This window comes from Burkholderia sp. LAS2, from assembly GCF_018417615.1.
In the GTDB taxonomy this organism is placed as follows: Bacteria; Pseudomonadota; Gammaproteobacteria; order Burkholderiales; family Burkholderiaceae; genus Burkholderia; species Burkholderia sola.
Genome location: NZ_CP071052.1, coordinates 3465689 through 4388434 on the forward strand (window position 1 = coordinate 3465689; position 922746 = coordinate 4388434).

A 922746-nucleotide genomic window follows, 5' to 3' on the forward strand; every position below is an offset into this window, starting at 1 on the left:
GATGGTTGACCACGTCGCCGCCGGGCGTGCCGGTCAGAAACGCGATCGTATACGAGCCGCGGCGCGGGTATTCGATCAGCAGCGCCTTGCGGAATGCGTTGCCGCTACTCGACAGCAGCGTGTCCGATACCTGCTTGACGCTCGTGTAGATCGGCCCGACGACCGGGATGTGACGCACGACCGCGTTCCACCACGTGACGAGCTTCTGGCCGATGAAGTTCTGCGTGGCCAGCCCGACGACGAAGATGAACGCGAGCGTCAGCACCGCGCCGATCCCCGGCAGATGGAAGCCGAGCATCCGCTCGGGCTGCCACGATTCGGGCAGCAGGAGCAGCGTCTGGTCCATCGTGCCGATGATGAGGCCGAGCACCCACAGCGTGATCGCGAGCGGGACGAGAACCAGCAAGCCGGTCAGGAACACCGTTTTCAGGGTCGTCTTTTTCATCATCTGCCGTCAATGAACCGCGCCGGAAGCGCGGGTTGGTCGCGACCCGGCCGGGCCGCGACGATCAAGTGCCGGCGGCGGGCGTCGCAGCCGGTGCCGGCGCGGCGCTCGTCGCCGTGGTGCTGCCCGCACTGCTCGTCGCAGCCGGCGCGGCCGCGGCCGGTGCGGCTTCCGCCGCGGGTGCCGCCGGCGCCGCGTCGCCCGACGCCGTCGCCGGTGCGCTGGCGCCGCCCGAGCCGCCGCGGAAATCGGTGACATACCACCCCGAGCCCTTCAGCTGGAAACCGGCGGCAGTCACCTGTTTGCGAAAAGCATCCTTCCCGCATTCAGGGCATTGCGACAGCGGCGCGTCGCTCATCTTCTGGAGCACGTCCTTCGCGAAACCGCACGCTTCGCATCGATAGGCGTAGATCGGCATGATATTTTTCCCGCAGAAACTGGAAACGGCTTGCAAAACCTTGAATTATAGCCGAAACCCCGGCCCGCTCCGGCAACAGCCGCGACGCCCGCGCATCAGCGGCGACGCCACGTGAGCCAGCGCTCGTGCCCGTCGAACACGGCCAGCGAATCGGTCACGGGCAAATCCTCGATCAGCTCGAAGTGCGGCGCGAGCAGCGCGTCGAGTTCGGCTCGCTCGATCCCGAACGGCGGCCCTTTCGGTTTCGCCACCACGAAGAAATAACCGGCCAGCAATCCGCCCGCGGGCAGCAGCTCGGCCATCCGCGCCGCATAGCTCGCGCGCAGGCTCGGCGGCAGCGCGCACAGGAACGCGCGCTCGTACACCCACTGCACATCGAACGGCGGCTGGTACTGGAAAAAATCGGCCTGCTCGACGACGTCCGCATGCGCGCCGAGCTGCGCCTTCGCCGCAGCGACCGCCTGCGCGGCGAAATCGATCGCCCGCACCGGCCAGCCGGCCTGCGCGAGCCATCCGGCCTCCTGCGCACTGCCGCAGCCGGGAATCAGCACCGCACATGGGTCGCGCCGCTGCGCGAACGCGCGAAACCCGTCCGGCACACCGCCGAATTCCCACGGCGTCACGCCTCGCTCGAAGCGCTCGTCCCAGAACGACGCGCTGCCGGGGTCGCGCGTCGCGAAATCGGCGGCGCTCGACGCGGACGGCTGTTTCGGTTCGGACATCGCGTGGCTCCTTTCGGTCAGGCGCCGTACGCGAGCGCGAGCAGCACGCGCGCGACGAGCGCCCCGACGCCGACGGCCAGGCCGAAGATCAGCAACGCCTGCAGCAGCCGGTTCGTCCGTTTCTGCTCGACGAGGACCTGACGCATCAGCTCCTCGCTCGCGGCGCGCGGCGCGTCGTGGCGCGCGGCCATCGCATGGTGGATCAGGCGCGGCAGTTGCGGCAGCGTCTTGCTCCACTGCGGCGCCTCGACCTTGAACCGCTCGTACCAGCCGCGCAGGCCGATCTGCTCGGTCATCCAGCGCTCGAGATACGGCTTCGCGGTCTTCCATAGGTCGAGTTCGGGGTCGAGCGAGCGGCCGAGCCCCTCGACGTTCAGCATCGTCTTCTGCAGCAGCACGAGCTGCGGCTGGATCTCGACGTTGAAGCGACGCGACGTCGAGAACAGGCGCATCAGCACCTGGCCGAGCGAGATGTCCTTCAGCGCGCGATCGAAATACGGCTCGCACACCGCGCGGATCGCACTTTCGAGCTCCTCGACGCGCGTCTCGGGCGGCACCCAGCCCGATTCGAGGTGCAGCGTCGCGACGCGGTGGTAGTCGCGCTTGAAGAACGCGAGGAAGTTCTGCGCGAGGTAGTTCTTGTCGAAATCGGACAGCGCGCCGACGATCCCGAAATCGAGCGCGATATAGCGGCCGAACGTGTTCGGGTCGAGGCTCACCTGGATGTTGCCGGGGTGCATGTCCGCATGGAAGAAACCGTCGCGGAACACCTGCGTGAAGAAGATCTCGACGCCTTCGCGCGCGAGCTTCTTGATGTCGACGCCGGCCGAGCGCAGCGTCTCGACCTGGCTGATCGGCACGCCGGTCATGCGCTCCATCACGAGCACCTGCGACGTCGAGAAATCCCAGAACATCTCGGGCACGAGCAGCAGGTCGAGGCCCGCGAAGTTGCGGCGCAGCTGGCTGCCGTTCGCGGCCTCGCGCATCAGGTCGAGCTCGTCGTGCAGGTACTTGTCGAATTCGGCGACGACCTCGCGCGGCTTCAGGCGCCGGCCGTCGGCCCACATGCGTTCGGTCCACGTCGCGATGTCGCGCATCAGCGCGAGGTCGGAATCGATCACCGGCAGCATGTTCGGCCGCAGCACCTTGACGGCGACGGCCTTGCCCGCGTGCACGCCCTGCTTCAGCTTCGCGAAATGCACCTGCGCGATCGATGCGCTCGCGATCGGCTCGCGCTCGAATTCGTCGAACAGCTCGTCGACCGGCGCGCCGAGCGACTTCTCGATGATCGCGATCGCGACGGCCGAATCGAACGGCGGCACCTGATCCTGCAGCTTCGCGAGTTCGTTCGCGAAATCGACCGACAGCAGGTCGCGGCGCGTCGACAACACCTGGCCGAACTTCACGAAGATCGGGCCGAGGCTTTCGAGCGCGTGGCGCAGCCGCACGGCGGGCGGATCGGAGTAACGGCGACCGATCGTCGTGATCCGCAGCAGCAGCTTCACGCGCCGGTCGTCGATCCGGGACAGCATCACTTCGTCGAGACCAAAGCGGATGACGGTGTAGACAATCTTGATGAAACGGAAAATGCGCATGCCCTGCGGCCCTCAGTGCGCGCCGCGCGGGCTGGAACCCGTGCGCGCGCCGATTTTTTGTTCGAGTCGCTCGACCCGCTTTTCGACCCGCGCGAGCGCATCGCGTGCGCGCGCCAGTTCGGCGTCGAAGCCGCCGAGCGACGCGCGCCGGACGACTTGCGGGTTCTCGTCGAGCCAGTATTCGGCGACGGAGTCGAGCACGTTGCGTCCGGTGCGGCGCGCGCGCGCGCCGGCATCGCGCACGACCGTCGCGATCCGGTACGCCGCCGCGTCGCCGACCAGCTTCGCGAGATCTTCTTCCGGTTCCCAGCGCAGATGCTCGGCCAGCTTCGCGATCTGCGTCGCGAATTCCGCGTCGCCCTCGATCTTCACGTGCTTCATCACGGCCGCCTGGCCGCCCTGCAGGAACGCGGCGACCGTATCGCCGGCGAGCGCGATCGACACGTCGACCTGTTGCGCATCGTGTGCGTCGACAGCCGACAGATAGCCGTCGGGCTGCACCAGCAGCGTGAGCGTGACGGGAGGCACGTCGATCCGGGCAGTCTTGCCCGCATAGGGAATCAGGCGGTCGCGCGCCCACGATTCGCGCGCGAGCAGGTGATTGACGGCAGCAGCAAAAGGCTTGGCGGCAAAGGTCATCGGGCTGGGAAAGAAAAAACCCGCGCAGGCCGGGCGCCCACGCGGGTTTCTATTGTAACGTCGGATCGATGGCAGACCGTGCCTGACCGTACACCCGGGCGGCAAGCGGTCGCAGTGCGGCGGCCGTCGCCCGGGTGCCCGGCGGCGCGGGCCGCCGGCCACGCTCAGTGCGTGTTGATCTGCTGGATACCCGCGAGCAGCCAGCCCTGACTGCCCGACTTCGACAGGTTCCACACCTCGTCGAACGGTGCGGCCGACGTATTCGCCGATTCGCGGATCAGGCCATGGAAGCGCACGCTCGCCGACTGCTCGATGCCGCGATCCTCGATCGCGACCAGTTCCGCGTCGAGCTGCACGACGTCGGTCTGGTTCGCGTCGTTGCCGCGCGAATCGAGGTCGATCTTGATCTCGGCGAACATTTCGGGCGTCGTGAACTCGCGGATGTCGGCCAGGTTGCCCTGGTCCCACGCGGCCTGCAGGCGCACGAAATAGACTTTCGCGCTGCGCAGAAACGCTTCGGTGTCGAAGCCGGCCGGCACTTGAAGCGGCGCAGCCGCCATCGCGCCTGCCGCGCCGGCGGCCGCCGCACCGCCGCCGAACACGCCCTGCGCTTCATTGGCATAGCTGCTGCCGCTGCCCGCGTAGTTGCCGCCGGTGTTGCCCTGCTGGAACGAGGGGCTTTGCGAATAGCCGCCCGACGACGACGATGCGCCGCCGACCGAATACGCCGGCTCCTGCGGGCGACGGCGGTTCATGAACTTGCGGACCAGCCAGATGCCGACCATCGCGAGCAACGCGATCACGATGACGTTCGCCATCATGCTCGCGAACGCGCCGCCGAGGCCGAAGTGCGACAGCAGCGCCGCGATGCCGAGACCGGCCGCGAGACCGGCGATCGGCCCGAGCCAGCGCGAGCGGTTGGGCTGCGCGGCCGGCGTGGGCGCGGCCGGGTTCGTACGCTGCGCCTGCGACGGCGCGGCCTGCTGCATCGGCTGCTGCGCGGGCGGCGTGGCCTGGCGCTGCGTGACGGTGGAGCTCTGGCGGCCGATGCTGCGCCCGCCGCCCATGCGCTTCGCTTCGGCGTCGAGCGATGCGAACGTGCCGGCCGTGAGCAGGCCGACCATCAGCAGCGTGCCGACCCGTCGAGCCCACGGCTTCGACGGCTTGCTACGGTTGAACAACGAACGCGATTCAGACATCAGCTTCTCCGAATGTAAGACGAATGTAGGGAAAGAACCCCTTAGTACTTGGTCCCTAGGTGTAAAGCTACCACGCCACCTGACAAATTGTAATATTTGACGGCATCGAGGCCCGCTTGTTCCATCATCGTCTTCAGCGTGTCCTGATCGGGGTGCATCCGGATAGATTCAGCAAGATACCGATAACTTTCAGCATCTTTCGCGAACTTGTCGCCAAGCCACGGTAATACTTTGAAAGAATACAGGTCGTACGCTTTTTTCAGCGGATCCCAGACTTTCGAGAATTCCAGCACCATCACGCGGCCGCCGGGCTTCGTCACGCGGCGCATCTCGGCGAGCGCGGCATCCTTGTGCGTCATGTTGCGCAGCCCGAACGCGACCGTGACCACGTCGAAGTAGTTGTCCGGAAACGGAATTTTCTCGGCGTCGCACAACAGCGACGGCGTCACGACGCCCTTGTCGAGCAGCCGGTCGCGGCCGACGCGCAGCATCGATTCGTTGATGTCGGTATGCCAGACCTCGCCCGTCGGCCCGGCCGCCTTCGCGAACGACTTGGTCAAGTCGCCGGTGCCGGCCGCGATGTCGAGCACCTTGAAGCCGGGGCGCACGTTCGCCTGCGCGATCGTGAACGCCTTCCACGCGCGGTGCATGCCCGCCGACATCAGGTCGTTCATCAGATCGTAATTGCTCGCGACCGAATGAAACACGCCCGCCACTTTCTTCGCTTTTTCGTTTTCCTCGACGCTTTCGAAGCCGAAGTGGGTTTTGCTCATCGCGTTGATCCTCAGTAAATGGCAAGACGGCGCCGAGCGGGCGCCGTCGATTTCAGTGGCAGTGGCCGTGCGGCGCTGCGGCTGCCGGCATCGGCGCGTCGCGCTCGACGCCCGCCGCCTTCAGTTTGTCGAAATAGTCGCGCCACAGCGCGTCCTGCTGCGTCGCCAGTTCGTACAGCAGGTCCCACGAGTAGATGCCGGTCGAATGGCCGTCGGAGAACGTCGGCTGCAGCGCGTAGTTGCCGACGCCCTCGAGCGCGGTGATCGTCACTTCGCGCTTGCCGGTCTGCAACGTCTCCTGGCCGGGCCCGTGGCCGCGCACCTCGGCCGACGGCGAATAGACGCGCATCAGCTCGAACGGAATCCGGTAACTCTCGCCGTTCGGGTACTGCAATTCGAGCACGCGCGACACCGCGTGCACGACGACGCCGGACGGAATCGGCGTCGTGGAAGTCAAACCGCTCATGCTTGCCTCGAATCGGTCATGCGTTGAATTTCCTCGCGCACCGCATTGTGCAGCAGCGAGGCCTGCGCCGCGCGCGAGCGCAGCAGCGCCTCGGACACGCTGCGCTGGCGCGGCGCCCACACGGGCTGCGGGAAATGGGCATCGTTGGAAAAGCGCGGAATCACGTGCCAGTGCACGTGCGGCACCATGTTGCCGAGGCTCGCGAGATTCACCTTGTTCGGCTGCATCACGCGGCGCACGGCCCGCTCGACCGCGTAGACCACGCGCATCAGATGTGCCCGCTCGGGCTCGCCGAGATCGGAGAACTCGGCCACGTGCGCACCCCAGATCACCCGGCAGAAGCCCGGGTAGTCGTGCTCGCCGGTGGCCAGCACGACGCGCAGCGCATCGTCCTGCCAGAGCACCTCGCCGCCGTCTTCACGGCAAAACACGCATTCCATCGTCGCTCCCATGTGGACGGGCGCCGGCACATCAGCGCCGGCGCCCGCTCTCATCCTAGTCCCGCCGGGCGGTCGTCATGCCCGCATTAGACCAGCACGCGCTCGATCCCGCCATGGTTCGCCCGTGCGACATAATCGGCCATCCAGTTCTCGCCGAGCACCTGGCGCGCGATTTCCACCACGATGTAGTCGGCCTCCAGGTTCGCGTCCTCGTTGTAGCGCGACAGCCCCTGCAGGCACGACGGGCAGCTCGTCAGGATCTTCACGTCCGGGCCGTTCGCGCCCGCGGCGGCCGGCGCCGGCGCATCGCCCGCCACCACCGGAATCGCACGCAGCTTCGCCGCGCCCTTGCGGATCTCCTCTTCCTTGCGGAAGCGCACCTGCGTCGACACGTCCGGCCGCGTGACCGCCAGCGTGCCCGACTCCCCGCAGCAGCGATCGTTCTTCTCGATCCTGTAGCCGTCCTTCTCCGCGCCCATCAGCTCGTTGACGAGCTTCACCGGGTCGATCGTCTTGATCGGCGTATGGCACGGGTCGTGATACATGTAGCGCGTGCCCGTCACCCCGTCGAGCTTCATCCCCTTCTCGAGCAGGAACTCGTGGATGTCGATGATCCGGCACCCCGGGAAGATCTTGTCGAATTCATACCCCGCCAGCTGGTCGTAGCACGTGCCGCACGACACCACCACCGTCTTGATGTCCAGATAGTTCAGCGTGTTCGCCACCCGGTGGAACAGCACGCGGTTGTCCGTGACGATCTTCTCGGCCTTGTCGTACTGCCCCGAGCCGCGCTGCGGATAGCCGCAGCACAGGTAGCCCGGCGGCAGCACCGTCTGCACGCCCGCTTCCCACAGCATCGCCTGCGTGGCCAGCCCCACCTGCGAGAACAGCCGTTCGGAGCCGCAGCCCGGGAAGTAGAACACCGCTTCCGAATCGACGGTCGTCGACTTCGGGTTGCGGATGATCGGCACGATCTTGTTGTCCTCGATGTCCAGCAGCGCCCGCGCCGTCTTCTTCGGCAGGTTGCCCGGCATCTTCTTGTTCACGAAGTGGATCACCTGCTCGACCGCCGGCGGCTTGCCCGTCGTCGCCGGCGGGTGCTGCGTCTGCTTCGTCACGACCTTCTTCAGCATGTCGTTCGCGAAGCGCTGCACCTTGTAGCCCACCCCCATCATCACGCCGCGCGCGAGGTTGATCGTCTGCGGATTGGTCGCGTTCAGGAAGAACATCCCCGCCGCGTTGCCCGCGTTGAACTTCTTCTTGCCCATCTTGCGCAACAGGTTGCGCATGTTCATCGTCACGTCGCCGAAGTCGATCTTCACCGGGCACGGCGTCGCGCACTTGTGGCACACCGTGCAGTGGTCGGCCACGTCGTTGAACTCGTCCCAGTGCTTGATCGACACGCCGCGGCGCGTCTGCTCCTCGTACAGAAACGCCTCGACCAGCAGCGACGTCGCGAGGATCTTGTTGCGCGGGCTGTACAGCAGGTTCGCGCGCGGCACGTGGGTCGCGCACACCGGCTTGCACTTGCCGCAGCGCAGGCAGTCCTTCACCGAATCGGCGATCGCGCCGATGTCGGACTGCTGCATGATCAGCGACTCGTAGCCCATCAGCCCGAAGCTGGGCGTGTATGCGTTGCGCAGATCGGCGCCGTCGAGCAGCTTGCCCTTGTTGAAACGGCCGTTCGGGTCGACGCGCTGCTTGTACGCGCGGAATTCGGCGATCTCGTCGTCGGTCAGGAACTCGAGCTTCGTGATGCCGATCCCGTGTTCGCCGGAGATCACGCCGTCGAGCGAACGCGCCAGCGTCATGATGCGGGCCACCGACGCGTGCGCGTCCTGCAGCATCTCGTAGTTGTCGGAGTTGACCGGGATGTTGGTGTGGACGTTGCCGTCGCCCGCATGCATGTGCAGCGCGACGAACACGCGGCCGCGCAGCACGCGCTTGTGGATCGCCTGCGCTTCGTCGAGGATCGGCTTGAACGCGCCGCCGTTGAAGATCGCGCGCAGCTCCGCGCGGATCTCCTGCTTCCACGAGATGCGGACCGTGCGATCCTGCGTGACGTGGAACACGGTCGCGCCCGGCTGCGCGTCCGCGCGATCGGCGAACTTCTCGGCGAGCGCCTCGTAACCGAGCTGCACCAGGTAGTGCTGCGCCTCGCGCAGCGGCTGGTCGAGCCGGTCGCGCACGAATTCCCAGCGCGCGCGCACGCGCTTGAGCAGCTCCAGCGCCTGCTGCACGCGGTCTTCCAGCAGCTCGGCGCTCGGGATCTCGTTCGCGTCGTCGGTCTTGCCGAGCGGCAGGTTGCCGCCCTTGAAGAACGCCTCGAGCGCGTCGACCAGCTGCAGCTTGTTCTTCAGCGACAGCTCGATGTTGATCCGCTCGATGCCGTCGGTGTACTCGCCCATCCGGTTCAGCGGGATCACGACGTCCTCGTTGATCTTGAACGCGTTCGTGTGCTTCGCGATCGCGGCCGTGCGGCTGCGGTCGAGCCAGAAGCGCTTGCGCGCCTCCGCGCTGACCGCGACGAAGCCTTCGCCGCTCTTGCCGTTCGCCATCCGGATCACTTCGGACGTCGCCTGCGCGACCGCATCGGCGTCGTCGCCGACGATGTCGCCGATCAGCACCATCTTCGGGAACGCGTTGCGCTTGCTCTTGGTCGCGTAGCCGACCGCGCGCAGGTAGCGCTCGTCGAGGTGCTCGAGGCCCGCGAGGATCGCGCCGCCCTGCTTCGACGTCTCGAACAGGTAGTCCTTGATCTCGACGATGCTCGGGATCGCCTCGCGCGCCTGGCCGAAGAATTCGAGGCAGACGGTGCGCGTATGCGCGGGCATCTTGTGCAGCACCCAGCGCGCGGACGTGATGAGCCCGTCGCAGCCTTCCTTCTGCACGCCCGGCAGGCCGGCGAGGAACTTGTCGGTCACGTCCTTGCCGAGCCCTTCCTTGCGGAACCGGCGACCCTCGATCTCGAGCATCTCGGTCTTGAGCAGCTTCTCGCCGGGCGCGTATGCGCCGTCGAACCACTTCAGCTCGAAGCGCGCGACCGCGATGTCGTGGATCTTGCCCTGGTTGTGCTCGTGGCGCGTGACTTCGAGCCAGTTGCCGTCCGGGTCGACCATTCGCCACCACGCGAGGTTGTCCAGCGCGGTGCCCCACAGCACGGCCTTCTTGCCGCCCGCGTTCATCGCGACGTTGCCGCCGATGCACGACGCGTCGAGCGAGGTCGGATCGACCGCGAACACGTAGCCGGCCGCTTCGGCCGCCTCGGTCACGCGGCGCGTGACGACGCCCGCGCCGGAGAAGATCGTCGGCACCTTGTGCGCGACGCCCGGCAGCTCGGTCAGTTCGACCGCGCCGAGCTGTTCGAGCTTCTCGGTGTTGATCACCGCGGAGAACGGCGTGAGCGGCACCGCGCCGCCCGTGTAGCCGGTGCCGCCGCCGCGCGGGATCACGGTCAGGCCGAGCTCGAAGCACGCCTTGATCAGCGCGGCGATCTCGGCTTCGGTGTCCGGCGTCAGCACGACGAACGGGTATTCGACGCGCCAGTCGGTCGCGTCCGTCACGTGCGACACGCGCGACAGCCCGTCGAAGCGGATGTTGTTCTTCTGCGTGCAGCGGCCGAGCGCCTTGGTCGCGCGGCGGCGCAGCTCGGCCATCTTGTCGAATTCGTCGGCGAATTCGTCGACCGCGCGCTGCGCGGCGGTTTCGAGCATCTCGACGCGCGACGCGCGTTCGCGGCCGGCGTCGTCGCGGTGCGCGGTGAGATCGGCGCTGCGGCGCTTGCCGATCTCGGTCAGGCGGTGGTTCAGCGCCTCGATCAGCAGCGCGCGGCGTTTCGGGTTGTCGAGCAGGTCGTCCTGCAAATAGGGGTTGCGGCGCACGACCCAGATGTCGCCGAGCACTTCATACAGCATCCGTGCCGAGCGGCCCGTGCGGCGCTCGGCGCGCAGTTCGTCGAGCACCGCCCACGCCTCTTCGCCGAGCAGGCGGATCACGATCTCGCGATCCGAGAAGGACGTGTAGTTGTAGGGAATCTCGCGCAAGCGGGGCGCGGGGTCGGCGGCGACGGCGGCGGCCGCGCCATGCGGATCGAAAACTTGTGGTGCGTTCATGTTCGGACGACTCGGAGGGCCGATATCCCGTGCACGGGCGTCGGCAAGCGCGTGGGCGCAATCTTGGGGAAATCTGTTCTGTTACCAGGCGCGCGGCTGTCCTTCATGGGGCCGGAGCGGGCGACTCGCCCCTCCTGGCCGGCGACAGGGCCTGGCGGCACTCGGGACCATCAGCACGATCGCGCGCGGCGCGCATGCCGTTCGGCCGCGGGGCTGGCTGCGCGCGGCGTCGGCTTCAACGGTGCGATCCGTGGGTGCCTCTGCATCTTCCGAATCCTTGATTCAAAACGGAATTCTAACCCATGATCGGGCAGCCCGTGACACGCCGGACAGGTCGTGGGGCTATCGCCGCGAGCCGCGCCGGGCGGGCTTCGGCGCGGTTTCGTCCGACCATTCGCCGTCCGTCCGGTCGGTAACCATGCGGTTAAACGGTAAAGAGCGCCGGCAAAATGCTGCGCCCGGCGGCGCGCATCCGCTGCCTGCACGCACACACGGCCGCCCGCAGCCGCCCGCCCGGCATGCCGCTTGCGTGCGGGCGGACCCTTGGCGCTATCATTGACCCTTTACCGTCTGCATCCGCACTGCACGCGAGCGCCCATGGCATCCCACGATTACCTGAAGAAAATCCTCACCGCGCGCGTCTACGACGTCGCGATCGAGACGGAACTCGAACCGGCCCGCAACCTGTCGGCCCGGCTGCGCAACGCCGTTTACCTGAAGCGCGAGGACAACCAGCCGGTGTTCTCGTTCAAGCTGCGCGGCGCGTACAACAAGATGGCGCACATTCCGACGGACGCGCTCGCGCGCGGCGTGATTACGGCGTCGGCCGGCAACCACGCGCAGGGCGTCGCATTCTCGGCGGCCCGGATGGGCGTCAAGGCCGTGATCGTCGTCCCGGTCACGACGCCGCAGGTGAAGGTCGACGCGGTGCGCGCGCACGGCGGCCCGAGCGTCGAGGTGATCCAGGCGGGCGAATCGTACAGCGATGCGTACGCGCACGCGGTCAAGGTCCAGCAGGAGCGCGACCTCACGTTCGTCCACCCGTTCGACGATCCGTACGTGATCGCCGGCCAAGGCACGATCGCGATGGAGATCCTGCGTCAGCACCAGGGTCCGATCCACGCGATCTTCGTGCCGATCGGCGGCGGCGGGCTCGCGTCCGGCGTCGCCGCGTACGTGAAGGCGGTGCGCCCGGAGATCAAGGTGATCGGCGTGCAGGCCGAGGATTCGTGCGCGATGGCGCAGTCGCTGGACGCGGGCGAGCGCATCGAGCTGAGCGAAGTCGGCCTGTTCGCGGACGGCACCGCGGTGAAGCTCGTCGGCGAGGAAACCTTCCGGCTGTGCCGCGAATTCCTCGACGGCGTCGTGACGGTCAACACCGACGCGCTATGCGCGGCGATCAAGGACGTGTTCCAGGACACGCGCAGCGTGCTCGAGCCGTCCGGCGCGCTCGCGGTCGCGGGGGCGAAGCTGTACGCGGAACGCGAAGGCATCGAAAACCAGACGCTCGTCGCGGTCACGTCCGGCGCGAACATGAATTTCGACCGGATGCGCTTCGTCGCCGAGCGCGCGGAGGTCGGCGAGGCGCGCGAAGCGGTGTTCGCGGTCACGATCCCCGAGGAACGCGGCAGCTTCAAGCGCTTCTGCTCGCTCGTCGGCGATCGCAACGTCACCGAGTTCAACTACCGGATCGCCGATGCGCAATCCGCGCACATCTTCGTCGGCGTGCAGATCAGGCGCCGCGGCGAATCGGCGGAGATCGCCGCGAACTTCGAGTCGCACGGCTTCAAGAGCGTCGACCTGACGCACGACGAGCTGTCGAAGGAACACATCCGCTACATGGTCGGCGGCCGCTCGCCGCTCGCGCTCGACGAGCGCCTGTTCCGCTTCGAATTCCCGGAACGGCCGGGCGCGCTGATGAAGTTCCTGTCGTCGATGGCGCCGGACTGGAACATCAGCCTGTTCCACTACCGCAACCAGGGCGCGGACTACAGCTCGATCCTCGTCGGGCTGCAGGTGCCGCAGGCCGATCGTGCCGAATTCGAACGCTTCCTCGCGGCGCTCGGCTATCCGTATGTCGAGGAGAGCGCCAACCCGGCTTACCGCCTCTTCCTGTCGTAAAGGCGTCACGCATGAATCCCGAACATTCCCCGCTCGGCAAGGCCACCGTCTACGCCGCCCAGTACGACGCGTCGCTGCTGTTCCCGATCCCGCGCGCCGGCGCGCGCGAGCAGCTCGGCATCACGTCGGCGCTGCCGTTCTTCGGCACCGACATCTGGAACGCGTACGAGCTGTCGTGGCTCAACGCGCGCGGCAAGCCGCAGATCGCGGTCGCGACGTTCTACGTGCCGGCCGAATCGCCGAACATCGTCGAATCGAAGTCGTTCAAGCTGTATCTCGGTTCGTTCGCGCAGTCGAAGTTCGACTCGGTCGACTCGGTGCGCGACGTGCTCAAGCGCGACGTGTCGGCCGCGTGCGGCGCGAGCGTGTCGGTGCAGCTCGTGTCGCCGCACGATTTCGGCAAGCTGGAGATGGACGAGCTCGACGGGCTGTCGCTCGACCGGCTCGACCTCGACACCGACGTGTACGAGCCCGATCCGTCGCTGCTGTCGGCAGCCGACGGCGAGAACGAAGCGCCGGTCGAAGAGACGCTCGTGTCCGACCTGCTGCGCTCGAACTGCCCGGTCACGGGGCAGCCCGACTGGGGCAGCGTGCAGATCCATTACGTCGGGCCGCAAATCGACCATGCGGGCCTGCTGCGCTACATCATCTCGTTCCGCAATCACACGGGCTTTCACGAGCAATGCGTCGAGCGGATCTTCCTCGACATCCTGCATGCGTGCAAACCGGTGAAGTTGGCGGTGTATGCGCGTTACACGCGTCGCGGCGGGCTCGACATCAACCCGTTCCGCACGAATTACAACCAGCCGATGCCGGATAATGCGCGGACGGCACGGCAGTAAATGAGTGGGTTGGCGGACATTTTCGGTCCGCCAACACTGCCCGCTTGCGGAAAGCGCGCTTCTCTAATTCGGTGCGAATACGTCGGCCCGGCACTTCGGACAATACAGGTAGATTGTTCGACCATCGTGCATGGAAATGAAGCCTCGCCTTGCCTGGTCTATCCTCCATTTCGCCGCGCCACCACCCGCCAGACGCGCTTCGCCTTCGGCATAGCAACGCGCGGCGTCCAGGTCATGGCTGTATGCCCGTTCTGTTACGCGGTCCGCACGCTTGAAAAATGCGCTGACATCCGCACGCCGAAGAACGAACGTACGACACATATCCGCCGTTTCGTCCCCGCTGATGTCAGCCGACCATGCACCGTTCCTGACGATTTCGACTGACTCCGGCACAACAGCCGGTACCGCGCCGCCAGGCGATACCCTATTGGACAGCGTGCCCGCAGCCACACTGTGGCTGAGTGCGAGCGCCAACATCAAAACTGCGATCCGAATCACCATTGCACTCTCGCCGCCTCCGTCCGGTTCTTCCGCGATACTACCGGGTGACGAAAAACCTCTGTCACCGGCACACGTAGCGTTACCGAAAGGGCGTGGACGAGCCATCGCAACGAATCGTTCTGAGCTTCCGGCGCCGCGACGTAGGTTCGTCGATCAGGGTTGGGCTCATTGAGTGGCAGAGCTTCACCGACCAATTCCACGCCAATGCTGTCCGTATTGGAAGGGTAACGGTCCGGGACCGCCTTGCGCATCTCCCGCCGGTCTTCCCCACGCGGGTCAAAACGGCGAAGTTGCTCCAGTTCGACGGGCGTGCAACGCATTTCGGCAACACAGCGCGCCTTGATCCGACCAACATGCCAAGTCATTTTCTTCAAAGATGCCGTCTGATAAATCGTTCCATCTTTTTCAATCAGAAAATGCGCGCCAGTGGCCGACGCATCTGATAGCTGCTGAGCGCGGAAGCCGCAGTTGAACCACCTGTTTGATGGACGACAATCCCACTAATCCTCTGCATCGCACCGCGCTCAATTTGGATTTTTCTGGCCCGTACTACGCGCGGAGTCACAACCATCCCGCTGGAATCAAGCGACAACATCCAATACCCTCCGGTTTGATTACGGCATATCGCCTTGAGCTTTCCGCCTATCGCTTACGTTCAGTTCTCCGGAAGTCATGCGCACCTGCTCACTCGACTCTTCACGATAGCTCGGTGAGTTGCCGCGCATCCCATTTCCGTTCAACCGCTGCGCGGTACAGCATCGCCAGCGTGATCGATTCCCGTTCGAGAGCGTGCGGTTTTCGGAGCACCCATCGGCGGAACAACGAATAGAGGCCCCTTCGCCCTCCATCAGGAAATACCGGTGAAAATCGAAGTCGCCGGTATCGACGGAAAAACGCTCGAAAAACCGACCCATGAAATCGTCTGCTTCGTCGCCGGTCTGGCCAAGATCCTCCCAAAGCCTCGTGGCGACGAACAATGGCGTCGATTTGCCAAGCCCTACCTCTACTCTGACGAAGACCTCGATCTCATCCCGACGCACGTTTTCCATCAAAACACCTTGCCCTCTGGATTGAAAGGCGGTTGTAGCCGGCGAATCGCGCCATGCATCCGCGGCTTGCTGTCGCCGCCGGCTCAGACAGGCGTGTCACGTTGAGGCCCGTCGGAAAAACTTCGTCACACAATGCAAAGTTTCGGTGCCGCCCATACCTACTTCAGCCGAGTTGTATTTGAACGCCCTCGCCCGCCCGCTCGCCCGCGCATCGACTGCCTCAAATGCAACAAGGCCGGTGCACGTCAATGCACCGGCCTTGTTGTACAGCTTCCGCCCTCGCCGCGTTACTTCACCGGCGCCTTGTAAGCGATGCAATCGACCTCGACCTTGCAGTCGATGACCATGCTCGACTGCACGCAGGCCCGCGCCGGCGGGTTCTCGCCGAAGTACGACACGAACACCTTGTTGAACGACGCGAAATCGCGCGCGTCGTCGAGCCACACGCCGCAGCGCACGACGTGCTCGAGGCCGTAGCCGGCTTCCTTCAGGATCGCGATCACGTTCTCGATCGTCTGCTTCGACTGCGTGACGATCCCGCCTTCGACGACCTCGCCGTTCACCATCGGCGTCTGGCCCGACACGTACAGCCAGCCGTCGGCTTCGACCGCGCGTGCAAACGGCATCACCTGGCCGCCCGTGCCCTTCGCTTCGCCTACGCCATATCGCTTCATCGTTTCACTCCTTGTTTCGGTTACGGATGCGCGCACCGACGACGGCGCGCGCGGCAGATCGGACCACCACCGCGTTCAGAACGCGGCGTCGGCACTCGCCGGCACGCGCTCGCCGCGCGCGACGAAACCGCCGGCGCGCTCGCCGGTCGGCTGGCCGTTTTCGTAGGTCAGCACGCCGTTCACCCACACCGCGTCGATCCCGTGCGCGGGCTGTTGCGGCTTCTCGAACGTCGCCGCGTCCATCACGCTCGCCGGATCGAACAGCACGAGATCCGCGTGGTAGCCGACATGCACTTCGCCGCGCTTCGCGATCCCGTAGCGGCGCGCGGACAGCGACGTCATCTTGCGGATCGCCTCCTCGAGCGGCAGCAAGTTGGTCTCGCGTACGTAATGGCCGAGCACGCGCGGGAACGCGCCCCACAGCCGCGGGTGCGGCAGCGGATCGTTCGGCAGGCCGTCGGAGCCGACCATCGTCGCCGGATGCGACAGGATCCGGCGCACGTCGTCCTCGGACATGTTGTGGTATACGGCACCCGCGGGCCGAATGCGCTGCGCGGCTTCCTGCTCGGTCACGCCCCAGTCGGCCGCGATCGCCTTCAGCAGCTTGCCCGCGACTTCCGGGTGCGGCTCGGACCACGTGATCGTGATGTCGATGTCGCCCGTCACCTGCTTCAGGTCGAGCGTCGACGAACTGCGGCTGTACGGATAGCAGTCGCAGCCGACCGGCTGGTAGCGGCGCGCGCCTTCGAGCGACGCGAGCACCTCGGTGCTGCGCCCCCAGTTCGACGGGCCTGCGCACTTCAGGTGCGAGATCACGACCGGCACCTGCGCGTGGCGGCCGACGCGATAGGCCTCGTCCATCGCGTCGAGGATCGCGTCGAACTCGGTGCGCATGTGCGTCGTGTACAGCGCGCCGGCTTGGGCGAGCGGCTCGGCGAGCGCCATCACTTCTTCGGCCGGCGCCGCGAACGCGGAGCCGTACGCGAGGCCCGACGACAGGCCGAGCGCGCCGTTCGCGAGCGCCTCCTCGAGCTGCGCGCGCATGCCGGCGATCTCGCCGTCGGTCGCCGCGCGGTCGAGGCGGTCCATCTGGTTGTTGCGCAGCGCCGTATGGCCGACGAGCGCCGCGACGTTCACGGCCGGACGCGCGTCGTTCACGGCCGCGACGTAAGCGGCGAAGGTCGGGTACCGGAACGCACCGCGCTCGCCGAGCAGGTTCATCGGGTCGGGCGGATCGCCGGCAAGCGTCACCGGCGATGCGCTGATCCCGCAGTTGCCGACGATCACGGTCGTCACGCCCTGCGAGATCTTCGGGATCATCTCCGGCGCGCGGATCACGTGCGTGTCGTCGTGCGTGTGCACGTCGACGAAACCCGGCGCGAGCGCACGGCCGTTCGCGTCGACGACGTTCTCGGCGAGCCAGTTCGACAGGTTGCCGATCGCCGCGATCAGGCCGTTGCGGATCGCGACGTCGCGCGTGACGGGCGGCGCGCCGGTGCCGTCGTACAGTTGCGCGCCGACGATCAGCGTATCGGCCGCTTCGGGATGCGAATGCATGGTCAGTCTCCTACCGGTTGACGGTCGCCGCCGCCGCGGTGCGCATCGAGCGCGTGTTTGATGCGGCGCAGCGATTCCCGGCCCGCATCGCCGAGCCGCAATGCGACGCCGGTGACGAGCACGTCGATCGCCATCATCATCGCGTAGCGCGAGGTCGACGGCTTGTAGATGAAATCGGTTTCGAACGCGACGACGGGAATCAGGTGGTCGGCGAGCTTCGCGAGCGGCGACGCCGGCGCGGTGATCGCGATCAGCTTCGCGCCGTAGCGCTTCGCGAGCCGGCAGCTTTCGAGCAGCTCGGGCACGCGCCCGCTCACCGACAACGCGACGACGACGGTGTCGCCCGACAGCGTCGCGGCCACCATCCGCTGCAGCAGGCTGTCCTGGTAGCTCGCGACCGGCCGGCCGAAACGCACGAGCCGGAAGCGCAGCTCGTCGGCCAGCGCGGTCGAGCCGCCGCCCTGCCCGTACACGTAGGTCATCTTCGCGCCGGCGAGCAGGTCGGCCGCCGCGTCGAACGACGTGTTGCGCAGCAGCTGGTGGTTGTGCGCGAGCGCGACGCGAATCTCGTCGTAGACCATCGATGCGGGGCTCGCGTCGTCGGCCGGCGCGTCGTCGGACGGCACCAGGAAGCGCTGGCCGACGGCCGCCGCCTGCGCGACGAGCACCTTCAGTTCGCGCACGTCGCGGCAGCCGACGGCCTTCGCGAAGCGCGTGACCGTCGCGACGCTGACCTCCGCATCCCGCGCGAGCGCGCCGATGCTCGCATGCGCGGCGCGCGCCAGATCGGCGAGGATGAACGCGGCGACCTTGCGCTCGGCTTCGCGCAGCTCGGGCGCGCACTCGGCGATCCGCGCGACGATGTCGAGGACCGGCGGGGCGGCCAGCGCGGGATGAGACTCGGAGGCAAGCGGAGCGGACGGGGAAGCGGGCGCGTTCATCGACGGAAAGGGTGCGGAACTCGATGTTATTAAATAACATCACCGCGCCGATGCTACTTTCTGTACCATCTGCATGTCAACTTCAGTGCAATGCATAGTGATGATGGAGCGGGATGACATGAAAGTTACAAACTATCAGGAAGCGACGATCGATCCGTTCGGCAAGGGCCTGGGCAATGTGCCGAGCGCGAGCGTGCCGCTCGGCGACGCGAGCCGGCTCGAATGGAACCTGCTCGCGGAAGACGTCAGCCTGCCGGCCGCCGTGCTTTACGAGGATCGCGTCGAGCACAACCTGAACTGGATGCAGGCGTTCGTGCAGCAATACGGCGTCAAGTTCGCGCCGCACGGCAAGACGACGATGGCGCCGCAACTGTTCCGCCGCCAGCTCGACGCCGGCGCGTGGGGCATCACGCTCGCGACCGCGCACCAGACGCAGGCCGCGTATCACGGCGGCGTGCGGCGCGTGCTGCTCGCGAACCAGCTGGTCGGCCGCCAGAACATGACGATCATCGCGGGGCTGCTGTCCGATCCCGATTTCGAGTTCTTCTGTCTGGTCGATTCCGCGGAGAGCGTCGACCAGCTCGGCCGCTTCTTCGGCGACGCGAAGAAATCGCTGAACGTGCTGATCGAGCTTGGCGTGCCGGGCGGCCGCGCCGGCGTGCGCGACGCCGCGCAGCGCGATGCCGTGCTGGCCGCGATCGCGCGCTATCCGGACACGCTGAAGCTGGCCGGCATCGAACTCTATGAAGGCGTGCTGAAAGAGGAAGGCGAGATCCGCGCGTTCCTGCAGCAGGCGGTCGCGCTCACGCGCGAGCTGGCCGAAGCCGGCCGCTTCGCGCGCACGCCGGCGATCCTGTCCGGCGCCGGTTCGGCGTGGTACGACGTGGTCGCGGAAGAATTCAGGAAGGCATCCGACGCGGGCTTCGCGGAAGTCGTGCTGCGTCCGGGCTGCTACCTGACGCACGACGTCGGCATCTACAAGAAAGCGCAGACCGACGTGTTCGCGCGCAACCCGATCGCCCGCTCGATGGGCGAAGGGCTGCTGCCGGCGCTGCAGCTGTGGGCGTACGTGCAGTCGGTGCCGGAAGCCGACCGCGCGATCGTCGCGCTCGGCAAGCGCGATGCGGCGTTCGACGCGGGCCTGCCCGAACCGGCGCGCCACTTCCGGCCGGGCCGCGACACCGCGCCGCGCGACGTCGCCGCCGCCGAAGGCTGGGCCGTCACCGGGATGATGGACCAGCACGCGTACCTGCAGATCCCGCCGGGCGCGGACGTGAAGGTCGGCGACATGGTCGCGTTCGACATCTCGCACCCGTGCCTGACGTTCGACAAGTGGCGCCAGGTGCTCGTGCTCGATCCGCAGTTCCGCGTGACGGAAGTCGTCGAAACCTTCTTCTGACGCACGCCGCGGCGCTGCCGCCCCGCCGCGCGCGCGCGGCGGCCGTCACGCGCGCTTCAATCGGCCGGAGTACACTGCGCTTTCGTCCTCGGGGCCCGTCGCGGCCGTCATGCACGGCGCGACCGGGCCTTCAACGCTGCTTCACTGGAGAAAGCCATGGCCGCGAAGAAGATCCTGTTCCTGACCGGCGATTTCGCCGAAGACTACGAAACGATGGTGCCGTTCCAGGCGCTGCAGGCCGTCGGCCACCACGTCGATGCAGTCTGCCCGGGCAAGCGCGCGGGCGACAAGATCAAGACTGCGATCCACGATTTCGAAGGCGACCAGACCTACACCGAGAAGCCCGGCCACAACTTCACGCTGAACGCGGCGTTCGACGACGTCGATGCGGCGCGCTACGACGCGCTCGCGATCGCGGGCGGCCGTGCGCCCGAATACCTGCGACTCGATCCGAAGGTGATTTCGCTCGTGCGCGCGTTCGCCGAAGCCGGCAAGCCGATCGCGGCGATCTGCCACGCGGCGCAACTGCTCGCGGCCGCCGACGTGATCCGCGGCAAGCGCATTTCGGCGTACCCGGCCTGCGCGCCGGAGGTGAAGCTCGCGGGCGGCGAATACGCGGACATCCCGGTCGACGCGGCCGTCACCGACGCGCCGTTCGTCACCGCGCCCGCGTGGCCCGCGCATCCGGCGTGGCTCGCGCAGTTCCTCGCGTTGCTCGGCACGCGCATCGAGCTGTAAACGACGTGAGATGAGTTGAAGTGAAAAGCCGGCCGGCGGCGGGCACGTTCGACCCGCTTGCCGCGCCGGCCACGATCGCCGGGGCGCGCGCCTTTCGTGCCGCCTCCCGATGCTTGTTGCGGCTTCCCTGCCTACCCTTCAGGGAGACGCCGGCGTCGATCCGACGTCCGCGATCCGCGACTCCAGCATCGCGAGCGCGCCCGACAGCGCATTCAGCACGTCGTCCGGCAGCTGCGCCATCGTCTGTTCGAGAAACGCCTTGCGGCGCGGCAGGCATGCGTCGAACGCGGCGCGCCCTGCGTCCGTCAGCGTGACGTTGGTCACGCGGTTGTCGCGCGCGTCCGATTCGCGCTCGATCCAGCCGAGCGCGTCGAGCGACTTCAACTGGCGCGTGAGCGCGCCCGGATCGATGCGCAGCACCTCGACGAGCTTCTTCTGCGACGCATGCCCGTCCATCGTGTGCAGCGCGACCATGATGCGCCAGCGCGGCATCGGCTGCCCGACGTGCGCCTCGAACGCGGTCATGAAGGCGCGATACGTGCGTCCGAATTGCTGCAAGATCGCGACGCGGTCCTGTTCTTCCATGCGCTGATTTCGTTCCGGTGAATCGTTGAGTCGTCGAATCGCTCGCCCGATCGGTCAATCGGCCGCGACGTGCGGTTCGATCTTGCGCCGCAGCGCGATCGGCGGCACGCGACGGCACTGCCACACCGACACCACGGCGACGACCGCCGCCATCGCGACGCCCAGGTGAATCGCGCCGACCAGCGATTCGCGGGCCGCTTCCAGCAGCAGCGCGCCATTATGCCCGGCACGCGTCAACTCCGCGACGAGACCGCCCTGCGCCGCGCGATCGATCAGGATCTGCGGATCGGCGAGCCGCGCGTGCCACTGCATCGCCTGGTCGGCCGACAGCGCATTGCGCACGCCGCCCGAATACATCTGATTGACGAGCGTGCCGGTGAGCGCGGTGCCCAGCATCCCGCCGACCATCCGCAACGATTGCAAGAGCGCCGTCGCGATGCCGAGATGCTCGCGGCCGGCCGTCTGCTGTGCGAACACGGTCAGGTTCGGCAGCACGAAGCCAAGCCCGATGCCGCCCGCGACCATCAGCGCCATCAGCATCCAGGCCGGCGTCGCGTGGGTGGACGCGACGATGCCCGCGCACGCGAGCGCGAACAGCACGAAGCCGACGTGCAGCATCGTGTTCGGGTTGCGAATGCGCGTGATGACGCGACCGTTCATGATGCTGCCGATCGTGATGAACACGACGAGCGGCGTGATCACGAGCCCCGCCTCCTTCGGCGACATCCCGAAGCCGCCCTGGAACAGCAGCGGCGCGTAGAACAGCAGCGAGAACATCGAGAAACCGGCGAGGATCGCGAGCACGAACAGCGCGGACAGCGCGCGGTTGCCGAACATGTCGAACGGCAGAATCGGCTGCGCGCAGCGCTTCTCCCAGTGCCACAGGCCGACGCCCGCCGCGACCGCGACGACGAGCAGCAGCGACGCCCAGCTCGCGACGCCGTACTTCGGCAGCCATTCGACGAACAGCTGCAGCGCACCGAGCGACAGCGCGATCAGGAGCGCGCCCGGCCAGTCGAGCCGCATCTTGCGATCATGCTCGACGTGGCGCAGATGCGGCAGGTAGCGCCACACGAAGATCAACGACAAGATGCCGATCGGCAGGTTCACGTAGAACACCGAACGCCAGCCGAACGACTGGGTCAGGAAGCCGCCGAGCGACGGGCCGACCGCGTTCGCGATGCCGAACGCCGAGCTCATCAGCACCTGCCAGCGCAGCCGCACGACGGAATCGGGGAACAGATCGGGAATGCACGCGAACGCGGTGCCGACCAGCATCCCGCCGCCGATTCCCTGCAGCCCGCGCGCGAGCACGAGGGACAGCATGTCGTTGGCCATCCCGCACAGCACCGACGCGCCGGTGAACACGACGATCGACGCGATCACGAACGGCTTGCGGCCGTAATAGTCGCCGAGCCGGCCGAAGATCGGCACCGTGATCACGGAACTGAGCAGATACGAGGTCGCGACCCACGCATACAGGTCGAAGCCGCGGAGTTCGGCGACGATGGTCGGCAGTGCGGTGCCGACGACCGTCTGGTCCAGCGCGACCAGCATGGTGACGAACGAGATCCCGATCATCGCGAGCAGCGATTCGCGGAACGGCAGGACTTGCCCGCTCGAATGGTGGGCGGCAGTGTGGACGGCCATTTTTTGTCGATGCAACTTTTGCCGGGTCAAATAATCTCAAAATTCTAGCACGCCGGAGTAATCTAGGCTGGCGATGGGTTCAGGGCCCGTTCACGCCAAGGAGAGAGATGGAACCGATTTCAATTTCCCCCGCCGCGACGCTGTCGCCGGAGGACCGGGACGCGCTGCGGCGCGCGAAGCAGGTGCTGGAAAGCCCGTCGCTGACGATGAAGCTGACGGGCGTGCTCGGCGCGCCGGTCGAGAAAATGATCGCGCGGCTGCCGGACTTCGCGACCGGCAAGATCAACGATGCGACGCAACTCGCGCTGCGCAAGTGCCTGAACATCGCGCTGCGCACGCTCGGCAAGCCGCAGGCGCCGGACGCCGAACCCGAGAAGCCGAGCAACCTGCTGCACAAGCTCGCGGTCGCGACGACCGGCGCGGCGGGCGGCGCGTTCGGCTTTCTCGCGCTGCCGGTCGAGCTGCCGGTGACGACCACGCTGATCTTCCGCTCGGTATGCGACATCGCACGCAGCGAAGGCGAGGACCTGACGTCGGTCGATACGCAGCTGCAATGCCTGGCCGTGCTCGGCATGGGCGGCAACCCGGACAAGCAGGAGGAGGACGCCGATCTCGGCTATTTCGTGCTGCGCGGCGCGCTCGCGCAGGCGATCTCGAAGGCGTCGTCGGACATCACGGCCAAAGGCATCGCCGCGCACAGCTCGGCGGCCGTGTTCAAGCTCGTGCAGACGGTGGCGTCGCGCTTCTCGGTGCAGGTGACCGAGCAGATGGCCGCGAAGTCGATCCCGGCGATCGGCGCCGTGCTCGGCGCGACCGTCAACACGCTGTTCATCGACCACTTCCAGCAGATGGCGCACGGCCACTTCACCGTGCGCCGGCTCGAACGCAAGTACGGTTCGGTGGCCGTCAAGGCCGCCTATCAGACGATCGACGCCTCGCCCGCACGCTGAACCGCGCGCGCGACCGCGACGCGGCGCATGAACGCGGCCGCGCGGTCGAGCGCATCGCGCGCTTCCGGCACCATCGGCGCGTACAGCTGCCACACGTGCGGCATGTCGGGCCACACCTCGATTTCCACCTGAACGCCGGCCGCCTTCGCCTTGTCGGCGACGCGGCGCGAATCGTCGAGCAGCACTTCGGTGCTGCCGACCTGGATGTATAGCGGCGGCAAGCCCGCGAAGTCCGCATGGAGCGGCGACGCGTACGGATGCGTCGCCGGCGCGTCGCCGAGATACAGCTTCGCGGCCTTCGGCAGCGCGGCGGCCGCGAACATCGGGTCGCGGCCGTCGTTGCTGCGCATCGTGTCGCCGGTGCCGGCCAGGTCCGTCCACGGCGAGAACAGGATCGCGCCGGCCGGCAGCGGCTCGCCGCGATCGCGCAGCGCGACGAGCGTCGCGAGCGCGAGGCCGCCGCCCGCGGAATCGCCGCCGAACACGATCGACTCGGGCGGCGTGCCGAGCGCCAGCAGTTGCCGGTACGCGGCGAGCGCATCGTCGAGCGCGGCCGGGAAGCGGTTTTCGGGCGCGAGCCGGTAGTCGAGCGAGAAAGAACGCACGCCCGCGCGCTTCGTCAGCCCGAACACCAGCGGGCGGTGGGTTTTCGTCGAACAGAAGTAGTAGCCGCCGCCATGGAAATACAGCAGCGTGCGGCCTGGCCCGCGCGCCGCGCTCGAGTCGGTGCGCTCGAGCCATTCGCCGCGCAGCGGCGCGTCGCCCGGGCCATAACACTGGCGCAGCCGGTAGCCCGACGGCGCCCGGCGCGGCACGATCATCCGCAGGTCGGTAAAGCGCCGGGCACGCGCGGGGTCGAGCACCTCGCGCGTGGTTTCCGGACGAAACTGCCAGCGCAGCAGCCAGCAGGCGAACTTGCTTTGCCAACTCATCGGACGCACTCCGTCATCGCAATGTGACGATGGTACGTGCGAACGCTCCCGCGTCGCTCGACACGTGCCTCTACGCCAAACGCCGGCGCTCAGTTCGCCGGCATCATCTGCCCGCGGATCTCGCCCGACGGGTGTTCCTTCGTATGAATGTTGAAGTACCACCTGCCGCCCATCAGGTCGGTGACCTGCTCGTCGGTGAGCGCCTTCGAACCCTTGATCGGGCTCGCCAGCTCGTCCTTCGGGATCGGCACCTGCACGCCGGCGTTCTGGCCGACCGGCGCGGGCCCGTGGAAATGCGCGGCCGTGGCCGGCCCCGTGAGGTGTTCGTACGTGACCGTCCACTGCAGCAGGCGGGTGGCCGTGTCGTAGGTGGCGGCGACGGCGCCCGAGCCCTTGGTCGCCGTCGGCGGCACTTCGCTCGACGGCTGCAGACTGGCGGACAGGCGCACCGTCTCGGCAGCGGCGCTGCCGGCGGCCAGCACACCCGCGAATAACGCGACCTGGAGCAAACGCAGCTTGAGCATGGACTCTCCTTGTACGACGTGGTACGCCGCCGGAACGGGGGCGCTACGCATGATGGTAGTCGATCGCCGCCGCGCCGACAGTCCGCCGAACGGCCATGCTGCGAATCGCCGCACCGCCTGTCGGCGCACCGCGCACGGCCGACGATCCTGCGCGACGCCGCTCGCGCCAGTCTGCGTCACGCTGGAACAGACCTTTGCAGCCTGACGGCTGAATCCATGCGCGGCCTTTCGCTACACTTCGTTCCACAGTTGCTTGTTTCCTTCGTCCGAAGGAGTCTGCGAGTATTCACGCGGCCACCCGGCCGCGTTTTTTTTGCATGCGCCGCGCCTCATGCACGATAGCCGGGATCGATCCGGTCGACGATCCGCTGCAGCGCGTCGAACGCGTCCTGTCCCGCGCCATGCTTCGGATCGAAATTCAGCGAATCGCGCACGCACCCTTCGAGCACGGGCGGCGCAATCGGCAGCGCATCGCCGATCGCCTGCGTCGCGACCTGCACCTCGCACGCACGGTTGAGCAGCCACATCAGCGAAAACGTCTGCGCGAGCGTCGCGCCGATCGTCACGGGCCCGTGGTTGCGCAGCAGCAGCACGGGCCGCCCGCCCGCGCTGTCGACGATGCGCCGGCCTTCCTCGAGATGCACGGTGATGCCCTCGAAGTCGTGATACGCGATCTTCCCGTACAGCTGCGCCGAATAGAAATTCGAGAACGACAGCCCGTCGCGCGAACAGCACACGGCCATCGTCGGCGTCGTGTGCACGTGCATCACGCAATGCGCATCGGGCAGCGCCGCATGGATCGCGCTGTGGAACGTGAAGCCGGCCGGATTGATCGGCCAGTCGGAATGGCCGATCACGTTGCCGTCGATGTCGATCTTCACGAGGTTCGACGCGCACACCTCGCGGTAATGAAGCCCGAACGGGTTGATCAGGAAATGACCGTCCTCGCCCGGCACGCGCAGCGAGATATGGTTGTAGATCAGCTCGGTCCAGCCGAGGTGATCGAAGATTCGGTAGGCGGCCGCGAGCTGCACACGCGCCTGCCATTCGGCTTCGGAGAAGCGCGCGGGGCGCGTGAACGGCTGGTTCGGTACACGTTGCATGGGGAACTCCGGTTGCGGGCGGCGCGCGGCCACGGCGAGCGGCGCCGCGCATCGTCCTCGTCTGCCGGCGCCGCAAGCGATGCGTGCGCCGCGTATGGCGCAGGTGCGGCGCTCCGTTCCGGCCCGCATTGTGCGATCCGCCGGCGCGCTTCATGATACCCATATCGTTGCGCGCACAACCATATCATCTTTCCCCGCGCACCGGTATCGCGGGTTTTGCCGGAGCCGTTCCCGCCCTTACAACTGGTCGTCGACCGGCAACAGCGTGAAGATGCCCGTCATCACGTTGCGCAGCAGCCCCGCATGCGGGTCGACGTGATAGGTGGTCGTCTGGCCGCCGTCGGTGCCCGTCCATTCGAGCGCGGGCGGGCTGCCGTCGGTCCCCTTCGCAAGCGTGACGCGGTAGCTTTCGTCCGGCTGCGTCACGCGCGCGAAGATCGCCTCGGCCTGCTGCGCGAGCACCGGGCTGTGGATCACGAGCGCGAGCTCGGTGTTCAGGTACGCGGAACGCGGGTCGAGGTTCAGCGAGCCGATCACGAGGATTTGCCGATCGATCACGTACGCCTTCGCATGCAGGCTCGCACGCGAGCGCGACCCGAACAGCCGCGCGGGCTGCTGGTCGGGCTGCGACTTGAATTCGTACAGCTCGACGCCGCGCTGCAGCAGCGGCACGCGGTACGGCGCATAGCCGGCCTGCACCGCGACCGCATCGGTCGCCGCGAGCGAATTCGTGACGATCGCGACGCGCACGCCGCGCGCGGCCGTATCGCCGAGGATCTTCACGCCGGCGTCGTGCGGCACGAAGTACGGCGAAAACGCGAGGAATTCCTTCTGCGCGCCGCGCGTCAGCTCGGCCAGGCGCTGCATCGGCGGGCTCACGTAGGTGCCGGTCGGCCGCGCGACCTTGGTCGGCGCATCGACCTTGAATTCGGCCGGCGCCCACACGAGTTCGAGTTCGTCGCGTGCGATCTGCCGTGCGAGCGGCGTCGCGTTCAGCGGCTTCGCGTTGTACGGATCGGCATTCTTGCGCCAGTGGTCGCGCAACTCGTCGCGCATCGCGTCGAGATCCTTCGGATCGAACTTCTGATGATTGAGCACCCGCAACGGATAGCTGCTCGCGCTCGCCCAGTATTCGTCGAAGCTCTTCGAGATGTCGTGGGTCACGGGGCCGGCCGCCAGCACGTCGAGATCGCGGAACTGGAGCGTCGGGCTCGCACTGAAGTATTCGTCGCCGAGATTGCGGCCGCCGACGATCGCGAGCTGGTTGTCCGCGATCATCGCCTTGTTGTGCATCCGGCGCGTGAAGCTGTCGATCCGCGTGAAGAAGTTGGCCGTGCGCTCGACCACGCCGCGCTGCGATGCGCCGAACGGGTTGAACACGCGGATCTCGATGTTCTGGTGCGTATTGAGCGCAGCCATCACGCGGTCGATATCGTCGAAGTTCAGGTCGTCGACCAGCATCCGCACGCGCACGCCGCGATCGGCCGCGTACAGCGCCGCGCCGAGCAGCAGCTTGCCGGTCGTATCCTCGGTCGCGATGTAGTACTGCATGTCGAGCGTCTTCGTCGCCGCCCGCGCGAGCGCGATGCGCATCTGCAACGCGGTGGCGCCGTCGGCCAGCAGCCGGAAGCCGGACTGCCCCGGATGCGCGGCTTCCGGCGCGGCCAGCGCAGCGTGCAACGGTGTCGCGGTATCGGCCGACAACGCGTGCGAGACGGGGCGATCGAGCGAGGTGGCGGGCGGATGCGTCGCGCACGCGGCGAGCGGCAGCAGCGCGCAGACGATCAGCGCGCGGGCCTGGCGGCATGCGGCGCGCCACGACGGCGTGGCCGGTGCGCGCCGGATCAGGGACGTGAGCACGAAAGCTTCCTCGACAGTCGGATCAATGGGCACGTCATCGCCGCGGCGCGCGGCTGACAAGGGGTTGCGATCGATTCTAGTGGGCGCCCGACGAACCGGTCAATTGGGCCGGCCCCGCAGGCCATCGCAGCCGCTGGTCCGACCAATCTCATGACGCATCGCCGCTGCGCTCGAAATGGCTGCGCACGTAGTCGATATGCGTCTGCATCGCGGTGCGCGCCTCTTCGGGGCGGTGCGCGCAAATCGCGTCGCACACCACCCGGTGCTGCAACAACAGCAACTCGGATGCCTGCTCGTCCTCCGTCGTCATCCCGGCCACGTTGATCGAAATGTGCTCGCGCAACATTCCGATCACGCTCGTATGCAGATGCAGGAACATCGTGTTGTGCGACGCGAGCGCGATCGCCTCGTGCAGCTTCGCATCGGTCGCGGCTTCGACGGCCGCATCGTCGTTCGCGTGCGCGGTTTCGAGCTCGCGCAGCAGCGCGCGAATCCGGCGCCGGTCGTTCGCATCGGCGCGCAGCGCGGCGAAATAGGCGGTCGCGCCTTCCAGCACGCGGCGGAATTCGAGGATGTCGTCGCGCAGCGCCGGATGATCGGCGACCAGTTGGCCCCACGGCGACGCGATGCCGGCGCGCAACTGGTCGGTCACGTAGACGCCCGCGCCGCGCCGGCTCTGCAGCAGCCCGCGCGCGACGAGCCGCTGGGTCGCCTCGCGCACCGTATTGCGCGCGACGCCGTACTGCTGCGCGAGCACGCGCTCGGCCGGCAGCCGCGCGCCGGCCGGCCACGTGCCGTCGAGCAGTGCCGTCTCGATCTTGCGCATCACCACTTCGGTCCGGCCCCGTGCCGTCATCGCCGCCATCGTCGCGTCTCCCCGCGGAATGCATGCCGCCCCGATTGGCCCAACCAATTTGAGCTGCGGCGCGGACGGGGGAATTATGCAGCGAAATCGACGCTCCGCACGCCGGGTCGTCGCCTCTGGAGCGAGACATGAACCCACGGCCGTACCCCACCGCCCCCGCGCACGTCTATCTGTTCGCGACCTGCCTGGTCGACCTGTTCGTCCCCGAAGCGGGGCTCGACGCGGTCCGCCTGCTGGAACGCGAGGGCCTGACGGTCCATTATCCGCGCGGCCAGAGCTGTTGCGGGCAGCCGGCCTACAGCAGCGGCAATCCCGACGAGGCGCGCCGCGTCGCGGCCGCGCAGCTCGACCTGTTCGCGCAACCGTGGCCGGTGATCGTGCCGTCCGGCTCGTGCGCGGGCATGATCCGGCACCACTGGCCGGCGCTGTTCGCCGACGATCCCGTTCACGGCCCGAAAGCACGCGCGATCGCGGAGCGGACCTACGAACTCGCCGAATTCCTCATCCATGTGCTCGACGTGCAGCTCGACGCGGTCATGGCCGACGCCGGACCCGACGAACGCGTCGTGCTGCACACGTCGTGCGCGGCACGGCGCGAGATGGGCACGCGCGTGCACGGCGTCGCGCTCGTCGACGCGCTGCCGGGCGTGACGCGCATCGAACACGAACGCGAATCCGAATGCTGCGGCTTCGGCGGCACGTTCTCGCTGAAGCATCCGGACATCTCCGGCGCGATGGTGCGCGACAAGGTCGCGTCAGCGTGCGCGACCGGCTGCGACCGGCTCGTGTCGGCCGACTGCGGCTGCCTGCTGAACATCGGCCACGCCGCGGCCAAGGCCGGCGCGGCGCTGCCCGTCGAACATCTCGCGAGCTTCCTGTGGCGCCGCACGGCTGGCGCCGGCTCGCTGCGCGGAGCATCGAAATGAGCGCGCGCGACGCGATCCTCGCGCGGCTGCGCGCCGCCGCACCGGGCGTCGCGACGAACGCCGCGCCGGCGCTCGATGCACGCATCGACGCGCATTACGACACGCGCCGTGCATCGGCCGGCCCCGCCGCCGATGCACGCGTGCGGGCGATGCAGACGGCACTTGCCGCGTCGCACGCCGAAGTCTGGTGCGCAACCGCCGACGCATGGCCCGCGCAGCTCGCCGCACGTCTGGCCGACGCCGGCGTGCACCGCCTGCTGCTCGACCCGGCCCGCGCCGAATCCGCGGCGCTTGCCCGCGCGCTGCCCGAGACGGTCGCGCCCGTGCCGTTCGACCGGCCGATCGACGCGTGGAAAACCGAACTGTTCGACACGATCGACGCGGGCTTCACCGTCGCACGCTCGGGCATCGCGGCCACCGGCACCCTGGTGCTCGCGCCCGATGCCGGCACGCCGCGCACGGTGTCGCTGGTGCCGCCGCTGCACGTCGCGCTCGTCCATGCGAACACACTGCATGCGGACCTGCACGCCGCCGTGCACGCGGAGCGCTGGCCAGCCGGCATGCCGACCAACCTCGTGCTGGTATCGGGCCCGTCGAAGACGTCCGACATCCAGCAGACGCTCGCCTATGGCGCGCACGGCCCGCGCCGCCTGTGGGTCGTGATCGTCACCGATTCGGCCGCGCCGCCGGCCGCCCCCGCTTGCGAGGACCTGCCGCGATGAGCGACCACCCGCTGCAATTCGTCGCCCCCGGCGACTTCAAGAGCCGGGCACGCGACGCGCTCGACGATCCGGCGCTGCGCCGGAGCTTTCGCGGCGCGATGGACTTCCTGCAGGGCAAGCGCGCGACGCAATTCCCCGACGACACCGAGCTGCAGCAGCTGCGCGATCTCGGCGAAGCCGTCCGGCAGCACGCGCTCGCGCAACTGCCCGCGCTGCTCGAACGGCTGGAGACGAAGCTCGCCGAAGCCGGCGTGCACGTGCACTGGGCCGAGACGGCCGCCGATGCGAACGCGATCGTGCTCGGCATCGCGCAGGCGAAGAAGGCGCGCCGCGTGATCAAGGGCAAGTCGATGGCGAGCGAGGAAATCGAGCTGAATCATTACCTCGCCGAGCACGGGGTCGACTGCATCGAATCCGACATGGGCGAATTCATCGTGCAGCTCGCGGGCGAGAAGCCGTCGCACATCGTGATGCCGGCGATCCACAAGACCCGCGGCGACATCGCCGAACTGTTCGAGGCGCACCTCCCCGGCGCGCGCTACACGGAAGACGTCGACGAGCTGATCCAGACCGGCCGGCGCGCGCTGCGCCGCGCGTTCGCGGAAGCGGACATCGGCCTGTCCGGCGTCAATTTCGCGGCGGCCGACACGGGCACGCTGTGGCTCGTCGAGAACGAAGGCAACGGCCGCCTGTCGACGACGGTGCCCGACACGCACGTGGCGATCATGGGGATCGAGAAGGTCGTCGAGAAACTCGAGCACATCGTGCCGCTGTCGAGCCTGCTCACGCGCTCGGCCACCGGCCAGGCGATCACGACCTACTTCAACCTGATCTCGGGCCCGCGCCGCGACGGCGAACGCGACGGCCCGCGCGAGCTGCATCTCGTGCTGCTCGACAACGGCCGCACGCAGGCGTACGCGGACGAACAGTTGCGCGCGACGCTGCAATGCATCCGCTGCGGCGCGTGCATGAATCACTGCCCCGTCTATACGCGCATCGGCGGCCACGCATACGGCACGACCTACCCGGGCCCGATCGGCAAGATCATCTCGCCACACCTGCTCGGCCTCGACGCGACGGCCGACCTGCCGACCGCATCGACGCTGTGCGGCGCATGCGGCGAGGTGTGCCCGGTGCGCATCCCGATCCCGCAATTGCTCGTGCGGCTGCGCACCGAAGCGAACCGCAAGCCCGACGAACCGGTCGCGCATCCGTTGCGCGGCCAGGGCGCGAACTACCACCGCACGGAAGAACTCGTGTGGCGCTTCTGGTCGGGCGCGTTCGCGCATCCGCGCGCGTACCGCGCGTTCCGCTGGGCCGCGACGCGCCTGCGGGCGCTCACGCCCGCGAAACAACTGGGCTGGACGCAGCACCGCACGCCACTCGAACCGGCGCCGCGCAGCCTGTCCGACCTGCTGCGCGCCCGCGGCCAGCCCGAATAGCGCATCCGCTTTCAAACCCGTACCCCGATAAATCCATGGAGGAGACAACCATGCAGGTTTGGCACCAGATCTACACCCCGCTCGGCAGCCTCGGGCTGTCGGCACTCGTCGCCGCGATTCCGATCATCTTCTTTTTCGTCGCGCTCGCCGCGTTGCGGATGAAGGGCCACGTCGCGGCCGCGATCACGCTGCTGCTGGCGCTCGGCGTCGCGATCGTCGCGTACGGCATGCCCGTGCCGCAGGCGCTCGCGGCGGCCGGCTTCGGCTTCGCGTACGGCCTGTGGCCGATCGCGTGGATCATCGTCGCGGCGGTGTTCCTGTACAAGATCGTCGTGAAGACCGGCCAGTTCGACGTCATCCGCGCGTCGGTGCTGTCGATCACCGACGACCAGCGGCTGCAGATGCTGCTGATCGGCTTCTCGTTCGGTGCGTTTCTCGAAGGCGCGGCCGGCTTCGGCGCGCCCGTCGCGATCACGGCCGCGCTGCTGGTCGGCCTCGGCTTCAAGCCGCTGCATGCGGCCGGACTGTGTCTGATTGCAAACACCGCGCCGGTCGCGTTCGGCGCGATGGGCATTCCGATCATCGTCGCCGGGCAGGTGACGGGCATCGACGCGTTCCACATCGGCGCGATGGCCGGCCGTCAGCTGCCGCTGCTGTCGCTCGCGGTGCCGTTCTGGCTCGTGTTCATGATGGACGGGCTGCGCGGCGTCCGGCAGACGTGGCCGGCCGCACTCGTCGCGGGCGGCAGCTTCGCGGTCACGCAGTACTTCACGTCGAACCACATCGGGCCCGAGCTGCCGGACATCACGTCGTCGCTCGTCAGCCTCGTGTCGCTCGCCGCGTTCCTGAAGGTCTGGCAGCCGAGCAGCGCGAAGCAGACGGCCGGCGGCATCGTCGCGTCCGGCGGCGGCGCGGCGCTCGCCGGATTCGGCGCGGGCGGCAACGGAGCGGGCACGAGCCGCCAGGCGTCGCCGTACACGCTCGCGCAAACCGTGCGCGCGTGGTCGCCGTTCCTGATCCTGACGGCCGTCGTCACCGTGTGGAGCATCGCGCCGTTCAAGGCGCTGTTCGCCGCGCACGGCGCGCTCGCGTCGACCGTGCTGAAGTTTCACGTGGCCGGGCTCGACCAGCTCGTCGTGAAGACCGCGCCGATCGCCGCGACGCCGAAGGCGCTGGACGCGGTGCTGAAGCTCGATCTCGTGTCGGCGGTCGGCAGCGCGATCCTCGTGACCGCGCTGATCTCGATGGCGCTGTTGCGGATGAAGCCGCGCGACGCGCTCGTCACGTTCGGCGAGACGCTGAAGGAACTGACGCGCCCGATCCTGTCGATCGGCCTCGTGCTCGCGTTCGCGTTCGTCGCGAACTACTCGGGGATGTCGTCGACGCTCGCGCTGATGCTGGCCGCGACCGGCGGCGCGTTCCCGTTCTTCTCGCCGTTCCTCGGCTGGCTCGGCGTGTTCCTGACCGGCTCGGACACGTCGTCGAACGCGCTGTTCTGCTCGCTGCAGCAGGCCACCGCGCATCAGCTCGGCGTGCCCGAAACGCTCGCGGTCGCCGCGAACACGACGGGCGGCGTGACCGCGAAGATGATCTCGCCGCAATCGATCGCGGTCGCGTGCGCGGCGACGGGCCTCGTCGGCAAGGAATCGGAGCTGTTCCGCTTCACGGTGCGGCACAGCCTGCTGTTCGCGGTGATCGTCGGGCTGATCACGCTCGTGCAGGCGTACGTGCTGCCGGGGATGGTGCCGTAACCGGCGCGCAGGCAGGCCCCAAAGACAAAACCCCACGCCCGAACAACGGGCGTGGGGTTTTTCATGTCGCTTGCCGATCGCCGGCGCGGACGGCCGGCGATTCGTCGTGCGATCAGCTGCCCTTCGCGATGCGATCCTGGATGTGCTGCGCACGGCTCGACGACGACGGGTGCGAGCTCATCATCGAGCTCTTGCCGCCGTCCAGTTGCGCGAGCTTCTGGAACGCGGTGACGAGGCCCTTCTGGTTCATGCTCTTCTGCTTCATCAGGTCGAACGAGTAGTCGTCGGCCGCGCTTTCCTGCGTCTGCGAGAACTGCGCGTTGATGAACTTCTCGGTGATGTCGCCGAGTTGCGAGCTCGTCAGCGCCGCCACGCCCGGCGATGCCGCGCCGGCCGCGGTGCGCGCCGCGCTCACCGCGTACGCCGTCTGCATCGCCTTCTTCGAGTGACCGAGTGCGACGTGGCCCATTTCATGGCCGATCACGCCGCGCAGCTCGTCGTCGTTCATCATGTCCATCAGGCCGCTGTACACGCGCACGCAACCGTTGCCCATCGCCCACGCGTTGACGTCCTTGGTCATGTAGACCTTGTAGTTGATCTTCTGGCCGTTCAGCGTCATGTCGCCGAAGCCCTTCATCACCTTCGTCAGGCGCTTCGCGTACGCGCTGTTCGGCGCGGCGATCTTCGATTCGGCGTCGCTCGACTTGCACGACTCGTTCGACAGCGCGGCGATGTCGCTGTCCGACAGCGTCGCCGCCTTGTACAGGTTGGTCCCCGCCGACGTCAGGCTGTTCGCGTCAAGGCTCTGCACCCCGCCGCACGCGCTCAACAGAAACGCCACGCCACACGCCGCCACCGCTTTCTTGAGTTGCATCCCGGAATCCCTCGATAGTTGTATTTGGGAGCGGCGATTTTGCATAATCCGGCAGAAAATTACCAGTTGTTTACATCGGATGACACGCTCATTACTCAGCAGATTGACATGACGCGGCGATCTGGCCCCGGATTGACGACGAAAAGCATGGCAATCGCCGCGCCCGGCGCGGCGGCCGGCAACGAAAGCGGACCGGCCTTCGCTCAGGCCGTCCGGTCGCGGGGGCGCCGGCGGGGGGGCGGCCCCCCCCCCCGCGGCAGGCCACCGCGTCGCTCGGTGCGGTGCGTGCGGAGCCGGCGCCCGCACCGGCGCCGGGCACCGCGCGCGTACCGCCCGCGCTCGCCGACGACGCGAAGGCGCAGCGCGGGATCAATGCGCTCGACAGCACCGGCGACCTGCTGCTCGCGCTGGTGTCGGCGGGCCGCGCGCTGCCGCTGCGCGATCTCGCGACGGCGGCGGGCATGCCGGCAGCGAAGGCGTTTCCGCATCTGGTCAGCCTGCAGAAGATCGGCCTGCTGAGCCGCGACGACGCCGGCTGTTTCGACGGCGGCCCGCTCGCGCAGGCGCTCGGCCTGATCGCGATGCAGCGCGTGTCGCCGACGCGCGACGCGGAAGCCGAGATCGTCGCGCTCGCCGGCGCGACCGACATGAGCGTGGCCGCCGCGACGCTCGGGCCGCTCGGGCCGACCGTGATCCGGCTGGAAGAATCGGCGCGGCCGCAGCACGTGAGCCTGCAGGTCGGCACCGTGATGTCCCTCGTCAATACGGCGATCGGTCGGGTTTTCGCGTCCGGCATGTCCGACGACGTGCTGGCCGACCTGCTCGCCGACGAGCCCGTGCGGCTCGCCGGCGCGCGCACCGCGCCGGACGGCGCGGCCTTCCGCTCACGGCTCGCGGCGATCCGCGCGGACGAACTCGATTTCGCGTTCGACGCGCCGGTGCCGGGCATCGGCACGATTGCCGCGCCCGTGTTCGATCACACCGGCAGCATCCGGCTCGTGATCGCGATCATCGGCTCGTCGCGCGGCTTCCCGCGCGGGCCGGACAGCGCGCTGGCGCAGACGCTGCGCGCCGCGACGCGACGGCTGTCCTGGCGCTTCGGGTGGATCGGCCGGTAGCCGCGCCCTTTTCCCCGACGTACGTACGTTCGATTCCGCTTCTTTCTGCCCGCGACGCCGCGCCGGCACGGCGTCGTCACGCCTGCCCGACAACCGCGGGCCGCCAATGTTCATGTTGCGCAGCAGCAACATGAATTGTCAGTAATTCTCATATAACGAAATCGCATTTCACAAGGCGGGGCCGTTTCGTTATGATTAGGGTTATCCCTAACTCGCCACCTATATGGGGCTTCGTCATGCAAACGCCTAATGTCTCCGATCGTTCCACCCAATCCACTGGCTGGCTCGCACGCGTTGGCGAGCTGCTGGCGGAAGCCTGGGCACTGCACCTCGAGAACTGCGAAGTCATCGCTGAAGCGCACGCGCGCCTGCCGCGCTGAGCGGAGCGCCGGTCGCCTGATTCGCTTGCGCTGACGCGCGCCGACCGCAGCTGTTGCGCGGCGTATTGGACGGGCGCGCCGGTCATGTAGAAAGAGGCTGGGGTCGTCCTTCCCGGCCGGATACGCTCACCGCATCGGAAGCGTTTCAAGGTCGTCCCGAGGCCGTGTTTCAGGCCGAAGCCGGCGCCGATTCGCATCGGCGCGGATCGTCGTCAGGCGGTTGTCCGGGCGGGAAGCCATTCTTCCCTTCCTGCGCGCGCTGGCGCCGGGCCATGCCGGACGGAAGATTCATCCGTTTTTGTGCTCCCGCGGGCCGTCTGCCCGGCGAGCCTTTCCTGTAAGCCGTTCGCCGGCTTTTCTCCGCGCCCGGGTCCGATCGCACCCGCCGTCGTTACAGCGACGGCCGCGCTCCTGTCTCTCCCCGTCACACCTGAATCGAAGGCACGTCCTTCATGCACCGCAGCGCGAACATCGAACGGCTGTGACGGATGCTCGAAATCCGGTACAGCTTTTCGCGCAGGAAGCGCTCGTAGCCGGCCGTGCCGTCCACCGCGACCTTGATCCAGTAGTCGTACTCGCCCGACACCAGATACGCCTCGAGCACCTCGGGCAGCGCCGCCAGTTCGGCGCCGAAGCGCGCCAGCGCGTCGTCTTCATGGCGATCGAGCGTGACTTCGAGGATCACGATGTCCGCGTAGCCGAGCTTGCGCTGGTTGACCAGCGCGACATAGCCGTCGATGTAGCCGTCGAGTTCGAGTTGCCGCGTGCGGTTCCAGCAGGCGGTGGTCGACATGCCGATCTGTTCGGCCAGTTCGGCGTTCGACAGACGCGCATTTTTCTGCAATGCCCCCAGGATCTTGCGGTCCTGACTGTCGAGCGTTTTCGGCGTGCGTTCGCGAGTTGCCATGGCGTGAAGAATCTTCTACTGAAAATCGGCATTCTATCTGAACGACATTCCGGTTTCAGGCCTGTTTTGCTGGAAAACAGGAAGCCTTTTAACCGGGCCGCTTGATACATTTTCTCCATGCCTGCTGCCCGGCACGCTCCCCGCGATCACCCCCTCGCAACGGGACGCACGGCCGCAATCACGAGTTGCGGTGCCGGCCGGCAGGCATGCGATTTCCCCGCCGCCCGCACGCCTATCCGACCGCGTGCGGGGCCGGTGCCTGCTTCCCCGTTCCTGCCCGTCCGTCATGTCGTTCAAGCTTTATCTGTCGTTCCTCGCTGCTTCCGTCGTCCTCATCTACGCACCCGGCCCCGTCAACCTGCTCACGATGAACCAGGCGCTGCGCACCGGCTGGCGCCGCGCGCTGCCGTGCGTCTGGGGCGGCACGCTCGCCGTGCTGCTGCAACTCGCGCTGACCGCGCTGTGCCTGAATTCGCTGGTCCACCTCGACGAACACGCGCTCACCGTGCTGCGCTGGGCCGGCGCCGCGTATCTCGTGTGGCTCGGCGGCAAGCAATGGCTGAGCCGCACGCCGGCCGGCGCAGCCGCGGCGCCGGCCGAGGCCGGCATCACCGGCACCGGAACGGCAATCGCCGCGCCGGACGCCGACACCGGACGCACGCTATTCTGGCGCGGCGTCGCGACTTCCGGTCTGAATCCGAAGACGCTGCTGTTCTTTCCGTCGTTCTTTCCGCAGTTCATCAGCCCGACTGCCGACTGGAGCCTGAACCTTCAATACCTGCTGCTCGCCGCGACGTTCGCGCTGCTGTTCGCGGGCGGCGTCGCGTCGATGGCGCTGTTCTCGCACCGGCTGAGCCGCGCGTTGCAGCGGCCGGCGCGGATGCGTGCGATGAACCGCGTGACGGGCGGGCTGCTCGTCGGAATGGGCGCGATCATGGTCGGCTGGAACTGAGCACCGCCGACGCGTTTCTTTCCACGCGGCCGCACGACCGCACGCCCCGCACCGGCGGCGACGCCGCCAGTACAATCGCGCGATGTCCGAATTGCTCACTTACGGCGGCCTGTTCGCCGTGTCGATGGTCGCCGCGACCCTGTTTCCGCTCCAGTCCGAAGCCGTGCTCGCCGGCCTGCTGCTCGCCGGCCGCGAACCCGTGTGGGCGCTGGTGCTCGTCGCGAGCGTCGGCAATGTCGCCGGCTCGGCGATCAATTGGGCGCTCGGGCGCGGCATCGAGCACTTTCGCGAGCGCCGCTGGTTTCCGGTCAAGCCGTCGGCGCTGGCGCGCGCCGAGGGCTGGTATGCGCGCTACGGCCGCTGGTCGCTGCTGCTGAGCTGGGCGCCGGTGATCGGCGATCCGCTGACGATGATCGCCGGCGTGCTGCGCGAGCCGCTGCCGACCTTTCTCGTCATCGTGACGATCGCAAAGGTCGGCCGCTATCTGGCCGTCGCGTGGCTCGTCACGCACTGACCTCCGCCCTCCCTTCGCCCGCCTGCCGGTCCGCGATGCGCGACAGCCGCTAAAGATTTCGCGAAAGTTGCCGTATTAACGGGTCCACGAGCGGTGACGCGTGCGTTCCGCCCCCTCTCACTCCACTCAGGATGTTCCATGAGACTGACCCAATTGGGCCGGGTGAGCGTCGGCGCGCGTCTGGCCGCGCTCGCGTGCACGCTCGTCGCCCTGCTGTTTACCGTGTTCGCGTGGACGCTCGCCCATTTCGCCGGCCAGCAGCTCGCCGAAGAAGCGCACCTGCGGATCGACGACAGGGAGCAGTCGATCCGCGCGATGGTCGACCTGTTCGACAAGGCGCTCACCGCCGAAGCCAACCGCTCGATGTCGCTGTTCGCGAGTTTCCTGCCGGCCGACTTCTCGCTCGACCCGGCACGCACGGTCGATATCGGCGGCGTCGCCGCGCCGACCCTCTTCGCGGGCGGCCAGCCGCTCGACCTCGATTACTCGATTCCCGACCAGTTCCTGAAGAAAAGCGGCGCGATCGCGACGATCTTCGCGCGCGACGGCGACGACTTCGTGCGCATCACGACGTCGCTGAAGAAGCAGGACGGCGCGCGCGCCGTCGGCACCAAGCTCGACCGCGCGGGCCCCGCGTATGCGCCGCTGGTCGCGGGGCGCAGCTATACGGGCCTCGCGAAGCTGTTCGGCCGGTCGTACATCACGCAGTACAAGCCGGTGACCGACGCGACCGGCCGCGTGATCGGCGCGCTGTTCGTCGGCCTCGACATCGGCGCCGAGCTCAAGCTGGTCGAGGACGGCATCCGCTCGCTGAAGATCGGCGACAACGGCTACTACTTCGTGCTCGATGCATCGCAGGGCCCGTCGCGCGGCGCCTTCGTCGTGCATCCCGACGCGGCGGGCCAACCGGCCGACAACACGCGCGCGCCCTACGCGCAGATGCTCGCGACGGCCCAAGGCCGGCTCGCATACACGTCGACCGACCCGGCCGCGCACGACGCTGGCCCGACCGCGAAAGTCGTGTCCTTCACGACGATTCCGCAGTGGCAATGGCTCGTCGGCGGCATCGCGCTCGACGACGAACTGCTCGCCACGATGCGCGCCACCCGCAACCGCTTCCTGATGATCGGCGCCGTGCTGGTCGCGGCGTTCGCGACGCTGTTCGTGATCGTCGTGCGTCGCGTCGTGAGCCGGCCGCTGGAAGCCGCCGCCCGCGCCTCCGAGCGCTACGCGGCAGGCGATCTCAGCGTGCGCATTCGCGACAGCGCGGGCGCGGTCGAGCAAGGCAGCGCGGGCAACGACGAGATCGGCCGGCTCGTGCAGGCGGTCGACGGGATCGGCGACGGCCTCGCGCGCATCGTCGCACAGGTGCGCAACAGCGCGGCCGACATCGCGCACGGCACGGTCGGCATCGCGGCCGGCAGCGGCGACATCGCCGCGCGGATCGCGACGCAGGCGAGCAGCGTCGAGCAGACGGCCGCGAGCATGGAGCAGATCACCGCCGCCGTGCAGCAAAGCGCCGAGCACGCGGCGCAAGCCAACGCGCTGGTCGCGGACGCATCGGCCGCCGCGACGAACGGCGACGCCGCGGTGCAGCGCGTGGTCGCGACGATGGACGACATCGGCCGCGCGACGCGCCGGATCGCGGAGATCACCGGCGCGATCGAAGGCATCGCGTTCCAGACCAACATCCTCGCGCTGAACGCGGCCGTCGAGGCCGCCCGCGCGGGCGAACACGGCAAGGGCTTCGCGGTGGTCGCGGCCGAGGTGCGCGCGTTGGCGCAGCGCAGCGCGGCCGCGGTCAAGGAGATCGACGCCCTGAGCGCCGAATCGTCGACGACCGTCGAACAGGGTTACCGGATCGCGGACGCCGCGCGCGGCACGATGCGCGACATCGTCGCGCGGGTCGACCAGGTCCGCACGCTGATCGGCGAGATCAGCGCGGCGTCGCGCGAACAATCGACCGGGATCGAGCAGGTGAACCTGGCCGTCACGCAGATCGGCGAAGCGACACAGCAGAATGCGACGCTGATCTCCGATGCCGAGCGCGCGGCCGTCGCGTTGCGCGACCAGGCCGCGCAGTTGTCGGACGCGGTCAGCGTGTTCCGGCTCGAACGCAACGCGTGACGGGCGACCGATGATCGACCTGGGCCGGGCGGCTGGCTTACTTCTTGTCGCCCGCCAGGTCGATCGCCTTGTCCGAGCCGACCGCATGGCGCAGCTGGAACTTCTGGATCTTGCCGGTCGATGTCTTCGGCAGCTCGCCGAAGCGCACGACCTTCGGCACCTTGAAGCCCGCGAGCAGTTGCCGGCAGTGCGCGACGATCTCCGCCTCGGTCGCGCTCGCGCCTTCGCGCAGCTCGACGAACGCGCACGGCACCTCGCCCCACTTCGGGTCGGGCATCGCGACGACGGCCGCGACCGCCACCGCCGGATGCCGGTACAGCGCGTCCTCGACCTCGATGCTCGAGATGTTCTCGCCGCCCGAGATGATGATGTCCTTCTTGCGATCCTTGATCCGGATATAGCCGTCCGGCATCAGCACCGCGAGATCGCCGGTATGGAACCAGCCGCCGTGGAACGCCTCGTCGGTCGCCTTCGGGTTCTTCAGGTAGCCCTTCATGCAGATGTTGCCGCGGAACATGATCTCGCCGAGCGTCTCGCCGTCGGCCGGCACCGGCGTCATCGTGTCGGGATCGAGCACCGTCGCGCCCGCTTCGAGGTGGTAGCGCACGCCCTGGCGCGCATTGAGCCGCGCGCGTTCCTCGTCGGAGACGGCGTCCCAGTGCGCCTGCTTCGCGCAGACGGTCGCCGGGCCGTAGACCTCGGTCAGCCCGTACACGTGCAGCAGGTCGAAGCCGATTTCCTTCATTTTCGCGATCACGGCCGGCGCGGGCGCCGCGCCGGCGACCATCGCGTGCACCGTATGGTCGATCCCCGCGCGCAACTCGGCCGGCGCGTTCGCGATCGCGCTCTGCACGATCGGCGCGCCGCAGTAATGCGTGACGCGCTCGCGGCGGATCAGGTCGAACACGGTCTTCGCGTCGAACTTGCGCAGGCACACGTTCACGCCCCCGCGCGCCGCGACGGCCCACGGGAAACACCAGCCGTTGCAGTGAAACATCGGCAGCGTCCACAGATACACCGCGTGCTTCGGCATGTCCCATTCGAGGATGTTGCTGATCGCCGCGAGATACGCGCCGCGATGGTGGTAGACGACGCCCTTCGGATCGCCGGTCGTGCCCGACGTGTAGTTCAGCGCGATCGCCTCCCATTCGTCGGCGGGCGGCGTCCATGCGTAGCCGGCGTCGCCGCCCGCCACGAATGCCTCGTAGTCGGTCGCGCCCGCGAAACGGTCGGGGTCGGCCGGCATCGCGTCGGCCACGCTGACGATCTTCAGGCCCGGCACCTCGAGCGCCGCGCGATGTGCGAGCTCCGCGTATTCGGTGTCGACGATCAGCACCTTCGCCTCGCCGTGACGCAGCATGAACAGCACCGACGACACGTCGAGCCGCGTGTTGATCGTGTTCAGCACGGCGCCGGCCATCGGCACGCCGAAGTGCGCCTCGACCATCGCCGGGATGTTCGGCAGCAGCGCCGCGACCGTGTCGCCGCGACCGACACCGGCCTGCGCGAGCGCGCTCGCCAGCCGCTTCGCGCGCGTGCAGGTCTCGCCCCACGTGCGCCGCACGTCGCCGTGCACGATCGCGAGGCGCTCGCCGTAGACTTCGGCCGCGCGGATCAGGAAATCGATCGGCGTGAGCGGTACGTAGTTGGCATCGCGGCGGCCGAGCCCGGCCTCGAACATCTGCGTCATGATCCTGTCTCCCGTGTTCTGTCGACCGGGATGCGTGCACCCCGGATCGTCTTGATGTGGTTCAATGGCCGACAGCCTAACGGGCGCTATTGTGAGCCGTCTGTCGTCGAAACGACAGAGTGCCGCTCAGGCGCTGCGCGTTATCCCTATCCTCGCAAACCCGCACCCATGCACGACCATCCCGACGCGGCCGCCCGGCCAGCCGATACGCTCCCCGAACCGGGCCCGTTGCCGCCGCTCGCGACGCTGTTCGGCCAGTGCGCGTGGTTCCGCACGCTGGCGCCCGAACACCAGGCGCTCGTGCTCGCCCAGTCGCACGTCGTGCAGTGCGACGCCGGCGACGTGATCGCGCGCCGGCTCGCGCCGTCCGCATACTGGATCGGCGTCCATCAAGGGCTGCTGAAGCTCGCGATCTTCAACGTGTCGGGGCGCGGCTGCACGTTTTCCGGCGTGCCGTCGGGCGGCTGGTTCGGCGAAGGCAGCGTGATCAAGCGCGAGCTGCGCAAGTACGAGGTCGTCGCGATCCAGCGCTCGACCGTGCTGTTCGTGCCGGTCGACACGTTTCATGCGCTGCTCGACACGAGCCTGCCGTTCACGCGCTTCGTGATTCATCAGCTGAACAACCGGATGGGCGAATTCATCGCGTCGATCCAGAACAGCCGGCTGCTCGACGTCGACGCGCGCGTCGCGCAGGCGCTCGCGCAGCTCTTCAACCCCGCGCTGTATCCGGATACCGGCCCGTCGCTGTCGATCTCGCAGGAGGAACTGGGGATGCTCGTCGGCGTGTCGCGCCAGCGGATCAACCAGGCGCTGCAGCAGCTCGAGAAGCTCGGCGCACTGCGGCTCGCGTACAACCAGATCGAGGTCGTCGATCTCGACGCGCTCGCGCGCTTCGGCATGGAGCAGCTGTGAGCGCCGCCCGCTGCACGAAACCGTCGCCATCGCGGCCGCGCACTCCGTCTGCGGAATCGGCCGAAGGCCGGCGTGCCCCAACCTGACCATTCCGCCAGTTTCGCGACAGTAACCCGTTGCGGGCCGACGCCTATCATTCGGGTTCCCTTCACCGACGCCCGATCACCGCCTGCCCCGCTGCCTCCATGTGGATCGTCAATCTCGCGCTCAGGCGCCCCTACACGTTCATCGTGATGGCCATCATGATCGTGCTGGCCACCCCGCTTGCGCTGATGCGCACACCGGTCGACGTGCTGCCCGCGATCAACATCCCCGTGATCAGCGTGATCTGGAATTACAGCGGCTTCTCCGCGACGGAGATGACGAATCGCATCACGTCCGTCCATGAACGGATCCTGACGACGACCGTCAACAACATCCAGCACGTCGAATCGACGTCGCTGCCCGGCATCGCGGTCGTGAAGGTGTTCCTGCAACCGGGCGCGAACGTGCAGACGGCGATCGCGCAGACGGTGTCGTCCGCGCAGGCGATCGTGCGGCAGATGCCGCAGGGCGCGACGCCGCCGCTCGTGATCACCTATTCCGCGTCGAGCATTCCGGTGATCCAGCTCGGGCTGTCGAGCAAGACGCTCAGCGAACAGTCGCTCGCCGACATCGCGCTCAACTTCCTGCGCCCGCAGCTGATCACGGTGCCGGGCGTGCAGATTCCGTTTCCGTACGGTGGCCGCACGCGCGTGGTCGCGATCGACCTCGATCCGCAGGCGCTGCAAGCGAAGGGCCTCACGCCGGCCGACATCGTCAACGCGGTCAATGCGCAGAACCTCGTGCTGCCGACCGGCACAGCGAAGATGGGACAGACCGAATACCGGATCGACACGAACGCGTCGGCCGATACGGTCGCCGACATCAGCAACCTGCCGGTCCAGACGATCAACGGCGCGACGACCTACCTGCGCGAGGTCGCGGCGGTGCGCGACGGCTTCGCGCCGCAGACCAACGTCGTGCGCCAGAACGGCCAGCGCGGCGTGCTGATCTCGATCCTGAAAAGCGGCGACGCGTCGACGCTCAAGGTCGTGTCGGACCTGAAGGCGCTGCTGCCGAAGGTGATCCCGACGCTGCCCGAGGGGCTCACGATCACGCCGCTGTTCGACCAGTCGGTGTTCGTCAACGCGGCCGTCCAGGGCGTGATCCACGAGGCGCTGATCGCCGCCGTGCTGACCGCGATGATGATCCTGCTGTTCCTCGGCAACTGGCGCAGCACGCTGATCATCGCGATCTCGATCCCGCTGTCGATCTTCACGTCGCTGATCGCGCTGTCCGCGCTCGGCGAGACCATCAACATCATGACGCTGGGCGGGCTTGCGCTCGCGGTCGGCATTCTCGTCGACGATGCGACCGTCACGATCGAGAACATCGAGCGGCATTTGCATCTCGGTACGCGCCGGGCCGCCCCAAGCGTGCCGAGCAGCCCCCTCGGGGGGCAGCGACCGGAGGGAGCGTGGGGGTCGTCGTTCAGTACCGACCTGCACGAAGCGATTCTCGAAGGCGCAGGCGAAATCGCGGTGCCCGCGCTCGTGTCGACGCTGTGCATCTGCATCGTGTTCGTGCCGATGTTCTTCCTGACCAGCGTCGCGCGCTTCCTGTTCGTGCCGCTCGCGGAAGCCGTCGTGTTCGCGATGCTCGCGTCGTACGTGCTGTCGCGCACGCTGGTGCCGACGCTCGCGATGCTGCTGTTCCGCCCGCAGCAGGCGAGCACCGGCCCCGCCGCTTCGACGTCGCGCTTCGCGCGCATCCATCACGCGTTCAACCATGCGTTCGAACGGCTGCGCGCGTGGTACATCGTGCTGCTCAGCATCCTGCTCGTGCGCCGCCGCTTCTACGCGCTGTGCTTCCTCGCCTTCTGCGTGCTGTCGACGGGCCTCGTGTTCGTGCTCGGCCGCGACTTCTTCCCGAACGCCGATTCCGGCAACCTCCGGCTGCACGTGCGTGCGCCGACCGGTTACCGGATCGAGGAAACCGCGCGGCTCGCCGACCAGGTCGAGCGCGTGATCCGCGAAACCGTGCCGCCCGACGAGCTCGGCGCGATCGTCGACAACCTCGGGCTGCCGGTGAGCGGCATCAACCTGTCGTACAGCAACGCCGGCACGATCGGCACGCTCGACGGCGAGCTGCTGATCGCGCTGAAGCCCGGCCACCGCGCGACCGCGCACTACGTCGAGACGCTGCGCACGCTGCTGCCGCAACGCTTCCCGGGCGTCGAGTTCTTCTTCCAGCCGTCGGACATCATCACGCAGATCCTCAACTTCGGGCAGCCGGCCGCGATCGACGTGCAGGTGCTCGGCAACGATCTCGCGAGTAACATGACCATTGCGAGCAGCCTGATGAAAAAGATCAGGCAAATCCCCGGCGCCGTCGACGTACACGTGCTGCAACGCAACGACGAACCGACCCTGCTGGCCGACATGGACCGTACGCGCATGCAGCAGCTCAATCTCTCCGCGCAGAACGTCGCGCAGAACATGCTGATCTCGCTGTCGGGGAGTTCGCAGACGACGCCGTCGTTCTGGATCAACCCGCGCACCGGCGTCCAGTACCCGCTGCAGATCCAGACCCCGCAATACAACCTGTCGTCGGTCGACGACCTGCTCGGCACGCCGATCTCCGCCAGCGGCCGCACGGGCATGCCGCTGCAACTGCTCGGCAACCTGGTGCAGGTGCGCAGCACCGTGAACCCGGCCGTGATCACGCACTACAACATTCGCCCGGCGATCGACGTGTACGTGAGCGTCGAGGGCCGCGATCTCGGCGCGGTCGCGGGCGAGATCGACCGCATCGTGGCCGACGCGCGCGCGACGCTGCCGCGCGGCACCGACCTCACGATGCGCGGCCAGATCGAGACGATGCGCACGTCGTATGTCGGCCTCGGCGCGGGCGTCGCGATGGCGATCGTGCTCGTCTACCTGCTGATCGTCGTCAATTTCCAGTCGTGGCTCGACCCGCTGATCATCATCAGCGCGATGCCGGCCGCGCTCGCCGGCATCGCTTGGATGCTGTTCGTCACCGGCACGCACCTGAGCGTGCCCGCGCTGACGGGCGCGATCATGACGGTCGGCGTCGCGACCGCGAACAGCATTCTCGTCGTGTCGTTCGCGCGCCAGCGCCTCGCGGCCGGCGCGCCGCCGCTCACGGCCGCGCTCGAAGCCGGCGCGACACGGATCCGTCCGGTGCTGATGACGGCGCTCGCGATGATCATCGGGATGGTGCCGATGGCGCTCGGTCTCGGCGAAGGCGCCGAGCAGAACGCGCCGCTCGGCCGCGCGGTGATCGGCGGGCTGCTGTTCGCGACCGTTTCGACGTTGCTGTTCGTGCCGCTCGTGTTCGGCGGCGTGCATGCGCGACTGGCCCGGCGACGCGCGCGCCAGGCCGGTCACTGACTTTCGCCCCACTACCCGGTTGAACTGGTTGAATTCATGGAAGAGAAACATCACAGCGCCGTCGGCATCCAGGTGGACGAACACGGCATGCACCTGCCGGCGCGCGCGTCGGTGTCGCGACGCGGCCGGATCGTCGTGATCGTGATCGGCGTGCTGCTGGCCGCCGGCGCCGCGCGCACCCTCGTCGTCAACGTGCTGAACCGGCATCGCCTCGACGCGGTCGCCGAGCAGAACACGCGCCAGTACGTGAGCGTCGTGCATCCGGTAGACGCGGCCACCGGCGGCAAGCTGACGCTGCCCGGCACGCTGCGCGGCTTCGTCGAGGCGCCGATCTATGCGCGTGCCAGCGGCTACGTGCTGCGCTGGCAGGCCGACATCGGCGCGCACGTGAAGCAGGGGCAAACGCTCGCCGAACTCGACACGCCGGAGCTGAACCAGGAACTCGCGCAGGCCACCGCGCAACGCCAGCAGGCGCAAGCGTCGCTCGCGCTCGCGAAGACGTCGTTCGACCGCGCGCAGCAGCTGCGCCAGCGCGATGCCGTGTCTCAGCAGGAACTCGACGACCGGCAAGGCGCGTTCAACCAGGGCACCGCGAATCTCGCCGCGGCCGACGCGAACATGCGCCGCCTCACCGAGTTGAAGGGCTTCCAGCGGATCGTCGCGCCGATCGACGGGATCGTCACGCAGCGCAACGTCGACGTCGGCGATCTCGTCAATTCCGGCAACGCCGGCCGCTCGCTGTTCACGGTCGTGCAGGCCGACCGGCTGCGCCTGTACGTGCAGGTGCCGCAGGCGTATGCACAGCAGATCAAGGTCGGCCAGCACGTGAGCGTCGCGCAGGCCGAGCTGCCGGGGCGGACCTTCGACGGCACGATCACGCGCACGTCGCAGGCGATCGACGTCGCCACGCGTTCGCTGCAGATCGAGATCACGCTGCCGAACCCGGACGGGCGGCTGCTGCCCGGCGCGTACGTGCAGGCGACGCTGCCGATGACGCCGGTCGGCCGCCTGCAGGTGCCGGCCAATACGCTGCTGTTCCGCGCCGAAGGCCCGACGGTCGCGACCGTCGATGCGAACGGCAAGGTCCGGCTGAAACAGGTGACGGTCGTGCGCACGATCGGGCAGACGCTCGAAGTCGACGGGCCGATCACGCCGAACGATCGCCTCGTCGCGAACCCGAGCGACGCGCTCGCGACCGGCGACGCGGTCGTCGTGCAGGCGCCGGCGGCGCAGCCGGCCTCGGCCGTCGCGGGAGCGAAGTCGTGAGTGCGATACGCACGCGCGTGCACCCGGCCGCGATTGGCGCCGTCGCGATCGTCGCGGCGGCGGTGCTCGCCGGCTGCACGGTCGGCCCGGATTACCGGCGCCCGGCCGTCGACACGCCGGCCGCGTGGCGGCTCGATCCGGCCGACGCATACTGGCAGCCGGCCGCGCCGGCCCGCGCGCCGCTCGATCCGGCCTGGTGGACCGCGTTCGGCGACGCCCAGCTCGACGCGCTGGAAGCCGATGCGCTGCGCAATAACCAGAACCTGAAGGCGGTCGCCGCGCGCTACGACCAGGCGAAGGCGACGCTCGCGTCGGTCGCATCCGCACAGTATCCGGCCGTCGGGCTGAACGCGAGCGGCCAGCGCTTCAAGATCTCCGCCGACCGGCCGCAGACCAACTACGCGACGAAGAGCATGTCGACCGTGCAGAACGAGATCCAGGTCGGCGCGGCGGTCAGCTACGAACTCGACCTGTTCGGCCGCGTGCGGCGCAACGTCGAAGCCGCGCAGGCCAGCTCCGAGCAGGCGCGCGACGATTTCGCGAACGCGCGCCTCGTACTCGGCGCCGATCTGGCGTCGAGCTATTTCGCGCTGCGCGAGCTCGACACCGAGATCGACGTCGTCAGGCGTTCGATCGAACTGCAACAAAAGGCGCTCGACTACGTGAGCGCGCGCCACGACCTCGGCGCGGTGTCGGGTCTCGACCTGTTGCAGCAGCGCGCGCAGCTCGACGCGACGCGCACGCAGGCGCAGTTGCTGATTCAGCAGCGCGCGCAGGTCGAAACCGCGATCGCGACGCTGGTCGGCACGCCGGCCCCCGCGTTCTCGCTGCCGCCGCGCGTGGTGCCGATCAACGCGCCCGCGCTGCCGACCGGCATGCCGAGCGACCTGCTGCAGCGGCGCCCCGACGTCGCGTCGGCCGAGCGCGCGATGGCCGCCGCGAACGCGCAGATCGGCGTCGCGCGCGCCGCGTATTTCCCGCGCATCACGCTGTCGCCGGACATCGGCTGGGACGCGACGCGCTTCGCGGGCCTGTTCACCGTGCCGGCGCTGCTGTGGTCGGTCGGCGGGTCGCTCAGCCAGCCGCTGTTCGAGGGCGGCAAGCTGAAGGCCGGCGTCGATTTCGCGCAGGCCGGCTACGTCGCCGCGCAGGCCAGCTACCGGCAGACCGTGCTCACCGCGTTCCAGGAGGTGCAAAATGCGGTCACGGGCCTGTCGGTCCTTGCCGACGCCGCGCAGCAGGCGTCGGCGGCCGTCGACGACGCGCGCAAGCTCGTGTCGCTCGCGCAGGACCGCTACGCGGGCGGCCTGACGCCGTTCATCGACGTGCTGACGGCCCAGCAGCAACTGCTGACGAGCGAGCGCCAGGCCGTGCAGATCCAGGGCCAGCGCGCGGCGCTCGTCGTGTTTCTCGCGAAGGCGCTCGGCGGCGGCTGGGACGGCGATGCGTCTAACGGCCCCGCGCCGTCCGACGTCGCGTCGGCGGCCCCGCCGCGCGGCGCGAGCGTCGGGCCTTGAGCCGCCCTTAACCCGGTTACGCGGACAACGAACATGAAAGTGCTGATCGTCGAGGACGAACCGAAAGTCGTCGAATACCTGAAAAGCGGTCTGACCGAGGAAGGCTGGGTCGTCGACACCGCGCTCGACGGCGAGGACGGTGCGTGGAAAGCTGTCGAATTCGACTACGACGTGGTCGTGCTCGACGTGATGCTGCCGAAGCTCGACGGCTTCGGCGTGCTGCGCGCGTTGCGCGCGCAGAAGCAGACGCCGGTGATCATGCTGACCGCGCGCGATCGTGTCGACGACCGCGTGCGGGGCTTGCGCGGCGGCGCCGACGACTACCTGACCAAGCCGTTCTCGTTCCTCGAACTGATCGAACGGCTGCGCGCGCTGACGCGCCGCGCGCGCGTGCAGGAATCGACGCTGATCTCGATCGGCGACCTGCGCGTCGACCTGATCGGCCGCCGCGCGACTCGCGACGGCGCGCGGCTCGACCTGACCGCGCAGGAATTCCAGCTGCTCGGCGTGCTCGCGCGGCGCAGCGGCGAGGTGCTGTCGAAAACGACCATCGCCGAACTCGTGTGGGACGTGAACTTCGACAGCAACGCGAACGTCGTCGAGACGGCGATCAAGCGCCTGCGCGCGAAGCTCGACGGCCCGTTCGCGGACAAGCTGCTGCACACGATCCGCGGGATGGGCTACGTGCTCGAGGCGCGCGAGGACGGCGACGTGGAGCGACACGCATGAAACGCTCGATCGCCCTGCGCCTGTCGGCGATGTTCGGCATCGTGTCGCTGCTCGTGTTCACGCTGGTCGGCTGCGGGCTGTTCGTGATGATGGAGCGCCAGTTGCTCGCCGAGCTGCGCGCGACGATCGACACGCGCGCGAAGGTCGCGCAGATGATCGTGTCGCATGCGACCACGGCCGCGCGCGGCCGCGTGATGCAGGAAAAGCTCGCCGACCTCGAACCGCCCGACGGGTCGACGCGCTATCAGGTCGACAGCCCCGACGCCGCTTTCCGCTTCGGTCATCCCGTCGACGGTGTGCCCGACGGCAAGCCATTCGGTGCGTTCCAGCAGTACGCGCTCAACAACAGCAGCTACAACGTGATGACGAAGACCGTCGCGATCGCGGGCAGCGGCGAGCGCCCGGACGTGAAGCTGATCGTCGCGTCGTCGTGCGAGCGCACGCAGCGGATGCTGCGCCGTTTCGTGTGGACGCTGGCCGCGCTGATCGCGACGGCCACCGTCATCACGCTGCTGCTGAGCCGCGCGGTCGCGCGCTTCGGGCTCGCGCCGCTCGACCGGCTGTCGCAGGACGCGGCGAGCGTGAGCGCGACCAACCGCCGCCAGCGGTTGCACACCGACGCGCTGCCGACCGAGCTGCGCGATCTCGCGACGTCGTTCAACGGCGCGCTCGAACGCATCCAGCAAACCTACGCGCGGCTCGAAGCGTTCAACGCGGACGTCGCGCACGAGCTGCGCACGCCGATCAGCATCCTGATCGGCCAGACCCAGGTCGCGCTGACGAGCCGCGACCGCTCGGTCGACCGGATGCGCCAGACGCTGCAGTCGAATCTCGAGGAATTCGAGCGGCTGCGCGTGATCATCAACGACATGCTGTTCCTGTCGCGCAGCGACCGCGGCGAACGCGCGACCGACCTGAAGGACGTGTCGCTCGCCGACGAGGTGCGGCGCATGCTCGACTTCCTCGAAATCCCGCTCGACGAGGCGCAGTTGCGCGCCGAACTGCACGGCGATGCGCGCGCGGCCGTCGATCCGTCGCTGTTCCGCCGCGCGATGACGAACCTGCTGATCAACGCGATCCAGCATTCGGCGCCGGGCGCGACGCTGAACGTGACGATCGCGCGCCGCGACGCGCTCGTCGAGATGACCGTGTCGAACCCCGGCGAGCCGATCGATCCGGTGCAGCGCGCGCACGTGTTCGAGCGTTTCTACCGGCTCGAGGAAGCGCGCGCGAACAGCAAGGAAAACCACGGGCTCGGGCTGTCGATCGTCAAGGCCGTGGCCGAGATGCACGGCGGCGGCGTGTTCGTCGCGTGCTCGGGCGGCGTCAATACGTTCGGTTTTTCGGTGTCGACGCAACCGTGGTCGGGCGGGCCGCTGCGCGCGGCCGACGCCGCTGGCCCGGCCGATTCCACCGATTCCGCTGATCCGAGCGGCGCTCACCCGGCGCACGTGCCGCGCGCGTTGCATTGACGGCGGCCGCGGCGGCCGCGCCGTCGACGCCCCGCCGCTTCCGGTCGGCGCTTGCCTGTCGCGAACGCGGCCCAGGACGACGCGTTACGCGCGCGACTTGCCGCCCTGGTCGCGCCACGCCCGCGGCGACATCGCGAACCGCTCGCGAAACACGCGACTGAAATGCGACATGTCGTTGAATCCCCAGCGCAACGCGATGTCGGACACGCGCAGCACCGCGCATTGCGGATTCGCGAGATCCTGCGCGCACCGCTCGAGTCGCAGGTTCAATACGTAACGCATCAGCGACGTGTTTTCGGCCTCGAACAACTTGTTGATGTACCGCGACGAAATCCCGATCGACCGCTCGATCATCATCGGGCTCAGCTCCGGATCGTGCAGCTGCTCGAGCAGATGCCGCTTCACGCGCGTCAGCGTCAACGTCTTCATCCTCGATTGCGCGAGGTCGTTGCGCTGCATGCCCCCGAGCGTCATCGCGATCAGCGAGATCGCGGTATCCGACAACTGCCGCATCTCGTCCTCGGTCACGCTGCCGATCTGCGACGACATCTGCTCGAGAAACGCACGCATGACGCTGCCGACGCCCTGCCCGGTATGCGTCGGGCATGCCGTGCGGTGCTCCATCCCGACGACGAGCTGGTTCAGCGTCGCGCGCGGAATGCTGACGACGATCTCGCGCCACGACTGGCCGAACTGCAGGTGGTGAGGCCGGGTCGCGTCGTAGATCGCGAAATCCCCGGGATGCAGCGTGACGATCTTGCCGTCCTGCTCGACCGACTGGCTGCCCTCGAGCATCAACACGCCGAAATACTTGTCCTCATATTCGCTGCGCGCCTGGCGATAGCGCCGGATCACGGCCTGCTCGCTGGCGTAGATTTCCGAGATCCGCATCTTTTCGCATTTGCGCTGCCGCACTTGGCCGAAGAAATCGGCTTTCTGCACGGCCGCGATCTGCACGTCCGCGAACAAACGCAGAATCGTCTCGCGCCAAAACTCGATACGCTGGCTGACCGAGCCGTCGGTCGCCACCTCGATCACCGAATTCGTCCATTCGTCCGGCGTGCTGTCGTCGGCCGCCGGGCCGGGCGCGTCGCCGCTCGCGGCGCGCGGAAAAGGACGCATCGTCATGGTCGTGCCCCACATCGTTTAGCCAACATGCAGCCGGTAGCGTGCCCGTTCAAAAGCGCATTGTCCAATCGGCAACCGTGCAAGCCGGATTGCCGGTCGGACCGACATGCGGCGCGGCGGCGATGCGCTGCCGCGCCGCATGTCACGCGAACGTCGTCTGACGCCAGTCGGAAGACTGTTCATACGCATAGGCGCAGCGGTAGAGCGTCGCCTCGTCGAAGCGGCGCCCGACCAGTTGCAGCCCGATCGGCAGATCGTCGGCCACCCCGCACGGCAGCGACATGGCCGGATGCCCGGACACATCGAACGGCGCGGTATTCGCGAGCATCTCGAACGCGCGCGTCAACGACTCGGACATCGCACAGCCGGGCTTCGGCAGTTCCGACGCGCGCATCGGGACGGTCGGCATCAGCAATACGTCATACGATTGCAGCGCCGCGTCGTAATCCGCTCGCAAGCGTCGCGCGAGGTTCTGGCACTTCGCGTAGTAGCGCCCGCGATACCGGCTCGTGAAATATTCGCCGAGCAGCATCGTCACCTTCACGGTATCCGGCAACTCGTCCGCACGCTCGCGCCAGCCCGCGTGATGATCGATCATGCCGGTCACGTACAGGCCGCCCCAGTTGAAGCCGTGGCTGTTGCCCTTCATCATCTGCTGCGTCGCCCCCTCGGCCGCAATCGGCAGCCAGATCGCGGTGCCGGCCGCATGCAGCGGCACCGACACTTCGTCGACGCTCGCGCCCAGCTTGCGCAACCGGAGCGCGGCGACCCGCACGGCCTCGTCGACCACGCTCTCCGAATTCGCGAGCCCGAACGCCTCGCGCAGAATGCCGATCCGCAGGCCCGCGATGCCGTCGCGGATCGCGCCGAGATAATCGGCGCGCGGCGGCAACATCCGCTGGCGCGGATCGAGCCCGTCGTCGCCCGCGATGACGTCGAGCAGCAGCGCGTTGTCGAGCACGCTGCCCGTCATCGGCCCGAGATGATCGACGGTCGCCTCGATCGGCATCGCGCCGGTGTACGGCACGAGCCCATGCGTCGGTTTCATCCCGTAGATGCCGCAATAGGCGGACGGGATTCTCACCGAGCCGCCCTGGTCGCCGCCGAGCGCCATGTCGACCTCGCCGCTCGCGACCAGCGCACCGCTGCCGGACGACGAGCCGCCTGACGAATATCCGGCCTTGCGCGGATTGTGCACCGGCCCCGACGCGCTCGTGTGCGAGCCGCCGGAAAAGCAGTAGTACTCGCAGGTCGCCTTGCCGGCGATCGTCGCGCCGGCGTCGAGCACCCGCGTGACGACGGTCGCATCGATATCGGGCACGTAGCCCTCGAACGTGCTTGCGCCATTGCGCATCGGCACGCCGGCGACGCAGATGTTGTCTTTCACGGCCACCGTCTTGCCGCGCAGCTTGCCGTCGGCGGCACCGTGGATCGTGCTCTTGCGCGCCCACGCGCCGTAACGGTTCTCGTCGCCTTCGGGGCGGTAGCCGGGCGTGCGCGGATACGCGACGACGGGCAGATGGTCGGGCAGCGCGTCGATCGCGTCGTACGCGTCGAAGTTCGCCTGCAGCGCATCGTCGTATTCGGCGAGTTGGCGGGAATCGACATGAAAGCCGAAGCCGGCTGCAATGTCGGACAGTTGTTCGCGGGTCGGGCGTTTGATGGCCATCGACGTTCTCCAGTTCGGTAAGCGGCGCCGCGAGCCTGGGCGGCGCCGGCGGGATTCAGCGCGCGACGGCGACGGCGTCGCGCATCAGCCCGGTGCGCGGATGACAGTTCACGTATTCGTAGACCTGATGCCTTGCGTCGAAAACGGAAACCTCGTGATACAGCCGCAGTTTCGACAGCCCGGTGACGACGCGGAAGAACGTGACGAAGATCCGCAGGTGCGTCGGATGGGATTCGGCCCAGCGCTCGAGGCGGTCGAGCGAGCGCCAGTGGCCGATGTTGTAACTTTCGTCGAGCACGTTGCCGTCGAGATCGATCGAACGCACGTAGCGATTGCTGTAGCAGCCGACGTCCTTGCCGTTGTCGCGCAGGAATTCCATTCCGCTGCGCAGCGTCGGCTCGATCTCCTCCAGATACAGTTGGCGCTCGTCACTCTCCGCCGCGCGCCAGTCCTGACCGGACCGAATCAGCGCGATGTTGTCGTGCGCCAGTACGACCACACGGCCGCCGCGAGCCGGATCACCCTCGACGATGCGCAATTCGCCGTCCGCGCGCATCCAGTCCGTCTGCGAGATCGGGAACCGGTCACGCATCGATCCCCAGTAACCGTGCTCCTCGATCTCGCCGCTGACGCCGTCCATGATCGCGCCGACGCCGGGGAAATCGCTCGTAAATGCGTAAAGCGTCTCGAACTGCTCGGCGCGTGGCGCGACGATTTCCCGGAAGTAGCCGATCCCGTCCGCGAGGCGTGCGTCGGAGGCCCACCATTCGACGAGTGCCGGCGACGCGATCCAGCGTGCATACGCGGCCGGATCGCGCCAGTAGCCGACGGCAATCAGATTCTCGTAGCCCTGGTCATCGGTGTGTTGCGTCAGGTCGAAGGAGTTCGGACCGTCCTGCGCACCGAAATCGGCGACGATCCGGCGCAACGCGGCCAGCGCCGCCGCGCGCTTGTCGGCGCCGCGATACTGGACGCCGAAGTAGCCCATCACGACCTGGCTCAGATCTTCGGCGGCCCGGGCGACGTACATCGGGAACGGCGGCTGGTAATCGTCGGCGACGCGGCGCGACAGCGTCCGCGGGCAGATCAGGTGTTTGTCGATGGCGGATTCCATGCGTGACCTCTCTGGAAAAGGAAATCGGGTGTCGAAGGTTCGACGTGGGGACGCGAAACGCCATGCGCCGGCCATATCCCGGCGCATGCGGATCGTCAGAAGATGTGCGCGTAACGCAGGCCGGCGAGCACACTGTTTTTCGGGCCGTTACGCACGCTCAGATCGGTGCCGAGCTGGATTTGCACCTGGTCGGCCTTCGTCACGAACTTCGCCGCGGTGATCCGCAGGCGCGTGGTGCGAAGCGCGTCGTCGTTGTCCGCGCCGCCGACGCTCGTTTCACCGCCCCAGAACTGGGTGATGCCGACCCCGAGCGACGTGCCCGGATCGGGCATGTAACGCACCATCGCCTGGGCGCTGTAGCTCATCCGCTGATGCAGCGTCGCACCGTTCGCGCCGTACGACGTGTTGTTGCCGTACCAGATCGCGTCGCCGACGAGATCGAGTGCCCACTGCGGCGAAAAGTGCTTGACGTAGGCGGCCTGGAAATCGAGCGACCAGCGGTTGGCACCGAGATTGAGGCCCCGGTTCTGGTCGTAACTCCCGGTCGGCGCGTAGACGTAGACCGTCGCGGCGACGACGTCCTTCGCTTCGTTCAGGCGGAATTTCAACGGCGCGGTCAGGATCACGTCGCCGACGCCGTTCGTACTGCCAAGCGCGCCTGCGTTGCCGAAGCTGCTGATGTGACCGAACGGCAGCAGTACCTGCGGATCGATCGTGAGCCTGTCGGTGAGCTGGAACACATGCAGCAGGCGGGCGATGCCGACATTGGACTGCAGGTCGAAATCCGACGTCCGCTGGCCATTCGCGTAGTACGCGTTCGTCGCCGAATAGTTGTAGTACAGCACGCCTATCGTCGCGCCCACCGGATACTGCTCGTAGTCGCCGGGATCGACCTCGACCGCGCCCGCGTAATGCGATGCGACGACCATCAGCGACAGGCCGATCCAGCGCGCGATTCGCTTCAGCTTCATTCTTTTGACGTTGTCCATCATGCTCCTCACCTGGATGCGCAGACACCGCCACGCTCGACGTACGACGAACGGAAACCGTTGCCGGACGGTGGAATCGCGGGTGCTGGCTGACTGTTATTCCGCCGGTACTCGGGCGAGTGCCGACGATTCGCGACATCGAACGGCCGTCGCTTGAGGGTGAGAATAGAAAGGCAAAATCCGCATTTCTGTTTTCCGGCGGAACAAGAAATTGGCTGTGGCGGGCCTCCGCGGCCGGCGCCCCGCAGCGGTCGCGAAACGTGCGCGGGCGGCCGCCGTTTCATGCCGGACGCGCTGTAGATGCCGCGCATCGCCGGGCATCCGTTGCGCGTAGGCGCCCGCCGCGCCACGGGGCCGTCTCGGCATAGTTTCCGATCCGTGCCGGCAAAGAACCGCGCTTTTTCTCTTCTTACCCTGCTCATCGAGCGTGACCGACACGACGCGCCCATCCCCGCCACGCCAGTCGCAACGTCGTGGCGGCGGTCGACCCGAACCACGACAAGGAGCCCCCACGATGAACCCGATTGCTTCCGAGGAAACAGCGTCGACGCCCGGCGAACGCGCCTGGGCGCTGTTTCGCGTGATGAAAGAGAAGAACCTGATTCCCGACGGCTATATCGAAAACCTGACCGAGCTGATGTCCACGACCTGGGATCCGGCCAACGGCGCGCGCATCGTCGCGCGTGCGTGGGTCGACCCGGCATTTCGCGAACTTCTGCTGAAGGACGGCACGGCCGCGTGCGCGCAGTTCGGCTACACCGGCCCGCAGGGCGAATACATCGTCGCGCTCGAGGACACCCCGACGCTGAAGAACGTGATCGTCTGCAGCCTGTGCTCATGCACGAACTGGCCGGTGCTCGGGCTGCCGCCCGAGTGGTACAAGGGCTTCGAATATCGTGCGCGGCTCGTCCGCGAAGGGCGCACGGTGCTGCGGGAACTCGGCACCGACCTGCCCGACGACGTCGTCGTGAAGGTCTGGGACACGACCGCCGAAAGCCGCTATCTCGTGCTGCCCGTGCGGCCGGCCGGCAGCGAGCACATGACCGAGGAACAACTGCGCGCGCTCGTCACGAAGGACGTGCTGATCGGCGTTGCGCTACCGCGCGCGCACTGACTCGCACCGCGTTTCGCGCTCGACTTTCACATCTCGGAGATCACATATGGACGGCTTTCACGACCTCGGCGGATTCCAGGGTTTCGGCCCGGTGCCGCATACGATCAACAGTCTCGGCTACAAACCGGTCTTCAAGGAAGACTGGGAGCATCTCGCGTACAGCCTGATGTTCGTCGGGGTGGACCCACTGAAAAAATTCAGCGTCGACGAGGTACGTCACGCAGTCGAGCGCATCGACGTGCGCCAGCACGTCGGCACGCGCTACTACGAGCGCTACGTGATCGCGACCGCGACATTGCTCGTCGAAACCGGCGTGCTCACGCAGGATGAACTCGACCGCGCGCTCGGTTCGCCTTTCCGGCTCGCGAACCCGCCGCGCGCCGGCGGCCGGGCAGCCCCGGCCGAGTCGACGCGGTTCGAGGTCGGCGATCGCGTCGTCGTTCGCGACGAATACGTCAGCGGACACATCCGCGCGCCGGGCTACGTTCGCGGCAAGACGGGCGTCGTGTTGCACCGGACAACCGAATCGTGGCCGTTCCCGGACGCGATCGGCCACGGCGACACCGGCGCCGCGCATCAGCCGACCTATCATGTCGAGTTCCGCGTGAAGAATCTGTGGGGTGACGCCGCCGACGACGGCTATGTCGTGGTCGACCTGTTCGAAGGCTACCTGGATCGCGCGTCCGGGCAGAGCGCATGACGACGCCGGACAATCGACAAGTGTCGGCCGCCCCGGCGCCGAGGATTCCGGTCACGGTGCTGTCCGGCTTCCTCGGTGCCGGGAAGACGACGGTGCTGAACCATATCCTGCGCAATCGCGCCGGCCTGAAGGTCGCCGTGATCGTCAACGACATGAGCGAAGTCAACGTTGACGCCGACGACGTGCGGCGCAACGTCGAGCTGCATCGAGGCGAGGACGAACTGGTCGAAATGAGCAACGGTTGCATCTGCTGTACGCTGCGCGCCGATTTGCTCGAGCAGATCAGCACGCTTGCGCGGCAGCATCGCTTCGATTATCTGCTGATCGAGTCGACCGGCATCTCGGAGCCGATGCCGGTTGCGGAGACGTTCGCGTTTCTCGATCGGGACGGTTTCAGCCTCAGCGAACTCGCGCGGCTGGACACGCTCGTCACGGTGGTCAACGGCGAGACGTTCGAGGACATGATCGCGTCGGTCGAACCGGTCACGCGCGACGCCCCGCTCGCGAACGGCAGCGGCACCGGTCCACCGCGCACGCTGTCGGACCTGCTGATCGAACAAGTCGAATATGCGAACGTGATCCTCGTGAGCCGACTCGACCGGATCGGCGACGCGGGTTTCGACAGGCTGCGCGCAGTCCTTGCATCGCTGAATCCGTCCGCGCGAATCCTGCCGATGCAGCACGGCGGGATCGATCCGTCGGACGTCCTCGATACGCGGCGCTTCGATCTACCGGCACTCGTCGAATCTCCGGGATGGATGCAACGCATGCAGGCCGACGAGCGCCCGTCGGAATCGGATACATACGGAATCGCATCGTGGGTCTATCGCGAACGTGCGCCGTTTCATCCGGCGCGCCTGCTCGCGTGGCTGCGTCGCCCCTGGACCAACGGCCGGCTGCTTCGCTGCAAGGGATATGTGTGGGCTGCGCACCGCTATGCCGAAACCGCCATGCTCGTGCAGGCCGGCGACGCGTTCCAGTGGGGCTACGTTGGCCGATGGTGGCGGTTTACGCCCCCGTCGGACTGGCCGCACGACGACTATCGTCGCGACGGTGTGCTGAAAAAATGGGAAGAGCCGACAGGCGATTGCCGGCAGGAAATCGTGTTCATCGGTCAGTCGATCGATCACGTCCAGTTGCAGCGGGAACTCGATGCGTGTCTGCTGACGGTCGAAGAAATCGACGCAGGCCCGGAGTCGTGGCGCCGGCTTCCGGAAGCCGACGCGTTCGACGCGCTCGCGACTACTGCCCATCCGTGAAGTGAGACTGGATGGCTTCGGCCGCAACGCCTGCGCCCTATCGCTTTCGGTCGGCCCGTGAGCGCTGCGCGCGGTTCAGCACGACGTGAATCCCGGCAGCACCGCCGAGGGCAGTTTTCTTCAATACGGGCCGACGCCGCGCCCGTAGTCTCGATGCGACTTTCAACATGTCGCATGGAGACACCTGATGAGCATGCTGGTTTCGATGGCCGCGTTCGCGCTCGCCTCGTCGATCACCCCCGGTCCCGTCAACATCGTCGCGCTCAGCGCGGGCGCGCGCCATGGCCTCGGCGCGAGCCTGCGCTACGCGGCCGGCGCCACGCTAGGCTTCGTCGCGCTGTTCCTGCTGATCGGCCTCGGCCTGCACGCGGCGCTCGCGCGCTGGCCCGCACTGACGACGGCCACGCAGTGGTCGGGGATCGCGTTCCTGCTTTACCTGGCGCTGCGGCTCGCGCTCGACGACGGCCGGCTCGCGGCCGATCCGGACGTGGCCGGCCCGTCGGCGGCGGCCGGCGCGGCGATGCAGTGGCTCAATCCGAAGGCGTGGCTCGCGTGCGTGGCCGCGATGGGCGCGTATGCGGCCGACGGCGACCGCGCGCAGGTCTGGCAGTTCGCCGCGCTGTATCTGGTGATCTGCTTCGCGTCGATCGCATGCTGGGGTTATGCGGGCGCGTCGCTGCGGCACCGGCTCGCGAACGCGCGGCGCATGCGCGTGTTCAACCGGCTGATGGCGCTGCTGCTCGCGGGCAGCGCGCTGTTTCTGCTCGACGTGTAGACACCGTTGCGTTCAGCGCCTCGCGCTGCGGTACTGCCCCGGCGTCGCGGCCGCGATCCGCCGAAAGGCGCGCTGGAAATGCGCCTGGTCCGCGAAGCCGGCGTCGAGCGCGACTTCGGCGATCGGCCGGCCGCGGCGCAACTCGGTGCGGCCGTACTGCACGCGCCGATCGATCAGGAACGCATGCGGCGTCATCCCGTAACGCGCATTGAACGCGCGGATCAGGTACGACGGCGACAGGTCGGCCGCCGCGCAGATCGCATCGAGCGTGATGGCCTCGCGGCAATGGGCGGCGATGTAGTCGGCCGCGCGCGCGAGCTTGGCGTTGTCGTCTCCGGGCCGTGGGTCGGGCAGTTCGCGGTCGAGCGCGCCGTGCAGCGCCGTGAAGAATTCGACCGCCGCGCTCTCCTTGCCGAGCGCATCGGTGGCGGGCGACACCAGCGTGCGGTAGAAGCCGCCAAATTGCGCGAACAGATCGCCGCGCTCGGTCAACTTCGGCGAAAACCCGTGAAAATCGCGGTTCGGATCGCGGCCCAGCGAATGTTGCAGCCGCGCGAGCCACGGCACGTCGACATAGACCATCCGGTACGCCCACGCATCGGCACCGTACGGATTGCATGCGTGCACCTGCTCCGGATCGATGATCACGAGCACGCCGCGCCCGACGTGTGCGTGCGTCGCGCCGTTCACGTACGTGCTCGTGCCGCCGACGATCGCGCCCACCGAAAACGTGTCGTGCGTGTGCTTCGCGTAGCAGATCGCGCGCCCGTCGTCGACGGTGCGCGCCTCGATGAACGGCAGCGCGGTATCGCGCCAGAACGGCGACGGTACGGCGGATCGGTTGGCGGTACGGCTCACGCGGCGGGCTCCCGGTTCGAACGGCGAACGCTCACCGTACAAGACTGTGCGGCGCCGCGCAACAGCGAGCCGACGCTTCGCGGCTGGATCGCCTAAGCTTTGAATTCGGCCGCCGCGGCAGACGCGGCGGGTTCCGCGTCCTCTTCCCACCGGTACACACATGCAGATCGATCTGAAAGGCAAGACCGCGGTCGTCACCGCTTCCACCGCCGGCATCGGCTTCGCGATCGCCGAAGGCCTCGCGCGCGCCGGCGCGCACGTCGTCGTCAACGGCCGCAGCGACACGTCGGTGCAGTCCGCGCTCGGGAAACTGCGCGACGCCGTGCCCGGCGCAAGCTTCGACGGCGTCGCCGCCGACCTGTCCGACGCGGCCGGCGTCGCGCGCGTCACGCAGCACACGCCGAACGCCGACATTCTCGTCAACAACGCGGGCATCTACGGCCTGAAGGCGTTCTTCGACATCGACGACGCCGAATGGGAACATTTTTTCCAGATCAACGTGATGTCCGGCGTGCGGCTCGCGCGGCATTACCTCAAAGGGATGATCGAACGCAATGCCGGGCGCATCGTGTTCATTTCGTCGGAATCGGGCCTGAACATCCCCGTCGACATGATTCATTACGGGTTCACGAAAACCGCGCAGTTGTCGATCGCGCGCGGCCTCGCGAAGCTCGCGGCCGGCACCCGCGTGACCGTCAATTCGGTGCTGCCGGGGCCGACGATGTCGCAAGGCGTGCGCGAGATGCTGAAGGCGCAGGCTGACGAAACGGGCCGCAGCATCGACGACATTGCCGTGGAGTTCGTGCGCAGCGAACGCGCGAGCTCGATCATCCAGCGGCCGGCGACGACGGAGGAAGTCGCGAACCTGGTCGTGTACGTATGCTCGCCGCAGGCGTCGGCCACGACCGGCGCGGCATTGCGCGTCGACGGCGGCGTGGTCGACACGATAGCGTGACGGCCGGATGACGCGCTCGCGCCGCGCGTGGCCGCCGCCCTAGCGCGACGCGCGCTTGCCGGACTGGAGCGTGCCCTTGCGATCGGCGTCCATGCAGGTATCGAAGCCGGACTGCGTGACGACGCCGGCCTTGTCGAACACGACGAAGTACGCGCGGTGATCGTTGCCGTGCTCGATAAAGTAGTTGTAGCAGACGCCGCCGCCGTTACGGACCATCCAGACGCTGCGCGGGTTGCCGGCGACGCGGACGACGTCGGCGCGCGTCGCGCCGTGCCGCGACGCGGCCCGTGCAAGCGGCGTGCGCGAATACGAGAACGGCAGCCACGAGTCGAACCACGCACAGCCATGCAACATCAGGCAACTGGCGGCCAGGGACAGCGTCGCTGCGGGACGGGCCATCGGAATCAATCGCATGCTCGGGAAATCTGCTGCGCCATACCGGCGTGATCGAAAACCCCATGCTACTCGACCTTTGGGTCCGGATCGAAAAGAAATGTAGAGATCTTTATCCGAATCCCTGCGTTTGCAGGCCTTCGCGCCGGCTGAATCGTCATCAATCGTTGCAGCCGGCGCGCGCGCATGCGCATCCGCGCCGCCGCACCGTCGTCTCGAACCGGTGCAACGGCATGCGCGATCAGGCGATCCATTCGGCCCACAGCATCGTCAGCACCGTCATCAGCGCGGGGCCGACGAACAGCCCGATCAGGCCGAACGTCTCGGCGCCGCCGAGGATGCCGAACAGCACGAGCAGGAACGGCAGCCGCGTCGAACCGCCGATCAGCACCGGCCGCACGAAATGCTCGGCGACGAACACGACGATGAACCCGAGCGCCGCGATCGCGACGGCCCACATGGTCGCCCCCTGCACGAACAGCCAGAGCGCCGCGCCGCAGAACACGACCGGCGCGCAGAACGGCAGCATCGCGGCGACGGCCGTGACGAGCCCGAGCAGCGCCGCGTGCGGCACGCCCGCGAGCGCGTAGGCGATGCCGAGCAGCGCGCCCTCGCCGAGCCCGACGACGACGAGCCCCGTCACCGTGCCGTACACGGCCGCGACCATGCGCTCGATCAGTTCCGCGCCGTTACGCCCGAACGCACGTCGCGCGCCCTGCAGCAACGCGCCCGACAGCTTGTGGCCGGCGCGCAGGATCACGAACAGCGTGACGAGCATGAAACCGAATTCGAGCAGCACGTGCGCGAGCTTCGTGCCGAATTGCCGGCCGAACGCGATGAATTTCTCGCTATTGACGCCGTGCATCGCGGTGGCCGCATGCAGCGGATGGCCGAGATTGGCCTGCCACCATTCGGTGATCTGCGCGGCGCCGTACGGCAACCGGCCGATCACGTCCGGCAGCGGGATGCCGTTGTCCTGGATCGTGTGCAGCCACTCGCGCAGGTCGTGCGCCTGCGCGATCGCCTGGGTCGTCGCGACCGCCACCGGCAGCACGACGAGCAGCGAGATCGCCGCCGTGATGACGGTCGCGATCAGCGTCGGCCGATTGCGGAACAGCCGGTGCGATTCGAAGCACTTCAGCAGCGGCCACATCGCGATGGCGATCACGCACGCCCATGCGATGGCGGGAAGGAAGTCGCGGATCACCCACAGCGCGAGCACCAGCAGCGCCGCATACAGCGCGATGCGGGCGACCTGCTGGGCACGCGGCCGCGCGGCGGAATCGGAAGACGACGGGACATGTGCGCCCATGGCACCTCTGTCGAAATGAAAAAATGGCGGCTCGCCCAGGCAATCGCCCGGACGAACCGCCATTCTATCCATCGGCGCCGGATCGGCGGCACGCGCGCTCGATGCGCGGACCACCCGGCGCCGCGCGGACGCGCGCCGCTCAGGCCACGTTGTCGGCGATCCGGTAGCGCTCGAGCCAGTGCGCGTACGGCGCGGGCAGCGTCCACGACGGACGCTCGACGCCGAGCTGCTTGGCCGCGTAGTACGGCCAGTGCGGGTCGGCCAGGTGCGCGCGGCCGACCATCACGAGATCGAGCTGTTCCTGCGCCACCACGCGGTTCGCCAGTTGCGGCGTATCGATTCCCCATGCGGACGACACCGGCAAGCCGGCCTCGCGGCGCACGCGTTCGGCGACCGGCGCCAGGAACGCCGGCCCCCACGGAATCTGCGCGTCGGGCGTCGAGAAGCCGACCGACACGCTCAGCATGTCGAGCCCTTCGAGCTTCATCCGCTGCGTGAGCGCGATCGACTCGGCGAGCGTCTCTTCGTCGCGGCCGTCGTATTCGATCACGCCGAGGCGCGCGGTCAGCGGCAAATGCTCGGGCCAGACCTTGCGAACGGCCGCGAGCGTGTCGACGAGGAAGCGGCCGCGGTTGTCGGCCGAACCGCCGTATTCGTCGGTGCGCCGGTTCGAGTGCACCGAGAAGAAGCTCTGGCCGAGATAGCCGTGCGCGAAGTGCAGTTCCAGCCATTCGAAACCGAGGTCGCGCGCACGCTGCGCGGACGCGACGAAATCGGCCTGCACGCGGGCGATGTCGTCGTGCGTCATTTCGCGCGGCACCTTCGGCAGGTGCGCGCCGAACGGCACGGCCGACGGGGCGATGGTCTGCCAGCCGCGCGGATCGCCGTCGGCGATATGGTCGTCGCCTTCCCACGGGCGGTTCGCGCTGGCCTTGCGGCCCGCGTGCGCGATCTGGATGCCGGGCACCGCGCCGGCCGCCTTGATCGCCGCGACCGACGGCGCGAAGGCTTCGGCCTGCGCGTCGTTCCACAACCCCGCGCAGCCCGGCGTGATGCGGCCTTCCGGCGACACGGCCGTCGCCTCCGCGATCACGAGGCCCGCGCCGCCGCGCGCGATGCCGGCCAGATGCACGTGATGCCAGTCGTTGACGACGCCGTCTTCGGCGACGTACTGGCACATCGGCGGCACCGCGATGCGGTTGCGCAGCGTGACATCCTTGAGTTTGAACGGTTCGAACAGGGCAGACATCCACGACTCCTTTATTGGGTCCTGCAAAACGGGGAATGCGTCGTGCGGGGCGCACGGCGCAACGATGCGGGCCGTCGGCGGGCCGGCTGCGCCCGGCGACGGCAAGGACGCGGCGCCGGCCGGGCCGGCGCCATGTGTTCAGCGGTGGCCGAGCTTCGCGAGCAGCGCCTCGGCCGCGGGCGCCGACGACGCCGGGTTCTGCCCGGTGATCAGCAGCCCGTCGGTGACGACATGCGGCGCCCAGTCGGCGCTGCGCTCGAATTCAGCGCCGTTGGTCTTCAGCATGTCCTCGACGAGGAACGGCACGACTTCGGTCAGCTCGACCGCCGCTTCCTCGCTATTGGTGAAACCCGTCGCGCGCTTGCCGCGCACGACCGACTCGCCGGTCTGCGGGTTCTTCACGTGGCGCAGCACGCCCGGCGCGTGGCAGACCGCCGCGACCGGCTTGCCGGCCGCGAGCGTGCGCTCGATCAGGCCGATCGAATGCAGATCCTCGGCGAGATCCCACAGCGGGCCATGGCCGCCCGGGTAGAACACCGCGTCGTAGTCGTCCGCCGACACGTCGGCCAGCTTGCGCGTCGACGCGAGTTCGGCCTGGGCCGCCGCATCGGCGTCGAAGCGGCGCGTCGCGTCGGTCTGGGCCGTCGGGTCGCTGCTCTTCGGGTCGAGCGGCGGCTGGCCGCCCTTCGGCGACGCGAGCGTCAGCTCGACGCCCGCATCCTTGAACGCGTAGTACGGCGCGGCCAGTTCCTCGAGCCAGAAGCCGGTTTTCTTGCCGGTGTCGCCGAGCGTGTCGTGCGAGGTCAGGACAACCAGAATCTTCATGATCGGACACTCCTTCGAAAATGAACGGGGGAACGGAGCCGCACGTCGGCGCGGCGCGCCTGATGGTTAGTCCGCCCGCGCGCGGCAACGTGCGATTCATTCATCCGCATGCGATATAAACCTATTAGACCAGTCGTCTAGAAGTAGCCGAAATAAAACGACGGCGTCTCGCGGCATGAAACTGCCGGGGACGTCGCCGCATTCACAAGGACGGATGATAGCCGCGAATTAGACCGGTCGTCTAGAAGAACGCGTATTCGCCCCTGCCGTCGTCATGGCCTTTTCGACGGGGGGCGGAGTCCGGCATCGCCGTCGCCGCCCTTCGCCGTTTGCCCGCAGCAGCCGGCCGCTGCAGCCGCGCCGGCTCCCGACGGCTACCCGCGCACAGGCCCGTCCGTATCCCCCGCTTCGATGACTGGCGCTTCGAGCCGGTGATCGCGCACGCCGTCGTCCAGCAGCCGCAGCATCAGCTCCGCCAGCGCGCGGCCCGAGGCGTGCCCGGTCGGCTGCACGACCGCCGTGACACGATACGGGTGCGCGATATCGGGCGGCACGCCGTCGTAGACGATCAGCGACATATCGGCGCCCAGGCGCAGCCCGCGGTCGACCAGCGCGCGAAACGCGCCGCCGCCCGCGATGTTGTTGTCGACCAGCAGCGCGGTCGGCGGTTCGGCGCGCTCGAGCAGCGCCCGCGCCGCCTGCTGGCCGCCGTCGTGCGTAAACGCGCACTCGACGAGCAGCGCCGGATCGGCCTGGATACCGGCTTCGCGCAATGCCGACAGATAACCGGCGCGCCGCTGCGCGGCGAAATTCAGCTCGAGCGGCGCGCTGATCATCGCGATGCGCCGATGCCCGAAGCCGATCAGCCGGCGCGCCGCGTCGCGCGCGCCCGCTTCGTTGTCGAAGTCGAACCACGCATACGGGCCGGCCGCCTGCGTGCGGCCGTACGCGACATACGGAAACGCGCTCGCTTGCAGGTACGCGAGACGCGGATCGTCCACCTGCGTGCGCGCGACGATCAGCCCGTCGACGAGCTTGCCGTCGACGATCCGCCGATAGGTGTCCAGTTCCGCGTTCGGTCGCGCCGACGCGATGATGAAATCGAGATTGCGCTCGGCGAGCCGCTCGGTGATGCCCGCGACGACCTCGCCGAAACGCGGATCGCCGAGATCGCCGGCGCCGAACGGATAGACGATGCCGATCATGTCGGCCCGGCCGGTCGCCAGCCGGCGCGCGGTCGGATCGGCCACGTAGCCCATTTCGCGCGCGGCCTTCGCCACGCGCTCGCGCGTCGCCTCGCTGACGTCGTCGTAACCGTTCAACGCGCGGCTGACCGTCGTCCGCGACAGACCCAGCGCGTCCGACAGCGCCTTCAGATTCACCTTCACCGTCATTCCTCGCATTCGCCGATCCGCCCGGCCGCCCGAGGTCCGGGATGCGCCGACCGGGTAATTATTTCCATTGAGTAATCATTACCGTCAAATAAATATCTTTTGCGTTCCAAACCGGTTTGAAATAGCATCCAAACCGGTTTGGACATCGATGCCCACTCAGCCGTTCATTTTCACCTGCCAAGGAAACAACGACGAGATGACATACTTTCCCCTTTTCCGCCCGATCGCGGCCAAACGTTTGCTGCTCGCTGGCGGCGCACTCGCCGCCTTCGCGTCCGTCGCGCACGCGCAGTCCGGCGGCACGGGCGCGCCCGGGCCCACGCCCCATACGCAGCAAGCCTACGATCCCGAAGGCAACTTCACGATGCGCTGGACGCGCGCGGACATCCGCCAGATCGTCGCCCAGTCGCACACCGCCGGCGCCGACAAGAACTCGCTGCCGCAAGCGCTGACGATGCCGGACATCCCGCAGGACTTCCCGCTGATCAACTCGAACGTGTGGGTGTGGGACACGTGGCCGCTGGCCGACCTGCGCGCGAACCAGCTCAGCTACAAGGGCTGGGAGGTGATCTTCTCGCTCACCGCCGATCCGCACGCGGGCTACACGTTCGACGACCGTCACGTCCACGCCCGCATCGGCTTCTTCTATCGCCGCGCCGGCATCCCCGCGTCGCAACGCCCCGCGAACGGCGGCTGGACCTGGGGCGGCCACCTGTTCCCGGACGGCGCGAGCGCCCGGGTGTTCGGCACCGCGCCGATGACCAACAACGCCGAATGGTCGGGCTCCGCGCGCCTCACGAACGGCAGCAACGTCAGCCTGTACTACACCGCGACGTCGTTCAACCGCTCGGCCCCCGGCGGCGCCGACATCACGCCGCCGCAGGCGATCATCACGCGCGCCGACGGCAACATCCACGCCGACGACAAGCATGTGTGGTTCACCGGCTTCGGCGATCACAAGGCGCTGCTGCAGCCGGACGGCAACTACTACCAGACCGGCCAGCAGAACACCTACTTCTCGTTCCGCGATCCGTTCGTGTTTACCGACCCCGCGCATCCGGGCAAGACCTACATGGTGTTCGAAGGCAACACCGGCGGCCCGCGCGGCGCACGCACCTGCACCGAGGCCGATCTCGGCTATGCACCGAACGATCCGAACCGCGAAGATCTCAACGCGGTGATGAATTCGGGCGCAGTGTATCAAAAGGCCAACGTCGGCCTCGCGGTCGCGACGAACCCGCAACTGACCGAGTGGAAGTTCCTGCCGCCGATCCTGTCGGCGAACTGCGTCGACGACCAGACCGAGCGCCCGCAGATCTACCTGAAGGACGGCAAGTACTACTTGTTCACGATCAGCCACCGCACGACGATGGCAGCCGGCGTCGACGGCCCGGACGGCGTGTACGGCTTCGTCGGCAACGGCATCCGCAGCGATTACCTGCCGCTGAACGGCGGCAGCGGCCTCGTGCTCGGCAACCCGACCGACTTCTCCGCACCGGCCGGCGCACCGTATGCGCAGGACCCGAACCAGAACCCGCGCGAATTCCAGTCGTATTCGCACTACGTGATGCCGGGCGGGCTCGTCGAGTCGTTCATCGACGCGATCGGCCCGCGCCGCGGCGGCACGCTCGCGCCGACGGTGAAGGTGAACATCAACGGCACGTCGACGGCGGTCGACCGCACGTATGGACGCGGCGGCCTCGGCGGCTACGGCGACATCCCGTCGAACCTGCCGGCGACGGGGGCCGGCCACAACGACGGGAACGGCCAAGCCAATTAAGCAACCGAAAATAACCATCGTCGACAAAGGCACGAGGTTCAGGAGTCGCGTATCGCGCGTGCCGCGTGCGCGCCTCCGCTTTTTTTCGACTTTCTTTTGACCGTTGCGCATGCCGCCGTTGCAGGCGGCCTGCGCCCTCCTTTCCCGCTTCGTCCGACGAAGCGCCTCCGGCACCGCATGAAATCGACGTCTTTCCGCTTTTCCGTCCGCCTCATCCGGCTGCTGCTCGTCTGCATGGCGTCCACGCAGGCCGTCGCCGCGTCCTGCCATACGCCGGCCGACAACGGCACGCCGCAGTGGCGGCCCGCCCTCCACTACACGCCGCAGCGCAACTGGATGAACGACCCGAACGGGCTCGTCTACGCGAACGGCCGCTATCACCTGTTCTATCAGTACAACCCGCTCGGCAACGACTGGGGCAACATGTCGTGGGGCCACGCAACCAGCACCGACCTCGTCCACTGGCGCGAGCAGCCGGTCGCGATGCGCGCGAACGCCACCGAGGAAATCTTCTCCGGCTCGATCGTCGCCGATACGCTGAACACGTCCGGTCTCGGCACACCGGGCCACACGCCGCTCGTCGCGCTCTATACGAGCGTCTACAAGCCCGGCTCGGGTCACGCACCGGGCATACAGGCGCAGTCGCTCGCGTACAGCCTCGACCAGGGCACGACCTGGCAGCCGTATGCGCACAACCCGGTGCTGACGCTCGATCCGGAATCGAAGCAATTTCGCGACCCGAAAGTGTCGTGGTATGCGGCGGGCGGCTACTGGTTGATGACGACGGTCGTCGCCGATGCGCACGTCGTGAAGCTCTATCGTTCCGACGACCTGATCCACTGGTCGTTCCTCAGCGACTTCACGCTGCCGGACGTGCCGCATGCGGGCGCGCTGTGGGAAATGCCGGACCTCATACCGCTGCCGCTCGACGGCGATCCGAAGCGAATCAAATGGGTAATGATCGTCAACGTGAATCCGTGGTCGATCGCGGGCGGTTCCGGGGCCATGTATTTCGTCGGCGATTTCGACGGCCGCACGTTCACGCCCGACCGCGTCGCGCCCGCCGGCTCCGATCCCGCGCGATTCCGCTGGGTCGATCACGGTGCCGACTTCTACGCGGCCGGCACGTTCTCCGGCGCACCCGGCGCCCGGCCGGTCGCGATCGCCTGGATGAGCAACTGGGATTACGCGGCAAAAGTGCCGACCACCCCGTGGCGTGGCGCGACCACGCTGCCGCGCGAACTGTCGCTGAAGGCGATCGACGGCGAGCCGACCCTGATCGTCGCGCCGGCCGCCGCGTTCGACGCATGGGCCGACGGCCGGCCGGCCGTGCATGAAGGCGACGTCACGGTCGACTCCGCTACCCGCCCACTGTCGGCCGCCACGCGCGGCATCGTCCAGCGCATCACGGTGACGCTCTCGCCGCAGCGCGCCGCGCGCGCGGGGCTGATCGTGCGGCGTTCGGCCGACGGGTCGATCGGCACCCGGATCGTGTACGACACCGCGAAGCGCACGCTGACGCTCGACCGCTCGCGATCCGGCGAAGCGAATTTCGCCGGCACGTTCAGCCGCGAGCATATCGTCGATCTGCCGCTCGAACGCGGGCAACTGCGACTCGAAATCGTCGTCGATCGCGGCTCGGTCGAAGTGTTCGCGAACGGCGGCCGCGTCGCGCTGACGGACCTGGTCTTTCCGCCGCTCGAGGCCGATCGCGTGGCCGTGTTTGCCGAACAGGGCCGCGCGACGTTTTCGGGGTTGACGGTGACGCAACTGGGAACCGGCGACGATACACGCGGCGCCTGTGCGTCCCGATAGGTGCAGGTGACGGGGGCCGGTTACGGTCCCCGCCCGCCTCACCACTCAGAGCAACCCCATCCCGCCCGACGCGATGATTTCCGCGCCGACGATGAACGCGGATTCCGGCGCGCTCAGGTGCAGCACCGTCGACGCGATTTCGTCCGGCGTGCCGAACCGGCCGATCGGCACGAGGCCCTTGATCTTGTCGGCCGTCGCGTCGAGCGTCGCCGCATCGAGCCCGAGCTTGCCGTACAGCGGCGTCTGCACCGGCCCGGGGCTCACCACGTTCACGCGCACGCCGTGCGGCAGCAGTTCCGTCGACAGCGTCTTCGCGAACGAATTGACGGCCGCCTTGCTGGCCGCGTACACCGACGAGCCGGGCATCCCGACATGCGCGTTGATCGAGCCGTTGATCACGATCGATGCGCCGCGGTTCAGCAGCGGCACCAGCGACTGGATCTGGAAATACGCGCCCTTCACGTTGGTGTCGAACACGAGATCCCACATCGCTTCGTCGCTGTCGGCGAACGGCGCGAGTTTCGCGACGCCCGCGTTGACGAACACGGCGTCGAGCCGCACGCCGGCGGCGGCGAGCGCGTCGGCCAGCGCGCGGGCCGACGCGACGCTGCCGGCTTCGTTGCGAATCGCGAGCGCGCCTTCGCCGAGCGTTTGGCGGGCAGCTTCCAGCGTGTCGGCGTCGCGCCCGGTGATGATGACCCGCGCGCCTTCGGCCGCGAATGCGCGGGCGGCCGCCAGGCCGATACCGCTGTTGCCGCCCGTGACGAGGACCGTCTTTCCTTCGAAGCGTTGCATGATGTTCTCCTGTGAACCGGTGAGTTGACCGTGAACACAGGATGCGCGCGGCGCCGGGCCTTGCCGTACGACCGGCGCGACGAACATGTTCGAAAACGTCGAACATGTTGGCGCGAGCAGGTTCAGCCGACGACGTCGATCCCGTCGAGCAGCCGCTGCGCGAGCCGCGGCTCGCGCAATTGCTCCAGCCACCATTGCAGCGCGCGGCCGTCGCGGTCGTCGTGCCATGCGACATACAGCAGGTTCGGCTCCCGGGGGTCGGCTGTCTGCTTCTCGACCAGTTCGCCGCGCGCGAGCAGCGACGCGACGCGCCGGCGCGGCACCCAGCCGACGCCGAGCGCATCGCGCTGCGCGAGGATCTTCGCGCGCATCGACGGCACCGCGAGCACCGCCTGCCCGCCGAGCAGCCCATACGCGCGGCCGGCCGCGCGCCGCGACGAATCGGCGACGACGACCGATCGGTGCGCACCGATCGCGTCGCGCGTCAGCACCCCGCCCACGGACGCCAGCGGATGGCGCGGCGACACCGCGAACACCCACTCCATCGCGCCGAGTTCGAACCACTTGAGGCCCGGAATCGCCGGCGGCTCGTTCGTCGCGCCGACGACCAGATCCGCGCGGCCGTCGCGCAACGCTTCCCAGGTGCCGCCGAGCACCTCGTGCGTGAAGCGCAGCGACACGCCCGAATCGAGCGCATCGAACGCGCGGACGACCGGCAGCAGCGTATCGAACTCCAGCACCTCGTCGCTGACGATCCACAGCCGGTCCTCCCAGCCGCTCGCGACCTGCCGCACGCGCTGCGTCAGCCGGGCGACGTCGAGCGCCAGCCGCGCCGCCTCGTCGGCCAGCAATTGTCCGGCCGGCGTGAGCTGCAGCCGGTAGCCGCGGCGGTCGAACAGCAGCGCGTCGAAGCGCGTTTCGAGCTGGCGCGCCGCGTGCGACACCGTCGACGGCGCCTTGCCGAGCCGCGCTGCGGCCCGCGACAGGCTGCCGGTGGCGCGGATCGCGTCGAGCAGCGCCAGTTCGTCTTCGGACAGCATGAGGTCGCTCCACGGTGAGGATGTCGTGGATCGTAAGGCACTGGCGCGCCGCGGTCCAATCGGGCGATCGCGGCTGCGCCGCCCGCCTGCCGCGAACGGTCGTCACCGCCGGATCTCCCTGTTCCTATTGTTCCGGCGCGCCGCTTACCGTGCAGGCCGCAGCATGATGCCGGTCAGCGCACCCGCCACGCACAGCGCGCCCACATACAGTTCCGGCGCGTGCGGATGCGACTTCAGCAGTACCGAGACGAACACCGGCGTCAGACCGCCGAACACCGCATAGGCGACGTTGTACGAGAACGAGATCCCGGAAAAGCGCACGGCTGCCGGAAACGCGTGGACCATCGCGACCGGAATCGCCGCGACCGCCCCGACGCAGAAGCCGCATAGCGCGTAAAGCGGCAACAGCAGCGACGGGTCGACGGCGAGTCGCGACGCCATCAGCCAGTACGACCCACCGAGCATCAGGCAGCCGACGAAGATCGTGCGGCCGGTGCCGAACCGTCCCGCGATCGAACCGGCGACGATGCATCCGATCGTCAGGCAGAACGTCGCGGCCGAATTGGCCTGCAGCGCAAGCGCGGGCGCGATGTGAAATTGCCTGGCGACGAGGGTCGGCGTCATCAGGATCACGACGACGATCGCGGCGGTGAGCGTCCACGTGAGGATCATCGATACCAGCACGGCCCGCCCGTGATCGCGCAGCACGGCTTTCAGCGGCACTTCGCGGGTCAGCGACCGGCTCCGCTTCATTTCGACGAATACGGGCGTCTCGTCGAGCCAGCGTCGCAGCAACGCCGACACAATCCCGAACAGGCCGCCGACGACGAAAGGCAGTCGCCACGCATACGCGCCGATCTCCGCCGGCGAATAATGACGATTGATCGTCGACGCGATCAGCGAGCCAAGCAGGATGCCGAGCGTCAGGCCGCCGGTCAGCAGGCCGCACGCATAGCCGACATGGCGCGGCGGCACGTGTTCGGCCACGAACACCCACGCGCCCGGCACCTCGCCGCCTACCGCCGCCCCTTGCAACAACCGGCACAGGAGCAGCAGCACGGGCGCGGCAATGCCGATGGACGCATAGGTCGGCAGCAGCCCCATCGTCAACGTCGGCAGCGCCATCATCATCACGCTCAACGTGAACATGCGTTTGCGGCCGACGAGATCGCCGAAATGCGCGAGCACCACGCCGCCGAGCGGGCGCGCGAGATAACCCGCCGCGAAAATGCCGAACGACTGCAACTGCCGCAGCCAGTCGGGAATCGATGGCGGAAAGAACAATTGACCGATGACCGTCGCGAAAAACACGTAAATCACGAAATCGTAAAATTCGAGCGCGCCACCGAGCGCGGCGAGCGCGAGCGTCCGGTGATCGCGGCCGGTCAGCGGGCGATGGGATACAGCCGGAATCTGAAGCGAGTCTGGAAAGTTCATCTCGAAAAAGTCAGGAATCGGGAACCGCGCGCCAACCCGATGACGCGCTACGGATGGACAACACCCGGGCACCCCATGTCATTCCATTGCGCGTCGATTTTCCGCGGCGACTGTTCAAGGCCGCGCTCGGCAACCTCCATTTGGACTGCAGGCGGAGCAATGTCGGCACGCCGTGTCGCGAATCCGGTGCGACGCCGGGAATAAACGGCCGCCGTCGCGTGTTCCATGAGGATGGAGGGCGCACGAGCCTGCCGCTTGCGCGCGCCTCGCCCCTGCGTGACACGTTCACGCCTTCTCCTGGAGCAATCATGCGTTTTGCGGTTCTGGGCGCCGGCGCGGTCGGCTGCTACTTCGGCGGCATGCTGGCGCTGCACGGCCACGAGGTGGTTTTCATTGGTCGTCCGTTGCACGTCGACGCGATTCGCGACCGGGGTCTGCGCGTCCAGACGCGCACGTTCGACCGCCGCGTGCCGGCCGACGCGTCGACCGATATCGACGCCGCGGCATCGGCCGACGTGGTGTTCGTGTGCGTGAAGTCCGGCGATACCGCGCAAGCCGCGCGCACGTTGAGCCGCGTGCTGGCGCCGCAAGCGCTCGTGGTCAGTCTGCAGAACGGCGTCGACAACGCGGCCGTGCTGCGCGCGGAGATCGCCGGCCCGGTCATTTGCGCGGCGGTCTATGTCGCCAGCGAGATGGCGGGCCCAGGGCATCTGCTGCACCATGGCCGCGGCGATCTCGCGATCGAAGCGTCGCCGTCGAGCGAACGGCTGGCGCAGGTGCTGCGGACAGCGGCCATTCCGACCCGGATCGCCGACGACGTGCGCGCGGCGCTCTGGCACAAGTTCATCCTCAATTGCGCGTACAACGCGATTTCCGCGATCGTCCAGTTGCCCTTGGGCGAGATGTCGCATCGCGATGCGTTGCGCGAAACGATGCGTGCGGCCGTCGCCGAGTGCATCGCGGTCGCGGCGGCCGAAGGCATCCATTTCGCCGACGGGCCGGCCGCGATCGTCGAGCGCATCGAAGCGACGATTCCGCCCGGCCAGTATTCGTCGACGGCGCAGGATCTGGCGCGCGGCAGACCCGGCGAGATCGATCACCTGAACGGCGCGGTCGTGCGGCGCGGGCGCGCGGCAGGCATCGACACGCCGGTCAATCGGACGCTCCATCTGCTCGTGAAGATGCTGGAAGCAAAGACGGCCGCGCGTTCGTGACGGGCGGCGCTCGCGCGTGCGTCGCCGACCGCCGCGGCGGGTCGAGCGGCGCCGCGCGGCCGGCGCGCCCACCGGCCGGCGACATGACGTCGGCTGTCGGGGCGTCGAACCGGCCCGCCAGCCGCGCTGCCGCGCGCCGGCCGCGGCCGAACGCGCAGCGCCGATCCCCGCCGCTATTCGCGTTCGCCAGCCAGTCGAGCGAGCGCCGCGGCGATCCCCGCGCCATAGGCCGGGTCGGCCCGCGAGCAGTTGTCGATGTGGCGCTGCCGGATGTCCGCCGACACGCCGGCAAGCTGCCGTGCGGTGGTATCGAACAGGCACTGGCGTTGCCGCGCATCCATCAGCCGGAACAGGTCGCCCGGCTGCTGATAGTGATCATCGTCGACGCGATGATCCCAATGCGCGGCCGCGCCGTTCAGCTCGAGCGGCGGTTCGTCGAGCTGCGGCCGGTCCGACCACGCGCCCTTGCTGTTGGGCCAGTACGACGGCGCCGCGCCGAGATTGCCGTCGGTGCGCATCGCACCATCGCGGTGATAACTGTGGAACGGGCACTGCGGCGCGTTCACCGGGATCTGGGCGAAGTTGACGCCCAGCCGATATCGCTGCGCATCGCCGTAGGAAAACAGGCGCGCCTGCAACATCCGGTCCGGCGAGTAGCCGATGCCCGGCACGACGTTCGCCGGCGAAAACGCGGCCTGCTCCGTCTCGGCGAAGAAATTGTCGGGATTGCGGTTGAGCTCGAATTCGCCGACTTCGATCAGCGGAAATTCAGCCTTCGGCCAGACCTTCGTGAGATCGAACGGGTTGAACCGAAACGCTTTCGCCTGCGCGTCGGTCATCACCTGAATGTACAGCGTCCAGCGCGGAAAATTGCCGGCCTCGATGCTGTCGAACAGGTCACGCTGATGGGTTTCGCGGTCCCGGGCGATCAGCGCTTGCGCCTGCGCGTCGGTCAGGTTCTCGATGCCCTGTTGCGAGCGGTAATGGAACTTCACCCAGGTCCGCTCGTTCTGCGCATTGATCATGCTGTACGTATGGCTGCCGAACCCGTGCATGTGCCGGTACGATCGCGGAATGCCGCGCTCGCTCATGACGATCGTCACCTGGTGCAGCGCCTCGGGCAGCAGCGACCAGAAATCCCAGTTGTTTTCCGCGCTGCGCATGCCGGTGCGCGGGTCGCGCTTGACCGCATGATTGAGGTCGGGAAAGCGCAATGGATCGCGAAAGAAGAACACCGGCGTATTGTTGCCGACCAGATCCCAGTTCCCTTCCTCGGTATAGAACTTCAGCGCGAAGCCGCGGATGTCGCGCTCCGCATCGGCCGCGCCGCGCTCGCCGGCCACCGTCGAGAAGCGCACGAACATCGGCGTCTGCTTGCCGATTTCGGAGAAGAGCTTCGCCTTCGTGTACCGCGAAATGTCGTGCGTCACGGTGAAGGTCCCGTATGCGCCGGCGCCCTTCGCATGCATGCGGCGCTCCGGGATCACCTCGCGATCGAAATGCGCGAGCTTTTCGATCAGCCACACGTCCTGCAGCAGCGCGGGACCGCGCGCGCCGGCCGTCTGGATGTTGACGTTGTTGCTGACCGGCGCGCCGTTCGCATGGGCAATTTCGCGCGGAATCGAATCCTCTGACATGTCCTGGTTCCCCCAACGGTATGTGATTTCAGTTCATGGGTCGCGCGATCCGCCGTCGGTGCGGGCATCGCGCGTCGTGCAGACGGCCATCCGTCAGGCCGTCCACGGATAGATTGGAAATGGACGACGTATCCGGCGTTTGTCCGGTTTGTATCGGTTTGTACCGGGCTCCGTCGGCAGCCGGTTGCACCACGCGCGTCGCGCCGGCCGTCACGATGGTTCGCTGTCGGCGATCCGGTCGCCGAGCGCGCCGAGGTCCGCGTCGCCGGGGGCGGCGATCAGCGCATACGCGACTCCCGAGCGCCGCCACGTCACGACGTCCATGTTGCCGACCTGCTGACGGTCGGGCACGGTGTCCGGCCGCTCGTCCTTCATCACGCATAGCGCGACGGGCGCGCCTTGGTCGGGCAGATAGACGATCTGCACCAGTGGTTTGCGATTGAAATTCAGGCGCTGGATGCGCTTGAACGTCAGCCCGGCCGAGCGCAGGTCCGGAATCCGAATCCCCAGTCCGTCGTCCCGGCGAATCGTGTCGATCGTCTGCGCGGCGGCCGCGAAGTTCGCCGAATCGAATGCAACGGTGTCGCGCGTATAGAGCCGCTGATAATTGACGGCCGCCATGATCCACGGCGACATCCGCGCCTGCGCGACCACCGATGCGGGTGGCGGCGCGAAGCGCAGTACGGCGGCGCTGCAGAACGCGCCCGCGACGAATGCGACCGCGAGCCACGGCGCCATCATGCGAACGCGCGAGCGAACCGGCGTGGACGGCCGCCCACGTATGCCGGGCTGCGCTGGACCCGAGATTTGCCGATGATCGCCGCCGCCGACCGGCCGCGCCGACGGCGGCGCATGCGCGTGCGCGATGTCGGCGACCGTCCGGATCAGACTCTGCGGCACCGGCAGCCATGGGTGACGCTGAAACGCGCGCTGATAGGGCAACACCGATGCTTCGAGCAAGGCCACCCGCGTCGCGATCTCGACCGACGTTCGGATCGCCCGGTCGACTTCCGCGCGCTGGTGCGACGTGAGCGCTCCGTCCACGTATGCCATGAGCAGGACGTCGTCCATTTTCAAGCCCCCTGATCCTCACTGTTCGCCGCGCTTTTCACGGGTCGTTCGTGTCGATCGGCGAACAGCGCACCGATCGCCTGGCGAGCACGCGACAGCCGGCTCATGATCGTACCGATGGGCACGTCGAGCACGTCGGCCGCTTCGCTATAACTGAGTCCTTCCACGCTCACCAGCAACATCACCGCGCGCTGCGCTTCGGGCAGTTGCTGCACGGCCCTGACGATCTGCGCATCCAGCGCCTGCTGCTCCAGTGTCGGCGCGGCGGGATCGGAGATGGTTTCGAGCAGGTCGTCGTCCCAGTCCATGCCCGAGCGCCGGCGCACGCTGCGCGCGCGAAGCTCGTTGAGCCAGGTCGACTGCACGATCGAGAACATCCAGCTGAGCGGTGCCGTTCCGGGCCGCAACTGATGCGCGCGTTCGAGTGCACGCACGCACGCGCACTGCACGAGATCCTCCGCGTCGTGCCGATCGCCGGAGAGACGCAGCGCGAACGTCCACAGGCGCGGAAGCATCGCGGGCAGCATGGCGGACAGTTCGGCCGCGGTCATCGACGTCGATCTCCGCAACGTGCAAGCCGGCCGACGCGGACGAACGGCCATGTCTGATGTGTATCCATGGGTTTAGGCGAAATTGAACGGGCAACACCCCTACAGCCCACGTAAACAGCTGGACGGCGCAGATATTCCATCCGCGGTCGCGTGTCGCCCGACAGGCCGGATCACGGGGCGCCGGCCGTGCGTCGGCGGCGTGGCGCGCGATGCGCGTCAGATCACCGTGACGACCACGTCGACGTTGCCGCGCGTCGCCTTCGAATACGGGCACGTCTGGTGCGCGGCATCGACCAGCGCCTGCGCGACGTCCGCGTCGACGCCCGGCACGCTGACGTTCAGCCGGGCCTGCAGGAAGTACGCGCCGTCGGCCATGGCCAGATCGATTTCCGCATCGACGTGCGTATCGCGTGGCAGCGCAACCTTCAGCCGTTGCGCGGCCAGCCCCATCGCACCGATGAAGCATGCCGACCAGCCCGCCGCCAGCAGTTGCTCGGGATTCGTGCCGGGCGCGGCCGAGCCGGGCCCGGCGAGCTTCACGTCGAGGCGACCGTCGGCACTGCGGGCCGCGCCGTCGCGCCCGCCGGTGGTGCGAGTCTTGCCGGTGTACAGAATTCTGGTTTGCTGGCTCATGATCGGTACCGTGCTGGATGGGGGTGAATGAACGGAGAACGTATTGCGTCGCCGGGATGCATTAGAGCGCGCCCACGTATCGGTCATGTGTCCCGACGCCGGGCTATTGCAACGTCATGTATCCATTCGCGACGCGTACACATTGAGAAACACATCCGCCGCTCCGGGCAAAGCCATTGCCGAAACGAAGCGGGAATAACGCTTCGCCCTGCGGTGTTCTGTTGAGGCAGACAACCTTTCGGGAGTGAAACGGTGCAGAACCCGCAGCAGGAAATCGACGATCGTCCGACGCCCGCGCACACGCGCGTGCGGGCACTCGGCAGCACGGAACATCTGTTCTGGTTGCTGGACCAGAATCGGCCGACGCATTTCGCGATGGTCGCGGAGATCGACCGGCGCTTTGCGCCCAGCGCATGGCACGCTGCCTTTCAGGCGCTGCAGCGCAGACATCCGCTGCTGTCCACCTGTATCGCCACCGACGCGCAGCACAATTCGGCGTTCCATTCGGTACCCGGCGCCGTGGTGCCGTTGCGCGTGATCGAGCACCACGCGACGTCGTGGCAAACCGAAACGGCCCGCGAAATCGCGACGCGCTTCGACTGGGCGACCGCGCCGCTGGTGCGCGCGACACTGTTGCAGCGCGAATCGACGTCGACGCTGATCCTGGTCGCGCATCACTCCGTACTCGACGGCATGGGCGCCGCGTATCTGATCGACGAACTGCTGCGCACGCTGACGGGCAAGCCCGCGGCGCCGCTGCCGCTCGTGCAGTCGCTCGAGACGCTGCTCGCGGCCGACCTGAACGACGCGGCCACCCTGCCCGCGCCCGTTCCGGCGCCGGAGCCGAAGCCGTTCCGTGCGAATACGACGGCGCTGCCGCACATCGACGCCGTCGCGCTTTCAGCCGAAGCCACGCGCCGCCTCGCCGCGCGCGCCCGGCAAGCGTGCACGACCGTGCATGGCGCGATTGCCGCAGCCGTTCATGAAGCGGGCCGGCGCCTGTCGAGCGACTGGGCCGCGCGCGCGTTGAGGACCGTCACGCCGATCGACGTACGCGCTTTCGCCAGCGAAGCCGGTGTCGCCAACGGCGTGTACATCACGCAGACCGTCACGATTGACGATCACCCGCGCGGGGTCGACTTGTGGACAGCCGCCCGCAAGATCAAGCAGGACCTCGCGCCGTCGCAAACGCGCGCGAGCGTCGCGGCGGAGCTGAAGGCGCTGGATACCGCGATGGCGGCGCGACCGAGCGTCGAACACGCGGCCGGCTTCCTGTCGAACGTGCTGGCCTTCGACGTCCTGCTGTCGAATCTCGGCAATCAACCCATCGCCGCCACGTACGACGGCGTATCGCTCGACGCGCTGTGGGGTCCGTTCGTGACATCCGGATTCGCCGACGATCAGGTCATCGGCGCCTGCACGATCGACGGCGTCCTGCGACTCGCGCATACGAGCCATCGCGCCATCCCGGGACTGCTCGGCGAAGTCCGCACGATTCTCGAGCACGCCGCCGGCTGAACGGCGGCCCGGCGCCGCGCCGGTTGCGCCGATTTCAGAACGCCGCGAGCGACACTCGCTTGCGGTGCTCGACGACCGACAGCAGCAGCGCCGCCAGCCCGCATGCGGCGATGAGCGTCAGCAGCATCGTCCTGCCCAGGGTGACCAGCACCAGGCTGCCGAGCGCCGGGAATCCGAACGCGCCGACGAAGTACGATGCGACGAACCACGTGAGCACCGCGTGCCGATGCCGCGCATCGGCGCTGTTGACGGCCTGCGCCTGGACGATCGGATAGATGAGGCCGTAGCCCGTGCCGAGCAGCACGGCGCTGGCCGAATGAAGGAGCGCATGGTGCGGCACGGCGAACGTCACCGCGACGCTCAGGATCATGAAGCCGAGCAGGATCTGCGTGGTCGCATCGACGCGCATCCGGATCACGAGCGCGCCGAGCAGCCAGCGGATGACGACCACCGTGGCCGAATACAGCCCGAAGAACGTTCCGGCCTTCACGCCGGTTTCCTGCGCCATCGACATCTGGAACGTCATCAGCCCCGAGAAGACGCTCGAGCCGAGCGCGATGATCGCGATCGGATAGATCGCGTGCGTGCGGGCGATCGCCGCCATCTCGCGGCCCCATCGTGGCCGCATCGGCCGCGCGGCGGGCAGCGACGCCGGCGACAGCCGGCCGAAGCATTCCAGCATGACGGCGGCCATCGCGCACAATCCGCCGACGGTGCAGAACACCGTCCCCGTCGTCCAGTGCCAGTTGCGTATCGCGAGCGACGCGACGGCCGGGCCGCCGCCGACGCCCGCCATCTGAAACGACCCGAACCGCAGGAACCAGCGCTCGCGTTCGGTATCCGCGGTGCGCTCGGCTAGCATCATCGGCGCCGCGAGGTAGAACGCGCCCCAGCCGACGCCGACCAGCAGTCCGGGCACGACGCTCAGTGAGCCGGTGCGGTCGATCAGCGCAAACCCGACGACGCCCGCGCCGACGACGAGTGCAGCCAGCGCAGCGGTACGGGCTGTGCCGATCGAATGGGCCAGCCATGCGACCAGCGGCAGGCCGATCAACGCGCCGACCATCGCTTCGACCAGCGCGACGCCGGTATCGACGTCGCCTCCGCCCGCCGAACGAAAATGCATCGACAACAGGAACGTCGCGCCGTATCCGCATGCCGTCAACAGCGCGCCCAGCAGCACGAACGATGCGCCGCGCGCGGACATCGTGTGGGGATCGGCCATCGTGCCTCCTGTCGTCTCGAAATTCCGGCCGGCCTGCCGGTCCTTCAGTTGACCGCGCCATCCAGCGGAATGCCGCGCCCGATTTCCCGATTGGACGCCCGCCATGTATCCGGCGTATGTCGCTCGCGTATCGAAATGTATCGGAGGAAATGAACGGCCCGCGGCGATGCGTTCATGCAGGCGCGAGCGGCAGTATCACCGTCGCCTCGAGGCCGCCGGTGCTGCGATTGTTCAGTTGCAGGTCCCCCTGCATCGCCCGCGTGAGCCGGCGGGCGATCGCGAGCCCCAGCCCCGACCCCGGCGCGGGGGGGGGGGGGCCCCCCCCCCCCCCCCCCCGGGCGCGCGCCCCCCCGGCGGCGGCGCGCGGTACCAGGGCTTGAACACCGCCTCGAGCTCCGTCGGCACGATACCCGGCCCCGAATCCAGCACGGTCAGCATCACGTGCCGCGCGTCGACGCATACACACAGGCGGACGTCGCCTCCGTAACGCAACGCATTGTCGATCAGGTTGACAAGCACGCGGCGCAGCGCGTGCGGGAACGTCACGAGAGGATGCCCGACCCGTCCGTCGAGATCGACGGTGAGGCCCGCGTCGCGATAGCTGTCGACCAGCACACCGAGCATCTCGTCCGCGTCGACACGGCGCGGCGGCTCCGGCACACTGCATTGAAGCCGGGCGCACGCCAGGCTCGCGTCGACCAGTTCGCTCATCTCGGCAAGATCGCGCTCGATCGCATCGCGCAGCGCACCGTCATCCAGCATCTCGCTGCGCAGCATCATTCGCGTGAGCGGCGTGCGCAGGTCGTGCGCATAGGCGGCCAGCACGTGCAGCAATTCCGTCATGCGTTCCGCATGCTGGCGGTGCGCGCCGTTGATCGCGCGTGCGAGCGTCGAGATCGATGGCGCGCCGCGTTCGGCCCACGTATCGGGGAGCGCCTCGATACCTTGCTTGTCGATGGCATCGGCAAGCTCGCGCACGGTCGCATCCAGCCTGAGCATCCGCAGCCACGACCACAGCACGGTCGCGACCAGCGCGAACAGGATCGCCACGACGGCGGCGATCAGCAGACCCTCGCTGGCCACCGCGCGCAATGCGTTCGCGAACGTCGCGCGTGCGTCGTATATGCCGGCCGCGACCAGTGGCACGCCGGCGACGAGCAGGAGGCGCACCGACCACACGACGAATTCGCGCGGATGCGGGAACACTGCGCGGGCGACGCCACGCAGGCTGCGCGTGGCCCGCGATTCAAACACAGTCGCTGACGATAAGGTAGGAATGTGCGCCATCTTCGTTCTCCTGTCGCCGTCGCGGCGGACGGTACAGGACAGATGAAAACACGCGCACGGGGGCGTGCACCATCAAACGAGCGGCCATTCACCCCCTACGAAGGTTTAGGTTGCCGCCGCGGCAACCTAAACCGCCAGACGGTCAGCCGCGCCGGAGCGCGCGGGCGAGCCACCCTTCGAGTTCCCGCGCGTCGATCGGTTTTTCGAGGAGACACAGCGCGGCGCTCGCGCGCACGCGCTCGCGCTGGCGGACGGTGGCGAACGCCGTGACGAATATGGTCGGAATGCGCGCGCCGGCGGCTTCGATCCGCGACAGCACGTCGATGCCGTCCATCCCGGGCATCTGGATGTCGCAGATCAGGCAGCGCGTGCGCGCCACCCGGTCGGACACGAGGAATGCCGGCGCCGACGCGAACTCGCACGCGTCGCCGCCCAGCGCGCGCACGAAGCTTCTCACGGCGGCGCGCACGAACGGATCGTCGTCGACAATCGCTACGAGATCGGTGACTGAGAGTGAAAGAGACATCCGCGCTTATGGCCTGGGGAACGAGCACGCTCGCCCCATACTGCTACACAAGTCGCCAGCATACCGTCACGCCGCCGAACCGCCACCATATCTACGTATGGGTCGGCTTGCTCCCGACGGCGCCATCGCTACCGCGACGGCAATTCGATGCCGAGCGCGGTCATCTTGCGCACCAGTTCCGCGACGGAACGACACTTCATCTTTCGCATCGCCTGGCCGCGATGGATCTTGGCCGTGATCTCGGCGATGCCCATGTTGCCGGCGACCTGCTTGTTCATCAGGCCCGTCGCGACGTGTTGCAGCACCTCCCGCTCCCGCGGCGTCAGCGATTCCCAGCATTCGCGCAGATCGAGCAGCGACTGGCTGGCCTCCAGCCGCTGCGCGTCGCGGTCGAGCGCCGCGACGACCGCATCGATCATTTCCTGGTCATGAAACGGCTTCGTCAGGAAATCCATCGCGCCGGCCTTCATCGCCTTCACCGTCATCGCGATGTCGCCGTGCCCGGTCATGAAGATGATCGGCATCTGCGGGCCGCCATTCTCGACCAGCGACTTCTGGAACGCGATCCCGCTCTGCCCGCGCAATCGCACGTCGAGCACGAGGCAAGACGGCCCCGTCCCCTTCGGCGCCGCGAGAAACGCTTCGGTCGACGCAAACGCGCATACCGCCAGATCGATCGAGCGCAACAGGCTGACGAGCGCGGCACGCACGAATTCGTCGTCGTCGACGACGTAGACGACACGGCCGCTCCGATCGTCGGATGAAGTCGCCACGTTCGGCATTCTGATCTCGGGCATTGAAATATTCGCTGGTGAATTTGCTGGGACGGCCGCGTGACGGCGCGAAGGCATCTCGACGCATGCGGTGCGGCCGTCGCTCGAAGCGGGATGCCCCGTTCGCATGGTGCGGCCGGGCACGTTGCCGCGACGCATGCGGACGATGCCCCAACGATCGCCCACTCTGCCGGCATCAATGAAAACACGCGAACGCGCCAATTATTCCAGTCGCAATTCACCGATGCAACTGCGTGCGCATCGCGCTCGGCAGTTCATCGGCTTGCGCGGCCTCGTCACAGCGCATGACCGCCGGTCGTGCATCGGCGTCCGCGCGGAAACGACACTGCATATCGACCGCGCCGACCGCGTCCGTCGGTTGCCGCTACGCGCCGACGCACCCATGGGTATCCGAATGTATCGGGCTTCGGGGCGGATACATGACATTGCAAAACGCTGCGCGCCGGACACATGCGCGATACCTCCCGGAGGCTCAATACGCACACGGCGGAACCTGATACGAACACGACGCCGCGGGCCCATGCAGGCTCCCGACGCCATCAGGTGACGCGAATACGTTCCGATCCATCCTTCTTCAGGAGCCCCGCATGAACACTTCGAAAATCACGCTCGCATTCGCCGCGCTCGCGCTGACTGCATCCGCCTACGCGGCGTCCCCGGCCGACACGGTCGCCGGACATTCCGACGTGCAGGCCGCCACCCAGTCGGCGCCGCTCGCACCGATGGCGAAGACCCGCTCGGAAGTCCGCCAGGAGCTCGTGGCGGCGCGACAGAACGGCGAGCTCGACGCGCTGAGGAAACTCTATTCCGGGCATTGAACGGCAGCCCTCGTGTCGGGCCCGGCACGGGCGGGACACCGCCGGCGTCCTCGCCAACGCCCGGGCCGTCACTGCATTTCGCCCCAGGTAGGGGGCACGCCCGTCCGCCCATGAAGCCAACCGAATTTTCAACGATGCTTCCCGACATGCTGCCGCGTCTGCGGTCGTTCGCGCTGCGTCTGAGCGGGAATCGACACGACGCCGACGAGCTCGTGCAGCGCGCATGCATTCGCGCGCTCGAGCGGGTTCATCAACTGCGGTCCGATACGGCGCCGGTCAGCTGGGTCTTCTCGATCGTCCATTCGATCTGGCTCAACGAGTTGCGGCGACGCAATCGGCGCGACCGCCTGCTGCTCGAGTGCAGCGACGCGCTGCTGGAAACGGTCGCCGATCCGCGCGCAGCGTCGGAGACCGCCGTGGCCGTCCGCCAGATCGTCGACGCCGTCGAACGGTTGCCCGAACCGCAGCGCATCGCGTTGCTGCTCGTCAGCGTCGACGGGCTGAGCTACAGGGAAGCCGCGTACACACTCGACATCCCGATCGGCACCGTCATGAGCCGGATATCGCGTGCGCGCAAGGCAATCCGCATCGCGCTCGGCGGCGGCGCAGCGCGCACGTCGCGGGACAACTTCACGGGTTCGGCGGCCGGCGGCTGATGCACGTTGCCGCGGGCAAGTCGATCGCCGCGGGTCCGCCTCGCTCGCGGCGCGTCGCGGCCATGCACGAACGGCGACGGAATAAACGCCGTGCGTGGCGTGTTCAGTGTAGGCAATCGCATCCGCCGCGGGGGATGCGACCAGGCACCTACTACTCGACACGAAATATGTCAGCACTTTCCAGAATGCTACTCGTCTATGACGGAACCGACGAGGCACAGGCCGCGCTCGCGCGATGTGCGGCGCTGTCGCACGCGCTGTCCGCGGCGGTCGACGTCGTCACCGTCGTGGATCCCGTGACCGCGAACGCGCAGACGGCCGGACTGCTCACCGGTCTCGCCCACCACCGCCTCGAGGAATTCGCGCGCGACGCACTTCAGCGCGCGATCGTCAAACTCGCGGACGACGGCATCGACGCGCGCGGCTTCGTGCGATTCGGACGCGCGGCCGACGCCGTCGCCGCCCACGCGCTGACCACCCGTCCGGACATGATCGTCGTCGGCCATCGCGCGAGCAGCGGGTTCGCGCGCTGGTGGCGCGAGCGCCCGGTTCACTTCGATCTCGCCGAGCGCCTTCGCGGTGCGGCGCTGATCGTCGTGACGGTGCCGTCCGCGTAGGGCCGCCGCTCGCGCCGCGCGCATCACGCGTCCGGCTCGGTCGCGTCGGGCACCGATACGCCGGTGCATGACTGAATGGTCGCCGCGAGAATCATGCGTTGCCGGTTGGCGGGCAGGCAAACGTCGCTCGAGCGCGGACGGAACACGCGATCGCCGCGCGCGATCGCGCTTCCCGTCAACGCGCAGACCGCCGGTTCGCGTGCGCGGCTGCGGCACCAGATCTGCTCGGTATACCGTCCCGAACGCGAGTCGCTCCATGAAACGGTGATCATGGACGACGACAGGCACTCGATCACCTCGATCGCGTCAAGCGGGGCTTCACGTGCGCGCGTGTCGTCGTCGTCGCACCGGCGCCGGCCGAAGCGGCGCGACTTGTATCGCGTGCGCTGCGCTTGCCGGCAAACATCGCGTTGCTCCAGCGAAGGATCGAGGACATTGATCAACGTGCGAATCATGATGTCCGCTTCAGGCAGGGTCGCCATCATCGTTTCTCCCATCCGGTCGTGTCGGTCGTATCGGTCGTGTGAAAGCGGACGCACGCAAGCGGCCACGGCGGTGCGTCCGGCCGTCGCTCAGGCGCCGCCTTCCGAGCGCAGCGTGATCCGGCTGTTCACCGCCGTGACGCCGCGTACCTTCCGCGCCGCCTCGACCGCCAGATGATCGAGGTCTTCGCTTTCGACCTGGCCCGTCAGCGTCACGCGTCCGGTCGACGCGTTGCCGAACACGACGATCGGCTTCCCTTCAAGCCCCTTCGTATGGGACAGTGCCTTCTGCACCGACCGCGAGAACGTGCGATTGGCCGCACGGACCGCCTTCTTCGACGTGCCGGCCGCCGGCGTCGTCGTGAGCGCGGCATCCGCGCCGGCCGTATCGGGTCGTTCGTCCGCGAACGCGCGCAGGTTCATGCCGGCGATCAGGGCGACGGCGAGGCCGCCGGTGACGACGATGTGTCGGAGTTTCATGATGGGTTCCTTGGATGTCTGGTATCGGATCGACAAGCACGTGTGTTCCGGCGACCTGCGTCGTCACGATGCGCACGCATCACGTCCGCGCCGCGTCGCGATTCCGACTCGCTGACGGGTCGGTCGAGCCGTCGTCAACGTGAATCGTGTACCGGTGAAGCGAGCATAAGGTGACGCGTCGGCGTGCTCCATAGCATCTGCAGCTAGCCGCCTGACGCGTCGGCATGAGTCGCCGCATACGTTCGTATAGGCAGCCGGTCCGTTTCCCCCCTGCCCCTTCCCGCGACGTGCACCGGTCGCGCACCGATTCACGCCCCGACACATCGCGCCCGTGCCCGCTCACATCGAAGAAACCGGCAGTGTCACCGTGGCCCGCGTGCCGCCGTGCTCGCGCGGCGCAAGTTCCAGCTGCCCGTTGTGCGCTTCAACGATGGACTTGCAGATGGACAGCCCCATGCCCATTCCGTGCGGCTTGGTGGTGAACAGCGGTTCGAACAGGCGCGCGGCCACCTGCGGATCGAAGCCGTCGCCGTTGTCGTCGATCCGGATGCGCACGAGGTTCCGCTCCAATTCGCATGTCAGCACGATGACACGCTTTCCTTCAGGTGTACCAATCATCGATTCCGCGCCGTTCATCAGCAGGCTGATGATGGCCTGCTGCAGCGGCACGCGTTCGCCGCGCATCGGTATCGCCGACGCACATCCGTCGACGCGCAGGTTCACCTTCATCGCGTCCAGCGTGCTTTCGAGTATCTCCGCCGCCTCGCGCAGCGCATCGGCGAGGTCGAACACGGCGAACACGGGCGCCGTGCGCCGTGCCCTGGCGCGCAGCGCACCGATGATGGTCCGCGCCCGCACCGTGCACGCACAGATGTGCGCAAGCATCTCGCGGGCGGCTTCGATGTTCGGCGCGCCGCGGTCGAGCCATTTCAGCCCGGCACGCGCGGACGTGTCGATCGCCGTGACGGGCTGGGCGACCTCGTGCACGATCGACGCCGCAAGCTCTCCGTACGCGGTCAGCCGACTGGTGCGGTCCATTTCGGACTGGGTTTCGCGCATCGCGGCTTCGACGCTGCCCACGCGTGCGCGCTGCGCGTCCAGCTCGTCGCGCAGCCGAAGATTCTCCAGCACGCATCCGGCATGCGGCGCAATGATCTCGACCAGTGCGGCCTTCGCCGGCGTAAACATGCCCGGCAGGTCGCCATGCTCGAGATACAGCGCACCGATCAGTTCACCATTGCACCGTATCGGCACGCAGATCACCGAGCGCGGCTTGCGGCGGCGCACATAGTCGTCCGTTCGCCAATGGTCGGCGGCGCACGCATCGCGCAGCACCAGGCCGTTGCGCAGGTGCACGGCGGCGGCAATGATCGGCACGGGCAGCCGGTCGACCGACCGCCGCTCGGTGTGCGGTCCGTTCGCGGCCGTCGCGACGGCGGCTGCCCCCCCCCCGCGGCCGCGCAGCACCGCGATCACGCCCCACGTTGCCCCCGCCGCCCGCAGCGCCGACTCGAGCAGTGTCGCGACGCGCGTCGCGGGCGAAGCCTCGTGCGCCATTCCGCGCGAGACGTCGTGCAACACGTGCACGTCGATCGACAGCAGCGATCGAGGCATGAGTTCGTCGAAGGCCGGGCCCGCTTCGGCGCCACCCGGATCGACGCGCGATTTCCATGGCGTCCGCGCAGCGAGCGCGCTGCAGACATCGTCGAGTTCGTTGTTCATGGGTCTATCTCCTGCTTGCCGGCATCGGCCTCTGCCAACCTGAAATCAACATTTCATGTAGTGAGTACTCCACAAACGAATGGTAGCAGCAGTTTCTCAAAATAAAAATGTGAAGATAGCGTTCACGCCTCCTCCATGCGTGCCGATACGTCGGACACGACTCCCACAACCCATTGAATCAATTACCTATTCATGATTTGTTGCGAACCCGTCGAGAGTTCCGTAGAATCCCGAATTCATGTAGCGTTCCCTGTACGAAAGTTCGAGGAATGCCGCTGTTCCAGGTTTCTTTCAGGCGGCAGGACGAGGTTGCCGGCCGCCATAGGAGCGGTATGACTCAAGCAACAAAAGCCAAGACGGTGCGCGGAACCGGTGTCCGGGAGGCAGCGGCACAGGAAACCCGCGACAAGATCCTGCGCGCGGCGACCAAGGTCTTCGCGCGCTACGGCTACGAAGGCGGCAGCGTGGAGCGGATCTCCAGGCTGGCGAAATCCTATGACCGGATGATCTATTACTACTACGGGAGCAAGGAGGGCCTGTTCGTCGCGGTGCTGGAAGGCATCTATCGGCGCATGGACGAGGCGGAGCTCAAGATGGCGCCGGATCCGTCGAATCCCGTGGAAGCGCTCAAGACCGTGATTCGCTTCAAGCTGGACTACTATTGGCGCAATCCCGATTTCATCACGCTGCTCAACACCGAGAACCTGCACCAGGGCAAGCATTTGGCCAGGCTCGAACGCCGGGGCGAATATTCGTCGCATGCGGTGCAGATCGTGGCCAGGATTCTCGAAAACGGCGCCGAACAAGGATTGTTCCGCACGGAACTGAACGCGCGCGACGTTTTCCTGCTGATCATTTCGGCAGCGTATTTTTATACGTCGAACCGCCACACGTTGTCCGCGTTCCTCGGCGAGGAACTGAATGCGCCGGAGGCCGTGCGCCGATGGGAAGCGTTCGTCATCGACAGCGTGCTGCGGGTCGTTCGCAAGGATCCGCCGATCGGCGATTGAGCGTGTGCCGGCGCCGATGTCGCCCCGCGTGACCATGACGATGCAGACACCTTGAAATGAACTACGTTCGCGCCACTACCCTCGACGAAGCGCTCGGTACGCTCGCGGCGCAGCCGCGGCCGCGCATCGTGTGCGGGGCCACCGACGCATTTGCCGATATCGGGCTCGTGCCGGCGCGCTCGGCATGGCTGGATATCAGCCGCGTCGACGCGCTGCGCGGCATCGAGCTGAACGACGGCGTCGCCCGTATCGGTGCGGCCGCCACGTGGGACGCCATCGCGCGCACGGCATGGCTGCCCGTGGCGCTCACGGACGCAGCCGCGTCGATCGGCCCCCGGCAGATTCGCGTGCAGGGCACGATCGGCGGGAACGTGTGCCATGCGTCCGCCGTCGCGGACGGCATCCCCGCGCTGCTGGCGCTCGATGCGAGCGTCGAACTGGCCAGCGTGCGCGGCATGCGCCGCTTGCCGTTGGCCGAATTCCTGCTGGGCAACCGCCGGACCGCGCTGGACGCCGACGAATTGCTGGTGGCGCTGCGGTTTGCGCAACCCCGCGCGCACGCGCGTACGTCGTTCATCAAGTGCACGAATCGCGACGGCGCGGCGATCGCCGTGGTGTCGGCCGCCGCGCAGTTGCGCGTGTGCGCCGCGGGGACGATCGAGGCGGCCGCCGTTGCCGTCGGCGGCGCCTCCGACGTTGCGCGCCGGATGCAGGTGCTCGAAAATGCACTGACGGGCCGGCGGCGCGACGAACTGGCCGACGTGCTTGCAACGTCGCCGCTGGACGAGCTGTCCCCGGCCGACGACTGCCGGGCGACCGCCCTGCATCGCCTTCATCTCGCGCGGCTGGCCATCTCGCGCGCTTTCACATGCTGCATCGAGGAGAACGCACGTGGCGCATCCGCAGCCTGACCCGCTTGCCGACGTTCGCGAAACGATCGCGGGCGGCGGCCCGGCGATTTCGCCGGAACCGGACTGGTTCGATCTCAACGGCACGCGGCGCCCCCTGCCGGCGGACCGCTCGCAGCGCCTCGTCGACCATCTGCGTGCGGACCTGCGCCAGTTCGGCACCAAGGAAGGCTGCCGCCAGGGCGATTGCGGCAGTTGCACGGTGATCGTCGACGGCGACGCACGCTATGCATGCCTGATCCCGGTCGGGCAGATCGCGGGGCGTCGTGTCGTCACCGTCGAAGGTCTTGCCGACGGCACGCGATGCGGCAGCCGCCTGCAGCAGGCGTTTCTCGCCCATCAGGCGGTGCAATGCGGTTTCTGCACGCCCGGCATGCTCACCGCGGCGGCGGCGGCCATCGACGCCGGCGAAGTCAGCGACCGCGCCGGTGCGCGGGCCGCGATCGACGGCGTGCTGTGTCGCTGCACCGGCTATCAGAAGATCGTCGACGCGGTGACCGAAGTCGGATGCGGCGCCGCCGCACGGTGCCGCACGCCCGCGCCGTCCGAAGGGCCGTCCGTCGGCGTCCCGCTCACGCGTCTCGACGGCCCCGAAAAAGTCGACGGCAGCCAGCGATTCGGCGCCGACGACTACCCGGCCGACAGCCTGTTCGTGCGCGCGGTGCGTTGCCCGCATCACCGCGCACGTTTCGCGTTCGGCGACCTCGCCGCATTCGTCGACGCGCATCCGGGCGTGCATCGCGTCCTCACCCACGCCGACGTGCCGGGCATGAATCTGCACGGCGTCGCGACGCCGTACGCGGACCAGCCGGTCCTTCCGGATACCGAGACACGCCACCATCTCGAGGCGGTCGCGCTGGTGGTCGGCGAGCGCGCCGCGCTCGCGGCGCTCGATTTCGACCGCTTTCCGGTGCGGTGGGCGCCGCTGACGCCGGTTCTCGCGATCGCCGACGCCGTGCTGGACGACAGTCCGCAGCTGCACGCCGATCGCCCCGGCAACGTGCTGATCGAGGGCGTGGTGCGCCGCGGCGACCCGGAGCGCGCGATACAGGATGCCCGTCACGTCGTCAGCGCAACGTTCCAGTCCAGTTTCGTCGAGCATGCGTACCTCGAGCCGGAAGCCGGCTGGGCGCGACGCGTGGGCAACGTGATCGAAATCCATTCGTCGACGCAGGCGCCGCATCCGCATCGCGCCGACCTCGCGCGCATTCTCGGCGTGGCGCCGGAACAGGTGCGCGTCGTGGCGACCGCGGTCGGCGGCGGCTTCGGCGGCAAGCTCGACATGACGGTCCAGCCGCTGCTCGCGATCGCGGCCTGGCATCTCGACCGGCCCGTCGCGATGGCGTTCTCGCGCGAGGAATCGATGGCCACGTCGACCAAGCGCCATCCCGGCCGCATGACGTCCAGCATCGCCGCCGATGCCGATGGGCGGCTGCGCGCGGTGACGTTCGAAGGCGACTACAACACCGGCGCGTTCGCGTCCTGGGGGACGGCCGTCGCGAATCGCGTACCGGTGCATGCGGGCGGCCCGTACGTGATTCCGCACTACGCGGCGCACACGCGCGCGATTCATACGCACGTCACGCCGGCCGGCGCTTTCCGCGGCTTCGGCGTGCCGCAGACGACGATGTCGCAGGAACAGCTGATCGACGAGCTGGCGTTCGCGGCGGGCATCGATCCACTCGAGTTCCGCGCGCTGAATGCGTTGCGCCCCGGCGATACGCTGCCGACCGGACAAGTGCTCGACGACAGCGTCGGCCTCGTCGCATGCCTCGATGCGCTGCGTCCGGCGTGGCGTGACGCGCATGCGCGGATCGCGACGCTGAATGCGGCGGCGCCCGGCCACATTCGTCATGGCGTCGGCGTCGCGGCGTTCTTTTACGGCTGCGGCAACACCGCATTGCCGAATCCGTCGACGGTCCGCTTCGGCATCCGGCGCGACGGCACGATCGTCCTGCACCAGGGTGCGGTGGATGCCGGCCAGGGCGCGAACACGGTCATTCCGCAAATCGCGGCCGACGCGCTGGGCGTACCGGTCGACCGGCTGCGATTCGTCGGCCCGGATACCGCGCTGTCGCCCGATTGCGGCCGCACGTCGGCGTCGCGGCAGACCTTCATCACCGGTCGCGCGGCCTTCCTTGCCGGCTCCGCGCTGCGCCACCGGCTGCTCGCGTTCGCCGGCGCGGCGTCCGATGCGCGGATTTCGTCCGATGCGCGCGGCATCGCCGTCGACGGCCATCCGGTGGATCTGCGGACGCTGCCCGTCGATGCGCACGGCTACGTGATCGCGGCCGAGGAGCGCTTCGATCCGCCGACCACGTCGCTCGATGCGTCGGGGCAAGGCACGCCTTATGCAACCTACGCGTTCGGCGCGCAGATGGCGGAGGTCGCGGTGGACCGCGAAAGCGGGCGCGTGCGCGTACTCAAGGTCGTGGCCGCGCACGACGTCGGCAGGATGGTCAATCCGACGCTGCTCGAAGGACAGGTCGAAGGCGCGGTCGCGCAAGGCATCGGCATGGCGCTGATGGAGAAGTACCACCCCGGCCGATACAACAATCTGCACGACTACGTGATTCCGACCGTGCACGACATGCCCGACGTGCAGTCGATCTTCGTCGAGGCGCCGACGGCCGTCGGCCCGTACGGCGCGAAAGGCATCGGCGAGCCGGCGCTCGTGCCGACGGCCGCGGCCATCCTGAACGCGATCCATCACGCGACCGGCGTACGCATCCGCGAAGCGCCGGCCACGCCGGACGTCGTGCGGCGCGCACTCGCGACCGGCAAACGCCCTTCCGCACTTCGATAGCGCCATCCCTACTTCACGAACAACAACAATGACGACAACGAGAGATGCCGACGAAGCCGCGCTGCGAATCGTGCCGCGCGCGTCGTGGTACGCCGAACTCGATTCCGCGGGCAAGCGCGCGTTCAAGGCGGCGTTCGCCGGCTGGGCGACCGATGCGTTCGACTTCATGGTGTTCAGCTTCGTGCTGGCTTCGCTGATCGACCTGTGGGGCCTCGATCGCGGCAAGGCCGGCCTGTTGAGCACCGTGACGCTGATTTTCTCGTCCGTGGGCGGCTGGATCGCGGGCATCCTCGCGGATCGATACGGACGGGTCAAGGTATTGCAGGGGACGATCCTGTGGTTCTCCGTCTGCACGCTGGCAATCGGTTTCGCGCAGAACTTCGAGCAGATCTTCGTGCTGCGCGCGCTGCAAGGGCTCGGCTTCGGCGGCGAATGGGCCGTCGGCGCCGTGCTGATCGGCGAGATCGTCGCACCCGCCCATCGCGGCAAAGCGGTCGGCCTCGTGCAGAGCGGCTGGGCCATCGGCTGGGGCGGCGCGGCGATTCTCTACAGCATCGCGTTTTCGGTCCTTCCCGAGTCGCTGGCCTGGCGCAGCCTGTTCTGGGTGGGTATCGTGCCCGCCCTGCTCGTCCTGTACGTACGCAAGCACGTACCCGAACCGGAAGTGTTCGTGCAGGCGGACGCCGCCCGCAAACAAGGCGCAGGCCAGCCGTCGGTGTGGGCGATCTTCTCGCGCGCGCACGCACGGCGCACGGTGCTGGCCGCGCTGCTCTGCACCGGCATCCAGGGCGGCTTCTATGCGATGTCGACGTGGCTGCCGGCCTTTCTCAAGATCGAGCGACACCTGTCGGTGCTCGATACGGGCGCCTATCTGTTCGTGATCATCGTCGGGTCGTTTTGCGGCTATGTCGTCGGCGCGTATCTTTCCGACTGGTGGGGACGCCGACGCAACTTCATGCTGTTCTCCGCGCTCTCCCTCGTGTCGGTGTGCGCGTACCTGACCGTCCCGCTGTCGAATGCACAGATGCTGTGGCTCGGCTTTCCGCTCGGCTTTTCGTCATGCGGCATCTTCAGCGGCGTCGGCGCGTACCTGACGGAACTGTATCCGTCGACTTTCCGCGCCAATGCGCAAAGCTTCACCTACAACTTCGGACGCGGCATCGGCGCGCTGTTCCCGAGTCTCGTCGGGATGCTGAGCCATTCGCTCGGCCTCGCGCTGGCCATCGCGATCTTTTCCGGCGCAGCCTATGGCGTGGTGCTGCTCGCCGTCCTGCTGCTGCCGGAGACGAAGGCGACGTCGCTTTGAATGCCGGACGCGGCTGCGGTCGCTAGCCGCGAACAGCCGCCGCGCGGTCGACTTCCGGTATGCTGATCCAAGCGAAATCCCGGGAATCAAGGTAACCACTGCGATGGACATCGCGATCCGCATCGAAGGCCGTCACGACCTGACGGGGCAAATCTTCCGGCAACTGCGCACGGCGATCGTCGACGGGCGGCTCGAAGGCGGCGCGCGGCTGCCGTCGACGCGCGACCTCGCGAAACAGCTCGGCGTGTCGCGCAAGACGACGCTCGACGCGTTCGAGCGCCTCGTCGCCGAGGGCTACCTGACGACGCGCGCGGGCGACGGCACGTTCGTCGCCCGCGGCCTCGCGCGCGTGCCGCATGCCGCGGCAACGTCGGCGCCGTCGATCGTCGACGAGATGCCGCGCATCGACGCGGTCGATGCACGCGCGCTGTGGAACGACCTGCCCGACGCGCTCGCGATGCCCGCGCCGCAGGACGCGCCCGGCTTCGACTTTCGCGGCGGCGTGACCGACAAGACGCTGTTCCCGTTCGACGCCTGGCGGCGCTGCCTGCATCACGCGCTGCGCCAGCAGGCGCGCGGGCCCGGCCAGTACCACGACCCGGCCGGCGATCCGCAGTTGCGCGGTGCGATCGCGCGCTACGTCGGATTCAGCCGCGCGGTCGCCTGCAGCTGGGACGACGTGCTCGTCACGCAAGGCGCGCAACAGGCGCTCGACCTGCTCGCGCGCGTCGTCGTGCGGCCGGGCGACGTCGTCGCGGTCGAGGATCCCGGCTATCCGCCCGCGCGCGCCGCGTTCGCGTCGCTCGGCGCGACGGTGATCGGCGTGCCGGTCGACGCGCAGGGCCTCGTCACGGAACGGCTGCCCGACGACGCACGGCTCGTCTACGTGACGCCGTCGCATCAGTTCCCGCTCGGCATGCCGATGACGCTCGATCGCCGCGTCGCGCTGCTCGAATGGGCGCAGCGCCGCCGCGCGGTGATCATCGAGGACGACTACGACGGCGAATTCCGCTTCGAAGGCCGGCCGGTCGAATCGCTGAAGAGCCTCGACCGCACGGGCCTCGTCGCGTACGTCGGCACGTTCTCGAAGACCATCTTTCCCGAGCTGCGGATCGGCTACGCGATTCCGCCGCGCGCGCTGCGCGGCGCGCTGGCCAAGGCGAAGCAGATCGTCGACTGGCACACGTGCACGCTGACGCAGGCGGCGCTCGCGCGCTTCATGCTCGAAGGCGATTTCGCGCGGCACCTGAAGCGCGTGCAGAAGCACTACGACGCGCGTCGCAAGATGCTGATCGCGCACCTGCGCGGCGAACTCGCGCCGTGGTTCGACGCGATCGTGCCGACCGCCGGCATCCATCTCGCCGCGCACCTGAAACCGGGGCTCGACGAAGCGGCGCTGGTCCGCGCGGCGCGCGCGCAGGACATCGGCCTGTACGGGATCTCGGCGTTTCACGTGGGCGGGCCGGTGCGCCCGGGGCTGCTGTTCGGCTATGGCGGGATCGACGCGCTGCGCATCGACACGGCGCTCGCGAAGCTGGCCGGCTTGCTCGATGCCGGCATCGCGGGCGGCCCGCCACTGGTTACCTGAATTTCCGTGGAATTGGCTATTCAAGCAGGCCAGTACGGCTCTTAAAGTGGGTCCTGTCGCGCCACTCCGGCGCACCCAACCGAAAAGGACCTGCCATGCAACCGCGCCTGAACTTCTATGCCGCCAGCCCGAATGCGATCAAGGTGATGCGCAACGCCGAGGAATTCCTCGCGAAGAGCTCGATCGAGAAGCCGCTCGCCGAACTCGTCCGCCTGCGCGCGTCGCAGATCAACGGCTGCGCGTTCTGCGTCGACATGCACACGACCGACGCGCGCAAGGGCGGCGAAACCGACCGCCGTCTCGCGACCGTCGTCACGTGGCGCGAAACGCCGTTCTTCACCGAGCGCGAACGCGCTGCACTGGAATGGACCGAGGCGCTGACGCTGGTGGCCAGCAACCACGTGCCCGACGCCGTCTGGGAAGCCGTGAAGCCGCACTTCACCGACGAGGAGCTGTTCGACCTGTCGATGCTGATCGCGACGATCAACGCGTGGAACCGCTTCGCGATCGCGTTCCGCAAGATGCCCGAGTAAGGCGCCGACGATGATCCGTTCCCCGCTCCATCGCGTCGCGCTGTGCGCCGGGCTCGTGCTCGCCGCGGCGCTGCCGGCCGCCGCTCACGCGCACGACGCCGACGACAGCGTGCACGCGATCATGCAGCAGGCCGTGCCCGAAGCGCCCGGCAAGCTCGCTGTCGTCGCGACGGTCGACTATGCGCCCGGTCAGGTGTCCGAACCGCACCGGCATCTCGGCTCGGTGTTCGCCGTCGTGTCGAAAGGCGAAGTGCTGTCGCAGGTGAACGACGGCCCGCTGCGCCGCTATCGCGCCGGCGAAGGCTGGTACGAACCGCCCGGCTCGCGCCATCAGGTGTCGCGCAACGCGAGCGCGACCGAGCCCGCGCAACTCGTCGTGTTCGGGCTGACGGGCGAGCATCAGCCGCTGAAGTCGCCGATCGATCAGTGATGCCGGAACGGGCGCGGGCGCGACAGGGCCCGCGCCCGTGTGCCGCGCGCTCGCCCGCCGGTTTTCCGCCTGCGTTCGCTGTCCGGCTGTTTTCCGCCTGTTTTCCCGCCCTTTCTCGTTAGCCGCTTCCTACATTCCGGCGCGGGTGCCCTGCCCGCCGTCGCGTCGCCCCCCCCGCTCGTCCACGCCGCTGCTTGCCGTTCCCCTGATCGCGATCAACGCACGCGCGGATCCTTCCTTGAAATTAACTAACCCATCAATTAGCGTCATCTGCATGAACGCGAAATCCGCCGTCGCCCGGCCGCGCGGGCGCCGCCCGTCGGTGGACGATTTCGACCTGCGCGACCACATGCTCGACGTCGCGACGCAACTGTTCGCCGAACGCGGCATCGCCGCGACGACCGTCGCGCAGATCGCCGCCGCTGCCGGCGTCACGTCCGCGATGGTCCACTACTATTTCACGAATCGCGAGCAGCTGCTCGACGCGATCGTCGACGAGCGGATCGCGCACGCCATCGCGTTCGTGTGGCGGCCGACCGACCCGCCCGCCGACGACCCGTTCGCGCTCGCCGCCGAACTCGTCGACCGCTTCTTCGACGTGACGGGCCGGATGCCGTGGCTGCCGTCGATCTGGCTGCGCGAGATCGTCCACGAAGGCGGATTGCTGCGCGAACGGATGATCCGCCGCATTCCGCTCGAGCACGTCGGACACCTCGCCGAACGCATTCGCGCCGCCCAGCGGGCCGGCACGCTGAATCCCGCGCTCGAACCCGCGTTCCTGTTCCATTCGATCGTCGCGCTCGTGATGCTGCCGCTCGCGACCGCGAAGCTGTGGCAAAGCGCGCGCGGCCTGCCGCCGATCGACCGCGACGTGCTGCACCGGCATGTCCGCGCGCTGCTGGATTCGGGCATGCGGCCGCCCGCTGCCGCCCCTCGCGCACGCACGCGCGCGCCGCGGAGGCCGTCGTGAACGCGGCGCGCACCTGGCCGCTCGCGCTGGGCGCGGCCGTCGCGCTGCTCGCCGGCTGCGGCCGCCAGACCGATCGCACGCCGACGTATCAAGGCTACGTCGAAGGCGAATTCGTGTACCTGTCGTCGTCGCAATCGGGCACGCTGACGCAGCTGTCGGTCGAGCGCGGCCAGGCAGTCGCCGCCGGCGCGCCCGCGTTCTCGCTCGAGGCCGTCAACGAAACGGCCGCGCTGCAGCAGGCGCGGCATCAGTTCGACGCGGCGCGTGCGCAGCTCGCCGATCTGCAGACCGGCAAGCGCCCGCCCGAAGTGAACGTGACGAAGGCCCAGCTCGCGCAGGCGGCCGCCCAGGCCGCGCGCGCCGCTGCGCAGCTCGCCCGCGACGAACGCCAGTACGCGGCGGGCGGCATCTCGAAGCAGCAGCTCGACGATGCGCGCACGGCCGCGCAGACCACCGCCGCGCAGATGCGCGAGCTGCGAAGCCAGGTCGACGTCGCGCGCCTGCCGGGCCGCGCGCAACAGGTTGCCGCGCAGGCCGCGCAGGTCGACGCCGCGCAGGCGGCCGTGGCCGAGGCGCAATGGAAGCTCGACCAGAAGCGCGTCGCCGTGCCGGCGGCCGGGCGCGTGTACGACACGCTGTACCGCGTCGGCGAATGGGTGCAGGCCGGCAATCCGGTCGTGCAGATGCTGCCGCCGCAGAACCTGAAGGTGCGCTTCTTCGTGCCGGAGGCCGCCGTCGGTTCGCTCGCGCCGGGCCGCGCGGTCGCGATCCATTGCGACGGCTGCGCGGCCGACGTGCCCGCACGCATCACCTACGTGTCGAGCGAAGCCGAATACACGCCGCCCGTGATCTACAGCAACGAGAGCCGGAGCAAGCTCGTGTTCATGATCGAGGCACTCCCCGCCGCGGCCGACGCATCGAAGCTGCGCCCGGGCCAGCCCGTCGCCGTGAGGGTGCCGTGAACGCGTCGCCAGCCCCGTATGCGATCGACGTCGAGCGCCTGAACAAGCGTTTCGGCGACAAGCACGTCGTGAAGGACGTATCGCTGCGCGTCGCGCGCGGCGAGATCTTCGGCTTTCTCGGGCCGAACGGCAGCGGCAAGACCACGTCGATCCGGATGATGTGCGGCCTGCTGACACCCGATTCGGGCAGCGGCACCTGCCTCGGCTACGACATCGTGCGCGACAGCACGCAGATCAAGCGCCGCGTCGGCTACATGACGCAGCGCTTCTCGTACTGGGAGGACCTGTCGATCCGCGAGAATCTCGACTTCGTCGCGCGCGTGTACGGGATGGCCGACCGCAAGGCCGCCGTCTCGCGCGCGCTCGACGGGCTCGGCCTCGCGAGCCGCGCGGACCAGCTCACCGGTGCGCTGTCGGGCGGCTGGAAACAGCGCCTCGCGCTTGCCGCGTGCATGCTGCACGAGCCCGAACTGCTGCTGCTCGACGAACCGACCGCGGGCGTCGACCCGGCCGCGCGCCGCGATTTCTGGGAAGAATTGCACCGGCTCGCCGCGCAAGGAATCTCGGTGCTCGTCAGCACGCACTACATGGACGAAGCCGAGCGCTGCCACAAGCTCGCGTATATCGCGTACGGCGAATTGCTCGCGCAAGGCACGTCGGCCGAGATCGTCGCATCGCAGGGATTGTCGACCCGCGCGGTCACCGGCGAGCACCTGGCCGAACTGTCCGCGCGACTGCATGCGATGCCGGGCATCGACCAGACCGTCGTGTTCGGCTCCGCGCTGCACGTGAGCGGCCACGACCGCGTCGCGCTCGACGCGACGCTCGCGCAGGTCGCGCGCGACGATGCGGCGCTGCGCATCGCGCCGATCGAGACGGGGCTCGAGGACGTCTTCATCTACATGATGAGCCGCGCGTCCGGCCCGGCCGGCGGAGCGACGCGATGAGACCGTGGGCGCGCCTGCACGAATCGTTCTCGGCCGCGCGCTGGTGGAGCATCGTGCTGAAGGAATTCCTGCAGTTGCGCCGCGACCGCGTGACGTTCGCGATGATCGTCGGCGTGCCGATCATCCAGCTCGCGCTGTTCGGCTTCGCGATCAACACCGATCCGAAGCACCTGCCGACGGCGGTGATCGCCGCCGATCCGAGCCCGTTCACGCGCAGCTTCATTGCCGCCATGCGCAACTCCGCGTATTTCGACATCGTCGAGACCCTGCCCGACGAAGCGGCCGGCCGGCGCGCGCTCGCGCGCGGCGACGTGCTGTTCGTGCTGAGCGTGCCGGCCGATTTCTCGCGCCGGCTGCTGCGCGGCGAACGGCCGTCGCTGCTCGTCGAGGCCGACGCGACCGACCCCGTCGCGACCGCGTCCGCGCTCGGCGCGCTGTCGGGCCTTGCGCAAGCGGTCGCGGCGAAGGACCTGAGCGGGCCGCTCGCGCACCTGAACGGCCGCCCGGCCGCGTTCGGCGTCGTGCTGCACCGGCTGTACAACCCCGAGGGGATCACGCAATACAACGTCGTGCCGGGCCTGATCGGCGTGATCCTGACGATGACGATGGTGATGATGACGGGGCTCGCGATCACGCGCGAACGCGAGCGCGGCACGATGGAGAACCTGCTTGCGACACCGGTGCGGCCGCTCGAGGTGATGACGGGCAAGATCGTGCCGTACGTGTTCATCGGCCTGATCCAGGTGTCGATCATCCTCGCGGCCGCACGCTTCGTGTTCGCGGTGCCGTTCATCGGCAGCCTGCCCGCGATCTACCTCGCCGCGCTGCTGTTCATCGCCGCGAACCTGACGGTCGGCATCACGCTGTCGTCGCTCGCGCAGAACCAGTTGCAGGCGATGCAGCTCGCGGTGTTCTACTTCCTGCCGAACATCCTGCTGTCGGGCTTCATGTTCCCGTTCGCGGGAATGCCGGCGTGGGCGCGGGCGATCGGCAACCTGCTGCCGCTCACCTACTTCAACCGGCTCGTGCGCGGCATCCTGCTGAAAGGCGACGGCTGGGCCGACCTGTGGCCATCGGTGTGGCCGGTCGCACTGTTCACGGTCGTCGTGATGGGCGTCGCGCTGCGTTTCTACCGGCGCACGCTGGACTAGGCGGCGCGCGATGAAACCGGCTTCGCGTCGCGCGCGCGCCCCCCGCCCGGCCATCGCCGTTTCGCTGGCGGTCGCCTCGTTCGTCGCCGGCTGCGCGGTCGGGCCGGATTTCCGCACGCCGGACGCGCCGGCGACGCAACGCTACACACGCGGCGCACCGCCGGCGACGACGGCCGACGCCGTGCAAACATTCGCGCCGGCCGCGCATGCGCCGGTGCGCTGGTGGACGCGATTCGGCTCCGAACCGCTGAACCGGCTCGTCGATACCGCGTGGCGCAACAGCCCGACGCTCGCCGAAGCGCGCGCGCGGCTCGACGAAGCGCGACAGAACCATGTGGCGCAAGCCGGCGCGACGATGCTGCCGCGCGTCGACGCGAACCTGTCCGCGACGCGCGAGAGGGTCGACATCGCCGCGTTCGGCCTGCCGGCCAATGTGCCGAACCCGGGGCCGTTCACGTTGTACGACGCATCGGTGAGCGTGTCGTACACGCTCGACGTGTTCGGCGGCAACCGGCGCGCGCTCGAAGCGCTGCGCGCACGGATCGACTACCAGTCGTACACGCTCGACGCGGCGCGCCTGACGCTCGCGGGCAACGTCGTCGCCACCGCGATCCTGCGCGCGTCGCTCGTGCAGCAGATCGCGCTCACGCGGCAGCTCGCCGACGCGCAGGCGCGGCAGTTGCGCATCGTCGAGGCGCGCGCGGCGGCGGGCGGCGTGTCGCAGGCCGACGTCCACGCGCAGCGCACGCTGCTCGCGCAGACGCAGGCGTCGCTGCCGCCGCTCGCGGCACGACTCGCGCAGGCCGACCATCGCCTCGCGATCCTGCTCGGCGCGCCGCCGGCCGATGCCGACCTCCCCGACCTGACGCTCGATGCGCTCGCGCTGCCGCGTGCGTTGCCGATTACGCTGCCGTCGACGCTCGCACGCGAGCGGCCCGACATCCGTGCGGCGGAGGCGATGCTGCATCAGGCGAGCGCGAACATCGGCGTCGCGACCGCGAACCTGTATCCGCGCTTCTCGATCTCGGCCGGCGTCGGCTCCGAACGCACGAGCGTGGCCGACATCGTGAACGGCCTGAATATCTGGAACATCGGCCTCGGTCTCGCCCAGCCGCTCTTTCGCGGCGGCGAGCTGCGGGCGAAGCGACGCGCGGCGCAGGCCGCCTACGACGCGGCGTTTGCGAGCTATCGGTCGATCGTGTTGCAGGCGCTGCAGCAGGTCGCCGACGCGATGCGCGCCGTCGAGCACGATGCCGCCGAATGGCAGGCGCGGGACACGGCCGCGCGGGAGGCGGAAGCCAGCTGGGCGATTGCCGGCGTGCGCTACGCGGCGGGCGGGATCAACGCGTTCGAGCTGCTCGACGCGCAGCGGCAGGCGCTGCAGACGACGCTCGAACGCACGCGCGCGCAGGCCGACCGGCTCACCGATACGGCCGCGCTGTTTCAGGCGCTGGCGGGAGACTGGGCGGAGCAAACGGCCGCCCCATGAAAAAACCGGCCCGAAGGCCGGTTTTTCATACCGCATGCCGTGAGCGGCGCTCGCGCGCCGCGCGACATCAGAAGCGGTGGATCAGGCCGACGCCGACGCCGATCTGGTTCTGCTTCGAACCCGCGCCCACGCCGTCGCCGATCGACGTCGTTGCCGCGATGACCGCCGCGCCGTTGAGCGTGTTGCCGCTCGCGTGCTGATACGCCTCAACCGCGTACAGGCCCGTGCGCTTCGACAGGCTGTAGTACTGCGACAGCGTGACCTGGTGGTACTTGGCCGAGCTCGAGATGCCGTTCGACTCGGTCGCACGCGTGTACGAGTAGCCTGCGGCGAAGTCCCACTGCGGCGATGCCTTCCAGTGCAGCACGGCGCCTGCCGTGTTGAAGATCGCCGTGTTGCGGAACGACGAGCCGACGCCCGGGATGTACTGGACGTTCGAGTACGACGCCGAAATATCCCACGACGGCGTGAACTGGTAACCGGCCGTCACGGCGACGCGCTGTTGCGACTGTGCCGTCTTGTAGCCGTTGTTGATCGACGACACGGCCTGTTCCGCACCGTTGCCGCTCGTATCCAGACCGTTCTGGGCGGTCGAGTTCGCGCCCCACACACCGCCGCCGAGCGTCGAGTTGTTGATCTTCTGGTAGCCGACCGCGATGCCTGCCGGGCCGTTCAGGTACTGGATCGCCGCGCTCCACGTCGAGCCGCGGTTCGTCGCGCCTGCGACGCCGCCGAACGAGTACGAACCGCCGACCGTGAAGCCGTAGAACTTCGGCGACATGTAGACGAGCGAGTTGTTCGCGCGGTAGCTGGTATCCAGCGAATCGATATCGCCCGGGTGCGCGCCGTAGTAGCCGGTCAGCCAGGTCGTCGGGCTGTACGGCGACAGCAGCGTGTAGTACGCGGTGTACTGGCGGCCGGCCGTCAGCGTACCGTACGTGGAGTTGGTCAGGCCAACCCATGCCTGACGCGTGAAGATGCCGCCCGTCCACTGCGACGAGCCGTTAGCCGTGTTGACGCCGGCTTCCAACTGGAAAATCGCCTTCGTGCCGCCGCCGAGATCTTCGCTGCCCTTCAGGCCGAAGCGGCTGCCTGCCCACACGCCGGTGGACATTTGCACCTTCGAGTGACCGCCCGTGGTCGCACCGACTGCCGACGAGTTGTTCTGCCAGGCGATACCGTTGTCGACGATACCGTACAGGGTCACGCTGCTCTGGGCGTGGGCGGCGGTAGCGGCTGCGAGACCCGCTGCCGTCATGGCAAAAGCGACGCGCTTTTTCATTGATTCTCCGTCCTCAAAGAATGTTTCTTTTCTGGTGTGGTTTTATGACCGACACATGTGCGAGTACATGCCGACGCGATTCTGACGGATTACCGATTGTTTCCCAACATGTGCGGTCGGTCATCGTATGATCGACGCAACGCAGCGGTTCACCAAACGGTTACAAGACAGCCCGAAACGCTTGTGCAGCGGGTGTTTCCGGCATTTGCCGGTGAAAACCCTAGCTTTACATTTTTACGGGTGCAACACGACCGCCTGATGTCGTCAGACGCCTTCGGCGACAAAACGTCTTACCAATGCGCGTTCGAAGCTGACGCCGCGATTCACGCCGCCGCGCAGGATCGCCGACATTCGTGACACCCACATTTCGAGACACGAAATCATGAAAACGTTTTTAGTCGGCGTGCCGGAAACCGGACGGGTACGGTCCGGCGAACGCGGACCGGGAGGCGATGCCGGCGATCTTCAATGCCGTGGCGCAGGAGCCAGCCGCGCGGACACCGCATCGGCGAGCGCGGTCAGGCGCGCGCGAATCGCCGTGTTCGAACCGACCAGCGCGAGCGACGCCGCCATGATCCGGTAGATACGCTTTCTCGGCACCTTGGCCGGCTTCGTCGGATCGAGCCACGCCGCGTGGCCGGCCAGCAGCTCGAGCGTTTCGAGCCCGATCATGATCGGCCACAGGCACGCGAGCCGCAGCCGCACGAAACGGCGCGGGATCGCGAGCGTATACAGGCAGGCGTCGCGATACTGGTCGAGCGCGGCGCGCAGCAGGTCGACCAGCACGCCGCGCGCGCGTGCCGAATCCTCGGGCCGCATCAGGTCGGCCACCACGAGCCCGTGCGCGCGCAGCACGTCGTCGGGCAGGTAGCAGCGGCCGATGCGCAGGTCCTTCGCGCAGTCGCGCAGGATGTTGGTCATCTGCAGCGCCTTGCCGAAACGGATGCCCTTCTCGCGCATGTCCGCCAGATCCCAGTCGCGCGCGGCGCGCGTGTGCATCTCCGTCATGTCGGTCCAGAATTCGCCGACGCAGCCGGCGACGAGATACGTGTAGCGGTCGAGCATGTCGCGCGTCGGCAGCGAGGCGACCTGCCCCGACTGCTCGTCCGGAAACGTGCGCAGGTCGAATTCCATCCCCGCCGTCAGCGTCGCGACGACCTTGCGGATCGACGCGCGATCGGCCTCCGGCTGCGCGCGCAGCAGCGCGAGCATCGGCTCCATCGAGCCGAGCAGCAGGTGTTCGTGCGAATCGGTCTGCATCCGCGTCACGTCGTCGAGCGAACGCGACAGCGCCGCGCCGTCGCCAAGCCGCTCGACGTCGTCGCGCAGGTCGGTCAGCAGCGCGGCGCGCCGGTCGGGCGCGACAAGGGCCGTGTCGGCGATCGTGTCGGCCGCGCGCGCCAGCAAATACGCCAGGCCGACCGGGTCGCGCATGCCGTCGGGCAGCACGCGCAGCGTCAGGTAGAAGGAGCGGGAAACGTTCTTCAGCAGCTCGCCGAGCAGATAGGCGGGATCGGTATGGGTCGTCATGGGTCGGGAAAAATCGGCCGGCGCGGGCCCCGGACGCACACGGGCGCCGGGCGCCCGCGCCGGCCCGCGAGTCGCCGCATCGTCGCGCCAGGCGGGCGTCGGCCCCGGTGCGGCGATGCAAAATTCCCGCAAGTTTAGTGCATCCGGCGCGCGGGTTCGCTGTGACGGCCGGAATGCGGTGCGCGCCCGCCTGCCGTCACGCGCGCTACCGTGCGCACCGCCGCCCCAAAACGAAACGGAAAGGTCGAAGTAATACATATGTAATGATTCGATGCGACGATCGCGCACCGTTCGACTCCGCAGCCCGGCGCCCAGCCCGGCCGCCGGCGCGAGTGCCCTTTCCCGACTCCGTTTCGAAGGTTCATCGACATGCCCCTCAAGCGCCCGACCTCCCTGCGCTACGTCCCGTTCGCCTGTGCCGCCGCGTTCGTGCTCGCCGCGTGCGGCGGCGACGACGATCTGACGCGCGATCCCACTCAGCCGATTTCCGCGAAGGTCCAGGTGGTCGGCCATCGCGGCGCAAGCGCGCTGCGCCCCGAACACACGCTCGCGTCGTACCGCAAGGCGATCGAGGACGGCGCCGACGTGATCGAGCCCGACCTCGTGTCGACCCGCGACGGCGTACTCGTCGCGCGCCACGAGAACGAGATCTCGGGCACGACGAACGTGTCGACGCTGCCGCAGTTCGCGAGCCGCAAGGCGACCAAGACGATCGACGGCACGCAGTTGACCGGCTGGTTCACCGAGGATTTCACGCTCGCCGAGCTGAAGACGCTGCGGGCGCGCGAGCGCATCCCGCAGGTGCGCCCGGCCAACACCGCGTACAACGACCAGTTCGAGATTCCGACGTTCGACGAGATCGTCGCGCTCGCGAAACAGATGTCCGCGCAGACCGGCCGCACGATCCACCTGTATCCGGAAACCAAGCATCCGACCTACTTCCAGTCGATCGGCCTGCCGCTCGAGGATCGCCTCGTCGACGCGCTGCTGAAGGATGCGTACACGTCGCGCACGGCGACCGTCTACATCCAGTCGTTCGAGGTCGCGAACCTGAAGACGATCCGCAACCGGATCAAGTCGAGCCAGCCGAACTGGAAGCTCGTGCAGCTGATGGACGAAGCGGGCCAGCGCCCGTACGACTTCGTGAAAGCGAACGACACGCGCACCTACGGCGACCTGTCGACGCGCGACGGGATGCGCGAGATCGCGACCTATGCGAACGGCGTCGGGCCGTACAAGACGTCGATCATCGCGGTCGCCGCGGACGGCACGCTGCAGCAGCCGACGCCGTACGTACGCCATGCGCACGAGGCCGGCCTCGTCGTGCATCCGTACACGTTCCGCCCGGAAAACAATTTCCTGCCCGCGTCGCTGAAGGACGGCGGCACGCCGGCCACGCGCAATACGGCCGGCTCGGTGCGCGAGATCCAGGCATACCTGCGCGCGGGCATCGACGGCTTCTTCACCGACGATCCGGCCGTCGGTCGCACGGCCGTCGATACGTTCAAGCGCTGATACCCGGCGCCGACCCGCATCGCGACCGGGCGCCGCGCACGACGTGCCGCGCCCGGTTGCCCCGCGTCGGTCAGATCACGTTGAAGTGGTGCGTGCCGTCCCGCTTCAACTGGTCGACCAGTCCGTACTCCCAGTCGAGATATGCCTGCATCGCGGCGGCCGCATTGTCGGTGCCTTCGTACGGGCGCCGGTAGCGGTCGATGCGCGGCGACGCGAGATGCGTCTCGCCGCTCTCCAGCGGCAGCCCGGCGTCGATCCACGCGGCCGTGCCGCCGGTCAGCACCCGGATCTCGGCCGAGGCCGGCAGCAGCGCGCGCGCGTCGTCCGCCGCGAACCGCGCGAGCAGGCTCGATCCGCACGTGAACACGTAGCGCTTCGCGGGCGGAATCGCCGCCAGCGCGTCGCGCAACTGCGCACGCACGGCAAACCATGCGCCCGGGATATGACGCTTCACGTAGTTCGCGCTGGCCGTCACGTCGACGATCGCGAGTTCGCCCGGCGCGGCTTCCTTCAGCCAGCCGGCGAGCGTCGCGGGCGACACGTCGGCTGCGGGCGGCGTCGCCGGCACGTCGCGCGGCGGCTGGCCGCGCTCGGCGAATGCCGCGGCACCGGCCGGTTCGACGACGCGCACGTCCCAGCCCATCTGCGCGAGCCACGATGCGGTCATGTCCGCGCGCACGCCGTCGTCGTCGGCCAGCACGATCCGCGCGCCGCGCACGGCCGCGTGATGGTCGGTCTCCTGCACGAGTTGGCCGCCCGGCGTGCTCAGGAAGCCCGGCAGGTGGCCGGCTTCGTATTCCTCGGGCGTACGCACGTCGAAGCGGTACAGCGTGCGGCCCGGCTCGTCGAGCGCCGCGACGTCGGCCAGCGCGATGCGCGGCACGCCCGCGCGCTCGGCCACCGCGCGGGCGGCCCGACGCGCGTCGGCGCGCTGCGTCGCGTCGATCTCGTCCGGAAAGCGGCGCGCCGCGCCGCGCTCGAGCGTCTGGCCGGCCAGCGTCCAGCCGATCGTGCCGTTGCGCAGCGCGGCGACCGGGTTCGGCAGTCCCGCGTTGACGAGCGATTGCGTGCCGATGATGCTGCGCGTGCGGCCCGCGCAGTTGACGATCACCTGCGTCCGCGGATCCGGCGCGAGCGCGCGCACGCGCAGCACGAGCTCCGCGCCCGGCACGCTGGTCGACGTCGGGATGTTCATCGTCTGGTACTCGTCGAAGCGGCGCGCGTCGACGATCACGACATCGGCTTTCGCATCGATCAGCGCCTGCACCTCCTGCGCGGACAGCGACGGCGTATGGCGCTCGGCCTCGACCCATTCGCCGAACGACTTGCTCGGCACGTTCACGTCGATGAAGAGCTCGCCGCCCGCCGCGACCCAGCCCGCGAGGCCGCCGTCGAGCAGCCGCACGTCGGTGTAGCCGAGCCGCGCGAGCGTCGCGGCCGCGCGCGGCGCGAGATCCTCGCCACCCGCTTCGCCGAACACGACGACCGGCGTGTCACGGCGCGGAATCCGCGTCCACGCGTCGAGTTCGAGCTTCGACAACGGAAAGTTGGCGGCCCACAGCGGATGGCCCTGTGCATACGGATCTTCCTCGCGTACGTCGATCAGCGCGATCTCGTCGCGGGCCAGCAGGCGTGCGCGTACGTCCTCGTACGACGCGGCGGGAAAACGGGAAGTGGAATCGGCGGATTGCGTCACGATGTCTCTATGTTGAATGCGTTGAAGTCGGTGAAGAAAGCGGAACAAATCAAGCGTGGCCCTGCCCGCGCGCACCCGCAACGGGCCGGGCGTCGCGCGTTCGCGTCAGGCATTCGAATAGCCGGACACGAACGGCTTCACGGTACCGTCGTCCAGGTACACCGCGCGCTCGACCTTGCCGATGTTCGCGCCGTACACGTGGATGCTGATCGATACCTGGTCGGCGAACGCGTTGGTCACGCGGTGCACGTCGCCGATGCGCGGCGACACGGCCTCGACCTCGCCCGGCTGCAGCCGCACGGCGTCGCCCGCGGGCACCGGCTTGCCGGCCGCGTCGAACCGGTACGGCTGCGAGAACTCGCCGCCGCGCAGCATCCCGATCAACCCCCACACCGTGTGGTCGTGGATCGGCGTGGCCTGGCCTGGCCCCCACACGAAGCTGACGACCGAGAAGCGCTCGCCCGGGTCGAGATGCAGCAGGTACTGCCGGTAACGCTCGGGATCGGGCTGCGCGAACGCGTCGGGCAACCAGTCGTCGTGTTCGACGAGCGCGGCAAGCAGCGCGCCGCCCTCGTCGAGAATGCGCGCCTCGTTCGCGCCGGACGCGAGCAGCGCATCCAGCCCCTCGACGAACGGACGCAGCGGCGTCTGCTGCAACGAAAGCGTACTCATCGGCCGGCTCCTCGAATATGATGCGGAATATGATGGATCGTCATGATGCACCCGAAAGACCATGCAGAACAAACATGAAAATTAGCGATATCGACGCTTTTGCAGCGGTCGTCCGCTGCCAGACCCTGAGCCAGGCCGCGGCCGAGCTCGGGATGACGCAGCCCGCGATCACGCGGCGCGTCCAGAATCTCGAGGAAGCGCTCGGCGTGACGCTGCTCGACCGCAACACGAAGCCGCCGCGCCCGACCGACATCGGCCGGCAGGTGTTCGAGCAGTGTCGCGCGATCCTGCGCGAGGTCGACGCGCTGCGCGAACTGACGGCCGGCGAGCAGCCCCCGGCCGGCGAATTCCGGATCGGGCTCACGCAAGGGCTCGGCGAGCTGATGCTGCCGGCGCTCATCGCGGAGCTCGCCGCGCAGTGGCCCGCGCTCGCGACCCAGGTCACGACCGCATGGGGCGGCCTGCTCGTCGAACGCGTCGCCCGCCGCGAACTCGATGCGGCGCTGGTCTTCCTCGCCCGCGAAATGGTGCTGCCGGCGCAGGTCGAGGGTGAACGGTTGCTGGCCACGCGGCTCGTCGCGGTCGGCCGCAAGGGCGACTGGCCGCGACGCAGCTACCGGCTTGCCGATTGCCACGCGCGCGGCTGGGTGCTCAATCCGGACGGCTGCGGCTTTCGTGCGGGCCTGCGGCGCGCGCTCGACGCGCAGGGCCTGCCGATGCCGGTCACGCTCGATGCGTACGGCCGCGACCTGCAACTGCAGAGCGTCGCGAACGGCTTCGGCCTCGGGCTGATGCCGCTGCCGCTCGTCGAAGGCAGCCCGCTGCGCGATGCGCTCGACATCGTGCCGCTCGCCGATTTCAAGCCGCAGATCGACCTGTGGCTGCTGCGCCGGCACGATGCGGCGCGCCTCGACGCGCCGCTGGCGGCCGTCGCCGCGCATGCGCGCACGGCATTCGCGCTGCCCGAACGATCGCACGACAAGGCCGCCTAACGTTGTGGCGGTGGCTGCGGCCACCGCACAGCGCCTGCCTCCCGCCTCGCCATTTCCGGGCAAGGCAACCCGGCCCGGCTCACGCATCGCGTCGACCGGTTTCGATCCCGTTGCGTGACGTTGCGTCCGCCGCCGCGTTCGTCCGCCCGCGCGTTGCCGCATCGAGCACCGCCCGCCCCGCCGCCACCGCGATCGCGTCGTCCTGCGGCGTATGCACGCGGCTGCACAGCACGTCGCGATAGTGGCGTTCGAGCGGATTCGCGCGGCTCAACCCGTGATTGCCGGACAGCTTCAACGCCTGCTCGACCGTCCGGATCGCGTGCTCGGTCACGGTGCGCTTGACGAGGCCGCTGGTCGTCAGCGACGGCGCGTTGCCTGCGTCGGTGCGCGCGATGTGTTCGTCGAGCAACACGCGATTCGTATGCAGCCAGCCCTCGATTTCACCGACCGCCTCCTGCACGCGCGGCAGCGTCGCGAGCGGCGCGCCGAGCCCGCTCGGCGCACGCGTCGTCGCGAACTCGACCAGCCAGTCGCGCGACGCGCGCGCCACCGCGTCGTACAGGCTGCCGAGCAGCGCGACCATCCACGCCTGCTGATCGGCCTGCGCGTCGGCATCCGCGTGCGCGGCAGCCGACACGGCCCATGCGTCCGGCGCGCGCACGTCGACTGCGTGATCGGCCGGCAGCGGCACGTCGTCGAACACGACCTCGTGGCTGCCCGACGCGCGAAGGCCGACGTGATTCCAGCTTTCGATCACGCGGATGCGGTCGCCGTCGGTCTCCGGGTCGCGCGGCACGAGAAACACGCCGACGCGCGGCGTCGGCTCGTCGGTACGCGCCCACACGGCCAGCCAGCGCAGCGCCGGGATGCCGGTGCTGTAGAGCTTGTGGCCCGACAGCCGCCAGCCGTCGCCATCGCGGCGTGCGATAGTGTCCGGCAGCCCGCCGCGCGACGGCGAACCGAGCGCGGGCTCGACGCGCAGCGCGTTGATCAGCGCGCCGTGCGCGACCGCGCTGTCGAACACCGCGCGTCGCACCTGCGCCGGCCAGCGGTTGTCGGCGCGGCCGAGCGCGCGATGCTGCAGATACGTCATCGTCAACACCAGCGCGGTCGCCGGGTCGGCCCGCGCGACGGCAGCGACGATCCGGCTCGCCCGCGCCAGCGTCGCACCGGCGCCGCCATGCTCGCGCGGCACGACCTGCGCGATCAGCCCGGCACGATGCAGCCGTGCGAAGTTCTCGTGCGGAAAGCGGCCGTCGACGTCGTTGCGGGCCGCATCGGCGGCGAGCTCGGGGGCGAGGCGCTCGAGCAGCACGGCGACGCGCGCGTCGCTCGCCTCGTCGGCGTCTGCAGCGGCGACGAAGTCAGCGGCGTCAGCAGGCAGAAGGCGCAGCGAAGGTTGCGGTGGCGGCGAGGAAGCGGCAAGGCTGGCGGACATCGAAACGGATTCCCTGGGGTAGGTCGAACACGGCGGCGAAAGCGCGGCGGCAAATACAGCGTCAACGCGCGCCCGATCATTCATGAGCCCATAGCGTATGCGCAACGCATACGGCCCCAAACCATGCAAATCTGATATTCAAATCGGGATTGATTATTTCCATTCCGCATGATCCCGGCGTTAACCTGCGCTCCATTCCTGCCCGGCCGTGCGCCGGGACGTCCCTGTACCGGAGACCCCAGATGAGCGTCGAATTCATCGGCATGATCCAGAGCCAGAAGCAGTCGGAAATCCACCCGGCGTCCGGCCCCGTGGTCGATCCCGACTATGTGCGCGACTTTGCCCGCGCCCACGAAACGGCCGGCTTCGACCGGATTCTCGTGCCGCATCACTCGACCGGCCCGTCGGCGACGCTGACGATCGCGTTCGCGGCGGCCGCGACCGAGCGCATCCATTTCATGCTCGCGCATCGGCCGGGCTTCACCGCGCCGACGCTCGCCGCGCGGCAGATCGCGACGCTCGACCAGTTCAGCCGCGGCCGGCTCGCCGTGCACTTCATCTCCGGCGGCTCGGACAGCGAGCAGCAGCGCGACGGCGATTTCCTCGATCACGACGCACGCTATGCGCGCACCGACGAATACCTCGGCATCCTGCGGCGCATCTGGACCGAAGCGCAGCCGTTCGATCACGACGGTGCGCATTACCGGTTCAAGCAGGGTTTCTCGGAAGTGAAGCCGGTCCAGCAGCCGCATGTGCCGATCTACTTCGGCGGCGCGTCGGAAGCCGCGCTCGCGGTGGCCGGCAAGCACGCGGACGTCTACGCGCTGTGGGGCGAATCGCTCGACCAGGTGCGCGACCTGACGACGCGCGTCCGCGCCGAAGCCGCGAAACACGGCCGCCAGGTGCGCTTCTCCGTGTCGTTCCGCCCGATCCTCGCGGCGACCGAGGACGAAGCGTGGGCGCGTGCGCACCGCATCCTCGACGAAACGCGCCGGCTGCGCGAAGCGGCCGGACTCGGCGCCGGCGGCCCGCAGCAGAGCGAAGGCGCGCGCCGCCTGCTCGCCGCGGCCGAGCGCGGCTCGCGCGTCGACAAGCGGCTGTGGACCGAGATCGCGAAGCTCACCGGCGCGCGCTCGAATTCGACGGCGCTCGTCGGCACGCCCGAACAGGTCGCCGACGCACTGCTCGACTACTACGACCTCGGCGTGACGACGTTCCTGATTCGCGGCTTCGATCCGCTGGAAGACGCGATCGACTACGGCCGCGAACTGATTCCGCGCGTGCGCAGCGCCGTCGCCGCACGCGACGCGGCGCGCCGCGCTGCCTGAGACCAACGGAGCCCTACGCGACCATGTCCGCCGTCCTGTCCTCGCCCAACCGTACCGCATCGGGCCTCGTGCTCGCCGATACGCCGCGCCAGCACTTCTGGTTCGATCCGCCCGCGCCGCGCGTCGACGTCGCCGCCGAGCGCCGCCACCGGCAGGAGCGGCTCGCGGCCGCGTTCCGCCTGTTCGCGCGCTTCGGCTTCGCGGCGGGCCTCGCCGGCCACATCACCGCACGCGATCCAGAGCTGCCCGACCATTTCTGGGTGAACCCGCTCGGCGTGCATTTCTCGCAGATCAAGGTGTCCGACCTGCTGCTCGTCAACGCGCGCGGCGAAACCACGATCGGCACGCGGCCGCTGAACAAGGCCGCGTTCGCGATCCATGCGGCGATCCACGAAGCCCATCCGCACGTCGTCGCCGCCGCGCACACGCATTCGACCTACGGCAAGGCCTGGTCGACGCTCGGCCGCCCGCTCGATCCGCTCACGCAGGACGCGTGCGTGTTCTACGAGGATCACGCGCTGTTCGACGACTTCACGGGGATGGTCGTCGACACCAGCGAAGGCGCGCGGATCGCCGATGCGCTCGCGAAGCCGGACGGCACCACGCACAAGGGCGTGATCCTGAAGAACCACGGGATCCTGACGGCCGGCCCGACGGTCGAGGCCGCCGCGTGGTGGTACATCGCGCTCGACAACGTCGCGCACACGCAGTTGCTGGCCGAAGCGGCCGGCACGCCGCAACCGATCGATCATGCGACCGCGCGCCATACGCACGGCCAGATCGGCGGCCCCGACGGCGCGCTGCATGCGTTCGACAGCCTGTTCGCGCGCGTCGTCGCCGACGAACCCGACCTGCTCGACTGAGCCGCCTTTCCGCCACACCGGAGACCAGACAACATGACCCACACCACCGCGCCCACGCCTGCCGACGCGCACGACGACCAACGCCGCCGCCTGCTGCGCGCGGCCGGCGCCGCCGCGCTCGCCGTGCCGGCGATCACGCTCGGCCGCAAGGCCTGGTCCGCGCCGCCGCTGAAGAAACTCACGTTCGCGTGGAACCAGAACGCGTTCTGCCTGACGCCGATCGTCGTCGCGCAGGAGCGCGGCTTCTTCGAGAAAAACGGGCTGAAGGTCGAACTGATCAACTACAGCGGCTCGACCGACCAGCTGCTCGAATCGATCGCGACCGGCAAGGCCGATGCGGCGGTCGGGATGATCCACCGCTGGCTGAAGCCGCTCGAAGCCGGCTTCGACGTGAAGATCATCGGCAGCTCGCACGGCGGCTGCGTGCGGCTGCTCGGCGCGAAGGCCGCAGGCGTCACGACGCTGCAGGCGCTGAAGGGCAAGACGGTCGGCGTCAGCGATCTGGCCGCGCCCGGCAAGCACTTCTTCTCGATCCTGCTCGCGAAGAACGGCATCGATCCCGAGCGCGACATCACGTGGCGACAGTATCCGGCCGACCTGCTCGGCGTCGCGGTCGACAAGGGCGAAATCCACGCGATCGCCGACGGCGACCCGAATCTCTACCTGCTCGAAAAGCGCAGCAACGGCGCGTATACCGAACTCGCGACCAACCTGTCCGGCGAATACGCGCGCAAGGTGTGCTGCGTGATCGGCGCACGCGGCGACCTCGTGCGCAACGACCGGCCGTCGGCCGCCGCGCTCGCGCGCTCGATCGTGCAGGCCACCGAATACACGCACGACAACCCGAACGAAGCAGCGAAGGTGTTCGCGAAGTATTCGCCGAAGATCAGCCCCGAGGATCTGCGCAAGCTGTACGCGACGCTCACCTACACGCATCACCCGACCAACGTCGACCTGCAGCAGGAAATCGCGTTCTATGCGGACGATTTCCGGCGCATCAGCGTGCTGAAGAAGAGCACGGACCCGCAGCGCTTCGCGCAGCAGGTCTATGCGAACGTACTGGGGTAACGCGATGTCGACGATCGAACACGCTTCCGCCGCACGCGCCGCATCGGCCCCGGCCGGCGCCGCTGCCAACGCTACGGTTTCCGCGCGCGCAGCCTGCACGACTTGCGAAGCCACGCTGGCCGCAGAAGCCCGGCGCGCGCGCACCTGGCCGACCGGGATCGCCGCCGCGCTCGCGTGGGCCGCGCTCGGCGCGCTCACGCAGCTGTGGCCGAACCGGATCGTCGGCTTCAGCGACTGGGCGTACACCGATACGTTCGGCACGGCCGCGTGGACGATCGCCGCGCTGCTGCTCGTCGCCGCGACGCTCGGCCATCTCGTCGCGGCGACCCGCACGCGGCTCGCACGGGTGCGACCGGCCGGCCCGTGGCTCGTCGCGCTGCCGCTCGTGCTCGCCGCGTGGGAAATCGTCACCGCCAAAACCGGCTGGCTGCCGACGCCGTTCTTCGCGCCGCCGCAGGCGCTGATCGAGGTCTACGTCGACGACTGGCCGCGCCTCGCCGGCAGCGCCGGCAACACGCTGAAGCTGCTCGCGCTCGGGTTCGCGTACGGCGTCACGGTGGGCTTCGCGGTCGGCGTGTCGATCGGCTGGTCGCGCCGGATCGGCTACTGGGTGCATCCGGTGCTGCGCGTGCTCGGCCCCGTGCCGGCCACCGCGCTGCTGCCGCTCACGTTCTACTTCTTCCCGTCGAGCTATTCAGCCGCGGCGTTCCTGATCGCGCTCGCCACCGGGTTTCCGGTCGCCGTGCTGACGTGGTCGGGCGTCGCGAGCGTGAACAAGCAGTACTACGACGTCGCGCGCACGCTCGGCGCGAACGCGCGCTTCCTCGTGCTGCGCGTCGCGATTCCGGCCGCGCTGCCGCACGTGTTCGTCGGCATCTTCATGGGGCTGAGCGCGTCGTTCACGGTGCTGGTCGTCGCCGAGATGATGGGCGTCAAGTCGGGGCTCGGCTGGTATCTGAGCTGGGCGCAGGGCTGGGCGTCGTACGTGAACATGTATGCGGCGCTGCTCGTGATGGCGCTGCTGTTTTCCGGGTTGATCGCGCTGCTGTTCGCGGTGCGCGACCGTGTGCTCGCGTGGCAGAAAGGAACCGTCAAATGGTAAGCGCCGCCGTACTCGAATCGTCCGCTGCCACGGTCGCGGCGCCCGCCGTCACGTCGCCGCGCGGCGCACGCATCGACATCCGCCGCGTGAGCCATGCGTTCGACGGCCCCGGCGGCGCGCTGCCGGTGCTCGACGACGTGTCGCTGTCGGTCGCGGCCGGCGAATTCGTCGCGCTGCTCGGCCCGAGCGGTTGCGGGAAATCGACGCTGCTGCGGCTCGTCGCGGGGCTCGACGCCGCGCGGCAAGGAACGATCGCGCAGGACGGCACGCCGATCGAACGCCCCGATCCGTCGCGCATCGTCGTGTTCCAGGACCCGACGCTGTACCCGTGGCGGCGCGTGCGCGCGAACGTCGCGCTCGGCCTCGAAGCGCGCGGCGTCGCGCGCACCGCGCAGCATCGCGTCGACGATGCGCTCGCGCGCGTCGGGCTGCAGGCGTTCGCGAACATGTTTCCGCATCAGTTGTCCGGCGGGATGGCGCAGCGCGTCGCACTCGCCCGCGCGCTCGTCAACGATCCGCGCTTGCTGATCCTCGACGAACCGCTCGGCAAGCTCGATTCGCTGACGCGGCTCACGATGCAGGCCGAGTTGACCGCGCTGTGGCAACGCGACGGTTTCTCGGCGCTGCTCGTCACGCACGACGTGGAAGAGGCGCTGTTCCTCGCGCAGCACGTGATCGTGTTCGGGCCGCGCCCGGCACGGATCGTCGCCGAACTGCGCGTCGACCTGCCCTACCCGCGCCATCGCGGCGACCCGCGCCTCGCCGCATTGCGCCACGACGCGCTGCGGCATCTCGGGCTCGATGCGAGCTGGTAGATGCCGGATGCCGTTCGACGTTTGACTGCGGTACGCCGGAGACGCGCGCGATGAACGCGCCGCCATTCGCCGACTGGGCCATCGCGTTCCTGCAACTGCTGTATCGCGCGCAGATCGCGTTGGCGCGTGTGCTGCACGCGCTCGGCCTGACCGGCGACGCCGACGGCCAGGCCGCGTGGCCGTGGGCACGCCGCATCGCGCTCGAAACGCTGCACATCGACGCGGGACTCACGCGGCAACTCGCGTTCGCCTGTGGCGTGACGGCGCTGGCCGTCGTGCTCGCCTGCCTCGCACTGGCTTCGCGCAAGTGGCGTGTCGCGTCGGCCATCGCCGCGCTCGCCGTCGCGTGGTTCGCGCCGTGGCCGCCCGCTTCGCTGTGGCTCGCGCCTGCCGTGCCGACGAGCTTCCAGCGCGATCCCGCGCCGTTTTCCGTATCGAACGTGATGCGCGGCGCGCACCTGTATACGCAACATTGCGCGGCCTGCCACGGCGCGGACGGACGCGGCGAAGGGCCGCTCGCGGCCACGCTCGCGCACTGGCCGCCGACCTTCGCCGGCACGCTGCTCGCGCGTCGCCTCGACGGCGAACTGTTCTGGCGCGTGCGCCACGGCACGCAGGACGAGCACGGCGCAGCGACGATGCCCGGCTTCGCGGCGACGCTCGGCCCGCAGGACACGTGGGCCGTGCTCGACTACCTGAAAGCGTTGTCCGCCGGTAGCGGCGCGCAGGCGGAAGGCGCGTGGCCGGTGCCGGTCCCGCTGCCGGCACTCGACGTGCGCTGCGGCGACGCCGCGCCTCAGGCGCTCCAGCGCTGGCGCGAAGGTCAGCGCGTGCGCGTCGTCGCGCTCGCGCCGGGTGCGACGCCACCGCCGGAAGACGCGCGCTGGCAGACCTTGCTCGTCACCGAACGCGGCGCGCCCGTGCCAACGTCAGCCGGGGCGCGCGCTAACTGCGTCGCGACGACGGCCGATGCGTGGCGCGCATTCGCGACGATTGCCGGCGTTGCGCCCGACGCGCTCGGCGGCACGCAACTGCTGGCGGATCGGCGCGGCTGGCTGCGGGCGCGCGCGTTGCCGGGCAGCGCCGGCTGGTCGGATGCCGACCTGCTGTGCCGCTCGGACGCGGCGGTCCGGCCGGCCGCCGCGCGCGTGACAAGCGGCGACGCACTGACCGCGCTGCTGCTGCGCGTCGATCAGGAACCCGTGCGCGACGTACAGGCCGGGCTCCCGCATTGAACCCACGAATCCTTCCTTCGACAGAACTTCACGATGAATCCGACCCGACGCCACTTCCTCGCGCAGGCGAGCGCCCTTGCCACGATCGTCGCCGCGCCGGCCGCCCTGCGCGCGCAATCCGGCGCCCGCCCGCTGCTGCGCGCCGGCGACCAGAAAGGCGGGCTGCGCGCGCTGCTCGAAGCGGCCGGCGAACTGAACGGCCTCGCATACGACATCGCATGGACCGAATTCCCGGCCGCCGCACCGCTCGCGGAAGCGCTGAACGCGGCCGCCGTCGACTGCGGGCCGATCGGCGACGCGCCGGTGATCTTCGCGCTCGCGTCGGGCGCCCGCATCAAGGTGATCGGCGCGAACCGTTCCGATCCATACGGCACGGCCGTGCTCGTGCAACCCGACGCGGCGCTGAAAGGCGCGGCCGACCTGAAAGGCAAGCGCATCGGCACCACGCGCGGCTCGATCGGCCATTTCGTCACGCTGAAGGCGCTCGACGCGGCCGGCCTGCCGCCCGATGCCGTGTCGTTCCGCTTCCTGCCGCCGGCCGACACGATGCTGGCGCTCGCCACCGGCTCGATCGACGCGTGGGCGACCTGGGAGCCCTATACCGCGCTCGCCGAAACGAGCGGCCGCGCACGCGTGCTGGTCAACGGCCGCGGGCTGTGGTCGGGCCTCAGCTATCTTGCGGCGACCGACGCGGCGATCGCATCGAAGCGCGACGTGCTGCACGATTTCCTGCGGCGCGTCGTGCGCGCGCAGGCCTGGTCGTACCGGCACGTCGACGCGTATTCGGCCGCGCTCGCGCGCATCATCGGCATTCCGCCCGCCGCCGCGAAGCTGCAGTTCGAGCGCCGCGGCACGCGCTGGCAGCCGATCGACGCGACGGTGATCGCCGAGCAGCAGCGCACGGCCGACTTCTACCTGAAGGCCGGGCTGTTGCGCCAGCCGCTCGACGTGCGCACGACCTTCGACACGGGCTTCCCGCTCGCGTGACGGGCCGCGTGGCGGCGCGCGACCGCCCGAACGGCGCGGGCATGATCTGGCACAATCGCGTTTCGATCATCCCGCCTTCAGCCAGCGCCACGTCATGCCAGCCATCGCCGAACTCTTCGTCTACCCGATCAAATCCTGCGCCGGCATCGCGCTGCCGCGTGCGCAACTGCTCGAAACGGGCCTCGCGTACGACCGCCACTGGCTGATCACCGATCCGCACGGGCAGATGCTGACGCAGCGTACGCACCCGCGCCTCGCGCTGATCCGCCCGACGCTCGACAGCGACGCGCTCGTGCTGAACGCGCCGGGCATGCCGGCAATCCGCACGCCGCTGGATGGCGACGCGACGCCCGCCACGCCGAAGATGGCCGCGACCGTGTGGCGCGACACCGTCGACGCGATCGACACGGGCGCCGACACGGCCGCGTGGCTCACCGAATTCCTCGGCACGCCGACGAAGCTCGCGCGCTTCGGCCCCGACGCGCGCCGCGGCTGCAACCGCCAATGGACCGGCGACATCGATACGCATACGCAATTCTCGGACGCCTATCCGCTGCTCGTGATCGGTCAGTCGTCGCTCGACGACCTGAATGCGCGGCTCGCCGCGAAAGGCGCGCCGGCGATCCCGATGAACCGCTTCCGTCCGAACATCGTCGTGTCGGATCTCGACGCGTACGAAGAGGATTTCGTCGAGCACCTCGACACCGACGGCGACACGCCGGTGCGGCTGCGGCTCGTGAAGCTGTGCACGCGCTGCCCGGTGCCGACGATCGACCAGGCCACCGGCACGCCCGATCCCGCATGGCCGCACGAGCCGACCGACACGATGCAGACCTATCGCGCGAACCCGAATTACGACGGCGCGCTGACGTTCGGCATCAATGCGATCGTCGTCGAAGGCGCGGGCGCGTGGCTCGAAGTCGGGCAGCCGGTCGAAGCGGAGATCGGGTTCGGCGACTAAGCGACGATCCGCCACGACGACTGCCGCACAGGCGTGCACATGCGCCGGCAGATCAAGGCTCGGCTCTCCACCCACAATTTTATTGAACGATTGTTCCTGAATTGATATAGTTCGCTCATGGCAAGACCAAGGGAATTCGACACGGATGCAGCGCTTGACGGCGCGATCGCCGTTTTCAGCGAGCATGGCTTCGAGGGCAGCTCGGCCCAGATGCTCGTCAGCGCGATGGGCATCGGGCGGCAGAGCCTCTATGCGGCCTTCGGCGACAAATGGCAGCTTTACCTGTCGGCCGTGCGCCGCTACGGGATGGGCGAATGCGCTGCGCACTTCGACGCGCTGCGCAGCGGCGCACGCGCGATCGACGGGATCGACGCATTGCTCCGTCGCGTGGTCGAAACGGCCGCCCAACCTTGTCTTGGTACGATTTCGGTCTACGAATTCGGCGTGTCCCGCCCCGAGCTCGCGGAGATCCATGCGGTGCTGGCCCATAGCCTGATCGCCGCGATCGCGGCCCGAGTCCGCGATGCGCAGCGCGAAGGCGACGTGGCCGCCGGCCTCGTTCCCGAAGCGACCGCCCGGTTCCTGATCGCGAACATCACCGGCATCCGCGCGGCCGGTCGCGGCGGCGCCGACCACGCAAGCCTGAGCGCGTTGGCCGACATGACGCTGCGGGCGCTACGGTAGATTTTTTTGGCAAATTAATGAATGATCATTCAATAACAAGGTAAATCATGAAAGCCATTGTGATGAACGGCACCGGCGGCCGCGACATGCTGGAGCAGGTCGAGCGGCCCGCCCCGGTCGCGCGTACGGGCGAGGCGCTGGTCGAGATCGCCTTCGCAGGCGTCAACTTCATGGACATCGGCGTGCGACAGGGCATGGCGTGGACGGGATGGCCGAACCCGAAGATTCTTGGCGTCGAAGGCGCGGGCCGGGTGCTGGCGGTCGGCGACGGCGTCGACGGCATCGCACCCGGCCAGCGCGTCGCGTGGGCCTACGCGCCCGGCAGCTATGCGGAGCAGATTGCGATCCCCGCCACGTCGCTGGTGGCGGTTCCGGATACGATCGACGATCGCACGGCCGCCGCCGTGATGATGCAGGGTCTCACCGCCAGCCATTTCGCGACCGACTTCTATCCCGTACAGCCGGGCGACGTCGCTTTCGTCCACGCGGCGGCCGGCGGGCTGGGCCTGCTGTTGACGCAGATCATCAAGCTGCGCGGCGGCCGGGTAATCGGGCGCGTCTCGTCCGAAGACAAGGTCGCCGCGGCCAGGGAAGCGGGCGCGGATCATATGATCGTCGATACCAGCGGGCGGTTCGCCGCGAAGGCGCTGCGCCTGACCAACGGCGAAGGCGTGCACGTCGTCTACGACGGCTCCGGGCCGAAGACCTTTCAGGGGTCGCTCGACGTGCTGCGCCGCTCGGGAACCTTCTGCTGGTACGGTCCGGTGCTCGGCGGGCCGGGGCCGATCGACCTCATGAGCCTGCCGAGGAGCATCAAGATCGGCTATACGACCTTCTTCGATCATATCTACACGCCCGAACTGCTCCGCGCGCACTCGGCGCGGCTGTTCGACTGGATCGCGGAAGGCCGGCTCAAGGTCCGGATCGGCGGCGAATACCCGCTGGCGGACGCGGCGCACGCGCATGCCGACATGGAAAGCCGCAAGTCCATCGGCAAGCTGCTGCTGAAGCCGTGAGCGCCGGGGCGTCCGGTCGGCAGGCCGCGCGCCCCGCCACTCGGCTGCAACGGCTGCGACGCGTGTCGAAACCCTCTCTAACGATGGCTCGCCGCCGGCAGCCGCACCGTGACCACCAACCCGCCGCCGTGCGCATCGGCCAGCGTCACGCTGCCCTGATGCACGCGCGCGATCTCGCGCACGATCGACAAGCCGAGCCCCGTGCCTTCGACCGTCTGCGTCTTGCTGCCGCGATGGAAGCGTTCGAACACCGCGTCGCGTTCGTCGGCCGGAATGCCCGGCCCGTTGTCGATCACGTCGAGCCGCGCGTCCGCCCCGTCGCGCGACACGCGCACCGTGATCACCGCATGGTCGCCCACATAACGGATCGCGTTGTCGATCAGGTTGCCGATCATCTCGCCGAGCAGGTCGGACTGCCCGAGCACGTCGACGTCGGCCTCGTGCTCGAACCCGAGATCGATGTCGCGCGCGCGTGCGACGGGCGACCAGTCCAGCGTCACGCTGCGCGCGAGCCGATGCAGCGCGACCGGCTTGTGCGCGACCGCATGACCGCTGTCCGAATCGAGCCGCGACAGCGACAGCAGTTGCTGGACGATCTTCGCGGCCTGCCGCACCGCGCCGTTCGCGCGCCGCAGGTGCACGTTCGCGCGCGGCTGCTCGTCGGGCCGCAACGCGAGTTCGACGCCCGCCTGCACGGCCGCGAGCGGCGTCTTCAACTGATGGGCCGCATCGGCGAAGAAGCGGCGCCGCGCCACCTGCATCCGTTGCGTGCGACCGATGTACTGGTTGATCGAATCGACGAGCGGCGCGAGTTCGCTCGGCATCGCGCCCGTGTCGAGCGGCGTCGTATCGTCCTCGCTGCGCGCGGCGACCGTCGCCGACAGCCGGTTCAGCGGCCGCAGCCCGCGCCCGACGCCGAGCCACACGATTCCGAGCGCCAGCACGACGAGCAGCCCTTCCTGCAGCAGCGACCCGATCAGGATCTCGCGCGCGAGCGCCTGACGCGCCTCGATCGTCTCGCCGACCATCACCCACACGATGCGCGACTGCGCGGTCGGCACGTCGTGCACGGGAATACGCAACGCGGCCATCCGCAATTGCTCGCCGCGATACACGACGTCGTAGTAGCGCGTGACGAACAGCGCGCCATCGCCCGCGTCGCGGCCATGCGGCAGCGGTAGATCGGGATAGCCGGTGACCGTGCGGCCGTTGTCCTCGCGGATCAGGTAGTAGATCTTGCCGCCGTCGCTCGATTCGAGCATTTCGAGCGCGAGATACGGCAAGTCGACCTCGATCTCGCCGGCGTTGAGCCGCACGCCTTCGCGGATCGACTTCAGCGACGACGACAGCGTGCGGTCGAACGCGACGTGCGCGGCGCTCATCGCGCGCTGGTACGTGAGCCACGAGTCGAGTGCGAGCAGGCCGAGCAGCGGCAACAGCAGCCACAGCGCGACCTGCGCGCGCAGGTTCGGGCGGGTCATCATGCGGCTCGCCGGGCCGTCCCGACGGGCATGGCGGGGTATTCGCGGCGCATTACCCTGCGCCCGGGCCGGAGGTCGTCGTTGCGAAGCCGGCCGGCGACGGCATGCGCCTCCTCGGGGGCCAGTGAATGACGGTGAGCGTGAAGGCGGATCACTCGTCCGCCTTCGCTTCGAGCAAGTAGCCCAAGCCGCGCAGCGTGACGATCGCGACGCCCGTGTTCTCCAGCTTCTTGCGCAGGCGATACACGTAGATCTCGATCGCGTCCGCGTTGACCGATTCGTCGAGCCCGAAGATCTTCTCCGACAGCGTGTCCTTGTTGATCGCGCGGCCGTTGCGCAGGATCAGCACCTCGAGCACCGAGCGCTCGCGCGGCGTGAGCGACAGCGGCTCGCCCGCGAGATGGAAGCCGCGGTCGATACTGTCGTACGAAAGCGGCCCGCATTCGACGCGCGAGTGCTCGTGACCGAGGCTGCGCCGGATCAGCGCGCGGGCGCGCGCCTCCAGTTCGGTCAATTCGAACGGCTTCGCGAGATAGTCGTCGGCGCCGAGATCGAGCCCTTTCACGCGGTCCTCGACCGACCCGTGCGCGGTGAGGATCAGCACCGGCACCGGATTGCGGCGCGCGCGCAGCCGCCGCAGCACCTCCAGCCCGTCGAGCTTCGGCAGCCCGAGATCGAGGATCACCAGCGCGTAATCCTGCGTGCGCAGCACGTGGTCCGCCGCCTCGCCGTCGGCCATGTGATCGACCGCGAAGCGCGCGGCGCTCAGCGCGTCGTTCAGCGACTGGGCCAGGTTCGGGTTGTCTTCGACGAGCAGCACGCGCATGGGGATTCCGGTAAGGTCAGCGACAGCCCGCTACATTACATGATCCTTTCCGTCTCCACGCCTCGCGCAAACACGGGTTGCGCGGGTGTTGCGAAGCGGCCGCGGGCGGCGCCGGCGGCTGCCGCTCAGCGCTCGGCAGCCGGACGGTTGCGCGCCGCGATGCGCGCATCGCCGGTCACACGCCGCTCGCGAAAACCGGCCACCACCGCGACGAACGCGATACTCGCGCCGGCCGTGATGGCGATCATCGGGCGCGCGGTGCCGTCCGACAGCCACGCCAGCACGCCACCGCACGCGGCCGTGATCGCCATCTGGATAAAGAAGAACAGCCCCGACGCCGTGCCGGCGGTCCTCGTGTACGGCTGCATCACCGCGAACTGGCAGGCCGGAATCGCGATCCCGACCGCGATCATCACGACGAACATCGGTGCGACGAGGGCCGTCACCGAAGTCGGGGCGATCGCGCCGCCGATCCCCAGCACGGCGGCGCCGACGAGATTGACGGCCGCCGCCGCCGCGATGACCGAATCGGCTGACCAGCGCGCGCTGATCCGCGCGAACATATTCGAACCGACCAGATAGCCGAGTACGGTCACGCCGAAGATCGCCGCATAGACCGGCCCGGACACGCCGATGTGCCGCTGGAACAGCGTCGACGATTCCGCGATGAACGGGTAGTACGTGCAGTAAGCAAAGCTGATCGCGAGCGAATAGCGCAGGAAGCGCCGCTCGCGCAGCAGGCCGGCGTAGGTCCGCAGCAGTCCGGCGCCGGCTGGCGGCCGCGCGTCGCATTCGCGCGTCTCGGGCAGGTAGCGCAGCACCATCGCGGCCGCGACCAGCCCGCCCGCCGCCAGCCAGCCGAACACGCCGCGCCAGCCGAGCCACTCGGCGATCGCGCTGCCGGCCAGCGGCGCGACCACCGGCGACAGCGCCATGCCGGCCGAAATATGGCCGAGCATCGTGGCCTGCGTCGCGGCCGGAAAACGTTCGCGCACGATCACGCGGCCGATCACGGTCCCGGTGCAGCCGCCCAGCGCCTGGAACATGCGCGCGGCGATCAGCGCAGGGATGCTCGTCGACCCTGCGCATGCGACGCTTGCGACGACGTACACGCCCAGGCCGCCGAGCAGCACCGGACGTCGGCCGTAGCGGTCGGACAGCGGCCCCGACACCAGCATCGACAGCGCATAGCCGACCATGTACAGGGTCAGCGTGAGCTGCAACTGCGCGTCGGTGCCGTGCAGCGCGTCCGCCATCGCGGGCAGCGACGGCAGGTACGCATCGATCGTGACGCGCGGCAGGCACACCACGAGCATCAGCAGGAACAGCCAGCCCCATCGGGGTAATGAGCGCGTCTTCATGCGGTGAGTCCGTTTCGGTCAGGATGGGTGGGGTCGACAGCAATCTAAGGCGAAAGTGATATAAGCTGAAGGGCCATTAAATCGACTATTGACTGGACCACTATGCCGCGAGGCAAAGCCGCGATTCCGCTGGATCTGCCGCGCCCCGCCGGGCTGTCGGGCGGCAGTCCGCAGTCGAAGCAGGAATGCATCGCCGACACGATTCGCGACGCGATCCTGAAACGCCTGCTGCCCGCCGACAGCCCGCTGCCCTCGAGCCGGACGCTGGCCGCGCGCTGGGACGTCGCACGCGGCACCGTCGAAGCGGCATACGACATCCTGTGCGCCGAGGGCTACATCGCCCGCACGCAGGGGTCCGGCACACGGGTCTGCGCGGTAGTGCCGGACAGCTATCTGCGCGCGGCCGCGCAGTCGCGCGACGGCGCCCCGCTCCACGCCGCCGCCTCCCCGGCGCCGGCCGCCGCGGCCGAATCCGAGCACGGCGTGCGTCCGGGCGTCCCGTTCGTCGCGCGGCTCGCCGATCCCGGCCTGCTGCCGATGCAGCAATGGAAGAAGGCGCTCGGCGCCGGCCTGCTTGCCGCGACGGCCGACGAGCTCGGCGCGACGCCGGCCCAGGGCGTCGAAAGCCTGCGCGCCGAAATCGCCGCGTACCTGCGCGAATACCGCGGCATCCCGTGCGAGGCCGGCGACATCGTCATCACGACCGGCATCCGCCACGCGATCGACCTCGTCGCGCGCACGCTGCTCGCGCCCGGCTCGACGGTGCTGATGGAAGATCCCGGTTATGCGTCGGCGTGGCAGATCTTCACGCTCGCGGGCGCGACCGCGATCGACGTGCCGGTCGATCGGGAAGGCATCGACACCGCGTCGCTGGACCGCCATCCCGATGCGCGCGCCGCCTACGTGACGCCGGCCCATCAGGCGCCGCTCGGCGTCACGATGTCGGTGTCGCGTCGGCTCGAACTGCTCGACTGGGCGCAACGCCACCGCACGTGGATCATCGAGGACGACTACGACGGCGAATTCAGCTACCAGACCGCCCCGCTGCCCGCGCTGAAATCGCTCGATGCGTGCGATCGCGTGATCTACTGCGGGTCGTTCAACAAGACGCTGTTTTCCGGGCTGCGCATCGGCTTCATGGTCGTGCCGGCGGCACTGCGGCCGGCGCTGTCCGCCGTGTGGCACGCGACCGCGCGCTCGGTCGGCGTCGCGCCGCAGCTCGCGCTCGCGCGCTTCATCGGCCACGGCGATTTCGCGAAGCACCTGCGCGCCGCCCGCCACGCATACCGTCAGCGGCGCGACATCGTGCTCGACCAGTTGGCGAAGCATGCGGGCGGCCGATACACGGTGTCCGGCGAGCATGCGGGCTTTCATTTCGTGCTGTGGCTGCCACCCGGCATCAAGGAGGCTGCGTACGTTTCGCAAGCCCGCGCGGCGGGCATCGAGTTGCAGCCGATCCACGGCTTCTGTCGAAGCGCCCGGTGCGAAGCGGGCGTCGTCGTCGGGTATGCGGCGCTGACGGCCGCGCACGCACGGCATGGCGGCCGCGTCCTCGGACAACTGCTGGCCGCGTCCGCGTAGCCGGCAACCTCGCCCCCTCTCCCTTTCGAACCCTGCCGCGCGCCGCGAAACCCGCGGCGGCGGCCGCGTCGACCTCGGGAAATCCATGACACGAACGGCACGATTGTGAACGGAAATGAAAGCGGGCTGAAAGTGCGTCGCACTTAACATCCGCGTCACTCGAACAACATCGACGCATCACTGGAGGAAGACATGCCGTTTGCACCGAAGCACCTCGCCGCCGCGCTGGCGGTCCTTCTGGGCACCGCCGCCGGCAGCGCCGCCGCGCAGGTTCCGGCCGGCTACCCGGGGAACTACCAGGGCGTGATCGACGCCGCGAAGAAGGAAGGCAAGCTGATCGTCTACTCGACGACCGACACGGGCCTCGTACGTCCGCTGATCAAGGACTTCGAAAGCCTGTACGGCGTGAAGGTCGAGTACAACGACATGAACAGCACCGAGCTGTACAACCGCTACATCAGCGAGAACGCGGCGAGCAGCACCAGCGCCGACGTGCTGTGGAGCTCGGCGATGGACCTGCAGGTCAAGCTCGTCAACGACGGCCTGATGGCGTCCTACGATTCGCCCGAAAGCCCGAACGTGCCGCAATGGGCGCAATACCAGAAGCAGGCGTACGGCACGACGTTCGAGCCGCTCGCAATCGTCTACAACAAGCGCCTGATCCCCGAAAACGAAGTGCCGAAGACGCGCGCCGAGCTGATCAAGCTGCTCACCACGCAGGCCGACAAGTTCAAGGGCAAGGTCACGACCTACGACATCGAGAAATCGGGCGTCGGCTTCAACTACCTGACCCAGGACGCGCACGTGAACGAGAAGGTCACGTGGGAGCTGGTAAACGCGATCGGCGCGACCGGCCCGAAGCTGCAGTCGAGCACGGGCGCGATGATGGAGCGCATCTCGTCGGGCGAGAACCTGATCGGCTACAACATCATCGGTTCGTACGCGTACGCGAAGGCGAAGAAGGACAAGTCGATCGGCTACGTGTTTCCGAAGGACTACACACAGGTCGTGAGCCGCCTCGCCACCGTGTCGAAGAAGGCGAAGAACCCGAACGCCGCGAAGCTGTGGGTCGACTACCTGCTGTCCAAGCGCGGCCAGACGCTGATCGCGAACCAGGCGAACCTGTACGCGATCCGCGCGGACGTGACCGGCGAGACGTCGGCCGCGAGCCTCACGAAGGAACTCGGCGATTCGCTGAAGCCGATCCAGATCGGCACCGGCCTGCTCGTCTATCTCGACCAGTCGAAGCGCCTCGCGTTCCTGAAGCAATGGCAGCAGGCGATCAAGCGCTGATGCGCTGATCGGCTTCGGCTGACCCAGGCTGCCCGCCGCCCGTCGCGCGGGCAGCCCCTTCTCCTCACCGACTTCCTTGAGGCGGCCATCCGGATGGCCGCAGGGGCGAACTCATGCTTTCAACCAGCACACGCGGCACGGCACCGGCCGTTCCGCCCGCCGTCGGCCCGCGCGACGCCGTTCCCGCGCTGCCGGTCAGCCGCCTGCAGCCGCTCGCCGGCATGCTGCGCTGGATCGTCGTCGCGGTACTGACCGTCGCGGTCGCGCTGCCGCTCGGCTTCATCCTGTTCCAGAGCCTGCTGTCCGCGCCGTTCTTCGACGCGAACAAGACGCTCGGCATCGACGGCTTCCGCTTCATCTTCAGCGATCCCGACTTCTGGTCGGCCGTGAAGAACTCGTTCATCATCGCCGGCGGGATGCTGTTCATCTCGATCCCGCTCGGCGGCATCCTCGCGTTCCTGATGGTGCGCACCGACCTGCCCGGCCGCCGCTGGCTCGAACCGCTGCTGCTCACGCCGGTGTTCGTGTCGCCGATGGTGCTCGCGTTCGGCTACGTGGTCGCGGCCGGCCCGGTCGGCTTCTACTCGGTGTGGTTCAAGGAACTGTTCGGGGTGCAGAACGTGCCCTGGAACGTGTATTCGATCTTCGCGATCACGGTGATCGTCGGCCTCACGCACGTGCCGCACGTGTACCTGTATTCGTCGGCCGCGCTGCGCAACCTCGGCTCGGACGTCGAGGAAGCGGCGCGCGTGACGGGCGCCCGCCCGTTCCGCGTCGCGCTCGACGTGAGCCTGCCGATGACGATGCCCGCGCTGCTGTTCGCCGGCGTGCTGGTGTTCTTCCTCGGCTTCGAGGTGTTCGGGCTGCCGCTCGTGCTCGGCGACCCGGAAGGCCACCTCGTGCTCGCGACCTACCTGTACAAGCTGACCAACAAGCTCGGCGTGCCGTCGTATCACCTGATGGCCGCGGTCGCCGTGTGCATCGTCGCGATCACGTTCCCGCTCGTGCTGCTGCAGCGCCGCCTGCTGAAGACCGCGAGCCGCTTCGTCACCGTGAAGGGCAAGGCCGGCCGCGCGACGGTGCTGCCGCTCGGCGTGTGGCGTTGGGTCGCGCTCGCGATCGTCGCGCTGTGGCTGATGCTGACCGTGATCGTGCCGATCTCGGGCATCGTGCTGCGCGCGTTCGTGACCAACTGGGGCGAAGGCGTCGCGCTCGCCGAGGTACTGACGCTGTCGAACTTCATCGAGCTGTTCGAGCAGGACAACCTGGTGCGCGCGATCGTCAACACGCTTGGCATCGGCGTGATCGGCGGCGCGCTCGCGATCGGCTTCTACTCGCTCGTCGCGTTCGCCGGCCACCGTCGCCCCGACTGGGCGACCAGGCTGCTCGACTACCTCGTGCTGCTGCCGCGCGCGGTGCCGGGCCTGCTCGCCGGTCTCGCGTTCCTGTGGATTTTCCTGTTCGTGCCCGGCCTGCGCGAACTGAAGAACTCGATGTGGAGCATCTGGATCGCGTACACGGTCGTGTGGCTCGCGTACGGGATGCGGCTGATCCAGAGCGCGCTGCTGCAGGTCGGCCCCGAGCTGGAAGAAGCCGGCCGCAGCGTCGGCGCGACGCGCAGCCGCGTGTCGCTCGACGTGACGCTGCCGCTCGTGCGCTTCGGCCTGCTCGCCGCGTGGCTGCTGATCTTCATGATCTTCGAGCGCGAATACTCGACCGCCGTCTACCTGCTGTCGCCCGGCACCGAAGTGATCGGCGCGCTGCTCGTGTCGCTGTGGGCGACCGGCGCCGTCGACCAGGTCGCCGCGCTCTCTGTCATCAACATCGCGATGGTCGGCGCCGGTCTCGGCGTGGCCCTGCGCTTCGGAGTGAAACTTCATGGATAAGCTCATCGTCGACGATCTGCACCTCAGCTACGGCGCCAACCCGATCCTCAAGGGCGTGTCGTTCGAACTGAAGGCCGGCGAAGTCGTGTGCCTGCTCGGCGCGTCGGGCAGCGGCAAGACCACGCTGCTGCGCGCGGTGGCCGGCCTCGAACAGCCGTCCGACGGACGCATCCAGCTCGACGAGCGCGTGTTCTTCGACGGCGCGCAACGCATCGACCTGCCCGTCGAACAGCGTTCGCTCGGCCTCGTGTTCCAGTCGTACGCGCTGTGGCCGCACCGCACCGTCGCCGACAACGTCGGCTACGGCCTCAAGCTGCGCCGCGTCGCGCCGGCCGAACAGAAGCAGCGCGTGCGGACCGCGCTCGACCAGCTCGGCCTCGGCCATCTCGCCGAGCGCTTTCCGCATCAGCTATCGGGCGGCCAGCAGCAACGTGTCGCGATCGCCCGCGCGCTCGTCTACAACCCGCCGGTGATCCTGCTCGACGAGCCGCTGTCGAACCTCGACGCGAAGCTGCGCGAGGAGGCGCGTGCGTGGCTGCGCGAGCTGATCGTGTCGCTCGGGCTGTCGGCCCTGTGCGTGACGCACGACCAGACCGAAGCGATGGCGATGTCCGACCGCATCCTGCTGCTGCGCAACGGCCGCATCGAGCAGGAAGGCACGCCGGCCGAGCTGTACGGTGCGCCGCGCTCGCTGTACACGGCCGAGTTCATGGGCAGCAACAACCGCATCGACGCGCGCGTCGCCGCGATCGACGGCGAATGCGTGACGCTCGCCGGCGACGGCTGGGAGTTGCAAGCGCTTGCCCGCGACACGCTCGCGCCGGGCCAGGACGCCCAGGCCGTGATCCGTCTCGAACGCGTGCAGGTCGCCGACGGCCCGGGCGCGAACCGGCTGCAGGCCGACCTCGTCACGTCGATGTATCTCGGCGACCGATGGGAATACCTGTTCCATTGCGGCGACATGCGCCTGCGTGCGTTCGGCCATGTGCCGCGCGCGGCCGGCAAGCACTGGATCGAATTCCCGACCAACGACTGCTGGGCGTTCGCGAAAGCGGGCTGACCCGATCGCGGCGGCTCGCGCGCCGCCGCGCTGGCAGTCGAGCGCGTATCCCTTTGCGACTCGCATCGACGGACGCTTCATCGCGTCCGCCGATGGCGCGCTGCGTGCCCGTTTTCCGTTTCACCCCGCCTAAAACAACCCAGGAGACACCGTCAAAATGAAGTCACGCGCAGAACGTTCTATTCGAGCAGTAGTCCTCACCGGTTCGGCTGCAGCCGCCTGTCTCGCCGCGCCGGTCGCGCACGCGCAGTCGTCGGTCACGATATACGGGATCATGGACGCCGGCATCGAATTCGCGAACCATGCGGCACCGGAAGGCGGCAATTCGATCAAGCTGAAGTCGGGCAACAAGAACACGTCGCGCTGGGGCTTGCGCGGCGTCGAGGATCTCGGCGGCGGGTTGAAGGCCGTGTTCCGGCTCGAAAGCGGCATCGATCTCGCGAACGGTGCGTCCGACGACGGCCCGGACTCGATCTTCGCGCGCCGCGCGACGGTCGGCCTGAAAAGCAAATGGGGCGAGCTGACGCTTGGCCGCAACTTCACCGTCACGTACGACTACATGATGCCGTTCGACCCGATGGGTTACTCGCAGAACTATTCGTGGGCCTCGTCGTCGATGGCGACGGGCGGCCGCAAGGACGGCATGTTCACGCGCTCGTCGAACGCCGTGCGCTACGACGGCGAATTCAGCGGCTTCAAGTTCGGCGCGCTGTACGGTTTCGGCAACGTGCCGGGCAGCGTGAAGACCAGCTCCAAGTACGATTTCGCGATCGGTTACGAGACGGGGCCGTTCGCCGCCGTCGTCACGTTCGACCGGCAGAACGGTGCGGCCGACAGCGTCACGCCGGCCGATACCGTCAACTACATTCAAGGCATCCACGCGGGCCTGAGCTACGACTTCGGCAACCTGAAAACGATGGCCGGATACCGCAATTACAAGCGCACGTTCCGCACCACGGCGGCGAACCAGTTGAGCGACATGGTTTGGCTCGGCGGGTCGTACCAGTTCACGCCGACGTTCTCGCTGATCGCGGCCGTCTATCACCAGAACATCAAGGGCGGCACGGATGCCGACCCGACACTGGTGTCGGTGCGCGCGCAGTATGCGCTGTCGAAGCGCACGGTGCTGTATGCGGCCGGGGCGTTCGCGATCGCGAAACACGACCAGAAAGTCGGCGTGTCGCGCGATTTCAACGGGTATGGCACCACGCAGGTCGGGGTCACGGCGGGGATTCAGCAGCGGTTTTGAGTCTGACCGAATGGCACGGGCGGCGGTACATGTGGCCGCCCGCCTCTATTCGATGCGGTGCCGGTCCTCGTGCGCCGTCGCGCATTATCCTGCGCCATTCGGGCGCACAATACGGCATCGGATAAGCACGAAGTGCGGTCGACTACGGCAACATAGCCTTGAATCGATCGAACAGTGTAGGCGGTAGCTTGATCTCGCCATCGCCCTCGACGGCAGAATCAAATACCAAGGATTCCTTAGTCCATACCAAACGGACGGCATCCGGGTACGTGTAAGTACGCTCGGCAAGCAATCGCATGTCAGATGTCCGATACAGTCGCAAAAGAATGCGGTCCCCAGGCAGATAGGTGTATTGCGCCGTGTAGCGCCCCCCATCGTTCCTGGAGAGTTCGGTATCAAACTGAGTCGCTCGTGCGCGGACGTGCGCATCCTGATAGTAAGAACCGGCGCAGCCCAACACAGTCACAGCTGCCACGCCAAAACCGAGCGCTCTCATTCCAGATCTCATTCGTGCGGCGCGCCCCTCTTGGTGCGCGAGGCTGTATAGGACAACTGTCAACATGCATGCAGCGATTCCGAACAGCGCGATTGCTGCAAGCGCAACGATACCCGCCCCTTGCATGGTGGTCGCCAATCCGTTCATTCGAAATACACCGTTATTGGTTTGTCCAGCATAATCGGCTTGTAGTCGGAAAATATGATGAAGTCACCGCCTCGATGATGTCTGGCTTGCCAGTCTCGGAACGAGCGATTCCGGACCGGATAGTAAACCTTCCCTGGCTCATAGAGGTTTGCGACCGTACTGCCGGACACGACCGGAAAATCAAACCACGGCTGATCTGCAAGATTCGCTGCAGTGTAACTTGGCACGATAATCACACCGTTTTTGCTCCAGTGGCCCAGGTACTGGGATCGTGAATCTGCAGCCCCGTCAAAGGAATACCCATCCCTGACGTATATAACGATGTGGGTGACCGTCGCCTCCTTTCCTTCGGCGTCGAAGATAACGCGAGCTACCCCTGCATACAGATTGAAAGCCCCCAACGCACCGGTCAGGTCGTCAGGAACACCGGCATCCGGAAGCCGCCGCACAGCCTGCAAAGCTTTCTGCTCAAAGGAACTTTCCACAGCCGCTCGCTGGAACTGGAATTCCTTGTGTAGCTTGCGAATATCGTAGCCGCTGACCGTCCAAGGCGATACATCCCCGCGTCTGCGATAGCGACCAAGAATGTCCTTGAGGGTTTCATATGCGCGCGGGCTGTATATGTCGACATTCACGAGATTATCGTACTGCCTCTTGGCACGCGCGTGCTTGAGAACCCAATCCAGTTTTATGGTGGTTCGATCGATCATCGACTCCGGGTAGAGTTCGCCGTTCTGATTGATCTCGTTCCGCTGATCTTTTGATGTGGCCGAGTAGTTAAGCTCTCCTGCAAACCACCGCTCCATCAGTTTCGCCGAAACTGGCATATGCTCTTTGCGCATAGCATCGGGAATTTGCTGAATATCGAAAGGCGGCACCATCCTTTCCTTCTCCATCGGCTTCGGTTGCTTGGGCGGAACAGGCGTATCCAGCCATTTCCTGAAGCGAGAAAACGCAGCCGCGACCCTTTCGATGTCGTCCACCATCTTGTCGAGCGAATCGCGCTTGTCGACTCGCGCAACGGGCGTAGATTGCTCTACTGAGGACTCGCTCACCGGCGGAGCCATTGCTAGTGACAGGCCGAGATCACACGCCGGGATGCCCCCATCGTCCCCGTCGCATAGCTTCCATTTCCAAATCAGCTTGTTGATCCTTAAGTATGGGATTCTATCTTTATCGCGCACCGTGCGTTCCCTTGCGTTGTGGAATCCCGGACCATACAGGCCCACTCACCGCCTCACAATGTTCCGCATGCGCCATTCATCAAAAATCACGGATCCGATGGAGTCGCGAACGCGAAGCATTCCGCATCACCTGACATGGATTCCACATGTATTCGTTCGTTTCTGGCGGAAAACGCATGTCTCGAAACAAGCGCCAGGCAGCCTCGCGGTGTAGGACAAGGCTCCCAAGCATCGTTGCCAACTGTGAACGGCGACCCTGACATTCGTAGCCCATCCCGAACTCCTGCGCTTGCCGACTCAACTCGTCCATCGCACTGGCGCTCGCCTGATCGTGTTCGGTCTTGTAACGCATCGGATCGATTCGAGCAGCTTGATCAGGTGTGGACGGCACCTCACGCTCCGCCGGCAAGATCGTATCGGACATCGAGGTATGGGGCATCGCGCACTCCCAAGCGGGTTCTCAAATGCACCATCTTATTAGCAATGGCGAAATTCGATAGCCTCCCTGACAAGACCTGCGAACCTCGCTCTCAATACGCGCGGTCGCCCGTCTTCTGGCCCTTCCCCTTGGCAGACGATGGCCGTTGCACGCCCGTCGCCGTTCAGTCAGCGCGCATCGTGAATACCAATCGCACGACGCTGCTCGCATCGCCCCAATGTTCACCGACCGCCGACAGCGGCACCGTGCGCGTGTCGATCGTAAGGCCCGCCTCCCCCGCCGCTTCGAATACGCCGCGCACCGACGCCAGCAAGCGCGGCAGCGACACGCTGCCGATCCCGCTGCCCATCAGTTCGATCGCGGTCGCCCGCAGCACGGCGCCGGGCACCAGCACGTCCGCGCCGCCGATCGAGCCGATCTGCACGAAACGCAGCCGCCGCCCGCCCGGTGTCGCTTTCGCGGCGGCGCCCAGCAGCGTCCGCGCGCTGGCGCCCCACAGATAATCGAGCACGACATCCACGCCCGCGCGGAAATGCGGTTCGAACGCCCGCGCCAGATCGGCGTCGTCCTGCTGCAGCGACACGACGGCATCCGCGCCGGCCTTCAGCAACGCCTGCAACGCGGCCGCGTTGCGGCCCGTCGCGATCACCTTCGCCGCACCGAGATGCTTCGCGATCCGCACCGCGAGCCGCCCCGACGTGCCCGTTGCGCCGTTGACGAGCACCGTCTCGCCCGCGACGAACCGCGCGCGTTCGGTCAGCGCCGCCCACGACGACATCCCCGGAATCGCGATCGCCGCGGCGGTGACATCGTCAAGCGTGTCCGGCAGCGGCACGCACTGCGTATCGGGCACGATCGTGCGTTCGGCCATCGCGCCGAACGGCGTGGGTGCACCGAAGAAGTAGACGCGCCGACCGTCGTCGAGACGCCCCACGCCGTCGACACCGACGACGAACGGATAACCGCCAACGGAGGAGTAATGCGTGCCCGCCGCGCGCCCCTGCGCGATGCGGCTCAGCGCGGACGCCGTCACGTCAATCAGGCTGTGGCCCGGCATCGCGCGCGGCGGTTCGAACTCCGTATAAACCGGACGCTGTCCGGCGCCTTCAACGACTGCTGCTTTCATGGTGGTTCCTTCAATTCTGGACGGTGGGCCTTTACCGGGCATCGAGCCACGCGCGCAGCGCGGGATCGCGTACTTCCAGTACGTCGAACAGGCCGAGCGCACGCAGTGCAGGCAACGCGTCGATCGCATCGGCCTCCGCGCGCGCCCTCTCCGCCGGCGCGGCGTTCGGATCGGTCAACACACGCGCGTTGACCAGAAACGCGCCAACGGTCCCCTTGCGGATCATCGTTCCGCCGGCATCGATTTGGTTGGCATGGTCGGGAAGCATCTGTTCGGCTCGCATCGCGTCTTACTCCGGTTGTCATCGATGGACGCAGTGTAGGCGTGCGAAACCGGCCGATCTCCGGTATAACGGCCATTCGATACCGATATCCGGCCATGTCCGATCCGCTCCTGCCCGCCCGCTTCGTCACGTCCGACGACGGCCCGTTCGTGGTCGCCGCCGTCCTGTCGCAACGCGACCCGCGCATCACCGCGCCGCATTCGCATGCGCGCGGCCAGCTCGTCGGCGCGCTGAGTGGGCTGGTGACGATCGGCCTCGACGACCAGGAATGGGTCGTGCCGGCGATCCACGCGATCTGGATTCCGCCGCATTGCCGGCATTCGCTGCGCTCGTTCGGGCCGATTTCGGGCTGGTCGGCGTTCGTCGCCGAAGCCCGCTGCGCGACGCTGCCGGCGACGCCGCGCGCGATCCGCACGACGCCGCTGCTGCGCGAAGCCGTGCAGCGCGCCGCAAGCTGGGGCGACTCGGAACTGGATGCCGCGCAGACCCGGATCGCCGACGTGATCCTTGACGAAATCGCGGCATCGGAAGCCGAGGCGCTGGGGCTGGTCCGTCCGCGGAACCCGCGGCTCGTGAAGATCACCGATGCGCTGGCCGCGGATCTCGCGAACGACCGGCGGCTGGAGGAATGGGCCGAATGGGCCGGCATCGGCGCACGGACGATGAGCCGCCGCTTCGTCGCCGAGACGGGGCTGACGTTCGCGCAGTGGCGTCAGCAGGCGAGGCTGCTGCGAGCGCTGGAGCGCATCGCCGACGGCGTGCCGGTGACGACGATCGCGCTCGATCTCGGGTACGACAACGTGAGCGCGTTCATCGACATGTTCCGGCGTGCGCTGGGGACGACGCCGGGGAAGTATATGGAGACGGGAAGGCGAGCGGAGGAATAGATACGGCCATGCGCGTGCATGAAGCCGCACGGCGAACGGCCGGCGGTCAGCAGACAAAAACCGCCCGCCACTACGTCAATACGTGCCGTCGCCCTTCTTCACGACATCGCCGCCGTTCCCCTTGAACTGCGCGGCAAGCCGCTCCGCGCTCCGTGCCAGCAGCGTCGTATCGACGCCGACCGCGACGAACAACGCACCCGCTTCCAGATAGCGCCGCGCAGCCGCTTCATCCGCGCTCAGGATGCCCGGCGCCTTGCCGGCCGCCTTGATCGCGCGGATCGCCCCGTCGATCGCGGCCTGCACGTCCGGGTGCCCGGGGTGGCCGAGATGACCGAGATCGGCCGCGAGATCGGCCGGGCCAATGAACACACCATCGACGCCGTCGACCCGCGCAATCGCATCGATCGCTTCCAGCCCCGCGCGCGTCTCGACCTGCACGAGCACGGCCATCTCGTCGTTCGCGCGATGCAGGTACGCGCCGACGCGATTCCACCGCGACGCGCGCGCGAGCGCGCTACCGACGCCGCGCATCCCGTGCGGCGGGTAACGCGTCGCGGCCACCGCCGCACGCGCTTCGTCGGCGCTCTGCACCATCGGCACGAGCAGCGTCTGCGCGCCGAGATCGAGCACCTGCTTGACGATCACCGGATCGTTCCACGGCACGCGCACGACCGGATGCGACGGATACGGCGCGATCGCCTGCAGTTGCGCGAGGATCGTCGGCACCGTGTTCGGCGCATGCTCGCCGTCGATCAGCAGCCAGTCGAAACCGGCACCCGCGACCACTTCGGCGCTGTACGGATTCGCGAGACCGAGCCACAGGCCGATCTGCGCGTCGCCGCGTGCGAGCGCGGCCTTGAAGACATTCGACGGCATCTGCATCGTTCGCTCACCTCACTCGAAGTAGCACTGGATCGTCCCGAGCGGGCCGTAGTCGACGCTGAACGTATCGCCCGAACGCGCCGCGCACGGCCGCGTAAACGATCCGCCGAGCACGATCTGCCCCGGCTCCAGCGCGACGTCGAAGCGCGACAGCCGGTTCGCGAGCCATGCGACGCCGTTCGCCGGATGGTTCAGCACGCCGGCGGCGACCCCGGTTTCCTCGACCACGCCGTTGCGCGACATGATCGCCGCGACCCAGCGCAAATCGACGTCCTGCGGGCGCACCGGCCGGCCGCCGATCACGACGCCCGCGTTCGCCGCGTTGTCGGCGATCGTGTCGAACACCTTGCGCGGCCGTTTCGTGTCGGGGTCGATCGACTGGCTGCGCGCGTCGATGATCTCGAGCGCCGGCACGACGTAATCGACCGCGTCGTACACGTCGAAGATCGTGCAGTTCGGGCCGGTGAGCCGCTTGCCGAGCACGAACGCGAGCTCGACCTCGACGCGCGGCACGATGAAGCGGCCGGTCGGGATCGTGCCGCCGTCTTCGAAGAACATGTCGTCGAGCAGCGCGCCGTAGTCGGGTTCGTCGATCTGCGACGTGTTCTGCATCGCCTTCGACGTCAGGCCGATCTTGTGCCCCTTCAGCGTACGGCCTTCCGCGAGCTTGAGGGTCACCCACGCGCGCTGGATCGCATACGCGTCGTCGATCGTGATGTCGGGATGGTCGAGCGAGATCTGGCGGATCTGCGTGCGCGCACGCTCGGCGTCGTGCAGACGGTGCGCGAGCTGGTCGATGATGGCGAGTTCGAGCATGATCGGATCGGGAATGGGGTTCAGCCGGCCCGCTTGTAGCGGGCGTGGATGTTGTTGTGCTTGTACGAGCCGCTTTCGCTGAACTCGGTCAGTTCCATCGACAGCGCGAGATAGCGTTTCGCGTACAACTCGGCGAAATGGGCCTTGATCGCGTCGAACAGCGCGTCGCACGCGGCTTGCTTCGTTTCGTCGCTGCGGCCCGCGCCGATCTTCAGCGTCACGTGGACGAACGCGTCGTCCTCCGTGCCGTCGGCGACGCAGTAGTCGTGCAGCTCGATCGCGCGCGAACGGATGCCGCCGGTCGGGAACACGCCGCCCTGCGCGATCAGCGTCGCGTTGATCGTGCGCAGCAGCGCGGGAATGCGCGCGCCGTCGCGGATGTTCGCGGTGTATTCGACGACGATGTGTGGCATGGCAACGCTCCTGATAGGTATGCGGCGCTCAGGCGAGCGGGAAGATCGCGTTGATCTGCCCGGTGCCCGAGCTCGCGAAATAGTCGGTGACGATCTCGACGGGCTGGTCGTAACGATCCCAGCCGAGCAGCCCGAGCAGCATCGCCGTGTCGTGCATCCCGCCTTCGCCGTGGCAATGCACGTTGTACTCGGGCAGCATCGCGCAGAAGGTCTTGAAATCGCCCTGCTTCCACAGCTCGACCACGCGCAGGTCGACCTGCCGGAAGAATTCGCGGCTGATCTGGTGGATCGATTCCTCGGGGCTGCCGTTGTCGTTGAAACGGTGCGACAGCGAGCCACTCGCGAGGAACGCGACGTTCGAATCGCTCTTCTCGATCGCCTCGAGCAGCGCCTCGCCGAAGCGCCGGCTTTCGTCGAGCGTGTGCCACATGCACCAGCCCGCGATCGACACGACCTTGAAATGCTGGTCGCCGTTCATGTAGCGCATCGGCACGAGCGTGCCGTATTCGAGCTCGAGGCTGTCGATCTCGTGCGCACGCGTCGCGACGCCGCGCTCGGTGGCCGTTTCCGCGATCAGCCGGCCGAGCGCCGGGTTGCCCGGATACGCGTACTGCATGTCGCGGATGAAATGCGGCAGCTCGTTGCTCGTATAGGTGCCCGCGAACCGCGCATTGCAGTTCACGTGATAGCCCGCGTTGACGAGCCAGTGCACGTCCGACACGACGATCGTGTCGACGCCGAGCGCGCGGCAGCGCTCGCCGATCAGCCGGTGGCCGCGGATCGCCGCTTCACGGCAGCCGTGATGCTTGCCGGGCAATTCCGACAGGTACATCGACGGCACGTGCGTGATCTTCGCGGCGAGGGACAGTTTGCCCATCGTTCAAGTCTCCGTATGGTTCTTTGCGGCGAATCGCTACGCGCCCGTTACACGCCCCAGCGCGGGACGTGATGCGAACCCATCGAGATGCACACGTTCTTGATCTCCGCGAACACCTCGAAACTGTACTCGCCGCCCTCGCGCCCGGTGCCCGATTCCTTCACGCCGCCGAACGGCTGGCGCAGGTCGCGCACGTTCTGGCTGTTCACGAACACCATCCCGGCCTCGATGCCGCGCGCGAGCCGATGCACCTTGCCGACGTCCTGCGTCCAGATGTACGACGCGAGGCCGTACGCCGTATCGTTCGCGAGCCGCAGCCCTTCGTCTTCGTCGTCGAACGGGATGATGCACGCGACCGGCCCGAAGATCTCTTCCTGCGCGATGCGCATCCGGTTGTCGACGTCGGCGAACACGGTCGGCCGCACGAAGTTGCCGTTGCGCAGATGATCGGGCAGCCCGGCCGGCTTGTCCGCGCCGCCCGCGACCACGCGCGCGCCTTCCTGCTCGCCGATTCGGATATAGCCCGTCACCTTTTCCCAGTGCTGGCGCGTGATCATCGCGCCGAGATTCGTGCCCGGATCGGCCGGATCGCCGACCACCAGGTTGTTCGCGCGGCGCGCGAATTCCTGCACGAAGCGATCGTAGATCGTGCGCTGCACGAAGATCCGCGAGCCCGCGGTGCAACGTTCGCCGTTGATCGAGAAGATCGTGAATAGCGACGCGTCGAGCGCGCGGTCGAAATCGGCGTCGTCGAAGATCAGCACCGGCGACTTGCCGCCGAGCTCCATCGAATACTTCTTGAGGCCCGCGCGCTCCATGATCCGCTTGCCGGTGACCGTGCCGCCGGTAAACGACACCGCGCGCACGTCAGGATGCCGCACGAGCGCGTCGCCGGCCGTCGCGCCGTAACCCTGCACGACGTTCAGCACACCGGGCGGAATGCCGGCTTCGAGCGCGAGCCGGCCGAGCTGGTCGGCCGTCAGCGGCGACAGCTCCGACATCTTCAGCACGGCCGTGTTGCCGAGCGCGAGACACGGCGCCGTTTTCCACGTGGCCGTCATGAACGGCACGTTCCACGGCGACACCAGCGCACACACGCCGACCGGCTGGTACAGCGTGTAGTTCAGCATCTGGTCGTCGACCGGATAGGTGCGGCCGTTCATCTGCACGCACACTTCCGCGAAGAAGTTGAAGTTCTCGGACGCGCGCGGAATCAGCTGCTTGCTCGTCTGCGCAATCGGCAGCCCAGTGTCCTGCGTCTCCAGCGCCGCGAGCATCGGCACGTTCTTCTCGATCAGCTCGCCGAGCTTGCGCATCAGCTTCGCGCGCGCCTTCGCCGGCGTGTTCGCCCATTTCGGGAACGCATCTTTCGCCGCGCGCACGGCCGCGTCGACCTCGGCCTCGCCGCCCGATGCGACGTCGGTGATGACGTCGCCCGTCGCCGGGTTCAGCGTCGTGAAAGTGTCGCGGCTCTCCACTTCGCGGCCGCCGATCCAGTGCTTGATGGTCATGTGCTCTCCTTCCTTGGCGACGGCCTCAGCCGGCGCGATAGTAGTCCGCTTCGCCGACGATCGTGTTCACGAGCCGGCCGATTCCTTCGATTTCGGTCACGACCTCGTCGCCCGGCTGCGTGTCCGCCAGCCCCTCGGGCGTGCCGGTCAGGATCAGGTCGCCCGGCGAGAGCGTCATGAAGCTGCTGATGTGCTCGATCAGCGCCGGCACGTCGAACACCATGTCGCGCGTGCTGCCGCGTTGCGTCTCGCGGCCGTTCACGGTCGTGCGCAGCGTCAGGTCGGCAGCGTCGCCGATCTCGTCGCGGCTGACGAACCACGGCCCGAGCGGCGTGCAGGTGTCGCGGTTCTTCACGCGCAGGTTCGGGCGGTAGTAGTTCTCGAGATAGTCTCGGATCGCGTAGTCGTTCGCGACCGTATAGCCGGCCACGTAGTCGATCGCCTGCGCGCGGCTCACGTGGCGCGCCGGGCGGCCAATCACGACGGCCAGTTCGCACTCGTAGTGCATGTGCGTGGCGTCCGCCGGGCGCACGGTCAGCGACCGGTGGCCGACGAACGTGTTCGGCCCCTTCAGGAAAATCAGCGGCTCGCTCGGCGCGTTGAACGCGAGTTCCTTCGCATGGTCGGCGTAGTTCAGGCCGAGCGCGAACGTCGTGCGCGGCGCGACGGGCGGCAGCCACACCACGGCATCCTCCGCCACCACGCGCCCCGTATCGATGCGGATCGCGCCGTCGCCGGCCGGTTCGGCCGCATGCAGTGCGCCGTTGTAGATCACGCGCGCCGTCTTCATCGTGCTTCCTCCGCCATCAGCGTATGCCGCAGCGTGCCGATGCCGGCCGCGGCGATCTCGATCGTACTGCCCGCGCGGGCATGCGGTGCGCCGCCCGCGACGCCGAGCAGCAGCACGTCGCCCGCGTCGAACGACATGAAGGCCGTCACGTCGGCGATCAGCTCGCGCACCGGGCGAATCAGCGTCGCGGTCGACGCGGACGCAGCCACCTTGCCGTCGATCCGCACCGTCAGCCCGATCGCGTCGACATCGGCGAGCGCGGCGGCCGGCACGATCGCCGGGCCGAGCGGGCAGAAGCCGTCACGGCACTTGAAGCGCACGGCCGGACGGTAGTAATCGGGGTGCGGCACCGATACGTCGCTCGCGAGCGTGAAGCCGTGCACGTAGTCGAGCGCCCGCGCGGCCGCGACGCGCGTCGCGCGCCGCGCGAACACGACGGCCACCGACGCACCGATTTCCAGCGCGTCGACGCCGGCCGGCACGACGACGGCGGCGCCATCGGCCGCATGCGTGTTGGCCGATTTGATGTACAGGACCGGCGCCTGCGGCGGACGGCCGTAAGGCGGTGCGTTCACGGCGTCGCCGAGTGCGGCGAGCGCCCCGCGCTCGTTGAGCAGCGCGCCGTAGACGGTACCGATGGCGACCGGCAACGGCGGCGCCGCGGCGGTCGTGCAAGACAGCTCCATGCGTCATTCCCCTGCCGCGCGTCGCGGCGCATCATCAATAGTTAATATCTTAAGTAAACAATCGGGCGCTGACAACCTCGATTACCCTGATACGCGAAATTCATCAGCTTCGGCTGTTAAGATTGATGCGTCCCCGTCCTCTGCTCACCCCGATGAACCGTACGCTCGACCATCGCAACCTGGCCATGCTGCTGCTCGAGGCCCGCGAAACGCTGATGGGCCTGTTTCGCCCCATTCTCAAGGAATTCTCGCTGACCGAACAGCAATGGCGGATCATCCGCGTGCTTGACGGCGAACCGGCGCAGGCGCTCGAAGCCGGGCAGATCGCGAAACGCTGCTGCATCCTGAGCCCGAGCCTGACCGGCGTGCTGGAACGGATGGAGCGCGACGGCCTGATCACGCGCACGCGCGCGCAGGAGGATCAGCGCCGGCTGCTGGTCAGCCTGACGCCGCAAAGCAGGAAACTGGTGACGGAAATCGGTCCGCGCATCGACGAGCAATATCGTCAGCTCGAAGCGCGATTCGGCGAGGACGGCCTCGACGACATCTACCGCGCGCTCGACCGGCTCATCGAGCTCGGCAACCAGGCATGAAGACGGCGCCCGCGCCCGCCATGGGCGGGAACGGGCGCCGGGGCGATGCGACCGGTTAGTGGATCGCGCCGCGCATCAGCTCGGTCACCGCCACGCCGCGCGACGTGCGCATGCACTCCTCGACGTAATCGATGAACGGCAGCGGCTCGAAATCGATTTCGTCGCGCACGCGGCGATTGTCGAACACGCGATCGACCGTCGCGAATTCGCCGCAGCGCTGCAGCGCCCGGCCGATCACGCGCTCGAGCGCCGGATCGGGCCGCCCGAGCACGTCGCGCACGACGAGCGGCAGTTCGGCCGGCGCGCATGCCGCGTAGCGCGGCGCGCCGGTCATCCCCGCCGCCTCGTCCATCGCGCGCACGATCTGCGCGACCTGCGGCGCCTCGTCGCCGGCCGACACATGATAGATGTCGTGCGCGAGCGTCGGCTTGACGGCCAGCAGCATCGTCGCGCGCGCCACGTCGTCCACCGACACGATGTCGATGCGCGTCATCGGCCGCGCGGTGAAGCGACGCGCCGCATGCGCGAGCCGGAACATCCAGAACGAATTCGGCGCGGGCCGCGTACCGAGCACCGTATGGCCGACCACGTGCGACGGCCGCACGACGACGAGCGGCAGTCCGAGCGCGCGCAGGCGCTGCTCCGTCTCCGCCTTCGCGTGCAGATAGTCGGCCGCGAGCACCGCGCCCGGCAGGCCGTCGCCGGCCCGCGGCACGACGTCGTTCCCCGCGCGCTCCGCCTCTTCCTGCACGATCCCGCCGCGGCCCGCATGCGCGTAAGCGGTGCCGACGTACACGAAGCGTTGCAGGCGCGGCGCGCGCGCAAAGCGCTCGGCGAAGCGCACCGCATCGGCGATGTCGGCCCGCAGGTGCGCGCCGTCGGCCGGCGACGCATGGCCCGCGCAATGAATCACGTGCGTCGCGCCGGCCAGGCGCGACGCATCGGCGCCGTGCCACACATCGCCGAGCGCGCCGACGATCACGTTCGCGTCGGTCAGGCGCGACGCCCAGTACGGCGTGAGCCCCGCGCGCAACGCGGCTTCACGCAGCCGCGCGACCGCATGGCCGCGGTCCCGCGCGCGCACGACGCAGGCGATGCGTTCGAGCAGCCCTGCATTGACGAGCGCCGTCAGCACGGTACTGCCGATGAAGCCGGTGGCGCCGGTCAGCACCAGCCGTCCGACGTTCGCCGCCGCGACCGGTGCGCTGGCCGGCGACACGAGGCTCGTCCGCCAGTTGAGCGACAACGCGGTTTTCCAGATCAGCACGATAGTCTCCTTCGAAGAATCGGCCGGGGCGGCGCGGCGCCCGCGGTTGCGGGCGCCGCCCGGCTCGCCGGCCGGGCCGGGGCCGACGCGGGCCCCGGCGGCTCCCGATCGGGCGTGCGGCCTGCGATCGCGTCGATCGCGCTCTGGCACGAGGCGGCGGCAGCCGGCGCGGGCGGGCGTCCGCGGCACAGGATCGGGGAAGTTCCCAGTGTGGGGCCCGACCGCATGCAAGTCTGTCCCGAAAGTTTCGTGAAAGTGTGCCGATTTGTACGCGATTGTCGGAGTGTGTCGTGCCGGTCGGCTGATTAAAACGACGAAACGTTCGGTCGGCTGCATTCGACCGGTGCCGAAACGCGCCGATCGACCCGGTCGCGATGGCAGCCGGTGCGCGACAGATCGACGCGGCCGGCGGCCCTGTCATCCCATGTCTGGACCGCGGCGCGTGCCCGACCGGCCACGGCCATCGCCGGTATCGCGCGCCTGTGCTGACGCGTCGGGAATGACCATGAATCGTCAGACGTCCTTTCATCTGGAATCGAAATGGGCTCAATATAAATTTATTGCGGATTATCACTTGCGTTTCACACCAGTCTATCTAGACTGTTCAAGTTCAAACGGTCGAATGTGTCTTTTTTCAAGGAGACGATGCAATGCGCCTCACCATTCGGATTAATGGCAGCGAATCGGCAACCCGGCATTCCTTCGCAGTCTTGTGGGTCGATACCGACGAGGGTCTGTGGTCGCGCGAGGCACATCAGGGCATCGACCTTCCGACCTGGGGCAAGGTCCGCGACATCGAGGGCGCGATGGCGCTCTGTGCAGCCGACAGCGGCAATGCCGTCTGTCAACTGAAGGGGCTGTCGTTCGATGCGATGCGCCGCGAACAGGGCCCCGCGGTGCTCGCCGGCGATCATCCCGACGGCGCATGGCGCCTGCAGGCGGTCGATACCTGCACGACCCAGCCGGAATACCGGGAATTTATTTCCGTTGCCCGCTAGGTATTATTGACATGAATCGTCTGCGGTTTTCGGGTTTATTCCGGCAGTAGTGATATTCATTTCGATATTCAGCATGAATGGCGCCTCCGTTCGAGGCGCTTTTTATTTTCGAGATTAGAGAAATTATCGTCGCGCGGGCAATTGATCGCGCGTCGGAACGGTCGCGATCGCGCGATGGCGGAGACCGCGTGTCCGGCTCCGCTCGCGACGGATCGCCCGTGTTTCATCCTCCGCAGCCGCCGCGGCATCCTGCGTCGCCCCCTTTGCTGCGCTTTCCTCCCTTTTCCAGACGGCCTACCCTTCGTCTTTTTGCGGGGCCGGACCATACTTTCCTCACACGGTGTTTACTCATTTATTACAATCGCATTATTCAGACTGACCCACCGCCGCACGGCGGCCCGACCCGGCCATTGCATGAGCGTGAAAAAGAAGACCCACCCCGCCGATCCGTACGCGGCGGCGACCAAGAATCCGATGCTCGCCGCGCGCCTGCCGATGTGGCGCTCGCGGCTGATCGTGGTCGTCGTGTTCCTCGCGTTCGCCGCGCTGATCGCGCGCGCGTTCTGGGTGCAGGTCGCGAACCAGGATTTCTACGTCGGCCAGGGCCAGAAGCGCTATCAGCGCACGATCGAGCTCGACGCGATGCGCGGACGCATCGTCGACCGCAACGGAGCGATGCTCGCGGTCAGCCTGTCGACCTATGAAATCTGGGCGAACCCGAAACAGGTCGCCGACACCGATTACCCGCAAATCGCGAAGCTGCTCGACCTGCCGCTCGCCGAGGTGAAGCGGCGTCTCGGCAACGACAAGACGTTCGTGCTGCTCAAGCGGCAGGTCGACGCGGACACCGCCAGCCGGCTCGACAAGCTCGCGATCGACGGCATCACGCAAATCGCCGACTCGAAACGCTTCTACCCGGAAGGCGAATCGGCCGCGCACGTGGTCGGCTTCACGAACGTCGAGGACAAGGGCCAGGAAGGCGTCGAGCTCGCGGCGAATGCGCGCCTGCAGGGCACGTCCGGCCAGCGCGAGGTGATCCGCGACCGGCTCGGCCGCATCGTGTCGGACACGCGCCCGCTCGTCCCCGCGCAGCACGGCGCGACGATCGAACTGACGATCGACCGCCGCATCCAGCAACTCGCGTTCAGCCAGCTCAAGGCGGCCGTGATCGAGAACAATGCGCTGGCCGGCAGCGTCGTCGTGCTCGACGCGCAGAACGGCGAGATCCTCGCGCTCGCGAACTATCCGACCTTCGACCCGAACGACCGCGCCCGCCTCACCGGCCAGCAATTGCGCAACCGCGCGGTGATCGACACGTTCGAACCGGGCTCGACGATCAAGCCGCTCGTCGTCGCGCTGTCGATCGACGAGCGCAAGGTCACGCCGAACACGATCATCAACACGTCGCCGGGCACCTACAAGATCGGCCCGGCGGTGATCCACGACACGTCGAACCACGGGTCGCTGACGGTGTCGCAAGCGCTGCAGAAATCGAGCAACGTCGCGCTCGCGAAACTGGCGCTCAACTTGCCCGCCGAAACGATCTGGAACAAATACCAGGAGTACGGGATCGGCCGCGCGCCGGAACTGACGTTCCCGGGCGTTGCGTCGGGCCGGCTGCGCGGCTACAAGCGCTGGCGGCCGATCGAGCAGGCGACGATGGCGTACGGCTACGGGTTGTCGATGTCGCTGCTGCAGATCGCGCAGACCTACACGGCCTATGCGGGCGACGGCACGCTGCACCCTGTGTCGCTGCTGAAGAACGGCACCGACCAGCAGACGATCGACGCGCACCGCGGCCACCGCGTGACGTCGCCGCAAACGGCCGCCGCGATTCGCTCGATGCTCGAGATGGCGGTCGGCGAAGGCGGCACGGGGCGCCGCGCGCGCGTCGACGGCTACCGGATCGGCGGCAAGACGGGGACCGCGCGCAAGCAGGTCGGCGCGAGCTACGCGAAGGGCAAGTACCGCGCGCTGTTCGCGGGGATGGCGCCGATGAGCAACCCGCGCCTGATCGTCGCGGTGATGATCGACGAGCCACGCGGCAAGGGGTACTACGGCGGCACGGTGGCGGGCCCGGTGTTCGCGTCGGTCACGAGCGGCTCGCTGCAGTTGCTCGGCGTGCCGCCCGATGCGCCGGTCGAACCGGAAAAGAATGCACCGGCGCAGGCCGCCGCGCCGCAGAAGACGGTCGGGGCGCCGAAACCGGCGGCATCGTTGAAGACGGCCGCGCAATCCGGCACTCCCGCGCCCGCGAAGGCCGCTACCGCAGGCTGACGATGCGAGGCGCGATGCCGCGCGCCGTCAATGCGCGGCCGCGACCGGCTTCGCCATCCGGCCGAGCACGTGCTCGGTCATCCCGCGCGCGAGTTCGGTCTCGCCCATGAATACGGTGCCGATGCCCTCGCTCGACAGCAGCGCGGCCTCGTCGCCGCTGTTCGTGCACAGCACGACCTCGAGCGTCGGGTTGAGCGTGCGCGAGATCTCGACGATCTGCCGCACGTCGAACACGTCGGGCAGCGTGACGACCAGCATCCCGGCGCGCGCGATATGCGCCTGCACGAGCACGATCGGCTCGATCGCGTCGCCCGACACGGCCGCGGTGCCGTCCGCGCGCAGCTTCTCGACGAGCTCGCGATTCTGCTCGACGACGACATAGGCGATCCCGCGCTCGTCCAGCGCATGCGCGATCCGCGTGCCGACCTTGCCGTAGCCGACGATCACGACCTGCCCGGTCAGATGCGTCTGCGGCGTCGACATCGGCAGCGCGGCGAGCGGATCGTCGCGCGCCTCGAGCTTGCGCGCGAACGCCGAATGCTTGCGAATCCATGCGAGCGCCGGATCGATCATCGCGAACAGCAGCGTGTTCATCGCGATCGAGATCAGCGCGACCGCGAGAATCAGGCTCTGCCCCTCGGCCGACAGCAGCCCGAGCGCACGGCCGAGCCCCGCGAGGATGAACGAGAATTCGCCGATTTGCGCGAGACCCGCGCCGACCGTCAGCGCGGTGTTCAGCGGATAGCGGAACGCGATCACGAGCGCGACCGCCGCGAGCGTCTTGCCGACCAGCACGATCGCCGCGACCTCGATCACGTGCAGCGGCTCTTCGATCAGCACCTTCGGGTCGAACAGCATGCCGACCGAGATGAAGAACAGCACCGAGAACGCGTCGCGCAACGGCAGCGTCTCGTCGGCCGCGCGCCGGCTGAACTCCGACTCGCGCATCATCATCCCCGCGAAGAACGCGCCGAGCGCGAACGACACGTCGAACAGCTTCGCCGCGCCGAACGCGATGCCGACCGCCGCGGCAATCATGCAAAGCGTGAACAATTCGCGCGAACCCGTGCGCGCGACGAGCCACAGAATGCGCGGGAACACGCGCTTGCCGACCACCAGCATCAGCGCGATGAACGCGGCGACCTTCAGCATCGTGACGCCGAGCGTGCCCCACACGCTGCCGCCGGCCGCATGCGCGTCGCCGGGCGGCGTGCCGCCGAGCAGCCCCGCCACCGGCGGCAGCAGCACCAGCACGAGCACCATCACGAGATCCTCGACGACCAGCCAGCCCACCGCGATGCGCCCGTTGACCGTCTCGACGAGCCCGCGCCCTTCAAGCGCGCGCAGCAGCACGACGGTACTCGCGACCGACAGCGCGAGCCCGAACACAAGCGCCGCACCGAGGCTCCAGCCCCAAGTGAGCGCGAGCCCGCCGCCGAGCAGCGTCGCGACGGTGATCTGGACGATCGCCCCCGGCAGCGCGATCTTGCGAACCGCGAGGAGATCGCCGAGCGAGAAATGCAGGCCGACGCCGAACATCAGCAGCATCACGCCGACTTCGGCGAGCTGCTGCGCGAGCGACAGATCGCCGACGAAACCGGGCGTGCCGGGGCCGATCACGATCCCGGCGAGCAGATAGCCGACGAGCGGCGGCATTTTCAGCAGCGACGCGAGGTAACCGAAGATCATCGCGAGACCGAAACCGGCCGCGAGCAACGCAATCAGGCTAACGTCATGAGGCATCCCCCCTCCCAAGCTCTTGTAACTATTTAGTAAGGTTCAAGAGTGAAAGGATAAGGGATGAGGCGGAAGAATGGCGCGCAGCCGCGAAAATTTCACGCCGCTGCGCGCGGTGCGGGGTACAACCCCGGCGACGGGAAAGGCGTCGCGCGGACCCGCCGCGCGTGGGCGCCACCCCAGCAGCAGGCGGGGCTCGCGCCCCGCCGCTCCGGTCAGCGCGACGCTCGCGGGAACCGCGCGCCCGGCGGCGGCTCGGGCCGCGTCGACGGCACGCTCTTGCGCACCTTCGCGACCTGCGCGGCCGTCACCGGCGCGCCCGTGTTGCCCCAGCTCGTGCGCACGAAGTTCGACACGTCCGCGACTTCCTGGTCCGACAGCCGCCAGCCGAACGGCGGCATCGTGAAGGTCGACGGCGCGGTGCGCGTGCCCTGCAGCGCGCTGCCTTCCAGCACGACGTGGATCAGCGACGTCGGGTCGTCGCCCTGCACGACCGGGTTGCCGGCGAGCGCCGGGAACACGCGCGTGTAGCCGTGGCCGTCGCTGCGGTGGCAAGCCATGCAGTTGTCGCGATAGACGGCCGCGCCCGGCTTGCTCGCGTCGCCGGTCTGGAGCGCCTTCGCCGCGGCCGCGTCGTACACGTGCGGCCGCTCGCCCTGCACGCGCGGCGGCAACGTCTTCAGGTAGCGCGCGATCGCGTTCAGGTCGTCGTCGGTCATGTGCTGCATGCTGTGGTCGACCACGTCCGTCATCCCGCCGAACGCGGCCGTGCGCAGCGTGCGGCCGGTCTTCAGGAACTGCACGATCTCGGTTTCGTTCCACGTGCCGAGGCCGGTGCGCGGCTCGCCGCGCAGGCTCGTCGGCACCCAGCCGTCGATCGCCGCGCCGCCGGCCAGGAAGTCGAGGCCGTCGGCGTCGGTCAGCCCGCGCTCCTGCATCGTTGGCGCGCGCGGCGTGTGGCACGCGCCGCAGTGGCCGAGCCCCTGCACCAGATATGCGCCGCGCGCGACGACCGGGTCGGGGTACGACGCCGCGTCGAACGGCTTCGGCGACGGCGCGAACAGCTTGCGCCAGATGCCGAGCGGCCAGCGCATCGACAGCGGCCACACGATGTCGACCTTGCGGTTCTCGTGCTCGACCGGCGCGACGCCGTGCATGAAGTACGCATACAGCGCCTTCATGTCGTCGTCGGTCAGCCGCGCGTACGACGGGAACGGCATCGCCGGATACATCGTGTCGCCGTTCTTGCGCACGCCTTCGCGCACCGCACGCGTGAAGTCCTCGTAGGTCCAGCCGCCGAGGCCCGTCTTCGCGTCCGGCGTGATGTTCGTCGAGTAGATCGCGCCGATCGGCGTGTCGAATTTCAGCCCGCCCGCGAACGGCTTGCCGCCGCTCGCGGTGTGGCAGGCGATGCAGTCGCCTGCGCGCGCAAGATATTCGCCGCGCTTGACGAGGGCCGCGTCGGCCGACTGGGCGGCAGGTGCGGCCGCCGGGCCCGAAGCCGCGGTCGGCGCGGACGCCGGCTGTGCGAACGCGGTTCCACCCGCGAGGCCGAATGCCGCCCATGCCGAGCCGATCGCCAGCGCGCGCCGCAGCGGAGAAACGCGGCGCGCGGCGTTGTGGTGGTTCATCGTCCTCTTCATACGGTCACCAGCGGGGCGGGATTTTTCAGGTATTGCTCGCGAATCGCGCGGGCCGACCAGTAGGCCAGCGCCGCGATGATCCCGGTCGGGTTGTAGCCGATGCCCTGCGGCAGCGCCGATGCGCCCATCACGAACACGTTGTGCACGTCCCAGCACTGCAGGTAGCGGTTCAGCACGCTCGTCTTCGGGTCGGTGCCCATGATCGCGCCGCCGACGAGGTGGGTCGTCTGGTACTGGCGCGAGTCGAAGTGCTTGCCGAACTCGCGCGTCGACACGCCGATCGCCTTCGGCCCCATCGCTTCCGCGATCTTCTTCATCTGGCCGGTCACGTACTGCGCCATCTTGATGTCGTTGTCCTTCCAGTCGAACGTCATCCGCAACAGCGGCTGGCCGTACGAATCGCGATAGGTCGGATCGAGGTCGAGATACACGTCGCGGTACGACATGTTGGTGCCGTGCGCATCCATCGAGATCGTGTGCGCGTAGTTGTCCTTGACGGCCTTCTTCCACGCCGAGCCCCACTGCGGCGTGCCGGGCGGCGTCGCGATGCCGCTGATCGGCTTCACGCCGGCCTGGTTCACCCACAGCGGCGAGCCGCCGACGAAACCGAGCGGGCCGTGGTCGAAGTTGTCCGCGTTGAAGTCGTCCACCGCGACGCCGTTGCCGCCCGCGCCGATGAACGGATTCGTGTAGGTATCCTTGTCGAAGAACGCCTTGATCGTCGACAGGTTCTGGTAGGCGAAATTGCGGCCGACCACGCCTTCGCCCGAAATCGGGTCGTACGGCTTGCCGATGCCCGACAGCAGCAGCAAGTGCACGTTGTGATACTGGAACGCGGCCACGATCACGAGATCGGCCGGCTGGTGCACCTCGCGCCCGGCCGGATCGACGTAGGTCACGCCGGTCGCCCGCTTCTTCGTGTCGTCGAGGTCGACGCGCAGCACATGGCACTTCGAGCGCAGCTCGAAGTTCGGCGCCTGCTTCAGCGCGGGCAGGATGTTCAGGTTCGGCGACGCCTTCGAATACATGTAGCACGCGTAGCCGCTGCAGTAGCCGCAGAAGTTGCACGGGCCCATCTGCACGCCGTACGGGTTCGTGTACGGGCCCGACGTGTTCGCCGACGGCAGCCTGTACGGATGCAGCCCGAGCGAGTGCGCGGCATCGAAGAAGCGCTGCGCCGAATACGTGTTGAGCTGCGCGGGCAGCGGGAAATTGTCGCTGCGGTTCGCCTCGAACACGTTGCCGTCGCCGACCACCTTGCCGCCGACCTTGTACGCCTGCCCCGACGTGCCGAACACCTTCTCGGCGAAATCGAAATGCGGCTCGAGCTCGTCGTACGTGACGCCCGTATCCTGGATCGTCATCCCTTCGGGGATGAACTTCTTGCCGTAGCGCTCTTCATAGTGGCTGCGCAGGCGCAGCTCTTCCGGCGTGATCCGGAAGTGCACGCCCGACCAGTGCAGCCCCGCACCGCCGACGCCTTCGCCCGGCAGGAACGCGGCGAGCTGCCGGTACGGCAGCGCGGTGTCCTGCAGGCCGTGGCGGATCGACACGGTCGTCTTCGACAGGTCGAGGAACAGCTTCTTGCGGATGTTGTAGGTCAGCTCGTCGATCGTGTTCGGATACGCGCCGTCCGGGTAGGTGTCGCGATATTCGCCGCGCTCGAGCGCGACGACGTTCAGGCCCGCTTCGGTCAGTTCCTTCGCGAGTATCGCGCCGGTCCAGCCGAAACCGACGATTACCGCATCGACATGCGGCTTCTTGTCTGCGGCCATCAGCTGCGCTCCCCGTTGATCGAGACGGGGCCGTACGGATAGGGCTTGCCGCTCTGGTTGACGAAATCCATGAAGTCCGCGCGCGCGCCCGGGAAACCGATCATCTTCCACGCGGCCATGTCGCGATTGCCGCCATGCACCGGATCGCAGAAGTAGCCTTCGCGCGTGTTCTGCAGCAACTGGCCGAGGAACAGGCCGGGCGGGACGTCGTCGATCTGCGCGCCGCCCTTCTCCAGCGCGCCGAGCACGGCGTCGCGCGTCGGCGCGTCGAGATCCGCGAACGCCTTGCCGTGCGCCTTTTCGCAATAGCGGTTGACCGCCGCGATGCCGAGCCGGTAGATGTCGCGCGGCACCAGCTTCAACTGGTAGCCGAGCTCCGGCACGCCCTGCTGGAACGGCCCCTGCATGTACCACGTCGCGCCGTGCGCATACGGCGTCTCCATCTGGCGATCGATGAATTCGGGCACGCCCGCTTCGAGCGCGCCGGGGCCTTCGGTGTCGGCCGGAATCAGCCGGTCGACCGCGGCCTGGACGAACGCCCATTCCTTCGCATCGAAAAAGGTCGGCTTGTACGGCGCGCGGTCGGCGCCGGCCGACGCAGCGGACGCGTTGCCGGCCGTCGTCGCGGACGGCGACGACGACGAGCGCAGGTCGCAGCCGGCGACCGACGCGATCGGCACGAGCGCGACCGATGTGCGCAGGAAACGGCGACGCGAATTGGGTTTGTCAGGTGGCGTGGACATGGTCGGATGTTGATCGTTGGGGATCGGGGTTCGGACGCGCGCATTCCGCATGCCGCGTGCCCGGCAGGCAGCCGTGCCGCAGGCGGCCGGTTGCCCTGTTCTTTCGTGTGTTGCGCACAACCTCGATGCTGGCGGCCGGCCGCGATTCGCGGGGACGCCCTCGTTGCGGCCGCGCGGCGCCGCGGATGCCGGCGGCGCGCTGCGCGGATCGACCTCTTCGCGGGCCTATCGTCGGACAAATACCGGCATCGACCTGCATCTGTCCGTCATCGCCCATGACCCTTGTTCAACTTAGACGTCGCGTCTGCCCACGGCAAGCGCAACGCGCACGACCTCTTTCGGGTCCGGCGACGAGTGCGGGCGAATTATAGCTGGAACCGGTTCCATTGCCAGGGGGTTCAATGCAATTCAGTGCATCGAAATTAGCAACAATGGGAAATTCGGAAGCCGGAATGTGCAAGGATGGCGAGATAGCGGACAGCTTCCCGGCCGGGCGGACGATCAGCTGCGGCGCGCGCGTGTCGCTTTCCGGCGACGTCCGGACAGATGACGGTATCGAGTTGCAGCGCGCTCTGGTAGCCTCCGCAACTCATGAATACCGAGAAAAACAAACAGCCGGCGCCCGATGCGACCGGCATCAGCAAATATCTGAGCTACCTGCTGCGCCACGAGCCGCAGGCCATCGGCCTCCAACTGGACACCGAAGGCTGGGCCGACATCGACGAACTGATCGCCGGCGCCGCCCGTCACGGACGCCAGCTCGATCGCACGACGATCGAAAGCGTGTGCGCAACCAGCGACAAGCAGCGCTTCGCGCTGTCGGATGACGGTCAACGCATCCGCGCGGTACAGGGCCATTCGACGCCCGCCGTGCAGCGCCAATATCCGGCCGCGCAACCGCCCGAGCGCCTCTATCACGGCACGGCGACGCGCTTCCTCGATTCGATTCGCGCGCAAGGGCTGAAACCCGGCGTCCGTCATCACGTACATCTGTCGGCAGACGTCCGCACGGCGCTGGCCGTCGGTGCGCGCTACGGCGTGCCCGCGATCCTCGAAGTCGATGCGCGGCGCATGCATCGGCAAGGCCATACGTTCTTCGTCGCCGAAAACGGCGTCTGGCTGACCGATGCCGTGCCAGCCGAATACGTAGCGTTGATCGACGATACGCGCACGGAGTGAGCCGTGCGCCGGCCGCCACTCACCACGGCCAGAACATCGACGCGATCGACAACGCCAGCGCCGCGCACAGCGGCGAGTAATACAGCGTGTCCATCCGCGCGAAACGCGACCCGCGAATCCGCTTGAAGAAGCCGACGTAGCGGAAATCGCCGACGGCCCGCACCGCGAAGATCAATGCGAGCGCAACGACCGCGAACGCGATCGTGCAGGGATACGCGTTGCGCCCGAGCCAGCCGGCACGCGCGGCGACCACGCCTGCGCCGCCCAGCAGTGCCGCCGCGACGGCAAGCGTGCCGACGGCAGTCGGCCGCAACAGCGGTACGCCGTCCTGCTCCGGAATGGCCGCACGCTTGCCCAGCCGGCCGCCGAACGCCCAGTAGACGTGCACGAGCGCGATGGCGCAAAGCGTCGGCACGCTGAAATACGCACCTGTCATGTCGATCGATGTCCTCGTCCCGTTGTGTTGCCGAAAGGATTCGGCACGCGGCCCCGGCCCGCGCCACGCACGACGATACCGAAACCCGGCCACGCGCGCATTGCGACGTCCGGTCGCAACCGGTCGCCGCGCATGCTGCGCTGCAGTGCGGATGCGTCGTCGCGCGAGCCGGCTGCTTGACTTCCCTCCGCGCACCACTACGCTGTTATTCCAGTACTGCGATCGGCACGCCGCTGTGCAACCGGCTGCCCGCACGACGACGATAACGAAGGCCATGGAGGCGACTCATGCTGATCGGTGTGCCGAAAGAGATCAAGAACCACGAATACCGCGTCGGCCTCACGCCGGCCGGCGCGCGCGAACTCACGCGGCACGGCCATCGCGTGCTCGTGCAGCGCGGCGCGGGCACGGCGATCGGCCTGCTCGACGACGACTACACGGCCGCGGGCGCATTGCTCAGCGACGGCGCGGACGAAATCTTCGCGCGCGCCGACATGATCATCAAGGTCAAGGAGCCGCAGCCGGCCGAATGCGCGATGCTGCGGCGCGGCCAGATCCTCTACACGTATCTGCATCTCGCGCCCGATCCCGATCAGGCCGCCGCGCTCGTGAAATCCGGCGCGGTCTGCATCGCCTACGAAACCGTGACGGGCCCCGGCGGCGGCCTGCCGTTGCTCGCACCGATGAGCGAAGTCGCGGGGCGCATGTCGATCCAGGTCGCGGCGACCCACCTCGAAAGCCCGCGCGGTGGCCGCGGCGTGCTGATGGCCGGCGTGCCGGGCGTGCCGGCCGCGCACGTCGTCGTGCTCGGCGCGGGTGTGGTGGGCACCGGCGCGCTGCAGATGGCGGTGGGCCTGGGTGCGCGCGTCACCGTGCTCGACACCAACGTGAACCGGCTGCGCCAGCTCGATCTCGTGTTCGCCAACCGGATCGCGACCGTCTGCTCGAATGCGCATACGGTCGATGAAGCCGTGCGCGATGCCGACGTCGTGATCGGCGCCGTGCTCGTGCCGGGCGCATCGGCGCCGCGGCTCGTCACGCGCGACATGATCGCGACGATGCGCAAGGGGGCGGTCGTCGTCGACGTCGCGATCGACCAGGGCGGATGCTTCGAGACTTCGCATGCGACCACGCATGCTGCGCCGACCTTCGTCGTCGACGGGGTGGTCCACTACTGTGTCGCGAACATGCCCGGCGCGGTCGCGCGCACGTCGACCTTTGCGCTGAACAATGCAACGCTCGGCCATGCGCTCGCGCTCGCCGACAAGGGCTGGAAACAGGCGATGCTCGACGATCCGCATCTGCGCGCGGGCCTGAACGTGTGCGACGGCCATATCACGTACGAAGCGGTCGCGCAGGCGCTCGGGCTGCCCTACGTCCCGGCGACCGGCGTACTCGGATGACCTTGCCGGCATGAGTCGAACGCGTGGCGGCCGGGCGCGACGCGTTCACGCACCCTTCGACCGGCTCCGCTGCGTGCCGCTGCCGCCGGTGCTGCCCGCACCGCCCATCGTGCGCGCCAGCGCGGCTGCGGTTGCGCGAGCGTGCGCGTGTTCAGCACGTCATGCCGCGTCAGCCAGCCGCGCCCGATCGACGGAATCTTCCCGGGATTGTCGCCGTTCGCGATCATCGTCCGGATGTCGCGGCCATGGTCGGCGAGCGTACGCACGCACGACGTCAGAGCGATGCGCGCGGGGTCGTCGCGTAGCGCCGCTCGTAGAGCGACTGGCAATGCGTGCAGCGTTCGGCGGTCGGGCGCGCCAGCAGGCGCTCGTAGCCGACCGAGCCGTCGCAGTCGATGCATTCGCCGTAACTGCCGTCGCGCATCCGCTGCTGCGCGCGGCCAACCGCGCGCAGCTCGGTCAGCTTCATGCCGATCAACGCATGGTCGACGTCGACGAAGAGGTCCGCGTTCGCCTCGTCGCCCTCGTCCGGCGCCGCGCCGGCAAGCTCCGCATAGGATTCCGACGCGCGCTGGTCTTCGCTCGCGCGGATCTCCGCACGCAGCGCCTGCTCGCTCTCGTTCAGCCGCTGCTTCAGCGTCTGCCGTTGTCGTGGGTCGAGCGACATGGCTGTCTCTCCTGTTCCGGGTTCCGCGCGAAACAAGAGCGGCGCGCGGTATCGCACCGGTGCGCGGCGCGCAGGCATGACCTGCGCGGTCGCATCCGGATGGGCGGCCGGACGCGAAACGCCGGACGCATTCGACGCAGGATAAACCCATTGAACACGCGTGTGTTGACCGGAATCAGCGTGCCGTTCACGCAGCGGCAGCGGTGCGGAAACTGGGGACGGACGCGCAATCCCCGCCTTGCGGCGCGGGCGGCGCAGCGCGTCGGCACACCCGCAGCGCAGCAATTTCCCGTGCGGTCGCCGCGGTTCTTTCCGCGCCCGCGGACCGGCATCGCGCGGTCGATACGATCGCTCGCGCAGCGCTGCTGCAATCATTCGGGATCCTCAGAACGCGTTGCGCCCGATGAAGCCGCGCACCACCGTCAGCAGGATGATCTTGATGTCGAACCAGAAGCTCCAGTTCTGCATGTAGAACAGATCGAACTTCACGCGCGCCGCCATCGCCTCGACCTTGCGCGTTTCACCGCGATAGCCGTTCACCTGCGCCCATCCGGTGATGCCGGGCCGTACGCGGTAGCGGTACATGTAGCAGTCGATCAGTTGCCGATACAAGTCGTCGTGTTCGATCGCGTGCGGACGCGGGCCGACCACCGACATCTGCCCGAACAGCACGTTGAAGAACTGCGGCAACTCGTCGAGCGACGTGCGCCGCAGGAACGCGCCGACGCGCGTGATGCGCGAATCGTTGCGCGACGCCTGCCGCACGACGCCCGGCTGCACGCGATGCACGCGCATCGTCCGGAACTTCAGGATGTCGAACTCGCGGCCGTCGACGCCCTTGCGGCGCTGCCTGAACAGCACGGGCCCCGGCGACGACAGCTTGACCGCGATCGCGAGCATCGTCAGCAGCGGCAGCAACGGAATCAGCACGCCGAACGCGAACAGCCGGTCGAACGCGAACTTGGCCCACAGCTCAGGCGCGGAGCGCGGCGTGGTCGCGAGATTGATCGCCGGCATGCCGAGCACGTCGGTCGCGGAACGATCGACGACCGCCATCTGCCGCACGTCGGGCAACAGCCGCAACTCGACGAACTCGTCGCGCAACTCGCGCACGATCCGCTGGATCCGCCACTCGTGCGACATCGGCAGCGTGAGCCATACCTCGTCGATGTCGCCGCCGCGAATCCGCTCGCGCAACGCGTTCCAGTCGTCGATCACCGGTACGCCGCCGATGCCGCCCGCGGCGGCCGGCGCATCGTCGTCGAACACGCACGCGGCCGCGAACGGGCCGTTCGGCGCGAGCTGCATCCGCTCGATCGCCACGCGCCCGTAAGCCGTCGCGCCGACGATGGCGACGCGGCGCTGCCGCGCACGCGGGTCGCCACGCGTCAGCGCGAACGCCAGCAGCGCCGCGCGGCCGAGCAGCAGCGCCGCGTCGCCGGCCAGCACCGTGCGCGCGATCCAGCGGGTCGTCACGGTGCCGCCGCGATTCATGATCCACATCGTGCCGGCCACCGTCAGCACGCTCGCGCACACCACGGCCACCAGCGTGTGTGTCAACACGTGCGCACCGCCACGCACCGCCACGCCGCCGCGCACGGTGCGCAGGTAGCGCGGCAGCAGCGCCACCGTCAGCACGCACAGCAGTGCGATCGCGCCGCGCTGCGCGTCGGACAGCGCATGCCAACCGGGCCCCGACGCCGCCTGCGCGGCGAGCGCCCCGGCCAGCACGAGCACGACGTCGGCCGCCGCGATCGCGGCACGCCGGATCGCATTCGTTCCACCGGACATCGACTGCATCGTCACGCACCATGTGCGGGGAATCCGCGGTACGCGTCCGGCATGCGCGGGCGAATCGTCGCCGGCCTCGCATGCTCGCGCGTGCCGAGCAACCGCCGATAGTCGGCGCGAATCAGGCTGTAGCATTCGCACGCGTGATGTTCGAGGCCGTCGCGGTCGAGCACCGTGATGCGGCCGCGGCGTTGCCGGATCAGCCCGGCTTCCTGCAGGTTCCCGGCCGCTTCCGTCACGCCTTCGCGCCGCACGCCGAGCATGTTCGCGATCGTCTGCTGCGTGACGGCCAGCTCGTCGCCGTCGATCCGGTCGTGCGCGAGCAGCAGCCAGCGGCTGAGCTGCTCGCTGACCGAGTGATGCCGGTTGCACAGCGCGCTGCGCGAGATCTGCGCCATCGTCGCCTGGCAGATGTTGAGCAACAGCCGGTAGGTCTGCGCCGACCGCTCGAATTCGGCGCGCATCACGCAACTCGGCACGCGATAGGCCATTCCGCCGATGCGCACTTCGACCCGGCTCGACGCGGCGATACCGCCGACCAGCGTCCCCAGCCCGACCACACCCTCGCGGCCGACCACCGCCACCTCGACCATCGCACCGTCCTCCATCAGGTGCTGCACCGACATCATCGCCGTCGTCGGAAAATGCAGATGACGCATCGGCTCGCCGACCCGGTCGAGCATCCCGGCCTTGATCCTGACCAGTTCGAGATGCGGGGCGATGGCGCGGATGCTGTCCTCCGGGAGGGCAGCAAGAATGGCGTTCGCCGAATAGCTCGAGTGAAGATGAAGCATGTCTGTATCCCTTTTATCGTCCGCGCCGCCAGCGGCAGGCACGGAACTCGTTATCGCGATGCGCGCCCGGACGTTGACAGCGGTTGCGGCCCACAACCGTGAATCCGACTGATCATCGGCATGTCAACGCCGAATTGAGTCGACTGCCCCGTTTCGACACGCCAGCCCGAATAAGCGATTTACGTGCCAATAGCCGCCCGTCCTTAATATATGAATCACATCCGATTTAGAGGCCCTGAATAACCGACCCCAAAACCGAAAAAACGTCTCATTTCCGGACACTCCCCCATACGGCGGACACAGCACGCATTCGACTGATCAATTCCCGCGCGCCGGCTCGGGACGCCGGCGTTGCGGTCGCGATGCTTATCGTTCAAATACTTACAGCCGATTTTCAATTGTTTCCGTGATGTGCGGCGCAGCATTTCCCGGCGTCGCCGCACCGCACACGCTCGTTTCAAACTGTCTCAAATTTGAATCGGCACACTAATTCCCCACTCTGTCCACCACCGCACATATCGCCTGCAAGCCGTTGATATAAATACAAAATCTGGATGACCCCATTTATTTGTCAAATAATGTTCAATGTCTTCCCGCCACTTTCTCTGTACGATTCGTCACGTTGTCCGATTGATTCCGGTCGACATAGAATGACAAGCAGGTTCACGATTCCATTTCCGGATGATTAATTCCGGAGAAAGGAATTCTTAAATCGACATAACGTTTGCGTGCAGTCGAAATCGTCAAACTTTGTGAAATGGCAAAAGGTCGAATTGGCCGAATTCAATTGCGTGCTAGCCTTTTTCGCGAGTATCGTCATTCCGTTTTTTTGATCAACAAAGTCCGCACGATCGTGCGATTTCCATTCCGGGATTCGCCGCAACGACGCGCGACCGCCCACCTGCGAGGATGCGCCGTGACTCATCAGGCCACCGACGCCGTCGCTTATGCGAACGGCATGATCGAACTTTCCCACAGCTTCGACGCCAACCGGTTTCTCGCGGCCATCGACCGCGACGAACTCGCCACGCTGACGCCCCACCTGCAACTCGTTCACCTGAAATCCGGGCAAGTGCTGTGCGAACCCGGCGAAATGCTCGCCGCCGTCTACCTGCCGGTCACGACCGCGATTTCGCTGCAGTACGTGTCGTCCGGCGGCATGACGCTGGAAGTCGCGGAGATCGGCAGCGAAAGCGTGGTCTGCGACGACGTGATCGGCGGCAGCGGCCGGATGCCCTGCCGCGCGGTCGCGTGCCGCGACGGCTTCGTCTACCGGCTCGACCGGCGCGTCTTCGCGACCGCGTTCGAGGCGTCGCCGGTGATCCGCCATCTCGTGTTCGTCTGCGTGCGGCTGCTGATGGCGCAGGTCGCGCAGATCACGTTCTGCAGCCGTCATCACGTGCTCAAACATCAGTTATGCAGATGGTTCCTGCTCGCGTTCGACCGCACGCGCAGCATCGAGATCCAGGTGACGCACAGCATGCTCGCGCAAATGCTCGGCGTACGACGCGAAACGGTCACGGACGCCGCCGGCGAAATCCAGAAGCTCGGCCTGATCCGGCAATACCGCAGCTCGATCGAGCTCGCGGACCTCGACGGCCTCGAAAAAATGTCGTGCGGCTGCCGCGCGATCGTGCGCGACGAGATGAAGCGCATCCTGTCGGCCGACTCCGGCGTGCCGGCCGCGTCGCGCGCGTGATCGGCGCGCCGGGTCGGGGCGGCGCTTCGGCGCCGCCCGCGTGCCGGGTCAGCCGTTTGTAGGGTGGCGAACAGAACGCCGGGGCTGCCGATGGTCTACTGATGCCGGACTGCCGGGGGGATGTCAGCGCTTATCGCGCGTCTGCCCGAGCGGACGACACCACGCACGCCGGAGCAGCACGTGAAAAACGAAATCAGAACCATCCTGAAGCACGTCGCCCATCTCGAAGCCGCGATCGACTCGATCGGCGACGGGGACGACCTCTACGAAGCGGGCCTCTCCTCGCTCGATACGATCCAGCTGATGCTCGCGATCGAAAAGCAGTTCAACATCGAGATTCCCGACGAGATGCTGAACCGCAACCTGTTCCGCAGCATCGACGCGCTCGCGGACACGATCGCCACGCTGCAACGCACCGAGCACTCCGCATGAGCGCGCTGCTTCCCGAACTCGCGTCCGACAGCGATTCGCATCGGCTCGACGAGGCCGCGCATGCCGTTGCGCAGATCGCCGCGCAGCATGCCGATGCGGTCGATCGCGACGCGCGCTGCCCCGTCGAGGCAATCGAGGCGATGCGCGCGCGCCGGCTGCTCGGCGCGATGGTGCCGGCCCATCTCGGCGGCGCTGGCGCGTCGCTGGAAGACGTCGCGTCGGCCTGCTCGATCCTCGGCCAGGCGTGCGCGTCGTCGGCGATGGTGTTCGCGATGCACCAGATCCAGGTGGCGTGCATCGTCGACCATGCCGCCGACCAGGGCTGGCACAAGCTGTTCCTGCAGCAGCTCGTGCGTCACCAGTGGCTGCTCGCGTCGGCCACGTCGGAAGACGGCGTCGGCGGCAACCTGCGCGCGAGCCAGTGCGCGCTCGAGATCGACGGCGGCGGGTTCCGGCTGCACAAATCCGCGCCGACGATCTCGTACGGCGACTACGCGGACGGCATTCTCGCCACCGCGCGACGCGATGCGGATGCGCCGGCTTCCGAGCAGGTGCTCGTCACGCTGCTGCGCGACGGCTATACGCTCACGCGCCGCGGCGAATGGGACACGCTCGGCATGCGCGGCACGTGCAGCAACGGCTTCGTGCTCGACGCGCAGGGCGCCGCCGTGCAATGCCTGCCGGTGCCGTTCGCGAAGATCGCCGAGGAAACGATGGTGCCGGTCTCGCACATCCTGTGGGCCGCGGTGTGGATCGGCGTGGCCGGCGACGCGTTCCATCGCGCGCACCAGTTCTTCCGCGCGCAGGCGCGCCAGACCGATGGCGCGCCGTCGCCCGCCGCGCGGCGCATCGCCGAATCGCTCGCGCTGATGCAGGCGATGCAAGCGCGCGTCGACAACGTGCTGCGCCTCCACGCGAACGCGTCGGCCCGCTCGTGGTCGGCCGGCATGGCATGGGCCGCCGAGATCAATACGCTGAAGACCTACGTGTCGGCGACCGCGCTCGAGGTCGCGCACCAGGCGATGATGATCTGCGGGATGGCGGGCTACAAGCAAGGCACGCCGTTCAGCATCGGCCGCCACATTCGCGACCTGCACGCGGCGCCGCTGATGATCAGCAACGACCGCATTGCCGCCAACACTGCGAGCCTGTTGCTCGCGCTGCGTCCCGCGACGCTGGAGAAACATACGTGAACGATCGCCTCGCCGTGCCCTCTGCCGCTTCCGCCCCCTCCGTTCCCGCCGACGCACCGTTCGACCGCGCGGGCATCAATCCGCTGCGCGACGCGCTGATCGATGCCGGCCTGCTGGTCTCGACCGGCATCCAGGGCCTGTTCGGCCGCAGCGAACGATTCGAGCGCGTGGTCGAAGCGCTCGACGCGTTCGTCACTCGCCTCGGCGCCGACCAGCAGGCCGAAGTGCTGCGCTTCCCGCCGGCGATGAGCCGCACCGAGTTCGAGCGCAGCGAATACATGAAGAGTTTTCCGCAACTGGCGGGCAGCGTGCATGCGTTCTGCGGCGACGAACGCCAGCATCAGCGCGTGCTGCAATGCCTCGATCGCGGCGACGACTGGACCGAAAACCAGAAGCCGACCTACGTCGTGATGACGCCGGCCGCGTGCTACCCCGTGTATCCCGTCGTCGCGCGCGCGGGCGCGCTGCCCGCCGACGGCCGGATCGTCGACGTGTTCTCGTACTGCTTCCGTCACGAACCGTCGCTCGACCCGACCCGCATGCAGTTGTTCCGGATGCGCGAGTACGTGCGGATCGGCACGCCCGAGCAGATCGTCTCGTTCCGCGAGACATGGATCGAACGCGGCACGCGGATGATCGACGCGCTGCGCCTGCCGAATGCGATCGATCTCGCGAACGACCCGTTCTTCGGGCGCGGCGGCAAGATCGTCGCGGACAGCCAGCGCGAGCAGAACCTGAAGTTCGAGCTGCTGATTCCGATCGAGCACGACGACCGGCAGACCGCGTGCCTGAGCTTCAACTACCACATGGACCACTTCGGACTGCTGTGGGACATCCGCACCGCGACCGGCGATGTCGCGCACACGGGCTGCGTCGGCTTCGGCCTCGAGCGGCTCACGCTCGCGCTGTTCCGCCACCACGGCTTCGACATCGACGCATGGCCGAGCGACGTGCGCGACGTGCTGTGGGGCGCGCGATGAGGTTCGTTTCCCGCGACGGCGAAGACGCGTCGTTCGAGGGCGTGCGCCACCGCGCGCGCCACTACCGGCCGCACCCGCTGCACAGTCAGGAGATGGTCTGGAAGCAGACCAACTGCTACGTCGACATGTGGCTCGAGGTGCTCCGCTGGTGGGGCCTCAATCCGTATGCAGCGCTGCCGTTTACGATCGCGCTCGATTTCGAGGGCGACCAGTTCACGTTCTTCAAGTTTCCGCACGACGAACTGGAGCGGCTCTACGGGATCGTCGTGCAGGAGCATTCGATCTACGAGCCGCTCGACCAGCACATCGAGACGCAGGTCGCGCGTGGCCACCTGATGATCGTCGAGGTCGACGCGTGGTTCCTGCCCGATACGCGCGGCACCAGCTACCGCACGCAGCATACGAAGACGACGATCGGCATCGACGCGATCGACCGCGAGAAGCACCAGATCGGCTACTTCCACAACAGCGGCTATTACGTTGCCGAGGATTTCGACTACAACGGGCTCATCGGCGCGAGTTCGCCGATGACGCTGCCGCCGTATGTCGAATGCGCGAAGCGACGCTTTGCGCCGCTCGACGAGCGCGCGCTGTGCGAAGCCTCGCTCGCCGCGTTGCAGCGCCACCTGCGGCGCCTGCCGGTCGTCGATCCGATCGCGGCGTTCCGCCGGCAGTTGCAGACCGATGCGCAGATCCTCGCGGAAGCGCCGCTCGAACGCTTCCATGCGTACTCGTTCAATTCGGTGCGGCAGCTCGGCGCGAATTTCGAACTGTTCGGCCACTATGCGCGCTGGCTGCACGCCAGCGGCTGCACCGGGCCGTTCGCCGAGATCCGCGCCGCGTGCGATCGCATCGCGTCCGAAGCGATGGTGCTCGAATTTCGGCTCGCGCGCGCGTGCGCACGCGGCAAGGAAGAGCGCGGCGATGCGACGCTCGAAGCGATCGAGGCTGCGTACGCCGACCTCGTCGCGTGCGCGCGGCAGATCGGCGCGCCGCTGCGGCACGTGACGCCCGTGCGCGCCGACGCAGCGCCCGTGCCGGCCATGCGGTGACGCGCGCGCGCACGCTGCCCGCATGGTCGATGCGGGCGACGGCCGCGGGCGCCGTGCGCGAGCCGCGCGACCTCCCGGCCGACCACGACGGCTGGATCGCGGCGCCGGTGCCCGGCACGGTCGCGCAGGCGCTCGCGCTGTCCGGCCGGCTCGACGAAGCCGCGTCGCTCGACGAGCGCGACCACTGGTATCGGCTCGAACTGCGCGGGCGCGGGCTGCGCATCCTGCGCTTTCACGGCCTCGCGACGCTCGCGCAGGCCTGGCTCGACGACACGCCGATCCACTGCTCGGACAGCATGTTCGTCGCGCACGACGTGCCCGTGTCGCTCGACGGCACGCACCGGCTGACCGTCTGTTTCCGCGCGCTCGCGCCGCACCTGCGCGACGCGCGCGCGACGCGCCGTGCACGCTGGCGCACGCGGCTGGCCGAACCGGCCACGCTGCGCACGATCCGCACGTCGCTGTTCGGCCATATGCCGGGCTGGTTCCCGCCGTATGTGCCCACCGGCCCATGGCGGCCCATCGACGTGCTCGATCCGTCCGACGGGCCCATTCTTACCGATTGCAAACTGCATGCACGCGTCGAAGGCGACACGGGCTGGCTCGATGCGGAACTGACGTTCGCCGCGCCGCTGCCCGACATGTTCGCGGCGCGGCTGTCATGCGGCGAACATCACGCGACGCTCGAACGCGCCGGCGCCGACCGGCTGCGCACGAGCGTCGCGATACCGAACGTGCGCCGCTGGTGGCCGCATACGCACGGTGAACCGGCGCTCTACGAGATCGCGCTGCATATCGGCGATGCGCGCCGGTCGCTGGGCTCGACGGGTTTTCGCACGATCGACGTCGACGCCGGCGCCGACGGCAAGGGTTTCGGACTGCGCATCAACGGCGTGCCCGTATTCGCGCGCGGCGCATGCTGGAGCAGCGCCGCGCCGCTCGCGCTGCACGCGGACGACGCGACCTACGGCCGCCTGCTGGGGCTCGCGTGCGACGCCGGCTTCAACATGATTCGCGTCGGCGGCACGATGACCTACGAGGCCGACGCGTTCCACGCATGGTGCGACCGGCTCGGGCTGCTGGTCTGGCAGGACTTCGGTTTCGCGAACTTCGATTACGCGCTCGACGATCCCGCGTTCGCGGCCAACGTCGATCGCGAGGCGAGCCAGTTCCTGTCGCGTCACGGCCCTTCGCCGTCGCTTGCGGTGCTGTGCGGCGGCAGCGAGATCGCGCAGCAGGCCGCGATGTCGGGGCTCGGGCCGAAGCAGCGCTTCGTCGAGCTGACCGCCGACCGGCTGGCCGGCCACGCGGCCGCACACCGCCCCGACGTCCCGTACGTGCCCGATTCGCCCGACGGCGGCGTGCTGCCGTTCATGCCGCGCGAACGCGTGTCGCACTACTACGGCGTCGGCGCGTATCTGCGCCCGCTCGACGACGCGCGCCGCGCGGACGTGCGCTTTGCGAGCGAATGCCTCGCGTTCGCGAACGTGCCGGGCGATGCGACGCTCGCGGAACTCGGCTGGCCGGGCGTGCACGAACCGCGCTGGAAGGCGGCCGTGCCCCGCGACCCCGGCACGTCGTGGGATTTCGACGATATCCGCGACCATTATCTGCAGACGCTGTACGACGTCGTGCCCGACCGGCTGCGGCGCGAGGACCCGGCGCGCTACCTCGAGCTGTCGCGTGCGGTGATCGCGGACGTGATGCGCGAGACGTTTTCCGAATGGCGGCGCACCGGTTCGCGTTGCGCGGGCGCGCTCGTGTGGCAGTTCCAGGACGTGATGCCGGGCGCCGGATGGGGCGTGATCGACGCCGCGCACCGGCCGAAATCGGCTTGGTATGCGCTGCGTCAGGTGCTGCAGCCGATCCAGGTGCTGCTCGTCGACGAAGGCCTGAACGGGCTCGACGTGCATGTGGTCAACGAACGCCCGGCGCCGCTGTCGGCCGCGATCGAGCTGGTCGCGCTGCGCGACGGCCGCACGCCGGTCGCGCGGGCCGGCTCCCCGGTGCGGATCGCCGCGCACGACACGGTACGGCTCGGCTCGGCCGAGCTGCTCGGCCGCTTCTTCGACTGGACCTACGCGTACCGCTTCGGCCCCTGCGAACACGATACGGTCGTAGCGACCTTACGCGCCGACGACGGCACGCTGCTGTCGCAGGCGTTCCATTTTCCGTCCCGCACGCATCCGGCCGTGCTGGCGCGTCGCGAACCGGGGATCGAGGCATGCGTGTCGCGCACCGGCGCGACCTGGCACGTCGACATCGACACGCGACACGTCGCCCGCCACGTGCAGATCGACGCGCCGGGCTTCATGCCGAGCGACGACTGGTTCCATCTCGCGCCCGGCACGCCTGCGCGCATCGCGCTCATTCCATTGCGAACCGACGGGAAGCTCGCGGCGGCCGACGACTACGTCGCGCCCACGGTGGAAATCCGGGCCGTCAACGCCGCGCGCGCGGTGCGCGCCACGCAGGCCGGCTGACACGACGCTCGCGTCCGGCGCGAGCGTCATGCTGGCGCATATCAGTCGGACGAGCCCGTCCCGCGCGGTCGCTCGATGCCGTACGCCTCCATCCAGCGATACAGCGTCGCGCGCGACACGCCGAGCTCGCGCGCCGAAGCGGCGACGCGTCCGCGCGTCCGCAATAACGCGGTTTCGATCGCCTCGCGCTCGATCGACTTGCGGATGTCGGCGACCGACGGCGACGCCGCATCGAGACAGTATTCGAGCTCGAGATCCTGCGCGGTGATCAGGCGCCCCTCCGTCATCACGACCGCACGGCGCACGCGGTTGATCAGTTCGCGGACATTGCCCGGCCAGTCGTGCTTGTAGAGCGCCGTGATCGCATCCGTCGAAAAGCCGCGCACGCGATGGCGCGCATCGCCGCGGAAGCGTTCGAGCATGTGGTGCGCGAGCAGTTCGATGTCCTTGCCGCGCGCGCGCAGCGGCGGCTGGTCGATGCGCATCACGCACAGCCGGTGGAACAGGTCGGCGCGGAAACGCCCTTCCTCCATCGCGTCGCGCAGGTCGACGTGCGTCGCCGACACGATCCGGACATCGACCGGCACCGGATCGCTGCCGCCAAGGCGATGAATCGAACGTTCCTGCAAGAACCGCAGCAGGCTCGCCTGGCTTTCATGCGGCAGGTCGCCGATTTCGTCGAGCAGCAGCGTGCCGCCGTTCGCGGCCTCGACGTAGCCGATCTTGCGCGCGTTCGCGCCGGTAAACGCGCCGCGCTCATAGCCGAACAGCTCGGACTGCAGCAGATGCGGCGGAATCGCGCCGCAGTTGACTGCGACGAACGGGCCGTTGCGTCGCTCCGAATGACGGTGGATCGCGACGGCCGTGAGCTCCTTGCCGGTTCCCGTTTCGCCGAACACGAACACCGGTGCGTCGGTGCGCGCGAAACGCCGCACCGTATCGAACAGCCGCAACATCGCGCTGCAGGTGCCGACGATGCCCTTTTCCTCCGATTCGAGCTGTTCGCGATCGCGCGCGAACAGGCACTCCATGCCATAGGCATGGCCGACCGTATCGGCGATCCGCTGGTGCGACGCCGGCAGCGTCACGTAGTCGAAGCAGTAGTCGCGCAACAGCGCGCGCACGTTCGGCGACGCCGTCTGGCCGACGTCCACGAGCGCCACCCAGACGACGTCGCGCATCGACGCGCAGGTCGACGCGATGCTGCCGATCGCATCGGCATGGCCACCGCTCAGATCGAGAATGCCGCAGGTAATTTCGCCGGACGTGTCGCGCAGGTCGTTCGCATGCGCGACGACCGTCACTTTCCAGTCGCGGCGCGACAATTCCTTTCGCAGCATCACGGACGGCGACTGCGTCCAGTAAATCAGCGGACGCTGCCCGTTACCGCTCCCCGCGCCGGCGCTCTTATCGCGCGTTATTGGCATATTCATAACGAACCGTCACTCTCTGCACTCCGCGAACCGTCCGCGTGCGCTGCGGCCGGCGGCGCATGGCCGCCCTTCCGCGCTGCGTTTCCGCAGCCTTGGCGAAGATCGAAACTGCACACGGCGAAAACCCCCGGAGGTCGAGCCGGATGTCATCCGGCCTCGTTGTCATCGAACTCGAACGGAATGCGCGGCTGCGGGAGCCATGACATTCCGGCTTTGAAGCGACCCGCCGTCAGGCGGGGCACGCCGGCAAACGGACATTCCGTCCGCATGTGCGTCGCGTCGTACACGACAGTCGCGCCCGATGCTGAACCGGAGGGCTGCCAAACCGCGCCCGGATTGACCGCCCCATTTCATCCGCACCTGAATCTACACCCCGTTTCGAGATGACCTTGTTACCAAAAGATAATCCTGAATCAGTCGGTTACGCTGCCCGTGGCCCCGCGCTGCGCGCTTTTGACCACTGAGATTTGATTATCTCCGACCATTCCCGTCAATCAGTGGCAAATACTACTTTTCCGCAAGATTGATACGATCGATTACCTGCGATTTTCACCGAAATCTCCCAAAAGTGCGTGGGACCGCGCGTCCGGACCGCATAATCGCGCGCGCCGGCGGGTCGCCGCATCGCCTTGCGCCGGCGCGCGGGCCGCCCGGCCGTTACACGTCGTAATCACCGGCCTCGCGCCGCGCAGCCTCTTTTCGGCGAATTCCCCGCCGACAGGCTCGGGTGCCGGGCGCCGGGCATCGGACGCACGCCCGCGCGCCGTGCGGTGCAGCATGACGGCCCTCCCGGCGCGATCGGCCACCGCGCACGTCACGACCCGAAGCAAACGCACCAGCCGATCACCACGACGGTGCAAGCGCGCGACCGGCCGGTCGCGAACCACCGCAATCCTCGGTCCCGCGTCCCGGTGACCCGTTTTGCGCGCGATGTCGGTCGCGCCTCATTGCAGGCCGCCACGATGAAGCAATTATGAAAAGGCACCGGCCCCGACGGTGTGTGCTATCGCACATTGCGACGCTCCCGTGACGCGCACGTCGCGTCGTATCCCGCGCCGTGCATGCGAATCCGGAGCGTGAGTACGCTTTCGAACAGACCGCCGCACCCCGCATCCGGATGATGAAGATCGCCGCGCCGCACGGAACGACCGCGTCCGTGCGGCGCGGCGTGCCGAAGGCATCACGCGAGGACCGCATCATGGAATGGCATTGTTGTGAATTCGAACACCTGAGCGCCGTCGATCTCTACGCAATCCTGCGCGCGCGCAACGCCGTGCTGGTGGTCGAGGATGCGCACACGCATCTCGACATCGACGGCAAGGACGCGGGCGCGCTGCACGTCTATGCGAGCGTGCGCAACGGCGACACGACGGAAGTCGCCGCGTACGCGCGCATCCTGCCCGGCGACGACATCGATCCGGACGTCGTGATCGACAAGGTGCTGACGAGCGAAAGCTGCCGCGACGACGACACGCTCGAACGCCTGATCGGGCGCGCGCTCACCGCCGCGCAGGCCGCATGGCCGGACACCGCGGTGCGCACGCACGTCCCCGCGCCGCGTCAGGCATTCTACAAACAGTTCGGATTCCGCAAGGCCTACGGCCCGTATCTCGAACAGGGTGCGCCGTTCGTCGGCCTGGTACGGTCGGCCGACCGTGCAGCCGGCGCGCTGCGTCACCTGCTGTCGCGGGCCGTTTCCGTCTCCCGCAACGACGACACGCGCGCGGACGGCCGCGCGCGCACCCGGCTACCCGCCGATACCGGAGCGAACCGATGACCCCTACCCTTCGCCCGGTTCCCGAACCCGATCTGCCGAGCATCCTGCCGGTGATTCTCGCCGGCGGCTCCGGCACGCGGCTGTGGCCGCTGTCGCGCGAGCAGTATCCGAAGCAACTGATCGAGCTGGTCTCGAACGAGTCGCCGCTGTCGGCGACGGCGCGCCGCCTGAACGGCATCGCGAACGCGTCGCTCGGCGATACGCTGCTGCTCGTCTGCGGCGAACAGCATCGCTTCATGAGCGCCGAGCAGGTGCACGGCCGCTCGGCGCCCGCCCGCATCCTGCTGGAGCCGGCCGCGCGCAACACCGCGCCCGCGCTGACGCTGGCCGCGCTCGACGCGAGCGCGCTCGCGGACGACCCCGTGCTCGCCGTGATGCCGGCCGATCACGTGATCGTCGACGTCGGCGCGTTCCAGGACGCGATCGCACGCGCGGCGCGCTATGCGCAGGAAGGCGCGATCGTCACGCTCGGCGTGCTGCCGCGCCGCGCGGAGACGGGCTACGGCTACATCCAGGTGGGCGAGCCGCGCTCGGGCCGCCACGGCAGCCAGGGCGGCTACGCGATCGGGCGTTTCGTCGAAAAACCCGATGCGGCGCTGGCCGAACGCTATCTGCAATCGGGCGATTACTGGTGGAACAGCGGGATCTTCGTCACGCGCGCATCGGTCTGGCTGAAGGCAATCGGCGCGCTCGCGCCGGACATCCACGCCGCCTGCGAGAACGCATGGCGCGCGGGCGTCGCCGACGATCCGTTCTTCCGGATCGATGCGGCGGCCTTCGACGCGTGCCCGTCTGATTCGATCGACTATGCGGTGATGGAGCGCCTCGCGCAACACGGCGAGCTCGGCATCGAAGGCATCGTGGTGCCGCTCGCGGCCGGCTGGTCGGACGTCGGCACGTGGGACGCGATCTGGGAAATCATGCCGAAGGACGATCAGGGCAACGTCGCGCGCGGGCCGATCGTGTTCGAGGATACGCAGGACAGCCTCGTGCGCTCCGAAGGCCGCCTCATCGCGTGCGTCGGGATGAAGGACGTCGTCGTGATCGAGACGGCCGATGCGGTGCTGGTCGCGAACAAGCACGACGTGCAGCGCGTGAAGAACATCGTCGCGCGCCTGAAGACCGACCAGCGCCCGCAGGCGAGCGAGCACCGCAAGGTGCAGCGGCCGTGGGGCCATTACGATTCGATCGATTTCGGCGAGCGCTTCCAGGTGAAGCGGATCGTCGTCGAACCCGGCAGGCAGTTGTCGCTGCAGATGCATTATCACCGTGCCGAGCACTGGATCGTGGTGCGCGGCACCGCGAAGGTCACGCGCGGCGCCGAGACGTTCCTGCTGTGCGAGAACGAATCGACGTATATCGCCGTCGGCGAAGTGCATCGACTCGAGAATCCCGGCCGGATTCCGCTCGAAATCATCGAGGTGCAATCGGGCAACTATCTCGGCGAGGACGATATCGTGCGGTTCGACGATCAGTATGGGCGGGCGGTCGTCGGGACGGTTCAGCCATCGTCAAGGACGACTTCCGCGCAACCCACGCCGGTCGTATCGCTCTCGGCCGGAGAACCCGGTTAGCCGGACGAGCGTCGGACAGGTGCATGCGAATCGCGCCGGCGCGTTGGCCGCGCCCCGCACGATCAATCGACGCCGCGTTGGGACCAGCGCGCCCGTCTGACGGATTCGCGCACGCGTGGCAGCAGTGACGTATCGGCGCCGACGGCGTCGGGCGCGCCCGGCCGAGACAGGCGCGTGCTCGTGCACGGCGCGCCCCTTGCCCGATGGTTCGCGGACGAACCCGCGGACGCGCCGGCGGCGCAATCCGGTTCAGGTCCGGCCCGCACCGGCATGCCGCCGATCCCCGACAGCTGATTGTCCGCCAGCCGTATGTCCGACACGTTGCCCCACAACCGAATGCCATCGAATCGCGCATTCGAAACGCGATTGCCGATCACGGTCACGCGCGACACCGAACCGGACCACGTGCTGACCTCGATCGCTGCTTGCTGCGTGAGCGGACGCGAATCGGTCCGACCTGTCGCCGTCTGAATATCGGCAATCACGTTGCGCTCGATCCGGACGTCAGACGAGCCGACCGTGCGGTTGCTGTCTTCCTGAGCGACGAGAATCCCGGCGCTGACCTGCACGTTGCGCACGATGTTGTTTGAAATCGTCACGTTCGCGCCGCCGACGACGGTGATGCCACGGCCCCACGGGTTGCCTTCCAGCGAGTTGCCGGTAATCATCACGTTGCGGGTCAGCACGCCTTCCGCCTGGTAGCTCACGACGGCGATCATGTCGTCGCCGGTTCCACGCACGACGTTGCCCTGCACCAGCACGTTGCGCGAGCCGTGCGTCATGTGAATGCCGTCCGCCAGCGTCGACAGCACCTCGTTGCCGACGATCGCGACATCCGCACCGCCGAACACGAAAATGCCCGCGCCTGCGCCACCGTCGACGATGTTGTCGAGCACCTGCACGTCGCGCCCCGTTACCTCGATCTTCGTCGACTCCGGCGTCGTGAGACGCGTGGTGCCGGTTCCCGTGAGCCGGAACCCGACGAGCGTCGTACCGTCGCCGTGCAACTCGATCGTCTGATCGTTCGGCGCTGTCGCGATCAGCGTCGCGCCGAAGCCCGACAGCACCACACGCGCCTGCCGCACGACGAGGGACCGGCCGACGACATACCGCCCCGGTGCGAATACAAGCCGCTGCCCCGGCCGCAGCGCGTCGAGCGCGCGTTGCAGCGCGTCGCCCTGATCGGCCGCGGCGGGGTCCGGACGCACGTACGCGTCCGGTACCGCCGCATCAAGCGCGGCCGGTTGGGTCGCGGAGGTGGCGGGCGCGGCGAGCGCCGGCCACGATAGCGCGCCCGCCATGCACATGCCGGCGACCACAAAGCGCGACAGGCGTTGCAATTCATGCATATCGTATCGTTTCCCTGACAAGTCTTCGTGCACGTCGAACCGCACGTATTGACGGCCGGCTGCGTGGCCTGTCCGCTAAGCCGACGAAAGCGGCGATGCTCCAACGTCGATTAGATCAGGGGCTCCGAACGGCTTCGGTGCGTCATCAGACCAAGCGCTCCAGTACCGCATCGACGACGCGATATGCCATGCGCGCGCGCACTCCCGAACGGTAGGCTCGCGAACTGTGCGCAGCCGCGCGATCCGTATCATGACCCCGATCGTCCGCGCGCCCGTCCGACTTCCGCACATGACCGACCTGACCATCGCAATCTGCAACTACAACCACGGCAAGTACCTGCGCGACGCGATCGACTCGGCGCTCGCACAGACCGCGCACGGCGTCCGCGTTCTGATCGTCGATGACGGGTCGACCGACGATTCGCGCGACATCATTCGCTCGTATGGCGAGCGCATTGCCGCGGTGTTCCAGGAGAATCGCGGTCAGGTTGCCGCGTACAACCGCGCGCTGGAGCACGTCACGTCGCGCTACGTCATCCTGCTCGACGCGGACGACCTGCTCTATGCCGACGCCGCGGCACGCGTGCTCGCCGCGTTCGCATCCGGCGATTTCGTGAAGGTCCATTTCCGGCTCGACGTGATCGCGCACGATGGCGCGCGAACCGGCGCGAGCGTGCCGCAGTCGGTGATCGATACGGATTGCGGCCGCCTGTTGCGCGCGGGCTGGCTGTACCCGTCGCCGCCTGCATCGGGCAATGCGTACCAGGTCGCTGCGCTGAAACGCATTTTTCCGGTGCCCGTCACTGCCGACAATCTCCATGGCGCCGATTTCTACGCGATCTACGGCATCGCGCTGCTCGGTGCCGTCCACATGATCGATGCGACGCTCGGCGGCTATCGCATGCACCAGCAGTCGAACACAAGCGCGGCCGACGGCCCGGCCCTCGCGCTCGCCAACTCGGAAGACGCGGCAACCGGTGCATTGAAGGCCGAACGCCGCTGGTCGATCCTGCGCACGCTTGCCGGCACGCGGTTGCGGGAAGCGCTACCGATGGCCCCGCTCGACTTCGCCATCGAGAAGGCGCGCTTCGCGAGCACGCTGTATCGCGCGCCGCTCGCGCGGCGCTGGCGCTGGTTCCTGTGCGAATCGGGACGCTACTGGCACACCGTGCTGCGCAACCCGTTCTGGCGCCCGGCCAAGAAAGTGGCGGTTACCGTGTTGTCGCTCGCGTGCTTGCTGCCATCGTCAACGCTGAGCAATCGCGCGATCCGCTATCTGTCCAATCCGCTCGCTCGCGTACGCAAGTCGCCCGACCAACGCACCGGCGCGCGATGAATCCCATCCGGACGCGACTGCGGCTGCCGATTCGCTTGTTCGGTTAGCCATCGCACCGAGTGCGTGCGGCGTGCGCTTCACAATGGTCCGGACCAATTGATGCATGCGTGGCGCGTAGATGTTCGCCGCCACGTGGCGTGTTCGCGCGATCAAGTCCGACAGACCGGAAGCAATGGCGGCGGCGATCGCGCATCAATCAATCAGGAATGCGTAATGGATAGGACGTACGGCATGCGTGGTCCGCTGACGACTTGACGATACGCCGCCTCCATCGTCGCACTGGGTAACGAACAGCGCGACCGAATCGACAGACCGAGAGATGACCCAGGAAAAGATCGTTCATATTGCCGAAGCATTCGGCGGCGGCGTGCTGTCGATGCTCACCTATCTCGCCAACCATGCCGCCGCGGCCGGCGTGGACGTGACGGTGCTGCACGCGATCCGCCCGGAAACGCCGGCCGATTTCTCGACGCTGTTCCGGCCCGACGTGAAGCTGGTCTATGTCGACATGGTGCGCGAGGTCAACGTCCGGCAGGATCTGCGGAGCGTGCACGCGCTCGTCTGTACCCTGCGCGACTGCAAGCCGACCGCGATTCATCTGCACTCGTCGAAGGCCGGCGTGCTGGGACGTATCGCTGCCCGGATCGCCGCCCCGAATGCAACGGTTCTCTACTCGCCACACGGCCTGTCATTCCTGCGCTGCGACGTGTCGCCCATCAAGCAGTTCGCTTATCTGAGCTTCGAGCGCATCGCGGCGCGCATCGGCGGCACCATTGTCGCGTGCTCGGGCAGCGAGCTCGGCGAGATCAACGGAAAAGTCAGGCCAAGATCGGCGGTCCTGGTGGAAAACGGCGTGAACGTCGCGGAGATTCCGGCCCGCCGTACGCGCGACGACCACAAGGTCGTGATCGGGATGAGCGGCCGCGCGTCGTTCCAGAAGAACCATGAAGCATTCGTGCGACTCGCCGACATGTTGCACGGCGCCAGCGTCGAGTTTCTGTGGATCGGCGGCAACGCGGCCGAGATCCCGGATTCCGCCGCGCGCGAGGCCGTCGCATGCAGTGGCTGGGTAACCCGCGAACGCGCGCTGGCGCTGACGTCGGAACTCGACATCTATGTCCAGACCTCGCGCTGGGAAGGCATGCCGGTCGCGCTGATCGAAGCGCAGGTTGCCGGAATTCCGGCCGTCGTGACGAACGTTGTCGGCAATCGCGACGTGGTGATTCATGGTGTGACGGGCTATGTCGCGTCAACCGCCGACGAGATGGTCGAGTACGTGACCGCCCTTCGCGACGATCGGCAGCTTCGCGAGCGGATGGGTGATGCCGCGCGAAAGCGGGCCATTCAGCGGTTTTCGATGAGCGCGATCTTCCGGCAATGGCATGCGCTTTACGGACTCGGCACCGACGAGCCGCGCGTCGACACGCGCGAGTTCAAGCCGGTTGCAGCGGATCACGTCAAAGCCTGATTTCGATATCCCCTTATGGACATGATCTCGTTCAAGAAACCGAAGCCACTCGTATACAACGGCCGATTCACCACGCAGAAGACAACCGGGGTGCAACGCGTCGCACGCGAGCTGATCGCCGCATTGATCAAGTTTCAGCCGCAGGATCCGGTAACCGTGCTGGTGCCTCCGCAGCCGGGCATCGAGGTAAGCGGAGCGAAGATGGTCAAAGTCGGCTTTTACAAGGGCGTGGTGTGGGAACAGCTGGTGCTCCCGTTGTTCGCACGCCGCGGCCGCATCGTCAATCTCAGCAATTCGGCATCCATTTTCATCGGCAACCAGATCGTCTACATGCACGACGCGGCCGTGTTCGACACCCCCGCGCATTTCTCCCGCCCGTTTCGCATGTGGTACCGGGTCATGTTCTGGATCCTGGCGCGAACCTCCGTCTGCGTGCTGACCAACTCCTATTTCTCGCGGGATCGCCTCGCGCATCACTGCGGGGTTGCCGCGGAGAAGATCAGCGTCGTGCCGCTCGGCGCGGATCATCTCGACACCCTGGAACCGGACACCAGCGTGCTCGATAAGCATGCGCTGACACCGAACCGGTTCGTGCTCGCGGTCAGCAGCATGAATCCCACCAAGAACTTCGGCCGGCTGATCGCGGCGTTCAGGCAGATCGACGATCCGTCGGTCGATCTCGTCATCGTCGGGATGCAGAACACCACCGTGTTCGGCAAGCAGGACCTCATGGCGGCGGCGGAACCGAACGTCAAGTACGTCGGCTATATCAGCGACGAACAATTGAAGGCGCTGTATCAGCACGCCGCGTGCTTCCTGTATCCGTCGATCTACGAAGGCTTCGGCATACCGCCTCTCGAGGCGATGCGCTACGGCTGCCCGGTCGTAGTCGGCAAATCTGCGGCCCTGCCGGAAGTCTGTGCCGATGCGGCGCTGTACTGCGATCCGTATTCGCAGGACGACATCGCGCGGAAATTGCGGAGCCTGCTCGATTCCGACGCACTCAGGGCCGAGCTCAAACGCAAGGGAAGCCTGCACGCGGAGAAGTATCGCTGGAGCCGAAGCGCCGAGATGATGAAGGCGATATTCGAGGGGCTGTAGGACATCCGTCGGGCTGCACGACGACCCACTGTCGCCCACCGCACTGTCCTGCGCATCGGTCCGCCATACAGTGAACGACTGTCCGATATCCCGGCGGTGCGGAACCTGACGGGCCGACCGCCCCTTCATCATGACTGCTCGCGAAACCAGCCTCGATGTCGCCCGCGGCGCGGGAATCATTCTTGTCGTATACGGCCACGTGCTGCGCGGTGCCGTTTCCGCCGACCTTGTGCCGACAGGCGCGGCCGACACGGCATTCGCGTGGAACGACTACGTGATCTACACGTTCCACATGCCGTTGTTCTTCTTCCTGTCCGGCCTGCACGTCTGCAGCTCGCTGCGCCGCGCGCCGGACGGTTTCTTGTGGTCGAAGATCAGGACGATCGTGTATCCGTACCTGCTGTGGTCGATCGCGCAGGGCGCCGTGCAGATTGCAATGGCGTCGCACGGCACCAATCATCCGTTCACGCTGGACGACCTGCTGGCGATCGGCTGGCGACCGTTCGCACAGTTCTGGTTCCTGTACGCGCTGATGCTCTGCATGCTCGGCATCCGGGCTTTCGCGGCGGCCGTGCCGAATACGACGCGTTCACCCATGCCATCGCGGGCGCGCGGCTGGCTCGCCGGATGCGCGGTGCTCGGGCTGGTACTCGGCGCGGCGACGCAGTGGGGCATCCTGTCGATCACGCTGATGAACGCACCGTTCTTCGTGACGGGCGTCATTGCGTCGCAGGCGTTGCCCGGCTGGCTCGCGCGCAACAGCGGGCCAACCGCATGCGCCGCCACGGCAACGGCATTCGTCGCCGCAGTTGTATTCGCTCACGGCTTCGGTGGCGCGACGAGCATCTGGGCGCTTCCCGCCGCGTTCTCGGGCATCGCGCTGACGCTGCAACTCGCGCATCGGTATGCGTCGCAGCCGGCACGCGCGGCATGGCTGGCGGCAATCGGTTGCGCATCGATGCCGATCTACCTGACCCACATCTTCGCGATGGCGGCCGTACGGATCGTGCTGATGCGCGCCGGCATCACCGATCTCGCCTTACACCTCGTACTCGGCACGCTGGCCGGTGTCGCGATCCCGATCGTCGTCTATCTGGTCGCATTGCGGACAGGCTTCGCGCACATTGCCGGCTTCCCCGCGTGGCCAGGACGCGACACGGCGGTACGAACGCGTACCGCTTGAGCTTCGCGCGATCATCCCGAGGTCCGGGCGCCCTGCGAGCTGCTATGCCGTTGCACTGCCGCCCCGCTCGTTCGTTTCCGCGGCGCGCGTCCCGCGTCCGGATCCCGTATGCCCGGAAGGCCCAACGCCCGCCGGGCGCTTCCCGAACCAATGGAACACGATGATCGGCAACACGATCGGCAGGAAATTGCGTCCGCTGAACAGATTTGGCGTACGCATGATTTCCATCAGTGACACGTAGAGCACCGCGTGCGCGCAGCACCAGAATCCGTTGCCGCTGCGCCAGCCCGCATAGCTGCGGCCAACCATCCAGCCGAGCACGGCTGCGTCGAGCAGCCCGAACCAGCCCCATTCATAGAAGTGGACGAAGATCCCGGACGGATTGTTGAATTCCGGGTCCGCGTAGCTGTTCAGAAACAGGTTGAAGCTGTCGCTCGAATCGAACCACGGCTGGAACGTCGCGCCGATCACCGGAAAGCGCATCAGCCAATCGAACGTGAACATCGGATGGCCCTGCCCCCAGCCGAGCACGGCGAGCATCCCCGCACCGTTGTTCAGCGACGTCGAATAGTACAGGCCGAGCCGTTCGAGCGCGAAGTCGAAGATGTTGTCGTAGATGTTGACGTAATAGGCTTCCCATGAACGGTTGTACTCGTTCGCGATAAACAGCGCGAACAACAGCGGGATCGCAGCGTACGGCCCGAGCGTCAGCAGCCGCGCATACCGGCCGTGCAGCCGGAACCGCACGACCATCAACGCGAGCGGCATCACCATCTCGATCAACGCGAGGCGCTCCGCGAACAGGAAGCTGCGCAGCAGCGTCAGCACCGCGAGCACGGCCATGTAGATCTTGTAGCGGTTCAGGCCTTTCGCCGGCGTTCGGAACACGTAGAAATAGAGCGCGACGAACGGCGCCGTCGCCTGCGTGAACGAACTCAACCCGGTGATCCGACCGATCTGCTGGAGCATGTCGTACGCGGTAGCCTGCCCGTGCAGGAACTCGAGCAGCAGCGCCGGACGCGCGATGACTCCGCTCATCATCACGAGATTGCCGAACAGCGCGAGTGCAAACAGGCAATCGAGCACGCGCGGCGGCACCTCGACGGGCGTTTCCGGCGGCCCGCGCCGCGTCCGCGCTTCGGTCGTAGCGAGCCACGCCGTGGCCGCCACCACCATCAGGAACAGCGCGCCGACGAACGCGTAGTAGCCGTCGAAATAGATTCTCGCGATCGACTTCTGGTCGCCCAGCAGGCTGAGCGACAGCAATCCGTACAACGGCAGGATGAACATCAGCACGAGCCGGGCCGGATCTTCCCACCAGTAGCCCGTGTAACCGCCCGCCGCACCGCGCACGCGCGCCATCCCGCGCAACGTCGCCGGGCCTGGTCGCGGCCCGCCTCCAGCCCTGCCCGCTCGCCGGTTCATGACGGGCGTTCCGCCCGTTGCCGCGACGCCATCATCCCCGTCAACCCGGACGTGGCCTGATGCGTGTTCGCATCGTTGTAGCCGTAGTCGTACCGTCCCGGCGCGCCCTTGTAGTCGTTCAGGATCACGCCCCGTACGCCGATATGCGCGTGCTCGAGCCGCCGCGCGCTTTCATCGAGTTCCGTCAACGTCGTCACGCCGCTCCGCGCGACGAGGAACACGGCGCCCGCCAGGCGCCCCAGCACCAGCGCATCGGCGACCGGGAGCAACGGCGGGCCGTCGAGCACGACCATGTCGTAGCGAGATGCGACCCGCTCGATCAGTTCGGCGAGCGCGGGCTGCAGCAGCAGTTCGCCCGGATCGGGAACGACGTTGCCCATCGCGATGAAATCCAGGCCCGGTGCGACGCCGCGCTTGATTGCGTCGTCGAGCGTGTGGGTGCCCGCCACCACGTCGGACAGCCCTGGCGCGCGGCTATAGCGGAACCGGTCGTGCAGCGAGCCCTTGCGCAAGTCGGCATCGATCAGCAGGACGCGCCGCTTCGCGGCGCCCACGAGCGACGCGATGTTGGCCGCGACGAACGACTTGCCGACGCCCGTCGTCGGGCCGGAAATCAGCACGACGGGATTCGATGCGGCCGGCATCGACAGTTGCAGCGCCGCCCGGAAATTGCGCAGGCTTTCGAGCGCCGCATCCTGTCCGTCGGCCTGGGCCTGCGTCGCCAGCATGCGCTGGCCGCGCCGGCGCACCTTTGACCGCAGCTCCGTTTGTGCCGCGACGGCGCTGTGCGGGACCGTCGCGAACACCGGCAAACCCGTCGCCCACTCGATTTCCTCCGCGTCGCCGATCGTGCCAACGACACGCTGCCGGGCGACCACGATCGCCGCGCCCGCCATCAGGCCGACCATCAGCAAGCCGACCACCGCGACCCCGCGATGCGGACCGATCGGTTGCTCGGCGACCTTCGCCGTATCGACGATCCGCACGGTGCCCGTCTTGCTGGCACGCGCGAGGACCATCTGCTGGCGCGTATTGAGCAGGTTCGTGTACAGCGCGGTGTCGACGGCCACGTCGCGCTGCAGTTGCAGCACGCCCTGCTCGACGGTCGGCAGTTGCTGGATCTGCTTGCGGGCCGTGTCGAGCGAGCGCTGCGCATCGGCGAGCTGCGCATCGACGGCCACGATGGCCGGATGCTTCGGCATGAAGCGCGTCAGCAGTTCCTCGCGCCGCTGCTGCAGCGTCTGCACGCGCGTCTCGATGTCGACCGACTGTTGACGCAATGCCAGTGCCTCATCGCTCGTATTGACCGTCCCGTGCGATGCACGGAATGCGTTGAAGCGGCTCTCCGCCGCTTCCAGCTGCGCCTTCAATTGCGGCAACTGGCCGTCCATGTATCGGATCAGCTTGTCGGCCGCCTCGGACTTGCGCTGCGTGTTCTGCGCCAGATACGCATCTCCGATCGCGTTCAGCACACGGCTGTCGTGCACGGGATCGATGCCGTCGAGCGTCACGCCGATCATGTTCGACTGCTTGCCGCGCTCCGAGATCAGCGCGTTCTTCTGCAGCCACGTCGTCGCCTCCTCGTCGCTGTAGCGCGTCAGGTCGAAGCGTGCGCCGGGCTGGCCGGCCACGTCGCGCACGAACACGTCGATCGGCCCCTGCGGCGTCTCGACGCGCAGCGGCTGGCCGATGCGGCCCTGCCATGCCGGTCCTTTCCGGCCGAAAAAGCCCGTGCGCTGCAGCGTGTAGGCGCCGTCGTCGCCGACGGTCAGCGCGAAACGCTTGCCGAGCAGGCGCTTGGGCACGTCGAAGGTCGGCACGTCGATGCGCTCGGTGCCATACACGTATCCGCCCGGCAACGGCGACGACAGCCCGTCGGCCGCGTTCACGAAGCGCCAGCCGATCAGCGGCAGGTAATGCGGCCGTGCGTCGAGGGCGAGGTTCGTGCTCTGGATCGCGCGGTCGAGCACCGCACGGGATTTGAGCACCTCGATCTCGGTCGATGCATCGGTCTTCAGATCGAACACCGATGACGGATCGCCGGGCGGCGACGTCTGCTTCGAATCGGTCTGGCTTTGCTCGACCTGAAACAGGATGTCGGAGCGGTAAACGGGAGCCGCGAACAGCGCATACAGGCCGCCTGCGAGCGCGCCCGCGAGCGCCGTGCAGACGATCAGTCGCCGGCCGCCATACAGCATGCTCCAGTAGCGGCGCACCGGATAGGACGGCCGCAGAATGCGCCCGCTGTGCGGGTCAGGCAGGGTCGAAGTGTTCATACAGCATCAGTCCCGTATGGCGCGACGCACGGTCGCGGTCACGAAATCCGCCTCGGGCATCACGGCGAAATGGCTTTCGCCGTCAGCGCACCTTGCGCGGACGACGGAATCAGCAGGTTCACGACGCGGCTCCAGCGCACCAGCGATGACGCATCGACGAACACGACGTCGCGCCGCTCGAGCGGAAACTGGTCGGCGAGCGCGAACGACGCGGGCGAGCTGCCGTCGAGGTGGTACACCCGCGGGCGATTGTCGGGGCCGCGGCGCACGACGAACACCTGGCGCGCATCCGACGTGTACTGACTCACGCCGCCCGTGTCGCCGAGCGCTTCGCCGAGGCTCATCCGGCCGTCGGTCAACGTCAGCGTCGCGGGCCGCGATACCTCGCCGAGCACGAATACCTTCGCGTCGCTCGCCGCACGCACGCGCACGAGATCGCCGTCGCGCAACAGGATGTTCGACGGATTCACGCCCGCCGCGATCAGGGCAGGCAGGCTCACGTTCACGGTCGTGTCGCCGCGCGTCACCGAAACCTGCGAGCGATCGGCCGTCGGCGTGAAACCGCCCGCGCGGTCGATCGCCTCGGGCAGCGTCATCGGCATGTCGTTGACGATCTGCAGGCCCGGCGTGCGCACCTCGCCGTCGAGATAGACCCGCTTGCTGCGGTAGCTCTGCACGCGCAGCGCGAGCTGCGGCTTGCGCACGTATTCGCCGAGCCGCTTCGTCAGCAGCGCGCGCGCCTGTGCCTCGGTCAATCCCGCCACGTGCACGAGGCCCGCGTACGCGAACTGGACGTTGCCGGTCGCGTCGACCGTATAGCCCGTCGCGACCGAGCTGGCGCCGACGCCGTCACCGCCGCCGAGCGTCTGTGTCGTCGGCAGGTTCAATTCGGGGTGGTCCCATACGACGATGCCCAGCACGTCGCCGGGGCCGATCGTATACGGCGTCGGCTTGCCGAACAGCCGGCGGATCTCCGCGTCGACATTGGCCGACCGCCCCGCCTGGTGCTGGGCGACGAATGCCGGCGTGATCTCGATCAGATCCTCGCTCGACACGTTCTGCACGCCGTCGAGGCCGCCCGAACCCGATGCGTCGGCGCTCACGCGCGCATTCGCGTCGCGCTCCGCCGGCGCGCGGTAAGTCATGCCCGGCGACAGCGCACATGCGCTCAGCGCGCATGCGGCCGCCACGATCGCCATGCGCGACAGCCACGGTGCGCGACGGGCGCCGGGCCGCGGCGTGCCGCGCGTCGATTCCGGTTGCGTGGTGATTGACATGGTGTCCTTCCAAAACTGTGCGGTAACCCGCCGAACGCGGCGAATTCCGGCATTACGCTTGCCCAGCGCGGCTTGCATTGCAGCTTGCATGCCGCACCACCCTCTTCACCGCACGTCATTCCGTACGATCCGTCATGAACTTCTCTTCGTCGCTTGCGCCGTTCGTCTGCATCGTGTCGACCGGCTTCCTCTGTACCGCCGGTGCGCAAACGCTGTCCGGCACGCCTGCCGATACAGCGCCCTTCGCGTCGTCGACGCTCGTTGCGCCGGTGCCGCCACAACGCTCGGCGCAAGCCGCCGGCGCGAGTGCGGCCGCCGAACCCGCCGCGGCTGCGTCCGCGGCTGCATCTGCGGCGACAGCACCCGCGATCGCTCGTTCAGCCGCGAGCGCCGCCGTCCAGCCCGACACGCGGGCCCGCGTCGCGTTGCGCCGGCCGCTCGTGCCGACGCGGCCACATCGCGCGCAGGTCGCCCATGCGCCCGCCGACGACGTATGGCGCAGCGACACGTTGTACGCATCGCCCTACGCGAAATCACCCTATGCGGAGCCGGGCGATCGCGACTGACCCGTCCCGGCCGGTCATGCCGCGGCACGACCGTGCATGCATCGATAAGGGATTGGACACCACGGCGAACGGCGCGTCTGTGAGCGACCCCACCGAACGTCGATCTTCATACGAAGCGGGGATCGCGCCCCAAAGCGCCGACGCATGCGGCACCGCGCGCATCACGGGCTGCCGACCGACACGTTTGCGTACGATCCCGCAGCCGCTTCGCGCGCGACGGGATCGGCAACGTGCACGGCCGGCCTCGTCAAGTCGCGACCGAGCGCCTGCAAGCACCGCTCGATCACGATGTCCGCGCCGACCGCGCCGTACACCGCGTGATCGACCTGCGGCTCGAGGTGCAGCCGCACGTGACGCGAGCATCCGAATGCGTGCTCGATCGCGCCGAAGTGGCGCCGGACATCGTCGATGCCGGGATCGAGCGCGCCATATACCAGGGTCGTGCGGACATTGCGTTGCGCAAGCACGTGCATCACGCCGCGTGGGGTGCCGGCGCGCGGCTTCCAGCCGACGCGCGCGGCCGCCTCCTTCACCGGCACGCTGACTCGCGCGATCGCATTGGCGGCGACGGCGCGCGCGATCGGCCGCAAATCGCGCCGTTCGCGCACGAGGCGTTTCCACTTCTGCCAGTCGCGCACCGACAGCCAGTAACCGCGCACCGAGTTGTTCCGCTGCTTCTGCACCGCGTCGAGCGAGAGCCCGGCCGGCCACACGAAGCGCGCCAGGTTTATCGCGATCACGCCGCCGAGCGACGGCGTCTTCACGGCCGCATGCAATGCCGCATAGGCGCCGGAACAGATGCCGGCCGCGACCACGTCAGGATGGCCGAGCGCACGCAGCCAGTCGGCGGCGGCCGCCACGTCGTCGCTCGACTGCGCCGAATACACGACGCGCGACTGGTCGTCGAGCGCGGCCGCGCCGCTGTCGCCGACGCCGTTCACGTCGATCCGCAGCGTCGTGACGCCGGCGCGTGCAAGCGTCCGCGCGAGGCGCACGCTGAAGCGCCCTTCGCCGCTTCGCGGATTCGTCGACGTGTTCGCGATCACGAGCGCCGGAGCGGCGGGATTCGCCGGCCCCGTATCGGCGGGACGGCACAGTACGCCGACCAACCGGTCCGGCCCGACCGCGACGACCTGCTCGGTCATGTCGGTCATGTCGAGCGCGGCGGCCGATTCGCCGTTCCACGGTGGATCATGCCGCCACATCGGGTCGACGCTGGCGGCCGTGCGCGGCACGCGTTCGCCGATCCAGCGCGCGAGCGTGTCGATGGCCGCGAGCGGCAGGCGCGAGCGCGTCCCGTCCAGCATCGTCGTCGGCCATTCGCGAAACGGATCGGCCGCCACGTTCACGCCCCGCGCGAGCAGCGCATCGCGCAACGCAGGTCCGTCCTGATCGGGCTGAATCAGCAGCATCGCATCAGGCAGCCTCGGGGCAGCGCGCACGACGTCGCACAGATCGACCGCCTTCAACGCGGCGACGAAATCGTCCGGAAAGCGGTGCCCGAGCACGTTCATGCAGGGCTCGTCACGATGGGCGGTGCGAATCGCAGGCGACGTGACGTCGAGCCACTGGCGATGCACGAACGACAGCTCGCGAAGATAAGCGCGTCCGCGCACGGCCGGCGCGAGCGCCACCAATGCGTCGACGCGCGGCGACGGGTGCTGCCCGTCGCCCGCGGCGGCCAGCATCGCGAACAGCGCGCCCGCGCGGATTCCGACGAGCGTCAGCGACGCGACACCGACCTGGTCGCGCAGCAGATCGATCGCATCGTGAATGCTGCCGACGGTCGCGGCGTACCGATCGGCGTCACGGTCGTCGCCTGCGGAATCGCCAGTGCACGGATAGTTGAATCGCAACACCGTGACGCCGTCGCGGGCAAGGCGCTCGGCGATCGCCCGCATGAGCTTGTGCGTCCACGATGCCTCGTGTCCCAGCGATTCGCACAGGATCACACCTTGTGTCGTCTGTCCTTCGTGCAGCCACCCCACGCAGCTGCCGAACATAATCGGCTTCAATCGGTACTCCTCGGATCGGTATTTTTATCGGACGCGGACACGCGTTCGGGCCGCTCCACCGGAATGAGCGATCCACGATCGTGCGACTCGTCGATGAACGCGCGGCAGCGGCCCCCGCCGCGCCCCTGCGCGGCCCGCCCGGTTCCATGCGTTGCCCTGCTCCCCATGCCCGCGGGAGGTGATGTTGCGTGCCCGAGGCATCGTCGGGCGGTTTGCACCGTGAACCAAAACAGTGCGATCGATTAAAGCACTCGGTTCGAACGTCCTTCGGTGCGGCAGCTTACAAATAGATTCATCGCTATCGCGAGACGACAACGCACGACGACGCGCGCCGTGCCGCGATTCATGCCGCGCGCACGGACGGAATCCGCGAACGGTAGGCTCGCGAACATAGTCGTCCCGTGCGGCCCGTATCATGGCCGCCATACGATGTGGCCGTGCCCGGCGACGCCGGACGCGCCACCCACCCATGCAACCCGGGTCAGCGCCGACCGGATGCACGCGCGCGCCGCGGCCCCATGCGGCCGCACCGCGACACTCACGGCGCCGACCGAGCGAATGTCAAACCTCAAGAAGAATTTCCTGCTGCTGCTGACGCTGCAGATTTCGATGTACGCCGTGCCGCTGCTGATCGCACCGCTGCTGACGCACGCCCTCGGGCCCGAAGGCTACGGGCAGCTCGCGTTCTCGCTCGCCGTCATCGCGTATCTCACCAACTGCACGAGCTACAGCTTCGACCTGACCGCCACGCCGCGCATCGCGCTCGCTCGCGACAACCGCGCCGAACGCTCGCGCATCTTCTGGGCGACGCTATACGCGCAGGTCGGCATCGCGGTGATCTGCTTCGTCGTGCTCGTCGCGCTGACCTTTGCGGTCGAGCGCTTCGGCGAAGACCGCGACCTGCTGCTGATCGGGTTCGGGATGGTCGCCGGCGTGGCGTTCACGCCGGGCTGGTATTTCCAGGGAATGGAAAAGCTGCGCGCGCTCAGCATGATCCTGTTCGTCGGGCGCATCTTGAGCCTGCCGGCCATGTTCGCGCTCGTGCACAGCCCGGCGGACATCGACCGCGTGATGATCGTCAACGCAGCGGTGCCGACGCTGTCCGCGATCGCGCTGGCGGCCTATCTGTACCTCAACCGTGAAATCGACTTCGTACGCGTCGGCGCGGCCGACATCGCCGAATCGCTGAAGGGCGGCTGGCAGGTGTTTCTCGCGTCGACGTCGATCGCCTTCTATGCGTCGACCAACACCGTGCTGCTCGGCTTCGTGTCGGGCAACGTCGCGGCCGGCTACTTCGCCGCCGGCGACAAGCTGATCCGCGCGGCGCTCAGCATGCTGCAGCCGCTGAAGGCCGCCACCTATCCGCGCATCAGCTACCTGATGCGGCATGCGCGCAACGACGCGTTCTCGTTCCTGCGCAAGCTGTTCGTCGTGCAGGTCGCGATGGTGCTCGGCATCTCGCTCGCGATTTTCTTCGGCGCGCCGCTCGCCGTGCGGATCCTGTATGGCCCTTCGTACGAACCGACGGTCCAGGTGCTGCGCTGGATGGCCTTCATTCCGTTCATGGCCGGCATGACCGACCTGTTCGGTGTGCAGACGATGCTGCCGCTCGGGATGAAGTCGGCATTCACGCGAATCCTGATGTCGTCGGGCATTCTGAACATCGTGCTGGTGCCCGTGCTCGCCAGGTATTTCGCCGAGCGGGGCGCCGCCGTCGCCGTGCTGATGGCCGAGGCGGCGGTCGCCGCGGCACTCGCCACCGTCGTCTATCGCGCCGGGATTCCGATGCCCGGCAGTCCGGTCGCTCGACGCGGCTAGCCCACTGTCGGTGCCGCGCCGGTTTCCGCACGGGGCGACCGGCATCCGACGCTGTTCCGTTCGATGCGCGCGCAACGAACCATATCGCACGGGCATACACGCCCCGACCTTCCGCCCCTCCGAGCGCCCCATGCGCAGGCAATTCTTACTCTGCCGCGCAGGCCCGATCGGGAACGATGACCGCCTTTCCGCCCCGCCGCGCGTCCCTACGAAATAAAGATCACACGTATCGGTAGAAACACCGATGCTGTAGTCAAACTACATTCGTACGATTAGTCGCTGCAGAGAATCGCTACATCCGATTCGGCAGCATCGGACGGTCCGCGTCGCCGTCCGCGTTGCTCGATCGAGCCCAACCGGCCGTAACGATTCCCCGCCTGGCTGGCATGCCGACGCGCAACCACCCTGCATCGCCAGCCGAATGCGTCCGGTGCGAATCCACCGGACGTACGCAACTCCAGACATCATTCCAACAACCGGCAATACGATCAGGAGAGCAACATGCGGGACACACTCTGGCCGGCCGTCGTGCTGGCAGCGACCCTCTGCACCACCGCCTACGCCGGCGACGCCGATTTCAATGCGCAGGCTGACGCGACCGACACGTTCGCGTCAGCCGCCGCGCAACGGCGCGCCGACCTGCTCGTGCGCAAGATGACGCTCGACGAAAAACTACAATTCATTCATTCGCAATACGAAATGTCCAAGGTGCCGGGCGGCGGCGCCGGCTACATCCAGGGCGTGCCGCGGCTCGGCATTCCCGATCTCAACATGGTCGATTCGGCGACCGGCTCCGGCAGCACGTCGCAGGCCAGCACGACGTTCCCGGCCACGATCGCGGTCGCCGCGAGCTGGGATCGGCGGCTGTCATACGACTTCGGCAAGCAGGTCGCGATCCAGTTGCGCGCGCAAGGATTCGGCATGGGCCTCGCCGGCGGCACCAACCTCGCGCGCGAGCCGCGCGGCGGCCGCCTGTTCGAGTATCTCGGCGAGGATCCGCTGCTCGCCGGCGACCTGCTCGCCGAACGCACGCTCGCCACGCAGCGGCAGAAAGTCATCGCCACGATCAAGCACTACGCGGGCAACGAGCAGGAACACGGCCGGATGGGCGGCAATACGCAGATCGACGAGCGCACGCTGCGCGAGCTGTACCTGCTGCCGTTCGAGATCGCCGCGAAGCGCGGCCGGCCCGGGAGCGTGATGTGCAGCTACAACCGCCTGAACGGCACCTATGCGTGCGAGAACCCTCACCTGCTGAACGACGTGCTGAAGAACGAGTGGGGCTTCCAGGGCCAGGTGCAGTCCGACTGGGGCGCCACGCACAGCACCGCCGCCGCGATCAACGCCGGCCTCGACGAGGAAGAAGACGTCGGGCCGAGCGTGTACCTGACGCCGGCGGCCGTCAAGCAGGCGATCGCGAACGGCTCGGTGTCGACCGCGCGCCTCGACGACATGGTGCGCCGCAAGCTCGCCGTGATGATCCGCGTCGGCGTGATGGACGATCCGGCCCAGGGCGGCGGCACGATCGATTTCGCGGCCGGCAACCGGTTCGCGCAGGCGGCCGCCGAACAGTCGATCGTTCTGCTGAAGAACGACGGCAACCAGTTGCCGCTGGTCGCGTCGGCGCTGTCGCGTATCGCCGTGATCGGCGGCCATGCGGATGCGGCCGTGCTGTCCGGCGGCGGCTCGGGCAATACGCGCGACCCGGTATCGGGTTCGTTCGCCGGCTGCGGCGGCCTGACGTTCGGGTCGTCGACCGGATGCAGCTGGTGGCGCAATCCGTGGCTCAAGGTCGACGTGCCGATCGTCGCGGCGATCCGCGCGCTGGCGCCGGCCGCCCAGGTCACGTATGCAGGCAACAGCGACCAGCAGTCGCCGTTCCGCGCATACACGCAGCAGGAAATCGATCAGGCCGCGGCGCTCGCGGGCCGCTCGGATGTCGCGATCGTCGTGGTCGCGCAGCCGGCCGGCGAGGATTTCGGCGATCTGCAGAGCCTGGGCCTCGCGAACCCGTCGAACCAGGATGCGCTCGTCGAAGCCGTCGCGCGCGCGAATCCGCATACGATCGTCGTCGTCCAGAGCGGCAACCCGGTGCTGATGCCGTGGAAGGACAACGTGTCGGCCATCGTCGAGGCGTGGTATCCGGGCGAAGCCGGCGGCAAGGCGATCGCGAACGTGCTGTTCGGTGCGGTCAATCCGTCGGGCAAGCTGCCCGTGACGTTCCCGGCGCGCGATCAGGACTCGCCGACGTGGGGGCAAAACGGCACGTTCGACCCCGACCCGGTGTACGCGGAAAAGCTGAACATGGGTTACCGCTGGTATGACGCGCGCAACATCAAGCCGATGTTCGAGTTCGGCTACGGCCTGTCGTATACGCACTTCGCGTATTCGGGCCTGTCGGTGTCGAAGCAATGGGACGGCTCGCTGAGCGTCGCGTTCACCGTGCGCAACGACGGGCGCGTCGCCGGCGCCGAAATACCGCAGGTCTATCTCGGCGTGCCGTACAAGGACGAGCCGCCGAAGCGGCTGGTCGGCTGGGATAAGGTCCGGCTGAATCCGGGCGAGGCGCGGCGTGTGCGCGTGACCGTGTCGCCACGGATGCAGAGCGTGTGGGATACGTCGCGCAACGGCTGGAAGCTCGTGCCGGGCGGGACCGTGTATGTCGGCGCGTCGTCACGCGATATCCGCTTGCAGGGCCGATGAAGCGACCCGGGGGCGCCGTGCATCGCATGCGCGGCGCCCCTTCTGAACCACCACTGCGCTGAAGCGCCTTATCTGAACAGCAGCGCCAGCATCGTCGCAAGCGCCGCAATCGCGGCGATGCCCGCCACCACACCCGCCAGATGCGCGGCCACCACCACGCCGGCCGGCAATCGCGACACGATGCCGGCCATCACGCGCCGCCCGCTTCCAGCGTGTCGAGCAGCGGCCTCGCCAGATGCAGGACCTGGTACACCGTGCCCGCGCCGCCGTCGTCCGGTTCGTGTTCCGTCACGAGCGCACGCGTCAGCCGCCAGCGCAGCGGATCGAGGCTGACGGCCGCCGCGACCGCGCCCTGCCGTGCCGCCGCTTCGCGATTGCGTTCGATCTCCCGCGCCAGTGCCGCATCGAGGTCGGCATCCGCCGGAATCTCGATCGTTTCCAGACGCGCGAAACGTCCCGTCGACGCACTGCCCTTGCGCGCGTCCAGCGCCACCTGCGTGTCGATCGGCGCGCGGCCGAAGCTGTCCGTCACGACCCGATAGCGGCCGTCCGTCACGAACCGCGCGAACGCCTGTTCGTTGCGCCACAGGTAAAACGACGCGTAGCCGTTTTCCGGCGCGCCGTGGCGGCCTGCCTCGCGCAGCAGGAATCCCTTGAACAGCAGGTCCGGCGTGTCGTCCCACAGGCGACCGCGCTCGCGCACACGCTGGCGGATGATGTCGAGGTCGTAGTCCGCCGGCAGGCGGTGCACCTAGTACGCGGTCAGCATGATCGACTCCTGGCGAAAGAAACGGACGGCATTCCGGACGGCATGAGCGCAGCGTAGAAGACCTTGAATCATTTGAAAAGACGATGGCAGAATATTTCAATGATTCGATTCTGAAATGACCGAGGGTGCGATGAAAACGCTCGACATCGAAGCCGTGCAGGCATTCGTGCTGACCGCCGATCTCAAGAGCTTCACGCGGGCGGCGGAGGCGCTGGACACCACGCAGTCGGCGGTGAGCCTGAAGATCAAGCGGCTGGAAGACGGGCTCGGCCGCCGCCTGCTGGAACGCACGCCGCGGCAGGTTCGGCTGTCGGCCGACGGCACCGCGTTCCTGGAGCCGGCGCGCGAACTGGTGGCTGCTCACCATGGCGCAATCAGCGCATTCGGCACGAGCCGGCGGCGGCTGGTGATCGGCGTCAGTCACCATGTCGTCGGCGCCGATCTGCCGATGCTGCTGCGGCGGATGAGCGAAGCGGAGCCGGCGCTGGTGCTGGAGATCCGCGTCGCCGCGTCGCGCGACGTGCTCGATGCGTTCGATCGCGGCCTGCTCGATGCGGCCGTCGCGCTGCAGCACGACAGCCGGCGGCTCGACGGCGAAACCATTCTGTCGGAGTCGTTCGGCTGGATGGCGGCGGCCGATTTCGAATACCATCCGCCGCAACCGCTGCGGCTCGCCACGCAGGCCGAACCGTGCAGCGTGCGCCGCATGGCGGTCGACGCGCTGGACGAAGCCGGTGTCGCGTGGACGGAAGTCTTCGTCGGCGGCGGCGTGGCGACGATCGGCGCGGCGGTGTCCGCGGGGCTGGCCGTCGCGGCGCTCGGGCATCGCGTGGCGCCCGCCGGCACCGTCGACATGGGGATGCGCTACGGGCTGCCGCCGTTGCCGACGCGCGACGTGGTGCTCTACTCGAATCTGACCGATGCGCACGCCCGGCAGGCGCTGCGCACGCTGGGCGCGGCGCTGCGGTCGTCGGTCGGCGTGCGTTGATGCCGTGCGCAGCGGCATCGAAATGCTTCGACGCGCGCCACGGTAAAATTCCGTCTTTGCCCCGCGCTCATGCAGACGATATCCATTCGTCCACGGGCCCCCGTCAAACGCATCGACCAGCTATCATCGCCTTGATTTCCCTACACTTTCCGCGTCGCGACGCATGAGTTACTCGCTCGCCGCCTCCACCATCCGCGAACTCGAAATCCGCAAGAGCCGTTTCATCGCGTACGCGGTTCCGGTCGAGGACCGCGATGCCGCGATGCAGGTCCTGCAACGCCTGCGCGACGAGCACCCGGCGGCCACCCACGTGTGCTGGGCGTTGCTGGCGGGCGGCCAGTCCGGTATGTCGGACGACGGCGAGCCGTCGGGCACCGCGGGCCGGCCGATCCTCGAAGTGCTGCGCCATCACGATCTCGACGGCGTGCTCGGCGCGGTCGTGCGTTACTACGGCGGCGTGAAGCTCGGCGCGGGCGGGCTGGTGCGTGCGTATACGGATGCGATCGCATCGGCGCTGCTCGATGCCGAGCGCGTCGAGCGCATTCGGCGCACGCGGCTCGCGGTCGAGATCGGCTACCCGGAAGAGGCGCGCGTGCGCCGCTGGATCGAACAAGCCGGCTATGAACTGGTGGACAGCGCGTACGGGATGACGGTGAAGCTCGTGATCAAGCTGCCCGAAACCGCCGAAGCCGCGGCAAGAGCCGAACTGTTCGATCTGACGCAGGGGCGCTCGGGGTTTCCTGATCTTTGAGCCGTTGCGGCGACAGCCCGCGCGGCGCGCGCGTACGCATGCACTGCATGCATTCGAACCGCCCACCCTCCGCCAGACCTCAAAAAAAACGCGCCGCATACCGCGGCGCGCTTCGTCGCATTGCGATCGACCGGGCGAATCGCTCAATAAACGTCCGGCACGATCATGTTGTCCGGCACCGGCCGGCGAATGTAATCCTCGTGATGCTCGCGCTGCGGCAGATCGATCGTCGGGCGCGGCACCTCGTGATACGGCACCTGGCCCAGCAGATGGTGAATGCAGTTCAGCCGTGCGCGCTTCTTGTCGACGGCCTGCACGACCCACCACGGCGCCTCGGGAATATGCGTGCGCTGCAGCATCTCTTCCTTCGCGGCCGTATAAGCCTCCCAGCGGCGGCGGCTTTCGAGGTCCATCGGGCTCAGCTTCCACTGCTTCAGCGGATCCGCGATCCGGCTCTGGAAGCGCAGCTCCTGCTCGTGGTCGGTGATCGAGAACCAGTACTTGACGATCTGGATCCCGCTACGCACGAGCATCTTCTCGAACTCGGGCACCGACCGGAAAAATTCCTCGTACTCGTCGTCGGTACAGAAATTCATCACGCGCTCGACGCCCGCACGGTTGTACCAGCTGCGGTCGAACAGCACGATCTCGCCGCCGGCCGGCAAATGCGCGACATAGCGCTGGAAGTACCATTGCGTGCGCTCGCGGTTGTTCGGCGCCGGCAGCGCGGCAACCCGGCACACGCGCGGGTTCAGGCGCTGCGTGATGCGCTTGATCGCACCGCCCTTGCCGGCCGCGTCGCGCCCCTCGAAAATGACGACGAGCCGGTGTCCGGTATTCACGACCCAGTCCTGCAGCTTCACGAGCTCGCCTTGCAGCCGGAACAGCTCGCGGAAATATTCCTTGCGCGCCTCGCGACGCTCGGGCGAGAACAGCAGGTCCTCGCCGTCGTCGAAGCGGCGGTCGTCGAGCTCCATCTCGAGCTCTTCGTCGTAGGCGTCGACGAGATCCTCCTCGAAACGGCGCTGGCGCGCTTCCATCGGGTCCGTATCGGTGCGGTTGTCGGTCTCGGTGCGGGTATCGTTGTCGCCCATGGGGCCTCCTTCCATCATTGACGCAGCCAAACTCGCCCATTATCCCAGCGTCGCGCGTCAAATTCATGAAAACGGGCGGCCAAGCCCGTCGGAAGCGAAATGAGCGGACCGGCATCGGGCACGGCTGCCTCGAGGATCCGCCCGAAGCCATTGCCGCGCGGATCGCGGGCTTCATCCGAACGACCGGCTGAAAAAAATCGGCAGCCGGGTCGAAACACCGGCTGCCGAACGGCGCGCGCGGCCGCTGTCGCCGCGCACGCATTGCTTCACGTCAACGTCAACGAATGACCCGCGTCACCCCCCGCCCGCGCGGATCGGCCATCGCTTCCGGCGTCTTCCCGTCGATCTTGATGACTTGGATGTCGCCGCTGAAATCCTGCCCCTTCAGCGTATAGCCGCGCGCCTCGATCTGCTTTGCGAGTTCGCCTTCGATCGGGTGGTACGGCTCCCAGAAGATCGTGTTCGGCGGCAGCAGCTGGTGATGGAAACGCATCGCACCGACCGCTTCCTTCAGCGGCATCTTGAAGTCGTAGATGTTGTTGATCACCTGGAAGATCGACGTGAAGATGCGCGAGCCGCCCGGCGTGCCGATCACCAGCGACACCTTGCCGTCCTTCGTCATGATCGTCGGCGACATCGACGACAGCGGGCGCTTCTTCGGTTCGATCGCGTTCGCGTCGCTGCCGACCACGCCGAACATGTTTGCGACGCCCGGCTTCGCGGAGAAGTCGTCCATCTCGTCGTTCAGCACGATGCCCGTGCCGTCGGCGATCACACCCGAGCCGAAATAGCCGTTGATCGTGTACGTGTTCGATACCGCGTTGCCCCACTTGTCGACCACCGAGAAGTGCGTCGTTTCAGCCTTCTCCGGCATCGTCGTGCCGAGGCCCGGCTGCACGCTCTTCGTGTCCGACGGCTCCTTCGGGTTGACCTCGGCCGCGCGCTTCGCGATGTACGCGTCGTCGGTCAGCTGCGCGATCGGCACCTTGTAGAAGTCGGGATCGCCGAGATACTGCGCGCGATCGGCGAACACGCGCTTTTCGATTTCCGCGACGAGGTGGATGTACTGCGGCGAGTTGAGCTTCACGCCCTCGAAGTCCTGCTTGAGGTCGGCCTTCATCTTCAGCAACTGCACGAGGCCGATGCCGCCGGAGCTCGGCGGCGGCGCGGTGATCACGTCATAGCCGTTCCACTTCGCCTGCACCGGCTGGCGCCACACCGCGCGGTACTGCGCGAGATCTTCGGTCGTGATCAGCCCGTTGCCGTCGCCGGTCTTCATCGACGCGGCGATCAGTTCGGCCGTCTTGCCCTTGTAGAAGCCCTCCGCGCCGCCGTTCGCGATGCGCGTCAGCACGTCGGCGAGATCGGGCTGCTTGAAGTTCGCGCCGGCCTTCAGTCCGGAAAAATACTTGTCGAAGTTGGTCTTGCCGCCAAACTCCTTCGATGCGTCGACGCCGCGCTGCGCGAGCTGTTCGTCGACGACGAAGCCGTCGCGCGCGTAGTGGATCGCCGGCGCGAGCACCTGCTTCCACTTCAACTTGCCGAAGCGCTTCTGCGCCTCCCACATGCCCGCGACCGTGCCCGGCACGCCGACCGCGCGCGGGCCGTACAGGCTCATGCCCTTGACGACGTTGCCGTCCTTGTCGAGGTACATGTCCTTCGTCGCGGCGAGCGGCGCGCGCTCGCGGTAATCGATGAAGTACGGCTTGCCGTCCTTGTAGATCGTCATGAAGCCGCCGCCGCCGATGTTGCCGGCTTCCGGGTACGTGACGGCCAGCGTGAACGCGATCGCGACGGCTGCGTCGATCGCGTTGCCGCCTTCCTTGAAGATCCGCTCCGCGGCATCCGCGCTGTACTTGTCGGCCACCGCCACCGCCGAGCTCGTCAGGACCGCGGGCTGCGGCCCCTTCGCGTAGGCGGGCGCGTTCGGCAGGAAGCCGATGCCGGCCACCGTCGCCAGCACGGCGGCGGATGATTTGAAGCGATTCAGCGTAGTCATTGCATGTCCCCCATGTGGATCTCCTTCAGGCACGACAAGCACCTGATCCGTGGATGGCCGCTGGCGCGCCGACGGCCATATGCCGGCTTCGTAGTATAGGGGCACAAAAAGGGTCGAACACGCGGCGCGCGACGAAAGCGTGCCGCGTGTGTGCGGCCGGTCACGTTGCGGCGCCGCGACGCACACGTGGAGCGTTCGGCACCGCCTGCGGCGCGCGCCGTCGCGCAATGCACAAAACCGAAAGTTGCGAATCGCGCGGCATGCCGTGCATTGCGCGTAAAAAAATCTGCAAACGCGCCGCGCGCGGCTCAGGCCGATCTGCGAAGATAGCGCCCCGCTTGCGCGCCGCATCATCGTTTCGTGCACGCGCCGCTTCACGTTTCCTCGTCTCGCTCGCTATGGCATCACACAATGCGCATCACGCGTCCGGCTTCGCGGCCGGCGTCGCCGCCGCCGTCCTCGTCGCGCAAACCGGCGCAACCGGCCCGTGGCATTCGGGCATGCTCGCCGCGTTCGCGGCGGGCGTCGCGGGCGGCACCGCGCCCGACTGGCTCGAAGTCGCCTGGTGGAGCCGCAAACGCCGCCTGTGGATCACGCATCGCACCCTCACGCACTGGGGTATCGGCTGGGTCGCGCTGCTCGCGCTCGGCTGGCACGGGCTCACCCATCATCCGCATCCGCTGTGGGCCGCGCCGCTGTTCGGCTTCGCCTGCGGCGGCGTGATGCACCTGCTCGCCGACTGGCCCAATCCGCTCGGCGTACCGTGGATCTGGCGGCGCCATTCGCTGAACCTGTGGAACAGCGGGCATTGCGACCTGATCGTCGTGGCCGCCGCGTGGGGCGGCACGCTGTGGCTCGCGCAGTCGCTGTGGTCGCGTGCGCCGTTGGTGGAACACTGGCTCGGCTGGCTGCATCGCGTCTAGGAGCGGTTCGCGCTCATCACGCACGTTCCGCTTTTCGGAAAAATTCAGGCTTGGGGCTCGGCCCAGTTGCAATTCGACACAATTCAGCGCGCGCTCGGCGTGCCGGCGGGCACGCAACTTTCCGTCCATTGAAAGCATGGCGCCGGCCCCCATCTGCATGGGAATCGTCGGCACGCATGCTCGGCACGCGCGCGCGGCGTCTGGCACACTGACAATTCGATTCGCGTGCGATCCGTCCGCACGCTCGCCCCCCGCTCGCACCCTATTTCAACGCTCCGATGGACGTCACAGCTACCCGCCCTGCCGCCCGCGCGCTCGACGTGTTCCACCCGGCCGTCGCCGCGTGGTTCCGCCGCACGTTCGCCGCGCCGACCGGTGCGCAGGCGCTCGCGTGGCCGCACATCAAGGCCGGCCGCTCGACGCTCGTCGCCGCGCCGACCGGCTCCGGCAAGACGCTCACCGCGTTCCTGTGCGCGCTCGACGATCTGGTGCGCGATGCGCTCGCGCATGACGGCACGCTGCCCGACGCGACGCTGGTCGTCTACGTATCGCCGCTGAAGGCGCTGTCGAACGACATCCACGTGAACCTCGACGCGCCGCTCGCCAGCATCGCGGAATCGCTCGCGCAACTCGGCCTGCCGGTGCCCGCGATCCGCACCGCGGTGCGCACCGGCGACACGACGCAGGCCGAACGCGCCGCGCTGCGCAAGCGCGCGCCGCACATCCTCGTCACCACACCCGAATCGCTGTACGTGCTGCTGTCGTCCACGTCGGGGCGGCAAATGCTGTCGAACGTGCGCTCGGTCATCGTCGACGAAATCCATGCGCTTGCGTCGTCCAAGCGCGGCAGCCATCTCGCGCTGTCGCTCGAACGCCTCGACGCGCTGGTCGGCCGCGCGCTGCCGCGCATCGGGCTGTCGGCCACGCAAAAGCCGATCGACGCGGTCGCGCGCTTCCTGGTCGGCGGGCCGGCCGACGCGCCGCGCGACTGCGCGATCGTCGACACGGGCCACACACGCGAGCGCGATCTCGCGCTCGAACTGCCGAACGTGCCGCTCGAACCGGTGATGGCGACCGACGTGTGGGAACAGGTGTACGACCGCATCGCGGGGCTCGCGGCCGCGCACCGCACGACGCTGGTGTTCGTCAACACGCGCCGCACCGCCGAGCGCATGGCGCGCCATCTCGCCGACCGGCTCGGCAAGGACGCGATCGCCGCGCATCACGGCAGTCTCGCGAAGGAGCACCGCTTCGACGCCGAGCAGCGCCTGAAGCGCGGCGAACTGAAACTGCTCGTCGCGACCGCGTCGCTCGAACTGGGCATCGACATCGGCGACGTCGATCTCGTCTGCCAGGTCGGCTCGCCGCGCGGCATCGCGCCGTTCCTGCAACGCGTCGGCCGCTCGGGGCACCACGTCGGCGGCGTGCCGAAGGGGCGGCTCTTTCCGCTGTCGCGCGACGAGCTGGTCGAATGCGCGGCGCTGCTCGACTGCGTGCAGCGCGGCGAACTCGACGCGCTGCGGATTCCCGAAGCGCCGCTCGACGTGCTCGCGCAGCAGATCGTCGCCGAAGTCGCGTGCACGGAATGGCAGGAAGACGCGCTGTATGCGAGCTTCACGCGCGCCGCGCCGTACGCGCGGCTGACGCGCGAGCGCTTCGACGAAGTGATGAAGATGCTCGCCGAAGGGTTCACGAGCCGGCGCGGCGTGCGCGGCGCATACCTGCATCGCGACGTGGTGGGCGGCACCGTGCGCGGCCGCCGCAACGCGATGATGACCGCGACCACTTCCGGCGGCACGATCCCCGACATGGCCGACTACGCGGTGCTGCTCGAACCGCAGGGCATCCAGGTGGGCACGGTCAACGAGGATTTCGCGATCGAGAGCCTGGCCGGCGACGTGTTCCAGTTGGGCAACCAGTCGTACCGGATCATTCGTGTGGAGACGGGCCGCGTGCGTGTCGAGGATGCGCAGGGTCAATCGCCGAGCATTCCGTTCTGGCTCGGCGAGGGGCTCGGGCGCAGCGACGAGCTGTCGGCGGCGGTCGGCCGGCTGCGCGCGCGGCTCGACGGACTGTTCGCCGATGGCGACCGGCAGGCGCGGACCGACGCGGCGAAGCACGCGAACGTCACCGAGGCAGGCAAGACGACTACCCGCGGCAAACGCCGAAAAGCGGCCGCCGAGACTGACGCGCAGCCCGCCTCGCCCGACAACGCGCCCGGCGGCACCGCGCTCGCCCCCACCGAAAGCCGCCTCGCCCCCGCGTTGCGCTGGCTCGTCGACGATCTGCACCTGTCGCCCGACGCCGCGCGCCAGATCGCCGACTACCTCGCGCGCACCCGCGCCGCGCTCGGCGCGTTGCCGACGCAGGACACGCTCGTGATGGAGCGTTTCTTCGACGAATCGGGCGGCACGCAGCTCGTGATCCATTCGCCGTTCGGCAGCCGGATCAACCGCGCCTGGGGGCTCGCGCTGCGCAAGCGCTTCTGCCGCAACTTCAACTTCGAACTGCAGGCCGCCGCGACCGACGACGCGATCATCCTGTCGCTGTCGCTCGCGCACAGCTTCGCGCTCGACGAAGTGTGGCGCTACCTGCGTTCGGCCAGCGCCGAGCACGTGCTGACCCAGGCGCTGCTCGACGCGCCGATGTTCGGCGTGCGCTGGCGCTGGAACGCGACCACCGCGCTCGCGCTGCCGCGTTTCACCGGCGGCCGGCGCACCGCGCCGCAACTGCAGCGGATGAAGAGCGACGATCTGCTCGCGACGGTGTTCCCCGATCAGGTCGCGTGCCTCGAGAACATCGTCGGCGAACGCGAGATTCCGCATCATCCGCTCGTCGACCAGACGCTCGACGACTGCCTGCACGACGCGATGGACACCGACGGCTGGCTCGCGCTGCTGCGCCGGATCGAAAGCGGCGCGATCGAGCTCGTCGCGCGCGACTTGCCCGCGCCGTCTCCGCTCGCGGCCGAGATCCTGAACGCGAAGCCCTACGCATTCCTCGACGATGCGCCGCTCGAGGAACGCCGCACGCAGGCCGTGCAGTCGCGCCGCTGGAGCGATCCCGAATCGGCCGACGATCTCGGTGCGCTCGACGCCGACGCAATCGACGCGGTGCGTGACGAAGCGTGGCCGCTCGTGCGCGACGCCGACGAAATGCATGATGCGCTGCTCACGCTCGCGTGCGTCGCCGACAGCGAGGCGCACGCGCACGCAGGCTGGCCCGAGCGATTGGCGGAACTCGCGGAACGCCGCCGCGCGACGAAACTCGCCACGCCGTGCGGCGCCGCGCTGTGGGTGCCGGTCGAGCGGCTCGTCTGCCTGCGCGCGCTGCATGCGGACGCCCGTGCGACACCAGCGCTCAAGGTGCCGGCCGCATGCGTGCAGCCGTGGGAAGCCGATGCGGCGCTCGTCGACGTGATCCGCGCGCGGCTCACCGGCTTCGGGCCGTTGACGCTCGATGCGATCGCCGCGCCGCTCGGGCTGCCGCCCGCGTCGGTGGCGACGGCGCTCGCGGCGCTGGAGCGCGAAGGCTACGTGATGCGCGGCCGCTTCACGCCGGGCGCGACGATCGACGAATGGTGCGAACGCCATCTGCTCGCGCGCATTCATCGCTATACGGTGAAGCGGCTGCGTCGTGAGATCGAGCCGGTCGAACGCGCCGATTTCATGCGCTTCCTGTTCCACTGGCAGCACCTGACGCCCGACACGCGCGGCACCGGCCGCGACGCGCTGGCAGCCGTTGTCGAACAGCTCGAAGGCTACGAGGCCGCGGCAAGCGCGTGGGAAGACGCGCTGCTGCCCGCGCGGCTCACCGACTACACGGCGGGCGGCCTCGACGAGTTGTGCCGCTCGGGCAAGCTCGTGTGGACCCGCATCGGCGCGCCGGCGCGCGCGGCCGGCACGCCCGTGAAGACGACGCCAATCGTGCTGCTGCCACGCCGTCATCTTTCCGCGTGGCAGGCGCTGCGGGACCCCGATGCGCAACCGGCGCTGTCCGCACGCGCCACGCAAGTGCGCGACGCACTCGCCGCGCACGGCGCGATGTTCTTCGATGCGCTGCTTGACGACCTGCACATGCTGCCCGTCGAACTCGAACAGGCGCTCGGCGAACTCGTGTCGGCCGGCCTCGTGAATGCGGACAGCTACGCGGGCCTGCGCGCGCTGCTGAAGCCGGCCGTCAAGCGCAGCGCGACGTATGCGCCACGCACGCGCCGCGGCGGCGCGCTGATCGGCGGGATGGACGACGCCGGCCGCTGGGCGCTCGTACAGCGTCAGGCACCGCCGGATGACGACACGCCTGCACCGAAACGCAACCTCGCCACGACCGATCCCGACGCGCTCGAACATATCGTGTGGACGCTGCTGCGCCGCTACGGCGTCGTGTTCTGGCGGCTGCTCGAACGCGAAGCCGACTGGCTGCCCAGCTGGCGCGAACTCGTGCGCGTGCTGCAGCGCCTCGAAGCACGCGGCGAGATTCGCGGCGGTCGCTTCGTCGCCGGGCTCGCGGGCGAGCAGTTCGCGCTGCCCGAGGCCATCCCGATCCTGCGCGAACTCCGACGGCAACCGGGCGACGGACAATACCTATGCGTGACGGGCGCCGATCCGCTGAATCTCGCCGGCACGCTGTTGCCCGGCGACAAGGTGCCGGCGCTGGCCGGCAATCGCGTGCTGTTCCGCGACGGCGTGCCCGTCGCCTCGCTGGTATCGGGCACGTTCCATTACGCGCCCGACCTGTCGCCTGCCGCGCGCGAGGACGCGCGCCTGCGGCTCGCGCGTTCCTGCTGACATCGGCTGACACGGTCGCGGCACGAGACTACTCATCGCCGGGCCGCGCGAGCGCCATCGTTCGGGTAGCATCGGTGATCGACCGCGCGGGCTTTCGCGCGTCGTCCACACAAAACAAGACTCCCGGAGACTGCCGCTCATGCCTTCGCATGCCGATTCGCCCGCTGCTCATCACGCGGGTTCGCTGACCATTTTCCAGGGCGCCGCGCTTTATATCGGCGCGGTGCTCGGCACCGGCGTGATCGCGCTGCCCGCGCTCGCCGCCGAAGTCGCGGGGCCGGCCTCGCTGCTCGCATGGGCGGCGCTCGTCGTGCTGTCCGGGCCGCTCGCGGCCACCTTCGCCGCACTCGGCGCCCGCTATCCCGATGCGGGCGGTGTGTCGACCTACGCGCGGCGTGCATTCGGCCCGAAGGCTGCCGCCATCGTCGGCTGGTGCTTCTATTTCGCGGTGCCTGCCGGCGCACCGGCGGCCGCGATGTTCGGCGGTGCATACGTCGCGGCCGTTACGGGCGGCGGACACACGACGGTCATCGTCACCGCCGCCGCGCTGATCGCGACCGTGTCGGCCGCAAATGCATTCGGCGTCACCGTGTCGGGCCGCATGCAACTGGTGTTGTCGGCGCTGCTCGTCACGCTGCTGCTCGCCGCGGTGCTTGCGTCCGCGCCGCATGCGCGCACCGCGAACCTGCATCCATTCGCCCCGCATGGCTGGCTCGCCGTCGGCCAGGCCGCCGCGCTGCTCGTGTGGAGCTTCGCCGGCTGGGAAGCGATCACCCATCTCGCCGCCGAATTCCGCCGGCCCGCGCACGACATGCCGCGTTCGGCCGGCATCGCGGTCGTGGTCGTCGGGTTCCTGTATCTGTCGGTCGCCGCCGCGAGCGTGACGGTGCTCGGGCCTTCCGCAGGCGCATCGGGCGCGCCGCTCGCCGAACTGATCGCGGGCGGCATCGGCGGCCATGCGCAAGTGCTGGCGGCGGCCGCCGCGCTGCTGCTCACGCTCGGCACGATGAACGCGTATTTCGCGGGCGCGGCCAAGCTCGGCGCGGCGCTCGGACGCGACGGCGCGTTGCCTGCGTGGCTCGCGCAAGGCAGCCAGGTGGGCGGCGTGCCGCGCCGCAGCCTCGGCGTGATCGCCGTGCTCGCGGCCGTCGCACTGGCCGCCACGGCGCTGTCGGACGTCGGGCCGAAGCCGCTCGTGCTTGTGACGTCCGGATGTTTCGTGATGGTGTATGGGCTCGGCGCGGCGGCCGCGCTGAAACTGTTGCCGCGTGGCGGCATCGCGTATCGCTGCGCGTGGATTTCGCTGATTGCGGTGGCCGGACTGTTCATGACGACCGGCTGGTATTTCCTGTTCCCGCTACTGCTCGCGGGCGGCGCACTGCTTTATCTGCAGGTCGCCGGCCCGCGCAAATGACCCGGCATGCGCCCGCGGGCCGACGCCGGCCCGCTCGCCCCGCCCGGCGCGCGAACCATCACGTCGAGCCGCCCGTGCGCCGTTCGTTCGCGCCGGTCAGGCCGGCACCAGCTCGAAGCTGAGCCGTTTGCCGAGCGCGGCGGCCGCGCTCGCGAGCGTCGCCAGCGTGAGGCTCGTGTCGGTTTCGTCGAGCAGACGGTTGAGTGCGGCGCGGCTGGTTTTCATCCGCGCGGCCATCGCGGTTTTCGTGATGTGCTGCGCCTTCATTTCCTGCCCGATCTGCCACGCGATCACGCGCTTGATCGCGGTGGCGGTGGCCGCTTCGAGATTGCCGTCCGCTTCGAGAAAGGCATCGAAATCGCTGCCGATATGCGGATTGTTCGTGGTCGTCATGTCGTACTCCAGTGCATGGCGTTGCCGGCTGCCCGACCGTCGGAGACGGTGTATTCCGGCGCAACCGGGGAATTCAGATGGCGCGCATCAGCGTTTTCAGGCGCGCGACGGTGACGTCGAGATCGTCCGACGGTGTGGCCTGCGACTGCTTGAAGAAGCCGTGCAACAGCACCATCGTGTCGCCGACGACCGTGAACAGCACGCGTGCGCTGCGCCCCGGCACCGCCACGCGGATCTCCCACAGATCCTTCGCCATCTTGCGGACCAGCGGCATGCCGAGCGGCCAGCCGAGTTGAACGGTCTTGATCTCTTCGCCGATCGCCCTTCGATCCACTTGCCCGAGCGCGTTGAGCCATTCGCGCACCGGCTCGTTGCCGCGGGCCGAGCGAAAGAACCGCACGCCGAGCGTGGCCTGAATCTGCTGTCTCGTCATCGTCTTGCCGCCAATCGTATCAAAAACGGTACGATATGCCAAGCACCCCTATGACGGCTACTGGCCGAATGGCGGATCCCTGCAGCAAGAAAGGAGATCGGGCCCGGCGCGTCGCCCGGCCCGATGAATCAACGCTTGCCGCGACCGGGCTTGCGCGCCGCACGCGGCGCCCGGTGCGGGTGCGCATCGCCGAACCGCGATCGCGCGATGTCGCGCACCGCGTCGATCAGCGTCCGCGCGACCGGCGACGGTTGCGCATCGGTACGCAGCACGAGCCCGACCGGCTCGTCGGTGCCCGCCGACGGCAGCGGCAGGCGCGCCAGCGCGCCAGCCGACAGATCGTATTCGGCCGCATAGAGCGGCACGAACCAGACCGCGTCATTCTCGAGCGCCAAGGCGCGCGCGACCGATACCGACAGCACCTCGATGAACGAATCCAGCGGCGGCGCGCCGCATGCGCCGAGCAGTTGCTCGGCCGACTGGCGGATCAGCGTGCCGAACGGCGGCAGCACGACCGGATAGCGCGCCAGCTCGGCGGCCGGCGCCGCGCTCGCGAGCAGCGGGTGCCCGGCGCGCACGACCGCGACGAGCGGCTCGTTGTACAACTGCTCGAACGCGAGCCCGATCATCCGCTCGGGCTCCGACAGCCGACCGATCGCGCACTCGATCGCGCCGGATTTCAGACGCTCGAGCAACTCGGCGTTCGCGGCCGTCGCGATCCGTACGACGATGCGCGGCCAGCGTGCGGTCAGTGCCTTCATCAAGGCCGGCGCGAGCGAGGCCGCGACGGTCGGCAGCATGCCGATTTCCAGCGTCGCGGCGGCGGCCCCGCCCTCGCGCGCCAGCAGCCCGACGCCCTGCCGCAGCGCCAGCACGCACGCGTTCGCGTGCGGCATGAACAGCTGCGCTTCGCGGGTCGGCTGCGCGCCGTGCCGGCCGCGCTCGAACAGCTTCACGCCGAGGATCGCCTCCAGTTCGGCGATCGTCTTCGACACGGCCGGTTGCGTGATCGACAGGCTTTCGGCCGCCTTCTGCACGCCGCCCAGCTGCGCGACCGCGAGAAAACACTGCAGGTGCCGGAATTTGACACGGCCGTCGGCGATACGGTTATTCATAACGGGTGGTTATGCGAATGATGATGAATCGCCATTTTGCATAACTTTCCGGAAAGGCCCAAGCATTCGGCGCGGCATCACGCATGGCGCCGCAGCGCGTGGAATCCCGTCGGCTCCCAGATCCGTTTCGCGATCAGCAGGGCCGTACCGTGCTTCTGCCCCAGCGGCGCGGACGACGACTCCGCATGCAGCGCCGCCGCCTTGCTGGCGAGCCGCCGCAGTTCCTGTTCGAGCTCCGCGGCGGCCGCATCGGTCAGCATCCCCTGCAGGAACGTCATCGTCTCGCCCGGGCCGTCGAAGCGGCTGCCGAGAAAGTCGTCGAGCACGTGCGCATGGAAGTAGCGGCGAATCGGCCCGCCCGGCAGCCAGTCGAAATCGCGCGCGACGCGCACGCGAATCCGGTCGCCGGGCAGCAGCGCGATCACGTTCATCCGGTCGAGCATCAGCAGATATTTCACGCACTCGGCCTGCGTGAGCCGATAGGCCGACACGATGTCCTGCACGGTCCAGTAGTTGATCGCGCAGACGGCGACCAGCAGCAGTTTCTCGTCCGACACCAGCAACGCCTCCTGCTGCTCGGTCAGCACGCGCAAGCGCGGCGCGGACGCCGACGCTTCCTGCACGAGCTCGGCGAGCGTATAGCCGAGCAGCTGGGCGATCTCCGCGACACGCTCCAGCGTGAAGCGGCCGCTCGCGAACAGCCGCTTCACGCTCGTCTCGGACACGTCCAGCGCACGCGCGACGTCCCGGTAAGTCATTCCCTGCGCCTTCAGCTGGCGCTTCAGCGTTTCGATGAGTTGGGCGGTCTCGGTCATGGCGGTATCGAAAAATGATGCTCGAGGTCGGATATTAGGCTACTTGCGCATCCACATCAGCACTTTTGGTTACTTGTCTGCATAATCCGCTCCGTCCTGTCACGCAACGACGGAGCCGAAATGACGACCCGAATCGACACTGCCCTCTGCGAACCGCACCACGCCGCCCCGCGCGATGCACGCGACACCGATCGCACGATGCCGCTCGCGACCGTGCGCACGCTGGCCGCCGGCGCACATGTCGGCGATCTGGTGTTCATCCGCGTACCGGCCGGTGCATCGGATGCCGCGGCTGGCGCGGTCGACACCTGGGCCAATCGCTTCGGCATCGTCGTCGATACGTCGGGCGACGAACCGCTGATCGCCGAGTCCACCGCGTTTGCGTGGACGAAGCTCACGCCGCTGTCGCGCTTCGTCGCCCGTACCGACGGCGGACGCATCGCACTGGCGCGCCGCGTCGCGGCAGCGTCGGCCGACGCGCAGCGTCACGTCCATGCGCTGGCCGAACAGCGAATCGATGCGCTGCTCGGCAGTCGCTTGAACCTGCGGGCGCGGCGCAGCTTCTGCGCGCAGTACGTGACCGACGTGCTCGGCGCCGGCCACGCGTCGACACCGTCGGCCCTGCTGCGCAGCGGCACGCTGGTGCTCGAATTCGACGGGATCGTCTTCGATCCCCGCCATCCATGACGACGGGCACGTTCGGGGAGACCGGATAACAACGAGAACGAAAGACAAAAAACAGCGACGGGCTGGCTGGAGGGCCGTGCACGGGGTCGTCACCGACGACGCGAAGCCCGATCGCTTTTTCCGCCGGACAGGTTGCCTGTCCGGCGGAATTTTCATTGTCAGGACGAACATAACGAACGGTTATGCGATTCGCGAAAAAAGGTCATTTTGCATAACTTTCCGGATTGGCTAAAGTCGTGCCATCCACTTCGCGAAAAACTGACAGGAGACGCCCGATGGATTCCCCCACGATCCTCACGCCGCGCGACTGGCCGTCGCATCCGGCCTATGTTCACCCCGAGTACCGTTCGTCCGTCAAGCGCGGCCCGACCCGCCCGCTGATCCCGCTGAAGGAGAAGCTGCGCGACCAGTACGCGCCCGTCTACGGCGCGGAAGATCTCGGCGCGCTCGACCATGACCTGACGAAGAACGCCGTGAAGAACGGCGAGCCGCTCGGCGAGCGGATGGTCGTCACCGGCCGCGTGCTCGACGAAGGCGGCAAGCCCGTGCGCAACACGCTCGTCGAGGTGTGGCAGGCCAACGCGGCCGGCCGCTACGTGCACAAGGTCGACCAGCACGACGCACCGCTCGACCCGAACTTCCTCGGTGCCGGCCGCTGCCTGACCGACGACGAAGGCCGCTACCGCTTCCTGACGATCAAGCCCGGCGCGTATCCGTGGGGCAACCATCCGAACGCGTGGCGTCCGAATCACATCCACTTCTCGCTGTTCGGCGATTACTTCGGCTCGCGTCTCGTCACGCAGATGTACTTCCCCGGCGATCCGCTGCTCGCGTACGACCCGATCTTCCAGGGCACGCCCGAGGCCGCGCGCGATCGCCTGATCTCGCGCTTCTCGATGGACATCACCGAAGAAGGCTATGCGCTCGGCTACGAATTCGACATCGTGCTGCGCGGCCGCGACGCCACCCCGATGGAGCGCTGAACCATGACGACGCTGAAGCAAACCCCTTCGCAGACGGTCGGCCCGTACTTCGCGTACGGCCTGTGCCCGCAGCAATACGACTACGACCTGAAAAGCCTGTTCACGCCGACGATTGCCGCCGCGCACGCCGAAGGCGAGCATGTGCTGCTGGTCGGGCAGGTGTTCGACGGCGACGGCAACGTCGTCGGCGACGCGGTGCTGGAATTCACGCAGGTGGACGGCGCGGGCCGCTATCCCGCGTCGCGCGACGACATCGCGAAATCCGGCTTCACGGGTTTCGCGCGCGTCGGCACGGGCACCGATCCGCAGCAGCGCTTCGTCGTCGAGACGGTGAAGCCGGGCCGCGTCGCCGCCGACGACGCGCCGCACATCAACGTGACCGTGATGATGCGCGGGATCCTCACCCATGCGTTCACGCGTGTGTACTTCGACGACGAGGCCGCCGCGAACGCGACCGACCCCGTGCTGAATGCGGTGCCCGCCGAGCGCCGCGCGACGCTCGTCGCGAAACGCGACGCGCAGCCGGGCCGGCCGGTCGTCTATCGCTTCGACATCCGCATGCAGGGGCCGGACGAAACCGTGTTCTTCGACGTTTGACGCGTGCGCCGGCGCACGTCGGCTTCGCCTGCAACCGCACCGCCGCGTGGCGCGATACCGATGGGCATCGCGCCACGCGGCGTTTGGGGGACTCCGTCGCCCGCATTCGATGGTGCGGCGCATCGTGACCGGGGGAGCCGCGGATGCCCGTCCTCATCGGTTTTCCGCTCCGATATCGCATGCGCAATCGGAACGCATGCTGCGACAGCACATGAATCGTGGGATCGACACGATATCGTTTGCGCGTTATGCAGCGTATGCTTCGTTATCCGCAACGAGCTGGCAGGATTGAATCGGACGAAGCAACAATGATATGGACGATGCGCGACGCTGCCCGACAGGCCGGTCGCGCATTTTTTCACACGGAGTGCCTTTGAACGCGTCTGGCCGAAGTTGGCGGACGCGTATTTTTTGGCGGCAGGCACCGCCTAGCGGCGACTCTCCAGATACCGGCTCGGCGTGTCGCCCAGAATGCGGCGAAACGCCGACGTGAACGCACTCGCGCTCGCATAGCCGAGATCGAGCGCGACGCGCGTCACCGGCTGCCCGTCGGTCAGGCGGGCAATCGCCGCGAGCATGCACACCTGCTGGCGCCACGCGGCAAAACTCACGCCCGTCTGCGCGCGGAACTGCCGCGTGAACGTGCGCCGGCTCACGCCCGCGTCGGCCGCGACCCGGTCGAGATCGGCCGCGATCGACGGCGCCGCGAACAGGTGCCGGCACACCTTCGCCAGCCGCGCGTCGGCCGGCAGCGGCGCATGCAGCGACAGGCGCGGCATCGTCGCGATTTCGGCGACCAGCAGATCCATCAGCTTGCCCGCGCGGCCGTCGACGTCGTACATCGCCGGCAGGTCGACCGCATCGTCGAGCAGTTGCCGCAGCAGCGGCGACACGCCATACACGCCGCACTGCGCGGGCAGCCCGGCCGCCTGCGCGGCGTCCGCGGCCACGAACGCGTTGAGCATCGTGACCGGCCCGGTCATCGTCATTTCGTGCCGCACGCCGGCCGGCACCCAGCACGCGCGCTGCGGCGGCACCAGCCAGCGGCCGTGCGGCGTCGACACGCTGATCGTGCCGCGCGACGCGAACGCGAATTGTCCGCGCACGTGCGCGTGATCCGGAAACGTCGTGCCCCCCGCATAGTCGTTGGCGGTCACGACCACGCTCCGGGGAATGTGTTCGTAGGGATCTAGCTGCGTATTTCTCACGGCCCGAATTCCATCATCAATGACCCGATATCGAAGGCGGTCGCCTTCGAACGATCCACGACTCGCTCCACCGTTGCGCGACCTCGCGGCCAACACCCATCCGATGAACGAGACGCCGTTCTCGCCGGTTGCGGCAATGGAAGCATTCCTGCTCGCCGCGACGGTTGGCACCGTCGCGACCGGCTGACCGGCCGCGCACCGGCGGCGGCGTCGCGGCACGCATCACCGGAGCATGAACGACATTGCCGACAGGCTGTTCAGCGTGCGCACCACGTGCTCGACCGACGGCCCGTCGAAGCGCAGCGTCACCGCATCGACGCGCTCGAGCGACGGCAGCACGCAGAACAGGTCGGCGAGCGCGACCGTCTGCACGCGCAGCGTGCAAGCGGCCGGCGCGGGCAGATGCGCGCCTGCGCGCACGCCGGACGACAGCGCATGCGCGACCGTTTCCCGCGCGGCGGTCGCGATCCGCGCGCACGACGCCGACGGCGTCAGCGTCTCGCCGCTCGATGCGCCGCCGGCCGTCTTGACCGTCTCGAAACGCGCGTCCGGAAACAGCGGCTGCGTTTCCTCGGCGAATACGTCGTCGCCGGTCGCGAGCGCGACATGCGCGCCGTATTCGCGCGCCAGCGCGCCGTACAGCCCGGCTTCGCCGAGCTCGACGCCGTTCAGCCACACCTGCGTGAACGCAAAGCTGTTGATCGTGTGCGCGAGCACGCCGCGCGTCTGCGATTTCGCGTGATAGCCGATCATGAACACGAGATCGGGCTGCTGTTCGACGCCCGTCATCATCCCGAGCGTACGCGGCTTGCCGAGCACGACGCGCGCCCGCGCATCGAGCCCGTCGGGCAGCAGGTTGCGGAAGCCGCCATGCGAATCGTTGACCCAGACGGCCTGCGCGCCGCCCGCGAACGCGCCTTCGATCGCCGCGTTCGCCTCGGCGGTCATCCAGCGGCGCGCGCGCTCGTATTCCGGATTGCCGGCGCGCGTCTGCTCGGTCGCGAATACGCCGGCGACGCCCTCGATGTCGGTCGAGATCAGGATCTTCATGACAGGGTCGAACGTCCTTCGTTGTATTCGTTGAACCACCGGTCGAGATCGGGCACCGCGTCGCGCAGCGATGGCCGCACGTGGCCGTCGCGCCCGGCGACCGTTACCGCTTGCAGCAACGCGTCGGCGATCGCGTGCTCGACGCTTTCGGCCGCGGCCATGAACAGCGGATCGAGCGCCGCATCGGCCACGAGGGCCGGCAGCGCGATCGTCGATGCGTCAGGCGCGATCGTGTAGGCGGTCGAGAACGCGAGCGCGATGTCGCCGCTGCCATGCCCGTACACGGAACCGGTGCGGGCCAGCCCCGCCGCCGCGCGGCGCGCGAGCCGCGACAACTGCCGCGCGTCGAGCGGCGCGTCGGTCGCCAGCAACAGGATGATCGAGCCCTGCTCGGGCGGCGCCGCGTACGCGGCGTCGGCCGCGCGCCGTTGCGCGACGACGCGGCCGAGCGGTACGCCGCCGAGCGTCAGCATCGGCAGCCGGCCGAAATTCGCGAGCACGAGCGCGCCGACCGTATAGGGGCGGCCGGCCGCGACGGCGACGCGCGACGCGGAACCGATCCCGCCTTTCAAGTCGAAGCACGACATCCCGCGCCCGGCGCCCACCGCGCCGCGTGCGACGTCGCGCGACGCCGCGCGGCACGCGTCGTCGTAATGCGCGGCGGTGACCGCGAACGCCTGGATGTCGTTCAGGTACCCGTCGTTGCACTCGAACACGAGCGGATTGACGGTCGGCCAGTCGCGGCCGATCCGCGGATTCGCGGCGATCGCCGCGCGGATCTGCGCCTCTGCGACCGCGCCGACGCCGAACGTATTGGTCAGCGCGATCGGCGTATCGAGCGTGCCGAGTTCGTCGACCTGCACGAGCCCGACGCTCTTGCCGAAACCGTTGATCACGGCCGCCCCCGCCGGCACCTTGCTGCGGTACACGTCGCCCGGATGCGGCTTCACGACGGTCACGCCCGTCTGCACGCTGCCGGTGTCGAGCGTGCAATGACCGACCATCACGCCCGGCACGTCGGCGATCGTGCCGCGCGGCCCGGCCGGCAGCGTCGCGGTCCACATCGGCGCAGCCTGCATCAACGGCGCTCCAGCTTCGGGTCGAGCGCGTCGCGCAGCCCGTCGCCGAGCAGGTTGAACGCGAGCACGGTCAGGAAGATCGCGAGGCTCGGGAACACCGCGATGTGCGGCGCCGTCACCATGTCCGCGCGCGCCTCGTTGAGCATCGCGCCCCACTCCGGCGTCGGCGGCTGCGCGCCGAGCCCGAGGAACGACAAGCTCGCGGCGGTGATGATCGACGTGCCGATCCGCATCGTGAAGTAGACGACGACCGACGACACGGTGCCCGGCAGGATGTGCCGCATGATGATCGTCCAGTCGGACGCGCCGATGCTGCGCGCGGCCTCGACGTAGGTCATGTGCTTGAGCATCAGCGTGTTGCCGCGCACGAGCCGCGCGAACGCCGGGATGCTGAAGATCGCGACCGCGCAGATCACGTTGACCATCCCGTTGCCGAGGATCGCGACCACGCCGATCGCGAGCAGGATGCCCGGGAACGCGAACAGCACGTCGGCGACGCGCATCGTGATGCGGTCCCACCAGCCTTCGTAATAGCCGGCGAGCAGCCCGAAGAACGTGCCGATCACCGCGCCGAGCGCCACCGAGAAGAAGCCGGCCGCGAGTGAGATGCGCGTGCCCGCGACGATCCGGCTGAAGATGTCGCGGCCGAGCGAATCGACGCCGAACCAGTGCACGGCCGACGGCCCCGCGTTCAGCGCGTCGTAGTCGAAATAGTTTTCCGGATCGAACGGCACGATGTGCGGGCCGACGAACGCGAGCACGACGAGCGCCAGCACGAAGCCGCCCGCAATGAGCGCAATGGTCTGCTTGCGGAACTTGCGCCAGAATTCGCGCCACGGCGTGCGGATCGCGGTCGTTGCGGCCGGCGCCGCGGGCTGGACAGTCGCGTTCATGCGGGCCTCACTTGAACCGGATGGTCGGGTTGATGACCGCGTACAGCACGTCGACGGTCAGGTTGATCAGGATGAATTCCAGCGAGAACAGCAGCACGATCGCCTGGATCACCGGGTAGTCGCGCATCGTCACCGCGTCGACCAGCAGGCGCCCGAGCCCCGGCCAGTTGAACACGGCCTCGACGACGATCGAGCCGCCGAGCAGGAAGCCGAACTGCAGCCCCATCATCGTGACGACCGGGATCATCGCGTTGCGCAGGCAGTGCTTGAGCACGACCATCGGTTCATGCACGCCCTTCGCGCGCGCGGTGCGCACGAAATCCTCGTTCAGCACTTCGACGAACGACGCGCGCGTGAAGCGCGCCATCACCGCCGCGACCGCGGCGCCGAGCGTCAGCGACGGCAGCACGTAGCTCTTCCACGTGCCGTCCGGCACGACCGGCAGCCAGCCGAGCTTCACCGAGAAGATCTCCATCAGCAGCATGCCGAGCGCGAACGCAGGAAACGAGATGCCCGACACCGCGAGCGTCATGCCGAGCCGATCAGGCCAGCGATTGCGCCAGACCGCCGACGCAATGCCGATCGCCATCCCGAACGCCGTCGCCCAACCCATGCTGACGAGCGTCAACAGCAGCGTCGGCATGAAGCGCTCGCCGATCTCGGTCGATACCGGCCGCTTGCTGCGCGTCGACATCCCGAAATCGCCGTGCGCGATCTTCGCGAAGAAACGCGCGAACTGTGCGGGCAGCGGCCGGTCGAGCCCGAGATCGGCGCGCACGAGCGCGACGGTCGCCTCGTCGGCTTCGGGACCGGCCGCGAGCCGCGCCGGGTCGCCCGGCAGCAGATGCACGAACAGGAACACCAGCACCGCGACGATCGCGAGCGTGGGCAGCAGGCCGAACAGGCGTTTGACGAGGAAATTCAGCATGGGACACCGATCGAATCAGCGCACCGGCGGCCCGCGCCGCCGGCACTGCGTGGCGGGCAAGCCGCCGTCATTTCAGCGAGATCTCGTCGAAGTTGAACGAGCCGTCCGGCATCACGTACGCGCCCTGCAGCCGCTTGCTGCGCGCATACACGATCTTCTCCTGCACGAGGAAGATCCACGGCGCATCGGCCCAGATCTGCTTCTGCGCATCGGCGTACAGCTCGGCCTTCTTCGCGCGGTCGACCGTCTCCAGCGCCTTCGTCAGGTCGCCGTCCACCGTGTCGTTCTTGTAGTACGCGGTGTTGACCAGCTTCGGCGGCGCCGATGCGCCGGCCAGCAGCGGCGTGATCGCCCAGTTCGCTTCGCCGGTCGACGACGACCAGCCGATGTAGTACATCCGCACCGGCGCCTTCGCCGGATCCGGCGCGCTCTCGACCTTCGCGACGCGTTCGCCGGCCTCCAGCGCCTGCACCTGCACCTTCACGCCGACCTGCGCGAGCTGCTGCTGCACGAACTGGATTGCCTTCTGTGACGTCGAGTTGTTATACGCGGACCACAGCGTCGTCTCGAAACCGTTCGGATAGCCGGCTTCCTTCAGCAGCGCACGCGCCTTCGCCGGGTCGTACGGCCAGGGCCCGAGCTTCGTCGCGTAATCGACGCCCTGCGGCACCACGCCGGTCGACGGCGTCGCGAAGCCGGAGAACGCGACCTTCGCGAGCGCTTCCTTGTTCACCGCGTAGTTCAGCGCCTGGCGCACCTTCGGGTTGTCGAACGGCTTTTGCAGCATGTTCAGCGACACGTAGCGCTGCACGATCGACGGCCGCTCGACCACGTCGACCTTCGGGTTGCTCTTCAGGTCGGCCGCCTGTTCGAACGGAATGCGGAACGCGAAATCGGCTTCGCCCGTCTTCATCAGCGCCGCGCGCGTGTTGTTGTCGACCACCGGCTTCCAGTCGATCGCGTCGATCTTCGGATAGCCCTTCTTCCAGTAGCCGGCGAACTTCTTCACCTTCAGGTCGTCGGTCTGCTTCCATTCGACGAACTCGAACGGCCCGGTGCCGACCGGATGCAGCGCGATGTCGCGGCCCCACTTCTTCAGCGCGGCCGGCGAAATCATCACGGCCGACGGGTGCGCGAGCGTGTTGATGAACGCCGAGAACGGCTCGTGCAGCGTGACCTTCACGGTGGTCGGATCGACCACTTCGGTCTTCTCGATCACGCGGAACATGTTGTAGCGCTTCAGATGGTTCGCGGGATCGGTCACGCGGTCGAAGTTCGCCTTCACGGCCGCCGCGTTGAAATCGGTGCCGTCGTGGAACTTCACGCCCGAGCGCAGCTTGATCGTGTACGTCTTCGCGTCGGGGCTGGCTTCATAGCCGGTCGCGAGCACGTTGACGAGCTTCATGTCCTTGTCGAAGCCGAACAGCCCCTGGTAGAACGACTTGACGACCGCCTGCGACACCGTGTCGTTCGCGTCGTACGGGTCCATCGTCGTGAAGGTCGAATCCACCGCCATCACCGCGGTCTGCTGCGCGAACGCGGGCAGCGCGGCCGACAGCGCGAACGCGCCGGCGAGCGCGACGAAGCATGCGCGCGGACGAAACATCGGAAACGGATGCTGCTTGCTCATTTTGCTGGGCTCCTATCGGTGAATCGGTGACGCCTCACGGGCGTTTCGGTTTCGACTGCCTGCTGGTTCGCGCACCGTCATCGCGGCGCACGACGCCACTCCTCAATACGCGCCGCCCACGCGATGCGTCGCGACGTAATGATCGGGGCCGACCGCGACGAGCGGCGCGACGACCGGCTCGTCGCCGACCGCGCGGATCGGGCTCGGAATCTCGTCCGCCGCGAGCTGGCGCGGCGCATGCCGGCGCGCGGGGTCGGCCACCGGCACCGCGCTCATCAGCTTCTTCGTGTACGGATGCTGCGGCGCCTCGAACACCGCGCGGCGCGGGCCGATCTCGACGATCTGGCCCAGATACATCACCGCGACGCGATGGCTGACGCGCTCGACGACCGCCATGTCGTGCGAGATGAACAGGTACGCGACGCCGAGCTCGCGCTGCAGGTCGAGCATCAGGTTGACGATCTGCGCCTGCACCGACACGTCGAGCGCCGACACCGACTCGTCGGCGATCACGACCTTCGGATTCAGCGCGAGCGCACGCGCGATCGCGATCCGCTGGCGCTGGCCGCCCGAGAATTCGTGCGGATAGCGGCGCGCGGCATCCGGCGGCAGGCCGACCTTGTCGAGCAGCCAGTCGACGCGCGCCTGCGCTTCGCTGCCGCTCGCGACGCCGTGCACGAGCAGCGGCTCCATGATCGAGAAGCCGACGGTCAGGCGCGGGTTCAGCGACGCGAACGGGTCCTGGAAGATGAACTGGATGTTCCGACGCAGCGCCTGGAGGTCCGGGCCCTTCAGCGCGCTGATGTCGCGGCCGTCGAATTCGATCGAGCCGCTTTGCGATTCGACGAGACGCAGCAGCGAACGGCCGGTGGTCGACTTGCCGCAGCCCGATTCGCCGACGAGCGCGAGCGTCTCGCCCGCACGCAGCTCGAAGCTCACTCGCTCGACCGCATGCACGTATTGCGACACGCGGCCGAACACGCCGCTCTTCACCGGAAACCGCGTGACGAGATCGCGCACGCGCAGGATCGGCGGCGCGGCATGATCGACGGGCGGCTGCGCGTCGTTCGCCGCGGACGCCGTCGTCGCGGCCGTGGCCGTCGCGTTCGTGCCGTCCACCTTCAACAGCGGGAATTTCTCCGGTGCGTCGGTGCCCTGCATCGAGCCGAGCCGCGGCACGGCCGCGAGCAGCGCGCGCGTGTAGCGATGCGCGGGCGTCGCGAAGATGCGGTCCGACTCGCCCTCCTCGACCTTCTCGCCGCGATACATCACGAGCACGCGATCGGCCACTTCGGCCACCACGCCCATGTCGTGCGTGATGAAGATCACGCCCATGTTCATTTCGTCCTGCAGCCCGCGCACCAGTTGCAGGATCTGCGCCTGGATCGTCACGTCGAGCGCGGTCGTCGGCTCGTCGGCGATCAGCAGCGCGGGCCGGCACGACAACGCCATCGCGATCATCACGCGCTGTCGCATCCCGCCCGACAACTGGTGCGGATAGCGCGCGAACACGCGGCGCGCTTCCGGGATGCGCACGAGATCGAGCAGCCGCAGCGCTTCCGCGCGGGCTTCGGCCGCGCTCTTCGACTGGTGCAGCGCGATCGCCTCGCTGATCTGGTCGCCGACCGTAAACACCGGGTTCAGCGACGTCATCGGCTCCTGGAAGATCATCGCGATGTCCGCGCCGCGGATACCGCGCATCGTCGCGGCGCTCGCCTGCGCGAGATCGACCAGCGCGCCGCCACGGCGCCGGAACGCGATTCGGCCGCTGGTGATCTCGCCGCCGCCGTGCTCGACGAGCCGCATCAGCGCGAGCGACGTGACCGACTTGCCCGAGCCCGATTCGCCGACGATCGCGAGCGTCTCGCCGCGATCGACGTGAAACGACACGTTGCGCACCGCGTCGAACGTCGCGTTTTCGCGGCGGAACGTGACCGACAGGTCGTCGACGGCCACCACGCGCTGCTCGGGCAACGTCAGGGGCGACGGGTTACGGCTCGAAGTCATGGCATCTCTCCTCGTGCGATCCGGAATCAGGCCGCATCGTCGCGGTAGATGCCGACGACCGGCGCTTCACCGACGCGCGCGTAGCCGCGGTACATCCCTTCGGTGTTGAACGGCATCGCGACGTTGCCGTGCGCATCGACCGCGATGATCCCGCCGCGGCCCGCGAGGCGCGGCAGCTTGTTCATCACGACGTCGTGCGCGGCGTCCGCGAGCGACGCGCCGCGATACGCGATCTGCGCGGCCACGTCATGCGCGGTCGCGAGCCGGATGAACATCTCGCCGGTGCCGGTCGCGGAGACGGCGCAGGTCGCGTCGTCCGCATAGCAGCCGGCGCCGATGATCGGCGAATCGCCGACGCGCCCCGGCTGCTTGTTCGTGATGCCGCCCGTCGACGTCGCCGCCGCGATGTGGCCGTGCACGTCGCACGCGACCGCGCCGACCGTGCCGTGCTTGCGGTCCGGATCGAGCGGCTCGGCGGGTTGCGCGGCGCCGCCGAACGCGAAGCTGGCCGCATCGTGGTCGAGCATCATCCCGGCCGCCGCGCGCGCCTTGACCCACTGCGCATGCCGCGCTTCGGTGTCGAAGTAGCCGGGTTCCGCGAGTTCGAGCCCTTGCGCGGCCGCGAACGCATCGGCGCCCGCGCCGGCGAACAGCACGTGCTCGCTCGCCTCCATCACGCGCCGCGCGGCGAGCACCGGATTGCGCACGCGCGTCGCGCAGCAGATCGCGCCGGCGCCGAGCGTCGCGCCGTCCATGACCGCCGCGTCGAGTTCGTGCTTGCCTTCGGCCGTATAGACGGCGCCGCGCCCCGCGTTGAACAGCGGACAGTCCTCGAGCATGCGCACCGCGACGGTCACGGCGTCGAGCGCGCTGCCGCCGTCGGCCAGCACTTGCTGCGCGGCCTGCAGGATCGCGGTGAGTTCGGCGCGGTACCGACGTTCGGTGTCGGTATCCATCGCTTCGCGCAGGATCGTGCCTGCGCCGCCGTGAATCGCGACGATCGCGGGTGAAGTCATGATTTTTTCGGACGTGGGGAAGAAGGGTTGGCGGCCGGCAGCGCCGCTTGCGGCTGCACGAGCCACGGCAGCAGGAATTCAGTCATCTCGGCGGCGGATTTCGCGGACCGGTGCGTGCGCAGCGCGACTGCATCGATCAGCGCCTCGATCATCGTGAGCACGGCCGCTTCCGACGTGGCCGCGAAACGCCGCTCGGCCTTCACGTACAGGTTCAGCGACGCGATCGGCGCGAGCGGCGATTGCGGGCCGTCGGAGATGCCGAGCACGCGCGCGCCGCGCGCCGCCGCACGACGCGCCAGCTCGATCGTGTCCTTCACGTAGCGCGGAAACGCGAGCGCGATCACGAGATCGCGCGAATCGGCCGTGTACAGGCGTCGCGCCGCATGCGAAGGCCCGCCGAGCAGCGCGAGCGACTGCACGCTGTCATGGCAGACGGACAGGCCATGCTCGATCAGCCCGGCGAGGAACGCGCTCGACCCGGCGCCGAGAATCAGCACGCGCCGCGCGCCGACGATCGCCTCGACCGCCGCCTCGACATCGGCCGCGTCCAGTTGCGCGCGCGTGTTCTCGATGTTGGCGACAGCCTGGTCGAATACCGCATCGATCCAGACTGCGCCGCGTACGCCGGATTCCTGCTCCTGCGCGGAACGCAGCCGCTCGACCGGCCCGAGCGTGGCCTCGAAGCCGCGCACGAGCGCCGCACGCATCGCCGGATAGCCGTCGAAACCGAGCGCCTTCGCGAAGCGGTTCGCGGTCGCGATCGACGCATTCACGGCCTGCGCGAGCTCGTCGATCCGCATCGTCGCCGCGCGAAACGGGTTCGCGAGCACGAACTCGCCCATGCGCCGGTGAATCGGCGTCATCAACGGCATCGCCGACGCGATCCGCTCGGCGATCGCGGGTTCGTCGTGACTGACATCGGGCGGAACGAGAGGCGTCATGCGAAGGGTTGTTGCAAGGTTCGATGAAAATGAATTTACACAATCTCCCGACTGAAAAGAAATAAATTTTCATCAGGATGTGTTGCGCCTCAACCGGCGTCCGTCGACCGTGCGGACGATCGTTCGGCCCCGCCCCACGGGCCTTTGACGGCCGATCGCCCTGCGTCGCCGCTCACGGTCGCCATCCGGTCATCGGGAAAACCCCGAGTACGTTCGTTCGAATGCAGATTCACGTTGACCGGATTCGCATTCGAACATAGGATGTTCGAAAATGATCAGTCGTCAGATAACATTGCAGATCTGTGACGACGAAATGTTCGCTCGAACACCGTGATTTCGATATGAACCGGCAAAAACCGGCGCGCATCAAGATCGGACATCGTACGAACCAAAACGAAACAAGCCATTCCGACGGATGGCCCTCATGGACCGGGCAGGCGCCGCGCGCCGCCCTCCCTGACAGGAGACAGCAGTGAAGACAGTCAAGGCGTTGCGCTGGTGGATCATCGTGCTCGTGTGTCTCGGCACGATCCTCAACTACCTCGCACGGAATTCCCTCGCGGTGCTCGCGCCCGAACTCAAGCAGGTGTTCGCGATCTCGACGCAGCAGTACTCGTACATCGTCGGCGCATTCCAGATCGGCTACACGATCATGCAGCCGGTGTGCGGCTTCATCGTCGACCTGATCGGGCTGCGGCTCGGCTTCGCGCTGTTCGCGATGCTGTGGTCGGTGGTCGGCGTCGCACACGGCTTCGCATCGGGCTGGCTGTCGCTCGGCATCCTGCGCGGCTTTCTGGGCCTGTTCGAGGCCGCCGCGATTCCGTCGGGGATGAAGGCCGTCGCCGAATGGTTTCCCGATCGCGAGAAATCCGTCGCGGTCGGCTACTTCAACGCGGGCACGTCGCTCGGCGCCGCGATCGCGCCGCCGCTCGTCGTGTTCATCTCGATGCGCTTCGGCTGGCAGGCCGCGTTCATGGTCACCGGCGCGCTAGGGTTCCTGTGGGCCGCGCTCTGGTACACGCAGTACCGGTCCCCGGCCGACCATCCGCGCCTCACGCCGCAGGAGCGCACGCTGATCCGCGACGGCCAGGCGACGATGCCGCCCGTGTCGAAGCGCCGCATCCGCGACGTCGTCACCGCGCGGCGCTTCTGGGCGATCGCGCTGCCGCGCTTCTTCGCGGAACCCGCGTGGCAGACCTTCAGCTTCTGGATTCCGCTGTACCTCGCGACCGAGCGCCACATGCCGCTCACGCAGATCGCGGTATTCGCGTGGATGCCGTTTCTCGCAGCCGACCTGGGCGGCATCGCGGGCGGCTACCTGTCGCCGTACCTAGCGAATCGCTTCAAGCTGCCGCTCGTGTGGTCGCGCGTCGCCGGCGTCGCGCTCGGCGCGGTGCTGATGCTCGGGCCGGCGACGATCGGGCTCGTGTCGTCGCCGTACACGGCGATTGCGCTGTTCTGCGTCGGCGGCTTCGCGCACCAGATGATCTCCGCGCTCGTCAACACGCTGTCGGCCGACGTGTTCGACCCCGAGGAAGTCGGCACCGCGAGCGGCTTCGCCGGGATGGCCGCGTGGATCGGCGGCCTTGGCTTCTCGCTGCTGGTCGGCGCGCTCGCCGACAAGATCGGCTATGCGCCGCTGTTCGCGTGCCTCGGGCTGTTCGACATCATCGGCGTCACGCTGCTCGCGCTGCTGATCCGCGGGCAGTCGAAGCAGGAACGCCTGCTCGCGCAGCACGCCTGACCTCCGTTTTCACCAGGAATCGCATTCATGACTTCGCTCCTTCATCCGCCCGTGTTCCGCGTCGCCAGCCACCACGCGAACCGCGTGTTGCTCGCGTCCGATACGGGCGCCACCGTCGAAATCTTCGTGCTCGAGGACGACATCGTGCGCGTGCGCGTGCTGCCCGACGCGACGGCGCGCACCCCGCGCACGTGGACGATCGCACCCGGTCTCGACGACGTGCCGCTCGACGGGCGCGACCGCCTCGACCTGAGCGGCTTCGCGCTGCCCCACTACGACTTCGTCGAAGACGACGACGGCGTGCGGATCGCAACCGCGCAGGTCCGGCTTACGGTGCGCCGGCGAGGCGGCCATTGCACGTGGTCGATGCGCGACGCGAACGGCGCATGGCGCGTCGCGCTCGCCGACCGCGCGACGCAGGCATACAACTTCGGCTGGTGGGACGATCGCGCGTATCACTACGTCGCCCGCGAGCGCGGCGACAAGGTGTTCGGCCTCGGCGAACGCGCGGGCGAACTCGACCGCACGGGCGCGCGCTTCGAGATGCGCAACATCGACGCGATGGGCTACAGCGCGAAAAGCACGGACCCGCTGTACAAGCACATCCCGTTCTACATCACGTGGTCGCCCGATGCGTGCCAGGGCTTCGGGCTGTTCTACGACACGCTGTCCGACTGCGTGTTCGACATGGGCCGCGAGCTCGACAACTATCACGGGCTCTATCGCTATTTCGTCGCCGAGCACGGCGATCTCGACTACTACTTCATCGCGTCGCCCGCGACGCCGCTCGCGGCCGCGCGACGCTTCACGTGGCTGACCGGGCGCCCCGCGCGCACGCCGAAATGGGGGCTCGGCTATTCGGGTTCGACGATGAGCTATACCGACGCGCCGGACGCGCAGCAGCAGATGAACCAGTTCGTCGAGCAGTGCGACGCGCACGACATCCTGTGCGATTCGTTCCACCTGTCGTCGGGCTATACGTCGATCGGCGCGAAGCGCTACGTGTTCAACTGGAACCGCGACAAGTTTCCGGATGCGAAAGGCTTCGTGCAGCACTATCGCGACCACGGCATCCGCCTGTGCGCGAACATCAAGCCGTGCCTGCTGCGCGACCATCCCGCCTTCGACGACGCCGCGCAGCGCGGGCTGCTGATCCGTTCCGCGTCGGGCGAGCCCGCATGGGTGCAGTTCTGGGACGAGGTCGGCGCGTACATCGACTTCACGCAGCCGGACGCCTACCGCTGGTGGCAGGAGCAGGTCACGTCGGCGCTGCTGGAATACGGTATCGAATCGACCTGGAACGACAACAACGAATACGAGATCTGGTCGCCCGACGCGATCGCGCACGGCTTCGGCCAGCCGTTTCCGGCGCGCGAAGCGAAGGTGCTGCAGACAATGCTGATGATGCGCGCGTCGCGCGACGCGCAGCGCGCGCATGCGCCGGCGCGGCGGCCGTTCCTCGTGTCGCGCTCCGGCGGCGCCGGCATGCAGCGTTACGTGCAGACTTGGTCCGGCGACAACACTACGTCGTGGGAAACGCTGCGCTACAACCTGAAGATGGGCCTTGGGCTCGCGCTGTCGGGCGTGTCGAACATCGGCCACGACATCGGCGGCTTCTCCGGCCCCGCGCCGTCGCCCGAATTGCTGCTGCGCTGGGTGCAGTTCGGCATCTTCATGCCGCGCTTCAGCATTCATTCGTGGAACGACGACGGCACCGTCAACGAACCGTGGATGTACCCGGAGATCACCGCGCAGGTCGCGTCGCTGATCAAGCAGCGCTACCGGCTGCTGCCGTACCTCTATCACCTGCTGTGGCAGTCGACGACGCGCTACGAGCCCGTGCTGCGGCCGACCCTCGCCGATTTCCCCGGCGATGCGCGCTGCTACGACGCGTGCGACGACATGATGCTCGGCGACGCGCTGCTGGTCGCACCGGTCGTCGATCCCGGCCGGACCGAACGCACGGTGTACCTGCCGTCGGGCGCACGCTGGACATGCTGTTCGAGCGCGCAGTCGTTCGACGGCGGCGCGAGCGTGACGCTGCCCGCGCCGCTCGACACGCCGGTGATGCTGCTGCGCGAAGGTCGCGTGCTGCCGTTGAACGTCGCCGACCAGCATTTCGGTGCGCGTGCCGACACGCGCGGCTTCGTCGTCGCACCGCGCATCGAAGACGGCGTCGCGTACGGCGAATGCGTCGAGGACGACGGCGAGACGGAAGCGTGGCGCGACGGCGAATACGGACTGTGGCGCATCGAGACCGGCCGCGAGGCGTCGGGCGAGCTCGGCGTGTCGGTCCGCTGGGACGGCCGCCCGGCGCGCCCGGCCGAGCGCGTCGAGATCCTGCTGCCCGCGTCGCTGCAAGGCCCGGTCGCCGTGCGCGGCGCGCGTGTCGAGCAGGATGCGGGGGACGGTGCGTGGCGCCGCCTCGTCGTCGCGTTCGACCACTGAACCACTGAAGCCAACCCGATCAGGCGGGCCGTTCGCGCGGCCCGCCGCCTGCCACAGAGGAGGCATTCAACCTCCCGCCCCTTGAAAAGATGAAGCACCCCGGAGATCGACAATGAAAGCACCCGTCAACCGTTACGCAATCCTGATTTTTTCGACCGCGTCGCTCGGCGCGCCCGCCGCCCATGCGCAGAGCAGTGTCACGCTGTACGGCGTCGTCGACGATTCGCTCGCGTACGTGAACAACCAGCAAGGGCACTCGAACATCTACCTGCGCGACGGCAACCTGTATGCGTCGAAGTTCGGGTTGCGCGGCGACGAGGATCTCGGCGGCGGCACGCATGCGATCTTCGACCTGCAGGCCGGCTTCAACCTGAATACGGGCGCGCAGGCCGCCGCCGGCACGATGTTCAATCGCCAGGCCTTCGTCGGCCTGCGCAACGTGAGCTACGGCACGGTGACGGCCGGCCGCCAGTACACGCCCTACTTCCTGTTCGTCGGCCCGTACGCGTCGAGCAGCTGGCTGACCGGTGCGACCGGCGCGCATCCGGGCGACATCGACGGCCTCGACACGACGATTCGCGTGAACAATTCGGTTACCTATACGTCGCCGACCTTCGCCGGGCTGACCGCGAGCGCGATGTACGCATTCGGCGGCATTGCCGGCGCGACCGGCAAGGGCAACACGTTCAGCGCCGCGCTGCGCTACGCGAACGGGCCGATCGGGATCGCGGCCGGCTATCTGCGGATCAACAGCTCGGGCTCTTCCGTGGGCTTCCTGAATCCGGCCACCGCGTCGTCGGGCAGCTTCGCGGTGTCCGTGCTGAACCAGGGCTACCTGACCGCGAAGGCCGTCGAGCAGGTCGCGGCTGCCGGCAACTACACGCTCGGCGACCTGACGATGGGTCTCAACTATTCGAACGTGAAGTACCTGCCCGGCAACGGTTCGGCCTTCACCGATACGGCCGTGTTCAATACCTACGGCGCACTCGCCGCGTACCGCTTCACGCCGACGTTCTCGGTGGCCGGCGCATTCGCGTACACGCTCGCATCGAAGGCGAACGGCGTCGCGAACGCGGCCCGCTATCAGCAGTACTCGCTGAAGGAGTCGTACAGCCTGTCGAAACGCACGACGCTCTATGCGCTGCAGGCGTACACGCATTCGAGCGGGCGGACGCTCGGCGCGCAAGGCGCCGGCCACATCGTCGACGCGGCGCCGATCGTCGGCGATTCGCAGCAGCTCACGCCGTCGACGACGCACGGCCAGTTCGTCGGCATGGCCGGGATCGCGGTCACGTTTTGAACCCGCCCGACGGCGCCTTCCGCGCGCTGTCTTCTACCTGGACGCCTGGACGCTGCGCATGCCGTGCGCGCCGTCCGGGTGTCCGATATGCGTTCGCCGCGGCGTTTTTCCCGGCCTCGCCGGCCCGCCGAACGCACCGCGCGGGTTTTCTCGCTCGCCTCGATACCTTACAATTCGTCAGGTTTACCCTTCTGCATGCCCTGTTCTTGCAGTCCTGACACCGCGGTACACTCGACGCACGCCGTATCAGGGTCCGACGCGCACCACGCGCCGGGCGGCGTCGCGCCTCGTTGCGCCCACAACTGGATACCCGCCATGCCGGATTCCCGTCCCTCGCCCCGCACGACATTCAAGCCGCAGGTCGTCCTGCCCGCGCTCGTCGTGATCGGCGCGCTGCTCGTCGTGTGCGCACTGCGCCCGAGCGAAGCCGGCGCGCTGTTCTCCGCCGGCCAGCAATGGGTCATCGCACGGTTCGACTGGTTCTACGTGCTCGCCGTCACCGGCTTCCTCGTGTTTCTCGTGCTGATCGCCGCCAGCGATTTCGGCAACATCCGGCTCGGCCCCGACGATGCCGAACCCGAATTCAGCTTCGTGTCGTGGACGGCGATGCTGTTCGCGGCCGGCATGGGCATCGGCCTGATGTACTTCGGCGTCGGCGAGCCGATGCAGCATTTCCTGAAGCCGCCGACCGTCGACCCCGGCACGTCCGCCGCCGCGCGCGAGGCGATGCTGATGACCTTCTTCCACTGGGGTTTCCATGCGTGGGCAATCTACGGGCTGATGGGGCTCGTGCTCGCGTACTTCGGCTTTCGCTACAACCTGCCGCTGACGCTGCGCTCGGGGCTGTATCCGGTGCTGCGCGAGCGCATCAACGGCTGGATCGGCCACACCGTCGATGCGTTCGCGCTGGTCGGCACGGTCGCCGGCATCGCGACGACGCTCGGCTACGGCGTGATGCAGATCAGCGCGGGCCTGCATACGGTCGCCGGATGGGACACCGGCAGCAACCTGTTTCGCATCGGGCTCGTCGCGCTCGTCGTGATCCTCGCAGGGCTGTCGGCCGCGAGCGGCCTCGACAAGGGCGTGCGCCGGCTGTCCGAGCTGAACCTGCTGCTCGCGTTCCTGCTGCTCGCGTTCGTGGCCGTCGCGGGCCCGACCGCGTTCCTGCTGCGTGCGCTCGGCGACAACATCGGCCAGTACCTGTCGAGCCTCGTCGACCTGTCGTTCCGCACCTATGCGTACGCACCGCCGCGCGAGGAAGGCTGGTTCGGGGGCTGGACGATCCTCTACTGGGCGTGGTGGGTGTCGTGGTCGCCGTTCGTCGGCATGTTCATCGCGCGCATCTCGCGCGGCCGCACGATCCGCCAGTTCGTGATCGGCGTGCTGCTCGTGCCGACCGCATTCAATCTCGTCTGGATGACCGTGTTCGGCAACAGCGCGATCTGGCTCGATACGCACGGCGCGGCCGGCGCGCTCGCGCAGACGGCGACCAACGTCGATGCGCTGCTGTTCCGCTTCTTCGATTTCCTGCCGTTGCCGCAACTGCTATCGATCGTCGCGATCGTGCTGATCGCGGTGTTCTTCGTCACGTCCGCCGATTCGGGCGCGTTCGTGATCGATCAGATCGCGACGCGCGGCAGCGCGCATTCGCCGGTCTGGCAGCGGCTGTTCTGGGCCGCACTGCTCGGCGTGACGGCCGCGGTGCTGCTCGTCGCGGGCGGGCTGGGCGCGCTGCAGGCGATGACGCTGATCGCCGCGCTGCCGGTCGCCATCATCATGCTCGCGCTCTGCTACGGGCTGTGGCGCGGGCTCGCGGCCGATCGCGCGCACTATTCGCAGGACGTTGCGCCTGCAACGAGCTTCTGGACCGGTCAGCACTGGCGCCATCGCCTGACGCACATCCTGCGGCAGACGACCGAGGCCGAAGCGCGCCAGTTCATCGCGGAAACGGTCGAACCGGCGCTGCGCAAGGTCGCCGACGAGTTGCGCGCGAGCGGCGTCGATGCGCACGTACAGCACGACAGCGACGATGCGGTGCGGTTGACCGTGCCGACAGCCGAACATCGCGATTTCGTGTACGGCGTGCGCGTCACCGCGAAATCCGCAGCCGCGTTCCTGGTGCGCGAGACGGCCGAGCCGGACGAGGCACGTGCGCACGTGTATGGCATCGTCACGTTCTTCGAGGATGGCCGGCTCGGCTACGACGTCGAATACCTGCGCGGCGACGAAGTGATCGCCGACGTGCTGCGCCAGTACGAACGCTACGTATCGCTCGCGGCAGACACCCGCACGCATCTGCTGAGCCGCGCGCCGGGGCACGCGACGGAGGCCGAATGAGCGGACTGCTGCAAAGCCGCGCGGTCGACGTCATCGCGCTCGGCACGCTCGCCGTGCTGTACCTCGGCGGCGCCGGCATCGCGCTGTGGCGAATCCGCACCGCGGCGCCGCTCGGCAAGGTCTACTGGATCGTCTGCGCGGCACTGCTTGCCGGCGGCGCGGTCGCGATGGGCGGCAACCTGTCGCCGGTGCCGAACAGCGGCGAAATGCCGCCGGGTTTCGCACTCGGCGCCGAGGCCGTTCTGCTCGGGCTGGCGCTGGTCGCCGGTGGCTGCGCGTGGTTGATGCTGCGCGCGCGCAAACGCTGACGCACGCAGGTCGCGCAGCCCCAGCTTCGTCACGCGGGCACGGTCGCGTGCGGGGCGAACGGGCGGCCATGCCGTTCCTCATCCGCTGCTTCCACGCTACATGTCATGCGGACGGCGCGCGCGCCGTCACCAGCCAGCACGCCGCATCGAAGCGCACCTCGGCGCCGTGCACGTACCGCTCGAACGCCGCGCGCATCGTGTCGATCACGCGCCGCCGCGTCGCCTCGTCCGTCTCCAGCAACGCAAGGCCGACCGGGCCCAGCCGGGCAAGGTAGTCGTCCAGCGCGGATTCCGACAGCACGCATGCCCGCTCGACCGGCTCGATCGCAACGTCGGCCCACCCACCGTCCGACAGCACCGACGCAATGCGCTGCCGGTCACCGAACGCGAACTGCCCCGGCGCGCCGGGTTGCCGCGCGGGCAGATTCGGCAACAGCGGCGCGGCCGCCCGCTCGGCCGTCGTCATGAACGGGTTGTCGGCCGCGCCGCGCCACGCGACGAACCGCATCTGCGCGCCGGGCCGCGCCGCATGCCGCAGGTTCGCGAACGCACGCACCGGATCGTCGAAGAACATCACGCCGAGACGCGACACGATCAGGTCGACGCTCGCCGGCTCGAACGCGTGCGTCTGCACGTCCGCGCACACGAACCGGGCGGGCAGACCACTGCGTCCGGCACGCCCCCGGGCGGCGTCGATCATTCGCGCCGAAATGTCGATGCCCGTGCACTGCGCGTTCGCGCCGAGCCGCCGCGCGATCGCGAGCGTGACCGCACCCGTGCCGCAGCCGACGTCGAGCACGCTGCTGGCAGACGACGCTGCCGCGCCATCCGCCAGCAGCGTTTCGAACGGCTCGAACATCCGGTCCAGCAGCGCCTGCGCATCGACCCATGCGCGCCCCGACGGACCGTTCCATAGCGCGGATTGCGCTTCATTGGGCCGGTTGGCTTCCATCGTCGATCCCCTTCCGTTTCATTGATCACGAACCGGACTGTGCCGCTTCAAGCCGGCTTGAAGTCAAGGACTGCCGGTGTGCGCCCCGTCACGCCCCGTTTTCACATTTCTTACATTCGCGCTGCGTATCGTTGACGACTTTCCTACGGTGCCTGCCCCTCCCATGCGACGATTCCTCACGCGCGGCCTGCTCGTGCGCTGCGCTCCCCTTGCTGCCCTCGCCGCGCTGTCCGCGTGCTCGAATCACATCGATACGCCGGCCGATCCGGCCAGCGCGTCGGCCAACGTCCGGGCCGCATGGGTCGAGATCGGCGATGCGAACCAGGCGATCGCGCGCGTGATCACGAACTACACGCCCGCGTCGGCCGGCGACCCGCTGTGCCCGCAACTGAGCGTCGACGGCAAGGTGTCGCGCATGGCGCTGCGCGCAGGCGCCGCGACCGTCCCCCAGCGGCCGACCGCCAGCGACCCGGCCGATTCGAAACCGTCGAGCTTCCCGGTGTCCGTCTGCGAGGCGACGCTGCCGGCTGGCGCGCAGGCGGCAAGCGTCGCGGGCCGCACGCTGCCGCTGCCGAAAGCGCAGCCGCAGCGCATCGCGATCATCGCGGACACCGGCTGCCGAATGAAGAAAGCCGACAACGCATGGCAGGCGTGCAACGATGCGTCGGTCTGGCCGCTCGATACGATCGCGGCCAGCGTCGCGAAGCTGTCGCCCGATCTCGTGCTGCACGTCGGCGACTACCACTATCGCGAGAACGCATGCCCGCCGGACATCGCCGGCTGCAAGGACAGCCCGTGGGGCTACGGCTGGGATACGTGGCAGGCCGACCTGTTCCGCCCGGCCGCGCCGTTGCTCGCGAAGGCGCCGTGGGTCGTCGTGCGCGGCAACCACGAGGAATGCGCACGTGCGGGCCAGGGCTGGTTCCGCTTCCTCGACCCGCGCCCGTATTCGGCCGCACGCTCGTGCGACGATCCGGCCAACGACAACAACGCGAACTATTCGGAACCCTATGCGGTGTCGCTCGGCGGCGGCTCGCAAGTGATCGTGTTCGACACCGCGAAGGTCGGCCGCACGCCGCTCAAGACGACCGACGCGCAGTTCGGCATCTACCAGAAGCAGTTCCAGACGGTCGCGGCGCTCGCGTCGAAGGCCGGCATCACGACGACGATCTTCACGAACCATCATCCGATCCTCGCGTTCGCGCCGATCGCCGGCAGTACGCCCGCGCCGGGCAACCTCGCGCTGCAGTCGGTGATGTCGAGCCTCAACGCGCAGGCGTACTACCCGCCGGGCGTGCACGTCGCGCTGCACGGCCACGTGCACGATTTCCAGGCGATCAACTTCTCCTCCGGGCACCCGGCGACGATCGTGTCCGGCAACGGCGGCGACAACCTCGACGTCGCGCTGCCCGACCCGTTCCCGGCCGGCCTGACGCCCGCGCCGGGCGCGGTGATCGAACGGCTGTCGCACAACAACAGCTTCGGCTTCCTGATCATGGAGCGCAACGCCGCGCCGGCGACGGGCTGGACGTTCCATGCGTATTCGGCGGCCGGCAAGCTGCTGGCGTCGTGCAATCAGTCGGGCCGGACGCTCGCCTGCGACAAGACGGGGTTCATCGCGCCGTGACGGAAGAAGTTCGATGCGACGGCCGCGGCAAGCGTGGCCGGCAGACGCTGCACACGCTTGCCGCCACCGTGCTCGCCGGCCTGACGCTCGCGGTTCACGCCGCGCCGGCCGAAACGGTGCTGCTTCCCGGCGCGCCGCCGTCGCGCGTCGTCGACACGATCGGCAACGGCACGCCGCAGGTGACGGGCAAGATCGACGCGGCCACCGCGCGCTTCGCGCCGGACCCGACGCTCGTCGCGCTCGGCCGCCGGATCTTCTTCGACCCGCGGCTGTCCGAGCCGCGCGGCATGTCGTGCGCGGGCTGCCACGATCCGGGCCGCGCGTTCGCGCCGACACTGTCGGCCGCATCGCTCGCGGGGCCCGGCGTGCCGGAAGGCAGCCGGCCCGGACGCTTCAGCCAGCGCAATGCGCCATCGCTGCTGTATGTGCGCTACGTGCCGCGCCGCCACTTCTACCAGGACGACGATGCGCCCGCGCCGTCGCCGTTCGGCGGCCTGTTCAGCGACGGTCGCGCGGATACGCTCGCCGAACAGATCCGCGGACCGCTGTTCGATCCGAACGAGATGAACAACCGGTCGCCGGCCGCACTGCTGCGCAAGGTCGATGCGACCGAACTCGCGCCCGATCTCGCCGCGCGCTTCGGCGCGCCGGTGCGGCGCGATCCCGAGCAACTGGTGCGCGCGCTGGGCGCGGCCGTCGAAGCCTATCTGCAGAGCGACGAGATGGCGCCGTTCACGTCGCGCTTCGACGCATTCCTGCGCACGCGCAAGCCGCTCGCGCCGGCCGAGATGCGCGGCCTCGCGCTGTTCCGGAATCCGGACAAGGGCAATTGCATGACCTGCCATACGCTGTCGGACACGTCGAGCCGCCCGGAACGCTCGCTGTTCACCGATTTCGGCTACGACGCGATCGCCGTGCCGCGCAACCGCGCGCTGCCGGCGAACCGCGATCCGCGCCATTTCGACAACGGGCTGTGCAATACCGCGCGGCGGCTGCGCTGGCCCGAGCCGACGCAATGGTGCGGCTACCTGCGCACGCCGGGGCTGCGCAACGTCGCGCTCAAGCAGACGTTCATGCACAACGGCGTGTTCACGACGCTGCGCGACGCGGTCGCGTTCTACAACACGCGTTCGACCGATCCCGGCTTCTGGTATCACGGCGCCAAGACGTTCGACGACGTGCCGGCCGCCTATCGCGGCAACATCAACGTGAATTCGACGCCGATGAACCGCCGGCCCGGCACGCCGCCCGCGCTGACCGACGCGGAAATCGACGACATCGTCGCGTTCCTCGGCACGCTGACCGATGCGCGCTATACCGGCCGGGCCGCGCCTGCCGCCTCTGCGCCTCCTGCGGCCCGGGTCGCGCGCACCGCCGCGCCGGTGCGCTGACCCTGGCCGAACGGCCAGCCGACGCGCCCGCGCTTGCGGTTCGCGCAAACACTGGTTATATTTACAGTACTGTATTTATGAACAGTGAGGTGCGCGATGGAACATCTGGTCCGTATCGTCAACGACACCGATCGCCAAGTGCTGGCGTGGCTGCGTGCCCAGGTCGGCGATGCCCGCGTCGAGCGCGCGGCGCGTCAGCTCGGGCATACGCGCAAGCCCTTTCCGTCCGCCGTCTGCCGGTACCTGGGCATGAGCGCGCCGGCCACGCTGCGTCCGGCCCCCGCCCGGCCGCGCGCGGCACGCGATTTCTCGGTCGGCGATCGTTATTTGTCGCTGATCCGCCAGCACCTCGCCACGCATTCGGTCGGCCGATGAAGTGGCGGCGGCTTGCCGCTTCGGTACCGCGTCCGGCCGGAGCACTCGCGTATTCGGAAATCCGGCCCGCTGCCGCCGTCGCGCTTACGCGGCCGCCATGGCTTCCCGTACGAGGCGGCCGAGTATGTCGAACGCCGCCTCGTGCGCCGCGTCGAATACGCGCGTACAGGCAAGCCGGATATAGCCGTCGAAACGGTCCGAATTCGAGAAGATCGAACCGGGCGCGATCTTGACGCCATGCGCCAGCGCGGCGTCGAACAGCGCATCGGAGCGCACGCCTGCCGGCAACGCGATCCACAGCAACATCCCGCCCGGCGGCTGGTTCATCCGCGTGCCGGCCGGGAAATGCCGCGCAATCGCGTCGATCGTCACGTCGCGCTGCACGCGCAACTGTTCGCGAAACCGGTGCAGGTGTCGATCGAATGCGCCGGAGCCGACGAATTCGGCGGCCACGGCCTGCAGCAACGCGGCGTTGTGTCGACTCTGAGCGAATTTCAGCATCCTCACGCGCGCCTGCCAGCGGCCCGCACTCATCCAGCCGAGCCGCATCCCGGGGGCCAGCACCTTGTTGAACGACGGGCAGTAGATCACCGTGCCGTCGCGATCCCATGCCTTGACCGGCCTGACCGCCGTCGGCGCCTCGACGAGCTCGCGATAAGGCTCGTCCTCGATCACGGCCACACCGTGGCGCGAACACAGCGCGACGAGCGCGGCCTTGCGCTCGTCGGGCATCACGCAGCCGAGCGGGTTTTGCAGGTTCGGCACGACGACCACGGCCCGGATATCCGGATAGGCAGCCAGCGCCACGTCGAGCGCCTCGATCGACAGGCCGGTCGTCGGGCTTGCCGGAATTTCGAGCGCCTTCAGGCCGAGGCTTTCGAGCAACTGGATCAGGCCGAAGAAGGCCGGCGATTCGATCGCGATCGTGTCGCCGGGCCGCGCGACCGCCCGCAATGCGAGATTCACCGCATCGACGCCGCCGTTCGTCGACATCACGTCGTCCGGCGTCAGCGTCACGCCGTAAGACAACGCGCGTTTGGCCATCGTCTGCCGGAATTCGGGCGAGCCGCCGACGGGCCCCGCGTCGGTCAGCAACGTGGGCTTGCGCCGCAGCAGCCGGATCGCGAGCGCCTGCAGGCGCTCGGTCGGATACAGCGCGGCGTGCGCGGATGCGCCGCCGAGATTCAACGCATCGGTCGCCGCGTTCGCACGGTCGATCACGCGCGATACGCGCTCGTGCAGCCCCGCGAACGGCGGCTCGACGCTCAGCGGCGGCCCGTCGCTTTCCGGCAGCGTGTCGAGCACGGCCGCCGCGCGGCGGCGCACGAAGTAACCCGAACGCGGCTTCGCGTCGCACCAGCCCGCATCCTCGAGCCGCCTAAACGCATGGATCGCGGTCGACAGGCTCACGCCGTGCTGCGCCATGCACGCGCGGACCGACGGCATCCGGTCGCCGGGCGCCAGCGTGCCGGCCGCGATGATGCGGCGGTAATGTTCGGCGAGCCGTTCGTAAAGCGGCTCGCCGTCCCTCGGCAAAGGCGTGCGGGATGCGTCGGCGAGAATCGTCATGCGGACCATCGTGCCCGCTGCCTCCCGCGCACGCCAGATACAGATCCGGGGAAAACCCACCGATACAGCAGCCCGAAATCGTCGCCTGCACCGCAACAGATTCCCGTCCCCTGAATCTGTCGTGCGCACGTCCGTTTCCCTAACCTGATTGCACGATGTCGCCTCGTCGTCGCGAGGCCGCACAACCGGAGTAACCGGAAAAAGGGAATCGCCATGCGGACGCAACACCTCCGGCTCGACGCCGGGCAAAGCCACTTTGCGTGGTTCGACAAGGGCAGCCAGTTGATCGTGCTGGACGGCGCGCTGGCGGTCACGCTGCGCCACGGCGGGCTCGACTGGCTGCCCGATGTACCGCAATACGTTCGCCGCGAACTCGACGAAGGCGAATGCCTGACGCTCGAAACCGCCGGTCATGTCGCGCTGTCGGCTCGCGGCAGCGGCGTGGTCAGCACAACGATCGTTGAACCCTCGGGGCAACGAGGCATGCTCTCGGTGTGGCGCGGCATCCTGCGCCGGCTGTCCGGGCGAGCGCACGGCGGCCGCCACGTAAGCGAGCATGTCTGACATCGCGACCTGCCTGCCGCGGGAAACACTGGGAGCTCATCGCATCATCGCGGTGACCGACGAACACATGATGTTCCGGGCAACCGTACCCGGCGAGCGTGCCCCGGCGTCACCGCCCGTTCCGCCGACGCTCGATCCACTCGAACAGGGCCATCCCGGCCAGCATCGCGACGACGAACCCGATCCCCTTGGCCGACCCGAAGCCGATCGACACGATCGCGGGCCCCGGGCAGAACCCGGCAATTCCCCAGCCGATGCCGAATACCGCACTTCCTGCAACGAGGCGCACGGTAATCGCCCGCGATGCCGGCAACTGCATCGGCAGGCCGAGCCACGACCGTGTCCGGCGCTTCGCCCACGCAAACGCGAACACGGCGACGCCGATCGCGCCCGCCATCACGAACGCGAGCGACGGATCCCAGCGGCCCGCCAAGTCGAGAAAACCGAGCACCTTCTGCGGATTGGCCATGCCCGACACGATGAGGCCGACGCCGAACAGCAGCCCCGCCAGAAACGCGAATCCTGCTTGCATGTCAGCCTCCCGCCACGTGCAGCCGCACGAAGACGGTCGCGAAGCCCGCGACCATGAAGGTCGCCGTGGCGACCATCGAACGCAACGCCCCGCGCGATATCCCGCATACGCCGTGACCGCTCGTGCAGCCGCCCGCGTACCGCGTGCCGATTCCCACCAGCAGCCCGGCCGCCAGCAATTCTGGCCAATTGGCGTCGACCTGCGGCGTCAGATCGCTCCCGACGAAACGCATCGCGACGGGCGCTGCGATCAACCCGGCGACGAACGCGGCGCGCCAGCCGCGCTCTGCGCCGCCCGCCGTCGGCAAGCCGCCCACGATCCCGCTGATACCGGCAATCCGGCCGTTGAACGCGACGAGCCACGCTGCCGCGAGCCCGATCAGCACGCCGCCGGCCAGCGACAGCCACGGCGTGAAATGAAGCGCATCAACCTGCATCGCGCGCCTCCTTCGCGGTCGCCCCGCAAAACTGTTCGTACAGCACGCCCATTACCGCGATCACGGCCGGACTGTCGAGCGAATAGCGGATGGACTTGCCTTCGCGGCGCGTACGGACCAGCGCGTTGTCCCGCAACACGCCGAGCTGCTGCGATAGCGTCGGTTGACGGATGTCGAGTCGCGTCTCGAGATCGCTCACGCCGCGCTCGCCCTGCGACAGTTCGCACAGCAGCAGCAGCCGGTCGGGATTCGACATCACCTTGAGGAGCGCGCACGCCGATTCGGCGGCGGCGCGCATCTGATCGAGGCCGGGCAAGCCGGCGGAAAGATCGTCGTTCATCGGGGCGGGATACGATTAAAGAACTAATATTATATAACTTTATATATTGTCGTATCCCGCTGCTTTCCGGATCGGCAATCCGGCCGCCCTTCCTTCTGTCAGGCCTGCTTGCCCGCCAACCCGTCGGCGGCCGCCGCGCGTACCGCACCTCCGCGAACCACGCCGAGCGCGAGCATCACGACCGCCGCGATCACGCGTGGCGCGGTAACAACGGCGAACGCGGTCAACAGCATCGCGTCGCCGATCCGAAGTGGAGGAAGAGTAAAAGGCGCGGCCCGGCCTGAACCGGGCCGCATCACCGCGACGCTGCATGCGTCACGCGCGGTCGCAGGATTCCGTGCCGTCGAGCATCAGCGTGCCGACCCGCGCGGGCACGAGCGGCGTGCGCGGCGCCGGCGGCGTCCAGCCGAACAACGCCTGCGCGGCCGCGCCGCACACGCGGCCCTGGCACGCGCCCATCCCGCAGCGCGATTGCAGTTTGGCGGCCGTCCAGCCCGGTTCCCGCGCGACCGCATCGAACCGCACGTCTTCGCAACGACACAGCAGCGTGTCGGGTCGCGCGAGCCGGCGGATCGGCTCCCGGATCGCGAAGCGCTCGCGCACGGCATCCGCGAACGCCTGCCAGTGCGCGCGGCGTGCAACCAGCGCGGCCAGTTGTGCGGTCTGCCCGGTCGCCGCATAGCCGGCGATCTCGCCTTCGACCATCGCCAGCTCGCTGCCGCCGACGCCCGTGCACTCGCCCGCCGCGAAACATCCGTCGCGGCTCGTGCGCTGGTGCGCGTCGACCGCCACCGCGCCGTTGTCGATCCGGCAGCCGAGATGACGCGGCAACACGGTGTTCGGCACGAGGCCGAAGCCGCACGCGAGCCGGTCGCAGTCGACGTCGAATTCGCGATCGCCCTGGCGAATTCGCACGCGTTCGAGCCGCTTATCGCCGAATGCCTCGACGACGTGCGCAGCGGGCCGATACGCGGTCGTAACGAGCTTCGCGGCCTGCGCGAGCTTCGACGGCCAGCGCCACAGCCCCGCGCCGAAGCCGGCCACGTCGCCCCATGCGGCCTGTTCGACCACGTGCGACACGCGCGCGCCGGCCTGCCGGGCCGTCGCCGCGCTGGCCAACAACAGGGGCCCGCTGCCCGCGATCACCGTACGCTGCCCGCGCACGTCGAGCCCGTATTTGATCAGCGCCTGCAAGCCGCCCGCGCCGGTCACGCCCGGCAGGGTCCAGCCCGGAAACGGCAGCAGCAGCTCGCGCGCGCCGCAGCAGAGAATCAGCGTCCGGAAATCGAGCAGCAGCCCGCGTTCGTCGTCTTCGAGCAGCAGCGTGCCCGGCTGCGTTTCGGCGACGATTCGGGTCGCCGCGAGGTGCGTGACGTTCGGCTGTCGCAGCACGGCGACGCGTTCGGCGGCGGCCGGCGTCGGTACAGCCGCTGCCGGCTGCCGCCAGATCTGCCCGCCCGCACGCGGGTTGTCGTCGACGATCGCAACGGTCGCGCCGCTTCGCGCGGCGGCCCGCGCGGCCGACAGCCCGGCCGGACCCGCGCCGACGATCGCGACGTCGACGCTCAGTCGTTCCTGTTTCATCGCGTGCGCTCCACCTGCATGCCGTCGCGGCACAGCGTCTGGCACGCGAGCCGGCGGCGGCCGTCGATCGTCATCCGGCATTCCTGGCAAATGCCCATCCCGCAAAACGGCGCGCGCGCCGCGCCCGTGCACGACACGCGCGTCGTGTCGTCGCCGCTCGCCGCGACGACGGCCGCGACGGTCGCGCCGTCGGCCACCGTCAGCGCGCGGCCGTCCAGATGAATGATCATGTCAGCCTCCGCCGCCGGGCCGCGCCAAGGGCGTAGCAGGGAATTCGCAGAGCATCGCTCTGCGCCTGCGTAGCCGGCCGGCTTTGCAAAGCCGGCCGTGGGCGGCTGACCGCCCCCTCGGGGGGAGCGTTGCATGGGACCGGGGTAAGCGCTGATGCACCAACTCCGGTCGACAGCGAACAAAGTGAGCGTGGGGGTCGTTTCATGTCAGCGCTCCGGTGACGAGGGACGCGCTCAGGAAGCGTCCCGGCAAATACGGTTCGATATCGATGGGCGGCCGCTCGCCGGCCATCAGCGCGGCGACGAGCCGCGCGCTGCCCGGCGCGGTCGTCACGCCGAGCCCTTCATGCCCGACCGCGAGCCACACGCCCGGCCGCGCCGGGTGCTCGCCGAGCAGCGGCAGGCCGTCGGGGCTCGCGGAGCGGAAGCCGGTCCATGCGCGGATGCCGTTCAGGTCGGCCAGATCCGGCAGATAGCCGACCGCGCGGCGCAGCATCCGCGCGAGCACCGGCGGCTCCACCTGCGCGTCCTCGGTGTCGAACTGGCGCGACGAGCCGATCAGCAGCTGGCCGGTCGGCCGCGGCTGCACGTTGAACGCGACGGACGTGCCGTCGCTTGCGTGCGCGCTCGCCGCATAGCCGAGCTCGACAAGCTGGTGCGACACGTGGCCCGGATAACGGTCGGTAATCAGCAGATGGCCCTTTTTCGGGCGCAGCGGCAGTTCGGGCAGCAGCGTACGCGCCGCAACGCCATTCGCGACGACCACACGCTCCGCGCGCAGCACGTCCCCGCTCGCGAGCGTCACGCCAGGGCCGTCGATCGCGACGGCCCGCTCGCGGCGCAACGTGATGCGCGGCGCGCGCTGCAGCAGCCAGTTCGCGGTGACGGGCGCATAGAGGATCGCGTCGCCCGGAATCCTCAGCGCGCCGCCGAGGCCCGCGCGCAGCATCGGCTCCAGTCGCGCGAGCGCCGCCGCGTCGATCAGCTCCCCGGCCACGCCGTGGGCAGCGAGCGTCGCCTGCTTCGCGCGCGCCAGATCCATTTCGTGCGCATCGGCCGCGAGCCACAGCGTGCCGCAGTTGCGGTATGCGCAGCCGTCGGGCATCTCGCCACTCAACGCGCGCCACAGTCCGATCGAGTAATGGCTCAGCGCGAGCTCGGCCGCGTTGTCGTCCATCGCGACGAGGTGCCCCATGCCCGCGCCGGTCGCGCCGCCGCTCGCGTCGTCGACGACTAGCACGCGCAGCCCGCGCTGCGCGAGTTCGTGCGCGCACGCCGCGCCGACGATGCCGGCGCCGATCACGACGACGTCGGTCTTCGTTTCGCTCACGACCCGATGCCCCAGCCGAACGGATCGTCTTCGTCGATCAGCAGCGTCGCTTCCGCGCTCAGGTGCGCGCTGCCGCGAATCGTCGGCACGATGCCGCCGTCGGCCAACTCGTAGCTTGCGTGGAACACACTGCCGATCACGCTCGCCTGCCGCCACACGACGCCGGGCGCGAGCTTGCCGTCGGCCGCGAGGCACGCGAGCTTCGCGCTGGTGCCGGTGCCGCACGGCGAACGGTCGTAGGCAAGGCCCGGGCACAGCACGAAGCTGCGGCTGTCGTGCGCGGGATCGTCGGCGAACAGCTCGATGTGATCGATCTCGCCGCCGTTCGCACCGGTGATGCCCGCGCGTTCGAGCCCTTCGCGCACGGCCGACGCATACGCGGTGAGCGCCGCGACGTTGTCGCCGGCGACGCGCTGCCCGTGGTCGCTGATCAGGAAGAACCAGTTGCCGCCCCACGCGACGTCGCCCTTCACGGGGCCGTATCCCGGCACGTCGAGCGCGACGCCCTGCGCATGGCGATACGCGGGCACGTTGCGCACGCTGACCGACAGGTCGTCGTGCAGGGTCGCCTCGACGGTGCCGACCGGCGTCTCGATCCGGTGCACGCCGGGTGCGATGCGTCCCATGTGATGCAGCGTGCGCACGACGCCGATCGTGCCGTGCCCGCACATCCCGAGATAGCCGCTATTGTTGAAGAAGATCACGCCGGCTGCCGCGTCCGCCGACACCGGGTCGCACAACAGCGCGCCGACCAGCACGTCGCTGCCGCGCGGCTCGAGGATGCACGCGGTGCGATAACGGTCGTGCTCGCGCGCGAGCACGTCGCGGCGCTCGGCCATCGTGCCGCTGCCGAGCGCGGGGAAACCGGACACGACGAGCCGAGTGGGTTCACCGCCCGTGTGCGAATCGATGATCTGGATGCGCTTCATCATGAGCTGTCCGAAGTGGGGAAAGGAGCATAGCTTCCTCCGTCGCGCGTCCGTCCGCTTGTGGCTTTTCGATGAGGACGACGACGAAATCGGCATAGTGCGACGCGCCCTTCGCGCCCCTGCCGGCCGCTGTGCCGATTTCGTCATTTTGCTCCGCGATACGACTCAAGCGTGATGGACGTTTGCGCGGCGATACTGGTTGCCACACCGACACACCCGTCGGCCGACCGATACGAACGTAGGAGATTTCAGTGAGCCGCAAAGCCATTCAGTGGACCGGGGTTTTCCCGGCCGTCAGCACCCAGTTCAAGCCGGACTTTTCCCTCGACATCGACGCCACGCACCGCGTGGTCAAGAACCTGGTGAACGACGGCGTGTCGGGCCTCGTGGTCTGCGGCACGGTCGGCGAAAACACGTCGCTGTCGACGAGCGAGAAACTCCAGGTGATCGAAGCGGCACGCGACGCGGCCGGCGGCAAGATTCCGGTGATCGCCGGCATCGCCGAATTCACGACCGAATTCGCGCGCAACACGGTGCGCGAAGCGCAGCGCGTCGGCGTCGACGGCGTGATGGTGATGCCCGCGCTCGTCTACTCGGCGAAGCCGCACGAAACCGCCGCGCACTTCCGCGCGGTCGCAACAAGCACCGACCTGCCGGTGATGGTCTACAACAACCCGCCGATCTACAAGAACGACGTGACGCCCGACGTGCTGATCGCGCTTCAGGATTGCGAGAACATCGTCTGCTTCAAGGATTCGTCGGGCGATACGCGCCGCTTCATCGACCTGCGCAACGCGGTCGGCGATCGCTTCGTGCTGTTCGCGGGCCTCGACGACGTCGTGGTCGAGAGCATCGCGGTCGGCGCCGAAGGCTGGGTATCGGGCATGTCGAACGCGTTCCCGAAGGAAGGCGAGACGCTGTTCCGCCTCGCGAAGCAGAAGCGCTTCGACGAAGCGCTCGCGCTGTATCGCTGGTTCATGCCGCTGCTGCACCTCGACGCACGCCCGGACCTCGTGCAGTGCATCAAGCTGTGCGAAGAACTCGTCGGCCGCGGTAGCGCGGTCACGCGTCCGCCGCGCCTCGCGCTGCAAGGCGAGACGCTCGCGGAAGTGAAGGCGATCGTCGCGCAGGCGCTCGACACGCGCCCGGCGCTGCCCGACGTCGGTCTCTGATCGACGCCTCTGCGGCGGCGGTGCGCGGGCATTTCGCCTGCGCGCCGCCGTCTCCGGTCCGGCATGGCCTGCGAGCCCGTTCGCCCCCGGCGCCAGCCCGCGCCGCGCGTGAATGTCCCGCAGCCCGCCCCGGTCGCTCGAACCGGGCGTTGCCGGCCGACAGGCAGGCGCGGCTGCTCCGTCGGAGCGCGGCGCACCTCAAGCCTGTGCCGATATTCCCTCCAGGAGACACGCCCATGCCAGGCCAAGGCAATGCACACCCGTCCGTCCCGCTTTCCCGTTCCGCGCACCCCGGCGCGGGTCACGGCAAGTTCAAGAAACAGCTGTCGCTGACCGATCTCACGTTCATCGGTCTCGGCGCCATTTTCGGTTCGGGGTGGCTGTTCGCCGCGAGTCACGTGTCGACGATCGCGGGCCCGGCCGGCATCTTCTCGTGGCTGCTCGGCGGCTTCGCGGTGCTGCTGCTCGGCATCGTCTACTGCGAACTCGGCGCCGCGCTGCCGCGCGCGGGCGGCGTGGTGCGCTACCCGGTGTTCTCGCACGGCCCGCTGCTCGGCTACCTGATGGGCTTCATCACGCTGATCGCGTTCTCGAGCCTGATCGCAATCGAAGTCGTCGCCGCGCGCCAGTACGCGGCCGCGTGGTTTCCGGGCCTGACGGTCGAAGGATCGAGCGACCCGACCACGCTCGGCTGGCTCGTGCAGGCCGCGCTGCTCTGCTTCTTCTTTTACTTGAACTATTCGAGCGTGAAGACGTTCGCGAAGGCGAACAACATCATCAGCATCTTCAAGTTCATCGTGCCGCTCGCGGTGATCGGCGTGCTGTTCACGTTCTTCAGGCCTGCGAACCTGACCGTGCACGGCTTCGCACCGTTCGGCATGCCGGGCATCGAGATGGCCGTGTCCGCGGGCGGCATTATCTTCGCGTATCTGGGGCTCACGCCGATCGTGTCGGTCGCGAGCGAGGTGCGCAATCCGCAGCGCACGATCCCGATCGCGCTGATCCTGTCGATCCTGCTGTCGACGCTGATCTACGTGCTGCTGCAACTCGCGTTCATCGGCAGCATTCCCACCGACATGCTCGCCGCCGGCTGGCACGACGTGAACAAGGCGTTCTCGCTGCCGTACCGCGACATCGCGCTCGCGCTCGGCGTCGGCTGGCTCGCGGTGATGGTCGTCGCCGACGCGATGATCTCGCCGAGCGGCTGCGGCAACATCTACATGAACGCGACGCCGCGCGTGGTCTACGGCTGGGCGAAAACGGGCACGTTCTTCAAGGTGTTCACGCGCGTCGACGAAGCGTCGGGCATCCCGCGCGCGGGCCTGTGGCTCACGTTCGGCCTCGCGATCTTCTGGACGCTGCCGTTCCCGTCGTGGGAAGCGCTGATCAACATCGTGTCGGCCGCGCTGGTGTTGAGCTATGCGGTCGCGCCCGTGTCGGTCGCCGCGCTGCGCCGCACCGCGCCCGACCTGCCGCGGCCGTTCCGCGCCAGCGCGTTCGGCCTCACCGGCCCCGCGTCGTTCGTGATCGCCGCGCTGATCGTCTACTGGTCGGGCTGGAGCACGGTGTCCTGGCTGCTCGGGCTGCAAATCGCGATGTTCGTCGTCTATCTCGCGTGCCGCCGCTGGGTGCCGACCGCGCGCCTGAGCCTCGCCGAGCAGGTGCGTTCGTCCGCGTGGCTGATCGCGTTCTATGCGGCGATGATCGTGCTGTCGTATCTCGGCGGCTTCGGCGGCACGGGCCGGCTCGCGCATCCGTACGACACGGTCGTCGTCGCGGCCGTCGCGCTCGTCATCTACTACTGGGGCGCGAACACCGGCGTGCGCGCCGACAAGCTGCAACTCGACGACGACGAGGACTGACGCGCCCGCACCCTTTCCCCTTCCATTGGCCGGGCGCCCCACGCCAGGCCCTGCTTTTTTCGAGGAAAACCATGCAACTCACAGGTCAGCTCCTGATCGGCCAGTCGGCCGTCGCCGGACAGAACGGCACCCTCCACGCGCTCGCCGCCGCCACCGGCGAGCCGCTCGAACCGGCCTTCGGCGGCGCGAGCCTGCACGATCTGGAAACGGCGTGCGCACTCGCCGACGACGCGTTCGACACCTATCGCGAGACGTCGCTCGAAGCACGCGCCGCGTTCCTCGACGCGATCGGCCGCCACATCATGGCGCTCGGCGACGACCTGATCGAGCGCTGCATCGTCGAAACGGGACTGCCGCGTGCGCGCATCGAGGGCGAACGCGGCCGTACGGTCGGCCAGCTCGCGCTGTTCGCGTCGCTCGTGCGGGACGGCGGCTTTCTCGACGCGCGGATCGACCCGGCACGCCCCGAGCGCAAGCCGCTGCCGCGCGTCGACCTGCGGCTGCGCAACGTCGCGCTCGGGCCCGTCGCCGTGTTCGGCGCGTCGAACTTCCCGCTCGCATTCTCGGTGGCCGGCGGCGACACGGCGTCGGCGCTGGCGGCCGGCTGCCCGGTGATCGTCAAGGCGCATTCCGCGCATCCGGGCACGTCGGAGCTCGTCGGCCGCGCGATCCAGCAGGCCGCGCGCGAATGCGGGATGCCGGCCGGCGTGTTCTCGCTGCTGTTCGACGCATCGCGCGAGATCGGCCAGGCGCTCGTCGCCGATCCGCGCATCAAGGCCGTCGGCTTCACCGGGTCGCGCCGTGGCGGCGTGGCGCTGATGCATATCGCGGCGGCGCGAGCCGAACCGATTCCGGTCTATGCGGAAATGAGCTCGATCAACCCGGTGCTGCTGTTTCCGGCCGCGCTCGATGCGCGTCACGACACCATCGCATCGCAGTTCGTCGCGTCGCTTACGCTCGGCGCCGGGCAGTTCTGCACGAATCCGGGCCTCGTGCTCGCGGTCGACGGCCCCGCGCTGCGCGCGTTCGAAGCCGCAGCGGCCGATGCCGTGCGCGCCGTCGCCGCGCAAACGATGCTGACACCGGCCATCCACGCGAGCTATGCGCAAGGCGTCGCGGCGCTGCACGATCACTCGGCCGTCGAACGACTGGCCGAAGGCGTCGAAGGCGGCCGCCATCAGGCCCGCGCGGCGCTGTTCGCGACCTCCGCCGACGCGTTCATCGCGCACCCCGAACTGCGCGACGAAGTGTTCGGCCCCGCGTCGCTGATCGTGCGCTGTCCGAACGCCGACACGCTGCATCGCGTGCTGAAATCGCTCGAAGGCCAGTTGACGATCGCCGCGCATCTCGCCGACGGCGACGCGGCGCTGTTCGCCGCGCTGCGCCCGACGCTCGAACGCAAGGCCGGCCGCATTCTCGTCAACGGCTTCGGCACGGGCGTCGAGGTCGGCCACGCGATGGTGCACGGCGGCCCGTTCCCGGCGACGTCCGACACGCGCACGACGTCCGTCGGCGCGCGCGCGATCGAGCGCTTTCTGCGCCCCGTGTCGTACCAGGACCTGCCGGACGCGCTGCTGCCGCACGCGCTTCGCAGCAGCAATCCGCTGCACGTGCCGCAACGCATCGACGGCGTGCCCGCTCCGCGCGAGGTGAACCATGGCTGAGCGCACCGCCGAAGTCGTGCTGTCGCTCGACGAAGTCCACGCGCTCGCGCTGCGCGTGCTGATGCACAACGGGATGTCCGACGCGCATGCGCGCGCCATCGCCAACGTGATCACGCAGGGCCAGCGCGACGAATGCCATTCGCACGGCGTGTACCGGCTGCTCGTCTGCGTGCGGTCGCTGAAGAAAGGCAAGGTCGATCCGCAAGCCGTGCCGACGCTGCGCCGGGTGTCGTCGTCGGTCGTCGCGGTCGACGCGCATCGCGGCTTCTCGCTGCTGAGCTTCGAAACCGGGCTGCCCGTGCTGGTCGAGATGGCGAAGCAGCACGGCATCGCGGCAATGATGATCAACCACTGCTATCACTTCTCCGCGCTGTGGCCCGAGGTCGAGGCGATTGCGGCCGAAGGGCTGGTCGGCATCGCGATGAACCCGAGCCATAGCTGGGTCGCGCCGGAAGGCGGCCGCGAGCCCGTGTTCGGCACCAACCCGATCGCGTTCGCGTGGCCGCGCCCGGGCGGCGAGCCGTTCGTGTTCGATTTCGCGACGAGCGCGATCGCGCGCGGCGACATCGAGCTGCACGCGAAACAGGGCAAGGCGATTCCGGCGCACTGGGCGATCGACGCGGACGGCCAGCCGACCACCGACCCGAAGGCCGCGCTGCAAGGCGCGATGCGCACGTTCGGCGGCCACAAGGGGTCGGCGCTCGCGGCGATGGTCGAGTTGCTCGGCGGCGCGCTGATCGGCGACATGACGAGCCGGGAATCGATGGACTTCGACGAAGGCGTCGGCGCGACGCCGTGCCACGGCGAACTCGTGATCGCGTTCGATCCGAACGTGTTTCTCGGCGACGATCTCGACGCGGGGCTCGCGCGCGGCGAGCGGATGTTCGAATCGATCGTCGCGCAGGGCGCGCGGCTGCCGTCGCAACGGCGCTTCGACGCCCGCGCGCGCAGCATCGCGAATGGGGTGCGGATTCCGAAGCCGCTGTACGACGAAATCCTGACGTTGCTCGATTGATGCGCGATCGAGCGGCGCGGCTTCATCGTCGGCGGAACGGGCGACGGAGCCGCCGCCCGGTTGCGCCGGCGATGGCCTGCGTCGGACTTCGTGTTTGCCGGGTCTGGTAGGACTCGCGCAGTCGGCGCAGTCGGCCGCTGTCCGCTGCACCGCCCGCGCCGCCCGCTCCCGCCGGCGCCGCCCGCCCGGCGGCTGTGGGATAATCGCGGAGTTTGCCCAGGGCGCAGCTCAAGAGGTTGTTCGCACGGGCGCGAGAGAGGCCTTTATTCCCCGAGCCTCCACCCTTTTCCCGCGATATTTCTTCAGCCATCACCATGCCCACTTACCGTTCCAAAACCTCCACCGCCGGCCGCAACATGGCAGGTGCGCGCTCGCTGTGGCGCGCCACCGGCATGAAAGACGACGATTTCTCGAAACCGATCGTCGCGGTCGTCAACTCGTTCACGCAATTCGTGCCCGGGCACGTGCACCTGAAGGATCTCGGCCAGCTCGTCGCGCGCGAGATCGAAGCCGCGGGCGGCGTCGCGAAGGAATTCAACACGATCGCGGTCGACGACGGCATCGCGATGGGCCACGACGGCATGCTCTATTCGCTGCCGAGCCGCGACATCATCGCCGACTCGGTCGAATACATGGTGAACGCGCACTGCGCGGACGCGATGGTGTGCATCTCGAACTGCGACAAGATCACGCCGGGGATGCTGATGGCCGCGATGCGCCTGAACATTCCGGTGATCTTCGTGTCGGGCGGCCCGATGGAAGCCGGCAAGACGCGCCTCGCGAACCCGGTCACCAAGGCCATCGAACTGAAGAAGCTCGACCTCGTCGACGCGATGGTGATCGCGGCCGACCAGTCGTATTCGGACGCCGACGTCGCCGAAGTCGAACGCTCGGCGTGCCCGACCTGCGGTTCGTGCTCGGGCATGTTCACCGCGAACTCGATGAACTGCCTGACCGAAGCGCTCGGCCTGTCGCTGCCCGGCAACGGCACGGTGGTCGCCACGCACGCCGACCGCGAACAACTGTTCAAGCGCGCCGGCCGCCGCATCGTCGAACTGACGCGCCAGCACTACGAGCAGGACGACGAACGCGTGCTGCCGCGCGCGGTCGGCTTCAAGGCTTTCGAGAACGCGATGACGCTCGACATCGCGATGGGCGGCTCGACCAACACGATCCTGCACCTGCTGGCGATCGCGCGGGAAGCCGGCATCGACTTCACGATGAAGGACATCGACCGGCTGTCGCGCATCGTGCCGCAGCTGTGCAAGGTCGCGCCGAACACGAACAAGTACCACATCGAGGACGTGCACCGCGCAGGCGGCATCATGGCGATCCTCGGCGAACTCGACCGCGCCGGCAAGCTGCACACCGACGTGCCGACCGTGCACGCGCCGACGCTGAAGGATGCGCTCGACCAGTGGGACATCGTCCGCACGCAGGACGAAGCGGTCCGCACGTTCTACCAGGCCGGCCCGGCCGGCATCCCGACCCAGGTCGCGTTCAGCCAGAACACGCGCTGGCCGAGCCTCGACCTCGACCGCGCCGAAGGCTGCATCCGCTCGTACGAGCATGCGTTCTCGAAGGAAGGCGGCCTCGCGGTGCTGACGGGCAACATCGCGCTCGACGGCTGCGTGGTGAAGACGGCCGGCGTCGACGAAAGCATCCTCGTGTTCGAAGGCTCGGCGCACGTGACCGAATCGCAGGACGAAGCGGTCGAGAACATCCTGAACGACAAGGTCAAGGCCGGCGACGTGGTGATCGTGCGCTACGAAGGCCCGAAGGGCGGCCCGGGCATGCAGGAAATGCTCTACCCGACCAGCTACATCAAGTCGAAGGGGCTCGGCAAGGCGTGCGCGCTGCTGACGGACGGCCGTTTCTCGGGCGGTACGTCGGGTCTGTCGATCGGCCATTGCTCGCCGGAAGCGGCAGCGGGCGGCGCGATCGGCCTCGTGCGCGACGGCGACCGGATCCGCATCGACATTCCGAACCGCACGATCGACGTGCTGGTATCGGACGAGGAACTGGCGCGCCGCCGCGAGGAGCAGAACGCGAAGGGCTGGAAGCCCGCGCAGCCGCGTCCGCGCAAGGTGTCCGCGGCGCTGAAGGCGTACGCGAAGCTCGTCATGTCGGCCGACAAGGGCGCGGTGCGCGATCTGTCGTTGCTCGACGACTGACGCAGCGGGCTGCGAGCGACCGGTAGCGCGTGACCTCGCCCCCCTTGCCTGATCCCGAAGCCGCTCTCCGGAGCGGCTTTTTTTCGTCCGGTGCCGGAGCACCCGCGGCACCGGCGCGATCAGTGCCGGCGTTCGTCCGGGCCGCCGCCACCGCCGCCGCGGTTACCGCCACCGTTTCCGCCGCCCTGCGGCTGCGCATAACCGCCGCCACCTCCGGCTCCCTGCCGCACCGGCGGCGGCATCGTGCGGGCCTCGCCGCCCGGCGCGGGCGGCGGCCGGAGCACGGCCGGCGGCGGGCCGGCCGGACGCGCGTTGCCCATCCCACCCGGCATCGGCGTTGGCACGGGCGCCGGGCTCGCCGGACGCGCATTGCCCATCCCGCCCGGCATCGGCGTTGGCGCGGCCGGCGGCGGCATCCGGTTCGCACCGTTCCAGCCGCCGCGCGTCGCCGACGGCCGCGTGTCATGCACGGGCGGCGGGCCGCCCGGCGCGACCTGCATCGGCCCGCCCGGTTGCGGACGCCCTTGCGCCGGCGGCATGCCTCCGGGGCCGAGCCTCGGCTCCGGACGGCGCGCCCAGCGGTCGCGGTCCGGATACCACGGGCGGTGCCGGTAATAACGATCCCAGTACGCGCCGATCGCGAATCCGGTCACCGGCACGCCGATGATCGCGCCGTACTCGAGCAACGGCACGTAGCTGCCTTGATACGGATAGTCGAGCAGTTGCGCATCGATCCAGCCGCGCACGCCCGGCAGCGCGACGTCGCACCACGTGTAGTCGCTCAGGCAGCCGAATACGCCCAGCGCGGTGCCGGGCGGAATCTGCGCGACCACCGGGTAATCGGGCGCCGGCCCCGCATACAGCTCGGCCGGCGAATTCGTGTAAGCGCTGCTCTGCGCATCGGCGACGCCCGGCGCGGCCGCGAGGCCAGCCAGGACGATGCACAGACTTCGGACAATCGTGTTCCTCATGATGCTCTCCCGCGCCGCCGCGCGCCGGTCAGTGCCGATGGCCGCCACCCCAGTGACCGCCACCCCAATGCCCGCCGCCCCACGGACGATGCCAGTACCCGCCGCGCCCGCCCCAGTATCCGCCGCCCCAGCGGCCCCAGAAGCCGATCGTCACGGGCGGCCCGTACCAGCCGGAGTAGTACGCCGGGTAGTAATACGGATACGGTGGCGGCACGTAGGCCGGGGCGACGTACATGGGCACCGCCGTGCCGGCGTCGACCTGCGCCTGCGGCACGGTCGACGCGGCCGGACCGGACGCAGCCGGTGCGGCCAGGATCTCGCGCTGCGTCACCGTGGCGGGCACCGGCGCGTAATAAGGTGCATAACCGTACGGGCTCGTGTAGTAGCAGCCGCCCAGCGTCAATGCGGCCAGCGCGACGACGGCGGGCCTCGCGGCGGAAATCGGGTTCATCTCGTACTCCGGCAGAATCCGCGCGCCGCCGCCGGGCGCGCGCCTGACTCTAGCTTACGTCCCCTGCAGATTTCCGCGCGTATGATCGGTTACTTTTTGTTTCCTGCGCCGGACGGCCGCGCGGGCACGCCGCGTGCTGGCCCGTCCGCGGCGCCGGCGTTGAAGTTGGCGCAAATGCCCTCAACTTGGACGATGTCGGGCTGACCGGCGCGGACGGGCGTCCGCGGTCCACCGGCAACCGCAAACCGGCGAGCTTCGGCCCGCCCTGACAGGAACGCGGCTCGCGCCGCCATCGACATGACTACGCCACGCCCCACTCCCCGGGCGGACACACCGCTCGATCCGATCATCCAGCTGCTGGCCCTTGCCGGCGAGCAGGGTTATCTGACGCACGCCGACCTCGTCGACGCGCTGCCGCCCCAAAGCGACAGCCCCGACGCGCTCGAGGTCGTGCGCGCCGCGCTGGCCGACATCGGCATCGCGGTACTCGACGAGCCGGCCGTGCCTGCACCGTTCGCCGGCGCGGCGCCGGTCGAGGTCGATCGCGACGCGCTCGACGAAGGCCGCGCCATGCTCGGCGACCTCGCGCGCGGCACGAGCGCGTCGACCGATCCGCTCGCGCTGTACATGCGGCGCATGCACGCGGTGCCGCTGCTCACGCGCGAAGGCGAAATCGTGCTCGCCCGCGAGATCGAGACGGGCCGCCATCAGATACTGCATGCGATTGCCGGCTATCCGCCCGCGGTCGACGCGCTGCTCGAGCGCCATCGCGCGACGGGTGCAACCGGATCGCCCGATGAAGAGGATCGCGAAACGTCCGCGCCCGCCCGCTACGACGCGCTGCACGCAGCGGTGTCGGCATTGCGCGACGCGTTGCATACGCATGGCAGCCGTTCGGCCGACTACCGTGACGTGCGCAACCACGTGGCGACCCTGCTCGGTTCGCTCGCGTGGGTCGCGCCGGCCGTCGACGACGCAAGTCGTGCCGTGCGCGCACTCGCCACCGCCCGCGATGATCCGTCGGCGACCGACGCCGCGGGCTTCGACGCGGTCGCGCGGCGCGCCCTCGCAGCCGCGCTGAGCGACGGCCAGCAGAAAGTCCGCGACGCGACGCGTGCGATGCTCGAGGCGAACCTGCGGCTCGTGCTGTCGATCGCGCGCAAGTACCTGAACCGCGGCGTCGACCTGTCCGACCTCGTGCAGGACGGTTGCCTCGGCCTGATGCGCGCGATCGAGAAATTCGAATACCGGCGCGGGTTCAAGTTCTCGACCTATGCAACCTGGTGGATTCGCCAGGCGATCGCGCGCGCGGTCGCGGATCGTTCGCGCACGATCCGCGTGCCGGTGCACGTCGGCGACCAGTACCAGCGCGTGCAGCGGCATGCGCTGCGCTTTCGGCAGCGCACCGGCCGGCGGGCCACGCCGGCCGAGCTCGCGGCCGAAACCGGCCTCGACGAAGGCAAGCTGCGCGCGGTGCTCGCACTCCCCGCCGAGCCGGTCTCGCTCGACACGCCGCTGCCCGACGCGGACACCGGCCTCGTGGAGCTGATCGAGGATCAGGCATCGGCCAGCCCGTTCGAGCAACTGGCCGACACGCGCATGCGCGAATGCGTACGGGCGCTGCTGCGTTCGGTCACGCCGACCGAGGCCGACGTGCTGCGCCGGCGGTTCGGCCTCGGCGGCGCCGAGCCCGACACCTACGACGCGATCGCGCAGGATGCGGGGATGTCGCGGGAGCGCGTGCGGCAGATCGAGAAACGGGCGCTCGCCGCGCTGCGTACGGCCGCCGAGGCCGAGAACGCGCAGTCGTTTCTCGACGCGTAACCGCATCGCGCACGGCGCACGGTCATGCCGCACTCCGGCACGACCGTGCGCCGCGCGCCTGTGTTACGTTTGCCATTGACGCGCATCAAGTTTTCTTCATCGCGCGTCGCGACAATGGTTGACAGCCGACCGGCGCGTCGCTCGCCGCGTCCATTCCGTTTGTGCTTTCCGGGTCTCTTGCCATGCAGTCGACCGTCAGCCAGACGTACGAGGAAAACCGGACTGTCGCGGCCTGCCTGCGCGAGGCCTCGCAGTGGCTCGTCGACCAGGGCGCGAACCCGTATCGGGTCGCCGCGTACCGCGCGGCGGCCGATACGGTCGGCGCGCTCGACCGCGACATCCGTACCGTGTTCGAAACCGGCGGCGTCGAGGCGCTCGGCGCGCTGCCCGACATCGGCGCGGGCGTCGCGCAGGCGATCGCCGAGTTGCTGGTCACGGGACGTTGGCGCCAGCTCGACCGCTTGCGCGGCGACGCGGAACGCGCGTCCGCCTTCGAAGCGGTGCCGGGCATCGGCCACGCGCTCGCGCTACGCATTCACGACGCACTGCACATCGACACGCTGGAGGAGCTCGAACGCGCGGCCCGCAACGGCCAGCTCGAAACGATCGCGGGCGTCGGCCCGCGACGCGCGGTCGGCATCCGCGCCGCGCTCGACGACGTGCTGAGCCGCCGCCGGCGCTGGCAAGGCCATATGCGACATGCCGGCCCCGGCACGGAGCCGCCCGTCGAACTGCTGCTTTACATCGATCGCCAGTACCGCAACAAGGCGGCCGCTGGCGTGCTGCCGACGCTCGCGCACCGGCGCCTGAACGCGGACGGTTACGTGCCGCCGCCCGTGATGCACATGACCAAGGGCGGCTGGCATTTCACGGTGCTGAGCCAGCATGCGGCCATGCGCACGCCGGAAGCCGGGCGCCCGACCGACTGGGTGTCGCTCTACTTCTACGACGCCGTGCAATGCGAGCACCAGCGCACCGTGTTCACCGGAACGTACGGCGCGCTCGCCGGCAAGCGGATCGTGCGCGGGCGCGAGATGGAATGCCGCGTGTATTACGCAGGGTGATGCAGGCGTCGGCGGTTTCGCTGACGTCGAAGGCGGCACAGGCCGCGTCGCCTTTTCGCGATTCGACGGGTCGAACCCGTTACGTCGCCACGTAGCCTCTCCTGCCGCACCGCTACCGCACCGCCCGCTTCGCGCAGGCTCGCCGCCTACGCACCTTCCGCCTTCGCGCGGCGCGCCGGATGACGATGCGCGGCAATGCGCAGCAGCTTCTGGAACGACGGGCATTCGAGGTGGTTCACGGCCGGGCACACGGCCGCATGCCGCAGCGCGTCGCGTACCGCGCCGAGACGGCGGATCGTGCGATCGAGCTCGTCGGCCTTGCCGTCGAGCTTCGCGCGGTCGATCGCGGGCCGGCCCTCCGCGCCGACCATCGCGAGGATGTCGTCGAGCGAGAACCCGGCCTCCCGCCCGAGCGCGATCAGCGCCAGGCGCTCCAGCACCGACTCGTCGTATTGCCGCCGCAGCCCGTGCCGGCCGATCGGAACGATCAGTCCCTTTTCCTCGTAGTAGCGCAGCGTCGACGCGGGCAATCCCGTGCGCCGCGCGACGTCCGCAATGTCCAGTCGGCTCATGCTTGACCTCAAGTGAACTTGAAGTTGCAAGATAGTCGCCCGACTCCACGAAGACAAGCCCCAACCGTCATGAAACCGTTGAAACCGCGTCGCATTCCGCTGTACCGCATCGCCATCACCGCCCGCTGTGGGGGGGCGCGATGAGCACGTCCGATGCCCTCCTCAAGCTGCTGTTGATCGGCGCGGGCGCCACGCTCGTGATGGATCTGTGGACGCTGTTCCGGCGGCGTGCGTCCGGCATTCCGTCGCTCGACTACGCGCTGGTCGGCCGTTGGCTCGGCCACATGACGCACGGCCGGTTCCGGCATGCGTCGATCGTCGCCGCCGCGCCCGTGCCCGGCGAACGCGTGCTCGGATGGGTCGCGCATTACGCGATCGGCATCGCGTTCGCGGCACTGCCCGTGCTGATCGCCGGCCCGGCGTGGATCGACGCGCCGACGCTGCTCCCCGCCCTCGTGGCAGGGCTCGCGAGCGTGGCCGCGCCGTTCTTCGTGATGCATCCGGCGTTCGGTTTCGGCATGGCGGCGTCGCGCACGCCGCGGCCGGGCGTCGCGCGCCGGCGCAGCCTCGTCACGCATCTGTCGTACGGCGCGGGGCTCTACCTTGCGGCGTACACGCTCGCGGCGCTGGCCGGTTGACCCGCGCACCAGCGTATCGCGCTCGTCGGGCGTGAAGCCGCGCAGCCCGTCATCGGCGGCGGTATCGCCCACCTCCAGCATCTGCGGAAAGATCTCGCGCGTCGCGACGCTGCTGATGATCCCGCTGTTGCTGCTGATCCGCCCGCCGCAGAAAGCGGCGAGCGTCGACGTCGCGCATGCGGCGATGGATTGACGGGCCCGCCTGCGCCCGTCCCAGGCCCCGTCAGGCCTTCATCGACCCGGTGCGCACGTAGCGCTCGTGCCACGACAGCGCCTCGGCGAGCAGATGCGGCGTGTGCTTGCCGAAGCTCTCGCGCGACGCGCGCTCGAAGTAGTCCTCGAGCATCGGCCGGTAGTCCGGGTGCGCGCAGGTCGCGATGATCTTGCGCGCGCGCTGCTTCGGCGACAGGCCGCGCAGGTCGGCCAGCCCCTGTTCAGTGACGACGACCGCGACGTCGTGCTCGGTATGGTCGACGTGGCTCGCCATCGGCACGATCCGCGAGATCGCGCCGCCCTTCGCGGTACTCGCCGACATGAAGCACGACAGGTAGCCGTTGCGCGCGAAGTCGCCCGAGCCGCCGATGCCGTTCTGGATCTTCGTGCCCATCACGTGCGTGGAATTCACGTTGCCGTAGATGTCGGCCTCGATCATCCCGTTCATCGCGATGCAGCCGAGCCGGCGCACGAGTTCCGGATGGTTGCTGATCTCCTGCGGGCGCAGCACGATCTTCTCGCGGAACGTCGCGATTTCGTCGGCGAAACGCTGCACGGCGGCGGGGCTCAGCGACAGCGCGGTGGCCGACGCGAAGCTCAGCGTGCCGTCGTCGAGCAGGTCGAGCATGCCGTCCTGGATCACCTCGGTGTAGGCGGTCAGGTTCGAGAAGCCGGCCGAGCTGAGTTCCGCGAGCACCGCGTTCGTGATGTTGCCGACGCCCGACTGCAGCGGCAGCAGGTTTTCCGGCAGGCGGCCGCGCTTCACTTCGTGACGCAGGAAGTCGATCAGCTGCAGCGCGATCTGCTTGGACGTCGCATCCGGCGCGGAGAACGCATTGCTGCGATCGGGCGCGTCGGTCTCGACGATCGCGACGATCTTGTCGGCCGGGCAGCGCAGATACGGCTCGCCGATCCGGTCGTCGCTCTTCGTCAGCGGAATCGGCTTGCGGTGCGGCGGCAGCGCGGTGCCGTAATAGATGTCGTGCATCCCGTCGAGGCCGAGCGGCTGCCGCGCATTCACTTCGAGGATCACGTGCTTCGCGCGCTCGAGCCAGGTCTTGTTGTTGCCGATCGACGCGGACGGAATCAGCAGCCCGTCCTCGCGGATGCCCGCGACTTCGACGATCGCGACGTCGAGATCGCCGTACAGCCCGAACCATGCGTATTGCGCGACGTGGCTCAGGTGGACGTCCTGGTAATCGACTTCGCCGCCGTTGATCTTGTCGCGCAGCGTGGGGTCGGACTGGTACGGCAGCCGCATCGAGATGCCGTTCGTGCGGGCGAGCGCGCCGTCGAGTTCCGGTGCGGTCGATGCGCCCGTCAGCACGTTGATCCGGAAGTCCTCGCCGCGCGCGTGCGCCGCGTCGATGTGGGCGGCCAGCGCGGCCGGCACGGCCTTCGGATAGCCCGACCCGGTGAAGCCGCTCATGGCGACGGTCATGCCGGGGCGGATCAGCGCGGCGGCTTCGTCGGCGGTGCGGACGAGCGAACGCAGGGCGGGAGCGAGGATGCGTGAAGAAGACATGGCTGGTTATCTGACGCTTGGGTCTGTCGTTGACGTCGCGGGGGGTGTCTCCTGAGCGACGCGAAGCCCTTGGGGCCGCGAGGGGCGGCCCGGCACCACAGGCACGGTCGGAGTATCGCAGAGGCGATCGCCGCGAAATGTCCGCTGGATGCAAAAGATCCTTGCCGGATTTGCCGGGTATCGAACGACCGTTCTGTGACAGGCGATGCGCCCGCGCCGGACACCCACGAAAGGTGCACGAAAGCATCGGGCGAATCGCCGGTTCGCGATCGCCGGCCGTCGCGCGTCGATCGACCGGTCTGCATCGACATCGGCGACGTTCGGCTCGGTCATCGCCGCGACCCGTCCGGCGCGGCCGATTGTCGCCCGATGCGGTTTATCCGGCGCTGACGGGGATCAAGGTCGCATGGGCTGCGCGACACCGGCCGGGCGGCGCGAAAAACACCGCCTCGCCGGCCTGCGAGGCCCGTCCGGCCTTGACAGCCGCGCGACGCGAACCACACTGGAAGACGGGTCCGGCGCCCGGTCGGCCGCGTCGTTCGCGGGTGCGTTTTTGAACCGGCCGATGCCTGCAAGACGCGGTAACACTCCCGCATGTCAGGACATTGATCGAATAAAAAGCAACAAATTACAATTCCGTATATATTTCGCCGATGGACCAAAGAAAAACCGTCAAACGCCCCGAGCCGCCCCCGCCACGCACCTGGGATGCGCGGCTCGCGCGCTCGCTTGTCCGGCCGCTCGTCGATACGCCGGTCACGCCGAATCACCTCACCACCCTTCGTCTGCTGATCGGCCTCGCCGGCGCCTGGTGCCTCGCGCACGGCGGCTTCGTCTGGGGCAATGCAGGCGCGTTCCTGATCGTGCTGTCGAACTTCGTCGACCACACCGACGGCGAACTCGCGCGCATCAGCGGCAAGTCCAGCAAAATCGGTCATTTTTACGACCTCGCGGCCGATGCGCTCGTCACGGTCGCGCTGTTCGTCAGCATGGGCGTCGGCATCGTCGCCCAGGGCGGCCAGATGGCCGCGTCGCCGGTGCTGCTCGGCGCGGTCGCCGGCGCGGCCGTCGCGCTGATCTTCTTCCTGCGCATGCGGATCGAATCGATCGCCGGCAAGGCCGGCACCAAGCAGGCGTTCGCCGGCGGCTTCGAGACCGAAGACGTGCTGTACCTGCTGCCGATCGTGACGCTCGTCGACGGCGTCGAGCCGTTCCTGCTCGCGGCGTCGATCGGCGCCCCGCTGTTCGCCGCCTGGGTCGTGATCGACTGGTGGCGCATCGTGCGGCGCGGCAACCTCCCGCAGACCCCGGCCGCGCAGAACCCAACCGAAATCCAGGCTTCCAAATGACTCCTAGCACGCGCGACGATTCCGTGCTGAGCCCGGCACGCCCCGCGCCCGTGCGCGCGGCCGCGGCCGATCCCGATCGCACCGTGGCCGACCGCGTCGGCCAGCTCGACCTCGACCGCCTGCGCGGCGACTACACGCGCCAGGGCTCGTTCCTCTACCTCGACACCTTCCTGCCGGCCGACGCGCACGCGAAGCTCGCGAACGCGGCCCGCGCGATGCAGGCCGGCCTGAACCGCAATTACCTGCCCGGCCACAAGCAGGGCGGCAGCGTGAGCCGCCATACGATCGACGAGCAGGCGCCGTACATCGCCGAGCTGTATCGCTCGAAGGCACTCATCTCCTTCCTCGAGAAGATCACCGGCGACAAGCTGATGCTGTCGCCGGACGACGATCCGCACGCGTACGCGCTGTATTACTACACGAAGCCCGGCGACCACATCGGCTGGCACTACGACACGTCGTACTACGATGGCCGCCGCTACACGCTGCTGATCGGCGTGATCGACGAATCGTCGTGCCGGCTCGACTACGAGCTGCATACGCGCAACCCGGACGTGCCTGATCAACCGGGCTCCGTGCAGATCGCCGACGGCGGCATCGTGCTGTTCGACGGCGACAAGCTGCGCCACCGCATCACGCCGCTCGGCCAGAACGAGATGCGCGTGTCGCTCACGTTCGAATACGTGACGAACCCCGGCATGCGGCCGTGGAAGCGCTTCATCTCGAACATGAAGGACGCGATCGCGTATTTCGGTTTCCGCCAGGTGTTCAAGCAACTGGCCACGCGACGCACGAGCGGGTCATGACACGTGCGGGCCTCATCCTGCTGTCCCTCGGGACCGCACTCTTCATCGCACTGCTGGCCTGGCAGGGCGTCGGCGCGGTAGCGTCCACGCTCCTCGCGGCCGGCTGGGGCCTCGCGCTCGTCGCGGCGTTCCACGTCGTGCCGCTCGCGATCGACGCGGTCGCGATCTCCGTGATGTTCCGCCGCGGGCAGCCGGGCGCCGAACTCGGCAACGCGCTGCGCGCGCGCTGGGTCGGCGAATCGGTAAACAGCCTGCTGCCCGCCGGGCAGATCGGCGGCCCCGTGCTGATGGTGCGCTACCTCGCGCAGCGCGGCACGCGGATGGCCGACGCGGCTGCCGCCATGACCGTCGGCACGACGATGCAGGCGCTCGCGCAGATGGCGTTCGCGCTGATCGGCATCGCCGCGTTCAGCCTGTATGCGACGCACGAGTCGGTCGCGTATCTGCGCACGCCCGCGCTGATCGCCACCGGCGTGCTCGGCGCCCTCGCCGTCGCGTTCTACGCGGCGCAGCGGCGCGGGCTGTTCGGCCGCGGCCTGCGCCTCGCGTCGAAGCTGCTCGGTCCGCGCGACTGGTCGTCGCTGGCCACGCGCGCCGACGCGATCGACGACGCGGTCGGCGCGCTGTACCGCGATCGCGCGAAAGTCGCGAAGACCTTCGCATTGAGCCTCGTCGGCTGGATCGTCGGCACCGCGGAAGTGTGGCTCGCTCTGCACTTCCTCGGGCACCCGGTCAGCTGGCTCGACGCGCTGCTGCTGGAAAGCGTCGGCCAGGCGATTCGCGGGGCGGCCTTCGCGATCCCCGGCTCGCTCGGCGCGCAGGAAGGCGGCTACCTGCTGCTCGCACCGCTGGTCGGCTTGCCGCCCGACGCAGCGCTCGCGCTGTCGCTCGCGAAGCGCGCGCGCGAACTCGCGCTCGGCCTGCCCGGCCTGCTCTATCTGCATTTCAGTGAAAGAAACTGGCAGCGGCGTCGTGCGCCGCAGCCGCTCGCCGACTGATCGTTCAGATCGCCGGCTTTTTGGTTGGAGAACCCATGCGAGCCATCATTCTTGCGGCAGGCCTCGGCTTGCGCCTGCAACAACCGCCCGAGGCGCAGTTCCCGAAGTGCCTGCTGCGCTTCGACGACGTGTCGCTGCTCGAGCGCCATCTGCGCGTGCTCGACGCCGCGGGCGTCGATGACATCGTGCTCGGGCTCGGCTTCCAGCACGAGAAGGTCGAACAGGAGCTCAAGCGCCTCGGCCGCACCGCCGAGATCGTGATCAACGACCGCTACGACCTCGGCAGCGTGCTGACCGTGCATACCGTCGCCGATGCGATGACGCGCGGCGGCGACGTGCTGCTGATGGACGCGGACGTGCTGTACGACGAGAACATCCTGCACGCGCTGGTGGCCGATGCCGACAAGACCGTCGACCGCCTGCTGATCGACCGCGACTTCGAGGCCGGCGACGAACCCGTCAAGCTGTGCCTGAAGAACGGCGTGCCGGTCGAACTGCGCAAGCAGCTCGCGGTCGACCTCGACTACGACACGATCGGCGAATCGGTCGGCTTCTTCCGCTTCACCGAAGGCACCGCACGCCGCCTCGCGACGATCGTCGCGGGCTACGTCGACAGCGGCCGCGCGAACATGCCGCACGAGGAAGCCGTGCGCGACCTGCTGCTCGAAGGCGGCCATTCGTTCGACGTCGCCGACGTCACCGGCTCGCCGTGGATCGAGATCGACTTCCCGAACGACGTCGCACGCGCGACGCAAGACATTCTTCCCCTGATTCAACGCACCACCGCCGGAGCCGCACGATGAACGCACGCGAACCCAACTTCACCGAATCGCGCAGCGCGCGCCTGCGCCGCATGCTCGTGAGCAGCGATCTCGAATTCCTGATGGAAGCGCACAACGGCCTGTCCGCGCGGATCGTCCGCGAAGCCGGCTTCAAAGGCATCTGGGCGTCGGGCCTCGCGATCTCCGCGCAGTTCGGCGTGCGCGACAACAACGAAGCGAGCTGGACCCAGGTCGTCGACGTGCTCGAGTTCATGGCCGATGCGAGCGACCTGCCGATCCTGCTCGACGGCGACACCGGCTACGGCAACTTCAACAACGTGCGCCGCCTCGTGAAGAAGCTCGAACAGCGCGGTATCGCGGGCGTCTGCATCGAGGACAAGCAGTTCCCGAAGACCAACAGCTTCATCGGCGGCGAGCGCCAGCCGCTCGCGGAAATCGACGAGTTCTGCGGCAAGATCAAGGCCGGCAAGGATTCGCAGACCGATCCCGACTTCTCGATCGTCGCGCGCGTCGAGGCGCTGATCGCAGGCTGGGGGATGGACGAGGCGCTGCGCCGCGCGAACGCGTACGCGGAAGCCGGCGCCGACGCGATCCTGATCCACAGCAAGCTGTCGCGCCCGGACGAGATCCTGCAGTTCGCGCGCGAATGGAGCGGCAAGGCGCCGCTCGTGATCGTGCCGACCAAGTACTACAGCACGCCGACCGACGTGTTCCGCCAGGCCGGCATCAGCACCGTGATCTGGGCGAATCATCTGATCCGCGCGTCGGCATCGGCGATGCAGGCGACCGCGCGCGAGATCCACGAGAGCGAAACGCTGATCAACGTCGAGGACCGGGTTGCGTCGGTCAACGAGATCTTCCGCCTGCAGGACGCCGACGAGTACTCGGCCGCCGAGCGTATCTACCTGTCGTCGTCGTCGCGCGCGTCGAATGCCGCGATCGTGCTCGCCGCGAGCCGCGGCAAGGGCCTCGAAGCCGTGACCGAAGACAAGCCGAAGGTCATGCTGCCGGTCGCCGGCAAGCCGCTGCTGCGCTGGCTCGTCGACGGCTTCAAGACGCACGGCGTGAACGACATCACCGTGGTTGGCGGCTATCGCGCCGATGCGATCGATACGTCGGGCATCAAGCTCGTCGTCAACGAGCGCCACGCGCAGACCGGCGAGCTCGCGTCGCTCGCATGCGCGGCCGAACGCCTGACCGGCGACACCGTGATCTCGTACGGCGACCTGCTGTTCCGCAGCTACATCGTGCGCGACCTCGCGGAGAGCGAGGCCGAGTTCAGCGTGGTGGTCGATTCGTCGCTCACCGAGACCAATCAGAGCGTGCGCGACTTCGCCCTCTGCTCGGCGGCCGACGATCGCGGCCTGTTCGGCCAGAAGACCTATCTGCAACGCGTGTCGAGCGACGTCGCCGCGGGCACGCCGCACGGCCGCTGGATCGGTCTGCTGAACGTGCGCGGCGCCGGCGTCGACCGCCTGAAGGCGATGCTCGCGACGCTGCAGGCACGTCCTGATTTCGACACGCTCGACATCCCGTCGCTGCTGAACGAGCTGATCGCCGCCGGCGAGAAGATCGAGGTGCAGTACGTGCACGGCCACTGGCGCGGTGTCAACGATCTGGAAGACTTCCGTCGCGCGGGCGACTTCGCGCACGGCCAGACGCCGCTGTCCGAACCGGGTACCGGCAACGGGGGCGCGCAATGATCGAAGCGGCCCAGTTCGTCGAGGCCGCGCGCGAACGCGGCTTCGACTGGTACGCGGGCGTGCCCTGCTCGTACCTGACGCCGTTCATCAATTACGTGCTGCAGGACCCGACGCTGCACTACGTGTCGGCCGCGAACGAAGGCGACGCGGTCGCGCTGATCGCGGGCGCGACGCTCGGCGGCAAGCGCGGGATCGCGATGATGCAGAACTCCGGGCTCGGCAACGCGGTGAGCCCGCTCACGTCGCTGACCTGGACGTTCCGCCTGCCGCAGTTGCTGATCGTCACGTGGCGCGGCCAGCCGGGCGTGGCCGACGAGCCGCAGCATGCGCTGATGGGCCCGATCACGCCGGCGATGCTCGACACGATGGAGATCCCGTGGGAGACGTTCCCGACCGACCCCGAACAGGTCGGCCCGGCACTCGACCGCGCGATCGCGCACATGGACGCGACGGGCCGCCCGTACGCGCTCGTGATGCAGAAAGGCAGCGTCGCGCCGTATGAACTGAAGGCGAACCCGGCCGCGAAGCCGCGCGCGCACGTCGCCGCGCAATCGTCGTCGCGCGCCGCGTCGGCCGACGCGTGGCCGACCCGTCACGACGCGCTGCAGCGCGTGATCGCGCATACGCCGGTCGATTCGACCGTCGTGCTCGCATCGACCGGTTTCTGCGGGCGCGAACTCTACGCGCTCGACGATCGCCCGAACCAGCTGTACATGGTCGGCTCGATGGGCTGCGTGACGCCGCTCGCGCTCGGCCTCGCGCTCGCGCGCCCCGACCTGCGCGTGGTGGCCGTCGACGGCGACGGCGCCGCGCTGATGCGCATGGGCGTGTTCGCGACGCTCGGCACCTACGGCCCGGCCAACCTCACGCACGTGCTGCTCGACAATGGCGCGCACGAATCGACGGGCGGCCAGGCGACGGTGTCGCAGCATGTGTCGTTCGCGGGCGTCGCGGCCGCTTGCGGTTACGCGTCGGCGGTCGAAGGCGATACGCTCGACGTGCTCGATGCGACGCTCGCCTCAACCAGCGAGGGGGGCCGGCCATCCGGTGCGCAGTTCGTTCGCGTGGCGATCCGCACGGGCGTGCCCGACGGCCTGCCCCGCCCGACCGTCACGCCGGTCGAGGTCAAGACCCGTCTGATGCGGCACATCGGCGCCGAGCAGACCGAAGCCCACGTTGAAGGAGCCCATTGATGCTGCTGCTGAACCCCGGCCCGGTCACGCTCACCGAACGCGTGCGCCGCAGCCTGCTGCAACCCGATCTGTGCCATCGCGAAGGCGAATTCTTCGACCTGCAGGATGAAGCGCGTGCGCGCCTCGTCGCCGCGTACGAACTCGATCCGGCCGAATGGGCTGCCGTGCTGATGACGGGTTCAGGCACGGCCGCCGTCGAGAGCATGATCGCGGCGCTCGTGCCGCAGGACGGCAAGCTGCTCGTGATCGAGAACGGCGTGTACGGCGAGCGGATCACGCAGATCGCCACGCAGTACGGCATCGCGCATGACGTGCTCAAGCATGAGTGGATGCAGGCGCCGGATCTCGCGCAGATCGGTGCGAAGCTCGATGCAGGTGGGTACTCGCATGTCGCCGTGATTCATCATGAAACGACGACCGGCCGGCTGAATGATCTCGATGCGATCGCCGAAGTCTGTCGTGCCCGTGGCGTGAAGATGCTTGTCGATGGCGTCAGCAGCTTCGGTGCGGAAGCGATCGATTTCGGCGGTGGCGTGATCGACGCCGTTGCCGCTACCGCGAACAAGTGCCTGCACGGCGTGCCGGGCGCGGCGTTCGTGATCGTGCGCCGCAGCGCGCTCGTGAAAGCCGCGAGCCGGACTTACTACCTCGATCTCGGGCGGCTTGCGAAGCTGCAGGATCAGCGGAATACGCCGTTTACGCCTTCCGTGCATGCGTATTACGCGCTCGTCGAGGCGCTGCGCGAGTTTGACGAGGCTGGCGGCTGGCGCGCGCGGCATGCGCATTACAAGGCGCTTGCCGACCAGGCGCAGGCCGGGCTTGCGGCGCGCGGGATGCCGCTGGTGCTGCCGGAAGGTGCGTCGTCGGTCGTGCTGCGTGCGTATCGGCTGCCGCAAGGTGTAACGTACGAAGCGCTGCACGACGGACTGAAGGCGCGTGGCTTCGTGATTTATGCGGGGCAAGGCGGACTGTCGAAGGAACTGTTCCGGATCTCGACGATGGGCGCGATTCAGGCGGCTGATGTCGAGCGGTTGTTGGATGGTTTTACCCAGTTGACGCGGTAAGCGTTGTCCGCATCTTCGTCGACGAAAGGCCCGCGAGGGCCTTTTTTTATTCTTCGCAAATCTCGGGGGACACCGGACACGCTGCCGGTAGTCGGCTGCCAGAAGCGGACGTTCGACAGCCACCCGTGATTCGTCGACAGTCGAGCCGGCGCAAGTAGGCCGTCTGTTGGAACACCCTAAAGATTTTTTGCGGCGTGCCGTAATAACGTGTTTGGGGACAGTTATGTCGACGCCTAACGCAGTTGCGCCATCTTCATGGAAGTCGAAGGCAACTTTTCTGATCTCGATAGCCCTATCAGCCGTGCTCGCCGCAATCGGCACATACTATTCGACTATGTACGCGAACCTAGCGTCATCAGCGAGTGACCAAGCGACGCGGTATGTTGACTTCCAGATAGTGAAAGAAAACAACGTGACGGGGTTCTTTCAGATTCCTGGCGTTACGCTGTTGTACAAAGATGAGAAGGGGAACTCTCTTAAGGCTCTGAGCCTTGTCAAAGTCGATCTGCAGAATTTCAGCGCGCGCGATATCGCTAGTGTGGATCTTCAGATCGATGCGACAGCGCGAGATGACGCTCCGCCGGTGCTACAAACCTTTCGTATCGGAAATGGTCCTGCGGAGGATTTCGACGCCGAGAAGAATATCACGCAGACTGTCAAGCATGGGACGCTTTCAATCTCCCTTCCTCTGAAGAGCATCAACCGCACTGAAGCGTTCGCGCCTTCGCGAACGCTTCTTCTCTATTTCAAAGGGGCTTCGGCGCCCGAGGTGATGGTCTCAACAAATGCTGCCGGCGTCTCCGCTAGGCCGTTCGCATATCAGCACTATCTGGATTCAGAAAACAGCCATCAGTCATTCATCCAGCGCTATGGATCGCAGATCGCCACGGTCGGCAACACCACACTGTTTGCGCTTTGGTTTGGTTGCTCGACCTGGTTGATTGTCGTTGGTCGGAAGCGCGAAGTCGCAAATATGGTTCATGCGGTAGCAGTAATTGAGAACATGATCCAAGGACTCCCATCCCGGCCGATTCCGCCAGCGCAACAGCATGACTTCGCAAAAAATTTCGTTTTCGAGTTCTGGTGCGCGGCATACCGCCGGGCATGGCGCATAAGTAGACTTCTCTCGGTTTCCCCTGATCTTTCGAAACTTTGAAACAGCGACGGTGATTGGAAACTTGGGGGGCTGCTGGCTACGAAGTCAGAGTCATTCCTTTTACATAGCGGCAGAAAAGCGGGGGAAATCTAAGCATCTTGCCGATGCGAGGTCACGAGACCCGGGAAGTCAGGACGACCGCACACTGCAGGCGTCGCCCTTGCTCCTCTCCGCGACATTTGTATTAGCCTGAACCGGACCTAACGGATAATCGGAGACCGTACGCGACAGGTCCTGTCTTTGAGCGGCTCTGAGAGTTCGAGCAGTAGCGGTACCAGATGGTCCTTCCCGTCCTCGCAATGCCGAACGCGACGGGACATGAACTGATTGAGCGGCCGAGGCGCTGCGAGGGCGGTTGTGCCGCCTCACAAATTGGATTTGTATCCGGCCGGAATCGCCGGCAGCTCCACCGGCTGGGCTTTCGGTTTGCGAGGCATACACTCTCCTTGAGAGCATGTTATGCCTTAAACACGAAATTTCTGACAGGCCCATGTCCGCAGTCTGTAGGCGACACCCACGAACATCTATGAAGAACCATTTCCGATCGTGACAATGAAAATTCTGCGTTTCGCCCCGCTGCTGGCGCTCGCCGCCGCACCCTTCGCCCACGCCGCCGACAGCCTGCCTTGCGGCGACGATACCGTCACAGCCATCGCCCGCTGGGCCGGCATCGCAAGCGCACGCATCGCCACGCGCGACGCGGACCGGCTCGTCGTCGCGTCGTCGTGCAAGGCCATGCCGAACGCGCCGCAAACGACGATCGCGGCCGTCGCGTTCGATTCGCTTCCGAAGAGCAAGAACCCGGACGAAAGCGACAAGTTGCAGGTCGTCGCGCTCGTCGAGGGCGGCAAGGTCGTGGCGGCCGATCGGTCGGTGGTCGAAGAGGATGCGGCGACTGAGATCGGCGAGAACAGCTACCGCATCGACACGGCGCCCTACCGTTTGTCACCCGACGTGCGTGCGTTCGGCGTCGTGTTTACCAGCAGCGCGCGCGGGCCAAGTTGCGTGGACGCATACCCCGAGAACGACCTGACGCTGTGGATTCGCGACGGCGCCCGCCTCCGGCCGGTGTTCGGTACAAATCTCCATGGCTGGGTAGCCACCACGGGCACCGCTTGCGGCCCCGACACGAGCGACTTGCGTAGTGAATCTGCGCACATGACGATTGCTGTCGAGAAAACGTCTCACAACGGTTTCGCGGATCTATCGATTACGGCGCACGTCACCGATATGGAAAGCGACGACGACAATGGCTCGGCCACCGGGAAACGTACCATGCGCACGATCGTCAAATACGACGGCAAGTCGTATGGAATCGATATGTTCCGCGACTTCTGGTATTCACCCGCCTCGAAGAAGCGCTTCAAGTAAGGCCACGCGAATCACCACCCCGCCCACCTATTCCACCACCTTCGGCCCGATCGCATCGGTCGGCGCCGGCCTCCGCAACGCGTCGTCCCGCACGCGTCGCGCCTCGCGCGCCGAATAGCGATCCTTCAGCCGCAGGAACGGCTTTTCGACGAGGAAATAGCTGGCGGTCGCGGCAATCAGCGCCCATACGATGCCCAGCGGAAACCCATGCGGCACCGGCAGATCCGGATTCGCAAAAGGCTGCTGCCACAGATAAAGACTGAACGAGATCGTGCCGACGAACACCACCGGCCCGGCGCGCAACCACCGCGCGCACCAGAACTCGCTGCGGAAATTCAGCACGACGATCACGATCGCGATCAGCGCGGCTTCGAGCGTCACGCCGTACGTCGCATTCCAGAAGCCGCCGAGCCGGTGTTCGGCGAGCGGCATGCCGAGCAGCACGACGAACACGAGCGCCGTCACGATGCGCGCCTCGCCGCGCCACGAGCCGATCCACGCTTCGAGCCGTTCGCGGTTGAGCGACGCATAGCAGCCGATCAGGATCGGATCGATACCCGTATGCAGCATCATCCCGAGCTGGCCGCGCAGCGCGGGCGCGAGGAAATACGTGGTCGCACGGACCAGCGGCACGATCAGGATCAGCGCGGCCAGCCAGCGCGTGCCGGTGCGGCGGATGCCGAACACGAACAGCAGCGGCCAGAACCAGTAGAACTGCTCCTCGAGCGCGAGCGACCAGAAATGGCCGAGGTACCACGCGCCGTCCGGATGCAGCGCGTTGTCCCCGGTCAGCCCGAACCACGCCGAGTAATTCCACAGGTGCAGCGCCGCATAAAGCCACTGCCGGCGGTCGACATCGAACCCGCCGGCGAACGCGACGATCGCCACCGCCGCGAGATACACGTAGCAAGCCGGCCAGATCCGCAGCGCCCGGCGCACGTAGAACGACGTCAGCGCGATGCCGCCCGTGCGCGCGAACTCGGCGCGCAGCACGTTGGTGATCAGGAAACCGCTCAGCACGAAGAAGATCAGCACGCCGAGCCGCCCGTCGGCGATCAGCCGCAACGGCGCGTACCAGCCGGTATAGCCGCCGGGTAGCACATGCTCGGCATGACCGACGACGACCATCGCGACCGCGACGGCGCGCAACCCGGTCAACTGCGTGACGCGATGGTTCATCGGCTGGTTTCCGTTGGCACGGTGAAGGAGCGGGAATGGGCCGGCGTCCGATCAGCCCGCCGACCTGTCGCCGGATTTTGTATGAAAAATATCGGAATGAAATTACTTCAAAAATCCGCGTGACTCACACCGCCGGCGACGCTGCTTCCCGGCGGGTCAACGTCCGGCGCGACGAATGGGCATAATGACAAACCTTGTCCGGCGGCGGCCGGTCCGATGCCCACGCAACGACTTTTGCGGCGCAGCAATCCACGCAGTCCCGTACCCCGCCCGCGCACCGGTCCGCGCCTCGTCCGCCTCCTGTCGACCCTCACCCGGAGCCTGCCTGTGTATCCACCGATCGAACCTTACGCCCACGGCCACCTCGACACCGGCGACGGCCATCGCATCTATTGGGAGCGCTGCGGCAACCCGGCCGGCAAGCCCGCCGTGTTCCTGCACGGCGGCCCCGGCGCCGGCTGCGGTCCCGACCATCGCCGCCTGTTCGATCCCGAGCGCTACGACATCCTGCTGTTCGACCAGCGCGGCTGCGGCCGCTCGACGCCGCACGCGAGCCTCGAGAACAACACGACGTGGGATCTGGTCGCCGATATCGAGCGCCTGCGCGAGATGGTCGGTGCCGATCAATGGCTCGTGTTCGGCGGCTCGTGGGGCAGCGCACTGGCGATCGCGTATGCGGAAACCCATCCGGAACGCGTGAGCGCGCTGATCGTGCGCGGCATCTTCACGATGCGTCGCGCGGAATTGCTGTGGTACTACCAGGAAGGCGCGTCGTGGCTGTTCCCCGATCTGTGGGAAGACTTCGTCGCGCCCATTCCGGAAGCCGAGCGCGGCGACCTGATGGCCGCCTACCATCGTCGGCTGACCGGCGACGACGAAGCCGCGAAACTCGAAGCCGCGCGCGCATGGAGCATCTGGGAGGGCCGCACGATCACGCTGCTGCCCGATTCCGCGCTCGCCGCGCACTTCGCGGACGGCCACTATGCGCTCGCATTCGCGCGGATCGAAAACCACTACTTCGTGAACAAGGGCTTCGTCGAGGAAGGCCAGTTGCTGCGCGACGCGCATCGTCTCGCCGGCATCCCTGGCGTGATCGTGCAGGGCCGCTACGACATCGCGACGCCGGCGCGCACCGCGTGGGAGTTGTCGAAGGCGTGGCCGGACGCCACGTTCGAAATCGTGCCCGGCGCCGGGCACGCGTACAACGAGCCGGGGATTCTGGAGGCGCTGGTTGCGGCGACGGACCGGTTCGCCGCCTGAGCGACGTCACGCGACGCGACGCGTGTTGCCGTGCCTGCCGGCACGCTCACGCGCCGCCCCATCACAACGCCGCTTCGACGATCGTCCGGCCGCTGATCGCCCGCTCGACGAGCTGTTCGTCGCCGACCTTGCGGATCGCGTCGTCGAGCAGCCCTTCCGGTTCTTCGGTCGCCACCTTCAGCAGGCCCGACAGTCCGCGCGCGTCGAGCACCACCAGCGTTTCCATCGAATCCGCACGGCTCACGAGCACACGGCGGAATGCCGGACCCGCGCCGAAGCTCGCACAAAGCTCGATCGTCTCGTTGCCGAGCGTGTAGTCGAAGTTTTTGATCATGATCTGCCGCCGTTGCAGGGAAATGGCGACGCGCGACGGCGCGGCGCCGTGACGTCGACGCACCCGCGCGTGCCGCCGGCGCGCCGGACCGGGGTCCGAGCCGTTCGCCGGCATCACCATGCTAGGCGTGCAGAATTAACGAAGACTTAAAGCGTTGGCAGGGTCTCGCGCCCTGGTGGGACGCGCATCGGGGGTGCCAAACCGGCCGGTCGTCGCACAAGCGGAGCTCACCACGAATAGCCCTGCATGCCGTAATTCGTATCGTGTCGGCGTCCCCACCACGGCAGGTAGGCATTGTTGCCGCCGCGTGCGCGGAACCAGTCCTTGTCGGGATCGATCGGCGTGAGCTTCGACGGTGGCCGGACAACGACCGCGACGGGATGCTCGGGATCGGTCGTGCCGGCGACGAGTGCGTTGCCGCCGAAGTGGTTGATCCGGCCGATCGCAAGCGCGACGTCGGTCAATGCGCTGCCGGTTCCCATGTCGCCGAGTAGCGCGGCCGTGTTGAATGCCTGCTTCGAGTGGTCGTATTCGGGGAGGGTTTCGGTCAAGGTCCGGGAGAGCGAGGCAAGACGTGCCGACGATGCATCGCTGCCCTTGCCTGCGTCGTGAACGATGTAATGGAGATCCGGGACCGCGACGCCTGCGTTGCGTGACGCCTGGTCGATGGTCGCCTTCCACGCCTGCACGGCGCGGGTCGTGCCGACCTTCTGCGGAAAATCATGCGTATTGCCGGTTGCGGCCTTGCCGATCCAGGCGAGCGGTTCGCGCTCGGTTTTGAAGGCTGGGCCGGCGAGGAACAGCGCGACCAGATTCTCGTTGATCTGTGCATCCGTGGGCGGGAAGTTGGGTGCGTCCCAGTTCATCACCCAGACGCTCTTGTCGGGGTTCGCCTGCAAGTAGTCCAATGCGTTGTTCAGCGATGTGAAGCCGGCGTTGGGGCCGCCTTGCGTGATTTGTACGTCGGGAGGCGTGTCGCGGCTCCACAAAGTCTTGGGTGACGGCGGGCCGATCTCGAAGAAGTTCATCATCCGATCGATCATGCGCGATCGGGCATAGGCCGCGTCGAGGCGAAGTGGAGTGGCAATTTCGACCCGGATACCAGCGAGTTCACGCCAATCGATTTGCTTCTCGGGCTTCACCGTGTAGAAATATTTTGCGTTGCTAATATAACGGGGGCGTATGAGCAGGATGAATTTATCAATGTACTTGGCATAGAAGCCCTTGAATGTTTCTACCCCTTCGTTGCCATATACAAGCGCGCCAATCGATCGAAGCGTTGTAAAGGATGTCGGATCGGTCCGCACCATGTCATCGTTCCCGTTCGGCGCAGCAAGCCCTTGCGTCCACAACAATTGCCATTCGGTCGGGTAGTCCATCCGCTGCAAAGGATTCAACCAAATCAGGCCGACAACCTGTGCCACAAATGGCTTCACTGACTCTTCTGCGGCCGGCGTTGCATTTGCTGCCGGCTCCGAAGCGGGCACGGCATGCGCCGAACGCGTCATGGCCGTGGTAGACAGAAACACCATGAGTGCCACCAGGCCGGGCACGACTACAAATCGTTTCATCCAATCTCCTATCTCCAATTGTGTTCGGTCTGGTTGTTCAACGTGTGTCATTAGCAAAGCCAGCAACAGGGCGGCGATCATCCACGCCAAGACCGCAACGGCAACACGTCTCGGCCATGTGGCGATCAGCGTCTTCATATTGCACCCCCAACTTTCAGATAAATCTGTCCTTCGCGTTCGTCAACGATCGCGGCGGGAATATTGGCTTCGCTTTTCTCGGCATGTACCCATTCGTGGAGGGGCGTTCTATCGAAATTTCCTGACGAAAAATAGTCGCAGTACTTCTTGTTCGGATTGTCATTCGGGACGCCATCCCCCATCCGCCAATCGGCTTCAAGCCGTAGCATCTTCATTTGCTTGGGCGTCAGATAGCAAACCCCGATCGCCACATCGTACGCAAGCGCCTTTTCGGCATGCTCCGGATTGGTCATCGTCGTGGAGTGATTCGTCGGGCTGTTGGTCGAGCCACGATCGAGCCAATCGACAATCTGCTTGTCGCGCCATTCCTTGTAGCCCTCCGGTATTTCGCTCTTGCCGTCCTCGCCGATCACGTGGCCATTACCATCGAGCCATTCCGTATTCAGCGTTCGCCGCGCCTCCATCCGCATCAACGCGCGGTCCTCGTAACGCTGTCCGGCTTCGCTCTCTGCCGTGCCTTGCGCGACGCTGTCCGCGTTCTTCGCGTTGTACTGATCGTAAGGATCGTCCGCACGCTTGTCTGCCTCGCTCTTGCTTGCGTCGCGCCATGCGGCCGGCGGATCGTTGCCTTCGTTGAAGTCGCTTGTCGCATTGCCGTCCTTCGTTTCGATGGGCTTGCCGAAACGCAACGCTTGCGGCGCGAACGGTTCGTCGAGCGCCGGCGCGTCCGCCACCACGGCCCAGTGCTCCGGCGGATCGGCGTTCACGCGGAACATATTCAATGCCGAGCTGAACCCGGTCACGACGAACATCAGCGGCGCGGTTGCAAGCGTAGCCGCCACGCCCCAGACACTTTCGTTCCCTTTGAGCGCACCGATGAGGTTGAACTTGGCAGGTGGCGAAGGCGGATACCAGAATCCCGACGTCTTCCCCTTTTGCCGATGCCGCCAGTCATCTTCCCAATACTGATAGCGCTCCTGCACGCCAACCTTGAAGCCGGAGGCAAAGACGCGCTGCGTCAGCACGCCGGGGACACCGATATCGTTCAGTTCGTTCTTGTCGATGCCGCGCCAGCCGATGCCTTGAACCGTGACCGCCGAAATCACCTGGTCGTGTGGACAGCAATACGCGGTGACGCGACCATATGTCGATTCGTTCAGGCCGTGGCGAGCCCGATCCTCTTGTGCCGCATAAGACCGCTTGCTGGTCGGTGATACCCGTTCGTTGGCCATGTCTTCATCGATCTTGCCGGCGGGCAGTTCGTAGGCTTTGCGCGTGCCGATGATCGACAGAAACTTGCCGAACGTTTTCGTGCGCGCGGCGTAGGTCTGCCGTCCGCGACGACCGCTGCCGTCCCTGGTCGCGCGTTGCGACCAGGTATCCATGAACGTATCGGATGGGTTTAGGCCGTCCGCGCGCGCAAGGCTGTACGGCGCATTCGCCAGTACGTAGGCATCCGCCACGCAATGCCCGCTACGTCCCCACGGATCTTCGACATCGGGCAGTGCATCGCCGAAGAACGCCGCCGTCAGGCCCACGATGTTGCCCTGGCTATGGCATACGACGGTAATCGGCACGTCGGCCTGCATGCGGCGAATCGACTCGATCAGCCTCGCAAGGCGCAACGCCGCGAGCACGCCATATGCGCGGGGCGGCGCGCGATACAGCGGCCGGTTGGTCGGGTTGATCCCCTGGACGGTCAGCCACCCGGCCGCGCGGTCGTCGAGGCCGCCGTGCCAGAGATCGGGCAGGCTCGCGCAGCCGTTCGTGAACGGACCGCCGCCCCAATAGTCCTTCTCGTTCAGGAAAATCTTGTCGCCGTACTCTTTCAGCTCTGCGGCGGTTGCCCGATAGCCCCATCGGAAATGAATGACGGGCGAGAACGACGGATCAGGCTTGACGTAGTTGTCCGCAAGCAGCTTCGGATTCACAAACCCATCCGGCGTCACGCTTTCCGTGTACTTCGCCGGCACCAATTGCCCGGCGTCGATGCCGTGATACATCAATTGATCGTCCAGCCGGCCGAGCCGGCGATTCAGGCCATCGCACAGCCCCTGCTCGGCGGCTTCGAACCATTCGCCTTCGGAGTTCACGCCATGGACGAAGATGACGATACCGGGCAACGGCATTTGCTTGATGCAGATCAGCCGAGTGTCTTTCGTCCACATCGACACCCCGTCGCCTCGGCCGACGACAATCGGTGGAGGCTTGCGTGGCGTTCCGGTGCTGTCCGACTCGGTGGCATCGATCGACCGTGCGACGGGTTCATCCATCGCCGATCGATGATCCGGATAAAGCTGCGTCACCCTGGCTCCTGCGCGCGATTTGGTGTTTTGCTGCCGTTCCGCCGCCAGCCGTTCAGGCTGACGCGACGTGAACGCAGATCCGGATCATCGGAAATCCGGGCACCAGCGCACAAGTGCAGTTTTCTCTTTTCCTACAGAATTGAACTCGTCCGACTCAATCGAACAGAATGACACGTGACTTTCCGGTCATGTCTCACGGTCGAGTACGAAGTGTCTTCCGAGCCGCGCGCATGGACCGTCCGGTTCGCAGCCGTCACGAACGTACGCGCCTGCAGACACGCGATCAACAAACGACCGCTCCGATCGGCGAACCCGCGTCAATCGGCATCGAGCGGCTCGACCGTCACGCCGACCTTCAGTTCCTGATCCGCGCCGCCGCCGCGGATCACGCCGCGCAGCGGCGTCACGTCGGCATAATCGCGGCCGACCGACAGCATCACGTAGTCGTCGCCCGGCGCTCGATCGTTGGTCGGATCGAGTTGCAGCCAACCGCCATCCTCGGGCCACGCCGGGTCATACACGTCGACCCACGCATGCGACGCGTCGGCGCCGATCAGCCGCGGCTGGCCCGGCGGCGGCTGCGTGAGCAGGTAGCCGCTGACGTAACGCGCGGCCAGCCCGAGCGAGCGCAGCGCGCCGATCATCACGTGCGCGAAATCCTGGCACACGCCCTTGCGCAACCGCAGCGCGTCGAGCGCCGACGTCGTGATGTCGGTGCTGTTCGGCGTGTACGCGAAATCGGCATGCACGCGCCGCATCAGGTCCCATGCCGCCTGCACGAGCGGCCGTTGCGGCGTGAAGCTCGCGGCCGCGTATGCGGCGAGTTCCGGGTCGCACGCCACGTGCGGCGACGCGAACACGAATTCGCTCGCGGGGTCGTAAGGCTGCCCCGCGCGGAACCGCAAGCGGTCGCGCACGGCCTCCCATGCGGTGGCATGCGCGGCGTCCGGGTTCGCGATCGCAGGCGGCGGCGCGCCGCGCGCGCCGAGCGACCACACGGGCGGCGTCACGCGCACGGTGCTGCGGCTGCGCACCAGCAACGTGTCGTGCGGCAGGTTCAGCGCGAACGACGCACGTGCATTGCCGAACGCGTCGACTTCGGTACAAACCGATTCCGGTGCGGGTTCGATGTCGAGCGAGAACGACAGCACCTGCTGGCGCGGCGTCGCGAGCGGTTGCAGGCGTGCCTGGTGCTGAGCGGATTCGACGCGCGCCGCGTAACGGTATTCGGTGTCGTGCGTGACACGCAGCAACCGGCCCGGTGCGACGGCGGCCGGCGCCCCCGTCGCGGCCGGAGCCGAGGGCGGCGCCTGCCGTGCGTTGCCGGAACCAGCCGGGGTTTTCGGTGCACCTTTCGTCGTCACCATAGCGTCCTGCCCGCCTCGCGCACGTGACTGAAATAGCGCTCGCCGATCCGGTTCGACAGCTCCCAGACGGCCTTTACCGTCGTGTCGAGCGCGGCGAGCAGCTTGTCGTGCCGGCCGTCTTCGGCGGTCTCGCACAGCTCGTGCAGCGACCACGCGGGGATGTCCGGAACCGTCTCGGCCAGTTCCGACAGCGCATAGCCTTCGCCGCGTTCGACCTTCGTCAGCCGGCCGCGCAGCGCCTGCACGACCCAGCCGAGCGAGCGCGGGTTGTCGGTATCGAGCACGACGAGCGACAGCAGCGGCGCGACGTCGAAGCCGCGCTGGAAGCGCGAGCGGAACGTGATCGTGCTGTCGAACAGTTCGAGCACGAGCTCGAAGCCGTCCTGCCGATGCACGGCGCCTTCGTCGAACGCGAACTTCAGTACGCTGCACAGGAAGTCGAGCCGGTCGATCTGCCGGCCGATCGACAGCAATCGCCAGCCGTCGTCGCGCGTCATGTTGTCGGTCTGCGCACCGGTGATCGCGCCGAGCAGCAGGCCGAGGCGCTCGAGCAACTGCAGCGCGTCGTTGCCGACCTGCTCCTCCGCTTCCTGCTGTCCTGCGCTGTCGGCGAACAGTTGGGTCGCGTCGTCGATCAGCCGCCACTGATCGCTCGACAGCCGTTCGCGGATCGCGGCAGCCGCGCCGCGCATGCCGAACAGGCACGACGCGATCCCCGACGTGCGGTCGGCGCCGCGCGTCAGCGACGTCGCCAGCTCATGCTGGAACGCGCGCGGCGCATCGACGGCGTGCGGCGCATCGGCCGCGATCAGCCCGGTGTCCCGGCACAACGTGTCGATCAGTTCCAGATGCGCGGGACTGTCGACGTCGTCTTCGCCGCGCAGCCGTTCGAGCGCGGCGCGCGCGAGGCGCATCAGGTTGGTCGCGCGCTCGGTGTAGCGGCCGAGCCAGAACAGGTTCTCGGCCGCGCGGCTCGCGATCGCGCGCGGCCGCTCGACGAGGTCGTCGGGGCCGAGATGCGTCTGCAGCAGCGTCGTCGAATCGACGATGCCCTCGGTCATCACCCACGTGTCGACGGTGCTGCCGCCGCGCGGCATCGGCGCGTTGAACAGCGCGTCGCGCGTGCCGACCCGCGACAGCCCGCCCGGCAGAAGCCGCCAGCGCTGCGCGCCGTCGGCGAGCGCGAACACGCGCAGCAGCAGCGGCTTCGGCACGATGCGCGCGCTGTCGTTGCCGTCGGGCGCGTCGGGCCGCGGCCAGGTCGGCGCCTGCGACAGCGGCAGGTCGGCCTGCACCGTGTAGTGTTCGGGCTGCGCGAGAATCCGCGCGCGCCATTCCGCCAGTTGCGCCTGCGTGAGCCGCGCGCCGATCACCGGTTCGAATGCACCGCCTTCCTGCACGTCGGGTGGATAGGATGCCTTCACGATGCCGCGCGCGAGCTGCGGCAGCGCGTCGTCGCACGCGGCCGCCTCGCCGCACCACCACGAATGCACGGCCGGCAGCGTCAGCGTTTCGCCGAGCAGCGCTTCCGCGAGACGCGGCATGAAGCCGAGCATCGCCGGCGACTCGAGGAAGCCCGAGCCCGGCGCGTTCGCGAGCAGCACGTTGCCCGCGCGCACGGCCTGCAACAGCCCCGGCACGCCGAGCATCGAATCGGGCCGCAGTTCGAGCGGATCGAGCCACGCATCGTCGACGCGCCGCAGGATGCCGTGCACCGGTTCGAGCCCGCTCAGCGTCTTCAGGAACACGCGGTTGTCGCGCGCGGTCAGGTCGCCGCCTTCGACGAGCGTGAGGCCGAGATAGCGCGCGAGATACGCATGCTCGAAATAGGTCGCGCTGTGCGGCCCCGGCGTCAGCAGCACGATCCGCGAACTCTTCGCGGCAGGGCTGAGCGACTGCATGCTCTGCAGCAGCGCGCGGTACGCGGACGCAAGCCGCTGCACGCGCAGCCCGCGAAACCCGCGCGGAAAGAGCCGCGACACGATCAGCCGGTTCTCGAGCAGGTAGCCGAGCCCCGCCGGGCCCTGCGTGTGCTGCGCGACGATCCGCCATTGGCCGTCCGGGCCGCGCGCGAGATCGAACGCGACGACGTGCAGCCACGTATCGCCCGGCACGCGCGCGCCGCGCATCGCACGCAGATACCCGGGGTGGCCGGTCACGAGCGCGGGCGGCAGCAGCCCGCGCTGCAGGATCGTCTGCGGCCCGTACAGGTCGGCCAGCGTCGCATTGAGCAGCCGCACGCGCTGCAGCACGCCACGCTCGATCCCGACCCAGTCCTCGGGCGTGACGATCAGCGGCAGCAGGTCGAGCGACCACGGGCCGACCGCGCCGTCGCCGGCGCGCTGCTCGTGCAACTGATAGAACAGGCCGTTCTCGCGCATGCGCCGGTGCAGCGCGTCGGCGCGGCGGTCGAGGCCGGCCACGCCGTCGCTGCCGATCGACGTGAAGAAGCTGCGCCACGCGGGCGCCAGCGCAGGCGCGTGCAGGCCGGCCGCGCTGCCGCGCAGTTCGTCGTAGCGGCCGGCGGCGGCCGGCGCCGCGAGCGCGGCGGCCAGTTCGGCGGCGTCCGGCTGCGCGCCGGTATCGAAAAGCGTGGGCATCGCGTCGAGGGCGGCGAGATGATCGAGGTCAATGGGCGGCACGATGTCGTTCCGTCGTCAGGGTGCGGCCGCGCATGCGCGCCGCCATTCAGGCGGCAAGCCGCAGTGCGGAACCGCATTCTGCCCGCATCCTAGCATTCCGGCGGGGCCGCGACCGGCCGGTGCGCCGGGCGGTCGCGAACCGCGCATCGTCGTCCGCCCTGTCATCGATCGATCACGGCCGCCGCAAGTCGAGCGTGAACGGGAATTCGCGGCTCGGCGCGGCGGCCGCGACCTCCATCCGGCCCGGCGTGTGCCCGATCTCGACGAAGCGTGCGAGCCGGCGGCTCTCCGCTTCGTACGCATTGACCGGGAACGTCGCGTAGTTGCGCCCGCCCGGATGCGCGACGTGATACCGGCAGCCGCCGAGCGAGCGTTGCAGCCACGTATCGACGATGTCGAACGTGAGCGGCGCGTGCACGCCGATGGTCGGATGCAGCGCCGACGGCGGCGACCACGCCTTGTAGCGCACGCCCGCGACGTATTCGCCGACGGTGCCGGTCGGCTGCAGCGGCAGCGCGCGGCCGTTGACGGTCACGACGTGCCGGTTGTCGTTCAGCCCCGTCACGCGCACTTCGAGCCGTTCGACCGACGAATCGACGTAGCGCACCGTGCCGCCGGGCGCGCCTTCCTCGCCCATCACGTGCCACGGTTCCAGCGCGCCGCGCAGCGACAGTTCCATCCCGTTCACCGCGATCTGCCCGAACAGCGGGAAGCGGAATTCGAAGTGCGGGGCGAACCACGCCGGATCGAACGCGAAACCGGCGTCGCGCAGCTCGGCCAGCACGTCGTCGAAATCCATCTGAAGAAATTCCGGCAGCATGAACCGGTCGTGCAGCGCGGTGCCCCAGCGCGTGAGCGGCGTCGTGTACGGCGCGGCCCAGAAGCGCGCGACCAGCGCGCGCAGCAACAGTTGCTGCACGATGCTCATCCGCGCATGCGGCGGCATCTCGAACGCGCGCAGTTCGAGCAGGCCGAGCCGGCCGGTGGACGAATCGGGCGAATACAGCTTGTCGATGCAGAACTCGCTGCGGTGCGTGTTGCCCGTCACGTCGATCAGCAGGTTGCGCAGCACGCGGTCGACGAGCCACGGCGGCATGTCCTGCCCGAACAGCAGCTTGTTGCGCTGGATCTCCGCGAACGCGATGTCGAGCTCGTAAAGCTGGTCGTTGCGCGCCTCGTCGACACGCGGCGCCTGGCTCGTCGGCCCGATGAACAGCCCCGAGAACAGGTACGACAGCGACGGATGGTTGTGCCAGTACGCGATCAGGCTCGCGAGCAGATCGGGGCGGCGCAGGAACGGGCTGTCGGCCGGCGTCGCGCCGCCGAGCACGAAGTGGTTGCCGCCGCCCGTGCCGACGTGCCGCCCGTCGACCATGAACTTCTCGCTGCACAGCCGCGATTGCCACGCGGCGTCGTACAGGAATTCGGTGTGGTCGACGAGCTCGTCGAAGCTCGCGGCCGGATGGATGTTCACCTCGATCACGCCGGGATCCGGTGTCACCTGCAGCAGCTTCAGCCGTGCGTCGCGCGGCGGCGGATAGCCTTCGAGCACGAGCTTCACGCCGAGTGCGTGGGCGGTCAGCTCGATCGCGCCGAGCAGGTCGAGATAATCCTCGAGCGCGGCGAGCGGCGGCATGAACAGGTACAGGATGCCGTTGCGCACTTCGACGCACAGCGCGGTGCGCGTGATCCACGCGGCCGATTCGAAGCGCTCGGGCCGGCGATGCGGATCCGCGGCGTCCGGTCGGCCGCTCGCGGCCGTGCCGTCGTCGCGCCACTGCATCACGGTCTGCGCGGACGCTTCGCGATGCACGCCGGCCAGATAGCGCGGCGCGTCGGCCGGGCCCGCGTAACGGGCGCGAATGGCGGCGGCGTCCGGCAGCACGTCGCGCGGCGCGAACGGATCGCGCTCGACAAGGTACGGATAGTCGGCGCGCGCCGCCCACGGCAGCGAATCGAGCGGCAGCCGATAGCCCATCGGCGAATCGCCCGGCACGAGATACATCCGCTCGTCGCGGAAGAACCACGGGCCCGTCTGCCAGCGCGGCCCGTCGAGGCCCGGCGCGTCGTCCGTGCGCTTGACCGGCAGCACGTAGCCGACCACGCTGTCGAGCTGCTGCTCGAAAACCTTGCGCAGCCGCGCGCGTTCGAGCTCGTCGTCGAGGCGCGCATCGAACGGATCGACGTTGACGGGCAGCCGGCGCTCGCGCCACAAGTAATACCAGACGTCCTCGTAGCCAGGCTGGATGAATTCGCCGCTCAGGCTCAGCCGCGCGGCGAGTGCATCGATGAAGCGCTTCGCGTCGTCGGTGGTGTACGACGACGGTTCGCGCTCGTCGGCGAACAGCGACGGATCGTGCCACACGGGCTGACCGTCTGCGCGCCAGAAGATCGACAGCGCCCAGCGCGGCAGTTGCTCGCCCGGGTACCACTTGCCCTGCCCGAAATGCAGGAAGCCGCCGTCGCCATATTCGGCGCGCAGCCGCTGCACGAGTTCGGTCGCGTAGCCGCGCTTGGTCGGGCCGAGCGCGTCGGTGTTCCACTCGGCGCCGTCGCGATCGTCGATCGACACGAAGGTCGGCTCGCCGCCCTGCGTGAGCCGCACGTCGCCGGCGGCCAGCGCGCCGTCGACCTGCGTGCCGAGCGCGAGCACGGCCTCCCACTGCGATTCGGTGTACGGCTTCGTCACGCGCGGCGATTCGTACACGCGCGTCACGCTCATCTCGTGCTCGAACGACACCTCGCACTCGTCGATCAGCCCTTCGACCGGCGCGGCGCTCGTCGGCTGCGGCGTGCACGCAAGCGGAATATGCCCTTCCCCGGCGAGCAGGCCCGACGTCGGATCGAAGCCGATCCAGCCGGCGCCCGGCAGATAGACCTCGCACCATGCATGCAGGTCGGTGAAATCGACCGACGTGCCGCTCGGGCCGTCGAGCGATTTCACGTCGGGGGTCAGCTGGATCAGGTAGCCGGACACGAAGCGCGCGGCGATGCCGAGATGGCGGCACAGCTGCACGAGCAGCCACGCGCTGTCGCGGCACGAGCCCGACGCGAGTTCGAGCGTCTGCACGGGCGTCTGCACGCCCGGCTCCATCCGCACCAGATAACCGATGTCGCGCTGAAGCTGCTGGTTCAGCGCGACGAGGAAGTTCACGGTGCCGGCCGGCGTGCGGTCGACGCCGTCGAGATACGCGCGAAACAGCGGCGCGGCGCTCGTCTGCGGGTCGCACGCGAGATACGGCGCGAGTTCGGTCTTCAGCGCGTCGTCATAGCTGAACGGGTATTGCTCCGCGCTCGCTTCGAGAAAGAAGTCGAACGGGTTGTACACCGACATCTCGGCGACGAGATCGATCGTGATCTCGAAGTGCTCGGTGCGCTCCGGAAACACGAGCCGCGCGAGATAGTTCGAGAACGGATCCTGCTGCCAATTGATGAAGTGCTGCGCGGGCTCGACCGTCATCGAATACGCGAGGATCGGGGTCCGGCAATGCGGCGCGGGCCGCAGTCGCACGACCTGCGGGCCGAGGTTGACGAGCCGGTCGTAGCGATAGCGGGTGGTGTGATGCAGCGCGACGTGGATGGACATGGGAGCTCGAGTCGGGTTGGGCCGGCCGCGCACGCCGCGTCGTTTGCGACGCGGCGGCCCGGCATGGCGGATGCGGCGAAGGCGCGCCGCGGGTCAGACGAGTTCCGGCGTCTGCACGACGCTGATCTCGACGCCGACGGCCGTCGCGCCGAGCCCCGTCACCGGCTGCGCGTCGCGATGGTCGAGGCCGACCGCGATGCGCACGTAGCGTTCGTCCGGGCAACGGTTCATGAACGGGTCGAAACCGACCCAGCCGAGCCCTTCGACATAGGCCTCCGCCCACGCATGGCCGGCCGGCTGCTGCATCAGCGCCGTGGCTTGCGGCTGCGCGCCGAGCGCCGCGTGCGGCTGCCCCTGGGATTGCGATTGCGCGGCATGCGATGCGCCGAGCACCTGCTGCATCCCGTCGCCGCTCTGCAGCGCGAGCGCTTCCTCGTCCTCGACGTCGGTCCCATTCTGCTTCGCATCGGCGATGCGCTGCATCGCGCTGTCGGCCAGCACGTAGCCCGAGATGTAGCGCGCAGGGATCTTCAGCACGCGGGCGGCCGCGATGAACGCGTGCGCATGGTCGCGGCTCGTGCCCTCGCCGCTTTGCAGCGCGGTTTCCGCATCGACGGGCGCGTCGGCGGCCAGGTTCGGCGCGTACGCGATGCGGCCGTGCACTTCCGTCATCAGCCAGTGCAAAGCGTCGAGGCCGTGCGGCTCGATCGGCAGCGCGTCGGTCAGCGCGCGCACGGTGTCGCCGGCCTTCGTGAGCACTGTTTCGCGCTCGAAGATCCACGGCGGCGCATAGCCTTCAGGATTCCCGATAATGCCCGAGCGGTCCTGCGTCTCGACGACGCCGGCCGCCACGACGACGATCTCGGCCTTCGCGCCGCGATCGTGGCGCACGAGGTCGATCCGGTTGCCGAGCCCGTCGGCGTAAGACAGCGTCGGCTCGACGCCGTCGATCGTGACCTGCCACGCGCGCACCGTCTGCCCGGGGCCCGACTGCGGGCGCAGCCGCAACCGTTGCAGCGCGTGGGTGGCCTGATCGTCGAACTGATAACGCGAAATGTGTCGGATGGCGAGTCGCATGGCAAGTCTCAGTCGAAGTTGTAAGCCTGGGCGATTTCGAGCCCGAGGCTGTTGTTACGGCCGATGAAGTCGGTCAGGAACTCGTGCAGGCCGCTCTTGAAGATTCGCTCGACCGACGTATCGGACAGCATTTGCAGGATCTTCGTGGCCGTGTTGTGACATGGGTGTGTCACGCCGTAATCCTTCGCGAGCAGGTTCAGGCTCGATACGACGCGCCCGTAGCAATAGCGCAGCGAACGCGGCATGCGGCCGTTCAGGATCAGGTAGTCGGCAATGTTCAGCGGCTTGTACTGCACGTCGTACACCCAGCGGTACGAGCGATGCGCGGCCACGCAGCGCAGGATCGTCTCCCATTGGTAGTTGTCGAGGATCGTGCCGACGTGCGATACCGACGGCAGCAGCAGGTGGTATTTCACGTCGATGATCCGCGCGGTGTTGTCCGCGCGTTCGATGAATGCGCCGATCTGCGCGAAATCGAAGATCTCGTTGCGCAGCATCGTGCTGTAGAAGCTGCCGAGAATCAGTGCGGTTTCGCGTTTCACCTGGTCGAGCACGGCCGGCAGCTCGCTTTCCGGCACCGGCTGCGCGAACGCGCGGCGCAGCGCGAGCCACGCGCCGTTCACGCTTTCCCACGCCTCGCGCGTGAGCGCCGTGCGTACCATCCGCGCATTCGAGCGCGCGGCCTCGATGCACGACAGCACGCTCGACGGGTTGTCGCGGTCGCGCAGCAGGTAGTCGGTCACGGTATCGGCCGCATACGCGTCGTATTTCTCCCGATAGCCGTCGTCCGCGCCCGAGCTGACGAGCACCGACGACCATTCGGCCGGCGCGTCGGCCGTGCGCGTGAGCGCCATCCGCAGCCCGGCATCGACGATGCGCGCAATATTCTCCGCGCGCTCGATATAGCGGTACATCCAGTAGAGACCGCTTGCAGTACGTCCCAGAAGCATCTCGTGTCCACTCCGTCTTCGTTCGGTTCGCGCGCCGACTCCGGCGCGCGCGGTCGTGCCCGGCTCAGTCGGCCAGCACCCAGGTGTCCTTGGTGCCGCCGCCCTGGCTCGAGTTGACGACCAGCGATCCTTCCTGCAGCGCGACGCGCGTGAGCCCGCCGGGCGTGATGCGGATCCGGTCCGACACCAGCACGAACGGTCGCAGGTCGACGTGGCGCGGCGCGAGGCCGGCGTCGGTCAGGATCGGCGTCGTGGACAGCGCGAGCGTCGGTTGCGCGATGTAGTTCGCGGGACGCGCGCGCAGCTTCGCGGAAAATGCCTCGAGTTCGGCCTTCGACGCGCACGGCCCGACCAGCATCCCGTAGCCGCCCGAGCCGTGCACCTCCTTCACGACCAGTTCGTCGAGATGCGCGAGCACGTACTTCAGGCTGTCGGCCTCGCCGCAGCGCCAGGTCGGCACGTTCTCCAGCAGCGCCTTGCGGCCCGTGTAGAACTCGACGATTTCCGGCATGTACGAGTAGATCGCCTTGTCGTCGGCGATGCCGGTGCCGGGCGCATTCGCGATCGTGATGTTGCCCGCGCGGTACACGTCCATGATGCCGGCCACGCCGAGCACCGAGTCGGGGCGGAACGTGAGCGGATCGAGGAACGCGTCGTCGACGCGGCGGTACAGCACGTCGATCGGCTGGAAGCCTTCGGTCGTGCGCATCGCGACGCGGCCGTCGATCACCTGCAGGTCGCTGCCCTCGACGAGGTGCACGCCCATCTGGTCGGCGAGGAACGAATGCTCGTAGTACGCGGAATTGTGGATGCCGGGCGTGAGCACCGCGATGGTCGGGTTGTCGGCGTTGCCGCCCGGCGGGCACACGGCCGCGAGCGACTGGCGCAGCATCTGCGGATAGGTTTCGACCGGGCGCACCTTCACCTGCTGGAACAGCTCGGGGAAAAGCTGCATCATCGTTTCGCGATTTTCCAGCATGTACGACACGCCGGACGGCGTGCGCGCGTTGTCTTCCAGCACGTAGAACGCGTTCTCGCCGGTGCGCACGATGTCGACGCCGATGATGTGCGTGTAAACGTTGCCGGGCGGCCGGAAGTCGATCATCTCCGGGATGAACGCCTCGTTGTGCGCGATCAGGTGCTTCGGCACGATGCCCGCGCGCACGATTTCCTGGCGGTGGTAGATGTCGTCGAGGAACGCGTTCAGCGCCATCACGCGCTGCTCGATGCCGAGCGACAGCCGGCTCCATTCCGAACCCGAGATGATGCGCGGGACGATATCGAACGGAATCAGCCGCTCGGCGGCTTCCGCGTCGCCGTAGACGGCGAACGTGATGCCTGTCTTGCGGAACACGCCTTCCGCGTCGTGGGCCTTCTGGGCGAGGCTCGCAGGATCCTGCGTGTCGAGCCATTGTTTCAGGCGCGCGTAAGGCGCCCTCACCATGTCGCCGGATTGCAGCATTTCATCGAATGGCTTCATCGATCTTCTCTCCATCGATCGTTTTCCCCGGCATTGCGCATGCCGGACCGGCGTACTGATTGCTTTGCAAGGAACGTGCCTTGCTCGATCCCTTCGATATCCCCCTGTTTTGCGCCGTGCAGGCACGCCTGCGCGGCATTGCGCACCATAACGGTGCAACGTCGGGCGCGACGGGCGCTGGCGGTGCGCCGCGAGCGCACACGGCCGATGCTGCGCCGCGTCCGACGAACATAGTTCCCCCGCGTGTCACGAATGTGCAATCTGCACTGCACCAAAAACGGCGAGCCGGGCCCCCGGAACGACCGTGAACGGGGCGGGCCGGCACGCACACGGCGCAGCCGGCCCTGGGGAAGTGCCGTCCGGGCGGCCGGGACAGTCCAACGCGGTGAACTGTCCGGTTAACCGGTCCGGCCCCTCAACGCTATGCAGCCGTAATCCCGCCGACAACGCCCATGCATATTTCGACTGACACCGATCGAAAAAAAACATCGGCCCGACCGGCGCGATGCGCGGTACGCTAGAACGTTGGTGCAGCAGACGGCGCCGCCTTTCAGGCGCCCGACTATAAAAAGCGAAGATCGAAATGGAAGCAAAGTGGCTGGAAGATTTCCTGAGCCTGGCGGATACCAAGAGCTTTTCCCGGGCCGCGCGTCACCGGCACCTGACGCAGTCGGCATTCAGCAGACGAATCGCCGCGCTTGAAACCTGGATGGACGCGAAGCTGGTCGACCGGAGCATCAACCCGGTCGCGCTGACGCCGGCCGGCCAGATGTTCCGTGGGCTCGCCGCGGACATCCTGCGCAGCATGTATGCGGCGCGCAATCTCGTGAACGGCTACGACCAGTTCGCGGCGAGCGACCAGGTCGTGCGCTTCGCCGTCGCGCACACGCTCGTGTTCACGCTGTTTCCCGAATGGCTCAAGCAGCTCAATAGCGAGGTCGGCCACGTCACGGCCCGCGTCAATGCGGTGAACGTGCCGGAGGGCGTGCAGCAACTGGTCGAAGGCGAATGCGACCTGCTGCTCGGCTATCACCACCCGCAGTTGCCGATCGTGCTCGATCCGAACCACTTCCCGTTCGTCAGCCTCGGCGTCGAGCGGATCCTGCCGGTGTCGTCGCCCGATGCGCGCGGCAAGCCGGTGTTCCAGCTGCCCGGCACGCCCGACGCGCCGCTGCCGCTGCTCGCGTATTCGTCGGGCGCGTTTCTCGGCAACATCGTCGAGATGCTGCTGCTGAACGCGACCGAGCCGTACGTGCTGCACCGGTGTTTCGAGACGCACATGTCCGAGGCGCTGAAAGGCATGGTCGTGGCCGGGCACGGCATCGGCTGGCTCCCGGAAAGCTGTGTCGCGAAGGAGCTCGTGGACGGCACGCTCGTGTGCGCGGGCGCCGGCGACTGGATCACCGAACTCGAAATCCGCCTGTATCGATCGGCGCGCAAGCGCGGGCTCGCGGCCGAACAGCTGTGGGCCTACATCATGAACCGGCCGCGCACGGCGCTCGACGGCGCGATCGGCACCGAAGAGGCGGCCGCGCCGGCGATGCGCAGCGCGCGGCGAAGCGCGGGCGGCAGCCGCTGATCGCGCATTCGCGCCGTGAGCATCCACGGCGCGAATGCGCGTGGTTTCAATAGCAATCGATAATCCCGTCCGACGCCATAAAATCCCTTGCAGACCTGTAATCGATCTGCGGAAAAGCGCAAACGTTTGCGAATTCACATCGTATTTTTTACTGTTTTCGGTATTAAGTAAGAATATTCAGCGAGATTTTCCAGACAGAAATACCTTGTTACACAAGTTTCCATTTACCTGTAACTGCCGGGATGATCAAAAACGTCGCACCCTCATTTCACAATCCGCGACCTGTACTCGGACCTTCATCGATTCGCCTTGAATACAGGTGCAATAGTTTCTTTTATCAGTCGTTATTTTTCGGCACGAAAGTCGATACCTCCGACGTGATTCAAAGCGTGCTCGATCATCGCTACCGACGAGCAATTTCCATGTTCGGAATTCTCGACTTTATTCAGAATTAAGAAATCCTCACCAATCCGTCCTTATCCTGTTTAGATAGGATCTTTCCCTTCGTCCCATTCGGGCCACACGCAGTTGTTGGTTCAAAAACCATCGTGTATCAATAGCGTGTCGCAAAAAGAACGTTGGCAAATTCGACTCGGCGTCGATGCGCGTCATCGCGTCTGGACGGGAGATTGCAATGTCACCCTCGCTTCGACAACATGCTCGCCCTTTCCTGAGCGCCGTGCTTTCCACGCTCTGCATGAACGTCATGGCCCAAACACCGGCGGCTTCGTCGCCGGCGTCCGGGCCGGGGGCGAACCGGTACGTGATTTCGTATATCTGCGGTGACGCGCGGATCGACGGTACCGCGCCGCTTCCGCCTGACGGACGCCCGTACAACCTGGGCGTGTCTTTCCTGTCGGAGAGCACCGGACAGCCGCTCTCCAACGTGCAAGTGCGCCTGCGCCGGCATGGGCGCGTGCTCGTCGAATTCAATGCATCGGGATCGCGCTGCCTGTTCAGCGTGCCGGATGCGAGCTACCGGGTCGAAGGAACCTATCAGGGAGCAACCCAGTTCGCGATCGTCGAGACGGGCACGCTCACGACGCAGTTGCGATGGTGAGCGTCGCGCCGATCGCGTCATTCGTCGAACGTATCGAATCAAGGAGCCTTGAATGCCTCGTGCAGAACGACCGGACGACTCGCCCGCCCGTGAGCCGAAACCCTCGTGGGGTCCGGGAAAGAATGCGGCGCTCAGCGTCGCCGCATTTGCCGCGATCTTCGGTGCCTTCGCGTATGTCGAGCGAGACGCAAGGATCGGCCATGCGAGCGTGACGCACGATATCGCCGGCGTGATCGAAAACGCCGCCGGCAAGTACCGCGAGTTCATCGTGGCGGCAACGGGCGGCGCGTCCGGCACCGCGGCGCCCGCGGGCTCGACGGCGACGGTCGCGCAGGCCGGGCCGATTCCGCCGTCTGCCTCGGCGACGCCGGCCATGTCGGCCGCAGCCGAGCCGCCCGTACCGCCGCAAACGACGGCCCGTTCCGACGTGAAACCCATGCGCCCCGCGCATGTGCCGGCGACGAAGCTCGCGGCCGAGCCGCACGCCGCGTCGGCCGCCAGGCGCACGGCGCGCGCCGGCGACGCGCACCGGACATCCCGTTCACAGGCGCTGGCGCGCACGAGAAAACACCCCGACCCCGTGCCGAAACGGCAACCGCAATCGTATCTCGCCGGCACGTCGCACATGGAAGCGACCAGCGTCACACACGATGAGCTGGAAGGCGCCCGCGCGCTGGCCAAGGCGCGCTGGTGCGCACAGATCGACGAATGGAGCTGTGTGGAGCAAAACGCGAGCCGTGCACTCGCCATCGATCCGAAGAACAGCGAATCGCGCGCGCTGCTTGGACAAGCGATCCGCAACCGCTTGTGAGCGGGCCGGATGTCGCCGGGCCTTGCCGCCCGGCGGCATGACGGCCGGCGGCATGACGGCCGGCGACGCGCGCCGTCGGGCGTGCAACCGATGTGATCGTTTCAAAGTGAGGAGACACCGTGGCTAACAATCGTCAACAACAATGCACCACCGTCGTTCCGCCGACCCGGCGGATCCTCCTGCATGCGCCGCTGCTGTGCCTGCTCGTCGCGTCCGGCCCATGCCTTGCCGGCGAAGGCGACGCGCAGCCGCAGGTCGCCCAGGGTTCCGGTACGCAGCCCCCTCAAGCGCCGACGCCGATCGCGCAGGCGTCGGATACGTCGATGCAGATCGCGCAGGGATCGAACCCGGCGATGCCGACCACGGTCGTGGTGGACCCCGACGCGCCGCAGCCGAGCGGGCCATCGTCGAATGCGCCGATGCTGCTTGCGCAGGCATTCGTCGACACCGCGCCGCCGGATACGTCGGCGCCACGCGCGCAGACGTCGGATGCACCGCAGCCGCCCGCCCAAACCGCGACCGCCGCACCGCCCACACCGCCCACGCCACCGACTACGCCGACGCTCACCGCGCAGGCGTCCGGCACGCCGATGCCGAATTCGCCCACGCCCATGACCCAGCCATCCGGCGCCGAACCGCCGTCGTCCCGGCAACCGACTTCACAGTCACCCGGCGCGCAGCTCCCCGGCGAGCCGATCCAGCGATCGCAAGGACCCGACGTAGAGGCGCCGAATGCGCAAGCGCCGAATCTGCGCACCGCCGACGTCGCGACGGTCCGCAACGACGTGTTCGGCCTCGCGGCGAGCGGCGGCGCGGTCAAGGCGCTCGACGAAGCGAAGGCCCGCCCCGATGCGTTCTCCGCCGTCGACATCGCGCAACTCGAAGAACTGTCGATTCGCCAGCAGGTGCGCGGCGGACGCGACAAGTCACGTTCGATGACGAGTTCGGACCGCTTCGACGGGCTCGACAACGCGCTGCGCGCGGCCGACGACCTCGACAAGCGGATGCCGGCCACACCCGAGTACACGCCGGTCCGCACGGCGCTCGCGGGCGACCGGGTCGTCGCCCTTGCGGCACGCGGCGACATGAAGCCGGCCGTCGCGACGTTCGAGACGATTCCGTCGAATGCGGAGATCTCGATCGACGCGCTGGCGGCCGTCGGCGACGCCTACCTGTACTTGAGCGAGCCGGCCAAGGCGAACGCCGTCTACGCGCGTGCGCTGCAGCAGGCGACCGCGTCGCCGACGGATCGCGCGACCCGCGGCTTCCAGTACGGCGCCCGCACGCAGCCGATCGAGCTGCGCGAAGGGCTGTTCTGGTCGTACGTCGACCAGGCGCGTGCGCCCGAAGCGAAGCAGGTGCTCGACGACATGGAGAAGTCGCTGCCGCCGGTCAAGCAGGTGACCAACGTCGGTCCCGGAGAAAGCGACTATCTGCGCTACTACCGGCTGCGCGCGCAGTACCTGATCTTCACCGGACACGTCGACCAGGGGATCGCCGCGCTCGAAGAACTCGAGAAGCAGGTGCCGTTCAACGCGGAGATCCGCGCCGCGCACGCCGACGCCGTATCGGGCCAGTCGCATCCGCGCCAGGCGATCTCGATGTATCGCGCGTCGCTGACCGATCACCCGGACAGCGTCGAGATGCTCGCGGGCCTCGGCCGCGCGTCGCTCGTGGCGGACGACTACGCGACCGCGAAGACCGTCGACCAGACGCTCGGCAACACGTTCCCGGACAGCGGCGCCGTGCGCGGCTTCAAGCGCGACTACAAAGCGTACCGCAGCCCGGTGTTCACGACCGACCTGAGCTTCGAGCACGGCAACAGCGCACTGGCCAACAACAGCTTCACGTCGGACAGCTATGTGTATTCGCAACCATTCGGCGACAACTGGCGCGTGTTTTCGCACACGTTCTACGGTTTCGCTCAGACCGACGACGGCAACCTCAGCCGCACGCGCACGGGCATCGGCGGCGACTACCGGCACGGGCCGCTCACGGTGCTGGGCGAAGTCACGCGCTCGATGGGCGGGGACGGTCGAACCGGCGGCCGCGGGACGATCGCGTACGCGCTGAACGACTACTGGACGGTCAGCGCCGGGCTCGACACCAACGACAACTCGCTGCCGTGGAAGGCGTATGCCGCGCACATCTGGGGCCGCTCCGCGAACGTCGAGGTCGTGTATCGCCAGAACGACCGACGCCAGGTCAGGCTGAGCTACGGCGTGAGCCGCTACAGCGATTCGAACTTCCACCAGGAGATCGCGGCGACCGCCACGCAGCGCGTGTACACGGCTGCGAACCAGCTCGTCAACGTCTCGCTGAACCTCGGTACCGACAGCAACACGCGCCGGGACGCGCCCTACTTCAGCCCCGGTCGCGACTACGCGGCCGCCGCGACCGTGATGCATCAGCTGACGCTGTTCAAGAAGGGGGACGTGGGGCTGCAACAGCGCGTGTCGGTGTCGGGCGGCGTGTACAACGAGCGCGGCTTCGGCACCAGCCCGCTGTGGAGCGCGCGCCTCGAGCACGCGTGGACGTTCAAGCACGACATCACGCTGAGCTACGGCGTCGAGGTCAGCAGTCACGCATACGACGGCCAGCGCGAGCGCTCCGAAACCGGCTTCCTGTCGCTCAACCTGCCGTTCTAGCAAGGAGATCGGGCAATGCTGCAATCCAGACGGACCTTCATGTGCGGATGCCTCGGCACGTTTGCCGCCTGTTCGCTGTTTCCGGGCGTGACCGGCGCCAAGATGATCGACCTGCTGCCGCCGTCCGATCCGGCCGACGGCAAGACGTTCCGCGTGATCTGCATGCACGACGTGCGCGACAACCTGATGGCGTCGTTTTCGTCGCAGACGGCCATCATCGATCCGTTCGCGGTCGACACCGGCACGCTGACCGCGATCTTCTCGTGGCTGCAGACCAACAACTACCACACGATCACGGTCAAGCAGATCGAGGCGTCGCGGCACGGCGGCAAGCCGCTGCCGCCGCGCTCGGTGCTGCTCACGTTCGACGACGGCTTCCGCAGCCACTATACGAAAGTGCTGCCGCTGCTCGAGCGCTTCAAGTATCCGGCCGTGATGGGCCTCGTCACCGCATGGATCGACACGCCGCCGGATACGCCGATCCGCATCAGCGACAAGGTTCAGGTGCCGCGCGACTACTTCCTGTCGTGGGACGAGGTAAAGAAGCTCGGGCAGTCGGAATTCGTCGAGCTCGGCTGCCACACGCACAATCTCCATCACGGCGCGATCGCCAATCCGCAAGGCAACGAGTTGCCGGCGACCACGTCGCACCTCTATCTGCAAGACCAGAAGCGCTATGAGACCGACGCCGAGTTCCACGCACGCGTGCACGACGACCTGCAGACGTGCGTGCGGCAGATCCGCGAACGCACCGGCATCGTCGCACGCTCGATGGTGTGGCCGTACGGCGCGGAAAACCAGCCCGTGCGCCAGATCTCGACGTCGCTCGGCATGGACATCCAGTTCAGCCTCGACGCCGGCCCGAATACGCCGGACGTGCCGCTCGATCGGCTGAGACGGATCCTGATGATGTACGACGTCGACATCGGCGGGTTCGAGCGCTCGATGCGCGAACCGGCGTCGAACCGCGGCGACGTCGACGTGCCCGAGCGCACCGTGCAGGTCGACCTCGACCAGGTCTACGATCCCGATCCCGCGCGACAGGAAGCGAATCTCGGCAAGCTGATCGAGCGCATCTACCGGATGCAGCCGAAATCGGTGTACCTGCAGGCGTATGCGGACCCGAAGGGCACCGGCGTGGCCGAAGCGGTGTATTTCCCGAACCGGCACCTGCCGATGCGTTCCGACCTGTTCTCGCGTGCCGCGTGGCAACTCAATACGCGCGCCAACGTGCAGGTGTATGCATGGATGCCGGTGCTCGCGTTCCGGCCGCCTGCCGACAAGCAGCGCAGCCTCGAGGCCGTCACGGCATTCGGCGGCGCGCCGGCCCGCGAGAACGGCACGCGCGTGTTCCGGCTGAGCCCGTTCGATCCCGATGCGCGACTGATGATCCAGCAGATCTACGAGGATCTCAGCAAGCATGCGTCGTTCAGCGGCATCCTGTTCGGCGACGACGCGGCGCTCGACGATTACGAGGACGCGGGCCGGCATGCGCTGCGCACCTATTCCCAATGGGGGCTGCCGGCCGACGTCGGCAAGATTCGCGAGAACCCCGACCTGATGAAGCGCTGGACGCGCCAGAAGACGCGCCACCTGATCGACATGACCCGGCAGCTCGAGCAGATCGTGCTGGCTCACCAGAACGTCGGCGACGTGCTGACCGCGCGCAACATCTTCGCGATGCCGGTGCTCAAGCCCGAATCGGAAGCATGGTATGCGCAGAACTACGACGATTTCCTCGCCGCCTACGACTACGTCGCGCTGATGGCGATGCCGTACATGGAGCAGGCGAAGGACCCGGAAGGCTGGCTGGACGAACTCGTGAAGGCGGTGCGCACGAAGCAGCGCGGGCTGCAGCGCACCGTGTTCGAACTGCAGTCGTACGACTGGCACGCGCAGAAGGCCGTGCCCGCCAGCACGCTGCTTGCTCAGATGCGGCGGCTGCGCAGCGAGGGCGCCGTGAATTTCGGCTACTACCCCGACAACTTCCTGAACGGCCAGCCGGAGCTCGACGCGATGCGCGACGTGATGTCGCTGAAGTCGCGCCTCGACCCGACCTCGATCAACGCGCTGATGCAGATGCAGCACGCGCAGGGAACCAAGACGCCATGACCTCCCATAGCCTCATCCAGCGCCTGCAGGATTTCGTCTTCTACTATCCGTTCTTCATGTCGTATCTGTGGATGATCGGCGGCGTCGTGCACTACTTCCTGCTCGAGGAGGGCCGCGAGCTGTCGACGCGCACGATCGCGTCGAGCGGCATCCCGAAGGTCTCGATCGTCGTGCCCTGCTTCAACGAAGCCGCGAACGCGCGCAGCGTGATCGCGCATCTGAACGGGATGCAGTATCCGAACTACGACATCATCGCGGTCAACGACGGCAGCAAGGATCGCACCGGCGAGATCCTCAACGAGCTGGCCGTCGAGATTCCGCGGCTGCTCGTGATCCATCACGCGCGCAACGAAGGCAAGGCGGTCGGGCTCACGACCGCGGCGGCCGTGTCGAACGCGGAGTACCTGCTGTGCATCGACGGCGACGCGCTGCTCGCGCACGACGCGATCGGCTGGATGCTCGAGCACTTCCTGACCGACCCGGGCGTCGGCGCGGTGACCGGCAACCCGCGCATCCGCACGCGCACGTCGCTGCTCGGCCGCATGCAGGTCGGCGAGTTCTCGTCGATCGTCGGGCTGATCAAGCGCACGCAGCAGGTGTACGGCCGCATCTTCACGGTGTCGGGCGTGATCACGATGTTCCGCAAGACCGCGCTCGCCGACGTCGGCTACTGGAGCTCGGACATGCTGACCGAGGACATCGACATCAGCTGGAAGCTGCAGTGCCGCGACTGGCGCGTCGTGTACGAGCCGCACGCGCTCAGCTGGATCCTGATGCCCGAGACGATCAAGGGGCTCTACCGGCAGCGGCTGCGCTGGTCGAAGGGCGGCATCCAGGTGCTGCTCAAGTACGCGGGCACGCTGATGCGGCCGACGCAAATGATGATGTGGCCGCTGTTCGTCGAGTACCTGATCGGCATCGCATGGGCGTACTCGATGTCGTTCATCCTGCTGCTCGCGCTGATCGACGTCGTCTACCCGCTTCCGCCGAACTGGCATGTGTCCGTGGTGCCGCACTGGCACGGGATGCTGCTGGTCGCGACCTGCATCCTGCAGCTGATCATCGGCAGCATGATCGATCGGCGTTACGACGAAAAACTCCTGATGTACTTCCTTGACACCATCTGGTACCCCGTCGCGTTCTGGCTGATCAGCATGATCACCACCGTCGTCGCCCTGCCCGCCGTCGTACTGCGGGGCCGCGGCAAGCGCGCCGTTTGGGTCAGTCCCGACCGAGGCATTCAACATGAAGAACGCGCCGATTATTGACCTTTCCCTGCGCGCACCGCGCGACATGATCGCCGAACGCGGCAGCATCGTCGGGCCCGTGCTCGTCGCGTGGTTCCGCCTCGTGCGGCCCGCGCTGGTCGGGGGCGTATGGGCATCGATCTGCATCTACACGTATCGCTACCTGTTGCCGTTCAACGAGGCCGAGATGCCGATCGAACAGATCGTGTTCTACGTGACGAGCATCGCGCTGATCGCCGGCACGATCGTCATGTGGCTGATCGCGGGACGCGTCGTGCATCCATTCGCCTATCGGTTACGCGTATCGAAGATGATGCGGCGCTCGGCCAGCGTGAAGGTGCGCTCCGTGCCGCCGACCGCGTTCGCGAGCGAGCGCCGGCGCGGCGCGCGGCGCACGACGCGCATTCTCGTCGCGTCGCACGATGCGAACGGGGCGATTTCGGGCATCGAATGGGTCGCCCATGCCGAGCCGCAGCCCCGCGAATAGCCCGCCGGAGACGTGCCGCGCCGGGCGCGACGCCTGCCGCGCGACGCGGCGCCGCTTCTGACATCGCGCCGGCGCGCGTCGCGCGCCAGCCGGAAAACTTCATGGAGACGAGGTGAATCATGTGCGGAATCGTCGGAGCAAGCGGCCTGAACAATCAGGTGCCGCAACTGGTCAATGCGCTGAGCCGGCTCGAATATCGCGGCTACGATTCGTGCGGCATCGCCGTGCAGGGCGACGGCCGCCTGCGCAGCGAACGCACGCTGCGACGCGTGACGGATCTGCAGGATCGCGTGCTGACGCTCGGTCTCGAAGCACAGACCTGCATCGCGCATACGCGCTGGGCGACGCACGGCGCGCCGTCTGAAATGAACGCACACCCGATCATGTCGGGCGACACGATCGCCGTCGTGCACAACGGAATCATCGAGAACCACGACACGCTACGCGCCGAACTGAAGCAACGCGGCTACACGTTTCGCGGACAGACCGACACCGAGGTCATCGCGCACCTGATCCACAGTTTCTATCGCGACGACCTGTTCGACGCGGTGGTGCGCGCCGTCAAACGGCTGCACGGCGCGTACGCGATCGCAGTGCTCGGCGCGCGCGAGCCGCAGCGCCTCGTCGCCGCGCGCGCCGGCTCGCCGCTCGTGATCGGCATCGGCGCCGAGCAGAACTACCTCGCGTCCGACTGCGCGGCGCTCGGCGACCTGACCGACCGCTTCGTGTACCTGGAGGACGGCGACGTCGCGCTGATCACGCCGGAGCGCATCGCCGTGGTCGACGCGGGCGGGCAGGACGCGCGGCGCCCGCTGTGCGAAGTGAAGGCGCGCGCGGACGACGCCGCGCTCGGCCCGTACCAGCATTTCATGCAGAAGGAAATCTTCGAGCAGCCGAAGGCGATCGACAGCACGCTCGACGGCATCGACACGATCTCGCCGGCGCTGTTCGACGCGACGGAAGGCACGCGCGCGCTGCTGTCGCGGGTCAGAAGCGTGCTGCTGCTCGGCTGCGGCACCAGCTACTACGCGGGCCTGACCGCGAAATACTGGCTGGAAAGCATCGCGGGCGTGCCCGCCCAGGTCGAGATCGCCAGCGAATTCCGCTACCGCGATACGGTGGCCGATCCGCGCACGCTCGTCGTCGGCATCTCGCAGTCGGGCGAAACGGCCGACACCATCGGCGCGATCGAACAGGCACGCGCGATGGGCCAGGCACTGTCGTTGGCGATCTGCAACGTCGCGACCAGCACGATCGCGCGCAACGCGCCGCTGCGGTTCCTGACGCGGGCCGGCGTCGAACTCGGCGTCGCGTCGACCAAGGCGTTCACCACGCAGCTCGTCGCGCTGTTCGTGCTGACGCTGACGCTCGCGCAACTGCGCGGCCGGCTCGATGCCGCGCAAGTCGCGGCGCATCTGAAGCAGTTGCGCGCGCTACCGGACCGCATCGGCCACGCGCTCGCGCTGGAAACGCAGATCATGGGCTGGGCCGCGAAATTCGCGCGCACCGAGAATGCGCTGTTCCTCGGCCGCGGCATCCATTTCCCGATCGCGCTGGAAGGCGCGCTGAAGCTCAAGGAAGTGTCGTACATCCACGCGGAAGGCTATGCGGCCGGCGAGCTGAAGCACGGGCCGCTTGCGCTCGTCACGAGCGCGATGCCGGTCGTCACGATCGCGCCGGACGACCGCCTGTTCCAGAAGCTGAAGTCCAACATGGCCGAGGTGCGCGCGCGCGGCGGCCGGCTCTACGTGCTGGCCGGCAATCAGCTCGAGATCGACGCCGACCGCGACACGCACCTGATCCGCGTGCGCGAATCGGGCGACCTGCTGTCGCCGATCGTCAACGTGATCCCGCTGCAACTGCTCGCGTATCACGTCGGCTGCGCGCGCGGCGCCGACGTCGACAAGCCGCGCAACCTCGCGAAATCGGTGACCGTCGAATGACGCGGCGAACGCGCGCGGGACAGGCGGTCATGCGGCTGGCCGCGACCGTGCTCTGCGGCGCGGGCGGCGTCGGCGCAGGCTCGCCGGCCCTCGCCGGCGCGCCGGCCGTGCATACGGTCACCGTGTCGAGCGCCCCGTCGCCGCAGGACACCGGCGACCCGCGGCGCTTCATGCACGGCATCGGCGTGGCGGATGCGGGCGACGGCAAACGCTGGGTATTCTTCAGCAGCTCGGGCATCGTGCCGCGCGGTGCGCTGCGCAGCGGCAACTGGCCGCATGACGTGTACGTCGGCGAATGGCTGCCCGACAAGCGGCGCGCGCTGCGCGTCCGCACGTTCATCAGCCGCCCCGAGGCGCAGGAACCCGTGTCGATCGCGCAGAACGCGCGCGGCGACATCTTCGTCACGTTCGAGGACGGCTGGAACACGTCGCAGGAAGTCAGCCAGCGCTACGGCGTCTACCGCCGCGACCTGAAGCCGATCAAGCCCTATCCGAACGACGTCGAATCGGGCGGCCATTCGGGGCACGTCGCGACGGTCGGCGACCGCTTCGTCGTGTTCTATTCGGCCGACTGGGTCAACGGCGGCGGGGTCGACAACCTCGGCAGCGGCAACGGCGTCTACCTGAAAACCTACGACGCGGCCGGGCGCGTGCTGAACCATGTCGCGGTCGCGCCGCACCGCCGCGAGTGGTGGCCCGTGATCGCGGGCTCGCCGCGCAACGCGCTGCTGGTGTGGCAGAAGTTCATCGAAGGCAGCACGGACGCGACGCTCGAATACGCGATGTTCGACCCGGTCGCCGCGAAGCTGGAAAAACTCGGCTCGCTGAACGGCGCGATCCAGTACTACGTGTATTCGGCCGCCTATGTGCCGGACATCGACCGTTTCATCGTCGTCACGACGACGGCGGACGATCGCGGCGTCGCGATGCTGATCGCCCCGGACGGCCGCCGCACGGCGACGCTCGATTGCCTGCCCGCGTCGGTGCGCGAATCGGACATCGGCGTTTCCGGCACGCACGCGTACGTGCCGACCCGCGACGGCCGGCTGCTGACGCTCGCGCTCGCGCCGGCGGACATCGCGATGAGCGGCGTGCAGCGCTCACCGATTCCGTGGGGCTCGACCGGCGTCGCCGGCTTCCCGGCGCGCGGCATGGTGATGCATTTCGTGTCGCTGACGCCGTCGGGAATGCGCGAAGCCGATTTCGAACCGAAGCAAGACACGCCGATGCCGAAAAACGAAGCGACGTGTTCGAATCATTGATGGCGGCCCGGTAACGCAATGTCGTCGTGAACGCGGGCAGGCCGCGTGTCGCCAGCGAGCCCTTCGTCTTCCCTCCGTCCGGACCGCGCTATGACACCACCCCGCCAACCCGGTAGTCGGGCGCGCTGTCGCGGGCCTGTCCGACCGCGACCGCCGCGCCTTTCCTCTGCCGAATTCGCCAGCGCCGCCCGTACCGGATAGACTGTCGCCCGATTCCATCCATCGGCCGCGGCGTCCCGCCTCCTGCCGCCGCCGGAACGCCCCTTCCCGGAGAACGAATGCTGAAGCGCCAGTGGTTTTCGCTCGTGCTGCTGACGGTTTGCCTGCTCGGGCAACATGCGTCGGCCCAGTCCACGCTCGAACTCGACACCGACGGCACGGCCCGCGCCGTCTCCCGCCAGACGCTGCTCGCACGCGCCGACGCGGCCGACATCCACGTGCCGCGCGACATCGCATACGGCCGCCCGATGACGTTCCGCGCGGTGCCGTTCGCCGCGCTGCTCGGCGACACGCCGCTGCCGGACGACGGTGTGCTCGAAACGCGCGCGGCCGACGGCTTCGCCGCGCAACTGCCGCTCGATCTCGTGCGCCGCCGCGCGCCGGCCGGCGCGACCCCGTGGCTCGCGATCGAGGATCCGGCCCGTCCGTGGCCGAAACTACCCGGCAAGCAGGTCAGCGCGGGGCCGTTCTATCTCGTCTGGCTCGGCCCGGACGCGTCGTCGGTGCGCGGCGAGCAGTGGCCGTACCAGATCGTGCGCATCACGATCGAATCGTCGCCGCTCGCGCGCTGGCCGTCGCTCGCGGTCGACACCGCATTGCCCGCGAACGATCCGGCCCGTGCGGGCCAGCGGCTGTTCGTCACGCAATGTCTCGCGTGCCACCGCATCGACGGCGCGGGCAGCAGCCACGCCGGCCCCGATCTGAACACGCCGATGAACCCGGTCGACTACTTTCAGCCCGCCGCGCTGCGCCGCTACATCCGCAATCCGGCGTCGGTGCGCGACTGGCCGGGCCGCAGCATGCCGGCGTTTCCGCCCGATCAGTTGAGCGACCGCGAACTCGACCAGATCGTCGCGTATCTCGCGTATAGGGCGCGGCGCAAGGCAGCGAAGTAACGCGGGCGCGCCGCGCTTATGCTTCCTGCGCGCTCTGCAACACCGCGCGCAACAGCACGTCGGCGCCGGCCGTCGCCCATTCCGGCGTAATCGCTTCGGCCTCGTTGTGGCTCAGCCCGTCGACGCACGGCACGAAGATCATCCCGGTCGGCGCGACACGCGCGACATAGCATGCGTCATGGCCGGCACCGGACACGATGTCCATGTGCGACAGCCCGAGCGAGCGCGCCGCGTCACGCACCGCATCGATGCAGCGCAGCGCGAACGGCACCGGCGCATACGTGAAGATCTGCTCGACCTGCGCGCCGAGACCGGTTTCGTCGGCCACGCGCGCGAGTTCCGCGCGCAGCGCCGCGTCCAGTTCGTCGAGTACCGCATCGTCGGGGTGACGGAATTCCACCGTGAAGAAGCAGCCGCCCGGCACCGTGTTGCGCGAATTCGGCCGGGCCTCGATCATCCCGACCGTTGCGCGCGCATCCGGTGCGTAACGGCGGCCGAGCACGTCGACGAACGAGATCATCCGCGCCGCGCCGACCAGCGCGTCGCGACGGAACGCCATCGGCGTCGTACCGGCGTGCGCGTCGACCCCGGTGAGCGTCACCTCGTACCAGCGCTGTCCCTGCCCGGCCGTCACGACGCCGATCGTCTTGCCGGCCCGCTCGAGAATCGCGCCCTGCTCGATGTGCAGTTCGTACGCCGCGTGCACCGGATAGCCGCCGACCGGCTCCGCGCCCGCGTAGCCGATCCGTTCGAGCTCCTCGCCGATCGTCCGGCCCGCGCCGTCGGTGCGCGACAGCCCGTAGTCGAGCGTATAGACGCCCGAGAACACGCCGGCCGACACCATCGCCGGCGCGAAGCGCGAGCCTTCCTCGTTGGTCCAGATCACGACGTCGATCGGGCGTTCGGTCTCGATGCCCGCGTCGTTCAGCGCGCGCACCACTTCGAGCCCGCCGAGCACGCCGTAGATGCCGTCGTAGCGGCCGCCGGTCGGCTGGGAATCGGCGTGCGAGCCCGTCATCACCGGTGCGGCGTCCGGATTGCGGCCCGCACGGCGCGCGAACACGTTGCCCATCCGATCGACGCGCACCGCGCAACCGGCATCGCGCGCCCACTGCACGAACAGGTCGCGCGACTCGCGGTCGAGATCGGTCAGCGCGAGACGGCAGACGCCGCCCTTCGGCGTCGCGCCGATCTGCGCCATCCGTTCGAGCGACGCCCACAGGCGTTCGCCGTCGACGCGCGGCACGCTCGCCATATCAGTATCGTCACGCATCGCCGTTCTCCGGCGCGCGTTGCAGCGCATAGCGGAAATCGCAGCGCTTGCCGCCCTGCATGATCGTGCTCGTACGCGTGAGCGCAATGTCCGGCGCATAGCCCTGGATGAAATAGCTGTCGCGCGCGCAGCTCAGCAGGTGCCCGATCTCGCCGAGCCCCATCGCGTGATACATCTGAGCGTAGCTGCAGCGATGCACGTCGTAGTCGTAGTGCGCGTCGTCCGCGCGCCGCACCTCGACGTCGAGCGCATCGTCCTTCTCCCACAGCACCTGCAGCGCGATGAACGACTTCACGCTCGTGCCGTCCGGCTCCTGCGCGGCGAACGTACGGCCCGCGTCGATGGCCGCGCCGCGCACGGCTTCGGCGATTACGGCCTGCGCGCGCTCGGCGCCGAATTCGCGCTTCATGATCTCGTAGATCGGCTTGATGATTTCCGCTTCGATGCGGCGCCGCGCGAGGATCCCGAGGCGCGTGTCCTCGGGAGCGGCGGCGGATGTCGGGTTCGCTTCTGTCATGGGAATCGTCCTGGTTATTGTCGTTTTATCGTTACCTGGCCGCGGTGCGCGAACCGCCGAGCACGTCGACGACGGCCCACTTGCCGCCTCGCACCTGGTAGATCGTGAAAGCCGGGTCCTTCAGGTTGCCTTCGGCGTCGAACGCGATGCGCCCGGTCACGCCCGGTCGATCGGCCGCACGAACGGCCGCGACCAGCTTCGCCGGCTGCGTCGTACCGGCCTTCTGCGCGGCCGCAATCAGCGTGGCGGCCGCGTCGTACGCGAACGGCGCATGCAATTCGATCGGCGCATGAAAGCGTGCCTGGTATTGCGTGTCGAACGCCTTGCCGCCCGGCATCCGGTCGAGTGGCAGGCCCGGTTCGAGCGCCGTCACGCCGTCGCCGTCCTTGCCCGCGAGCGACAGGAAGGTCTGACTCACGAAACCACCCGCGCCGAGCAGCGGCGCGTTCACGCCGAGCTGGCGCATCCGGCGCGCGATCGGCGCGGCCTGCGCGTCGAGGCCGCCGAAGAACACGAGATCCGCGCGCTTGGCCTTGATCGCGGTCAGCACGCCGCTGAAGTCGGTCGTCTTGTCGTTCACGTACTGGCGATCGACGATCGTGCCGCCGTTCGCCTGCACGCCCTTGATGAACTGATCGGCCAGCCCCGCGCCGAACGACGTGCGATCGTCGATCACCGCGATGCGCTTCGCCTTCAGCGTCTTCACCGCGTACGCACCGGTGAAATGGCCGCCGGCGTCGTCGTGACCCATGATGCGGAACGCCGTCGCGTAGCCCTGCTGCGTGTATTGATGGCCGGTGGACGCCGGCGCGATCTGTGGGATGCCCGCATCGCGGTACACGCGCGACGCCGGCACGCTGCAGCCCGTGTTCCAGTGACCGACGACGCCGATCACGTGCTGGTCGACGAGTTGCTGCGCGACCGCGACGGCCGTGCGCGGGTCGGACTGGTCGTCGGCCGCGACGAGCTTGTAGACGACCGGCTTGCCGCCGATGGTCGGATGCTTCGCGTTCGCGTCGTCGATCGCGAGTTGCGCGCCGTTCTGCAGATCCTTGCCGATCCGCGCGGACGGGCCGGTGAGCGGCGCGGCGAGACCGATCAGGACCGTCTGCGGCGCGGACTGCGCGGACGCGGGAACGGTAGCGACCAGGGCGGCCGCCGAGAAGGCGAGGCTGACGGAGAGGAAAGCGATTTTCATGTGCGGGGATCGGTCGGTTGGATCTGAAACATGAAAAATATTAAATATTCGACATCCAAACCCCAAATACCCAATTGTTGGATGCTTATGCCGTTCCCGACACATTAACGTATCACCCTGTAAATACGGGATATTTTTGTGTTGTCGCTTACCCTGATTTTTCGATAAAATTCGATACATGAAAAATATAGAACAATTGCCGCACGATCCACCGCTGCGTGCGGTGCGTGCGTTCGAAGCGTTTGCGCGTCTCGGGTCGGTCACCGCGGCGGCCAGCGAGCTCGACATCACGCCGTCGGCGGTCAGCCATCAGCTGCAACTGCTCGACGCGTTCATCCAGACGCCGCTGACGGTACGCGAAGGCCGGCTGCTCGCGCTCACCGACGAGGGACGCGACTACTACCGGTCGATCAGCGCGGCGTTCTCGGTGCTGCGCAGCGCGACGCGCTTCGTGCGCGACCGTTCGTCGCTGCGCCAGATCACCGTCAGCCTGATTCCGCTGCTCGGCATCGGCTGGTTCATCCCGCGGCTGCACGCGTTCCTGGCCGACAACACCGATGTCGACGTCACGGTGCTGTACGCGCATCACCGCAATTACCGAAGCGATGCGTCGGACCTGTCGATCCGTTTCGGCACCGGCGACTGGCCCGGCTATCGCTGCGAGCGGCTGCTGCCGGGCGCGATGGTGCCGATGTGCAGCCCGTCGTTCCTGAAGCGTCACGGGCCGTTCCGCACGCCGGCCGATCTCTCGCGCGCGCCGCTCGTGCACGACGAGGATCGCAGCACGTGGGTCAACTGGCTGCAGGGCGCCGGCGTGCGGCACGTGTCGCACGCGGTGGGGCCGATGTTCGAGGATGGGCAGCTCACGCTGAGCGCCGCCCGCGCGGATCTCGGCGCGGCGTTGCTGCGTGCGCCGCTGGTCCAGCGCGAACTGGCGAACGGCGAACTCGTGCAGCTGTTCGATCACGCGCTCGACGACGGGCGCGACTACTACCTGTGCACGCGCGAGGACGCGGACATGCCGGACGGGGCGCGGCGGCTGGCGGCGTGGTTGCGGAAGATGGCGGGGATTTGAGCGGCGCGTGTCCCGCCGACCGAACCGCGAAGCGGTATTCGCTTCGGATCGGCGGCGACCTTGCATTTGCGCAACCGCATATCGATGATGGATGCATCAAGTCATGGAGATTGCAATGCGCACGATCCCGATCGATCTGTCGGATGACCAGCATGCCGCGTTGAGCCTCATCGCAGCGACCAGGAACCGCTCCCGCGCCGAGATCATCGGCGACGCCATCGACGCCTATATCGCGCGACTCGAACACACACTTGTCAACAATGTGTTCGGTCTATGGAAGGGGCGCGAGATCGCCAGCCAGGAGGACCTGCGCTCGGAATGGTGACGACATGTACAGCCGCCCCTGCCCACCCAATGCATCCCCCGCCCGCCCCCGCCAATCAAGGGCCGGAAGCAGATAGAAAATCCCGATGCCCCGGATTGAAACAAGCAATTTCACAAGTTCAGGGTGAACCCGGATACTGGCAACACTCCACTCACCCCTGACGAAAAGGAATTGTCCAGATGCCGATCATCAACACCCAAATCAAGCCGTTCAAGGCAACCGCTTACCACAACGGCGAATTCGTGCCCGTCTCGGAAGAGAACTTCAAGGGCAAGTGGTCCGTCGTCGTGTTCTACCCGGCCGACTTCACGTTCGTCTGCCCGACCGAACTGGGCGACCTCGCCGACCGTTATGCGGAATTCCAGAAGCTGGGTGTCGAAATCTACGGCGTGTCGACCGACACGCACTTCACGCACAAGGCCTGGCACGACACGTCGGACACGATCGGCAAGATCAAGTACCCGATGATCGGCGACCCGACGCTCACGCTGTCGCGCAACTTCGACGTGCTGATCGAGGAAGAAGGGATGGCGCTGCGCGGCACGTTCGTGATCAACCCGGAAGGCGAGATCAAGCTGTGCGAAATCCATGACAACGGCATTGGCCGCGACGCAGGCGAACTGCTGCGCAAGGTCCAGGCCGCGCAATACATCGCCGCTCACCCGGGTGAAGTGTGCCCGGCCAAGTGGACGCCGGGCGCGGAAACGCTGACCCCGTCGCTCGACCTGATCGGCAAGATCTAAGGGGCGCAGCGCGCCTCGCACGAGGCGCGCGACACGCGTCACCACGGGCGGCCTCGCGCGGCCCGCGCCCTCCTCCGGCACGACGTGCCCGACCAGCATCATCAATACGGAATCCGAAACGCCATGCTCGACGCCAATCTCAAGAACCAACTCAAAGCGTACCTCGAAAAGATCACGCGCCCGATCGAACTCGTCGCCTCGCTCGACGACAGCGCGAAATCGCAGGAACTGCTGGCGCTGCTGAACGAGATTGCGTCGCTGACGGATCGCGTGACCGTGGCCGAACGCCGCGACGACGCCGAGCGCAAGCCGTCGTTCTCGATCGGCGAACCCGGCAAGCCGGCCGGCATCCGCTTCGCCGGCATTCCGATGGGCCATGAATTCACGTCGCTCGTGCTCGCGCTGCTGCAGACGGGCGGTCATCCGATCAAGCTCGACGACGACGTGATCGAACAGATTCGCGCGCTCGACGGCGACTACGCATTCGAAACGTATTTCTCGCTGTCGTGCCAGAACTGCCCCGAAGTCGTGCAGGCGCTGAACGTGATGTCGCTGATCAACCCGCGCATCCGCCACGTCGCGATCGACGGCGCGCTGTTCCAGGATGAAGTCGAATCGCGCCAGATCATGGCCGTGCCGACGATGTTCCTGAACGGTGCATCGTTCGGCCAGGGCCGCAGCAGCGTGAAGGAAATCCTCGCGAAGCTCGACACGGGCGCCAGCGAACGCGCGGCGAAGTCGCTCGAAAACAAGCCGGTGTTCGACACGCTGATCGTCGGCGGCGGCCCGGCAGGCGCGGCCGCGGCGATCTACTCGGCACGCAAGGGCATCGCGACGGGTGTCGTGGCCGAGCGTTTCGGCGGCCAGGTGCTGGACACGATGGCGATCGAGAATTTCGTGTCGGTGCAGGAAACCGAAGGGCCGAAGTTCGCGACCGCACTCGAACAGCACGTGAAGCAATACGACGTCGACATCATGGACGTGCAGCGCGCCGACGCGCTGATTCCCGGCGACGTGCACCAGATCCGCCTCGCGAACGGCGCGGTGCTGAAAGCGAAGACGATCGTCCTCGCGACCGGCGCACGCTGGCGCGAAATCAACGTGCCGGGCGAGCGTGAATACCGCAACCGCGGGGTCGCGTACTGCCCGCACTGCGACGGCCCGCTGTTCAAGGGCAAGCGCGTCGCGGTGGTCGGCGGCGGCAACTCGGGCGTCGAGGCCGCGATCGACCTCGCCGGCATCGTGAAGGCAGTCACGCTGATCGAATTCGGCACGCAACTGCGCGCGGACGAGGTGCTGCAGCGCAAGCTGCGCAGCCTGCCGAACGTGACGATCGTCACGCAGGCGCAGACGACCGAGCTGACCGGCGACGGCAGCAAGCTGAACGGGCTCGTGTACAAGGATCTGCGCTCGGGCGACACGCAGCGCATCGAGCTCGAAGGCGTGTTCGTGCAGATCGGCCTCGTGCCGAACACCGAATGGCTGAAAGGCACGGTCGAACTGTCGAAGCACGGCGAGATCGTCGTCGATGCGCGCGGCGCGACGTCGGTGCCGGGCGTGTTCGCGGCCGGCGACGTGACGACGGTGCCGTTCAAGCAGATCGTGATCGCGGTCGGCGAAGGCGCGAAGGCGTCGCTCGGCGCGTTCGACCACCTGATCCGGCAGGACGTGGCCGCGCCCGTGACGACCGCTCAGCCGCAAGCCGAGGAAGCGGCCGCCGCCTGACGGACGTCAGCCCCGACGACATTAAAGTTTGTCTCTCTTGGCCCCGCATGCTTTGGTCGGCGTGCGGGGCGCTTTTTATGCCGAAGGCGTTCGCGGTTACTTGGTCGCGCTCGGGCCGCCGTCCGCCGGCGCAGGCGCCGTCGACTTGAAACTGCTCGACTGCCTGACCAGTTGCTCGGTCATCGCGGCCGCCACCGGATTCGCGCCGGACGACCCACTCCCCTGCCGGTACGAACCGGTGCTCGCCGGCATCGAAGAGATCGACGACATCGACGGCGGCGGCAACGACGGATCGAGCTTCGCCGATTCCCTGACGAGCGCGGCGGTCTCCGGCGTTTCGGATTTCGTCGCGGCCGGCGGCGCGGCGGTGGCGTGGCGTTCGAGGCCGTCGCGCTTGCGCGGCGCGCGCTGCGTGACCTGCGCAGGTGGCATGGACTGAGCGGATTTCGCGGCCGGGGCCGGTGCCGATGGGGTCGAATCCTGCGCATCCACCGTTACGACATTGACCTTCGGCGGCGGCGCAGCGGGCTTCGTCACGAGTTGCGGCTTGTCGCTGACGACCGGGACCGGGGGGGCCGGCGCTGGCGCGGCGGCGCGCGCGGTCGGGGCCGGCGCGGGTGTTGGTGCGGCGGGTGCTGTGGGTGCCGCGACAGCCGCCTGTTTCGGTACTGTCGCAGCAGCCGGCGCCGGCGGCGCGATCGCGCCCTGCACCGCGTGATCGCTGCCCGCGGACGCCGCGGCAACGGGTGCGGCCGAATCGGCGATGCCGGCGTCTTCGATCGCACGGTGGTCCGCGCGCAGGAGCATCACGTACGCGGTGCCGGCCGCGGCGACCAGGAGCCCGCCGGCGATCATCATGGTTTTACGGGTACTCGTCATGCTTGCTCACCGACCTATCGATGTGAACAAGCCATCATACGCGGCCAATGCACGTTGATCTCGCACGAATACATTTGGTTGCATTGACGGCGGCGCAAGGCCGTCGGCCCGTGCGAGGCCGCGCGCTATCGTCAGACGGAAAGCAACCGCCCACTCTCGCCCGTCGTCAGACCCAGAAAATCGCGACCGCGATCCCGCCGAACAGCAGCCACTTGACGATGTAGTACACGGTGCGATTCCACGCCTTCAGCCGCTTGCCGGCGCGGCGAATCGCATACAGGTACCGGAACGCGCGATTGAGCCCGCCCGTGCGATCGCCGGTTTCGTTCGGCGATGCGGCCGCGCGCATCAGCAGTTGCCCGACCGCATCGTTGACGCGCTGCGCCCAGCGATATTTCATCGGGCGCGCGACGTCGCAGAACAGGATCACGCGATCGTGCGCGGTGCGGTTTTCGGCCCAGTGCAGGTACGTCTCGTCGAACATCACGGCGTCGCCGTCGCGCCACGCGTACGCTTCGCCGTCGACGACGATCCGGCACGCATCGTCGTTCGGCGTATCGAGCCCGAGGTGATAGCGCAGCGAACCCGCATACGGATCGCGATGCAGGCCGAGCTTCCCGCCCGGCGGCAACTGCGCGAACATCGCCGCCTTGATCGACGGCATCCGCGACAGGATCTCGACCGAGCGCGGACACAACGCCTGCGCGGACGGATGCGGCGCGTCGTACCACTTCAGGTAGAACCGCTTCCAGCCGCGGCGAAAAAACGAATTGAAGCCGATGTCGTTGTACTCGCCCGACGCCTTGATCCGGCTCGCGTCGCGCAACGCGAGCGCTTCGCGGCGAAACGTGCGCCATTCGCGCTGCAGCACCGCGAGTTCCGGAAAATGATCGGTGTCGAGAAACGGCGTGGTCGGCACCGACGAGAACGCGTACGAAAAGCAGTTCAGCGGTGCGGTAAAGGTCGAGTGGTCGGATAGTTGCCTGAACAACCGGTGCCGAACCTTGCCGCGCCGATGCGTGTACGCGACGCACACAATGAACACGATCAACAGGACCCAGCGCATCGATATTTCCCCCGTAGCTCTTTCGAAGAAATTCTAGAGACGGGGAAAATTTCCTGCTCTGACGGTGCAGTCGTGCGGTGTACGTCTTACAACGCGGCGAGATAGCCGACCGATCCGTGCCGAAACGCCCGCGTATACGGGCTTTTCCGGCAATCTGCATGCATGCGCGGCAGGCTGCCGACGCACGCACCCGCGGCGATTATTCCGGAAACGGCAAATCAGTTTGTCCGTCTGCGCGCATACCGAACGTGTTGAGCGTCATCGCGACGAGCGCGTAATAGCCGAGCAGCGCGACGAGATTCACCACGGTCTCGTGGCCGAAGCGCGCCTGCGCACGCGCGAACGTCGCATCGCTCACGCGCTTCGTGTCGTACAGCTCGGTGGCGAACGCATGGATCAGCGCGTCGTCGTCCGATTCGAATGCGGGCGCGACGCCCAGCCGGATCGCGTCGGCCGTCGCGGCCGGCACGCCGGCCTCGAGCGCGATCGGATGATGGATGTGCCACTCGGCCTGCGAGCGCCAGCGCGCGGCCGTCACTAGAATCGCGAGCTCCGACAGGCGCAGCGGCAGCCCGGTGCGATAGCGGCAGAACGCGCCGAGCTTCTGCGCGTGCTGGGCCAGTTCGGGGCTCGCGATCCAGCCGAGGAACGGCCCGTTCAGATTGCCGCGCGGGCCGCTGAGAATGTCGGCGAGCACGGCCTTCTGTTCGTCGGTGGCCGACGCCGGATCGAAAGGAGGCAGTCTGTCTGTCATGGTGAGGAATCGTTGAGGTCGGGGTTTACGCGCCGGCCGACGCGAGCGCCGCGCCGATCGCGCCGGACAGCCGCTCGACGATCGTGTCGATCTGCTGCGCGGTACAGACGAACGGCGGCGCGATCAGGATGTGATCGCCGTGCACGCCGTCGATCGTGCCACCCATCGGATACACCATCAACCCGCGCTGCATCGCTTCGCGCTTGACCGCCGCATGCAGCTTCAGCGCGGGGTCGAACGTCGCCTTGGTGTCGCGATCGCGCACGAGTTCGACGCCGACGAACAGCCCGCGGCCGCGCACGTCGCCGACATGCGGATGCGCGCCGTAGTGCTCGCGCAACGATGCACGCAACTGCTCGCCGCGCGCCTTCACGTTGTCGAGCAGCTTGTCTTCCGCAATCACGCGCTGCACTTCGAGCGCGGCCGCGCAGGCGGTCGCGTGGCCGAGGTACGTGTGACCATGCTGGAAGAAGCCGGAGCCGTCGACGATCGTGCGATAGATGCGGTCGCTGACGAGCGTCGCCCCGATCGGCTGGTAGCCCGCGCCGAGCCCTTTCGCGATCGTCAGCAGATCGGGCGCGACACCGTCTTCGTCGCACGCATACAGGTAACCCGTGCGCCCCATCCCCGACATGATCTCGTCGAGGATCAACAGCACGCCGTACTTGTCGCACACCGCGCGAATCTTCTTCAGGTACGTGCGCACCGGCGGCACCGCGCCGGCCGTCGCGCCGACCACCGTTTCCGCGACGAACGCCGCGACGTTTTCCGCGCCGAGTTCGACGATCTTCCGTTCGAGCTCGTCGGCGAGGCGCTGCGCGTACGCTTCGTCGGTTTCACCAGCCTGCTGGTCGCGGTACGCATAGCACGGGCTCACGTGGTGCGCTTCGATCAGCAGCGGCAGGAACGGCTCGCGCCGCCATGCGTTGCCGCCGATCGCGAGCGCACCGAGCGTATTGCCGTGATAGCTCTGGCGCCGGGCGATGAAATGACGGCGCTGCGGCTCGCCCTTCTCGACGAAATACTGGCGCGCGAGCTTCAGCGCGGCCTCGATCGCCTCGGAGCCGCCCGACACGAAATACACGTGGTCGAGCCCGGCCGGCGCTGCGTCGACGAGCCGGTCGGCCAGTTCCTCGGCCACTTCCGTCGTGAAGAACGACGTATGCGCGTAGGGCAATTGCTGCACCTGCCGCTTGATCGCGTCGATCACGCGCTGGTTGCTGTGACCGAGACACGATACGGCCGCGCCGCCGCATGCGTCGATATAGCGTTTGCCGGTCGAATCGATGATCTCGATGCCGTCGCCTGCGACGGCAACGGGCAAGGTGGCGCGCGGGGCGCGATGGAAAACGGTCGTCATGCGTGGCCTCATGGATCAGGATGTGTGCGGCGCGTGCGCGGACGGCCATCCGACGCCAGCCGCGATCCCGTCCAGTTCCGCGACGAGACCGCGGTATGCGGCGAGCGCAGCCTGCCGCAGCGCATCGACGAACGGACGGCCGCGCCGGCGGCGCACCGCCTGCCATGCGTCGCTCTACTGCATGTACGCGTCGCATACCGGGCGGGCGAGCTCGCCCAGGCGCACGCGGATGTCGTGCAATAGGATCAATTCGGCCGCCATGCAGCGTGCGCCCGATTGGCCGGCCCCGTCAAACGATGTCGGGACGCACGCGGCCAGACGTTCGCAACGCGCGATGACGAATTAGACAATGACGCAACATATGTTGTCAATAGCCCGCGATCGACAACACCGGATGCGGCCGGCACACCGCGCGGTCACGCCGCGACCCCGCTCGCCTGATGCGACACGAGCCGCGCATACGCGCCCTGCCGCGCCATCAGCTCCCCGTGGCGGCCGGCCTCGATCACCGCACCGTGCTCGATCACGAGGATCAGGTCGGCATGGCGCACGGTCGACAGGCGGTGCGCGATGATGATCGACGTGCGCTGCGTCATCAGGTCCTCCAGCGCCGCACGGATCTGCTGTTCGCTGATCGTGTCGAGGTGCGACGTCGCCTCGTCGAGGATCAGCACCGGCGCATCCTTCAGGAACGCGCGCGCGATCGCCACGCGCTGGCGCTGGCCGCCCGACAACTGCACGCCGCGCTCGCCGACGCGCGTCGCGAGCCCGTCCGGCAGCCGCGCGACGAAGTCGCCGAGCGCCGCGTGGTCGATCGCGCGCCGCACGTCCGCGTCCGACGCGCCGCTCGCCGCGAGCCGGATGTTCGCTTCGAGCGTGTCGTTGAACAGGTAGGTATCCTGCGCAACGAGCGCGATGTGCTGCCGCAGATCGTCGAGCCGCAGGTCGCGCAGGTCGACGCCGCCGAGCGTCACGCGGCCCTGCTGCGGATCCCAGAAGCGCAGCAGCAGACTCGCGATCGTCGACTTACCGGCCCCCGATGCGCCGACGAGCGCGACCGTGCTGCCGGCCGGCACCTCGAAGCTCACACGGTCGATCGCGGGCACGCTGCGCCCCGGATACGTGAACGACGCCGCGTCGAACCGCACCGCCGAATTGCCCGGCATCGCGTGCGCGCCGTCCGTCACCGTCACGGGTTCCTTCTCCAGCGCGCGCAAGCGGCGCGTCGACGCGATCGTGTCGGCAAGCTGACGCGCGACCTGGCCGATCTCGGCCACCGGCATGAACGCGGCCACCGCGACCAGCACCAGCAGCGGCAGCGACTCGCGCGGAAACCCGCCGCGTGCGCACCACCACGCACCGAGCGCCGCGACGGCCAGCCCGCCGAGCCCGCTCGCGACTTCCAGCGTGGCGCTTTGCACCGACAGATCGTCGAGCAGCTTCGCGCGCTGCCGGCGGTACGCATCGACTTCGGCGACGAACGCCGCGCGCCGGCGCGCAATCGCCTGGAACGCGGTGAGTTCCGCGAGCCCCTGGATCGTTTCGGTCAGATGCGCGCCAAGCTGGCCGAGCGCGTCACGCGCGCCGGTGCCGAGCCGGTCGACGTCGCGCCGGGCCAGCACGGGCGCGAGCCCGGCCCACAGCAGGAACGGCAGCAGCACCAGCGCGAGCGGCCACGCGACCGACGCGAGCAACACCAGCACCCCGGCCGGCACGAGCACCGCGACGAACGCGGGTGCGAGCGTATGCGCGTAGAAATACTCGACGGTCTCGACGTCCTGCGTCGCGAGCGCCACGAGATCGCCGGAGCGGCGGCGCAGCAGCCCGGCCGGCGCGAGCCGTTCGAGCGTCGCGAACAGCACGATGCGCATTTCCGCGAGCAGCCGGTACGCCATGTCGTGTGCGAGCCACGATTCGAGCCAGTGCAGCACGGCCGCGACCGGCGCGATCACGAGCAGCGCGGCCACCAGCCCGGTGCCGACATGGCCGGTCGGCACCGCGCCGACCACCCATGCGCCGATCACACCCACACCGATGAACGCGAGCACGCGGCCGATCCCGAACAGCACGGTGAGCACGACCTTGCCCTTCCACGGACGCACGAAGCGCAGCAGCGTCTGCAACGTCTCCGGCCAGCCGATGGTCGCCGCGTCGTCGTTCAGCGGCCGCACTTGCGGGGCCGACGACGCGCGCGCGGTCGCGCCGGCCACCGCCGCCGCACCGACGGTTTCGGCGACCGCTTCCAGCTGCGGCCCCATCAGCCGTCGATACGGGCCGTCGCGCGCGATCAGCGCCGCATGCGTCCCTTCGTCGACGACCTGCCCCTGGTCGAGCACCAGGATGCGGTCGGCGCCGATCACGCTGGACAGCCGGTGCGCGAGCACGAGCGTCGTCCGCCCGCGCGTGAGCCGGTCGAGCGCCTGCTGGATCAGTGCTTCGTTCTCCGCATCGACCGACGACAGCGCCTCGTCGAGCAACAGGATCGGCGCGTCGCGCAGCAGCGCGCGGGCAATCGCGATCCGCTGGCGCTGGCCGCCCGACAGCATCAGCCCGCGTTCGCCGATGCGCGTCGCATAGCCGTCGGGCAGCGACGAGATGAAATCGTGCGCGTTGGCCGCGCGCGCGGCGGCGATCATGTCCGCGTCGCTCGCGTCCGGGCGGCCGAGCCGCAGGTTGTCGGCGACGCTGCCGTCGAACAGCGTCGCATCCTGCGCGACGACCGCGATCATCTCGCGCACCTGGTCGGCATCGAGCGTGCGCACGTCGTGGCCGCCGATCCGGACCGCACCGCCCTGCGCGTCGTGCTGGCGCAGCAGCAGCCGCACGATGGTCGACTTGCCGGCCCCGCTCGGCCCGACGATCGCGACCGTCTCGCCCTCGCGCACCGTGAAGCTCAGCGCCGCATGCGCGTCCGCGCGGCGCCCCGGATACGCGAAGCTGACGTCGTCGAACACGATCTCCGGCCGCAGGCCCGCTACGCGCGGCGCGTCGACGGAACGCGCATGACCGCCCGCGTCGAGCAGCGCATGGACCGCATTCGCCGCCGACTGGCCGATCATCCCCTGATGCAGCACCGCGCGCAGGTCGCGCAGCGGCCGGAAGATCTCGCTGCCGGCCATCAGCACGATCAGCAGCGCTTCGAGGCTCATGTCGCCGTGCTGCACGCGCCACGCGCCCACTGCGATCGCCGCGGCCGCGCCGAGGCCGGTGCCGAGATCCGTGAAGAGCCGCGTCAGCAGCCCGAGCGCGAGCACCCAGAACGTGCTGTCCGACAGCGCGCGCGCCTTCGCGGCCAACTTCGCGCCGAACGCGGTGCTCTGCCCGAACGCCTTCAGCGTCGGCAGGCCCTGCACCGCGTCGAGAAACTCCTCGCCGAACGCCTTGAACGCGGTCGAACGCGCGAGCGCCGCGCGCTTGTCGGCGCGATGCACGAGTTGCGGCAGCGCGAGCGTGACGAGCGCCGCGACCAGCAGGATCGCGGCCGTCGGCACATCCCACCACGCGAGCACCGCGAAGATCATGACCGGCGCGCACGCGGCGATCACGAGCTGCGGCAGGTAGACGCCGAAGAAGGTCTGCAACTGCTCGACGCCGTCGACGACGGCCAGCATCACGCCGCCCGTGCGTTCGCCGCTGAACCATGCGGGGCCGAGCGCGGCGATCCGGTCGAACAGCCGCGCGCGCAGCGTCGCCTGCACGCGGCCCGCCGTCTGCTGCGCGAGCACCGTGCGGCGATGGTCGAGCCATGCGCGCAGCAGCACGCAAGCCGCCGTTGCGGCGACGGCCTCGCCGATGCCGCGCGCCGGCGCGCCGGAAAACACCAGCGCCAGCACGCGGCCGAGAAACACGAAGCGCAGGATGCCGACACCCATCGCGAGCAGCCCGAGCGCGACGGCAGCCGCCACGCGCCAGCGCAGTCCCGCCATCATTGCCCATAGTCGTCGGTCGAAATACATGCAGCCCTCCGGTCGGTGTTTCGTTGCGTTTTTATTGACCGGATCGAGGCTACCCGCGCCGCTCGCGCGCGGCAAAAGATGATTTTTCAACGGGTGTTGAGTCAACTACAATACCCCGCATGTCGCACCTTCCTCCCCTCAGCGCGCTGCGTGCTTTCGAGGCGGCCGTCCGCCTCGGCGGGTTCGCGCGCGCGGCGGCCGAGCTGAACGTGTCGACCAGCGCGGTCAGCCACCAGATCCGTTCGCTGGAGGAATCGCTCGGCGCGCGGCTGCTCGAACGCAGCACGGGGCTCGGCGGCATCGGCCTCACGCCGGCCGGCGCGCGGCTGCTGCCGGCGGTCGGCGATGCGCTGTCGCGTCTGACCGACGCGTGCGCCGAGATTCGCGGCACCGCACAACGGCTCACCGTGTCCGCCAACGCGCCGTTTTCGTCGATGTGGCTCGCGCGCCGTCTCGCGGAATTCTCGTCGCTGCATCCCGACACCCCGCTGCATGCGGTCGTGCTCGACGACGAGCCGGATTTCGCGCGCAGCAGCGTCGATCTGGCGATCGTGCACGTGCCCGTGCATCGGCTGCGCGCAGACGACGACGTGCTGATCCGGGAAACCGTGTTTCCGGTCTGCAGCCCCGAACTGTTTCCGTACGCATCGGAGCACGTCTGCCGCTCGCGGCTGCTGCAGGAGATGCACGAGGACAGCCCCGAGATCGACTGGCGCAACTGGACCGTGCACTTCGGCTTGCCGGACGACTTCGACACGAAGATCGTCCGCTACAGCAGCTTCAGCCAGGTGATCGGCGCGGCCGTCGGCGGCGCGGGCATCGCGCTCGGCCGCGTGCCGCTGATCGAGCCCGAACTGCGCAGCGGGCGCCTGGTGCCGCTGGTGCCGGGTCTCGCACGCGATGCGTCATGGCGCTTCGTGCTGCGCCGCCATCCGTCGACGCGGCACCGGCTGCTCGATCCGTTGATCGCGTTCCTGCGCAGCGAAGCGGCCGCGCCGCCGTTCGTGTCGAGGATCGTTGCGCCCGCATCCAATGACCGTCACGCACGGGACGCGGGCGGCGCCTGAGGAGCCGGCCTGCAAGGCCGGCTGCGCGTTGCCGGTGGGCGGCCGCTTACGGCGTCGCGAAGAACAGCCCGACGACGCACGCCATGCCGCCGAACCACACGAGCGAACGCAGCGACGCCCAGTTCAGCAGGTACATCAGCGCATAGACGACGCGGATCGCGACGAACGCGATCGCGAGCTGGTCGACGCGATGCACGTTCGCGCCGTTGTGCCACGCCACCAGCAGCGCGACCGCGAACAGCGCGAGCGCTTCCCATGAATTCTGATGCGCGGCCTGCGCGCGGGCGCGCCAGCCTTCGAGCTTCGCCAGGTAATCGCGCGGCGTACGGTTGTCGTAACCCTTGCGGGCCTTGGCGAGAAACGTCATCGGGAACGGCAACAGCGCCACGATGAACAGGCACAGCTGGGACGTCGTCATCAAAGTCTCCTCCGTTATGATTACATTGATCAATGACAAGATCGCCGAGAGCTTAGCATTGCGCCGTGCCGTTCGCGCACGGGTTTTCTAGACGGGAGACTCGGCCGCACACGCCGCGGATGACGGCGCCCGGCCCGCGCCGCCACCAAAATTTCCACCAAATCGTCGACAAATACGTTAATTAAAACTGGTCGAACACCCATAACATAGCGCTCAACACTGGCTAGACGCGCCCCGCGCGCGGCCAGCCCCGGCCAGCCCTTTCCCCCCGCGCTACCCTGCGCCGAACGACATCCGACCCGAGCCCTTGCCATGCCCCGTCCCATCGTCGCCCATATCCGCCCCGACGCCGTTCGCCACAACCTCGACTTCATCCGCCGCACCGTCGCGCCATCGCGCGTGTGGGCCGTGATCAAGGCCAACGCGTACGGCCACGGCATCGAACGGATCTACCCGGGCCTCGCGGCCGCCGACGGCATCGCGCTGCTCGATCTCGACGAAGCCGTGCGCGTGCGCGAGCTCGGCTGGGACAAGCCCGTGCTGCTGCTCGAAGGCGTCTTCGAACCGGCCGACGTCGAGCTGGCCGATCGCCATCGGCTGACGGTCGCCGTGCACTGCGACGAACAGCTCGACCTGCTGATCGCCGCGAAGCCGCGGCAGCCGATCGACATCCAGTTGAAGATGAATTCCGGCATGAACCGGCTCGGCTACCGGCCGGCCGTGTTCCGCGCCGCGTGGGAACGCGCGGCGAGCGCGCCGTCGATCGGCAAGATCACGCTGATGATGCATTTCGCGAACGCCGACGAAGGCGAAGTCGACTGGCAGCTCGACCAGTTCGATGCGACCACGGCCGGGATTCCGGGCGAGCGCTCGGTGTCGAATTCGGCGGCCGTGCTGTGGCATCCGCGCGCGCACCGCGACTGGGTGCGGCCCGGCACGATCCTGTACGGTGCGTCGCCGACCGGCGCGGCGCGGGATATCGCGGACACGCCGCTGACGGCCGCGATGACGCTGACCAGCAAGATCATCGGCGTGCAGACGCTCGCGCCCGACGAAACGGTCGGCTACGGCCGCCGCTTCACGGCCGACCGGCCGATGCGGATCGGCGTCGTCGCGTGCGGCTACGCGGACGGCTATCCGCGCCACGCGCCGACCGGCACGCCGATCGCGGTGGACGGCGTGATGACGCGCGTCGTCGGCCGCGTGTCGATGGACATGCTGACGGTCGACCTGACGCCGTGCCCGAACGCGGGCATCGGCTCGAGCGTCGAGCTGTGGGGCGACCAGGTGAAGGTGGACGATGTCGCGGAAGCCAGCGGCACGATCGGCTACGAGCTGATGTGCGCGCTCGCGCGCCGCGTGCCGGTCGTGATCGTGCCGCCCGGCGCGTCGACCGTGCAGCCGGCACTGCGGACGGGGAGCTACGGACGCTGACCGGAGGCGCTGCGGCGACGCGCCACGTCATAGCGCGTTGCACCCACCGTCGGGGAGACAACGCGGTCCCTGCCCACCTCCGTCACCGCATCACGAACGCCACGTCGGCTTGCGCTTCTCGAGGAATGCGTCGATCCCCTCGCCCGCATCCTCTTCCATCATGTTGCGCGCCATCGCGTCGCCCGCGTACGCATACGCTTCGTCGAGCGGCAACTCGCGCTGACGATAGAACATCTGCTTGCCGACCCGCACCGCGGCCGGACTCTTCGCGACGATCTCCGCGACCTTGCGCGCGACGGCCGCATCGAGCGCGTCCTCGGGCACGGCTTCGTTGACGAGCCCCCACGCGGCGGCCGTCGCCGCATCGACGAAACGGCCGGTCACCAGCATGTCGAACGCGCGCTTGGCCGCGACGTTGCGGCTCAACGCGACGGCCGGCGTCGAGCAGAACAGCCCGACATTGATGCCCGACACCGCGAAGCGCGCGGTATCGGCCGCGATCGCGAGGTCGCATGCCGCGACGAGCTGGCAGCCGGCCGCCGTCGCGATGCCATGCACGCGCGCGATCACCGGCACCGGCAACGCGCGCATCGCGAGCATCACGCGGCTGCACTGCGCGAACAGCGTGCGGTAGTAGTCGAGTTCGGGCTTGCCGCGCATCTGCCGCAAGCCGTGGCCGGCGCAGAACGCCTTGCCTTCGGCCGCCAGCACGACGCAGCGCACGTGCGGATCGGCGGCCAGCGTATCGAAGGCATCGTGCAAAGCCGAGAGCATCGCTTCGGACAACGCGTTGAACTGCTGCGGGCGATTCAGGCGCAGCGTGACGACGCCGTCGTGCGCGTCGCGCAGCAGGATCGGCTCGGCTGTCTCGTGAATGGGTTCCATGGTGTTCCGCTTGACGGGTTCGGCAGGTTTCGATGCAGCGCGACCGGGCGAAACGCTTATCCGTCCGTTCGCGGCATCGTCACGAAATGGTCCTCCACATTCCGCACGGCGTCCAGCCGCGGTGCCGCACGCGCACGCGCATGCGTGGCGGTCAGCCGGCCATGCGCAACGCTCGTGCCCGTCTCGCGTCAACGGCGTCGTTGCGCGGCGTCCGCGCGGCCTGCCGTCCTCGCGGCCAGCGCGGCGATCGCATAGGCGACGCAGCCGAGCGCCGCGACCGCCCACAGCGCATCGGTCAGATCCGGCAACAGTATCGTCGCGGCGCCTGCCACGGCCACGCCGAGCAGGCTGCCGGCCTGACGCGCCGCGTTGAGGAACCCGGATGCCACGCCCGCCGCGTCGGCAGGCACCTGTTCGAGCACCGTCGCGATCATCGGCGCGACCGACAACGCGGTCCCGGTGCCGAAGGCGGCCATGGCGATCCAGACCACCGGCCACCGCGCATGCAGCGCGAGCGCAAGCGCGATCGCCGGAATGGCCAGCGCGGCCATCGCAAGACCGTTCGCCATCAGCGTGACCGGACGAGCGCGGCCATGCAGTTTTCCCGACAGCAGATTGCCGAGCGACAGACTCAGCGCGAACGGCAGCAGCGTCAGCCCGATTTGCCGTGCGCTCATGCCGAAGCGCCCGTGCAGGTACAGGCTCAACACGAACAGCAACCCGAAGTAGCCGACATAGACGAGACTGCCCATCAGGTTCATCGCGACGAACACGCGATTGCGAAACCACGCGAGCGGCACCATCGGATGGCGCGCACGCCGCTCGACGACGACCAGTACCCCGGCGGCGAGCGCGGCGATCAGCAATGCGGCGCGGACCTCCGTGGTGCCGGCGCCGCGGGTCGGCAATTCGATCACCGCGAAACATAGCGCGCCGAGCGCCGCCGCACCGACGCACTGGCCGACCCAGTCGAAGTGGCGCACATCCCGCGCGACCGATGCGCGAACGAGCGCCGCCGCGCCGGCAAACGCGACCGCGCCGGTCGGCACGTTGATCAGGAACGCGCTGCGCCAGCCCAAATCGTCGACGAGGATGCCGCCCAGCACCGGCCCCACCGCGACCGCGACCGACGCGATGCCGGCCCACACCGCGATTGCCCGCGCGCGCTCGGCCGGCACGTCGAACGTGCTGCGCACGATCGCGAGCGATGCGGGCAAAAAGAGCGCGGCACCCATGCCCTGCACGAAGCGCGCGGCCACGAGGATCGCCACCGACGACGCGACGCCGCACGCCGCCGATGCGCCGACGAACAGCGCCAATCCGGCAAGGTACACGCGCTTCGCGCCGAACCGGTCGGACAGCGCACCGCCCGCGAGGATCAGCGCGGCGAAGCTGAGCGTATAGGCGTCGACGATCCACGCGAGTTCCGCGACCGTCGCGCCGAGGCTCGTGCGCATCGCCGGCAGCGCGACGTTGACGATCGTCGAATCGAGCACCGCCATGAACATGCCGACCGCGACGAGCGCGAGCGTCAGGCGCTGCTCGCGCTTCGTCGCGCGGCTCGGGGCCGCCACAGCGAGGGGAATGGGGACGGAAACGGAACGGCAATCGGACATGACACCTCCATGCGGATGCCGGAAGTCTAGGACCGGGCGCGCGATGCGGAAAAGTGATAATTTCGCATTTCCCCGATGCAGATTTGCATCACCGTTTCCCGTCCGTCGCCGCCTGCCCGATGACACAATCAGTCCGTATGAACTGGGACAACGCTCGCTTCTTCCTTGCGCTGGCGCGCACCGGCACGCTGCGCGGCGCCGCGGCGCAGCTGAACGTCGACCAGGCGACGGTCGGGCGCCGGATCGCCGCGCTCGAGGACGAACTGTCGGCCCGGCTGTTTCTGCGCACGCCGTCCCTCTATGTACTGACGACCGCGGGCGAAGCGCTGCTTGAACCGGCCGAAACGATGGAGCGCGCGTCGCTCACGATCGAACGCCGGGTAATGGGGCTCGACGAGCAACTGGCCGGGTCCGTGCGGATCGCGACGACCGACACGCTCGGCAAGCGCTTCGTCGTGCCCGCGATCGCCCGCGTGCGGCGCCGGCATGCCGGCATCGACGTCGTGTGCGTGACGTCGGCGCAAATCACCAACCTCACGCGCCGCGAGGCGGATCTCGCGATCCGCACGTTGCGGCCGGAATCGCCGGACCTGATCGCCAGGCGGCTCGGGCATCTCGAAACGGGCATCTACGCATCGCGCGCCTACCTGGCCGAACGGGGCGAACCGGTCGCGGGCAGCGCGTTCGACGGGCACGATCTGGTGATGTATCAGCAGCCGGTGGTGCCGACGATGTGGGACGCGCTGTGCGGCGAGCCGACGTCGCGCGGCCGCGTGATGTTCCAGACCTCGTCGACGATGATGCTGGTGGAGGCGACGCTGGCGGGGCTCGGAATTTCGGAGCTGCCGTGCTTCCGCGCCGACACCGAGCCGGAACTCGTGCGACTCATGCCGCAGCGGTGCAATCATTTCGACGTGTGGCTCGTCGCCCATGCCGATCTCTACAAGACCGCGCGCGTGCAGGCGGTGATCGAAGCCGTCGTCGAGGAGTTCGCGACGGCGGCGGCGAGCCGATAGCCAGCCTCCACGCTTCAGGGCGTCAGCGCGCGGTCGCGTTCCGCCCGCTGCGCCATGCACGCACACCCGACCACAACTGACCGACGCCGACGGCGAAAAACACCGCCCCCATCGCGCCGATCGCCAGCACGCCGCCCCAGATCGCGCCGAACGTATTCATCCGCGCGGTCATCTTCGGCGCGTCCGGCGCATAGCGCACTTCGACCGTCGCGCCGTCCTGCACGCTGACGTCGCCGCCCTGCGCATATTCGACCCGCTCGCCCGTGAGCGTCGTAAACGCGATCTCCGGATGATGCGTGCCCGCGTTCAGCTTGACGACACGCCCCGGCACGACGACCGACGTTCGCAGGAATTCGCGCGTCGACTGCGCGTACAGCGCGACGCCGATCAGGATGCACGTGCCCACGATGGTAAAAACGACGCCCTTCGCGATCTGCATTCCCGTGTGCCGCGCAGCGGGTCGCCCGTATTCGGATGCCATCGGTTTCGTTCCGTTCCTGATGTTCGTCAATGCCGGGCGTGCGGCGCACGAGGCGCCGCCACGCCGCCCTCGGCATCCGGCAGGATACGGACATCCCGGCGCGCTGTAAATTGCGCGCGCAACCGTTCGACGGCCCGCGGGCGCGTCAGCCCGCGAGCTTCTTCAGCGCGTCGAGCACCGCGTCGCCCTTGAACGGCTTCACGATCCAGCCCTTCACGCCGGCGGCCTTGCCGCGCTCCTTCATCGCCGGGCTGCTCTCGGTCGTCAGCATCACGACGTTGACCGCCGTGTTCGCGAGCTCGCCGCGAATCTTCTCGACCATCGTCAGGCCGTCCATGTTCGGCATGTTCACGTCGCTGATCACGAGGCGCACGCCGGGCGTCGCCTTGAGCTTCGCGAGTCCGTCCTTGCCGTCGACGGCCGTCGCGACGTCGAGCCCGTGATTGCGCAGGAAGCCCGCAACTTCGTCGCGCACCGTGCCCGAATCGTCGACCACCAGAATCTTTGCCATGTCGTCTTCCCCTTTTCGTTGTTGCCGACTTCAACATTCAAAACAGTTCGAGTTCGCCGGACTCGACCATCGGCCCGACGTCCTGCACCGATTCGCGGAAATCCTCCGGCGACCAGCTGAGGCTGAACACGAAACGCTGGTCGAGACGGACCGAGCGCCCCGATGCCGGATCGGTCATCCGGTACTTGAAACAGAGCTGCGGACAGTCGCCGCCGAACGAGATGAACTTCTGCTTGTGATTGACGACGAGCGGCACCTGCACCGGATGGCGCGCCAGCGCCTCCGCGTCGCCGAGATAGCGGTTCTTGAACGCGCCCCACACGAGGTTGGTCAACTCGCCGAGCACGCTGTTCACGTCGCGGAAATCCGGCGCGCGGCCGCCGTCGCGCGTGCCGCCGATCATGTCGAGCAGCGGCTGCTCGCTCGTCTGCAGCAGCATGTAGCCGCGGCACCATGCGCTTTCGAGCGCGATCAGGCTGAACACTTCGCCGAAGATGATCTGGTCGCGCACGATGCACGGCGTGTCGTGCTCGATCGTCATGCCCGGAAACAGGCTGTCGAGGCGCGCCTCGGTGATCTCCGAGATGCCGCGCACCAGCGCGTTCGGGTAGTCGCGGCCGAACAGATATTCGTCGATCGCGCGCGCGAGCGGCGTCATGTCGTCGGCGACGTAGGCCGCGCAGGCGACGCGTGCCAGCGCATCGGGCAGCCCGTCGCGCGACGCGAGCGATTCGCGGCGCAGGATGATCGGCAGCTCGGGCCGCAGCGCGTCGATCTGCGTCGCGATGATCGCGCTCTCGGCCGGCGAGCCGCCGTAATCCTCGGCGAGCAGGATCGCGCCGAGATCGATGTTCGAGCGCAGCACCTTCAGCAGCCGGCTGCGCCGCACGGTCAGGCCGACCAGGTTGTGCGCGTCGCAGAAACGCTTGAGCGCGTCGGCGTGCACGCGGCTGTCGTCGAGTACGAGCACCTTGCTGACGGGTTGGTCTTCGGTCATCTGATGGACTCCTGATGGTCGGTCAGAACAGTTCGAGCTCGCCGCCGGTATCGACCGTGGCCGTTTCCGGCACGTGGAAATCGACCGGCGCGTTCGCGCACACGCACAGCGTCGCGCCGACCCGCACGTCGCCGTCGAGCGTCAGGTCGTATGCGGCGACGTAATCGGGCGAGAGCGCGTGCATGAAGTCGAGGCTCGCGCCGCTCAGCAGGTAAGGCGTCGACATCCCGAGATCGGGAAACGGCGCGGTCAGCGCCTGGTTGATCGCGCCGCAACACAGGTTCGCGACTTCCATGAACGCGTCGGTCAGCGGCCGCTGGCTGTTCGCGCCCGCCGTCGCACCGGCGAAATGGCGACGCGTCGCGTCGTCGTCGCTGAAGCGCAGCGCGAGCAGCAGCCGGAAATGCAGCGCCGAGATCGTCAGCACGACGACATGTCCGGTCACTTTCGGCTTCGATCGCGACTTCGCTTGCACGCGATCCGGCGCATCGTGTTCATGCCCGGCGGCCGGCCGGATGTCGCACACGCCGCCGGCCGCGAGCCGCGTGCGCGCGGCATCGAAGAAGATCCGCTCGAACCCGGCCCTCGCCTGCGCGCTGATCACGCGGCTTCTCCTTCGATCCGTGCATGCAGTTGCCCGGCCAGCGTCTCGACGGTCGCGAGCGCGGCCGTGATCATCTTGCCGCCGGCCTGGATGTCCTGGAACGTCGCGGCCGTCACGAGATCGTTGCGGTTCAGGCTGTCGCGATAGCTGTTCGACAGCTCCTGCGAGCGCGCGGCCAGCCCGCGCACCTCGCTCGCGACGATCGAGAAGCCGCGCCCGGCCGTGCCTGCACGCGCGGCCTCGATCGACGCGTTCAGCGACACGATCGACACGTGCGCGACGATCGCCGACAGCTCCTGGTTCTTCGCGCGCATGTCCTGGTTCTGCGTGGTCAGCGAGATCATCTGCTCGTGCCAGCGCTCGAACGTGCCGGCGAGCCCGCGCAAACGCGCGGCTTCGTCGGCGATCTTCAGCGCATGTTGCGCGAGCGCGGCGCGCTCGGCCGACAGCGCCTGCACCGCGTCGCGCTGCGCGCCGTTCGCGGATGCCTCGCGCGTCAGCGCCTCCTCCAGCTGCGCCTCGCGTTGCGCCCATGCGTCGGCTGCTTGCGCATGCGCCGACGCCGCTTCATCGGCGCGTGCGGCGGCTGCGTCGAGCGCACCGCGTAACGCGTGCGTGTCGCGTTCCATCGACGCGACGAACCGTTGGCGCATCACGCGAAACACGACCGCCGCCGCGACCGCGACGACCCCGCCGCCCGCCAGCGCGGCGGCCATCTGGATCATCCATGCCTGCACGATCACGCCGTCACTCCGCCGCGCCGATATCCGCGCTGCGCGCGCGCTGCGCGTGCCCCGCGCCGTGCGCGGCACCGTCCGCCGCGAAGCGCGCCGGCAGCGACACGATCGTCTCGAACGCGCGATACGGCGCGCCGACGCGATCGTCGGTGAAGCGCAGCGCGATATCGCCGCCGTCGCGCTTCAGGAAGTTGCGCACCGCGTCCATGCCGACGCCGCGCCCCGATACTTCGGTCACCATCTGAGCGGTCGAGAAGCCCGGCCGGAAGATCAGCTCGGCGACGTCCTCGTCGGACAGCGCCGCTTCGCTCGCGGCATCGATCCAGCCGCGCTCGCGCGCGATGCCGCGAATCCGGTCGAGCGCGAGGCCGCGGCCGTCGTCGGCGAGCACGAACCACAGTTCGCCGCCGCCCACGCCGACCGCGATGTCGATCGTGCCGGACGCCGGCTTGCCGGCCGCGCGCCGCGCGTCGGACGATTCGATCCCGTGGTCGATCGCATTGCGCAGCAGGTGCATGAACACGTTCTTCAGCGTCGCGACGATCTCGCTGCGCACGCGCTGGCCGTGGCTGTCGATATGCACGACGGGCGCCGGCTTGCCGAGCTCGGCCGCGAGCGACGGCAGCGATTCGATCACGCCGCCGAGCGCGTCGCCGATCCCTTGCGTGCCGAGCTGGCTCAGCATGCGGCGCACCGCATCGCGCGCCGCGTGCCAGTCGGACGCGTTCGCCGGATCCGCGCCATCGAGCACGCGCAGGCTCTCGCTGATGTGCGCGCGCTCGACCATCAGGAAATCGGCGCCATTCGGTGCCGGCTCGCCGCTGCGGCCGAGCGTGACCGCGTTGATCGTCGCGTAGTGGTCGACGGCCTCGCGCACGCGCGCCAGGTCGTCCATCAGCGCGTCGCGGTTCCACTCGGGGCCGCCGTCCGCGCGGCGCAGCGATTCGTACGCCTGCTCCGCTTCGTGGACGATGTTCGTCAGGTGCTGCAGGCTGTACGTGCGTGCATTGCCCTTGATCGTGTGCATGTTGCGGAACAGCGCCGCGACGATCGAGTGATCGACGCGCTCGTGCTGGCGGATCATCCGTTCGTTCTCGCTGAGGAAGCCCTTCGCGCTGTGCACGAAGTCGTGGAACTTGTCCTGGCTGATCGACAGAATCTCGCCGATCATTTCGAGGCGCCGCTGCTGTTCGCCGGCCTGCGCGGTCAGCTCGCGGATCTCGGTCACGTCGCGCACGCACAACATCAGGCGCACCACGGTGTCGGTCTCGTCGGTGATCGCCGACCAGCTCAGGTCGAGCCACTTCTCTCGGCCGTCCGGCATCCGCTTCGCGACTTCGTTGACGAGCAGATGCTCGTTGAACTCGAAGTTCATGCTGTCCTCGCCGAGGCACGCATGCACGGCCGCGTCGACCTGCGAGCGCGCGTCGGCGCCGATCGCCGAATCGTCGAACACCAGCGTCATCAGGTCGCGCCCGGCGATGTCGTTCGTCTCGAAGATGGTTTCGAGGTACGCCGAATACTCCGCATGCACGACGCCGCCTTCGACGACGGTCAGGATGCCCTGCTGCATGTTTTGCAGCATCGCCTGGATGTCGGCTGTCTTCTGCTTCAGTTGCGCGGCGTTCTCCTGGATCTTCTCGATCATCCCGTTGAACGCGACGATCGAATGGCCGATTTCGTCCATCCGGCCCACCGGCACGCGGCGCGTGAAATCCTGGCTCGTCGCGATCTCGCTCATCGCCGTCTGCATCCCGATCAGCGGGCGCGTGATCTGGCGATACAGCACGAAGCCGAGTGCGGTCAGCAGCACGATCACCGTGCCGGCGACGCCCGCGATCGCGGTCGCCGTGGTCGCGAGCATCCCGTTCAACGCGCCGATCGCGTCGTCCTTCTGGCGGTTCTTCTCGACGCGCAGCGTGTCGACGATGCTTTCGAGTTCGTCGCGATACTGCGCGACGTTCGCGAACAGGTACGCCTGCGCCATCTCGACCTTGCCGTCCGTCTTCATCTTCACGGTGTCGTCGATCGCCGCGAAATAGTTCGCGGCGCTGTCCTTCGCCTGCGCGACGAGCCCTTCCTGCGCGCGGCCGACCGCCGATTTCGCCTGCCCGTCGAGCGCGGCGCGCAGTGCAGCCTGCTTCGCCTTCAGCTCGTCGCGCGCCTGCGCGGCGGTGTTCGCGTCGGGCGCGTAGACGAGCGTCATCGTCGCGATCTGGATGTTCTTCACGTCGGCGACGAGATCCGCCGACGCAAGCGCGCTCGGCACGATTCCCTGGGTGACCTGACGCACCTCGGACGCGCTCTTGCGCGTCTGGTACACGGCGTAGACGCCGATCGCGGACAGCGCGAAGAACGTCAGGACGACTAGCAGCGTAATGCGATGACGGATGGTCATGAGTACAGCTCCCCGCGGCGATCCGGGTTCGATCGCCCATTTGTCTATTGAAAGAATGAGCGCCGCATTATCGGGGATGGTGTATGACTGTCCGATGACCGAAAACCAATCGATCATCGAGGAAATCGCAATGATCAATTGCGCGCGGAAATGCCTAAAGTTTTTTGCGGATTTGCCGTCAACTTTCCGCCGCCATGCCCCGTACGGCCGCGGCGCTCGACGAATTGCCGGAATAGCGGAAATTCATTGTTTTATTCATGCGCGCAACATCCGTCTTATTGAATTCCGGCAAAACGTTTGCGCATTATCGACGGGCGGTTTGTTTTGGTATTTTTTATAATCGTCTCAGTATTCGCCCGGCTGGTTCGTTAGTGTCGACTCTGCATGATCGACCGTTCAGCCTTCGTCCGGCTCGGCGAGCCAGTCTTCGAACTGCAGCCGCGGAACGCGCTCGAATTCGCGGACGTTGTGCGTGACGAGCACCAGGTGCCGGGCACGCGCCTGCCCTGCGATCAATGAGCCGTAGGGGCCGATCGGCGTGCCGGCCGCGATCAGATGCGTGGCCGCGTGACATCGTGACCGGCTCTCGAAACGACCCGTGCCCCGATTCATTCCCAACAGGAAACAATCAATCCCGTCCCGGCGATTCCCCTGCCGATCCGCTCGCTCTAGACTGTCGCATCGATCCTCTTCCGGACCCACGCAATGACCGACGTCCTGCCGCTGACCACCGAACCCGAATCCGGCCTTCAATACCGGCTGCGTCCGGCCACCGGCCGCCCGGCAGCCCGCCTGTTGCTGCTGCATGGCGTCGGCGGTAACGAAACCAACCTGCTGAACGTGGCCGACACGATCGATCCGCGCATCGAAATCGCGTTCCTGCGCGGCCCGCTCACGTTCGGGCCCAATCAGCATGCGTGGTTTCCGGTGCGTTTCGGCCCGAACGGCCCTGAAATCGATGCGGCGCGTGCGGACGAGAGCCGCATGCAACTGATCACGCTGCTGCATGCGTTCCGCGCGCGAGATGGCGCGGCCCCCGCGTTGCCGACCGTGATCGCCGGCTTCAGCCAGGGCGGCATCATGAGCGCGAGCGTCGGCCTCACGTCGCCGGGCGACGTGAGCGCGTTCGCCGTGTTGTGCGGGCGCGTCCTGCCGGAAATCGATCCGCTGATCGCGCCGCGCGATGCATTGAGCACGCTGCACGCGCTGGTGATGCACGGCCGCTTCGACGACAAGCTGCCCATCGCGTGGGCCGACACGGCCGACGCGAAGCTGACGGCGCTCGGCGTCGCGCACGACACGCGGCTGTATGCGGCCGGCCACGAGCTGACCGCGGAGATGGCCGGCGATTTCGGCCGATGGGTCGGCGAGCGCGCCGGGCTGAACTGAATGTGAGTTGAACCGGAACCGAACGCACCGGGGGCGTCGGCCCGCGAACGGACCGACGCCCCCGGTGCATGACGTCAAGCGTTCATCACGCGTTCTGCGCGGGATCCGCAACGGCGCGCACGGATGCCGGCATCGCCGCCGCCCGTTCGCGCTCGGCACCACGTTTCGCCAGCTTCCAGCCGATCACCAGCGCGAGCACGACGACCGGAATCATCGCGATGGTCCACGTGCCGCCGGGGTAGTCGAACGCCATCAGCACCAGCACGCCGACGAGGAACGCGAGCGTGAGCCACGACGTGAACGGCGCGCCGGGCATCCGGAACGACACGGCCTTCATCTCGCCACGATCGACCGCGCGGCGGAACAGGATCTGGCACATCACGATGAAGCCCCACGTCGTGATGATCCCGAGCGACGCCATGTTCAGCACGATCTCGAACGCCTGCGCCGGCACGATGTAGTTCAGCGGCACGCCGATCGCGTTGATCGCGACCGTGATCAGGATCCCGCCGTACGGCACGCCGCGCGCGTTCATCCGCGACACGAAGCGCGGCGCCGAGCCGCCCATCGCAAGCGAGCGCAGCACGCGGCCGGTCGAATAGAGACCGGAATTCAGGCTCGACAGCGCGGCGGTCAGCACCACGACGTTCATCACGGTCCCGACGTACGGCACGCCCAGCTTGCTGAAGAACGTGACGAACGGGCTTTCATGCGAGCTGTACGCGGTCCACGGCAGCAACAGCGTCAACAGCACGACCGAGCCGACGTAGAACAGCGCGATGCGCCACATCACGCTGTTGATCGCCTTCGGCAGCACCTTGCGCGCGTCGGCCGTCTCGCCCGCCGCGACGCCGACGAGTTCGATGCTCGCATACGCGAACACGACGCCCTGCACGATCAGCACGGCCGGCAGAATCCCGTGCGGGAAGATCCCGCCGTGATCCGCGACGAGATGCAGCCCCGTCATCTGCCCCGCCACCGGATGGCCGCTCGCGAGAAACACCGCGCCGACCGCGAGAAACACCGCGAGCGTGCCGACCTTGACGAGCGAAAACCAGAACTCCATCTCGCCGAACACCTTCACGCCGATCATGTTCATCACCGACACGATCCCGAGCGCGCCGAGCGCGAACACCCATTGCGGCACGTCGGTGAACACGGCCCAGTACTTCATGTAGATCGCGACCGCGGTAATGTCGACGATGCCGGTCGTCGCCCAGTTCAGGTAGTACATCCAGCCCGCGACGAACGACGCGCGTTCGCCCATGAACTCCCGTGCATACGACACGAAGCTGCCGCTGGTCGGCCGATGCATCACGAGTTCGCCGAGCGCGCGCATGATCAGGAACGCGAACACGCCGCACACGAGATACACGAGCGCGAGCGCGGGCCCCGCGCTTTGCAGGCGGCCGCCCGCGCCGAGAAAGAGGCCGGTGCCGATCGCACCGCCCATCGCGATCATCTGCACGTGCCGCGGCTTCAACTGCTTCGCATAGCCGGCTTCGTGCGACGCGAACATCGCATCGGGATCGGCATGCGCGGCATCCGCGCCGCCGGCCGGACCGGCCGGGCGCTCGCTGGGGTGTGTCATCGTGAGTCTCCGTTGTTTATAAATGTGTCGCGCCCCGCTCCGGGGGCGCTTTCGGTACGACCGCGAACCGGCTCGCGTCAGAACGCGCGCGGCCGGATCAGCGCTTCGGGCTGCAGCGCTTCGTCGAGTTGCGCCTCGGTCATCAGTTCGCGCGCCAGCACGACCTCGCGGATCGACTTGCCGGTCGCATGCGCTTCGGCGGCGACGGCGGTCGCGCGCTTGTAGCCGATATACGGATTCAGCGCGGTCGCGAGCGCGACCGAGCGCTCCATCGTTTCGCGCAGCCGTTCCGGATTCGCGGTGATGCCGCTCACGCATCGCTGTGCGAGCGTCGTGCACGCGGCCGTCAGGTGGCTGAAGCTGCGGAACAGCGCGCTCGCGATCACCGGTTCGAACGCGTTGAGCTGAAGCTGGCCGGCCTCGGCCGCGAAGGTGATGGTCACGTCGTTGCCGAACACCTCGAACGCGACCTGGTTCACGACTTCCGGAATCACCGGATTGACCTTGCCGGGCATGATCGACGAGCCGGCCTGCACGGGCGGCAGGTTGATTTCGCCGAAGCCTGCGCGCGGGCCGCTCGACAGCAGCCGCAGGTCGTTGCAGATCTTCGACAGCTTGACGGCGATCCGCTTGAGCACGCCCGACACCTGGACGAACGCGCCGCAATCCTGCGTCGCCTCGATCAGGTTCGGCGCGGTGCTCAGGTCGAGCCCGGTGATGCGGCGCAGCGCGGCCAGCGCCTTCTCCGCGTATTGCGGATGCGCGGTGATGCCCGTGCCGATCGCGGTCGCGCCGAGGTTGATCTCGCGAATCAGCCAGCCGGCTTCCTGCAGCCGCGCGATGTCTTCCGTCAGCATCACCGCGTAGGTCGAGAATTCCTGGCCGAGCGTCATCGGCACCGCGTCCTGCAACTGCGTGCGGCCGAGCTTCAGCAAGCCGGCGAACGCGTCGGCCCGCTCCGCGAATGCATCGCGCAGCCGCGCCATCGCCTCCAGCAGATGTTCGACCGCGAAGCACGTCGCGATCCGGATCGCGGTCGGATAGACGTCGTTGGTGCTCTGCGCGAGATTGACGTGCTCGTTCGGGTGCAGGTATTCGTACTGCCCGCGCGCGTGGCCCATGATTTCGAGCGCGCGGTTGCAGATCACCTCGTTCGCGTTCATGTTGGTCGACGTGCCGGCGCCGCCCTGGATGACGTCCACGACGAACTGGTCGTGCAGCCGCCCTTCGCGGATCTCGACGCACGCGGCGGCGATCGCATCGCGGAACGGCCTCGGCAGCAGCCCGAGTTCGCAATTGGCGTCGGCCGCCGCTTCCTTCACGGACGCGAGCGCCATCACGAGGTACGGCAGCGACGCGATGGTGCGGCCCGAAATGTCGAAATTCTCTTTCGCGCGCAGCGTGTGGACGCCGTAATAGGCGGTATCCGGAATGCTTCGTTTCCCTAAAAGATCCGCTTCGACGCGGAAGCCGTGTTCTGCCATCGTGCCCTCCTGAAATGTCTCGTGCCGCTCGCCGGCCGCCGCTTGCCGACGCGACGGGTTCGCATTCTATGCCTTTGCAAAAACATGCTCCCTTCTGTATTATCGAAATCGGTTTTGCGTGGGACGCAACAGCGAGAATCGAATGAAAAAAGGCGCGAGAGAAACCGGCATCGATCACCTGGGCGCGATGCGCGCGTTCGTGCGGGTGGTCGAAACGGGGAGTTTTTCGGCGGTCGCGAAGGAGATGCACGTGTCGACGTCGACGGTCGCGCGCAAGGTGACCGCGATCGAGGAGGCGCTCGGCGTCGCGCTGCTGCACCGTTCGACGCACAGCGTGACGCTCACCGAGGCCGGCCATATCTATCTGGAGCGCGCGGTCACACTGATCGCCGATCTCGACGACACGCTGCGTGTCGTCGCCGAGCTGAATGCGCAGCCGAGCGGCCCGCTGAAGCTCACCGCGCCGGTCGCGTTCGGCCGCCGCCATCTCGCGCCGCTGATCGCGCCGTTTCTCGCGCGCTACCCGACGATCCAGCTCGACGTGCGGCTCACCGACAACCACAACGACCTCGTGGCCGGCGGCTTCGATCTCGACATCCACGAAGGCGAGAACTACCTGGACAACCTGGTCGTCCACCGGCTGTCGCGCAACGACAGCATCCTGTGCGCGACGCCCGGCTACCTCGACCGCTGCGGGCGCCCGGCGACGCCGGACGACCTGAAGCATCACAACTGCCTGCGCTACGTGCACCCGGAAGGCGATCCGCGCTGGGAGCTCGTGCGCGGCGACACGCGGCACAGCGTGCTGCCGGCCGGCAATCTCGTCACCGACCATTCGGAGCTGTTGCTGGAGGCGACCTGCGCGGGGCTCGGCATCGCGGAATTCGAGATCTGGCTGGTGCGCGACCTGCTCGCGAGCGGCCAGCTCGAAGCCGTGCTGCCGCGCTACCGGCTGCAGAACCGGCTGACCGGCGAATTCATCTACATCGCGTATCTGGCGAACCGGCGCAGCTCGGCGAAGCTGCGCGTGCTGAAGGATTTTCTCGCGGAACACCTCGCGCAGATCGGCGAGCTGTCGGAGCGGGAGCTGGCGAAGATTCGCGACGCACGCGCGTAGCGCGCGCCGCGGTACGGCCCGGATTGCGGGCCGACGGCATCGGCGCGGCGACCGCGTTCAGGCCGCCTGCAATTCGAACGGGAACGTCGCGTGCCCGAACTCGACGCCCTGCGTGTTGAGCATCCGCGGCCGGTGGAACGCGGACAATTGCGCACGCTGCTCGGCCGTACCGATCTGCAACCGCTCGAGGATTTCGCTGACGACCATATAGAGCACGTCGAGATTGCCGTCCTCGATCTTCACCGAGATGCCGAGCGCGCCGTCCGCGCCGAGTTGCCGCGTGCGTTCCGACGCGCGCACGCCGATTCCGTAGCACGCATCCGCGCCGAGCTTGCCGACCACCTGCCCGCCGAACGCGTTCATCAGCACCGTGCAATAGCGCCCTTCGCCGGCCACCAGCTCCGGATGAGCGGTCATCGCACGGTGAATGCGCGCCAGTGCGCGAATGCGGTCCGTGAGCGCGCCGCCCGCTTCCACCGCGTCCGCGCCGTCGGCCAGCGACGCGTACAGGCGCGCCAGCCGATCCAGCGAGAACGCCGGGGTCGGCAGGTTGCAGCCGTCGATGCCCCAGTCGACCTCGTCGTCGCGCAGCCCGCATGCATCGGCCACCACCTGCTTCACGCGCACCTGCATCGGATGGTCGGGCAGATGGTAATCGGCGATCGCGGCGCCGATCGCCTGCGCGCCGGCCAGCATCCCGACGTGCTTGCCCGAACAGTTGCTGCATACGCCGGTCGGCGTGTAGTCGCGCTTGATCCACGCCCGGTACACCGCGTCGGACAACGGCGGATGGCCGCCGCAGCGCAGATCCGATTCGTGCGCGGCGACCTTCGCGAGCATCGCGCGCGTGCGTTCGATGTGACGATCCTCGCTGCTGTGCGACGCGCACATCAGCGCGATGTCCGCGTCGTCGAAGCCGAAGCGCTCCGGCGCGCCCGTCTCGATCACCGACAGCGCCTGGGCCGGCTTGGCCGCCGACCGCGCGAGCGTCATCCGGAACGGATCGCCGAACCGGGCCAGCAGCCGGCCGCGTGCATCGACGACCGCCACATGGGCGATGTGCGTGTTCTCGATCGCCTTCCCGCGGTACGTGACGACCGCTGCGCGTGGGGTGTCCATCCTCTTCTGTCTCCTTGCTCGCGGGCCTGATGCCGGGGCCCGTCCAACCGGTACGGCAGTGTAGCGAGTCGCCGCCGCCGCGTCGGCCCTCGTCATGGAAAGCGGTGTTGCATGCGACGCAAAGGCGGTCGCCTTCCACGAAAGATTGACTGAATTAGTACAAAAAACCTTCCATCGGTTACCTATTTACCGCTCAGCGGCGCGCCGCAGCGGGAACTGCCGCACGCTCGCGCCTGTGCCAGGGCGGAGGCGGACCGAGGTATGCGCGTCGCGTCAGGCGTCACGGAAACGCCAGCAGCCGTGGACGCTATCGATATTCGTCGATCTCGATCACTGCCCCGACTGATTCAATGAGTTGGCGGGTAGCGTCCGACACGTAGGGCGCACGATCACCTTTCTCGTTGTCCCAGTAACAGAAGAACCGCATACGCGCCCCTGCTTGTTCGATACGCTCGAGAAGACCTTCACGCGGCAACGAGAGTCGTTCGATCAGGTAGCGGAGATGCGGCTCCAACCGATCGCTTTGAATGGCGGCCTTGCTTTCCAGCGCCCATAGATTGAGTTTTCCAGGCCGGGAACTCAAGCGCCCGGAGGGCAGCAGATAGGGCTTCCCTTTCGTGATCGTTCGACTCGGGAAGATGCCGAAGAAAGCGGTCCACGTGTCCGGGTGCGCGCCGTCCGATGAAATGATGAACGTCGCGTGCGCAAGGGCGCTATCGGTGGGCGGAGAGGGCTCAGCGTGCATAGTCATGGATGTTATCAATAATTACGCCTTTGAATTCAACGTCGCCGCTGTCGTGGAAGATAACGTTGTCGGCCGGTCCCAAGCCGTTGGCGGGCTTCAAGATATGCAGCATCTGCCCGAACGTCTTGCGATCGTAGCCGAGCATCTTTGCCGCAAAGTTCGGATTGTTGGTCGCCGCGGCAAGCGATTCAACACGCTCGCCAATTGCGAGTGCGGCATAGTCGAACGGCTGCGCATCTCCAAGCAATGATGAGGCACCACCCGTAAAACCGGCTGTGCAGCCGGCGCCACTGCCGCCAATAACGCTTTCCAAGTAGGCCAACAGCGAGTCGCCAGACACGTCGTCAGGCATCACCCAACTCGGCAGGGGTTTGTCGGCCGGCAGCGAAGTCATCCGCGGCACGCTGGCAAGCCTGCTGGCACGCGGGAAGGGTGGAGTTGACGGCTGGCCGCCACCGCTACCGCCACCCTCGCCTACCCTGCGGTCAATCTCGACCGCTACGCGACCGATTTCTATGGCGGATTTGAGCGCGTCAAGCGGCGTGCCCTGAAGCACATCCAGACCCAGTTGCCGCATGTACGCCAACGCGTTGGCAGTGAGGCCCGCATATTTCGGCCAGTGCAGCATCAATTCCGAAACGGCGCTGCGTTGCCCCATCGATCGGCTTGCACCGATAGAACCTGTGGCGCGAGTCAATGTCGCGCGTTTTCCTGAACCTAAATCGAGAGTTATCGAGGTCATCCCGTGTGCTCCGCTTTTTATATCAATCTGCATTGCAAAGCGGGATAACACAATAGAGCTATTGACTGCCCTCCCCGGCATCCGATGGTTTCGCGGTATTTACCTGCGGCAATCCCTTGTGCACCTGGACCACATGCGTACTGGTCAATGGATAGCTCGCCGCCTGCGAAGCAGCGGTAATCGGCAAGCGCGTGCGGCCAAGGTACTTGCCGCTTCCTCGAGGGCCACTACCATTCGCCGGAACCGGGCATACATCAGGCGGCAAGCCTTTTTATTCATCGCTCTCTGTTGACAATCTTACTCGAATAACACCAGAAAACTCATTGCCATGAGATCACGGAGAAAATCAAAACGATTGTTAAATATCGGAAATTTAAAAATCAATATATTTAGAACTTACCCGATTGATTTTCAAAAAAATCAATTTAATCATCCCGTCCCGAACTCAGTCGGCATGACGCTCACGCGCTGATGGGCTTCATGACCGAGGACTGCGTGTTCGACGAGACCGGTGGCGCCGACATCCCCGGCACGCGCTTCGTCGGCCGCCGGCCTGATGCAGCCTCAAGCACTCATGCATGGCGCGCACGTTCACGCGAGGTGGTACCGCAGCCAGAAGGTTTCGCGGCACGCGTTGTCGAACGTCAACCGCGACGGGTTGATCGGCTGCGCATCGGGATGGCGCAGCACGTCGTAGTCGATCCAGCATTCGGCGCACAGCAGGTCGGACGGCGCACGGTCCTGCTCGACCGAGCGGCGCACGATCGCGCCGTTATCGAACCGGTATTCGGTTTCGTCGCGGGTGACCTCGACGTCGTCGTCGGTCCAGCGATCATGCGATGTCGCGTGCGACACGACCGACACGGACCCGGCGAGCCCGTGGATCGCGGCGACGTAGGAAATAAGCTTGTCCATGGCGAGACGGCGAACTGGCGGATGGCGCGCTACGCGTCCAGCGCGAGCAGCGCGAACGTCGCGAGCCAGTGCTCGCCCATGTAGTCGCCCGCCACGTGCGCGAGCGCGCTCGCGAGATGCCGGTCGGCCGCATCGAGCAGCTTCGCGCGCCGCGCATCGCCTTCCGGCAGCGCGCCGGCCAGCGAACGCTGGCACCACGCACGGCTCAGGTTCAGCCCGTCGAGGTGCGCGATCTTGCCGTCGCTGCGGTCGCTGACCGTCGCCGGCTCGAACAGCGTCGCCGGCTCGCCGCGCGCGAGGTCGGGCAGGAAGCGCGCGAACCAGCCGTCGAATTCGGCGGCCGGCAGCACGCGCCGCATCAGTTCGGCTTCCATCAGCGCGGGCGACAGGAATTCGTCGCCCGACGGCTCCCACGCCTGGCATGCGACGTCGTTCAGGTGCCAGCGCTTCGCGGTATCGACGATCAGCGCGGCGAGCCCGTCGCGCTGCGTATCGCGCGCGAAATCGAGCGTGAGCGCCAGCGCGAACGCGGTGTTGAAGTGCGTGCCGACGCGCAGCGGATAGGTCGCCTTCGGCAGGAAAGTCTCGAAGCGCGACACGAACAGGTCGGCCAGCGGCGCCATCGTCTTCGCCCAGCGCGCGGCCTGCGGCAGCACGCCCTTCAGCGCGAGCCGCTCGAGCTGCGCGACGAGCGCGAGCAGCCATGCCCAGCCGTACGGCCGCTCGAAGCCGCTGTTGTGCGGCAGCGCGAGATACGCGCGTTCGCCGGCAACGTTGGCGTCGGTAAAGTGCGCGTCGACGATCGCGACGATGCGCTCGGCCTCCGGCAATGCCGGGTAGCGTTCGAGCACGCGCAGCACGAGCCAGTAGCCGTGCACGCACGAGTGCCAGTCATAGCTGCCGTAGAAGATCGGGTGCAGCGCGCGCGGCCCCTGCACGTCGTGCGGACCTTCGAGCGCATGCGTGAGCTTGTTCGGATATTCGCGGGTCAGGTGTGCGAGCGCGAGCGACGCGAATTTCGACGCGAGTTCGGGGGTCAGTCGGTCGGTCATGAGGATCTCGTCCATCGAATCAGAAGCGGAATACGAACGCGTACATCAGCAGCGTGTTCACGGCCAGCAGCAGCACGGCCGTCGGCCACTGCGCCTTGATCACGCCGTTCTTGTCCTTCAGTTCGAGCAGCGCCGCGGGCACGATGTTGAAGTTCGCGGCCATCGGCGTCATCAGCGTACCGCAGAAGCCGCTCAGCATCCCGATCGCGCCCATGATCGCCGGATTGCCGTGGAACTGGTGGACGATCAGCGGCAGGCCGATGCCGGCCGTCATCACCGGGAACGCGGCGAAGCCGTTGCCCATGATCATCGTGAACAGCGCCATGCCGACCGTGTAGGCCGCGACCACCGCGAACGGCGAATCGATCGGCACCCACTCCTTCACGAGCCCCGACACCACGCCGCCGACGCCCGCGACCGCGAACAGCGCGCCGAGCGCCGCGAGCATCTGCGGCAGGATCGCGGCCCAGCCGACCGCGTCCATCGTGTGGCGCGCTTCCTTCAGCGCATGCACGGGCGAATCGCGCAGCATCGCGAGCGCGACGACGAACGCGACGATCGTGCCGAGCACGAGCGAGATCAGCGTCACGCTCTTCGGCTCGACGAACGGCACGAGCTTCAGCGCGAACGTGCCGATCAGCGTGACGAGCGGAATCAGCAGCGCGGGCAGGAACAGCCGGTTGCCGAAGCGCTGCGCGAGCGTCTCGCGCCGCACGGCCGCCGCAACGTCTGCCTCGTCCGACTGGCCGCGGCCGAGCTTGCCGGAGCCGGCGATCAGCGCGAGCGCGATCGCCAGGCAGCCCATCACGAAATGCGGCAGCAGCGCGCCGAACAGGAACGTGACCGCGTAGATGGCCCAGAACGCGAAATTGACGACGCGCCGCGGATTCGTGCGGTCCGTCAGGTTGAAGTACGCGAACGCGGCGAACATCAGCCCGGCGAGCGTGTACAGCGATTCGAGGCCGATCATCGCGCGCCCTCCTGCTTCACCAGGCCGAAGCCGCGCGCGAGCCGGCGGTCGAGCAGCGCGAGGCGCGTGCAGTGGATCAGCAGCGCGGCGATCGCGGTCGGGATTGCCCACACCGACAGGTGCAGCGGCTCGATGGCGATGCCGTTTTGTTCGAGAAAGCCCTTGATCAGCAGGATCGACTGGATCGCGATGAAGATGTCCTCGCCGAAGAACACGGCGACGTTGTCCGCGCCCGACGCATGCGCGCGGATCTGCTGGCGCACCGACTCGGGCAGTTCGCCGTGCCGGCCGACCGCGGCGGCCTCGGCCATCGGCGCGATCAGCGGCCGCACCATCTGCGCGTGGCCGCCGAGCGACGTGAGGCCGAGTGCGGCCGTCGCCTGGCGCAGCACGAAGTACAGCATCAGCACGCGGCCCGTGGTGGCCGCCTGGACCCGCGAGATCATCCGCTTCGCCTGCTCCTTGAGCCCGTTGCGCTCGAGCAGCGCGATCACCGGCAGCGTGAGCCAGATCAGCCCCATGTAGCGGTTCTCGGTGAACGCCTTGCCGAACGCGCTGACGATGTCGACGAAATTCAGCCCGCCCGCCAGCCCCGTCGCGAGCCCCGCGATCGTGACCACCAGCAGCGCATTGAAGCGCAGCGCGAAGCCGATCACGACGATCGGCACCCCAATCAGCACCAGCATTTCCCCTCCTTGTGTCTGGACGCGCGGCACGTCGGCCGCGCGCGGCCGGCCCGGTTTGCATCGGGCTCGGACGGCGAAATCTAACACGAGACTTTATCGATAAAAAGTCGACAATTTGGCGGCTCGGGTAAACGTTGAAGCCGACGGACACCGTGCCCGCGCCGTGTGTCGGCCACATTTCATCGGACGAATCGGGCCGGCCGGCCCGCACGCGTGGCGCGGGCCCGGGACGCCGACTAAACTGAAAAGCATCGGCAACGTACGGGAGAGCCGCCATGATTGACGTATTCCAGACCATCGGCAGCCGCGCGTTCTCCGCCCATCTGGCGAAGGACGGGATGGTGACGCTGATGGAGCAACGCCATGAAGTCGACCGCGTGACGCTCGCGACCGCCTATGCCGCGCTCGTCGAGGAAGCCGAGCAGGAAGACGACCTGCGCGATGCGACGGTCGAAGGGATGATGCGCGCGCTGATCCAGGGCTACGCGCGCAGCCACTGACGGCGCGGCGGCGGGGCCGCTGCGCGGCCCGATGCCGCGGTACGGGCCGCTATGCAGCCGGCGTGCCCGCGCCCACGCCGAACCACCGGCCGTCGCGCAGTTGTCGGTAATCGGCCTGCGTGAAGATCCCCAGCAAATTCGCCACCGCGCCGTTGCTGGCACGATCGCGTTCCGTCATGAAGGCTTCGACCGCGTCGCGGCCGGCGAACAGGATCGTGCTGAAATACCGCTCGCGCTCCGCGTCGCAGAGGTTCGTCTCGCTCAACTGGTACGGATGGTGAAGCGCCGCGAACAGGAAGTAATAGCGTTCGGCGTCGTCGCGCAGCACGCGCACCGCATCGGGTTCGACCGGAAAATCGCGGTAGAACGACGCGTGTCCGCTCTCGATGTGGATTCGGTACAGCAAACGGCCGTCCTGCTCGATCACGATCGGCGCATGCGGGTCGCGGCTGACGAGGACGGTATCGGGCACGGTCATCCGGTTCTCTCCTTTCTTTTTGTCGATGCCGGCACGGTAACATGCGGACTTTTGCGGCGTGTCCGGACGGGATCGACTGGCCCGCTTGCAGGCAATGCGGCATCGCCATAGAGGAAACGCACTGAAACGGCACCATGCGCAAATTTTTCGATTGCCGCCGCCCGCGCCGCATGACAGCATTCGGGCGTCGTCAACCCAAAAGAATGCCGCGCCGTCCGGCCGCCGATGCCGCCCGGACGCGCCGAACCGGCTGCACCTTCCATGAACCCGGCCCACCTCCAACAACACTACGAACCGACCGGAGAATTCCGCTTGTGAACATCGGCATCGTCAACGACCTCCCGCTTGCCGTCGAGGCGATGCGCCGCGCGATCGCGCGACGGCCCGAGCACCGCGTGCTGTGGGTCGCGACCGACGGCGCGCAGGCCGTCGAACTGTGCGCCGCGCAGCCGCCCGACATCGTGCTGATGGATCTGATCATGCCGAAATTCGACGGGATCGAAGCGACGCGGCGGATCATGCGCTCCGAACGACCGTGCGCGATCCTGATCGTGACGAGCTGCATCGGCGCGAACGCGTGGCGCGTGTTCGAGGCGATGGGCGCCGGTGCGCTCGACGCGGTCGATACGCCGCGGCTCGGCGACGGCTCGGCCGGCGACACGACGAAACTGCTGCTCGCGAAGATCGACCAGATCGGCCGTCTGCTCGACGCGCCGGGCGGCACGCGCGTCACGGGCGCGGCCGCGCGCGGCGGCGCCGGCCCGCTGGTCGCGATCGGCGCATAGGCCGGCGGCCCCGGCGCGCTCGCGTCGATCCTCGGCAGCCTGCCGGCCGATTTCAATGCGCCGATCGTGATCGTGCAGCACGTCGATCGCGCGTTCGCCGAAGGCATGGCGCAATGGCTCGACGGTCAGACCCGGCTCGCCGTGCGCGTCGCGCACGAAGGCGACCGCCCGCAGCCGGGCGTCGCGCTGCTCGCCGCGACCGACGATCACCTGCGCATCACGCGCGCCGGCACGCTCGAATACACGCGGGAACCCGCCGCCACGCCGTATCGTCCGTCGGTCGACGTATTCTTCAACAGCCTGACCGAGCACTGGCCCGGCCGCGTGATCGGCGTACTGCTCACCGGGATGGGGCGCGACGGCGCGATCGGCCTGAAGGCGCTGCGAATGAAGGGCTACCATACGATCGCGCAGGACGAGGCAACCAGCGCCGTGTACGGGATGCCGAAGGCAGCCGCGACGCTCGGCGCGGCGCGCGCGATCCTGCCGCTCGGGCGCATCGCGGGCGAGCTGGCGGCGCTCGCGCGGATCTGAGCCCGACGATGACCGCGCGCAACGCCCATGCCTGCCCTTGCAACAACCGCAACAACCCGCATCGACCATGACGATTGACCTGACTCGCCCGCCGGGCGGCCCGACCGGGTCGCCCGCCGACGCGCCGGCGATGGTGCTGCTGGTCGACGACCAGACGATCGTCGCGGAAGCCGTGCGCCGCGCGCTCGTCGACGAGGACGGCATCGACTTCCACTACTGCCCGCGCTCGGACGACGCGATGGCCGCCGCGATCGAGACGCGCCCGACCGTGATCCTGCAGGATCTCGTGATGCCCGGCACCGACGGGCTGAGTCTCGTGCGCGCGTACCGCGCGAATCCGGCGACGCGCGACGTGCCGATCATCGTGTTGTCGACGCAGGAAGAACCGGTGATCAAGAGCGCCGCGTTCGCGTGCGGCGCGAACGACTATCTGGTCAAGCTGCCCGATCGCATCGAGCTCGTCGCGCGCATCCGCTACCACTCGCGCTCATATATGAACCTGCTGCAGCGCGACGAAGCCTATCGCGCGCTGCGGCAGTCGCAACAGCAACTGCTCGAGGCCAATCTCGAGCTGCGGCGCCTCACGCACTCCGACGGCCTGACCGGCTTGTCGAACCGGCGCTATCTCGACGAATACCTGGCCGCCGAGTGGCGGCGCGGCACGCGCGAGCGCAGCGAGCTGTCGCTGCTGATGATCGACGTCGACAACTTCAAGCTGTACAACGACACGTACGGGCACGTGTCGGGCGACAGCGTGCTCAAGCAGATCGCGTCGACGATCGAGCGCTGCCTCGGGCAGTCGGGCGATCTCGCCGCCCGCTTCGGCGGCGAGGAATTCGCGGTCGTGATGCCGGCCACGTCGCCGGGCGCCGCGCGGCTGCTCGGCGAGAAGATCCGGCTCGCGGTCGAGGCGTTGCGCGTGCGGCACGCGCATGCGTCGACGGGCAACCAGATCGTGACGATCAGCATCGGCGGCGCGAGCATCGTGCCCGCACCCGGCCTGCCGACGACCGTGCTGATCGAGGCGGCCGACCGCGCGCTCTATCGCGCGAAGCACGAAGGCAAGAACCGGGTCGAGATCGATCCGTCGCCGACGCCGCCGGGCGCCGGCGGGTTCGGCGCGCGCTAGCTAGCGCACTCACGCGCCAGGTCCGGCGAGCGCGCCGCGCTCACGCGGCGCCGAGCCGGCGCGCGTAGTCGTGCGCATCCAGCGGGCGGCTGAACAGATAGCCCTGCTGCATGTCGCAGCCGATCTGCTGCAGGAACCACGACTGCGCCTGCGTCTCGACGCCTTCGGCCGTGACCTTCATGCCGAGCGAATGCGCCATCGCGACGACCGCCTGCGTGATCGCGACCGAGTCGTGATGATCGGGCACGCCCGACACGAACGAACGGTCGACCTTCAGGTTGTGCAGCGGAAAGCGCTTCAGGTACGCGAGCGACGAATAGCCGGTGCCGAAATCGTCGACCGAGATCCGCACGTTCATGTCCGTGAGCGCTTCGAGCATCGGCAGCACGGTGTCCGTGTCGTTCATCAGCACGCCTTCGGTGATCTCGAGTTCGAGCGCGGACGGGTCGAGCCGCGTTTGCGCGAGACAGCGGGCGACCGATTCGACGAGCCCTTCGTGAAACTGCCGCGGCGACAGGTTGACGGCCAGCATCAGGTCCGGCGCGATCGTGCGGCGCCACTCGGCCGCCTGCCGGCACGCGGTTTCGAGCACCCATTGGCCGATCGCGACGATCAGCCCCGTGTCTTCCGCGACCGGAATGAATTCCGCCGGCGACATCGGCCCGAGCTCGGGGCTCGTCCAGCGCAGCAGCGCTTCGGCGCCGACCGTGCGGCCGGTGCGCGCGTCGACCACGGGCTGATACGCGAGCCGCAGCATGTCCGACGCCAGCGCGCGCCGCAGCGACTGTTCGATCGCGAAGCGGCGCTGCAGCCGCAGGTTGAGCTGCGCGGTGAAGAACGTGAAATGGTTGCGGCCGTGCTGCTTCGCGTCGTACATCGCCGAATCGGCGTTGCGCATCAGCGTCACGGCGTCGTCGCCGTCGCGCGGCGCGACGCTGATGCCGATCGATACGCCGAGCCAGTATTCGTTGTTCGCGATCGCGAACGGCTTCGCGATCGCGTCGATGACCTCGCGCGCGAGCCCCGCGAGACGCTCGGGATCGTCGCAGTCGTCGACGAGGATCACGAACTCGTCGCCGCCGACGCGCGTGAGCGCGTAGCGGCCGTCCGCGCAGCCCGCGAGCCGCGCCGCGACGCTGCGCAGCAGCGCGTCGCCCGCGTCGTGGCCGGCCGTGTCGTTGACCTTCTTGAAGCCGACCAGATCGATGAACAGGATCGCGACGCGCGCAGACCCGGCCGCCGCATCGCGCACGCCGAACAGCTCGCGCATGCGGTCGCCGAGCCAGCGGCGATTGTAGAGGCCCGTCAGCGCGTCGCGGGTCGCCATGTAGCGCAACTGCTGCTGCGCTTCGCGCACGGGGCCGATGTCGTTGAACGACACGAGCACCGAGTCGGCCTGCGTCTCGCCCGGCCGCACGATCGGCACCGCGTTGCCGCGCACCCAGATGATGTCGCCGTCCGCGAGACCGAAGCCGACCGTGTAGTCGAGCATCGGCGTGGCCGTCTCGAGCGCGCGCCGGCTCGGCCAGTCGTGCGGGTCGATCGGCGTGCCGTCCTCGTACAGCTTGCGCAGGATCACCGTGGACAGCCGACGGCCGACGAGTTCGCCCTTCGCGCGGATCATCCGGTTCGCGCTCGGATTGCTCGCGATCACGACGCCCTCGCGCGACACGACGAGGATGCCCTCGCTCAGGCTGTTGACGACGAGCCGGTGATGTTCCTCGCTGCGCGCGAGCTGCCGTGCGATCCGGTCCTGGTGCACCGCGAGGCCGACGCTGTTGCCGATATCGCGCAACAGCCCCGTTTCCTCGTCGCTCGGGCGGCACGGCCGGTGATGATAGACGGCGAACGCGCCGAGCACGGCGCCCGCGTCGTCGAGGAACGGCACCGACCAGCACGCGCGCAAGCCGAGCGGCAACGCGATGGCGCGATAGTCGGCCCACAGCGGATCGGTTTCGATGTCCTCGACGGTGACCATCCGGCGCTCGTACATCGCGGTGCCGCACGAGCCGGCCGCGGGGCCGATCGTCGCGCCGTCGATCGCCGCGCTGTACTGCGCGGGCAGCGACGGCGCCGCGCCGACGCGCACGTGCACGCCGTCCGTATCGAGCAGCAGGATCGTGCACGACGCGCCGTCGCCGAGCAAAGCCTCGGCACGCCGGCAAACTTCGACCAACAGTTCCGGCAGCGGCGTGTTGCGTGTGATCAGCCTCAGCACGCTCTGCTCGGATGCGAGCACTTCCGCGGCGAGCCCGAGGCTGTAGCGAGAACTTTGCGGTTCGGTATTCAAGTGAATCCTGCCGTCTGTCCGACCGGGTCTGGTGCGCCCGGTTCGTTATCGATATTTCGTGCCCTGTTCCGCTCCGGGTTTACGCCGATCCCCGGTGCGCCCCGTTTGCGCGCCGAGCGAGGGCGCGCCGAAATGTATTTAACACCAATCCGTGACGATCGGCGTGCCTGCTTGCATCGGGGGTTTACGCTCGGTTCTCGCGCGGCTTGCAGGCGGCGGCGGATTCGATGCCAAGGTTGCTGCGGCGCAGGCTGGCGCGGGCGCGCCGCCCGTCGATCCTTCCGGATGTGCTGACCGGCCGGGCGCGCGCGACGGCAGGCGCTGTCAGGCCGGCACCGTGTGCTTGTCCTGCTTCCGACTCCGGCGGGGGCCCGCATCGCGGCCTCCCCCGCCGCGTTTTCGTATCCGTGATTCAATGTCGATCGAACCGGCGCCGCGCCATCCGGCGGCACGGCGATTCGTACCCTCATCGATCGACCTTCACTGGATCCCCATGACGAACCCTGCCGAAATCAAGGCGCTCGTTTTCGATGTCTTCGGAACGATCGTCGACTGGAGAAGCGGTGTCGCACGCGGCGCCGCCGCATTCCTGGACCGCCACGCGCCGACGCTCGACCCGTTCGCGTTCGCCGATGCGTGGCGCGACGAATATTCGCCGTCGATGGAAGAAATCCGCAGCGGACGCCGCCGTTACGTGCGGCTCGACGTGCTGCATCGCGAGAACCTCGTCCGTACGCTCGACCGTTTCGGGATCGTCGACATGCCCGATGCCGACATCGACGCACTCAATCTCGCGTGGCACCGGCTCGATCCGTGGCCCGACGCCGTCGCCGGGCTGCACCGGCTGAAGCGCCGTTACATCATCGCGCCGCTGTCGAACGGCAACATCCGGCTGATGGTCGACGTCGCGAAGCACGGCGGGCTGCCGTGGGACGCGATTCTCGGCGCCGAGGTGGCCCGCGCGTACAAGCCGTCGCCGGCCGTCTATACCGAAGCGGTCGAGATTCTCGGCCTCGCGCCGGCCGAGCTGTGCCTGGTGGCCGCGCACAACGGCGATCTGGCGGCCGCGCGCCGGCTCGGGCTGTCGACCGCGTTCGTGCTGCGGCCGACCGAGCACGGGCCCGGCCAGACGACCGACCTGCAAGCCGACGATGCGTGGGATTTCGACGTCAGGGACCTGAACGAACTCGCGGATCGGCTGGGTTGCCCGGGTTGACGGCACGCCACCGAGCCACATAATGCGCGCGAATGGTGGCTGCGACGTCACTATCGCTGCCACTACATACCCGACTCCACCGACCATCCTCACTACAACACGCCTCCCATTACCACGCTTGGCTCTTACTTAGTGAAATACGCTCCAATTCAACCAGCGAATTTAATCGCGCCAGTTCCGCAGTAAGAAATCCGTGATCCTTCGTATAAGTGTATTCGATGAAATTAATTTTCAATGATTCCGCCAAAACATCCTTCACTTGCGGACAATAATTTTTCTCTGCCGTTACAAAATAATGACTTTGACCATACGGATGTCGATACCGGTAATTTTCAAGAAGCGACCGAATATCCGGATCATTAATCCCACACCCAACAAACATGAACGTATGCGTTCGAAGAAGCGCGTCCATCAACTCATAGAACTGACTATGCTGATTACGAGCCTTTGCATAGTCTGTCCGAGTAAAAATGAGATTATTTGGCGATGAAATTGAACCATGGCTCTTAATCAACACACGTTCGTGCCGCCTCAACGAATCGGCTATATCATTCTCATTGTACACCTTGACAGTTATTGCACCCGCCCCTCGCTCCGCGGCAGCCGTTTCATAAATACTATCGAAATTTGGAGTAATTGAAATACGAAGATCAAGATTAAAAAGAAATTTATGAATTGGAGCCGCCTTAAAGTCTGGCGTATGAAAATGCAATTTCACCAAATTTGCAAATTTCTCAACCTTTACTTCATTCCTAATCACCTCTGCCGCAGTCAAATAGTCATAATCCGAAATTAGCTTCTTGACCTCTTTAACAATTTTCTTGTTTGGGGAGCCTAATTCCCTCGTGGCCTCCACAAGAAAATCACTCCAACTCGGCGGGCGCACCCCCCCCTTCCCGGTTGAATTCATCGAGACCCCGGCCCCAAAAAAAAGAACGCACCGGCGGCACGCAATGGCGTGTACGAGTTCTGGCGGCCAAATAGATTTCATTTAATAGATCCGATATTCGTCGCTAAATTACCAGCGATTTCAGAAATTACAGCCTCAAATTGCTTAACCTTATCAAAATGCGCCCCAACGACACCGTCAGCGGACTTGAGTGAGAAAATCGGCTTGGTCGAAGTTTGCGCCATGGGAACCAAACTACTGAAATACGGTATTTCCCCAAGCTTATAATTCAACTTCTTACCTCCATTTATTTTATCGATCAGGCTCTTTTTTATCTCCGGATCTATTCTTTTAATAATTTTTTCATAAGCATCCACTGGCTGCTTCTTTCCCGCGACCGTTTTCGCAGTATATTGTTGAGTCACATACCCCAAGAATTTTATAGCCGTTAAATTTGGAGTCCCCGCATCATCGAACTCAAAATCTACCCCATTATCCTCTTTGTAACTCGCCAATCCGCGATCAAGCCCCTTACTCCAGCTAGTAATAGCAACTTCGATATTCTGCAAACCGCGAAGACTAAAAATATCCGAAGACATTGGCAAGATAAAGTAGTCGCACGAAAGCAAAACCGTCCGATTTATTGCCCCAAGCGACGGCCCAATATCGAAGAAAACATAGTCATATTTTTTTGACTCAGCCCACACCAGCAAAGCACGAAAGAGAAAAGTCGTCTTGAGCCCGCGCTCCTGACCACTTGTCGCATCCACCCAGTCTTTCGCCAGAAAATCCTCCGCCAACGAAAATCGCGGGTCGCCAGGCACAACATCAACACCGAAACTTTCGCTTCTTTTTATAGGAATATCCGAATACCCCTTCGATTTTTTCAGCGACGTAACAAGTTGATTTATGGTGTCCCCATCCTTCGATGAAGAATAAAGATCATCCAACGCCTTCTCTTTAAACATATAAGCGGTAGCATTGCATTGTGGATCAGCATCAACCACCAAAACTTTCTTTTTTAACTTAATAGAGAAATATGCCGCAAGGTTACACAGCAAGGTCGTCTTTCCGACACCACCTTTATTGTTAAAAACACAGAATGCCTTCATTAGCAATCATCCTCAAGAAATTGACTCATCGCCACAGTGTATCGCACCGAAGATAAAACGTGAATTTTAAAGTGCCATATTTTCAAAATCGCCCCATTCCATCAGACTGCAACCTTATAGGTGCGAATACCCCGCACAGTCAACGATAACGTGCGATCCACCTCAATCGATCCCTCTCGTTTTTCCGAATAAATCAATTCGCAACGCGAGACCTGCGCGCCCCGGAGTCAGGGCGGAGGGGTATGTCGATAGTGACAGTATTAGCCTCTATCACGTTCGACGCTCGTGGGCGGACGGCATCAGCTCGCTCGCTTCGATAAAACGCAGCGTGCCCGACTCCCCCGACAACAGCGCGCGGTTCGCGTCCGCCGCCGCGCGCAGGTAATCCCACAGCGCGGTCACGCGCCGCAGCTTGCGCAGATCCTCGCGGCACGTCAGCCAGAAACACCGCGTGACGACCACGTCGTTCGGCAGCACGGGCACCAGCGCCGGCTGCGTGGCCGCGATGAAGCACGGCAGGATCGCGAGGCCGCCGCCCTGTAGCGCCGCGAAAACCTGCGCGATCACGCTCGTCGTGCGCAACCCGGCCGTAGCACCAGGCACCGCGCGGTCCAGGTACAGCAGTTCGTTGCTGAACGCGAGATCGTCGACGTAGCTGATGAATGCGTGCTGCGCGAGATCGTCCGTGCAGGTAATCGGCGCGTGATTCCCCAGATAGTCGCGCGTCGCATAGAGCCGCAACTGGTAGTCGCACAGCTTCGTGACCACGTAGGGCCCGCGCTCGGGCCGCTCGAGCGTGATCGCGAGATCGGCCTCGCGCTTCGGCAGGCTGACGAAGTGCGGCACCGGCAGCAGGTCGACCGTCACGTGCGGATGCGCGGCGCGAAACTGCGCGAGCTGCGGCGCGAGGAAAAAACAGCCGAACCCTTCGGTCGACCCGATCCGCACGTGACCCGACAGCGCCTCCCCCGTGTTCGCGACCTGGTCGCACGCGGACTGCACGGTCGTCTCCATCGCATCCGCATACGCGACGAGCCGCTGCCCTTCGGCCGTCAGCGTGAAGCCGCCGGAGCGCGACTTGTCGAACAGCAGCGTGCCCATCGCGGCTTCGAGCGCGCGGATGCGCCGCGCGACGGTCGTATAGTCGACGCCGAGCCGCTTCGCCGCGCCGCTCGCGCGCTGCGTGCGCGCGACTTCGAGGAAAAAGCGCAGGTCGTCCCAGTTCAGGTTGCCGGAAACCGGCTCGGTGGCATGTCGCATCGGCGAGGAAAAAGGAGGGGTCTCCGGGCCGGCCGTCGATATGCATAAATGCACATCCAACCGGTTTCTTTATCGGTACATCATGAATCTGCGCATAACTATACTCGACCGTGACCTGCGGACCATGAGCCGCGGGCAATAAAACCGGAGACACCATGCAGACCCGATCCACCCTCGATGAGCATGCGACCATCGCGACGCCGGCGCCCGAGCGCACCGCGAAGCATTACCTGCTGGCCGGCTGGGCCAGCATGGCCGGCACCACGATCGAGTGGTACGACTTCTTCCTGTACGGCACGGCCGCCGCGCTCGTGTTCAACCGCATCTTCTTCCCGTCGCTGGACCCGGTCGTCGGCACGCTCGCCGCGTTCGGCACGTTCGCGGTCGGCTTCATCGGGCGGCCGATGGGCGGCATCGTGTTCGGCCACTTCGGCGACCGCATCGGCCGCAAGTCGATGCTGATGATCACGCTGCTGCTGATGGGCGTGCCGAGCATGATCATCGGGCTGATCCCGTCGTACGACAGCATCGGCTACTGGGCCGCCGCGCTGTTGATCGCGATGCGCTTCCTGCAGGGGATGGCGGTGGGCGGCGAATGGGGCGGCGCGGTGCTGATGGCCGTCGAGCACGCGCCGAAAGGCCGCAAGGGGCTGTTCGGCAGCCTGCCGCAGACGGGTGTCGGGCTCGGCCTGATCCTGTCGTCGGTCGCGATGGCCGCGGTGGCCGCGCTGCCGGAAGCCGACATGCTGTCGTGGGGCTGGCGCGTGCCGTTCCTCGCGAGCATCGCGCTCGTCGGCCTCGGCTGGTTCATCCGCGCAAAGGTGCCCGAATCGCCCGACTTCGAGAAGGTCCGCAAGCAGGGCAAGGCCGAGAAATCGCCGGTGACGGCCGCGCTGCGCCGCCATCCGCGCGAAGTGCTGACGATCGTCGGCGCACGCGCCGCCGAGAACACCTGGTTCTACATGGTCGTCACGTTCGCGCTCGCTTACGCGACGCAGCAGCTGCATCTGCCGAAGGCCGAGATGCTGCACGCGATCACGGCCGGCGCCGCGCTGTCGCTCGTCACGATGCCGCTGTGCGGGCATCTGAGCGACCGCATCGGCCAGCGCCGGATGTTCGCGATCGGCCTCGTGCTGATGTGCGCGTTCGCCGCGCCGTTCTTCATGATGCTCGGCACGCAGCAGACGTCGTATGCATGGTGGGCGATCGTGCTCGGCCTCGGCGTCGTGTTCCCGATCCTCTATGCGCCGGAATCGCTGCTGTTCGCGCAGCAATTCCCGGCGGAAATCCGCTACAGCGGCATCTCGCTGTCGGTGCAGTTGGCCGGCGTGATCGGCGGCGGCTTCGCACCGATGATCGCGACGTCGCTGCTGAAGGCCGGCGGCGGCCAGCCGCACTACGTGATCGCGTACCTCGTCGGCTTCGGCGTGTTCGCGCTCGTGTGTACCGCGTTGATGCGGCCGGCGCGCGCGTAGCGCCGCACCCGCATTCCATCGATTTCAGTTCGACCTGCCGTCCACCGTGGCCGCACGCGCGGCGGACGCAGGCACCCTTTTGCTTCGCACCACCGTTTCCCGGAGAGTTCCATGAACGCCGCAGTTCCCCAGACCACCCTCGCCCTGCCCACCGCCAAGCTGCTGATCGACGGCGCGTTCGTCGACTCGCAAAGCGCCGAATGGGGCGACATCGTCAACCCCGCGACGCAGGAAGTCATTGGCCGCGTGCCGTACGCGACGCTCGACGAGGTCGATGCCGCGATCGCGTCCGCGCAGCGCGCGTTCCAGACCTGGAAGACGACGCCGATCGGCGCGCGGCTGCGCATCATGCTGAAGTTCCAGGATCTCGTGCGCCGCAATCTCGAACGGATCGCGCACACGCTGACGGCCGAGCAAGGCAAGACGCTGCCCGACGCGCAGGGCGACATCTTCCGCGGCCTCGAAGTGGTCGAGCACGCGTGCTCGATCGGCACGCTGCAGCAAGGCGAATTCGCGGAGAACGTCGCGGGCGGCGTCGATACCTACACGCTGCGCCAGCCGATCGGCGTCTGCGCGGGCATCACGCCGTTCAATTTCCCCGGGATGATTCCGCTGTGGATGTTCCCGATGGCGATCGTCTGCGGCAACACGTTCGTGCTGAAGCCGTCGGAGCAGGACCCACTGTCGACGATGCAGCTCGTCGAACTCGCGATCGAAGCCGGCGTGCCGCAAGGCGTGCTGAACGTCGTGCACGGCGGCAAGACGGCGGTCGACCGCCTGTGCACGCACCCGGACATCAAGGCGATCTCGTTCGTCGGCTCGACGCGCGTCGGCACGCACGTGTACAACCTCGGCAGCCAGCACGGCAAGCGCGTGCAGTCGATGATGGGCGCGAAGAACCACGCGGTCGTGCTGCCCGATGCGCACCGCGAGCAGTCGATCAACGCGCTCGTCGGCGCGGGCTTCGGCGCGGCCGGCCAGCGCTGCATGGCGACCTCCGTCGTCGTGCTGGTCGGCAGCGCGCGCGACTGGCTGCCCGATCTCGTCGAAAAGGCGAAGGCGCTGAAGGTCAACGCCGGCGCCGAAGCCGGCACCGACGTCGGCCCGGTCGTGTCGAAGGCGGCGAAGGAACGCATCCTGTCGCTGATCGACGCCGGCGTGAAGGAAGGCGCGACGCTGCTGCTCGACGGCCGCGACGTGAAGGTGCCCGGCTACGAGCACGGCAACTTCGTCGGCCCGACGATCTTCTCGGGCGTGACGACCGACATGTCGATCTACACGGAAGAAATCTTCGGGCCGGTGGTGGTCGTGATGGAAGCCGACACGCTCGACGACGCGATCGCGCTCGTCAACCGCAATCCGATGGGCAACGGCGTGGGCCTGTTCACGCAGAGCGGCGCGGCCGCGCGCAAGTTCCAGAGCGAGATCGACGTCGGGCAGGTCGGCATCAACATTCCGATTCCGGTGCCGGTGCCGTACTTCAGCTTCACCGGTTCGCGCGGCTCGAAGCTCGGCGATCTCGGCCCGTACGGCAAGCAGGTCGTGCAGTTCTACACGCAGACGAAGACGGTCACCGCGCGCTGGTTCGACGACGACGCGACGGCCGGCGGCGTGAACACGACGATCGCGCTGCGCTGATGCCCGGCACGAGGAGCCTGCACATGGAAATCGCCTTCATCGGACTCGGCAACATGGGCGGCCCGATGGCCGCCAACCTGCTCAAGGCCGGCCACGCGCTGACGGTGTTCGACCTCGACGCGCACGCGGTCGACGCCGCGGTGCGCGCCGGCGCGACCGCGGCGGCGTCGCCGCGTGACGCCGCCGCGCGCGGCTCGTTGATCATCACGATGCTGCCGGCCGCGCAGCACGTGCGCGTCGTCTACCTCGGCGACGACGGCGTGCTGGCCGGCGCACGCGCCGGCGCGACGCTGATCGACTGCAGCACGATCGATCCCGGCACCGTGCGCGCGGTGGCCGACGCCGCCGCGCAGCGCGACTTTCCGCTCGCCGATGCGCCCGTGTCGGGCGGCACCGGCGGCGCGCAGGCCGGCACGCTGACCTTCATGGTCGGCGCGGACGCCGCGCTGTTCGAGCGCATCCGCCCCGTGCTGCTCGACATGGGCAAGAACGTCGTGCACTGCGGCGGCACCGGCACCGGGCAGATCGCGAAGATCTGCAACAACCTGCTGCTCGGCATCTCGATGATGGGCGTCGCGGAAGCGATGGCGCTGGGCGCGGCGCTCGGCATCGAGCCTCCGGTACTGGCGGGCATCATCAACACGTCGACGGGCCGCTGCTGGAGTTCGGACGCGTACAACCCGTATCCGGGCGTGAGCGACACGGCGCCGGCCGCGCGCGGCTATGCGGGCGGCTTCGCGGCGAACCTGATGCTGAAGGATCTCGGCCTCGCGGCCGAAGCCGCGCGCGGCGCCCATCAGCCGGTCTGGATGGGCGCGCTCGCGCAGCAGCTGTATCAGTCGATGAGCCAGCAGGGGCTCGGCACGCTCGACTTCTCCGCGTGCGTGAAGCTGTACGAGGCGCAGCCGGCCTGACCCGCCCGGCCGACGCCGGACGTGCGCCGACCCGCGATGTGCCCGTAGGGCATCGCGGGTCGGTTTGCATGCGGGGGAAGGAAAACGCGGGCGGCGCGATCATGCCGCCGATCGGTCAACCGCGCGGGTTCGACGCCGTCTCGAAGGTCGGATGGCACTCGAACGCGAGTTCCGAGCGCGCGTCGACACGGCGGCCGGCGGTCAGCGATTCCTGCTTCATGCTCGCGCGCATCCCGCGCTGCGAGCAGTAGTTGGTGGCTTCGCTGACGGCCTTCTGATGGGCGTCGGCCCACGTCGTCGACACGCCGACCGTGCGCGTCGTCACGGTGAAGACGTTCGGGTTCGACGTCGCGGTCACGTCGGAAGCAGTCGAACACGCGGCGAGCAAGCATGCAGTCGCCGCAATGGTCAACCATCGCAGGGTTCGAAAAGAGACTGGAATGGACATGGAGGGCAAGCGCACGCCGGCCGGCGTGCATTAAGCAACATAGGCGACAGTATGCCTGCTCGATCGCCGGAGATCATGCCCCTTTCGGTGAACACATTGTTTCGAATGGTTAAACGATGGTCGAACCTGGCAAGATTTACAGCCGTCGCCGGCCATCATTTTCGTCCGACAGGTCATTTCGTCCGGCGCGACGGTCGACGCACGCCCGCCTGCCGGATTCTCGCGCACGCTCCCGCGAACGTGCGGCACGCCGGCTGGCCCCCGCGCGTGGCGCGCGGATGTGCTTTTTACAACCGCGTCGATCGCGCAGCCCGCTCCCCCCACGCCCCGCGTCGGGCACCCCGCCGTCGTTCGCCGGCTTTTTCTCCGCACAGGCACGTCGCTTGCGTCATCTCCGCGCCCGCCATCCGGCGGACAGCCATCTTCCTTCCAACCGGCGCTGCGCCCCGCGCGATCCTTTGCGCGGCGGTCCCGCATCGCAAGGCAGGTTTCCTGAACGAGAGGACGACATGAAATCAATACGAACGATAGTGGCCCTGTGCTCGGTCATTTCCGTGCTCACAGCGTGCGGCGGCGGCGACGACGCCGGGACCGTACTCGGCATCTCGAAGCCGCAGGCGCGCTTCATCAACGCGGTGCCGGCCGGCCCGAACCTCGACTACTACCTGAACGCGAAGGTCGACCAGTCGGGCGTCGCATACAAGGGCGTGACGCGCTATCACGACATCGACTCGGGCACGCAGACCGCGAGCTACGACGTGTCGGGCACGACCGCGACCGTCGCATCCCAATCGTTCAGCGCCGCGAACGGGCACCACTACACGACGATCGCGCTGCCGAGCACCACGTCGCTGATCTCCGTCATCGACGATCCGTACGCGAAGGGCCTGCTGTCGGACAAGGCGCGCGTGCGCGGCTTCAACGCATCGCCGAACGCGCAGAACGTGGACGTGTACGTCGTGCCGCCCGGCACCGACATCACGACGCAGAGCCCGACGCTGGCAGGCGCGGCCTACCAGAATGCCGTGCCGGCCTCGACGCAGGATTCGGTCTACCTGAACGGCGGCACCTACCAGGTGATCGTCACGACGGCCGGCAGCAAGTCGCCGATCCTCAAGACCGCGCCGGTCAGCATCGCCAACAACGCGGACTGGCTGCTCCTGACGATTCCGTCCGGCGGCATCGGCGACGTGACGCCGAACGACATTCACGTGCTCGTCGCGCAGGGCAACGACGCCGATACGTCCGCGCAGGAGCTGGGGCCGCAATAACGCAGCCACTCACGCGGCAGCGGGCCGAAAACGACACACGGCGGCCGGTGCGATTGCATCGGCCGCGGTGTGTCGCATACCGGTATCGAGCGTCGATATCGCTGCCCGCTATCGGTCGTCGGTCCGTTCGAGGCAGATCACGTGCTCGGCGCGCGTCCCGTCGCCGTGCTCGACATCGACGTCGCCGACATGGCGCACGCGCCAGCCCGGGCGCGTCGCGATCTGCGGCATGTTGCCGGACGGCCGGCTCTCGATTCCGCCGAGCCCTTCGTCGGGCGTATCGACCGCTTCGTCGAGCGACGCGTTCGAATAGATCACGTTGTCCTGCAGTTCCGACGCGCCGGTGCGCGCCTCCATGCCCTTGCCGTCGACGTCGACCGTGTTGTCGGTCATCGCCATGTTCGCGTTGTCGAGCGTGACGATCCGGCCGGCGGCCCGGCGCACCGGATCGCCGCTGTCGACCGCGTGCGCGTCGACGTCGATCTCCGGCAGGCCGGTCGGCATTTTCCCGGCAACGGCCTCCGGCGTCAGCGGACGCTGCGCCGTCTGGGCGGCCTGGGTCGCCGCGTCCGGCATGTCGCCGGCCGCCGGCGTCTTCACCGGGCTCTTCGCAATCTCTTCCCGCTGCTTTTCCGGGGTAGGGTTCGATTCCGCGTTCTGCATCGCACCTCCTTGCCCGGCCGGCGGACGTCGGCGTCACGCCGTCGTCGCCGCGCCGGAATTCGCTACAACGGTCCTTGCAAATCTTTCATGCGCACCGCTCCGCGCGTACGCCGTTCGGCGCACGCGCCGACGGACACGGCGCTCGGTGGGCGAACCGGCGGCACGCTGGCGCGCCGCCCGCCCAATCCCCCGAATGCCGGTCAACCGCCGCCGCTCGCGCCGGCCGGGGCGGAAGCCGCGCCCGGCAGGGTCGTGCCGGCCGCGCCGCTGCTCGGCATGCCCGACGGTGCGGTGGAAGGCGCGGCCGACATGCCGCTCGCTGCGCTCGAATCCGAACTGGCTGCGCCGTTGTCGCCCTTCTTCTGGCAACCCGCGCCTGCCGCCAGGCCCGCGATCAGGATGCCGGCGAAGACGGCTCGCGATACGTGACGAATGGAATATCGCTGCATGACACCTCCGCTGATGTCGATGTGGATGGAACCCGCTGACTCGCAATATGCGTGCCGTCGCCCGTCTCCGCGGCCGCGCGCCATTGCATTCATTTTTCAAATGACGCCCAGCCGAATATTTAATTTCCCATCGCGGTAGCCGCCGCCCATACTCGCGAACAAATCCGAGACATAACGTCCACCGGGGCCCGGCCCGCGCTGCGTACGACATGCGGCCGGTGTCGCGCCCCGCACATGGAAGGAGACAACGGCGTGCAACTGGAAGCCATCCACCGCGCGGGCATCGGGCCCGGCGCGGACGACGCATCGCATCGAACCGATTCGGCCGCGCACGACCCCGCGCTGAGCCCGCGGCTGCACAACGCCGACCTCGCGCCCACCAAGGCCGAGGGCCGCACGTGGGGCCGCTACAGCATCTTCGCGCTATGGACCAACGACGTGCACAACATCGCGAACTACTCGTTCGCGATCGGGCTGTTCGCGCTCGGCCTGTCGGGGTGGCAGATGCTTGCGTCGCTCGCGATCGGCGCGGTGCTCGTGTACGCCTTCATGAACCTCACCGGCTACATGGGCCAGAAGACCGGCGTGCCGTTCCCGGTGATCAGCCGGATGAGCTTCGGCATCTACGGCGCGCTGCTGCCCGCGATGATCCGCGCGGTGATCGCGATCGCATGGTTCGGTATCCAGACCTATCTCGCGTCGGTCGTGCTGCGCGTGCTGCTCACCGCGATCTGGCCGGGCCTCGCCGCGTTCGACCGGAATGCGATCTTCGGGCTGTCGACGCTCGGCTGGTTCACGTTCGTCGCGATCTGGCTCGTTCAGATCGGCATCCTCACGTACGGGATGGAGATGGTCCGCAAGTACGAGGGACTCGCCGGCCCGGTGATCCTCGTCACGACGCTGTCGCTCGCCGCGTGGATGTTCAGCCGCACCGGCGGCCAGCTAGCGATGTCGATCGGCAAGCCGATGACCGGCGTGAAGATGTGGACGGAAATCTTCGCGGGCGGCTCGCTGTGGCTCGCGATCTACGGCACGCTGGTGCTCAACTTCTGCGATTTCGCCCGTTCGTCGCCGAGCGCGAAAACGGTGCGCGTCGGCAACTTCTGGGGCCTGCCGGTCAACATCCTCGTGTTCGCGACGATCAGCTTCGTGCTGGCCGGCGCGCAGTTCAAGCTGAACGGCCACATCATCCACAGCCCGACGGAAATCATCGCGACGGTGCCGAACAAGCTGTGCCTCGTGCTCGGCTGCCTCGCGTTCCTGATCGTGACGGTCGCGGTGAACATCATGGCGAACTTCGTCGCGCCGGCCTTCGTGCTGACGAGCCTGGCGCCGCACCGCCTGTCGTTCCGCCGCGCGGGCCTGATCAGCGCGACGATCGCCGTGCTGATCCTGCCGTGGAACCTGTACAACAGCCCGATCGTGATCGTCTATTTCCTGTCCGGCCTCGGCGCGCTGCTCGGCCCGCTGTACGGGATCATCACGGTCGACTACTGGCTCGTGCGCAAGCAGCGCGTGAACGTGCCCGACCTCTATACCGAAGCGCCGACCGGCGCCTACTTCTACACGCGCGGCGTGAACCGCAAGGCGCTCGCGGCGCTCGTGCCGTCCGCGCTGATCTCGATCGCGCTCGCCGTCGTGCCGGCCTTCAGCGCGATGACGCCGTTCTCGTGGCTGCTCGGCGCGGCGATCGCGGGCAGCGTGTACTGGCTGACGGCCGATCGCAAACGGCACTACGAAGCGCGCTCGGGCGAACACATCGCGGTCGCCTGCACGCAACACTGACACACACGCATACGGAGTCACCCATGAGAATCCTGGTAGTCAACGTCAACACGACCGAGTCGATCACCGACGCGATCGCCGCGCAGGCACAAGCCGCCGCGTCGCCGGGCACGGAGATCGTCGGGCTCACGCCGCGCTTCGGCGCGGAGTCGATCGAAGGCAACTTCGAGAGCTACCTCGCGGCGATCGCCGTGATGGATCGCGTGCTGAACTACGACGAACCGTACGACGCGGTGATCCAGGCCGGCTACGGCGAACATGGCCGCGAAGGGCTGCAGGAACTGCTGACGGTGCCCGTCGTCGACATCACCGAAGCGGCCGCGAGCGTCGCGATGCTGCTCGGCCATCGCTACTCGGTCGTCACGACGCTCGACCGCACGGTGCCGCTGATCGAGGATCGCCTGAAGCTCGCCGGGCTCGATGCGCGCTGCGCGTCGGTGCGCGCGAGCGGCCTCGCGGTGCTGGAGCTCGAGGAGGACCCGGCCCGCGCGATCGAATCGATCGTCGTCGAAGCGCAGCGCGCGGTGAAGGACGATCGCGCGGAAGTGATCTGCCTCGGCTGCGGCGGGATGGCCGGCCTCGACCGGCAGATCGAGGAATGCACGGGCGTGCCGGTCGTCGACGGCGTGTCGGCCGCGGTCGCGCTCGCCGAGTCGCTGGTGCGCCTGAAGCTGAAGACGTCGAAGGTCCGCACGTACGCGCCGCCGCGCCCGAAGCGGATCGTCGGCTGGCCGGGCACCTTCGCGAAATGACGGGCCGCCGGCCGGCCGCCGTGCGGCGCGCTCAGCCTGTCTCGCCGGCACGCGTATCGGCATGCGGCGCCCGCTAGACTCAACCGCCCCGCCCCGCGACGCGGGCGACGCCGCGGGCGCGCTCGACGTGCTCGATGCGCGGCTGATGCGCATCCTGCTCGTGCTGCTGACCGAGCGTACCGTGTCGCGTGCGGCCGTGCGCCTGAACATGTCGCAGCCGGCGACGAGCGCCGCGCTCAAGCGGCTGCGCACGCTGCTCGGCGATCCGCTGCTGGTGCGCAGCCGCTACGGGATGGTGCCGACCGAGTTCGGCGCGCGACTGATCGAGCCGCTGCGCAACGCGCTGCGCGTGATCGACTTCATCCGCGTCCAGCAGCCGATGTTCGACGCGCGCACGTCGGTGCGCACCTACCGGATCGGCTGCCCCGACTATCTGAACGTGCTGTTCGTGCCGAAGCTCGTCGCGCTGTTTCGCGAGCGTGCGCCGAACGCACAACTGGTGTTTCATCCGCTCGGCGACGGGTTCGACGACGAGCGCGCGCTGGCCGACGGCGAACTCGACGTCGTGATCGACAACCGGCCCGCACGCCGGTCGCGCTTCCGGCAGGACGACCTGTTCGACGACCGCGTCGTGTGCCTGATGCGCGCGACGCATCCGCTCGCGCGGCACGGCGCGATGACGGCCGCCGGGTTCGCGGCGGCGCCGCAGCTGTGCCCGACGCCGTCGTGGCTCGAAGCGTCCGGCGCGATCGACCGGCAGCTCGAACGCGTCGGCCTGCAGCGGCACATCGTCGTCACGCTGCCGCATTTCGAACTCGCCGCGCATGCGCTGGTGCGCAGCGACCTGATCCTCACCACCACGTACCGGCTCGCGCGGCACTACGCGAAGCTGCTGCCGCTCGCCGCGGTCGCGCTGCCGGCCGAGCCGCCGGACATCGCGTACCGGATGACGTGGAACGAATCGGGCGCGTGCGCGGAAGGCGGTCGATGGCTGCGCGGGCTGATCGCGGAAGCGACGCGTGCATGGCTCGACGCCGACGCGATGCTGCCGGCGGTCGCCGCGGTCGCCGCCGTTGCCGCTTCCGGGGTCGATGCACACGCGCCGGAACCCGCGCCGGCCGTCACCGATCCGCCCGGGCTCGCCCAGCGCGCGCGCCGCAGACCGGGCACGCATTGTCATGCGTCGCCTCCGGCGCGCGTCGCACAGGCCGCACGCATTCATCGCATCGCGACGAAGCCGCACTGATCGGCCCGAGCGTCCACGGCAGGATCGCGCACGACGTCATGCGCGTCCGCGCATCGGTTGCGCAAGCAACTTGTACGCAACGACGGCCGAACCGAGCGCGAGCACGCCGCTCACCGTCAACGCATCGGCGAACCCGTTCGCGAACGCGACGGGCGCGGCCTGCGCGAGCGCGCCGGCGGCCGACGGCGGCACGTGGCCGAGCGCCTGCGCGAGATCGCCGGCCAGCAGGCTCGACATGAACGATGCATCGGCGAACGCGCGCAGGCCGGGCGTCGCGGACAGCAGGTCGTCGAGCCGCGCATGCGTACTCGCCGCCAGCACCGCGCCGAGCACGCCGACGGCCGTCACGATCGCCGAGAAGCGCGTCGTCGTGCTGATGCCCGACGCCATGCCCGTGCGATCCGGCGGCACGCACGCCATGATCGCCTTCTGCGTGTCGCCGTTCATGATGCCCGCGCCGCATCCCGTCACGAACATGCCGAGCGCGACGAGCCGGTAGTCGCCGCTGGCCGTCAGCGCCGCGGTCGCAAGATTGCCCGCGCCGATCAGCGCGAGCCCGCCTGCCAGCACGCCGCCGGACGACACGCGCGCGGCGAGCGCCGCACCGAGCGACGGGCCGGCGATCATCGCGAACGCGAACGGCAGCATCCCGAGCCCGGCATCGATCGCCGACATCCCGAACGCGTTTTGCAGGTACAGCGGCAGGAACGTCATCATCACCTGCGCGCACGCCGCATAACCGAACATCGCGAGCACCGCGCCGACGAAGCGCGGCTGACGAAACAGCGCGAGATCGATCATCGGCCGCGCCTGCCAGCGCTCCGCGCCGACGAATGCCGCCAGCAGCGCGGCCGCGAGCGCGAGCCGGCCCAGCGTCGCGGCCGACAGCCAGCCGTGCGACGGCGCGCCGATCAGCGCCGCGATCGCGCAGGCGAGCGCCGCGCCGAACAGCAGGCTGCCGGCCGCGTCCACGCGTTTCGCCTGCGGATCGTTCGATTCGTCGATCGCGACGCGCGCGCCGGCCGCCAGCAGCAGGCAGACCGGCAGGTTCAGCAGGAACACCCAGCGCCAGCCGATCCATTGCGTGATCGCCCCGCCGACGAGCGGCGCGATCGCCGTCGCGATCCCCATGCACATCCCCCAGATCGCCCACGCACGCGCCCGCTCGCGTCCGTCCGGGAAACGGTTCGCGATCACCGCGAGCGCGGCGGTCAGCAGCAGCGCGGCGCCGCCGCCCTTCACCGCGCGCGCGGCGATCAGCCAGCCGGCCGACGGCGCGATGCCGCAGCCGAGCGACGCGACGAAGAAGAGCGCGAGCCCCGCGAAAAGCATCCGCCGGCGCCCGAAGCGGTCGGCGAGCCCGCCGGCCGGCAGCAGGCACGCGGCGAATGCGGTCATGTACGCGCTCACGACCCATTCGATATCGGCGAAGCTCGCGTGAAAGCCGCGCGCGATGCTCGGCAGCGAGACGGCCACGACGTTCGTGTCGAGCACGATCAGCGCGCAGGTCGCGGACGCGACGGCGAGCGTCGCGGCGGCAGGCAGGCGGCCGCCGGTGCGCAGGGCAGCCGCCGCGCTCGCGCGCGACGCCGGTGAAGACTGGGACATCGGCCACTCCGGAACAGGATGAACGAGCCGTATGCTAGGCTTGCCCGCTATTGCCTGTCATTGACACTTCAATACCGTTTCATTGACGAAAATTGCAACGATGAGCCAACTCGAATTCCGTCACGTGCGCGCCTTCCTGAGCGTCGCGCAACATCTGCACTTCGCGCGCGCGGCCGACGCGCTCGACATGGCGCCGCCCGCGCTCACGCGGCAGATCCAGGAAGCGGAGCGCGTGCTCGGCGTGCGGCTGTTTCACCGGTCGCGCCGCACGGTCACGCTGAGCGCGGCCGGCGAAGCCTATCTCGCGGAAGCGCGCGCCGCGTTCGACCATCTGCAGCGCGGCAGCGAACTCGCCGCACTGGCCGAACGCGGCGAACTCGGCCGGATCGAGATCGGCTATGTGTCGTCGGCCGTCTATTCGGGCACGCTGCAGCGCACGGTCGGCGCGTTCCGCACCACGCACCCGCGCATCGAGCTGAACCTGCGCGAAGTGCCGATGGACGACGTCGCGAACCAGCTCGACGCGGGCCGCCTCGACCTCGCGTACGTGCGCCCGCCGTTGCCGCTGCCCGGCGGCCTGCGGATCGTCACGCTGCAGCGCGACGTGTTCGTCGCCGCCGTGCCGGCCGATTCGCGCCATGCGGCAATGGCGGCCGTGCGCGCGGCGGACCTCGCCGACGCGCGCTTCGCGGTGCCCGAACAGGAGCTCGGCACGCTCGAAATCGCGCGCCGCGGCCGCTTCGCGCCGGTCGTGGCCGCGCGGCCGGGCGGCCTGCTGGCGGTGCTCGCGTGCGTGTCGGTGAACGGCTGCGTCGCGGTGATTCCCGATGCGCTCGCCGCTTGCGTGTCGCTGCCTGGCGTCGTGTACCGGCCGATCGCCGGCAAGCCGATCATGTCGGCGCTCGCACTTGCGCACCGGCGGTTCGAAAAGGCGCCTGCGGTGCGGGCATTCCTGCGGACGATCCGGCCGGCCGCGTAACGCTTGCGCGCACGCGCCAGCGCGTCGGGTCCGCGTTGGCGAAGCGACCGTCGCCGCGCGAATATGCATTCCACGATTCGATGTTTGTCGGCCGGAAACCGATTCCGTAACCTGCCCGGCAGCCGCGCCGCCCGCGCGCGGATCACCGAGGACACGCCGCCGATGACCCACTCCTTCGCCACCGCGCGCCGCCGCACACTACAGCGCCTTGCCGCCCTCGCCGCCGCGCCGCTCGCGGGCGGCCTCGCGCTGCCCGCCCGCGCGGCCGGCGACGACCTGTCGGGCGTCACGCTCGTCCTCGGCGACCAGGCCGGCGGCCTGCGGGCGCTGGCCGAAGCCGCACGCGTGCTCGACGGCGCGCCGTACCGGTTCCGCTGGGCCAACTTCCAGGGCGCCGCGCCGCTGTTCGAAGCGCAGCGTGCGGGCGCGATCGACCTCGCACCGGCCGGCGACCTGCCGGTCCTGACGGCCGCGCTCGGCGATCCGTCGTTGCGGATCGTCGCGACGCGCGTCGGCTCGCCGACGTCGCTCGGCATCGTCGTGCAGCCCGACTCGCCGGTTCGCACGGTGGCCGACCTGAAAGGGCACACCGTCGTCGTGTCGTCGGCGCGCGGCAGCATCTCGCAATACCAGTTGTACGGCGCGCTGCGCGAACACGGGCTCGCGCCGCGCGACGTCGACGTGCGCTTCGTGCTGCCGGTCGACGCGTTCGCCGCGTTCGAGGCGAAGCGGATCGGCATCTGGGCCACGTTCGATCCGTACTACGGGCATGCGGTGCGACGCGGCGCGCGCATCGTCCGCGACGGCAGCGGCATCAATTCGGGGCTCGCGTTCCTCACGTCGCCGGTCGACACGCTCGACGATCGCGGCAAGCGCGCGGCGCTGGCGGACGTGCTCGCACGGCTCGCCCGGGCGGGCCAATGGGCGCTCGCGCACCCGGCCGACTACGCGAGCGTCTATGCGTCGCTCACGCGCCTGCCGCCCGACGCGGCCACCGATATCGCGCGCCGGGCCGCGCTCGCGCAACGCAGCCTCAGCGACGCCGACATCGCCGTGCTGCAGCGCGTCGCCGATCGCGCGGCGGCGGACGCGATCCTGCCGCGCCGCGTCGACGTCGCGTCGATCGCCGTCCGGCAGGTGTCCGCCTGAGCGACGCGGCGCGAGGACGTGCTCAGCGCGGCCGCGCCATATCGAGATCCGGCACGTCGTCGCCGAACGTCGACGCGACGAGCGTGCGCATCGCGGCGATCAGCAGCGTCGGCCCCGACTGGTTGAACGTGCAGCGCTCGCCCGCGGCCGGCACGGCGCGGTGCAGCACGGCATGCCACGCGCCCCGCCCGCCGTCGCGCTCGAACGCGGCGAACGGCAGCCGCTCGACGATCGGGCCGCCGTCCGCCCACGACGACGACGGCGCGAACGACGTCGGGACGCCGCCCGGTTCGCGGATCACCGTGCATCGCGACGTGTCGATGCGCGGGGCGACGAGGTCTTCCGCCATCGCCACCCAGTAATCGAGCGTCGCGCCTGCCAGGTCCTGCACTTGCATGACCGTCTCCGTATGACCGTTGTCTTGAACGACGTCCTGGCCGTTGTCCATGCAGCCGCAAGGACGGCTCGCCTACGTGACAGGGTTTCGTCCCCTGTCGCGCTGCGATAAGCATAGTTCAAATCGTTTCTTGTCCGCCCCGGACACGTCATCGAGAATGATTCGACGGACCGACACCCGGCACCGCCGCCCCAAACGTACTCCTGACCGATCGATTCATGCTCCCACTGCGCCTGCTGCGATCGCTGCTGATCGCGTCCCTTATTGCGTTGCCGGCCGCCGCCGCGCACGCGGACAAACCCGCCACCATCCGCATCGGCGTCGCCCAGCAAGGCGCCGGCGATCCGCCGACGTTCGGCGGATCGAGCGCCGCCACCGTGCAGTTGCAGCAGCTCGTCGAAAAGGAATTCGCCGCCGACGGCATCAAGGTGGAATGGCTGTTCTTCAAGGGTGCGGGCCCGGCCGTCAACGAGGCGATCGCGAACAAGGCGCTCGACTTCGCGTACCAGGGCGACCTGCCGGCCGTACTCGCACGCTCGAACGGGATCAAGACGCGCCTGCTGCTCGCCGCGAGCGTACGCTCGGGCATCAAGATCGCGGTGCCGCCCGACTCCGCGATCCGCTCGATCAAGGACCTGAAGGACCGCCGCGTGTCGATCTTCCGCGGCACCAACCTGCAGCTCGTCGCCGACAACGCGCTCGCGAAGAACGGCCTCGGCGAACGCGACCTGCGCGTGATCAACCTCGACGCCGCCAGCTCGCTCGCCGCGCTCGCGTCGAAAGGCATCGATGCGTCGGTCGGCGACTACGCGCTCTACAAGCTGCGCGACGCGGGCCTCGCGAAGATCATCTACGAGTCGCAGAACGACGGCCCGCAACTGACGCGCCAGACCCACCTGCTGGTGCTCGACGATTTCGACCGCGCGCACCCGGATATCGTGCAGCGCGTCGTCACCGCGTTCGTGAAGGGCGCGCAATGGTCGTCGGACGAGGCGAACCGCGATGCGCTGTTCAAGCTGTGGGCGAAAAGCGGCGTGCCGTATTCGTCGTGGCAGGCCGACTATGCGAACCAGCGCCTGAAGGACCGCCTGTCCCCGCTGATCGATCCGTTCGTCGTCGCGCGCTACAAGGCCGTGGCTCAAGATGCGCTGAACCTGAAGCTGATCCGCCAGCCGGTCGACGTCGACGGCTGGTTCGAGCCGAAGTATCTCGACAATGCGTTGCGCACGTTGAAGCTCGAACACTACTGGCCGCGCTACGACGCCGCCGGCAAGCCCCTTTCCTGACCGGACCATCCCGATGAGCGACACCGCGTTTTCCGTCACGACGACCGAACCGCACACGCTCGCCGTGCCGCCGCGCCGCGCGGTCGTGCTGAAACGGCTCGCGTGGCAGCTCGCCCCGTGGGTGCTGCCCGCGCTGCTGTTCGCGCTGTGGAGCGTCGGCAGCGCGCGCGGCTGGATCGCGCCGCAAATCCTGCCGCCGCCCGAACGGGTGGTCGACACGCTGGCCGAGCTCGCGTCGAGCGGCGATCTCGTGCGCCACACGCTGATCAGCCTGCAGCGCGTGCTTGTCGGCTTCGCGGCCGGCACGCTGCTCGGTGTAGCGATCGGCGTCGCGCTCGGGCTGTCGCGCACGCTGGAAGCCTACGTGCTGCCGAGCTTCAACGCGCTCGTGCAGATTCCGGTGCTCGGCTGGCTGCCGTTCCTGCTGCTGCTCGTCGGCGTCGGCGAGCCGCTGAAGTACCTGCTGATCGCGCATGCGGCGCTCGTCCCGGTCACGCTGAGTACGTTGCAGGGGTTTCGCCAGGCGCCGCCCGCCCTCGACGAAGTCGCGCGCGGGTTCGGCTACACGCGCCGGCAACGGATCGTCCACGTCGTGCTGCCAGCCGCGATCCCGACGCTCGCGACCGGCGTGCGGCTCGCGTTCACGAAGTCGTGGCTCGCGCTCGTCGTGGTCGAACTCGTCGCGTCGTCCGAAGGGCTCGGCTACCTGATCGTGTACGGGCGGCAACTGTTCCAGCTCGATCTCGTGATGGCGGCCGTCGTCGTGGTCGGCGCGGTCGGCCTGCTGATCAACCGGGCGCTCGACGCGCTCGAAGCGCGCCTGCGCCGCGGCGTGCCGTCCGCGTTTCGCGGCTGAACCGCCCTCGAAGGAGAATCGCCCGTGCCGCATGCCGCTACACCGTCGCTCACAGCGCCTACCACGACCGCCCGCCGCCTGCATGCGCCCGACTGGCGCGGCGTCGTGCTGCCGCTCGCCGCGTTTGCGTGCTGGTGGGCCCTCGCTTCCGCACACCTCGTGAAAAGCGGGCTGTTCGTCGGCCCGGCCGACGTGCTGCACACCGCGTGGGCGCAGGCCACGAGCGGCGCGCTCGGCCGAGCGCTGTCGGCGTCGCTCGCGCGCGAAGCGTGCGGGTTCGCGATCGGCGCGACGGGCGGGCTGTTGCTCGGCGCCGTGCTCGGGCTGTCGCGCGTCGCCGCGCGGATGGTCGGCCCGAGCTTCGACACGTTCAAGCAGATCTCGCTGTTCGCGTGGATTCCGCTGATTTCCGTGTGGTTCGGCCTCGGCGACGTCGCGAAGGTCGTGTTCCTGTCGCTCGCCGCGCTACTGCCCGTCGCCGCCCATACCTGCGACGGCATTCACGCGGTGCCGCGCACGTATGTCGACGTCGCCCGCGCGCTGCGCTACTCGCGGCTTCAGCTGATCGGCTACGTGATACTGCCGGCCGCGTTGCCGTCGATCTTCACCGGCCTGTATCTCGGCCTGATCTATTCGTGGCTCGCGACGCTCGGCGCCGAATACCTGCTCGTCGCCGGCAGCGGGATCGGCAACACGCTGATCGACGGCAGCGAGCAGTTCCGGATGGATCTCGTGCTGTTCGGAATCATCGTCGTCGGCGTGACCGGCTGGGCACTGAACGCGACCGCGCGGGCGATCGAACGCAAGGTGCCGGCCCGGCGCGGCGACCTCGCGCGCTGAGCGCCCTTTCCTTCCGTTTCGCATCCTTTTCCGTACCGCCATGACGACTCTCGCCTCCGATTCGCTCGACATCCTCCATGTCAGCAAGCACTACGCGCAACGCGGCGCGGCGCTCGCCGTGCTCGACGACGTGTCGCTGCACGTGCGCGCCGGCGAATTCGTCACGATCGTCGGCGCCAGCGGCTGCGGCAAGTCGACGCTGCTGCGGCTCGTCGCCGGGCTCGACACCGATTACACCGGCGAAATCCGCGCCGGCGGCGAACGCGTGCGCGACACGTCGCTGCAGCGCGGTATCGTGTTCCAGGATCACCGGCTGTTCCCGTGGCTGACCGTCGAACAGAACATCGGCGCCGCGCTGCGCAACGCGCCGCTGGACGCCGCCGCGAAACGGCGCGCGATCGCGGAGCACATCGCGCTCGTCGGGCTGAACGGCTTCGAGCACGCGTTTCCGAACCAGTTGTCGGGCGGGATGGCGCAGCGCGTCGCGATCGCGCGCGGTCTCGTGAACCGCCCGCGCGTGCTGCTGCTCGACGAACCGTTCGGCGCGCTCGACGCGCAGACCCGCGCGAAGATGCAGAATGAACTGCTGCGCATCTGGGAACAGGAGCGCATCACGATGCTCCTCGTCACGCACGACGTCGACGAAGCCGTCTATCTCGGCGACCGCGTCGTCACGATGGCGCCGCGTCCGGGACGCATCGCGCGCATCGTCGACGTCGCGCTGCCGCGGCCGCGCCGGCGCGATTCGCCGGCATTCGCGCGCTTGCGCGACACGGTGCTCGCCGATTTCGACGACAGCGAACCGCCGAGTGACGACGGTTCGGGCGGCAAGCGCATCGACACGGCGCGCCCGCACCGGATCGGCGAATGGCGGCTCGCGTGGTGATCGCATGACGCGCCGATTCGCTCAGCACCACGACACATATCGATCATCGCAGCGCGCACGCTAAGGTTGTGACGATTCATCGGTTCCGGTTCCGCGCCGCGCCTGCTTGAATGGAGACTCGACCGACCCGACTCCCAGGAGACTCCCGATGTCCGATGTCCAGCACGCCGCTCACTCGTCTTCGCCTGCTTCGCACGCCGCGCCGCGCACGGCCGCCGTCCCGCTTCAGCTTCGCCAGGTCGCCGGCCGGATCGGCGCCGAGATTGCCGGCGTGCGGCTGTCGGCCACGCTCGACGACGCGACGTTCGACGCGATCAACGCCGCGCTGCTACGCTACAAGGTGCTGTTCTTCCGCGACCAGCACCATCTCGACGACACCGCGCAGGAAGCGTTCGCCCGCCGCTTCGGCGACACGGTCGCGCACCCGACCGTGCCGTCCGTCGACGGCAGCGCGGCGCTGCTCGAACTCGATTCCGCGCACGGCGCACGCGCCAATTCGTGGCACACCGACGTGACCTTCGTCGACGCGTACCCGAAGATCTCGATCCTGCGCGCGGTCGTGATCCCGCCGTTCGGCGGCGACACCGTATGGGCCAACACGGCCGCCGCGTATGCGCATCTGCCCGATTCGCTGCGCGCGCTCGCCGACACGCTGTGGGCGCTGCATACGAACGCGTACGACTATGCGTCGACGCACGTGCACGCCGACGATACGCAACTGAAGCGCTACCGCGAAGTGTTCACGTCGACCGTCTACGAAACCGAGCATCCGGTCGTGCGCGTGCATCCGGAAACCGGCGAGCGCACGCTCGTGCTCGGGCACTTCGTGCAGCGGCTCAAGGGGCTGTCGGCGCAGGATTCCGCGCATCTGCTGCAGGTGTTCCACGAGCACGTGACGCGCCTCGAGAACACCGTGCGCTGGAACTGGCAGGAAGGCGACGTCGCGATCTGGGACAACCGCGCGACCCAGCACTACGCGATCAACGACTACGGCGATGCGCGCCGCGTCGTGCGCCGCGCGACCGTTCACGGCGACGTGCCGGTCGGCATCGACGGCCGCCAGAGCGTCCTGCTCAAGGGGCCGGGCGCCACGCTGCAATAACGTCGGCGTCCCGCGACGGCGCCGTCTCCCGCGCGCCGTCGCGCTCCTTGCTGGAGGACAACCGCCATGAAGCTCGCACCACCGGACCGACACTTGCACGCGCAACGATGTCGTTCCTCCGTCCCGTTCACTTCCGCCCGGAGCGTCGCATGAGCGCCCTACTCGAACCCGCCGCCCAACCGGTCGACGTGATTCCGCTGTCCGCCCATATCGGTGCGGAAATCCGCGGCGTCGACCTCACGCAACCGTTGACCACGCCGCAGATCGCGGCGATCCGCGCCGCGCTGCTGAAATGGCGCGTGATCTTCTTCCGCGAACAATTCCTCACGCACGAGCAGCATGTCGCGTTCTCCGCGCAGTTCGGCGAGCCGACCGTCGGTCACCCGGTGTTCGGGCACGTCGACGGCCATCCGGCCGTCTATTCGATCGCGAAGCATCGCAAGGCGACGCGCTTCGAAGGCGAGCCGGTGCGCCGGCCCTGGACCGGCTGGCATACCGACGTGACCGCCGCCGTGAATCCGCCGTGGGCGTCGATCCTGCGCGGCGTGACGATCCCGCCGTACGGCGGCGACACGCACTGGACCAATCTCGTGCGCGCGTACGAAACGCTGTCCGCGCCGCTGCGCGGCTTCGTCGACACGCTGCGCGGCATCCATCGCTTTACGCCGCCGCCCGGCGCGCGCGCGACCGGCGCCTTCGACGACGCGGTCGAGCGCCGCCCGCTCGTGACCGAACATCCGCTCGTGCGCGTGCATCCGGAGACCGGCGAACGCGCGCTGTACGTGAGCCCGAGTTTCCTGAAATCGATCGTCGGGCTGACGCCGCGCGAGAGCCAGGCGCTGCTCGAACTGCTGTGGGAGCACGTGACGCGGCCGGAATTCACGATCCGCTTCAAGTGGGAGCCGCGCAGCATCGCGTTCTGGGACAACCGTGCGACCGCGCATCTCGCGCCCGTCGACATCTTCGATCTCGACTTCGACCGCCAGCTGTATCGCACGACGCTCATCGGCGACGTGCCGGTCGGCCCCGACGGCAGGCCATCGGTCGCGCTCGAAGGCGCGCCGGTCGAAACCGCGGCCGCCGTCGCACTCAACTGATGCGGCAAACTCCGGTGCGCCCGCGGCGCGCCGGCCCCGCTTCGATCAATCGAGCCATACGCCGTCGAACCGGTGCCCGCCGAGCGGCGAGAACGTCAGCCCGTGTACGCGTTTCGAGATCGGCAGCGACACGATCGACGTCGCGATCGGCGTGAATGGCACCTGGTCCTTGAACACCACCTGCGCCTGCTCGTACAGCGCCGTGCGCTTCGCGACGTCCCCGTTCGAACGCGCGGCGGTCACGAGTTGCTCGAAGTCCTTGTTGCACCACTTCGCGAGATTGCTGCCGTGCACCGCGTCGCAGCCGAGCAGCGTGCCGAGCCAGTTGTCGGGGTCGCCGTTGTCGCCCGACCAGCCGTACAGGATCGCGTCGTGCTGGCCGTCGTGCTTCGCACGGCGGTTGTATTCGCCCCATTCGTAACTGACGATCTTCGCGCGCACGCCGATCTTCGCCCAGTCCTGCTGGATCAGTTGCGCCATCAGCTGCGCGTTCGGGTTGTACGGGCGCTGCACGGGCATCGCCCACAACGTCAGGTCGAAGCCGTTCGGGAAGCCGGCCTGCGCGAGCAGCGCCTTCGCGACGGCCGGATCCCGCGGCGCATCCTTCAGACGCGGGTTGTACGACCATTGCGCGGGCGGCATCGGGTTCGTCGCGATCGTCGCGTCGCCGTTGAACACGGTCTTGACGATCGCCGTCTTGTCGATCGCGATGTCGAGCGCGCGCCGCACGTCGACGCGATCGAGCGGCGGATGCTGCGTGTTGTACGCGACGAAGCCGACGTTGAAGCCCGTCCCCGAAAACAGCGTCAGTTTCGGATCGCGCCGCACGGTCTCGAGGTCGGCCGGCCGCGGAAACGCCGACACCTGGCACTCGCCGGCCACGAGCTTCTGCAATCGCGCGGCCGGATCGGGCGTGATCGCGAACACGAGGCGCGCGAGCTTCACGTCGTCCGGCTTCCAGTAGTCGGGATTCGCGTCGTAGCGGATCAACGCGTCCTTCTGGTACGTACGCAGCACGAACGGCCCCGTGCCGACCGGGAACTGGTTGATGTCCGACTCGCGATGGCGCGCGGCGAGCTGCCCCGCATATTCGGCCGACAGCACCGACGCGAACGCCATCGCGAGATTGCGCACGAACACGACGTCGGGCGACTTCAGCACGAAGCGCACCGTGTAGTCGTCGACCTTCTCGATACGCTCGACGTTGTGGTCGAAGCCGAGATCGCTGAAATACGGGAAGCTGACCGGATAAGCCCTGCGGAACGGGTCGTCCGGATCGAGCATCCGGCGGAACGTGAACACGACGTCGTCGGCCTGGAACGGCCGCGTCGGCGTGAACCACGCGGTCGTCTGGAATTTCACGCCGCGCCGCAGATGGAACGTGATCGTGCGCTGGTCGGGCGACACGTCCCAGCTCGTCGCGAGCGCCGGTTCGAGATCGAGCGTGCCGCGCTTGAACTGCACGAGCCCGTTGTAGACCGGGTACGTGCTCGCATCGAAATCGGTGCTCGTCGTGTGCTGGCCGGGATCGAAGCCGGCGGGGCTGCCTTCGGTGCAGTACACGAGTGTCTTGCCTGCCGGCGCGGCGAGTGCGTGCGTCGCGGCGCCGGCCAGCAGCAGCGACGCGGCGATGCAGCGGAGCGCGACAGCGGCAGGCGATACGCCGCGCGAACGGCGCGCGGCTGACGAAACGAAAGGATTCTTCATGGTGGCAAAGGGAAGAAAGAGGTGTCATGCGAATGACGACCGTCGATCTTCGCGCGCCGCCCGCCGATCGCTTACCAATTAATTCCGCGTTGCTTATCGTCGCGGATGCATCCCGCTGCCGCTGCATCGGAATGGCCATGCGAGCGCCGTGGACATGCCGAATACCGTTGCGGCCGGCCGCCCCGGGCGTGCGCATCGAAACCATTCGCGCCGCCGGTCTTCCGGCCCTCTGCAGGTTCTCCGGAATGGGTGCATCGTATCGGTTGGCCGACGCCGGCATCGGCGCGCGGGAATCCGCCCGGCGTGCACATGTCGGCACGGCGCGTCCGTGCGCGCCGCTCTTCCTGGAGGACCCAGATGTCGATCAACCCCGATACGCCCTCTCGTCCCGTGAAGTCGCCGGGCCCCGATCACCCGATCCTGATCGAACCGCATTCGTCGCGCGTGATCGTGAAGGTCGCCGGCAAGGTCGTCGCCGATACGCGCCATGCGCTGGTGCTGCGCGAGGCCAGCTATCCGGCGGTGCTGTACATTCCGCGCGAGGATGCCGACATGTCGCTGCTCGAACGCACCGACCACGCGACCTACTGCCCGTACAAGGGCGATTGCGCGTACTACTCGATTCCGGCCGGCGGCGAACGCTCGACCAACGCGGTGTGGACGTACGAGCATCCGAATCCGGCCGTCGAATCGATTCGCGGGCACCTCGCGTTCTATCCGGACCGCGTCGATTCGATCGAGGAAAGCCTGCTCGTCACCGCGTGAGCGCGGCGGCGCCCCGCCGCGTCACCGTTCACGCATCGTCCGGCCGCTGATTTGCATATGCGGATTCATTGGTTGGCCGCCGTCCCGCCGGGCCGTATCGTCTCGACTCCGGCGCGGGCCGGCCCGTTGCGCGCGTCGCCCGCATCCGGCCCGGTCCCGCGCCGGCCGCGCCGCCTTCGCGCGCGCCCCGTGAACCCGCCAGCAGGACGCCTTAGGGCGTGTTCACGCTAATAACGGGTTTGCGAACGTGCCTTTCCGCCCGCAGTGCAAGGAGTAAGGAGCGCCGTTTGGCCGTGCCAAACAAGCGACGCACGACGCCGCAATGTGGGCGGAAAGGCACGTTCCCCTGTTTGGAAAAATTCATTCGCGGGGCTGGCCCCCAGAAGGGCCGATCGCCGCGTCATGCTCCTCGCGAATACGTCGAGTATTCGCTTCGTCGCAATCCTCGCGCTCGGCCCTTCTGGGGGCCAGCGCAAACCCGTTATTAGCGTGAACACGCCCTAATGAACGACACACCGCACGCAGACCTTGAAACGACCCCGGCGAACCCGCGCCGCCGCCAGTGGCTGCATGGCGCGGCCGCCGGACTGGCCGGGCTCGCGCTCGGCCCGCTCGCGGCCGTGCCCGCCCGCGCGGCCGCCGACAGCGGCACGCGGCTGCGCGTCGGCTTCCAGAAATACGGCAACTTCGTCGTGCTCAAGGCGCGCGGCACGCTCGAGAAGCGTCTCGCGAGCCAGGGCGTCACCGTGCAATGGCTCGAATTCCCGGCCGGCCCGCAACTGCTCGAAGGGCTGAACGCCGGCGCGATCGACGTCGGCACGGTCGGCGAAACCCCGCCGATTTTCGCGCAGGCCGGCGGCGTCGAGTTCGTCTACATCGGCAACGAGCCGCCCGCGCCGCAGGGCGAGGCGATCGTCGTGCTGCCCGATTCGCCGATCCGCACCGTCGCGCAACTGCGCGGCAAGAAGGTCGCGTTCAACAAGGGTTCGAACGTCCACTACCTGCTGGTGAAGGCGCTCGAACATGCGGGCCTCACCTATGCCGACATCCAGCCGATCTACCTGACGCCCGCCGACGCGCGCGCCGCGTTCGTGCAGCGCAGCGTCGATGCGTGGGTGATCTGGGATCCGTACCTGGCCGCCGCCGAACGACAGCTCGGCGCGCGCGTGGTCGCGAACGGCGAAGGGCTCGTGCGCAACACGCAGTACTACCTCGCGGCGCGCAAGTACGCGGCCGCGCATCCGCAGGTGCTGCGCGCGCTGCTCGACGAAGTCGACGCGGTCGATCGCTGGGCGCGCGATCACGTGCCGGAGGTCGCCGCGCAACTGTCGCCGCTCGTCGGCCTCGACGCGCCGACGCTCGAAGTCGCGCTCAAGCGTGCCGGCTACGGCGTGCAGCCGATCACCGACGCGACGGTCGCGTACCAGCAGAGCATTGCCGACGCGTTCAGCACGCTGAAGCTGATTCCGGGCAAGCTGTCGGTCGCCAGCGCGCGGTGACGCGTCACGACGCCCGTGCCGCGCCGATGCGCCGCCATTCGTCGTAGTCGGTGACGAGGCCCGCATCGTCGATGCCGATATCGGCCGCGTACGTGCCGCTCTCGTAGCGGTACACGTACGGCGCCGTGCGCGTATAGCGCTGTTCGCCGCGCACGATGGCGAGATCCGGGAAACGCAGCCACGCGGTGCGAATCTCCGCCGACTCGCCGACGGCGAGCGCCAGCCGGCGAATCGGCAGCGTATTGGTCGACGGACTGAAGCCGAGATCGATATCGGTCGCGCCCGCGAGCGCCGGCGCAGCGATACCGTCGATCGTCCACTGCCCCGCGTCGCACGCGATGTCCCATTGCCGGGGCGGCGCGGTGCCGGTCCAATGCGTCACGCGCGCCGAGCGCGTGAGCCAGTCGGCGCCGCATGCGACCGCGTAGTCGATACGAAACGGCGTGCCGTCGATCGCGCCCGCCACCGCACCCGCCAGCGCGTTGCCCGTTGGCGACTCGTCGAGCCGGCACCATTCGGCCGCCTGCCACGTCTGCACGATCTGCCATGCGACGCAATGCGTCCGTCGCGCTTCGTTCCGTTGCGTCATGTCGCGTCTCCTGTCGGCCGTGTGAAAGCACGCCGATTTTCGCGCACGGCGCGGACGAACGCACGCGGCTTTGGCGGCACCGTAAGCGCACCGGCCGATAGTCAGTATCGGCCCGACGCACACCATCGCGTCGACGCCGCTTTGGTACCATCCGTCGATCGGTAAAAATCGAACCGGAAGACATCGGAAAACACGAGGCGCGACTTCATGGATCTGTTGGCGACGATGCGCATCTACGTGAGAGTCGTGGAGCGCGGCACGATGTCCGGCGCGGCGCGGGATCTCGACATGGGCCAACCGGCCGTCAGCGAACGCATCGAGAAACTCGAAAAGCATCTCGGCACGCGGCTGCTGATGCGCAGTGCGCGCACGCTCGCGTGCACGGAGGAAGGCCGCCTCTTCTACGAACGCAGCAAGGCGCTGCTCGAAGCGGCCGAACTGGCCGTGGCGTCGGTGTCGAAGACGGAGAACGCGCTCGACGGCACGATCCGGCTCGCGGCGCCGCAGTGTTTCGGCGAGGTCGTGCTACCGGCCGTGCTGATGCAGATCCGCACCGCGTATCCGAAGCTGCACATCGACCTGGTGCTGAACGACGAGATCGTCGATCCCGTCACCGAGGGGGTCGACATTTCGATCCGGGCCGGCCAGCTCCGCGACGGCGGCTTCGTCGCCTACGCGCTTGGCGCGGTCGGCCGCGTGCTCGTCGCCGCGTCGTCGTATCTCGAGCGGCACGGCCCGCTCGACACGAAGGCCGATCTCGCGAACCATCCGTTCATCCGGGTGAAAGGCGTGTTCGCGAACGAGCAGGTACCGCTGCGGCGCGACGGCGGTGCGGTCGAATACGCGCGCATCCGCACGGTCATGACCGCGAGCCACTGGCGCCCGATGTTCGACACGATCGCGGCGGGCGGCGGTATCGGCGTAGTCCAGCACCCGGCTTGCGCCGACGCGCTCGCGCGCGGCCGGCTCGTTCGCCTCTTGCCGCACTACGACGTGCCCGACTTCGCGCTCAATGTGCTAGTGCACGCGCAGCGGCCGCTGCCGCCGCGCGTGCGGGCCGTCGTCGATCTGTTGAAACGCACCCTGCCGCCGCTGCTGACGACGCCCGACCGCTAGGGCTTCACGCCTGCAGCGACTTCCCCGGCTCCTTCACGTGCGCGTCGACTTCCATCTGGTAGAAGCGCGCGCTGACGAAGCCGAACAGCGTCCAGCCGAGGAACACGCACAGGCCGCCGAGCATCAGCGCCTGCTCGCCCGAACTGTAAAGCGCGTAGAAGCTGTACGCGGTTGCGACCATCGCGACCGCGTTCGTCACCAGCGCCTTGCCCGGCGGCACCTTCGCGACCTTCTGGATCGTGATCAGCGCGGCCATCGACATCACGTAGGGCACGAGGTTCGTGACGACCGCGAGATCGACGATCTTCTGGAACTGGCTGCTCAGCTCCGGGCTGATCGTCATCAGCGCCAGCGCGACCTGCGCGACCAGCAGGATCACCATGCCGACGATCGGCGTGCCCGTGCGCGTCGCGCGGGCGAACACCGGCAGGAAATAGCCGACGTCCGCCGAGCTCTTGAACACCTGCGCGACCGTGAACTGCCAGCCGAGCAGCGAGCCGATGCACGCGATCACCATCAGCGCGGTGACGATCGTGCCGACGGTCGGCGTGAACATCGTCGCGAACGCGAGGCCGAACGGCGCGTTCGACGCCGCGAGGATCGCGTTGGGCACGATCCCGGCGATCACGTTGGTCGACACGATATAGAAGATCGCCGACGCGATCGTGCCGCCGAGCACGGCGATCGGCACGTTGCGCTCCGGATTCTCGACGGCGTCCGCGTTCGCGCACGCCGATTCGAGCCCGAGGAACGCCCACAGCGTCACCGCGATCGAGCCGCCGACGGCCGGCCCGAACGGCAGGTTGTGCGGATTCCACGCGGCGCCCCAGGTCGCGCCGCTGAACCAGAACCAGCCGATCAGCGATACGACGACGACCGGAATGATCACGCCCCACACCGTCACCGCGCCGATCCGGCCGGTGATGCGCGAGCCGCCGAAGTTCGCGACCGTCGTCAGCACGAGCAGGAAGATCGTCCACAGGCCCGTCTGCAGCGGCGACAGCGTCGCGTCGAACAGCACGGTGCCGTAGCCGACCGCCGTGACGCCGATCGCGACGTTGGCGATCACGAGCGACAGCCCGTACGTGTAGTTCGCCATGTAGTTGCCGGCCTTGCCGAACGCGTATTCCGCGTAGCCGCCCATCCCGCCCGGCTTGCGGCTCAGCATCCCGCAGCGCGCGAACGCGTAGGCCAGCGCGAGCGAGCCGCCGGCCGTGACGATCCACGACAGCAGCGAGATCGTGCCGACCTGCGCGAGCTTCGCCGGCAGCAGGATGATGCCGGAGCCCATCATGTTGACCGCGGTGAGGATGGTGAGCTGCCAGACGTTCATCCGGTTCTTCGGCGCGGCCGCCGGGGCCGCGTCGGCCAGGTGCGCTGCGTTGTCCATGGTGTTCGATCCTTCGATGTGAGGCCGCCGCGCGGCCGGTCGCCCGTTCGCCCGGTCAGGCTTCGGAGCTTCAGGCCGTCAGGGAGTACACGCGATACGTGCCGTCCTCGACTTCCACGCCGTGCGTGTCGTGCGCGAAGCCGGGAAAACGCCGGTCGTATGCTTCGAGCGCCTTCAGGTAGCCGAGCACCGGGCCGCCGGCCGGCCCCGCGTTCTCGCCCGGCATCAACAGCGGAATGCCCGGCGGATACGGCACGACGCCGGTCGCCACCGTGCGCCCGGCCAGTTCGTCGAGCGTGACCTGCTCGACGCGGCCCTGCACGAGATGCTCGTACGCGCGCACCGGGCTCATCTCCGGCTTCGGCAGGATCGAGAACGCCTCCGACATCAGGCGCGTCGTGCCGAGCTGCTCCATCGCCGCGAACATCGTGTCGGCCAGATCCTTCAGCCCCATGCCCGCATAGCGCGAACCATGCTCCTGCGCGAGCGACGGAATCGCCATGTCGAGGGGCAGGTTCGCGTCGTAGTCGCGCTTGAAATCGCACAGCGCGCTGACGAGCGAGCCCCACTTGCCCTTCGTGATGCCGATCGAGAACAGGAACAGGATCGTGAAATCGGTCGTCTTCTCGACGACGATCCCGCGCGCATCGAGATACGCGGTGACGACGCTCGCCGGGATGCCGACCGGCATCAGGCCGCCGGCCGGCGCCACGCCCGGCGTGACGATCGACACCTTGATCGGGTCGAGCATGCAGTAGCCGTCCTCGATATTGCCGAAGCCGTGCCATTGCGCGCCGGGGCGCAGCACCCAGCACGCCGGGTCGGTCGCGAGCAGCTCGGGCGGCGCTTCGTGGAACGGCAGCGTGCGGCCCGTGCGCGCCTCGAGCACGGTGTCGGGCTGCCAGCATTCGAAGAACCAGTCGCCCTTCGCGCCGAATTCGCCGTTCATCCGCGCGATCATCTGCCGGAACGCGACGGCCTCCTCGATCGATTCGCGCGTCAGCGCGGCGCCGCCGGGGCCGTCCATCATCGCGGCCGCGACGTCGTTCGACGCGATGATCGCGTAGTTCGGCGACGTCGACGCGTGCATCATGAACGTTTCGTTAAACTGACCATGCGGAATCGGGCTGCGGCCGTCGCGCACGTGGATGTACGACGCCTGCGACAACGCGGTCAGCAGCTTGTGCGTCGACTGCGTCGCGAATACCGTCGGCCGGTCCTTGTGGTGGTCGCGCGGGTCGCCGTGCATCGCATGGCGGTCGCGGTAGATCGGATTGAAACGCGCGTAGCCATACCACGCTTCGTCGAAGTGCAGCCGGTCGACGCTCGCGCCGAGCAGTTCCTCGACGCGCGTCACGTTGTAGCAGAGGCCGTCGTACGTCGAGTTCGTGACGATCGCATGCTTCGGCTGGCGGTCGGCGAGCCCCGCCGCGAGCGGGTTCGACGCGATCGCCTCGCGGATCGCCGCTTGCGTGAGGCGCTCCGATGCGATCGGCCCGATGATCCCGTAGCGGTTGCGCGTCGGCACGAGGTAGGTCGGAATCGCGCCCGACATCGTCATCGCATGCTCGGCCGACTTGTGGCAGTTGCGGTCGCACAGCGCGATCTGGTCGCGGCTCACGCTCGCCATCAGGATGATGCGGTTCGACGTCGACGAGCCGTTCGTCACGTGATACGTGCGATGCGCGCCGAACACGCGCGCCGCATAGCGTTCGCTTTCGCCGATCGGGCCCGAGTGATCGAGCAGCGAGCCGAGTTCGCCCACCGAGATCGACAGGTCCGAGCGAAACAGCGATTCGCCGAAGTATTCGAAGAACGCGCGGCCGACCGGCGATTTCAGGAAGCCGGTGCCGCCCGTGTGGCCCGGCGTATGCCACGAGTATTCGTAGACGCGCGAGAACTTCGCGAGCGCGCCGAACATCGGCGGCAGCACGGTCGAGCGATAGCGTTCGATCGCCGCGTGGATGCGCCCGCCGATGAAGTCGGCCGTATCCTCGAGCAGCCACACGAAATCGTCGACCTTGCCCATCACCGCGGCCGGCACCGTCGACGCGACGCTGCGGTCGGCCAGCAGGAAGATCGGCACGTTGGCATTGCGATGCCGGATCGCATCGACCACGGCCTCGGACGGCCCGGGGCCGTCCACGCCGAGATCCCAGTCGAGCAGCACGCACTGGATCGACGGATCGGAGCGGATCAGCACGATGGCATCGTCGGAGGACGTCGCCGTCAACACGTCGATACCGCGTTGCGCGAGCTCCGCGCTCAGCGTGCGCACCGCACGCCCGGTTGCCGTTTCCTGCGCGATCTCGTCGTCGACGAGTAACGCACGCATGCCGAGACGACGCATGCCGCCAGTGGAAGTGTTCACGTTGTTGCCCTCGCTGTTGCGTTGCTTCGATTGGTATCGTTCGTCTCACGAGCACGCGGACGGCAGGTCACGGGCAGCGGCATGAGACGCTCGCCATTCCGGCTTGATTCGCCATCCAGTTCGGAGCCGACTATGCCATGAACGCCTTACGATGAAAAGCCGACGGTTCGGCGAAATCATCGGCGCCTTTCCAATCGGATTTCATCATTGGATCATTTTTATATGCGCCGCAGCACGCCAATTCCCGATCAATTGATCAGGCTCAGCCGTCAATGAAATTGACGATTCCGATCGATTGAATTCACGTGCCTTTGTTGTTACGATCGGCGGCGCCGGACACTGTCCGATCACGGCCGTGCCGCGCTGCTCAATGCTTCTCGGTGCAGTCCGCATTCGGCGTTCGGCATTCGCGGGAACGTTTCAATCGGCTGCAGCGCGTGTCGTATCGACATCACGCACCAGCGCGAATGCGGCTCCCGTTTCAGGTCATTTACCGGAGAGTTCGCGTGAGCCTGTTGAAAATCGCAGTCGAGCCGGCGCTGATCGGCGCCTTTCTCACCACGCACGAACAGGTCGACGTATTCCAGACCGATTTCACGAACATCGCGGCCGTCGTCGTCGGCATCGATGCCGCGGAAAAGGTGCTGAAAACCGTCGAGCGAACCGGTTTCGCGATTCCGTTCTTCGTCGCGGTCGAGCCCGACCAGGAAGTGCCGCCGTCGGTCCTGCCGAACGCGAGCGGCGTGATCCCGCTCCGGCACGGCGGCCGCCACTACCACGGCCGGCAGATTTCCGCCGCCGCCGACATCTACAGCGAGAACCTGCTGCCGCCGTTCTTCAAGGTCATGCGCGACTACGTGCAGCGCGGCTACGTCGAATTCGACTGCCCGGGCCACCAGGGCGGCCAGTTCTTCTCGAACCATCCGCTCGGCCGGATGTTCTTCGATTTCTTCGGCGAGACGCTGTTTCGCTCGGATCTCTGCAACGCGGACGTCCGGCTCGGCGATCTGCTGATTCACGAAGGGCCCGCGCTGGAAGCCCAGCGCAACGCCGCGCGCATCTACAACGCGGATAAAACTTATTTTGTGCTGAACGGCACGTCGACGTCGAACAAGGTCGTCACGAGCGCGCTGCTCGCGCCCGGCGATCTCGTGCTGTTCGACCGCAACAACCACAAGTCGGTGCACCTCGGCGCGCTCGTCCTGTCCGGCGCGCGGCCGGTCTACCTCGAGACCGCGCGCAACGCGTGGGGCCTCATCGGCGGCGTCGACAGCGCGGCGCTCGGCGAAGCGCGCATTCGCGACGCGATCCGCGACGTCGCGCCCGAGCGCGCCGACCTGCCGCGCCCGTTCCGGCTCGCGGTGATCCAGCTCGGCACCTACGACGGCACGATCTACAACGCGCGCGAAATCGTCGACCGGATCGGGCATCTGTGCGACTACATCCTGTTCGATTCGGCATGGGTCGGCTACGAGCAGTTCATTCCGATGATGCAGGACTGCTCGCCGCTGATGCTGACGCTCGGGCCCGACGATCCCGGCATCTTCGTCACGCAGTCGGTGCACAAGCAGCAGGCCGGCTTCTCGCAGACCTCGCAGATCCACAAGAAGGACAGCCACATCGAAGGGCAGAAGCGCTTCTGCGATCACCGGCGCTTCAACAACGCGTACATGATCCACGCGTCGACGAGCCCGTTCTATCCGATGTTCGCGGCGCTCGACGTCAACGCGCAGATGCATGCGGGCCCGGCCGGCCGGCGCCTGTGGCGCGACTGCGTCGCACACGGCGTCGATGCGCGCAAGCTGCTGCTGAAAACCTGCCGCCAGATTCGCCCGTTCGTTCCGCAGCAGATCGACGGCCGCCCGTGGGCCGACTACCCGACCGAGCAGATCGTCGACGACCTGCGCTTCTTCCGCTTCCATCCGGCCGACAGGTGGCACGGCTTCGAAGGCTATGCGGACGACCAGTATTTCGTCGATCCGTGCAAGCTGCTGCTGACGACGCCCGGCATCGATCGCGACACGCACGAATACGCGCCGTTCGGCGCGCCGGCGCCGATCCTCGCGCGCTACCTGCGCGAGCACGGCGTCGTGCCCGAGAAAGCCGACTTGTATACGATCCTGTTCCTGCTCACGCCGTCGGAGAGTGCCGGCAAGCTGCAGCATCTGGTCGCGCACCTCGCGCAGTTCGAGCGCCATCTCGACCAGGACACGCCGCTGCGCGAAGCGATTCCGTCGCTGTGCGAAGCGTATCCGGAGCTGTACGGCACGATGCGCCTGCGGCAGCTGTGCCAGCGCATGCACGATTTCTACCGCAGCCACGACATGAAGCATCTGCAGAAACAGATGTTCCGGCGCGCGCAGTTCCCGAAGCAGGCGATGCTGCCGCAGGCCGCGAATACCGAGCTGATCCGCAACAACGTCGAACTCGTCACGCTCGAGCGCATCGAAGGCCGGATCGCGACCGAAGGCGCGCTGCCCTATCCGCCCGGCATCTTCTGCGTGGTGCCCGGCGAAGCATGGGGCGGCCCGGCGCTCGACTACTTCCGCGCGCTCGAAGCCGGGATCAATGCGTTGCCGGGCTTCGAGCCGGAAATCCAGGGCGTGTACCTGCAGACGAAGTTGGACGGCACGAAACAGGCGTCGGCGTACGTGGTCGCGGCCGGCGCCGACGCGTCGCGGGCCTGATCGCGATCGGTGCCCGGCCCGCGCGGCGCTTGCGCGCCGCGTGTATCATCGCCGCCATCATGCCCATCCGACCGCTTCGTTCTATCCTGATCGCCCCGGCGCTCGCCGTCTCCATCGCCGCGCATGCGCAGCAGGTCGGCGTGGTGGCCGACGGCGTCTACTACACGCCGAATACGCATCTCGCGGCAGGTACGTCGCTGCAAGTGCTGCCCGACGACGACAAGGGCGTCGCGCGCTGCTGCGCGACGGTCACCGGCCGCGCCGGCAAGCCCGGCAACCAGATTCTCGACAGCCTGCACGACGACCGCACGATCGCCGCGTACGCCCTGTCGCTGCCGAAGTCGGTGCCGGCGGACACGCGCGGCTTCGGCGTCGTCGGCGCCGCGCATTTCGTGCGTCAGGGCGCACACCCGGAAGCCGTGCTCGACGGCGGCTTGCAACTCGCGTTCTCGACCTGCACGTCGGTGGAGGGCACGCATTACCTCGGGCGCAAGGTCGGCGCCAACACGTTGCTCGTGCACCTGTATCAGTACTTCGACGGCGAATTCGAGCCGACCTGCAAGGATCGCGACCTGAAATAACGGAACCCGGCCGGCGGACGGCATCGCGCCCGCCGCGTCACCACGCCTGCCGGTAGATCGCCAGCGCGTCGGCCTCGGTCACCTCGCGCGGATTGTTCACGAGCAGACGCGTCTGCAACATCGCGTCCGACGCCATCCTCGGCAAGTCGTCCTCGCCGATACCGACGTCGCGCAGCGTGCGCGGAATGCCCGTCGCGACGATCAGCCGGTCGATCTCGGCGATCAGCGCATGCGTTTTCGCTTCGTCGCTGCCCGTGGCCGACGGCGCGACGATGGCCGCCAGTTCCGCGTAAAGCGGCGCGGCCGCCGGCGCATTGAAGCGCAGCACGTGCGGCAGCACCAACGCATTCGACAACCCGTGCGGCACGTGGAAGATCCCGCCGACCGGATAAGCCAGCGCGTGCACGGCCGCGACCGGCGCATTCGCGAACGCCTGCCCCGCGAACATCGCGCCGACCAGCATCGCTTCGCGCGCGTGCCGGTTCTGCCCGTCGTCGCATGCGGCCAGCAGGTTGCGCGACAGCAGCGTCAGCGCGTGCGTCGCCAGCATGTCGGATATCGGATTCTTCAGCCGCGCGGACGTGTACGCCTCGATCGCATGCACCATCGCGTCGATGCCGGTGGCGGCCGTCGCCGCACGCGGCAGGCCGAGCGTGAGTTCCGCGTCGAGGATCGCGACGTCCGCGAACAGGTGCGGCGACACGACGCCCATCTTGCGCGCCTCCCCGACCGTGACGATCGACACGGCCGTGACCTCGGAGCCGGTGCCGGCCGTGGTCGGCATCTGCACGAGCGGCAGCCTCGCGCTCGCGACCTTGTCGACGCCGTACATGTCGGCCAGCGCCTGCTGGCCCGGCGCGAGCACCGCGATCAGCTTCGCGACGTCCATCGACGAGCCGCCGCCGAGACCGAGCACGATCTCGGCATCGGCCGCGACGGCTCGCGCGGTTGCTTCGAGCACCACGTGCTCGGGCGGATCGGCGATCACGTCGTCGATCACGGCGACCTGCCAGCCGTGCGCGGCGAGGCTCTCCAGCGCGGGCGCGAGCACGCCGCTGCGGTGCAGGAACGCATCGGTGACGACGCACAGGCGCGCGAGCGCCGGAAAGCGTTCGCGCAACAGCGCGCCGAGCCGGCGCGCGGCGCCGAATTCGACGATCTGCGTCGGAACGGTGCGGAATTGAAACGGGTTCATTGGGCGCCTCCCGGGGGCGTCGCCGTGCCGGTGTCCGGCTGCACCATGTAGCGGATCACGTCGCGACGCTCGAGCAACGGCATGATCGCGCCGACACCGATCCGCTGGAAATGCGGCGTTTCCCGATGCACGTCGAGGCCGTCGGCCTCGCTGTAACGCTCGAGGATCACGATGTGGTCGGGGTTCTCCGGGGACCGGAAGTACGCGTAGTCGAGGTTTTTCGGCTCGGTGCGCGTGGCCGGCGCGAGTTCGGCCAGCAGCTCGACCACGCGGTCGCCGTTGCCGGGTTTCGCGAAGAAATGCGCGATGACCTGCAGATAGGGTTCGTTCATGCTGCGCTCCATGTTGGACACAAGCCCGTCGCGACGGGAGCGCCCCCCATCCGCCACGAACCGGATGAATTCAAACGCGATGAGGCGGCACCGTATCGCTGACGCGTCGTCGCATTGTATTGAATCGGCACGGCCTGCGCTGTGCCGCGACCGGGCCGCCAACGGCAGGCCGAATCGCGCCGCACGTTCACGCCGAGCCGGAACCGGGCCGGCCGCCGCGCGCTTGCGCCGCCGCCCCGGCTACCACGGCACCGTCCGCCCCAGATAGTCGAGATACTCGAGCCCGGGCCGCGCCCGCTTCGCCAGCAGCACGTCGACGAGGCTCGGCACGCTCTCGTCGATGGTCAGGCGCGCGTCGGGCCCGCCGAGTTCGGTGCGGACCCAGCCGGGCGCCATCAGCGCCAGCGCGCGGCGCGTATCGGCCTGACGCGCCGCGAAGCTGCGCATGAACTGGTTCAGCGCGGCCTTGCTGCCGCGATACACCTCGCGCATCCCGCTGACGTTGTTCGCGACGCTGCCCTGCCCCGACGACATCGCGCCGATCAGCCCGTCGTCGGTCACGAGATCCTGCAGCGTCTCGATCGCGCGCATCGGCGCCAGCGCATTCGTGATCATCACGCGCACGAATTCGTCGGTCGTCACTTCGCCGATCGTTTCATTCGGATCGTTGGTCGTGCCCGCATTCACGAACAGCATGTCGAAGCGCCGGCCGGACAGGCGCTCGCGCAGCGCGGCCAGTTGCGCGGGCTCGCAGATGTCGAGCGTGCCGATCTCGAGCCGGCCGTCGAACCGGTCGGCCAGGTCGTGCAGCTTGGTGCGCCCCGATCCTTCGCGCACGGTGCCCGTCACGTTCCAGCCCTTGTTCAGGAATGCCTCCGCCATTGCCAGTCCGAGGCCGCGCGACGCCGCGACGAGGAGGATCGCGGAGGTATTTCGTCGATTCGATTCAGTCGATTGCATGGTTTTTCGCCTTTGCAGTGTTTCGTCATGCGCCCACTATAGGCGCGCACCATGACAGGCGCCAGACGCACCCAATGCAATCGATAGTTGCACTCAACGCCATGTTATCGGCGCAAAAGCGTATCCTGTCCGCATGGAAGACATCGACCTGAACCTCGTCACCGCGCTCGACGTGCTGCTGTCGGAGAGCAGCGTGACCGGCGCCGCACGCCGGCTGGGCCTGAGCACGTCCGCGATGAGCCGCACGCTCACGCGGCTGCGCCTCGCCACCGGCGATCAATTGCTCGTGCGCGCCGGGCGCAAGCTCGTGCCGACGCCTCATGCCGCCGCGCTGCGCGACCGTGTCCATGCGGTCGCGCGCGACGCGCGCGCCGTGCTCCGGCCGGCGACGGCCGACGTCGATCTTGCAACGCTCACGGCTACGTTCACCGTTCGCGCGGCCGCATCGTTCATGGAAATGCTGGCCGGCCCGGTCGTCGCCGCACTGGCCGACGTCGCACCGCACGTACGGATCGGCTTCGTCCCGAAGCGCGACCGCGATCCGCAGGCGCTGCGCGACGGCACCGTCGACCTCGAGATCGGCAAGCGCGGCGACGACGCGCCCGAGCTGCATACGCGCATGCTCTTTCACGACTGGCACGTCGCGGTGGCGCGCGCCGGGCATCCGCTGTTCGCGTCGGCCCGGATCACGGCCGCGCGCTATGCCGCCTGCCGCCACGTGATGGCGGCCCAACTCGGCGATTTCGGCGGGCCGGCCGACGACTCGACCGGCCATGACGGCCCGGACCCTGCGGTGCACGTCGTCGTGCCGGGCTACCCCGACGCGATGCGTGTCGCGGCCAGCACCGACCTGATCGCGCTGGTGCCGCGCTCGAGCCTCGGCAACGCGTGCTCGCCCGGGCTCACCGAAGCGCTCGGGCTGCGCAGCTTCGAGGTCCCGGTCCGCCTGCCGGCGATCCTCGTGTCGGCGCTGTGGCATCCGCGCATGCACGGCGACCCCGTCCATCGCCGTCTGCGCGACACGGTCATCGCCGTGTGCCAGCGCGCGTATCCGGATTCCCGTCCGCCACGCACGACGGCGCGCGGCAAGGGAGCCCGCGCGGCCGGCTGACGTGGGTTTGCGGGCGTGCTTGCCGGCCAGCCGCGCGGCCGGCAACGCACCGCCGACGCCCCACTACCGCGGCCCGGCCGGGCGGCGCCGCCAGCCCCTTCGGCTAAAATGCCGCACTTTCCACCTTGCCCGCCCGCTCGCCATGCAACCCGCCTCCTCCGCCCCATCCGCCTCCCACGGCGCCGACGCCGCAGACGCGGCCCGCGACCTCGTCTACGGCCCGAACGACCGGCCGGCGCCGATGGTCGCGTTCGTCGCCGCGCTGCAGCACCTGCTGGCGATCATCGTGCCGATCGTCACGCCCGGCCTGCTGATCTGCCAGGCGCTCGGCGTGTCCAGCCGCGATACGACCCTGATCGTGTCGATGTCGCTGGTGATTTCCGGCATCGCGACCTTCGTCCAGTGCAAGCGCTTCGGCCCGCTCGGCGCCGGCCTGCTGATCGTCCAGGGCACCAGCTTCAACTTCGTCGGCCCGCTGATCGCCGGCGGCAGCCTGATGGTCAAGCAGGGCACGCCGGTCGAGACCGTGATGGCCGCGATCTTCGGCGTCGTGATCGCCGGGTCGTTCATCGAGATGGGCGTGTCGCGCATCCTGCCGTTCGTGAAGCGCCTGATCACGCCGCTCGTCACCGGTATCGTCGTGCTGCTGATCGGCCTCACGCTGATCAAGGTCGGCCTGATCAGCATGGGCGGCGGCTACGGCGCGATGGCCAAGGGCACCTTTGCGAGCGCCGAGAACCTGACGCTGTCGGGCCTCGTGCTCGGCACGATCATCCTGCTGAACCGCGTGCCGGTCGTCTGGGTGCGCAGCACCGCGCTCGTCATCGCGCTCGCGATCGGCTACCTCGCGGCCGCGTTCCTCGGCCGCCTCGACTTCACCGGCATGCACCAGGCCGCGCTGTTCCAGGTGCCGACGCCGCTGCATTTCGGCATCGGCTTCTCGTGGGCGCTGTTCGTGCCGATGCTGATCATCTACCTCGTCACGTCGCTCGAGGCGATCGGCGACGTGACGGCCACCAGCAAGATCTCGAACGAGCCGGTCGAAGGGCCGGTGTGGATGCAGCGGATCAAGGGCGGCGTGCTCGTCAACGGTGCGAACTCGCTGCTGGCCGGCGTGTTCAACACGTTCCCGAGCTCGGTATTCGCGCAGAACAACGGCGTGATCCAGATCACCGGCGTCGCGAGCCGTCACGTCGGCATCTGGATCGCGGCGATGCTCGTCGTGCTCGGCCTGTTCCCGGTCGTCGCCGGCGTGCTGCAGGCCGTGCCCGAGCCCGTGCTCGGCGGTGCGGCGATGGTGATGTTCGGCGCCGTGGCCGCGTCGGGCATCAACATCCTCGCGGGCGTGCACCTCGATCGCCGCGCGCTGCTGATCATCGCGGTGTCGCTCGCGCTCGGCCTCGGCGTGTCGCAGGTGCCGGACATCCTCAACAGCCTGCCGCATGCGCTGAAGAACGTGCTGGAATCGGGCGTGGCGACGGGCGGCATCTGCGCGCTCGTGATGAACTGGTTCCTGCCGGAAAGGAAGTAACGGCAATCAATCGTCAAACCCGGTCAGGGCGCCTTGGCCGATCGATTTCGGCTGGTTAGAATCACCGCATGCCCCAAACCCTCGCGCCCGACCAAACCCCCGAAACGACTGCCGTTCCGATCAAGGAACGCGCGACCGTCGTCTGCTATCGCGATGCGCGCGTGTTGCTCGTCACGCGCGCGGCGTCGCGCTGGGCCCTTCCCGGCGGCACGATCAAGCGCGGGGAAACCCCGCTCGAAGCCGCGCATCGCGAATTGGGCGAGGAAACCGGCATGACCGGCCAGGATCTGGTGTACTCGATGCAGTTCACCGGACTCGCGAAGATCCATCACGTGTTCTTCGCGGAAGTCGGGCCGGACCAGACGCCGCAAGCGAGCAACGAGATCGAGAAATGCAAGTGGTTTCCGATCGACAGCGTCGACCGTCTGCGCGCGAGTATTCCGACGAAGCGAATCGTCGAACTCGTCTACAACCACGAAATCCGCAACGCGTAGCGCCCGCCCGGCGCCGTCGGCCGGCTCGAGTCGCGTGTCGCGATCAGCGGGGCGCGAACGCTCAGTGCGAGCGCTTTCTTCGCAGTTCGTGCGTGGAATAGACGACGAGGAAGATGCCCAGCATCGCGACGCCGGACGCCATGAAGTCGTTTGCGCTGCCCGAGCTGCGCAGCGCCGCCGGGAAAATACCCAAGCTCAATCCCGCACCAGCAAGAAGCAATCCTGCTGCCACGCCCCAGATCGGTCCGGCGGTCTTGTCGATTATGTTTTTCATACAGCACCCGTCTACGGTCGTTACCTGAACGGTATCGGCAATCAGCGCCGCGTCTACCTTCAGCGATTCCACTATAACCGGAAGAAATTCCGCAAGCTTCTGGTGCTTTTCCCGATCAAGTTTCGGCGGCCGCGGCCGCCACGTGCGGCCGGGTCGCGCAACCTGCCGCAGGTTATTGGGTGCGCCCGTCCAGCTTCCGGATCACGTCGTCACTGATCGGTCGTTCAAATCGCCACTTCCGGCGGCGCCTGGCGAAACAGCCGCGTCATCCAGCACAGATACACGAGCCCGAGCACGAACCATGCGACGCCGAGCACGAGCGCCGTCTTCTCGAGGCTCACGAGCAGCCAGATATCGGACACCGCGCCGATCAACGGAAACACGAGGCCGCCGAATACCCCGATCCTGCGCTCACCGTGATGGTCCGACAGATACAGCCGGATCACGCAAAGATTGACGGCAGTAAAGGCGAGGAACGCGCCGAAGTTGATGAACGACGTCGACGTGGCGACATCCAGCTTCAGCGCGATCAATCCGACGACGCCGGCGAGGGCGATATTGATCGCGGGCGTCTTGAAGCGCGGATGAATGAACCCGAAGATGCGCTTCGGCAGGATTTCGTCGCGGCCCATCGCATACAGCAGCCGCCCGACGCTCGCTTGCGCGGAGATGCCCGATGCGAACTGCGCGAGGATCAGGCCCGCGAGGAACACGGTGACGAACAGGTCGCCGCCGATCATCTTCGCGACTTCGAACGCGGCCGAATCCGTATCCTTGAATTCGACGCCGGGATGCGCGAGCTGCATCGTATACGCCGCGATCACGAAAATCGCGCCGCCGATCAGCGCAATCAGCAGGATCGCACGCGGCATGTTCTTTTTCGGATCGATCGTTTCCTCGGTCAACGTCGAGACGGCGTCGAAGCCGAGATACGAATACGCGGCGATCGCGGCGCCTGCCATCGTCGCGCCGAACGGCACGTGCGGCCTGAAGAACGGCTCCGCCATCGCGATGCCGCCCGGGCCCGCCGCAGCCGACGCATAGTGCCAGCACAGCACGACGAACATCGCGACGATCGCCAGTTGCACGACCATCAGCACGATATTGAAGCGCGCGGCCAGTTCGATGCCGACGATGTTCAATCCGCTCGTCAGCACGATGAACGCGACGATCCAGATCCAGGTCGGCACGTGCGGAAATGCCGCGTTCAGGTACGCCGCACCGATCAGCCAGATCACCATCGGCAGGAAGAAATAATCGAGCAGCGTCGCCCAGCCGATCATGAAGCCCAGGTGCGGGTTGAACGTCCTGCGCGTGTACGTGTAGGCCGAGCCGGCGGCCGGATAGAGCCGCGCGAGCTTGCCGTAGCTGAGCGCGGTGAATGCGATGGCGATCAGCGCGAGCAGATAGGCGAGCGCGGCCGTATCGTCGCTGGCCTTGGCGAGCACGCCGTAGGTACCGTAGACGATCAGCGGCGCCATATAGGCGAGACCGAACAGCAGCACGGACGGCAGGCCGAGCGTGCGCTTCAGGCGGACGGGTTCACTGGATGACGACGCTTGCATGTGATCTCCTGGGCCCCTCTGGGGCCGATGCGAGTGCCTGGGTGCCGTGCGGCAGGCATTTCCGGCATGTCAATGGGACGACCGGGCATGTGCGGGCATCGCGCCCTGCTCCATGCATCGGATGGACCGGGGATTCGGGCTACTCGGTGCGGTGACGGCCCGCGTCGATCGTGAGCACGCGACTCCCGTCAACCTGTTCGACAGGCGACAGACCGAGCGCCACGCGTGCGTCGTGCAGATAGCTGTAATGCTCGCGACTTGCTTCGAGGCGAGTCGGATCGAGGCTCGCCGGTGCGACGGCTTCGTCCCGGCCGAGTTCGATCGTGCTCTCGCCAAACGGATCGACCAGCGTGGACAGGCCGGCGAACGTCAGATCGTCGTCGCCGGGCCCGCAGCGATTCACCATCACCGCGAACATCTGGTTCTCCATCGCACGTGCCGCGATCGCGCGGTGATGGACGGGCCCGAACGGGTCCATGTTGCCGTTGGTGACGATCAGCAGATCGGCGTCGAGCGCGGCGACCGCGCGCGCCGTCTCGGGGAATTCGATGTCGTAGCAGATCAGCAGGCCGACCGTCAGGTCGTTCCAGACGCAGGTCGCGAAGCGGTCGCCCGGCGTGAATACGCCGACATCCGACGCCCACAGATGGGTCTTGCGATAGCGCAGGACGATGTCGCCCCGCTCGTCGACGAGTACCGTCGTGTTGTAGAACCGTTCGCCGTCGCGCTCCGCGAGGCCCACCGCGACGGCAACGCCCTTGCGACGTGCCGCATCGCGTACCGCCACCAGCCGCGGGCCGTCGAGCGTCTCGGCGACGTCGGCGACGTTCTCCCGCGTCGGGAAACCCGACAGCGTCGTTTCGGGGAACACGATCAGTTTCGTGCCGCCGGCCACGTCGGCGCGCTCGATCGTGTCGATCACCTTGCGCGTGTTGTGCACGACGTCTCCGTCGACGAGCGACAGTTGCGCGAGTTCTACCTGCATGAAGCCCTCTCCTTCCAATTGCCTTTCAGTGGCATGTCGTATGCGTTGCACGAGTCATGCGACGCGCGTCGAGCGAAGCGGCGAACGGCCCGCCGCCCGTCGAATCGAGGCCGATTATCGGGTTATTATTTTTGACCTGAAATTCCCCGCCAGGGTTACCCTCACCGGAGCACACGATGGACCTCGAATGGCGAGATCTCGCTTTTCATCGGGAGATTGGCTCGGCCATCGACGCCCTCGACGGCCCGCATTTCTGGGCGCGTCTCACGCGCGTACTCGAGCGGCATCTCGATTTCGACAACTGGGTCGCGCTGCGCTTCGCGCGCGATGCGGCGCCGCTCGTGCTTGCCGAACAGGCGATGCCGGACGGCAAGATCGACCTGATGTTCCAGGACTATCTGGCCGCGCTCTACCAGCTCGATCCGTTCTATCTCGCCGCGTTCGAAACGCAGGCGTCGGGCTTCTACACGCTCGCCGACGTCGCGCCGGACAACTTCCGGATGACCGAGTATTACCAGCGGTACTTCAAGAAGAACATCGTCGGTGACGAAGTGCATTTCAACGTCGTGATCGATCGCGATCACACGCTGGGCTTCTCGCTCGGCAAGACGAGCAAATACGACGAGCGCGAGATCGCATTGCTTACGCTTTACACACCCTGGGTGCTGTCGTTGATGCAGCAGCGCCTGCGCTTCGAAACGTTCGTCGTGAACGAAACGCCGCGCGCGAGGCAACCCGAAGCGCCCGATCCGCACACGCGCTTCGGCATGCTGACCGGAAAGAGCGGACGCGGCGCATTGACGACGCGTGAAACCGAAGTGGCGATGCTGTCGTTGAGCGGCTTCTCCACGCGGGCGATCGGGGAAAAACTGTCGATCTCGTTCGAGACCGTGCGCGCACACAAGAAGCACATCTATGCAAAGCTCGGTGTCGGGTCGCAGTCGGAACTGTTTGCGCTGTTCTACGATCCAGCGGGGGCGGGTGAATCCGCGTGATATGAGCGGCGGCGATGTTGCGCGCTCTCCCGTTCTTTCGGCGGGAAGGCGGCCGAACACGGCGCTGGGAGCTTGCGGACGGCTATCCGCGCCCGATCGCGGGCGCGGCGAGCAGCGCCTGGGCGGTGCGCGTCGCCATCGGGTCGTCGGATCGGTACGCCGCCGCGTAGGCATAGGTACGCCACGATGCATCGCCAAGCGCGTAAAGACATACGGCCGCGAGCGCCATGCCGCGCGACGACAGCGCGCCATCGCGCTCGACCCGGCGCAATTCGCTCAGCGCCTCGCCCCACGCGCGTGCCCGCACATGCCACCAGGCCAGCACCTCGCGCATTTCGCCGTTCCCGGGACGCAGCACCGCCATCGCATCGAGCAGGTCCTGAACGTCCGAAAACGTATCCAGCGCCGCACCGGCCCACAGCACGTCCATCATCCCCGTAACGATCGCGTTGTCGCTCAACGTCTCGATCATGTTCTTCTCCCGGCCTTTTCCGTCAATCGCCATCGTCGAACGCATACTTGCGCTCGCTCGCGCATTCGGCGCGTTTCACTTGCCGCCCGCGAGCGCCCTCGCCTCGGCCGCGATGCCCACGAGCGACAGCTGATCGCGTACCTGATCGATGAAAATCGCCGCCATCAGCGCGAGCATCAGGATCGTGAGCGCGCCTTTCACGGGCTGCGCCAGCGACGGCAGATCGAGCTTTTGCGACACCTTCCCGGTAAAGCCGAAGCCGATATCGATCAGCAGCAGCATCAGCATCATCGGCGTGGCCAGCTTCGCCACCGTTTCCATCAGCGAGTCGGTCTTCAGCAGCACGAACGATTCGAGTACCGATCCCCCGGCCGGCATGAGGTTCGCCAGCGGCCACCAGGTATACGATTCGTAGATCGCGCCGAGGAGGAACGTCATGCCGCCCAGACACCAGAACGCCGCGATCGCGAACTGGCTCAGGAGCGTGGAAGTCAGCGACGTCTGCTGCCCCTGGCTCGGGTTCTGCATCTGCAGTTGATTGAAACCGGTCAGATCGTCGACGTACGTGCCGACGCTCTCGGCGGCCCAGAACACCGTCGACGCCGCGAAGCCCAGACCGACGCCGATCAGCGCCTCCTTCAACCCGATGCCCACGAGCATCGTCGCATCCCCTTGCTCGAGCAGGCCGCGTTGCCCGTAGGCGATGAAGCTGCCCCACAGCAGCGCCAGCGCGGTGCGCACGCGGCCTTGCACGACGTTGTCGGACGTCGGCGGAAAAATCATCATCAGGACCATCAATCGTTCGCTGCAAAGGCCCAGCACGATCAGAAACCTGACCAGTTGATGGCTCGATTCGATCGATGCGAAGGTAATCTCGCTCATTTCAGTCGCCTGTCGTTCAATGGATGCGCGGCTTGCGGGCGCGCTCGCCGCTTCAAAACGCCGGGCTGGGCCGGCGGCTCTCCGATGTTTCCTCGTCCTGCGCGTCCTCGATCGCGAGCTCGATCGCCTTGACGAGCGTGTCGCGCCGCTTCTCGTAGATGTCGATGCGGGCACGGTTGCGCAGGATCTCCGTGCGCAGCGCACCGATCTGCGCCTCCTTCGCCGCCAGCGCCTGCCCGGCCTGCGCCGCCCGGGCCTCGAGCATCGCGTGCTGCTCGGCCGCGTGCGAGCGGAATTCGCGCAGCTTCAGATACGCGTCCGCCCGGAAGGAAACGCTGCCCAGCATCGCGTCGATCTTGCCGTCGTGCGCGGCGAGCCCGGCCGCATGCGCGCGCACCGCCGCGCGGCTTTCCTCCAACGCGTCGATGAGCGCCTGCAGCTCGCCGCGCAAGCCGCCGAGCGCCGCATTGAGCTTGCGATCGAGCTGGCGGCGGCGCGACAGCACGCGCTCGAACGCGGCAACGCGGCGGTCTTTCATCGCTTGCCTCCGGCATCAGGACTGCACGATCTCGCCGAGGGCCGCGAGCGTGTCGTTCGGGTCGACGAGCAGATCGGTCGGTTGGCCGAGGAAATCCCGAATCGCGTCGATCTTCGCGATGGCTTCGTCGGCAAGCGCATCGGTGCCGCTCTGATACTCGCCCACCTGCAGCAGCAATTCGACCTCCTTGTGCTTGGCCATCAGCCGGCGCACGTGCCCCGCCGCCGCCACGTGCTCGCGCGGCACCACCTGCGTCATCACGCGAGAAAGACTGCCGAGCACGTCGATCGCCGGATAGCGGTTCTGTGCCGCAATCTCGCGCGAAAGAATCATGTGGCCGTCGAGAATGCCCCGTACTTCCTCGGCGATCGGGTCGCCGCCCGATTCGTCCTCGGCCAGCACGGTATAAAGGGCGGTGATCGAACCATGCTCCGAGCGGCCCGCGCGCTCCAGCAGCCGCGGCAGCTCCGCGAAGATCGACGGTGGAAAGCCGCGCCGCGTCGGCGGCTCGCCCATCGCCAGGCCGATTTCGCGCTGCGCACGCGCAAAGCGCGTCAGCGAATCCATCATCAGCAGCACACGCATGCCGCGGTCGCGGAAGTATTCGGCCACCGCCGTTGCCGCATAAGCGGCCTTCGCGCGCTCGATCGACGAGCGGTCCGATGTCGCGCAGACGACGACCGAGCGGGCCATTCCCTCGGGCCCGAGAATGTGCTCGCAGAATTCGCGCACTTCGCGGCCGCGCTCCCCGATCAACGCGATCACGTTGACGTCGCAGCGCGCCCCGCGTGCGAACATGCCCATCAACGTACTCTTGCCGACGCCGGCCGGCGCGAAGATGCCCATGCGCTGGCCCTCGGCCAGCGTCATCATGCCGTCGACGACGCGCACGCCCGTCGGCATCGGGGTATCGACGACGGGCCGCGACATCGGATCGGGTGGATCGGCGATGACGGGCTGCCACTCGTCGCATTCGAGCGGCCCCTTGCCGTCGATCGGCTCGCCCAGGCTGTCGATCACGCGGCCGAGCAGGCGGGGGCCGATGCGCAGCGAAAGCGGACGCCGGAGTCCCACCACGCGTGTCGCCCGCGACACGCTGCCGAGCCGGCCGAACGGCGAGAGCAGCGCGACGTCGCGCGAGAAGCCGACCACCTCGGCACGCTGCAGCAACGCGCCTTCGGGCGAGCGCAGCTCGCATAGCTCGCCGAGCGTCGCATCGAGCCCCGATACGCGTACGAGCGTGCCGATCACTTCCTGGACCTTGCCGCATGCGGCGGGTTGTGGGCGGGCGCGCAGTTCGCGCTCCATCGCATCCATCAGCGCCGAGAAGCCGCGTACGTCCCGTAGCTGCGCGATGGGCACCCCGCTCGCTTCGTCGGTTTCGAAACCGTCCGCGCTGTCGATCATGGCGCTCCTTTCGTTGTCGTGTCTTCTTCCACGTGCCGCTCGAAGATCGGTTCAGATGGACATCGCGTCGGCGTCGGCATACGCGGCATCGGTCCACCCCTCGTCGCGCAGGTCGCCCGCCGTTTGCACGGCCGCGGCCTCGTCTTGCCAACCTTCTTCGTCGCCGATGTCGCCGATGTCGCCGATGTCGCCGATGTTGCTGATGTCGCTGATGTCGCCGTCGTCCGCGCGCGCATCCGGGTCCGCCAGGCCCTCGCCGGCTCCGACGGCGTACTCGCCGATCGGCACCTCGTCGTTGCCCGCGAAACCGGTCTGCACGTCGACGGCTTGCGCGTCATCCCCGGGCCGCGCATCCGGCGCGTCGCGCGATGGGCCCTCCGTCACGCTTCGCACCGCGCGCGCCAAGGCATCGCGCATCGCCGCCAAGTGCAACGACAAGCTCGCGTCGATCGCGCCCAGGTCGGTTTCGGCGACGCATGCGCCGGGCGCAAGCGTCGCGTCGGCCGCCACGCACAGCCGCACGGAGCGCCCTGCCTCGCGCCACGCCGCGGCCGCTTCGTCGAAGGCCGCGCTCGCCGCGGCCAGATCCGACGGATGAACACGCAGATGAACGGGGCTGCCGTCGGCGACGATCCGCTCGACCGTCGCGGCCGCGCGGGCGAAAAGCGCTTCAGGCTCCACTGACGCGACGATCTGCTCGACCGCCAGCGTCACCAGCCCGGCCAGCCGGTCATGCTGCCCGGGCGCGAGCCGGCAGGCTTCGGCATGCGCGGCCGCCGCGCGTTCGTGCCAATCGGTCAGCCCCCGCCGCAAACCGTCGTCATAGCCGCGCTCGGCCGCTTGCGCGAACTCGCGCATGGCGCGCTCGACGAGTTCGTCCGCGCGGGCGCGGGCTTCGTCGAGCAGCATGCGGGCCTCGGCGCGCGCCGCGTCCAGCGCCTCGTCGCATTGCCGGCGCATCTCCGCGTACGCCGCATCGATCTCGACGATCGCCGCGACGCGTTCGTGGCGCAGGACGTCGCCTTCGACGCCCACGCCGAGATCCGTGCCTTCGGCCTGCGGATTGCGTAACCAGATCACCATGACCCCTCCGGAAACAAGTCGGGCAGTTGCGAGACGATCGAAAGGCTCGGGCTCGCGCCTTCCGGAGACGGTAGCGACGGCGGCAACGAAGGGAACGGCAACGGCCCCCCGTCGTCGCGCGCCGGCATGGCCAACCGCATGATCGCGAGCGGGCCGCCCGGCGCCCATCGGCGGTCGCGCGCGAACAGCCGAAAGCCGAGCCACGCGAGGTCATCGCCATCGGCGGCGTCGAGCGGCACTTGCATGACCGCTGCCGCGTGGTGCGCGCGCGCGGCAAGCGAGCGCGCATCGCCGGCAAGCTCGCGCCCGCGCGCGAAGAGCAGATTGACGCCGCGCGCCCCGATCCAGCCCGTCAACTTCTCGCGACGCGGCCGGTCGATCCACGCGCGCAACGGCTCCGCCTGCTCCACGAGCGCGCGCAAGCGGAATACGGTCAGACAATCGTGCGCCGGCAGCAACGCAAGCGCCGTTTCCGGCGCGTTGAACGCGGCAAGCGGCGGCACCGGCATGCCCCATTCGTCGAGCAGCGCATCGGCAAGCGCCTCGGCCTGCGCGGGGCTGCATGCGCCGATTCGGTCCGCACCGGGCACGCGTGCAAGCCACGCCGGATGCATCCAGTCGAACAGCGTACGCCGGCGCCGATGGTAGGCGGCCAGTCTCGCCGCCACGGCCGCCGGCGTCTCGCCGTGCGGGGCGGCAACGCTGTCGGCGGCTGCGTCGTATGCATCGGCTGCGTCGTATGCGCTCATCATGGGCTCACCCATGCTTGCCATGCCGGCCACGCGATCGTTCGGATCGACGGTCATGCCGGCGCTTTCGCTGCACGCCCCGTCCGGCGCGCGAGCAGGCCCGCAAGTCCGCCGCCGCCCTTGAGCAGGTTGCCGCGCAACAGCGCGAAGCCGCCGGCGATCGTCAACAGCAGCAAGCCGAGCGCGCCGCCCGCATAGACGACCCAGCCGTCCTGGCGGTGCGGGTGGGCGGGCGGATCGAGCGCATCGGCCGGCACGCTGGTCACGCTGACCTGATCGTAGGTCAGCCCCTCTATGCTGTGCACGACCAGGTTCTTGATCGCCGGCGTCATCCGCTCGAGATTCGCGTCGGGCCGGTACTTGATGAAGACCGATGCGGACGACGGCTTGACCGACTGTGCGAGCGGGTCGTTGTTCGGCAGCACGATCTGCACGCGCGCCACGACCACGCCGTCGATCTTCGACAACGTGTCGTCGAGTTCCTGCGACAAACCGTAAATGAAGCGCACGCGCTCCTCGGTCGGCGTGGAAACGAGCCCGTCCTTCTTGAACAGCGAGCCGAGGTCGTCGAATTTCTTGCGCGGCAGGCCGCGTGCGCGCAGCACTTCCACCGCATGCACGATCTGCTTTTCGTCGACGCTGACCGACCAGGTCTTGCCGCCATCGGGCGTGCTCTTTTGCGCGTCGACGCCGGACATCAGCAGCGCGGCCGCCATTTCGTTGCAGTCGCTTTCGGTCAATTGCCCGTAGAGTTCCTGCTTGCAGGCCGCAAGCGACAGCACGAGCGCCGCCACCGCGACGAGCCGCCATGCGGAGTGCAGCCTCGAAGGCATGAGGTTCGGTTTCATCAGTTGCTCCGAGAAGCCCTGTCCTTCAGGACGGGGAGTCAAGTCATTGGTTCTTCATGAGCGTCTGCACGGCGTCCTTCGACGACTGCACGGTCGCCATCTTCACCTGCAGATCGGCGTTCAGGCTGGCGATCTCGAGCTGGATGGTCATGTCGGCGGCGGCAAGGCGCTCCATCGACAGCGCGCTCATGTGCTGAGTCATGTAGAGCACGTCGTTCGGCACTTGCCGGTAATAGTCCGCCTGCTCCTCGACTGCTTTCGTCACGAGGTCCGCGCGCTCGGTCGGGTGGACGGCTGCCGCATGCTGGGGCGCCGAAGCCATCATCGCCTGGAATTTGTCGACGAGCGGCTGCGATACCGCGTCCGCATTCGGCGCCGCGGGCGTCGTGCCGGTGACGCGGGCCAGTTCGTACTGGAGTTGCGATGCAGTCGTGATGCTCATTTCGTTTCTCCTGGTAGGGGCAACAGGCTCAGACGCGCATGTACTGCATCGTCAGCAGCATGTCGCTGGATGAGGACGACGGCGTCGCGACCGCTTCGCCGTCTTCGGCGTGCGCTCCGTTCTCGAACGCGAGCGCGGAATCCGGCGCAACGAAGCGGCCCGTGCGCTTCGCGGTCGAGACCGCCTGCTTCAGTTCCTCGCTCGCAAGCAGAACCTTCGCGAGCCGTTCAACCTCTTCGTTGCCGCCCTCCTCCAGCAGGTGCCGGGCCTCCTCCTGCCAGCCGAACTCCTGGCGGGCCTTCAGGCACTGCAGCAACATTCCCTTGCTGGCCGGCAGGCAGACCGAGCGCTCGACCAGATCGCGAAAGAGCCGTTCGGCGTCGCTCCATTCCTCGCGCACCATATGCAGCCAGCCGTCGAAAAACGCGAATTCGGCGGAATCCGGGCGCAGCAGATGCAGCACGTCGACGAGGTGCTCGAGATCGTCGATGTCGACTTGCGCCGGCGTGCCTGCGCGGGCCAATGCCACCCTGACCAGGTCGACGATCGCGCCGACGACTCCCGATGGGCACTGCGGCCGATCCTTCAGAACGTCCATCCTTTCCCCCAACGAAATCAGATTCGATCCGATGGGCCGCACCCGATGAGGCGTGGCCTTCCGTTGACGCTAAGTTACGCAACACGATCGGCGCGCCACGTGCCGCGCACGAAGTCGCACAACGAATTGCGAAGCGCCGCGTGCGACGGGCGGCGGTCCGTGCCGCTTTTCGCGGACGTCTTCGCGCGTGCCCGCCGCCGCGCGGGTCGCCTTGCTCACGTGGCCTCCGCCCGGGCGACGCGCCGTCGCGCCGCCTCGCTTCGCTGCCCCTGCCCTTGCTTCGCATCGCCGTCGCGCCGGATAGCGCGGCGCCGCTAACGTTGCATCGGGGCGACCCATCCCGGGTGCGCGCCTGCGACAAGCGAAGGACAGCGGTCATGAGCGACGAGAAAACCGAAGAGCCCACAGACAAGAAGCTGGACAAAGTCCGCGAGGAAGGCCAGGTCGCGAAGAGTTCCGACCTGGTCGAAGTCGCGTCGCTCGGCTCGATCGTGCTCGTGCTGACGGCGGGCCAACACTATCTGGCCGATACGCTGCGCGCGATCGTCAAGGAGGCGGTCGATTTCACCCACGGCGAGCGCGAGTTGCAGGACCTCTGGACCATCCTCGTTCATATCGGCCTGCAGACGCTCGGCCTGCTGTGCGGGATCGCGGCCGTTGCGCTCGTCGCCGCCATCATCGCGCTCGCCCCCCAGACGGGACTCAAGATTTCGTTGAAAGCCGTCATGCCGAAGCTTGCGTCGGTCAGCCCCGGGTCCGGCTTTCAGCGCATCTTCTCGATGAACTCGGCGATCGACCTCGCGAAGATGGTCGGCAAGGCCGCGATTCTCGTCGCCGTCATGTGGCAGACGATCAAAAGCGCGATGCCCGTGGTGGCGAGCGCGCTCGATCAGTCGGTCCCGCAGTTGATCGGCGTGCTGTGGTCCGTGCTCATGCATGTGGTCGTGGTCGCGCTCGGCGTGTTCGTCGTCATCGGCGCGTTCGACTACAAGCTGCAGAAGTGGCTCTTCATCCGCAAGAACCGGATGTCGAAAGACGAGGTGAAGCGCGAGCACAAGGAGAGCGAAGGCAACCCCGAACTCAAGGGCGAGCGCAAGCGCATGGCCAGGGAGATATCGCAGGAAGGTCCGAAAGGCGGCGTCGCGCGCGCGAACGTCGTCGTGGTCAACCCGGTTCACTACGCGGTCGCGCTGCGCTACGACCCGGCGGAGTTTCCGCTGCCCGTCGTCCTCGCCAAGGGCCTCGACGAGCAGGCGCTGCGGCTGCGCCAGCAGGCGATGCACGCGCGCGTGCCCATCGTCGCGAACCCGCCCGTCGCGCGCATGCTGCACAAGGTGCCGCTCAATCAGCCGATTCCCGAGGAACTGTTCGAAGTCGTCGCCGCGATTCTTCGCTGGGTGGACGGCCTCGCGCCTCAAACCGCCACCACGGAGTAGTGGACATGTTCAAGACCATGAAACTGCCCGGCATCGGCGAGGCCGGCATCGCCGTCCTGCTGATCGCGATCGTCTCGCTAATGATCCTGCCGCTGCCCCCCGCCATCATCGACGGGCTGCTCGCGATCAACATCATGATCAGCATCACGCTGCTCATGGTGACGATGTATGTGGGCCATATCGCCACGCTGTCGGCGTTCCCGTCCGTGCTGCTCTTCACGACGCTGTTCCGGCTCTCGCTGAATATCGCGTCGACGAAGTCGATCCTGCTGCACGCCGATGCCGGCGAAATCATCGAAAGCTTCGGCCAGCTCGTCGTCGGCGGCAATCTCGTCGTCGGCCTCGTCGTGTTCGTCATCATCTCCGTCGTGCAGTTCATCGTGATCGCCAAGGGCTCGGAGCGCGTCGCCGAAGTGGGGGCCCGTTTCACGCTCGATGCGCTGCCCGGCAAACAGATGAGCATCGACGCCGACCTGCGCGCGAACATCCTGACGCCGGACGAAGCCCGCAGGAAACGCGCGAGGCTCGCCATCGAAAGCCAATTGCATGGCGGCATGGACGGCGCGATGAAATTCGTGAAAGGCGATGCGATCGCCGGCCTCATGATCACGATGATCAACATCGTCGCGGGCATCGCCGTGGGCGTCGCCTATCACGGCATGTCGGCCGGCGACGCGGCCAACCGCTTCTCGGTCCTCTCGATCGGCGACGCCATGGTCTCGCAGATTCCGTCGCTGCTGATCTCGGTGGCCGCGGGCGTCATGATCACGCGCGTGGACGAAGGCGGCGACCATGGAAATTCCTCCCTCGGCGAAGACATCAGGCGCCAGTTCACGAGCAGCTCGCGCGCGCTGTACTTCGCCGCGCTGCTGCTGCTCGGCTTCGCCGCCGTGCCCGGTTTTCCGGCGGCGCTCTTCGCGCTGCTCGCCGGGCTGCTCGGCTTCGTCGGCTACCGTCTGCAGAAGAAGCAGGATGGTCCGGCCAAAGGCGCCGGCAAGCCCGTAGGCGCACTGCAGCGCGCCGGCGCCAAGGGCGACGCGCCGTCGATCCTGCCACGCCCGCCGCAGTTCACCTGCCCGCTCGGCGTGCGCCTCGCCGCCGACGTCAGCGCGCGTCTCGCGGCCGATGCGCTCGACCGCGCGTTCGACGCCCAGCGCCACGCGCTGCAATCGGGAGTCGGCCTGCCGTTCCCCGGCATCATGATGTGGACCGACGGCACGCTGCCCGAAGACAGTTACGAAGTGCTCATCTTCGACGTGCCGCAAGGGCGCACCACGCTCGCCGAAACGCGCGCGGTACACGCGGCGGCCGACGGCGGCGCCGCGGACGCGCCTGCCGCCGCGGCGACCCCGGAAGCATTGATTGCACGCCACACGATCGACCTGCTGCGGCGCAATGCTCATCTCTTTCTCGGCATCCAGGAAGCACAGTGGATGCTCGATCAGCTCAACGAGGACTACCCGGGCCTCGTCGCGGAAGTACAAAAGGCGCTGCCGCTGCAGAAGATGGCGGACGTGCTGCGCCGGCTGCTGGAGGAAGACGTGCCCGTGCGCAATATCCGCAGCATCACCGAAAGCCTGATCGTCTGGGGACCGAAGGAGAAGGACATGCTGATGTTGACGGAATACATCCGCATGGAGCTCGGCCGGCTCATCGCCTATCGCGCGACGGGTGGCGTGCGGGATTTGCCCGTCGTACTCGTCGACATTCAGGTCGAGCAGCACATCCGGCAGTCGATCAAACAGACGCCCACGGGCAACTTCCTCGCGCTGCCGCCCGACGAAATCGCCCAGCTCGTCGGCAAGATCGCCGACATCGTCGGCGATACGCCGCGGCAGCCGCTGGCGCTCGTCGCGTCGATGGACATCCGGCGCTACATCAAGCGGATGATCGAGGCGCGGCTGCCGTGGCTGCCCGTGTATTCGTACCAGGAGCTCGGCGCGCATGTCGATCTCCAGCCCGTCGGCCGCCTGGCGATGTGATCGAGCGAGCCGCGCCATGCACACCTGCCCCCCTCATCGCGCCCGCGTCATCGCAGCGCCGGCCGCGCACACCGACCCCGCACCCGAGATGCCGGCCGCGCAGTTGAGCCGCCAGGCCGCGCTTTTTCAGCGCCTGCGCGAAGGCGCGCGCGCCGGCGCATCGGAAACGCCCGGCGACGAGCCGCCATGCGCCGCACCGGCCGAGCCTCCGTTCGGCGAGCAAGCCGAACCGCTCTACCCGGTCCCCGGGTTCGCCGCGGACGACCATCGCGACGATGCCGGCAGCGGCGAGCGCGACGACGACGCACAAGCTGGCTCCGGCGACGAACGCGATGACGCTGCCGCGCACGCTCGATCGGCAGCGCCGGTGCCGGTGCCGGCTCCGGTGCCTGCGACGATTCATCCGCCCATGCATTCGACGATGCACCTGCCGGTGCAGTCGGCCATGCATGCGCCCATGCATGTACCGGCATATTCGACGATGCCCACGCCGACGCCGACGCCGGTGCACGGCGCGGCGCCACTTTCACCGCAGAGGCCGCCCAACGCCCGGCCATCGACGGCTGCGCCGGCCACGCCGCGCGTTCAAGCCACGCGCGAGCCGCAGCGCTCCGAAGCAGCCGGCCCGCACGCCGTGGTCGCCGTGCGGGCACCGGCGCGCACGGGCCAGGACATGAACCGGTTCGTCGATTCGATCGTCGCCGAAGTGTCGGACTTCTGCGCCAATCCGATCGTGTTCGCAAGCGGCGACTGGCAGATCACGATTCCCATCGATCCGGCGCTGCTGCCAGGCTGCACGTTGAACCTCGCGCTTTCGCATTTCCAATTGACGCTTCGCTTCGACACCACGGACGCACGCTCGCGCGAACTAATCTCACAGCATGCGGCGACGTTGCGCACCAGCCTCGAGGCAGTGATGCAAAGCCGCTTCGACGGCGCGCGCAGCGTCGAGATCATCGTCACGTAAAACGAATATGGACACCACACGAACGCTACTGACAGACCACGTTGCGGCGGCCGCCCAAGCGCCGGCGGTGGCCGTCTTGCTCGATCCCGCGCGGCTGCCCGCGCTTGCGGCCGCCACCGCGCGCCAGCATCGGCTCGCCGTCGACGAGCGCCTGAGCGCACTGCTCGCTCACGCGCTCGGCGTCTCGGCCTTCAGCGTCGGTACGCACGATTTCGTGGAGCCGGAGCGCGCCGCCGTCGTGCGCTTGCGCTGGGGCATGGAGACGGCCGCGGTGCGCATCGACGTCGGACAGCACACGGGGCTCGCGAGCATCGTCGCGTCGGACGAGCCCGTCAACGCACGCTTGCGCCATGCCGTGTGCGCGATCCTGCTCGATCCGCTGCGGCGCGCGCTGCAAACGCTCGGCTTCGACGGCGTGGAAGTCGTCTCGCTTGAACCTGCCGCGCGTCAGCCGTTGAGCGCGCCTTGCTGCGCGCTCTCGCTGCGCGTGAGCGATACCCGCTTCGATGCGGTTGTCGAGCACGTCGACAGCGGCTGGCTCGACGCGCTCGAAACGCTCGTGGCCCGGCAATGCACGCCGTTCGCCACCCACGTCAGCGAGATCGCCGTACCGGGCCGGCTGCAGATCGGCGAGAAAACGATGAACGTGACGACGCTCGATTCGCTGCGCGCGGGCGACGTCATCTTGCGTGCCGTACCCGAAGCCACCCGCGCGCTCTTCGCGAGCGAGCGCTCGTCCGCCCCGATGCACGTCGTCTGGGGCCGCTACGGGACGCGGCAACTGCGCGCCGTGGCAGACGTCACCCACCATCTGATGACCTTGAACGAGGACCCCACCATGAGCCATGAGACGCAGTTCAACGCGCCGCTTACCGATTCGATCGACACGCCCGTCGAAATCAGCCAGCTGGACCTGCCGCTGAAGCTCGAGATCGACACGGTTTCGATGCCGGTCGCCCAGCTCTCGGCGCTGCGCGCGGGCTACGTGCTCGAGCTTCCGACCGCGCTGCCCGATGCGCGCGTGCGGCTCGTCACCTACGGGCAGACGATCGGCTTCGGCGAACTCGTGAGCGTCGGCGATCATCTCGGCGTGCGTCTCGTTCAGCTGTCGCGCGGCCATGGTTCAGTTTAGCGATCTCACCGGGCTGCTGATCACCGTCGTCGCGATCAGCCTGATCCCGTTCGTCGCGATGGTCGCGACCTCGTACGCGAAGATCGTGGTCGTGCTCGGGCTGTTGCGCAACGCGCTCGGCGTGCAGCAGGTGCCGCCGAACATGGTGCTCAACGGCATCGCGGTCCTCGTCTCCGCTTACGTGATGGCGCCGATCGGCATGCAGGCCATGCAAACCATGCAGACGATGCACCGCACGCCCGGCAGCGACACGTCGCTCGTCGTGCTCGATGCCTTCGATGCGGCAAAGGAGCCGTTTCGCGCCTTTCTGAAGAAGCACGCGCACGAGCGCGAAAAGCGGTTCTTCGTGCGCTCGGCAACCGTGGTCTGGCCGAAGGACATGGCGGCGAAGATCCGCGAGGACGACCTCATCGTCCTCGCCCCGGCCTTCACGCTGACCGAGATGGCCGACGCCTTCAAGATCGGCTTTCTGCTGTACATCGCGTTCATCGTCGTCGATCTCGTCATCGCCAACGTGCTGATGGCGATGGGCCTGAACCAGGTCCAGCCGACGAACGTCGCGATTCCGTTCAAGCTGCTCTTGTTCGTCGTCATGAGCGGCTGGTCCACATTGATTCACGGTCTTGTCATGACCTATCGCTGAGGCGCGCACCATGGAAACCGATACGCTCGTTCGCATCACTTCGCAGGGCCTGCTGCTCTGCCTGTCCGTCTCGATGCCGGTGGTGGTGGTCGCCGCGCTGTCCGGCCTCGCGATTTCGTTCGTGCAGGCCATCACGTCGATGCAGGACCAAAGCATCTCGTACGCGGTGAAGCTGGTGGCCGTCGTGGCCACCGTGCTGATGATCGGCGCCTGGGGCGCCGCCGCGATCCTGCGCTTCGCCAATCAGATCGTCACGCTCGCGGTGCCGTCGTGAATGCGCCGATCCGCAACAACCACGGCCACCACGCCGCCGATCTCGCGCAGCAGGCGCAGGCCGGCGCCGAGCACACGGGGCAGATGACCCAGGCGCGCGGCTTCACGGGCGTGAAGGTGCAGCACACGAAGATGCAGCGCGCGCGCCTGCAGCACAACAAGATGCTCGCCGCCGCTTTCTACCGCGGCAAGCGTTTTGCCGAAGGCATGCACAAGCCGCCGCCCCCTTCCGCGCAAAAGCTGATGCGCCAGCTCGGCCAACGGCCGCGGCCAGGGGGCTCGGCGAAGGCGCAGGGCAAAGAGGCATCGGCTCACGAACGGCCGGACGACCCGCACGCGCTCGAGCCCAGGCACGAGCACGAACACCCGCACGAGCGCGAACGCAAGCACGAGCAGGGTCAGCAGCAAAAGCGCGAGCGCGATCAGCAACACGGCGAGGAGCAACGGCATCGCAACGGCCATGGGCACGATCGCGGCTCGAATCAACAGGGCGAAGAACAGGGGCAGCCGCAGCAGCGTTCGCCGCGCGACGGACAGCCTCGGCGCGACGGCCGTCAGTCCGGCGAAGGCCGCGACACACCGCGCAAGTTCGCGATCGGCAAGGCGGGCCGGGCCAAGGCCGCCGCGCGCAGCCAGCCGCTCGCGGCGACGATGCAACTGCTCGCGACGCAAAAGCTCGGTGCACCGGACTTGCCGGCCGAACTCGCGGCGGCCTGCGCGAAGGAGGTGCTGCGGCTTGCCGCGCAGGTCGAACTGGGGCCCTTGCTGGCGGTGCCGATGCTGCTCGCCATGCGCTCGCCGATGGCGCTCCGGCGCAATGCTGCCCGGCTTCACGCGCACCGCCATGCGGCGCTGATGCAAAGCGCCGCGACCCCGGGCAAGGCCGCCGCAGTGACCGGGCTGCTCGGCGTATCGCTCGACAACACGCTCGCGCGCCAGCGCGCGGGCATCGAATACTCGTACGACGATCAATCGATCGCGGCAGTGAAGCAATGCATTCTCGACACGCAAGCCGCGCTGCCGGCCGGCAAGGCGCCAGCCGGTGCCGCCGTCACGGGCGGCGCGACGGGCGGCGCGATCGGCGGTCAAACCGGCGCCGCGCGGCAAGGGGCGGCCAAGGCAACGGCCGGCGCTTCGGATAAGACGTTCGAAGTTCGCATGGCGCCGGCCGCGCCAACGGCAAAACCCTAAACTGATTTTGACGGTCAAGGCCCGGCGGCCCGATGCGCGAAGCAGCGACACGCCGGAGCGGCGACCCGCAAGAGCAACCGCATGACCCACGTCGGATACACGGATACCACGATCATGAAAGCGCTTCGAGTACTGACCGGCACCCACGCCGGAGCCCAGGTCCGGCTCACGAGCGGCACCTACCGGATCGGCGCCGCCGAGCACGCGGATGTCTGCATCAGCGACTGGACGGTCGAGGACATCGAGCTTTGCGTGGGCGAGGACGGTGTGGCGCGGATCCGCTCGGCGAACGGCGACGAGGTGCTCGTGGCGGACTTCGTGGCCGTGCCGTTCGGCGATGTCGTGTTTTGCGTGGGCCCCGATGGCGAAGCCTGGCCGCGCGATCTCGATTTGCTGGCGGGCCTCTGGAAGACAGCCGAGCCGCCTGCCGACACCGCGACGGCGGCTGACGCGGATAGCGGCGCGCCGGATCGGGACCCGGCCCATGCGGACGAACCCGGCGCCGGCCGCGCGCCGACCGCGTCGCCCCAGGTGCGCTGGCGCACGGCCGTGCTGGCGCTCGCCTGCACCGCTGCGATCGGCGGCATCGCCGTGGCCGGCGTGATGTTCGCGGGCACGCAGTCGAGCGAAGCGGCGAGCGTGAAGTTCGACGCCGACGCGATCGCACGGCAGCTGCAGGAGGCCCTGCACCGCGAAGGCCTCGGCGATCTGCAGGCAATGGCACGCAAGGACAGTGTGGCGGTGCGCGGCATCGTGACGAGCAGCGACGAAAGCGCGAAGGCGCAGCGGATCATGGACAGTCTCGCGCGCGGCAAGGTGCGGCGCGAATACGACGTCGCGCAGCAAGATGTGGACAACATCCAGCAGTCGCTCGCCGGCACGGGCGCGGCAGTGAGTTACCAAGGCCACGGCATCTTCCGCGTGAGCGGCAACGTGCAGTCGATGACGACCTTCCGCACGCTGATAGCAGGTATCAGGGCCGACCTCGGCGACAACGTCAAGCGCGTCGACGTCGACGTCAAGGAGGCGCAGGCGCTCACGCCCGATGTCGAGTACACGTCGGTGATCGCCACGGGCGGGCTGCGCTACATCGAGACGCCCGACGGCACGAAGCATCTGTTCGCGAGCAGCAGGGACGAAGCAAACAATTGACCTCGACCACCAAAGGAACCGACATGTACGACGCATTGCTTCCCATCGCGCAGGATCTGAACGCGCTCGATGCCACGCTCTCGGCGCCCGACGGCGCGCAGCGGGTCGCGCGCATCGCGGCGGCCTTCGACGAAACCGCGCGCCGGATCAGTACGGCCACGCAGTCCGCGGCCGACGAGCGCGAGCGGCTCGATCTGCAAAAGCTCTATCGCGGGATGATCGCGGCGCGCCGCATCGTGCTCACGCTGCAGGAGCGCCACAGCGCGCGTGGCGCGGCGCTTTGACGGCATCCGCGGCGATACGGAAGAAGGTTAGACAGTTTGCAGTTGCAGCATCCGGCTGCGCGTCAGCCGGTCCGGACCGGCGGCCACCACGGCCACGGGCCTTTTACCGAAGCATCAGGCGTCAACCCACAGCAGTGCTTTTTTCATCACTTTCTTGATAAGGGGAATACATCATGTCTTCATCGATCGGAAGCTCGGGCGTCTCGCAAGCCGGTTCGCAAAACGCCGACATGGTCGGCCAGATGCAGGCCATGGCCAACCAGAACAACGCCATGACGATGGCCGCCATGCAGATCAACATGCAGCAGCAGGAAACGTCGGCGCTCGCCTCCGTCGGCAACAACGGCGCGAAGAACATCGCCGACGCCGCGAAGGGCCAGTAAGCGACTCGCGTTGCCGCGGTCCGTTGGCGCGAGGGGCACGAAAGCGGAAAGCCCGGCTTTCCGGCTCCGTGCCCCCGCTTTTTTGCAACCGGGCCGCCCTATTTTCGCCGGAGATTGCCGCCCATGAGCAGGGAACGTTTCGTCGAGTTGATTCACGAGGTTTGCGCGGTGGTCGGGCTGCCCGACGCCGAGTATGTCGTCGACACGCAAACGCTCGAGATCGAAGGGTTCGACGTCCATCTCGACCACCACGAGGCCGACCCCGATTCGGTCTATGTCAGCTTTCATTACGGCGCCGTCACGCCCGGCCGGTCGCTCGTCGTTTTCCGGCTCATGCTCGAGGCCAACCTGCTCGTCTACGCGCAGGACCAGGCGCAACTGTGCCTCGAATCCGATACGGGCAACGTCGTGCTGCTCGTCCATCTGCCGATGGGCCCGACGATCACCGGCGATTATCTCGCCGATCTCTTCTCGCACTACGCCGAACACGGCCGCTACTGGCAAAACAACATCCTCGAATCGCCCGACGAAATGTTCGAGGGCATTGCGTCGGGCAATTTCATGTGGCTGCGGGCGTAAGCCCGGCGAGCGCGGGCGCACCGCAGGCAAGGGGCGCATCCGCGGGCATCGACGCCTGGCCGGCCATCGCAACCGTTCGTACACGGCACGTCGCTTCACGCTCACGCCATCGCGGGCGCTCGCCCGCTCGGCGCTATGCCGCCACGCGCGGTATCAGCAAGACGAGGCGGCGACGCGTGCCGCCCTCTCCCGCACTGCCGGAACCGGTATCGTCCGCGCGACGCTCGACATCGCCCCTGTGCCGCGCCGGCCCCTCGATGACGAGGCACTCGCCCGGCGCCAGGCTTTCGTCGACGGCCCGATAGCGGCGCGCATCGCGGCGACGCCCCAGTTCCACGCGCAAGCCGATACGCGGCATCGACGCGGCGCCTTCGACCGTCGGTGCAATCGAGAGCCAGAGATCGCGGGCGCCGTCATCGGGCAGGTCATCCTCATCGCGGCGTGCGGGACGTGCCTCGTGGCGGTCGATGACGGCCGGCGAGCGGTCGTGCGTGAGCGCCGTTTGCGACACCTCGATTTCGGCGCGGCCACGGCTGGCCAATGCCTTGAGCTGCGCGAGCAGCGCGCGGCCGCCGTCGGGCGCGATACCGGCATCGCGGTGCGCGCGCGCGTCCGCCGTCGCCTGCTCGGCGGCTGCCCCGTCGGCCATGGCCGGCGGCAGCGCGGGCCGCAACGCGTCGAGCGCGTCGCCATCGACATCCACCACCCACGTCTGGACCGATACGAGCTGCGCACGCACGTCCAGGCTGGCGACGAGCGCGCCGTCGGCGTCGATACGCTCGGCCCGATCGCGTATCAGGATGGAATTCGTCGTCGCATCCGCTTCGATCGCCGGCAACGCCGCATCGAACTCGACGATCCGCGGTGCATCGGCAATGGCGGTCCCGTTCGCCACGGCCGGGCGCTCGAAACGGCGCCGCAAGAGCGTGGCCACACCGGGCACGACGAGCGTGCGGCCATCGACCACGCGCGTTTCGTCGGCGGCATTCGCGGCACTCAGGCGAAACACCCGCACGGACAAGCGCACGCGCTCCCGCGCGTCGCGCTCGAAGCGCTCGGCCGCGGCACGAATACGCTCCACGTAGGTCGCCGGCCCGCGCACGTTCACCGTTTGCGCGACGGCATCCATCGCCAACGGGAAGTGCGTATCGGCAAGACCTGCCTGCTCGAGCGACGTACGCAGCGCATTCGCCGAAAGGAAGTGAGGCCGGATGGCGATATGCGCCTGCTCGTTCGCGGGCGACACATGCAGGACCGCACCGTCGTAGTACCAGACGAATCCGTACGAACGGCTCATGACGTCGAGAAAGCGCTGCGGAGGCATCGCGAAACGGCCGCTCACGACGCCCTCCACCTGACCGTCGATGCGCAGCGCAACGTGCTGCCCCGCCGCGAACGCATTCAGGACCTCCGCGAGGCCCGCGCCATTCGTCACGTAGACGAAGCGGGCGCCGGGGCCGCCGGCCCACGCCATGCTCGCCGCCTGCGCATGCACGGTGGCCGCGCAGACGAAGGCAGCGACGGCGCCGCGCGCGAGCGCTCGCGTGCGTGCCGCGCTCATGCGGCGCCTTCCGGCGACGCACCGGCGCCCGACGCATCGGCGCCCGACTGATCCATATCCGGCTTGAGGGTCAGGCGGTAACCGGTCGCATAGACCGATTGCACGGTCCAGCCGACGCCGGCCGCCTTCAGGCTCGCACGCAGGCGGCTCACGTACATGTCGACGGAGCGGCTTTGCACGGCCGCATCCCAGCCCCAGACGACGCTCATCAGATCCTGCCTCAGCACGACGGCGCCCGTGTGCCGGGCGAGATGCCAGAGAATGTCGAACTCCTTGGTGCCGAGCTTGTGCGCCACGCCCGCCACCACGAGCGAGCGCGCCTGCTGATCGAGCGCGCATTCGTCGTCGACGAACATCTTGCGGCCCTGCACGTTCATCGGCGCGAAGCGCCGCAGCAGCGCGCGCATGCGCGCGAGCAGCACCTGCCTGTCGTAGGGCTTCACGAGATAGTCGTCGGCACCCGCATCGAGTATGCGCACGATGTCGGACTCCGCCGAGTGCACGGTCTGAAAAATCACGGGCATGATCGATTGCGAGCGGCTGCGGATCTTTTGCAGCAGCTTGTCGCCGGAAACGCCCGGCAGATCCCAGTCGAGAATCGCGAGATCGGCCCACTGCTCCGACAGAAATTGCTGCGCGTCGAGCCCGCTGTGAAAAGCGTCGATGTGGTAGCCCTCGCTCTTGAGCCAGGAATGAATGAGCGCGTGATGCGCGACGTCGTCCTCGACGAACAGAATGCGTACGGGTTTGCCTGCAAGCGATTTCATGAGACCCCTTGGTTCCGACGGCCGCGCGGGAGCCGGCGCCCACTCCGCGCAACGCGTGTCAAACGAATACGGGCCGCGCGCTGGCGCCTCACTCGCCGCGCGCCGCGCGCAACGCGCGGTCGGCATCGACGAGCGACGTCGCGTGCGGCTTCGCGGCGACGGGATTCAGGCACGGCAGACGCAGCACGAACACGGTACCGCCTTGTCCGTTGAGCTCGGCGTAAAGCGCGCCGCCGTGCATGCCGACGATCTGCACGGCGAGCTTGAGCCCGAGACCGAAGCCCGTTGCCGTCCGCTTGCCGAGCTTCTCGAAGTCGGTCAGCCGATCTCCCGCGACGAGACCCGGCAGCCCGCCCGCGCGATCGTCGACGACCACCTCGGCGAAACCGTCGGCCTGCCGGATCGACACCGTCACCGCCTCGCCGCGCGGCGACGCGCGAACGGCATTGTCGATGACGTTCTGGACCGCGCGTGCCACGAAGTTGCGCATGCCGCTCACCCAGAGCGGCGCGCTGTCGGGCAGCCACAAGTGTAGCGCGACGCCGCAATAGACGGCGGTGACCTCCAGCTGCGAGATGATCTGGCGCAGCGTCGCGCGCAGATCGAACCGTTTGAAGTCGCGCGCCTGCAAATGCTCGGTCACCGACGAGAAGATGAACTGCTCGCCGAGCGAGAGCACGTACTGCGCGAGCGCGGTGATCTGCTGCATGCCGCCGCAGCGCTCGAACGCGTCGGGGTCGCTCGCATCGAGCTGCGTGAGCGCGCTGATCGAATTGAGCGGCGAGCGCAGATCGTGCAGCAAAAAGCGCAGCGACATCGCTCGCTCGTCGAGCGAGCGAGCGAACGGCGTCACGTCCGTCACGGCGATGACGGATTCGCCCGCCCCCGCACCGGCGCACGCACCGGCGGGGCCCGCCTGAATCCAGAAGGTCGAATCGTCCACGCGTACCTCGCGGCCCGCTTCGAGATCGCGCAACCGCGGCACATCCGTCATCTCGAAGCGCTCGCTCAGCGCCACGCTGAAATCGACGCCCGCGGGCAGCGTCATCGCCAGCATCTCGAGCGCGCGCGCGTTCGCGTGGACGACCGCGCCCGCGCGATCGAGCACGATCACCCCGCACGGCAGCCCGCGCAGCGTGCCGCGCAGGCGGCGCGCGTCGTCGTCGGACAGGCGGCGATCGGCGGCGCCCTCGCCGCATGCGTCGGCGGGCAAGCCCGATTGGGCGGCCCGCGGCTCGGACTGCTTCCCGGGCTGCACGTCGGGCAGCGAATGCGGCTGAGTACGGGATTCGTTCACATGGCCTCCTGCATTACCCGGGGCGGGCGGTTGCGGTGCATCACGGCGAGATGACGCGCGGCGACAGCAGGAAGAGCCGCTCCATGTGGCTCTTCTGGCGGTTGTCGGTCCTGAAGAGCGCGCCGATCAACGGAATCTTCGAGAGCCCGGGCACCCCGGTCACGCCCATCGTCGCGCTGTCCGCGCGATAGCCGGCGATGAGCAGCGCCTGCCCCTCCTCGATGAACGCCTGCGTGTTGATCGTGCTGTTCTGGATCACCGGCAGGTTGCTGACCGTCTGATCGGTGAGCTGGCCGTCCTGAATCGCCACGTCGAGCTTGATGCGCGTGCGCCCGTCCTCCTCCACGACCATCGGCAGCACACGCAGCGAGATGCCGGTCGACACGCTGTAGAGATCGCCCGACGTGTATCCCGACACCGGCACGAAAAACTGCGTCTGGTTGTCCATCACGGCCTCGATGTTGTTGAGCGTGACGACCTTCGGGCTCGCGTCGATCTTGGCGGCCTTCGTCTGCTGCAGTGCCGAGATGCGCGCCATCAGATAGCGGCCGGCGTCGCCGAGCACGGCGGCCACCGATGCGCCCACGGGCGTCGCCGCCGCGAGCATGTTGCCCGCCAGCGCCGTCTGGCCGAAGTTCTGGGAGAGCGTGCCGTTGTAGGTGCTCTGTGCGAGCGTGCCGGTACCGGTCTGCACGTCGACGTGGCTGTTGTGCGCGGTCCAGTCGACGCCAAGCTGATGCAGCGCGTCGTCGTCGATCTCGATGATGTGCGCCTCGATCTCGATCAGTTGCGGTTTGACGTCGAGGCGATCGATCAGTTTGCCGTACTGATCCATCCGGTCGGCCGTATCGCGAATCACGACGGAGTTCGTGCGCTGGTCCGCGACGATGACGGGCAGTTGATCGTCGCTCGCCGGCGCCGTGCTCGTGTTCTGCGGCGGCGGCGGCTCGCCCACCGCCGCCGCCACGGCCGGCGACGGCTGCCCGGTGAGCCCGGCGAACATGCCCTTGCCGGCCGCGCCCGACGGCACCGGCGGCGGTACGTACGGGCCGTTGTACGCATTGCCGTTCACGTCGTTGATCGGCGTGGTGCGCTTCACGCCGCTCGCCGCGCGGCCGCCCTCGCCGCGTTTGTCGGCGGCCTTGGCCGTGCCCGGGTGGTAGATGCCGTTGAGCACGGCCACCACGCCCTGCAGCGTGACCTGCTGGCCGTCGATGGGCACCGTGCGGTCGTGCGCCCACGCGTGATAGAGCGGAAAGACGCGTACCTGCGTGCCGCTTCGATGCGCCGCGTTGTTGTCGAGCCGCGAGGCCACGTTCGTCACCATCTGCACGTAGCGAGGCGGCCCGCTCACGAGCGCCGTGCCCTGCGCGCTGTCGTAGACGATCGGAAAGCGCTCGTCGGCGATGCGCAGGCGGTCGAGCGCATCGCGCAGCGCGCCCGTATCGGCCGAATCGAGCTTCACGAGCGTGCTCTGCAGTTCGGCGGCCGTCGTGATGTCGAGCACTTCGCCGTCGTAGTACCACACGAAGCCGAACGACGCCGCGAGCGTATCGAGAAAACGCCGCGGCGGCAGATGGAACTTGCCGCTCACGGTGCCGCTCACGTCGGCGGCGATGCGCGTGGGGACGCCCTGGCTCGCGCCGAAGTCGCGCAGCACGTCCTTGATGTCCTTGCCCTGCGCTTCGTAGTCGACGCTCGACGACTTCCAGCGCACGGCCGCCGCCTCGGCGACGGGGGCGGTCGCCCCGAATGCGAGCGCGGCGGCGAGGGCCACGGTGCCCAGTCGGCGAGCCCAGTTCATGACACGCCGCCCGCGATGAAGCGTACGCAGCGCGGCCCGGTGCTTCTCCGACACATCGACAAAGTTTTCATGTAAGTTCCGACTATCTTTCATAGGAAGGGCATTGACGATGAACGCTCCGAGTCACGAACGTCGCGACCTGACGCGCGAGATTCTCGAATTGATCGACCTGCGGCAGACTTTCACCGACATCCATATCGAGCAGGACCGGCCGATCATGATCAAGGCGCCGCGCGGGTGGCTCGCCGTCGGCGAGGAGCCCGTGCTCCACGACGAAATGCTGCCCACGCTGGCGTCGATCGAACCGGACTGGGAGGCGCTGCTTCAGCACGGCGCGATCGATCGCCCGTTCGTGCTCACGCGCTGCCGCCTTCGCTGCAACATCTACCGCACCAATGGCGGCCGCAAGCTCGTCATTTCGATCCGGCGCCTGCCGCTGCAGCCGCTCGCGCTCGACAAGCTCGGCCTGCCCGCCTACGTGCGCTCGATGATCGACAGCGCCAAGGGGCTGATCCTCGTGACGGGCCCGACCGGCTCGGGAAAGACGACGACGATCGCGTCGCTGCTCGAGCACATCAACCGCACGCGCAACAGCCACATCGTCACGATCGAGGAGCCGATCGAATACGAACTCGAGGGCCGCACGTCGATCGTCTCGCAGCGGCAAGTGCCGACCGACACACCGAGCTTCTCGGCCGGCCTGCGCGAGGCGCTGCGGCAGAAACCCGACGTCATCATGGTCGGCGAGGTGCGCGACCCCGAGACCGCGGAGACGGCGCTGCAGGCCGGCGAATCGGGCCACCTCGTGCTCGCGACGATGCACACGGGCAGCGCGATCGGCACGCTCACGCGGCTGCTGTCGTTCTTTCCGGCCGAGCAGCGCGAGCGCTATGCGGCCGCGCTCGCGAACTGCCTCATCGGCGTGATCTGCCAATGCCTCGTGCCGACCGAGGATGGCGAGAACTTCGTGCTCGCGAGCGAACTGCTCTTCAACAACAATCAGCAGATCAGCGGCCTGCTGACCGATCCGGGCAAGCTGCCGTACCTTGCCGAGTTCATGAAGCGCAAGGAAGACAACATGTCGCGCATGCTCAACGATCACCTCTTCAGCCTCGTATCGAAGCAGCAATGCCTGCCACGCGACGTGCTGCGCGCGACCTACAACCGGCTCGAGCTGCACGAAATGCTGCAGACGCTCGCGCCGCACTGAGCCCGCGCGAAGGCGGTGCCGGCGCAATGGCGCCGCTTTCGCCGGTCGCGCCGTGCGTGGCCGTGCTGCGAAGGTGTGCGGTATGGATAGGCTCACGGTCGGGCGCTCAGTAGTAGGAGTTGATCGTCCAGCCCGCCGCGACGGGCGTGTTCCAGACCGTCTGGCCGGACTCCCCGCAAAAGCTGCTGATCCACGGCGTCGTGATACCGGCGTACGTCGCCCAGTTCGTCGTCACGACGATCGTGTAGGTGCCGGGCGTGCCCGCCTGGGACAGCGCGTTGTTGATCCCGCCCGAATCGTCCTGAAGCGTCGGCGTCTGGCTCTCCGTATGCCCGAGGTTGTGGTTGCCGCCGTCGGTGATGTCGATGCTCTGCGAGAGCTGCCCCCGGTTGCCGGTAGGGCCGTTGCACATGCCGTCGTTCAGGTGCGCCCAGGTGGACGCGACGATGATCCCCGGCTTGGCGAGGTTGACGGTCGTCCTGAACGTATACGAGTACGTACCGTTGCTGCCGTTGTACGAATAGGCGCCCGACTGGAAGTTCGTCGCCGGCTGGCCCGTGCAGGCCGAGTAATCGCCCGCGCCGTTCGGGTTGGCCATCACGAGCTGACAGCCCGTGAGCGACGACGCCGGCTCGATTTCGCTTTGCGTTTGCCACCTGCCGCCGCGGCACGACAGCACGCGTCCGTTCGCATCGGTGGAGACGAGCGTCGTGCTCGCCGACGCGGGGGCGATGGCCGAATTCTGCGGCGCGGGCGGGCATGGGTCGCCGACGTTGTGCGCGTTGCCGAGCGCGAGATTGCCCGCTTCGTCCACCGCCAGCGCCTGCCATGTGGCGCCGTGGTACGCATAGGCCCGATTCGTCGCGGTGGTGAGCCGCACGTCGCCCTGATGCGCGGCCACGCCCGCGAGCGCCGCTTCGTCGGCCACCGGCTCGCGCCAGTGATAGGCCGCCTGCGGCACCCAGAGGTTCTGCGTGCCGTCGCAATTCAGGACGTTGCCCGACGCGTCGGCCGCGATGGCGCCGGGCTGCGTGCAGGCGGCATAGTCGATCTGCCGCGCGAGCACGATCGGCACTTGCATCGTGTTCGCCTGCGGATTGCCCGGCACGGCCACGCGGTACAGATAGTCGACGTTCTGCGCCTGCGTGCCGTCGTAGAAAATGAGGCTCGCGAGATGGCCCGTGCCCGTTTTCTTGCCTGTGCACGATGTATTCGCCGGGTTCGGCGTATCGATTTTCCAGGTGCCGAAGGCGCCGGTGGCCGCGCCGTTCGCATTGTTCGTCGCCTGGATCGAACCGCCGCCCGGGCCGGCGTTCGCCGCGATGTAGCCGAGTTCGGGATCGGGAATGGTCCGGCCGCCCTCCGTGACGAGCAGCGCCTGCAACGCCACCGGGTTCGCGCCGCCCGGCGCCGCGTAGACGAGCAGGCACGGCGCCTGACCATAGGGGTTCGTGCCGCCCAACGCATTCGGAAGGTAGGTCGACAGCTGATACGTCGAGCCGGTCATTTTCGCGATCACCGGCGAGGTGGTCGTGGCCTGGGCCGCGAGCGCCGTGTAGTTTTGCCGAATGAGCCGCGTGGCGGCCGCCGTCAGCTGCGATTGATAAAGCGCGGCCTGCTGCGCGCGCGTATCGTCGAGCGACGAGTTCGTGAGCGTGACGAGGCCCGCCATCATCAATGCGGCGAGCGCAAGCACGGCCAGCATCTCCACCATCGTGAAGCCGGACATGCGGCGAGCCGGCCGCGCGCGGGGGCCGCGGCGCCGCATGCCGGTGCGGGCAAGGGTGCGGGTGCGGGTGCGCTCAGTCATACGCTTGCGCCATCCATACCGGCATGCCGTTCGGGATCGCGTTCGCCAGTGCGGCCGGCAGCGGCACCGCCGGGTTGCCCGGAGACACGAGGTTGGCGCCGAGCGCCACGCCGGCCAGCGCCGAGCCCTGCGCAATCTGCTCGATGCCGTCGACCGCGGCCGCGGCCGACGCGGATGCCGCATAGACCACGACCAGGCTGCCCGCATAGCCGGCATTGGGCTGGACGTAGTTCCGCCACATCGGATCGGGAACGGTCGCCCCGAGGGAGGGCGCGAGGCTGGCCGCCGGCACGCTGCCGGCGAACGACGGGTTGGCGCGCGCGAACGCCACCACGGCCTGCCGGTAGGCGCTCATGTTCGCCGCGAGCGCCATCGCCGACGGCGCGAGCGGTGCCGGCGCCGCCTCGGCGCCGAGCAGCGCGTAGGCACCGGTCAGCATCGCGAAGGCGGCGACGATCCAGATCAGGAACATGGCGGGCGACTCGTGGCGTCAATCGGGGCGAAGGCCGGTACTCGGGCCGCGATCAGGCCGAGGTCCAGATGATGTTCTTCGCACCGCCGGCACAAGCCGCCTGAGCGGCGGCGGGCGTGACCGGCACGATTTGCGCCGCACCGCCGATCGAGACGGCCGTCCACGTTCCGCCAGCCGATGCTGCGTTGATGCAGACGTCCGTCGGCACGGAATCGAATTCGATCGTGAAGGTACCGCTGCCGGTGCCCGTCACGGTTACCGCGCCACCCCACGCATCGGTAACGGTATTTGCCGCTGTGTCGATGACGAGCGTCGTCGGGATGATGCCGGCGGCAATGGCGACGGTCGTCGCCAGCCCGTTGTAGCCGTTGGTCTGCCCCATATACAGCTTCTTGACGCCGGTCTGGATGGCCGTCACCTGCTCGGCCGTCTGATTCGACGAAGCACTGCCGAATGCGCCGCGCAGCAGCGCAATGGCGCCGATGACGACGATGGCGGCGATCCCGAGATAGGCGATCGCTTCGAGCAGCGTGGCGCCACGCTGCATGCGCCGCGACCCGCGGCTACCCACCTTGGCGCGAATCGATGCGATGGTCTTGACATTCATGTTGCTCTCCTTGGTTTCCTCAATCGGCACTCGAGAAAGACGTGCCGCTCCTTTCGACACCCGTTCGTTTGCACTGCGCTTACACGTCATTACACGGCAGGCTCAATGCAGACTCCGGGCCAAAGCCGCAATTTCCTGCTGAATTCCGAAGAAGCCGCTGATCAGCCACGACAGCACGAGCGCGAGCACGACGATCGCCGCGCCGTTGACCACGCGCATCTGCGCCTCGATCGTCTCCACGCCGTCGGTCATCCATTCGTTGGCGATCGCGTGCAGCGCCTCGGCGAAGCCCTTGTATTCGGCATACACGCACAGATCGTCGACGATCTCCTCCGAAGGAAACCGGTAGCCGGCGTTCTTCATCGCCTCGCCGACGTTGAGCCCCGATTTCACGCCGAAGAGCATGTCGTCGATTCGCCGCCTGAGCCACGGCTTCGCATCGGTGGCGAGCCGCGCGAGCGAGCGTTCGACCGTGAAGCCCGCCGCCTGCAGCGACGAAAACGCGACGAGAAAACCGCAGCCCGTGATGAGTCGATAGATCGAGTAAGGCGGGTAGCGGTCGAGCCAGATCCGCACGTTGCCGGACCAGCGCGGCATCGAGTAAAAGAGCGCCGCGACGAGGATCGCGAGCACCACGAGGCAGTAGATCATGCCGCCCTGCACGAACCGGGACAGCTCGTAGAGCGACTTCGCCACGCCGTGCCAGTGCTCCGGGTTCACGATCGACGCGAAGCGCGGAATCACGAGCTGGCCGAAGAGGTACACGTACCCGATCGTCATCGCCACGATCACGCACGGGTAGGTCAACCCGCCGACGATGGCCGTGCGGATCCGGCGGCTGTACTGCACGACGTTGCACACGTTCAGCAGCGCGGCCTCGAGGCGCCCCGACTGCTCGCCGGCCATGACGATCATCTGCTCGGTATGCGGCACCCACCACGCCATTGCCTCGGCCAGCATGCCGCCGTTTTGCACGACGCTGCGCCAGTCCGCGAGCGTCAATGCCAGCGGCTCGTTCGGCTTGCGGCCCTCGTGCGACGCACGCAACTCGAGCTCCTCGAGAATCTTGAGCAACGGCAAACCGTTCGCGAGCATTTTCGCGATCTTGCGATAGAGCCGCAGGCGCGCCTGCGTCGTGAGTTGCAGGCGCGCCCAGCGCCGGTTGAGCTCAAGTGCCATAGCCGCTTCCGAGCGGCTGCGGCCGCCCCCCGCTGCCCGGCATGAACGGGCCGACCACGCGCTCCGCCATGCGCGGATCGACGAGGCCCGCCGCCACTTTTTCGAGCGCGTGCTGCGCGACCGTCTGCCCCGCGAGCTCGCCGAGCCAGTACGCGTTCGCATCGGGCTTGCGCCCGGCGCGCAGCAATTCGCAAAACGTCGCGTCGGTGCGCACGACCTCGGCCACCACGGTCCGGCCGACCGTGCCGTTCTTGCAATGCGGGCAACCGGGCCCGGCCACGCGCACCGCGTCGAACCGCGCGCCGACGGCCCGCTTCACGCGCGCGACGAGCCCCATGTCGAGCTGCGCCATCGACTCGGCCAGCGGGCGCGAGCAGTGCGGACACAGCAGCTTGACGAGCCGCTGGCTGATGAGCCCCGTGACGAGCGATTCGTCCGTCACCATCGCGATCGGCAAGCCGAGATCGACGAGACGGTCCACGATCGCGAGCGCGCCGTTCGCGTGCACCGTCGTCCAGACCTGATGGCCCGTCATCGCGGCGCGCAACGCGCTTTGCGCCGATGCGCGGTCGCGCACCTCGCCGATCATGATCGTATCGGGATCGAGCCGCATCGCATTCGCGATCGCGGCGGCGAACGCGAGCGAGCGCGCCTCTTCCGTCGGCGCGTTGACGACGGGCGTCTGCACCGCGCCCTCGATCGGGTACTCCACCGGATCTTCCACGGTGATGACGTGGATCGAGCCGGCCATCTCGCGCAATTGCTTCGTCAGCACGCGCTGCAACGTCGTGGATTTGCCCGAGCCGGTCGGGCCGCTGATGATGTTCATGCCGTGCGGCTGCTGCGCGAGCAGCTCGAACGCGTTCGCCTGCGCCACCGTGAAGCCGAGCTCGGTCAGGGCCGTCGCCTCGCCTGCATCGTTGTAGAGCAGCCGCAGCACCATGACACTGCCGACGCTCGTGGGCGCCGTCGCGATCCGCACGCCGAAAAGCCGGTCCGGCAGCTTGTCCCGATCGCCGATGGCCGCGTCCTGGCGCTCGTTCGGCTTGTAGGTGTTGTCCGATACGCTCGACATCGCCGCATAAAGCGTGGCGAGCAGCCGCTCGCCGTACTCGCGCGTCTGCTCCGACATGCGCACGAGTTCGTTGTGGATGCGAAACAGAATCTCCGTGCTGAAGCGGTTCACACGGATATGGATATCCGACGCACGCGCATCGCACGCCCGCGCGATCAGGTTCTTCGCGACGACCTGCATCTGCGTGTGATCGATGCGCTCGGCGCTGCCGTCGCGGCGCGGGCCCTGATAGCTGCGCCTGATCGCATCGAGCGCCACGAGCCGCGTCGTATAGCGGCAATTGAGCCGTTCGAGCCTCGCGCAGTACGACAGCACGAACGGATTCATTTCGTGCCCTTCGGCCACGAGCAGCGTGCCGTCGTCGAGCAGGCAGAGAAACTTGCGCTCCTCGTCGCTCGCGGCGAACTCGCCGCTGTCGGAAAGCGGGCGCGCCACGGCGGCGAGCGGCAGCGCCTGCCCCGGCGGCTGGCTTTGCGACGCCGTTTGCGCGGGCTGCACCGAAGCGGCGGCGGCAGCGGCCACGGCGCTCAGCACCGGCTCGCGTGGCCGCGCAACGGGCGCGAGCGCCGGCGCGGCCGGGGCCGCGGGCTGAACCTGCGTCACGGGCGGATCGGTTTCGATCGGTTTCACGGCGCGCGAGAGAATCAGCGGCGTCACGCTTTTGGGCGTCTTGCCCGGCGGTGTCGGAGACGAACTCATCGCGTCACCTCGCAGACATCGGCAAAGCAGGCAGCGTCGGCACCGGCGGCACGCCGGGCGAGCCTGTCGACGCCACGTTGCGCGCGGGCTGCTGCCGCGCGCTCGCGGAGACGGTCAGCGTCGTGCGCCGTCCGTCTTGCGATGCGAGGACGATCGCACCCGGGCGAATGGCCGCCACGCGCATGCCGTTGGGCAGCGTATCGCCGGGCCCGACGTCGAACTCCGCGCCGTCGCTCGTCGCCACCGTTGCGCCGAGCTTCTTGCCGAGCCCTTGTGTCGCCACGAGCGACACGTCCGAATACGACGAGACGGTACTGCCCATCCGATGCAGCGCTTCCTGCCGCTCCGCCACCTGCGCCTGCGCGTCGAGCTTTTTCAGCTGGGCCTTGAGGATCATCGTTTCCTCCTGTAGCCGCATCAGTTCGTTGGCTGCCTGCACGGCGGCCGGCGTCGGAACGACGTTCATGCGCGGCGCCGCTTCAGCGGGCGCGGCGGCCGTGGCAGCTGCGGCGCCGGCCTCGCCGAACGCGGCCAACGGCCACGCCCAGCAGCAGGCGAGCACCAGTACAGTCAATGCAGCGTCATTTCTCATAGAGCACTCCGTCGAGCGTCCACTGCCCGGATTTGTATGAAAGCGTCTCGACGCGCACACCCGGCTCGTCGAGGTACCTGATGAGGCTGTCGGGCCGCACGTCGTCCAGTTGCGCCGACATGCGCCAGGTCTGCCAGCGCGGCGCCGGGGGCGGCTCGCCGCCCGGGTGCAGGCGGTCCAGCGTTTGCGAAGCGAGGCTGCGCTGCGGCGCGCTTGCCGGCTGCAGCGTGAACGTCAGGCCGATGCCCAGCAACTGGAAGGCGGAAAGCATGCGCAAGCGCACGCCGCGCACGCCCTCGAGCACTTCGTCTCCCCCCACGGGCAATGCCAGCGGCTCCACGTAGCTCGCATGCTCGCCGTTGCCGTCGATCGTCGCGCGCGGCTCCGCCGCCATCAACATCGCCACGTTCGATCCACCCCGCGACCAGCTGTAGCTGACGTTCGACGCGCGGCAAACGTAGTCGTCGAGTTCCCAGCCGCCCGGCGCGAGGTGCGTGAAGTGATCGAGGCACGCGCGAACGAACGCACCGGGCCGTGGCTCGCTGGCCCACGGGTGCGGCGCTTCGGGGGGGGCCGCGGGCTTGGGCGGATGCAGCGCGAGCTCCGCGCGCATCCGCTCGAACGCCTGCTGCCGCTCGAGTTCCATGCGGTGGCGCCGGTACGCGACGATGCCGGCCGCCACCGCGGCTGCCACCACGATCGCAGCGGCGGCGAGCAGCACCTCGCGCCGCGGTGCGCGCCGCGAGACACGCGACAGATTGAGCCAGCGCGGCAAATGCGGCTTGCCGCCCCGCCGCGGGATCATGTCCTCGATGCGCCGCGCGTAGAAGTTGTGGAACCCCTGCACTTCCAGCTGCGGATCGCCGATGACGACGTTCCAGCCGCCGAGGCTGTAATCGCCGTGCAGCCGCTCGAACACTTCGTCGCTCGAACCGATCCAGTCGCCGTTCGGCAGGAACGCGCCGTCGCGCACGGCGAAGTAGGCCCAGCGCCCGTCGGGCAGATGAAACGCGCCGAGCCAGTTGGGCGCCGGCTGCTGGCGTCCGTCGTAGAACGCGCCTTCGGCCGCGATCGTCTTCGACACGAGCGCGCCGAGCGACGGCAAGCCCAGTTGCGCGCCCTCGCGCGTGCTCGCGAAACCCGCGCCCGCGAACGTGCGGTCGATACGCAGCACCATCGCATCGAAATTCAGGCGCGCGGCGAGTTCCACGGCCTCCGCGCGCAGCGCGTGCCGGCGCGAGAGCGATTGCCAGAAAAGGCCGCATATGAAACGCTGGCGGCCGATCTGGATGACTTGCGTCGCCATGACGGTTCCTGTGCCCGAGCGCGCGTCAAGCGCCGTTGATCGCGATGGGCGACAGCAGGATGACGATCACCTCGCGCGTGCCGGACGCGTTGAATCCGCCCATCGCGTAGTTCGACGGATGGCCGACGCCTTGCCGGTTATCCAGATCGGTGATGCCCTCGTAGCCGCTGATGACGAGCGTCTGCCCCGACTTCACCGCGATGCGCTGCAGGAAGTTGCGCGTATCGACGGTCGGCAACTGGATCTGCTGGTTCGCCGGGCCGAACGGCGCAAGGTTCACGAGCGACGAAATGTTGCTGTAGAACTGCATCATGATCGTGCCGTCGTCGAGGATGTGCGGCAGCACCGTGAGGTTGAAGCCGGTCGTGATCGTGCCCGGCGTGAGCGACGTCTGGCTGCCGACGTTGACGGTGTTGGTCGTCGAGATCTGCGCGAGATAGCCTTGCTGCTCGGCCACCTGCACCGGAACGGGCTGATCGTTGAGCGTCGTGATCGACGCCGAGGTCTTGCGGTGCACCGTGCCCTGGGTCGAAAGCGCATCGATGATGGCCGTCGTGCTCGAGGCGCGGCTCGACGGTGTGATCACCGTGGCCGAGAGCTCGCTCGGGTTCTGGATCATGCTCGTGAACGCGGTGGTGATACCGAACTGCGTGCCGAGCGCCTGATAGACCGCGTGCCAGTTGATGCCGTAGCTGTCCTGCGCGGAAAGCGTGACCGAGAGCACCGTCACGTTGACGAGCACCTGCCGCGCGAGCACGCGGTTTTGCTGCTCCATGAACTCGCCCACGCGCTCGAGCACGTCGGGCGTATCGGTGACCGAGATCGAGCCCGTGGCGGGCGAGGTGATGACCGAGCCTACCGGGGAGAGCATCGCCTTGATCGCCGTCTGCAAGCCGTTGTACACCGAAAGCTGCGCGTTCATCGTGATATTCGCGGTGTTGTCCGACGACACGGAGGGCGAACCGGACGTCCCGCCACCGCCACCGCCTCCGCCGCCGATGCCCGCGCCGCCGGCGCCCGATCCGCCCGCCCCCGCGCTGTTGCTCGACGCGCCGCCGCTGTTGCTCGCCCCGCTCACGACGTTCGTATCCAGCTTCGAGTCGCCCGGAATGGCGACGACCTGATAGACGCGCGTGGCTGTGTAGAAGAAGACGATCGCGCCGTCCTCGTACTTCCAGTAGACGCCGAAGCGAGCCGATGCCGTGTCGAGCAGCCCGCGCAGCGTGCCGCCGGAATACGCGATGCGCACGGGCGAGGATACGCTCGGCACGCGCGCAACCACCGTCGCGGCGCTCGTGCTCGGTGCAGGCCCCTGCAGCAGGCCGGGGGGCAGCGGCGGCACGCCGGGATAGGCGCCGGCGCCACCCGTATCGACCGCGGTCTGCGTCGCGCGCGCGGCCGCTTCGCTCGTGCCCGGCGCAACCTTGGCCGGCAGGTGCGCGAGGCGCGAAATGCGATCGGCGAACATGCGCAGCGAATCGACCGTGCCGTCGAAGCTCGCCGGCTCGTCGAAGAGCTTCGGCAGCGTCGATTTCGTCGCGAGCTTGATCGTCTTGCCCGAAAGCCAGAGTTCGTCCTTGACGATGACGTCGTCACTGCCCGGCACCGCGCGGTTGTCGCCGTTCGAGAGCTTGCCGAGCAATTGCCCCGCACGCGCGGTATCGACCTGCGAGCTGCGCTCGATCTTGTCCAGGAGACCGGTGCACCCCGCGAGCAGCGACAGGCATGCGGCAAGGATGACGAAAGGACGACGGAGGACGCTCATCAACTTGCTCCTTTGGGAACGACGCGCATGACGCGGTTGCGCTGGTACAAGACCACCTGGATCGGCACCTGCGAGCCGGCGAGCGCATTGGTCACCTGACGCAGCGCTTCGGCGAGCGTGCCGTGTATCGTGGCCGTCGCGTCGACCTGAAAATCGGTCGGCACGTCCCAAATGAATTGCCAGCCGGCTTCGCTCGCCCAGCGCGCGAGCGCGTTGCGCACGGAGCCGTCCGACAGGCGCATCTGCCACTCCGTGCGCTCGGGCGGCGCCGCGGGTGCGAACGCCGGCGTGGCGGTGGGCGCCGACGACGGCGCCGGCGAGCCCGGGCCGGACGCCCATTGCGTAGCGGCGAGCAGCGGGGGCTCAATGGCGTCACGCTTTGCCGGCGTGGGTACCTGCGCTCGCGGCGGTGCTGAAACACGTGCCGGTGCCGATGCCGGCATGGCCGGCCCGGCTGCCGGTGCGGGCGACATCACCAGAGCGGGTGCGGGTGCGGGTGCGGGTGCGGGTGCGGGTGCGGGTGCGGGTGCGGGTGCGGGTGCGGGTGCGGGTGCGGGTGCGGGTGCGGGTGCGGGTGCGGGTGCGGGTGCCGGCACGAGCGGGACCGCCAATGCTGCCGCGTGTGTGCGAGCCGATACCGGTGTTGCGGGCATCGACGTCGAAACGCGCGCCTGCGCCACGGTCTGCGCCTGTCCAATGGCAGGCCCCGCCGCGGGAGCCATCGCCGCCGCGCCCGTGGGCAAGGTGGTAGACGCATTCGTGGCGGCACCGTTCATGCGCGACGCCGCGCCGGCCGCCGCCGGGAAAGGCTGCGGCGCGTCAACGTTTGCGCGCCGCGCGTGCGCAGTCACCGAGAGCAAGCGCATATCCGTATCGATGCGCGCCTGCAGCGCGGGATCGACCGACAGCACCTCGCCGAGCGCGTGCACGACCGACGAGCCGGCGCGCCAGCTCACGGGCGCGTCGGCCCATGCGCCCGCGTTCGGCACATTGATGCTGTAACTCGTCGGCATGATCTGTTCGAGCGCGCGCAGCAACGGAACGTCATGGCCGCCCGTGCGCACGACGCCGCCGAGGCGCTGCCCGCCGTCGACGATGACTTGCTGATCGGAAGCGTGCGCGACCGTGCAGGCGAACCAGACGCCGCCCAGCAGCGCCCGAATTGCCGGCGGTATCGCCGCTATCCAGACATTCGCCCTCGCCCGGCTCCACCTCTTGTCGCTCACGCACCTCGGATGCGCCGGAAGCTCTATTTTTTTTGTTGCCACGTTCTTTTCAATCTGCTTGAACCATGCCAATAGCCGCCCTAAAAGCAGTACCGAAAGGCGTCAGGAATTCGAAAGAAATTGTGTAAGAAAACAGTAACGACGCGTAAGGATATCACTACAGATCAATGGGTGTTTACGGCAAAGCACACCGCGCCTTTAAGTAAAAAAATACTCTCGGAAAATCGTTCTTTCTCGGCCGGCATGGATGATACAGGCACTGGCCCGAACGCGTCGTCCTCGCGGCACAATCCCCGCCCAGCAAGGCGCTGCGGCCGCTGCCACGTATTTTTTGGACGTTTTGACGCGAATCACGGAATGGCCGCCCGTGGAAATATGCCAGATACAATGATGTGCTATGGCGCCGTTCGCGGGCGAGTCGCCAATTGGGTGCCGTGCGCGAGGTATCCGGAATTCCGCGTGTGACGCGGATTGAGATTCAAACTCCAATGTTTAATCGTTCTGGATAAACAAGCGCGAACCGATTCATGGCGCGCTTCCAATCGTGCCGGGAACCGGTTCACCTGGTCAGGACGTTGCGCAGCGCCATCCAGATCCGTTCGAGCGCTGCCTCATCCGCCGGGAAGCGGTCTCGACCGTCGTTTCCGGGAAGCCCTTCAGGCCGTCGACCACCGCGATCAGGATGTCCTGCACGCCGCGCAGTTTCACGTCGTCGACCGCGCGCAGCCAGAACGCGCGCCTTCGGCCTGCCGGATCCATAGACCGAACACGTCCCGCGTGCCATCGCCGTGCACCGCGCCAACTACCGCACCGCGGCAACAAACGTAACAAATCACCAAACAATCGCGACGCAGGCCTGCCGCTCGTGCGTGAAAGTCCGCCGCGGCGCCGCCCTCTCCGGCCACCGCCGATGCCGAACCGAAGGTAACAAACCATCACAAACACGCGCTTAAATCGGCCCGCGATGAAAACATGCGCTCACGGCTTCACGAATCGTTTCACGCCGCTTAACGCATCGCTCATCGAGTCAGGAGCACGACATGTTCTCAACGATCTACTTCGCCGCCGCCTCGGCCCTCGCTTTCGACGACACCCCTGCGGACGTCGCCTCGAAAATGCTCCAGGGCCAGTTTCTCGACGCTGTCCGCCACGCCGCACGCCACGCCGATACCGACACGGCGCAAGCCCAGCCCGGCTACGCACAGCTGCAAGTCTGCGCCGACCTCGAGCTGATGCTCGGCCGCCATGAAGAAGCGGAGGAAACGTATCGCCGCGCGCAAAAAGCCATTCGCGCCCATCGCGACGATCTGCGTATCGCGTCGTGCCGCAATACCGGCTGGCAAGCGTTGTTCCGCAACCAGTTCAACGTCGCGCTCAGTTGCTTCAAGCGCGTCGGCGAGGAAAAGGCGGCCACGCCACGCCAACGTCTCGACAGCCTCGTCGGTGCGACACTCGTTTCGTTTCATCTGGGCTTGATCCAGGCGGCGTGCCATCGCCTCGGCGAACTGGCCGCGCTGGCGGCAACGCATGACGATCGTCGCTGGCGCTACCTCGTGGAGGCGTTGCGGCGGGACCTCTTCGCGCAGCACGAACTGCACGGCGCCGAGCGACTCGCCGACCACATCTACTGGCGCTCGGCCATCGCGGAGTTCGAGCCGGGCGAGGCGCCGGTACCCGGCACGCAGCCCGCCGGGACCGTGCTGCCGCTGTTGGCCGAACGACTCTCGCACCTGAACCGGCTCGTGTCGCTGGCCGACGGCCGGACGAGCGCGGGCGAAACGCTCAAGCAATACGTGAGCTGGAGCCGCCAGGCCGGCCTCAACGATTATCACCGCAGCCTGTGCCTCGAAATCACGCTGGCCGCGATCGCCGGCCACGCGACGCCGTTGGCCGAAGCGATGCTCGATGCGTCCGGCGCGGCGAATTCGCAAGGCAGCCAGCATGCGCGCTGGTACCTCGACTACCTCTACTGCCGCGCGAAGATCATGCAGCAGCAGATGCGCACGCAGGAATTCGCGCAGTTCTACGGCCGCTACGCGCTCGCCTCGATTCAGCACGTGCGCGCGGACAGCATGTCGATGCCCGCCGCGGCCGATCACATGCAGGCATCGCGCGCGGCACAGCGCTCCGACGACGTGAGCGCCCGCCTGCCGGCGAAATACCGCCGCGCCTATCGCTACCTGATGGACAACCTCGACCAAAAGGATCTTTCGGTGCGCGAAGTGGCGTCGCATGTGGGCGTGACCGAGCGCGCGATGCAGGCCGCGTTCAAGAACCACCTCGGGCTGTCGCCGAGCGAGCTGATCCGGCGCCAGCGGATGGAGCGCATTCGCGACGATCTGCTCGACGACGGCGCACCGGCCACGCGCGTGCTCGACGTCGCGAACAAGTGGGGCGTGCGCCATCGTTCGACGCTGGTCAACGGCTACCGGCGCGTGTTCCAGGAAGCGCCCTCGGAGACGATGGGCCGCTGAGGGCAGCGGTGTGCGGCGCCAAAGCGCCTGCACTCCCGATCGGTAACACGGCCGGCCCGCGGCTTTTTTCCGCCAACGCCGTCCGACGAAACGCACACGCGTGGGTCGGACGGCGTTTTCATTCGCACGTCGGTGCGAAGCGATTCCCACACCGCTGCTCTTACCGGATACCGGATGATCCATGATGCGACTATTCATACCCAGGCCGGCGCTCGTGCTGGCGCTTGCCGTTCTGTCCGCGCGGCCCGCCGAAGTGCGCGCGCAGACCCTCGACTGCTTTGCGGCGGCCGCGGCCTATCAACATGTGAGCCCCGTCGTGCTGCGCGCGATCGCGTGGCAGGAATCGCATGGCAACGCGAACGCGCGCCATCGCAACCGGAACGGTTCGACCGATTACGGCATGATGCAGATCAACTCGATTCACCTTCCGCTGCTGTCGCGCTACGGCGTCTCGGCGGACGACCTCATGAACCCCTGCTCGAGCGTCTACGTGGCTGCGTGGCACCTGCACAAGATGATGGTCAAGTACGGGAACACCTGGGCGGCGATCGGTGCGTACCATTCGGAGACACCTGCCGAGCGCGATCGCTACGCGCGTTCGGTGGAACGCATCGTCGAGCGCATGAAGCTGGCGGATGACGGGCAGTAGGATGAGCAGGAGCAGCCGGGAGACCCGGCTGCCCGCGAACGCCATCAACAGGGAAAGCGACGTTGCATGAGGAAGTCGTCCCGTATGGCGAGCGCCAAGGCAAGCGCGAAGCGCGGGGACGAAGCAGGAACGAGGCAGGCAGGACGCGTGGACGAACCGCGGCGTTCGCGAGCCGCGCGCGACAACGCCGCGGCCCGCCGTCGCCGTTACTGCCCCTTCGCGGCGTTCGAAATGTTGCTGGCGCCCTTGTTACCCACCGACGCCAGTGCCGACGTGAGCTCCTGCGACTGCTGGTTGACCGCGGCCGCCATCGTGTTCGCGTTGTTGAGCCGCGTCATCTCGTTTTGCTGTTTCATGAAGTCGTTTTGCATCGCAGCCATTTGCGTCACGGGGTCCCCTGCGCCGAGGGCCGATGGACGCACGATGTCACCCGCCGCATGCATTGCGGTGGACGCGATGCCCGGCGGCATGAACTGACTTCCGGCATGAAGCGCCGAACTCAGCACCTGTGCACCGACGTTCCCCGCGCGCCCCGGCAGGCTGGCGAAGTTGCGCGGCGGCGCAGGCGGAGGCGGCGGCGCGCCGTCGGCCCCCTTGAAGCTGGACAGCCCGTCCAGTTGGCCTTTGCTGCGCGCGGGCGATTGCTTTTGCGCGCCGTCGGCCGCACCGTTCTTCGTCCCATTCTCGAACTTCGCGACAGTGGACTGGACGAGCCCCGGCCGAATTCCTAAGTTGTTCATGGCGAACTCCTTGAGTGACATGACGATTTCCGTCGCCTGCAACATCGCTCGATGTCGGCGCGGCACGGTCCCCGCATCCCACTCACGCGGAGCGATATCGAGGAATGCAAGCGCAAGCTTATGCTCGACGGCATTGCGCCATGCAAGCGACGCGACGCGGCGAGCGAAATTGCGAAGCACGCATGCGACATATGCGACGAAGTGCGCAAAGAGATCCGCGGTCGTCGCACCGGCGCCGGCATCGACGTGCGTGTTTTTGCACGCCACTTCGGAATCGGCAGGCTGCCACCGTCATGTCGTTTTACCTTTCCAACACGAGAACCCACGTTCGCAAAGCGCGAAGACGGAATCGACGGGCGAAGGCACGTCGACCGCCTGGACGCGATGAGGCAGCGCGCAAGTCCATCGAGGCCTTTGTCGCGAGGCGACGTCGAACGATCGAAATCAACCGAAAGGAAACGTCATGACGATCAGCAACAGCACGCAAGTACGGTCATCATCGCTCGACCTCCCGCGCAACGACACGCAGCCCGCGCCTGCCCCGCGCCAACGAAGCGCATCGATGACCGGCCCGCGCCCCTCCGGCGGCGCATTGCTCGGCGCGCTGAGCAATGCGCCGGCCTTTCCGGCGCACACCGGCACCGATGCACCGGCGCCGGCGGGCCCGCTTTCGACGACATCGCAACCGGCCGGGACGGCGCAGCCCCCTTCGCCGGCGCTACCGGCACCGTTGCCGGTCAGGCGCAAATCGCTGCCTCCGCGCGCGTCATCGTCGTCAGGCGCCGCGATCGGTCGCGAAGGTGGCGGCTCACGGTCGCTGCCCGGTTCGGGCAAGCTGAGCGCTCAACGTGCAGCCCTGGGAGACGAGACGGTGCCCGTGCTCGACTTGTCGGGGGGCGGGCAGTCGAGCGAAGAATTGCCCGTACACGACGAACCGCAGCCACACACGCCTGCATCGGAGCACGACAGTGCGGCGCCCGTTCAACATCAGGAGCTGGTGGAAACGAAAGCTGCCGGCAAGCAACCGGCCACGTTGCGTTCGGGCAGCCCGCTGCCGCACGAGAAGGACGCCACGGGGCTGACAGCCGCGACGACGAGCGAGGCCGAATCGAAACCCGCGACGTCCCGTTCGGCCAGCCCGGTGCCGCTCCCGAAAGAGCCGCCCGCGCTCGTGGACGAGGCAAGGACGAGCGCTGCCGGCAAAATGCCCGAGACGTCCCGCTCGAGCAGCCCGCTGCCGCTCGACAAGGGGGCGAACCCGGCGTTGCTCCACCGCGCCGCATCGAACGCTTCCTCATCCGCTCCGTCCAGCCCCGTCTTCGATCAACATAAACCCGAGGGACACGACACGACGCCCCGAAGCCCGCTCTCCCCGAATCCGGCCAGCTTCGCGGCGCCTCACCGCGTCGCGCACGACATCGACATTCAGGATGCCGAAATCCGGCCCGAAGCGACCGTTCCGAGCTCGTCGTCCCGGATAGCACTGGAAACCCGCACGCTGGCCGCCGGGACATCGGTGGCCGAGGATATCTCGGCGGTCGCGGAACCCGAAGACACACGTCCGGCATCGGCCGCCGCGATCAGCGACCACCTGTCGGCCGCGCTGTCCCGGCCGGGACAAATCCGGTCGTTCATCTCGAACGTCGGCGACATGCTGACTCGGAACCCCTACGGCGCCGCGCAACCGCTCAAAGGGTGGACGGCCAACCTCGTCAACGCGTTCAGTCATGAATTCGTCGCAACCGGCGGCGCCACGCTGTTCCGGGAGTTGTGCTCGATGGCGACCGAAGCCGTCCTCGACAAGACCGGCGCCGGGCCCGAAACACGCGGCGTCATCACGGCCTCGCTGTTCACGGCGGCGGCGATGGGCAATCTGGTCGCGATGTTGCACAAGTATCACACCGGCACCGCGGACACGAAAACCTACGCGGGCCACGGTGCGCAGCTCATCGCGCTGATCACGACGGTGGGCCTCGCCGCCCATGCCGGCAAGAACGACGAAGGCAACGGGCATCTTGGGCAGCTCGCCGGCATGCTGCCTAGCGCGATCAAATCGTACGCATACCTGGCGCGCGACGTGATCAACGTGTTCCGCCCGCTCGAAGGCAATCACGACGCCGGCTACGAGCACCCCGTCAGAGGTCAGGCGCTCAACGGCGTTCCGTATTTCGGAAACCAGCTCGCCGTGAACACCGCGCAGGCCAGCTCGCAATGGTCGGCCACGTCCTACGTCGACAGCCTCATTCACCACACGAAGACCAACGCAGCGATCAAAGGCCTGTTCGGCTATTCGGCAGCGAATGCCGCCGGCGAGGGGCTGGATGCGATCGGGGGACGCGTGGCCTCGGAAATCTCGACGCACGGCTTCACGGGCAAGGCGCTCGATGAACTGAAGACGCTGCGCCTGAGCTGGGGCAAGATCGACACCTCCGAAACCAGCACGGCCAGGCAGCTCGGGGACAAGGCGGCCGGCGCGGGAATCGCGCGTCTCAGCCTGTTCCTCTCCCTTTATGCGGCCACCGCCGTGGTCAATCACGCCGTGGGGGGGAGAAGCGATTGGTCCGCCGGCGATAAGAACTTCACGGAGAACGCGTTGGGTGCACTGCTCATCATCGCGGGATGCCTGCCGTTTGCCGCGAGCACGTCGAGCCCGTCGAACCGGTCGAACGAGCGGCGAACGGTCGACGCCGACAACGCGGTGGAACTCGGCGTGATGCATCGCACGACCGCCTGAACACACGGGCCGCGCCGAGCTAGCGAAACGACGAAGGTTCGTGCAGGTGGCCGCATCGGTGGCGCGGCGGCTCGCCTGCCGCAAGCCGCTTGCATCGGCATCGCGGCCGCCACCCGGTTCGGCGGTTCGGCAATCCGGCGACGGCTTCGCATCCGTCAACGCGCTGTAAGCGCCGGGCAATAAATTAGGTTTCGCAGGCGGCCGCTATCGGCCCTCCATCGGCAGCTGATGAATAACGTCATTCTCACGCGGAGAAAATCATGTCTACCACGGCAGTGCAAGGCTATAACGCCGGTTATCTGAACGGTATCGACGATGTCGGCGGCAGCGGCGGCACGAACGAATCGCAGCTCGCACAACTGCTCGAGTTGCTCATCGAAGAAATCAAGCAGATTCTCGATCCCTCCAGCCAGAATTCAGGCGATGCGGGTGGTGTGGGCGGCGTCGGCGGCGGTACGCCTTCGTACTCCGCGCCGCCCGCCTATGCCGGCGGTGGCGGCGCCGCACCCGCTGGCGTGAGCGGCGGCGGTGGCGGCCAGGGCGGTGGCGGCGCGTCGCCGGGAATAGGCGGCGGTGGAAGCGGTGGCGGCGGCCACGGCGGCGGCAACACGCTGCCCAATGTATCGGGTGGCGACGCCGCGCACGCCATCGCACAGGACCTCAAATCGCGCTACGGCCTGACCGACGCGCAGGTCGCCGGCGTGCTCGGCAACCTGCAGCAGGAAAGCGGGCTGAAAGGCAACGTCAATCAAGGCGGAGCGACAGGCGCGCCCTCCGGCAACTTCGCGGACGACAACGCCAACGGTTGGGGGCTTGCGCAATGGGGCGGCACACGCAAACAAGGCGAAATCAACTATGCGAAGGAGCACGGACTCGACCCGGGCAGCCTCGAAGCCAACATCGGCTTCATGAATCAGGAACTCGACACGACGTACAGCAAGACGATTACGGACATCAAGCAGACGACGACGGCGGACCAAGCAGCACTGGTCTGGGACAAGGACTACGAACAGGCGACCGATCCGCAAATGGAAAACCGCAACAAGTACGCCGAGCAATTCCTCGCGCAAGGTCTGTGAACGCGAACGCGTCCGCCCCCCGGGGCGTTTGAAGCGCGCACGATCCCGCCCGATGTCCGGGCGGGCTTTTTTTGCCCGGCATTTCCCGCCGCGCGACAACGCCGCTCATCGGCAATACATGGACGACACGGATTCGAGGGAAACGACGCGATGGGATTCGCCGAGCGGGGCCGAAGGCCCCGGCAGCGGCCATCAGTCTCTTTCGAGCAGGCGCCGCATGGCAAGGCGCACGTAGGGATCGCTACTGTCCTCGTGCGCCGTCGCATAGCCATGCCACGACGGATCATCGAGGACTTTCAGACAGATTGCCTTCAGTTCGGGCGCGCGATCGTCGGGCAATCCGTTCACGATCTGCCACGCTTCGTGCGGACGCCCGCGCACCAACGCGATCGTCACGGCGAACACGTGCACCTCGCGCGTTTCGGGGTAGACATCGTGCATGCGCGCCAGCAGCGCCTCGGCCTCGTCCAGCTCGTTGGCCTCGATATGCTCGATGATCGCCTGCGCGATGGCCGGCGCATCAGCCGGCAGTTCGGTAAGAAGCTCCATCATGCTCGTCACCGTCCGTGCATCAGGCTGCGCCCGTGCCTGAGGTCAGCGTTCGCACCGCCTCCTTGCCGCCCGCCAACGCGAGCGCGGTAGCGGCGCCCTCCGGCGTCAGGTTTTCCGCGAGCGCCGTGCCGCCCTCGAGCGCCTCGAGCCCGCCCTTCGCAATGGCCCCCGCCCCCGCAAGGGCTTCCTTCGGGTTGCCGCTCAGCAGCCCCTTGCCGAACGTCGCCGCGCCGTGCAGCGCGTTGCCTACACCATTGAGGACACCCCCGGCAGCCTTGGTGACATCCCCGACTACGCTCTTCACAATATTGCCGATGAAGCTCATTCGTTTTCTCCTTGATCGTGAACGAAACGCGCGTTCGATGAAACGCGCGACACCGAACCGCGTGAAGGCGGCCCTCGTTCCAATCTAATGAATGCGGATGCGAAAGCGTTCGCGCGCGCGAAGCCGCACCGCGAAAACCGAATGAGCGACACCCGCGAGCCGGCTCGGCGGCATGCCGCCGCGAACCCGCTTCGCCAATCCGGACGATGCTTCGCGCGGTTCACGGGAGTGTCATGGCCGGCCCGCACAGTCCAGTCCATCTTGTCTCCTGGTCGAGAACATCATGGCGCCCCCACCCAAGCTCGAGTTCCGGTCGCATGCGATCGAATCCGCCGCCCTCACCCGCACGCCGAGCGACCCCGGCCCCTCCACGGGAGCGAAACCCGCGCCGGCGCCGACCCGGCGCGCAAGTGCCGGCGCGCTCATCGACGAACTCGGCAGCCTCGGCAAGCGCCCGTGCGCGGAAGGCCCGCCCGCCGCGCCTGCCGCGCCCGCTGCTCCCCGGCCCGCGGCGGCTATCGCGGCGCAGAAGCCCGGGGTGGACGACATCGGCGCATTCGTGCCGGGTGCCGGCGGCAAGGGCCGGCGCTTCGCCGATTTCGCGCACGCGATGGGCGTCAACCGCAAAGGCATGACGTTGACGGCCTTCGCCGCCAAGCGGCCCGCGAAAGACGGCCTGAACGGCGCATCGACGGCCGCGCACGGACAGTTCGGCTACGACGCGGCGCCCGCCACCGACCTCGTGAACGCGCTGGCCTCGGGCTCGAACGCCGCCGCCGCGCATTCGATTCATAGCCGTTACGAAAACAAGGTCAAGACGATGCTCGCCGCCGACGTCGAACGCTTCGAGCACCCCGAAAAATGCCCGCCGGGCGCGCCGATCCCCAACCAGGTCGACAACCTGCTGCTGACGAAAAACAGCAACGGAGAATGGCAATACGACAAAGGCAAGCTCTCGCGCATTGCGCGAGACGACGCGCATCCGCTCACGCAGCATGCCCGCGACGTATTGACCGCCATGAGCATCGCGGAGAACAAGGGCAAACAACGTAACGGCGCGCTCTACCAGTCGGTCACGTCCGCCATCGGCCTGACGGCAAGCGGGCTGCTCATAGGCGGCTCGCACGGCGCGCTGGCGCCGCTCGCGGCATCCGGGCACCTGACCAACGCGGTCAAGGAAGCGCTCGATTTGAAGAAGCCGTTTGTCGAAGGACGGCAAAACCTGCGCAATGCGAAGGCCGCCACGATTCAACGCTACGTCGACACGGTATTGGCCCCGCACGACTACACGGGCCAGACGCGGGACGAGCGCCTGCGCGCGGCGCTGCAAACGAGCCGTGCGAAGATCGACGATCTGCGCGCGATGGAGGCGCGGCCGGAGGACGAAGGCCTGCCTGCGGACTTGCGCAGCCCGCAGGCGCAGGCGGGTATCTATGCGTCGCTCTACGACGATGCACGCCGCTATGCCAACGGCACGACGTCGTTCGGCAAGCGCTTGATCTCGGGCATGCACGCTGAAGACAAGGCGAAAGTACACAAGGATGCCGAGCGCGACATCGTGGTCAAGCACATTCTGTCGATGGTCACCCAGAGCATCGGGCGCCTCGATCCAGCCTCGCTTGCAGCGCTCGCGGGTGCCGACATGGCAGTCGATGCATCAGGCTCGCAACGCGCCAGGCAAGCGCTCGCGATCGTGGCCAACCATCCGCGCGCGAGCCGCAATCGGGATCTGATCGCCGCGCACACGCTACTGACGGACAGCGGCATTCCGAAGGGCGAAGCGGCGCTGCTGCTTTCGCAGCTTGCCCGCGCGCGGCGCGAAAAACCGCAAGAAGCGCCGGCGCCGCGCGATACATCGGCTTCCAGCCGGAGCGCCGCCCCGCTGACCGAAAGCGAGCGGCTCAAACAGATCGCCAACATCATCGGGCAGCCCGGCCTCACGGCAACCGCCGCCAAGACGGCGGAGGACGCCATCAAGAAAAACCTCGGGCTGAGGTCTTGACGCGCGGCGCGGCGTCAGGCGCAATAGCGACGCCGTCGCCGCGGCACGCAGTCGGCGATTGATTTGCCGGTTCGCGGCGCTCGACGAAACTTCGGAATGCGCGGGCTGTCCTCCACCGTGCGCGCTTACCGTGAAGCGGGGTGGCCGTCATCGCCGTCCATGCCGCCATGACCTTCACTGCGAAAGGGAGAACCGATCATGCGATTCGCGTTCGCCGGCTTCGATCGCTGGCGCGTCGTCTTCGACGCGTTCGTGGCCGCCGGCTGGGAGCCCGTGGCGCTCTACTCGATTCCGGTCGACAACCGGCTCGACTTCAATAGCGAACTCGTCGAGTGCGCGGACAAGCTGCGCATTCCGGTGCAACTGTCACGCATCGACGAAGACGATCTGCGCTGGCTCGCCGAACGGCAATGCGAGGCGCTGATCGTGGCCGGCTACAACTGGAAGATTCCGGCGTGGCAACCCTATCTGCGCCATGCGGCGAACTTTCATCCGTCACCGCTGCCCGACGGGCGCGGCCCGTACCCGGCCATGCGCGCCATCCTCGAGGGGCGGCGCGAGTGGGGCATCAGTTGCCACCGAATCGATGCCGATTTCGATACCGGGGACATCATCGATTCCGAATGCTTTCCGCTCGATGCCGACGAATGGCACGAGACGCTGCAGCTGAAGCTGCTGATGGCCGCCCGTCGGCTGGCCACGCGCGTGGCCCGCGACTTCGATCGGCTCTGGAACGAACGGCGTCCGCAAGGCGCGGGCAGCTACTGGCCGCGCCTTGCCGATGCCGAGCGCACGATCGATTTCGCGCGGCCCGTGGCCGAGGTGATGCGCGTCGTGCGGGCCTGCGGGAACGTCGAATCGATCGCGCCGCTCTTCGGCACGACCGTCCACGTGCGGCGCGCCACCGCGTGGCAGGAAGCACACACGTACGAGCCCGGGCAGATCGTGCATCAGTACCGGCGCTGGGTCGTGGTCGCCGCGCAGGACGGCTTCGTCGCGTTGCTCGAATGGAGCCCGCTGAACGCGTCCCTTCGTCAGCAGATGGGGGGCTGAATCCTGACATCGGTTGCGCCGGTAAACAACGAAGCGGCCGCGCTGCGGTGTTTCGCAGCGCGGCCGCCGATTGTCGTCGATTGTCGCTTCCTGCAGCCCCCGATCGGTGGCCGCTCGGGTCGCCGATCGGGATGATCGCCGGAACGGCCGGCGACGTTACTTCGTGCTGACGCCGGCGATCGTACCCGTGTGAATGCCGGTGATGTTCTCGAAGGCGACCGCGGCGCGCGTCTTGCCCGGCGTCAGCACGTTCGCGCCGCCCAGCGCATCCGACAGCGCCTTGCTCGCGTCGTGGCTGATCTTGCCGCCGCCATGCGCGTTCGCCGTCTGCTGCAGTTGTGCGCCGATCGCCGCCGCATCCGACTGGCTCAGCTTGCCCGACTTCACCGCGTTGGCGAGCGTCTTCGCCGCGGCATTGCCGTCGCCGTGCGACAACGCGCTTTCCATGGCCTGGAAGTCGGCGCCATCCTGCGCGTTGAAGTTGGCCAGCGCCTTGCCTTCATCGGCCATCTGCAGCGGCTTGCCGTCCTTCAAGAGGTCGCCCGTACCGGGCGTGAAGCCTGCCGTCGCGCCCGTCGTCGGCAAGCCACCCGTCGTCGGCAGCGTATTGGTGTTCGCCGGAAAACCGCCCGTGCCGGGCAAGCCGCCGGTCGTCCCCGGCTGCGCCGCCGCGCCACCCGCGCCACCCGTTGCGTTGCCCGCCGCGCCGAGTCCGCCTTGAGCCGCCCATTGGAAATTGCCGACCGCGGACTTGCCGTCGGTGCCCGCCACGTCGTGCGTGTCGATCTGCTGGTAGGCACTCGGGTTCGCGAGCATGGTCTGCGCCGCTTGCTGCACCGTGGGCGGCGTGCCGCCGTCGGCGTTCGTCGCGAGTTTGTACATCGTGTTCGGGTCCGACGCGTTGATGCCATGCTGCCCCATGTACGAGGCCAGCACGCCCGCCGCGTTTTGCACCGTCATCCCCCCGGTGCCGCCCGGCATGGCGCCTGCGCCCCCCATGCCGCCGGGCGCCGCTCCCACACCACCGGGCGTTGCCCCCATACCGCCGGGCATTGCGCCCGCGCCGCCACCGGGCATGCCGCCGGCGCCGCCCGCACCGCCCGGCATGCCGCCGGCCTGCCCGTTCTGCCCGCTCTGCATCTGCTTGAGCAACTGGCTGATGAGGCCGATGAGATCCTTGAGCACGTCCTGCGTCGAGCCCGTCGAGGCACCGTTGGTCAGCCGTTGCAGGTAGCTCGCCGGATCGGTGGGGTAGGTGGTCATATTCGGAACGTTCAGATTCATGATGTTTTCTTCCTGTCGGGTAAGTGTTTGCGTGACCGTGGGTACTACGAAGCAAAGTCAGTCTAGGTTGCTGTCGCTGCTACAAGCGCACCGATGCGAAGGCTGCAATCGAAATGCGAATCGCCCGGCGCGCGGAAAACGTGAAAACGGATGCTCATGCGCGGACCCACGTCATCGACGCGGAGAATCCGCCGTTGTCGGCCGGCACGCCGTGCGTGCTCGCCGGTGCGTCGGTGGACGCAGGCGCTTGAACGCCGACGTCGAGCTTGGCGGCACGCTCGAGCAGACGCGCGCCGATCTTCGCGCCCTCGATGCTTTCGCGCTGGTCGGCCGCGCTGAGCGCATAGCTGTGCCACAGCGGGTCTTCGAGGCCGAACAGACACACCGCCATCAGTGCGGTATGAAGCCCCGAGCGCTTCGCTTCGGTGTCGTCGTCTTCGAGCACGCGGCGCGCGTCGCCCCATGCCTGGCGCCGGACGTAGCGCCACGCGGCGACCGTCCCCGCCCCGGGCCACCTGGGCCAAAGCACGCGGATCGCTTCGAGGAGATCCTCGAAGTCGGCTTCGTCGTCGAGCTGCGAAGCCGTCCACAGCACCTTGGTTAGGCCGCCGGCAATCTCGTCCCTGCATCCTGTGTAAGTCACGATGTCCTCGTCTGCTGGAGTGCTGCAATCAAAAAGCGCACGGCGGCGCCGCGCACAGCCGTGCCGCGCTTGCTGCCGGCTCGTGCGGTGGACGTCCCCTGGCGGTTAGTCTCTTGTATCGGGTCGGCTTTCGCCGACGCGATGCGAACGGAACGATCGGGATGCGAAGCGAGCACGGAGAAGAAAACCGACCGCGGCGATGGGATCGATCGGTGCGATAGGCCGGATCGTTCGCCGTGTATCGAAACGCGGAGGATTTGCTCGATGCTCGGCGTCGAAGAAGGCCCGCCATCGGGCGATACACCCCGGCCATCGGCCAGGCTGTGCCCGTCGAATCGCCACCGGCGACCGATGCAACGTCCGCAGGCAGTCGGCTCCTGAAATGGAGCGATCACCACGGACAGGAGGCGCAGTCCATGATGTCAGGATGAGCAAGTGCAGAACGCTCGCAGCCCGCCGGGGCCGTTGCTTCAGTTCACGGATGAACGCTGGCGGTTCTTTCCAAGGAAGCGCTGGATGATTGCTTGACGTGCGAACGCTGCTTCGAGCGTGGCAACACAAGCTGTAGATGATCGACGTACCGCGCCGGATTCGCGCCGGCGCGATGGCCCAAGACCATTTCGGCGTCGAGTATTGCGTTGATACGGCCGCGTACGCGACGGGCGGTTTCTGGCTTCTTCGTCCATATCGCTTGGAGCCGCAGAAGCCGCCGGAATGCGCGCAAAGCCATGACTGGCGGAAGGCAGCCGATTCCAACCACCGCTTGGACAGGGCCGGCAGGTAAGACTCCCGCGATCGCAAATGGCTTCCTGCCCACGATCCTACCCATATTCGGCGCGGCGGCAATCCAACTCATACTAAAGTGCGCCAAGGCCAAGCTCTTCCGATTCATACTTGGCGGATCGGATCGCCTCATAGAAGCTCGATTCGATCGCGACTTCCTTCCGGTCGACATGAACGACCCACGCGTTGAACATGAAGCGCCAGCGGATGCGCCGCTCTTCGAGCATCGCCGCAAACCATCTCCATACCGAAGCATCGTCCGCGTTCGCGGTAGCCGCGGCAACCATTCGTGCCTCGCAGATTGCCTCCCAGCCCAGTGAAGGATCGCATATCGAAATCATGATGTCAGATGATTTTTCGCTCGTGCAATGCGTCGATCTCTTCTTCTCTCAGTCCCAGCCATGCGCCCAGGATCTCATCGGTCTGTTCGCCGAGCCGCGGCGGCGGACGAAGATACTGGACCGGCGAATCGGACATTCGGATCGGATTCGCCACGAGCGGCACGCTGCCGGCCGATGCATGCGGCATCTCGATACGAATGCCGCGCGCCTTGACCTGTTCGTCCGCGAATACCCGGTCGAGCCCATTGATCGGGCCGCACGGCACGCCCGCCTCCTCCATCGCGATGACCCACTCGTCGGTCGACCGGCACGTGGTCACTGCGCCAATCAGCGCGACCAGTTCGTCGCGATGCTGTACGCGTAAAGGATTCGTCGAGAAACGTGCATCGCTCGCCCATTGCGGCTGACCGAGCACCGCACAGAGACTGGTGAACTGGCTGTCATTGCCGACCGCGATGATCATGTGGCCATCGGCCGTCGGAAAGTCCTGGTATGGCACGATGTTCGGATGTGCGTTTCCCATCCGCCGCGGCACGATGCCGCCGACCAGGTAATTGGCGGCCTGGTTCGCGAGCGCGGCGATCTGCACGTCGAGCAGCGCCAGATCGATGTGTTGTCCGCGCCCCGTGCGCTCACGATGGGCAACGGCGGCCAGCACGGCAACCGTCGCATACAGCCCCGTCATCACGTCGGTCAGCGCGACGCCGACCTTCACCGGGCCGGCACCTTCCGTGCCGTCGGCGCGCCCCGTCACGCTCATCAGGCCGCCCATCCCTTGTATCAGGAAGTCGTAACCGGCACGTGACGCATACGGGCCCGTCTGCCCGAACCCGGTAATCGAGCAGTAGATCAGGCGCGGGTTCTCGGCGCCGAGCGTCGCGTAATCCAGCCCGTACTGCGCAAGGCCACCGGCCTTGAAATTCTCGAGCACGATATCGGCCTGCCGCGCGAGTTGCCGAACCAGCGACTGACCGTCCGGCCGGCTCAGATCGACCGCGATCGAGCGTTTGTTGCGATTGGCGCTCAGGTAGTACGCCGATTCGCCCGTCGACTGTCCGTCTTCGTCGAGGAGCCACGGCGGGCCCCACGCCCGCGTGTCGTCGCCCGTCCGGGGCCGCTCGACCTTGACGACATCGGCGCCGAGATCGGCGAGAAGCTGGCCTGCCCACGGCCCGGCCAGCACCCGCGACAGATCGAGTACGCGGAGGCCGGCCAATGCGCCTTGCTGTGCGATCGTTTCCATGGCGGCTCAGAATGCGGCAATGCCGGTGATCGCCCGGCCGAGGATCAGCGCGTGGATGTCGTGCGTACCCTCATACGTGTTCACGACTTCAAGATTCACGAGGTGCCGTGCGATGCCGAATTCGTCGCTGATCCCGTTTCCGCCCAGCATGTCCCGCGCGACCCGCGCAATGTCGAGCGCCTTGCCGCATGAATTGCGCTTCATGATCGACGTGATCTCGACGGCCGCCGTGCCTTCGTCCTTCATCCGGCCGAGCCTCAGGCAACCTTGCAGACCGAGCGCGATCTCGGTCTGCATGTCGGCAAGCTTCTTCTGGATCAGTTGATTCGCGGCAAGCGGCCGGCCGAACTGTTTGCGATCGAGCACGTACTGCCGAGCGCGATGCCAGCAATCCTCGGCAGCGCCGAGCGCGCCCCACGCGATACCGTAGCGCGCGCTGTTCAGGCAGGTGAACGGCCCCTTGAGACCGCGGACTTCCGGAAACGCGTTCTCTTCCGGGCAGAACACGTCGTCCATCACGATCTCGCCGGTGATCGACGCACGCAGCCCGACCTTGCCGTGAATCGCCGGCGCCGACAAACCCTTCCAGCCCTTCTCCAGCACGAAGCCGCGAATCGCGCCTTCGTCGTCCTTCGCCCAGACGACGAAGACGTCGGCGATCGGGCTGTTCGTGATCCACATCTTGCTGCCTGTCAGGCGATAGCCGCCGTCGACCTTTCGCGCGCGCGCCGCCATGCCGCCGGGATCGGAACCGTGATTCGGCTCGGTGAGCCCGAAGCAGCCGACCAGTTCCCCCGATGCCAGCTTGGGCAGGTATTTCTGGCGGATCGCTTCATTACCGAATGCATGAATCGGCACCATCACGAGCGACGATTGCACGCTCATCATCGAGCGATAGCCGGAATCCACACGTTCGACCTCGCGCGCGACGAGGCCATAGCTGACGTAGTTGCTCCCCGCGCCGCCATAGGTGTCCGGAATCGTGATGCCGAGCAGGCCGAGTTCGCCCAGCTCGCGGAAGATCGCCCGATCGGTCTCCTCGCGACGAAAAGCATCCAGCACGCGCGGTGCAAGCCGCTCCTGACAGTATGCGTTCGCGGAATCGCGCACCATGCGCTCCTCTTCGTCGAGCTGCTGGTCGATCAGCAGCGGGTCGTCCCATTGAAACGAATTCGATTTGTGTGCATTGGTCATTTGTTGATCGCCCGCGTGAAGGTGTTACGCCAACTTTATTCGCCACGTAGCGCCAAAACAAACGATTTGTTTGCACCGACATGTGCAAAAATATCACTCGTTAATTTCATTACTCACCTGGACACGCATCATGCGCCGCACGATCCCCTCCACAACGGCCTTGTCCGCATTCGAGTCCGCCGCTCGCCACCAGAGCTTCACAAAAGCGGCGGACGAGCTCGCCGTCACGCAAAGTGCGATCTGTCGTCAGATCGGTGTGCTCGAGGAATTTCTCGGCGTGAAGCTGTTTCGGCGCACCCGACGCGGCGTGACACTGACCGAAGCCGGTGCGGCGTACAGCCGCCGTGTGGCATCGAGACTCGATCAGATCGAATACGACGCGCTGGAGATGATGGCGACGGGCGGCAAAGGCGGTACCCTGGAGCTCGCGGCCGTGCCGACCTTCGCAACCCGTTGGCTGCTGCCGCGCATGCCGGCGTTCATCGATACGCATCCGGACATCGCCGTCAATCTGACCGCCATGCCGCGTCCGTTCATGTTCGATGCGACAGGGTTCGACGCGTCGCTCCACGCAGGCCCCGCGCCGTGGCCCGGTACGGCCGGCGATTTGCTGATGCAGGAAAGCGTGATCGCGGTCGCCAGCCCGAAGCTGGTCGCGTCGCGCACCCAGCCGACCCGGGCGGACTGGCGGCGCTATCGGTTGCTGCAGCAAAGTACGCGGCCGTACGCATGGCGCGAGTGGTTCGCGGCGCAAGGACTCGAAATGGAAGGCGACCTGGCCGGACCGCGGTATGAACTGTTCTCGATGCTGGCCGAAGCGGCGTCGAGCGGAATCGGAATCGCACTGATTCCTCGCCTGCTCGTCGAGGACGAACTATCGAGAGGGACGCTGGTTCAGGTCGGTCGCTACGAACATCCGACCGGGAATGCGTACTTCCTGATCTACCCGGAAGCCAAGGCGGAAAGCTCGACGCTGGCGGCGTTTCGGGAATGGCTGAGCGGCGAAGCGCGACGATACAACGAGAACATTGCGCACATGGCTCAATCACGCGGCGCGCGACATCACCGGCGCGCACCGTGACTGCATCCGATCGAAACGGCGTTTCGCGAGTGTGCGCCTCAGCTGAAGCGTATGGGCGGCGAACTGGCTTCGTCGCCGCGCCTATAACCTACAGAACCTCGCAAGCGTCGTCGAAATCGAGCCGCGGGCTGCGGGGAAACAGGCCGTCCGGATCGCCATACCCGAGGCAGCAAAGAAAGTTCACGCGCAGTGCCGTCCCGTCGAAGAACAACTGATCGACCCTGGCCGCGTCGAACCCCGAGAGCGGCCCGCAGTCGAGACCGAGCGTGCGCGCCGCCATGATGAAATAGCCACCCTGCAGCGAGCTGTTGCGAAAGCATGTATCTCGCGCCAGCTCCGGTTGCTCGATGAACATCTTCCCTGCACCCGGCCGATGCGGAAACAGCTTGTCGAGCTGCGTGTAGAACGCCACATCCTGCGCAATGATCGCAACGACCGGCGCGGTACGCACTTTCTCGACGTTCCCCGTAAAAACAGCCGACAACAACTTTTCGCGCGCCAGCAGCGATCGCACGAACACGACGCGCATCGGCGAGCAGTTCATGCTCGTCGGGCCCCATCGGGTCAGTTCGTACAGGTCACGCAGCACCGCATCGGGCACCGCTCGGTCCAACCACGCGTTCTGGCTGCGTGCGTCGGTAAATAGCTGCTGGCGCGCGCGGGTATCGAGCGGCTCGCTCATTCCGTTTTCCTCCGGATCGACCATCGAAAGGCCATGCGCGCGCATCACGTGCGCGTCGCACCGACCATGAAGAACGCCACGGTCGCCGGGCTGTTCCCGTAGTTGCGCCATGCATGACGCGTGCCATTCTGTACGACGACATCCATTGGCCCGAGCCGGGTCGCCTCCCCGTCATCGAGCTCCAGCCAGATCTCTCCCGACAGCACGATCGCATAGTCGACCGTTTCGGTCGCATGCATGCCTGGATGGTCAGGCTCGAACGTCGCTGCAAGATCCGGCATGCGCGCGACACATTCGTTTGCCGCTGCTGCCGGATCGAACTGCGGAGCCGCCATGACCTGATCCGGCGGAAAGGTGACGACCAGGAGACTGGTCGCGCCGACCGGCGGAATCAGGGTGTCTTTTCCGATCGTCGGATCGACCGTCGTCGCCAGCGCCGGAGATGCCGCAGTTGTCCACACCTGTGCGAATGCATGCCCGGGAATGGAGTCGAACAGGACAGTTCGGGGTGTCGGACCATCGGAAACCACAACGGACCGGCCGTGCGGATCACGGCCGGTCACCACGCGTCGAATGTGCATGAGTTGCCTCGCTGTAAGGAAACGCTTTCGGCCGACGACACCCCGGCGCCGATGTGACGCGGAAGTGTCGTCGATGTGCTTTACGGACAGATCACGTAGTTGCTGAAGCCGCCATTGCGATTCTCGATCCCGCCCAGCGCGACATTGATGTCCTCCAGCTTGAACGTGCAGTGTTCGAAGACCGACAGGTCGACGACGCCGGATTCGACCATGTCCGCCATTTCCTGTCCTTGCCCGGCCGTGAACCACGCGGAGCCGCTCAGGCGCTGGTCGTTGTCCATCATGTAGTGAAGATTTACCGGCACGTCGCCGGCAACCGCGCCGACATTGACGAGATGGCCGCCACGGCGCAGCGTCTTAAGCGATTCTTGCAGCGTCGTATGCGGTGCGCCCGGTCCGAGCGCATCAATCACCGCATCGACACCTTCCCCGCGCGTGATGCGCGCCGCCCATGCGTCGACCGGCTCGTCATCGAGCGCCAGAATCTCGATGCGATCCGGCGCAATCGCCTTCACGCGCTGAAGCAACTCTTTGTTGCGTGCGGTACCGAGAATCTTCCGCGCGCCAAGTGCGAGCCCGAACAGTGCAACCCCGATACCGAGCGTCCCGCTGATGCCGTTGATCAGGATCGTGCTGCTCGGCCCGACTTCCGCCTTCTTCAGCGCACGATAGGCGGTGCCGAGATAGCCGAACCGCGCCGCGGTCTCATGGCTCAGGTTGTCGGGTATCTTGACCAGGCTGTATTGCGGCGCGGTCATGAACTCGCACAGCCCGCCGTACGGATAGTCGTCGAAGATGGCCTGCGATCGCTGGCTGAACCCGAAATAGCCGTTGAATGTGTAGTACGGACAGGCCGTGGTATCACCCGAGCGGCACGCGCGGCAACCGCCGCAATAGCGCGCCGGATTCACATAGACGCGGTCCCCCACGTTGAACGCATGGACCTGACTGCCAACCTCCTCGATCACGCCCGTCGCGTCGAGACCGAAAATCGCCGGCAGCCGGGGCAGCGGCAGGTGGGGAAACCATTTCTGCCAGTTGCTCAGCACGTTGCCGAGGTTGGGCACGATCCCGCAAGCCTTGACTCTCACCAGCACGTCGGTCGGCCGCGGCGACGGCACCGGGATGTCCTCCACCACCATCGGTGCGCCGACATCGTGCATACGTGCTGCTCGCATCATCTTCGTCATGTCTGTCTCCGGTCTATCACTCTTCGTGTATTCGCCACACACAGTCACTGGCCCGGCCATCTACCCGCGACACGGACCACGCTCAATGCATGATATCAATTTTTATGCACAAAAACACAGATTCCGCCTGAACTTCATCGCAGGCCGTCGAGACCCTTGACGTCCGACGCCGCGAGGCCGCCCAGTCGCGCGTGCACGCGCCCGCCGGTCGCCATCGCGAGTGCGAACGCGATCTCGTTGCGGCGCGGGCCATCCCAGACGGTTAGCTCGCACGTGCCATAGTGACTGCGGACATAAGACGCCTGAATATGGCCCAGCGGAACCATCAGGCGCGTACCGACGCCGCCGATCGTCTTGGCCGACGGCACCATTGCTTTCGGCTGGCCCAGCGATTCCCGCATCGCCCAGCCGCCGGCTTCATGCCATACGGCGCCATGCTCGAGTTCGCCATCCTCGCCGACGATCGCGCCCTTTCCGTACGCCTGGACGTTCTCCGCGCCGCCGAGCAGCACCACGAGGCGCGACGAGAGGTCATGCCCGAGTTCGCGCAGCGCCTGCATGAACGGCAGCAGGTCGGGCTCGTACCGCCCCGCATACGGATTCGCGACGACGGCGGTCGCGACCGCAACCCGCAGCGGCTCGCTCACGCGCTCCCCCCCTTCGTGCCAGACCTCCTCCACATCGAGCTTGATCTTTCTGACATTGACCAGCGGCATCTTTCTGCTCCACGGAAATTGTTCGGATCGCCGGGAGCCAGTTTGTGCTCCCGTGCTTGCATTATATCCATTCCGATGTAATATGCATAAAAACATGTTTTATGCCCAAACGGAGGAGCAATGAAACTCGTGTCGTATCGCCGGGCCGGCAAGGCCGCTTTCGGTGCAATCAAGGAAGAAGGGATCGTCGATCTCGCGTCGCGCATGCCGGCGCTGGCCGATCTCGCTTCACTGCTCGCGGATGACGCGGCGCTGGACGAAGCACGCCGGCTCGTCGCCGCGGCCGCGGCCGCGGATTTCCCGTCGGCCGATGTCGAGCTCGAGCCGGTCATTCCACGCCCGAACAAGATCATCTGCGTCGGCATCAACTATGTCGCGCACGCAGCGGAAGCCGGGCGCACGGTCGGCAAGTACCCTGTCATCTTCCATCGTTACGCGGAAACCCTGTTGCCGCACGGTGCGCCGCTGATTCGTCCGACCATTTCAGACAATTTCGATTTCGAGGCCGAACTCGCGGTCGTCATCGGCCGCGGCGGTTCGCATATCGCACCGGAAGACGCGATGAGCCACGTTGCCGGCTATACGTGCTTCAACGACGCCAGCGTCCGTGATTGGCAGTTCCATACGCACCAGTACGGGATGGGCAAGAATTTCCGCGGCACCGGCGCGCTCGGCCCGTGGCTCGTCACGGCCGACGAAATTCCGGACTACCGCGAACTCTCGGTACACGGCCTGTTGAATGGCGAACAGATGCAGATCGGCAAGCTGTCCGAACTCGCCTTCGACATTCCGGCCCTGATCGCATACGTATCGCAGGCGCTCGACTGGCAGCCGGGCGACATCCTCGCGACCGGCACCCCGAGCGGGATCGGCTTCAAGCGTCAGCCGCCGGTATTCCTGAAGCCCGGTGACACCTTCGACGTGGTGATTCCGGGAATCGGCACGCTGTCGAACCCGGTGGCCGACGAAGCGTGAGCGATACTCGAACAATCAGGAGACGATCATGGCGGCACTGCCGAAAATTCAGTTCACTCACTGCGGCATCTTCTGCAGCGACCTCGACCGGATGGTCGACTATTACCGCAAGGCACTCGGGTTCGTGATCAGCGACAAGGGTGTCGCGTCGACCGGACACAATCTGTACTTCATGACGCAGGATCCGGAAATCCATCATCAGCTCGTGTTGTTCGATGGAAAGCCCACCGACCTCCCCTTCAACCCGGTCAACCAGCTTTCCTTCCTGCTCGATTCGCTGGACGATCTGCGCACGTATTACCAACGCGCGAAACGTGCGGGCGTCGCCGGTATCGAGCAAGTCGATCACGGCAACGCGTGGTCGATCTATTTCAAGGATCCTGAAGGCAATCCGATCGAACTCTACGTCGACAGCCCGTTCTTCACCGCGCAGCCTTGTCGCGAGCCGCTCGATCTCGATCTCCCGAGCGCTGAAGTCCTGAGACGGACGGAAGCGATGTGCCAGCGCCGCCCGGGCTTCCTGACGCGCGACGCATGGATCGCGGCAATGCGCGACCGCATCGCCGCCCAACGCACCGCATTCGACGAATAGACATACCAATCCGTAGCGTCCGCCGCATTCGACGGCAGGCGGACGCCACCCTGCGAAACTGGGGGAGATCACTGGTCATGAAGTGCAATCTGATCGGCGGGTCGTGGCGCACCGGCGCCACTTCACGCCGCAACATCAATCCGTCCGATCTCGACGACGCGATCGGCGACTATGCGCACGCGGATGTCGAGCAGGCCCACGAGGCAATCGACGCCGCTTGCGACGCTCAACGCGGCTGGCGGAACAACGGCATCCAGGCCAGAGCGAATGCACTCGACGCGATCGGCAGCGAATTGCTCTCGCGGCAGACGGAACTCGGTACGCTGCTATCGCGTGAAGAAGGCAAGACGCTTGCCGAGGGCATTGCCGAAGTCGCGCGTGCCGGGCAGATATTCAAGTTCCACGCCGCCGAAGCGGTGCGCTCGGGCGGCGAGTCCCTGCCGTCGGTCAGACCGCTCGTCGACGTCAATATCACGCGCGAGCCGGTCGGTGTCGTCGGCATCATCACGCCGTGGAACTTCCCGATGGCCATTCCGGCCTGGAAGATCGCGCCGGCACTGGCGCACGGCAACAGCGTCGTCTTCAAGCCGGCGGACCTCGTCCCGGGATCCGCGTGGGCGCTCGCGGACATCATCCACCGCAGCGGCATTCCGCCCGGCACATTCAATCTCGTGATGGGGCGCGGCAGTGTCGTCGGCAACGCGATGGTCGCCTCGCCGAACATCCACGCGATCTCGTTCACCGGATCGGTCGATACCGGGCGGAACCTGCTGCTGCAGGGCGCGCGCCAGTTCAAGCGGATGCAGCTCGAGATGGGTGGCAAGAATCCGCTCGTCATCCTGGACGACGCGGACCTCGACGTCGCCGTCGACTGTGCGATACAGGGCGCCTATTACTCGACCGGGCAGCGCTGCACCGCATCGTCCCGTTTCATCGTGCAGAAAGGCATTTACACGCGCTTCGTCAACCGTGTTGCGGAGGCGCTCGGGCAACTCCGCGTCGGGCATGCGCTCGACGCCGACACGCAAATCGGACCCGTTGTCGACAGCGAGCAACTGCGACTGGATGAAGCGTACGTGGAAATCGGCCGGAATGAAGGGGCGACGCTGATCTGCGGCGGTACGACCGTCGTCCGCAGCACACGAGGCCATTTTCTGACGCCGGCGCTGTTCTCCGATGCGGCACCGACGATGCGCATCGCGCGCGAGGAGATCTTCGGCCCGATCGCGTGTGCTATCCCGGCGAAGGATTACGACGAGGCGCTGGAGATCGCGAACGCCAGCGAGTTCGGATTGTCAGCCGGCATCTGTACGACGTCTCTGAAACATGCGACGCATTTCAGGCAACACATGCGCAGCGGGATGGTGATGGTCAACGTGCCCACCGCGGGGGTCGACTATCACGTGCCGTTCGGTGGCACGAAGTCGTCGAGCTACGGCTCGCGCGAGCAAGGCCGATACGCCGCCGAATTCTTCACGACCGTCAAGACCGCCTACACGAAGGCATACTGAGATCAGTCGGGCGACGGTCCGGTGGACCCGCCCGCACCGCCGGGCGAACGTGGTCGGTTCTGGCGGAACGAATATGAACATGGAGGAGATGTGGACTTCGATTTGATCATTGTCGGTCTCGGCCCGGTCGGTGCAGTCGCCGCCAACCTGGCCGGTCAGGCCGGCCTGCGCACGTTGGTCGTGGACAAGTCGCCCACTGTCTACGACAAGCCGCGGGCAATGGGATTCGACCAGGAAATCATGCGGATCCTGGCCAACCTCGGGATTGCAGACAGGATCGCGCAATACGTGATGCCGTACCGCCCGTCCGAATACCGGACGACCGATACGCGCGTGATTCGCCGCATCGACGCGGCAGCCCCGCCATACCAGCTCGGCTGGGCACCGAACTACGTGTTCATGCAGCCGCAAATCGAAGGGATCCTGCGCGACAATCTCGCCGGCTACCCGTCGGTCAGAGTCGAGCTCGGTGCGGAAGCGACCGCGGTCGAATCGCACGACGATGCCGCATCCGTGACGATCTCGCTGGCGTCGGGCGAGCAACGCACGTTCACCGCGGGCCATGTGCTGGCCTGCGATGGAGGAACGAGCCCGATCCGTACGCGGCTCGGCCTGGACATGGAGGATCTCGACTTCGACGAGCCGTGGCTCGTCGTCGACGTGATGATCAAAGACGGTGCCGGCGAGAGCCTGCCGGCAACCAACGTGCAGTATTGCGAGATCGCGCGCCCGTCGACGTTCGTCGTCGGCCCCGGCCGCTGCCGCCGCTGGGAGTTCATGATCAACGCGGACGAGACGCCTGCCGACGCCTGCCGGCCCGAGTTCGTGAAGAAGCTGATCTCGCGCTGGCTCGCCGACGACGAATACGAGATCTGGCGTGCATCCGCCTACCGGTTTCACGCGCTCGTGCTGCGCCGCTGGCGGGCCGGGCGGATATTCTTCCTCGGCGACGCGGCGCACATGACACCGCCATTCCTCGCGCAGGGAATGTGTCAAGGCATCCGGGATGCGTCCAATCTCGTCTGGAAGCTCGCGATGGTTACGCGTGGCAAGGCCGGTACGGCACTGCTCGACAGTTACCAGGCTGAACGGTTGCCGCACGTCAAGCGCACGACACTCGTGACGAAGGAACTGGGCAAGCTGATCTGTGAACGCGATCCGGTCGCGGCCAGCGCGCGCGACGAGCGCTTGCATGCGGAGATGGCCGCCAATCCGCAGGGAATGGTCCGGCAATCGTTGATCCCGGGATTGAGCGACGGCTTTCTGTCCGCTTCGAGCGACGGGCCACGCGGGCTGCTGTTTCCGCAACCACGCGTGCGGACGTCCACCGGCGACGAGCGCCTGCTCGACGACGTGACCGGCGCGACCTTCCGGCTCGCGGTGGACGCACGTACTGATGTCGCGACCGTCGCGCAACTTCGGCAGGCATGCGATCGCCTGCAGTATCCGGCGATCCGGTTCGTCTCGATCGGGCCCGACGCGCTCGCGCCCGATGCCTCGCCGGATACGTATCAGGACGTCAGTGGCGTGCTGACCGGCTGGATGGCTCAACACGATTGCCGTGTGGTTCTCGCCCGCCCCGATCACTATGTGTACGGTGGTTGCCGTGAGCTGCAGGAAGCGCTTGCGCTGCTCGACGAGCTCGTGGCCGCGCTAGCGACCAACGGCTCGCAAGCACTTGAGGCGCCGGCAACGAGCCCTTGATCCGGAACGCGCATCATGTAACAGCCTTCAGCGCTCGGTGCTTTGCCCGAGCGCTTTTTTTGTTCGACGAGCCTTTCGAGTCAATCTTGCATAGAAGCGCGCTTTGCGCATAAAATTACCGCATTGACAATCCGGAATGCCACGCCATGGATTCGACACCTGCCTCCAATGGTGCCCCGCTCATCGATGTTGCTTTCGCACGGATGAAAACCTCGATCATCCGGTGTGAACTGGAGCCAGGCACGCGCCTGAAAGTCGAAAGTCTGTCGAAGATCTACGGTCTCAGCAGTTCACCGATTCGCGAAGCACTGAACCGCCTCGCGCAGGACGGAATCGTGCAGGCGACCGAGAATCGCGGCTTTTGGGTTGCACCGATCAGTATCGACGACTTCAAGGACATCACGCGCCTGCGCATCCTGCTTGAACACGAAGCGCTAATGGATTCCATCGAGCATGGCGACGACGACTGGGAAGTTGCCGTGCTGACGGCGTTCCATCGGCTGAGCCTCGCCGAAAAGCGGATGGGTACCGGCCCGGTGGCCCTCGACGACGACTGGTCGGAGCGCCATCGCGCCTACCATATGGCGCTGCTGTCCGCGACGCCGAGCCCGCTGCTGCTGAACATGGTCGGATCGCTGTTCGACCGCGCCGAACGCTATCGGCGCTACTCGGCGCTCCATCGGACGGAGGAACGCCACAAGGGCGCGGAACACGAGGCGCTGATGAAAGCGGCGATCGGGCGGGAAAAGGACAAGGCAGCGAAATTGCTGCGCAAGCATATCGAAGGGACGTTGACGCGTGTTGCCGCCGCACTGGAACGGCAATTGGCATCGGTACAGTAAGTCGAGCGCAGTATCCGATACTGCCGCGCGCGGATGAATTCCATTGCGACGACGACGCGCGCCGCCGTCGCAAGAACCAATCAGAACATCGTTTGCATGCCGATCCGGCCGATGAACTGCGAGCGATTGCTCGACGGGCCGAACGTCCCGTTGATCGACGCATTCGCCCCCCCGTTCGTCAGCTGATACATCGATTGCAGATAGACGGCCGTCCGCTTCGACAGATGGTACTTCGCAACGGCCCCCCATTGATGGGCGTGATTGCGGTCGACAACCTCATTCCCCCACATGTAGGTATAGGCGAGGCTCGTCGAGAACACCGGCGTGAACTGATACAGTGCGCCGACCTCCGCCGCGTTGACAACCGCGCCGTTGTGCGTATTGCGCGTGTCAGTGAACAGCGCCGTCAGCAGCAGTTTGTCGCCGCGATATTTCGCGCCGAGCCCGTAGTTCCTGATGCTGTCACCGAGCAATGACGCATAACGCACGTCCGTATAGGCCGCGCCGAATGCAAACGCGCCGGCACTGTAGCTGGCACCGAAGCTTTCCGCGCTGTTTTGGCGGAAATCCCCGGTCACGCCGCCGAATGCGTACATTCCGCCGAACCGGAATCCTCCCAGCAAAGGACTCGTGTACTTGACCGCGTTGCCAAGAGGCGTGTCGCCGTTCATGCGGTCGAAGTCGAACGCCTCGTTCGGTGGAGAATCGGGAATGCCGAGCTTCGCAAACGGACCATCCCGGAAGCCGTAGAATCCGCCGCCGTACATCGCCATATCGGCCCCGACATCGGCGAACAGCGTGTCGACCATGAAGTCGTACTGGCGCCCGAGCGTGAGCTTGCCGAAGCGCGCGTTATCGAGGCCGACCCATGCATTGCGCGCGAAAAGCCCGGTTCCGGTACCGCTCCCGTTGCTCTTCTGAGCGACGAGATTGCCCTGCAGCGTGAACTGCGTCACCAGTTGGAACACCGCGCGGGTGCCGCCACCGAGATCCTCGGTCCCGCGAAATCCCAGCAGGTTGGGCAACGCGATGCCGTCGTCGAGCCGCCATGCAGGGTGGCCCGAGGTATTGCTGATGTATGACACACCTGCATCGAGCAAGCCCCAGAGCGTCACGCTGCTTTGCCCATAGGCACACGATACCGGGCCCAGACCCGCGGTCGCGCAGGCAATTGACGTAATGACCCACCTTTTCACCGTCGTCTCCTCCATACCGTTTACGAAGTCGCCAATGTGCACAAGAAATGCCTAAGATGATTTTTTGTGCATATTTATATTCTTTGCGCACACTCTACACGGCTTTGCAAGACGCAAAACTCCGTGTTTACGCGTGAGTGCGCTGCAGCATGAAGACGCACGCCGATGTCGAAGCTGCAGCTACTCCACACGCTGCGGCGGTCGCTACGTGGCACGTAAATGAAGTTGCAAAGGGTCAGCGATCAGCATCCGGGGGACGAAGGCCGAGAAGCGAGGCTTCGCTTCGAACCGTGATGGTCTTTCAACGCTGCACTTTCATAACGGTCACGATGGCGGCGAGTTCGTATTCCCCGATCGCGGCAAGTACGTCCTCGCGGTTGCGGTGGGGACACCATGTCGCACGACCCCATCAACTCCAGACCGCGATCTGAAGCGGGAAATGGTTAGGCGAATCGTTGGATTGGATGGCGATTATTCAGAGACTGGCGGGCTATCTCGGCGTGACGAGCCAGGATGTTGGCCGACTACGGTTCTACCCGTAGCAGGCAAAAACGCCCGCTGCCCGCACGATGGGGCCTTCAGTGTGCATAGGGTCACCAACCCGAGCACGGAGGAAATACACCCGATAGAGAAATCTGCTCGTATGCCCATATGATCGACGATCAGCCCTCCCACGGCGGACCCAATCGCGATGGCGACTTGAACAACGCAAATGAAGAGCGCCGAACCGACTTCGGGGCAGTCAGCGGCATCGTGCTGAGTCCAGATGCTGAAGCACAACGGGATTGCACCGAACGCTACGCCCCAGAGCGACAATGCTGCGGCCTCGCCGATTCGCGCATGATCCAGTACCACCATCAGCAACAATGCGAAGAACAGCAGAGCCGTCGCGATCGCGGTGGCGACTTTCACGTGGCCATCCATCACCGCCGAAAGCGTCACGTTCGACATGAAGCCGACAATACCAAACACCATCAGCAGGCTTGAAATCTCCGATACCGAAAAGTCCTCTCCGAGACGAGGTTCCAGGTACGTATAGGCGGAAAAATGCGCGCCGAATACGAACGCCACCATCATCAGACTCAGACGCACGTGCGGCCGGCGCAGCAGCGAAATGAAGTCCTGAACGCCCACGGTGGTTTCAGCTGTCAGCTTCGGCACGAAGGCGACCTGCGCAAAGAGCGCTACCGTTGCGAGGACACCGGTCGCAACGAACGATTCCCGCCAGGACGCGAGCGTAGCGATCAGGGTCCCGAGCGGCACACCAATGACAGTAGCCGATGCAACCCCGCCCAGGATGCATGCGATCGCACGCGCCGTATCCCGGGCTTGCACCATGCGCCCCGCCGCCGCGGTCGCGAGCGTCCAGAACCCTCCCAATGCGATCCCCAACAGTGCCCTGCCGGCAAGCATCGTCGTGAAGTTCGTCGAGTACGCACTGACGAAGCTTGAGCACGTCAGCAATCCGGTTAATATTAAAAGTATGTACCTGCGATCCCATTTTCCAGCAACAACCACCGAGGTCGGCGCGGCCAAGGCAGCCATCACGCCGGGCAAAGTCATCATCAAGCCTGCCGTCCCGGACGTGACATGCAGATCCAGAGCGATGTGCGCCAGAAGGCCGACCGGTAGAAATTCGCAAGTGACGAACGCAAATGCGCTGACCGCGACGGCAAATACGGCGAACCATTGATGTCGTGAGGTTGGGACATCGCCGGGAAACTTACCGGACGAGCGGCTTTTGGAAGGCATGCTATCGGAGCGCGGATGTGGAATGATGGAAGCAACGGACGATACGGTCGACAGCGTGCGCATGACGACACCGGGCGGGTCGCCGATAGCGGAATGAAGGGAGCGCCCCGAGCAGTTGTTGCTCGCGAGACGCTCCTTGAGCGCCAATCCGGAATACCCCGATCAGCAAGCATCCCCCGATTCGCGCCCTTGGTCGCTTCAGGAAAAGCGCAACGGCAAAGTCAAATAGTTGCGAATGCGATCGTCGTGCTGAACCGCGGGAGAGCCGGCGAGCTCCACGCGTGAATAGCGTTCCGCTATGGCTGACAAGATCACCTCGATCTCGACGCGGCTGATCAATTGCCCCGCGCAGCTGTGTGTTCCGATGCCGAACGACAGCATCTGGCTTTCACGCATCGAACGAGTATGGTCGAATGTGTTCGGATCCTCGAACACATCAGGATCCCGATTGACTGCCGCCGTCATGAAGCGAATGACGCTATTTTCCGGGATCACCGTGCCTCTGATCGTAACCGCAGCCTTGTTGTACCGAGTGAAGGACATCTCTGGCGGATACAGGCGCAGGAATTCGTTGATCATCGCCTGGCGGCTTTCTCGATCGGCTTTGTAGAGGTCGAAGAGTTCAGGCTCGCGCGTGAAATGCTCCAACGTCGACGCGAGTACGTAAGCCGGATTAGGTGCACCGGAGAAGAAAAAATTGACCATGGCCTGGACGACTTCAGCCTCGGATAGTTCGCCTCGCGCTTGTGCCTCGATTAGTGCGTCCGCAAGACCGTTGCCAGGATTTCGGCGCTTCTCGGCAACAAACGCGTTGCACCGGTCGAACAGATACTTGAAGCCCTCTACCGCATCGTCCAGCTGCGCCTTCGTTGAAGCCGGAGACTGAGCCATGACAATACGCAATCCGTTCTCTATCACACCTTCGATGTCGTCTTCCGGTATGTCGAAGATGCGGCACATCGTGACGTGCGTGGGTACGACACAAATAGTGTGATGGGCCTCGACAATGCCATCTTGCGCGATATTGTCCAGCGCGTCGCTCACAAGCGCCTTTGTATGCTTCGCCCACTCCGCGACCATCTTCGGCGTGAACCACTTGTTGAAGTGCCGCCGCAATAGCGTCTGCCGTGGCGGGTCGTAGAACAGCACACTTTCCTTGAACACGTGCCACGGATGGGGTTTCACCCAGTTCGGCTCCTCCATGCTCATCGCTGGATGCTTGGCAAACTCCACATAGTCGGAATACTTCGAGACGACGAACTCACGTTCGCTAATCCGATACACCGGTGCCTCGCGTTGCAATCGCTCATACCACGGATACGGGTTGTCGCGAAACGCGAGGTCCGCCCACGGAAGGTAAGGATCGTTCATGAAATCGCCCGTTTGATTTTTCATCGAAACCCCCTTATTTGCCCAAAATCGAAAGGATGCCCTGGGACCATGCCACCGCCATCTGGTTTGCAGGCATGCCTTTCGATGCATTGTGTCGTCCCGTTTCGCCAATTTGCGTGGCGCCGCACGAAGCGAGCATCTCAGTCAATAGATCGATTGCACGGTTGTAATTCTCGTAGCTGGAATCCCCGAGCCCAAACGCGGCAAATCTCATCGAAGCCAGATCGGGACGCTTCGCGATGAGCGCGCGATAGAACGGCTCGGTCGTCTCCGGCATATCGCCCTCGCCGTACGTAGAAGTAACAACGATCGCGAAACTGACAGCCTCCAGTTCGTCCACGGCTTGATCCGCCATCGATTTGACGACGCTCGGCATATCTTTCTCGGCGAAGCACATCGCAATATCATCGGCAACCATCTCTGCGTTACCGCTCTCCGTGCCAAACAGAATCAGAATCGATGCATTCATTTCTTTTTGCTCATATTTAGACGATTACCCCACGCTCACGATCTGCCTTGCCACTTCCAGCAGGCGCCTGCGATCTGCAATTTTCTTGCGGAGCCTGTTCGGCCCCGCCGCATCCCGTTCATACCGGTCCACCTCCAGCCAGCCGGCGTAATTCACGAAATCGGCTGGAAACTGGTCTCCGAGCGCGGCCAGTCCAGGCCGGCCGATCGGCAGCGCTCCGTCTTGCACCATCGCAACGATCTGCGCGGCCACGGCTTGTGCGTCTCTGCGATTCGCGGCAACCCCGCCCTTTCCGCCGTTCTTCGCCCAACCGACCTCGAATACATTGAACGAACGCCACGGCCCGCATCGCGCGCCGATATCGCCGACCTCGTTCGTAAAACCAATCGCAGTAACGATCGTGTCGACGTGAAAACTCACGATACCTTCCGCTTTCGAGTGTCCGCGCAAAACGCTTTTCGTCAGCAGTGCGTCGACCTGCACCGGCGTACATTCGAAGTGGAAAACAATTTCCACCAGCGGTTTGGCATATACGATGCGCCTCGCGGCATTCCGCAGCACTTGTGCCTTTTCGCTCTGATCGTCGTCCGAAAGACCCGATGCAGATACCTTTACATGTCCCAGATCACAAAGTTCACGCAGCATGGCAAGGTCAAATTTCGCGTCGCCTGCGCTGGATCTTCCGACAAGATGAATCCGCTCGAGATGATTCGAGCGAAGCATCGATAGCCGCTCGTCGTCGATATCGGAGTTATCGAATTGCTCGATGCGTTTGGCCAGCAACCGGGCAACGTCTATGGCGACGTTCCCGTGCCCGACAATCGCCAACGATTCACCCAAGGAGCAAAATCGCCCTCTGTCATGGGGCAACCGAGGCTCGGGATAGCCGTTCAGCGCCCGCAGTATTTCGCCTGCCCCAACGACGTTTGCTTTCGGGTGTTGTGGAACCGGAAGTACCGAATCCGTTGCCAAACCAGTCGCGAGCGCCACAATGTCGAAACTCTCTGTCAATCGCTCAAACGACAGGTCTTTTCCGATAGTTACATTCCCGAAAAAATTGACCCCATCGCGTCTAAACAGACGATCGAACTGCATCGCCACGGATTTCGAACCCTGATGATCGGCCGCGATGCCGTAACGCAACAGACCGAATGGTACCGGCTCCGATTCAAACACCGACACTGCAGAATCCGGCCAAACCTTTATCAACGATTGCGCCAGGTAGCACCCGGACGGTCCGCTTCCCACAACGGCAATGGATGGATTAATGATGCGCATGAACGTACCTGGACTGGTCTCTTGAAACGGAGATGAATCGGATGCCGAGTTGCTTCGCGACTGAAGCCGAAGCTATCGAGATTCACATCCGAAGCATGGATATGTCATTGCGTGACGGCGAGAACGGCCTCGTCGTCCGTGCCACCATCTCGCGGCTCGACGTCACGATTGCGCCCCAACCGCCGGAACACTTCCGGCTTGGCCTTCCTGAAATAAACGGCCAATGCCATCCCGAAAATCTGCACTGCGCACAGGCTATAGAGCATCCACGTGCTTTGGCCCGGTTCGCCGCCAACGAGAAGCTCGAAGTGCTTGCCAACGAGGACGACGAGCGCAACAAACAGGACTGCGGAGATGCCGGGCGCAACACACGCTTTGAAAACGCCTGCACCGATGAACCGCCCCTCGCGGAAATACCAGACGAGACATGAAACATTCACGACGGTCATAAGGATCAGTCCTCCTGCGGTACCGACGCCAGACAGTCGACCGTAAAGCAATTCCGGTTGGGCCCCGGTCACGATGAACGGCAGAAGAACAAGCAGCGTCAGCGTCGAAACCGTAACGGACGAGCGGTGCGGTGACAAATGCTTCGGATGGATCGCACTCAGGTACTGCGGAAATGCGCCGTCGATGCCGAGGTTGTGAAGATAACGCGTCAGCACGTTATGAATGGACAAGCTGGACGCAAACGCCGAGGTCAAAACCAGGATCGCGACCGGCGTGCGCATCCGCGCACTGACGAACTTGTCGAAGGCATTCTGAAACATGGTGGCGGGCGATTGCGTTGCGACGGAGATCACGTCGTGTCCATACACGCGAATCAGTGCATATGCGCAGAACGTATACAACAGACCGATGAAGATAACCGCACCATAAGTTGCTCGCGGAATGGTTCTATCCGGGTCGCGCACCTCATCACGGAACAATGCTGTCGCCTCGAACCCCATAAAGAAAGAGACGGCAAACAGCATGGCAAACGGGCTGTTCGCGTTCAACAATCCGGATGGGGAAAAAATGGCGTTCGGCGGCAAGTCGCTCGGGGGATTGCTGCCAATAACTCCAGTGCAGAACGCGATGCAAACGATGACTTCGGCGACCATTACCCAAGTCAGGAACTTCGCGGATACTTCGATGTGCAGATATCCGAAAATCGCGATGGCAAGCCAGCATGCGAGCGTAAAGTAGTACCAGGGGAATGCCCATCCCGTGAGCGTCCGCTGCAGATCAGCGGACGCAACGCCAAAATACGCCGGAACACCGGCAAGGATGATGAAGTACGTAATCGTGGCGAGCATTCCGGCTCCAAGCCCGGCACTCCTGCCCAATCCATGCGTGATGAATGCGTAGAAGTCGCCTGGTCGCTTCGCAGCATGGTTGAGTGTCAGATACCCCAGCGAGAACAGCATCAGCAGAACCATCGTCGCGATGAAGATGGTAGGGCTGGCTGCACCGCCATACATCAACGCGACCGGCACATATCCCGATACGGTCGTGAGAGGGGCCGAAAAAGCCAGAACGCTCAGCGCAAGCCCAAAGGCGCCCATGTTCCCGGTAAGTTTATTTCCCTTCTCTGCAATCGCCATGTAACCGCTTGTCTTCATTCGAGCCACCTCTTTTCTGTACGCGGTTCTCTCGGTATCGCACTGTGATGCGTGTACCGCAGAACCCGTTGACTTGGTAGTCGAACTATATTCAGCGAATTTCTGGCCAACATCCTCCGAAAGTATCTATGCGTCGCTTCAAGATGGAGCGCCGATCGCGCGTGGTGCGCCATGCACGACCAACGTGCAATGATGCGCTTCCAGATCGTGCGTCTACCTCTACGGCACCCTGGCACTTGGCCGGATTCGTCGCCACCGTCGCCATATACGGGAGCGTGTGACCCGCCAGTCGCCTTGGCTCGGTTCTTGCATCCAATCGTTGAACATCGCGCTAGCAGCCTTTTCGCGTAGGCCGCCAGCGTTCCAGCCTCCGTCAGACAGGTTCGGAAAAGGATCCTTTGTCTATTCCACTTGGATAAACCATGCGATATCATCTGAACGACGATTGCAAGGACTTCGCCAAGCGGACCATTGCGTTTTCCCAAACCCTTCTGGAATCGTCTGCCGCAATCTTTACCTGGTTTGACGCTACCCAGAAGATTCCACCGTGCACGGAACACGGCCTCGGCGACGTGATGATTCGCGACTATTACCGAGACTTCAGAGAGTTCGATCCGATCTCCCCCGACTTCCTTTTATCAAACAGATCTTCGGTCGTTACTCTAAGAAAGATTGCAGACAATAGATTTAGAGATTGCCACATCCCATACGCACAGTTTATGGCGCGGTATGGGTTCGTGGACGAGGCCGCCTTTGTCTTTTGGCAGGACAACCGAGCCATCGCTTTTCTCAATGTTCTAAAAGGCAGACACGACAAAACGCTCGACAATGAATCCGTACTCCAGGAAATGCATAGCTATATCCAGTACAACCTTCTCGGATTGGATTCAATAAAAACCCATCGACGCAATCGGAAACTCACCGAGCAACATCTATTGACAGCCCGCGAGCTAGCGATCGCCAACTTGATTGCGAGTGGACTTTCCAACAAGGAAATTTGCCACGAATGCCAGATCGAGCTGGTGACGGTCAAAACGCACGTGGGAAGGGTTCTGGCAAAGCTCGGATTGAATACGCGGTCACAAGTCGCGTCATTTCTGCACTCGATAACCGCGGATTGACCGTTGCAGTCCCGCCTCGTGGAAGCGAAGTGTGATGCGTGCGGTCCATTGCAGTTCAGTTGCAGGCGGGGCGAACCGACGCCGCCCTCAACCAGGCCGTCGAAACGACTTGCGCCCCGCTCCAGGCACCATACGAACGCACGCGGCCCGCTGAGCCTGCAAGCTTTCGCAATACCATCAGCTTGACACGCCATGGTTTCGACAGCTTCGTCAAAGGTACAGACGAAAGATCGGGGCCGAATTGGCACGTTCAGTGGCGTTTCCACCGCGTACTCTCGCGGTGGCCGCTTCCATGCCGTGATCTGACGTTGGACCGGTTTTTTTACTTTCGGCTACGCTCGGCCGGACTCTGCTCTCCATGCCGCGCGTCGAAACGCAGGTGCGCAACCACTTGTCCGAGGCTGTAGTACGTAACGAAGCTGCTTCGGTCTGACTCAATGTTACGGATTCCAGCATCGGAATCCGTCTGACAAGCAGAGACCTCCGCTGAGTCAATCGGATGACGGCTATGCAGCGATCGCAGGAATATCTTTCGCATGACTCGGTTCCCTGTTGGGTCCACTACTGAGGTCTGCGCGCCAACCGGACATTGAAGCGCAGAGGTGGTTACAATCGACAAAGCGTGAAGCATCATGATCTGTTCAAGTCCACGCCGGATCGCTCGACGCCAATCACAACGACATCGGAACGACGACGACCCAGGCGACGTGGACGATCTATACATCGTCTCTAGCGATACCCGATGCCCCTTGCTTGGCCAAGGCCTCCGCCAATAGCTCCCTTAGTCGATCATTCTCGCCCTCAAGGTACCTCAACCTTTTCGATTCAACGCCGTCGTTGCCACCAAACTTCGCCCGCCACGAGTAGAAGGAGGTATCGCTGAAACCGTACGTCCTGCACAGATACTGGACCGCCTCGCCAGCTTCGGCCTCTCTCAAGAAGCCGATGATTTGCTCGTCCGTAAAGCGCTTCCGCATTCTCAAACCTTCCTCGAAAGTGACCTTTGCTGGCGTCAGGTAGCCTAGCGCTCCAGAAAACAGGTCCGTTTCTCAAGTGGTCCCTCTAACTCGAGGCAGCATGTGACGACAGTTCCCTTCGTCGATTGCAGTACGATTCGATACCAACAAAGAGGATCACCTGGACAAGCACCGACACCGGTGTCGCCCACTGGTACAACGATGGGAAGAGCGATGCGTTACCGAGGCACACTCCACATAGGGTTGCGATCAGGCATGAGCTCAATCCCGTCCATCGCCAGTTCTTGATCACTTGAGGCATGACATCGGGCACATCTCGGGATCGTCCAGCCCAGAACTGATCGACGAGAAGCAACGTGACGAAGCAAGCCATGGACATACCGATATAGTTCAGGGCACTCGCGAGCAAGTGCGTACCATCTGAAATCAGCACAGCGGCCGCAACCGCGCAGAAAGCAACGATGACGACTCTTCTGCTGACGGAAACGCCAAATAGATGCTCGAGTGCGTTGACGAAAGCAACGGTGCCTGAGTAGATGTTCCCGAGATTGATTCTGAGCTGCGTCGTACACGCGAAAATGATCCCCCCCGCACCCAGCAACGAAACGAAATAGACGCCAGGATTGCTTTCCCGCATCTGGACAGCGAACCAGATCCCCAAGATCCCGGTGATCCCGTAACAGAACGCTGGAAACAACGCGCCAACAAACACCGTCCCTGCTCGGAGTTCCCGTTTGCGCACAAATCTTGCATAGTCGGCCGTCACAAGACCAATGATGAAGGCGAGACCGTTAACGATGCCCAATACTTCAAGCAGGCTGGTGAAGGGGGCTGCCGCAAGCCGAATCTCCGGGAGCGGAGCGCCAGCCACGGGAACATCAAGCGCGTTTCTTATCGCCCACACAACAAACACAACGAACAGCACCAGACTCATCGTCTGGAATCTTGCAAGAACCTTCATGCCCGACCACACGAGCGGCAACATGACGAAGACAAGGCAGATGTATATCAACGCATGAGGAGCTTGCGGAAAGAGAGCCTGTAGCGAAGCCCCCATGATGTTGGCTTCTGCGACGAAGTAAGTGAGGCAGGCCACTCCGTAGGCCAGGCTGAATAATCCCGCTCCACGATATCCGAGCACGGTTCTGGCCCAGATATTGATGCCAAACCCTGTCTGAATGGATCGACGAACGAGCAGCACACCGACGAATGTCGAAACGCAGTATCCGTAGGCCAGTCCGATCAGCGCGGCTGCTACGCCAAACCTCACGGTAATGATCGACGCAATCTGAGCAAAGAAAAGCGCGGTCGCAATACCTAACGTAGCGAAGAATATGCCCTGCCAACCGGTCCTTGCATCTTCAGGAACCGGACTGGACGCGTAATCATCATCGGAGTGAGTTGATGCCGGCATACAGAAATCCCAATACCTTCGTGTCAGGAAAATGAGCAACGCGGCGCCGCGGAACTCACGAAGGAATCACCCTCGTATCGGTCCGCGGCGCCTCATACAGATTGCTTCAGAACTTGTGCCGCAGGCCGACGGCTACAACTTCCTGAGTACCTTTGCCCGCCGCAATTCCGTACGACCCGATGGAAGCCTCGGCGGCGCCTTGCCCGTTCTGCCCGCTTGCATGCTGATACCCTGCGAGCGCATAGACGTCGGTGCGCTTGCTCAAGCTGTAGTCGGCCCCGATATTCACCTGGTGGTACTTGGCAGACGAATCCCCCAGTGCGCGCGTGTAGTTGTAGCCGGCGATGAGCAGGAACGCAGGCGTCACTTGATACTGGGCAAAGACCGAACCGTTGTGATACTTCTCCGACCCCGTGAACGTCGATGCCGAATCGGCCGAATACTGGGCATAGCCATACGCCGCGCCCACCGTGAACGGGCCCGCAACGTAATTGGCACCGATCCGGGCGATATTGATCGACCGGGCTGACGCATAAGCCGCATTCACCGGCGAATTAAACAGCGAGTCGGACGAGGAAGTGCCGCGATTGCCCAACGTCGCGTTGCCGTTGTCGATGTGGAGAACGCCGCCGCCGACGCTGAACGACGTGCTTTGATAGCCAACTGCTGCGCTCCACGTCTGCCCCGACCCCGTGGATCCAGCGACGCCGCCGAGCGCATACATGACCTCGGCCGAAACGCCGCCCCACGACGGACTCACCCATTTCACGGCGTTATTGAATCGAGCACTCGAGTCGTAATTGTCGACGTCACCCGGCGTAGCGAACCAGCCGCTGTAGACATCGGCGGTCAACTGCTGTTCGAGGTCGGTCAGCGGATCGTACTGACGACCGAACGTCAGGGTGCCGTACTGGCTCGAAATGCCCACGAACGCTTGTCGGCTGAACAACTTGCCCGGTGTCGCAAGCGCGCCGTTCGTGCCGTCAAAGCCGCTCTCTACTGTAAAGATGGCCGAGAGCCCGCCACCCAGATCCTCCGTTCCCTTCAATCCCCACAGGGAAGCCGAAAGATTGCTGGGCAACATCCTTACTTGCGAACTCTGTCCGCCGCTGTTGTGCACATAGCCCACACCCGTGTCGACGATCCCATAGAGCGTCACGGAACTTTGAGCCTTTGCTTGCGAGTAAGCTACGATGCTCAGTGCGGCGACTGCAATGACTTTTTTGTTCATTCCCCCCCCAAATCACCAAAGTTAATTTCACTAGGAATACTGATCAAATAAACTATCGAATTGCTTCGATACCAGCCGTTTCCGTCTCAAGATCAACAATCTCTCGTCGAACGGAGTGCAGCGCCCACGACGCACTGACATCGCTAGGCAGCATGCGGCGCGCGCTCCATACCCGTTCGAACCGGGCGACGGATTTCTCCAGACGCTGGCTGGATCGTCAGAAGCGGCGCCGGCTTGTCCGCTCGTACTAGCCGAAGAAACTCTCGAGTTCCTTTGCAAGCGCCTCGGGCGCCTCTTCCGGGATATAGTGTCCGGAAGCGACCATCGTGCCGCGAACGTCCGCCGCGACCTGCTGCAGCTGCGGAACCAGGTCGGGCATTGATCCCTGATCTGCACGGACCGCAAGAACCGGCATCTTGAGCTTGCCCTTCGCGCTCAATTCGCGATTCTGCTCGGCCGACACCGAGATAGCACGGTAGTAAGCGAGGCCACCTTTCAGGCCATTCGTCAGGAACACGCGATGGTATTCCTCGAAGTCCGCTTGGGAGAACACCTGCGGGTTTGCCGCCTTCCGTTGCAAATACCACTCGAGATAGATGTGCTCGCGGCCGGCCAAGAGCGCTTCGGGAAGATCCGGGATGTTGTGGAATGCGACGTGCCACGTCCGCCACGCAACGTCGGAAGCCCACGGCAGCGTATCCGGAAGACTGATGCCCGGGATACCCGTGTCGAGGATCGCGAGGGCCGTGACCTTGTCGCCATTCATCGCCGCATAGGGATAACCGACCCATCCACCGATGTCGTGTACGACAAGTGCATGTCGATCGACACCGAGTTTCTCGACCAGGCCACGAAGGAGCCTGGCGGCCTTGACCGTGTCGAGCGTACCCGCGGGACGGTCCGAGTCACCTTGCCCGGGAAGATCCGGAGCAATAACACGGTACCGATCCCCAAGCAGCGGCAAAACCTTGCGCCACGCATACCAGCTTTGGGGGAAACCGCAAATCAGAACCAGCACGTCGCCGTCCGCCTTGCCGCCGCTCACATAATGCATCCGCACGCCATCAACCGTCTGAAAGCCCCGCTTGAAACCTTCGATGCCGGTCTCCGGCCATTCACGATTCGAAAACATTCACAAGCTCCTGTTGTTCCACCGACATGTGCAGGCGCGGGCACCTGCGCCGCGCCACGCGTGTAGCCAAACGCCCGCTCAGAAGGGATCCCGGGCAGCAGCAAGCCAGCCGCCGTCCATCACGTACTCGCTGCCATGCACGAAGTCGGCATCGTCGCCGCCCAGATACGCAGCGAGCTTGGCAATTTCTTCCGGCTGACACCAGCGGCGGGCCGGGAATTTCTGAAGGGCCGCCTCCATATCGGGCGAATTCGCCGTCGTGTGCTCCGACATCGCCAGCGGGGTTGCGGTTGCGCCCGGGCAAATCGTATTGACGCGAATGCCGCGCGCGCCGTATTCGAACGTGAGTTGTCGAGTCAGACCGATCACACCGTGTTTGGACGCCGTGTAGGCGGTCCCGCCACCCGCAGCACTGAAGCCCGAGGTGGACGACGTGTTCACGATCGCCCCTTTGCCTTGCTTCAGCATCTGCGGAATGACCGCTCGGGCCATCAGGAACGGTCCCGTGAGGTTAACGGCAATGACGCGGTCCCACTCTTCGACGCTCACCTCGTGAGCCGTCGCGTGTCCATCCAGAATGCCGGCGTTATTGCACAGAAGATCGATGTGCCCCCAACGCTCGATCACCGCCTTGACAGCGGCCTCGACGCTACGCGGGTCGCTGACGTCCACTTGATGTGCGTACGCCATCGACGGATTCGCCAACGCTTCGACGGTGGCAACGGCATTCTTGAGATTGATGTCGAGTGCGGCTACGTTCGCCCCTCTCGAAACGAACTCGCGAACCATTGCTCGCCCCATGCCGGAACCAGCACCGGTTACGACAACCACGCGCCCGGAATAATCATTCACTGAAACGTCTCCTTGACTTCACTTTGACCAGCACGTGCGCTGCTCACTGAGCCGGCGAATCGTGCGCTTTCTGTTTCCAGGATTCGCGTGCATGCATCGTCTTGCGCCAATTAGACGAGGTCCAATTGTGATTCTCGATGCATGCAGATCACGAATTTCTATCAGTTCGGCGAGCTGGACCGAAGACGGTCCACCATCAACCGGCACTCGGCAAACACCCGTCACGCATCGGAAGTTAATTCGTTATGCGAATTGACAGCCGGACGCCGCTCAAGCCATGTGTAACGCGCACCATCCTCAAGGTTGTAGATCGTGATCGATGAAGTGAGCTGTCAGGCCACGCAACAGGCATGAACCAATGCGAGCGTTACGACCGTCTGAATGATGTCCGGCGGCCTTGAAACCATTGTATGTATGGCCAAGACGCCGCTCGTCCATCCAAAGGATGAGAAAAATTTCCATTGATGCAACCGGTGACGAGGACGAACGCACCGCCCCGGTGCACCCAGGCTATTTCGTGGTCGGTGTGCCCAGGTCGGCGGAGAATGCCGCAAGCTGGGTTCGGCTCTCGATGCCCAGCTTGCCCAGGATTCGAATGACATGCGACTTGACGGTGGCAAGCTCGATGCCCAGCGTCTCGGCGATATCCTTGTTGGACAGGCCGGCGGTCATCAGAGACGCGACTGCGAGCTCCCGCTCCGTCAGGAAATACTCGTTTCGCAGCGCGTGGTCTGCCTGGACCTTCTTGACGGACGCAAGCATCGAGAAGCTGTGCTGCATATAGTCGTACATCTGTCCGAAGGGTTCGGGAGTCGAGAACGGGCTATCGCCTTGCTTCTTGATGACGGAGAGGCATGCTAGTGGCGTATCTCCCGCCCAAAACAGGAACCCGACTTCGTCCACGAGCCCGTACTTCCGCTGGTAATCCGACCAACTGGAGTGCTGGTCGTCGCGCTTTGCCCCTTTGAGGGTCACTACGGTCGCACGCTGTTTGATCAGACGATAGACGTTCAGCGGATCGGCCGAGGCGAATACCGTGTAATAGTCCTTGATGGTCTCTTCGGGCCATCCCATCTGGGTGTGCGGCAATAGCTGGTCGTGCGAATCGAGCCATGTGAACACGGCGGCCGAACAATTGAGCATCGACCGTGCAAAGTTAACGGTCTGAAGAGCGAACTCCTGCGATTCCCTGAATTTGCTGACTTCGACTAACATCGCCAATTCTCTTTGCCGGTAGGGATGAGCGCGAGCGCCGATCGCCCGAAATCAGCGGCCCGACAAGTGCGCCAGCACCGAAACCGAAAGCCTCACGAGCGGAGAGCATGAAATTCGCACCAGACTAACATCTGATACCTAATGGGACAGGCTACCGCAACGCGCCGCCGAATCATACTAGGGAAGTCATATACCCGCCGGCGACCATAATCCGAAAGTCAATCGGTACACCCCCACTGCCCGAACGACCTCAATCGGGATGATCGGTCACGCGGCCCGAATCAGCGTCTCCGGTTTTCCTCGGCAGTATGTAGCGCACACATCCCGGGCCGCGTCGGCTGCCGCTACGACGGCCGGTGATGCATTGACCGGCATGCACAACGACACGTCGATCGACGGCGGCTGCGGCTCCAGCGCGAGCTCGGCGATTCGCCCGTTCTCCAGTTCGTCGTGCACGAACAGGTGCGGGACTGCCCCGACACCGTATCCATCACGCACCAATTGCACGATCGCAGCGACCGAAGAGGCACAGGTTATGCGTATCGCCTCGTCCGGGATGCCGGCTCCACCGGCCAGTGTTCGGACGATGCGTTCCACCGCCAGGTGCGACGTGGTGCCCCTTCCGAATGTCAGTATCGGCCGCGCCAGGGCGAGGCGAACCGGATCCATGTCCGAACCGGAAAGCAGCTCCCGGCTGACAATCCATCGAACCGGATAGCTTGCAATCCTGCTCGACGTGACCTTGTCGCTCCCAACAACCTCTGCGCAGACAGCCATGTCGAGCTCGCCCTGCAAGATTTTCTTGTTCAGTGCCGGGCTCGAATCTACGGTCAGCTCGACCACCAAGCCCGGGACGCGCTCCCTCAACTGCGTCACATACAAGGAAAGCCAGCTGTGAACAATCGTGTCTATCACGCCGAAACGTATCGGTCCGCGTAACGCGAGATCGAGACCGGCTGCCTTCTTGAGCGCACGAGTCGCGTCTACCACGTTCATCGCCAGCGTCAACAAGCTCTGCCCAGACAGGGTGAGACGAAAATCCGCCGCCGTTCGATCGACGAGCTCGGTCCTCAACTCGTCTTCCAACGCCTTGATACGTGTCGATATCGTCGCGGGCGAAGTATGAAGAAGACGCGCCGTAGCCCGGAAGCTGCCTTGTTGCGCGAGCGTCACGAACGTCTCCAGAAAGCGTGTATTCATTGCCTCACCATCGAGGATGCAGGTTTCCGTCCCGTCATACGCCACAGAACACCTGCCTGCGTCCGTCGATCTTCTCGAGTCAACACGGCGAAGACAGCACATTGGCGTCGAACATCGCTACGTTCGTCTCTGCTTGTCAGGAAAATGTTGACAGCCGTGTGCAGAATTTCTCGTTGGCTCAAGATCATTTCCGATCCTATTATTTATTCGCATTCCTTCTTTATGACGTAGAGTGCGAAAGCCATTCGGCAAACCGCGAATCTCGAAACGACGGATATATCTGGACCCTCGCCCCATGACGCTACGGAAAGTTCTCGGCACCGCCCTTCTCAACGCTGCCTCGGTCACCCGCACGAACCATCGAAACGTACCCGCCACGGACCAGCGAAACGTCTCTCCGTACACCGCCCTTCTGCGTGAACCGATGTCTTCCATCGCGGCGAATGTTCCCGATCGGCCCGATCTCCGGTCGGTATCGATCCTCGGCTACAACTAAGTCTCGCGCCACGGATCTGCATCCGCGACAGGAATTCGAGGCACGCCGAGCGAGCCTCGGATAGTGTGTCGCGCAAGTTCTCTCGACTTGAACGCCTACAACAGCAGCCGCTTTTCCGTTCTCGGTACGGCGCGCACATCATCGAGCGTCAGGTTTCGGCGGACGAAACGCGTCGGTTCGATGGACACCACCGTTCCCGTGCGAGCAGACGCCTCGATCGCCAGCAAGGCCCTCAGGTCAGCCAGGCCCTCTTCGACACTCGACGCAGGCTTGCTGCGTTTCTGAATGCATTCGGAAAACTGCTGAATCAACCCGCCGAAGTGATCGCAGTGCCGGAAATGCATCGTCTCCGAAGCATCCTTCGCGTTCAGTACCATTCGCGTCGGCGTTTCGAACCTGAAACCGGGCTCCATGGTCAGGTCCCCTTCGGTTCCCAGCACCCTGTACATATCGATCGACGCCGTGCCAAAACTGCAATAGAACTGCGCGATTCGATCGCGAGGGAAACGCAACGTGACAGCAATGGCGTCGTCGATGTCCGAGAAGCGGGAATCTCCGGGCCGGCGCGTCGTGATCGCCGACGCATCGACGGGTTCGTCGGAGAAGACATGCCGCGCCGCGTTGACGCAGTAAATCCCGATGTCTTGAAGCGGGCCGCCCCAGTTCTTGCTGTCCAGCCGGTGGTTGCCCGTCGCGGACTGAAATCCGAACATCCCGCAGAAGTACTTCGGATCACCGATGCGGCCTTCCCGGATCGCTTCCAGTGCCGCGATCGTCCCTGCCTCGTGATGCAAGCGGTAACAGGTGCTCAACAACACGCCGGCCTCGGCTGCCGCCCCAATCATCGCCTCGGCATCCGCGACGTTGGTCGCCATCGGTTTCTCGACCAATACGTGCTTTCCGGCTCGCGCTGCGCGAATCGCATAGTCGGCGTGGAGCGGGTTGGGGACGGCGATATAGACCGCGTCGACGACATTGCTGTTCAACATCCGGTCGTAGTCGTCGTACCCGACGATCGTATCGACGCCGTGGAATCTCGCGAGCTTCCGCGCGCCGTCAGGATTTCCGGAAACCAACGCGCCGATCACCGAATTTCCTGTCTGGGCAACAGCCGGCATGAACGCCTCCTGCGATATCCATCCAGCACCTACAACAGCGTATCTGATCATGTTTGCCTCTATGCGTTGCTCAGGAACCGTAGACGACCGGCACGGCGCTCCGCTCGCGCAGAGACCGACGCGCCGCATCCAGCACGACGGCTGCGTCATATGCGTCGTCGAGCGTCGACAACGGGGTCGTACCTTTCGCGACGCATTCGTTCACGAAGAAGCTTTCGACCTGAAGAAAGCTGTCCCAGTAGGTCGCGTCATCCCAGAACGGAAGTCTCGCGTCGCCAAACTTCGTGACATCCCACGGGATCACGCCGCTTCCGTCGGAGCCGATGATCTTGAAATAGACGGACCAGGGCTCCCGACTGCGATCGTCGGCTGAAAAGCTTCCCCACAGATTCGCAATCGTTCCATTAGGATATTCCGCGGTGATCACCAGTTGATCGTCGGCGTTCGGATCGTCAAAGTGCACATTGGAACCGGTCGCGAATACCGACGACGGGCGACCGACGAAATACAGCATGCAGTACGCGTGATGCACCATCAGCTCGCGCATCGTCAGATCCGGCGCGCCGATCGAAGCGTCATGTTGCTTGTTGTAGATCGCCCAGAAACTGACGATCCTTCCCAGTTTCCCGGAAGCAACATGCGCACGCAGTCGCCGCATGCTCTCTGCATAGACGTAATTGTGGGAAGGCATGCAGATCCTCGATTACGAACGTGCAATCTCCGCAAGCTCGCGAATCTGCGTCGCCTGCGCGCACAACGGCTTCTCGAGCAATACGTGTTTGCCTGCCAGTAGCGCACGCCTGGCCATGTCGAAGTGCGACGCGGTATTCGTGCACACGACAACCGCATCGACCGCGTTGTCGCCCAGCAGTTCGTCAACGGTTTCGTATGCGCGCCCCCCGAACCTGTCGACGAATTGCAGTGCCTTCCTGTAAGTGCGACTCCAGCCGCCACAAAACAACTGCGGATCCATTTCGGCGAGAGCCGTTCCGTGCAACTCTGCTACGTTGCCGAGGCCGATGATACCGATCTTCATGAGAGCACCCGATATGTGTGAAATGCCCACCGGCTGGCCTGCCCATGCCGGTCATGTCGATCAGCCAGCGATGTCCACCGGCTGCCCGCGCTGCCACGAAAGCGTGGCCGCATCGGCGATCAACTGGGCCTTCAGGCCATCGCCGGCATCCGGTTGCGGCATTTTTCCTGCCGACACGGTGTCGACGAAGTAGCGCATTTCGGCCAGATAGGAGGCGCCGAAGCGCTCGAGAAAGAACGGTTGCGCGACCGGCATGGCGAACCCGACTTCCGTGGCATGCTCCACCTGAGACTCGAGAACGTTCTTGACACGTAGCATGCCGCGCGATCCGTGAACCTCGAGTCGCTGGTCATAGCCGTAGGTCGAGCGGCGCGAATTCGAGATCTGGCAGATCTGCCCCGACTTCGTCGTCAGGATGACTGCCGCCGTATCCACGTCGCCGACCTCCGCAATGGACAGCTCAACCAGCACCGATCCGGTGGCGAACACTCGCACTGGATCTTCCTGCAACAGGAATCGCGCGAGGTCGAAATCGTGAATCATCATGTCGCGAAAGAGACCACCGGACGTCTTCAGATACGACAGCGGCGGCGGCGCCGGATCACGAGATGTGATCGTGATGGTCTCGACATTTCCGATCTCACCCTCGTGCACGCGACGCGCCAACTCACCAAAGTGCGGGTCGAACCGCTGGTTGAACGCCGTCATGAAGGGCACGCCCACATTCTCGACGGCATCCATGCATGCCCTTACCCGCTCCGACGACAGATCGATGGGCTTCTCGCAAAAGATGGCCTTTCGCGCAACCACCGCCGCGTGAACGAGATCGAAATGCGTCGATGACGGTGTCGCAATCACCACCGCATCGATGTCATTCCCTTCGAGAATGTCCGATGCATCGCGTGCGTCAACCCCAAATCGGTCAGCACAGGCCGCTGCGGCGCTCTCGTTGACGTCAGCTACCGCGACTAGCGTTGCCGATGGAATCTGCTTGATACCGAGTGCATGAACTTGACCAATGCGCCCACATCCGAGAATTCCAATTCTGATCATTTTTCCTCCTGAGTGGCGCAAACCTCTGCATTTCCGCGGATTGGCATGACTACGCGTACATCGTCGGACGGTAACGCCCGGCCGCGAACGTCAATGATGTTCCGCGCCCCATCGCAGCGACGATCTGCTCTGCGACTGCCGTCGTGACATAGCCATCCCAGGCATTTGCACCACCGCTTGACGTGCCGGCGCCGATCGATCGGACCCACTCGTTGAGCTGCTTCACATAGGCCGACCTGAATCGGTCGATCCAGTTTCCGGCATGGGCCGTCATGCCGTAGCCGCCGGCATTCCTGCCGACACATCCGGGCGGAGCAGTCTCGATCGTTCCGTTTCGCCCGACGACCTGTACGTGCACGTGATAGCCATACTGGCAATTCATGAACACCTCCGACGACACGATTACGCCGCCGGCCATTTCCATCACGACGACCAGCGGATCGCCGTTTCCAGCACTGTAGACACGTGCGCCAACAGGTTCGGAATCGAGCAACCAGCGGCTTGCATCGATTTCGTGAACGAACGCATTGGTGATGGACATCGGGCCGTTGAACCAGTCCGGCGCGATGGGATTTCGGTGGACGTTGTGCACGACAACCGGTGCGCCAATGTCGCCCTCCCGGACAGCACGCTTCATCTCGATGTACGGTTGGTCGAAACGACGCATATAACCGACCTGGACCAGCCGTCGGCTCTTCGCAATTTCCGCGTCGACGACCTTGAGTGCCTCGGCCGCCGTACCGGCCAGCGGCTTCTCGCACAGAACCGGCTTGTCGGCCTCGATGCACTGCAGTACGAGGTCGCCGTGCAGCGTGTCCGGTGCGGCAACGAGAACGGCGTCGACATGCTCGGAGCGAATCAGCTGCCGCGGGTCCGTATAGACTCTCGCGCCGCCCGCCACGGTCCGCGCGCGCCCTTCATCGGCATCGCAGACCGCGACCAACTCCGCACCCGACGTCTCCTCACGCAGAATGCGCGCGTGCTCCGATCCCATTACGCCGACACCGATCACCCCAATTGCCAAGGTCATCCCCTGCCTCCGATCTATTGACACGCTATCGTTCGAACGCGGCCGTAGTGGAGGCCGCATCCGGATCTATCGCAGTTCGCCGCCGGGACGGTGATGCTTCGACGTTGGCCGCAGATGAGGAGGCGCTCGCCGGATCCATTACCGACGAGCCGCGTTACCGATTCGCCACTCACCGAGGAGCTCACCGCCTCCGCACGACTTCAGGCGGCGGCCGTGTTATCCGCGAGCCGGCTGCTGGATGTGTTCCCACACGCCGCTTTGCCCCGACACGAGGATCGCGTCGGCGATGCGCTCGATCTGGACGCCGTCCTCGAAGTTCGGCGCGGCAGGCTGGTTCCCGGCGATGGCCTGCAGGAAGTTGTACCACTCGATCGACTTGATATCGATGTAGCCCTGGCCCATCCCGGCAACCGGCCACAGCTTGTCGCCGAACGGTTGATGCGGGCCCGAGTAGATCGTGCGGAAGCCGAACGCGTCCGACGGATCGTCCGCGAACGCCACACGCAGTTCGTTCAGGCGCTGATAGTCGAACGCAATCGAGCCACGGGTACCGTGGATTTCGAAGCCGAGCTGGTTGTGGTGGCCCCACGCATTGCGCGTCACTTCGATCGTTCCGCACACGCCATTGCTGAACTTGATCATCGTCATGGCCATGTCGTCGACGTCGACCTTGCCCTTCTCCGACGATGCCTGACCTGCCGGGCCGAAGAAACGGCCCGCCGGCAGCGGCCGCTCGGCGATGAAGGTCTTGACGATCGAGTTCACCGATTCGAACTCGCCGACGAGCAGGCGCGCCGCATCGATGACGTGCGTGCCGATATCGCCAAGCGTGCCCGAGCCGGCCTTCTCCTTGTTGAAGCGCCACGACAGCGGCGTGCTGGGATCCGCGCCCCAGTCCTGCAGGTAGTAGCCGCGGAACGTCAGGATCTCGCCAATACGCCCTTCGTCGATCAACCGCTTGGCCATCTGCAGCGCCGGCGTGTGGCGATAGTTGTACGAAATCATCGTGACCACGCCCGTTTCCTTCGCGGCCGCATGCATGGCTTCCGCATCGGCTACCGTCATGGCCATCGGCTTCTCGCACATCACGTGCTTGCCCGCCTTCGCGGCGGCGATCGCGATCGCCGCGTGCGTGTCGTTCGGCGTGCAGATGTCGACGATGTCGATATCCGGGCGCGACACCACTTCGCGCCAGTCCGTCGCGTGCTCGGCGAACCCATATTGCGCAGCTGCATTGCGTGCGAGTTCGTCGTCGATGTCGACCACGACCTTGCGTTCGATTTCCACCGGCGAGCCGAACAGGATCGGCACCACGGCAGTAGCGATGGAGTGGGCCTTGCCCATGAAGCCAGTGCCCACCAGAGCGACATTCAGTTTTTTCACGGTTTTCCTCCAATAAGGCTGTCGTACTCGTGACGCACTCAGCCGATTCCTTGACTCTTCCGACATCAATTTGATTGTTCGCCAGTCACTCAGGATCCCGAATCACATGACGTACACCTTCTACATCTCGACAACTCAAATTCGATTCAATGTCCCCTTCGCTCCTTACTCGACAACCGCGATCTTTTCGCCCGCCGTGACCGGACGTCCGGCTTCCCCATGGATGCGGATTCGACCACCTTTCGGTGCGACGACACGCATTTCCATCTTCATCGCTTCCATGATGGCGACGGCATCGCCCTCGGCCACCGTCGCACCCTCCCCCACCAGCCACTTCTGCAGCGTTCCAGGAACCGGCGCCGTCACGATGTCGGCGCCCGCTTCCGCCTTCGCCGAATCGTCGAATGCTCGCGGGACGCCGACATTCGCAAACAGCGACGCAGGCAGACCGATCGTGTGACGCTTTCCATCGATCTCGATGAAGCTTTTCAGCAGCCCGCCCTCAGCCGGCGTGACGCGTCCGGAAGGTTCGACCCCGCCAAACTCCGTTTCGATCCAGTTGGTATGAACCTTGAATCCATCTTCGCCGCTGAAGCTCTTTTCCTCGAGTACCGCCCGATGGAATGGCAGCACCGAACCCACTCCCTCGATATCGAATTCGGCAAGCGCACGACGGGCGCGAGCGAGCGCTTGTTGGCGCGTATCGCCGGTAATGATCAGCTTGGCCATCAGCGAGTCGTACAGTCCCGGAATCTGCGAGCCGGATTCGACACCGGAGTCGAGCCGCACACCGGGACCTGCGGGCGGACGAAAGCGCGTGATCGCGCCAGGTGTCGGCAAGAAACCACGACCCGGATCTTCCGCATTAATACGGAATTCGATCGCATGACCGCGGGGCTCCGGCGTCGCCGTAATCGACACAGGAAGGCCATCCGCGATGCGCAGTTGTTCGATCACGATGTCGACACCGGTGGTTTCCTCCGTCACCGGATGCTCGACCTGCAACCGCGTGTTCACCTCGAGAAACGAGATGACCCCGTCTTGAGAAAGCAGAAACTCGACCGTGCCCGCCCCCGTATAGCCGGCCTCGGCACATATCCTTCGCGCCGCGTCATGAATGCGCGCGCGCTGCTCGACGGTGATGAAAGGCGCGGGAGCCTCTTCCACGAGCTTCTGGTTTCGGCGCTGCAGCGAACAGTCGCGCGTGCCGAGCACGACGGTGTTGCCGTGATGGTCGGCCATGATCTGCGCCTCGATATGGCGCGGACGGTCGAGAAACTGTTCGGCGTAGCAGTCGCCCCGGCCGAACGCCTCCGTCGCCTCGCGGACGGCCGAATCGAACATCTCCGCGACGTCTTCGATGCGTCGGACGATCTTCATGCCGCGGCCGCCGCCCCCGAACGCCGCCTTGATCGCCAGCGGCAGGCCAACTTCCCGCGCAAAGGCGACCGCGTCGGACGCACTGTTCAACGGCCCGTCGGATCCCCTGACCAGCGGCGCGCCGACCTTCGATGCGATACGCCGGGCCTGCACCTTGTCGCCGAGCGCGGTGATGACCGCCGGCGACGGGCCGACCCAGATCAGTCCGGCATCGATTACCGCTTGGGCGAACTCCGCGCGTTCGGACAGGAAGCCGTAGCCCGGGTGGACCGCATCGGCACCGGCGCGACGGGCGATCGCCAGAATCTTCGAGATGTCGAGATAGGTCTCCGCCGGGCGGCCCGCACCCAGCCCGTATGCTTCGTCGGCCAATTCGGCATGCAGCGAACCGGCATCCGCGTCCGAGTAGATTGCGACCGATGTCACGTTGTAGTCGCGCGCGGCGCGAATGACGCGAATGGCGATTTCGCCGCGATTGGCGATGAGCAGCTTCTTCATCGAACGAGTTCCTTCACTTGCGGATCGAATGCGGATATCGGGTTGAAGCGGATACGGGCGCCGATCGGAATCTGCCCGAGCATGCCGAGATGATGGGCCGCGACGACGGCAATCACCGGGTACCCGCCGGTGACGGGGTGATCGGTCAGGAACACCACCGGCTGGCCGCTGTGCGGCACCTGAATCGATCCGAACAACGTGCCTTCCGACGGTAGCTCCGCGTCGTCGCGCCGCGCCAGCGCCAGGTCGCCCGACAGTCGCATGCCGACCCGGCTCGACTCGGGTGTGACGCGCCATTCCTGCGAGAAAAAACGTGCGACGCTATCGTCGGTAAACCAGTCGGTGCGAGGCCCCGGGACGACGTCGACATCGATGACGTCGCCAGCACGCGGGAGCATCCGTCCGACCAGAGGTTCCGGCTCGACGAACGTCGCCGCCTCGTTGGCCGGAACCAAAACATCGCCGCGGGCGATCGGCAACGGGCCGATCCTCGAAAGCGTATCGGTCGACGCGGACCCCAACGTGCGCTCCACGACAAACCCGCCACGCAGTGCGACGTAGCTCCGCATGCCGCGGCCGGGAATGTCGAGCGAGACTTCCTCGCCCGCATCGACGGCAAACGGACGCGAATGGGGGACAACCGTCACGCGGCCATTTGCGTCGCGAATCGAAATCGGACACGGCGCCCCCGTTACAGCCAGGGTCACCGGACGATCAGGCACCAGCGAAAGACCGCCGAACGTCACTTCGAGCACGGTGCTACGCTCGGGATTGCCAACACAGGCGTTCGCGAGTCGTAGCGCGGCGCGGTCGACGGCACCACACACGGAGACACCCTGGTCAGCCTGACGGGGTCGGCCGAGATCTTGATACAGCACTGGGCGATCCGCACGCGTCACCGCGATGCCGCTGCCCGAAACCCGGCGCACCCGCGTCGGCTCCAGTCGTGCCGATACCGGAACGACCGCACCTTTACTCGCATCGCGGAAGCGGACCCGATCACCGGGCGCGAGCAATGCCGCACGCGGGCGCGTCGCGTCCCACATGGGCACTTGCGTCGTGCCGAGAAGCTGCCAGCCTCCAGGGCTGTCGGACGGATAAATCCCGCTGAATTTCCCCGCGATCGCGACCGAACCCGCCGGGATACGCACACGGGGGGTTCTACGTCTGGGGACATCGAATCCCGGATCGTCGGTGGTCATATACGCAAACCCCGGTGCGAATCCGGTGAACGCGACCGAGTGGACTGCATCCAGATGTCGCTGGACAAGCTCCGCCACGGACCATCCCAACAGTTCGGCGACCTCGCCCAGATCTTCTCCGCCGTAGGAAACCGGGATATCGAACATGCTCCCGCCGCGCTCCCGGCGAACGGACACGTCCAGCCGCCCGAGCCGCTCGATCAGCGCCGCGCGATCGACGACAGCCGGATCGAGGCGAACCAGTACGGTACGCGCGCCCGGGACGACCTCGTCGACACCGTCCACTTCGCTTGCGAGAAGCCTGTCGAGGAGCGCCAGCGTCGTCTCGAGACTTCCAAGCTCGACCAGGACGCCGGTAGAACCAGCCGAAAGGATGCGCATCTGCTCAGGCACGGTTCCCTCCCCCGCACGCACTGGCAAATGGCCGAAGCGCAACGCCGCGCGCGGTGAGTTGCGTCTGCAGCACACGAGCGGTCGCAACGGCCGACGGGTTGTCTCCGTGAATGCAGATCGACTGCGCATCAACCGTAATGTCCGTTCCGTCGATTGCAGTCAAGACACCCTCTTGCACGAACCGCAACATGCGACGCGCAACGGCAGTCGGATCGTGAATGACCGCACCTTCCAAGCGGCGACTCACAAGACTTCCATCCCCGTTGTACGCACGGTCCGCAAACGCCTCGCTGACTACGGTGATGCCTGCTTCGCGCGCCTGATCCGCAATCGGCGCACCGGCCAGCGTCATCAACACGAGCGTGGAATCGATCGCGAGAATCGCGTCGATGACGGCCGCCGCCTGGTAGGTGTCGCGCGCGATCGTGTTGTACAGCGCGCCGTGTGGCTTCACGTAGCGAATTGACGTGCCCGCCGCCTTCGCGAGCCCTTGAAGCGCGCCGATCTGGTAGATCACGTCGCCCATCAACTCTTCGCGTGACGGCTGCATGTTGCGACGCCCGAAGCCCACCAGGTCGCGATAGCCGACGTGTGCACCGACGGCAACACCACGCCGCGCCGCTTCACGCAGCACGGTATAGATGCCCACCGGATCGCCGGCGTGAAAACCGCAGGCAACATTTGCGCTCGTCACGATGTCGAGCATCGCCGCATCGTCGCCCATGCTCCACGCGCCGAAGCTCTCACCGAGATCGCAGTTCAAATCAATGCTTAACATGACGCTGCCTACAGGATTCCTTCAGTGCGCGAACACGCGATGCTGCTCGGGTGTTCGCGCGGGATTCACGCGATTTTCCGGAACTTGCTGAGCGAGACGGATTCGATCCATTGTCCCGCCCGTGCGCCGAACGCCTTCGCGAACTCGGTATTCGAATGGGTTTCGAGGGCGGCTTCGTCTTCCCAGACTTCATAGAAAACGAACTGCCCCGGCGTCTCGGTCGATTCGTGGAGATCGTATTGAATGAACCCCGGCTCCGTCTTCGCATACGGCACCAGCTCCTTCAATGCTTCGCGCAGCACGTCTTCGTTACCGGCTCGAGCCACGACGGTTGCGACCACGACCAGACCATCCTTCTTCATCTCACTCTCCTGTTTGCGGTTGTTGATTTGCTGCTGGCACTTCCCTGTCAGAACTCAGCCGAGTTCAATGTCCACTTTCGACTTGATCGAATTGGCGATGAAGCACCCCTTGTGGGCGCGGTGATGCAGTCGCTCCAGTTGCGCAAGGTTCGGCTGCTTTTCGGACCGGAACGTCACGCGCGGTCGAAGCACGATCTCGGATACCCAGTGAAATCCGTCAGCACTTTTCTCGACTTTCCCCACTGCGTTGTCGGAGTACGATTCGACCGCGTACCCGCTTCCCTCGCAAAGCGCAAGGAAGTACAGCATGTGGCAGCTCGCGAGCGCGTTGACGAGCAACTGCTCCGGGTCGGCCAGGCTTTCGTTCCCGAGATAATCGGGAGCCGCAGAGACAGGGATCGTCACCGTCGGGCTGATGATCGCGCGGTGGTCCCGGCTATAGGTCCCTTCTCGCTCGTGGTGCTTATCGACAGTCCATTCCAGTCGGACTCCATGCTCGGACATCGGCTTCTCCCGGCGAGCTTCCTCGCCAATCAGTCATTTCCATTGCGGACAAGCTTCGACGGCCTTGCCGCTTCATTCCGTCACAATATATTTGTTCGTACTCTTTATCGATTTGACGGTACCGGATTTCGCAATCGAAACCCATTCGCTCCAGCACGTATGTGCATCATCGGCACGAATGCGCAACGCACGGGAGCCGTCGCGGAATATCAGCCATTCGATCTCGCGAGGAACCTCGGAACCGGCGTCCTGCACGGCCAGACGCTCGATCCGGTGAGAAAAATCGAGCAACCCTTCGCGCAACACGTCAAGGTGTTGCATGCCACATTCGTCCGACGCCTGCGACGTTCCGCGATTGAGCAGCTTCGCGGCGATTTCTGCATCGAACATTGCAACGACTCCTGGCTCATACGGCCGCGGTGTGCGCCGGCAAATCGGTGACGAGCATGTATCCCGGTTCATGCGTGATCGCAAAATCCGGCTTCGCCGCCTGAAGAGCCATCTGCGGCGTGACCCCACAAGCCCAGAAACCGAGGATGTCACCGTCCTCGATCACCGGCGGATCGCCGAACTCCGGCCGGGTTACGTCGCGAATCCCGATGACCGCCGGGTCACCGATATGAACCGGTGCACCGTGCGCGAGCGGAAACCGTTCCGACAGCACGATTGCCTGGATTGCATCTGCGGGCTTGAACGCGCGCATCGACACGACCATCGGGCCATGAAACGGCCCCGCGGCCGCCGTCTGGATGTTCGTCACGTACATCGGTACGTTCCGGTTCGCACTGATGTGGCGAATGTCGATCCCCGCCTGCAGAATCGCGCTCTCGAACGAGAACGAGCAACCGAGCGCAAACGTCACGAGATCGTCACGCCACAGATCGACCAGATCGTCGACCGTATCGGTGTGAACCCCGTTCCGGTACACGCGGTAGCGGGGCACGTCGGTCCGAATGTCGATCACGCCCAGTCCGTCCAGCCCCGGGTTGCCGGGCTGCCCGACTCCCACCAGCGGACAGCTCTTGGGGTTGATTCGGCAAAACTCGCGAAAATCATCTGAGTACATCTTCGGCAGAATTGCCAGATTTGCCTGCATGAAGCCATCGGCGTATCCCGTCGTCGGCGCACGCAGCTTGCCGTCGCGAATCAGCAGCCGAACCTGGTCGGCCGACATCGTCCGCGTACCTGCAGTCGATTCCATTGAAAGTACCCTTGCAGGAAGATGTTCAGTTCTCGCCGAGCGCAGCAACCATCGCACGCGCAATCGCCACGTCCGCTTCCTCCGGACCACCCGACACGCCTACCCCACCGATGACCTCGTCGCCGTGCTTCACCGGCAGGCCGCCGCCGAACACGACCAGCGGGCGGGACGCCGCGCGCTCGAGCCCGTAGAGCTCGGCTCCGGGCTGGACGAAATTCATCCAGTAATCGGTAGGGAACCGCAGTGCTGCGGCGGTATACGCCTTGTTGTGCGCAATTTCGATCGTGCCGAACGCCGCGTCGTTCACGCGTGTGAACGCAACAAGGTGGCCGCCCGCATCCACGATCGACAACGACGAGCGCTGCGCCAGTTCGTTCGCCTTCGCGACGCCCGCTTCGATCGCCCGCCGTGCGGCTTCATTTGTGATCTGCTTGCTCATTGGTTTCTTCCCGATTCTGCACGGCAGTCAGTTGTACGCGCCGCCATCGACATTGATTGCCTGCGCGGTGACGTAAGACGACTCGTCCGATGCGAGGTAGACAAACAGCGGCGCGACCTCGTCCGGCGTCGCCTGTCGGCCAAGGGGGATAGCCGTCCGAACCGCCGACTCCTGCTTGTCGCGGCCACCCATGAAATCGATCACCGGTTGATTGAACGGCGTATCGATCCAGCCGGGACACACGGCATTGACACGCACGCCGTCCGGCGCGAGCTCGATTGCAAGCGTGGTCGTCAGACCGATGATGGCCGCCTTGGACGCCGAGTAGCATGCGAGGCCGGTGCCGCCGCGCTTGCCCGCGAGCGACGACATCATCACGATCGACGACTTCTGCGCGGCTCTCAGGTGACGGAGCGACTCGCGCGCGAAAATGAAGTTGGCCCGCACGTTGATCCCGAAGACCTTGTCCCAGCTCTCGGTGCTGAACTGCTCGATCCGCCCGGAGAGCTGGACGCCGGCATTCAGACACAACGTGTCGATGCCGCGCATCCATTCCGACGACTTCTCGATGACGGCCTTGATCTCGTCTTCGCTCGAGATGTCGGTTCGAAAAAAACGCACCTTATCGCCGAACCGGGATTCGAGCGCGCGGCCCTTGACCTCATCGATATCGACGACCGATACGGTCGCACCTTCGGCAACGAACGACTCCAGAATGGCGAGACCGATATTGGCAACGCCGCCGGTCAGAAGTACCCGCTTGCCTGTCAAACGTCCTGACATGACTGTTTCCTCAAGATCACTGCGCCGATAACCGCTTCACATCGCCGAATCGGCGTCCCGCCGCCCGGCACGAGCGGTTATCGGGCGCGACGGATGTTCTCCAGCAGCGCATCGTTCACAACAGACGCTGCCTCCATTTGCGGCATATGGCCGACGTCCGGAATCACGCGCAACTGCACCGTGGACGGCAGGTCGTTGGCCTGCGCGACCGGAATGATGGCGTCGCGCTCGCCCCAGAGCAGCATCACGGGGCAGGTGAGTCCAGCCAGCATCGCACCGATCGTCTGAACCTGGCCGTTTTCGTCGGCAATGGTGTCGGCGATCGCGGACAGCGCCTCCTGGACGCCTTCCAGCCGCTTGAACTGAAGCGTGCCCTCGACCATTTCGCTCGTGATCTTCGACGGATCGGCAAACAGCTTCTCCAGCGCGGCCTGAAGCGGACGGCGGCGCTCCGCGGCGACGAATTCGGTCACGAACGAGCGGTTGATCTCCTTGCCCAGACCGATTGGCGCGATGAGCGTCACCGATGCGACACGCGACGGGTTGGCGGCCGCGAAGGCCGCGGCGATCGCGCCGCCGAACGAGTGACCGACCAGGTGCAGTTTCCCGGACGTGATCGCGCTCGCCGCTTCCTCGACCGCCATAGTGATCTTTTTGATCACGCCACCACCGGTAATCGGCGTCGACGCGCCGTGCCCGGGAAGGTCCACCGCGATCGTCCGGAACTGCTCGGCGAGCGTGCCCTGGTTGAACAGCCAGGTCGACAGGTCACCGCCGAAGCCGTGAATGAACAACACGGTTTCGTTGCTTTCGGGGCCGAGCTCCAGCACGTTCACGCTGCCGCCGGACACGGCGACCGCCTTCGGTGCGACCACACCACCCGCCTCGCCGTCGTCCGCATTCAGGCGATGCGCGTAGCTTGCGACGAGCGCGTCGATTTCCTCCTCGGTCGCCGCTTCATCGGCGATGACGCCGATCAGCGCGCCGACCGGCGCGATTTCGCCCTCGTCGATGACGATGCGCCGCAGGATCCCGGACACGGTCGCCTCCACCACGTTGTTGACCTTCGTGGACTCGACCTCGAGGAGTTCCTGGCCGCGTTCGACCTTGTCTCCCTCCTTCGCGTGCCATTCGAGCACGGTGCCTTCGGTCATCGTCATCCCCCACTTGGGGATGGTGACGGCTTCAATGAACGACATGATTGATTACCCCTTCAGAATCGACTTGACGGCATTCACGACGGCTTCCGGCGACGGCACGTACGCGTCTTCCAGGTTCGGTGCATACGGCACCGGCGTGTGCGGCGCCGTCACGAGCCGGATCGGCCCCTTCAGCGAGTCGAAGCACTTGTCGGCCAGCAGCGCGGAGATATCCGTCGCGACGCTGCAGCGTGGATTCGCCTCATCGACGATCACGACCCGTCCGATGTCCTCGGTGTACTCGAGCAGCGTGTCCTCGTCGAGCGGCGACGTCGTGCGCGGATCGATGATGCATGCCGACACGCCGTCCGCCGCGAGAAGGCGAGCGGCCGTCTCCGCCACGCCGACCATGCGGCCGAGCGCAACGATCAGCACGTCTTTCCCGTCCCGCACCACCCGCGCCTCGCCGAACGGAATCGTGTATGCGCCGTCGGGCACTTCGCCCACGGTGTCGTACAGCATCTTGTTTTCGAGGAAGATCACCGGATCGTCGTCGCGGATCGCCTGGAGCAGCAGGCCTTTCGCGTCGTACGGATTCGACGGGATCACGACCTTGAGGCCGGGAATGTGCGTGAAGATCGGATAGAACGCCTGCGTGTGCTGCGCGGCCGAGCGCGTGCCGGCCCCGTACGTCGCGCGAATCACGAGCGGCGTCTTGGCACGGCCGCCGAACATGTACCGGAACTTCGCGATCTGATTCATGATCTGGTCGAGACATACGCCGGCGAAGTCGACGAACATCAGTTCGGCGATCGGACGCAAACCCGTGAGGGCCGCCCCGGCGGCCGCGCCAACGAATGCGGCCTCGCTGATCGGCGTATCGCGAATGCGCTCGGGGCCGTAGGCGTCGAGCAGCCCGCGCGTCACGCCGAAAGCACCGCCCCACGCATCCTTGACGCCGTTGGCGCCCGCGCCGCCGGTCAGATCCTCACCCATCATGATCACGCGCGGATCACGCGCCATCTCCGAGTGCAGCGCGTCATTCAGCGCTTGACGGAACGATTTCTTTGCCATTGCTGTGGGTCCTTACAGATACTTCACGTAAACGTCGGCGGTCAGTGCCGAAAGCGGCGGGAACGGGGCTGCGCGCGCAGCACTCACGGCGGCGTCGATCTCGGTCTCGATCTGCGCATCGACCGCGTCCAGCTCGCCGCTGGCCACTTGCGATCCTTCCTGCACCTGCCTGCGGAAATTGGCGACGCAATCGCGCTCCTGGCGCATAGCCTTCTTTTCTTCCGGCGTGCGATAGTTGTCGGGGTCTCCGCTGTAGTGACCGTAGTAGCGCGGCACGTGAATCTGCAGCAGGCTCGGGCCGCCGCCATTGCGGGCACGATCGATCGCCTGGCCGGCGGCCTCGTAGACCGCGAACAAGTCGGTGCCGTCGACTTCCGCAGCGGGAATGTCGTAGCTCTGCGCGCGCCGGGTGAAGCTGCCGGCCGAGACGAACGAATTTGCCGTCGCTTCGCCGAAGCCGTTGTCCTCGATCACGAAGACGATCGGAAGCATCCAGATCTTCGCGAGGTTGAAGCTCTCCGACATCACGCCTTCGTTCATCGCACCGTCACCCGCGAACGCAACCGCCACGCCACCGGTGCCGAGCAACTTCGCCGTGAGCGCGGCGCCGCACGTGATCGGCGCGCCGCCGGCCACGATGCCGTTCGCGCCCAGCATCCCCTTGCGCAGATCGGCGATGTGCTGCGAGCCGCCTTTGCCGCCGCACGTTCCCGTCGCACGCCCAAACAGCTCGGCCATCATTGCGCCGATATCGCATCCCTTGGCAATGCTGTGACCATGCCCGCGATGGGTCGACGAAATGTAGTCCTTGTCCGTCAGGTGCAGGCACACGCCGACGGCGCTCGCCTCCTGCCCGGCACAAAGATGGGTGTTGCCCGGAATGTCGCCGGTCGCCATCTCGTCCATCACGCGCTCCTCGAAGCGGCGAATCGTTCGCATGGCGCGATAAGCGTCCACGAGCCGCTCACTGGGAAACTTCAAGGCGGACATTCCAATCTCCTTAATTTAAATGGTGTGCGTGGCTGTGCGCTTCGACGCGACACACTCGACCGTGTTGCAAATCCGGCTCGCCCCACGAATATCGCGACAGCAGTGCCGACATGCCATTTCAATCGTCACCGTTCAATTTCGTCCGGTCCAATTGTGATTGGCGATTTCGCGCGATCACCGATTCTTATCAGTGCGTGAGCGCCAGTCCGCACCCCGATCATGAATTCACGTCGACACTCGAACCGTGCGATCGCGATCGATCATCGACTGCTCGCTTCAACCGCCACGATTGCACTTTTCGTTTCAGCGTTGTTGAAATTCTAGTGATGCGCCTGATGAGGTTCGTCCACCTAAAGGTGGAGAAAGAAATCGCAGCGCGTCCGCTCTCCCCGGGAATCGGGTGTTCTATGTTGAGCACCCCACCCTTCGTCGCTATGATCGATCGAACCTTCCCCGCACCGGGGATATGCGTCGCCTCGTCCGATCGCCGGTCGACATTCGGATATGCGCGATCGAATCGCTTTTCCCCACGCGGGTGGAGTTCGCCACATGATCGATCTTCGAAACCTGGAGACCTTTTACGCCGTCGCCCAACTAGGGGGATTTCACCGTGCCGCGGAAAGGTTGCACACGACACAGCCCGCTGTATCCGCGCGCATCGCGCAACTCGAACAGCAACTGAAGGGACGCCTGTTCGAGCGAGACAAGCGGGGTTGCTTCCTGACCATCAAGGGCAGGCAACTGCTCGTCTACGCGGAACAAATGATTTCGCTGAGCGCCGAAATGGTCGAGGCAGTTGCTGGCCGGACGGCCCTGGGAGGGACGGTTCAGCTCGGCGCGTCCGACACGATCGTGCACACATGGCTGTCCGCGCTGCTCAAGCGGCTCAGCATCGAATACCCGGAGATCACGCTCGAGGTCAATGTCGACGCCACGCCGAACCTGACCGCTGGGCTCGCCGACGGCACGATCGACGTCGCGCTCCTGATGGGCCCCGTGAACGCGAGCAACGCGGAGAATCTGCCGTTGTGCAGCTATCCGATCAGCTGGATCGTCTCGTCGGATTTTGAATGCGACACGGCCCACCTCACGCTGAGCGATCTTGCGCGGCATCCGATCATCACGTTCTCGAGATCGACACGTCCGTACATGCAGCTAAAGGAGATGTTCGATCGGTCGCATCTGCATCACGTGAGAATCTTCGGCAACTCGTCGCTGTCGTCGATCGTCCGGATGACGCTCGACGGCATCGGCATCGCGGCGATTCCACACCACGTCGTGGCCGAACATCTGGCGAGCGGCCGGCTGCGCCGAATCGACACCGGCCACGAGATGCCGGTGATGCCGTTCACCGCCAGTTTTGTCCGCCGCGTCGACATGCCGCTGAGTGCGATCGTTGCCGGGCTCGCGCAAAACGTCGCCGCGCATTACGAAGGGCGCTAGGCGCCACGCCGCGCTTGCTTGGCGCAAGCGCAAAAAAAGCCAGGACTCGGCGAGTCCTGGCTTGTCGTCATCGTCAACCGTTCTGGCTGCGTCCCAGGCATTCGAAGACCTCGGGGCGCCGGTGCTTGAAGTATTGGGCAAGTGCCATGCCCGCGACCTGCACGCCGATCAGGCAGTAGAACATCCACACGTACTGCCCGGGGTCACCGCCCGCAAGCACGTCGAAGTGTGCGGCCACGAGATAAACCAGCGCGATGAAGAATACTGACGAAATCGCCGGTGCCAGAAACGACTTGGCGAAACTCACGCCCTGTTGCCTGCCTCGGCGAACGTACCAGAGCAGCGACGAGATGTTGACGATGGTCATCAGAATGATGATGCCCGACGTTCCGACTCCGGAGAGCTGCCCGTAAAGCAGATCGGGCTTGGCGCCCATCAGAATGAACGGCAACAGCACGCACAGCACCATGACCGAGACAGTCATCGAGGCAAGATACGGAGACTCGTGCTTCGCGTGCACCTTTCCGAGGAAGCGGGGCAGCGCGCCGTCCGTTCCCAGGTTGTGCATATAGCGCGAAAGCACGTTCTGCGTGGACAGGCTCGCCGCGAACGCTGACGTCATCACCAGCACCGAAACGATCAGGTGCAGGCCAGGGCTCACGAATTTCGCGAAGGCGTCAGGGAACATCGCCGCGGGCGTCTTGGCCGCGATCGACTGAACCTGCGGCCCGTAAGCCATGATCATCGCATACGCACACAGCGTGTAGATCACACCGATGAAGATGACCGCACCATAGGTTGCACGCGGAATCGTCCGGTCCGGCATCTTCACCTCGTCGCGAAACAAGGCGGTCGCCTCGAACCCCATGAAGAACGACACGGTGAACAGCATGCAGAACGGTACGTTGGTACTGTTCGCCAGTTGGCTCGGCATGAACGGAGCGGATGCGGAAACACCCGGCACGCCGCCTTTTGCCAGCACACCGAACGAAAATACCAGACAGACGACGATCTCGAGAATCATCACCCACGTCAGCACCCTCGCGGACAGCTCGACATGAAGATATCCCAGCATCGAGACCACCAGCCAGCACGCGAGCGTCGGCCAGTACCACGGAATCGCCATGCCGGTCATGTCGTGCACGAGATCCGAGCACGAGACGCCGAAGAACGACGTGACGCCGGCGAGGAGCAGGAAGTACGAAACCGCCGCGAGTATGCCGGAGCCGAGGCCGGTCGACTTTCCGATGCCATAGCTGATGAACGCATAGAAGTCGCCCGGGCGCTTCACGATATTGTTGAGCGTCACATAGCCGACGGAAAACAGCAGCAATACCAACGTCGTCAGTACGAATATCACGGGGCTGCCGACTCCGCCGAACATCAGCGCGAACGGGATGTAACCCGACACGGTCGTCAACGGCGCCGAGAATGCCAGCACGGTGAGCGCCAGACCGACGGCGCCCATGCTGCCCGACAGCTTCTTATGTGGAGGCGTTTCTATTTGCGCGTCTTCCACACTCAGTTTCATATCCATCTTCGCCTCCATCTCCTTACGCCTCCAACATATCGTCAGCATGATCGAACTTTCGCCGCATCGCGCCGCGATCGTTCATGTGTCTGAGCACCATTCATCGGTTTCGAGCCTGTACGGTACTCAGTTCGGTTCAGTTCGGTCCGTATCGCCGCCATCGTCGGCCGCCAAATTGATCGGGTCCAATTGCTGTTGGCGATGTTTTTTGATAATCGCGTTTTATCACGCGCACCGGCTTTGCCCCTCACGCAACGCCGGCCCCATGCGCCTGCAGATCGGCGTGATAGCTCGAGCGCACCATCGCGCCAACGGCCGCGTGCGTAAAGCCCATCTTGTACGCCTCTTCCTCGTACATCTTGAACGTATCCGGATGCACGTAAGCACGCACCGGCAGGTGGTGCTCGGACGGTTGCAGGTACTGGCCGATCGTCAGCATGTCGACGTCGTGAGCGCGCAGGTCGCGCATCACCCGCAGGATTTCCTCTTCGGTCTCGCCGAGGCCGACCATCAGGCCCGACTTCGTCGCGACGTCCGGATGCTGCGCCTTGAAGTCCTTCAGCAGCTTCAGCGAGTGCGCGTAGTCCGAACCCGGACGCGCTTCCTTGTACAGGCGCGGCACCGTTTCGAGGTTGTGGTTCATCACGTCGGGCGGCGCCGCGTTCAGGATCGAGATCGCGCGATCGAGACGGCCGCGGAAGTCCGGCGTCAGGATCTCGATGCGCGTTTCCGGCGACTGCTCGCGCACTTCGCGGATGCACTCGACGAAGTGAGCGGCGCCACCGTCGCGCAGGTCGTCGCGGTCGACGCTCGTGATCACCACGTACTTGAGCTTAAGCGCCGCGATCGTGCGCGCGAGGTTCTTCGGCTCGTCCGCGTCGAGCGGATCGGGACGGCCGTGGCCGACGTCGCAGAACGGGCAGCGGCGCGTGCACTTGTCGCCCATGATCATGAACGTCGCGGTGCCCTTGCCGAAGCATTCGCCGATGTTCGGGCAGCTCGCTTCCTCGCACACGGTGTGCAGGTTGTGCTCGCGCAGGATCGTCTTGATCTCGAAAAAGCGCGTGTTGGGCGTCGCGACTTTGGCGCGGATCCATCGTGGCTTGCTAAGCGGCTCGATCGGGACGATTTTGATCGGAATGCGCGCCGTTTTCGCGTGCGCCTTCTGTTTTTCCGATGCGTCGTAGCGCACCGTCGGGTTTGTCGAGGTCGTCCGCTTCTCGCTCACATCGGTCATTTGCGCCCTCCTATCCGGCGCTCTTGCGAAAACCGGTGGTCAACAGCCTGTTTGTCGGTCGAAATGATCGCCATGCCGCTCTTCCCTGAAGCCCTGTCGAAAGCGCGCAACGTGCGCATCGCGTCAAGCCGGACGGTGATATCGCATGTGCCGGCAATCGATTTCATTCTAGAAATGACGCGTGTATCCCTCGTCCACCCAAAGGATGATAAAAATCGCCAAACTTCGTCAGGCAGGAGGGCTCACCACGATGCGAACCCATTAATCGCGACCACCGCCGCGCATCGGGATACGCGTTTACCCGGACGTCGGCTTGGCTGCGACGAGCGCCAATCCGGTCAGGATTTCGTAGATGCGAACGTCGAGTCCGCGGGCGTATGCCGCACTGAATACGAAATCGTCGAGCGTGAGCGTTGATTCCTTTACGACGAGTGAGCCCACCTCGATTTCGTGCCGCGCGACTGCGCCTGGCATCACGGCAATGCCGATCCTGTCGACCGCCATCTTCACGATCGTCGACAGGGACCCGTTCGCGAAAATGCGCGGAGAAGGCTTGTCCCGCGTCGCAATGGCGTCCCTCAGCGTGATGTACGGATGCGTCCGCTTCGGCAGCGTGATGATCGGGAAGCGCGCCAGGGTCTCTGGCGTCAAAGGGCTGTCGCCGACATCGAGGTCAGGGGACACGAGGAAGTCGACCGGATATCTGCACAAGGGTGCTTCGACAAAATCGGGATCCACCACGGGCCCGGCCAACAGAAACGCCATGTCGATCTCGCCGGACCTAAGCCCGTCTCGAAGCGCCGGTGTGATGTCGACCACGATGTCGATGACGATACCCGGATGTTCGCGATGCACACGCTCAATGAACTCGGTGAGCCACATATGAACGATCGTTTCGGCGACGCCCAGACGAACCACACCGGACAGCGTCTGAGGGCTTGCGATCGCCGAAATCAGTTCGGACTCGAGCGCCAGGAACCGCTCCGCATATTCCAGTAGAGTCCGGCCGCAGGGTGTCAACCGGATTGTACGTGCCGCGCGTTCGAACAGCAGCACACCCAGATCGTCCTCCAGGCCGGAAATCCGGTGCGACACCGCGGATTGCGTCGTGTGCAGCTTGGTCGCCGCCTTATGAAAGCTGTTGAGCGTTGCGACCCAGTAGAAGGTTTCGAGGCTTTTCAGATTGATCATCTGTTCTGTTCACGTCGAACATAAAGAATATTGCCGGCCCGCAATCGTTCAGACACAACAGGATCAGTGGCCGTCGACCTCAGCGATTGACGAGCTTCTTGGGAAGGCACAAAGTCAGCGTCACGCCGATTGCAGCCATCAACGAAATAAAGAAAACGCCGTAATCGGTGCTCCCGGTCATGTCCTTGACGACGCCCACGACATAGGGGCTGACGAACCCGCCCAATCCGCCGACGCAGTTGATGAAGGCAACACCGGCGGCCATGCCGATCCCAGTCAGAAACAGTCCAGGAATCGAGAACAGCATCGACGTCGTACTGTACGCACCCACGGCTGCGACACACAACGCCACCAATGCAACGGCCGGCGCGCCACGGGTGAATACACTGGCGACGAGCCCCGCGATCACGCACAAGAACGGCACGACGAGATGCCAGCGGCGTTCGCGAAGTTTATCGGAGCTTCGACCAATCAGATACATCCCGACGAACGCCGCACTGAACGGCAACGACGTGTAGAATCCGATACGCAAGACGTCACCTGGCGCAAGCTGTGCGACCAGCGTCGGCAACCAGAACGAAACGCCGTACGAACAGATCGCCGAGCAGAAGCAGATGAGTGTCATGTGCCAGACCTTGCGGTTCGTCACCGTCTGCCTCAAGTTCATCCCGGCGCAGTGTCCGTCTATCGCTCGACGATCCGCCTCCAGTTCGCGCTCGATGACACGCCTGTCACGATCCCGCAACCAGCGAGCAGACTCGGGACCATCGTCGAGAAACACGAGCGTCAGCAGACCGAGCACAAACGACGGAACTGCCTCGATGACAAAGAGCCATTGCCAGCCGGCCAATCCATGTGCTCCCTCGAGCGCCGACATGATCGCACCCGATACCGGCGCCCCGATCATGCCGGACAAAGGCACCGCGCCGACGAACAGCGCCACCATCTTCGCGCGGCGTGCGGATGGAAACCAGTACGTCAAGTACAGAATGATGCCGGGATAAAAGCCTGCCTCGGCCACGCCAAGCAGAAAGCGAAGAACGTAGAACTGAACAGGCGTCGATACGAACGCAAAGGCCGCGGAAATCATTGCCCAGAGGATCATGATGCGCGAGATGGTTCTTTTCGCGCCGATCTTCGCCATCAGCACGTTGCTCGGCACCTCGAACAGGAAGTAGCCGATGAAGAACAGACCGGCCCCCAGCCCGTACGCCGCGTCCGTCAACCCGAGATCCGACAGCATCCGCAGCTTCGCGAAGCCAATGTTGATGCGATCGAGATATGCAGTGACATAGCACAGCATCAGGAAAGGCATGATCCGGAGGGCGACCGTCCGGTACGTACCTTCGGAATGCATATCACCGCGGACCGGATCAACAGCTGAATCGTATTGCATGATCACCTCTACCCCTTAAGATTTCGTGCCGTCTTGGTCGACTCGTGACAAGGCCGCCCATACGCTGTCCTCAAACGACCTCTACGGTGGCTTCTACTTCCACCGCCATGCCGGACGGCAAGGCGGTGGCGCCGGTCGCAATGCGTGCGTGCCGCCCTGCTTCGCCAAGGACGGCGAAGAACAGGTCCGAAGCGCCATTCAGCACGGTCGCATGGTCGGTAAAGTCCGCGTCGCACCGCACGACGCCAGCGACGCGAACGATGCGAACGACGCGCGAAAAATCCCCGTCCAGCATGCGTCCGATGTGGCTCAGGATATTGAGGGCGCAGAGCTGGGCCGCGCGCTGCCCGTCATCCACACTGAGGTCGGCGCCCACTCTTCCTGCGTAGAGAAGCTTACCGTTCAGGCGCGGCCCCTGGCCGGCGATCTGAAGGTAGTTTCCCGACCGCACTGCAGGCAGATAACTACCGCGCGGCACGCTCGCAGGCGGCAGTTCGAGGCCCAGTTCGGCGAGGCGCGCGTCAATCGTGGTCTTGTCCGTCATTTCAATTGCCTCCAGTCGCCACGTTCCCCCTGCCAGTTGATCGAGTCGCCCAGCGTGCGTCGAACACTCGCGCGAAGCGTACGAAGCAAGCCTTCCCATTCGAGCGCGCTGATGCCATCCACGGCGGGCTCGGGGGCCATGAACATGCCGTCCACACCACCCGAATTGACGCAGCATTCGATGCAGCGAATCTCGAGTTCGGGATCGTGAAACACGACAGGGTTCTCCAGCAGCGCCGAAAGCGCCGCGATGATGCCCGTTGCACCCCAGTTCGACACGTTCGCGACGACGAGGTGATCAGCTGCATTGACCGCCGCAACGCCTCCACGCCCAGCAACACCGGTTGACGCGGCCTTCGGCGAAAACGCGGGCAGATCTGCCGCGATTACCCCCATGCCGAGTTCGTTACCCCCATCGCCCACGCCGATATGCAGGATGCCGCGCTCCTTGCCTTGATAAAACAGGTAATCAAGGTCAGCGACGAGTCCGTCGAGCGGACGGCCGCCCAGCCCGTGGTAGAGTCCTAGCGCGTTGCAACCGGGGCGCTCGATCGAAATCATCACGCTGGGCCGGGTGCGCTCGAGCAGATCATCACAAACACGACGACTGCCGTCCTTGTCCTTGGGGACTGTCCGGATGTAGACGGGCCGCAAGTACTCGATCCGTTTCACCACGCCATCATCCGGGAACGGCATCGGTGCCAGCCCTGCGCCGCGGCAGGTCTGCACCATCATCTCCTCCCAGTCTTCGTCGATCACGACGACGGTCGGCACCCCCAGGCCGAGGAAAAATGCGCGCGCCATCAGCGCAGCGCCCACCGGACCATCGGTTTCGGGTGCACCGCCGCCCTCAGGGAATCCCGTGGCGATGAGCACCGGGCCGCCTTGTCGCCTTACCACCTCGACAATTCGTTCGGCCGCGCCCATGCATGCGAATCCGGGTTGTCGCTTCTGCAGCGCCTCGTAGATGTTGCCGATGAGCCCGACACCCGTGTAGTCGAGCGTCATGAATTCGTCGATCGTGCGCGCAACGCGTTGATACTGTTTGCTGTCTTGCTGCAGCATGACAATTACCTCCTGGCAGAAATGCGCTCTGGGTAGATGAATGCCGGATGATCAGGCCAACGCACTGACGAAGATGTCGTGGTCCACGTTACCGCCGCTCAGTACCAGCACGACGGTCTTTCCGGCTATGGCGAGCTTCCCGGCAAGTACCGCCGCGAGCGGTACTGCGCCACCGGGCTCCACGACGAGCTTCAGTGTCTCGAACGCCACGCGCATCGCCCGACGCACCTCGTCATCGTCGACGACGAGACTTCCGGCCAGCAGCCTCTTGTTGATCGGGAACGTCAGCTTGCCGGGAGATGCGACCTGCAGAGCGTCGCAGATGGATCTGGCGCCCGCGGCATTGGTAACTTGCTCGCCCTTCGCAAGCGATCGTGCGTGATCGTCGAACCCCTTGGGCTCGACAGCGTAGAGGCGCGCTTGCCTGCAATACGCGTTGATCGCCGTCGCGACCCCAGCGACCAGTCCCCCACCGCTGGCGGCCGCAAGAACCGCATCAGGGACCACGGACAGGGCCTGAGTTTGCTGCACGATCTCGAGACCGACGGTGCCCTGTCCGGCCATCACCTGACGATCGTCGTAGGGGGGAACGGTCACCGCGCCGGTGCGCTCCGCGATATCCCGGCCGATTGCTTCCCGGTCGTCCGTTTGTCGGTCATAGAGACGCACGGTCGCACCGTAGGCCCGTGCGCCTTCGATTTTTGCCTTGGGTGCGTCCGCCGGCATGATGATGGTGGCCGGCATGCCGAACCGCGCGCAAACCGCCGAGATCGCCAGCGCGTGATTTCCCGACGAGAAGGCGACGACGCCGCGCGGCCGCAGGGCTGCCGGAATTTGCAGCACGCGATTGCACGCGCCCCGGAACTTGAAGGACCCCGTCTTCTGAAGGCTTTCCGCCTTGACGAGCACACGGGCCCCTGTCGCACGGTTGAGCACCTCGCTCTCGAGCAGAGGCGTTCGCACGACGAACGGCAGGATGCGCACAGAGGCGGCTTCGATGTCGGCGACCGAGAAATCGCCGGATGAGAGATCGGTCATGGCATTCGCTCACGGTGAAAGACGTCAGCGCATTACATCAACCTCGACCGATTCAATCCAATGAAGAACAAAAATGATCACTGATCGAAATTCGTAATCGATTGACAACGCATGCCGGGCGTTCAATCGCGCGCCTCGACGCATTCGCGGCGCGCATGCGTCACGACTCGATCTTTCGGCCGCCGAACGCGGCGAGCAGCAGCAACCCGGCGAGCAACGCAAATGCAAGATGCAAACCGATCGCATGCGCAAAGAAGCCGACAATTGCCGGTCCGACCAGATTGCCGCCGTAGCCTAATGTCGTGATCGACGAAATTGCGGCAGAAGGATCCATTGCCGTTTGCCGCCCGGCAGCGGCGAACAGGATGGGTACGATGTTCGCGCACCCGGCCCCGCATACAGCAAACCCGACGATCGCGCCCGTGCCCGATGGCGAAACGATCGCGATGCACATCCCGACCGCGCCGAGGCTCCCGCCCGATACAATCATTGCGCGCGAACCGAATCGGGTAATCAACATGTCGCCGAAGAGTCGACCGATCGCCATCGTCATCGCGAACGCGGTGTATCCGAAGCCCGCGCGGTCCTGCGCATAATTCTTCACCGATGTCAGGAACAGCGCGCTCCAGTCGAGCATCGCGCCTTCGACGAGAAAGCATCCGATCGCAATGGCGCCCATCATGACCACGATCCCCTGCGGCAAGATCAACGCCGACGCCGTGCGCTCGCCGGGCCCCGCCGACTCCAGGTATCGCGCGTAACGAAACATGAGCACGGCGATGACGGCGACCATCGCACCCGCTACCCCAAGCGGATTCGCGCCGGCCGACAGCAGCGATCCGCCGACCAGCGAGCCCGCGATTCCGCCGACGCTGAACAGGCCGTGGAAGCCGGACATGAGTTGCTCGCCGCTTTGCCGCTCGATGAGCGTGGCCTGGATGTTCATCGCGACGTCGACGAATCCCAGGCCGGCGCCGAAGATCAACAGCGTGATCGCCATCGCGGGCATGCCGGACAGCGTCGCCAGGAGCGGAAGCGATGCGCAGATCATCGCGGCGCCCGCGCCGATGACCTTGCGGCAACCGAATCGCTCAACCGCGCGCTGACAGAGCGGCATGCATCCGACGGCGCCGATTCCCAGGAACAGCAGCAGGAAGCCGAATTTCGCTTCGTCGACGTCAAGCCGCGCCTTCGCATACGGCACCAGCGGCGCCCACGTCGCGACGCTGATTCCGGCGAGAAAGAATGATGCGCGTGTTGCAGCCCGCTTGTTGCTTTCGCTTGCAGTCTCGACGACCATGGTTTGGGATGTGTCCGACAACTCGGACATCTTCTGGATGAACGGATGATCCGGTCGTGACGTGTCCGCACCGGCCGTGACTGGCAGCCGGGCGCATCTGATGCAACGAGCCGGAAAATAAAAAAAGATCCCGAAAGTGCTCGGGATCAAAGGAGAAACGACCCGGGATGAGGCTGAACGTGTCCGCCCCGGTCGCTCAACGATTCAGTCCTTGTGGCTGCGGCCGAGTCTTTCGAAAATTTCCGGGCGCAGGTACTTGAAGTATTGTGCCAGTGCGATGCCGACGAGCAGCACACCAATCAGGCAGTAGAACATCCACACGTACTGCCCCGGATCGCCACCTGCCAGAACATCGAAGTGCTGCGCGATCAGCACGACGAGCGCGATGAAGAACACCGAGGAAATGGCGGGCGCGACCGCCGACTTGAAGAAGCTGACGCCCTGGTGTCTGCCGCTCCGGCCGTACCATACCAGCGACGAGATGCTGACGATGGCCATCAGAACGACGATCCCCGACGTACCAACTCCGGAGAGTTGCCCGTACAGCAGATCGGGCTTGGCGCCCATCGCGATGAAGGGGATCAGCACACAGAGCACCATCACCGACACCGTGATCGACGCGAGATAGGGCGACTCGTGCTTCGGATGAACCTTGCCGAGGAATCGCGGCAGCGCGCCGTCGGTGCCGAGGTTGTGCATGTAGCGGGCCAGCACGTTCTGCGTGGACAGCGCCGATGCGAACGCCGACGTCAGCACCAGCAGCGAGATCACGACATGGAGACGGCCGCTGACGAACTTCGAGAATGCGTCGGGAAACATTGCGGCAGGGGTCTTGGTAGCGATGTCCTGGACATGCGACCCATAGGCCATGATCAGCGCATACGCACAAATGGTATAGACGACGCCGATGAAGATGACCGCACCATACGTGGCTACCGGAATCGTCCGGTCGGGCATCCGGACTTCATCCCGGAACAGCGCGGTCGCCTCGAATCCCATGAAGAAACCGACGATGAACAGTACCGAGAACGGCACGCTCGCGCTCTTCGACAACTGGCTCGGCGCAAACGGCGCGGTTGCCGAGATGTCTGCCGCCCCGCCCTTCGCCAGCACGAAGAACGAGAAGATGAGACATACCGCGATCTCGAGCAGCATGATCCACGTCAGCACCTTCGCCGACAACTCGACATGCAGGTAGCTGAGGATCCCGCACGCCATCCAGCATGCGATCGTCGGGATGTACCACGGGAGCACGGCGCCGGTCGTTTCATGAAGGAGATCGGAACAGGACACGCCGAAGAACGACGTCACCCCGGCGAGCAGCAGAAAATACGACACCGCCGCGAGGATGCCCGAGCCGAGGCCTGTCGACTTCCCGATGCCGAAACTGACGAATGCGTAGAAGTCGCCCGGGCGCTTGACGATGTTGTTGAGCGTCACGTAGCCGACGGAAAAGAACAGCAGAACGATCGTAACGACGACGAACAGGATCGGACTGCTGACGCCTCCGAACATCAGCGCGAACGGGATGTAACCGGACACCGTTGTCAAAGGTGCCGAGAACGCGAGCACCATCAGCGCCAGGCCGATCGGCCCCATGTTTCCGGATAACTTTTTGGGTGCAGATTCGCTCATGCGAATCTCTTGCATGTTCATCTCCATCTCCGTCCCACCTCCGTCATTATGTGAATCTTCGCCATACGAAAACACTGGGAAATGCAGCAACGACTGGTATTTGTCGGTTTATTTCGCTACATTTGTCTCACGATTTCGCTTCAAGAAGCTCTTTGTTCACGGCAAGTGAAACGATCGTCCACCTCCAAATTGAAGCGGTCCAATTGCGATTCGCGATTTGCGCTGATCGCCAAAATTTATCAACGCGACAGTAGGCCGGCCCTGCGTCCGATACTTGGCCACGCCGTTCGTCGCAATCGCCGTGAATCTGTTGCGCATGCCGTCACCCGCTGTCAGACAGGGCTGTAGCGATGGCAACCATCTGGGAGGTAATACAAGGCAAAATGACGATCAGGGATCACGCGGACATCGCCCGGGATGCCTGACTGAAACGCAGCTGGGGTGAGAGACCGCACGCGCCGGACGCTGGAAAACCGATTCAGCGCGACGAGCAGCCTCGCGGCTCGTCGCGCGTTCTTGATACACACCGCCCGACTGGACGAGCCGTGGAAGGAAACCAGGCAATTTTGGAGAAAGCTCGACGGCTTTCGGGTGTGAAGGCTGCGCGTGTTCGAGAAGACCGGACGGCAGTTCCATCCGGTAAAATCGCCTCCTCGAATCGCGCCGTGTCGGCCGGTAAGCAGCTCGGGAGGCATAGCGAAATTGCCCGACAAGACCGGATACCTGCGCGGCGAGACAGGTCGCCCGCCCGTCCGTGTATCAAACCTGGCCCGCGAAGCAGTGGCAAATACGAATCTTGTGGATCGTCGATGCCACGCTCCTATCGTTCTCCGATCCGGAAATCAGAGTTCCGTCACGATTTTTTTTGCACGCAGTATCGAGTTTGGACTCATACTGAGTTCGTCGACCCCCAAGTTCACGAACACGGGAATCATGTTTGGCCGGGACGCAGCCTCACCGCACACGCCGACACTGATGTTCGCCCGCTTCGCCGCGTCGCACACCATCTTGATCGCCTGAATGACAGCCGGGTGCTCGGTCCTGTAGAGCGAGGCAAGGCTGGGATTCATGCGATCGACGGCCATGATGTATTGCGTAAGGTCGTTGGTACCGATCGAGAAGAACTCGACCTCCTGCGCCAGTAAATCGGCAGTGAGAACCGCAGCCGGCGTCTCGATCATGATGCCGAGCTTTGGAACTGCAAACGGCACCCCCGCGTCGGTGAGTTCCGCAGCGATGCGCTCGATGATCGCCTTCGTACGGCGAACCTCGTCGACATCGTCGACCATCGGCAACATCACGCAGATGTTTCCGTGCGCGGTGGCACGCAGTAGCGCTCGCAGTTGCGGCTCGAACACTTCGGGGCTGTCAAGACACATCCGGATGCCTCGCCACCCCAGAAATGGATTCTCCTCCTTCGGGAAGCGAATGCCCGGCAGCGGCTTGTCGCCGCCAGCATCGAGCGTCCGAATGATGACAGGCCACGGGTGAAAGCGCTGTGCGAGCGTGGCATAAACTTCGTATTGCTCGTCCTCCGTAGGCACGCGCTGATGGTCCATGAACAAAAGCTCGGTACGGAATAGTCCCACGCCCATCGCGCCGGCTTGCAGGGCCGAGTCAAGTTCCGACAGAGAACCCATGTTCGCGGCGATCAGTATCTTGCGTCCGTCGCGCGTGGAGGGCTCGACGCCCCGGTAAGCAAGGAGCGCCGATTGCTGTTCGCGCTGCGCGTCGATACGGCGCGACAGTTCCTTTTCATGCGCGTCGGAATGGTCGAGCCAGACCTCCCCGGTCGTACCGTCAATCGATACACGTGCGACCGATCGCAGCCTGTCTTTGTCGATCGGCAGACCCAGAACCGCCGGAATGCCATGCGAGCGCGCGATGATCGCAACATGAGACGTCGCACTGCCGGATGTGCAGACGATCCCGAGGATATTGGCGAGGTTCGCGCGTGCCAGATCCGGCGCGGACAATTCTTCGGCAAGGATGATGCTCGGTACGTCGAGTTCTCGCAGCGACTTCTGCTGCTTGCCAAGAAGCACGGCCACGATCTCGCGCGTCAGGCCGCGAATGTCGTCGGCGCGGCTGCGAAGATACTCGTCCGTCATCGACTCGAACGCGAACGCCAGATCCTGCCCGCATTTCAGCGTAGCCGCTGCCGCGCTCCACCGCGTTGCGATGAGCTCGCGGATCGTGCCCGCATAGTCGTCGCTCCTTGCGACATCGGCGATCGCCTCGATGATCTCGTTTCCCATCGTCCCGTCGCCCGGCTCGAGCATCGCAGCCAAAGTGGACTCGAGCGTCGCGGTGAATCGCATGACCTCGTCTGCTACCTCGTGTTCCGACACGAACTGGCGATCGACCATGAGCTCGTCACGCACATACGCGAGCGCACTGCCGAACGCCAGGCCTTCACTCGCCGGAACACCTCTCAGTGCGCCCGGAGAATCAGCATCGTCGGCGGATCGCACCACAGCCATGTGTTCGAACGCTCGCGGAGCCGTCGCTGAGCCGTCCGACCCGCGATGGCCGTCTGGCACGGTGGCGCCCTGCACGATTGCGCTGACATTCGACAGAAATTGCGTCAACCTGTCGAGCGCCTCGCATTCGTCTTCGCCGTCCGCTCGGAGAAGTATCTGCTCGTCCTGCTTCACACCTAGCAACATGAGCTTCACAGCGCTCTTCGCGTCCGCCCATGCATCGCCTCTCCCGATTTTCAGCGCGCTATTGAACTCCTTCGCGAGCTTGGCGAATTGCGTCGCGGGGCGTGCGTGCAGACCCTCGTGTACCTTGACAACAACCTGAGTTTCCAACATGACGATGCCTTTTCGTATTCCGTGGATGACGATTGACGTCGGCGCGATTCAGGCGTCAACGATCTCGATGACGGCCCCTTTCTGCATGCTCTTGAAGAGCCGTTCACAATCGACCATCGACGCACAGATCTCGCCTGGGCGCTCTGCCGAATGGGCTCCATTGAATGTGATGACGACATGGCCCAGTTCGCTCACCTTGTTCCAGGCCGTCGGCCCCACTGCGGTCACGACCGCGGAAATTTCACCGATGCGCAGCACGGAACCGATACGCGGCGCGTGGCTGTGCGCCTGCTCTACGCGGTGAAGAACCGACACCTCTGCCAGTTCGGAAGGCGCGCCATCCGAATACAAAATCAGCACGCCACCTTCGAGAAGGGACTCCACCTCTTCGCCGATACTGGAAATGATTGTCTTGTAGTAATGCATGCGTGACCTCAAGATGTTTTTAGAGAGCAAAGCTGACCACCCAGGCGATCAACACCGAGACCGGCCCCATGATCTGGCGGCTGATCAGTACGGCCGGCACGCCGACGCGAATCGTCTCCGGTTTCGCTTCGCCGAGTGCCATCCCGACCGGCACGAAATCACAACCGACCTGGGTGTCATACGCGAACAGCGCCGGCAGCGCCATATGCGGCGGAATCGTGCCATTGCCGATGGCCGGCCCGATGATTGCCGCGCCGATGACCTGCGCGATCACGGCACCCGGTCCGAGTACGGGCGACAGGAACGGAAGACCGCAGATCGCCGACAGGATCACGAGCCCGACGATATTACCGGCCAGCGGCGAAAGCAGATGAGCGAGCCCGGTCCCCACCCCGGTTGAATTGATCACGCCGATCAGCATCGTCACGAACGCCATGAATGGCAGCACGTTGCGAATAACGGTATCGATCGACTTGCGCCCGCTCGTGAACAGCACGTTCACGACGCCACCCATGCCGCGGCCAACCGAAGTGATCATCCCGACGAAGCCGCCATGGCTTGCCCCGGTTCGCGGTTCCGCCGGCGACGACGTTGCGGCGGATGAGGTGTCGCCGTTCGTCACGGCGGCGCAATGCGCGTCGGCGTTCGACGCGTCGTCGTCAACGGACCGCAAGCTGTTCAATTCGACGCCGGACACGTAGATATCTTCGGTAATGAACTGCGCAAGCGGGCCCGACTGTCCAACCGGACTCAGATTGATGGTAGGGATGCGCTTTCGCGGATATACGCCGCACCGCGCGGTTCCCCCACAATCGATCACGACAGCCGCGATTTCCGATTCGAGCGGCGGATTGCGAAAACCGTCCACGACCGTTGCTCCGGTCAGATCAGCCAACCGCTGTGCCACCTTCGGAATATCTCCTCCGGTCACGGCTACGATCTTGTTGCGCTCCACCGTCGGTGCGATGACGAGTGGGCCGCCCCAGCCGTTGGCCCCCTTTCGTACCTCAACCGCCTTGTACGTACGCGCATCCATTTCGTTCTCCTCCAGGTGATTTCTCGTGTTTTATCGTGTCGAGTTCAAAGCGTGAGGCCTTCGCGCTTCGCGATCATGCGGGTGATCGCTTCGGTCAGCACCCCTTTCAGGAGATTGACGAAAAGGCCGACGCCCAGGTAGAAGAGCGCGAGTTTCGGCAATGAGAACGGTGCGGCATGGGTTTCAGCGAGCTTCGTGATACCTGCTGCCACACCAAGCCAGACGAAAAGCTCGCCCGGATTGCAGTGCGGAAACAAGCCCGTAATGGGGTGACACAAGGACACTGCGGAATCGTAGAACGCTGGTTTGTGACGCTCTTCAAGGAAGACGCCGAACGTGTAGGCCATCGGATTGGTCAGAAAGAACATCGCGAGCAACGGCAACAGCGAATATCGCGTCACGATGTTCTTCGAAAGGAAACGAGCCAATCCCTGAATCCGCTGCTCGCCCACTAGCGCGATGATCGTGTAGACCGCGGTGAGCAGCACAATCAGTGTCGGCAAAATACCTGTAACAAAGCCGACGAACGTCTTTCCGCCTGCGTTGAATACACCGATAAATGCCTCGGCGGCATGAGTAAGAAAATCCAGCGGATTCATGGTTGTCTCCTGATGAAGTTGTGATGTGCGACAGATGCGTCAATCAAAACAGTGCCGCGACCTGCGTGCTGTACGGCGTTCGTCTACTCAATCACGGCACCGATAGGACGGTTCGCGTTCGCGGTTCTGCAAGCCATGTCGAGTGCGTTGCGAAGCGCGTGCCTAAGACGAGGTGCAAGCGCCAAGGACTCCAAATTGTGTTGAAACTCGCCGATCGACCCGCCATTGAATCCGGAAAGCGCCTCGAAACGAGCGAACACAGTCAGTCCAGACATGGCCAATACTTGTCTGACAATGCAATCGTCACCGATGACGACGATCGCAACTGCGCCGCGCCCGATCCGCGGCTTGAACGTCCCCACGCCGAGAAAGCCGTCGCCCCACGTTCGCGCAGTCTTTCTGAGCGTGTCCCGGTAGTAGCGCATATGGGCCCACCCGGCGATGAGCTGCAGCGCCCACGTAACAGCCAAGGCCAGTAAACCGAACCGAACGAGTTCCATTGCATGTCTCCTGCCTCGCACGAACTGCTTTAACAAACGAGACGAATCCGGCGGTTATTTCGCGCCGCCATTTTGAACAAATGTTTATCGCAATAATACAATTGTTCAATTTCAGGTAAATACGGGAAAACGCGACACGAAACCCGCAGCAACGATTCTTCTAACAAAAACCCGAATTGACCTCGATCGGGAACACGAGACCCGAAATGTAGTGTGACGCCTCCGAAGCCAGGAATAGAGCGGCACGCACTGTGGCGGACAAGCCGTCATCTCGCCTCGGGATCGACGGCAGCGGTGTCGACTGCAGCAGCACACCGTGTGAGGCGCGGCGAAACTCGTCATATGAGGGTACCGTTGGACAGACGGCATTGACACGGATTCCGTCACCTTTCAATCGCTGCCCCATTGCTTGGGATAGCTGACAGAGTGCCGCGGCACAGGCGTTCTGCCACGGCACGCACCAGGAATCCGCTTCGGCAGTTGGCGCGATATTGACGATCACGCCTCGCTTGACTCGCCGATACTGCAAAGATGCGGCATGGGCGATGTAAAATGCAGCCTTGACGCACTCGGCGTACGCGTGATCGACCTCTCGTTCGTGAATCTCGAGATCGTTTCCCGCATCCAGGCGCGCGCAGCCGTTATGGACGACGATATCGAGTCTCCCGAATTCAAGCACGGTCCGTTCAACCAGATCGACCGCACGCCGCGCCGTGAAGATTTCCGCCGGCGTACTGTCGACATTCGCTTGACAGTCTCCCGTATCACCCACCAGTTCGAGAACGCGTGCCCGCTGCGTAAGTACCGTTGCGCCGGCGGTACGCAACGCACGGACCACCTCGTCGCCGATGGGGGATGATAGCCCCGTTACCAGCGCGATCTTGCCGTCAAGCTCCAGGTTCATGTATGGCTCCGCCTACCGTGACAGTTGCTCGCCGACGATACCGACCACATCAGCCAGCGCTTCGACGTGCGGCAAATGACCGACGTCTGCGAAGCGGTGCTGCGCAATCCGGCCAGGCAGGCCGTTCGCGTGCGTAATCGAAATGATCTTATCCGACGCCCCCCAGACGACGCGAACAGGCATCGTCAGCGACGCGATGGCTTCTCGCAGATCGATCTTCTGCCGGCCGCCCGGAAAAAACGTCTCCGCGATTGACGCAAGCGTCACACGTTTTGCCTCACTCGACAATTGCTGCTCCGCCGTCGCGATGAACGCTTCGTCGATCACATCGGGACGCGCGACCAATTCCCGCAGCCATGGCGTAAGACTGGTTCGATCAGCAGCTTGCGTCAGCCCGCGCAAGAACGCACCGTTGCATTCGGTGCCCAGCCCGGCTGGTGCGGCCAGCGTCAACGACGACACATGCACCTGGCGCGACGCGCTCAACGCGATCGCGACAGCCGCGCCGAAAGAATGCCCGACGAGGTGGCAGTTCGCGACATCTTCGGCCGTCAGCGTAGCGCCGATCGCGTCGACGATTTTCTCCAGCGATGCGGCAGCGTCGGCCGGCGATTTTCCATGTCCGGGCAAATCGATCGACAGGACACCGAGATTCTTGGCAAGGCCGGCGTCGCGCAATGCATTGAAGAACGGGCGCCAGCTATTCGCCTCGGCCCCGAATCCATGCAGAAACACCAGCGTCGCGGGGCCGCCTCGCTGCAGCCAGACCCGATTGAGCGCGCCTTGCTGGCTCGCGCCGGCCGGCACTTCACGTGAACCACCGTTGCCGACGGCGACGGCGCGCACGTCATTTTCGACGATCCGGCCATGCGGACCGGATCCTTGCAGGCTGCCCAGGTCGATTTCGCTTTCGCGAGCAGCCCGACGAGCGGCGGGTGTTGCGCGAATCCGGCTATCGCCGATATCGTCCGACGATGCCGCGGGTGCGACGTCCGCGCGACGATGGACCGAGGGTCCAGCCGCGGCGTCAAGCTCGGCAACGCCTGATGCTGTTGTGCCGGCGTCCTGCTCAATGACGGTCTCGCCATTGGCATAGATCCATGCGATGACCGTTCCGACGGGGACCGTATCGCCGACGCTGGCGGTAATCTGCCGCACCGTGCCGCTCGCCGGGGCCTCCACTTCCATCGTGGCCTTGCTGGTCTCGATGTCGAAGATCGGCTCACCCTGTTTGATCGCGTCGCCGTCCGTGACATACCAGGCCGTAATCGTGCCCTCGGTCATGTCCATGTCGACGCGGGGAAGGATCACTTCGGTCGCCATCTCAGCCCCTCCGACCAACGATATGCCGAACCGCCTCGACGATGTCGGGCACCTGCGGCACGGCAGCCTTCTCGAGCTGCGGGTTGTAAGGCAACGGACAATCCGCGCCGCCCAACCGGACGATCGGTGCGTCCAGATAATCGAAGGCGTCGCTTTCGCAAACGATCGAAGCGATCTCGGCGCCTATGCCCAGTTGCTGAACACCTTCGTACACACATACCAGACGCGAAGTCTTGCGGACGCTGGCGATGATCGCCTCGCGGTCGATCGGCCGGATGCTGCGCAGATCGATCACTTCCACGTCGATGCCTTCCTGTTGCAGCGCGTGTGCCGCTTCCAGCGAACGCACGGTCATGATCGAAGTCGCGACGATCGTGACATCCCGCCCCTCGCGGCGAACGACGGCCTTGCCGATCGGCTCGACATAGTAGCCCTCCGGCACGATGCCCTTGCTCTTGTACAGGAGCTTGTGTTCGAAGATCATCACCGGATCGGGGTCCTCGAGCGCGGCAAGCAGTAATCCCTTCGCGTCATGGGGCGTACTGGGTTGCACTACCTTCAACCCAGGAACGTGCGCGAACCAGGCCTCGAGGCTCTGGCTGTGCTGCGCTGCGGCGCCTGTCCCCGAGCCGGCGGGAAAGCGCATCACGACCGGCACCGAGACTTCACCGCCCAGCATGTAACGCATCTTCGCGGCCTGGTTCACGATTTGTTCCATCGCAAGCGTTGCGAAGTCCGAAAACTGGAATTCGTAGATCGGCCGGCAGCCGGTCATCGCCGCGCCGACCGCAATGCCGGCGCCTGCCAGCTCCGCGATGGGCGTGTCCATGACACGTTCCGCACCAAAGCGCTGAAACAGGTCACCGGTCACCTGGAACGCACCGCCGTAGACTCCGATATCCTCGCCCATCAGGAACACGCGCTCGTCTCGCTCCATTGCGATGCCCATTGCCTCATGAATCGCCTGAGCGTAAGTCAGTTCGCGCTGGTCACTCATGGTCATTCCCCCCGTTCTCCGTATATACATAGCGCGTCAACTCGGCGATGTCCGGTGCCGGGCTGTTCTGCGCGTAGTCCAGCCCCGCCTTGATTTCTTCCTCGACTTCCGCGTGGATTGCTTGCGCCGCTGCGGCGTCGATCAGTCCAAGCTCCACCAACTGCCGCTCGAATTTCGCAATGGGATCCCTTGCGCCCCAGGACTCGATCTCTTCGCGGGTGCGATAGCGGTTCCGGTCGCTCTTGGAGTGGCCGCGAATGCGGTATGTCTCGCACTCGATGAGTGTCGGCCCCTCGCCTTTTCGCGCACGCTCGATCGCGCCTTCAGCCGCCGTCAGCACGTCGCCGAAGCTGTTGCCGTCGACAGTTACGCCGGGCATGTCATACGCAGCCGCGCGCTGCGAAATCCGACTGACGGCCGTCGAACGTTCGACCGACATCGACATGCCGTACCGGTTATTTTCACAGACGAAAATCACCGGCAGCTTCCAGATCGCGGCGAAATTCAGCGATTCATGGAACGCACCTTCATTGTTCGCGCCATCGCCGAAAAAACACACGACAACCGAGTCCTTGCGCCGCTTCTTGATCGACAGCGCCGCGCCGACCGCGATAGGCAAGCCCCCGCCCACGATACCGTTGGCGCCGAGATTTCCGCGGCTCACATCCGCGATGTGCATCGAACCGCCCCGCCCCCGACAATACCCTGTCTCCTTACCGAAGAATTCGGCGAACATGCGTTTCGGATCCGCACCTTTGCCGATACAGTGGCCGTGTCCCCGATGCGTCGACGTGATGTAGTCCTCATCGGTGAGGAGCATCGTCATCGCGATCGCGGAGGCTTCCTGCCCGATGGACAGGTGCATCGTGCCGTGAATCAGGCCGCGCATGTACGCCTGTTCCGCACTCTCCTCGAATCGACGCACGAGTTGCATCTTTTTCAGCGCGTCACGCAACGCTTGCGCGGAGACGTGCCGATAGACTTCGGGCATTCCTTCGATCTTCTCTGCAACGAATCCCATCATCCTCTCCTCAAGCGGCGGCACGCGCGCCACGGACCATCTCGTCCTGACGCTGGCGCAGTTTGACAATCGGTGCGTTCGCGTCGACCGCGGCGTTCTGGTACGTCAGCAATTCGCCCTTTCGGATTGCTTGGGTGACGATGCCGCCTTCCAGCAAGCCGCATGGAACCGCGCGCTCCGCAAGCGCGTCGTCCGCCGCGATGGCCCACGCGCGGTACGTGAATTCGCCGATCGCGTCGAGGCGGTCACCGACTTTCAGGTCTCGCTTCGCCACCGCGCAAACCTCGACCACCGGAACGGGGAGCGGCCGCATGTCGGCTTTGCCGTACAGGACAGCGCGCGCGCAGCTGAGCGGTACTTCGAGGCTCGTCAGGTGATACGGGCGATAGAACGTGTAATACGGCCCCTTGCCGAGCTTGAGGTCTGCCATGCGCTCGCGCAGGCGAGGATGTGCAAGTTCGGCAACGACGAACACCCCGGGCGCGACGCCCTTTCCGATGGTGTAATCGACTACGCCCTTTTGGGTGAGGATCCCGCCGTCCGCCACCGGACAAAGCACCTCATGCAGTTGGTCGAGCGTGGCCGCGGGACCGTGCATGCCTGCCACATCCGGAATCAGCCCGGTCGCATTTCCGATCGCCGCCATTTCGACCGCGGTCTTCGAACCGTCGACAAACTCCACCAGCATGCGCGGATTCATGTTGCGCGCCTTGGCTTCCGCCATGTAGTCGTCCGGTGTCGCGTCGATATTCAGCGGGTTGTTCTTGCCCTTACCCGCGGCGACGATCGGATAACCGAGCGCGCTGACGAAATCGATCAACTCGATCGTCGAGCTCGGCTCGTCGCCGGCGCCGAGCGTGTACACCACGCCCAGCCGCTCCGCTTCACGACGCAGGTATGCGCCGATGGTCACATCGGCTTCGACGTTCATCATCACGAGATGCTTGCCATGCTCCATGGCCAGCAGCCCGATCTGCGCGCCCACCGCCGGTTTGCCGGTCGCATCGATAACCACGTCGATTTGATCGTTGGTACAGATCGCATTCGAGTCTTGCGTGATGGCGATCGATCCGGCCTCGATCGCCTGCGAAATCCCCGAGCCAGTCTCGACGACGCGATAGCCGTCGTCCGCCTGATTGGCGACTCGAACCGCTTCGCATGCGGCGTCGACACGGAGGTCCGCGATCGCGCCGATCTCAAGACCTTCCATTTGCCGGACCTGGGTCACGATGTCCGTGCCCATTTCACCGGAACCGATCAAGCCGATTCGGATAGGTCTGCCCGATTGGGCGCGGGCTTTGAGGTCGGCCGCCAGGCCGCTGGGAATGATGTTGAGCATCGACGATGTCTCCTGGATAGTGACGCGCGCTTGCGCAGGCATGTGCCCTTAACCCGCGTCTGCAACCTGGATCGCCGCGACGTTCAGTGCACATTTGTTTTTTACAATATCACTTTGTTCACAAAAGGTACAAGCAACCGAGCGGCAAAAAGAGCGCATGTAGGGTTATTCCTAGCGCATGGAAATTTGGGGACGGAAAGAGGGGGAGCCGCGCCAAGGGCTCGTTGAGGCGAGCGACAGCCCGGCGGCGGGCACTGATACGGAAATTGATGCAACGCAGCATCACTGCCGTCGCTGCGAATGGGGGAGGTGCGAGAGCGCGCTTCTCTCGGCAATGGGGACGAGCGCGGAGTACGGAAAGGTGACGGGGACCTTTCCGCGCGAAGGTCAGTCCGCTAGTTTCAGCAAGTCCGCTGCGGCGTATTGATCGGTGATCAATACGGACGGTCGCAATAACCTCAGAGCCCCCCCGAGTGCCGGCACCTTGCTGACGCCGCCCGCTGCAAGCACGCGCACCGGTACTTGCTTGACGATGTCGAGCGGCACGGACATCACACGCTCGTTGATGGGATGGTCAACCAGTTGTCCGTTGGCGTCGAAAAAGTTGAAGAGCAGATCGCCCACGGCACCCGCCTTGATCACTGATTCGCGATCAGCATCGCTGATGAACCGCGATCGGTGCGCCGTTGCCTCCGGGCCAGTGCCCGCAGCGCCGAGCACGACCGCATCCAGGGATCTCGCCAGATCGAAAATATCCCGGAGGCCGCAGCGCTCGATGAGCGTGCGCCGGGTCTCCGGGCTGTCGACCACCAACGGCGCGGTCATCAGGTAGCAGTCCGCCTGATACAACGTCGCGAAACGCCAAGCGAACTCCGCCGGGTTGAAATGTCGGGCTTTCATGATGCCGCCCAGCAGTGAAACCACCGAGACGTTTTCGACGGGACGCTCACCCATGTACGACAGCGAACTGACAAGGGTGCGCCCCCAACCGACGCCGATTTTCATGTTCGACCGCACCATCGACGACACATATTCGCCAGCAGCCGCGCTCACTGGCGCGGTGGCATCCGCGTCTCGCGCTGACAGCGGTACGACGATCGCTTCCGCGATCCCGAATCGCTCCTCGAGTTGCCGTTCGAGATCCACGCATTCGACCAGGCGATCCCCAATCGAAATTTTTACCTCGTTTCTCTCGCGCGCAGCCGCCAGCAGGCGCACGACCGTCACCCGACCGATGCCGAGTTTCTGCGCGATCTCGTGTTGCGTCATCTCCTCCACGAAGTACATCCACGCCGCGCGCAGCCGCAGTCTGCGCGCTGGGCTTTGTTCGTCGATGGCCTCTTCTCGGTGCTTGGTTCGGGCTCTCGGCACGCTTCCTCCCCTAAATTAACGTGATCAATGACACTGAACAAATGTGCTATCTTAACTTCAAATGTTTCAGTCTCGAGGCAGCCATGGAACCCAAGTCATTGACGCCATCGCACATCGTCCAGGATCTCAGTCAGGTTCGCCTTGCATTGATGGATTGTGCGCGGCAACTTCGATACGCGGCGCGAAACGTCCCCGGCTCTGGGTCCGATTCTCAGCGAACCGCTGCCCGCCGCGCGAACTTGCCGCCGTTGCCGCAATTTCTTGGCTCCGTCGGCCATATCGCGGACACACTGCTCGAAACGGCCGAAACGTATGCAGGTCATGCGATTCCCCCACTGCAGGATCATTGGAAAGCGCCTGTCAGCTTCGACGGCGGCCTGGAACGCATCATTCGCGAATCCGCGGATACAAAGCTGATCCGCCACTGCTCGGCACTTTATTACGCAGCCGCGAAGCGATTCATCCTGCACGCGGGTGCGACGGACGTCCTTATATTTGAACACCGCATCAATGACGCATTCAGCAGCCTGCGCGGCGCGCACAACGTGTTGAAAGGCATAGCGGAAATCCAGGCCGAGGCGTCGCTGGATGAATTTTCCGACGATATCTGCCGCGCGTATTCCCGGCTCACGTTATCGCTCATCGACCGCCATCCGATTCGAAGCGCACGATTCGATGAATTGCCGGATGTCGTCGCGCCGTGGTGGCTGGTATCCGAGCCGAACGTATATGTTTTTCTATTACTCGGTATCACCGGGTGCGCAAGAATTGTTCAGCCTGCAGCGCTTCCGTCCGATCCCGACACGCTGCTTCGTTTCGCGGCCGATCTCGTAGGCGCGTCCGAGTCGCGAATTCGAGCGGCATTGCGATCGAAAAATCCGGACGACGCGATGCAGCGCGAGTTTTCCCGAATTGTCAGCTACCTGTGAAGTCAATGCGCCGGAGAAGCATCTTGGTAGACGAACACGAACCGATCGCAAGGTCCATACATCGCGTATGGCCGGCTCTCGCCAAACTGTCATCTTGCAGACTGCTTCTTCAGCAGTATTGCGACGACTACTCAAAAAATTCCGGCGTGTTGCTCGAGCTCGATGATCGACAGTTCACACAAGCGTTCGTCGCGTGGACTCAAATCCTCGAAGACAGTGAGTTTTACCTACACAAGAACGCGGCTGACTATTTCCAGTTCTGCATCGGCGCGCTGCTCGCCGAACTATTGAAATTCAAAGCCGTCCGAGACACATCGGTGACCATCATTCCACATAAGAAACCGAGCAGCGAAATTGCAGACTGGTGGCCGACCGGATTCGCACTGACTCATTTTTGCGTTGAGCTCGTCAAAAAAGTATCACGGCAGGAATGTGGAAAAGTCGTCGAACCGTCCGAAAAAATCGGACAGCTCAAGATCTGGCAATCGTATCGCGAGAATTTGCTCGAAGAGCCGATGCTGGCCATTGCATATTTCGACGACTTCATGGGCATAACGCCAAACTGGCGCACCCCGTACTATGCTGGTCACCGCACGGCAGGGATCGATTGATTCGTTTGTGAATCGTGCAGTGCGCGCACGTCTACGGCGCACTGCACGGCTACGTCGGTAGTGCCGACAACGAACGATTGCGGCGCTCCGCCGCAAAAGCCGATCGCGACAATCGTCGATCGCCGTATTCCATTCGCGACGGTCGGGGTCTGTCGAATTCCGGCAATATCACTCGGCTCAGCCACCGATCGACATATCGATCCGGCGTATCGTTGCCAAACTCGCTGCCGCGAGTTCGCAGTATCGGTTCGTCGCTTCGACCTTCTCACGCAGTTCCGCGTCGGTCAGTACGCGGACGATACGGGCCGGCACGCCCATGACCAGCGTTTGTGCCGGCACTTGCATCCCTGACTTGACGAACGCGCACGCCGCCACGATGGCGGAACCTCCGACTATCGCGTCGTCCATCACGATGGCGTTCATCCCGATCAGCGCGTTGCGCTCCAGACGTGCGCCGTGTACCACGGCGCCGTGGCCGACATGAGACCGTTCGCCAAGCAAACATGTCATTCCGTGCCCGACATGCAACGTACAGTTGTCCTGTACGTTGCTGTCCTCGCCGACACGAATAGCGCCAAAATCCCCACGTAGCGAGGCTCCGGGCCCAATATAGCAACCGGCGCCGACGATCACGTCACCGATGATGCTCGCACTCGGGTGTACGTAAGCGGACGCATGAACGCGCGGGGCCACGCCTCGATATTCGTATAACGCCATGATCCGCTCGACTCCGTATCGATATGTTGTCTGGTCAATTTGCGCAGATATCGGTGCCGCGCGTCTCGCGCACGCACAAGATCCCGACGATCAGCGAAGCGGTCGCAATGACGATCGGATACCAGAGGCCGGAATAGATGTTCCCGTTTGCCGCGACGATCGCGAATGCGGAAGCCGGCAGGAATCCACCGAACCATCCGTTGCCGATGTGATATGGCAACGACATCGACGTGTAGCGGATCCGTGTCGGAAAATACTCGACGAGCATGGCCGCGATCGGACCGTAGACCATCGTGCCGTAGATCATCAGGATCGCCAGCAGAAGGATCGCCATCGGCCAATTGATCTTGCCCGGATCGGCCTTCGCCGGATAGCCGTTATCATGCAGCGCACGCTGCAGCGCCCGATCGAAATCACGCCCTTGCATGGCTGCGTCGGCGGATTTTCCATCGTATGACGAAATGATGCTGCCGCCGACGACGATCGCTGCCCTCTCGCCCGGCGCCGCCGGTTCGTTACGGTAGCTCAGCCCAGCTTTCGAGAGCGCACTCTTGGCAATATCGCATGAACTGGTAAAGGTCGCCGTACCGACCGGATTAAACTGGAACGAACACTCGCGAGGAAATGCCTTCACCACAATCGGCGCATTCCGTTGTGCCGTCTCCAGCGCGGGATTGATAAAGTGCGTGAGCCCCTTGAACAGCGGAAAATACGTGGCGGCCGCCAGCGCGAAACCGATCAGGATGATCGGCTTGCGTCCGATTCGGTCGGACAATGAACCGAACACGACATAGAACGGCGCCGAGATCACGAGTGCGATGGCAAGGATCACATTCGACGTCGAGCCCTCGAGCTTGAGCGTCTGCGTCAGAAAGAACAGCGTGTAGAACTGCCCCGTATACCAGACGACTGCCTGCCCCGCCGTCAGCCCGAACAACACGACCAACACCAGTTTGAGGTTCTTCCATTGCCCGAATGCCTCGGCTACGGGTGCCTTCGAGCGACTGCCCTCCGCCTTCATGCGCTCGAATGCCGGCGACTCGTGCAACTGAAGACGGATCCACACCGATATCCCGAGCAGGACGATGGACATCAGGAATGGCACTCGCCATCCCCACGATGCGAACGGACCTTCGCCTGTCGTGGTTCGCACACCCAGAATGACCACCAGCGACAGGAACAGCCCGAGCGTCGCGGTCATCTGAATCCAGGCGGTCCATGCACCGCGCCGGTCATTCGGCGCATGCTCCGCGACATAGGTCGCCGCGCCGCCATATTCGCCGCCAAGCGCAAGCCCTTGAATCATCCGCATCGCGACAAACAGGATAGGCGAAGCGATCCCGATAGTGGCAAAGCCCGGCAACAACCCGATGAGAAACGTCGAGCCGCCCATCAGGACGATCGTCACGAGAAACGTGTACTTGCGGCCTACCAGGTCGCCCAGACGTCCAAATACGATCGCCCCGAGAGGTCGCACCGCGAAACCCGCAGCAAAGCTCAGCAGCGTAAAGATGAATCCCGCGGTCGGGTTGACACCGGAGAAAATATGCTTGCCAATGAACGTCGCCAGCGAGCCCGCCAGAAAGAAGTCGTACCACTCGAATACCGTACCTAACGAAGACGCGAAAACTACCCGTTTTTCGTCACGGGACATCCGCGACGCAGGCACTGCCACATTGACCGTTGACATGTCTAGCTCCTCCAAACCAATGGATTCATCTTTGTTGTTTAACTTTCATTACTGGACTTTATTGTGCGAGATACCTCCATCGAAGCATTCGCGATGAACCGGCACCGAAGCGTCGATGCACCCAGGTGCCGCCCCGAGCGTCAGGCGATTCCGCCCACGCACAGATACTTGAGCTCGAGGTAGTCCTCGATGCCGTACTTCGATCCCTCGCGTCCGAGCCCGCTCTCCTTGACACCGCCGAACGGTGCGACTTCGGTCGAAATCAGCCCTTCGTTGATGCCTACGATGCCGTACTCGAGCGCTTCGGCCACTTTCAGCACGCGGCCGATATCCCGGCTGTAGAAATAGGAAGCAAGACCGAATTCGGTGTCGTTCGCGAGCGCGATCGCCTCGTCGTCGGTACTGAACCGGAAAATGGGGGCGACGGGACCGAACGTCTCCTCGCGAAAGATCCGCATCGACGGCGTCACATCGGCAAGAATCGTCGGCGCGTAGTAGTTGCCGCCCTTCTGGTGCGGCCTTCCGCCGACTACGACACGCGCGCCCTTCGATATCGCGTCGTCGACGTGCTCCACAACCTTCGCGACGGCATGCTCGTCGATCAAAGGACCGATCGCGACACCTTCCTCGAATCCGTCGCCGACACGCATGGATTGCACGGCCACCGACAGTTTTTCGATGAACGCGTCATACACACCGTCCTGAACCAGCAGACGGTTCGCGCATACGCAGGTCTGCCCCGCATTGCGATACTTCGATGCGATCGCACCTTTCACTGCCGCGTCGAGATCGGCATCGTCGAATACGATGAACGGCGCGTTGCCGCCCAGTTCCATCGATGCCTTCTTGACGGTCGACGCGCATTGCGCCAGCAGAATCTTGCCGATTTCCGTCGATCCGGTGAACGAGACCTTGCGGACGATCGGACTGGTCGTCAACGTTTCGCCGATCTGCGCCGCCGCGCCAGTTACGCACGAGATCACCCCTTTGGGCACGCCGGCACGCTCGGCCAGCACGCAGAGCGCAAGCGCGGAGAATGGCGTCTGGCTCGCCGGTTTCAATACCATCGTGCAACCAGCGGCGAGTGCCGGCCCGATCTTGCGCGTCAGCATCGCCGCCGGGAAATTCCACGGCGTGATCGCAGCGCACACGCCGATGGGTTGCTTCAGCACGACGATGCGCTTGTCGCGCGCATGCCCTGGTATCGTATCGCCATAGGCACGCTTGGCCTCCTCGCCGAACCATTCCAGAAACGACGCGGCATAGCCGATCTCCGCGCGGCTTTCCGCAAGCGGCTTGCCCTGCTCAGCCGTCATGATCGCCGCCAGATCATCCTGATTCTCGATCATCAGCTCATACCAGCGACGCAAAACTGCCGCACGCTCCTTGCCCGTACGCGAGCGCCATTCGGCCAGCACGGCATTGGCGCCGTCGATCGCGCGCAATGTCTCATCTCTCCCCATGCGCGGCACCGTCCCGAGCGACTGCCCCGTCGACGGATTGCGCACGTCGATCGTGCCGCCTTGGTCAGCGTGAACCCATTCACCTGCGATCAGGCACACATTCCTTATCAGTTCAGGATTCCGAAGTGTTACTTGTCCGTTCAATGAAATTGTCGACATCAATACTTCTCCAGTCAGAGGATAGGCGTAACGTGTCAGACGCCACCGTGCTCGGCCGGTTGTACGGCTTCGCGCAATTTGAACCGCATGACCTTCCCCGATCCGGTCCGCGGAATTTCCGTCGTCACATGAATCGCGGACGGCACCTTGTAAGCCGACAGATGGAGACTGCAGTGCGCAAGCAGCGCCGCGACATCCACAGCGCCCTCGGCTCGCTCGACGACGAATACCACCGGGACCTCGCCGAGATGCGCATGTGGCATGCCGACGACCGCGCAATCGTGAACGCCGTCGTACTCGCAGACCACCTCTTCGATCTCGGCCGGTGAGATGTTCTGGCCGCCCCGAATGATTACTTCCTTGAGGCGCCCCGTGATGGTGATATAGCCGTTCGCATCAAAGCGTGCCAAGTCGCCCGTGCGATACCAGCCGTTGCTCAATGCCGCATCGGTTTCCGTTGGCTTGTTCAGGTATCCCTTCATCACATTGGGACCGCGGACGAGTAACTCGCCTTCTTCCCCGACACGGACATCGCGCAACGCAACAGGATCGACGACGCGCGTCGCTACGCCCGGCAGCGGCAGGCCGCACGAGCCGAATACGCGCGCACCGGTCGGCCAGTTCATCGTGACCATCGTCGAGGTTTCGGTAATGCCGTAGCCATCGAGCAGCTTCAGGCCGAACATGTTTTCGAATTCGCGATTCGTCGTGCCCGGCAGTATCGCGCCGGCCGACACGCATAATCGCAGCCCGGGCAGCGAGCCGCGCCCATTCGCCCGCGCAGATTCGAGCAGGTAGTGGAACATCGTCGGCACGCCCGGCATGACCGTGAAGCGCCCGTCCGACAGCAGCCGCGGGATTTCGCTCGACGAATACTTCTCCATCAGATACGCGGTCGCACCAACTGCAAGCACGCTCAGCACGGAGAAGTTCAGCGCATACGAGTGATACAGCGGAAGTGCGCTCAGCACGCGATCGCTGCCCGTCAGGCCGGCAATCGGGGCCCAGCATGCGGCGGCGACCCACAGCATGCCGTGCGTCGACAGTAGCACGCCTTTGGGCTTGCCGGTCGTTCCCGACGTGTAGATCACGAATGCGGGATCGTCGATCGCGTCCGGATCCAACGGCTCACTCGGGGTGCCGCGCGCCGTCGCGACTGCAAATGGCGTACCGACGACGGGCTGCGACGACCACGACACGGTCACGTATTCCCTGACCGTACCGACAGAAGCACCGACCGCGCGCAATTCCCGCTCGCGCACGTCGCTCGTCACGAGTGCCGTGCAGCTTGCATCATCCAGCCGATACTCGATCTCCGGCGAAGTGGCCTCGTGGTTGATTGGCACGGCGATCGCACCGGCACGAACGCAGGCGAGGCAGCTCACCACCCATTCGACCGAGTTCGGCAGCACGACGGCGACACGATCGCCGGCCTGCACGCCCGCCCGCTGCAAGTGCGTCGCCAGGCGTGCGGTCATCGCGTCCAGTTCCGCATAAGTGACGGACGTCCGTGCGTCCTCGAATGCCGCCTTGTCCGGATTGCGCTCCTTATGGCGCTTGAGCAATTCGTGGACAGGCACAATAAGCTCGGTATGAATCACGTTTGTCTCCTGGAGCGCTGCCGTCGGATTCGGTCGGCGGCGCTGATGTGTCAGTTGTCGGAAGAACGCCGTGGGTTGCGCCGTCAGACCATACTGAAGCCGCCGCTGATGCTGATCACCTGACCGGTAATCCAGCTTCCCTTTTCCGATGCAAGCAGGACCGCCATGGGCGCAACATCATTGGGCTGACCGAGACGTCGAAGCGGATAGAGCTTGACCAGCCGTTCCAGATTCGCCTCGAGAAATTCCGGATCGTGTGCGGTCTCGATCAACCCGAGCGCCAGCGCATTGGCTGTCGTGCCCGAGCGCGTTTCTCGTGCGATCGACTTCATCAGTGCGATATTGGCCGCGCGCGCGGCCGCGCCGATCGCCAGGCCGGATTCGCCGACCCGCGACGAATCGCCCGTGATCGTGATGATTCGGCCGCTGCCTTTCTGACGCTCCAGATGAGGCAACGCCGCATACGTGCAGTTCAGCGTGCCGTACAGGCAGACGTCGATCTGCTTGCGCCATTCGTCCGGGTGGGAATCGAGAAAGCGCTTGCGGATGACGAGCCCGGCATTGTTGACAAGGATGTTGAGACCGCCGAAGACCTCGACGGTCTCGTCGATCATCTGATCCACGGCCCGACGGTCCGAGATGTCGCAGCCGATCGCCCGCCCTCGCCCACCTTGCGCGCGGATCTCGTCCACGACCGCTTCCGCCGCGGCCTTCGATCCGTGATAGTTGACGACGACACTCGCACCCTCGGCAGCCAGGCCCAGTGCGATTTCACGGCCCACGTCCCGGGCGCCGCCGGTGACGAGCGCGACCTTTCCGTCAAGTCTGAATTCCATCTTGTTGCTCCTTGATTGATTCAATGGGGGATGAATGAATGAGGCGATACAGGCGCTCGGGCGTCACCGGCAATTCCGATATGTCGACGTTCAGCGGCGACAGCGCATCGGCGATCGCATTCGCAATGGCCGCGGGCGAGCCGATCGTCCCGCCCTCGCCCATGCCGCGAAAGCCGCCCAGCGTATTCGGTGCCAGTTTTTCGAGGTGCACGAGATCCAACGTCGGGACTTCCGGTGCCGACGGCAGCAGGTAATCGACCAGGCTCGCGGTCAGCAATTGCCCCTCGGCGTCGTACACAACTTCCTCGAGCAGTGCAGCGCCGATGCCCTGCGCCACGGCGCCACGCGTCTGCCCCGCGACGATCAACGGATTGATCACCCGTCCGCAGTCCTCCGCGATCACGTATTGCCGAACGTGAACGCCATACGTTTCGGGATCGATTTCCACCTGAACGAGATGCGTAGACGAACTTGTCGTGCCTACCACCGGGTCGTAAACCCGACTGACGCAAAGATCCTCCCGGAACTCCGGCGGCACGCGTCCCATCTGCGAATAGAGCGCCTTTGCCAGATCGGCGAATGACAGACACGCGTCGCTCCAGCGCACGCGAATGACGCTCTCGACCACGTCGAGATCGCCCGGCGACACGTCGAGCAGATGACCGGCGACGCGCAGCATCCGTGCGCGCAGTTCGCGCGCTGCCAGCATTCCAGCCCCACTGCTGATGACGGCCGTGCGGCTGGCATAACTGCCGGTACCGTGCGGCACGGCGGCACTATTGCCGGTGATCACGCGCAGATCTTCGATGCGCGCGCCGAGTTCGTCTGCCAGCACCTGAGCGAGCGTCGTCTCGTGTCCTTGACCATGCGATGCGCAGCCGAACGATGCCGTGACCGCTCCGGTCGAATCGAGTTGGATCACGCACATATCGGTGCCGGTGTTGATCGGCATGCCTGGCGACGCGGAAATGCGCGAGCCGATGCCGGACAGTTCCGCATAGCAGGCGACGCCGATACCGACCCAGCGCCCTTCGGCACGCGCGTGCGCCTGGGCCTGCCTCGCGGCGGTGTAGTCGAACCGTTCCTTCGCTGCCTCGAGTCCTTCGATGAACGCCGATTGATCCCACACGATGCCGACCGGCGTGCGATACGGAAACTCCTCCGGACGCACGAGGTTGCGTAACCGCAACTCCGTCGGATCCATGTCGAGCCGCTTTGCCGCCAGATCCATCAGGCGCTCCATCGCGAATGTCGACGTCGGGCGTCCGACGCCGCGATAGGGCCCGGTCGGCGCCTTGGGTGTCGTCACCCCACGCACGTGTCCGTGATAGGCAGGGACCCGGTACGGCCCGGGCAGAAAACTGATGACCTGAACCGGCTCGATACCGGCAGTCCACGGATAGATCGAATACGCGCCCACATCGCCGATCACTTCGGCACGCAGGCCCAGAATCCGGCCGTCGCTATCCAGTGCGAGTTCGGCATCGACCCGTTCGTCGAAGGCCTGGCTCGTCGACAGCATGTCCTCGAGCCGATCGCCGCTCCAGCGCACCGCACGCCCGACCTTGCGCGCGAGCACGCATACGAGCACTTCCTCCTGATAGACCGAGGTCTTGCCGCCGAATCCCCCGCCGACATCGGGCGCGATCACCGTCAGCCGGTTGCCCGGCATGTCGAGCAGATCCGCCATCGCGTCGCGCACGATGCCGGGTATCTGGCTCGACGTGTAGAGCGTCAGGGCGTCCCGGCCCGGATCCACTTCCGCGATATACGTGCGCGGCTCCATCGCGGTCGGCATCTTCCGGTGAAACCGGAACCGGCCGCCAACGGTGACAGGCGCGTGCGCGAACGCTTCGTCGATCTGGCCACGCACGAACCGACGTTCGACCAGCACGTTGCTCGTCAATCCTTCGTGCAGCAGTGGCGCGCCGGGCTGTGCCGCCGCCTCGGCATCGGTCTCGACCGGCAGCGGTTCGTATTCGATCTCGATCGCATCCCGCGCATCCTCGGCCAGATAGCGGCTATCAGCGAGCACCGCGATGACCGGTTCGCCGACGAAGTGCACGACACCGTCCGCCAGCGCATGAATCGGCGTGGGCTGATAATCCGCCATGCGCGATACCGCGACAGCCGGCTTGACGAGGCCAGCCAGATCGACCCACGCATAGATGCCGAATACACCTTCCATGCCGCGTGCAGCGTCGGCACGCACGGCGCGGATGCGCGCATGCGCCTGGTCGCTGCGCACGATCGCGAGATGAAGTGCATTTCCGGCCGGCCGATCGTCGACATAACGTCCGAGTCCGGTGAGCAGTCTCGCGTCCTCGAATCGGCGCACCGGCTGCCCGACAAAACCGCCGCGCGGCTGTTCGTCGATGCCGACATCGGCGTCCGGCGGCGCGCCAGGATCACGACGCGGCTTACTCATACGCGTGAGCCCCCTTGCGAAGCGTCTCCCACTGCTGCGGATCGTGGCCGAAGATCACGCTCGCGCCATCTCGTTCGAGCCTCCGGACTTCGTTGAGAGTTGACAACGCGGCATCCGAGTCCCACGTGTTGCGCGGCATCACTTCGCGCGTCAGATTCTCGCGCAGCGCAACGGCGTCGGCAGCAAGCAGGAAGGCGCCGTCACGCTCCAGTGTCGCGAGCATGCCCATGCTCCCTGGCGTGTGCCCCGGCAACGGGACCAGCAGCATCTTTCCATCGCCGAAGACGTCGCGCTCCCCGTCGATGAGTTCGGTCGGCATCGGATGCTGCCAGTCGGCGGGAATGTAGCCGCGTTGCAGTGCCTCCTCTCCCTGGGCGGCCGCCAGCTCCTTCGCATGACAGAAGAACGTCGCTCTCTTGAAGAACGCATTGCAGCCGCAATGATCGGAGTGCAGATGGGAGTTGACGACTACATCGACATCGTCCGGCCCGAGCCCGAGCGTTTTCAACTCCGAGATGACGTTGTCTTCCGGTCCGGCGATCGGCGTCATGGCCTTCGCCATCGCCCCCCAGCGAGCTGCGGCATCGTCGACGACCTGCGGGTGGCATCCGGTGTCGAACAATACGTTTCCCTGACCATGCCGAAACAGCATGCATGCCACCGGCAGATCGATCGTTTCGCTTCGCTCGGCTTCCGGCAGATAGACACTCTTGCGCATCCGGAGCCGGCCGCCATTCAGAACATGCATCTTCATCGTTGGTTATCCTCGGTTGGCTCGGATCCGGCGGCCTGCCGCAATGCGTCGCGCGCCGTTACGCAAACACGGACGGCTTCGACGATGCCCTGGTAGCCGGTACAGCGGCAAAGATTTCCGGACAGCGCATCGCGAATCTCGTCATCGCTGTCGAGCGGGTATTTCTGCAACGCATCGGTGCAGGTCGCCAGCATGCCGGGCGTACAGAACCCGCACTGAAGGCCATGATGTTCACGGAACGCCTCCTGCAGCGGGCTCAGCGAATCGGGCGTGCCCATGCTCTCCACGGTACGCACGTCGCAACCGTCGGCCGAGATCGCCAGCATCAGGCAGGACCGCACGCTATCGCCGTCGACGATCACCGTGCAAGCCCCGCATACGCCGTGCTCGCAACCGACGTGCGTGCCGGTCAGCGACAGGTCGTGTCGCAAGAAATCGGACAGAAGCAGGCGCGGTTCGATGCTGCGCTCGACGACCGTGCCGTTGACGATCATCCAGACGGGCTTGCGGGCAATGTGATGTTCGTTCATTGCGCGACTCCTGAAGCACGGCGCCATGCGCTGCGTATCGCGCGCCGCGCGAGCACACCCGCGAGATGGCGGCGGTACGCCGGCGAAGCATGCAGATCCATGGCGGGAGACAGTCCGTCACAGGCGATTTCCGCCGCCTCATCCACGAGCGCGTCGCACAACTGCTTGCCGAGCAGGATCGCTTCCGAGTCACTGCGCCGCAACGGCGTGTCGCCTACTCCCATCATCGCGACGCGCGCATCGTGAATCACGCCGTCGCGGACATCCAGCAGTACGCCCACGGCGGCCAGCGCAAAGTCGCCTGCGCGACGCGAGAATTCCTCGAAACACCAGCCGGTCCCGGGCTTCACGCCCGGAAAATCGACGCGAACGACCATCTCGTCATCGTCGAGCATCGTCGTGAGTGGCGCGATGAAGAAATCGGCCGCCGCAATCCTGCGCTCGCCGCGGGGCGAACGCGTGACGATCGTCGCATCCAGCAATCGCGCCAGCATCGGCAACTCCGCGGCCGGATCGGCATGCGACAGGCTTCCGCCGATCGTGCCGCGATTTCGGATCGCGAGGTGGGCGACATGGCGCATCGTGTCAGGAATGATCGGAAAATGTCGGGCAACCTGGCGCGACGTCTCCAGCACGCGGTGACGCGTCAGCGCACCCACCGCGAGTCCGCCGTCCTCACGCTCGCGCACGTAGTCGAGCTCGACCAGTTTGCGGATGTCGACGATCAGCGCGGGACGCACCACCCGAAAATTCAGCATCGGCATCAGGCTTTGGCCGCCGGCCATCAATTTCGCATCGCCGCGGCAGGCCGCCAGCGCGGCGATCGCCTCGTCGACGGAGTCCGGGCAACAATAGTCAAACGGTGCCGGTTTCATCGGTTCCTCCGTCAACGTCCCTGGAATTTCGCCGAGCGCTTTTCCGCGAACGCGGCCCGGCCTTCCCGATAGTCGTCGCTGCTGGCTGCCGCCGCGATCATCGCCTCGGCTCGATCGAGATCGAGCGCGCCGGTGCCCATCGCCATCCCGTTCAGCTGGTATTTCGCACCCGCCAGGCTCAGCGGCGCGTTCGCCGCCATCGTTCTCGCGAACACGCGCGCATCGGCCATCGGATCGCTCGTCCTTGCGCGCGGCTTAGCGCCGCTCACACGCTGCCACCATGAGAGCGGCGCGACCTGCGCGTCGTCTCCGGCGATCCGGTCCACGAATCCGATGTCGCGCGCCGCACGCGCATCGAATCGCTCTGCGCCGTACAGAATCTTCTTCGCTTGCGACAGCCCCACCAGCGACAACAGCTTGCGCGTCCCACGCACGCCGTAGATGATGGAAAGGCGCGCCGCAGGAATGCCGAACGTGGCGTCTGGTGCCGCGAAGCGGAAGTCGCACGACATCGCCAGATGCGCGCCTCCGCCCAGGCAGTAGCCCCGCAATACGGCAATGGTCGGCTTCGAGATGTTCGCGATCGCATCGCAGCACGCATCCACCGCAATCTCGTACGCGTTCGCCTGGCCAGCGTCGGCGCGCACTTTCTCGAACTCGGAGATGTCGGCGCCTGCACAGAAGTCGTCGCCCGCGCCTGTCAGCAACACGGCCCGCACCTCGGGATTTCGTTCGAGCGCGGCCATAATCGATGGCATCGCGAGCCACATCCCGTATGTCATCGCGTTGCGGCTGCGCGGTCGGTTCAAGGTGACGACCGCGATCTGATCGGAGATCCACACCTTGATCTTCTCGGTCATCAACGCATCCGTCACCTCCGACTGAAGATCGGCCAACGGGATCGCGGGTGCGCCGTCCGCCCCGGAGGAGCGAGCCTGCGGCGCAGCGCTGCCGACGGATTCCACGCGTTGCCGCGGCGCCGCGGGTTCGGCGGCGATGGCCAATTCCGCGTGAGCCGGCGCAACGAGCGGACGCTCGATCGACACAGCCGCCATCAGTGCATCGACGCCCATCGTCGATGACGACGCCTCCTGTTCGCCATTGGCCACTTTCGTGCCGACCTGCCTCGCGAACAGATCGAAGAAATCATCGGCCGACTTGCGCGCCGCCGCATCGATCATTCGCGAGCCCAACTGCGCCAGCTTGCCGCCGACGTTCGCCTTGACGCCGTATCGAAGCAGCGTGACATCCTGCTCCAGCGCTTCGAGCGCCACGTCGATGTCAGCACGCGCGAAGCCTGCCGCGCCGCCGGACCCTTCACCCGTCAGCGTGTAACTGACGGGGGCGGCGATATTAGACAAAGTCACCTTGCCGGCGAACCGCGCCTTGATCGGCCCGACCTTCGACACCACCGTCGCGGTAAATTCATTGTCGGCACTCTTCTCGAGCACTTCGCACCCCGGGATGCTGGCCTGCAGCACCGCCGGATCGTTGAGCGCGTTCCACACGGTCTCGCGGGATGCCTGCAACCGTGCCTCTCCTGCCATTTCCATTTGTTCTCTCCTCCAGGACACCTGTTGTGACCGGCGCGTCAGGCCATCAACGACCGCAAGACTTGCCGGACATCGTTCGGAATCGGCACCGGACCGTTCGTTGCCCGATCGACATAGACGTGTACGAACTCGCCGATCGCCGAAGCCATGTCGGCATCGTTGCGAAACAGCGCGATCTCGTAGCGCACGCTACTGTTGCCGAGATGCACGACCTTCATGCCGACATGGACGACGTCGGGAAAGCCGATCGACGAGAAGTACGTGCAACGCGTGTCGACCACGAGCCCGATGATCGGGCTGGTTGCAATATCGAGCACGCCACGTTCAATCAAATGCCGATTGACCGCCGTATCGAAGTACGCGTAATAGACGACGTTGTTCACGTGCCCGTAGGAATCGTTGTCGGACCAGCGCGTCTGAATGGCGCTGAAGTGCGGATATTGGGCGCGACGCGACGGCATTTTTTTCTGGGTCACAGAGCCTCCTCGTAGAGCGCAGCCGCATCCTGAAGGGAAATCTCGCGCGGGTTGTTCACGAGCAGACGGGTTTGACGCATCGCGTCTTCCGCCAGTGTCGCGATATCGCCGCGGCTGATACCGACGTCAGACAGCCGCGTCGGCAAGCCGAGCGCCTTCGGCAGTGCAGTCAGCCGCTCGACCAGTGCGTTCGCACGCGCACCGGTATTTCCCGTGACGTCGGGCATCAGAACGGCGGCAAGCTCCGCATACCAGTCGGCCGCGGCATCGAGGTTGAAACGCATGACCGCCGGCAGAACGAGCGAGTTCGACAGCCCGTGCGGAACATGAAAGCGTGCACCCACCGGATAGGCCAGCGCGTGCACCCCTGCTACGGGCGCATTAGCAAACGCCAGGCCGGCCAGCATTGCGCCGAGCAGCATTGCCTGGCGTGCGTCGCGATTGGTGCCGTTGGCACAAGCCTCGCCGATGTTTGCGCCGAGCAAGCGAAGCGCTTCCTTCGCGAGGCAATCGGAGACCGGATTCTTCAGGCGCTTGCTGGTGTATGCCTCGATCGCATGAACCATTGCGTCGATGCCCGTCGCCGCCGTGACCGCGGGCGGCAAGCTCAACGTCAAATCCGCGTCGAGCACCGCGATGTCCGGCAGCAGTATCGGCGAGACAACACCCTTCTTTTCTCCGTCTCCGGTTGTCACGATCGAAATCGGCGTGACCTCGGATCCAGTTCCCGCAGTCGTGGGGAGCAACACCAGCGGCAGCCGCGGCCCTTTCGCGACGCCCACGCCGTAAACGGCGTCGAGCTTTTCCGTCCGTCGCGCGAGAAGCGCCACCAGTTTCGCGACGTCGAGCGAGCTACCGCCGCCGATACCGACCACGCAGTCGGCCCGGGCGGACACCGCCGCATCGGCCGCACTATTCACAACGTGAGCCGGCGGATCGGCCTGCACGTCCGCATACACCGTAACGGCCGTGCCGGCTGCCTCGAGGCTATCAAGCGCCGGTTTCAGCAGACCGTTATCGACGATGCCGCGGTCGGTCACGAGAAAGACCGCGCGACAGCCCAGCCGGCCGACGATTTCCCCAAGGCGGGCCGAAGCGCCGGCCTCGACGATCGTAGACCTGTTCGACTGAAACTCAAATGCGTTCAATTTTGCTCCTCCACCCGATCACGGAATCACGGAATCGACAACGATGTCGTGACGACAAACTAACTTGCATAAGTGGACTATAGTGAGCGAAATTCTGATTTGCAAGCCCCTTGTTCGACAACTTGTCATGTAGACGCCGCGCGGCTATCCAGCCGTTATTGGCTGATGTATTGAAGCATTCCGCGCGGATGCAGCCGTCTCTTTCGCATGGAGGAGCGGCCGTGCCAATAGGGATTCATCAGCGCAGATATCGCTTGCATTTCCGATACCTTCTTGGTTGTGTACCGGGCACGCTTACACGGTTAACGTCTGCTGCAAGGTCGAATCGGGACGCGGCAAGTCCGCGCGCGACCGGATGCGTCCGGCGACACGTGCGGTCGACCAGTCGCACCAAACCATGACGAAGGGAAAAAGGAGATGACGAGGCAAATCGCCACGCGCGCGGTCCCCCGGCGCGATTTGAACGAGACGCATAGCCGGCTGCCAGGCCGGCCGGCTAAGAAGACAGCCACCGCGATGCTGTTGAATCGATCTGCCGCGGTACGCGCGCCCCGGCGCCACGCGGCATCGAGAAGCGCGAGTCAGGCGACGTCGAGCTCTACCGGCAACGCATATCGCAGCACATATGACATTTCACGCGGATCGAGTTCGGCACCGCATTTGTCGCATGCGACGATTGCATGAAAATCGTGGTCGCACTCCCGGTGCCGAAGTTTCAACGGTGCTTTGCCACCCGAAAGCCACTTGTCACCCCAGGCCATCATCACCAGCAGCGGCCCATACAAGTCGCGGCCCATTTCGGTCAGCCGGTACTCGTAACGCTTCGGCTTCTCCTGATACAGCCGCTTCTCCGCGATACCCTGCTCCACGAGTCGCTGCAGTCGGTCCGACAGGATGTTGGTGGCGATACCCAGGCGCGACTGAAACTCGTCGAAGCGTCGAACACCGTAAAAGAATTCCCGGATCACGAGGAAGCTCCAGCGGTCACCGATGATCTGCAACGTTCGCGCGACCGAGCATGGCCGAATACGCTCGAGGACACTCACGTCCGAACTCCGGCGCGAGCGCTTGCGTTCGATGCTACGCTCCTCGCCGCCCGCTCCCGGCCCGTCGCGATAGTGGACGGACCTCGGGTCAATGCCGGCGCGGCAGTGCGAGCACACGACGCGCGGTGCGCAATCGCATTGGCAGGTCTTGTGAATCAGTTTCAACGGCGGCTGCGCGCCGCCCGCAAGCCAACGGTCGCCGAAGGCGAGCAGCGCGATCATCGTCGCGTACAAGTCGCGGCCCTGCTCCGTGAAACGGTACTCGTAGCGGGCACCGCCGGTCGACGGAAGCTGTTTCTTCAGTATGCCCAGGGTCGTGAATTTCTTGAGCCGCTCCACCAGCGTGGTACGCGGCACCTGCAGGATGCTCTGGAACTGCTCGAATCGCCTGACGCCGAAAAAACACTCCCGCAGAACCAGAAATCCCCACGCATCCGACAGTATCTCGACTGTTCTCGCAACTGATGAATAGCGCTCGATCGATGCAAAACGTGCATCCGACGCACTGTGGCTCGACGATTCGAGCATGGTGGGTTTAGCCATAAGTTCATCGAAAATTTTATCTGCCATTCACACAACGCCACACAGGTACGCGCGTGCCTATTCGCTCCGTTGCGGCACCGACGGCGCATCGCGCAGCGCGTGCGCCTGCACGACCAGCACACCGTCCCGGTGCGAAGTCATCTCCGCCATGATAGCCACCGCGATCTCCGGCGGCGTTCCGGCACCGACGTGAAGCCCGATCGGACCATGAAGCGCTGCAACCTGTGTGTCGGTCAAGTCAAACAGCTTGAGCCGTTCCCGACGCTTCGCGTTATTCGCACGCGAGCCGACCGCTCCCACATAGAATGCCGGGGATTTGAGCGCCTCTATCAACGCCAGGTCGTCGATCTTCGGATCATGCGTCAGCGCAACCACGGCCGTGTTCGGATCCAGGCCGACTCGCTCGATCAGGTCGTCGGGCATTTCGCGAAATACTTCGGTATGAGCCACAGACCATTCCCCGAGGTACTCTTCACGCGGGTCGTAAACGATGACGCGATAGCCCAGCGCCACCGCCACCCGCGCAACATATTCGGACAGTTGCCCTGCACCGATGATCAGCAGGCGATGGCTCGGTCCGTAACATGCGCGCAACGACACGCCGTCGAACGAGGTCGGGGCCGCCGAATCGGTCGGCCTCACGGCGGCTTCGCCGGTATTGGCATTCACGTTGCGGATCACTACCCGGCCACGCCTGACCCATTCCAGCGCCTCGTCAAGGCGCGACGATACCCGGACCGGTTCCACGAGAATCATCAGCGTGCCGCCGCACGGAAGGCCGAAGCGATGGGCGTCGTCCGCCGAGAGGCCGTAGGTTACGACAGTCGGCGTCGAGCCCGAAAATCCGACGCGCCACACGCGCTCGATCAGATCGTCCTCGAGACACCCGCCCGATACGGAACCCTTCACTGCACCGTCGTCACGCAGCGCGACCATCGCGCCGATCGGGCGAGGCGTCGAGCCCCACGTCTTCAGAACCGTGCCGAGCATCACCGCGGGCCCAGCGCAATGCCACATGATGGCAGTTTCCTGTACGTCTCGATCCGTGCTGTCCAACGCAGTTTCCCTCAACGGCCCTTCCACAGTACGCCAATCAGTTCATTTATGCAAGTTATGAACCGACAGACGTTAGAAAGTTTGCCACTGGATTCGACCTTGATAGCCCTTGGGGCGGAGGGACAGGCTTCGAGTTGCTGCGACAGTTCGGGCAACCGTAAGCGAAAATAAATCTATGGTCCGCCCCAGTTTTACAACCCCTGAAGGTTGATGCCATGTTGGCTTGCCCTGCTCTATCCAGCGTCGTTTTAAGGACCGCCCCCCCCCGCCTCAATGAAGTTCGCGCCTGCAGCTCGAATAAAGTCGTGCGGCTCTGGTAGGTGTCTTTATTTTCCAGGATGTTCCACACGGCCTGAACCGCCCCGGGAAACCGGGGAGGCTGGTTGGTTTAACTTGATGCCGATTCAGCGGTGGCTGTTCCAAGTTGGCGATGGCAGTTTGTCCCGGTTTTGGCGGCCTGGGTATAGCCGAGCGGTTTCATCAACCGATGATGATTAAATCAGGTCTCACCCACTCCCGCGTTGCTAGTTCAACGGAGTACATCGTCAGGCAGCCCCGCGCATCTGCACAACGGCCCGCGCGCGCACCGTGAACGTCAGGATCACCGCACCGGCCAGCGCCGATGCACCCGCGAGCACGAACGCGCTCGCATACCCACCGCCATACTGAACGAGCCAGCCGGTCACGCTTGGCGACAGGATGCCCGCCAGATTTGCAAGCAGGTGAACGAACCCGCCCGCCGAGCCGACACGTTCGCGCGGCACGATTTCCTGCAGCAGCGACCAGCAAGCCTGCGGCGCCATGAACGCGAACAGGCTCGCGATCGCGATCAGCGTGACGGCCGCGCCGAGCGAGCTCACGCGCGACGCCAGCAGCACGCAGGCCGCCGCGACCGCGAGCCCAACGACGATCACGATCTTGCGCGCGAACAGCACGTCGCCGGTGCGGCGGTAGATGCGATCCGACACGGTGCCGCCGGCCACGAACCCGACGGTCGCGCCGAGCCACGGAAGGATTCCGACGACACTCATCTGCTTGATATTCAGATGCTGGTAGTCGGTCAGGTAGCTCGGCAACCACGACAGGAAGAAGTACAGCACGTAGTTAAAACTGAAGAACGCGAGCGCGACGCCGAGCACCGGCCGCGACAACAGATCGCGCAGTAGCGGACGCACGGCACGATCGTCCGCATGCGCATCGGGTGCGACGTCGATCGTCCGGTCGGATGCGATCTCGCGCGCCTCTTCCGGCGACACGCGCGGATGGCTGGCCGGATCGTCGCGGAACAACGCCCACCACGCGGCGAGCCACACGAAGCCGAGCGCGGCGATCACGACGAACGACACGCGCCAGCCGAACTGCAGCGCGACGAGACCGACGATCGGCGCCGCGATCGCCGCGCCGAGCGGCTGCCCGGCATTGGTCCAGCCGACCGCGCGTCCCGCCTCGCGGCGCGGAAACCAGCTCGAGATCGCTTTGTTGGTGGTCGTCCCCATCGGCCCTTCGCCGATCCCGAACGCGACACGCACCACGAGTAGATGCGCGAACGATCCGGCCAGCGCGGTCGCGCCGCAGAACAGCGACCACACGCCGGCCGCGCACGCGAACACGCGCCGGGGCCCAAACCGGTCCGCGGCCCAGCCGCCGACAAAGCAGAACACACAGTAGCCGATGAAGAAGCTGCTGAATAGGATGCCCATCTGCGCGTCGTCGATGCCGAGTTCACGCTTGATGATCGGCGCGACGACGGACAGCGCCGCGCGATCGAGATAATTCAGCATACCGGCGCCGAACAGCAGCGCGCCGATCCACCAGCGGTAACGCGTTTTCATGTTGTCTCCTGTCGAGCCGGGCAAGTGCCTGCGCATCCGCCCGGCTTCATGGTTTCCGATTGCGCCGCCACATCGGCGACGGCTTCAGATGCGTGCGCCATGCGCACGCCTCCTGCGTTCAACCGATGGTCGCGTGCGCAATCGTGTTGCGCTCCAGCACCGCTTCGTCTGGCAAGAAGCCAAGCCCGGGCACATCGGGCAAGCGCACCCGCGCCCCGGGCCGCTGCGCGTCATGCAACCGCTCGGGCCAGTCGAGATAGGGAATTTCTAGCGCGACATCGTCGGGCAGCGCCGCGACCACGTGCGCGGTCGCCAGCAGCCCCGCTCCGTAGTAGAAACAGTGCGGCACGACGCGCACGCCGTGCTCCGCCGCAAGCGCGATCACTTCCGCGATACCGGTCGGTCCGCCGATCTTCGCGATGCTTGGCTGCGCGACGTCGAGCGCCCCGTGTTCGAACAGGTCGCGAAAGCCCGCGACACCCGACGCGTTCTCGCCCGCCGCGACTGGCACGCCGGCGCCGCGCACGCGCGCGATGCCGCCCGCGTCGTCGCAAGGCCACACCGGTTCCTCGATCCAGCCGAGCCGCAGGTCGGCCAGCTCGCTCACATGCCGCAGCGCGTCGCTCGCCGCCCACGGGCAGTTCACGTCGACCATCAGTTCGCTGCCGGCCGGCAGTGCCGCGCGCGCGGCAGCGATGGCCGCACGTTGCGTCTCGTGCAGCTTGATGCGCCGGAACCCCTCGTCCGACGCCCGCCGCACGTGGCGCGCGACTTCATCGGGGTCGTTGTCGTAGCTGACCAGGCTCGCATACACATCGATCTCGTTGCGATGGCCGCCGAGCCAGCGATACAGCGGCACGCCGGCCGCCTGCGCGGCGAGGTCGTGCAGCGCCGTGTCGATCGCGGACAACGCGTACAGCACCGGTCCGGTGCGCCCGAACGCATGCAACGCGCGATCGGCCGCGTCACGCAATGCGGCGATCCCGTGCCGTGTAGGCTCGAATTCGGCGCCCTTGAACCAGCGGCCGACCGGGCCTTCGAGCGCGGCGAACGTGACGGGATTGACCATATGACCGAATGCTTCGCCCCAGCCGACGCGCCCTGCGTCATCGGTTAGCCTGACCAGCAGCGACTCCATGCGGCGCAGCGAGCGGTCTGCGGCGTTATACGAGTCCGCGGCGGCCGGTTCAACTGCGGCGACGGGACGGCGGCCCGCATCGAATGCGAGCGAAAGGCGAATGACTTCGATGGCGACGATTTTCACGAACGTATTCCCGGTGCGGAGGGTCGGGGGCATGGATGCGGCCGACGGCGGAAAATGCGATGTGACGGACGACGGCAGCAGTGCGAGACCGTTCGGCTGCATGCCGTCGGCCGCCAAATTAGTCAGTCATCGTATAACGAGTGTCGTCGTTGTGCAACCTATCTCCAACTACTTTCCGCGTGTTTACAAGGATGGCTCACATCCACGTGTTATGCGACATCTTATGACACAAATCGAACGGAGAAGGCGGAATTCAATGTTTCATGGAACCCAGAAGCGGAGGCGTGGAGTAGTCGCATCAGGCGAGTTCTAGGAGAAAACACTGCAACCATCGACATCAGGGCGTCCGATGTCCCTCCTCCCTTGACGAGACAAAAGCGACGCTCGTGCATCCGGCTGCTTATTCGGGCATTCCGCAGGGCGTCCGCCCGTTCAAGGCCGCGTACGACGTGCTGATGGCGCAGCGGTTGTTGAAGTAACGACGCGCCGACTGCCGGTGGTCCCGCGATCGGATACCCCGGCATGGACCAGCGTGCGGCCGCCATCATCACAGCGCGTTCGGTGCTCTCCTCCCGTCAAGCACGGCCGCGACATTGTCGAGCGCGGTAAGCCCCATCTGGTCGCGCGTCTCGATGGTCGCACTCGCCATGTGCGGCGACAGAAACACATTGTCGAGTGTGGCAAAGCGCGGATCGATGTTGGGCTCGTTCCAATAAACATCAAGGCCCGCGGCGAACAGCCGATGCGAGGTCAACGCGTCGTAAAGCGCATCCTCGTCGACGAGACTTCCACGCGCCGCGTTGACGAACACCGCACCGTCGCGCATCAAACCGAACTCGCGGCGCGTCATCAACGGCGTGCCGCCGCCCGGCACGTGCAACGTGAGGATGTCGCACTGCGACAGCAGCGTGTCGAGATCCGCGCAATAGCGCGCGCCGGCCTCGATCTCCAGCGGTGCCGGCCGCCGATCGGTATAGACGATTTTCATCCCGAACCCGCGTGCGCGCTGGGCGACCGCGCGGCCGATCCGGCCGAAACCGACGATCCCGAGCGTCTTGCCGTTCACGCGCGTGCCGAGCATGTCGGTCATGCCGAACGACTTGCCCCACCCCGCGCGCACGATGCGCTCGTATTCCGATGCACGCCGGCACGCGGCCAGAACGAGCAGCATCGTGAAATCGGCCGTGCAGTCGGTCAGCGCGTCGGGTGCGTTGCTGACCACGATTCCGCGTGCGCGTGCGGCGGCGACATCCATGTGGTCGTAGCCGGCGCTCGCGTTCGCGATGATCTTCACGCTCGACGGCAATGCCGCAATGTGCTCGGCCTGCAGTCCTGATTTCTTGCCGATCAGCACCGCCGGCGTCTGATAGCGGTTGCAGAACTCGACGACGGATGGCGCGTCCATGTCGGCGTCCGTCACATAGGCGTTGAATTCGGCTGCCGCGCGCGCGGCCACCGTAGCGGGAACGCGTCGCGCAACCAGCAGCTGGGTGCGATTGTTGTCAGGCATGGTCTCGTCCTTGGTTCGGATAACGGAGCACAGCCTACGAATCGCGGTCGGCGCGGGTCAATCTTGATTGATTCGATCAACATGTCCGCACGGCCGTGCGCGCCGCCGGATGGCCCGAACGCCTCCGGGCATTTCCCCGTCGTGCGAGGCAGCGGCAGCGCGCGCGCGTCACCGCCACGAACTCAGGAAAACCCTGATTTGCGCCCGTCAGGACGGGGCAGTTGATGTTGATTGAACGAATCAAGATTGCTGCGGCGTCGCCGCCGCGCAATCCTTTTCTCATGCTCAACGAACCGAACACGAGGTCGTGAAAATGCAGACAGGAAAAAAGATCGCGGCGGTGACGGGCGCCGGCACCGGCATCGGACAGGCCGCTGCGGTAGCGCTCGCGCAAGCAGGTTTCAGCGTCGCGCTGCTCGGTCGGCGCATCGATCCGCTCCTCGGGACGCAAGAGATCATCGAGCGGGCCGGGGGCGTGGCAGCGGCAATTCCAACCGACGTGTCCGACGAAGCATCGGTCGACGCGAGCTTCGCACAGATCGTACACACGTTCGGGCGCCTTGACGTGCTGTTCAACAACGCGGGCCGCAACGCCGGCGCCGTGCCGATCGACGATTACACGCTGCAATTCTGGAACGACGTGGTCGCGACCAACCTGACCGGCGTGTTCCTGTGCGCCCGCGCCGCGTGGCGCCAGATGAAGCGTCAGACGCCGCAAGGCGGGCGCATCATCAACAACGGCTCGATCTCCGCCCACAGTCCGCGCCCGAACACGATCGCGTACACGGCCACGAAGCACGCCGTCCTCGGCATCACGCGCTCGCTTGCCCTGGATGGCCGCCCATTCAACATCGCGTGCGGCCAGATCGATATCGGCAACGCCGCGACCTCGCTCACCGAACGCATGGACAGCGGCGTGCTGCAGGCCGACGGCCGCATCGCGCCCGAGCCGCGGGTCGACGTTGCGCATGTCGCGAGTGCGATCGTGCAGATGGCCAACCTGCCGCTCAAAGCCAACATTCTGAACATGACGATCATGGCGAGCGCGATGCCCTTCGTCGGACGCGGCTGACCGCACGCGCGCACACGGCAAGTGCGCCGGCGCACCCCACATAAAAATTGGAGACGACATTGAAAACCGCAGAAGAGCACGTTTCGGCCATACGCCGGCTCGACACACATGCAGGCGCCGCAAGACGCTCGAGGGTACGCTACGGCGTACTGTCGATGTTGCTCGTGGCAACGATTCTCAACTACGTCGACCGCTCCGCGCTCGGCATCGTCGCGCCCGCACTGTCGAAGGATCTCGCGCTCACGCGCGTGCAGATGGGCGAGCTGTTCGCCGTGTTCGGCCTCGCCTACTCCATCGCGCTACTGCCGGCGGGCGTGCTCACCGACTGGCTGGGCTCGCGCGTGGCCTACGCGCTGTCGCTCGTCGGCTGGTCGCTGGCGACGCTGACGCAGGGGCTTGCGCACGGCTACCACATGTTGCTCGGCTCGCGGCTTGCGATGGGTGCGCTCGAGGCACCCGCATTCCCGTCGAACGCGCGTGCGGTGACGATGTGGTTTCCGGTCCAGGAGCGCGGCTTCGCAACGAGCGTGTACGTGATGGGCCAGTACATCGGCACGCCGCTTTTCACCGGCCTGCTGCTGTGGATCTCGTCGGCATTTGGCTGGCGCGCCGTGTTCTTCGCGACAGGCACGTTCGGCGTCCTGTTCAGCGTCGTCTGGTATCGGCTTTATCGCGACCCGTCGCGCCATCGCGGCGTCAATGCAGCCGAGTTGGATTACATCACCGAAGGTCGCCCGGTGGTGACGGCGCGCGATCCATTCGACTGGCGCATGGCGCTGCGTCTGCTCGGCTATCGGCAGGTCCTCGCGATCTGTCTCGGCAAGTTCTGCAACAACACGCTGCTCGTGTTCTTCACGACCTGGTTCATGACCTATCTGGTCGAGGAGCGACACATGTCGATGATCAAGGTCGGCGTGTTCCAGGCGATGCCGTTTATCGGCGCGACGCTGGGCATCCTTATCGCCGGCTATTTGTCCGATCTTTGCATCCGGCGCGGTGTGTCGATGTCGTCATCGCGCAAGGCGCCGCTCGTCATCGGCACTTTCCTCGGCGCATCGATCGTGCTGGTCAACTTCGTGCATTCGAACACGCTGGTAATCGCGGTCCTGACCGTCGCGTTCTTTGCGCAGGGCATCGGCTCGATGTCCTGGGCGGCGGTGTCCGAGATCGCGCCCAAACGCTATGTCGGGCTTACCAGCAGCATCACGAGCCTCGCCGCGAATATCGCCGCCGTGACCACGCCGCTGATGATCGGCTATGTGACGCAGCACACCGGCAGCTTCTTCTGGGCGCTGAACCTGATGGGCGCGATCTGTCTCGTCGGCACACTGTCGTATTCGGTGCTGCTCGGCAAGCTGTCGCGTATCGAACTCTGACCCGCGCTCGTGCCGCCCACCTGCCCTTGCGCTGACTCCCCAACTCGACCCTCCACCATCATGATTGAATTCAAATGGGATCACCTGCAACTCTGCTCGGCCGATGCCGAAGCCACCGCCGCCTGGTTCGCGCGCTGCCTGAACGCCGAAATCGTGCGACGCCCCGGTCGCGTCGACCTGCGGATCGGTGACATCAACCTGTTCACCACGGCGCTGCCGCACGCGCATTCGGCAATCACGCCGGACGGCGCGCGCGTGCAGGGAATCGATCACTTCGGCGTGCTGGTCGATGATCTCGACGCGGCTTACCCGCACCTGGTCGACAACGGCGCCGAGATCGTCCAGCCCATCGCGCGGGTCCGCGCCGGCGTGCGCTGCTGTTTCGTGCGCGCGCCTGGCGACATCCTCGTCGAAGTGCTCGAGCGGCGTCCGGCCGAGATGACATTCAACTGAACCCGGTCTATAGTCGGCGCACGCGGCCACGCACCGGCCGCATCCTTATCAAGACTCCCATGCAGAACTGGATCACCCTGACAGAAGCGGCGCGGCGGCTCGGTGTGCGGGCGCAGACCGTCTATGCGTACGCGAGCCGCGGCACCATCGCGGTGATTCAGGATCCAGACGATCCGCGCAGGAGCCTGTATCGCGCCGAGGACGTGGTCGCACTGTGCCGCAAGAAGCAGGTCGGCCGCAAACGGGCGGCGCTGGCGGCCGGCACGATCTTCGGCGCCGAGCCGTGCATCTATAGCGGCATCACCACGTTCTCGAAGGGCCGCGCGTGGTATCGCGGCCGCGACAGCATTCAACTCGCCGAGAGCGCGACGCTCGAGGAAACGGCTGCGCTGCTTTGGCAGGCTACCGCGCCCGTGTCGTTCGATGCGCCGGCGCTCGCACTGCCGCCCGGCGAGCCCGATCGGCAATGCGCGTTCACGATGCTCGCGACGCTGGCCGCAAACGGCCATTCGACGCTCGGCCGCCTCGACAGCGCGCTTCACACCGAGGCCGGGCAGCTCGTCGCGATCGTGTCTCGCGCGTTCGGCGCACATGACGATGCCAGCGCAGGCCCGCTCTGCACCCATCAGCGGCTCGCGGCCGGCTGGGCGCTCGACAGCCGTGGCGCCGACCTGCTGCGCTGCGCGATGGTGCTGGTCGCAGATCACGAGATTACGAGTTCGGCATTCGCCGCGCGCATCACGGCATCGACCGGTGCGTCCCTGGCCGGCTGCCTGCTGACAGGGCTCGCCACGCTATCGGGCCCGCTGCACGGCGACGCGTCGGGACGCGTGCGGGCGATGTTCGACGACGTGCAACGATTGGGGGCCGAGCGCGTCGTCGATCATCACCTGAGGTCCGCGATCCCGCTTCCCGGCTTCGGTCATCATCTGTACCCCGACGGCGATCCGCGCGCGGCCGCGCTGCTTGCGCGACTCGACCCGCCGGCCGAGATCGCGCACTTCGTGGACAAGGTTACGGCGCTCACCGGCCTGCGGCCGACCATCGACGTAGCGCTTGCGATGTTGTCGGTGCAGCTTCGGTTGCCCCGCGATGCGGCGTTTGGGCTGTTCTCGATCGCGCGCAGCGTCGGGCTGCTCGCCCACTGCATCGAGCAGTTGCGCGTCGGCAAGGTGATCCGGCCGCGCAGCCGTTATACCGGGCCGGCGCTCGACGATCGGCATCTGCGGCCCGCCGCTGACGACGATGGCAAATTACCGAAAGCCGGCGTGATCGATAAGAATCGCGTGTTCAAGGTGGTGGAGTAACCCGCGTGACGCGCCGCACACCAAATTGAACGTGTCACCGTTTGCGAGGCAAAGTTGTCATTTGCCGCGGCCTGCGAAGACCGGTGTCAACTCCCCTGCGACGCCGGCAGCGGCAATCACGCGTTGTGCGAAACCTGAGTTTGAACGGGCATGCTCCACAGCGGCCGCTTACCCGAGCCCTTCGCAGGGGCGTTTAATGCAAACAGACAGGCAGATTACAGAAGTTATCTGCAGACGCTTGCAATGAAGCTTTTCGAATGGCAGCACAACCCCCGCGACAAGACAGATTCGCTTGAGGCAGACGCCTTGAACCATATGGATTCTAGAGTGACAGAATTAATTTGCTCTACGTGACTCGAACACGGCTATGAACCAGTTCGCGATCCTCTACGAGGATCGATTCGTTCGACCATCCGTGTGAATCTCAACCCGCCTTGAACACGGAAATCCTGACACCCCCGTCGACGCCATCATCGGTGAAAATGAGTCGCCATGCAATCGATCAGCTCAGCTCCTTGCGAGCCTTGCCTGAAACGCTTTTGCTCTTCAAAGTCCAGCGATGGCAATAGGTGGATGATCTGCTCGTCGCTATATAGCGCCATCACCGTCTCGGCATCCAGCCCGATTACCTTACGCCCTCTCAACGTGTTGGCCGCCTCAATAGTCGCTCCAATTATTACGTCTGCCAACTGCACCGCGGGGCTCACCTTCGAGTCCACCTGCGTCACCGACGTGAGTTTGAGCGGGAACTTCAGACTTGCGATCTCCGACTGCCATGAACTCGATGGCTTCCTCATGGTTGATGTACTGCTGAATCAGGTCATGGTAAGTCAGGAGGTTCTTGGACTGGTCATGCTCGACACAGTACGAACCCTCAGCTTGCGGACTTTCAGAGGAAGCTCAAGGAACGCCGCGGAAGCCCGGCATGGCGGAAGGCAGCAGGAGTCGAACCTACCCAGGAGTGTCTGACACCCCCAACTGGATTTGAAGTCCAGCCGTACCACCGGATACGAATGCCTTCCGTGGGAAAAAGAAACCGAAGAACGACGAGCGCCTACGCCTGAATACCCACCCAACCGCTATCAGGCCGCAGGTAGTGAAGATCGCGGTGGAAGCGAGTATACCCAACCCGATCGAAGAACTCGAGAATCTGGATCGCGCGCTTGCGACCGAGCCCCGTCGCATCGCGGAACGTCGCCGCATCGAGCCCGCCGCCGCGCGACGGCGCGAGATGCGCGACCAGTTCCGCCAGTTCGCGCGCGACGTCGGCATGATAGAACAGGTCGCGCACGACCTGCTGCACGTCGCCGCGGCGTGCGAGCTTGCGCAACAGCGCGCGCACCGCGTCCTCGGCCGCGCCCGTGTCGCGCGCCAGGTCGCGCACCCACGGCGGATCGAAGCGCCCCGCGTGAATCAGCGGCAGCAGTTGCCGCGCCAGCGCTTCCTCGCGCGGCTCGAGGCTCACCGAATGCGACGGCAGATGCAGCCACGGCCCGCTGCGCACGACTTCGCCGCCGGACACCAGGGCGTCGACGAGCGCGCGCCACAGCGCATCGCTCGCGAGCGGCGCGGCCATCCGCCGCAGGCGTGCGGCGTCGAGCCCCTGCTCGTCGGGCATGCGCTCGTGGTACGCACGCAGCGTCTCGACCGCCCGCGTCTGCAACGCACGCCAGTGCGCATGCGAAATCACCGCGCCTTCGTTCGGCGCGGCATCGCGTTGCCCGATCGCCAGCGCATCGCCGGGCAACGCCAGCACATTCGGCGCGAACCCCGTCAGATGCGTGAGCGTCGCGCGCGCGATGCCGAGCGGCGCCTGCGCGAGCAGCGCATCGACGCGCCCTTCGTCGAGCCACGCCGCGAGCGCATCGAGCCACGCGCGACGCGCAGGCGTGCGGCGCTTGCGGGCCGGCCCGAACGGATCGAGCACCCGGCCGCCGCCGACGGTGCGCGTCGCCTGCGGATTGCGGACGATGAAGCGGTCGCCCGGCAGCGCGAACACCGGCTCGTCGAACACCAGTTGCACGCGCATCCGCTGGCCGGCCGCGAGCGTGTCGCCGTCGAGCAGCGCGACGTGGGCCACGCGATGCAGCGTGCCGAGATGCACATGCAGCGGCGCCCAGTGGGTCAGCGTCAGCCCGGCGTCCGCGAGCAGCGTCAGCTCGACGTCCAGGCGCGGCGACGTCACGACGAACCGCGCGTCGGCGACGGTGTCGCCACGCTCGACGTCGGCCTTGTCGACGCCGGCCAGGTTCAGCGCGCAACGCTCGCCCGCCCGACCGGCCTCGACCGGCCGGTTCTGCGCATGGATGCTGCGCACGCGGGCCGCGCCGCCCGTGCGCACGATCGCGAGCGTGTCGCCCGTCGCGACGCGGCCCGCGAACGCGGTACCCGTCACGACGGTGCCCTGCCCGGCAAGCGTAAACACGCGATCGACCGCGAGCCGGAACAGCCCGTCGTCGCGACGCGCGCGCCACGCGATCGCCGCGTCGGCGAGGTGCTGCTTCAACGCGGCGACGCCCGGATCGTCGGCCACGGTCGCACGCGTTTCGAAGATCGGCGCGCCGGCCAATGTCGAGTCGTGCAGCCACGCGGCGATCTCGTCGCGCACCTCGGCGACGCGCGCGGCATCGACGCGATCGCATTTCGTCAGCGCGACAGCGCCATGCGTGACGGCGAGCAGTTGCAGGATCGCGAGATGCTCGCGCGTCTGCGGCATCACGCCGTCGTCGGCGGCAATCACGAGCAGCGCGAAGTCGATCCCGCACGCGCCGGCCGCCATCGTATGAATCAGTTTCTCGTGGCCCGGCACGTCGATCAGGCCAAGCACGTCGCCGTTGTCGAGCGGCGTATACGCGTAGCCGAGTTCGATCGAAATGCCGCGCGCCTTCTCTTCCTTCAGGCGATCGGTGTCGACGCCCGTCAGCGCACGCACGAGCGTGGTCTTGCCGTGGTCGATGTGCCCCGCGGTCCCGACGATCATGCGGCGGGCCCCGCGAGCGGCACGCATTGCGCGACGAACGCCGCTTCGTCGGCCGCTTCGAGGCAGCGCAGGTCGAGCCGCAGCGCATTGTCGGCGATGCGGCCGATCACCGGGCGCGGCCATTCGCGCAGCCGCTTCTCGAGCTGCGCGAGCGCGCGGCCGCTGCGCTTGCCGTCCGCCGAGCGCACCACGAGCCCGGCGCTCGGCAACTGGTCGACCGGCAGCGCGCCGCTGCCGATCTGGCTGAACATCGGCTCGACGGTCACGTCGAAACCGCTGCCGAACGCAGCCTGCAACGCGGGGCGCACGCGTTCGGCAGCGTCGGCTATCTCGCACTGCGGGCGCGTCAGCAGGCGCAGCGTCGTGAGCCGGTCGCGCAGGAATTCGGGCGACTGATACAGGCGCAGCACCGGTTCGAGCGCCGCGAGCGTCAGCTTGCCGACGCGCAGCGCACGCTTGAGCGGATGCTTCTTGATCTTCGCGATGAGCGCGCGATCGCCGACGATCAGGCCGGCCTGCGGGCCGCCGAGCAGCTTGTCGCCGCTGAACGTGACAACGTTTGCGCCGGCGGCGACGGTTTCCTGCACGGTCGTCTCGTGCGGCAGGCCCCATTGCGACAGGTCGGCCAGCGTGCCGCTGCCGAGATCGACGGCGACCGGCACGCCGTGCTCGCGCGCGAGCGGCGCGAGTTCGGCGAGCGTCGCCTCCTTCGTGAAGCCGCTGATTGCGTAGTTGCTGCAGTGCACCTTCATCAACAGCGCCGTGCGCGGGCCGATCGCGTCCGCGTAGTCGCGCAGATGCGTGCGATTGGTCGTGCCGACTTCGCGCAGCTTCGCACCGGCGCGGCTCATGATGTCGGGAATGCGGAATGCCCCGCCGATCTCGACCAGCTCGCCGCGCGACACGACGACTTCCCGCTTCGTCGCGAGCGCCGACAGCGTCAGCAGCACGGCCGCCGCGTTGTTGTTGACGACGGTCGCGGCTTCCGCGCCCGTCAGTTCGCACAGCAGAGCGTCGATCAGGTCGTCGCGATCGCCGCGGCGGCCGGTGGCGAGATCGAATTCGAGGTTGACGGGCCGCGTGAGCACGTCGACCACCGCGCGCACCGCGTCGTCGGGCAGCAGCGCGCGCCCGAGGTTCGTGTGCAGCACGGTGCCTGTCAGATTGAACACGGTCCGCACCGCGCCCGCGCTCTGCGCGGCCAGCGTATGCGCAACGGCAGCGGCGATGCGCGGCTCGTCGAGCGGCTCGGCCGCGGCGGGGTCGTGCTGCGCGGCCGTGCGCCAGCGTGCCAGTTCGGCCCGCACGGCATTCAGCACGCGCGTGCGGCCATAGTCGGCGACGAGCGGCTGCAGCGGCGCCGACGACAGCACGCGCTCGACCGACGGCACACGCGCCAGCACGGCATTCAATTCATTCACACCCGGTTCGGTCACGTCGTTATCGCTCCAGTCTCATGCTTCGAAGTCGGCCGGGCCGACGCTCGCGCACCGCCCCGGCCCGTGCCTTCAGTCCGCTTCCCGCGACACGTCCGGCCACAGCAGCGGGTTCGGCGAACTGCGCTGGTAGCCGGCCTCGTTCATCAGCAGGTCGAGCGTGAGGCTCGCGAGATCGTCCGCCAGCGGCTCGAACTCGTAGTCCTTCTCCTGATAGCCGATCTTGCGATAGGTCTTGCATTCGTCGCACGATTCGGCCTTGACGGCTTCGCTGCCGCCTTCGATCCCGTGATACGCGATGCCCTTCGTCGAATCGCAGTGCGAGCACTTGGTGCGCACCATGTGCCACTCGGTCGTGCACAGCCCGCACTGCAGGAAACGGTAGCCCTGATACTGGCCGCCGACCCGCACGACGCTCGCAACCGGATGCGTGCCGCACACCGGGCACAGCCCCGGCTGGTCGAGATACGGAACGTCGGTCGGCGTCACGCGGCTCGCGAGGTCCGTCCACACGACCTGCAGCGCGGCCATCAGGAACGGCGCGGTGGCCGGATCGACTTCGGCGAAGCGCAGCGCGAGGATCGCGTCGGCCTGCGCGTCGAGCTCGGCCGGCGCCATCAGCCGCAGCCGGTCGAGCAGCTTCGCCAACTGCGGATTGACGAGCCCGGCGCTTTCGACGCGGTCGAGCAGTTCATACAGCACGGCGCGCCAGCGCGAATCGCGCTCGCCGTGGAGCGCCGGCACGAGCGGCATCGAATGTTCCTGCGCGCGTGCGATCGCTTCCTTCGACGGCAGCGGCAGCTCCAGCGTCTGCAGCGTCGCGTGCTGCGCATCGGCGACGGTGGCCATCAGCCGCAGGTAGCCGCTGATCGGGTTCAGGTCGGCAAGCTTGCGCAGCCGCGCGGCGCGCGCCGCGAACGCGGTCGCGCGCTCCGGCAGACGAAAGCGCGGAATGGCCGAATGATCGAGTGCCGAGATCTCGGTCGGCTCCAGAATGCGTTGTGTCACGAAAATCTCTTCCAAGGGGGCTGTTTGCGCATGGAACGCGCATGCGTTGCCACGAGAAGGGCCGCTCGCGAGGCGCGCGACGCAGCGAATACTGGCGTATTCGCAAGGAGCGCAACGTGGCGAGCGGCCCTTCTCGTGGCAACCCGTGTCTAATTATCCATTTTAGGGGAATGCCCGAAATCGCCCACAGGGCGGCGTCGCTCGTCACTTGTTTGGCTCGGCCAAACGGCGCTCCTCGCTCCTTGCCCTGCGAGCGATTTCGGGCATTCGCATGCGCGTTCCATGCGCAAACAGCCCCCAAACTAAGCGCCGACGAATCGGCGCTCTCAGGCGATTCCGACGGTTGGCGGAACAGCACGCCGCAATCGGCGTACCGCCCCGCTCCGCTGCGTTACTTCACGCTTTCACGGAACCACTTCGGGTGATGCTTGCGGGCCCAGCCCAGCGTGACGGTGCCGCGCACCATCGCGCCGATCGAACCCTTCACCCACAACGCCGCGTAAATGTGCACGATGATGCTCGCGATCAGCACGAAGGCCGCCACGGCATGCACGACAGCGGCCGCGCGGATCACCCCGATCGGGAAGTAGAACGAGAAGTAGCGCCGCCAGATCACGATGCCCGACAGCAGGAGCAGCAGCAGGCAGGCCACCAGCGTGAAGAATAGCAGCTTCTGTCCGGCGTTATAGCGCCCGACCGGCGGCAGCTTGTCTTCCTGGTTGGTCAGCACGTCGCCGATCTGCCTGAGCCACTGCCGGTCGTCCGCGTCGAGCGCATTGTGGTGCCAGAAGCGCACCACGAGAATCGCGAACGACACGAACATCACGAGGCCGACGAACGGATGCAGGATCCGCGTCCACTGGCCGCCGCCGAACAGCGCGGTCAGCCAGAACATCGACGGATGGAACAGCGCGAGCCCGGACAACGCGAGCAGCACGAACGTGATCGCGGTGATCCAGTGGTTCGTGCGCTCGTTCGGCGTGTAGCGGACGATCAGGTTGGGGTCGTCGTGGTTCATTTCGCGTCCTCCTTGATGCGTCGCGCTTCGTCGCGAGCGGCGGCTTCCTCGTCGTCGGCGACCTCGTTCGGACCGACCCGCGTGTAGTGGAAGAAGCCGGCCAGCGCGGTCAGCGCGAGGCCGGCCACCGCCAGCGGCTTCGCGATGCCCTTCCACAGCTTCACCATCGGGCTGATCGACGGGTTGTCGGGCAGCCCGTGATACAGCGACGGTTTGTCCGCATGGTGCAGCACGTACATCACGTGCGTGCCGCCCACGCCTTGCGGGTCGTACAGCCCCGCATGCTCGAAGCCGCGCTCCTTCAGATCCTCGATCCGCTCGGCCGCGTGCTGCTTCATGTCCTCCTTGGTGCCGAACACGATCGCGCCCGTCGGGCAGGTCTTCACGCAGGCCGGTTCCTGGCCGACCGCGACGCGGTCGGAACAGAGCGTGCACTTGTATGCGCGATGATCCTTCTTCGAGATCCGCGGCACGTTGAACGGGCAACCGGTCACGCAGTAGCCGCAACCGATGCAGTTCTCCTCGTGGAAATCGACGATCCCGTTGTTGTACTGCACGATCGCGCCCGGCGACGGACACGCCTTCAGGCAGCCCGGATCCTCGCAGTGCATGCAGCCGTCCTTGCGGATCAGCCACTCGAGGTCGCCCGCCGGGTTCTCGTATTCGGAGAACCGCATGACCGTCCACGAATGCTCGGTCAGGTCGGCCGGGTTGTCGTACACGCCGACGTTGGTGCCGACCTCGTCGCGCAGGTCGTTCCACTCCATGCATGCCGTCTGGCATGCCTTGCAGCCGATGCACTTCGATACGTCGATCAGCTTCGCGACGCTCCCGGTCACCGGTTCGCGCACCGTGGGCGGTGGCGTCGTGGTGGCCGAGACCCGCTTGATATCCAGCGATTGCAATGCCATCTCTTTCCCCTTACGCCTTTTCGACCTTCACCAGGAACGACTTGAATTCCGGTGTATAGGAGTTGCCGTCGCCCACGGACGGAGTCAGGGTATTGGCGAGATAGCCGGGCTTCGTCAGGCCCTTGAAGCCCCAGTGCAACGGGACGCCGACCGTCTGGACCTTCTTGCCGTCGACCGTCAGCGGCTTGATCCGCTTCGTGACGAGGGCGACCGCGATGATGTAGCCGCGCTTGGACGACACCTTCACGCGCTCGCCATGCGCGACGCCGACTTCCTTCGCGAGGTCTTCGCCAATCTCGACGAATTGCTCGGGCTGGATGATCGAGTTCAGCCGCGCATGCTTGGTCCAGTAGTGGAAATGCTCGGTCAGCCGGTACGTGGTCGCCACGTGCGGGAAGTCCGCCACCTTGCCGAACGACGCACGATCGTCCGGGAACACGCGGGCGGCCGGGTTGTTCAGCGCCAGCGGGTTGTTCGGGTGCAGCGGGTTCGCCGCGAGCGGCGTCTCGAACGGCTCGTAGTGCTCGGGGAACGGACCTTCGTTCATCCCCGCGCGGGCGAAGAAGCGCGCGACGCCTTCCGGGTTCATGATGAACGGCGCCATCCCGTTTTCGGGCGGTTCGTCGGCCTTGAAGTCCGGCACGTCGGCGCCCTTCCACGCGCTGCCGTTCCAGCCGATCAGCTTGCGGGTCGGGTCGAACGGCTTGCCGGCGACGTCGCACGACGCGCGGTTGTACAGGATCCGCCGGTTCGCGGGCCATGCCCACGCCCAGTTCAGCGTCTGGCCGATGCCGGTCGGGTCCGAGTTGTCGCGCCGCCCCATCTGGTTGCCGGCCTGCGTCCACGCGCCGCAGAAGATCCAGCAGCCGCTCGCGGTCGTGCCGTCGTCCTTCAGTTGCGCGAACGCGGCGAGCTGCTCGCCCTTCTTCACGAGCGTCTTCGCCGGGTCCTTCGGATCGGGCAGATCGGCGAGCGCCTTCCCGTTGAACTCCATCGCCAGTTCTTCGGGCGTCGGGCTTTCCGGGTTCGCGTACGGCCAGGTCAGGTTCACGATCGGGTCCGGGTACTTGCCGCCGTCCTTCTGGTACAGCTTGCGCATGCGCAGGAACAGCCCCGACATGATCTCGAGGTCGCTCCTCGCTTCGCCCGGCGGCTCCGCGCCCTTCCAGTGCCACTGCAGCACGCGGCTCGAACTGACGAGCGAGCCGTTTTCCTCCGCGAAGCAGGTGGTCGGCAGGCGGAACACCTCGGTCTGGATCTTCGACGCATCGACGTCGTTGTAGTCGCCGTGATGCTTCCAGAACTCGGACGTCTCGGTCGCGAGCGGATCCATGATCACGAGCCACTTCAGCTTCGCGAGGCCCGCCGCCGTCTTCACCTTCGACGGCGCCGCCGCGAGCGGATTGAAGCCCTGGCAGATGTAGCCGTTCATCTTGCCGGCATTCATCAGCTCGATCGCCTGCAGCAGGTCGTACTGCTTGTCCAGCTTCGGCAGGTAGTCGTACGCCCAGTTGTTCTCGGCGGTGGCCGCATCGCCCCACCACGACTTCATGAAGCTGACGTGGAACGCCTTGTAGTTCTTCCAGTAGCTGAGCTGGTTCGGCCGCAGCGGTTCCTGCACGCGCTTCTTGATGTACGCGTCGAAGTCCTGCTCGGCCTGCATCGGCAGCGTCATGTAGCCCGGCAGCAGGTTCGACATCAGCCCGAGGTCGGTCAGCCCCTGGATGTTCGAGTGACCGCGCAGCGCGTTCATCCCGCCGCCGGCGATGCCGATGTTGCCGAGCAGCAGCTGCACCATCGCGCCGGTGCGGATGATCTGCGCGCCGATCGAGTGGTGCGTCCAGCCGAGCGCGTACAGCACCGTGCCGGCGCGGCCGGGAACGGCCGTGGTCGCGAGCATCTCGCACACCTTCAGGAATTTGTCCTTCGGCGTGCCGCAGACCTGCTGGACCCTCTCCGCCGTATAGCGCGCGTAGTGCTGCTTCAGCAGGTTGTAGACGCAGCGCGGATGCTGCAGCGTCGGGTCGACCTTGACGAAACCGTCGTCGCCGCGCTCGTAGTCCCAGCTCGATTTGTCCGGGTACGCGTGCTTCTCGGCGTCGTAGCCGGAATAGATGCCGTCGTTGAACGCGAAATCCTCGCGCACGATGAACGAGAAGTCCGTGTAGTTCTTCACGTACTCATGCTGGATCTTGTCGTTCGTCAGCAGATAGTTGATGACGCCGCCCAGGAAGACGATGTCGGTGCCGGTGCGGATCGGCGCGTAGTAATCGGCCACCGAGGCCGTACGCGTGAAGCGCGGGTCGACGACGATCAGCCGCGCCTTGCGGTGCGCCTTCGCCTCCGTTACCCACTTGAAACCGCACGGATGGGCCTCGGCTGCATTGCCGCCCATCACGAGAATCACGTCCGCGTTCTTGATGTCGACCCAATGGTTCGTCATCGCTCCACGGCCAAACGTCGGGGCAAGACCTGCCACCGTCGGGCCATGTCAGACACGCGCCTGATTGTCGAATGCGAGCATCCCGAGACTGCGGATGGTCTTGTGCGTCAGGTAGCCGACCTCGTTGCTGCCCGCCGACGCGGCCAGCATGCCCGTCGTGAGCCAGCGGTTGACCTTCGCGCCGTCTTCGGCCGTCTCGACGAAGTTCGCGTCGCGGTCGGCCTTCATCAGCTTCGCGATGCGGTCGAGCGCGTCGTTCCACGAGATGGGTTCCCACTTGTCCGAGCCGGGCGCACGATACTCGGGGTGCGTCAGGCGGTTCGGGCTGTGGATGAAGTCGATCAGGCTCGCGCCCTTCGGGCACAGCGTGCCGCGATTGACCGGGTGGTCGGGATCGCCTTCGATATGGATGATGCTCGGCTGCGCGTTTTTCGCGCCGTCGCCGAGGCTGTACATCAGGATGCCGCAACCTACTGAACAGTAAGGACAGGTGTTGCGCGTTTCGACGGTGCGCGCCAGTTTGTACTGTCGGACTTCGGCCAGCGCTTCGGACGGAGAAAAGCCCATCAGGGCAAGACTCGATCCGGCAAGCGACGTGGCGGTCACCTTCAGGAACTGGCGCCGGGACATTTGTAGCATGGCGGTCTCGGCGTTATTGTGGGGTGGGGTACGACTGAAAGGAATTATAGACAGTTCAGGCAACTCTGATCGAATCCTCGGATCAATACCGATTTGTCCGACCAACCTGCGACCAACCCGCGATGATCCGCGTTCCGCGCGCAACCGAACCGTCATGAAACGACAGATCACTTCCGAAGCCACCCGTCTCGCCCAGCAGCAGGCCAACTGGGCCCTCACCGCGTTCAAGCGCTTTTCGTCCGACCGCTGCTCCGCGATGGCCGCGGGCATCGCGTTTTTCTCCGCGTTCTCGCTCGCGCCGACCCTCGTGATGGTGATCGCGGTGGCCGGCTGGTTCTACGGCGACGACGCCGCGCGCGGCCAGGTGTTCGAACAGGCGCACCAGTTGATCGGGGACGACGCGGCGGCCAGCATCCAGACGATCGTGCAGAACGCGCACCGCGCGGGCCAACGCGGCGGCCTCGCTACGCTGATCTCGTTCGCCGCGCTCGCGATCGGCGCGTCGGCCACGTTCGCGTCGCTCAGCGCCGCGCTCAGCGTGATCTGGCCGGCCACCGAAAGCCGCTGGTCGAGCATGCTCGGCCTCGTGCGCGTGCGGCTGATTTCGTTCGGGCTCGTGCTGGGCGTGGCATTCCTGCTGATCGTGTCGCTCGTGCTCGACACCGCGATCACCTTCGTCGGCACCTGGCTGCTCGGCGATTCGCCATACGTGGTCGTCACGAACCTCATCCAGTTCTTCGTCGGCATCGCGGTGCTCGCGGCCGCGTTCGCGTCGCTGATGAAATTCCTGCCGGATGCGCGCGTCGCGTGGCGCGACGCCGCGATCGGCGGCATCGTGTCCGCGATCCTGTTCTCCGGCGGCAAGAAGCTGTTCGCGCTGTATCTCGCGCATGCGGGCACCGCGAGTGCGTTCGGCGCGGCCGGATCGTTCGCGGTCCTGCTGATGTGGCTGTACTTCTCCGCGATCGTGCTGCTGCTCGGCGCGGAATTCGCGGCGGCCCGCGGCGACGCGCATCGGCCGGCCGAGCATCCGGCGCCGGCCGCGTCCGCTCAGGCAGTTAAACCCGGTCACGCCGACGATCGCCCGCGCGACGACTGATTCACCCGCCCTCTGCAAGCGGCCGCGCATCGGTCTCGCGCGGGCCCGGCACACGCCTCTCCCCTTTGCAACCCCGTCGTCCCGCCGCGCATGCGCGCGGCGTCGACGTATGCGTTGCACGCCGACATGCATTCAGCTGCAACTGCAAACGTTTGCACACCCTCGTTTCGTTACTGCAACGGGCTAAAACAAGGGATCTGCGGCCATCAGCATCAACTATTGAAACAATCGCGGCGCAGCAATTGTCAACTGTTTCATAAACAGGAACAGTTGCTGATGTGCTTGATCTATATGGACTTTTTGGCGCTGTTACCTTTTCGAGACACTTTATTTTTTGAGCTTTCTTGCGTGTATGGCACTGAGCTATTCTCCAATCCGCAACAAATAACGATGAATCACTTGCGTGGAGAAACTCAACGATGAAGAAACTTGCTCTCTCGACCCTCTCGCTCGCCCTGCTGGGCGCCGCTGGTGCTGCTCAGGCTCAGTCGAGCGTGACGCTGTACGGCGTGATCGACACGTCGATCACCTATGTTCACGGTAACGACGGTCAAGGTAACAATTCGTGGTCGATGGGTAGCGGCAACCTGCAAGGCGCCCGCTTCGGCCTGAAGGGTTCGGAAGACCTCGGCGGCGGCCTGAAGGCGATCTTCCAGTTGGAAAACGGCTTCAACTCGGCAACGGGTGCACTGGGCCAAGGCCAGCGCATGTTCGGCCGCCAGGCTTTCGTCGGCCTGCAAAGCGACCAGTACGGTACGCTGACGCTGGGTCGCCAGTACGACCCGCTCGTCGACCTGGTTCAGGCAGTCACGGCTGACAACTACTTCGGCAGCGTGTTCGCCACGCCGGGCGACGTCGACAACAACGACAACAGCCTGCGCGTCAGCAACGCGATCAAGTACACGTCGCCGGTCTGGGCTGGCCTGCAAGTCGAAGCGATGTACGCACTCGGCGGCGTCGCCGGCGCAACCGGCAAGGGTCAGACGTGGGCAGCAGCCGCAGCCTACAACAACGGCCCGGTCGGCCTGGCTGCAGGTTACTTCCACGCGAACAACTCGGCTCCCCTGAGCGCCGCTGGCGTGCGCACCGGCTGGGCCGGCACGTCGGACGCGATCTTCGACGGTTCGGGCAGCTTCATCAACAACGCCTACTCGTCGGCATCGTCGATCGGTATCGCGCAAGTCGCTGGCCAGTATGCATTCGGCCCGGTGACGGTCGGTGCCGGCTACAGCAACGCGCAATACAAGGCTGATGCGAACTCGGGCTTCGGCACGAACCAGAAGTACAACACGGGCCGCGCATTCGTCACGTACCAGGCATCGGCACCGCTGCTGCTCGGCCTCGGCTACATCTACACGAAGGGTAGTGGCCAGACCGACGCCAAGTACCATCAGGTTTCGCTCGGCGCGGACTACTCGCTGTCGAAGCGCACCGACGTGTACCTGGTTGGCGCATACCAGCACGCAAGCGGCCACAACGCCGACGGCACCGATGCGCAAGCGTCGATCGGCTCGTACGGCATCGCCGGCAAGAGCTCGCAGGAAATCGTCGCACTCGGCCTGCGTCACAAGTTCTAAAAACGAAGTATCCGGCGTGCATGGCGTCTCCGACGCCTTGCCGCCGACCTGGAAAGCCAGCCCCGGTTTCGGCCGCGGCTGGCTTTTTTTCGTCCATCTCCGGCAGGCGGAGCCGACATCGCCCGCAGGGCCGCCTCGCCCCGAGCCGGGACCCGACACAGGTCGGCGCGCCGGCAACGGCGCCTGGCGGCTGCAATGCACCCGCAACCCCGTTTCCGATGGCCGGAGAGGTCGCCGTTTCTCCGTTGAGCGCCTATCATCCGCACAGCCGGCGCCGCCCGGGTTAACCGACGCAGGATTTGTTTGCGCCGCGTGTCGATTTCGGCGGGCGTCGTCCGTCGTATCGATGGCGGCATACGGTTGCCCCGCACCCATGCAGACAGGAGACTCGTCATGACGATTCAGAAGATCACGCCTTTCCTCTGGTATTCGACGGAAGCCGAAGAAGCCGCGGCCTTCTATGCCGGCATCTTTCCGGATTCGCGCATCGTGCGCGTCACGGCCGTGCCCGGCACCGACGGCACGCGGATGGTCGAATTCGAGCTGTTCGGGCAGCCATTCTTTGCGATGAGCCACCCGCGCACGGAGGCGTTCAACCACGCAATCTCGCTGCTCGTCAGCTGCGCGGACCAGGCGGAACTCGACCGCTACTGGAGCGCCCTGCTCGACAACGGCGGCACGGCCGACGGCTGCGGCTGGCTGAGGGATCGCTACGGCGTGTCATGGCAGATCGTTCCGGAAGCGCTCATCCCGATGATGGCCGACCGCGACACGGTCAAGGCGGGCCGCGTGGCCGCCGCGATGATGCAGATGACGAAGTTCGACGACGCCGCGCTGAAGGCCGCCTTTGCGGGCACCGCGGGCTGACGACAGGCGGCCGGCTGCGGATGCGCGATGCCGCGCCGGATCGCCGTCTGCACGCACCCGGCTCGACGGGTCGCGCATGCACCCGGCTCGAACGGGTTCGCTATCCGTGGCAGGCGGGCCGTAAGCCGTTGACGTGCTTCGCCGGCGCCCGCCGCTACGCCGCTACGCCGCTACGCCGCTACGCCGACAACATCGACTCGATCGCTCGCCGCGCGTAGCCGATGAATTCGGCCAGCGGCTCGCCCGACAGAATCGCCGCGCCCGCCTCGCCATCGACATAGGCAGCACGCGCAGCCGCAACAACGGGCCGGTGCGCGTCCGGCAAACGCGCCAGCACCCACGTCGCGGCGACGTCCTTCGGTGCGATCCCGCCGGTCGCGGCGCTGTACCAGATGCGCGCGAGCGCGAGCACGATGTTGCACTCGTCGCCACGCCAGTCCGGTTCGGCCTTCCACTGCGCAACGGTCGCGAGCAGCGCGGCGACGAAGTCGCGCACCGGCACCGGCTCGAACAATACGTTCGCGGGCGACCCGACCAGCGCGACACTGTGCTGTCGCGCCTTCGTCAACAGGATGGCCAGATCGTGATCGATCAGCGGCGGCTCGACGATGCCGGCTTCCAGATCGCCGCGCACCCACTCGCCGAACTGCAACTCGCGTCGCGCGGGATGACGCCACGGCACCACGTCGCCGTGCGCGATGACGGTGACCTCCAGCGCACGCATGCCGCTGCTGCAACCCGGCGGCGCATACACGCCGAGCAGGTCCGACATCAGCGCGCGCCGCAGCGCTTCGTCCGGGCGTACCGCTACCGTCACCAGCAAATCGATGTCGCTGCGCGGTTTCAGGCCGCCGTCGAGCGCCGATCCGAACAGGTGGATCGCTTGCAGCGTCGCGCCGAGATGCCGTTCGATCGCGACGCGTGCGGCGGCGAGCTGTGCGGCGATCTCATGCGGAATGAAGTCGGTCACGACGGCAAACCTGACGGCGCGCGCCCAATGGAACGCGAAGAAACGACACCCGGGCAGCGCCACTGCGAGCGTCGACTTCCCCGATCGCGATTCGCCGACGATGCCGAGCGTTTCGCCCTGCCGCAGCGACACCGACACGCGTCGCGCGAACGAAGCTCGCCGCTCGGCGATGGGGATGCAGATGCGCGACATACGATCCGCCGCGCGTCATGTGCCGGGCAACCGGTGATCGCCATGCCGCCTGTTCGCCGCCGCGCGCGTTGCGCGGCCCAATAAAAATCCCCGCACGCTTTCGCGTACGGGGATCTCGGGACATCGCAACGGCTGCCGACATGCATTCGGCAGCCGTTGCGCGGCATTACGCCGCCGCGTCCTTCAGCTTCTTCAGCGCACGTGCCTTCACGCGCACGCTGGCCGGCTTCGCCGGGAACCAACGCTCTTCGCCCGTGAACGGATCCTTGCCGAAGCGCTTCTTCTTCGCCGGCACGACTTGTGCCGTGATCTTCAGCAGGCCCGGCAGCGTGAACTCGCCCGCGCCCTTCTTGTGAACCGAGCCCAGCACGACGTTCTCGAGTGCGACGAGCACTGCCTTGACCGCCTTCACTTCGACAGCTGCGCGCTCAGCGATGTGCGTTGCGAGCGATGCCTTCGTGAACTTGTCCTTCAGCGGCGTCGGAGCAGCCGGTGCTGCCTTTGCGACAGCCTTCTTGGCCACTACTTTCTTCGCGGGCGCAGCCTTTTTGGCAGCCACTTTCTTGGTGGCCGGTGCGGCAGCCTTCTTGGCCACCTTTTTTGCGGAAGTCGCCATGTTTCTCCTACCAGGTGTGGTCGTTGGATACACGAAGCGTGCAACGCGCGCGCTTCAACGCCGGATTCTACAAGCGCCTTGACGCTTCGTGCAGTACTTTTATGCGTTTTCGCGGGGTTTCCCGCAGGTTTTGTTGCGCGCGACCGACTTCATCGACGCCCGAGCGTGAAAAAACACCTTCACGTATGGGCCCGAACGCGAATTACGTTCGATATTTGCGCACCTATACTGGGCGTGCTCAATGCCCGGATGCCTCCATGCGCGAAGTCAGATACGTCAAAGGACTCGACGGCCTGCGAGCCCTCGCCGTCATCCTCGTTTTCCTGTCCCACAAGGGCCATGTCCTTGCCGTCGACGTCGGCAAGCTTGGCGTGTGGACGTTTTTCCTCATCAGCGGATTCCTGATCGTCGGCGAGCTGCATCGCAACCGCCAGGCGGTCGAGCGCGGCGCCATGACGCGTCGCCACGCGCTCGCGCTGTTCCTCGCGAAGCGCGCGCTGCGGATCTTTCCCGTCTACTACCTGCTGCTCGCCGCGCTCGCGATCGCGCACGCGCTGTTCTACCAGCGCGGCGTCAACCTCGGGCTCGCATGGCACGCCGTGTTCCTGTCGAATTACTGGATCGGCGTCGTCAAGGACGGCTGGCCGGGCTCCACGTCGCACTTCTGGAGCCTCGCCGTTGAACAGCAGTTCTATCTGATCGCCCCGCTCGCGCTGCTCGCGGTGCCCGCCGCGCGACACGTCGCGCTCGGCATCGCGGCCGTCGCGCTGTGCGCGCTCGCGCATCTCGCGCTCTACCTGTCCGATGCGTCGCCGGTGCTGATCTACGCGTTTTCCCCGTGGAATTTCGCGTTGATCGCGCTCGGCGGCGTCGGCGCGATGGCGCTCGCCGATCGCGGCGCGGCCGCCGCGCGCCGCGTGCCGCCCGGCTGGCTCGGCGCGGCCGGCGTCGTCTTCTTCCTCGTACTGCCCGCCTGCACGGCATTGCCCGATGCGGTCGCGGGGCTCGCGGATCTCGGCCTGTCGGTGTCGCTCGGCGCGCTGATGCTGTGGATCGTCAGCGCGCCCGAGCATCCCGTCGTCGCGCTGCTCGACTGGGCGCCGCTCGCGTATCTCGGCACGATCAGCTACGGCTTCTACCTGTTCCACAACCTGATTCCGGCGCGCTTCGGCGCGCTGCCCGCGTCGTTCGCGCACGTGCCGATGCCGGAAATCGTCCGCGACGCGCTGCCGGAAATGCTGCAATTCGCGCTCGCCGTGCTGCTTGCGCACCTGTCCTGGCGTTATCTCGAAAAACGGCTGCTCGACTTCAAGAAGCCGATCGCCGCGATGCTGGCCCGACACTTCGCCGCGCAACCGAGCACGTCGCCGCGCTGAGCGGTGGGCGGCGGCAACGGATCGGAATGCGTCGATACCGGTGACGCCCGGCGGCCGGCGGCCAGTTGCTTGGCAGCCGATGCCGCGTCATCGCGCGACACCCCAGCGCGCGTCGTGCAACCCGCGCAACCCATCCACCGATCCGGTCACGCGACGAATGCGTCGGCACCGGTTTCACGCGCGACGTCCCACCTCATCGGCCTACTCCTCGCGTCGCGGGCCACCAACCTCCGCCCGTCCGAGGTGCGGCATCCAGACGTCACGCACCACGCTCGTGCGCCCGCCAAAAACAAAAAAGCCCCGGCGCGCGAGCGGCCGGGGCCAACGGAACAACCACCACCTGAAACGACGGAGCGCGCGGCCGCTTAAGCGACGGCAGCCAGCGCGGGCAAGCAGGTACGCAGGTACGCCTCGAATTCGCGGCTCACTTCCGGATGCTGGAGCGCGAGCTCGACGGTGGCCTTCAGATAACCGATCTTGCTGCCGCAGTCGAAACGCGTGCCGTAGTAGCGATACGCGAGCACCTGTTCGTTCGCGAGCAGCGACTGGACGGCGTCGGTGAGCTGCAGTTCGCCGCCCGCGCCCGGCTTGAGCTTGCGCAGATGATCGAAGATCGTCGGCATGAACACGTAGCGGCCGACCACGCCGAGGTTCGACGGCGCATCCTCGGGCGCCGGCTTCTCGATGATGCCCGACAGCTTGATGATGTCCTCTTCCCACTCCCGGCCTTCGACGACGCCATACGAGCGGCTGTCTTCGCGCGGGATCGTCTCCACGCCGATCACCGAGCTGTGATAGTGGTCGAACACGTCGACGAGCTGCTTGAGCACCGGCTGTTCGCCGTGCAGCAGGTCGTCGGCGAGGATCACCGCGAACGGCTCGCCGTGCACGAGCTTCTCCGCGCACAGCACCGCATGGCCGAGGCCGAGCGCTTCCGGCTGGCGCACGTAGAAGCAGTTGACGTGACTCGGCTTGATGCCGCGCACGAGCTCGAGCAGCTTTTCCTTGCCGCGCGCCTCGAGCTCGGCCTCGATCTCGTACGACTTGTCGAAATGATCCTCGATCGCGCGCTTGCTGCGCCCGGTGACGAAGATCATCTCGGTGATACCGGCGTTGATCGCTTCCTCGACCGCGTACTGGATCAGCGGCTTGTCGACGACGGGCAACATTTCCTTCGGGCTCGCCTTCGTTGCCGGGAGGAACCGCGTGCCGAGACCGGCAACGGGAAACACGGCCCTGGTGACTTTCAACATGTTCGCATCCTGATAGCGTTGACTGCGCCGCGTCGACCTGCGACCCGGCGCGATTGTGTTCCGAACGGCATATCGAGAATCGACGGTACTGCCAATTCCGCTCCGCTCATTTTCGATATGAACTGATTGCCCGATTATTCCGGAAAAAATATAATCGCTTCAACCCGGTCGATATTGCCGAACCTATTGCCGGAGCAGAAACAAATTACCGATTTTCCGGATACAAATTCTTACGATTCGAATTCCTCGATATAGGGCACGCCGCCCCGCTCGAGGCCCGGGCGGATCGGTTCGTTCTTCAGCGCCTCGCGGTACGCCGACAGCACGGCCATGACCAGCAGTACTGCAGCGCTCGCGATCCAATGCATGTCCATCTTGCCGCTCCTTGCATCAATCAACTGGAGCTTCAAACTATCAGAAAAAAATCGGCAAATAATTCGTGCCCGTCGCGGAACCGCTTTCAGGCAGCGATAAACCCATGATGCGGAATACCGATATTTCCGGACGAGATTTTTTTATTCATTGACCGAATTCTTGCGCATTACGATTGGATGAACTTCCCGTCCATCCGTCGCAAGGAATCGAATCGCATGCAAGCTTTCAGCGGATCGTCTCTGGCCGCGCCGCCCGTCGCCGACCACAAGGAACACGTGATCGACGCGATGCGCGGCTTCGCGGCGCTGCTCGTCGCCTATTTCCACTGCCGCCAGGTCGTCTGGGTCGGCATGCAGAGCTTCCATCAGGCTTACGGTCATGCGCTCAGCCCGGGCGCGATCGCCGGCTACCTGACCTTCCCGTTCGCGTGGGGCTCGGCCGGCGTCCCGATCTTCTTCGTGATCAGCGGCTACTGCATCCACCGCAACGCGGCGCTCAAGCTCGCGGCCAATCCCGCGTACCGGCTCGACGCGCCGAACTTCTGGGTGCGCCGCTTCGCGCGCATCTACCCGGTGCTGCTCGCCGCGCTGCTGTTCACGCTCGCGCTCGATGCGGTCAGCCTGCAGATCGAGCCCGTCAGCCACAAGATCCGCGACGTCGGCCTCGTCGCGTTCCTCGTGAACCTGTTCTCGCTGCAAGGCGTCGCCGGCTACACGTACGGGTCGAACGGCGCGCTGTGGACGCTGTCGCTCGAAGTGCAGTTCTACGCGATCTACCCGCTGCTGTTCGCGCTGCGCCGGCGCATCGGCATGCCGGCCGTCGTCGCCGCGGTGGCGCTCGTCAACGTCGCGTCGGCGTGGCTGCTCGAACGGCACGACCTGCAGTTCTTCACGTCGTACTGGCTGTCCTGGACGATCGGCGCATGGATCGCCGACGTGCGCGCGCAGCAGTCGCGCGGCACGGCCGTCGTGCCGTCGCGCGCGTGGTACGTCGCGGCCGCCGTGCTGCTGGCCGCCGGCTGCGGCGCATTCCATTTCGGCCAGTACGGCGCGTTCCAGCTGTGGTCGGCCGGCTTCGCATGCTTCCTGTACCGCGCGCTCGCCCGGCCGCCGCGCACGACGCCGCCGCTGCGCGTGCTGAGCTGGTTCGGCGACTTCAGCTACTCGCTGTACCTGATCCACCTGCCGCTGTTCGTCTGCCTCGGCTCGGTGCTGTTCCACTCCGAATTGCAGCTGTCGATCTGGCCGTCGTTCGCGTTCATGGCCGTCGCGATTCCGGTCGCGTACCTGTTCTACCGGATGTTCGAACGCCCGGCGATGACGTGGTCGGCCAGTTTCAAGCCGACCCGCACCGCCCGCGTCGTCGCGTCGACGCCCGAACAGGCCGCCTGACGCGAGCCGGCCGGCTCGATCGGCCGTCCGGTCCGGAGCCCTCGCGCGGCGTGTCGCTGCGCGAGGGCTTTTTCATGGCCGGCACGCGGTTGCAGGCCGGGTCGACAAGGAATGAGTGGCCTGCCGCCCTTCGACCGCGCTACGGCCCCCGCGGGCCCCTTGTGCGCGGTTGCCGAAGCACGAGCGCGACGGTGTCGACTGCTCGCTTCACGTTCCCGACGGCCCAATCCTGTTCCAGACGACGCTCGGCTACGCTCGCGCCCGACTCGGACCCGGGGCGCAAACCAGCTCACCCGTCGCAGCCACACGCCCCGCCCGCTGAAAAACGAAGCCCCCGCACAGCGCAACGCCGCATGGGGGCCCGTTTTCCGCCATTTTCCGCCCTTTCCCGCCGGCTCGCGCCGGCTGCTACTTCTTCGCGCTCGCCGCCTTGGCAGCCTTCGCCGTATCCGCGAGGATCTTCTCGACCCGCTCCACGTAGGTTTCGGTCCCGAACCGGCGCACCGCGGTCGCCCGCCCGCTCGCGACGAGCCGCTCGCGCAGCGCGCGGTCGCACTTGAGCGTCGCCAGCGCATCGGCCAGCGCGGCCGCGTTGCCCGGCTCGCAGAGCAGCCCGTTGTCGCCGTCCTCGATGATCTCGACGACACCGCCCGCGCGCGCCGCGACGCCCGGCCGGCGCGCGAGCATCCCCTCGACGATCACGCGCCCGAACGGCTCCGGCGTGATCGACGTGTGCGCGACGACGTCGACGGCCGTCATGCACGCGGCCACGTCGCGCTGGAAGCCGAGGAAATGCACGCGCTCGTCCATCGCATGCTGCGCGACGTATTCGTGCAGTTGCGCCGCATAGTCGTCCTCGCCGAACAGCGGCGCGCCGACCAGCACCACGTGCATGTCCGGATGCCGCGCGGCGGCCTCCAGCAGCACGTGCTGCCCCTTCCAGCGCGCGAGACGGCTGAACGAGCCGACCAGCCACGCGTCGGCGGGCAACCCGAGGCGCGCGCGCAGCGCGGCCTGGCTCACGCCTTCCAGCGCGTCGAACGGTTCGGCCGAAATCCCGTTGAACACGACGTCGACGTGCTGCGGCGTGAAGCCGGTCAGCGCGCGGAACGCCTGTGCGGATGCGTCGGAGTTCGCGATCACGCGCGTGATGCCGAACCGCGCGCAGTACTTGATCGCCTGCAACTGCTTGCCGCCGAAATGGTCGGTGCTGACGATGTCGCGCAAATGCCAGACGACCGGCTTGCGCGCGAGCCGCCCGGCGAGCGCGGCGACCACCATCGCGCGCTGCGTGTTCGCGTAGATCACCTCGGCGCGGCGCGCGCGGCGGGCGACGTCGCGCACCAGCCGCACGAGCTGCTTCACCGCGCCGAACGACACGCCGCCCTGCTTGCGCACGCCCGCGAGCGCGCCCTGCTCGACCACGTCGACGCGCGCGCCGATCTCGTCGAGCGCCGCGCGGAACGGGCCGTCGTCGAACAGCAGCACGTCGGCGTTCGCGCGCATGTGCTTCATGATCTCGAGCAGCGACAGCTCGGCGCCGCCGAGCACGCCGCTCTGGTCGAGCACGAGCGTCGCCGGGCCGCGGGCGACCGGCAGCGGGGCCGCCGTGCCGCGCTGCGCGGTCGAGCCGGGCAGCGCTTGCTCCACGTAGTCGAGGAAGCGCCGCCGGAACGTGTCGGCGGAAAACCGCTCCGCGTTCGCGCGGCACGCGTCAGGCGTGAAGCGCTGCGGCGCGCGCTCGAAATCGTCGACGGCCGCGACGATCGCGTGCGGCGTCTGTTCGTCGAAGAAAAGGCCGGTCGGGTTCAGGTTCGACTGCGGGTCGAGCACGGTCTCGAGCGCGCCGCCCTTGCCGTACGCGATGACCGGCGTGCCGCACGCCTGCGCCTCGACGACCGAGATCCCGAAATCCTCCTCGGCCGCGAACACGAACGCCTTCGCGCGCCGCATCCGGTCGTGCAGCACCGCGAACGGCTGATAGCCCATGATCTCGACGTTTGGGCCCGCCTTCGCGCGAATCTTCTGCATCTCGGGGCCGTCGCCGATCACGACGAGCTTGCGCTCGGGCGTCTTCGAGAAGGCTTCGACGATCAGGTCGATCTTCTTGTACGGCACCATCCGCGACGCGGTCAGGTAGAAATCCTCCTTCACCGCGTTGAGCGAGAACGCGTCGACGTCGACCGGCGGAAAGATCACCGCCGCGTCGCGGTGGTAGACCTTCTTGATGCGCCGCGCGATGAACGCGGAGTTCGCGACGAAGCCGTCCACCGCGTTCGCGGTGCGCGTATCCCAGTTGCGGATGTAATGGAGAATCATCCGCGCGAGCAGCGATTTCGGCCCGTGCGTGAGGTTCGACTGTTCCAGATACTGGTGCTGCAGGTCCCACGCATAGCGGATCGGCGAATGCACGTAGCTGATGTGCACCTGGTCCGGCCCGGTCAGCACGCCCTTCGCGACCGCGTGGCTGCTCGAGATCACGAGGTCGTACTCGGACACGTCGAGCTGTTCGATCGCGAGCGGCATCAGCGGCAGGTAGCTGCGGTACTTGGTGCGGGCGAACGGCAGCTTCTGGATGAACGACGTCGTCACCGGCTTGCCGCGCACGAACGCGCGATCGTCGAGGAAATCGACGAGGCTGAACAGGTCCGCGTCGGGAAAGCACGCGACGATCTGTTCGAGCACGCGCTCGGCGCCCGCATAGGTGACGAGCCAGTCGTGGACGATCGCCACGCGCAGCGCACGCGTCGGCTGCCGCGCGCCGGCCCGTTCGGCCGGGTGCGGCGCGGCGGCGTCGCCGGCATGGACCACGGCGGCATCGGCCGTGGCGAGATTCAGGACGGCGTGTTCCGCCAGATCGCGATTCATGCAGTTCTCCTCGCATTGAGACGGACAAACAGGTCGCGCACGAGTGCACGCAGCCCCGGCGTCATCGTGAGCGACCACGCGACGTTCAGCACCAGCACGACCGCGCACATGCCGATCGACTGGACCAGCCCCGGCCATGCCTGCGCGAGAAACAGGCTCGCCAGCAGGAAGGCGAGATGGGCAAGCATGTCGAGTACGATCGCGCGCATCCGGATCGCCGACAGGTACAACAGCACGCCGTAGTCGACGAGCGCGCGCGCCGCGACGACCACCGCCGCGCCGATCAGCCCGAAGTGATGAATGCCGAACCACAGGCCGCCGACGAAGAACGGCATCTCGACGAGCCCGGCGAATGCCGCGCGGGCCGGATTGACCTGCGACTGGATCAGGATGCGCGTGACGCTCGCCTGGCCGACGAGCCACACGCTGATCACCAGCACGCGGCCGACCGGCGCCGAATGCGCGGCGAGATCGGCGCCGACCCACAGCGTGAGGAACGGCGCGAGCGCGAAGATCGCGACGATGCCGACCGGCGTGAACACGCCGTTCAGGAATTCGAGCGACTGGCGCGCGAGCGTATCCGCATGATCGCGGCCGACCGCCGACAGGCGCGGGAACAGCGTGCGCACCAGCGCGTTCGGCAGCATGTTCAGCCGCGTGACGAGGTTCTGCGGCACCGTGTAGTAGGTGACGAACTTCGCGCCCATGCCGGCGCCGAGCATCACGCGGTCGAGCGTGTCGGCGATCATGCTCGTCGTGCTCGCGATCAGCATCCAGCCGCCGAAGTTGAACAGCCCCTTCGCGGTGCCCCACTGCGGCGGATCGATGCGGCGAATCCCGAGCACCTTGACGCTGGCCTGACCGAGCATCACCGCCGCGATCAGCCGCGCGACGACCGCCGCGGCGAGCACCGTCTGCATGTTCGGCGCGATCCACCACGCGGCGCCGAGCGGCAGCAACTGGAACAGGAACGTGCCGATCGTCTGGTTCGTGTTGAACACGCCGAACCGTTCGGCGCCGTTGATCGCGCCGGCGAACACCCACGACACGTTCGCGAGCGGAATCGCGAGCGCGAGCCACGGCAGCGCCAGATACACCTCGTGCTGCATCGCGGCCGACACCTTCGTGAAATACGCGGTGTAGACGAACGCGCCGAAATAGATCAGCAGGCCGCCGACGATACCGGTGCCGAGATTCAGCCAGAACGCGCTCCAGAACACGCGCGCGCTTTCGTCGGCGTTGCCGCTCGCGAGCGCCTTCGAGATGTGGTTCTGCGCGGCCATGCTCATCCCGAGATCGAGAATCCCGAAATAGCCGATCAGCGTCCACACGAGGCTGACGACGCCGTAGCGTTCGACGCCGAGCGCGTGGATGTACGCGGGCACCGTCACCAGCGACACGAAGGTCGGCAGGATCAGCCCGATGAAGTTGATCGAAACGTTCTTGAGTATGCCTTTGTCCATGCTTTAGCCCAGGGGCCCGTTACGGTTTCCAGCGGTACATGAGCACCTTGCCGCGCGCGTCTTCCTCGACGAACACCAGGTACTCGCCGTTCTCGCGCCGGAACGCGCTGATGCCGAACGGCACGTCGACCCAGCCCGACGCCTTGCCGACCTCGGCGCCCGGGCTCATCACGCCGACTTCCTTGCCGGTTTCCTTGTCGTACACGTGGATCTTGCCGACCGGCTCCACGGTGAACAGGTAGCGGCCCTCGACCGTGATCCCGATCAGGTCGAGGATCGGCTTCGCGTCGAGCTGCCACGGCAGCGCGACCTGATAGCGCACCACCGGCGAGCCGCTCGACCATTTGTCGAAACGCACCAGCACGCGGCCGACTTCCTTGTTGATGCCGGGCTGCGGCGGCGCGTCGGCCGTGTAGCCCGTCACGTACAGCGTGTCCGTCTGCGGTTCGTAGATCGCGCGGCGCAGCTGCGTGAACGGCTGCGGCATCGGGTAGGTCGCGACCTTGTCGTACGAATAGATCGGGTTGCCGGCCTTGTCGACGCCGCCATAGCCGAAGCGATGAATCCCTCGCACGTCGCTCGTGCGCCAGATGTCGCCCTTCGTGTCGACCCACCAGCCCCAGCCGCCCGCCTTTGCCTTGCCCGTCGTGTTGATCTCGGACTCGTCGGCATCGATCCGGCCGTTGCCGTTCGCGTCGCGCCATAGCCAGTCGCCGCCCGGCGGCTTGTTCGGCACCTTGTCGACCGGCCGCGCGCGCCCCGCGATCAGGCCCGACGGAATCGCGACCTCGCCGTCGCGCTTCGCGTCGAAGCGGTAGATCTTCAGGTGATCGGCGTACATGTCGGTCAGGTACAGGAACGTGCGGCCGTCGACGCGCCGCGCGATCGGCATGCCCGGATACTGGTCGGTGTGGAACACCGGGTCGTCCGGATACTTGAAGCGGTTCGACAGGAAGCCGACGTATTTCCAGTCCTGGCCCGGCGGCTTCGACAGGTCGAGCTCGAAGCGCTTGTTGCCCGTGTACACGCTGTTCGGCCGCGCGGGGTCCAGCCACGCGCCGTCGACGAACAGCAGCCCCTGCACCTGCCAGCGCAGCTTGCCGTCCGGCGTGTAGCTTTCCAGCACCGCGCCGAGCCCCGCGCCGATCGTGTCGTGGCGCGGCCCGATCCCGTTCATCGACACATAGATGTTGCCCGCGCGGTCGACGCCGACGCCCGTCAGCCCGTTGAAGCGCTGCGGCCCGGCCCGGCCCGGCACCGGGCCCGCGAAGATGCCGCCGCGCTCGCCGAGCGTGCCCGACGGCGCATAGCCCTTGCCGCCTTTCGAGAAGATCAGGATCTGCTGGCGCGGCCCGTTGTCCGCGACGAGCACGCGCCCTTTCGCGTCGACCGCCACGTCCACCGCGTCGGTGCCTTCCGGCAGCGCCGGCGCGTCGTCGAGCTTGCGGCCGTCGGCCCGCACGTGCACGAGATGCGCGGGGCCGCCGAGCGTATCGGTCAGCAGCCACAGCGTGCCGTCGCCCGCCAACGCGATGCGGCCCGGCTCGTGCGCGCTCCACGTGCCCTTCTGCTGCATCGTTTCCGCGTCGTAGACATCCACCACGTCGCGCGACGGATTGGTCGCGAACAGCGTCTTGTCGTCAGCCGCGAGGCCGCCCACTTCCGCCTTCGCCTCACCGACTTCCGAGCGCGCGGGCGCCGACACCTCGTTCATCATCATGAAGCTCGCGGCCATCCGCGCGCGGCCGGTATCGGCGCGCCCGCCCGGCGCGACCTGCGGCGCCGCGCGAAACGGCGCGGGCTGCTTCATGTCGCCGATCGTGCGCCGCGAGATGCCGAACCATTGCTTGCCCTTGTCCGGCCAGATGCCGGGCGACTGCAGATGGCCGCGCTCGTTGCCGACGCCGATCGCGACATACGCGTACTTGCTGTTCACCGCGATCGCGCTGCCGCCGAGGTTGCCCCAGCCGTGCGTGCCGCCCGCGAAGCCGAGCATCTTCCCGTCCTGGTAGACGCTCGCCTCGGCGCCGCTCTCGTCCCACGGCGCATTCGTATACACCTTGCCCTCCGGCGTCACCGCGATCGCGCGAATATCGATCTGCGTCCACGTGCCGTCGCCATAGCCGAACGTGTTGCCGATCCACGACGTCGTCGCGGGCAACACCGTTTCGGCCGGCACGGCGCTCGTCAGCAGTGCCGCGCATACCGTCATGCCAACCAGAATCAGACGTCGCAATGCGCTTCTCCAGACTCGATGCAACAGCGACCGGCGCCGCCTCGGATCGCCCGCGGCGGCGCGCTGTCGCTAAATGGGTTTCAAACGTCGCGATGCAGGTTACAAGCAAAAATAATCACAAGAAATTTGGAAATATTTAGGGATGTTTCTGCCTGAAATATCGAACCGGAACAGCGAGTAAATGACCGCGGAAAACGGCAATAACGACCGCTCTTTCCGCGTCACCACGTAGAAAATTCCGCTCCGCGCCGCCCGGCGCGCCCGTCCGCGAGCCAACCTTTCATCGCGCGATCGTAATAATCGGCATTAGCCTGGTTGTCGTCAGATAAATGGCGCGCGTTTTTTTACCGATTTCTTTTCCCTAGAATCGATTGCGATTCCATATTCCATTTAAAGGCATGCAATACGTACACGCATCGGATGCGGGTCGTGAAGGAGCCGCGCGATGACGGCCCTGTCGCGCCCCGCCGACCTCGCCCCGCCGCAACACGGCCGCATCGTGCAGCTGGACGGGCTGCGCGCGATCGCGGTGGGCGCCGTCTTCCTGCAACACGCGCTGAAGGCGCCGCTGTGGATGGGCGTCGACCTGTTCTTCGTGCTGAGCGGCCTGCTGATCACCGGCATCCTGCTCGATCGCAAGGCGCGCGGGCAGTCGTACTTCAGCCACTTCTACGCGCGCCGCGTACGCCGCATCCTGCCGCCGTACGTGCTGCTGCTGGTGGTGTCGACGCTGCTGTTCGGCGCGAGCTGGCTGCCGCACTGGCCATGGTTCGCGTTCTTCTCGACCAATATCGGGCTGTCGCTCGGCAGCATCGGCCATGACAGCCTGAACGTGCTGTGGTCGCTCGCGGTCGAGGAGCAGTTCTACATCTTCTGGCCGTTCGTCGTGCTGTGGTGCTCGGAGCGCGCGCTGCTGTGGGTCGCCGCCGCGCTGATCGTCGCGGCGCCGGTGCTGCGCGCGATCGCGACGCCGTGGTTCGATTCGTTCTGGCCGATCTACTACCTGACGCCGTTCCGGATGGACCTGCTCGCGGCCGGCGCGTTGCTCGCGATCGTGCTGCGCCGCGACCGGCGCGCGCTGGAGCCGTTCTATCCGCTCGCGATCGTCGGCGCGCTCGTGTCGCTCGCGATCCTCGGCTGGCTGCACCTGTCGTTCCCGCGCTTTCGCGCCGCGAACACGCCGCTGTCGAACGCGGCGCTCTACAGCATCTCGCTGCTGCTGTGCACGTCGATCGTCGTGATCGCACTGCGCGGCCGCGGCCTCGTGCAGCGCGTGCTGACGAACCCGATGCTCGTCTACGTCGGCACCGTCAGCTACACCGTCTACCTGATCCACCTGAGCGTGCTGTACGCGCTGTGGCCGCTGCACCTGAACCGCTTCGTCACGGCCGCGCTCGCGCTGGCGATCACGCTCGCGTACGCGACCCTGAGCTGGTACGGCTTCGAACGGCGCCTGACGCGCGGGCCTGCGCGCCGCGCGGTGCCGGCCGCCGCCGGCACGACCGCCTGACTTTCATCATCCATTGCTTCTACCAGGACAACGCCATGAGCCAAACGCGTAAAAAGGCCATCATCACCGGGATTTCGGGGCAAGACGGTGCGTACCTGACCAAACTGCTGCTCGACAAGGGCTACGAGGTCACCGGCACCTACCGCCGCACCAGCTCGGTGAATTTCTGGCGCATCGCCGAGCTGGGTGTCGACACGCACCCGAACCTGACGCTCGTCGAACACGATCTGACCGACGCGGGCTCCAGCCTGCGCCTGCTCGAACGCACGCAGCCGGACGAGCTGTACAACCTGGCCGCGCAAAGCTTCGTCGGCGTGTCGTTCGACCAGCCGGCGACGACCGCCGAAGTGACCGGCATCGGCCCGCTGAACCTGCTCGAGGCGATTCGCGTCGTGAGCCCGAAGACGCGCTTCTACCAGGCGTCGACGTCAGAGATGTTCGGCAAGGTGCAGGCGATCCCGCAAACGGAAACCACCGCGTTCTATCCGCGCAGCCCGTACGGCGTCGCGAAGCTGTACGCGCACTGGATGACCGTGAACTACCGCGAATCGTATGGCCTGTTCGGCAGCAGCGGCATCCTGTTCAACCACGAATCGCCGCTGCGCGGCCGCGAATTCGTTACGCGCAAGATCACCGACACGATCGCGAAGATCAAGCTGGGCAAGGCGACCAAGCTCGAGCTCGGCAATCTCGACGCGAAGCGCGACTGGGGCTTCGCACTCGAATACGTCGAAGGCATGTGGCGGATGCTGCAGGCCGACGAACCCGACACCTACGTGCTGGCGACCAACCGCACCGAAACCGTGCGCGACTTCGTGCGGATGGCGTTCGCGGCGGCCGGCTACCAGCTCGAATGGACCGGCAAGGGCGAGCAGGAACGCGGCCTCGACGCATCGACCGGCAACGTGCTCGTCGAAGTGAACCCGAAGTTCTACCGGCCTGCCGAAGTCGACCTGCTGATCGGCTGCGCGGACAAGGCGAAAAGCAAACTGGGCTGGGCGCCCAAGACGACGCTCGAACAACTATGTCAGATGATGGTCGAAGCGGATTTGACGCGGAACCAACACCATGACACGTTCTGAAACCGGGCGTCCGTCGCGCCGTGCGTTCGTCACGGGCCTGACGGGCTTCACCGGTCGCTACATGGCCGAACGCCTGCAGGCGGCCGGCTATGACGTCTGGGGCACGGTCGCGCCCGGTACGCCGCGCCCCGCCGATCCGGCGTTCGCACAGTGCACGCTGCTGCCCGTCGACCTGCTCGACGCGGATGCGATGCGCGCGGCCGCGGCCGACGCGCGACCCGACGCGGTCGTGCATCTCGCCGCGCGTGCCCATGTCGCCGACGACGAGCCGTCGCCGACCTACGCGGTCAACATCGTCGGCACGCGCAACCTGCTGGCGGCGCTCGCCGGCCTCGACCGCCGTCCGTCGGCCGTGCTGCTGGCCAGCAGCGCGAACATCTACGGCAACTCGACGCCCGGCGTGCTCGACGAAACCGTCGCGCCTGCCCCGGCGAACGACTACGCGGTCAGCAAGCTCGCGATGGAATATGCGGCGAAGCTCTGGGCCGACCGGCTGCCGATCGTGATCGCGCGGCCGTTCAACTACACGGGTGTCGGCCAGAGCGATGCGTATCTGCTGCCGAAGCTCGTCGCGCACTATGCGAGCAACGCGCCGCGGATCTCGCTCGGCAACCTCGACGTGAGCCGCGATTTCTCCGACGTGCGCGACGTGACGGCCGCCTATCTGAAGCTGGTAGAAGCCGCGCCGGCCGGCGAGACGTTCAACGTCTGCTCGGAACGCGCGTATTCGCTGAAGGAAGTGCTGGCGATGCTGTCGCGGATCGCCGGCTACGTGATCGACGTGACGATCGATCCGCGCTTCGTGCGGCACAACGAAGTGAAAAGCCTGAGCGGGTCGCGCGACAGGCTGCGGCGCGCGGTGGGCGAATTGCCGGTCACGCCGCTCGACGAAACGCTGCGCTGGATGGTGGACGCGATGCGTGCCGCACCGTCCGCGCACGCCGCCGGCTGAACGGCGGCACGACACGCGCGCGACGGCATGCGCCGCAACGACAACGGGCCGCTCTCTCGAGCGGCCCGTTTCATTGATGCCGAGCACAAACGGGCTGTATCGCTCAGCCTCAGCCGTCGAGGCCGCGCGCCAGATCGTTGCGAACGTCGCCCGCATGCTCGAGGCCGACCGCCAGGCGGATCAGCCCTTCGGTGATCCCCGCTGCCGCACGCGCTTCCGGCGTGATGCGGCCGTGCGTCGTGGTGGCCGGATGCGTGATCGTCGTGCGCGTGTCGCCGAGGTTGCCGGTGATCGACACCAGCTTCGTGCCGTCGATCACGCGCCATGCGTTCGCGCGCTGCTGCTCGGGCGTGTCGCCCTTCAGTTCGAACGACACGATCGCGCCGCCCGCCTTCTGCTGACGCTTCGCGAGCTCATGCTGCGGATGCGATTCGAGGCCCGGATAGAACACGCGCGCGACCGCCGGATGCGAATCGAGCCAGCGCGCGATCTCCAGCGCGTTCGCCGATTGCTTCTCGACGCGCAGCGACAGCGTCTCCATCCCTTTCAGCAGCACCCACGCGTTGAACGCCGACAGCGTCGGGCCCGCGCTGCGCACGAACGGGAACACCTTGCCCATGATGAATTCCTTCGAGCCGACCAGCGCGCCGCCAAGCACGCGGCCTTGCCCGTCGAGGAATTTCGTCGCCGAGTGCATCACGACGTCCGCGCCGAGCTTCAGCGGCTGCTGCAGCACCGGGCTGCAGAAACAGTTGTCGACGACGAACAGCGCGTTCGCGGCCTTCGCGATCTTGCCGATCGCCTCGATGTCCGCGAGTTCGGTCAGCGGGTTCGACGGCGTCTCGAGGAAGAACATCTTCGTTTCCGGCCGCACGGCTTCGTGCCATGCGTTCAGGTCGGTCGGGTCGACGAAGGTCGTCGTGATCCCGAACTTGCTGAAGATCTGCGAGAACATCCCGAGCGTCGAGCCGAACAGGCTGCGCGAGCTGACGAGATGGTCGCCCGCCTGCAGCGCGGACATCACGACCGACATGATCGCGGCCATGCCCGACGCCGTCGCGATGCATGCCTCGCCGCCCTCGAGCGCCGCGAGACGCTCCTGGAACATGGTGACGGTCGGGTTCGTGAAGCGCGAATAGGTGAAATAGTCTTCCGAATTCGCGAAGCGCTCGGCCGCGTCGGCCGCGCTGGAGAAGCAGAAGCTCGACGTGAGGAACAGCGCTTCCGAATGCTCGTTGAAGTCGCTGCGCAGCGTGCCCGCGCGCACCGCAAGCGTGTCGAAGTTGAGGGAGTCGTCCATGTTCCGTTTTCCGTATTCGATGGCCGCGCCGACGGTCGTGCACGAGGCGCGGACCCGGTCAAAGCCGAGGCCAAAAACAAAAAGCCCGCTATGCGTCGGCATCAGCGGGCTTCGGTGCGGTACGACAGCGATCGACTCGGGCCGGCTGCCGCCGGCCTTCGCTTTAGCTGTTTTGGGAAGTTGCCCCGCGTCCGCAAGCTGATATCAAATCGACGCAAGGCCACATCCTATCACGCCTCCACAAAAGCGTGCGCCGGCGTTACTCGACCGACAGTTGCAGGTTCATCTGCGAACGCTCGGTGTCGCCGGCCGTGTCGCGATCGGCCTGCGACGCCGGCGTGAGGCGCGCGCGCTCGATCGCATCGAGGTACTCGGGCGTCACGGCGCCGGTGATGTAGTTGCCGTCGAAGCACGACGCCTCGAAGTTCTCGAGCTTCGGGTTGATGTCGCGCACCGCGCGGCGCAGATCGTCGACGTCCTGATAGATCAAATGGTCGGCGCCGATGATCTTCGCGACTTCCTCGTCGGTGCGGCCGTGCGCGACGAGCTCGCCGCGCGTCGGCATGTCGATGCCGTACACGTTCGGGAACTTCACGGGCGGCGCCGCCGACGCGAAGATCACCGACTTCGCGCCCGCATCGCGCGCCATCTGCACGATTTCGTGCGAGGTCGTGCCGCGCACGATCGAATCGTCGACGATCAGCACGTGCTTGTCCTTGAACTCGATGCTCATCGCGTTGAGCTTCTGGCGCACCGACTTCTTGCGCACGGCCTGCCCCGGCATGATGAAGGTGCGGCCGACGTAGCGGTTCTTGAAGAAGCCCTCGCGATATTCGACGCCGAGCTTCGCGGCGACCTGCATCGCCGCCGGGCGCGACGAATCGGGAATCGGCATCACGACGTCGATCGGCACGTTCGGCAGTTCGCGCTTGATCTTCTCGGCGAGATAGTCGCCCATGCGCAGGCGCACGTTGTAGACCGGCACGCCGTCGAGGCACGAATCCGGACGGGCCAGATACACGTATTCGAACATGCACGGATTCAGCGTCGGGTTCTCCGCGCACTGCTGGCTGTGGAAGTTGCCGGCCTTGTCGATGAAGACCGCTTCGCCCGGCTCCAGGTCACGCACGAATTCGAAACCGATGCCTTCGACCGCTACCGACTCCGACGCGACCATCCATTCGGTGCCGTGTTCGGTTTCGAGCTTGCCGATGCACAGCGGCCGGATGCCGAACGGGTCGCGGAACGCGAGCAGGCCGTAGCCGGCGATCAGCGACACGATCGCGTACGAACCCTCGAGGCGGCGATGCACGCCCGAGACCGCCTTGAACACCGACGCCGGATCGAGCTCGAGGCCCGTGGTCGACAGTTGCAGCTCGTGCGCGAACACGTTGAGCAGCACTTCGCTGTCGGAATTGGTGTTGATGTGCCGGCGGTCGATCCGGAACATCTCGTCCTTCAGTTGCATCCAGTTCGTCAGGTTGCCGTTGTGCGCGAGGATGATCCCGAACGGCGCGTTCACGTAGAACGGCTGCGCCTCGGCCTCGCTCGATGCCGAGCCGGCCGTCGGATAGCGCACCTGGCCGATGCCGTAGGTGCCGGGCAGGCTGCGCATGTTGCGCGTGCGGAACACGTCGCGCACCATGCCGTTCGCCTTGTACATGTGGAAATTGCTGCCGTCCGCCGTCGCGATGCCCGCCGCGTCCTGACCGCGATGCTGCAGCAGCAGCAGGCTGTCATAGATCAGCTGATTGACCGGGGATTGGGAGATAACACCTACGATGCCGCACATGGCATGTCCTTCAAGATGACAAAATCGGTTCCGTCCTGCCCGGCCGCGTCGTCACACGCGTACGTACTGGGCCATGCCGTCGGGCAGGAGCTGCTTCAGCTCGTGCACGCCCTGTTCGGCAAAAGGACGCAAGAGCGCATTGCGCCAGAAATCCTGTTTGGGCAGTTCGGTCAGCCCGGCCGCCGCGACCAGCAGCACCACCAGCACACAGCCGCGGACGAGCCCGAACATCATGCCCAGCGAGCGGTCGACGCCGCCCAGGCCACTCGCCTGCGCGATCCGAGACAGCAGCGCGTTCGCCACGCCGGCGACCAGCACGACGCCGATCACGAGCAACGCGAAGGCGATCACCCACTGCGTCAGCGCGCCGCCCGGCCAGTTCGCCGGAATGTATGGCACGACCAGCCCGACGTAGCGGCCCGCGATCACGATCGCCGCGATCCAGCCGATCAGCCCGAAAATCTCGGACACGAAGCCGCGCCACGCACCGCGCAGCGCCGACAACACGATCACCGCCAATACAGCGTAGTCGAAAGCCGTCAGCATCGTGGCCTTACTGCGTCAGACCGGCTTCGCGCACCTTCGCGATCGCGGCGGAGGCCGCCGCGCGATCCGCGAACGGGCCGGCACGCAACAGTGTAGCCGTGCTGCCGTCTGCCTGCTTGCGATGCTCGACATATGCGGGCACCCCCGCCGATTTCAACTTGGTCGCCCACGAACGGGCCGCCGCGTCGTCCTTGAACGACCCGAGCTGCACCGCGAAGCGCGCACCGGCCGGCGACGCCGGCGACGATGCGTCGCCGCTGTCCGGGCTCGCGGCGCCGTCGTTCGCGACGGTTGCGGGCGCAGGCTTCGGCGCGGCCGGCTTCGGCGGCGTCACGCTCGCGGTGGCGGTCGGTTCGGGTTTCGCGACCGGCTTGGCCGCATCCTTCGGCGCGGGCGCCGGTACGGCCGCAACGGCCGTGTCGGAGGCCGGCGGTTCGTCGTGCGCGACGCCTGCCTGCACGTCGGACACGTCGTCGTCGCGCGGCACGACTGCCTGGTGCGCGGGCCGGTTCGGGATGTCGATCGCGATGTCGTCGGTCACCGGCTTCGGGTGCGAATCGAGCACCATCGGCAGCACGATCACCGCAGCCACGACGAGCGCGATCGCGCCGACGAGACGCCGGCGCGCGCGTTGCTTTTCTGGAAGGGTCGGATCAAGGAGCAGTGCATCCGATTCCGGACGCTCGGTGCGGCGCGAGCGTCGCTCGACGCGTTCAGTGCGCTCCGTGCGCACGTTCCGGGAGGCCCCGGTGCGACCGCCGCGCCGCGGGGGCGCGTCGTCGTCTTTCTTGCCGAACGAGAAAATTCCCATGAATGGCTGAGTCCGAAACTGCCCGTCAGTCAGTGTTGCTGCGATTTACGGTAGGCCAGCACGCCGGCAACCGTATGGAAACTGCCGAAAACCACGATTCTATCATTCTCGGATGCTCTTTTTAGTGCATCGCGAAACGCTTCCGCGGGCGACGCATAGCGCGTCACGCTCGAATCGGGCCCCTCCTCCACGCCAGCCTTGCGCAACGCCGCTTCGAGTTGCTCCGCGGAAGCCGCGCGCGGCAGCGGCAGGTCGGTCACGCACCAGTGGTCGATCTCGCCCTTCAGGTGCTGCAGCACGCCGTCGATGTCCTTGTCGTGCATCGCGCCGAACACCGCGTACGTGTACGGGAAGAAGCCCATGTTGCCGAGGTTCTGCTCGAGCACGGCCGCCGCATGCGGGTTGTGCGCGACGTCGAGCACGATCGCCGGCTTGCCGGGCAGCACCTGGAAGCGCCCCGGCAGCTCGACGTTCGCCAGCCCGAGCCGGATGTCCTGCGCGGACACCGGCAGCACCGGGCGCAGCGCCTCGAGCGCCGCGAGCGCGGCCGACGCATTGATCAGCTGATTCGCGCCGCGCAGCGCCGGATACGCGAGCGCCGGATAGCGCTTGTCGCGGCCGAGGTAGCTCCATTGCTGACGCTCGGCGCCTGCCTGCGCCTCGTAGCGGAAATCGCGGCCGACGAGCCACAGATCGGCGCCGATCGCTTCGGCGTGATCGATCAGCGTCTGCGGCGCGGCCGGATCGCCGCAGATCGCCGGCTTGCCCGCGCGGAAGATCCCGGCCTTCTCGAACGCGATCTTCTCGCGCGTGTCGCCGAGGTATTCGGTGTGGTCGATGTCGATGCTCGTGACGATCGCGCAATCGGTATCGATGATGTTCACCGCGTCGAGCCGGCCGCCGAGGCCGACTTCGAGGATCACCGCGTCGAGCCCGCGCGACGCGAACAGATGCAGGATCGCGAGCGTCGTGAATTCGAAATACGTGAGCGAGACCGGCTCGGCCAGCGACGTGCGCGCGGCTTCGACGGCCTCGAAGTGCGGCAGCAGTTCGTCGTCGGTCACGTTCTGCCCGTTCACGCGCGCGCGCTCGTTGAATTCGAGCAGGTGCGGCGACGTGTGGCAGCCGACCTTGTAGCCCGCGCGCACGAGGATCGTCTCGAGGAACGCGCAGGTCGAGCCCTTGCCGTTCGTGCCGCCGACGGTGATCACCGGGCACGCGAATTCGAGCTGCAGCGCCGCCTTGACCTGCCCGATACGGGTCAGGCCCATGTCGATGCCGACCGGGTGCGCGCGTTCGAGATGCGAAAGCCACGCGTCAAGAGTGGGAAAAGTGCTCATCGGATCAAATCTGGATCGGTACCGCCACTACGCCAAAAAACGAAGCGCGCCGCCTGACGCTGAGGCCAGGCGACGCGCAGAGTTCACCACGTTGCGCCGGTCAGGCCAGCGCGTCGGCCGGCTGTCGCTGCAGCAGCGCGAGCAACTGCGCGATCTCGTCGCGCATCTTGCGACGGTCGACGATCATGTCGATCGCGCCCGTCTTCAGCAGGAATTCGGCACGCTGGAAGCCTTCCGGCAGCTTCTCGCGGACCGTCTGCTCGATCACGCGCGGGCCGGCGAAGCCGATCAGCGCCTTCGGCTCGGCGATCACGACGTCGCCGAGGAACGCGAAGCTCGCCGACACGCCACCCATCGTCGGGTCGGTCAGCACCGAGATGAACGGCAGCTTCGCTTCGGCCAGCTTGGTCAGCATCGCGGTGGTCTTGGCCATCTGCATCAGCGACAGCAGGCTTTCCTGCATCCGTGCGCCGCCCGACGCCGTGAAGCAGATGAACGGCACGTGCTGCTCCAGCGCGTTCTGCGCGCCGCGCGCGAAGCGCTCGCCGACGACCGAACCCATCGAGCCGCCCATGAACGAGAACTCGAAGCACGCCGCGACGACGGGCAGCGTGTGGATCGCGCCGCCCATCACGACCATCGCGTCGGTTTCGCCGGTTTCGTCCATCGCTTCCTTCAGACGATCGGGGTACTTGCGGCTGTCCTTGAACTTCAGCGAGTCGACCGGCACGATTTCCTGGCCGATTTCATAGCGGCCTTCCGGATCGAGCAGCCCGTCGAGGCGCTCGCGCGCGCCGATGCGCATGTGGTGATCGCACTTCGGGCACACGTGAAGGTTCGCGTCCACGTCGTTGCGATAGAGAACGGCCTCGCAGGACGGGCACTTGACCCACAGGCCTTCCGGAATGCCCTTGCGGCTTTTCGGGTCGGTCTGCTTGATCTTCGGCGGCAACAGTTTGTCGAGCCAGCTCATCGTATGGTTTCCTGTTCCGTGGCGGGGCGGGCCGACCGGCCCGTTCCCGCTTCCTGTGTTGTGTTTATCGCGCCGTATTGCCGGCGCCGTCCAGCGCGGCGCGCAACTCGGCGATGAACGACTTCAGCGCGGCGGCGGCACCTTCCGGCGCGGCGCTCTCGAGCAGCTGCACGAGGCGGCTGCCGATCACGACGGCGTCCGACACTTCGGCCACCGCGCGCGCCGTTTCGGCGTCGCGGATACCGAAGCCGACGCCCACCGGAACCGGCACGCGCGACTTGATGGCCGGGATTTTACCCGCAATGCTCGAAACATCCAGATTTCCGGCGCCGGTCACGCCCTTCAGCGACACGTAATACACGTAGCCGCTCGCGATCTTGCCGACGTCGGCGATGCGTTCATCGGTCGACGTGGGCGCGAGCAGGAAGATCGGATCGATCTGCGCGGCCCGCATTTTTTCCGCGAACACGCCCGCCTCTTCCGGCGGATAGTCGACCACCAGCACGCCGTCGACGCCGGCCGCGTGCGCTTCGGCCGCGAACGCGTCGACGCCCATCCGTTCGATCGGGTTCGCATAGCCCATCAGCACGACGGGGGTTTTGGCGTCGGTTTCGCGGAAACGCTTCACGTCGGCGAGCACGCTCTTCAACGTGACGCCGCGCGCGAGCGCGCGTTCCGACGAGCGCTGGATCACGGGGCCGTCGGCCATCGGGTCCGAGAACGGCACGCCGAGCTCGATCACGTCCGCGCCGCCTGCGGCGAGCGCATGCATGAATTCGACGGTTTTCGCGGGATCGGGGTCGCCGGCCGTGATGAACGGGATCAGGCCCTTACGGCCTTGTTCGGCGAGCGCGGCGAAGGTCTGCTGAATACGATTCATGGCAATTTTTCCTATGTCGATCCGGAGTTAGCGCTTTAGCGCTTACTCCGGTCCCATGCAAAGCAGCATTCGGCGATGCGGCGGCGCGATTCACGCGCACGCCGGCGCGGCGAGCGCGCTCACGCGCTCGTGCGCGATCGCACAATAGCTTTCGTTGATCTCGTAGCCGACGAAGTCGCGCCCCTGCCGTGCGCAGGCCACCGCGGTCGTGCCGCTCCCCATGAACGGATCGAGCACGCGGCCGCCCGGCGGGCAGCTCGCGAGCACCATCCGTTCGATGATTTCCAGCGGCTTCTGGGTCGGATGATCGACGCGCTCCGCGTGCTGCCGATGCAGGCGCGAGACCGACCAGACGTCCTTCGGGTTGTAGCCCATCTCCAGCCACTTGCTGCCTTCGAACAGCTTGCGCGAGCGGGCCTTCTTCGTATCGGCGTCGTACGGGATGCGGACCGGATCGAGATCGAAGTAATACGCCTTCGAAACCGCGAAAAAGCCGATGTTGTCGTGCACCGACGTGAAACGGCGCGTCGTGCCGCCCATGCTCGGCACGCGCCGGTCCCAGATGATCTCGTTGACCATCGTGAGCTGCGTCTTCAGGAAACTGAAGATTTCCGGCGCGTACTGCCACGTGCAGAAGATATACATCGACCCGCTCGGCTTCAGCTTCGGAATCGCGAGCTCGAGCCACGCGCGCGTCCATGCGAGGAAATCGTCGCCCGAACGCTTGTCCGAATCGTTGCCGTAGTCCTTGCCGAGCCCGTACGGCGGATCGGCGACGATCAGGTCGATCGACGCATCCGGCAAGTGCGCGGCGTGGGTCAGGAAATCGCGGTTGTGCAGCTCGATACCGGACGGCAGCGCGCGCGGCACGGCAGCGGCGGGCTGAACCGCCTCCGCCTCGCTCGCGGCACCGCCGCCCGGCTCTTCGATCAGGTCACGCATCGGTCGGGGTCAGAGCTCGATGCCCGATCGCTCGGCGACCGTGTGCATGTCCTTGTCGCCGCGACCCGACAGGTTGACGAGCAGGAGCTTGTCCTTCGGCAACGTCGGCGCGAGCTTCACGCCATACGCGATCGCGTGGCTCGACTCGAGCGCGGGGATGATCCCCTCGATCCGGCAGCAGTCGTGGAACGCCTTCAACGCTTCCGCGTCGGTGATCGGCACGTACTGCGCGCGGCCGCTGTCCTTCAGCCATGCGTGCTCGGGGCCGACGCCCGGATAGTCGAGGCCCGCCGACACCGAATGCGTCTCGATGATCTGGCCGTTGTCGTCCTGCAGCAGGTACGTGCGGTTGCCGTGCAGCACGCCCGGGCTGCCCGCGATCAGCGATGCCGCGTGATGGCCCGTGTCGAGGCCGTCGCCGGCCGCTTCGACGCCGATCAGCTGCACCGATTCGTCGTCGATGTACGGATAGAAGATGCCCATCGCGTTCGACCCGCCGCCGACGCACGCGATCACCGCGTCCGGCTGCCGGCCGGCGAGCTCGGGCATCTGCACCTTGCATTCGTCGCCGATCACGCGCTGGAAGTCGCGCACCATCATCGGGTACGGGTGCGGGCCCGCGACCGTGCCGATGATGTAGAACGTGCTTTCGATGTTCGTGACCCAGTCGCGCATCGCCTCGTTCAGCGCGTCCTTCAGCGTGCGCGAACCCGATTCGACCGGCACGACCGTCGCGCCGAGCAGCTTCATCCGGTAGACGTTCGCGGCCTGCCGGCGCACGTCCTCCGAGCCCATGTAGACGACGCACTCCATCCCGAAGCGCGCGCAGATCGTCGCGGTCGCGACGCCGTGCTGGCCGGCGCCCGTTTCCGCGATCACGCGCTTCTTGCCCATGCGCTTCGCGAGCAGCGCCTGGCCGATCACGTTGTTGATCTTGTGCGCGCCCGTGTGGTTCAGGTCTTCGCGCTTCAGGTAGATCTGCGCGCCGCCGAGCATCTCGCTCCAGCGCTGCGCGTGATAGATCGGCGACGGGCGGCCGACGAAGTACTTCAGCTCGCGCTCGAATTCGGCGACGAAGTCGGGATCGTTCTGGAACTTTTCATACGCCGCGCGCAGTTCGTCCAGCGCGTGAATCAGCGTCTCGGCGACGAACACGCCGCCATACGGGCCGAAGTGGCCGCGATCATCAGGAAGGTTGTACATGGTGTCTCTCTCGATCGGTCGGTGCGCCCGCTTTTGGGGCCGCACCGGCTTGCATCACCCGGCGTCCGCCTCGCGCACCGCGCGTACGAACGCCGCCATCCGGGCGTGATCCTTCACGCCCTTCGCGCCCTCCACTTCGATGCCACTCGAGACATCGACAGCAAACGGACGCAACTGGCGGATCGCATCACCGACGTTTTGCGCGTTCAAGCCACCACTCAAAACGGCCCGACGCGCGAGCTCTGCGGGAATAAGAGACCAATCGAAGACCTTGCCGCTACCGCCGTAATCCGGCACCAAAGTGTCGAACAGGAGGCCGCGCGCTTTCGAATAATGAAGAGCCGATTCTACCAAATCGGCACGCTGCGTCGAGGGGCCGACGCGCACCGCGCGCAACCACGGCAGGCGGGCCGCGCGGCCGAGCGCATCGCACTGCTGCGGCGTCTCGTCGCCGTGGAGCTGCAGCATCGTGAGCGGCACGTCGCGCACGACGGCTTCGATCTCGGCTTCGGTCGCATTCACGAACAGCCCGACCACCGACACGAACGGCGGCGCGAGGCTCGCCAGCTCGGCCGCCTGCGCGATCGTCACCGCGCGCGGGCTCTTCGGGTAGAACACGAGGCCGATCGCATCGGCACCGAGCGCCGCCGCGTGCAGCACGTCCTCGGGGCGCGACAGCCCGCACAGCTTGATGCGCGTGCGCGGCGGCTGGCCGGCCGCGGCGGAAGTCGAAGAAGACACGGCGTGCTCCGTCATGTTTGTGGGTCCAGATCGGCCCAGACGCTGCTCCACGGCACGCTGCCGAGCTGCGCGGGCGGGACGGCGAATTCCGCCGGGTAGCCGACGTGGGCGAGATACAGCCCGTCGGCCATGAACGTCGGGGCCGCGAGGTTGCGGTCCCGGCCGGCCAGCACGTCGGCGAGCCAGTCGGCCGGATAGCGGCCGCGCCCGACCGCGACGAGGCAGCCCATCAGGTTGCGCACCATGTGATGCAGGAACGCGTTCGCGCGGAAGCGGAAATGGATGAAATGCCCCTCGCGCCGCACGTCGATCTGATACAGGTGTTTGACCGGCGTCTTCGACTGGCATTCCGACGACCGGAACGACGAAAAATCGTGCTCGCCGATCAGGTGCGCGGCGGCGGCGCGCATCGCGTCGTCGTCGAGCGGCGTGTGGATCCAGCCCGCGCGCCCGGCCAGCATCGGCGAACGCACCGGGTGCACGTACAGCGCGTAGTAGTAGGTGCGCTCGAACGCCGAGAAGCGCGCATGGAACGTGTCCGGCATCGGCTTCGCCCACTGCACCGACACGGTCGGCGGCAGGAACGCGTTGGTGCCGCGCACCCACGAAAACACCTCGCGATCGAGGTCCGTGTCGAAATGCACGACCTGCCCGAGCCCGTGCACGCCGGTATCGGTCCGCCCGGCCACCGTCGTGTGCAGCGGCACCCGCGCGAACTCGGCCAGCGCATGTTCGAGCCGGTCCTGCACGGTCTTGCCGTGCGGCTGCGCCTGCCAGCCGCAGAACGCCGCGCCGTCGTACTGGATGCCCAGCGCGATCCGCATCACGCCTCGTCCGCCAGTTTCGCGAGCAGCGCGCGGGCATCGTCGCGCGTCGCGGCGTCGTTCGCGTCGACCACTTCCTGCAGCAGCGTCCGCGCGCCGGACAGGTCGCCCAGTTCGACGTATTCGGCCGCGAGGTCGAGCTTGTTGCGGGCGATGCGCGCAAGCTCGTCCGCGGTAAGCGCAGGCAGCGCGGCGCCCGGCGTGGACGGCAGGTCGAGATCGAAGTCGAGCTTCAGCGCGCCGAACTGCGCACCGCCGAGCGGCGGCAACGACGACGGCGTAGCTGGGCTGCCCGCCTGGCCGGCAGACGTCACCGCGTCCGGATCCCAGTCGAGCTCGTCTTCCTGGTCGGCCGGATGTTCCGGTGTCGTTTCAGCCGAACCCATCGGCGGGTGCTGCGCGGCTTGACCGTTAGTTGCAATTTTATCGGCGTCGGGCTGCGGTGCCTGCGCGGGCGGTTCCCCCGTCGTCGACGGCTCCTCCGCCGTCCGCGGCGGCAACGGCATGTCGAGACTGTTGAGCGCGCTGATCGCGTTCTGCATCAGTGTCGCGTGCTGGGCTTCGGCGCTCGAAGGGGCGACGGATGCGGCGGACGGCTCGGCCGGCTCGGCCAGCTTGGTCGACTCGGCCGGCTTGTCGGCGGCAGTGGCTTCTTCCACGGGTTCTGCGTCGTGCGGAGCCTCAGCCGAACCCGGAATCGCGTCGTTCGCCGGCGACACGGCAGCGTCAGCAGGCGGCAATTCCGGCGACTCGTCGTGCGGCGCCGTCACTACAAGCGCAGGCGATGTATCCGCCGCGGGCGGCTCGATCGTCTCCGCGGCGGCGGCAGTCGCCGCGGCGAGATTCATGTCGGACGCGGCATCGCGTGCGATCGGCATCTCGGGCGTGATCGGCAGTTCGCGTTCGACGGACGGCGCGGCTTCCGCTTCCGCCTCCGCAGTCGCGGCGCCACCTGCTGCGGCCGCGGTCGCAGCGGCACCCGCCTCGTCCGCGCGCCGACCCTTCCGGCGTTTGCGCCATGCGAAGCCGGCCGCGAGCACGATAACGGCAGCGCCGGCCGCCGCGGCCGGGCGCCAGTCCATCTGCTCGGTACGACGTGCCGAGGTCGCGACGGGTGCGACCGGTTGCACGGAAGCCGATGCCGGTTGCAGCGCACTGGCTGCCACACCCGACGCGACTTCGTCCGCCGTCGATGCAGCGGCCGATGCACCCGCGTCATTCGCAGCCGGACGCGGCGCGGCAGGCGCCGGAGCAGGCGCGACGCCGGTCGTCGTCGCCGGCTTGCCGATGCCGTGCTTCTGCAACTCCATCAGCACGCGGTTCTTCAACGCGAGCAATTGCTGCAGGCTCGACGGCCGCGGCTGCGACGCACCGACGGCGGGTGCCGCGCCGGCCGGCTCGCGCATGCCGGCAACCGGGTTGCCCGGCACCGACTGCCCCGTCGCCTCGCTCGCGGACGACGGCGCCGACTGGATCGCACCGCTCCATACATGCGGGCCGCTCGCACCGCCCGTGGGCGCCGCCGGCTGCGTGCCGTCGACAGCCGATGCGCCATGCGCGGCCGACGCACCGATCGACGCCGAAGCACCGCTCGAAGCGGATGCGCCCGCCGCCGTCGCCGTCGCGGCACTCGCGCCGCTCACCGGAGCGGCATGCAGGGCCGGCGCCACCGGCGCGGGTTGCGCGGCCGAACCGGGCTGCGGCGCGGATGCGCCGTGCTGCGCGATCGCTGCCCCACCCGATGCGGCGGCGGGCGCGGAAGCGGCCGTCGGGCCAGATGCAGCGGACGCGGCGGATGCGCCGGCCGGCGCGAGCGCCGCGCCGGTCGCATCGAGCGCGGGCACCGTCAGTGTCGCGCCGACTTTCAAACGGCTCGCGTCGCGCTTCATGAACGCCTGCGGATTGGCGTCGAACAGCGCGCGACCGGCGCGCGCGAGCACGGCCGGATCGTGCGATTGCGTGGCCGCTTTCGCGATGTCGTTCAGCGACTGGCCCGGCTGGACCGTCACGGTAAGCGGGGCGGCGCCGCCGACGGCGGATGCCGGCAGGTCGCCGGTGCCGACTGCCCACGCCGATGCGGCGGCGCCGAGCGCCAGGATCGCCAGCGCGCCACGCACGGCGCGCGACAGACGGGACTGGCGCGGAAACAAGGAAATTCGGGACATCGTTGGCTCTATCGCCGCGCACGGGCGCGGCTCGGATTCGCGGTTGGAAGCGTCAATAAAGCGCTGCAGAAATGCAAAAGCGTCGCGCGGAACGCGACGCTTTCGGCGGGTCTGTGCGTCGTAACCGCGTAGTTTACTTCACACGATCGGGTTCCGGCCGAATTCGTCGCCGACAGGTGCCACCGGGCCCGGGCGGGCGCTCGTGTCGCGCGGGTCCGTCTGCCCGTAGCCCATGCATCCGATCGATCAAAACGAACCTGCGTGCCGCAGTTGGAAGCCGTCTCGCGGCAGCCTCGCGCCCCGCTCGAATGACGCGGCTTTTTGGCGCTCAGCGGGCGTCCGCCGCAGGATCGCGGCGACAGAATCGCAAGCACTCCCTCAACAATCCATCCTGTCCGCCGTTAATGAATTAACAGCCGGAAAATCAAGACAAATCCCGACCGGCGCCCCATCCCACTCCAATCAATTCCAATTCGCCGATAAGAAGCCAATTTCCGCCTCTTATCGGAGAAATGAAAATCCACACCACCAAATCCCCGCCCCGCAAGGCTTTGACCCCCTCTCTCTCGCTTGATTACTCATACAAAAGCGATCATTTCTGCATCAATTCAATTTCATTACACAAAATTACACAGACCGAATAACCGCCGTCGATACGATCGCCTTCAAACAGGAATCGGCATGTTTCGACGTCGCGCTCGCCCATGCGGGAAAGGCGGGAGCGCGCCGGCCGGGCTGATGCCGTGCAGTACCGGAGGGCCATCGCGCAGTCGCACGACTGCATCACTCACCAGCTCGTTACGGGGACGAACATGGGCTATCAACAGGGTTTGAGCGGGTTGGCCGGCGCGTCGAGCAATCTCGACGTGATCGGCAACAACATCGCGAACGCAAACACGGTCGGCTTCAAGCAGGGCCGCGCAAACTTCGCCGACATGTACGCAAATTCGGTCGCGACGTCGGTCAACACGCAGATCGGCATCGGCACGCGGCTCGCGTCGGTGCAGCAGCATTTCAGCCAGGGAACGATCAATTCGACGAAGTCGTCGCTCGACGTCGCGATCAACGGCAACGGCTTCTTCCAGATGTCGAGCAACGGCGTGACCACGTACTCGCGCGACGGCACGTTCCACCGCGACAAGAACGGCGCGATCGTCGACGCGCAAGGCCGCAACCTGATGGGCTATGCGGCAGGCGCCGGCGGCGTGATCAACACCGCGCAGACCGTGCCGCTGCAGGCGCCGACCAGCAACATCGCGCCGCGCGCGACGAACAAGATCACCGGCCAGTTCAACCTGAACGCGCAGGACAAGGTGCCGGCCAAGACGCCGTTCAACGCGACCGACAACACGACGTACAACTACAACACGTCGATCCAGGTCTACGACTCGCTTGGCGGTTCGCAGCCGGTCAACCTGTACTTCGTGAAGCCGGCGGCCGGCACGTGGCAAGCCTACGCGGGCGCGCAGGGCCAGACGCCGACGAATCTCGGCACCGTCACGTTCGACGCATCGGGCCGGATCAGCTCGACGACGTCGGCCGCGACCGGCCAGCCGACCGCGAGCCTCGGCCAGTTCGCGTTCTCGATCCCGAACACGACGGGCGGCGCGAATCCGCAGAACCTGACGCTCGACCTCGGCGGCACGACCCAGTACGGCGGCAAGGACGGCGTGAACAACCTCGCGCAGGACGGCTTCGCGAGCGGCACGCTGACGACGTTCTCGATCGGCACCGACGGCAAGCTGACCGGCAACTACTCGAACGGCCAGAGCGCGGTGCTCGGCCTGATCGCGCTCGCGAACTTCAACAACCCGAACGGGCTCGTGAACATCGGCGGCAACCAGTATGCGGAAACGGCCGCGTCGGGCGTGCCGCAGATCTCCGCGCCGGGCAGCACGAACCACGGCACGCTGCAGGGCAGCGCGCTGGAAAACTCGAACGTCAACCTGACGACCGAACTCGTGAACCTGATCACCGCGCAGCGCAATTACCAGGCGAATGCGCAGACGATCAAGACCCAGCAGGCCGTCGACCAGACGCTGCTGAACCTGCGCTGAACCGCGCATGAAAAACGCGCCGCGCCGGCCCTGAATCCCAAGGCCGACGCGGCGCGTCGTATCGTGCAGCCCGGCCCGCGGGCCGGACAGCCAACGTGCTTACTTGTCGAGCAGGATGCGCAGCATGCGGCGCAGCGGCTCGGCCGCGCCCCACAGCAGCTGATCGCCGACCGTGAACGCCGACAGGTATTCGCCGCCCATCGCGAGCTTGCGCAGGCGGCCGACCGGCACCGTCAGCGTGCCGGTGATCTTCGCCGGCGACAGGTCGCGCATCGACGCTTCACGCTCGTTCGGCACGACCTTCACCCAGTCGTTCGCCGATGCGAGGATGCCGTTGATCTCGTCGAGCGGCACGTCCTTCTTCAGCTTGATCGTCAGCGCCTGCGAGTGGCAGCGCATCGCGCCGATCCGCACGCACAGGCCGTCGACCGGGATCGAACCCGGCTCGCCCATCGCGGGCTTGCCGAGGATCTTGTTGGTTTCCGCGCCGCCCTTCCACTCTTCCTTCGACATCCCGTTGCCGAGATCCTTGTCGATCCACGGAATCAGCGAACCGGCCAGCGGCACGCCGAAGTGACTCGTCGGCATCGCGTCGCTGTTCATCGCGGCCAGCACGCGGCGGTCGATGTCGAGGATCGCGGAAGCCGGATCGGCAAGCTGTTCCTGCACCGCGCCGTTCAGCGTGCCCATCTGCGACAGCAGTTCGCGCATGTTCTGCGCGCCCGCGCCCGATGCGGCCTGGTACGTCATCGCGGTGATCCAGTCGACGAGGTTCTCGCGGAACAGGCCGCCGAGCGCCATCAGCATCAGGCTGACCGTGCAGTTGCCGCCGATGAAGTTCTTCGTGCCCTTGACGAGCGCGTCCTTGATCACGTCGAGGTTGACCGGATCGAGGATGATGACCGCGTCGTCCTGCATCCGCAGCGACGATGCCGCGTCGATCCAGTAGCCGTTCCAGCCGGCCTCGCGCAGCTTCGGGAACACGTCGTTCGTGTAGTCGCCGCCCTGGCACGTGATGATCACGTCGCACTTCTTCAGCTCGTCGACGTTGGTCGCGTCCTTGAGCGTGGTCTCGTTTTTCGCGAACGACGGCGCCTTGCCGCCCGTATTGCTGGTGCTGAAAAACACCGGTTCGATCAGGTCGAAATCGCCCTCTTCCTGCATGCGCTGCATCAGGACGCTGCCGACCATGCCGCGCCAACCTACGAGACCTACGTTCATGACTAACCCTTTGCTTTGAATGGAGCTTCCCCGCCATTTCCGTCCCCGCGTGACCGCGCGGGGAAACAGGCGGGCACGACGGCGATCAGCGTTTAATGATCGTTTTCGTGGTAATGGTTTTCGTGATGACGATGGCGCGCGCACCCGCACGGGCAGTGTTGCCGTGGAGTTTCAGGACCGGGGAGATCAGGGAAATCAGCGCCATCGTTCGAGTCTACACAAAGCCGGTGGCCCGCACAACGGCCAACCGTGCGCGAACCGGCCGATTTTTCCGGCCCGTTCGCACCCTTTTCCACATTAATTACCGCACTTCATTGCCACGCGCTTACAACGCGGCGACCACCGCATCGCCCATCGCGGCCGTGCCGACCTGCTTGCAGCCCGGCGTCGCGATGTCGCCGGTGCGGTAGCCCTGTTCGAGCACCGTTTTCACCGCGCGCTCGATGCGATCGGCCTGCTCGGCGCGATTCAGCGAGTAGCGCAACAGCATCGCGGCCGACAGGATCGTCGCGAGCGGGTTCGCGATGCCCTTGCCCGCGATGTCCGGCGCCGAACCGTGCGACGGCTCGTACAGGCCCTTGTTGTGCTTGTCGAGCGACGCCGACGGCAGCATGCCGATCGAGCCCGTGAGCATCGACGCTTCGTCCGACAGGATGTCGCCGAACATGTTGCCGGTGACGATCACGTCGAACTGCTTCGGCGCCTTCGCGAGCTGCATCGCCGCGTTGTCGACGTACATGTGCGACAGCTCGACGTCCGCGTACTCCTTCGACACGTCGATCATGATGTCGCGCCAGAACTGCGACGTCTCCAGCACGTTCGACTTGTCGACCGACAGCAGCTTCTTCGCGCGCTTTTGCGCGGCCTGGAACGCGACGTGCGCGATGCGGCGCACTTCCGGCTCCGAATAGCGCATCGTGTCGAAGCCTTCGCGCTCGCCGGCGAACGGGCCGTCCGGCGCCGCACGCACGCCGCGCGGCTGGCCGAAGTAGATGTCGCCGTTCAGTTCGCGCACGATCAGGATGTCGAGGCCCGCGACGAGTTCCGGCTTCAACGGCGATGCATCGACGAGCTGCGGATAGCAGATCGCCGGGCGGAAGTTCGCGAACAGCTCGAGGTGCTTGCGCAGCCCGAGGATCGCCTGCTCGGGGCGCAGCGCGCGTTCCAAGGAGTCGTACTTCCAGTCGCCGACCGCGCCGAACAGGATCGCGTCGGCCTGCTTCGCGAGCGCCAGCGTCGCGTCGGGCAGCGGATGGCCGCTCGCCTCGTAGCCCGCGCCGCCGACCGGCGCCTGTTCGAGTTCGAACTTCTCGTCGAGTGCTTTCAGCACCTTCACCGCTTCATTGACGATTTCCGGACCGATGCCGTCGCCGGGCAGCACTGCAATCTTCATGCGAAATTCCTGACTGGGTAGAGTGTGATGGAGGCAGGCCGGCGAGCGCGCGCAAAGCGCGCCCGCCTCGAACGCGATGTCAGCGGACCAGCTTGGTGTTGAGCCAAGGCTGCTTCACGAGCCGCTCTGCCTCGAACTGGCGGATCTTGTCCGCGTGGCGCAGCGTGAGGCCGATGTCGTCGAAACCGTTCAGCAGGCAGTACTTGCGGAACGCGGCGATCTCGAACGGATACTCGCGGCCGTCGCCCGCGCGCACGACCTGCGCGTCGAGATCGATCGTCAGTTGAAAGCCGTTGAACGCGGCCGTCTCGTTGAACAGGTGATCGACCTGCTGCTCGGTCAGCACGATCGGCAGCAGACCGTTCTTGTAGCAGTTGTTGAAGAAGATGTCCGCGAAGCTCGGCGCGATGATCGCGCGGAAGCCGTACTGCTGCAGCGCCCACGGCGCGTGCTCGCGCGAGCTGCCGCAGCCGAAGTTCTTGCGGGCGAGCAGCACCGATGCGCCCTGGTAGCGCGGCTGGTTCAGCACGAAGTCCGGGTTCAGCGGACGCTTCGAGTTGTCCTGGCCCGGCTCGCCGTGATCGAGATAGCGCCACTCGTCGAACGCGTTCGGACCGAAGCCCGTGCGCTTGATCGACTTCAGGAACTGCTTCGGAATGATCGCGTCGGTGTCGACGTTCTCGCGATCGAGCGGCGCCACGACGCCGGTATGTACAGTGAATTTTTCCATGATCCGTCTATCCGGTTGAAGGGCCGGCAGTCAGCCGGCGCACATCGACAAATTCTCGGCGGGAAACGTCACTCCGCGGCGCGCTTGAGCGCGCTGCCGGCGGCGTTGACGTCTTCCCCGAAGCCTCGGACGGTATTGCAGCCGGCCAGGCCGAAGCCCAACCCGGCCAGCGCCAGCGCGGCAACCAGCCGCGCGATGACCTTCGATGCCGTCACGTGTTACCCCAGCTGGCGAATGTCGACGAAGTGACCTTCGATCGCCGCGGCCGCCGCCATCGCGGGGCTCACGAGGTGCGTGCGACCGCCCGCGCCCTGCCGCCCTTCGAAGTTGCGGTTCGACGTCGACGCGCAGCGCTCGCCCGGCTCGAGCCGGTCGGCGTTCATCGCGAGGCACATCGAGCAGCCCGGCTCGCGCCATTCGAAGCCCGCATCGGTGAACACCTTGTCGAGCCCTTCGCGCTCGGCCTGCGCCTTCACGAGGCCCGAGCCCGGCACGACCATCGCGAGCCGCACGTTCGACGCGACGCGGCGGTTCAGCTTCTTCACGACGTACGCGGCCGCGCGGATGTCCTCGATGCGCGCGTTCGTGCACGAGCCGATGAAGATCTTGTCGACCTTGATCGATTCGATCGGCGTGTTCGGCTCGAGCGCCATGTACGCCAGCGCGCGCTCCATCGCGTCGCGCTTGACCGGATCCTTCTCGCGCTCGGGATCGGGCACGCGACCGTCGATCGACGTGACCATTTCCGGCGACGTGCCCCACGTGACCTGCGGAACGATGTCGGCGGCATTCAGCTCGACCACGCGGTCGAATTGCGCGCCGTCGTCCGACTTGAACTGGCGCCAGTACTCGACCGCCTGATCCCATTCCGCGCCGGTCGGCACGAACGGGCGGCCCTTCAGGTATTCGATCGTCGTGTCGTCCACCGCGACCATGCCTGCGCGCGCGCCGGCCTCGATCGCCATGTTGCACACGGTCATGCGGCCTTCCATCGTCAGCGCGCGAATGGTCGAGCCGCCGAATTCGATCGCGTAGCCCGTGCCGCCCGCGGTGCCGATCTTGCCGATGATCGCGAGCACGATGTCCTTCGCGGTACAGCCGCGCGGCAGCGCGCCCTCGACCTTCACGAGCATGTTCTTGCTCTTCTTCTGCAGCAGCGTCTGCGTCGCGAGCACGTGCTCGACTTCCGACGTGCCGATGCCGTGCGCGAGCGCGCCGAACGCGCCGTGCGTCGACGTATGCGAATCGCCGCACACGATCGTCATGCCCGGCAGCGTCGCGCCCTGCTCCGGCCCGATGATGTGGACGATGCCCTGGCGCACGTCGTTCATCTTGAACTGCGTGATGCCGAACGCGTCGCAGTTCGCGTCGAGCGTGTCGACCTGCAGCTTCGAGACGGGATCGGCGATGCCGTGGCTGCGGTCCGTCGTCGGCACGTTGTGGTCCGACACGGCCAGGTTCGCGCTGATGCGCCACACCGGACGCTGCGCGATCTTCAGCCCTTCGAACGCTTGCGGGCTCGTGACTTCATGCAGCAGCTGACGGTCGATGTAGAGCAGGGTCGTGCCGTCTTCCTCGGTGTGGACCACGTGGGTGTTCCACAGTTTGTCGTAGAGAGTCTGTGCCATGGGTATGCGGGGTCGTTGTGACTACAAGCCTTGCGGATGCGGTCGATTATGCCACGCAAAATCGGCCCATGGAGTACCACGATAACGAAAAAAGTGAATAAAAACAGTGAGTTGGGTAGTACACGCGATACCCGGATAAGCATTACCCGGCAAGCGCGGCGGCTTGCGGCGGCGTGCTACCGGAAGAAATTGCGCAGCTCGCGCGCCAGCGCCTGCGGTTGCTCCTCGGGAATGAAATGCCCGCTATGCGCGATCGTCGCGGCCGTCACATCTTCCGCCACGTGTCCGAGCGGCCCCGCCATGTCGGGTATGGACCCCTGATCCGCACTGACAGCGAGCACGGGCATCTTCAGCTTCCCCAGCGCCTGCAGCGTGCGGTTCTGAGCCGACGACGCCGACACGGCCCGGTAGAAGGCCAGCCCCGCTCGCAACCCGCCGTCCCGGGTGAACACCCGGAGATACTCGTCGACATCCGCGTCGGAGAACGACTCGGGATTGGCCGCCTTGCGACGCAAGAACCAATCGAGATACTCGCGCTCCTTGCCGGCAATCAACGTCTCCGGCAGGTCGGCGACGGTATGAAACGCGAAGTGCCACGTGCGCCATGCGTTGCCGGGCTCGATCGGCAGTGCGGCGGGCAGCGTGATGCCGGGTATCCCCGCGTCGAGCAACGCCAATCGCTTCACCGCATCGGGATACATCGCGGCAAACGGATAGGCGACCCACGCGCCGACGTCGTGAGCGGCCAGGTAAAAGCGCGCGATCTTTTGCTGCTCCAGCAGGCGCGCAAGCGTTGCCGCGACGGTCTGCGTGTCGTAACCGACGAGTGGACGGTCCGAATCGCCTTGTCCGGGAAGATCCGGCGCCACGATCCTGAATTCGTCCGCGAGAAGCGGCATGACTCTCCGCCACGCGTACCAGCTTTCCGGAAAGCCGGCGAGCAGGACGATGGTCTCGCCGTCGGCGCGGCCTCCTTCGACGAAATGAAGGCGCACCCCGTCTACCGTATCGAACCGATGACGAAAGCCGCTGAGCCGCGGGTCTTCCCGAAAATAGGGCGCGGCCTCGAGATGCGAAGCATCCGCGGTGGATTGATGCTGGTACATAAGTTCGTCCTCTCCACAGAATCGACTGCGCTGGATGATGGCCCCCGAGCAGCGGGAGCACTTCCGTTCGGAAATATTTGTTTCCTAATTCGGCGAAACCGAATCACGCGCATGCGCGGTTTCGCGTGTTGCTTCACATCGCGTCGCCTGTCGGGTGACGCACAAACCTTAGTCGAGCAGCCGCATTGCCTCGTCAACCAGCATCGACATGTCGCTCCGGCTCTGGCCGAGCTTCCCCACCACTCGAAGCCCCTGCACCATGGCAAACAGACAGCTCGACGTGGCTTGCGCGTTCAGCGCGGCATCGACGGATCCATCGGCCTGCCCCTGCTTGATCAAATCGCGAAGGAGACGCTCGATCCTCTGCATCGATCTGTGGACGATGCCGGCGATCTCGCTATCCAACGCACTCAGAACCATGGCGCCGCCGACGACCAGACAGCCCTTTCGACCCTCGTCTCCATGCGAGACGTCCGCGTAAAAGCGCAGGAGCGCTCGCACCTTGTCCCGTCCGTTTTCTTCATCGGCAAGGATCATGTTGAGCTCGCTGACGCGCCGATCGATGTACCGGTTCAACGCGGCAACGAAGATGGCGTTCTTGTCGGCAAAGGCTTTGTAAAGACTGCCTGCGGTGAGCCCCGTCGCCCGGGACAGATCGCCGATAGAAGTCGCGTGATAGCCACGCTCGCGAAAGACGCGGATGAAGCCGTCCAGCGCTTCATCCATATCGAATTCTCGCGGCCTGCCCACGTTCGCTGCAATTTTCCTAGCCATGCGCCATTATAGGAAATGATCATTTCCAAATCAAGCCATGCGAACCGTACAGGCGTCACTGGCATTTCGCACTCGATCTCATAGACTGTCTATTCCCAACGGGCGGCGCGCGGCTGCCCTCCCCGCCATCGCGATGCGTGCGTCCCGGCGCATCGACCGGACAGGAGCCTTGCATGCGGTACGAACTCTATTACTGGCCTGAAATCCAGGGCCGCGGCGAATATGTGCGGCTCGCGCTCGAAGCGGCCGAAGCCGATTACGTCGACGTCGCGCGCGAATCGGGGCGCGGGATGGGCGTGTCGGCCATGATGCGCATGATGGACAGCGCGAAGGCCGAATGCGTGCCGTTCGCGCCGCCGTTCCTGAAGGCGGGCGACGTGGTCGTCGGGCAGACCGCGAACATCCTGCTGTTTCTCGGCGCGCGGCTCGGGCTCGCGCCCGACGACGAAGCCGGCCGGCTGTGGGTCCATCAGATCCAGCTGACCGCCGCCGATTTCATCACCGAGATCCACGACACGCACCATCCGATCGGCAGCGGCCTGTACTACGAGGACCAGCAAGCGGAAGCGGCCGAGCGCGCGGCCGATTTCCTCGAGAACCGGCTGCCGAAATTCCTCGGCTACTTCGATCGCGTGCTCGAACAGAACCCGCACAAGCGCGGCTATATCGCGGGCAGCGCGCTCAGTTACGCGGACCTGACGATGTTCCAGTTGATCGAGGGCCTGCGCTATGCGTTCCCGAAAGCGATGAAGCGCGCGGAGCGCAAGGTCGCGACGCTCGTCGCGCTGCACGATCGCGTCGCGCGGCATCCGCCCGTCGCGCGCTACCTCGAGTCGGAACGCCGCATCCCGTTCAACGACATGGGGATCTTCCGGCACTATCCGGAGCTGGACAAGTAACGGCCCGGCACGTACCGCGGAACGTGCGCGCACGGGCGAATTTCACGCAGGATCAGCGCGGCTGCCCGTGCTGCGCGGCGGCCGCGTCGACGGCTTCCACCGAGCGCGTGAGCCACGGCCCGATGTCCATCTCCTCGTAGCGCACGAGCCGGCTCTTGCGCGCGCGGCGATACGCCCACCAGATCGCGACGAACAGCGGAATCCATACATAGATCGACAACACTTCCATCCAGTCGATGCGCGCCGCGAAAAACGCCTGGTAATCCTGCCCGAGCGAAATCACGATGCAGACCGCGACCGCGAACACCGGCCCGAACGGAAACCATTTCGCGCGATACGGCAGTTGATCGAGTCGATAACCCTGCTTCAGGAATCCCCTGCGGAACCGGTAATGGCAGACCGCGATGCCGAGCCACGCGATGAAGCCGGTGATGCCGACCGTATTCAGCAGCCACAGATAGATGCGCTGGTTGTTGGTCAACGACGTGAGGAAACACAGCCCGCCGACGGCCATCGTCGCGTACAGCGCGTTGCGCGGCACGCCGCCCGGCGACAGCGTCGCGAACATCGCCGGCGCGCGCCCTTCCGATGCAAGGTTGTACAGCATCCGCGTCGCCGCGTAGGTACCGGAATTGCCGGCCGACAGCACGGCCGTCAGGATCACGAGATTCATCGCACCGGCCGCGAGCGGGAACCCCGCGTGGCTGAATACCAGCGTGAACGGGCTCACGCCGATGTCGGTCACGTCGCTCTTCAGCAGGTTCGGATCGGTGTACGGCACGAGCAGGCCGATCACGAAGATCGCGAGCACGTAGAACAGCATGATCCGCCAGAAGATCTGCTTCACCGCGCGCGGGATCGTCTTGCGCGGGTTCTCCGATTCGCCGGCCGTGATGCCGACCAGCTCGGTGCCGAGAAACGAGAAGCCCGCGATCAGCGCGACGCTCATCATCGCGTGCACGCCGCCGACGAACGGCGCGTCGCCGGTCGTGAAGTTGCGCCAGCCGACCGGATGCCCGGTGCCGGTATGCCCGCCGCCGGTATGCCCGCTGCCGGTATGCCCGCCGCCCAGCACGCCGGCCGCGATCAGCAGCCCGGCCGCGATGAACGCGATCACGGTGACGACCTTGATCAGCGAGAACCAGTATTCCGATTCGCCGAAGCCGCGCACCGACAGCGTATTGAGCAGGAAGATCAGCACGAGGAAGCCCGCGCCCCACCACACGCCCGGCACCGACGGAAACCAGTAGCGCATCACGATCTGCGCGGCGACCAGCTCGATCGCGATCGTCACCGCCCAGCTGTACCAGTAGGTCCAGCCGAGCGCGACGCCGAAGCCTTCGTCGACGTACTTCTCGCCGTAGATCGCGAACGAGCCCGATACCGGCATCAGCGCGGCCATCTCGCCGAGCCCGGTCACGACGAAGTAGACCATGACCCCGATCGCGATATACGCGGCGATCGCCCCGCCCGGCCCCGCCTGCGCGACCGACGCGCCCGACGCGACGAACAGCCCCGTGCCGATCGACCCGCCGATCGCGATCATCGCGACGTGGCGGCCCTGCAGACGGCGCTTCAGCGCCGTCCCGGACGGTGCGGCCGTGTCCGTCGCCGCTTGCATGGCATCCATGGTGTTCCCCCTGATTGTGAGTCGGCCAGCCGATTCGATTCGGAATGCAAATCGATTGACCCGGTCATTCGCATCCAAACCGGCCCTGCCGGGCCGGTCGCATCACGCGACGCTGCGCTTGATCGACTGCAGTTCGGCCGTCGTCACGATCTTCTCGATCCGGAACCGCGGGCTTTCCAGCCACGCGTTCGCGATCCGCCGGTACTCGTCGAGGTCCTCGCACGCGAGCCGCACGAGAAAATCGAACGTGCCGCTCACCAGCCAGCAATCGAGCACGGCCGGATTCGCGCGCATTTCCTCTTCGAACGGCGCTTGCGAACGCCCGTGGTCGGCCAGCACGATCTGCGCGATCACGACGATCGGCTTGGTCGCGCGCGGCGCCTTGATCACCGCGCGGTACCCTTCGATCACGCCGAGCGCCTCGAGCCGCTCCACGCGCGCCTGGCACGGCCGCGGCGTGAGATTCACGAGCTCCGACAGCTTCCGGTAGGAAATCCGTCCGTCGGTACGCAGGATGTCGAGGATCCGGAGATCGATCTTGTCGAGCTGCATCTTCTTGTCGGTCATCCGCGTTCGCTCCGGTCGGGTCGTGGCTCGTGGCTCGTGGCTCATGCGCGGAACGTCTGCCGTTCCGCGCGGGGCCACATTATCCGGCCGAAGCCGCCGCGCGCCAATCGGCTAGAACCGCAGCGACAGGCAGGTCAGGCCGCCGTCCATCTTGCGGAACTCGCTCGTGTCGATCACGTGCAGCGGCATGCCGAGCGGCGCGATCGCGTCATGCACGCGCGGATAGCCGGCCGGCGTGATCAGCGTGCCGTTCACGCGCAGCGTGTTGCCCGCGTATTCGTCGGCGGCCGGGATCGCGATCCGGCGATAGTCGGCGAACGCCGGATGCGCGGCCAGCGCGTCGGTCACGAGCAGCGTGTCGTCGCCGAGCGCGTTGACGACCGATTTCAGGTGCAGGCCGGCGCCGACCGGCACCGCGACGACCGAATAGCCATGGCGCGACACCAGCGACTCGAACGCGGCGATGCCTTGCGCGTCGGTGCGGCTCGTCAGGCCGATGAAGAAGCGCTTGCCGACCAGCATCACGTCGCCGCCGTCGAGGCGGCCCTGCTGCATCGGCAGCAGTTCGCGATGCACGCGCAGCGCCGCTTCGATGTGCGCGGTCTCGCCGCGCCGCGCGGGCGCGCCGGGGCGCGTGATCACCGCGAATTCCGGCGTGACGACCGCGACGTCCTCGACGAAATGCGAATCGGGAAACGCATCGAGCGGCGGCAATTCGGTCAGTTCGACGCCGAGCATGCGCAGCGCGTCGCAGTATGCATGGAACTGCGTGAGCGTCTTGTCGTAATCGGGTGCGCCGAGTTCGGCGGTGGTCAGGCCCGCGCCGCAGGACGGCGCGGGACGGCGAACGATCGCTTGCGTGAATTGCATCGACTCCTCCATGATCTGCGCCGCCTCCGTGCGGTGCACGGGCCGGCAGCGTTGTGTCCGGACCATTATCGGAAGCCAATTTGCGCAATTCGCGTCGATTTCGGCGCCACCGACAGCCGATTGCGTCGAATTGCGCGCACCAAGCAGCGGATTCGGCAGACGGGCCGCCCGCCGTCTCGCGAATGGCCGTTTCGCCCGCCGCCCGCGCGTTACGCGCCGGGCTTGAATCCCATCTGCGCACGGCCGAGCGCCGTGAGATCGCCCTCCCCCGCACGGCCATCGAAATCGGCCTCGAAATGGTCGGCCGGGAAATCGGGCGGGCTGTCGCCACGCAGGAACGCGAGCCGCTGCCGCTGCAGGTATGCATCGTTCTTCGCGCAGCCGGGCGCGGCCGCGATGTACATCACGTTGCTGTCGCCGCTGCCGCGATGCGCGTCCTCGACCGCATGCACGACGTCGCCGTGCCAGAACACCGCGTCGCCCGGTTCCATGTGCGGGATCGGCACCAGTGCGTCGAGCAGCAGCGCGTGCCATTCGGGGCGGATCGACAGCGCGCGGCCGGGACGCGCGCCGCACAGGTCGTCGTCGGCGACGTCGTCCTGCAGCGCGCGCAGCACGACATAGGCCATCGCGTTCGCGACCGGGATCAGCTGCAGCGTGCCGTCGCCGGGCCCCTGCGGCGTCAGCGCGGTCCAGCCCTGGAACGTGCGGAACATCGAACACACGGCCGGCGACGGAATCTCCTCGACGTCGGGGCGGAACGCCGCATCGAACGGATCGTAATCGCGCCAGCGGCCGGCCAGCACGTGGCGATAGACCTGGCGGAAATTCGCGCCGAGCCAGCGCTCGACGGAGCCGCCGTCGACGTGCGGCGACAGCCCGAGCGACGTCGACCCGGGCGGCCGGCGACGAATCCGGTCCGCATAGGCGGGCACCTGGTCGGAATCGAAATGCGTGCGCGTACCGTCCGCATGCCGCCACAGACGGTTCAGGAACACCCGCGCCTGCGTGAGCGCCGGCGACTGGCGCGCGGCCACCTGCGGCTTCGACCAGTAGACGCCGTAGATCTGCGGCTTGCCCGACGCGAGGTTGCCGAAATAGCGGTCTTCCGCGCGCGCATGCAGCCGCTCGGTGAAACGGTTCGCATCCAGATACGCGCCGATCTCGTCGTTCCAGTCGCGTGCCTGCTGCGCATCCAACACGCCGCGGATCACGACCGCGCCGTGCGTGCGGATCGCGGCAATCGCGAGCGGATCGACGGTCCCGCTCGCGACATCCGCGAACGGCACGACCGGAATCACGTCATCGCCATGCGCGTGCGCGCGGCGGATCGCGTCGACCTGCCGCGCGATGTCGCCCTCCACTTCGCGGAACGTGGCCGCGTAGCCGGGCAAGTCGGCGCGTAGCGCCCGTTTCGCCGTGCGGATCGCGGCCGGCAGATCGTCAATCGTCAGGTGCATCGCTTGTCTCCTCGCTGAATCGCGTTTTGATGAGCACTCAGCGTACGGCCGCCGCACGGTCATCATCGATACTATCCAGCCAATAATCGATACAATCCTGACAACCGCGCGTTACTCGGGACGATGGCAGACCACGCACAGCTTGTTGCCGTCCGGGTCCCGGAAATACGCGCCGTAGTAGTCGCGGTGATAGTGCGGTCGGAGGCCCGGCGGCCCTTCGCAGGCGCCGCCGTGCTGAAGCGCGAGCGCATGGCAGCGATCGACGTGATCGCGGGTCGGCGCATCGAACGCGATCGTGTGGCCGTTCCCCGGTTCAGGCGCGCGTCCGTCGAGCGGCTTGCCGAAGAAGAACAGCGGCCGGTCGGCGTCGGCCGGCATCCAGCCCGACCAGCCGTCCGGTTCGTGGAATTTGACGCGCAACCCGAGTTCGGCGAACAGCGGCGCGTAGAAATCGTAGGCGCGCGCCGTATCGCCGACGCCCACGCAAACATGTGAAAACATGGCATCGCTCCGTCGTGAAGATCGCTCACGATCATGCCACGGCGCGCTGCCCGCCCCTACCGGAGGCCGCGATGAAACCGCAATACGAGCATGTGACGTTCGCGTCCGGCTGTTCGATCCGCGTGTATCACCGTCAGCTCGCGCGCATTCCGTTCGAGTGGCATCGCCATCCCGAGTACGAACTGACGCTGACGCTCAACAGCCGCGGCCAGCGCTTCATCGGCGATCACGTCGCACGCTACGCGGATGACGATCTCGTGCTCGTGCCGCCGAACCTGCCGCATACGTGGTCGTCGAACGCGCGCATCGATCGCGGCGCGCCCGAGGTCGCGCTCGTCGTCTGGTTCGACGGAGACTGGGTACGGCGGCTGGCCGACTGCTGCCCCGAATACGCGCCGCTGCGCTCGCTGCTGCGGCGCGCGGCGCCGGGCCTGCGCTTCGACGTGGAGACGGCCCGCGCGATGCGCGCGCGGCTGCCGCGGTTGCTCGATCCGTCGCCGCGCGTGCGGCTCGCGGCCACGCTCGATACGCTTGCCGATCTCGCGGAAGCCGGCGGCGAACCGCTCGCCACCTCGCAGGCCTACGATCGCTCCGACGCAGCCACGTCCTCGGTCGACTCCACCGCATCCGGCGTCGAACGCCTCGACCGCGTGCTCGACGCGATCGACCGGCAGTTCCACGAACCGCTGCGCATCGACGCGCTCGCGGCCGTCGCGCACCTGTCCGAACGCACGCTGCAGCGGCTGTTCGCGCGTCATATCGGCGAAAGCGTCGGCCGCTACGTGCAACGGCTGCGGCTCGCGCACGCGTGCCGCCATCTCGCCGGCACCGACTGGCCGATCGCGACGGTCGCCGCGCGCTGCGGCATTGCGAATGCCGCGAACTTCAACCGCCAGTTCCTCGCTGCGCACGGCATGACGCCCGGCGCGTACCGGCAGTTCTTCAAGCAGCACGGCCACGCGCCCGACGACGATGCGCCCGCGCTCGACACACGGCCGCCGTCGCTGGAGCGCCGCGCCGGATCGCGTATCGCCTGATCGGCACCGAACGCCTGAACGGCGTCGATCCCGACGAGTGCGAGCCCAATGACGCCCGCACCTTCGATTCGACTTCGCGCGCGATCAGCGCCCGCATCTGCTGCCAGAGGTTCTGCTCGCGCCGGCCGAGCTCGTCGCGCATGCGGAAGAATGCCTTCACAGGCGCAATCTTTGGTTGCACTCCTCCCGGTCAATTGCCGCTTCCGGATTGAAGCGTTCTCCGGTTCGCGTTTCATGCTTTTACTGCGCATGAGTGAGGCTTCCGGGTCGGCGTACATCATTAATATCGGCACTACACCTTGTGTTAACCGGAGAAACCGACATGACGGGCGGCAACAACTTTCCTCGAGTTACGAATGGCAATAACGCTTACACGACTGATTTTCATGAACCTTACCCAGCGCCCGGCTCGGGGGCAGGGTCGGGGACTGGGCCCGCCTCTCACACGCAGCCACCTATCCATGGGATGCCTCCGGCATTCAACGGGCGTCCATCTTCTGCGCCAACGACGACTGATCCCGCGTTTGCTGGCCCCTATAGCAGCGTAAGGCGACACGGTATCCTTTCTCAAGACCAGATGCGAGATCAGCACATTGCATTTAATCAATCACACGACGGTCAAGTGGCGCGGAGCGATATCGATGTTACCCGGATACACGGTAGCCCGGATCCTCAACAGAGGGCGCGCTCCGCGCGCATGGCTGTGGAAAACTCTGCGCATGGGGCGCTGTCCGTCGCGCTCGAACGCCATGGATACGGCCCGCTGCATACTGAAACACACGCGCCATCAACGGAAGAGGTGCTTCGCTCGTTGAGTCCCGAACAACGTAAAGAGTTTGAGGCAGCGATGGAGTACGGTATGAAGCCTGAGCAGATTCTCGAGATGATGGCGACGGATCAACGAACAACAAGTTTGTCGCCGCACGGGCAATCGCAGGCCTACCATCGGATGCAGAGTACTTTTATGGTGACAGCGCACGCCAGTGCCCCAGCGGCCTATGCATCCCCGTACGAAGATACCCGTCACAGTATTCCGCCGTCAGCGTTTCGTGGCGTTTACGTCCCGCAATCGCATGCGCACACCGCTCGTCAAGTTGATCGGGAATTAGCCGCGCGTCAGCCGGTATATCCGCGGGCCGTCGTCGTGCCGGATCAGCCCGGAATGAACCCATATTATCAGGCGTCAAATGGTAACCAGCATCAGGTCCATGGTGTTCAAGCTCCTGACTATTACAATGCCCTTAGAGCCCAGCTCAGTTCCGAGGACGACTATGACGCACACATCGTAAAGACCGGCATTCGGCGCGAATGGTAAGAACGCCTTTAGCCGATCGGCAACGAACGTTGGGAGCGTAAAGCATGACCTTGACATCCTCCCTGCCCGAAGGCAGCGGAGGATATCAATCCCATTGCACATCTGATGGGAATCAGATTGCCCGTGCCGCACGCTCATGAACGGACGGTGTGCATCGAGCGCTTACCTCGCGCCAGCGTCGGCCGCACAAATGACAACACCCCGGCGGGATGACCCACCGGGGTGTCGTGGCGTTGCGATTGCCGGACGCGAGCGGCCTGACGACCGTTCGCGCCGCGCACGGTTTAACGTGCGTTGAGCGGCTTCGCTTCGCGCGGCGTGTCGCCGATGAACAGCTGACGCGGACGGCCGATCTTCTGTTCCGGATCGGCAATCATTTCGTTCCACTGTGCGATCCAGCCGACCGTACGTGCCATCGCGAAGATACACGTGAACATCGACGTCGGGATGCCCAGCGCGCGCTGAACGATACCCGAGTAGAAGTCGACGTTCGGGTACAGCTTGCGCGACACGAAGTATTCGTCTTCCAGCGCGATCTTCTCGAGCTGCATCGCGAGCTTGAACAGCGGGTCGTCGTGCAGGCCCAGTTCGTTCAGCACTTCGTAGCAGGTTTCGCGCATCAGCTTCGCGCGCGGGTCGTAGTTCTTGTACACGCGGTGACCGAAGCCCATCAGCTTCACGCCCGAATTCTTGTCCTTCACCTGCTTGATGAATTCGGGGATGTTGTCCGGCGAACCGATCTGCTCGAGCATGTTCAGCGCGGCTTCGTTCGCACCACCGTGCGCCGGGCCCCACAGACACGCGATACCGGCCGCGATACACGCGAACGGGTTCGCGCCCGACGAGCCGGCCAGGCGAACCGTCGACGTCGATGCGTTCTGCTCGTGATCAGCGTGCAGGATCAGGATGCGGTCGAGTGCGCGGACCAGCACGTCGTTGACCTTGTACTCTTCGCACGGGTTCGAGAACATCATGTGCATGAAGTTCGCGCTGTACGACAGTTCGTTCTTCGGATAGACGAACGGCTGACCGATGCTGAACTTGTACGCCATCGCGACGAGCGTCGGCAGCTTCGCGATCATGCGGATCGCCGACACTTCGCGGTGACGCGGGTCGTTGATGTCGAGCGAGTCGTGATAGAACGCCGACAGCGCGCCGACGGCCGCGACCAGCACCGCCATCGGGTGCGCGTCGCGACGGAAGCCGCGGAAGAAGAAGTGCATCTGCTCGTGCACCATCGTATGCTTGGTGACGGTGTCGACGAACTCCTTCTTCTGCGCCGCGTTCGGCAGTTCGCCCTTCAGCAGCAGGTAGCAGCTTTCGAGGAAGTCGGCGTTTTGCGCGAGGTTGTCGATCGGGTAACCGCGGTACAGCAGCTCGCCCTTGTCGCCGTCGATGTACGTGATCGCCGAATTACAAGCTGCCGTCGACATGAAGCCCGGGTCGTACGTGAACTTGCCGGTCTGGCCGTACAGCTTCCGGATGTCGATTACGTCCGGGCCCATCGTGCCCTTGTAGATCGGCATTTCGACGCTCGGCGAGTTGTCGCTGAACGATAGCGTGGCTTTAACATCAGACGGAGTCATGGCACATCCTCAATCGAAATAAAGAAACGGGATTCGATAACGGGCACAGCGTGTTACATGTTGGCGTTACACGTTGCGCAGCATCTCCAACAGCCGGTGAATCTCCGGGCTGTCTAGGTCGCCCTCTGGTTCCTTGCGCGCGAGGAGCAAGTCCATCAGGTCGTTGTCGCTCAGATCGAGCAGGCGCGACAACGCGCCTACGTCTGCATCGGTGAGGTCATGCTCGTATCGGCTGAAGAAACGCTCGAATACGATGTCGTTCTCCAGCAGACCCCGCCGCGCGCGCCAGCGCAGGCGCGCGCGGCGGTGCGGGTCGGATTGATGCGAATCGTCGCTCATTAAAATTTATACCGCGCGGCGAACCATCAGTTCCTTGATCTTGCCGATCGCCTTCGTCGGGTTCAGGCCCTTCGGGCAAACGTCGACGCAGTTCATGATCGTGTGGCAACGGAACAGACGGTACGGGTCTTCCAGATTGTCGAGGCGCTCGCCGGTGGCGGTGTCGCGGCTGTCCGCGATGAAGCGGTAAGCCTGCAGCAGGCCGGCCGGGCCGACGAACTTGTCCGGGTTCCACCAGAAGCTCGGGCACGACGTCGAGCAGCTCGCGCACAGAATGCACTCGTACACGCCGTCGAGCTCGTCGCGCTCTTCCGGCGACTGGAGGCGTTCCTTCTCCGGCGGCGGCGCGTCGTTGATCAGGTACGGCTTGATCGAGTGGTACTGGTTGAAGAAGTGCGTCATGTCGACGATCAGGTCGCGCACGACGGGCAGGCCCGGCAGCGGACGCAGCACGATCTTCTGCGGCAGGTCGTTCAGGTTCGTCAGGCACGCGAGACCGTTCTTGCCGTTGATGTTCATCGCGTCCGAACCGCACACGCCTTCGCGGCACGAACGGCGGAACGACAGCGTCTCGTCCAGTGCCTTCAGCTTGACCAGCGCGTCGAGCAGCATGCGCTCATGCTGGATATCGAGCTCGTACGTCTGCATGCGCGGCGCTGCGTCCTTGTCCGGATCGTAGCGGTAGACTTCAAAAATGCGTTTTGCCATTTCGGATTCCTTTGACTCGGCTTAGAACGTGCGCGGCTTCGGCGGCACGGATTCGACCGTCAGCGGCTTCATTTGAACCGGCTTGTAGTCGAGGCGATCGCCTTCGCTGTACCACAGCGTGTGGCGCAGCCAGTTGTCGTCGTCGCGGTGTTCGTAGTCGCTGTGCGCGTGTGCGCCGCGGCTTTCCTTGCGCGCTTCCGCCGACACCATCGTCGCGCGGGCCACTTCGATCAGGTTCTCCAGCTCGAGCGCTTCGACGCGCGCGGTGTTGAACACCTTCGACTTGTCCTTCAGGTGGATGTTTTCCACGCGCGCCTTCAGGCCGGCCATCTGGTCGACGCCTTCCTTCAGCAGCGCCGACGTGCGGAACACGCCTGCGTGCTTCTGCATCGTTGCGCGGATGTCGTTCGCGACGTCCTGCGTGTACTCGCCCGAGCTCGACGTGTCGAGCTTGTTCAGGCGCGCCAGCGAGAACTCGCCCGCATCGGCCGGCAGCGGCTTGTGTTCCTTCTGGTTCTTCACGTGCTGAACGATGTGGTTGCCGGCCGCACGGCCGAACACCACGAGGTCCAGCAGCGAGTTCGTGCCGAGACGGTTCGCACCGTGCACCGACACGCATGAGCATTCGCCCACTGCGTAGAAGCCGTTGATCGGTTCCTTGTGATCGCGCGACGTGCCGACGACCTGACCGTGGATGTTGGTCGGGATACCGCCCATCTGGTAGTGGATCGTCGGGACGACCGGGATCGGTTCCTTGATCGCATCGACGTTCGCGAACTTCAGCGCGATTTCGCGGATCGACGGCAGACGCTTCATGATCGTCTCGGCGCCGATGTGCGACAGGTCGAGCAGCACGTGATCCTTGTTCGGACCGACGCCGCGACCTTCCTTGATTTCCTGGTCCATCGAACGCGACACGAAATCGCGCGGCGCCAGATCCTTCAGCGTCGGCGCGTAGCGCTCCATGAAGCGCTCGCCGTTCGCGTTGCGCAGGATACCGCCTTCGCCGCGCACGCCTTCGGTGATCAGCACGCCCGCGCCGGCCACGCCGGTCGGGTGGAACTGCCAGAACTCCATGTCCTGCAGCGCGACGCCCGAGCGGGCCGCCATGCCGAGGCCGTCGCCGGTGTTGATGAACGCGTTCGTCGACGCCGCGAAGATCCGGCCTGCGCCGCCCGTCGCGAACAGCGTCGTCTTGCCTTCCATGATGTAGACGTCGCCCGTCTCCATCTCGAGGGCCGTCACGCCGAGCACGTCGCCGTCCGCGTCGCGGATCAGGTCGAGCGCCATCCATTCGACGAAGAACTGCGTCTTCGCCTCGACGTTCTGCTGGTACAGCGTGTGCAGCAGCGCGTGACCGGTACGGTCGGCGGCCGCGCAAGCGCGCTGGACCGGCTTCTCGCCGTAGTTCGCGGTGTGGCCGCCGAACGGGCGCTGGTAGATCGTGCCGTCCGCGTTGCGGTCGAACGGCATGCCGAAGTGTTCGAGTTCGTACACGACGTTCGGCGCTTCACGGCACATGAACTCGATCGCGTCCTGGTCGCCGAGCCAGTCGGAGCCCTTGATCGTGTCGTAGAAGTGGAAGTGCCAGTTGTCTTCGCTCATGTTGCCGAGCGACGCGCCGATACCGCCTTGCGCGGCCACCGTGTGCGAACGCGTCGGGAACACCTTCGACAGCACGCCGACCGACAGGCCCGCGCGCGACAGTTGCAGCGCTGCGCGCAAGCCGGAGCCGCCTGCGCCGACGATCACGACGTCGAACTTGCGGCGCGGGAGGGAAGTTTTGATTGCAGCCATTCTTTACACTCTCCAGAGAATCTGCGCGGCGTAGCCCGCACATGCGAGCAGCCAGACGATGGTCAGCGATTGCAGCAGCAGGCGCACACCGACGGGCTTCACGTAGTCCATCCAGATGTCGCGCACGCCGACCCATGCGTGGTAGAAGAGGGAAAGCAGCATCACGAAGGTCGCGAGCTTCATCCATTGCGCGGCGAAGATCGATGCCCAGCCTTCGTACGAAAAATCGTGCGCGCCGAAGAACAGGACGAGCAGAATGACCGTGTAGACCGCCATGATCGTGGCGGTGACGCGCTGCGCGAGCCAGTCGCGCAGGCCGTAGTGAGCGCCGACGACGAGGCGCTTCGAGCCGATCCGGTTGTTGGCTGCCATTTTCTTAGAATGCTCCGAACAGTTTGAGTGCCATGGCGATCGTCAGCGCGATCGAGACGACAAAGACGACGACGGCCGTCCGCTTGCCGCCTTCCTTCGTGACGGCGTCGTGGTTGACGTCCATCAGCAGGTGGCGAATGCCGGCGCAGAAATGGTGGAAGAAGGCCCACGACAACGCGAGGACGATCAGCTTGACGACGATGTTGGAGAGGAAAGCCTTGAAGACTTCGAAGCTGAGCTCGGAGGTAAGGCTCTGGTCGAAGAGGAACAGCAGGAACGGCAGGAACAGGAACAGCAGCGCGCCGCTGATACGATGGAGAATCGACAATATCGCCGCCAGGGGCATGCGATATTTCAACGTGATGTCGCCGATTCCGATGTTCCGGTATTCCGGCCTCGGCTTTCTTACTGCGTCAGTCATGCTAGACCCCTACTATGTTGTCACACTAATCCGCGATTTTAGCGCCTTTTTATATCGCGCTGCAGCGAAAGTCTGCTCTGGATCATTGCGCGAACACGAACAAAGGCGGCCCGAAACGTGCTTCGCGAGCGTGGGAAACGCGAATGCACGCGGCTGAACCGAACGTCGTCAGCTCAAGTCATTCTGATAGTAGTACCCGGTTGTGACATACCAGCCGCGACGCACTTCCACCGGCCGGTCCCCATACGTATAGGACACGCGCTCGACCGACAGCAGCGGGAAGCCCGCCGGCACGTGCAGCAGGTCGGCCACCGCCGGATCCGCCGCGACTGCACGGATCTTCTCCGTCGCGCGGATCATCCGCGTCCCGAACTCCGCCTCGAACATCGCGTAGAGCGGCCCCTTGTACTCGCTCAGCCGCTCGAACGTCAGCCCGCGGAACATCGCGCCCGGCAGCCAGATCTCGTCGAGCACCGTCACTTCGCTGTCGAATTCCAGCAGGCGGCGCACCTGCACGACCGGATCGGCGGGCTTCAGGTCGAGCTGCCGCGCGATCTCGGCCGGCGCGCGCAGGCGCCGGCATTCGAGCAGGCGGCTCACGTGCGGGTGCTCGGCGCCGTCGTCGGCCAGCAGACGCAGAAAGCGGAATTGCGCGCGATCTTCGTTGTGCGTTGCAACAAAAGTGCCCTTGCCCTGCCGCCGGACCACGAGGTTTTCGGCGGCCAGCTCGTCGATCGCCTTGCGCACGGTGCCCTGGCTGACCTTGTAGCGGGCCGCGAGCTCCACTTCGCTGGGAATGATCTCGCCCGGCTTCCATTCGCCGGATTCGAGACTTTGCGTGATCAATGACTTGATCTGCTGGTATAACGGGCTGAACGTCGGCGACGCGGACGCCGCGGGCGAGGGCGCGGGATCGCCCGCGCCCGGCTGCCCTGGGCCGCCTGCGCCGGTTTGATTCGCGGTGTTCGCCTGGTTCGATGTCATGGCGCGCATTTCATCACAAACCGCACTTTTTCGTCCACTCAATTTCCGCAAAACATCTGTCTTATATAAGACATATGATACCGTTTGACTTTGCGCGTGACGGCTCCTACACTCCCGGTCGAGCAAGGGTTCGCGGGTGCAACAGCGCGTCCCCGGCTACGTGCCACGGCCGTCTCCAGGTTCACTGCGTCTGCCATCGCGAGTCCTCCGCCCTGCTTCAATGCAACGCTACGCACAACGCGCATAGAATGGCGTTTTCGCTCGCGTCCAACGCTTCACCCGTCCTGGAGATTTTCAATGGCTAAGCCCGCAAAGCGCGTTGCCGTCACCGGCGCCGCAGGTCAAATCGCTTACTCCCTGCTGTTCCGCATCGCGAACGGCGACCTGCTCGGCAAGGACCAGCCGGTCATCCTGCAACTGCTCGACCTCCCGCAAGCCCAAGGCGCCGTCAAGGGCGTCGTGATGGAACTCGACGATTGCGCGTTCCCGCTGCTCGCAGGCGTCGTGATCACCGACGATCCGAAGGTCGCATTCAAGGATGCAGACGTCGCGCTGCTGGTCGGTGCGCGTCCGCGCTCGAAGGGCATGGAGCGCAAGGACCTGCTGTCGGCGAACGCCGAAATCTTCACGGTTCAGGGCGCCGCGCTGAACGAAGTCGCGAGCCGCGACGTGAAGGTGCTGGTCGTCGGCAACCCGGCGAACACGAACGCGTACATCGCGATGAAGTCGGCGCCGGATCTGCCGAAGAAGAACTTCACGGCCATGCTGCGCCTCGACCACAACCGCGCGCTGTCGCAGCTCGCCGCCAAGTCGGGCAAGCCGGTCGCGTCGATCGAGAAGCTCGCCGTGTGGGGCAACCACTCGCCGACGATGTACCCGGACTTCCGCTTCGCGACCGCCGAAGGCGAATCGCTGCTGAAGCTGATCAACGACGACGTGTGGAACCGCGACACGTTCATCCCGACCGTCGGCAAGCGCGGCGCGGCGATCATCGAAGCGCGCGGCCTGTCGTCGGCGGCGTCGGCAGCCAACGCGGCGATCGACCACGTGCGTGACTGGGTGCTCGGCACGAACGGCAAGTGGGTCACGATGGGCATTCCGTCGGACGGCTCGTACGGCATCCCCGAAGACATCATCTACGGCGTGCCGGTCACCTGCGAAAACGGCGAATACAAGCGCGTCGAAGGCCTGGAAATCGACGCGTTCTCGCGCGAGAAGATGGACGGCACGCTGGCCGAGCTGCTCGAAGAGCGCGATGGCGTCGCCCACCTGCTGAAGAACTAAGCATCACGCATCGTGCCGGGCGGCCTTCGCGGCGCTCGGCTTCGGCACGGGCCGGCACGCCGCCGGCCCGGCCCGCCGATCCGATTCGCGCACGTTTTGCCGCCCGCGCCGCGCCGCGCACCGGCCCAGAGCCTGCCCGAATCCGATTTCCGCCACGTTGACCCGCTTCCCTCACGTAGAAGACATGGCCGCGCTCACTCCTGCACAAGTGCTGTACGACGGGGCGTCCCCGCCCGCGATCCTGCCCTGCTGCGATCACTACGCGGGCAGCGAGAAGCTGATGCGCAAGTCGCTCGCGCTGCAGGCCGAGCTGGGTCCCGTGTTCGACCTCACGCTCGACTGCGAGGACGGCGCGGCCGTCGGCCAGGAAGCCGCGCACGCGGCGCTCGTCGCCGACCTGCTCGGCAGCGCCGAGAACCGCTTCGGCCGCGTCGGCGTCCGCGTCCACGACTTTTCCCACCCGCACTGGCGCGACGACGTGCGCATCGTGCTGCGTGCGTCGCGCGCACCCGCCTACATCACGCTGCCGAAGATCGCGAGCGCCGCCGACGCGGCCGAAATGACCGCGTTCATCGAAGGCACGCGCCGCGAGTTCGGCATCGCGCAGCCGATCCCGGCCGACGTGCTGATCGAGACGCACGGCGCGCTCGCGCAAGCGGCCGCCCTCGCCGCGCTGCCGACGGTCGCCACGCTGAGCTTCGGGCTGATGGATTTCGTCTCCGCGCACCACGGCGCGATTCCCGATTCCGCGATGCGCTCGCCCGGCCAGTTCGATCACCCGCTCGTGCGCCGCGCGAAGCTGGAAATCGCCGCCGCCTGTCACGCGCACGGCAAGACGCCGTCGCACAACGTGACCACGGAAGTGCGCGACATGGCCGTCGTCGCCGGCGACGCCCGCCGCGCGCGCGACGAATTCGCGTTCACGCGAATGTGGAGCATCCACCCGGCGCAGATCCGCCCGATCGTCGACGCGTTCGCGCCGCGCGCCGACGAAGTCACGCTGGCCGCCGAGATCCTGCTGGCCGCGCAGGCCGCCGACTGGGGCCCGACGCGCCACGGCGATACGCTGCACGATCGCGCGAGTTATCGGTATTACTGGTCGGTGCTGCGCCGTGCGCGGGCCACCGGCCAGCCCGTACCGGACGAGGCTGCGCCGCTGTTCGGCCCGGCCGCCGCGGGCGTCGCGCCGTGAGCGCGCGCCGCCCGTCGATACACGCGTTTCATGCATTCGACGTTTCGCCAACCGGACAGACGTTTGCGAAACGACAAAAAACGTAACGGAGCCCGAAAACCTGATATACGCGCGGCCAAATAGGTGAAAATAGCGGCCGCTGCGCGCTTTCGGGGCGCGTGCAGTTTCAAACCGGCCGGCAGTTTCGATTGCCGGCCCTTGTCAACTGATTATCGAAAGGTTCTGACTCCATGAAGAAACTCCTGATCGCTACCGCCATCGGCGCCTTGTCCGCCACGATGCTGGTGTCGGCTCCGAGCGCGTTTGCCCAGGGTACGGCCACCACGACCGCGAAGAAGGCCACGGCCAAGCGCCCGGCGCCGGCCAAGCGCATCATCCCGCGCAGCAAGAAGGCGCAGGCACGCGCGGCCGCCAAGGTCGATCCGGTACCGGACGGCGCGGTCAAGTGGTCCTGTAAGGAAGGTCTGTCGTTCGACCTCGCCGGCGACATGAAGCGCGACCAGGTCGTCACGGTTCACTGGGCGAAGAAGAACTACAAGCTGCCGCGTCAAGCCACGACGACGGGCGCCGACACGTTCTACGATCCGGCCGCAGGCTTCAAGCTGGTCGTGATCCCGACCAAGGCGATGCTGTTCTCCGACGCCAACGGCGGCGAGCGCCTCGCGGACGAATGCGTGACGCCGGAAATGGCGCAAGGCACGGCAGCACCGACGCAGTCGAACGAGCTGAAGCCGGCAACGAACTAAGCGCGTTCCCTCCGGCCCCTCGATGTCCGCCCCGGTCTCCAACGTCCGCCCCGCGCCGGATTCGGTACTCGTCGACATCGTCGACTACGTGCTGAACACCGGCCTCGACAGCGCGCTCGCGCTGGAGACGGCGCGTCATTGCCTGATCGACACGCTCGGATGCGGACTCGAGGCGCTGTCCTACCCTGCCTGCACCAAGCTGCTCGGCCCCGTCGTGCCCGGCACGATCGTGCCGAACGGCGCGAAGGTGCCCGGCACGTCCTTCCAGCTCGATCCCGTCCAGGCCGCGTTCGGCATCGGCGCGATGATCCGCTGGCTGGACTTCAACGACACCTGGCTCGCCGCCGAATGGGGTCATCCGTCCGACAACCTCGGCGGGATCCTGGCGACGGCCGACTGGCTCTCCCGCACGGCCCGCGCGGCCGGCCGCCAGCCGCTCTCGATGCGCGACGTGCTGGTCGCGATGATCCAGGCCCACGAGATCCAGGGCTGCCTCGCCCTCGAGAATTCATTCAACGCGGTCGGGCTCGACCATGTGCTGCTCGTGAAGGTCGCGTCGACGGCCGTCGTCGGGCGCCTGCTCGGGCTCACGCGCGACGAGCTGATCAACGCGGTGTCCAACGCATTCATTGACGGCCACGCGCTGCGGACCTACCGCCATGCGCCGAACACAGGTTCGCGCAAATCCTGGGCGGCCGGCGACGCGACGTCCCGCGCGGTGCGCCTCGCGCTGATCGCGAAAACGGGTGAAATGGGCTATCCGTCGGCGCTCACCGCCAAGACGTGGGGCTTCTACGACGTGCTGTTCGACGGCAAGCCGTTCCGCTTCCAGCGCCCGTACGGCACGTACGTGATGGAAAACGTGCTGTTCAAGATCGCGTTCCCCGCCGAATTCCATGCGCAGACGGCCGCCGAGGCCGCGCTGCAGCTGCACGCGCAGCTCGCCGCGGCGGGCCGCACGGCCGACGACATCGGCCGGATCACGATCCGCACGCACGCGGCCGCGCTCCGCATCATCGACAAGCAGGGCCCGCTCGCCAATCCGGCCGACCGCGACCACTGCATCCAGTACATGGTCGCCGTGCCGCTGCTGTTCGGCCGGCTGACCGCGGCCGACTACGAAGACGCGGCCGCGGCGGACCCGCGCATCGACGCGCTGCGCGCGAAAACCGTGTGCGTCGAGGATCCGCAGTTCACGCAGGATTACCACGATCCGGACAAGCGATCGATCGCGAATGCGCTGACGGTCGAGTTCACGGACGGATCGAAGCTTGCCGAAGTGGCGGTCGAGTATCCGCTCGGCCATCGGCGGCGCCGTGCCGAAGGCGTCCCGCTCCTGGTCGAGAAGTTCCGGACCAACCTTGCCCGCCGTTTCCCGGCCAAGCAGCAACAAGCGATTCTCGACGTGTCGCTGGACCAGGCAAAGCTCGAAGCGATGCCGGTCGATGAGTACGTCGATCTGTATGTGATATAGCCGTCAGATACAGGACTCTTTGTTTCCTAGCCTTAAACCCAGGAAAATCACCATGGCCCACAATCTCCACAAGACCCTCAAGGAATTCGACAGCGGTTCCGGCAAAGGCAAGTTCTACTCGCTGCCGCAGCTCGGCAAGGAACTGAAGACGAAGATCGAACGCCTACCGGTGTCGATCCGCATCGTGCTCGAGTCCGTGCTGCGCAACTACGACGGCAAGAAAATCACCGAAGAGCACATCGAGCAGCTCGCGAACTGGAAGCCGACCGCGAAGCGCGTCGACGAGATTCCGTTCGTCGTGTCGCGCGTCGTGCTGCAGGATTTCACGGGCGTGCCGCTGCTCGCCGACATCGCGGCCATGCGCGGCGTCGCCGAGCGCACGGGCAAGAACCCGAAGAAGATCGAACCGCTGGTCCCGGTCGATCTCGTCGTCGACCACTCGGTCCAGATCGACTACTTCCGCCAGAAGGACGCGCTCGACCTGAACATGAAGCTGGAATTCCAGCGCAACAACGAGCGCTACCAGTTCATGAAGTGGGGCATGCAGGCGTTCGACACGTTCAAGGTCGTGCCGCCGGGCGTGGGCATCGTCCACCAGGTGAACCTCGAGTATCTGGCGCGCGGCGTCCACAAGAAGACCGACGGCGCCGACACCGTGTACTATCCGGACACCCTCGTCGGCACGGACAGCCACACGACGATGATCAACGGCATCGGCGTGGTCGGCTGGGGCGTGGGCGGCATCGAGGCGGAAGCCGGCATGCTCGGCCAGCCGGTGTACTTCCTGACGCCGGACGTCGTCGGCGTCGAGCTGAAGGGCAAGCTGATCGAAGGCGTGACGGCCACCGACCTGGTGCTGACGATCACCGAAATGCTGCGCAAGGAGAAGGTCGTCGGCAAGTTCGTCGAGTTCTTCGGCGAAGGCACGCGCTCGTTGTCGCTGCCGGACCGCGCGACGATCGGCAACATGGCGCCGGAATACGGCGCGACGATGGGCTTCTTCCCGGTCGACGAAAAGACGATCGACTACTTCGAAGGCACGGGCCGCACGAAGGCCGAAATCGCCGCGTTCGAAAACTACTTCAAGGCGCAGAACCTGTTCGGCATCCCGAACGCCGGCGACATCGACTACACGAAGGTCGTGACGCTGGATCTGACGACGGTCGCGCCGTCGCTGGCCGGCCCGAAGCGCCCGCAGGACCGCATCGAGATCGGCCACGTCAAGTCGACGTTCACCGACCTGTTCTCGAAGCCGGTCGCGGAAAACGGTTTCGCGAAGAAGGCGGACGACCTGGGCACGCAGTACACGACGAGCAACGGCGTCGACGTGAAGAACGGCGACATCCTGATCGCCGCGATCACGTCGTGCACGAACACGTCGAACCCGAGCGTGCTGCTGGCCGCCGGCCTGCTCGCGAAGAAGGCGGTCGAGGCCGGCCTCACGGTCGACCCGAAGATCAAGACCTCGCTCGCGCCGGGATCGCGCATCGTCACCGAGTACCTGACGAAGACGGGCCTGCTGCCCTACCTGTCGAAGCTCGGCTTCGAAGTCGCGGCGTACGGCTGCACGACCTGTATCGGCAACGCGGGCGACCTGACGCCGGAACTGAACGAAGCGATCACGAAGAACGACATCGTCGCGGCGGCCGTGCTGTCGGGCAACCGTAACTTCGAAGCGCGTATCCACCCGAACATCCGCGCGAACTTCCTCGCGTCGCCGCCGCTCGTCGTCGCGTACGCGATCGCCGGCAACATCACGCGCGACCTGATGACCGAGCCGGTCGGCAAGGGCAAGGGCGGCCGCGACATCTACCTCGGCGACATCTGGCCGACGAGCGATGAAATCCACGCGCTGCTCAAGTTCGCGCTCGATCCGAAGAAGTTCGAGGACAACTACTCGAAGCTGACCAAGAAGGGCGACCTCTGGAGCAAGATCGAGGGTGAGACGGGCGAGGTCTACGACTGGCCGAAGTCGACCTACATCGCCGAGCCGCCGTTCTTCGGCAACGACTTCTCGATGGAGCCGGCTGCGTCGATCCCGACCGTCAAGGGCGCGCGCGCGCTGGGCATCTTCGGCGATTCGGTCACGACCGACCACATCAGCCCGGCAGGCTCGATCAAGGAAGACTCGCCGGCAGGCAAGTGGCTGAAGGAAAACGGCGTGCAGAAGGCCGACTTCAACAGCTACGGCTCGCGCCGCGGCAACCACGACGTGATGATGCGCGGCACGTTCGCGAACGTCCGGATCAAGAACCTGATGATCCCGGCGAAGGCGGACGGCACGCGCGTCGAAGGCGGCCTGACGATCCACCAGCCGAGCGGCGAACAGCAGTCGATCTACGATGCGGCGATGCAGTACGTCGCCGCCGGCACGCCGACCGTCGTGTTCGCGGGCGAAGAGTACGGCACGGGCTCGTCGCGCGACTGGGCCGCGAAGGGCACGCAACTGCTCGGCGTGAAGGCCGTGATCGCACGCAGCTTCGAGCGGATCCACCGCTCGAACCTGGTCGGCATGGGCGTGCTGCCGCTGCAGTTCAAGGGCGCGGACAGCGTGCAGTCGCTCGGCATCACCGGCGAAGAGACGTACGACATCGAAGGCCTCGGCGACGACTTCAAGCCGCAGCAGGACGTCACGCTCGTGATTCACCGCAAGAACGGCGAAACGCAGCGTGTGCCGGTGCTGCTGCGCATCGATACGCCGATCGAAGTCGATTACTACAAGCACGGCGGGATCCTGCCGTTCGTGCTGCGCTCGCTGCTCGCAGCGTAAGCGCGCGGCCGTTGCAGGTGCCGCAGCCGCCTCGCGGGCGGTTGCGGCCGATTTGGATGCCCGACTTCGTGTCGGGCTTTTTTTCGCCTGTGCGCCGGCGGGCGTCGTAGCGACGATCGCACGGCGGCGCCCCGCTTTCGCCGAACGTCACCCGCCGGTATGCGGCTCGCGCGTCACGCCGCCTTGCTACTTCGTGCCTTCGCGCCTGCGGAAGAACCAGATCGCGCGTTCTTCTTCAGATGCGTGCGGTTGTATTCGATCGCCGCGCGCACGAGGTGCTTCAACGCCCGCTTGTCGATCTTGTCGCCTTCGAAGAAATCGATCGCGCGCCGCGCATTGCCTTCGAGACCGTCGTTGAACAGCTGGTCGGGATCGGACAGTTTCGCCCCGTGCATGAACGTGAGCTTCACCTTGCCCTTGTGCGCGTTCGCGACCGCGATCATCCCGTCGCACGACCACACGGGGCTGCCCATCCACTTCCATTCCTCGACGATGCCTTCGTCCGTCGCGAGGATCGTCTGGCGAAGCTCGGCGAACGTCTTGCCGCGCCAGTCGGTGATGCCGGCGATCAGTGCGTCGATGCGCTCGGACGGTTGCAGCTCCGTTGCACTCATGCGCGGGCCTCCGTTTGCGTGTCAGGACGCGACAACACCTGTTCGAGCGATTCGAAGAACCGTACCCAACCATACTGCGCGCCGCGGTACGCCTGCTCCTGGTCGGGGCGGAAGCCGACCTGTTCCATACGCAGGTGCGTGCCGGCCGGCGTCGGCGTGAGCGTCCACGTGACGACGCTTTCGAGGCCGTGCGCCGCCCACGTATAGGACAGCGTACGGTGCGGCTCGATCGCGAGGACCGTGCAGTCGACCGAGCCCCAGTCCGCCCGGAAACTGAACGCACGGCCCGCGACGGGCTCGAAGTCGCTCTTCATCAGCCACGCCTCGATCAGGTGCGGTTGCGTGAGCGCGCGCCAGATCTTCTCCGGCGAATGGGGCAGTTCCCGGTCAACGACGACGGAGCGCGTTTCGGTAGTGGCTTGGTTCATTACTGATCCATCCTTTTGAGCAGATCTTCGAGGGCATCGAACCGGCGCTGCCAGAAGCCTGCCATCTGGCTCGTCCAGTCGATCAACGGGGCCAGCGCTTGCGGCTGCGCGCTGTAATGCGTCTGCCGGCCTTCGTGACGGTCGTTCACGAGCCCGGCCTGCTTCAGTACGCCGAGATGCTTCGACACGGCCGGCTGCGACACGCCCGCATGGGCGGTCAGCGCGGCAACCGTCAGCTCGCCCTCCGCGCAGAGCCGCTCGAAAAGCGCGCGGCGCGTGGGATCGGCGAGTGTCCTGAAAAGCGTGTCCTGAGCTTTTTGCATGTCGTCCAAAATCCATAACCAACGGGTTATGTATTGAAGGATATCCGCTGATCGGCGCGCGTCAAGGCGGGATTTCATGAATGACATGGCTCGATCCCGCGCGACCGGCGGGTTCGTCACACCGGCTCTCGTCCACGCCCGATTCGAGCATTTCCTCTAATCCGCGATGGCGACGCGCGATCCGAAAGCGGCCTGCAAGACTGGCCGATGCGCTGTTCCACAGTTCGGGAAACGTTCGGGGTCCGCCTGCCCCGTTGTTGTGCCCGCGCGAAGCGGTTCCTGACGAGTCGCTTCCAATGACCACATAGTGCGATACGGCGCGCCGCCATTGACACGCAAACGCCGTGCATCCACGCGGCGCTTCCTTCCACGCCCGCTCACATTCCGATGCTGCAACGAACGACTCGTGCGTGCGAGCGACGCGCATTGTCGCGCCGCCGTGCCGCGAACCGGTTCCGCTCACCGGCTCCGCCATTACCGTCGCGCACGACGCCACGCGTGCAGTGATGCCCCCCGTTGTCAGAACTGACAGCTATGGAAAATGGCAGCTACCCGAACGGCATCGACGCCCTACGCTCGTCACCGCTCGCGGCCCCACAAGGGCCGGGGGTTCCAGTAACGTCGCCTCTCCTAAAAAAGGACTCCCGATGAAAAGGAACGCCTGGTTTGCCCTTCCCCTTCCGTCGCCCCGCCGCCTGGCGTGCGTGGCACCGCTCGTGTTTGCCGCCGCCGCGGCGCACGCAGCGACGGATTGGGTCGATACCCATACGAAGGCCTTTCTGACCGGCCCGCAGTTGATGGCGCGCAGTGCGGCGCCGTCGCTCGAACTGGCAGCCGGTGAAACGACCAACGTCGTCGTCAGCCTGAAGCTGCGCAACGCCGCGCAGCTCAAGCAACTGGCACGCGACGTGAACCGGCCCGGCAGCGCGCATTACCGCCAGTACCTGACGCACGAGCAGTTCCTCGCGAACTACGCGCCGACCGACGCGCAGGTAAAGTCGGTCGTCGATTATCTGCACAAGAGCGGCTTCACGAATGTCGAGGTCGCGCCGAACCGGCTGCTGATCTCCGCCAGCGGCACGGCCGGCACGGTGAAGGCCGCGTTCAACACGTCGCTCGTGCACTTCGAGTACGCGGGCCGCTCGGGGTTCGCCAACACGTCGACCGCGCAAGTGCCGCGCGCGCTCGGCGACGTGGTCGGCTCGGTGCTCGGGCTGCAAAGTGTCGCGCGTGCACGGCCGATGCTGCGCATCGGCAACGTGGCGAAGCCGCAGGCGCTCGCGGCCGGCACGGCGACGGGCCACTATCCGAAGGAATTCCCGGGCCTCTACAACGCGACCGGCGTGCCGACCGCGGCCGGCGTGACCGTCGGCATCATCACGATCGGCGGCGTGTCGCAAACGCTGCAGGACCTGAAGCAGTTCACGTCGAGCAATGGCTACGGCACGGTCTCCACGCAGACCGTCAAGACCAATGGCACGGGCGGCAGCTACTCCGACGACCAGGACGGCCAGGGCGAATGGGATCTCGACAGCCAGTCGATCGTCGGCTCGGCCGGCGGCCAGGTCGGCAAGCTGGTGTTCTACATGGCGGACCTGAACGCCGCCGGCAACACGGGCCTCACGCAGGCGTTCAACCGCGCGGTGTCGGACAACACCGCGAAGGTGATCAACGTGTCGCTCGGCTGGTGCGAAACCGATGCGGACGCGGACGGCACGCTCGACGCCGAGGAGCAGATCTTCACGACGGCCGCCGCGCAAGGCCAGACGTTCTCGGTATCGTCGGGCGACGAAGGCGTGTACGAGTGCAACAACCGCGGCTATCCGGACGGCTCGAACTACACGGTGTCGTGGCCAGCTTCGTCGCCGCACGTGCTCGCGATCGGCGGCACGACGCTCTACACGACGTCGGCGGGTGCGTTCTCGAACGAGACGGTGTGGAACGAAGGGCTCGATTCGAACGGCAAGCTGTGGGCGACGGGCGGCGGCGTCAGCACGATTCTGCCCGCGCCGTCGTGGCAGTCGGGCAGCAATCGCCGGCTGCCGGACGTCGCGTTCGACGCCGCGCAAAGCACGGGCGCGTACATCTACAACTACGGCCAGTTGCAGCAGATCGGCGGCACGAGCCTCGCCGCGCCGATTTTCACGGGCTTCTGGGCGCGTCTGCTCGCGGCGAACGGCACGGGCCTCGGCTTCCCGGCCGGCAACTTCTATGCGGACATTCCGTCGCATCCGTCGCTCGTGCGCTATGACGTCGTGTCGGGCAACAACGGCTATCAGGGGTATGGCTATACGGCGGCCACCGGCTGGGATCTGACGACCGGCTTCGGCAGCCTGAACATCGCGAACCTGAACCAGCTGATCAAGTCGGGCGGGTTCTGAGCGATGCATGAAGACCGGCGCGCGGCGATGGCTTGCCGCGCGCCGGTTGTAACTGCCCCGCGCTACTCCGTCGCCGGCTCCTCCACGCGTTCCGACACGACCGGCGCGCCGGCCCGATGCGACGGCGCGAACAGCCGCAGCCCGCTCGCGACGCTCGCCGCACCCGCGAAACCCGCACCGAGCATCAACGCAAGCGTCGGCCCGTGGCGGCCCGCGATCCCGAACGACAGCGCAACCAGCGCCGCACCCGTCGCCTGCCCGATCAGCCGCGCGGTCGCGATGATCCCGCTCGCGCCGCCGCTGCGTTCGGGCGGCGCGCTCGACATCAGCGCTTTCAGGTTCGGCGACTGGAAGAAGCCGAAGCCCGCTCCGCACAGCATCATTCTCCAGCCGATGTCGACGACGCCCGGCGACACCGGCAGCGCGGCAAGCGACACCATCCCCGCACTCAGCAACGCGAGGCCGATCGCGCCGAGCAGCCCGGGCGGATAACGGTCCGACAGCCGCCCCGCGATCGGCGCGGCGAGCGCGACGATCGCCGACCACGGCGTCATCAGGAATCCCGTCTCGACCGCACTGCGATGCAGGACGGTTTCGAAATAGAACGGCAGCGACACGAACGCGAGCCCCTGCGCGGCGAACGCGCAGACGGCGGTCAGAGCGGACAGCGTGAACACGGGCCGGCGAAACAGGTCGACCGGCAGCATCGGCGCCGGATGCCCGGCCTGGCGGCGGATCAGCAGCCAGCCGAATGCGAATGCCACCGCGGCCGCGGCGAACACGACGGAGAGCGGCCCGCGCTGCGCGAATTCGCCGAGCGCGAAAATCAGCGACGCGAACGTGATCACGTTGAACAGCGCGGCTACCGGATCGAATACATGCTTGCCGCGCGCCGTCTGCGGCAGCGACGGAATCGCCACCGCGAGCGCGAACGCGCCGAGCGGCACGTTCACCGCGAACAGCCACGGCCACGCGGCCACCGACAGGATCAGCGACGCGATCGTCGGCCCCACCGCGAACGACACGCCGACGACGAGCGCGTTGAAGCCGACGCCGCGCCCGAGCCGGTGCGCGGGAAACAGACCGCGGATCAGCGCGACGTTGACGCTCATGATCGCGCTCGCGCCAAAGCCCTGCACGATGCGCGCGGCCGTCAGCATCGGCAGTGTCGACGCGAGCGAACAGCCGAGCGACGCCAGCGTGAACACCGCCAGCCCGGCGACATACACGCGCTTGTGGCCGACGATGTCGCCGAGCGACGCGAATGGCAGCAGCGTCGCGACCATCGCGAGCTGGTACGCGTTGATGATCCACACGGACGCGGCCGGCGACGCATGCAGGTCGGTCGCGATGGCGGGCAGCGCGGTGTTCGCGATCGCGGTGTCGAGCGTCGCGAGCGCGACGGCCAGCAGCACGGCGGACATCGCACGCCAGTTGACGGCCGGCTCGTGCGCGCCGGCGGGGGAAGCGATTTCGGACAAGATGGGCTCGGCTGACGAGCGACGCACGGCGTCGCGGATTGAGCGGCGCGGCGGCGGGCGTACCGGACGGCAAGACCGGCGCGCGCGTTGCCGCGATCCGTATTGTTGCAGAGCCGCATCGAACGTGCAGGCGGCCGCTTCGTCAGTCAGCGAAACGAAAGCTTGCGGGATGCCGTGCCTGGCGCGCGGCATCGTTGAGTGCACAACGATCGACGATCCGGCGGCTGCCGGGCGGCCCGTCGGGCTCGCGCGCAGCGTCGTCGTGCGGCGCCGGGGGCCGGCCCGGCCGCGGCTGCCGGCGACGCCGTCGCGCCATCACGTCAGGTCGACCAGGTCACGACACCGCACGCCGCGCATTGCGGCCGCGCAGCCATTCGAGCGCGAGCAGCAGGCTCGTCGAGAAGATGATCAGGATCGTGGCGAGCGCAGCGATCGTCGGACTGATGTTCTCGCGGATGCCCGTGAACATCTGGCGCGGCAGCGTCGTCTGGTCGGCGCCCGCGAGAAACAGCGTGACGACCACTTCGTCGAACGACGTCGCGAACGCGAACAGTGCGCCCGACATCACGCCCGGCGCGATCACCGGCAGCGTCACGCGGAAGAACGTCGTAACCGGGTTCGCGCCGAGCGACAGGCTCGCGCGCACGAGGTTATGGTTGAAGCCCTGCAGCGTCGCGGCCACCGTCGTCACGACGAACGGCACGCCGAGCGCCGCGTGCGCGGCGATCAGCCCCGTGTAGGTATTCGCGAGCCCGAGCGGCGCGAAGAACAGGTACATGCCGACACCGACCACGACGACCGGCACGATCATCGGCGACAGCAGCACGGCCATCAGCAGCCCCTTGCCGCGGAAGTCGGCTTTCGTCAGGCCGATGGCCGCGAGCGTGCCGAGCACCGTCGCGACGACGGTCGCCGACGGCGCGACGATGAAGCTGTTTTTCGCGGCCATCCGCCATTCGTCCGATGCGAGCAGGTTCTCGTACCAGCGCGTCGAGAAACCCGGGATCGGATAGACGAGGAACGTGCTCGACGAGAACGACAGCGGCACGATCGCGAGCACCGGCAGGATCAGGTACAGCAGCGTCAGCACGACGAGCACGCGCAGCGCGACGTACCACGCGCGCTCGACGAACGACATGTGCGGCGCGAACAGCGGCCTGGCGAGTTTCATGGTCGGCATCCCCTTCCCGTTTCCCTGTGCCCGGCGCTCAGCCGAGGCTCACGTTGGTGCGCGTGAAGCGCCCGTACACCGCATACAGCACGAGCGTCGCCGCGAGCAGCAGCCCGCCGAGCGCACACGCCATGCCCCAGTTGATCGTCACGTTCGTGAAGTACGCGACGTAGTAGCTGACCATCTGGTCGTTCGGCCCGCCGAGCAGCGCGGGCGTGATGTAGTAGCCGATCGCGAGGATGAACACGAGCAGCGCGCCCGCGCCGACGCCCGGATAGGTCTGCGGCACGTACACGCGCCAGAACGCGGCGAACGGATGGCTGCCGAGCGACACGGCCGCGCGCTGGTAGGTCGGCGGAATCGACTTCATCACGCTGTAGAGCGGCAGGATCATGAACGGCAGCAGGATGTGCGTCATCGAGATATACACGCCGACGCGATTGAACAGCAGCGTCAGCGGATGCGAGATCAGCCCGCTGCCGAGCAGCGCCGTGTTGATCAGCCCTTCGCTCTGCAGCAGCACGATCCATGCGGCGACGCGCACGAGTACCGACGTCCAGAACGGAATCAGCACGAGGATCATCACGAGGTTCGCGCGCCGTTCCGACAGCGTCGAGATCCAGTACGCGAGCGGATAGCCGAGCAGCAGCGCGAACAGCGTGACGGCCACGCCGATCACGAACGTGCGGCCGAAGATCGCGACGTAGATCGACTGGTCGGGGTCGGCCTGCACGATGTGGCCGAAGCCGTCCTGCTTGTGGTCGAGCGCGGCGAGCAGATAGAACGGCGACACCTGGCTGCCGTTCTTCGCAATCGACTGCCAGTACGCGACGTCGCCCCAGCGCGCATCGAGATCGATGAATTTCGCGCGCGTCTGTGCGGGCGTCAGCGCCGCGTCATTGTCGCCCTTCAGCGGCATCGCGCGCGCCGTCTTCGCGACGAGCGAGCGATAGCCGGGAATCTCGGTGTTCAGGCGCCTTGCGAGCGCGCCCATCGCTTCGCTGTCGGCCACCTTCGTCATGTCGGCCGCGAGCGCGACATAGGCCGCATCCGCCGGCGGCGTCTTGCGATCCCAGCCCGACAGCGCGGCGACCGTGTTCGGCAACGCGGTCGCGATCTCCGGGTTCTGCACCGCGCGCGTGAGCAGCGTGCCGATCGGCACGACGAAAATCAGCAGCAGGAAAATCGCGAGCGGCGCGATCAGCAGCAGCGCCATCGTGCGCTTGCGGGACTCGGCGGCCTTCAGCTCGCGCTTGAGCGCGGCGGTCGACGGCGAGGAAGGCGCGATCGTCATCGTATTCAAGAGTTCTCTCCGGCCGGGCACGTTCCGGCGGAATGCCGCGCGACGCGATCGACGCGTCGCGCGGCCGGTTGCATCACGACACCCGTGAGGACGCCTGATCGCTTACTTCGTTGCCCACGCGGCGAAGCGCTGTTCGAGCTCGTCGCTGTGGTCGGTCCAGAAGCCGATGTCCTCCAGTACCGCATTCTTGCCGTTGGCCGGCGAGTTCGGCAGGTTCGCGAGCGTCTTCGCATCGAGCGCCTTGATCGCGGCGACGTTCGTCGGGCCGTACGCGATGTGCTGCGCATACGCCTGCTGCGGCTTCGGCGTCAGCGAATACGCGATGTACTGCTCGGCCAGCGCCTTGTTCGGCGAGCCCTTCGGAATCGCCCAGTAGTCGAGGTCGTAGATGCTGCCGTTCCACACGACCTTCAGGTTCTTGCCTTCCTTCTGCGCGGCGTCGATGCGGCCGTTGTACGCGGTCGACATCACGACGTCGCCGGCGACGAGGAACTGCGGCGGCTGCGCGCCCGCTTCCCACCACTGGATGTACGGCTTCAGCTCGTCGAGCTTCTTGAACGCGCGATCCTGGCCGGCCTTCGTGCCGAGCACCTTGTAGACGTCCTTCGTCGCGACGCCGTCGGCCATCAGCGCGAATTCGAGGTTGTACCGCGCGCCCTTGCGCATCCCGCGCTTGCCGGGGAATTTCTTCACGTTCCAGAAATCGGCCCAGCCGGTCGGCGCAGACTTCAGCTTGTCCGCGTTGTACGACAGCGCGGTCGACCACACGAAGAACCCGACGCCGCATACCTGCGGCGCTTCCGGAATCAGGTCGGATTTCTTCGCGATCTTCGACCAGTCGAGCTTCTCGTACAGCCCTTCGTCGCAGCCGCGGTTCAGGTCGCCCGATTCGACTTCGACCACGTCCCAGTTGACGTGCTTCGCCTCGACCATCGCCTTCACCTTCGCCTGCTCGCCGTTGTACTCGACGGCCGTGACCTTGTTACCGGTCGCCTTCTCGAACGGCTGGTTGAACGCGGCCTTCTGCGCGTCGCCGTTCGCGCCGCCGAAGTTGACGACCGTGAGTTCGGCAGCGCTGGCCGATGCGCCAAACGCGACTAGTGCCAGCGCGAGCGCCGTACGGCGCGCGGTAAAGCTTGCTCGTTTCATGATGGTTCCTCTCCTCTCGTGGTGGAAGTGGGCATTGTTGTTGACGACGTGCTGCGGAAAACCGGGTAAACCATGCTCACGCGAACACGCGCAGGTGTTCGGGCGAGAATGCAAGCGAGACCGGTGCGCCGGGCGAGAACGCGTCGAGCGCGCCGGTGCCGAGCGGCACCTTCACGAAACATTCGTCCTGGCCGGGCAGTGCGCAGCGCATGCGCACGTGATCGCCGAAATAGATGAGGCTGCGCGCCTCGCCGCTCACGCAATTGGCGGCGGCGCCATTCGCGCCGTTTGCGCCGTTCGAGCCATGTGCGGCGAGGCTCATGCGCTCGGGGCGGATGCACGCGACGGCCGGCGCGCCCTCGGCGGCTTCGCCGATATGGCGGCCGACGAGCTTCGTGCCGTCGTCGAGCCGGAATTCGCAGAATTCGCCGTCGACGCGCGCGATGGTGCCGCGCAGCCGGTTGCTGTCGCCGATGAAGTTCGCGACGAATTCGTTGCACGGCGATTCGTACAGGCGGTCGACGGTGTCGAGCTGCTGCACGATGCCCTTGTCGAACACGGCGACGCGATCGGACATCGTCAGCGCCTCGCCCTGGTCGTGCGTCACGTACACGAAGGTCACGCCGAGCTTTTCATGCAGCGCCTTCAGTTCGTACTGCATGTGTTCGCGCAGCTGCTTGTCGAGCGCGCCGAGCGGCTCGTCCATCAGCACCAGCTTCGGCTCGAACACGAGCGCGCGGGCCAGCGCGATGCGCTGCTGCTGGCCGCCCGACAGTTGCGCCGGATAGCGTTTCGCGAAGCGTTCCATCTGCACCATCTTCAGCGCATGCGCGACGCGCTCCGCGCGCTCGCCGACCGGCAGCTTGCGCACCGTCAGCGGATACGCGACGTTCTGCTCGACCGTCAGATGCGGAAACAGCGCGTAGTTCTGGAACACCATGCCGATGTTGCGCTTGTGCGGCGGCACGCTGTTCAGCAGCTCGCCGTCGAGGCGGATCTCGCCGCCGGTCGGGAATTCGAAGCCGGCCAGCATCATCAGGCAGGTCGTCTTGCCCGAGCCGGACGGCCCGAGCAGCGTCAGGAATTCCCCCCGGTGGATGTCGAGGTCGAGCGATTTGACGACCAGCGTCTCGCCGTCGTAGGTCTTCCGCACGCCGCGAAAGCTGACGATCACATCATCGGACTTCATCGTGGCTGTCCCCTTGCTGCGCAACAAAACGTTTTTGAGATGGACCCACTATACGGCCCGCACGGTTCTATACTAGGGAACCATTTCAATATTCCTAGTAGGACCACTTTGGATACCGTGATCCTCGCCGACTGGCTGTCCGCCCGTCTGGACCGCAGTTCGCCCGAACCGATGTACCGGCAACTGCTGCAACTGATGCAGCAGGCCATCCTGACCGGCGAATTGGGGCCCGGCACAAAGCTGCCGAGTTCGCGCACGCTCGCGGGCGACCTGTCGATCGCGCGCAATACGGTGCTGCACGTATACGACCAGCTGACGGCCGAAGGCTACGTGCTGACGACGACCGGCAGCGGCACCTACGTGGCCGACACGCGGCCGGACGCCGCCGCGATCCGCGTGCCGGGCGCCGCGCCGCCGGCGTCGGCCACTGGCGAACCGCCGCCGCCCGACGCGCAGCGCAGCCTGTCGATGCGCGGGCGGCAACTGGTCGAGCATGCGGGCGTGTCGCGGCGCCAGTGGGGGGCGTTCATGCCGGGCGTGCCGGACGTGTCGGAATTCCCGAGCCGCACGTGGAGCCGGCTGCAGGCGCGACTGTGGAAGGAAGCCAATCCGGAGCTGCTGACCTATGCGCCGGGCGGCGGCTACCGGCCGCTGCGGCGCGCGCTCGCCGACTACCTGCGCGTCGCACGCTCGGTCAAATGCTCGCCGGACCAGGTGATCATCACGACCGGTATTCATCAGTCGATCGATCTCGCGGTGCGGCTGCTGTCCGACATCGGCGATCGCGCGTGGGTCGAGGAACCGTGCTACTGGGGCGTGCGCAGCGTGCTGCAGGCGGCCGGCCTCACGCTCGCGCCGGTGCCGGTCGACCAGGAAGGGCTCGACCCGCGCGCGAGCGACATGCAGCATCCGCCGCGGCTCGTGCTCGTCACGCCGTCGCACCAGTACCCGCTCGGGATGGTGATGAGCCTCGCGCGGCGCCGCATGCTGCTCGAATATGCGCGCCAGCACCGCTGCTGGATCATCGAGGACGATTACGACAGCGAATTCCGTTACGGCAGCCGCCCGCTCGCGTCGCTGCAGGGACTCGACGAGGGGGGCCGCGTGATCTACGTCGGCAGTCTCGGCAAGATGCTGTTCCCGGGGTTGCGGATGGGCTACATGGTCGTGCCCGAGCATCTGGTCGACACCTTCCGCACCGGGCTGTCGGAGCTGTATCGGGAAGGCCAGCTGATGCAGCAGGCCGTGCTCGCCGAATTCATCATGGACGGCCACCTCACTTCGCACGTCAGACGAATGCGCACGCTGTACGGCGAGCGCCGGCAACTGATGATCGACGCGATCCGCGCGCGCTTCGGCGACGCGCTGCCGGTGATGGGCGACGAGGCCGGCCTGCATCTGGTGCTCGGCCTGCCCGACGCGTGCGACGATCGCGCGGTCACGCAGAGCGCATTCGACGCGGGCGTGATCGTGCGCCCGCTCACCAGCTACTACAGCAGCCTCGACACCGCGCGGCAGGGTTTGCTGCTCGGCTATGCATGCGTCGCGCACGAAGGCATTCGCCCCGCGTTCGACACGCTCGCCGATACCATCGAGCAACATCTGCCGCGGCACATCACGCGCGCCGCGTGAAGCCTGCCGCACACGGCGGCGCGCGGTTCGTCAATGCGCGCTGCCCGCGCCGCGATCGAGCGACGCCGCGCGCACGGCTTCGCCGGGCTTCGTGAACACACGCTGCCGCAACGCGGCAATCTGTGCGTCGCGATCCTGCGGCGACAGGCCGGCCGATTCGATCTGCGCACGCTGCGCCGCATAGTCCGCGTAACGGCCCTGCCACGACGCGTCGTCCTGCTGCATCTGCGCAACGCGCGCGGCGGCCTCGGGGCCGAGCGTCTGCGTCAGTTGCGCGCGCATCGCGTCAGGCGTCGCGCCGCGCTTCTGCAATTGCGCGATCCGGTCGATCGCGGCGCGTTGTTGGTCCACCCGCTGCTGCGCCGCGCGTTCGTCGGCCGGCATCTGCTGCTCGAGCGCCGCGAGCCGCTCGGCCTTCTGCGCATCGGTCAATGAGCGATCCTGAGTGATCTTCAATCGTGCGAGGTCGTAGCGCTGCCGCCACTGCTCCGCGCCGAAGAACGGCTGGCTCCAGTCGCCGAGCGTGCGATAGGCGATCGACGCGCGCTGGTCGAGCGCGAGCTGCAACGCGCCCAGGTCGGACTTGTCGACCGCGCCGGCATCGCTCAATTTGGCGAGCGCATCGAGATACGCGCGATACCGGTGCCACACGTCGAGCGCCTCGGCCTGCGCGACCGTGCCGTCGAGCTGCGCGGCGATCTCGCGCACGACGAACGCATCGAGCGCCACCGCGCTCAGGTCGCTCTGCGCGGTCAGGCAATAGTCGAAGAAATCGCGCACCGCGCGCGACTTCGCAAGATGGCCGCCTGCATCGAGCGGCAGGCGCGGCGCGCTGGAACCGGCGAGCGACGTCGGCAGGTCCGTACTCGCCGGTACGGCCGGCTGCGGCGCGGCGGCCGTCACGCGGCTCGTCGCGGGTGCATCCGGCACGTCACCCGCGGCGCCCGTGCCGCGATGCGATCCCGCCGCGCTCCACATCGCGACGCCGGCAATCGCCGCCAGCCCCACGACACCATAGATCGCCGCGCGCCGCGCCAGCGGCGCGCGCCCTTCACGTGCCGCCATCGATCACACGCCCGCGATTTTCAACCGGTTCGCATGCGTGCGGATCACCGCGACCGGATCTTCCGCATACGCGCCACGCACGCCGAGCAACTGGTTGATCTCGTCGATGTGGTTCCACTTGTAGCTCGTGCTCAGCACCTTGCCGTACAGCGCGCTGCACTTCGATACGAGCCCGTCGTTCTGGCCCGAGCCGCGGTTGATCATCACCGTGCCGGTTCCATACAGCGCAAGCGTCGACAGATCGAGCGCGTTCGCCGGATCGATCACCGGAATCGTGCTCGTGTCCGTCGCGCCCGTCGCGCCGAGCACGGAAAGCGTCGGCTGGATCGCCGTGCCGGCCCACGAATACAGCAGATGCGTGTTGCCGCCGACGGTTTCGGTCGGTGCACCGGTCTGGCAGCTCCCTGGCGCGCCGAGGCCCGCGCTCGGATAGTTCTGGTTGTAGGCGGCGGCCTGCGCGGTCGTCAGCGTCTTCAGTGCAGCGAGGGCATCCTGGTTCGTGTTGTGGCTGCTGTTCGTCAGGATCCCGAATACATTGACGAACGCGGCGATCACCGTCGAAGACAACCCGGTCGGATCGTATGCGAGCACGCCCTGCACGAAGTCGGCGAACTCGGAGCCGCGATGCGGCGTGCCGATCGTCGTCACCGACGCGACGAGATCGGGTGCGACGGCCGCGACATAGCGCGACGTCAGCCCGCCCTGGCTGTGCCCGACGAGATTGACCTTGGTCGCGCCGGTCGCCGCGAGCACCGTCTTCACGTAAGCGAGCAGTTGTTCGCCGCGCCCGTTCGGGCCGTCGTCGCTCTGGAAGCCCGACAGGTTCGCGACGTAGACGGTCGCGCCATGCTGCTGCAGGTCTTCCTGGATGCCGTACCAGTAGTCGAGTACGCCCGCATACTTGTCGGTGCCGGTCAGCCCGTGCACGAGAATGATTGGATAGCGCGTCGTCGCATAGTCGTCGGCGGGCGCGGTTGCCGCCATCGCCGTGTGCGTCGTCGCGAGCGTCGTCAGCGCGGTCGACGCCGCGAACGGCGCGACGCTCATCGCGCATGCCACTGCCCCTGCCATTACCCTGGAACGCATCGATCTGGCCATGCATGTTCTCCTGATTATTGTGCTGCCGGTGCGAATGACACCGGATCGACACGCACGCCGCATTGCGCGCACCGCGCGGGTCGAATGCGGGAGTGAAGCACGACTCGCGAACGTTTGCGCCCCGACTAGATACGGTTCTCTAATCGGTTGACGCGCGCCGCCCGTTCGGGCGGTGCGGCGTCCAGGCACGCGCATGCTGCGACGCACACGCGCGATGCACGCTACAGCTTCGCGCTCACGCGCACCCATGCGGTACGCCCCGGCTCCATCACCGGCGCGTTCGCCGGATAGCCGAAACCGGCATTGCCGGCGAGGTTCAAATGCTCGGTGTAGGCCTTGTTCAGCACGTTGTCGACGCCGACCGAGATCTGCACGGTCTTGCTGACGTTGTACTGCGTATGCAGCGACAACACGCCGAATCCGGCGCTCGGGCCGAAGTCCTTGCCGACCACGTTGCCCTCGTTCGGCGCATAGCGATGCTGCGGCGCAACGATGCGCCACAGGCCGCCCGCCGACCATGCGCCGCGCGTGTATTCGAGCCCGATGCGCGCTTCGAGCGGCGGCATCTGCGGCAGCGGATCGCCGCTCGCCACGTTGCGCCCCCACGCATACGCGAGCGACGTCTCGATGCGCAGCGGCGCGACCGGCCGCCACGACACACCGGCTTCGCCGCCCATGATCTGCGCGTTGACGTTGGTCGCTTGCGTGGTCGGGCCCATCATGCCGGCCGCATAGTTGAACAGGATGAAGTCCTGGACGTAGCCCGCGTACGCGGACACCCACGCATCGAAGCGGTCGCTCTTGTATTGCGCGCCGACGTCGAGCTGGGTGGTTTTCTCCGGCTGCACCGCCGAGAACGCGTTGACCGAACCGGCCGGCCCGCGCGTCGCGGAAAACAATTCCCAGTAGTCCGGATAACGCTCTGCGTGGCCGATCCCCGCGTACCATGTGACGGGCAGCGACGCGAGATCGCGCTCGTAGCGCACGAAGCCGCTCGGCAGCACCTTCATCCGATCGTCGTCGAACGTCGGATTCGGCTTGCTCGTCATCATCCCGGGCGTCATCGCGCGCTTGTCGCCTGCGCTCGCATAGTCGACGCGCGCGCCGCCGATCACGCGCGCGACGTCGCTCGTATACCACGTCAGTTCGCCGAACACGCCCGCGTTCCACATCGTCGCCTGCGCATCCCACGGCTGGTTTCGGTAGTTCTGCCGCCCCATCGACGAACGCGAATCGAGCCGGTTCGACTGCGCATCGACACCCGTGACGAGCTTGACGTCGTCGCCGAAGCGCAACGTCGCGGCCGCACGCGCGCCGACCGTGCGGCGGCGTACGTCTGCGGCCATCCGCATCGGCATGCTGCTCGTCGGATCGGGCTGCCGCAACGTGGTGTTGTCCATCACGTGATCGGCTTCGTTGTAGTACACGCGCGCCTCGATCCGGTCGAGCACGTCGCCGAGATGTCGCTTGTCGAACGACAGCCCGAACGTCTCGCGGCGGAAATGCGCGCCGTCCATCCCGCGGCCCGCATAGCGCGCATAGCCGTCGCCGGTGCCGGCGGTCAGCTCGACACGCGTATGGTCGTCGGGCGTCCAGCCGAGCGCGGCATCGGCGTTCCATTTGTCCCACTGCGACGGCACGGTGTGGCCGTTGCCGTCCTGGTAGTCCTGCGAATGCGCGTGGTTCGCGGTGACGCGGCCATAGACGTCCGGCGTGCCGGCGGTCAGGTCGAGGTTCTGGTCGTTGCGGCCGAACGATCCGCCGACGAGGCTGCCGTCGAAGCGCATGCCGGGGCGCTCGAAACGCGGCGTCACGCGTTCGAACAGCACGGTGCCGGCCGACGCGCCCGGACCGTACAGCACGGTCTGCGGCCCCTTCACGACGGTGACCTCGTCATAGCTTTCCGGCGCGATGTACGACGTCGGCGCATCCATCCGGTTCGGGCACGCGCCGAGCGTCGGCATCCCGTTCGCGAGGATGTTCAGCCGCGATCCGAACATCCCGCGCAGCACGGGGTCGCCGTTCGTGCCGCCGCTGCGGATCGACGTGAAGCCCGGAATCGTCTTCAGGTAATCGGCGCCGTCGCTGGCGGGCAGCGGCTGGCGCGGCGCCTTCGGATCGGTGACGACGACGAGCGGCGTCGACAGCGGCGACGCGACGACTTCGACGGGCGGCAACAGCATGGCCGCATCGCCCGTCGGCGCACCGGCAGCATGCGCGGTGTCGGCTGCGGCAGCGCCCGCGGTCAGCGCGCCGACGGCCAGCGCGCGGACGGTGAGTTTCAGCATGCGCGGTAAAGGCCGCGCACCGGCATTGCGTGGCGCACGCGGCGCACGCAACTGGAAATTGGTCATGATCGAAAGCCCGAGTGACGCCCTCCACGCGGCCTCGACGGTCGCACGGATATCGGCGGTGATAAGAACGGAAGAAACGCGTCAGGCGCGCTCGGGCGGTGCGCGCGGATAGGCGCGCGGATAACGGTCGCCGCGCGCCGCGACGGCAGGCGACGCGGCGGCGGAAACGGAAACGACGGGAAGGGAGTCGACCGACACGGCGGCAGGCGCGCCGATGGCCGGGCTATGCGCGAAGAAACCGCAGTAGCCGCACGCGTCGAGATGCAGCGCATGATCGTGCATGCCGCGCGCATCGGACGGACGATGCGCGCCATGCTCGGTACTGCAGACGATCGCCTCGGGCGTGGCCGCATGGGCGATACGCCACTGCGACACCAGCGGCGCCGCGATCGCGATCCAGATCGCGAGCAGGCCAAGCCAGGCAGTCAGGTGACGATGTCGGTGCAGCATGTACGGCAACGAGTCAGCGGAATGTAAAAAACAGCCGCGATGTTACAGAATGTTCAACGTGGTGACCAGTGCGGGCGCACGGTAAACGAACCGGGGGCGCATGGTTGTCAACACAACCATGCGCCCCCGCGTGCTGCGCGTGCCGGCAGCCGGACGATCAGGGCATCATGCGGCGCAGCACGTCGTCGCGCCGGATGAAATGATGGTAGAGCGCGGCCAGCGCATGCAGGCCGATCACGAAGTAGAACGCATTGCCGATCAGCTCGTGCACCTCCTTGATCGTCGGCCGCAGCGCCTTGTCGGGGCCGAACAGCGTGAACGACACGCCGAGCCAGTCGAGCGACACCGGCTTGCCGCCCATGTTGATCGTCATGATGCCGAGCAGCGGCTGCGCGATGACGAACGCGTAAAGCGCAAAATGTGCGAGCTTCGACAGCCAGCGCAGCAGCGTCGTCTGCGGAATCGGTTCCGGCACGCGGCTGACGACGCGCCACAGCACGCGCAGCACCGACAGCACGAGGACGAACGTACCGGCCGTCAGGTGCACGCTCATCCAGAACGCCCGGCTGTCGCTGCCCTTCGGTCCGCGGATCTCGATGGCCAGGTAGGCCAGCGCAACCAGCAGGAAGATGGCCCAGTGGAAGAAGATCGCGGGCGAGCTGTAGCGCGTCTGTTTCGCGAGGATGTTTTTCATGCTTCGTCTCGTGTCGTATTCGGGGAGGGGCGCCCATTGCAAACGGCCTGCGCCCGGCAAAGCTGTGGCGATTGTAGCCGCACGGGCGTCCAGTTTTGCACGGCGCGGTCAAATAACCGATGAATCGTCGGCGCGCGCCGCGTGACGGCTTGCCCTATGGAAAATCCGCATCGCGCGGGCGGGCGGCTGTGGCACGATGAAGCTTTGGTGCGACGGCGCGCGGGCATCATGAGCAAAGCGTTCTTCGTTGCGGCCTACCGGCTGATCGCCGCATTGCTCGCGGTGTCCACCACGCTGCACAGCGTCGCCGACTACTGGCGCCTGCCAAGCTTCCATCTCGGCAACTACCTCAGCTACTTCACGCAACTGAGCAGCCTCTACGCGGCCGCGATACTGGCCGCGGGGCTGTGGCGCATCGCGCGCCCCGGCTCGGCCCGCTACGAATCGATGCGCGGCGCGGCCGTGCTGTACGTGCTGATCACCGCGATCGTCTACGAGCTGCTGCTTGCGCGGCTCGATGCGCTGCTCCACGTCACGCCGGCGTTCAACAACTGGGTATTGCACCGGATCGTACCGCTCGTGATGCTGTGCGACTGGCTGTATGTCGAACCGCGCTCGCCGATTCCGCGCCGCAGTGCGTTCGCGTGGCTCGGCTTTCCGGTCGTCTATCTCGGCTATACGCTCGTGCGCGGCGCGGTGGAGAACTGGTACCCCTACCCGTTCGTCGATCCGCGGCCGCACGGCTACCTGCCCGTCGCGATCCAGTGTTCGCTGATCGCGCTCGGCGCGGTGGCGCTCGCGTTGTGCATTTGCTGGCTCGGTAATCATGCGAGACAGTCTGGCAGCGCGACGCTTAAGGAAGGATGAAGGCGGAAAGGTGAAAGAGGCGGGGGAGAAAGGTGGGAACGTGTGCGCCGCCCGGCGCACACGTGGCGATGCCGACGATCAGCCGCCGTTGCGCGGCAGGAAGTTCATCGGATCGACGACCTTGCCGTTCTGGCGGACTTCGAATTCGAACGTCGAACGACCGCTCGCGTCGGCGCCCATTTCGGCGACCGGCTGGCCCTGACGCACCGCGTCGCCTTCGTTGACGAGCAGCTTGCCGTTGTGCCCGTAGGCCGTGATGAGCCCGTTGTCGTGCTTCAGGATCACGAGCGGACCGTATGCCTTGACGCCGGTGCCGGCGTACACGACGCGCCCGTTTGCCGCGGCCCGCACCGAATGGTCGGGCCCGGATGCGGCGATCACGACGCCGCGCGTCTTGCCGGCCGAGAACGGTGTCGCGACGACGCCCGTGGCCGGCCATGCGAGCGAGCCCGGCTGGGCGGCCGCCGCGGGCGGCTGCCCGTACGAGGTCGCGGCCTGCGGCGGCGCGACCCGCAATACCTGGCCCGGCGACACGGCGTCCGTGGGCGCCATGCGGTTCCAGTTGGCGACGTCCTGCACGCGCTGCCCGTAGGCGTTCGCGATGCCCGCCAGCGTATCGCCGGGGTTCACGCGGTAATAACCGGCAATCACGCCCGGCGTCGCCGCCGACGTGGACGCCGGCTGGCGCGTGGGCTGCCAGCTGTCGGTCCACGGCGTCATCGTGCAGCCCGTCAGCGCGATGGCCGCGGCGACGAGCGCCGCCTGCGGCAGCCAGCGCGTGAGCGCGCCGTGGATGGGAATAGTTTCTCTCAAGGGTCCTCCCGGATTTGCGTCGTTGCGCCGCCCACCGCCCCCCGGCGCGCGACGCACGATGTCCGGCCGAACGGCCGGATCAATCAGTATCCGACCGCTTTCGCGGCCGTCAGTTTCCACAGCGGAACGTGGTGCGAAGCGCTCATCGGCCCTTTTTCGCGTCGTCCCGATCGGCAAAGATACCATTTGTCGCGGTCAAGGCTCCGACAGTTGCCCGATCCGGAAACAATCTTGCGGCGTCGCACGGGCGCCGGCGGCCTGCTGGCCGGGCCGGGCGGGCCGCCCAGTGGCTGCTCGCGGTTTGTCGCGGAGGCGCACCGCCGCCTGCCGTATCGGCGGCGTCATATTGTCCGCTTCGATCGCCGCCTATACTCGGTGATGCGCAGCGCGATCCAACGACAACGAGGACCATGACAATGAATAACGCGACGTTTCTCTCCGTGCAGCTCGACGCCGACGATTTCGCCGGTTCCAGCGGTCTGGTCGAATTGCTCAACCGGCACCTGCTGTTCGCGACCGACGTCGCCGAAGCGGCCGATGCGCTCGTCCAGCTGGCGAGCGTCACGCACCTGACCGGCGCCGCGCGTCACAGCGTCGAGCTGCCGGTCCTCGCGATCGAACGGCTGCGCGACGCGCTCGACACGCTGAGCGGTTACGACGAAACGTGGCTGCAGGTGCTGGAACCGGCGGAAGCGCTGTTCCGCGATATCGGGCGCGGCAGACGCCCGCTGCACTGAACGACGGCGCATTGCGCGCCGCCGCCAATGAAAAAGCCCGTCGTTCCGCTATGCGGAACGACGGGCTTTCGTACGACAGGGGGTCGGATGCGGTCGCCAGCGCGGCCGTACCATTAACGACCCTTGTAGACCGGTGCGCCGTCAGCGATGCGCTTGACTTGCCAGCCGGTTTTGGCAGCAGCCGGTACGCCCGATTCCTGGCCGGCGGCCGGTTGTGCGCCGTAGCCGGTCGTATCGGCGGCGGCGACGTTCTGTTGCGGGTTCACACGCGCTTCAGCAGCCTGGATGCCTTCCGGGTAGTTCGTACGGTCGCTGCCCAGCTTGTAGCCGGCCTGTTGCAGTTGAACCAGTTCGGCCTTCACCTGGGCACGGGTGACGGGCGCGTTCTGTTGAGCGAACGAGACGGCGGGGACAGCGAGGACGGCAGCAGCAGCGAACGTTGCGATCAGCGATTTCATGATTACCTCCGGGATTTTTTTGCTCCGCCGCACACACCATGTCTGCAGCGATGGAACAGAGTTTAGTCCCGGCAGCACCTAGGGAAAACCATGAAAGAACGAAAACACTGTTTCCCCGGAGCCAACAATGCTGGCATCCGGGATGGAAAAACCCTATTCAGAGCATAGATTTTCGCAACAATGCTGCCCCCGCTCGCCGGTCAGGCCCAGTTCGCGTGGAAGCTGCCCGGCTTGTCGGTGCGCTCGAACGTGTGCGCGCCGAAGAAGTCGCGCTGCGCCTGCACCAGGTTCGCCGGCAGCCGCTCGGAACGATAGCTGTCGAAGTACGCGACCGCCGACGCGAACGCCGGGACCGGCACGCCGGCCTTCACCGCGGCCACCACGACGTCGCGCAGCGCGGTCTGATAGTTCGCGGCGATGTCCTTGAAGTACGGATCGAGCAGCAGGTTCGCAAGCGCCGGATCCTTCGCGTAGGCGTCGGTGATCTTCTGCAGGAAGCGCGCGCGGATGATGCAGCCCGCGCGGAAGATCTTCGCGATCGTTCCGAGATCGAGGTTCCAGCCGTATTCTTCCGACGCCGTGCGCAGTTGCGCGAAGCCCTGTGCGTACGAGATCACCTTGCTCAGGTACAGCGCGCGGCGCACCGCTTCGACGAACGCGGCGCGATCGCCGTCGAACGGCGCGGCCGCCGGGCCCGACAGGATCTTGCTGGCGGCGACGCGCTCCGTCTTCAGCGACGACAGCACGCGCGCGAACACCGATTCGGTGATGAGCGGCAGCGGCACGCCGAGATCCAGCGCGTTCTGGCTCGTCCACTTGCCGGTGCCCTTCTGCGCGGCGCGATCGAGGATCACGTCGACGAGGTGCTTGCCGGTCTCTTCGTCCTTCTTGCCGAAGATCTTCGACGTGATCTCGATCAGGTAGCTGTCGAGCTCGCCCTGGTTCCATTCGGTGTACACCGCGCCGAGTTCGTCGTTGGTCAGGCCCGCGACGTCCTTCAGCACCGAGTAGCTTTCGGCGATCAGCTGCATGTCGCCGTATTCGATGCCGTTGTGGACCATCTTCACGTAGTGGCCCGCCCCGTCCGGGCCCATGTACGCGACGCACGGCTCGCCGTCCGACGGCGCCTTCGCGGCGATCTGCTTGAGGATCGGCTCGACGAGATCGTACGCGTCGCGCTGGCCGCCCGGCATGATCGACGGGCCGCGCAGCGCGCCCTCTTCGCCGCCCGACACGCCGGTGCCGATGAAATGCAGCCCCGATTGCGCGAGTTCCTGGTTGCGGCGGATCGTGTCGGTGAAATGCGTATTGCCGCCGTCGATCAGCACGTCGCCCTTCTCGAGCAGCGGCTTCAGCGATGCGATCGTCGCATCGGTGGCTTCCCCGGCCTTCACCATCATCAGGATCCGGCGCGGCGTTTCGAGCGACGCGACGAATTCCTCGAGCGTATAGGTCGGCACCAGATTGCGGCCGGGGAATTCGGCGATCAGTTCGTCGGTTTTCTCGCGACTGCGGTTGAACACCGACACCGCGTAACCGCGGCTCTCGATATTGAGTGCGAGATTGCGGCCCATCACCGCGAGCCCGATCACACCGATTGCTTGTTTGCCCATTAGTCAATTCTCCGGAAAAAACGGGGCGCGACCCGAGCCGGGCCGCGCGCACAGGCGAAAGGATAGTGGAAACCCGGCGGCGCTGCCCGCTTGCGTGTCATTGCTCCGCGTGCGGCAGGCGCCGGAATGCGACGCTCAGGTTGTTCGCCGGCATCTCGACGACCTCGATGCAGTCGAGCCCGCGATCGAGCCCGAGTGCGACGACGGTCTCGAGATCGCGCACGCCCCACGACGGGTCGCGGCTGCGCAACTGCCGGTCGAAGGCCTCGTTCGACGCCGCCGTATGGCGGCCTTCGCGACGGTACGGGCCGTACAGGAACAGCACGCCGCCCGGCCGCAGCACGCGCGACGCGCCCGCGAACAGCGCTTCCGTACAGGCCCACGGCGAGATGTGGATCATGTTGATGCAGACGATCGCGTCGAGCGCCGCGACCGGCCACGGCGTGTCGCGCACGTCGAACGCCAGCGGCCCGGCGACGTTCGCGAGGCCCGCATGCGCGACCCACGCGGCGATCGAACGCCGCGCGTGCGCGTCGGGATCACTCGGCTGCCAGTGCAGGCCCGGCAACGCCTGCGCGAAGTGAACGACGTGCTGCCCGGTGCCGCTCGCGATTTCGAGCACGCTGCCGGTCGCCGGCAGCACGCGGCGGAGCACGTCGAGGATCGGCCCGCGATTGCGTTCGGCCGCCGGCGCCGACAGCCGCGCGGACGGATCGTGAGAAGAAGCGGCGCCGGTCACGATGCACGCTCCGCAGTGTCGCTGTTGCTGTTGCGCCCGAGCCCCAGCCGCGTCACCAGTGCGTCGAGCGCGGGTGCGCAGCGCGCCTCGACCTTCAGCGTCAGCATCGGGTCGGCGCGCGTATGGCCGAGATTGAGTGCGGCAACCGGCTTGTGCTGCGCCTGCGCCCACACGCAGAACCGGTAGCCGGAATACACCATCAGCGACGAGCCGACGACGAGCAGCGCGTCGGCTGCGTCGAGCGCCTGCGACGCCAGCGCCACGCGCTCGCGCGGCACGTTCTCGCCGAAGAACACCACCGCCGGCTTCAGCAGGCCGCCGCACGCGGGGCACGCCGGGATGCGGAACGTATCGAGCGCGGCCCATTCGAGATGCGCGTCGCCGTCCGCGGCCGGCTCGGCCTGCGCGCCCAGCAGCTCGGGATTGTCGGCTTCGAGCACGGTCTGGATCGTCGCCCGCGCATGATGCGCGCTGCAGTCGAGGCAGGTCACGCCGTTGATGCCGCCATGCAGCTCGATCACGTCGTCGCTGCCCGCGCGCTGATGCAGGCCGTCGACGTTCTGCGTGACGAGACGCTCGATCCGGCCCGCGCCGCCGAGCCGCGCCAGCGCGACATGGGACCCGTTCGGCCGCGCGCGGCCGACCACGGGCCAGCCGATCATGCTGCGCGCCCAGTAGCGGCGCCGCGCGGCATCGGAGCCGAGGAATTCCTGGAGCTGGATCGGCGGCGAGCGCATCCATTGGCCGTTGCGGTCGCGGTAGCCGGGAATGCCGGAATCGGTGCTGATGCCCGCGCCGGTCAGTACGAGCAGGCGCGGATGACGCTCGACGAACGCGTGCAGCGCATCGAGCGCGGCCGGATCGACGTCGGCGATGGAGGAGTCGGGCAAGGCTGTGTCGTTCATGTTGGCAACGTGATCGGTCGCGCGGGCAGGTCGTGCGCCCGCACGGGCGGCCACGCGCGCCAGCACATGATACAGAACGCCGTGCGATCGGGCGGGCTGCCGCCGCGGCTAGCCGCGGCACGCAACAGCACGCAAAAAGACGCCCATCGCCGCTCGGCGACGGGCGCTTCAAACAATTGATCCATCGGGGTAGTGGATCAACTGACAGCACAATGTTGCGACGTCCGTCATACCGCGATCGACGGACGCTCCCCCGGACTTCACGTGTTCCGCACTGCCGCGCCCATCGGCGCGTCATCGGCTTTCCCGACCCGATCCCGTTCGTCGCGCTCGTCACGCCGATGTCATGCGCGGCGTGCAAACGCATTCGCCGCGCGACGGGGTGCGTTGCGCCATGGAATGACGATTCGGGATCCGGGCCGCGGCCATCCGCCAGCGTTCGCGGTTCATCCTGGACGGCCGACCGACATTGGTCGGACGCGCGCGTCACCCATGCACGCCGTCGTTCAGAACGAACCCGATCGTTCGGATGGAACGGAAAGCCGCTCGCTCACGTCGCCGCGATCAGCGGCGAAGCGAATACCCTGGCAGGTCGGCGATTCATGTTTGCAACACGGCATGTTGCGTTTCGGTCTTTTTTCATTCTCTTGTCCCCGTCTTCGATACATCCGACCCACTGAAGCGATTGCCGGGCCAACTGCACCTGCAATCGCGCTCACGGCGCATACAACCATGCAAGGAGCGCACCATGCTTCATGCCGCAAGGCCGCGCGGGCACATCAGGGGCCGCGGGCAGGCATCGTGCCCCGTCAGAAAGCGCGAATGTTTCGAAACTGAAACGCACCGGCGGTGGCGTCGGTATCGTCGGGTTGGCGCGTTGCAGGGCGGCCAGTCGCCTTACAATCGCCCCACGATCGGCGGCGCGCGTGCGCCCGGACTTGCCCTTTCCCGCGGCGCACCACCGCCCGACCGGAACCCGAACTCGCTGCCTGTCCGACACGAAGCACGGGCCGGATATCGACTACCGCATGCTGTTCTACGGCACCGATCGCGACAACCGCGCGTCGCAATGCGCGGCGTTCCGCCCGGGTCTCGCGTTGCGAAGCGGATAGCGCGGGGTTTGCGCCGTCCCGCTCGTGCATCGCGCAAACACGCTAGCATTCGGACACGGAGCGCCCGCATGCTTCCGCTGCCTCGCCGCCAAGGACCCGACATGACCCCACCCGCTTCCGCCCCTCCCGACGTCGCGCATCGCGTGTTCTCGTCCGGGCGGCTGTCGATCGGCCTCACGCTTCCGCTGCTTCGCGGCGGCCACATCGTCGCGGACTTCAACGAGCAACTCGAACTCGCCGCGCTGGCCGATTCGCTCGGCTTTCGCGCGCTGTGGATTCGCGACGTGCCGCTGAACAGCGCCGACTATCCGGACCCGGTCGGCCACCTCGACCCGTGGGTACTGCTCGGCGCACTGGCGTCGCGCACCCGCCGGATCGCGCTCGCCAGCGGCGCGATCGTGCTGCCGCTGCGTCATCCGCTGCATATCGCGAAAGGCGCGCTGTCGGTCGCGACGCTGTCGGGCGGGCGCTTCATCCTCGGGCTCGGCTCCGGCGACCGGCCACCCGAATATGCGGCGTTCGGCGTCGACGCGGAAACCCGGCGCGACCGCTATCGCGCGCACTGGGACGTCGTCGCGGCCGCGCTCGGCATGCCGTCGCGCGTGCTGCCCGACCAGACGCCACCCGATGCGCCCGCCTTCACGCTGCTGCCGCGCGACGGCGATGCGGTGCCGATGCTGGCGGTCGGCTCGGGCGGACAGAGCGTCGACTGGATCGCACGGCATTCGATCGGCTGGATGACGTATCACCGCGATCCGGATACGCAGCGCGCCCGCTATTCGATGTGGCGCGCGGCGGTCGAGCGGCTCGCGTCGCCGCAATTTCGCGCGTTCGGCGTATCGATGCGGCTCGATCTCGCCGCGCATCCGGATACGCCCGCCACCGCGCTGCCGCTCGGTTATGCGACCGGGCGCCGCGCGTTGGTCGATATCCTGCGGGACATGCGCGCGGCCGGGACGCACCATGTCACGCTGAATCCGGGATCGGACCGGCCGGTGCGCGACGTCGTCGAGGAAATCGCCGAGCATGTGTTGCCGGTCTTTCACGACGAACAAGCGTGATTCATCAGGAATCCAAATTCACATGATGCGACGCGAGCGCTGATCGTGGCCGGGCGAATGCTCCCGCAACGGCGCATCGCTGACAGGAATCGGCAACGGCGCGTTACAGACGCCTTACGACCGGGCCAACATGACGTTCCTGTCGATATCGGACGGTCGACCGTCCGTATCCGGCACACGGCTTGCCGGCATGTGCCGCCGACGCCCGTGCCGGCGCCTTCATGCCCGATTCAACTCGTCGACGACGGAACTATTCGGTTTCGATCGCGATCATGTTAACTTCCGTCCATCGTTCAGCCTGGCGGGCCGCGTGACGAGACGCACCCGCACGCCCATTCCATGCGACATATCCTCCTCGGCTGGCTGCTCGCCGCCGTCGTCTCGGCCGCTCACGCGGCCCCCCCCCAAACCCCCCCCCCCCACACCCCCCCCCGCCACCCCCCCGCCCCCCCCCCCCCCCCCCGGCGCCCCCCCCCCCCCCCCCCCCCGCGCCCGCACCGGCCGCCGCGTCGGCCGCCTCCGGCGCCGCGCCCGCACTGACGCCGCAAGAGGCGCGGCAGGCACTGAATGTGCTCGAAAACCCGCGCGAGCGTGCGCAGGTCGAAACGACGCTGCGCGCGATCGCGGCCGTCGGCGCGTTGAGCGCACCCGCCGTGCCGGCAAGCGCGGCGCCGGCAGCCAGCGGCGCATCGGCTGCCGCGGCGCCGGCCGCGCTCACGTCGAACGGGCTCGCCTCGATGCTCGTCCGTCAGGGCTCGCGATGGGCCGCGCAGATCGGCAACGCGCTGCAGGAGTCGCTGCGCTCGCTGCTCGATATCGGTTCGGTGGGAAGCTGGTGGCGCGACAAGCTCGTGCGCGCCGACGAGCGTGCGAACCTGACGCGCACGCTCGGCATCCTCCTCGCGGTGCTGCTGCCTGCGCTCGTCGTCGAATGGCTCGCGAAGCGGCTGCTGCGACGCGCACTGGCCGCGGTGGCCGCGCGCCGCGCGGCGCCCGATGCCGCCGCATCGGACGAGGACCACGCGCCCCCGCCGTCGCAAAGCCGAGGCCACGCCCGCCGGCACACCACGCTGCTGAACCGGATGCCGCGCGCACTCATCAGTCTCGCGCTGCGCGCGGTACCGCTGCTCGTGTTCGTCGGCGTCGCGAGCCTGACGATGTCGTTGCTCGTCGAAGCCGACACGCCGATCGAAGCCGCGCTCGAAGCGTTGATCGACACCTACGTGATCTGCCGGCTCGTCACGATCGTCAGCCGGCTGTTCTTCCAGCCCGACGCGCGGCAGTTGCGGCTGCTGCATATCAGCGACGCATGGGCCGCGTTCGCGCAACGCTCGATCGCGCGGATCGTGATCGCGGTCGGTGCATGCACGGCGGCCGTCGAGATCGCCGCGAACTTCGGCCTGACCGAAGCCGGCCATGTCGCGCTGCTGAAGGCCGTCGCGCTCGTCGGGCACGTGATGATCTCGGTGCTGATCCTGCAGTGCCGCCGGCCGGTCGCGGCACGCATCCGCGCCGCCGGCGCGGATCGTCCGACCTTCACCGTCGTCGGCAACGCGCTCGCGGACGCGTGGGCGCCCGTATCGGTCTTCATCGTGATGGCGCTGTGGTTCGTGTGGGCGCTCGACGTCCACAACGGCTACCGCGTACTGATCGCGCTCGGCGGCCGGTCAATCGCCGTGATGATCGCGATGCGGATGGTGTCGATCGTCGTGTTCGGTGCGCTCGCGCGGCTGTTCCAGCGCCGCGACGACGATCGCACGCTCGTTCATCTGCACGCATACCGCTACTACCCGCTGCTGCGCCAGATCGTGTCGGGCGCGATCGGCGTCGTGACCGTCGTGCTGCTACTGCAGATCTGGGGCGTGCCGATCTTCCGCGCATTCGAGACGGGCACGATCGGCCACCGGCTCGCGTCCGCGCTGGTGACGATCGCGATCGCGGCGATCGTCGCGCTCGTCGTGTGGGAAGCGGCCAACATCGCGATCGAGCGCCGGCTGCAACGCTGGACGCGCGAAGGCAACCTGGTGCGCGCCGCGCGGCTGCGCACGCTGCTGCCGATGCTGCGCTCGCTGCTGTTCGTGATGATCGCGCTCGTCGTCGTGCTGACGGGCCTCAGCGAACTCGGCGTAAACGTCGGCCCGCTGCTGGCCGGCGCCAGCATCTTCGGCGTCGCGCTCGGTTTCGGCTCGCAGAAGCTCGTGCAGGATTTCATCACCGGGATCTTCCTGCTGATGGAAAACGCGATGCAGGTCGGCGACTGGGTCACGCTCGCCGGCGTGTCGGGGACGGTCGAATACCTGTCGATCCGCACCGTGCGGCTGCGCGCCGGCGACGGGTCGCTGTACACGATTCCGTTCAGCTCGGTGACGACCGTCAACAACACGAATCGCGGGCTCGGCAACGCGGCCGTCAAGGTCAGCATCGCGTACGGCGAGGACGTCGAGCGCGCGATCGCGACGCTGAAGGAAATCGGCGCCGCGTTGCGCGACGATCCGAAGTACCACGACGGCATCCTGTCGGACTTCAGCTACTGGGGCATCGACCAGGTCGACGGCGCGGCGCTCGCGCTGGCCGGTCAGATCCAGTGCACGGACTCGGCGCGCTGGAGCGTGCAGCGCGAATTCAACCGGCGGATCGCGGAGACGTTCCTCGAACGCGGGATTCGGATCGCCAATCCGCAGCGCAGCGTCGTGGCCTATGCGGACGGGTCGCGACCCGTCGGCAGCGATGACAACGACGCGCGCCCAGACGCGCAGAATACCGCCGAACCGTCGGCCCGGCCGCCGTCGCCCGACGCAGCGGAGCGCAAGCCGGGATGATCGCGATCGCCCGGGGCCGGTGACCGGCGGCGCTCAACGCGCGGCGGGCTTCTTCACGCGCGCCGTGCTTTTCGCGGCGGGCGGTGCGGCCCCCGGCTTCGCCGCACGTCGTTTCGCCGCGGCACCCTGCCCGCGCTTCGCGGCGGTTTCCGGACCAGCGGCCCCCGCATCGCGCTGCGCATGCCATTGCTCGAGCAGCACGCGCGTCTGGTCGGCAATCGTGTCGGTCACCAACGCCGCGCGTTCGCCCTCGAACGCGTCCCATTCGAGCAACTGCAGCGCCGAACGCTGCGCGATGTGGAACACCGTGATCTGCCCGAACAGGCTCAGCGCGCGCAACCGCGTGACGGGATCGTCGGCCGGCCGCCCCGAGATGCGGCCGATCAGCTCCGCGCTCACGTCGTTCAGCGGCTTGCGCATGCGCTTCATCAGGATTTCGCTCGCGCTCGCCGGTTCCTGGCCGCCTTGCTCGCGCGCGAAGAACATCCGCTGGTTCATCGTCTTCGGCGCGGTGAACATTCGGTCCGACAGCGCCCGCAGCAGCCCGATGAACGCATCGATCAGCGCATCGACGCTCGCGTGGGCGTCGAGCATCGCACGCGCATGGCCGACCGCCGGCGCGAACACCTGCCAGCCGTGCTCGGCGATCGTCTCGACGCACGCGCGGTACACGCCTTCCTTGTTCTCGAAGTAGTACTGGAGCGCCGGCGCGTTCACGCCCGCCATCGCGGCGATCTCGCGCGTCGACGCGCCCGCGAACCCGCGTTCGCCGAACAGTTCGATCGCCGCCTCGATGATCCGCTGGCGCGTTTCGTCGCCGCGCGCGTAGCCGCCCGCCGACGTGCGGCGCAGCTTCTTCGCTTCGTTCATGCCTTCCTCGTCATTCGCTCGATCGACATTCTACTTGACACAATTTTATCAACTGGAATAATTCTTCCACTTGGAATAAATTGGATCCCGCATGTCGACGCCACAAGACCCGCCACAGAAAGCAGATCGTCAGGAAAACGGAACAAAACCTCGCACCGGCAACGGCGGAACGAGGCGGCGCGTCCTGCTCGCGGTCGCCGTGCTCGCGACTGTCGGCGGCGCGGTGTGGCTCGGCCGCTGGTGGACGGTCGGCCGCTTCATCGAAAGCACCAACGACGCGTACCTGCAGGCGGACAGCATGACCGCCGCACCGAAGGTCGCCGGCTACGTGACCGACGTCTACGTGCGCGACAACCAGCCCGTGAAGGCCGGCGATCCGCTCGTGCGGCTCGATGTCCGCCAGTACCAGGTGGCGCTCGCGCAAGCGCAGGCGACCGTCGACGCCCGTCGCGCCGATATCGCGCGCGCCGAGGCCGACATCAGCCAGCAGCGCGCGAATCTCGACCAGGCCGACGCGCAGGCGAAGGTGTCGCGCATCAACGCGCAGCATGCGAGCGACGAATACACGCGCTATGCGCCGCTCGCGGCGACCGGCGCCGAAACGCACGAACGCGTGGCAGACCTGAAGAGCACGCGCGACCAGGCGGCGGCGACGCTCGCCGCGAACAACGCGTCCATCGCCGCCGCCCGCACGCAGATCGCGTCGTTCACCGCGCAACTCCAGCAGGCGCGCGCGCAGCTCGAGGCCGCGCAGGCCAGCGCCGCGCAGGCGCAGCTCGACCTCGACAATACGATCGTGCGCAGCACGCTCGCGGGCCGCGTCGGCGACCGGACGGTGCGCGTCGGCCAATACGTACAGCCCGGCACGCGGCTGCTGACCGTCGTGCCGGTCGATTCGATCTATCTCGTCGCGAATTTCAAGGAAACGCAGATCGGCAACATGCGCATCGGCCAGCCCGTCGAGCTGCACGTCGACGCGCTGCCGGACGGCCCGCTGTCCGGTGTCGTCGACAGCTTCGCGCCCGGCACCGGCGCGCAGTTCGCGCTGCTGCCGCCGGAGAACGCGACCGGCAACTTCACGAAGATCGTCCAGCGCGTGCCGGTGCGCATCCGCCTCGCCGCGAACGCTCGCGTGCAACGCATGCTGTTGCCCGGGCTGTCGGTGACGGTCGACGTCGATACGCGCTCGGTGCGCGACGAGCAGCATCATGGCTGATACGCCCGCCACGATACCCATGCCGCCGCACGAAGGCCGCGCGAGCGTGACCGACTGGATCGCGGTCGCGGCCGGCGCGCTCGGCGCGCTGATGGCGACGCTCGACATCTCGATCACGAATTCCGCGCTGCCGCAGATCCAGGGCGAAATCGGCGCGACCGGCACCGAAGGCACGTGGATCTCGACCGGCTACCTGATGTCGGAAATCGTGATGATCCCCCTCGCCGCGTGGCTCACGCGCGTGTTCGGGCTGCGCAATTTCCTGCTGACGAACTCCGCGCTGTTCATCGCGTTCTCGATGATGTGCGGCTGGTCGCATTCGCTGCCGATGATGATCGCCGGCCGGATCGGCCAGGGCTTCACCGGCGGCGCGCTGATCCCGACCGCGCAGACGATCATCCGCACCCGCCTGCCGCTGTCGCAGTTGCCGGTCGGGATGACGCTGTTCGGCCTGATCGTGCTGCTCGGGCCGCTGTTCGGTCCGGTGCTCGGCGGCTGGCTCGCGGAAAACGTGAACTGGAGCTGGTGCTTCTTCCTGAACCTGCCCGTGTGCCTGCTGCTGATGGCGCTGCTGGTGTTCGGCCTGCCGTCGGACCGCCCGCAATGGAGCGCGTTCTTCAACGCGGACTGGCTCGGCATCCTCGGCCTCGCGATCGGCCTGAGCTCGCTGACCGTCGTGCTCGAGGAAGGTCAGCGCGAACGCTGGTTCGAATCGCAGATGATCGTCACGCTAAGCGTCGTGTCGTTCGTCGGGATGGTCCTGATCGCGCTGTCGCAGCGCTTCGCGAAGCGGCCGATCATGCGGCTGTCGCTGATGCGCAACCCGCGTTACGCGAGCGTGATCGTGATCGTGTCCGCGGTGGGCGCCGGGCTGTACGGCGTGTCCTACCTGCTGCCGCAGTTCCTCGCGATCGTCGCCGGCTACAACGCGGAACAGGCCGGCGCGATCATGCTCCTGTCGGGGCTGCCGGCCTTTCTGGTGATGCCGATCCTGCCGCGCCTGCTCGGCAAGGTCGATTTCCGCATCCTCGTGATCACCGGGCTGCTGCTGTTCTGCCTGAGCTGCATGCTCGACATCAGCCTGACCGCGCAGAGCGTCGGCCACGATTTCGTGTGGTCGCAACTGATTCGCGGCCTCGCGCAGATGCTCGCGATGATGCCGCTCAACCAGGCGTCGATGGCGGCCGTCGCGCGCGAAGACTCGGGCGACGCGGCCGGGCTCTACAACATGGCGCGCAATCTCGGCGGCTCGATCGGGCTCGCGATCATCGGCACCGTGATCGACCGCCGCACGACCTTCCATACGGCCGTGCTGCGCGAATCGGTGAGCGCGAACTCGCTGATCGGTCAGGATCGCCTGTCGGCCTATGCGGCCAACTGGTTCGCGCACACCGGCGATCTCGCGTATTCGAACATGCGCGCGCTCGGCCAGTTCGCGCGGCAGATCCAGATCCAGGCCGTCGTCATGACCTATTCAGAAACCTTCTATCTGCTGGGCCTCGCGCTGCTCGCCTGCGTGCCGCTCGCGCTGCTGCTGAGAACGCCGCCGCGCGGCCCGCAACCGATGTCGTCCGGCCATTGACCCGTCATTCGCGATGAAATCCTTCTCCCTGCCCCGCCGCCCCGTGCTCACCCTGTGCGCGGCCGCGTGCCTGCTCGCCGGCTGCACGGTCGGCCCCGACTATCGCGGCGCGCCCGCCGCGCCGGATGCGCCGACCTTCGTGCGTGCGCCGGCCACCGGCATCGACACCGCCGTGCCCGCGCCGAGCGCGTGGTGGCACGCGTTGAACGATCGCCAGCTCGACGAGCTGATCGTTGCCGCGCTCGTGTACAACCCCGATCTGCATGCCGCGCAAGCGCGCTTGCGCGCGGCGCGCGCGCAGCTCTCGCAACAGCGCGCCGCGCAGATGCCGAAATCGTCGGCCACCGTCGCGGCCATCCGCATGCGCGAACCGGACGTCGGCGCGCTCGGCTCGCTGCTGCCGTCGAACGGCTCGGAACAATCGGGCGGCACGTCGCCGTCGCTCGGCGGCGCGGGCCCGCTGCAACTCTATTCGGCGGGCTTCGACGCGACGTGGGAAATCGACCTGTTCGGCGGCACGCGCCGCGCGGTCGAAGCCGCGTCCGCGCAAGCCGAGGCCGTCGATGCCGATCTCGCCGACACGCAGGTGTCGATCGCGGCCGAAGTCGCGAATGCGTACGTCGACCTGCGCGACCAGCAGCAACGGCTTGCGTTGTCGCGGCGCACCGCGCAATTGCAGCAGCAGATGCTCGAACTCACGCGGCAGCGGCGCGCGCGCGGCGTCGCGGCCGATGCGGACATCGAGCGGCTGACCACGCAGGTCGAGAACACCCGCGCGTCGTTGATCCCGCTCGATGCCCAGGTGACCGAATCGCTCGACCGGCTCGCGATCCTGACGGGCCGCGCGCCGGGCGCGCTGGACGCCGCGCTGTCGACTCTGGACGCCGCATTGCCGACGCTGCCCGGCAGCGTCGCGATCGGCGATCCGGCCACGCTGCTGAAACAGCGCCCCGACATCCGCGCGGCCGAACGCCGGCTCGCATCGAGCAATGCGCAGATCGGCGAACACGTCGCCGACTATTTCCCGAAGGTGACGTTGCTCGGCGATCTCGGCTTCAGCGCGACCGACCCCGGCCATTTGTTCCGCAAGCAGAATTTCACCTGGGTGGGCGCACCATACCTGCAATGGAACATTCTCGATTTCGGGCGTACGCGCGGCGCGGTGCGCGCAGCCGAAGCGTCGCGCGACGAAGCGGAAGCGAATTATCAGAAGGCCGTGCTCGGTGCGTTGCAGGACGCCAATACCGCACTGCAGCGTTACGGGCATCAGCGCGAGCACGTCGTCGCATTGACGAAGGTGCGGACGTCGGCCGTGCATTCGCGCACGCTGATGGACCAGCGCTATCGCGCGGGCGTCGCGTCGATGATCGACCTGCTCGATACGCAACGCGAAGCGCTGTCCGCGCAGCAAAACGTGATCGCCGGGCAGGCCGAACTGATCAAGGACTATGTGTCGGTGCAGAAGAGCCTCGGGCTCGGATGGCAGGCAAGCGCCGGTTGACTGCGCGGCCGAAAATCATGCGCGGCCGATACATCATCCTCATCGAAACAATCCGGCAATAACTCATTGCGCGCGCAACAATAGGGCTTGGTTTCTTGCGCAACAAACAGGCTCGCACCGCATCGCCCCACGGCTATCGAAAACATATCGAATATCAATTAGCCAATCGTCTGACGATCTCTTCTAATTCAGTCGGCTTCCCCACCACCGATCGGATTCAAGGAGTTCCATCGTCATGTCCTCATCTTCCCATCGCGTGCTGCGGCACGCAGTCGCCGCGATCTGCGTCGCACTCTCCGCCTCTCCGTACGCCGCCGAACTCACGCGCGACACCGGCGCGCCCGTCGGCGACAACCAGAATTCGCAAACGGCCGGCCCGGCCGGCCCGGTACTGCTGCAGGACTCCGCGCTGATCGAGAAACTGCAGCGCTTCGATCGCGAACGCATTCCGGAACGCGTCGTGCATGCGCGCGGCACCGGCGCGTTCGGCGAGTTCGTGCCGAGCGCCGACATTTCCGACCTGACGAAAGCGAAAGTCTTCACGCCGGGCACCCGCACGCCGGTGTTCGTGCGCTTCTCCACCGTGATGGGCTATCGCGGCTCGCCGGAGCAGGCGCGCGACCCGCGCGGCTTCGCGGTGAAGTTCTATACGCAGCAGGGCAACTGGGACATGGTCGGCATCAACTGGCCGGTGTTCTTCATTCGCGACGGCATCAAGTTCCCCGACTTCGTGCACGCGAACAAACCGAGCGCCGTGACCGGCGTGCAGGACCCGAACCTCGCGTTCGACTTCTTCGCGCACACGCCCGAAGCGACCCACATGCTGACGCGGCTGTACACGGACGAAGGCATGCCCGATTCGTATCGCCGCATGGACGGCTTCGCGGTGCATGCATTCAAGTTCGTCAATGCGCAAGGCGACGTGCATTACGTGAAGTTCCACTGGAAGAGCCAGCAAGGCGTGCACGGCCTGCGCCCGCAAGAAATCGCCGCATCGATCGGTCGCGACTGGAACCTGATGACGAACGATCTGTACGGCGCGCTGAAACAGGGCGATTTCCCGAAGTGGGACCTGTACGTGCAGGTGCTCACGCCGAAGGACCTGAACCGCTTCGACTTCGACGCACTCGACGACACGAAGGTGTGGACCGGCGTACCTGAACGCAAGATCGGCACGATGACGCTCAACCGCGTGCCCGACAACTACTTCCAGTCGACCGAGGAATCGGCGTTCGCACCGTCGCGGCTCGTGCCGGGGATCGAACCGTCCGAAGACCGGATGCTGCAGGATCGCCTGTTCGCGTACGCCGACACGCAGCTGTACCGGCTCGGCGCGAACTACATGGATCTGCCGATCAACCGCCCGGTCGTGCCGGTCGTCAACAACAACCAGGACGGCAAGATGAATGCCGGCGACCGCAAGGGCGAGGTCAATTACGAACCGTCGACGCTGAACGAACTCGCGCAGGATCCGCAGTACAAGTCGGTCCGCATGGCGCTGAGCGGCACGACTCAGCAGGAAGCGATCCGCAAGAAGCTGCCGTTCCGTCAGGCGGGCGAGTACTACCGCAGCCTGTCGCAGCAGGACAAGGACGACCTCGTCACCGCACTGTCCGGCGATCTCGGCCAGGTGAAGAACGCGCAGAACCAGTACGCGATGCTGTCGTACTTCTACAAGGCCGACGCCGATTACGGCACGCGTCTCGCGCAGGCCGTTCACGCGAACGTCCAGCAAGTGCAGTCGCTCGCAGCGAAGCTGAGCGACAACTGATCCCTCGCGGCTCCGGTCGCTGCCGACGTGTGCGCTCGCGCCGCCCACGTCGGCCCGACCACTTCATCAGGACACTCTCATGCGATCCGAACGCTTCCCCCACACGATCCGTGCGGCCGCGGCGGCGCTCGCGCTGGCCGCGCTCGCCGGCTGCGCGCACCTGCCCGACCAGCCGACGTACGGCAAGGCCGACCCTGCCGCGCTGCGCCGTTATGACGGCGACTGGTTCGACGCCGCGCGCGTCGGCCGCGTCGATATCCTGCGCGCGTTGCACGACGCCGGCTATCCGGTCGACGCGACCGACAGCCACGGCTATACGGCCGTGATCCTCGCGTCGTACGACGGCCAGCCCGCGGCGCTCGACTACCTGTTGTCGGCGGGCGCCGATGCGTGCGCCGGCGATCGTCACGGCAACACCGCACTAATGGGTGCGCTGTTCAAGAACGAACCCGACATCGCGCGACGCCTGATCGACACGCGCTGCCCGATCGACCAGACGAACGGCGCCGGCGAAACCGCGCTGGGGTTCGCGACGCTGTTCAACCGCTTCGAGCTGATTCCGCTGCTCGTCGCGCATGGCGCGAATCCGAACCATGTCGACCGGCGCGGCCAGTCGCTGCTTCAGCTCGCGCTGACGCACGACAACATGTATGCCGCGGACGCACTGCGGAAGGCCGGCGCAAAACAGTAGCGCGACTACGCGTCAAATGGCGCGACCCATTCGCTGACCTCCATCCGCGTCGCCATCACGCGATGCCCACGCCCTGTCGCGCACGTGTGCGCCCAGCGGTCCCGTCGTCGCCAGCCAGCGCAGACGCACCGCCTCGTCGGCCAGTCCGCCCGGCCGCCCTGCCGGCTCGATCTTTAAACACCAACGCGAGCCGACGCGCGCATCGAGCCGAAACACCGCGCGCATGAACACCGCGCCGCCCCCTGTTCGTCCGGGCGTTCCGCTTCGGCTCCCCCTCTTTTCGGCGCCTTTCGCCGCCTCCATCGAATCTCCATCTTTCCGCATCAAAGCCCCCAACTAATCCAAGCACACTCCGCCCCGTCAAAGCAGGCAGTGGGCTGCCTGCGCTTCCTGGAGTCGCTATGAAGAATCAGAAACGATGCTGCCACGGCGCCGTATGCGCGCTGGTGGCGGCGATGCTGGTGGGTTGCGGGCCGGCCGAGCAGCAGGCCGCAGCACCGGCCACTCCGGTCGCGGCCATGACCGTGACCGCCATGCGCGTCGACGTGACCGAAGACCTGCCGGGCCGCGTCGCGGCCGTGCGGGTGGCCGAGATCCGGCCGCAGGTGAGCGGCATCGTGCAGCGCAGGCTGTTCGAACAAGGCACCGAAGTGCGCGTGGGCCAGCCGCTGTTCCAGATCAATCCGGCGCCGTTCAAGGCCGAGACGGATACCGCCGCCGCGTCGCTGCAGCGGGCACAGGCCGCGCTCGAACGCGCGAAGGTGCAGACCGCACGCTTCAAGCCGCTCGTCGAGGCCGATGCGATCAGCCGCCAAGTGTACGACGACGCCGTATCGCAACGCGACCAGGCCGCGGCCGACGTCGCGCAGGCCCGCGCGACGCTCGCGCGCCGCCAGCTCGACCTGAAGTTCGCGACCGTGGAAGCGCCGATCGCCGGCCGCATCGACCAGGCGCTCGTGACCGAAGGCGCGCTGGTGTCGAGCGGCGACAGCCAGCCGATGGCGCGCATCCAGCAGATCGACCAGGTGTACGTGGACGTGCGCCAGCCGGCCGCGTCGCTCGAAGCGCTGCGCGGCGCGCTCGCGTCGCAGCCGCAAGCGTCGGACCGCAACGGCCTGCCGGTCGACGTGCTGCGCGACGACGACACCCGCTACGACGTGAAGGGCCGCATGCTGTTCTCGGGCGTCAACGTCGATCCGGGCACCGGCGACGTGCTGCTGCGCGTGCTGGTCGACAACCCGAAGCGCCAGTTGCTGCCGGGCATGTACGTGCGTGCCCGGATTCCGCGCGCGCACTACGCGAACGCGGTGATGGTGCCGCAGCAGGCCATCGTGCGCGCCGGCGGCAAGCCGCAGGTGTGGGTGCTCGACACAAAGGGCATCGCGCACCTGAAGGCGGTCGAGGTCGGCGAACTGACGAACCGCAGCTACCGCATCAAGTCGGGCCTGCAGGCCGGCCAGAAGATCGTCGTCGAAGGCATGGAACGCCTGACCGACGGCGCGCCGGCGGCCGCGACCGACTGGAAGTCGCCTGACGCGGCCGCCACCGCGTCCGCGCACTGAGTCACGAGGAGCCTCCAGCCATGGCTGAATTCTTTATCCGACGCCCGGTGTTTGCGTGGGTGATCGCGCTCTTCATCATCCTGACGGGGCTGATCGCGATCCCGCAATTGCCGGTCGCGCGCTATCCGTCGGTCGCGCCGCCGTCCGTCACGATCACCGCAACCTATCCCGGCGCCACGCCGCAGACGATGAACGACGGCGTGCTGAGCCTCATCGAGCGCGAACTGTCCGGCGTCAAGAACCTGCTGTACTTCGAATCGTCGGCCGACACGTCCGGCGGCGCGCAGATCACCGTCACGTTCAAGCCCGGCACTCATCCTGAGATGGCGCAGGTCGACGTGCAGAACAAGATCAAGTCGATCGAGCCGCGCCTGCCTGCCGCGGTGCGCCAGAACGGGCTGATCGTCGAATCCGCATCGTCCGGCTTCCTGATGCTGATCGGCCTGCGCTCCGACAGCGGCCGCTTCGACGAAGGCGCGCTCGCCGACTACATGGCGCGCAGCGTGTCCGAGGAGTTGCGGCGCATCGACGGCGTCGGGCGTGTGCTGCAATTCGGCTCCGAGCGCGCGATGCGCATCTGGGTCGATCCGCAGAAGCTGATCAATTTCGGCCTGTCGATGAACGACCTGACGACCGCGATCGGCCAGCAGAACGTGCAGATCGCGCCGGGCAGCCTCGGCGCGCTGCCCGCGCTGCCGGGCCAGCGCGTGACCGTGCCGCTGACCGCGCAAGGTCAGCTCACGACGCCGGAGGAATTCGCGAAGGTCGTGCTGCGCGCGAACGCGGACGGCTCGAAGGTCGTGCTCGGCGACGTCGCGCGCGTCGAACTCGGTTCGCAAAACTACATGTTCGTGAGCCGCGAGAACAACAAGCCGGCCACCCTCGCCGGCGTCCAGCTCGCACCGGGCGCCAACGCGGTGAAGACCGCAGACGCGATCCGCACGCGCATGGCTGAACTGAGCAAGTCGATGCCGTCTGGCATGAGCTATTCGATCCCGCTCGACACGTCGCCGTTCGTGAAGATCTCGATCGAGAAGGTGCTGGCCACGCTGTTCGAGGCGATGGTGCTCGTGTTCCTCGTGATGTATCTGTTCCTGCAGAACGTGCGCTATACGCTGATCCCGGCCATCGTCGCGCCGGTCGCGATGCTCGGCACCTTTGCGGTGATGCTGCTGACCGGCTTCTCGATCAACGTGCTGACGATGTTCGGCATGGTGCTCGCGATCGGCATCATCGTCGACGATGCGATCGTCGTCGTCGAGAACGTCGAGCGCCTGATGGCCGAGGAAGGGCTGTCGCCGAAGGACGCGACGTCGAAGGCGATGAAGGAAATCACCGGCGCGATCATCGGCATCACGCTGGTGCTGACCGCGGTGTTCCTGCCGATGGCGATGGCGAGCGGCTCGGTCGGCGTGATCTACAAGCAGTTCACGCTGTCGATGGCCGTGTCGATCCTGTTCTCCGCGCTGCTGGCGCTGACGCTCACGCCGGCCCTGTGCGCGACGATGCTCAAGCCGCTCGCACCGGGCCATCACGAAAAGCGCGGCTTCTTCGGCTGGTTCAACCGCCGCTTCGATCGCCTGACGACCTGGTACGAGACGCGCGTCGGCCGCCTGGTCGGCCGCACCGGCCGCGTGATGCTCGTGTTCGTCGCAATCGCGGGCGCACTGGTGTTCGGTTTCCGCAGCCTGCCGTCGTCGTTCCTGCCGGACGAGGACCAGGGCTACTTCATCACCAGCTTTCTGCTGCCCGCGGACGCTACCGCCGAGCGCACGCATGACGTGGTCAACACGCTGGAGAAGCATCTTGCTTCGCGTCCGGCAATCCAGTCGAGCATTTCCGTGATCGGCTACGGCTTCTCGGGCCAGGGTCCGAACGCCGCGATCAACTGGTCCGTGATGAAGGACTGGAAGAACCGCGGCGGCGCATCGACGCTCGAGGAAGGCATGCTCGCGCAGCAGGCGATGGCCGGCGTGACCGAAGGCACGGTGATGAGCCTGCTGCCGCCGGCGATCGACGAGCTCGGCAACAGCTCGGGCTTCTCGATGCGCCTGGAAGACCGCGCGAACCAGGGCACGGCCGCGCTCAAGGCAGCGGAAGTCAAGCTGCTCGAACTCGCCGCGCAAAGCAAGGTCGTGACCGGCGTGTACCCGGACAGCCTGCCGGCCGGCACGAGCATCCGCCTCGAGATCGACCGCGCGAAGGCGCAGGCGCTCGGCGTGTCGTTCACGACGCTCAGCGACACGCTGTCGACCGCGATGGGCTCGACCTACGTGAACGACTTCCCGAACGCGGGCCGCATGCAGCAGGTGATCATCCAGGCCGACGCGCCGGCGCGCATGCAGATCGACAACGTGATGAAGCTGTACGTGCGCAACGCGGCCGGCGGCATGGTGCCGCTGTCCGAGGTGGTGCGCCCGGTGTGGGCCGACACGCCGCTGCAGATGGTGCGCTTCAAGGGCTATCCGTCCGCACGGATCTCGGGCACCGCCGCCCCCGGCCAGTCGAGCGGCGCGGCGATGGCCGAGATGGAACGGCTCGTCGCGCAACTGCCGCCGGGCTTCGCGGTCGAGTGGACCGGCCAGTCGCTGCAGGAACGCCAGTCGGCGTCGCAGGCGCCGATGCTGATGGTGCTGTCGATGATCGTCGTGTTCCTGGTGCTCGCCGCGCTGTACGAAAGCTGGTCGATTCCGCTGTCGGTGATGCTGGTGGTGCCGCTCGGCCTGATCGGCGCGATCGGCGCGGTGCTGCTGCGCGGCTTGCCGAACGACGTGTTCTTCAAGGTCGGGATGATCACCGTGATCGGTTTGTCCGCGAAAAACGCGATCCTGATCGTCGAGTTCGCGAAGCAGTTGCGCGAGGAAGGCAAGGGATTGATCGAGGCAGCCGTGCAGGCGTCGAAGCTGCGCCTGCGCCCGATCCTGATGACCTCGCTCGCGTTCGGCCTCGGCGTCGTGCCGCTGATGATCGCGACCGGCGCCAGCGCCGAGACGCAGCATGCGATCGGCACCGGCGTGTTCGGCGGCATGGTGACCGCGACGGTCCTGGCCATTTTCTTCGTCCCTGTTTTCTTTGTGTTCGTGATGAGCATCCAGGAGCGCATCGGCGCATGGCGGGCGTCCCGCAAGCAGCCGGCCGCCCCGACTCACGGACAGGAAGGTTGATGCCATGCGATTGCTTATTCTTCCCCTCGTCCTCGCACTGTCGGCCTGCTCGCTCGCGCCGACGCTCGTCAAACCCTCGATGCCGGTGCCGACGGCCTACACCGCCGCCGCGGCCGCCGATCTCGACGCGAATGCCGCCGACCTCGGCTGGCGCACGATGTTCGGCGACCGCCGCCTGCAGCGCCTGATCGAGCTCGCGCTCGACAACAACCGCGACCTGCGCGTGGCGGCGCTGAACGTCGAGGCCGCCGAGGCGCAGTACGGCATCCAGCGCGCCGCGCGGCTGCCGTCGATCGGCGCCGGCGCGAACTTCACGCGCCAGCGTACGTCGGACGACACGCAGTCGAATCCACCGCTGTTCGGCACGACGCAGAACCAGTACGGCGTGAACGTCGGCATCAGCGCGTTCGAGATCGACCTGTTCGGCCGCGTGAAGTCGCAGTCGGATGCCGCGTTCGCACGCTACCTCGCGACCGATCACGGCCGCCGCGCGGTGCAGATCTCGCTCGTCGGCGGCGTGGCCGACGCGTACTTCGCGGAACGCCTCGCGTACGAGCAACGCGAGTTGTCCGAGCGCACGCTCGCCGACTGGCGGCAGTCGCTCGATCTCGCGCGCCGCCTGAAGGAAGCGCATCAGGCGAGCGGCGTCGACATCGCGCAGGCCGAAGGCCAGGTCGCGAGCGCGACGGCCGATCTCGAAGCGCGCACGCGCGCCGTCGAGCAGGCGCGCAATGCGCTGCGCGTGCTGGTCGGCGCCGAACTGCCGAAGGATCTGCCCGAGCCGCTGCCGCTTCAGCAGCAACCGGTGATGACGCAACTGCCGGCCGGCCTGCCGTCCGAACTGCTGTTCCGTCGCCCGGATATCCAGCAGGCCGAACAAAACCTCGTCGCCGCGAATGCGGACATCGGCGCCGCGCGCGCCGCGTTCTTCCCGCGCCTGTCGCTGACGTCGTCGATCGGCTTCCTCAGCCCCGCGATGGGCAGCCTGTTCGACGGCGGGCAGCGCGTATGGAGCTTCGCGCCGCAGGTCACGGTGCCGATCTTCCAGGGCGGCCGGCTGCGTGCCGAGCTGCGCCTCGCGGAAGTGCGCAAGTCCGGCGCGGTCGCCGAATACGAACGCGCGATCCAGGCCGCGTTCCGCGAAGTGGCCGACGGCATCGCCGGACGCGAAACCTTCGGCCGCCAGATCGACGCGCAGACGCGCGTGGTCGGCTCGGCCGAGCGCCGCACCGACCTGTCGAACCTGCGCTATCGCGCCGGTGTCGAGGGGCGGCTGGAGTTGCTCGATTCGCAGCGGCAGCTCTATGCGGCACGGCAGGCGCTGCTCGACCTGCGCCGCAGCGAGCTCGGCAATGCCGTTGCGCTGTACAAGGCCCTCGGCGGCGGCCTGACGGACCAGGACGTCGCACCGTCGAAGCACGTGGTGCAGAACTGAACGAACGGCGCCGCTCCGCCCGCGCAGCAGCGTGGCAGAACGGCGCGCCCCGCGCCCGGCAATGGGCCGCCCCGATTGTTCGACATCGCACGGCACACTCCATGACGAATTCCCTGATACTGATTGCAGAAGACGAGCCCGACATCTCGGACATCCTCGATGCGTACCTGAAACGCGACGGCTTTCGCACCTGCCGCGTCACCGACGGCCAAGCGGTGCTCGACATGCAGCCGCACCTGAAGCCCGACCTGGTCCTGCTCGACGTGAAGATGCCGCAGAAAAACGGCTGGGACGTGCTCGCCGAGCTGCGGCGGCGCGACAACACGCCCGTCGTCGTCGTCACCGCGTTCGATCGCGACCTCGACCGGCTGCAGGCGCTGCACGCCGGCGCGGACGACTACATCGTCAAGCCGTTCAACCCGGCCGAGGTCGTCGCGCGGTTGCGCGCGATCCTGCGCCGGTCCGCCGCGCCGCCGGCCCTGCGCATGCTGCGCGTCGGCGACCTGGAGATCGATACCGACAGCTATCTGGCCCGCGTGCGCACGGCTGACACCGAGGTGCCGATCACGCTGACGCTGACGGAGTTCCGGCTGCTCGCGCACATGGCGAGATCGCCGAGCCGCGTGTTCACGCGCGGCGAGTTGCTCGATGCGTGCATGGCCGACGTGAGCGCGCTGGAACGCACGGTCGACAGCCACATCTGCAGGCTGCGCAAGAAACTCGAACAGGCCGGCGCACCGGGCATGCCGGAAGTGATGCGCGGCGTCGGCTACCGGCTGCGGGGCGTGCAGTGATCGTGGCCGGCGATCCGTCGGCGCGCACGGTTTCCCGCGACGGCTGCCCGGCCGACCTCGCGCGCTTCATCGAGCACTTCAATGAGATGACTCATCCAATGCAATCGACGAATCCACCTGATGCGGCAGCCCCCGTCGCCGGCCGCAACCGCGTCACGCGCACCCAGCTCACTGAACTCCAAACCCGGCTCGACGCCATCAAGGTGCTCGCCACCGATGCGCACGCTGCCTCTCACGACGCGCTGCTTCAGCATGTCGACGCGCTGTTCCGGTGCGTCGAAGACCTTCAGGTAGCCGAACGACAGGCGCCGGCGATTCGAACATTTCCTCGATAACGAACGGCCGTTTCAACACGCATCGGAAAGGATCGGCGAATCGCTTTCGGTATTACCTGCGATACCGGTTTCGAACATTACAAAATGCCGCCGATCTTTCAAAATCATTGCGCCTTATTCGATTTAATTTTGTTTCATATAATCAGAAAAAGTTTGACATCGCGCTTTCGTTCTTGATACCGTCCGATGCAAGCAATCCGACGGATTGCCCGCCACGCAATCGATTCCGCTCTACATTTTTTCGCTTCCGCTGCACCGAAGTACGCACCGCCGAATGATTCGTTCGTCCGCCGGCGCGTGCAGTATCCCGATGCATTTCACTGGACGGCTGCCATCCGGCAGCGGGCCGAAGGACCGAATCAAATGAGCAGGACAACGAAGCTGTTGCTCTAGCAATCCCGCCCGCGCCGACTCCGGCGCGACTGCCCCGCCCTGCGGCGCAGCCTTCCCGTTACCGCGTTTTCCGTATTTCGCCTCCGGAGAAAACCCGCTTTCCGGATCGGGCGAAAGGCCCTGTCGCGTCCGTGCCATCCGCCCGTATGCGACAGAAAACGGCAGTGCATGACCCGCACCGCTGTCGACCGTTGTTGTTCGTGCCGTTCGTTGTTCAACCGGAGGGGTAATTCAAATGAATCAGGTTGCAAACAAGAAACAAAAGCACATTCGCGCCGTCAATCTCGCACTCGCCGCCGCGGCCGCCGCCGCTTCGTTCGGCATGGCGACCGCCCATGCTGCGCCTGCGGCCGGCTGGACGGAAACGCGCACCAAAGGGTTCCTGCCGCTCGTGCAGCAGAACGAAGCCGGCACGGCCGGCGCGCCGGCCGCGAGCACGGCAGCCGCTGCCGCGTCGGCTATCGACATGGCGCCCGGCGAATCGGTGGACATCGTGCTCGGGCTGAACCTGCGCAACGAAGCCCAGCTCGACCAATACCTGCGCGACCTGCACACGCCCGGCTCGCCGCACTACCGGCAGTTCCTCACGCCTGCGCAATTCGCCGCGCAATACGCACCGACCGACCAGCAGGTCGCGTCCGTCGTCGCCCACCTGCGCAAGGCCGGCTTCGTGAATATCGTGGTCGCGCCGAACCGGCTGCTGGTCTCCGCGTCCGGCACCGCGGGGACCGTCCAGTCCGCATTCCGCACGACCCTCAAGCGCTTCACGCGCAACGGCCGCAGCGTCTATGCGAACACCGACGCCGCGCAAGTGCCGAACGCGATCGGCAACGTCGTCGGCGCGGTGCTCGGCCTGCAGAACGTCGAGCTCGTGCATACGGGCGCGGGCGGCACGCCGCAAGGCAACACCAGCAACCTGACGATCCCGGCCGGCGCGTCGGCGGTGCCGCACAACCCGACCGAGTTCTCGTCGATCTACGGCGGCGACGGCACGCCGACGGCTTCGCAGACCACGGTCGGCATCATCTCCGAAGGCGATCTGTCGCAGACGGTGAGCGACCTCAATACGTTCGCCGCGAACAACGGCCTCGGCACGATCAGCAGCAGCATCGTGAAGACGGGCCCGGCCGGCAGCTCGTACACCGACACCGACGGCACCGTCGAGTGGAACCTCGACAGCCAGTCGATCGTCGGCACGGCCGGCGGCAGCGTGAAGCAGGTCGTGTTCTACGTCGCGCCGTCGATGACGCTCACCGCCATCACCGCCGCGTACAACAAGGCCGTGACCGACAACGTCGCGAAGGTGATCAACGTATCGCTCGGCGTGTGCGAATCGTCCGCGTACAGCACCGGCTCGCAGGCGACCGACGACACCATCTTCAAGCAGGCGGTCGCGCAAGGGCAGACCTTCTCGGTGTCCGCCGGCGATCACGGCGCGTACGAATGCGCGAGCGGCAAGCCGTCGCGCTCGACCTACACGGTGAGCGAGCCGGCCACGTCGCCGTACGTGATCGCGGTCGGCGGCACGACGCTATTCACGAATACGTCGACCAATGCGTACAACAGCGAAATCGTCTGGAACGATCCGAGCTGGCAGTCGGGCACCGTGTGGTCGACGGGCGGCGGGTACAGCAAGTACGAGGCCGCGCCGACGTGGCAATCGTCGACCCTCACCGGCTCGACCAAGCGTGCGCTGCCCGACGTCGGCTTCGACGCCGACCTGCGCACGGGTGCGATTCTCGTCGTGAACGGTCAGACGTCCGACACGCTGTGGGGCTCGGGGTACCTGAACAACGAAGGCGGCACGAGCCTCGCCGCGCCGATCTTCACGGGCATCTGGGCGCGGCTGCAGTCGGCCAACAACAATGCGCTCGGGTTCCCCGCGTCGAGCATCTACAAGTACTTCCCGACCAACGCGGCGCTGCTGCACGACGTCACGTCCGGCAACAACGGCAGCGGCACCTACGGCTACAAGGCGAAGGCCGGCTGGGATGCGACGACGGGCTTCGGCAGCGTGAACATCTCGAAGCTGAACGCGTTCATCCAGACCACGTCGGATTTCGCGCGCTGATGAGTCGCTGACCGTTGCGGTTGCGCAAGCGCGACGTATCGTACGCAACCGCGTCTGACGACCCGCGAAGGCTGCGAAGCCATCGCGGGTTTTCTGCATGCGGCGTCATCTCGCCTCTCCGATGCGAACCCCGCCGCGCCGCTCAATCGGCCCAGTCCCGGACATAATCCGGCACCGGCACGGTGCCGCCCGCATGCACCGGCGCGCCGCGTATCGTCTTCAGCGGCAGGATCCCGGCCCACACCGCCAGCCCGAGATCCTCTTCCTTGTCGGACGGCAGCGAATCGCTGATTTTCACGGCCGCTTCCGCCATCGAAATCCGCAGCACGCTGGTCGCATTGATTTCCTTCGAATTGCCCGGCCGCGCTTCATGCTTGCGGCCCGGCGCGATCTTGTCCATCAACGCATCCAGCGCGGCGAGTTTTTCCTCACTGCCTTCGACCACGTCGAACTGCCCGTAGATCACCGCCGATCGATAATTCATCGAATGGTTGAAGGCGGACCTGGCCAGCACGAGACCGTCCAGCAGCGTCATCGCGACGCAAGCCTGCGCGCCGACCGACAGCGCCTTGATCATTCGGCTGCCGTTGGACCCGTGGATATAGAGCGCATCGCCCGTCCTCCAGTGTGCGGTCGGGATGCAGTGCGTGTTCTGCCCGTCGCCGAACGCGATGTGACAGACGTACGCGTCGTCCACGATGCGGTAGAGCATCGTGCGATCGCGACTCGCCAGTTCAGGCAGACGGCGAATGGTCGTGCGCGGCGTGGAAGAGAGAGTGGTCTGGTTGCTCATATATATCTGTACTGCGAAATGAATTTTATCGGCATCGTGCCGTATCCGTGTCTCAGCGCGTGGTTGCCCCGCCCATCGACAGTCGCGCGCCGAATCGAGCAAAATACGCGCACACAGCGAGTTGCGCCGATCGCCAGCCATGTGTGCGAACCGGCCTGCGCCGCGCAAGCATGAACGATACGACGCGCGACGCGTCTTCGAAAGAACCAGCACAAGGAAAATTTCTGGAACCAGCCCATGGATCTCGCGCTGCTCATCTCATCGCTTGCCAGACAGGACGGCGCGACAACCCATAGCCAGCAGGAAGCGCTCTACCGGAGCCTGCGCGACATGCTGCTGGACGGGCAGCTTCCGCCCGGCACGCGGCTCGCGTCGACGCGCGTGCTCGCGGCCGAGCTGGGCATCGCGCGCAATTCCGCGGTCTATGCGTACGAGCGTCTTGCCGAGGAAGGCTTCGTGGCGGCCACGCGCAACGGCACGATCACGCGATGGGACGGATGCGGCCGCCCGGGCGCCGGACAGGAAGACGGCCCTGCGCCGGTTCACCTGTCGGCGCGCGTGCAAGGGTTGGAGAACGCCGATCCCGAGCCCGAACGCATGTTGCCGTTCGTTCCCGGCCTGCCTTCCCTCGACGAATTCCCGGTTGCCCAGTGGCGCCGCTGCGTCGAGCGCGCGTGGAAGACCATCACGCCCGCCCGGCTGGCGTACGGACCGGTCGAAGGACTGCCCGAACTGCGGCGCGCGGTGGCCGCGTATATCCGCGTGTCGCGCGGCGTGCGCTGCGACACGGACCAGGTATTCATCACCGACGGCACGCAGGGCAGCCTCGAACTGTGCGCGCGGATGCTGGCGAATCCCGGCGAATACGGCTGGCTCGAGAACCCTTGCTACAACGGCGCGAGGACTGCGTTCCGCTCGACCGGCCTGACTCCCGTGCCGATCGAGGTCGATCGCGAGGGCATGGCGCCAACCGACGCGCAGTGGCGCACCCACCCGCCCCGGCTGATCTATACGACACCGTCGCACCAGTACCCGCTCGGCACGCTGATGAGCCCCCGGCGGCGCGCGGCGCTCGTCGAGCATGCCCGTGCATGCGGCGCGTGGATCATCGAGGACGACTACGACAGCGAGTTCCGTCGCGGCGGCCAGCCGCTGCCCGCGATCCAGGGCCTACAGGCGGACGCGCCGGTGTGCTATCTCGGCACGTTCAGCAAGACGATGTTTCCGGCGCTGCGGCTCGGTTTCATGGTGGTGCCGCCGGCGCTGGTCGAACGCTTCACCCGAACGCTGCGCGAACTCGTCCATCGCGGCCACCCGGCCGACCAACTGGCGATGGCTGAATTCATCGATACCGGCCTATTTGCGCGGCATCTGCGGAAGATGCGGGCGCGCTATGCGGACCGGCGCAGCAGCCTCGAAACGGCGCTCGCCCGCCATCTCGGCACGTCGCTGAGCGTGCGGGAAAGCCCGGGCGGCATGCATCTTTCCGCGGATCTCGCGATGCCGCTGCACGATACCGACGTCGCGCGCACTGCCGCCGCCCATGGCTTGCTGCTGCAACCGTTGAGCAGCTACTGCATCGGCGACGGCCGCCGCGGCAACGGCCGCCGCGGCAACGGCCGCCGCGGCAACGGCCGCCGCTACAACGGCTTCGTGCTCGGCTATTCAGGGCTGAGCGACGCGACGATCGAGACAGCGGCAATGCAGTTCGCGAACGTCATCGACCAGCACCGCCGCGCGCGCCGCTGAATGTCGCTCACAGTTGCGATTCGATCGGAAACAGCCCGAGGAACCACACTTCCATCCGCCGCCCGGCGGATACCTCCGGCTCGTGGTCGATCTCGGTGACCTTCCCGTCCGCGTCCGTCTGAACCCACGCGAGCCGCCCTTTGCCAGCCGCGTCGGTTCTCGCTTCCACGCGCCATGCGATCTGGTCGAGCCGCGCTTCCAGATCGTTGGCCACCTGGGATGCGATCGCCGGGCTCTCGCAGTAAAGGCCGATCTCCGTATTGAGGTTCAGCGAGCGTGGATCGAGATTCATCGACCCAATGAAAATGCTCGTGTGATCGAACACGTAGGTCTTCGCATGCAGCGACGCACGCGACGAGCCGATGATGACCTGCTTCGAAATGCTCTTGTCGCCCGATGGCCAGCGCTCGTAAAGCCGCACGCCCGCGTTCACCAGATCGCTTCGATAGCGGCGGTAGCCGGCATGCACGGCCGCCACGTCGGTCGACGCGAGCGAATTGGTCAGCACCGTCACGCGCACGCCGCGCGCCACGAGCCCGCGCAGCCGCTCGACGGCATCCTTGCCCGGCACGAAATACGGCGACACGATCAGCAGGTCGTGCTGCGGCTGCAACGCGAGCGCACGCAACTGCGGCATCAGGTGCCCGTCGCGGTCCTTCGGCGGGTGCGCGATCTTCGTCGGATCGTCGTACAGCACCGTCGCATGCCCCCACGACAATTCGGTGCCTTGCCCGTGAACGATCCGGTCGAGCCGCTGGCGTGCCTCGAGCACGTACGGATTGTCTTCCATCGCCCTCAGGTAGTCGCGCAACCGTTCGCGCTCGCGGTCGAGCCCGCCCGGCGCCGCATCGTGCCCGACCAGCGTATCGACCGGATACGCATACGGCGAATTCCAGAACGTATCGAATTCGGTCGAGATGTCCTTCACGACCGGGCCGTGAACGACGACGTCGAGATCGCCGAATTCCAGCATCGACGATGCGCCGAAATATTCATCGCCGATATTGCGACCGCCGACGATCGCCGCCTGGTTGTCCGCGATCATCGCCTTGTTGTGCATGCGCCGGTTGACGCGCGAGAACTCGAATACGGTGCCGATCTTCTTGAACCGGCGCGTGGCCACTGGATTGAACAGCCGGATCTCGATGTTCGGATGCGCGCTGATCTCGAGCAGCTTGCGGTCGTCCGCGTTGGTGCCGAGATCGTCGAGCAGCGCGCGCACGCGCACGCCGCGATCGGCCGCACGCATGACCGCATCGGCCAGTTCGTGGCCGGTCAGGTCGTCGTGCCAGATGTAGTACTGAAGGTCCAGCGAGCGATCGGCGCGGTCGGCGAGCAGCACGCGCGCGTCCAGCGCGTCGACCGGATCGGTCAGCAAATGAAACGCGTCCTGCCCCGGATGCGCGGCAGCCTGCTGGCGAAATGCCGCGCCGAGGCGCGTATCGTCGGTATCGGTGAATGCATGCGTCGGCGCGCGGTCGGCCTGCGGCGGCAGGCTCGCGCACGCGACAAGCATCAACAACGACAGAATCGCACCCCACGAACGCAGCATGATCATGTTGGCCGCCCCCACTGTCGGGCGAAGTCGGATTGTGTTTGTTCTGGCTGCCGGACGGAGCGCGGCGCGGGTCATCGGTGCGCGCGCGACGGAGCAGCGTGCGACCGGATCGCGCCACAGCATACTTCGATTGATATCGGGGCCGCACGCTTTCCGTGTTTCCGCGGTGGCGAAGATGCGACAGGCGGCGCCGGCGCGAACGCGTTCAATACGGTCGACACATGCGGACGGCGCCCCAAAGAAAAACCCGCGACGCCGTGCGGCATCGCGGGTTCCGCGGCTTCCCCCGGACAACCGTGGAAGCGAATCTGGTGGGCCCCCCGGGAGTCGAACCCGGCACCAACGAATTATGAGTTCGCTGCTCTAACCAAGCATGAGCTAGGGGCCCAGACGAGAAGCAAAGCGTGCTACACGCCACCCCGGCAACGAGGCCGGGCCGGCATTGTAACAACAAAGACGACAGAGGGAACAAACGCCACCGGCATCATGCGGACACCGGCGGCGTTCGTGGCAGAGACGCTGGAAATCAGTTCCCTTCGAGGAACGACTTCAGCTTGTCGGAACGGCTCGGGTGACGCAGCTTGCGCAGCGCCTTGGCCTCGATCTGACGGATCCGCTCGCGCGTGACGTCGAACTGCTTGCCGACTTCCTCGAGCGTGTGATCGGTGCTCATCTCGATACCGAAACGCATCCGCAGCACCTTCGCCTCGCGCGGCGTCAGCGAATCGAGCACGTCCTTCACGACGTCGCGCATGCTGGCATGCAGCGCGGCATCCGCCGGCGCGACCGTGTTGGTGTCCTCGATGAAGTCGCCGAGATGGGAATCGTCGTCGTCGCCGATCGGCGTTTCCATCGAGATCGGCTCCTTCGCGATCTTCATGATCTTGCGGATCTTGTCTTCCGGCATCTCCATCTTCTCGGCGAGCGTGGCCGGATCCGGCTCGAGACCGGTTTCCTGCAGGATCTGCCGCGAGATGCGGTTCATCTTGTTGATCGTTTCGATCATGTGAACCGGAATACGGATCGTGCGCGCCTGGTCCGCGATCGAGCGCGTGATGGCCTGACGGATCCACCACGTCGCATAGGTCGAGAACTTGTAGCCGCGACGGTATTCGAACTTGTCCACTGCCTTCATCAGGCCGATGTTGCCTTCCTGGATCAGGTCGAGGAACTGCAGGCCGCGGTTCGTGTACTTCTTCGCGATCGAGATCACGAGACGCAGGTTCGCCTCGGTCATTTCGCGCTTCGCCTGACGTGCCTTCAGTTCGCCGGCCGCCATCTGGCGGTTGGTTTCCTTCAGGTCCTTCAGCGGCAGCACGACGCGCGCCTGCAGGTCGAGCAGGCGCTGCTGCTGTTCGCGGATCGCCGGGACGTTACGCGACAGCACCGCGCTGTACGAATGGCCTTCCGCGGTGATCTTCTCCGCCCAGTCGAGATCCGTCTCGTTGCCCGGGAAGCGTGCGATGAATTCCGAACGCGGCATGCCGCACTTGTCGACGACGATGTGCAGGATCTGACGCTCGACCTGACGCACTTCGTCCACTTGCGCACGCAGCGTGTCGCACAGACGCTCGACGGTACGCGCGGTGAAGCGGATCGTCATCAGTTCGGTCTGGATCGTTTCCTGCGCCTTCAGGTAGGCCTTCGACTTGTAGCCTTCCTTCTCGAACGCGCGGCGCATCTTGTCGAACCACTCGCTGATCTGCGAGAACTTCTCGAGCGACGCACGCTTGAGGGCTTCGAGTTGGGCGGCGTTCGCCGATGCCTGCGCGGCGCCGTCGTCTTCCTCCTCTTCCTCTTCTTCCTCTTCCTCTTCGGCTTCCTCATCCTCGTTCTCGATGGCTTCCGCTTCCTTCGCGGAGAAGCCGTCCGTATCGGCGGAGTCCGAAGCATTCGGATCGAGCAGGCCGTCGACGAGCTCGTCGACGCGGATCTCTTCGTTCGCGACGCGTTCGGCCATCGCGAGGATGTCGGCGATCGTCGTCGGGCACGCGGAGATGGCCATCACCATGTGGCGCAGGCCGTCCTCGATCCGCTTCGCGATCTCGATTTCGCCTTCGCGCGTGAGCAGCTCGACCGTGCCCATCTCGCGCATGTACATCCGGACCGGATCGGTCGTGCGGCCGAATTCCGAATCGACGGTGGACAGCGCGACTTCCGCTTCCTCCTCGACTTCATCGTCCGACGACGCGGCGGGCGCGTTGTCGTTCAGGAGCAGCGTCTCCGCGTCCGGCGCCTGCTCGTAAACCGCCACGCCCATGTCGTTGAACGTGCCGATGATGCCCTCGAGGGCTTCGGTCTCGGTGAAGTTGTCCGGCAGGTGGTCGTTGATTTCGGCGTACGTGAGGAAGCCGCGCTCCTTGCCGAGCTTGATCAGCGCGCGCAGTTTCACGCGGCGCTCTTCGAGCTCCTCGGCCGTGCCCGGCGTGCTCGTCGCGAACGCTTCCTTCAGCAGCGCCTTTTCCTTGGCGCGACGATCGCGCACCTTGGACTTGCCCGGTGCAGCCGCGGCTGCGGGCTGCTCGTCGCTCTGATTTGCGTCGTCTTCGACGGATACTTCGTTCAGCTTTTTGGTCATGGAGTTCGCCGTACCGGCTATATCGACTCGCGGCTGCTGGACGACAGCCGGTTGAACCGTGGGTGCATGAGTAGTACGTACTGCCGTTTCGTCCGCGTCGGCAGTCGTGTCCCTTGCGCTTTTCGCACTTGCCCGCTTCGCCGCCGGCTTGGCCGGCCCGGAGTCGGGTCTGGCGGCAGCCCGTGTTCTGGCTGCCGGCGCCGGCGCAGCCTGAGCAGTGCCGGCCGCGGTTTTCTTTCCTGCAGGGGCTGACGTGGCTGAAGACGTTGTCCTGGTGGAAGAAGCAGACTTGGCCGCTGTGACCTTTTTGGTCGGCTCCGTCGAGCCCTTGCCCGTTGCTTTCTTTCCGCCTGTCGTCTTTGCCATCGCGATTCTCGCCTCTGCTTGGAAAACAAACCGCTGGAAACCTTATATTATAGCACGCTGGGGAGCCCTCTCTAAGCGCCCCGGCCGCCTACAGCCCGAGCCGACGCTTCATGTCGGTTCGCTGCTGGTTCAATTCCGTCAATTCGGCCAGTTCCTCGGGGGTGAAGGTGGATTGCCGCGCCAGCCTGTCCAGCCGGTCGCAGCAGGCGTCGTAGCGCATCTTGAGCACAGCTGCCTGCAGCTCCTCCCCCGCAATCCGCTCCTGCTCACGCTGCCGTTCGGGCACCGTCTCGTCTTCCGGATTCTGTAACAGCAGATCGCGGACGTTTTCATCATAGTCCAGAATTTCGCGGAAGATTTCCTCGTAAGTCGCCCCATTCGAGGACGTCCTCAGGACATCAGACAGCAGCCGGAACTCCGCGCCGTCGCCCAACGCACGCGCATGATCGACAACTTCCGCGAACAATTCGCCGATGCGCGGCAGCGCGCGCAGGGTCGCAATCTGTTCGTCGTCGAGCTGCGATGCGATGCGCGGATGCATTACCAGCGTGCGCAGCGCGCGCTTTTCGCTGTCCGTCACGCGACGCCGCTCGCTGCGCGCGGGCGCCTGACGCGGCGGCGCCGCGATACGCGTATCGACGTCCGACAGCGCCGCGACCTCCTCGAACGGGATATCGAGGCGATCGGCGAACATGTGCATGATCTGCGCGCGCAACGCGTTCGCGGGCAGCGCCTGCAACAGCGGCTTCGCATCGAACAGGGCCTTCGCGCGGCCTTCCGGCTGATCGAGCGCCTTGCCGGCAATGGCTTCGTTCAACAGAAATTGCGACAGCGGCATTGCGCGTTCGACCTGCTCGGAGAACGCGTCCGCGCCGAACTCGCGCACGTAGCTGTCCGGATCGTGCTCGGTCGGCAGAAAAAGGAACCGGATCGTCCGGTTGTCGCCCGCATGCGGCAGGCAGGCCTCGAGCGCGCGCCGGGCCGCGCGCCGCCCGGCCGAATCGCCGTCGAAACTGAAAATGACGGTGTCGGTCTGTCGCAGCAGCTTCTGCACGTGAATCGGCGTGCACGCGGTGCCGAGCGTCGCGACCGCGTTCGGAAAGCCGAGCTGCGCGAGCGCGACGACGTCCATGTAGCCTTCGACGACCAGCACGTACTTGCGCTCGCGAATCGCGAGCCGCGCCTCGAACAGCCCGTACAGCTCGCTGCCCTTGTTGAACAGCGGCGTTTCCGGCGAGTTCAGGTACTTCGGCTCGCCGCTGCCGAGCACGCGGCCGCCGAAACCGATCACCTGCCCCTTCACGTTGCGGATCGGGAACATGATCCGCTCGCGGAACCGGTCGTAGCGGCGCGCGACACCCTGCGCGTCGGTTTTCTCGCTGACGATCACGAGCCCCGCCTCGACGAGCGACTCGTCGCGATAGTCGGGGAACGCGGCTTCGAGGTTCTGCCAGCCGTCCGGCGCATAGCCGAGCCCGAAGCGCGCGGCGATCTCGCCGGTCAGGCCCCGGTTCTTCAGGTACTGGATCGCGACGGTCGCGCCGCGCAACTGCTTGCGGTAGTAGTCGCACGCCGCGGTCATCGCGTCGGACAGCGCGGTCGCCACCGATTTCGACACGGGCGCCGGATAGTCGCCGCCCCCGCCTCCGCCCCCACCGCCGCGCATCGACGGCTCGTGCGGCACGGTCAGCCCGACGGATTGCGCGAGTTCCTGCACGGCTTCCGGGAACGTGAGCCCCGCGTGTTCCATCAGGAAGCCGATCGCCGTGCCGTGCGCACCGCAACCGAAGCAGTGATAGAACTGCTTGGTCGGGCTGACGGTAAACGACGGACTCTTCTCGTTATGGAACGGGCACAGCCCCATGAAGTTGGCGCCGCCCTTCTTGAGCTGCACGTACCGGCCCACCACGTCGACGATATCGACGCGGTTCAGCAAATCCTGCAGGAACGAATGCGGAATCACCGTGGGATCGAGCGAAAAAAGACAATACGACGCCCGGCGCACGCATCGCTGGGCGCGCCGGGAACGGGTTTTACTTCGTGAGCGCGGCCTTGACCTGCGCGGAAACGGCCGTCATGTCGGCACGGCCGGCGAGCTTGCCCTTCAGCACGCCCATCACCTTGCCCATGTCCTGCGGGCCGGCTGCGCCGGTTTGCGCGACCGCCGCCTGGACCTCGGCCGCCACTTCGGCGTCCGACAGTTGCGCGGGCATGTAGCCGCCCAGCACGGCCAGCTCGGCCTGCTCCTTCGCAACCAGATCGTCGCGGCCGGCCGCCTGGAACTGGCTGATCGAATCCTTGCGCTGCTTGATCATCTTGTCGATCACGGCCGTGATGCCCGCGTCGTCGAGCGTGACCCGGTCATCGACTTCGCGCTGCTTGATCGCGGCCATCAGCAGGCGAATCGTTGCCAGGCGCTCGCTTTCCTTCGCGCGCATCGCGGCCTTCATGTCTTCGCTGATCTGCTCTTTCAAACTCATCTTTCACCCGGGATGGAAACGTGAAACCGACGCCCGCAAATGGGCGTCAACACAAAAACCCGCTTGGGACAGTGTCTCAAGCGGGTTGCTCGAATCCGGCATCGGCGACTCGCCGCCTGATCGGCTGCGCGACCGGACCCGATCGCACGGAGTCGCCGGTGCGCCGCTCAGTGAACCGCGCGGCGCCCAATCGTTCAGTACAGCTTCTTCGGCAGTGTCTGGCTGCGAATACGCTTGTAATGACGCTTCACCGCAGCGGCCTTCTTGCGCTTGCGTTCTGCGGTCGGCTTCTCGTAAAACTCACGCGCACGAAGCTCGGTCAACAGACCATTCTTCTCGATCGTGCGCTTGAAGCGACGCATTGCAACTTCGAACGGCTCGTTCTCTTTAACGCGAATGATCGTCATGATCCGACACGAATAAAGGTTTGCAGGGAAAGACTACCGAGTATAGCAGAGCGATGGGTCAAAGGCACGGACCCCACCCCCGCCAGAACCGTGCCGGCCGGCGCGTCAGGCGCCTCGCGCATACTCGGCCGCGGCCTGCCCGGCCGCCGTGCCGGACGCCCACGCCCACTGGAAGTTGTAGCCGCCGAGCCAGCCCGTCACGTCCACCGCCTCGCCGACGAAGAAGAGCCCCGGCACGCGCGCGCTCATCATCGTCGCCGACGACAGCTCGCGCGTATCGACTCCGCCCTTCGTCACTTCGGCCTTCTTGTAGCCCTCGGTGCCGTTCGGCGTCAGCGTCCAGCCGGACAGCGCGTCGCCGATCTGGCGCAGCGTCTTGTCGGGCAGGTCCGCGAGCCGCGCGTCGGCCGCGACGCGATGCGTGTCGAGCCACGCATGCGCGAGACGCGACGGCACCCAGTCGGCGAGCAGCGAACCGATCTGGCGCTTCGACGTGCGTTTCGCGTCGAGCAGGTCGGCCACCGTGTCGCGCTGCGGCAGCAGGTCGACGCGGATCGGATCGCCGGGCTGCCAGTAGCTCGAGATCTGCAGGATGCCGGGCCCGGACAGCCCGCGATGGGTCAGCAGCAGATCCTCGACGAATTCGCCGCCGCGCTTTTTGTCGCCGGTCGATACGCGCACTTCGAGCGATACGCCGGACAGCGGCGCGAACGGCGCCCAGTCCTGCGGCGCGAACGTCAGCGGCACGAGCGCGGGCCGCGTATCGACGAGCTTGTGGCCGAACTGCTTCGCGAGCCGGTAGCCGAAGTCGGTCGCGCCGATCTTCGGGATCGACAGGCCGCCGGTCGCGACGATCAGTGCGCGCGCGCCGATCGGGCCGGCCTGCTGCGTGTCGAGCGTAAAGCCGTCGGCCGGCGCATGGCGCACCGCGTCGACGACGACGGGCCGGCGCCACGCGATGCCGCCCGCGTCGCACTCGTGCTTCAGCACGTCGATGATCGCGTCGCTGCCGTGGTCGCAAAAGAGCTGGCCCTTGTGCTTTTCGTGCCAGGTCACGTGATGGCGCTTGAGCAGCCCGAGGAAGTCGCGCGGCGTATAGCGCGCCAACGCCGAGCGCGCGAAATGCGGATTCGACGACAGGTAGTTGTCGGGCCCTGCGTACAGGTTCGTGAAGTTGCAGCGGCCGCCGCCCGAGATGCGGATTTTTTCGGCGAGCCGCGGCGCGTGATCGATCAGCACGACGCGGCGGCCGAGCTGCCCGGCGACCGCGGCGCTCATCATGCCGGCGGCGCCCGCGCCGATCACGGCGATGTCATAGGTTTCCATGGCGCGGATTGTACCTGCCCGGCCTCGGGCCCGGGCCGCCCGCGGCGGCCGCGAGCCCCCGCCTGCTATAATTTCAGGTTACGTCGACCTACCCGCGGCGCGTCCGAACCGGCGCGCCCTGCCCTCACCCATGCTCGTTCTCGGCATCGAAAGCTCCTGCGACGAAACCGGCCTCGCGCTCTACGACACGCAGCGCGGCCTGCTCGCGCACGCGCTCCATTCGCAGATCGCGATGCATCGCGAATACGGCGGCGTCGTGCCCGAGCTCGCGTCGCGCGACCATATCCGCCGCGCGCTGCCGCTGCTCGAGGAAGTGATGGCGCAAAGCGGCACGCGCCGCGACGACATCGACGCGATCGCGTTCACGCAGGGCCCCGGCCTCGCGGGCGCGCTGCTGGTCGGCGCGAGCATCGCGAATGCGCTCGCGCTCGCGTGGAACAAGCCGACCGTCGGCATCCATCATCTCGAAGGCCACCTGCTGTCGCCGTTGCTGGTCGACGCGCCGCCGCCGTTCCCGTTCGTCGCGCTGCTGGTTTCCGGCGGCCACACGCAGTTGATGCGCGTGACCGACGTCGGCGTGTACGAGACGCTCGGCGAAACGCTCGACGACGCGGCCGGCGAAGCGTTCGACAAGACCGCGAAACTGATCGGCCTCGGCTACCCGGGCGGCCCCGAAGTATCGAAGCTCGCCGAAACGGGCACGCCGGGCGCGGTCGTGCTGCCGCGCCCGATGCTGCATTCGGGCGATCTCGACTTCAGCTTCAGCGGCCTGAAGACGGCCGTGCTCACGCAGATGAAGAAATTCGAAGCGGCGAAGCTCGACGGCGAAGCACTCGAACGCGCGAAGGCCGATCTTGCGCGCGGCTTCGTCGATGCGGCCGTCGACGTGCTCGTCGCGAAGTCGCTCGCCGCGCTGAAGCGGACGAAGCTCAAGCGCCTCGTGGTCGCGGGCGGCGTCGGCGCGAACCGCCAGTTGCGCGCGGCCCTGTCGGCGGCCGCGGCCAAGCGCGGCTTCGACGTGCACTACCCCGATCTCGCACTGTGCACCGACAACGGCGCGATGATCGCGCTCGCGGGCGCGCTGCGGCTCGGCCGCTGGCCTGAACAGGCGAATGCCGATTACGCATTCACGGTGAAGCCGCGCTGGGATCTCGCGTCGCTCGCAAGCTGAATCGCGCCACGCAACGCCCCAGGCAGGAAAACGAAAAGGCCGCTCGGTTTCGAGCGGCCTTCGTCATTGGCGCGACATAACGCCGCGGCGTTATGCGGTCAACCGCTTGTCGCGCTCGATCAGCGCATACGCGCTGTGATTGTGGATCGACTCGAAGTTCTCGGCTTCGAGCACGTACGCGATCACGCGCTCGTCCGCATCGAGACGTTGCGCGACGTCACGCACGAGATCCTCGACGAACTTCGGGTTCTCGTAGGCACGCTCGGTGACGAACTTCTCGTCCGGACGCTTCAGCAGCCCCCACAGTTCGCACGACGCTTCCTCTTCCGCGATGCGGATCAGCGCCTCGACCGGCAGATCGGCGGCCAGCTCCGCATCGATCGTCACGTGCGAGCGCTGGTTGTGCGCGCCGTACTGCGAGATCTTCTTCGAGCACGGGCACAGGCTCGTCACCGGCACGAGCACCTTCAGGAACACGCGCGTGTCGCCGTTGCGGCTGTCGCCCGTGAGCGTCACTTCATAGTCGAGCAGGCTCTGCACGCCGGACACCGGCGCCGTCTTGTTCACGAAGTACGGGAACGTGACTTCGATGCGGCCGGCCTCGGCTTCGAGCTTCACGAGCATCGATGCGAGCATCGCGCGGAAGCGCTCGACCGTCAGCGGCGCGCGATTCTCTTCGAGCAGCGCGACGAAGCGCGACATGTGCGTGCCCTTCTGATCGGCCGGCAGACGGACGTCGAGGTTCCAGACACCGACCGTCGGTTGCACGTCGCCGCTTTCGGTACGCACCGTCAACGGATGCCGAACCGCCTTCACGCCCACGCGCTGAATCGGGATCTGACGGATATCCACCGTGCTCTGCACGTCGGGCATCACGAAGGCGGGATTCATCTGGTTCATTTGTTCAATCCTTGTAAGCCGCGCGTCCGACGACGCGCACGCCGCATCATGCGGCGGCCGGAAAAGCAACATGGGCCCGCAGGCCCATGTTTTCCGCATCAATGAAGACCGGTTGCGCCAGTCGCACCGACGCCGCCCGCGGGCGGCGTCAGCTTACGCGACGCGCTTCGCCTGACCGGCGACATCGGCCGCCGGATTCAGAAAGCGTTCGCGAATCGATTTCGCGATGCCCGCGCCGTCGAGGCCGCATTGCGACAGCAGCTTCGCGGGGTCGCCATGATCGATGAACAGGTCAGGGAGGCCCAATTGTAGTACGGGTCGGATAACCCCACTCTCCATCAGGGCTTCGACGCAGGCCGAGCCCGCGCCACCCATCACGCAGCCTTCCTCGACCGTGACGACGTAGTCGTGCGTTTCGGCGAGCTCGCGCACGAGCGCCGCATCGATCGGCTTCACGAAGCGCATGTTCGCGACCGTTGCATCGAGCTCCTCGGCAGCGGCGAGCGACGGCGCCACCATCGTGCCGAACGCGAGGATCGCGACGCGCTTGCCTTCCGGCTGCGACGTGCGGCGCCGCACTTCGCCCTTGCCGAGCGGGATCTCGGTGAATTCCTTCACCGTCGCCACGCCCGTGCCCGCGCCGCGCGGATAGCGCACCGCGGTCGGGTTCGGCTGCTGCAGCGCCGTGTGCAGCATCTGGCGGCATTCGTTCTCGTCGGATGCGGCCATGATCGTCATGTTCGGGATGCAGCGCATGAACGCGAGATCGTACGCGCCCGCATGCGTCGCGCCGTCCGCGCCGACGAGGCCCGCGCGGTCGATCGCGAACACGACCGGCAGGTTCTGCAGCGCGACGTCGTGGATCAGCTGGTCGTACGCACGTTGCAGGAACGTCGAGTAGATCGCGACGACGGGCTTCAGCCCTTCGGTCGCGAGACCGCCGGCGAACGTCACCGCATGCTGCTCGGCGATGCCGACGTCGTAGTAGCGATCCTTGAAGCGCTTCTCGAATTCGACCATGCCCGAGCCTTCGCGCATCGCGGGCGTGATGCCGACCACGCGCGTATCGCGCTCGGCTTCGTCGCACAGCCACTCGCCGAACACCTGCGTATACGTCTTCTTCGCAGGCGTGGTCGACGGCTTGATGCCTTCGGCCGGATTGAACTTGCCGGGGCCGTGATAGAGCACGGGATCGGCTTCGGCGAGCTTGTAGCCCTGGCCTTTCTTCGTCACCACGTGCAGGAACTGCGGGCCGCGCAGCTCGCGGATGTTCTGCAGCGTCGGGATCAGCGAATCGAGATCGTGACCGTCGATCGGGCCGATGTAGTTGAAGCCGAATTCCTCGAACAGCGTGGCCGGCACGACCATGCCCTTCGCGTGCTCCTCGAGCTTGCGCGCGAGTTCGAGCACCGGCGGCGCCACGCTCAGCACGCGCTCGACGCCCGCGCGCGCCGCCGCATAGAAGCGGCCCGACATCAGGCGCGCGAGATGGCGATTCAGCGCGCCGACCGGCGGCGAGATCGACATGTCGTTGTCGTTCAGGATCACGAGCACTTTCGCATCTTCCGACACGCCCGCGTTGTTCATCGCCTCGAACGCCATGCCGGCCGTCATCGCGCCGTCGCCGATCACGGCGATCGAGAAGCGGTCGTCGCCATTCAGTTGGCTGCCGATCGCCATCCCGAGCGCGGCCGAGATCGACGTGCTCGAGTGCGCGGTGCCGAACGTGTCGTATTCCGACTCCGAACGGCGCGGGAAACCCGAGATGCCGTCCTGCTGACGCAGCGAGTGCATCTGGTCGCGGCGGCCCGTCAGGATCTTGTGCGGGTAGGTCTGGTGACCCACGTCCCAGACGATGCGATCGTTCGGCGTGTTGAACACGTAGTGCAACGCGATCGTCAGCTCGACCGTCCCGAGGTTGGACGACAAATGGCCGCCCGTCTTCGACACGCTGTCGAGCACGAACGCGCGCAGTTCATCCGCGAGCGGTTGCAGTTGGCGACGATCGAGGCGGCGCAAATCCGCCGGGTCGTCGATGGTTTTCAGCAAGTCGTACATCGTCGTTCCATTGTAGGAAATCAAACGCGCCCGCATTCTTTTGCACGCACCGTAGCGTGTGCGCGGCGGCGGGCTTTCGCGTCAGCTGACCCGGTTCACTACCAGGTCGGCAAGTTCGGCGAGACGCTGTGCGCGTGCGCCGAACGGTTTCAGCGCGTCGTGCGCTTCGGCGCCCAGCTGCGCTGCCAGCTCGCGCGACGCCTCGAGACCGAGGATCGATACATAGGTCGGCTTGTCGTTCGCCGCGTCCTTGCCGGCCGTCTTGCCGAGCGTCGCCGAATCGGTCGTGACGTCGAGAATGTCGTCGACGACCTGAAAGGCCAGACCCACGGCGCCCGCGTAAACATCCAGCGCGGCCATCGTTTCCGCCGACGGCGTCTCGCCGGCCAGCGCGCCCATCCGCACGGCCGCGCGCAGCAAAGCGCCCGTCTTCATCCGGTGCATCGTCTCGAGCTGTTCGCGCGTCAGCTTCAGGCCGACGCTCGCCAGGTCGATCGCCTGCCCGCCGGCCATGCCGATCGAGCCGCTCGCGAGCGCCAGCTCGCGCACCAGCGCCGCTTGCTGCACCGGCGACAGCGCATCGGCGTCGGTCAGCGCGACGAACGCCTGCGACTGCAGCGCGTCGCCGACCAGCAGCGCCGTCGGTTCGTCGTACTGTACGTGCACGGTCGGCTTGCCGCGACGCAGCGCGTCGTCGTCCATGCACGGCATGTCGTCGTGCACGAGCGAGTAGACGTGGATCATCTCCAGCGCCGCCGCCGCCGCGTTGCGCGCCGCTTCGGTCGCGCCGGTCAGTTCGCCTGCTGCATGGCACAGCAGCGGGCGAACGCGTTTGCCGCCACCGAGGACCGCATAGCGCATCGCCTCGTGAAGTTTCGCGGGCGTCGCGGTTTCAGCCGGCAGATAGTGGCCGAGTGCGTCCTCGACACGGTCAAGCACGGACCGCATCCATTGTTCGAATGTCATAGATCGTCGTCTTCGCCGTCCGTGGCGGCCGTTCCGGACGAAAGCGGCTTCAGCGTCGCGCCGTCGAGCACGCGAACCTGCTGCTCCACTTTCTCGAGCTGCTGTTGGCAAAACGCAACGAGGGTCGCACCGCGGCGATACGCCGCCAGCGAATCCTCGAGGCTCAACGCGCCGCCTTCCATCCGGGCAACCAGCGTCTCGAGTTCCGCGAGCGCCATCTCGTAATTGTCCGGCAACGGTTCGGTGCCGTTGCCGGGCGGCGTGGCGCCTGGGGATGCGGTTTTCGCCATGGACGAGGTGTCAAATTTCAAAACAAGTCGGACATTCTACGGCAAAAGAGAATTTTCCGACCTGCCGTCGTGGGCGCCCGCGCACAATTCCGGCCCCATCTACGACGCACAGTGTGCGCCTTGGGACGGTCGCCCGACAAAAAATTGACACAAATCAGGCACTTAATCCTAGCCTTGCGGGGCGAACCGGGTATAATTGTCCGTTTCCCTAAATCGATTTTTCGATGGTTGGGTTGTTCACTGCTTTCACGCTAACACCGGGAGTGGGAATGTCCAATCTGAGCGATGCGCTTCAGTTGAAGTCGGCCCACAGCCAGCTTCCAGTCACTGCATATTTCGATGAGGCGCTACTCGAGCGCGAGATCGAAACCCTCTTCAAGAAAGGTCCTCGTTACGTCGGGCACGAGTTGATGGTGCCCGAGGCGGGAGACTATTTTGCGCTGCCGTCCGAGAAGGAAGGCCGCGTGCTGGTCCGTAACCAGACGAACCAGATCGAACTGCTGTCGAACGTGTGCCGCCACCGGCAGGCGATCATGCTCAACGGGCGCGGCCATGCGCAGAACATCGTGTGTCCGCTGCACCGCTGGACGTACGACCTCGAAGGCCAGTTGCTCGGCGCGCCGCACTTCCCCGACAAGCCGTGCCTGAACCTCGGCAAGAGCCTGCTGCAGAACTGGCAGGGGCTGCTGTTCGAGGCCGAGGGCCGCAACGTCGCGCGCGATCTCGCGAACCTCGGCACGAAGCATCACTTCGACTTCGCCGAGTACCAGTTCGATCACGTCGAAGTGCACGAGTGCGACTACAACTGGAAGACGTTCATCGAGGTCTACCTCGAGGATTACCACGTCGTCCCGTTCCACCCGGGTCTCGGCAGCTTCGTGTCGTGCGACGATCTCAAATGGGAGTTCGGCGACTGGTACAGCGTGCAGACGGTCGGCGTGCACAACGCCCTCGCGAAACCGGGCAGCACGACTTACCAGAAATGGCACGAGCAGGTGCTGAAGTTCCGCAACGGCGTGCCGCCGGAGTTCGGCGCGATCTGGATGGTCTACTACCCGGGCCTGATGATCGAGTGGTATCCGCACGTGCTGGTCGTGTCGTGGCTGATTCCGCGCGGGCCGCAGAAGACGACCAACATCGTCGAGTTCTATTACCCCGAGGAAATCGCGCTGTTCGAACGCGAATTCGTCGAGGCCGAGCGTGCCGCCTATATGGAAACGGCCGTCGAGGACGACGAGATCGCGATGCGGATGGACGCGGGCCGCCGTGCGCTGATGGCCCGCGGCGAGTCGCAGGTCGGCCCGTACCAGAGCCCGATGGAAGACGGGATGCAGCACTTCCACGAGTTCCTGCGCCGCCACCTCGGCGGCCTCTGACAGCGGCTGCGGCGCGTTGACGCCGCGCGGCATCCGGCAGACGAAAAGACGGGCTTCGGCCCGTCTTTTTTTGTTTAGACTTGGAGTGTCAGGCCATTTGCACTCCAGGGAGTCGTCATGCCACACACTCATTACACCACGCTCATCTCCGCCGCCAATCTCGCCGAGCGCCTGGCCGCGGCGCCCGGCAGCGTCGCGCTGTTCGACTGCCGCTTCGATCTCGCCGATCCCGGCGCCGGCGAAGCCGCCTACGCGGCCGGTCACCTCCCCGGCGCGCACTATCTTCATCTCGATCGCGACCTGTCGGGCCGCAAGACGGGCACCAACGGCCGCCATCCGCTGCCGACCCGCGACGCGCTCGCGACGCTGCTCGCCAGCCGCGGCCTCAAGCAGGGTCAGCAGGTCGTCGCGTACGACGCGCAAGGCGGCGCCTATGCGGCGCGCCTGTGGTGGCTGCTGCGCTGGCTCGGCCACGATTCGGTCGCCGTGCTCGATGGCGGCCTGCAGGCCTGGGAAGCGGCCGGCCAGCCGCTGACGACCGACGTGCCGCACCCGGCCGCCGGTGACTTCCGCTCGGCCACGCCGCTCGAATCGACCGTCGATGCGGCGGCCGTGCTCGCGAACGTGTCGTCGCCCGCGCGCGTCGTGATCGATGCCCGCGCACCGGATCGCTATCGCGGCGAAAACGAAACGATCGATCGGGTGGGCGGGCACATTCCGGGCGCGCGCAACCGCTTCTTCAAGGACAACCTGACCGCCGACGGCCGCTTCAAGACCGGCCATGAATTGCGCGAGGCATTCACCACCGTGCTGGCCGGCACCGAGCCGAACCGCGTGATCCTGCAATGCGGCTCCGGCGTCACCGCATGCCACAACGCGCTGGCGCTGGAAGTGGCCGGCCTGCACGGCGCGTCGCTGTACCCGGGCTCGTGGAGCGAATGGAGCGCCGATCCGTCGCGGCCAATCGCGACCGGCCCAAATCCTTGAGCACCCGCGCGGCGCGACGACGATGATGCGGCGGCCGTTGCCGCCGCTCGTCGCTTACATCACGCCGTACTTGTGGAACCACTCGATCGCGCGCTTCCAGCCGTCCTCGGCATCGCCCTTCACGTAACTCGGCCGGTAGTCGGCGAAGAACGCGTGACCGGCATCCGGATACACGACGATCTCCGATTCGCGCGCGCGCTTCGAGTCGCTCGCCTGGATCGCCTTGCGCATGTCCGCGAGCGACGCCTGCGTGATGTTCTGATCCTTCTCGCCATACAGCCCGAGCACCGGCACCTTCAGCAACGACGCATGGTCGACCGGATTGAACGGCGTCATCTCGTCGGTCTTGCCTTCGACGAACCCGTACCACGCGACGGCGGCCAGCACGTGCGGATTGTGTTCCGCATACAGCCATGCCTGGCGGCCACCCCAGCAGAACCCCGTCACGCCGAGACGCGACAGGTCGCCGCCGTTCTTGCCGGCCCATGCGGCGGTCGCATCGAGATCCTCCGTCACCTGCCGGTCCGGCACCTTGCTGATGATGTGGTCGTACAGCTCCTTCATCGTCGGATACTTCGCCGCATTGCCCTGCCTGGCGAACAGGTCGGGCGCGATCGCGAGATAGCCGAGCTTCGCGAAGCGCCGGCACACGTCGGCGATATGCGCGTGGACGCCGAAGATCTCGTGGATCACGATCACGACCGGCAAGTTCGTCTTGTCGATCGGCTGGGCGCGATACGCCGGAATACTCGCATCGCCCGAGCGGATCTCGATGGTGTCGACGTCCAGCCCGGCGCTGTCGGTCGTGACCGTCTGCGCCGACACGGGCAGCACGGCCGCCGCGAAGGTGCCGCCGAGCGCAGCCTGCATGAACTTGCGGCGCGAAAACGGGACGTGGGGAACCAGGCTGTCGACTTCGGGTTTCAACATGAATGCACTCCTCGATTGGGCGCCGCCGTCACGATCGCGGATACGGCATGACGGGGCATCGCACCGGCGCGCGGCGCGGAAGTCACGACGGTTGGCACCCCGCCGCAAACGAAAACCCGGACAAGATGCCCAATAATCCGTTGTCGCGTCAACTGTCGGATGTGTAAGACTCGATTACGACGCGCAACGGCACGTCTCGCGCTTCGGCGCGCGACCGAATCCTCGCGAATCGAAAAGAAAAACGGGCGGCGAACACGCACGACATGCGCATTCCCCGCCCGCTCCGCGCGCGACGACGCGATCAGTGCAGCTTGACGCGCGGCAGCGTCGTGCGCCGCAGCCAGTGCGCGACCGTGTCGAGCATCATCCGCGGATAACCGTGCAGCGCCGCGATGTGCAGCCGGTACAGCGACATGTACATGAAGCGTGCGAACAGCCCTTCGATCAGCATGTTGCCGCCGATCAGCCCGCCCATCAGGTTGCCGACCGCGCTGAAGTGACCGAGCGATACGAGCGAACCGAAATCGCGATACGTGAACTCCGGCTGCGGGCGCCCTTCGAGCCGGCAGCCGATCGCCTTGAGCAGGAAACTCGCCTGCTGGTGCGCCGCCTGCGCGCGCGGCGGCACGTTGCGTTCGTTGCCCGGCCATGCACAGGCCGCACAATCGCCGAGTGCGAACACGTTGTCGTCGGTGAAGGTCTGCAGTGTGCGGCGCACGTCGAGCTGACCGAGCTTGTTGACCTGAAGGCCGTCGAGGTGCGACAGCACGGACGGCGCCTTGATGCCGGCCGCCCAGACCGTCAGGTCCGCGCGCACCGCCTTGCCGCTCGCGGTATGCACGAGCCCGGGCGCCACCTCGGTCACGCGCTCGCCGAGCATCAGCCGCACGCCGAGCTTTTCGAGCAGTTCGGCCGTCGCTGTCGACACGCGCTCCTGCAGTGCCGGCAGGATCCGCGGCCCCGACTCGATCAGCACGATGCCGACGTCATGGCGCGGATCGAGCTTGTGCAGCCCGTACACGGACAGCACCTGCGCGGTATTGCGCAGCTCCGCGGACAGCTCGACGCCCGTCGCGCCGCCGCCGACGATCACGACCTGGATACGCGGCTCGGCCGACTCGCCGGGCACGGTGGGCGCCGGTGCCTGGTGCTCGGCGCGCATGCATGCCGCGATCAGCCGCTTGCGGAAGCGTTCGGCCTCCCCGACCGTGTCGAGTGCGATCGCGTTTTCCGGCGCGCCCTGCACGCCGAAGAAGTGGGTCGTGCTGCCGATCGCGATCACGAGCGTGTCGTATTCCAGCTCGCGCGCCGGCAACAGTTCCTCGCCGTCGCTGTCGTTGAGCGGCGACAGCGTCACGCGCTTCGCCGCGCGGTCGAGCCCGGTCAACTCGCCCTGCTGGAACTCGAAGCCGTGCCAGCGCGCCTGCGCCGCATATTCGAGTTCCTGCGTGAACGGGTCCATGCTGCCGGCCGCGACCTCGTGCAGCAGCGGTTTCCAGATGTGAGTCGGATTGCGGTCGACGAGCGTGACGAGCGCACGCGCGGGACGATTGCCGCGCGCACCGTAACGGTCGCCGAGCCGCGTCGCCAGTTCCAGGCCGCCCGCGCCTCCGCCTACGATGATGATCCGATGCATCTGATTCTCCCTTTGCGAGTCGAAACGGCTGCCGCCGGATGAAGCAAACGCGATGCACGCGCGCCGCCCGGTGGATTAACCGGTTCGGACATCATCGATGTGCAGTTCGAAGCACTACGATGCGACCGATCCGGCATGCGGGGCGCGCCGCCCCGCGTCAATGACATGACTGACATGCATTGTCCGGGAGCTTGCGCGTTGACCACAAGCAAACCATCTCGATATTTGGCATCCCTGCAACAATATGCCGCGGGAAGCGGGGAATCGCACGGGGTGCGTCAGTGTGCCTCTTCCCAGTTCGCGCCGGCGCCCACTTCGGCGACCAGCGGCACCTTCAGCTTCGCGACGCCGCACATCATTTCCGGCAGTTTCTCGCGCACGAGCGACAGCTCGCTGTCGGGCACCTCGAGCACCAGTTCATCGTGCACCTGCATGATCATCCGCGACGCAAGCCGGTCGCGCGTGAGCCAGTCGTCCACCGCGATCATCGACAGCTTGATCAGGTCGGCCGCCGTGCCCTGCATCGGTGCATTGATGGCCGCGCGCTCGGCCGCCTGGCGGCGCGGACCGTTGCCGCCGTTGATCTCCGGCAGCCACAGGCGGCGACCGAACACGGTTTCGACGTAGCCCTTCTCCTTCGCGATCGCGCGCGTGTCTTCCATGTACTGCGCGACGCCCGGATAGCGCGTGAAATAGCGGTCGATATAGAGCTTCGCCGCGTCGCGCGTGATGCCGAGATTCGATGCGAGCCCGAACGCGCTCATCCCGTAGATGAGCCCGAAGTTGATCACCTTCGCGATCCGGCGCTGGTCGGAATTGACCTCCAGCGGCGTCACGCCGAACACCTCGGCGGCCGTCGCGCGGTGGATGTCCTCGCCTTGCGAGAACGCGCGCAGCAGCGACGCGTCGCCCGAGATGTGCGCCATGATCCGCAGTTCGATCTGCGAATAGTCGGCCGACACGATCCGGTGGCCCGGCGACGCGATGAACGCCTCGCGGATGCGCCGGCCTTCGGCCGTGCGCACCGGAATGTTCTGAAGATTGGGGTCGTTCGACGCAAGGCGGCCCGTCACCGCGACTGCCTGCGCATAATTCGTGTGCACGCGGCCGGTGCTGGGGTTCACCATCCGCGGCAGCTTGTCGGTATAGGTCGACTTCAGCTTCGACAGCCCGCGATGCTCGAGCAGCAGCTTCGGCAACGGGTAGTCCTCGGCGAGCTTCTGCAGCACTTCCTCGTCGGTCGACGGCGCGCCGCTCGGCGTCTTCTTCACGACCGGCAACTGCAGCTTCTCGAAGAAGATCTGCCCGATCTGCTTCGGCGAGCCGAGATTGAATTCGCCGCCCGCCAGTTCGTACGCCTCGCCCTCGAGTTCGATCAGGCGCGTCGCGATTTCGGTGCTTTGCGCCTGCAGCAGTACGTCGTCGATCAGCACGCCGGTGCGCTCCATCTTGCGCAGCACGAGCGACACCGGCATCTCGATCTCGCGGTACACGCGCTCGAGGCCCGGCTCGCGCGCGACCTGCGGATACAGCGCCTGGTGAAGCTGCAGCGTGATGTCCGCATCTTCGGCTGCATACGCGGCGGCCTGCTCGAGCACCACTTCGTCGAAACCGATTTGCTTCGCGCCCTTGCCGGCCACGTCCTCGTACTTGATCGTCTTGACGCCGAGATGCCGCAGCGCGAGGCTGTCCATGTCGTGCGTGCGGTGCGATTCGAGCACGTACGATTCGAGCAGCGTGTCGTGCTCGATGCCGTTCAGCGCGATGTCGTAGTTCGCGAGCACCTGTGCGTCGTACTTCAGGTGCTGGCCGACCTTCTTGCGATCGGCCGATTCGAGCCACGGCTTCAGGCGCGCGAGCACTTCGTCGAGCGGAAGCTGCTCGGGCATGTCGGGGCCGCGGTGCGCGACCGGCAGGTAGGCCGCCTTGCCCGGCTCGATCGAGAACGACAGGCCGACGAGCCGCGCGAGCATCGGATCGAGCGCGGTCGTCTCGGTGTCGAACGCGGTCAGCGCGGCCGCATCGATCTTCGCGAACCACGCATCGAACTGTTCCCAAGTCTGGATCGTGTCGTATTCGCGCACGACGTCGGCTGCGATCACCGGAGCCGGCTCGCCTTCCGGCGCGTCGGCGCCGCCGCCTTCGGCCGGTGCGCTCTCGACTTCGCGCAGCCAGGTCTTGAAGCCGTAGCGCGCGAAGATGTCACGCAGCAGGTCGCGCGCCTCGCCGTCGCTCTTCAGCGACGCTTCGATCGAGTCGAGATGCGGTGCGAGATCGCACGCGGTGTCGACCGTCACAAGCTTGCGGCCGAGCGGCAGGAAGTCGAGCGCGCGGCGCAGGTTGTCGCCAACCACGCCCTTGATGTCGGCCGCGTGTTCGATGACGCCATCGAGGCTGTCGTATTGCGACAGCCATTTCACGGCCGTCTTCGGCCCGCATTTCTCGACGCCCGGCACGTTGTCGACAGTGTCGCCGATCAGCGCGAGGTAGTCGATGATGCGCTCGGGCGGCACGCCGAACTTCGCGAGCACACCGTCGCGGTCGAGCGTCTCGTTGGTCATCGTGTTGACGAGCGTGACGCGGTCGGTCACGAGCTGCGCGAGATCCTTGTCGCCCGTCGACACGATCACGTTCATCCCGTGCCGTTCGGCTTCGCGCGCGAGCGTGCCGATCACGTCGTCGGCCTCGACGCCTTCGACCATCAGCAGCGGCCAGCCGAGCGCGCGCACCGCGCCGTGGATCGGCTCGACCTGCAACGCGAGGTCGGGCGGCATCGACGGACGGTTTGCCTTATAGTCGGCATAAAGGTCGTCGCGGAACGTCTTGCCCTTTGCATCGAACACGCAAGCGCTATACTCTGCACTGACTTCCTTGCGCATACGGCGCAGCATGTTGATGATTCCGTAGAGCGCTCCGGTCGGCTCCCCGCCAGGGCCACGCAAATCAGGCATCGCATGGTAAGCCCGATACAGATAGCTCGAACCGTCAACCAATAGCAGGGTCTTACCTTCCAGATTTCGTTCTTCAGGCATTATGAACAAGAGAAAAGTGATTCCGAGTCTGCGTTCGCTCGCAGATCAAGAGCGCGCGACGGCCAAGAAGGCGCGCGCATCGTGGCAGATGTTCACGATTATGGCAGAGTTTATCGAGGCGACCGAGTACCTGTCGGAGATCCGCCCGGCTGTCAGCATCTACGGTTCTGCCCGCCTCAAACCCGACACGCCGCACTACAAGCTCGCCGCGCAGATCGCGCGCAAGCTGTCGGACGCCGGCTTCGCGGTGATCTCCGGCGGCGGCCCCGGCATCATGGAAGCCGCGAACAAGGGTGCGCACGCCGGCAAGGCGCCGTCGGTCGGCCTGAACATCGAGCTGCCGCACGAGCAGGCCGGCAACCACTATCAGGACATCTCGCTGCGCTTCCGCCACTTCTTCACGCGCAAGGTCACGTTCGTGAAGAATTCGGATGCGGTGATCGTGATGCCGGGCGGCTTCGGCACGCTCGACGAGCTGTCCGAAGTGCTCACGCTGATCCAGACGAAAAAATCGCGCCTCGTGCCGATCATCCTCGTCGGCAGCGAGTTCTGGAAGGGGCTGCTGCAATGGTTCCGCGATCAACTGATTCCGATGGGCCTGATCAATCCGGAAGACATGGATCTGATGCAGGTGATCGACGATCCCGACCAGGTGCTCGACGCGGTGCTCGCGTTCTACGAAGACAGCGGCGAGGAAGAAGGTTCGGACGACGACGATCATCCGCCGCGCCCGGAAGAAGACCGGATGTTCTATCTGTAACCGGTCAATGACGATCGCCGGCCCGACGGCCGGCGTCGTGCTTTTCATGCGCCGGACCGCGCGGTCCGGCGGCGCGCCGGGCGCGACTTTGTAACGCGCTGTTAATACCCGTTCGCCGCCGCGCGCGGTCGAATGTCAAATCCCGCGGTTGGCGCTGCGTCATGCGACGGGATCAGCCGCACCGGCGGCCCGCCACTGTCAAATGGATGGCCCTTCGCGCGCCTGCGCACAGCCAATCCTCCGTAATAATCACGACTCGCCTTTTCCGTCGCGCGGCAGCACACTGCATTCTGTCGGCGCGGCGTTCCCCCGGTGGAACGGTCCCCCTCGCTTCCATCGCGTCGCGTCGGCCTATTCATCACGACACCACGGAAAAGAACATGCAACGCTCGCTGATCGCCCTCGCTTTCGCCGGCCTCGGCCTTTCGCTGTCCGGCCTCGCTCACGCCGTCAACGTCGACGTCAACATCGGCACGCCCGCGCCGGTCGTCGTCGCACCCGCGCCCGTCGTGGTCGCTCCCGCACCGGCGGTGATCGTCGGCTGGCACGGCGACCGCTACTGGGACGGGCGACGCTACTGGGAACGCCGCGAGTGGGAAGATCATCAGCGTTATCGCGGCCATGGCGGCTATCACTGCCCGCCGGGGCACGCGAAAAAGGGCGAGTGCTGAGCGCCTGAGCGGGGGGCCATCCGGCCTTCGCACCGAAACGAAAAGAACAAGGCCGCACGTGAACGCAAGTTCGCGTGCGGCCTTTGTCGTGATGGACGCCGTTGCGCGGTGTCGTTACTGGAACGCCACTTCCGCGAAGCTCCGCAGCTTCCGGCTATGCAGCTTGTCGAGCCCGTTCGTGCGCAGGATCTCCATCGCCTTCACGCCGATCTGCAGATGCTGGTCGACCTGTCCGCGATAGAACGTGTCGGCCATACCCGGCAGCTTCAGCTCGCCGTGCAGCGGCTTGTCCGACACGCACAGCAGCGTGCCGTACGGCACGCGGAAGCGGAAACCGTTCGCGGCGATCGTCGCGCTTTCCATGTCGAGCGCGATCGCGCGGCTCTGCGACAGCCGCTGCACGGGCTCCCGATGGTCGCGCAGCTCCCAGTTGCGGTTGTCGACGCTCGCGACCGTGCCCGTGCGCATCACGCGCTTCAGTTCCACGCCCTCGAGCCGCGTGACCTCGGCCACGCCGCGCTCGAGCGCGAGCTGCACTTCGGCCAGCGCCGGGATCGGCACCCATAGCGGCAGGTCGGCGTCGAGCACGTGATCTTCCCGCACGTAGCCGTGCGCGAGCACGTAGTCGCCCAGGCGCTGCGTGTTGCGCAGCCCCGCGCAGTGGCCGAGCATCACCCACGCGTGCGGGCGCAGCACCGCGATGTGATCGGTGATCGTCTTCGCGTTCGACGGGCCGACGCCGATGTTGACCATCGTGATCCCGCTGCCGTCCGCGCGCTTCAGGTGATACGCAGGCATCTGCGGCAGGCGCGGCGGCGCGGTGCCCTCGGCCGGCTCGCCGCCGAGGTTCGCGTTGTACGTGACGACGTCGCCCGGCTCGACGAACGCGCTGTACTCGCTGCGGTACGCGCGCACCTCGGGATCGTCGCTTTCCGTCATCATCGTGCGGCCGAGCTTCACGAACTCGTCGATGTAGAACTGGTAGTTCGTGTAGAGCACGTAGTTCTGGAAATGCGTGGGCGACGTCGCCGTGTAGTGGCGCAGCCGATGCAGCGAGAAGTCGACGCGCGCGGCCGTGAACAGCGCGAGCGGATGCGGCTCGCCCGGCGCCGGCTCGAACGTGCCGTTGACGATGCGGTCGTCGAGATACGACAGGTCGGGCGTGTCGAAGATGTCGCGCATCGCGAGCAGGCGGTCGCGATCGAGCTCGCCCTCGAGATGGATGCCTTCCGGAAACGCGAAATGGATCGGAATCGGCTGCGACGACACGCCGATCTCGATCTTGACATGGTGGTTCTTCGCCAGCAGGCGCAGTTGCTCGCGGTAGTAGTTCGCGAAGAGATCGGGGCGCGTGACCGTCGTCTCGAATACGCCCGGCCCCGCGACGAAGCCGTACGAGCGGCGCGAATCGACGTGCGTGTTGACGTCGGTGCGGATCCGCACGAACGGATAGCACGCGCGCACGTGCTCGGTAATCGCTTCGTGGCGGCGATAGCGCGCAAATGCATCGCGCAAGAAGCCCGTATTCGTGTCGTAAATGGCGGACAGCCGCGCGACGGCAGCGATCGGATCGTCGAAAGCCTCGATCGACGGGCTTTCGGGCGACAGCACACGGTGCCGGCGGCTCAAATCGTTCTTCATTGTCATTACCTCGTCTGATCCGACGACATTACCACGGAACCCGGTCGCGCTTATGGCCGCCCCTGCGCACGCCGGGGCCGGATGGCGCGCAGTATTTGCTAAAATCGGTAGGTTCACTGGAGACTCATCATGAAGCCGCTCATTTTCGTCGCCGCTGCCGTCGCGTTTGCCGCCGCCAGCGTCGCTCATGCCGCCGGCGGCACGCCTGACGCCGACGCGCAGGCCCGGGCCGAGGCCAACGAAGCCGCCGGCCTGCCCGATCTCCGCAAGATCAACCGGCCGGGCGCCGAAGTCACGTCGAAAGTCGACTTCGCCGACATCCGCCGCACGCCGAGCTTCCACGAAAAGAGCAAGAACGGCACCGAAGTCACCGAGTACCGCGACCGCGGCAAGCCGGTCGAGATCGACGTGAAGTCGAACTTCGGCACGCGCTACCAGATGAGCTCGACGCCCGACACGTCGCCGAAGCCGCACGACGCGGGCGTCCCGATCACGCGCCTGCCGTCGCTGAACCTGCGCTACTGATTCCGAGGCGCCGCGCCCCGACCGCGCCGCCCCGCCCCTTCACCCGCTGTCGCGCCGCACGCCGCCCGCGTGCCGACACCCTGACCTGACGCATCCCGCATGGCCGTTTTCACCGCTGTTTCCGACTCCGATCTCGCGCAATGGATGCGCCACTACGAACTGGGCGACGTGCTTGCGTTCCGCGGCATTCCGTCCGGTATCGAAAACAGCAATTTCTTCCTGACGACGACGCGCGGCGAATACGTCCTCACGATCTTCGAAAAGCTCACGGCGCAGCAGTTGCCGTTCTACCTCGACCTGATGCGCCACCTGGCCGCCCACGGCGTGCCGGTGCCGGACCCGGTCCCGCGTGACGACGGCGCGTTGTTCGGCGAGCTGCACGGCAAGCCGGCCGCGATCGTCACGAAACTCGACGGCGCGGCCGAACTCGCACCCGGAGTCGAACACTGCATCGAGGTCGGGCAGATGCTCGCGCGCCTGCACCTCGCGGGCCGCGACTATCCGCGCAGCCAGCCGAACCTGCGCAGCCTGCCGTGGTGGCAGGAGAACGTGCCGGCGATCGTGCCGTTCATCACGGACGCGCAACGCACGCTGCTCGAAGGCGAACTCGCGCACCAGGCCGGCTTCTTCGCGTCGGACGACTATGCGGCGCTGCCCGCCGGCCCATGCCATTGCGACCTGTTCCGCGACAACGTGCTGTTCGCGCACGCGGCGCCCGGCACCGGCCACGACGTGCGGCTCGGCGGCTTCTTCGACTTCTATTTCGCAGGCTGCGACAAGTGGCTGTTCGACGTCGCGGTCACCGTCAACGACTGGTGCGTCGACCTCGCGACCGGCGTGCTCGACGTCGCGCGCGCCGATGCGCTGCTGCGCGCGTACCAGACGGTCCGGCCGTTCACGGCCGAGGAACGCCGCCACTGGAGCGACATGCTGCGCGCGGGCGCGTACCGCTTCTGGGTGTCGCGCCTGTACGACTTCTACCTGCCGCGCGCGGCCGAGATGCTCAAGCCGCACGACCCCGGCCATTTCGAACGCATCCTGCGTGAGCGTATCGCGCATACGCCCGCGCTTCCCGAGATCCAAACCGCATGCAACTGATCGAAGTGCCCGCGAAAACGGGCTATGTCTGGTTCCGTCAAGGCATCTGGCTGTTCCGCCGGAATCCGCTCGCGTTCATCACGCTGTTCTTCACGTATCTGCTCGCGATCACGCTGGTGTCGATGGTGCCCGTGATCGGCTCCGCGCTGCCGCTGGTGTTCATTCCCGGCATCGCGGTCGGCTTCATGGCCGCGTGCCGCGACACGGTGGCCGGCAAGACCGTGATGCCGACGATCCTCGTCGACGGCTTTCGCTCGTACGGCACCGTCGCGACCCAGCGGCTGCTCGTGCTCGGCGTGATCTACGTCGCGTCGATGGTGCTGGTGTTCGCCGCGTCGTCGCTCGTGGACGGCGGCGCGCTGTTCCACGTGATGATGGGCGCGGCCGACGAAGCGAACACGACGCCCGAGACGCTCGCCGCGCAAGGCACGCTGGGCGCGCTGTTCTTCGCGACGCTGCTCTATCTGCCGATCGCGATGCTGTTCTGGTTCGCGCCGGTGCTGGTCGCGTGGCATGACGTTCCGCCCGCGAAGGCGCTGTTCTTCAGCGTCGTCAGTTGCTGGCGCAATCGCGGCGCGTTCGTCGTGTACGGCGTGCTGTGGTTCGCCGTCGCGCTCGGCACGTCGCTCGCGCTGTCGCTGCTGCTGCAGGCGCTCGGCGCCGGCGCGTACGCGCTGACGATCATGATGCCGGTGACGATCATCATCGTCACGATGCTGTACTGCTCGTTCTACGCGACCTATCGCGGCTGCTTCGGCGTACAGGAACCGGGCGCGACGACGACGATGTCGGGCCGCTGACCCTCTCCCGGCCGGCGCGCGTCGTCAGCGCCGCCGCGCTGTTTCCAGCACCGGGTCGTCGCCCCGCGCGCTTCTGATCTCTCCCTTTTCCGGTATCCAAAGCTTCGGGCGCCTCTGTTCAACCCGATCTTTTGCGCGCAAAATAATTTGCGTACAAATCGTTCGCGCATCCGACGCGCTTCCCGAATCATGGATCGCCCGCCTTCCCTGCCCCAGACGCTCGACGAGCAACTCTGCTTCGCGCTTTACTCGACTTCGCACGCGATGACGAAGGCGTACAAGCCGCTGCTCGACAAGCTGTCGCTGACCTATCCCCAATATCTCGCGATGCTCGTGCTGTGGGAGCGCGACGACCTGGCCGTAAAGGACATCGCCGCGCGGCTCGACCTCGATCCGGCCACGGTCACGCCGCTGCTCAAGCGGCTGGAAGCGCTCGGCTACGTCGAGCGCGTGCGCAGCGCGGCGGACGAACGCGTCGTCAACGTGCGCGTGACGTCGGAAGGCCGTGCGCTGAAGGACCGCGCGCGCTCGGTGCCCGCCGACCTCTTTTGCGCGATGCAACAGACACCCGACTTCCTGATCAGGCTGCGCGCCGATCTCCAGCAGTTGCGCGACGCGTTGTCGGTGGCCAACGAACGCTGACGCTCGCACGCTGAAACTCGGACCGACCTACCCGGCGCCGCCGGTTTTTTTTAAAAATTTGATTTGCACACTAATCATTTGTGTTCTATATTCTGATCATGGCCGGCGACATCCCGTCCAACCGGACCGCTTTCTCCCTCTCTTCCCGACAGGAGCTGCACGATGAACATTCTGTACAAGACCAGCGCCACGAGCACGGGCGGCCGCGACGGCCGCGCGGTATCCGCCGACCACAAGCTGGAAGTGAAGCTGGCCGCGCCGCGCGAACTCGGCGGCACGGGTGCGGAAGGCACGAATCCGGAGCAACTGTTTGCCGCAGGTTACTCGGCCTGTTTCCTGAGCGCGATGAAATTCGTCGCGGGCCAGAACAAGCAGACGCTGCCGGCCGATACGCAAGTCACCGCGGAAGTGGGCATCGGCCCGAACGACGCAGGCGGCTTCGGGCTCGACATCGAGCTGCGCGTGTCGCTGCCGGGGCTGGACAAGAACGACGCGCAAACGCTGGTCGACAAGGCGCACCACGTGTGCCCGTATTCGAACGCCACGCGCAACAACGTGCCGGTGCGCCTGACGGTCGTCTGACGCGACGCAGGTTCACGCTTCAGCAGAATACAAAAAGGGCGCGTGCGGCTAGATGCCGCACGCGCCCTTTTGCGCGATTCGTCGAAATGGCGGGCCGGCAGGCCCGCGTGCGCCGCTTAGCGCGCGCCGATCGAATACGGACGGTTCATTGCCGCGTCGCGATCGATCTTGCGCATGCGGAATTCGAGATCGTAGATGTCGGTGGCTTCGGCCAGGTACGCGTCGGCGCGCTCTTTCGCGGCCTTTTCAGCGTTCTTGGTCAGCATCAGGAAGAGGTGGCTCAGCAGGTACATGGTCGATCTCGCTGTTCAAAGGTTCTGGACTAGGGTTTTCCCGAATTATAGGGAAAACCCTAGGCTTTGACCAGCGTCGATCAAACGGTGCGTCGTTCGGTCGCCACAGTGCGGCGATGGGCTTCGAAAAAAGCCCAGATCATCGCGCTGGCGTCGGGGCCGACCGCCGCGTGAAACGGCACGGCTTCGTCGCCGCCGGCCCACGCGTGATCGAGCCCTTTCACGTGGCACAGCCGCACGACCGGCTCGCCGTCGCGGCACACGTCGGTAATCTGGACGCCCGTTTTGCGCGTCTCGACGCGCTCGCCGCCGCGCAGCGCGCCCCGGCTGTCGGCGAGCCCGTTCAGGCGCATGAACTGGACGGTCAGCTGATCGGCATTCTTCGGCGCGACGACATGATCGCCGTCGCCCTGGACGATCAGCGCGGGCATGCCCGGATACGCACCGGCATCGACCAGCGCGTCGACCGCCGCGGCCGGGTTCTGCCGCAGCCCGCGGCGCATCACGTCCATCGCGGTGATGCCGGAATTCGCTTCGCCGAACGCGGGGCCCGAGTGCAACGCGACCGCCGCGAAACGGTCCGGGTGGTGCAGCGCAAGCAGCGACGCAAGCCCCGCGCCGGCCGACAGCCCCGCGACGTAGACGCGCGACGCGTCGAAGCCGTGCTCGTCGACCAGCGCGTCGACCAGCGCCGCCACCGTGTCCGCCTCGCCGCGCCCCGCGCGGTCGGTGTCTTCATACCAGTGCCAGCAACCATGCGCGTGCGCGCGCAGCGACTGTTCCGGGTACAGCACCGCGAAGCCGTGCTTGTCGGCCAGCAGGTTCATTCGCGTGCCCTGCGCGAATTCGTCCGCCGACTGCTGGCACCCGTGCAGCATCACGACGAGCGGCATCGCGCCACGCCGGCGGCCGGGCGGTACGTAAAGCCCGTACGCGAGATTCTGGACGAGGCGGCCGAGCGCGGGCGCCATCGGATGTTCGCCGCGCGTCCACTCGCCCGCCGCCCACGCGGCCGCGCGCGGCCGCACGCGCGATTCGCGTGGCGGGGACGGATCGGACACGGCGGGAGAGGCCGCGGCCTCGAGTGCGTCGCGCGTGATGCGCTGCGCGTCGCGCGCCGCGCGCTTGGCGGCCGGGGACAGCATGCGTTTCATGCCGCCCAGCCACACCTTGGTCAGACTTTTGGTCATCGATCGGGCTCGCAGTCAGGAAAAATAGGGGCGCGATGAAGGCGCCGCAACGGATGCATCGTTTGACTTTGTGCAATGCACCATAACATTGTTTCCAGGATTTTTCCTGCTCGCCGAGCGTGCCCGGCAGCGCAAAAAACGGGCCTCATGCGGACGCGGCGCTATACTGGGGTTTGGTCGCTTGTATCCGTTGTAGTCGTTCTTCCCGGCTCGCGCGTTGATTTAAGCATTGTCCCGCCTTCGTTCGTCCCCTTCCCGATGTTCGACCTGCCCGCTCACCTGTGGATCATGATCACCGCGTTCGGCGGCGCCGGCCTGACGTTGCCGCTCGCGATCACGATAGCCGTCTGGCTCGCGCTCGGCTACTCGTGGCAGCGCGCGGCCGCGTGGCTCGGCGTGCTCGCGGCCGCGATCGGCGTGGTGGCGCTCACGAAGATCGCGTTCCTCGGCTGGGGCATCGGCATCCGCGCGTGGGATTTCACCGGGTTCAGCGGCCATGCGATGCTGTCGACGTCGGTGTATCCGGTCGCGATTTTCCTCGCGCTGATCCGCACGCGCACGCCGGTGCGGATCGCCGGCATCGCGCTCGGGCTGGCGGCCGGCGTCGCGGTCGGCGTGTCGCGGGTCGCGCTCGACGCGCATTCGCCGTCCGAATCGATCACCGGCTGCATCGTCGGCGCGATCGCCGCGCTCGCGTTCATCGCCGGCTCGTGGCGCGCGGCGCCGCACCGCTGGTCGGTGCCGGCGGTCGTCGCGAGCCTCGCGCTCGTCACCGTCGCGCTCCACGGCCTCACGGTGCCGTCGCATCGCTGGGTCACCAAGGTCGCGCTGGAACTGTCGGGCCACGAGCGCCCGTTCGTCCGCGCGCGCTGGAAGGCCAATCCGAACTACCATCCCGCGTCGCAGCCGTCGTCGCTGCAGCGCACCGAATCGGCGCCGCCTGTGCTTCACGCGTGACCGGCCGCCCGGCCGCCCGTTTTCACCGCCCGTTTTCACGTCTGATCTTCACGTCTGATCTTCACGTCTGATCTTCACGTCTGATCTTCACGTCTGATCTTCACGTCTGATCATTTCATGCGCACCGCCGCATGAGCAGTATGTCGAGCGTTATAACCCGCCCTATATTACGATGACGGTTTCCACCCATTCACGACGAACTCCCATGCGCTCAACCGTCCGTCCGCTTCGCCGCGCCCTGCTTCGCTTACTGCCGATCGCCACGCTCGCCGCCGGGATCGCGCTCAGCGCGCCCGCTTGCGCCGCCGACGAACTGGTCGTGTCGGCGGCCGCCAGCCTGACGAACGCGTTCAAGGCCGTCGGCGACGCGTACGAGAAGCAGCATCCGGACACCAGGGTGCTGTTCAACTTCGGCGCATCGGACGTGCTGATGCAGCAGATCGCCAAGGGCGCGCCGGCCGACGTGTTCGCGTCGGCCGACCAGAAGGCGATGGATCGGGCGGTGAACGAGAAGGTGATCGTGCCCGGCACGCGCCGCGATTTCGCGGCGAACTCGCTTGTGCTGATCGTGCCGGCGGACAGCCGCGCGGCCGCGCCGACGTCGCTGAACGATCTGACCGCGCCGGGCGTGAAGCGCATCGCGTACGGCGACCCGGCGTCGGTACCGGTCGGCCGCTACACCGAGGGCGCGCTGCGCGCGGCCGGGGTGTGGGATGCGGTCAGCGCGAAGGGCGTGCTGGCCGCCAACGTGCGCCAGAGCCTCGACTACGTCGCCCGCGGCGAGGTCGACGCGGGCTTCGTGTTCGGCACCGACGCGGCGATCATGCCGGGCCGCGTGAAAATCGCGCTGACCGCGCCGACCCAGACGGCCATCACCTACCCGATCGCCGTGGTCAAGGACAGCCGCCACGCCGCGCAGGCGCAGTCGTTCATCGATTTCGTCGCGTCGCCGCAGGGCCAGGCCGTGCTGTCGACGTTCGGCTTCAAGCCCGCCAAGTGAGCGAATCGCGATGCAAGACGCCTGGGTCCCGCTACTGCTGTCGCTGAAGGTTGCCGGCTGGGCGACCGCGCTCGACATCGTGCTCGGCGTCGCGGCCGCGTTCATGCTCGCGCGCTGGCGCTCGCCGCTGCGCGACGTCGTCGATTCCGTGCTGACGCTGCCGCTCGTGCTGCCGCCGACGGTGCTCGGCTATTACCTGCTCGTGCTGCTCGGCCGGCGCGGCGTGTTCGGCGCGTGGCTCGACAGGTTCGGCATCGAACTGGTGTTCACGTGGCAAGGCGCGGTGATCGCGTCGATGGTCGTCGCGTTTCCGCTGATCCTGAAATCGGCGCGCGCGGCGTTCGAGGGCGTCGATCCGCATCTCGAGCGCGCCGCGCGCACGCTCGGGCTCGGCGAAGCCGCGGTGTTCTTCCGCGTCACGCTGCCGCTCGCTACGCGCGGGATTCTCGCCGGGGCGCTGCTCGCGTTCGCGCGCGCGCTCGGCGAATTCGGCGCGACGCTGATGATCGCCGGCAACCTGCCCGGCCGCACGCAGACGCTGTCGGTCGCGATCTACGCGGCCGTGCAGGCCGGCGACGACAACACGGCCAACTTCCTCGTGCTGGTGACGTCGATCACCTGCGTGCTCGTGCTGCTCGCGACCGGCTGGCTCGTGCCGTCGCGCGCCCGGCGGAGCCAGTTGACTTGACGTCCTCCTCCGCCTAAAGGGAGAGGATTCCCACACCTGGCGATGCACGTCCGCATCGGAGAATGTTCAGCGCAGCGTTGATATCTCGATCATGCACGACACCACATCCACTGCAGGCCCATTCTCTTATTCTCAGTCCCGCGATACCTTTCGGCCGCGTCGTGCTGGCTTGCGACCCGCACGACGAACAGGACTGGGTCGAACCGCTTTCGTCGACTTCCTCGAACGTGGCTCCGTGCGCGATCGCTTTGTAGCGGAGCTTGTTTCGGAAGGACGACCAGGATGCGTCGTAGACGCTTTTCGCCATTCTGGTTCTGGCGAGTTTTGCGGCCGACACGTTGCCGACCGCGATGTAATCGAAGCGCCGCACCAGATCGAGCGCGAGCTTGTGCTGGAAGTCGGCACGGGCATTCGCGACCTTGGCGTGCAGCTTCGCGATATGCCTTTTGTGCTTTCGCGCTCGCTGCGCTTTCGCCAGCTTTTCCGCCGCTCGTCGACCGAACTGGTCATTGGGCAGCTTCTCGCCCGTCGAAAGTGCGGCGAAGTCTTTCAGGCCGAGATCGATGCCCACACCGGAACGGATAGGTCGGGCCGGAACATCCGGCATCTCGATCACAATGTTGAGAAACCAGTTGCCGCGTGCATCCTGCGCAAAGTTGGTCCCATCCTTGATCTTGCCTTCGGGAAGCGGCCGGCTGTTGAACACGCGAAACATGTTGCCGGCGAAACGGAACGCGTCACCCTCGCGCTTCAGGTCACGGCCCTTCAGCGGCACCCAGCCGAGCGATTTCCTGCCGCGATAGCGCACGTAAGACCGATGGTGCTGACTGCCCGACTTCGCATATTGCTCGCATGTTGCGTTGATCGTGCCGGAGTGAATACCGAGTTCCTTGCTGCTGCCGGTTGTCAGCACGTTCAGGTCGAATCCGGTCGGCCACTTCTTGCTCCACTTGAGCGCGTGCTTCTGCGTGTCGTTGCAGAAATTCCAGACGTAGTTCACCGCGCGGCTCTGCTTGTTGAGCAGTCCGTTGAGCGATTTCACCCGGTAGCGATAGACAAGGATCATGCAGGTGATCCTAACCCGTGGAAGAAGCTGTCTGTCAACAGCACGCCTCTCCTCCCCGTCCTGAAGGACGGGGTTTCTCGGAGCAAATTCTGATGAAGCACCTGCGCTGCCCGTATCACGTCTGTCGTCCGGCAGCCGGCCCGCTTCGGCGGAGGCCCGCATGAGCGTCGTCGTCGATATCCGCAAGACCTACGCGAACGCCGAGCGCCGCTTCACGCTCGACGTGTCGTTCACGGCGACGACGCAGCGCGTCGTGCTGTTCGGGCCGTCGGGCGCGGGCAAGAGCATGACGCTGCAGGCGATCGCCGGGCTGCTGACGCCCGACGCAGGCGCGATCACGCTGAACGGCGAGCCGCTGTTCGACGCCGCGCGCCGCATCGACGTGCCGACCCGCGAACGCCGTGTCGCGTACCTGTTCCAGGACTACGCGCTGTTCCCGCATCTGAACGTGCGGCAGAACATCGCGTTCGGGCTCACGGCCGGCCTGCGCAACCCGCGCGCGAAGACGGCGCCGCCGGAGGTCGCGTACTGGCTGCGCGCGTTCGATCTCGAATCGCTCGCGGGGCAATATCCGTCGCAACTGTCGGGCGGGCAGAAGCAGCGCGTGGCGCTCGCCCGTGCGCTGGTCGCGCAGCCGCGCATCCTGCTGCTCGACGAACCGTTCGCGGCGCTCGACGGCGCGATGCGCCAGCGCATGCGCCACGAGCTCGCCGAGCTGCAGGCGCGGCTCGACATCCCGATGGTGCTGATCTCGCACGACCCCGACGACGTCGCCGCGTTCGGCGATCAGGTCGTGCAGTTGAGCGAAGGACGCGTGCAGGCGAGTTCGCCGCATGCCGAGTGGCCGACGCGCGTCACCTGAGCGCGCGACGCCGTGGTCGTGAGCGTGGCGCCGGTCGCCACGTTGGAGCCTGGGAGCAGCCGCGTCGCGGCACATGCTGAACGCGGAAACGAAGCCGGTGCGATGCGCACGCGTGCGGCACCGGCTTCGCCCCGCCCCGCACGCCGGCCGCCGGCCAACGCAAGCCGCGCTACCGCGCGGGTCAGCCCGTCACCGCCAGAATCACGCTCGACGCCTTGAACAGCGCGATCGCGCGCCGACCGGCGTCGAGCTGCAACGCATCGACGCTGTCGTTGGTCACGACGGCCGTCAGCGTCCCGCCGCCGTCGAGCGCCAGCGTCACCTCGCTGTTGACCGCGCCCGCCGTGACGGCTTCGACGCCGCCGCGCAGCCGGTTGCGCGCGGACACCTTCAGGTCGGGTCCGCCCTCGTCGACCGCGAGCACGACCCACGACGCCTTCACCAGCGCGCACGCGTCCGCGCCTTCCCGCAACCCGAGCGCCTCGGCGCTTTCGTGCGTCAGCACGGCGACGACGGCTTGCCCGCCCGGCAGCGCAAGCGTGACCTCGTCGTTGACGGTGCCGCGCACGATCGATGCGACCTTGCCGAACAACTGGTTGCGCGCGCTCGTCTTCATCCCGATCCGCCCGATCAGCGCCCAGTCGACGTCGAAGCCGGCAACGGCCGCGCTCGCGGCCTCGATGAAACGGCGATGCTCGCGCTCGATCGCGCGGAACGCGGCGATCAGCGACGTCGCGCGCGGCGTCAGCGTGGTGCCGCCGCCACCCTTGCCGCCGGTCGAACGCGCGACGAGCGGTTCGCCGGCGAGATTGTTCATCGTGTCGACCGCGTCCCACGCGGCCTTGTAGCTGAGGCCCACCGCCTTCGCCGCACGCGTGATCGAACCGGTGTCGCCGATCGCCGCGAGCAGCGCGATGCGCGTCGCGCCGCCGAGCGTCTGTTCGCCGGCGCGCAGCCACAGCTCGCCGCCCAGTTCGAGCGGTTCGGCGGACGAGGAAGAATGCGGTGCGTCGGTCATCATCGGCATGCGTGCGGGGAAACGGGCGGCCATTATAGGGTCCGGCGCGTGGCGCTCAGCCCGACTTGCCGTCGAGCTTCGGCGGCCGCAGGCTGGCGAGCAGCGTCTCGGCGTCGCGCGCGGCCCGCTGTTGGAGCGCGGCGCCGTAGCCGCGCACGAAACCGAGCTGGTACGGCGGCGCCGACAGTTGCTCGAGATGGTGCAGCGCGACCATCGCGTCGTTCGCTTCGCCGAGCACGCTCTGCACGCGCGCCAACGTCTTGACCGTCTCGGTGCGCGTGCGGCGCGACGCCAGCGACGCGAAGAATTCGAGCGCGTAGCGCAGCCGCTTCGCATCGATCCGCACCTGGTGGCGCGCCGCCGTGTCGAGCGACGTGAGCGACGGCGATCCGTAGAGATGACCGAACAGCCGCCGCACGCGCTTGGTCGCGTGACGCCGCAGCGACGGCGCGTCGTCGCCGTCGGCCGCCGGCAGCACGAGCGCGCTCAGCCATTCGAGCCAGCCGAGCGTCAGCCGCGCATAGCGGGCCGAATGCAGCGCCTGCCGCAGTTCGACGCGCGCGGCCATCGACTGCGCACGGGCGGCGTCGAGGGTGCCGTCCCAGTCGCTGCCGCCGCCGTCGGCCGCGATCAGCGCGGGCAGGCTCTCGGTCGCGAACACGTCCCAGTCACGCACCGTGCCGAGCAGCTTGGCGAGCCAGCGCAGGTCGACGCCGAGCGTGTCCTTCCATTGACGGTCCGTGAAGCGCGGGAAGAAGCGCATCAGCGTGCGCAGGCGGCGCAGCGCGACGCGCATCTGGTGCACGAATTCGGGATCGTCGCGATCGAGCACGCCGCATTCATTGCCGAGCCATTGCGCGGTGATGTCGCCGGCCAGCGCGAACAGCGCGGCGCGCTGCGTGCGGATGCCGGTCAGGTCGACGGGCTGCGCCTTGACCAGCGCGGCGGCCACCGGCCCGCCCGCACAGGCGCGGTCGATCACGCTCGTCAGTTGCACGAACGCGGGCCACGCGCCGCTCAGTTCGCGCGCCGCGGCAAACAGCGCGTGCAACGCGGCCGTGCGCGCGGCCACGGTTTCCCAGTCGGGCGCGGCCAGACGCAGCTCGACGTAGCGGCGCGGCGGCTCGCCGCCGCCATGCAGCATGATGTCGTCGAGCGTCATCTCGACCACGACGCCGCTGTCGTCGGCCCAGCGCCCGCGCCGCCGTTCGCTGACGATGCGCAGCGCCGACGCCTGGGCCCGCGCTTCGTCGGTGTCCGGCGCAATGCCCTCGGCGTCGGCGGCCGGCGCGTCGGCATCGGCTGCGCCGGCCGTCGTGGGCACCGGCAGCGGCGCCGCGACGACGATGCCCGCGTGCTCCGCGTCGAACAGCTCACGCTGCGTGACGCCGGGGGCGAACGTCTCGGTGCGCGATGCGACGACCCGCGTGCCATGCGCGTTCGATTCCACCCAGGTCCACCAGTTCGCGCCGGGGCTCCGCTCGGCCTCCTCGATCTGGCACGGCTCGATCGTCACGCGCTCGTGGCCGCGCCGCATCCGGACCTGCGGGCAGATCCGCCACGCACGCACGAGTTCGGCGCCGAAATCGCGCTGCGCGCCACGGGTGCGGCTTGCGCCCTGGACCGGCCACCCTTCCAGCGACAACGACAACACGATTTCCAGCACACGCGACATGGAGGCTCCTGCACATGAAGGATCGCCGGCGCATCGACCGCGCCAGCGTCGCTCGTGAAGCAACTTCCATAGTACACGCCCCAAAAGGACGCAGGCGACGATCCGGCCCTGTCTCCGTGTGGCACGTCAAACAGGCAGGTCAAGCCGGCACGTCAGACCGCGTATTGCGCGATGCCGTTGCCGAACGACCAGTTCTCCTTCAGCACCTCGACCAGACTGATGAATACGTCTTCCTGCCGCACACCCGGCTGCTGCGACAGGTTGTCGGCGATCGTCCGGTACAGCGAGCGCTTCTGCTCGAGCGTGCGCGTGTTGTTCGCGGTGATCTGGATGATCACGAGATCGTCGCTGCGTTCGATATCGAGGTAATGGCGGCCGAACACGAAGTTCTCGGCCGCATGCTCGGTCACGACCATGAAGATGTCGTCCTCGGGGACGTTGAACGTCTGGATCAGCGCGCGTTGCACGCCGTCGACGAGGGCCTTGCGGTAGGCGGCCGGTTTGCCTTCGCGTACGGCGATACGGGTGAATGGCATGGTGCTGCTCCTGTCGGTGAGTGACGTTGAAGAACGAAAACACAGCGTCAGGTTAGGCGCGGCAACCTATAATGAACAGTCATTGATGAATATTTCATCCATTTTCATTTGAAATGAAAGTACTCGATCTCGATGCCGTCCGCGCGTTCGTGCTGGTCGCCGACCTCGCCAGCTTCACGCGCGCCGCCGATGCGCTCGGCACCACGCAATCGGCCGTCAGCCTGAAGCTGAAGCGGCTGGAAGCCCATCTCGGCAAGCCGCTGCTCGCGCGCACGCCGCGCGTCGTCAAGCTGGCCGCCGACGGCGAGAATTTCCTGCCGGCCGCCCGTGCGCTGCTCGACGCGCACGAGCGTGCGCTCGGCGCAATCTCGACCGGCACGGTGCGCCTGTCGCTCGGCGTCAGCGAGCACGTCGCGGTGCCCGACCTGCCGGCCGTGCTGACGAGCCTGCACCGGCAAGATCCGGGGCTGTCGCTGGAAATGCATCTCGGGGCGTCGACGAGCCTGCTCCCGCAATACGACGAACGGCGGTTCGACGCGGTCATCGCGCGGCACGAGCCCGGCGAGGATCCGCCGCGCGACGACGCCACGCCGCTCTTCACCGAGCCGCTGGCCTGGCTCGCCGCGCCCGACTGGGCACCGCGCGCCGGCGAGCCGCTGCCGCTCGCGGTGCTGGCCGGCCCCTGCGGCGTGCGGGCCGCCGCGCTGCGCGCGCTCGACCGAGCGGGGCTGCCATGGCGCGAGCGCTTCACGGGCGGCGGGGTCGCGGCGGTCGCGGCCGCCGCCGCGGCGGGGCTGGCCGTCTGTCCGCTCGCGCGGCGCGTCGCCCCGCGCACGCTGGTCGACGTCGGCGCGAAATTCGGGCTGCCGGCGCTGCCGCAATCGCAGGTCGTGCTGTATTCGCGGGTACGCGACGCCCGCGCCGCCGCCGCGCTGCGCAGGTTCGCCGACAGTCTTGCAATCTCGGCGTAAACTAGCGGGCTCCTGCGCAATCTCCAGACGAATTCCATTGAAGCCCGACGCCCGCCAGCACCTCCGCGCCAACCTGCTGATGCTCGGCGCCGCCGCGATCTGGGGCTCCGCTTTCGTCGCGCAACGCCTGAGCCTCGACGTGATCGGCCCGTTCCTGTTCACCGGGCTGCGCTTCCTGCTCGGCGCGCTCGTGCTGGTGCCGCTGCTGATGCTGAATCCGGCGTCGCGCGCGCAGCTCGCGGCGATCCGGCGCGACTCCGCGCTGCTGCTGCCGGGCGTCGCGCTCGGCGGCCTGCTCGCCGTGTCGATCTCGCTGCAGCAGGTCGGCCTGCAATACACGCGGATCGCGAATGCCGGCTTCATCAGCTCGCTGTACGTCGTGATCGTGCCGCTGATGGGCGTGTTCGCGCGCCACCGGATCGGCGCGGGCACGTGGTTCGGCGCGTTGCTGGCCGCGATCGGCCTGTATTTCCTCAGCATCGACGAGCACTTCTCGGTGCTCTACGGCGACTGGTTCCAGCTCGCGGGCGCCGTCATCATCGCCGCGCACGTGATGGCGGTCGGCCATCTCGCGAAGCGCCACGATCCGCTCGTGCTTGCGTTCCTGCAGTTCGCCGTATGCGGCGTCGCGTGTCTCGCGGTCGGCCTCGCCGTCGAACCGGTCAGCGTCGCGATGCTGCGCGGGGCGCTGCCGACGCTGCTGTACGGCGGGCTGCTCTCGGTCGGGGTCGGCTATACGCTGCAGGTCGTCGCGCAGCGCGACGCGGCGCCCGCGCACGCGGCGGTGATCTTCAGCATGGAAGGCGTATTCGCGGCGATCGCCGGCTGGGCCGCGCTCGGCGAAACGCTGACGCTGCGCGCGCTCGTCGGCTGCGCGCTGATGCTGGCCGGCCTGCTCGCGTGCCAGTTGCTGCCGAACGGCGACGCGCGGAAAAAGGACGAGGACGCGCTGCCGGCGTGACGCCCACCGTCCCTATAATGGCGATTCGCGTGACTTCCACGCCAACCGCTTCCGACAGGCCAGCTCCGTGACGTCCACTTCCGTCGATCCCGCCGCCGACCTGCTGCGCGAACGCGCAGCGCACTACGCCGCCCAGGCGGCGCTGTTCCTGCGCGACCAGGCGCTCTCCACCGCGTCGCACGACCTGCGCAGCCCGCTGAATGCGATGCACAGCTGGGCCTACGTGCTCGAGCGCCAGCTCGCGAATGCCGACCCGAACCTGCAGCGCGCGCTCGCGGGCATCCGCACGGGCATCGACCAGCAGGTCGCGCTGATCGATGGCGTGCTCGACGCGCCGCGCGCGGAAACGCGCACGCTCGCGCTCGCGCCTCGGCCGTTCGCGCTGCGCGCACTGCTCGACGAAACGATCGCGCTCGTGCGTTTCGCGCTCGCGGACGCCCGCCAGGTCGCGCTCGACACGGCGCTGCCGGACGGCGAGCCGTCGCTCACCGTCGATCGCGAACGCGTCGCGCAGGCGCTCTGGACGCTGCTGACGACGGCCGTCGAGGCCAGCGCCGCGGGCAGCCGCGTCGCGTTCGCCTGCACGCGCGACGGTGTGCAGTTCACCGCGTACGCCACCTGCACCGTCAACGCCGGCGTGCTCGTCGATCCCGCGCAGCCGCACGCGTTCGAATCGTTCGCGCGGCGCGAGATGCTGCACGAGCGCGACGCGAAACGCAGCGCATGGGCGCTCGCGCTGTGCCAGCGCGTCGCCCTCGCGCACGGCGGCACGTTTGCGCACGACGTGTTCGTCGACGGCGCGAGCGCCACCCTCACGTTCTCGATTCCGTGCGAGGCGCCGGTGTAAGCAAGCGCCCGCCCGACACATTACGAATTCCTTTCTGGCTCTATACTGACGGGCCTGTCATAACCGGAGCGATTCTTTGTTACAGATCTTCGCGCTCATCGGCGCGTTGTTCCTGGTGGCCCTGAACGGGTTCTTCGTTGCGGCCGAATTCGGCCTCGTCAAACTCCGCGCGACGCGCGTCAAGACCCTCGCCCGCAAGCACGGCCTGCGCGGGCGCATCCTCGCCATCGTGCACGGCCGGCTCGACGCGTATCTTTCCGCGTGCCAGCTCGGCATCACGCTCGCGTCGCTCGGCCTCGGCTGGGTCGGCGAACCGGCGTTCGCGGAACTGATCGGCCCGCTGCTCGACCTGATCGGCGTCGAGTCCGAACGCGTCGTGCACCTGATCTCGCTCGTGTTCGCGTTCTCGCTGATCTCGTTTCTGCACATCGTCGTCGGCGAACTCGCGCCGAAATCGATGGCGATCCGTCAGCCGGAGAAGGTCGGCCTGTGGGTCGCGCTGCCGCTCTACGCGTTCTACTGGGCGATGTATCCGGCGATCTGGGTGCTCAACACCAGCGCGAACGCGGTGCTGCGCCTTGCGGGGCTGTCGGCCGATCACGGCGGCGATGCGCACTATTCGACCGACGAGCTGAAGCTGATCCTGCGCAGCCGCCGCAGCGCGGCCGGCAATGCGGCCCAGCCGGCGCGCGGCACGTACAGCAACGACGAGTGGAATACGCTCGCGCATTCGCTGGATTTTTCGTCGATGACCGTGTCGGACCTGATGCGGCCGGCCCATGAAATGATCGGCCTGCGGCGCGACCTGCCGCTGCCCGACAACATGGAGATCGTCGCGCGGCACCGCTTCAGCCGCTATCCGCTGTTCGAGGATGCGTCGCGCGAACAGGTGAGCGGGCTGATCCACCTGAAGGACCTGCTGCTCGCGCGTCACGCGGGCGCCGCGCTCGAGGATCTGTCCGACTACGTGCGCCCGGTCCAGTACGTGAAGCCCGACACGCCGGCGCTGGAGCTGTTCCGCCGCTTCCGCAAGGGCGCGCCGCACTTCGCGCTGGTCGGCAACAAGGGCGAGAAGCCGATCGGCTTCCTGACGCTCGACAACCTGCTGGGCGCGCTGGTCGGCCAGATCCACGACGAATTCCGCCAGGGAGACGCCGACTGGAGCCGCCTCGACGACGGCACGCTGATGGGCAAGGGCAGCCTGCCCGTCGTGTCGCTCGAGCAGGCGCTCGGCATCGACATCGACGAAGGCCGCGCGGAATCGGTCGGCGGCCTCGTGATCCAGGCGTTGAGCGACCTGCCGACCGAAGGGCAGCGCGTGTCGTTCGACCGCTTCGACGTCGTCGTGAAGAAGATGAACGGGCCGCGCATCGTGCTCGTGCGCGTCTATCCGAAGATCGCGAAAGAGGCCGACGAATGACGGCCGCGCGCTGCATCGCGCGATGAATGGGCCGCTGCCGCGCTGCTGCGTGATCACGCCGGAACCGGCGTCCGCGTCGGCGGCCGATCGGGCCGCGTTCCTCGACCGGCTGTCGGCCGTGCTCGCGCGCGGCGAAACGCTCGTGCAACTGCGCGTGAAATCGTTCGACGCGGCCGCGTTCGCGTCGCTGGCCGCCGCGGCGCTCGCGCGCTGCGACGCGGCCGGCGCGCATCTGATGCTGAACGGCCCGATCGAGGCAGCCGGCGTGATGCGGCTCGACGGCGCCGGCTGGCATCTCGACGGCGCCGCGTTGCGCGCCGCCGTGCAGCGGCCGCTGCCGGCCGGACGCTGGGTGTCCGCGGCGTGCCACTCGGAAGACGATCTGCTGCTGGCCGCGCGCGCCGGCGCGGATTTCGTCACGCTGTCGCCGGTGCTGCCGACGCTCAGCCACCCCGGTGCGCCAGCGCTCGGCTGGGCGCGATTCGACGCGCTGGCCGCACAGGCCGCGATGCCCGTGTTCGCGCTCGGCGGCATGACGCGCGCGCACCTCGACGATGCGCGCCGTCACGGCGCGTACGGCATCGCGGGCATTCGCGGGTTCTGGTAATTCGGCGCTTTCCGGCAGCGCGGCCGCGCACGATCGCTTACCGCCCCGCCACGCCGCCTCACGCGTTCATCGGCTCATGCGTTCAGGTTCGGACGCCTGCCGCGCCATGAACCGTCGTCGAGGCGACGCACGTCGTGCGTCAGCGCGTAGCGATTGACGTCGCCCGTCAGCCACGCGACGAGCGAATACGGCGGCAACTCCCCTTCCTCGACCCGGTCGCGCGCGCGTGCCGGCGTCTCGAACACCACCCGCCCGACCGGTGCGTCGAACGGCACCGCATCGGGCGACAGGTTCAACGCGATCGTCAACGTCTCGTCGTCGGCGAGCCGCCATGATGCGCACAGCGCGTCGGCATCGCCGTCGCCGTCCGCCTTGAGCGCATGGGCTGCCTGTGGCCGGCAATCGGACAGCCTCGGCGCGATCAGCTTCGCGCGCACCGCGAGCGCCGACTGCACGAAATGCGCACGGTCGATGTCGCGCGCGGTTTCGTCGAAGATCAGCGGGATCTGCGGCGTGAGCAGCGACAGCGCGAGCGCGGCCAAGCCGGCCGCCTGCCCGTGATCGCCCGGGCCGCTGTCGCGCCATGCGCCGTCGGACAGTACGAGCGACGTCAGCGACAGTCCGCTGTCGGCGGCCATCCCGTCCGCCGATGCGGCCGGCTGGTACGCCGCGCCGGCCGCGGTCAGCGCGCGGGCGAGCGTGTGAATCGACTGGTGCGTGGAAATGCCTTCATGAGCCGACGTGTCGCGCCCGGTGAGCCGGTGCAGCGCGCGTTCGCCGCAGCCGTTCCACTGCGCATCGAAATGGGTATCGGCGAGATGCGCCGGATGCCGCTCGCTGCCGAGCACGAGGTGGATCAGCCGGTCGGCCGGCACGGCGGCGCGCACGCGATCCGCGATCTCGCGCAGCCACGACACGCCGATCCGGTCGGCTTCGCGCAGGCGCAGCCCGTCGCAGCGGTATTCGTCGATCCAGTACAGCGCGTTGTCGCAGAAGAAATCGCAAACTTCCGGATGATCGAGCGCGAGCGGCGCGGCCTGCAGCGGATCGTCGCGCGTATGGAAGAACGGCCCCGCGTAGTGGCGCAGCGCGTCGGTGCCGCTGCCGAAGCGCGCGTAGTCGAGTTCCAGCAGCACCGCGAGACCGTAGCCGTGCGCAGCGTCGATCAGTGCCTTCAGCGCGTCGGGGCCGCCTTCGGCCGCGAGCGGCGCGAACGGCAGGCTGTCGTGCGGCGACGCGAGCAGCTCCAGCGCGGTCACGCCGAGGCGCGCGAGTTGCGGCAGCCGGCGGCGCACGCCGTCGAAGCCGCCCACCGCGTGCGGGCGGATCGCGTAGAGCGCGATGTCTTCCCACGCGCGCCCGTGCCAGAACGTATTGCGCCACGTGAACGCGCGCGGATCGACGACCTCGCTCGGGCCGTCGAGCCCGTCGGGCTGCGAGCGCGACGCGGGATCGGGAATCGATACGGTGTCGTCGAGACGATAGCGGTAACGTGCGCCCGCGCCGCAGTCGACGAAGACCTCGAACCAGTTCGGGCCGGCGCTCGTCATCGGGACGAGCATCGGGCCGTAGCCGGTATCGAGTTCGAGCTCGACGTGGGTGCTGCCGGGCGCCCACACGCGGAAATGCGTGCGCGGCGTCGTGCACAGCGCGCCGCAGGGCTGCGCGCCAAACGGCAAACAATGGATGTAGTGCTGCGCGTACGGATCGTGCGGACAATCGGACATCATGCGCTCCTCGTGCGTACCGAGCGGCATGGCCGCGCCGATGGCGCAGCGCATCGGGGCCCGGCATGCGAAGGCCAGGCGGGGGGAGAGCACCGAGTATGCGCCGGATTCGCCACGTCGATGCATCGTAGTCAGACATTTTTAAATGCGAATCGACCCTTGGAAAATCGCACGGGAAACCGGCCGGCACGCGCCGACGAGTCGGGTAGTCTGCATACCGGAATGATTGCTCGTCTTGTTGCGCCGGCCGCGCGCACATACGCTCTGCGTCCTGTTCGCGGACATGTCGTCCGCCCCGATCCGAGGACCTGCCATGTCGCTTCCCGCCAGCGCCGCGAAATTCGATCCGTCACGCGCACACGAATACGCCGAGCAATCGCGCATCGCGCTCGCCGGCTACGATGCGTGCCACGAACTCACCGCATGCATGCTCGCGTCGGCGATGGGTACTGCCGATGCCCGGATGCTCGTCGCGGGCGCGGGCGGCACGGGCCAGGAAATCTGCGTCGCGGCCGCGCTCGAACCGGGCTGGCGGTTCACGGCCGTCGACCCGTCCGCGCCGATGCTCGCGCTTGCGCGCTCGAACGTCGAAGCCGCGGGTTTCGGCGCGCGTACGGCGTTCGTCGAGGACGGCGTCGACGCGTTGCCCGACGTGCCCGCGTTCGACGGCGCGACGCTGATCGGCGTGCTGCATCACGTGCCGGGCGACGACGCGAAGGCCGCGCTGCTGCACGCGATCGCGCGACGCCTGAAGCCCGGCGCGCCGCTCGTGCTCGCCGGCAACCATCGCCGCTACGCGGACCACCCGCGCCTGCTCGACGCGTGGCAGCAGCGCTGGCGCATGAAAGGCGCCACGCCCGACGCCGTGCGTGCGCAACTCGCGAAGATCCTGCAGGGCGCCGATCCGCCCGCGTCCGAGGAAGCCGTGTTCGCGCTGCTGCGCGACGCGGGGTTCGACGCGCCGCTGCGTTTTTTCGCGAGCCTGTTCTGGGGCGCGTGGATCGCGGTGCGGCGCGCATGACGGTTCGGCGCGGCACGAAACGGCGCGCGCAACGCTATTTGCGTGCGCAACGGATGCGCTCGGTATGATGTCGTTCCCGCCCCCTTCCGGCCTCGACATGCTCACCGTCCATCACCTGAACAACTCGCGTTCGCAGCGCGTGCTCTGGCTGCTCGAAGAACTGGATGTGCCGTACGAGATCGTGCGCTATGAACGCGATCCGAAAACGATGCTCGCGCCGGCCGAATTGCGCGCGATCCATCCGCTCGGCAAGTCGCCCGTCGTGACCGACGACGGCCGCACCTTCGCCGAATCGGGCGCGATCATCGAATACCTGGTCGACCGCTACGGCGACGGGCGTCTCGCGCCGCCGCGCGGCGCGCCCGCGCGGCACGACTACACGTACTGGCTGCACTACGCGGAAGGGTCGGCGATGCCGCCGCTGCTGCTCAAGCTCGTCGCGCTGCGGATCGCGCATGCGCCGATGCCGTTCTTCGCGCGGCCGATCGCGCGCAAGATCGCCGCGACGCTGCAGTCGGGATTCGTCGATCCGCAGATCGACCTGCATCTCGGCCATGTCGACGGCACGCTGGCGCGCAGTGGCTGGTTCGTCGGCGACGGCTTCAGCGCGGCCGACATCCAGATGAGCTTTCCGCTCGAAGCCGCGACCGCGCGCGGCGGCGGCAGCCGGTATCCGGCGATCGCGCGCTTTCTCGACACGATCCATGCGCGGCCTGCGTACCAGCGGGCGCTGGAACGCGGCGGCCGGTACGATCTGCTCAAATAACCGGCGTCAGCTCAGCAGCCCCGCCGCGACGTTGATCGACAAGCCGAGCACAGCCATGTTGAAGTAGAACGACAGGATCGATTGCGCGAGCACCGAGCGCCGCGCGGAACGATTCGCGAGCGACACGTCGGCCGTCTGCGACGCGACCGCGATCGTGAACGCGAAATACAGGAAATCCCAGTAATCGGGCTCCGGGTTCCGGTCCGGGAAACGGAGCGCGCGGTCGCTGCTCGGCGAGCCGTAATAGAGCCGCGCGTAGTGCAGCGTGAAGATCGTCGGGATCAGGAACCACGCGCCGAACAGCGTCGCGCCCGTAATCGCGTAGTGGCTGAGCCCCGCGCGAAAGCCGACGCTCTTGGCGGTCGCGAGCTCGATCGCGATCGCGGCCACGCTCGCGACGGTCGCAAGGCACACGACGGTCAGCACGGTCGTCGCGTTTTCGTCCTCGCGGATCGCGACTTCGCGCACCTTGTGATGATGCGCGGTGACCATGCGCACCCACATCAACACCAGATACAACCAGACCGCGCAATCCCAGCCGATCAGTGCCCGCGCGGTGGCTCGCAGCGGAAGCGGCAGCAGCACCGCGCACAGCACGCCGGCGACGAACGCCGCGACCATGCGCGGCCGGTTGCGTAATACCTGCGGATAAAGCGTCATCGTGTGATTCCGAAAGCGGATGGAAAGGGTTCGGCCGCGCGCGCGGCAGCGCCGGCGCGCAACGCGCCCCGATTATCCTCATTCCGTCGTGACGTGGCGATGGGCGCGCGCGCCCAAGGAGCGCCTAAGATAACGGAATGACCGCCACCGCCCTGCTCTGCCGCCATCCCGCGAACACGGCCGGCCGCGACTTCGTCGTCGGCGACCTGCACGGCTGCGTCGACGTGCTGCGCGCGCTGCTGCACGACGTCCGCTTCGATCCGGCCCGCGACCGGCTGTTCTCGGTCGGCGATCTCGTCGACCGCGGCCCGGCCTCCGACACCGCGCTCGACCTGCTCGACCGGCCGTGGTGCCACGTCGTGCGCGGCAATCACGAGGAAGTGCTGAGCCTCGTCGCGCGCGGCAAGCTGCCGCCCGACGCATGGCGCGGGATCGGCGGCGACTGGGGCGCCGACCTGCCGCCGGAACGGCTGCGCGCGCATGCGGCGCGCGTCGACGCACTGCCGCTCGTGCGCGTGATCGGCGACGGCCCCGCGCGCTTCAACGTGCTGCATGCGGAATTCTTCGGCTCGGACGCGGATCTCGATACCGGCAGCTATCCGCACGACGTGCGCGAGCGGCTGATCTGGGGCCGCGATCTCGTCCAGGGGCTCGCCGATCCGGCGCTGCAGGCCGGGCTGTCGCTGACCTGCACCGGACACACGCCGGTGCGTGAGCCGCAGCGGATCGGCGCGCAATGGTTCATCGACACGGGTGCGTTCGCGCCGGCCGGGCGGCTCACGCTCGCCGAGCCGCGCACCGGCCGCACGTGGTCGATGACGCAGGCCAAAGCGCGCGAGCGCCACGCGGGCGACTGGGCGCTGCCCTGACGCGCCGGCCAAGCGAACGCTAGCCGACCTGATTCAGTTCGAACACCGCATCGACGGCCGAGCCGTTCCAGTTGTATTCGAGATAAGCCGCATGCTGGCAGTCGCGCAGCAGCGTCGTGCGGAACGCGGCCAGACACTCGCCGCGCGGATCGCGCACCGACGGATAGACGATCCCCGCGCCGCCGGCATGGCGCACCGCGCGGCCGAACGCCTGCCCCGCGCCGTAGTCGACCGGGTCCAGCAACGCGGGATCGCGCTGCGGCCACGTGCGCACGTCGGCGACGTCGCCATGCGCGAACACGGTATAGAGCCGCATCTGCTGGCGCATCGGCGGCTCCTTCGTCGCGGCGAGGAACAGCCCGCTGTGATAGCGCGTTTCGGCGATCGCCGTGTCGCGCGAGCGCGTGCAGTAGAACACGCCGTAGCTGCCGTCCGAAAAACGGCTGCCCAGCGGATTCAGGTGCGTGAACGCGGCCATGATCGGCCCCCAGCCCTGCCCGTAGCGGCGCTCGGCCGGCGGCACGAGGTCGAGCGTGCCGACTTCGTTGCGGATGCGGTCGTTGGTCAGCGATTCGAGTGCGTAGAGCGCGTCGAAATCGTCCGCCGACGCGACGCGGTCGAACAGGTTGATGGCCGGAAAACGGGTGGGAATCACGCGATAGGCTGGCGCCCAGTCGACGGTGGTCATGGGCCACCGGGTGACTTCGATCGGTGTCGTCACGCCCAGCCACCCCGCATCGCGTCGAGATATTGCCGGACGGCCACCAGATCGCCGACGTTGCCGGCCAGCATCCGGTCGAGCGCACGCTTGCCGCCGAACGGCGCCGCGTCGTTGGGCCGCTTGACCCATGCATCGGCCGCGGCCGGCTGCGGCAGCAGGATCTGCAACGCCTTGTAGATGCCGAGCAACAGCGATAGCCGCTCGAGCGTATCGCGCGGCAGGCGGGCCGATTCCGGCGCGGCCTTCCACTTGAAGAACGTCGAGCGGCCAGGCGACCCGAGCAGCACGATCTGCTCGTCGATCGTCAGTTCCCAGTCGCGCGCGATGTTGAAAAACGCGCGCAGGCCGGCGGCCGACATCTGCGCGACCGAAGCGTGCGGCACGGCGGAATGCGACTCGTACGCGGGCTGTGACATGATCGTTAGTCTCGAAACGAATTTACTAACAAGATTAGTCCATTCTCGTATTTTTGCAAGGGTCGCACCCATCGATCGTCACACCGATCCGCTCAATCGATATTTTTTGTCCATTCTGGACTCTTATTTTATTTTCTGCGTTAATGGCCGTGCGGACACCGCGTCACGGCGCGGGCCGTGTCCGTGGAAACCGTGTCGCCCAGAACCCGGATGCACCACGCCAAGGAACGCACCATGAAGAGACTGATTGCCGCCGTTTCGATCGCCCTGCTCGCGGTATCCGCAGGCCCCGCCGTCGCGAAGGACTGGACCACGATCCGCTTCGGCACCGACGCCAGCTACGCGCCGTTCGAGTCGAAGGCGCCGGACGGCAAGCTCGTCGGCTTCGACATCGATCTCGGCAACGAGATCTGCGCGCGCCTGAAAGCGAAATGCGTGTGGCTCGAGAACGATTTCGACGGGATGATTCCGGCGCTGAAAGCGAAGAAGTTCGACGCGGTGCTGTCGTCGATGTCGATCACGCCGCAGCGCGCGCAGCAGATCGGCTTCACGACGAAGATCTACAACCAGCCGACGCGGCTCGTCGTGAAGAAAGGCTCGTCGCTGCTGCCGACCGCCGAATCGCTGAAGGGCAAATCGATCGGCGTCGAGCAGGGCACGACGCAGGAGACGTATGCGAAGGCGTACTGGGGCAAGCAAGGCGCGAACGTCGTGTCGTACCAGAACCAGGACGGCGTGTATGCCGACCTGATCGCCGGGCGCCTCGACGCGGCGCTCCAGGATGAAGTGCAGGCCGCGATCGGATTCCTGAAATCGCCGCGCGGCGCGAACTACACGTTCGTCGGGCCCGAGCTCGTCGACGAAAAGGTGCTCGGCATCGGCGCCGGCATCGGCCTGCGCCAGGAGGACACCGACCTGAAGGCGAAGATCGACCGCGCGATCGCCGACATGGTCAAGGACGGCACCTACAAGCGGCTCGCGTCGAAGTACTTCGACTTCGACATCTACGGCGGTTGAAAAACGGCGTCGCGCGCGTACGGATTACTGCTTCCGTCGCGCGCGTCCGACCGCCCCTCCCCTTCAACCGGATGGCAACGGCGGCGCGTGGTTCGCCGTTGCATCGAATGCCTGTCTTCCTGCATCGCGTGCAGCACGATGCGTCGACCATCGTTCGGATAACGGATCAATCGTTCGCGGAAATGATGGCCGTGCGAACGAACGTCGTGCCGCTCGCGTCAATAGGCGAAGATCGGACGTCGCGGTATCGGCGCCCGTGTGCACATGCCCATGCGGATCGGATTCGCGTGCAGGAAAGTGCCGACCCGGCGCGGATGACCGGCAAGCAGCCGGATCCGCCTCGCACCGGGCGCGGAGAGATGGCCTGTCGTCGCATGCCGGTCGGCCGCAAGCGCGACGTTCGAGCGGCGATGTCCCGAATCACTGCGATCGCGGCCTGCGGACCGCGGCGTGTGATGATCGATCATTTTTCTACCCCGTTTGCTGTCTGATGTTTGTTCCGGCAACCGGACGATGCCGATGCCCCGGCGATCGGGCGACGACGTTTCCTGCTCGCCGTGACGCGGCCCGCTGCACCGCGCCCGGCCGCCGCATCCCCGCGGACTGCATCCTGGTCGATCGCGGCGGCTTTCGCTGCCTGACCGGACGGATCTCGCGCCGTCGACTCTCGCATGCCCTTCATCGCAAGGAGCGGGCCAGCGCTGCGCAAGCCCGGCCGGACAAGGCGGTGACCGAACCGGCTGGCGGCCGGAACGGGCGCGGAATGCCGGAAGTTACGAAACTGAAACATCGGCGCCGCGGCACGCGCCGGCCGCGCAACGGCGGGGCCTTGCGGAATAAGGCTGAACAATGGAGCGCGGAATTTTTACCGGCGGCGGACTGGCCGATCGACCCGGTTCGTCGCGGAAATTCGCGTGGGGGCCAACGCGAAATGTTTCATGCGCTTTACATGCCCGGCTGCGGCAAGACGCACCGCCCGTCGCTGCCGGACGCTGGACGCGGCGGCCGATCGCATGGCTATACTGCGACACCGCTTCACGCGATTTCACGCAACCTCGCGCCCCCCGCCCACGATGATCCGTACCTTCCATGCCGCCGAGCGCGCGAGACTGATCCGCTTCGGCGTGTCGGGCCTGGGCTCGACCGCGCTGCATGCGCTGATCGCCGCCGCGATGTTCGCGCTGTTCGACGCGACGCCCGTCATCGCGAACGCGACCGCGTTCGTCTGTTCGACCGCGTTCTCGTATCTCGCCAACACGCTGTGGAGTTTTTCGTCGCCGGTGACGTGGGGCAACTTCGTGCGCTTTCTCGCGGTCGCGATGGCCGGCCTCGCCGCGACGATGCTGCTGGCGCACGCAACCGACGCGCTCGGGCTCGCCCGCGCATGGAGCATCGTCGCGGTCGTGCTGTGCGTGCCGCCCGTCACGTTCGTGCTGCATCGGCTGTGGACCTATCGGTGAGCCGCGCCGCACGCATCGCGCGCGCCGCTCATCCGACCCGCTGATGCCCCGCGTCGTCCGACGGCGCGCCGTCGTGCCCGCCGCTGTCGCCATTCCCGCCGTTGCCGCCGGTGTTGTCGTGATCGTTCAGCCCGTGCTCGATCATCATCCGGTAGAGCGTCACGCGTGAAATGCCGAGTTCGGCGGCGGCCTTGTTGATCCGGTGGTCGTTGCGCAGCAGCGCGTTCTCGATCGCGGTGCGCTCGGCCAGCGACCGCGCCTGTTCGAGCGTCACCGGTTCGGTTTCCCCGGGCGTCTCGAGCCCGAGATCGTGCGGCGTCAGCAGCCGGCTCTCGGCCATCACGATCGCGCGCCGCACGCGGTTGATCAGTTCGCGCACGTTGCCGGGCCATTCGTAGCGCCGCATCGCGTCGAGCGCGGCCGACGTGAAGCCGCTGATCTTGCGACCGCTGTCGGCCTTGAATTTCTGCAGCACGTAGTGCGCGAGGATGTCGATGTCCTTGCCCCGCGCGCGCAGCGGCGGCTCGTGGATGCGCAGCACGCACAGCCGGTGATAGAGATCCGCGCGGAAGCGCCCGGCCTCGACCGCGCCGTCGAGATCGACGTGCGTGGCCGAGATGATCCGCACGTCGACCGCGATCGATTCCTGCCCGCCGAGCCGCTCGATCTTGCCTTCCTGCAGGAAGCGCAGCAGGCTCGCCTGGCTTTCGACCGGCATGTCGCCGATCTCGTCGAGAAACAGCGTGCCGCCGTTCGCCGATTCGATCCGGCCCGCGCGCCGCTGGTTCGCGCCGGTGAACGCGCCGCGTTCATAGCCGAACAGCTCCGACTGCAGCAGGTGATGCGGAATCGCGCCGCAATTGATCGCGACGAACGGCCCCTTGCCGCGGCCGGAGCGCTCGTGAATCGCGAGCGCCGTGAGTTCCTTGCCGGTGCCCGACTCGCCCGAGATGAACACGCTCGCGTCGGTCTTCGCGACCTTGCGGATCGTGCTGAACAACTGCTGCATCGCCTCGCAATTGCCGATCATCCCGTGTTCGCCGATCGACGCCGCATAGGCGGCGCCGTCGACGCGATCGAGCGCGGCCATCCCGCGCGCATGGCCGAGCACGTGCGAAATCCATTCGTACGGCAGCGGCAGCGTCACGTAGTCGAAACAATAGCTGCGGATCAGTTCGCGCACGGCGGGGCCGATCGTGATGCCGGCCTGCGCGATGGAAATCCAGCCGATTGCCGGCTGGCTCAGGCACATCTTCAGCGCGGGATAGTCGCGCGACGTGAACCCGGTGAAATCGACCAGCCCGGCGGCCACGCTCACGCCGGAGGTCATGTTCTGCGCGGCGCCGGCCGTCTTCGCGACCGCGATCTCCCAGCCGAGCCCGCGCAGTTGTGCGAGCAACGGCTCGTCGGGCGTGCGCATGATCACGAACAGCTTGCGTCCGGCCTCGGGAGCGGTGACGGACACGTCCGTCATCTCGGGCGCCGCCTGCCCGTTTGCGTCGGGTGACCTTGCAACCATCGTTGTTCCCCGCTTGGCGTTGGTATCGCGCGCCGGCTCACCGCCGCGTACGACGGACACGATCGAACCGACATATTGGCCGTATTTCCGTCCGAATAAAATCCCCCTGCGCATGAATCGCGCCGGCGGTCGACGTTGCCATGAACGGTATATCGATGCGGCCGGCCTGCGGCTGGATGGGTGTTATCCCGGAGGCGGGCACGGCGCGCGAGTGGAAAGGGCCGGCGCCGTGCGCGCACAGCCGCGCCGGCGCTGGCGCGCGGCGATTGCGCGCGACGCGGCGCACGTCTGATCGGCGTGCCGGCGCATGCGTGCGCAACCGCTCGGCCAGGCAAGCGGGCGCCCGGGCAACCGGTTCCGGTTGATTTGCGTCAATCGTCGGAAGCAGTCAGATGATGCACGCACGCAACATGCGCGGCGCCCCGCCGTGCGGCGGGTGGCCCGGTCAGCGGCCCGACGCGAGCGGCGCCGGCGCGTTCGCGCGGCCGCGGCCGGCCGGCGTGCCGCCGTGTTGGCCGTAGCGGGCGGCCAGCGCGTCGACCCGCGCGAGATGGTGGCGATTGTCGTGATCCCACGGGTGGAAGCCCGGCCGGAAAAAGCTCAGCCATTCGCCGGCGATGCGCGGGAACAGCCCGCGGCGCGGCCCGTACAGGAACGCGAGCACCCGCAGCAGGCCGCGCACGTGATGGCCGGCGCGGCGATCGCGCCACAGCAGCGTCACATGGATCAGGAACACGGTCGGCCAGAACGTCAGCGTCGTCAGCAGATACACGCCGATGCGGATCAGGTAACGGCGCAGCCCCGGCTTCATCGCGGCATTCCACACGTCGAACGACACGGCCTTGTGCTCGGTTTCCTCCAGCGCGTGCCACAGCCACATCTGCCGGTAGCCTTCGACCGAACCGGCCAGGCGCGTCGGGTCGCTCAGCAGCCAGTCGGCGAGCATCGCCGTATAGTGCTCGGCCGCCACCGTGTGCGCGAGCTGCATCGAATGCGGCAGCTTGCGCTTCAGGTAGCCGAGCACCGTCCACACGCGCTTGTCGAGCTTGCGCGCGGGCAGCCGGTTCGCCTGCATCAGCTCGTTGTATTCGACGTGCTCGCGCGTGTGCATCGCCTCCTGGCCGATGAAGCCGAGCACCTGCTGCCTCAGCACCGGATCGTCGATCCGGTCGCGATAGTGGCGCACCGAATCCATGAAGAAACGCTCGCCGGCCGGAAACAGCAGCGATAGCGCGTTGAAGAAATGGGTCACGTGCGACCCGAGGCCATGCCAGTCCTTCGCGCGGTCGACCGGCAGGTCGAAGCGCAGGTCGCGACGCACCGGCATGATGCCGGCTGCGGTGGCGGAAGCGGCTGACTTCATGTTCATCGTTCTCCTGTTGCGGAGCGGCCCGGCGCATCGTCCGACGCAGCCGGCGCAAGCCCGGGCGGCACATCGCGCGCCGCCAAATCCTGACATCGACAGATGTAAAGATAGGCCGCGCGCGCCGGCGCACGCAAGCCGCGCGGTAGATGCGCGCTTCCAAACAGGGCACGGTCGGAACGGCGTAAAAAACGGCGCGCGAGCGGCGCCCGGACAGGTCGCGATTCGAACGCGCGGGTTGGCGTACGGGTGACGCGCCGGAACCGGTTCGGCACCGCGCCGCCCGCCCGCAAGCCTCGTGTGGCGGGCGTGCCGTGGAATCCGGCAACGGTCGTGCAGCCTGCGGCAACGCGTGCCGGTCGCATCGATTCATACACTCGGCGCCCTCGCGTGGTGCAACCTCGGCGCCGCGACGCGCGAAAAATTCAAACGCGCGTTCCAATGGCGTGTCGGGCGATCCCGCGCGCGGCGCTCCGCCACGCTGGGCGATACGCTTGCCGACCCGCGTACGGCGGCGCGAAATCCGCACGCGCCGGCCCGCTGCGCGCTCGCCTACAATAGCGGTTTTACGTCACGCTCTTTCAGGAGAAATCATGTCCGTCATCACGACCGAATCGGGCCTCAAGTACGAAGACCTGACCGAAGGCACCGGCGCGGAAGCGCAAGCCGGCAAGACCGTCAGCGTCCACTACACGGGCTGGCTGACCGATGGTCAGAAATTCGATTCGAGCAAGGATCGTAACGACCCGTTCGCGTTCGTGCTGGGCGGCGGCATGGTCATCAAGGGCTGGGACGAAGGCGTGCAAGGGATGAAGGTCGGCGGCGTGCGTCGCCTGACGATTCCGCCGCAACTCGGCTACGGCCCGCGCGGCGCAGGCGGCGTGATTCCGCCGAACGCGACGCTCGTGTTCGAAGTCGAACTGCTCGACGTCTGACCCCGCATCCGGCCGCTTCCTTCGGATGGAACGCATCGCCTCCCCCGCCATCGCGCTGCGCCGCTACGCCACGTGCGAAGCGTCGGACGTGCACGACTTCCACCAGGTCGTGCTCGGCGTCGATGGCGCGATGGTGATGGCAGTGGACGGGGTCGGCCGGCGCATCGACCGGCACGCGGCCTGGCTGATTCCGGCCGGCGCGCGCCACGACTACGCGGGCCTCGGCGACAATCGCCAGCTCGTGATCGACCTGCCCGCCGCATCGCTCGCGGTGCCGCAGCGGCTGTTCGACCATGCGCGCGCCGTGTCGATCGACCCGGCGCTCACGTCGCTCGTCGCGCAGGTCGCGGCGGCCGCCGTGCAGCACGATGCGCCGGCCGGCGACGCACGGCAGGCCGCCGCGCACCGCTTCCAGTGGCAGGCCGCCGCGCGCCTGTGCGACGCGCTGCTCGACGATGCGGGCATCGCCGCGCCCGCGTCGGGCCTCGATTTCGCGCGCATCGACCGCTGGCTGCGCGCGCGGCTCGCCGATCCGCTGCGCATCGCCGATCTCGCCGCGCACTGCGGCTACGGGATGCGCCGGTTTCATCAGCTGTTCGTCGACGCGTTCGGCGAAACGCCGCATCGCTACCTGCAGCGGCTGAGGCTCGACGCAGCGGTCGTGCTGCTCGCCGACGGCCGGCATTCGCTCGTCGACATCGCGGGCAGCGTCGGTTTCGCCGATCAAAGCACGTTCACGCATGCGTTCACGAAGCGCTTCGGCGTCGCGCCGGGACGCTGGCGTGGCGGACGGCACTGAACGGCCCAGCGACGCCGGTTTTCCCGCGATAGCGGATGCGGCGCTCGCTCGCGCCGTGGCATTACGGCCGAATGAGCTTCGACCGCCGCTGTCCGTTCCGTGCGAGGCCGTACCGCGCATGAACGCGCTGCGCGTCCAGCCGATGGTCGCCGCGCACCGCGCTCACCGACGCGTCGTGCCCGCTTCGTCACCGATCTTCTTCACGATAGTCTCGGCCGCCTTCACCGGCCGGCCGTCGTCGTGCCGCAGCGCGAGCTTGCGGATCGCGCGCCCGGTGCCGCGGTCGACCAGCACCGAATGCGGCTCGCCGCGCGCGAACAGGTTGACCTCGCCCCACTGCCGCAGCATCACGATGACCGGAAACAGCCCCTCGCCCTTTTTGGTCAGCACGTACTCCTGATACGCGGTGCCGTCGGACGCCGGCACGACGTCGAACACGCCGGCGTCCACCAGCCGCTTCAGCCGGTCGGACAGGATGTTGCTCGCGACGCCGAGGCTCGCGCGGAAATCGCCGAAGCGGCGCACGCCGTCGAACGCATCGCGCACGATCAGCAACGCCCAGCGATCGCCGACGATATCGGTCGCGCGCGCCACCGGGCACGCCGAATCCGCAAGACTTTTCTGCCTGGCCATCTTCCTCTCCACAATTGCGCCGGCGCCTTCGCAGGCATGCCGACCATCCGTGCGCGGGCCTTTGGCCCGTCACCCAACAAGTTGCATTTTAAAACCACTTTCCCTACACTCCAAACAAGTTTCAAATTGCAACTCCATTGCGTGAGGCAACCATGGAGTCATCCTGCCGTTCCGGCACCGTTGCATCGAACGCGCGAACCGACGCGGTCCATCCGGCCGACGGCGGCCGCCTGTCGTCGGCGCGCGTCGCGCTCCTGGCCGTCTGCTGCGCGGCGAGCGTCGCGAACGTCTACTACGCGCAGCCGCTGCTCGATTCGATCGCGCGGGATTTCGGCGTGTCGCAGGCCGCCGTCGGCGGCGTCGTCACCGCGACGCAGCTCGGCTGCGCGCTCGCGCTGCTGTTCGTCGTGCCGCTCGGCGACTTGCTGAACCGCAAGCGCCTGATCGCCGTGCAGCTTCTGCTGCTGACCGCGGCCTGCATCGGCGTGGCTGCCGCGTCGACACGCGTCGCGCTGCTGGCCGGGATGGTCGCGGTCGGATTGCTCGGCACCGCGATGACGCAAGGGCTGATCGCGTGCGCGGCCGCGCTCGCCGGCGCAGGCGAACGCGGCCGCGTAGTGGGTGCTGCGCAGGGCGGCGTCGTGGTCGGGCTGCTGGCCGCGCGCTCGGTGGCGGGCGTCGTCACCGACATCGCCGGGTGGCGGGCCGTCTATCTCGTATCGGGTGCGCTCGCGATCGCGATGCTCGTCGTGCTGTCGCGGCTGTTGCCGGATCGGCACGCACCGCGCGAACGCATCGGTTACGCGGCGCTGCTGCGCTCGATGGTGTCGCTGCTGCGCGAAGAACGCGTGCTGCGCGTGCGCGGCACGATCGCGCTGCTGATGTTCGCGGCATTCAGCATCTTCTGGAGCGCGCTCGTGCTGCCGCTGAGCGCGCCTCCGCACGCGATGTCGCACACGCAGATCGGCGCGTTCGGCCTCGTCGGCGCGCTGGGTGCGGCGGCCGCCGCGCGCGCGGGCCGGCTCGCGGATCGCGGGCGCGGCGAAGCGACGACCGGCACCGCACTCGCGCTGCTCGCGTGCGCGTGGCTGCCGCTCGCATTCGGCACTACGTCGATTGCGCTGCTGATCGTCGGCATCGTGCTGCTCGACGTCGGCGGACAGGCCGTGCACGTCGTCAACCAGAGCATGATTCTCGGCGCGCGGCCGGACGCGCATGCGCGCCTCGTCGGCTGCTACATGCTGTTTTATTCGGCCGGCAGCGGGCTCGGTGCGATCGCGGCGACGATGATGTATGCGCGCGCCGGATGGACAGGCGTGTGCGTGCTCGGCGCGGGGGTGAGCGTGGCCGCGCTCGGCGTATGGGCCGCGACGCTGCGGCGCGCATGATGCGCACCGGTCGTGCGGATGGAATGGGAAAAGCCGGCCCGCCCCAGACGGGCGGCCGGCATGCGAACCGGCCGCGCACGCGCGCCGGTCCGGCTTTCGGTCGCGCTGCGGCTCCGCTGCGCGCCGCGAGCGTTCAGCCTGCCGCCTGAATCGCCTCTTCGTACACGCCAGCCACGCGTCGCGCGATCACCGCGTTGTCGAAATGATCGCGCGCATAGCGCTTGCACGCGACCTCGTCGGGCAACGTGATCGCCCCTGACAGCGCACCGCCGAGCCCTTCGGCGATCGCATCGGCGCCCGTCGACGGCAGCACGAGATCGTTCGACAACCCGGCGACCGCCTCCGGCAGCCCGCCGACCGGCGTCACCAGCACCGGCGTGCCGGATGCCAGCGATTCGACGGTGATCAACCCGAAGCCCTCGAGCGCGACCGTCGGCACGACGCTGACCGTCGCCGCGCGGTACAGCGCCGCGAGATGATGATCGGGCACGAAGCCGAGCAGCTTCACGTTGTCCTGCAGCCCCGCTTCGTCGATGCGCTGCTGCAGTTCCTCGCCGATCTTGCCCTTGCCGGCGATGAGCAGCAGCACGTCCGGGTGACGGCGCTTGACGATGCCGATCGCGTCGATCAGGTCCTCCAGCCCCATGCGCCGCACGAGCCGGCGCACGGCGAGCACGATCGGCCGGTCCTGCGGCAGTTGCAGCTTGTGCCGCGCCTCGGCCGGCGTGAGCGGCGTGTCGAACTGCGCGGTATCGACGCAGCCGGGAATCACGCGCACCCGCGACGGATCGATCCCGTAGCGGTGCGTCAGGATCTGGCCGAACGCCTGCGACAGCACGATCAACCGCGACGAGCGCGTATAGACGGCCTGTTCGAGATAGCGCTTCGCGCGCTGCCCGAGCGACGCGGCGCCCTCGACCTGGCTTTCGTCGGCCCACGGCCCCTGGAAGTGCGACACCTGCGGAATCCCGCGCGTCACGTCGAGGCCCGGGAACGTGTACAGCGCGAAGTGCGACGAAATCACGTCCGGCCGTTCGCTGCGGATCTCGTCGCGCAGCGCGCGCCGCGCGGCGAGCATCCGGCGCGCGAGCGGCTGCGACGCGGGCCCGAAGCCCTGGATCGCGCCGCCCGTGTCGTCGGCGACCTTCGGCGAGCCGGCGACGAGCCCGCGCACCTCGACGCCCGCGCCGGGCAGCGCGCCGACGAGCGAGTAGTACATCCGGTCGAGGCCGCCCGCGCGTTCGGGGAACCAGTGCATGCCGATCTGCAACGATTTGATCGGCCGGGAAGAGTGGGACATCACGGTTGCTCCTGCGTGATTGCATGCTCGACCCGCTCGAACGCGGACGGCTGCGTGGGTTGGCCGATGCGCCGGTAAAGCGCGACGTACTGGGCGCCCATGTGCGCCCAGCCGAAACGGGTCATCAGTTCGCGGGCCGCGTCGCCCATCGCGCGACAGGTGTCGCGCGATGCCGCGAGCGCGCCGATCGCCTGCGCGAGCGCGGCCGGATCGTCCGGATCCTCCAGCACGATCCCGCATTCGCGCGTGATGATTTCCGCGCCGCCCGCCGTGCGCGCGGTGACGACCGGCAGACCGGCCGCCATCGCCTCCAGCAGCGACAGGCTCATCGCTTCGTAGCGCGACGGAAAAACGTACGCGTCGACCGAGCGCATCAGCGTCGGCATGTTCTTCACGAGCCCGAGGAAATGCACGCGCGAATCGATGCCGAGCGCGCGCGCTTCTTCCGGATACGGGCTGCCGGGCAGATAGCCTGCCACCGCCAGATGCACGTTCGCCGGCAGCTTCGTCAGCGCCTTCAGCACGGTGCCGAGGTTCTTGCGCGGCGTGCGCAGGTCGCCGACGAACAGCAGCAGGAACGCGTCGGCCGGCAGCTTGAACGCCGCGCGATCGGCCTGCGCGCCCGCGAACGCGCTGCCGTCGACGCCGTTGTAGATCACGCTGATCTTGCCGCTGTCGATGCCGAGCCCGGCGATCTCGTCGGCCACCTTCTGCGACACCGCCGTGATCGCGCGCGAACGCTTGTACGCCCAGCGCTCGAGCACGGTATTCACACGCGTATAGACGTACTGGTAGGCCGACCACAGCCCCTTGGTGGGTCCGAACGGATAGTACGGACTCTTGAACCAGCCGCCGTGCACGAAGTGCGCGGTATTCACGTCGGCCTTGATCCACGAGATGAAGCCGTTCACGTGCAGCACGTCGTATTCGCCACGGTGCGCGCGCAGCCACGCCGCGCTTTTCAGCGCGAACACCTGCTGCTTGACGAGATTCGACGGCCAGAAGCCGCCGACCTTCACCGGCACCCAGCGCACGCGCGGATCGGCCAGCAACTCGGGCGCGACATGCGACGCGACCAGCGTGACCTCGTAGTGTTCGGCCAGCGCCGCGCGCGCGATTTCGTAATTGACGCGGCCCTGCCCGTCGTTATGTCGCACGACGTGCGTGACGATCGCGATTCTCAATGGTCGCCTCCCCGTGAACGCGCGGCGGCCAGCAGGCGTTGCGCCTTCTGCCAGTGCGCCGCGGCAAGTATCGAAAAAATGGCTGTGAACATCAGCAGGCCGCCGGTGCCGATCAGCGAGTTCGTGAATACGAGCATCGCGAAGGTCGACAGGCACAGGCTCAGGCACGCGCCGACGAACTTGTCCTGGCGCAGCTTGAACGCCGCGCGCAGCGTGCGGCCGAACAGCATCACGACGCCGGCGAGATACAGCAGCGTGCCGGGCCAGCCGAGCACGAACGGCACGTTCATCACGCCGCTGTCGAAGCTGCCGTACTTGCCGAGCTCGCCGCTGTCGCTCGACAGCTTCGTGGACGCGCCGGTCGCGCCCATCCCTTCGCCGGCGACGTCGGTGAACGCCGTCTGCGCGAAGGTCGCGTAGAACTTGTTGCGGTCGTCGTAGCTGCGGTCGTCCTTCAGGTTCGTGATCGACTGCAGGCGCGCGCCGAGCCGGTCGGCCACCGGCCCGACGGTCAAGAGCGGCACGCACAGCCCGACCAGCACGACGCCGCTGATCAGGATCCGCATCCGCACGCGGTTGCTCGATTGCACGAGCTGGATCGCGAGCGCGATCACCCAGCCGCCCCAGGTCGAGCGCACGAGACACAGCGCGAACGACACGAAACCGGCCGCGCCCGCGAACCAGCGGATCTTCTGCGGCGCGACCAGCACGAACACCAGCGCACCCATCATCGCGAACGCGAACGGCCCGGACGAATTCATCGTGCTGAACACGCGCACGCCGTACGGCACCGGCTCACCCTGCGAGCCCATCTGCGAGCCGACCATCCACAGCACGTCCCACTGCGGCATCACGAAGTACTGCACGACGCCGTACACGCCCATCACGAGCATGCCCCACATGAAGGTGGACAGCAGCACGTCGCGATACTCCGGATAGTTGCGCGCGTTCACCATGATGTGAAAGCCGATCAGGATCGGGTACAGCCAGTTCGCGAGGTCGTAGGTTGCGGCCATCACGCCGCTCGACACGATCCCGACCAGGTATGCATACACGAGCCCGAACAGGATCAGCAGCACCGGAATCCCGCGTCGCTGCGCGAGCACGCGGTAATGCCTGATGAGCCCCAGGCCGGCGATCATCGTCACCGCGAGCGGCGCGACCTGGATCAGGCTCGTCGGCGTGAACGCGCCCTTGGACCAGTCGGCCAGACGCCGCACTTCCGGGCTCAGGAACCACACCCACCACATGAAGCCGACATAGCGCGCCGGGCTCTTGAAATACAGCCAGATGCCGACCCCGATGGCCAGCACCGGGAACGCGAGCGTCAGCACCTTGCCCTGGTGGATCGCGATCAGCGCGGCGGTCAACGTCCACAGCCCGGCCTGCCCGGCCCAGTGCTTCGGTTCGGCGAACCAGCTGCGGGTGCGCGACGGCGCGCGTTCGGCGGCAATCGTACTCATCGATCCGCGCTCACTGCGACGAAGGGTGCGAATCGGCGAGCGGCATCGCGACGCCGGCCGCCGCGGGCGTGCGGCGCCGGCGCAGCATGTCGCGCGTGATCCGCACGTGCTGCTCGGCGAACGCCTGCGTGGTCAGGTCGCGCTCGCGCAGGCAGGCGGCGGCGGCCCGCGCGCAGTCGAGCGCCGCCGCCGGATCGGCGACGAAGCGATCGGCGGCCTGGCGCATCGCCTGCGCGTCGAACGCCGGCACATAGGCGGCCGTATCGTGCGGGAAGTAGTCGCTCAGGCCGCCCACGTCGGACACGATCATCGGCTTGCCGACGGCCGCCGCCTCGAGCATCACGGTGATGCCCGACGCATGGAAATTCGGCCGCAGCGGCACGACGATCACGTCGGCCCACGCGTACAGTTCGTGCTGCTTCGCGAGCCCCGACGCCGGGCCGATCTTCACGTTCGGCGCATGCCATTCGCGCGGCACGCGGCGGCGCGTCGCGAGCCGCACGTCGTAGCGTTCGTCGCCGCCGAACGCGGCGAGGAACGTGCGCCAGTCGCGATCGCGGTCGTTGCCGATCGCGGCGATCCGCAGCGGCCGGTTCGGCTGCCACTGCCGCGGCTCGACCGGCGGGAAATCCTGCGTGTTCAGCCCGTAATAAACGAACTCGGCTTCGCGCCCGAGGATGCGGCGGCACAGGTCGGCGTTGTCGCGGGCGAGCGTGGTCAGCGCGTCGGCGCGCGCGAGCAGCTTGCGGTACAGCCAGCGGCGCGGGCCGCCGAAGCTGCCCCACTTGTCGAACAGCCACACGCTCTGCGCGAGCAGCAGCGGGCGCTTGCCCTGCGCGCCGGCGAGCTTGAGGATCAGCGCGGCGGCCAGATGCTCCTGCTCGGTATGCGTCCAGATCACGTCGGTCGCGAGCAACGTCGCGCGGTTGCGCCACGCATGCACGATATCGAAGCCGAGCGCCGCCTTCAGCGCGCGGCGCGCGAGGCTCACGACGCGGTTCTCGCGGCCGTCCTGCGAATAGGTCAGCCGGAATTCGTCGGATTCGGCGTGGTGATAGCCGTACAGGCAGCCGATGTCGTCGCCTTTCCGGTAGGTACGCGGATCGGCGCCGTAGAACAGATGGACGTGAACGTTCGTTGCAGCCTTCGTGGTCATGCGAGCCCTCCGGGCATGGCCGCGCGCGAGGCGCGCAGGCCGTTCAAGACGTCACCGGCGGCATCGCCGCACGATGGGGGGCAAGATCGGTGCGACGCGCATCGCGCGCGCCGCGGCGCACCGCGCGCCAGTGCGCGAGCACGCGGGCACGCCGCGCGGTCGGCAGCGCCAGCAGCACGTGCGCAAAGCCCGGATAGACGCGTGTGCCGACCAGCGTCCACCACCACCACGCGATCTCGCGCCGTACCGGCGGCAGATGCTCCCGCAGCGTCAGTTGCAGGTTGTACGCGCCGTTGCTGATCGCGTTCAGCGACGCCGCATCGCGCCGGTCGTCGTCGAAGCGCTCGGCCGGGAAATGGTCGACCGCGATCGCCGGGTCGTACAGCAGCGTCCAGCCCGCGCGCTGCACCTCCATGCTGAACGCCATGTCGTTGTGCACCTGCGCGCCGGCGCCGCGCAGCCGCGTGTCGAAGCGCAGCCGTTCGATCGCCGCGCGGCGGTAGCTCATGTTCGCGCCTTTGAGCATGTCGACGGCGCGCGCACCGCCGACGCCAAGGTGATGATTGCCGATGATCTTGCCCGACAGCGTGAGCTGGCCAACGAGCTCGCGCGATTCGTCGAGCAAGCGGCCCTTCTCGTGCACCCAGTCGCGCCCGCCGACCGCGCCCACGCGCGGGTCGGACAGGAACGCGGCTTCGATGCGCGCGAGCCAGTCCGCGTGCGGCGCCGCATCGTCGTCGGTGATCGCGACGATGTCGCCGTTCACCGAGTCGAGCCCCTTGTTCAGCGCGGCGACCTGGCCGGCCACCTCGACCGGCACGATGCGTAGCGGCAGCGCGCCGCCGACCGCCGGATCGGCGAGCCGTTCGTGCGTGGCGTCGTCCTCCGGGCGCGCGACGACGATCACCTCGTCGGGCAGCCGCTGCTGCCGCTGCAGCGCCAGCAGGCAGCGCGCGAGGTCGGCGGGACGCCGATAGGTCGGAACGAGCACGGAAATTTTCATCAAGGATTCTCCAGTCGGCCGGGCAGGCGCCGCTCGCGCCGGCCCGGTGTCGTGAAATGCGATCAAGCGCTCAGGTATTCGTGCACGGCCGCATAGCCGCGGCCGTAGCCGCGCGCCTTCGGCGGCACGCCGTTGAAGATCCCGCCTTCCAGGTCGACCCCCGCGGTGCGCAGGCGCTTGATCGCATCGGCGATCTCGCCTTCGGTATGCATGCCCGAGCGCAGCACGAGGAACGTCGAGCCGGCCATGCGGCCGATGATGGTTGCGTCGGTCACCGCCAGCACCGGCGGCGAATCGATCAGCACGACGTCGTAGCGCTTGCCGAGCCCTTCGAGGTATTGCGGCAGGCGCGTCGACATCAGCAGCTCCGACGGATTCGGCGGGCGCGTGCCGGCCGCGATGAACGACAGGCCCTGCACCGGCGTCTCGCGGATCGCTTCCTCGAGCGGCGACTGATCGCTCAGCAGCTCGGACAGGCCCGGCTGCACGGTCAGGCCGAAGTAGCGGTCGAGCATCCCGCGGCGCATGTCGGCGTCGATCAGCAGCACGCGCTTGCCCGAATGCGCGAGCAGCACCGCGAGGTTGACCGTCAGGAAGCTCTTGCCGATGCCCGGCGTCGGGCCGGTCAGCACGATCACGCGGTTCTTCGCGTCCATCATCGCGAACTGCATCGCGGTGCGCAGGCTGCGCATGCTTTCGACGCTCAGGTCCTTCGGACGCAGGCTCGCGAGGATCGGCCGCGCACGGCTGCCGCCCTTCTCCGCGGCCGCGTCGAGCTTCACCTGCTCGGCGCTTTGCGGCACCAGCCCGTACAGCGGCAGGTTGAACGTGCGCTCGATGCGGTCCGGATCCTCGATGCCCTGGAACAGGTTGCGACGCAGGAACACGACGCCCGTGCCGAGGATCAGCCCGAGGAACACGGCGGCCGACAGGATCAGCACCTTCTTCGGCTTGACCGGCGCGCCCGGACGCAGCGCCGAGTCGATCAGGTGGATGTTGCCGCCCGTGCCGGCCTTCTGCACCGACAGCTCCTGCACGCGGTTCAGCAGCAGCACGTAGATGTCCTCGGCGACCTTCGCGTCGCGCTGCAGCTGGACGGCCTTCACCTCGGTCGCCGGCAGGCTGCGGAAGCGGTTGCTGAACTTGTCCTTCTCGCCCTGCAGCTCCGCGAGCTGCTGCTTCGCGGCGATCACCATCGGGTGCGAATCGGTGAAGCGCTGCGCGAGCGACGCGAGCTGCAGGCGCTGCGCGGCGATCTGCTGTTCGTATTGCACGCTGCCCTGGAGGTAGACCTTCGCCTCGTCGCTCGCGTTGATCGAACCCGACGTGCGCTGGTATTGCGTGAGCGCGGCTTCCGCGCGTTCGAGGTCGGCCTTCAGACGCGGCTCCTCGCCCTTCAGGAAGTCGAGCATCTTGGTCGCTTCCGCCTGCTTCGCGACCACGTGCTGGTTCAGGTACGACTGCGCGAGCGCGTTCGCGATCGCGGCGGTCTGGTCCGGGTCCTTGCCTTCCAGCGAAATCTGCACGACGCCCGTCTGCTTGCCCTGCTCGCTCACCTGGATGCCGGCCTGGAAGCCGCTGATCGCGTCGAGATCGTTGTAGCGCACCACCGTGAATTGCGTGCCGGGGCGCGCGACGAGCTTCTGCACGAGCAGCGTCACGCCGCCGCCCTGCGCCGCTTCGCCGACGCGGCCGGCCAGCAGCCGCGTGCCGTTCTCGTCGACCAGCGAATAGGTGCCGTTCGGGCCGGCCGTCAGCGTCAGCTTCTTGCCTTCGAGCGCCGGCACGACGCTGATCGAGTCGACGTCGGCGAGCTCGCCGCCCCACGCGTACGATTTCAGGCCGAGCCACGGCCGCGACGGCTCGCCCGGCGTCGCGAGGCGCGCGGCGAGGCTGCCGAGCACCGGCAGCGTCTTCGGCGCGATCGAAAAGTTCAGCTTGAACTGCTCGACGACCGGCGTGACCACGCCGCGGCTCTTGATGATCTCGATTTCCGCGTCGGTCGGCGCCTGCTGCGGGCCGCTGTTGATCGACGCGCCCGTCTGCGTCTGCGTGAGCGCCTGCGACGTGTTGTCGTTGCCCTCGACCCGCACGTGCACGTCCGCCTGGTAGACCGGCTTCGCGATGAAGCAGTAGAGGCCGGCGAGCGCGATGACCGTCACCGCGATGCCGATCAGCAGCCAGATGTCGTCCATGATCACCTGGAGCAACTGGCCGAGAACGAAGTCCTCTTCCTCGGTCTTCGCGGTCAGGTCCGCGTAGGAGTGTTTCGCTTGCGTGTTCACCATTCGTTCCCGCTTGAGTGGTGCCGGGGGGCGGACGCCGCCCCGGCGGGCTATCAGCGCGTGATTTGCCGCATGTAGAAGATCGTCTGGATCGTCGGCAGCACCTGCTGCAGCACACGGTTGAACTGCACCGAGCCGGCCGTGCTGACGTAGACGACGTCGAGCGGCTGAAGCGGGAAGCGGCTCGACAGCATCAGCGCATCGGGCTGCGTCATGTCGAGGCGGAACACTTCGGGCTTCGTCGGGTTGTCGCGCATGCCGCGCATCACGTAGATCTTGCGCGGGTTCGCATCGGTGTCGAGGATCCCGCCGCCCGCGGTCAGCGCGTCGGCGATGGTCAGCCTGCCCTTGAGCATCGGCACCGTGACCGGCGTCTTGACCTCGCCCATGATGAACACGCGGCTGTCGCTGCGATCCGGCACGTTGACGATGTCGCCCGGCTGCAGCATCACGTTCTGCTTCACCTCGCCGCGATCGAGCACGCCGTTCGCGTCGAGCGTGTACAGCTTGCCGTCGCGCGTCAGGCGCACGCGCTGCAGGTCGGCTTCGGCGGTCGAGCCGCCGGAGCGCGAGATCGCGTCGACGAGCGTGAGCGGCACGTCGCTCACCGCGAGCGGGCCCGGCTGCTTCACCTCGCCCGTCACCTGCACCTTCTGGCTGCGGAACGACAGCACGCGCACGTCGAGCTGCGGATTCTTCACGTAGCGCGACAGGCTGGACGCCATCTCGTCGCGGATCTGCGCGACCGTCTTGCCCGCCACGCGAATGCGGCCGACGAACGGGAAGAAGATCGTGCCGTCGGCGGCAACCGTCTGGCCGTACGGATCGGCCTGGCCCGGCAGCGCGGTCGTATACGGCTGCTGCAACGCGCCCGCGACCGATTGCGTCGTGTTGCCGCCGCTCGAGAACGACTGGCCCTGCGGCGTCGTCAGCTCCGGGTGGTCCCACACGGTGACGCCGAGGATGTCCTGCGGGCCGACGCGATACGTGTACTGCGACGGATCGGTATAGCGCCCGGGCGGCAGCGGATGATCGACCTGTGCTTTCTGCAGCTGGTCCATCACCACTTTGGCGTCGATGTAATGAACCGGATAGGTTTCGGCCGCTTCCTGCCGGCCTTCGTCCTTCAGGTTCGACGAGTCGAGGTAGTTGCCGGGCGCGGTTGCACAGGCTGACAGGAAAGTCGTCAGCGCGACGGCAAGCGCCACCGGGCGCATCGGGCGTTTCAGCATAGTTTCTGTAGCCATCCTTGAACCAGACGTTCGATCAGTGAGTAGCTCTCGCGGTAGTCGGCCTCGGGGCCGCCGTGCGGGTCCGCGATCTCGGCCCCTTCCCACTTGCCGAGCAGGTGGACCTTGCCGCGTGCGAACGGATCGACCGCTTCGACGGCCGCGATCTGTCGGCGCTCGCTGACGAGAATCAGGTCGGCGTCGCGCACGATCCGGCGCGACAGCCGCCGCGAGCGATGGGTCGTCGCATCGACGCCCCGCTCGGCCAGCAGTTGCCGCATCACCGGATCGATGCCGTCGCCGTCGTTCGCGTGGACGCCGGCCGAATGAAACGTCGGACGCGGGCCGCCGCGCGACGCGGCGTGCGACTTGAACAGCATTTCCGCCGCCGGGCTGCGGCAGACGTTCGCGTGGCAGACGATCAGGATGTTCCGGAACATGGCGTCTCGTAACGAGTGACGAAAAACGGGTTACGCGCTCGCGCGCGCGGCGCCCGGCACGCGCGCGGCGACGGCCTGGCGCGAGCCCGGCCGGCCGATCGGGTGGTACTCGATGCCCTGCTCGCTCATCGTCTCCGGCTCGTACAGGTTGCGGCCGTCGAAGATCACGGGCGCCTTCCACAGGCGGCCGAGCGCGACGAAGTCGGGGCTCTTGAACGCCTTCCATTCGGTGACGATCACGAGCGCGTCGGCGTCGCGCGCAGCCTGCGCCTCGTCGTCGACGAACGACAGGCGCTCGAGCCAGCTCGGGTGATCGGCGAGATCGAGCGCGAGCACGCGGCGCGCTTCCTGCTGCGCGACCGGGTCGTACGCGGCGACGCGCGCGCCGCGCGACAGCAGCTCGGCGATCAGCTCGCGGCTCGGCGCCTCGCGCATGTCGTCGGTGTTCGGCTTGAAGGCCAGGCCCCACAGCGCGAACGTGCGGCCGCTCAGGTCCTCGCCGAAACGCGCGACGATCTTGTCGGCGAGCACGCGCTTTTGCGTCGCGTTGACCGACGACACGGCCTTCAGGATCTGCAGCGACTGGCCGTGCTCGTCAGCCGTGCGGATCAGCGCCTCGACGTCCTTCGGGAAGCACGAGCCGCCGTAGCCGCAGCCGGCGTACAGGAAGTGGTAGCCGATGCGCGGATCGGAGCCGATCCCGCGGCGCACGGCCTCGATGTCCGCGCCGAAGCGGTCGGCGAGGTTCGCCAGCTCGTTCATGAACGAGATGCGCGTCGCGAGCATCGCGTTCGCCGCGTATTTCGTGAACTCGGCCGAGCGCACGTCCATGTACAGCGTGCGCTCGTGATTGCGGTTGAATGGCGCGTAGAGCTTCTTCATCAGCTCGCGGGCGCGCTCGCCCGGCACGTCGTCGTCGCAGCCGATCACGATGCGGTCCGGCCGCGTGAAATCGTCGACAGCCGCGCCTTCCTTCAGGAATTCCGGATTCGACACGACCGAGAACATCTGGTCGCCGCCGCGCTTCGCGAGCTCCTCGGCAACCGCCGCGCGCACGCGCTCGGCCGTGCCGACCGGCACCGTCGACTTGTCGACGATCACCTTGAAGCCGGTCATGTAGCGGCCGATGTTGCGCGCCGCCGCGAGCACGTATTGCAGGTCGGCCGAGCCGTCCTCGTCGGGCGGCGTGCCGACCGCGATGAACTGCACGTCGCCGTGCGCGACCGCGGCCTCGACGTCGGTCGAGAAGCGCAGGCGGCCGGCCGAGCGGTTGCGCGCGATCACTTCCTTCAGGCCCGGCTCGTGGATCGGCACGCCGCCGTTGTTCAGGATGTCGATCTTTGCCTGGTCGACGTCGAGACAGAACACGTCGTGCCCGATGTCGGCGAGACAGGCGCCGGTGACAAGCCCTACGTAACCGCTGCCGATGATAGTCAGATTCATGATGTGTCGGACCCCTTGACCAATGATTCGAAATTCGGAAAACCCGAATGCCTGTGCGACGCAGCGCGTCGGTGTCAGTACGCGTTGCTGCCGGTGAAGCCTTTCCACAGCGTCAGCACGACGATCTTGATGTCGAGCCAGAACGACCAGTTCTGCATGTAGTACAGGTCGAGCTTCACGCGGCCCATCATCTTCTCGATCTGGTCGGTCTCGCCGCGATAGCCGTTGATCTGCGCCCACCCGGTGATGCCGGGCTTGATCCGGTAGCGGAACATGTAGCCCTTGACCAGATCCTTGTAGATGTCGTCGTGCGCGAGCGCATGCGGGCGCGGGCCGACCACCGACATCTCGCCCTTCAGCACGTTGATGAACTGCGGCAGCTCGTCGAGGCTCGTGCGCCGCAGGAACCGGCCGACCGGCGTCACGCGCGAGTCGTTCTTGGTCGCCTGCGTGACCTGCCCGGCCACTTCCTGGTGCACCTTCATCGAGCGAAACTTGTAGATCTCGAACTCGTGCCCGTCGATGCCCTTGCGCTTCTGCCGAAAGAACACCGGCCCGCGCGAGGTCAGCTTGATCAGCGCCGCGATCAGCACCATCACCGGCGCGAGCGCGGCGAGCGCCGCCAGCGCGAACAGCCGGTCGAACACGAACTTCGGCAGGATCCGCACGTCGGTGATCGGCGACGCCGCGAGGTTGATCGCCGGCACGCCGAGCACCTCGACCACTTCCTGGTTGAAGAACGACAGCGTGCGCACGTCCGGGATGAAGCGGATGTTCACGAAGTCGTGGCGGAACACCGTCACGATCTGGTGAATCCGGCGCTCCTCCGTGATCGGCAGCGTGAGCCACAGCTCGCTGATCGCGCGGCTGCGCACCAGCCACACCAGCGATTCGAACTGCCGCTCGATGCGCACGTCGTCGAGCGCGACTTCGCCCGGCGCCTCGCTTTCGTCGTACACGCACACCGGGTTGAAGCCGGCTTCCGGCCGCGCCCGCATCTGCGCGATCAGCCGCCGCGCCGCCGGCGTGCCGCCGACGATCGCGACCGCCTTCAGGTTGTAGCCGCCGCGGCGCAACTGCCGCAGCACGACGTGCACGCAGGTCTTCGAGCCGGCGAGCAGCGCCATCGTCACGAGCGCCCAGTAGCCGAGCCACAGCCGCGACAGGTCGCCCGACTGGTGAAAACTGAAACTCATCAGGATGCCCGCGAGCTCGACCGCGAGCCACGCGAACGCCACGCGCACCACCAGCCCGACGAGACGCTTGCCGCGCCACGACTGGTAGATGCCGATGGCCGGAAAGAACACGACGACCAGCAGGCAGTCGAACAGCACCGTCGTGCGCTGCAGGTCGCTGAGCCCGATGCTGCCGTCGTGCAACGCGGCCGCGATCAGCGCGCCCGTCACGACCATCGCGATATCGATGACTCTCGCCAGCACGCTCAACATGTCTGTTTCCTCTTCTTTGAACAGGCGTTTGCCGAACAGCGCCTTGCGCGACCCGTGCCGCACATTCGATTCAAACGTTGCATGACGCTATTGAAGCGACAAGAAAATTCATCCTCAAGCGCACAAGTATTTCGAAAAATAATCGGAAATTCTTGCCGCGATCTTTTTTAATTAAATCGGCAGGATTTCCCGAATCGGGCTCGATCGGGGATTTTTTCTGAATCTTTACGCTTTCCGCTCGCCCTTTGCGGGCGGGCGCGGCAGGCTGGCGCCGGGAATTATTTTTTATTTTTTTATTTGCGGCCGGTGCTACCGCGGAAAGTTCTTCCAGATGACGGCGCGGCGGATATCCGGCATTGGGTCCGGTTTTATTGTCGATTTACTTCATGCTACAACGACAGGCACTGACTTCAACCGTGGAGAGTGTCATCATGAATGCTCCGGCAGTGGTCGCCGAAACGCGCCATTCTTCTTCCGCCGCACCCGCCGTCGGCACGCCCGCCGTCGGTACCCGCCTCGCCGTGCAGCCCGTGATTCTCGCCGGCGGTTCCGGCACGCGCCTGTGGCCGATGTCGCGCGAGCGCTTTCCGAAACAGCTGATCGGCCTGCTCGGCGATCATTCGCTGCTGCAGTCCACCGCACTGCGCCTCGACGGCCTGATCGCCGATCACCCGCTGAACGACGACGTGCTGATCGTGTGCGGCGAGGATCACCGCTTCACGACCGCCGAACAGCTGCGCCTGACGGCCAAGCACGCGACCATCATGCTCGAGCCGCTCGGCCGCGACACCGCGCCCGCGCTGACGCTCGCCGCGTTGCGGCTCGTCGCCGGCGGCAACGACGCGGTGATGACCGTGATGCCCGCCGACCATGCGGTCGCGGACGTGCCGCGCTTTCACGCGGCCGTCGCGGCCGGCGTGCACTGCGCGGCGCAAGGCAAGATCGCGACGATGGGCATCGTGCCGAAGCACGCGGAAACCGGCTACGGCTATATCCGCGTCGGCGCGCCGCTCGGCGACGCCGGCACGGGCGGCCTCGACGTACGCCGCCTCGACCGTTTCGTCGAGAAGCCGCATCTCGAACTCGCGCAGCAGTACGTCGCGTCGGGCGAATACTGGTGGAACAGCGGGATCTTCATCGTGCGCGCGTCGGTCTGGCTCAAGGCGATCCGGCAGCTCGAACCCGAGATCTACGCGGCCTGCGAACAGGCGGTCGCACAGGGCAAGGAAGACGGCGATTTCTTCCGCGTCGATCGCGATGCGTTCGCCGCGTCGCCGTCGAACTCGATCGACTACGCGGTGATGGAACCGCTCGCGAGCCTGCCGCAACTGTGCGAAAGCGTCGTCGTGCCGCTCGACGCGGGCTGGTCGGACGTCGGCTCGTGGGACGCGATCTGGCAGATCTCGCCGAAGGACGACGCCGGGAACGTCGGCCGCGGGCACGTGTTGTTCGAAGGCGCCGACTCGACGTTCGCGCATTCGGAAAGCCGGCTCGTCGCGTGCGTTGGCACGCAGAACCTGGTCGTCGTCGAAACGCCCGACGCCGTGCTCGTCGCGGATAAATCGCGCGTGCAGGACGTGAAGAAGATCGTCGGGCACATCAAGGCGCGACAAGGCACCGAAGCGACCGATCACCGCAAGGTGCATCGTCCGTGGGGCCACTACGACTCGGTCGACACGGGCGAGCGCTTCCAGGTGAAACGCATCGTCGTGAAGCCGGGCGCGCAACTGTCGCTGCAGATGCACCACCACCGCGCCGAACACTGGATCGTCGTGCGCGGCACCGCGCGCATCACGCGCGGCGACGAAACGTTCCTGCTGTCCGAAAACGAATCGACGTACATTCCGCTCGGCGTGTCGCACCGCCTGGAAAACCCGGGCAAGATGCCGCTCGAGCTGATCGAGGTGCAATCAGGGGCGTATCTCGGCGAGGACGACATCGTCCGCTTCGACGATACCTACGGCCGGCAGTAACGCGTCATGCAACACAGGGCGCCGCTTCGCGCGGCGCCCTAAGCAGACATGGAGACACGGGACTTCCGCGCGGGCGTCGTGGCACACGACGGCCCGCGCGTGACACGGCAACGGCGATCAGCCCACGCGGTACGCGTACTCGCGACGCTCCGCCTGCACGGGATCGTTGCGGCTTTCCGACAACGCGCCCGCGCGACGCTCGGCGATGAAGCGCTTGATGTCCGATTCCGCGCGCGCCAGCGCCGACAAGCCGGCCAGCACTTCGCCCTGCGGCTCGCGCGCCGGTGCGTCGCTCGCACCGTGGCGATCGATCCACTGGCGCGCCCAGTCGAGCGCGTACTGCTCGGCCGCCTCGGCGTCGGTGAAGCGCGGGCCGATCAGGCCCGAGCGTTCGACCCGACGGTCGTCCTGCGAGATCTCGGCCCACGCGCGATACATCAGGTTCTGCACGGGCTGCGCGATGCCGCTGATCGTATAGCCGCGATACTCGTCGACCTGCGGCTCGGCCGCGGCGCAGCTCGCGGCCGACGCCCGCGCATGCCGCAACTCCGCGGCCGGCGCACCGGGCACGGTAAACGACACGTCGGCGCGGCCGTCCATCGGGTCGTCCGCCATCGCGCTCAGCGACGCACCCTCGCCCTGCCAAACGTTTGCCTGCGCGCCTGGCAATTGCCACGACTCGGGGTTCTGCCAGAACACGCCGCGCAGACGGTCGTTGTCGGGCGCGGGCTCCGCGCGGCGGGCCGGCACGACGGCCTCCGGCGGCGGCGGAATATACGCGAACGTGCGCCCGCTGAACTGGGTCAGCACGTCGATCATCTTCAGCAGCGTGCCGTTCGCGAGCCACTCCTCGTAGCGACGGCGGCACGTCGGCCCGGACGGATAGCGGCCGGGCAGCTTGGACCAGGCTTCGCCGGTCGTCAGGATCCAGAGCACCGCGTTCGCGACGACGCGCGGTTCGGCACGTGGACGCCCACGACGGTTCAGCCTGATGGGTTCATCGGCGATCAGCGCTGAAAGGCGAAACCACTCTTCATCGTTAAGCTCATCGAAGAACATAGTCAATCTCTCCACGCAGCCAGGCCGGGGCTGCGATTGGCGGCGCCGTCACGACACATCGCGTCGCGGGGCGGCCAGGTTGCACATTATGGTTATCCGGCGTTGTGCATACCGGGCGACACCGCACTTTCACGGTGCCGCGATTCCCGGCAATGGCGCACAAATCGCGGTCTCACTCCAATGTGGGAATTTTTGTGCACGAAGCATACCATCCTCAGGGTTTATCTCAATATGACAATGACTTAATGTTACGCACTGAAACAACCTGCCATCGGCGAGCAATCCATTTACGCTTGAATTTTTTTGCGGGATCTTTATGCCGATGGCTGCAAAGGCCCGTCTGGCGGGGCTCCGCAGCGTCTGAAGAATGCGCTGAAACGGGCAGTTTCCGCCTGCTCCGACCCTAGCCGGCAAGCTCTTCCGGAAGGGTTACGGGGAATCGGTAAATCAGGGAAAAATTCGTAACAAGTTATTCACGAATCGGTAAATCATTCAATTTGACCTGAATCAAATTATCTCGATGCACAATCTTTTTATTGTTTCGCTGCGAGGAATGAAAATACGCTGACGCGGCGCGCCCACTCTGTCCCCGCATGCAAATCCGTCACGCTTGTTACATTTTCGCCGCAACCGGCAAGCGGCCGCGCCGCAGGGCTGCGACGCGGCTGTTTCGGGTCCGAACGGAAAGGGGGAAGCCGGCTTGCGCGGCTCGCGACGACGGCGGCGCTAGCGCAGATCGCCTGCCAGCGACGCGGTCACGTCCGCGTCGATGCGCTGCGCGGGCATCGTGTAGGCCGGATGATCGCAGCCGATCGACAGCGCCGCCCCGCCCTTGAGCGCCGCGCGCATCGGCGCATCGAACTCGAAGCGGACGAAGTGCACGGCCGACGTCTTCTCCGCGTTGTCGCGCTCGAGATCCTCGTCGGCGATCGCGTAGACGCTCGCGTGCCCGTCGACCCGCAGGTACACGCGATCCTCGACACCGATCAGCCGCGCGAGCGCCGCGCGCCGTTCGATCTCGTGCTCGTACTCGATCTGCATCGTCGCCTTCAGGTTGGTGCCGTCGGGCACCAGCGGCAGATACGCTTCCAGTTCCCCTTCGATGCCGGCTTCGTCGAAGATCTTCTCGATATGCAGCATCTCGTGGATCTGATAACGGATCGTCGTCTCGTCCTCGAACAGAAAACGCAGGTGGTTGCCGAGCGCCACCGCGCGGCGGCGCTTGTACGCGACGAGTCGCGCGTGTTCGGCCTTGCGGATCTTCGCGTACGCTTCGAGCGTCAGCAGGGAGTCGCGGGTCAGCGTCATCAGTTGCTCCGAGAAACCCCGTCCTTCAGGACGGGGAGGAAAGGCGTGCTGTTGACAGGCAGCTTCTTCCACGGGTTAGGATCACCGGCATGATCCTTGTCTACCGCTACCGGGTGAAATCGCTCAACGGACTGCTCAACAAGCAGAGCCGTGCGGTGAACTACGTCTGGAACTTCTGCACCGACACGCAGAAGCACGCGCTCAAGTGGGGCAAGAAGTGGCCGACAGGATTCGACCTGAACGTGCTGACGACCGGCAGCAGCAAGGAACTCGGCATTCACTCCGGCACGGTCAACGCGATGTGCGAGCAATACGCGAAGTCGCGCAGTCAGCACCGACGCCCCTACCTGCGCTATCGCGGCAGGAAATCGCTGGGTTGGGTGCCGCTGAAGGGGCGTGACCTGAAGCGCGAGGGGGACGCGTTTCGCTTTGCCGGCAATACTTTTCGGGTGTTTAACAGTCGACCGCTTCCCGAAGGCAAGATCAAGGATGGGACCAACTTTGCACAGGATGCGCGCGGCAACTGGTTTCTCAACATCGTGATCGAGATGCCGGATGTTCAGGCTCGTCCGATCCGTTCTGGTGTCGGCATCGATCTCGGCCTGAAAGACTTCGCCACACTTTCGACCGGCGAGAAACTGCCCAATGACCAGTTCGGTCGACGCGCGGCGGAAAAGCTGGCGAAAGCGCAGCGAGCACGAAAGCACAAGCGACATATCGCGAAGCTGCACGCCAAGGTCGCGAATGCGCGTGCCGACTTCCAGCATAAGCTCGCGCTCGATCTGGTGCGGCGTTTCGATTACATCGCGGTCGGCAACGTGTCGGCAACCAAACTCGCCAGGACCAGGATGGCGAAAAGCGTCTACGACGCGTCCTGGTCGTCCTTCCGAAACAAGCTCCGTTACAAAGCGATGGCGCACGGGGCCACGTTCGAGGAAGTCGACGAAAGCGGTTCGACCCAGTCCTGTTCGGCGTGCGGATCGAAAGACAGCACGACGCGGCCGAAAGGTATCGCGGGACTGCGAATAAGAGAGTGGGCCTGCAGTGACTGTGGTGCCGAGCATGATCGAGATACCAACGCTGCGTTGAACATTCTCCGATGCGGACGTGCATCGCCAGGTGTGGGAATCCTTCCCTTTAGGGAGAGGAGGACGTCAAGGGTGTCCTCGTGATGGCCGGCCGCCGCTCAGATGCCGTACGCGCGCCGCAGCAGCGTCAGCGGATGCGCGAGCGGCGCCGGCGGCAGCCCGTTCTCGTCGATGCCCTGCACGATGTGATGGCCGGCGAGCGCGCAGTCGGACGACACGACGTCCGGCCGCGGCTCGGCCATCGCCTTGAACACCGGCGTGCCGATCCGCATCGCGTCCGCATGAAATTCCTTCTTCACGCCGAACGTGCCCGCGTGGCCCGAGCAACGCTCGACGACGGTCACGCGCGTATCGGGCACGAGCGACAGCGCATCGGCCGTCTTGCGGCCGATGTTCTGCACGCGCGCATGGCACGGCACGTGATACGACACACTGCCGAGGCCGGTCTTGAAATCGGTCTTCAGCAGCCCGTCGCGATGGCGCGCGATCACGTATTCGAACGGGTCCCAGAACGCGTCGGCCACCGCGCGCACGGCCGGGTCGGCGGGAAACATCAGCGGCAGCTCGCTCTTGTACATCAGCACGCAGCTCGGGATCGCGCCGATCAGCGCATAGCCTTCACGTGCGTAGCGTTCGAGCACCGGGATGTTCACCGCCTGCTTCGCGGCGACGCCGGCGAGGTTGCCTTGCTCCAGCAGCGGCATCCCGCAGCACGCTTCGCGCGTGACGAGTTCGTACGGGATCTCGTTGTGCGCGAGGATCGCGAGCAGGTCGTGGCCGATCCCCGGCTCGTTGAAATTCACGTAGCACGTCGCGTAGATCGCGACCTTGCCGGGCGTGCGTTCGCCGTCGCGCACGGGCGGGTTCGCCGAGCGCTCGGCTGCGCGCCGGAACGTGCGCGGCGCGAACTCCGGCAGCCACGCATGGCGATCGACGCCGAGCGCCGCTTCGAGCGCGTGGCGCGCGGGCGGCGTGCGGTTCACCGCGTTGATCGTCTGCGTGACGACCGGAATGCCGGCGAAATGGCCGAGCGCATCGGTATTCGACAGCACCTTGTCGCGCAGCGTCGCTTCGCCGCGCTTGTAACGCGCGGCCTTGCCGCGCAACATCAGGTGCGGGAAGTCGACGTTCCATGCATGCGGCGGCACGTACGGGCATTTCGTCATGTAGCAGAGGTCGCACAGATAGCACTGGTCGACGACCTTGCCGAATGCTTCCTTCGGCACGTCCTCGACGTCGCCCATCGGCGTGTCGTCGACCAGGTCGAACAGCGCCGGAAACGCGCCGCACAGCGACACGCAGCGCCGGCAGCCGGCGCAGATGTCGAATACGCGGGTCATTTCCGCCTCGATCTCGGCCTGGTCGTAGAACGCTTCGGACTGCCAGTCGAGCGGATGCCGGGTCGGCGCTTCGAGACTGCCTTCCTTGTGGGGCATGGGGCGCTCCCGCATGGCGCGCATGTGCGCAAGCGCACCGCCCGCACGATGCGGGCGGCGATGAACGAACAGCCGGCCGCGTGCCGGTCGCACGGCGATGCCGGGCGGCCCGCGGCGGCCCGTCAGTCGACGAGACTGTCCAGCGCCTTCGTGTAGCGGTTCGCGTGGCTGCGTTCGGCCTTCGCGAGCGTCTCGAACCAGTTCGCGATTTCGTCGAAACCCTCGTCGCGCGCGGTTTTCGCCATGCCCGGATACATGTCGGTGTATTCGTGCGTTTCGCCGGCGATCGCCGATTCGAGATTCAGCCGCGACGAACCGAACGGCAGGCCCGTGGCCGGATCACCGACGGTTTCCAGGTATTCGAGATGGCCGTGCGCATGGCCGGTTTCGCCTTCGGCGGTCGAGCGGAACAGCGCGGCGACGTCGTTCTGCCCCTCGACGTCGGCCTTCGACGCGAAATACAGATAGCGCCGATTCGCCTGCGATTCGCCCGCGAATGCGGCCTTCAGGTTCTCTTCGGTCTTGCTGCCCTTGAGTTGAGCCATTTGCGCCTCCGTTCGAGTCGGCGCGGCCGCGTGCGACGCCGGGCCGATCAGATATGTGGGGAACGATGCGTGCGCCGGGCGCGCGTCGTGCTCTTCAATCTAGGCGCTCGCGTTCGCATCCCCCAATAGGCTTTTTCAATGCGCGCGATAGTGTCGGGGGGCGGTGTGCGGCGGATGGCGGGAAGACGGGCGCCATGCGGTGCGCGGGAGCGGACGGGACGGGACGGGACGGGACGGGACGGGACGGGACGGGACGGGACGGCGGGTAGTGTGCGGTGCGCGGCGCCGCCGCGCTCGTCACGCGTCACGCATCCATCGCGCGCTTCAGCAGCAATTCGCGCTCACGCTCGTTGCGCGTCAGTTCCGCCGCGCGGCGGAATTCCAGCTTCGCCTCGTCAGCGCGGCCGAGCTTCGCGAGCAGATCGCCGCGCACGCTCGGCAGCCAGTGATAGCGCGCGAGCGCCGGATCGTCGCGCAGCCCGTCGACGAGTTCGAGCGCGGCGGCCGGCCCGAACGCCATCCCCACCGCGACCGCGCGATTCAGCTCGACGACCGGCGACGGCGCGACTTCGGCGAGCGCGTCATACAGCGCGACGATCTGCGCCCAATCCGTGTCCGCCGCGTGCCGCGCCCGCGCGTGGCACGCGGCAAGCGCGGCCTGCAGCGCATACGGCCCGCGCACGCCGCCGAGCTTCGTCGCCCGCTCCAGCGCCGCGAGGCCGCGCCGGATCAGCAACGGATCCCAGCGGCTGCGGTCCTGGTCGAGCAGCAGCACGGGCCGGCCCTGCGCGTCGACGCGGGCATGCATGCGCGACGCCTGCAACTCCATCAGCGCGACGAGCCCGAGCACTTCGCTTTCGTCCGGCGCGAGGCCGGCCAGCACGCGGCCGAGCCGCAACGCCTCGTCGCACAGCGCCGGGCGCATCCAGTCGTCGCCCGCCGTCGCCGCATGGCCTTCGTTGAACACGAGATAGATCACTTCGAGCACCGACGCGAGCCGCGCGGGCCGCGCATCGGCGGCCGGCACCTCGAACGGCACGTGCGCGGCCGCGAGCGTGCGCTTCGCGCGCACGATCCGCTGCGCGATCGTCGGCTCCGGCGTCAGGAATGCGCGCGCGATCTCGCCCGTCGTCAGCCCGCCGAGCAGCCGCAGCGTCAGCGCGACGCGCGCGTCGGTCGACAGCACCGGGTGGCACGACGTGAAGATCAGCCGCAGCAGATCGTCGCCGATGTCGTCGTCGCGCGCGTCGGCGAGCGCATCGGCGATGTCGGGGACGACGTGCGCTTCGAGCGCGTCCATCTCGTGGCCAAGCTGGTCGCGCTTGGCCGAATGAAGCGACTCCTGCCGGACCCGGTCGAGCGCGCGACGCTTCACGGCCGTCATCAGCCAGGCGGCCGGGTTGTCGGGCACGCCGTCGACGGGCCAGTGCTCGAGCGCCGCGACGAGCGTGTCCTGCGCCAGTTCCTCGGCCACGCCGACGTCGCGCACCACGCGCGCGGCGCGCGCGATGATCTTCGGCGCCTCGATTCGCCAGACCGCTTCGATCGCACGATGCGTCGCCTCATGCGTCACGACGCCTGCCCCTGGCCGGACGCCTCCAGCGGCATGGCCATCAGTTCCCACGTGTGGCCGTCCGGATCGGTGAACCCGTGGCCGTACATGTTCGGGTACTCGCGCGGCGCCTGCGGCGCGGCCCCGCCGGCCACCAGCGCCTTCGCGACGAGCGTGTCGACTTCGGCGCGGCTATCGCACGACAGGCACGACAGCACCTGGATGTGCGTCGCCGGATCGATGATGGTCTTGTCGGTGAAGGTCTGGAAAAACGGCCGCACGAGCAGCATCGCGAAGATCGCATCGCTGATCTTGATGCAGGCGGCCTGCTCGTTGGTATAGGCCGGCACGACCTCGAAGCCGAGCGCCTGGTAGAACGTCTTCGCGCGCGGCAGATCGGCTACCGGCAGGTTGATGAAAACCATCTTGTGCATGACGGGTGCTCCCGGTGAGATTGGATTCAGGCGTGGCTGCGGCCGACGTGGAGATCGCGGAACCGCTCGACCGCGTCGCTCGGCGTCAGGTCGTCGAGCTCGAACAGCGGCCGCACCTCGATCTCGCAATCGAGCTCGGCGCCGAACGGCGCGGGGAACCGGCGCGTCCATTCGAGCGCCTCGTCGCGCGAGCGCACCTGGATCAGCGTGTAGCCGGCGATCAGTTCCTTCGTTTCGGCGAACGGGCCGTCGATCACCGTGCCCTTGCCGCCCGTGTAGCGCACGCGCCAGCCGTGGGCGCTCGGCCTCAGGCCGTTGGCGTCGAGCAGCACGCCGGCCTTCGCCAGTTCCTCGTGATAGACCGTCATCGCCTCGACCAGCCGGTTGTCCGGCAACGCGTCGGACTCGCTGACGGCATTCGCCCGGATCATGATCATGAATCGCATCGTTCACTCCTTGTCGTCGGTGGAAAGCGGCGCCCGTTCCGTGGCGCCTTACCCGGACGACGGGCGGAAGACGGCCGGATCGACACGCGCCACGACAAATCAGGGTAAATACCGAGTCGCGACGCTCACAGAAAGCACGGGCCGACCGCGCGCACCTCGACCGTGCACCATTGCGCGGCCGGGCACTGGCGCGCGATGTCGATCGCTTCCTCGCGCGTGTCGACGTCGACGAGGAAGAAGCCGCCGACCATCTCCTTCGCCTCCGCGAACGGCCCGTCGAGCAGACGCGTCTCGCCGTCGCGCACCTGCACGCGCGTGCCGCGCTCGGACCGTTCCAGCGACTCGACGCCGCGCAGCACGCCGCGCGCCTTCAGCGACTCGGCGAAATCGACCATCCGCGCATAGAGCGCCTGGCCTTCGTCGAGCGTGCGCTCGGCGCGCTGCTCGGTCGGTTCGACAATCAACAGCATGTAAGACATGGATTTCTCCTGTGGGAACGGGGTGCGGCGACATGCAGCGGACGAGCGGCACACGACGCCCGGTGCGAAAGCGTAACAGCCGCGGGGCGGCTTGCCGCATCGTTGGCCAACCGGCAATGGCCGAACGGCCATTTCGGCCGCAGCCTGACATTTTGCCTTCAAGATGCGGTCCCGAACTGTCGGATTTTCATCCTGTGGACCGTCCCATGTCACGCCCGCTCCCCCTGCTTGCCGTCGCGCTGTTCCTCGTGTTGTCCGCCGTGCTGTCCGTGGCCTTCTGCGCGCGGTCGCCCCCCGCCGCGCTGCCGGTCGGCAGCGGTTGCGGCGGCCCCGCCACGGCGATCGCCGAGATCCGCCGCACCGGCGGTCCGTCGCGGCTCGCCGGGCAAACGACGTCGATCGAAGCGGTCGTCACCGCGGCGTTCGGCGGCGCCGACGGCCTCGGCGGCTTCTTCGTCCAGCAGGCCGACGCGCAACGGCAACACCGGCCGGGCGTTCCGGAAGGCCTGTTCGTCTACGCACCGAATGCGCGCGCAGAACCCGGCGATCTCGTGCGTCTGACCGGCAAGGTCGACGAGAAATACGGCCGGACGCAGCTCACGCTGTCGGGCCGCGTGGCCGTCTGCGCACGCGGGCAGACGGTCACGCCGGCCGCGCTCGCGCTGCCGGTTGCGTCGCCCGCCGTCCTCGCCGCGCACGAAGCCATGCGCGTACGCCTGCCGCAAACGCTGACGGTCAGCGATGCCTACGAACTCGGCCGCTACGGCAGCATCGTGCTGAGCAACGGCCGGCTGCGCGTGCCGACCCAGGTCGCGCCGCCGGCCGACGCTGCCGCGCAGGCAGCGGCCAACGCATTGAATCGCCTCGTGCTCGACGACGGTTCGAACCGCCGCGACCCGGCGACCGTCCGCTATCCGCCGCCCGCGCTGAATGCCGCCAACACGCTGCGCGCGGGCTACACGGTACGCGGCGTCGAAGGCGTGCTCGAGTTGCGCTACGGTACATGGCGGCTGCAACCGGTGGCCGGCGCGGCGCCCGTATTCAATGCCGCCGCGAACCCGCGCACCGCGGCGCCGGCCCGGCATCCCGATGCCGACGTGCGCATCGTGTCGTTCAACGTCTTCAACTATTTCAACGGCGACGGCCGTGGCGGCGGATTCGACGCGCCGGCCAACCGCGGCGCGAAAACGCCCGCCGCGTTCGCGCGGCAGGAAGCGAAGATCGTCGCGGCGTTGCGCGCGCCGCGCGCCGACGTGATCGGGCTGATGGAAATCGCGAACAACGGCCACGGCGACGCGAGCGCCATCCGTCGGCTCGCCGCGCAACTCGGCGACGGCTGGCGCGCGGTCGATCCCGGCACCGCGCGCCTGGGCCGCGACGCGATCGCGGTCGCGCTGCTGTACGACAGCCGCACGATCGAGCCGGTCGGGCGCGCCGCCACCGTCTCGCTCGGCGGCCGACACCGCCCGCCGCTCGCGCAGACGTTCCGGCGCATCGGCGGCACGCGTGCGTTCACGGTCGCGGTCAATCACCTGAAGTCGAAGAACTGCCCGCACGCGAGCGGCGCCGATCTCGACCAGTCGGACGGCCAGGGCTGCTGGAACGCGGCGCGCACGCGGGCGGCCGCACGCGTCGCCGACTGGCTCGCCACGTCGCCGACGGGCGTCGCGGCCGACGGCGTGCTGCTGATCGGCGATCTGAACAGTTATGCAAAGGAAGACCCGGTCCGCACGCTCGAAGCGCGCGGCTACGCGAACCTGGTTGCGCACTTCGTCGGCGATGCTGCGTACAGCTACGTATTTCGCGGCGAAGCCGGCAATCTCGACCACGCGCTCGCCACGCCGCCGCTCGCCGCGCGCGTGAAGGCCGTGCGGTTCTGGCACATCAATGCGGACGAACCGGTCGCGCTGCAATCCGTGCCCGATTACAAAACGCGCACGCGACGGTCGGCTTATTACGCACCGGACGCCTACCGCTCGTCGGACCACGATCCCGTCGTCATCGACGTCGCACTGAACGATACCGGCCCGCAGCCGGCATCAGGCACGAATCGTGCGCCTCGACCGGGCGTCGAGTAGTGCATTTGCATCAGCGCTCAACCTGCAACGGCACTATTTACCTGATGCCGGTGGCGGCGCCATATTTACCGCACCTTCACTGCGATCCGCTGCTCGACACGCTGTATCGCCCCGACGCGCGAAATTTTTTCAACCGCAGCGCCGCCCCGCGCGACGGGGTTTCCCGGCGATCCTGCCGACGAATTGAAAATTTGTCTCGAAACTCAATCGGATCAAGTGAATCACATAAGTTGCAGCGATTCGTCTTATCTTCAAATTGCCTGGAATCAAAGGAGGATAAACACCATGGCGCTTACCGACTCGATCGAACACAAGCTGGACCGCGGGCTGTCCGATATCCGTCGCACCGGCCGACGCGTGGGCCGCACGACGCGCGCGGCTGCCCGCGATCTGCATGCCGACGTGACCGACGATCTGCGCGGGCTAGTCGACGAACTGGAAGATCTGCTGAAAAACGATGGCGATGGCGATATCGCCGCGCTGCGCAAGCGCGTGCAATCCCGCCTCGATGAAGCACGCGGCGCGCTCGACTATGCGTCGGGCAGCGCGGCCGCCCGGCTGCGCGATTCGGCCGAACGCGTGTCGCAAGTCGTGCACGAGAACCCGTGGCAAACCGCCGGCGTCGTCGCGGGCCTTGCGTTCGTTGCGGGCCTGCTCCTTTCCCGCCGTTGAACGGGGCGGTGTGTACCGCCGCCCGCCTCGCCCGTCACCCATCAGACAACGAAGGAGAAACGCCATGCAGAAATCCCTCGCCATGAAAGCCGCCGCCGCCGTGATGCTCGGCAGCCTCGCCCTCGCCGGTTGCACGACCACGTCCGGCAAACCCGATAGCGCCGCGGCCAGCGCGTCGAAGCGCGAGTCGATCGACGCCAGCGTGAATGCGACGCTGTCGCGCCTGTATTCGACGGTGCCCGGCTCGCGCGACCTGGTCTCGAAAGCACGCGGCGTCCTCGTGTTCCCGAATGTGCTGCAAGCCGGCTTCATCGTCGGCGCCCAGTCCGGCAACGGCGCGCTGCGCGTCGGCGGCAGCACCGTCGGCTACTACAACACGTCGTCGCTGTCGGTCGGCCTGCAGGCCGGCGCGCAATCGAAGGCGGTCGTGTTCCTGTTCATGACGCAGGATGCGCTCGACTCGTTCCGCAAGTCGGACGGCTGGTCGGCCGGCGCCGACGCGTCGGTCGCGGTCGTGAAGGTCGGCGCGAACGGCGCGGTCGACTCCAACACGGCTACCGCACCGGTGGAAGTGCTGGTCCTGACCAACGCGGGCCTGATGGGCGACCTGTCGGTGAACGGCACGAAGGTCACCAAGCTCAACATCTGACGATCCGGCACGCGGCCTCGCGCCGCGTTCGCTTCCCGGCAGCGCCGCGGCCCCGGCCGCGGCGTTTTCGCATGTGTCTCACGCAGCGGCTATGATGGCGGCACCTTTGCGGGCATACTCCGCATGGGCCGCCCGGCCGCGCATTGCGCCGCGAACCTGACGTTCGCGAACCGATCGCGCGCGGGGCAACGAGATTCAATCAAACCACGCATCAATCTGCGCGAATGTACCCATGGATAGCGGACACGATCACCAAAAATTCTTCTACTTCCTGCTGTTCGCGGTCACCGTCGGACTCTGCTGGATCCTCGCGCCATTCTCCGGCGCCGTCTTCTGGGGCACCATTCTCGCGATCCTGTTCCAGCCCGTGCAGCGCTGGCTCGCCGCACGCTTCGGCAAGCGGCGCAATCTGGCCGCGCTCGTCACGATGTCGCTGATCATCCTGATCGTGATCCTGCCGCTCGTGTTCGTCACGGCGACGCTCGTACAGGAAATCGCGTACGTGTACCAGGAACTCAAGGATGCGCAGCCGAATTATTCGCAGTACTTCCATGACATCATCCACGCGCTGCCGACGTCGATCCAGAACCTGCTGCAGAAATACGGGCTGACCAACATCCCGGGCATCCAGAAGAAGCTGACCGACGGCGCCGCGCAGATCAGCCAGTTCGCGGCCACCCAGGCGCTCAGCATCGGCCAGAACACGTTCCAGTTCGTCGTGAGCTTCGGCGTGATGCTGTACATGGTGTTCTTCCTGCTGCGCGACGGCGGCGAGATCGGCCGCCGCGTGCGCCGCGCGCTGCCGCTCGACGAAGAGCACAAGAACCTGCTGCTCGCGAAATTCACGACGGTCGTGCGCGCGACCGTGAAGGGCAACATCGCGGTCGCGCTCGTCCAGGGCGCGCTCGGCGGGCTGATCTTCTGGATCCTCGGGATCGAGGGCGTCGTGCTGTGGGGCGCGCTGATGGCGTTCCTGTCGCTGTTGCCCGCGATCGGCGCGAGCCTCGTGTGGGTGCCGGCCGCGCTCTACTTCCTGATGATCGGCGCGGTATGGAAGTGCGTGATCCTCGTCGCGTTCTGCGTCGGCGTGATCGGCCTCGTCGACAACCTGCTGCGCCCGATCCTCGTCGGCAAGGACACGAAGATGCCCGACTGGGTCGTGCTGATCTCGACGCTCGGCGGGATGGCGCTGTTCGGCATCAACGGCTTCGTGATCGGGCCGCTCGTCGCCGCGCTGTTCATGGCGAGCTGGGACATCTACGCGCGCGCCGAACAGGGCGAATGACGCGCGGCCGGCCGGCGATCCGCATGCGTGCGGACCTCGCCGGTCAAGGATGACGGATATGGATCACGACGGGCGCCACGGCGCCCGTTGCTTCATCCGCCGCATCCGTCATCACGCCGCCATACGGGCCGACGCGATGCGCGCGGCCCGGCGTCAGCCATGTGCAACTGCGGCCGGATTGATCGAACTCGGCTCGCTCGATACGCGCCCGCGGCCCGATCCGACAGGCGAGACACGCCCGTCACGCGTCCGGATCGACGCGCAGCACCAGCTTGCCGCGATGGTCGCCGTCGAACAGGCGATTCAGCACGTCGGGCGCGTTCTCGAGACCGTCGGCCACGGTTTCCTCGGCCTTGAGCCGGCCGTCGCGCAGCCAGCCCGCGAGCGTCTGCACGGCTTCGCGGCTCTTGCGGTAGTCGAGGATCAGGAAGCCGCGCATCGTCAGCCGCTTCGAGATCAGCACGCCGACGTCGTCGGCCGCGCGGCCGCTGTTGTAGTTCGAGATCACGCCGCACAGCGCGACGCGCCCGCCGATCACCATCCGCGACAACACCGCGCGCATCACCTCGCCGCCGACGTTCTCGAAGTTCACGTGCACGCCGTCCGGCGTCGCCGCCTTCAGTTGCTGGCGGAAATCGTCGGCCTTGTAGTCGACGGCCGCGTCGAAGCCGAGCGTCTCGGTCAGGTAGCGGCACTTGTCCGCGCCGCCCGCGATGCCGACCACCCGTGCGCCGTGGATCTTGCCGATCTGCCCGGCGATCGAGCCGACCGAGCCGGCCGCCGCCGACACGACCAGCGTTTCGCCCGGCTGCACCGGCGCGATGTCGGTCAGCCCGTAGTACGCGGTCAACCCGCTCATCCCGCACGCGCCGAGCAGCGTCGGCAGCGGCAGGCCCGAGTGCGCGGGCAGCTTCACGAGCTGCGCGGCCTGCTCGGCCGGCACGACCGCGTAGTCCTGCCAGCCGACGAGCCCCTGCACGAGGTCACCCTCCGCGAACCCCGCGTTACGCGACGCGATCACGCGGCCGATCCCGAGCGCGCGCATCACCTCGCCGATCGCGACGGGCGGCAGGTACTGCGGCACGTCGCTCATCCATACGCGGTTGGTCGGGTCCATCGACAGATACAGCACGCGCACGAGCACCTCGCCGTCGGCGAGCGCCGGCACCGGCGTCTCGACGAGCGAAAAATGTTCGCGGCCGACCCGCCCTTCCGGGCGCGTCTTCAATAGCAGCTGGCGGTTCACGGGTGTCGACATGCTGTTCTCCTCCAATCGTTGTGGTTCGGGATGCGCGTCAGACCGCGCACATGCCGCCGTCGATCACGAGTTCGGCGGCCGTCACGAAGCGGCTCTCGTCGGACGCGAGATACACGGCCGCATGCGCGACGTCGTCCGGCTCGCCGAGCCGGCGCAGCGGAATGCCGCGCGCGAGCTTGCGCGTCGCGTCGCGTTCGCCGAGCGACTGGAACAGCGGCTCGACGATCCCCGTGCGGATGAACGCCGGGTGAATCGAATTGCAGCGCACGTCGATCTCGCGGCGCGCGCAATCGATCGCGACCGACTTCGTCAGCGACGCGACCGCCGCCTTCGATGCGTTGTACGCGGTGAAATCCGGTTCGACCTTGAACGCGGCGACCGACGAAATGTTGATGATCGATGCGGGATGGCTCTCGGCCAGATACGACAGCGCATGCTTGCAGCCGAGCACGATGCTCTCGACGTTGATCGCCATCACGCGGCGCCATTCGTCCAGCTCGATTTGCGCGGGCGAGCCGATCGAGCCGACGCCCGCATTGTTGACGAGCACCGACAGGCCGCCCATCGCATCGGTCGCCTGCACGAGCAGCGCCTGCCAGCGCGCTTCGTCGCGCACGTCCTGGGTCGCGGCGAACGCGACCGGCGTCGCGTGGCCCGCGTTGAGCTCCTGCGCGAACGCGTCGAGCACCGCCGCTTCCGCGATATCGGTCACGAACACGCGCGCGCCCTGCTCGACCATCCGGCGCGCGATCGCCCGGCCGAGGCCGCCCGCGGCGCCCGTGATGTATGCGCACTTGCCGGCGAGGCGCGGAGAAACGATTGTCATGTGTCTGCTCCTGTCTTGAATCGTCGTCGCGGAACGCTGCCGCGACGGGGTGTGCGTGCTTTCCGCGCCTTCAGTGCCGCTGCCGGCCGACGTGCGCCGATGGCCGGTGCGCCGACATGACGACGCGCCACACGGTTTCCGCGAGTATATCGAGACGAACGCGACGCACGCGTGCCCGGCCGGGCAGGCTGTCCGCGGTTGAACGACGGCCAGCGTACGCGAATGCACCCGATCGATGAGCCGGACGAACCCCAGCGGCAGAAAGGCGGCGCCGGCGCACCCGCCATCGGCACCGGTCAGAACCGGTCGCCCGACGGCGCGCGCACGAACGCGCAGAGCTGCGGCGAATGCGTGTCGATCATCTGCTGGAACGGCGCGCGGTGCCCGTACGCGATGCCCGACACCAGCAGCAGGCAGGCCGCCGCGACGCGCGGCGAGAACGCGCGCTGCCGCGCGCCGTCGTAGCCGCGCAGGAACACCAGCGCGACCAGCGCGCCGAGCATCCAGCCGGCGACGACTTCCGGCACGGTGTGCGAATGATCGAACACGCGCGCCACGGCCGTGATCGCGCCGACGGCCAGCCCGGCCGCGATGCCGGGCGCCCTGCCCGGCCGGAACGCCTGCCACAGCATCGACAGCGCGACCGTCCACACGGACGTCGACAGCATCGTATGGCCGCTGATCACGCGGAAATCGAATTGCGGAAGCTCGATCCCGCATCCGGCATAGAGAATCTTCGTCGCGCCGACGACGCCCATGCCGGCGGCCAGCAGCACGCCCCAGCGAACGGCGAGGCGCCAGTCGGTCAGCACGAGCCATGCCGCGCAGGTCAGCGCGATCGGCAAGGTCAGCGCGGCATCGCCGATATTGCTGATTTCACTCCACATAACGGACTTCGGGGTCGATCGAAAGGCCGCAGTTTACCGCATGCGCGCCGCACGCCTGTGTCAGCCTGTGACAGGCTGTATCAGCCCGCGACACCGGTAATCAGCAGCAGGTTCGTGCCGGTGATCACGGCGAACAGCGCCCATGCGGCCGCCTGCATCCCGCGGCCGATCGCGTGGTCGCCCATCGTGTTGCGGTCGCTGACCGAGCGGATCAGCGGCCACATCGCGAACGGCAACTGCAGGCTCAGCAGCACCTGGCTCCAGACGAGCAGTTGCCCGACCGAGCCGTCGCCGAGCCACAGCACGCCGATCAGCGCCGGCACGAGCGCGAGCCCGCGCGTGATCAGCCGGCGCTGGTAGCACGGGATCTTCGTATGCAGGAAACCGTCCATGATGACCTGGCCGGCGATCGTGCCGGTCAGCGTCGAGCTCTGCCCCGACGCGAGCAGCGCGATGCCGAACAACAGCGCGGCCGCGCCGCCGGCGATCGGCGTGATCAGCCGGTACGCCTGTTCGATGTCGGTCACGTTGTGCTGGCCCGTCGCATGAAACGCGGCGCCCGCGACGACGAGGATCGCCGCGTTGACGAGCATCGCGACGAACAGCGACACGCAGGTATCGATGCGCACGAGGCCCAGCGTGTCGCGGATCACGCCGCGCGCGCCGCCGACCACATGCCGCGTCTGCACGACCGACGAATGCAGATACAGGTTGTGCGGCATGATCGTCGCGCCGACGATGCCGAGCGCGAGCACGATCGCGTCCTTGCGATCGTGGCCCGGGTCGCCCGGCACGAGCCCGCCGATCACCGCGTGCCAGTCGGGCGGCGTGATCGCCACCTGCGCGACGAAGCAGAACGCCATCGTCGCGATCAGCCCGAGCACGATCGCCTCGATCTGCCGGAACCCCTTGCCCTGCAGGCCGAGCACGATCACCGTGTCGAGCGCGGTGAGCACGACGCCCCACGCGAGCGGCACGCCGAGCAGCAGCTTGAACGCGAGCGCGCAACCGAGCACTTCCGCGATGTCGCACGCGATGATCGACACTTCGGCGGTGATCCACTGCACGACGCGGCCGACCCGGCCGTAGCGCTCGTAGCTGGCCTGCGCGAGATCCTTGCCCGCGACGAGGCCGAGCCGCGCCGCGAGCATCTGCAGGAAGATCGCCGCGAGGCTCGAGAACGCGACGACCCACAGCAGCGAATAGCCGAACTGCGAGCCCGCCTGGATATCGGTCGCCCAGTTGCCGGGATCCATGTAGCCGATCGCGACCAGCAGGCCGGGGCCGAAGAAACGCTTGAGCTTCTGCCAGCGCGGCGCGGCCGCGTCGATCGTGATGCTGCCCTTTACTTCCGACGGGCAGAAAGGGGCGGTGGCGGTAGAGGGGAGGAAGGGCATGGAAACCGGGAATCGAGGTCGCGACACGACGATTCTACGGGTATCCGTCCCGTTTTCCCGCGCGCGGTCGCGCACGCGTCGCATTCCGCCCCCTCGCCGTCGCAGCACGCGGCGGCCTGCCCGTCATCCGGGTCGGGCGACGCCGCGTCGTGCGCGAGGATTTTTTCCCGCTCGGCGACGCGAAATTCGGTCGGCGACATCAGCAGGCGCTGGCGAAACAGCTTCGCGAGCCGCTCGCCGCTGCCGAACCCGGTGCGCCGCGCGACCTTGTCGGCCGGCAGCGTCGTATGGATCAGCATGTGGCACGCCCGTTCGAGCCGCACGTGCTGGACGAACTCGGTCGGCGTCACGCCGATTTCCTTCTTGAAGCGCCGCAGGAAATTGCGCTCGCTCATCGCGGCCGCCTGCGCGGCGTTCGCGATCGAGATGCGGTTCACGCTCTGCGCGCGCAGCCGCTGCGCGGACATCCGGATCGACGGGCTCGCGCTCAGTTCGCGGAACGCCCACATCGACTGAACATAGCGCTGCTCGACCGGCCGCGCCATGTTGCTGGCGATCTCCCGCGCGGCGCCATCGCCGAGGTCCGCGCGGAACATGTCGAGCGCGGCGGCAAACACGTCGGTCTCGCCGGCCCGCGATTCGACGGTCGTGGCGGCGCGGCGCCGGGCGCTGCCCGGCCGCACGTCGATCGACGACGACGGCCGCTGCGTGGCGGCGAGCGCGGGCAGGTCCATCGCGTCGACGATCCAGCGCGCATGCTGGCGAATGTCGGTCAGGCGCCGTTGCAATGCGTCGTCCCAGTTGACGGCCGCGCGGTCGCCATGAAGATGAAAGAACGCGAGCGCGCGGCGGCTGTGTTCGTCGCCGAGCGGATCGGCCGCGATTCTCACGCCGGACGACGACTGCAACAGTCCTCCGCTTTCGGATACGTACTTGAGCTGGTAATCCACGCCGTACCCATGCAGGCGATTCGCCAGGTTGAAGGCCTCGCCGAGACGCGCGGCCTGGGCCAACGAAAACCCCGTACTCAAATAGATAATGACCCACCGCTGATCTGCTGCATTCACTGGCCAAGCCCCCGACTTGTTCGACTTCTTCTAATACCGTCGAACTGTCAGGCTTATATTTGGTTTGAATGCGTGCGACAGGACGGCTATCCCGAAATATGAAGCGACGGCATCTTAGCCGAACGGGTCGTGCCTTTGGCGCGAAATGGCCGACGGGGACAGCATGATGGCGGATTACTACAGGCTGCCGCATACCGCTGGTATGCCGATACAGAATCGCGTATGCGATGCGGCCGATTATTGCAGCCGTCATGCTTAATGACGTGCGTGTTTGATTGCGTTACATCGACAAAGCGAACGCTCGCGTATCGGCGCGAACGGCATCGACGTGCATCGAACGCGTGCGAACGCATCGCCGCGCGCGTGCGCAGCAGCGCCGGCATCGCCGACGCGTAGCGCGTAGCGCGTCGCGCGCGCCCGCGCGGCCGGAACGGTATGCTGACGGCTGCACGCCGCCACGCGGCGCCCGCTTTCCTTTATTTGCTTCCCGGAGACCTGCCATGTCCCTGATCCACGCCGCCGCCGTCCTCGATGCCGACGCGCCCGACTACGTCGTCCAGTTGCAGGCCGGCACGCATGCGCTGACCGGCGACGAAGCGCCGCGCGAAGGCGGCCAGGATCGCGGGCCGGCGCCGTACGAGTTCGTGCTGGCCGGGCTCGCGCAATGCACGGCGGCGACGCTGCGTATGTACATGCAGCGCAAGACGTGGCCGGCCGCGCGCATCGCGGTGCGCACCGAGCTGCATGCCGATCGCGAAGGCGTGCAGTACGTGCGCCGCGTCGTGACGCTCGACGGCCCGCTCGACGACGCGCAACGCCAGCGTCTCGCGGAAATCTGCGAGAAAACCCCGGTGACGCAGTTCATCAAGCGCGGCACGCGGATCGACACGACGCTGAACTGACGCACGCGGCAGTCCGCACGCACTGCCGCTTGAAAGCTTGAAAAACGAAACGGGCGGGCCGCGCATTCCGGCGCGACCCGCCCGTTCGTCGATCCCGCCCGGCGCTTACAGTCCGAGCGCGGCGAGGTCCAGCTTGCCGTCCTTCATCGGCGGGCACCAGAAATACGCGCCCGTCAGCGGCCGCGTGAAGCGGAACAGGCCGTCGACGATCCCGTCTTCCTCGCCGCTCATCCGGCGCATCTGCACGTCGAATGCGCGGAACGAGCAGCCGAACGCGACGAAGTACAGGCCCGCCCGGCGCGTGTCCGACCACGGCGACGAACGGCGCAGCATGAACGCCTCGGGCGCGAAGCTTTCCTGCGCGGTGCGCTTCACGTGCGCGAATTCGGGCGCGTCGTCGAGTTCCTCGTTGTCCGAACGGCGACGCCCGATGATGTGGTCCATGTCGCCCGACGGAATGCGCTCCATCTGGTCGAAGTCGTGCACCCACTGCTGCACCGCGACGAAACTCGAGCCGTCGAGCCCCGCGCCCTGCCCCGTGACGATCGCCGCGGCCACCGCGTCGTCGCCTTCCGGGTTCTCGGTGCCGTCCTCGTAGCCGGACAGGTCGCGATCGTTCGAATAGCGGAAGCCGTCGACGGCCTCCTGCAGCGCGAACGCCGGCGCGAGCGCGCGTTCGATCGCCCGCGCGCGCAGCACGATCTCGCCGCGGTCGTCCGAGCGCAGCCAGACCCACACGTCGGCGGGCGTCATCGGCAGCGTACGGTCGTTCACCGAGAACGCCGGATAGTCGGTCAGGCCCGGCACCGGGTGCCCGAGCCAGGCGGCCAGCGCGTGTCCGAAACCGACCACCGTGTCGCGTCCGTCGACGATCTCGCGCAGCGCGGCCAGCGCCGCGGCGATATTGCCGTCGTTCGACATCGTGAAAGTGAGGTATCGGGCTACCGTATCGATCGGAGCCAGGATGCCTTGTTGAACGTCGCTCATCGTTTCCTCGGGAATGGTTCGGAGTGAATCCGGGCGGCCGCGCGTCGTCGCGCGCCGCGGACGCGGAAGTGTAATCGATGCGCGCGCCGGCTCCGCACCCGCCATCGCGCAACGTACGCGAAAAGGGGCCAAAACCCGGAATACTCACCGTATCGACGCAGCAACGCCGCATTCGTCAGACGTTGCGGCGCGCGCGACTGTCCTGATAAAATCCGTGCACGTCTTTTCGGCGTCCTTTCATTCAACCGTTCACTTCAGGGAGGTGCAGATGTTCCGAATGCCAGCAACCTTCCCGAACGTGGTCTCGCGGCGCAGCTGATCCAGCCCGCCGTCCGCGCCGGCTCCCGAGTTTTCCGCTAACCCGTCAGCCGCGCTTTTCCCGACAGCCCGTTTCGTTCCGCCCCGCGTGTGTCGCGCGGCCCGGCTGTTGCGTTTTCGACGTTCTCCGAACCGGAAAGTCCCGTCGCGCGATGCGCCGGGCAACAATACATGACCAGAAAAAGCTCCCATCTGGGCGGCCACGCATTCCAGGCCGTCTTCGGCTTCACCATCCGTTACTGGCGCAAGCAGCCGGCGCGCATCGCCACGGTCGCGAGCCTCGCGCTGCTCGCCGCGCTCGCCGACGTCCTCACGCCGCTGTTCGCCGGCCGCCTCGTCGACGCGCTGTCGACCGGCCTCACCGACCGCGCCGCGGCGTGGCATTCGGCCCTCGTCGCGTTCGGCACGCTCGCCGCGCTCGGCATCGGCGCGACGGTGCTGCGCCAGGGCGTCTACCTGAACATCATCACGCTCACGCTGAAGATGATGAGCGAGATCGCCGCCGCGTCGTTCCACCGCGTGCAGCGCTTCTCGACCGACTGGCACGCGAACAGCTTCGCGGGCTCGACCGTGCGCAAGATCACGCGCGGGATCTGGGCGCTCGACCTGCTCAACGACACCGTGCTGATCGCGCTGCTGCCGTCGGTCGCGATGCTGGTCGGCGCGACCGTGCTGCTCGGCACGCACTGGCCGGTGATGGGGCTCGTCGTCGGCGCGGGTTCGCTGCTGTACATCGCGGTGACGGTCACGGTGTCGCTCGGCATCGTCGCGCCGGCCGCCCGGCTCGGCAACCTGTGGGACACGCGCATGGGCGGCGCGCTGGCCGACGCCGTGAGTTGCAACGCGGTCGTCAAGGCGTTCGGCGCGGAAACGCGCGAGGAAGCGCGGCTCGCGCGCGTGATCGGCAAATGGCGGCAGCGCACGCGCCGCACGTGGGTGCGCGGCACGTTCAACGGCGGGCTGCAAGGCGCGATGCTCGTCGCGATGCAGGCCGCGATGATCGGCGTCGCGCTGCGGCTGTGGATGAACGACGAGGCGAGCGTCGGCGACATCGCGTTCGCGCTGACGATGTTCTTCATGCTGCAGGGTTACCTGCGCGACGTCGGCATGCACATCCGCAACCTGCAGCGCTCGGTGAACGACATGGAAGAGCTCGTCGCGCTCGAACGGCAGCCGCTTGGCATCGACGATCGCCCCGGCGCGCCGGCGATCCGGATCGGGCAAGGCGAGATCCGCTTCGAGCACGTGACGTTCCGCTACGGCAACCATCCGGTGCCGCTGTACGACGATTTCTCGATGCGGATCGCGCCCGGCGAACGCGTGGGCCTCGTCGGCCATTCGGGGTCGGGCAAGACGACGTTCATCAAGCTGATCCAGCGCCTGTACGACGTGTCGGGCGGCCGCATCACGATCGACGGCCAGGACATCGCGCAGGTGCGGCAGGATTCGCTGCGCAGCCAGATCGCGATCGTCCAGCAGGAGCCCGTGCTGTTCCACCGCACGCTCGCGGAGAACATCGCGTATGCGCGCCCCGATGCGAGCCGCGCCGACATCGAGCGCGCCGCGCGTCTGGCGAGTGCGCACGACTTCATCGCCGCGCTGCCGGACGGCTATGACACGCTCGTCGGCGAACGCGGGATCAAGCTGTCGGGCGGCGAGCGCCAGCGCGTCGCGATCGCGCGCGCGTTCCTCGCCGATGCGCCGATCCTGATCCTCGACGAAGCGACGTCGAGCCTCGACAGCGAAAGCGAGCTGCTGATCCAGCAGGCGATGGAGCGGCTGATGGTCGGCCGCACGACGCTCGTCGTCGCGCACCGGCTGTCGACCGTGCGCGCGCTCGACCGGCTGCTGGTGCTCGATCGCGGCAAGGTGATCGAGGAAGGCAACCACGACGCGCTGATCCGCATCGACGGCGGCATCTATCGCCGGCTGTTCGAACGGCAAGCGCTGGAGCTCGCGAAGGGGCTCGCCGATTCGCCGCGGCGCGTGGCGGATCGCGATGCCGGGGCGCTGGGGGAGCCGGCTGAGGTTTGATGCAAGCACGGCGCGATGCAGCCTGGCGGCGCGGTCATCGCCGCCGGGCCGTGTCGGCGAGCCAGCGGATCCGGATCGAGGCCGTGCCACGTGCACGGCCTTTTCTGTATCTGCGGCACGGGCTCGCCGGCGCCGGCCCGCGCGCCGCGGCATGTCCGGCAGCGGGATCACTTATCATGTCGGCCAGGAAATTTGCGACGAGGGATCGATCATGTTTACAGGCATTGTTCAGGGTGTTGCCGTCATCAACGCCATCAAGGATCACGGCGAACTGAGGACGTTCAGCATCGAGTTCCCCGAACGGTTCACCGACGAGATTGAGATCGGTGCGAGCGTGTCGGTCGACGGCGTGTGCCTGACGGTGACGACCATCCATTCGCCGGCGCTGATCGACTTCGACGTGATGCTGCCGAGCCTGCGGATCACGACACTCGCCGACCTCGCGACCGGCGCGCGCGTCAACGTCGAGCGGGCCGCGAAGGACGGCGCGGAGATCGGCGGTCATCCGCTGTCCGGTCATGTCGATTTCACGGGGACCATCGCGCACATCGCGTCGTCCGAGCACAACCGGATGATCCGCATCGGCGTGCCGGCCGCGTTCAAGCGCTATGTGTTCGCGAAGGGCTACATCGCGATCAACGGCTGCAGCCTCACCGTGTCCGACGTCAACCGCGACGAAGGCTGGTTCGATGTCTGGCTGATTCCCGAAACGCGCCGCGCGACCACGTTCGACGCGAAGGGCGTCAACGACAAGGTCAACATCGAGATCGAGCGCAGCACGCAGGTCGTCGTGGATACGATCCGCGAGTCGGTCAAGGAAACGCTCGGCGAACTGAACGGCGTCGTCACCGCGTTGCTGGCGGAAAAAGGCATCGATATCGAGGAACTGCTGGCGCGTCATGTCGCGCGGCTGCCGAAGCAGTAAAGGCTGATTAAGCGCGTGCTAGGTGATCCGCTGGATCACCGAGTAACGGCCGCCGTCCGAAAACACCTCGACCCACGGTTCCGATTCCTCGAACGTCCAGAGGACGAGTTCGAGGTCGATCAGTTCATTCCAGTCGTCGTCGGGCCATGGCATGTGCCATCCGCCCGCGACGGCCACCACGCCACCCGTGTAGAGCGGGCATTGCGCCATCCACTCGCGCTCGTAGTCGTGCGCGGCCGCGCCCTTGAAGTTGCCGTTGAATCCCCAGTCGCGCTGCCATCCGTGTGTGTCGAGGTACGCGCCGATCGCGGCGGAGCCGAAGCGAAACACCGCGTCGACCGGCGGAAGCGACAGCGTGTCGGATCGGCACAGCGGGCGGCCGGAACGGACAGGTTGCGTGGAAGTCTCCACGCGGCCTGACGTGCCGCTATCGTCGAGATGGACGTTCAGCCAGACACCGTCGCGTTCGGTGGAAATGCACAACTCGCCGGCATCGACCCCATGCCAGTAGCCGGTGACGGGTTCGCCGTCAGCCGCGAAGCGGTACTGACGGCACGGCCTCGCAAGCCGCCTGGCTTCGGTCAGGAAATCGTCCGACGTCATTGGATGCCTCTCTTTTTAGCGTCCCGGGTATCGCATCGCGCCGCCGCGATCGAACGACATCGACCGCGCCCCCCACCTCACTCCGCCTCCACCCGCGCCCCCTTCCCCACCGCCACGCGCTGCGCGCGATAAATCCCCGCGTGCCCGGAAAACAGATACGCGACGACACAGGCGACGATCGCATACACGCCGATATCCGCGCCGAACAGTTCGATCGCCATGATCGTCGACGCGATCGGCGTGTTCGCCGCGCCCGCGAACACCGCGACGAAGCCGAGCCCCGCGAGCACGGGCACCGGCAGCGCCAGGACCTGGCCGAGCGCATTGCCGAGCGTCGCGCCGATGTAGAACAGCGGCGTCACCTCGCCGCCCTTGAACCCCGACGCGAGCGTGACGACGGTGAACGCGAACTTCCCCGCGAAATCGTAAAGCGGCAGCGGGCCGTGAAACGCGGCCTCGATCGTCGGGATGCCGAGGCCGAGATACTGCGGCACGTTCAGCACGGTCGCGGCCACCGCAACCAGCAGGCCGCCGAGCACCGGCTGCAGCGGCGCATAGCGGATCACGCGGCGAAACCACGCGGTCAGCGCATGCGTCGCGAACGCGAACAGCCGCCCGACCACGCCGAACGCGATGCCCGCAACGACCGTCACGGCCAGCCCGGTCGCCGATACGGCCGGCACGAACGGAATCGCATAGGCCGTGTGATGGACGCCCCACGCGCGGCACACGACGTCCGCGACGATCGCCGACGCGACGCAGGTCAGCAGCGCGTCGTACCGCACGCGCCCGATCGCGAGCACCTCGAGTCCGAACACGGCGCCCGCGAGCGGCGTGCCGAATACCGACGCGAAGCCGGCCGCGATGCCGCCCATCAGCAGCACGCGGCGATGCTCGCGATCAAGCCGAAACAGGTGCGTGACGCGATCGGCGAGCGCGCCGCCCATCTGCACGGCCGTGCCCTCGCGGCCGGCCGACCCGCCGAACAGGTGCGTGACGACGGTCGCGACGAGCACGAGCGGCGCCATCCGCTTCGGCACGAGCGCCTTCGGGTCGTGAATCTCGTCGATCAGCAGGTTGTTGCCGCGCGCGACCGACTGGCCGAAGCGATGGTAGACCCAGCCGGTCGCGAAACCGGCGGCCGGCAGCCCCCACAGCAGCCACGGATGCGCAACGCGCGTACCGGTCGCCCAGTCGAGCGCGATCAGGAACAGCGCGGAAGCCGTGCCGGCGAGCGCGCCGAGCAGCGCGGAAAGCGCGAGCCAGCGCCACACGTAGCGCACGGTCGCGAAAAGATCGGCAGAAGTGGTGAAGAACATGATTTCCAGATTCGACAGAACATCAAAACCTGGGCGGCAGAATACCGGATGGACGGCCTGCGACCTCCTGACGACCCAGGAACACGCAGGCATCATCAGCCGGGCAAACCGGCGGTTGAGGGCCGCACCGCGCGCGCCACGCGCCGGGAACGACCGCAGGGAGGCATGCCATCTCCGCAGGCCGCAATTGTACGCGACGCCGCGCCACGCATGCAATGCAGCGCCGGCGCGCCACGCAACGACGGCGCCTGCCCGATGCGCGGTCAGTCGCGCGGCGCGAGCGCGATCCGCGCGATCAACTGCGGCGCGATCTGTTCGAGCGGCAGGATCGCCGACGCCGCGCCGACCGCCGCGGCCGCCTTCGGCATCCCGTACACGGCGCTGGTCGCCTCGTCCTGCGCGATCGTGTAGCAGCCCTTCGCCCGCATCGCCTTCAGGCCGAGCGCGCCGTCGCGTCCCATGCCCGTCAGCAGCACGCCGAGCGCGTCACCCTGCCAGCCGTCCGCGACGCTGTTGAAGAACACGTCGATCGACGGCCGGTACGGCGTTTCGACCGGATGCCGCGTATAGCCGAGCACACCGCGCGGCGACAGCATCAGATGGTCGTTGGTCGCCGCGAGCAGCACCGTGCCGGCTTCCGGCATGCTGCCCTGCCGCGCGACGCGCACCGGCAGCCGCGTATAGCCGTCGAGCCATTCGGCCATCCCGTACGCGAAGGCCTGGTCGACGTGCTGGACGATCACGATCGCGGCCGGAAAATCCGCCGGCAGCGCGCGCAGCAGCGCGGTGAGCGCGGTCGGCCCGCCCGCCGACGCGCCGATCGCGACGAGCGTCGGCTGTCCGCGCGCGGGCGTCGGCCCCGGCGGCACGAGTGCCGCGCTGCGGCTTTCGAGCAGCCGGCCGATCTGGTCGATCTTCGCGAGCAGCGCCTGCGGCGACGCGTCGGTCGACAGCCCGAGCGCGAGCGTCGGCGTATCGACCGCGTCGAGCGCGCCGGCGCCCATCGCCTCGTACACCGACGACGTGTTCGCGCTGACGCTCGCCGTCACGATCAGGATCGCGCACGGCGCGCGCGCCATGATCCGGCGCGTCGCGGCGACGCCGTCGACCTTCGGCATCACGAGATCCATCAGCACGACGTCGGGCGGATGCGCGACGCAGAAATCCACCGCCTCGTCGCCGTCGGTCGCGACCCACAGCACGCGATGGTCCGCGCGCAGCGCGATCACGCGGCGCAGCGCCTCGACGGCCAGCGGCAGGTCGTTGACGATGCCGATGTTCATGCGCGTGCGTCCCCGATCAGGTCGTGCACGGCGTCGAGTAGCGCTTCGTCGTGAAAGCTGCTCTTCGCGAGGTAATAGTCGGCGCCGGCATCGAGCCCGCGGCGGCGATCCTCGTCGCGATCCTTGTACGACACGATCATCACCGGCACCCGCTTGAGCATCGGGTCGCCCTTGATCAGCGTGACGAGTTCGATCCCGTCCATGCGCGGCATGTCGACGTCGGTCACCACGAGATCGAACGCATCGCTGCGCACCGCGTTCCACCCTTCCATCCCGTCGACCGCGACCGTCACGTCGTAGCCGCGCTTTTCCAGCAGCTTGCGTTCGAGCTCGCGCACCGTCAGCGAATCGTCGACGACGAGCACGCGGCGGCGCCGGTCGGCCAGCGCGAGCTGCGGATCGCGCGTGACCCGCGCGAGCTGGCCGCCGCGCACGAGCTTGTCGACCGAGCGGATCAGGTCCTCGACGTCGACGATCAGCACCGGGTCGCCGTTCTCGAGCAACGCGCCGGCCGCGATGTTCTGGATCTTGTGCAGGCGGCTGTCGAGCGGCTGCACGACGAGCATCCGTTCGCCGAGGAAGCGGTCGACCGCGACGCCGTACAGCTCGGGTTCGGCGCCGACGACCACGACCGCCGTGCTGGCACGGGTCACGTCGGGTTCGCCCGCGTCGAGCAGCTGGTGCGCGGCGACGAGGCCCGCACGCCGGCCGTCGAACGGAAAATGCGGCTGCCCTTCGAGCACGTCGATGTCGTCGTGCGAAAGCTCGAGCGTGCGGCGCACGTGGGCGAGCGGGAACGCATACGGCTCGCCGCCGACCTCGACGAGCAGGCTGCGGATCACCGACAGCGTGAGCGGCAACTGCAGCACGAAGCGCATGCCGGCGCCCGGCTCGTTGAAGATCCGCACCGCGCCGCGCACGCCGCGCACCATCTCCTGCACCGCGTCGAGGCCGACGCCGCGCCCCGATACGTCGGTCACCGCATCGCGCATCGAGAAGCCCGGCAGCAGCAGGAATTCGAGCAGTTCGGGGTCGGACAGCCGCGCGGCCGTCTCGTCGTCGGTCAGGCGCTGGCGCACGACGGCCGCGCGCAGCGCGTCCATGTCGACGCCCGGCCCGTCGTCGATCACGCTGACGAGCAGCGAGCCGGCGCTGTGGCGCGCCTCGAGCGTGACGCTCGCCTCGGCCGGCTTGCCGCGCGCGCGCCGCGCGTCGGGCGAATCGACGCCATGGTCGATCGCGTTGCGCAGCAGGTGGCCGAGCGGCGCGTCGAGCAGGTCGAGGATGTCGCGATCGACCTGCGTGCCTTCGCCGACGATCGAGAAACGCACCTGCTTGCCGAGCGAGCGCGCGAGATCGCGGACGATGCGCGGATACGCGCGCGTCGCGTCGCCGAACGGCCGCATCCGGCACTGCAGCGCCTCGTCGTACAGCTGCTCGGCGATATGCGTGCTGCGCCGCTCGAAGCGGTCGAATTCGTCCATGCGCTCGGCGAGCGAGCGCTGCAGGTCGTTGAGCATGTGCCGCACTTCGTTCATCGACGCGAGCATGCCGTCGTCGAGCTCGTCGGCGAACTGCTCGACCATCAGGTCGAGCGAACGGGCCGCGTCGCGCTGCGCGCGCTTCACGCGCAGCATCGATTCGGCGAACGGCTTGAGCCAGCGCGATTCGACCAGCGATTCGCCGGACAGGCTCAGCAGCCGGTTCAGCGTATCGGCGCGCACGCGGCGCATCGCGCCGGCGCCCGCCACCCGGCCGGCCTGGACCGGATCGGGCACCGGGCTCGACACGGCGAGCGGCGGCACCGCGGCGCTCGCGCCGACCGGCTCGTTCGCGGCGCCGTCGTGATCGCGATACGGCACGAACGACGGCGGCATCGGCACCGGCGGCGGCACGGCGGCCGGCGCCTGCATCGTCTGCGCGCCGTCGGCGCCCGTCAGCGCCGCCGCGAACACGTCGATCTCGGCCTGCGACACGGGTTGCCCCTGCGGATCGCCGACGCGCACCAGCAAATCGACGCCGGCCAGCAGTACGTCGACGTGCGTGGCCGTCAGTGCGATCGTGCCGGCCTGCGCGGCGACGAAGCATTCCTCCATCCGCCCGGCGATCTCGACGCCGAGCGGCACGCCGACGATGCGCGCGGCGCCCTTCAGCGAATGCGCGGCGCGCATGCACGCCTCGAGCGCGACGGAATCGGGCTCGCCCGATTCGAGCGCGAGCAGCCGCTCCGACAGCGCCTGGGTCTGCGTACGCGTCTCCTCGCGATACAGCTCGAGCAGCGACAGGTGGCTCAGGTCGTCATCGCCGCTCATCGCATGCTCCGTGTCACGGCATCGAACAGACGATCGTCGTCGAGCAGCCCCACCGACTTGCCGCGCCACGACAGCACGCCGCGCGACAGGCCGGCGCTCGCGCGCCCGACCGTCGCAGGCACCGGCACCCAGTCGGACGCGCCGAAGCGCAGCACGCCCTCGACTTCGTCGACCGGAAACACGACCGGTTCGCCCTGATGCGCGGCCACCAGCAGCCGCGTGAAACGGCCGTCGCCTCCGCCCCCGCCGTTGCCGGCCTTGCCGGCATCGAGGCCGAGCAGCGCGCCGATCGAGATCGCGATGCGCAGCGTGCCGCGGATGTTGACCACGCCGCGCACGGCCGAATGGCGGCGATACGGCAGCGAGTGGATCGGGCGCGTGCCGGCGATCTCGCGCAGCACGCCGATCGGCAGCGCGAGCCATTCGTCGGCCACCCGGAACGCGAGCGCCGCATGGCGCGTATCGCCGTCGTCGTCGCCCGCGCGCGCCGTGCCGAGCGCACTCATACGGCGCGTGACGTCCGCCATCTCGGCCACGTCGAGCGGACGCTCGAGCAGCTTCGCCGCGTGCGACGCGTAGACCGGGCAGTTCAGGCAGCGCAGGCAGTCGTTCAGCCGCTCGCACGAGCGGTCGCCGCGCGTGCCGATCCGGTTCCAGCAATCGTCGACGTCGAGCGTCGCGTCGTCAGTGGCAGCGGCGCGGTTCATCAGAATTTTCTCCGAGAGACCCCGCCATTGATGGCGGGAAGGAAAGGCGTGCTGTTGACAGGCAGCTTCTTCCACGAGTTAGGATCACCGGCATGATCCTTGTCTACCGCTACCGGGTGAAGTCGCTCAACGGACTGCTCAACAAGCAGAGCCGTGCGGTGAACTACGTCTGGAACTTCTGCAACGACACGCAGAAGCACGCGCTCAAGTGGGGCAAGAAGTGGCCGACGGGATTCGATCTGAACGTGCTGACGACGGGGAGCAGCAAGGCGCTTGGCATCCATTCCGGCACGGTCAACGCGACGTGCGAGCAATACGCGAAGTCGCGCAGCCAGCACCGTCGGCCCTACCTGCGCTATCGCGGCAGGAAATCGCTGGGCTGGGTGCCGCTGAAGGGCCGTGACCTGAAGCGCGAGGGTGACGCGTTCCGTTTCGCTGGCAACACGTTTCGCGTGTTCAACAGCCGAACGCTTCCCGAAGGCAAGATCAGGGATGGAACCAACTTTGCGCAGGATGCGCGTGGCAACTGGTTTCTCAACATCGTGATCGAGATACCCGATGTTCAGGCCCGCCCGATCCGTTCCGGCGTCGGCATCGATCTCGGCTTGAAAGACTTCGCCACACTTTCGACCGGCGAGAAGCTGCCCAATGACCAGTTCGGTCGACGAGCGGCGGAAAAGCTGGCGAAAGCGCAGCGAGCACGAAAGCACAAGCGACATATCGCGAAGCTGCACGCCAAGGTCGCGAACGCCCGAGCCGATTTCCAGCACAAGCTCGCGCTCGAGCTGGTGTGGCGCTTCGATTACATCGCGGTCGGCAACGTATCTGCCGTCAAACTTGCCAGAACCAGGATGGCGAAGAGCGTCTACGACGCGTCCTGGTCGTCCTTCCGAAACAAGCTCCGCTACAAAGCGATCGCGCACGGAGTCACGTTCGAGGAAGTCGACGAAAGCGGTTCGACCCAGTCCTGTTCGGCGTGCGGGTCGCAAGCCAGCACGACGCGGCCGAAAGGTATCGCGGGACTGAGAATAAGAGAGTGGACCTGCAGTGACTGTGGTGTCGAGCATGATCGAGATACCAACGCTGCGCTGAACATTCTCCGATGCGGACGTGCATCGCCAGGTGTGGGAATCTTCCGCCTTTAGGCGGAGGAGGACGTCAAGGGTTCCTCTGGTCATCGCGGTGTCGGTCCCATTTCCCGTCGTCGTGTCAGCCGGCCGAACGCCGGGCGCGTTCGAGCAGCCATTGCGCGCCCGCGCGATCGCCGCCGACGTCGAGCAGCGTCGCGAGATGCGTCAGCGCCTCGTGATGCGTGGGGCGCAGGTACAGCGCCTTCCGGTAGAAGTCGCTCGCTTCCGCCGCGCGGCCGCGCGCATCCGCGATCAGTCCGTTCAGGTAGAACGCATCGGCATGCGGGCCGACGCGCGCCGAGAACTGCGCGAGCACGCGCTCGGCCTCGTCGAACGCGCCCGCGTTCGCCAGGGCCTGCGCATCCTCCAGCGTCGGCGCATCGTCGATCGTCGGCGCGATCCCGTCGTAGGCCGGGGCGGCCGCCACGGCGGTCGCGGCCAGAGAGGCCCGCGCGTCGACCGGCAGCCTGCACGGCCGGCGCCGCCGCGAACGGCTGGCGCACGTCGCCGAGCCAGCCCGGCGGCGCGACGGCCACCACCGGGCGCGGCGCGGCGAGGGTGCGACCGTGAAGCGCTCCGCGCGCCGGTCCGGCGCCGCCGCGGACAGCGGCGCAACCGGCCGGGCCGCGCCTGCATCGGCCGCCGCACCGGCCGGCTCGCGATGAAACGCGAACGCAAGCGGCACGCGCGCCGAGCGCATCCCGTGCCGCATCGCGACGCCCGTCTCCGCCGGCCCGACGAACAGCATGCCGTCGTCGGCAAGACGCGCGTCGAGCGAGCGGATCGCGCGATCCTGCGCATCGCGGTCGAAATAGATCAGCACGTTGCGGCAGAACACGAAGTCGTAGCGAATGCCGTTGTCGGCCACCGGTTCGACGAGGTTCGCGTGACTGAACTGCACGCACGCGCGCACGCGCTCGTCGAGCAGCCAGCCGTCGCGGGTCGGCGTGAAATACCGCGTACGGAACTCCGTCGCCGTCCCGCGGAACGCATTGCGCCCGTAACAGCCGAACCGCGCCTGTTCGATCGCGCGTGCGCTGAGGTCGATCGCGTCGATCGCAAAGTTCGCCGGCTCGAGCCCCGCATCCAGCAACGCCATCGCCGCCGAATACGGCTCCTCGCCCGTCGAGCACGGCGCGCTCAGCACGCGGATCACGCGGCCGGGCATCGCGGCGACCCGTTCGGCGGCCTGCCGCGCGAGCGTCGCGAACGCTTCGCGGTCGCGGAAGAACCACGTTTCCGGGACGACGAACAGCTCGATCAGCGCGCGCCGTTCGTCGGCCGACGCGTTGAGCTGCTGCCAGTACGCGTCGAGCGCTTCCGGCGTGACGGGCGGGCGCGCGGCCGACGGCACGCGCTCGCCGTCCGCCTGCAACGCATGCACGCGATCCGTCAGCGCCCGCATCAGGAAATCGTTGCCGAGCGAATCGGCGTCGATGCCGGTCTCGCGCAGCAACCAGCCGCGAAAGCGCGATTCGGACGCGTTCATGCGAATTCCTCTCCGTGGCCCGACGGGCCGTCGAACAGATACAGGCGCGCCACGTCGTCGATCAGGTCGGACACCGACAGCTGCTGCACGACGCCGTCGGGCGTGTTCGCGACCCGCCCGAGCCAGCGCGTGCGCGCGGTCGAGACGCCGCTGGCGCGGAATGCCGCGCGGTCGATCCGCATCGTCTGCGTCGCACGCTCGACGATCAGGCCGATCGTGCGCTCGCCATCGGCGTGACCGGAGCGATGACGGACCATCACGAGCCGCGTCGAGCGCAGCGCCTGCGCGCGCCGCCCAAGCGCCAGCATCGGCACGTCGATCACCGGCACCGGCTGGCCGCCGCGCATCAGCAGCCCGGCGATCCAGTCGGGCGCACCGGGCACCGCCTTCATGATGGCGAGCGGCAGCACCTCGTCGATGCCGGCCGCGTCGAGCGCATAACGCTCGCCGTCGAGCTCGAACATCAGGAACAGCGCGTGCGCGCCGTTCTGCGGATCGGCGCGCGTCACGCGTCGACCTTGAAGCGCGACACGCTGGTGCGCAACTGGTTCGCGACGAGCGTCAGGTCGTCGATCGCCTGCGACGACTGGCGCAGCGACTCGGCCGTCTGCTGCGCGGCTTCCGACAGTTGCGACAGCGCCTGCGTGATCTGCTCGGCGCCGTTCGCCTGCGTCTGCATCCCTTCGTTGACCATCTGGAAGCGCGGCGCGAGCGTCTGCACCTCGGCGATGATCTGCGACAGCTGGCCGCCCACCTGCTGCACGTCGAGCATCCCGCGGCGCACTTCCTCGGAGAACTTGTCCATCCCCATCACACCCGCCGACACGGCCGACTGGATTTCCTTCACCGTCTGCTCGATGTCGTAGGTCGCCACCGCCGTCTGGTCGGCCAGGCGGCGGATCTCGGTCGCGACGACCGCGAAGCCGCGACCGTACTCGCCGGCCTTCTCGGCCTCGATCGCCGCGTTCAGCGACAGCAGGTTGGTCTGGTCGGCCACCTTGGTGATGGTCGCGACCACCTGGTTGATGTTCAGCGCCTTTTCGTTGAGGATCGCGAGCTTCGCGTTCACCGAGCCGGCCGCGTCCATCACGCTGCGCATCGTCTCGCCCATCCGCGTGAGCCCGCTCTGGCTCACGCCCGCGAGCGTCGCCGACTGCTCGGCCACGCCGGCCACCTCGTTCATCGTGCGCAGCAGGTCGCGCGACGTCGCGAAGATCTCGCGCGAGGTCGCGCCGATCTCGGTCGTCGTCGCCGCGGTCTCGTTCGCGGTCGCCTGCTGCTCGCGCGACGTCGCGGCGATCTCGGCCACCGACGTCGTCACCTGCAGCGACGACTGCTGCGCGCGCGACACCAGCTCGGTCAGCTCGTCGGCCATCCGGTTGAAGCCGGTCTCGAGCGTGCCGAATTCGTCGCGGCGGCGCAAATCGAGGCGATGGGTCAGGTTGCCGGTGCGCATCACGTCGTGCACCTCGACGAGCCGCGCCATCGGCACCGTCACCGAGCGGTACAGCATGTAGCCGAGCCCGAGCGCGGACAGCAGCATGAACGCCAGCGCGGTCGCGAGCACGATCTCGGTGTCCTGCACGGATTCGCGGATCAGCTTCGCGGACTGCTCCGCGAACTTGCGGTTCTCCTGCACCAGCACGTTCGCGTTGCGCACGACCTCGGTCCATGCAGGCAACGCTTTCGCGTACGCGGCGACCGCCTCGGCGTGCGATGCGCGGCTGTTCTGCACTGCTTCGTTCAGCAACGGCACGTAGTGATCGTAGGCGCCGCGGAACGCCATGAAGCGCTGCCGGTCGTCGTCGCGGAACGTCGTGTTCTGGTAGTCCACCGACATCGACTCGATTTCCTTCAGCGCGTCGGCGATCTTCGCGAGATCGCGCTGCGCGGCGTCGGGCTCGGTGTCGACGAAGATGCCGCGCTGCAGCAGCGTGAACGACTCGTTGACCGCGCCGCGCAGCGACGATGCAAGGTAGACGCCGGGCAGCGAGTCGCGCTCGATGCTGACGGCTTCGGCGTTGATCGCGCGCAGTCGCTCGTACGACACGCCGGCGGTCACCAGCATCAGCACGAACAGCACGCCGAAGCTGAGCAGGATGCGATTGCCGAGCGTCAGCCGGGCGGCGCCGATCGTCGGATGCAGGCTTTCATTGGTCGCGCGGGGCGTCAAGGTGGCCATGTTCGTTATGGGCTTTCTAAATTCAGCGTTGAAAAATCCGCGCCCGCCTGGCGCGCCGGTCGGCGCGCCACGAGCGCATCGGGGTCCCGCGGGCGGCGCGGCGCCGGCAGGCCGCGCCGCGACATCATCGCTCCGCTTGCGCCGGCAGCCGAAGCGCGACCATGAAGCCGCGCGCCGTATTGCGCATCAGGATCTGGCCACGATGCCGCGCCGCCGTCGCGCGGACGAATGCGAGACCGAGGCCGAAACCGCTGCGCGCCGCGCCGTGCGCGGATTCGAGCTGCACGAACGACTCGGTCGCGGCCGTGCGCTGCTCCGGCGCGATGCCGGCGCCGGCATCCTCGACGCCGATCAGCCAGACGCCGTCCTCGCCGCTCAGCGTGCAATGTACGTCCATCCCGGCCGGCCCATACTTCAGCCCGTTGTCGATCAGGTTCGCGACCGCGCGCGTCAGCATCATGCGGTCGCCCATCGTCACGCATTCGGTATCGGGCACGCACGCGCTCACCCGGCAGCCGAGCCCGGCCGCCTTCTCCCACAGCTGGTCGACGGCGTCGAGCACGATCTCGTTGAGACTCACGACCTCGTGCGCGCGGCGCTCGGACTGCGCGCGGGTCAGGTGGATGAAGCCGTCGGCGAGCGCGAGCGCGCGCCGTGCATGGCCGGCGATGCGCTCCATGATCGCCGGCATGTCGCCGTGCTCGGCCCGGTAGACGTCGAGCAGCGCAAGGATCGACGTCTGCGGCGAACGCATGTCGTGCGACAGGAAATCGAGCGCCTCGTCGCGCTGCCGCGACATCAGGTACGAATTCGAGTGATAGCGGATGCGCGCGGTCAGCTCCATCGCGTCGGGGAGCTTCACCAGATAGTCGTTCGCGCCGGCGATGAACGCCTCGCGCTTGACGATCGGCTCCTCCTTCGCGGACAGCACGATGATCGGCACGCGCGCGGTGCGGGGGTCCGCGCGCCACGCGCGCACGAGATCGAGGCCGTCGATCTCCGGCATCACGAGATCCTGCAGGATGACCGTCGGCTTCACGTCGCGCGCGACCGCCATCGCCCGGTGCGCGTCGGTGCACACGTGCAGGTCGATGTCGTGCTCGCTGCGCAGCGCGCGGCGGATCACCTCGCCGACGAACGGCTGGTCGTCGACCAGGAGGACCGATAAGCCCGATTCGAGGCAATCCGAGGCATTATCACTGCTCGATTCTTTCATAAATACAGTTTCAAACGCCGAATCTCCAATCGATTCTTTCATAGGAGTTGTTTATCCGACTTGGACGCTATCTTATATTGGCAGTTGGAAAAACCCGCCTGATTCCGCCGATTTGGCCTGTCGGCACTTCCTTGCGGGGCTTTGGACGCCGCCTGTTTCCCCGTCGACGGCCCGCATTACCTCCGCATTCTTTCTCTCAATAAACATAACCGGCTGATTCTAAATGAAATTAGAACACAGCATCTATCTCCTTCCGGTTTAGTTTTGCCAAATATGCAGAAAGAGACGGAATCAGATAAATCAGATCATTTCCGGATTCGAAAGACGATAACGTTTGCGAGACCGGCGCCATGAGGTTTGCATGCGCTGCAAGGCTGGTGGCGGGCCGTATCAGGGTGTGTATTGGGGCCGGATTAAAAGAGTCGCAAACGGCAGGCGGAAGAAGAAAAAATCGCGCGACGAGCGCGCTCGACCCCGCCGTTTGAGGGCCGACAGGACGCCGGCCCGTGCGCCCGCCTACCCGCGCGCGTGCTGCGCGGACACTTCCTGCAGGTCGAGGTCGCGTTCGAGCGTGTGCAGCATCTCGTCGTGGATGCGCCCCGACCGATGCAGGCGCAACAGTTCGGCGCGCCCGGCCCGGATCGCGGCCAGCACCACGTCGTAGTGCGCGGTGCGCACTTCCGCCGGATACGCGGGCTCGTTCTTCGACCGTTCGGTCAGCTCGGCGCGATACGTGTACTGCTCGAGCAGACGCGGATGGATCACGACGCCGTGCGCGTCGCGCACGAGCGGCTGGATCGCCGCGAGCTGCGCGGCCTCGACGTACGCCCACGTCTGCGGCTCGGTCAGGTGGTGCGCGGCGCGCTCGTCGCGCTGCGGCAGGCGCAGCAGCCGGATCAGCGGCCCGATCGTCGTGCCCTGCAGCAGCACGGTCACGAGGATCACCGCGAACGACGCAACCAGGATCACGTCGCGGCCGGGTAGCGCCTCGGGCAGCGACAGCGCGATCGCCAGCGTCACCACGCCGCGCATCCCGGCCCAGCTCATGATCGTCGCGGCCTTCCAGTCGGGCGCGTCGCCGCGCCGCACGAGGCCACGCACCGGCCACTTCAGCGCCTCGACCGCGTAGATCCACACGAAGCGCGACAGGATCACCGCCGCCAGCACCGCGAGCACGGGCGGCACCATCGTCGCGAGCACCTGCTCGAAGCCGCCGAGCCGGTGGATCGCGCCGCGCAGCGACAGCCCGATCAGCACGAACACCATCGCCTCGAGCAGGAACACGATGACCTGCCAGAACGCGGTGCCGCGCGTGCGCACGGCCGCCGAGAACACCTCGTGCTGATGCCAGCCGACGATCATGCCGGCCGTGACGGTCGCGATCACGCCCGACACCTCGACCATTTCGCCCGCGATGTACGCGATCCAGCCGGCGATCACCGCGACAGTGATCACGAGATAGTCGTCGTCGAGCAGCTTCAGGAACCAAACCACAAGCTTGCCGACCACGAAGCCGACCACCACGCCGCCGAGCCCGAGTTCCGCGAAACGCACGACCGCATGCTCGAGGCTGAACGCGCCGGTGAGCGCGGCCGCGACCGCGAAGCGGAACAGCACGAGGCCGGCCGCGTCGTTCAGCAGGCTCTCGCCTTCGAGCAGGACCATCAGCCGGCGCGGCAGCGCGACCCGTTCGAGCACGGCCTTCGCGGCGACCGCATCGGGCGGCGACACGATCGCGCCGAGCGCGAAGCACGCGGCCCACGGCAGCGCCGGCACCACCCAGTGCACGGCGAAGCCGACCGCGAACGTCGTGAACACGACCGCGCCGATCGCCAGCATCAGGATGCCGCCGACGTTGCGCTTGAACTCTTCCCACACGGAGAAGTACGCGCCGTCCATCAGCAGCGGCGGCAGGAACACCAGCAACACCAGCTCGGGATCGAGGTTGATCGGCGGCAGGCCGGGGATGAACGCGATGCCGATGCCGCCGATCAGCAGCGCGGCGGCGGGCGGCAGCCTCAACCGCTTGGCGATGCATTCGAGCGCGACGATCGCGAGGAATGACAATAGAACCAGCTTGAATGCCGAGACGGGGGACATGAATCGACCTCGTGAAGAATGAATTTGCGCGTTCCGGCGTCGTACCCCGGTCGGCAGTTTCGCGCGATTACATCACGAGGGAAGGCCCGTAGTCGAGCCTGTTGCGAGCGGCCGCCGCGCGGGACACGCGCGGCGCCGTGCCGCTGCGCGCGCCGCCATGAAAAACGGCACGCGGGCGGCCCGATCGCCCGCCCGCGTGCCGCCGCGGCGCCGCGCTGCCTGCCGCGCGTTACCGGCGCCGCACGACCATCAGCCGCGGCTCGGTCATGTCCTCGATCGCATAGCGAATGCCTTCGCGGCCGAGACCGGAATCCTTCACGCCGCCGTACGGCATGTTGTCGACGCGGAACGACGGCACGTCGTTGATCACGACGCCGCCGACCTCCAGCTCGTCCCATGCACGGTGCGCATGCGTGAGCGAATCGGTGAACACGCCGGCCTGCAGCCCGAAGTCGCTGTCGTTCACGCGCGCGAGCGCGTCGTCGAAGCGGTCGAACTTTTCGAGGATCGCGACCGGGCCGAACGCCTCCTTCCGGTACAGGTCCTGCTCGCGCCCAACGTTTTCCAGCAGCGTCGCCTCGAACATCGCGCCGTCGACCTTGCCGCCCGCGACGATCTTCGCGCCCGCCGCGACGGCCGCGTCCATCCAGCCCGACAGCCGGTGCGATTCGGATTCGGAGATCATCGGGCCGACGAACGTCGACGGATCCTTCGGATCGCCCATCTTCAGCGAACGCGTCTTCGCGATCAGCTTCTCGCGCAGCGCGTCGTACAGGTCGGCATGCACGAGAATCCGCTGCACGCCGATGCAGCTCTGGCCCGACTGGTAGTACGCGCCGAACGCGAGCCGCTCGACCACGTAGTCGAGCCGGTCGCGCTGGTCCGCATCGACGATCGCCGCCGCGTTGCCGCCCAGTTCCAGCACGACTTTCTTCTTGCCGGCCTTCTCCTTCAGCGCCCAGCCGACGGCCGGCGAACCGGTGAACGACAGCAGCTTGAAGCGCTCGTCGGTCGTAAACAGGTCGGCGCCGTCGCGATGCGCGGGCAGCACCGAGAACGCGCCCTTCGGCAGGTCGGTTTCCGCGAGCACCTCGCCGATGATCAGCGCGCCGATCGGCGTGCGGCTCGCGGGCTTCAGCACGAACGGGCAGCCGGCCGCGAGCGCGGGCGCGACCTTGTGCGCGGCGAGGTTCAGCGGGAAGTTGAACGGCGAGATGAACGAGCACGGGCCGACCGGCACGCGCTTCGTGTAGCCCGTATAGCCCTGCGCACGCGCGGAGATCTCGAGGTTGACGATCTCGCCGTCGATGCGCACCGATTCCTCGGACGCGACGCGAAACGTATCGATCAGCCGCGTGACTTCGCCCTTCGAATCGTTGATCGGCTTGCCGGCCTCGATGCACAGCGCCTCGGCCAGCTCGTCGAAACGTTCGCGAAAGCGCGCGACGCAATGATCGAGCACGGCCTGCCGCTTGTAGGCCGGCATCTCGCGCATCGGCTTCGTCGCGTCGACGGCCGCGGCGATCGCAGCATCGATCGCCTTCGCGTCGGCCAGCGCGACGCGCGTGGCGACCTTGCCGCTGAACTTGTCGGTCACCTCCAGATCGGTGTTCGCGTAGACGGCTTCGTTGGCGAGGTAGTACGGATAGGTTTCCTTCAACATGGAACGACTCCTTCCTGTGAACGGGAATTCAAAGTTGCGCCGACAGGCGCTTGATCTCGCGGTTCAACACGCGCTCGTTGTCCGAATAGTCGATCGGCACGTCGATCACGTGCACGCCCGGCGACGAGAAGCACTCGCGCAGCAGCGGCTCGAGATCGTCGGCCGACTCGACGCGGTGCCCGTGCGCGCCGTAGCTTTGCGCGTACGACACGAAATCGGGGTTTTGCAGCGTCATCGCGAAATCGGGGAAATTCATGTTCTCCTGCTTCCAGCGGATCATCCCGAACGCGTCGTCGCGCAGGATCATCACGACGATGTCGAGCTTCAGCCGCACGGCCGTTTCGAGCTCCTGCGAATTCATCATGAAGCCGCCGTCGCCGCACACGGCGATCACCTTGCGCTGCGGATGCACGATCTTCGTCGCGATCGCCGACGGCAGGCCGGCGCCCATCGACGCGAGCGCGTTGTCGAGCAGCAGCGAGTTAGGCTCGTGCGCACGCCAGTAGCGCGCGAACCAGATCTTGTACATCCCGTTGTCGAGGCAGACGATGCCGTCCACCGGCAACGCGTTGTACAGGTCGTTGACGATCCGCACCGGATACATCGGAAAGCGCGGGTCGTGCTGCCCTTTCTGCAGATGCGCGTCGAAATGCGCCTTGATCATCCTGAAGCGCTCGAAATCCCAGTGCGATTGCGGCGTCACCGCTTCCTTCATCTGCCACACCGCGTTCGCGATGTCGCCGACCACCTCGATCTGCGGAAAATAGACAGGATCGACCTGCGCGCCGAGGAAGTTCACGTGGATCACGGTCTTGTCGTCGGTGCGCATGAAGAACGGCGGCTTCTCGATCACGTCGTGGCCGACGTTGATGATGCAATCCGCGTGCTCGATCGCGCGGTGCACGAAGTCGCCGTCGGACAGCGTCGCGTTGCCGAGCCACAGCGGGTGCGTCTCGTCGATCACGCCCTTGCCCATCTGCGTCGTGAAGAACGGGATGCCCGTCCTGTCGACGAATTCGAGCAGCATCTTGCAGGTGGTCTTGCGGTTGCCGCCCGCGCCGATCATCAACAGCGGATGACGCGCGGCCTGGATCGCGTCGACCGCATGCGCGACCGCCTTCTCCTCAGCCACCGGCCGCCGGCTGTAGCTGCGCGGGATCGGCTTGCCGTCGCCCTCCTCGTGCGCGATGTCTTCCGGCAGTTCGAGGTGCGCGGCGCCCGGGCGCTCTTCCTCTGCGCGGCGGAACGCCTCGCGCACGGCCGACGGGATGTTGCCGATCGACACGATCTGCCGCGTGAACTTCGTGAGCGGCTGCATCATGTCGACCACGTCGACGATCTGGAAGTGGCCCTGCTTGCTGGACTTGATCGGCTTCTGCCCGGTGATCATCAGCATCGGCATCCCGCCGAGCTGCGCATACGCGGCGGCCGTCACGAAGTTCGTCGCGCCCGGGCCGAGTGTGGCAAGACACACGCCGGTGCGGCCCGTGAGGCGGCCGTAGGTGGCGGCCATGAACCCGGCCGCCTGCTCGTGCCGGGTCAGCACGAGCTTGATCTTCGATCGCCGCAGCGATTCGAGCAGATCGAGGTTTTCCTCGCCGGGAATGCCGAACACGTACTCGACGCCTTCGGCTTCCAGCGCCTTCACGAACAGATCCGATGCTTTCATGGGACTCTCGGTTATGCCGCCTGCCCGGCCTACGGACACGCGGCGTTCAGGACGCGCGCCGGCCTACGGCACGCGGACGCCTTACCTACTGGACACAGACCACGGCACTGCTCGCCGCGCAACACGCCATGCTCGATGCGTGATGCGCGGCGGCGCGTCCGGATGCCGGAGGACGAACGGACTCGCCCGCACGCGGCGGGCGCGCACGGGCGGCAAAGACGCTTTTGATTGTAGACGGATTCGCGGAATTCCGGCTTCGGCCGGATGGCCGGCTGCGGCCTCGCGACGGGATCGGCCTGACGGCCAATTCGACCTCAAACGACGCGCGCGGCGCTACGGTAGGCGCAACCGATTCCATTCATCGAACATGTGAACCATGGTTGACATCCTACAATCCGTGCCCTACAGTGCGCCTACGTACAGCATCCGGACCACCGACGTCTTCGACGCCTGGTTTGCCGGCCTGCCCGATCGCCTTGCCCGGCGCCGCATCCAGGCGCGCATCGACCGCCTGTCGATGGGCAATCCGGGCGACTGGAAATCCGCGGGCTCCCCCGTCGTCGAAATGCGTATCGACCACGGCCCCGGCTATCGCATCTATTACGCGAGGCGCGGAACGATATGGGTGATCCTGCTCTGCGGCGGCGATAAATCGACGCAACGGGCCGACATACGCGCCGCGCACGCAATGCTCGCGCACCTCGACATGGAGTGAACGATGGACAAGATCAACACGCGGCCGTGGGATTCGGCCGAACACCTGAAAACCGAAGACGACATGGCCGAGTACTTCGACGCGTGCCTGCAGGAGGGCGGCGACGATCCGGCCTTCATCGCGCATGCGCTCGGCGTGATCGCCCGCGCACGCGGCATGTCGCAAGTCGCGCGCGATGCGGGCCTGTCGCGCGAAGGGCTGTACAAGGCGCTGTCGCACGACGGCAATCCGAGCTTCGGCACGATCCTGAAAGTCATCAAGGCGCTCGGCCTGCAATTGCACGGCGCGAAGGCGGCCGCGTAACCCGGCGACGCACCGCAGCGCATCGCGGCGCGGGCGCAACGCGCGTGCCCGCGTCAGTGCAGCCACCCGGCCGCCCAGCGCGGCGCGAGCGACACCAGATACAACCCGAGCCCGATCAGCCCGCCGACCAGCGTGCCGTTGATGCGGATGTATTGCAGATCCTTGCCGATGTTCAGCTCGATCTGTCGCGACATCTCGCGCGCATCCCAGTTGCGCACCGTGTCGCGAATGTGACGCATCAGGAAATCGGCGAAATCGGGCGCCATCTCGTGCACGGCCTTCTCGACGTGCTCGTTCAGCGACGCGCGCAGCGCCGGGCTCTCGGCGAGCCGTGCGCCGAGCCAGCCGCCGAGCGTCGCGGCCTGCCGGTGCAGCGCCGAATCGGGGCGCGCGAGATCGGCCTTCAGCCACGCGCGCAACTGGTCCCACAAATCGCGCACGTAGTCGTTGAACGCATCGCCGTCGCGAATATAGCGCTTGATCTCCTCGCCCTTCTCGATGAACGCGGGGTCGTGCTTCAGCCGCTCGGTCAGCCGCGCGACCGTCCGGTCGAAGCGTTGCCGCAGCTCATGCTCGGGGTCGGCCGCGACGCCCTCGAGCACGCGGCTCACCGCGCTCGCGAGCATCCGCGCGCCGTTTTCGCCGAACCACTGCGTCGGCATGATCTTCTCGACCTTCGGATATTGCGTCTTCAGCCATTCGACGATGAAACCCGCGATCACCTCGCGGTTTTCTTCCTTGTCGAGCACGTCGACCACCTGTTCGATCGCGTCGTCGAGCAGCGCCTGGTGGCGGCCGTCCTTCGTCAGCGTGTCGAGGATCGCGCCGGCCGATTGCGACAGGTCGACCCGGTCGATCACCGCGCGGAACGCATCGTGGACGAACGACTGGATCCGCGCGTCGTCGGTCATGTCGAGCGCGAAGCTCATCAGCTTCGTCACGTAGCCGCCGAGCGCGTCGGTGTTCGCCGGCTCGCCGAGCCATGCACCGAGCTTCTGCGCGGGATCGTGCTGGCGGATCTGCGCGGCGAGTGCGTCGGGGCCGAGGAATTTCTCGCGCACGAACACCGCGAGGTTGTCGGCGATCTTGTCCTTGTTCTTCGGGATGATCTCGGTATGGCGCGACACGAACGGGATCGGCACGCGGCGGAACAGCGCGACGACCGCGAACCAGTCGGCGAGCGCGCCGACCATCGCGGCTTCGGCGACCGCCTTGAAGCCGTCGACCCACGGGCCGCGCGGCAGCAGGATGGTCGTGACGAACACCGCGACGGCGGCCAGCAGCAGCCATAGCGCGCGGCGCTTGCTGCGTTTCAGTTCGAGGGCTTTGTCTGGCGTCATGGAGGACGGGCGGATCGGCGATGCCGTTAATATCCCCGATTTCGACGCCACCGACAAACCCGTAGCCGGCGCGGGCGTGCACGATGCATGCGTGCCGCCCGCGTCGCGCGGCTACATGAACGTCTTCAGATTGACCGCCGGGTCGGCCAGCTTCACCGGATCGGGCACCGCGCCTGCGGCGATCAGCCGCCGCGACGCGCCGATGTCGCGCCCGAGGTTCGCCGCGGCCACCGCGACGATCTTCCCGTCGTCGCCGAGCCCGAACACCGTGAACGGCCCGCTCGCCGGATCGCCGCGCACGACGATCGTGCGTTCGCTGCCGAACAGCCCGAGCATCTGCAGGTTGCAGTCATACTGATCGGACCACAGCCACGGCAGCTCGGCATAGCGCTCGTCGGCGCCAAGCAGGTTCGCGGCCGCGACGGCCGGCTGGTTTTCGGCCACCTGCCACGATTCGATCCGCACATGCCGCCCGAGCAGCGGATTGAAGTGCATCGTCACCTCGCCCGCCGCGAAGATCGCGGGATCGGCCGTGCGGCAGCCCGCGTCGACGCGAATCCCGTTATCGACGTCGAGCCCGGCCGCCTGCGCGAGCTCGACGTTGGGCACCACGCCGATGCCGACCACGACGATGTCGGCCGGCACGTCGCCGCGATCGGTCTCGACGATCGCGCCACCGCCCGGCGCGCGACGAATTGCACGCGGCAGCGTCGCCATCTGAAAGTTCACGCCACGCGCGTCATGCAACCGACGCGCATAAGCACCGACCACTTCCGGCAACGCGCGCTGCAGCAAGCGCGCGGCCGGGTCGATCACCGTCACGTCGCAGCCGAGCTGACGCGCCGCCGCCGCGACTTCGAGGCCGATGAAGCCGCCGCCGAGCACCGCCATGCGACGCCCGGGCGCCAGTTGCGCACGCAACGCACGCGCATCGTCGACCGTGCGGACGTAGTGCACGGCGACACCTTCGTCGATCGCCCCGCCGAACGTGCGCACGCGCGAACCCGTCGCGAGCACGAGCTTGCCGTACGGTAACGACGCACCGTCGTCGAGCCGCACGCGCCGTGCATCGCGCTCGATCGCATCGACGCGCGTGCCGAGCCGCAACTCGATGCGCTGCGCGTCGTACCACGCGGCATCGCGGATGAACGCGCGCTGTTCGCCGCCGTCCGTCAGCAGCGCATCCTTCGACAACGCCGGCCGGTCGTACGGCAGCTCGCGCTCCGCGCCGATCATCACGATACGCGCCGCCGCATCGCGTTCGCGCAGCGCTTCGGCCGTACGCCGCGCCGCGTGGCCGGCGCCGACGATCACGAACGGGTCAGCCGACATTGACTTCCACCTGCCCGTCGACGATCCGGATCGGATAGGTCCGCACCGGTTCGGTGATCGGCGCGCATTTCGGCGCGCCCGTGCGAATGTCGATGAGCCCCTGGTGCAGCGGGCATTCGACGCAGCCGTCCTCCACGTAGCCCTCGGACAAGCGCGCGTGACCGTGCGAACACAGGTCGTGCATCGCGAACAGTTCGTCGCCGATCCGGAACACGGCGATCGGCTTCTGGCCGGCGACGCGCGCCGCCGGTTCGTCTTCGGAGAATTCGTCGAAAGCGCCGAGCAGATGCCACTCGGCCAGCGTTGCTTCAATCATGTCGATTCCTTGCTTCGTCAGATCGGCGTCGCGAGCAGCGTCTGCACGCGCGACGTGTCGTAGATCACGCGCTTGGTCTTGTAGCGCAGCCCGTCCGGCGTACGCACGACCGTGTCGTAGTACTTGCCGGCCTGGTACACGTTCGATTCGCCGTTGCTGCGCGTCTGCACGACCACGTAGTTGCTCTCGGTATCGAACTCGCCGTCGCGTTCGGCGACGATCGTCAGGCCCGACGTCATGTGCCGGTACGTGTGCTCTTCATAGATGTTCGCGTGCCGCAGCGACACCACGCGGTCGCGCAGCATCCGCTGGTTCGTGCAATGGACGATCCCGACCGGCAGCCCGAGATCGGCGTTCTCCTTCGGCACGATTTCGTACGTACAGTCCTCGGTGAACATCTCCGGCCAGTGTTCGAGCCGATCGTTGTCGAGGTGCCCGATATAGCGGTTCTGGAGCATGTAAATCTCGAACCACGTCTTCATGTCTTCCGTCATTTTTTGCTCCCGCGTCAATAGCCCATCAGCTTCTGGTAGCCGACCCAGAACTTGCGGATCAGGCTCTCGGTGATCACCGTGTCCTGCTGGTCCGGATTGCCGCGCGACATCTCGATCACCGACGTCGCATCGGCGTCGCGCACCGTGCCGCGCTGCACGAGCTCGGTCGCTTCGGTGTCCTCCATCGAGATGTAGCCGGCCGGCCCGACGAGATTCGCCTGCTTGATGCGCAGCGCGCGCAGCTCGGGCGTGTCGTCCGCGTAGCCGAAGAAGTGGAAGATCAGCTCGAAGTTGTCGGGGCCCTTCGGCAAAATCTGCCGCGCGACCAGCGTGTTGTGGATCTGCTGGATCACGAGCTGCGGGAAGATCGGCTGGATATGGTTCGTGCAGTCCTCGTCGTATTCCGACACGAGATCGAGGATCGATTCGTCCTCCAGATGGAAGCCCTCGTCGAACGACCGAATGTTCTGCTGCTTGTACGCGGCCGACGTATCGTCGCCCGTCTTCGTCACCGTGATGATGCTGTGCAGCCCGTGATTCGCATCCGGAATCGAGCGCGCCTTCATCCCGACGCGGAAGATGTTGAAGGTCGTATGGAACAGATGCAGCATGCTCGCGTGATACGGGTCCTTCACGTTCTCCATGTACAGCTTCCAGTTCGACTTCGAATACTGGCGCGTGCAGCCGAGATACTCGATCGGCTTGTGGAAGATCCGGTCGATCCACGGGCGCATCTGCTCGCCGAGATACTCGGGCAGCGGCGCGACTTCATCGCTGAAAGTCGCGAACACGAGCCCGCGATAGCTGTCGACGCGCAGCTTGCGCAGCCCGTGCTGCTTCGGATCGAAATCGGCCGGCATCCCGGTCATTCCCTTCTGGCCGCGCCGGAACGGCACGCCGAGCAGGTTGCCCTGGTTGTCGAAGCTCCACTGGTGATACACGCACGTGTGCGAGCTCGCGTTGCCGCGCGACTTGCGGCACACCTGCGCGCCGCGGTGCGCGCAGCGGTTCACCCACGCGGACAGCGCGCCGTCCTCGGTGCGCGTGACGACCACCGGCGTGTCGCCGACGAACGTGCTCTTGAAGTCGCCGGCGTTCGGGATTTCGGCTTCGAGCGCGACGAAATTCCACGTCGGCCCGCGGAAGATGCGTTCCTGCTCGCGATCGTAGACGGCCCGCGAGCTGAACACCTTGTACGGCACGCGCGAGCCGTCGTCGTGCGGGAAGCTCACGTCGGATGCGTCGCCGCGTGAGGCGAAAACGACGGGCGATTCTGTCTGCTCCATGTCGGACTCCTTGTCGATCCGTTGCGTTGAATGCATGGAGCCGATTTTTGAAAAGCTAATATTCGGCGTCTATCCGGAAAGTGCGATTGCGGCGGCGCAATATCCACTTTCGGCGGATTTCTGCGCTAGCATGACGGCACACGCGACCCGGCGCACGATCGCGACCCATTCGTCGGATCGAAGCGCGCGTCGTCCATACCAAGGCTGAGGCCCATGTCCCCAACGTCGTTCGAGCCGCTCGCGCTGCGCGCGCACCGGCTGTTCGAATCCCGCGATCTCGACGAGACGCGCGAGCGGATCTCGCGCGTGATGCAGCCGCACGCGCTGCTGCCGAGCGGCCGCGTACGGGGCGCGTCGCACATGGATTTCGTCCGGCTGGGCGGGCTCGGGATCGGCACGATCGCGTTCGGCGACGCGATGCGCGTGCAGGTCGACGCCGTCGACGGCTATTACCTGCTGATGTTCTGCCTGTCCGGCCAGGCCGAAGTGCGCGCGATGGGGCGGCAGCTCGGCGTCGACGGGCAGACCGGCGTGCTGTGCGCGCCCGGCGAACGCTTCGACGCGGTGCTGTCGGCCGATTGCGAGCAGTTCGTGCTGCGCATCGACGCGGCGACCGTCGGCGCGCTGACCGGCGACCCGCGCACGACGCTCGACCCGGTGCTGCACGTCAGCGACGCCGCGCTCGCCGCGTGGCGCCAGCAGCTGATGCTCGTCGCGCGGTCGCCCGAGCTGCTCGAACGCGCGAACGCGAACCCGCGTGTCGCGTCGCAGCTCGAGCATCTGCTGATCGACCTGCTGATCGAAGGCCATCCGCCGTCCGTGCTGCAGGCGTCGCACCGCGACCCGGCGCCGGGCTTCGTGCGGCGCGCGCAGGAATTCGTCGATGCGCACTATGCGCAGCCGCTGCAGCTTGCCGATATCGTCCAGGCCGCCAACGTGCCCGAACGGACGCTGCGCGACGCGTTCCTGCAATTCCGCGGGATGAGCCCGATGCAATACCTGCGTGCGACGCGGCTCGCGCACGCGCGCGAACTGCTGCGCGGCGCGGCAGCCGACCGGCGGATCGCCGATATCGCGCTCGATTGCGGGTTTACCCATCTCGGGCGGTTCGCGATCGCATATCGGGAAAGGTTCGGCGAATCGCCGTCGGAGACGCTCGACGCGCAGCGTCAGGCGTGACGGTCGTCCCGCTGCGCTTGCGCACCACCCTCACCACGCGGCGGCTTACTCGCCGGCTTTGACCGTGCCGGAACGGCTCTCGTCGCACCGCCCTGTCGGAATTCGGCTGCGCGTCCGGGATCGACCGTTAGTTGCAGTTCATGACGTCACGCCGCCGGCACGATCATCTCCCGCGCGATCGCACAGAACGCGGCCGTCGCCGCGCTTTCGCCATGCAGCCGGCGGCTCATGATGATCGGCGACGTCGCGCCCGGCTCCGGCAAGCGCCGATAGACGACGCCCTTCACGCGCACGCCCTCCACGCTCTCCGGTACCAACGACACGCCCACCTGCGCGGCGACGAGCCCGAGCGCCGTCTGCAGCTCGCGCACCTCGTGCACGGCCGCCGGCACGACCGCGCCGTCGCGCAACGCCGACAACTGCTGATCGGCGAAGCTCGGCCGCGGCGTGCTCGGGTAGACGATCATCGTCTCGTTCGCGAGATCCGCGAGCGTCAGCGGCCGGGCCGGATCGGCGAGCCGATGCCCGACCGGCAGCGCCGCGATCAGCTTTTCCTCGATCAGCGCCTCGCGCACCAGTTGGTCGTCGTCGAAGCGCAGGCGGCCGAACCCCACGTCGATCCGCCCGCCCTTCAGCGCGCCGAGCTGTTCGAGCGTGAACATCTCGATCAGCGACAGCTCGACGTCCGGCTGCGCCTCGCGAAACGCGCGGATCACGTCCGGCAGCGCGCCGTACAGCGCCGACGGCACGAAGCCGATCACGATCCGCTCCGACGACTGCGCGAGCCGCCGCGTCAGCGGCCCCAGTTCGTCGGCCTGGTCGACCAGACGTTTCGCCTGCGCATAGAACACGCGCCCGGCATCGGTCAGTTTCAGCGGCCGCGCGCCGCGCTCGAACAGCGGCAATCCGATCTCTTCCTCGATCGCCTGGAGCTGGCGGCTCAGCGGCGGCTGCGTCATGTGCAGGCGCTCCGCGGCCCGCGTGATGTTCATTTCCTCGGCGACGGCGATGAAGTAACGGAGCTGGCGCAATTCCATTTCATGCCTCGAAGGTATGGAAGTAGTCGGAAAGAGTGTTGGACGACGCGGGGCGGGAATTCCTACCATGTGCACCAACAGGAGGAATCGCATGATAGCAACTGCCGCCACCATCGAACGCATCGAGACGTTGCTCGTCGACGTGCCGACGATCCGGCCCCACAAATTGTCGGTCGCGACGATGAATTGCCAGACGCTCGTACTGATCCGAATTCGATGCACGGACGGTATCGAAGGCGTCGGCGAGGCGACGACCATCGGCGGCCTCGCGTACGGCGAGGAGAGCCCCGAAAGCATCAAGGTCAATATCGATACCTACTTCGCGCCGCTGCTGCAAGGCATGGACGCGACGCGTCCGGGCGCCGCGATGGCGCGGGCACGCAAGCTGTTCCAGGGCAACCGCTTCGCGAAGTGCGCGATCGAGACCGCGCTGTTCGACGCGCAGGCGCAGCGTCTCGGCGTGCCGCTGTCCGAACTGTTCGGCGGACGCCGGACCGACGCGGTCGATGTCGCATGGACGCTTGCGAGCGGCGACACGCAGCGCGACATCGCGGAAGCCGAAGCGATGCTCGATGCCCGCCGCCATCGCGCGTTCAAGCTGAAGATCGGCTCGAACGCCGTCGCCGACGACGTGGCGCACGTGGTCGCGATCAAGCGCGCGCTCGGCGAACGCGGCGACGTGCGCGTCGACGTGAACCAGGCCTGGAGCGAGACCGATGCGATCTGGGCCTGCGCGCGGTTGGCGGAAGCCGGCGTGAGCCTGGTCGAGCAGCCGATCGCCGCGACCAACCGCGCGGGGCTCAAACGCCTCACGCGACTCGCACAGGTGCCGATCATGGCCGACGAGGCGCTGCACGGCCCCGTCGATGCATTCGCGCTCGCGCAGGATCGCGCGGCCGACGTGTTCGCGGTGAAGATCGCGCAATCGGGCGGCCTGCAGGGCGCGGCGAGCGTCGCGTCGATCGCGGCGGCGGCCGGCATCGACCTGTACGGCGGCACGATGCTCGAAGGCGCGGCCGGCACGATGGCGTCCGCGCAACTGTTCAGCACGTTCGACTCGCTGAAATGGGGCACCGAACTGTTCGGCCCGCTGCTGCTCACCGAGGAGATCCTCGTCGAGCCGCTGCGCTACCAGGATTTCAAGCTGCATCTGCCGGCGACGCCCGGCCTCGGCATCACCTTCGACTGGGCCCGCATCGAACGGATGCGACGCGACGCCCGCTGATCCCCACACGACAACCGAAACCGGAGACACAGATGAACAAGCAAGCCATCGACGCCCTGCTGAAGACCTTCGACGACGCCGCCGAGAAGCCCGGCAACCCGCGCGTGCGCGCGATCGTCAACCGGATCGTGAAGGACATCTGCTACACGATCGAGGATTTCGACGTGCAGCCGAGCGAGTTCTGGACCGCGCTCAACTTCCTGAACGAAGCCGGCCGCGAATTCGGGCTGATCGCCGCGGGCCTCGGCCTCGAGCGCTTCCTCGACGTGCGGATGGACGAAGCCGAGGCGAAGGCCGGCATCCAGGGCGGCACGCCGCGTACGATCGAAGGGCCGCTGTATGTCGCCGGTGCGCCGGAATCGGTCGGCCACGCGCGTCTCGACGACGGCACCGATCCGGGCCAGACGCTGATCATGCGCGGCCGGGTGCTCGGCCAGGACGGCGCGCCGCTCGCGAACGCGCTGGTCGAGGTGTGGCACGCAAACCATCTGGGCAATTACTCGTACTTCGACGCGTCGCAGCCCGCGTTCAACCTGCGCCGCTCGATCCGCACCGATGCCGAAGGCCGCTACAGCTTCCGCAGCGTGCTGCCGGTCGGCTACAGCGTGCCGCCGGGCAGCAAGACCGAGCAGCTGCTCGACCAGCTCGGCCGCCACGGCCATCGTCCGGCGCACATCCACTTCTTCGTTTCCGCGGACGGTTATCGTAAGCTGACGACGCAGATCAACATCGATGGCGATCCGCATCTGTGGGACGACTTCGCGTTCGCGACGCGCGACGGGCTGATCCCGCCGGTCAAGCAGGCGGAGGGCGCGGAAGGCAAGCCGTACGGCGTCGACGGGCAGTTCGCGCTGATCGACTTCGACTTCTCGCTGCTCAAGGACAAGCAGGACGTGCCGGGCAGCGAAGTCGAGCGGGCCCGCGCGCAGGCGTGAGCGCCCTTCCCGTTCGACGAATCGACAACGCAAGGAGTGCAGGATGCTGTTTCATGTGGAAATGACCGTTCGCCTGCCGGCGGACATGGATCCGGTCAAGGCGGCCACGCTGAAGGCGGAAGAGAAGGCGATGTGCCAGCGGCTGATGAACGGAGGGACGTGGCGTCATCTGTGGCGAATCGCCGGGCAGTATGCGAACGTCAGCATCTTCGACGTCGAAAGCGTGCAGCAGCTGCATGACGTGCTGAGTCAGCTGCCGCTGTTTCCGTATATGGAGATGGAGGTGCGGGCGCTGTGCCGGCATCCGTCTTCGGTGCGGGAAGACGATCGGTGAGGCCCGTGCGGCCCATGATTGCCGGGAAACCGGCGCATGGGCCGAATTTTGCGTTCAACACACGTGCTGAGCGCTCCAGCGAACGCGAGAGCCTCGCAATCACTTCGGCGCATCCCCCGCCATCTGCAATCCGGTCGCCGTCAAACGAACGCGTAGCGGTTTGTCCGGATCGAGCTTCTTTTTCTCGATGACGCGCTTCCAGTTTTCAGCCGCGCCCGGGGCGCGGTACAGCGCAACGATCGCCACGTACTCGGTCTCGCGTTGCATCGGTTGAGACAGGCTCGACGAAGCCCCCGGATTCACGACAGCCGACATGCCGCCCTGCAGGTCTTGCGCGAGTATCGTGCGGTCGTTCTTCAACAGATCGTCATACGATGCCGCATCGACCATCTTGCGGTCCTTCAGCTGATAGACGCGGACGGCAACCGATGTCGGTCGCCCCGCATCGTCGGGGTTCAGCGCAGCACGTGCGATCAAGTCGATGTCCAGCACTTTCACCTGCTTGAAGAACACCGCACGATAGGCATTCGTCGACGCATCCGACACCGACTGCCATGCACCGCACCCCGACAGCAGCAATACAGCGGCAGCGACAGCCGCACTCATTCGATAGAACATGAAAACTCCGGAATCAGGTGACGTGTGGCGTGAGATACGGATTGGGCGGCGGCACGGGAAACGCCTCGTACACCCCGAGCGCAATATCGATCAAGCGTTCATCGACTGACGGCAGCACCGTCGTCCAGCCGAGACGCGGCGCGGGGGCGGCACGTTCGACGCCGACGGTCGGGGGTGGAACGAACCGCGTCGACACCTTCATTCGCAAATGCACGTCGGCCTTGATGCCGACATACAGCTGGATGAATGCCATCACCTCCCGATGCAGCCACGCACCCGGCAGCAGGTCCTGAGCCTGCTGCGCATCAACGGGCCACAACGTCAAACGCACGGCTCGACTGCGATACGCGAGACGCCTGCCGAGCACGTAACCGCCGCCGAGCCCGCTGCGCTTCCCGTCCGACAGCACGTCCGCATCCGGCTTCGCCGACGTCAACGGTGTCGGTCGACCTGTACTCGTCGTCACTGCCCAGAATTCGTCGACGCGAACATCGGCGCCCGGCGCGGCGAGCGCCACCACGCCGGCGAGCCCTTCCGACGTGCGTGTCCGCTGGATCAGCAGCCCCAGTAACGAGAGCATCCGCGAATGGGGCAAGCCTGCCCGCAAAGGCTTGTCACCCCATCCGAATCCGGCGAGACATAACAGGCTCCGTGAATAATCGTCGACTCCGCCTGCCCGAAAACGCTCCGGATAGCGGTATTTCTTCCATGCGCGATACAGCAACGTCGCCGCCCGGTGGTTGAACGGATCGAGAAACGCCTCGACGGCTTCGTGCCCCTCCTCCCGCAGCACGATCTCGTCGATCATGTGCGACGGCATGGCCGCATCGACGCCATAAAGGCCCATGAAGGTCGTGCGCACGGTCGGCGGCGCATCGAGGTGCTCGTCGTCGAATTCGACAGCGGCCACCTCACCCGCCGGAAACCCCAACCGCGGACGCGGCCGGAATCGCACCGGCTCATGCTCCGGCGTATCGCGCGTACCAAACCCGGGACGTTCGGGCGCACAGGCTTCCAGCAGACGACAGAACTGCATGAAAGTCATCTTCGGCGCCCGCTCGAACAACCTCTCGGCCACTGCCGGCAGACCGTTCGCCTCAGCGGCTTCAGCACGCATCCGATCGATCGATGAACTCATAACGGCGCCCGCTGTGCCTTGCTGCGCGGCCACTCCGTCCGCGACCGGGACGGCAGACTGACGATCGCCAGCTTCGTGAACAGATTGAGCTCCGCATACGCGCCGAAGAACCGGTGCAGCAACTCGCCGAACAGCATCACGTCGCCTTCACCGGAGAAAGCGTGCGCATCGAGCGTGACCTCGATCAGCACGCCGCGCTCGACCGCCCCGCCCGACACCTCCTCGATCATTTCCTGCGACACGTGCAGGATGCCGGCGAGCCGCCGCCGGTTCAGCTCTTCGTTCGTCCAGTCGTACAGCGCCAAAGCGCCGCGCAACACCTCCGCGTTCATCATCGACAGGAAGTTCGGTGCGAGATGTGACAGCACGCGCCACTGGAAGCGATCCTCCGTCGGCGGATACAGCGGCAATGTCGGCGATACGAGATTGCGCACGCCCGCGACGTTCGGCGTGCTGGCCGCCAGCTCGTCGAGGCTCGCTTCGCGCAGCCCCTTGCGCGGCAGCAGCCCGTTCGTGCCGGTCACGCGCAGCGACAGGCTTTCCTCGGGCAGCGTGTCCATCGTTTCCCACGCGTGACCGCCGAGAATCACCCACATCTCATGCAAGCCCGATACCCCCGAACGCACGCGCGTGTGGAAATAACGTTCCGGCGCCTCGTGCCGCAACATGCCGCCGCGGTGCCGGAACGTCGCGAACGGCACATATTCGTATCGCTCGGCCGTATCGTGATCGAACGTCGCGATCGCATCGACCGAATACGTTTCGACATGCTCGCCCTGATGACCGGCCGGCACGACACGATATTCGGTTTCGTGATGGTCGATCTCGATCGGCTCGGCATCCAGTTCGAACAGGTTGATGACCGGCGTACAGAACAACCGCACGTTCTCCGCATTGAAACGCTGATCCGACGGATAGGCTTCCTTCAGGAGAATCTCCAGCTCGAAGCGAGTCGATTTTTCGGGAAGTGTCGAGAGGTCCAGCCCGCACAGATCGATGAACAGGAATTTCTCGCGGAACGTGAAGTATTCGAGCAGCAGTTGATATCCCGAGAACGCCGCGTCGGCCTTGGGCCACAGCCGTTCTTCCGTCGAGAACCCTGCCGGCTCGATCGTTACGCCTGCGAGCGCTACCGGTTCGCCGTCGCGGACTTCCGGAACACGCAAGCAAATCGCATCGATCTGACGCGTCAGCGCAAGATGCATCGCGAATGCGGTCGGCAGATCCGCGTTCAGATGCAACCGCAACCGCGACAAGTCCGTTTCGCTGCGCAGCGCCGATCCCTGCAGTGAGAAGCCAAGACGAATCACCGAGCGACCGTCATGGCGCACGGTCGGCCCGGCATGCGTGATCGACACCGGCTGCAATGCAACGGCCTGCGTCGTCCGGTACACACACTGCACCGTCCGCGGCGTCACGCCGTCTACTCCGCCCGGCGACGGCACGTTGATCGGCGCGGACCGCACCGGCACCCCGGCCGGCACGACTTCGGTTTTCTGCAGTTTCTCCGCGAACGGCGTCAACTCGACGATCGACAGCGAAGGAATCATCCGCAGATAGTGCGGCCACAGCAAACTGACGAGCCCTTCGGTCAGTTCGGGCAGTTCGTCGTCGAGCTTTTGCCGCAGCCGACCTGTCAGAAACGCAAAGCCTTCGAACAGACGTTCGACATACGGATCGCGATCGCCGACGCGATCGAGATTGAGCAGGCGCGCACGGTCGGGATGCGCCTTCGCGAACGCCTTGCCGGACTCGCGCAGGTATCGCATTTCGGCTTCGTAGTAGCGCAGGATGGAATCGTTGTTGTCCATGGAAATCCGTTACGAAAGGGTCAACGCGCGTGCGGGATCGAGTACCGTGAGTTCCGCATGCAGTTCGCTGATGCGACGGGCGAGCGCGGGCTTGTCGGCGTCCTTGCGGCTGCTCATCGCTTTCAGTGCTTTGACCAGTTGCTGCTTGACCTCGAACGTCAGCGCCGGCTCCCAGCGCATCATCGGCAGCGAGCGGGACGTTCCGTCGAGTTCGGCAAGCAGCGCGAGCGCCGCATCGTGACGGCCGACATGGTCGGCCAAGCGGGCCATCACGAGCCGCTGCAAATAGCGATGTCGATCGGTTTTCATGCCGGGCAGCGCTTCGAGCCACGCGAAAGCCGTCTCAATGCCCTCACGGGTAGCCAGTTCGCGAGCCTGGACTTCGATCTCCGGCCAGTCGCCGGTCGAATCGCTCTCGCTTTCCGCCGAGACCGGCAGTGGCGCAATCGTCTCGCCCGCTTCCAGGTCGCGTACGACCGCATGGCGAGCAATCCATTCGAGTGTCGTGTCGTCGGCAAATGGTGTACCGTCGTTGAACGCCAGCCGTTCGATACCCGGCAATCGTTCGAGAAACAGCGCGAAATCGGCACGCAGCAACGCCCGCCATGCGTCGTATGGCGTACCGACGTGATCGAGCGCCACGTGCTGGAAGTACTGGAGATCGAACCACAGGTGGTTCACGCCTTCCATGAACGCGCCTTCGACGCGCTCCAGCAACTCGTGCCAGTGCTTCTGCAGCACGAGGCGCTTCATCTGCTGACGCAACTCGGCGCGTGGCGGCGCCAGGCGCGTATGCGAAGCGGCATCCGCGGGCGGCACGTCGTGCAACGTGTCCCACCGAATGCTTCTCACGAGACGTACCGAAGGCAAGTAGCCGTTTTCCTGATCGCGGAGCCACACCGACATCGCGCGGGCCTGATCGAGCAAATCGCGCGCCGATGCAATCGGGCCGGCCGAAGTTTTGCGCGGAGCAGTTGATTCCGGCATGGCCATCTCGGAATCGGCGCTGCGTGCCGGCGCGTCCTTTCTCTCGAAGCGGGAAACGAGTGGTTGCAGGTTTGGACGGGCTGCATCGGGCCACGGCGCCGTATGCGTCACGAGCACGTCGAGCGCGGCCAACGTGCGTTCCAGATCGGCTGGCGCAAAGTCCCCGCGACTCTCCAGCGTCTCGATCGCACGCGCAGTCGCCAACATTTCAAGCGCAGCCTTCTTCGCTTCGTAACGGGCAGGCAAAGCGGCCTCGCCAAACCGGTCGACGAGCGCGGCGGCCAGCTCAAGCCCGTCGGCGAACCCGGCGGGGCCGTCCTGCCGCAAGCGCGCAAATGCGTAGTAGCCGGCCAGGCGTAAATCCTTGCCGATCTCCTTGAGCAGGTGTTCGCACGCGCGGACGATCAGCCCGTCATCGATTCCCGACAGCTTGCCGGCCTCGTCCTTCAGTTCGAAGAACGCGTCTTCATAGCCGGGATCGCGTCCGCATGCGTGCTCGCCCGGTATCGGCGCAATCCACGCGGCCCAGGTATCCGTCCGTGCCTGATGGAGCGAATCGATGCGCGGACCGCCGACGAGCGTCTTCACAAAATTGGCAAGCGTCATGGCAAGCCTCAAAAAACGAATGCGTCGCCCAGCAGCCTGAGGGCGTGCCCGAAAGGACGGGTGGGAGAATCGGAAAGTCCCGACGTAGTGGCCAATGGCGAAATCGCAGCCTTCGGTGGGGTCGTCTGTCGCGCCGATTCAGGCTCGGCGGTTCGCGTTTTCGCCTGAGCCAGGTCGAGCACGGCGCGTTGACCGGATGCCTGCTTCGTCGTTGCCCGCATGGCATCGTCCGGCAAGGGATTACCGCCCGGGAACCCCGGCGGCAACGGAACAGCAGAATGCTTCGCCGCCGCGATCGCCGATGCCGGCAACGGCGGCGGCCCGATCGTCGAAACCCGCGCCCCCGCGTTCTGCGAGCCCGTCACGAAAACCCGGGTTGGCAACGTGAAATTCCGCAGCTGGAGAACGTCGAGCGGACCGCCGCCGACTTCGCTGCGCAATTGCACCTTGAGCGGAATGGCCTGGCTCGTGTCAGGCGTCCAGGTCAGCAGATAGCGGGCGTTGTCCTGTTGGGTAACCTTCGCACGTTCCAGCAGCCGAATGAGGCCAAAACGTCCCTGCGAATCGAGCGCGGTACGCAAACCACCCTGCTCCGTCTGCCATTCGATATGCGACAGGTTCTCGAGCGACTGCCCCGGCCATTCGAACGGCGTCCATTCCTGCTTCTGGTTGAAGTAATGCAGTTCGCGGCCGGACAGCACGAATCTCATGTCGGTGACGCCCGGCGTCGGCTCGGCCCGCAGCTCATAGCGCACGCGTGCGTCGCCGGACGGGAATAGAACCATCGACGTGCGCGCGAGCTTGTTCAGGCCGTTGAGAAACGCCGGATCGATCGTCAATGCGCCGGAATCGGCCCCTTGCGAGGCGACCCATCGGTCGCCCTGCCGTTCGACGACACCGGCCAGTTGCGACGTCACGAACTGCGCGATCACGCCGCTATCCGGACGCATGAAACGCGCCATCTCGGGCAGCGATGCGTCGTTGTCGGAATCCGCGAATGGGTAGCGGCCACCGAACGCCTTGTTCCAGTCAGCGAGGATCACGGTGCGCCAGATTTCGTTCAGGCTCGACGCGGCAGGCTGCACGATGACCTGCCACGACTGATCGAACGGCGCGCGGAACAATGCGCCGAAGCCCGACCATTGTTCGCCGAGGCTCGCAGCGACACGACTCGCGTAATCGCGACTGTCGGCGATATCGGACGTCTTGCCCTGCAGCACGGATTGCGCGGCCAGGCGTGCAAGCGCATCCGGATCCGGACTGGAGACGATCTGCGATGTCTTCAGGCGCATGGCCGTGATCCGCTCCAGATAGCGGGCCAGGCTCAGGTCGCCGGTTGCTGCCGGCGGGGCGTTCCCCTTGCCGCCGGATGGCGCCCCTGAAGCGAGATCACTACCGGTCAGACGCAGGATCGGACCGAATGCGGCGGCAAGTGGCGCCAGTTGAGGCTTGGCCTGCTTCGACGGATCCTTTTCGTCCGCGCCGATCAGTTGCTGTGCCTTACTGACCAGCGTGTCGGACAGCGATTGGGCGTTGGCTCCCGTTCCCGCCTGATACGCGATCGCACTCATCAACGCGACGAGCGGCGAGCGTTGCGGATCGCCGAGCAGCGTCAACTGGTCGGCAGTGGCCGACAGCGTCGGCGCAGGTTGCCAGCGCAGGCTGTTGAGGAAGAGCGCCCATGCCCGCGCGTAGTCGTCGAAATAGCGCTGGCGCAGTTCGCCCTTCAATGTCGACGGGGATGCATTGGCGACCTTGGTGTCGGAGAGCACCCAATCGCTTGCCACATCGCGTTGCTCGCCGGCTTCGTCGATTGCCTTCGAGATTCGCTCCTCCCACGCAGCACGTGTGAATACGCCGGGCACAGTCGCGGTCGTGCCGAACAGGCCACGACTCGTTGCACCGCCAGCGGAGGATTGCGACGCCGCGTCGCCGAGCAGCGTCGCGAGTGATAGCGGCGGGTATTTCGGTGTCGCTTCGTCGATGATCTGTTGGTAGATCGCGTCCCCGGAGTTCTGAATACCCCGGACACTTATGATCGTCTGTCGGGTAGACGCGACCAGGTTGCCATCCGGAACAATCGCCAACGCGGCTTGGCTGGATGCAGCGCCACGTCCAACGTGGTTGGCGAAGAACGCGATCGCTTGCTGACGCAGGTCTTCCCAGCTACCCTTCGACAGCTGCGAATGAGTCGGGCGTTCGGGTGCAGACGTCGCGACAAGTTGCGGCAGCAGGAATGCAGCCACTGCCCGCGCGGGTTTGGCGAGCATCATGTAGGTCTTGAGCGTATCGTAAGCGGCCTGTACCTGAGCATCGCCGCCGCTGGCGATTTCCGCGTCGGACAGCGACGCAAGCTGATGCAGCCTCGCGTCGAGCTTCTGGCGAATCGGGCCGACGAGGATGCGGTTCGCGGCACCGGCGTAGTAAGGCCAAAGGGCGTCGAGCAGCGCGTGGTCGCGGTTCAAGCCGAAACGGGCGATCAAAGGCGCACCGCTACGCTGGTGGATTTCGAGCGTATCCATTTGCCGGCCGAGGTCGGTAAGCGTTTGCAGCGACTGCGTCGGGTTCAGGGGCCCGGTGAGCTTGGTAGCCGTATCCGTTGCGCTTCCGATCGTTGCGCGGTTGGAGAAACCGGACAGCATCGTGCCGGCAAACCAGCAACTGATCAGGGCCGTCGTCATCCAGGCTGCGGTGGTCGACAGGGAAAAGCCAACGCGGCGGCCGTGGACCTTGCGGCTGTGGTCGGCGATGGTTTGCCAGAGGGTTCGGTGTTGAGGGTCGATCGCCGGGTCGCCATCATTCGAATCGCCACTCGGCAGATCGAAACCCGGAAACTGCGGCGCCCGCTCTTTGAATAACGGCGCAAACATCACCCCGTGAAGCGTATGCCTCGAAACAGAGGATTCAGCGGTTCGGTGCAGCAGGTCAGATAGCGCTCCGCGCAACCTCGAGACATGTTGCGCCAGCTCGGCAGGGTAACGATCATCGGCATTCACTGCGAGGCGCACGACACCGATGTCCGACAGATTGTCGACGAGATTGCCCAGCGATTCGTCAATCATCTCACCGCTCACGCGTGAGTTCGCCCATGTGAAGCCCATCGCTTCATCCGGGCCGGCCCGGTCGCTGCCGAAATCCGTCACATCCAGCAGATACGCCGGTGCGGCCCAACATAACATGCGCGCGTGGCGAGCAAGCCGTGCAGCGAGTTCGTCCACGTCAAACGACGCATCGCCGGAACTCCGGTGACGGGTAATGGCCACAATCGCGTCGATCGGACGACGACGGCGCAAGCGACGAATCTGATCAAGCCATTCCGTGTCGAGTTTGTCGTCGATTTGCCGCGCATACAACACGACCGTATTGCCGAGAATCGCGTAGCCGGTATCGGCCAACCCCGGCGCGAGCCGCCGGACAAGCGGATAGTCGCCGGCGACAAGCACCCACCGATCGCGATAGCGCCATCGCCAGCCATGCCTCTCGCTCTGGACCTGCTTCAACGATTCGGCTCGCGTCGCGGCATTAACCGCCGAATCGCTTCCCGACGGAGCCGCCGTGCGACGCGTGTGATCCTTGACCCATTTCTTCACGGCGCGCCAGCCATTCGCCGGCCGAGACGAATCGCTGAAGCTGAAAATCAACAAGAGTGCCACGAATATGGCGCACAAAATGACGAGCGCCAACCCTCGATCCGCCTCGGTTATCCCAACCCAGTGCGGTCGCATCCATACGATCAGCCCAGGAAGGACGACAAAAACAATGGCCCCGAACAGGTCAATTTTGAATATCCGGTTCATGCGGAAATGCGTGTGTTGTTGATGCGTTATCCAAGTTCGTCACGACAGCGATGAACACATGGTTTTCGTCGCGCTGTGCGACCAGTTGCGGCTTTGGCGCTTGACCGGCGACGTACGTTGCACAAGCTGCGGCAAGCCATCCGGCCGAGGCCCCCGCCTTGCCGACGATTCGATCGAGTTCGAACTCTGGCACCGCTTCGTCGTTTTCCCCTTCCGGATTGCCCGTGCGTAACGCCGTGCGCAAGGAACCGGCCGTTCGGCTGTCGAATCCGCTCGTCCACAGCGCTCCGATGTCATCCGGCGCGGTACCGCCCCAACGAATCCCATAGGTCAGTGCATGGCCAGGATCGTCATTACCGGCTCGCCGGGGACGGTGGAATGCAGCGATCGGTCGCAACTCGAAGCGCGATGCCAGGGTCTCGGAAACCAGCAGCAATCCCACCCCGGCCTCGGCTGAACCGGGCGCCGGCGACTCGGCAATCACTGTGCCGAGCGCTATGGATACGAGTAACACCGCATGCTGATGCAACGGCCCGTTCCGATCGTCAAGCCAGGAATCGACCGTCATCAAATCGAGCGATTCGGGCGCTCGGTCCGTTCTGGCGAAGCGCAACGCGTGACGCCTCCATTCTTCCCGCCATTGCTCGACCACGTCGGACTCTCCGACATAGCCGGAAATGTCGAGCAAGACGCGCAGCGGCAGATCCGCAGGAAGCGCGTTCAAGGTTTCATGCAAGTCGTCGATGAGTCGCTCGTACAACCATTCAAGAACCTGATCCTGACGTTCCGCATCGTCAGCGGCCAGGCGGGCTTCAATCGGCTCGAACCATCTTGCCGAAACCGATTCGTTTGCTTGCCGCTCCGAAGCCTTGGCACGCAACTTCATCGCGCCATCGACGATCGGGTCGATACCATTGTCCGTATCGTCTGCGGTTACACGTGCAGCCGCTGCCAGGACAAGCATCGGCACGCTCTCTCGCGCAAAAGCCTGCGCGTTGTACTTCCTGCTTGCATCGTTCCAGGCCTGGACTTTCGCGCGTTCGAGTTCGTATGCCCGATATCGCCGGGAGACGACGAAGGCGGAAAAACCCGTCGGATATACGGACACGCATATCCAGAACCATGGCGTGTGAGTCGGCTCATCCTTCGGCCAGAGCATCAGCACAGCCAATACCCCGACCGCCGTGAGCACGATGAACACCGCAGCCCAGAGAACCCGCGACGGCGATTCATCAGGAACCGGCTTCTCCGGCGGGAGGGACGAGAAATCCAGTGCCATTGCTTAACGGCGCCCGCTATTCGGAAGAGAAGAAATCAACCGGCAACCGCACGCACACAAGTCATCGTGCTGAGCGACTTCGCGACCGTCATCGAATGCGCCCGAGGTCGCGGTTGCGATACGGTTGTCGCCGTGGCGCGGACAGGTCACCGGATCGTGGAGTCGAGCAAGCGGACGCCCCATGAAAAAGCACGTCGCCGAGCCAGCCGTTACGTGGCCTTCGCCGGTATGAGTGTCTCCGACGCGAATGATGCCCGCCATGTGTATCCCCGAATTGAACTGGTATCGCCACTGCAGTTCGACAGCAAGCGATTGATGTTGGTTATAGGCGCCCTGGCACCCGGCCGGCAGGCTTCATCGCCTCGCTGGCCTGCCTGACGCGCTCGCCGTGCTTTTCGTCGCGCTTGCGTTTCTTGTCCTCTTCGACGTAATCGCTGGTTCCGAACGTGTCGATCGCTCGTGTCTGGAAGTACAGGTTCGACGACAACACGTGGTCGTGCCAACTCGTCAGCATCGTGTCGTGAACCAGCAGGTCGAACAGCGCCATGACCTTGGGCGGCAGCGGGTTCTTGCCGCTCAGGCCCATCTTCCATACCTGGATCAGCGTCTCCTCTTCCGGGGTCATCATCCAGGCCTCGATCATCGATGCGCTGAACTCCGGGTCCGCGTCCCACGGTAATGAACCGTCTTGAGCCTTTTCACGGATAAGATCTGCCGATTTTTGCAGGCCGGCTTGTCGGGATTCGCGTCGCATCAACTCTTCGGATTCGCTTTGGATGCGATCCCAGACGCCTACCGAAGGGCGATTCTTCTCGATACCTGCATCGCGATTGGAAAGCATCTCCGGCAGGACCGAGTCCTGCCAGCGAGCCAAAGCTATGTTGAGCGTCACGCTATCTGCCGGTGGTCGCTGGTTGCGTAATGCAACGTAGGCCGCCTCGGCTTCGTTGCGCTCCTTCAGCCGCTCCCGGTGCCGGGACGCGAGATCGTCGAAGCGGCTCGTTACGGTTGCGCGAAACTCGGGGGACTGGTAGCGAACCGCCATCCAGCGCAGGAATATCTGCATATGTTCGACGAAATTCAAACGTGCGACGTAGGGGACCATCTGACGGTAGGCGTCGATCAATTCTCCGATTTTGTAGGTGGATTTTCCGTCGGGGATGAGGTTTGCGAGAGTGAATCGCTGAAACACATCGGGTTTAAATTTAGCCAAATCTTCCATGGTGTCCATGACGACACCATGCGATACCGCTTCATTGAGCATGTCGCGCAACGCGACGCGCTGAAGTTCCGCGCGTGCTCCAAGCGATCCTGGCGGCGCTCCGCCGGTGATGTCTTCACTCGTTCCCGGATAGAGATATTGAAGGCCGCGCGTGTTCTCGAGGCTATCGAGCCGCTGATAGAAGCGCAGCTCATGAGCTGCCGCAAAATGCACGCATCGCTGCACGGACGCCGGTACCGCGAGAGCGCGATCTCCGTAGTTCTGTTTGAGCAGGCCGAGAATCGGCACGATCCCCAGCAGCTTGTTCTCCTCCATCAACGACGATACAGCGTCGAGCAGCCCCATGAACTTGATTTCGATCGGAATCGCCGTCTGGTTCGAATCCTTCGGATCGACAAAGGCCAATGTCGCCTCGCTCGGGCGCTTATAGCGTTGGGTCAGTTCGTTCGCCAGCGCCCGGGCGAGAACACAACCGCGATCGGCGCCGAAGATGGATACCTGGATCCGCTGGATCTTAGGCATTTTCTGCCTGACGTCGTCGATTGCGATCTCGAACTGCTTCATCGCGGCCGCCAGCCGATCATCGACGCCCGTTCCGAAAATTCGCGCGACAGCGCGGTTGTCACGAAACCACGGAATCGAATCGATCACCACGCCAAAGAACACCGACTTGGCGGTGCTTTGCGCGATGGACGGAAAATTCTTCTTCGCATCGTAAAGAACCGCGCGCGTGGCAGCACGACCGCGTCGAACCCAGCGGTTGTCACGCTGCAGTTGCAACACTCGGCCGATATTCCGGGGCACGGATTCGACGGAGTTGACCAGGTCTTTGAAAGACTGCACGACCGGCCGAAACGAAAACTCCTTGAGACCCTTCTTGAATCCTTCGGTGATAGTGTCTTGCGGGTTGATAGGAAGTCGTTTCACGCCGGTTACGCTCTCGCCGACACTAACTGCGATTGAAGCGGCTGCATCAGCGCCCTGCCTTCCGAGCTTGAATGCCGCGGACACGATTTGCCCCTCTCGAGCCTCCTTGTTCAGCTCCGTTCCGAGTCCAGAATAGTAGAGGGGGTACCAAAAGTGGTTGGTCCCCGGCTCCCAGCGTGGGTCTGCATTGTCACGGTGAGCCTCCCAGAGACGACATATGTTCGAGTACCGGGAAGTATTCTTTGCATCGTAGTCGCGATGACGACCAAATCCGTCAAAGAAGAATCCGATATGTATTACAGCTCCGCACGGAATACATTCATCATTCGGATACGCCTTCTTATTTTCCCCGATTGCAGCACGCACTTCCGCCGGAGTTCTATCTTCCGGTCCGACGACGGCCTTGTTGGCTTTATTTTTCACCTTCCACACCTCGTTCAAAGCGACCTTTCTTGATTTCCTGAACAACGGTGTCCTGCAAGTTCTGCATCGATGCACCAAACGCACCGGGCTTGTCCCGCGTCTCCAGCAGTATTTTTCGAACGGCCGGATGTCGATCGAACTCAGGATTAACGAGTTTCACGTAGTAGACATACTGTTCCAGATCTGCGGCATCAGTCAGGTGATACTTAACCACTCCTTGTGCTGCAATACGCGCTATCTGCCTGAACGCGATAGCCATATCTACGTCATCGCCGTCAGCCGCTTTTCCATGTTTTTTTCTAAACCAGTGATAGACTTCTGCATAAGATATCCTCGCCCCGCTCATGTCGTTCCGAATCTCGAACTCGATGTGATCGTCCGGATAAAAGTGCACGGCCAGCACGTCTTCCCCCGCCCCACCTTTGACTTTTGTCGGTGGAAACTTCACCTCGGTCGTCTTGTGGATCTTCTTGATCGGTGCATACAAATCCTTGATCGCTTCATCCGCATCGTAGACTTCCCACTCAACCGTGAATTCCGTCCCCTTCAGCTTGTAGCAGCAACTCAACCGTCCGGCTCCAGCGCCCGGCGGCAAATCTCCCCCTCCGCCCGCCCTGTTGCCATATTTGTCGCGAATTGTGAACCCGCTCAGATTGAACGGCGTGTAGTTGAGCCCCATGATGCTGACACCACGGTAGATCGGCTCGGCGGAAAATGCATCACAGCCACCCAACGTCAATGCGGCAGCGAGGAAGACGACAACCCGTTTAATCATTGCTGAAACACCCCGAATTCAAGGACACAATCCGACGTAACACGCAGACTTCGACTCGCAACCACGGTCTGACGATCAAGAGGGGCGTCTTTTCGAATAGCGAATCTCATGCTCGTGTCGATGTCTAATCAAAACGACCTCGCTTGATCTCTTGCACGACGGTGTCCGGCAAGCTCTGCATCGCAGCACCAAAGGCGCCCGGCTTGCCTTTCGTCTCTTTCAGGATCCGTTGCACCACTGGATGCTCATCGAATTTGGAATTAACAAGCTGCCTGTAGTACACGTACTGCTCCAGATCCACCGTGTCGGTCAGGCGATACTTCAGCCAGCCCTGCGCCGCGATTCGAGCCGTGCGTCTATAAGCCACGAACATGTCGTCGTCGTCCGGATTCGCCGCCCTCCCGTATTTTGTTTGAAGCCAGTCGTCAACCTCCGTGTAATCGATCCTCGTCCCGCTCATGTCGTTCCGAATCTCGAACTCGATGTGATCGTCCGGATAAAAGTGTACGGCCAGCACGTCCTCCCCCGCCCCACCTTTGACTTTTGTCGGCGGAAACTTCACCTCGGTCGTCTTGTGGATCTTCTTGATCGGCGCGTACAGATCTTTAATCGCTTCATCCGCGTCGTAGACTTCCCACTCAACCGTGAATTTCGTCCCCTTCAGCTTGTAGCAACAAGTTAGGCTTCCGGCACCAGCACTCGGTGGCAAGTCACCCCCTCCACCCGCTCTGTTGCCATACTTGTCGCGAATTGTGAACTCGCTCAGATTGAACGGCGTGTAGTTGAGCCCCATGATGCTGACACCACGGTAGGTCGGCTCGGAGGAAAATGCGTCGCAGCCAGCCAACGTCAATGCGGCAGCGAGGAAGACGATAATCCGTTTAATCATTGCTTAAACACCTGAAAATCAAGAACACAATCCGACGTAACACACGGACTCCGACTCGCGAACACGACCTGACAATCAAGAAGGGCGCCTTTTCGAATAGAGAATCTCGTGCTCGTGTCGATGTCTAATCAAAGCGACCTCGCTTGATCTCTTGCACGACGGTGTCTGGCAAGCTCTGCATCGCAACACCAAAGGCGCCTGGCTTGCCGCTCGTCTCCTTCAGAATCCGTTGCACCGCTGGATGCTCATCGAATTTCGGATTAACGATCTGTCTGTAGTACACGTACTGCACGAGATCTGTCGTGTCGGTCAGGCGATACTTCAGCCAGCCCTGGGCCGCAATTCGTGCCGTGCGCCGATAGGCGACAGCCATGTCGGCATCGTCAGGGTTCGCCGCCTTCCCGTATTTGGTCTGAAACAAGTGGTCCACTTTTGTATAGGCGATCCTCGTCCCGCTCATGTCGTTCCGAATCTCGAACTCGATGTGATCGTCCGGATAAAAGTGTACGGCCAGCACGTCCTCCCCCGCCCCACCTTTGACTTTTGTCGGCGGGAACTTCACCTCGGTCGTCTTGTGGATCGTCTTGATCGGCGCGTACGGATCCTTCATGAACTCATCCTGGTCATATATCTCCCACTCGACAGTGAATTCCGTCCCCTTCAGCTTGTAGCAACAACTGAGGCTTCCCGCGCCCGTACCCGGCGGCAGGTCACCTCCTCCGCTGGCTCTGTTGCCATATTTGTCGCGAATTGTGAACTCGCTCAGATTGAACGGCGTGTAGTTGAGCCCCATGATGCTGACACCACGGTAGATCGGCTCGGCGGAAAATGCATCACAGCCACCCAACGTCAATGCGGCAGCGAGGAAGACGACAACCCGTTTAATCATTGCTGAAACACCCCGAATTCAAGGACACAATCCGACGTAACACGCAGACTTCGACTCGCAAACACGGTCTGACGATCAAGAAGGGCGCCTTTTCGAATAGAGAATCTCGTGCTCGTGTCGATGTCTAATCAAAGCGGCCCCGCTTGATCTCTTGCACGACGGTGTCTGGCAAGCTCTGCATCGCAACACCAAAGGCGCCTGGCTTGCCGCTCGTCTCCTTCAGAATCCGTTGCACCGCTGGATGCTCATCGAATTTCGGATTAACGATCTGTCTGTAGTACACGTACTGCTCCAAATCTGTCGTATCGGCTAGGCGATACTTCAACCAGCCCTGCGCCGCGATACGCGCCGTGCGTCGATAGGCGACGGCCATGTCGGCGTCGTCAGGGTTCGCCGCCTTCCCGTATTTGGTTTGAAGCCAGTAATCGATTTCCGTGTAGTCAATCCTCGTCCCGCTCATGTCGTTCCGAATCTCGAACTCGATGTGATCGTCCGGATAAAAGTGCACGGCCAATACGTCCTCCCCCGCCCCACCTTTGATTTCTGTCGGTGGAAACTTCACCGCGGTCGTCTTGTGGATCTTCTTGATCGGTGCATACGGATCCTTCATGAACTCATCCTGGTCATATATCTCCCACTCAACCGTGAATTCCGTCCCCTTCAGCTTGTAGCAACAACTCAGTCTTCCCGCGCCCGTACCCGGCGGCAGATCACCTCCTCCACCCGCTCTGTTGCCATACTTGTCGCGAATCGTGAACCCGCTCAGATTGAACGGCGTGTAGTTGAGCCCCATGATGCTGACACCACGGTAGGTCGGCTCGGAGGAAAATGCATCGCAACCGGTTAGCGCCAGCGCCAGAACCAATAGGATGAAAAGCCGACTAATCACGCGACGTTCCTCCCGCCTCGTCCGAATCCGACGCGATGCGCGCCGTCTCCCGCAATACCTCCGCGTCGATATCACTCAATGCCTCTCGAAACGTCTGCTCACCGCTCATCGCGCGCTCCAATCTGCCCCGGATCACCGGATGCTCATCGAACCGCGGCGAAATAACGACGCCCTTTGAAACGTAGTTCAAGAGATCGTCATCGTCGGCTATACGGTATCGGCCAGCACGTTCGAGCTGTTCCGAAATACGGCGGTAGAGCGCCAGATCCGTAAAATCGTCGAGCATCGCGCCATACATCGTGCGCAACTGCATCGCAAGCTTGTCGGCACGGCCGAGATGCAGCAACGTCATGTGCTGCTCGATCGTCATCACCTGCTCTGCGTCGACGACTGCATCGGCGACACCGGCATCGTTGCGCCAGACGATCTCGTTCGAATCACGATCGCGATGCCATATCTCGACACATGGCGACAGAAACGCCTGAGCCTGTTCTGCGCTCCAGACTCCTCGTAACCGGGCAAGAATCCGGTTATCGTAGAAATGCAGAAAGTACGCGCGCTTGTCGGGCGTCGAGTAACGGCAGAACGAGCGAAAATGCGCGGCCAGTGACCGAATGGGAAATGGCGACCATATCCACGTCAGCATGTGCCGTCCGCTCGACTCTCTCCAAAGTCGCCGGACAAGCCGGCTGCCGAGGTCGCGCGAATCATCGAATGCAAAGCGATCGATCCCGATCAGATACGGGGCGATGTCCGTATAGGACTCGAGAACGCTGCCGCCCCAGAGCGACTCCCATTCGAGCAGCGGCACCTGGACGAGCAGTTTGTCGAGCCCCGGATTGGCACGCGCATCGGCGAGCATGTACAGGTACGCCGCAACGCCGTCCACGTCGAACGTGTCGAATTGCGCTACCAATCGATCACGCCACGCCTCCCATCCCGCGTCCGACTCTCGGGTTGGGGTCGCACGTCCGGTTCCGGCCATCAAGCGACCTCCGTCATCGCTTCGACACCACGGTGCGCATCCAGCAGGCACTCCTTGCATGGCCCAATGGGCATATTCGGCAGACGGGTGTCAAGCGACGCTGGGCCGGTCCAATGGAAATTTCCGCACTTGAGCGTGATATCCCCCGGGCATCCGAGCTCGATATTGCCGCCGTCGATCTTGAGGTAGGCGCCACCACTGGCGAGTGTCAGCGCACCGCGCGAGGCCGCGAGAATCGCACCCTCACTACTAGTGAAGTTCAGGTCCTTCGACGCCGACAGCGCCATCGCTCCCGTACGGGCCTGAACGACAACGTCCTGTTTGGCGGCCGTCACCCGCACGCCCTGTGCTTGTGCGAAAAGCGATACCTGCTTCCCGGCCGCAACCGTGAAGTTGCGCATGACGCCGACGTCGAAATTCCCGCCGGCCGTCGCGATCAGATTCCGGTCCGCATTGAGCTGCAAATGCTCGCCGGACGTGAGGCCGATACCTGACGGTGCGCTCGCCAGAATGGCGGCACGCTTCAAACCATCCAGCGCTTCCGCATAGAACGACTTCTGTTGCTGCAACTCCGCGACGGTCGCCTCCGCCGCACGTACCGCCTCGGAAAGGGACTCCATGCGATCGATCGCCCGCTGCAACTGCGCGTGCGCGTCCTTCATGTCGAGTTGGTGCCCGGCAGCGCCCACCTGCGCCTCGGTACTCAACAGCATGCCCTTCGGACCACGCGCGGCAAGATGCCCGTCGGTACGTAGCTCGGCGCCTTGGCCGCGTTCGTGGCGGGCATCGTCGACCATATGCCCTAGATTCAGCTCACTCGTCTGGGTGGGCGTCGTCAGATGAATATGCTCGACGCCCTCCTTGTCCTCCATCCGCAACTCATTGCGCGCAGCCGTCCGAATCAGATTCCGCGTATGGTTCAGGTTATTGACCAGATCCGGATGCACGCTGTCATGCATTGCGCCGATGATCACCGGTCGGTTCGGATCGCCGTCCGTATGGACGATCGCCACCTCCGCCCCGTCGATCAACGGAAAGTGATGCCCGTAGTTGTCGCCGCTGTACGGCTTCGCAAACCGCACCGGCCGGCTCGTCCCACCGGGGCTCCATTCATCGAGATCGAACGGCAGCTTGATCACGTACCAGCCCTGCTCGGTCAGATACGCATACTTGTAGTTGCCTGGCGACGTAATCCGCGCCGGCAGGATTCCGTCGACCACCGGCCGCGAAATCGAGCCCATCGACGTGCGCCATACACGATCCGACGGAATCCCTTCGAACGCCACCCAGTACGACTCGTTACGCCCGCCGTGCGACTCGACCGACGTAACGAAGACCCCATGTTTCGCATCGGCCGGCTTCGGCTCGACACGCATCACCTCGCCCGCCTCGAGCCAGAACGGATTGCCGGTCCCCTTGAACGTGATCTGCCCGGCCAGATAGGCTTCATGCCGCAACTGCGCAATGCGCTTCCCCTCTTCGGGCGTCTCGTAATGTTCGCCCCAGCGATAATCGACCGAATGTGTCGTCGTGTCGTCGCGCGCCGCGTTTTCCTCGACCAGCAGCGATACGCCGGCCTGCCGATGGTTGTAGTCATGCAGCCGCACCGCCTCCGGCACGCGCTTCATCTCGCGTCCTAGCGTCTTGATCGCATCCGAACCGACACTCTCCAGCCCCGATTCCCGTCGATACGGCACCGTTCGCTGCTTGCGCGCATAGGCATCCAGATCGTCGCCGAACACGACCACCGCACGATCCTTCTTCTGCTCCCAGCGAAACCAGATGCCCTCTTCCGCACAAATGCGCTGAATGAACGCGAACGTCGTCTCGTGATACTGCGTCACGTATTCGCGGCGCTTGTATTGCCCGCGCAACTGGAACCGAAAGTCCACGCCCGCGCGGTAACCGTAATGTCGCAACGTGCCGGTCACGATCTCGTCGACCGACTGCTTCTGAAACAAGCGGCTCGTCACGCCGCGGGCGAGATCCGCCAGCGTCGGCTCCAGCACGACGCGGTAGCGGGTTTCGTCCGCCGATGTCTCCAGTTCGTCGAACTGCGTGATGACGCCATGGACCGTATACGCCCTCGGCTTGGCACTGAACTGCGCGGCATTTTCCCCGAACATCTTCCGAAGATAGTCCATGTCGGGATCGACCGGATCGACCACGAATTTCGCCGGCCTGCCCAGTACCTGGTCCATCGGAATCCCGGCCGCCGGACTGGTGAATTCGATGTCGTATCGATAGAGCTGGCTCACGCGGTCCAGCCCGCTGAACTTCAGGATCGAGAACGGCGCCGGATGCGGCGCGAGCTTCAATTCATAAGCCTGCGAAGGCAGAATCATCGACATGGAATCTCTCGGTTGCGCGACTGCACGGCACGCCGGGGTGCCCCTGTCCACCCCGGCGCCACTGCGACTAACGTCAGATCAGTTCTTGGACTTCGGCATCTGCGACACGAGCGACAGCCCGATATCCATCCCTTCGACCTGGAAGTGCGGAACGATGAACAGCTTGATCCGGAAGAAGCCCGGGTTGTCCTCGATGTCCTCGACCGTGACCTTCGCCTCGCGCAGCGGATGCGACGCCTGCAGTTCGTCGCCCGGATCCTTCATCTCGGTCACGAGCCCCTTGATCCAGTTGTTCAGCTCGAGTTCGAGCAGACGGCGATCCTTCGTCGTGCCGATGTTTTCGCGCTGGATCAGCTTCAGGTAGTGCGCGATGCGCGACAGCAGGAAGATGTACGGCAGCCGTGCGTTGATGCGGCTGTTCGCGGTCGCTTCCCGGGTCTCGTACAGCGCGGGCTTCTGCGCCGAGTTCGCGGAGAAGAAGCACGCGAAGTCGTGGTTCTTGTAGAACGACAGCGGGATGAAGCCGAGATTCGCGAACTCGAATTCACGGGTTTCAGGGATCAGCACCTCGGTCGGGATCTTCGGCTGGTGACCGGTGCCGAGGTCGTACAGGTGAACCGGCAGATCCTCGACCTTGCCGCCCGCCTGCGGCCCGCGGATTTGCACGCACCAGCCGTTGCTAACAAAGCTGCGCACCATGTTCGCCGCGAACGCGAACGACGCATTCATCCACAGGTACTTGTCGTGGTCGGGGCCCTTGACGGCCTCCTCGTAGTTGAACGCGCGCACCGGCGCCGTATCCTTGCCGTATGGCAAGCGGCCGAGCACGCGCGGCATCGTCAGGCCGACGTAACGCGCATCGTCGGTATCGCGGAAGCTCTTCCACTTGATGTATTCGGCGCGATCGAAGTAGTTGCCGATGTCCTGGATCGCTGCGACTTCCTCCATCGACTGCTTGCCGAAGAACGTCGGCCCGACCGAGCCGATGAACGGCATATGGGCGGCAGCCGCCACCTTCGAGATATTGCGCAGCAACGCGACGTCCATCGGCGAATTCGCGAACTCGAAGTCGCTGATCATCGCGCTGATCGGCTGGCCGCCCGGCGTGTCGTATTCCTCGATGTACGTGAGGCGATACAGGCCGCTCTGGATCAGTTCGGGCGTGTCCTCGAAGTCGCGCTGCAGCGCGTCCTTCGACACGTCGAGCACCTCGATGCGTGCGTTCTTGCGGAAATCGGTGCGGCTCACGAGCATCTTCAGGCCGCGCCAGCGTGCTTCGAGCGCCTGAAATTCCGACGTGTGCATCACGGCGTCGAGCTGACGGCCGATTTGCCGGTCGATCTGGCCGATGTGGAAGTCGAGCAGCGATTTGTCGAGCCGGTCCACCGGCTGGCTCGTCTTCGCGACGAGTTCGAGGAACGCGCCCATCCCGCGCGCGATGCGCTCGTCGGCCGACGCCTCGGACAGCATGTCGTTGTCGCGGAACGCCTCGAGCGGGCGCGCTTCACGGATCGGCTTCAGGTTGATCTTGCTGCACAGCGATGCATAGACGCTGTCGACATCGCCCTGCGGGGCATCCAGCACGACGGTCTCGGTCGCGCCGGTTTGCTGCGTTTCAGTGGATTTCATCTCGGATCCTGTCTGCGATCGAATCGCTACGATGTTGCGGAATGCGCTGAATGCGCGCTTTGCCCGGCCTCGTTCACGCATGCCCTTCCGGCTGCGTCGCGGCGGTCGCGATCTGGGCGAGCTCGCCGCGCAGCTTCGCGGACAGGCGGTCGTCCTTCAGCACCTTCTCGAACTCGCGGCGGAACGTCCCGTTGTCGAGCAGGTTCGATTTCAGGTCGCGCAGCAGATTGCGCATCGCGAGGAGCGCCTGCAGCTCGGGAATCTGGCGCGCGACCTGCTCGGGCGCGAAATCCTTGATCGACCGGAACGACAGGTTGACGGGCAGTTCCGAACCGTCACCGGCCAGCGTATTGGCCGCGGCGATCCTGAGATCCGGCGCGTAGTCCGCCAGCACGGCATCGAAGTTGTTCTTGTCGATGTTCACCTTCTTGCGCTCGGCCAGCGGCGCCTGCTCGCGCCCGGCACTGAAGTCGCCGGCGACCAGCAGCTTCAGTGGCAACTCGACCTTCTTCTGCGCTCCACCCGTATGCAGATCGAGGGTGATCGACACCCGGCTTTTCGGGATCTCTCGCTGAAAGCTATCCAATTCGTTCTCCTTATTTCAGGAAGCTTGAAGACTCCGCGACACGCACCCACGACTCAAGGATGCTCCGTCGTCCTTATCGCCCATGCGGAACCCCGCAACGTGCATCGACGAACGACCGAGTCGAATATGCGCGGCCCGATATCCGACTCAGGCGGCAGAAAATATCACGGCCTTTATCGACGAGTAAACCGGCAATGCAAAAAATTGGAAACGAGCGACAGCTCGGTTTTTTTAATAATAAGACACATCCTAATTTTTGCGCCGCTTCTTCATACGCTCTGCCGCGCTCACACTCCGGCCATCCATGCTATCCAAAAAGTCGTCAATTCCAACCCATCTCATTGATATATTTACAAAAACTTCACGCCCCTCAAAAATCACAATCCCGATAAACAACCCCTCGCAAACCGTTCTCAATCACAAAACACGTCCCACGCAGAGAATCTCAAAATAAATATCACGCTTATCTCAATTTAAAAGACACATTTTTCAACACTCTCCAATAAACCCGGGTATACGAAATCGGAAAACGATGTATAGAATCGGCGCCTCATCATTCCTGGATCGTGACGACCACACCATGCGGATCGACAAACCGCTCTGGCATGAAGGGCTCATTCTGACGCAGCAGCATTTCCAGCAGCAGGAGCGCTGGAACGGATTCGCGCTGCAACAACTCGCTTCGGCGCTGACCGTGGCGCCGTGGGGAACGCTGTGTGTCGACATCGACGAGGAGGCGCTATCGTCCAGTCGCCTCAAGCTCACGCGGTTGCAACTGCGCTTCCCCGACGGTTCCCCGATCGATACGACCGTTGCCGATGCGTTGCCGCCGGCGCGCGACCTCGTCGGCGAAATTCCCGCGGATACCCAGACGGTCGACGTGCTCGCGGCGCTCGCGTTGCCCGATGCGAACGGCAACAACTGCCGCTTCGACGAGACGGCGCTGGCCCGCCCGCGTCGCGCCTATCGCGAGTTCGTCAAGGTGACGGACCTGAACGGCACCGGAGACACCGAAATCGCCGCCGAGCGCCACGCGGTGCGGGTGTTGTTCGGCTTCGAGTCGCATGCGGACGACACGGTGTGCGCGATCGCGCGCCTGACACGCTCGACGAGCGGGCAGTTCCAGGTCGATCGCCGCTACGTCCCGCCTTGCCTCGCTCTGTCGGGGCATGCACTGCATATCGAGCGCATCCGGCGGCTCGCCGATATCCTCGCCGCCAAGAGCGTGCTCCTTGGCGAGCGCCGCAGCGAGCGCATCGAGCAGGTGGCCGAATACGGTGTCGCCGACGTCCAGCTGTTCTGGCTGCTGCATTGCATTCACCAGGCATGGCCGCAGTTGCGCTTCCTCGCGTCGCATCCGGCGCAACCCACGGATCGCCTGTACCAGGTGCTCGCGCAATTGGCAGGATCGTTGACGACGTTCTCGACGCGCGTGTCGCTGGCGGACATCCCGCCGTACGACCACGCCGCCGCACATGACGTCTTCGCGACGCTCGAATCGCTGATCCGCGACCTGCTCGACGCGATCATCCCGTCGCGTGTCGTTCCGATCGGGCTGTCACATACGACATCGACCACCTGGGCCGGTCAGTTCGTCGACGAGCGCATCGTCGAGGGCCCGGCTGACTGGTATCTGTCGGTGAACGCGGCCCTGCCGGCATTCGAGCTCGTCGAACAGTTCCCGCGCCTCTGCAAGATCGGCGCACCGGACGACGTCGAACACATCGTCAGTTCCGCGGTCGCCGGCATTCCGCTGAAGGCGGTGCAACGAGTGCCGGGCGCCATTCCGGTCCGGCTGGACAATCACTATTTCGCACTCGACGCACACGATGCCGCGCATGCAAGGATGTTGGCCGCACGCGCGTGCCAGATTTATTTGCCGGCTTCGGTTCCCGACGCATCGATCGAACTCTACGCGGTGCTGCGCTGATGAATGCCATCGTCTCCAGCCGTCACGAATCCGCGCTGCTCGCGCGGGAGCCGTCATCCGGTCATTCGGCCCGACCGTCCATGCGTGCGTTGCTGCGCGATACGGCGTTACTCGTCTCCCATCTGTCGAACGGCGGGCGAGTCGACAACCCTGAAAGCCTCCGTCTGCAGTGCATGCAGCTCGTGGCGCAATTCGCGGCTGCGCTCGATGCGCAAGGGGTGGCCGCCGACGTACGGGACGATGCCGCGATCGCGCTGTGTGGGCTGATCGACGAAGCTGCGCTGCGCCATCTTCCAGCGGCCGACAAGGCGAACTGGGAACAGACGCCGCTACAGGTCGACCGATTCAGCATTCACGACGCCGGCACGCGCATTTACGAACGAATCGAATACCGGATGCGCGAATCCGCACCGAACGTCGACCTGCTCGAATGCTACGCGGCCGTTCTCGGCCTGGGATTTCGCGGCTGCTACGCCGCCCGCTCGCGCTCGTCCACGGGCGCCCACGACGGTGAAGCGAAACGTCAGGCACTGATCGCGGCGCTGGCGACGCAGATCGACCAGTTGCGGCCTGCCGCGCGGCCGAGGTTCGTCGTCGATCGCGCGAACGTGCGTCTGCTCGACCGGCTCACGCATCTTTCGCCATGGGTGATCGCGGGCGCCGCCTGCGTGATCGCACTCTGCGCGTGGTTCACCTGGGATCGCATGCTCGACGCGGACCTCGCCCAACTCGTTCAGAAAGCCAACCAGCCGTGACGTCGGAAACCGTTCTTCCACCGTCAGCGACGCGCGCGGATGCCGACGCCGCGCGTGCCGCCCTTGCAGGACTCGGCTATCCGTTGCGCACGGTCGTGACGATATCGACGTTGCTGGCGCTTGGCGTCATCGGATGGATGGTGCCCATCGACCGCGACGTCATGTGGGGGCTGATTGCGAGCGTTATCGCACTGGCCCTGCTGATCGTCTGGCTGTATTCGCGAAGCATAGCCCGCGCTCGCGAACGATACGTGCACGTGATCGCGCAACTCGGCGCAGCGACGGCCGACCTGCCCGTCGCGTTGCGCACCGGAATGCCGCTTGCGCTCGTCGTCGGCGACGGCTTGCCCGCGCTGTTCGATCGCGACAGCACTCACGCGCGTTTCGTGCACGTCGGCGACGGTGCAATCTGGTTGCGGGTCGACCGGCCGAAGGATCTGGCTCGTCTCGCCGTCGCGGTCCGCCAGTGGCGCGACGGCAATGCGCCGGATTGCATCGTGTTGTCGGTGGCGCCCGCCAGCCACGCGAACGACGACACGCTGTCGCAGGCGCTGCGCGTGATCCGGCAGGCAACCGCGGATACGTCGCGCATGCTGGGCTTGTCGTTGCCCGGTTACGTTGCGATCTACCAACGACTGTCGAACGCACACGCTGGCGATAGTCCGGCAAGCGGCCCGTTGGCACCCCGGTGGTATGGCCTGTCGACCGGCTTGCGGATCGCGAATATGCGTGACTTCGACACGGCAATCGATGCAGCCGAAACGGATGCGTGTCATGCCGACGCAAGTCCGTGGGCGGCCGCACACGCGGCGGCGCTTCCATCGATGATCGGGTGGACACGCCGTATCGTGTTCGACACGCTGACCGAAGGCCGCCAGCCCGCTTCTCCCTGGCCGTTGTTCGGTGCCGGCTGGATCGACCATGGCCCGGCGACGAGCCCCGACACGCCGTGGGAACGCGAAGCACACGCGCGGACCGGCATCGCCCCGCCCGCGCTTCCTGCCTCGGCGCTGCCCTGGCCGCTGCCCCAGCCGCTGATCGACGCAGTGCCGCGGCAGGCGAAGCGATCGCCGCGCGTCACCGCCGTCGCCCACGTCGTCGCGATCGCCGCTTGCGCAGCCACGGCCGCCATCTGCGCAGCCGCCGTCAACAACGCAGCGCTGATGGCGCGAATCGGCGCGCATCTCGAGCGCTACGCCCGCATCCCCGCGACACAAGACGCCGCCAAGCGCGACGCGCTCCGGTCGCTTGCATCGGATCGCGACCAGCTCGACCGTTATGCCCGTATCGGCGTTCCGCTCCGGCTGTCGTTCGGCACGTACCGCGGCTCGCCCCTGTTGCCGTTGCTCGACGATGCAATCGCTTCCTACGAACCGCCTGCGCCACCACCCACGGTCGTCACACTCGACAGCCTGGCTCTTTTCGACAGCGGCAAGGCGCAGCTCAAGCCCGGCACCACGCGCGCCATGGTCGGCGCGCTGGCGCTGATCAACGCACACCCCGGCAAACGGGTACTCGTCGCCGGCTACACGGACGATCAGGGCCGCCCCGAACGCAACCTCAAGCTGTCGCTCGATCGTGCCGCAGCGGTCCGCGACTGGCTCGTCGACGCGTCGGGCATGCCGTCGACACAATTCGCGATCCAGGGCTACGGCGATACGCGGCCGATCGCGGACAACACGACGTTCGACGGACGGGCGAAGAATCGGCGGGTCGAAATCACGCTCGTGCCCGATACGCCGTCGCCTGCCGTATCGACCGGACCCTCGAGCTAACGCGTTGGGTTCCCGGGCATCTGCTCCGGGTTTATCAGCGCCGGAATCCGTTTCCGGCAATTCGCAGTACGAATAAGAAGGAGTGAACAAATGGCAATTCCGGCTTACATGTGGCTCAAGGACGACGGTGGCGCAGACATCAAGGGGTCGGTGACCGTTCAGGACCGCGAGGGGAGCGTCGAGCTGGTCGCGTTCGATCACGGCGTGCACATCCCGACCGACGGCAATACGGGCAAACTGACCGGCACTCGCGTGCACAAGCCGATCACGCTGACGAAAGAGACGGACGCATCGACGCCGTATCTGTACAAGGCCGTGACGAGCGGCCAGACGCTGAAGTCGGTCGAGATCAAGTGGTACCGGATCGACGATGCGGGCAAGGAGAAGGAGTACTTCAACACGAAGCTCGACAACGTGAAGATCGTTGCCGTGAAGCCGAAGATGCTCGACATCAAAAATCCCGACTACGAAAAGCACAACCATCTCGAAGACGTCGAACTGCGCTACGAGACGATCACGTGGTCGTACAAGGACGGCAACATCATCCACAAGGACACGTGGAACGAGCGCTCCTGATGGTTTGAGCGGCTGGCGGAACCGGCGCGTGCATGCGACGGGCTCCGCCACCGCTTGGCTCTGGTCCACTTGCCTGCCGCCGCCGATTCGCATGGCCTCGACGGCTCCCTCCCCCTCCTGATCGCTATCGACATGACGCCGCCTCTCCGCGATGCCTCCCACCTCATTCGCCGTCTCAATCCTCACTGCACGCACGCACTCGAAGCCGCCGCCAGCCTGTGCCAGACCCGGCTCGCAGATGAAATCGCAGTCGAGCACTGGGTGCTGAAACTGCTCGAGGCGGACGACGGCGACATTCCCGCGGTGCTGCGCCACTACGATCTCGACATCGATGCCGTCTGGGACGCGCTGGTCGACGTGATCGATCGTATGCCGCGCACATTGCGCGGCATACCCGCGCTTTCTCGTCAACTGGCCACGGTGATCGAGGACGCATGGGCGCAAGCGGTGTCGGACGATCCCGACGGCGTCATTCGGTCCGGCCATCTGCTGCAGGCGATCGTCGATGCCCCGCATGTGCTGCGCACCCAGCGCGCGTGGCCGCTGCTATCGGTTTCGAGTGCGCAAATCCGGCGCGTGCTGCCGCGGCTCGGGCGGCGTTCTTGCGAGAACGCGCGCGACGACATCGTATCGGAGCCGGAAGCCGACCGGCCCGGCGGCGCGTTCGACGACGACACGCCCCTGTCGCCCGAGGGCGACGGCGCGCGGCCCCACACGTCGCAGCGGGCGAGCGACGGCAGTGCGCTCGCACGCTTCGCGCTCGATCTGACCGACAAGGCGCGGCGCGGCGAAATCGACCCGGTGCTCGGTCGCGACCGCGAAATCCGCCAGATGATCGACGTGCTCGCACGTCGCCGCAAGAACAATCCGATCCTCGTCGGCGAACCGGGCGTCGGCAAGACCGCGCTCGTCGAAGGGCTCGCGCTGCGCGTAGCTGAAGGCAGCGTGCCCGAAACGATCCGCGATACGCGCATCCTCACGCTCGATCTCGGTTTGCTGCAGGCCGGTGCGGGCGTCAAGGGCGAATTCGAACAGCGCCTGAAGAACGTGATCGACGAGGTGCGCGCCGCCACCACGCCGATCCTGCTGTTCGTCGACGAAGCGCATACGCTGATCGGCGCAGGCAACACGGCGGGCGGCGCCGACGCAGCGAACCTGCTCAAACCGGCGCTTGCGCGAGGAGAATTGCGGACGATCGCAGCCACCACGTGGGCCGAGTACAAGCAATACTTCGAGCGGGACGCCGCGCTCGAACGGCGCTTCCAGGTCATCAAGGTCGACGAACCGGACGATACTGCCGCGTGCCTGATGCTGCGCGGCCTTGCGAGCCGCTATGCGCAGCATCATCGCGTTCATATCCGCGACGAAGCGATCGTCGCCGCCGTGCGGCTGTCGCGTCGCTATATTCCGGCGAGGCAATTGCCGGACAAGGCCGTCGACCTGATCGACACGGCCGCCGCACGTGTGAGGATGGCGCTCGATGTACCGCCCGCGGAACTGCAACAGGCGCGCGCCTCGGTCGCCGCACTGGAACTGGAGCGCGATGCGCTCGACGCGGACATCCGCGCCGGAATTGCCGGCGTGGCCGAGCGGCGTGCGTCGATCGACATGGAATACGACACCGCATGCGCCGCCGCCGACCAGGTACTCGCTCAGTACTCGCGCGAACGCGATCTCGTCGGCGTCGTGCATTCCCTGCGCGATGCAGCCGATCGAGCGGCCAATCCCGCGGCCATCTCGGGCGCACTCGGCGCATTATCGGCCGTTCAACGAAAGCCGCCGATGATGGCGGCCGACGTCGATGCGCAATCCGTCGCGCGTGTCGTCGCCGAATGGACGGGCGTTCCGGTCGGCAATCTCGTCGAGGACGAACTGCAGAACCTGCTCACACTCGAGACGGCGCTCGCGTCGTGTGTCGTCGCACAGGACGACGCGATCGCGGCATTGGCCGAAAGCCTGCGCACCGCGAAGGCCGGCCTTAAAAGCGAACACGCGCCGCTTGGCGTGTTCCTGTTGGCGGGACCGTCCGGGGTGGGCAAGACCGAGACGGCGCTCGCGCTCGCCGACGTATTGTTCGGTGGCGCGGGAGCACTGACAACGATCAATCTGTCCGAGTACCAGGAAGCGCATACAGTTTCGCAGCTCAAGGGTTCGCCGCCCGGCTATGTCGGGTACGGTCGCGGCGGCGTTCTCACAGAAGCCGTGCGTCAGCGCCCTTACAGCGTCGTGTTGCTGGACGAAGTGGAGAAAGCGCATCGCGACGTACTCGACATCTTCTATCAGGTGTTCGACCGCGGCACGATGCGCGACGGCGAAGGGCGCGAGATCGATTTCCGCAACTGCGTGATCGTGATGACGTCCAATCTTGGCAGCATGCAAATCGACGATGCGACGGTTGAGGACGCATCGATCACGCAGGCAGCATTGCGGGAAGTCATTCACGCGCAACTGGTCGCGCATTTCCAGCCGGCGTTGCTCGCGCGCTTCCAGACGCTCGTCTATCGGCCGCTCGATGCCGCGGCGCTTGCGTCGATCGTACGCCTCAAGCTCGACAAGATTGCCGAGCGCCTGCAGCGGCAGCATGCCGCGACACTGGCGTATGCGGACGACGTGGTCGAATCGATCGCGCAACACTGTGTGTCCCGAGAATCCGGCGCGCGCAGTGTCGACGCATTTCTGAATCAGCGCGTGCTGCCCGCCTTGTCGCACGAACTGCTCGTGCGCATGGCATCGGACAGCGCACCGCGTCGGATCGCGTTGTCCGTCACTGCCGAAGGTGCGTTGACGATCGATTTCGTCGATGCATCGACGGCCGCCGATGACGCGGCCGGACGATGGAGCCGCCGATGACCGCCGGCCCTTCCCTCTACGACATGCTGCTCGGTCAGATCGGCGGCGAGCCCATCGGCGCCTACGACGACCGGACGCTCGAATGTCTGAGCGTGCAGCAAAACGTGCGCCGCATTCTCAATACGCGGGCAGGCGCGCTCAAGCACCTGCCCGACTACGGCCTGCCCGACCTGACGAACATCTACAAGGCCCTGCCCGCATCGTCGCACTTGCTCAAGCGGCAGATGGAAGCGACGCTGTTGAAGTATGAGCCGCGCATTCGCTCGATCGACGTCGGGATCGTCGACAACCACGATCCCGGCATCCTCGTCAGCTTCGAGATGACCTGCCACCTGAAGAACGCGGGGCTCGTGCGCTTCGGCACTTACTTCGAGCCACCCGGTCGCCTGCGCATCGAACGGTACGTCGCCCGCTCATGATCGAGCGCGATCAGCCCTCGTGCGCCAGATGCGCCGCAAACCCCACTTTCCCCGGCGCGACTTCTTCCTTCAGCGTCAGCGCCGGAATCTCGTAATCGCCCGCGTTCTGCTGGCGGAACGGAATCGGCGGCGTGGTCCACAGATCGTCGAGACGCTGGCCGAGTGCCGTACACGTTTTGTCGAAGCGCGCGGCGTTCATCTTGCCCGTCCGGTAGATCACGAACGGCGGCAGCACGTCGAACCCCGGGTAATACAGCACCCCGTGCTGGATCGGGAACAGCAAGTCGTCGATCGGCCCGTTGATGCCGCGCGGGCTGTAGTGCGGCTCCCACCCGCCCGTCGTGACGACGATCATCGCCCGCTTGCCGGCCAACATCCCTTCGCCGTAGCGGTCGCCCCAGTGCGTATCGGAATGCTCGCCGACACCGTACGCAAAGCCGTATGCATACACCCGCTCGAACCAGCCCTTCATGATCGCCGGCATCGAGAACCACCACAGCGGAAACTGCAGGATCACCGCATCGGCCCACTTCAGCTTGTCCTGTTCGCGCGCGATGTCGTCGCGCTGCGTGCCCGCCTCGAACGCGCGCTTCGAATCGAGCGCCGGATCGAAGCGATCGTCGGGCGCGCGATCGGTCACGTCGTTCTCATCCAGCACCGCCTTCCAGTTCATCGCATACAGGTCGCTCACCTGCACCGCATGGCCGGCCGCTTCAAGATGCGCGACCGCGAAGTCGCGCAGCGCGCCGTTCAGCGAACGCGGTTCCGGATGGGCATACACGATCAGCACATTCATGTTCGTCACTCCGTGGATTGAATGACTGCAGGATGCCGCCTTCGACGGTATATTTGAAATGAATTCCTGATATTCCAGCTATAGCCATGAATAATCTCAGAAGGCTCGATCTGAACCTGCTCGTCACGCTGGACGTGCTGCTCGCCGAGCACAACGTCACACGCGCGGCCGAGAAGCTGAACATGTCGCAGCCGTCGGTCAGCGTTCAGTTGCAGAAACTGCGCGACGTATTCGGCGATCCGCTGCTGCTGCCGGGGCCGCGCGGGATGCGTCCGACCGCGCGCGCGGAAGCGCTGCGCGAGCCGTTGCGCGACGCGCTCGAAGCCGTCGAGCGCGCGGTGATCCCGGCCACGCCGTTCGATCCCGCGACCGCGACGAACACGTGGCGCGTGGCCGCGACCGACTACGGCGAATCGACGATCGTGCTGCCCGCGCTGCGCACGCTGCGTTCGACCGCGCCCGGCACGCGGCTGGCCGTCCTCGAACTCGTGCCGCCGCGTATCGAGCAGGATACCGAACGAAATGGCATCGACCTGGCCTTCCACATGACCGAAGCGTCGCCGCCCGGCATGCGGCGCCTGCCGCTGTTCGTCGAGCGTTACGTGCTGATCGGCCGCGCCGACCACCCGAAGCTGAAGCGGCGCCCCACGCTCGCGCAATTCGGCACGCTCGAGCATGTGATCGTGTCGCCCGACGGCGGCGGCTTCTTCGGCGTGACGGACGAAGTACTCGCGAAGATGGGGGCCACGCGGCGCGTCGTGCTGTCGGTGCCGCACTTCCTGTTCGTGATGTCGGCCGTCGCGAGCACCGATCTCGTCGCGATGCTGCCCGAGCGGCTGGTGCGCGACGTGCCCGCGCTGCGCGTGGTGGATGCGCCGGTCGAGGTGCCCGGCTATGAAATGTCGATGCTGTGGCACGAGCGCGTGCATCGCGATCCCGCGCATCGGTGGCTGCGGGAGACGATCGCGGCGGCGGTCTGACACGCCGGTCGCGACGCGGCTGACATTTACTGTCATCGGGGGCTTGAAAGTCCACCAATCACTGTATATATTTACAGTGTTTCTGCGTCATTTGACCCGAATTCCGTCATCCCGAGACGGTCTTTAGTGAGGCGACCATGTTCCAGTCATCCGCATTCGATCCCGAGCAACCCGGCTTCAATCCCGTCCACTTCGAGCGCGCCGCGCAGCGGGCGGTCGTCGATCTGCAGCGTGTCGTCGGCGGCCCCGCGCAGCGAGCGCTCGGCCTGCGACGCCGCACGCATCCGGCGGCAGTCCGCACGATGAGCTGGCAGGCGCTGCTGAACGTCGAAGAGCTGGCGTTCTCGAATCCCGGGTTCCTGAACCGCAACGATCCGACCGTCGTCGACGCGTTCATCCGGCTGCGCGACAGCCGGCTGGTCGCCGCGGACGTCGAGGACCCGGTCGACTGGCGCCGCGACGACGACGACCTGCCGGCCGTCTACCTGATCGTCAAGGCGATGCTCGAAGCGGAAGAGGAAGAACGGGCCGAGGCAGCCTGACGCTCGCTGGCCGATCGCCGCGGGCACGGCCTGCGGGGCTCGCGTCGCCACGTTGGGTGGTGGCGCGGTCGGCCCTGCGGCTCGTCATGATTTTGCGCCGCGAATCGGCGCATCCTGCGGCAAGCCGCGAACCGTCGCTTCAGCCGATCATCGCGACGCGACGACCGTCCGAACGACCATCGCAGCGCCCGCCGGTTACAACCGCGCCGCGAGCCGCGCGCCCTGATCGATCGCGCGCTTCGCATCGAGTTCGGCGGCCAGTTCCGCGCCGCCGATCAGGTGCACCGAGCGCCCGGCGGCCTGCAATGGTGCGAGCAACGCGCGCTGCGGCTCCTGCCCCGTGCAGAGCACGATCGTATCGACTTCGATCAGTTCGTGATCGGTGCGCTGCTCGCCGTACGACACATGCAGCCCGCGCGCGTCGATCCGCTCGTAGTTCACGCCGCCGATCATCTTCACCTGCTTCATCTTCAGCGTTGCACGGTGAATCCAGCCGGTCGTCTTGCCGAGCCCCTTGCCGAGCGGCGCGGCCTTGCGCTGCAACAGCGTCACTTCCCGCGCCGGCGCCGACACCTGCGCACGCGTCACGCCGCCGCGCGTCGCGGCAGGGTCGGTCACGCCCCACTCGGCCTTCCATTCGTCCAGATCGAGTGCCGGCGATTCACCGTCCTGCACCAGATACTCGGCGACATCGAAGCCGATCCCGCCCGCGCCCACCACCGCGACCCGCCGCCCGATCGGCTGTTTGCCCGCGAGCACGTCGATATAGCTGAGCACGTTCGGCCCGTCCTGCCCCGGAATCTTCGGGTCGCGCGGCGCGACGCCGGTTGCGAGCACGATCTCGTCGTAGCCGCCCGCGATCAGGTCGCTCGCGTCGACGCGACGGTTCAGGTGCAGCTTCACGCCGGTCAACTCGACCTGCCGGCCGAAGTAGCTCAGCGCTTCGTGAAACTCCTCCTTGCCCGGAATCCGCTTCGCCATGTTGAACTGGCCGCCGATCTCGGCCGCGCCGTCGAACAGGTCGACCTGATGGCCGCGCTGCGCGAGCACGGTCGAGCACGCGAGGCCGGCCGGCCCCGCGCCGACCACCGCGATCCGCTTCGGCTGCGGCGCGGGCGTGTATTTCAGCTCCGTCTCGTGGCACGCGCGCGGATTCAGCAGGCACGACGCAATCTTGTTCTTGAACGCGTGATCGAGGCACGCCTGGTTGCAGCCGATGCAGGTGTTGATCTCGTCGGCCCGCCCCTGCGCGGCCTTGACGACGAACTCGGCATCCGCGAGCAGCGGGCGCGCCATCGACACCATGTCCGCGCAACCGTCCGCGAGAATCTGCTCGGCCACTTCGGGCCGGTTGATCCGGTTGGTCGTCACGAGCGGGATGCCGACCTCGCCCTTCATCTTCTTCGTCACCCACGCGAACGCGCCGCGCGGCACCGACGTCGCGATCGTCGGCACGCGCGCCTCGTGCCAGCCGATCCCCGTGTTGATGATCGTCGCGCCCGCGCGCTCGACCGCCTTCGCAAGCTGCACGGTTTCGCTCCAGTCGCTGCCGTCCGGAATCAGGTCGAGCATCGACAGCCGGTAGATCAGGATGAAGTCGCGGCCGACCGCTTCGCGCGTGCGCTCGATGATCTCGATCGGCAAGCGGATGCGGTTCTCGTACGCCCCGCCCCACTGGTCGCTGCGCTTGTTCGTATGCATCGAGATGAACTGGTTGATCAGGTAGCCCTCGGAGCCCATGATCTCGACGCCGTCGTAACCGGCTTCGCGGGCGAGCGTCGCGCAGCGCACGAACGCACGGATCTGTCGCTCCACGCCGCGCGCGCTCAGCTCATGCGGCGCGAACGGCGAAATCGGCGACTTGATCTTCGACGGCGCGACCGCGAACGGGTGGTAACCGTACCGGCCCGTATGCAGGATCTGCAGCGCGATCTTGCCGTCCTCCGCATGCACGGCGCCGGTGATCTCGCGATGCCGGCGCGCGGCGGCCGACGTCATCAGCGTGCCGCCGAACGGCTTGGTCCAGCCGGCCACGTTCGGCGCGAAGCCGCCCGTCACGATCAGGCCGACCCCGCCGCGCGCGCGCTCGGCGAAATATTCGGCGAGGCGCGGCAGCGTCTTGCGGCTGTCCTCGAGGCCGGTGTGCATCGAGCCCATCAGCACGCGATTCTTCAGCGTCGTGAAACCGAGATCGAGCGGTGCGAGCAGGTGGGGAAAAGGTGTCGTCATGATGATTCGGGCAAGAAGCGATGCCTGCCATCGTAGGCGCGCGCCGCCTTGAACGTGAGGGGGCAAACAGCCATAATGCTTGTCATTTCCGGCCAAATCGACATGACCTCCCCGTCTCGCAAAGACCGCCTCGGGCTGCGCCGGCCAACGATTCCGGTCGCCTATACGCGCCTGCTGCTGCAGGCGCTGGCCGCTCGCGGCGTCGATCTCGCCGCCGTGCGCGCCGGCACCGGCCTGCGCGACGCGGTGCTGGCCGAACCGGACGCGCGCGTCGCGCCGTCGCAATGGGGGCGGCTGGTGCTCAACGCGATCGAAATCGGCGGCGATCCGGGCATCGGGCTCGCGTTCGGGCTGCTGCTGAAACCGACCGTGCACGGCTTTCTCGGCTACGCGACGCTGACCGCACGGGACATCCGCGAAGCGCTGTCCGTCACGCAGCGCTACTTCCGGATGCGCAATCGCCAGTACCGGCTGACCTATGCGGAAGACGAGCGTGGCGCGACGCTCGAACTGCACGGCGTGCAGGCAAACCCCGTGCTGCAGCATCACGTGATGTTCGAATTCGTGCTGACGGGGCTCGCGCAGAACATCTCGCAATGGTCCGGGCGCACGTCACCGCCGATCAGGCTGCAATTCGCGTGGCCGGAGCCCGCGTATTTCGCGCGCTATCGCGACCAGTTGCCGCCGGTGGCATTCGGCTGCGCGGCCAACGCGCTGTGGATTGCGCCCGACGTGCTCGACTGGCCGCTGCCGCTCGCCGATGAAGTCGCGCACCGGCAAGCGCTCGTGCAGGTGGAACGCGAATACGCGCAGGTGCGGCAGGAGGAAGGCGATCTGGTCGAGCGCGTTCGCGCGGAACTGGCGCGTGCCGCCGGCGATTATCCGGGGCCGGACACGCTCGCCGACGCGCTGCTCGTGTCGACGCGCACGCTGCGACGCCGGCTGGAGGAAGCCGGGGCGAGCTATCGGCAATTGCTCGACGAAGCGCGGTTTCGTGATGCGAAGCAGTTGCTCGCCGCGTCGGATCTCGACCTGAAAACGATCGCCGAACGGCTGCAATTCACCGACCCGGCGAATTTCACGCGCGCGTTCCGGCGCTGGGCCGGGCAGACGCCGAGCGCGTTTCGGGAAGCGGCTGCGGGGGCGGGACGCGAATGACGTGCGCGACGTATCAGCGCCCGATATAAACCCGCGCGCCGCCGTCCCCCTCGCCCGCGTCAATCCGCACGTCACCCGTTGCGGCGACGATCGCGTCGTACACGTCATCGCTCACGCACACCACCGGCACCGCGATCGCATACAGCTCCGCTGCCACGATCGCGCCGATCGAGATGATCAGGTCGCGCTCCTTCAGCACGATCCCGACCGGCCCGGTGCCGTTGCGCACCGCTTCCGCGAGCACGCTGCTGCTCGAACTCGATCCCTTCGCGTGCGGCATCACCATCACCTTGCCGGCGAGGCTCGCGCCGGCCTGCGGATGCCCGCGATCGACGATCCTGCCCGCGCCCGAGTCGTAGCCGCCCCAGAAGCTGAGCGGCTTCTCGAGCACGAAAGGCCGCGCACACGCGCTGCCCGGCACGAGCGTGTCGCCCGTCAAGAATGTGTCCGTCGCTTCAGTCATCGAATCGCACCTTGCCTTCGTACGCGGACCGCACGCATTCGCGCATGCTGCCGTACGCGACCGTCACGCCGATGTTCGCGGGCGCATACGACGCCCATTTCCCCGAGTTGGTCATCACCAGCCCCGACAACCGCTTCATCACCGGCGTGATGTACGTGCAGGTATCGACGACGATCTGCACGCCGCGCGCGGCGAATTTCTCCGCGAGGCCGGCTTGCTCCAGCTCCCACAGAATGAAGCGGCTCGTGTTCACGTAGAAATCGCAGGCCGGCTTGCCGTCGAACGCGTCGAGCAACGTGTCGAGCGTGCGGAATTCGGCCAGCGAGAAATGCGGTGTACCGAGCGCGACCGCGACCAGCGCGTCGCCGGCCGCGCCGTGATTCAGCGTGCGGCGAATCTCGTCGAGATCGGCCATCGTGATGTCGATCGTGCGAAGCGCTGCGCGCCCGTGCAACGCGGCGTCGAGCGTCGGCGCCTCGGGCGTCACGCCGACCGCATGGAACAGCGCGACGGCCCCGCTCGACGCGGCGGCCGCGCCGAGCGCCTTGAGTTCGTCCTCGGTGGTGTCGGCCGGCAGCCCGACGATCGCCGGCACGACCGCGCCCGCGATCTTGCCGACCGCCAGACCGAGCGCGGCGAAATAGATGTCGCGCGACGGCAGGCCGGTGAAATCCGGCGCGTTGAACACGATTCGCGCGGCGCGGTTCGCATCGACATGCAGCCCCGCATACGGCGCACGCCCAGTGATCGCGGCGGCCAGGTCGAGAAAATCGCCGTAGCGGCTCGTACGCGCGCCCAACACCGAATTCGCGAACACGATCGCATTCGATTCGGCCCACGCGATCTGCTCGCCCAGCGCGGGACGATGCTTCAGTTGATACGGCGCGCACGTGAAGCTCGATTCGCAGCCGAGCAGCAAGTGCGCGTCCATCAGGCGCTGCGCATCGCGCTGGATCGTGCGGTCGCCGTGGTACAGCTCGGGATGGATCAGGTCGAGCGAGCCGACGTTCAACGTGGTCGGCACCGCGACCTTCGCGCCCGTGTCGACGAAATAGTCGACGAAGTCGAGGCTCGTCTGGCCGTGATACAGACAGCCGTCGATATGGGCAGACGTAATGTCGATCAGGTGCGGCGCGGACATCACTTGCGCGGTGCGCGCGACGATCCGCATCGCGCGGGCGACGCCGTGCCCGAAATCCCCGCGCAACATTGCGTCGTCGCGGTCACTCAACTGCAGCATCGGTTGCTCCTCGTGACGCGTGCCGGCGGCCGCGCCGGCTCGTGAATTCCGTCAGAGGACTCTACAACTGGAAACAAAAACTGTCCAGATTGGAACAAAACCGGGCATCATAAAAACCAATTTTCACAACAGGAAGCTTCGGCGGCGACCAATGGCTTGCGTTCCGCACCAGTTGACCGCCACACCGACCCGCCCGCCCCTCGCCTAACGTTCCGCCGTCAGGCTGAACAGCTCTGCGCGCAACGCCTTCGCGCGATCGCGGCCGAACTGGGTGTCGAATTCGTCCTGCGCGGCCTGCCACGCGACCAACGCCCGCGCGAACGTGCGCTCGCCGAGCTTCGTGAGATGGAGCGCATGCGCACGCGCATCGTGCTCGGACGCCGCCGTCGCGACGAAACCGTCGCGCTGCAACGGCTTCAGCGCACGCAGCAAGGTCGTGCGATCCATCACCAGCGCATCGGCGAGTTCGCTCATCAGCAGGCCGGGCCGGCGTTTGAGGTTCACCATGATCGAGAACTGGGCGGGCGTGACGCCAACCGGGGCCAGATGGCGCTCGTACAGTTGCGTGACGAAGCGCGCCGCCTGACGCAGCGCGAGGCAGTTGCACGCCTCTGAAATCGGAATGTCGTTCATGTCGTCGAATCTATATGTGCATATGCATAAAGTCAATGTACACTCCGCCGTAACATGGCCGGGGCCGGCCATCGCGTCAAGGAGACGGACATGGACTACATCGACAAGCTGCGCATCTTCCGGTCGGTGGTGGAGATGCGCAGCTTCACGCGCGCCGCCGACATGCACGGCCTCGCGCGGCCGGTCGTCTCGCGCGCGGTCGCGGATCTGGAGGCGCGTTTCGGCAGCCGGCTGCTGCACCGGACCACGCGCCAGGTGTCGCTGACCGAAACGGCCGAGCGCATCTATGAGCGGTGCGCGGCCGTGCTCGACGAACTCGACGCGCTCGAAGTGGAAGCGCAGACGCACACGCGCGAGCCCGAGGGCCTGCTGCGCCTCGTCGCGCATACGACGGCCGCGCTGAACCGGCTCGTGCCGCTGATCGCCGGCTTCAAGCGCGCGCATCCGAACGTGCGCCTCGACGTCACGCTGACCGAGCGCCCGGTCGATCTGGTCGGCGAAGGCTACGACATCGGCATCGTCGTGCCGTACATGCTGACGAGCGAATCGACCGTCGTGCGGCTGGTCGAGCGCATTCCGGTCGTGATCGTCGCGACGCCTGCATATCTGCAAGCGCATGCGCGCCCCGAGACGCCGGCCGACCTCGCCAATCATCCGTTCGTGCCGATCTCGCCGTCGCTGCGCCGGCCGGCGCTGTCGTTCCGTGTCGACGGCAACATGCTCACCGTGCCGTTCCGCTTCGACATCTCGTCGAACAGCCCCGTCTTCAACCGCGAAATGGTGATGCACGACTTCGGCATCGGCGTCGTCCCGAAAACGCTCGTCGAGGCCCAACTCGCGTCGGGCGCGCTCGTGCAGCTGCTGGAAGACGCCGATCTCGTCGATGCGTTCGTCGAAATCAAGCTCGCGTACGCGAACCGCGCGCTGCTGCCCGCGAAGGTGAAGGCGTTCATCGACTACACGGCCGCGTACTGCGACCGCGAAGGCTGGATCGTTCCCGCGGCGGCGTGACCGGGCGCGAGCGCGCCGTTCCGACGCCGATTGGTACAGCCACGACACCAATCTGATCCTGTCCCGCCGCTCGCTTCACGCCGTCCCGCCCCCTAACATGTGCACATGCACAAGACCACGCTCACCGATGACGATTGCTTCGCGGTCCGGCAAGCCGCCCGGCGGATCTCGCAGTTCTACGAGCGTTACCTGTCGCGAGCGGGCGTGACGCCGTCGCAATACAGCATCCTCGCGCTGCTGCGCGAGCGGCCCGGCCTGACGATGGCGACGCTGTCGAACGTGCTGGTGATCGAACGCACCGCGCTGCTGCGCGCGCTCAAGCCGCTCGTCGGCGCGGCGCTGGTGACGGGGCGGATCGAGCCGCCATGTCGCGGTCAGACGTTTGCACTGACCGCACACGGCGAAACGAAGGTCGCCGACGCGCACGTGCACTGGCTCGCCGCACAGGAAGCGTTCGAGCGGTGCTTCGGGTCGACGCAGGCGGCCCGCCTCAGAGACGAATTGTTCCGGATCACGCACAACCTGCCGGAACGCTAACCCTTTTCCCGATCGGCACGACGTCGTCGATCGCTTTGATTAGTGCATATACATAGGTGAATCGATGGATACGACCCAAGCCGCTGCCTCGTCACGCGAAGCAGCCACAACCGAGCGGCCCGCGAAGCAACGACGCCGCGTGCCGTGGATGCGCATCGCGGTGGGCGCCGTCGTCGTCGTGGTCGCGGCCGCCGCGCTCGACTGGCTGTTCGTGCTGCGCTTTCAGGAAAGCACCGACGACGCGTATGTCGGCGGCGACGTGACGGTGCTCGCGCCGAAGGTCAACGGCTTCGTCGATAAGATTCTCGTGACCGACAACCAGCGCGTGAAGGCCGGCGACGTGCTCGTGCAGCTCGATGCGCGCGACTACGACGCGAAGCTCGCGCAGGCCAGCGCCGAAGTCGACAGCGCGCGCTCCGCCGTGACCGAACTCGAAGCGAAGCAGCAACTGCAATTCGCGGTGATCGGCCAGCACGCGGCGGACAAGAACGCGTCGTCGGCCGAACTGACGCGCGCCGCATCGGACCGCATGCGCTACCGCGAGCTCGTGAAGTCGGACGCCGTATCGAACCAGATCGTCGAGCGCGCGGACGCCGATTATTCGAAGGCCGGCGCGGCCGTCGAACGCAGCGACGCCGCGCTGCTCGCGTCGAAGCGGCAGCTCGACGTGCTCGGCGCGCAGCTCGCCGATGCGCGGGCCCGCGTGAACACCGCGCTCGCCGCGCAGCGCGTCGCGGCGCTCAACGTCGAATACACGACGATCCGTTCGCCGGTCGACGGCTACGTCGGCAACCGCACGGGCCGCGTCGGGATGCTCGCGAACGTCGGCGTGCCGCTGCTGACCGTCGTGCCGGCCTCCGGGCTGTGGATCGACGCGAACTTCAAGGAAGACCAGCTTCGCAAGATGCGCGCGGGCGACCGCGTCGACGTCGCGCTCGATGCGTCGAGCACGCGCCTGCATGGCCGCGTCGACAGCCTCGCCCCCGCGACCGGCGCGACCTTCAGCGTGCTGCCGCCCGAGAACGCGACCGGCAACTTCACGAAGATCGTCCAGCGCGTGCCCGTGCGCGTGCATCTCGATCCGCAGCCGGGCATCGAGCACGTGCTGCGCCCCGGGCTCTCCGCGGTCGTGACCGTGCATACCGACCACCAGCACTGAGCGGGAGCCGACGATGACCACCGCGTTTTCCGGCGACCCCGCGTCGCAACCGACCAGGCAGCGCGTGTTCGCGTTCGCGCTGATGTGCGTCGGCTTCTTCATGGCGACGCTCGACATCCAGATCGTCGCGTCGTCGCTGCGCGACATCGGCGGCGGGCTGTCCGCGAGCCAGGACGAATTGTCGTGGGTGCAGACCGCGTACCTGATCGCCGAGATCATCGTGATCCCGATGTCGGGCTGGCTGTCGAAGGTGATGTCGACGCGCTGGCTGTTCGTCGCCTCCGCCGTCGGTTTCACGATCACCAGCATGCTGTGCGGGCTCGCGTGGGACATCAACTCGATGATCCTGTTCCGCGGGATGCAGGGCGCGCTCGGCGCCGCGATGATCCCGACCGTGTTCACCACCGCGTTCGTGCTGTTCCCCGGCAGGCAGCGGCTGATCGCGTCGACGACCATCGGCGCGCTCGCGTCGCTCGCACCGGCGATCGGCCCCGTGATCGGCGGCTGGATCACCGACCAATGGTCGTGGCACTGGCTGTTCTACCTGAACCTCGTGCCGGGCATCGCGGTGGCTGCGCTCGTGCCGCGCTACGTGCACATCGACGCGCCCGATCTCAGCCTCATCAAACGCGGCGACTATCTCGGCATCGTGCTGATGTCGGGCTTCCTCGGCTGCCTCGAATACGTGCTCGAGGAAGGCCCGCGCAAGAACTGGTTCGGCGACGATGCGATCGTGATCTACGCGTGGATCTCCGGCATCTGCGGCTTCCTGTTCATCGTGCACGCGCTGACCGCGAAAGATCCGATCGTCGACCTGCGCGCGCTCGCCGTGCGCAATTTCGGGATCGGCAGCCTGCTGTCGTTCGTGACCGGCATCGGGATTTTCGTGACCGTGTTCCTCACGCCGCTGTTTCTCGCGCAGGTGCGGGCGTTCAGCTCGCTGCAGATCGGCATCGCGCTGCTGTCGGTCGGCGCGTTCCAGTTGATCGCGCTGTGCGCGTATGCGTTCGCCGCGCGCTACGTCAGCATGCGTGCGCTGCTCGTGTTCGGGCTGATCTGCTTCGGCCTCGGCTGCTACCTGTACACGCCGATCACGCACGACTGGGGCTGGCGGGAACTGCTGCTGCCGCAGGCGCTGCGCGGTATCGGCCAGCAGTTCAGCGTGCCGCCGATCGTGACGATGGCGCTCGGCTCGCTGCCGCAGTCGCGGCTGAAATCGGCGAGCGGGCTGTTCAACCTGATGCGCAACCTCGGCGGGGCGATCGGTATCGCGGTAAGCGCGACGATGCTCAACGACCGGCTGAATTTTCATTACCTGCGGCTGAACGAGCACGTGAGCGCCGGCGAACCGCAGGTCGCGTCGCTGCTCGATCGCCAGGCCGCGTACTGGGGATCGGTGGCCGGCAATACGCTGAATACCGCGCAGGCCGGACTCGCGAACCTGCACCGGCTGATCTATCGCGAAGCGCTGACGCTGACCTATGCGGATGCGTATTACGCGCTGTCGCTGTGTTTCGTCGTCGCGTTGCTTGCCGTCGTGTTTTCCAAACCCATTACGTTGAACGCGCCGCCGCCGGACGCGCACTGAGGCCCACGGATCATCATCTTGACGTCCTCCTCCGCCTAAGCGCGGAGGATTCCCACATCTGGCGATGCACGTCCGCATCGGAGAATGTTCAGCGCAGCGTTGGTATCTCGATCATGCTCGACACCACAGTCACTGCAGGCCCACTCTCTTATTCGCAGTCCCGCGATACCTTTCGGCCGCGTCGTGCTGTCTTTCGATCCGCACGCCGAACAGGACTGGGTGGAACCGCTTTCGTCGACTTCCTCGAACGTGGCTCCGTGCGCGATCGCTTTGTAGCGGAGCTTGTTCCGGAAGGACGACCAGGACGCGTCGTAGACGCTCTTCGCCATCCTGGTTCTGGCGAGTTTGACAGCCGACACGTTGCCGACCGCGATGTAATCGAAACGCCGCACCAGATCGAGCGCGAGCTTATGCTGGAAATCGGCACGCGCATTCGCGACCTTGGCGTGCAGCTTCGCGATATGTCGCTTGTGCTTTCGCGCCCGCTGCGCTTTCGCCAGCTTGTCCGCCGCTCGTCGACCGAACCGGTCATTGGGCAGCTTCTCGCCGGTCGAAAGTGTGGCGAAGTCTTTCAGGCCGAGATCGATGCCCACGCCGGAACGGACCGGGCGGGCCTGCACATCGGGCATCTCGATCGCGATGTTCAGAAACCAGTTACCACGCGCATCCTGCGCAAAGTTGGTCCCGTCCTTGATCTTGCCTTCGGGAAGCGGTCGGCTGTTGAACACGCGAAAGGTGTTGACGGCGAAACGGAACGCGTCGCCCTCGCGCTTCAGGTCACGCCCCTCCAGCGGCACCCAGCCCAGCGATTTCCTGCCGCGATAGCGCAGATAAGGGTGTCGACGCTGGCTGCGCGACTTCGCATATTGCTCGCATGTCGCGTTGACCGTGCCGGAGTGGATGCCGAGTTCCTTACTGCTACCGGTCGTCAGCACGTTCAGGTCGAAACCCGTCGGCCACTTCTTGCCCCACTTGAGCGCGTGCTTCTGTGTGTCGTTGCAGAAGTTCCAGACGTAGTTCACCGCACGGCTCTGCTTGTTGAGCAGTCCGTTGAGCGACTTCACCCGGTAGCGGTAGACAAGGATCATGCCGGTGATCCTAACCCGTGGAAGAAGCAGCCTGTCAACAGCAATTCTTTCCTTCCCGCCATCAATGGCGGGATTTCTCGGAGCAAATTCTGATGAAGAAGCTACTCGTCGCGCTGGCCGTCAGCGCATTCGCCGCCGGGTGTGCGGTGCAGCCCGCGCAGCATCCGGCGCTGAACGATTCCGTTCAGACGCTCGCGCCTACCGCATGGGACACCGACGTGCCGCGCGCGGACATCGACGCCGCCGCCTGGTGGGCGCAATTCCACGACCCCGTGCTCGACCGGCTGATCGCGACCGTGCTCGACGGCAATCTCGATCTGCAGGCCGCCGCCGAACGCGTGAAGCAGGCGCAGGCGCTGACCGTGCAGAAGCGCGCGGTGTTGCTGCCCGAACTCGACGCGACCGCGCATGCGGCCGACGCACGGCAGAACACGCCGCCGCCGCTCGGTTATGTGCGGCAGGCCGGCGCGGGGCTCGCGCTCAGCTGGTCGCCCGATGTGTTCGGCGGCGAACGGCTCGATCTGCTCGCCGCTCAAGCGGAGTTGGTCGGGCAGAAGCATGCGGAAGATGCGATGCGCCTCGCGCTCGCTGCCGATGCGGCATCCGCGTATGTCGATCTGCGCTGGGCGCAGCAGGAATTGAAGATCCTGCAGGACAACGCGAAGATCCGGCAGCATGCGCTCGAACTCACGCGCAAGCGACAGGCGTTCGGGCTGTCGACGGAACTCGACGTGACCCGCGCGCAGAACCAGCTCGATGCGCTCGAAGCCAGGATTCCGCCGACGCAGGCGCAGATTTCGCATCAGTTGAATCTGATCGCCGTGTATTCGGGGCGGACGCCGGAATCGGTCGATCGACTCGTGTTGGCGCAAGCCGGGGAGATTCCGGCACCGCCGGTCGGCGCGCCGGGGACGTTGCCTTCGCAAGCATTGTTGCGGCGGCCCGATGTGCTGACTGCCTACGCTCAAGTCGAGCGGCGTGCGGCACAAGTCGGCGTAGCGAAGGCCGAGCGGTATCCGAAGTTTTCGTTGAACCTGACGGACGGAATTCTGGCGGCCTCGTATCTCGGGTTGCCGACGTTGACCGACAACCTGTTCAGCGCGGCGCTGAGTGCGACGAGCCCGATCTTCAATGCGGGGCGGATTACCGCCGATATCTCGCAGAGCGAAAGCCGGATGCGCGAGTCGGAACTCGGGTTGCGGCAGACGATGCTGCAAGCGCTGCGGGAAGTCGAGGATGCGCGCGCGAATCTCGTCAGCTCCGATGAGGCGACGCGGCGGCTCGATAGTGCATTGGCGGCTTCCGATAAAGCGCTCGGGTTGGCGAATCAGCTTTACAAGGGTGGCGCGACGGACTTTCTGGACGTGCTGTCGGCGCAGGAGGTGTATCTGCGCGATTCGGATTCGCTGAATCAGGTCAAGCGCGAGCATGCGCTGGCGGCGGTGGCGTTGTATCGGTCGCTTGGGGGTGGGTGGAGCCGGAATGATGCGGCGGGTGGGCCGCAGACGGAAACGGACGCTGTGGCGAAAAACTAGGCGGCTCACGCAATGCGAAGTCAGCCGCCCGGACACGCACCCCACTGCGGCTCCTCCGACACGCATCCGCCCCCCCGGTCAGCGCTGGATCGGCCCGCCGCGCCGCCCGCTCCGGTAGAGCAAGCCGCCCCGGCGGGGGACTGGGACAACTTCTAGGCGGCCGCCCGTGCCGCGAGTAAACTGACAGGTGGAGCAAACCGCGAGGGTCGGCGCCGACCCGGAAGGGCCGCGCGCATCTTCGTGAACGTTGAAGAAGCCGGCGAGGGCGTCAGTCATCGGCACAACGAACTCCCCGGATGCGACGGATGCCCGCCTGGCATCCGCGAGACCTCAACTCAAAGGGAACGTTCAAGATTGAATACGAGCGCACCGTCGCCCCGCCCCGCCGACGATCAACCGGAGTCGGGCGGCAAAGCCGCCGCACCGGAATACGTCTACCTCGGGCGGCAACCGATTCTGGACCGCAGCGGAGCGTTGATCGCATTCGAACTATTGTTCCGCTCGGGGACAGCCAATCGCGCCCACATCACGGATGACGCTGCCGCCACCGCGCAGGTCATCGGAAGACTCATCGGGGATATCGGCCTCACCGCCGCACTGGGCGATCGCACGGGCTATGTGAACATCGATCGAACGGTGCTGATGTCCGACATCGTCTGGTTGTTGCCACATGAACGCTTCATACTCGAAATCCTCGAAACGGTGACGTTCGACGACGCGCTCTGCAAGCGCTGTAGCGAACTGCGGCGCGCGGGCTACCGGCTCGCGCTGGACGATGTTTCCGAGGTTTCCCCCCGCCTGTTCGAATTTCTCCCTTACGTCGATATCGTCAAGATCGATTTTCTCGAATGTCCGCGCGAGCACCTTGCCGAACTGATCGGCACCGTCAAGCAGCACGGGAAGATGTCGGTCGCCGAGAAAATCGAAACGCCGGAGGACCATGCCTCCGCCATGCAAGCGGGCTTCGAACTGTTTCAAGGCTACTACTTCGCGAAACCGCAGGTGCTGACATCGCGGCGCGTCACGCCATCGCGCGACGCGCTGCTGCGCCTGCTCGTGCTTCTGGGCGGCGAACCGGAGATCGTTGAACTCGAAGCCGAACTCAAACGCATTCCGAACCTCGTCATTCCCCTTCTGATGCTGCTCAATTCAAGCGCGGTGGGGCTCAGCCAGCCCGTTTCGTCACTGCGCGAGGCGATCATGCTGGTCGGCACGCGGCAGATTACGCGCTGGACCCAGTTGCTCCTGTTTGCCGATGAGCGCCTGGACGCGTTGCGCTCCGATCCGCTGGCGCAGCTATGCGGCGCGCGGGCACGATTCATGGAACTGGCCGCGGGCCGGCTGCGGCCCGACGATGACCGGTTCGCCGCTACCGCGTTCATTGCGGGCGTGTTCTCACTCGTTCATGTGCTGTTCGGCAGCACGATCGAGGACGTCGTCACGACGACGCCGATTCACGCCGATATCCGGCGGGCACTGCTCGAACGGCATGGCGAGCTGGGTTGGCTCTTGAACGCCAGCGAGGCAGCGGAATCGGGGGACTTCGACGTCATCCGCGCAGCGTCCAATACATTGCCGATCTTCACCCCGAACGACCTGACCACGCTCTGGCTCGCTGCCGCCACGTGGTACGACGATCAGGTGCGCGGGCTACCCGCATACCGCCCTCAGTAAGCCTTGCAATGGGCGGCGCGACGGCCGCGCCGTCAATCTCGCCCAGCCCGCAGCCGCTCGACTTGCCGACGTACGGCCCGAATGGGGTCATCGCACTCAACTCTTGACCAAATCTGCCGTTAACTCAGGGCGGCGGCCCGTGCGAGGGCGATGCGCCGGCGTGCGCCGGCGTGCGGTTTCGCCGGACAACCGGGCATCGATTCCGCGTGGGCGAGTTCGATGAGTGCGCAACCCGTCGAGGCGAGCAAGATCATGCCTTGCCGGCCGGCGCGGGCGCGCCCGAAGGCTGCCGGATCGAAGCGCGCCGGCAAGGATTTTTCGTCTTGGTCAGAGAATGTACCCGAACAGCTACGATGTTCCGATCGCGCGCCTCGTCGCGCGCCAGATTCTGTCCTGCGCACCCGCCACGCCGGTGCGGGAGGCCGCGCGACGCATGTTCGCCGAACGGTGCAGCTCGATCGTCGTGATGAAGGAGGAACAGGTCGTCGGGATCTGGACCGAGCACGATGCGCTGTCGGCCGGCGACAATCCGGGCGAGCTCGATCGGCCGGTCAGCGAGGTGATGAGCCATCCGGTGCTGACGCTCGAGGCCGACACGCCGCTCGGCGAAGCCGCGATGAAGTTCAAGCAGTCGGGCGTGCGGCACTTCGTGGTGGTGCGGGATGGCGCCGCGATCGGCGTGCTGACGCAAACCGACGTCGTCGTGAACCAGGGCCCGGAATTTTTCCTGCACCTGAAGCCGATCGAGTCGATCCGCGTCCATCCGCCCGTCGTGGTGCCCGAGCAGGCCGGACTGCACGACGTCATCGCACAGATGCGCGCGCAACGGCTCGATGCGATCCTCGTTGGCTACGACGACGGCGAGCACGGCATCCTGACCGAACGCGACATCGTCCGGCTGCTGGCGGACGGCGGCGCCCAAGGCGCGGTCGGCGCCCATGCGAGCAAGCCGCTGCAGATGCTGACCGCCAGGCAAAGCCTGTATGCGGCGCAGCGCTTCATGACCGAACACAACATGCGGCATGTCGGCATCCGCGACGACGATGGCAGGCTGACCGGCCTGCTCTGCTTCGCGGACGTGCTGCAGAGCATCGAGCACGAATACGCGAACGAGCTGCGCAGCGCGTTGCGCGAGCGCGACGAAGCGCTGGGGCTCGCGCGCTTCAACCTGCGCATGGCGGATCGCGTGTTCGAATCGGCGCTCGAAGGCATCATGGTGACCGACCGACGCGCACGGATCGAGCGCGTCAACCAGGCGTTCACGCGCCTGACCGGGTACAGCGAGGATGAAGTGATCGGGCGCAACCCGGGCTTGCTGAGTTCCGGGCGCCAGACGCCCGATTTCTACAAGCAGCTGTGGCATTCGCTCACGACCGATGGCCACTGGCAAGGCGAAATCTGGAATCGCCGCAAGACCGGCGAACTGTTTCTCGAATACCTGACGATCACCAGCATTCGCGACAGCAATGGCGAGATCTCTCACTACGCGGCGATCTTTTCCGACATCACGCAGCGGCGCCAGGCGGAGGAGCGGCTGGGCTATCTCGCCACGCACGACGTGCTCACCAATCTCGCGAACCGGATGTTGTTCGAGGAGCGGCTCGCGCACGCGATCAGCCATGCGAAGCGGTTCGGCCGCAAGGTCGCGGTGATGTACCTCGATCTCGACCGCTTCAAGCTGATCAACGATACGCTCGGCCACAACGCCGGCGACGAGGTGCTGAAGATGGTCGCCGAGCGCATCGTCGCCAATGTGCGCGCGAACGACACGGTGGCGCGCATGGGCGGCGACGAATTCGCGCTCGTGCTCGAGGAGATCGACGACGTCCGCGACGTGGGACGCGTCGCGCGCAAACTGCTGGACGAAGTGGGACGGGCGATCGATATCGGCGATCGCGAGATCTTCGTGACGCCCAGCATCGGCATCAGCATCTATCCGGACGACGGCACCGCGGCGGAGGACTTGATCCTGCTCGCGGACCAGGCCATGTACGGCGCGAAGAGCCGCGGCAGGAACGTGTTCCAGTTCTTCGAAAGCAAGATGACGTCGTCGGCGATCGAGCAACTGGAGACGCTCGGCGAATTGCATCGCGCGCTCGAGCAGAACGAATTCCGCCTGTTCTACCAGCCGCAATACGATCTGGCGAGCGGCCGGATCGTCGGCGTGGAAGCGCTGCTGCGCTGGCTGCATCCGCATCGCGGCCTGGTGCCGCCGGGCGACTTCATCGGGCTGGCGGAGCGATCCGCGCTGATCGTCCCGATCGGCAAATGGGTGCTGCACGAAGCCTGCCGACAGGCGCGCCGCTGGCTCGACGAGGGCTTCGAGTTCGGGCGGGTGTCGGTGAACGTATCGGCACGGCAGTGCTTTACCGACCACTTCCTCAGCGACCTGACGACCATTCTCAGCGAAACCGCGTTGCCGGCCGAATACTTGCAGCTCGAGTTGCTTGAAAGCATGGCGATGAACACCCGCGAGGAAATCGGCATCCTGCTGCGCGAACTGGCGACGCGGGGAATCAGCCTGGCGATCGACGATTTCGGCACGGGCTATTCGTCGCTGGTGTATCTGAAGGATCTGCCCGTCGATACGCTGAAGATCGACCGGTCGTTCCTCACGGACTGCGGTTCGGGCAGCACGGACGACGCGATCGTGCGCGCGATCGTGGCGATGGGGCGTGCGCTGGGGCTCGATGTCGTGATGGAAGGCGTCGAGACGGCCAAGCAGTTGGCCTTCCTGCAGGAGATCGGCTGCCACCAGGGGCAGGGTTTCCTGTTCGCGCGGCCGCAGCCCGCCGAGCAGCTGGTCGGCATCTCGTCGCGTCGCGGGGCTGAACTGCTGACGGAGTGAGGCGGTCGTGGGGCGCGGGGCGCGTCGCTCGATATGCAAGACCGCCTTGTCGTTGAAGTGTATTGATCGCTCGAGGTGCGTACCAGCACACACCAATTGACGACTGCTCGCGGTTCCGGGGTACTGACGATCTACCCACGTAGAATTGCCCGAAATATGCTGCTCTTTCTTGATCGCGTTATCGAGGAAAGCCGTTCTCGATCCAGCGCATCCAAACCGACCGAGGCGGCGAGTTCTTCGCTGAGCCGGTGCAACGCCGTTTGACGAGCGAGTGCATCAAATTCCGACCTATTCCGCCACGCTCGCTACACCTCAATGGCAAAGTAGAACGATCATAGCTCACTGACATCAACGAATCCTGGTCGTATCGTTCGCCGACGGAGGACGCGATCGATCAACGAATTGAGGAGTGGAAGTTCGACTACAACTGGCAGCGCCCGCACGGCTCGCTCGGTGGCAAGACACCCGTCGATCGTATCGCTGATCTGACAGAAAGCCCACCTCCCGCGGAGGAGGTGGGCAGTGCCTTCGACGAAACGAAAGAGCGAATTCGGCACCGCGAATGGCGCGTCGACAAGGCCCTCGCCGAACATTGTCGGCACCTTAAGAAGTGAAACGATGTCCGTGAATCGCACACCTCGACACAACCGACGTGATCCTACGCATCGTTCAATCGCCCACACGAGCAGTCATACTGCCAATTAACGTGCACCCGCACTCGGTATGATGGCCGTGCAACGCAACGCGTTGGCCATCGATCGTTACCGTCGGATGCGCCTCGATTATCTTGTTAACTCCATGTGGTCGTCCATCCGGATATTTTTCAGGACAGTCCACCAGATCGTGCAAACGCGCAATCTTTTTGCCATCGATGCTATGTGTTTCCGATCCGGTGATCACGCGTCCGCCATGTGAGGTCGCATCACCGACCACGATCATCTGCAATGCCATACATACTCCCTATAACATAACGGGCTGAGAAGCGTTCCCGGCGTCGTGCGGACCCATCCGCTCAATCTCGGCCCATACACTTTCCGGAACGCCAGTGATAGCGACACTAAACGACTCATCAGACTGCTGACGCTGAATCAGCAAATCATGAACAAACCGATGCCGATCGAAATCCTGCCCGTACATATAGGTATGCTGACAGAACGAAAGGCGATCCCCCGGCTCGCGGATCCCCCACTGCACCGCACGGAGGTAACGAGGAATAAAATCCTCGAAGCGGTCAAGGTAGGTATGCTCTCCGTCGACATCGCCGGACTCGATCAGTGCAGCCAGAATCTCGTCGGGTTCCGTGTGCGCCGTGAGGGCATTAACGTCCTCCGGCCCAAGCTGAACCATGACAGAACGGCAGATCCTCGCGCTCGCCATCGATTCGTTTCCAATGTGCTGCCACTCCTTGTGACGCCCGCGGTACATCCATTGCTCGATAGGGCTCATGAACATGGCGCGAATCTGCTCTCCCCACGTGTTCAAAACCGCCGTCGTGTTACGCGGATCAAAGAACCGGACCATCGCGGTCATGTTGTCGCCAATATCCGCAAACAGGAAGGCTTGCAGATGCGTGACGAGCGCATCCATCTCGACCCGGCTAGAGATCAAGGACAGGCATGGACTTTGACGATCGAGCTGATCGAGTTCTACAAACCAATCCGCCTCCGTGTCATCTACCGAGACCAAAAATAATGAAGCCGGCCCGAGTTCCTCTTCAGGCAGACCAGCGAAAACGGAGAGAAACGGTACGCCAGCACGCTGCAGCAAAGGCACCACTTTCGGTGGACATACCGCCGCGTCGATCAGCCCCATCAGGCGCGCTTGCGAGGGTATAGCTTGTAGTTCCATCTGCAATCCTGTTTATCGGCTTGTTTTCCGATCCGCCTCAGGCCCAACCGGCTTGGGTCCTGCCATTACCCAAGTCGAGCTGCGAAGCGTTTGACGCAAGGCCGAGATATGCCTTGCGCTGATCTCCTCCTACAAACACGACTCGCGGGAAACCATACCCGCCGGGCGCGTACTCGTGAAAATACGGCACTCGAAACCAACAGCGACTATCGTGTATATAGTCATCAAATAGAGTGATGGCCCCAACTGGCAACTTGTTCACGGCGTCGGAAGATGTGTGCTGGCGCAGGAATGATTCCACGCCAGGTAATGGTGCAGCCATAACATCGTCCTCTACGCGGTAATTCTGCACAAGCGTCGACCAGACCGTGTTGAGCAGTATTCCGCTATACGCGAGCGTCACGCAGGGGGAATCACTCCCGGGCTGATCATGTTCGACGACAAATGTCGGTGGCACCTTGATCACGTCGCCACCGCGCGTCACTATTGGGCGATGATCCGTGCGCTTCACCTTCCACCGTTCACACTGGTCCGGATACAGGTACCCGAGAAGCAGTCGCATTTCCTCCGCGCCTTGCCGAAGGTCGGTCTGATCGTTGGTCACAACATCGAGCGGTCCCTCCCCTGGACGGGCAGGTTTCGGGTTAGCGACACCAGGATGAGCAATCGCACCGCACAGCTGCTCGTTGCGCCGGTCCATGGCTTCGTTCAGCGCCGTCACCTGTCCCTTTTGCGTGCTCATGTACGACGTATATCCCGCTCCCATCGACAGGGCGTTCGCCTGGAGCAACTGAGATTGCGACCTGAGCTTACTCATGGTCGGATCCTTTTCCGACGCCTTTGAAACCGCCTGCTGTACCTTGTGCGGCGTCATCTTGTCTTCGTGCGCGCGTTTGAAGAAAGACTGTCCCGTAACATAGCGCTGCGGATTACCAATGTCTGCGCGCAGCGTACGCCACGCCAACATCTGGCCCAATCCGACCTTCAGCGCGCCCTCCACAGTGTTAACGTTCTCGACGGTCTTTCGCCAAGCGTTAAATGCATCGATCACCGACTGGTCGAGAGCAAAGTCGGCGACCAGATCGGCACGTTTACTTATCGCATCGCTATCCATCAGTGGCACACCATACGAGGCGGCCTTAAAATACATATCGTGCAGCGGGATCTGACTAAGCTTGTAGCTGTCGTCCCCAGCTTTCGCTGCAGCTCCTCCTTTACCCTGTTCGCACGGCGCATAGCCGCCACCCACGTCCGAATGGACCCCCGGATAAGCCACCTCGTCACGGATACCGCCGCCGTAGCTGTCCCCGTTACGGATTGAATCAAGCGGAAAACTCATACGCTGCTCGTGCACCGAGAACGCGTGGTAACAGAATCGCACATCCTTAGGAATATCGAGCCGACCGTCGTTAGCAAACGCGAAGTGCCCATCAAACGTGCCAAAGTCCACGGTCGCACGAGTCGAGTCGGGAGGGCCAACGGAGGCAACTGTATCGAAAAGACCGACGAAGTTAACCTTGTAATTCAGCGCATATTTACCAGTCTGATATCCAATCCGTCCGTCCCGTGCCCATTCATTCATCAGCTTGTTGACGAATACGCGTGCGCATGCCGCCCCCCGCGAGAAACCAATTACGTTGATCCAGATCTGCTTGATCGTCTGGGGATATCGCCCCTCGTCGATCGCCTGCTTGTGAGCGAGACCTAATCGATCGGTGTAGCCAACCAGCGGGAGTTTGTGACCATCGGCCACTTCCGTGCAAACTCTTTGGACGTCGCTATCCGGAATCAGATTTCGCGTCTTGTCCGTAGCAATAGCCCGATATATAGCATTCAGTACTCTTGTGTAGCCCCACACGCAACGACTTCCAAAACCGGATGCCATTGACTTGCCGGAAGTCGAGTATGTCTGCTCACCAATACTCTTGAACGGTGTACCCACACCCGCAATATAGAAGCGAAATATCCCTTCTTCTGATCGGTCCAGTGCCGCGTTATACAGACGCGCAACATTGGAATGTGTGTGAACAAGCGAATCCCGGAACGGATTTGTCTGTTCGTCGTTATTGTTCGTGCCGTCAAAGAACAGCGTGATATGAAGTGTCTGAGGACAAGACATTAGAGCGTCGCACACCAGCGTGCGCCCTTTTCTCAACGCCGTGATACTACCCGCTATACGCCCGCCCTGAGGCATCGGATCCGCCCATCTGAGGCTCATTTTGCGCCCCCTCCATTCCGGTATAACCGATTCCACTCTTGATCCAAAACCCCGTGCACAATGTACGGATCGGTGTCCGGAGGGCGTATGCCGGGGTCGTTTAAGTCACCTTTCTGACCGTCGGCAACCATGATACGGACCCGGTCATCCGGCAAAAAGACCGCCCATAGACCGCCCATAATTTTTCCGTATTTCGGGATCCGAACGTTTTCCGCCTTGTACCAGTACCCCGGTGTCTTTCCGTCCTGCTTCTTGTCAACCAACCAGCGCACCGTCAGCCTCAGGTCCGGCTGCCATACAGAGGGGATGTCGCTGCAGCACATATCACCGCCACCACCGGACGGCTTGTTGTCTGCTTCAACGGGTAATACGTTGGGGCCACCACCGCTTACCCCCGATCCCTCCGGTCCCTCAAATCCCCACTTATGGATGTACCAAGGGGAGTAGTTCAGGGTCGAGGCGCCAACACCCAGCGTATCGTAGTGCTTCGGCAGGCTCGACAGATCAAGCGGCTGTGCCATAGCGCCAGGATGCTTATCGCATGCCCCGAGGAAAAAAACGGCAGCAAAGGCGACGGCCTGGATCGCACGTCGCCGGAAATGGGAAAGTCGGTCTGTCATCATGGATAAGTCTACGGATTAACGGGGCACCAGGGCCGCTCCGCCCCGGGCTGCCTTAAGCATGCATTCGACACAGATCTTCACGTCGTTCTCGGGTACGTGTCGGTGCTGTTTCGCCCAATCTTCGCATGAGTGAATACGGCGAATCCACAGCGCCCTTCACGGGTTGCGATTTTCGCCGGGCCCACCCGTATCATGGAGGCAGCGCCCCCGACTCCCTGCCCGCCATGCGCATCACGCCCCTGCCGCCTCTTCAGTGCCTCATCGCGTTCGAAGCCGCCGTGCGGCACGCGAGTTTCACGAAAGCCGCCGCCGAACTGCATCTGACCCAAAGCGCGATCAGCCGCCAGATCCAGCAGCTCGAGGAATTCCTCGGCCGCTCGCTGTTCGTGCGCGAACACCGTTCGCTGCGGCTGACGATCGCCGGCGAGCAATACGCGGCACAAGTCCACCACCTGCTCACGCAATGCGCGCAAGCCACGCACGACGTGATGAAACCGTACGGCGATCTCGAACTGACGATCGCGTGCTCGTCCGGCGTCGCGCTGCTGTGGCTCACGCCGCGGCTACCGAACTTCCGCGCCACGTATCCGAACATCAAGCTGCGCCTGATCGTGCGCGACGGCCTTGCATCGATGTCGCCCGCGGAATTCGACGTCGGCGTCTACTACGTGCGCCAGCAGGCGCCGGCCGAATACACCGCACGCAGGCTGTTCGACGAAGAAGTGTTCCCCGTCTGCGCGCCAGGCTATCTGGCCGGCCGCACGCTCGATGCGGCCGATCTCGCGAACGAAACGCTGCTGCGCCTCGAAGACGGCCAGCGCCAATGGATGTCGTGGTCCGAATGGTTCGACATGAACGACGTCGACCGGCAGAAGGCGCAGCCGCAGGACATCACGATCAACTCGTATCCGCAGATCGTGCAGATGACGATTCTCGGTCAGGGTGTTTCGCTCGGCTGGCGCTACATGATCGACGCATGCCTCGAAGCCGGCCTGCTCGTGCGCGTGACGGAAGCGTCCGCGAGCCACGGCGGCGGCTATTACGTGATCTCGCCGAACGACCGCGCGCAGAACCAGGCCGCCCGCCTGTTCACGCGCTGGCTGTTCGACCAGGCTGAGCAGCAGACCGCGCCCTGAATGCCCGGAGCGCGACGCATGCGTGCAGCGCATGCAGGCATGCGAATCTTTCGTTTCAGAAAAAAATCCGGCTCTCCTTAGCATGGGATTCATGCGGGGCAGCCGTCCCGTCTTCTGACCAAGGAGGAGACCATGCAAGGAACGCTTTCCCCGCGCGCCGCGCCTTCCGTCGATGCGGCGGTGCAACAGCGCCGCCGCGCCATCGTCGCGACCGTGATCGGCAACGGCCTCGAATGGTTCGACTTCACCGTCTACAGCTTCTTCGCGGTGATCATCGCGAAGCTGTTCTTCCCGACCGGCAACGAACTGACGTCCGTGCTGCTCACCGTCGCGACGTTCGGCGTGGGCTTCTTCATGCGGCCGGTGGGCGGCATCGTGCTCGGTGTCTATGCCGACAAGGTCGGACGCAAGGCCGCGCTGTCGCTCACGATCCTGCTGATGGCGGCCGGCACCGCGCTGATCGGCATCGCGCCGACCTACGAACAGGCCGGCATCGCCGCGCCGCTGATGATCGTCGTCGCACGGCTGCTGCAGGGCTTCTCTGCCGGCGGCGAGATGGGCGGCGCCACCGCGTTCCTCACCGAATACGCGCCGCCGGAGAAGCGCGCGTATTACTCGAGCTGGATCCAGTCGAGCATCGGCTTCGCGGTGCTGCTCGGTGCGGCGACCGGCACGTTCGTCACGACGTCGCTCGACACGCAGGCGCTGCATAGCTGGGGCTGGCGGCTACCGTTCCTGCTCGGGATCATCGTCGGGCCGGTCGGTTACTTCATTCGCAGCCATATCGACGAGACGCCCGCGTTCAGCGCCGTCGAATCGCAGGCGAAGGAAAGCTCGCCGCTGAAGGAAGTGCTGCACACGTATCCGCGCGAGACGTTCGCGAGTTTCTCGATGGTCATCCTGTGGACAGTCTGCACCTACGTGCTGCTGTTCTACATGCCGACCTATTCCGTGCGCACGCTGCATCTGCCGCAATCGACCGGCTTCACGGCCGGCATGGTCGGCGGGCTGATGATCATGTGCTGCTCGCCGATCGTCGGGCGACTCGCCGACGCGTGGGGACGACGCGTGTTCCTGTCCGGCTCGGCGCTTGGGATCCTCGTGCTCGCGTGGCCGATGTTCTCGTGGATCAACCATGCGCCCGGGTTCGCGTCGCTGATCGTGTTCCAGGCCGTGTTCGGCGTGCTGATCGCGACCTATACGGGGCCGATCCTCGCGGCGTTCGCGGAGCTGTTTCCGACCAAGGTGCTGTCGACCGGGCTATCCGTTGCGTACAACTTCGCGGTGACGATCTTCGGCGGGTTCGCGCCGTTCCTGATCACGTGGCTCATCGCCCGCACCGGCAGCAACATGGCGCCCGCGTTCTACGTGATGCTCGCGGCGGCCGTCAGTTTCGTCGGCACGCGCTTCGTGAAGGATGCGAAGCGTGCGGCCGCAACGACTCGATAAGGATTTTTCTCTCATGACCATTACCGTGCTTCAAGGCGGCAACGTGCTCGACCTCGAACGAGGCGTGTTGCTCGAACATCATCATGTCGTGATCGAAGGCGAGCGGATCGTCGAAGTCACCGATCGGCCGGTGGATTTGCCGAATGCGCAGGTGATCGACGTGCGCGGCAAGACCGTGATGCCGGGGTTCATCGATTGCCATGTGCATGTGCTGGCGTCGAATGCAAACCTGGGCGCGAATGCGACGCAGCCGAATATTCTCGCGGCGATTCGGTCGCTGCCGATTCTCGATGCGATGTTGGCGCGGGGGTTTACCAGTGTGCGGGATGCGGGGGGCGCGGATTGGAGTTTGATGCAGGCCGTTGAGACAGGGTTGATTCCGGGGCCGCGGATTTTTCCGTCGGGGAAAGCGCTGTCGCAGACCGGCGGGCATGGGGATTTTCGGCCGCGCGGTGATGTGCTGGAGCCCTGCTCCTGCTGTTTCAGGACGGGGGCGATTGCGCGGGTCGTCGATGGCGTTGAGGGCGTGCGGCTCGCGGTGCGTGAGGAGATTCAGAAAGGCGCGACGCAGATCAAGATCATGGCGTCAGGCGGCGTGGCTTCGCCGACCGACCCGATCGCGAATACGCAGTATTCAGAGGACGAGATTCGGGCGATTGTTGATGAGGCTGAGGCCGCGAATACTTATGTGATGGCGCATGCGTATACCGGGCGGGCGATTGCGCGGGCTGTGCGATGCGGCGTGCGGACGATCGAGCATGGGAATCTTGTGGATGAAGCGGCTGCGCTGCTTATGCATGAGCGGGGGGCGTTTGTGGTGCCTACGCTTGTGACTTATGACGCGCTGGCGAAACATGGGGCGGAGTTTGGGATGCCGGCCGACTCCATCGCGAAGGTAGCTTCCGTGCAGCAGAAAGGACGCGAGTCGCTTGAGATCTATGCGAAAGCCGGCGTGAAGATGGGGTTCGGGTCGGACCTGCTCGGCGAGATGCATGCGTTTCAGTCTGGTGAGTTTCGGATTCGGGCGGAAGTGCTCGGGAATTTGGAGGCGCTTAGGTCTGCGACGACGGTGGCGGCGGAGATTGTGAATATGACGGGGGAGCTTGGGGTCGTTGCGGTGGGGGCGATCGCTGATCTCGTCGTGCTGGATGGGAATCCGCTTGAGGATATCGGGGTCGTGGCCGATGAAGGCGCGCGGGTCGAGTATGTGTTGCAGCGGGGGGCGGTTGTGAAACGGCGGGTTGGCGGGCGGTGATTTGACGCCGTTCGGGTATTTCGGAAGGCGCGGTGCGGCCTCACTGGCCTTGCGGTCGTGACAGTTGTTGAAGGTCGCTAAAGGTGTGAATCGCGGCGTTCGCGGCCATGGCCGGGGCGGTGTCGCCCCGGCGGCCAGTCGTGTTCATGCAACGCCTGCGTTCCACTCGCTAGAGCCGCATCAAGCGGCCCTTGCAGGTGTTAGAGCGGCGACGGTCCCCGGTCAGGATCGTGGTACGGCTGCTCTCGCAGCGCCAACTGGCTGTAGTCCGGCGTGATCGTGATCGATCGGTCGACGTCGCTGACCCTCAGGTACACGCGGTCGCCCGGCTTGAAGCCGAAGATCTTGAAATTGATATCGATCGCCTTCATCCACGGCAGGTACGGCCAGCCCCGCTTGGGTAGGTCCGGGTAGTTGCGCAGGACCAGCTCAAACGTCTTCTGCATGTTGACGGGTTTGTTCTTTCTACGACGTGGCTTAGTATTGGCGTCAGCCATTTCCGACTCCTGTGGCGAGTTGGTGGTGGTCAGCGGGTCGTATGGGTTGCAGCCCATGCGGCCCGCGCTTCTTTGTTGCCTCGGGTTTCCCCTTCTTTCTCCCCTCTTCGCTGGGTCTTGTTGGGCAAGACAGCTTTCTTTCGACCATCGGGGCGGAGGGGGCTGTGGTCAACTTCCGATGGTGAGAAGCGAAGCTTCATGACCAGTGTAGTCGGGATGGCATCTCAGAAAAGGGGAATTTAGGGGGATTGGCCGTTAGGTATAGAGTGCTCCCAATATAAGGCGGACGTTGCAAATTGGACTTGTCATCCCATCGCTCGTCGGCTTCCCGATGGCTATCACCAAACATAACTTCGGCTAAACGCGACTGTCCCTGAGTGGGCCGATAGCGCACCGAACAGTCGGCGACTCTTTGCGAGATGAGTAGTGATCGTTCGTACGACAAAATCTACGTACAAGTCATCGCCTTTTGCGGTCGCCCTGTAGGGCTAGCCGTATCGCCGTTGCTAACCAGCTTTCTGTCAACGGGCTGCGCCTGCAGAGGGCATCCGGTCCCACTGTATTCGGATGCGTACCTCCTGACTGTCGATCTTCGACTGGCCTCTGGTTTCATTGGCTAAGAGTTTGTCCGCCAGGTCCACACACTGAATTGATTGCAGAGAGCGCCGCAGACGAAGAAGATCTCAACTCGACTTAATCACGGACCGTCGACCTTTTCTTTCGCTCACTACCACGGAGTTCAACAAAAGGTTACGATGTTATCGGAGCACCCGAGATCACCTGATCTTCACAAAAAATGTTAGCCGAGGACCGCATGCCGATAGATAAAAACATGTATGATGAAAATGCCATTTACAGAAGCTGGATCGACAATCAACTAAAAATCGTCGAACCATCCGATCTAAACAACAATCGAGGGTTTAGAAAACCCCAACGAGCGGCACTTTTCGCAGCTCTATGCCATCTGACATCGACACCGGACCGACCAGCGACCATAGTGATGCCCACAGGAACCGGGAAGACTGATGCGATTTTTTCTCTGATTATTGCAGGCGCTTTCCCTAGGACCCTAATAATAGTACCGTCCGATGCCCTACGATCACAAACATCGGAAAAAATATCAGAACTTAAAAATATTCGCGACTTCCGAGCAATTGACGAACGGGTACTTTCCCCGCAAGCCTTCACTATGAGCGGGGCTCTTACAGAAAAAGATTTGCTCGAAATTGCTTCGAGCAATGTTGTTATAGCCACACCGAATGCTTTAACTTTGACTCACGACGATCAACTGGCTCAGCTAGTAAACCTCGTAAGCCACTTGATCGTCGATGAAGCACATCATGTTGCGGCAAAAACTTGGCGTAGTGTGAGAACAGCTTTTAAAGGAAAACCGTGCATTCAGTTCACAGCCACGCCGTTTCGAGAAGACAAGCAGACTTTGGACGGTCGCATAATTTACAACTACTCCCTGAAAGATGCCCAGGAAGATGGTTACTTTCAAGCCATAGAGTTTCATCCAGTAAGAGAATATCAACTTTCCCTATCGGATCAGGCAATCGCCGACAAGGCGGTAGCCCTACTTCGCGAAGATCTTGAATCCGGGAAAGATCATCTTCTCATGGCCCGCACCAATTCGATACCGAAAGCAAAGAAGATTTACGATTTATATCGGAAACACGAGGATCTTTCCCCTGTACTAGTTCATAGCGGCGCAAAAGAAAAGGATAAAATTGTCGAAAGAATAAAAAAGAGACAGCATAGGATCATCGTCTGTGTAAACATGCTCGGCGAAGGCTTCGATCTTCCTGAATTGAAGATTGCAGCTCTTCACGACCAGCATTGTAGCCCAGCTGTCACGCTTCAATTCATCGGAAGACTTACCCGCGTCAACGATCGATTGGGAGCAGCCAAGTTTGTCGCAAACATCGCAAACCAGAGAGTTGACAATCAAATGTCGGCACTTTACTCCGAAAGCGCGGACTGGGGCATTATTATTCGAGAGGTTAGCGAAAGAAAGATCGGTCGCGAATTGGATCGAGAAAAATTTGAAGCACAGTTTGACGACGTGGAGGATGGCGAGAAAATAATCGCATTAAAGCCAACCCCCAACGTGAGTGCTGTAGCTTACAAAGTTGCCCACACCGACTGGAAGCCGTTTGGTGCGGAGGAGATGCGAACAAAAGGTGAAGAAGTACAATTTTATTCGGTTAACGAAGATCAAACTTTAGTAATGGCAGTGACGCGCGCCGAATTTCCGGTCTCCTGGACGAACTCTGCTGCAATATCGGCGACAGACTGGTATCTGTACCTCGCGTATTATCGAAAAAAAGATGCAACGCTATTTATAAGCACCTCAGGCGACGAAGGGCAGTCCATGATCTTCAAAAATCTAATTTCAAAAAACGCCGAGAAAATCTCAGGGGAAAAGACGTTTCGCATTCTACACAACATCAATCTATTGAAATTTCAAAATGTTGGACTCACACGTGGCACTCGAGACGTCCGCTTTACCATGCACGTCGGCCGCGACATTAATTCCGTAATGGACGACCTCGAAAACGGGACCGCAATAAAATCCAATATTTTTGGAATAGGCTTTGAAAGAGGATTCAAAACTACCGCAGGTTGTTCATACAAGGGAAAGTTATGGGAAATGAACTCAGAAACCATTGATTACTGGGTGAAATGGTGCGACTCCGTATCAAATAAAATAAATGATGCAAGCATAAATACCAAAGATATACTAAACAATGTAATTAGATCAGAGAAAATTGAAAACCGCTGGCCCGACGGATTGTTTTACGCGGATTGGCCTGAATCTATTTACATTGAATCAGAGAACAAGGTCACATTGGCGATTAATGGCACCCCCTATAAATTAATAGATCTTTGGCTAGACCGCCCCATTCGCATTATAGATCGCACTCTGCGAATTTCAATTCTTACAAGCGATGGATTTGGGGCAGAGAGATCAGTTGGTCACATCGACGTTATCCTCGGAGTCGACGGCTACAAAATCGACTGCAAAGATATCAAGATAGTCCACGGAAAAGAACGCAATTTCTCCGACTATCTCGAAGATCACCCCATTAAAATTCTGAAGCAAGACGGCTCAATTATCTTAGGCAATTACCGTTACTACAGCCCGCAAACTCTCAATGTCAAACTGCCGAGGACACTTCTCTCCAGTTGGGACTGGGGCGAAACAAAAATAAACAAAGAATCCATGGGAAAAGACCGCGACATGGACACCGTCCAAGGATTCACATTTTCTAAAATAGAAAACTCTTACGAATTGATATTTAATGACGATGGCGCTGGCGAAATAGCCGATCTAGTTGCGATAAATGAACGCGAAGACCACGTCCAAATAGACTTTTATCATTGCAAATATTGCAACAAGGAGGCAAAACCTGGCGCACGAATTGATGACACTTATGTCGTAACGGGACAAGCGAGTAGATCAGTGAAATGGTTGCACACTGGGGAAGCCATTTTCAAACAACTCCTCGACAGATATAGTACGTCGCTTGAGAATGGCTTCGATCGAATTTTGAAGGGGCTCCCCGCGAGATTGGATCTACTTCGAAATAAATGTCGTGATTTGGAAGTCAGGATAGGCTTCTTCATTATCCAGCCCGCCATTTCGGAATCCCGCATTACGGATGAGATGCTAACCGTCCTTGGAAGCAGCTACATGTATCTCAAGAATATATCCGGGACAGAATTGAAAGTAATCGTCAGTAAATAGAGATTTTTAGAGAGGGAGGGGGCAGAAAATCGCGACCATCGGCAAAGACCTCAACAGTCGAAGCGAAGCCCCTTCCCCGAGGATCGACTGACTTCTGTAAATGCGATTCATTTCTATAAACGCCGCCAAGTCCGGCACCAACAAGCAAAAGCGGCCACCGTGCCCCCAAGGCAGCCGCCCTCGCCCCAACTCCAAACCGCAACCAGCCCTTACTCATCCACCTTAAAAGCCGAAACCAGCTTGGTCAATTCCGTCGCCTGCTGCTTCAAACTCTCCGCCGCAGCCGCGCTTTCCTCGACCAAAGCCGCATTCTGCTGCGTCATCTGATCGAGCGACTGCACCGCATCGCCAATTTGGTCGATGCCAGCACTCTGCTCCAGGCTAGCCTCTGCAATCTCGCTCATCATCGCGCTAACGCCTTGAACCTGCGAGACAACATCGCTCATCACCTTCCCCGCCTCACTAACGAGCCGCGACCCGGCACCCACCGTCCCCGCGCTGTGCTCGATCAGCGATTTAATCTCCTTCGCCGCCTGCGCACTACGCTGCGCCAGATTCCGCACTTCCGAAGCGACAACAGCAAACCCACGCCCCTGCTCCCCCGCCCGCGCCGCCTCCACCGCAGCATTCAACGCCAGGATATTCGTCTGAAACGAGATACTGTCGATCATCACGATGATCTCGGAGATCCGCTGCGATGCATCGCTGATCTGCTCCATCGTCGTCACGACCTCGCCCACCACCTGCCCACCCCGCGCCGCCGTATCCGCCGCGCCGTTGATCATCTTCGCGGCCGTCGTCGCCGTCTCGGTGTTGTTGCGCACCACGGCCGTGATCTCTTCCATCGACGAAGCCGTCCGCTCCAGGTTGCTCGACTGCCCTTCGGTGCGCTCGCTGAGATCCGCATTCCCCGAAGCAATCTGCGCCGACCCGGCCGCGATCGAAGTCGAAGCTGCACGAATCCGATGAACCAGCGTCGACAGCGACGACACGAACCGATTGAACGCATCCGACAACTGCCCGATTTCGTCCTCGCTCTCCACCGTCATGCGGCGCGTCAAATCCCCCTGACCGCTCGCGATCTCCGACAGCAGCGTAGCCGCCCGACGAATCGGCGCAGCAATCGCGCGGCCCACCAGCCAGATCACGAGCAACGCAACGCCAAGCCCAACCACCGCCGCGACGAGCGCCGCGCTGCGGATCGCCCGCGTCACCGGCCCGAGCAATTCAGCCTGCGGCACCTGAACGACCACATACGCATTCAGCTCCGGAATGAACGACGTCGCGATAAACCGCGCGCCGCCATCACCCTCGTAGCTCAGGTACGCATACGGCTTGCCCGCAAGCAACGTCGACGACGCCTCGCCCGGCAGCCCCGGCTCATCCTTCAGAAAATGCTTACCGTCGATCAACGACGTATCGCGATGCATCATGATCGCGCCGTCGGGGCGCACGAGATACGCAAACCCGGTGTCGCCGATCCGATAAGCCGAGATCCCCTTCGCGAGCGCATCGACGGACAGGCTCATGCTCGCCGCGCCGATCGGCACGCCGTCGAGTTCCACGCGGCTGTTGATGAACATCATGTAGCCGCCGACGGTCACCTCGCGATCCATGTTCACGTCGTACGCCTTGCCCGACGACAGGAAGCTGGTCAGCCACTGATCCTTGTCGGTCACCTTCCGCTGCAAGCCCGCTTCGTTGTAGTAGTTGCCGCTCTTCACCGACACCCACTGCACGGACGCGGCCTTCTGCTCGTCCTTCACGTTCTTGGCAAGCTGAATCCAGTTGCGCGTGCCGGCATCGGGTTCGCCGTCGGCTTCCCATTGCAGCAGGAACGCATCGCGCGCCAGAATGCGCGACGCGGCGATCGGGCCGGCCATCTGGCGCTGCACGTCGGCGCGGATGCCGTTAACCGCGGTGGGCAGCTCTTCGCGCACGACGCGATCGCGCACCGCGTTGCCGATCAGACGGACGCTGAGCCCGCTCGAAATCGCGACGAACACGAGCAGGCAACTCGTCATGCTGAGAATCAGCTTGTTCTGAATGGAAAGCTTGCGCCAGAAATGCATGGGGAACCCTCGATAACCGCTCGGTCTGAGCCAGATTGGGTTATCGGCAGGCGGGCGCAGAATCGCATCGCTAATTTCAGATAGCGATCATTCGAGATTCGTTATGTTGTTAAAGAGCGGGCATATGCGGCCGCCTATATGCACGAGAAACAACGCAAATACGAAGCGCTGGTCAGTAAGCAACGAAGATTGTGACGCGCCGGTTCCTCGCCCTTGAACCAGCATCGTCCCCCGCAACAAGCGGCTGCGTATCCGCCCGCCCGATCGCCGCCAGCCGATGGGGCGCGACACCGCGCTCGGTCAGGTAGCGCACCACACTCCCCGCGCGCGCCGACGAAAGCTCCCAGTTCGATTCGTATTTCGCGTTCGCGATTGGCACGCTGTCGGTGTGGCCTTCGACGAGGATGTCGCCGGTTGCATGCTCGCTCAGTGCCTGCGCGATCTGGTTCAGCACCGGCGACGAATCGGGCAGCAAACGCGCATCGCCGACGTTGAACAGGATCTTCGCGTCGATGCCGATCTCGACGCCGTGCGGCGCCTTCACCAACGAAATGCGTCCATTCGACTTCAACGAATCGAGCAACGCGAGCCACGGCGGCGCGGGGTCGGACTTGGCGGCATCGACCGCGGCAGCCGCAGCACCACCCGCCTGCCGCGCAAGCGTCTGATACCGCGCATCGAGCGCGTTGTATTTCGCGAGCTGAAGTACATACAGCGCGAGAAACAGCACCATCAACGTCGTGATCAGATCCGCGTACGAAATCAGCCAGCGCCCGGAGTGCGCGCCTTCGAGTTCGTGATCGTCGCGATCGGCAGCGGATGCGCCATCAGTTCGAGCAGTCATGCTGTCGGGAATCCGGGTTCGTCAAACGGTACAGATACAGGCCCAGGCGTAAGCACAAAGCACACGAACATCACGCCAGCGTTTCCGCCGCCCGCCCGCGCACGTCGCCGGTCAACCGCGTCTCGATCGTATGCGGCGACTCCTTGCGCGAAATCGCGAGCAAGCCGTCGAGATACAGCTTGCGAAACCGCATCTCGCTGTCGATCTGCGCGCGCAGCTTGCCGTACAGCGGCAGGAACACGAGGTTCGCGAACGCGAGCCCATACAGCGTCGCGACGAACGCCATCGCGATGCCCGGTCCGAGCTGCGCCGGCTCCAGAATATGACTCGTCACCTGCACGAGCCCGAGCACCGAGCCGAGAATGCCGAAGGTCGGCGCATAGCCGCCGGCCTGCTGCCACACGCGCACGGCTGCCAAGCGGCTGCGTTCGTACGCATCGAGTTCGCGCTGCAACGCATCTTCAAGCACCGCGGTCGACACGCCGTTCGCCAGCAGTTCGAGCCCGCGTCGCGCGAACGGGTGAATGCCGCTCACGTCCATCGACTCAAACGCGAGCAGCCCGTCGAGCTTCGCGCGGTCGCCCCATTCGAGCAGGTCGGACAGGTTCTTGCGATCGACTTCGCGTGCGCGCACGAACGCGAGCCGCAACTGCTTCACCGCGTCGAAGAAGCGCGCCCACGTGTTCTGGATCATCACCGCGCCGAGCGTGCCGCCGAGCACGATCACGAGCGCCTCGAACTGAAACAGCATCGAGAAATGCCCGCCTTCCAGCGCGAACCCAAACACGATCGCCGCGCCGCCCAGCACTACACCGACCAGGGTCAACAGATCCATATGCGCCTCCGTATCACGCGTCAGACGACAATGTCGACGCGACGGACATCGCACCCGCCGCAGGCGCCTTCGCCGCGCGTACGGCCTCCAGCACGCGCTGCTCGATGTCCTCGATCTCGACCGGATCGAGCTTGAGTTCGCGGCGCATCACCCACGACACCTCGTTGCGCCGCGCCTCGGTCATCACGGAAAACAGTTTGTCGGCCACCGCGCGATCGTCGAGATTCGCGATCAGTTTCGCGAGGTCGTACGTATCGAATGCGCTGATCACGTCGAACAGCGTGCGCTGGTCGATCCACACGAGATCCTCGAGCGCGCGCACGTCGCCGCCGCGGCGGCCATTGCGACGCGAGAAGTACGCAACGCCCTTTTGTTCGACGTAGTTGAGCACCTTCGATTTGCGAAACGCGAACACTTCTTCCGCGATCTCGCCGTTCGACAGCTTGTTGAGCAGCAGCGTCTTGTCGACGCCGATCAGCGATTCGAGATCGGCCAGTTCGATGAGTTCGAGTTCGCTGTTGATCGACACGTCGAGATCGTGATCGGCGACCTGCTGCGCGCGGTCGATCACGCGTGCGGCGTCGAACGTGACGACCTGGCGCGCATCCGACGAAGCCGCGTAGTCGGTTGCGCCACCAGCGCCGTCGCCCTGCGCGGCTTCGATCGTGACGAGGTTGAGCTTTTCCATGCGTCGCAGCATCGCGAGCACGTGCGGCCGCGAATGGCCGGCAATCGCGCGGCATTTGCGGATCACTTCGGCGAGCGGCACGGAGGTTTCGGCCGCATGCGCCTGCATCGGTCGGCGCGCCCACGTGTCGCCCGGGTCGCGCGCATCGGCGCCGGCCATCAGCGACAACACGTGCGCATACGACAGCACGCCCGGCATGAAGTCGGCATGCGTATAGGTCGCGAGTTGGTCATCCTTGCGTTTCACGCGGCGGATCATCGTTCGCACGATATGACGCAGCAGTGCGGACACGCGCTCGATTTCTTCATCGAGGATGCCGGCCGGCACGACCGTGAGCTGACAGAACGACAGCGCCTTCGCGGTATGCGCTCGCGGTTCGGCGGCGAGCAGCGCCGATTCGCCGAAGAACTCGCCGCGGCCGAGCGTCGCGACGATCACGCGCTTGTCGTCGCAGCGCGTGGACAGCTCGACCTTGCCGTCGGTAATGAGGAAGATGACGGGCTCGCCCGCGAAGCCCTCCGAGTAAATGATTTCCCCGGGCGCGGCGGTACGCGTCCACGATTGCTGACGATTCACAAGTCGATCCCCCTGCTGCGCTGGTTATTGCGGACTGCGCGTCGCACGTCTGAAGCATGCGATCGCGAGTCATCCCCGTGACTTGTTTACGTCATCGGGCGCAACGCCCTTTAGGACATTCGTGCTCGTTTTGAACCGAAATCAAGGTGAAACGTTTGCGAGTTGCGCACGTCCATCGATCGTTCGTTTCGTCGCGTGCGCCTGTAGTGAAATTGAAAGCGCGCCGCGATCACACGCGTCAGAACTCCATGTCGAGTTCGTCGATGTCTTCGTGCTCGGCCTTCGCCGCGTCGATCCACTCGGCAACGAACGGATGCGCCAGCACGCGCATGCAGTACTCGGCGACATCCGGTTCGAGCTTCACGTCGTAGGTCAAAAAGCGCGTGACGACCGGCGCGTACATCGCATCGGCGATGCCGATCTCCGCGCCGAACAACCAGGGGCCACCGTACTCGGCCAGACACTCGCGCCAGATCGTCACGATCCGCTCGATGTCGTGCTGCGCGCGCGACCAGATCCGGAAGCCGGGGAAATGTCCGCGCAGGTTCATCGGCAGCGCGGATCGCAATGCGCTGAAGCCGGAATGCATCTCGCCGCAGATTGACCGGCAATGCGCGCGTGCGTGGCGCTCGTCGGGCAGCAGCCGCGCCTGCGGGCGGATCTCGTTCAGGTATTCGGCGATCGCGAGCGTGTCCCACACCGCGTTGCCGTCGTGCGTCAGGCACGGCACGAGAATCGATGGCGACAGCAGCAGCAGCTCGGCGCGCGACGTGGCATCGATCGGCACGCTGATCGTCTCGAACGCGAGGCCGCTCAGCTTTGCGAGCAACCAGCCGCGCATCGACCACGACGAGTAATTGCGACTGCTGATGGTCAGCGTCGTTCGTGCGTTGGATTCCATACCACTCCCCTGCAGAATGTCGTTCGTGCCCCTGCACCGTAAACGGACGCGCCGTCGGACCGCGCACCACGCCTGTGCGGTCCGTACGCCGAACTGGCGCAACGTCGCACGGCATCGCCGCACGTGTCGCGCGCCCGACCAGCAAGGCAACGCATCGCCTTCGCCCTGCTCACTACCTACCGCGCGCATCGCCGCGCTCCCGAACCGCTGCAACGCGCGTGCCAGCCGCATGCTGGCATACGGCTTGCCTCGTTCATTGCAATGCGGCGTCACGAGCGAAGGTCATGAATCTGCTTGCCTATCCGTTTTATCAATGGTCTGCGGAATGCCTGCGTCCGGCGCGTGCATGGGCGGCCGCGACGCGCGCAACGATGTCGCTGTGGCCACCGGCGACATCGACGCCGACAGGCCGCATGGTCGATGCGCTGTGCGAACTGCTCGAATGCTGCGCGTTCTCGCACCGGCGGCCGCCGTTCGGGATCGCGTCGGTCGTCGTCGACGGCGAAGCGGTGCCGATCGTCGAGGAAGCGGCCACGGCCACGCCGTTCGCGACGCTACTGCATTTCCGCAAGGCGCGGCCGGTCCCGCGCCAGCCGCGCGTGCTGATCGTCGCGCCGATGTCCGGGCACTTCGCGACGCTGCTGCGCGGCACGGTGCGCACGATGCTGGCTGATCACGACGTGTACATCACCGACTGGCACAACCCGCGCGACATCCCGCTGACGGCCGGACGTTTCGGTTTCGACGAATACGTCACGCACGTGATCGACTTCATTCGCCACATCGGCCCGGACGCGCACGTGCTCGCGATCTGCCAGCCGACCGTCGCGTCGCTCGCGGCAGTCTCGCTGATGGCGGCCGGCGGCGATCCCGCTCAGCCGGCGAGCCTCACGCTGATGGCCGGCCCGATCGACTGCCGCGTGAATCCGACGAAGGTCAACGAACTCGCGACGAGCCAGCCGATCGAGTGGTTCGCGCACAACCTGATCAGCGTGGTGCCGACGGGCTTCGTCGGCGCGCAGCGGTGCGTGTATCCGGGCTTCGTGCAGGTGGGCGCGTTCATGTCGATGAACCCGGACCGGCATGCGGCGTCGTTCGCCGATTTGTACTACGAACGCGCGAAAGGCGACCCCGCGAAAGCCGATACGTTGCGGCATTTCTACGACGAATATTTCGCAACGGCCGATCTCACCGCGGAGTTCTATCTGGAAACGGTCGAGAAGGTGTTCCAGCAGTACGCGCTCGCGCGCGGCGAGCTGACGGTGGGCGACAGGCTCGTCGAACCGGCAGCGATTCATCGCACCGCGCTGTTGACGGTCGAAGGCGAGAAGGACGATATCTGCGCGGTGGGCCAGACGGTGGCCGCGCAGGAACTGTGTTCGGGATTACCGTCGTACCTGAAGACGCACCATGTCCAGACGGGTGTGGGGCACTACGGCGTGTTCAACGGCAGCCGCTGGGAAACGCAGATCTATCCGATCGTGCGGGCGACGATCCACGACAACGAGCCGTACGATCGCACCGCGGATGCGGAAGGTGACACAAGCGGCACCCATTACGTCACGCTGCGCGCGCTGCTCGATGCGCGCACGGCCGGGATCGATGCGGCGACCGAAGCGCAATCGGATCACGCAACTGAACGCGGATAGTGACACAGTGAATCGCCCCGCCGGAAAGGCGGGGCGACGTTTGCCGCAACATCCGGACGACGCGCGAGCGAACCACTCACGCGCCGGGCCGGCTAGGCGGAAGCGGAAGGCAAGTCGCGGATGTCGGCGCACCAATAAAAAACCGCCTGAATGCAGGCGGTTCGTCGAAAACGCACACCCAACCGGCACGCTACGCACCGACCTCGCCCCACGGCGTCGGCTCCGGCACGGCACACGGGCCGTCGACGTCGATCGATTTGAAGTCGGCAGGCCCGACGATCTCCAGATACTCCATGTCCGGCGAGTAGTCGAACAGGTAGTGAACGATTCCCGGCGCCTGGTGCACGCAGTCTCCTGCCGCCACCAGCGTTTCCTGTTCGCCGTACATGAAGCGCGCCCAGCCCTTCAGCATGATCACGATATGGAATTCGGCCTCGTGACGGTGCCAGCCGGTGCCCGCCGCCGGTGCATGATTGGCCCTGACGAGTTGCGCGACGACCTTGCCGTTCGTCGCGGCGGCGATACCGAGATCGCGGTACAGGAAGAAGTCGCGCAGGCCCTCGCCTTGATAGACGGTGTCCTGCGGCTTCACGTGGGAAAAAGCGGTGGTGGTCGGCGTGCTCATCGCGATGCTCCTTCATCGAAAGGATCACGCGAGACAAGCATTAAGCGTTCCAGTTTGCGACGGCGCGAAACCGTGCGCTTCCTTACTTCAACCGCCCCGACAGAAACTGCCCGAGCCGCTCGCTTTTCGGATTCACGAGAATCTGCTGCGGATCGCCCTCTTCCTCGATCTTCCCCTGATGCAGGAAGATCACGTGGTTCGACACGTTGCGCGCGAAGCCCATCTCGTGCGTGACGACGACCATCGTCCGGCCTTCTTCGGCGAGCTTCTGCATCACCTTCAGCACTTCGCCCACCAATTCCGGGTCGAGCGCCGACGTCGGCTCGTCGAACAGCATCACTTCCGGCTCCATCGCCAGCGCGCGCGCGATCGCGACGCGCTGCTGCTGGCCGCCCGACAGGTGTGACGGATACATGCCCTCGACGCGCGGCGCGAGCCCGACCTTCTCCAGATACTGGCGCGCCCGCGCGATCGCCTCGTCCTTACCGACGCCGAGCACGGCCATCGGCGCCTCGATCACGTTCTCGAGCACCGTCATGTGCGCCCACAGGTTGAAGTGCTGGAATACCATCGACAGCTTCGTGCGCATGCGCTGCAGTTGCTTCTGGTCGGCCACGCGCAGCGAGCCGTTGCGATCGCGCAGGGTCTGGATCGGCTCGCTGCCGATCGTGATCTGCCCCGAGCACGGCTGCTCGAGGAAGTTGATGCAGCGCAGGAACGTGCTCTTGCCGGAGCCGCTCGAGCCGATGATGCTGATCACGTCGCCGGCCTTCGCCTTCATCGACACGCCCTTCAACACCTCGTTGTCGCCGAATTTCTTGTGCAGGTTGTCAACGGTAAGCTTGTACATGCGGGGTCCTTCGTTGCGGATCTTGCGAATGCGTTAATGGCCGCGCGGCGCGAGGTACGCGAGCCAGCGCGTCTCGAGCTTGCGGAACGCCCAGATGAGCGCGAATACGACGACCGCGTACAGCACGGCCGCGATGCCGTAGGCCTGGAACGACATGTACGTCGCCGAATTGACGTCGCGCGTGACCTTCAGGATGTCGGGCACGGTCGCGGTGAACGCGAGCGTCGTCGCGTGCAGCATCAGGATCACTTCGTTGCTGTAGCTCGGCAGCGAGCGGCGCAGCGCGGACGGCAGGATGATGCGCGTATAGAGCTTGAAGCGCGACATTCCGTACGCCATCCCGGCCTCGATCTCGCCGGCCGACGTCGCCTTGATCGCGCCCGCGAAGATCTCGGTCGCATACGCGCATTCGTTCAGCACGAACGCGAGCAGCGTGCAGTTCATCGCGTTGCGGAAGAACGTGTCGAGCAGCACGTGGTCGTGCACGACCTGCAGGCTGTAGATGCCCGTGTAGCACATCAGCAGTTGCACGTAGAGCGGCGTGCCGCGGAACACGTACGTATAGAGCCACACGGGGCCGGAGATCCAGCGGTTCGACGACGCACGCGCGATCGCGAGCGGCACGGCGAGCGCGAAACCGAGCGCGATCGACACGACCAGCAGCCACAGCGTGATCGCGAGGCCGCTGAAGCGGTAGCCGTCGGAATAGAGATAGCTTTGCCAGTACTGGCCGACGAGTTCGATCACAGTGCAAGCCTCCGGACACCGACGGAATAACGCTTCTCGAGGTGGTGCAGCACGACGTTGGACACCGTCGTGATCGCGAGGTAGATCGCGCCTGCCGCGAGCGTGAAAAAGAAGAAATCGAGCGTGCTCTTGCCCGCGTCCTGCGACGCCTTCACGACGTCGGCGAGGCCGATGATCGACACGAGCGCGGTGGCTTTCACGAGCACCTGCCAGTTATTGCCGATGCCCGGCAGCGCGAAGCGCATCATCTGCGGGAACAGGATGCGGTAAAACACGCGCCAACCGCTCATCCCGTACGCGAAGCCCGCTTCGAGCTGGCCGCGCGGCACCGCGAGGAACGCACCGCGGAACGTCTCGGTAAAGTACGCGCCGTAGATGAAGCCGAGCGTCACGACGCCGGCCACGAACGGGTCGATGTCGATCTGGTCCCAGCCGAGCACGTCGGTCACGTCGTTCAGCAGGATCTGGATCCCGTAGAACAGCAGCAGCATCAGCACGAGGTCGGGCACCGCGCGGATCAGCGTCGTGTAGAACGTGCCGACCGACTTGAGCGCGCGGTTGGCCGACAGTTTCGCGGCCGCGCCGGCGAGGCCCAGTATCAGCGACGCGGCGAGCGACAGCACCGCGAGCTTCACGGTCTCGACCGTGCCGGCCCACAGCAGCGGGCCAAATCCTTGGAAGATCATATTAGGGATCCAGAACGATGTGGCTGGATTGTCAATAGCCATTAAGCGCGTATCAAACGAGTTCTGCGCACGACGTGATGCGGCCTGCTCATCAAGCCGGGCGCGTCACGCGAAGGGCGTGGCGAGGGCAATACCGAGCGCGAGTTTCTTCATGGCGTTCCTATCAGAGGCGAACTGGTGCGGGTTCCGGTCAAGCTGAGCGCCGTGAACCCTTCCAACCGGGGAAATCGCTCGTTCCGGCGACGCCCCAAGTTGTACAGACAACTCTGCCTTTTCAGGGCGAGGCCAGCAATCCGTGTTTATCTCTAATTGTCGGCGGATTAGGAGCAATAGGCCGCATTTTCCTTAATTTTCAATTACTTATGGATTACACGAAGCGGAATGATGGCGCTCTCGCGGCGTACGGGCGGGCCGCGGCAGCTGTCTAGACTTTCGTCGACTGAGCCGCTCATCCAACGATAACTCCGCCAGCGCGCGCTCATCATGCCTTGGGCCGTTGGCCGGCGCGGCACGGCGCGTTTACGCATCCTTTGCACGCGCGCGGCGAGTCTATACACCGTCTCGCCACGGCTATTTCTAGAATGGGGGCCATGTCCATCACGAGATCTCCGCGATGCGGAGCCCGCTGTGACCGGGGATGAGCCCATGAAACCGACCACAACCGATTCCGCTGCTTCACGCCATCTGCCGCCCGATCGTTCGCGGCGTCGCTCTCCCACGGACGCACTCGTGCTGCTGTCAGTTCGCGTCGAATCGGACAACCTCGCGATCGTGCGGCGCCAGTTGCATCAGGCCGTCGGCGCCGCGCTCAACGGCTACACGGCCACGATCGACAGCCGCACCGGGCGCGCGTGCATCGAACTCGAAGTCGCGCGGTCGCAGGCGTCGCCCGCGATCCTGTCGATCCTGCGCGCGCTGCCGGCCGCCGAGTTCGGCACGATCCGCCTGCTGCACTAGCCGGCGTTCGCCGCCGCCGCGCGTGAACACGCGTCACGCGCTCCCCTTTCATCGATTCGCACACGCGTGTTCGCACGGGCACGCGTGACGGGTCGCCGTTCCCGTCGCAACGGGCCTTTCCAGGAAATACACACAATGAAGAAAGCAGTCGTCGGTACCCTGTCGTTCGCATTCGTCGGCGCCGCCGCGCATGCGCAAAGCAGCGTCACGCTCTACGGGATGCTGGATGCCGGTATCGCCTATACGAACAACCAGTCGGGCAAAAGCGCGTGGCAGCAAGGCAGCGGGCTGCTGTCGAACACGGTCTTCGGGCTGAGCGGCAACGAGGATCTCGGCGGCGGTCTGCATGCGCTGTTTCGACTCGAAAGCGGCTTCAACCTGAACAACGGCACGCAGTCCTATCGAAATACGATATTCGGCCGCCGTGCGTACGTCGGCCTGCAGAGCGACCGGTACGGCACGCTAACGCTCGGCCGCCAGTACGACGCCGTGGTCGACTATCTGGGCCCGCTCGCGATGGCGAACAACGGCGACGGCAACAACCTCGCATCGCATCCGTTCGACAACGACAACCTCGACGATTCGTTCTACATCGACAACGCGGTGAAATACACGAGCCCGACGCTCGCCGGCTGGCAGTTCGGCGGCCTGTACGGGTTCGGCAACGCGGCCGGCGGCTTCGCGAACAACCGCGCATACAGCGCGGGCGTGTCGTATGCGAACGGGCCGGTCAATCTCGGCGCCGCGTACCTGCAACTCAACCGCGGCGGCCTGACGACCGGCGGCGCATTGTCGACGAACGACGCGCCGAACTTCCCGGCCGTCCGGCAGCGCGTGATGGGCGCCGGCGGCAGCTACGCGTTCGACCGGCTGACGATCGGCGCGTTGTGGACGCATACGATGTTCGACGAGACGGCCGCGTCGTCGCTGCCCGGCGCGCTGAATGCGCTGCGCTTCGACAACTACGAACTCAACGCGCGCTATGCGCTGACGCCGGCCGTCTCGTTCGCGGGCGCCTATACGTTCACCGACGGCCGCTACGACGACGCCACCGGCAGCCACCGGCCGAAGTGGCACCAGGTGACGCTGATGGCCGACTACGCGCTGAGCAAGCGCACCGACGTGTATGCGGAAACCGTGTACCAGCACCAGTTCGGCGTGCCGTCGGACGCGACGCTCGGGTTCGCGAACGTCACGGGGGTCGCGGCTTCGTCGACCGGCACGCAGGTAGTCGCAACGATCGGCATCCGGCATCGGTTCTGACCGCGCGCGGGCCGTCGACTGGCCGGCCGCTCTGTGCAATCCCGCATGGACGCGCGCCGGCCGAACAGGGATCATTCGGGGAATCCGGGCCGGCGCGCTCGCGAAACCGGTACACTCGGCGCCGGGCGCGCGCCGGACCGGCATTCGGCGGCGGCCCGCCGCCGACTCTGAATCGTGATCCCATGACCACACCGATCTATCAGGAAATCAAGGACTTCATCCTCGCGCGCATTCATGCCGGCGAATGGGCGGAAGGCGACCAGGTGCCGTCGGAGAACGAGCTCGCGCGCGAATTCAACGTCGCTCGGATGACCGTCAACCGCGCGCTGCGCGAGCTGACCGCCGAACAGGTGCTCACGCGCACGCGCGGCTCCGGCACGTACGTCGCGTCGCCGAAATACGAATCGACGCTCGTCGCGATCCGCAGCATTTCCGACGAAGTCGCCGCGCGCGGCCACGGCTATCGCGCGCAGGTGCTGCTGGTCGGCGCGGCCGTCGCCGATGCGAAGCTCGCCGACGAACTGCAACTCGACACCGGCAGCCCGATCTTCCATTCGCGCGTGCTGCACTTCGAGAACGACACGCCCGTGCAACTCGAGGAACGCTGGGTCAATCCGGCCTGCGCGCCCGAATACGCGTTGCAGGACTTCACGGCGACGACGCCGAACCAGTACCTGACGCGCGTCGCGCCGCTGCAGCGCGTCGAATACCGGATCGAGGCCGCGATGCCCGATGCCGACACGCGCCGCCACCTGACGATGGACGATCGCGAGCCGTGCCTGCTGCTGCATCGGCGCACGTGGTCGCAGGGGCTGGTCGCGTCGGTCGCCAATCTGTGGCACCCGGGCAGCCGCTATCGGTTCACCGGGCATTTTTGATGCCGACGCGCGGGCTTACCGCGCGCGCGGTTGCGCCCATCGTTCGATCGCACTGACCGCCCGCTTCAAGCCGTCTTCTTGCGCGATGAGCGTACCGAGTTCCGTCGCACGCGCCTTCGTCTCATCCCGTTCGGCAAACACGATGGCCCGCGCCAGCGCCGCAGCCTCCATGCGCCGGCCCGGCACCGGCGCATCCGCGACGCCGAGCCGTTGCAGCCGGTTCGCCCAGAAGAACTGATCGCCCGCGAACGGCACGACCACGGACGGAATACCGGCCCGTGCGGCCGAATGCGTGGTGCCCGAGCCGCCGTGATGGATCGCCATCGCGACGCGCGGGAACAGCCAGTCGTGCGGCGTGTCGCCGATCACGCGAACGTGCGCCGGCAGCAGCGACGCATCGATGCCGCTCCAGCCCGGATAAAGCAGCGCGCGCCGGCCGGCCAGCGCATGCGTCAGCGCCGCGGCCATCGCCGCGCGATCGAAGCCGGCCATGCTGCCGAAACCGACGTACACGGGCGGCTCGCCCGCGTCGAGAAACGCCGCGAGTTCGGGCGGCGGCGCCCACGCACGCGCATCGATTCGCCACTGGCCACAGGCTTGCACGTTCGCCGGCCAGTCGGCCGGACCGGACAGCAGCGCGGGCGACACGCCATACAGCATCGGATGATCGGTCCACACGCGCTTGCGCGGCGGCAATCCGCCTACGCTGGCGCGCGCGGCATTGGTCGACTTCCTGAACGCCTGCCACAGCAGCGCATTCACGAGCCGATGGGTCGCGCGATTCAGCCCGCGCGGCAACTTGCCCGGCGGCAGGAACGGCGACGCGAATTCGGCGGTCGGCGTGATCGGGATCATGCCCGTGCCAATCGCCGGGATGCGGCGATATTCGGCGACCGACAACCCGACGAACGACGCGAGCCCCGACACGAGCAGCGCGTCGCAGCCGGCCGACGCGTCCGCCACTTCGCGCATCCACGCGGCCGTGTTCGCATTCGCGATCGCCGCGAGCGCCTTGGACGTATCGGCGAAGCCGCCGCGCCCGCGCACCGCACCGGCCAACGCGCCTTCCGGCGCGATCGCGCGACGGATGTCGCCGGACAGCGGTGCCGACGGCACGCCGAGCGCGGCGGCCGACCCGAGCGTCGCCGCGTCGGCGAGCAACCGGACGTCATGGCCGGCATCCATCAATGCGCGACCGAGCGCCGCGAGCGGGCGCGTGTCGCCTTCGGTGCCGTAGGTGGCGATGACGAGTTTCATGCGGGCTCCCCGTGCATGGCGGAAAAGGTTGGATTCAAAAAAGTGCACGTCGTATACTAATGCAATCCGTACACTTTCAGTCAACCCCGCCATGACGATTCCGACCGACGATCCGGGCCGCCGCGCGCGCAAACGCATCCAGATGCTCGCGCATCTCGCCGCGACCGGCGCGCGCCTGTTCGACGCGCACGGCTACGATGCCGTCACGATGGAGCAGATCGCCGCGCAGGCCGACGTCGCGAAGCGCACGCTGTACAACCACTTTCCGACGAAGGAAGCCGTGCTCGCGCACTGGCTCGAGGGCGAACTCGCGCGCGATCTCGCGCATCTGCAGCAGGACGTCGCGCGGCGCAAGACCTTTGCGTCGCGCATCGGCTGCGTGCTCGACGCGTCGGCCGCGTGGTGCGAACAACATCCGGTGTATCTGCTTGCGTACCTGCGGCACCGCTTCCTGAGCATTGGTGCAGCCGAACCGGAGCGCGCGGGAGAGAACGGCAGCGATATCGCGCTGGTGTGGCAGCAACTGATCGCAGCCGGCCAGCAGGCCGGCGAACTGGACCGCACGCTGCAGGCAGATCAGCTCGCGACCTGGTTCCATCATCTGTATCTCGCGGCGATGCTGCGCTGGCTGACCGTGCCGGGGCTGTCGCTGAAACGGGAGTTTCAGTCGGTCGCGAAGCTGTTTATCGAAGGCGCGGAAGCGAAGCGGTGACGCACGCACAAACGCCCGGAAGAACGTCGCGGCGCCATGCAACGCAGCGCAACGGGCACGCGGGACGCAGCCAACGCGTCGCGCATCGCGCATCGCGCACACATTGTTACAACGAACGCACACTTCGCATGCCAAATTTCCCGCGCAGCAGTATGCTGATGCGGTACGGCTGCGCACTGTGCATCGGGCAATCCCCTAGTTTGCACGCGACACGCGCCGCCGTCGCGACCGCAATCATGCGTTGCAAGGAGGGTTGTGATGGCCACCACGCATCAGCACTTCCACCTCGAACTACGGCACGCCACCGCGCCGACCTACTTCATCAGTTACCTGTTCCCCGCGTTGCTGTTCGTCTACGAACTGCTGCGCGTCGGCCAATGGATCCGCGATCACGGGATGCAGTTCGTCGCGTTCAAGCAGATGGGCTACGAGTATCTGCTGATGCTGCTGTTCGTCGGGCTGCAGATCGTCGTCGAGGCGATCTTCCTGCTCGGCGCGGCGATGCGCAAGGATCATCGCGATTTCGAGCACCGCTTGCCGAACGTGATTCTCGGCATCGGTCTGTCGATCGCGCTGCTGGCGATCGATCTCGCGATCCAGCTTTCGTTCTGACGGCCAGCGGGCGGACGCCCGCTGGCGATGGCGAGCGCGCTCAGGGGCCCGCGTCGCGCAGCAACGTCGCGACGGCGGCCAGCACGTCGTCCGTCCGCTCGCGGTGCGGCATGTGTCCGCAGCGGGCGAGCAACAGGAACGACGACGGCCCCGCGACGCGCGCGGCGATCCGCTTCGGATGCACGTCGGACCCGTATTCGTCGTCCTCGCCGTGAATCGCGAGCGTCGCGCACTGCACGCGCGGCAGGTCGTCGTCGAGAGTCCAGTCGCGAAACGCCGGCGACAGCCACGTGTCGACCCACGCGTGCAGCACCCATTCGGCCTTGTTGCCGTGATAGCGCGCGAGCCGGTCGAGCTGCCCCGGCTCGTCGAACTGCCGCCCGGCGTCGCGAATGCCGGCCAGCGTGCGATCCTCGACGAACGCCTGCGCGGCGACCGTCACGAGCGCGCGGCAACGCGCCGGCTGCGCGGCAGCACAGCCGACCGCCATCCCCCCGCCGACGCTGTGTCCGAACGCGACGAACGCATCGACGCCGAGTTGATCCAGCACCGCGACGAACGCATGATCGGCCTCGTCGCGCACGAACGTCGTGGCGAGTACCCCGGGATGACAGTCCGAACGGCCGAAACCAAGACGGTCGTATGCGATCACGTCGCGTTGCGTCGCGCTGGCGAGCTGCGCGGGGAAGTCGCGCCATAGATCGACGCAGCCGAGCGAATCGTGCAGCAGCACGATCGGTGCGGCCGGCCCAGGCGCGGCCGCGTGCCGCGCCGGCCCCGCACCCCAGCGTTTCGCAAAGAGACGCCCTTGCGGCGTCTCGACGGTCATCTCCTCGGTCACGATATCGGTCATGTGTCGGTCGTCTGCATGAAAGCGGCCACCCGTCGGCGGCCGCATCGAATCCGGACATGGTGGCCCGTCGGCGCGCGCAGCGTCAAGCAAGCCCCTATCGGCCACGCGTTCATTCGGGCTGCGGCGGCAGATACTCCATCTGCGCTTCGTCGTACAGCCGGTAGATCAGCGCCTGCATCGCGCGAATGTCCTCCGACTCGTCCAGCATCCGCATGCTCATGATGATCGGCGACACGAGATTCGGATCGTCGAGCGGCTTGTAGCTGATGTCGTCGCGCTTGAGCCCGTACACGCTGTGCGGCACGACCGACACGCCCTCGCCCATCGCGACGAGGCCGAGCGCGATCTGCAGTTCACGCGTCTCGTAGATCCTGCGCGGTTGCAGCGCGCGATCGTGGAAGGCCGCGAGCACCTGGTCCGCGTAGCTCGGGCGCGGCGCCTTCGGAAAGATGATCAGCGTGTCGTTGACGAGATCGTGCAGCGACAGCACGGGCTTCGCGCTGTCGAGCACGTGGCCGACCGGCAGCGCGACGATCATCCTCTCCTCGCGCAGCACGACGCGCCGCACGCTCGGATCCTCGTGGCGGATGCGCCCGAACCCGACGTCGATGCGCCCTTCCTTCAGCGCCTTGATCTGGTCCATCGTCGACATCTCGTGCAGGCTCAATTCGACGGCCGGATATTCGCTGCGAAAGCGCCGGATGATCTTCGGCAGCATCCCGTACAGCGTCGAGCCGACGAAACCGACCGACATGCTGCGCTCGATCTTGCCGACCCGCTTCGTCATCGATTCGAGTTCGGTGGTCTGCGCGAGCAACTGCACCGCGTGCGAATAGAAGAAGCGTCCGGCATCGGTCAGCTTCAGCGGCCGCGCGGTGCGCTCGAACAGCGGCACGCCGAGCGCTTCCTCGAGCTGCTGGATCTGCCGGCTCAGCGGCGGCTGCGCGATATGCAGCCGTTCCGCCGCCCGCGTGAAATTCCGCTCTTCGGCCACCGCGACGAAGTAGCGGAGGTGTCTCAACTCCATGTTCGAATCCTCCCGGGACAGGCGACGGACGCTCATCCGGCACCGCGCGGGCAGCGCCCGCACCGCTCACCCTTGCCGGCTATCCGTACCGGCCTCCTCGATCGCCTGCTTGCCGATCCCGTCACGATACCTCAGCCGGCGCCGATCCCGGCTCGAGCAGCGTCGTGCTGGCGGCGACGTCCGGGGCCGCGCAAAGCAAAACGGGAAGCCGCGAGGCTTCCCGTTCGTTCACCGACGCCGCGCCGCGGCATCGTGCGCACCGCATCACACCTCGGTCGCATACAGCGCGTCGCGCTGCTCGTTACTCAGCGTGTCGAGCGGCACGTCGGGCAACTGATAGCAGATCATCGTGCCGTACAGCTCGGCCAGGCAGTTGCTGCCGGCGTCGAGCGCGTAGCCGTCCTCGCCGTCCGGCGCCGGCGGATACACTTCGCGCCACGCGTTGATCGCGGCTTCGATTCGCACGATGGAAACGGGTCCGGCCTTCCGCTCGGCGGGTGATGCGCTCATGAATTCCTCTGGGTTGCGCGCTCCGCGGGCCATGCCGGCCCGGCTGGAGCGATGAAAACGCCGGGCGTCTCGCCGGCCGCCGCGCGCCGCGCGCGCCGGATGCCGATCCGCGCCGCGCCTGTCGCGCCGGCCGGGCCGCGGCCCGGTAGGGTCGGGCAATATAACCGGCTTTGACCCCGCGCAGGCAAAAGCCCGGCAAAAAAAACGGGAAGCGCGCGGCTTCCCGTTTCGTCGCCATCGCGCGGCTGCCTGCCGCGCCGGCGTCAGCCCGCGGTTTCGCGGTTCGCCACCGGCTGCCGCTGCGCGCCGCGATTCGCGGCGATCCACGGCGCGATCTCCATGTCCTCGTAGCGCACGAACCGGCTCTTCTTCAGGAGCCGGAAGCCGAGCCACACGACCACGAACAGCGGAATGCCGACATAGGTCGCGGTCACGCCGGCCCAGTCGATCCGGTTCGCGAGGAACGCCTGGTAATCCTGGCCGAGCGCGATCACGAGGCACAGCACGAACGCGAACAGCGGGCCGAACGGGAACCACTTCGACTGGTACGGCAACTGGTCGAGCGAATAACCCTGCTTCACGTACCCCTTGCGGAACCGGTAGTGGCTGACCGCGATGCCGAGCCACGCGATGAAGCCCGTCATCCCCGACGTGTTCAGCAGCCACAGGTACACGGTCTTGTCGCCGTACAGCGACGTGAAGAAGCACAGCGCGCCGACGGCGGTGGTCGCGTACAGTGCGTTGCGCGGCACGCCGCCCGGCGACAGCTTCGCGAACACCTTCGGCGCGCGGCCTTCGGTGGCGAGGTTGTAGAGCATCCGCGTGGACGCGTACATGCCCGAATTCCCGGCCGACAGCACGGCCGTCAGGATCACCGCGTTCATCACGCCGGCCGCGAACGCGAGGCCGGCGTGGCGGAACACGAGCGTGAACGGGCTCACGCCGATGTCGGTCACGTCCGTCTTCAGCAGGTTCGGGTCGGTATACGGAATCAGCACGCCGATCACGAAGATCGCGAACACGTAGAACAGCAGGATCCGCCAGAACACCTGGCGCACCGCGCGCGGAATCGTCGTGCGCGGGTGCTCCGATTCGCCGGCCGCGACGCCGATCAGCTCGGTGCCCTGGAACGAGAAGCCCGCGATCATCGCGACGCCCATCAGCGCCGGCAGGCCGCCCGCGAACGGCGCGTCGCCGATCGTCAGATTGCCCCAGCCGTTCGCCGGCGCGCCCTTCAGAATGCCGAAGATCATCAGCAGGCCAACGCCGATGAACGCGACCACCGTGACGACCTTGATCAGCGCGAACCAGTATTCGGCCTCGCCGAAGCCGCGCACGGTGAGCGCATTGAGCAGGAACATCACGGCGAGGAACGCCGCGCTCCACCACACGCCCGGCACGTCCGGAAACCAGTAGTGCATCACGAGCTGCGCGGCGACGAGCTCCACCGCGATCGTCACCGCCCAGTTGTACCAGTAGTTCCAGCCGAGCGCGAAGCCGAAGCCTTCGTCCACGTATTTCGCGCCGTAGGTCGCGAACGAACCCGACACCGGCATGAACGCGGCCATCTCGCCGAGGCTCGTCATCAGGAAGTAGACCATCAGGCCGATCAGCATGTACGCGACCATCGCGCCGCCGGGGCCAGCCTGCGAGATCGACGCGCCGGATGCGACGAACAGGCCCGTGCCGATCGAGCCGCCGATGGCGATCATCGTCAGGTGGCGCGCCTTCAGCGCGCGATGAAGCTTGGGTGGGTTCGCGGACGAACCGGGTGGGTCGGAATTCGGAATGGCGGACATAAACGAGACGAACGTTGAGCGGGCCGGCATCCGTAGCCGGCGCATGCGGAATCGGAGCGCGGTGCGCGTCCTGCGATGCATTCGATGCGGCCCCGATACGCGTTGCGCGGCGGGCGCCTGCGGCGAAGCGCGGATTCTACCTGATTCGATAGGGGGACAGCTGAGGTCGCGCCGCCCACCGCCATGCCGGAGATTTTGCGGAATCAACGGGTTGGCCGCGCCGGCCGTCGCCCTTTCGCCACACGTCGCAAAAACCACGACTCCGATCGGGTCATTCGATTTTCGATTCTTCGGAGACCCTGTAATCCTGTCCCGATCCGCCAAATGCCGCGGCAATAGGCAAAATCGACTGATGATTATGCGATTAATCAGACAAAAAGGCCGACACTGCCAATTGATTCAAATCAAGTCGCCCGCACGCCATGAGGTAATGATGCGTAACCGTTTCGAATCGCCGTCGCCGCATGCATGTTTTGCATGTGCGGGCGAAATGCACGAATTCGCGGGATAATGACGCTTAATTCGAAATAATCCGCGCGCGGAACCGCCAACGACGCGAGTAGCCGCCGCCCGTGCCCCCCGAGGATGAAGTCATTCCCGCTGCCCGCCACGCTGCGCCGCCATACCGCGTCGATCGTGGCACGCATTCTGTCGCCCCGCGGCGTACTCGTGGCGGGCATCGTCCTGCTGATGTTCAGTTGGGGACTTTCCACGTCGCTATTAATCGAGGCACGGCGCGACGCGTATGGCCATGCGGTCGAAAATGCGCGCAACCTGATGCTGCTGATCGAACGCGATATCGCGCGCAATATCGAACTCTACGATTTGTCGCTGCAAAACGTCGTCGACGGCCTGGCCGATCCGGAACTGATGACCTTGCCGCCGCGCCAGCGCCACCGGCTGCTGTTCGACCGCGCGGCCACCGGCGCCTATCTCGGCTCGATTTTCGTGATGGATGCGCATGGCAATATCGCGATCGATTCGAGCGTGTCGCCCGCGCGGCAAGGCAATTTCGCCGACCGCGACTATTTCGCCGTGCATCGCGACCGGCTCGCCCCCGGCCTCTACATCAGCCGGCCGTACGCGTCGCGGCTGCGCGGCGGCGCGCTGACGATCGCGCTGAGCCGCCGGATCAACCGGCCCGACGGCACGTTCGGCGGGATCGTCGTCGGCACGCTCAGCATCGACTACTTCCGCGCGCTGCTCGACGGTCTCGCGGTCGGCCGGCACGGCAGCGCGGCGATCGTCGAGGACAACGGCACGCTCGTGTCGCGCCTGCCCTACGACACGCGGGTGGTCGGCCTCGACCTGCACGATTCGCCGCTGTTCATCGACGCGCAGCGCGGCCGCGCCGGCGAGCTGACCGGTGTCGGCGCCATCGACGGCGTGCGGCGCATCTATGTTTACAAGCATCTCGCCGGGCTGCCGCTGATCGTCGACGTCGCGCCCGCCGAGATCGACGTCTACGCGGCGTGGCGCCATCGCGCGATCTGGACCGTCGTGCTGATGAGCCTGTTCACGGCGTTCATCGCGTGGGGCTCGCTCGCGCTGTCGCGCGAGCTGAAGCGCCGGCAGGACGCCGAATCGAAGCTGTACCGGCTCGCGCACACCGATTCGCTGACGGGCCTCGACAACCGCGGCACGTTCGACACGGTGCTCGCGAAAGAGGCCCAGCGCGCGTCGCGCAACGGCCGCCCGTTGTCCGTGCTGTTCGTCGACGTCGACCACTTCAAGGCGTTCAACGACTACTACGGCCACCCGGCCGGCGACGACGTGCTGCGCCAGGTCGCGCAATCGCTGACGCGCAGCCTGCGCCGCGAGAGCGACCACGTCGCGCGCTACGGCGGCGAGGAGTTCGTCGTCACGCTGCCCGACACCGACGCGCCGGGCGCGGCGACCGTCGCCGAGGGCATCCGGCGCGCGATCGCGGGGCTCGACATCGAACACGTAAAGAGCCCGTACGGGCGCGTCACGGCCAGCATCGGCACCGCAACCGCCGCCGACGGCCGGACGAACGCCGCGGCGCTGCTGCGGCGCGCCGACGAAGCGCTGTACCGCGCGAAATCCGGCGGCCGCAACCGCGTGCTGGACGCGCAATCGAGTGCGGCCGACGCTTGACGCGATGTGATCCGGCAGGCCGCGTGACACGAAGCGGCCGCCTGCCGCCCAGCCACGGCCCGGCGGCCTCGCCGTGGACAGCCCGCGCGCGTTCGGCTAGCGTTACGTCAGCTGCGCATGCGGCGCGGCGCCGGCCCGCGCACGCCGCCGTGCGCGTTCCCGCCACTCCCGCTCCGTCATGACCGCCCCGCTCCCGACCCGACTGCCGCCGCTCGTGCGCCACGCGCTCCGCCCGCTGCTCGACCCGTACCGCCGCTACCGGCACGCGAAGCTGATCCATGCGGCGCGCGTCGCGCTCGCGATTCTCGTGTCGATCGCGCTGTCCACGGGGCTGAACGTGCCGCATGGCGAATGGTCGACGATCACCGTGCTGATCGTCGTCGGCGGGCTGCAGCATCACGGCAACATCCGCAAGAAGGCGGCCGAGCGCGCGCTCGGCACGTCGATCGGCGCGCTGGCGGGGCTCGGGCTGATCCTCCTCTACTCGTTCCTGCACGCGCCGTTCGCGATCTACCTGCTGATGGCCGTCGGGTGCGGTATCTGCGCGTATCACGCGATCGGCAAGGCCGGCTACATCGCGCTGCTGTCGGCGATCACGATGGTGATCGTCGCCGGGCACGGCGACAACGAGATCGTCGACGGCCTGTGGCGCGCTGTGAACGTGCTGGTCGGCATCGTGATCGCGCTGGCGTTCTCGTTCGCGTTGCCGCTGTACGCGACCTATTCGTGGCGCTACAAGCTCGCCGACGCGCTGCGTGCGTGCGCGGCTGTGCATGCGCGGCTCGCGGGCGACCGCCACGTGAGCGACGATGCGCACCTGAAGGAAATGGCCGCGCTGAGCGCACTGCTCGTGCAGTTGCGTTCGCTGATGCCGTCGGTGTCGAAGGAATGCGAGACGTCGATGGCGCAGCTCGAGGCGATCCAGCGCAGCCTGCGCCTGTGCATCGGGTATCTGGAGATTCTGTCGAGCGCGCTGCCGGCCGCCGACGACGCGGCGGCCCGCGAATACGTGCGCGTCGAGATGAAGGGCGTGAACCGGCGCATCCGCGACACGCTGGTCGGCGCGAGCCGCGCGCTGAAGTTCGGCACGCCGAGCCGGCTCGCCCCGCGCCGCCGGCCGGTCGACCCGCCGCACGACGCGCCGCCGCCGCAGTTGTCCGGCTATGTGTCGATCACGGCCAAGCTGGCCGGCGAAGTCGACCAGTTGCGCGAGCGGCTGCTCGATACCGCGCAGGCGTGGAATATCTGAGGTTCCGGTTTCGTGCGCCAGTCTTTCATATGCCTTTCTGTGTGGAGGGGTGCGCACTGACGACGGCGACCCCTGCCTGACCGCCGATCCGGCCCTGAAATTCGGCCGCAGCCCGGCCCTTCAGCACGCGTTTCGGCAGCGATGCAACGCCGTCCAGCCTTGCGTTCTCCAGCCGGTTAACCGCCCGTCAGGCCCGCCGCGACAGGCGCGAGGCCGGTTCCGCAGCAAAATCAGCCCTTGCCCCAACTTCCCGGACAGCCGATACTCGCATATTCCGCGAAATACGATCCCACCGGCTTCAATCCACGGTAATTCCTATGAGCACGATTCTCGAAAGCCTCCCGACCGGCCAGAAGGTCGGTATCGCCTTCTCCGGCGGCCTGGACACCAGCGCCGCGCTGCACTGGATGAAACTGAAGGGCGCCGTCCCGTACGCATACACGGCGAACCTCGGCCAGCCCGACGAAGACGATTACGACGCGATCCCGAAACGCGCGATCGAATACGGCGCAGCCGGCGCCCGCCTGATCGACTGCCGCGCGCAGCTCGTCGCCGAAGGCATCGCGGCGCTGCAAAGCGGCGCGTTCCACATCACGACCGCCGGCGTCACGTACTTCAACACCACACCGATCGGCCGCGCCGTGACGGGCACGATGCTCGTCGCCGCGATGAAGGAAGACGGCGTCAACATCTGGGGCGACGGCAGCACGTACAAGGGCAACGACATCGAGCGCTTCTACCGCTACGGCCTGCTCGTGAACCCGGATCTGAAGATCTACAAGCCGTGGCTCGACCAGACGTTCATCGACGAGCTCGGCGGCCGCGCCGAAATGTCCGAATTCATGAACCAGGCCGGCTTCGCGTACAAGATGTCGGCCGAGAAGGCGTATTCGACCGACTCGAACCTGCTCGGCGCGACGCATGAAGCGAAGGATCTGGAAAGCCTCGAAAGCGGCATCAAGATCGTGAACCCGATCATGGGCGTCGCGTTCTGGCGCGACGACGTGAAGATCGCCGCCGAGGAAGTCACGGTGCGCTTCGAAGCCGGCCAGCCGGTCGCGCTGAACGGCGTCGAGTTCAAGGATCAGGTCGAGCTGCTGCTGGAAGCGAACCGCATCGGCGGCCGCCACGGCCTCGGCATGAGCGACCAGATCGAAAACCGCATCATCGAGGCGAAGAGCCGCGGCATCTACGAAGCCCCGGGCCTCGCGCTGCTGTACATCGCGTACGAGCGTCTCGTCACCGGCATCCACAACGAAGACACGATCGAGCAATACCGCGAGAACGGTCGCCGCCTCGGCCGCCTGCTGTACCAGGGCCGCTGGTTCGACCCGCAGGCGATCATGCTGCGCGAAACCGCCCAGCGCTGGGTCGCGCGCGCGATCACCGGCGAAGTGAAGATCGAACTGCGCCGCGGCAACGACTACTCGATTCTCAGCACGAAGTCGCCGAACCTCACGTATCAGCCGGAACGCCTGTCGATGGAGAAGGTGGCGTCGACGTTCTCGCCGCGCGATCGTATCGGCCAGCTGACGATGCGCAATCTCGACATCACCGATACGCGCGACAAGCTGCGCGTGTATTCGCAAGTCGGGCTGCTGACGCCGGGTGAAGCGTCGGCGCTGCCGCAGATCAAGGGCGATAGCGACAAGTAAGCCCGTCGCTTTCGCGAGCGGCCGGGCGGTGTGACAACCGCCCGGCTGCATGCAGTCCTTCCCTTCCCGCTTTTTCTTCAAGCACTGCCGGATTCGCCACGCGTATCGCGGCGGTCCTGCAGGCGCGTCAACGTTATTTCGATGCCGTGGCCGTCGCGGTGGCCGCAGTCGTCGTCAATGCCGTCGAAGCAGCAGCAGTGGCCGGCGCCGGCGTACGTGCCAGATCCCGACCGATCAGGTCCGCGACCAACTTCTCGCACGACTTGATCCCTTCCACCGACTTGTCGAAATTCTTCTCGAGATCGCTGAAGCTGCCGTACTTGTAGGCAAAATCGCTGTCGACGTGGACGCTGTTCGCCTTGATGTCGTAGCCGCACGCGAACGTCTTGTAATAGAGGTCCTGCTTCGTCTTCGCGTCGAGAATGCGCGCGCGGATGACGACCCACGGGACGTAGTCGAGCTGGTTGGGCGGCGAGATATAACCGAACGACGTGAACCACACGTTCATGATCGCGTCCGCGTCGGTCTGGATCGCCGAGTAGTCGTCCGACTTGCCGTCATCGGCGAACTTCACCTTCTGGCCGTCCAGCTTCACGACCTGATAGCCGTTGCCGGTAAGGCGGCCCGCCACGCCTTCTGCAATGTCCGGCGCGAACACGATCTTGCCGGCCGCGACGTGATCCGTATAGGTGCTCGTATGGCTTGCGTTGACGGCGCCTTGCGCGAGCGCGCCGATCAGCCCGAACCCGCCCGCCGCGCCGCCGAAATTGACGACCGCGACACGCTTCGGCTCGATGACGTCGAGCATCGCGATCGAATGCAGGTTCTGACGCGCTTCGGGTTTCATGTCGGTATTCGGCACCGTGGCGCAGCCGGACAGCAGCGTCACGAGCAGGCCGCAACCGAACAGGGCGGCTTTGGAAGAGTTCTTCATTGGATGCATGGCTTTCGTTGTTGACGGAACGTATTGATCGGGCCGTCGCACGCGGCGCGCCGACGCGCCGTGTGCGGTGCGACCGTGCGTTTATTGTTTGACCACCTGACCGTATGCGATGAAGCTGTAATCAGCCGCGCGCAGCACGTAGAGGATCGAGCGCTTGAAGCCGTTGGTTCCCGTGATCGGCACGAACATGATCGCGGCGCTGCCCGACAGCGGAACGCCGGCCGGCAGCTTGCAGCCCGTCGATGCGGAGGCCGTCACCGTCATGTCGTACATGTTCTGGTTCGAGCCGGGCGTGGAAAGCTGCAGCGTGCCGCTCAGATTGCAACCGCTCAGCGTGCCGGTCAGCGTACCGCCCGATGCAATCGCGAACGACGCGTTGGTCGTCGCCCAGGTGCCCACCACGCTGTCCTGCGTGACCGCAAGTGCGTTCGCGGCGTTGTAGGTCCACGTGAAATTCGACGCCGTACCGTTGCGGGTGATCGTGCCGGACAACGTCTGCTGCGGGCTGTATGCGCCGGAGCCCGAATCGATCTTCGTGACGATGCCGCTCGTTCCTGCGAAGTTGATACCCGGCGCGAGCGACCACGTCGAACCGTTGACGGTCAGGGTCGAGAAATCGTCGGACATCACGAACGATCCGAGCAGATTGAGCGTGCTCAGGTTGTTGTGCGGGTCGACCAAGGCGATCGTCGAGTAGCCGAGGTTGCCGGACGCCGACCAGATCCCGACCGGGCCGGTTGCCGTTGCAGCCGTCGAACCGGGTTGCGGGGTCGTCAGGCTGGGCAGTGCCTCGCCGACCGTCACCGGCTGCGATGATGCGACGGGGGCGCTTGCGGGGGCTGCCGCGAGCGGTGTGGACGCGACGGCCGGTGCGCTGGCTGCGTTATTGGCGCCGCCGGTGTTCGCGGGTGTGCCGCTGCTTGTGTTCGACGAGCCGTCGCCGCCGCCGCAACCGGCGACGACGAATACCGAGATTGCGGCTGCCGCCAGCAGGCAAAGGGAATGCTTGTTCAATTCAATCCTCGATTTTTTTGATGCGTTTTTTTAGTGGTCTAGATTCGAATCGCGTTACTTTTCAGGTGGGTTGTATCGGCCTCCTCGAGCGATGTTGGATGGTTGGGGTGATGTGTTGGGGAAGCGCGATGAGGGGGCGTCAGTTGCCGGATACTCGGCACGACGGGGACGAGCGTGGAGCGGTGGTCGTGCGGGAACGCGCACGCAACGGTGAGATCCGCGTGCAGCAGCAGGCATACCGCGGCAAGGCAAAGGCACAGCGCGCGCCAGCCCCCTGTGCCTGCGCGCCCCGTCGATATCGGTGCATCCCATCTTCTGATACTGCGCACGGCTTCGCCGGCCGGCGCCCCCTCGGTTGTTTGGTCGTGTGGTTTGGTGGTACGGCTCTGGTAATACTTTTTTTGAGCTACCGAGGAAGGGTAACGGCGGCGGGGGGGGATTTCTTTAGGGTGGGTTTATCGAGGGAATTTTCTAGGGGCTTTGTCAGGGCTCCGCAAGCCCTCTCGTTCAGCCGCGGGCTCGATCGATGAAGTTAAACCCACGTTTGAATTCAATTTGTCGATCGGGAAAACGCTTCAACCGCGGCGCAGGGCACAAGAACATCCCAGGCTAGCGGAACAGCGTTTTGCAAGTACCAGAGCCAGTATGATCGACGGCGGTCGGCGCCTCCTTTGGCTTCCCAGATCGCGCTGCCCGACACCGCGAGCGCTGCGTAATAGCTGGTATCCCAATCGTCCGGAGGTACGCTCTTTTCGCTTTCACCGACCACATCGAAGTTTGTGTCGTACAAAATCGTATTGATCGCCGAGAAAACGGCCATGCCCGCATAAACGGAGGCAAAGGCCGGTTCGCCATGTTCGAACAGATCGATAACCTTCGTATGGTACTCGCCGTTGGTTCTTTCGAGGGTGGCCAGATCGTATTCCCCCGATAACGCGTCGATGCCGCTCGTCAGGATCGCTTCGGCCGCCGTCAACACGTTCGCATACGGACTCAGCCGGCCAAGCACCTCTCTCGCACAGATCACAGCCGATCGCGCGCGGCGTAAGTACCCCGCATCGGCGTGTTCGGCTACCGATAGAGCTTCGATCAACTGAAGAACGTCTTTTCGGGTAGCAGCCGGGAGTTCTCCCTCTGTAGTAATCGACGTCGTAGCTGTCGATAATGCGTTTGCCAAATGTTGTGGAATACGCATCGCTTATGTTGATTCTCCGTAACATCCGATGGACATGGCGATTCGAGCGTCGTGGCGAGGCGCGACGAACGAGCTATTCGTCGCTATCGCCTTGTTCCGAGTTCTTCACTAGCCCGTGACAAAATTGGGTCGTTTTACGTTCGGCATGTCATCGTATGCTTTCAGGACGGTTTGCAACGGTGTCAGCGATGGGTCGCGATTCCCGTAGACGATCTTGAGCCATGTCGCACCGCGTATGAACTGCCCCGCACCGAACCATTGCGATTCGAGGTTCGCCTTCAGCATACGTCGGCCCGCTTCGAACAAAGCATCGGGCGTGTAAGCGTTGGCGTGAGCGACCTCAGGACGGCAACCATATAGACATAGGGCATAGGCATACTCGCGTGGCTTGAGCGTCTTCGCAAGACTGGGAGGCTTGTCGTTGACCCAATGTTCGTACATCTGGATACCGTTTTCGAAGCCCTCCATACCGTCCGGCGTAGCATCGTCGCCTGTTTGATAGGCGAACGCCATGTAGTCGTCGAGGCCATCTCGAACGATCTCGTTCATTGGCCACGGGCGGGATTCATTGCGCCAGGCGGCCTCTTCGAAGATTCTCGCGTTCTCCCACTCCGCACTGTTCCAGCCGGTATCCATCCACTCAGCGATCGCCTTCGCCCAATGCAACGTAACTCGATGAAGATCTCTGTTCGTCCCGAAGTCCTCATCCGATGCAATTGCCTTTTCAATCCAACTAAGCGAGCGGGAGATTACTGGGGTAGCATCCTCAGCCAATCCCACCAGCCATGCCCGAACCACATCGGACATGTTGTGCGCAGCAATGTTTCCCATTGGCTGCCCGTCCACATAGGCTGTGCGCATAACCCGGGGAAGGGCTCCGTCAATGACTACCTCTCTTGTACGAACTGGATCAAACAGCATACGTTCCTCAACACGGTTTTCCATTGCAGAATCGAATATGAACGGAGTTCTTCAGCCCTCCGGACCCTACAGTATTCGTTGTAAAGCTCCCCATATTAAGATTCTGAATTGCACTATCCTTTACAGTTTGCGAAAGAGCCGAACTATCAATCGCATCGATCGCTTGTTGAATCGCATTATTAAAGCGCGGCGATCCCGGAGTGAATGTCGGCGACGAAGTACGTGAGCCAGTTGCAGTTGCATACTTGCTGTCCCACAACGTCACCTGCCCTGTTGCCTGGTTGACCGAGATGATGTCGTTGCCGTTCGTTCCAATGGCGTCACCCCAGCGCACCACCGTCTCGTTTGGCAAGCCAGCCACCGTGTTCGCCAGATTAATCTCCCCCTGATATCCCGTCCAGTGCGACCAAATCTGGTTCTCGGACGGCCCCTTCAACATGCTCGGGGAGTAGTCCCAGCCAGCCACCGGCGTAGGCAGATTCGGGTTAAGTTCGATGCCGTTGAAAACATGACCGCCGCTAGCTGCTGCCGTCGACGCTGCCTCCGCTCCGGAACCAAACAGCTTTCCGAAGCCCTTGGCAAGTACACCCGTAACCGCGGCGACGCCGGGAATATCGACGGGAGCAAGCTGGAGCCCGTCAACTACGCTGGCAGCAAGCAGGCCGTCAAACGAACCAGCATAAAGCGTTTGATACGGGCTACCAATCCCCTTGAATGCCGGAGCGTTCGGATCCCATGCGTAGGCCGTGCCATTGACAAACTGCACGTCATTTCCGCCCGCAAGTGCGGCGGTGACTGCGACCTTACAGGCCGACGTTCCGGCGCCGCCCGCGCAGGCGCTGGCAAGCGCCGCATTACGTTGCTGTGACAGAGCCAGCAACGCATTCTTGGTGCTGCACGCGTCCGAACTCCCTGCGTTGCAGGAAGCCACGGCCTTGTCGAGTTGTTGCTGCTCGGACAACGCCATCGGGCTGGCCGGTTTGTGGCTCAGCCAATTGTTGAACGTTTCATTCTGTGCTGCCGTCACCGCGCCCTGTACATTGAATCCAAGCGCACCTGCGATGCTGCCGGTCACCAGCGTCCCAAGAGCAGCAAGGACAGGTGCCGGAACGTTGCCATTTGCATCGATGGTCGAATTGAGCGCAGCGCTCGTAGCTGCGCCAATCGCCCCACTTGCGCAGCCCGTACCGCCCCCAGCGCTCACAGCGCATCCGAGTGCCGCATGCGCCGCCACGTACCCGACCTGCCCCAACCCACCTTCGCCGAAGAATTTGTCAAGATCCAATTGGCCGACAGTACTCGCCGCAATCGCGGCCAGATCGCTAACGACGCTCCCTTTCAACACAGTCCCGAAGCTACCCCCATACGCGACCGTATTCACAGTCGCCGATACCAACCCCCGGCCTGCGATTTCAAACGCGCCCTGAAGGAGCTGCTCCGAGGTGATCGTATTCGATGCGATGTTGTTTCCGATCGTCTGCATCGGCAACGCATTGAGGTCCAATCCTTCCATCAACCCCTGCGTCACATATGCAATCGCTCCGGCCTTGAGAACTTGCCCGAGGCTGAACCCTTGATCGCTGAACGCCTGGTTCATCGCAGACGCCACCATGGCACCCACGACAGGCATCCCCATCGCGGACAGCGCCACCGCCGCCGCCATCGAGAAAATCTGATCCGGGCCAAATCCGCCCTGCTTCACGAACTCCGAATGCAGATGGTCGCTCAGCGTCTGCTGCGCGAAGTCCCCGCCGAGCTGCCGTTGCAGCGATGCAAGCATTGCCTGCGTCGAAGCTGCATCAACCGTCCCGTCCGCGTTGAGCTTCTGCAGCGCCCCACCGATCTGATTGAGCGCCTGAACATTCAACTCCATGTTCGCCGCGCTCATGAACCCGCCCGGCTGCACCACTGTGCCCGTCGTCTTCAGATACCCACCATCGACCTTCTGCCAGATCTCGCCGACATCAACCTGATTCGCCTGGTTCGTCAGCGTGTGCGTGTCGACGCTCAGCGTCCCCGACGCGGTGATGCTCCCCGTATTGAGAATGCTGCCGTTACCGTCCTGATTGAACTTGAGCGTGACGTCGTGTCCGGAGATGTTGCCGCCCGCCGACAGCGCCTGCGTGTCCTGCGGCAGATACACCTGCGGCATCAGCGCGGTAATCGTCGGGCACGACGCCGCTCCCGTCGCATGACACGTCGGGTCCGGCACCGTCTGCTCGACGTACCACAGCATCGGCTTGTCGAGCGTGTTGATCTGCTCCTGCGTCAGCGCCGCGCCCAGTTGCAGGTCGTGCGCCTTCGAGTAATCGATCGCGTTCTGGTACAGGTACATCTTTTCCTGTGCCGTCACCGACAGGTTTTTCTCGTTGTCGTACGTCAGCCCGTCGACGAAGCTCGACTTGCCGGTCTGCTTCAGCGCCGCCTGCTGCAACAGCAGGTCCTCTTCCTGCGGGTTGTAATAGAACAGCGTCGACGACGGCTGCAGCGCCGACGGCAGATTGTTCAGCAAGTCCTGCGGCCCGAGCGAGCCGAGCACGGAACCGCCGAGCGACGCGTCGACGTACGACGCAGCGCCCGCGACCGGTGTCGGCAGCTTGCCGGTACCGACGGCACGAGGCACCGACAGGTTCAGCCCCGGCAAGTCCACCGGGCTCAGCGAAATGACCTGCGACGGCGCATTGACACGCGGCGTGTAGGTGTTCGCGGTCGTGATCCCGTTGATGAGCTTCTGGCCCGTCAACGACACATACGTGCCGATCACGTTGCCGACGTTCTGGATCTGTCCGCTCGACGAGATCGACAGGTTCGGCGCCTGGATCGTCGCCGCGATGTTGCCGACCGGCGTCGGCGGATCGATGGTGCCGCCCGTGCTCGTGTATGCGCTCCCGTACAGCGCCTTGCACTGCTCCGGCGTGCCGCACGCCCAGATGTCGTGACGCTTGTCGCTGCTGAACATGCCGGTTTCCTGCACCCAATGCGAGTGCCAGTAGGCGTTCAGCACCTGCGCCTCGTTCACGACGGGGCCTGCGACGGCGATCGTCGCGTTGTTGCCGGCCGCGATCAGGCTGCCGATGTTCGTCAGGCTGCCCGCATTGATCTGCAGGTTGTTGCCCGCGCTGATCACCGACGAGCTGCCCGACTGCTGGTCGACATAGCCCTCGCAGTAGCTTTCCTTGTAGCCGCCCGCTGTCATGCAGCCCGAGTATTGCTCGTGCTTGCCGTAGTTCTCGTGTACCGGCACGGGCGGCGGCAGATTGTTGGTGATCGCGCCCGATACGTTGAGCTTGATGTCGTTGCCCGCGACGATGTTGCCGGACGTGTTGTTCAGGCTCTGTGCGGGCGTGGTCGAGCTTGCGGTCGTGCCGACACCGCCGATGACGATGTCGTGGCCCGCGAGCAGGTTGCCGTACGTATTGTTGATCTGGCCGGCTGCGATCACGAGATCGTGGCCCGCATAGATCGTCGCGTCGTTCTGGCTGTAGCCGAACGTCGTCGTGGTCGGGTTGTTGCCGCGCGGTTGGCCTGCGTTGCCGCAGGCGGAGTTCGGCACGCCGGATGCGCAGCCGACCTGGCTCGAATAGTTTTGCTGATTGCCGCCCTGATTGGTGAGCGTACCCGACGCGATGGCGACGTCGTTGCCCGCGTACATCAGGCCTTCGTTGACGAGATTTCCGCCGCCTACCGTCAGGTTGTGACCGGCGGCGATCATGCCGGTCGGCGTGGACGAATTGACCGTTCCGACGGAAGTCGGCGCCGCTGAATTCGGCAAGATGCTGAAGACGGTCGGCTTAATGCCGTCAGCCTCACGCTGCGCGTCCTTGGCGGCAATCGTGCCGAGCGATTTCAACTGATTCAGGAACGCCGTGTATTCGCCCTGATCGACGGTACGCACCGATTGATTGATCATCGTCGGCGCGACCGCGCCATTACCGAGGGACCCGACGTTCAGCCCGACATCCCCCTGCGCGGCAATTTGGCCACCGCGATTGGACAATGAGCCGGCCGACAGCGAAATCGACCCGCCGGCCGAAATGACGCCCGACGTCCCCGGCGTCTGGGTCGTCGTGGTTTCGTGGACGGTCGGCAGTGTAAACGTGCGCGTGCCTAATGCGCCCGGTTGCGGCCCGTTGCCGACGTACCATACGGTCTGATACTGAGGATTGCCGCGAGAATTGTCGCCGACGTACACCTGGAACTGGTTAAACGTGACCGTTCCGGATCCCGCGACGGGCGACGAAACGCTCAGGTCGCAATACTCCCGACACGGATTCGTCGATGGCCTCGACGTAATGGCGGCTTGCGCGCCCGTCGGCGACAGCAGATTGCCGAGTGTCGTATTGAAGCCGAACGTCGTATCGCCGAGAGTCAGACCGGAATCCCCCGGCCCTGGAATCCGGTACTGATACCAGTATGTCTCGGCGCCAACCGCCCCCGACCACAGCAATCCCGGATCGACGACGTCCTGCGTCGTCGTCACCGCCGCGCCCGGCGCCGTCTGGTCGTTCACCACCGCACCTGCGGAAATATCGACATTCCGCCCGGCAACAATCGACCCACCCGTGTTCTGCAACGTCCCACCCAAGCGAAACACGACATCACCCTTCGACTGCGTCGTCGCACCCTGGTTGTCATAATTCCCGCCGTTCACGGTCAGCACACTGCCCGCCTCGACCGTCCCGCGGTTCGTCGTATCGCCGTTCAGCGTCAACGCGTTATCCGCATGCATCACCGCCCCGGCCGCATTATTCAGCGTGCCGTTGAACGTCACATCCGCCCCGGTGACCTGCCCGTGATTCTCGAAGCTGCCGCCTGCCGTCAGCGTCAACGGCGACGTCCCGGTGATCGTGCCGTTGTTCGTGATCCCGTTCAGCCCCGTCAGCGAAACGCTCTGCCCGCCGTAATTCCACGTGCCGCCGACATTCACGTACCCGGCCGTGATCGACAGATTGCCGCCCTGGCTGATCGTCCCCTGCGACGGATCGAACGCCATATTGACCGCACTGATCCCCATGTTCCGTTGCGCGAGCAACTGTCCGCCCGCGTTGTAGAACGCGCCGTTGCCGCCATTGATCGTCAGCGATACGTCGCCGGTGGCACCGGTCGCGGCCTGCGGATTGCCGGCAAAAACGATCCCGTTCTGGTTGTTCAGCGTCCCGGTATTGACGTTGAGCGCGTTCACCGCCATCAGCGAGCCGCCCACGTTCGTCAGCGCGCCCCCGACGGTGACGTTGGTCGTCGTCCCGTTCACCAGCCCGGCGTTCGCGAAGCTCGATGCATTGATCGTCGTCGTGCCGATCGACGCGAGCGACGCACCGGCCGCGTTCGTCAGGTTCGGCGCCGACACGTTGAGCGATCCGGCCAGCACGTTCGCGGCGTTGTACAGCCCGTTCTGCGAAGCCAGCGTCGCATTGCCGACGACGTTCACCGCCTTGCCGCCCGCCAGCGTGAGCTGGTTCGACGCCTGCGCGGTGAGCGCGCCGCCGACCGTCGCATTGCCGAGCGTCACGTTCGAGCCGTTCACCTGCAGGTTCTGCGATGCGACGAGCGATGCATTGCCGGCGTCGACCGTTCCCTGCGCGGAAACGGTCACGTTCTTCGACCCGACGGCCGAACCGCTCAGCGTGACGTTGCCGCCCGACACGCCCAGTTGCCCCGCAACGATGCTGTTGCCGGTCAATGCGACGGTTTGCCCGGCATGCAGCGTCGCGTCCCCGTTCGCCGACACGCCCGCGACCGACACGTTGCCGCCGATACCGTTGACGTCGACCGTCCCCATCGAACCCACGCCGCCCGCGAGCGACACGTTGTTCGCGGCCTGAACCGCGACATTGCCGCCCGACTGCAACAAGCCACCGAACGACACGCTGCCGGCTGTCGACTTCGCCGACACGTCGCCGACGGCGGTAGTCGCACCGAGCGACATGTCGCCGCCGGACACCGCCGTCAGCTTGCCGGCACCCTGAATCGCGCCGAGCGTGATGCTGTTTCCGGCATTGACGGCGATGTCCTTGCCGTACGTCAGTGCCGCGCCGCCGCCGAGCGCACCGCCCGCGTTGATACTGGCGGCCCCGAGACCGAACAGCGCGCCGCCGAGCGTCATCGCACCGCCCGACGTCAACGTCGTATCGCCGTTCACGAGCCCGCCGGAAAGCAGCGCGAGTCCGCCGCCAGCATTGGCCCGCAAACTCCCGGTCGACACGATCGCGCCGCCGACGCCGAGATTGCCCGCCGTCGCGGTCAGCGTCGCGTCGCCGGTCGCATTGATCGCGCCCGCGACACCGAGGCTGCGTCCGGCCGTCACGTTCAGCGCACCGCCGCTGGACGCCGCACCGATACCCGCATCGCGCGCGGCCGCGATCGTCGTCGCGTTGCCCGACGTCACCGCGCCGTTCACCATCACGTCGCCGGCGCCGTTGTGGCCCTGCGCCCGCAATCCGATCGCGCCGCCCGCCTGCACCGAGCCGGCCGACAAATCGTTGCCGGCGGTCATCGCGAGATCGCCGTTGGTCGCGACGTTGCCTGTCACCGCGATATTGCCGCCCGCGGTGACGCTCGCCTGGTGCGCGAACGCGATCGCGTCGGCCGTCACCGAGCCACCCGCCGTCAACGTGCCGTTTTGCTGTGCGCCGACGCCTGCGAGCGTCATGTCGCGGCCCGCGTTCAGCGAAGCATTGCCGCCCGCGACACTCTGCCCCGTCACGGCGATGTCCTGTGCGGCGCCGACGTTCAGGTTGCCCTGCGTCGTCAGGCTCGTCGCACTTGCGTTGCCGCCCGAGGCGGTTACGGCGAGATCGCCCGCCGAATTGACCGCCGACAGCGCGACACTGCGCGCCGCATTGATCGTCGTCGTGCCGCCGGTATTGATTGCGCCCGCAACGGAAACGTCTCGTGCGGCTTGCAGTTGCATCGCGCCGAATGCGGTGGCCGCTCCGCCGAGCGTCACATCGCCGCCGCCGGCACCGCCCTTCGCCGTGACGTCGAGATTGCCGTTGACGGCCTGAACCGTGCCGAGCCCCGCATTGTTGCCGCCCGTCACGTTGACGGCCGCAGCTTGCAGCGCACCCGTCAGCGCGACGTCGTGCGCGGCATCGAGCGTCGCCGCCTGAGCGAATGCCGCGGAGCCCGCACCGTTGATGTCGCGGCCCGCGCTCAGCGTGCCGTCGCGTTGACCCGCCAGTGTCCCCGTCAACGCGATATCGCGGCCGGCCTGCACGTTCGTCGACTTCGCCACCGCAATCTGGCCGCCGAGTTGCGTATCGAGCCCGGACAGGCTGCTGAACGCACCCGCGGTCGTGGTCGCCCCCGTGAGCATGACGCTGCCGTTCGTGGCGGTTGCCTTCAGATCGCCGTTCGACTCCACGCCGCCGTTGACCGTCACGTTACGTTGCGCGGTCAATGCGAGCGCATCGCCGCTGCCGAGTGTGCCGCCGATCGACACATCCCGCGCCCCCGTCACGTTCGCCGCCCCCTGTGCGGACGCCGCACCCGTGATGCCCGCATCGCCTTCGCCGGCGTTGCCGTTCGCCGTCAGCGTCAACGTGGTCGACGACGACGCATCGTGCAACGTCGCGTTGTTCCCGCCCGTCACCGCGATCGCGGCCGCCTGCATGCCGCCGGTCAGCGCGACGTCATGCTGCGCCGCATAGTTCGCGGTCGCGGCAAACGCCTGCTTGCCGCCGCCGTTGATGTCGCGCGCGGCCGTCACCGTGCCGTTCGCCTGTCCGACCATCGTGCCGTTCAGCGTGGCATCGCGGCCGGCCGTCAGCGTCGCGTCGCCGATCGCGCTGGTGCTCGCGCCGAGCGACAGGTCGAGGCCGGTCGCGATAGCGAGCTTGCCGCCGCTGTTGATGCCGCCGGTCGCGTTGAGGCTGCCTTGCCGCGCGGTCAGCGCCGTATCGCCGACCGACTCGATCGCGCCGCTCACGGCGAGGTCCCGCTGAGCGGTCACGCCGACCGTCGAACCGCTCGCAACCTTGCCGCCGATCGCAACGTCGTTCTGCGCGAACGCCGTGATCGCGCCCGCGGCGGCGACCGAACCGTCGATGCGCAGATCGCCCGCCCCCGTTGCGGTGTTCGTACCGTTCGCGCGCAGCGCGATCGTGCCGGTCGACTCGACGTTGTTCACGGCCGCATTGCCGGCCGCCGTCACGCTGACCGACTGCCCCTGGATCAGCCCTCGCTGCGCGACGTCGCGCCCGGCTTCGAGCGTCGCCTGCTGACCGAACGTCAACGTGCCTGCGCCGACGATGTCGCGCGCCGCATTGACGATGCCTTGTCCCTGCCCGGCCAGCGACCCGCTCACGTTGACGTCGCGTCCGGCCGCGAGCGTCGTGTCGTGCGACACGGTCGTGTTGCCGCCAAGATTGATGTCGCTGCCCGCCTGCGCGTCGAACGCACCATTGCTCGCGATCGCACCGGTCGATCCGATACTGCCGGTCGCCCGCAGCGACGTGTTGCCGGCCGACTGCAACGAACCGCTAATGCCGATATCGCGCGCGGCGGCCAGCACCACGTCCGCGCCGCCCGTCACCGCACCGGTCACGCTCAGGTCGTTCGCCGCGCCGAGCGCGAGCGTCGACGCAGCCTGCACGTCGTGCAGCGTGGCCGAACCGCCCGCCGTCGTCCGCACGCTGCCGCCGCGCAGCGAGCCGGTGAGAGTCGTATCGCCGCCGGAACCGAGGTTCGCCGCAAGCCCGAACGCAACGGCGGCCGCACCGCCGATCGCGCCGCCGGCGTTCAGCGTGCCGTTGCCCTGCGCGACGACGGAGCCGTTCATCGTCAGGTCGCGTCCCGCGTTAACGGTGAGGTCGCCGAGCGACGACGTCGAGTGCGTGCCCAGATCCACCGACTGCGCGGCGTTCACCGACAGATTGCCGCCCGACTGGATATTGCCGGTGCTCGTCAGCGAGCCGGCCGCATTCGTCAGCGCGACGTCGCCGTTCGACTGGACCGTCCCGCCGATCGACGTATTGCGGCCGCCGCCGATGACCAGGCCGCTTGCCGTGCGCAGCGTGCCGTTGACGATCACGTCGCGCGCCGCGTCGATCGCCCCGCTCGCCAGCGAGTTCACGTTGCCGCCGATCGAAACGTCGCCCGCGCGCGTCGCAAGCCGAAGCCCCGCGTTGGCCTGCACGTCGTTCAGCGCGATCGAACCGGCTGCCGTCATCGACACGGCGCGCCCCTGGAACGCACCCGTCACGCCGATATCGCGCCCCGCGCTCAACGTCGTGTCCTGCGCGAAGCCGCTGGTGCCGCCGGCGACGATGTCGCGCGCGGCCGTGAGCGTCGCGACGCCCTGCCCGGCCAACGCACCGACGATCACGAGATCCCGGCCAGCCGTGGCGGTCACGTCGCCCGTTACGGTCGTCGCGCCGGTCAGCGAGACATCCTGCGCGCCCTGCACCGTCAGCGCACCCGCGCCGTTCAACGTGCCGGCCGACGCGACGCTGCCGCTGGCCGCCGTCATCGCCAGATCGCCGACGGCCTGCACGGTGCCGCTGCCGCCGACGATCACGTTGCGCTGCGCGGCAAGCGCGACCTGCGCGCCACCGGCCAGCGTGCCGTTCACGACGACGTCGCGCGACGCGCGCACGTCGGCGGCGCCGAGGGCCGCCGCGTTGCCGTTGAATACGACGTCGCCGCCGCCGGCGTTACCGTTTGCCGTCACACCGAATGCGCCGCCCGCCTGGACCGTCGCGAGATTCGCGCTGTTGCCCGCGTCGACCTGCAGACCATTGGCGAGCAGCTTGCCGGTCAGCGCGACGTCATGCGCGGCATTCAACGCGCCGTTCTGGCCGAATGCGATCGAACCGCTTCCCGTGATGTCGTTGCGTGCGCTCAGTAACCCGTTGCGCTGGACGATCACGACACCGGACGTATCGACGTTGTGCCCTGCATCCACGCGCGCGTCGGTCCCGACCATCAACGAGCCGCCGACCGACACGTCGCGCGCGATATCGGCGGCGAACGTCGTTCCGCTCGCGAGCGACCCGCTCACGCTCAGGTCGCGCCCCGCCTGCACGCTGACTGCGTTCTGCGCGGTCGCCTGCGATGCGACGACGGTGTCCTGCCCGGACGTCAGCGCAAGATCGCCGCCGCTCTTCACCGTCGCGTGCGTGACGACGTTGCCCTGCGTCGCCGTCAACGCCAGCGCGCCGGAGGTCTGCAACGCCGCGTTGACCGTCGCATCGCGTTGCGCGGTCACGCGCAGCGTGTCGCTATTGGTCTGCCCGTTCACGTTGACGTCGCGGGCCGCCTGCACGGTCGTCGCGCCGGTCACGACCGACGTGCCGTTCAGGTTCACGTCGCCCGTGCCGTCGGTGCCGCGCGCGGTAACGGACAATGCCCCGCCGCCCTGTACGTCGCCGAGCGTGACGTTCGTGCCGCCCGCGACCGTCATGTCGCCGTGCGCCTGTGCATTCGCGACGTTCACGTTGCCGCCTGCCGCCACGGCGAGCTTGCCGCCGGACTGGATCGAGCCGGTCGACGTCACGTCGCCATTCGCGTCGATCGCGTAACCGCCGACCCCGATGTGCGTACCGGTCATCGACACGTTGCCGGCGCTATGAACCGTCGCCTGCTGCTGCGCGGCCGAGCCTGCGACCGATACGTCGCCGTTCGCCGACAGCAGCAAGTCGCCTGCGTTCGCGGCGAGCTGCGCGTCGGATCGCACCCCCATCCCCGCCGCGGTGCTGACCACCTGGATCTGCCCGGCCGTCATCGCGCCGAACGCGGTCGCGTCGATCGCGAGCGAACGATTCGCGCCGCCGTTCGCGGCATTGATCGCCGCGGCGGAGTTGTCCGAGCCGTTCGACGCGGTGCCGTACGTGGTGCCGTACGTATCGACGGCGGCCGGCGTCACGAACTGACGCCCGGCGATCACGTTGATGCGCGTGCCGGCATAGAGCGGCGCGTTGATGCCGATCGTCTCGCCGATCAGGTCGATCGTGCCGACGGTCCCCTCGATCCCCGCGCCGGGCCCGTTGACGCCGGCGTTGCCTTCGATCTGCAGGTGACCGCCGGTCACGTTGTAGCCGAGCGCCTTCGCGTTCGCGAAGTCGGTCGCGCTGCCGCCCACGCCACTGAGGAACTGCGGCGCGCCGGTCGACAACGTCACGCCGATCGTGTTGGTGAAGCCGGTGCCGCGTGTCGTGATCCCGTTCGGATTCGCGATCACGACGGCCGCGGGTGCGCCGAATACTTCGAGCGGACCGTTCAGCAAGCTCGCGTAGGCATTGCCGGTCGACGTGACCTGGTTGACGATCACGCTCGCCGTGCGGCCGTTCAGGTTCGGGTTGGCCTGCACGTTGCCGCCCGTCAGCGACGTGCCCGACATCAGGCTGTTGTTCAGAATCAGCCCGACCGGATCGATGTTGAATTGCTGATACTGGTTCAGCGAAATACCGGCCGCGTTCGGCGCGGTGATATTGACGACCGGCACGCCGCCGCCTGCGCCGGTCGACTGCGTGATGGCAGGCTGAAACGAGATCGGCGCCGTGGGATCGACGATGGGCGCGGCAGCCGCGAGCTGCATCGAGAATCGGACGCGCAGCGACGCGAGATCGAGCAGCCGCTGCCATGCGTCGTCGTCGATTCGACGATTGCCCGCGCCGAGCACGCCGGCTGCATCGCGGCCCTGCTCGACGGTGACCGTGATCGGTCCGATGAACATCGCCAGCGCGAGAAGCGCGCTCGTCGCACGCTGCCACCAGCGATACGATCCCGCGACCTGCTCGACCGCGAAGAACCGCGGCGCACTTGCCGCCGACCGCGCACGTGCACCGATTCGCGCCGCACCGGCGGCGGCAAGCTGCTGCAAGGTCTTACGCTTGGACGTGTTCATCTTCTGTTGTTCGCTTCGTTTCATGGCCGCGCGCCGTACGCCATCGGCCGGTCGACCGTGGCGCCGAGCGATGCCGGGTTTCCCCGCCCGGCATCGCCTGCGTGTTCGCCGGGCGGCTGCCCGACGCTGCTACTGGCAGCTTGCTACCTGCTGCTTGACGCCTACTGCTGGATCCGCGCGTTGCGGATCAGATCCGCCACGACCTGCGCGGTCGCCTTCTCTATCGCGACCTGCTCGAGTTGTTGCCGCAGCGTGTCTTTCGCCTGGTCGAACGGCGGCACCTGCGTCGGGCGCTTGTCGTCGGCACGCACGATCCAGTACGTATCGCCGACCTGCACGGGCTCGCGCGTCAGTCCGCCCTGCGGAAGCTTCACGAGCGCTTCGGCGAGCGGTTGCGGCCAGTTCTGCGTGTGGCCTGCTTCGATCGGCGTCTTGAACGAGATCCAGTTCAGCGCGCCGCCTTGCGCCGCGGCCGGCGCCTTGCTGAACTGCCGCGCGAGCCCGCCGAAGTCCTCGCCTTTCTTGAGCCGCGAGAGGATCTGCTTCGCGGTGTCCGCATCGTTGACCGCGATCACGCTCGGCTTGTATTCGTTCTCGCCGAGCGTTGCGACAACCGCGTCGTAGCGCGCCTTGACGTCCGCATCCGTGACGGGCGCCGGCTTGACCTGATCACGCAGGTACGCCTGCGTCATCGCGAGCGCCTTCGCCTGCTCGGCGGCGGCAACGACCTGCGGCTTCGTGTCGTAGTGCTGCTTGAGCGCCGCCTGTCGAAACAGCTCGCGCGCGATCAGCTGGTTCTTCAGCGCCGCGCGCAGCGCCGGCGTATCGGGCGCCTTCGACGCGCGCACGGCTTCGTCGACCTGCGCTTGCAGGATCGGCACGCCGTTCACGCTCGCGATCGCATCGGCCGGCATCGCGGCGGTTGCATCGGCCGGTTTCTTCGCCGCCTTGGGAACCGCGTACGCGTGCGGGACGACAGCGCCGCACAGCATCGCCGCGACGAGCGCGACGCCGATCTTGCGAATCCGCGCCGACAGGTTGGGTTGCATCGCGATCTCGCGACCGTTCGACAGGCGATCCATGAAGTTCTCCATCAGTCCGTCCAGTTGAGTGTTGCCAGCAACACGCTGGCCTTCTTGCCGAGTGCGGCCGGTTGCACGAGCGCCTGCCCGACCAGCACTTCGGTCGACAGCGTCCCGCCTTTCAAACGCCATTGCGCGCGCGTGCCGACGCCTGTGCCGACGAGCGACGGCCAGCCGCCCTGCGCGTTCAGGTGCGTCTTGCCGCCGTCCAGAAACACGTACGGTTCGATGCGCGCGTCGTGCCACGCCGGCACGTTCTGCCAGGCCAGCTCGTTGCGCACGAATGCGCCGCTGTCGCCCGCGATCCCGCCTTCGGTAAACCCGCGCACCGAGCCCATGCCGCCCAGAAAGATCTGCTCGTTGCCGAATAGCGCGACGCGGCTGTACTGCGCGCGAAGCGTGCCGCGATACGCCCAGAGGGAACCGGCTAAATTGCCGAGCGTGAACTGCAGCGTGCCGGTGGCATCGAGCTTCGTGAACTGGCTGTGTGCGTCGTCGATGCCGATGTCCGACGCATCGTGGTTGGCTGCCAGCCAGGGCAAACCCTGCGACACGCCGACATCCCAGGTCGCGGCTGCGCCCTGATCGCGCATGACGAAGCGGGACAGCCCGTTCAGCGCGACACGCAACACCGTCAGGTTCTGCGGCGACAACGGAATGCCGTTGAGATCGCGCTCGGTGCGCAGCTTGTTGAGCGTCACGTCGACGCTCATGCGCCCGCGCGGCGAACGCATCAGCACGTCGTTCCAGCCGAGCATCTGGCTGAACGTGCGCCCCGCGAGCAGCGCGACGTCGCCAATCGGCTGCTGATACTCGGACATCGACGCCGTGTAGCTGAAAGTCTGATAGCCGTACGGCACCGCCGCCGAGAACACGACCGCGTTCGTGTCGGTCGTCCCGACGTAGCTGAACGACAGCGATTCCTGCAGTCCGATCACGTTGTCGGCTTCGACACCGGCGCGATAGCGCGTCTTGCCGGTCTGCGAGCTGCCGTAGTTGTCGATGCCGAAATCGTAATGAAGACGGTCGCCGTAGCGGTTCGAGATCGCGACGATCGAATCGCCCGGCGCTTCGCCGGGGAGAATGCGGATTTCGGCCTGATTGCGCCGCAACCGGTTGATCTGATCGACGCCCTGCTCCAGATCGGGCAGACGCAGCACGTCGCCCGGCGTGCTCGCGAACGCCCATGCGGTGCCGGCTTCGGTCAGCAACCCGCCGCCGCGCACTTCGTACCACTTCTCGTCGGGATCGCGCGGTCTCAGCGGCTTGCCGTTCAGCGTCAATGCGGCCACGCGGCCGGGAACGAGATTGATCTTCAGCGTGCCGGACGCGAGATTCTGCGGCCCGAGGTACGCACGCGTCGTGATGTAGCCGCGCGAGATGAACGCTTCCGTCAGCCGGCGCAGCAGCAGGTTGATCCGGTTGCGCCCGAGTTGCTTGCCGATGAACGGCGCCGCGATACGGTCCAGTTCGCGCTGCCCGAGGATCGCGTCGCCGGTGAATTCGATCCGCTCGATCAGGAACGTCGGCGCGACGTCCGGCAGCGTGTCGACGTCGGCGCCCGGCGGCAGGTCCGGCATCGTCGGCTGCTCGGGCACCGCGATCTGCGCCGGCGGCTGCGCGATCTCGTCGCGGCGCTGCCGGTCGCGCTGCTCCTGCAGCAGACGCTGCGCGGGATCCTGTTCCGCACGCGGCACCGCGAGCCCGGCCGGCAGCGCGCCGAGGCCCGGAAGCGCGCCGGCCGGCGGCGCGCCCGCGAGCTGGGCATGCGCGCACGGCGACATTGCGCCGATCGTCAATGCGAGCGCGGCGGCGATGCGGTGATCCTTGTGCGACATCACAGGCCGAACCACGACACGAGACCCATGTGATTGCGGTTGCCGATCGTCACGAGATCGCGATGAGGCGGCCGGATCGTCACGACGCCGCCCGCGGCGAGCACACCTTCGGGCGCGCTGTACGCGCCGCCTTCGATGTCGGCCTCGCCGGTCAGGCGCACCTTGCCGGTTCCGCCGGTAAACACGCCACCGGTATCGGCCGCATAGATCGCCGCCCAACGATTGCCGAACCACGCTTTCAGGTCGTGGTCGCGGTTGATCACCGTGTAGCCCGGCACGGCCTGCGCGAGCGTCTTCGGCGCGTCGAGCGTCAATGCGCCGAGCGCGAGCACGGTTCCGCCCGTGTTCGTGATCTGCGTACCGGCTTTCAGCTGGATGTCGGCGTTGGCCTCGATCACGCCGCCGAACGCCTGCACGTTCGACGACGCGCTCGCGCGGCAGAACACGAAACACGAGCGCCGATACGCTGCCTGCCCGGTGAAAACGGCCTGCGTGAGGATGTTTTCGCGCGCGGCGATGTCGATCGCGCCGCCATTCGACAGGATCGATCCGCCGATATTCGTCACGTTCGCGGCGCGCACGGTCACGTTGCCCGCATCGGCCGTGATGTACGCGAGTTTCGATGCGTCGGCCAGCGCGCCATAGTCGACGGTGAAGCCGTCGCTACGATGCTTGAAGAACAGGAAGCGGCCGCCCTGCTCGGAGAAGCCGACCACCGCACCGTTCTGCACGCCGGTGCTGTGGTCGACGATGTTCTGCAGATCTCCGCCCGCGTCGATCGACACGCTCTGGTTCGACAGGATCCGTGCATTCCGGTTGACGATATCGGCGCCCGCGGTCAGCGACACATCGCCCTTCACGCCGAACAGGATGCCGATCCCCGTTTGCGGCAGCGACTGGTTCAGGATGCGGCCCGCCGCGTTCAGCGTTACCGCGCCCGCCGAATCCGGATCCGCGTCGATCGCGGTCTGCCCTTGCACCAGTGAGCCGACGTTCACGATGTCCGCCGCGCTCTTGAGCACCACGCCGCTTTGCGACGATGCCACGGTGGCGCCCTTCATCGCGTCGTCGGGATTCAGCGCGATGCCCGCGCCATTCAGCTTGACGCTGCCCGACGCCATCAGGCTGCTGCCCGTCAACGCGATCGCATCGGCTGCCGACACGTTCGCGTGGCCGCCGCGCGACTTCAGGTCGGTGTCGGTCAGCGTCATGCCGCCCTGAACGGTGACGTCGACGTCTCGCGCGACGTCGATCTTCGCGTTGGACATCTCGACGTTGCCGTTCGACGTCAGCGTGAAATCCCCGAGCGACGCATTCATCGCGCCGGCGCTGCGCACGCCGGGGCCGCGGTCCGTGACGATCAACTGCACGCGCCCGCTCGTCACGCTGCCTGCGGCCGTGATGTCGATCGCGTAGGACGATGCGGTGTCCGGCTGGGTCGTCGCGGTACGCGAGAGCCAGTCGTTGGCGTTGTCGTTCGGCGACAGCCCCGTGTTCAGTTCGACACGGCTGCTTCCGGCCAGCAGGCGCACGCCGGCCGTCGCCGACGAAAACGTGTTGTCGATCGCGCCGTCGACGACGATGTTCTTCGCGATCAGATCCAGCCCGATCAACGCGCCGGCCAGGCCGCCCGGACCGACGACGATCGTGCCGGTCGACGTATCGAGCACGATGTTGCGCTGGATCACGCCGGGGGCGATCTGCAGGTCGTTGAAGCTCACGTTGCCGGTCGACAGCGCGACGTGCCCCGTATTGACGAACGATCCGCCGTTGACGGTGATGCCATTCGGGTTCGCAAGCACGACGTTCGCGCGCGGCCCCGCCACGGCGATCTCGCCTTCGATCAGGCTGCGGTTCGTGCTCGTCACCTGGTTGACGATCGTGCGCGCGTTGATGCCGACGTTGTTCAGCGTCGCGCCGGCGGTCGTCACGTTGAACGACGAATACGTGTTGCTCGATACGCCGGCGACCGCCGGCGCAAGATTGACGAGCTGCCGGCCATTCGGCCCGACCGACACGCTGGTGGGCGTGCCGCCGTCCGGGACGATCCCCGCGGCGGCGGCGCAATGCGGCAGCAGTCCCGTTACGGCAAGGCAAAGGCACAGCGCGCGCCAGCCCCCGGTGCCTGCGCGCCCCATTGAATTGGTGCATCCCATTCTGATCCCGCGCACGGCTTCGCCGGCCGTGCGCCCTCGGTTTTTTGGTCGTGTGGTCGTACTGCTTTCGTCATACTTTTTTGAGATACCGAGGAAGAGTAACGGCGGGGGCACGCCTTTCTTTAGGGTGCTTTATCGAATAATTTCTCTAATCGCTTCGGAGTCGACATTACAAATCGATTTCACGTCGAGGCACAATGAAGGTGTCCGATTCATCCTGCTCCTCATGTCCTCTACATCGACGAACACACCGCTCACCGTCATCCATCTGAACGGACCGATCAACAGCGGCAAGACGACGATCGGCCGCGCACTCGCACGCGTGCTGCCCGATGCGCGCTTCATCGACGGCGACGATCACGACGCGCCTGAAGATGCGCCGTTCGACGTGCAATGGGCCATTGCGCTGGAGCGACTGGTCACGCAGATCGCGCAAGCGCGCGAACGCCACGTCGTAATCGCCTATCCAATCGGCGGGGCGGAATTCGAGCGGCTGCGCGCGGCGTGCGATGTACGCGATGCACGATTGTTCGTCGTCACGCTGGCACCGCCCGAAGCGGTCGCGGCATCGAATCGCGGCACACGTGCACTGACGGACTGGGAGCGGCAACGGATCGCGCAGATGTATCGGGAAGGATATGCATCGCGCGCGTTCAGCGATTGCGTGATCGATACGTCGAACGCGTCGGCCGAGGTGTGCGCGGCGGAGATCGCTCGCCTCGCGGCACTTCCCGCGCATTGACGCGGCTGCTTCGGTCGTGCGCCGTCGTCAGCGCACCGTATGCACGTCCGGATGCATGCCCGCGGACGCGCACCACGCTCAATGATGCTGCCGCACCCCCGACACGACCTGCTCCCGCGCCCCCTTCCGGCTCAACATCAACGTCACCACCGCCGACACCGCGAGCGTCCCCGCGACCACATACAACCCCGCCGCATACCCGCCCGTCACATGCTTGAGCCAGCCGATCGCGAACGGCCCGACGAACCCGCCGAGATTGCCGATCGAATTGATCATCGCGATCCCCGCCGCCGCGCCGGCCCCCGACAGGAACGCGCTCGGCATCGCCCATAGCGGCGCCTTCGCGGCACTGATCCCGATGTTGACGACCACCAGCGCCAGCACGGTCAGCAACGCCGTGCTCGCCTGCCCCGCGAACACGAAGCCGATGCAGGCCAGCACGCACGGAATCACGACGTGCCACGTGCGCTCGCCGGTGCGATCCGAGTGCCGCGCCCACCCGATCATCGCGACCACGGCGGCGATGCTCGGAATGCCGGTCAGCAGGCCCGTCTGCAACGCGGTGAAGCCGAACTGCTTGACCATCAGCGGCGCCCACAGGCCGAGCGTATAGAGCCCCGCCGACGTGCCGAAGTAGATCAGCGCGAGCGCCAGCACGCGCGGGTCGCGCAGCGCCTGCCACGCACCGGCCGTATGCCCGGCATGCGTGTGGCGCGCGTCCGCTTCCGCCTTCAGCTTCGCGATCAGCCAGTCGCGTTCGTCGGCGCGCAGCCACGCGGCCTGCGACGGCGCATCGGTCAGGCGCTTCAGCACGACGAAGCCGAGCACGACCGCCGGCAGCGCTTCGACGATGTACAGCATCTGCCAGTCGGCCAGCCCGAACATCGGCGGCATCTGCATGATCGCGCCCGACAGCGGCGAACCGATCGCGGTCGAGATCGGCGCGGCCGCCATGAACCACGCGGCGGCCACCGCACGCTGCTTCGCGGGAAACCACAGGCTCAGGTACAGAATGATGCCGGGGAAGAAGCCGGCTTCCGCGATGCCGAGCAGAAAGCGCAGCACGTAGAAGCTCGTCGGTCCGGCCGCGAACGCGGACACCGCCGACACGATTCCCCACGTGATCATCACGCGTGCGATCCAGATGCGCGCGCCGACGCGATGGAGAATCAGGTTGCTTGGCACTTCGAACAGAAAGTAGCCGATGAAGAACAGGCCGCCGCCGAACCCGAATGCGGTCGGCGACAGGCCGATCGCCTTGTTCATCGTCATCGCCGCGAAGCCGACGTTGACGCGATCGAGAAAGCTGACGAAGTAAAGCAGCATCACGAACGGAATGATGCGCCACATCAGTTTCCGCGCGACGCGGGTTTCCAGATCCGCTTGCATGTGTCTCCTCCTTCGAGGTCGGGCCGTGCGCCGTCGGTCGATGGACCTCGAGCGCCGGCCGGCGCCCGGCTCGCGTCGCATGCGCGAGTCGCGGGCTGAAAATGCGTGAGTGGAGCGAGCGGGCGGCGCTCGGCTGCGCGCACGCGCGGCCGTCACCGCGTCGCTGCCGTCAGGCCGTGACCGCCGCGTTCGCGACGCGCTCGCAGACGGCCGCCGTCACCTGCGCGGTCGTCGCGCTGCCGCCGAGGTCGCGCGTGTGCAGCGACGGGTCGGCCGTCACGGCCTCGATCGCGTGCATCACGCGCGCGGCGGCATCCGCCTCGCCGAGATGTTCGAGCAGCATCACGACCGACCAGAACGTGCCGACCGGATTCGCGAGTCCCTTGCCCATGATGTCGAACGCGGAGCCGTGGATCGGCTCGAACATCGACGGATAGCGGCGCTCGGGATCGATGTTGCCGGTGGGCGCGATGCCGAGGCTGCCCGCGAGCGCGGCGGCGAGATCGCTGAGGATGTCCGCGTGCAGGTTGGTCGCGACGATCGTGTCGAGCGACGCCGGGCGGTTGACCATGCGCGCGGTCGCCGCGTCGACGAGTTCCTTGTCCCACGTCACGTCGGGAAATTCCTGTGCGATCTGCTTCGCGATCTCGTCCCACATCACCATCGCATGCCGCTGCGCGTTGCTCTTCGTGATCACGGTCAGCAGCTTGCGCGGCCGCGACTGCGCGAGCCGGAACGCGAAACGCATGATGCGTTCGACGCCGGCGCGCGTGAGGATCGACACGTCGGTCGCGGCCTCGATCGGATGGCCCTGGTGCACGCGGCCGCCAACGCCCGCGTATTCGCCTTCGGAGTTCTCGCGGACGATCACCCAGTTCAGGTCGTCCGGCCCGCAGCGTTTCAGCGGCGCGTCGATGCCCGGCAGGATGCGCGTCGGGCGCACGTTCGCGTACTGGTCGAAGCCCTGGCAGATCTTCAGGCGCAGGCCCCACAACGTCACGTGGTCGGGTACGTCCGGGTCGCCCGCGGAGCCGAACAGGATCGCGTCCTTGCCGCGCAGCGCGTCGAGGCCGTCGGCCGGCATCATCGCGCCGTGCCGACGGTAGTAATCGGCGCCCCAGTCGAAATCCTCGAACGCGAACGCAAAGCGGTCGCTGCCGCGGGCCAGCGCTTCCAGCAACTGCTTGCCGGCAGGCACCACTTCCTTGCCGATGCCGTCGCCGGGAATCGTTGCGATACGGTAGGTCTTCACGCGGACATCCTCCATTGATCGTGAGCGTGAACGCACTTTATCGAACTGGAAGTACAGAAACCGGGGCTATACTCAAAGCATCTTTAACTGCAATTCACGAATCCCGTCATGGCGGATACCGTCCAGCCGGCCGATCTCGGCTTCTTTTCGACGCTGGCCGCATCCGGCAGCCTGAGCGCGGCCGCGCGCGAACTCGGGCTGACCGCGGCGGCCGTCAGCAAGCGGCTCACGCAGATGGAGCGGCGCGCGGGCGTGACGCTCGTCAACCGCACGACGCGGCGGATGATGCTGACGCCGGAAGGCGACGTGTACCTCGACTATGCGCGCCGGATCCTCGATCAGATGGACGAGCTCGGCGAACTGCTCGGCAGCGCGAAGCAGCGGCCGAAAGGCCTGCTGCGCGTGAACGCGACGCTCGGTTTCGGGCGCAGCCACGTCGGCCCGGCGATCTCGCGCTTCGTCGCGCGCTATCCGGAGGTATCGGTGCAACTGCAGTTGTCGGTGATGCCGCCGCCGCTCACGGACGACGCGTTCGACGTGTGCATCCGCTTCGGCGAACCGCCCGATACGCGCGTCGTCGCGCGGCGGCTCGCGCCGAACCGCCGGCTGCTGTGCGCGGCGCCCGCGTATCTCGCGCGGCACGGGACGCCCGGCACGCCGCACGACCTGACGCGGCACAACTGCATCGGCATCCGGCAGGGCGACGAAGGTTACGGCGTGTGGCGCCTGACGAGCGGACGCGGTGCGGCCCGCCACACGGAAGCCGTGCGGATCAACGGCAACCTGACGACGAACGACGGCGAGATCGCGGTGAAGTGGGCGCTCGACGGACACGGGATCCTGATGCGCGCGGAATGGGATCTGCGCGACTATCTCGCCGACGGCAGGCTGGTCGTCGTGCTGCCCGAGCACGAAACGCCGAGCGCCGACATCTACGCGGTGTATGCGCAGCGTCACCAGATGTCCACGCGGATTCGCGCGTTCGTCGATTTCGTGGCGGAGGATTTGGGGCGGTTTAGGGTGGTGTAAGGCGGGTATTCCGCACCCCATGCGGGTCGGCTGTCGGTGCTGCGGGCATGCGCACGCCTGCGCCTCTCCGTATGCCGCTGCACTGCTGGCCCCGCAGCATACGATGTAAATATTCCGGCGAATTTCGTGCCAAATCGCCAAAATATTTACATCCTCCGATACGGATCAAAGGCCAGCGCCTGCCACCTCGCAACCGCTTGAGGACCTTCCGTCCGCATACCGCCGTCAAGCCACCGCTACGAGCCCGCTGTAGCGATCGCCGGCAGCGACTGCACCCGGCAGCGCCGGCCGCCACCCCACCGCCCCCGCCGCCGCCAGTCCCGCCTGCTCATACCCGGCCTGCACGAAGCGCTCCGCGATCCAGTCGACGAACGCCCGCACGCCGGGCGACACATGCGGGCGCTTCACATAGACGGCCGACACCGCGAGCGCATCGGGTTGCCAGCGCGGCAGCACTTCCCGCAACCGCCCCGCGTCGATCAGCGGCTGCGCGGCGACGCGCGTCGGCTGGATCAGCCCGAGGCCGTGCACGCCGCAGGCGAGATACGCCTGCTCGTCGTCCACGCTGACGATGCCGTCGAGTTGCACCTTGCGCACCGCGTCGTCCATCACGAATTCGAGCTCGGCCGGACGCTGGCCGAACACGTGCGACCCGGCTACCGCGCGATGCGCGTCCAGATCGTCGGGCGTGCGCGGCACGCCGAAGCGCTCGAGATACGCGGGGCTCGCGCACGTCACGCGCTCGAGCGAGCCGAGCCGGCGTGCAACGAGCGACGAATCGGGCAGCGCACCGAGCCGGACGCTGCAGTCGATCGCGTCGCCGATGCGATCGCCCGCGCGCCCGGCCATGGCGAGCATCAGTTCGAGATCGGGATGTCGTGCATGAAATTCGCCGAGCGCGGCCAATACGATCGCGCCCGCCACCGACGCCGGCAATTCGACGCGCAACGGCCCGCTCGGATGCAGCGCGGCGCCGCGGATGCTCGCTTCGAGCTCGTCGACGTCCGCGGTGATGCTGACGCAGCGCCGGTAATACGCATCACCTTCGGGCGTCGCCCGCAACGCGCGCGTCGTGCGCACCAGCAGCGGCATGCCGAGCGCCGCTTCGAGTTCCTGCACGGTGCGCGTCGCGGTGGCGCGCGAAATGCCGAGCGCCTGCGCCGCGCGCGTGAAGCTGTTCATTTCGACGATGCGCGTGAAGATGCGCATCGCGCGGATCGGATTGTCCACCCAACACCTCTGCGTGGTTGCGATATGTCGCGGCGCGCGTTCGCGCACCGTGCGTGCGTGTCAATATCGACGTCGATGTCGACGCAAGCCGCGCGACCCGCGCGGCCGTCGGGTCAGGCGTTCGCCGCCGCGACGCCGGGCGCCGGTTCGGCGAGCAGCCGTTGCGCGAGCGCCAGTGCGTCGTCGCGGCTCGCCGCCGCGTTCAGCGGATAGCCCCAGACCTTCTCGAAGGCGCCCGAAAAGGCGTTGAGCGCCACGCGCCGCGCCGCGTTGGGCTCGATCGCGATCATCCCGGGGATCCGTTCGCGCGACAGCGCACGGTTGGCCTTGCTCCACTTCGCGAGCTGTTTGCGCATCTCGTGATCGTTGTCCGCGCGATCGTCGCCGGACGGGGCATCGTCGGTCAGCAAGACGAAGCGTTCGCGGCGCGCGAGCAGCGCGTCGAGTTCGGCAATCAGGCGGGCGGGATCGGTGTGGGTCGAGCCGCTGTAACGCAGCCAGACAAACGGGAATTCAGTCGTGACGATTTGCATGTCGACCTCCAGATGAGAACGATTCTCATCTTATGGATCGAGACCCGATGCGTCATTTCTCATCCCGGCCAACTGCTTTTTCAATCCGGCCAAACGTGTGCGAGCGCGCAGCGTAGGCGTTCAGCGTTGCCGGTCGGTCAGGTATTGCGTCGGCGACTTGCCGGTCGCCTTGCGGAACATCGTGACGAAACTGCTCGCGCTCTCGTAGCCGAGATCGATTGCGATCTGATGCACGCGGCGGCCGGTCGTCAGCATCCGCAGCGACAGCGCGACGTGCAGCCGACGGCGCCAGTCGCCCAGGCTCATGCCGAGTTCCTTCGTCGCGAGCCGCGTGAGGCTGCGCTCGCTGATGCCCGCGCGTCGCGCGAGTTCGGCCAGCGGCGACTTGTCGGCCGGATCGTCGAGCAGATGGTCGATCAGCTTGCGCAGCCGGCGGTCGGCCGGCATCGGCAGGTACAGATCCTCGATCGGCGCCGCGACGAGTTCGTCGAGCAGCGTCGCCACCAGCCGCCCCTGCGGCCCGTCGACGTCGTACAGATTCGGGAAGCTGGCCGCCTTCAGCAGCAGTTCGCGCAACAGCGGCGACATGGCCAGCGTGCAGCAGCGCGTGGGCAGCTCGAGCGCCGCGTCGGGTTCGACCAGTACCGCGTAGAAAGTCGCGCCGGCCGAGCCGCGCGCCGCATGCGGGACATCGCCCGGAATCCAGACCGTGCATTGCGGCGGCGCAGTCCACACGCCGCCGTCGATCTCGCAATAGACGACGCCGCTCAACGTGTAGAGCAGTTGCGCCTGACGATGGCTGTGCCGCTCGAGCCGCCATTCGGGCTCGACGACCGAGCCGCCGAACACGACGAGCGGACGCGGCACGTGATAGACGTCGGCGTCCGCGGCGGGATCGGTGATCGGTGGAAGGTCGCGCATGGAACGACGGGCTGTAAAGAAGGCCGGACGCCGGCGCGCCCTGTCGTGCTTATACCAGAAAGGCGCCGGCGCGGCCGCGCCGTTTGAAAACGGCCGTCTGCGGCCGCGCGCCGAACCGAATACAATGCGCCGATCCCCTGCCGCTGCGCCAACCTGCCGGAGCCGCCATGTTCGACCTGACCACGCTGACCACCTTCACGGCCGTCGTTCTGGGCCTGTTCCTGATTCCCGGCCCCGCCGTGCTGCTCGTGCTGAGCCGCACCGTGCAGGGCGGCCGCAAGACCGGCATCCTGACCGGCCTCGGCGTCGCGAGCGGCGACTTCGTGCATACGCTGTTCGCGGCCGTGGGGCTGTCCGCGCTGCTGATGACGTCGGCACTCGCGTTCAACGTCGTGAAGCTGGCCGGCGCCGCGTACCTGATCTACCTCGGCGTGCGCGCGCTGCTCGAGAAGGCGGCCGACCCGTCGCTGCCGCAGGTGTCGCCCGTCACGCCGCTCAGGGCGTACTTGCAGGCGATTCCCGCCGAAGTGCTGAATCCGAAAACCGCGCTGTTCTTTCTCGCGTTCATGCCGCAGTTCGTGCATCCGGAGCGCGGTTCGACGTTCGTGCAGTTCGCGGTGCTCGGGCTGATCTTCGTCGTGCTCAGCTCGCTCTACACGACACTGATCGCGTGCTCGATCCGCCCGCTCGGCCGCATCGTGAAGCGGCTCACGTGGCTCACGCGCTGGCAGGGCAAGATCATCGGCTCGATCTTCATCGCGCTCGGGCTGCGCGTGGCCGTGCAGCAGCGCTGATGTGCGCGGCCGCATGACGCGCGCCGACGCCGACCTGCTCTACACCGACCCGCGCCTCGTCGCGGTGTACGACGTGTTCAACGCGGGCGATCGGGACTTCGCGTTCTACGCGGCCGCGATCGGCGCCGCCGGGCAACGCATCCTCGATCTCGGCTGCGGCACCGGCACGTTCGCGCGACGGCTCGCGGCAGCCGGGCATGACGTCGTCGCGATCGATCCCGCACCGGCGATGATCGATTACGCGCGGCGCCAGCCGGGTGCCGACGCGGTACGCTGGCTCGCGTGCGCACTCGACGGCCTGCCGCCCGGCGCGCCGTTCGATGCGGTCGCGATGACCGGGCACGCGTTCCAGTGCCTGCTGACCGACGACGACATCGATGCGACGCTGCGCGGCGTGCGACGCGTGCTCGCCGACGGCGGCCGCTTCCTGTTCGACACCCGCAACCCGCGTATCGAACCGTGGCGAACATGGACACCCGCGCAGTCGGCACGCAGCGTCGAGTCGCACGCATTCGGCATCGTCGATCTCCATCACGCGGTGCGGGCGATCGACGGCGCGATCGTGACGTTCGACACGCATTACCGCTTCCGTCGCGACGATACGGTGCTGACGAATACGAGCCGGCTGCGTTTCATCGCTCGATCCGAATTGCAGGCCCGCGTGACGGCGGCCGGCTTCGCGTCGGCCGACTGGTGCGGCGATTGGGACCGTGCCCCGTTCGACGAGGCGACCAGCGCGGAGATCATCGCGATCTGCCGCGCGTAACGGGCGCAGCGCAGACATCACGCGCCCCTCTCGTCATCACACGCCGTCGAGCGCGCGCCGCACCCCGTCCCAATCGAGCCCGAACCGCGCGAGATACTTGCGCAATCGGTCCGCATCGTTCGGCTGCTTCTTGTTCTTCCGCGACACCGCGAACAGCGTGCGCCCGGCGTCCGACAGGCTCGCCGACGTGCGGCACACGTCGAGCACGCGTTCGAGCTGCGCGCGGTCGAACAGGTCGAGCTCCGCCGCCCGCGCGCCGAATACCGCGTCGACGCATGCATCGGACGCCCCCGCACCACCCGGCGACGACCACGTGCGCGTCAGCCGCTCGACTTCCTGCTCGGCGAGCGCCTCGGTAATCCGCCCCGCATCGGCCAGCGTCGCCATCCGCGTGACCGAGGCCGACAGCTCGCGGAAGTTGCCGGCCCACGTCGCGCGCGGCGACGCCGCGAACGCGAGATAGCGCCGCTTCGCCTCCACGTTGAACCGCACCTGCTCGCCCTGCTCGCGGCCGAAACGGTCGAGCTCGAATTCGAGGTTCGGCTCGATGTCCTCGCGGCGCTCGGCGAGTCCCGGCAGTTCGTAGGTCCACAGATTGATCCGCGCGTAGAGATCCTCGCGGAACGTACCGGCAGCCACCATCTGCCGCAGGTCGCGATGCGTGCCCGCGATCAGCTCGAAATCGCTGCTCGCCTCGACGTCCGCGCCCACCGGCAGGAAGCGCTTTTCCTCGATCGCCTTCAGCAGCATCGCCTGTTCGTCGAGCCCGAGTTCGCCGATTTCGTCGAGAAACAGCAGCCCACCGTCCGCTGCGCGCAGCAGCCCCGCGCGCGCCGACTGCGCGCCCGTGAACGCGCCTTTCACGTGACCGAACAGCGTCGACATCGCCGCGTCGCCGCGCAGCGTCGCGCAGTTGACCTCGATGAACGGCCCCGCGAGCCGGTGCCGGCCGCGCTTCAGTTCGTACACGCGCTTCGCGAGAAACGACTTGCCGGCACCCGTCGGCCCGACCAGCAGCATCGGCGCGCGCGACCGCACGGCCACGCGCTCCAGTTGCTCGATCAGCGCGTTGAAACGCGCGTTGCGCGTCGCGATGCCGGCCTTCAGGAACGACACCGTTTCGTCGCGCTCGCGCGTGAAGCGCTGCGCGATCCGGTTGTAGCGCGACAGGTCGAGATCGATCACCGAGATCGTGCCCGGCCCGCTCGGCCCTTCGTCCGTCCGCTGCGGCGGCCCCGTCTGCACGAGACGCGCGGGCAGGTAGCGCGCTTCCGCCAGCAGGAACCAGCAGATCTGCGCGACGTGCGTGCCGGTCGTGATGTGGATCAGGTAATCCTCGTGCTCGAGGTCGAACGGATACGCGCGTGCGTAATCGTGCAGCGTCGCATAGACCTCCTCGAAATCCCACGGATCGTGGATCGTGACCGGCGTGAGCCGCACGTCGGTGTGCGGCGACACGCGCGCGAGATCGTCCCGCACCTGGTTGGCGAGACGCGTGTAGTCCAGCGAATGCAGCAGTTCGAGCCGGTCGATCGGCAGGCCGGGCTGCTCGCACAGCGAAATCGTCGGCCGCCATTTGCGGTAACGGCGCGGCGCGCGGCCGCCCTGGTCGAGCACGGTGCCGAGAAAACCGATCGCGACGGTTTTGCGCATGTTTATCTCATGGGATAAGAAGCGATCCGATTGTATCGGATATTCATGGCGGCGCGGTGCAACGAGCGTTGCCACCAGGCCGCGCCAAATAAAAAATTCCCTTTATTTTCAATCGCCTGGGAAATTTCACGAAAGCCCACGCCCACACTGGCACGCTCCTCGCTAAATAGAAAACGCCGGATGTCCCGCTGGCCCACGAGCCAGGGTTCAACAAGCCCTGCTGGTGCGCCGCCGCCGAACCTCGTTCGTCGCGGCAGCGCATGCCGCCATGGACAGACGAAGGCAAAGGGGCGCGCGCCAGGATGCTTCGCCCGGGTTCGAATCCCGGGGCGCCCCATTGTTCGGAAGCTCAGTCAGGTGGAGCAGCCGGCGAAAGCCGGCCGGTGGCGGGTTCGAATCCCGCTCGAACGCTGTCCGCAAGGACGGTCTCGTATGAAAGCAGTACCCGCCGGTGCGGGCCGCAAGGCCCGCCGCGCGTCCGACCGGTTGCGGTTCCGCGCGATCGCGCCGGGCGGCCGCACGGCCCGCGCGAATGCGCACGACGACGCGATGCAGGACGCGTCGCCATGCGCTTCGACGCCGGCCAGCGTGCCGCCCGCCCGATTGCGTCGCACCGCGATCCGCCCGATGCGCGTCACCCGGCGGCCATTGAAGAAAAGGACAAGAATATGTGGATGCGACATGTCGTAAAAAAGAACGAACGCGCGCTGCTGATGAGCGAAGGCGATTTCGTGAAGGTGCTCGAACCGGGTGTGTTCAAGGCCTTCGATCCGTTCAAGCGCCTGTCGGTGCAGACCGCGCGTCTCGATGCGCCGCTCGCCGACGAAGCGCTGGCCGATTACCTGCGTCACGACGCACAGGATGTGCTCGCGCAGCATTTCGTCGCGATGGATCTCGCCGACGACGAAGCCGGCCTGCGCTACGAAGACGACGTGCTCGTCGAGATCCTGGCGCCCGGCACGCGCCGGCTGTACTGGCGTGGCCTGACCGCGCATCGGCTGGAGCGCATCGATCTCGCGCAGGACAGCATGCTGCCCGCCGCGCTCGTGAAGCGCATCGCGCAACCGTCGCTGCGTGCGCGCGGCGTGGCGGGGCTCACGAGCGTGCTGCTGGCTCAGGTGCCGGCGTACCACGTCGGTGTACTGAAGATCGACGGCAAGATCGAGCGGGTGCTGGACGCGGGTACGTCGGCGTTCTGGCGCTTCAACCGCGACGTCGCGGTCGAACTCGTCGATCTGCGCTTGCAGGCGATCGAAGTCGGCGGGCAGGAAATCCTGACGCGCGACAAGGTCGCGCTGCGGCTGAACCTGTCGGCGACGTGGTGCTATGCGGACGTGCTGCACGCGTTCGGCCAGTTGCAGAAGCCGGTCGAACACCTGTATCGCGAACTGCAGTTCGCGCTGCGTTCGGCGGTCGGCACGCGCTCGCTCGACGCGCTACTGGAGGACAAGCAGTCGCTCGACGACGTCGTGATTGCGCAAGTACGCGCCCGCCTCGACGATTCAGGCGTGGACGTGCGCAGCGTCGGCGTGAAGGATATCGTGCTGCCGGGCGACATGAAGACGATCCTCGCGCAGGTGGTCGAAGCGGAGAAGTCCGCGCAGGCGAACGTGATTCGCCGCCGCGAGGAAACGGCGGCCACGCGTTCGCTGCTGAACACCGCGAAGGTGATGGAAGAGAACCCGACCGCGCTGCGACTCAAGGAGCTGGAAACGCTCGAGCGCGTCGCGGAACGGATCGACCGCATCTCGGTGTTCGGCGGTCTCGACCAGGTGCTGAACGGACTCGTCAGCATCAAGGGCGCGTAATGCAGGAGCCGGCGCGGCGCACGTGTATCGCGCCGGACCCCGAAATGAATCAGGTGAAGCAATTGACGTCCTCGTCCACCTAAAGGCGGAGGATTCCCACACCTGGCGATGCACGTCCGCATCGGAGAATGTTCAGCGCAGCGTTGATATCACGATCATGCACGAGACCACAGTCACTGCAGGCCCATTCTCTTATTCTCAGTCCCGCGATACCTTTCGGCCGCGTCGTGCTGTCTTTCGATCCGCACGACGAACAGGACTGGGTCGAACCGCTTTCGTCCACTTCCTCGAACGTGGCCCCGTGCGCGATCGCTTTGTAGCGGAGCTTGTTTCGGAAGGACGACCAGGATGCGTCGTAGACGCTCTTCGCCATCCTGGCTCTGGCGAGTTTTGCGGCCGACACGTTGCCGACCGCGATGTAATCAAAACGCCGCACCAGATCGAGCGCGAGCTTATGCTGGAAATCGGCGCGGGCATTCGCGACCTTGGCGTGCAGCTTCGCGATATGCCGCTTGTGCTTTCGCGCCCGTTGCGCTTTCGCGAGTTTCTCGGCCGCGCATCGACCGAACCGATCGTTAGGCAGCTTCTCGCCGGTCGAAAGTGTGGCGAAGTCTTTCAGACCGAGATCGATGCCGACGCCGGAACGGATTGGGCGGGCCTGAACATCGGGCATCTCGATCACGATGTTCAAGAACCAATTACCGCGCGCATCCTGCGCAAAGTTGGTTCCGTCCTTGATCTTGCCTTCGGGAAGCGCCCGGCTGTTGAACACGCGAAACGTGTTGCCGGCGAAACGAAACGCGTCGCCCTCGCGCTTCAGGTCACGGCCCTTCAGCGGCACCCAACCCAGCGATTTCCTGCCGCGATAGCGCAGGTAGGGCCGACGGTGCTGACTGCGCGACTTCGCATATTGCTCGCACGTGGCGTTGATCGTACCGGAGTGGATACCGAGCGCCTTGCTGCTGCCGGTGGTGAGCATATTCAGGTCGAAGCCGGTCGGCCACTTCTTGCTCCATTTGAGCGCGTGCTTCTGCGTATCGTTGCAAAAGTTCCAGACGTAGTTCACCGCGCGGCTCTGCTTGTTAAGCAGTCCGTTGAGCGACTTCACCCGGTAGCGGTAGACAAGAATCATGCCGGTGATCCTAACCCGTGGGAGAAGCCGCCTGTCAACAGCACCCCTTTCCTTCCCGCCATCAATGGCGGGGTTTCCCGGAGCAAATTCTGATGAATGACATCGAATATCAGGTGATGGAACTGGCGAACGGCAAGCCGGTGAAGATGTGGACGCAAGGCGTCGCCGTCGAAGAGGAAGCGCGCGCGCAACTGCGCAACACCGCGCAGATGCCGTTCATCTTCGGCCACGTCGCGGTGATGCCGGACGTTCACCTCGGCAAGGGCTCGACGATCGGCAGCGTGATTCCGACGAAGGGCGCGATCATTCCGGCCGCGGTCGGCGTCGACATCGGCTGCGGGATGATGGCCGCGCGCACGACGCTGACCGCGTCCGACCTGCCGGATTCGCTGGGTGGGCTGCGCAGCGCGATCGAGCGCGCGGTCCCGCACGGCCGCGCGCCGGGCCGCCGCGATCCGGGCGCATGGGGCGATCGCACGCCGGCCGCCGTGACCGACGCGTGGAAGTCGCTGCAACCGGGTTTCCAGCGGATCGTCGACAAGTATCCGAAGCTGGAAAAGACGAACCACTACGCGCATCTCGGCACGCTCGGCACCGGCAACCACTTCATCGAAGTGTGCATCGACGAAGCGGACCGCGTGTGGTTCATGCTGCACAGCGGCTCGCGTGGCGTCGGCAATGCGATCGGCAGCCTGTTCATCGAACTCGCGCAGGCCGACATGCGCCAGCACATCGCGAACCTGCCGGATCGCAACCTCGCGTATTTCACCGAAGGCAGCCGGCACTTCGACGATTACGTCGAGGCGGTCGGCTGGGCGCAGGACTACGCGCGACGCAACCGGCAGGCAATGATGGACGCGGTGATCGGCGCGGCGCGCGGCGTGATCGGCACACCGTTCTCGGTCGACGAGCACGCGGTGAACTGCCACCACAACTACGTGCAGCGCGAACGCCACTTCGGCGAAGACGTGCTCGTCACGCGCAAGGGCGCGGTGTCCGCGCAGAAGGGGCAGCTCGGGATCATCCCGGGCTCGATGGGCGCGAAGAGCTTCATCGTGCGCGGGCTCGGCAATCCGGAAAGCTTCTGCTCGTGCAGCCACGGTGCGGGCCGGACGATGAGCCGCACCGAAGCGAAGCGCCGCTTCACGGCCGACGATCAGGCGAAGGCGACGCAGGGCGTCGAATGCCGGAAGGACGCGGGCGTCGTCGATGAAATCCCGATGGCCTACAAGGACATCGACGCGGTGATGGCGGCCCAGCGCAGCCTCGTCGAAGTGATGCATACGCTGCGCCAGGTGGTGTGCGTGAAGGGATAGTGCGGTATGCGGCCAATGGCCGGCGGCCGCGCACAACGAAAGGAAAGCGACAACGATGAAAACCGACAAGACGATGACGACCGTACGCAGCGCGCATCCGGTCGACCCGGCGGTGCGGGCGCGCGTGATGGCGGAGCTCGCGGAAGTCGAGCGCCGCCACGATGTAAGCGTGCTGTTCGCGTGCGAATCGGGCAGCCGCGGCTGGGGATTCGCGTCGCCGGACAGCGATTACGACGTACGCTTCGTGTACGCACACCGGCGCGACTGGTACCTGAGCGTCGAACCGCAACGCGACGTGATCGAACGGCCGCTCGACGACGAGCTCGACGTCAGCGGCTGGGAATTGCGCAAGGCGCTGCAACTGCTGCGACGCTCGAATCCGACGCTGCTCGAATGGCTCGACTCGCCCGTCGTGTATCGCGAAGACGCGCGCTGGGCGCCGCGGCTCAGGTCGCTGGCATCGGCGTTCTTCTCGCCGGTACGAGGGCGTCATCACTACCTCGCGATGGCGAAGAAGAATTTTCGTGGCTATCTGCAAGGCGACACGGTGCGTTACAAGAAGTACCTGTACGTGCTGCGGCCGCTGCTCGCGGTGCGCTGGATCGACATGGGGCTCGGCATGCCGCCGATGCGTTTCGCGGATCTCGTCGACGGCACCGTGCATGAGCCGGCTGTGCGCGCGGAGCTCGACGCGTTGCTCGCGCTGAAGATGAGCGCGAACGAAAGCGAATACGGGCCGCGCCGACCGGCGATCCACGCGCTGGTCGAGACGATGCTCGCCGATGCCGAACACGACCGCGAATACAAGCGGCCGTGGGGCGACGTGGCGATGCTCGACGCGTTCCTGCGCGACGTGGTCGACGGCCGATGAAACGTGAACGGCGCGATGCCTCCGGGGATCGCGCCGTTTTTGCATCGGCACTCGTCCGATCTATGCAGGCCAGGCAGCAACGTCCGTGCCCGCATACTACGTGTCGTCGTCACGATCGCAGCGCATGGCGGCGGTATACTCGATGCCGTTCGCCAATGCGCGCCGCTGCATGCGCCGCAGCCTTCGACCTGCCCCGCTTGCTGACGATGCGCTTGCAGTCCGACGTCTTCCGCCCGCCCATCCACAGTCGATACGAACCGTCATGTCGCACCGCCTTTCGCTCGCCATCGCCGCCCTCCTCGCCGTTTCCCCGTTCGTTGCCGAGGCTCGCCCGCTCGCGCGGCCGCCGGTCGAACGCGACTTCAAGAACTGGTCGGTCGTCTGCGACAACGGCAACCGCTGTATCGCGGAAAGCCACGCCGACGATATCGACGACGCACGCACCGGCCTGATCCTCCGCGTGACGCGCGATGCCGGCCCGGACGCGCAAGCCTCGCTCGACCTCTACGCGTCGGCGCCGATCGACTTGCGCACCGCACGCGTGGATGGCCGGCCGTTCGATGCGATGCCGGCGCAATGGCATGCGTTCGGCGACAAGAGCGACGACGACGCCCGCCCGCTCCGGATCCGGACCAGCGATCCAGCAACGGTGGCCGCGTGGCTGGCCGCGGCGCGTAATGCGCAACTGCTGAGCGTCGGCGATCCGGCCACGACGTCCACCGCACGCACGCCGTTGTCGGGATTGAATGCCGCGCTGCTGCTGATCGACGACACGCAGGGCCGCGTCGGTACGGTCACGGCACTGCTGCGCCCCGGCACCCGGCCGGCATCGTCGGTGCCGGCCGCGCCCGCGTTGCCACACGCCGTCACGCCCGCGCCGCCGGCCGCCTCGGCCCTGTCGGCCGCCGAACAGCGTCCGCTCGTCGATGCGGTACTCGCGAAATTCGGTGCCGACGTGAAGCAATGTGCGGCCGATGTCGAAGACGAAATGTCGGCGAGCGACCGCAGGAAAGCATCGCGAGCCGTCGCGATTTCGTCCGACGAGGCGCTCGTCGCGATCCCGTGCCAGACCAGCAGCATGTATAACCACACCGATCTGTGGTATCGCGTGCGGCGAACTGCGCCGTACGCGCCGGCCGCGATGAACTTCGGCGAGAACGCGAACGCGGGCCTCGATTCAGCGTCGTTCGCAAACGAATTGACCGACGCCGGCTACGATCCCGCCAGCGCGACGCTGTCGAGCAAGGTGAGGCTGCGCAGTGCCGGCGATTGCGGCTCGACCGCATCGTGGATCTTCGACGGCCGGCGCTTCATGCTCGGCGATATCGCGACGCACGGCGCATGCAACGGCCTGTTCGACGATCAATGGCCGCGCCTGTATCGACGGGCCGATGCGGCCGGAAGCCGCTGACGCACGTATCGCACCGAAACACGCCTGCAGAGATAACCCATAACAAAACGAGGGGCCGAACCATGCATCACCCGTTCATCGCCGCGTCGGGCCACACGGCCGCGACGCGGCGCACGCGAGGCCGGCGCAGCGCGCTTGCATTCGCGCTGATCGCCATCACCGCATTCGTGTCGACACCGGCGCGCGCGGCAGACGCCGACGAGTCGGTCGAGATCCCGTTCTGGTCGCGCGACTGGACCGGCACGATCGGCAATCGCCATGTCGAAGTGTCTTTGTCGCGCGTCGCCGATACGATATCCGGCTGGTACTGCTACGCGCCATGCGCGTCCGACAAGCGCTATCGGCTTGCGTTGAAGGGTTCGCTCGATCCGCACGGCACGACGCTGTCGGAACGCGACAGCGGCGCGAAGACGAATGCCGATCGCGTGACGGGCACGTGGCGCGCCGCTTCGTTCGACAATGCGGTCACCGGCACATGGACCGCCCCGGACGGCAAGCGCACATTCCCTGTCTCGCTCGCGCAGAAGCGCGTAGGCAGACCATTCCCCTACGACATCCGCCTCGTCGCCGACCATCTGCCGGACGATGGCGGTTCGTGCAACGACGCGCCGCAGGTCACCGCGATCCGCTTGTACGATCACGACCGTCTCGTGCAGACGCTCAAGACCGATTCGCGAGGCACCTGCAACCTGTTCACACCGGATTTCGCCGACGTGAACTTCGATGGCTGGCCCGACCTGATGCTCGCACAGTCGATGGGGGCCGGCCCGAACATTCCGTATCAGACGTGGATCTTCAACCCGAAGACGCGGCGCTTCGTCGATGCGCCGCAGGGACTGCAAGACATCACGTCGCCGGATTTCGATCCGGTTCACCGGATCATCTGGACGGGCTGGCGCGCGAGCTGCTGCGAGCATGGCGTGACGACCTACCGCTGGCAGGGCAACGACGTGAAGGAGGTCGATTCCGCCAGCAGCTACTTGCTGCCGGTGCTCGACGGGAACACGCGCCGCTATTGCTACGTCGTGCCCGGCTACGACAACGGCCATATCGAGTATCCGCAACGCATCGAGCAGGCCGATACCGGGCTGCGCTCGACGCTGGGTGCGCTGAAGGACTGCGAAGTGGGTGATTCGCCGCAGATGTCGCGCGTGTATATCGACATCTGGAAACCGGGTGCGCCGGGCAGCGCCCCGACGCTCGTGCGTACCGAAAAGGTCGCTTGGAAACGTACGTCAACGCGCGCCGGCACGAAGTTCTGCCCGGACGTGCCGTTCTACGACAATGGCCGCATCCGCCGCATCCTGTTGCGCGACGATCCCGACCAGTGCAGCGACTCGAATCCCGACAAGAGCTAGTGCGCGGTGCGCCCGCGAGGGCGTACCGGCGTCGCGTCACGCGGTGCCGACGATCGTCTGCGGAAAAACGCATTCTATGCGGCGCGTCCCCATAAGCAACCAACGATTCGTTCTAAGGGCAGCCGCACACGTGCTCCTATAATCGCCGGACGGCAGGCCCCCTCGACCTTCACAACAACAAACGGAGCAACCATGACCGATCAGGCCCATTCGAACTGGCGTCTCGAAACCATCGCCGTGCACGGCGGCTATCGTCCCGACCCGACCACGCGCGCGGTCGCCGTCCCGATCTACCAGACCGTTGCGTACGCATTCGACGACACGCAGCACGGCGCCGACCTGTTCGACCTGAAGGTCCAGGGCAACATCTACACGCGGATCATGAATCCGACGACGGACGTGCTCGAGCAGCGGATCGCCGCGCTCGAGGGCGGCATCGGCGCGCTCGCGCTCGCGTCGGGGCAGTCCGCCGTCACTTACGCGATCCAGACGATCGCCGAAGCCGGCGACAACATCGTATCCGCGAGTTCGCTGTACGGCGGCACCTACAATCTGTTCGCGCACACGCTGCCGCAGTACGGGATCACCACGCGCTTCGCCGATCCGCGCGACCCCGCGTCGTTCGAGCCGCTGATCGACGCGCGCACGAAGGCGATCTTCGCGGAATCGGTCGGCAACCCGCTCGGCAACGTCACCGACATCGCCGCGCTCGCCGAGGTCGCGCATCGCCACGGCATCCCGCTGATCGTCGACAACACGGTGCCGTCGCCGTACCTGCTGCGCCCGTTCGAGCACGGCGCCGACATCGTCGTGCACTCGCTGACGAAGTATCTCGGCGGCCACGGCACGAGCCTCGGCGGCGCGATCGTCGATTCGGGCAAGTTTCCGTGGGCCGAACACGCGGACCGCTTCAAGCGACTGAACGAGCCGGACGTCAGCTATCACGGCGTCGTCTATACCGAAGCGTTCGGACCGGCCGCGTATATCGGCCGCGCCCGCGTGGTGCCGCTGCGCAACATGGGCGCGGCGATCTCGCCGTTCAATGCATTCCAGATCCTGCAGGGCATCGAGACGCTCGCGCTGCGGGTCGAGCGGATCAGCGACAACGCGCTGAAGATCGCGCAGCATCTCGCGCGCCACGAGCACGTCGAATGGGTGAACTACGCGGGCCTGCCCGATCACCCCGACCATCCGCTCGTCGCCCGCTACCTGTCGGGCCGTGCGCCGGGCATCCTGACATTCGGCGTGAAGGGCGGTCGCGACGGCGGCGCGAAGTTCCAGGACGCACTGAAGCTGTTCACGCGGCTCGTCAACATCGGCGATACGAAGTCGCTCGCGACGCACCCGGCATCGACCACGCACCGTCAGCTGTCGCCGGCCGAGCTCGCGAAGGCCGGCGTGAAGGAAGAAACGGTGCGGCTGTCGATCGGCATCGAGCATATCGACGACCTGCTCGCCGATCTCGACCAGGCGCTCGCGCAGCTTTGAGCGGAACGGGCGCCCCGGCTTGCGGGGGCGCCCGCATCGAACCGCTTGACCCTGGAGCGGCTTCAAGGTGTTCAATCTCCGGTTGATGCCCGGGCGACGCCCGGCGCGTACGATCGTGCCACGCAGCGTCCGACTGCGACGCGCCAACCGCCGAGAGGACTCATGACACCGACCGCAAAGCTCGCGCTGCTCACGTTACCGCCCGTGCTGGCGGCCTGTTTCGGCGCGCTCGCGGCCGCGTGGCGTGCGCCCGGCCCGAAAACGTCGAGCGTGATCCAGCATTTCACCGGCGGCATCGTATTCGCGGCCGCCGCGCTCGAACTGCTGCCGCAGGACCGCGCGCATGCGTTGTTTCCGGTCGTCGTCGGCTTCGTGCTCGGCATCGCGCTGATGCTGGCGATCCGCGCGCTGTCGGGCGCGATCGAGACGCGCTTCGAGCAAGCGCGTTTGCCGGTGAGTCTGATCATCGTCACCGCGATCGACCTCGTCGTCGACGGCCTGGTGCTCGGCATCGCCTTTTCCGCGAGCGACGAAAGCGGCATCATCCTGACCGTCGCGCTGACGCTCGAGGTGCTGTTCCTCGCGCTGTCGGTCAGCGCGGCGCTGGCCGCGGCCGGCATCGGCCGCATGCTGTCGATCGTCGTGCCGGTCGCGCTCGCGGCGCTGCTGAGCGTCGCGGCCGTGGCCGGCAATGCGGCGTTCGCGGGGTTGCCCGCGAACGTCTATGCGGTGCTCCTGGGATTGGGCACCGTCGCGCTGTTGTACCTCGTCACCGAAGAATTGCTGGTCGAAGCGCACGAGGTGCCGGAAACGCCGTTCGCGACGGCAGCGTTCTTCATCGGCTTCATCGTGTTCTTCCTGATCGAAGGATCGGTGAAGGCCGGGTAGGCCGCGCGCAACGGCGTGGTGGCTACCATGTCGTCGCGCCGGTCGGATAAGTGTCGACGATACGCGTGCCGTTGACCGGCGTGACACCCGCGTTGCGCAGTGTGGTCCACAGGTCGATCGCATGTTCGCGCGATTTGCGGCTGCCATCGTCGGTCAATACGTTCAGCGCGATCACTTGATCGCGCGTCGTCAGCTGCAGTTGTTCCTTCAGCTTGCGCGACTGATGCGACGCAGTGCGGACGTCACCGAGCATGATCCGTTTCTCCGTGATGGTCGGCTCGTCACCGGGATCGGCCGGCACGAACGTCAGCCGGCCGTTGTCGATCTCGCATTGCCCGCGCGCGAACGTCGTGGTCCACGCGCCGGCCGGCACGGCCGCGAACTCGCAGCGCATTTTCTCGTTCGCGCGGATGCCGAGGTCGTGCGCCGGCGCGTGCGACAGCGCACGTTCCGGCCAGCCAGCCGCCATCGCGGCCGTCGACGTCAGGCACGCCGCCAGCACGATTCCTTTCGCGATATTGCGCATCGCACGCTCCTTTTCCGTAAATGCGGCCGACGGGCGTCGTCCCGGTCGGCCGCGAATCAACGATCAAAGCACCGCGAAGCGGTTGTCGTGCGCGTCGACCATCGGCGTCTTCTCGCCGCGATGAACGGTCGAGCGATGAATTTCCCGATTGCGCGCGACGGCGGCCGGACTCGCCGGATAGTCGTGATTGGGGCTCGGGATCACGCCGTCGTGGCGCGCGCGCACCAGCTCCTGAATCACTTCCTGACGGCTTTTCGGCTGCGCGACCACGGCTTGCGAGAAGGCTGCTATCGACAGCGCGCCAGCGGCCATGGCGATCAGCGAGTGCGGAATGTTCATGTGGTTGGCTCCTTACTGGAATTCCGTGACAGAAGCCTTCACTTTGATCCCGAGGCGGTGCGGATTCGTGATCGCCTGATGACGGTTTCGTCACCGTCCCGACGATGTTTGATGTCCGCCGACCATGCGCTATCGACGCACACCCATCTTCATGCGGTCGGCGCGTGGCGGCGCGCGAACGGGGAACCGCGCACGCTGGCCGGTGGCACGCGTACGACGGGCATCGTCAATCCCTCGGCGGTTGCCCATGCGCACTGCGTGACGAAAATTTCATGTTCCGATCAGGTTCACGATGCGTCGCATCGCTACGATCGGAACGGTAGCGGGCCCTGCCCGTTCCTACCCACGCAGCGGGTCGCTGCCGCACGGCACGATCACGCATTAGGCCCGGACTCGTCGAGCGCCGGGCCATTTTTTTACGCGTGTCCGACCATCACCGCGGGGAATTGCGCTGCGGGTACACGCACGGATGCGTTTTCACATACAGGTTCGGATTGCCGCACCGGTGCCCGGCATAGTCGACCGGCTCGCCAGGCGTCAGGTCGGTCGGCGCGGGCTTGCGCGCGGCGGCAGAAACGGTGGCCGTGGCGCCGGAACGTGTCGATGCGCAGCCCGCGAACAACGGGACGATCAGGACTGCGATCAAGGCAAGGCAAATAGCGGGACGATGCAATTTTCGATCCGGAAGAAGGTCTGAACGGCGCCGCCCGCTATCGATGCTGCTGTCGCGGTCGGCACGTATTCCGTCGGCACGCTCAGCCAACGGCAGACTGCATGTTCCGCTTCCCGCTCATCCCACCCATGACGCGAACATGACGGTTGCGTCATGTCGATCGAGTCCGCACGGCGCACCTCCACGCCGGCAAGCTGACGCATTTTTCATCTCGCGATCACGATCACGCACGGCTGCTTTCGCATACTGGGTCCACGGTTCGCCACCCGGCGGCCCTGATCAAGGAGAGCACTCGATGAAAACGGCAAAACTCGCAGCACTGTTCGTCACCGCCACGCTGTCGCTCGGCATGGCCACGCAGGCCGCGTTCGCCCAAACGCAAACGCAGGGCAAGTCCCGCGCGCAGGTCGTCAACGAACTGAAGCAGGCGCAGCACGACGGCATCGTGCCGATCAGCAAGACGCAGTACCCGCCGACCGCCGACGTCGTCGCGCGCAACAAGGAGCTTCACGGGATTTCGGTGCATGGCGGCGAGAAAAAGCAGCAGACCGACAACCACGACGACCTCGCCGCGAAGCAATGATGCGCGGCCAGACGGCCACCGGCAGCGCACCGCGCGCGGCTGCGTGGCGGCGAACGCGCGGGCGTGTCCGCCCGCGCTGTCAGGTGCTGACGGCGGCCGGCCGTTCGGGCTCGGCCGGCCGTCGCGGAAAGCGCAGCCAGAAGGTCGTGCGGCGGCCCGGCTCGCTGTCGACGCCGCATTCGCCGCCGTGATTGTCCATGATCGACCGGACGATCGCGAGCCCGAGCCCCGTGCCCGACGCCGAATTGTGTCGCGACGGATCGATGCGATAAAAGCGCTCGAAAATCCGCCCGACATGTTCCGCGGGAATGCCCGGCCCCGTATCCGACACGGCGATCGTCGTCGCGCCACCCTGCTCGACACAGTCGATCGTCACGACGCTGCCGCGCGGCGCATAGGTCAGCGCGTTCGACAGCAGGTTGCTCAACGCACGCTGGTACAGCGTCAGATCCGCATCGACCCACGCGTGGCCGTCGACCTTCACCGTCACGCCTTCATCTTCCGCCAGCGCCTCGTAGTAGCCGGCCACCCGCTCCGCCTCCTGCGCCGCATTCAGCCGCCGCACGCCGATCGACGTGCCGGCCTGCTCCGAGCGCGCGAGAAACAGCATGTCCTCGATCATCCGCGACAATCGCTGGTATTCGTCGATGCTCGACTCGATCACGCTCCGGTATTCGTCCGCATTGCGCGGTTGCGACAGCACGACCTGCGCGGCCGCCTGCAGGTTCGTCAGCGGTGTGCGCATGTCGTGTGCGAGATTCGACGAGAACTGGCTCAGTCGCGTAAACGATTCGTTCAGCCGCGCGAGCATCCCGTTGAACGCGTGCTCGAGCTCCTTCAGCTCGCCTGACGTATCGAGTTCCGGCAGCGGATGCGCGAGCCGGCTCGTCGACATCTGCTCGGCCCGCGCCGCGAACCGCCGCAGCGGGCTCAGCCCGAGCGCGGCGATGCCGTATGCGATCGCGGCCGCGATCACCACGCCGAACACCTGGATTACGACGATCGTATAAGCATGCGTGCGCAACAGCAGAACGTCGGCGCTGCGGTCGTACTGCACGGCGACGCGCACCACGGGCGCACCCGCACCGGCGAGCGGCACGGTCGTCAACAGATACTGGTGCCGCGCGCCGGGCGGCGCGACGCCGAACGGCGCGCGTCCGACGTTCATCGACAGCAGCGGCGCGTACGGACGGAATCCGGGCGTGCCGACGAGGCGCGCGCCACCGGCATCGAAGATCGCGAGATCCATGTTCGGATGCCCGTGCAACTGGTCGATCCAGATATCGGTATTGCGCGCGACGTCGGCCGTCGTGCGCGCCTCGGCCAGGTGCGTGCCCAATGCGGCGGAAATGCCGGCCATCTGCTCGGCTGCCGTCGTGTCGACGCGGTTGCTCAGCGCTTCGTACAGCGCGACGCCGCTCGACGCGAGGATCACCGACGTCGACAGGATGATCAGCGCGGTCAGCCGGCCGCGCAGCGTCCGCGGCAGCAGGCGCGCGATCATGCGGCCGCGCAGCCGCGCGCTTCGAGCACGTAGCCCATCCCGCGCACCGTGTGGATCAGCTTCGGTTCGTACGCGTCGTCGATCTTCGAGCGCAGACGCCGGATCGCCGAATCGACGACGTTCGTGTCGCTGTTGAAGTTCATGTCCCACACCTGCGACGCGATCGTCGCGCGCGGCAGGATCTCGCCTTCGCGGCGCATCAGCAGCCACAGCAGCGCGAACTCCTTCGCGGTCAGCAGGATCGTGTCGCCCTGCCGCGTGGCCTTGCGGCGCGTCAGGTCGAGTTCGAGATCGGCCACACGAAGCGTGTTCGAATCGCGCGGCTGGCCGCGCCGCAGGATCGACTTGATGCGCGCGGTCAGCTCGACGAAGTCGAACGGCTTCGCGAGATAGTCGTCGGCGCCGAGCTCGAGCCCCTTCACGCGATCGCCGACGTCGTCGCGCGCGGTGAGGAACAGCACGGGTGTCGACTTGCTGCGCCGCAGGTTCTGCAGCAGCGTCCAGCCGTCCTGCCCGGGCAGCATCACGTCGAGCACGAGCAGGTCGTACTCCTCGGTTTCGGCCTGGTGCTGGCCCGTGATGCCGTCCTCGACCCAGTCGACGACGTAGCCGGCCTCGGTCAGCCCCTTGCGCAGATACGCGCCCGTCTTCGGTTCATCCTCGACAATCAGAATTCGCATCACGCATTACCCTTGAAGAAACCCAGCCGGCGCATCATGCCCGCGGCGAAACCGCCGCGCAGTGCCGCGCGCCACGACACCGCATGGCTCACGCGGTACAGCACCGGCAGCACCAGCAACGTCAGCGCGGTGGACGACAGGATACCGCCGATCACGACCGTCGCAAGCGGACGCTGGACCTCGGCGCCGGTGCCGGTCGCGAACGCCATCGGCAGGAAGCCGAGCGACGCGACCAGCGCGGTCATCAGCACGGGCCGCAGCCGCGTGAGCGCGCCGTCGCGCACGGCCGCGTCGAGCGGCATGCCTTCGTCGCGCAGGTTGCGGATGAACGAGATCATCACGAGGCCGTTGAGCACGGCCACGCCGGACAGCGCGATGAAGCCGACCGCCGCCGTGATCGACAGCGGAATCCCGCGCAGCCACAGCGACACGACGCCGCCGCTCAGTGCGAACGGAATGCCGGTGAACACGAGCAGCCCATCCTTCACGTTGTTGAACATCACGAACAGCAGCACGAACACCATGAACAGCGCGAGCGGTACGACGAGCTTCAGACGCTCGCTCGCGCTTTGCAGCTGCTCGAACTGGCCGCCCCACGACACCCAGTAGCCGGCCGGCACGCGCACGTCCTGCTGCAACTGCTCGCGCGCGTCCGCCACGAACGAGCCGACGTCGCGGCCGCGCACGTTCGCGCTGACGACCACCCGCCGCTTGCCGTCCTCGCGGCTGATCTGGTTCGGACCCGGCGCCACGTCGATCGTCGCGAGTTCGGCCAGCGGCACGTATGGCGCCGCCGCGAGCGGCGCACTGGCGCCGGCCGCGGGCGCCGGCAGCGCGATCGGCAGCCGCTTGATCGCCTCGATGTCGGTACGCAGTTCGTCGGGCAGCCGCACGACGATGTCGAAGCGGCGGTCGCCCTGGAACAGCGTGCCGGCCTTCTGCCCGCCGACGGCCGCAGCCACCGAGTCCTGCAGGTCGGCCACGCTCACGCCGTAGCGCGCGAGCTTGTCGCGGTCGAGATTGACGGTCAGCACCGGCAGGCCCGTGGTCTGCTCGACCTTCACCTCCGACGCGCCCGGCACCTTCTGCAACGCGGCCGCGATCTGCTCGCCGGTCTGGTTCAGCACGGCCATGTCGTCGCCGAAGATTTTCACGGCGACGTCGCTGCGCACGCCGGAGATCAGTTCGTTGAAGCGCAACTGGATCGGCTGCGAGAACTCGTACGCATTGCCCGGCAGCTCGGCGAGCGCTTCCTCGATCTCGCTCACGAGCTGCTCGCGCGGCTTCTTCGGGTCGGGCCACGTGTCGGCCGGCTTCAGCATGATGTAGCCATCCGACAGATTCGGCGGCATCGGGTCGGCCGCGATCTCGGCCGTACCGGTGCGTGCGAACACGCGCTCGATTTCGGGGAAGCGCGCCTTCAGCGTCTTCTCGATCGACTTCTGCATCTCGACCGACTGCGACAGGCTCGTGCCGGGAATCCGCAGCGCGGCCACCGCCAGGTCGCCCTCGTTCAGGCTCGGGATGAACTCGCTGCCGAGCCGCGTCGCGAGCCCCAGCGTGACCAGCACGATCGCGGCCGCCCCGATCATCACGCGCATCGGGCGCGTCATGAACGCGGCGAGCACCGGTTCGTACGCGCGCCGCGCCCAGCCCATCAGCCGGTTCTCCTTCTCCTCGACCCGCTCGCCGATGAACAACGCGACGGCCGCCGGAATGAACGTGACGGTCAGCACCATCGCGGCCGCGAGCGCCATCACGACCGTGATCGCCATCGGGTGGAACATCTTGCCTTCGACGCCGGTCAGCGCAAAGATCGGCAGGTACACGACCATGATGATCAGTTGCCCGAAAATCAGCGCGCGGCGCGCCTCCTGCGATGCGCCGAACACTTCGGCGAAACGCTCGTCGCGCGTGAGCGGGCGCCCCGCCGCCGACTGTGCATGCGCGAGCCGCCGCACGCAGTTCTCGACGATCACCACCGCGCCGTCGACGATGATCCCGAAGTCGAGCGCGCCGAGGCTCATCAGGTTCGCGCTCACCTTCGCGTTGACCATCCCGGTGAAGGTCATCAGCATCGACAGCGGAATCACGAGCGCGGTGATCAGCGCCGCGCGGATGTTGCCGAGGAACAGGAACAGCACGGCAATCACGAGCACCGCGCCTTCGAGCAGGTTCTTCTTCACCGTCGCGACCGCCTTCTCGACGAGCACCGTGCGGTCGTACACCGGAATCGCCTTCACGCCGGCCGGCAGCGTGCGGTTCACGTCGTCCATCTTCGCGGCGACGGCCTTCGACACCGTCCGGCTGTTCTCGCCCATCAGCATGAACACCGTGCCGAGCACGACTTCCTCGCCGTTCGACGTCGCGGCGCCGGTGCGCAGTTCGCGGCCGATGTCGACCACGCCGACGTCCTTCATGCGCACCGGCACGCCGCCGACGTTGGTCAGCACGATGTTCGCGATGTCGTCGACGGTGCGCGCCTGGCCCGGCACGCGCACGAGATACTGCTCGCCGCGCTTTTCGATGTAGCCGGCGCCGACGTTGTCGTTGTTGCGCTCGAGCGCCCGCACGACGTCGGCGAGCGTCAGCCCGTACGACATCAGCTTTGCCGGATTCGGCGCGACGCGGTATTCCTTCACGTAGCCGCCGATCGAGTTGACCTCGGTCACGCCGCGCACGTTGCGCAACTGCGGCCGCACGACCCAGTCCTGCAGCTCGCGCAGGTCGGCCGCCGTATAGCGCTTGCCGTCGGGCTTGCGCGCGTTGGCGTCGGCTTCGACGGTCCACAGGTAGATCTCGCCGAGGCCGGTCGACGTCGGCCCCATCGCGGGCGCAATGCCGGCCGGCAGCTTGTCCTTCGCCTCCTGGATGCGCTCGTTGACGAGTTGCCGCGCGAAGTAGATGTCGGTGCCGTCCTTGAAGATCACGGTGACCTGCGACAGCCCGTAGCGCGAGATCGAGCGCGTCTGTTCGAGCCCCGGCAGCCCGGCCATCACGGTCTCGACCGGATACGTGATGCGCTGCTCGGCCTCGAGCGGCGAGTAGCCCGGCGCGGACGTGTTGATCTGCACCTGCACGTTGGTGATGTCGGGCACCGCGTCGATCGGCAGCCGCTGGTAGCTGAACACGCCCAGCGCGGCCACCGACGCGATCGCCAGCATCACGAGCCAGCGGTGCGCAATCGCAAAGCGGATCAGGCGCTCAAACATGTCGGGATTCCTTGAAGCGGGGAACGGTCGTCCGCACCGGGCGAGCCGCGCGGCCGGTCACCCGGCCGATTGGAAAGCGGGCCGCATGG

The 922746-nt window shown here is 66.5% G+C and carries 786 protein-coding genes, 3 tRNA genes, 15 pseudogenes and 1 riboswitch (1 of these 805 running past the window's edge); of the genes and pseudogenes, 323 read left to right on the plus strand and 481 right to left on the minus strand.

Going from position 1 to position 922746, the window contains the following annotated elements; genetic code table 11:
* From JYG37_RS16065 to JYG37_RS16110, 10 genes are all read right to left on the minus strand, one after another.
* A protein-coding gene (locus JYG37_RS16065) for a DUF502 domain-containing protein (protein WP_006477842.1) crosses the window boundary here: on the minus strand, positions 1 to 448 show its 5' portion. 203 nt of this gene lie to the left of the window's left edge; 448 of the gene's 651 nt are visible here — the first part of the coding sequence; its start codon is at positions 446 to 448; its stop codon lies off the left edge, out of view.
* Between the two features lie 61 nt (positions 449 to 509).
* Positions 510 to 863: an FmdB family zinc ribbon protein gene (locus JYG37_RS16070; protein WP_213346101.1), complete on the minus strand. Its 354-nt coding sequence runs from the start codon at positions 861 to 863 to the stop codon at positions 510 to 512.
* Positions 864 to 958: 95 nt separating this feature from the next.
* Positions 959 to 1585 carry a class I SAM-dependent methyltransferase gene (locus JYG37_RS16075; protein WP_050014695.1) on the minus strand — a complete coding sequence of 209 codons (627 nt, stop codon included), beginning with the start codon at positions 1583 to 1585 and terminating at the stop codon, positions 959 to 961.
* Positions 1586 to 1602: 17 nt separating this feature from the next.
* Positions 1603 to 3180: a ubiquinone biosynthesis regulatory protein kinase UbiB gene (gene ubiB / locus JYG37_RS16080; protein ID WP_050014696.1), complete on the minus strand. Its 1578-nt coding sequence runs from the start codon at positions 3178 to 3180 to the stop codon at positions 1603 to 1605.
* A 12-nt stretch (positions 3181 to 3192) separates the two neighbouring features.
* On the minus strand, positions 3193 to 3819 hold the full coding sequence (locus JYG37_RS16085; RefSeq protein ID WP_027806086.1) for a ubiquinone biosynthesis accessory factor UbiJ: 627 nt from the start codon (positions 3817 to 3819) through the stop codon (positions 3193 to 3195).
* 164 nt (positions 3820 to 3983) lie between these two features.
* On the minus strand, positions 3984 to 5018 hold the full coding sequence (locus tag JYG37_RS16090) for a Tim44 domain-containing protein (protein WP_050014698.1): 1035 nt from the start codon (positions 5016 to 5018) through the stop codon (positions 3984 to 3986).
* Positions 5019 to 5059: 41 nt separating this feature from the next.
* Positions 5060 to 5791 (minus strand): bifunctional demethylmenaquinone methyltransferase/2-methoxy-6-polyprenyl-1,4-benzoquinol methylase UbiE, encoded by a 732-nt coding sequence (gene ubiE, locus JYG37_RS16095; RefSeq protein ID WP_006477837.1) that lies wholly within the window; start codon positions 5789 to 5791, stop codon positions 5060 to 5062.
* A 52-nt stretch (positions 5792 to 5843) separates the two neighbouring features.
* Positions 5844 to 6257, minus strand: coding sequence for a gamma-butyrobetaine hydroxylase family protein (locus JYG37_RS16100; protein ID WP_050014701.1), 414 nt, complete (start codon positions 6255 to 6257; stop codon positions 5844 to 5846).
* Entirely contained in the window at positions 6254 to 6697 is a 444-nt protein-coding gene (locus tag JYG37_RS16105; RefSeq protein ID WP_011546191.1) for an HIT family protein, read from the minus strand. The genes JYG37_RS16100 and JYG37_RS16105 overlap by 4 nt, the downstream gene beginning before the upstream one ends.
* Positions 6698 to 6783: 86 nt before the next feature.
* The gene (locus JYG37_RS16110) at positions 6784 to 10809 is read right to left on the minus strand and encodes a DUF3683 domain-containing protein (RefSeq protein WP_089488808.1); all 4026 of its coding nucleotides are present in this window, start codon (positions 10807 to 10809) and stop codon (positions 6784 to 6786) included.
* Positions 10810 to 11406: 597 nt separating this feature from the next.
* Between JYG37_RS16110 and ilvA the strand changes: the two genes are divergently transcribed.
* Together ilvA and queF are read left to right on the plus strand one after the other, a co-directional pair.
* Complete coding sequence (ilvA, locus tag JYG37_RS16115) at positions 11407 to 12930, plus strand: threonine ammonia-lyase, biosynthetic (RefSeq protein WP_050016647.1); 1524 nt, start codon at positions 11407 to 11409, stop codon at positions 12928 to 12930.
* 11 nt (positions 12931 to 12941) lie between these two features.
* A complete protein-coding gene (gene queF, locus JYG37_RS16120) occupies positions 12942 to 13772 on the plus strand; it encodes an NADPH-dependent 7-cyano-7-deazaguanine reductase QueF (RefSeq protein WP_213345579.1) in 831 nt (276 codons plus the stop codon).
* A 63-nt stretch (positions 13773 to 13835) separates the two neighbouring features.
* Here the strand turns inward: queF and JYG37_RS16125 are convergent, their stop codons facing one another.
* The 3 genes and pseudogenes from JYG37_RS16125 to JYG37_RS16135 all read right to left on the minus strand — a co-directional run bounded on the left by JYG37_RS16125 (position 13836) and on the right by JYG37_RS16135 (position 15250).
* Complete coding sequence (locus JYG37_RS16125) at positions 13836 to 14273, minus strand: hypothetical protein (protein ID WP_124681288.1); 438 nt, start codon at positions 14271 to 14273, stop codon at positions 13836 to 13838.
* Positions 14267 to 14689 (minus strand): annotated as a pseudogene (locus tag JYG37_RS16130) (peptidoglycan recognition protein family protein); the annotation flags it as partial. The gene JYG37_RS16125 and the pseudogene JYG37_RS16130, both read right to left, overlap by 7 nt.
* Before the next feature lie 198 nt (positions 14690 to 14887).
* Positions 14888 to 15250, minus strand: coding sequence for a DUF1493 family protein (locus tag JYG37_RS16135; RefSeq protein ID WP_249746044.1), 363 nt, complete (start codon positions 15248 to 15250; stop codon positions 14888 to 14890).
* Between JYG37_RS16135 and JYG37_RS34785 the strand changes: the two genes are divergently transcribed.
* A complete protein-coding gene (locus JYG37_RS34785) occupies positions 15134 to 15427 on the plus strand; it encodes a hypothetical protein (protein WP_249746047.1) in 294 nt (97 codons plus the stop codon). The two genes, JYG37_RS16135 and JYG37_RS34785, sit on opposite strands and share 117 nt — an antisense overlap.
* A gap of 182 nt (positions 15428 to 15609) precedes the next feature.
* Here JYG37_RS34785 and JYG37_RS16140 read toward each other — a convergent pair whose 3' ends face one another.
* The 3 genes from JYG37_RS16140 to JYG37_RS16150 all read right to left on the minus strand — a co-directional run bounded on the left by JYG37_RS16140 (position 15610) and on the right by JYG37_RS16150 (position 18494).
* A complete protein-coding gene (locus JYG37_RS16140; RefSeq protein WP_124453562.1) occupies positions 15610 to 15996 on the minus strand; it encodes a RidA family protein in 387 nt (128 codons plus the stop codon).
* Between the two features lie 75 nt (positions 15997 to 16071).
* On the minus strand, positions 16072 to 17553 hold the full coding sequence (locus JYG37_RS16145; RefSeq protein ID WP_213345580.1) for an N-acyl-D-amino-acid deacylase family protein: 1482 nt from the start codon (positions 17551 to 17553) through the stop codon (positions 16072 to 16074).
* A 2-nt stretch (positions 17554 to 17555) separates the two neighbouring features.
* Positions 17556 to 18494, minus strand: coding sequence for a MurR/RpiR family transcriptional regulator (locus JYG37_RS16150; RefSeq protein ID WP_213345582.1), 939 nt, complete (start codon positions 18492 to 18494; stop codon positions 17556 to 17558).
* Between the two features lie 118 nt (positions 18495 to 18612).
* Between JYG37_RS16150 and JYG37_RS16155 the strand changes: the two genes are divergently transcribed.
* Together JYG37_RS16155 and JYG37_RS16160 are read left to right on the plus strand one after the other, a co-directional pair.
* Positions 18613 to 19893, plus strand: a complete 1281-nt coding sequence (locus tag JYG37_RS16155; RefSeq protein ID WP_213345583.1) for an amino acid deaminase — start codon at positions 18613 to 18615, stop codon at positions 19891 to 19893.
* Positions 19894 to 20049: 156 nt separating this feature from the next.
* Positions 20050 to 20631, plus strand: a complete 582-nt coding sequence (locus JYG37_RS16160; protein ID WP_059580784.1) for a DJ-1/PfpI family protein — start codon at positions 20050 to 20052, stop codon at positions 20629 to 20631.
* 138 nt (positions 20632 to 20769) lie between these two features.
* On the opposite strand, the gene JYG37_RS16165 is transcribed toward JYG37_RS16160, so the two are convergent.
* Positions 20770 to 21216: a MarR family winged helix-turn-helix transcriptional regulator gene (locus tag JYG37_RS16165; RefSeq protein ID WP_124557571.1), complete on the minus strand. Its 447-nt coding sequence runs from the start codon at positions 21214 to 21216 to the stop codon at positions 20770 to 20772.
* Positions 21217 to 21270: 54 nt separating this feature from the next.
* Complete coding sequence (locus tag JYG37_RS16170) at positions 21271 to 22866, minus strand: MDR family MFS transporter (protein ID WP_213345585.1); 1596 nt, start codon at positions 22864 to 22866, stop codon at positions 21271 to 21273.
* 107 nt (positions 22867 to 22973) lie between these two features.
* Here JYG37_RS16170 and JYG37_RS16175 point away from each other — a divergent pair, with 107 nt between their 5' ends.
* A complete protein-coding gene (locus tag JYG37_RS16175) occupies positions 22974 to 23816 on the plus strand; it encodes an EcsC family protein (RefSeq protein WP_124557572.1) in 843 nt (280 codons plus the stop codon).
* Here JYG37_RS16175 and JYG37_RS16180 read toward each other — a convergent pair.
* The 5 genes from JYG37_RS16180 to JYG37_RS16200 form a co-directional block, all read right to left on the minus strand.
* On the minus strand, positions 23786 to 24748 hold the full coding sequence (locus JYG37_RS16180; protein WP_213345587.1) for an alpha/beta hydrolase: 963 nt from the start codon (positions 24746 to 24748) through the stop codon (positions 23786 to 23788). The two genes, JYG37_RS16175 and JYG37_RS16180, sit on opposite strands and share 31 nt — an antisense overlap.
* An 89-nt stretch (positions 24749 to 24837) precedes the next feature.
* Complete coding sequence (locus JYG37_RS16185; protein ID WP_213345588.1) at positions 24838 to 25272, minus strand: CHRD domain-containing protein; 435 nt, start codon at positions 25270 to 25272, stop codon at positions 24838 to 24840.
* 329 nt (positions 25273 to 25601) lie between these two features.
* Positions 25602 to 26375, minus strand: coding sequence for a class II aldolase/adducin family protein (locus JYG37_RS16190; RefSeq protein ID WP_124557574.1), 774 nt, complete (start codon positions 26373 to 26375; stop codon positions 25602 to 25604).
* Positions 26376 to 26612: 237 nt separating this feature from the next.
* Positions 26613 to 28235, minus strand: a complete 1623-nt coding sequence (locus tag JYG37_RS16195) for a phospholipase D family protein (protein ID WP_213345589.1) — start codon at positions 28233 to 28235, stop codon at positions 26613 to 26615.
* Between the two features lie 148 nt (positions 28236 to 28383).
* On the minus strand, positions 28384 to 29100 hold the full coding sequence (locus JYG37_RS16200; protein WP_050016675.1) for a FadR/GntR family transcriptional regulator: 717 nt from the start codon (positions 29098 to 29100) through the stop codon (positions 28384 to 28386).
* 128 nt (positions 29101 to 29228) lie between these two features.
* On the opposite strand from JYG37_RS16200, the gene JYG37_RS16205 reads away from it, so the two are divergent.
* From JYG37_RS16205 to JYG37_RS16220, 4 genes are read left to right on the plus strand one after another with little or no spacing between them, the layout of a single operon-like run.
* Positions 29229 to 30026 carry a (Fe-S)-binding protein gene (locus JYG37_RS16205; protein WP_050016677.1) on the plus strand — a complete coding sequence of 266 codons (798 nt, stop codon included), beginning with the start codon at positions 29229 to 29231 and terminating at the stop codon, positions 30024 to 30026.
* Complete coding sequence (locus JYG37_RS16210; RefSeq protein ID WP_213345591.1) at positions 30023 to 30748, plus strand: LutC/YkgG family protein; 726 nt, start codon at positions 30023 to 30025, stop codon at positions 30746 to 30748. Before JYG37_RS16205 ends, JYG37_RS16210 begins: the two co-directional genes overlap by 4 nt.
* A complete protein-coding gene (locus tag JYG37_RS16215) occupies positions 30745 to 32190 on the plus strand; it encodes a LutB/LldF family L-lactate oxidation iron-sulfur protein (protein ID WP_124640213.1) in 1446 nt (481 codons plus the stop codon). The genes JYG37_RS16210 and JYG37_RS16215 overlap by 4 nt, the downstream gene beginning before the upstream one ends.
* 50 nt (positions 32191 to 32240) lie before the next feature.
* On the plus strand, positions 32241 to 33941 hold the full coding sequence (locus JYG37_RS16220; RefSeq protein WP_050016681.1) for a lactate permease LctP family transporter: 1701 nt from the start codon (positions 32241 to 32243) through the stop codon (positions 33939 to 33941).
* 112 nt (positions 33942 to 34053) lie between these two features.
* Here the strand turns inward: JYG37_RS16220 and loiP are convergent, their stop codons facing one another.
* Positions 34054 to 34815 carry a metalloprotease LoiP gene (gene loiP / locus JYG37_RS16225; RefSeq protein ID WP_050016683.1) on the minus strand — a complete coding sequence of 254 codons (762 nt, stop codon included), beginning with the start codon at positions 34813 to 34815 and terminating at the stop codon, positions 34054 to 34056.
* A gap of 254 nt (positions 34816 to 35069) precedes the next feature.
* Here loiP and JYG37_RS16230 point away from each other — a divergent pair.
* Positions 35070 to 35933, plus strand: a pseudogene (locus JYG37_RS16230) (IclR family transcriptional regulator); the annotation flags it as partial.
* An 804-nt stretch (positions 35934 to 36737) separates the two neighbouring features.
* Here the strand turns inward: JYG37_RS16230 and JYG37_RS16235 are convergent.
* Complete coding sequence (locus JYG37_RS16235; protein ID WP_213345592.1) at positions 36738 to 37220, minus strand: Lrp/AsnC family transcriptional regulator; 483 nt, start codon at positions 37218 to 37220, stop codon at positions 36738 to 36740.
* 286 nt (positions 37221 to 37506) lie between these two features.
* On the opposite strand from JYG37_RS16235, the gene JYG37_RS16240 reads away from it, so the two are divergent.
* The 3 genes from JYG37_RS16240 (at position 37507) to JYG37_RS16250 (ending at position 40813) form a co-directional block, all read left to right on the plus strand.
* Positions 37507 to 38172 carry a LysE family translocator gene (locus tag JYG37_RS16240; protein WP_124650839.1) on the plus strand — a complete coding sequence of 222 codons (666 nt, stop codon included), beginning with the start codon at positions 37507 to 37509 and terminating at the stop codon, positions 38170 to 38172.
* An 82-nt stretch (positions 38173 to 38254) separates the two neighbouring features.
* Entirely contained in the window at positions 38255 to 38686 is a 432-nt protein-coding gene (locus tag JYG37_RS16245; RefSeq protein WP_050010979.1) for a YqaA family protein, read from the plus strand.
* Positions 38687 to 38824: 138 nt separating this feature from the next.
* Positions 38825 to 40813 carry a methyl-accepting chemotaxis protein gene (locus tag JYG37_RS16250; RefSeq protein WP_089489337.1) on the plus strand — a complete coding sequence of 663 codons (1989 nt, stop codon included), beginning with the start codon at positions 38825 to 38827 and terminating at the stop codon, positions 40811 to 40813.
* A gap of 37 nt (positions 40814 to 40850) precedes the next feature.
* On the opposite strand, the gene JYG37_RS16255 is transcribed toward JYG37_RS16250, so the two are convergent.
* Positions 40851 to 42503, minus strand: a complete 1653-nt coding sequence (locus JYG37_RS16255) for an acyl-CoA synthetase (protein ID WP_089489336.1) — start codon at positions 42501 to 42503, stop codon at positions 40851 to 40853.
* Between the two features lie 168 nt (positions 42504 to 42671).
* Between JYG37_RS16255 and JYG37_RS16260 the strand changes: the two genes are divergently transcribed.
* The 6 genes from JYG37_RS16260 (at position 42672) to JYG37_RS16285 (ending at position 51833) form a co-directional block, all read left to right on the plus strand.
* Entirely contained in the window at positions 42672 to 43415 is a 744-nt protein-coding gene (locus JYG37_RS16260) for a Crp/Fnr family transcriptional regulator (RefSeq protein ID WP_050010976.1), read from the plus strand.
* Positions 43416 to 43600: 185 nt separating this feature from the next.
* Entirely contained in the window at positions 43601 to 46849 is a 3249-nt protein-coding gene (locus tag JYG37_RS16265; RefSeq protein ID WP_213345593.1) for an efflux RND transporter permease subunit, read from the plus strand.
* 36 nt (positions 46850 to 46885) lie between these two features.
* Entirely contained in the window at positions 46886 to 48115 is a 1230-nt protein-coding gene (locus tag JYG37_RS16270) for an efflux RND transporter periplasmic adaptor subunit (protein WP_050010974.1), read from the plus strand.
* A gap of 5 nt (positions 48116 to 48120) precedes the next feature.
* Entirely contained in the window at positions 48121 to 49632 is a 1512-nt protein-coding gene (locus JYG37_RS16275) for an efflux transporter outer membrane subunit (protein ID WP_213346102.1), read from the plus strand.
* 33 nt (positions 49633 to 49665) lie between these two features.
* On the plus strand, positions 49666 to 50361 hold the full coding sequence (locus JYG37_RS16280) for a heavy metal response regulator transcription factor (protein ID WP_050010973.1): 696 nt from the start codon (positions 49666 to 49668) through the stop codon (positions 50359 to 50361).
* Positions 50358 to 51833, plus strand: coding sequence for a heavy metal sensor histidine kinase (locus tag JYG37_RS16285; RefSeq protein ID WP_050010972.1), 1476 nt, complete (start codon positions 50358 to 50360; stop codon positions 51831 to 51833). Before JYG37_RS16280 ends, JYG37_RS16285 begins: the two co-directional genes overlap by 4 nt.
* Before the next feature lie 84 nt (positions 51834 to 51917).
* Here the strand turns inward: JYG37_RS16285 and JYG37_RS16290 are convergent, their stop codons facing one another.
* From JYG37_RS16290 to JYG37_RS16305, 4 genes are all read right to left on the minus strand, one after another.
* Positions 51918 to 52961 carry an AraC-like ligand-binding domain-containing protein gene (locus JYG37_RS16290; RefSeq protein WP_050010971.1) on the minus strand — a complete coding sequence of 348 codons (1044 nt, stop codon included), beginning with the start codon at positions 52959 to 52961 and terminating at the stop codon, positions 51918 to 51920.
* Positions 52962 to 53103: 142 nt separating this feature from the next.
* Positions 53104 to 54630: an amidase gene (locus JYG37_RS16295; protein WP_069616484.1), complete on the minus strand. Its 1527-nt coding sequence runs from the start codon at positions 54628 to 54630 to the stop codon at positions 53104 to 53106.
* 55 nt (positions 54631 to 54685) lie between these two features.
* Complete coding sequence (gene oxdA / locus JYG37_RS16300; RefSeq protein ID WP_213346103.1) at positions 54686 to 55744, minus strand: aliphatic aldoxime dehydratase; 1059 nt, start codon at positions 55742 to 55744, stop codon at positions 54686 to 54688.
* A gap of 95 nt (positions 55745 to 55839) precedes the next feature.
* On the minus strand, positions 55840 to 56736 hold the full coding sequence (locus JYG37_RS16305; RefSeq protein ID WP_050010968.1) for a transporter: 897 nt from the start codon (positions 56734 to 56736) through the stop codon (positions 55840 to 55842).
* Between the two features lie 511 nt (positions 56737 to 57247).
* On the opposite strand from JYG37_RS16305, the gene nthA reads away from it, so the two are divergent.
* The 4 genes from nthA (at position 57248) to JYG37_RS16325 (ending at position 60581) form a co-directional block, all read left to right on the plus strand.
* Entirely contained in the window at positions 57248 to 57847 is a 600-nt protein-coding gene (gene nthA / locus JYG37_RS16310) for a nitrile hydratase subunit alpha (protein ID WP_050010967.1), read from the plus strand.
* Between the two features lie 46 nt (positions 57848 to 57893).
* On the plus strand, positions 57894 to 58547 hold the full coding sequence (gene nthB / locus JYG37_RS16315) for a nitrile hydratase subunit beta (RefSeq protein ID WP_209925266.1): 654 nt from the start codon (positions 57894 to 57896) through the stop codon (positions 58545 to 58547).
* Positions 58544 to 59806, plus strand: a complete 1263-nt coding sequence (locus JYG37_RS16320) for a GTP-binding protein (protein ID WP_050010965.1) — start codon at positions 58544 to 58546, stop codon at positions 59804 to 59806. The genes nthB and JYG37_RS16320 overlap by 4 nt, the downstream gene beginning before the upstream one ends.
* A gap of 187 nt (positions 59807 to 59993) precedes the next feature.
* Positions 59994 to 60581: a LysE family translocator gene (locus JYG37_RS16325; RefSeq protein WP_050010964.1), complete on the plus strand. Its 588-nt coding sequence runs from the start codon at positions 59994 to 59996 to the stop codon at positions 60579 to 60581.
* 12 nt (positions 60582 to 60593) lie between these two features.
* Here the strand turns inward: JYG37_RS16325 and JYG37_RS16330 are convergent, their stop codons facing one another.
* The gene (locus tag JYG37_RS16330) at positions 60594 to 61439 is read right to left on the minus strand and encodes a helix-turn-helix transcriptional regulator (protein ID WP_204384246.1); all 846 of its coding nucleotides are present in this window, start codon (positions 61437 to 61439) and stop codon (positions 60594 to 60596) included.
* A gap of 160 nt (positions 61440 to 61599) precedes the next feature.
* Between JYG37_RS16330 and JYG37_RS16335 the strand changes: the two genes are divergently transcribed.
* Positions 61600 to 62394: an SDR family NAD(P)-dependent oxidoreductase gene (locus JYG37_RS16335; RefSeq protein ID WP_213345594.1), complete on the plus strand. Its 795-nt coding sequence runs from the start codon at positions 61600 to 61602 to the stop codon at positions 62392 to 62394.
* Positions 62395 to 62433: 39 nt separating this feature from the next.
* Here JYG37_RS16335 and JYG37_RS16340 read toward each other — a convergent pair whose 3' ends face one another.
* The 6 genes from JYG37_RS16340 to JYG37_RS16365 all read right to left on the minus strand — a co-directional run bounded on the left by JYG37_RS16340 (position 62434) and on the right by JYG37_RS16365 (position 67576).
* On the minus strand, positions 62434 to 62808 hold the full coding sequence (locus JYG37_RS16340) for a hypothetical protein (protein WP_089489329.1): 375 nt from the start codon (positions 62806 to 62808) through the stop codon (positions 62434 to 62436).
* A gap of 47 nt (positions 62809 to 62855) precedes the next feature.
* The gene (locus JYG37_RS16345; RefSeq protein ID WP_213345596.1) at positions 62856 to 63041 is read right to left on the minus strand and encodes a hypothetical protein; all 186 of its coding nucleotides are present in this window, start codon (positions 63039 to 63041) and stop codon (positions 62856 to 62858) included.
* A complete protein-coding gene (locus JYG37_RS16350; protein ID WP_089489328.1) occupies positions 63029 to 64099 on the minus strand; it encodes an AI-2E family transporter in 1071 nt (356 codons plus the stop codon). The genes JYG37_RS16345 and JYG37_RS16350 overlap by 13 nt, the downstream gene beginning before the upstream one ends.
* Before the next feature lie 139 nt (positions 64100 to 64238).
* On the minus strand, positions 64239 to 65348 hold the full coding sequence (locus tag JYG37_RS16355) for an NADH:flavin oxidoreductase/NADH oxidase (protein WP_213345597.1): 1110 nt from the start codon (positions 65346 to 65348) through the stop codon (positions 64239 to 64241).
* 138 nt (positions 65349 to 65486) lie between these two features.
* Entirely contained in the window at positions 65487 to 66173 is a 687-nt protein-coding gene (locus tag JYG37_RS16360; protein WP_089489327.1) for a type 1 glutamine amidotransferase domain-containing protein, read from the minus strand.
* Between the two features lie 374 nt (positions 66174 to 66547).
* A complete protein-coding gene (locus JYG37_RS16365; protein ID WP_213345599.1) occupies positions 66548 to 67576 on the minus strand; it encodes a substrate-binding domain-containing protein in 1029 nt (342 codons plus the stop codon).
* Between the two features lie 187 nt (positions 67577 to 67763).
* Between JYG37_RS16365 and JYG37_RS16370 the strand changes: the two genes are divergently transcribed.
* Together JYG37_RS16370 and JYG37_RS16375 are read left to right on the plus strand one after the other, a co-directional pair.
* Positions 67764 to 69347 (plus strand): glycoside hydrolase family 68 protein, encoded by a 1584-nt coding sequence (locus tag JYG37_RS16370; protein WP_213345600.1) that lies wholly within the window; start codon positions 67764 to 67766, stop codon positions 69345 to 69347.
* 177 nt (positions 69348 to 69524) lie between these two features.
* Positions 69525 to 71162, plus strand: coding sequence for a glycoside hydrolase family 32 protein (locus tag JYG37_RS16375; RefSeq protein ID WP_213345602.1), 1638 nt, complete (start codon positions 69525 to 69527; stop codon positions 71160 to 71162).
* 45 nt (positions 71163 to 71207) lie between these two features.
* Here JYG37_RS16375 and JYG37_RS16380 read toward each other — a convergent pair whose 3' ends face one another.
* The 3 genes from JYG37_RS16380 to JYG37_RS16390 all read right to left on the minus strand — a co-directional run bounded on the left by JYG37_RS16380 (position 71208) and on the right by JYG37_RS16390 (position 74434).
* On the minus strand, positions 71208 to 71957 hold the full coding sequence (locus JYG37_RS16380; RefSeq protein WP_124593320.1) for an SDR family oxidoreductase: 750 nt from the start codon (positions 71955 to 71957) through the stop codon (positions 71208 to 71210).
* A 122-nt stretch (positions 71958 to 72079) separates the two neighbouring features.
* Positions 72080 to 72997: a LysR family transcriptional regulator gene (locus JYG37_RS16385; protein WP_124638094.1), complete on the minus strand. Its 918-nt coding sequence runs from the start codon at positions 72995 to 72997 to the stop codon at positions 72080 to 72082.
* 144 nt (positions 72998 to 73141) lie between these two features.
* Positions 73142 to 74434 carry an MFS transporter gene (locus JYG37_RS16390; protein WP_213345603.1) on the minus strand — a complete coding sequence of 431 codons (1293 nt, stop codon included), beginning with the start codon at positions 74432 to 74434 and terminating at the stop codon, positions 73142 to 73144.
* A gap of 308 nt (positions 74435 to 74742) precedes the next feature.
* Here JYG37_RS16390 and JYG37_RS16395 point away from each other — a divergent pair, with 308 nt between their 5' ends.
* On the plus strand, positions 74743 to 75648 hold the full coding sequence (locus JYG37_RS16395) for a ketopantoate reductase family protein (protein WP_050010951.1): 906 nt from the start codon (positions 74743 to 74745) through the stop codon (positions 75646 to 75648).
* 173 nt (positions 75649 to 75821) lie between these two features.
* Here the strand turns inward: JYG37_RS16395 and JYG37_RS16400 are convergent, their stop codons facing one another.
* The 4 genes from JYG37_RS16400 to JYG37_RS16415 all read right to left on the minus strand — a co-directional run bounded on the left by JYG37_RS16400 (position 75822) and on the right by JYG37_RS16415 (position 79540).
* The gene (locus JYG37_RS16400) at positions 75822 to 77285 is read right to left on the minus strand and encodes a catalase (protein WP_050010950.1); all 1464 of its coding nucleotides are present in this window, start codon (positions 77283 to 77285) and stop codon (positions 75822 to 75824) included.
* A 210-nt stretch (positions 77286 to 77495) separates the two neighbouring features.
* Positions 77496 to 78338, minus strand: a complete 843-nt coding sequence (locus JYG37_RS16405; RefSeq protein ID WP_235356117.1) for an anti-sigma factor — start codon at positions 78336 to 78338, stop codon at positions 77496 to 77498.
* A 20-nt stretch (positions 78339 to 78358) separates the two neighbouring features.
* Positions 78359 to 78907, minus strand: coding sequence for an RNA polymerase sigma factor (locus tag JYG37_RS16410; RefSeq protein WP_050010948.1), 549 nt, complete (start codon positions 78905 to 78907; stop codon positions 78359 to 78361).
* 216 nt (positions 78908 to 79123) lie between these two features.
* A complete protein-coding gene (locus JYG37_RS16415) occupies positions 79124 to 79540 on the minus strand; it encodes an organic hydroperoxide resistance protein (RefSeq protein WP_204384245.1) in 417 nt (138 codons plus the stop codon).
* Between the two features lie 252 nt (positions 79541 to 79792).
* On the opposite strand from JYG37_RS16415, the gene JYG37_RS16420 reads away from it, so the two are divergent.
* Positions 79793 to 81058, plus strand: a complete 1266-nt coding sequence (locus tag JYG37_RS16420) for a condensation domain-containing protein (protein ID WP_050010946.1) — start codon at positions 79793 to 79795, stop codon at positions 81056 to 81058.
* 34 nt (positions 81059 to 81092) lie between these two features.
* Here the strand turns inward: JYG37_RS16420 and JYG37_RS16425 are convergent, their stop codons facing one another.
* The 4 genes from JYG37_RS16425 to JYG37_RS16440 all read right to left on the minus strand — a co-directional run bounded on the left by JYG37_RS16425 (position 81093) and on the right by JYG37_RS16440 (position 84893).
* On the minus strand, positions 81093 to 82283 hold the full coding sequence (locus JYG37_RS16425) for an MFS transporter (RefSeq protein WP_089489322.1): 1191 nt from the start codon (positions 82281 to 82283) through the stop codon (positions 81093 to 81095).
* A gap of 231 nt (positions 82284 to 82514) precedes the next feature.
* Positions 82515 to 83489, minus strand: coding sequence for a sensor histidine kinase (locus JYG37_RS16430; protein WP_349631907.1), 975 nt, complete (start codon positions 83487 to 83489; stop codon positions 82515 to 82517).
* Between the two features lie 223 nt (positions 83490 to 83712).
* Positions 83713 to 84096: a response regulator transcription factor gene (locus tag JYG37_RS16435; protein WP_050010944.1), complete on the minus strand. Its 384-nt coding sequence runs from the start codon at positions 84094 to 84096 to the stop codon at positions 83713 to 83715.
* Between the two features lie 128 nt (positions 84097 to 84224).
* Positions 84225 to 84893, minus strand: coding sequence for a response regulator transcription factor (locus JYG37_RS16440; protein ID WP_050010943.1), 669 nt, complete (start codon positions 84891 to 84893; stop codon positions 84225 to 84227).
* 584 nt (positions 84894 to 85477) lie between these two features.
* Between JYG37_RS16440 and JYG37_RS16445 the strand changes: the two genes are divergently transcribed.
* The 3 genes from JYG37_RS16445 (at position 85478) to JYG37_RS16455 (ending at position 86981) form a co-directional block, all read left to right on the plus strand.
* Positions 85478 to 85708 (plus strand): DUF4148 domain-containing protein, encoded by a 231-nt coding sequence (locus tag JYG37_RS16445; protein WP_124554198.1) that lies wholly within the window; start codon positions 85478 to 85480, stop codon positions 85706 to 85708.
* A 110-nt stretch (positions 85709 to 85818) separates the two neighbouring features.
* A complete protein-coding gene (locus JYG37_RS16450) occupies positions 85819 to 86364 on the plus strand; it encodes an RNA polymerase sigma factor (RefSeq protein ID WP_050010941.1) in 546 nt (181 codons plus the stop codon).
* A 185-nt stretch (positions 86365 to 86549) separates the two neighbouring features.
* Positions 86550 to 86981, plus strand: a complete 432-nt coding sequence (locus tag JYG37_RS16455) for a universal stress protein (RefSeq protein ID WP_050010940.1) — start codon at positions 86550 to 86552, stop codon at positions 86979 to 86981.
* Between the two features lie 23 nt (positions 86982 to 87004).
* Here the strand turns inward: JYG37_RS16455 and JYG37_RS16460 are convergent, their stop codons facing one another.
* The 3 genes from JYG37_RS16460 to JYG37_RS16470 form a co-directional block, all read right to left on the minus strand.
* Positions 87005 to 87463 (minus strand): DUF3331 domain-containing protein, encoded by a 459-nt coding sequence (locus JYG37_RS16460; protein WP_050010939.1) that lies wholly within the window; start codon positions 87461 to 87463, stop codon positions 87005 to 87007.
* A gap of 90 nt (positions 87464 to 87553) precedes the next feature.
* Complete coding sequence (locus JYG37_RS16465; protein ID WP_050010938.1) at positions 87554 to 87943, minus strand: BON domain-containing protein; 390 nt, start codon at positions 87941 to 87943, stop codon at positions 87554 to 87556.
* A gap of 339 nt (positions 87944 to 88282) precedes the next feature.
* Positions 88283 to 89665: a sensor histidine kinase gene (locus tag JYG37_RS16470; RefSeq protein WP_213345604.1), complete on the minus strand. Its 1383-nt coding sequence runs from the start codon at positions 89663 to 89665 to the stop codon at positions 88283 to 88285.
* Between the two features lie 332 nt (positions 89666 to 89997).
* Between JYG37_RS16470 and JYG37_RS16475 the strand changes: the two genes are divergently transcribed.
* The 12 genes from JYG37_RS16475 to JYG37_RS16530 all read left to right on the plus strand — a co-directional run bounded on the left by JYG37_RS16475 (position 89998) and on the right by JYG37_RS16530 (position 103765).
* Positions 89998 to 90675, plus strand: coding sequence for a TetR/AcrR family transcriptional regulator (locus JYG37_RS16475; RefSeq protein WP_050010936.1), 678 nt, complete (start codon positions 89998 to 90000; stop codon positions 90673 to 90675).
* Between the two features lie 56 nt (positions 90676 to 90731).
* Positions 90732 to 91586, plus strand: coding sequence for an FAD binding domain-containing protein (locus JYG37_RS16480; RefSeq protein WP_050010935.1), 855 nt, complete (start codon positions 90732 to 90734; stop codon positions 91584 to 91586).
* Positions 91567 to 94389 (plus strand): molybdopterin-dependent oxidoreductase, encoded by a 2823-nt coding sequence (locus tag JYG37_RS16485; protein ID WP_213345605.1) that lies wholly within the window; start codon positions 91567 to 91569, stop codon positions 94387 to 94389. Before JYG37_RS16480 ends, JYG37_RS16485 begins: the two co-directional genes overlap by 20 nt.
* A gap of 28 nt (positions 94390 to 94417) precedes the next feature.
* A complete protein-coding gene (locus JYG37_RS16490; protein WP_050010933.1) occupies positions 94418 to 95695 on the plus strand; it encodes an MFS transporter in 1278 nt (425 codons plus the stop codon).
* Between the two features lie 103 nt (positions 95696 to 95798).
* Positions 95799 to 97283: a MocR-like pyridoxine biosynthesis transcription factor PdxR gene (pdxR, locus tag JYG37_RS16495; RefSeq protein ID WP_050010932.1), complete on the plus strand. Its 1485-nt coding sequence runs from the start codon at positions 95799 to 95801 to the stop codon at positions 97281 to 97283.
* Positions 97284 to 97378: 95 nt separating this feature from the next.
* A complete protein-coding gene (locus JYG37_RS16500) occupies positions 97379 to 97816 on the plus strand; it encodes a carboxymuconolactone decarboxylase family protein (protein WP_050010931.1) in 438 nt (145 codons plus the stop codon).
* Positions 97817 to 97826: 10 nt separating this feature from the next.
* The gene (locus tag JYG37_RS16505) at positions 97827 to 98246 is read left to right on the plus strand and encodes a cupin domain-containing protein (RefSeq protein WP_050010930.1); all 420 of its coding nucleotides are present in this window, start codon (positions 97827 to 97829) and stop codon (positions 98244 to 98246) included.
* Between the two features lie 274 nt (positions 98247 to 98520).
* Positions 98521 to 99216 (plus strand): TetR/AcrR family transcriptional regulator, encoded by a 696-nt coding sequence (locus JYG37_RS16510; protein WP_050010929.1) that lies wholly within the window; start codon positions 98521 to 98523, stop codon positions 99214 to 99216.
* Positions 99213 to 100178 (plus strand): HlyD family secretion protein, encoded by a 966-nt coding sequence (locus JYG37_RS16515; RefSeq protein WP_204384243.1) that lies wholly within the window; start codon positions 99213 to 99215, stop codon positions 100176 to 100178. The genes JYG37_RS16510 and JYG37_RS16515 overlap by 4 nt, the downstream gene beginning before the upstream one ends.
* Positions 100175 to 101125 carry an ABC transporter ATP-binding protein gene (locus JYG37_RS16520; RefSeq protein WP_124638088.1) on the plus strand — a complete coding sequence of 317 codons (951 nt, stop codon included), beginning with the start codon at positions 100175 to 100177 and terminating at the stop codon, positions 101123 to 101125. The genes JYG37_RS16515 and JYG37_RS16520 overlap by 4 nt, the downstream gene beginning before the upstream one ends.
* Positions 101122 to 102276: an ABC transporter permease gene (locus JYG37_RS16525; RefSeq protein ID WP_050010926.1), complete on the plus strand. Its 1155-nt coding sequence runs from the start codon at positions 101122 to 101124 to the stop codon at positions 102274 to 102276. The genes JYG37_RS16520 and JYG37_RS16525 overlap by 4 nt, the downstream gene beginning before the upstream one ends.
* Positions 102277 to 102286: 10 nt before the next feature.
* Positions 102287 to 103765 (plus strand): efflux transporter outer membrane subunit, encoded by a 1479-nt coding sequence (locus JYG37_RS16530; protein ID WP_213345607.1) that lies wholly within the window; start codon positions 102287 to 102289, stop codon positions 103763 to 103765.
* Positions 103766 to 103832: 67 nt separating this feature from the next.
* Here JYG37_RS16530 and JYG37_RS16535 read toward each other — a convergent pair whose 3' ends face one another.
* Together JYG37_RS16535 and JYG37_RS16540 are read right to left on the minus strand one after the other, a co-directional pair.
* Positions 103833 to 105047 (minus strand): porin, encoded by a 1215-nt coding sequence (locus JYG37_RS16535; RefSeq protein WP_050010924.1) that lies wholly within the window; start codon positions 105045 to 105047, stop codon positions 103833 to 103835.
* A 465-nt stretch (positions 105048 to 105512) separates the two neighbouring features.
* Positions 105513 to 106577, minus strand: a complete 1065-nt coding sequence (locus JYG37_RS16540) for a phytoene/squalene synthase family protein (protein WP_213345608.1) — start codon at positions 106575 to 106577, stop codon at positions 105513 to 105515.
* 369 nt (positions 106578 to 106946) lie between these two features.
* Between JYG37_RS16540 and JYG37_RS16545 the strand changes: the two genes are divergently transcribed.
* Positions 106947 to 108092 (plus strand): glycerophosphodiester phosphodiesterase, encoded by a 1146-nt coding sequence (locus tag JYG37_RS16545; RefSeq protein WP_213345609.1) that lies wholly within the window; start codon positions 106947 to 106949, stop codon positions 108090 to 108092.
* Between the two features lie 70 nt (positions 108093 to 108162).
* Here JYG37_RS16545 and JYG37_RS16550 read toward each other — a convergent pair whose 3' ends face one another.
* The gene (locus JYG37_RS16550; RefSeq protein WP_213345611.1) at positions 108163 to 109788 is read right to left on the minus strand and encodes a rhodanese-related sulfurtransferase; all 1626 of its coding nucleotides are present in this window, start codon (positions 109786 to 109788) and stop codon (positions 108163 to 108165) included.
* A gap of 105 nt (positions 109789 to 109893) precedes the next feature.
* Complete coding sequence (locus tag JYG37_RS16555; RefSeq protein WP_050010920.1) at positions 109894 to 110460, minus strand: cysteine dioxygenase family protein; 567 nt, start codon at positions 110458 to 110460, stop codon at positions 109894 to 109896.
* A gap of 17 nt (positions 110461 to 110477) precedes the next feature.
* On the opposite strand from JYG37_RS16555, the gene JYG37_RS16560 reads away from it, so the two are divergent.
* Positions 110478 to 111452 carry a LysR family transcriptional regulator gene (locus JYG37_RS16560; RefSeq protein ID WP_179233168.1) on the plus strand — a complete coding sequence of 325 codons (975 nt, stop codon included), beginning with the start codon at positions 110478 to 110480 and terminating at the stop codon, positions 111450 to 111452.
* A gap of 79 nt (positions 111453 to 111531) precedes the next feature.
* Here the strand turns inward: JYG37_RS16560 and JYG37_RS16565 are convergent, their stop codons facing one another.
* The gene (locus tag JYG37_RS16565) at positions 111532 to 112890 is read right to left on the minus strand and encodes an acyl-CoA dehydrogenase family protein (protein WP_213345612.1); all 1359 of its coding nucleotides are present in this window, start codon (positions 112888 to 112890) and stop codon (positions 111532 to 111534) included.
* A 242-nt stretch (positions 112891 to 113132) separates the two neighbouring features.
* On the opposite strand from JYG37_RS16565, the gene JYG37_RS16570 reads away from it, so the two are divergent.
* The 10 genes from JYG37_RS16570 to JYG37_RS16615 all read left to right on the plus strand — a co-directional run bounded on the left by JYG37_RS16570 (position 113133) and on the right by JYG37_RS16615 (position 122949).
* Complete coding sequence (locus JYG37_RS16570; protein WP_050010917.1) at positions 113133 to 114218, plus strand: LLM class flavin-dependent oxidoreductase; 1086 nt, start codon at positions 113133 to 113135, stop codon at positions 114216 to 114218.
* Positions 114219 to 114241: 23 nt separating this feature from the next.
* Entirely contained in the window at positions 114242 to 115081 is an 840-nt protein-coding gene (locus JYG37_RS16575; RefSeq protein ID WP_124630291.1) for a class II aldolase/adducin family protein, read from the plus strand.
* Positions 115082 to 115114: 33 nt separating this feature from the next.
* Positions 115115 to 116149, plus strand: coding sequence for an ABC transporter substrate-binding protein (locus JYG37_RS16580; protein ID WP_027782912.1), 1035 nt, complete (start codon positions 115115 to 115117; stop codon positions 116147 to 116149).
* A gap of 4 nt (positions 116150 to 116153) precedes the next feature.
* Positions 116154 to 117251 carry an ABC transporter permease gene (locus JYG37_RS16585; protein WP_050010915.1) on the plus strand — a complete coding sequence of 366 codons (1098 nt, stop codon included), beginning with the start codon at positions 116154 to 116156 and terminating at the stop codon, positions 117249 to 117251.
* A complete protein-coding gene (locus JYG37_RS16590) occupies positions 117245 to 118066 on the plus strand; it encodes an ABC transporter ATP-binding protein (RefSeq protein ID WP_213345613.1) in 822 nt (273 codons plus the stop codon). Before JYG37_RS16585 ends, JYG37_RS16590 begins: the two co-directional genes overlap by 7 nt.
* 50 nt (positions 118067 to 118116) lie before the next feature.
* On the plus strand, positions 118117 to 119301 hold the full coding sequence (locus JYG37_RS16595) for a c-type cytochrome (protein ID WP_089489309.1): 1185 nt from the start codon (positions 118117 to 118119) through the stop codon (positions 119299 to 119301).
* A gap of 33 nt (positions 119302 to 119334) precedes the next feature.
* A complete protein-coding gene (locus JYG37_RS16600; RefSeq protein WP_050010912.1) occupies positions 119335 to 120288 on the plus strand; it encodes an ABC transporter substrate-binding protein in 954 nt (317 codons plus the stop codon).
* 94 nt (positions 120289 to 120382) lie between these two features.
* Positions 120383 to 121249 (plus strand): MOSC domain-containing protein, encoded by an 867-nt coding sequence (locus JYG37_RS16605; RefSeq protein WP_050010911.1) that lies wholly within the window; start codon positions 120383 to 120385, stop codon positions 121247 to 121249.
* Positions 121250 to 121366: 117 nt separating this feature from the next.
* The gene (locus JYG37_RS16610; protein ID WP_089489307.1) at positions 121367 to 121933 is read left to right on the plus strand and encodes a TetR/AcrR family transcriptional regulator; all 567 of its coding nucleotides are present in this window, start codon (positions 121367 to 121369) and stop codon (positions 121931 to 121933) included.
* Positions 121934 to 121995: 62 nt separating this feature from the next.
* Entirely contained in the window at positions 121996 to 122949 is a 954-nt protein-coding gene (locus JYG37_RS16615) for a quinone oxidoreductase family protein (protein WP_249745997.1), read from the plus strand.
* A 77-nt stretch (positions 122950 to 123026) separates the two neighbouring features.
* On the opposite strand, the gene JYG37_RS16620 is transcribed toward JYG37_RS16615, so the two are convergent.
* The 3 genes from JYG37_RS16620 to JYG37_RS16630 form a co-directional block, all read right to left on the minus strand.
* Positions 123027 to 124430 carry a sensor histidine kinase gene (locus JYG37_RS16620; protein WP_050011087.1) on the minus strand — a complete coding sequence of 468 codons (1404 nt, stop codon included), beginning with the start codon at positions 124428 to 124430 and terminating at the stop codon, positions 123027 to 123029.
* A 151-nt stretch (positions 124431 to 124581) separates the two neighbouring features.
* Positions 124582 to 125256, minus strand: coding sequence for a response regulator (locus tag JYG37_RS16625; RefSeq protein ID WP_050010908.1), 675 nt, complete (start codon positions 125254 to 125256; stop codon positions 124582 to 124584).
* A gap of 125 nt (positions 125257 to 125381) precedes the next feature.
* Positions 125382 to 126617 (minus strand): multidrug effflux MFS transporter, encoded by a 1236-nt coding sequence (locus tag JYG37_RS16630; protein WP_213345615.1) that lies wholly within the window; start codon positions 126615 to 126617, stop codon positions 125382 to 125384.
* Positions 126618 to 126719: 102 nt separating this feature from the next.
* Between JYG37_RS16630 and pdxR (JYG37_RS16635) the strand changes: the two genes are divergently transcribed.
* From pdxR (JYG37_RS16635) to JYG37_RS16655, 5 genes are all read left to right on the plus strand, one after another.
* Positions 126720 to 128198 (plus strand): MocR-like pyridoxine biosynthesis transcription factor PdxR, encoded by a 1479-nt coding sequence (gene pdxR, locus JYG37_RS16635; protein WP_213345616.1) that lies wholly within the window; start codon positions 126720 to 126722, stop codon positions 128196 to 128198.
* A 192-nt stretch (positions 128199 to 128390) separates the two neighbouring features.
* The gene (locus JYG37_RS16640) at positions 128391 to 129491 is read left to right on the plus strand and encodes an ABC transporter substrate-binding protein (RefSeq protein WP_050010905.1); all 1101 of its coding nucleotides are present in this window, start codon (positions 128391 to 128393) and stop codon (positions 129489 to 129491) included.
* Positions 129492 to 129604: 113 nt separating this feature from the next.
* Positions 129605 to 131377, plus strand: a complete 1773-nt coding sequence (locus tag JYG37_RS16645; protein WP_050010904.1) for an ABC transporter permease — start codon at positions 129605 to 129607, stop codon at positions 131375 to 131377.
* Entirely contained in the window at positions 131370 to 132437 is a 1068-nt protein-coding gene (locus JYG37_RS16650) for an ABC transporter ATP-binding protein (RefSeq protein ID WP_176015328.1), read from the plus strand. The genes JYG37_RS16645 and JYG37_RS16650 overlap by 8 nt, the downstream gene beginning before the upstream one ends.
* A 157-nt stretch (positions 132438 to 132594) precedes the next feature.
* Positions 132595 to 133686: a porin gene (locus JYG37_RS16655; protein WP_089489303.1), complete on the plus strand. Its 1092-nt coding sequence runs from the start codon at positions 132595 to 132597 to the stop codon at positions 133684 to 133686.
* A 142-nt stretch (positions 133687 to 133828) separates the two neighbouring features.
* On the opposite strand, the gene JYG37_RS16660 is transcribed toward JYG37_RS16655, so the two are convergent.
* From JYG37_RS16660 to JYG37_RS16680, 5 genes are all read right to left on the minus strand, one after another.
* A complete protein-coding gene (locus JYG37_RS16660; RefSeq protein ID WP_244137922.1) occupies positions 133829 to 134329 on the minus strand; it encodes a hypothetical protein in 501 nt (166 codons plus the stop codon).
* Complete coding sequence (locus JYG37_RS16665) at positions 134326 to 135513, minus strand: DUF6402 family protein (protein WP_176015329.1); 1188 nt, start codon at positions 135511 to 135513, stop codon at positions 134326 to 134328. The genes JYG37_RS16660 and JYG37_RS16665 overlap by 4 nt, the downstream gene beginning before the upstream one ends.
* Before the next feature lie 79 nt (positions 135514 to 135592).
* Positions 135593 to 135937, minus strand: a complete 345-nt coding sequence (locus JYG37_RS34790; protein ID WP_244137923.1) for a hypothetical protein — start codon at positions 135935 to 135937, stop codon at positions 135593 to 135595.
* A gap of 178 nt (positions 135938 to 136115) precedes the next feature.
* Positions 136116 to 137078, minus strand: coding sequence for a quinone oxidoreductase family protein (locus JYG37_RS16675; protein ID WP_213345617.1), 963 nt, complete (start codon positions 137076 to 137078; stop codon positions 136116 to 136118).
* A 31-nt stretch (positions 137079 to 137109) separates the two neighbouring features.
* Positions 137110 to 137361 carry a hypothetical protein gene (locus JYG37_RS16680; protein WP_213345618.1) on the minus strand — a complete coding sequence of 84 codons (252 nt, stop codon included), beginning with the start codon at positions 137359 to 137361 and terminating at the stop codon, positions 137110 to 137112.
* A 95-nt stretch (positions 137362 to 137456) separates the two neighbouring features.
* Here JYG37_RS16680 and JYG37_RS16685 point away from each other — a divergent pair, with 95 nt between their 5' ends.
* On the plus strand, positions 137457 to 138248 hold the full coding sequence (locus JYG37_RS16685) for an AraC family transcriptional regulator (RefSeq protein ID WP_213345619.1): 792 nt from the start codon (positions 137457 to 137459) through the stop codon (positions 138246 to 138248).
* A gap of 75 nt (positions 138249 to 138323) precedes the next feature.
* Here the strand turns inward: JYG37_RS16685 and hpaI are convergent, their stop codons facing one another.
* From hpaI to JYG37_RS16720, 7 genes are read right to left on the minus strand one after another with little or no spacing between them, the layout of a single operon-like run.
* A complete protein-coding gene (gene hpaI, locus JYG37_RS16690; protein WP_050010898.1) occupies positions 138324 to 139130 on the minus strand; it encodes a 4-hydroxy-2-oxoheptanedioate aldolase in 807 nt (268 codons plus the stop codon).
* A gap of 12 nt (positions 139131 to 139142) precedes the next feature.
* Entirely contained in the window at positions 139143 to 139946 is an 804-nt protein-coding gene (gene hpaH / locus JYG37_RS16695) for a 2-oxo-hept-4-ene-1,7-dioate hydratase (RefSeq protein WP_213345620.1), read from the minus strand.
* 20 nt (positions 139947 to 139966) lie between these two features.
* Positions 139967 to 140359, minus strand: a complete 393-nt coding sequence (locus tag JYG37_RS16700; RefSeq protein ID WP_213345621.1) for a 5-carboxymethyl-2-hydroxymuconate Delta-isomerase — start codon at positions 140357 to 140359, stop codon at positions 139967 to 139969.
* A 28-nt stretch (positions 140360 to 140387) separates the two neighbouring features.
* Positions 140388 to 141236, minus strand: a complete 849-nt coding sequence (hpaD, locus tag JYG37_RS16705; RefSeq protein WP_050010896.1) for a 3,4-dihydroxyphenylacetate 2,3-dioxygenase — start codon at positions 141234 to 141236, stop codon at positions 140388 to 140390.
* A gap of 47 nt (positions 141237 to 141283) precedes the next feature.
* On the minus strand, positions 141284 to 142747 hold the full coding sequence (hpaE, locus tag JYG37_RS16710; protein ID WP_050010895.1) for a 5-carboxymethyl-2-hydroxymuconate semialdehyde dehydrogenase: 1464 nt from the start codon (positions 142745 to 142747) through the stop codon (positions 141284 to 141286).
* 25 nt (positions 142748 to 142772) lie between these two features.
* On the minus strand, positions 142773 to 143537 hold the full coding sequence (locus JYG37_RS16715; protein ID WP_050010894.1) for a fumarylacetoacetate hydrolase family protein: 765 nt from the start codon (positions 143535 to 143537) through the stop codon (positions 142773 to 142775).
* Positions 143534 to 144223, minus strand: coding sequence for a fumarylacetoacetate hydrolase family protein (locus JYG37_RS16720; RefSeq protein ID WP_050010893.1), 690 nt, complete (start codon positions 144221 to 144223; stop codon positions 143534 to 143536). The genes JYG37_RS16715 and JYG37_RS16720 overlap by 4 nt, the downstream gene beginning before the upstream one ends.
* 152 nt (positions 144224 to 144375) lie before the next feature.
* On the opposite strand from JYG37_RS16720, the gene hpaR reads away from it, so the two are divergent.
* Positions 144376 to 144816: a homoprotocatechuate degradation operon regulator HpaR gene (hpaR, locus tag JYG37_RS16725; protein WP_050010892.1), complete on the plus strand. Its 441-nt coding sequence runs from the start codon at positions 144376 to 144378 to the stop codon at positions 144814 to 144816.
* Positions 144817 to 144871: 55 nt separating this feature from the next.
* Here hpaR and JYG37_RS16730 read toward each other — a convergent pair whose 3' ends face one another.
* Positions 144872 to 146083: an SDR family oxidoreductase gene (locus JYG37_RS16730; protein ID WP_213345622.1), complete on the minus strand. Its 1212-nt coding sequence runs from the start codon at positions 146081 to 146083 to the stop codon at positions 144872 to 144874.
* A 650-nt stretch (positions 146084 to 146733) separates the two neighbouring features.
* Between JYG37_RS16730 and JYG37_RS16735 the strand changes: the two genes are divergently transcribed.
* Together JYG37_RS16735 and JYG37_RS16740 are read left to right on the plus strand one after the other, a co-directional pair.
* Entirely contained in the window at positions 146734 to 147081 is a 348-nt protein-coding gene (locus tag JYG37_RS16735; RefSeq protein WP_050010890.1) for a DUF3564 family protein, read from the plus strand.
* A gap of 414 nt (positions 147082 to 147495) precedes the next feature.
* Positions 147496 to 149358: a peptidoglycan D,D-transpeptidase FtsI family protein gene (locus tag JYG37_RS16740; RefSeq protein WP_050010889.1), complete on the plus strand. Its 1863-nt coding sequence runs from the start codon at positions 147496 to 147498 to the stop codon at positions 149356 to 149358.
* Between the two features lie 27 nt (positions 149359 to 149385).
* Here the strand turns inward: JYG37_RS16740 and JYG37_RS16745 are convergent, their stop codons facing one another.
* The 4 genes from JYG37_RS16745 to JYG37_RS16760 form a co-directional block, all read right to left on the minus strand.
* Entirely contained in the window at positions 149386 to 151101 is a 1716-nt protein-coding gene (locus JYG37_RS16745) for a cation:proton antiporter domain-containing protein (RefSeq protein ID WP_050010888.1), read from the minus strand.
* Between the two features lie 209 nt (positions 151102 to 151310).
* Complete coding sequence (locus JYG37_RS16750) at positions 151311 to 152738, minus strand: c-type cytochrome (protein ID WP_213345623.1); 1428 nt, start codon at positions 152736 to 152738, stop codon at positions 151311 to 151313.
* Positions 152735 to 154513, minus strand: a complete 1779-nt coding sequence (locus tag JYG37_RS16755) for a GMC family oxidoreductase (protein ID WP_011547848.1) — start codon at positions 154511 to 154513, stop codon at positions 152735 to 152737. Before JYG37_RS16755 ends, JYG37_RS16750 begins: the two co-directional genes overlap by 4 nt.
* Entirely contained in the window at positions 154513 to 155256 is a 744-nt protein-coding gene (locus JYG37_RS16760; protein WP_124554171.1) for a gluconate 2-dehydrogenase subunit 3 family protein, read from the minus strand. Before JYG37_RS16760 ends, JYG37_RS16755 begins: the two co-directional genes overlap by 1 nt.
* A 591-nt stretch (positions 155257 to 155847) precedes the next feature.
* Between JYG37_RS16760 and JYG37_RS16765 the strand changes: the two genes are divergently transcribed.
* On the plus strand, positions 155848 to 156435 hold the full coding sequence (locus tag JYG37_RS16765; protein ID WP_213345624.1) for an RNA 2'-phosphotransferase: 588 nt from the start codon (positions 155848 to 155850) through the stop codon (positions 156433 to 156435).
* Between the two features lie 19 nt (positions 156436 to 156454).
* On the opposite strand, the gene JYG37_RS16770 is transcribed toward JYG37_RS16765, so the two are convergent.
* A complete protein-coding gene (locus tag JYG37_RS16770) occupies positions 156455 to 156871 on the minus strand; it encodes a DUF3995 domain-containing protein (protein WP_050010881.1) in 417 nt (138 codons plus the stop codon).
* Positions 156872 to 157158: 287 nt separating this feature from the next.
* Here JYG37_RS16770 and ald point away from each other — a divergent pair, with 287 nt between their 5' ends.
* A complete protein-coding gene (gene ald / locus JYG37_RS16775) occupies positions 157159 to 158274 on the plus strand; it encodes an alanine dehydrogenase (RefSeq protein WP_050010880.1) in 1116 nt (371 codons plus the stop codon).
* Positions 158275 to 158548: 274 nt separating this feature from the next.
* On the opposite strand, the gene JYG37_RS16780 is transcribed toward ald, so the two are convergent.
* The 3 genes from JYG37_RS16780 to JYG37_RS16790 all read right to left on the minus strand — a co-directional run bounded on the left by JYG37_RS16780 (position 158549) and on the right by JYG37_RS16790 (position 161526).
* Positions 158549 to 158941 (minus strand): TraR/DksA family transcriptional regulator, encoded by a 393-nt coding sequence (locus tag JYG37_RS16780; protein ID WP_050010876.1) that lies wholly within the window; start codon positions 158939 to 158941, stop codon positions 158549 to 158551.
* Between the two features lie 384 nt (positions 158942 to 159325).
* The gene (locus tag JYG37_RS16785) at positions 159326 to 160732 is read right to left on the minus strand and encodes an undecaprenyl-phosphate glucose phosphotransferase (RefSeq protein WP_124554169.1); all 1407 of its coding nucleotides are present in this window, start codon (positions 160730 to 160732) and stop codon (positions 159326 to 159328) included.
* A gap of 11 nt (positions 160733 to 160743) precedes the next feature.
* Positions 160744 to 161526 carry a Crp/Fnr family transcriptional regulator gene (locus JYG37_RS16790; RefSeq protein WP_050010874.1) on the minus strand — a complete coding sequence of 261 codons (783 nt, stop codon included), beginning with the start codon at positions 161524 to 161526 and terminating at the stop codon, positions 160744 to 160746.
* A 916-nt stretch (positions 161527 to 162442) separates the two neighbouring features.
* Between JYG37_RS16790 and JYG37_RS16795 the strand changes: the two genes are divergently transcribed.
* The 6 genes from JYG37_RS16795 to JYG37_RS16820 all read left to right on the plus strand — a co-directional run bounded on the left by JYG37_RS16795 (position 162443) and on the right by JYG37_RS16820 (position 169365).
* A complete protein-coding gene (locus JYG37_RS16795; RefSeq protein WP_175976075.1) occupies positions 162443 to 163225 on the plus strand; it encodes a Crp/Fnr family transcriptional regulator in 783 nt (260 codons plus the stop codon).
* A gap of 180 nt (positions 163226 to 163405) precedes the next feature.
* A complete protein-coding gene (locus JYG37_RS16800) occupies positions 163406 to 163657 on the plus strand; it encodes an acyl carrier protein (RefSeq protein ID WP_006490451.1) in 252 nt (83 codons plus the stop codon).
* A complete protein-coding gene (locus JYG37_RS16805) occupies positions 163654 to 164850 on the plus strand; it encodes an acyl-CoA dehydrogenase family protein (protein ID WP_124554167.1) in 1197 nt (398 codons plus the stop codon). Before JYG37_RS16800 ends, JYG37_RS16805 begins: the two co-directional genes overlap by 4 nt.
* A complete protein-coding gene (locus JYG37_RS16810) occupies positions 164847 to 165830 on the plus strand; it encodes an amino acid--[acyl-carrier-protein] ligase (RefSeq protein ID WP_213345625.1) in 984 nt (327 codons plus the stop codon). Before JYG37_RS16805 ends, JYG37_RS16810 begins: the two co-directional genes overlap by 4 nt.
* Positions 165827 to 166882, plus strand: a complete 1056-nt coding sequence (locus JYG37_RS16815; RefSeq protein WP_124554165.1) for a DUF1839 family protein — start codon at positions 165827 to 165829, stop codon at positions 166880 to 166882. Before JYG37_RS16810 ends, JYG37_RS16815 begins: the two co-directional genes overlap by 4 nt.
* A 29-nt stretch (positions 166883 to 166911) precedes the next feature.
* Positions 166912 to 169365, plus strand: a complete 2454-nt coding sequence (locus JYG37_RS16820) for a glycoside hydrolase family 2 protein (RefSeq protein ID WP_502775479.1) — start codon at positions 166912 to 166914, stop codon at positions 169363 to 169365.
* Positions 169366 to 169406: 41 nt separating this feature from the next.
* Here the strand turns inward: JYG37_RS16820 and JYG37_RS16825 are convergent, their stop codons facing one another.
* On the minus strand, positions 169407 to 170798 hold the full coding sequence (locus JYG37_RS16825) for a sigma-54 dependent transcriptional regulator (RefSeq protein ID WP_175976070.1): 1392 nt from the start codon (positions 170796 to 170798) through the stop codon (positions 169407 to 169409).
* Positions 170799 to 171996: 1198 nt separating this feature from the next.
* Here JYG37_RS16825 and JYG37_RS16830 point away from each other — a divergent pair.
* Positions 171997 to 172575 (plus strand): GNAT family protein, encoded by a 579-nt coding sequence (locus JYG37_RS16830; protein WP_050011082.1) that lies wholly within the window; start codon positions 171997 to 171999, stop codon positions 172573 to 172575.
* Positions 172572 to 174149, plus strand: a complete 1578-nt coding sequence (locus JYG37_RS16835; protein ID WP_050010866.1) for a mannose-1-phosphate guanylyltransferase/mannose-6-phosphate isomerase — start codon at positions 172572 to 172574, stop codon at positions 174147 to 174149. The genes JYG37_RS16830 and JYG37_RS16835 overlap by 4 nt, the downstream gene beginning before the upstream one ends.
* A 62-nt stretch (positions 174150 to 174211) precedes the next feature.
* Here JYG37_RS16835 and JYG37_RS16840 read toward each other — a convergent pair whose 3' ends face one another.
* On the minus strand, positions 174212 to 175498 hold the full coding sequence (locus tag JYG37_RS16840) for a right-handed parallel beta-helix repeat-containing protein (RefSeq protein ID WP_050010865.1): 1287 nt from the start codon (positions 175496 to 175498) through the stop codon (positions 174212 to 174214).
* Positions 175499 to 175787: 289 nt separating this feature from the next.
* Here JYG37_RS16840 and JYG37_RS16845 point away from each other — a divergent pair, with 289 nt between their 5' ends.
* From JYG37_RS16845 to JYG37_RS16860, 4 genes are all read left to right on the plus strand, one after another.
* Positions 175788 to 176834 (plus strand): glycosyltransferase family 2 protein, encoded by a 1047-nt coding sequence (locus JYG37_RS16845; protein ID WP_050011081.1) that lies wholly within the window; start codon positions 175788 to 175790, stop codon positions 176832 to 176834.
* Positions 176835 to 177153: 319 nt separating this feature from the next.
* Complete coding sequence (locus tag JYG37_RS16850) at positions 177154 to 178302, plus strand: glycosyltransferase (RefSeq protein ID WP_213345627.1); 1149 nt, start codon at positions 177154 to 177156, stop codon at positions 178300 to 178302.
* A gap of 21 nt (positions 178303 to 178323) precedes the next feature.
* Positions 178324 to 179403 carry a glycosyltransferase family 4 protein gene (locus JYG37_RS16855; protein ID WP_213346104.1) on the plus strand — a complete coding sequence of 360 codons (1080 nt, stop codon included), beginning with the start codon at positions 178324 to 178326 and terminating at the stop codon, positions 179401 to 179403.
* Between the two features lie 130 nt (positions 179404 to 179533).
* Entirely contained in the window at positions 179534 to 180586 is a 1053-nt protein-coding gene (locus JYG37_RS16860; protein ID WP_089489293.1) for an acyltransferase family protein, read from the plus strand.
* Positions 180587 to 180628: 42 nt separating this feature from the next.
* Here the strand turns inward: JYG37_RS16860 and JYG37_RS16865 are convergent, their stop codons facing one another.
* From JYG37_RS16865 to JYG37_RS16875, 3 genes are read right to left on the minus strand one after another with little or no spacing between them, the layout of a single operon-like run.
* Complete coding sequence (locus JYG37_RS16865) at positions 180629 to 182011, minus strand: oligosaccharide repeat unit polymerase (protein WP_249745998.1); 1383 nt, start codon at positions 182009 to 182011, stop codon at positions 180629 to 180631.
* Positions 182008 to 184287: a polysaccharide biosynthesis tyrosine autokinase gene (locus JYG37_RS16870; protein ID WP_213345628.1), complete on the minus strand. Its 2280-nt coding sequence runs from the start codon at positions 184285 to 184287 to the stop codon at positions 182008 to 182010. Before JYG37_RS16870 ends, JYG37_RS16865 begins: the two co-directional genes overlap by 4 nt.
* Positions 184288 to 184346: 59 nt before the next feature.
* Entirely contained in the window at positions 184347 to 185564 is a 1218-nt protein-coding gene (locus JYG37_RS16875) for a polysaccharide biosynthesis/export family protein (protein ID WP_050010859.1), read from the minus strand.
* Positions 185565 to 185698: 134 nt separating this feature from the next.
* On the opposite strand from JYG37_RS16875, the gene JYG37_RS16880 reads away from it, so the two are divergent.
* Complete coding sequence (locus JYG37_RS16880; RefSeq protein WP_213345629.1) at positions 185699 to 186130, plus strand: hypothetical protein; 432 nt, start codon at positions 185699 to 185701, stop codon at positions 186128 to 186130.
* Positions 186131 to 186291: 161 nt separating this feature from the next.
* Here JYG37_RS16880 and JYG37_RS16885 read toward each other — a convergent pair whose 3' ends face one another.
* Positions 186292 to 188145: a serine aminopeptidase domain-containing protein gene (locus tag JYG37_RS16885; RefSeq protein ID WP_213345630.1), complete on the minus strand. Its 1854-nt coding sequence runs from the start codon at positions 188143 to 188145 to the stop codon at positions 186292 to 186294.
* 558 nt (positions 188146 to 188703) lie between these two features.
* On the opposite strand from JYG37_RS16885, the gene JYG37_RS16890 reads away from it, so the two are divergent.
* Positions 188704 to 189963, plus strand: coding sequence for an oligosaccharide flippase family protein (locus JYG37_RS16890; protein ID WP_213345631.1), 1260 nt, complete (start codon positions 188704 to 188706; stop codon positions 189961 to 189963).
* Between the two features lie 501 nt (positions 189964 to 190464).
* Complete coding sequence (locus JYG37_RS16895) at positions 190465 to 192666, plus strand: glycoside hydrolase family 3 C-terminal domain-containing protein (protein WP_213345632.1); 2202 nt, start codon at positions 190465 to 190467, stop codon at positions 192664 to 192666.
* A gap of 68 nt (positions 192667 to 192734) precedes the next feature.
* Here the strand turns inward: JYG37_RS16895 and JYG37_RS34995 are convergent, their stop codons facing one another.
* Together JYG37_RS34995 and JYG37_RS16900 are read right to left on the minus strand one after the other, a co-directional pair.
* On the minus strand, positions 192735 to 192857 hold the full coding sequence (locus JYG37_RS34995; RefSeq protein WP_256121801.1) for a hypothetical protein: 123 nt from the start codon (positions 192855 to 192857) through the stop codon (positions 192735 to 192737).
* Entirely contained in the window at positions 192857 to 193417 is a 561-nt protein-coding gene (locus tag JYG37_RS16900; RefSeq protein ID WP_249745999.1) for a DUF4865 family protein, read from the minus strand. The genes JYG37_RS34995 and JYG37_RS16900 overlap by 1 nt, the downstream gene beginning before the upstream one ends.
* Before the next feature lie 148 nt (positions 193418 to 193565).
* Between JYG37_RS16900 and JYG37_RS16905 the strand changes: the two genes are divergently transcribed.
* A complete protein-coding gene (locus tag JYG37_RS16905) occupies positions 193566 to 194423 on the plus strand; it encodes a LysR family transcriptional regulator (RefSeq protein ID WP_124630313.1) in 858 nt (285 codons plus the stop codon).
* 163 nt (positions 194424 to 194586) lie between these two features.
* Positions 194587 to 195174, plus strand: coding sequence for an IMPACT family protein (locus JYG37_RS16910; RefSeq protein WP_124630314.1), 588 nt, complete (start codon positions 194587 to 194589; stop codon positions 195172 to 195174).
* A gap of 143 nt (positions 195175 to 195317) precedes the next feature.
* Here JYG37_RS16910 and ppk2 read toward each other — a convergent pair whose 3' ends face one another.
* A complete protein-coding gene (gene ppk2 / locus JYG37_RS16915; RefSeq protein ID WP_050010849.1) occupies positions 195318 to 196268 on the minus strand; it encodes a polyphosphate kinase 2 in 951 nt (316 codons plus the stop codon).
* A gap of 277 nt (positions 196269 to 196545) precedes the next feature.
* Positions 196546 to 198267 (minus strand): gamma-glutamyltransferase, encoded by a 1722-nt coding sequence (gene ggt / locus JYG37_RS16920; RefSeq protein ID WP_050010847.1) that lies wholly within the window; start codon positions 198265 to 198267, stop codon positions 196546 to 196548.
* A 398-nt stretch (positions 198268 to 198665) separates the two neighbouring features.
* On the opposite strand from ggt, the gene JYG37_RS16925 reads away from it, so the two are divergent.
* From JYG37_RS16925 to JYG37_RS16935, 3 genes are all read left to right on the plus strand, one after another.
* The gene (locus JYG37_RS16925; RefSeq protein WP_089489288.1) at positions 198666 to 199190 is read left to right on the plus strand and encodes a metal-dependent hydrolase; all 525 of its coding nucleotides are present in this window, start codon (positions 198666 to 198668) and stop codon (positions 199188 to 199190) included.
* A gap of 278 nt (positions 199191 to 199468) precedes the next feature.
* Positions 199469 to 203977 (plus strand): Lhr family helicase, encoded by a 4509-nt coding sequence (locus JYG37_RS16930; RefSeq protein ID WP_124630315.1) that lies wholly within the window; start codon positions 199469 to 199471, stop codon positions 203975 to 203977.
* Positions 203978 to 204116: 139 nt separating this feature from the next.
* Positions 204117 to 205391 carry an APC family permease gene (locus JYG37_RS16935; RefSeq protein ID WP_050010842.1) on the plus strand — a complete coding sequence of 425 codons (1275 nt, stop codon included), beginning with the start codon at positions 204117 to 204119 and terminating at the stop codon, positions 205389 to 205391.
* 96 nt (positions 205392 to 205487) lie between these two features.
* On the opposite strand, the gene JYG37_RS16940 is transcribed toward JYG37_RS16935, so the two are convergent.
* The 4 genes from JYG37_RS16940 to JYG37_RS16955 all read right to left on the minus strand — a co-directional run bounded on the left by JYG37_RS16940 (position 205488) and on the right by JYG37_RS16955 (position 208147).
* Positions 205488 to 205784 carry an XRE family transcriptional regulator gene (locus JYG37_RS16940; protein WP_012338300.1) on the minus strand — a complete coding sequence of 99 codons (297 nt, stop codon included), beginning with the start codon at positions 205782 to 205784 and terminating at the stop codon, positions 205488 to 205490.
* Between the two features lie 73 nt (positions 205785 to 205857).
* The gene (locus JYG37_RS16945) at positions 205858 to 206217 is read right to left on the minus strand and encodes a type II toxin-antitoxin system RelE/ParE family toxin (protein ID WP_050010840.1); all 360 of its coding nucleotides are present in this window, start codon (positions 206215 to 206217) and stop codon (positions 205858 to 205860) included.
* Between the two features lie 128 nt (positions 206218 to 206345).
* On the minus strand, positions 206346 to 207332 hold the full coding sequence (pcaQ, locus tag JYG37_RS16950; protein WP_050010839.1) for a pca operon transcription factor PcaQ: 987 nt from the start codon (positions 207330 to 207332) through the stop codon (positions 206346 to 206348).
* Between the two features lie 77 nt (positions 207333 to 207409).
* Positions 207410 to 208147, minus strand: a complete 738-nt coding sequence (locus tag JYG37_RS16955; RefSeq protein WP_050010837.1) for a helix-turn-helix domain-containing protein — start codon at positions 208145 to 208147, stop codon at positions 207410 to 207412.
* 120 nt (positions 208148 to 208267) lie between these two features.
* Here JYG37_RS16955 and JYG37_RS16960 point away from each other — a divergent pair, with 120 nt between their 5' ends.
* From JYG37_RS16960 to pcaG, 3 genes are all read left to right on the plus strand, one after another.
* On the plus strand, positions 208268 to 208834 hold the full coding sequence (locus JYG37_RS16960; RefSeq protein ID WP_050010835.1) for a YiiX/YebB-like N1pC/P60 family cysteine hydrolase: 567 nt from the start codon (positions 208268 to 208270) through the stop codon (positions 208832 to 208834).
* Positions 208835 to 209109: 275 nt separating this feature from the next.
* On the plus strand, positions 209110 to 209817 hold the full coding sequence (gene pcaH, locus JYG37_RS16965; RefSeq protein WP_006489685.1) for a protocatechuate 3,4-dioxygenase subunit beta: 708 nt from the start codon (positions 209110 to 209112) through the stop codon (positions 209815 to 209817).
* A 3-nt stretch (positions 209818 to 209820) separates the two neighbouring features.
* A complete protein-coding gene (gene pcaG, locus JYG37_RS16970; RefSeq protein ID WP_050010832.1) occupies positions 209821 to 210414 on the plus strand; it encodes a protocatechuate 3,4-dioxygenase subunit alpha in 594 nt (197 codons plus the stop codon).
* Between the two features lie 428 nt (positions 210415 to 210842).
* Here the strand turns inward: pcaG and JYG37_RS16975 are convergent, their stop codons facing one another.
* The 9 genes from JYG37_RS16975 to JYG37_RS17015 form a co-directional block, all read right to left on the minus strand.
* A complete protein-coding gene (locus JYG37_RS16975) occupies positions 210843 to 211622 on the minus strand; it encodes an AraC family transcriptional regulator (RefSeq protein ID WP_050010830.1) in 780 nt (259 codons plus the stop codon).
* Positions 211623 to 211844: 222 nt separating this feature from the next.
* The gene (locus JYG37_RS16980) at positions 211845 to 212672 is read right to left on the minus strand and encodes a M55 family metallopeptidase (RefSeq protein WP_213345633.1); all 828 of its coding nucleotides are present in this window, start codon (positions 212670 to 212672) and stop codon (positions 211845 to 211847) included.
* Positions 212669 to 213751, minus strand: a complete 1083-nt coding sequence (locus tag JYG37_RS16985; protein WP_209925388.1) for a DmpA family aminopeptidase — start codon at positions 213749 to 213751, stop codon at positions 212669 to 212671. The genes JYG37_RS16980 and JYG37_RS16985 overlap by 4 nt, the downstream gene beginning before the upstream one ends.
* Positions 213751 to 214644, minus strand: coding sequence for a glutathione ABC transporter permease GsiD (gene gsiD, locus JYG37_RS16990; RefSeq protein ID WP_050010827.1), 894 nt, complete (start codon positions 214642 to 214644; stop codon positions 213751 to 213753). Before gsiD ends, JYG37_RS16985 begins: the two co-directional genes overlap by 1 nt.
* A 7-nt stretch (positions 214645 to 214651) precedes the next feature.
* Entirely contained in the window at positions 214652 to 215572 is a 921-nt protein-coding gene (gsiC, locus tag JYG37_RS16995) for a glutathione ABC transporter permease GsiC (protein WP_050010825.1), read from the minus strand.
* A 67-nt stretch (positions 215573 to 215639) separates the two neighbouring features.
* Positions 215640 to 217202, minus strand: coding sequence for a glutathione ABC transporter substrate-binding protein GsiB (gsiB, locus tag JYG37_RS17000; protein ID WP_089489285.1), 1563 nt, complete (start codon positions 217200 to 217202; stop codon positions 215640 to 215642).
* 102 nt (positions 217203 to 217304) lie between these two features.
* Positions 217305 to 219209: a dipeptide ABC transporter ATP-binding protein gene (locus JYG37_RS17005; protein ID WP_050010821.1), complete on the minus strand. Its 1905-nt coding sequence runs from the start codon at positions 219207 to 219209 to the stop codon at positions 217305 to 217307.
* A 26-nt stretch (positions 219210 to 219235) separates the two neighbouring features.
* Positions 219236 to 220225 (minus strand): isoaspartyl peptidase/L-asparaginase family protein, encoded by a 990-nt coding sequence (locus tag JYG37_RS17010; RefSeq protein WP_089489283.1) that lies wholly within the window; start codon positions 220223 to 220225, stop codon positions 219236 to 219238.
* Entirely contained in the window at positions 220222 to 221166 is a 945-nt protein-coding gene (locus JYG37_RS17015) for a MurR/RpiR family transcriptional regulator (protein ID WP_089489282.1), read from the minus strand. Before JYG37_RS17015 ends, JYG37_RS17010 begins: the two co-directional genes overlap by 4 nt.
* A 472-nt stretch (positions 221167 to 221638) precedes the next feature.
* On the opposite strand from JYG37_RS17015, the gene JYG37_RS17020 reads away from it, so the two are divergent.
* The 5 genes from JYG37_RS17020 to JYG37_RS17040 all read left to right on the plus strand — a co-directional run bounded on the left by JYG37_RS17020 (position 221639) and on the right by JYG37_RS17040 (position 229303).
* Positions 221639 to 222910, plus strand: coding sequence for an MFS transporter (locus tag JYG37_RS17020; protein WP_050010817.1), 1272 nt, complete (start codon positions 221639 to 221641; stop codon positions 222908 to 222910).
* Between the two features lie 27 nt (positions 222911 to 222937).
* Positions 222938 to 225358, plus strand: a complete 2421-nt coding sequence (locus JYG37_RS17025; protein ID WP_213345634.1) for a glycoside hydrolase family 31 protein — start codon at positions 222938 to 222940, stop codon at positions 225356 to 225358.
* 112 nt (positions 225359 to 225470) lie between these two features.
* Complete coding sequence (locus tag JYG37_RS17030) at positions 225471 to 226658, plus strand: porin (RefSeq protein WP_050010815.1); 1188 nt, start codon at positions 225471 to 225473, stop codon at positions 226656 to 226658.
* 315 nt (positions 226659 to 226973) lie between these two features.
* Positions 226974 to 228995, plus strand: a complete 2022-nt coding sequence (locus tag JYG37_RS17035) for a BCCT family transporter (RefSeq protein WP_124594655.1) — start codon at positions 226974 to 226976, stop codon at positions 228993 to 228995.
* Positions 228992 to 229303 carry a hypothetical protein gene (locus tag JYG37_RS17040; protein ID WP_124554138.1) on the plus strand — a complete coding sequence of 104 codons (312 nt, stop codon included), beginning with the start codon at positions 228992 to 228994 and terminating at the stop codon, positions 229301 to 229303. Before JYG37_RS17035 ends, JYG37_RS17040 begins: the two co-directional genes overlap by 4 nt.
* A 103-nt stretch (positions 229304 to 229406) precedes the next feature.
* Here the strand turns inward: JYG37_RS17040 and JYG37_RS17045 are convergent, their stop codons facing one another.
* On the minus strand, positions 229407 to 230255 hold the full coding sequence (locus JYG37_RS17045) for a class I SAM-dependent methyltransferase (RefSeq protein WP_176015344.1): 849 nt from the start codon (positions 230253 to 230255) through the stop codon (positions 229407 to 229409).
* 163 nt (positions 230256 to 230418) lie between these two features.
* Between JYG37_RS17045 and JYG37_RS17050 the strand changes: the two genes are divergently transcribed.
* From JYG37_RS17050 to JYG37_RS17060, 3 genes are all read left to right on the plus strand, one after another.
* Positions 230419 to 231882: a metallophosphoesterase family protein gene (locus JYG37_RS17050; protein ID WP_213345635.1), complete on the plus strand. Its 1464-nt coding sequence runs from the start codon at positions 230419 to 230421 to the stop codon at positions 231880 to 231882.
* On the plus strand, positions 231879 to 233273 hold the full coding sequence (locus JYG37_RS17055) for a cytochrome-c peroxidase (RefSeq protein WP_185731856.1): 1395 nt from the start codon (positions 231879 to 231881) through the stop codon (positions 233271 to 233273). The genes JYG37_RS17050 and JYG37_RS17055 overlap by 4 nt, the downstream gene beginning before the upstream one ends.
* A 96-nt stretch (positions 233274 to 233369) precedes the next feature.
* Positions 233370 to 233648, plus strand: a complete 279-nt coding sequence (locus JYG37_RS17060; RefSeq protein WP_027782819.1) for a CppA family protein — start codon at positions 233370 to 233372, stop codon at positions 233646 to 233648.
* An 84-nt stretch (positions 233649 to 233732) separates the two neighbouring features.
* Here JYG37_RS17060 and JYG37_RS17065 read toward each other — a convergent pair whose 3' ends face one another.
* Complete coding sequence (locus JYG37_RS17065; protein WP_213345636.1) at positions 233733 to 235226, minus strand: aminotransferase-like domain-containing protein; 1494 nt, start codon at positions 235224 to 235226, stop codon at positions 233733 to 233735.
* Positions 235227 to 235430: 204 nt separating this feature from the next.
* On the opposite strand from JYG37_RS17065, the gene JYG37_RS17070 reads away from it, so the two are divergent.
* Positions 235431 to 235781 carry a hypothetical protein gene (locus JYG37_RS17070; protein WP_050010803.1) on the plus strand — a complete coding sequence of 117 codons (351 nt, stop codon included), beginning with the start codon at positions 235431 to 235433 and terminating at the stop codon, positions 235779 to 235781.
* A 109-nt stretch (positions 235782 to 235890) separates the two neighbouring features.
* Here JYG37_RS17070 and JYG37_RS17075 read toward each other — a convergent pair whose 3' ends face one another.
* The 8 genes from JYG37_RS17075 to JYG37_RS17105 all read right to left on the minus strand — a co-directional run bounded on the left by JYG37_RS17075 (position 235891) and on the right by JYG37_RS17105 (position 241162).
* Positions 235891 to 236313: a DUF6691 family protein gene (locus JYG37_RS17075; protein ID WP_124554133.1), complete on the minus strand. Its 423-nt coding sequence runs from the start codon at positions 236311 to 236313 to the stop codon at positions 235891 to 235893.
* A 1-nt stretch (position 236314) separates the two neighbouring features.
* A complete protein-coding gene (locus JYG37_RS17080) occupies positions 236315 to 236749 on the minus strand; it encodes a YeeE/YedE family protein (protein ID WP_176015346.1) in 435 nt (144 codons plus the stop codon).
* Positions 236739 to 237089 carry an ArsR/SmtB family transcription factor gene (locus JYG37_RS17085; RefSeq protein WP_124638531.1) on the minus strand — a complete coding sequence of 117 codons (351 nt, stop codon included), beginning with the start codon at positions 237087 to 237089 and terminating at the stop codon, positions 236739 to 236741. Before JYG37_RS17085 ends, JYG37_RS17080 begins: the two co-directional genes overlap by 11 nt.
* A gap of 98 nt (positions 237090 to 237187) precedes the next feature.
* Positions 237188 to 237322 (minus strand): hypothetical protein, encoded by a 135-nt coding sequence (locus tag JYG37_RS35000; protein WP_256975748.1) that lies wholly within the window; start codon positions 237320 to 237322, stop codon positions 237188 to 237190.
* Between the two features lie 82 nt (positions 237323 to 237404).
* Positions 237405 to 238673 (minus strand): NAD(P)/FAD-dependent oxidoreductase, encoded by a 1269-nt coding sequence (locus JYG37_RS17090; RefSeq protein WP_050010796.1) that lies wholly within the window; start codon positions 238671 to 238673, stop codon positions 237405 to 237407.
* Positions 238670 to 238903 carry a 2Fe-2S iron-sulfur cluster-binding protein gene (locus tag JYG37_RS17095; RefSeq protein WP_050010794.1) on the minus strand — a complete coding sequence of 78 codons (234 nt, stop codon included), beginning with the start codon at positions 238901 to 238903 and terminating at the stop codon, positions 238670 to 238672. Before JYG37_RS17095 ends, JYG37_RS17090 begins: the two co-directional genes overlap by 4 nt.
* 202 nt (positions 238904 to 239105) lie before the next feature.
* Entirely contained in the window at positions 239106 to 240233 is a 1128-nt protein-coding gene (locus JYG37_RS17100) for an NAD(P)/FAD-dependent oxidoreductase (protein WP_213345637.1), read from the minus strand.
* Positions 240230 to 241162, minus strand: coding sequence for a 4-hydroxyproline epimerase (locus JYG37_RS17105; protein ID WP_213346105.1), 933 nt, complete (start codon positions 241160 to 241162; stop codon positions 240230 to 240232). The genes JYG37_RS17100 and JYG37_RS17105 overlap by 4 nt, the downstream gene beginning before the upstream one ends.
* Before the next feature lie 251 nt (positions 241163 to 241413).
* On the opposite strand from JYG37_RS17105, the gene JYG37_RS17110 reads away from it, so the two are divergent.
* The 5 genes from JYG37_RS17110 to ilvD all read left to right on the plus strand — a co-directional run bounded on the left by JYG37_RS17110 (position 241414) and on the right by ilvD (position 249049).
* Positions 241414 to 242334 carry a dihydrodipicolinate synthase family protein gene (locus JYG37_RS17110; RefSeq protein ID WP_213345638.1) on the plus strand — a complete coding sequence of 307 codons (921 nt, stop codon included), beginning with the start codon at positions 241414 to 241416 and terminating at the stop codon, positions 242332 to 242334.
* Between the two features lie 236 nt (positions 242335 to 242570).
* On the plus strand, positions 242571 to 244196 hold the full coding sequence (locus JYG37_RS17115) for an APC family permease (protein ID WP_213345639.1): 1626 nt from the start codon (positions 242571 to 242573) through the stop codon (positions 244194 to 244196).
* Between the two features lie 71 nt (positions 244197 to 244267).
* Positions 244268 to 245860 carry an aldehyde dehydrogenase (NADP(+)) gene (locus JYG37_RS17120; RefSeq protein ID WP_213345640.1) on the plus strand — a complete coding sequence of 531 codons (1593 nt, stop codon included), beginning with the start codon at positions 244268 to 244270 and terminating at the stop codon, positions 245858 to 245860.
* A complete protein-coding gene (locus JYG37_RS17125; RefSeq protein ID WP_213345641.1) occupies positions 245853 to 246875 on the plus strand; it encodes an Ldh family oxidoreductase in 1023 nt (340 codons plus the stop codon). The genes JYG37_RS17120 and JYG37_RS17125 overlap by 8 nt, the downstream gene beginning before the upstream one ends.
* Positions 246876 to 247189: 314 nt before the next feature.
* Positions 247190 to 249049, plus strand: a complete 1860-nt coding sequence (gene ilvD, locus JYG37_RS17130) for a dihydroxy-acid dehydratase (protein WP_124594646.1) — start codon at positions 247190 to 247192, stop codon at positions 249047 to 249049.
* Positions 249050 to 249168: 119 nt separating this feature from the next.
* Here the strand turns inward: ilvD and JYG37_RS17135 are convergent, their stop codons facing one another.
* Positions 249169 to 250020: an SH3 domain-containing protein gene (locus JYG37_RS17135; RefSeq protein WP_213345642.1), complete on the minus strand. Its 852-nt coding sequence runs from the start codon at positions 250018 to 250020 to the stop codon at positions 249169 to 249171.
* Positions 250021 to 250048: 28 nt separating this feature from the next.
* Positions 250049 to 250471 carry a hypothetical protein gene (locus JYG37_RS17140; RefSeq protein ID WP_050010778.1) on the minus strand — a complete coding sequence of 141 codons (423 nt, stop codon included), beginning with the start codon at positions 250469 to 250471 and terminating at the stop codon, positions 250049 to 250051.
* A gap of 297 nt (positions 250472 to 250768) precedes the next feature.
* Here JYG37_RS17140 and JYG37_RS17145 point away from each other — a divergent pair, with 297 nt between their 5' ends.
* Both JYG37_RS17145 and JYG37_RS17150 read left to right on the plus strand, forming a co-directional pair.
* Positions 250769 to 252295, plus strand: a complete 1527-nt coding sequence (locus JYG37_RS17145) for a sigma-70 family RNA polymerase sigma factor (protein WP_213345643.1) — start codon at positions 250769 to 250771, stop codon at positions 252293 to 252295.
* Positions 252296 to 252477: 182 nt separating this feature from the next.
* Complete coding sequence (locus JYG37_RS17150) at positions 252478 to 253359, plus strand: helix-hairpin-helix domain-containing protein (protein WP_089489273.1); 882 nt, start codon at positions 252478 to 252480, stop codon at positions 253357 to 253359.
* A gap of 146 nt (positions 253360 to 253505) precedes the next feature.
* On the opposite strand, the gene JYG37_RS17155 is transcribed toward JYG37_RS17150, so the two are convergent.
* Positions 253506 to 253931: a helix-turn-helix domain-containing protein gene (locus JYG37_RS17155; RefSeq protein WP_050010773.1), complete on the minus strand. Its 426-nt coding sequence runs from the start codon at positions 253929 to 253931 to the stop codon at positions 253506 to 253508.
* A 140-nt stretch (positions 253932 to 254071) separates the two neighbouring features.
* Between JYG37_RS17155 and JYG37_RS17160 the strand changes: the two genes are divergently transcribed.
* Positions 254072 to 254569, plus strand: coding sequence for a DUF2938 domain-containing protein (locus tag JYG37_RS17160; RefSeq protein ID WP_050010772.1), 498 nt, complete (start codon positions 254072 to 254074; stop codon positions 254567 to 254569).
* 3 nt (positions 254570 to 254572) lie between these two features.
* Here JYG37_RS17160 and JYG37_RS35075 read toward each other — a convergent pair.
* Positions 254573 to 254671: pseudogene (locus JYG37_RS35075) on the minus strand (MarR family transcriptional regulator); the annotation flags it as partial.
* On the opposite strand from JYG37_RS35075, the pseudogene JYG37_RS17165 reads away from it, so the two are divergent.
* A pseudogene (locus tag JYG37_RS17165) lies at positions 254658 to 254762 on the plus strand (multidrug transporter); the annotation flags it as partial. The pseudogenes JYG37_RS35075 and JYG37_RS17165 sit on opposite strands and share 14 nt — an antisense overlap.
* 30 nt (positions 254763 to 254792) lie before the next feature.
* Here JYG37_RS17165 and scpC read toward each other — a convergent pair.
* Positions 254793 to 256307 carry a succinyl-CoA:acetate CoA-transferase ScpC gene (gene scpC, locus JYG37_RS17170; protein WP_050010770.1) on the minus strand — a complete coding sequence of 505 codons (1515 nt, stop codon included), beginning with the start codon at positions 256305 to 256307 and terminating at the stop codon, positions 254793 to 254795.
* A 653-nt stretch (positions 256308 to 256960) separates the two neighbouring features.
* On the opposite strand from scpC, the gene JYG37_RS17175 reads away from it, so the two are divergent.
* From JYG37_RS17175 to JYG37_RS17215, 9 genes are all read left to right on the plus strand, one after another.
* The gene (locus JYG37_RS17175; protein ID WP_050010767.1) at positions 256961 to 257656 is read left to right on the plus strand and encodes a CDP-alcohol phosphatidyltransferase family protein; all 696 of its coding nucleotides are present in this window, start codon (positions 256961 to 256963) and stop codon (positions 257654 to 257656) included.
* Positions 257653 to 258462 (plus strand): HalD/BesD family halogenase, encoded by an 810-nt coding sequence (locus tag JYG37_RS17180; protein WP_050010765.1) that lies wholly within the window; start codon positions 257653 to 257655, stop codon positions 258460 to 258462. Before JYG37_RS17175 ends, JYG37_RS17180 begins: the two co-directional genes overlap by 4 nt.
* On the plus strand, positions 258459 to 259460 hold the full coding sequence (locus tag JYG37_RS17185; RefSeq protein ID WP_050010763.1) for an HpnL family protein: 1002 nt from the start codon (positions 258459 to 258461) through the stop codon (positions 259458 to 259460). The genes JYG37_RS17180 and JYG37_RS17185 overlap by 4 nt, the downstream gene beginning before the upstream one ends.
* A gap of 35 nt (positions 259461 to 259495) precedes the next feature.
* Positions 259496 to 260263 carry a phosphocholine cytidylyltransferase family protein gene (locus JYG37_RS17190; RefSeq protein ID WP_050010761.1) on the plus strand — a complete coding sequence of 256 codons (768 nt, stop codon included), beginning with the start codon at positions 259496 to 259498 and terminating at the stop codon, positions 260261 to 260263.
* The gene (gene aepX, locus JYG37_RS17195; RefSeq protein ID WP_089489271.1) at positions 260260 to 261945 is read left to right on the plus strand and encodes a phosphoenolpyruvate mutase; all 1686 of its coding nucleotides are present in this window, start codon (positions 260260 to 260262) and stop codon (positions 261943 to 261945) included. Before JYG37_RS17190 ends, aepX begins: the two co-directional genes overlap by 4 nt.
* Positions 261942 to 263138 carry a phosphonopyruvate decarboxylase gene (gene aepY / locus JYG37_RS17200; RefSeq protein WP_089489270.1) on the plus strand — a complete coding sequence of 399 codons (1197 nt, stop codon included), beginning with the start codon at positions 261942 to 261944 and terminating at the stop codon, positions 263136 to 263138. Before aepX ends, aepY begins: the two co-directional genes overlap by 4 nt.
* Complete coding sequence (locus JYG37_RS17205; RefSeq protein ID WP_050010756.1) at positions 263138 to 264202, plus strand: 2-aminoethylphosphonate aminotransferase; 1065 nt, start codon at positions 263138 to 263140, stop codon at positions 264200 to 264202. The genes aepY and JYG37_RS17205 overlap by 1 nt, the downstream gene beginning before the upstream one ends.
* A gap of 397 nt (positions 264203 to 264599) precedes the next feature.
* Positions 264600 to 265358, plus strand: coding sequence for a hypothetical protein (locus tag JYG37_RS17210; protein ID WP_124594637.1), 759 nt, complete (start codon positions 264600 to 264602; stop codon positions 265356 to 265358).
* Positions 265359 to 265910: 552 nt separating this feature from the next.
* Complete coding sequence (locus tag JYG37_RS17215; RefSeq protein ID WP_213345644.1) at positions 265911 to 266729, plus strand: PA3715 family protein; 819 nt, start codon at positions 265911 to 265913, stop codon at positions 266727 to 266729.
* 27 nt (positions 266730 to 266756) lie between these two features.
* Here the strand turns inward: JYG37_RS17215 and JYG37_RS17220 are convergent, their stop codons facing one another.
* Positions 266757 to 267908 carry an acyltransferase family protein gene (locus tag JYG37_RS17220; protein WP_050010752.1) on the minus strand — a complete coding sequence of 384 codons (1152 nt, stop codon included), beginning with the start codon at positions 267906 to 267908 and terminating at the stop codon, positions 266757 to 266759.
* Between the two features lie 327 nt (positions 267909 to 268235).
* Between JYG37_RS17220 and pip the strand changes: the two genes are divergently transcribed.
* Positions 268236 to 269168, plus strand: coding sequence for a prolyl aminopeptidase (pip, locus tag JYG37_RS17225; protein WP_176015353.1), 933 nt, complete (start codon positions 268236 to 268238; stop codon positions 269166 to 269168).
* Between the two features lie 61 nt (positions 269169 to 269229).
* On the opposite strand, the gene JYG37_RS17230 is transcribed toward pip, so the two are convergent.
* The 9 genes from JYG37_RS17230 to JYG37_RS17270 all read right to left on the minus strand — a co-directional run bounded on the left by JYG37_RS17230 (position 269230) and on the right by JYG37_RS17270 (position 284619).
* Positions 269230 to 269502: a hypothetical protein gene (locus JYG37_RS17230; protein WP_089469567.1), complete on the minus strand. Its 273-nt coding sequence runs from the start codon at positions 269500 to 269502 to the stop codon at positions 269230 to 269232.
* Between the two features lie 227 nt (positions 269503 to 269729).
* A complete protein-coding gene (locus JYG37_RS17235) occupies positions 269730 to 271211 on the minus strand; it encodes a virulence factor (protein WP_213345645.1) in 1482 nt (493 codons plus the stop codon).
* Positions 271208 to 273379: a T6SS effector phospholipase Tle3 domain-containing protein gene (locus tag JYG37_RS17240; RefSeq protein ID WP_213346106.1), complete on the minus strand. Its 2172-nt coding sequence runs from the start codon at positions 273377 to 273379 to the stop codon at positions 271208 to 271210. Before JYG37_RS17240 ends, JYG37_RS17235 begins: the two co-directional genes overlap by 4 nt.
* 455 nt (positions 273380 to 273834) lie before the next feature.
* Complete coding sequence (locus tag JYG37_RS17245) at positions 273835 to 274884, minus strand: transglutaminase family protein (RefSeq protein WP_124554111.1); 1050 nt, start codon at positions 274882 to 274884, stop codon at positions 273835 to 273837.
* Positions 274878 to 277484, minus strand: a complete 2607-nt coding sequence (locus tag JYG37_RS17250; RefSeq protein WP_213346107.1) for a circularly permuted type 2 ATP-grasp protein — start codon at positions 277482 to 277484, stop codon at positions 274878 to 274880. Before JYG37_RS17250 ends, JYG37_RS17245 begins: the two co-directional genes overlap by 7 nt.
* A gap of 214 nt (positions 277485 to 277698) precedes the next feature.
* Positions 277699 to 281112: a transglutaminase family protein gene (locus JYG37_RS17255; RefSeq protein ID WP_124638545.1), complete on the minus strand. Its 3414-nt coding sequence runs from the start codon at positions 281110 to 281112 to the stop codon at positions 277699 to 277701.
* Between the two features lie 93 nt (positions 281113 to 281205).
* Positions 281206 to 282189, minus strand: coding sequence for a transglutaminase family protein (locus JYG37_RS17260; protein ID WP_213345646.1), 984 nt, complete (start codon positions 282187 to 282189; stop codon positions 281206 to 281208).
* An 8-nt stretch (positions 282190 to 282197) separates the two neighbouring features.
* The gene (locus JYG37_RS17265) at positions 282198 to 283139 is read right to left on the minus strand and encodes an alpha-E domain-containing protein (RefSeq protein ID WP_213345647.1); all 942 of its coding nucleotides are present in this window, start codon (positions 283137 to 283139) and stop codon (positions 282198 to 282200) included.
* Between the two features lie 64 nt (positions 283140 to 283203).
* Positions 283204 to 284619, minus strand: coding sequence for a circularly permuted type 2 ATP-grasp protein (locus JYG37_RS17270; RefSeq protein ID WP_050018027.1), 1416 nt, complete (start codon positions 284617 to 284619; stop codon positions 283204 to 283206).
* Between the two features lie 583 nt (positions 284620 to 285202).
* Here JYG37_RS17270 and JYG37_RS17275 point away from each other — a divergent pair.
* From JYG37_RS17275 to JYG37_RS17320, 10 genes are all read left to right on the plus strand, one after another.
* The gene (locus tag JYG37_RS17275; protein WP_050018026.1) at positions 285203 to 286198 is read left to right on the plus strand and encodes a LysR substrate-binding domain-containing protein; all 996 of its coding nucleotides are present in this window, start codon (positions 285203 to 285205) and stop codon (positions 286196 to 286198) included.
* A gap of 634 nt (positions 286199 to 286832) precedes the next feature.
* Positions 286833 to 287258, plus strand: coding sequence for a hypothetical protein (locus tag JYG37_RS17280; protein WP_050018025.1), 426 nt, complete (start codon positions 286833 to 286835; stop codon positions 287256 to 287258).
* A 52-nt stretch (positions 287259 to 287310) separates the two neighbouring features.
* Entirely contained in the window at positions 287311 to 288069 is a 759-nt protein-coding gene (locus JYG37_RS17285) for a hypothetical protein (protein WP_213345648.1), read from the plus strand.
* Between the two features lie 119 nt (positions 288070 to 288188).
* Entirely contained in the window at positions 288189 to 290717 is a 2529-nt protein-coding gene (gene pgaA, locus JYG37_RS17290) for a poly-beta-1,6 N-acetyl-D-glucosamine export porin PgaA (protein WP_124630445.1), read from the plus strand.
* A gap of 18 nt (positions 290718 to 290735) precedes the next feature.
* A complete protein-coding gene (gene pgaB / locus JYG37_RS17295; RefSeq protein ID WP_124593857.1) occupies positions 290736 to 292829 on the plus strand; it encodes a poly-beta-1,6-N-acetyl-D-glucosamine N-deacetylase PgaB in 2094 nt (697 codons plus the stop codon).
* Entirely contained in the window at positions 292826 to 294097 is a 1272-nt protein-coding gene (pgaC, locus tag JYG37_RS17300) for a poly-beta-1,6-N-acetyl-D-glucosamine synthase (RefSeq protein WP_050018022.1), read from the plus strand. The genes pgaB and pgaC overlap by 4 nt, the downstream gene beginning before the upstream one ends.
* Positions 294075 to 294563, plus strand: coding sequence for a Biofilm PGA synthesis auxiliary protein PgaD (locus JYG37_RS17305; RefSeq protein ID WP_213345649.1), 489 nt, complete (start codon positions 294075 to 294077; stop codon positions 294561 to 294563). The genes pgaC and JYG37_RS17305 overlap by 23 nt, the downstream gene beginning before the upstream one ends.
* Before the next feature lie 119 nt (positions 294564 to 294682).
* A complete protein-coding gene (gene glmS, locus JYG37_RS17310) occupies positions 294683 to 296506 on the plus strand; it encodes a glutamine--fructose-6-phosphate transaminase (isomerizing) (RefSeq protein ID WP_176015360.1) in 1824 nt (607 codons plus the stop codon).
* Entirely contained in the window at positions 296503 to 297768 is a 1266-nt protein-coding gene (locus JYG37_RS17315) for a hypothetical protein (RefSeq protein WP_213345650.1), read from the plus strand. The genes glmS and JYG37_RS17315 overlap by 4 nt, the downstream gene beginning before the upstream one ends.
* A 278-nt stretch (positions 297769 to 298046) precedes the next feature.
* The gene (locus JYG37_RS17320; protein ID WP_050018018.1) at positions 298047 to 298883 is read left to right on the plus strand and encodes a c-type cytochrome; all 837 of its coding nucleotides are present in this window, start codon (positions 298047 to 298049) and stop codon (positions 298881 to 298883) included.
* Positions 298884 to 298899: 16 nt separating this feature from the next.
* Here JYG37_RS17320 and JYG37_RS17325 read toward each other — a convergent pair whose 3' ends face one another.
* The 3 genes from JYG37_RS17325 to JYG37_RS17335 are packed head-to-tail and all read right to left on the minus strand — an operon-like array spanning position 298900 to position 301871.
* Positions 298900 to 300156, minus strand: a complete 1257-nt coding sequence (locus JYG37_RS17325; protein WP_213345651.1) for a Zn-dependent hydrolase — start codon at positions 300154 to 300156, stop codon at positions 298900 to 298902.
* Positions 300149 to 300673 (minus strand): L-2-amino-thiazoline-4-carboxylic acid hydrolase, encoded by a 525-nt coding sequence (locus JYG37_RS17330; RefSeq protein ID WP_124630448.1) that lies wholly within the window; start codon positions 300671 to 300673, stop codon positions 300149 to 300151. The genes JYG37_RS17325 and JYG37_RS17330 overlap by 8 nt, the downstream gene beginning before the upstream one ends.
* Before the next feature lie 31 nt (positions 300674 to 300704).
* Positions 300705 to 301871, minus strand: coding sequence for a branched-chain amino acid ABC transporter substrate-binding protein (locus JYG37_RS17335; RefSeq protein WP_124630449.1), 1167 nt, complete (start codon positions 301869 to 301871; stop codon positions 300705 to 300707).
* A 178-nt stretch (positions 301872 to 302049) separates the two neighbouring features.
* Here JYG37_RS17335 and JYG37_RS17340 point away from each other — a divergent pair, with 178 nt between their 5' ends.
* The 4 genes from JYG37_RS17340 to ahpF all read left to right on the plus strand — a co-directional run bounded on the left by JYG37_RS17340 (position 302050) and on the right by ahpF (position 305739).
* A complete protein-coding gene (locus tag JYG37_RS17340) occupies positions 302050 to 302946 on the plus strand; it encodes a LysR substrate-binding domain-containing protein (RefSeq protein WP_124680068.1) in 897 nt (298 codons plus the stop codon).
* A 115-nt stretch (positions 302947 to 303061) separates the two neighbouring features.
* Complete coding sequence (locus JYG37_RS17345) at positions 303062 to 303271, plus strand: CopG family ribbon-helix-helix protein (protein WP_050018032.1); 210 nt, start codon at positions 303062 to 303064, stop codon at positions 303269 to 303271.
* Positions 303272 to 303450: 179 nt separating this feature from the next.
* Positions 303451 to 304014 (plus strand): alkyl hydroperoxide reductase subunit C, encoded by a 564-nt coding sequence (ahpC, locus tag JYG37_RS17350; RefSeq protein ID WP_034179823.1) that lies wholly within the window; start codon positions 303451 to 303453, stop codon positions 304012 to 304014.
* A gap of 123 nt (positions 304015 to 304137) precedes the next feature.
* Positions 304138 to 305739, plus strand: a complete 1602-nt coding sequence (gene ahpF / locus JYG37_RS17355) for an alkyl hydroperoxide reductase subunit F (protein WP_089489260.1) — start codon at positions 304138 to 304140, stop codon at positions 305737 to 305739.
* Between the two features lie 96 nt (positions 305740 to 305835).
* On the opposite strand, the gene JYG37_RS17360 is transcribed toward ahpF, so the two are convergent.
* The 6 genes and pseudogenes from JYG37_RS17360 to JYG37_RS17380 all read right to left on the minus strand — a co-directional run bounded on the left by JYG37_RS17360 (position 305836) and on the right by JYG37_RS17380 (position 313754).
* The gene (locus JYG37_RS17360) at positions 305836 to 306618 is read right to left on the minus strand and encodes an extensin (RefSeq protein ID WP_213345652.1); all 783 of its coding nucleotides are present in this window, start codon (positions 306616 to 306618) and stop codon (positions 305836 to 305838) included.
* 166 nt (positions 306619 to 306784) lie between these two features.
* A complete protein-coding gene (gene lpxO / locus JYG37_RS17365; protein WP_213345653.1) occupies positions 306785 to 307684 on the minus strand; it encodes a lipid A hydroxylase LpxO in 900 nt (299 codons plus the stop codon).
* A 199-nt stretch (positions 307685 to 307883) separates the two neighbouring features.
* Positions 307884 to 308438, minus strand: coding sequence for a carboxymuconolactone decarboxylase family protein (locus JYG37_RS17370; protein WP_050013780.1), 555 nt, complete (start codon positions 308436 to 308438; stop codon positions 307884 to 307886).
* A gap of 25 nt (positions 308439 to 308463) precedes the next feature.
* Complete coding sequence (locus JYG37_RS17375; protein ID WP_213345654.1) at positions 308464 to 309798, minus strand: aspartate aminotransferase family protein; 1335 nt, start codon at positions 309796 to 309798, stop codon at positions 308464 to 308466.
* Between the two features lie 45 nt (positions 309799 to 309843).
* Positions 309844 to 310059, minus strand: a pseudogene (locus JYG37_RS34795) (hypothetical protein); the annotation flags it as partial.
* Positions 310060 to 310214: 155 nt separating this feature from the next.
* Positions 310215 to 313754, minus strand: a complete 3540-nt coding sequence (locus JYG37_RS17380; protein WP_124593770.1) for an ABC transporter ATP-binding protein/permease — start codon at positions 313752 to 313754, stop codon at positions 310215 to 310217.
* Positions 313755 to 313873: 119 nt separating this feature from the next.
* Between JYG37_RS17380 and JYG37_RS17385 the strand changes: the two genes are divergently transcribed.
* Positions 313874 to 314821 (plus strand): LysR family transcriptional regulator, encoded by a 948-nt coding sequence (locus JYG37_RS17385; protein WP_213345655.1) that lies wholly within the window; start codon positions 313874 to 313876, stop codon positions 314819 to 314821.
* Positions 314822 to 314867: 46 nt separating this feature from the next.
* On the opposite strand, the gene JYG37_RS17390 is transcribed toward JYG37_RS17385, so the two are convergent.
* On the minus strand, positions 314868 to 315239 hold the full coding sequence (locus tag JYG37_RS17390) for an MAPEG family protein (RefSeq protein ID WP_050013776.1): 372 nt from the start codon (positions 315237 to 315239) through the stop codon (positions 314868 to 314870).
* A gap of 312 nt (positions 315240 to 315551) precedes the next feature.
* Between JYG37_RS17390 and alr the strand changes: the two genes are divergently transcribed.
* A complete protein-coding gene (alr, locus tag JYG37_RS17395) occupies positions 315552 to 316673 on the plus strand; it encodes an alanine racemase (protein WP_050013775.1) in 1122 nt (373 codons plus the stop codon).
* Positions 316674 to 316763: 90 nt separating this feature from the next.
* On the opposite strand, the gene JYG37_RS17400 is transcribed toward alr, so the two are convergent.
* Together JYG37_RS17400 and JYG37_RS17405 are read right to left on the minus strand one after the other, a co-directional pair.
* Positions 316764 to 317558 (minus strand): enoyl-CoA hydratase, encoded by a 795-nt coding sequence (locus JYG37_RS17400; protein WP_213345656.1) that lies wholly within the window; start codon positions 317556 to 317558, stop codon positions 316764 to 316766.
* A 188-nt stretch (positions 317559 to 317746) separates the two neighbouring features.
* Complete coding sequence (locus JYG37_RS17405; protein WP_213345657.1) at positions 317747 to 319174, minus strand: MFS transporter; 1428 nt, start codon at positions 319172 to 319174, stop codon at positions 317747 to 317749.
* Between the two features lie 137 nt (positions 319175 to 319311).
* Between JYG37_RS17405 and JYG37_RS17410 the strand changes: the two genes are divergently transcribed.
* Entirely contained in the window at positions 319312 to 320190 is an 879-nt protein-coding gene (locus JYG37_RS17410) for a LysR family transcriptional regulator (RefSeq protein ID WP_175974997.1), read from the plus strand.
* Positions 320191 to 320212: 22 nt separating this feature from the next.
* Here JYG37_RS17410 and JYG37_RS17415 read toward each other — a convergent pair whose 3' ends face one another.
* From JYG37_RS17415 to JYG37_RS17440, 6 genes are all read right to left on the minus strand, one after another.
* The gene (locus tag JYG37_RS17415) at positions 320213 to 320671 is read right to left on the minus strand and encodes a DUF3592 domain-containing protein (protein WP_050013771.1); all 459 of its coding nucleotides are present in this window, start codon (positions 320669 to 320671) and stop codon (positions 320213 to 320215) included.
* Between the two features lie 145 nt (positions 320672 to 320816).
* Positions 320817 to 321182 carry a response regulator gene (locus tag JYG37_RS17420; RefSeq protein ID WP_006486240.1) on the minus strand — a complete coding sequence of 122 codons (366 nt, stop codon included), beginning with the start codon at positions 321180 to 321182 and terminating at the stop codon, positions 320817 to 320819.
* Between the two features lie 37 nt (positions 321183 to 321219).
* Positions 321220 to 322179, minus strand: coding sequence for a chemotaxis protein CheX (locus JYG37_RS17425; protein ID WP_050013769.1), 960 nt, complete (start codon positions 322177 to 322179; stop codon positions 321220 to 321222).
* Between the two features lie 22 nt (positions 322180 to 322201).
* On the minus strand, positions 322202 to 322783 hold the full coding sequence (locus JYG37_RS17430) for a hypothetical protein (protein WP_050013768.1): 582 nt from the start codon (positions 322781 to 322783) through the stop codon (positions 322202 to 322204).
* On the minus strand, positions 322780 to 323508 hold the full coding sequence (locus tag JYG37_RS35005; protein ID WP_213346108.1) for a methyl-accepting chemotaxis protein: 729 nt from the start codon (positions 323506 to 323508) through the stop codon (positions 322780 to 322782). The genes JYG37_RS17430 and JYG37_RS35005 overlap by 4 nt, the downstream gene beginning before the upstream one ends.
* A gap of 22 nt (positions 323509 to 323530) precedes the next feature.
* A complete protein-coding gene (locus tag JYG37_RS17440) occupies positions 323531 to 325918 on the minus strand; it encodes an MCP four helix bundle domain-containing protein (protein WP_213345658.1) in 2388 nt (795 codons plus the stop codon).
* Here JYG37_RS17440 and JYG37_RS17445 point away from each other — a divergent pair.
* Entirely contained in the window at positions 325917 to 326258 is a 342-nt protein-coding gene (locus tag JYG37_RS17445; RefSeq protein WP_213345659.1) for a hypothetical protein, read from the plus strand. The two genes, JYG37_RS17440 and JYG37_RS17445, sit on opposite strands and share 2 nt — an antisense overlap.
* A gap of 56 nt (positions 326259 to 326314) precedes the next feature.
* Here JYG37_RS17445 and JYG37_RS17450 read toward each other — a convergent pair.
* A pseudogene (locus JYG37_RS17450) lies at positions 326315 to 326479 on the minus strand (PIN domain-containing protein); the annotation flags it as partial.
* 144 nt (positions 326480 to 326623) lie between these two features.
* Here JYG37_RS17450 and JYG37_RS17455 point away from each other — a divergent pair.
* The gene (locus JYG37_RS17455; protein WP_050013766.1) at positions 326624 to 327307 is read left to right on the plus strand and encodes an alpha/beta hydrolase; all 684 of its coding nucleotides are present in this window, start codon (positions 326624 to 326626) and stop codon (positions 327305 to 327307) included.
* An 85-nt stretch (positions 327308 to 327392) separates the two neighbouring features.
* Here JYG37_RS17455 and JYG37_RS17460 read toward each other — a convergent pair whose 3' ends face one another.
* Together JYG37_RS17460 and aspA are read right to left on the minus strand one after the other, a co-directional pair.
* Positions 327393 to 328898, minus strand: coding sequence for an amino acid permease (locus tag JYG37_RS17460; protein ID WP_050013765.1), 1506 nt, complete (start codon positions 328896 to 328898; stop codon positions 327393 to 327395).
* Positions 328899 to 328975: 77 nt separating this feature from the next.
* The gene (gene aspA / locus JYG37_RS17465) at positions 328976 to 330382 is read right to left on the minus strand and encodes an aspartate ammonia-lyase (protein WP_050013764.1); all 1407 of its coding nucleotides are present in this window, start codon (positions 330380 to 330382) and stop codon (positions 328976 to 328978) included.
* 142 nt (positions 330383 to 330524) lie between these two features.
* Between aspA and JYG37_RS17470 the strand changes: the two genes are divergently transcribed.
* Positions 330525 to 331499 (plus strand): LysR family transcriptional regulator, encoded by a 975-nt coding sequence (locus tag JYG37_RS17470; RefSeq protein ID WP_050013763.1) that lies wholly within the window; start codon positions 330525 to 330527, stop codon positions 331497 to 331499.
* A gap of 57 nt (positions 331500 to 331556) precedes the next feature.
* Here the strand turns inward: JYG37_RS17470 and JYG37_RS17475 are convergent, their stop codons facing one another.
* The 3 genes from JYG37_RS17475 to JYG37_RS17485 all read right to left on the minus strand — a co-directional run bounded on the left by JYG37_RS17475 (position 331557) and on the right by JYG37_RS17485 (position 334105).
* Positions 331557 to 332618, minus strand: a complete 1062-nt coding sequence (locus tag JYG37_RS17475; protein ID WP_050013762.1) for an asparaginase — start codon at positions 332616 to 332618, stop codon at positions 331557 to 331559.
* Positions 332619 to 332925: 307 nt separating this feature from the next.
* Positions 332926 to 333363 (minus strand): DUF4279 domain-containing protein, encoded by a 438-nt coding sequence (locus JYG37_RS17480; RefSeq protein ID WP_124630554.1) that lies wholly within the window; start codon positions 333361 to 333363, stop codon positions 332926 to 332928.
* Positions 333353 to 334105, minus strand: coding sequence for a hypothetical protein (locus tag JYG37_RS17485; protein ID WP_124554084.1), 753 nt, complete (start codon positions 334103 to 334105; stop codon positions 333353 to 333355). Before JYG37_RS17485 ends, JYG37_RS17480 begins: the two co-directional genes overlap by 11 nt.
* Positions 334106 to 334552: 447 nt before the next feature.
* On the opposite strand from JYG37_RS17485, the pseudogene JYG37_RS34805 reads away from it, so the two are divergent.
* Positions 334553 to 334654, plus strand: a pseudogene (locus JYG37_RS34805) (nuclear transport factor 2 family protein); the annotation flags it as partial.
* Between the two features lie 42 nt (positions 334655 to 334696).
* Here the strand turns inward: JYG37_RS34805 and JYG37_RS17490 are convergent.
* From JYG37_RS17490 to JYG37_RS17505, 4 genes are read right to left on the minus strand one after another with little or no spacing between them, the layout of a single operon-like run.
* Positions 334697 to 335020: a hypothetical protein gene (locus JYG37_RS17490; RefSeq protein ID WP_050013761.1), complete on the minus strand. Its 324-nt coding sequence runs from the start codon at positions 335018 to 335020 to the stop codon at positions 334697 to 334699.
* A gap of 29 nt (positions 335021 to 335049) precedes the next feature.
* Positions 335050 to 336072 (minus strand): DUF2891 domain-containing protein, encoded by a 1023-nt coding sequence (locus tag JYG37_RS17495; RefSeq protein ID WP_050013760.1) that lies wholly within the window; start codon positions 336070 to 336072, stop codon positions 335050 to 335052.
* 19 nt (positions 336073 to 336091) lie between these two features.
* Complete coding sequence (locus JYG37_RS17500; protein WP_213345660.1) at positions 336092 to 337042, minus strand: DUF979 domain-containing protein; 951 nt, start codon at positions 337040 to 337042, stop codon at positions 336092 to 336094.
* Positions 337039 to 337728, minus strand: coding sequence for a DUF969 domain-containing protein (locus JYG37_RS17505; protein ID WP_124638563.1), 690 nt, complete (start codon positions 337726 to 337728; stop codon positions 337039 to 337041). Before JYG37_RS17505 ends, JYG37_RS17500 begins: the two co-directional genes overlap by 4 nt.
* Before the next feature lie 275 nt (positions 337729 to 338003).
* Between JYG37_RS17505 and JYG37_RS17510 the strand changes: the two genes are divergently transcribed.
* Positions 338004 to 338228 carry a hypothetical protein gene (locus tag JYG37_RS17510; protein ID WP_050013757.1) on the plus strand — a complete coding sequence of 75 codons (225 nt, stop codon included), beginning with the start codon at positions 338004 to 338006 and terminating at the stop codon, positions 338226 to 338228.
* Between the two features lie 49 nt (positions 338229 to 338277).
* Here JYG37_RS17510 and JYG37_RS17515 read toward each other — a convergent pair whose 3' ends face one another.
* A complete protein-coding gene (locus JYG37_RS17515) occupies positions 338278 to 338706 on the minus strand; it encodes a hypothetical protein (RefSeq protein ID WP_050013756.1) in 429 nt (142 codons plus the stop codon).
* Positions 338707 to 339020: 314 nt separating this feature from the next.
* On the opposite strand from JYG37_RS17515, the pseudogene JYG37_RS17520 reads away from it, so the two are divergent.
* Together JYG37_RS17520 and JYG37_RS17525 are read left to right on the plus strand one after the other, a co-directional pair.
* Positions 339021 to 340025, plus strand: a pseudogene (locus JYG37_RS17520) (chemotaxis response regulator protein-glutamate methylesterase).
* Positions 340026 to 340092: 67 nt separating this feature from the next.
* A complete protein-coding gene (locus JYG37_RS17525) occupies positions 340093 to 341154 on the plus strand; it encodes a diguanylate cyclase (RefSeq protein WP_050013754.1) in 1062 nt (353 codons plus the stop codon).
* A 40-nt stretch (positions 341155 to 341194) separates the two neighbouring features.
* On the opposite strand, the gene JYG37_RS17530 is transcribed toward JYG37_RS17525, so the two are convergent.
* The gene (locus JYG37_RS17530) at positions 341195 to 343444 is read right to left on the minus strand and encodes a putative bifunctional diguanylate cyclase/phosphodiesterase (protein ID WP_213345661.1); all 2250 of its coding nucleotides are present in this window, start codon (positions 343442 to 343444) and stop codon (positions 341195 to 341197) included.
* A 493-nt stretch (positions 343445 to 343937) separates the two neighbouring features.
* On the opposite strand from JYG37_RS17530, the gene JYG37_RS17535 reads away from it, so the two are divergent.
* Positions 343938 to 344660: a haloacid dehalogenase type II gene (locus JYG37_RS17535; protein WP_089489251.1), complete on the plus strand. Its 723-nt coding sequence runs from the start codon at positions 343938 to 343940 to the stop codon at positions 344658 to 344660.
* A 109-nt stretch (positions 344661 to 344769) separates the two neighbouring features.
* On the opposite strand, the gene JYG37_RS17540 is transcribed toward JYG37_RS17535, so the two are convergent.
* The 3 genes from JYG37_RS17540 to JYG37_RS17550 all read right to left on the minus strand — a co-directional run bounded on the left by JYG37_RS17540 (position 344770) and on the right by JYG37_RS17550 (position 347921).
* Positions 344770 to 345651: an SIR2 family protein gene (locus JYG37_RS17540; protein ID WP_213345662.1), complete on the minus strand. Its 882-nt coding sequence runs from the start codon at positions 345649 to 345651 to the stop codon at positions 344770 to 344772.
* Complete coding sequence (locus JYG37_RS17545; RefSeq protein WP_213345663.1) at positions 345648 to 346661, minus strand: ParA family protein; 1014 nt, start codon at positions 346659 to 346661, stop codon at positions 345648 to 345650. Before JYG37_RS17545 ends, JYG37_RS17540 begins: the two co-directional genes overlap by 4 nt.
* Positions 346662 to 346931: 270 nt before the next feature.
* The gene (locus tag JYG37_RS17550) at positions 346932 to 347921 is read right to left on the minus strand and encodes a LysR family transcriptional regulator (protein ID WP_213345664.1); all 990 of its coding nucleotides are present in this window, start codon (positions 347919 to 347921) and stop codon (positions 346932 to 346934) included.
* A gap of 155 nt (positions 347922 to 348076) precedes the next feature.
* On the opposite strand from JYG37_RS17550, the gene JYG37_RS17555 reads away from it, so the two are divergent.
* From JYG37_RS17555 to mmsB, 3 genes are all read left to right on the plus strand, one after another.
* A complete protein-coding gene (locus JYG37_RS17555) occupies positions 348077 to 349396 on the plus strand; it encodes an MFS transporter (protein WP_089489248.1) in 1320 nt (439 codons plus the stop codon).
* Between the two features lie 111 nt (positions 349397 to 349507).
* Positions 349508 to 351034, plus strand: a complete 1527-nt coding sequence (locus JYG37_RS17560; protein WP_213345665.1) for a CoA-acylating methylmalonate-semialdehyde dehydrogenase — start codon at positions 349508 to 349510, stop codon at positions 351032 to 351034.
* A 23-nt stretch (positions 351035 to 351057) separates the two neighbouring features.
* Positions 351058 to 351948 (plus strand): 3-hydroxyisobutyrate dehydrogenase, encoded by an 891-nt coding sequence (gene mmsB / locus JYG37_RS17565; RefSeq protein WP_213345666.1) that lies wholly within the window; start codon positions 351058 to 351060, stop codon positions 351946 to 351948.
* 115 nt (positions 351949 to 352063) lie between these two features.
* On the opposite strand, the gene JYG37_RS17570 is transcribed toward mmsB, so the two are convergent.
* Positions 352064 to 352396, minus strand: coding sequence for a hypothetical protein (locus JYG37_RS17570; protein ID WP_050013746.1), 333 nt, complete (start codon positions 352394 to 352396; stop codon positions 352064 to 352066).
* Positions 352397 to 352905: 509 nt separating this feature from the next.
* Between JYG37_RS17570 and JYG37_RS17575 the strand changes: the two genes are divergently transcribed.
* Entirely contained in the window at positions 352906 to 353667 is a 762-nt protein-coding gene (locus JYG37_RS17575; RefSeq protein ID WP_050013745.1) for a DUF4397 domain-containing protein, read from the plus strand.
* Between the two features lie 108 nt (positions 353668 to 353775).
* Here the strand turns inward: JYG37_RS17575 and JYG37_RS17580 are convergent, their stop codons facing one another.
* Positions 353776 to 354330, minus strand: a complete 555-nt coding sequence (locus JYG37_RS17580; protein WP_213345667.1) for a DUF3005 domain-containing protein — start codon at positions 354328 to 354330, stop codon at positions 353776 to 353778.
* Between the two features lie 200 nt (positions 354331 to 354530).
* The gene (locus JYG37_RS17585; RefSeq protein ID WP_175974961.1) at positions 354531 to 354779 is read right to left on the minus strand and encodes a hypothetical protein; all 249 of its coding nucleotides are present in this window, start codon (positions 354777 to 354779) and stop codon (positions 354531 to 354533) included.
* 234 nt (positions 354780 to 355013) lie between these two features.
* On the opposite strand from JYG37_RS17585, the gene JYG37_RS17590 reads away from it, so the two are divergent.
* From JYG37_RS17590 to JYG37_RS17600, 3 genes are all read left to right on the plus strand, one after another.
* Positions 355014 to 356564, plus strand: a complete 1551-nt coding sequence (locus JYG37_RS17590) for an NCS1 family nucleobase:cation symporter-1 (protein WP_213345668.1) — start codon at positions 355014 to 355016, stop codon at positions 356562 to 356564.
* 23 nt (positions 356565 to 356587) lie between these two features.
* Positions 356588 to 357316: an aspartate/glutamate racemase family protein gene (locus tag JYG37_RS17595; RefSeq protein WP_213345669.1), complete on the plus strand. Its 729-nt coding sequence runs from the start codon at positions 356588 to 356590 to the stop codon at positions 357314 to 357316.
* Positions 357317 to 357377: 61 nt separating this feature from the next.
* Positions 357378 to 358562 (plus strand): LysR family transcriptional regulator, encoded by a 1185-nt coding sequence (locus tag JYG37_RS17600; RefSeq protein WP_213345670.1) that lies wholly within the window; start codon positions 357378 to 357380, stop codon positions 358560 to 358562.
* Positions 358563 to 358598: 36 nt separating this feature from the next.
* Here JYG37_RS17600 and JYG37_RS17605 read toward each other — a convergent pair whose 3' ends face one another.
* The gene (locus tag JYG37_RS17605; RefSeq protein ID WP_213345671.1) at positions 358599 to 360170 is read right to left on the minus strand and encodes an MFS transporter; all 1572 of its coding nucleotides are present in this window, start codon (positions 360168 to 360170) and stop codon (positions 358599 to 358601) included.
* Between the two features lie 100 nt (positions 360171 to 360270).
* Between JYG37_RS17605 and JYG37_RS17610 the strand changes: the two genes are divergently transcribed.
* Complete coding sequence (locus JYG37_RS17610) at positions 360271 to 361149, plus strand: LysR family transcriptional regulator (protein WP_213345672.1); 879 nt, start codon at positions 360271 to 360273, stop codon at positions 361147 to 361149.
* A gap of 162 nt (positions 361150 to 361311) precedes the next feature.
* The gene (locus JYG37_RS17615; RefSeq protein WP_089489736.1) at positions 361312 to 362298 is read left to right on the plus strand and encodes an ABC transporter substrate-binding protein; all 987 of its coding nucleotides are present in this window, start codon (positions 361312 to 361314) and stop codon (positions 362296 to 362298) included.
* Between the two features lie 22 nt (positions 362299 to 362320).
* On the opposite strand, the gene JYG37_RS17620 is transcribed toward JYG37_RS17615, so the two are convergent.
* On the minus strand, positions 362321 to 362695 hold the full coding sequence (locus JYG37_RS17620; protein ID WP_124554069.1) for a phage protein NinX family protein: 375 nt from the start codon (positions 362693 to 362695) through the stop codon (positions 362321 to 362323).
* A gap of 218 nt (positions 362696 to 362913) precedes the next feature.
* On the opposite strand from JYG37_RS17620, the gene JYG37_RS17625 reads away from it, so the two are divergent.
* The 6 genes from JYG37_RS17625 to JYG37_RS17650 all read left to right on the plus strand — a co-directional run bounded on the left by JYG37_RS17625 (position 362914) and on the right by JYG37_RS17650 (position 368762).
* Entirely contained in the window at positions 362914 to 363981 is a 1068-nt protein-coding gene (locus JYG37_RS17625; protein ID WP_050017354.1) for an ABC transporter substrate-binding protein, read from the plus strand.
* A 13-nt stretch (positions 363982 to 363994) separates the two neighbouring features.
* Positions 363995 to 364837: an ABC transporter permease gene (locus tag JYG37_RS17630; protein WP_050017353.1), complete on the plus strand. Its 843-nt coding sequence runs from the start codon at positions 363995 to 363997 to the stop codon at positions 364835 to 364837.
* A 24-nt stretch (positions 364838 to 364861) separates the two neighbouring features.
* A complete protein-coding gene (locus JYG37_RS17635; RefSeq protein ID WP_213345673.1) occupies positions 364862 to 365677 on the plus strand; it encodes an ABC transporter permease in 816 nt (271 codons plus the stop codon).
* Between the two features lie 40 nt (positions 365678 to 365717).
* Entirely contained in the window at positions 365718 to 366563 is an 846-nt protein-coding gene (locus tag JYG37_RS17640; RefSeq protein WP_124554066.1) for an ABC transporter ATP-binding protein, read from the plus strand.
* A 148-nt stretch (positions 366564 to 366711) separates the two neighbouring features.
* Entirely contained in the window at positions 366712 to 367665 is a 954-nt protein-coding gene (locus JYG37_RS17645) for a TauD/TfdA dioxygenase family protein (RefSeq protein WP_213345674.1), read from the plus strand.
* Between the two features lie 149 nt (positions 367666 to 367814).
* Complete coding sequence (locus JYG37_RS17650) at positions 367815 to 368762, plus strand: TauD/TfdA dioxygenase family protein (RefSeq protein ID WP_124554065.1); 948 nt, start codon at positions 367815 to 367817, stop codon at positions 368760 to 368762.
* Between the two features lie 45 nt (positions 368763 to 368807).
* Here the strand turns inward: JYG37_RS17650 and JYG37_RS17655 are convergent, their stop codons facing one another.
* Entirely contained in the window at positions 368808 to 370469 is a 1662-nt protein-coding gene (locus tag JYG37_RS17655; RefSeq protein ID WP_213345675.1) for an ABC transporter substrate-binding protein, read from the minus strand.
* Between the two features lie 357 nt (positions 370470 to 370826).
* On the opposite strand from JYG37_RS17655, the gene JYG37_RS17660 reads away from it, so the two are divergent.
* Together JYG37_RS17660 and JYG37_RS17665 are read left to right on the plus strand one after the other, a co-directional pair.
* Positions 370827 to 371234, plus strand: coding sequence for a DUF427 domain-containing protein (locus JYG37_RS17660; protein ID WP_050017347.1), 408 nt, complete (start codon positions 370827 to 370829; stop codon positions 371232 to 371234).
* 503 nt (positions 371235 to 371737) lie between these two features.
* Entirely contained in the window at positions 371738 to 372733 is a 996-nt protein-coding gene (locus tag JYG37_RS17665) for a sulfonate ABC transporter substrate-binding protein (RefSeq protein ID WP_050011135.1), read from the plus strand.
* A 4-nt stretch (positions 372734 to 372737) separates the two neighbouring features.
* Here the strand turns inward: JYG37_RS17665 and JYG37_RS17670 are convergent, their stop codons facing one another.
* Positions 372738 to 373322, minus strand: a complete 585-nt coding sequence (locus JYG37_RS17670; protein WP_124593796.1) for a putative glycolipid-binding domain-containing protein — start codon at positions 373320 to 373322, stop codon at positions 372738 to 372740.
* Between the two features lie 207 nt (positions 373323 to 373529).
* On the opposite strand from JYG37_RS17670, the gene JYG37_RS17675 reads away from it, so the two are divergent.
* Positions 373530 to 374438, plus strand: coding sequence for a LysR family transcriptional regulator (locus JYG37_RS17675; protein WP_124630469.1), 909 nt, complete (start codon positions 373530 to 373532; stop codon positions 374436 to 374438).
* Positions 374439 to 374442: 4 nt separating this feature from the next.
* Here the strand turns inward: JYG37_RS17675 and potE are convergent, their stop codons facing one another.
* Positions 374443 to 375828: a putrescine-ornithine antiporter gene (gene potE / locus JYG37_RS17680; RefSeq protein ID WP_050011137.1), complete on the minus strand. Its 1386-nt coding sequence runs from the start codon at positions 375826 to 375828 to the stop codon at positions 374443 to 374445.
* Positions 375829 to 375898: 70 nt separating this feature from the next.
* Complete coding sequence (locus JYG37_RS17685) at positions 375899 to 378178, minus strand: Orn/Lys/Arg family decarboxylase (protein WP_502775482.1); 2280 nt, start codon at positions 378176 to 378178, stop codon at positions 375899 to 375901.
* A 527-nt stretch (positions 378179 to 378705) separates the two neighbouring features.
* Here JYG37_RS17685 and JYG37_RS17690 point away from each other — a divergent pair.
* Positions 378706 to 380886: an ornithine decarboxylase gene (locus JYG37_RS17690; protein WP_162484448.1), complete on the plus strand. Its 2181-nt coding sequence runs from the start codon at positions 378706 to 378708 to the stop codon at positions 380884 to 380886.
* Positions 380887 to 380945: 59 nt separating this feature from the next.
* Positions 380946 to 381467 carry a hypothetical protein gene (locus tag JYG37_RS17695; protein ID WP_176015387.1) on the plus strand — a complete coding sequence of 174 codons (522 nt, stop codon included), beginning with the start codon at positions 380946 to 380948 and terminating at the stop codon, positions 381465 to 381467.
* A 37-nt stretch (positions 381468 to 381504) separates the two neighbouring features.
* On the opposite strand, the gene JYG37_RS17700 is transcribed toward JYG37_RS17695, so the two are convergent.
* The 3 genes from JYG37_RS17700 to JYG37_RS17710 all read right to left on the minus strand — a co-directional run bounded on the left by JYG37_RS17700 (position 381505) and on the right by JYG37_RS17710 (position 383954).
* On the minus strand, positions 381505 to 382662 hold the full coding sequence (locus tag JYG37_RS17700) for an iron-containing alcohol dehydrogenase (RefSeq protein WP_124593801.1): 1158 nt from the start codon (positions 382660 to 382662) through the stop codon (positions 381505 to 381507).
* Positions 382659 to 382994: a putative quinol monooxygenase gene (locus tag JYG37_RS17705; RefSeq protein WP_089489735.1), complete on the minus strand. Its 336-nt coding sequence runs from the start codon at positions 382992 to 382994 to the stop codon at positions 382659 to 382661. The genes JYG37_RS17700 and JYG37_RS17705 overlap by 4 nt, the downstream gene beginning before the upstream one ends.
* Positions 382995 to 383234: 240 nt before the next feature.
* The gene (locus JYG37_RS17710) at positions 383235 to 383954 is read right to left on the minus strand and encodes an SDR family oxidoreductase (protein ID WP_050011142.1); all 720 of its coding nucleotides are present in this window, start codon (positions 383952 to 383954) and stop codon (positions 383235 to 383237) included.
* A gap of 133 nt (positions 383955 to 384087) precedes the next feature.
* On the opposite strand from JYG37_RS17710, the gene JYG37_RS17715 reads away from it, so the two are divergent.
* The 3 genes from JYG37_RS17715 (at position 384088) to JYG37_RS17725 (ending at position 387090) form a co-directional block, all read left to right on the plus strand.
* Positions 384088 to 385065 (plus strand): LysR family transcriptional regulator, encoded by a 978-nt coding sequence (locus JYG37_RS17715; RefSeq protein WP_213345676.1) that lies wholly within the window; start codon positions 384088 to 384090, stop codon positions 385063 to 385065.
* 142 nt (positions 385066 to 385207) lie between these two features.
* Complete coding sequence (locus tag JYG37_RS17720; protein ID WP_124679727.1) at positions 385208 to 386596, plus strand: nucleobase:cation symporter-2 family protein; 1389 nt, start codon at positions 385208 to 385210, stop codon at positions 386594 to 386596.
* A gap of 68 nt (positions 386597 to 386664) precedes the next feature.
* Positions 386665 to 387090 (plus strand): NUDIX hydrolase, encoded by a 426-nt coding sequence (locus JYG37_RS17725; RefSeq protein ID WP_050011145.1) that lies wholly within the window; start codon positions 386665 to 386667, stop codon positions 387088 to 387090.
* A 61-nt stretch (positions 387091 to 387151) separates the two neighbouring features.
* Here JYG37_RS17725 and JYG37_RS17730 read toward each other — a convergent pair whose 3' ends face one another.
* The 3 genes from JYG37_RS17730 to JYG37_RS17740 form a co-directional block, all read right to left on the minus strand.
* The gene (locus JYG37_RS17730) at positions 387152 to 387364 is read right to left on the minus strand and encodes a hypothetical protein (protein ID WP_050011377.1); all 213 of its coding nucleotides are present in this window, start codon (positions 387362 to 387364) and stop codon (positions 387152 to 387154) included.
* A 224-nt stretch (positions 387365 to 387588) separates the two neighbouring features.
* Complete coding sequence (locus JYG37_RS17735; protein WP_124630475.1) at positions 387589 to 388929, minus strand: APC family permease; 1341 nt, start codon at positions 388927 to 388929, stop codon at positions 387589 to 387591.
* 139 nt (positions 388930 to 389068) lie between these two features.
* Complete coding sequence (locus JYG37_RS17740; RefSeq protein WP_176015389.1) at positions 389069 to 389914, minus strand: carbon-nitrogen hydrolase family protein; 846 nt, start codon at positions 389912 to 389914, stop codon at positions 389069 to 389071.
* 176 nt (positions 389915 to 390090) lie between these two features.
* Here JYG37_RS17740 and JYG37_RS17745 point away from each other — a divergent pair, with 176 nt between their 5' ends.
* On the plus strand, positions 390091 to 390909 hold the full coding sequence (locus JYG37_RS17745; protein ID WP_124554053.1) for a response regulator transcription factor: 819 nt from the start codon (positions 390091 to 390093) through the stop codon (positions 390907 to 390909).
* Positions 390910 to 390991: 82 nt separating this feature from the next.
* Here the strand turns inward: JYG37_RS17745 and JYG37_RS17750 are convergent, their stop codons facing one another.
* The 9 genes from JYG37_RS17750 to JYG37_RS17790 form a co-directional block, all read right to left on the minus strand.
* Positions 390992 to 391381, minus strand: a complete 390-nt coding sequence (locus JYG37_RS17750; RefSeq protein WP_050011378.1) for an HrpB1 family type III secretion system apparatus protein — start codon at positions 391379 to 391381, stop codon at positions 390992 to 390994.
* A gap of 75 nt (positions 391382 to 391456) precedes the next feature.
* Entirely contained in the window at positions 391457 to 392263 is an 807-nt protein-coding gene (gene sctT / locus JYG37_RS17755) for a type III secretion system export apparatus subunit SctT (protein WP_050011149.1), read from the minus strand.
* A gap of 52 nt (positions 392264 to 392315) precedes the next feature.
* A complete protein-coding gene (locus tag JYG37_RS17760; protein ID WP_050011150.1) occupies positions 392316 to 392801 on the minus strand; it encodes a type III secretion system protein in 486 nt (161 codons plus the stop codon).
* Between the two features lie 15 nt (positions 392802 to 392816).
* Positions 392817 to 394208 (minus strand): type III secretion system ATPase SctN, encoded by a 1392-nt coding sequence (gene sctN / locus JYG37_RS17765; protein WP_080334121.1) that lies wholly within the window; start codon positions 394206 to 394208, stop codon positions 392817 to 392819.
* 51 nt (positions 394209 to 394259) lie between these two features.
* On the minus strand, positions 394260 to 395291 hold the full coding sequence (gene sctL, locus JYG37_RS17770) for a type III secretion system stator protein SctL (RefSeq protein WP_213345677.1): 1032 nt from the start codon (positions 395289 to 395291) through the stop codon (positions 394260 to 394262).
* Positions 395285 to 396097 (minus strand): type III secretion protein HrpB4, encoded by an 813-nt coding sequence (locus tag JYG37_RS17775; protein WP_249746001.1) that lies wholly within the window; start codon positions 396095 to 396097, stop codon positions 395285 to 395287. Before JYG37_RS17775 ends, sctL begins: the two co-directional genes overlap by 7 nt.
* Entirely contained in the window at positions 396094 to 396888 is a 795-nt protein-coding gene (gene sctJ / locus JYG37_RS17780; RefSeq protein ID WP_204384185.1) for a type III secretion system inner membrane ring lipoprotein SctJ, read from the minus strand. Before sctJ ends, JYG37_RS17775 begins: the two co-directional genes overlap by 4 nt.
* A 43-nt stretch (positions 396889 to 396931) precedes the next feature.
* Complete coding sequence (locus JYG37_RS17785; RefSeq protein ID WP_124554048.1) at positions 396932 to 397330, minus strand: serine kinase; 399 nt, start codon at positions 397328 to 397330, stop codon at positions 396932 to 396934.
* Between the two features lie 28 nt (positions 397331 to 397358).
* Positions 397359 to 397970, minus strand: coding sequence for an HrpB1 family type III secretion system apparatus protein (locus JYG37_RS17790; protein WP_249746002.1), 612 nt, complete (start codon positions 397968 to 397970; stop codon positions 397359 to 397361).
* Positions 397971 to 398305: 335 nt separating this feature from the next.
* On the opposite strand from JYG37_RS17790, the gene sctU reads away from it, so the two are divergent.
* The 11 genes from sctU to JYG37_RS17845 all read left to right on the plus strand — a co-directional run bounded on the left by sctU (position 398306) and on the right by JYG37_RS17845 (position 407950).
* The gene (sctU, locus tag JYG37_RS17795) at positions 398306 to 399364 is read left to right on the plus strand and encodes a type III secretion system export apparatus subunit SctU (RefSeq protein WP_213346112.1); all 1059 of its coding nucleotides are present in this window, start codon (positions 398306 to 398308) and stop codon (positions 399362 to 399364) included.
* A gap of 5 nt (positions 399365 to 399369) precedes the next feature.
* On the plus strand, positions 399370 to 401346 hold the full coding sequence (locus tag JYG37_RS17800) for an FHIPEP family type III secretion protein (RefSeq protein ID WP_050011156.1): 1977 nt from the start codon (positions 399370 to 399372) through the stop codon (positions 401344 to 401346).
* The gene (gene sctP, locus JYG37_RS17805) at positions 401309 to 402313 is read left to right on the plus strand and encodes a type III secretion system protein SctP (protein WP_249746003.1); all 1005 of its coding nucleotides are present in this window, start codon (positions 401309 to 401311) and stop codon (positions 402311 to 402313) included. The genes JYG37_RS17800 and sctP overlap by 38 nt, the downstream gene beginning before the upstream one ends.
* A gap of 7 nt (positions 402314 to 402320) precedes the next feature.
* The gene (gene sctQ / locus JYG37_RS17810; protein WP_124630478.1) at positions 402321 to 403445 is read left to right on the plus strand and encodes a type III secretion system cytoplasmic ring protein SctQ; all 1125 of its coding nucleotides are present in this window, start codon (positions 402321 to 402323) and stop codon (positions 403443 to 403445) included.
* The gene (sctR, locus tag JYG37_RS17815) at positions 403432 to 404088 is read left to right on the plus strand and encodes a type III secretion system export apparatus subunit SctR (RefSeq protein WP_006750699.1); all 657 of its coding nucleotides are present in this window, start codon (positions 403432 to 403434) and stop codon (positions 404086 to 404088) included. Before sctQ ends, sctR begins: the two co-directional genes overlap by 14 nt.
* 10 nt (positions 404089 to 404098) lie before the next feature.
* Complete coding sequence (gene sctS / locus JYG37_RS17820; RefSeq protein ID WP_050011159.1) at positions 404099 to 404362, plus strand: type III secretion system export apparatus subunit SctS; 264 nt, start codon at positions 404099 to 404101, stop codon at positions 404360 to 404362.
* Positions 404359 to 405552 (plus strand): helicase, encoded by a 1194-nt coding sequence (locus JYG37_RS17825; protein ID WP_124630479.1) that lies wholly within the window; start codon positions 404359 to 404361, stop codon positions 405550 to 405552. The genes sctS and JYG37_RS17825 overlap by 4 nt, the downstream gene beginning before the upstream one ends.
* A gap of 114 nt (positions 405553 to 405666) precedes the next feature.
* Positions 405667 to 406704 carry an HrpD5 family protein gene (gene hrpD5, locus JYG37_RS17830; protein WP_050011381.1) on the plus strand — a complete coding sequence of 346 codons (1038 nt, stop codon included), beginning with the start codon at positions 405667 to 405669 and terminating at the stop codon, positions 406702 to 406704.
* A gap of 23 nt (positions 406705 to 406727) precedes the next feature.
* Positions 406728 to 406988, plus strand: a complete 261-nt coding sequence (locus tag JYG37_RS17835) for a hypothetical protein (protein WP_011660757.1) — start codon at positions 406728 to 406730, stop codon at positions 406986 to 406988.
* 173 nt (positions 406989 to 407161) lie between these two features.
* Entirely contained in the window at positions 407162 to 407371 is a 210-nt protein-coding gene (locus tag JYG37_RS17840; protein WP_006765597.1) for a hypothetical protein, read from the plus strand.
* Between the two features lie 123 nt (positions 407372 to 407494).
* Positions 407495 to 407950, plus strand: coding sequence for a CesT family type III secretion system chaperone (locus JYG37_RS17845; protein ID WP_089489224.1), 456 nt, complete (start codon positions 407495 to 407497; stop codon positions 407948 to 407950).
* 133 nt (positions 407951 to 408083) lie between these two features.
* Here JYG37_RS17845 and JYG37_RS17850 read toward each other — a convergent pair whose 3' ends face one another.
* The 4 genes from JYG37_RS17850 to sctC all read right to left on the minus strand — a co-directional run bounded on the left by JYG37_RS17850 (position 408084) and on the right by sctC (position 413379).
* On the minus strand, positions 408084 to 409511 hold the full coding sequence (locus tag JYG37_RS17850) for a secretin N-terminal domain-containing protein (RefSeq protein WP_213345678.1): 1428 nt from the start codon (positions 409509 to 409511) through the stop codon (positions 408084 to 408086).
* Positions 409508 to 410278, minus strand: a complete 771-nt coding sequence (locus JYG37_RS17855; protein ID WP_213345679.1) for a response regulator transcription factor — start codon at positions 410276 to 410278, stop codon at positions 409508 to 409510. The genes JYG37_RS17850 and JYG37_RS17855 overlap by 4 nt, the downstream gene beginning before the upstream one ends.
* An 88-nt stretch (positions 410279 to 410366) precedes the next feature.
* Positions 410367 to 411575 (minus strand): sensor histidine kinase, encoded by a 1209-nt coding sequence (locus JYG37_RS17860; RefSeq protein ID WP_080334123.1) that lies wholly within the window; start codon positions 411573 to 411575, stop codon positions 410367 to 410369.
* Positions 411576 to 411615: 40 nt separating this feature from the next.
* Complete coding sequence (gene sctC / locus JYG37_RS17865; protein ID WP_176015394.1) at positions 411616 to 413379, minus strand: type III secretion system outer membrane ring subunit SctC; 1764 nt, start codon at positions 413377 to 413379, stop codon at positions 411616 to 411618.
* 103 nt (positions 413380 to 413482) lie between these two features.
* Between sctC and JYG37_RS17870 the strand changes: the two genes are divergently transcribed.
* A complete protein-coding gene (locus JYG37_RS17870; RefSeq protein ID WP_373452498.1) occupies positions 413483 to 414589 on the plus strand; it encodes a type IV pilus twitching motility protein PilT in 1107 nt (368 codons plus the stop codon).
* A gap of 106 nt (positions 414590 to 414695) precedes the next feature.
* On the opposite strand, the gene pilV is transcribed toward JYG37_RS17870, so the two are convergent.
* The 10 genes and pseudogenes from pilV to JYG37_RS17920 form a co-directional block, all read right to left on the minus strand.
* Positions 414696 to 416399, minus strand: coding sequence for a shufflon system plasmid conjugative transfer pilus tip adhesin PilV (pilV, locus tag JYG37_RS17875; protein WP_213345680.1), 1704 nt, complete (start codon positions 416397 to 416399; stop codon positions 414696 to 414698).
* A complete protein-coding gene (pilM, locus tag JYG37_RS17880) occupies positions 416392 to 416871 on the minus strand; it encodes a type IV pilus biogenesis protein PilM (protein ID WP_050011165.1) in 480 nt (159 codons plus the stop codon). The genes pilV and pilM overlap by 8 nt, the downstream gene beginning before the upstream one ends.
* Before the next feature lie 52 nt (positions 416872 to 416923).
* The gene (locus tag JYG37_RS17885; RefSeq protein WP_124651090.1) at positions 416924 to 417478 is read right to left on the minus strand and encodes a type 4 pilus major pilin; all 555 of its coding nucleotides are present in this window, start codon (positions 417476 to 417478) and stop codon (positions 416924 to 416926) included.
* A 102-nt stretch (positions 417479 to 417580) separates the two neighbouring features.
* A complete protein-coding gene (locus JYG37_RS17890) occupies positions 417581 to 418657 on the minus strand; it encodes a type II secretion system F family protein (protein ID WP_176015396.1) in 1077 nt (358 codons plus the stop codon).
* On the minus strand, positions 418647 to 420431 hold the full coding sequence (locus JYG37_RS17895) for a GspE/PulE family protein (protein ID WP_213345681.1): 1785 nt from the start codon (positions 420429 to 420431) through the stop codon (positions 418647 to 418649). The genes JYG37_RS17890 and JYG37_RS17895 overlap by 11 nt, the downstream gene beginning before the upstream one ends.
* A gap of 4 nt (positions 420432 to 420435) precedes the next feature.
* Positions 420436 to 420966 (minus strand): type IV pilus biogenesis protein PilP, encoded by a 531-nt coding sequence (pilP, locus tag JYG37_RS17900; RefSeq protein ID WP_244140503.1) that lies wholly within the window; start codon positions 420964 to 420966, stop codon positions 420436 to 420438.
* A 46-nt stretch (positions 420967 to 421012) separates the two neighbouring features.
* Positions 421013 to 422329: a type 4b pilus protein PilO2 gene (gene pilO2, locus JYG37_RS17905; RefSeq protein ID WP_213345682.1), complete on the minus strand. Its 1317-nt coding sequence runs from the start codon at positions 422327 to 422329 to the stop codon at positions 421013 to 421015.
* Between the two features lie 25 nt (positions 422330 to 422354).
* Positions 422355 to 424094, minus strand: coding sequence for a PilN family type IVB pilus formation outer membrane protein (gene pilN, locus JYG37_RS17910; protein WP_176015400.1), 1740 nt, complete (start codon positions 424092 to 424094; stop codon positions 422355 to 422357).
* A complete protein-coding gene (locus JYG37_RS17915; protein ID WP_249746005.1) occupies positions 424094 to 425392 on the minus strand; it encodes a toxin co-regulated pilus biosynthesis Q family protein in 1299 nt (432 codons plus the stop codon). The genes pilN and JYG37_RS17915 overlap by 1 nt, the downstream gene beginning before the upstream one ends.
* 406 nt (positions 425393 to 425798) lie before the next feature.
* Positions 425799 to 426117, minus strand: a pseudogene (locus JYG37_RS17920) (transposase); the annotation flags it as partial.
* A gap of 243 nt (positions 426118 to 426360) precedes the next feature.
* On the opposite strand from JYG37_RS17920, the gene JYG37_RS17925 reads away from it, so the two are divergent.
* Together JYG37_RS17925 and JYG37_RS17930 are read left to right on the plus strand one after the other, a co-directional pair.
* Positions 426361 to 427794, plus strand: coding sequence for a helix-turn-helix transcriptional regulator (locus JYG37_RS17925; RefSeq protein WP_050011173.1), 1434 nt, complete (start codon positions 426361 to 426363; stop codon positions 427792 to 427794).
* Between the two features lie 181 nt (positions 427795 to 427975).
* Entirely contained in the window at positions 427976 to 428443 is a 468-nt protein-coding gene (locus JYG37_RS17930) for a lytic transglycosylase domain-containing protein (protein WP_050011174.1), read from the plus strand.
* 206 nt (positions 428444 to 428649) lie between these two features.
* On the opposite strand, the gene JYG37_RS17935 is transcribed toward JYG37_RS17930, so the two are convergent.
* Complete coding sequence (locus tag JYG37_RS17935; protein ID WP_249746006.1) at positions 428650 to 429450, minus strand: hypothetical protein; 801 nt, start codon at positions 429448 to 429450, stop codon at positions 428650 to 428652.
* Positions 429451 to 429646: 196 nt separating this feature from the next.
* Between JYG37_RS17935 and JYG37_RS17940 the strand changes: the two genes are divergently transcribed.
* The gene (locus JYG37_RS17940) at positions 429647 to 431917 is read left to right on the plus strand and encodes a hypothetical protein (RefSeq protein ID WP_249746007.1); all 2271 of its coding nucleotides are present in this window, start codon (positions 429647 to 429649) and stop codon (positions 431915 to 431917) included.
* A 260-nt stretch (positions 431918 to 432177) separates the two neighbouring features.
* The gene (locus JYG37_RS17945) at positions 432178 to 432996 is read left to right on the plus strand and encodes a phage tail tip lysozyme (protein WP_050011175.1); all 819 of its coding nucleotides are present in this window, start codon (positions 432178 to 432180) and stop codon (positions 432994 to 432996) included.
* 192 nt (positions 432997 to 433188) lie between these two features.
* On the opposite strand, the gene JYG37_RS17950 is transcribed toward JYG37_RS17945, so the two are convergent.
* Positions 433189 to 433548, minus strand: coding sequence for an HrpB1 family type III secretion system apparatus protein (locus tag JYG37_RS17950; protein WP_050011176.1), 360 nt, complete (start codon positions 433546 to 433548; stop codon positions 433189 to 433191).
* A 19-nt stretch (positions 433549 to 433567) separates the two neighbouring features.
* Positions 433568 to 433873, minus strand: coding sequence for a hypothetical protein (locus JYG37_RS17955; protein WP_050011177.1), 306 nt, complete (start codon positions 433871 to 433873; stop codon positions 433568 to 433570).
* 283 nt (positions 433874 to 434156) lie between these two features.
* On the opposite strand from JYG37_RS17955, the gene JYG37_RS17960 reads away from it, so the two are divergent.
* Positions 434157 to 435875, plus strand: a complete 1719-nt coding sequence (locus JYG37_RS17960; RefSeq protein WP_050011178.1) for a hypothetical protein — start codon at positions 434157 to 434159, stop codon at positions 435873 to 435875.
* Between the two features lie 198 nt (positions 435876 to 436073).
* Positions 436074 to 436928, plus strand: a complete 855-nt coding sequence (locus tag JYG37_RS17965; RefSeq protein WP_124630489.1) for a methionyl-tRNA formyltransferase — start codon at positions 436074 to 436076, stop codon at positions 436926 to 436928.
* Positions 436929 to 437084: 156 nt separating this feature from the next.
* On the opposite strand, the gene JYG37_RS17970 is transcribed toward JYG37_RS17965, so the two are convergent.
* Together JYG37_RS17970 and JYG37_RS17975 are read right to left on the minus strand one after the other, a co-directional pair.
* Positions 437085 to 438212, minus strand: coding sequence for a hypothetical protein (locus JYG37_RS17970; RefSeq protein ID WP_050011180.1), 1128 nt, complete (start codon positions 438210 to 438212; stop codon positions 437085 to 437087).
* Between the two features lie 154 nt (positions 438213 to 438366).
* Complete coding sequence (locus JYG37_RS17975) at positions 438367 to 438855, minus strand: HrpB1 family type III secretion system apparatus protein (RefSeq protein WP_050011181.1); 489 nt, start codon at positions 438853 to 438855, stop codon at positions 438367 to 438369.
* 568 nt (positions 438856 to 439423) lie between these two features.
* Between JYG37_RS17975 and JYG37_RS17980 the strand changes: the two genes are divergently transcribed.
* Entirely contained in the window at positions 439424 to 439639 is a 216-nt protein-coding gene (locus tag JYG37_RS17980; RefSeq protein WP_060733617.1) for a hypothetical protein, read from the plus strand.
* 73 nt (positions 439640 to 439712) lie between these two features.
* Here JYG37_RS17980 and JYG37_RS17985 read toward each other — a convergent pair whose 3' ends face one another.
* From JYG37_RS17985 to JYG37_RS17995, 3 genes are read right to left on the minus strand one after another with little or no spacing between them, the layout of a single operon-like run.
* Positions 439713 to 439979 (minus strand): hypothetical protein, encoded by a 267-nt coding sequence (locus tag JYG37_RS17985; RefSeq protein WP_050011182.1) that lies wholly within the window; start codon positions 439977 to 439979, stop codon positions 439713 to 439715.
* A 4-nt stretch (positions 439980 to 439983) separates the two neighbouring features.
* The gene (locus tag JYG37_RS17990) at positions 439984 to 441222 is read right to left on the minus strand and encodes a CaiB/BaiF CoA transferase family protein (protein ID WP_124638687.1); all 1239 of its coding nucleotides are present in this window, start codon (positions 441220 to 441222) and stop codon (positions 439984 to 439986) included.
* A 6-nt stretch (positions 441223 to 441228) separates the two neighbouring features.
* Positions 441229 to 442416 (minus strand): acyl-CoA dehydrogenase, encoded by a 1188-nt coding sequence (locus JYG37_RS17995; protein ID WP_050011184.1) that lies wholly within the window; start codon positions 442414 to 442416, stop codon positions 441229 to 441231.
* Between the two features lie 130 nt (positions 442417 to 442546).
* Here JYG37_RS17995 and JYG37_RS18000 point away from each other — a divergent pair, with 130 nt between their 5' ends.
* Entirely contained in the window at positions 442547 to 443497 is a 951-nt protein-coding gene (locus JYG37_RS18000) for a LysR substrate-binding domain-containing protein (RefSeq protein ID WP_124638719.1), read from the plus strand.
* An 88-nt stretch (positions 443498 to 443585) separates the two neighbouring features.
* Here JYG37_RS18000 and JYG37_RS18005 read toward each other — a convergent pair whose 3' ends face one another.
* From JYG37_RS18005 to JYG37_RS18020, 4 genes are all read right to left on the minus strand, one after another.
* Entirely contained in the window at positions 443586 to 444179 is a 594-nt protein-coding gene (locus JYG37_RS18005; RefSeq protein ID WP_050011388.1) for a malonic semialdehyde reductase, read from the minus strand.
* Positions 444180 to 444223: 44 nt separating this feature from the next.
* Positions 444224 to 444760, minus strand: a complete 537-nt coding sequence (locus JYG37_RS18010; RefSeq protein ID WP_124638686.1) for a cupin domain-containing protein — start codon at positions 444758 to 444760, stop codon at positions 444224 to 444226.
* Positions 444761 to 444840: 80 nt separating this feature from the next.
* Positions 444841 to 445950: an alcohol dehydrogenase catalytic domain-containing protein gene (locus tag JYG37_RS18015; protein ID WP_050011187.1), complete on the minus strand. Its 1110-nt coding sequence runs from the start codon at positions 445948 to 445950 to the stop codon at positions 444841 to 444843.
* A gap of 134 nt (positions 445951 to 446084) precedes the next feature.
* Complete coding sequence (locus JYG37_RS18020) at positions 446085 to 446666, minus strand: amino acid synthesis family protein (RefSeq protein ID WP_089489213.1); 582 nt, start codon at positions 446664 to 446666, stop codon at positions 446085 to 446087.
* Between the two features lie 120 nt (positions 446667 to 446786).
* Here JYG37_RS18020 and JYG37_RS18025 point away from each other — a divergent pair, with 120 nt between their 5' ends.
* From JYG37_RS18025 to JYG37_RS18045, 5 genes are all read left to right on the plus strand, one after another.
* Complete coding sequence (locus JYG37_RS18025; protein ID WP_124660030.1) at positions 446787 to 447641, plus strand: fumarylacetoacetate hydrolase family protein; 855 nt, start codon at positions 446787 to 446789, stop codon at positions 447639 to 447641.
* Positions 447642 to 447669: 28 nt separating this feature from the next.
* Positions 447670 to 448233 carry a VOC family protein gene (locus JYG37_RS18030; protein ID WP_050011190.1) on the plus strand — a complete coding sequence of 188 codons (564 nt, stop codon included), beginning with the start codon at positions 447670 to 447672 and terminating at the stop codon, positions 448231 to 448233.
* 77 nt (positions 448234 to 448310) lie between these two features.
* Complete coding sequence (locus tag JYG37_RS18035) at positions 448311 to 449744, plus strand: aldehyde dehydrogenase family protein (RefSeq protein ID WP_124638718.1); 1434 nt, start codon at positions 448311 to 448313, stop codon at positions 449742 to 449744.
* Between the two features lie 90 nt (positions 449745 to 449834).
* Positions 449835 to 451448 carry a bifunctional 3-(3-hydroxy-phenyl)propionate/3-hydroxycinnamic acid hydroxylase gene (locus JYG37_RS18040; protein WP_050011192.1) on the plus strand — a complete coding sequence of 538 codons (1614 nt, stop codon included), beginning with the start codon at positions 449835 to 449837 and terminating at the stop codon, positions 451446 to 451448.
* Between the two features lie 146 nt (positions 451449 to 451594).
* Entirely contained in the window at positions 451595 to 452290 is a 696-nt protein-coding gene (locus JYG37_RS18045; RefSeq protein ID WP_050011193.1) for a GntR family transcriptional regulator, read from the plus strand.
* A gap of 80 nt (positions 452291 to 452370) precedes the next feature.
* On the opposite strand, the gene JYG37_RS18050 is transcribed toward JYG37_RS18045, so the two are convergent.
* The 6 genes from JYG37_RS18050 to JYG37_RS18075 form a co-directional block, all read right to left on the minus strand.
* Positions 452371 to 453501, minus strand: coding sequence for a porin (locus tag JYG37_RS18050; RefSeq protein ID WP_213345683.1), 1131 nt, complete (start codon positions 453499 to 453501; stop codon positions 452371 to 452373).
* A gap of 456 nt (positions 453502 to 453957) precedes the next feature.
* Positions 453958 to 455385 carry an MFS transporter gene (locus tag JYG37_RS18055; protein WP_124660029.1) on the minus strand — a complete coding sequence of 476 codons (1428 nt, stop codon included), beginning with the start codon at positions 455383 to 455385 and terminating at the stop codon, positions 453958 to 453960.
* A gap of 51 nt (positions 455386 to 455436) precedes the next feature.
* Positions 455437 to 456633, minus strand: coding sequence for a cytochrome P450 (locus JYG37_RS18060; RefSeq protein WP_176015406.1), 1197 nt, complete (start codon positions 456631 to 456633; stop codon positions 455437 to 455439).
* A gap of 10 nt (positions 456634 to 456643) precedes the next feature.
* Positions 456644 to 457099, minus strand: coding sequence for a flavodoxin domain-containing protein (locus JYG37_RS18065; RefSeq protein ID WP_050011195.1), 456 nt, complete (start codon positions 457097 to 457099; stop codon positions 456644 to 456646).
* Between the two features lie 24 nt (positions 457100 to 457123).
* Positions 457124 to 458377, minus strand: coding sequence for a ferredoxin--NADP reductase domain-containing protein (locus JYG37_RS18070; RefSeq protein ID WP_063772873.1), 1254 nt, complete (start codon positions 458375 to 458377; stop codon positions 457124 to 457126).
* Between the two features lie 104 nt (positions 458378 to 458481).
* Complete coding sequence (locus JYG37_RS18075) at positions 458482 to 459981, minus strand: APC family permease (protein ID WP_124630500.1); 1500 nt, start codon at positions 459979 to 459981, stop codon at positions 458482 to 458484.
* A gap of 422 nt (positions 459982 to 460403) precedes the next feature.
* Here JYG37_RS18075 and JYG37_RS18080 point away from each other — a divergent pair, with 422 nt between their 5' ends.
* A complete protein-coding gene (locus JYG37_RS18080) occupies positions 460404 to 461102 on the plus strand; it encodes a response regulator transcription factor (protein WP_050011198.1) in 699 nt (232 codons plus the stop codon).
* A gap of 758 nt (positions 461103 to 461860) precedes the next feature.
* Here the strand turns inward: JYG37_RS18080 and JYG37_RS18085 are convergent.
* From JYG37_RS18085 to JYG37_RS18205, 25 genes and pseudogenes are all read right to left on the minus strand, one after another.
* Positions 461861 to 462079: pseudogene (locus tag JYG37_RS18085) on the minus strand (transposase); the annotation flags it as partial.
* Positions 462080 to 462164: 85 nt separating this feature from the next.
* The gene (locus JYG37_RS18090; RefSeq protein WP_204384164.1) at positions 462165 to 463493 is read right to left on the minus strand and encodes a purine-cytosine permease family protein; all 1329 of its coding nucleotides are present in this window, start codon (positions 463491 to 463493) and stop codon (positions 462165 to 462167) included.
* Positions 463494 to 463599: 106 nt separating this feature from the next.
* Entirely contained in the window at positions 463600 to 464724 is a 1125-nt protein-coding gene (locus JYG37_RS18095; RefSeq protein WP_050011200.1) for a porin, read from the minus strand.
* Positions 464725 to 464971: 247 nt separating this feature from the next.
* Positions 464972 to 465856, minus strand: coding sequence for an alpha/beta fold hydrolase (locus JYG37_RS18100; RefSeq protein WP_089489203.1), 885 nt, complete (start codon positions 465854 to 465856; stop codon positions 464972 to 464974).
* A 78-nt stretch (positions 465857 to 465934) separates the two neighbouring features.
* Entirely contained in the window at positions 465935 to 466708 is a 774-nt protein-coding gene (locus JYG37_RS18105; RefSeq protein WP_048985709.1) for an SDR family NAD(P)-dependent oxidoreductase, read from the minus strand.
* A 510-nt stretch (positions 466709 to 467218) separates the two neighbouring features.
* Positions 467219 to 467923, minus strand: coding sequence for a response regulator transcription factor (locus tag JYG37_RS18110; RefSeq protein WP_060067741.1), 705 nt, complete (start codon positions 467921 to 467923; stop codon positions 467219 to 467221).
* 267 nt (positions 467924 to 468190) lie between these two features.
* Complete coding sequence (locus JYG37_RS18115; protein WP_050011390.1) at positions 468191 to 469123, minus strand: LysR family transcriptional regulator; 933 nt, start codon at positions 469121 to 469123, stop codon at positions 468191 to 468193.
* A gap of 591 nt (positions 469124 to 469714) precedes the next feature.
* The gene (locus JYG37_RS18120) at positions 469715 to 470887 is read right to left on the minus strand and encodes a Gfo/Idh/MocA family protein (protein ID WP_311767832.1); all 1173 of its coding nucleotides are present in this window, start codon (positions 470885 to 470887) and stop codon (positions 469715 to 469717) included.
* On the minus strand, positions 470808 to 471428 hold the full coding sequence (locus JYG37_RS18125) for a Gfo/Idh/MocA family protein (RefSeq protein WP_213345685.1): 621 nt from the start codon (positions 471426 to 471428) through the stop codon (positions 470808 to 470810). Before JYG37_RS18125 ends, JYG37_RS18120 begins: the two co-directional genes overlap by 80 nt.
* 12 nt (positions 471429 to 471440) lie before the next feature.
* Positions 471441 to 471773 (minus strand): Gfo/Idh/MocA family protein, encoded by a 333-nt coding sequence (locus JYG37_RS18130; protein WP_213345686.1) that lies wholly within the window; start codon positions 471771 to 471773, stop codon positions 471441 to 471443.
* A gap of 60 nt (positions 471774 to 471833) precedes the next feature.
* Positions 471834 to 472826, minus strand: a complete 993-nt coding sequence (iolG, locus tag JYG37_RS18135) for an inositol 2-dehydrogenase (protein WP_050011206.1) — start codon at positions 472824 to 472826, stop codon at positions 471834 to 471836.
* Positions 472827 to 472875: 49 nt separating this feature from the next.
* Complete coding sequence (locus JYG37_RS18140; protein ID WP_050011207.1) at positions 472876 to 473856, minus strand: Gfo/Idh/MocA family protein; 981 nt, start codon at positions 473854 to 473856, stop codon at positions 472876 to 472878.
* Positions 473857 to 474072: 216 nt separating this feature from the next.
* The gene (locus JYG37_RS18145) at positions 474073 to 475239 is read right to left on the minus strand and encodes a Gfo/Idh/MocA family protein (RefSeq protein WP_048985716.1); all 1167 of its coding nucleotides are present in this window, start codon (positions 475237 to 475239) and stop codon (positions 474073 to 474075) included.
* A 165-nt stretch (positions 475240 to 475404) separates the two neighbouring features.
* A complete protein-coding gene (locus JYG37_RS18150) occupies positions 475405 to 477117 on the minus strand; it encodes an acetyl/propionyl/methylcrotonyl-CoA carboxylase subunit alpha (RefSeq protein WP_213345687.1) in 1713 nt (570 codons plus the stop codon).
* On the minus strand, positions 477114 to 478712 hold the full coding sequence (locus JYG37_RS18155; protein WP_124660024.1) for a 5-oxoprolinase subunit B/C family protein: 1599 nt from the start codon (positions 478710 to 478712) through the stop codon (positions 477114 to 477116). Before JYG37_RS18155 ends, JYG37_RS18150 begins: the two co-directional genes overlap by 4 nt.
* Positions 478705 to 479490: a LamB/YcsF family protein gene (locus tag JYG37_RS18160; protein ID WP_050011209.1), complete on the minus strand. Its 786-nt coding sequence runs from the start codon at positions 479488 to 479490 to the stop codon at positions 478705 to 478707. Before JYG37_RS18160 ends, JYG37_RS18155 begins: the two co-directional genes overlap by 8 nt.
* A gap of 65 nt (positions 479491 to 479555) precedes the next feature.
* The gene (locus JYG37_RS18165; protein ID WP_050011210.1) at positions 479556 to 479852 is read right to left on the minus strand and encodes a putative quinol monooxygenase; all 297 of its coding nucleotides are present in this window, start codon (positions 479850 to 479852) and stop codon (positions 479556 to 479558) included.
* Between the two features lie 54 nt (positions 479853 to 479906).
* A complete protein-coding gene (locus JYG37_RS18170) occupies positions 479907 to 480356 on the minus strand; it encodes an OsmC family protein (RefSeq protein WP_050011211.1) in 450 nt (149 codons plus the stop codon).
* 72 nt (positions 480357 to 480428) lie between these two features.
* Entirely contained in the window at positions 480429 to 480746 is a 318-nt protein-coding gene (locus tag JYG37_RS18175) for a hypothetical protein (protein ID WP_050011212.1), read from the minus strand.
* Positions 480747 to 480762: 16 nt separating this feature from the next.
* A complete protein-coding gene (locus JYG37_RS18180; protein WP_409364483.1) occupies positions 480763 to 481602 on the minus strand; it encodes a putative hydro-lyase in 840 nt (279 codons plus the stop codon).
* Positions 481583 to 481996, minus strand: a complete 414-nt coding sequence (locus JYG37_RS18185; RefSeq protein ID WP_050011214.1) for a GlcG/HbpS family heme-binding protein — start codon at positions 481994 to 481996, stop codon at positions 481583 to 481585. Before JYG37_RS18185 ends, JYG37_RS18180 begins: the two co-directional genes overlap by 20 nt.
* Before the next feature lie 27 nt (positions 481997 to 482023).
* The gene (locus JYG37_RS18190; RefSeq protein WP_050011215.1) at positions 482024 to 482779 is read right to left on the minus strand and encodes an SDR family NAD(P)-dependent oxidoreductase; all 756 of its coding nucleotides are present in this window, start codon (positions 482777 to 482779) and stop codon (positions 482024 to 482026) included.
* Between the two features lie 77 nt (positions 482780 to 482856).
* A complete protein-coding gene (locus JYG37_RS18195) occupies positions 482857 to 483978 on the minus strand; it encodes an acetoin dehydrogenase dihydrolipoyllysine-residue acetyltransferase subunit (RefSeq protein ID WP_124630508.1) in 1122 nt (373 codons plus the stop codon).
* Between the two features lie 6 nt (positions 483979 to 483984).
* Complete coding sequence (locus JYG37_RS18200; RefSeq protein WP_048985726.1) at positions 483985 to 484992, minus strand: alpha-ketoacid dehydrogenase subunit beta; 1008 nt, start codon at positions 484990 to 484992, stop codon at positions 483985 to 483987.
* A gap of 12 nt (positions 484993 to 485004) precedes the next feature.
* Complete coding sequence (locus JYG37_RS18205; RefSeq protein ID WP_050011217.1) at positions 485005 to 485982, minus strand: thiamine pyrophosphate-dependent dehydrogenase E1 component subunit alpha; 978 nt, start codon at positions 485980 to 485982, stop codon at positions 485005 to 485007.
* 504 nt (positions 485983 to 486486) lie between these two features.
* Between JYG37_RS18205 and JYG37_RS18210 the strand changes: the two genes are divergently transcribed.
* The gene (locus JYG37_RS18210) at positions 486487 to 487425 is read left to right on the plus strand and encodes a LysR family transcriptional regulator (RefSeq protein WP_200891607.1); all 939 of its coding nucleotides are present in this window, start codon (positions 486487 to 486489) and stop codon (positions 487423 to 487425) included.
* Between the two features lie 73 nt (positions 487426 to 487498).
* On the opposite strand, the gene JYG37_RS18215 is transcribed toward JYG37_RS18210, so the two are convergent.
* The 21 genes from JYG37_RS18215 to JYG37_RS18315 form a co-directional block, all read right to left on the minus strand.
* Positions 487499 to 488962 (minus strand): APC family permease, encoded by a 1464-nt coding sequence (locus JYG37_RS18215; RefSeq protein ID WP_160300486.1) that lies wholly within the window; start codon positions 488960 to 488962, stop codon positions 487499 to 487501.
* 241 nt (positions 488963 to 489203) lie between these two features.
* Positions 489204 to 490193 (minus strand): lipoyl synthase, encoded by a 990-nt coding sequence (lipA, locus tag JYG37_RS18220; RefSeq protein WP_060733614.1) that lies wholly within the window; start codon positions 490191 to 490193, stop codon positions 489204 to 489206.
* A complete protein-coding gene (locus JYG37_RS18225) occupies positions 490190 to 490360 on the minus strand; it encodes a hypothetical protein (RefSeq protein WP_160300487.1) in 171 nt (56 codons plus the stop codon). Before JYG37_RS18225 ends, lipA begins: the two co-directional genes overlap by 4 nt.
* 130 nt (positions 490361 to 490490) lie before the next feature.
* A complete protein-coding gene (locus JYG37_RS18230; RefSeq protein WP_050011220.1) occupies positions 490491 to 491384 on the minus strand; it encodes a LysR family transcriptional regulator in 894 nt (297 codons plus the stop codon).
* A gap of 79 nt (positions 491385 to 491463) precedes the next feature.
* Complete coding sequence (locus JYG37_RS18235; RefSeq protein ID WP_200891608.1) at positions 491464 to 492780, minus strand: MFS transporter; 1317 nt, start codon at positions 492778 to 492780, stop codon at positions 491464 to 491466.
* A 70-nt stretch (positions 492781 to 492850) separates the two neighbouring features.
* Complete coding sequence (locus tag JYG37_RS18240; protein ID WP_050011221.1) at positions 492851 to 493324, minus strand: RidA family protein; 474 nt, start codon at positions 493322 to 493324, stop codon at positions 492851 to 492853.
* Positions 493321 to 494388: a DUF4392 domain-containing protein gene (locus JYG37_RS18245; protein ID WP_089489196.1), complete on the minus strand. Its 1068-nt coding sequence runs from the start codon at positions 494386 to 494388 to the stop codon at positions 493321 to 493323. Before JYG37_RS18245 ends, JYG37_RS18240 begins: the two co-directional genes overlap by 4 nt.
* Positions 494389 to 494439: 51 nt before the next feature.
* Entirely contained in the window at positions 494440 to 495426 is a 987-nt protein-coding gene (locus JYG37_RS18250) for a threonine ammonia-lyase (protein ID WP_213345688.1), read from the minus strand.
* 160 nt (positions 495427 to 495586) lie between these two features.
* Positions 495587 to 496876, minus strand: coding sequence for an MFS transporter (locus JYG37_RS18255; RefSeq protein ID WP_124638251.1), 1290 nt, complete (start codon positions 496874 to 496876; stop codon positions 495587 to 495589).
* Between the two features lie 54 nt (positions 496877 to 496930).
* Positions 496931 to 498325, minus strand: a complete 1395-nt coding sequence (locus JYG37_RS18260) for an APC family permease (RefSeq protein WP_176015409.1) — start codon at positions 498323 to 498325, stop codon at positions 496931 to 496933.
* A gap of 878 nt (positions 498326 to 499203) precedes the next feature.
* Positions 499204 to 501180 (minus strand): phosphoenolpyruvate--protein phosphotransferase, encoded by a 1977-nt coding sequence (gene ptsP / locus JYG37_RS18265; RefSeq protein WP_213345689.1) that lies wholly within the window; start codon positions 501178 to 501180, stop codon positions 499204 to 499206.
* A 48-nt stretch (positions 501181 to 501228) separates the two neighbouring features.
* The gene (locus JYG37_RS18270) at positions 501229 to 501606 is read right to left on the minus strand and encodes a PTS glucitol/sorbitol transporter subunit IIA (protein WP_089489194.1); all 378 of its coding nucleotides are present in this window, start codon (positions 501604 to 501606) and stop codon (positions 501229 to 501231) included.
* A 19-nt stretch (positions 501607 to 501625) separates the two neighbouring features.
* The gene (gene srlE / locus JYG37_RS18275) at positions 501626 to 502642 is read right to left on the minus strand and encodes a PTS glucitol/sorbitol transporter subunit IIB (protein ID WP_050011226.1); all 1017 of its coding nucleotides are present in this window, start codon (positions 502640 to 502642) and stop codon (positions 501626 to 501628) included.
* A 44-nt stretch (positions 502643 to 502686) separates the two neighbouring features.
* Positions 502687 to 503241, minus strand: coding sequence for a PTS glucitol/sorbitol transporter subunit IIC (srlA, locus tag JYG37_RS18280; protein WP_062885851.1), 555 nt, complete (start codon positions 503239 to 503241; stop codon positions 502687 to 502689).
* Between the two features lie 83 nt (positions 503242 to 503324).
* Positions 503325 to 503741: a transcriptional regulator GutM gene (locus JYG37_RS18285; RefSeq protein ID WP_050011227.1), complete on the minus strand. Its 417-nt coding sequence runs from the start codon at positions 503739 to 503741 to the stop codon at positions 503325 to 503327.
* A 160-nt stretch (positions 503742 to 503901) separates the two neighbouring features.
* Positions 503902 to 504645 carry an SDR family NAD(P)-dependent oxidoreductase gene (locus JYG37_RS18290; protein ID WP_213345690.1) on the minus strand — a complete coding sequence of 248 codons (744 nt, stop codon included), beginning with the start codon at positions 504643 to 504645 and terminating at the stop codon, positions 503902 to 503904.
* Positions 504646 to 504657: 12 nt separating this feature from the next.
* On the minus strand, positions 504658 to 505968 hold the full coding sequence (locus JYG37_RS18295) for an acetoin dehydrogenase dihydrolipoyllysine-residue acetyltransferase subunit (protein ID WP_213345691.1): 1311 nt from the start codon (positions 505966 to 505968) through the stop codon (positions 504658 to 504660).
* Position 505969: 1 nt separating this feature from the next.
* Positions 505970 to 506971: an alpha-ketoacid dehydrogenase subunit beta gene (locus JYG37_RS18300; protein ID WP_283813175.1), complete on the minus strand. Its 1002-nt coding sequence runs from the start codon at positions 506969 to 506971 to the stop codon at positions 505970 to 505972.
* Positions 506958 to 507986 carry a thiamine pyrophosphate-dependent dehydrogenase E1 component subunit alpha gene (locus JYG37_RS18305; protein ID WP_249746008.1) on the minus strand — a complete coding sequence of 343 codons (1029 nt, stop codon included), beginning with the start codon at positions 507984 to 507986 and terminating at the stop codon, positions 506958 to 506960. Before JYG37_RS18305 ends, JYG37_RS18300 begins: the two co-directional genes overlap by 14 nt.
* 10 nt (positions 507987 to 507996) lie before the next feature.
* Positions 507997 to 509325: an NAD(P)H-dependent oxidoreductase gene (locus tag JYG37_RS18310; RefSeq protein WP_050011230.1), complete on the minus strand. Its 1329-nt coding sequence runs from the start codon at positions 509323 to 509325 to the stop codon at positions 507997 to 507999.
* 387 nt (positions 509326 to 509712) lie between these two features.
* The gene (locus tag JYG37_RS18315; RefSeq protein ID WP_226238130.1) at positions 509713 to 510594 is read right to left on the minus strand and encodes a sugar-binding transcriptional regulator; all 882 of its coding nucleotides are present in this window, start codon (positions 510592 to 510594) and stop codon (positions 509713 to 509715) included.
* Between the two features lie 185 nt (positions 510595 to 510779).
* Between JYG37_RS18315 and JYG37_RS18320 the strand changes: the two genes are divergently transcribed.
* The gene (locus JYG37_RS18320) at positions 510780 to 511625 is read left to right on the plus strand and encodes a hypothetical protein (protein WP_124630513.1); all 846 of its coding nucleotides are present in this window, start codon (positions 510780 to 510782) and stop codon (positions 511623 to 511625) included.
* Between the two features lie 23 nt (positions 511626 to 511648).
* Positions 511649 to 512236: a hypothetical protein gene (locus JYG37_RS18325; protein WP_124630514.1), complete on the plus strand. Its 588-nt coding sequence runs from the start codon at positions 511649 to 511651 to the stop codon at positions 512234 to 512236.
* Between the two features lie 177 nt (positions 512237 to 512413).
* On the opposite strand, the gene JYG37_RS18330 is transcribed toward JYG37_RS18325, so the two are convergent.
* From JYG37_RS18330 to JYG37_RS18410, 17 genes are all read right to left on the minus strand, one after another.
* Complete coding sequence (locus tag JYG37_RS18330; protein WP_050011233.1) at positions 512414 to 512953, minus strand: gamma carbonic anhydrase family protein; 540 nt, start codon at positions 512951 to 512953, stop codon at positions 512414 to 512416.
* 34 nt (positions 512954 to 512987) lie between these two features.
* Positions 512988 to 514643 (minus strand): MFS transporter, encoded by a 1656-nt coding sequence (locus JYG37_RS18335; RefSeq protein WP_050011234.1) that lies wholly within the window; start codon positions 514641 to 514643, stop codon positions 512988 to 512990.
* A 140-nt stretch (positions 514644 to 514783) separates the two neighbouring features.
* The gene (gabD, locus tag JYG37_RS18340) at positions 514784 to 516265 is read right to left on the minus strand and encodes an NADP-dependent succinate-semialdehyde dehydrogenase (protein ID WP_213345692.1); all 1482 of its coding nucleotides are present in this window, start codon (positions 516263 to 516265) and stop codon (positions 514784 to 514786) included.
* Between the two features lie 35 nt (positions 516266 to 516300).
* A complete protein-coding gene (locus tag JYG37_RS18345; protein WP_213345693.1) occupies positions 516301 to 517866 on the minus strand; it encodes a class I adenylate-forming enzyme family protein in 1566 nt (521 codons plus the stop codon).
* Positions 517867 to 517949: 83 nt separating this feature from the next.
* Positions 517950 to 518702, minus strand: a complete 753-nt coding sequence (locus tag JYG37_RS18350; RefSeq protein ID WP_213345694.1) for an SDR family NAD(P)-dependent oxidoreductase — start codon at positions 518700 to 518702, stop codon at positions 517950 to 517952.
* The gene (locus JYG37_RS18355; protein ID WP_213345695.1) at positions 518686 to 521130 is read right to left on the minus strand and encodes a xanthine dehydrogenase family protein molybdopterin-binding subunit; all 2445 of its coding nucleotides are present in this window, start codon (positions 521128 to 521130) and stop codon (positions 518686 to 518688) included. The genes JYG37_RS18350 and JYG37_RS18355 overlap by 17 nt, the downstream gene beginning before the upstream one ends.
* Complete coding sequence (locus JYG37_RS18360; RefSeq protein ID WP_050011239.1) at positions 521123 to 521884, minus strand: N-acyl homoserine lactonase family protein; 762 nt, start codon at positions 521882 to 521884, stop codon at positions 521123 to 521125. The genes JYG37_RS18355 and JYG37_RS18360 overlap by 8 nt, the downstream gene beginning before the upstream one ends.
* Positions 521881 to 522378 carry a (2Fe-2S)-binding protein gene (locus JYG37_RS18365; protein WP_283813176.1) on the minus strand — a complete coding sequence of 166 codons (498 nt, stop codon included), beginning with the start codon at positions 522376 to 522378 and terminating at the stop codon, positions 521881 to 521883. Before JYG37_RS18365 ends, JYG37_RS18360 begins: the two co-directional genes overlap by 4 nt.
* A gap of 32 nt (positions 522379 to 522410) precedes the next feature.
* A complete protein-coding gene (locus JYG37_RS18370) occupies positions 522411 to 523289 on the minus strand; it encodes an FAD binding domain-containing protein (RefSeq protein ID WP_124651339.1) in 879 nt (292 codons plus the stop codon).
* An 11-nt stretch (positions 523290 to 523300) separates the two neighbouring features.
* Entirely contained in the window at positions 523301 to 524842 is a 1542-nt protein-coding gene (locus JYG37_RS18375) for an enoyl-CoA hydratase-related protein (RefSeq protein ID WP_213345696.1), read from the minus strand.
* Between the two features lie 38 nt (positions 524843 to 524880).
* Complete coding sequence (locus tag JYG37_RS18380; protein WP_050011242.1) at positions 524881 to 525303, minus strand: acyl-CoA thioesterase; 423 nt, start codon at positions 525301 to 525303, stop codon at positions 524881 to 524883.
* A gap of 11 nt (positions 525304 to 525314) precedes the next feature.
* Positions 525315 to 526466 carry an iron-containing alcohol dehydrogenase gene (locus tag JYG37_RS18385; RefSeq protein ID WP_213345697.1) on the minus strand — a complete coding sequence of 384 codons (1152 nt, stop codon included), beginning with the start codon at positions 526464 to 526466 and terminating at the stop codon, positions 525315 to 525317.
* 581 nt (positions 526467 to 527047) lie between these two features.
* On the minus strand, positions 527048 to 528055 hold the full coding sequence (locus JYG37_RS35080; protein WP_213345698.1) for a winged helix-turn-helix transcriptional regulator: 1008 nt from the start codon (positions 528053 to 528055) through the stop codon (positions 527048 to 527050).
* A 57-nt stretch (positions 528056 to 528112) separates the two neighbouring features.
* A complete protein-coding gene (locus JYG37_RS18395; protein WP_213345699.1) occupies positions 528113 to 529111 on the minus strand; it encodes an XdhC family protein in 999 nt (332 codons plus the stop codon).
* A 545-nt stretch (positions 529112 to 529656) separates the two neighbouring features.
* The gene (locus JYG37_RS18400) at positions 529657 to 530943 is read right to left on the minus strand and encodes an MFS transporter (RefSeq protein ID WP_089489185.1); all 1287 of its coding nucleotides are present in this window, start codon (positions 530941 to 530943) and stop codon (positions 529657 to 529659) included.
* A gap of 118 nt (positions 530944 to 531061) precedes the next feature.
* The gene (locus tag JYG37_RS18405; RefSeq protein ID WP_050011397.1) at positions 531062 to 532207 is read right to left on the minus strand and encodes a mandelate racemase/muconate lactonizing enzyme family protein; all 1146 of its coding nucleotides are present in this window, start codon (positions 532205 to 532207) and stop codon (positions 531062 to 531064) included.
* 547 nt (positions 532208 to 532754) lie between these two features.
* On the minus strand, positions 532755 to 533717 hold the full coding sequence (locus JYG37_RS18410) for a 2-hydroxyacid dehydrogenase (protein ID WP_050011247.1): 963 nt from the start codon (positions 533715 to 533717) through the stop codon (positions 532755 to 532757).
* 313 nt (positions 533718 to 534030) lie between these two features.
* Here JYG37_RS18410 and JYG37_RS18415 point away from each other — a divergent pair, with 313 nt between their 5' ends.
* The 4 genes from JYG37_RS18415 (at position 534031) to JYG37_RS18430 (ending at position 537925) form a co-directional block, all read left to right on the plus strand.
* Positions 534031 to 534789 carry an SDR family oxidoreductase gene (locus JYG37_RS18415; RefSeq protein ID WP_050011248.1) on the plus strand — a complete coding sequence of 253 codons (759 nt, stop codon included), beginning with the start codon at positions 534031 to 534033 and terminating at the stop codon, positions 534787 to 534789.
* An 89-nt stretch (positions 534790 to 534878) separates the two neighbouring features.
* Positions 534879 to 536165, plus strand: a complete 1287-nt coding sequence (locus tag JYG37_RS18420; RefSeq protein WP_213346116.1) for an MFS transporter — start codon at positions 534879 to 534881, stop codon at positions 536163 to 536165.
* A 60-nt stretch (positions 536166 to 536225) separates the two neighbouring features.
* A complete protein-coding gene (locus tag JYG37_RS18425) occupies positions 536226 to 536618 on the plus strand; it encodes a VOC family protein (RefSeq protein WP_124630560.1) in 393 nt (130 codons plus the stop codon).
* A 59-nt stretch (positions 536619 to 536677) separates the two neighbouring features.
* Positions 536678 to 537925 carry a citrate/2-methylcitrate synthase gene (locus JYG37_RS18430; RefSeq protein WP_124630516.1) on the plus strand — a complete coding sequence of 416 codons (1248 nt, stop codon included), beginning with the start codon at positions 536678 to 536680 and terminating at the stop codon, positions 537923 to 537925.
* A 470-nt stretch (positions 537926 to 538395) separates the two neighbouring features.
* Here JYG37_RS18430 and JYG37_RS18435 read toward each other — a convergent pair whose 3' ends face one another.
* The 8 genes from JYG37_RS18435 to fdnG all read right to left on the minus strand — a co-directional run bounded on the left by JYG37_RS18435 (position 538396) and on the right by fdnG (position 548360).
* A complete protein-coding gene (locus JYG37_RS18435) occupies positions 538396 to 538722 on the minus strand; it encodes a hypothetical protein (RefSeq protein ID WP_249746009.1) in 327 nt (108 codons plus the stop codon).
* 129 nt (positions 538723 to 538851) lie between these two features.
* Positions 538852 to 538947: transfer RNA gene (locus JYG37_RS18440), tRNA-Sec, on the minus strand.
* Positions 538948 to 538979: 32 nt separating this feature from the next.
* Positions 538980 to 540905, minus strand: a complete 1926-nt coding sequence (selB, locus tag JYG37_RS18445) for a selenocysteine-specific translation elongation factor (RefSeq protein ID WP_176015414.1) — start codon at positions 540903 to 540905, stop codon at positions 538980 to 538982.
* Positions 540902 to 542341 (minus strand): L-seryl-tRNA(Sec) selenium transferase, encoded by a 1440-nt coding sequence (gene selA, locus JYG37_RS18450; RefSeq protein WP_050011252.1) that lies wholly within the window; start codon positions 542339 to 542341, stop codon positions 540902 to 540904. The genes selB and selA overlap by 4 nt, the downstream gene beginning before the upstream one ends.
* Before the next feature lie 72 nt (positions 542342 to 542413).
* A complete protein-coding gene (gene fdhE / locus JYG37_RS18455) occupies positions 542414 to 543349 on the minus strand; it encodes a formate dehydrogenase accessory protein FdhE (protein WP_176015415.1) in 936 nt (311 codons plus the stop codon).
* Positions 543350 to 543740: 391 nt separating this feature from the next.
* Entirely contained in the window at positions 543741 to 544367 is a 627-nt protein-coding gene (locus JYG37_RS18460; RefSeq protein WP_089489179.1) for a formate dehydrogenase subunit gamma, read from the minus strand.
* Entirely contained in the window at positions 544364 to 545278 is a 915-nt protein-coding gene (gene fdxH, locus JYG37_RS18465; RefSeq protein WP_050011255.1) for a formate dehydrogenase subunit beta, read from the minus strand. The genes JYG37_RS18460 and fdxH overlap by 4 nt, the downstream gene beginning before the upstream one ends.
* A gap of 10 nt (positions 545279 to 545288) precedes the next feature.
* The gene (fdnG, locus tag JYG37_RS18470) at positions 545289 to 548360 is read right to left on the minus strand and encodes a formate dehydrogenase-N subunit alpha (protein ID WP_143328897.1); all 3072 of its coding nucleotides are present in this window, start codon (positions 548358 to 548360) and stop codon (positions 545289 to 545291) included.
* A 154-nt stretch (positions 548361 to 548514) separates the two neighbouring features.
* Here fdnG and JYG37_RS18475 point away from each other — a divergent pair, with 154 nt between their 5' ends.
* The 3 genes from JYG37_RS18475 to JYG37_RS18485 all read left to right on the plus strand — a co-directional run bounded on the left by JYG37_RS18475 (position 548515) and on the right by JYG37_RS18485 (position 551903).
* Positions 548515 to 549459, plus strand: coding sequence for a YihY/virulence factor BrkB family protein (locus JYG37_RS18475; RefSeq protein ID WP_124554025.1), 945 nt, complete (start codon positions 548515 to 548517; stop codon positions 549457 to 549459).
* 419 nt (positions 549460 to 549878) lie between these two features.
* Entirely contained in the window at positions 549879 to 551036 is a 1158-nt protein-coding gene (locus JYG37_RS18480) for a porin (RefSeq protein WP_050011258.1), read from the plus strand.
* Between the two features lie 393 nt (positions 551037 to 551429).
* The gene (locus tag JYG37_RS18485) at positions 551430 to 551903 is read left to right on the plus strand and encodes a VOC family protein (protein WP_050011259.1); all 474 of its coding nucleotides are present in this window, start codon (positions 551430 to 551432) and stop codon (positions 551901 to 551903) included.
* A 178-nt stretch (positions 551904 to 552081) separates the two neighbouring features.
* On the opposite strand, the gene JYG37_RS18490 is transcribed toward JYG37_RS18485, so the two are convergent.
* The 3 genes and pseudogenes from JYG37_RS18490 to JYG37_RS18500 form a co-directional block, all read right to left on the minus strand.
* On the minus strand, positions 552082 to 552873 hold the full coding sequence (locus tag JYG37_RS18490) for an AadA family aminoglycoside 3''-O-nucleotidyltransferase (protein WP_213346117.1): 792 nt from the start codon (positions 552871 to 552873) through the stop codon (positions 552082 to 552084).
* Positions 552874 to 552921: 48 nt separating this feature from the next.
* Positions 552922 to 553011, minus strand: a pseudogene (locus tag JYG37_RS35130) (ATP-binding cassette domain-containing protein); the annotation flags it as partial.
* Positions 553012 to 553231: 220 nt separating this feature from the next.
* Entirely contained in the window at positions 553232 to 553681 is a 450-nt protein-coding gene (locus tag JYG37_RS18500; RefSeq protein ID WP_011548077.1) for an HU family DNA-binding protein, read from the minus strand.
* A 257-nt stretch (positions 553682 to 553938) separates the two neighbouring features.
* Between JYG37_RS18500 and JYG37_RS18505 the strand changes: the two genes are divergently transcribed.
* The gene (locus tag JYG37_RS18505) at positions 553939 to 555057 is read left to right on the plus strand and encodes an acyltransferase family protein (RefSeq protein WP_050011260.1); all 1119 of its coding nucleotides are present in this window, start codon (positions 553939 to 553941) and stop codon (positions 555055 to 555057) included.
* Positions 555058 to 555422: 365 nt separating this feature from the next.
* Here the strand turns inward: JYG37_RS18505 and galU are convergent, their stop codons facing one another.
* Positions 555423 to 556310 carry a UTP--glucose-1-phosphate uridylyltransferase GalU gene (gene galU / locus JYG37_RS18510; RefSeq protein ID WP_027782643.1) on the minus strand — a complete coding sequence of 296 codons (888 nt, stop codon included), beginning with the start codon at positions 556308 to 556310 and terminating at the stop codon, positions 555423 to 555425.
* A 230-nt stretch (positions 556311 to 556540) separates the two neighbouring features.
* Positions 556541 to 556684: a hypothetical protein gene (locus JYG37_RS18515; protein ID WP_006479318.1), complete on the minus strand. Its 144-nt coding sequence runs from the start codon at positions 556682 to 556684 to the stop codon at positions 556541 to 556543.
* 216 nt (positions 556685 to 556900) lie between these two features.
* On the opposite strand from JYG37_RS18515, the gene JYG37_RS18520 reads away from it, so the two are divergent.
* The gene (locus JYG37_RS18520; RefSeq protein ID WP_124554022.1) at positions 556901 to 558076 is read left to right on the plus strand and encodes an acyltransferase family protein; all 1176 of its coding nucleotides are present in this window, start codon (positions 556901 to 556903) and stop codon (positions 558074 to 558076) included.
* A 408-nt stretch (positions 558077 to 558484) separates the two neighbouring features.
* Here the strand turns inward: JYG37_RS18520 and JYG37_RS18525 are convergent, their stop codons facing one another.
* Genes JYG37_RS18525 through JYG37_RS18535 form a run of 3 tightly spaced genes read right to left on the minus strand, consistent with a single transcriptional unit; the run spans position 558485 to position 564619 of the window.
* Positions 558485 to 560944: a glycosyltransferase family 4 protein gene (locus JYG37_RS18525; protein ID WP_213345700.1), complete on the minus strand. Its 2460-nt coding sequence runs from the start codon at positions 560942 to 560944 to the stop codon at positions 558485 to 558487.
* Complete coding sequence (locus JYG37_RS18530) at positions 560941 to 562407, minus strand: flippase (RefSeq protein WP_213345701.1); 1467 nt, start codon at positions 562405 to 562407, stop codon at positions 560941 to 560943. Before JYG37_RS18530 ends, JYG37_RS18525 begins: the two co-directional genes overlap by 4 nt.
* Before the next feature lie 19 nt (positions 562408 to 562426).
* Positions 562427 to 564619, minus strand: coding sequence for an NHL repeat-containing protein (locus tag JYG37_RS18535; protein ID WP_373452504.1), 2193 nt, complete (start codon positions 564617 to 564619; stop codon positions 562427 to 562429).
* 469 nt (positions 564620 to 565088) lie between these two features.
* On the opposite strand from JYG37_RS18535, the gene JYG37_RS18540 reads away from it, so the two are divergent.
* From JYG37_RS18540 to JYG37_RS18550, 3 genes are read left to right on the plus strand one after another with little or no spacing between them, the layout of a single operon-like run.
* Positions 565089 to 566153: an acyltransferase family protein gene (locus JYG37_RS18540; RefSeq protein WP_050011264.1), complete on the plus strand. Its 1065-nt coding sequence runs from the start codon at positions 565089 to 565091 to the stop codon at positions 566151 to 566153.
* Positions 566154 to 566188: 35 nt separating this feature from the next.
* A complete protein-coding gene (gmd, locus tag JYG37_RS18545) occupies positions 566189 to 567235 on the plus strand; it encodes a GDP-mannose 4,6-dehydratase (RefSeq protein ID WP_050011265.1) in 1047 nt (348 codons plus the stop codon).
* Positions 567222 to 568187, plus strand: a complete 966-nt coding sequence (locus JYG37_RS18550) for an NAD-dependent epimerase/dehydratase family protein (protein ID WP_124593201.1) — start codon at positions 567222 to 567224, stop codon at positions 568185 to 568187. Before gmd ends, JYG37_RS18550 begins: the two co-directional genes overlap by 14 nt.
* Before the next feature lie 109 nt (positions 568188 to 568296).
* Here the strand turns inward: JYG37_RS18550 and JYG37_RS18555 are convergent, their stop codons facing one another.
* The 12 genes from JYG37_RS18555 to JYG37_RS18610 all read right to left on the minus strand — a co-directional run bounded on the left by JYG37_RS18555 (position 568297) and on the right by JYG37_RS18610 (position 581704).
* A complete protein-coding gene (locus JYG37_RS18555; protein WP_124593202.1) occupies positions 568297 to 569487 on the minus strand; it encodes an O-succinylhomoserine sulfhydrylase in 1191 nt (396 codons plus the stop codon).
* Positions 569488 to 569746: 259 nt separating this feature from the next.
* Positions 569747 to 571279, minus strand: coding sequence for an amidophosphoribosyltransferase (gene purF, locus JYG37_RS18560; protein ID WP_050011268.1), 1533 nt, complete (start codon positions 571277 to 571279; stop codon positions 569747 to 569749).
* Positions 571280 to 571330: 51 nt separating this feature from the next.
* Positions 571331 to 571825 (minus strand): CvpA family protein, encoded by a 495-nt coding sequence (locus JYG37_RS18565; RefSeq protein WP_027782633.1) that lies wholly within the window; start codon positions 571823 to 571825, stop codon positions 571331 to 571333.
* Positions 571826 to 571832: 7 nt separating this feature from the next.
* Positions 571833 to 572636 carry an SPOR domain-containing protein gene (locus JYG37_RS18570; protein ID WP_213345702.1) on the minus strand — a complete coding sequence of 268 codons (804 nt, stop codon included), beginning with the start codon at positions 572634 to 572636 and terminating at the stop codon, positions 571833 to 571835.
* Positions 572637 to 572665: 29 nt separating this feature from the next.
* On the minus strand, positions 572666 to 573976 hold the full coding sequence (gene folC, locus JYG37_RS18575; protein ID WP_204384146.1) for a bifunctional tetrahydrofolate synthase/dihydrofolate synthase: 1311 nt from the start codon (positions 573974 to 573976) through the stop codon (positions 572666 to 572668).
* 100 nt (positions 573977 to 574076) lie between these two features.
* Positions 574077 to 574949, minus strand: coding sequence for an acetyl-CoA carboxylase, carboxyltransferase subunit beta (gene accD, locus JYG37_RS18580; protein WP_009691548.1), 873 nt, complete (start codon positions 574947 to 574949; stop codon positions 574077 to 574079).
* Between the two features lie 64 nt (positions 574950 to 575013).
* Positions 575014 to 575829 carry a tryptophan synthase subunit alpha gene (gene trpA / locus JYG37_RS18585; protein ID WP_050011271.1) on the minus strand — a complete coding sequence of 272 codons (816 nt, stop codon included), beginning with the start codon at positions 575827 to 575829 and terminating at the stop codon, positions 575014 to 575016.
* Positions 575830 to 575919: 90 nt separating this feature from the next.
* On the minus strand, positions 575920 to 576771 hold the full coding sequence (locus JYG37_RS18590) for a DNA-methyltransferase (protein WP_050011272.1): 852 nt from the start codon (positions 576769 to 576771) through the stop codon (positions 575920 to 575922).
* Between the two features lie 9 nt (positions 576772 to 576780).
* Positions 576781 to 577974, minus strand: a complete 1194-nt coding sequence (trpB, locus tag JYG37_RS18595; protein ID WP_050011273.1) for a tryptophan synthase subunit beta — start codon at positions 577972 to 577974, stop codon at positions 576781 to 576783.
* A gap of 54 nt (positions 577975 to 578028) precedes the next feature.
* Complete coding sequence (locus JYG37_RS18600) at positions 578029 to 578730, minus strand: phosphoribosylanthranilate isomerase (protein WP_050011274.1); 702 nt, start codon at positions 578728 to 578730, stop codon at positions 578029 to 578031.
* The gene (gene truA, locus JYG37_RS18605; RefSeq protein ID WP_050011275.1) at positions 578727 to 579539 is read right to left on the minus strand and encodes a tRNA pseudouridine(38-40) synthase TruA; all 813 of its coding nucleotides are present in this window, start codon (positions 579537 to 579539) and stop codon (positions 578727 to 578729) included. Before truA ends, JYG37_RS18600 begins: the two co-directional genes overlap by 4 nt.
* Positions 579539 to 581704, minus strand: a complete 2166-nt coding sequence (locus JYG37_RS18610; protein ID WP_213345703.1) for a FimV/HubP family polar landmark protein — start codon at positions 581702 to 581704, stop codon at positions 579539 to 579541. The genes truA and JYG37_RS18610 overlap by 1 nt, the downstream gene beginning before the upstream one ends.
* An 812-nt stretch (positions 581705 to 582516) precedes the next feature.
* On the opposite strand from JYG37_RS18610, the gene flgE reads away from it, so the two are divergent.
* Positions 582517 to 583761, plus strand: a complete 1245-nt coding sequence (gene flgE / locus JYG37_RS18615) for a flagellar hook protein FlgE (protein ID WP_050011277.1) — start codon at positions 582517 to 582519, stop codon at positions 583759 to 583761.
* A gap of 99 nt (positions 583762 to 583860) precedes the next feature.
* On the opposite strand, the gene asd is transcribed toward flgE, so the two are convergent.
* The 8 genes from asd to JYG37_RS18655 all read right to left on the minus strand — a co-directional run bounded on the left by asd (position 583861) and on the right by JYG37_RS18655 (position 590613).
* Positions 583861 to 584982: an aspartate-semialdehyde dehydrogenase gene (gene asd / locus JYG37_RS18620; protein ID WP_050011278.1), complete on the minus strand. Its 1122-nt coding sequence runs from the start codon at positions 584980 to 584982 to the stop codon at positions 583861 to 583863.
* 85 nt (positions 584983 to 585067) lie between these two features.
* Positions 585068 to 585187, minus strand: coding sequence for a hypothetical protein (locus JYG37_RS18625; protein ID WP_006756675.1), 120 nt, complete (start codon positions 585185 to 585187; stop codon positions 585068 to 585070).
* A 120-nt stretch (positions 585188 to 585307) separates the two neighbouring features.
* On the minus strand, positions 585308 to 586375 hold the full coding sequence (gene leuB / locus JYG37_RS18630; RefSeq protein ID WP_124630525.1) for a 3-isopropylmalate dehydrogenase: 1068 nt from the start codon (positions 586373 to 586375) through the stop codon (positions 585308 to 585310).
* Positions 586376 to 586454: 79 nt separating this feature from the next.
* Positions 586455 to 587105, minus strand: a complete 651-nt coding sequence (leuD, locus tag JYG37_RS18635; RefSeq protein ID WP_050011279.1) for a 3-isopropylmalate dehydratase small subunit — start codon at positions 587103 to 587105, stop codon at positions 586455 to 586457.
* 68 nt (positions 587106 to 587173) lie between these two features.
* Complete coding sequence (locus JYG37_RS18640) at positions 587174 to 587320, minus strand: entericidin A/B family lipoprotein (RefSeq protein WP_011548098.1); 147 nt, start codon at positions 587318 to 587320, stop codon at positions 587174 to 587176.
* A gap of 3 nt (positions 587321 to 587323) precedes the next feature.
* On the minus strand, positions 587324 to 588733 hold the full coding sequence (gene leuC, locus JYG37_RS18645) for a 3-isopropylmalate dehydratase large subunit (RefSeq protein WP_050011280.1): 1410 nt from the start codon (positions 588731 to 588733) through the stop codon (positions 587324 to 587326).
* Positions 588734 to 588909: 176 nt separating this feature from the next.
* Complete coding sequence (locus JYG37_RS18650; RefSeq protein ID WP_089489163.1) at positions 588910 to 589839, minus strand: alpha/beta fold hydrolase; 930 nt, start codon at positions 589837 to 589839, stop codon at positions 588910 to 588912.
* 168 nt (positions 589840 to 590007) lie between these two features.
* Positions 590008 to 590613 carry a TetR/AcrR family transcriptional regulator gene (locus JYG37_RS18655; protein ID WP_080334131.1) on the minus strand — a complete coding sequence of 202 codons (606 nt, stop codon included), beginning with the start codon at positions 590611 to 590613 and terminating at the stop codon, positions 590008 to 590010.
* 173 nt (positions 590614 to 590786) lie between these two features.
* On the opposite strand from JYG37_RS18655, the gene JYG37_RS18660 reads away from it, so the two are divergent.
* Positions 590787 to 591512: a glutathione S-transferase gene (locus JYG37_RS18660; protein ID WP_050011282.1), complete on the plus strand. Its 726-nt coding sequence runs from the start codon at positions 590787 to 590789 to the stop codon at positions 591510 to 591512.
* Positions 591513 to 591564: 52 nt separating this feature from the next.
* Here JYG37_RS18660 and JYG37_RS18665 read toward each other — a convergent pair whose 3' ends face one another.
* The 5 genes from JYG37_RS18665 to JYG37_RS18685 form a co-directional block, all read right to left on the minus strand.
* A complete protein-coding gene (locus JYG37_RS18665) occupies positions 591565 to 593142 on the minus strand; it encodes an amino acid permease (RefSeq protein WP_213345704.1) in 1578 nt (525 codons plus the stop codon).
* 102 nt (positions 593143 to 593244) lie between these two features.
* Positions 593245 to 593709 (minus strand): Lrp/AsnC family transcriptional regulator, encoded by a 465-nt coding sequence (locus JYG37_RS18670; protein WP_050011284.1) that lies wholly within the window; start codon positions 593707 to 593709, stop codon positions 593245 to 593247.
* Positions 593710 to 593820: 111 nt separating this feature from the next.
* Positions 593821 to 594579 carry a dimethylarginine dimethylaminohydrolase family protein gene (locus JYG37_RS18675; RefSeq protein ID WP_124554009.1) on the minus strand — a complete coding sequence of 253 codons (759 nt, stop codon included), beginning with the start codon at positions 594577 to 594579 and terminating at the stop codon, positions 593821 to 593823.
* A 209-nt stretch (positions 594580 to 594788) separates the two neighbouring features.
* Positions 594789 to 596039, minus strand: coding sequence for a DUF1479 domain-containing protein (locus JYG37_RS18680; protein ID WP_213345705.1), 1251 nt, complete (start codon positions 596037 to 596039; stop codon positions 594789 to 594791).
* A 111-nt stretch (positions 596040 to 596150) separates the two neighbouring features.
* Positions 596151 to 596540, minus strand: coding sequence for a VOC family protein (locus tag JYG37_RS18685; protein WP_050011286.1), 390 nt, complete (start codon positions 596538 to 596540; stop codon positions 596151 to 596153).
* Positions 596541 to 596611: 71 nt separating this feature from the next.
* Between JYG37_RS18685 and JYG37_RS18690 the strand changes: the two genes are divergently transcribed.
* Positions 596612 to 597577, plus strand: coding sequence for a helix-turn-helix domain-containing protein (locus JYG37_RS18690; RefSeq protein ID WP_124593213.1), 966 nt, complete (start codon positions 596612 to 596614; stop codon positions 597575 to 597577).
* A gap of 577 nt (positions 597578 to 598154) precedes the next feature.
* Positions 598155 to 598892 carry a hypothetical protein gene (locus JYG37_RS18695; protein ID WP_213345706.1) on the plus strand — a complete coding sequence of 246 codons (738 nt, stop codon included), beginning with the start codon at positions 598155 to 598157 and terminating at the stop codon, positions 598890 to 598892.
* A gap of 284 nt (positions 598893 to 599176) precedes the next feature.
* On the opposite strand, the gene gltA is transcribed toward JYG37_RS18695, so the two are convergent.
* The 7 genes from gltA to JYG37_RS18730 all read right to left on the minus strand — a co-directional run bounded on the left by gltA (position 599177) and on the right by JYG37_RS18730 (position 605108).
* A complete protein-coding gene (gene gltA / locus JYG37_RS18700) occupies positions 599177 to 600478 on the minus strand; it encodes a citrate synthase (protein WP_050011289.1) in 1302 nt (433 codons plus the stop codon).
* A gap of 66 nt (positions 600479 to 600544) precedes the next feature.
* Positions 600545 to 600817: an FAD assembly factor SdhE gene (locus JYG37_RS18705; protein ID WP_050011290.1), complete on the minus strand. Its 273-nt coding sequence runs from the start codon at positions 600815 to 600817 to the stop codon at positions 600545 to 600547.
* Between the two features lie 6 nt (positions 600818 to 600823).
* Positions 600824 to 601525, minus strand: a complete 702-nt coding sequence (locus JYG37_RS18710) for a succinate dehydrogenase iron-sulfur subunit (RefSeq protein WP_059237255.1) — start codon at positions 601523 to 601525, stop codon at positions 600824 to 600826.
* Positions 601526 to 601546: 21 nt separating this feature from the next.
* Positions 601547 to 603322, minus strand: coding sequence for a succinate dehydrogenase flavoprotein subunit (sdhA, locus tag JYG37_RS18715; RefSeq protein ID WP_050011292.1), 1776 nt, complete (start codon positions 603320 to 603322; stop codon positions 601547 to 601549).
* A 3-nt stretch (positions 603323 to 603325) separates the two neighbouring features.
* Positions 603326 to 603694 (minus strand): succinate dehydrogenase, hydrophobic membrane anchor protein, encoded by a 369-nt coding sequence (gene sdhD, locus JYG37_RS18720; RefSeq protein WP_006487767.1) that lies wholly within the window; start codon positions 603692 to 603694, stop codon positions 603326 to 603328.
* Positions 603695 to 603698: 4 nt separating this feature from the next.
* Entirely contained in the window at positions 603699 to 604115 is a 417-nt protein-coding gene (gene sdhC / locus JYG37_RS18725; protein ID WP_023474464.1) for a succinate dehydrogenase, cytochrome b556 subunit, read from the minus strand.
* Positions 604116 to 604283: 168 nt separating this feature from the next.
* Positions 604284 to 605108, minus strand: a complete 825-nt coding sequence (locus JYG37_RS18730) for a GntR family transcriptional regulator (RefSeq protein ID WP_124630561.1) — start codon at positions 605106 to 605108, stop codon at positions 604284 to 604286.
* A gap of 288 nt (positions 605109 to 605396) precedes the next feature.
* Between JYG37_RS18730 and JYG37_RS18735 the strand changes: the two genes are divergently transcribed.
* The 5 genes from JYG37_RS18735 to acnA all read left to right on the plus strand — a co-directional run bounded on the left by JYG37_RS18735 (position 605397) and on the right by acnA (position 612565).
* Entirely contained in the window at positions 605397 to 606383 is a 987-nt protein-coding gene (locus tag JYG37_RS18735; protein WP_006479357.1) for a malate dehydrogenase, read from the plus strand.
* 184 nt (positions 606384 to 606567) lie between these two features.
* Positions 606568 to 607575 (plus strand): HpcH/HpaI aldolase/citrate lyase family protein, encoded by a 1008-nt coding sequence (locus JYG37_RS18740; RefSeq protein WP_124679704.1) that lies wholly within the window; start codon positions 606568 to 606570, stop codon positions 607573 to 607575.
* A gap of 230 nt (positions 607576 to 607805) precedes the next feature.
* Entirely contained in the window at positions 607806 to 608321 is a 516-nt protein-coding gene (locus tag JYG37_RS18745) for a hypothetical protein (RefSeq protein ID WP_050011294.1), read from the plus strand.
* A gap of 22 nt (positions 608322 to 608343) precedes the next feature.
* Positions 608344 to 609795, plus strand: coding sequence for a bifunctional 2-methylcitrate dehydratase/aconitate hydratase (locus tag JYG37_RS18750; protein WP_213345707.1), 1452 nt, complete (start codon positions 608344 to 608346; stop codon positions 609793 to 609795).
* A gap of 52 nt (positions 609796 to 609847) precedes the next feature.
* Complete coding sequence (acnA, locus tag JYG37_RS18755; protein WP_124679702.1) at positions 609848 to 612565, plus strand: aconitate hydratase AcnA; 2718 nt, start codon at positions 609848 to 609850, stop codon at positions 612563 to 612565.
* A gap of 173 nt (positions 612566 to 612738) precedes the next feature.
* On the opposite strand, the gene JYG37_RS18760 is transcribed toward acnA, so the two are convergent.
* Genes JYG37_RS18760 through JYG37_RS18770 form a run of 3 tightly spaced genes read right to left on the minus strand, consistent with a single transcriptional unit; the run spans position 612739 to position 613930 of the window.
* Positions 612739 to 613179, minus strand: a complete 441-nt coding sequence (locus tag JYG37_RS18760) for a DUF1801 domain-containing protein (RefSeq protein ID WP_089489157.1) — start codon at positions 613177 to 613179, stop codon at positions 612739 to 612741.
* A complete protein-coding gene (locus JYG37_RS18765; RefSeq protein WP_089489156.1) occupies positions 613176 to 613607 on the minus strand; it encodes an SRPBCC family protein in 432 nt (143 codons plus the stop codon). The genes JYG37_RS18760 and JYG37_RS18765 overlap by 4 nt, the downstream gene beginning before the upstream one ends.
* Positions 613607 to 613930, minus strand: coding sequence for an ArsR/SmtB family transcription factor (locus tag JYG37_RS18770; RefSeq protein WP_050011403.1), 324 nt, complete (start codon positions 613928 to 613930; stop codon positions 613607 to 613609). Before JYG37_RS18770 ends, JYG37_RS18765 begins: the two co-directional genes overlap by 1 nt.
* Before the next feature lie 647 nt (positions 613931 to 614577).
* Here JYG37_RS18770 and JYG37_RS18775 point away from each other — a divergent pair.
* On the plus strand, positions 614578 to 616311 hold the full coding sequence (locus JYG37_RS18775; RefSeq protein ID WP_213345708.1) for a S53 family peptidase: 1734 nt from the start codon (positions 614578 to 614580) through the stop codon (positions 616309 to 616311).
* Between the two features lie 62 nt (positions 616312 to 616373).
* On the opposite strand, the gene JYG37_RS18780 is transcribed toward JYG37_RS18775, so the two are convergent.
* The 5 genes from JYG37_RS18780 to JYG37_RS18800 all read right to left on the minus strand — a co-directional run bounded on the left by JYG37_RS18780 (position 616374) and on the right by JYG37_RS18800 (position 622604).
* A complete protein-coding gene (locus JYG37_RS18780; RefSeq protein ID WP_213345709.1) occupies positions 616374 to 617792 on the minus strand; it encodes an MFS transporter in 1419 nt (472 codons plus the stop codon).
* Between the two features lie 334 nt (positions 617793 to 618126).
* Positions 618127 to 618963 carry an ABC transporter permease gene (locus JYG37_RS18785; protein WP_050011405.1) on the minus strand — a complete coding sequence of 279 codons (837 nt, stop codon included), beginning with the start codon at positions 618961 to 618963 and terminating at the stop codon, positions 618127 to 618129.
* Positions 618964 to 619000: 37 nt separating this feature from the next.
* Positions 619001 to 620257 carry an ABC transporter permease gene (locus JYG37_RS18790; RefSeq protein ID WP_176015517.1) on the minus strand — a complete coding sequence of 419 codons (1257 nt, stop codon included), beginning with the start codon at positions 620255 to 620257 and terminating at the stop codon, positions 619001 to 619003.
* Between the two features lie 111 nt (positions 620258 to 620368).
* Positions 620369 to 621415, minus strand: coding sequence for an ABC transporter substrate-binding protein (locus JYG37_RS18795; RefSeq protein WP_050011301.1), 1047 nt, complete (start codon positions 621413 to 621415; stop codon positions 620369 to 620371).
* A 76-nt stretch (positions 621416 to 621491) separates the two neighbouring features.
* Positions 621492 to 622604: an ABC transporter ATP-binding protein gene (locus tag JYG37_RS18800; protein ID WP_050011302.1), complete on the minus strand. Its 1113-nt coding sequence runs from the start codon at positions 622602 to 622604 to the stop codon at positions 621492 to 621494.
* Positions 622605 to 622712: 108 nt separating this feature from the next.
* On the opposite strand from JYG37_RS18800, the gene pdxR (JYG37_RS18805) reads away from it, so the two are divergent.
* A complete protein-coding gene (gene pdxR, locus JYG37_RS18805) occupies positions 622713 to 624236 on the plus strand; it encodes a MocR-like pyridoxine biosynthesis transcription factor PdxR (RefSeq protein WP_089489154.1) in 1524 nt (507 codons plus the stop codon).
* Between the two features lie 30 nt (positions 624237 to 624266).
* Here pdxR (JYG37_RS18805) and JYG37_RS18810 read toward each other — a convergent pair whose 3' ends face one another.
* The 5 genes from JYG37_RS18810 to JYG37_RS18830 all read right to left on the minus strand — a co-directional run bounded on the left by JYG37_RS18810 (position 624267) and on the right by JYG37_RS18830 (position 629897).
* The gene (locus JYG37_RS18810) at positions 624267 to 625301 is read right to left on the minus strand and encodes a lipase secretion chaperone (protein ID WP_089489153.1); all 1035 of its coding nucleotides are present in this window, start codon (positions 625299 to 625301) and stop codon (positions 624267 to 624269) included.
* Between the two features lie 3 nt (positions 625302 to 625304).
* Positions 625305 to 626399 (minus strand): triacylglycerol lipase, encoded by a 1095-nt coding sequence (locus tag JYG37_RS18815; RefSeq protein WP_050011305.1) that lies wholly within the window; start codon positions 626397 to 626399, stop codon positions 625305 to 625307.
* 221 nt (positions 626400 to 626620) lie between these two features.
* Positions 626621 to 628753: a TonB-dependent copper receptor gene (locus tag JYG37_RS18820; RefSeq protein WP_050011306.1), complete on the minus strand. Its 2133-nt coding sequence runs from the start codon at positions 628751 to 628753 to the stop codon at positions 626621 to 626623.
* Positions 628754 to 628834: 81 nt separating this feature from the next.
* Positions 628835 to 629203 carry a DUF2946 domain-containing protein gene (locus tag JYG37_RS18825; RefSeq protein ID WP_050011406.1) on the minus strand — a complete coding sequence of 123 codons (369 nt, stop codon included), beginning with the start codon at positions 629201 to 629203 and terminating at the stop codon, positions 628835 to 628837.
* 157 nt (positions 629204 to 629360) lie between these two features.
* On the minus strand, positions 629361 to 629897 hold the full coding sequence (locus JYG37_RS18830; RefSeq protein ID WP_050011307.1) for a cytochrome b: 537 nt from the start codon (positions 629895 to 629897) through the stop codon (positions 629361 to 629363).
* 228 nt (positions 629898 to 630125) lie between these two features.
* Between JYG37_RS18830 and JYG37_RS18835 the strand changes: the two genes are divergently transcribed.
* Complete coding sequence (locus JYG37_RS18835) at positions 630126 to 630764, plus strand: Pr6Pr family membrane protein (RefSeq protein ID WP_089489725.1); 639 nt, start codon at positions 630126 to 630128, stop codon at positions 630762 to 630764.
* 78 nt (positions 630765 to 630842) lie between these two features.
* Here the strand turns inward: JYG37_RS18835 and JYG37_RS18840 are convergent, their stop codons facing one another.
* Positions 630843 to 631577, minus strand: coding sequence for a M23 family metallopeptidase (locus JYG37_RS18840; protein WP_050011308.1), 735 nt, complete (start codon positions 631575 to 631577; stop codon positions 630843 to 630845).
* Positions 631578 to 631993: 416 nt separating this feature from the next.
* Between JYG37_RS18840 and JYG37_RS18845 the strand changes: the two genes are divergently transcribed.
* Positions 631994 to 632314: a hypothetical protein gene (locus tag JYG37_RS18845; protein ID WP_124593291.1), complete on the plus strand. Its 321-nt coding sequence runs from the start codon at positions 631994 to 631996 to the stop codon at positions 632312 to 632314.
* 113 nt (positions 632315 to 632427) lie between these two features.
* Here JYG37_RS18845 and JYG37_RS18850 read toward each other — a convergent pair whose 3' ends face one another.
* The 4 genes from JYG37_RS18850 to JYG37_RS18865 form a co-directional block, all read right to left on the minus strand.
* Positions 632428 to 632772 carry a DUF4148 domain-containing protein gene (locus JYG37_RS18850; RefSeq protein ID WP_069618486.1) on the minus strand — a complete coding sequence of 115 codons (345 nt, stop codon included), beginning with the start codon at positions 632770 to 632772 and terminating at the stop codon, positions 632428 to 632430.
* 200 nt (positions 632773 to 632972) lie between these two features.
* Positions 632973 to 634385: an NADP-dependent phosphogluconate dehydrogenase gene (gene gnd, locus JYG37_RS18855; protein ID WP_089489151.1), complete on the minus strand. Its 1413-nt coding sequence runs from the start codon at positions 634383 to 634385 to the stop codon at positions 632973 to 632975.
* A gap of 97 nt (positions 634386 to 634482) precedes the next feature.
* Positions 634483 to 635124: a DUF938 domain-containing protein gene (locus tag JYG37_RS18860; RefSeq protein ID WP_050011311.1), complete on the minus strand. Its 642-nt coding sequence runs from the start codon at positions 635122 to 635124 to the stop codon at positions 634483 to 634485.
* Positions 635121 to 636029 carry an NAD-dependent protein deacetylase gene (locus JYG37_RS18865; protein WP_089489150.1) on the minus strand — a complete coding sequence of 303 codons (909 nt, stop codon included), beginning with the start codon at positions 636027 to 636029 and terminating at the stop codon, positions 635121 to 635123. Before JYG37_RS18865 ends, JYG37_RS18860 begins: the two co-directional genes overlap by 4 nt.
* 1213 nt (positions 636030 to 637242) lie before the next feature.
* Between JYG37_RS18865 and JYG37_RS18870 the strand changes: the two genes are divergently transcribed.
* On the plus strand, positions 637243 to 638202 hold the full coding sequence (locus JYG37_RS18870; RefSeq protein ID WP_050011313.1) for an LLM class oxidoreductase: 960 nt from the start codon (positions 637243 to 637245) through the stop codon (positions 638200 to 638202).
* Between the two features lie 339 nt (positions 638203 to 638541).
* Positions 638542 to 641021, plus strand: a pseudogene (locus JYG37_RS18875) (mechanosensitive ion channel domain-containing protein).
* A gap of 33 nt (positions 641022 to 641054) precedes the next feature.
* On the opposite strand, the gene JYG37_RS18880 reads toward JYG37_RS18875, so the two are convergent.
* Complete coding sequence (locus JYG37_RS18880) at positions 641055 to 641891, minus strand: CerR family C-terminal domain-containing protein (protein ID WP_050011315.1); 837 nt, start codon at positions 641889 to 641891, stop codon at positions 641055 to 641057.
* 91 nt (positions 641892 to 641982) lie between these two features.
* Here JYG37_RS18880 and JYG37_RS18885 point away from each other — a divergent pair, with 91 nt between their 5' ends.
* From JYG37_RS18885 to JYG37_RS18935, 11 genes are all read left to right on the plus strand, one after another.
* A complete protein-coding gene (locus JYG37_RS18885; RefSeq protein ID WP_213345710.1) occupies positions 641983 to 643107 on the plus strand; it encodes an HlyD family secretion protein in 1125 nt (374 codons plus the stop codon).
* Positions 643100 to 644689 carry an MDR family MFS transporter gene (locus JYG37_RS18890; protein WP_050011317.1) on the plus strand — a complete coding sequence of 530 codons (1590 nt, stop codon included), beginning with the start codon at positions 643100 to 643102 and terminating at the stop codon, positions 644687 to 644689. The genes JYG37_RS18885 and JYG37_RS18890 overlap by 8 nt, the downstream gene beginning before the upstream one ends.
* A gap of 13 nt (positions 644690 to 644702) precedes the next feature.
* A complete protein-coding gene (locus JYG37_RS18895) occupies positions 644703 to 646190 on the plus strand; it encodes an efflux transporter outer membrane subunit (RefSeq protein WP_213345711.1) in 1488 nt (495 codons plus the stop codon).
* A 235-nt stretch (positions 646191 to 646425) separates the two neighbouring features.
* Positions 646426 to 647961, plus strand: a complete 1536-nt coding sequence (locus JYG37_RS18900) for a catalase (RefSeq protein WP_050011319.1) — start codon at positions 646426 to 646428, stop codon at positions 647959 to 647961.
* 79 nt (positions 647962 to 648040) lie between these two features.
* Positions 648041 to 648652 carry an ankyrin repeat domain-containing protein gene (locus JYG37_RS18905; RefSeq protein ID WP_213345712.1) on the plus strand — a complete coding sequence of 204 codons (612 nt, stop codon included), beginning with the start codon at positions 648041 to 648043 and terminating at the stop codon, positions 648650 to 648652.
* A 401-nt stretch (positions 648653 to 649053) separates the two neighbouring features.
* The gene (locus JYG37_RS18910; RefSeq protein WP_213345713.1) at positions 649054 to 650214 is read left to right on the plus strand and encodes an efflux RND transporter periplasmic adaptor subunit; all 1161 of its coding nucleotides are present in this window, start codon (positions 649054 to 649056) and stop codon (positions 650212 to 650214) included.
* A 20-nt stretch (positions 650215 to 650234) separates the two neighbouring features.
* Positions 650235 to 653378 carry a multidrug efflux RND transporter permease subunit gene (locus tag JYG37_RS18915; protein ID WP_213345714.1) on the plus strand — a complete coding sequence of 1048 codons (3144 nt, stop codon included), beginning with the start codon at positions 650235 to 650237 and terminating at the stop codon, positions 653376 to 653378.
* A 4-nt stretch (positions 653379 to 653382) separates the two neighbouring features.
* On the plus strand, positions 653383 to 654813 hold the full coding sequence (locus JYG37_RS18920) for an efflux transporter outer membrane subunit (protein ID WP_124651289.1): 1431 nt from the start codon (positions 653383 to 653385) through the stop codon (positions 654811 to 654813).
* 101 nt (positions 654814 to 654914) lie between these two features.
* Complete coding sequence (locus JYG37_RS18925) at positions 654915 to 655607, plus strand: response regulator (RefSeq protein WP_213345715.1); 693 nt, start codon at positions 654915 to 654917, stop codon at positions 655605 to 655607.
* A 2-nt stretch (positions 655608 to 655609) separates the two neighbouring features.
* Positions 655610 to 655942: a hypothetical protein gene (locus JYG37_RS18930; protein WP_249746010.1), complete on the plus strand. Its 333-nt coding sequence runs from the start codon at positions 655610 to 655612 to the stop codon at positions 655940 to 655942.
* A 628-nt stretch (positions 655943 to 656570) separates the two neighbouring features.
* On the plus strand, positions 656571 to 658406 hold the full coding sequence (locus JYG37_RS18935) for a S53 family peptidase (RefSeq protein WP_124651285.1): 1836 nt from the start codon (positions 656571 to 656573) through the stop codon (positions 658404 to 658406).
* Positions 658407 to 658548: 142 nt separating this feature from the next.
* On the opposite strand, the gene JYG37_RS18940 is transcribed toward JYG37_RS18935, so the two are convergent.
* On the minus strand, positions 658549 to 659199 hold the full coding sequence (locus tag JYG37_RS18940; RefSeq protein WP_124593238.1) for a pyridoxamine 5'-phosphate oxidase family protein: 651 nt from the start codon (positions 659197 to 659199) through the stop codon (positions 658549 to 658551).
* A 237-nt stretch (positions 659200 to 659436) separates the two neighbouring features.
* On the opposite strand from JYG37_RS18940, the gene pdxR (JYG37_RS18945) reads away from it, so the two are divergent.
* Positions 659437 to 660948, plus strand: coding sequence for a MocR-like pyridoxine biosynthesis transcription factor PdxR (gene pdxR / locus JYG37_RS18945; protein ID WP_213345716.1), 1512 nt, complete (start codon positions 659437 to 659439; stop codon positions 660946 to 660948).
* A gap of 7 nt (positions 660949 to 660955) precedes the next feature.
* On the opposite strand, the gene JYG37_RS18950 is transcribed toward pdxR (JYG37_RS18945), so the two are convergent.
* The 7 genes from JYG37_RS18950 to JYG37_RS18980 form a co-directional block, all read right to left on the minus strand.
* Positions 660956 to 662506, minus strand: a complete 1551-nt coding sequence (locus JYG37_RS18950) for a phospholipase D family protein (RefSeq protein ID WP_213345717.1) — start codon at positions 662504 to 662506, stop codon at positions 660956 to 660958.
* A 309-nt stretch (positions 662507 to 662815) separates the two neighbouring features.
* Positions 662816 to 662894, minus strand: a tRNA-Ile gene (locus JYG37_RS18955).
* Between the two features lie 138 nt (positions 662895 to 663032).
* Positions 663033 to 665450, minus strand: coding sequence for an RNA polymerase sigma factor RpoD (gene rpoD, locus JYG37_RS18960; RefSeq protein WP_080334133.1), 2418 nt, complete (start codon positions 665448 to 665450; stop codon positions 663033 to 663035).
* A gap of 88 nt (positions 665451 to 665538) precedes the next feature.
* Positions 665539 to 667413 (minus strand): DNA primase, encoded by a 1875-nt coding sequence (dnaG, locus tag JYG37_RS18965; RefSeq protein WP_124553982.1) that lies wholly within the window; start codon positions 667411 to 667413, stop codon positions 665539 to 665541.
* Positions 667414 to 667483: 70 nt separating this feature from the next.
* Entirely contained in the window at positions 667484 to 667930 is a 447-nt protein-coding gene (locus tag JYG37_RS18970) for a GatB/YqeY domain-containing protein (protein WP_050011331.1), read from the minus strand.
* 194 nt (positions 667931 to 668124) lie between these two features.
* Positions 668125 to 668337: a 30S ribosomal protein S21 gene (gene rpsU / locus JYG37_RS18975; protein WP_006479415.1), complete on the minus strand. Its 213-nt coding sequence runs from the start codon at positions 668335 to 668337 to the stop codon at positions 668125 to 668127.
* A gap of 105 nt (positions 668338 to 668442) precedes the next feature.
* Positions 668443 to 669672 carry a BaiN/RdsA family NAD(P)/FAD-dependent oxidoreductase gene (locus tag JYG37_RS18980; RefSeq protein WP_256975831.1) on the minus strand — a complete coding sequence of 410 codons (1230 nt, stop codon included), beginning with the start codon at positions 669670 to 669672 and terminating at the stop codon, positions 668443 to 668445.
* Between the two features lie 121 nt (positions 669673 to 669793).
* On the opposite strand from JYG37_RS18980, the gene tsaD reads away from it, so the two are divergent.
* The gene (gene tsaD / locus JYG37_RS18985; RefSeq protein ID WP_050011333.1) at positions 669794 to 670834 is read left to right on the plus strand and encodes a tRNA (adenosine(37)-N6)-threonylcarbamoyltransferase complex transferase subunit TsaD; all 1041 of its coding nucleotides are present in this window, start codon (positions 669794 to 669796) and stop codon (positions 670832 to 670834) included.
* A gap of 90 nt (positions 670835 to 670924) precedes the next feature.
* Here the strand turns inward: tsaD and folE2 are convergent, their stop codons facing one another.
* The 4 genes from folE2 to JYG37_RS19005 form a co-directional block, all read right to left on the minus strand.
* Complete coding sequence (folE2, locus tag JYG37_RS18990; protein WP_213345718.1) at positions 670925 to 671734, minus strand: GTP cyclohydrolase FolE2; 810 nt, start codon at positions 671732 to 671734, stop codon at positions 670925 to 670927.
* 153 nt (positions 671735 to 671887) lie between these two features.
* Positions 671888 to 673792, minus strand: a complete 1905-nt coding sequence (dxs, locus tag JYG37_RS18995; RefSeq protein WP_050011335.1) for a 1-deoxy-D-xylulose-5-phosphate synthase — start codon at positions 673790 to 673792, stop codon at positions 671888 to 671890.
* Between the two features lie 81 nt (positions 673793 to 673873).
* Entirely contained in the window at positions 673874 to 674758 is an 885-nt protein-coding gene (locus JYG37_RS19000; RefSeq protein ID WP_213345719.1) for a polyprenyl synthetase family protein, read from the minus strand.
* Complete coding sequence (locus tag JYG37_RS19005) at positions 674755 to 675048, minus strand: exodeoxyribonuclease VII small subunit (RefSeq protein ID WP_006479428.1); 294 nt, start codon at positions 675046 to 675048, stop codon at positions 674755 to 674757. The genes JYG37_RS19000 and JYG37_RS19005 overlap by 4 nt, the downstream gene beginning before the upstream one ends.
* 269 nt (positions 675049 to 675317) lie before the next feature.
* Between JYG37_RS19005 and JYG37_RS19010 the strand changes: the two genes are divergently transcribed.
* A complete protein-coding gene (locus JYG37_RS19010; RefSeq protein WP_213345720.1) occupies positions 675318 to 676424 on the plus strand; it encodes an aromatic ring-hydroxylating oxygenase subunit alpha in 1107 nt (368 codons plus the stop codon).
* Positions 676425 to 676541: 117 nt separating this feature from the next.
* Positions 676542 to 677411, plus strand: a complete 870-nt coding sequence (locus JYG37_RS19015; protein WP_050011338.1) for a sulfurtransferase — start codon at positions 676542 to 676544, stop codon at positions 677409 to 677411.
* 54 nt (positions 677412 to 677465) lie between these two features.
* Here the strand turns inward: JYG37_RS19015 and JYG37_RS19020 are convergent, their stop codons facing one another.
* The 3 genes from JYG37_RS19020 to polA form a co-directional block, all read right to left on the minus strand.
* The gene (locus JYG37_RS19020) at positions 677466 to 678341 is read right to left on the minus strand and encodes a dienelactone hydrolase family protein (RefSeq protein WP_050011339.1); all 876 of its coding nucleotides are present in this window, start codon (positions 678339 to 678341) and stop codon (positions 677466 to 677468) included.
* A gap of 301 nt (positions 678342 to 678642) precedes the next feature.
* The gene (locus JYG37_RS19025; RefSeq protein WP_050011340.1) at positions 678643 to 679977 is read right to left on the minus strand and encodes an NAD(P)/FAD-dependent oxidoreductase; all 1335 of its coding nucleotides are present in this window, start codon (positions 679975 to 679977) and stop codon (positions 678643 to 678645) included.
* 278 nt (positions 679978 to 680255) lie between these two features.
* On the minus strand, positions 680256 to 683009 hold the full coding sequence (gene polA / locus JYG37_RS19030) for a DNA polymerase I (protein ID WP_213345721.1): 2754 nt from the start codon (positions 683007 to 683009) through the stop codon (positions 680256 to 680258).
* Between the two features lies 1 nt (position 683010).
* Here polA and JYG37_RS19035 point away from each other — a divergent pair, with 1 nt between their 5' ends.
* Both JYG37_RS19035 and JYG37_RS19040 read left to right on the plus strand, forming a co-directional pair.
* Positions 683011 to 683769 (plus strand): LOG family protein, encoded by a 759-nt coding sequence (locus tag JYG37_RS19035; RefSeq protein ID WP_175976757.1) that lies wholly within the window; start codon positions 683011 to 683013, stop codon positions 683767 to 683769.
* 380 nt (positions 683770 to 684149) lie between these two features.
* Entirely contained in the window at positions 684150 to 684440 is a 291-nt protein-coding gene (locus JYG37_RS19040) for a hypothetical protein (protein ID WP_027782548.1), read from the plus strand.
* Between the two features lie 114 nt (positions 684441 to 684554).
* On the opposite strand, the gene JYG37_RS19045 is transcribed toward JYG37_RS19040, so the two are convergent.
* Entirely contained in the window at positions 684555 to 686081 is a 1527-nt protein-coding gene (locus JYG37_RS19045) for an AMP nucleosidase (RefSeq protein ID WP_050011350.1), read from the minus strand.
* A 129-nt stretch (positions 686082 to 686210) separates the two neighbouring features.
* On the opposite strand from JYG37_RS19045, the gene JYG37_RS19050 reads away from it, so the two are divergent.
* From JYG37_RS19050 to JYG37_RS19070, 5 genes are all read left to right on the plus strand, one after another.
* Positions 686211 to 686606 carry a hypothetical protein gene (locus JYG37_RS19050; protein WP_027782546.1) on the plus strand — a complete coding sequence of 132 codons (396 nt, stop codon included), beginning with the start codon at positions 686211 to 686213 and terminating at the stop codon, positions 686604 to 686606.
* 99 nt (positions 686607 to 686705) lie between these two features.
* The gene (locus JYG37_RS19055) at positions 686706 to 687704 is read left to right on the plus strand and encodes a homoserine kinase (protein WP_050011351.1); all 999 of its coding nucleotides are present in this window, start codon (positions 686706 to 686708) and stop codon (positions 687702 to 687704) included.
* Complete coding sequence (locus JYG37_RS19060) at positions 687695 to 688504, plus strand: BPSS1780 family membrane protein (RefSeq protein ID WP_175976762.1); 810 nt, start codon at positions 687695 to 687697, stop codon at positions 688502 to 688504. Before JYG37_RS19055 ends, JYG37_RS19060 begins: the two co-directional genes overlap by 10 nt.
* A gap of 189 nt (positions 688505 to 688693) precedes the next feature.
* Positions 688694 to 689146, plus strand: a complete 453-nt coding sequence (locus tag JYG37_RS19065) for a MarR family winged helix-turn-helix transcriptional regulator (protein ID WP_050011353.1) — start codon at positions 688694 to 688696, stop codon at positions 689144 to 689146.
* Positions 689147 to 689308: 162 nt separating this feature from the next.
* Positions 689309 to 689728 carry an organic hydroperoxide resistance protein gene (locus JYG37_RS19070; protein ID WP_050011354.1) on the plus strand — a complete coding sequence of 140 codons (420 nt, stop codon included), beginning with the start codon at positions 689309 to 689311 and terminating at the stop codon, positions 689726 to 689728.
* Positions 689729 to 689844: 116 nt separating this feature from the next.
* On the opposite strand, the gene JYG37_RS19075 is transcribed toward JYG37_RS19070, so the two are convergent.
* Both JYG37_RS19075 and JYG37_RS19080 read right to left on the minus strand, forming a co-directional pair.
* A complete protein-coding gene (locus tag JYG37_RS19075) occupies positions 689845 to 690021 on the minus strand; it encodes a DUF3563 family protein (protein WP_069618521.1) in 177 nt (58 codons plus the stop codon).
* A gap of 80 nt (positions 690022 to 690101) precedes the next feature.
* Entirely contained in the window at positions 690102 to 691211 is a 1110-nt protein-coding gene (locus JYG37_RS19080; RefSeq protein ID WP_089489132.1) for an extracellular catalytic domain type 1 short-chain-length polyhydroxyalkanoate depolymerase, read from the minus strand.
* 258 nt (positions 691212 to 691469) lie between these two features.
* On the opposite strand from JYG37_RS19080, the gene JYG37_RS19085 reads away from it, so the two are divergent.
* The 3 genes from JYG37_RS19085 (at position 691470) to modB (ending at position 693856) form a co-directional block, all read left to right on the plus strand.
* The gene (locus JYG37_RS19085) at positions 691470 to 692168 is read left to right on the plus strand and encodes a phosphatase PAP2 family protein (RefSeq protein WP_050011356.1); all 699 of its coding nucleotides are present in this window, start codon (positions 691470 to 691472) and stop codon (positions 692166 to 692168) included.
* Between the two features lie 205 nt (positions 692169 to 692373).
* Entirely contained in the window at positions 692374 to 693168 is a 795-nt protein-coding gene (gene modA / locus JYG37_RS19090; protein ID WP_124553972.1) for a molybdate ABC transporter substrate-binding protein, read from the plus strand.
* A 10-nt stretch (positions 693169 to 693178) separates the two neighbouring features.
* The gene (gene modB / locus JYG37_RS19095; protein ID WP_050011358.1) at positions 693179 to 693856 is read left to right on the plus strand and encodes a molybdate ABC transporter permease subunit; all 678 of its coding nucleotides are present in this window, start codon (positions 693179 to 693181) and stop codon (positions 693854 to 693856) included.
* 13 nt (positions 693857 to 693869) lie between these two features.
* Here the strand turns inward: modB and JYG37_RS19100 are convergent, their stop codons facing one another.
* The gene (locus tag JYG37_RS19100) at positions 693870 to 694922 is read right to left on the minus strand and encodes an RNA-guided endonuclease InsQ/TnpB family protein (protein ID WP_213345722.1); all 1053 of its coding nucleotides are present in this window, start codon (positions 694920 to 694922) and stop codon (positions 693870 to 693872) included.
* Between the two features lie 160 nt (positions 694923 to 695082).
* Here JYG37_RS19100 and JYG37_RS19105 point away from each other — a divergent pair, with 160 nt between their 5' ends.
* The gene (locus tag JYG37_RS19105; protein WP_050018279.1) at positions 695083 to 695784 is read left to right on the plus strand and encodes a sulfate/molybdate ABC transporter ATP-binding protein; all 702 of its coding nucleotides are present in this window, start codon (positions 695083 to 695085) and stop codon (positions 695782 to 695784) included.
* A gap of 181 nt (positions 695785 to 695965) precedes the next feature.
* On the opposite strand, the gene JYG37_RS19110 is transcribed toward JYG37_RS19105, so the two are convergent.
* The 3 genes from JYG37_RS19110 to JYG37_RS19120 form a co-directional block, all read right to left on the minus strand.
* Positions 695966 to 696802, minus strand: coding sequence for a TOBE domain-containing protein (locus JYG37_RS19110; protein WP_050018282.1), 837 nt, complete (start codon positions 696800 to 696802; stop codon positions 695966 to 695968).
* A 55-nt stretch (positions 696803 to 696857) separates the two neighbouring features.
* Positions 696858 to 698477 carry a CHAD domain-containing protein gene (locus tag JYG37_RS19115; RefSeq protein WP_089489130.1) on the minus strand — a complete coding sequence of 540 codons (1620 nt, stop codon included), beginning with the start codon at positions 698475 to 698477 and terminating at the stop codon, positions 696858 to 696860.
* A gap of 152 nt (positions 698478 to 698629) precedes the next feature.
* Complete coding sequence (locus JYG37_RS19120) at positions 698630 to 699013, minus strand: tautomerase family protein (RefSeq protein ID WP_124553969.1); 384 nt, start codon at positions 699011 to 699013, stop codon at positions 698630 to 698632.
* Between the two features lie 113 nt (positions 699014 to 699126).
* On the opposite strand from JYG37_RS19120, the gene JYG37_RS19125 reads away from it, so the two are divergent.
* From JYG37_RS19125 to JYG37_RS19145, 5 genes are all read left to right on the plus strand, one after another.
* Entirely contained in the window at positions 699127 to 699984 is an 858-nt protein-coding gene (locus JYG37_RS19125) for a LysR family transcriptional regulator (RefSeq protein ID WP_060733610.1), read from the plus strand.
* 37 nt (positions 699985 to 700021) lie between these two features.
* Positions 700022 to 700945, plus strand: coding sequence for a DMT family transporter (locus JYG37_RS19130; protein WP_050017976.1), 924 nt, complete (start codon positions 700022 to 700024; stop codon positions 700943 to 700945).
* Positions 700946 to 701012: 67 nt separating this feature from the next.
* Complete coding sequence (locus tag JYG37_RS19135) at positions 701013 to 701792, plus strand: sensor histidine kinase (protein ID WP_213345723.1); 780 nt, start codon at positions 701013 to 701015, stop codon at positions 701790 to 701792.
* A 76-nt stretch (positions 701793 to 701868) separates the two neighbouring features.
* On the plus strand, positions 701869 to 703212 hold the full coding sequence (locus JYG37_RS19140) for a hemolysin family protein (protein WP_050017974.1): 1344 nt from the start codon (positions 701869 to 701871) through the stop codon (positions 703210 to 703212).
* A gap of 22 nt (positions 703213 to 703234) precedes the next feature.
* On the plus strand, positions 703235 to 703819 hold the full coding sequence (locus JYG37_RS19145; protein WP_050017973.1) for a thiamine phosphate synthase: 585 nt from the start codon (positions 703235 to 703237) through the stop codon (positions 703817 to 703819).
* Positions 703820 to 703893: 74 nt separating this feature from the next.
* On the opposite strand, the gene JYG37_RS19150 is transcribed toward JYG37_RS19145, so the two are convergent.
* Positions 703894 to 705546 carry a DUF3459 domain-containing protein gene (locus JYG37_RS19150; protein WP_089489723.1) on the minus strand — a complete coding sequence of 551 codons (1653 nt, stop codon included), beginning with the start codon at positions 705544 to 705546 and terminating at the stop codon, positions 703894 to 703896.
* A gap of 313 nt (positions 705547 to 705859) precedes the next feature.
* Here JYG37_RS19150 and JYG37_RS19155 point away from each other — a divergent pair, with 313 nt between their 5' ends.
* Both JYG37_RS19155 and JYG37_RS19160 read left to right on the plus strand, forming a co-directional pair.
* On the plus strand, positions 705860 to 706567 hold the full coding sequence (locus tag JYG37_RS19155; RefSeq protein ID WP_213345724.1) for a class I SAM-dependent methyltransferase: 708 nt from the start codon (positions 705860 to 705862) through the stop codon (positions 706565 to 706567).
* A 97-nt stretch (positions 706568 to 706664) separates the two neighbouring features.
* On the plus strand, positions 706665 to 707333 hold the full coding sequence (locus JYG37_RS19160; RefSeq protein ID WP_213346118.1) for a glutathione S-transferase: 669 nt from the start codon (positions 706665 to 706667) through the stop codon (positions 707331 to 707333).
* Positions 707334 to 707339: 6 nt separating this feature from the next.
* Here JYG37_RS19160 and JYG37_RS19165 read toward each other — a convergent pair whose 3' ends face one another.
* Positions 707340 to 707993 carry a DUF1345 domain-containing protein gene (locus JYG37_RS19165; protein WP_050017971.1) on the minus strand — a complete coding sequence of 218 codons (654 nt, stop codon included), beginning with the start codon at positions 707991 to 707993 and terminating at the stop codon, positions 707340 to 707342.
* 137 nt (positions 707994 to 708130) lie between these two features.
* Here JYG37_RS19165 and JYG37_RS19170 point away from each other — a divergent pair, with 137 nt between their 5' ends.
* Entirely contained in the window at positions 708131 to 708862 is a 732-nt protein-coding gene (locus JYG37_RS19170) for a metallophosphoesterase (protein ID WP_124680563.1), read from the plus strand.
* Between the two features lie 19 nt (positions 708863 to 708881).
* Here the strand turns inward: JYG37_RS19170 and JYG37_RS19175 are convergent, their stop codons facing one another.
* Both JYG37_RS19175 and JYG37_RS19180 read right to left on the minus strand, forming a co-directional pair.
* Positions 708882 to 709550: an RES family NAD+ phosphorylase gene (locus JYG37_RS19175; protein ID WP_089489125.1), complete on the minus strand. Its 669-nt coding sequence runs from the start codon at positions 709548 to 709550 to the stop codon at positions 708882 to 708884.
* 29 nt (positions 709551 to 709579) lie between these two features.
* Positions 709580 to 709999 (minus strand): MbcA/ParS/Xre antitoxin family protein, encoded by a 420-nt coding sequence (locus JYG37_RS19180; RefSeq protein WP_050017968.1) that lies wholly within the window; start codon positions 709997 to 709999, stop codon positions 709580 to 709582.
* A 234-nt stretch (positions 710000 to 710233) separates the two neighbouring features.
* Here JYG37_RS19180 and JYG37_RS19185 point away from each other — a divergent pair, with 234 nt between their 5' ends.
* The 3 genes from JYG37_RS19185 (at position 710234) to JYG37_RS19195 (ending at position 712476) form a co-directional block, all read left to right on the plus strand.
* Positions 710234 to 711016: an ABC transporter substrate-binding protein gene (locus JYG37_RS19185; protein WP_050017967.1), complete on the plus strand. Its 783-nt coding sequence runs from the start codon at positions 710234 to 710236 to the stop codon at positions 711014 to 711016.
* Between the two features lie 107 nt (positions 711017 to 711123).
* Entirely contained in the window at positions 711124 to 711507 is a 384-nt protein-coding gene (locus JYG37_RS19190; protein ID WP_160300535.1) for a hypothetical protein, read from the plus strand.
* 582 nt (positions 711508 to 712089) lie between these two features.
* Positions 712090 to 712476, plus strand: a complete 387-nt coding sequence (locus JYG37_RS19195) for a GtrA family protein (RefSeq protein ID WP_089489124.1) — start codon at positions 712090 to 712092, stop codon at positions 712474 to 712476.
* 28 nt (positions 712477 to 712504) lie between these two features.
* On the opposite strand, the gene JYG37_RS19200 is transcribed toward JYG37_RS19195, so the two are convergent.
* Together JYG37_RS19200 and JYG37_RS19205 are read right to left on the minus strand one after the other, a co-directional pair.
* Positions 712505 to 713995: a sigma-54 dependent transcriptional regulator gene (locus JYG37_RS19200; RefSeq protein WP_050017964.1), complete on the minus strand. Its 1491-nt coding sequence runs from the start codon at positions 713993 to 713995 to the stop codon at positions 712505 to 712507.
* A gap of 445 nt (positions 713996 to 714440) precedes the next feature.
* Positions 714441 to 715358 (minus strand): metal-dependent hydrolase, encoded by a 918-nt coding sequence (locus JYG37_RS19205; protein ID WP_050017978.1) that lies wholly within the window; start codon positions 715356 to 715358, stop codon positions 714441 to 714443.
* 593 nt (positions 715359 to 715951) lie between these two features.
* On the opposite strand from JYG37_RS19205, the gene JYG37_RS19210 reads away from it, so the two are divergent.
* Both JYG37_RS19210 and JYG37_RS19215 read left to right on the plus strand, forming a co-directional pair.
* Entirely contained in the window at positions 715952 to 716293 is a 342-nt protein-coding gene (locus JYG37_RS19210) for an FKBP-type peptidyl-prolyl cis-trans isomerase (protein WP_006479474.1), read from the plus strand.
* 25 nt (positions 716294 to 716318) lie between these two features.
* Positions 716319 to 717092, plus strand: coding sequence for a helix-turn-helix transcriptional regulator (locus JYG37_RS19215; RefSeq protein ID WP_213345725.1), 774 nt, complete (start codon positions 716319 to 716321; stop codon positions 717090 to 717092).
* 162 nt (positions 717093 to 717254) lie between these two features.
* Here JYG37_RS19215 and JYG37_RS19220 read toward each other — a convergent pair whose 3' ends face one another.
* Positions 717255 to 717725: a winged helix-turn-helix transcriptional regulator gene (locus JYG37_RS19220; RefSeq protein ID WP_050017962.1), complete on the minus strand. Its 471-nt coding sequence runs from the start codon at positions 717723 to 717725 to the stop codon at positions 717255 to 717257.
* A gap of 152 nt (positions 717726 to 717877) precedes the next feature.
* On the opposite strand from JYG37_RS19220, the gene JYG37_RS19225 reads away from it, so the two are divergent.
* Entirely contained in the window at positions 717878 to 719113 is a 1236-nt protein-coding gene (locus JYG37_RS19225) for an MFS transporter (RefSeq protein ID WP_213345726.1), read from the plus strand.
* Between the two features lie 133 nt (positions 719114 to 719246).
* Here JYG37_RS19225 and JYG37_RS19230 read toward each other — a convergent pair whose 3' ends face one another.
* The 10 genes from JYG37_RS19230 to JYG37_RS19275 all read right to left on the minus strand — a co-directional run bounded on the left by JYG37_RS19230 (position 719247) and on the right by JYG37_RS19275 (position 732064).
* Positions 719247 to 720413 carry a glycosyltransferase family 4 protein gene (locus tag JYG37_RS19230; protein ID WP_050017960.1) on the minus strand — a complete coding sequence of 389 codons (1167 nt, stop codon included), beginning with the start codon at positions 720411 to 720413 and terminating at the stop codon, positions 719247 to 719249.
* Positions 720413 to 721597: a glycosyltransferase family 4 protein gene (locus JYG37_RS19235; protein ID WP_050017959.1), complete on the minus strand. Its 1185-nt coding sequence runs from the start codon at positions 721595 to 721597 to the stop codon at positions 720413 to 720415. The genes JYG37_RS19230 and JYG37_RS19235 overlap by 1 nt, the downstream gene beginning before the upstream one ends.
* Positions 721594 to 723060, minus strand: coding sequence for an O-antigen ligase family protein (locus JYG37_RS19240; RefSeq protein ID WP_050017958.1), 1467 nt, complete (start codon positions 723058 to 723060; stop codon positions 721594 to 721596). Before JYG37_RS19240 ends, JYG37_RS19235 begins: the two co-directional genes overlap by 4 nt.
* Positions 723061 to 723070: 10 nt before the next feature.
* Positions 723071 to 724216, minus strand: coding sequence for a glycosyltransferase family 4 protein (locus tag JYG37_RS19245; protein ID WP_050017957.1), 1146 nt, complete (start codon positions 724214 to 724216; stop codon positions 723071 to 723073).
* 43 nt (positions 724217 to 724259) lie between these two features.
* Positions 724260 to 725219, minus strand: a complete 960-nt coding sequence (locus JYG37_RS19250; RefSeq protein WP_089489122.1) for a glycosyltransferase family 2 protein — start codon at positions 725217 to 725219, stop codon at positions 724260 to 724262.
* A gap of 62 nt (positions 725220 to 725281) precedes the next feature.
* Positions 725282 to 727507, minus strand: coding sequence for a polysaccharide biosynthesis tyrosine autokinase (locus tag JYG37_RS19255; protein ID WP_050017955.1), 2226 nt, complete (start codon positions 727505 to 727507; stop codon positions 725282 to 725284).
* A gap of 50 nt (positions 727508 to 727557) precedes the next feature.
* A complete protein-coding gene (locus JYG37_RS19260; protein ID WP_050017954.1) occupies positions 727558 to 728736 on the minus strand; it encodes a polysaccharide biosynthesis/export family protein in 1179 nt (392 codons plus the stop codon).
* Positions 728730 to 729173 carry a low molecular weight protein-tyrosine-phosphatase gene (locus tag JYG37_RS19265; RefSeq protein WP_006482944.1) on the minus strand — a complete coding sequence of 148 codons (444 nt, stop codon included), beginning with the start codon at positions 729171 to 729173 and terminating at the stop codon, positions 728730 to 728732. The genes JYG37_RS19260 and JYG37_RS19265 overlap by 7 nt, the downstream gene beginning before the upstream one ends.
* 30 nt (positions 729174 to 729203) lie before the next feature.
* Positions 729204 to 730616 carry a UDP-glucose dehydrogenase family protein gene (locus JYG37_RS19270; RefSeq protein ID WP_050017953.1) on the minus strand — a complete coding sequence of 471 codons (1413 nt, stop codon included), beginning with the start codon at positions 730614 to 730616 and terminating at the stop codon, positions 729204 to 729206.
* Positions 730617 to 730690: 74 nt separating this feature from the next.
* Positions 730691 to 732064, minus strand: a complete 1374-nt coding sequence (locus JYG37_RS19275) for an undecaprenyl-phosphate glucose phosphotransferase (protein ID WP_050017977.1) — start codon at positions 732062 to 732064, stop codon at positions 730691 to 730693.
* 431 nt (positions 732065 to 732495) lie between these two features.
* Here JYG37_RS19275 and JYG37_RS19280 point away from each other — a divergent pair, with 431 nt between their 5' ends.
* Positions 732496 to 734037 (plus strand): mannose-1-phosphate guanylyltransferase/mannose-6-phosphate isomerase, encoded by a 1542-nt coding sequence (locus tag JYG37_RS19280; protein WP_124553952.1) that lies wholly within the window; start codon positions 732496 to 732498, stop codon positions 734035 to 734037.
* A gap of 117 nt (positions 734038 to 734154) precedes the next feature.
* On the opposite strand, the gene JYG37_RS19285 is transcribed toward JYG37_RS19280, so the two are convergent.
* Together JYG37_RS19285 and JYG37_RS19290 are read right to left on the minus strand one after the other, a co-directional pair.
* A complete protein-coding gene (locus JYG37_RS19285) occupies positions 734155 to 735096 on the minus strand; it encodes a DUF6566 family protein (protein WP_213345727.1) in 942 nt (313 codons plus the stop codon).
* Between the two features lie 726 nt (positions 735097 to 735822).
* Positions 735823 to 736404 (minus strand): DUF3501 family protein, encoded by a 582-nt coding sequence (locus JYG37_RS19290; protein ID WP_050017950.1) that lies wholly within the window; start codon positions 736402 to 736404, stop codon positions 735823 to 735825.
* An 89-nt stretch (positions 736405 to 736493) separates the two neighbouring features.
* On the opposite strand from JYG37_RS19290, the gene JYG37_RS19295 reads away from it, so the two are divergent.
* Positions 736494 to 737576, plus strand: a complete 1083-nt coding sequence (locus JYG37_RS19295; RefSeq protein WP_213345728.1) for an RNA-guided endonuclease InsQ/TnpB family protein — start codon at positions 736494 to 736496, stop codon at positions 737574 to 737576.
* Between the two features lie 14 nt (positions 737577 to 737590).
* On the opposite strand, the gene JYG37_RS19300 is transcribed toward JYG37_RS19295, so the two are convergent.
* The 6 genes from JYG37_RS19300 to JYG37_RS19325 form a co-directional block, all read right to left on the minus strand.
* A complete protein-coding gene (locus tag JYG37_RS19300) occupies positions 737591 to 738928 on the minus strand; it encodes a heterodisulfide reductase-related iron-sulfur binding cluster (RefSeq protein WP_089489720.1) in 1338 nt (445 codons plus the stop codon).
* 122 nt (positions 738929 to 739050) lie between these two features.
* Positions 739051 to 739473: a rubrerythrin family protein gene (locus tag JYG37_RS19305; protein ID WP_006479492.1), complete on the minus strand. Its 423-nt coding sequence runs from the start codon at positions 739471 to 739473 to the stop codon at positions 739051 to 739053.
* Positions 739474 to 739777: 304 nt separating this feature from the next.
* Positions 739778 to 741046 (minus strand): RNA polymerase sigma factor, encoded by a 1269-nt coding sequence (locus tag JYG37_RS19310; protein ID WP_213345729.1) that lies wholly within the window; start codon positions 741044 to 741046, stop codon positions 739778 to 739780.
* Positions 741043 to 741459, minus strand: a complete 417-nt coding sequence (locus JYG37_RS19315; protein ID WP_213345730.1) for a VOC family protein — start codon at positions 741457 to 741459, stop codon at positions 741043 to 741045. The genes JYG37_RS19310 and JYG37_RS19315 overlap by 4 nt, the downstream gene beginning before the upstream one ends.
* A 26-nt stretch (positions 741460 to 741485) precedes the next feature.
* A complete protein-coding gene (locus JYG37_RS19320; RefSeq protein ID WP_011548204.1) occupies positions 741486 to 741905 on the minus strand; it encodes a YciI family protein in 420 nt (139 codons plus the stop codon).
* Between the two features lie 125 nt (positions 741906 to 742030).
* Entirely contained in the window at positions 742031 to 742384 is a 354-nt protein-coding gene (locus tag JYG37_RS19325; protein WP_124593267.1) for a YciI family protein, read from the minus strand.
* Between the two features lie 206 nt (positions 742385 to 742590).
* Between JYG37_RS19325 and JYG37_RS19330 the strand changes: the two genes are divergently transcribed.
* From JYG37_RS19330 to JYG37_RS19345, 4 genes are all read left to right on the plus strand, one after another.
* Positions 742591 to 744462 (plus strand): ExeM/NucH family extracellular endonuclease, encoded by a 1872-nt coding sequence (locus JYG37_RS19330; protein WP_213345731.1) that lies wholly within the window; start codon positions 742591 to 742593, stop codon positions 744460 to 744462.
* Positions 744463 to 744747: 285 nt separating this feature from the next.
* Positions 744748 to 745134 carry an ElaB/YgaM/YqjD family protein gene (locus tag JYG37_RS19335; protein WP_011548207.1) on the plus strand — a complete coding sequence of 129 codons (387 nt, stop codon included), beginning with the start codon at positions 744748 to 744750 and terminating at the stop codon, positions 745132 to 745134.
* Between the two features lie 64 nt (positions 745135 to 745198).
* Complete coding sequence (locus tag JYG37_RS19340) at positions 745199 to 745783, plus strand: BPSL1445 family SYLF domain-containing lipoprotein (protein ID WP_050017366.1); 585 nt, start codon at positions 745199 to 745201, stop codon at positions 745781 to 745783.
* Between the two features lie 232 nt (positions 745784 to 746015).
* On the plus strand, positions 746016 to 747068 hold the full coding sequence (locus tag JYG37_RS19345) for an AI-2E family transporter (RefSeq protein ID WP_050017367.1): 1053 nt from the start codon (positions 746016 to 746018) through the stop codon (positions 747066 to 747068).
* A 43-nt stretch (positions 747069 to 747111) separates the two neighbouring features.
* On the opposite strand, the pseudogene JYG37_RS34820 reads toward JYG37_RS19345, so the two are convergent.
* The 6 genes and pseudogenes from JYG37_RS34820 to JYG37_RS19370 form a co-directional block, all read right to left on the minus strand.
* Positions 747112 to 747225, minus strand: a pseudogene (locus JYG37_RS34820) (thioesterase); the annotation flags it as partial.
* 84 nt (positions 747226 to 747309) lie between these two features.
* Positions 747310 to 748326 (minus strand): NADP-dependent oxidoreductase, encoded by a 1017-nt coding sequence (locus JYG37_RS19350; RefSeq protein ID WP_050017368.1) that lies wholly within the window; start codon positions 748324 to 748326, stop codon positions 747310 to 747312.
* Between the two features lie 37 nt (positions 748327 to 748363).
* Positions 748364 to 749152, minus strand: a complete 789-nt coding sequence (locus tag JYG37_RS19355; RefSeq protein ID WP_050017369.1) for an SDR family oxidoreductase — start codon at positions 749150 to 749152, stop codon at positions 748364 to 748366.
* Between the two features lie 296 nt (positions 749153 to 749448).
* Positions 749449 to 750039 carry a phosphatase PAP2 family protein gene (locus tag JYG37_RS19360; protein WP_050017370.1) on the minus strand — a complete coding sequence of 197 codons (591 nt, stop codon included), beginning with the start codon at positions 750037 to 750039 and terminating at the stop codon, positions 749449 to 749451.
* Positions 750040 to 750119: 80 nt separating this feature from the next.
* Positions 750120 to 751436 carry an Nramp family divalent metal transporter gene (locus JYG37_RS19365; protein WP_050017371.1) on the minus strand — a complete coding sequence of 439 codons (1317 nt, stop codon included), beginning with the start codon at positions 751434 to 751436 and terminating at the stop codon, positions 750120 to 750122.
* Positions 751385 to 752449, minus strand: coding sequence for a helix-turn-helix domain-containing protein (locus JYG37_RS19370; protein WP_213345732.1), 1065 nt, complete (start codon positions 752447 to 752449; stop codon positions 751385 to 751387). Before JYG37_RS19370 ends, JYG37_RS19365 begins: the two co-directional genes overlap by 52 nt.
* Before the next feature lie 554 nt (positions 752450 to 753003).
* Between JYG37_RS19370 and JYG37_RS19375 the strand changes: the two genes are divergently transcribed.
* Complete coding sequence (locus JYG37_RS19375; RefSeq protein WP_069618571.1) at positions 753004 to 753405, plus strand: OsmC family protein; 402 nt, start codon at positions 753004 to 753006, stop codon at positions 753403 to 753405.
* Between the two features lie 105 nt (positions 753406 to 753510).
* Here JYG37_RS19375 and JYG37_RS19380 read toward each other — a convergent pair whose 3' ends face one another.
* Positions 753511 to 754392, minus strand: coding sequence for a Dyp-type peroxidase (locus tag JYG37_RS19380; protein WP_050017374.1), 882 nt, complete (start codon positions 754390 to 754392; stop codon positions 753511 to 753513).
* Positions 754393 to 754881: 489 nt separating this feature from the next.
* On the opposite strand from JYG37_RS19380, the gene JYG37_RS19385 reads away from it, so the two are divergent.
* Both JYG37_RS19385 and JYG37_RS19390 read left to right on the plus strand, forming a co-directional pair.
* On the plus strand, positions 754882 to 756744 hold the full coding sequence (locus JYG37_RS19385; protein ID WP_050017375.1) for an ABC transporter ATP-binding protein: 1863 nt from the start codon (positions 754882 to 754884) through the stop codon (positions 756742 to 756744).
* 211 nt (positions 756745 to 756955) lie between these two features.
* Entirely contained in the window at positions 756956 to 757669 is a 714-nt protein-coding gene (locus JYG37_RS19390; RefSeq protein WP_124593271.1) for a riboflavin synthase subunit alpha, read from the plus strand.
* A gap of 18 nt (positions 757670 to 757687) precedes the next feature.
* Here the strand turns inward: JYG37_RS19390 and JYG37_RS19395 are convergent, their stop codons facing one another.
* The 5 genes from JYG37_RS19395 to JYG37_RS19415 form a co-directional block, all read right to left on the minus strand.
* A complete protein-coding gene (locus JYG37_RS19395) occupies positions 757688 to 758272 on the minus strand; it encodes a hypothetical protein (protein ID WP_176015446.1) in 585 nt (194 codons plus the stop codon).
* Between the two features lie 77 nt (positions 758273 to 758349).
* Positions 758350 to 759591 carry a voltage-gated chloride channel family protein gene (locus JYG37_RS19400; protein WP_050017377.1) on the minus strand — a complete coding sequence of 414 codons (1242 nt, stop codon included), beginning with the start codon at positions 759589 to 759591 and terminating at the stop codon, positions 758350 to 758352.
* Positions 759592 to 759670: 79 nt separating this feature from the next.
* Positions 759671 to 759776: riboswitch (Fluoride riboswitch) on the minus strand.
* A gap of 78 nt (positions 759777 to 759854) precedes the next feature.
* On the minus strand, positions 759855 to 760874 hold the full coding sequence (locus tag JYG37_RS19405) for a chemotaxis response regulator protein-glutamate methylesterase (protein WP_050017378.1): 1020 nt from the start codon (positions 760872 to 760874) through the stop codon (positions 759855 to 759857).
* On the minus strand, positions 760871 to 763186 hold the full coding sequence (locus JYG37_RS19410; protein WP_089489115.1) for a hybrid sensor histidine kinase/response regulator: 2316 nt from the start codon (positions 763184 to 763186) through the stop codon (positions 760871 to 760873). Before JYG37_RS19410 ends, JYG37_RS19405 begins: the two co-directional genes overlap by 4 nt.
* A complete protein-coding gene (locus tag JYG37_RS19415) occupies positions 763183 to 763893 on the minus strand; it encodes a chemotaxis protein CheW (protein WP_050017380.1) in 711 nt (236 codons plus the stop codon). Before JYG37_RS19415 ends, JYG37_RS19410 begins: the two co-directional genes overlap by 4 nt.
* Before the next feature lie 92 nt (positions 763894 to 763985).
* Between JYG37_RS19415 and JYG37_RS19420 the strand changes: the two genes are divergently transcribed.
* Complete coding sequence (locus JYG37_RS19420; RefSeq protein WP_089489114.1) at positions 763986 to 765038, plus strand: RNA-guided endonuclease InsQ/TnpB family protein; 1053 nt, start codon at positions 763986 to 763988, stop codon at positions 765036 to 765038.
* Positions 765039 to 765102: 64 nt separating this feature from the next.
* Here the strand turns inward: JYG37_RS19420 and JYG37_RS19425 are convergent.
* From JYG37_RS19425 to JYG37_RS19455, 7 genes and pseudogenes are all read right to left on the minus strand, one after another.
* Positions 765103 to 766512, minus strand: a pseudogene (locus JYG37_RS19425) (CheR family methyltransferase).
* Positions 766509 to 767021 carry a chemotaxis protein CheW gene (locus JYG37_RS19430; RefSeq protein ID WP_089489112.1) on the minus strand — a complete coding sequence of 171 codons (513 nt, stop codon included), beginning with the start codon at positions 767019 to 767021 and terminating at the stop codon, positions 766509 to 766511. Before JYG37_RS19430 ends, JYG37_RS19425 begins: the two are co-directional and overlap by 4 nt.
* Positions 767018 to 768694 (minus strand): methyl-accepting chemotaxis protein, encoded by a 1677-nt coding sequence (locus JYG37_RS19435; protein ID WP_050017383.1) that lies wholly within the window; start codon positions 768692 to 768694, stop codon positions 767018 to 767020. Before JYG37_RS19435 ends, JYG37_RS19430 begins: the two co-directional genes overlap by 4 nt.
* Before the next feature lie 124 nt (positions 768695 to 768818).
* Positions 768819 to 769952 carry a hybrid sensor histidine kinase/response regulator gene (locus JYG37_RS19440; protein ID WP_089489111.1) on the minus strand — a complete coding sequence of 378 codons (1134 nt, stop codon included), beginning with the start codon at positions 769950 to 769952 and terminating at the stop codon, positions 768819 to 768821.
* Between the two features lie 474 nt (positions 769953 to 770426).
* Positions 770427 to 772010 (minus strand): Na+/H+ antiporter, encoded by a 1584-nt coding sequence (locus JYG37_RS19445; protein ID WP_050017385.1) that lies wholly within the window; start codon positions 772008 to 772010, stop codon positions 770427 to 770429.
* A 229-nt stretch (positions 772011 to 772239) separates the two neighbouring features.
* Positions 772240 to 773673, minus strand: coding sequence for an aldehyde dehydrogenase family protein (locus JYG37_RS19450; protein WP_124681325.1), 1434 nt, complete (start codon positions 773671 to 773673; stop codon positions 772240 to 772242).
* A 28-nt stretch (positions 773674 to 773701) separates the two neighbouring features.
* A complete protein-coding gene (locus tag JYG37_RS19455) occupies positions 773702 to 775342 on the minus strand; it encodes an acetolactate synthase large subunit (protein WP_089489109.1) in 1641 nt (546 codons plus the stop codon).
* Positions 775343 to 775718: 376 nt separating this feature from the next.
* Between JYG37_RS19455 and JYG37_RS19460 the strand changes: the two genes are divergently transcribed.
* Both JYG37_RS19460 and JYG37_RS19465 read left to right on the plus strand, forming a co-directional pair.
* Positions 775719 to 776057 carry a type II toxin-antitoxin system RelE/ParE family toxin gene (locus JYG37_RS19460; protein ID WP_050017388.1) on the plus strand — a complete coding sequence of 113 codons (339 nt, stop codon included), beginning with the start codon at positions 775719 to 775721 and terminating at the stop codon, positions 776055 to 776057.
* Between the two features lie 3 nt (positions 776058 to 776060).
* On the plus strand, positions 776061 to 776360 hold the full coding sequence (locus tag JYG37_RS19465) for an addiction module antidote protein (protein ID WP_050017389.1): 300 nt from the start codon (positions 776061 to 776063) through the stop codon (positions 776358 to 776360).
* Between the two features lie 53 nt (positions 776361 to 776413).
* On the opposite strand, the gene JYG37_RS19470 is transcribed toward JYG37_RS19465, so the two are convergent.
* The 5 genes from JYG37_RS19470 to andAc all read right to left on the minus strand — a co-directional run bounded on the left by JYG37_RS19470 (position 776414) and on the right by andAc (position 781128).
* Positions 776414 to 777700 carry a DUF445 domain-containing protein gene (locus JYG37_RS19470; protein ID WP_213345734.1) on the minus strand — a complete coding sequence of 429 codons (1287 nt, stop codon included), beginning with the start codon at positions 777698 to 777700 and terminating at the stop codon, positions 776414 to 776416.
* Between the two features lie 111 nt (positions 777701 to 777811).
* Entirely contained in the window at positions 777812 to 779032 is a 1221-nt protein-coding gene (gene andAa / locus JYG37_RS19475) for an anthranilate 1,2-dioxygenase system ferredoxin--NAD(+) reductase (RefSeq protein ID WP_124655045.1), read from the minus strand.
* Positions 779022 to 779348, minus strand: a complete 327-nt coding sequence (andAb, locus tag JYG37_RS19480; RefSeq protein WP_213345735.1) for an anthranilate 1,2-dioxygenase ferredoxin subunit AndAb — start codon at positions 779346 to 779348, stop codon at positions 779022 to 779024. The genes andAa and andAb overlap by 11 nt, the downstream gene beginning before the upstream one ends.
* A gap of 17 nt (positions 779349 to 779365) precedes the next feature.
* Positions 779366 to 779842, minus strand: coding sequence for an anthranilate 1,2-dioxygenase small subunit AndAd (andAd, locus tag JYG37_RS19485; RefSeq protein WP_006479528.1), 477 nt, complete (start codon positions 779840 to 779842; stop codon positions 779366 to 779368).
* Positions 779843 to 779856: 14 nt separating this feature from the next.
* Complete coding sequence (andAc, locus tag JYG37_RS19490) at positions 779857 to 781128, minus strand: anthranilate 1,2-dioxygenase large subunit AndAc (protein ID WP_050017393.1); 1272 nt, start codon at positions 781126 to 781128, stop codon at positions 779857 to 779859.
* Positions 781129 to 781341: 213 nt separating this feature from the next.
* Between andAc and andR the strand changes: the two genes are divergently transcribed.
* Positions 781342 to 782307 (plus strand): anthranilate 1,2-dioxygenase regulatory protein AndR, encoded by a 966-nt coding sequence (gene andR / locus JYG37_RS19495; RefSeq protein WP_089489106.1) that lies wholly within the window; start codon positions 781342 to 781344, stop codon positions 782305 to 782307.
* A gap of 146 nt (positions 782308 to 782453) precedes the next feature.
* Here the strand turns inward: andR and JYG37_RS19500 are convergent, their stop codons facing one another.
* The gene (locus tag JYG37_RS19500; RefSeq protein ID WP_050017395.1) at positions 782454 to 783344 is read right to left on the minus strand and encodes a LysR family transcriptional regulator; all 891 of its coding nucleotides are present in this window, start codon (positions 783342 to 783344) and stop codon (positions 782454 to 782456) included.
* 91 nt (positions 783345 to 783435) lie between these two features.
* On the opposite strand from JYG37_RS19500, the gene JYG37_RS19505 reads away from it, so the two are divergent.
* The 3 genes from JYG37_RS19505 to catC are packed head-to-tail and all read left to right on the plus strand — an operon-like array spanning position 783436 to position 785838.
* Positions 783436 to 784569, plus strand: coding sequence for a muconate/chloromuconate family cycloisomerase (locus JYG37_RS19505; protein WP_050017396.1), 1134 nt, complete (start codon positions 783436 to 783438; stop codon positions 784567 to 784569).
* 32 nt (positions 784570 to 784601) lie between these two features.
* Positions 784602 to 785504, plus strand: a complete 903-nt coding sequence (gene catA / locus JYG37_RS19510) for a catechol 1,2-dioxygenase (RefSeq protein ID WP_050017397.1) — start codon at positions 784602 to 784604, stop codon at positions 785502 to 785504.
* A gap of 43 nt (positions 785505 to 785547) precedes the next feature.
* The gene (gene catC / locus JYG37_RS19515; protein WP_213345736.1) at positions 785548 to 785838 is read left to right on the plus strand and encodes a muconolactone Delta-isomerase; all 291 of its coding nucleotides are present in this window, start codon (positions 785548 to 785550) and stop codon (positions 785836 to 785838) included.
* A 99-nt stretch (positions 785839 to 785937) separates the two neighbouring features.
* Here catC and tssJ read toward each other — a convergent pair whose 3' ends face one another.
* The 16 genes from tssJ to tssB all read right to left on the minus strand — a co-directional run bounded on the left by tssJ (position 785938) and on the right by tssB (position 807639).
* Positions 785938 to 786456 (minus strand): type VI secretion system lipoprotein TssJ, encoded by a 519-nt coding sequence (tssJ, locus tag JYG37_RS19520; RefSeq protein ID WP_050017399.1) that lies wholly within the window; start codon positions 786454 to 786456, stop codon positions 785938 to 785940.
* Between the two features lie 13 nt (positions 786457 to 786469).
* Positions 786470 to 787573, minus strand: coding sequence for a type VI secretion system baseplate subunit TssG (gene tssG, locus JYG37_RS19525; RefSeq protein ID WP_185733263.1), 1104 nt, complete (start codon positions 787571 to 787573; stop codon positions 786470 to 786472).
* A gap of 17 nt (positions 787574 to 787590) precedes the next feature.
* Entirely contained in the window at positions 787591 to 789405 is a 1815-nt protein-coding gene (gene tssF, locus JYG37_RS19530) for a type VI secretion system baseplate subunit TssF (RefSeq protein ID WP_089489104.1), read from the minus strand.
* 9 nt (positions 789406 to 789414) lie between these two features.
* Positions 789415 to 790998, minus strand: coding sequence for a type VI secretion system protein TssA (tssA, locus tag JYG37_RS19535; protein WP_213345737.1), 1584 nt, complete (start codon positions 790996 to 790998; stop codon positions 789415 to 789417).
* Between the two features lie 8 nt (positions 790999 to 791006).
* Positions 791007 to 794795, minus strand: coding sequence for an ImcF-related family protein (locus JYG37_RS19540; RefSeq protein ID WP_213345738.1), 3789 nt, complete (start codon positions 794793 to 794795; stop codon positions 791007 to 791009).
* Complete coding sequence (locus JYG37_RS19545) at positions 794773 to 796074, minus strand: KPHS_23130 family T6SS system protein (protein ID WP_249746011.1); 1302 nt, start codon at positions 796072 to 796074, stop codon at positions 794773 to 794775. The genes JYG37_RS19540 and JYG37_RS19545 overlap by 23 nt, the downstream gene beginning before the upstream one ends.
* Positions 796075 to 796077: 3 nt before the next feature.
* On the minus strand, positions 796078 to 796335 hold the full coding sequence (locus JYG37_RS19550) for a PAAR domain-containing protein (RefSeq protein WP_080334375.1): 258 nt from the start codon (positions 796333 to 796335) through the stop codon (positions 796078 to 796080).
* Positions 796336 to 796396: 61 nt separating this feature from the next.
* The gene (locus tag JYG37_RS19555; protein WP_213345739.1) at positions 796397 to 798646 is read right to left on the minus strand and encodes a DUF2235 domain-containing protein; all 2250 of its coding nucleotides are present in this window, start codon (positions 798644 to 798646) and stop codon (positions 796397 to 796399) included.
* Entirely contained in the window at positions 798636 to 799421 is a 786-nt protein-coding gene (locus JYG37_RS19560; RefSeq protein ID WP_213345740.1) for a DUF3304 domain-containing protein, read from the minus strand. The genes JYG37_RS19555 and JYG37_RS19560 overlap by 11 nt, the downstream gene beginning before the upstream one ends.
* A 124-nt stretch (positions 799422 to 799545) precedes the next feature.
* Positions 799546 to 800310 (minus strand): DUF3304 domain-containing protein, encoded by a 765-nt coding sequence (locus JYG37_RS19565; RefSeq protein ID WP_176015457.1) that lies wholly within the window; start codon positions 800308 to 800310, stop codon positions 799546 to 799548.
* Between the two features lie 124 nt (positions 800311 to 800434).
* Positions 800435 to 801199 (minus strand): DUF3304 domain-containing protein, encoded by a 765-nt coding sequence (locus JYG37_RS19570; RefSeq protein WP_176015458.1) that lies wholly within the window; start codon positions 801197 to 801199, stop codon positions 800435 to 800437.
* A 124-nt stretch (positions 801200 to 801323) separates the two neighbouring features.
* On the minus strand, positions 801324 to 802088 hold the full coding sequence (locus tag JYG37_RS19575) for a DUF3304 domain-containing protein (protein WP_244137933.1): 765 nt from the start codon (positions 802086 to 802088) through the stop codon (positions 801324 to 801326).
* Entirely contained in the window at positions 802081 to 803073 is a 993-nt protein-coding gene (locus JYG37_RS19580; RefSeq protein ID WP_176015459.1) for a DUF4123 domain-containing protein, read from the minus strand. Before JYG37_RS19580 ends, JYG37_RS19575 begins: the two co-directional genes overlap by 8 nt.
* The gene (locus JYG37_RS19585; protein ID WP_213345741.1) at positions 803073 to 805424 is read right to left on the minus strand and encodes a type VI secretion system Vgr family protein; all 2352 of its coding nucleotides are present in this window, start codon (positions 805422 to 805424) and stop codon (positions 803073 to 803075) included. The genes JYG37_RS19580 and JYG37_RS19585 overlap by 1 nt, the downstream gene beginning before the upstream one ends.
* A 78-nt stretch (positions 805425 to 805502) precedes the next feature.
* Entirely contained in the window at positions 805503 to 807053 is a 1551-nt protein-coding gene (tssC, locus tag JYG37_RS19590; protein ID WP_050017874.1) for a type VI secretion system contractile sheath large subunit, read from the minus strand.
* A 73-nt stretch (positions 807054 to 807126) separates the two neighbouring features.
* Positions 807127 to 807639, minus strand: coding sequence for a type VI secretion system contractile sheath small subunit (gene tssB, locus JYG37_RS19595; RefSeq protein WP_050017873.1), 513 nt, complete (start codon positions 807637 to 807639; stop codon positions 807127 to 807129).
* A 580-nt stretch (positions 807640 to 808219) separates the two neighbouring features.
* Between tssB and tssK the strand changes: the two genes are divergently transcribed.
* The 6 genes from tssK to tssE all read left to right on the plus strand — a co-directional run bounded on the left by tssK (position 808220) and on the right by tssE (position 815944).
* On the plus strand, positions 808220 to 809569 hold the full coding sequence (gene tssK, locus JYG37_RS19600) for a type VI secretion system baseplate subunit TssK (protein ID WP_050017872.1): 1350 nt from the start codon (positions 808220 to 808222) through the stop codon (positions 809567 to 809569).
* On the plus strand, positions 809569 to 810324 hold the full coding sequence (locus tag JYG37_RS19605; protein WP_213345742.1) for a DotU family type IV/VI secretion system protein: 756 nt from the start codon (positions 809569 to 809571) through the stop codon (positions 810322 to 810324). The genes tssK and JYG37_RS19605 overlap by 1 nt, the downstream gene beginning before the upstream one ends.
* Positions 810321 to 812099 carry an OmpA family protein gene (locus JYG37_RS19610; protein ID WP_249746012.1) on the plus strand — a complete coding sequence of 593 codons (1779 nt, stop codon included), beginning with the start codon at positions 810321 to 810323 and terminating at the stop codon, positions 812097 to 812099. The genes JYG37_RS19605 and JYG37_RS19610 overlap by 4 nt, the downstream gene beginning before the upstream one ends.
* A 90-nt stretch (positions 812100 to 812189) precedes the next feature.
* Positions 812190 to 812675, plus strand: a complete 486-nt coding sequence (locus tag JYG37_RS19615) for an Hcp family type VI secretion system effector (protein WP_006750272.1) — start codon at positions 812190 to 812192, stop codon at positions 812673 to 812675.
* A gap of 132 nt (positions 812676 to 812807) precedes the next feature.
* Positions 812808 to 815525, plus strand: coding sequence for a type VI secretion system ATPase TssH (gene tssH, locus JYG37_RS19620; protein WP_213345744.1), 2718 nt, complete (start codon positions 812808 to 812810; stop codon positions 815523 to 815525).
* Entirely contained in the window at positions 815522 to 815944 is a 423-nt protein-coding gene (gene tssE / locus JYG37_RS19625; protein ID WP_176015464.1) for a type VI secretion system baseplate subunit TssE, read from the plus strand. The genes tssH and tssE overlap by 4 nt, the downstream gene beginning before the upstream one ends.
* A gap of 10 nt (positions 815945 to 815954) precedes the next feature.
* On the opposite strand, the gene JYG37_RS19630 is transcribed toward tssE, so the two are convergent.
* Entirely contained in the window at positions 815955 to 816740 is a 786-nt protein-coding gene (locus JYG37_RS19630; RefSeq protein ID WP_176015465.1) for an NAD(P)H-dependent oxidoreductase, read from the minus strand.
* Positions 816741 to 816826: 86 nt separating this feature from the next.
* Between JYG37_RS19630 and JYG37_RS19635 the strand changes: the two genes are divergently transcribed.
* Together JYG37_RS19635 and JYG37_RS19640 are read left to right on the plus strand one after the other, a co-directional pair.
* On the plus strand, positions 816827 to 817720 hold the full coding sequence (locus JYG37_RS19635; RefSeq protein ID WP_213345745.1) for a LysR family transcriptional regulator: 894 nt from the start codon (positions 816827 to 816829) through the stop codon (positions 817718 to 817720).
* Positions 817721 to 817857: 137 nt separating this feature from the next.
* Positions 817858 to 818262 carry a DUF2471 family protein gene (locus JYG37_RS19640; protein WP_089489095.1) on the plus strand — a complete coding sequence of 135 codons (405 nt, stop codon included), beginning with the start codon at positions 817858 to 817860 and terminating at the stop codon, positions 818260 to 818262.
* Positions 818263 to 818457: 195 nt separating this feature from the next.
* Here the strand turns inward: JYG37_RS19640 and JYG37_RS19645 are convergent, their stop codons facing one another.
* Complete coding sequence (locus tag JYG37_RS19645; protein WP_213345746.1) at positions 818458 to 820491, minus strand: oxidoreductase; 2034 nt, start codon at positions 820489 to 820491, stop codon at positions 818458 to 818460.
* Positions 820492 to 820566: 75 nt separating this feature from the next.
* Between JYG37_RS19645 and JYG37_RS19650 the strand changes: the two genes are divergently transcribed.
* Positions 820567 to 821649, plus strand: coding sequence for an AraC family transcriptional regulator (locus JYG37_RS19650; protein ID WP_213345747.1), 1083 nt, complete (start codon positions 820567 to 820569; stop codon positions 821647 to 821649).
* Between the two features lie 13 nt (positions 821650 to 821662).
* Here JYG37_RS19650 and JYG37_RS19655 read toward each other — a convergent pair whose 3' ends face one another.
* The 3 genes from JYG37_RS19655 to JYG37_RS19665 all read right to left on the minus strand — a co-directional run bounded on the left by JYG37_RS19655 (position 821663) and on the right by JYG37_RS19665 (position 823985).
* Positions 821663 to 822112: an aconitase X swivel domain-containing protein gene (locus tag JYG37_RS19655; protein ID WP_213345748.1), complete on the minus strand. Its 450-nt coding sequence runs from the start codon at positions 822110 to 822112 to the stop codon at positions 821663 to 821665.
* A complete protein-coding gene (locus tag JYG37_RS19660; RefSeq protein WP_050017863.1) occupies positions 822105 to 823352 on the minus strand; it encodes an aconitase X in 1248 nt (415 codons plus the stop codon). Before JYG37_RS19660 ends, JYG37_RS19655 begins: the two co-directional genes overlap by 8 nt.
* 204 nt (positions 823353 to 823556) lie before the next feature.
* Positions 823557 to 823985 carry a MarR family winged helix-turn-helix transcriptional regulator gene (locus JYG37_RS19665; RefSeq protein WP_050017862.1) on the minus strand — a complete coding sequence of 143 codons (429 nt, stop codon included), beginning with the start codon at positions 823983 to 823985 and terminating at the stop codon, positions 823557 to 823559.
* A 90-nt stretch (positions 823986 to 824075) separates the two neighbouring features.
* Here JYG37_RS19665 and JYG37_RS19670 point away from each other — a divergent pair, with 90 nt between their 5' ends.
* The 4 genes from JYG37_RS19670 (at position 824076) to JYG37_RS19685 (ending at position 828280) form a co-directional block, all read left to right on the plus strand.
* Complete coding sequence (locus JYG37_RS19670) at positions 824076 to 824996, plus strand: LysR family transcriptional regulator (RefSeq protein ID WP_050017861.1); 921 nt, start codon at positions 824076 to 824078, stop codon at positions 824994 to 824996.
* A 105-nt stretch (positions 824997 to 825101) separates the two neighbouring features.
* Entirely contained in the window at positions 825102 to 825533 is a 432-nt protein-coding gene (locus JYG37_RS19675) for a MarR family winged helix-turn-helix transcriptional regulator (RefSeq protein WP_011548253.1), read from the plus strand.
* A gap of 64 nt (positions 825534 to 825597) precedes the next feature.
* Positions 825598 to 826692, plus strand: a complete 1095-nt coding sequence (locus JYG37_RS19680; RefSeq protein ID WP_089489093.1) for an HlyD family secretion protein — start codon at positions 825598 to 825600, stop codon at positions 826690 to 826692.
* Between the two features lie 13 nt (positions 826693 to 826705).
* The gene (locus tag JYG37_RS19685; RefSeq protein WP_213345749.1) at positions 826706 to 828280 is read left to right on the plus strand and encodes a DHA2 family efflux MFS transporter permease subunit; all 1575 of its coding nucleotides are present in this window, start codon (positions 826706 to 826708) and stop codon (positions 828278 to 828280) included.
* A 35-nt stretch (positions 828281 to 828315) separates the two neighbouring features.
* On the opposite strand, the gene JYG37_RS19690 is transcribed toward JYG37_RS19685, so the two are convergent.
* On the minus strand, positions 828316 to 829368 hold the full coding sequence (locus tag JYG37_RS19690; protein WP_124631256.1) for an RNA-guided endonuclease InsQ/TnpB family protein: 1053 nt from the start codon (positions 829366 to 829368) through the stop codon (positions 828316 to 828318).
* 92 nt (positions 829369 to 829460) lie between these two features.
* On the opposite strand from JYG37_RS19690, the gene JYG37_RS19695 reads away from it, so the two are divergent.
* The 4 genes and pseudogenes from JYG37_RS19695 to JYG37_RS19710 all read left to right on the plus strand — a co-directional run.
* The gene (locus tag JYG37_RS19695) at positions 829461 to 830903 is read left to right on the plus strand and encodes an efflux transporter outer membrane subunit (RefSeq protein WP_124631255.1); all 1443 of its coding nucleotides are present in this window, start codon (positions 829461 to 829463) and stop codon (positions 830901 to 830903) included.
* Positions 830904 to 831257: 354 nt separating this feature from the next.
* A complete protein-coding gene (locus JYG37_RS19700; protein ID WP_213345750.1) occupies positions 831258 to 832577 on the plus strand; it encodes an EAL and HDOD domain-containing protein in 1320 nt (439 codons plus the stop codon).
* Positions 832578 to 832911: 334 nt separating this feature from the next.
* Positions 832912 to 835425, plus strand: coding sequence for an EAL domain-containing protein (locus JYG37_RS19705; protein WP_213345751.1), 2514 nt, complete (start codon positions 832912 to 832914; stop codon positions 835423 to 835425).
* A gap of 65 nt (positions 835426 to 835490) precedes the next feature.
* A pseudogene (locus JYG37_RS19710) lies at positions 835491 to 836024 on the plus strand (integrase core domain-containing protein); the annotation flags it as partial.
* Positions 836025 to 836094: 70 nt separating this feature from the next.
* Here JYG37_RS19710 and JYG37_RS19715 read toward each other — a convergent pair.
* Genes JYG37_RS19715 through JYG37_RS19730 form a run of 4 tightly spaced genes read right to left on the minus strand, consistent with a single transcriptional unit; the run spans position 836095 to position 840114 of the window.
* A complete protein-coding gene (locus JYG37_RS19715; RefSeq protein WP_077179869.1) occupies positions 836095 to 836376 on the minus strand; it encodes a PAAR domain-containing protein in 282 nt (93 codons plus the stop codon).
* Positions 836377 to 836385: 9 nt separating this feature from the next.
* Positions 836386 to 837273, minus strand: a complete 888-nt coding sequence (locus tag JYG37_RS19720; protein WP_124595203.1) for a DUF4123 domain-containing protein — start codon at positions 837271 to 837273, stop codon at positions 836386 to 836388.
* Positions 837274 to 837310: 37 nt separating this feature from the next.
* Positions 837311 to 839491, minus strand: a complete 2181-nt coding sequence (locus JYG37_RS19725; protein ID WP_050017853.1) for a T6SS phospholipase effector Tle1-like catalytic domain-containing protein — start codon at positions 839489 to 839491, stop codon at positions 837311 to 837313.
* A complete protein-coding gene (locus JYG37_RS19730; RefSeq protein WP_050017852.1) occupies positions 839488 to 840114 on the minus strand; it encodes a DUF3304 domain-containing protein in 627 nt (208 codons plus the stop codon). The genes JYG37_RS19725 and JYG37_RS19730 overlap by 4 nt, the downstream gene beginning before the upstream one ends.
* A 224-nt stretch (positions 840115 to 840338) precedes the next feature.
* Between JYG37_RS19730 and JYG37_RS19735 the strand changes: the two genes are divergently transcribed.
* The 3 genes from JYG37_RS19735 (at position 840339) to JYG37_RS19745 (ending at position 843954) form a co-directional block, all read left to right on the plus strand.
* Entirely contained in the window at positions 840339 to 841250 is a 912-nt protein-coding gene (locus JYG37_RS19735; protein WP_176015474.1) for a LysR substrate-binding domain-containing protein, read from the plus strand.
* A 132-nt stretch (positions 841251 to 841382) separates the two neighbouring features.
* Positions 841383 to 842699 (plus strand): MFS transporter, encoded by a 1317-nt coding sequence (locus JYG37_RS19740; protein ID WP_050017850.1) that lies wholly within the window; start codon positions 841383 to 841385, stop codon positions 842697 to 842699.
* Between the two features lie 13 nt (positions 842700 to 842712).
* Positions 842713 to 843954, plus strand: a complete 1242-nt coding sequence (locus JYG37_RS19745; RefSeq protein WP_213345752.1) for a metal-dependent hydrolase family protein — start codon at positions 842713 to 842715, stop codon at positions 843952 to 843954.
* A gap of 200 nt (positions 843955 to 844154) precedes the next feature.
* Here the strand turns inward: JYG37_RS19745 and JYG37_RS19750 are convergent, their stop codons facing one another.
* Positions 844155 to 844451, minus strand: coding sequence for a hypothetical protein (locus tag JYG37_RS19750; protein WP_050018303.1), 297 nt, complete (start codon positions 844449 to 844451; stop codon positions 844155 to 844157).
* An 814-nt stretch (positions 844452 to 845265) separates the two neighbouring features.
* Between JYG37_RS19750 and JYG37_RS19755 the strand changes: the two genes are divergently transcribed.
* A complete protein-coding gene (locus tag JYG37_RS19755; RefSeq protein WP_213346119.1) occupies positions 845266 to 848202 on the plus strand; it encodes a DEAD/DEAH box helicase in 2937 nt (978 codons plus the stop codon).
* 209 nt (positions 848203 to 848411) lie between these two features.
* On the opposite strand, the gene JYG37_RS19760 is transcribed toward JYG37_RS19755, so the two are convergent.
* The 5 genes from JYG37_RS19760 to JYG37_RS19780 form a co-directional block, all read right to left on the minus strand.
* Positions 848412 to 850274, minus strand: coding sequence for a methyl-accepting chemotaxis protein (locus JYG37_RS19760; protein ID WP_213345753.1), 1863 nt, complete (start codon positions 850272 to 850274; stop codon positions 848412 to 848414).
* A gap of 172 nt (positions 850275 to 850446) precedes the next feature.
* A complete protein-coding gene (locus JYG37_RS19765; protein ID WP_213345754.1) occupies positions 850447 to 851118 on the minus strand; it encodes an OmpA/MotB family protein in 672 nt (223 codons plus the stop codon).
* Positions 851119 to 851188: 70 nt separating this feature from the next.
* A complete protein-coding gene (locus tag JYG37_RS19770; protein WP_089436092.1) occupies positions 851189 to 851953 on the minus strand; it encodes a flagellar motor protein in 765 nt (254 codons plus the stop codon).
* A 13-nt stretch (positions 851954 to 851966) separates the two neighbouring features.
* Complete coding sequence (locus JYG37_RS19775) at positions 851967 to 853217, minus strand: Crp/Fnr family transcriptional regulator (RefSeq protein ID WP_213345755.1); 1251 nt, start codon at positions 853215 to 853217, stop codon at positions 851967 to 851969.
* Positions 853218 to 853455: 238 nt separating this feature from the next.
* A complete protein-coding gene (locus JYG37_RS19780) occupies positions 853456 to 854118 on the minus strand; it encodes a glutathione S-transferase family protein (RefSeq protein ID WP_050018077.1) in 663 nt (220 codons plus the stop codon).
* 284 nt (positions 854119 to 854402) lie between these two features.
* On the opposite strand from JYG37_RS19780, the gene JYG37_RS19785 reads away from it, so the two are divergent.
* On the plus strand, positions 854403 to 855767 hold the full coding sequence (locus JYG37_RS19785; RefSeq protein WP_213345756.1) for a polyhydroxyalkanoate depolymerase: 1365 nt from the start codon (positions 854403 to 854405) through the stop codon (positions 855765 to 855767).
* A 190-nt stretch (positions 855768 to 855957) separates the two neighbouring features.
* Here the strand turns inward: JYG37_RS19785 and JYG37_RS19790 are convergent, their stop codons facing one another.
* From JYG37_RS19790 to JYG37_RS19805, 4 genes are all read right to left on the minus strand, one after another.
* Complete coding sequence (locus JYG37_RS19790; RefSeq protein ID WP_213345757.1) at positions 855958 to 856392, minus strand: cupin domain-containing protein; 435 nt, start codon at positions 856390 to 856392, stop codon at positions 855958 to 855960.
* Positions 856393 to 856474: 82 nt separating this feature from the next.
* A complete protein-coding gene (locus JYG37_RS19795; protein WP_050018074.1) occupies positions 856475 to 857242 on the minus strand; it encodes an ABC transporter ATP-binding protein in 768 nt (255 codons plus the stop codon).
* 33 nt (positions 857243 to 857275) lie between these two features.
* A complete protein-coding gene (locus JYG37_RS19800; protein ID WP_124554511.1) occupies positions 857276 to 857989 on the minus strand; it encodes an ABC transporter permease in 714 nt (237 codons plus the stop codon).
* Complete coding sequence (locus JYG37_RS19805; RefSeq protein ID WP_050018072.1) at positions 857986 to 858675, minus strand: ABC transporter permease; 690 nt, start codon at positions 858673 to 858675, stop codon at positions 857986 to 857988. The genes JYG37_RS19800 and JYG37_RS19805 overlap by 4 nt, the downstream gene beginning before the upstream one ends.
* Before the next feature lie 645 nt (positions 858676 to 859320).
* Between JYG37_RS19805 and JYG37_RS19810 the strand changes: the two genes are divergently transcribed.
* The 3 genes from JYG37_RS19810 to hutC all read left to right on the plus strand — a co-directional run bounded on the left by JYG37_RS19810 (position 859321) and on the right by hutC (position 861773).
* Positions 859321 to 859632 carry a hypothetical protein gene (locus JYG37_RS19810; RefSeq protein WP_080334418.1) on the plus strand — a complete coding sequence of 104 codons (312 nt, stop codon included), beginning with the start codon at positions 859321 to 859323 and terminating at the stop codon, positions 859630 to 859632.
* A gap of 135 nt (positions 859633 to 859767) precedes the next feature.
* The gene (locus tag JYG37_RS19815) at positions 859768 to 860895 is read left to right on the plus strand and encodes a porin (RefSeq protein ID WP_213345758.1); all 1128 of its coding nucleotides are present in this window, start codon (positions 859768 to 859770) and stop codon (positions 860893 to 860895) included.
* Between the two features lie 182 nt (positions 860896 to 861077).
* Positions 861078 to 861773, plus strand: a complete 696-nt coding sequence (gene hutC / locus JYG37_RS19820) for a histidine utilization transcriptional repressor HutC (RefSeq protein ID WP_050018069.1) — start codon at positions 861078 to 861080, stop codon at positions 861771 to 861773.
* 15 nt (positions 861774 to 861788) lie between these two features.
* On the opposite strand, the gene JYG37_RS19825 is transcribed toward hutC, so the two are convergent.
* Positions 861789 to 863030 carry a glycosyltransferase gene (locus JYG37_RS19825; RefSeq protein WP_213346120.1) on the minus strand — a complete coding sequence of 414 codons (1242 nt, stop codon included), beginning with the start codon at positions 863028 to 863030 and terminating at the stop codon, positions 861789 to 861791.
* 91 nt (positions 863031 to 863121) lie between these two features.
* Between JYG37_RS19825 and JYG37_RS19830 the strand changes: the two genes are divergently transcribed.
* Together JYG37_RS19830 and JYG37_RS19835 are read left to right on the plus strand one after the other, a co-directional pair.
* Positions 863122 to 863742 carry a TetR/AcrR family transcriptional regulator gene (locus JYG37_RS19830; protein WP_124631238.1) on the plus strand — a complete coding sequence of 207 codons (621 nt, stop codon included), beginning with the start codon at positions 863122 to 863124 and terminating at the stop codon, positions 863740 to 863742.
* Between the two features lie 258 nt (positions 863743 to 864000).
* Positions 864001 to 864354 carry a hypothetical protein gene (locus JYG37_RS19835; RefSeq protein WP_050018066.1) on the plus strand — a complete coding sequence of 118 codons (354 nt, stop codon included), beginning with the start codon at positions 864001 to 864003 and terminating at the stop codon, positions 864352 to 864354.
* A 40-nt stretch (positions 864355 to 864394) separates the two neighbouring features.
* Here the strand turns inward: JYG37_RS19835 and JYG37_RS19840 are convergent, their stop codons facing one another.
* The 4 genes from JYG37_RS19840 to JYG37_RS19855 form a co-directional block, all read right to left on the minus strand.
* Positions 864395 to 865207, minus strand: coding sequence for an alpha/beta fold hydrolase (locus JYG37_RS19840; RefSeq protein WP_213345759.1), 813 nt, complete (start codon positions 865205 to 865207; stop codon positions 864395 to 864397).
* A gap of 109 nt (positions 865208 to 865316) precedes the next feature.
* Entirely contained in the window at positions 865317 to 866234 is a 918-nt protein-coding gene (locus JYG37_RS19845; protein ID WP_050018064.1) for a LysR family transcriptional regulator, read from the minus strand.
* A 264-nt stretch (positions 866235 to 866498) separates the two neighbouring features.
* Positions 866499 to 866744 (minus strand): DUF3717 domain-containing protein, encoded by a 246-nt coding sequence (locus JYG37_RS19850; RefSeq protein WP_047901546.1) that lies wholly within the window; start codon positions 866742 to 866744, stop codon positions 866499 to 866501.
* A 263-nt stretch (positions 866745 to 867007) separates the two neighbouring features.
* Positions 867008 to 868543, minus strand: a complete 1536-nt coding sequence (locus tag JYG37_RS19855; RefSeq protein ID WP_050018063.1) for an amino acid permease — start codon at positions 868541 to 868543, stop codon at positions 867008 to 867010.
* A gap of 585 nt (positions 868544 to 869128) precedes the next feature.
* Here JYG37_RS19855 and JYG37_RS19860 point away from each other — a divergent pair.
* The 3 genes from JYG37_RS19860 to argG all read left to right on the plus strand — a co-directional run bounded on the left by JYG37_RS19860 (position 869129) and on the right by argG (position 873565).
* Positions 869129 to 870661 carry a sensor domain-containing diguanylate cyclase gene (locus JYG37_RS19860; protein WP_213345760.1) on the plus strand — a complete coding sequence of 511 codons (1533 nt, stop codon included), beginning with the start codon at positions 869129 to 869131 and terminating at the stop codon, positions 870659 to 870661.
* Positions 870662 to 870839: 178 nt separating this feature from the next.
* On the plus strand, positions 870840 to 871910 hold the full coding sequence (locus JYG37_RS19865; RefSeq protein ID WP_176015484.1) for an FUSC family protein: 1071 nt from the start codon (positions 870840 to 870842) through the stop codon (positions 871908 to 871910).
* Positions 871911 to 872227: 317 nt separating this feature from the next.
* Complete coding sequence (argG, locus tag JYG37_RS19870) at positions 872228 to 873565, plus strand: argininosuccinate synthase (protein WP_050018060.1); 1338 nt, start codon at positions 872228 to 872230, stop codon at positions 873563 to 873565.
* Positions 873566 to 873698: 133 nt separating this feature from the next.
* Here argG and JYG37_RS19875 read toward each other — a convergent pair whose 3' ends face one another.
* The 8 genes from JYG37_RS19875 to JYG37_RS19910 all read right to left on the minus strand — a co-directional run bounded on the left by JYG37_RS19875 (position 873699) and on the right by JYG37_RS19910 (position 894541).
* A complete protein-coding gene (locus tag JYG37_RS19875; RefSeq protein WP_213345761.1) occupies positions 873699 to 874499 on the minus strand; it encodes a hypothetical protein in 801 nt (266 codons plus the stop codon).
* Between the two features lie 90 nt (positions 874500 to 874589).
* Positions 874590 to 875522: a hypothetical protein gene (locus JYG37_RS19880; protein ID WP_249746014.1), complete on the minus strand. Its 933-nt coding sequence runs from the start codon at positions 875520 to 875522 to the stop codon at positions 874590 to 874592.
* Between the two features lie 550 nt (positions 875523 to 876072).
* A complete protein-coding gene (locus JYG37_RS19885) occupies positions 876073 to 876717 on the minus strand; it encodes an Imm5 family immunity protein (RefSeq protein WP_213345762.1) in 645 nt (214 codons plus the stop codon).
* A 108-nt stretch (positions 876718 to 876825) separates the two neighbouring features.
* Positions 876826 to 877662 carry a hypothetical protein gene (locus JYG37_RS19890; protein WP_249746015.1) on the minus strand — a complete coding sequence of 279 codons (837 nt, stop codon included), beginning with the start codon at positions 877660 to 877662 and terminating at the stop codon, positions 876826 to 876828.
* Positions 877646 to 889483, minus strand: coding sequence for a two-partner secretion domain-containing protein (locus JYG37_RS19895; RefSeq protein WP_249746045.1), 11838 nt, complete (start codon positions 889481 to 889483; stop codon positions 877646 to 877648). The genes JYG37_RS19890 and JYG37_RS19895 overlap by 17 nt, the downstream gene beginning before the upstream one ends.
* A gap of 161 nt (positions 889484 to 889644) precedes the next feature.
* Positions 889645 to 890565 (minus strand): peptidyl-prolyl cis-trans isomerase, encoded by a 921-nt coding sequence (locus tag JYG37_RS19900; protein ID WP_213345763.1) that lies wholly within the window; start codon positions 890563 to 890565, stop codon positions 889645 to 889647.
* Between the two features lie 11 nt (positions 890566 to 890576).
* A complete protein-coding gene (locus tag JYG37_RS19905) occupies positions 890577 to 892403 on the minus strand; it encodes a ShlB/FhaC/HecB family hemolysin secretion/activation protein (RefSeq protein ID WP_124652115.1) in 1827 nt (608 codons plus the stop codon).
* Positions 892403 to 894541, minus strand: coding sequence for a filamentous hemagglutinin N-terminal domain-containing protein (locus JYG37_RS19910; RefSeq protein WP_249746016.1), 2139 nt, complete (start codon positions 894539 to 894541; stop codon positions 892403 to 892405). Before JYG37_RS19910 ends, JYG37_RS19905 begins: the two co-directional genes overlap by 1 nt.
* A 244-nt stretch (positions 894542 to 894785) precedes the next feature.
* On the opposite strand from JYG37_RS19910, the gene JYG37_RS19915 reads away from it, so the two are divergent.
* Complete coding sequence (locus JYG37_RS19915; RefSeq protein WP_213346123.1) at positions 894786 to 895301, plus strand: nucleoside/nucleotide kinase family protein; 516 nt, start codon at positions 894786 to 894788, stop codon at positions 895299 to 895301.
* Positions 895302 to 895379: 78 nt separating this feature from the next.
* Here JYG37_RS19915 and JYG37_RS19920 read toward each other — a convergent pair whose 3' ends face one another.
* Both JYG37_RS19920 and JYG37_RS19925 read right to left on the minus strand, forming a co-directional pair.
* Entirely contained in the window at positions 895380 to 896690 is a 1311-nt protein-coding gene (locus tag JYG37_RS19920; RefSeq protein ID WP_124595470.1) for an MFS transporter, read from the minus strand.
* A 169-nt stretch (positions 896691 to 896859) separates the two neighbouring features.
* Positions 896860 to 897942 (minus strand): tartrate dehydrogenase, encoded by a 1083-nt coding sequence (locus tag JYG37_RS19925; RefSeq protein ID WP_124639307.1) that lies wholly within the window; start codon positions 897940 to 897942, stop codon positions 896860 to 896862.
* 108 nt (positions 897943 to 898050) lie between these two features.
* Between JYG37_RS19925 and JYG37_RS19930 the strand changes: the two genes are divergently transcribed.
* On the plus strand, positions 898051 to 898971 hold the full coding sequence (locus tag JYG37_RS19930; protein ID WP_124630815.1) for a LysR family transcriptional regulator: 921 nt from the start codon (positions 898051 to 898053) through the stop codon (positions 898969 to 898971).
* A 225-nt stretch (positions 898972 to 899196) separates the two neighbouring features.
* On the opposite strand, the gene JYG37_RS19935 is transcribed toward JYG37_RS19930, so the two are convergent.
* The 3 genes from JYG37_RS19935 to JYG37_RS19945 form a co-directional block, all read right to left on the minus strand.
* A complete protein-coding gene (locus JYG37_RS19935) occupies positions 899197 to 900201 on the minus strand; it encodes a LysR family transcriptional regulator (protein WP_050014509.1) in 1005 nt (334 codons plus the stop codon).
* A gap of 113 nt (positions 900202 to 900314) precedes the next feature.
* Positions 900315 to 900734 carry a hypothetical protein gene (locus JYG37_RS19940; protein ID WP_050014507.1) on the minus strand — a complete coding sequence of 140 codons (420 nt, stop codon included), beginning with the start codon at positions 900732 to 900734 and terminating at the stop codon, positions 900315 to 900317.
* Between the two features lie 120 nt (positions 900735 to 900854).
* Entirely contained in the window at positions 900855 to 901655 is an 801-nt protein-coding gene (locus tag JYG37_RS19945) for an AraC family transcriptional regulator (RefSeq protein WP_050014505.1), read from the minus strand.
* A 167-nt stretch (positions 901656 to 901822) separates the two neighbouring features.
* Here JYG37_RS19945 and JYG37_RS19950 point away from each other — a divergent pair, with 167 nt between their 5' ends.
* Both JYG37_RS19950 and JYG37_RS19955 read left to right on the plus strand, forming a co-directional pair.
* On the plus strand, positions 901823 to 902449 hold the full coding sequence (locus JYG37_RS19950; protein ID WP_089489071.1) for a LysE family translocator: 627 nt from the start codon (positions 901823 to 901825) through the stop codon (positions 902447 to 902449).
* Between the two features lie 13 nt (positions 902450 to 902462).
* Positions 902463 to 903215: a class I SAM-dependent methyltransferase gene (locus tag JYG37_RS19955; protein ID WP_124554496.1), complete on the plus strand. Its 753-nt coding sequence runs from the start codon at positions 902463 to 902465 to the stop codon at positions 903213 to 903215.
* Between the two features lie 36 nt (positions 903216 to 903251).
* On the opposite strand, the gene rtcR is transcribed toward JYG37_RS19955, so the two are convergent.
* Positions 903252 to 904868, minus strand: coding sequence for an RNA repair transcriptional activator RtcR (gene rtcR, locus JYG37_RS19960; protein WP_124630817.1), 1617 nt, complete (start codon positions 904866 to 904868; stop codon positions 903252 to 903254).
* A gap of 338 nt (positions 904869 to 905206) precedes the next feature.
* On the opposite strand from rtcR, the gene JYG37_RS19965 reads away from it, so the two are divergent.
* The 3 genes from JYG37_RS19965 (at position 905207) to JYG37_RS19975 (ending at position 906676) form a co-directional block, all read left to right on the plus strand.
* Positions 905207 to 905279, plus strand: a tRNA-Phe gene (locus tag JYG37_RS19965).
* A 21-nt stretch (positions 905280 to 905300) separates the two neighbouring features.
* Positions 905301 to 905558: a hypothetical protein gene (locus JYG37_RS19970; RefSeq protein ID WP_124595474.1), complete on the plus strand. Its 258-nt coding sequence runs from the start codon at positions 905301 to 905303 to the stop codon at positions 905556 to 905558.
* Positions 905537 to 906676, plus strand: a complete 1140-nt coding sequence (locus JYG37_RS19975; protein ID WP_050014519.1) for a slipin family protein — start codon at positions 905537 to 905539, stop codon at positions 906674 to 906676. Before JYG37_RS19970 ends, JYG37_RS19975 begins: the two co-directional genes overlap by 22 nt.
* 79 nt (positions 906677 to 906755) lie before the next feature.
* Here JYG37_RS19975 and JYG37_RS19980 read toward each other — a convergent pair whose 3' ends face one another.
* Entirely contained in the window at positions 906756 to 907808 is a 1053-nt protein-coding gene (locus tag JYG37_RS19980) for an RNA-guided endonuclease InsQ/TnpB family protein (protein WP_089489069.1), read from the minus strand.
* 92 nt (positions 907809 to 907900) lie between these two features.
* Between JYG37_RS19980 and JYG37_RS19985 the strand changes: the two genes are divergently transcribed.
* From JYG37_RS19985 to JYG37_RS20010, 6 genes are all read left to right on the plus strand, one after another.
* Positions 907901 to 909124 (plus strand): RtcB family protein, encoded by a 1224-nt coding sequence (locus JYG37_RS19985; protein WP_283813187.1) that lies wholly within the window; start codon positions 907901 to 907903, stop codon positions 909122 to 909124.
* Between the two features lie 55 nt (positions 909125 to 909179).
* Positions 909180 to 909995: a nucleotidyltransferase domain-containing protein gene (locus tag JYG37_RS19990; protein WP_089489067.1), complete on the plus strand. Its 816-nt coding sequence runs from the start codon at positions 909180 to 909182 to the stop codon at positions 909993 to 909995.
* 262 nt (positions 909996 to 910257) lie between these two features.
* On the plus strand, positions 910258 to 911406 hold the full coding sequence (locus JYG37_RS19995) for a DUF1176 domain-containing protein (protein ID WP_200891625.1): 1149 nt from the start codon (positions 910258 to 910260) through the stop codon (positions 911404 to 911406).
* A 62-nt stretch (positions 911407 to 911468) separates the two neighbouring features.
* Entirely contained in the window at positions 911469 to 912764 is a 1296-nt protein-coding gene (locus JYG37_RS20000; protein WP_089489066.1) for an XAC2610-related protein, read from the plus strand.
* 192 nt (positions 912765 to 912956) lie between these two features.
* A complete protein-coding gene (locus tag JYG37_RS20005; protein ID WP_050014496.1) occupies positions 912957 to 914252 on the plus strand; it encodes an O-acetylhomoserine aminocarboxypropyltransferase/cysteine synthase family protein in 1296 nt (431 codons plus the stop codon).
* Between the two features lie 162 nt (positions 914253 to 914414).
* Complete coding sequence (locus JYG37_RS20010) at positions 914415 to 915140, plus strand: ZIP family metal transporter (protein ID WP_050014495.1); 726 nt, start codon at positions 914415 to 914417, stop codon at positions 915138 to 915140.
* A 22-nt stretch (positions 915141 to 915162) separates the two neighbouring features.
* On the opposite strand, the gene JYG37_RS20015 is transcribed toward JYG37_RS20010, so the two are convergent.
* From JYG37_RS20015 to JYG37_RS34825, 3 genes are all read right to left on the minus strand, one after another.
* The gene (locus JYG37_RS20015; RefSeq protein WP_050014494.1) at positions 915163 to 915666 is read right to left on the minus strand and encodes a hypothetical protein; all 504 of its coding nucleotides are present in this window, start codon (positions 915664 to 915666) and stop codon (positions 915163 to 915165) included.
* 63 nt (positions 915667 to 915729) lie between these two features.
* On the minus strand, positions 915730 to 916005 hold the full coding sequence (locus tag JYG37_RS20020) for a DUF4148 domain-containing protein (RefSeq protein WP_050014493.1): 276 nt from the start codon (positions 916003 to 916005) through the stop codon (positions 915730 to 915732).
* Positions 916006 to 916438: 433 nt separating this feature from the next.
* Positions 916439 to 916768, minus strand: coding sequence for a hypothetical protein (locus JYG37_RS34825; RefSeq protein ID WP_249746017.1), 330 nt, complete (start codon positions 916766 to 916768; stop codon positions 916439 to 916441).
* 205 nt (positions 916769 to 916973) lie between these two features.
* Between JYG37_RS34825 and JYG37_RS20030 the strand changes: the two genes are divergently transcribed.
* Positions 916974 to 917261, plus strand: coding sequence for a DUF4148 domain-containing protein (locus JYG37_RS20030; protein ID WP_050014492.1), 288 nt, complete (start codon positions 916974 to 916976; stop codon positions 917259 to 917261).
* 79 nt (positions 917262 to 917340) lie between these two features.
* On the opposite strand, the gene JYG37_RS20035 is transcribed toward JYG37_RS20030, so the two are convergent.
* The 3 genes from JYG37_RS20035 to JYG37_RS20045 are packed head-to-tail and all read right to left on the minus strand — an operon-like array spanning position 917341 to position 922657.
* Complete coding sequence (locus tag JYG37_RS20035; protein WP_124630820.1) at positions 917341 to 918765, minus strand: heavy metal sensor histidine kinase; 1425 nt, start codon at positions 918763 to 918765, stop codon at positions 917341 to 917343.
* Positions 918762 to 919445 (minus strand): heavy metal response regulator transcription factor IrlR, encoded by a 684-nt coding sequence (gene irlR / locus JYG37_RS20040; protein ID WP_213345764.1) that lies wholly within the window; start codon positions 919443 to 919445, stop codon positions 918762 to 918764. The genes JYG37_RS20035 and irlR overlap by 4 nt, the downstream gene beginning before the upstream one ends.
* Positions 919445 to 922657, minus strand: coding sequence for an efflux RND transporter permease subunit (locus tag JYG37_RS20045; RefSeq protein WP_089489063.1), 3213 nt, complete (start codon positions 922655 to 922657; stop codon positions 919445 to 919447). Before JYG37_RS20045 ends, irlR begins: the two co-directional genes overlap by 1 nt.
* Between the last annotated feature and the right edge of the window lie 89 nt (positions 922658 to 922746).

Bases quoted from the DNA above. Each gene is read 5' to 3' on its own strand.
- JYG37_RS19740 (WP_050017850.1), top strand. From the start codon at position 841,383: ATGCAAGGAACGCTTTCCCCGCGCGCCGCGCCTTCCGTCGATGCGGCG.
- JYG37_RS16955 (WP_050010837.1), bottom strand. From the start codon at position 208,147: ATGACCGAGACCGCCCAACTCATCGAAACGCTGAAGCGCCAGCTGAAG.
- JYG37_RS16190 (WP_124557574.1), bottom strand. From the start codon at position 26,375: ATGCAACGTGTACCGAACCAGCCGTTCACGCGCCCCGCGCGCTTCTCC.
- JYG37_RS19120 (WP_124553969.1), bottom strand. From the start codon at position 699,013: ATGCCATTCACCCGTATCGCCGTACGCGAAGGCAAACCGGCCGCCTAC.
- JYG37_RS16480 (WP_050010935.1), top strand. From the start codon at position 90,732: ATGAACTACGTTCGCGCCACTACCCTCGACGAAGCGCTCGGTACGCTC.
- JYG37_RS19885 (WP_213345762.1), bottom strand. From the start codon at position 876,717: ATGCGTATTCCACAACATTTGGCAAACGCATTATCGACAGCTACGACG.
- gsiC (WP_050010825.1), bottom strand. From the start codon at position 215,572: ATGCTGAATTTCCTCGTCAAACGCCTGTTCGGCCTGCTGCCCACGCTC.
- JYG37_RS19065 (WP_050011353.1), top strand. From the start codon at position 688,694: ATGGATCGCCCGCCTTCCCTGCCCCAGACGCTCGACGAGCAACTCTGC.
- JYG37_RS19020 (WP_050011339.1), bottom strand. From the start codon at position 678,341: ATGTTGAAACCCGAAGTCGACAGCCTGGTTCCCCACGTCCCGTTTTCG.
- JYG37_RS17845 (WP_089489224.1), top strand. From the start codon at position 407,495: ATGAGCAGGGAACGTTTCGTCGAGTTGATTCACGAGGTTTGCGCGGTG.
- JYG37_RS17800 (WP_050011156.1), top strand. From the start codon at position 399,370: ATGTTCAAGACCATGAAACTGCCCGGCATCGGCGAGGCCGGCATCGCC.
- JYG37_RS18225 (WP_160300487.1), bottom strand. From the start codon at position 490,360: ATGAAATCGATTGCCGGCACATGCGATATCACCGTCCGGCTTGACGCG.
- JYG37_RS17030 (WP_050010815.1), top strand. From the start codon at position 225,471: ATGAAAGCACCCGTCAACCGTTACGCAATCCTGATTTTTTCGACCGCG.
- JYG37_RS17980 (WP_060733617.1), top strand. From the start codon at position 439,424: ATGATCGACGTACCGCGCCGGATTCGCGCCGGCGCGATGGCCCAAGAC.
- JYG37_RS16385 (WP_124638094.1), bottom strand. From the start codon at position 72,997: ATGCTGTCCGAAGACGAACTGGCGCTGCTCGACGCGATCCGCGCCACC.
- JYG37_RS17710 (WP_050011142.1), bottom strand. From the start codon at position 383,954: ATGCAATCGACTGAATCGAATCGACGAAATACCTCCGCGATCCTCCTC.
- JYG37_RS18610 (WP_213345703.1), bottom strand. From the start codon at position 581,704: ATGTCCCGAATTTCCTTGTTTCCGCGCCAGTCCCGTCTGTCGCGCGCC.
- JYG37_RS18130 (WP_213345686.1), bottom strand. From the start codon at position 471,773: ATGAAGATCGGTATCATCGGCCTCGGCAACGTAGCAGAGTTGCACGGA.
- JYG37_RS16180 (WP_213345587.1), bottom strand. From the start codon at position 24,748: ATGAGTTGGCAAAGCAAGTTCGCCTGCTGGCTGCTGCGCTGGCAGTTT.
- selB (WP_176015414.1), bottom strand. From the start codon at position 540,905: ATGATCGTCGGGACCGCGGGGCACATCGACCACGGCAAGACCACGCTC.
- JYG37_RS34790 (WP_244137923.1), bottom strand. From the start codon at position 135,937: ATGTCCGATACGATCTTGCCGGCGGAGCGTGAGGTGCCGTCCACACCT.
- JYG37_RS19360 (WP_050017370.1), bottom strand. From the start codon at position 750,039: ATGTGGAGTGAAATCAGCAATATCGGCGATGCCGCGCTGACCTTGCCG.
- sctT (WP_050011149.1), bottom strand. From the start codon at position 392,263: ATGAGCGAGATTACCTTCGCATCGATCGAATCGAGCCATCAACTGGTC.
- sdhA (WP_050011292.1), bottom strand. From the start codon at position 603,322: ATGGCTGCAATCAAAACTTCCCTCCCGCGCCGCAAGTTCGACGTCGTG.
- JYG37_RS17575 (WP_050013745.1), top strand. From the start codon at position 352,906: ATGAAATCAATACGAACGATAGTGGCCCTGTGCTCGGTCATTTCCGTG.
- JYG37_RS16415 (WP_204384245.1), bottom strand. From the start codon at position 79,540: ATGAGCCAGCAAACCAGAATTCTGTACACCGGCAAGACTCGCACCACC.
- JYG37_RS19790 (WP_213345757.1), bottom strand. From the start codon at position 856,392: ATGAGCACGCCGACCACCACCGCTTTTTCCCACGTGAAGCCGCAGGAC.
- JYG37_RS18110 (WP_060067741.1), bottom strand. From the start codon at position 467,923: ATGTTAGTCGAAGTCAGCAAATTCAGGGAATCGCAGGAGTTCGCTCTT.
- JYG37_RS18760 (WP_089489157.1), bottom strand. From the start codon at position 613,179: ATGAGTGCAACGGAGCTGCAACCGTCCGAGCGCATCGACGCACTGATC.
- JYG37_RS17750 (WP_050011378.1), bottom strand. From the start codon at position 391,381: ATGATCGAGACGTTGAGCGACAACGCGATCGTTACGGGGATGATGGAC.
- JYG37_RS18905 (WP_213345712.1), top strand. From the start codon at position 648,041: ATGCGATCCGAACGCTTCCCCCACACGATCCGTGCGGCCGCGGCGGCG.
- JYG37_RS20020 (WP_050014493.1), bottom strand. From the start codon at position 916,005: ATGAACATTCCGCACTCGCTGATCGCCATGGCCGCTGGCGCGCTGTCG.
- JYG37_RS16945 (WP_050010840.1), bottom strand. From the start codon at position 206,217: ATGACGAGACAGCAGATTCAGGCCACGCTCGGCGTGCGGTTCTTTCGC.
- JYG37_RS16610 (WP_089489307.1), top strand. From the start codon at position 121,367: ATGGCAAGACCAAGGGAATTCGACACGGATGCAGCGCTTGACGGCGCG.
- JYG37_RS18500 (WP_011548077.1), bottom strand. From the start codon at position 553,681: ATGGCGACTTCCGCAAAAAAGGTGGCCAAGAAGGCTGCCGCACCGGCC.
- JYG37_RS17140 (WP_050010778.1), bottom strand. From the start codon at position 250,471: ATGAACCCGATTTCCGCCGCGAGGCCCGCCGTCGTCGCGCTGGCCGCA.
- JYG37_RS19685 (WP_213345749.1), top strand. From the start codon at position 826,706: ATGACCACCGCGTTTTCCGGCGACCCCGCGTCGCAACCGACCAGGCAG.
- JYG37_RS18800 (WP_050011302.1), bottom strand. From the start codon at position 622,604: ATGAAGTCCGATGATGTGATCGTCAGCTTTCGCGGCGTGCGGAAGACC.
- JYG37_RS16215 (WP_124640213.1), top strand. From the start codon at position 30,745: ATGAGCGACCACCCGCTGCAATTCGTCGCCCCCGGCGACTTCAAGAGC.
- mmsB (WP_213345666.1), top strand. From the start codon at position 351,058: ATGGAAATCGCCTTCATCGGACTCGGCAACATGGGCGGCCCGATGGCC.
- polA (WP_213345721.1), bottom strand. From the start codon at position 683,009: ATGCCTGAAGAACGAAATCTGGAAGGTAAGACCCTGCTATTGGTTGAC.
- JYG37_RS19255 (WP_050017955.1), bottom strand. From the start codon at position 727,507: ATGGTGAACACGCAAGCGAAACACTCCTACGCGGACCTGACCGCGAAG.
- JYG37_RS17850 (WP_213345678.1), bottom strand. From the start codon at position 409,511: ATGAGCGCGGCACGCACGCGAGCGCTCGCGCGCGGCGCCGTCGCTGCC.
- JYG37_RS18020 (WP_089489213.1), bottom strand. From the start codon at position 446,666: ATGCCGCTGGTCAATGTCAGAAAGATCAAGCTCGATGTGGAGGAGGTC.
- JYG37_RS16685 (WP_213345619.1), top strand. From the start codon at position 137,457: ATGTCCGATCCGCTCCTGCCCGCCCGCTTCGTCACGTCCGACGACGGC.
- JYG37_RS19665 (WP_050017862.1), bottom strand. From the start codon at position 823,985: ATGAACGACATTCCGATTTCAGAGGCGTGCAACTGCCTCGCGCTGCGT.
- JYG37_RS18910 (WP_213345713.1), top strand. From the start codon at position 649,054: ATGAAGAATCAGAAACGATGCTGCCACGGCGCCGTATGCGCGCTGGTG.
- sctN (WP_080334121.1), bottom strand. From the start codon at position 394,208: ATGATCGACAGCGCGGACGGTTTCGAAACCGACGAAGCGAGCGGGGTG.
- JYG37_RS19805 (WP_050018072.1), bottom strand. From the start codon at position 858,675: ATGATCTTCCAAGGATTTGGCCCGCTGCTGTGGGCCGGCACGGTCGAG.
- JYG37_RS18295 (WP_213345691.1), bottom strand. From the start codon at position 505,968: ATGGCGACCGAAGTGATCCTTCCCCGCGTCGACATGGACATGACCGAG.
- JYG37_RS17745 (WP_124554053.1), top strand. From the start codon at position 390,091: ATGGACCTCGAATGGCGAGATCTCGCTTTTCATCGGGAGATTGGCTCG.
- JYG37_RS16680 (WP_213345618.1), bottom strand. From the start codon at position 137,361: ATGCGAGCCGAACAGATGCTTCCCGACCATGCCAACCAAATCGATGCC.
- JYG37_RS19605 (WP_213345742.1), top strand. From the start codon at position 809,569: ATGAATGCCATCGTCTCCAGCCGTCACGAATCCGCGCTGCTCGCGCGG.
- JYG37_RS16655 (WP_089489303.1), top strand. From the start codon at position 132,595: ATGAAGTCACGCGCAGAACGTTCTATTCGAGCAGTAGTCCTCACCGGT.
- tssG (WP_185733263.1), bottom strand. From the start codon at position 787,573: ATGCGTGCTGAAGCCGCTGAGGCGAACGGTCTGCCGGCAGTGGCCGAG.
- JYG37_RS16925 (WP_089489288.1), top strand. From the start codon at position 198,666: ATGGCATCACACAATGCGCATCACGCGTCCGGCTTCGCGGCCGGCGTC.
- JYG37_RS19015 (WP_050011338.1), top strand. From the start codon at position 676,542: ATGCCACACACTCATTACACCACGCTCATCTCCGCCGCCAATCTCGCC.
- JYG37_RS16125 (WP_124681288.1), bottom strand. From the start codon at position 14,273: ATGGTGATTCGGATCGCAGTTTTGATGTTGGCGCTCGCACTCAGCCAC.
- JYG37_RS18165 (WP_050011210.1), bottom strand. From the start codon at position 479,852: ATGAAGAAGGATGGTCTGGTCGTGGTCGCAACCGTCGTGGCTCGAGCC.
- JYG37_RS20035 (WP_124630820.1), bottom strand. From the start codon at position 918,765: ATGATCGCGCGCCTGCTGCCGCGGACGCTGCGCGGCCGGCTGACCGCG.
- JYG37_RS19765 (WP_213345754.1), bottom strand. From the start codon at position 851,118: ATGACTGCTCGAACTGATGGCGCATCCGCTGCCGATCGCGACGATCAC.
- JYG37_RS17715 (WP_213345676.1), top strand. From the start codon at position 384,088: ATGGAAGACATCGACCTGAACCTCGTCACCGCGCTCGACGTGCTGCTG.
- pdxR (WP_050010932.1), top strand. From the start codon at position 95,799: ATGGACATCGCGATCCGCATCGAAGGCCGTCACGACCTGACGGGGCAA.
- gnd (WP_089489151.1), bottom strand. From the start codon at position 634,385: ATGGGCAAACAAGCAATCGGTGTGATCGGGCTCGCGGTGATGGGCCGC.
- JYG37_RS17125 (WP_213345641.1), top strand. From the start codon at position 245,853: ATGGCTGAGCGCACCGCCGAAGTCGTGCTGTCGCTCGACGAAGTCCAC.
- JYG37_RS16265 (WP_213345593.1), top strand. From the start codon at position 43,601: ATGTGGATCGTCAATCTCGCGCTCAGGCGCCCCTACACGTTCATCGTG.
- folC (WP_204384146.1), bottom strand. From the start codon at position 573,976: ATGAGCACTTTTCCCACTCTTGACGCGTGGCTTTCGCATCTCGAACGC.
- JYG37_RS18890 (WP_050011317.1), top strand. From the start codon at position 643,100: ATGGCTGATACGCCCGCCACGATACCCATGCCGCCGCACGAAGGCCGC.
- JYG37_RS17580 (WP_213345667.1), bottom strand. From the start codon at position 354,330: ATGCAGAACGCGGAATCGAACCCTACCCCGGAAAAGCAGCGGGAAGAG.
- JYG37_RS17545 (WP_213345663.1), bottom strand. From the start codon at position 346,661: ATGAAGGCATTCTGTGTTTTTAACAATAAAGGTGGTGTCGGAAAGACG.
- sctL (WP_213345677.1), bottom strand. From the start codon at position 395,291: ATGGTGATCTGGTTACGCAATCCGCAGGCCGAAGGCACGGATCTCGGC.
- JYG37_RS17390 (WP_050013776.1), bottom strand. From the start codon at position 315,239: ATGACGACGTCCCAGCTGTGCCTGTTCATCGTGGCGCTGTTGCCGTTC.
- JYG37_RS16605 (WP_050010911.1), top strand. From the start codon at position 120,383: ATGCCAGCCATCGCCGAACTCTTCGTCTACCCGATCAAATCCTGCGCC.
- JYG37_RS18750 (WP_213345707.1), top strand. From the start codon at position 608,344: ATGTCCGCCCCGGTCTCCAACGTCCGCCCCGCGCCGGATTCGGTACTC.
- pgaC (WP_050018022.1), top strand. From the start codon at position 292,826: ATGACCTCCCATAGCCTCATCCAGCGCCTGCAGGATTTCGTCTTCTAC.
- JYG37_RS18260 (WP_176015409.1), bottom strand. From the start codon at position 498,325: ATGGGGCCGATCGGCCTGGCGCTGATGGTGCTCGCGTTCTCGGCACCT.
- JYG37_RS19500 (WP_050017395.1), bottom strand. From the start codon at position 783,344: ATGGAATTGCGCCAGCTCCGTTACTTCATCGCCGTCGCCGAGGAAATG.
- JYG37_RS18785 (WP_050011405.1), bottom strand. From the start codon at position 618,963: ATGAAACTCGCCAGGCCGCTGTTCGCGCCGCACATGTCGTTCGTCGAG.
- JYG37_RS18820 (WP_050011306.1), bottom strand. From the start codon at position 628,753: ATGACCAATTTCCAGTTGCGTGCGCCGCGTGCGCCACGCAATGCCGGT.
- JYG37_RS18475 (WP_124554025.1), top strand. From the start codon at position 548,515: ATGAAACGACAGATCACTTCCGAAGCCACCCGTCTCGCCCAGCAGCAG.
- JYG37_RS16090 (WP_050014698.1), bottom strand. From the start codon at position 5,018: ATGTCTGAATCGCGTTCGTTGTTCAACCGTAGCAAGCCGTCGAAGCCG.
- JYG37_RS16305 (WP_050010968.1), bottom strand. From the start codon at position 56,736: ATGATGGACAACGTCAAAAGAATGAAGCTGAAGCGAATCGCGCGCTGG.
- ahpC (WP_034179823.1), top strand. From the start codon at position 303,451: ATGCCGATCATCAACACCCAAATCAAGCCGTTCAAGGCAACCGCTTAC.
- JYG37_RS18710 (WP_059237255.1), bottom strand. From the start codon at position 601,525: ATGGCAAAACGCATTTTTGAAGTCTACCGCTACGATCCGGACAAGGAC.
- pdxR (WP_213345616.1), top strand. From the start codon at position 126,720: ATGCCGCGAGGCAAAGCCGCGATTCCGCTGGATCTGCCGCGCCCCGCC.
- JYG37_RS16770 (WP_050010881.1), bottom strand. From the start codon at position 156,871: ATGACAGGTGCGTATTTCAGCGTGCCGACGCTTTGCGCCATCGCGCTC.
- JYG37_RS18815 (WP_050011305.1), bottom strand. From the start codon at position 626,399: ATGGCCAGATCGATGCGTTCCAGGGTAATGGCAGGGGCAGTGGCATGC.
- JYG37_RS17945 (WP_050011175.1), top strand. From the start codon at position 432,178: ATGTCTACCACGGCAGTGCAAGGCTATAACGCCGGTTATCTGAACGGT.
- JYG37_RS17090 (WP_050010796.1), bottom strand. From the start codon at position 238,673: ATGAAACAGGAACGACTGAGCGTCGACGTCGCGATCGTCGGCGCGGGT.
- tssE (WP_176015464.1), top strand. From the start codon at position 815,522: ATGACCGCCGGCCCTTCCCTCTACGACATGCTGCTCGGTCAGATCGGC.
- JYG37_RS17590 (WP_213345668.1), top strand. From the start codon at position 355,014: ATGGAAGGAGACAACGGCGTGCAACTGGAAGCCATCCACCGCGCGGGC.
- JYG37_RS16170 (WP_213345585.1), bottom strand. From the start codon at position 22,866: ATGGCCGTCCACACTGCCGCCCACCATTCGAGCGGGCAAGTCCTGCCG.
- JYG37_RS17230 (WP_089469567.1), bottom strand. From the start codon at position 269,502: ATGATCAAAAACTTCGACTACACGCTCGGCAACGAGACGATCGAGCTT.
- JYG37_RS19220 (WP_050017962.1), bottom strand. From the start codon at position 717,725: ATGGCCAGGCAGAAAAGTCTTGCGGATTCGGCGTGCCCGGTGGCGCGC.
- JYG37_RS17460 (WP_050013765.1), bottom strand. From the start codon at position 328,898: ATGACACACCCCAGCGAGCGCCCGGCCGGTCCGGCCGGCGGCGCGGAT.
- JYG37_RS16720 (WP_050010893.1), bottom strand. From the start codon at position 144,223: ATGGAGCTGTCTTGCACGACCGCCGCGGCGCCGCCGTTGCCGGTCGCC.
- JYG37_RS16325 (WP_050010964.1), top strand. From the start codon at position 59,994: ATGAGCATGCTGGTTTCGATGGCCGCGTTCGCGCTCGCCTCGTCGATC.
- JYG37_RS19375 (WP_069618571.1), top strand. From the start codon at position 753,004: ATGTCCCTGATCCACGCCGCCGCCGTCCTCGATGCCGACGCGCCCGAC.
- JYG37_RS18885 (WP_213345710.1), top strand. From the start codon at position 641,983: ATGTCGACGCCACAAGACCCGCCACAGAAAGCAGATCGTCAGGAAAAC.
- JYG37_RS19400 (WP_050017377.1), bottom strand. From the start codon at position 759,591: ATGTTCTTCACCACTTCTGCCGATCTTTTCGCGACCGTGCGCTACGTG.
- ubiE (WP_006477837.1), bottom strand. From the start codon at position 5,791: ATGAGCAAAACCCACTTCGGCTTCGAAAGCGTCGAGGAAAACGAAAAA.
- JYG37_RS19215 (WP_213345725.1), top strand. From the start codon at position 716,319: ATGGAACGCATCGCCTCCCCCGCCATCGCGCTGCGCCGCTACGCCACG.
- JYG37_RS19840 (WP_213345759.1), bottom strand. From the start codon at position 865,207: ATGACCGATATCGTGACCGAGGAGATGACCGTCGAGACGCCGCAAGGG.
- JYG37_RS19680 (WP_089489093.1), top strand. From the start codon at position 825,598: ATGGATACGACCCAAGCCGCTGCCTCGTCACGCGAAGCAGCCACAACC.
- JYG37_RS19920 (WP_124595470.1), bottom strand. From the start codon at position 896,690: ATGCAAGCGGATCTGGAAACCCGCGTCGCGCGGAAACTGATGTGGCGC.
- JYG37_RS19795 (WP_050018074.1), bottom strand. From the start codon at position 857,242: ATGTACAAGCTTACCGTTGACAACCTGCACAAGAAATTCGGCGACAAC.
- JYG37_RS16825 (WP_175976070.1), bottom strand. From the start codon at position 170,798: ATGAATATGCCAATAACGCGCGATAAGAGCGCCGGCGCGGGGAGCGGT.
- JYG37_RS17695 (WP_176015387.1), top strand. From the start codon at position 380,946: ATGCCCATCCGACCGCTTCGTTCTATCCTGATCGCCCCGGCGCTCGCC.
- JYG37_RS16590 (WP_213345613.1), top strand. From the start codon at position 117,245: ATGGTAAGCGCCGCCGTACTCGAATCGTCCGCTGCCACGGTCGCGGCG.
- JYG37_RS18075 (WP_124630500.1), bottom strand. From the start codon at position 459,981: ATGAAGACAAGCGGTTACATGGCGATTGCAGAGAAGGGAAATAAACTT.
- JYG37_RS18695 (WP_213345706.1), top strand. From the start codon at position 598,155: ATGCGAGATCAGCACATTGCATTTAATCAATCACACGACGGTCAAGTG.
- JYG37_RS18900 (WP_050011319.1), top strand. From the start codon at position 646,426: ATGTCCTCATCTTCCCATCGCGTGCTGCGGCACGCAGTCGCCGCGATC.
- JYG37_RS19205 (WP_050017978.1), bottom strand. From the start codon at position 715,358: ATGAAGTCAGCCGCTTCCGCCACCGCAGCCGGCATCATGCCGGTGCGT.
- JYG37_RS16175 (WP_124557572.1), top strand. From the start codon at position 22,974: ATGGAACCGATTTCAATTTCCCCCGCCGCGACGCTGTCGCCGGAGGAC.
- JYG37_RS17185 (WP_050010763.1), top strand. From the start codon at position 258,459: ATGACACGTGCGGGCCTCATCCTGCTGTCCCTCGGGACCGCACTCTTC.
- JYG37_RS16780 (WP_050010876.1), bottom strand. From the start codon at position 158,941: ATGTCGCTCGACCCACGACAACGGCAGACGCTGAAGCAGCGGCTGAAC.
- JYG37_RS16355 (WP_213345597.1), bottom strand. From the start codon at position 65,348: ATGTCTGCCCTGTTCGAACCGTTCAAACTCAAGGATGTCACGCTGCGC.
- JYG37_RS19455 (WP_089489109.1), bottom strand. From the start codon at position 775,342: ATGAAAGCATCGGATCTGTTCGTGAAGGCGCTGGAAGCCGAAGGCGTC.
- JYG37_RS17540 (WP_213345662.1), bottom strand. From the start codon at position 345,651: ATGAAATCTATTTGGCCGCCAGAACTCGTACACGCCATTGCGTGCCGC.
- JYG37_RS17420 (WP_006486240.1), bottom strand. From the start codon at position 321,182: ATGGCAAAGATTCTGGTGGTCGACGATTCGGGCACGGTGCGCGACGAA.
- JYG37_RS19040 (WP_027782548.1), top strand. From the start codon at position 684,150: ATGCAACGCTCGCTGATCGCCCTCGCTTTCGCCGGCCTCGGCCTTTCG.
- JYG37_RS19580 (WP_176015459.1), bottom strand. From the start codon at position 803,073: ATGGCCGGAACCGGACGTGCGACCCCAACCCGAGAGTCGGACGCGGGA.
- JYG37_RS16575 (WP_124630291.1), top strand. From the start codon at position 114,242: ATGTCCGCCGTCCTGTCCTCGCCCAACCGTACCGCATCGGGCCTCGTG.
- JYG37_RS18625 (WP_006756675.1), bottom strand. From the start codon at position 585,187: ATGGCGCTGATTTCCCTGATCTCCCCGGTCCTGAAACTCCACGGCAAC.
- JYG37_RS16660 (WP_244137922.1), bottom strand. From the start codon at position 134,329: ATGAACGGATTGGCGACCACCATGCAAGGGGCGGGTATCGTTGCGCTT.
- JYG37_RS17445 (WP_213345659.1), top strand. From the start codon at position 325,917: ATGAGTACAGCTCCCCGCGGCGATCCGGGTTCGATCGCCCATTTGTCT.
- JYG37_RS16760 (WP_124554171.1), bottom strand. From the start codon at position 155,256: ATGTCCACGCCACCTGACAAACCCAATTCGCGTCGCCGTTTCCTGCGC.
- srlA (WP_062885851.1), bottom strand. From the start codon at position 503,241: ATGAATCCGCTGGATTTTCTTACTCATGCCGCCGAGGCATTTATCGGT.
- JYG37_RS16870 (WP_213345628.1), bottom strand. From the start codon at position 184,287: ATGAACACTTCGACCCTGCCTGACCCGCACAGCGGGCGCATTCTGCGG.
- JYG37_RS19690 (WP_124631256.1), bottom strand. From the start codon at position 829,368: ATGATCCTTGTCTACCGCTACCGGGTGAAGTCGCTCAACGGACTGCTC.
- JYG37_RS19115 (WP_089489130.1), bottom strand. From the start codon at position 698,477: ATGTCGCGTGTGCTGGAAATCGTGTTGTCGTTGTCGCTGGAAGGGTGG.
- JYG37_RS18920 (WP_124651289.1), top strand. From the start codon at position 653,383: ATGCGATTGCTTATTCTTCCCCTCGTCCTCGCACTGTCGGCCTGCTCG.
- JYG37_RS16455 (WP_050010940.1), top strand. From the start codon at position 86,550: ATGCTACTCGTCTATGACGGAACCGACGAGGCACAGGCCGCGCTCGCG.
- JYG37_RS17700 (WP_124593801.1), bottom strand. From the start codon at position 382,662: ATGAACCCGTTTCAATTCCGCACCGTTCCGACGCAGATCGTCGAATTC.
- hpaH (WP_213345620.1), bottom strand. From the start codon at position 139,946: ATGCTCGAACTCGCCATCATCGACCAGCTCGCGCACCGTCTGCACGAC.
- JYG37_RS16755 (WP_011547848.1), bottom strand. From the start codon at position 154,513: ATGGCCGCAGACAAGAAGCCGCATGTCGATGCGGTAATCGTCGGTTTC.
- JYG37_RS16815 (WP_124554165.1), top strand. From the start codon at position 165,827: ATGAGGTTCGTTTCCCGCGACGGCGAAGACGCGTCGTTCGAGGGCGTG.
- JYG37_RS16405 (WP_235356117.1), bottom strand. From the start codon at position 78,338: ATGGCATACGTGGACGGAGCGCTCACGTCGCACCAGCGCGCGGAAGTC.
- JYG37_RS17150 (WP_089489273.1), top strand. From the start codon at position 252,478: ATGCAGTCGACCGTCAGCCAGACGTACGAGGAAAACCGGACTGTCGCG.
- JYG37_RS19055 (WP_050011351.1), top strand. From the start codon at position 686,706: ATGGCCGTTTTCACCGCTGTTTCCGACTCCGATCTCGCGCAATGGATG.
- JYG37_RS16555 (WP_050010920.1), bottom strand. From the start codon at position 110,460: ATGAGTACGCTTTCGTTGCAGCAGACGCCGCTGCGTCCGTTCGTCGAG.
- flgE (WP_050011277.1), top strand. From the start codon at position 582,517: ATGGGCTATCAACAGGGTTTGAGCGGGTTGGCCGGCGCGTCGAGCAAT.
- JYG37_RS16270 (WP_050010974.1), top strand. From the start codon at position 46,886: ATGGAAGAGAAACATCACAGCGCCGTCGGCATCCAGGTGGACGAACAC.
- JYG37_RS18850 (WP_069618486.1), bottom strand. From the start codon at position 632,772: ATGAAATCGCTGATCGCAACGTTCGCTGCTGCTGCCGTCCTCGCTGTC.
- catA (WP_050017397.1), top strand. From the start codon at position 784,602: ATGAACAAGCAAGCCATCGACGCCCTGCTGAAGACCTTCGACGACGCC.
- JYG37_RS18765 (WP_089489156.1), bottom strand. From the start codon at position 613,607: ATGAACCAAGCCACTACCGAAACGCGCTCCGTCGTCGTTGACCGGGAA.
- JYG37_RS17340 (WP_124680068.1), top strand. From the start codon at position 302,050: ATGAAAAATATAGAACAATTGCCGCACGATCCACCGCTGCGTGCGGTG.
- gsiD (WP_050010827.1), bottom strand. From the start codon at position 214,644: ATGAACGCGACTGTCCAGCCCGCGGCGCCGGCCGCAACGACCGCGATC.
- JYG37_RS19315 (WP_213345730.1), bottom strand. From the start codon at position 741,459: ATGCACAAGATGGTTTTCATCAACCTGCCGGTAGCCGATCTGCCGCGC.
- JYG37_RS18330 (WP_050011233.1), bottom strand. From the start codon at position 512,953: ATGGCGTTATACGAATATCGAGGCGTGGCCCCGCGCGTTCATGCGTCC.
- JYG37_RS17380 (WP_124593770.1), bottom strand. From the start codon at position 313,754: ATGTATTTCGACCGACGACTATGGGCAATGATGGCGGGACTGCGCTGG.
- JYG37_RS18570 (WP_213345702.1), bottom strand. From the start codon at position 572,636: ATGGGAATTTTCTCGTTCGGCAAGAAAGACGACGACGCGCCCCCGCGG.
- JYG37_RS18505 (WP_050011260.1), top strand. From the start codon at position 553,939: ATGCGCGAAGTCAGATACGTCAAAGGACTCGACGGCCTGCGAGCCCTC.
- JYG37_RS17535 (WP_089489251.1), top strand. From the start codon at position 343,938: ATGACGAACCCTGCCGAAATCAAGGCGCTCGTTTTCGATGTCTTCGGA.
- JYG37_RS17215 (WP_213345644.1), top strand. From the start codon at position 265,911: ATGAAAATTCTGCGTTTCGCCCCGCTGCTGGCGCTCGCCGCCGCACCC.
- leuB (WP_124630525.1), bottom strand. From the start codon at position 586,375: ATGAAGATTGCAGTGCTGCCCGGCGACGGCATCGGTCCGGAAATCGTC.
- JYG37_RS19825 (WP_213346120.1), bottom strand. From the start codon at position 863,030: ATGAAACTCGTCATCGCCACCTACGGCACCGAAGGCGACACGCGCCCG.
- catC (WP_213345736.1), top strand. From the start codon at position 785,548: ATGCTGTTTCATGTGGAAATGACCGTTCGCCTGCCGGCGGACATGGAT.
- JYG37_RS18950 (WP_213345717.1), bottom strand. From the start codon at position 662,506: ATGATCATGCTGCGTTCGTGGGGTGCGATTCTGTCGTTGTTGATGCTT.
- JYG37_RS17655 (WP_213345675.1), bottom strand. From the start codon at position 370,469: ATGAAGAATCCTTTCGTTTCGTCAGCCGCGCGCCGTTCGCGCGGCGTA.
- JYG37_RS19835 (WP_050018066.1), top strand. From the start codon at position 864,001: ATGGCCACCACGCATCAGCACTTCCACCTCGAACTACGGCACGCCACC.
- leuC (WP_050011280.1), bottom strand. From the start codon at position 588,733: ATGGCACAGACTCTCTACGACAAACTGTGGAACACCCACGTGGTCCAC.
- JYG37_RS19720 (WP_124595203.1), bottom strand. From the start codon at position 837,273: ATGGAACTACAAGCTATACCCTCGCAAGCGCGCCTGATGGGGCTGATC.
- JYG37_RS19890 (WP_249746015.1), bottom strand. From the start codon at position 877,662: ATGGAAAACCGTGTTGAGGAACGTATGCTGTTTGATCCAGTTCGTACA.
- JYG37_RS19465 (WP_050017389.1), top strand. From the start codon at position 776,061: ATGGACAAGATCAACACGCGGCCGTGGGATTCGGCCGAACACCTGAAA.
- JYG37_RS17455 (WP_050013766.1), top strand. From the start codon at position 326,624: ATGACCGACGTCCTGCCGCTGACCACCGAACCCGAATCCGGCCTTCAA.
- JYG37_RS17555 (WP_089489248.1), top strand. From the start codon at position 348,077: ATGCAGACCCGATCCACCCTCGATGAGCATGCGACCATCGCGACGCCG.
- asd (WP_050011278.1), bottom strand. From the start codon at position 584,982: ATGAACGTAGGTCTCGTAGGTTGGCGCGGCATGGTCGGCAGCGTCCTG.
- JYG37_RS18685 (WP_050011286.1), bottom strand. From the start codon at position 596,540: ATGTTTTCACATGTTTGCGTGGGCGTCGGCGATACGGCGCGCGCCTAC.
- JYG37_RS18825 (WP_050011406.1), bottom strand. From the start codon at position 629,203: ATGCTGCACCGACATCGTCACCTGACTGCCTGGCTTGGCCTGCTCGCG.
- folE2 (WP_213345718.1), bottom strand. From the start codon at position 671,734: ATGAACCAGATGAATCCCGCCTTCGTGATGCCCGACGTGCAGAGCACG.
- JYG37_RS19970 (WP_124595474.1), top strand. From the start codon at position 905,301: ATGAAAGCAGTACCCGCCGGTGCGGGCCGCAAGGCCCGCCGCGCGTCC.
- sctR (WP_006750699.1), top strand. From the start codon at position 403,432: ATGGTTCAGTTTAGCGATCTCACCGGGCTGCTGATCACCGTCGTCGCG.
- fdxH (WP_050011255.1), bottom strand. From the start codon at position 545,278: ATGGCATTGCAATCGCTGGATATCAAGCGGGTCTCGGCCACCACGACG.
- JYG37_RS19585 (WP_213345741.1), bottom strand. From the start codon at position 805,424: ATGTCGATGATTCTGCCTTCGCAGGCTTATGAATTGAAGCTCGCGCCG.
- JYG37_RS18770 (WP_050011403.1), bottom strand. From the start codon at position 613,930: ATGCAAAAAGCTCAGGACACGCTTTTCAGGACACTCGCCGATCCCACG.
- sctQ (WP_124630478.1), top strand. From the start codon at position 402,321: ATGGACACCACACGAACGCTACTGACAGACCACGTTGCGGCGGCCGCC.
- JYG37_RS18060 (WP_176015406.1), bottom strand. From the start codon at position 456,633: ATGAAAAATCAAACGGGCGATTTCATGAACGATCCTTACCTTCCGTGG.
- JYG37_RS18665 (WP_213345704.1), bottom strand. From the start codon at position 593,142: ATGGATGCCATGCAAGCGGCGACGGACACGGCCGCACCGTCCGGGACG.
- JYG37_RS16745 (WP_050010888.1), bottom strand. From the start codon at position 151,101: ATGCCTCATGACGTTAGCCTGATTGCGTTGCTCGCGGCCGGTTTCGGT.
- JYG37_RS16365 (WP_213345599.1), bottom strand. From the start codon at position 67,576: ATGCGAGGAATGACGGTGAAGGTGAATCTGAAGGCGCTGTCGGACGCG.
- JYG37_RS16890 (WP_213345631.1), top strand. From the start codon at position 188,704: ATGTCAAACCTCAAGAAGAATTTCCTGCTGCTGCTGACGCTGCAGATT.
- JYG37_RS17415 (WP_050013771.1), bottom strand. From the start codon at position 320,671: ATGGCATCCGAATACGGGCGACCCGCTGCGCGGCACACGGGAATGCAG.
- JYG37_RS18730 (WP_124630561.1), bottom strand. From the start codon at position 605,108: ATGCGCGCCATGACATCGAACCAGGCGAACACCGCGAATCAAACCGGC.
- JYG37_RS18235 (WP_200891608.1), bottom strand. From the start codon at position 492,780: ATGCAATACGATTCAGCTGTTGATCCGGTCCGCGGTGATATGCATTCC.
- JYG37_RS16210 (WP_213345591.1), top strand. From the start codon at position 30,023: ATGAGCGCGCGCGACGCGATCCTCGCGCGGCTGCGCGCCGCCGCACCG.
- purF (WP_050011268.1), bottom strand. From the start codon at position 571,279: ATGTGCGGCATCGTAGGTGTTATCTCCCAATCCCCGGTCAATCAGCTG.
- JYG37_RS19540 (WP_213345738.1), bottom strand. From the start codon at position 794,795: ATGAACCGGATATTCAAAATTGACCTGTTCGGGGCCATTGTTTTTGTC.
- hpaI (WP_050010898.1), bottom strand. From the start codon at position 139,130: ATGCAGATGCCGTCGAATGTCTTCAAGGCCGCGCTCGCACGCGGCGAC.
- JYG37_RS19650 (WP_213345747.1), top strand. From the start codon at position 820,567: ATGCTTGTCATTTCCGGCCAAATCGACATGACCTCCCCGTCTCGCAAA.
- JYG37_RS17095 (WP_050010794.1), bottom strand. From the start codon at position 238,903: ATGATCATTCATCTGGACGGCCGCGCGCTGACGGTGGCCGACGGCGCG.
- JYG37_RS16510 (WP_050010929.1), top strand. From the start codon at position 98,521: ATGAACGCGAAATCCGCCGTCGCCCGGCCGCGCGGGCGCCGCCCGTCG.
- JYG37_RS16880 (WP_213345629.1), top strand. From the start codon at position 185,699: ATGAACTTCTCTTCGTCGCTTGCGCCGTTCGTCTGCATCGTGTCGACC.
- JYG37_RS18435 (WP_249746009.1), bottom strand. From the start codon at position 538,722: ATGAGGAAGCCATCGAGTTCATGGCAGTCGGAGATCGCAAGTCTGAAG.
- JYG37_RS19165 (WP_050017971.1), bottom strand. From the start codon at position 707,993: ATGACGCTTTATCCGCAGGTATTACGCAACCGGCCGCGCATGGTCGCG.
- JYG37_RS18030 (WP_050011190.1), top strand. From the start codon at position 447,670: ATGGCGGCACTGCCGAAAATTCAGTTCACTCACTGCGGCATCTTCTGC.
- JYG37_RS18015 (WP_050011187.1), bottom strand. From the start codon at position 445,950: ATGACGAAGATGATGCGAGCAGCACGTATGCACGATGTCGGCGCACCG.
- JYG37_RS16475 (WP_050010936.1), top strand. From the start codon at position 89,998: ATGACTCAAGCAACAAAAGCCAAGACGGTGCGCGGAACCGGTGTCCGG.
- JYG37_RS16500 (WP_050010931.1), top strand. From the start codon at position 97,379: ATGCAACCGCGCCTGAACTTCTATGCCGCCAGCCCGAATGCGATCAAG.
- JYG37_RS16185 (WP_213345588.1), bottom strand. From the start codon at position 25,272: ATGCTCAAGCTGCGTTTGCTCCAGGTCGCGTTATTCGCGGGTGTGCTG.
- JYG37_RS16580 (WP_027782912.1), top strand. From the start codon at position 115,115: ATGACCCACACCACCGCGCCCACGCCTGCCGACGCGCACGACGACCAA.
- JYG37_RS19390 (WP_124593271.1), top strand. From the start codon at position 756,956: ATGTTTACAGGCATTGTTCAGGGTGTTGCCGTCATCAACGCCATCAAG.
- JYG37_RS19160 (WP_213346118.1), top strand. From the start codon at position 706,665: ATGCTCACCGTCCATCACCTGAACAACTCGCGTTCGCAGCGCGTGCTC.
- gmd (WP_050011265.1), top strand. From the start codon at position 566,189: ATGAGCCAAACGCGTAAAAAGGCCATCATCACCGGGATTTCGGGGCAA.
- JYG37_RS19240 (WP_050017958.1), bottom strand. From the start codon at position 723,060: ATGAGTACGATTGCCGCCGAACGCGCGCCGTCGCGCACCCGCAGCTGG.
- JYG37_RS18590 (WP_050011272.1), bottom strand. From the start codon at position 576,771: ATGCGTGACCTGATCGAAGAGCCGGGCGGCGGTGCCGCGAGCGAGGCG.
- JYG37_RS18540 (WP_050011264.1), top strand. From the start codon at position 565,089: ATGACGGCCCTGTCGCGCCCCGCCGACCTCGCCCCGCCGCAACACGGC.
- JYG37_RS19985 (WP_283813187.1), top strand. From the start codon at position 907,901: ATGAATGACATCGAATATCAGGTGATGGAACTGGCGAACGGCAAGCCG.
- JYG37_RS19380 (WP_050017374.1), bottom strand. From the start codon at position 754,392: ATGAGCGACGTTCAACAAGGCATCCTGGCTCCGATCGATACGGTAGCC.
- JYG37_RS16930 (WP_124630315.1), top strand. From the start codon at position 199,469: ATGGACGTCACAGCTACCCGCCCTGCCGCCCGCGCGCTCGACGTGTTC.
- JYG37_RS18285 (WP_050011227.1), bottom strand. From the start codon at position 503,741: ATGGAACTCGTTCGGTTCGGTTTACTGGCCTTGGCTGTTACGTGGGCG.
- JYG37_RS17955 (WP_050011177.1), bottom strand. From the start codon at position 433,873: ATGAGCTTCATCGGCAATATTGTGAAGAGCGTAGTCGGGGATGTCACC.
- JYG37_RS17600 (WP_213345670.1), top strand. From the start codon at position 357,378: ATGCGGCGCCCGCTAGACTCAACCGCCCCGCCCCGCGACGCGGGCGAC.
- JYG37_RS20010 (WP_050014495.1), top strand. From the start codon at position 914,415: ATGACACCGACCGCAAAGCTCGCGCTGCTCACGTTACCGCCCGTGCTG.
- JYG37_RS16820 (WP_502775479.1), top strand. From the start codon at position 166,912: ATGCGGGCGACGGCCGCGGGCGCCGTGCGCGAGCCGCGCGACCTCCCG.
- trpA (WP_050011271.1), bottom strand. From the start codon at position 575,829: ATGAATCGTATTCAGCAGACCTTCGCCGCGCTCGCCGAACAAGGCCGT.
- JYG37_RS16240 (WP_124650839.1), top strand. From the start codon at position 37,507: ATGTCGTTCAAGCTTTATCTGTCGTTCCTCGCTGCTTCCGTCGTCCTC.
- JYG37_RS16350 (WP_089489328.1), bottom strand. From the start codon at position 64,099: ATGGGCGCACATGTCCCGTCGTCTTCCGATTCCGCCGCGCGGCCGCGT.
- JYG37_RS19010 (WP_213345720.1), top strand. From the start codon at position 675,318: ATGTCCAATCTGAGCGATGCGCTTCAGTTGAAGTCGGCCCACAGCCAG.
- JYG37_RS18200 (WP_048985726.1), bottom strand. From the start codon at position 484,992: ATGGCAAAGAAATCGTTCCGTCAAGCGCTGAATGACGCGCTGCACTCG.
- JYG37_RS19155 (WP_213345724.1), top strand. From the start codon at position 705,860: ATGTCGCTTCCCGCCAGCGCCGCGAAATTCGATCCGTCACGCGCACAC.
- JYG37_RS17040 (WP_124554138.1), top strand. From the start codon at position 228,992: ATGAGCGGACTGCTGCAAAGCCGCGCGGTCGACGTCATCGCGCTCGGC.
- JYG37_RS17965 (WP_124630489.1), top strand. From the start codon at position 436,074: ATGCGATTCGCGTTCGCCGGCTTCGATCGCTGGCGCGTCGTCTTCGAC.
- JYG37_RS17250 (WP_213346107.1), bottom strand. From the start codon at position 277,484: ATGCCCACGCTTTTCGATACCGGCGCGCAGCCGGACGCCGCCGAACTG.
- JYG37_RS18210 (WP_200891607.1), top strand. From the start codon at position 486,487: ATGCGCGATCGAATCGCTTTTCCCCACGCGGGTGGAGTTCGCCACATG.
- JYG37_RS17500 (WP_213345660.1), bottom strand. From the start codon at position 337,042: ATGATCGGCCTCGAATCGCTGTACACGCTCGCCGGGCTGATGTTCGCC.
- JYG37_RS16650 (WP_176015328.1), top strand. From the start codon at position 131,370: ATGGATAAGCTCATCGTCGACGATCTGCACCTCAGCTACGGCGCCAAC.
- JYG37_RS17060 (WP_027782819.1), top strand. From the start codon at position 233,370: ATGGAACATCTGGTCCGTATCGTCAACGACACCGATCGCCAAGTGCTG.
- hpaD (WP_050010896.1), bottom strand. From the start codon at position 141,236: ATGGGCAAACTGTCCCTCGCCGCGAAGATCACGCACGTGCCGTCGATG.
- JYG37_RS17050 (WP_213345635.1), top strand. From the start codon at position 230,419: ATGCGACGATTCCTCACGCGCGGCCTGCTCGTGCGCTGCGCTCCCCTT.
- JYG37_RS19640 (WP_089489095.1), top strand. From the start codon at position 817,858: ATGTTCCAGTCATCCGCATTCGATCCCGAGCAACCCGGCTTCAATCCC.
- andAa (WP_124655045.1), bottom strand. From the start codon at position 779,032: ATGTCGGCTGACCCGTTCGTGATCGTCGGCGCCGGCCACGCGGCGCGG.
- JYG37_RS19195 (WP_089489124.1), top strand. From the start codon at position 712,090: ATGATCCGTACCTTCCATGCCGCCGAGCGCGCGAGACTGATCCGCTTC.
- JYG37_RS16245 (WP_050010979.1), top strand. From the start codon at position 38,255: ATGTCCGAATTGCTCACTTACGGCGGCCTGTTCGCCGTGTCGATGGTC.
- JYG37_RS19705 (WP_213345751.1), top strand. From the start codon at position 832,912: ATGTACCCGAACAGCTACGATGTTCCGATCGCGCGCCTCGTCGCGCGC.
- JYG37_RS17240 (WP_213346106.1), bottom strand. From the start codon at position 273,379: ATGTGGACGAAAGACACTCGGCTGATCTGCATCAAGCAAATGCCGTTG.
- JYG37_RS19930 (WP_124630815.1), top strand. From the start codon at position 898,051: ATGGCGGATACCGTCCAGCCGGCCGATCTCGGCTTCTTTTCGACGCTG.
- JYG37_RS17325 (WP_213345651.1), bottom strand. From the start codon at position 300,156: ATGCGTGACGATACTGATATGGCGAGCGTGCCGCGCGTCGACGGCGAA.
- JYG37_RS18310 (WP_050011230.1), bottom strand. From the start codon at position 509,325: ATGCTCAACATCATTCCCAGCGGCCTGGCGGCCGACCTCAAAGCCCGC.
- JYG37_RS18810 (WP_089489153.1), bottom strand. From the start codon at position 625,301: ATGGCGGCACGTGAAGGGCGCGCGCCGCTGGCGCGGCGCGCGGCGATC.
- rtcR (WP_124630817.1), bottom strand. From the start codon at position 904,868: ATGCGCAAAACCGTCGCGATCGGTTTTCTCGGCACCGTGCTCGACCAG.
- JYG37_RS19210 (WP_006479474.1), top strand. From the start codon at position 715,952: ATGTCCGTCATCACGACCGAATCGGGCCTCAAGTACGAAGACCTGACC.
- JYG37_RS19645 (WP_213345746.1), bottom strand. From the start codon at position 820,491: ATGACGACACCTTTTCCCCACCTGCTCGCACCGCTCGATCTCGGTTTC.
- JYG37_RS17190 (WP_050010761.1), top strand. From the start codon at position 259,496: ATGCGAGCCATCATTCTTGCGGCAGGCCTCGGCTTGCGCCTGCAACAA.
- JYG37_RS17840 (WP_006765597.1), top strand. From the start codon at position 407,162: ATGTCTTCATCGATCGGAAGCTCGGGCGTCTCGCAAGCCGGTTCGCAA.
- JYG37_RS16445 (WP_124554198.1), top strand. From the start codon at position 85,478: ATGAACACTTCGAAAATCACGCTCGCATTCGCCGCGCTCGCGCTGACT.
- JYG37_RS19735 (WP_176015474.1), top strand. From the start codon at position 840,339: ATGCGCATCACGCCCCTGCCGCCTCTTCAGTGCCTCATCGCGTTCGAA.
- JYG37_RS17120 (WP_213345640.1), top strand. From the start codon at position 244,268: ATGCAACTCACAGGTCAGCTCCTGATCGGCCAGTCGGCCGTCGCCGGA.
- JYG37_RS16220 (WP_050016681.1), top strand. From the start codon at position 32,241: ATGCAGGTTTGGCACCAGATCTACACCCCGCTCGGCAGCCTCGGGCTG.
- JYG37_RS18600 (WP_050011274.1), bottom strand. From the start codon at position 578,730: ATGACGGAGCACGCCGTGTCTTCTTCGACTTCCGCCGCGGCCGGCCAG.
- JYG37_RS17630 (WP_050017353.1), top strand. From the start codon at position 363,995: ATGAGCGACACCGCGTTTTCCGTCACGACGACCGAACCGCACACGCTC.
- JYG37_RS18190 (WP_050011215.1), bottom strand. From the start codon at position 482,779: ATGTCAGGACGTTTGACAGGCAAGCGGGTACTTCTGACCGGCGGCGTT.
- JYG37_RS17930 (WP_050011174.1), top strand. From the start codon at position 427,976: ATGATGCGACTATTCATACCCAGGCCGGCGCTCGTGCTGGCGCTTGCC.
- JYG37_RS17985 (WP_050011182.1), bottom strand. From the start codon at position 439,979: ATGATTTCGATATGCGATCCTTCACTGGGCTGGGAGGCAATCTGCGAG.
- ptsP (WP_213345689.1), bottom strand. From the start codon at position 501,180: ATGTTGGAAACTCAGGTTGTTGTCAAGGTACACGAGGGTCTGCACGCA.
- JYG37_RS18245 (WP_089489196.1), bottom strand. From the start codon at position 494,388: ATGCTGCAGCAAGACAGCAAACAGTATCAACGCGTTGCGCGCACGATC.
- JYG37_RS18095 (WP_050011200.1), bottom strand. From the start codon at position 464,724: ATGAACAAAAAAGTCATTGCAGTCGCCGCACTGAGCATCGTAGCTTAC.
- JYG37_RS17675 (WP_124630469.1), top strand. From the start codon at position 373,530: ATGGATCTGTTGGCGACGATGCGCATCTACGTGAGAGTCGTGGAGCGC.
- JYG37_RS18240 (WP_050011221.1), bottom strand. From the start codon at position 493,324: ATGACGGACAAGACCACGATTGACGCGCGCCTCGCCGAACTGGGCCTC.
- JYG37_RS17105 (WP_213346105.1), bottom strand. From the start codon at position 241,162: ATGAAGCGCATCCAGATCATCGATTCGCACACGGGCGGTGAACCCACT.
- JYG37_RS19730 (WP_050017852.1), bottom strand. From the start codon at position 840,114: ATGATGACAGACCGACTTTCCCATTTCCGGCGACGTGCGATCCAGGCC.
- JYG37_RS19945 (WP_050014505.1), bottom strand. From the start codon at position 901,655: ATGCGCGACCTTCCACCGATCACCGATCCCGCCGCGGACGCCGACGTC.
- JYG37_RS17485 (WP_124554084.1), bottom strand. From the start codon at position 334,105: ATGACCTCGATAACTCTCGATTTAGGTTCAGGAAAACGCGCGACATTG.
- ilvD (WP_124594646.1), top strand. From the start codon at position 247,190: ATGCCCACTTACCGTTCCAAAACCTCCACCGCCGGCCGCAACATGGCA.
- JYG37_RS18915 (WP_213345714.1), top strand. From the start codon at position 650,235: ATGGCTGAATTCTTTATCCGACGCCCGGTGTTTGCGTGGGTGATCGCG.
- JYG37_RS19855 (WP_050018063.1), bottom strand. From the start codon at position 868,543: ATGTCCGCCATTCCGAATTCCGACCCACCCGGTTCGTCCGCGAACCCA.
- JYG37_RS16530 (WP_213345607.1), top strand. From the start codon at position 102,287: ATGAAACCGGCTTCGCGTCGCGCGCGCGCCCCCCGCCCGGCCATCGCC.
- JYG37_RS17270 (WP_050018027.1), bottom strand. From the start codon at position 284,619: ATGAAGCCATTCGATGAAATGCTGCAATCCGGCGACATGGTGAGGGCG.
- JYG37_RS16165 (WP_124557571.1), bottom strand. From the start codon at position 21,216: ATGGAAGAACAGGACCGCGTCGCGATCTTGCAGCAATTCGGACGCACG.
- JYG37_RS16855 (WP_213346104.1), top strand. From the start codon at position 178,324: ATGATCTCGTTCAAGAAACCGAAGCCACTCGTATACAACGGCCGATTC.
- JYG37_RS17615 (WP_089489736.1), top strand. From the start codon at position 361,312: ATGACCCACTCCTTCGCCACCGCGCGCCGCCGCACACTACAGCGCCTT.
- accD (WP_009691548.1), bottom strand. From the start codon at position 574,949: ATGAGCTGGCTCGACAAACTGTTGCCGCCGAAGATCAAGCAGACCGAC.
- JYG37_RS16905 (WP_124630313.1), top strand. From the start codon at position 193,566: ATGAAAACGCTCGACATCGAAGCCGTGCAGGCATTCGTGCTGACCGCC.
- JYG37_RS17595 (WP_213345669.1), top strand. From the start codon at position 356,588: ATGAGAATCCTGGTAGTCAACGTCAACACGACCGAGTCGATCACCGAC.
- JYG37_RS19905 (WP_124652115.1), bottom strand. From the start codon at position 892,403: ATGTCGCACAAGGATCACCGCATCGCCGCCGCGCTCGCATTGACGATC.
- nthB (WP_209925266.1), top strand. From the start codon at position 57,894: ATGGACGGCTTTCACGACCTCGGCGGATTCCAGGGTTTCGGCCCGGTG.
- JYG37_RS19280 (WP_124553952.1), top strand. From the start codon at position 732,496: ATGAATGCTCCGGCAGTGGTCGCCGAAACGCGCCATTCTTCTTCCGCC.
- JYG37_RS19285 (WP_213345727.1), bottom strand. From the start codon at position 735,096: ATGTTCTTCGATGAGCTTAACGATGAAGAGTGGTTTCGCCTTTCAGCG.
- JYG37_RS18160 (WP_050011209.1), bottom strand. From the start codon at position 479,490: ATGTTAAGCATTGATTTGAACTGCGATCTCGGTGAGAGCTTCGGCGCG.
- galU (WP_027782643.1), bottom strand. From the start codon at position 556,310: ATGTTGAAAGTCACCAGGGCCGTGTTTCCCGTTGCCGGTCTCGGCACG.
- hrpD5 (WP_050011381.1), top strand. From the start codon at position 405,667: ATGAAAGCGCTTCGAGTACTGACCGGCACCCACGCCGGAGCCCAGGTC.
- JYG37_RS18535 (WP_373452504.1), bottom strand. From the start codon at position 564,619: ATGACGGTATGCGCGGCACTGCTGACGAGCGCCGTGCCGGCCGAAACG.
- JYG37_RS18745 (WP_050011294.1), top strand. From the start codon at position 607,806: ATGAAGAAACTCCTGATCGCTACCGCCATCGGCGCCTTGTCCGCCACG.
- ppk2 (WP_050010849.1), bottom strand. From the start codon at position 196,268: ATGGGCGACAACGATACCCGCACCGAGACCGACAACCGCACCGATACG.
- JYG37_RS16400 (WP_050010950.1), bottom strand. From the start codon at position 77,285: ATGTCAGAGGATTCGATTCCGCGCGAAATTGCCCATGCGAACGGCGCG.
- JYG37_RS19785 (WP_213345756.1), top strand. From the start codon at position 854,403: ATGAATCTGCTTGCCTATCCGTTTTATCAATGGTCTGCGGAATGCCTG.
- scpC (WP_050010770.1), bottom strand. From the start codon at position 256,307: ATGTCTTCTTCACGCATCCTCGCTCCCGCCCTGCGTTCGCTCGTCCGC.
- JYG37_RS19660 (WP_050017863.1), bottom strand. From the start codon at position 823,352: ATGCTGCAGTTGAGTGACCGCGACGACGCAATGTTGCGCGGGGATTTC.
- JYG37_RS19100 (WP_213345722.1), bottom strand. From the start codon at position 694,922: ATGATCCTTGTCTATCGCTACCGGGTGAAATCGCTCAACGGACTGCTC.
- JYG37_RS17835 (WP_011660757.1), top strand. From the start codon at position 406,728: ATGTACGACGCATTGCTTCCCATCGCGCAGGATCTGAACGCGCTCGAT.
- JYG37_RS16110 (WP_089488808.1), bottom strand. From the start codon at position 10,809: ATGAACGCACCACAAGTTTTCGATCCGCATGGCGCGGCCGCCGCCGTC.
- JYG37_RS19915 (WP_213346123.1), top strand. From the start codon at position 894,786: ATGTCCTCTACATCGACGAACACACCGCTCACCGTCATCCATCTGAAC.
- JYG37_RS19035 (WP_175976757.1), top strand. From the start codon at position 683,011: ATGAACAAGAGAAAAGTGATTCCGAGTCTGCGTTCGCTCGCAGATCAA.
- iolG (WP_050011206.1), bottom strand. From the start codon at position 472,826: ATGATCAGAATTGGAATTCTCGGATGTGGGCGCATTGGTCAAGTTCAT.
- JYG37_RS18565 (WP_027782633.1), bottom strand. From the start codon at position 571,825: ATGCTGACGGCTTTCGACTACGCTGTATTGGCGGTGATCGTGTTGTCG.
- JYG37_RS16345 (WP_213345596.1), bottom strand. From the start codon at position 63,041: ATGGATCGCCTGATCGCGCATGCCGTTGCACCGGTTCGAGACGACGGT.
- JYG37_RS16765 (WP_213345624.1), top strand. From the start codon at position 155,848: ATGAATACCGAGAAAAACAAACAGCCGGCGCCCGATGCGACCGGCATC.
- JYG37_RS16785 (WP_124554169.1), bottom strand. From the start codon at position 160,732: ATGTCCGGTGGAACGAATGCGATCCGGCGTGCCGCGATCGCGGCGGCC.
- JYG37_RS16585 (WP_050010915.1), top strand. From the start codon at position 116,154: ATGTCGACGATCGAACACGCTTCCGCCGCACGCGCCGCATCGGCCCCG.
- JYG37_RS16805 (WP_124554167.1), top strand. From the start codon at position 163,654: ATGAGCGCGCTGCTTCCCGAACTCGCGTCCGACAGCGATTCGCATCGG.
- JYG37_RS16735 (WP_050010890.1), top strand. From the start codon at position 146,734: ATGCGCCTCACCATTCGGATTAATGGCAGCGAATCGGCAACCCGGCAT.
- JYG37_RS19385 (WP_050017375.1), top strand. From the start codon at position 754,882: ATGACCAGAAAAAGCTCCCATCTGGGCGGCCACGCATTCCAGGCCGTC.
- JYG37_RS19875 (WP_213345761.1), bottom strand. From the start codon at position 874,499: ATGAAGAACTCTTCCAAAGCCGCCCTGTTCGGTTGCGGCCTGCTCGTG.
- JYG37_RS17160 (WP_050010772.1), top strand. From the start codon at position 254,072: ATGAGCACGTCCGATGCCCTCCTCAAGCTGCTGTTGATCGGCGCGGGC.
- JYG37_RS18010 (WP_124638686.1), bottom strand. From the start codon at position 444,760: ATGCACATTCGACGCGTGGTGACCGGCCGTGATCCGCACGGCCGGTCC.
- JYG37_RS16615 (WP_249745997.1), top strand. From the start codon at position 121,996: ATGAACGGCACCGGCGGCCGCGACATGCTGGAGCAGGTCGAGCGGCCC.
- JYG37_RS17275 (WP_050018026.1), top strand. From the start codon at position 285,203: ATGGAAGCAAAGTGGCTGGAAGATTTCCTGAGCCTGGCGGATACCAAG.
- JYG37_RS19980 (WP_089489069.1), bottom strand. From the start codon at position 907,808: ATGATTCTTGTCTACCGCTACCGGGTGAAGTCGCTCAACGGACTGCTT.
- JYG37_RS17550 (WP_213345664.1), bottom strand. From the start codon at position 347,921: ATGCGACATGCCACCGAGCCGGTTTCCGGCAACCTGAACTGGGACGAC.
- JYG37_RS17475 (WP_050013762.1), bottom strand. From the start codon at position 332,618: ATGGACACCCCACGCGCAGCGGTCGTCACGTACCGCGGGAAGGCGATC.
- JYG37_RS17660 (WP_050017347.1), top strand. From the start codon at position 370,827: ATGTCGATCAACCCCGATACGCCCTCTCGTCCCGTGAAGTCGCCGGGC.
- srlE (WP_050011226.1), bottom strand. From the start codon at position 502,642: ATGGATGCGCGTACGTACAAGGCGGTTGAGGTACGAAAGGGGGCCAAC.
- potE (WP_050011137.1), bottom strand. From the start codon at position 375,828: ATGGACAACGCAGCGCACCTGGCCGACGCGGCCCCGGCGGCCGCGCCG.
- JYG37_RS19545 (WP_249746011.1), bottom strand. From the start codon at position 796,074: ATGGCACTGGATTTCTCGTCCCTCCCGCCGGAGAAGCCGGTTCCTGAT.
- JYG37_RS16875 (WP_050010859.1), bottom strand. From the start codon at position 185,564: ATGTCAATCACCACGCAACCGGAATCGACGCGCGGCACGCCGCGGCCC.
- JYG37_RS18125 (WP_213345685.1), bottom strand. From the start codon at position 471,428: ATGCCTTCCCACAATTACGTCTATGCAGAGAGCATGCGGCGACTGCGT.
- JYG37_RS18115 (WP_050011390.1), bottom strand. From the start codon at position 469,123: ATGAATACACGCTTTCTGGAGACGTTCGTGACGCTCGCGCAACAAGGC.
- JYG37_RS17705 (WP_089489735.1), bottom strand. From the start codon at position 382,994: ATGAACGAACCCTATCTGCAGGTCATCGCGCATTTCTTCGCGAAACCC.
- JYG37_RS16235 (WP_213345592.1), bottom strand. From the start codon at position 37,220: ATGGCAACTCGCGAACGCACGCCGAAAACGCTCGACAGTCAGGACCGC.
- JYG37_RS16285 (WP_050010972.1), top strand. From the start codon at position 50,358: ATGAAACGCTCGATCGCCCTGCGCCTGTCGGCGATGTTCGGCATCGTG.
- JYG37_RS19405 (WP_050017378.1), bottom strand. From the start codon at position 760,874: ATGAACATCGGCATCGTCAACGACCTGCCGCTGGCCGTCGAGGCGCTG.
- lpxO (WP_213345653.1), bottom strand. From the start codon at position 307,684: ATGCGCTGGGTCCTGTTGATCGTGTTCATTGTGTGCGTCGCGTACACG.
- JYG37_RS16620 (WP_050011087.1), bottom strand. From the start codon at position 124,430: ATGACCCGCCCGAACCTGCGCGCGCAGGTCGCGCTGTGGCTGCTGTTG.
- JYG37_RS19265 (WP_006482944.1), bottom strand. From the start codon at position 729,173: ATGTTCCGGAACATCCTGATCGTCTGCCACGCGAACGTCTGCCGCAGC.
- JYG37_RS18655 (WP_080334131.1), bottom strand. From the start codon at position 590,613: ATGGCTAGGAAAATTGCAGCGAACGTGGGCAGGCCGCGAGAATTCGAT.
- JYG37_RS18660 (WP_050011282.1), top strand. From the start codon at position 590,787: ATGCGGTACGAACTCTATTACTGGCCTGAAATCCAGGGCCGCGGCGAA.
- JYG37_RS18305 (WP_249746008.1), bottom strand. From the start codon at position 507,986: ATGGGATTCGTTGCAGAGAAGATCGAAGGAATGCCCGAAGTCTATCGG.
- JYG37_RS18550 (WP_124593201.1), top strand. From the start codon at position 567,222: ATGACACGTTCTGAAACCGGGCGTCCGTCGCGCCGTGCGTTCGTCACG.
- gsiB (WP_089489285.1), bottom strand. From the start codon at position 217,202: ATGAGCAAGCAGCATCCGTTTCCGATGTTTCGTCCGCGCGCATGCTTC.
- JYG37_RS19615 (WP_006750272.1), top strand. From the start codon at position 812,190: ATGGCAATTCCGGCTTACATGTGGCTCAAGGACGACGGTGGCGCAGAC.
- modA (WP_124553972.1), top strand. From the start codon at position 692,374: ATGCGCTCAACCGTCCGTCCGCTTCGCCGCGCCCTGCTTCGCTTACTG.
- JYG37_RS16250 (WP_089489337.1), top strand. From the start codon at position 38,825: ATGAGACTGACCCAATTGGGCCGGGTGAGCGTCGGCGCGCGTCTGGCC.
- JYG37_RS16150 (WP_213345582.1), bottom strand. From the start codon at position 18,494: ATGAACGCGCCCGCTTCCCCGTCCGCTCCGCTTGCCTCCGAGTCTCAT.
- JYG37_RS16440 (WP_050010943.1), bottom strand. From the start codon at position 84,893: ATGCCCGAGATCAGAATGCCGAACGTGGCGACTTCATCCGACGATCGG.
- JYG37_RS18845 (WP_124593291.1), top strand. From the start codon at position 631,994: ATGAATAACGCGACGTTTCTCTCCGTGCAGCTCGACGCCGACGATTTC.
- acnA (WP_124679702.1), top strand. From the start codon at position 609,848: ATGGCCCACAATCTCCACAAGACCCTCAAGGAATTCGACAGCGGTTCC.
- JYG37_RS16740 (WP_050010889.1), top strand. From the start codon at position 147,496: ATGAGCGTGAAAAAGAAGACCCACCCCGCCGATCCGTACGCGGCGGCG.
- JYG37_RS18530 (WP_213345701.1), bottom strand. From the start codon at position 562,407: ATGGACAAAGGCATACTCAAGAACGTTTCGATCAACTTCATCGGGCTG.
- JYG37_RS19110 (WP_050018282.1), bottom strand. From the start codon at position 696,802: ATGACCGACGCACCGCATTCTTCCTCGTCCGCCGAACCGCTCGAACTG.
- tssC (WP_050017874.1), bottom strand. From the start codon at position 807,053: ATGAAATCCACTGAAACGCAGCAAACCGGCGCGACCGAGACCGTCGTG.
- JYG37_RS17640 (WP_124554066.1), top strand. From the start codon at position 365,718: ATGACGACTCTCGCCTCCGATTCGCTCGACATCCTCCATGTCAGCAAG.
- tssA (WP_213345737.1), bottom strand. From the start codon at position 790,998: ATGACGCTTGCCAATTTTGTGAAGACGCTCGTCGGCGGTCCGCGCATC.
- JYG37_RS17620 (WP_124554069.1), bottom strand. From the start codon at position 362,695: ATGCAAGTGCAGGACCTGGCAGGCGCGACGCTCGATTACTGGGTGGCG.
- aepX (WP_089489271.1), top strand. From the start codon at position 260,260: ATGAACGCACGCGAACCCAACTTCACCGAATCGCGCAGCGCGCGCCTG.
- JYG37_RS18080 (WP_050011198.1), top strand. From the start codon at position 460,404: ATGCGATATCATCTGAACGACGATTGCAAGGACTTCGCCAAGCGGACC.
- JYG37_RS18090 (WP_204384164.1), bottom strand. From the start codon at position 463,493: ATGCCGGCATCAACTCACTCCGATGATGATTACGCGTCCAGTCCGGTT.
- JYG37_RS16935 (WP_050010842.1), top strand. From the start codon at position 204,117: ATGCCTTCGCATGCCGATTCGCCCGCTGCTCATCACGCGGGTTCGCTG.
- sctU (WP_213346112.1), top strand. From the start codon at position 398,306: ATGAGCGACGAGAAAACCGAAGAGCCCACAGACAAGAAGCTGGACAAA.
- JYG37_RS16525 (WP_050010926.1), top strand. From the start codon at position 101,122: ATGAGACCGTGGGCGCGCCTGCACGAATCGTTCTCGGCCGCGCGCTGG.
- JYG37_RS16715 (WP_050010894.1), bottom strand. From the start codon at position 143,537: ATGAAGACGGCGCGCGTGATCTACAACGGCGCACTGCATGCGGCCGAA.
- rpsU (WP_006479415.1), bottom strand. From the start codon at position 668,337: ATGACGATCATTCGCGTTAAAGAGAACGAGCCGTTCGAAGTTGCAATG.
- JYG37_RS18185 (WP_050011214.1), bottom strand. From the start codon at position 481,996: ATGAGCAAGCAGATCACAAATGAAGCCGCACGGCGGGCGATCGAAGCG.
- JYG37_RS17740 (WP_176015389.1), bottom strand. From the start codon at position 389,914: ATGCAGGTAGAACTCGCGCAACTGTCGCTCGTCGACGGAGACGTCGTG.
- JYG37_RS16200 (WP_050016675.1), bottom strand. From the start codon at position 29,100: ATGGCGGCGATGACGGCACGGGGCCGGACCGAAGTGGTGATGCGCAAG.
- JYG37_RS17405 (WP_213345657.1), bottom strand. From the start codon at position 319,174: ATGTCCGATTGCCGTTCCGTTTCCGTCCCCATTCCCCTCGCTGTGGCG.
- JYG37_RS17560 (WP_213345665.1), top strand. From the start codon at position 349,508: ATGAACGCCGCAGTTCCCCAGACCACCCTCGCCCTGCCCACCGCCAAG.
- JYG37_RS17665 (WP_050011135.1), top strand. From the start codon at position 371,738: ATGAACGACACACCGCACGCAGACCTTGAAACGACCCCGGCGAACCCG.
- JYG37_RS19395 (WP_176015446.1), bottom strand. From the start codon at position 758,272: ATGACGTCGGACGATTTCCTGACCGAAGCCAGGCGGCTTGCGAGGCCG.
- JYG37_RS19105 (WP_050018279.1), top strand. From the start codon at position 695,083: ATGAGCGTCGTCGTCGATATCCGCAAGACCTACGCGAACGCCGAGCGC.
- JYG37_RS17145 (WP_213345643.1), top strand. From the start codon at position 250,769: ATGACTACGCCACGCCCCACTCCCCGGGCGGACACACCGCTCGATCCG.
- JYG37_RS18705 (WP_050011290.1), bottom strand. From the start codon at position 600,817: ATGAGCGACGATTCGCATCAATCCGACCCGCACCGCCGCGCGCGCCTG.
- JYG37_RS17645 (WP_213345674.1), top strand. From the start codon at position 366,712: ATGTCCGATGTCCAGCACGCCGCTCACTCGTCTTCGCCTGCTTCGCAC.
- JYG37_RS18215 (WP_160300486.1), bottom strand. From the start codon at position 488,962: ATGGATATGAAACTGAGTGTGGAAGACGCGCAAATAGAAACGCCTCCA.
- JYG37_RS17155 (WP_050010773.1), bottom strand. From the start codon at position 253,931: ATGAGCCGACTGGACATTGCGGACGTCGCGCGGCGCACGGGATTGCCC.
- JYG37_RS19910 (WP_249746016.1), bottom strand. From the start codon at position 894,541: ATGGGGCGCGCAGGCACCGGGGGCTGGCGCGCGCTGTGCCTTTGCCTT.
- JYG37_RS17175 (WP_050010767.1), top strand. From the start codon at position 256,961: ATGGACCAAAGAAAAACCGTCAAACGCCCCGAGCCGCCCCCGCCACGC.
- JYG37_RS18350 (WP_213345694.1), bottom strand. From the start codon at position 518,702: ATGGAATTCAGACTTGACGGAAAGGTCGCGCTCGTCACCGGCGGCGCC.
- sctP (WP_249746003.1), top strand. From the start codon at position 401,309: ATGTCGATCTCCAGCCCGTCGGCCGCCTGGCGATGTGATCGAGCGAGC.
- JYG37_RS18065 (WP_050011195.1), bottom strand. From the start codon at position 457,099: ATGAATGCATCGATTCTGATTCTGTTTGGCACGGAGAGCGGTAACGCA.
- JYG37_RS18555 (WP_124593202.1), bottom strand. From the start codon at position 569,487: ATGGACGACTCCCTCAACTTCGACACGCTTGCGGTGCGCGCGGGCACG.
- JYG37_RS17785 (WP_124554048.1), bottom strand. From the start codon at position 397,330: ATGAGCATCACGACTGCATCGCAACTCCAGTACGAACTGGCCCGCGTC.
- JYG37_RS19810 (WP_080334418.1), top strand. From the start codon at position 859,321: ATGAAACCGACCACAACCGATTCCGCTGCTTCACGCCATCTGCCGCCC.
- pilO2 (WP_213345682.1), bottom strand. From the start codon at position 422,329: ATGGCGACGCAAGTCATCCAGATCGGCCGCCAGCGTTTCATATGCGGC.
- JYG37_RS19445 (WP_050017385.1), bottom strand. From the start codon at position 772,010: ATGTCCCCCGTCTCGGCATTCAAGCTGGTTCTATTGTCATTCCTCGCG.
- modB (WP_050011358.1), top strand. From the start codon at position 693,179: ATGCAAGACGCCTGGGTCCCGCTACTGCTGTCGCTGAAGGTTGCCGGC.
- JYG37_RS18120 (WP_311767832.1), bottom strand. From the start codon at position 470,887: ATGACGCAGCCGTCGTGCTGGATGCGGCGCGTCGGTCTCTGCGCGAGC.
- JYG37_RS16750 (WP_213345623.1), bottom strand. From the start codon at position 152,738: ATGAAGAGGACGATGAACCACCACAACGCCGCGCGCCGCGTTTCTCCG.
- hpaR (WP_050010892.1), top strand. From the start codon at position 144,376: ATGAACCGTACGCTCGACCATCGCAACCTGGCCATGCTGCTGCTCGAG.
- gltA (WP_050011289.1), bottom strand. From the start codon at position 600,478: ATGACTCCGTCTGATGTTAAAGCCACGCTATCGTTCAGCGACAACTCG.
- JYG37_RS16290 (WP_050010971.1), bottom strand. From the start codon at position 52,961: ATGACGATGCGTCCTTTTCCGCGCGCCGCGAGCGGCGACGCGCCCGGC.
- JYG37_RS16490 (WP_050010933.1), top strand. From the start codon at position 94,418: ATGACGACAACGAGAGATGCCGACGAAGCCGCGCTGCGAATCGTGCCG.
- sdhD (WP_006487767.1), bottom strand. From the start codon at position 603,694: ATGGCAGCCAACAACCGGATCGGCTCGAAGCGCCTCGTCGTCGGCGCT.
- JYG37_RS18430 (WP_124630516.1), top strand. From the start codon at position 536,678: ATGCAGAACTGGATCACCCTGACAGAAGCGGCGCGGCGGCTCGGTGTG.
- JYG37_RS19075 (WP_069618521.1), bottom strand. From the start codon at position 690,021: ATGTACCTGCTGAGCCACCTCTTCCTGATGCTGACCAAGAACGCTGAA.
- JYG37_RS17330 (WP_124630448.1), bottom strand. From the start codon at position 300,673: ATGACAGAAGCGAACCCGACATCCGCCGCCGCTCCCGAGGACACGCGC.
- ilvA (WP_050016647.1), top strand. From the start codon at position 11,407: ATGGCATCCCACGATTACCTGAAGAAAATCCTCACCGCGCGCGTCTAC.
- JYG37_RS16830 (WP_050011082.1), top strand. From the start codon at position 171,997: ATGGAATGGCATTGTTGTGAATTCGAACACCTGAGCGCCGTCGATCTC.
- JYG37_RS19755 (WP_213346119.1), top strand. From the start codon at position 845,266: ATGCCGATAGATAAAAACATGTATGATGAAAATGCCATTTACAGAAGC.
- JYG37_RS19850 (WP_047901546.1), bottom strand. From the start codon at position 866,744: ATGAGCGCATCACCCGCCGAGCGGAAGGCCGGACCCGTTTCCATCGTG.
- JYG37_RS19745 (WP_213345752.1), top strand. From the start codon at position 842,713: ATGACCATTACCGTGCTTCAAGGCGGCAACGTGCTCGACCTCGAACGA.
- JYG37_RS20045 (WP_089489063.1), bottom strand. From the start codon at position 922,657: ATGTTTGAGCGCCTGATCCGCTTTGCGATTGCGCACCGCTGGCTCGTG.
- JYG37_RS17515 (WP_050013756.1), bottom strand. From the start codon at position 338,706: ATGACCGTGCCCGATACCGTCCTCGTCAGCCGCGACCCGCATGCGCCG.
- JYG37_RS18675 (WP_124554009.1), bottom strand. From the start codon at position 594,579: ATGCAATTCACGCAAGCGATCGTTCGCCGTCCCGCGCCGTCCTGCGGC.
- JYG37_RS18865 (WP_089489150.1), bottom strand. From the start codon at position 636,029: ATGAACGACACAGCCTTGCCCGACTCCTCCATCGCCGACGTCGATCCG.
- JYG37_RS16335 (WP_213345594.1), top strand. From the start codon at position 61,600: ATGCAGATCGATCTGAAAGGCAAGACCGCGGTCGTCACCGCTTCCACC.
- JYG37_RS19125 (WP_060733610.1), top strand. From the start codon at position 699,127: ATGAAAGTACTCGATCTCGATGCCGTCCGCGCGTTCGTGCTGGTCGCC.
- JYG37_RS17685 (WP_502775482.1), bottom strand. From the start codon at position 378,178: ATGCGTCGTCTCGGCATGCGTGCGTTACTCGTCGACGACGAGATCGCG.
- JYG37_RS19975 (WP_050014519.1), top strand. From the start codon at position 905,537: ATGTGGATGCGACATGTCGTAAAAAAGAACGAACGCGCGCTGCTGATG.
- JYG37_RS18515 (WP_006479318.1), bottom strand. From the start codon at position 556,684: ATGGACATGCATTGGATCGCGAGCGCTGCAGTACTGCTGGTCATGGCC.
- JYG37_RS17925 (WP_050011173.1), top strand. From the start codon at position 426,361: ATGTTCTCAACGATCTACTTCGCCGCCGCCTCGGCCCTCGCTTTCGAC.
- JYG37_RS19655 (WP_213345748.1), bottom strand. From the start codon at position 822,112: ATGACTGAAGCGACGGACACATTCTTGACGGGCGACACGCTCGTGCCG.
- JYG37_RS19560 (WP_213345740.1), bottom strand. From the start codon at position 799,421: ATGATTAAACGGGTTGTCGTCTTCCTCGCTGCCGCATTGACGTTGGGT.
- JYG37_RS18335 (WP_050011234.1), bottom strand. From the start codon at position 514,643: ATGTCAACGGTCAATGTGGCAGTGCCTGCGTCGCGGATGTCCCGTGAC.
- JYG37_RS17385 (WP_213345655.1), top strand. From the start codon at position 313,874: ATGTCGCACCTTCCTCCCCTCAGCGCGCTGCGTGCTTTCGAGGCGGCC.
- JYG37_RS17775 (WP_249746001.1), bottom strand. From the start codon at position 396,097: ATGACCGTCGATCCGAACGATCGCGTGGCCGGCATGGCAAGCATGGGT.
- JYG37_RS16840 (WP_050010865.1), bottom strand. From the start codon at position 175,498: ATGCATGAATTGCAACGCCTGTCGCGCTTTGTGGTCGCCGGCATGTGC.
- JYG37_RS19570 (WP_176015458.1), bottom strand. From the start codon at position 801,199: ATGATTAAACGGGTTGTCGTCTTCCTCGCTGCCGCATTGACGTTGGGT.
- JYG37_RS19245 (WP_050017957.1), bottom strand. From the start codon at position 724,216: ATGACCACGAAGGCTGCAACGAACGTTCACGTCCATCTGTTCTACGGC.
- JYG37_RS17400 (WP_213345656.1), bottom strand. From the start codon at position 317,558: ATGGAACCCATTCACGAGACAGCCGAGCCGATCCTGCTGCGCGACGCG.
- sctS (WP_050011159.1), top strand. From the start codon at position 404,099: ATGGAAACCGATACGCTCGTTCGCATCACTTCGCAGGGCCTGCTGCTC.
- tssH (WP_213345744.1), top strand. From the start codon at position 812,808: ATGACGCCGCCTCTCCGCGATGCCTCCCACCTCATTCGCCGTCTCAAT.
- JYG37_RS17970 (WP_050011180.1), bottom strand. From the start codon at position 438,212: ATGAATCTGAACGTTCCGAATATGACCACCTACCCCACCGATCCGGCG.
- JYG37_RS16845 (WP_050011081.1), top strand. From the start codon at position 175,788: ATGACCGACCTGACCATCGCAATCTGCAACTACAACCACGGCAAGTAC.
- JYG37_RS19750 (WP_050018303.1), bottom strand. From the start codon at position 844,451: ATGGCTGACGCCAATACTAAGCCACGTCGTAGAAAGAACAAACCCGTC.
- JYG37_RS17720 (WP_124679727.1), top strand. From the start codon at position 385,208: ATGCAACCCGCCTCCTCCGCCCCATCCGCCTCCCACGGCGCCGACGCC.
- JYG37_RS35080 (WP_213345698.1), bottom strand. From the start codon at position 528,055: ATGGCTAAACCCACCATGCTCGAATCGTCGAGCCACAGTGCGTCGGAT.
- JYG37_RS18525 (WP_213345700.1), bottom strand. From the start codon at position 560,944: ATGAATCGCGATCTGGCGGAACACGCCGTCCTGAATCTCGCCACGGCC.
- JYG37_RS19070 (WP_050011354.1), top strand. From the start codon at position 689,309: ATGAACATTCTGTACAAGACCAGCGCCACGAGCACGGGCGGCCGCGAC.
- JYG37_RS16395 (WP_050010951.1), top strand. From the start codon at position 74,743: ATGCGTTTTGCGGTTCTGGGCGCCGGCGCGGTCGGCTGCTACTTCGGC.
- JYG37_RS20005 (WP_050014496.1), top strand. From the start codon at position 912,957: ATGACCGATCAGGCCCATTCGAACTGGCGTCTCGAAACCATCGCCGTG.
- JYG37_RS17360 (WP_213345652.1), bottom strand. From the start codon at position 306,618: ATGACGAGTACCCGTAAAACCATGATGATCGCCGGCGGGCTCCTGGTC.
- JYG37_RS19365 (WP_050017371.1), bottom strand. From the start codon at position 751,436: ATGCCCTTCCTCCCCTCTACCGCCACCGCCCCTTTCTGCCCGTCGGAA.
- JYG37_RS17570 (WP_050013746.1), bottom strand. From the start codon at position 352,396: ATGTCCATTCCAGTCTCTTTTCGAACCCTGCGATGGTTGACCATTGCG.
- JYG37_RS16460 (WP_050010939.1), bottom strand. From the start codon at position 87,463: ATGGCGACCCTGCCTGAAGCGGACATCATGATTCGCACGTTGATCAAT.
- JYG37_RS17345 (WP_050018032.1), top strand. From the start codon at position 303,062: ATGCGCACGATCCCGATCGATCTGTCGGATGACCAGCATGCCGCGTTG.
- JYG37_RS16295 (WP_069616484.1), bottom strand. From the start codon at position 54,630: ATGGCCATCAAACGCCCGACCCGCGAACAACTGTCCGACATTGCAGCC.
- JYG37_RS17065 (WP_213345636.1), bottom strand. From the start codon at position 235,226: ATGGTCCGCATGACGATTCTCGCCGACGCATCCCGCACGCCTTTGCCG.
- JYG37_RS16535 (WP_050010924.1), bottom strand. From the start codon at position 105,047: ATGAAAAAGCGCGTCGCTTTTGCCATGACGGCAGCGGGTCTCGCAGCC.
- JYG37_RS17855 (WP_213345679.1), bottom strand. From the start codon at position 410,278: ATGAAATCGCTTGCAGGCAAACCCGTACGCATTCTGTTCGTCGAGGAC.
- JYG37_RS19185 (WP_050017967.1), top strand. From the start codon at position 710,234: ATGAAGAGACTGATTGCCGCCGTTTCGATCGCCCTGCTCGCGGTATCC.
- JYG37_RS19050 (WP_027782546.1), top strand. From the start codon at position 686,211: ATGAAGCCGCTCATTTTCGTCGCCGCTGCCGTCGCGTTTGCCGCCGCC.
- JYG37_RS19000 (WP_213345719.1), bottom strand. From the start codon at position 674,758: ATGACATTCGAACAATGGATGCGGTCCGTGCTTGACCGTGTCGAGGAC.
- JYG37_RS19340 (WP_050017366.1), top strand. From the start codon at position 745,199: ATGCAGAAATCCCTCGCCATGAAAGCCGCCGCCGCCGTGATGCTCGGC.
- JYG37_RS18365 (WP_283813176.1), bottom strand. From the start codon at position 522,378: ATGATCGTCAACGGCACGGTCGTCGAGCGCAGCATCGAACCGCGCCTG.
- sctC (WP_176015394.1), bottom strand. From the start codon at position 413,379: ATGAACTGGGCTCGCCGACTGGGCACCGTGGCCCTCGCCGCCGCGCTC.
- JYG37_RS16565 (WP_213345612.1), bottom strand. From the start codon at position 112,890: ATGTCCGCCAGCCTTGCCGCTTCCTCGCCGCCACCGCAACCTTCGCTG.
- JYG37_RS19170 (WP_124680563.1), top strand. From the start codon at position 708,131: ATGACCGCCACCGCCCTGCTCTGCCGCCATCCCGCGAACACGGCCGGC.
- JYG37_RS19345 (WP_050017367.1), top strand. From the start codon at position 746,016: ATGGATAGCGGACACGATCACCAAAAATTCTTCTACTTCCTGCTGTTC.
- JYG37_RS17760 (WP_050011150.1), bottom strand. From the start codon at position 392,801: ATGAAAGACCGCCGCGTTGCCGCGTTCGAGCGCGTGCTGTCGCGCCGC.
- JYG37_RS18070 (WP_063772873.1), bottom strand. From the start codon at position 458,377: ATGCGCATCATTAATCCATCCATTGCCGTTGTGGGAAGCGGACCGTCC.
- JYG37_RS16465 (WP_050010938.1), bottom strand. From the start codon at position 87,943: ATGAAACTCCGACACATCGTCGTCACCGGCGGCCTCGCCGTCGCCCTG.
- JYG37_RS19860 (WP_213345760.1), top strand. From the start codon at position 869,129: ATGAAGTCATTCCCGCTGCCCGCCACGCTGCGCCGCCATACCGCGTCG.
- JYG37_RS16360 (WP_089489327.1), bottom strand. From the start codon at position 66,173: ATGAAGATTCTGGTTGTCCTGACCTCGCACGACACGCTCGGCGACACC.
- JYG37_RS16850 (WP_213345627.1), top strand. From the start codon at position 177,154: ATGACCCAGGAAAAGATCGTTCATATTGCCGAAGCATTCGGCGGCGGC.
- JYG37_RS19815 (WP_213345758.1), top strand. From the start codon at position 859,768: ATGAAGAAAGCAGTCGTCGGTACCCTGTCGTTCGCATTCGTCGGCGCC.
- JYG37_RS18895 (WP_213345711.1), top strand. From the start codon at position 644,703: ATGAAATCCTTCTCCCTGCCCCGCCGCCCCGTGCTCACCCTGTGCGCG.
- JYG37_RS18355 (WP_213345695.1), bottom strand. From the start codon at position 521,130: ATGAGTAAGCCGCGTCGTGATCCTGGCGCGCCGCCGGACGCCGATGTC.
- JYG37_RS16260 (WP_050010976.1), top strand. From the start codon at position 42,672: ATGCACGACCATCCCGACGCGGCCGCCCGGCCAGCCGATACGCTCCCC.
- JYG37_RS19025 (WP_050011340.1), bottom strand. From the start codon at position 679,977: ATGCATCGGATCATCATCGTAGGCGGAGGCGCGGGCGGCCTGGAACTG.
- JYG37_RS19190 (WP_160300535.1), top strand. From the start codon at position 711,124: ATGCCTGTCTTCCTGCATCGCGTGCAGCACGATGCGTCGACCATCGTT.
- trpB (WP_050011273.1), bottom strand. From the start codon at position 577,974: ATGTACAACCTTCCTGATGATCGCGGCCACTTCGGCCCGTATGGCGGC.
- JYG37_RS19955 (WP_124554496.1), top strand. From the start codon at position 902,463: ATGACGCGCGCCGACGCCGACCTGCTCTACACCGACCCGCGCCTCGTC.
- JYG37_RS16075 (WP_050014695.1), bottom strand. From the start codon at position 1,585: ATGTCCGAACCGAAACAGCCGTCCGCGTCGAGCGCCGCCGATTTCGCG.
- JYG37_RS16835 (WP_050010866.1), top strand. From the start codon at position 172,572: ATGACCCCTACCCTTCGCCCGGTTCCCGAACCCGATCTGCCGAGCATC.
- JYG37_RS35005 (WP_213346108.1), bottom strand. From the start codon at position 323,508: ATGATCCAGATGGCCGCCGCGCTGGCGGGCGGCGGGGTCGTCGCGGTC.
- JYG37_RS19145 (WP_050017973.1), top strand. From the start codon at position 703,235: ATGAATGGGCCGCTGCCGCGCTGCTGCGTGATCACGCCGGAACCGGCG.
- JYG37_RS18035 (WP_124638718.1), top strand. From the start codon at position 448,311: ATGAAGTGCAATCTGATCGGCGGGTCGTGGCGCACCGGCGCCACTTCA.
- JYG37_RS18485 (WP_050011259.1), top strand. From the start codon at position 551,430: ATGACGATTCAGAAGATCACGCCTTTCCTCTGGTATTCGACGGAAGCC.
- JYG37_RS16675 (WP_213345617.1), bottom strand. From the start codon at position 137,078: ATGAAAGCAGCAGTCGTTGAAGGCGCCGGACAGCGTCCGGTTTATACG.
- JYG37_RS19895 (WP_249746045.1), bottom strand. From the start codon at position 889,483: ATGAACACGTCCAAGCGTAAGACCTTGCAGCAGCTTGCCGCCGCCGGT.
- JYG37_RS16700 (WP_213345621.1), bottom strand. From the start codon at position 140,359: ATGCCACACATCGTCGTCGAATACACCGCGAACATCCGCGACGGCGCG.
- JYG37_RS19325 (WP_124593267.1), bottom strand. From the start codon at position 742,384: ATGTCTTACATGCTGTTGATTGTCGAACCGACCGAGCAGCGCGCCGAG.
- JYG37_RS18790 (WP_176015517.1), bottom strand. From the start codon at position 620,257: ATGACGATCGCGCCTTCCTCGCCGTCGACCGCCGCGCTCAAGCGCGAG.
- JYG37_RS18230 (WP_050011220.1), bottom strand. From the start codon at position 491,384: ATGATCAATCTGAAAAGCCTCGAAACCTTCTACTGGGTCGCAACGCTC.
- JYG37_RS19630 (WP_176015465.1), bottom strand. From the start codon at position 816,740: ATGAATGTGCTGATCGTGTATGCCCATCCGGAACCGCGTTCGCTGAAC.
- JYG37_RS17260 (WP_213345646.1), bottom strand. From the start codon at position 282,189: ATGCGACTCGCCATCCGACACATTTCGCGTTATCAGTTCGACGATCAG.
- JYG37_RS34995 (WP_256121801.1), bottom strand. From the start codon at position 192,857: ATGGCCGGCATCGTGTCGCGATTGCCGGCCGGCGTGGTGGTGGCCGCG.
- aspA (WP_050013764.1), bottom strand. From the start codon at position 330,382: ATGGCAGAACACGGCTTCCGCGTCGAAGCGGATCTTTTAGGGAAACGA.
- ahpF (WP_089489260.1), top strand. From the start codon at position 304,138: ATGCTCGACGCCAATCTCAAGAACCAACTCAAAGCGTACCTCGAAAAG.
- JYG37_RS19355 (WP_050017369.1), bottom strand. From the start codon at position 749,152: ATGACAATCGTTTCTCCGCGCCTCGCCGGCAAGTGCGCATACATCACG.
- JYG37_RS17265 (WP_213345647.1), bottom strand. From the start codon at position 283,139: ATGCTTCTGGGACGTACTGCAAGCGGTCTCTACTGGATGTACCGCTAT.
- JYG37_RS19565 (WP_176015457.1), bottom strand. From the start codon at position 800,310: ATGATTAAACGGATTATCGTCTTCCTCGCTGCCGCATTGACGTTGGCT.
- JYG37_RS17495 (WP_050013760.1), bottom strand. From the start codon at position 336,072: ATGACCGACCGACTGACCCCCGAACTCGCGTCGAAATTCGCGTCGCTC.
- JYG37_RS17480 (WP_124630554.1), bottom strand. From the start codon at position 333,363: ATGCACGCTGAGCCCTCTCCGCCCACCGATAGCGCCCTTGCGCACGCG.
- JYG37_RS18670 (WP_050011284.1), bottom strand. From the start codon at position 593,709: ATGACCGACAAGAAGATGCAGCTCGACAAGATCGATCTCCGGATCCTC.
- JYG37_RS16860 (WP_089489293.1), top strand. From the start codon at position 179,534: ATGACTGCTCGCGAAACCAGCCTCGATGTCGCCCGCGGCGCGGGAATC.
- loiP (WP_050016683.1), bottom strand. From the start codon at position 34,815: ATGCAACTCAAGAAAGCGGTGGCGGCGTGTGGCGTGGCGTTTCTGTTG.
- JYG37_RS19410 (WP_089489115.1), bottom strand. From the start codon at position 763,186: ATGAGCGGCGATGACGACCTGAGCCACCTGTCGCTGCTCGAGCTGTAT.
- andAd (WP_006479528.1), bottom strand. From the start codon at position 779,842: ATGACGGAAGACATGAAGACGTGGTTCGAGATTTACATGCTCCAGAAC.
- JYG37_RS18775 (WP_213345708.1), top strand. From the start codon at position 614,578: ATGAAAAGGAACGCCTGGTTTGCCCTTCCCCTTCCGTCGCCCCGCCGC.
- JYG37_RS17135 (WP_213345642.1), bottom strand. From the start codon at position 250,020: ATGAGGAACACGATTGTCCGAAGTCTGTGCATCGTCCTGGCTGGCCTC.
- JYG37_RS16390 (WP_213345603.1), bottom strand. From the start codon at position 74,434: ATGAACTTTCCAGACTCGCTTCAGATTCCGGCTGTATCCCATCGCCCG.
- JYG37_RS16105 (WP_011546191.1), bottom strand. From the start codon at position 6,697: ATGGAATGCGTGTTTTGCCGTGAAGACGGCGGCGAGGTGCTCTGGCAG.
- JYG37_RS19335 (WP_011548207.1), top strand. From the start codon at position 744,748: ATGGCGCTTACCGACTCGATCGAACACAAGCTGGACCGCGGGCTGTCC.
- JYG37_RS16790 (WP_050010874.1), bottom strand. From the start codon at position 161,526: ATGCTTCATCTTCACTCGAGCTATTCGGCGAACGCCATTCTTGCTGCC.
- JYG37_RS17075 (WP_124554133.1), bottom strand. From the start codon at position 236,313: ATGCAAGCAGGATTCGCGTTTCTGGCGGGGCTGCTGTTCGGCGTCGGC.
- JYG37_RS16340 (WP_089489329.1), bottom strand. From the start codon at position 62,808: ATGCGATTGATTCCGATGGCCCGTCCCGCAGCGACGCTGTCCCTGGCC.
- JYG37_RS18320 (WP_124630513.1), top strand. From the start codon at position 510,780: ATGGAACCCAAGTCATTGACGCCATCGCACATCGTCCAGGATCTCAGT.
- truA (WP_050011275.1), bottom strand. From the start codon at position 579,539: ATGCGGATCGCGCTGGGCATCCAGTACGACGGCGCGGCGTTCTGCGGC.
- JYG37_RS17180 (WP_050010765.1), top strand. From the start codon at position 257,653: ATGACTCCTAGCACGCGCGACGATTCCGTGCTGAGCCCGGCACGCCCC.
- andAc (WP_050017393.1), bottom strand. From the start codon at position 781,128: ATGGAGCAGACAGAATCGCCCGTCGTTTTCGCCTCACGCGGCGACGCA.
- pcaH (WP_006489685.1), top strand. From the start codon at position 209,110: ATGGATTCCCCCACGATCCTCACGCCGCGCGACTGGCCGTCGCATCCG.
- JYG37_RS17610 (WP_213345672.1), top strand. From the start codon at position 360,271: ATGAGCCAACTCGAATTCCGTCACGTGCGCGCCTTCCTGAGCGTCGCG.
- JYG37_RS19175 (WP_089489125.1), bottom strand. From the start codon at position 709,550: ATGACCACCGTCGACTGGGCGCCAGCCTATCGCGTGATTCCCACCCGT.
- JYG37_RS16280 (WP_050010973.1), top strand. From the start codon at position 49,666: ATGAAAGTGCTGATCGTCGAGGACGAACCGAAAGTCGTCGAATACCTG.
- JYG37_RS19900 (WP_213345763.1), bottom strand. From the start codon at position 890,565: ATGGATCGCCTGTCGAACGGTCGCGAGATCGCGATGCAACCCAACCTG.
- JYG37_RS16865 (WP_249745998.1), bottom strand. From the start codon at position 182,011: ATGAACCGGCGAGCGGGCAGGGCTGGAGGCGGGCCGCGACCAGGCCCG.
- alr (WP_050013775.1), top strand. From the start codon at position 315,552: ATGCCCCGTCCCATCGTCGCCCATATCCGCCCCGACGCCGTTCGCCAC.
- JYG37_RS17070 (WP_050010803.1), top strand. From the start codon at position 235,431: ATGCGGACGCAACACCTCCGGCTCGACGCCGGGCAAAGCCACTTTGCG.
- JYG37_RS18195 (WP_124630508.1), bottom strand. From the start codon at position 483,978: ATGTCGTTCATTGAAGCCGTCACCATCCCCAAGTGGGGGATGACGATG.
- JYG37_RS19435 (WP_050017383.1), bottom strand. From the start codon at position 768,694: ATGGCCACCTTGACGCCCCGCGCGACCAATGAAAGCCTGCATCCGACG.
- JYG37_RS18380 (WP_050011242.1), bottom strand. From the start codon at position 525,303: ATGCCGTCGCGTCGCGCCCAATATCCGCACTTCAGCGCCATTCAGACG.
- JYG37_RS17305 (WP_213345649.1), top strand. From the start codon at position 294,075: ATGAAGAACGCGCCGATTATTGACCTTTCCCTGCGCGCACCGCGCGAC.
- hutC (WP_050018069.1), top strand. From the start codon at position 861,078: ATGACCACACCGATCTATCAGGAAATCAAGGACTTCATCCTCGCGCGC.
- JYG37_RS19085 (WP_050011356.1), top strand. From the start codon at position 691,470: ATGTTCGACCTGCCCGCTCACCTGTGGATCATGATCACCGCGTTCGGC.
- JYG37_RS19670 (WP_050017861.1), top strand. From the start codon at position 824,076: ATGGACTACATCGACAAGCTGCGCATCTTCCGGTCGGTGGTGGAGATG.
- JYG37_RS18880 (WP_050011315.1), bottom strand. From the start codon at position 641,891: ATGAACGAAGCGAAGAAGCTGCGCCGCACGTCGGCGGGCGGCTACGCG.
- JYG37_RS18045 (WP_050011193.1), top strand. From the start codon at position 451,595: ATGGATTCGACACCTGCCTCCAATGGTGCCCCGCTCATCGATGTTGCT.
- JYG37_RS17285 (WP_213345648.1), top strand. From the start codon at position 287,311: ATGCCTCGTGCAGAACGACCGGACGACTCGCCCGCCCGTGAGCCGAAA.
- aepY (WP_089489270.1), top strand. From the start codon at position 261,942: ATGATCGAAGCGGCCCAGTTCGTCGAGGCCGCGCGCGAACGCGGCTTC.
- JYG37_RS17005 (WP_050010821.1), bottom strand. From the start codon at position 219,209: ATGACTTCGAGCCGTAACCCGTCGCCCCTGACGTTGCCCGAGCAGCGC.
- JYG37_RS19275 (WP_050017977.1), bottom strand. From the start codon at position 732,064: ATGTTGAGCGTGCTGGCGAGAGTCATCGATATCGCGATGGTCGTGACG.
- JYG37_RS18520 (WP_124554022.1), top strand. From the start codon at position 556,901: ATGCAAGCTTTCAGCGGATCGTCTCTGGCCGCGCCGCCCGTCGCCGAC.
- JYG37_RS16540 (WP_213345608.1), bottom strand. From the start codon at position 106,577: ATGACGACCCATACCGATCCCGCCTATCTGCTCGGCGAGCTGCTGAAG.
- JYG37_RS19770 (WP_089436092.1), bottom strand. From the start codon at position 851,953: ATGGATCTGTTGACCCTGGTCGGTGTAGTGCTGGGCGGCGCGGCGATC.
- JYG37_RS19300 (WP_089489720.1), bottom strand. From the start codon at position 738,928: ATGCCCCACAAGGAAGGCAGTCTCGAAGCGCCGACCCGGCATCCGCTC.
- irlR (WP_213345764.1), bottom strand. From the start codon at position 919,445: ATGCGAATTCTGATTGTCGAGGATGAACCGAAGACGGGCGCGTATCTG.
- JYG37_RS19250 (WP_089489122.1), bottom strand. From the start codon at position 725,219: ATGAAAATTTCCGTGCTCGTTCCGACCTATCGGCGTCCCGCCGACCTC.
- JYG37_RS18140 (WP_050011207.1), bottom strand. From the start codon at position 473,856: ATGACCTTGGCAATTGGGGTGATCGGTGTCGGCGTAATGGGATCGGAG.
- JYG37_RS16205 (WP_050016677.1), top strand. From the start codon at position 29,229: ATGAACCCACGGCCGTACCCCACCGCCCCCGCGCACGTCTATCTGTTC.
- JYG37_RS16410 (WP_050010948.1), bottom strand. From the start codon at position 78,907: ATGACCGCGGCCGAACTGTCCGCCATGCTGCCCGCGATGCTTCCGCGC.
- JYG37_RS16425 (WP_089489322.1), bottom strand. From the start codon at position 82,283: ATGGCCGATCCCCACACGATGTCCGCGCGCGGCGCATCGTTCGTGCTG.
- JYG37_RS19295 (WP_213345728.1), top strand. From the start codon at position 736,494: ATGATCCTTGTCTACCGCTACCGGGTGAAATCGCTCAACGGACTGCTC.
- JYG37_RS17735 (WP_124630475.1), bottom strand. From the start codon at position 388,929: ATGCAAGCGTCGTCATCCAGTGAACCCGTCCGCCTGAAGCGCACGCTC.
- JYG37_RS19260 (WP_050017954.1), bottom strand. From the start codon at position 728,736: ATGCTGAAACGCCCGATGCGCCCGGTGGCGCTTGCCGTCGCGCTGACG.
- JYG37_RS17245 (WP_124554111.1), bottom strand. From the start codon at position 274,884: ATGGTGACGACGAAAGGTGCACCGAAAACCCCGGCTGGTTCCGGCAAC.
- JYG37_RS17490 (WP_050013761.1), bottom strand. From the start codon at position 335,020: ATGGACAAGCTTATTTCCTACGTCGCCGCGATCCACGGGCTCGCCGGG.
- JYG37_RS17625 (WP_050017354.1), top strand. From the start codon at position 362,914: ATGCTCCCACTGCGCCTGCTGCGATCGCTGCTGATCGCGTCCCTTATT.
- JYG37_RS19865 (WP_176015484.1), top strand. From the start codon at position 870,840: ATGACCGCCCCGCTCCCGACCCGACTGCCGCCGCTCGTGCGCCACGCG.
- JYG37_RS18650 (WP_089489163.1), bottom strand. From the start codon at position 589,839: ATGTACCAGCATCAATCCACCGCGGATGCTTCGCATCTCGAGGCCGCG.
- JYG37_RS18680 (WP_213345705.1), bottom strand. From the start codon at position 596,039: ATGCACCTGACGATTGACGATCTGCCGGCCGCGATCCGCACGGCGAAA.
- JYG37_RS17085 (WP_124638531.1), bottom strand. From the start codon at position 237,089: ATGAACGACGATCTTTCCGCCGGCTTGCCCGGCCTCGATCAGATGCGC.
- JYG37_RS19290 (WP_050017950.1), bottom strand. From the start codon at position 736,404: ATGACGCTGACCCGCGACTCCCTGCTGACGCTCGAAGCGTACGCGAAG.
- JYG37_RS16625 (WP_050010908.1), bottom strand. From the start codon at position 125,256: ATGCGCGTGCTGCTCGTCGAAGACAACCCGAACCTGGCCCAGTCGCTG.
- JYG37_RS19950 (WP_089489071.1), top strand. From the start codon at position 901,823: ATGTTCGACCTGACCACGCTGACCACCTTCACGGCCGTCGTTCTGGGC.
- JYG37_RS20000 (WP_089489066.1), top strand. From the start codon at position 911,469: ATGCATCACCCGTTCATCGCCGCGTCGGGCCACACGGCCGCGACGCGG.
- JYG37_RS18175 (WP_050011212.1), bottom strand. From the start codon at position 480,746: ATGTTCGATGCAGAAATCGCCGCGAAGCTGCTCAATCGCGGAACGTCG.
- JYG37_RS17425 (WP_050013769.1), bottom strand. From the start codon at position 322,179: ATGACCGAAGACCAACCCGTCAGCAAGGTGCTCGTACTCGACGACAGC.
- sctJ (WP_204384185.1), bottom strand. From the start codon at position 396,888: ATGAAACCGAACCTCATGCCTTCGAGGCTGCACTCCGCATGGCGGCTC.
- JYG37_RS16380 (WP_124593320.1), bottom strand. From the start codon at position 71,957: ATGCAACGCTTCGAAGGAAAGACGGTCCTCGTCACGGGCGGCAACAGC.
- JYG37_RS18290 (WP_213345690.1), bottom strand. From the start codon at position 504,645: ATGAACCTGGAGCTTGACGGCAAGATCGCGCTGGTAACGGGGCTATCA.
- argG (WP_050018060.1), top strand. From the start codon at position 872,228: ATGAGCACGATTCTCGAAAGCCTCCCGACCGGCCAGAAGGTCGGTATC.
- JYG37_RS16980 (WP_213345633.1), bottom strand. From the start codon at position 212,672: ATGAAGATCCTGATCTCGACCGACATCGAGGGCGTCGCCGGCGTATTC.
- JYG37_RS19200 (WP_050017964.1), bottom strand. From the start codon at position 713,995: ATGGTTGCAAGGTCACCCGACGCAAACGGGCAGGCGGCGCCCGAGATG.
- JYG37_RS19320 (WP_011548204.1), bottom strand. From the start codon at position 741,905: ATGCGATTCATGATCATGATCCGGGCGAATGCCGTCAGCGAGTCCGAC.
- JYG37_RS16320 (WP_050010965.1), top strand. From the start codon at position 58,544: ATGACGACGCCGGACAATCGACAAGTGTCGGCCGCCCCGGCGCCGAGG.
- tsaD (WP_050011333.1), top strand. From the start codon at position 669,794: ATGCTCGTTCTCGGCATCGAAAGCTCCTGCGACGAAACCGGCCTCGCG.
- ggt (WP_050010847.1), bottom strand. From the start codon at position 198,267: ATGACTACGCTGAATCGCTTCAAATCATCCGCCGCCGTGCTGGCGACG.
- JYG37_RS18410 (WP_050011247.1), bottom strand. From the start codon at position 533,717: ATGCCTGACAACAATCGCACCCAGCTGCTGGTTGCGCGACGCGTTCCC.
- JYG37_RS17010 (WP_089489283.1), bottom strand. From the start codon at position 220,225: ATGACTTCACCCGCGATCGTCGCGATTCACGGCGGCGCAGGCACGATC.
- JYG37_RS16450 (WP_050010941.1), top strand. From the start codon at position 85,819: ATGAAGCCAACCGAATTTTCAACGATGCTTCCCGACATGCTGCCGCGT.
- JYG37_RS19270 (WP_050017953.1), bottom strand. From the start codon at position 730,616: ATGAATCTGACTATCATCGGCAGCGGTTACGTAGGGCTTGTCACCGGC.
- glmS (WP_176015360.1), top strand. From the start codon at position 294,683: ATGTGCGGAATCGTCGGAGCAAGCGGCCTGAACAATCAGGTGCCGCAA.
- JYG37_RS19150 (WP_089489723.1), bottom strand. From the start codon at position 705,546: ATGTCCGATTGTCCGCACGATCCGTACGCGCAGCACTACATCCATTGT.
- JYG37_RS17525 (WP_050013754.1), top strand. From the start codon at position 340,093: ATGACGATTGACCTGACTCGCCCGCCGGGCGGCCCGACCGGGTCGCCC.
- JYG37_RS18270 (WP_089489194.1), bottom strand. From the start codon at position 501,606: ATGCATTACTACAAGACAATCATTTCCAGTATCGGCGAAGAGGTGGAG.
- JYG37_RS18205 (WP_050011217.1), bottom strand. From the start codon at position 485,982: ATGTCCGCCTTGAAGTTTCCCAGTGAGCGGCTCGTGGACGCTTATCGC.
- JYG37_RS35000 (WP_256975748.1), bottom strand. From the start codon at position 237,322: ATGCTGTTGACCGCGTTCGCCGTTGTTACCGCGCCACGCGTGATCGCG.
- tssF (WP_089489104.1), bottom strand. From the start codon at position 789,405: ATGGACAACAACGATTCCATCCTGCGCTACTACGAAGCCGAAATGCGA.
- JYG37_RS17015 (WP_089489282.1), bottom strand. From the start codon at position 221,166: ATGACGCCTCTCGTTCCGCCCGATGTCAGTCACGACGAACCCGCGATC.
- JYG37_RS18870 (WP_050011313.1), top strand. From the start codon at position 637,243: ATGACCCCACCCGCTTCCGCCCCTCCCGACGTCGCGCATCGCGTGTTC.
- JYG37_RS18970 (WP_050011331.1), bottom strand. From the start codon at position 667,930: ATGAGTTTGAAAGAGCAGATCAGCGAAGACATGAAGGCCGCGATGCGC.
- JYG37_RS18000 (WP_124638719.1), top strand. From the start codon at position 442,547: ATGCGCCGCACGATCCCCTCCACAACGGCCTTGTCCGCATTCGAGTCC.
- JYG37_RS17410 (WP_175974997.1), top strand. From the start codon at position 319,312: ATGAACTGGGACAACGCTCGCTTCTTCCTTGCGCTGGCGCGCACCGGC.
- nthA (WP_050010967.1), top strand. From the start codon at position 57,248: ATGAACCCGATTGCTTCCGAGGAAACAGCGTCGACGCCCGGCGAACGC.
- JYG37_RS16600 (WP_050010912.1), top strand. From the start codon at position 119,335: ATGAATCCGACCCGACGCCACTTCCTCGCGCAGGCGAGCGCCCTTGCC.
- JYG37_RS18100 (WP_089489203.1), bottom strand. From the start codon at position 465,856: ATGTTTTCGAATCGTGAATGGCCGGAGACCGGCATCGAAGGTTTCAAG.
- JYG37_RS18425 (WP_124630560.1), top strand. From the start codon at position 536,226: ATGATTGAATTCAAATGGGATCACCTGCAACTCTGCTCGGCCGATGCC.
- JYG37_RS16940 (WP_012338300.1), bottom strand. From the start codon at position 205,784: ATGACGACCACGAACAATCCGCATATCGGCAGCGATTTCGATGCCTTT.
- JYG37_RS16570 (WP_050010917.1), top strand. From the start codon at position 113,133: ATGAGCGTCGAATTCATCGGCATGATCCAGAGCCAGAAGCAGTCGGAA.
- JYG37_RS19060 (WP_175976762.1), top strand. From the start codon at position 687,695: ATGCAACTGATCGAAGTGCCCGCGAAAACGGGCTATGTCTGGTTCCGT.
- JYG37_RS16435 (WP_050010944.1), bottom strand. From the start codon at position 84,096: ATGTCTCTTTCACTCTCAGTCACCGATCTCGTAGCGATTGTCGACGAC.
- JYG37_RS19350 (WP_050017368.1), bottom strand. From the start codon at position 748,326: ATGTCGACACCCGTGAACCGCCAGCTGCTATTGAAGACGCGCCCGGAA.
- JYG37_RS16255 (WP_089489336.1), bottom strand. From the start codon at position 42,503: ATGACGCAGATGTTCGAGGCCGGGCTCGGCCGCCGCGATGCCAACTAC.
- JYG37_RS18025 (WP_124660030.1), top strand. From the start codon at position 446,787: ATGAAACTCGTGTCGTATCGCCGGGCCGGCAAGGCCGCTTTCGGTGCA.
- JYG37_RS17890 (WP_176015396.1), bottom strand. From the start codon at position 418,657: ATGGCACTTGAGCTCAACCGGCGCTGGGCGCGCCTGCAACTCACGACG.
- JYG37_RS19845 (WP_050018064.1), bottom strand. From the start codon at position 866,234: ATGGAGTTGAGACACCTCCGCTACTTCGTCGCGGTGGCCGAAGAGCGG.
- andR (WP_089489106.1), top strand. From the start codon at position 781,342: ATGTCCCCAACGTCGTTCGAGCCGCTCGCGCTGCGCGCGCACCGGCTG.
- JYG37_RS17025 (WP_213345634.1), top strand. From the start codon at position 222,938: ATGACTTCGCTCCTTCATCCGCCCGTGTTCCGCGTCGCCAGCCACCAC.
- JYG37_RS17470 (WP_050013763.1), top strand. From the start codon at position 330,525: ATGAAAAAAGGCGCGAGAGAAACCGGCATCGATCACCTGGGCGCGATG.
- JYG37_RS19995 (WP_200891625.1), top strand. From the start codon at position 910,258: ATGTCGCACCGCCTTTCGCTCGCCATCGCCGCCCTCCTCGCCGTTTCC.
- tssK (WP_050017872.1), top strand. From the start codon at position 808,220: ATGCGGATCGACAAACCGCTCTGGCATGAAGGGCTCATTCTGACGCAG.
- JYG37_RS19550 (WP_080334375.1), bottom strand. From the start codon at position 796,335: ATGGCGGGCATCATTCGCGTCGGAGACACTCATACCGGCGAAGGCCAC.
- JYG37_RS17950 (WP_050011176.1), bottom strand. From the start codon at position 433,548: ATGATGGAGCTTCTTACCGAACTGCCGGCTGATGCGCCGGCCATCGCG.
- JYG37_RS17995 (WP_050011184.1), bottom strand. From the start codon at position 442,416: ATGACCAATGCACACAAATCGAATTCGTTTCAATGGGACGACCCGCTG.
- JYG37_RS18005 (WP_050011388.1), bottom strand. From the start codon at position 444,179: ATGAGCGAGCCGCTCGATACCCGCGCGCGCCAGCAGCTATTTACCGAC.
- JYG37_RS19990 (WP_089489067.1), top strand. From the start codon at position 909,180: ATGAAAACCGACAAGACGATGACGACCGTACGCAGCGCGCATCCGGTC.
- pilM (WP_050011165.1), bottom strand. From the start codon at position 416,871: ATGTTCCTGATCTGGATCGTCGCCGCCTTCGCGATGCTGACCGGTGCC.
- ald (WP_050010880.1), top strand. From the start codon at position 157,159: ATGCTGATCGGTGTGCCGAAAGAGATCAAGAACCACGAATACCGCGTC.
- JYG37_RS19460 (WP_050017388.1), top strand. From the start codon at position 775,719: ATGGTTGACATCCTACAATCCGTGCCCTACAGTGCGCCTACGTACAGC.
- JYG37_RS17205 (WP_050010756.1), top strand. From the start codon at position 263,138: ATGCTGCTGCTGAACCCCGGCCCGGTCACGCTCACCGAACGCGTGCGC.
- JYG37_RS18940 (WP_124593238.1), bottom strand. From the start codon at position 659,199: ATGAGCAACCAGACCACTCTCTCTTCCACGCCGCGCACGACCATTCGC.
- rpoD (WP_080334133.1), bottom strand. From the start codon at position 665,450: ATGGCAAAGACGACAGGCGGAAAGAAAGCAACGGGCAAGGGCTCGACG.
- leuD (WP_050011279.1), bottom strand. From the start codon at position 587,105: ATGGAAAAATTCACTGTACATACCGGCGTCGTGGCGCCGCTCGATCGC.
- JYG37_RS16505 (WP_050010930.1), top strand. From the start codon at position 97,827: ATGATCCGTTCCCCGCTCCATCGCGTCGCGCTGTGCGCCGGGCTCGTG.
- JYG37_RS19230 (WP_050017960.1), bottom strand. From the start codon at position 720,413: ATGTCCCACTCTTCCCGGCCGATCAAATCGTTGCAGATCGGCATGCAC.
- pcaQ (WP_050010839.1), bottom strand. From the start codon at position 207,332: ATGAATAACCGTATCGCCGACGGCCGTGTCAAATTCCGGCACCTGCAG.
- JYG37_RS17235 (WP_213345645.1), bottom strand. From the start codon at position 271,211: ATGAAGACGCTGATCGCCACATGGCCGAGACGTGTTGCCGTTGCGGTC.
- JYG37_RS18935 (WP_124651285.1), top strand. From the start codon at position 656,571: ATGAATCAGGTTGCAAACAAGAAACAAAAGCACATTCGCGCCGTCAAT.
- JYG37_RS17940 (WP_249746007.1), top strand. From the start codon at position 429,647: ATGACGATCAGCAACAGCACGCAAGTACGGTCATCATCGCTCGACCTC.
- JYG37_RS16985 (WP_209925388.1), bottom strand. From the start codon at position 213,751: ATGCAGGCTGCGCCGATGTGGACCGCGACGCTGCCGGCCGGGCCGCGC.
- JYG37_RS16100 (WP_050014701.1), bottom strand. From the start codon at position 6,257: ATGAGCGGTTTGACTTCCACGACGCCGATTCCGTCCGGCGTCGTCGTG.
- JYG37_RS19470 (WP_213345734.1), bottom strand. From the start codon at position 777,700: ATGACGCCAGACAAAGCCCTCGAACTGAAACGCAGCAAGCGCCGCGCG.
- JYG37_RS17505 (WP_124638563.1), bottom strand. From the start codon at position 337,728: ATGCTGGTGCTGATTGGGGTGCCGATCGTCGTGATCGGCTTCGCGCTG.
- JYG37_RS16070 (WP_213346101.1), bottom strand. From the start codon at position 863: ATGCCGATCTACGCCTATCGATGCGAAGCGTGCGGTTTCGCGAAGGAC.
- JYG37_RS19420 (WP_089489114.1), top strand. From the start codon at position 763,986: ATGATCCTTGTCTACCGCTACCGGGTGAAGTCGCTCAACGGACTGCTC.
- JYG37_RS18835 (WP_089489725.1), top strand. From the start codon at position 630,126: ATGAGCAAAGCGTTCTTCGTTGCGGCCTACCGGCTGATCGCCGCATTG.
- JYG37_RS17670 (WP_124593796.1), bottom strand. From the start codon at position 373,322: ATGACGCAACGGAACGAAGCGCGACGGACGCATTGCGTCGCATGGCAG.
- JYG37_RS18400 (WP_089489185.1), bottom strand. From the start codon at position 530,943: ATGAAAACGCGTTACCGCTGGTGGATCGGCGCGCTGCTGTTCGGCGCC.
- JYG37_RS18480 (WP_050011258.1), top strand. From the start codon at position 549,879: ATGAAGAAACTTGCTCTCTCGACCCTCTCGCTCGCCCTGCTGGGCGCC.
- JYG37_RS18150 (WP_213345687.1), bottom strand. From the start codon at position 477,117: ATGAAGAAGCTGCTCATCGCCAATCGCGGCGAAATCGCCATTCGCGTC.
- JYG37_RS19940 (WP_050014507.1), bottom strand. From the start codon at position 900,734: ATGCAAATCGTCACGACTGAATTCCCGTTTGTCTGGCTGCGTTACAGC.
- JYG37_RS19330 (WP_213345731.1), top strand. From the start codon at position 742,591: ATGTCACGCCCGCTCCCCCTGCTTGCCGTCGCGCTGTTCCTCGTGTTG.
- pilV (WP_213345680.1), bottom strand. From the start codon at position 416,399: ATGACTGAGCGCACCCGCACCCGCACCCTTGCCCGCACCGGCATGCGG.
- JYG37_RS17885 (WP_124651090.1), bottom strand. From the start codon at position 417,478: ATGAATGTCAAGACCATCGCATCGATTCGCGCCAAGGTGGGTAGCCGC.
- hpaE (WP_050010895.1), bottom strand. From the start codon at position 142,747: ATGACCATCAAGCACTGGATCGGCGGCCGCGAAGTGGAGAGCCGCGAC.
- JYG37_RS17510 (WP_050013757.1), top strand. From the start codon at position 338,004: ATGATTGACGTATTCCAGACCATCGGCAGCCGCGCGTTCTCCGCCCAT.
- JYG37_RS18740 (WP_124679704.1), top strand. From the start codon at position 606,568: ATGGCCGCGCTCACTCCTGCACAAGTGCTGTACGACGGGGCGTCCCCG.
- JYG37_RS17585 (WP_175974961.1), bottom strand. From the start codon at position 354,779: ATGCAGCGATATTCCATTCGTCACGTATCGCGAGCCGTCTTCGCCGGC.
- JYG37_RS19415 (WP_050017380.1), bottom strand. From the start codon at position 763,893: ATGAACCGCGCCGCTGCCACTGACGACGCGACGCTCGACGTCGACGAT.
- JYG37_RS19045 (WP_050011350.1), bottom strand. From the start codon at position 686,081: ATGAAGAACGATTTGAGCCGCCGGCACCGTGTGCTGTCGCCCGAAAGC.
- JYG37_RS19225 (WP_213345726.1), top strand. From the start codon at position 717,878: ATGGAGTCATCCTGCCGTTCCGGCACCGTTGCATCGAACGCGCGAACC.
- JYG37_RS18735 (WP_006479357.1), top strand. From the start codon at position 605,397: ATGGCTAAGCCCGCAAAGCGCGTTGCCGTCACCGGCGCCGCAGGTCAA.
- JYG37_RS17440 (WP_213345658.1), bottom strand. From the start codon at position 325,918: ATGACCATCCGTCATCGCATTACGCTGCTAGTCGTCCTGACGTTCTTC.
- JYG37_RS18315 (WP_226238130.1), bottom strand. From the start codon at position 510,594: ATGACGCAACACGAGATCGCGCAGAAACTCGGCATCGGTCGGGTGACG.
- JYG37_RS16470 (WP_213345604.1), bottom strand. From the start codon at position 89,665: ATGAACAACGAACTCGACGATGTCTGCAGCGCGCTCGCTGCGCGGACG.
- JYG37_RS16645 (WP_050010904.1), top strand. From the start codon at position 129,605: ATGCTTTCAACCAGCACACGCGGCACGGCACCGGCCGTTCCGCCCGCC.
- JYG37_RS19760 (WP_213345753.1), bottom strand. From the start codon at position 850,274: ATGCATTTCTGGCGCAAGCTTTCCATTCAGAACAAGCTGATTCTCAGC.
- JYG37_RS16140 (WP_124453562.1), bottom strand. From the start codon at position 15,996: ATGAAGCGATATGGCGTAGGCGAAGCGAAGGGCACGGGCGGCCAGGTG.
- JYG37_RS16595 (WP_089489309.1), top strand. From the start codon at position 118,117: ATGAACGCGCCGCCATTCGCCGACTGGGCCATCGCGTTCCTGCAACTG.
- andAb (WP_213345735.1), bottom strand. From the start codon at position 779,348: ATGATTGAAGCAACGCTGGCCGAGTGGCATCTGCTCGGCGCTTTCGAC.
- JYG37_RS16375 (WP_213345602.1), top strand. From the start codon at position 69,525: ATGAAATCGACGTCTTTCCGCTTTTCCGTCCGCCTCATCCGGCTGCTG.
- gabD (WP_213345692.1), bottom strand. From the start codon at position 516,265: ATGTCGACAATTTCATTGAACGGACAAGTAACACTTCGGAATCCTGAA.
- JYG37_RS19695 (WP_124631255.1), top strand. From the start codon at position 829,461: ATGAAGAAGCTACTCGTCGCGCTGGCCGTCAGCGCATTCGCCGCCGGG.
- tssJ (WP_050017399.1), bottom strand. From the start codon at position 786,456: ATGTTCTATCGAATGAGTGCGGCTGTCGCTGCCGCTGTATTGCTGCTG.
- JYG37_RS20015 (WP_050014494.1), bottom strand. From the start codon at position 915,666: ATGCGCAATATCGCGAAAGGAATCGTGCTGGCGGCGTGCCTGACGTCG.
- JYG37_RS18830 (WP_050011307.1), bottom strand. From the start codon at position 629,897: ATGAAAAACATCCTCGCGAAACAGACGCGCTACAGCTCGCCCGCGATC.
- JYG37_RS17255 (WP_124638545.1), bottom strand. From the start codon at position 281,112: ATGTCCATCCACGTCGCGCTGCATCACACCACCCGCTATCGCTACGAC.
- JYG37_RS19725 (WP_050017853.1), bottom strand. From the start codon at position 839,491: ATGAGCCTCAGATGGGCGGATCCGATGCCTCAGGGCGGGCGTATAGCG.
- JYG37_RS17220 (WP_050010752.1), bottom strand. From the start codon at position 267,908: ATGAACCATCGCGTCACGCAGTTGACCGGGTTGCGCGCCGTCGCGGTC.
- JYG37_RS16630 (WP_213345615.1), bottom strand. From the start codon at position 126,617: ATGAAGACGCGCTCATTACCCCGATGGGGCTGGCTGTTCCTGCTGATG.
- JYG37_RS19635 (WP_213345745.1), top strand. From the start codon at position 816,827: ATGAATAATCTCAGAAGGCTCGATCTGAACCTGCTCGTCACGCTGGAC.
- JYG37_RS20030 (WP_050014492.1), top strand. From the start codon at position 916,974: ATGAAAACGGCAAAACTCGCAGCACTGTTCGTCACCGCCACGCTGTCG.
- JYG37_RS16085 (WP_027806086.1), bottom strand. From the start codon at position 3,819: ATGACCTTTGCCGCCAAGCCTTTTGCTGCTGCCGTCAATCACCTGCTC.
- JYG37_RS16145 (WP_213345580.1), bottom strand. From the start codon at position 17,553: ATGCATTCGCATCCCGAAGCGGCCGATACGCTGATCGTCGGCGCGCAA.
- JYG37_RS18250 (WP_213345688.1), bottom strand. From the start codon at position 495,426: ATGACCGATCTCTCATCCGGCGATTTCTCGGTCGCCGACATCGAAGCC.
- JYG37_RS18925 (WP_213345715.1), top strand. From the start codon at position 654,915: ATGACGAATTCCCTGATACTGATTGCAGAAGACGAGCCCGACATCTCG.
- JYG37_RS19305 (WP_006479492.1), bottom strand. From the start codon at position 739,473: ATGGCTCAACTCAAGGGCAGCAAGACCGAAGAGAACCTGAAGGCCGCA.
- JYG37_RS18375 (WP_213345696.1), bottom strand. From the start codon at position 524,842: ATGGAAATGGCAGGAGAGGCACGGTTGCAGGCATCCCGCGAGACCGTG.
- JYG37_RS16895 (WP_213345632.1), top strand. From the start codon at position 190,465: ATGCGGGACACACTCTGGCCGGCCGTCGTGCTGGCAGCGACCCTCTGC.
- JYG37_RS18795 (WP_050011301.1), bottom strand. From the start codon at position 621,415: ATGAAACGAGCAAGCTTTACCGCGCGCCGTACGGCGCTCGCGCTGGCA.
- JYG37_RS16160 (WP_059580784.1), top strand. From the start codon at position 20,050: ATGGCCGCGAAGAAGATCCTGTTCCTGACCGGCGATTTCGCCGAAGAC.
- JYG37_RS17115 (WP_213345639.1), top strand. From the start codon at position 242,571: ATGCCAGGCCAAGGCAATGCACACCCGTCCGTCCCGCTTTCCCGTTCC.
- queF (WP_213345579.1), top strand. From the start codon at position 12,942: ATGAATCCCGAACATTCCCCGCTCGGCAAGGCCACCGTCTACGCCGCC.
- JYG37_RS19505 (WP_050017396.1), top strand. From the start codon at position 783,436: ATGATAGCAACTGCCGCCACCATCGAACGCATCGAGACGTTGCTCGTC.
- dxs (WP_050011335.1), bottom strand. From the start codon at position 673,792: ATGTACGACTTGCTGAAAACCATCGACGACCCGGCGGATTTGCGCCGC.
- JYG37_RS19715 (WP_077179869.1), bottom strand. From the start codon at position 836,376: ATGGCATTGCAGATGATCGTGGTCGGTGATGCGACCTCACATGGCGGA.
- JYG37_RS18460 (WP_089489179.1), bottom strand. From the start codon at position 544,367: ATGAACCACGACGACCCCAACCTGATCGTCCGCTACACGCCGAACGAG.
- JYG37_RS17335 (WP_124630449.1), bottom strand. From the start codon at position 301,871: ATGAAAATCGCTTTCCTCTCCGTCAGCCTCGCCTTCTCGGCGGCCGCC.
- JYG37_RS18415 (WP_050011248.1), top strand. From the start codon at position 534,031: ATGCAGACAGGAAAAAAGATCGCGGCGGTGACGGGCGCCGGCACCGGC.
- sdhC (WP_023474464.1), bottom strand. From the start codon at position 604,115: ATGACTGACGCAGTAAGAAAGCCGAGGCCGGAATACCGGAACATCGGA.
- JYG37_RS17895 (WP_213345681.1), bottom strand. From the start codon at position 420,431: ATGAGTTCGTCTCCGACACCGCCGGGCAAGACGCCCAAAAGCGTGACG.
- JYG37_RS17315 (WP_213345650.1), top strand. From the start codon at position 296,503: ATGACGCGGCGAACGCGCGCGGGACAGGCGGTCATGCGGCTGGCCGCG.
- JYG37_RS16155 (WP_213345583.1), top strand. From the start codon at position 18,613: ATGAAAGTTACAAACTATCAGGAAGCGACGATCGATCCGTTCGGCAAG.
- JYG37_RS18050 (WP_213345683.1), bottom strand. From the start codon at position 453,501: ATGGAGGAGACGACGGTGAAAAGGTGGGTCATTACGTCAATTGCCTGC.
- pcaG (WP_050010832.1), top strand. From the start codon at position 209,821: ATGACGACGCTGAAGCAAACCCCTTCGCAGACGGTCGGCCCGTACTTC.
- oxdA (WP_213346103.1), bottom strand. From the start codon at position 55,744: ATGGAATCCGCCATCGACAAACACCTGATCTGCCCGCGGACGCTGTCG.
- JYG37_RS17725 (WP_050011145.1), top strand. From the start codon at position 386,665: ATGCCCCAAACCCTCGCGCCCGACCAAACCCCCGAAACGACTGCCGTT.
- JYG37_RS17605 (WP_213345671.1), bottom strand. From the start codon at position 360,170: ATGTCCCAGTCTTCACCGGCGTCGCGCGCGAGCGCGGCGGCTGCCCTG.
- pdxR (WP_213345716.1), top strand. From the start codon at position 659,437: ATGGATCTCGCGCTGCTCATCTCATCGCTTGCCAGACAGGACGGCGCG.
- JYG37_RS17080 (WP_176015346.1), bottom strand. From the start codon at position 236,749: ATGCAGGTTGATGCGCTTCATTTCACGCCGTGGCTGTCGCTGGCCGGC.
- JYG37_RS16370 (WP_213345600.1), top strand. From the start codon at position 67,764: ATGACATACTTTCCCCTTTTCCGCCCGATCGCGGCCAAACGTTTGCTG.
- JYG37_RS18370 (WP_124651339.1), bottom strand. From the start codon at position 523,289: ATGAAACCGGCACCGTTTGACTATTGTTGCCCGGACTCCGTCGACGAG.
- JYG37_RS19080 (WP_089489132.1), bottom strand. From the start codon at position 691,211: ATGACCAAAAGTCTGACCAAGGTGTGGCTGGGCGGCATGAAACGCATG.
- JYG37_RS18360 (WP_050011239.1), bottom strand. From the start codon at position 521,884: ATGAAGATGCATGTTCTGAATGGCGGCCGGCTCCGGATGCGCAAGAGT.
- JYG37_RS17650 (WP_124554065.1), top strand. From the start codon at position 367,815: ATGAGCGCCCTACTCGAACCCGCCGCCCAACCGGTCGACGTGATTCCG.
- JYG37_RS18300 (WP_283813175.1), bottom strand. From the start codon at position 506,971: ATGACCATGAGTGACCAGCGCGAACTGACTTACGCTCAGGCGATTCAT.
- JYG37_RS18170 (WP_050011211.1), bottom strand. From the start codon at position 480,356: ATGTCCGAGCATGGAGTCCGACTGGAATGGACTGTCGATAAGCACCAC.
- JYG37_RS16910 (WP_124630314.1), top strand. From the start codon at position 194,587: ATGAGTTACTCGCTCGCCGCCTCCACCATCCGCGAACTCGAAATCCGC.
- JYG37_RS17280 (WP_050018025.1), top strand. From the start codon at position 286,833: ATGTCACCCTCGCTTCGACAACATGCTCGCCCTTTCCTGAGCGCCGTG.
- JYG37_RS19440 (WP_089489111.1), bottom strand. From the start codon at position 769,952: ATGAAAGAATCGATTGGAGATTCGGCGTTTGAAACTGTATTTATGAAA.
- JYG37_RS17375 (WP_213345654.1), bottom strand. From the start codon at position 309,798: ATGACGACCGTTTTCCATCGCGCCCCGCGCGCCACCTTGCCCGTTGCC.
- ubiB (WP_050014696.1), bottom strand. From the start codon at position 3,180: ATGCGCATTTTCCGTTTCATCAAGATTGTCTACACCGTCATCCGCTTT.
- JYG37_RS17960 (WP_050011178.1), top strand. From the start codon at position 434,157: ATGGCGCCCCCACCCAAGCTCGAGTTCCGGTCGCATGCGATCGAATCC.
- JYG37_RS17035 (WP_124594655.1), top strand. From the start codon at position 226,974: ATGCCGGATTCCCGTCCCTCGCCCCGCACGACATTCAAGCCGCAGGTC.
- JYG37_RS16960 (WP_050010835.1), top strand. From the start codon at position 208,268: ATGACGACCCGAATCGACACTGCCCTCTGCGAACCGCACCACGCCGCC.
- JYG37_RS16545 (WP_213345609.1), top strand. From the start codon at position 106,947: ATGCCCCTCAAGCGCCCGACCTCCCTGCGCTACGTCCCGTTCGCCTGT.
- JYG37_RS16640 (WP_050010905.1), top strand. From the start codon at position 128,391: ATGCCGTTTGCACCGAAGCACCTCGCCGCCGCGCTGGCGGTCCTTCTG.
- JYG37_RS17990 (WP_124638687.1), bottom strand. From the start codon at position 441,222: ATGGAAACGATCGCACAGCAAGGCGCATTGGCCGGCCTCCGCGTACTC.
- JYG37_RS19450 (WP_124681325.1), bottom strand. From the start codon at position 773,673: ATGTTGAAGGAAACCTATCCGTACTACCTCGCCAACGAAGCCGTCTAC.
- JYG37_RS17370 (WP_050013780.1), bottom strand. From the start codon at position 308,438: ATGACAGACAGACTGCCTCCTTTCGATCCGGCGTCGGCCACCGACGAA.
- JYG37_RS19780 (WP_050018077.1), bottom strand. From the start codon at position 854,118: ATGGAATCCAACGCACGAACGACGCTGACCATCAGCAGTCGCAATTAC.
- JYG37_RS19675 (WP_011548253.1), top strand. From the start codon at position 825,102: ATGCACAAGACCACGCTCACCGATGACGATTGCTTCGCGGTCCGGCAA.
- JYG37_RS18690 (WP_124593213.1), top strand. From the start codon at position 596,612: ATGAAACCGCAATACGAGCATGTGACGTTCGCGTCCGGCTGTTCGATC.
- lipA (WP_060733614.1), bottom strand. From the start codon at position 490,193: ATGACCGATGTGAGCGAGAAGCGGACGACCTCGACAAACCCGACGGTG.
- pilN (WP_176015400.1), bottom strand. From the start codon at position 424,094: ATGAGCGTCCTCCGTCGTCCTTTCGTCATCCTTGCCGCATGCCTGTCG.
- JYG37_RS16560 (WP_179233168.1), top strand. From the start codon at position 110,478: ATGATGCGGAATATGATGGATCGTCATGATGCACCCGAAAGACCATGC.
- JYG37_RS19005 (WP_006479428.1), bottom strand. From the start codon at position 675,048: ATGGCGAAAACCGCATCCCCAGGCGCCACGCCGCCCGGCAACGGCACC.
- JYG37_RS17045 (WP_176015344.1), bottom strand. From the start codon at position 230,255: ATGGAAGCCAACCGGCCCAATGAAGCGCAATCCGCGCTATGGAACGGT.
- JYG37_RS19830 (WP_124631238.1), top strand. From the start codon at position 863,122: ATGACGATTCCGACCGACGATCCGGGCCGCCGCGCGCGCAAACGCATC.
- JYG37_RS17730 (WP_050011377.1), bottom strand. From the start codon at position 387,364: ATGAAAAACATAATCGACAAGACCGCCGGACCGATCTGGGGCGTGGCA.
- JYG37_RS17320 (WP_050018018.1), top strand. From the start codon at position 298,047: ATGCTGAAGCGCCAGTGGTTTTCGCTCGTGCTGCTGACGGTTTGCCTG.
- JYG37_RS19180 (WP_050017968.1), bottom strand. From the start codon at position 709,999: ATGTCACAGCCCGCGTACGAGTCGCATTCCGCCGTGCCGCACGCTTCG.